The following is a 913,804-nucleotide window of genomic DNA, read 5'->3' as shown; positions in this document are numbered from 1 at the left end:
TGCGCTTCGCGCAGTCGCTCGGTTTCGACGGCTTCACCGATCTGCAGGTCGCGCTGCGCGCCGAGCTGTCCGCGCTGTCGACCGGGCCACTGACCCGGCTACCGGACGCACCGCCGGCCGGCAGCCTGCTCGACCGGCTGCTCCGGCAGGCGCGCGCGCAGAACGAGCGGGCCCTCGACACCCTGGCCGCGCTGCCCGGTCCGGCGTTGGAGGCGGCCGTGGCGCTGATGTCCGACGCGGCGCGTCCGCTCTATCTGCACGGGGGCCGGTTCTCCCTGCTGCTGGCCCAGCATCTGGCCGCGCATCTGGAGCAGCTGCGACCGGGCGTGCGGCTGCTGGCCGAGCCGGCCGGCCGCGACCTCGGGACGATGATCGAGCTGACCCGCCGCGACGTCGTCGTGCTGTTCGACTACCACCGCTATCAGCGCAGTGCCGCCGAACTGGCCGCCCGGGTGCACCGGGCCGGTGCAACGGTGCTGCTGATCACCGACGACCTGGCCTGCCCGGTCGCACCGGACGCCGAGGTGGTGCTGGCCGCGTCGAGCACCGTGGGCACGGTGTACCAGAGCATGGCGGCCGGCTTCCTGCTCACCGAACTGCTCATCCCGCTGGTGATGGATGCGATCGGCGAACCGGCCCGCACCAGGATGGCGCTGTGGGAGGAGCAGCGCCGTGGCGAGCTGCTGCCGTGAACGGCCTACGCTGATCTGATGGCAGGTGGAACCAAGCGGCTGCCGCGGGCGGTCCGTGAGCAACAGATGCTCGACGCCGCGGTGCAGATGTTCTCCGTCAACGGCTATCACGAGACGTCGATGGACGCGATCGCCGCCGAGGCGCAGATCTCCAAGCCGATGCTCTACCTGTACTACGGCTCCAAGGAGGAGCTGTTCGGCGCCTGCCTGGATCGCGAGCTGGCCCGCTTCGTCGACGAGGTGCGCAGCAAGATCGACTTCACCCAGCCGCCGAAAGAACTGCTGCGCAACGCCGTCGGCTCGTTCCTGACCTACATCGACACCAACCGGGCGTCGTGGATCGTGCTGTACACCCAGGCGACCAGTTCACAGGCGTTCGCCCACACCGTCCGCGAGGGCCGCGAACGCATCATCGAACTGGTCAGCCGGCTGCTGACCTCGGGCACCCGCAACCCCGAACCGGACACCGATTTCGACATGATGGCCGTCGCCCTGGTGGGTGCGGGCGAGGCGATCGCCACCCGGGTGTCCACCGGCGACGCCGACGTCGACGAGGCCGCCGAACTGATGATCAACCTGTTCTGGCGCGGCCTGCGGGCCACCTAGAGCGCGCGCACGGTCCCGGTCAGATGCGGGTGGCCCTTCGACAGATGTCGCAGCGTCAGATCCCAGCCGCCGTCGTTGGTCCGGTCGACGTAGAGCCCGGCCTTGGCGGGCAGCACCACCGGTTTGCCGAATTTCACCGAATAGGTCGCCGCACCCGGCAACTGGCCCTCGACGTTGGCCAGCACCGCCGCCGCCGAGAACATGCCGTGCGCGATCACCGTCGGGAAGCCGAACAGCTTGGCCGCCAGCGCATTCGTGTGGATCGGGTTGTGGTCGCCGCCCACCGACGCGTAGTGCCGGATCTGGCCCGCCGAGATGCTCAGCACCGCATTGGGCGGGCCGAGCTTCTCGGGCTTGGGCTGCGGCGGTCTGGGCTCGTCGGACAGACTGGTCCGCTGCTGATGCAGAAATGTGGTGACCTGATGCCACGCCGGCTCGTTGCCGACCTTGACGTCGGTGACCACGTCGACCAGCAGACCGCGGCGGTGTTCGCGCAGATTCTCGGCGTGCACCGCCGCCGAGACGGTGTCGCTCACCGAGATCGGCCGGCGCTGGGTGATGTGGTTCTCCACGTGCACGGCGCCCATCGCGGAGAACGGGAAGTCGAACCCGGTGATCAGCTCCATGACGGTCGGGAAAGTCAGCGCGAACGGATAGGTCAGGGGCACGGTGTCACCGAACCGCAGACCGGTGACGGCTGCGTACTCGGCGACGTTGACCGCATCGATCGGCAGCTCGTCGACGGTCAGGGTGCGATCGGGCAGCGCATCGCCGCGGGGGATGAACGGCAGCGCCCCGGCGGCGGCGCGCGCGAGGTTACGCAGTCCGGATGGCTGGCTCACCGCGTCACGCTCCCAGCATGGCCTGGCCGCAGACCCGGATCGTGTTGCCGGTGACGGCGTTCGAGGCCGGGCTCGCGAAATAGGCGATCGTCTCGGCCACGTCGACCGGCTGACCACCCTGATACAGCGAGTTGAGCCGGCGGCCCACCTCGCGGGTGGCCAGCGGGATCGCCTCGGTCATCTTGGTCTCGATGAACCCGGGCGCCACCGCGTTGATCGTGATGTTCTTCTCGGCGAGCTTGTCGGCGAGCGCATCGGTCAGGCCGATCATCCCAGCCTTGGTGGTCGCGTAGTTGGTCTGCCCGCGGTTGCCGGCGATGCCGGCCATCGACGACAACCCGATGACACGGCCGCCCTCGCCGAGCGTTCCGTTCTCGACCAGGCCCTCGGTCAGCTGCAGCGGCGCGAGCAGGTTGACCGCCACAACGGCGTCCCATCGGCCCTCGTCCATGTTGGCCAGCAGCTTGTCGCGGGTGATGCCGGCGTTGTTGACCAGGATGTCGAGCCTGCCGCCGTGGTGTTCGCGCACGTGCGCGGCGATCTTGTCGACGGCGTCGGGCGCGGTCACGTCGAGCGTCAGCGCGGTGCCGCCCACCTTCTCGGCGACCTTGGCCAGATCCTCGGCTGCGGGTTCGACGTCGACCGCGACGACCTTCGCCCCGTCGCGGGCGAACACCTCGGCGATCGTCGCGCCGATGCCGCGCGCCGCGCCGGTCACCACCGCCACCTTGCCGTCGAGCGGCTTGTCCCAGTCGGCCGGCGGAGCGGAGTCCTCGGCGCCCACCCGGTACACCTGGCCGTCGACGTAGGCCGACTTGCCGGACAGGATGAACCGCATCGTCGACTCCAGACCCGTCGCCGCGGTCTTGGCCTGCGGCGACACGTACACCAGTGACACCGTCGCGCCGCGGCGCATCTCCTTGCCCAGTGAGCGGGTGAACCCTTCCAGCGCCCGCTGCACGATCTGCTCGTGCGGCGTCGACGTCTCGTCGGGCGTGGTGCCGATCACGACGAGACGCGCGTTGGGGGTCAGGTTGCGCAGCAGCGGGGTGAAGAACTCGTAGAGACCCTTGAGGCCCTCCGGTTCGGAGATGGCGGTGGCGTCGTAGACCAGACCGCCGAACTTGTCGGCCCACCGGCCGCCGATGTTGTTGGCGACCACCTCGTAGTCGTCGGCCAGCGCGGCGCGCAGCGGTTCGACGACCCGGCCCTCGCCGCCGATCAGCAGCGCACCCGGCAACGGCGGCTGGTCGGGCCGGTAACGACGCAGGGTCTCGGGCTGGGGGATGCCGAGCTGCTTGGCGAGGAACGAACCCGGGCCCGAGTGGACAATTTGGGTATAGAGATCGGAGGCCACTTCAGCTTGCCTTTCGTCCGCGGAGTGGTGGTTACACCCGAACTTACTCCTGAGTAAGAACGGTCGGTAATATCGGGTCTTACATAGCCGGAATGACAGTGGAGGCAAACGTGGCTGACAACAGGACCATGCGACGGGTCGCCGTGATCGGCGGCAACCGCATTCCGTTCGCCCGATCGGACGGCGCCTACGCCAACGCGTCGAACCAAGACATGTTCACCGCAGCGCTGGGCGGGCTCATCGACCGTTACGACCTGCAGGGCGAGCGGCTGGGCGCGGTGATCGGCGGTGCGGTGCTCAAGCACAGCCGGGACTTCAACCTGATGCGCGAATGTGTGCTCGGCAGTGCGCTGTCGTCCGCCACGCCGGCGTTCGACATCCAGCAGGCGTGTGGCACCGGACTGCAGGCCACCATCGCCGCGGCCGACGGTATCGCCGCGGGCCGGTACGAGGCGGCGGCGGCGGGCGGGGTGGACACCACCTCCGACGCCCCGATCGCCTTCGGGGACGATCTGCGCAAGGCGCTGCTGGGCCTGCGCCGGGCCAAGTCCAACGTCGACCGGCTCAAACTGGTCGGCAAGCTACCGGCGGCCCTGGGCATCGAGATCCCGGTCAACAGCGAACCCCGCACCGGGATGTCGATGGGTGAACACGCCGCGATCACCGCCAAGGAGATGGGCATCAAGCGCGTCGACCAGGACGAGCTGACCGCGGCCAGCCACCGCAACATGGCGGCCGCCTACGACCGCGGCTTCTTCGACGATCTGGTCACCCCGTTCCTCGGGGTGTACCGCGACAACAACCTGCGGCCGGATTCCTCGCCCGAGAAGCTGGCCAAGCTCAAGCCGGTGTTCGGTGTCCGCAACGGTGACGCGACGATGACCGCGGGCAACTCCACCCCGCTGACCGACGGCGCCTCGGTGTCGCTGCTGGCCTCCGAGGACTGGGCCGAGCAGCACTCCGTGGAGCCGCTGGCCTGGTACGTCGACGGCGAGACCGCCGCGGTGGACTACGTCAACGGCAAGGACGGGCTGCTGATGGCGCCGACCTACGCCGTGCCGCGCCTGCTCGCCCGCAACGGTCTCACGCTGCAGGACTTCGACTTCTACGAGATCCACGAGGCGTTCGCCTCGGTCGTGCTGGCGCATCTGCAGGCCTGGGAGTCCGAGGAGTACTGCAAGGAGCGGCTCGGTCTCGACAGTGCCCTCGGGTCCATCGACCGGTCGAAGCTCAACGTCAACGGCTCGTCGCTGGCCGCCGGGCACCCGTTCGCCGCGACCGGCGGGCGCATCGTCGCCCAGCTGGCCAAACAGCTGAAGCAGAGAAGACAGGAACTGGGAACAGGGTCCGGCCAGCCGGTGCGCGGTCTGATCTCGATTTGCGCCGCCGGCGGTCAGGGTGTCGCGGCCATCCTCGAGGCCTGAGCCGAGTCGCCCGAAATCTCTTCGGTAAGTCGTGTAACGCCGCCCCGGCGGGCGCCGATACACCGGGTAGCTCCGTGTTGCCGTCTGACCCCCCGACCCGACGGCAACACGGGGCCACTTCTTGGGTAGGCCACTCCTCTGGTTCGAGGGGTTCACGAGGGGTCGGCCGACCCTGCGAGGGTTCGGGAGTGCCGGGCGCAGAACCGTCCTCCCGAACCCACCCCTCCGCTGCCGCATCGGCATAATGCCGGCGTGCCCGCGTCGAAATCCGAAACCCGCATCATTGCCGCCGCCTACGACGATGTCTTCCGCGCCATGTGCGAGGCCGCCCGACTCGAGGCGATGACCGTCACCATGGCCGATCCGCGGGCGGGCGTCATTCAGCTCTCCACCGACATGTCCCTGACGACGTGGGGGGAGAATCTGAGCGTGCATCTGCGGCCCGGACCGCACGGCGTGGCGGCGACCGTCCACTCGGCGCTGAAATTCGGTCTGGTCGACTGGGGCAAGAACGCTGCGCTGATCAACACGCTGTTCGGCCTCGTCGACCGGGTGCTGGCCACGCCGGCCGGCGCATGGCATCCCGACCCGTCCGGCCGGCACGAGATGCGCTGGTGGGACGGCAATCGCTGGACCGAGCACGTCAGCGACGCCGGTGCCGTGGGCGTCGACCCGCTCTGAGCGCCCCGCCGGATGCAAAAGGCCCCCGCAGCTGCGGGGGCCTTTCGCGTAAGGGGGAAAGCTGAGATCAGAAGGCGGCTTCGTCGAGCTCCATGATCTCGTTGTCGATGTTCTCGACGATCGTGCGCGTGCTGGTGAGCAGCGGAAGGAAGCTCTTCGCGAAGAACGACGCCACCGCGATCTTGCCCTCGTAAAACGAGCGCTCGGCACCGGTCGCGCCCTGGTCGAGTGCGTCGATGGCCACCGCGGCCTGACGCTGCAGCAGCCAGCCGATCACCAGATCGCCGACGCTCATCAGGAACCGCACCGAACCCAGACCGACCTTGTAGACGTTCTTGGGGTCCTCCTGGGCCGACATCAGGTAGCCGGTCATCGAGGCCGCCATCGCCTGCACATCGGTCAGCGCGGTCGCCAGCAGCACCCGCTCGGCCTTGAGTCGGCCGTTGCCGGTCTCGGACTTCACGAACTCCTCGATCTGGCCGGCCACGTGGGCCAGGGCCACACCCTTGTCGCGGACGATCTTGCGGAAGAAGAAGTCCTGCGCCTGGATGGCGGTGGTGCCCTCGTAGAGGGAGTCGATCTTGGCGTCGCGGATGTACTGCTCGATCGGGTAGTCCTGCAGGAAGCCGGAGCCACCGAAGGTCTGCAGCGATTCGGTCAGCTTGGCGTAGGCCTGCTCGGAACCGACACCCTTGACGATCGGCAGCATCAGGTCGTTGACCTTCATCGCCAGCCCGGCGTCCACCCCGTGCACGGCCTCGGCCACCGCGGCGTCCTGGTAGGTGGCGGTGAACAGGTACAGCGCGCGTAGACCCTCGGCGTAGGCCTTCTGGGTCATCAGCGAACGCCGCACGTCCGGGTGATGGGTGATGGACACGCGCGGGGCGGTCTTATCGGTCATCTGCGTCATGTCGGCGCCCTGGATGCGGTCCTTGGCGTACTCCAGCGCGTTGAGATATCCGGTCGACAGCGTGGCGATGGCCTTGGTGCCTACCATCATGCGAGCCTGCTCGATCACGTCGAACATCTGCGCGATGCCGTTGTGCACCTCGCCGACCAGCCAGCCCTTGGCGGGTACGCCGTGCTGGCCGAAGGTCAGCTCACAGGTGGCCGAGACCTTCAGGCCCATCTTGTGCTCGACGTTGGTGACGAAGGCGCCGTTGCGCTCGCCGAGTTCACCGGTCTCCGGGTCGAAGTGGAACTTCGGTACGAAGAACAGCGACAGACCCTTGGTGCCCGGACCGGCGCCCTCGGGGCGGGCCAGCACCAGATGCATGATGTTCTCGAACAGGTCGTCGGAGTCGGCGGAGGTGATGAACCGCTTGACGCCGTCGATGTGCCACGAGCCGTCGGGCTGCTGGACGGCCTTGGTGCGGCCCGCGCCGACGTCGGAACCGGCGTCGGGCTCGGTGAGCACCATGGTGGCCCCCCAGCCGCGCTCGGCGGCCAGCTTGGCCCACTTCTTCTGCTCGTCGGTGCCGTTGTCGTAGAAGATCTGCGCCATACCGCCACCCATGGCGTACATGTAGGCGGCCGGGTTGGCGCCCAGCACGTGCTCGATCAGGGCCCACTGCAGCGCGCGGGGCATCGGCATACCGCCGAGCTCCTCGTCCATGCCGGCCTTGTCCCAGCCGGCGTCGAACAGGGCGCGCATCGACTTCTTGAAGCCCTCGGGCAGGGTCACGGTGTGCGTCTTGGGATCGAAGACCGGCGGGGTGCGGTCACCCTCGACGAACGACTCGGCGATGGGGCCTTCGGCCAGACGGGCCATCTCGTCGAGCATCTCGCGTGCGGTGTCGGCATCCAGCTCGCTGAAGTCGCCCTGACCCATGGCCTTGTCGACACCCAGCACCTCGAACAGGTTGAAGACCTGATCCCGGACATTGCTCTTGTAGTGGCCCACGATTTCCTCCTCGATGAAGACGCCACTTGCGGTTGGGTACTTCCGGTCGAAGTTACCCACCAGTAACTGGGGCCGACTATACCCGCCGGTAACTACAACGCAAACACCAGAACAGCAATTTCCATGCGCTAACCAACCAGGCGGTTGGCCGACGCGCCGCATTCGTCCAGATATGCGCGCTGAGCAGGCATTACCGGGTGCTGTGATGAGCGTCACTCACCGGTGATCTAGATTGTTCGCATGCTTCGCGTCGCGGTCTGGGGAACGGGCAACATGGGTTCCACCGCCATTCGGTCGCTCACCGGTTTCCCGGGTCTTTCACTGTCCGCGGTGATCACCTCCAGCGCGGCCAAGGTGGGCCGCGACGCGGCCGACCTCGCCGGTCTGCCGACCCCCACCGGAGTGATCGCCACCGACGACGCCGACGCCGCCCTCGCCGCCACCGACGCGGTGGCCTATATGGCGTCCGGGGACATCCGTCCCGACGAGGCGCTGGCCGACATCGAGCGCTGCCTACGGGCCGGCGCCCACGTCGTCACCCCGTCGCTGTACTCCCTCTACGACCCCGCGTCCGCGCCGCAGGAGTGGGTGCACCGACTGACCGCGGCCGCGCAGCAGGGTGGGTCGGGGCTGCTGGTGAGCGGTGTCGATCCGGGCTGGGGTAACGACGCCCTGGCCGTCGTCGCCGCCGGCCTGTGCACGCAGATCCGCAGCATCCACTGCCAGGAGATCTTCGACTACTCCACCTATGACCAGCCGCACGCGGTCAAGGTGCTGTGCGGTTTCGGGGGCCCGATGGACGAGACGCCGATGATGCTGCTGCCCTCGATCCCGACGATGGTGTGGGGCGGCAACATCCGGTTGATCGGCCGGCGGCTGGGCCTGGAGATCGACGAGATCGCCGAGGAACTCGAGCGGCGGCCGCTGGAGACCTCCGTCGACACCGTCATGGGCACCTTCGACGAGGGCACCCAGGGCGCGTTCTGGCTCAAGGTGATCGGCCGTGCCGGCGGTGTCGACCGCATCGTCATCGACCACATCACCCGCATCCATCCGTCCTGCGCACCGGACTGGCCGCAGCCCGAGGACGCCGCTTCCGGCGGCGCCGGGGACCACCGTGTCATCATCGACGGCGACCCGCAGCTGACGATCGTGTCGCGCGCCGACGTCCCCGGCGGCACCCGCGCCGACGGCGGCAACACCACCGCGGCAAACCGGTTGCTCGGCGCCATCGGGTGGTTGGCGGGCCATCAGCCGGGGATCTACGACGGGCTCGACATACCGCTCAACAGCACCCCGCCGGAGTGGGAGACCGCCCGCTGGGCGGACGGTCCCTAACCGGCCAAGATCACGCAGATGTCCTCGCGGGGAACGGGTTTGGCCGTCCCGCGCAAGTTTCGCGCCGATGCACCCGAACGGGAACGTTTGTAGCTAGGCTAATCGCTGCCGCGGGACGGGGCACGCGGTTGCACTGTGACGGGGTTCGCCGAATCCCCGGGGTGGGTGGACGTACGAGGAGAACGCATCTTGCGCGGAGCAACCGTCACCCCGGTGGCCGTCATCGGCATGGCCTGCCGTCTTCCCGGCGCGATCGATTCACCGCAAGCGCTGTGGGAGGCGCTGCTGCGCGGCGATGATCTGGTCGGGGAGATCCCCGCGCAGCGGTGGGACGCCGACGCCTACTACGACCCCGAACCCGGAGTGCCGGGCCGGTCGGTGTCCCGCTGGGGGGCGTTCCTCGACGACGTCGGTGGGTTCGACGCCGACTTCTTCGGGATGACCGACCGCGAGGCCACCGCGGTCGACCCACAGCACCGGTTGCTGCTGGAGACGTCGTGGGACGCCGTCGAACACGCCGGCCTGGACCCGGCCGCGCTCGCCCGCTCCCGGACCGGGGTGTTCGTGGGGTTGACCCACGGCGACTACGAACTGCTGTGCGCGGATGTCGGCGCCGCCGAGGGGCCGTACGGCTTCACCGGGACGAGCAACAGCTTCGCGTCGGGCCGGGTGGCCTACGCGCTGGGCCTGCACGGTCCGGCCGTCACCGTCGACACCGCGTGTTCGTCCGGTCTGATGGCGATCCACCAGGGCTGCCGCAGCCTGCACGACGGCGAGAGCGACCTCGCGCTGGCCGGCGGCGTCGCGGTCACCCTCGAACCGCGTAAATCGGTGTCGGGGTCGTTGCAGGGCATGCTGTCGCCGAGCGGACGGTGCCGGGCGTTCGACGCGGCGGCCGACGGCTTCGTCTCCGGCGAGGGATGTGTGGTGCTGCTGCTCAAGCGGCTGGCCGACGCGCAGCGCGACGGCGACCGCATCCTGGCCGTCGTGCGCGGCACCGCAGCGAATCAGGACGGACGCACCGCCACCATCGCCACCCCGTCGGAGCAGGCGCAGATCGCGGTCTACCGGGAGGCGCTGCGCGTCGCGGGCGTCGACGCCGCGACGGTCGGCCTGGTGGAGGCGCACGGCACCGGCACCCCCACCGGCGACCCGATCGAGTACGCCAGCCTCGCCGCGGTCTACGGAACCGCCGGCCCGTGTGCGCTGACGTCGGTGAAGACCAACTTCGGGCACCTGCAGTCGACGTCCGGTCCGCTGGGCATGATGAAGGCGATCCTGGCGCTGCAGCACGGCGTCGTCCCGAGGAATCTGCACTTCACCGGGCTGCCCGCAGCCCTGGCCACGATCGAGACCGGGCTGGCGGTGCCGGTGACGACGACGCCGTGGCCGCGCGATGACGGGCGGCCGCGCCGCGCCGCGGTGTCCTCCTACGGGCTGTCGGGCACCAACGTGCACGCGGTGCTCGAACAGGCGCCCGCGACGCAGCCGGCTGCCGCGACGGAAAGCGAAGCGCCGCAGCTGTTCCCGATCTCCTCGACCTCGGCCGAGCAGCTCCGCACGACCGCGGGCCGGCTGGCGGACTGGCTGGACGGGCAGGATTGGGCTGCTGGCGGCGGCGACTTGCGCGATCTGGGCTACACCCTGGCCCGGCGCCGGGCGCACCGGCCGGTGCGCACCGCGGTGACGGCGGGCACGGCCGAGGAGCTCAGTGCCGCTCTGCGTGCCGTCGCCGGTGCCGACACGCCCTGTCCGGCGGCGGTGGGGCGAGACGACCGGGGTCCGGTGTGGGTGTTCTCCGGACAGGGCTCCCAGTGGGCGGGTATGGGGTCGGATCTGCTCGACGCCGAACCCGTCTTCGCCGCCACGGTGGCGGCACTGGAGCCGGTGCTCGCCGCCGAGTCGGGATTCTCGGTGACCGAGACGCTGCGGGCACCGCAGACGGTCACCGGGCTGGACCGGGTGCAACCGACGCTGTTCGCGCTGCAGGTCGGGCTGGCCGAGACGATGAAATCCTATGGCGTGTATCCCGGCGCGGTCATCGGCCACTCCCTCGGCGAGGTGGCCGCCGCCGTGGTGTCGGGCGCGCTGACCCTCGACGACGGCGCGAAGGTGATCTGCCGCCGGTCGGCGTTGATGGCGCGGATGTCGGGCAGCGGTGCGATGGCGGCGGTGGAACTGCCCAGCGGACAAGTTCTTTCGCAACTGTCGATCCGCGCGGTGTCCGACGTGGTGCTCGCGGTGGTCGCCTCACCGACCTCGACCGTGATCGGCGGCGACGCCCAGAGCGTCCGGGAACTGGTCGCTGCCTGGGAGCGCAACGACGTGCTGGCCCGCGAGGTGGCGGTCGACGTCGCCTCGCATTCACCGCAGGTCGACCCGATCCTCGACGATCTGATCGACGCGCTCGCCGATCTCGAACCGATGACCCCGGACGTCCCTTACTACTCCGCGACGACGTGGGATGCGCGCGAGCGCCCGTCGTTCACCGCCGACTACTGGGCCGACAATCTGCGCTACACCGTGCGCTTCGCGGCCGCCGTTCAGGCGGCGCTCGAAGACGGTTTCCGGGTGTTCGGCGAGCTCTCGCCGCACCCGCTGCTCACCCATGCGGTCGAGCAGAACGCGGCCGGCATGGGCGTCCCGGTCGCCGCGCTGGCCGCGCTGCGGCGGGGGCAGCGGTACCCAGACGGGCTGCGCGACGTCGTCGCCGATGTCCACAGCGCCGGTGCGGCGGTGGACTTCTCGCGGCTCTACCCGGACGGCCGACTGCTCGACGCACCGCTGCCCACCTGGACACACCGCGACCTCATGCTGACCCGCGAGCCGGGCGCCCCCGGGGCGTCCGTGGTGGCCGCACATCCGCTGCTCGGCGCCCATGTGCAGTTGTTCGAGGAGCCCGAGCGCCACGTGTGGCAGGGCGACGTGGGCACCGCGACCCATCCATGGCTGGCCGATCACCGCATCCACGGGGTGGCGGCGCTCCCGGGTGCCGCCTACTGCGAGATGGCCCTGGCCGCCGCGCATACGGTGCTCGGGGAGCGGGCGGAGGTCGTCGACGTCGTCTTCGAACAGACCCTGTTGCTGGACCCGCAGACCACGCTGTCGGCCCAGGCGCAGGCCGGGCTCGGCGGCGGATGGGATTTCACCACCCACACCCGCCACGACGGTGAGAGCGTGCGACGGTCCCGGGCCGAGCTACGTGCCGGTGACGCGACGGACCCGCCGCCACCGCACGACGTCGACGCGCTGTGCGCCGGGCATGGGCTCCGGCGCGACGGGGCCGAACTGCGAAACATGTTCTCGGCCATCGGGATCGACTACGGAACCGCGTTCGGTGGGCTGGCCGCCGTCCACACCGGCGACGGCCGCGCCACCCTACTGGCCGAGGTGGCCCTTCCCGGCGCCATCCGGTCGCAACAGACGGCGCATCGGGTGCATCCCGCCCTGCTCGACGCCTGCTTCCAATCCATCATCGTCCATCCGGACGTCCAGCGCGCCGCCGCCGAGGGCGGGCTGCTGTTGCCGGTGGGGGTACGCCGGATGCGGTTGCACCGGCCGGTCCGCGATGCGCACTTCTGTCTGACGCGCATCACCTCCTCCCGACCGGGGGAGTGCGAAGCGGACCTGGAGGTGCTCGACCGGTCCGGAACCGTCCTGCTCAGCGTCGAGGGGCTGCGCCTCGGGGCCGGTGCATCGGCCGGTGAGCGGGCCGACCGGCTGCTCGACGAACGGCTGCTGGCGATCGAGTGGGACCGGGGTGACCTGCCGGCGCCGACATCGTCGTCCGGACGAATGTGGTTGGTGCTCAACGGGACCGAGCACCGGCAGGTGGACGCACTGACCACCGCACTGCGTGACACCGGCGATGACTGCGCGGTGATCGGCGATGACGCCGTGCGGGCGGCGTTGGCCGGCCGGGGCGTCGACGGTGTCGCCGGTCTGGTGGTGATGGCCTCGGCGGGCACCGCCGGTATCCGTCGACTGGTCAGGATCGTGCGTGACGTGGCCGAACCGCAGGGTGAGCCGCCGCGGCTGTTCGTGGTGACCCGCAACGCGACGGCCGTGCGGTCCGGCGACCTGGTGAACCTCGACCACGCCGGCCTGCGCGGACTGCTGCGCGTGGTCGACGCGGAGTACCCGCACCTGCGGACCACCCAGATCGACGTGGACTCCGATCTCGACGACGTCGCCGCCGACCTCGTCCGCCAGTTGCGCAGCGGTTCCGACGAGGACGAGACCGCCTGGCGCGCCGGTGACTGGTACACCGCCCGGTTGCGTCCGGCCCCCCTGGGTCCGGACGATCGGCGAACCACCACAGCCAGATCCGCGCAAACCGCTGTGCGATTGCAGATCCGCCAGCCCGGTGACCTGACGACGCTGGAGCGCGTGGTCGCCGATCGGGAGGTGCCCGGACCGGGTGAGATCGAGGTGGCCGTCCACGCGTCGAGCGTCAACTTCGCCGATGTGCTGGTCGCGTTCGGGCGCTACCCCACCTTCGAGGGGCACGAACAGCAGCTGGGTATCGACTTCGCCGGGATCGTCACCGCCGTCGGACCGGGTGTCACCGACCACCGCGTCGGTGACCGGGTCGGCGGGATGAGCCCGCACGGCTGCTGGAGCACCCACGTCCGCTGCGACGCCCGACTGGCGGTGGCGTTGCCGGCGGGGCTGGGGTTCGACACGGCCGCCGCCATCCCGACCGCCCACGCCACGGCCTGGTATGCCCTGCACGATCTCGCGCGGCTCACGGCCGGTGACAGCGTGCTGATCCACTCCGGGACCGGCGGAGTGGGTCAGGCCGCGATCGCCGTCGCACATGCGGCAGGCGCCAGGATCTTCGCGACCGCGGGCAGTGCGCAGCGCCGACAGACGTTGCGCGACATGGGTATCGAATACGTCTACGATTCCAGGACCGCCGGTTTCGCCGACGCCATCCGCGCCGACACCGCCGGCCGCGGGGTCGACGTGGTGCTGAATTCGCTGCCGGGCGCCGCCCAGCGCGCCGGCCTGGAACTGCTGGCCTTCGGGGGGCGATTCGTCGAGATCGGCAAACGCGACATCTACGCCGGCAGCCGGCTGGATCTCTTCCCGTTCCGGCGCAACCTGTCCCTGCACGCGGTGGACCTGGCGCTGCTGACCCACAGCCATCCCGAGCTGGTGGCGCGGCTGTTGCACACGGTCTACCAGCAGATCGGCCAGGGCGTAATTGCGTTGCCGCACATCAGCATCCACCCGGTTAACGAGGCGGCCGCGGCGGTCCGTCAGGTGGCCGGTGCCCAGCACACCGGCAAGGTGGTGCTCGACATGGCCGCGGCCGAGCGCGGTGTCGCCGTGGTGCCGCCGGAGCGCGTTCCGGTGTTCAGGTCCGACGGCGCCTACATCATCACCGGAGGCATGGGCGGGCTCGGCAGGTTCCTGGCCGCCGGCATGGCCGAGGCGGGCTGCGGACGCCTGGTGCTCAATTCGCGCTCGGAGCCGGACGCCCGCACCCGCGCGGCCATCGAGGACATGCGTGCCGCCGGCGCCGACGTCGTCGTGGCGTGTGGCGACATCGCCGATCGGCCGACTGCGGCCCGGCTGGTCGCTGCCGCCACCGCCACCGGTCTGCCGGTGCGCGGGGTGCTGCACGCCGCCGCGGTGGTCGAGGACGCCACCCTGGCCAACGTCACCGACGAGCTCATCGAGCACTGCTGGGCGCCGAAAGTGAACGGCGCCCTCCATCTTCACGAGGCCACCGCGGATTCGCCGCTGGACTGGTTCTGTGTGTTCTCCTCGGCCGCCGCGCTGGTCGGATCACCGGGGCAGGCCGCCTACGCCGCGGCGAACAGCTGGTTGGACGGCTTCGCGCGCTGGCGCCGGGCCCAGGGACTGCCCGCGACGGCCATCGCCTGGGGGGCCTGGGCGCAGGTCGGGCGCGCCCATGACGTGGCCGTTGCGCTGGCGCAGACCGCGGGCGCCTCGATCGCTCCGGCCGAGGGCGCCCACGCCTTCGCCCAGCTGATCCGCCACGACCGCGCCCACACCGGATACGCGGTGGTGGCGGGCACCCCGTGGCTGACGGCGTTCGCCGCGCGCAGCCGCTTCGCCGAAGGCTTCCGCAGCTCGGGGCAGGCCGCGGCGGGTGGCTTGCGCGCCGAGCTGGCTGCGATGCCGCGCGACGAGTGGCCGGCGGCGGTCCGGCGCATGGTGAGCGACCAGGTCGGGCTGCTGTTGCGGCGCACCATCGACCCCGACCGGCCGCTGTCGGACTACGGGCTCGATTCGCTGGGCAACCTGGAGCTGCGAACCCGGATCGAAGCCGAAACCGGCGTGCGGGTCAGCCCCGCACAGATCACCACGGTGCGTGCCCTGGCCGACCAGCTGTGCGATGAGCTGCTCGCCGCGCAGGAGCCGGCGTGCGCATAGGTCCGCTGGCCCTGGGCACCCCCGCCGACTGGGATCCGGGCGACGGCTCCGCCGTGTCGTGGTCGCCGACCGCGCCGTCGCTCGCCGCGGCGGCTGACGCCCCGGTGAGCGACGTCCCGGTCAGCTACATGCAGGCACAGCATCTGCGGGGCATCCGTGACCAGGAGGCCCGGGGTCTGGACTACTCCCGGCTGATGATCGTGGCCTGCGATGCACCCGGGCGGTGTGACGTGCGGGCCATGACCTACGTCATCAACGCGCATCTGCGCCGGCACGACACCTACCGCAGCTGGTTCGAGCACACCGGTGACGGCGACATCGTGCGGCACCGCCTCGACGACCCGGCCGACATCGAATTCACCCCCACGCGGCACGGCCGGGTCACCGCGCAGCAGGCCCGCGAACTCGTGCTCGCGACACCTGATCCGTCGCACTGGGACTGCTTCCGATTCGGCATCGTCGCGCGGGCGGACGGTTTCACGTTCTACGCCAGCATCGACCACGTCCACGTCGACGCGATGATCGTCGGGGTGACGCTGACGGAGTTCCTGCTGATGTACTCGTCGCTGGTGGCCGGGCATCAGCCCGTCGCGCTGCCCCCGGTAGCCGGTTACGACGAGTTCTGCCGCCGGCAGCGCGAGTCCACCCGCGCGCTGACCGTCGACGCACCCGAGGTGCGGCGGTGGCGGCGGTTCGCCGAGGGCAACGGCGGCACGCTGACCACTTTCCCGCTGCCGCTGGGGGATCCGGCGGTGCGCCACCGCTCGGGCATCGTCACCGCCCGGATGCTCGACGCCGAGCAGACCGCCCGGTTCGAAGCGGTGTGCACCTCGGCCGGCGCCCGCTTCGTCGGTGGTGTGCTGGCCTCCTTCGGACTGGCCGAGCGCGCGCTGACCGGAACCGACGTCTACTACGGCCTCACCCCCCGCGACACCCGCTCGACGCCCGCCGAATGGGCCACTCAGGGCTGGTTCACCGGGCTCGTCCCGGTCACGGTGCCCCTCACCGACTCCGACGCCCGGGTGGATTTCGCCGCGGCCGCCCGCGCGGCCCAGGTGTCCTTCGACGAAGGCGCCGGCCTGGCCCGAATCCCCTACGACCGCATCCGGGAACTGCATCCGACCCTGACCCGCGCCCGACCGAACTTCCCCGTGGTGAATTTCCTCGACGCGGGTTCGCCGCCGCTGTCGGCGCTGTTGACCGCCGACCTCGGGAATTTGAACGTCGGCATCTACAGCGACGGGCGATACTCCTATCAGATGTGCATCTACGTCATCCGGGTGCACGACGAAACGGCGGTGGCGGTGATGTATCCCGACAATCCGGAGGCCGCGGAATCGGTGGCCCGCTATCTCGAGGTGCTGCAGACGGTGTTCGGCCGCGCCGCCGGGACCGCACCCGGGCTGGGGCGGGAGCCGGAGGTGAACAGATCTTCGGCCGGTTAGGCGACCTCGCCGCGCGCCGGCCCTGGCTGGTCATCGGCTGCTGGGCGGTCCTCGCGCTGCTGGCGCCGCACGCGGTTCCGTCGCTGACCACGATGTCGGAGCGCAACCCGATCGCCGTGCTGCCCGCCGACGCCCCGTCGGCCGTGGCGACCCGGGACATGGCGCAGGCGTTCGGCGAGGCGGGCTCGGAGAACCTCCTGGTGGTGGTGCTGAGCAACGACGACGGGCTCACCGCGGCCGACCAGGACGTCTACCGCGCACTGGCAGAGGATCTGCGCCGCGACGTCCGCGACGTGGTGATGGTGCAGGACTTCGCCACCACCCCGCCGTTGCGCGACACGCTGAGCAGTCGGGACGGGAAGGCCTGGTTGCTGCCGGTGGGGCTGACCGGTGAACTGGGCACCCCCGAGGCCTACGGCGCCTACACCCGGGTCGGGGACATCATCGCCCACCGCGTCGACGGGGCCGCAGTCACGGTGAACCTGACCGGGCCGGCCGCCACCGTCGCCGATCTCACCGACGCCGGTGCCGGTGACCGGCTGCCGATCGAGATCGCTATCGCGGTGCTGCTGGTGGTCATCTTGGCTGTCGTCTATCGCAATCCGGTGACGATGTGCCTGCCGCTGCTGACCATCGGCGCGTCCCTGCTGACGGCGCAGGGTGCGGTGGCGGCGGTGTCGCTGTGGACCGGAATGGCCATCTCCAACCAGACCATCGTGCTGCTCAGCGCCATGGTCGCCGGGGCGGGCACCGACTACGCGGTGTTCCTGATCAGCCGGAACCACGATCACGTCCGCGCCGGGTTCGCGCCGGAGCAGGCGGTGCGGCGCGCGCTGCTCTCGATCGGCAAGGTCGTCGCCGCGTCGGCGGCCACCGTGGGGGTGACGTTCCTGGCGATGGGATTCGCGACGCTGGGCGTCTTCTCGACGGTCGGGATGGCGCTGGGCATCGGGATCGGCACCGCTTTCCTGGCCGCGGTGACCCTGCTTCCGGCGCTGTTGGTGCTCGCGGGCCGGCGGGGCTGGGTCACGCCCCGCACCGAACGTACGACGGCGTTCTGGCGACGCAGCGGGATCCGTATCGTGCGCCGGCCGACGGCCCACCTGGCCGGCAGCCTGGCCGTGCTGCTCGCGCTGGCCGGTGTCGCCGGGGCGGCACGGTTCAACTACGACGACCGCAAACAGCTGCCCGACGACGTCGAGAGCTCGGTGGGTTACACCGCGCTGGATCGCCACTTCCCGGTCAACCAGACCATTCCGGAGAACTTGCTGATCGCCTCGCCGCACGATCTGCGTACCCCCCGCGCGCTGGCCGACCTGGAACAGCTGGCCCAGCGGATCAGCCAGGTGCCGGGCGTCGCCGTCGTCCGCGGGGTCACCCGTCCGACCGGGGAATCCCTTCAGCAGGCCAGGGCCACCTACCAGGCGGGGGAGGTGGGCGCCCAGCTCGGCGAGGCCTCGACCACCATCGACCGCCGCGATGGTGACCTCGACCGGCTGGCATCGGGCGCCGACCAGCTCGCCGACGGACTCGGGGACGCGCAGGCCCAGATCGCCCAGGCTGTCGGTGGGGTGCGCACCCTGGTCGACGCACTCGCGCGGATCGCCGACCAGTTCGGCGGGCAGCGGACGCTGGGGCAGCTCGGGGACGCCACCCGGCTGATCTCCGGACTGCGCGCGCTGGGCGACTCGCTGGCGGTGAACTTCGGCGACGTCGGCGCCGACTTCGGCTGGGTCGATCCCGTGGTCGCGGCGCTCGACAGCAGCCCGGTGTGCCAGGCGAACCCGCTGTGCGTCACGGCGCGCGGCCAGTTCCACCGCCTGCAGGTGCTGCGGGCGGACGGCACGCTGGACCGGCTGACCGGCCTGGCCCGCCAGTTGCAGTCGGCGGGTCCGGTGCAGACGCTCTCCGTGACCGTCGACCGCCTCGGCCGGTCCCTCGACGAGGCCGTCGGCGCGCTGCGCGCACTGGGACTCGACGACCCCCGCGCGGTGCGGCAGCGCCTGAGCACCGTGCAGACCGGGGCCGACGACCTCGCCGGGGCGAGCCGCCAACTCGCCGACGGGGTGCAGTTGCTGGTGGATCAGACCAGGACGATGGGCGCCGGTCTCGGCCAGGCGTCGGCGTTTCTGACCGCGATGAGCCGCAACGCGTCGGATCCGGCCATGGCGGGATTCAACATCCCACCCGAGGTGTTCGACAGCGACGACTTCCGGCGCCTGGCCCAGCTGTTCATCTCGCCGGACGGCCATGCCGTGCGCTACTTCATCCAGACCGACCTGGATCCGTTCAGCACCGCGGCGATGGATCAGGTCGACGCGATCCTGGCCGTCGCGCGGGGCGCGCTGCCCAACACATCGCTGGCCGACGCGACGGTGTCGATGTCCGGCTACCCCGTCACCCTGCGCGACACCCGCGACTTCTACGACCGCGACATCCGCTTCATCGGCGCCGTCACCGTCGCGGTGGTGTTGCTGATCCTGATGCTGTTGCTGCGGTCGGTGATCGCACCGCTCTACCTGGTGGGCTCGGTGATCCTGTCGTGTCTGTCCGCGGTGGGGGTGGGCGTCGCGGTGTTCCAGTTCGGGCTGGGCCAGCCGCTGCACTGGAGCGTTCCGGGGCTGGCGTTCGTGGTGCTGGTGGCGGTGGGTGCCGACTACAACATGCTGCTGGCCTCGCGACTGCGCGACGAGGCGCCCCGCGGAGTGCGCTACGGCGTCATCCGCACCGTCGCGTCCACCGGCGGGGTGATCACCGCGGCGGGGGTGATCTTCGCGGCGTCGATGTTCGGTCTGCTGTTCTCGAGCATCGGCGCCGTCGTGCAGTCGGGGGTGGTGATCGGGGTCGGCCTGCTGATCGACACCTTCGTCGTGCGCACCATCACCGTGCCCGCCGTGGCGACGCTGCTGGGCCGGGCCGGCTGGTGGCCGGCGCGGCCCTGGACCAGGCCCCGGGAGCAGGAGCGTCCGCCGGTGCGGCGCACCGTGTTCGATCAGGTGTGACGCTCAGCCGAGCGGGCCGATGAGGTCGCGCACCGTGCCCAGGGTGTCCTCGATGGCTCCGCGGGTCTGCGGGTCGAGGACCGCGATCGGATCCATCCCGCGGGCCGGGTCCACCGCCACCGGCCGGTGGCGCGGATCGTCGTAGCGGGAGTATCCGGCGTCGACGATCGGCTGCAGGACGCTGTCGATCTGGTCGACGAACGCGCCGGACAGCCCGAGGTAGCGCAGCGGCAGCGTCAGCGGCAGGTGGTTGACCGGGATGAGGTAGGTCGTGGTGCGTGCGCCCCTGCTGTTGACCGTGCTGCGGATGTTCTGTGGGGGGACGTCACCGGGCCCGGTGAACGCCGCGGGCGTGTGCACGATCGCCGAGGCCACGGTGGCGTTGGCCACCGAGAGCAGATTGTCCGGCCGGTCGGGGAAGTCGGCCAGCCCGTCGTAGGTGGCGACGAGTTTGTCGGTGTCGTACTGGCTGTCCACCTCCGGGGGCATCGTGTAGTCGATGAGTGGGAGGTAGCTGCCGGGCGGGAAGATGCCCGACAGGAAACTCGCGCCGAACGCGTGCCTGCCGGTCGGGTTCCCGATCGTGGTGAACGACAGCCGGTCCGGCGGCGGCGCGTGCGGATCGCCGGCCAGCCGGGCCTGCTCCTGGTCGAGCGCGAGCGTGCCCTGCGACAGACCGACGACGGCCGCCGGGGCCGAGCCGGCGCGGATGGCCTGGTCGAGATTGTGCGTCGCGATGGTCGCTGCTTCCCCGATGCTCTCGCGGTCCCGGCCGCCGGGCGGCAGGAACATCTCGGGTACCCAGCTGAACGGTGCCCCGGCCGGATAGTCGACGATGTCGCGTCGGGTGCCGGGGAAGTATTGCGCGCCGGCCCGGGCGGTGTAATCCCGCCAGGGGATGCCGGGCGCGCGGGCCCCGCCGAGCGCGTAGACCACCTCGGGTCCCGGCGGCGGGGGCGGCGCGGGTGGGGCGGGGTCGGCGACCGCGACGCCCGTCCCGAGGGCGCCCCCGGTGCCGACGACGACGGCAGCCAGCGCTGCGGCGAGCGATCGTCTCATCACCACGGCCTACGGTACTGCAGCGCCCGGCCCGCCGCGGGGATCTCGGCGCTCACGAACCGGCCAGCCCGACGGCGATCAGGGCCGCCCCCACGACGGCCAACAGCACCGCGACGTCGCGGCGGGTGCGCGACCGGATCCAGTCGTTGATCGCCGTCATCACCGCCCGGGTGCGGTCGGGGGACACCAGATGCACCAGCAGCGCGGCCTCGACGAGGACGAGCGCCGCAACGTTGAACACCACCACCGCCGCGATCTGGGTGGCCACCGACGCCCCCGAGGCCAGGATCATCGCCAGCACCGCCAGATAGTCGATCGACGGTAGCGCCATCCCCAGCCCCACCACCGCCGCCAGCCACGGCGAATGTCCGTTGAGCAGCCGGCGCGCCCGGATCAGCAGCGCGATGTCGCGCGGCGGTCGATCGGTCCGTCGGGCCGGCCGCCATACGGCCAGTACCGCGGCGACCAGCAGCGCCGCCACCCCGATCGCGATCTGCACCCGGGGCAGCGTGACGTGGCCCGACTCCGGCAGCGCCGGGCGGAACACGAACAGCACCACCAGGCCGCCCAGGACCCCCATGGTGAACGCACCGGCCAAGAAGGCGGCCAGCTGCAGCACCGGTCTGGGCCGGTTGAGCATCAGCACGGTCAGCCCGATCCGGAACGGCTCCAGACAGACCACCGCGGCCATCATCAGCAGGGTCGGCCACATCAGCGGACGGCGGCGGCGATCAGGCGTCCAGGCGGCTGAACCGCGCGTGCCGGTACTCCTCGACGCACGCCGCGCGTCGGATCTTCCCGCTCGATGTGGTCGGGATCGAGCCCGGCGACACCAGCACCAGATCGGCCACGTTCAGGCCGTGCGACCGGGAAATCGCCGAGGTCACCTCGTGGCGTACGCGGCGCAGGCTTTGGCGCACCTCGTCGTCGGAACCTCCGCGTTTCTTGTATTCGATGATGGTGACCAGTTTCTCGGTCGTCTCGACCGGTACCGCGATGGCGGCCACCCGCCCGCCGGTGATCTCGCCGACGGTGGCCTCGATGTCCTCGGGATAGTGGTTGCGGCCGTAGACGATGAGCAGATCTTTGACCCGCCCCACGATGAACAGCTCCCCGTCGGATATGAAGCCCAGGTCGCCGGTGCGCAGCCAGGACCGGCCCGGCGTGCCGGCCAGCACCGCGCCGAACGTCCGGCGCGTCTCCTCGGGCCGGTTCCAGTAGCCCGCCGCGACGTTGTCACCGTGCACCCAGATCTCGCCGACGGATCCCGGCGCACACTCGTCGGCGGTCTGCGGGTCGACGATCCGCACGGCCGGCGACGGGGCCACCCCGTAGCTCAACAGCGGACTGCCGGCACCCTCGGCGCAGCGCACCGCGGTGCCGAGGGCGAGGGCTTGCGCGTCGAATTCGACCACCTGCGGTGGCCGGCCGCCCCGACGGGTGGCGACGTAGACGCATGCCTCGGCCAGACCGTAGGACGGGCACATCATGTCCGGGCGCGCGCCGAAGCGGGCGAACCGTTCGACGAACCGGTCCAGCGTCGCGGGGTGCACGCGCTCGCTGCCGCTGACGATGCGGGCCACACCGCCGAGGTCCAGTCCGGTCATGTCCTCGTCGGTCGTCCGGCGCACAGCCAGCTCGAAGGCGAAGTTCGGGGCGGCCGAGAACGCGTGCGGGTGGGCGGCCAGCGCCTGCACCCAGCGGGCCGGCCGCTGCAGGAACGCCAGCGGGCTGCTCAGTTGCGCGCGATACCCGCCCAGGATCGGGCCGATGACGCCGAGCACCAGACCCATGTCGTGGTAAAAGGGCAGCCACGAGACGATCGTCGTGCCCGGCGGCGCCACCCCGTCCAGGTCGGGGAAGTAGGCGGCCATCAGCTGACGGAAGTTCGCCTGCAGGTTGCGTTCGGTGATCATCACACCGGCCGGCAGCCGGGTCGATCCGGAGGTGTACTGCAGATACGCGATATCGGGGGCGCTCACCCGCGCCGCCCGAGCGCCGCCGGCGTCGAGGTCGAGATCGTCGACCGCCAGGATGGTCGGCGCGCGCCCACCGGCCGGGGCGTAGTCGGTGAAGGCGGGTGCGACGGCGGCGGTGGTCAGCACGACCGCCGGTTCGGCGTCGCCGAGGACGGCCTGGACCCGCTCGTCCGGAACCCCGGGGTACGGCGCCGACAGCGGCACCGCGATGAAACCGGCCTGCAGTGCACCGAGGAAGGCGGCTATGAAGTCCAGCCCTTGTGGTGCGGCGATCACCGCGCGGTCACCGGGCGATCCGTGCCCGGCGAGCGCGACCGCGACGTTGACGGCCCGGCGGTAGACCTGCGCCCAGGTCAGCGATTCGGCCTGCCCGTCCGCGGCGACGTCGAAGTCGGTGTAGGTGTAGGCGATGTCGGTGGGCTGCAGACCGGCGCGTTCGCGCAGCAGCGACACCACGGACTGCCCGGACATGCGCGTCAGGTTACCGCCCGGCGGAAATGTGTTGCCGATGCCCGCTGTTCGGTGTTTCGCCGCCGTGTGAAGATGGGGAGGCTATGAGTACCACGGACCTGAGCCCGGCGACCCTGCGCGAGGCGTTCGGTCACTTCCCGACGGGTGTGATAGCCATCGCCGCCGAGGTGGACGGCGTCCGCGTCGGCCTGGCCGCCAGCACTTTCGTGCCGGTGTCGCTGGATCCGCCGCTGGTGTCGTTCTGTGTGCAGAACAACTCCACCACCTGGCCGAAGCTCAAGGACCTGCCCCGGCTGGGCATCAGTGTGCTCGGCGAGTCACACGATGCGGCCGCGCGGACGCTGGCCGCCAAGGCGGGCGACCGGTTCGCCGGGCTGAACACCGAGTCGACCGAACACGGCGCGGTGTTCATCCACGGCACCAGCGTGTGGCTGGACAGCTCGATCCATCAGACCGTCGAGGCCGGCGACCACACGATCGTGATCCTGCGGGTCGAGGACATCGCCGTCCATCCGGACGTGGCCCCGATCGTGTTTCACCGCAGCACGTTCCGCCGCCTCGGCGGCTGAGGTCACGGCCGGTCGGCCAGCTCCTCGCGGTAATGCTGGACGCGCTGGTCGAGCTCTTTGGCGTCGGCCGATCGGCCTTCCCGGCGGGCCAGGTCGGCGCGGACGGACAGCTCCCGGATCGCGGTGCGAATGTCGTTGACACTATGGGTCTTTGACAGGTTCACGGCGCTACCTTTCGTCGTTGATCAGCAGCTGTACCCGAGGCTACTCGCCCGCGTCGAGGAGTGCCTAGCGGTTGCGCCGGCTCAGGCCTCTTGTTCCGGCTCCTACCGTCGCCGGAAGAGCTTGTCGCCGAGCCAGACCACCGGGTCGTATTTGCGATCGGCGGCGCGCTCCTTCATCGGGATCAGCGCATTGTCGGTGATCTTGATGTGTTCGGGGCACACCTCGGTGCAGCATTTGGTGATGTTGCAGAAGCCGAGACCGTGCTGCTCCTGCGCATCCTCGGCGCGCCGTTCGTGCACGTCGAGCGGGTGCATGTCCAGTTCGGCCTGACGCATCAGGAACCGCGGACCGGCGAACGCCTTCTTGTTCTCCTCGTGGTCACGCACCACGTGGCAGACGTTCTGGCACAGGAAGCATTCGATGCACTTGCGGAACTCCTGGCTGCGGTTCACGTCCTCCTGGGCCATCCGGTATTCACCGGGCTGCAGGTCCTTGGGCGGGGTGAACGCCGGGATCTCCCTGGCCTTCTCGTAGTTGAAGCTGACGTCGGTCACCAGATCGCGGATCACCGGGAAGGTCCGCAACGGGGTGACGGTGACGGTTTCGTTCTCGTCGAACGTCGACATCCGCGTCATACACGCCAACCGCGGGCGGCCGTTGATCTCCACCGAGCACGAACCACACTTGCCGGCCTTGCAGTTCCAGCGCACCGCGAGATCACCGGTCTGGGTCTGCTGCAGCCGGTGGATGATGTCGAGGACCACTTCGCCCTCGTTCACCTCGACGGTGTAGTCCTGCAGCGCACCACCGTCGGCGTCGCCGCGCCAGACCCGCATGCTCGCGTTGTAGGTGCCCATCACTTGCTCCGTTCGGGATGCTCGGCGATTTCGGGATCGGTGTAGTACTTCTCCAGCTCGGAGAGCTCGAAACACCCGAGCAGATCCGGGCGCATCTTGGGCTGGGGTTCCTTGGTCACGCCGACGTCCGGGACGACGGGATCGTCACCCTCGACGCGGCAGACCAGCAGGGTGTTGCGCCAGTTCGCGTCCATCGCCGGGTAGTCGTCGCGGGTGTGGCCGCCCCGGCTCTCGGTGCGGGTCAGCGCGGCCTTGGCGACACATTCGCTGACCAACAGCATGTTGCGCAGGTCGATCGCGAGGTGCCAGCCGGGGTTGAAGTGGCGGTCGCCTTCGACCTTCATCTTCTTGAACCGTTCGCGCAGCTCGTCGAGTTTGGCCAGCGCCTCGTTGATCTCGTCTTCCTTGCGGATGATGCCGACGAGCTCGTTCATCGTGTCCTGCAGGTCGAGCTGCACGGTGTAGGGGTTCTCCGGCTGGTCACCGTTGGACGGACCCTCGAACGGGTGCAGCGCCATCTTCACGGCGACGTCGAGCGCCTCCTGGGAGATGGTCGGCCGGTCGGAGAGCGCGCGCACGTAATCGGAGGCGCCCAGACCGGCGCGGCGGCCGAACACCAGCAGATCCGACAGCGAGTTGCCGCCCAGGCGGTTGCTGCCGTGCATCCCGCCCGCGCACTCACCGGCGGCGAACAGCCCCGGTGTCGCGGCGGCCGCGGTGTCCGGATCGACCTCGATGCCGCCCATCACGTAGTGGCAGGTCGGCCCGACCTCCATCTCGTCGGTGGTGATGTCGACCTCGGCGAGCTCCATGAACTGGTGGTACATCGACGGCAGCCGGCGTTTGATCTCCTCGGTGGAGATGCGCGACGCGATGTCGAGGTAGACGCCGCCGTGCGGGGTCCCGCGGCCCTCTTTGACCTCGGTGTTGATGGCGCGGGCGACCTCGTCGCGGGGGAGCAGGTCAGGGGTGCGGCGTGCGGAGTCGTTGTCCTTGAGCCACTGGTCGGCCTCTTCCTCGGTCTCGGCGTACTGGCCTTTGAAGACGTCCGGGATGTAGTCGAACATGAACCGCTTGCCCTCGGAGTTCTTCAGCACCCCGCCGTCGCCGCGCACACCCTCGGTGACGAGGATGCCCTTGACGCTGGGCGGCCAGACCATCCCGGTGGGGTGGAACTGGATGAACTCCATGTTGATCAGCGTCGACCCGGCCCGCAGGGCGAGTGCGTGTCCGTCGCCGGTGTACTCCCAGGAGTTCGACGACACCTTGAACGATTTGCCGATGCCGCCGGTGGCCAGTACCACCGCGGGCGCCTCGAAGAGGATGAACTTGCCGCTCTCGCGCCAGTAGGCCAGGGCACCCGCGATCCGGTCCCCGTCTTTGATCAGGTCGGTGACCGTGCACTCGTGGAAGACCCGGATCCGGGCGTCGTAGTCGCCGAGTTCGGCCTTGTCCTCCTGCTGTAGCGAGACGATCTTCTGCTGCAGCGTGCGGATGATCTCCAGGCCGGTGCGGTCACCGACGTGGGCCAGGCGGGCGTAGGTGTGGCCGCCGAAGTTGCGCTGGCTGATCTTGCCGTCCTTGGTGCGGTCGAACAGCGCGCCGTAGGTCTCGAGTTCCCAGACCCGGTCGGGGGCCTCCTGCGCGTGCAGTTCGGCCATCCGCCAGTTGTTGAGGAATTTGCCGCCGCGCATGGTGTCGGCGAAGTGGACCTGCCAGGTGTCCTTGGGGTTGGCGTTCTTCATCGCCGCCGCGCAGCCGCCCTCGGCCATCACGGTGTGCGCCTTGCCGAACAGCGACTTGCACACCACGGCCACCCGCAGTCCGCGCTGACGCGCTTCGATCACCGCGCGCAACCCAGCGCCGCCGGCACCTATGACGATGACGTCGTACTGGTGGCGTTCAATTTCGGCCTCAGCCATCAATCCTCACTCATCTGACGTTCTTTATCGCGAAACTCGTTGCTGCCCTGGATGTGTCAGCCGATGAACCGCAGATCGGAAATGGCGCCGCTGGACACCAGCATGACGTAGAAATCGGTGAGCATCAGCGTGCCGAGGGTGACCCACGCGTACAGCTTGTGCCGGGTGTTGAGCCGGCTGACCTGCGTCCACATCCAGTACCGGACCGGGTGCTTGGAGAAATGCTTGAGCCGTCCGCCCACCACGTGCCGGCAGGAGTGACACGAAATCGTGTACACCCACAGCATCACCACGTTGACCACGAGAATGACGTTGCCCAGACCGAACCCGAAACCGCTCGGGGAGTGGAAGGCGATGATCGCGTCGTAGGTGTTGATCACCGAGATGATGGCCGCGATGTAGAAGAAATAGCGGTGGGTGTTCTGGATGATCAGCGGGAACCGGGTCTCACCGGTGTAGGTGGCGTGCGGCTCGGCGACCGCGCAGGCGGTGGGCGCCTGCCACACCGACCGGTAGTAGGCGCCGCGGTAGTAGTAGCAGGTCAGTCGGAACAGCAGGAGGAACGGCAGCGACAGCGCGGCGTAGGGCAGCCACCACACGTCGGGCAGGAACTGGCCGAAGTGGCTGGCCTCCGGGGTGCACCCGGTGCTCACACACGGCGAGTAGAACGGCGTCAGGTAGTGGTAGTCGGCGACGTAGTACCACTTCTGCATGAACGCCCGCACGGTCGCGTAGATGACGAACGCGGCGAAACCCAGGTCGACCACCAGCGGTGACTGCCACCACCGGTCGGTGCGCAGCGTGCGCTGCGGAATCTGAGCACGTGTCGGTGAGAAGACGCCGTTGCCTTCCCGGTCGGCGGTGGGTGCGCTCACGGTTGCCTTTCGCAGATCGGTCGAGGGCGGGCATGGTGGGGCGGCCCGCGGGAATGTGGTCGGAGCGAACCGGCAGGCCCGCGCGAGGTCAACGGGTTCCGCCGAGCCCTTCGTCGTCGACGCCGCGCCAGAAGTCGGAGTCGTACTGGGTGTCGGGGATCGGGATCTTCTCGCCGACATGGTGGTGCCGACTCAGGCCGCGGCCGAGTTCGAGTTCCTCGGCGTCGATGTCGAGACGGTCGATGTCGTTGAGGATGCGTTCGGCGTCGTTGACGATGCGTCGCATGGCCGGCGAGTCCCCGTAGCGGGAGGCCAGCGATGTGACGCAACGCCGAAGACCGCCGATGAGCTCGTGCAGTTCCGCGAATTCGGTGGTGCTGGACAAATTGACCTCCTTGGGCTGAAGGGTGTCTCGGATCACAGTACGCACTCGATGCTAGCCACATCACGGACTTAACAGTGAGACAGATCACGTCGGCGGCGGCAGGATGTGGGGGTGACCGACACCGATCTGGACCAGCGCGCGACCACCCTGCTCGAACTGCACCGACCCGGCAATCCGGTGGTCCTGCCCACCGTGTGGGACGCCTGGTCGGCCCGGCTCGCGGTGGACGCGGGCTTCGCCGCGCTGACGGTCGGCAGCCATCCGGTCGCCGATTCGGTCGGGCGCGCCGACAACGAGGGCATGACGTTCGACGAACTGCTGACCCGCGTCAAGCAGATCACCGAGTCGGTGGATGTGCCGGTCTCGGTCGACATCGAGTCCGGTTACGCGCAGCCGGCACAGCGGCTGATCGACGGGTTGTTGTCGGTGGGCGCGGTCGGCCTGAACATCGAGGACACCGTGCACAGCGACGGCGGCCGGTTGCGCGGGTCGGCCGAACATGCCGAACTGGTGGGCGCGCTGCGGTCGGCGGCCGACGCCGCGGGCGTCCACGTCGTGGTCAACGCCCGCACCGATCTCTTCCTGCGCAAGGACGGCGACGAGTCAGACCGCACCGACCGCGCGATCGCCCGGCTCAAGGAGGCCGCCGCGGCCGGGGCCGACGTGCTCTACCCGGTGGGCCGGCACGACGACGACACCATGCGCCGACTGACCTCGGAGCTACCGCTGCCGGTCAACGCGATCGGTATCCCGGACTCCGACGACCCGGCGTCCTTCGGTCCGCTCGGGGTCGCCCGCATCAGCTTCGGGCCGTTCCTGCAGGCGGCGCTGGCCGCGCGGGCCAACGAGATCCTGGGCCGCTGGGGCTGAGGCTGCCCCGCGCGAGCAGACACAAAAGCCCCGCAACACCGGCGTGTTACGGGGCTTTTGTGTCTGCTCGACGGCTACTTGCTGTCGATCGCGATGCGCTGAGGCTGGCTGCCCGCATAGGCGCCCGCCACGCGGACGGTCAGCACGCCCGCGTCATATGCCGCGGAGATGGCCTCGCCGGTCACGTGCTGCGGCAGCGCGAAGCTGCGCCGGAACGCGCCGTACCGCACCTCCTGCAGGGTCCGGCCGTCCTTGTGCTCGCCGCGCTCGTCGCGCCGCTCACCGTGGATGACCAGACGGCCGCGATCGATCTCGACGGTCACGTCCTTCTCGACGTCGACACCGGGCAGTTCGACCCGGACCACCGCATCGTCACCGTCCTTGGTGATCTCGGCGGCCGGTCGGAAACCGCTGCCGGCCGGCCCGCCCAGCCAGTCGTTGGCGGCCGCCGGACCGAAGAAGTCCCGTACCCAGCGGTCCAGATCCCAGGCCGGCGTCCGCAAAGCCACGTTGCTCATGTGCACTCCTCGCTCGTCGTCCGACCGGCCCCGCGCCGGTCGCTACCCTCAATAACTTGAGCGGGAGGCACTCATGTTCCACCTGCACGTTCGCCGTGGGCGAACCGGCTCACAGGGGGCCGACGGCGAAGGTGAGCACACCGTGATGGGGCCTTCACACGAGGCGACATCGCCGCAATATCGGCTTTCTAGGTTGATCGGTATGTCTGCAACGAAGGACGTCGTCGTCGTCGGTCACGGCATGGTCGGGCATCGGTTCGTCGAAGCGCTGCGCTCCCGCGATGACACCGGCACCTGGCGGATCACCGTCCTCGCCGAGGAGGGTGACGCCGCCTACGACCGCGTCGGTCTGACCGGCTACACCGAACACTGGGATCGCACGAAGCTGGCATTGCCCGGTAACGACTACGCCGGCGACGACCTGATCGACCTGCGGTTGGGCAGTCGGGTCACCGGCATCGACCGCCGGGCCCGCACCGTGCGGACCGCCGACGGCGACGACGTCGGATACGACGCGCTGGTCTTGGCGACCGGGTCGTATGCCTTCGTGCCCCCGGTGCCGGGCCGGGATCTCCCGCAGTGCCACGTGTACCGCACGCTCGACGATCTGGACGCCATCCGGGCCGGCGCGCAGGCCGCGCTCGCGACGAAGAAGCCGGTCGGCGTGGTGATCGGCGGCGGTCTGCTCGGCCTGGAGGCCGCGAATGCGCTGCGGGCCTTCGGCCTGCAGACCCACGTCCTGGAGATGTCCCCGCATCTGATGGCCGCGCAGCTCGACGAGGCCGGCGGCGCGGTGTTGACCCGGATGATCAGGGGTCTGGGCATCGAGGTGCACACCGGGGTGAGCACCAGGATGATCGTGCCCGCCCAGCGAAACCAGCCGCTGCGCAAGGCCAGCTCCGACGATGCGGTGCGGGTGACGCTCGATGACGGCAGCAGCATCGACGCCGGCGTGGTCATCTTCGCCGCCGGTGTGCGGCCGCGTGACCAGTTGGCCCGCGACGCCGGCCTGGCGGTCGCCCAACGCGGCGGTGTGCTGACCGACCGGTCCTGTGTCACCGATGATCCCGACATCTACGCGATCGGCGAAGTGGCCGCGATCGACGGCCGCTGCTATGGGCTGGTGGGTCCGGGGTACACCAGCGCCGAGGTGGTCGCCGACCGGCTGCTCGGCGGTGCCGCCGAATTCGGTGAGGCCGACATGTCCACCAAGCTCAAGCTTCTCGGTGTCGACGTGGCCAGTTTCGGCGATGCAAAAGGACACACCCCGGGCAGTCTCGAGGTCGTGGTCAACGATCCGGTCAAGCAGACCTACGCCAAGCTGGTGCTCTCCGATGACGCCAAGACCTTGCTCGGCGGCATCCTGGTCGGCGACGCGTCGGCCTACGGGGTGCTGCGGCCGATGGTCGCCAGCGAGCTTCCCGGTGACCCGCTTTCGCTGATCGCACCGGCCGGATCAGGTTCCGGCGCAGGCGGTCTGGGGGTCGGCGCCCTGCCGGACATCGCGCAGATCTGCTCCTGCAACAACGTCACCAAGGGTGATCTGAAGGACGCCATCTGCGGGGGCTGCACCGATGTCGCCGGACTGAAGAAGTGCACGCTCGCGGGTACGTCGTGCGGTTCGTGTGTGCCGCTGCTCAAACAGTTGCTCGACGCCGAGGGGGTCGAGCAGAGCAAGGCGCTGTGCGAACACTTCGGTCAGTCGCGCGCCGAACTGTTCGAGATCATCTCGGCCACCGAGATCCGCACCTTCTCCGGTCTGCTGGAGCGCTTCGGCACCGGAAAGGGTTGTGACATCTGCAAACCCGTCGTCGCCTCCATTCTCGCGTCGACGGGTTCGGAGCACATCCTCGACGGCGAACAGGCCTCGCTGCAGGACAGCAACGACCACTTCCTGGCCAACATCCAGCGCAACGGCAGTTATTCGGTGGTGCCGCGGGTACCCGGTGGTGACATCAGACCCGAACACCTCATCCTGATCGGCGAGATCGCCAAGGACTTCGGTTTGTACACGAAGATCACCGGCGGTCAGCGGATCGACATGTTCGGCGCCACGGTCGACCAGCTGCCCGAGATCTGGCGTCGGCTGGTCGAGGGCGGGATGGAATCCGGTCAGGCCTACGGTAAGTCGCTGCGGACCGTCAAGAGTTGTGTGGGCAGCGACTGGTGCCGCTTCGGACAGCAGGATTCGGTGCAGATGGCGATCAACCTCGAGCTGCGCTACCGCGGCCTGCGATCCCCGCACAAGATCAAGATGGGGGTGTCGGGATGCGCGCGCGAATGCGCCGAGGCGCGCGGCAAGGATGTCGGGGTGATCGCCACCGAGACCGGCTGGAACCTCTACGTCGGCGGCAACGGGGGTATGACCCCCAGACACGCGCAGTTGCTGGCCGGGGATCTGGACGACGAGACGCTGGTGCACTACATCGACCGATTCCTGATGTTCTACATTCGCACCGCCGACCGGCTGCAGCGCACCGCACCGTGGGTCGAGCAGGTGGGGCTCGACCATCTGCGCGAGGTGATCTGTGACGACTCCCTCGGGCTGGCAACTGAATTCGAGGCGGCGATGCAGCGCCACGTCGACGGATACGCCTGTGAATGGAAGGGCGTGCTCGACGACCCCGACAAGCTCTCGCGCTTCGTGTCGTTCGTCAACGCCCCGGACGTCGCCGATCCGACGGTCAGGTTCACCGAGAGCGCCGGCCGCAAAGTGCCGGTACCGATCGGCATGCCCACCGTCCGTCCCCTGCAGGAGACCCCGTGACCGTGCTGGACCACCGCACCGACGGCGACACCAGCACCTGGACGTCCGCCTGCCGCTACGACCATCTGATTCCCGGCCGCGGCGTGGGGGTACTGCTGCCCGACGGTGCTCAGGCGGCGCTGTTCCGCCTCGACGACGGATCACTGCACGCGATCGGCAACATCGACCCCTGCTCCGGCGCCGCGGTGATGTCGCGCGGGTTGACCGGTGACCGGGCCGGACGCGCCATCGTCGCATCGCCGATCAAGAAGCAGGCTTTCGCCTTCGACGACGGCAGCTGCCTCGATGACCCCGCGGTGTCCGTGCCGGTGTACCGCACCCGCATCGTGGACGGCCGGGTGGACATCGCGACATAGACCTCAGGCGGCGCGCAGATGCTCGATCGGGCTGCGGTTGCGCAATGCGCGGGCGGGCTGCCACCGGAACATGCCGGCGCCCTGGGCGTAGGACAGGTGCCCACCCAGCGCACCGCCGACGCTGATCGCCGTCAGCGCCAGCACACTGAGCGTCCTGGCACGCCGGGGTTGTTCGCGCCGGTACGCCCGGTAGGCCAGCGTGAAGAGGGTGACGCCCGCGGCGTTCGACGCGGCGTGCACCAGACCGACCCGGCGCTGGCGCCGGTCGAGCAGTGTGTAGTCCGCCCAGCCGGCGAATACGGCCGGCGGCGTCGCGATGAGGCCCGCGCCGATCAACCGGCGTGCCGTCACGGTGTCCTCGAACGCCACGTCGAACACCAACGAGGACATCCACGTGCCGATCGGCAGCGTGATCAGCAGCGGGTGCACCGGATGTCCCAGCCACGAGCCGCGCAGCACCCTGGCCAGTCCGGAGGCGTCGACCACCCGCCCCGCGGTCCGGGCACTGGCATCGGCGGCCCGGTCCAGTGCGGAGAACTCTTCGACGTGTGCCAGCAGGCGGTGCAGATCCATGGCGGGCGGTTACCCCGCCACGGTGCGGTGAATCATTGTTTGACCGCTCGCCCGGGCGGGTACCGCGCGGGCATGTTCGGTAGGGGTGATGTCAACGCGGTGTTGGAAACCCGCGTGCGGGCATCCGGGGCAGCGGCCCGGGAGCTGCGGGTGGCGCTCGACGAGATCGCCGTGGCCGCCGTGGCCGCGATCGACGGAGCCGATTACGCCGGTATCACGCTGGTCCAGGCCGATTTCGGGTTGCGCTGTCTGGCCGCTACCGATGTCCATCCGCTCATGCTGGCGAACATCGCGCGCCGGCGTCGGCAGGGTCCGTACTTCCGGTTGATGGCCGATCGTCGGCCGGTGTGCGTCGTGGATCTGACCGAGGACATCCGCTGGCCCGGTTTCGCCGCCGACGCGGCGGCCACCACACCGGTGCGATCACTGTTGGCGCAGAACGTCTTCGACGCTTCGGGTTGGTGCACCGTATTCACCCTCTACGGCGATCGGCCGGCCGCCTTCGACGCCGACACGGCGGTGCGGGTGGCGCGCTTCGGGGCCGAGTTGGCGCAGGTCCTGGCGGCTGCGCCGTCAGGCCGCGACGGGTGACCGCGCCCGGCGGAACCGACCGGCGATCAGGCGGACCAGACCCGGATGGGTGCCCAGCGGATCGGTGACGACGTCCGCGCCGCTGGCGCGCAACCGGTCCTGGAACAGCCCGTCGGCGAGCAGATAGGACGCCACCACCACCCGGCGGCCGGTGCGTCGGCGCACCGCCGCCACGGCGTCACCGATGCGCGGGGTGCCGGTGGCCGCATAGGCCGGCTCGACACGTCCGCCGGTGACCGCCGAGAGCCACGTCGCGGTGGTGTGCAGATCACGCAGCGCGTCGCGGTCCGACGTGCCCGCCGCCGCGAGAATCACCGCATCGTCGGGGCGCCATCCGGATTCGGTCAGCCGGTCGGTCAACACCTGCACCAGCCGTGGGTCGGGACCCAGCGCCGGGGTCGTCGTCACATGCGGGTGCCCGCTGGCGCGCACGTGCTCGGGGATGTCGGCGCGGACGTGGTAGCCGCGGGCCAGGAACGCCGGGACCAACACCGTGGGCCGGTCCGGCGAGGTGCGTAGCAGCTCGGCCGGGGTGGGGCCCAGGACGTCGACGAACGCCACCTCGACGGGTTGGTCGAGGGAGTCGGCGACGCGGTCGGCCAGATCGCCGACGAGCGCGACGCCGGTGGCCTTGCGGGTGCCATGGGCGACGAGGATCCGTCTCACGGGTGGTCGTCCAGGGCCAGCCGATATCCCCGTTTGACCACGGTGGCCACGATTCGCCGGTCGCCCAATGCCGCTCGTAAACGCAGCACCGCGGTCTCCACGGCGTGGGTGTCGGTGCCGCCGCCGGGCAGCGCACCGAGCAGGTCGGTCCGCGAGACCACTGCGCCGGGATGGTGGGCCAACGCCCGGATCGTGGCCATGGCCGCCGGCGACAGCGATTTGACCTTGCCGTCGACCAGGACGCAGGTGCCGCGGATCTCGAGGAGGTGCCCGGCCACCCGGACGGTGCGCGCCTGCAGCAGCGGCAGTTCATCGGTGATGTGGCGTGCCAGGGCGCCGAGGCGCATCCGTTCCGGTGCCGAGGTCGGCACCCCCAACCGGACCAGCGGCCGCGCGGTCACCGGCCCGACGCACATCGCGTGCACCGTGGTGCGCAGCGCCGCGAGCACCCGGTCGGCGATACCCAGCTCGCCGGCCCGCATCAGTACCGAGGCGACCGCGGGTGCGGAGGTGAAACTGACGGCGTCGAACTTCTCGTCGGCGATGCCCGCCACCAGCTGGTCGAATTCACCGTCCCGGGGCGCCGGTCGCCACCGGTACACCCGGATGGGGACGACGTCCGCGCCTGCGGCGCGCAGCTCGTCGAGGAATTCCGGGAACGGGTCCCACTCGTCGGTGGCGCCGTGCAGCTGTACGGCGATGCGCCGCCCGCCGATGCCGCCTTCGAGCAGATAGCGCAGCACTTCGCGCGACGACTCGGATTCGGGCGACCATTCCTCGGGCAGTCCGGCGGCACGCAGCGCGCCGGTCGCCTTGGGTCCGCGTGACACGATGCGGGCCTTCTCGAGTGCGCGGGTGAGGTCGGCGGCCACCCCCCAGCCGTCGGCGGCGGCGATCCAGCCGCGCAAGCCGATGCCGGTGGTGGCGACGACGATGTCGGGCGGCTCGTCGATCAGCGCCACGGTGTTGGCGCGCAGCTCCTCGTCGTCGGGCAGCGGCACCATCGCGATGGCGGCCGCGCTGGTCACCGCGGCCCCGCGCCGGCGCAGCAGTGCGGCCAGCTCCTCGGCTCGGCGGGCGGATGTCACCGCCACCCGGAAGCCGGTGAGCGGTGCCCAGTCAGGCTCACTCATGGTCCCCTGTCTATGCACGTCGTGTTTCGGTGGGGTTACCCGGCCATTGCCGAAGCATGTCGCTGCCGGCCGGCGGGCAGAAGTCCGGCCGGGTTGGGCCGGCGGACGTACCGGTACCAGGTGACGACCGACGCCAGGACGTAGAAGGCGGCGAAGATCCAGAACGCCGCCGTGGCCGATCCGCTACTGAGGTAGGACTGCCGCAGGGCCAGGTTGATGCCGACACCGCCCAGCGCGCCGATCGCGCCGGCAAAGCCGATCAGGGCACCCGACATGGCGCGCGACCACGCCACCCGCTGCTGTTCGTCGATGTCGAGGTGATGGCTGCGCGCTTCGAAGATCGACGGGATCATCTTGTACACCGAGCCGTTGCCGATGCCCGACAGCAGGAACAGGGCGATGAAGCCGACCACGTATCCGATCATCGTCGCCGGCCCCGCGGCGCCGGTCGCGGCGTCGTCGAGGGCGCTGACGGCGACCAGGAGGCCCGCGGCCAGGATCATGCCGGCGAACACGGCCAGCGTGACGCGGCCTCCGCCGATGCGGTCGGCGAGTTTGCCGCCGTACACCCGCGACACCGAACCGAGCAACGGGCCCAGGAATGCGATCTGCGCGGCGTGCAGCGACGCTTCGGCGGCGGTCTGCCCGCCCGCGGCGAAGTTGATCTGCAGGACCTGGCCGAAGGCGAACGCGAAGCCGATGAACGATCCGAAGGTGCCGATGTAGAGCAGCGAGATCACCCAGGTATCTCGTTGGTGCAGAATGTCTTTCATCGCCCGGGTGTCGATGCGGTGCTGTTCGAGGTTGTCCATGTAGAGCGCGGCGCCGATCCCGGCGACGGCCAGCGCAACGAGATAGACCGCACACACCCAATACGGCTGCCGGTTGCCCGCCACCGCGATGACCAGCAGACCGACCAGCTGCACCACCGGAACGCCGATATTGCCGCCGCCGGCGTTGAGGCCGAGCGCCCAACCCTTGAGCCGCTGAGGATAGAACGCGTTGATATTGGTCATCGACGAGGCGAAGTTGCCACCGCCGAAGCCGGCCAGTGCCGCGCACCACAGATAGGGCCACAGCGGCAACCCCGGATGGGCGAGCAGCACCATCGTGCCGACAGTGGGGATGAGCAGGACGAACGCCGAGAACACCGTCCAGTTGCGGCCGCCGAAGCGGGCGGTGGCCAGTGTGTAGGGGATCCGCAGAACGGCGCCGACCAGGGTGGCGGTGGCACCCAGCAGGAATTTGTCGCCGGCGGTGAAGCCGTAGACGCTCTCGGGCATGAACAGGACCATGACCGACCAGATGGACCACACCGAGAAGCCGATGTGTTCGGCCGCCACCGACCAGATCAGGTTGCGGCGCGCAATGTTCTTGTTGCCGGCCTCCCAGGCGACGGTGTCCTCGGGATCCCAGTCGGTGATGCGATGCGACATGGTCGAAACGGTAGGAAGCGCTCGTTACCCGCACGCTCTCCGCGATGACTCGTGGGTGAAATTCCGCTCACGTCGTCGCGTCGCACGGTGTGAGGACACCTCACCAGACGTCGCCGGACCGCCAGTCGCAGGTCAGTTCGGCGGTGACGTCGAGGTCGGTGCCGTTGGGCAGGACGAGCACGTCGGCGTCATCCTCGGGCGTTCGGGTCAGCCCGCCGGGCGCGAGCACCGACGTCGGTCCGCGCCACGGCACCCAGCCGCGCGCGGTGTACACCGGGCGGCCGGCTTCGGTGGTGCTGAGCGCGCCGATCCGGTAGGCGCCGCGGATGACCTGTTCGAGGGCATCCAGCACGGCGGTGCCCAGGCCCAGCCCGCGGCAATCCTCTCGGACGGCGACGGCCTCGACGTAGCCGCATCGCAGGGCGGCGCCGCGGTGCAGGAGCCGGCGTTGGACCACCGATCCGTGTGCGATCAGCGTGCCGTGGCTCCAGATGAGGGCGTGCATACCGCCGAGGGCGTGTTCCCAGTCGTCGTCGGAGAAGTCGCCGGCGAAAGCCTCGTCCAGCATCCGGCGGGCGCCGTCGATGGTCTCGAGGTCCAGATCGGCGGTGTGGACCAGCCGTGCCGTGTGCACCTCGCGGATACGGACAGCACGGGGTTCCTGCAGCTGCACACTGTCGTTCTTACCAGTGCATGCCCGAGTTGGCCGGATATTGCCCGCGCGTCAGGGCGTTCGGCGCGGCCGCGACCAGTGCAGCCGGACGGTCTGACCCGGACGGGCCTGCGCGGCCTTGTCGACGTTGTCGTCGGTGACCACACCGATCACCGGATAGCCGCCGGTGACCGGGTGGTCGGGGCCGAGGATCACCGGAAACCCGTTGGGCGGCACCTGGATCGCACCCCTGGTGGCGCCCTCGCTGGGCAGTTGACGGTCGGGCCACCGGTATTCCAGCGGCATACCGACCAGCCGCATCCCCACCCGGTCGCTGCGGTTGGTGACCTGCCAGTTGGTGTGCACCAGCACATCCGGGTCGACGAACCAGTCGTCGCGCGGCCCGGGCACCACGGCGAGTTCCAGGACGTCGGTATCGATCGCCGCCACCGGAGCCTGGTCCAGTTCGGGGAATTGGGTGCTGTGTCCGCCGACGGGCAGGGTGTCGCCGGACCGCAGGGGTTGCGGGCCGATCGCCGACATGACGTCGTAGCTGCGCGATCCGAGCACCGCGTCGACCGCGAACCCACCCCGCACCGCGAGATAGCTGCGCAGCCCCGCGTGCGGTGTGCCCAGCGAGATCACGTCGCCGTCGTGAGCATAGTGAATGCTGTTGCTGCCGAACGGCTTTCCGTTGACCGCCGGTGAGGTGTCGGCACCGGTCACCGCCACCGCGACGTCGCCGCCGTGCACCCGCGCGGTGAAGCCGCCCAGCATCACCTCGACGGTCGCGCGGTCACCCGGGTTGGCCACCAGGCGGTTGGCCAGTGTGTGTGCCCGGCGGTCGGCGGCCCCGGAGCGGGTGACGCCCAGATGTGCGAGCCCGGGACGGCCGAGGTCCTCCAGCAGGGCCAGCGGGCCGGTGTCCAGTATCTCCAGCCTGGTGGTCGTCGTGGTAGTCATGGCGGCGGGGTCCTCCTCAGCCGACGGCTCGAAACTGCACCCACATGCCCGACGTGATCATCGCCGGATTCTCGCGCCCGACGTCCCACAGCCGGGCGTCGGTGCGGCCGATCAACTGCCAGCCGCCGGGGGACTCCCGCGGATAGACGCCGCTGAACTCGCCGGCCAGACCCACCGACCCCGCGGGCACCTTGGTGCGGGGTTCGGAGCGCCGGGGGACGTGGAGGCGTTCGTCGCCGCCGACCAGGTAGGCGAACCCCGGGGCAAAGCCGCCGAAGGCCGCCCGCCACAGCGTGCCGGTGTGCGCGGCGACGATCTGGTCGGCGGTGAGTCCGGTGCGCCGGGACACCTCGTCGAGATCGGCGCCGTCGTAGACCACGTCGATCACCACGTCGGCGTGGTGCCCGGCCGGATGGACGGCGTCGGCCACCGCCGCGCGATCCAGTCGCAGCGCGGCCAGCCGTTGCCGCGTCGGCGCCCGGTACCGTGGGCCGTCGAGCTTGACCAGTACCGTGCGCGAGGCGGGCACGAGGTCGAGGACGCCGGGCAGTTCGGCGCTGCGCACCGCTGCCGTCCACGCCAGAACCTCGGCGGTGCTGTCGAATTGCAGCAGGAGCGCGTGGTCGCCGTAGTCGCGCACATCGCCCAGGGTCAGCGGATCCACGACGTCCGGGACTGCGGTCATACCCCAAGCTACCGCCGAGTAGGTTCGGCGAGCGCACCTTGAGGACTTTGCCAGAGGCGCCTTACCGCACCCTCAGACCGCGGGCTGGTAGCTGGGCTCGCGCCGTTTGACCGCGGCGATCACCCGGTAGGTCACCGGCAGCAGAGCCGCTTCGACCAGGGTCTTGTAGATCCAGCCGAGGGCGGCGTAGATGGCGAAGGACCCGATGTCCCCGAATCCGATGATGGGGGCGGCGATCGCACAGAACACCAGCGTGTCGGCGAACTGGCCGACGACGGTGGATCCGAGTAACCGGGCCCACAGGTGCTGCTCCTTGGTGCGCTCTTTGATCCGGACGACGGCCCAGGCGTTCACCAGTTGGCCGACCAGGAAGCCGGCGAGTCCGGCGATCGCCAGCCCGGTGATGGAGGCGACGGTGGTGGCCAGGGCGTCCTGGTTGGCGTAGTCGGGCGCGGCGGGCAGGTGCACGGTCGTCCACAGCACCAGCACGGCCAGCGCCTGCATGGCGAAGCCGACGAACACCGCACGTCGCGCGGCCCGGAACCCGTACACCTCGCTGAGCACGTCGCCGATGACGTAGGTGAGCGGGAAGACGAGGAAACCGCCGTCGGTGAGCAGCGGGCCGAAGGCGACTCCCTTGGTGGCGGCGACGTTGGAGATCAGCACCAGGCCGGTGAACACCGCAACGAGCACCGGATAGTAGGCCGAGCCGATGGTGGCGGAGCCGCGGTGTTGGGTTTCTAGGCTGGTCACCGCGTCATTCTGGCAGGCGTTCCTGGGGGGTAGGTGGGCACGGTCATGAACATCAGTTCGGCCTGCTGCTGGGCGCCGAAGACGTCGCGTTCCCCGGCCGAGGCCGAGACGGTCGGGCGGTCGATGGTGATCTTGATGGCGTGGCAGCCGTCGACGCGGTACACCCCGATCAGGGCGTCGGCGTCGACCGGGAGCAGATCGAGAATCCGGCTGGGGGCGAAGGCGTTGGACCGCAGCGCGGTCTGATAGTCCGCGGCGGTGGTGAACAGCACGTCGTAGGTGAGCCGGTTGATCCCGGCGTTCTTGCTGCGGATCACGGTGGCGATGTCACGCAGCGCCACCGACCCGGTCGGCTCGCCGGGCGGGCGCTCGTCGACGATGACCGACAGAGTGCGCTCGTCGAGATCGCCGGGGTAGTCGGGCTCGCCGACGGCACGGTAGCGGGGCCGGACCTCGCGGTCGAAGGTCCAACGGTCGCGGTCGGCCCGGAACAGCCGGACCCCGAACAGTTCGTAGACGATCAGGGCCCGGTCGGTCAGCCGGTGGTACACCGTCCACTCGTAGAGGTCGGGAGCCGGCAGGTCCAGCAGCGGCCGGGCGCTCGGGTCCATGACGTCGGCCAGCCGCTGCACCTCGGTCCGGTGGGCGCCGGCGAGCTGGAATTCGTCGTCGGCGACGGTGCGGACCAGCGCCACCGGATGGTCCGCGTCGGCGATCGTCAGCGTGTAGGAGGCCCGCTCGAGGGCGGCCGGGAAGTCGTCGGCCACCAGCGATTCCACCGCTGTCCAGATCGAGTCGAAGTGCTCCTGGAACACCGGATCCCGGCTGCCCTGCACCACCAGGGCGCCGGCCGATCCGTCCTCGCGGGTGAATTCCACGATGTTGGGGGACAGCGGATAGGCGACGTTGCCCGCGGTGGCCTTGCGGCCGGGGTAGCCGAAGTGGATCAGGTTGTGGGTGAGCAGGCTGGCCAGGAACGTGGCGTCGGCCTGCTCAGGTGCCGTGGTCTCGATCAGGATGCCGATCTCGCGTTCGCCGGGCACCGATACCGGTGCCGCCTCGACGCCGTTGCGCCCGTACACCAGGACGTCGGCCGGGACCCGGGGCAGGGCGGTGCGGTCGATGGGCAGCAGCGACACCCGCCGGGCACCGACCCGGCGCGCACCCTCGACCTTGATGCTGAGTGCGTCCGAACCGGCGAAGACCGACCCGCGGATCCCGGCCATCCGGTCGCCGACGGCGAAGTATTCGGTGTCGTGCAGGGTCAGAACGCCCTCCGGATAGGACTGCAGTTCCGGGTGGCTCTCCTCGTAGAGCGAGTGCGCGGCGATGGAGTAGGGCCGGCAGGCGCGCTGCGGATTGGGGGCGACGAAGACCGCGGTGCCGTCGTCGTAGACCTCGGCGATCAGGCAGTCCGACGGCGAGCCGGGGTCGCACGCCAGCGCGCCGCACTCCAGCACGTGGCCGACGTGATAGGCCAGGCCCGGATCGATCCCACGCCGGATCATGTCCGAGGCGAACAGCGCGACATCGCAGGCCCGGCCGGCCAGCACGCAGTCCGCTCCCTCGTCGAGGGCGGTGATCAGCGGGGCGATCCCCATCTGGCCGACGAGAACACTGGACAGCAGCTCCTGCTCGTCGACGGCCGGCATGGCGCCCAACGGGCGCAGCGCACCGGCATGCAACCGGTCCAGCATCCGGTGGTTGTCGAGTTGTGAGTCGATCAGCGCGACGGTCCAGTCCGTGACCCGCTGTTCGGCGAAGACCTCCTTGGCCACGTCGACCATCCAGTCCAGATTGCGGGTGCCGCCGGCCATCCCGGAGGTGCCGATGATCAACGGGCAGTTCTTGGCGCGTGCGGCCTCGACGAGCACCGCGAAGTCCGTCTTCACCGACTCCCGCTCGAAGTACTGGGTGCCCGCGCCGAGATAGAACGGCCCCGCGTCCATGGAGCCGGCGTCGTTGATGACGGCGTCGATCCGGCCCTGCAGCGCGATGTCCATCGAGGCCCTGGTGAATCCGTAACCCACACCAGCGCATGCGGTGACGACGCGATAGATCAGCTCGGGCATGGGTTCTCCTCGACGGATCAGCGCAGCGCGCGTGACAGCAGCGGTGGCAGCGCGTCCGCCACGAGGGGGTAGGACAGCGGTGAGGCGAAGGCGATCGCGCCCGCGAGGTCCTTTCCGGTGAACACGTTGCGGCCGGGTGGCAGTGTCGCGATCACCGGGTCGGCGAGCACCGCGGCCTGTTCCGCGTCGCTCTCGGTGGTCCAGATCAGCACGTCGGCGCCGCGCAGTACCGCCGCGAGACGGTCGCGCGGCACGGTGTCGGGCACGTCGGGGACCGTGAACCCCATCGAGGTGAGGAAGTCGGTCTGCCAACCCGGCGGGGTGGCGTGCACACCGTCACCGGACAGGGTTCCGCTCAGCAGCATCGCCTTCTTGCCGGCGAACCCGGGGTTGTCGGTGGCGACCGAGGCGAAGCGCTGCTCGACGTCGTCGATCAGCCTCGACATCTCCTCGGCCTGGAACGCCGCCTGGCCGATCACCGTGGCCTGGTCCTTCCACGGTTCGAAGAACGCCGCGGGAGCGCTCTGGGCGACCGTCGGGGCGATCTGGGACAACCGGGTGTAGGTGTCGGCGTCGAGGCCGGCGTTGGTGGCGACGATCAGGTCGGGCCGCAGCGCGGCGATCGCATCGACCTGGATGCCGTCGGCCAGGCTGAGCACCGCGGGCTGCGCTGCCCCGAGTTTGCCTCGGGCCCAGGGCCACACACCGAACGGTTGGTCACCGAACCATGCGGTGACCGCGATCGGCACCACGCCCACGGCGAGGAGATCGTCCTGCTCGGTCAGGCCGGCGCTGACCACACGGGTGGGCGGGGCCGGGATGCGGGTCTCACCGAAGACGTGCGCGACGGTGACCGAACCGTCCTTGGCGACGGCGCCGGGTTCGTCCTTGCCGCACCCGGCCACGGCGGTTGCGGCGGCCGCCGTCATGGCGAGAAAGCTGCGCCGCGACCAGGCAGAGGGCACGCGGCGAGCGTAGCGGGTGGGTCGGCGTCACCGCCTCAGGAATCCGCGAGTTTCTTGTTGACCAGGCGGGTCAGCCAGGCGGGGGAGAAGCGGGCGCCGGTGGCCAGCACCTTGCTCTGCACCCCGACCGGATAGTGCACCTGGTGGATCGCGCGCCGCAGGGCCGAGGGCTCGGTGGCCGCCACGATGGACTCGGCAATGTCCTGGGCGGTCAACCGGATGCCGAGCGACTCGGTGGTGCCGATCTTGACGTTGTGCGTCATGGCGGTCTGGACGTAGAGCGGCCACATCGCGATGACGCGGATGCCGTGTTGTCCCCACTCCAGATCGAGGGCCTCGGTGATGCCGCGGACGAAGAACTTGGTGGCGCTGTAGTTGGCGAGTTCGGCCTGACCGTAGATCGCCGACGCGGACGCCAGGTTCACCACCACCGAACCCGGGGTGTCCCGCAGATGAGGGAACGCCGCGTGCAGACCGTTCACGACACCTTTGACGTTGATGTTGATCTCCTTGTGATGGCCCGCGAGGTCCAGCTCGGCGAACCGGCCGGGCCGCAGAATGCCGGCGTTGTTGATCATCACGTCCAGGCGTCCGCCGGTGGCGGCGGTGAATTCCCCGATGCGTTCGGCCATCTCGGCGCTGTCGGTGACGTCGAGATGGCCGGTGAGCACGGTGGTGCGGATGCGTTCGATGTCCTCGGTGAGTGAGGTGAGTCCATCGGCGTCGATGTCGTAGGCGCCGACGGTGTATCCCTTTTTGGCGAAGGCGATCGCGGTCTTGCGGCCGATTCCGGCAGCGGCGCCGGTGATGAACACGGATCTGGAGGTGGGCATGAATATTGATCACCCGCCGTCCGACTTCGCAAACCTGAGCCTCGTCGGCCGAACGCAGCCTGTTTGCTGTTGCAGAAGATACCTGGTGAGCCGCAAGTGACGGCAGTGACTGCGCAGTCCAGGTGATTCACAGACATTGCGCAGCAAAATGGCCTGGAACCCCGCATCGCGGCGCTAGGGAGAACAACCGTTCAGAGGGGCTCCAGGCCTGCTTCCAGCGTACGCCTCGAATTCGCTGGTGTAAGGGTTTGTTCGTACGGAGTTGTGACATCTGCGCCGTCAACCCAGAAGCGTCAACCCAGGAGCAGCGTCAGCCCGAGTGTTGCCATCACCACCGCGATCCCGGCATCCAGGACGCGCCAGGCGGTGGGGGAGGCGAAGAGTCCGGTGAGCCGCTGGGCGCCGAAACCCAGGCATACGAACCACACCGCGCTTGCGCTGACCGCACCGACGCCGAACAGCCAGCGCTGGTCGCGGTGCTCGTTGGCGAGAGCGCCGAGCAGGATGACGGTGTCGAGGTACACGTGCGGATTGAGCCAGGTGAACGCCGCGCACGTGAGCAGCACCTCGACCAGTCGGGTCGGGCCCCGGTCCGACGGGGTGAGCGCGGCCGGCCGCCAGGCGCGCCGCGCGGCGAGTAGGCCATAGGCGATGAGAAAGGCGGCACCGCCGTAGCGGACGATGTCGACGGCGCCGGGCCGGGCGCTGAGCAGGACTCCGATGCCGGCGATACCGGCGGCGATGAGGGCGACGTCGGATGCGGTGCACAACGCCACGACCGCGGCGACATGCTCTCGGCGGATCCCCTGGCGTAGGACGAAGGCGTTCTGCGCACCGATGGCGACGATCAGCGTCAGCGAGGATACGAAGCCGTAGAGGACCGGGGAGAGCACGGAGTCGACGGTAGGGCGCCCCCATGATGCAGTACAGCTAAATATTCGCGACCTACATTAGCTGTGCTTAATCAGCCACTGCTGCTGTTGTCCGCGCCACAGGCGTGAAGGCCGGCGACTACGGGTACAGAGGCTCCGACGTGAAAGGAACCCGCATGCTCGCCTCGTACTCTCCTACGGAGAACCGCATGACCAGTTGCCGGGCCTGTGGCTACCCCACCCTCGGCAGTACCGTCTGCGCGCCCTGCGCCCCGATGGTCGCCGCGGCCGACGGCGCGGTCGACGTGCCGCCCGCCGCCTTCTCACCCGCCGCCTGAACCCCGGCGCCAAGAATCCTCCAAGAATCCTTGGAGGGCCCGGTTCGACGCTGACGGTCATGAAAACCGTCCGTTCAGCCGTCGTCGCCGCCATGATCGGTTCCGCGGCGGGTCCCGGCCCAGCCATCCGCGGGTGTTCCTCGACCGACGGCGCCGCCACCGATGGAGACCGCGCCTTCGGCGTCGCCGCGAAGCACTCAGCCACCGCCTACCTCAGCGTCCGCGCCACCGGAGCGCAGGAGCGTCAGGTCGTCGACCACCTCACCGCGGTCCTGCGGGACTTCGACTCCCGCGCGGGGGCTCTGGTCGCGTCGCTCGGACCGGCCGACCCCGAGCCCCACCTGGAGTTGGACGCCACCAGCCGCACCTACAGCTCCGGCCATACGCGGACCGTGGTCGTCAAGGTGTACCGCAACCTCTGTGACGGCCGGCCCGCGACGACGTACCGGGCCTTTCCCTACGACCTCGCCGCCCAGGCGCCCATCACATGGGCGACCCTGTTCCCGTCCGGCACCCGTGCGCTGGAGGTGATCGCACCGGCCGTGGCGCGGCAGATCGGCACCCAGGCCCGTCTACCGCTGGTCCTCGACCCGGCGGACTGTGCGGACTTCGCGCTGACCGACGATGCCGTCGTGTTCTTCTTCGGCAGCGGCCAACTGCATCCCGCCGTGGACGCCACCGAGGTCGCGGTTGCGCGGACGGTGCTCGCCGAGGTGCTCAACCCGCGGCTGTGAGGCCCACCTCGTCGAGGCGGGTGCCCATGGTCTCCGGGAGCAGCGCGGTCGAGGCCAGACTGGCCAGCGCCAGCACGCCCATCATCAGTCCGATGGCCCAGCTGCCGAACGCGGCCAGCAGCGCCCCCGAGATCAGTGGCGGTACCGCGCCGCCGACGATGCCGCCGAGGTTGAACGCCAGTCCGGCACCGGAATAGCGGTAGCGCGTCGCGAAGATCTCCGGGATGAAGGATGCCAGCGGCCCGTAGGAGACGCCGAGCACCGCGTAGGTGCCGGCGATGCCGACCGCGAAGCACAGCGCGGATCCGGTGTCCAGCAGGGGCAGAACGGCGAAGGACCACGGCAACCCGATGGCGAAGCCCAGCAGCACCAGGCGGCGCCGACCCAGTCGGTCGCAGAGCGTGGCCGTCACGGCGGTCATCGCCATCATGGTCAACCCACCGACGATGCCGACGGCCAGGATCAGCTCCCGCGGGTGGCGCAGTGCGGTGTTCGCGTACCCCATCAGATAGGTGCCGCCCATGAAGCTGAAGCCGAAGATCGCCAACATGACCCCGGTGGCCAACATCACCTGCCGGCGCTGATGACCGAACAGCTGTCGAACGGGCGTGCGAGAGATGTTGGCCCGCAGCCTTTCCGCCGCGAACACCGGCGTCTCGGCGACGCTGAGCCGGACGTAGAGCGCGACGATGACCAGGACGGCGCTGAACAGGAACGGCACTCGCCAACCCCACGACATGAACGCCGGGCTCCGCTCGCCGATCGTCGTGTTCACCACGAGGAAGAGGACGTTGCTCAGCACCAGGCCCGCGCCGACGCCGAGTTGGGGGAACATGCCGTACATCCCGCGCCGGTGCGGCGGCGCGTGCTCCGCGCTTAGCAGCGCCGCACCCGCCCACTCGCCGCCGACGGCGAAGCCCTGCGCCAGCCGCAGCGTCAGCAGAATCAGCGGGGCCGCAACGCCTATCGACTCCGCCGAGGGCACCAGACCCACCGCCACCGTCGCGATCCCCATGATCAGCAGGGTGGCGACCAGGGTGCGTTTACGTCCGATGCGGTCGCCGAAGTGCCCGACGATGCCCGCCCCCAGCGGTCTGGACAGGAAGGCGACGGCGAACGTCGCGAAGGACGCGATGGTCGCGGTCGTCGGACTCTGGTCGGGGAAGAACACCCGGGGAAAGACCAGTGCCGCCGCGGTGCCATAGATGTAGAAGTCGTAGTACTCGATCGCGGTGCCGACGAAGCTGGCTGCTGCCACCCGCCGCATCGGGGTCGGTGGTCGGACGGCGGGCGGCGGTGCAGTCACTCGGCGATTGTCCGCCGGCGCATGAACGACGTCACCGGTGGGTAGACACCCGTCGACTAGTGTGCGGAGGGCCGGGACGCGGATGCTCGAGGGCTCACGAAGGGACAGGGTGGGTGAGCACGGAGAACGCCGACCACAACGCGACGGCGGGCGCTGACAGCGAGGTCTTCGCCGCCGACCCCGAGGTCGGTGGGCATCTCGCGGCGGTCGACTGGTCGGCCACTCCACTGGGGGTTCCCGACCGGTGGCCGCAGAGTCTGCGGACCGCGGTCAGCATCCTGTTGTCGTCGCGCTTCCCCATGTGGATGGCGTGGGGACCCGAGCTCACCTTCTTCTGCAACGCCGCGTACCGGCGCGACACGCTGGGCCGCAAATACCCTTGGGCGCTGGGGCGTCCGGCCAGCCAGGTGTGGGCCGAGATCTGGCCCGACATCGGACCCCGCATCGACGGTGTCCTCGCCACCGGGAAGGCGACCTGGGATGTCGCGCTGCGGCTGTTCCTGCAGCGGTCGGGCTATCCCGAGGAGACCTATCACACCTTCTCCTACAGTCCGCTGCGCGATGACACCGGTGACGTGGTCGGCATGCTGTGCGTGGTCAGTGAGGACACCGAGCGGGTGATCGGCGAGCGGCGGATGACCACGCTGCGCGACCTCGGTTCCGACCCCACCGTCGTACGCACCGAACGGCAGATGCTCGACTTCGCGGCGGGGCAGCTCGCCCGCAACCCCTACGACCTCCCGTTCACGCTGACCTATCTGTTCGACGACCGCGGCGACGCCCGACTGGCCGGGGTGAGCGGCATCGAGGCCGGTCACCCCGCGGCGCCGACGTCGATCCGCGTCGACGGCTTCTCGGTCTGGCCGACGCAGCAGGCCGCCGCGGGGGAGTCGGTGCTGATGGAACTCGACGGCGAGTCGCTGGCCCTGCCGACCGGCGCCTGGGCGGAACCACCCACCGGGGCGCTGGTCGTACCACTCACCCAGCAGGGCGCGGGTCCGGTGGGTTTCCTGGTGGCCGCGCTGAACCGCCACCGCCGGCTCGACGAGTCCTACCGTGGTTTCGTCGAACTGGTGGCCGGTCATCTCGCCGCGGGGATCGGCAGTGCCCGCAGCTATGCCGCCCAACAGCGGCGCGCCGAGGAGCTGGCCGAGCTCGACCGCGCGAAGACCACCTTCTTCTCCAACATCAGCCATGAGTTCCGTACCCCGCTCACCTTGATCCTGGGTCCGGTCGCGGATCTTCGTGCCCGCGGCGCCGGCCTGGACAGCCAAGCCGAGACCGAGCTGGAACTGGTGCACCGCAACGGATTACGGCTGGCCAAGCTGGTCAACACCCTGCTGGACTTCTCCCGGATCCAGGCCGGCCGGATGCAGGCCCACTTCGAGCCGGTCGACCTGGCGGCGGTCACCGCCGAACTCGCCAGCGTCTTCCGCTCGGCCGTCGAACGCGCGGACCTGAGTTTCGAGGTGGACTGCCCCCCGCTGGACGAACCGGTCTACGTGGACCGGGACATGTGGGAGAAGGTGGTACTCAACCTGCTCTCCAATGCGCTCAAGTTCACCTTCGACGGATCGATCGGCGTGCGGGTGGCCCGCGAGAACGGTCAGGCGACGGTCACGATCACCGACACCGGGGTGGGGATACCCGCCGCCGAGATGCCTCGGTTGTTCGAGCGTTTCCACCGCATCGAGAATGCCCGCGCCCGCTCCACCGAGGGCAGTGGCATCGGTCTGGCGCTGGTAAGGGAACTCGTCACGTTGCACGGCGGCACCATCAGCGCCGACAGCGTCGAAGGCTCAGGGTCGACCTTCACCATCCGGGTGCCCTTCGGGGCAACCCATCTGTCCGACACGGATATCGCCGCGCCGGGAGCGCCCCGCACCGTCTCCGGCGTCACCGATCCGTACGTGCAGGAGGCGCTGCGCTGGCTGCCCACCGCCTCGGAGCCCGAACCCGGGGACTCGTCGCCGCTGTTCACCCCGGCGCTCACCGATGCCGCCGCCGGCGCGACCCCGCCCGCCCACGTGCTGGTCGCCGACGACAACGCCGACATGCGGGACTATCTGACCAACCTGCTGCGCACGGCCGGATACCGGGTCACCGCCGTCACCGACGGTCAACAGGCGCTCGACGCGGTCCGGGCCGAGACGCCCGATCTGGTGGTCAGCGACGTGATGATGCCCCGGGTGGACGGTCTGGAGCTGCTCGCAGCACTGCGCACCGACTCCCGCACGGCGGCACTGCCGGTGCTGCTGTTGTCTGCGCGGGCCGGGCAGGAGGCGTCGATCGAGGGCCTGAGCGCCGGCGCCGACGACTATCTCGTCAAACCGTTCGCCGCCGCCGAGCTGCTGGCCCGCGTCCGCGCCAACGTCGAACTCGCCCGGCTGCGCAACCACCATGCGCGCTGGCGCACCGCGCTGGTCGACTCCCTGCAGGAGGCGTTCTTCGTCAGCGACGAATCGGGCGCCGTCGTGGAGATCAACTCCGCCTTCACCGACATCCTGGGCTACGGCCCCGAAGGTCTGCCGTATCAGCCGCTCCATCCGTGGTGGCCGGACGCCGAGAACGAACCCGAGGCGCACGGCCAGATCCTCGAGGCGTTCGCCGGGTTGATGAACAAGGTCCACGGAGAGTTCACGTTCCCCGTCACCCACCGCGACGGCCACCGCCTGTGGGTGACCGCGAACTTCAATCCCGCCCACGATCCCGACACCGGCAGGCAGGTGATGGTCGGTACGTTCCGCGACGTCACCGCCGAGCACTACACGGTGCAGCGGGAGAGCGCACTGGCGGCCCTCAACGGGCAACTGGCGCAGGCCGATACGCTCGACGACGCGCTGGCCGGTGCGATCCGGGAGATGCGCGAGGTGTGGCAGGCGCACCGCGTGGTGGCCGCCACCTTCCCGGTCGGTCGCCCGTCGCACGTGGATGGCGACACCCCTGATTTGCAGGTGGCCGGCGAACCGGCACACTGGTCCGAGCTGCCCAGCGCGGTGGCGGGCCACATCACCGCCCTTCGCGACGCCGGCCCCGGTGCCGCGCAGAGCGCCGCGCCCGGAACGGCGGGCATCGCGGTGCAACATCCCCGCGGCGTGCTGGTCGTCTACCTCGAACTGCCGGAGCGGCGGCCGTTCACCCCGGAGGACCACACCTTGCTGACCGTGCTGGCGGGCCGGCTCAGTCAGGGTCTGCACCGGGTGTACCAGCTCGACCAGCAGCGCGAAACAGCTCTGGCACTGCAGCATTCGATCCTCGGACCGGACAACCTGCCCGGCGGATTCGCGGTGCGCTACCAGCCGGCGAGTCGCCCGCTGCAGATCGGTGGCGACTGGTACGACGTCGTGGATCTCGACGATGGGCGGATGGCGCTGATCGTCGGGGACTGCGTCGGGCACGATCTGGCCGCCGCCACGGTGATGGGCCAGCTGCGCAGTGCCTGCCGCGCACTGCTGCTGGACAATCCGAGCCCGGGGGCGGTGCTGGCCGGTCTCGATCGGTTCGCCGCCCGGCTGCCCGGCGCGCGGTGCACCACCGTCTTCTGTGCGGTGCTCACCCCGTCGAGTGGCGATCTGGTGTACTCCAGTGCCGGACACCCGCCCCCGATTCTCGTCCACTCGGCCGGTATGACCCGCGTCCTGGACGGCGGCCGCGGTTTCGCGCTGGCACTGCGCACCGCACAGGAACACCCCGAGGCGCACGTGACGATGCCGCCCCGGTCGACCCTGCTGCTCTACACCGACGGCCTGGTGGAGCGGCGCCGGGCCTCGCTGGACCAGGGCATCATGCGGGCCGCCGACGTGGTCCGGGCGGGCCGGTCGGTGGACCTGGACCAGATGGCCGACGATCTGATGTCCGGGCTCGAGCCCGACGGCGGCTATCAGGACGACGTCGCGCTGCTGCTCTATCGTCAGCCGGGTCCGCTGGAGATGGCCTTCCCCGCCCACACCGATCAGCTCGCCCCGTCGCGCTCGGAGCTGCGCAGCTGGCTGAGCCGGGTCGGGGTGAATCCCGAACAGGTGCAGAATGTGCTGATCGCGGTCGGTGAGGCCGTGTCGAATGCCATCGAACACGGCCACCGCGACAAACAAGACGGTACGGTCACCTTGCGGGCCTGTGCTTTCGTCGATCAGCTCCGTGTCACCGTCACCGACACCGGCACCTGGAAGGAGAACCGGCCCGGGGAGAACATCCGCCGCGGCCGGGGTCTGGCGCTCATGCGGGGCCTCATGGACGACTTCTCGATACACTCCGACACCGGCGGGACGACCGTCGACCTGTCGGCAAGGATCTCTTGATGGCCACATCGCTCACGCTGGACAGCGGGCACGGCGGCGACGGCACGCCGCTACTGGTGGCGACCGGGGAGATCGATCTGAGCAATGTCGAGGCGTTCACCCAGGCGCTGCGTGAACTTCTCGACCGATCCGGACGCAACGGCGATGCGGTGACCGTGGACCTGAGTGCGGTGGAATACCTCGACAGCGCGGCGATCAACGCGCTGGCGATCCACGCCGACGGCGGTGAGCGGCTGCGGCTGATCGCCCACCCCTATCTCATGCCGGTGCTGACGATCAGCGGCCTGACCGAGTTGGCCGACGTCGAAGCCGCACCCCTGCCGGGCACGGGTCGGCCCTCCTAGCCCGCCGGCTCCGGGTCCTCTTCGGCGACGGGCGCCTCGACCAGCAGCGACATCCCGTGGTGGGCCGGCATCTCGACGGCGAAGCTGTGCAGATCGTCGACGTGTGCGAGCGGTTTGCCGGTGAACATGTCCGATACCGCCGAGCCGGGGGGCAGCTTCTTGGACCGCACCGTGCCCGCCACCTCCTCGTTGGCGAAGTTGAGCACCGTGAGCTGATACTGTCCGGCGTCGGCCAGTTGGTGGACCAGCACCAGCATGCCGCGGTGGGACACCTCGGGGATGTCGATCTGGCGGCTGGTGGCGATGCCGTAGTGTGACCGCACCCGCAGGATGGCCTGCAGTTGTCGCAGAAAGCTGGTCTCGTCGCCGAGCTGGTCCGGGATGGACCCGTAAAGGCTTCGGCCCCTGGGCATTCCGGCCGAGGACTGGGTTGCGGTCGGGTTGACGCCCATCAGATCGTGGGCCGCGCGGTTGATCCAGCGCGTGTCACCGCCCTGCAGCAGCTGGGTGATCTGCGACGTCGGCAGCGTGAGCATGCCGCACATGTCCCAACCCGACAGCGCGAACACGCCCGGCTGCAGGGCGTTGAACATCGCCAGCAGCAGATGGGCCCGGCGGATGCGGTCGATCTGCACCGGATCCGAGCCGATGTCGTCGAGGGCGGTGATCCCGAGCGTCGCGGCGATCACGCTGGCGGTGGTGCACGCGATGCCGTTGGTGGTGAACACCAGGTTGTAGGGGGCGTTCTCGCCGGTGAGCTTCTCGGTCAGATCTGCCCGCACGGTGGCGCCGAGCTCTTCGCCGGTGATCTCGGCACCCTTGTACGCGAAGAGGTCATCGCGGTGTCCGTTGGACCAGTGCAGCAGCTCGTAGGTGAGCTCGTCGTGGTTCTGGAGCGCATGCACCAGGGAGGCGGGGTCGACGCCCAGTTCCAGGGTGGTGCGCAGCGTCAGGCGCAGGAATTCGGTGTCGGCGGTGGCCAACGCATGGTGGTAGCCCGGGCGGGTGATGAAGTCGTAGGACAGATCGGCTCCGGCCTCGCCGATCTCCCGGATGTCGTCGATGGTCAGGTTGAGTTCCTGGAAGGTGAACCCGCCGACTTTGCGCACCATGCTGGCGATGAGGTGGTTGGCCGCCTCCGACAGCGGGTGGCCCTCCGACCAGGCGGCGCTGTCTTCGGCGGCGGCCTTCTCGGCACCCAGGAACCCATTGGCGTCCAGGCGCAGCCCGCCGGTGCCCAGATCGGTCAGCGAGTGCAGCGCATCCCCGATGACCAGGCGCATCCCGGCGAACGACGGGTCGAGCCAGTTGATCGACGGCTGACCGTCTTTGAAGTAGTGCAGGTACACCCAGCGGCGTTCGACCCCGTCGGTACCGACGACCGGCCGGGTGACGCTCCAGTTGGTCTCCTTGACGCCCTCGGCGTAGAAGATGACGCGCTGCAGCTTGCCGATGATGTAGCCGGCCTTGGCCAGCCAGTCCTCGGTGACGGCGTCGATGTTCACCGAGTCAGCGCCGTCGGGCACCTCGGGCAGGTGCTCCCAGTCGCGCGGGTCGATCTCCACCATGTGGTAGATGCCGGGATAGTCGGCGTACTTCATCTCGGCCAGCCGGAAGTCGGCGCCCTTACCGGTGTGGCCGGGCACGATGTCATCGATGATCGTCCCGCCGTACCAGCCGGCGGTGCCGCACATCTGCCGGAATTCGTCTTCGGTGCCGAACGCCGGGTCGATCTCGGTACTGATGCGGTCGAAGTGGCCGTCGACGCTGGGGGTCATCTGCCAGCCCGAGATGCCGCCCGCGCGCTTGACCGGGCCGGTGTGGACGCCTTCGATGCCGATCTCGGCGAAGGCCTTCCACATCTCCTCGTCGGCCATGGCTTTGAGGAACGACTCGTTGCTCCTGGTGATCAGCGACAGCGGATAGGCGGTGAACCAGACCGACGCGGTCTCCACGGCACCGCGCGGGCTCGGTGTGGCGTACGGGTTCTGCCACATCGAGCCCTGGCCCGAGAACTGCTGGCTGATCGCGTTGGCATCGGCGAGCATCGACTGCGACAGCAACCACGACACGTACGCCGGATTGTCTCCGGCCGCCGGACCGTCCTGGCTCAGCGAGCGGCGGGCGAACGGGGTGCGCACCCGCGGACGGAAGCGCAGCGCGCGCGGCCGGGCCGGGTGCAGGTGTTCGTCGTAGGTGACCTCAGCCGGCTCGTTGGGCTGATCGTCGGGCGTGACGATCTCGTCGGGCTCCGACTCTGCCGCCTGGGACATGAAACCCCTTGTCGTGTCGTCTGGGTGATCGAGCATCTGTGCCCCTGTATTGCCGGTGCGTCGGCCGGTTGAAACGGGTCAGTTATCCCGCGCCGGCCCGACACGCCGCGCTCACCCGACCACCCTACGGACCGGCGCGCGTCCGTGCCGGGTGCCGCCCGCCCTCGGCCCGGACGTGTCTGCGCCGGTCAAGCTGGGTATCTACGGCAGACGGTGTCGACCCGCGGCGTCGGGAGAGGTGGTCGGTGTCGTGATCGGCTGGCTGGACAGGCTGCAGCGGCGCAGCCGCGCCGCCGGCTACCTCATCGCGGTCATCTACAAGTACATCGACGATCAGGGCGGCTATCTGGCGGCTCTGATCACCTACTACGCGTTCGTCTCGCTGTTCCCGCTGCTGCTGTTGCTGACCACCACGTTGGGCGTGCTGCTCGTCGGTCGGCCGGATCTGCAGGAGCAGGTGCTGCAGTCGACGGTCAGCCAGTTCCCGGTGATCGGCGAACAACTCAAGGAGCCCCAACAGCTCAGCGGCGGGGTGGCTGCGGTGGTGGTGGGCATCGTGGGCGCCCTCTACGGCGGCTCCGGGGTCGGGGTGGCCGTGCAGAACGCCATGGACTCGGTGTGGGCGGTACCGCGCAACAAGCGACCCGACCCGATCCGGTCGCGGGTCCGCAGCCTGCTTTTGCTTCTCGTGCTGGGTTCGGCGGCGATCACCGCGACGGTGCTGTCGGCGTTCGGCCGGGCGGTGAACGGGTTGGGATTCTTCGGAACGGCCGGCATCGTGGTGTTGACGATCACGATCAACACCGGCATCGTGCTGGTCGCCTTCAAGGTCACCACAGCTCGTCACCTCAGCTATCGGCAGGTGCTGCCCGGCGCGCTGGCCGCCGCGGTGCTCTGGCAGCTGCTGCAGTGGTTCGGTGCGGGATACGTGGCGCGCACCGCCGCATCGGCGAGTGCGACCAACACCGTCTTCGCCCTGGTGCTCGGTCTACTGGCGTTCCTCTATCTGATCTCGGTGAGCCTAGTGCTGTGCGCCGAGCTCAACGTGGTGCGCGTCGACCGGCTCTATCCGCGGGCGCTGCTGACGCCGTTCACCGATGCCGTCGAGCTGACCGCTGCCGATCGCAAGACCTACGCCCGCAAGGCGAAGGCCGAGCAGGTCAAGGGATTTCAGCATGTCGCCGTCACGTTCGCCCCCGACGCCGTGTCACACCCCGATCAGCGACTCGATCCAGCTGCGCGCGAAGTAGATCACGAAGCCGGCGGTCACGATCCACAGCAGCGGGCTGATCTGTCGGACCTTGCCGGCGCCGGTGCGCACCACCACCCAGGCGATGAACCCGACCCCGATGCCGTTGGCGATGGAGTAGCTGAACGGCATGGTCGCGACCGTGAGCACGACCGGTAGCGCCACGGAGAACTCCGAGAGGTCGATGTGGCGCAGCTGCGAGACCATCATCGCGCCGACGATCACCAGCGCCGCCGCGGCGACCTCGGTCGGCACGATCGACGCCAGCGGTGAGACGAACATCGCCGCCAGGAACAACGCCCCGGTCACCAGGTTGGCCAGACCGGTGCGGGCCCCCTCCTCGATGCCGGCACCGGATTCGATGAACACCGTGTTCGACGACGCCGATGTCGCGCCACCGACCGCCGCGCCGGCGCCCTCCACGATCAGCGCCGACTTCAACCGGGGGAAGGTGCCCTGTTCGTCGGCCAGGCCGGCCTCCCGGGACAGTCCGGTGAAGGTGCCCATCGCATCGAAGAAGTTGGCGAACACCAGCGTGAAGACCAGCATCACCGCGGCCAGGATGCCGATGCGGCCGAAGGCGCCACCCAGACTGAATTCGCCGACCAGCGACAGATCGGGCAGTGCGAACGGTGAACCCGACAGGGCGGGAACCGACAGGCTCCACCCGCCGGCGTGCTCCTGGGCCGATCCGAGTTCCCAGATCGCCTCGATGATCACCGCGACCACCGTCCCGGCGATCAGGCCGATCAGGATGCCGCCGCGGACCCGCCGGACGACGAGGACGCCGGTGAGCAGCAGGGTCAGCACGAACACCAGGGTCGGGACGGTGGTGATCGACCCGGCCCCCTGGGCGCCCAGCCCGACCGGCGGCGACGCCAGACCGGTGGAGCTGATGAAGCCGGCATCGACCAGCCCGATGAACAGGATGAACAGGCCGATTCCCGCCGTGATGGCCAGTTTCAGCTGCATGGGCACCGCGTCGAACACCAGGCGGCGCAACCCCGTCGCCGCCAGCACCACGATGAGCAGGCCGTTGATCACGACCAGGCCCATCGCCTCCGGCCAGGACAGATCGCCGACCACCGTGGTGGCCAGGAACGAGTTGATGCCCAGACCCGCCGCGAAGGCGAACGGCAGCCGGGCGATCAGGCCGAACAGGATCGTCATGACGCCGGCGGCCAGCGACGTGGTCGCCGACACCTGCGCGAAGTCCAGGGAGTTGCCGTCGGCGTCCGGTGCGCTCGACAGGATGATCGGGTTGAGCACCACGATGTAGGCCATCGCGATGAAGGTCACCAGGCCGCCACGCACCTCCGCGCCGACCGTGGAGCCGCGCTCGGAGATCTCGAAGAAGCGGTCGAGACGATTCATGGGGACGACCCTAAGTTGCGTGCGGTCCCACGGCGAGTCATCACCGCCGGTCGCGGCGTGTTCGGCCAGATTGGACCGATGAGCACCGCACGGTTCGACGGCCCGGGGATGCGCCTGGGCGCCGACCAGCTGGCCGCGCTGGCCGCGGTGGTCCAGTACGGCAGTTTCGACGCCGCTGCCGAGTGGCTGCATGTGACGCCCTCGGCGGTGAGTCAACGCATCAAGGCGCTCGAACAGCGGGTCGGCCACGTCCTGGTGGTCCGTGAGAAGCCCTGCCGCGCAACCGCATCCGCTGGCCCGCTGATCCGTCTTGCCGCGCAGTCGGCGCTGCTGGAGGCCGAGGCGCTCGCCGAGCTGGCCGGCGGCGTCACCGGGCGGCATCCGCGGATCGCGGTCGCCGTCAACGCCGACTCGATGGCGACGTGGTTCACCGCGGTGCTCGCTGACCTCGACGGCGTCCGGTGGGACGTTCGCATCGAGGATCAGGACCACTCGGCGCGGCTGCTGCGGGAGGGCAGTGTGATGGGCGCGGTGACCACTGAGCGCGCCGCGGTGCCGGGGTGCCGGGTACAGGGACTCGGCGTGATGCGGTACGTGCCGGTGGCCAGCCCGGCGTACGCGGGGCGACACCTGGCGGGCGGTTTCACCGCCGAGGCGGCGGCGCGCGCCCCCTCGCTGGCGTGGAATCGTGATGATGCACTGCAGGACATGTTGGTGCGCAAGGCATTCGGGCGGCTGGTCGATCGGCCTGTGCACTATGTCCCGACGGCCGAGGGTTTCGGGGCGGCGGTGCGTTCGGGGCTGGGGTGGGGGATGTACCCCGATCAACTCGCTGCCGGGATGCTCGCCGACGGGTCGCTGGTGCGGATCGCCGAGGTCCATCTCGACGTACCCCTGTATTGGCAGTGCTGGAAATTGGACAGCCCGCTGGTCGACCGGGTCACCCGGACCGTCCGGTCCGCGGCGGGCGGTCTGCGCGCCACAGCCGGCCCTACAAGCGGCCCTTGAGAATCAGGTGCCAGTACGACTGCGGCAGACCGTACCGGTCGAACGCCCACGCCAGCCGGCGCGGCTTGAGCGGGTCGACGAACGACGGTAGCGACGACGTCACGGCCCCGGTGCGGTCGAATTCGCCGGGGATCAGCAGGTGAGCGTCCGTCGCGACGGGGGCGACGGTGTAGCCGTCGTAGTCCTGCAGATCGCGTCCGCCCCGGGCGGCCAAAAGGTTGTCGACGAGGATTTTGACCTGGCGGCGCAGCGCACCGCCGGACGGGTCGGTGCCGACCGCGGCGGCGTCGCCCACCGCCCAGACGCCGGGATGGTGTCGGTGTCGGAACGTGCACGGGTTGATGTCGACGAGGCCGTGGGGTTGCCCCGCGGTGAGTGCGGAACTCTCCAACCAGCGCGGCCCCCGGAACGGCGGCACCAGATGCAGCATGTCGTAGTGCATCTCCTCGGTGCCGCCGGCGGGTCCGCTCAGCGTGAGTGCACTGCGAGCCGGCGCCAGGCTGGTGACCGCGGTGGACAGGAGCACGCGCACACCGAGATCCTGCAGACCGTCGCGGATGCGGGCGGCCACCGGCGGGGAGTCCAGCGGCGCGGGCCGGTCGACCACGAGCGTTATCTGCATGCCGGACAACCGATTCGCCCGCTTCCAGTGTGCGGCGGCCAGGAACAGCGGTTTGATGGTGGTGCCCGTACAACTGACCGGCGGGCGCGGCACCGTGAACACCGCATGTGAACCCCGGGGGAGGTCACGGATCAGCCGCCAGGTCTTGTCGGCCTGATGGGCGTAGTTGCTCGCCACGTCCGGCGCGTCCAGCGCGGTGTGGGTGCCGGGCAGCGCGTCGGTGTCCGGGACGAGTCCGGGCGCCAGGATCAGGTCGGCGTAGCGGTAGCTGCGCCCGGACGCGCAGCGCACGGTGTTGGTCGCGGTGTCGACCGACAGTGCCGAGTCCGGCAGCCAGGTTGTCGCGCGGGGTGTGACCGACCGCTGTGTCCGCTCCGCGGCGCGCAGCGACGCCTGCCCGCCGCCGACGTAGGACAGCATCGGCCGGTAGGTGTGCACGCGCTGGGGTTCGATCACGGCGACACTGGCGACGCCCCGGCGGTGCAGCCGGGCGGCAGCGCTGATGCCGGCATTGCCGCCGCCCACGATCACGACGTCGAAGAATCCGTCGCTCCGCGGCGCGCTGCTCGACACGGTGGTGCGTTACCCGGGTGGCTGGGGGCTCAACCCTGGCGGCCGGTGACGTACGCCCGACATTGGTAGCTTGACGACGATGAGCACTCCGGACGACGCGCAGCAGGCCTGGTCGCAGCGACTCTGGCGCGACATCGAGCCGATCTATGCGGCGATTCTGGCTCATCCGTTCGTCGAGGGACTGGTCGACGGCAGCCTCGAGGAGCCGGTGTTCGCCCACTACATCGCCCAGGACGTGCACTATCTGCGCGACTATGCCCGCGCCCTGGCGGTCGTCGGCGCGAAGGCTCCCGCCCTGACCGACACCGCGATGTTCGCCCGCCACGCCGCCGAGGTGTTCGACGTGGAGCTGGCGCTGCACAGCACGCTGCTGCCCGAACTCGGTATCGACCCGGCGGCCCTCGCCGACGTGTCCGTGGCGCCGACCACCCGCGCCTACACCAGTTATCTGCTCGCCACCGTCTACGGCGGCAGCTTTGCCGACGGACTCGCGGCGATCCTGCCCTGCTACTGGATCTACGCGCGGGTCGGCGAGGATCTGGCGGCTCGCGGATCGGTCCATCCGCGCTATCAGCGCTGGATCGACAGCTACGGGAGCGAGGAATTCGGCGCCACGGTGGCGGAGGTGCTGGCGCTCACCGACCGGGTGGGCGCAACCCTCACCCCGGGTGACGAGGCGGCGGCGCGGCGGCACTTCGTGACGACATCGCGCTACGAGTGGATGTTCTGGGATGCCGCGCAGCGCCGGGAGACCTGGCCGGTGTGACACCCCGCGCCCGGCCGGGTCGGTGTGGGCGGCAGGATGTGGGGGTGTCTGCTGACTCCGATCCCGGTCTGCCGTCCGCGCCGTTCGCCCGACCCGTGCAGCGGTGGGAGGACATCCCCGGCTGGTTCGGCTGGCGTGCCGCCCAGGAGGAGGCCGTGCGCCACTTCCCCGACGGTGGGCGCTTCGTCGAGGTGGGAAGCTATCTGGGCCGCAGCCTGTGCTCGCTGGCCGAGGTGGTGCGGGACTCCGGACGTACGATCGGCGTCCTCGGCGTCGACACCTGCCAGGGCAGCGGTCCGGAGGGCAACCAGCAGATCAACGCCCATGGACCGGCCGTCGAATACGGGGGTGGCACCTTCGCCGGACTGCTGCACCGCAACATCCTGGCCTGCGGCTTCGGTGATTCGGTGCAGCTGCTGATCAGCGACTCGCTCTCCGCGGCACAACTCTTCGGCGACGACTCACTGGACTGGGTGCACATCGACGCCCGCCACGATTACGACAGCGTGTGTGCCGACATCGCCGCGTGGGCGCCGAAGGTTCGGCCGGGTGGATGGCTGTCGGGCGACGACTACCACCCGCAGTGGTGGCCGGGTGTGGTGCGCGCCGTGACCGACCGACTGCCCGATGCCGGCGAGTGGACGCCCGGTCAGTGGCGGTGGATCAAGGACGGTCGCTGACCTCCGACGGGTGCTCGGCCGGGTGCTCGGCCTCCACGACCCGCCGGGCGATGTCCACGACTTTGGTGTTGGACTCCTGGGACAGCCGGGTGAGCAGGTTGAATGCATGCCTGGCGTCGATGCCGAAACGTTCCATCAGCATGCCCTTGGCCTGGCCGATCAGGTCGCGGGAGGCCAGCGCGCTGCGGAACTGACTGTCGCGCAGATGTGCCTCCCAGAGCACCGCGCTGTGGGTGGCGTAGATGACGCCGATCTCGATCGACTCTTCGGAGAAGGCGTGTGCCGATTCGGCGTAGATGTTGAGGGCGCCCATCGTCGACCGGTGGGTGAACAGCCGGAAGGACAGGGACGCGCGGCACGGTGTCTCGGCCAGCGCCGCGGCGGCGAATGCGGGCCACCGCGTCTCCCGGCCGAGGTCGGCCACCTCGACCAGGTGGTCTTCCCATGCGGCCTCCAGGCACGGACCCTCCTGGGTACGGTTCTGGATGTCGTCGAGCACGTCGGCGTAGGCCGAGGTTCCACCGAGCGTTCGAACTCTATGGCCCTTCTCGACGATGGTCATACCGGCTGCGTCGGCACCGGGCACCATGCGCGCCGCCGCGGCGGTGATATCGCGCAGCACCGCGTCGGAGTCAGTGAGGTCCTCCTGACTGAGATCCCGGACCAGCTCGGCGAGCTGGAGATGAATCTTGTGATGCTGCGACATTGGACCCCCCATCCTGGAGCCGCGGTCGAAGGTCTCTGGTTACCCCGCCGATCCCCGGTCGAATCTCGATCAGGTGGTACGTGTCGGCAGAAACAGAAACGCCCGGCGCGTAAGCGCCGGGCGTTTGTCGGGATCAGCTCGCGAGGGCTGCGAGCGGTGGCAGGGAATGGCGGCGGCTCTTGACGAGGTAGCTGAGCCAGCGGAGGTCGATAAGCATGGGGGTCCTTTCTGGGCCTCAGGCGGTCTTGGTCAGGAGGGGGAGCAGCCGGCGGCGGGCCAGGATGCCTTCACTGAAGTGATGCATTGCCTCGGCCACCGATGCGGTCACCGGCATGTCGTCGAGTGAGCCGGTGGTGCGCATCGCCTGCAGGACGGGCTGACTGCCGATCACTGACCACTCCACGCCGGCGGCCGCGCATTGTTCGTCCAGCTCGAAGAACATCGAGATCGATTCGGCGGCAAAGGAACTCACACCGCTGAGATCGAGGACGAACGGCTTCTCGGCCAGAACGTATCGCTTGGCGTAGTCGGTGACGCACGACGCATTGGCGGTGTCGATGTCCCCGGACACCGTGACGACGGTGGCGAGCTGGCGGCAGCGCGCCCGCATGCGCACGCCTTCGCAGTCGAATGCCGGATTGCCGTAGCGGAACGCACCATCGGAAATCCGTGAAGCTCCTGGCGGGCTCGTGCGGGTCATGAGCGGCCTCCCTCCGGCGAATTCGTGACTGCAATTCAGGGGTTGTTTCCTGAACCTGTCATCGAAATTAGGGGTCGAAGTTAAGGCGGCTGGGTGGCTACTGCTAATGCTTTGATAAGAAAAGGCATTCCCGTGACTCGTGATGCAATTGTTACCGCTCGGTATCGTGCTCGTGGCCGGGGACCGGCAGGGGTGCGTCAGCGGTTCCGGGACTGGTGCCCGGAGTAGTTCTCCCACGGGCTGTAGTCCGCCAGCAGCGCTTCCTGCGCCGGCCGGCGAGCCTCGGGGACGTGCTGGAGATTGATCCGGATCCGGTACCAGATGGAGCTCGGACCCCGCATCCCGTCGACCAGGATGTCGGCGGGTTCGAGTTTCTCGGCGGCCTCCGGGTGGCGGCTGCGCCACAGCTCCAGCGCCGCCAGGGCTTCGTCCTTGGTCTTGGTCCGGGCCACTTCGATCAGCGGCATCACCGACTGCCGGCGCCCGCCCGACCCGGCCTCGGATCTGCGGGCGCCGCGCGGGGCCTTCTCCGGCGGGCCCTGCCGGTCGGCCAGCTCGAGCAGTGCGTCGAGACTGCCGACGTGGTCGTCCATCGGCTCCCAGGGATCGCCGAGTTCGGCGACGCGGGCAGGCACCGTGTCGATGGTGAAGGCCTCGGGCCGGCAATCGGGAACCTCGTGCCAGAACAACGGCGTGCTGACCCGGGCATCGGGCACCGCCCGCACGGAGTAGGCCGAGGCCACCGTGCGGTCGAAGGCGTTCTGGTTGAAGTCTACGAACACCCCCTCCCGCTCCTCCTTCCACCAGCGGCTGGTCGCCAGCTCGGGCGCGCGACGCTCGACCTCTCGGGCCACCGCCTGCGCGGCCAGCCGGACGAATTTGAACGGCCAGCGCGGGGCGATGCGGGCGTAGATGTGAAAGCCGCGCGATCCCGACGTCTTCGGCCACGCTGTCAGTCCGTGGTCTTCGAGCACCTCCCGGGCCACCAACGCGACGTCGACGATCTGCTGCCAATCCACGCCGGGCATCGGGTCCAGATCAACCCGCAGTTCGTCGGGGTGGGCAAGATCCCCGGAGCGCACCGGATGCGGATTCAGGTCGACGCAGCCGATGTTGACCGCCCACGCCAATCCGGCGGCATCGTGGATCACCGCCTCCTTCGCCGAGGTGCCCGATGCGTACTTCAGTTCGGCGACGTCGACGTAGTCCGGTCGCTTCTGCGGCGCACGCTTCTGGAACACCGCCTCTTCGGAGATGCCCTTGACGAAGCGTTTGAGGATCATCGGCCGGTCCGCCACCCCGCGCAGGGCGCCGTCGGCCACGGCGAGGTAGTACTCGATCAGGTCGAGTTTCCGCACCAGGGTCCGGCCGTCGATCACCACCCGGTCGGGATGGGTGACGGTCAGCTTTTGGCCGCCGATGTCCAGCGATCGGGGTCCGGCCATGTCAGCCATGGTAGGGACCGGCGATACCCACCCGGGGTGCGACGCGAGTCACATATTGTGGTGCGCATGCCGAAGCTCACCGAACTCCCGTTGCAGGCGGCCGCCAAGGCCAAGCAGTATCTCGACCGGGGCTCGGCCGAACTGCATTACGCACGCAAGATGTTCGAGGCCGGCGCTCTGCAGATCGAACCGCCGCAGAACATCGCAGCGTTCGTCGCCGATATGCGGCGGTGGGGTGAGTTCGGAATGATCCCGGCGCTCAACGCCCGGCGCACCCCGAACCGCGCCGCGGTCATCGACGACGACGGCGAGATGACCTTCAAGGAGCTCGACGACGCCGCCCACGCGGTCGCCAACGCGCTGCTCGAGAAGGGCGTCAAAGGCGGTGACGGGGTTGCCATCCTGGCCCGTAACCACCGCTGGTTCCTCGTCGCGGTCTACGGGGCGGCCCGCACCGGCGCGCGCATCATCCTGCTCAACAGCGAATTCTCCGGCCCGCAGATCAAAGAGGTGTCCGAACGCGAAGGCGCCCGGCTGATCATCCACGACGACGAATACAGCAAGGCGGTCTCCCAGGCCACGCCGGATCTCGGGTTCCTGCGCGCGCTGCCCACCAACCCCGATTCGGACGCGCCGTCGGAAAGCGATGCCGAGACGCTCGCCTCGATCGTCGAGCGCTCGTCGAGCACGCCGGCGCCGAAGGTGACCAAACACTCGTCGATCATCATCCTGACCAGCGGCACCACCGGTACGCCCAAGGGCGCCAACCGCAGGTCGCCGTTGTCGCTGGCGCCGATCGGCGGGGTGCTGTCCCACGTCCCGTTCAAATCCGGTGAGGTGACGCTGCTGCCCGCGCCGATGTTCCACGCGCTGGGTTATCTGCACGCCACCATCGGCATGATGCTCGGTTCCACCCTGGTGCTGCGGCGCCGCTTCAAGCCGGCGACGGTGCTCGCCGACATCGAAAAGCACCGGGCCACCGCCATGATCGTGGTTCCGGTGATGCTCTCGCGCATCCTCGACCACATCGAGAAGATGGACGCGAAGCCGGATCTGTCGTCGCTGCGCATCGTGTTCGTCTCCGGTTCGCAGCTCGGCGCCGAGCTGGCGCAGCGGGCGACGAACGACATCGGGCCGGTGGTCTACAACCTGTACGGGTCGACCGAGATCGCGTTCGCCACGATCGCCCGGCCCGAGGACCTGAAGAAGAACCCGGCCACGGTCGGCCCCGTCGTCAAGGGTGTTCGGATCAAGCTGTACGACGAGAACGGCAAAGAGGTGCCCAAGGGCGAGGTGGGCCGCATCTTCGTCGGCAACACGTTCCCGTTCGAGGGGTACACCGGCGGCGGGCACAAGCAGATCATCGACGGGTTGATGTCCTCGGGCGACGTCGGCTACTTCGACGAGGACGGGCTGCTCTACGTGTCCGGGCGGGACGACGAGATGATCGTGTCCGGCGGCGAGAACGTGTTCCCCGCCGAGGTCGAGGATCTGATCAGCGGCCACCCCGAGGTCGTCGAGGCGACGGCATTGGGGGTCGAGGACAAGGAGTGGGGACACCGGCTGCGCGCGTTCGTCGTCAAACAGGACGGTGCCGCCATCGGCGAGGACGACATCAAGGCCTACGTCAAGGATCACCTGGCTCGCTACAAGGTGCCGCGTGAGGTGATCTTCCTCGACGAGCTGCCGCGCAACCCGACCGGCAAGATCCTCAAACGGGAACTGCGCGAGATGGACGTCGACGGTTCGCCGGAATAGTTCGGCGAGCGCGGTCGTCGTAGGTGGGCGTGAACATCGATCTGACCGGTAAGACCGCACTGGTCACCGGCTCGACGCAGGGCATCGGGCTGGCCATCGCCGAGGGGCTCGCCGCCGCGGGCGCCCGGGTCGCCGTCAACGGGCGCCACCGCGAGCGCGTCGACGCCGCGGTGGCCGGGATCGACGGTGACGTGCTCGGTGTGGCCGCCGATGTGACCACCGACGCGGGGGTGAACGAGCTGTTGCAGCAGCTGCCCGACGTCGACATCCTTGTCAACAACCTCGGCATCTTCGGCGCCGTACCGGCCCGCGAGATCACCGACGACCAGTGGCGCACCTACTTCGAGGTGAACGTGCTGTCGGCGGCGCGGTTGATCCGCAGCTACCTGCCGGCGATGGCCGAGCGGGGCTGGGGACGCGTACTCCAGATCGCCAGCGACTCGGCGATCGTCATCCCGCAGGAGATGATCCACTACGGCGTCTCCAAGACCGCGCTGCTTGCGCTGTCACGGGGCTTCGCCAAGGACGCCGCGGGCACGGGCGTCACCGTCAATTCGGTGATCGCCGGACCGACGCACACGGCTGGGGTCGAGGACTTCGTCTACCAGTTGGTGGACCGGTCGCTGCCCTGGGACGAGGCGCAGCGGGAGTTCATGCGGGCCCACCGGCCGCAGTCGCTGCTGCAGCGGCTGATCGAGCCCGAGGAGATCGCCAACATGGTGACGTATCTGGCCTCGCCGCTGGCCTCGGCCACCACCGGCGCGGCCGTGCGGGTCGACGGGGGATACGTCGACTCGATCGTGCCCTAACCGGTGATCGCCGTCCCCGGCACCGACAGCCCCACCAGGAACAACGCGAACAGGAACCAGCCCGCGCCCTGCCAGATCACCCAGGTGCCGCCGGCCTTCCACAGTCGATAGGTCTGGATGAAGGCGCCGACGCCGCCACCGAACAGCACGACCGGCACCAGGACGGCTGCGAGTACCGGTTTTCCGCCCGGGATCACGTAACAGGCGAAGGCGACGGCGGCCAGGGCGACCACCGCCACCACGTAGGTGACCGCGGCTCGGAACGCCTGCGGGTCGTGCCAGCGTTTCTCGACATCGTTGGTCATACCGATCGCATGCCCGGCCGCGGGTGCGTCCAATCCGTCGAGCAGACACAAAGTCCCCCGTCCGCGCGGCGGGTCGGGGGACTTGTGCGGCTGCTCGCGAAGAATCAGTACTCGATCGCCTCGATCAGCGGACCGGGCTCGTCCATCAGGGCCCAGAACCGGTCGCGGATCTGCACCGTCACCGGGCCGGGCTCTCCGGAGCCGATCGGCTCGCCGTCGAGGGTGTTGATCGGGGTCACGCCGCCGGCCGTGGTGACCGCCATGATCTCGTCGGCGTCGTAGAGCTCGCGGCTGCTGACGTCGCGCAGAGTGGCTTCGATGCCCAGCTGGTCGGCGAGCTCGAACACCGTCTTGCGGGTGATGCCGGGCAGCGCGTTACGCGACGGCGAGGCCAGCACCCCGTCCTTGACGATGCAGACGTTGAACCCGGGACCTTCGGCGACGCAGTTGTCGGCGTCGAGCAGGATCGCGGTGCGGGCGCCGCGGTCCTTGGCCTCGAAGCTGGCCGCGGTCAGATCACCCCACTGGTAGTTCTTGATCGTCGGGTCCACGGTGTTGCGCCCGGCGCGGCGGACGTGGCGCGGCACGATCGCGGTGGTGCCGAAGATCTGCTCGGCCGGCGGGAACGCCCACAGGTAGGGGATGGCGTAGATGTAGACCTGATGGGTGAGCTTGGACAAATCCTTCTCGCCCTTGCGTTTTCCGTAACCGCGGGTGACGGTCAGGTTGACGAACGACTCCCGCAGCTGCGACAGGCTGACACAGCGCTTGGTGATCTCGGCCAGTTCGTCCTTGGTCATCCCCGGGTCCAGCCGCAGCTTGGCCGAGCCGTCGAGGAGACGGTCGAGGTGGTCACCGAGCCGGAAGATGTTGCCGTGCCACACATGTGCGACGGTGTAGGTCAGATCGCTGTGGCCGAAGCCGGTGTCGAAGATCGAGATCTTGGCCTCTTCGGCGGGCATGTACTCGCCTTCGATCCACGCCACTCCGCCGGCGTAGGGGCTGGTGGTGTCCAGTTCGTAGTCGCTGTACTGGATCACCGAACCGGGCGGGGTGTCCTCGCGGATCGCGCCGGGTTCGACGGCGACGAGGTTGCTGGTACCGAGGTCGGTGGAATGGGCTGTTGCGGTCATGTCGGGCAATCCTTTTCGGTGATCAGAGGTTCGGTGGGCAGGAGCGGCGGGGGCACCTCCCGCGTGCGGGGGCCGGCCCGGGATCAGCCACCGTGGGTCTTGGCGTAGTCGGCGCCGGCGTCCCCGGCGGCGAGCCGGGACTTGAGTCCGGTGGCCCACCACACCGCGGCCAGGGCGACGATGCCCAGGAACACCCACTTGTTACTGGTGAACTGGGGGAGGAACAGCAGGGCGACGGCCACGGCGAGGAAGATGACCAGCGCGGTGACATACAGCGGAAGCCGGAACCGGCCGAGGTCGAACGTCCCGGGTTCGGCCGCGGGGATGGTGCCCTTGCGGTAGCCGACCAGCAGGCCGATGGTCTGCAGGATGTAGACGAAGAAGAACAGCAGCGATGCGATGCCGATGATGTAGTTGAACGCCTTCTCGTTGACCAGCGCCGAGAGCAGCAGCAGCGCCGAGAGCACACCCAGCCCCAGCACCGCGTAGGTCGGCGTCTTACGGCTCGGCGAGACGTGCCGCCACACCTGCGAGAACGGCAGCATGTTGTCGCGCGCCATCGAATAGGTGAGCCGGGTGGCGACCAGGATGTTGGCCAACAGGCAGGCCAGGATGTTGGTCAGCGCGATCGCCACGACGATCTTCGTGACGACCGGACCGGCCTGCTGGGTGATGATCTCCTCGATGGGTGCCGACGAGTTGGCTTCCACTGCAACGGGATCCTTGATCGCCACCACGTAGACCACATACATCAGGAACTCGATGACGATCGAGGTGACGAGGGCATAGAACATCGTCTTGGGTACGACGCGCCGCGCGTCCCTGGTCTCCTCGGCGACGTCGGCACCGGATTCCACGCCGATCAGCCCGAAGAACGGCCCGAGCGCCGCGGCCAGCCACGCCAGCAGATACGAGTCCTTGTCACCGGCCTCACCGCCGGTGAAGAGCACCGAGAGCGGCTGGTGGTTCTCCGGGGCGGAGAACGCGATGATCGCGATCAGCGCGGTGGCGCCGACGGTGATGACCAGCTCGAGGCTGACGCCGATGTTGTTGACCATGGTGGCGAACCGGACGCCGTAGATGTTGATCAGTACGCAGACGAACACCACCGCGATGGCGAGCAGGATCTGCGTGCTCTGGGTCAGGCTCCAGCCGAACAGGCCGCCGAGGTAGCCGGAGAGGATGAATCCGACACCGGTCATCCCGCAGACCCAGCCCATGAGGGCGATGAAGCCGGTGAACCAGGCCAGGTTCGGCCCGTTGATCCGGCTGATCCACTGGTAGCTGTAGCCGGCCAGCGGCAGTTTCGCGGTCAGATCGGCGGCGATGAACGTCCACAGCGCGAAGACGGCGCCGGCCAGCAGCAGGGTCCACACGAACGGCGCACCGGCGGTGAAGTAGCCGGCGCCGAATCCGGTGAACACCGCGGTGGTGGCGCTGATCGTCGCGAACCCGATGGCGAACGACGCCAGCTTGCCGACCGAACGGTCCAGCTTCTGGGTGTAACCGAGTTCGGCGAGTTTGGCGTCTTCGGCGTCCAGCGCTGAAGACGAATGAGTCGCCGAGTGTCGGGAGGTGATTGCGTCTGTCATGGTCTCTCCAGGTCAAGGCATTGGGAAAACACCTGTAGACAGGAAAACGCCACCCGCCGTCCACCGGAAGTTCGATGTTTTGATCTATTCATAACGGTGGCTTATCAGTGCCGGTTCAGCGGTCGCCGCGGCCGGGCGGATCGCCGAAACTCCACTCCGACTGCACGTGTCTGACCAGCGCATCGGCCTGCGGTGACAGTCCCGCCGGATGCCATGCCAGCGCCGTGTGGCTCGGCGGTCGATCGGTTATCGGTACGTAAACGATGCCCGGTCGGTCGTAGAAACGGGCCACCGATGACGTGGTGAAGCTGATGCCCAAGCCGCGCGCGATCGCAGTCGTCTCGGCCTCATACGTCGCCGCGACCGCCGCGATGGCCGGGGGACGGTTGCCGCGGACATCCATCGCGAGCCAGTAGTCGCGCCAGGTGCCGGCCGTCAGCGGGGCGCAGACGATGGGATCGTCGAGCAGTTCGCCGATCGCCACCTCGGTGCGCTGGGCCAGCCGGTGGTCCCGGGGCAGACAAGCCACCCACGACTCGGAATCGAGAATCAGCGTGCGGTGCTCGGGCAGATCGACCGGCGGACGGATGATCGCGACCTCGGTGCTGCCGTCGGCCAGTCCGGCGGTGGGATCGGCGAAGTCGAATTCGATGGGTTCGACGGTGACGTCGGGAAAGGCGGCCTCGAAGTGCCGCACCACCCGGAACAGCAGATCGGCGCCCGTGCCGATCAGGTACCCGACCCGCAGCACGCCCTGGCGGGTGCCCGACAGCATGACCAGGTTCTCCACGACGGCGTCGACGCCGGCGATCGCCTGCTGCACCTGCGGCAGCCACGCCGCACCGAGATCGGTGAGCGTCACCTCGCGTGTGCTGCGGGTGAACAGCTGCACCCCGAACGCGTGCTCGAGCTGTTTGATCGCCGTCGACAGCGCGGGCTGGGTGATGAACAGACGCTCGGCGGCACGCCGGTAGTTGAGCTCCTCGCCGAGCACGGCGAAGTAGCGCAGCTGACGCAGCGTGAGACCGGAGGACGCCGGGTGCACGAACCGAGGCTACGGGTCGCGGGGCAGCCCCAGCAGCCGCTCGGCGATGATGTTGAGCTGTACCTCCGAGGTGCCGCCGTAGATGGTGGTCGCCCGGCTGCCGAGCAGATACTCCACCCATTTGCCCTGCAGTGTCTTCGGATCGCCGATCGCGCCGTCGATCCCGAACGAGGACACCGCGAATTCCGCGTAACCCTGTCCGGTGCGCATCGAGAGCAGCTTCGAGATCGCCGCCGAGGGCATGGCGTCGCCCCCGGCCAGCGTGAGCAGCGTCGAGCGCATGTTCATCAGCTTGGCCGCATGGCCTTCGGCGATGAGCTGACCGGCGCGAAGCTGACCCGCCTGGTCGAAGTGCCCGTCGCGGACGTATTCGACGAAGCCGTCGAGGTTGGCCAGAAAGCCCGGTTCGCTACTGCCGATCGACACCCGCTCGGCGGTCAGGGTGTTCCGGCTGACCTCCCAGCCGCGGTTCACCTCGCCCAGCACGAGCTCGTCGGGCACGAACACGTCGTCGATGAACACGGTGTTGAACATCGCGTTGCCGGTCAGCTCGCGCAGCGGTTTCACCTCGACGCCGTCGCTGTTCATGTCGAGCAGGAAGTACGAGATGCCTTGATGTTTGGGCGCGTCCGGATCGGTGCGAGCCAGCAGCGCACCCCACTGGGAGAACTGCGCGGCGGTGGTCCAGATCTTCTGACCGGTGATGCGCCAACCCCCCTCGACCTTGGTGGCCTTGGTGGACAGGCTCGCCAGGTCGGACCCGGCGCCGGGCTCGCTGAACAGCTGGCACCAGATCATCTCACCGCGGAACGTCGGCGGCAGGAACCGCTGCTTCTGCTCGTCGGTGCCGAAGGCGACGATCGAGGGGATCAGCCAGGCGGCGATGCCCATCTGGGGGCGCTTGACCCGGCCTTCGCTGAACTCCTGGGCGATGATGATCTGCTCGATCGGGCTGGCGGCCCGCCCCCACGGCGCGGGCAGGTGCGGCTGCACCCAGCCGCCCTCGGCGATGGCGGTCAACCGCTCCTCCCGCGGCATGGCCTTCAGTGCGGACACCTCGGCGCGGATCTCCTCACGCAGCTTCTCGGTGTCCGGGTCCAGATCGAGGTTCATCCGCCGCATGCCGGTGGTGGTCGCCGTGTCGACCACCTGCTGTGAGTAGTCGGCGTGCCGACCGAACGCCGCGTTCAGCGCCAGCGCACGCCGGTAGTAGACGTTGGTGTCGTGCTCCCAGGTGAACCCGATGCCGCCGTGAACCTGGATGCACTCCTGGGCGCAATGCTGTGCCGCGGCCGGAGCCAGGGTGGCGGCGACGGCCGTGGCGAATTCGACTGCGGCGTCGGCACTGTCGAATCCCTTTTCGATCGCCTCGTCGAGGGCACGGGCGGCGTCCCACACGGCCGCCGTCGCCCGTTCGGTGTCGGCCATCATCTCCGCGCACTTGTGCTTGATCGCCTGGAACTGGCCGATCGGCCGGCCGAACTGTTCGCGGATCTTGGCGTATGCCGAGGCCTCGTCGGTCGACCACCGGGCCACGCCGACGCATTCGGCCGACAGCAGCGTGGTGATCAGGGCGCGGGCCGCCGATGCCGGCAGGGCGGCCAGCACCCGGTCGTCGCCGATCTCGACGGCGTTGGCGCGCACATGAGCCACCGGGCGCAGCAGGTCCACGGAGGTGACGGGTTCGATCTCGAGCTGGTCGGCGTCCATCACGACCCACCCGAGGCTGCCCGATTCGAGTCCGGCGACCGGAAGCACCAGCAGTGCGGCCTGGGCGGCGGAGGTCACCGCCCGGGCCTCGCCGCGGATCAGGTAGCCGTCGCCGTGGCGGGTGGCGGTGAGGTCGGACTCGAGGGCGTAGCCGGCGATGGCGGCACCCGAGGCGAGATCGCCGAGCAGCGGGGAGTCCGGACTGTTCGCGGCGATCAGCGCGCTGGCGATGGCGGAGGGGACGAACGGTCCGGGCACGGCGCCGTAGCCGAATTCGGCCAGCACGATGGCCAATTCGAGGAATCCGAAGCCCTGACCGCCCACGGACTCGGCCAGATGCAGACCGGTCAGACCCTGTTCGGCGGCGGCCTTCCAGTACGGCGGCGGGTTGGGGACCGGGGTTTCCAGTGCCTCGTGCAGGACCTCCGACGGCGCGACGCGCGCCACCAGGGAGCGCACCGAGTCGGCCAGGTCGTTGTGCTCTTCGGTGATGGCGATGGGCATAGCGGCGTTGCCTCCCTGATAACCGGTTGGTTGGGAGCCAATGTACCCGCGCGGCCGCGGGTGGATTCACCGGTGTTCGGCTCACCGCCACCGCTTCGCGATCCACCGGGCGATCACGTCGGCCTGCTCGCTGCGCGCCCCCGGGGTGGTGAAGTAGTGGTCGGTGTCGATGCTGCGCTGCGTCTTGTCCTTGGTGGCGAGGGCTTCACTGATGCGCACAGCATCGGACGGGAAGACGCCGGTGTCCTGTTCGGCGGTGATCACCAGCGCCGGACACTCGATGCGGACCAGGTGGGGTTCGGCGCGGGTCTGGGCGCGGCGCAGGCTCCACATGCCCAGCCAGTTCCACAGTGTGCAGGCCGCGGCGATGCCGTGGGCGGAGCGGTTGGCCGTCACGGGAGTCCCCATGTAGCAGGTGTTGGCCGGGCGCCGCGACGGGTCCAGAGTCGGGTCCATCATGCGCAGGTCGGCCCAGGTGCGCAGGACGGTGAACGGCCGGTCGGAGAATCCGGCGGCCCGGATGCGGGTGAGTTCGGCTTCCACCCAGTCGGTGATGGCATGGTTGCGGGCGATCTGTGCGGCGCGGTAGCGCTCGACGAATTCCGGGGGGTAGGGCGGTCCGTTGCCCTCGTCGAACGGATCGAGCGTGGGGTCGCCGGCCACCGGGTCGGACTCGTCGATCACCGAGGCGTCCATCCAGGCGGTCAGCACGTCGGGGCGTCCCGGGTGGGCGGCGCTGGCGATGTAGCCGTCGGCGGGCGGCAATTCGGTCAACCCGGCCGCCGGGCGCATACCGGGTAGCGGCTGCACGTGGTGGTCGCAGGCTTGGGCCTGGTATGCCGCCATCAGCGATCCGCCACCCGAATTACCCAGCAGCACAACGGTGTCGATGTTCTGTACCTCGCGCAGCCAGCGCACGCCCACGCCGATGTCGACCAGGGCGTGGTCGAGCAGGAAACTACTCTCGAAGCCCCGGAAACGGGTGTTCCAGCCCAGGAATCCGATGCCGCGGGTGGCGATGTAGTCGGCGAGATAGTGCTCGGTGAAATCGATCTGGTAGTGGCTGGCGATGATCGCGACCTTCGGCCGCCGCCCGACACCGCGGTAGTAGATGCCCTGGCACGGATGGCCGCCGGATCCGGCGCGCCGGGCGGTGGGGGAGTCGAGGCCGACGAATTCGCGGAGCACTCCGGGGGATTGAGTAGCAGGCGATGTTCTGCTCATAGGGCTGCGGCCCCCTCGTCGGCGTCTGGCTGCACCTCTGGTGGAATCCTAGGTTCCGGGCGCCGCCGGGATCGGGTTTTTCGCGGTAACGCCTCAGTAGAGGCGGGGGTCCGACAGTTGGTCGATCATCGCCGTCAGTTGATCGACGAGTTCGTCCCGGCCGAGGGACACCCCACCGGCCAGCCACGCGCTGATGGTCTGCGCGACCCCGCCCACCACGAAATGTGCAGCCGCGGTGATGCGGTCGTTCGGTGTCTGCTGCAGGGCGGTGCTGGCGTGCCGGCCGGAGAGCATCGCGAACAGGGCGCCCGATTCGGCGCGTTTGCGCATCACCACGGCGTTGGACAGTTTCGAGCTGAACAGCAGCCGTCCGACCCGGGGATCGCCGGCGACGGTGCGCACGATGTCGGTCATCACCGCGCGGTTGCGCTGACGTGGCCCGGCGGTGGCCGCGGCGGCCTGGGTGGTGGTGGCGATGTCGTTGATCACCCAGTCGAAGACCGCGGCGACGAATTCGTCCTTGTCGGCGAAGGCCTCGTAGAAGTAGCGCACGGTGACGCCGGCCCGGCGGCAGATCGCCCGCACGGTGAGTTCGGCCGATTCGTCGACGATGCCGTACTCGGGCGAGCCGAGGAGGTCCAGGCCGGCCTGGAGGAACCGCAGCCGACGCTGTGCGGCGCGCTCGGGCGCCTCGACGCCGCGATACGGGCGGACCTGTGCCATCACTCCATCTTGACAGCAGCGAGCGCCGCGGTGGACGATCAGGAAACACACGTTCTCACATTTTGCCTCGAGGTGGCCATGACCGTCAGCGCACTGACTTCCCAGGTGGACCGGCCGGTCACCGATGCGGCGCGACCCGGGCGTCTGCCGCGTCCGAGGCGGTGGGCCGCGACGTTCGACGACGGTCTGATGGGCGTCGCGCTGCTGGCCGGCCCGGCCAACGTGATCATGCAACTGGCCCGTCCCGGGGTGGGCTACGGCGTGCTGGAGAGCCGGGTCGAGAGCGGCCGGGTGGACCTGCACCCGATCAAACGCGCCCGTACCACCTTCACCTACCTCGCCGTCGCGACCAACGGCACCGACGAGCAGAAGGCGGCCTACCGGCGCGCCGTCAACGGCGCACACGCGCAGGTGTTCTCGACCGACGAGAGCCCGGTGGCCTACCACGCATTCGACAAAGGTCTGCAGCTCTGGGTCGCCGCCTGTCTCTACAAGGGAGGCGTCGACGTCGCCCGCATCTTCATCGGCGATATGGACGACCAGACCGCCGACCGGCATTACCGCGACAGCGCCACCATGGGCACCACGCTGCAGGTGCCCCTCGAGATGTGGCCGGCCGATCGGGCCGCCTTCGACCGGTACTGGCAGGAATCGCTGGACCGGGTGCACATCGACGACGCGGTACGCGAATATCTGTATCCGATCGCCGCCGGGCGGGTGGGCGCGGCGCGGCTGCCCGCACCGGTGCAGCGTCGGCTCGACGACTTCAACCTCCTCATCACCACGGGCTTCCTGCCGCAACGCTTTCGCGATGAGATGCGGCTGCCGTGGGACGCCGCGCGGCAGCGCCGCTTCGATCGCGTGATGTCGGTGCTGCGCACGGTCAACGACCTGCTGCCGCGACCGCTGCGGCGGTTCCCGTTCAACGTCCTGCTCAACGATCTCGACCGGCGGATCAGGACGGGTCGACCGCTGGTCTGACCGCGCCCGGCAGTCCGGGTTTAGCCCCGCGCGGGTGCGGGTAGAGCCAATCGCGCCGATGAACACCTCGCCACCGGAACGCAACCCCCCGCCGCACTCTCCGGAGTGGAATCTCGTGGTCGGAGATCCGCAGATCGTGCGGCGGGTGTTCGAGGCGATCCCCGCGATGGTGTGTGCGCTGGAGGGACCGCGGCACGTCTGTGTCGCGGCGAACGCCGCCTGTCGCGCGGAGTTTCCGACGCTCACCGGTGCCGGCATCCCCCTGATCGACCTGGCTCCCGAGGTCGCACGCCAGGCGATGGCCGAGGCGCTGGACCGGGTGTACCAGACCGGCGAGTCGCTGGTGGCCTCCGCATGGCGGCTGCCCGCCGACATCGACGGCAGCGGTGACCAGGAGCGCATCGTCGACATCGCGCTCACCCCGCGGCGTGACGACGCGGGTGTCGTCATCGGGGTGCAGGTGCTGATGACGAATGTGACCGACCAGGTGCATCGGCGCATCGCCGCCCAGACGCCCGCCGACGACCCGCCGGCCGGCTCGCCCTCGCCGCGGGATGCGGCGACGGTCATGCAGCGCGCCCTGTTGGCGGTCGACGTACCGGTGCTACCCGGCATCGATCTGGCCGCCGAGTACCTGCTCGCCGCCGACGACACCACCGCGGGCGGGGACTGGTTCGACGCCGTCGCGGTGCCCGGCGGCGCGGTGCTGGTCGTCGGTGACATCGTCGGACACGGTGTCGAGGCGGCCGCCGCGATGGCCCAGCTGCGCACCGCGGTGCGGATGCAGGTGCTGGCCGACCGCGGTGTCACCGAGGTGCTGCGCGACGTCGAGGCGTTCGCACAGCATGTGCCCAACGGTAAGTACGCGACCCTGTGCGTCGGCCGCCTCGACGCCGCCACGGGCGCGTTCGAATACTGCACGGCGGGTCACCCACCGCCGCTGCTCATCACCGCCGACGGTCGGCCGAGGTTCCTCGACCCCTCCGGCGGCGGGCCGCTGGGCAGCGGGTCGGACTGGCAGGCGGGCACGGTGACCCTGGATGTGGGCGACGCGCTCCTGCTCTACAGCGACGGGGTGATCGAGCGTCCGGGCCGCGAACTGACCGAGAGTGCCGACGAATTCGCCCGGCTGGCGGCGTCCGTGCTGGCCGGCGGCGGTCCGCCACTCGACGGGCTGCGCCCGGTCGAACGGCTCTGCGCCCAGACCATCGAAGAGCTCGTACGCGGTACCGGTTACGGCGACGACGTGACGCTGCTCGGCGCGCAGCGCCGCGAAGTCCCGCCGCCGCTCTCACTCGACGCGACGGCCGACGCGCACGCCGGTGCGGCGGTGCGCAGTGCGCTTCGGGAGTGGCTGCCCGCGCTCGGGGCCGACGACACCGACGTGGTGCTGATCGAACACGCGGTCAGCGAGTACGTCGACAACACCGCCGAACATGCCTATCCCGACCAGGTCCTGGGTGAGCTGCGCGTGGACGGGGTCCTCGACGACGACGGATGTGTGCGCATCACCGTCTCCGACACGGGGCGCTGGAAGGCTCGCGGCGCCCGTCCGCGCAGTCGCGGCCGGGGTCTGCAGATGGCCGAAGCGCTCGTCAGCCACAGCCATGTCATCCACGACGAGGCCGGAACCACGGCCACCGCCATCCACCGGCTTCAGCGGCGCGCCCGCATCGCCACCGATCAGCCGACCGCCTTCCCGCCGCCGCGCACAGCGGTGGATCATGCCTTCACCATCGCCGTCGATGAACCCGGGACGATCACGCTGGGCGGTGACATCGGTCCTGGGGACGCCGACACCCTGGCCGCGGCGATCGCCGCGCAGAGCCGGGCCGGCACCCGACCGTTGTGGATCGACCTGCGCGCCGTGACGCACCTGGGCTCGTCCGCGGTCGCCGTACTCGCCGAGGCCCGCGCACACGCCCACCACAACCAGACACCGTTCACGTTGCACGCGACGCCCGGCGGCGCCGCGCACCGGGTGCTGACCCTGGTCCGGCTGCCTGTCGAGAGCGGAAACCGACAGCTCGACGGCGTATAAACACGACTGTGCGCAGCGACGACGATTCCTGGGACATCACCACCAGCGTCGGATCGACGGCGTTGTTCGTCGCGGCGTCGCGGGCGCTCGAGGCGCACAAGCCGGAGCCGCTCGCGGTCGACCCCTACGCCGAGATCTTCTGTCGCGCAGTCGGCGGCGAATGGGCCGATCTGCTCGACGGCGGCGTACCCGAGCACGTGCTGCGATCCGAATTCGGCCGGCAGTTCGTCAACTTCCAGGGAGCGCGCACCCGCTATTTCGACCGGTACTTCGCCGACGTGATGGCCGCCGGTGTCCGCCAGATCGTCATCCTGGCCGCCGGCCTGGATTCGCGGGCCTACCGCCTGCCGTGGCCGGTCGGTTCCGTGATCTTCGAGATCGACCAGCCGCAGGTCCTCGACTTCAAGCGCGGCGTGCTCACCGACCGTGCCGAGGCGCCGGCCGCGCAACGCCGGGAGGTGGCCGTGGACCTGCGTGACGACTGGCCTGCCGCGTTGACCGCAGCCGGCTTCGATTCCGCGCAGCCCTCGGCGTGGATAGCTGAGGGACTGTTGATCTACCTGCCCGCCGCCGCGCAGGAGAGCCTGTTCGCCGGCATCGACGCGCTGGCTGCCCGTGGTAGCTGGGTCGCGGTCGAGGAGGCCACGCCGATGCCGGCCGAGGCGTTCGCCGCCAAACGCGACGAGGAGCGTGCGGCCGGCGCGGACCAGCCGTTCTTCGCCCTGGTCTACAACCAGCAGCACGCCCCCGCCGACGCCTGGTTCGGCGCGCGCGGGTGGTCCGCTCGGGCGACACCGCTGCCGGGGTACCTGGCCGGGCTGGGCCGTCCGATCGATCTGGACGATCCGCAAACTGCGGGGATGATGCAGGCGATTTCGCTGGTCACAGCCGTCAAGTAGGGAGCCGCTGGCCGCTCGGGCGCACCACCGTGCGTCTAGACGGTTAGCTTATGCAATGCTAACTTCTCCGAAAGTTAGCCTCACCAAACCTAAGGGGAGTTCGCGGGGGTCCATCCCCTGCGCGCATAAACGGTTCATGGATATGGGAAGTGACACGCTCGCGGCGCCGAAGGTTGCGCCGGCCCGGGTCGATCGCGACGTCGTCAGCCGGTTTGCCACCTGTTGTCGCGCGCTGGGACTGACGGTCAACGACCGGCAGCGCCCGGCCGACCTCGCCGCCGCCCGCTCCGGCTTCGCCGCGCTGACCCACATCGCGCACGACCACTGTGACGCGTGGACCGGGCTGGCCGCCGCCGGCGACACCTCCAGCCGGGTGCTCGAGTCGGTCTGGCGCACCCGGGGCAGTGCGGGATCACTGCAACGTCACGTCGAGATGGCGCCCGGCGCCCTCGGTTTCACCTATGACAGCGGTTTGTACCTGCAGTTCCGCGCCGGCGAGCCCGACGACTTCCAGCTCGCCTACGCCGCCGAACGCGCTCTGGCGGGTGCGTTCGCCGATGCCGACCGACTCGTCGGCGACGTGCTGGAGCGTCGGCCCGGCGCCCTGTCCGCGCGCTGGGTGCAGGTGGCGATCCAGCATCGCGCCGAGCGTTGGTCGGACGTCGTGCGGCTGCTCACCCCGGTGGTCAACGACGCCGACCTCGACGAGACCTACCGCCACGCCGCCCGCGTCACACTCGGCATCGCGCTGGCCCGCCTGGGCATGTTCGCCCCGGCGATGTCCTATCTCGAAGACCCGACCGGGCCGGTCGCCGTGGCGGCGGTGGACGGTGCGCTGGCCAAAGGCCTGACCCTGCGCGCGCAGGGCGAGACCGAGGAGGCTGCGGACGTCCTGCAGGATCTCTATGCGGCCAACCCCGAGAACGCGGACCTCGAGGCCGCGCTGCTGGACACCACCTATGGCATCCCGACCACCACGGCCGCCCGGATCGAGGCCCGCAGCGATCCGTGGGATCCGCAGTCCGAGCCGAGCGAGGCCGAGTTCGTCGACCCGGGAGCCAAGGACCGCAAAGCGCATCTGCTGGTCGAGGCCGAAGCCGAACTGGCCGAGTTCATCGGGCTCGAAGAGGTCAAATATCAGGTGGCGCGGCTGAAGAGTTCGGTGGCCATGGCGCTGCGCCGCCAGGAGCGGGGCCTGGCCGTCGCGCAGCGGACCAACCACCTGGTCTTCGCCGGCCCGCCCGGCACCGGCAAGACGACGATCGCGCGCGTGGTGGCGAAGATCTACTGCGGGCTGGGGCTGCTGCGTAAGGAGACCGTCCGTGAGGTGCACCGCGCCGACCTGATCGGGCAGCACATCGGCGAGACCGAAGCCAAGACCAACGCGATCATCGACGGCGCCCTGGACGGTGTGCTGTTCCTCGACGAGGCATACGCCCTGGTGTCCACCGGCGCCAAGAACGACTTCGGCCTGGTCGCCATCGATACCCTGCTGGCCCGCATGGAGAACGACCGCGACCGCCTGGTCGTCATCATCGCGGGGTACCGCAAGGACCTCGACATGTTCCTCGACGCCAACGAGGGCCTGCGCTCGCGGTTCACCCGCAGCATCGACTTCCCGTCCTATTCGCCGGCCGAACTGGTCGAGATCGCGGTGCGGATGGCCGAGAAGCGCGACAGCGTCTTCGCCGACGCCGCCCACGACGATATGGAGCGACTGTTCGCCCAGCTCGCCCAGTCGTCGTCGCCGGACGCCAACGGGGTCGACCGCCGCAGTCTCGACATCGCCGGCAACGGCCGGTTCGTCCGCAACCTCGTCGAACGTTCGGAAGAGGAGCGCGAATACCGGCTCGACCATTCCGATGTCGACGAGTTCACCGATCAGGAGCTGATGACCATCACCGCCGAGGACGTCCGCAATTCGGCCGCACCGCTGCTGCGCGGACTCGGTCTGTCGGCGCCTGATCTGTCGGCGCAGGCATGACCGCACCGGATTCCCGGCGGTCCTTCTCCTCGCGAACGCCGGCGAACGAGAATCCCGAGAAAGCGCCCTACCGGCGCGGCTTCGTCACCCGCCACCAGGTGTCGGGATGGCGTTTCATGATGCGCCGCATCGCCTCCGGGGTGGCGCTGCATGACACCCGGATGCTGGTCGACCCGCTGCGCACCCAATCGCGGGCCGTCCTGGTCGGTGCCCTGGTACTCGTCACCGGGTTGGCCGGATGCTTCGTGTTCTCGCTGATCCGCCCGGCGGGCTCAGCGGGCAGCGATCCGATCCTGGCCGACCGCGATACCGCGGCGCTGTATGTGAAGGTCGGCGAACAACTGCATCCGGTGCTGAACCTGACGTCGGCCCGGCTCATCGCCGGACGGCCCGACAACCCGACCACCGTCAAGACCGCCGAGCTCGACCAGTTTCCCCGCGGCAATCTCGTCGGCATTCCGGGCGCCCCGGAACGCATGGTGCAGAACACGATCCGCGATGCCGAGTGGACGGTGTGCGACGCCGTGTCCGGATCGGCGCCCGGCGTCACGGTGCTCGCCGGGCCGATCGGCGGCGGCGGCGAGCGCGCCGGCACCCTCGCCGAAGACCGCGCGGTGCTGGTGGCCAACGAGGCCGGCACCTGGTTGCTGTGGGACGGTCGGCGCAGCGCGGTCGACCCGGCCAACCGGCCGGTGACCGATGCGTTGGGCATCCCCGCCGTCGGCGTCACCGCCCGCCCGATCGCCACCGGACTGTTCAATGCGATCCCCGAGGCGCCACCGCTGGTGGCTCCGCCGGTGCCGAACGCCGGTCAGCCGCCGCAGTTCCCGCTGCCGGTGCCGGCTCCGGTCGGCGCCGTGGTGACCGCCTTCGACGCCGACAACACCATCCGGTACTACGCGGTGCTGCCCGACGGACTACAGCCGGTGCCGTCGGTGCTGGCCGCGATCCTGCGCAACACGAACTCCTACGGCCTGGCACAACCGCCCCGCCTGGCCGCCGACGACGTCGCCCGGCTGCCGGTCTCCGGTGTACTCGACGTCGAGGCCTATCCCGCCGATCGGATCAGCGTGGTCGACGCCGGCGCCGACCCGGTCACCTGTGCACGCTGGGCGAAACCCATTGATGCCGAGCAGAGTTCGATGACACTGCTGTCCGGCGCCGCGCTACCGCTACCGGGTGAGGTCCGCACGCTCGATCTCGTCGGGGCCGGTGACGGCGTCACCGCCGACCGGGTGGCGCTGGCCCCCGGCAGCGGATACTACGTCCAGACCGTCGGTCAGGAGCCGGGGTCGCCGACCGCGGGTTCGCTGTTCTGGGTCAGTGACACCGGGGTGCGTTTCGGCATCGAGCAGGCCGACCCGGCGGCACCCGGCGGTGACACCGCATCGGCGCTCGGGCTGAGCGATCCTGCGCTGCCGATCCCGTGGTCGGTGCTCGCCCAATTCGCGGCGGGACCGACGCTGTCGCGCGGCGATGCGCTGCTCGCCCACGACACCCTGGCACCCGATCCGAATCCTGCGCGTCTGGAGACCCAGCGTCTGGAGAAGCCATGAGCCGCTTGATCTTCGAGGCCCACCGCCGGTTGCCGCCGCCCGCGGCCCGCCAGGGCGTCATCACCATCGAACCGCCGCCGGAACTGCCCCGCCTGGTGCCGCCGTCGCTGCTGCGCCGCGTCCTGCCGTATCTGATCGTGCTGCTCATCGTGGGGATGATCGTGGCGCTGGTCGCGACCGGGATGCGCCTGATCTCGCCGACGACACTGTTCTTCCCGTTCGTCCTGCTGTTGGCGGCCACCGCGCTCTACCGGGGCAGCGACAACAAGATGCGCACCGAGGAGGTCGACGCCGAGCGCGCCGACTATCTGCGCTATCTGTCGGTCGTCCGCGACAACGTCCGGGTGCACGCCGCCGAACAGCGGGCTGCGCTGCAGTGGTCGCACCCCGACCCCACGCTGCTGGCCGCGATCCCGGGTACCCGCAGACAGTGGGAGCGTGATCCGCGCGACGGCGACTTCCTGATCCTGCGCGCGGGCCGCCATGACACGCCGCTGTCGACGGTGTTGCGGGTCAAGGACACCGCCGACGAGATCGACCTGGAACCGGTGTCGCACACCACGTTGCGCGGACTGCTCGACGTCCAGCGCACCGTGCGCGATGCCCCGGCCGGCATCGACGTCGCGAAGCTGGCACGCATCACCGTGTCCGGAGATGCCGCCGAGGTCCGCGGCGCGCTGCGCGCCTGGATCGCTCAGGCCGTCACCTGGCACGACCCCGGCGTCCTCGGTGTCGCCCTCGCCGCGCCGGCTATCGACGGCGACGACTGGTCGTGGCTGAAGTGGTTGCCGCACACCGATATTGCTGGTGAGTCCGATGCAGTCGGCCCGGCCCGCCAGTTGGCAACCGATGCCGCCGGACTGCGTGATCTGCTGGCCCCCGCGCTGGCCGGCCGCGCACCCTTTCCCGGCGACGGCGACCGCGCCGTCAAACACCTGCTGGTGATCCTCGACGATCCCGACCCCGATGCGCTGGCCGACATCGGCGACCTCGCCCGGCGTCCCGGCCTGGCCGGGGTGACGCTCATCCACCGCGTCGCCGAACCGCCGCACCGGGAGCAGTATGCGGATCCGGAACGGCCCATCCTGCGGGTCGCCGACGGCCGGATCGAACGCTGGCAGACCGGCGGCTGGCAGGCCTACATCGACCACGCCGACACCCTGAGCACCGACGAGGCCCGCCATCTGGCCCGGCGGCTGTCCCGGTGGGACTCCAACCCCGGCCGGGCGCGCTCCACCACCACCGGTGCCTCCACGTTCACCACCCTGCTCGACATTCCCGACGCCTCGGCGCTCGACGTCGCCGACCTGTGGGCACCGCGCAGACGTGACGACGAACTGCGGGTCCCGATCGGCGTCACCGCCACCGGTGAGCCGCTGTACTTCGACCTCAAAGACGAGGCCGAGGGCGGGATGGGGCCACACGGCCTGATGATCGGGATGACCGGTTCGGGCAAGTCCCAGACGCTGATGTCGATCCTGTTGGCGCTGTTGACGACTCACTCCGCCGAACGGCTCATCGTGATCTACGCCGACTTCAAGGGCGAGGCCGGCGCCGACATCTTCCGTCACTTCCCGCAGGTGGTCGCGGTCATCTCCAACATGGCCGAGAAGCGATCGCTGGCTGATCGATTCGCCGACACGCTGCGCGGTGAGGTGGCCCGCCGCGAACAGCTGCTCAAGGAGACCGGCCGCCGGGTGCAGGGCAGTGCCTTCAACTCGGTGACCGAATACGAGAACGCGATCGCCGGTGGCCATGATCTGCCGCCGATCCCCACCCTGTTCGTCGTCGCCGACGAGTTCACGCTGATGCTGGCCGACCATCCCGAGTACGCCGACCTGTTCGACTACGTCGCGCGCAAGGGCCGGTCCTTCCGGATCCACATCCTGTTCGCCTCCCAGACCCTCGACGTCGGGCGGATCAAGGACATCGACAAGAACACCTCGTACCGCATCGGCCTGAAGGTGGCCAGCCCCAGCATCTCCCGCCAGGTCATCGGTGTGGAGGACGCGTACCACATCGAATCCGGCCGGGAGCACAAGGGCGAGGGTTTCCTTGTGCCCGCCCCCGGTGCGGTACCGGTGAAGTTTCGCAGCACCTACGTCGACGGTATCTACGAGCCACCGCGGGTGGAGCGCTCCATCGTGGTGCGGGCGCTACCGCAGCCACAGCCGTTCACCGCCAGCCGGATCGAGCCCGAGCCGGACACCGTCGTGCCGTCCTTCGACGACGAAGCCGCAGCCGCTCCGCCGCGCAAACTGATCGCCACGATCGGCGAACAGCTCGCGCACTACGGACCCAAAGCGCCTCGGCTCTGGCTGCCGCCATTGGACGATCCGATCCCGCTCGCCGAGGTACTGCAGCGGTCCGCGCTGCCGTCGCGGCAGCGACGCTGGCCGCTCGGCGAGATCGACAGGCCGTTCGAAATGCGCCGGGATCCACTGCTCTTCGACGCCACCGGCGCCGCGGCCAACATGGTGATCCACGGCGGCCCGAAATCGGGGAAATCGTCGGCGCTGCAGACTTTCATCCTCTCGGCCGCGTCCCTGCACTCGCCGCGCGACGTCACGTTCTACTGTCTCGACTACGGCGGCGGCCAGCTGGCTCCCCTGGCCGGACTGGCCCACGTCGGCAGCGTCGCCACACCCCTCGAGCCGGAGCGCATCCGCCGCACCTTCGGCGAGATCGACCAGCTCATCCGGGCGCGGCAGGAGGCGGGGCAGTGGGGTGACCGAGGGAGCGCAGCCGCCTACCCCGACGTCTTCCTCGTCATCGACAACCTGTATGCGTTCAGCCGCGACAACACCGACACGTTCAACACCCGTAACCCGCTGCTGAACCGGGTGACCGAGTTGGTCAACACGGGGCTGGCCTACGGCGTGCACGTCGTGATCACCACGCCGAACTGGCTGGAGGTGCCACTGAACATGCGCGACGGGCTGGGGCTGCGGCTGGAGCTGAGATTGCCCGACGCCAGGGACAGCAACGTGCGCATCGTCGGCGGATTGCGCCGACCTGCCGAAGGTGTGCCCGCCGACCAGCCGGGGCGCGGACTGACCATGGCCGCCGAGCACTTCCTGTTCGCGACACCGGCGCTGGACCTGATCCCGGCGATCAACGCCAGGTACCCCGAGGTGACCGCGCCGCCGGTGCGACTGCTCCCGACCGACCTGCCCGCCGAGGCGGTCCGGCCGCTCTACCCGGCTCCGGGGCGCGTCGTGATCGGCCAACGCGAAGAGGACCTGGCGCCCGTGGCGCTGGACTTCACGGAAAACCCGCTGGTCATGGTGTTCGGCGACAGCCGATCCGGCAAGACGACGCTGCTGCGCCATCTTGTCCGGACCGTGCGCGAACACTCCTCTGCCGAGGAGGTCGCGTTCACCGTGATCGACCGGCGGCTGCAGCTCGTCGACGAACCGCTGTTCCCCGACAACGAGTACACGCCGAACATCGACCGGATCACCCCGGCGATGCAGGGGCTGGCCGCGTTGATCGAGAAGCGGCGGCCGCCCGCCGGGCTGTCGCACGCTCAGCTGCGCGACTGGGCCTATCGAGGCCACACCCACTATCTGATCATCGACGACGTCGATCAGATCCCGGACAGTCCGGCGATCAGTGGGCCGTTCGCCGGCCAGCGTCCGTGGACCCCGCTGCTCGGTCTGCTCGGGCAGGCCGGCGATCTCGGTCTGCGGGTCATCGTCACCGCCCGAGCGGCCGGATCGGCCCACGCGGTGATGACCGCGCCGCTGCTGCGTCGCCTCAACGACCTGCAGGCGACCACGCTGTTGTTGTCGGGCAACCCGCAGGACAGCGGCAAGATCCGGGGCCACCGGTTCGCCCGGATGCCCGCGGGTCGGGCGATGCTGCTCGGCGACACCGACACCCCGACCTTCGTCCAGCTCGTCAACCCGCTCGTCGCAGTGCCGGCCGGCTCGCCTCGAGCCAACGGAAAGGAATACAGCTGATGACTCTGCGTGTCGTTCCCGAGGGCCTGACCGCTGCCGGCTCCGCGGTCGAGGCGCTGGCCGCGCGGCTGGCCGCCGCCCACGCCGCCGCCGCCGGGCTGGTCACCACGGTGTTGCCGCCGGCCGCCGACGCGGTCTCGGTGCAGACCGCCGGCGGTCTGAGCGCACATGGCAACCAGCACACCGCCATCGCCGCGCAGGGCGTCGAGGAGCTCGGGCGTTCGGGAGTCGGGGTCGGGGAATCCGGTGCCGGCTACGCCAGTGGCGACGCGATGGCCGCCATGTCCTACCTGATCGCGCGCGGTTAGATGACGGCCCCCATCTGGATGGCACTTCCCCCGGAGGTGCACTCGGCGCTGCTGAGCAGCGGGCCCGGCCCCGGGTCGCTGCTGGCGGCCGCGGGGGCGTGGCAGTCGTTGAGCGCCGAATACGCCAGTGCAGCTGCGGAACTGACCAGCATCCTGGCCGCCGTCCAGGCCGGGGCGTGGGAGGGGCCGAGCGCCGAACAGTACGTGGCCGCGCACGCCCCGTATCTGGCATGGCTGGCCGAGGCGAGCGCCACCAGCGCGGCGACCGCGGCGCAGCACGAGACGGCGGCCGCCGCCTACAGCACCGCGCTGGCCACCACACCGACCATGGGTGAGCTCGCCGCCAACCACGCCACCCACGCCGTACTCGTCGGCACGAACTTCCTGGGCATCAACACGATCCCGATCGCGGTGAACGAAGCCGACTACGTGCGGATGTGGATCCAGGCCGCCACCAGTATGAGCACCTACCAGGCGGTGGCCGGCGCCGCCGTCTCCGCCGCACCGCCGACGGCCCCGGCGCCGCTGCTGCTCGCTCCCGGGGTGGGCGAAGCCGGAGCCGCCGCCGCCACCGCCGAGCAGTCGGGCGCGCAGGCGCAGGCAAGCGAATCCGGTGCGGCGCTTGACAGTTCGAACTTCATCACCGATCTGCTCAAGGCCTACATGGATTTCACGAACCAGCTCTTCGAGCCGATCCTGAACTTCTTCCAAGACCCGATCGGCAACAGTATCCAGCTGATCACCGATTTCCTGACCAACCCGGCGGCGGCCCTGCAGACCTGGGGTCCGTTCCTGTTCGCCGTCGCCTATCAGGCGGTGTCGTGGATCGGCGCCTCGCTGACCTACCCGCAACTGCTGATCCAGCCGCTGCTCGCCATCGGGCTCGGCATCCTCGGCGGTGTCGCCGACCAACTGCTGAAGCTGCTGCCCTTGCTGTTTCCGCCGCCCGCCGCGGTCGCCGACGTCCCCGCTCCTGCGCAAGGCCCGGTGCGGGCCGAACCGACCGGTCTCTATCCGGCCACCGGTGTCGCCCCCGGTGGCGCCCCCGCGCCGGTGCCGACCGGTGGCACCGCGGCAGGCGCCCCGGCACCGGCGCCGACGGCGGCCACCGCCGCACCGGCGACGTTTGTGCCGTATGCCGTGCACGGCGGCGATCCCGACGGGGAGGGCTTCACCCCGACGGTGCGCGATTCGACCGGCGCCAAAGCCCCGGCCGCCGACATCCCGGCCGCTGCCGCCGCGTCGGCGGCCGCCGCTGCGGCAGCGCGCCGTAAACGCCGCCGTCGCCGCGCCGCCGAGGTCAAGGACCGCGCCTACGCGGACGCCTACATGGACTACGAGGACGACCCGGCGTCGGACCCCGACGATGGACCACCGCCGCGCGAGCCGAGCATCTCCGCCTCCGCCCGCGGGGCCGGACGGCTCGGCTTCGCCGGCACCGTGGGCGAAGGCGACGCGGCAGCCGCCGGCCTGACCACGCTCTCGCCGGATTCCTTCGGCAACGGGCCGAAAAGCCCGATGCTGCCCGGGAACTGGAACCCCGACCCCGATGACAGGGGGTCGCACACCTGAGCGCACCGCCGCACCGCCCGAGTCGATGAACCGAGCCGAAAGGAACCACCATGAGCATGCTCGACGCCCACATCCCCCAGATCGTCGCCTCCGAGGCGGCCTTCGGAGCCAAGACCGCCCTGATGCGCAGCACCATGGCCCAGGCCGAACAGGCCGCCCAGTCCGCGCAGGCCTTCCACATGGGTGAGTCGTCGGCCGCCTTCCAGGCCGCGCACGCCCGCTTCATCGAGGTCTCGGCCAAGGTGAACGCGCTGCTGGACATCGCCCAGGTGAACCTCGGCGACGCCGCGGCGAGCTACGTCGCCGAGGACGCGGCAGCGGCCGGCAACTACACCGCCATCTGATTCGAACGCCCGAAGCGACGCAGGAAGATTTAGGAGAACGCCATGTCACAGATCATGTACAACTACCCGGCCATGCTGGCGCACGCCGCTGAGATGTCCGGATACGCCGGCGCACTGCACGCGGTCGGTGCCGACATCGCCAGCGAGCAGGCGGCGCTGGCCGGCGCCTGGCAGGGCGACACCGGCATGACCTATCAGGCCTGGCAGGCGCAGTGGAACACCGCGCTCGAGGAACTGGTCCGGGCTTACCGCGCGATGGCGAGCACACACGAGATGAACACCATGTCGATGAGTGCCCGCGATCAGGCCGAGGGCGCCAAATGGGGCTGACCCTGAGCCTGCGGCGGTCGGATCGGTCTCGGGCGCAGTGGTTTTCAACGCCGTCGAGCTGACCGCCGACCAGGCCTGGTTCGTCGCCGACGCCATCGGCGCGGGCTCGTTTCCCTGGGTGCTGGCAGTCACACAACCCTACAGCCAGGAGGCGGACCGGTCGCGGTTCGCCGCCGCAGCGACCGCGCAGCTGTCCACCCTCGGGGTGCTCCGCGACGGTGCGGTGGTGGCGCCGGTGGCGGACTGGATCCGGGTGATCTGCCGCGCTGAGCAGTGGCTCGATCTGCGCTTCGTCGCCGGTGCCGGCGACCTGCTGCGCGGGGTGGTGGCCCGGCGTGGCGGCCGCACCGTGGTGGCGCTGCGCAACGGGGCGCTGATCACGGTGACAGCCATGGCGATCGACCACCCACATGCCCTGGTGCCGGTGCTCACCGCCGGGCTGTCACACCGTCCGCCGGCGCGCATGTCCGAATTCACCCTGCCGGCGGCTCTCGGCGCGCGCGCGGACGACCGGATCCGCACCGGCACGCCACTGGCCGAGGTGCTCGACTTCCTCGGCCTGCCGCCCTCGGCGCGCCCGGTGGTGGAGGCGGCGTTCGCGCCGGACCGCACGTATGTGGAGGTGGTGGCCGGTGAGCACCGCGACGGGCACCGGGTGAGCACCACGGTCGGGCTCAGCGTCGTCGACACCCGCGAAGGACGGATCCTGGTGAGTCCGTCCCGGGCGTTCGACGGCGAATGGATCTCGACCTTCTCGCCCGGCACACCGTTTGCGATCGCCGCGGCGGCCGATCGGCTCACCGGCTCGCTGCCCGGCGGGTCCTGGTTCCCGGACCTGCACCTGACCCGAGACTTCGACGATCACCACACGAGAGAACCGAGAACGCGACAATGTCCGACAACACTGTGATGCCGATCGTGCGGGTGGCCGTCCTGGCCGCCGGCGAAGAGGGCGGCCGGCTGACCGAGATGGCGCTGCCCGCGGATCTGCCGCTGCGCGAGATTTTGCCCGCCGTCGCGCGATTGGCCGGACCCGGCGAGGACGCCGACGATCCGGCACACCGGCCGGCCAGGCTCAGTCTGGCCCCGATCGGCGGCGCCCCGTTCAGCCTCGACGCCACACTCGACACCGTCGGCGTGGTGGACGGCGACCTGCTGGCGCTGCAACCGCTACCGGCCGGGCCGCCCGCACCCCGCATCGTCGAGGACATCGCCGATGCCGCGGTCATCTTCTCCGCTGCGCGGGAGACCCGTTGGGGGGCGATCGATGTCCAGCGGGCCGCCGCCCTGGCCGCGCTGACGCTGATCTTCGCCGGCACCGCACTGGGCGTCACGCACCGCATCGTCACCGGCGAGCTGATCGGGTTGTTCGCCGTCAGCGCCGTCGCGGTCGGGGCCGTGCTCGGCTCTCTGCTGTGCCTGGCCACGTCGCCGCGGCTCGCGACGGCGCTGGGCGTCGCCGCCCTGGCGCCGGTGGCCGCGGCATTCGCTTTCGCGGTACCCGGTGAGTTCGGTGCCGCGCAGGTGCTACTCGCCGCGGCCGGGGTGACTGCCTGGTCGGTGATCAGCTTGACCATCGGTGAGCGCGGCATCGCCGTGTTCACCGCCACCGCCGCAACCGGTTTCGGAATTCTGCTGGCCGCAGCTGCCGCGTCGGTGTGGACGGTGTCGGGCACCGTCCTGGGCGCGGTGCTGATCGTGATCGGATTGCTCGTCACCGTGCAGTCGGCGCAACTGTCGGCGATGTGGGCGCGCTTCCCCCTGCCGGCGATCCCGGCGCCCGGCGATCCGACGCCCTCGGCGCAGCCGCTCCGTGTGCTCGAAGACCTGCCGCGGCGGGTACGGGTCAGCCAATCGCACCAGACCGGATTCCTCGCTGCCGGAATGCTGCTGGCCGTCACCGGATCACTGCTGCTGATCGGCGCCCAGAGCGGTTCGCCGTGGGCCTGGTACGTGGTGGTCGCCGCCGCGGCCGGGGCGACCCTGCGGGCCCGGGTGTGGGATTCGGCGGGGTGCAAGGCGTGGCTGCTGGCGCATCCGTTCGTACTGACCGTCGGGCTGGCCGTGTTCTTCGCCGCCACCGACCGCTTCGCCGCTGCCTGGTGGGCGTTGCTGGCGCTGGTGCTGCTGACCGCCGTGTGGATCGTCGTCGCGCTCAACCCGTCGATCGCCCGGCCCGAGACGTACTCGCTGCCCGCCCGCCGGCTGGTCGGCTTCCTGGCGTCCGCGGTCGATGCGTCCCTGATCCCGGTGCTGGCCTACCTGGTGGGCCTGTTCAGCCTGGTGCTCGACAGGTGACCCGCTGGTTCGCCGTGCTGGGCGTGACGGTCACCGTCGCGCTGCTCGGCTGCCCGTCCGCCACGGCCGTCGCACCGCCGCAGGTCGACCCGACAGCACCTGCGCCGTCGGGCGCGGCGGGCCCGGTCGAGCCGATGGAACAGCGCGGCGCCTGCGTCACCAGCGCGATGATCCCGGGGACCGACCCGGCTGCCGTCAGCCCGAACGCGTTGGCGCTCAACCTGTCCGGCGCCTGGCGGTACAGCAGGGGAGAGGGCCAGCTGGTCGCGGTCATAGACACCGGCGTGCAGCCCGGCCCGCGGCTGCCCGACGTCCAGCCGGGCGGTGACTTCCTGGCATCCACCGACGGACTGACCGACTGCGACGGCCACGGCACGCTGGTGGCCGGTGTGATCGCCGGGCGGCCGGGCCCCGACGGCTTCTCCGGGGTCGCGCCCGCTGCGCGCATCCTGTCGATCCGGCAGACCTCACCGCGCTATGCACCGGCCCGCGCAGCCGAGGATGCGGCGCTGCAGCGCGCCGCGATCGACACCGCCAGCCTGGCTCGCGCCATCGTGCGGGCTGCCGATTCGGGCGCCCGGGTGATCAACGTCTCCGGGGTGACCTGCCTGCCCGCCGGCCAGACGCTGGACCAGAGCGAACTCGGGGCCGCGCTGCGCTACGCCACCCGCGAGAAGGACGCCGTGGTGATCGCCGCCGCGGGCAACACCTCGGGCGGGCTGACGAGCGGCACGGTGTGCGCATCGAATCCGCCCGCCGACGCCGGGCACCCGGCCGACCCGCGCAACTGGGCCGGCGTCACGACCGTATCCGTCCCGTCATGGTGGCAGCCCTATGTCCTGTCGGTCGGCTCGCTGACGGCCACGGGGCAGCCGTCGGCGTTCACCATGGCCGGACCGTGGGTGGGTATCGCCGCGCCCGGTGAGGACATCACGTCGCTGAGCAACGGGCCGGACGGCGGACCGGCCAACGGGCTGCCCGACGACAAGGGCACACTCTTCCCGGTCAGCGGCACCAGCTATGCGGCGGCCTACGTCTCCGGGGTCGCCGCCCTGGTGCGCAGCAGATACCCGCAGCTGAGCGCCGACCAGGTGGTCCGACGCCTGACCGCGACCGCCCACGGCGGGGCGAGGTCACCCTCCAGTGTCGTGGGGGCCGGGAGCGTCGACCCGGTCGCGGCGCTGACCTGGCAGCTGCCCGCCGAATCGCCGACCGGGCCGGCGCCGGCCGCACCCGTTGCCGCGCCACCTGTCGCGCCCCCGGCCGACCACACCCCCAGAACGATCGCGCTCATCGGTACCGGCGTACTCATCTGTGCGGCGGTGTCGGCCGCGCTGATCGGTCGACGACGAAAGGACAGGGTCCGATGACGGCCAGGATCACGTTGGCGCTGCTGTTCGCCATACCGGCTGCGCTGGCCTACCCGTGGCGTACCGCCGCCGACCGCTGGCTGCTCGGCGTGGCCGTCGCCGTGGTGGTGGTGTTGTTCGCCTGGTGGCGAGGTCTTTTCGTCACCGAGATGGTGCGTCGCCGGGTGGCGATCTGGCGCCGCAACCGCCGCGGCGGTGAGCATTCGCGCCGTCCGGCCGAGCCCGGTACGTATGTCGCGTCGGTGTTGCGCGTCGAGCCCTCGTCCGCAGACGGCCTGCCGCTGCCCCTGATCGCCGGATACGTGGACCGGTATGGCGTGAAGGCGGACAAGATCCGGATCGTCAGCCGCGATCGCCCGGCCGAGCGCAGCACCTGGATCGCGGTGACCGTGGGCGCCCCGGAGAACCTGGCTGCGCTACAGGCGCGGTCTCCGGAGCTGCCGCTGCGCCAGACCGCCGACGTGGTGGCGCGTCGCCTTGCCGACCACCTGCGCGAGGTCGGTTGGCGCGTGGCTCCGGTCGAGGGGGCCGACCTGGTTGCCGACACCCCGGTAGCCGCCGGCGTCGAGACGTGGCGAGGTCTGCGCACCGAGTCGGGCTACATCGCGGCCTATCGGCTGACGGTCGACGATCGGCTGCCCGAGACGCTCGCCGCGGTGACCGCGCACGAGGCGGACGAAATCTGGACGGCTATCGACATCACCGGCACCGCAACGCATTCGGTGGTCACCGCGGGCTGCGCGCTGGTCGGCCCGCAGCGCCCTGATGCGCGGGCACCCATCGCGGGTCTGGTCCCGGCGCATGGCGATCATCGCCGCGCGCTCGAGGCGTTGGCGCCGACCTCGGTCACCCGGCTCGCGGGCCGGCCGACGTCGACCGATCTGGTGCACCGGTTGACCTGGCCGGTCGATCGCAGACCGACCGGCGAGCTCGCCGAGGCGGTGGGTCCGCTCAATCGAATATGACCGGGGGCGGGCCAGTGCGAGACTGGACCCATGTGGAGCCCGGAGACGTATCTCGCGTTCGCCGATCACCGGGGGCGACCTTTCTACGATCTGCTCGCCCGCATCGGTGCCACCGATCCGCGCCGCGTCGCCGATCTGGGTTGCGGGCCCGGCAATCTCACGCTCACACTGTCGCAGCGGTGGCCGTCGGCGACCGTCGAGGCCTGGGACAGCTCACCGGAGATGGTGGCGGCCGCCCGCGAACGCGGTGTGGATGCCGCGGTGGCGGACGTGCGGGAGTGGACCCCGCGGCCGGACACCGACGTCGTGGTGAGCAACGCCACGCTGCACTGGGTACCTGAACACCGCGTACTGCTCAGCCGTTGGGTGCGCGCCTTGCGGCCGGGCTCCTGGCTGGCCTTCCAGGTGCCCGGCAACTTCGACGCTCCGTCACACACCGCGGTGCGCCGGCTGGCCGACCAGCCACCGTGGTCACAATCGTTGCACGACATACCGTTTCGCGCGGACAACGTCGTCGACGATGCCGCGGGCTACGCCGATCTGCTCACCGCTGCCGGATGCCGGGTGGACGCCTGGGAGACCACCTACATCCACGAATTGTCCGGTGCGCATCCGGTCCTCGACTGGATCACCGGCACCGCGCTGCGACCGGTGCGCAGCCGGTTGACCGACGAGCAATGGCACCGGTTTCGCGCCGAACTGATTCCGCTGCTCGCCCAGGCCTACCCACCCCGGTCCGACGGGCGGACCTTCTTCCCGTTCCGCCGCGTGTTCGCGGTCGCTCAGGTCGCCTGACGTCTGGCATTTGCCGGCGCAGTGGCCCTATTTCACACGTGCGCATTTCCTGATCGGCAGACGTGAGCGAGCCCGCCTCCGTGGGGCGGGACGCACTCTGCATGCGCGGAGTCGCGGCTGGACCTGCTCTGTTAATGTCGTCTCGTCTTCCAGCGTTGTCCAGAGGAAGCCGGTGAGATTCCGGCGCGGTACCGCCACTGTGAGCGGGACGGTTTTCTCGTCTCGTGAGTCAGATACTCAGCATCGCTTGTGCCTTTCGCGACCGGGGCGGATCTCCCCGAGAAAGGGTGTGTGAGTCGTGCGCACCTCGTTGTCGAATCGGTTGGTCTCCTGCGCGGGGGGTGTAACTCTCGCAGTGGTGCTGACAGCCGGCTGCTCCGCTCACACGAAGCCTGAATCGTCGGCAGCCGAGCCGATTACGGTGTCGAACTGCGGCCGCGAGGTCAGTGTGGACGGCCCACCGCAGCGGGTCTACGCGGCCTATCAACCGGCGGCCGAGATGGCACACGCACTCGGGCTGTCTGATCGGCTGGTGGGTTCGGCGTTCTTCGACGGCCAGATGCTGCCGGAGTATGCCGGCGGGCAGGAAGGGGTGCCGTACAGCGAAAACCTCCCGACAAGAGAAGCGTTGTTGGCCACCGAACCTGATTTCGTCTTCGGCGGCTATGGAACGGTTTTCGCCGACGACACTCCGAACAGCGTGGGAAGTCGACAGAGCCTGAGCGAGTTGGGCATCCAGTCCTACGTGCTGACACCGTTCTGTCCTAGCGAGGACGGCCGCAACGATCAAGCCGTTGATCCGGCCAACGTCCGCGTCGATGCCATCTACGACGACTTGCGCAATCTCGGCGAGTTGTTCGGCGTCCAGGACAGGGCACAGCAGATCACCGCCGATATGCAGGCCCGCATCGCCGCCGTCGAAGAAGCGGTTGGCGGCGCCGGCCGGCCATCGGTGGCCTTCGTTCAACCTCAGGGCGACGGCACGTACCAGGTATCGGGAGCACTGGACTTCGGAACTCAAATTGTTGAACATGCCGGCGGAGTCAACGCGTTCGCTGATATCACCGATACCAGGAACGCCTACGTCGATGCTGAAACGATTCTCCGTCGCGACCCGGATGTCATCCTGACCGCCTCGGGATACGGCCCGACGTTCACCGTCGAAGATGCCGCGCCGGACGTCGAGACGATAGTCGACAACCCGGCGTTCGCAGGCCTACGCGCGGTCCAGAACAACGCCGTCCACCCGTTCCTGTTTGCCGACCGCAGTGCAGGGGTGCGCACCGCACACGAGATCGAATTGGTGGCTTCCCTTATCCATCCCGACCTCGTGAAGTGACGTGAACGATTCGCAACCCGATCAGGCAGCTACGGCGCACTTTCGTGTGTTGGTCGGGATGGGTGCCGATGCGCCGGCGCGACACCGTGACCTCGTTGAACTCGCCGAGCACGTTGGGGCGCGTCTGGCGTACCTCCAACTCGGTTCGCCGACGTTGACCGAGGTTCTCGACGACGTCGCAGCCACCGCTCCCGGCTCGTCGGTTCGTCTGCTTGCTCTGCCCGTCGGAGGGGCACCCGCTCCTGCTCGATCGTGGCTGCGTCGAGTCGCCGGTGACTGGTTGCGTCGCCATCCTGACAGCCTCGGCATCGAGGTGGGGTCAGGTCGCGTCACTGGTCAGGAATCTGGTCTCTCATCACCTGCTTGGGATCAGGTGCCAGCGTTCGGCCGTCACGTCCTCATCTGCCGTGGACCGCGTTGCACCGCCAGAGGTTCCGCGGCGACAGCGCAGGCGCTGTCCGACGAACTGAAGCGATGCGGTATCGACAACGATCAGGTTCTGGTGGCGCAGACGGGGTGTCTCTTTCCGTGCAACCACGCGCCCGTTGTCGCGGTTTATCCCGACGGAGACTGGTGGGGACCAGTGTCAGCCGAAGACACCCAAGCTCTGGTTGCTTCGTGGGCTGCGGATCGGCGTGTCAGTCACGCTCACGGCGTCCGCAAACCCTCTGATGCCGAATAGCTTTCGGTTCAGCCGGCGGCCGCGGCGTATCGGTCGGAACCTCACTCCAATTGACGACCTGCGACCAGTCGGCCAGGTGCCCGCCGCGGCGGGTCTGATGCTTGAGGTAGCACATGAGCCTGGTGGTGCTTGTCGTGGCGCACGACCATGGTCTGGGTCGGAGCGGAGGAAGGGTGAGTTCCGGCGGGCTTGCCGCCGCAGCTAGCTTTGTCCGTCGGTCCCCACGTCCTGGAGCACCCCTTCGGGCAGCTCATCGCCCTCGGCAAGCGGCTCGGCCTCCGGTTCCTCGGCTGCTTCGGCGTCGCGACTCTGGCGCCTGGCGTCCAAAAGCGCCTCGACGGCGATCACGAGCAGCAGCGAGACGCCGAACACCGGGTAGATCACGCCGGCAACCACCGCGATGATCGTGATGACGAGTCTGGCCCGCTTGGGTGTCTCGGCTTTGGTCGATGCGCGTGCACGGCTCGGTATCCCGGACTTGCCCTGCGGCCGGCTCTTCCACCACATCAGCAGCCCGGTACCGATCATGATCCAGATGCCCAGGCATGCCACCGTCGCCGAGATCCTGGTCAGCACACCCCATTGATTGCCCATGTGCATCGCGATCCCGAAGCTCGTCGCATTGCCCAGCGCGCCGCTCTGCTCTGCCGTGGCGTTGGCGATGGTCTGGCCGGTGAACTGGTCGAGATACAGGGTGCGCTGCTCGGACAGTTTCTGCGGCCACGCGTTGACAACGGCGTAGCTACCGTAAACGGTCTCGTCACCTTCGGTGGAGTCCGACGGCGGAATGATCGCGTAGCCGGGAACCATGTTCTCGTTCTTGGCGATTCGGTCGATGTCCTCGAACGGGAGCGTCGCGGGCTGCCCGCCGGGGGGTGCCGATGCGGGGATGGCCTCGTCGGTGGCCGCCCACGCGATCCGGCGGCCGAGGCGGTCGTAGTCGCCGAGTTGGGCCGGGGTGGAGGCGGCTTCCACTTCGCTCGACGGGGTGACCGTGGCGCTGAAGGCGCGCCAGTTCTCGCCCCAGTATCGCGACCAGGTGAGCCCGGAGAGGATGTAGCACACCAGGATCACCGCGATCACGACACCGGTCAGCGCGTGCACGTCACGCCACCGGATGCGGCCGCCCCTACCCCAGCGGACCTTGAACAGCGGCTTGGCGCTTTCGATGGCCCGCGGCCACCACAGGTAGATACCACTGGCCAGCAGCACCAGGATCCAGCACGCGGTCAGCTCCATCCACAGGTTGCCGATGCCCACCGGGATGGTGGCATCCGGGTAGGCCTCGGGGTCGATGAGATGGCCGAGCGACGGCAGGTTGACCTGCGGTCCGTCGTTGCCGAACATCCGGTGGACGTTGTTGGCGAAGCCGATCAGGCCTGACAGCGCCTCCCGCTGGCCCAGGTACTGCCCCGTGTAAGGGTCGATGAAGACTTGGGTGAGGTTGCTCTCGCCGTGCGGGTAGGACTTTGCGTCTGGCGCCAGGAAGTCGACGCGGGTGGAGCGGTCCGCGGACGCGGGCGGTGTCACGGCGTCGAATGTGTAGTCGGGGCCGACCTGCTGTTCGGCCGTGCTGATCTGCTGGTCCAGGGGAACGGTCTGCGGTCCCTCGCTCACGTGGACGAGGTCGCGGTTCAACAACGAGTCGATCGGGCCTGTGTAGAGGATGACCAGGCCCGACAGCGAAAGCACCATCAGCACGGGTGCGGTGAACAGCGCGACCCAGAAGTGCAGTCGCCACATCCTTCGCAACACTGCCGAGTCGCCGCGTCGTTTGGACATCACCGGAGCCGCCATATCGCCCTCTCGTACCGCGCCGCGGGCTGTGCGGCGCCTCCGATGCATTAGTCGGACACGGCGGCGAAAAGTTCCCGCGAGATCAGCCGGTGCGTCCGACCTGCTGCACCGCGGCCATCAGATCCTCCCGGGCGCGCGCGACGCGGGACCGGATGGTGCCCACCGGGCAGGCGCACACCTCGGCCGCCTCGGCGTAGGACAGGCCGAGGACCTGGGTCAGCAGCAGCGCGTGTCTGCGGTCGTCGTCGAGGCCGTCGAGCAGTATTCGGATCTCCACCAGGTGTTCGAACCTGGTTCCGGAGCGGCGGTTCTCCAGCAGTGCGTCGACGTCGACATTGTGCTGAGTGCGGGGGCGGGCCTGGTTGCGGCGGATCTGGTCGACGACGACACGTCGCGCGATCGACAGCAGCCAGGTACGTGCAGAGGAGCGGCCGCTGAACCGGGGCAGTGCCGCGATGGCCCGCAGGTACGTCTCCTGGGTGAGGTCATCGGCGGTCCCGGGGTCGCCGAGATAGGCAACGGAGCGCCAGACGTCGCGTTGGGTGGCTTTGATGAAGGCGTCGAGGGCGGCGTCGTCACCGCGACCGGCAGCCAGTGCCAGGCAGGTAACGTGGTCCTCGTCGCCGGATGTCACGCGCAGAACTGTAATCGATGGCCAAAATCTTGCCGACCCGGGAACTCATCCGCGTCCCTGGCCGACTCAATCTCTGGTGGATGATCCCACCGGAAGTGGTGAAGAATGACAGTGGACACGGCCGCGACCACCTCGGTCGCCCCAGGCAGCGAAGCCAGCCGCTATCAGCTCGACGTCGACGGTATGTCGTGCGGTTCGTGCGCGGCCCGGGTCGAGACGACGCTCAACAAGGTCGACGGGGTGCGCGCATCGGTGAACTTCGCGACCCGGGTCGCCACCGTCGACGCGCCGGCGGGAGTGACCCTCGACGAACTGTGCCGACTCGTGACGGATGCGGGCTACCCCGCGCAGCTCCGCGAGGACCCCGGCGAATCCGACGATGATCCCGATGCCCGCTACGCGCGCAGCCTGTTGGTGCGCCTGGCTGTCGCTGCGATCCTGTTCGTTCCCCTGGCCGATCTTTCGGTGATGTTCGCCGTGGTGCCCGACACCCGTTTCACCGGGTGGCAGTGGGTTTTGACGGCCTTGGCGGTGCCGATCGTGACGTGGGCGGCCTGGCCGTTCCACGCCGCCGCGGTGCGGAACGGTCGCCACGGGGTCGCGACGATGGAGACGCTCATCTCGATCGGCGTCACCGCCGCGACGGTGTGGTCGCTCTACACGGTGTTCTTCGGGGGAGCGGAGCCGGCGCAGACGGAGGGCGTTCTCGGCGCGCTGTTGGGCAGCGACTCGATCTACCTCGAAGTCGCCGCGGGGGTGACGGTCTTCATCCTCGCGGGACGCTACTTCGAGGCGCGTGCGAAATCGAAGGCAGGCAGTGCGCTGCGCGCGTTGGCCGCGTTGGGCGCGAAGTCGGTGTCAGTCTTGCTCGCCGATGACACGGAGATGGAGATCCCGGCGACCGAATTGAAGGAAGGGCAGCGCTTTGTCGTGCGCCCTGGCCAGACGATCGCCGCGGATGGGCTGGTGGTCGACGGCTCGGCGGCGGTCGACATGAGCGCGATGACGGGTGAGTCCCGTCCCGCCGACGTTGCCGCCGGCGGCAGCGTCATCGGCGGCACTGTGGTGCTCGACGGTCGGCTGATCGTGGAAGCCGCCGCCGTCGGTGCCGACACCCATTTCGCAGGCATGGTGCGCCTGGTCGAGGAGGCGCAGACCCAGAAGGCCAACGCGCAGCGGTTGGCCGACCGGATCTCGGCGGTCTTCGTGCCCGTGGTGCTGGCGTTGGCCGTATTGACCGCTGTCGGTTGGATCGCGGTGACCGGTGACGTGCACCGCGGTGTGGCTGCCGCCCTGGCGGTCGTGGTGATCGCCTGCCCGTGCGCGCTCGGTCTGGCCACACCCACGGCGATGATGGTCGCGTCGGGACGCGGGGCCCAGCTGGGGATCTTCCTCAAGGGCCATCAGGCGCTGGAGGCGATCCGCGATGTCGACACCGTGATCTTCGACAAGACGGGGACTCTCACCACCGGTCAGGCAACCGTCACCGACGTCGTCGCGACCTCGGGGACGGACGGCGACGAGATCCTCACGCTGGCCGCTGCGGTCGAGTCCGGGTCTGAGCATGTCGTCGCACGGGCTGTTCTCGCGTCCCTCGGGGACCGAAAGTGTTCACCCGTCAGCGATTTTCGGGCTCACACCGGCAACGGTGTCACCGGCACGGTCGACGGTGTCGACGTCGCAGTGGGTCGCCCTGCATGGGTCGCGAAAGGCCGCGTGGTGCCGGCCGACCTGGCAGCTGCCCGCAAGCAGGGGGAGTCCCGCGGCGAGACAGTGGTCTTCGTGTCGGCTGATGACGTCGTCTGCGGCGCGCTTGTCATCGCCGACGCCGTCAAGGAGTCAGCGGCCGCAGCCATATCGGCATTGCACGCGGCCGGTCTTCGCACCGTGCTGGTCACCGGCGACAACGCCAGGACCGCGGAGGTGATCGCCGCGCAGGTCGGGATCACTGAGGTCGTGGCCGATGTGTTGCCGGAAGGCAAGGTTGAGGTCATCGACGCCCTGCGTGCACAAGATCGCGTCGTCGCGATGGTCGGCGACGGGATCAACGACGGGCCGGCACTCGCCCAGGCGGATCTGGGGTTGGCGATCGGCCGCGGTACCGACGTCGCGATCGGCGCCGCCGACATCATCCTGGTCCGCGACGATCTCAGCGCGGTGCCCCTGGCGCTGGGGTTGGCTCGCGAGACGATCCGCACCATCCGGCTGAACATGGTGTGGGCGTTCGGCTACAACATCGCCGCCATCCCGGTGGCGATGGCCGGCCTGCTCAACCCCCTGATCGCTGGTGCGGCGATGGCCCTCTCGTCATTCCTGGTGGTGTCGAACAGTTTGCGGATCAAGAAGTTCGGTCGCCGCTGAGGCGGTGCGTGCGCATGTCGGGCTGTGACCGCTCGACCGGCGTGACGACCACGCTGATCCAGCCGGCGCTGAGCAATCCCGCAATCGGCCATGAAAATGTCGCCGGCCACGGCACACCGGCGTCACCCGTGCGATACCACCAAAACGCGCCAAGGCTGGTGACAGTGGCAAGTGCGCACGCGTACGTCGCAGCGCAGATCCAGCCGAAACGCCGGATACCTAGCCCGGCAAGCGAACTCAGTGACGCGACCATCCCCATGACATAGGCCGCCAATGCCACGCGGTGGCCTTCGTGCGCGGCGCCGACGACACCTGCCACTGAAACGGCAATGAGCGCAGCGGCGCACACCGTCCCGGCGAAGCGTCGGGTCTTACCAATCCACATGTCGCCGAACACGCGGCGCTCGATCGCTCGTAGCGTCTCGTCCAGTGAGGCTTGTCGATGGTGCATCACTCTATTGGTCGGTGGCCGTCGTCGTGGAGTTCCTCGAAGCGACCAGAGATAGCGACGGCCCCCGGTCGGTGAACCGGGGGCCGTGAGTAGATGTGTGCCACTTGTCAGCTGTTGGACAGCACCGAGAAATTCCCCTTGGCGTCCAACGCGGACTGCACCTGGGCGGACGTCAGCGTCGACGTGGTGTCGACCTCCACAGTCGAGGCGGACTTGGTGTCGAGGGCGACGCGTACCGCGGACACGTCGGGCAGGCTTTCGAGAACGCCGGTGACGGTGTCCACGCAGCCCTGGCAGTGCAGGCCGTCAATCGAGAACTTCTGCGCCATGTGTATCACTCCTTGTCGTCTGACCAGCCCCTCCAGGATACGCCCTAGGGGTATCTGTCAAGGCTGAGCTGTTGCGCTGGCGACTCTGGAGGATCCAGATGATCACATCGACGACGACGAACGCGGCCAAGCTGATCCCCAGTAGCGGTACGAACCAACCGATCGCCACGGCGGCGGCCACGACCGCCACCGCGGCGCCCGGCGGCAGTGTCGACAGCGCCCCCCGCCGGGGCGCGCGGCCTACCAGTGCGCCGTCCCGAGTCGGCCGGCGTCGCCACCACATCAGATAACCGCGGACGATGACCGTGACCAGAGCCACCGCAAGCGCGACCAGGACCAGCTGATTGGCGAGGCCGAACAACAGGCCCATGTGCAGCTGGATGCCCCACGCGGCGAGCTTGGCTGCCAGGGGCCAGTCAGCGAACCACGTGACGTCGGTGATCGCTCCGGTGGCACCGTCGACGGCGACGGTGCTGGTGGACATCACCCACGGCTGACGTGTCTGCGCGACGGTGAACGCGGTGGTGGCGTCCGACGGGATCGACACTTCCACCTTCCCGTCGATGCCGTGTGCGCGCGCGGCAGCCAGCACGCGGTCGACGTCGTCCACCCGGGGCGCCGACGCTGTCGCAGGGTCGGCAGCGGGGGCTGCGCCGTGGTCGTGCCCGTCGTGCCCGGAACCAGCGGCGTCACTGTCTTCGACGGCGCCGGGCAGCGTCTTGGACACCGTCGGTGTGGTCCACGACAGGGCGCTGCGCAACTCGGTGATGTTGGCGCCGGCGTACATCGACCAGGTGAGGCCGGTGGCGGACAGGAACAGCAGGCCCGCTGCGATCCAAATGCCCACGACGCCATGCCAATTGAGCGTCCGTTGACGACCCTGGGCAGTGCGGTCAGTGGTGAGTACCCGCGCCTTCGGGGAGCCCTGGGCCCGCATCCTGCGGTAGCGGCTGACCCACAGGTACAGCCCCCCGAGCGCGATGATCCCCAGCCACGACGCCGCGAGCTCGCTGTACACGCGGCCGGGATCTCCGAGATGCAGGCTGCGGTGCAGTTGGTCGATCCAGGTGCGCAGCGGCAGCGCCCCGCTGTTGCCGTAGACGGCCAGTTCGCCCAGCGACTCCGCGGAGGCCGGGTCGACGAACACCGCCTGCCGCAGCGACGGGCCCAGCGACGGATCGGTGAACATCACCCGCGTCGACTCGCCGGGCTCGACGGCGGGACGGACCGCGGCGACGGTCAGATCCGGCCGAACCTGCTCGGCGGCGCGCACCTGATCGGCCACCGGCAGGGCGGGACCGGAACTCGACACCTGCAGGTAGTTGCGGTACACCCACTGCTCGACGGTGGGTGCGACGGCGTAGAGGCCGCCGCTGACGGCGGCGATCAGCAGGAACGGACCGACGAACACACCGGCGTAGAAGTGCAGGCGCAAGACGAACGAACGCAGAGAATTGCGGGCACCCGGTTCGGATCGGACACTGTGCTCGGTTTCGGTGATCGACATCGCAGCCTTCGGTCGGTGGCGGACCAGGTTCGAAAAACACCGTCGCACAACGTCACTGGGCTGCGCAACTGAGACCGATGCCGGGAACTTTCCGCGGCGCCGAGCCGACTAATGCCGTAGGAGCGGTCTTACTTTCGGGTGCGGGCCAGCTCTGCGAGCATCGCGTTGTAGGCGTCGAGATCGTCGTCGTATCCGCTGTCGGCATGCCTGTCGTGGCGCACGCCGGCGCGACGATCCTGGCGTGCCCACTGCGCCACCAGGGCCACGACGACAATGATCACCGGTAATTCGCTTGCCCCCCAGGCGATCGCGCCCCCGAGGTGCTGGTCGTCGGTCAGGTTGGCCATCCACGGAAGACCCGCCTGCCGGTAGAAGGTGCCGCCGAGGAGGTCGGTCATCGTCATCGTGGCGATACCGAAGAACGCGTGGAACGGCATCACGGCGAACAGCAGGCCCAGCCTGCCCAGGAAGGGGAGCCGCTTCGGGCCGGGGTCCACTCCGATGATGCCCCAGTAGTACAGGTAGCCGACGAGCAGGAAGTGCAGGGTCATCAGCTCGTGGCCCCAGTGGTAGCGGACGAACGTGTCGAACAGCGGCGTGAAATACACCAGATACAGCGAGCCGACGAACAGCGTGAACGCGACCACCGGGTGGGACAGGAACCGCGTCGCCGGTGAATGCACGAACCACTGGATCCACTCGCGCGGCCCGGGCGGTTGGTCACCGTGCGCAGCCGGCAGCACCCGCAGCGCCAGCGTCACCGGTGCGCCGAGCACCAGCAGCACCGGGATGAACATGTTGAGCGCCATGTGCTCGCCCATGTGCACGCTGAACATCGCCGAACCGTAGGCGCGCACGCCGGAACTCGTGACGATCAGCAGCGCGACTGTCCCGATGGCCCAGGCAATGGTGCGGCCCACCGGCCAGTGGTCCCCGCGGCGCCGCAGGCGGACCACTCCGAGAACGTAGACGAGGAGTAACACCGCGGCGGCCGCCCCGAACAGGGGATCGAAACGCCAGTAGGTCACGAGGTTCAGAACGCTGACCGGCCCGGGTAATTCGTAGCCGAGGAACACGTCCCAGGCGGTGACCTGTTCGGCGAGGAAGCGCGGGGCAGGCTGGACGGCCATCGCGGCCAGTGCGCCGAAGACGCCGATCATCGCGACCGCACCCGCCGCGAACACCGCTGTGGGGACGCGACGTCCCGTCAGCAACAGGGCGGCGTCGGAAACCACGAGCACCGCCAGGATCGTGCTGACAGTCACGGCGATGCGACCGTAGCCGGTGGACCACACCGACGTCCCGGTCACCATCAGCGAGGTCAGGGCGGCGCCGTAGAGAACCGCCGCCGACCCTGCCGCCACGCACACGGTTTGGACCCTGCGCTGCAACGGCGCCGACAGCGGCGGGTTCGCCGCCGCAGCCACCTTGAGGCCGGCCAGGACAGCGACTGCGATGGCGAACACGACGACGGCGCTGGTGGCCAAGTCATGGTCGGGACCCTCGCCGGAGTTGCCCGTCACCGGAACCGCGATCACCCCGATGGCTGCAGGAATCAGCAGCAGGGCATGCCCCAACCAGCGCAACGTGAATCGCACGCCGATCGCCACCGCGCCGGCCGCGACGGCCGCCGCGCACCAGCCGCGCGCCGACTCCGACGCGCCGAGTGCGTCACCGAGCGCACCCTCGGTCACCACGTCGACTGCCGATGCACCTGCCACGTTGGCGGCATCGACCACCACCATCGTCATCGCCATCGCAAATGACGCGATCGCCGTCCGCTCGACCCACAGGTGTATCCGGTAGGCGGGTGCATCGATACGTTTGTCGTCGTCGGGCACCGTCGTCGTCACGATGTAGACCAACAGGCCGAGCGTCAGCGCCGAGGCAAGCGTCGCGGCGAAGTAGCCGACGTACTCGGCGAGGTTCGTCACCGCCCCCGGGAACGGCAGACCGGCGGCATCGAATCGAGCGGGTCCGGCCGTGAGCGCATACGCCACGACGACCGCGCCGGAGAGCGCGGCTGCGGCCGCGAACAGCGGCACGGTCCACGCACGCCACGTTGCCGTAGTGCTCATACCGGCCTCCCACTGACTGCTGGTCGGCGACCGACCACCCCGCAAGTCTACGACCGCTCGTCGTAGCGGGAACTTCCCCCGGGGCGGCCACGACCATTAGAACCGTGACCCACGCTTCGACCCGTACCGTGCGCACGTGATCGCAGACCTCACCTTGCGCTGGGTGGTGACGCTGCTATTCGTCGTCAGCGCCGTCGAATGCGGGGTCAGCCTCGCCATCGTGCGGCACCACCGCGCCGCCGCGATCGGTCACAGCTGGCACCTGCTCATGGCCGTGGCGATGGCGGTGATGGCGTGGCCGCGGGGCGCCAGCCTGCCGACGACCGGCCCGATGGTCGTGTTCCTCGCTGCCACCGTGTGGTTCGTGGCCGTGACTGCGCTGGTCGCGACGACGACGGCCGGTCGACTGGTCAATGCCTATCACGCGGTGATGATGTTCGCGATGGCCTGGATGTATGCGGCGATGAACGGATCGATTCTGCCCGGGCATTCGGCGGGACACACGCACGACGGCGGCGGGGGTGGGCACGCCGGCCACGCGGGCCATGCCGGACACGGTGGCGGTTCGGAGATGCCGGCGATGGACATGTCTGCTCCGCAGGCCGCGGTCGAGCCGGCCTACATCGGGGCGGTGAACTGGTTCTGGACGGTCGGCTTCGCCGTTGCCGCGGTGTTCTGGGTCTATCGCTACTTCGTGACGCGGCGCGGTACGTCGGCGATGACGCTGGAGCACTTCGGCACGCTGTGCCAGGCGGCAATGGCGGCCGGCATGTCGATCATGTTCGCCGTGATGCTCTGACCGTCAGGCCGCGGAGTTGTCCGGCGCGCCGAGCTTGCGACGGCGTCGCTAGCTGAGCGGGTCGGAGTGCGGTGACGCGGGGAGCGGCGGCGACGCCGTGGGTGCGTCGCCGCGGCGACGTCCCGGGCTCGTGCGGCGCCACAGCAGGAAGGCCAGTGCCGCACCGAGTAGGACCGGGAGGTGGCTGGCGACCCTCGCGGCCGTGACGTGGCCGTTCATCGAATCCATCGCGACGTAGTAGGCCAATACCAGGGCATACACCCCGGCCGCGCTCACGGCGCCGGGCGCGAATACGGGTCGCACCGCGGCGGCGATCAGCGTCGCGCCCAGGGCCGCCGACCAGGCTGTCGATTCGTTGAGAAGGTGCGCACCACCTGCGATCCCATGGTTCGAGGAGACGAGCCCGAAGTCGACGCCGAGAGCCTGCACCAGCGCCAAGCCCAGTTGGATGACTCCGATGGCGCCGAGCGCGTAGCGCAAGCCCGCGTAGCCCGCCGGGCGCCGCCGTGGGGGCTCGCTCTCGTCGTTCGCAGCTCCCAGGCCGGGCGCGGCCATCGCTTCCAGCATGAGTGACTGCTGGCGAGCGACCCGGTACCACTCCGTGCAGAGTCTGCAGCCGGCCAGGTGTTCGTCGACACGAGCCGACGGCACCGGCTCGCGCTCGCCGTCCATGCGCGCCGAGAGCGCTTCACGTGCGACGCCGCAGTCCATACCGGTATCTTCCCGCATCACCTGTGCGGAGTCGACGCGACGTCCGGCATCTACGCGGGTCGTCGTTCGGCGAGCGTGAGCGCATGGCGCAGCGCCCGCATCTCCTCGATACTGACCTGTGCGACGAAGTGCACCAGTGCGGCATGCCTGTCGCTCTCGTCGTCGATCTGGTCCAGCGCGTCGATCATCAAAGCTGCCACGAGTTCATCCCGGCTGCCGGCCGCGAGATACCGGTGTGCCCGGTCGTCGCGGATCTGCACCACGAGATCCTTGGCTGCCAGACGCCGAAGCACCGTCATCACCGTTGTGTAGGCCAGCACGCGCTGCATGCACAGAGCGTCGTGCACCGCGCGGACCGTCTGCGGCTCATCCACTGCCCAGAGGTGATTCATCACCGAGCGTTCCAGCGAGCCCAAGTGTCTCGATCTGTTCATGTGCGTTCCTTCGGCGGGCGGCTATGCCCAATCAGTCGCGCCGAACCTGAGCAGAGTTCCCGCGGGTTTGGCGCGACACCGCTGGCTCGGGCAGCTGATACCGTCATCGCCAGCCGTGGTGAACGGGAAGCCGGTGCGGTACCGGCGCGGCCCTCGCCACTGTGATCGGGAATGCGACGTTCCGTTCTGCCCGCCAGGCGTGGCAGAGCCACTGAGGCCCTCGGGTCTTGGGAAGGCTGGAACGCTCGCGCCACACCCGTCAGCCAGGAGACCGGCCACGGCTACCGCTACACAGCGTCAGCGATGTAGCGACACCATCCACGAGGACCTGGAGAGGTTGGCCTGACGGTGATCCGTGCCCTGCCATCACACCCGAGAACGCTGATCGCGCTGTCTACCGCTGTGGCGGTCCTGGCAGCCTGCTCGACCAGTCGCACCGAGGACGCCGCCCCGAGCGCTCAGACGGTGACCGTCGAGAACTGCGGCATCGACGTCAGCGTCGACGGTCCGCCGGAACGCGTCTACGCCGCCTATCAGCCGGCGACCGAGATCGCGCACGCCCTCGGTATCAGTGACCGGTTGGTCGGCACCGCCTACCTCGATTCTCGAGTACTGCCCGAGTACGCCGAGGCGCAGCAACAGGTTCCGTACGTGGCGCAGTTGCCGACCCGCGACGGGCTGCTCGCCGCCGAGCCCGATTTCGTCCTGTCCGGCTACAACAACTTCTTCTCCGAAGGCAGCGGCGACACCAGTGTCGGCACCCGAGCCAGCCTTTCCGAACTCGGGATTCAATCCTGGATCCTGAGCCCGCTGTGCCCGAGCCAGGACGGCCTGTCCGACGAGGCAATCGACCCTGCGAGTGTGCGGGTCGACACGATCTATCAAGACCTGCGCGATCTCGGGACGATCTTCGATGTCAAAGACAAAGCCGACGAGGTCATCGCCGACCAGCAGGAGCGCATCGCCGCCGTCGAGCAGTCCGTCGAGGGTGCGCCACGCCCGTCGGTGGCAATCCTGCTGATCGACGAGGACGGCGGCTACCGCGTGGCGAGCGGTATCGACTTCGGCACGCAGATCATCGAGCATGCCGGCGGGGTGAACGCGTTCGCCGATCTCACGGCGCGCCGTCACGTCGATGTCGACGTCGAGGAGATCATTCGCCGCGACCCCGACGTCATCCTGACCAGCGTCTGCTGCGATATCTCCTACACCGCAGACAATGGCGCCGAGGAGGCTGCCACGCTGGCCGCCAACCCCGCCCTGGCAGGAGTGTCGGCGGTCAGAAACGGCCGAGTTCACCCATACCTGTTCTCCGATCGTGCCGCCGGTGTCCGGGCAGCGCATGCGGTCGAGACGATGGGTTCGATCCTGCACCCCGATCGCGTCAAGTGAGCTAGCCGCCGACGTACTCGACCTCTCCAATGTCACTGGTTCCGTTGATCTCCCGCGCCGATGCGACTGGTCAGCAGGCGGCGCGCAACCGCCGCGGTCTGGTGCGCGTCACCTGGCTGCGCCTCCTCGGGCTTGCCATGGCGACCGCCGTTCTCGCCGCAGTCGTGCTGGCATCGGTTCTGATCGGCAACTACTCGATCAGCGTCAGCGAGGTGATTGCAGCGGTTTCCGGGCCCACCGAGTCCGATCTCGACCGCATCATCGTCCATATCCGAATCCCGCGCACCGTCGCCGGGCTACTGGCCGGCGTCGGTCTCGGCACCGCCGGGGTCGTCATGCAAGGCATCACTCGCAACCCGTTGGCTGGCCCCGGAATCCTCGGCATCAACTCCGGCGCCGGATTGGCCGTCGTCTTGGCCATGACTGTCTTCGGTGTGACTGCTGCAAGCGGATATGTGTGGTTCGCCTTCGTCGGGGCGGCGATCGCCGCAGTCTTCGTCTACGTCCTCGGCTCCCTCGGTCTGGGTGGCGCAACTCCGGTCAAACTGGCCTTGGCCGGGGCCGCGTTCACCGCTTTCGCCGGCGCTATCACCTCTGCCATCACCCTTCTCGATGCCACCACCCTCGAGGACTTCCGGTTCTGGGTGGTGGGCTCACTGACCCGCGCCGACCACACCTCACTGGCGGCGGCCGCGCCGTTCATCGCCATCGGTGTCGTCGCCGCAATCTTGACCAGTCGCACTCTGAACGTGATGGCGCTGGGTGATGACATGGCACAGAGCCTGGGCGCCCGGTTGTGGTCCGCTCGGGTGGCGGCTGCGCTGGCCGTCGTTCTTCTGGCGGGCAGCGCTACCGCGATCGCCGGTCCCATCGGCTTCATCGGACTGGTCGTGCCGCACATCGCTCGCCTGATCACCGGGCCGGACTACCGCTGGATCATGGCGTGGACCGTCGTCCTGGCCCCGACGCTGCTGCTCGCGGCCGACATCCTCGGCCGAATCCTGCTGTCGCCGCAGACACTTCAAGTCGGCATCATCACCGGTATCGCCGGCGCCCCGTTCTTCTTGTACCTGGTCCGCAACCGCAAGGTGTCCGGTTTATGAGCAACGCACCGTACTCATCCGGCACACACGTCGTCGCCGTGAGCGACGGTCGCCTTGCATTCCGGATCACCCGTGCCGGCGCTCTCATCTCTGTCGCAGGCTGGGCGGCAGCGCTGGCCGTGGCCGCCGTCTCGCTGACGCTCGGTGAGTTCCCGATCGGCGCCGGGGATGTGCTGAACGTCTTGGGAGGCGGTGGCAGCCTGATCGAACGCGACGTCGTCCTGAACGACCGGCTGCCCCGGGCGGTAACCGGACTCGGTGTCGGCGCCGCGTTCGCCCTCTCCGGGGCGATCCTGCAGCGCATCGCCGCCAACCCCCTCGTCAGCCCTGACGTGATCGGCATCAACTCCGGTGCCGCGGTCGGCGCGCTGTTCGTCCTCACTGTCCTCGGCGGCAGCGGGGCAACGCTGATTTTCGGTGCCCTCGTCGGCGCGCTGGGCACCGCCGCCGCCATCCTGCTCGTCGCGTACCGGCGGGGCCTGCACGGGTTCCGGCTGGTGCTGGTCGGCATCGGCGTGGCCGCAATGCTGACCTCGGCGATTTCCTATCTGCTCACGCGCGCCGACATCCACCAGGCCATGAGCGCTGCCGCCTGGCTGACCGGCAGCCTGGCCAACCGCAACACCATGCACGTCGTCATCATCGGCGGCATTCTTCTCCTCGCCGTCCCGGTCCTCGTCGTGCTGGCCCGGCAGCTTCAGCTGCTGGAGCTCGGCGACGACCTCGCCATGTCCCTGGGCAGCCGTCAACACCACCGCGTCGGATTGGTCCTGACCGCCGTCGTCCTGGCCGCGATGGCCACCGTCGCCGCCGGCCCGATCGGCTTCGTGGCACTCGTCGCACCCCAGATCGCCCGGCGACTCCGCGCCGATCGGCGCAGCGGACTGGCGCCCGCCGCGGCGATCGGGGCGCTTCTGGTGATCGGCGCTGACCTGACGGCGAGACTCCTGTTCGCCCCCACCGCGATGCCGGTCGGAATCCTGACTGCCATCCTCGGCGCCCCCGTCCTGCTCTACCTCCTCGCCCGTGCCAACCGGATCGGAAGTGCCGGATGAACACCGCATCCCCCGTGACCATGACCACCCACCAGCTGAGCCTCGGCTACGCCGGCCGTACCATCGTCGACGACGCAACCACCGAGCTTCCCGCAGGCAAGGTCACCGCGATCATTGGTCCCAATGGCTGCGGGAAGTCAACGCTCTTGCGCGGTCTCGCGCGCCTGCTCTCTCCGCAGCAGGGTGTGGTCCACCTCGACGGCCACGATGTGGCCGCCATCGGCAGCAGGCAGCTTGCCACCAAAGTCGGTCTGCTGCCTCAGCAACCCACAGCCCCGGACGGCATCACCGTGGCGGATCTGATCGGAAGGGGACGACACCCCCACCAACGCTGGTTCCGCCAATGGAGCGCAGCGGATAGCGAAGCCGTCACTCGCGCAATGAAATCCACCGGTGTGGCCGACCTCGCCGATTGCCCTATCGACGAACTCTCCGGCGGACAACGTCAACGTGTCTGGGTTGCGCTCGCGCTGGCGCAGAACCCCGATGTCATGCTGCTCGACGAACCGACCACCCACCTTGACCTAGCGCACCAACTCGATGTTCTAGGGCTGCTGACCGCGATCAACGAGCAGTACCGACGCACGATCGTCCTTGTCCTGCATGACCTCAACATGGCTGCGCGCTACGCCCACCACCTCGTTGCCATGCGAGACGGCCGCCTCGTCGCCCAGGGGGCGCCCGAAGACATCATCACCGCCGAGCTGGTTCACGACGTCTTCGGGGTCGAAGCCACCATCATCAGCGATCCCGTCACCGGAACCCCGCTGGTACTTCCGCATCTGCGGACACCCATCGCCAGCCCATCGATATGACCCGGTAGAGCCCGCGAACCCTCGTACTGCGCTCTGCCTCGCCCGGATCGTCGCTGGCCGGAGGAACCTGGACTGGGTTGTCTCATTCGATACGATTTCTCCTGGCATCGAGCAGGTCGAGCACCTGGGTCACGAGTTCGGCGATGTCGGCTCCGGTGGTGTCGAGCACCAGGTCGGCGTTCTCCGGCGGCTCATACGGCGCGTCGAGCCCGGTCAGCCCAGGCAGCTCACCGGCGCGGGCGCGGGCGTACAGTCCCTTGGGGTCTCGTTTCTCGCACTCCGAGACGGGGGTGGCCACATACACCTCGATGAACGGCAGCTTGGCGGCATCGTTGAGGGCACGGGCGATCTCGCGGTCGGATTTGAGCGGCGAGACCAGCGAGGCGATCGCCACCACACCGGCGTCGGCGAACAACCGGGTGAGATGCCCGACGCGGCGGATGTTCTCGGCGCGGTCACCGGCGGTGAAACCGAGATCGTCGGACAACCCGTGCCGGATGTTGTCGCCGTCGAGCAGATACGCCACCTGCCCGGCTTCGACCAGCGCCCGTTCCACCGCGACCGCGATCGTCGACTTCCCGGAGGCCGGAAGGCCGGTGAACCAGATCGTCGCACCGCGTTGACCGGTCGACGTCCATCGGTGCCGACGGTCGAGCGACGAAGGATGCCAGCGGATGTCATTGCGGGTGTGCTCGCCGGGCTTGACCTCCCGAGGTTCGAGGATCGTGCCCGCGCCGACGGTGTCGTTGCTCGATTCGTCGATCAGGATCAGCGCACCACTGTCCCGGTTCTGCGCGTAGGGGTCGGCCACCACCACCGAACTGGTGCGCAACGTCACCGACCCGATGTCGTTGAGCGCCAACTCGACCGGGCTGTCGAACTCGTCGAGCGTCTCCGGATCCAGCCGGCTGTGCAGCGCTCCGACCGTGGCCCGAACGGTGCGGGTGCCCAGTTTGAGGGCGACCCGGTCCCCGGCGCGCAGCGGGGCGTCGGAGAACCAGCAGACCGTGACATCGAGTTCGCGGGCCAGCACGGGCAGCGTGGCGTCCGGCGCCGCGCTCACGAACACGTCCCCGCGGCCCACGTCGATGTCGTCGGCCAGCTCGATGGACACCGACAGCGGTGCCACCCCGACCGGGCGATCGTCGTCGAGGGTGTCGACCACCGTCACCGTGGAGCGGGTACCCGCAGGCAAGCTGATCACCGGATCGCCGACGCTCAGCGTGCCCGCCGACAACCGTCCGGTGTAGCGGCGGCGCTGCTCGGCCGTCGGCCGCGACACCCATTGCACCGGGAGACGCAATTTCCGCGGCTCCGGTTGTGGCGCCCGTAGTTCGACCGCCTCCAGATATTCCAGCAGGGTCGGGCCCTGGTACCAGGGGGTGTTCACCGAGCGGTGCACGACGTTGTCGCCGAGTTTGGCGGCGATCGGGATGACGGTGATGTCGATGCCCCCGAGTCGTGCGGAGAGCTGCTGAAGTTCCCGGTGGACCTGAGTGAACCGGCTCTCGTCGAAGTCGACCAGGTCGATCTTGTTGACCGTGGCGACGAAGTGCTTGATGCCCAACAGCTTCGCGATGCGTGCATGCCGGTTGGTCTGGCGCAACACCCCGGCCCGGGCGTCGACCAGGAGCACCGCCACGTGGGCGTTGGACGCGCCGGTGAACATGTTGCGGGTGTAACGCTCATGGCCCGGGGTGTCGGCGAGGATGTAGCTGCGGTTCTCGGTGGAGAAGAAGCGGTACGCGACGTCGATCGTGATGCCCTGTTCGCGCTCGGCGCGCAGACCGTCGGACAGTGCGGCCAGATCGGCGACGCCTTCGGCGTCGGTGACGGCCTCGAGATGGTCGAGCGGCAGGCTGTTCGTGTCGTGCAGCAGCCGGCCGATCAGCGTGCTCTTCCCGTCGTCGACCGAACCCGCGGTGGTGATCCGCAGCAGCTGGCGCGTCGTCATCGTCGTCGACATCAGAAGTATCCCTCGCGTTTCCGGTCCTCCATGGCCGCAACGGAGGTGCGGTCGTCGGCGCGGGTCTCGCCGCGTTCGGACACCGTAGCCGCCGAGATCTCCTCGATGACGCCGTCGATGTCGGTCGCCCGGGAGCGGACGGCGCCGGTGATGGTGAGATCTCCGACCGTGCGGTAGCGCACCCACTCCATGGCCGCGGTCTCGCCGCCGGCAGGCCGGGCGTACTGCGACACTGCCAGCAGGATGCCGCTCCGCGCGAAGACCTCGCGTTCGTGGGCGAAGTAGATCGACGGCAGTTCGAGGTTCTCGAGTTGGATGTAGCGCCAGATGTCCAACTCGGTCCAGTTGCTCAACGGAAAGACCCGGACCTGTTCACCCTTCTTGATCCGGCCGTTGTACAGCGACCAGGGTTCGGGGCGTTGCGCGCGTGGATCCCACTGTCCGAACTCGTCACGGAAACTCAGGATCCGTTCCTTGGCGCGCGCGCGCTCCTCGTCCCGGCGGGCTCCGCCGAACGCGGCGTCGAAGCCGCCTTCCTCCAGCGCGTCGAGCAGGGTCCTGGTCTGCTGACGGTTGCGCGAGGCGCCCGGACCGGGGTCGGGGACCCGTCCCCGGTCGATCGACTCCTGCACCGAAGCCACGATCAGCTTGTGTCCCTGACCGGTGACGCGCCGGTCCCGGAACTCGATCACCTCGTCGAAATTGTGTCCGGTGTCCACATGCATGACCGGGAACGGCAGCGCCGAGGGGCGGAACGCCTTCTCCGCGAGCCGGAGGAGGACGATCGAATCCTTCCCCGCGCTGAACAGCAGCACCGGCCGCTCGAGTTCGGCGACCACCTCGCGGATGATGTGCACCGCTTCGGCTTCGAGTAGCCGCAGCTCGTCGACCCGCAACGTCTCGGCATCGGTGACGGTCATGTCGGTAGTCCCTCTCTCTCCGCGTCGGCGCGGTACCGGTCCACCCATTCGTCGGAGCGCTGGTCGGCCTGTCGCTCGAGAGCCGGCTCGGGCGCCAAACGCGGGTCCAGGCCCAGTCTTTCGAGGATCTCGGCGACCACCTGAGTGAGATTGCGCCACAGCGTCGGATACGGCACGTCCAGGTACTCGACATCCTCCTCGGCGAACCACGTCCGCCACCCCTGCTCCTGGGCGCGCAGCATTTCCACCACGTGGGCGATCGCGCCCGCGTGGTACTCGGCCCTGGCGTCGCGCACCGGGTCCGGTCGGCCGCGCCACACCCGCGTCTGCACCGCCCGCCAGAACGAGACTGCCTGGGAGACGACGTCGGGCCGGTGGACGTGCACGAGCACCGGATCGCTGCCGACGACGTCGCGGATCGCGGCGAGCAGGCCCGCACCGGAGCGGTCCGGCAGATCCTGCGCCCGTTGCAGCAGCAAGGGGGTCTGGTTCCACATCAGCTTGCCGCCCCAAACTCCGTTGGGTGTGCGGCCCACGGTGCGGATGTAGTCGCGCCAGACCGTCGCCGGCGCGAGGTCGGGAGTACCTTCGACGAGCGGGTCGAGCAGGCGCAGGATGGATTCGTCGTCGGTGTGGGCGAACCACTCCCGGGGCTGCGGCGACTGACTGGTGCTGGGCAGGTACTGGAAGAACTCCTGCGGTTCACCGGCGACGCCGGTCGCGCGCAGCGATTCGACCAGCAGCGTGCTACCGCTGCGCTGGGACGCCAGCACCAGATATGCCGAGGGTGGAGTGGGCATGGGCGTGAGCCTAACCGCACCCTAAAAATGCTGCAGACAGGCGGTTTTCGATCATGATGACTCTTAGTCTTGCGCGGCGCGGTGGTCGTCTTCGATGCCGCGGTCGGCGGCCTTGGCGGAGCGGCTGGTGATGGCCCCGCGGTGGATCCGCAGATACGTCTCGGTGTAGCGCTCGGAGATGCGGGTGCCCGCGAACTCCGACGGGATGACGTCGTGGGTCTTCACGCGCCAGTCGTCCAGGAGGATCGCGAGGTCCGCGGCGATCGCCTCGATCTCCGCGGGCGTCGCACCGTCGAGGAGGTTGCGCCGTTCGGTGGGGTCGGCGCGCAGGTCGTAGAGCTCCCGTTCGGGGCGGGGCCCCCTGGTCTGCGGGGCGACGATGCGGCCCGGGGCGCTGTCGGCGATGTCCAACGGCAAGTCGAGAAGCGGCCGAGACGCGTAGTTCTCGATGTAGCTGTAGTCCTTGGTGCGGATCGCCCGGATCGGGTCGAACGAGTCGTGGTAGGTCTTCGTGGTGTACACCGCGGTGCGGACCTCGGTGGTCTCCGGTCCCCGGCGCAGCAGGTTGTCGGCGTGGGAGAGACCGTCGATATCGTCGGGGACGTCGAGGCCCAGCAGCCCCAGCAGGGTGGGTAGTAGGTCGACGCCGCTGAACAGGTCTTCGTACACGCGCGGGGCGATGCCGGCGTCGCGGGGCGGCCGGATCATCAGCGCGATACCGGTGCCCGCGTCGTAGAGCGTGGATTTGGCGCGCGGGAGCGCCGGGCCGTGGTCGGTCATGAACACGACCCAGGTCGTGCGGTCCAGACCGGTCGACTCGAGGGTGTCGAGCAGCCGGCCGACCGCGGCGTCGGCGACGGTGATGGAGCCGTAGAAGTCGGCCAGATCCTGTCGGACACTGTCGTCGAAGGGCAGATAGTCCGGCACCGTGACCGTCGAGGGGTCGGCGGGCTCATAGCGTTCCCGGGGATAGGGGCGGTGGGTTTCGAAGAAGCCGGCGGTCAGCAGGAACGGCCGCCGGGGGCCGCTCTCAAGCCAACCGGTGGCCTGATCGACCACGTATCCGCAGTAGGAATTCGAGACGTCGAATTCGTCGAATCCGAGTTTCGCCGGATACGACGTCTCGTGCTGCATCCCGTAAAGCGCGGTGTGCCAGCCGTTCTCGCCGAGAATATGGGGCAGGGTGCGGATACCGGCACGGTACTCCCAGCCGTGGTGGGCCAAACCGACCAGACCGTTGCCCTGTGGATACCGGCCGGTGAAAAACGATCCGCGCGAGGGAGAGCACAGCGGGGCGGTGGCGTGCGCGCGGGTGAACAGGATGCTCTCGGCGGCCAACGCGTCCATCCGTGGGCTGTGCACATCGGGGTGGCCGTACACCCCGAGATAACGGCCGAGGTCATGCCAGTGCACGATCAGAACGTTGGCAGCATTGGCCTGGGTCACGCCGTGGTCCTTTCCGGGCGGGTCGGTTCACCGAAGCCGGCACGCCGCCGTCGGCAGCTGTTCGGCTCACGGGGTGCCACTCAACCACGGTGTCTCAACCACGGCGTCGCCGACGGCTCGGCCACCGCAACGTCACATTGCGGTGGCCGAGCGGCGACGTGTGACGGCCGGATCAGTACGTCGGCACGAAGACGCCGTTGATCCAGACGCCCCAGTGCTGCCAGCCCTCGTCCCAGACCTGCTTGTTGCCACCGGCCCAGGACGGCGGCACCGGCTGCGGGGGAGCCCACGCGGGGGGCTGCCCGACATCGGGGCCGGCCGGCGGAGCCGGCGGCGGGGCCGGTGCGGCGGGCGGAGGTGCCCAGCCGGGGTTCCAGCCGGGCTGGCCGGGCGGCGGCGGCGGTGCCGGCTGAGCGGAGGCGGCAGCGCCGGTCAGACCCATCGCGCCTGCGGTCAGACCGCCGGCGGCGATGGCGCCGGCAACGATCGTCTTCAGTTTCATGATGCGGAGACTCCCCTCATGGATTTCCGTGCGACCTGTTCGGTCCACTTCGGAACTAGCCACAAGTCGAGCACCTGAAACGCACCGCGTCGATCGGACGCCTCATCCACCAGGGGTGAACTAGGGCCGATAGAGGACGCCGACCGCACGGAACACCCATTCGGGGGGCACGCGGTAGGTCAGGGCGGGGGTTGGCAGCGCCGCGAGGATTTCCTCCGGAATGGTGGTCTTGTAGTGCAGCGACAGCTTGCCCTGGAAGCGCGGATCGACCTCGGCGATGTCCACGTCGAGCAGCAGGCCGGTCGTCGACAGCTCGGCGCGCACCGGGCCCGGCTGACCGGCCGTCCACGGCTGATCGACGGTCCGGCCGGCCAATTTGGGCACCGTCGACAGCGTGGCCAGCACCCGCCGGCTCGTCAGTACCAACGCGCCGGTGTAGCCCGACACGCTTGCCGTCGCGCGCTTACCCGGGATCGAACCGCTGAACCGCCGGCTCACCGCGACGTACTCCGCGAGGTGCAGCACTCCCTCCGCCTCGACCTCGGCGCGCAGCGCGCTGGGCAGCGCGCCGATCCGCATGAGTTTGCGCAGCAGGACGGCCATAGGCACACAGGGTAACCGCGACCGGTACGCCCGATACCGTTGCGGATATGGTCGCCCACGCCGATACCGCCGAACCCTCGCGGCGGGCCCTGCTCGCCGGTGTAGCCGTCACCGCCGCGGTCATGGTGGCGGGCCTGACGTGGGCGAAGTGGATGCCGTACCTGGGAAAGGCGATGTCGGCGGCCCGGACGCACGACTGGCCGGCCAAGGACATCCTCGCCGTCGGAGGCGTCCGTGCCGGCGATGGCCCGAGCTGGGCCGCGGCCACCTCGTTCTTCCACGCCTACGCGTTGGCCATCCTGCCCGCGTTGGTGGTGGCGCTGCTGGTCAGCGCCTGTGTGCAGGCATTCGTCCCGCGCAGCTGGCTGCCCCGTCTGCTGAATCGGCGGGGTCTGTTGTCCACCGCGGCGGCCGGTGGGTTGGCGAGCATGCCGACGATGATGTGCACCTGTTGTGCCGCACCGGTCGCGGTGACCCTACGGCGCACCGGTGTCAGCCGCGCCGCGGTGGTGGCGTACTGGCTGGGTAATCCGTTGCTCAACCCCGCGGTGCTGGTGTTCCTGCTGTTCGTCGCGCCGTGGCAGTGGACGGTCACCCGACTGGCGGTCGGAGCGCTGGCCGTGGTCGGCGCGGCGGTTCTGGTGGGACTGCTCACCCGGCGCCACGGCGATCCGCCTGGGCCGGAAGTGGTCCCCGCCATGCCTGAAACGCGCAGCGCGCCAATCCGTTTCCTCGCCGCGCTGGGCAAACTGTCCGTGGTGCTGCTGCCCGAATATCTGGTGATCGTGCTGCTGATCGGCGCCACCCGGGGATGGCTGCTGACGCTTGTTCAGCCGGCGCATCAGGGCCTGCTCGTCGTGCTGGTGGCCGCGGTGCTCGGCACCCTGCTGGTCATCCCCACGGCAGGGGAGATCCCGATCCTGCAGGGGCTGGCCCTGCTCGGTCTGTCCACCGGCGTCCTGGGCGCACTGCTGATCACCTTGCCCGCGGTGAGTCTTCCCGGCATCGCCATGGTGCTTCGCAGTCTCGGCTGGAAGACCGTGGGGGCCACCGCCGGCGCCACGGTGATGGCCGGCCTGCTCGGCGGAGCGCTGCTTACCGTGCTGTGACCGCCCTCGCCGGCGGGGTCGAACGGTCCACCACGGCTGGTAGAACGGGCGCCATGGCGGCGCAGCGGAAGTGGTTGATCGTCAGCGCCGGCGCCGCGATGGCGGTCTTCGTGCTGATGTGGTGCGGTTACGGGCTGCGCTGGACCTGGCTGACCACGTTCGACGCCGCCCTGCTCGAGCCGATGTACCGGATCGGCGTGGCGCACCCCGCCTGGGTGAGCGCCTGGAACGTCTACTGCCAGGTGTTCAACCCGGTGGTGTTCCGGCTGATCGGTCTCGTGGTCATCGTGGTGGCCCTGGTTCGCCGCCGTCCGCGCCTGGCGGTGTTCGTCGCGGTGACCGTCGAGCTCAGCGGGGCGCTCACCCAGCTGGTCAAGGAGATCGCGGACCGGCCACGGCCGCAGACCGCACTGGTGGTCGCGGAGTCCACATCGTTCCCGTCCGGCCACGCCCTGGGAATGTTGGTGTGTGTCGCGGCCTTGCTGGCCGTCTTGTGGCCGCAGCTGCCGCCGGCCTGGCGGGGGTGGGCGGCCGCGCTCGGGGTGGTGATCGTGGTGACCATCGGCGCCGGCCGGGTCGTGCTCAACGTGCACAACCCGTCCGACGTGATCGCCGGTTGGGCGTTGGGCTACGCGTTCTTCGTCGGGTGGCTGCTGCTGGTCCCGATCAGGTCAGCGGACGAAACACCGGCAGCGCTCGATACCGCGCGCTGAACGTCGCCTCGGTGACCTCCGATCCGACTTCGCCGTCGCAGGCCAGCACCGTCGGACCGTCGACCGAGGTGAACCGGAACTCCGGCACCCGCATCTCGTGATAGAGCGGGCTGCGCTCGAGACGGCCCAGCATCAACGCCGACAGGATGCGCAGCCGGCTGAACCGCTTACCGGTTTCCAGGATGCGTACGTCGAGCAGGCCGTCGTCCATCTGATGGCGTTGTGACGGGGCGAACCCCGAGGGCAGATAGGTCGAGTTGCCCAGGAAGAACAGCGAGGTCTGCACCGTCTCGTTGTCGTAGCGGATGCGCACCGGCTCCCCCCGGCGCAGCGTGTGGAACATGGCGTACAACCCGGCCAGCGGTTTGCCGACCTTGTGTTCCAGCTTCTCGCGGGTCGCCACAAACCTCGGGTAGGCGCCGATGCTCGCGGTGTTGATGACCATCTGATCCTCGTTGAGGCACACCAGGTCCACGCAGTACACGCAGCCCCGTTTGATGGCGTCGACGGTCTTTGCGACCGAATCACAGCCGATGTCCTTGGCGAAGTGGTTGAAGGTGCCGCCGGGGAAGACCGCCAGCGGCAGCCCGGCCGCCAGCGCGATACCGGCCGCACTGGCCACGGTGCCGTCGCCACCCCCGACGGCGAGCACCTCGGCGCGGCCGGCGGCGTCGCGCAGCACGCTGTGCAGATCGTCGCCCTCGCTGAGCTCGACGATCTCGGCGCGCGGCAACGCTGCGCGCACCTCGTCGATCACCCGGGCGCCCGTCCCGCTGCCCGATGCCGGGTTGATCACCAGCACGACGCCGGCGCCCTCGGGGCGCGGCGCGGTGTCCACCCGTAGTGGCTTGGCCGTCGGCAGCTTCGTCGGGGTCGCCGGCGGTACCACCCGCCCGCCCACGACGGCGATCGCCGCCCCGATACCGAATCCGGCCAGCACGTCCCCGGGATAATGGGCGCCGGTGGCGACCCGTGACATGCCGACCAGCCCGGCCAGCAACGCCAGTCCCAAACCGGCCGCGGGGCTCTCCAATCCGACCCCGACGGCGAAGGCGGCGGCGCTCGCCGAATGCCCCGACGGCAGCGAGTTCGACGTGGGAAACCGCCGGCCGCGGCGGGCCAGTGGCACCACGATGTAGTTCGGCCGCGGCCGAACCCAGATCCGTTTGGCGCCCTGGTTGGTGACCAGGCTGGTGACGGCCAACGTCAGCACGCCCCGGGTGGCACCCCGGCGGGTGCTCCTCGTCCCGGCCACCATCATCGCCGCCGCGATCGCGAACCACAGTTTGGAGTGGTCGGCAGCCTGGGTCAGCTTCGGCATCACCGCGTCCAGCAATGGGCTGGGCGATTCGGCGACCGCCTCGAACACCTCCTGATCGAGGTGGCCGAGGCCCTGGCCGATCTGACGCAGACCCTGGCCGCGGCGGCGGAGACGTAAGTCCATTCCGCCAACGTAGCCGGTGGCGCCGAACGCAGCGCGATCCGATCGTGTCCGGACGTTCACAGGTCTGTGAGGCGGACCGTCGAGGATGGTCGGATGCGCCGACTGCTCATCTCGCTGTGCGCTGCCGCGGTGTGGTTGGCGTCCTCGATGCCGGTCGCTCACGCCGCCGTGCCCTGGTTCGCGCCGTCGGTCGGGTCGGCGACGCAGGTGATCTCGGTTGTCGGCGTGGGCGATTCGAAGGCCAAGATGGATGTCTGGCAGCGCACCGCCGCGGGGTGGCAACCGGTGGCCGCCGGTATCCCGGCCTTCATCGGGGCCAACGGGATGGCCGCGCAGACCCATGACGGCCAGATGAAGACCCCGATGGGGGTGTTCACCCTCGACTTCGCGTTCGGCACCGAACCCAATCCCGGCGGGGGCCTGCCCTATGTCCAGGTCACCGGGGATCACTGGTGGGACGGGGATATGAAGAGCCCGACGTACAACACGATGCAGGTCTGCAAGAAGGCCGCCTGCCCGTTCAACACGTCATTGAGCTCGGGTACCGAGAATCTCGACATCCCGCAGTACCGCCACGCCGTCGTCATGGGGGTCAACAAGGCGCGCGTGCCCGGCAACGGCGGCGCGTTCTTCCTGCATTCGACCGACGGCGGTCCGACCGCGGGCTGCGTCGCGATCGACGACGCCACATTGGTCGACATCATCGGCTGGCTGCGGCCGGGCGCCGTGATCGCCCTGGCCCAGTGACGGCTCAGATGTTGAGCGCCCGGCCGGACTTCACCTTGAAGTTCAATGCCTGCAACGACATCGACGCATCGTAGGTGCGGTCGTAGCCGGTCGAGCTGATCTTCCAGCCGTCGGGGGTCCGGCGGTAACGGTCGTGGTAGAAGCCCGCGCCGATGAGCATGAAGTCGAATGCGGGTGCGATCACCCGGTCCTGCAGGTACCAGGTGGCGGTCGCCTCGTCGCCGTCGACGGTGATCTCGGGGTGGGTGACCCGGTGCTCGGTGAGCACCTCCGGACCCAGCGAGGTGCGCATGAAGTTCACCAGCGAGTCGCGATCGGTGAACTCATGGGTGTCGCCCAGCGATTCGCCGTACCTGCCGACCACATCCTCGGTCAGGGTGTCGGCGAACTCGTCCCAGTGTTTGGTGTCCAGCGCCCGCAGATACCGGTATTTGACCTGTTTGATGTCGTCGATGTCACCCATGGACGACATTGCAGCACAGTCGCCGCCGACGGCATAGAGTCACCGGGCATGAAGTTCCTCGACGGGTACGTCCGGTCCCCGTTCGCCGGGATCGCCCCCTGGATACTCATGGCCGTCGTCAGCGGGCCCGGACGATTCGAGGAGGCGGCGTCCTCGGCGCTGGCGCTGTCGTTGCTGACCCTGTGGGTGGGCCGCCGGCGGGGGGTGCCGGTGCACCTGCTCGAGGGGTTCACCGTCGGCTACTTCGCGCTGCTCTCGCTGCTGGGGTTGCTCGCCTCCGACGGGGGGATCCGCTGGCTGCAGATGTGGGCCGGCGAGGTCAGCAATGTCGCACTGGCGGTGTTCGCGCTCGTCACCCTGGCGATCCGCCGCCCGTTCACCCTGGCATATGCCAAAGACACCACGCCGCAGCAATATTGGGACAGCCCGGTGTTCCTCCGGGTCAACACCGTGATCTCGGCGGTGTGGGCGGGCGCGTTCGTGTTCTCGGCGCTGTCCGGGGCGTACGGCGATGCCGTCATCGGCGACAACGACAACTTCTGGACCGCGTGGATCCTGCCGATCGGCGCCATGATCTTCGCGATGTCCTTCACCGACTTCTATCCCGACCATGCGACCGGCGAGTCCACCTGCTGGTTGCCGGCGGTGGACTGGCTGCCGCCGTTCGTGATGATCACCGGCATCGTCGGCTGGGTGTCCGACGCGGTGCCCACGGCGGTGGGCGTCGCGTTCATCGCCGTCGGTGCCGGCGGCTCAGCCGTGCTGCGGCGACTGATGCCCGATCGGGGAGTCACTGGGGGTGAGGCCCCGGGTGGCGGGACCTTCGAGGAGGGTTCCGTCGGGCGCGAACCGTGATCCGTGCAGCGGGCACTCCCAGGCCTCGTCCGCGTCGTTCCAGTTGACGATGCCGCCCAGATGGGGGCAGACCGGTGATACCCGGCGCTCGACACCGTCGACCACGCTGCGGGCCTCCAACGCCCATGGCGGGCCGCTGACCACGCCGCCGGACTGCGGTGTGCGCTCGGCGATCCGGGTGACGGGGGTGATCCAGCCCTTGGCCAGATTGATGCCGACCTCGACGTTGGACTGCACCGCTTTGGGGATGCCGGACAGTTCATGGGGGCTCCAGCTGGCGAACGCATCGGCCCAGTCCATCCGGCCGCCCAGGATGCGGCTGGACAGCGCCAGCCCGGCCGCGGTGCCGTTGGTCATCCCCCACTTGTCGAAACCTGTTGCGACGAAGATCTTCTCGTTGCCGGGCAGGATGGGCCCGACGTAGGGCAGTTCGTCGGCCGGCGTGTAGTCCTGCGCGGACCAGAAATGCGTCTGCATGGCTCCCGGGAAATGCCGTTTGGCCCACCCATCGAGTTCCTGCACCGACGACGAGGGGTGCTTTTCCCGGCCCACCGGATGCCCTGCGCCGCCGACGATCAGCCGGTCACCGTCGGGGGTGGGTGCGTAGCGCACCGAGCGGGTCGGCGAATCGGTGGACAGATACATGCCCCGGGTGATGCTGCCCGGCACCTGATAGGCCATGCAGTACGACCGCTGTGGTTTGAGCCGGGCGAAGAAGCCACCCCGGTCGAGGATCGGGATACCGGTGGCCAGCACGCACTGCCCGGTGACCACGTCGAACGTGTGCCCCTCGGAGGTACGGACCTGCAGGGACAGCCGGTCGCCCGAGCCCGACACCGACTGCACCCGCACCCCCTGCACGAGCCGGCCGCCGTGCCGGTCCAGATCGGCGATGAGGCTGTCCAGCAACGGAATCGGATCGAACTGGGCCTGCGCGGCCAGCCTGACCGCGCCATGGAAGGGGAAGGGTACGTCGGCCGCCCGGTCGTCCGCGTCGACCCATTCGACGGGCAGCCCCGCGGCCTCACAGGCCTCGAGTTCGCGGCGGGCCGCGGAGATCCCCTGCTCGGATTGGGCGTAGGTGAACGCGTCTTCGCGCTGAACGGACAGCCCGTGGGAGTCGCAGTGGCGGAGCAGCCAATCCTGGCCTTCGCGATTGCCCTCGAGGTACATGCGCGCGACGTTCGGGCCGTGTTTGCCGACGATCTTGCTCATCTTGCTGCCCTGCAGCAGGCTGATCTTGGCGGTCGTGTTGCCGGTCGCGCCGGCCCCGGAGCGCCAGGCCTCGAGGACCAGGACGTCACGGCCGGCGCGGGCGAGCAGGGTCGCGGTGACCAGTCCGGTGAGACCCGCACCGACCACCACGACGTCGGCGGAGCGATTCGATTCGTCGAGTGGGCTCGGGGGATCCGCCTCTTCCGGGCGGCCGGCCAGCCATAGTGACGTCATGCAGGCGGCGATACCCGCCCTCACCTGCGATGAATCATCCAGTGGTGTGTCGCAACGATGACGCCCCGGCGAGCGCGGCTAGGGTTGCGGGTCATATGAGCGACCCGTTGGGGTTGTCGATCGGGACCACCAACCTGGTAGCGGCGCGTGTCGGCAACCCGCCCGTGATCCGGCGTTCCGCGCTGAGCCTGTTCAGCGACCGTACGCCGCAGGTCGGGCTGCCCGGGCGGGGCGACGCCGGGACGGTACTCACCGGATTCGTCGAACGCATCGGTGATCCGGTGCCGCTGATCGCGCCGGACGGGGCGTCCTACCACGCGGAGGCGCTGCTGACCGAGGCGCTCGACGCCATGGTCGAACTCACCGGCGGCCCGCCGGTCGGGGACCTGGCGATCGGCGTGCCTGCGCATTGGAATACCGCGACACAGTGGGCCCTGCGTAAGGCCCTGCGTACCAATCCGGTGCTGGCGCCCGCCCGCCTGATTTCCGATGCCGTCGCGTCGCTGACGGCGCTGCATGCCAACCCCGGCCTGCCGACCAACGGTGTCGTGGCACTCGTCGATCTCGGCGGCAGCGGTACCGGCATCACGGTGACCGACGCGTCCTCGGCGTTCGAGCCGATCGACGCGACGGTCCGGTTAACCGAATTCTCGGGTGACCAGATCGACCAGGCGCTGCTGACCCGAGTGCTCGACGGCATCACCCGCTCGGGCGGTGTGGATCCGGCGACGACGGCCGCGGTCGGTTCGCTGACGGCGCTGCGGGAGCAGTGCCGTGGGGCCAAGGAACGGCTCTCGGCGCAGACCGCCGCGGATATCGGTGTCGACCTACCGGGGTTCTCCTCGACGGTGCGGGTCACCCGCGCCGAACTCGACGAACTGTTGCAGGCGCCACTGGCCAACGTGCTGGCGGCGCTCGACGACGTGTTGCAACGCAATCGGATTGCCTGGTCGACCGTGTCGGCCGTGGTGACCGTCGGTGGCGGAGCGAGCATTCCGCTGGTGACCCAGCAGCTGTCCGCGCACTCGCGCGTCCCGGTGCTGAACACCCCGCAGCCCGCGCTGGACGCGGCGGTCGGGGCGGCGCTGTTCGCCGCGTACAGCGCGGCGGCAGATGCGCCGACCGGGATCGCCCCGGCCGCGCCGGTGGCCGAGATGACCGCCGATGCGCCCGGCTCGGCCACCTTCCGGGCGCTGGCCTGGTCGCAGGACGACGCCGCCGGCGAGGAACCGGTGCCCTACACCGGGGATGCCGGCTCCGCGCCGTATCAGGACGGCTATCGCGACCAGCTCGACCAGTACGACGCGTATGCGACCGAGGTGGCCGGTCCGCGCCCGGAGGTGCTCTACGAACGGGATCAGCCGGCGGCCGAGCCGGTCGGCGTGTGGCAACGGTTGCCGCAGCTGGCAATCGTTGCTGCAGCGCTGGTGGCGGTCGTCGCGCTCGGCGGTGTCGCGTACGCCTTGACCGGGACGTCGACCGACAGCACGCCGGCCACCCAGTTGGAGACCACCCGTCTGCCGGCCAGCGCACCGCTGCCACCGCCCAGTACCGAGCCGCCGCCGCCGGTCGTCACGGTGACCAGCGAGGCCGCGCCGCCCCCGCCGCCACCCACGACTGAGGCGCCGCCACCTCCGCCTGTCACCACCACGCAGGTCACGACGACGCAACCGACGACGACGACCACCACGACCACGACCACCACGACCACGACCACGACCACCACAACGACGACGGTGCCCACGACGACGGTGCCCACGACGACGGTGCCCACGACGACGGTGCCCACGACGACGAGGACTTTCCCGACCTACCCGACCACCACGAACCCCGTCACCACGACCTACCTCGACATCCCGTTCCTGCCGGTGCCGATTCCCATTCAGGTCCCCAACCGCTGAGGCGAACGAGCGTGCATCCAGGGCGCCGAAAGTGCACTCACGGCGGCGCTGACGCCAGAATCCCGCCCGGTGTGCACACTCGGCGCCCGGAGTGCACGGTCGGCTCGGCGGCCTTCGCGATCCTGCCCGGGGTGCCCGACGGCGGCTATCTCGGACAGGGGCTGCTGGAACCGTGAGGCTCACGCCGGGCTGATCTCGTTTCCCTCCGGGTCGGCGGCGGCTGTGCGGCCCTCGACGCGCAGCCGCACCCGGTTCGCGGTGTCCTTGGCCGTCGGTACCCGCACGAACTCGACGAAGTAGGCGCCGGGTTGGGCCAGCGAAGCCACTGTGGCCTGCGATCGGGTGATCGGCAGGTCGGTCACCTGGGACCAGAACCGCGCCTGGGCGGCCGGGTCGAGCGCGTCGATCACGACCGCGGCGACCGGGCCACGGCCGCGGTATTCCTCGCGGGGTTCGAGCACGCAGAACTCGTTGCCCTCGGGATCGGCGAGGACCACCCACGCGACGTCGCGCTGTCCGATGTCGACCGGATGCGCCCCCAGCCGGCGGGCCCTGCTGACGAGTTCGGCCTGGTGCTCGACGGAGGTGGACGCCAGGTCGAGGTGCAGTCGGTTCTTCCCCGACTTGGGGTGTTCGGTCGCGACGAAGCGCAGGCTGCCCGGGCCGAGCGCCACCGCGTGGTCGTCGGCCGGTGGTAGCTCGAGCAGCGACGCCCAGAACCGCACCTGCGCCGGGGGATCGAGGGCGTCGACGTCGACACCGCGCAGGGGGCTGGTCACCGCCTCACTGTATTGCTGTAGCGCTATCCGGATTGCTGTAGCGCTATCCGGGCGGCGGACGACATAACCGATGTGATGCGACGGATTCTGGGGACGCTGGCCGGGGCGGCGGTGCTGATGCTGAGCCTTCCGGTGGTCAGCCATGCGCAGCCTGCCGAACCGCAGCCGGGCGCCTCCTGCGCCGCCGCCGTCGAGGGCGCGCTGTCGAGGCTTGCCGACTTCACCACGGTGCAGTGCAGTGCGGGCCGATGGGTGGTCCATCCCGACCCGTACCCTACGAGTGAGCGCTGGTTGTCGACCGACGCCGGTCTCTCCCTGCACGGTCAGGGCCTGCGGAATCCCGAGATGCTCTCCGGAATGTGGACCGCTTTTCCGCAGGATCCGGCCACCGCGTGCCGCGCCGAACAGACGGCCGTGACCCGCGCGGGTGAGGTCGGTAAGCCGCAGGTGGCCGACGGTGCGCCGGGTCAACCGCTGCGCTTCGAGGTGCTGCCCGTGATGTTCTCGATCGAGCTGAGTGGCCACTGCCTGTGGCAGGCGGGCTGAACGCCGGGCGGGTTGAGCATCGCGGAAGCAGCGGTATGGTCAGACCCGAACTGACCAACGAAGCGGGATCGACCAGTGGACCTTGTACTCGGCCTTTCGGTGACATCGAAGGCGATTCGTTTCGTCCTCGTCGAGGGCGCTGACGGTGACGGCGCCACCGTGGACAGCGGCGCCCTGAATCTCACCCAGGCGAACGAATCGGCGACGAAATCGCTGGTCGAAGCGGTACTGGGGCAGGGTCCCTACGCCGCCGTGCCCGGCGTGCGACCGATCGCCGTCGGCCTCACCTGGTCGCCGTCGGCGCAGCAGCCGGCCGTCGCGCTCCATCAGGCTCTGACCGACAAGGGCGTGCACAACGTGGTCGCGCTGTCGGCCGCGGAGGCGGCCGCGGCGCTGGCCACCGGGATCTCCGATCTGGCCCGCCAGGACGAGATCGCAGTGTGCATCGCCGAACCCGACCTGGCGCTGGTGACGATCGTCACCGCCGACCGCGTCGTCGTCGACCCGGTGACCGGCACCGATCCAGCGGCCCTGGTGCACGGCATGCAGCGGGCGTTGGAGTCGACCGGAGCCCGTCCCGAGGCGGTCTACGCCCTCGGCTCGGCCGACGACCTGTCGCACCTCGTGGCCACCCTCGGCTCGGCGATCTCGGCCGCCGAGGCCGACCTCGCGCTGGCCCGGGGCGCCGCACTGGCGTCGGCTCACGGCTTCGCCGGCATCGATGCGCGGCTCGCGCTGGCCGCCGGGGCCGAGAGTCCGCGCCGGTCCTGGCTCACGTGGCGGGTACCCGCGCTGACCTCGGTGCTCGCGGCCGCGGTCGTGACGTTCGTCGTCTCCCTGTCCGTCGCGCTGGGGATGCAGCTGACGTCGCAGACGCGCTCGGACTCCGCCCGCACCGAACCCCTCGCGGCGTCTGGGCAGATGGTCGAGCAGCCGCCCGCGGCGGCCGCGCCGAAGGTCCCGGAGGCCGCACCGCTGCCCGCCGCGCCGCCGCCGCCCGCCGCGCCGCCCCCGCCGCCCGAGGTGGCGCCCGCTCCCGAACCCGAGGTCGCGCCGGTCAGCGAACCCGTGGTGGAGGCACCGCCGCCGGTGTACGAGGCGCCGCCGGCACCGGTCTACGTGCCGCCCGCACCCGAGTACGTCGCTCCCGCGCCGGTCGCGGTTCCGCCCGCGCCGGCTTACCAGCCGCCCGCGACCGCGGGACTGCCGCCCGGATATGTGCCGCCGGTCGCGCCGCAGCCGCGGCTGCGCGACCGCATCATCGAGCGCATTCCGATCATCAACCGGTTCCACGAACCGCAGTACACGACTCCGTAGGTCACACCCGGTTCCGGTCTTCCTCCCGGCTGCGACGGCGCAGCAGGACGCTGGCCGCGGCCGCGATCAGGGCAAGAAGCAGAACCAGCGATGCGATGACCAGGCCGGTGGCACCGAAGGCGGGTTCGTAGCCGATGGTGCGCGCCCGCCCGTAGGAGACCCACCCGATCAGGAGGGCCTTCACGACGAGGATGACCGAGACGATGCTCAGCGCGGTGGCCGAACGCATGGTGTCCAGGGTAGGCGCGCGGGCGGAGGTCAGCGGTACGGCCCGTGATGAATCCGTGACCTCGTCGTGACATTAGGGTTCTTCTAATCGTAAGGTGCTTGCGTGGGTCGGCATTCGAAGATCAGCGAACGGCGACGGACGTCGCTGCTGCTGGTGGCTTTCGCGACGCCCGCTGCCGCCGCGCTGACGCTGGGCGCGGACCTCAATCCGGTCGCCGAGGACGACGTCCAACCGGTCGTCGACACCGCCCCGGGCTGCTGCGGCGAGGTACTCGCGGCCGGATCCGGCACCGTGCCGCCGGTGATCGAAGACATCGACGTGGTCCCCGGCCAACTGGTCTCGATCGCCAACTGGCGGGCATCGAGAGCTCAGGTGCGGGAGGCCCTGCCCGCCGGACCCGCACCCGAACACGGGCTCCAGGTCCGGACCATCCGCGCCGCTCGAGCCATCAGCGCCGTCTTCCCCGAGATCCAGAACATCGGCGGGTTCCGTGCCGACGCGCTGCGATGGCATCCCGACGGCCTCGCCCTCGACGTGATGATCCCCGATCCCGGCAGCCGGCAGGGCATCGCGCTGGGCAACCAGATCGTGGCCTACGTGCTCAAGAACGCCGAGCGTTTCGGCATCCAGGATGCGATCTGGCGGGGCGTGTACTACACCCCGAGCGGTCCCCAGAGTTTCGGCGCGGGCCACTACGACCACGTCCACGTCACCACGACCGGCGGCGGCTATCCCACCGGCGGTGAGATCTACTTCCGCTGACCCGCGGACACGGCCAGCAGGGCGGGCACCGGCGCGGTGAGCATCGCCGCCAGCATGGCGATGACCTCCTCCGGACCCCCGGTCGCCAGCGTGGTGTCGTGGGTCGCCCGCTCGAGGTCGGCCAGGAGGGCGAACATCGTGGTCGCGACGGCGTTCATGCGGCGCCGGCGGGCGGCGGTGTCGCCGGTGGGAATGGCGCGGGCGAGTTCGGTGAGGACGTGGCGCCACACCGACCCCTGCGCGGCGTCGATGTCGGCGCGCAGGTGCAGCGCGGCGGCTTGCAGGAAGCGCGCGTAGTAGCGGCTGGGCACCGTGGTGAACGGCAGCACCATCACCCGCAGCAGCGCGTCGAGATCGGCGCTCTCGCCGAGGGCGGCGAGCATCAGCCCGCGTTCGCGTTCCATCGGCTCCAGACGGCGCAGCACGACGGCATCGATCAAATCTTGGCGGTTGCGGAAGTGGTAGTTCACCGCGGAGTTGTTGCGCTGCCCGGCGGCCAGGGCGATGTCGCGCAGCGGCACCTGCACCCCGCGTTCGGCGATCATCTGCTCGGCCGCATCGAGAATGTCGCCCCTGGCCTGTTCACCTCGTCGCACGCCGCGATCATAATTCCCCGCTCATCATCTAAGCGAAGATGCTTAAATGGGCCGGTGACCGATCCAGAGATCAGGGATATCGATACCGGCGTGGCCATGACGCGCTTCGCCCGCGGATGGCACTGCCTGGGCCTGGCCCAGGACTTCCGCGACGGTCAACCGCACGGCGTCGACGCCTTCGGTACCCGGTTGGTCGTATTCGCCGACCCCGACGGCGCCCTGCACGTGCTGGACGGCTACTGCCGGCACATGGGCGGCGACCTGTCCCAAGGCACCGTCAAGGGCGACTCCGTCGCGTGCCCGTTCCACGACTGGCGCTGGCAGGGCTCGACCGGGCGCTGCACACTGGTGCCGTACGCCAAGCGCACGCCGCGGTTGGCACGTACGCGACGGTGGCCGGTCGGCGAGGTGAACGGCCAGTTGTTGGTCTGGCACGACCCCGAGCAGTCCACGCCGCCCGAGGAACTCTTCCCGCCCACCATCGACGGGTACGACGAGGGCAAGTGGTCGCCGTGGTCGTGGAACTCGATCCGCATCGAGGGGTCCCACTGCCGCGAGATCGTCGACAACAACGTCGACATGGCGCACTTCTTCTACATCCACCACGCCTATCCCACCTTCTTCAAGAACGTCATCGAGGGCCACACGGCCAGCCAGTTCATGGAGTCCAAGCCACGTCCCGACACCACTCCCAACCACGAAAAGCTCTGGGCGGGAACGAAGCTGAGGTCAGAAGCGACGTACTTCGGACCCGCGTACATGATCAACTGGCTGCACAACGACGTGGCGCCGGACTTCACCATCGAGGTGGCCCTGATCAACTGCCACTATCCGGTCAGTCACGACTCGTTCGTCCTCATGTGGGGGGTCGCGGTGCAGGAGCTGCCCGGTCTGCCCGCGGACAAGGCGGCGAAACTCGCCACCTCGATGAGCCGGTCGTTCGGGGACGGGTTCCTCGAGGACGTCGAGATCTGGAAACACAAGACCCGCATAGAGAATCCGTTGCTGACCGAAGAGGACGGCGCGGTGTATCAGCATCGGCGGTGGTACGAACAGTTCTACGTCGACCGGGCCGACGTCACCGCGGACATGACCGACCGGTTCGAACTCGAGGTCGACACCGGGCACGCCAACGAATTCTGGCGTCACGAGGTGGCCGACAATCTCGCCACTGCGCGAAAGGCGGACGCCACCAGCGCTGCCGGGTAGATTCACCTGGTGGGCCGCGCGGGGGACACCCGATGATCTGGCTGCTGCAACAGCCGCCGATCATCGTCGCCACGCTGGTCGTCCTCGGCACGGTCGGGCTGTCGGTGCTGGGCCTCATCGTGTTCCGGCGGGTGACGCGGTCCGAGCGCTTCGAATCGGCCAACGACGTCACCGCGCAGACCTTTGCGCTGGCGGGAATTCTCTATGCGGTCCTCGTCGCCTTCGTGGTCGTCGTCGTCTGGGAACAGTTCGCCGACGCCAAAGCCGCCGCCGAGTCGGAGGCCAACGCCATCTCGGATCTGCTCCGGGATTCGGAGACCCTGCCGCCGGAATCCCGGGAGGCGGTGCGGGCCAGCCTGGTCGCCTATGCCGAGGATGTGGTGAACGACGAGTTCGTGCGCTTGCACCACGGCGAGGCGATCGAACAGCAGTCCGATCAGTTGAGCCAGATCTGGCAGAGCTACCTGGACGTCCGTCCGGTGACCCAGATCCAGATCGCCTTCCTCAACGAGGACATCGGCAAGCTCAACGACCTGGGAAGCAGTCGCAAGGTGCGGATCTCCAGCGGCGACGCCGAGATCCCGACGGAGCTGTGGGTGCTCCTGGTCGGCGGCGGAGCCGTGATGCTGACGTTCACCTATCTGTTCGGGACCAAGCACATCGCGGTGCACGCAGCGTCGGTCGCGCTCGCCGGTGCCCTGCTGTCGTTCGTGTTGTACCTGATCTTCGCGCTCGAGCATCCGTTCGTGGGGGATCTGTCGGTGCAGACGGATCCCTACGAGCATGTGCTCGAGACCTGGCGGGAGGGCTGAACGCGCCGCAACGGCGGGGTTCGCGCCCGAAACCGTCCCGGCTGCGTTTACGGTTGGGCGGTGTCGAGCATGGATCGTCGTAGCGCAATGTTGATGCTGGGATTCGGCGTGGCGGCTGCCGCCCTGCCGGTTCCCCGGGCCGCGGCCCAGCCGCCGATCGGCGATGCGCCGCCCGCCCCGGGCCCCGATGTCCCCCCGGACGCGGCGATGCCCGCGCCGAATTTTCTGTTCGTCGACGAGTTCAACGGTCCGGCCGGTGCGCCGCCCAACCCGGCGTCGTGGTTCATCGTCCCGGCCCGGGAGACCATCAGAAATCCGGTCGAATGGGACAAGCCCTACAACATGGGCCGCTACGTGACCGATCAGGAGCACGTCTTCCAGGACGGAAACGGCAATCTGGTCATCCGGGCCACCCGCGGTCCGGGGACGACGATCCAGGAGAAGTACGCCAGCGCCAAGATCATCGGCAACTGGCGCGGCGGCGTCGGAACCACCTGGGAGGCGCGGATCAAGCTCAACTGTTTGACCGACGGCGCGTGGCCGGCTTTCTGGCTGATCAATGACAATCCCGTGCGTGGCGGTGAGGTCGACCTCGTGGAGTGGTACGGCAACCGTGACTGGCCATCGGGGACGACGGTGCACGCCCGCCTGGACGGCACTCAGTTCCAGACCGACAAGCACCCGGTCGACGGTGAGTGGCACACCTGGCGCATGACCTGGCTGCCCTCGGGGATGTACTTCTGGAAGGACTACGCGCCCGGGATGCAGCCCTTCTTCACGGTGCTGGCCAATTCGCTGCCGGAGTGGCCGTTCAACGACCCCGGGTACACGATGGCGCCGGTCTTCAACATCGCCGTCGGCGGATCCGGTGGCCGGGAACCGGCGGGCGGCACGTACCCGGCCGACATGCTCATCGACTGGATCCGGGTGTTCTGACCCACCGCGCGTGCTCACCGCCGGGCCTTGACTGTGCCCTGCGTCACAGTAATATGACCAGTGGTCATATCCCGTGATTCGGTGAGGAGCGACCATGCCGACGGTGACGTGGGCCCGCCTGGACGGGGGCCGCCGCAGCGCGGTGTTGGCTGCCGCCGAGGCCGAGTTCTCGGCGCACGGGTTCTCCGGCGGCAGCCTGAACGTGATCGCCCGCCGGGCCGGGGTCGCCAAGGGCAGCCTGTTCCAATACTTCGCCGACAAGCGTGACCTGTACGCCTACGTCACCGACCAGGCCAGTCAACGAGTGCGCAGCTACATGGAAGCGCAGATCGACGCCCTCGACGCGGGGCGGCCCTTCTTCGATTTCCTCACCGATCTGCTCGACGCCTGGGTGGCCTATTTCGCCGACAACCCGCGTGAGCGGGCGCTGCACGCGGCGGCCAGCTTCGAGGTCGACACCGACGCTCGGATCAGCGTGCGGGGTGTGGTGCACCGCCACTATCTGCAGGTGCTGCGCCCGCTGGTGCACCAGGCCCACGCCGGCGGTGACCTGCGTGATGACGCCGACATCGAGATGCTGCTGTCGCTGCTGTTGATGATCCTGCCGCACCTGGCCCTGGCGCCGTATGTCCGCGGACTGGATCCGCTGCTCGGCCTCGACGAACCCTCGCCCGAGCAGCCCGCGCTGGCGGTGCGTCGCTTCGTCGCCGTGCTCGTCTCGGCCTTCTCGTCGTCTCCTGCCCAACCCACCACCGCAGTACCGACCCCAGGAGGTCACACCCATGTCTAGAACCCGCTCGGACTCGCTGGCCGCCGGCGGCCTGAATTGGGAGAGCTTGCCGCTGAAGCTGTTCTCCGGTGGCAACGCCAAGTTCTGGAATCCGGCCGACATCGACTTCACCCGCGACCGCGAGGACTGGGAGTCGCTGTCGGAATTGGAGCGCGAGTGGGCCACCCGGCTGTGCGCCCAGTTCATCGCCGGCGAGGAGGCCGTCACCCAGGACATCCAGCCGTTCATGGCGGCGATGCGCGCGGAGGGCCGGCTCGGCGACGAGATGTACCTGACGCAGTTCGCCTTCGAGGAGGCCAAACACACGCAGGTGTTCCGGATGTGGCTCGACGCCGTCGGCATGACCGACGATCTGCAGTGCTTCCTCGACGACCTGCCCGCCTACCGGCAGATGTTCTACGACGAGCTGCCGGCCGCACTCGACGCGCTGGCCACCGATCCGTCACCGGCGGCGCAGGTGCGGGCGTCGGTCACCTACAACCACGTCATCGAGGGCATGATGGCGCTGACGGGATACTATGCGTGGCAACGCATTTGTGTGGACCGCGGCATCCTGCCCGGCATGCAGGAGTTGGTCCGGCGGATCGGCGACGACGAGCGGCGGCACATGGCCTGGGGCACGTTCACCTGCCGGCGTCACGTCGCCGCCGACGACGGCAACTGGGCGGTGTTCGAGGCACGGATGAACGAATTGATCCCGCTGGCCCTGCAGAACACCGAGGACGGGTTCGGCCTCTACGAGGAGGTGCCGTTCGGTCTGCAGAAGGACGAGTTCCAGCAGTACGCGGCCGACAAGGGGATGCGTCGCTTCGGGACCATCAGCAGTGCCCGAGGCCGGGCGCTGCAGGAGATCGACATCGACTCGACCCCGCTGCAACTGGAGGACAGCTTCGCCGACGAGGATCGGCGCGCACTGGCCACATCGGCGTGAGGCCACCGCAGGGAATCCGTCCACCACTGTTACGCAACCGAGTTCTTCCATAAGGATGTCGAGACCCCACAAAGTGTGATGTTGTTGCTACGGTCACGCCCACAAGGTGACTGGAACAGGTGGGGTGATGACGGCGGTCGACGACGTGGACGGCACGCCGAAGGACTCGTATTTCGATCGGGTGCAGGCGCTTTCGGACGCCACGACGAGACTGCGGTTCGACCCGTATGTGGACATCGACTGGGATGCGCCCGAGAACGCTTTGGACCGCGACGATCCCCGGTGGCAACTCGATCCGGAGACGAATCCGCTTGCGGCGACGGATTGGTATGCCGAACAGCCGTTGCAGCGACGGATCGACATGGGCCGCTGGGTCACCGCGAACACGCTCAAGACCACCATCCAGTTCGAGATGATGTTGGTACGCGGCGTGATCCACTACGCGGGCAAGCTGCCCAACCGAACCCCGGTGTTCCGCTATCTGCTGCACGAGCTGGTCGACGAGTGCAACCACATCCAGATGTTCCAGGAATTCGTCAACCGCACCGGCGAGGATGTCCCCGGCATGCGGCGTGGGTCGCGGATCTTCGGGCCGATCCTGGGTTTCATCGGCGGCTACATCAGCATCCTGCACTTCATCGCGATCCTCTGCGGCGAGCAGCCGCTGCACTACCAGCAGACGCTGCAGCACCGCGGTGCCGCGAACGTGCCTGCCCTGCTCAACAAGATCACCTATATCCACCTGGCCGAGGAGGCCCGCCACATCACCTTCGCCGACGACCACCTGGCGCAGGAGATCGGCCGCGCCGGGTGGTTCAAGCGGATGTCATGTGCCATCGCGTTTCCGATCTTCTTGCGGTGGCTGATCGGCGAGTCGGTCGGGCCGCCACGCGCGTTCGCCCGCGAATTCGGCGTTCCGCGGGTAGTTTTCAAATCCGCGTTCTGGCGCAGCGCCGCATCCCGCCGGATGATGGCCGAATCGGCCGCCGATGTGCGCAGGGTCGCCGAGGATCTGGGTCTGCGCACGGTGTGGTCGCGATGGCTGTGGCGGCTGCTCGGTGTCGAAGGGCGGGTGCCACGCTTCCGCGGCGAACCCGACCGCAGTTCTGCCGCCACCCCGATGACGGGCGTTCGGGCGGTCACCTGGGCGCGCTTCTCGGCGATGGTCGCAATGGCCGCGTTCACGCTGGCCGTCACCCCGGACGGGGTGCGGATCATCGCCGCGGCCGCGATCGGTGCCGGCGTCTGGGCCGGCTACCACCTGGTGCGCCAGCGTATCGGTGGCGTGGTGGGCAACCAGTCGTTCGAATGGCCAAGGCTGTTCGTGTGGGTGGCGGTCTGTGTGGCGATGATCCCCGTCGGGGGACTCATCGGCCTGACGCTCGTGGTGTTGACCATCCTTTCCCTCGCAGATCTCCTGCCGACGCTGTGACCGGCCCGGCGACCTCGTATGTCCCTCCGACCGTGTTAGGTTCCGCGCATGCCTGAGCTCCCGTACTTCGACCTGCTGATCGACGAACGGCAGGACGGTGGCCAGACCGGTCAGCTCTGGGAGCGTCAGGTGCACTGGGGGTACTGGCACGATCCCCGGTCCGCCGAGGGCACCCGCGCCGACTACATGGCCGCCATGGAGACGATGGATCATGTGCTGCTCGAGGCGGGCAAGGTCGAAGACGGTCAGCGCCTGCTCGACGCCGGGTGCGGATTCGGTGGCACCATCCAGCAGATCAACGCCCGGCATTCCCGGATGCACCTCACCGGCCTGAACATCGACCCCCGTCAGCTCGCCGCCGCCGAGGCACAGACCCGCGCCGTCAACGGCAATGACATCGACTGGCGCGAAGGCGACGCCTGCGAGCTGCCGTTCGCGGACAACACCTTCGACCGGGTGCTCGCCGTCGAGTGCATCTTCCACTTCCCGTCCCGGGAACGCTTCATCGCCGAAGCCGCGCGGGTCCTGAAACCCGGTGGATACCTAGCTGTTTCGGACTTCGTCCCGGCGGTGATGTGGTTCGGTAAGACCCCGTTCTGGATGGCGATCCGGCAGCGGATCGCCAAGTCCTACGGGACCCTGGGCACGGTGCCGCTGCGGGGCTATCGGGCGATGGGTAAACGCGCGGGGCTGCAGCTCGAAGCCAACCGCAACATTCGTAAGAACACGCTGCCGACCTATCCGTTCCTGATCGACTTCTTCCGCGAGCAGGGATCCGAGGACGCCCAGAAGATGATGATCGTCGGCACCCGCTGGATGAAGTGGCTGTCCAAGGCCTGTCTCATCCAGTACCGGGTGTACACGTTCCACAAGCCTGTCGACGGCACCGCCGGATAGCGAAATCGGCGGGGGCCACCGGCATCGGTGAGCCTGATGCGAAACGTCGCTGGGGCGCTGCGAATCAGGCCCGTCGCGGTGGCGTGAATCATCGTCACACCCGAGCGATCGCAAACTACTTAGTCGTAGTGCACAATGAGCGGTCGGTGTTGCCCGGGTCAAGCCATCGCGCGGGACGCACGAAATCTCTCTTATGCGCGAGGAGCGGCGATGAGTGCTGGGCAGAACAGGGCGGCCAAGGTCGCGGCGCGACGGGCGGCGCACCGGGCTGACCGACGTCGTGCGGCGGCCCGGGTGGTGGCCGGCGGTGCGGCGGCGGCCAGCCTGTTCGCCTGCGGCGCGACCGGCGTCGCGCTGGCCGACAGCCCCCGTTACGCAGATCCGCTGGGATCGTTCATGCGGCTGTTCATCGGCGACGGTGCGGATGCGCCGGCCGATTGCACGGGTTCGGCCTGCAACGGCGGTAACGGCGGCTTGTTCTTCGGCAGCGGCGGGGATGGCGCCAACGGCGGTCGGGGCGGGAACGCCGGGTTCCTCGGCAACGGGGGCCGGGGTGGTCAGGGTCTGGCCGGGCCGGCTGGTGTCGCAGGGATCGGCCCTGGTGCCGACGGCGGCGCCGGGAGTGCGGGCGGCCGCGGAGGTGACGGCGGCAACGGGGGTCTTTTCGCCGGCAACGGTGGGGCCGGGGGCCGCGGCGGCGCGGGCGGTGCCGGCGGTGACGGTGCGGCCGGCGCGAAAGGGATCGACGCGTCGGTGGCCGGCGGCGACGGCGCGGCCGGACAGCGCGGGGGTAACGGCGGCGCCGGCGGCGCGGGTGGTTTCGGCGGCGCGGGTGGAGCGGCCGGCTTCTTCGGCCTGGCCGGGCTGAACGGCACCCAGGGCACCGGCGGCCGCGGCGGTAACGGCGGGGCCGGCGGCAACGGTGGTAACGGACTCGCCGGTGCCGACGGTGCTGCGGTGACCACGCCCGGCGCGAACGGCAACAGCGGCCAGGCAGGTGGTCGCGGCGGCCAGGGCGGCGCGGGCGGCAACGCGGGCGTCGGCGGAGCCGGATCGGCGATCGTCGCCGCCGGAGTCAACGGAGACGGCGGAAACGGCGGTAACGGGTCCAACGGTGGCCGTGGCGGTGACGGCGCCGACGGCGCCGACGGTGGCCGTGGCGCCGACGGCATCTTCCTCGGCCAGGACGGCGGTGCGGGCGATCCCGGTCAGAATGGCGGCAAGGGCGGCGCCGGAGGCGCGGCCGGTCTCGCCGGTGCGGGAGGACTCGCCGGCACCGGCGGCACCGGGGGATCCGCGGGCAGCGCGGGAACGCTGAGCGGTGTGCGCGGGGCCGGCGGGGACGGCGGCAACGGTGGCAACGGCGGAGCAGGCGGCAACGGCGCGCAGGGCTCGCAGGGCATACGCGGGACGACCGGTACCGCCGCCGAAGCGCCGGGAACCGGCGAGACTGGCCGGACCGGCGGCAAAGGCGGCGCAGGCGGCCCGGGCGGCAACGCCGGCGCGGGCGGTGACGGCTTCACGGTCGGGCAGGCCGGTGTCAACGGCAACGGCGGCGCAGGCGGCAACGGCGGAAAGGGAGGCACCGGCGGAACCGGAGGCACGGGAACGGCCGGCGTGACAGGAACGGCCGGGTCCGCCCCCGGAGCGGACGGCGGCAACGGCACCGACGGGGGGAAGGGCGGCACAGGAGGAGTCGGCGGAATCGGAGGGGACGCCGGCTCGGGTGGCAAGGCCGGCACCGGCGGCACCGGCGGGGTCGACGGCGGCGCCGGCGTGGCCGGCGGCCGGGGGGCCGGCGGGCAGGGCGGCCAGGGCGGACGCGGTGGGGACGGCGGTGCCGGCGCACAGGGTGCCGACGTCGGCGGCAAGGGCAGCACCACCGGTGGCGCCGGCGGAAACGGAGGCACAGCCGGAAACGGCGGCGCCGGAGGCAGCGGTGGCGCGGGCGCCACCCAGGGCGCAGGCGGCGTCGCCGGGGCTGATGGCGACGGCGGAGCCGGCGGAACGGGCGGTGACGGGACGGTCGACTACACCGGGAGCGGCGTCGCCACCGGCGGACGAGGCGGCAACGGCGGCGCCACCCGAGGGGGTACCGGTGGGGCCGGCGGTGCCGGCGGTTGGGGCTTCCTCGACTCGGATGTGGGCATCGGCCAGGGCGGGGCGGGCGGCGCGGGCGGCGCCAGCAGCACCGGTCCGGGCGGTCGGGGCGGTCGGGGTGGTACCGGCTTCGTCGGCGGTGGAACGGGCCCGTCCTTCGGTGGTTCCGGCGGCGGCGGCGGAACGAGCGTCAGCGGCGTCGGTGGTGCGGGCGGGGCCGGCGGTGAAGCCCGCGGCGGGCGCGGTCTCGGGCCGATCACCGGCGGATCGGGTGGCGCCGGCGGGGACAGCCAGACCGGCGATGGGGGTGTCGGCGGAGTCGGCGGGCTGGCTACTGGTTTGACCGGAGACGCGCCCGCTCGGGGTGGTGACGGCGGCAACGGCGGAAACAGTGTCGCCGGCAACGGCGGGAACGGTGGCACGGGTGGTTCCACGCTCGTCGGCAGGCAGAACTCGTCGGAGATCGGCGGAAACGGCGGCAATGGCGGGAACAGCCAGACGGGCAAGGGCGGAAACGGCGGCAACGGCGGCTCCGTCCCCGCCGGTGGCGGCACCCGTGCCGGCGGTGCCGGCGGTCGGGGCGGCACTCCGGGAGGGCAGCCGGGAATCGCGGGCTGATCGACGCCGGAGTTCAAATGCGTTGATGCTGGCGACGGTTCAGGGGCGACCGACGTCATGATTCAGTCCTCGCAAACTGCTTAGCCGTCGTGCACAGTAGCGCTCGGTGTTGCCCGGGTGAGGTCTTCGCCCGGGAGGAATCCTGTGACGGTGCGCGAGGAGCGGGCGACGGATGTCCTTCGTCAACAGTGCGGCGCCCCAGTCACTGGGCGGCGCGGGGGGTGCCGGCGGCAGCAGCCAATCCGGCACGGGCGGCAACGGTGGTGAAGGCGGTTCCGCGACCGGCAATGGGGGACCGCTGTCCGGTGGCGCAGGCGGTCCGGGCGGCTCGCCCGGCGGACAGAACGGGGTGGCGGGCTCCCCGTAGCGATCCCTACGGCGCCGTCCGCCCCGGCAACGCCAGATCTTGCACCGTCGTGCCCAGCCCGACATTGCGGGGATGGTGGCACGCCGCCGCGTGCGCCACGTCGTGATCCACCAGCGCCGGCTCCTGGTCGACGCAGACCTCGGTGCACCACGGACAGCGCGTGTGGAAGCGGCAGCCCGACGGCGGGTTCATCGGGCTCGGCACATCGCCTTCGAGCACCAGCCGCTGTCGGGCCGCGTTCCCCCGCGGGTCGGGCACCGGCACCGCCGAGAGCAGCGCGTTGGTGTACGGGTGAATCGGCTTGTCATACAGCGCATCTGCCGTCGCCGTTTCGACGACCTTCCCCAGGTACATCACCGCGACCCGGTCGGAGACATGGCGCACCACCCCGAGGTCGTGGGCGACGAACAGATACGAGAGCCGGAACTCGTCCTGCAGGTCCTTGAGCAGGTTGACGATCTGGGCCTGCACCGATACGTCGAGCGCCGACACCGGTTCGTCGGCGATGATCAGGCGGGGCCGCAGGGCCAGCGCCCGGGCGATGCCGATGCGCTGTCGCTGGCCGCCGGAGAATTCGTGCGGATAGCGGTTGTAGTGTTCGGGCCGCAGCCCGACGCGGTCCAACAACTCCTGCACCCGGCGTTTGACGTCACCGCCGCCGGCGAGGCCGTGCAGCTCCATCGGGTCGCCGACGATCTGGCCGACCCTCTTGCGCGGGTTCAGCGAGGCGTAGGGGTCCTGGAAGATCATCTGGATGTGGCGCCGGACCGGTCGCAACTGGCGGGCCGACTTACCCACCAGTTCATCGCCGGCGAACCGCACCGAACCCGTTGTCGGGGTGAGCAACTGCAGAATCAGTCGGCACAGCGTCGATTTGCCGCAGCCCGATTCGCCCACCAGGCCCAGTGTTTCGCCCTCCTCGAGACGCAGGCTCACCCCGTCCACGGCGCGCACCCGGGCCACCTCACGGTCGATCACCACCCCGGATTTCACGGGGAAGTGTTTGACCAGATCGGTCACCTCCAGCAGCGGTTCATCCGTGGCCATGGTTCACCTCCCGCTTCGTCACCGGTTCCAGCCAGCACCGATCGAGATGGCCGGCGCCGGCGCGGTCTTCGAGCGTCGGCATCTGGTCACACTTGTCGAACCGGTGCGGGCAGCGTGCCGCGAAACGGCACCCGGTGGGCGGATCCAACAGTGACGGGGGAGATCCAGAGATCTGATTGAGCCTCTCGGCGCGCGGCTGGTCCAGGCGGGCCAGCGATCCGAGCAGGCCCGCCGTGTAGGGGTGTTGCGGATCGTAGAAGATGTCGTCGAGTGTGCCGTCCTCGACGATCTGACCGGCGTACATCACCACCACGCGGTCGGCGACCTCGGCGACCACACCGAGGTCGTGGGTGATCAGCACGACCGCGAGATCGCGCTCGGCGTTCAGCGTTTCGAGCAGCCGCAGAATCTGCGCCTGCACGGTGACATCGAGTGCGGTGGTGGGCTCGTCGGCGATGAGCAGTTCCGGCTCCAGTGCCAGCGCCATCGCGATCATCACCCGCTGGCGCATCCCGCCGGAGAACTCGTGCGGATAGTTGCGGACCCGGCGCTCGGGGTTCGGAATGCCCACGGTGCGCAGCAGTTCCACGGCGCGGGCACGCGCATCGGCTGTGGAGATCGTGCGGTGTGCCCGAATCATCTCGACGATCTGGTCACCGACCCGGTACACCGGGTTCAACGACGACATCGGGTCCTGGAAGATCATCGCGATCTGTTCGCCACGCACGGTCCGAAGACCCTCGTCGTCGAGTTCGGTCAGGTCACGGTCCTCGAATTCGACCGACCCGTCGATCACCGCGTTGCTCGAGCGGGTGAGACCGATGATGGTCTGCGCCGTCACACTCTTGCCGCAGCCCGATTCGCCGACGATGGCGAGGATCTCGCCGGGTGCCACCCCGAACGACACCCCGTCCACGGCCTTGACGATGCCGTCGTCGGTGGCGAAGCGCACCCGTAGATCGTTCACTGACAGCAGCTGGTTCATGCCGAGGCCGCCTCTCCCAAACGAATTCGCGGATCGAGGTACGCATAGAGGATGTCGACGATGGTGTTGAACAGCACGATGAAGAACGCCCCGAACATCACGACACCCATCAGCGGCGGTAGATCCAGACTGCCGATCGCCCGCCCGGCGTAGAGCCCGACGCCGTTGATGTTGAACACGGTCTCGGTGAGGATGGCGCCGCCGCCGACGACGGCGCCGAAATCCAGGCCGAACAGTGTGACGACCGGGATCATGGAGTTGCGCAACACATGCCGAATGCGCACCTGTCGCTCGCCGAGGCCCTTGGCGCGGGCGGTGCGCACGTAGTCTTCGTTCATCACATCGAGCATGTTCGAGCGCAACACCCGGCTGTAGAAGCCGACATAGAGCACCGCCAGGGTGAGCCACGGCAGGATCAGGTGGGTCGCCCACCGCAGCGGATCCTGGGTGAGCGGGATGTAACTGCTGGTGGGGAACAGCTCGATCTTGAATGTGAAGAAGTACAGCAGAATTGCGGCCAGCCAGAACACCGGCATCGAAATGCCGATCAGGGCAAGGATGGTCAGCGCACGATCGGTGAACCTCCCGGCGTGGACGGCGCTGAGGTAGCCGCACACCACGGCCAGCACCATCCACAGCACCGCCGCCCCGACGGTGAGCGACAGGGTGGCCGGTAGGCCGCGCCAGATCTGCTCGGTGACGTTCTGCGAGCTCGCATACGAGGTGAGCTGGCCGGTGAAGATCTTCCTCATCAGCGTCAGGTACTGCACCGGCAGTGGCTGGTCCAGGCCCAGATCGGCGCTGACCCGCGAGATCAGCGCCGGATTGGCGTTCTTCCCGGCGATCCGGACGGCGGGATTCGAATTGGGGATCACGTTGAAGATGAGGAACACCACCACCGAGATGGCGAACAGCACGGCCACCATTCCGGTGACCCGGCGGGCGACGAATCGGACCATCTCGGCTCAGTGCTCCAACCGGATCTTGGCCCGCGGATCGAGAGCGTCCCGCAACCCGTCGCCGAACACGTTCAGCGACAACACGGTCAGCACGATCATCAGGCCGGGAACGATGGTCAGGTGCGGTGCCGTGTAGATCGTCTGATATCCGTCGGCGATCATCGTCCCCCAGGACGCACTGGGCGGGCGCACCCCCGCGCCGAGAAAAGACAGCGCCGATTCCAGCAGCATGTCGTTCGCGATGTTGAGGGTGAAGAACACGATGATCGTCGACACCACGTTCGGCAGCAGTTCGGCGCGCATGATTCGCAGCGACCCCATCCCCTGGGCGACAGCCGCTTCCACGAACTCCTTCTCCCGCAACGCGAGGATCTCGCCGCGGATGGGCCGGGCCATGTACGGCACGTACACCAGGCCGATGATGAGGATCGGGATCCAGACCGAATCGCCGGCGAGGGTGACGACACCCAGGCTCAGGCCGCCGACGGCCAGGGCGGTGCCCAGGGCGATGCCCAGCAGCAGTACCGGAAACGCCCACACCACGTCCATCACCCGGGACAGCACCGCGTCGACCCAACCGCGGTAGTACCCGCACAGCAGGCCCACCGCGATCGCCACCACGGTGGTGATGGCCGCGGCCACCACCCCGATGAAGATCGAGGTGCGCCCGCCGTAGAGCAGCCGCACCATTACGTCGCGGCCGTTCTGGTCGGCGCCGAGCAGATACTGACCCCGCAGACCCGGCCCGAGCGGGGTGCCGTCCGGTGAGACGATGTCGACCTCGGCGCCGTCGACGGTGATGGTGTCGGTGATGTGGTTGGCATCCGGTGTGGTGTGCGCGACGTGATCGGCCCACAGCGGTGCCGCCAGGCACAGGACGACGATGGCGACGAACAGGACGCCGAAGGCCAGCGCGGTCTTGTTGCGCCGCATGCGAAGTGCGGCCAGGAACCAGGGGCTGCGGCCCTGGATCCGGGCGGCGGGAACCCCGGTGGGCAGCGGCGGTTCGTCCGGCGCGTCCACCTCGGTGAAGGGAGCGGCCATTACTTCAGCGCGAACGAGGAGAAGTCCTGGCTGAACAGCAGATGCCGATAGCTCCTGTCGAAGTCCATCCGCTCGGACAGGAACGTCGTGAACTCCTCGTTGCCGTACGGAGCCCAGGCCGCCCGCTCCATGTACGCACGATCCAGCGCAGCGTATTGATCTTCGACGCCCGGATCCTCGAGCCGCTTGGTCCGCAGTTCGTTCATCTTGGCGTCCAGTTCACCGAAGTCGGCGCGCGAGTAGTTGTTTCCGTTGGTCGGCAGGATGCTCGCCCCGTTGAGCAGCGGACGGAAGAAGTCGTCCGGGTGCGGGAAGTCCTGGAACCAGTCCGCGAAACCGGTGTCCAGATCCGGGGTGGACTGGTTGCCGATGGTGGTCCAGTACACGTCACCGGCGATGACCTTGAGGGTGGCGTTGAAGCCGAGCTGGGTCAGCACGTCGTGGTAGTACTCGCCGATCCGCTTGCGGTCGGGCTCGTCGTCGGTCCACACCGTGATGTCCCGATCGACCGGATTGGCCTCGGCGATCAGCTGTTTGGCCTTGTCCAGATCCGGACCCGGATAGAGCGTGTACTCCTGGTAGCCCGGCATCCCCGGCGGCAGGATCTGCTGGGTCGGGTGCAGCCGGCCGCCGAACACCCGGTTGAGGGCTTCGGGATCGATCGCATAGTTGACCGCCTGGCGAACCCGTACGTCGTTGAACGGCGCGACCTGGTTGTTCATCCAGAAGTAGTAGGTGTTGATCGACTCCTCCATGCGGAACCGGTCGCCGTAGCGCGATTTCACCTCGGCGAGGCGGTCGGCGTCCGGCGGATCGGACATGTAGTCCACGCGGTTCTGCTCGATGTCGGTGACCTGGGCGGTGTTGCTCTTGTTCTGCGTGACGGTGATCTTGTCCACACCCGCGTCGGCGACCTCGTCGGCGCCGGCGTCCTTGACCGTCTGGAACTGCGGATTGCGCTCCATCGTCAGGGTCTGGGGCGCCTGAACCGCCGAGATCATGAACGGACCGCTGGCCGGCGGGGGATTGTTGGTGGCGTCCTTGTCCAGCGGCGTGGTCGGCGGGACGGGTGCGGCGAACGGCAGGCCGAGCACGTTCTCGAAGGTGCCGTTCGGTTCGGCCAGCGTGATGGTGATGGCGCCGGTGGCGTCGTCGGTGACGATGCCGCTGATGGTGTCGGCGGTGCCGTCGGCGTATTCGGTGGCGCCGACGATCGGCTCGTAGAACACCGAGCCACCCGAATTCGCTTTGAACAGACGCTGAATGGCGTAGGTGAAGTCGGAGGCCTTGATGGGTGTGCCGTCGGAGTACTTCATATTCGGCCGCAGCGTGAGGGTGTAGGTCTTACCGTCCGGGGAGACCTGCGGCATGTCCGTGGCCAGACCTGGGACGACCTCGGTGCCGTCCGCGCCTTTGGCGTGTTTGTAGGTCAGCAACGGGACGTAGACGTTGTACAGCGTCTCCCATCCTTCGACGGTGTAGGAGAGCTGGGGGTCGACGTAGTCCGGGAACGACGTCATGGTGACGGTGATGTCACCGCCGCCCCCGCCGCCGCTGCTCGCGGTGTCGCTTCCGCCACCACACGCGGTGGCCGTGGCGATGATCGCCGTGATGCTGCAGATGCTCAGCGCTGTGCGCCACATACGCGTTTCGCTTCCTCGAGTTCGCGGTCTGGACCGAACGGCGTCCCGGGCCGGAACTCTGCCGGAACGCAGAGCATCTTGTAGGAAAATTGTCGGTGCGGCGACCGCTAGCTCACAGGAAGTTCCCAGACAGCGCCGTTATGCGCGGTATGGGCAAATATTGTCGTGGGCGTTGCCGGTGCTGACCCGCCCGGAGTAATGCCTGCTCAGGGTCGCGCTGGTCGCGCACTCCGGCGACGACGGGCCGCGGTGGCGCGACCGCGGATGTGCGCGGGAAAAAAGTTCGCTCAGCCGACCTTCTGCAGCTGGAACGGGCTCTGGGTCAGCACGCCGCCGGCGCAGCCGTAGTTGGAGTCCGACGTCGAGATGCCGGCCAGGGTCACCGGGTCGACCGACAGGGAGACCACCGCCGGTTCGTAATGGCCGTCCTCGCAGGTGAGGCCGCCGGGCTTGGTGACGGTGAAGTTCCACCGCCCGTCGGAGAACGTGGTCGGGGTGGTCCAGCCCTGGTTGCTGGTGACCGTGCCGGCGCAGCCGGCCGGTCCGCAGCCGGTGGTGATGGACAGGACGTTGTAAGGGTCGCCGTCGGCGGAGCCGTAGACGCCGTTGAGTAGCGCTGGGTCGGCATTCGCCGCTCCGGCCAGCGCGAGGCCCGCGATCGCCGGGGCGACGACGAGAGCGAGGACGCGGGGGACCCGCGAGATCTTTGCCATAGTGACAGAGAATTTAACGGTCAAGTCACTGCTGGGGAGTGGCTGTGGACGGCCTGACTCCCGGTTGTGTCCGTCATGTCGCCGAATCGACATCTGAGGGCCGTGCACCTGACCGACGCACTGGTCAGCGTGCTGTTCTGCACCACCTGGCTGTCGGTGTGCTTCCTCGTACTGCGGCCGACCCCGGCCGCTCGAGCGCAGACAGAATCCCGCACGTATGCCAGAGCCGTGTGAGGGAACACCTCGATTGGGCACCTGTTGCGGGCTGCCCGTCGAGGAGAGTTCGCGACCATGTCAGTACGGATCGGCCGCTGATGTCCGATAGCCATGCTCGCCATGCCGGGACGGCGGCGTAAGCCGGCGCGCACCCGTCCGGCCGCGCGGCCGGACATGGTCGAGCCCGAGAGCCACAGCCGCCTCAGCAGCGGATACGCCCGCTGGATCATCAGATTGCGCTGGCTGATCGTGGCCGCTGTGGCCGGCGGTACCGTCGCGGCCACCATGCTCCTACCGGGACTGCAACGCGATGCGGGACTGCCTCTCACGCAGCAGGATTCGCCCGCCGTGCAGGGGGAACGGCGAGTGCTCGACATGTTCGGGTTGCCGCTGCTGAGTCCGGCGGTGCTGGTTCAGCACAATCCCGAAGGTCTGAGCGCACGCGCGCTCGCTGCCTCGGTGCGGCATGCGGCCGAGGTCAATGTGCACACGGCGACCGAAGGTATGCCCGCCACCGGGATCGCCGGTGCCGTACCGGTACCGAACTCCGTTCCGCTACCGGGTGTGCCGACGACCATCGTCACCTACCTGTGGGGCGGCTCCACCCTCAACGGGGGAGAACTCCTCGACACCGGGCGGCGGTACGGTGAGCAGCTTGGTCTCGACGCCCACGTCGTCGGGGTCACCGGGGCCATACCCGTTCAAGTCGAACAGGGCCGGGTGGTGAAGTCGCGGTTGGAGTGGGTGGAGATCGCGACGTTCCTGGCGGTGGCGCTCATCTTGGCGGTCACCTTCCGATCTCCGGCAGCTCCGCTGGTCACGTTGCTCACTGCGCTCGTCGCCTACGTCATCACCATCCATCTTGTCGGCGGAGCTGCTGCGCTGCTGGGCATTTCGGCGCCCAGCCAGCTGGAACCGGTCATCGTGGCCCTCACCCTCGGCCTCAGTACCGACTACTCGATCTTCTTCCTGTCCGGTATGCGCTACCGGATGGCGTTGGGCCGATCCGCCCGGGATGCCCTGAGGTCATCGGTCACCCACAACATGCCGATCGTGCTGACTGCCGGCCTCACCGTGACCGCGGGAGTGGCCAGTATCTCGGTCGCCGAGCTGCCGTTGTTCCAGGCGTTCGGACCGGGTTTGGCGATCATGGTGGCGGTGGCCCTGATCGTCTCGATCACGTTCGTGCCTGCGCTATTGGCGATTCTCGGTCGGTTCGCGCTGTGGCCCGGAACCCGGGTGAACATCTGGACGGGCATGGAGAACCGGGTCCCCTGGGGTGACCGGATGGCCCAGTGGCTGACCCACAGGTTCGTCGCAGCGGTGGTCGTGATCGTGACGTTGGCGGGTCTGGCGGCAGCCAGCCTGCCGCTGAAAGACTTTCGGGCGTCGGTCGCGTCACCGGACACCCTGCCCGCCGGCAACTCGGTACGCGTCGCGGCCGACACCGCTGCGGAGAACTTCACGGCCGGTGTCCTCGCTCCGACCGAGATCCTGGTGGAGCGTACCGATATCACCGCCGATCGCGGCGCGCTCACCGCACTGCAACGCGAGATCGCGGCGGTGCCCGGGGTCGTCTCGGTGCTGGGACCACAGCAGCAACCGATTCAGCTCACCGGGGCCAACATCGGGCTCTTCCTGGCCCCCAGTGGTGACGCGGCACGGTATCTGGTGGTTTTCGCCAACAAGCCCCTCGCCGCGTCCGGGCTGCAGGATCTCAATGCGTTGCAATCGGTGATGCCCACATTGCTGACGCGGGCGGGGTTGGCCGATGCCCGCGTCGAATACCTCGGCGCGGGAGCGCTGGGCGCCGAGTTCCTCGCCACTGCCCGTTCGGATGTCGTCCGCGTCGCCGTCGCCGTGTCGCTGGTCAACCTCGTTCTGCTCATGCTGTTCCTGCGCGCCGTCATCGCACCTCTTTATCTCCTCGGCTGCAGTCTGCTGTCGGTGGGCGCCGCGCTCGGACTGACCACGTGGTTCTTCCAACGCGAAGTCGGCTACGAGGGGCTGATCTTCTACGCTCCGTTCGCCGCAGCTGTCCTGCTGGTTTCGCTCGGCTCGGACTACAACATCTTCACCGTCGGCCGGATCTGGGACGAGGCGCGCCACCGACCGCTGCGGGACGCGGTGGCCATCGGGTTACCGAGATCGGCCCGGCCCGTGACCATCGCCGGGGTGACGCTGGCGACCAGCTTCGGCTTCGTGGGGCTGCTTCCGGTCGCACCCTTCCAGGAACTGGCATTCGCGGTGGCCGTCGGGGTGCTGATCGACACGTTCATCGTCAGGTCACTGTTGGTGCCCGCACTCATCGTGTTGGTGGGCCGGTTCAGTGGCTGGCCGGGCGGCCGGTTGGCCGTCGCAACGACGTATGACCGGGCGGCTGCAGGGTAATTGGCAAGTATCGCGAGAGAGGAAGGGAACTCATGAACGCCAATTCCGCGCGCCTGGTCGCCGGTATCGGCGCCGCTGCCGCCGCCGCCGCGCTCGGCCTGACCGGTTGTGGTGCCGACACCAACGACATCGATCTGCCCAGTCAGCAATCGGGTGAAGCGGCGGTCGACGCATCCGGTGCACAGGTCGAGGTGGGCAACACCATCAATTACGGATCCTTCGGCACCACAGCCGATGTCGACTGCGGCGACGGGAAATCGCTCAATGTCGGCGGTTCGAACAACACCCTGACCGTCAAGGGCACCTGTGCCACCGTGCAGGTCGGTGGCGCGGGCAACAAGATCACCCTCGATCAGGTCACCGATCAGGTTCGCGTCGTCGGCCTGAACAACACCATCACCTATCAGAACGGCGACCCGCAGGTCGATGACGTGGGTTCGGGGAATTCGGTCAAGAAGGCGTGACGCTGCCGGTACCGGCAGTGGCGATGATCAACGGGTGGTTTTCCGCGGCCCAGGCCGCTTCGAAGGTGTCGATCGAGATCTGCTCGTCGGCGCCACCCGGCCTGCCGCTGTCGTTGAGATGGACCACTCCGTTGGCGTCGTCGATTTCGGTGACCAACACCGAGTGCCCGCCCATACCCCCGTCGGGGATGTCCCACAGGAGGTCGGCATCGACACCGGCGATCGCGGCACCGCTCTCGTCGAGATACCGCTCCAGGGCGGGCATCCCGGTCTCCCAGCCGGTTTCGTCGGCGTTCACGTCCCAGGTCATGACGACGTTGACGCCGTAGCGCTCAGCCAGCGGAACCGCATCGTCCGGCGAGAGGCCCTCTGAGGGTCCCTCGCCCGGCTTCACATAGACCGGACCGTCGTGGACGACGCTGGGGACCGTGGCCGCCATGGCGATGATGTCCTCCTCCGACGGGGTGTTGCCGGTGAGCCGGCCGATGAGGTGCGCGAGAGACATCAGCCCGCAGTCGTTGTCGTACTGCTGCTCGCTCCAGTTCTGCGAGCCGGCCTCGGCATCGCCGTGCACAGTCGACGCTGCGTGGGCGGGTCCGGCCAAGGTGACCGCCGCGGCGGCCAGGGTTGCGGCGATCAGTCCGAGTCTTGTTTTCATGACGCCAGCGTCGAACGGCGTTCGTGGGAGATTCTTGGTGAGTTCTCTTCGTGGCGCTCGGCGACGACGGCCGGGGCCAGGAAGGTGGAGCCGATGACGGGAATCGAACCCGCGTATTCAGCTTGGGAAGCTGATGTTCTGCCATTGAACTACATCGGCGGTGTGTGGCTGAGAGGTTAGCACCACCAGCCGATACTCTCGTGCGCGTGCTGCTCTCCGATCGCGACATCCGAGCCGGGATCGCCGCCGGGCGCCTGGGCATCGAGCCCTTCGACGACACCCTGGTCCAGCCGTCGAGCGTCGACGTCCGGCTCGACAGCCTGTTCCGCGTCTTCAACAACACCCGCTACACCCACATCGACCCCGCCCAGCAGCAGGACGACCTCACCAGCCTGGTCGAGCCGAAACCGGGGGAGCCCTTCGTCCTGCACCCCGGGGAATTCGTGCTCGGCTCCACCCTGGAGACCTGCACCCTGCCCGAGGATCTGGCCGGCCGCCTGGAGGGCAAGTCCTCGCTCGGCCGCCTCGGACTGCTCACCCATTCGACGGCCGGCTTCATCGACCCCGGCTTCAGCGGCCACATCACCCTCGAGCTGTCCAACGTCGCCAATCTGCCCATCACGCTGTGGCCCGGTATGAAGATCGGCCAGCTGTGCCTGCTGCGGCTCACCAGCCCCGCCGAGCACCCCTACGGCAGCGCCAAGGTGGGCTCGAAATACCAGGGCCAGCGCGGCCCGACCCCGTCGCGCTCCTACCTCAACTTCATCAAGTCGACCTGACGCCTCGAGCGTGACGCCAGCGTCACTGCGGGCGCCCAACGGGACGCTGACGTCACGCTCGACGCGGCAGAGAACCACACCGATGTGACTCCTGCGGCGCAAGTGCCTGCAGAGATCCCTGTGGCAACGTCGGCCCTGCCATCGCCGACCGCACGCGAGTAACCTCGTCAGCTGACCGGCTCGGCTGTAACACCCGAGCTGGCGGCGTCGATGAACAACTAGCCGTGGTCTCGCGCGGAACGCGCGGAGCCAGGCCGAATAGACTTAATAGCAAACTTTTTTGGAGGATCTGTGGACATCGTTCTCGGTGTCTCGATGACCCCCTCGACGGTCCGCATGGTGCTGGTCGAGGGCGAGCGGGCCGACGGTGTCACCGTCGACCACGATGTCTTCGATATCAACGCCGCCGAGGGTTCAGCAACGCCCAGTGCGGCCGACCAGGTGATCGCCGCCGTACTCGGCACCCAGGAGAGCGCCGAAGCCGGCGGCCACCATCTGCGATCGGTCGGCGTCGCCTGGAGTGACCACGCCGCGGCGTCGGCGCTGCGCGATGCGCTGTCCGCGCGCGGCATCGAAGACGTGATGCTGGTCTCCGAAGGCCACGCCGCCGCGGCGCTGGCCCAGGCCGTCGGCCGCGCGGTCGGATACGCCACCACCGCGCTCTTCTTCATCGACCGCGACACCGCGACGCTGTCGGTGGTGCAGACCGAGGACGGCTCGGTCACCAAGGTGCTCAGCCGCAGCCTGCACGGCGCCGACGCCATGGCCGTGCTCGGCGAGATGGCCGGCGCGGTCGACGCCCAGGCCGACGCACCGCAGGGCATGTTCGTCGTCGGATCCGGCGTCGACGTCAGCGAGGTCAAAGCCCACCTCGAACACCTGGTGTCGATTCCGGTCAACGCGCCCGAGGAAGCCGAACTGGCGATCGCCCGCGGCGCCGCGCTGGCGTCGGCCAACGCTCCGGCCTTGGAGGCCTCCACCGTCGGCCTGGCCTACTCCCAGGATCCCGACGGCGGCCCCACCGCCGGCAGCTCCTACGCCGCCTTCGGCGCCGCGGTCACGCAGATGGCGCCCGTCAGCAGCGAGGCCCCGGTCGCCCCGGTCGCCTACTCCGAACCGGTTCTCGATACCCCGGCCGCGCCGGTCGAGGACGAGAACCGCAAGCCGTTCCTGCTGGTCGGCAGCGCGTTGTCGTCGATCTTCGTCGTCGGCGTCGTCGCCCTGGTGATCTCGCTGGCGGTCAGCATCCGCCCCACCGCCGACCAGCGTCCGAGCCCCGCCGAGGCGGCCATCGTGCCGAGCGTCCAGGTGCCCGCACCGGCGCCTGCCGCTCCGTCCGCCCAGCCGCAGGCTGTCGTCGCCCCGCCCGCCCCGCCGGCCGAGACCATCAAGGCCCCGGTGCCGGTCGTGCAGGAGGCCCCGCAGGCCCCGCCGCGTCAGGTGTTCGTCGAGCAGCCCGCCGCCCCGGCGCCCGCACCGGCACCCGCAGCCCCCGCGCCGGCCCCGGCTCCCGCCGCGCCCGCGCCGGCACCCGCTCCGGTTCCGGCAGCACCGGTTCCGGTACCGGTTCCGGTGTTGCCCGCACCGGTCATCCAGCTGCCCCCGCCGGTGATCGGCCTGCCGCGTCCGGTCTACCGGCCGCCGGTGTACGACCCGGAGCCGGAGTCGCCGTCGTGGCCGCGGCCGTGGCAGCCGCCCCAACAGCAGACGCCGCAACGTCCGGTGGTGCCGCAGGTGCCCCAGGCGCCCACGCGTCCGCAGACTCCGTTGATCCCGCAGGTGCCGCTCGTGCCCCAGATCCCGCAGATCCTCTCGCCGTCGAGCGGATCGGGATCGTCGGGCTCCTCGTCCTCGGGCCGCGGAGGCGGGGGCGGTGGATATCCCGGTGGCGGCTCCTCGCGCGGCGGTGGATCCTCCGGCGGCGGCGGCGGTCTGCTGCCGCCGATCTGGCCGTTCGGGTAGCCGCCCGGCCGGCCTGCGCGCGCGGCGCCGCCGCGTAGTCTCGCCGCCATGCCGGTGTATGCGCTGAACCTGTTCGACGTCGCCGACCGCGACGAATACCTGATCTACGCCCGTCGTTCGCCGGAGGCCGTCGCCGCGCACGGCGGCCGCGTCGTCGCGCTGGGTCAATTCCGCGAAGCGGTCACCGGCGACATCGAGCCGCGACAGGCGCTGATCCTGGTCGAGTGGGAATCCAAGGAAGCATTCGACTCCTACCGCAACGACCCCGAACTGGCTGATCTGCACCCCCACCGCGAGGACGGCTCGTCGGCCTACGTCTGGCACCTGTTCGACCGCCTCGACACCTTGCGCCCCTTGCTTAAGCTCGAGTGATGTCAGCAACCTCCCCGAGGCCGACGGTCAGACAGCGGATCCGCTGGGTGGCGCTGCACGGTGTCGTCCGCGGTCTGGCCCGGATGGGCATGCGCCGCGGCGACGCGCAGTCCCGGCTGATCGCCGACCCCACCGTCCGGGCCAACCCCGCCGAGTTCGCCGATCAATTCCGGGTGCTCGGTCCGATCGTCCGCGGCCGCGCCGCGTCGATGACCTTCGACCACGGTGTCGCCAGTGAACTGCTGCGCTCCGACGACTTCCGGGTCTCGTCGCTGGGCGGTCAGCTGCCCGGCGCGCTGCGCTGGGTGGTCGACCGCACCGACACCGGGCTGCTGCACCCCATCGAGCCGCCGTCGCTGCTGACCATCGAACCGCCCGACCACACCCGCTGCCGCAAGCTGGTGTCCTCGGTGTTCACCAGCCGCGCGGTCAAGGCGCTGCGCGACGGGGTGGAAGCAACCGCTCAGACGCTGCTCGACGATCTCGCCGGCGACGCCGAACGTGCCGGCGCGGTCGACATCGTCGAGCGGTACTGCTCGCAGCTGCCGGTGTCGGTGATCAGCGACATCCTCGGGGTGCCCGAATCCGACCGGTCGGAGATCCTACGGTTCGGCGAACTCGGCGCCCCGAGCCTCGACATCGGCCTGTCCTGGCCGCAGTACCTGCAGGTCAATCGCGGCATCGTGGGTTTCAACGAATGGCTGGTCGGACATCTGGAGACGCTGCGCCGTCACCCGGGCGACGACCTGCTCAGCCAGCTCATCGCCGCATCGGACGGCGAGGACGGCGAAAGCGGCCTCAGCGAGCGGGAACTGCAGGCGACGGCGGGTCTGGTGCTCGCCGCCGGATTCGAGACGACGGTGAACCTGCTGGGCAACGGCATCAAGATGTTGCTGGACCACCCCGACCAGCTGGCCATCCTGCGCGAGCGTCCCGAACTGTGGCCGAACGCCGTCGAGGAGATCCTGCGGCTGGACTCACCGGTGCAGATGAGCGCCCGGGTGGCCAAACACGACGTCGAGGTCGCCGGGGTGCCGCTGAGCCGCGACGAACTGGTCATCATCCACCTGGCCGGCGCCAACCGCGATCCCGCGGTGTTCGACGATCCGCACCGATTCGACGTCGAGCGGGAGAACGCCGGCCGGCACCTGTCGTTCTCCGGCGGCCGGCATTTCTGTCTCGGCGCCGCGCTGGCGCGCGCCGAGGGCGAGGTGGGCCTGCGGGCGTTCTTCGACCGCTTCCCGGACGCCGAACTCGGCGGCACGGGCACCCGGCGCGAGACCCGGGTGCTGCGCGGCTGGGCGAGCTTGCCGATCAGGCTCGGCGCGGCGCATACCGCGCTAAGTTCGTGAGGTGGACTTCCGAGCAGCGCTGCTCGAGCAGACCGACAGCTTCGGCGACCTGATCGCCGCGGGTGATCCCGACGCGCGGGTGCCGACCTGCCCGGACTGGACGTTGCGCCAGCTGTTCCGGCACGTCGGTCGCGGTCACCGCTGGGCGGCCCAGATCATCGCCGAACGACGGGCCCGGGAACTCGACCCGCGTGACGTCCGCGACGGCCGCCCACCCGACGACCCCGCCGCTGCCGCCGAGTGGCTGCGGGACAGCGCGCGGCTGATCGTCGACGCCGTCGACCGGGTCGGTTCCGACGCCCGGGTGTGGACGTTCCTGGGCCCCCGTCCGGCCGGCTGGTGGGTGCGCCGGCGCCTGCACGAGGCGACGGTCCACCGCGCCGACGCCGCCTTTGCGATCGGCGCCGAGTACGACCTCGACCCCGAACTGGCCGCCGACGCGGTCAGCGAGACGTTGGAACGCATGAGCGTGCAGGCCCGCGGTGTCCGTCAGCGCGACCACCCGCCGCTGCACCGCGGCGAATCCCTGCATCTGCACGCCACCGACGATGCGCTGGGCCCCAGCGGAGAATGGACCGTCCACCACGACGAGGACGGCATCTGGTGGTCGCACGACCACGGCAAGGGCACCGCCGCGGTCCGCGGACCCGCCAAGGAGTTGCTCCTCGCGGTCAGCGGTCGCGACACCGGGGTATCCGGGCTGGAGGTGTTCGGCGACGCCGACGTCTGGAATCGGTGGCTGGCGCGGACGCGGTTCTGACCGCACGCTCGGTAGATTCGCGGGCATGACCACTTCGGAGAAGGCCACCGTGCTCGCTTGGCACGACGCGCTCAACGCGCGCGACATCGACACGCTGCTGGAGCTGTCCAGCGACGACATCGAGGTGGGCGACGCCCGGGGCGCGGGGCAGGGGCACGCCGCCCTGCGGGATTGGGCTGCCGGCTTGAACCGGACCGTCACCCCCGGCCGGCTGTTCATCCGCGACGGTGTGGTGGTCGTCGAGGAGCGGATCGACGATGCGGACGGCGCAGCCACGGTATCGGCGTTCCGGGTGGTGCACGACAAGGTCACCTCGGTGTTCCGCCATGACGATCTGGCTTCGGCGCTGGCCGCCACCGAGCTGACCGAAGCCGACGCCACGAGCTGATGCGCGGCATCATCCTGGCCGGCGGTTCGGGGACGCGGCTCTATCCGATCACGCTCGGTGTGTGCAAACAGCTTGTCCCCGTATACGACAAGCCGCTCATCTACTATCCGTTGTCCACCCTGATGATGGCGGGCATCCGCGACATCCAGGTGATCACCACCGCCGATGACGCCCCGCGGTTCCAGCGGGTGCTGGGCGACGGGTCCGCGTTCGGCATCTCGCTGTCCTACGCGGTGCAGGACGCACCCGAGGGGCTCGCGCAGGCGTTCGTCATCGGCGCCGACCACATCGGCGGTGACGCGGTCGCGCTTGCGTTGGGCGACAACATCTTCTACGGACCCGGCCTGGGCACCAGCCTGCGTCGCTTCCACGACGTCGACGGCGGCGCGATCTTCGCCTACTGGGTGGCCAACCCCGCCGACTACGGGGTGGTCGAGTTCGGCGCCGACGGGACCGCGCTGTCCCTGCAGGAGAAACCGGTGAAGCCCGCATCGCACTACGCGGTGCCCGGACTGTATTTCTACGACAACGACGTCATCGAAATCGCCAGGAGTCTACGAAAATCCGCGCGCGGCGAATACGAGATCACCGATGTCAATCGGGCCTATCTGGACCAGGGCCGGCTCTCGGTGGAGGTGCTGCCCCGGGGGACGGCGTGGTTGGACACCGGGACCTTCGACTCACTGCTCGACGCCAGCGACTACGTCCGTACTATCGAACGCCGGCAGGGACTGAAGATCTCGGTGCCCGAAGAGGTGGCCTGGCGGGTCGGTTTCATCGACGACGACCAATTGGCCGCTCGGGCAGAGACTTTGATGAAGTCCGGCTACGGCGCCTATCTGATGAGCCTGCTGCAGCGCTGACTACCTCGACCCGGTTGATGGCCCCGATCTGGGCGTGGCCAGCACGGCCGCAATGGCCGTCGTCAACGGCACCGACAGGGCCAGCGCGATACCGCCGACCGCCGAGCGGGCGACCTCGATGGCCACACTCTCGCTGGTGAGCACGTCGGCCAGCGAGCGGTTCGCCACGCTGAACAGCAGCAGCAGCGGCAGGGCGCTGCCCGCGTAGGCCAGGACCAGCGTGTAGACCGTGCTGGCGATGTGGTCGCGGCCCACGCGCATGGCCCCGACGAAGATCTCGCGGCGCGACGTGCCGGCGACGCTCGCCAGTTCGAACGCCGTCGAGGCCTGGGTGACGGTCACGTCGTTGAGCACGCCGAGCGATCCAATGATGAACCCGGCCAGCAGCAGACCGGTGATCGAGACGTTGCCGAGATAGGCGGCCACCTCGTTGTTCTGGTCCTCCGACAGTCCGGTCAGATGCGCGAGTTCGATGGCGCCCCAAGATAAGAACGCGGCCAGCAGCAGTGAGGTCAGGGTGCCCAGCAGCGCGGCGCTGGTGCGCAGACTGACCCCGTGGGCGAGATAGAGGACCACGTACAGAATCGCCGCCGACCCGACCAGGGCCACCGGGATGGCCGGGGCGCCGTCGCGCAACGCCGGGAGCAGGAAGACCATCAGCACCGCGAAGGCGATGACGATACCGACCAGCGCACGCAGCCCCCGCCAGCGCGCGACCGCCACCACGACGACGGCGAACGCGGCCGCCATCAGGGCCAGCGGCCAGCCCCGCGAATAGTCGTAGAACGCGTAACTGGTCGCCCCGCCGGCGTCCACCTGACGGCTGATCCGGATCTCGTCGCCGGCCGCCAGATTCGGCTGGCCGGGCCCGCCACTGAACTCCAGCAGAGTGCTCGCCCCGGTGTTCGGGCCGGAGTCGATGGCCACCAGATTCTGCACGCACGGGGCGGCACCCTCGATCGGGCCGCCAGGAGCCGGCAACGGATCCGCGGTCAGCACTGCACCGGCCGACGGGCTGCCGCACGGTGCCAGGCTGCTCGACAGCACGTGGCCCGCCTCGGTGGTGACCGCGCCGCCCTCGGCGTTCTGGAACGGCAGCGGGATGTCGGCCTTCTGCTGGCTCGGCCACAACAGCGCGCCGCCGACCAGCACCGCCAACCCGATGCCGATCAGCAGACCGACCACGACCTTCGCGGCCACCGGCCCGAGCGGCGAGGGACCGGTCAGCGAATGCGAGTGGCCGTGCGAGTGTGTCACGCAGCCATACGCTACCGACGCCGGATGCGGGGTTGCTGAGCGCTCAGTAGTCGGTGAACGCGGGGAGGCTGCGCCAGCTCGGCCAGGTGGTTTCCCAGAGCCGGTGGATCCGCTCGTCGACGAAGGTGGCGATCAGCACCACCTCGATGCGCGTGGCAGGTTCACCCGGCCGTGACGTCGTGATCCACACCCGGCCGGCCGCGCGGCCGTCGGCCTCGACCCACGCCTGCTCGTCGTATTCGACCGCATAGGAGATCGCCGTGGCGTACACCGTCCGGTGGCTGTCGGCGAATTCGGCGTAATCCTGCGACATGCCGTCGGAGTACATGACGAATTCGGGATGGTAGTAGCGCTCGATGAGGTCGGCGTTCTTGGCGACCACCATCCGGTCGAACATGTCGCGCAGCAGCGCAACCCCTGCCGTCACTGGCGATAGCTGGTCAGGAAGTTACCCAGCCGCTCGATCGCATTCGACAGGTCGCGGGCCCACGGCAGCGTCACGATCCGCAGGTGGTCCGGCGTCGGCCAATTAAAGCCGGTGCCCTGCACCACCAGGATCTTCTCCTGCAGCAGCAGATCGAGCACCAGCTGCTCGTCGTCGTGGATCTCGTAGACCTCCGGATCCAGCCGCGGGAAGGCGTACAGGGCGCCCTGGGGCTTCACACAGGACACCCCCGGGATCTCGTTGAGCGCCTCCCAGGCGACATCGCGCTGTTCGAGCAGCCGTCCGCCCGGCAACACCAGATCGTCGATGCTCTGATGTCCGCCCAGGGCGACCTGAATGGCATGTTGCGCAGGCACATTCGGGCACAGGCGCATATTGGCCAGCAGGCTGATGCCTTCGATGAAGCTGCTGGCATGCTCCTTCGGGCCGGTGATCACCAGCCACCCGGAACGGTATCCCGCCACGCGGTAGGCCTTGGACAGCCCGTTGAACGTCAGAGTCAGCACATCGGGGGCGACCGAGGCCATCGAGATGTGTTTGGCGTCGTCGTAGAGGATCTTGTCGTAGATCTCATCGGCGAGCAGCAGGAGCTGGTGCTTACGCGCCAGGTCGGCGATTCGCTCGAGCGTCTCTCGGCTGTAGACCGCACCCGTCGGGTTGTTCGGGTTGATCACGACGATCGCCTTGGTGCGATCGGTGATCTTGGATTCGATGTCGGCGACATCGGGATTCCAGCCCTGGGTCTCGTCGCACAGATAATGCACCGGGGTGCCGCCGGCCAGTGACGTGCACGCCGTCCACAACGGATAGTCGGGCGCGGGGATCAGCACCTGGTCCCCGTTGTCCAGCAGCGCCTGCAGTGTCATCTGGATCAGCTCGGAGGCGCCGTTGCCCAGGAACACGTCGTCGACGTCGAACCGGGGGAAACCGTCCACCAGTTCGTAGCGGGTGAACACCGCCCGCCGGGCGGGCATGATGCCCTTGGAGTCGGAGTAGCCCTGGGCGTAGGGCAGCGCCTGGATGATGTCGCGCATGATGACGTCGGGCGCCTCGAAGCCGAACGGGGCCGGGTTGCCGATGTTCAGCTTGAGGATGCGGTGTCCCTCGGCCTCCAGCCGTGAGGCGTGCTCGTGCACGGGTCCACGGATCTCGTAGAGGACATCCTGCAGCTTCGACGACTGGGTGAACACACGGGCCTTCTGGTGGACGCCAGAGGGATGCCATGTTCGCTCAGCGGGCGTCTGGGGCCTGGTCATGTCGTCCATGGTCGCACGGTTGTCGAACGTGTTTTTCCGGCTACGACCCCGCGGTTTCTACCGTTTACCCGGCCGGCGCGCGCCCTTGGCGATGCCCAGACCCTTCACCGGCGGCTCGTCGCCCACCACGCGTGAGGCGTCGTCACCCGAACCGTTCGACGACGGCGCCGTGGGTTCGGGCGCCGCGTCGGCTGCCGGCGTCTCGGGCTCGGACGGCGCATCCGGCTCCGTCTCGGCGGTGGTTTCCGGTTTCGGTGCGGGCGCCGACGCAGGCTTCTTCTTGGCGCCGGGACGGCGGGCGCCTGCGGCGATGCCCAGACCCTTGACCTCGGGCTCGGGCTTGTGCTCGTCGAGACCACGATCCGAATCGGCGGTGTCCGCCGGGCGGGTTTCGGCCTCGGTGCCGGCGTCGGCCTGGTCCGGATCGACGTTGGGCGGCTGGACGACCGTCGCTGCACCCTCGTTGGGCGCCGTGGTGATCGGCGCCTTCTTCGCCCCCGGGCGGCGGGCGCCCGCGGCGATGCCCAGGCCCTTGACCTCGGGTTCGGGTGTTGGCGCCGCGGCCGGGTCGGCCGCCGGGGCCTCGCTCTTGGCTTCGGCCGGCGCTGCGGTGGTCTTCTTGGCGCCCGGACGCTTGGCCCCGCCGGCGATGCCCAGACCCTTGACCGGCGCCGCCGCCGATTTGGCTTCGGCCGTGTCGTCGGTGGTGGCCGCCGGCTTCTCGGCTGCCGCGGCGGTCTTCTTCGCGCCGGGCCGCTTCGCGCCGCCGGCGATACCCAGACCCTTGGCCGGTGCGGCGGCGGTCGCCTTCGCCTCGGGCTTGTCGCCCGTGTCGTCGGTGGCGGCGGCGCTCTTCTTGGCGCCGGGCCGTTTCGCGCCGCCGGCCAGACCGAGGCCGGTGACCGGCTTGGTGTCGGTGGTCGAGCCCTGAGCCGCGCTCGCAGCGGGGGCGGCCTCCTCGGCGGCGGGCTCTGCCTCGGTCTCGGCCGGAGCCTCCTTCGTGGCGACCGACGCCTCGACGCGAGCCGCGCGCTCCTCGGCTTCCTTCGCAGCGGTGCCCTTCTCGGGCAGCGTCACCGAACTCTTGTCCAGCGATCCCAGCAGCAGCTGGGCCACGTCGAGGACCTCGACCTTCTCGATGTCCCGGGTGGCGGCCACATCGTCCACGCCGTCGGTCATCATCACGCGGCAGAAGGGGCAGCCGGTGGCGATCGCGGCGGCACCGGTGTCCACGGCTTCTTCGGAGCGTTCGACGTTGACGCGCTTGCCGATGTGCTCTTCCATCCACATCCGGGCACCGCCGGCGCCACAGCACAGACCGCGGTCGGCGTGGCGGGGCATCTCGGTCAGCGTGGCGCCGGAAGCGCCGATGAGCTCACGCGGGGCGGAGTACTCCTTGTTGTGCCGGCCCAGGTAGCAGGGGTCGTGGTAGGTGACCTCGCGACCCTCGGGGCCGCCACCGGATGCTCCATCGACGCCCTTGACCGGGATGAGCTTCTTGTCCCGGACCAGGCGGTTGAGCAGCTGGGTGTGGTGCAGAACGGTGTAATTGCCGCCGACCTGCGGGTATTCGCGGCCCAGGGTGTTGAAGCAGTGCGGGCAGGTGACGACGACCTTGCGGTCGACCCGCTCGACGCCTTCGAACAGATCGTTGAGGGTCTCCACGTTCTGCGCCGCGAGCTGCTGGAACAGGAACTCGTTGCCCGAGCGGCGAGCCGAGTCGCCGTTACACGTCTCACCTTCGCCGAGCACCAGGAACTTCACCCCGGCGGTGGCGAGGAGTTCAGCCACGGCCTTGGTGGTCTTCTTCGCCCGGTCCTCGAAGGCGCCGGCGCAGCCGACCCAGAACAGGTATTCGTAGCCCTCGAAGGATTCGACGTCCTTGCCGTACACCGGCACGTCGAAGTCGACTTCGTCGATCCAGTTGGTGCGGTCCTTGGCGTTCTGGCCCCAGGGGTTGCCCTTGTTCTCCAGGTTCTTGAACAGCACGCCGAGCTCACCGGGGAACTCGGACTCCATCATCACCTGGTAGCGGCGCATGTCGACGATGTGGTCGATGTGTTCGATGTCCACCGGGCACTGCTCGACGCAGGCGCCGCAGGTGGTGCAGCTCCACAGCACATCGGGGTCGATGACGCCGCCCTGCTCCAGGGTGCCGACCAGCGGGCGGGTCGCCTGGTCCGGGCCCGAGCCCAGGATCCGCTCGAAGCCGGACTCGGGAACGTGCTCGTGCGAGTGCTTCTCGGATTCCTTCTCGCCGCGCAGCTCCTCGCCCAGACCGCCCTCCGGGGTGTTCTCGAGCGGGCTCTCCTTGTCGCCGAGGATGTAGGGCGCCTTGGCGAACATGTGGTCGCGCAGATTCATGATCACGAGCTTGGGGGACAGCGGCTTGCCGGTGTTCCAGGCCGGGCACTGCGACTGACAACGCCCGCACTCGGTGCAGGTGGTCATGTCGAGGTAACCCTTCCAGGTGAAGTCCTCGATCTTGCCGCGACCGAGCACCGCGTCCTCGGCGGGATCCTCGAAGTCGACCAGTTCGCCCTTGGACTCCACGGGCAGCAGTGGGCCCAGGCCGTCCGGCATCCGCTTGAAGGTGACGTTGACCGGGGCCAGGCCGATGTGCAGGTGCTTGGAGTGCAGCACGATCAGCAGGAACACCAGCATGATCGCGATGTGCGCGAGCAGCGCGAGCGTCTCGATCCACTCGTTGGCGGGCTCGCCGAGCGGGTGCAGGATCCAGCCCATGAACTGGGAGAAGAAGGCGCCGTTACCGTACGGCAGGGCGCCGGTGTTGGCGCCGGCGCCGCGGACCAGGGCGTAGGTCCAGATGACGTTGAAGATCATGAAGAGGATCAGCCACGCACCGCCGGTGTGGGAGCCGTAGAAGCGGGAGTCGCGGCCGTGCTTCTTGGGCTCGCGCATGATGCGGATGATCGCGAAGGTGATGATGCCGAGCAGTACGGCGACGGCGAAGAAGTCCTGCAGGAAGCCGAGGACGTCCCAGCGGCCGACCAGCGGGATGTGGAAGTCGTGGTCGACGAGCTGGCCGAACGCCTCGAGGTACACGGTGGCCAGGACGAAGAAGCCCCACATGGTGAAGAAGTGGGCGATGCCGGGCACCGACCAGCGCAGCAGCCGAGTCTGACCGAAGACCTCTTCGAACTGGGTGGTGATGCGCTTGCCCAGGTTGTCCTTGCGGCTGTTGCCCTCGCTCATCGGCTGGCCGGACCGGATCAGTTTCGTCAGCCACAGCACGCGCTTTGCCGCGAACACGCCGACGACGGCAAGCATCAGCACCCCGACCACGATCCTGATCAGCATCTGCGTATCCACGCGATCCTCCGATTCTCCGGTTACCCGCCGGTAACTTCACCAATGTTACCGGTGGGTAACTTAGGCTCGGTGCCTGCTCATAGTTGCATCACCCGGAGGCGGGCCGCTACAAAGGCTGCCCTAACTAGTCGGTCGGTTAGCCGGCGGAGGACAGCATGGACCGCAGCATCGACAGCATTTCCGACCGTGATTCGGCCCCGATTCGGCGGCGGATCCGGGCCACGTGATGTTCGACGGTCTTCGCCGAGATGAACAGTTGGGCGCCGATGTCGCGGTACGGCATGCCCAGCAGAAGCAGTTCGGCCACTTCGCGTTCGCGGTCGGACAGGACCGCTCCGGCCGGGCGCGCGGATGCGGCCGAGGGGACGGTGTCCGGGCGCGCGGCGGCGACGGGTTCCGGCGTGGCGACCGTCTGCTTGAGGTCGCGCGCCAGTTGCAGCATCGCCTGGGACACCCGCGGATCGGAGGTCTGCAGCGCGGCCTGACCGGCCAGCCGGGTGGCATCCCAGGTGTGGCCGAACTGGGCGAGGCCGCGCGCCGCGGCGCTCACCTCGTCGACGTCGACCTGGTCGGCGAGGACCCGCAACCACGTCCGGCCCGCGGTGGCCAGCGCCTTCGCGAACGGATTGGGCGCGGACGCATCCCGGCCGGCTGCGGTGAGCGCCTGCCCGTGCGGGGCGACCGCGTCCGGGGCATTGGCGAGGATGCCGGCATGGACGCCGGCCCAGTGCAGCGGCAGTGACCACAGTGGCGGGTTGCCCAAACCGGAGAGCAGCGCGAAGGCGCGGTCGACGGCGTGGCGCAGGCGATCGAGCTGGCGCATCCGCGCCGCGGCCACCCACAGTTCGCCCAGAGGCAGCAGGGAGAACAGATCGACCGAGTACTCGGCGAGCACCTCGGTCGCGGCGTGCCAGTGCGTCTGCATCGCCCCGGTGTCACCGCTGCGGCGGGCGATCGCGGTCTGCAGCGCCGCCGCCCACAGCGCGTCGCGGCGATGCAGATCCGCACCGGCCGGGATCATCGCGCCCGCGGCCTGCAGCCGGCCCTCCTGCAGGTGCGTCCAACCGAGCAGCAGCCGATGCCGGTGAGTGACGAAGATCGCATCCGCGGCCGCCCCGTCGGCACGCAGCGCGCGTTCGAGCACGCTGCGGGCGCGCACCGCGTCGCCGCCGTGCAGCGCGGCGAGGGCCACCAGGGCGGCCGCGGTGTCCGGGGCGACCCCGGGTTGGCGGGTCTCGGTGATCGACTGACCCATCCGGGCCACCGCGACGGGATACGGCCGGTCCAGCGACAGCACGAGCCCGTCGGCCAGGGCGCGCGCCGCACGCGCGGTCGAGGTGGGCGGTCCCGCCGTCTGGGTCTCGGCGGCGAGTCTCGCCGCCGGCGCATCGCCCGCGGCGACCGCGACGATGGTCGCCGACGATCCGACGAACGCATCCGCCGTCGGCCCGAGCCAGGCGAACAGGTCGTGGGCCTGCTCGGCACTGCCGTCGTGCATCGCAATACTGGCCGCGATCCGCACCGCGGCCGCCCGCTCGGTCGCGTCGTCGGAGGTGAGCAATTCGTCGCTGAGCCGGCCCGCGGTGGCGCAATCCCCGGTCAGGGCGAGCGCATCGGCGAGCCGTGCGCGTAGTGCGGTGGCCCCGGCATCGGCCGCGGCGCGGTACAGGCGGGTTGCCCGGGCCGGTTGTTCGTCCTCATGCGCGGCGAAGTCGGCGAGCGCGGTGGCCAGGCGGTCGTCGCGCAGGCCGTGCTCAGCCATCCGTACAGCGAGGTCGGCCGACAACGTCGAGAGTTCGAGCTGGGAGGACAGCAGCGACACCTCGAGGTCGTGGTGGCGGGCCGCGCCGCAGATCTGGGCGATGCCGTCATGCAGCGCGCGCAGGAACGCCGGTGGATGCGACGGTTCGAGCAATCCGCTGGCCCGGGCCCGGTCGACGCCGGCCAGCGCGGCGTCCGCCGACACCTGCAGCGCAGCGGCGACGTCATCGGCGGCGATGTCGAAGCTCAGCGAACACAGCAGGAGAGTGTCGAGCAGTGCTTCGTCCAGCCGCCGCAGACGGTCGATCAGCGCGAACCGCGCGGCCTGCCGGACGGCGGTCGGGCCGTCTGCCACCACGGCCAGCGCGGGCCGAACCAGGAAGGGCAGACCGGCAGTGGCAGCCATCACCACCCGGATCGAGTCGGGCGGCGGCGGACCACCCAGCAGGATGGCAGCCGCGCGGGCGACCTCGGTCGGCGGCGACGGCCCCAACGCGACGGGCGGGTTCTCCCGCTCCAGCGCGGTGCTCAGGGCGCGCAGCGGCCGATGGTGTACCAGCGGTTCGGTGGCGATCACGACCGTCGCCGCGGGATCGGTCGCCAGGTCGGTCAACTGGGCGAGCTCGTCGGCAGCCAGCAGATGCGCATCGTCGACCACCACCACCGCCGCATCGGTGCGGGTGATCGGCGGACGGGTCAGCACCTGTCTGCCGGCGTCCCGCCAGGACGCCCGTACGGCGGCCAGCACCGCCGATTTCCCCACCCCGATACCGCCGCTGATCAGCAGTTTGACCGGCGCGGTCGGGTCGGCGTTCACCGCGTCGACAGCCTCGCGCGCTGCCGGCGGGAGGTCTGCCGGGCTCGTCATCGGCCCGGTCAGCCGACCTCGGGAACGATGACCGTGGTGACCGGCGGCACCGGGACGTCCGGTGTGTCCGGCGGGTCGAAGGTCGTCGGCACCACCGTCGTGGTCGGCGGCGGCACCGTCGTCGTCGGCCGGGCCGTGGTGGTCGGCGGGGTGGTGGTGGTCCGCGTGGTCGTGGTGGTGGCGGTCGTGGTGGTCGTCGTGGTCGTGGTGGTCGTCGTCGGTGATGTCGTCGTCGTGGTGGCCGTCGTGGTGTCTGTCGTGGTCGACGAGGACGGCGGAGGCGGGGGCGGCGGCTGACTGACCGTGGTGGTGGCCTGCCCGTCGGGTCCGATGGTGACCGTGGTGACCGGCGGCGGCAGCGGCTGCTCCGGCGACGGTTCCATCGACACCGTGGTGGCCGTCTCGGTGACCGGACCCGAGTCGCCGACGTTGCCGGTGAGGGTCACCGCCAGCCCTCCGATCGCGAGCAGGGCCGCGGCAGCCGCCGCACCGAAGATCAGCGGCGGCCGTTTGTACCAGGGCAGCGGCCCCGGCTCGGCCGACTCGTCCTGGTCCTCGGGGGTGAAGGCGACCGGTGGCCGCGCCGCCGTGGACCCGGGATCTGCCACGTAGTCCGCGCCCGTATAGGGCACCGGTTCGCCGGCCGGCGCATCGTCCTGGGACCACGCCAGCGCACGGAACGTCGCAGACGAGGCGCCGTCGGCGGCGGCTTCCCCGGCGGCCAGGCCGGCGGCTCCGGCCGCCCAGGCCGTCGGCGCCAGGCCGGTCGGAGCGTCCGCATCCGCGACTGCGGGAGACATCCCGGTGGGCGCGTCGGCATCGACGCCCCGGTCGGCCACCAGTGCCGCCCCGGCGGCGACATTGAGCTGGGACTGCGGTGTGGTGATCACCGGTGCCCGCAGCTGCTCCGACAGCCGCTGAGTGATCACCGGAATCGCCGCACCGCCGCCGACGGTGGCCACCGCCGAGATGTTCGAAGCGGCAATTCCGTTGCGCTGCAACGTGTCCTCGATTGCCGCCAGCAGTCCTGCCACCGGTTCGGAGATCAGCTGTTCGAGTTCGGGCCGGGTGATGCGGATGTCGGAGCGGAAGCCGGGCAGGTCGGCGGTCACCGCCGTGGCCGTTTCCTCGGACAACCGCTCCTTGGCCTGTCGGCACTCGTCGCGCAGCCTGGTCAGTGCGCCCACCGCCGCCGTCCCCGCCGGGTCGGCGTTGCCGGCATCGGCGATACCGGCGAGGACGTGGTTGAGCAGCGCCTGGTCGACCGCGTCGCCGGAGAATTCCCCGTAGCGGACGGTCTGGCCGATGGCGTCGAGGTTGGCGCCCGCGTCGGCCAGCGTGATGCTGGTACCGCTTCCGCCCAGATCCACCAGGACGATCACCCCCTGGCCGGGCAGGCCGGGGGCGGCCTGCAGCGCGGCCAGGGCGGCCGTCGAATCGGGGATGAGGACGGCGGGGACACCGTTCGGGGCCAGCTCGGGCCGGCTGCGCAGCGCTCCGCGCAGGGCGCCGACGGTGCCGGGGCCCCAGTGCGCGGGCACCGCGATCGCCACCGGGGCGCCGCCGCCGACGGTGCGCGCCATCGCGTCGAGCGCTTCGGCCAGGATGAGCTCCGCGCGATGGGCCGATCCGTCGGCGGCGACCAGCGGCACCGGATCGCCGACGCGGTCGACGAAACCGCTGAGGACCGCTCCGCCGGTGCCGATGGCCGGGTTCTCGGTCGGCAGGCCCACCTCGGCCGGCCGGTCGGGGAACAGATGGATGATGGCGCGCCGGATCACCGGCGGCCGGCCCACACGGGCCGCCACCAGGTTGGTCATCCCGATGGACAGTCCCAGCGGTTCGGTCATGGTGTCTCCTGTTCGAGCCGGCCCTCACCTTAGCGCCGCGTCGCACCGAGTCCGCGAATTTCCCCCTAGTGTCGTCGATCCCCTAATGCGGCGTCCCCTAACGGTGACGGTGGCGGTGGGGTCTGCGCACCGATCCGGTACGCCGCCGGCGTCGATAGCATCGGAAACGCAAATCGTCTGGGCTCGATCCGGCCTCGGTCCGGCTAGTGAAGGTATGTGATGGCTAACTCGCTGCTCGACTTCGTGATATCGCTGGTGCGGGACCCCGATGCCGCCGCCCGCTACGCGGCCGATCCCGCACAAGCGATCGCCGATGCCCACCTGACCGATGTGAGCAGCGTCGACGTCAACAACCTCATCCCGGTGGTAACCGAGTCGCTGTCCATGGCGAACCCGTCGGCCGGGCTCGATGGCGTGGGCGCCGAACCTGCGAGCAACGTCTGGGCCAGCGGGGCGGCGACTGCGGCGTTCGACGCGTTCGGTGCATTCGATGACCACGCCGTTGTTCCCGCCGGGAATCCGGTCGTGTTCGAGGGCGCGCCGGTCATCAGCGATCCGGTCGAGCGCCCGACGGTGTCCGCCGACGCGTCCCCGGCCACTGCGTGGGTCGACGAGCTGCCATCACCGCATGTCGACGCCCCTGTCCTGGAGGATCCGAGCGTGACGGACGGGCAGTTCGCCGGCGGCTGGGAGCACCCGGTGCCCGACGAGCACCCGGTCGACCACCCGGACTCCTTCGATCTCTTCGACTGACCCGACCGCGACCCCCAGCCCGCGCACGATCTTCGGATCGGCGCGGGCTTTTAGGTGCGTTGACCTGCGGCGAAAGCAGCGCCCCTGGCCAGCCCCCGCGATGCCCCTAATCCCCTAAGGTCATCGGCGCCAAACCCCTAGGGGTGAGCCGTGAGGGTTGGGCGGCGACCCCGTTGGCGGCCTCTGCCGAACTCCATAACGTGGTCTCCAGATCGCCGGGAGGCCCGGTGAAGCAAGCGAAAGGACGTTCCATGAACATCATCGACTTCATCCTCGACCTGTTCCGCAACCCGGGCGTCGCGGCATCGTTCCTGATGGATCCCGACGGCGCGCTGCGCGACGCCGGTCTGCCGAACGTGACGGCGGCTCAACTGGCTTCGGTGGCCGCGACGGCCGCGCCGGCGGGTTACGCCCTCGGCGGCGGCGATCCGATCTACGGGTTGCAGCGCGCGGTGGCCGACCACCACCAGCTGGCGTCGAACTTCGCCTCGCCGTTCTCGCCGCAGACCTCGTGGGCCCCGACCTTCGCCCCCGAGACCGACACCGATCTGCTCAGCGGCAACAACGTCCCGGTCGCCAGCCCGGTCCAGGATGCCGGCGCCAACGCCCAGAACGGCGCGTTCAACCTGGGCTTCGGCGACATCACCCTGGGCGACAAGACCACCCAGACCGCCACCAACGGTGGTGTGGTGGTCGGCGGCGACGCCGACGGCGACATCGTCAGCGGCGACGGCGCGGTCCTCGGCGACGGCAACACCATGAACAATGGCGACATCCTGGCCGGTTCGGGATCCAACGTCGTGGTCGGCAAGGACAACGAGGTCGAGGACAACTCGAAGACCGCCGGTGGCGATCTCATCACCGACAACGACGCGCCCGTCCTCAACGACGTCGACACCAGCGGCGGCCACGGCGGCGGCGCCGACGGCGGCGGCAGCCTGATCGGCATCGGTGGCGGCAACGCGGTCGGTGGCTCCGGCGGCAGCGGTGGCGGCATCATCATCACCGACAACGACGTCAACACCGGCACCCAGATCGACGGGAACTACGGCTCGGACAATCGCGAGGACAACTCGGTGAACACCGCGGTGGAGGTCGACAGCTCGACCTCGACCGAGAACGCCGTCGAGGACCACTCCTCGAACTACGAGTCGAACATCGGGTCGGGCAACGACACCGCACTCGGGTCCGGCAACGACACGAACATGTTCTCCCACAACGACACCGGGGTGAGCACCGACGTCGCATCGGACAACAGCGCAGCGCTGCTGCCGTTCTGACCCGGATCAGATGACGCCACCGGCGGGGACCACAACGGTTCCCGCCGGTGCGCGCCTACCGTGAGGGTTCCACCACAGTGAAGGGCACCATGACGCAAACCAGCGACCCGCGCAAGGTCAAGGTCATCGTCGAGCTGATCGACCACACCTCCGCGATCGCCGCCACCAAGGAGCGCGCAGACCTGGTGGCGCGGCTGGCCCGGGCCAAGGAACGCATCAGCGATCCGCAGATCCGTGTGGTGATCGCCGGACAGCTCAAACAGGGCAAGAGCCAATTGCTCAATTCGCTGCTCAACATGCCGGTGGCACGGGTCGGCGACGACGAGTCCACGGTGGTGGCAACCGTGGTGTCCTACGGCGAGCAAGCCTCGGCGCGGCTGGTGGTGGCCCGGCCCGACGGCGGCGAACCCGAACTCGTCGAGATCCCGGTCGCCGACCTGCGCGACGACCTGCGCCGCGCCCCGCAGGCCGGCGGCCGCGAGGTGCTGCGGGTGGAGGTGACCGCACCCAGCCCGCTGCTCAAGGGCGGTCTGGCGTTCGTCGACACCCCCGGCGTGGGCGGCCACGGGCAGCCGCATCTGTCGGCCACCCTCGGGCTGCTGCCCGACGCCGACGCGATGCTGATGATCAGCGATACCAGCAGCGAGTTCACCGAACCGGAGATGACCTTCATCCGGCAGGCGCTCGAGATCTGTCCGCTGGCCCTGATCGTGGCCACCAAGACCGACCTCTACCCGCACTGGCGGCAGGTCGTCGATGCCAACACCGCCCACCTGCGCCGCGCGGGCATCAGCACGCCGCTGGTCCCCGCGTCGGCGCAGCTGCGCAGCCACGCCATCCAGCTCAACGACAAGGAACTCAACGAGGAGTCGAACTTCCCGGCGATCGTGACGTTCCTCTCCGAGCGGGTGCTCAGCCGTGAGAACGACCGGGTGCGCGATCAGGTGGTCGGCGAAATCCACGCCGCCGCTGAACATCTCGCACTCGCCGTGGACGCCGAGCTGGCGGCGCTCAACGACCCGGCGGCCCGGCAGAACCTCACCGCCGATCTGGAACGGCGCAAACAGGACGCCCAGGATGCGCTGCAGCAGACCGCGCTGTGGCAGCAGGTGCTCAACGACGGTATCTCCGATCTGACCGCCGACGTGGATCACGATCTGCGACATCGCTTCCGCAACATCACCTTCCACACCGAACGGGTCGTCGACACCTGCGATCCGACGCTGCACTGGGCCGAGATCGGCGCGGAGCTGGAAGATTCGGTGGCCACCGCCGTCGGTGACAACTTCGTCTGGGCCTATCAGCGGGCCGAGGCGCTGGCCGCCGAGGTGGCACGCACGTTCCGCGAAGCAGGCTTGGACGCGGTGCGGATGCCGACCATCGACGCCCGCGAAATGGGCGCCGGATTCGGCGATTTCAAATCGTTGGCGCAACTGGAGGCCAAGCCGATCAAGACCGGACACAAGATCGTCACCGGGATGCGTGGATCCTACGGCGGTGTCCTGATGTTCGGCATGCTGACCTCGTTCGCCGGCCTGGGGATGTTCAACCCGCTGTCCCTGGGCGCCGGTCTGGTGCTGGGCCGCAAGGCCTACAAGGAGGACATGGAGAACCGGATGCTGCGGGTGCGTAACGAGGCCAAGACGAATGTGCGCCGGTTCGTCGACGACGTGGCGTTCGTGGTCGGCAAGGAGTCCCGCGACCGGCTCAAGGGCATCCAGCGTCAGCTGCGTGACCACTACCGCGAGATCGCCAACCAGACCACCCGCTCGCTCAACGAATCGCTGCAGGCGACCATCGCGGCGGCCCAGCTCGAGGAGAACGAGCGCAACGCCAGGGTCAAGGAACTCGAGCGGCAGCGCAACGTACTGCGCCAGGTCATCGAGCACGCCGAGAAGCTGACGGCGCCCGGTCACTAAGCTCGACGGATCAGCACCAGCGACCACGTACGGGCGATACTCGGCGGCACCATCTCGGCCTACCGGGCCGATCCGGCCTACCGCGAGCGGCCCGACGTGCACCACGAACTCGAGCGGATCGGCCGGCGGCTCAACGAGCCGATCCGCATCGCGTTGGCCGGCACGCTCAAAGCCGGTAAATCGACGCTGGTCAATGCGTTGGTGGGGGAGGACATCGCGCCGACCGACGCCACCGAGGCCACCCGGATCGTCACCTGGTTCCGGCACGGTCCGACCCCGAAGGTGACGGCCAACCACCGCGGCGGCCGCCGCTCCAACGTCCCGATCGCCCGTGATCCGCACGACCGCTCACTGACCTTCGACTTCGCACGGCTCGATCCCGGCGATGTCCTCGACCTGGACGTGGAATGGCCGGCCACCGAACTCATCGACGCCACGATCATCGACACCCCGGGGACGTCCTCGCTGTCGCGCGACGTGTCCCAACGCACGCTGCGACTGCTGGTGCCCGACGACGGGGTACCCCGCGTCGACGCCGTGGTGTTCCTGCTGCGCACGCTCAACGCCGCCGACATCGCCCTGCTCAAGCAGATCGGCGAACTCGTCGGCGGAGCGTCCGGTGCCCTCGGCGTGATCGGTGTGGCCTCGCGGGCCGACGAGATCGGCGCCGGGCGCATCGACGCCATGCTGTCGGCGCGCGACGTCGCCCAGCGGTTCACCGCGGAAATGGACCGCACCGGCATCTGCCAGGCCGTGGTCCCGGTGTCGGGGCTGCTGGCGCTCACCGCGCGGACGCTGCGGCAGAGCGAATACGCGGCCCTGGACAAACTGGCCGGTGTCGATGCGGACGAACTGGCCAAGGCCATGTTGTCGGTCGACCGCTTCGTCCGGGAGGACAGCCCGCTGCCGGTGGACGCCGCCACCCGGGCGGCGCTGCTGGACCGCTTCGGGATGTTCGGCATCCGCATCTCGATCGCCGTGCTGCGCGCCGGGGTGAGCGATTCGGTGGCCCTGGCCGACGAACTGCTCGAACGCAGCGGTCTGGTTGCGTTGCGTGAGGTCATCGACCAGCAGTTCGCCCAGCGGTCGGACCTGCTCAAGGCGCATACGGCGCTGCTGTCGCTGCGGCAGATCGTCGCGCTCAATCCGATCTACGCAACGCCGCAGATCGTCGCCGACATCGACCCGCTGCTGGCCGACACCCATGCCTTCGAGGAGTTGCGGCTGCTCAGCCAGCTGCGGTCGCGCCCGACGACGCTGAACTCCGACGAGATGGCGTCGCTGCGGCGACTGATCGGCGGGTCGGGCACCGATGCCGCGAGCCGGCTGGGGCTGCAGCCCGACGCGCCCTATGACGGTCCGCGCGCCGCATTCGCCGCCGTGCAGCGCTGGCGCCGCCGGGCCGAGCATCCCCTCAACGACCCGTTCACCGCACGGGCCTGCCGGGCCGCGGTGCGCAGCGCCGAAGCGATGGTTGCCGGATACGCCGCCCGCGGGCGCTGAAGCTTTAGACTGGCGCCGTCGAGAAGGACCAGGAGCGGCAACGGTGAGCCCGCTCCCTTCCCCGAGGAAGCTCCGTACCGCTTCGGCGGACCCACGACAAGCAACGGTGGCGCGATCCACCGGGGGCTTGGCGTGTCCGCGTCGTTTCCCCGATGAGTCGCACCCTGACCTGAGGGAGACTCATGCCCATCATCCGAAGTGGCGCCGGGATCGTCACACAGATCAACGTCTTCGAGGTGTCGGAACACAATCAGCAGGCGCTGATCGATCTGCTGATCGAGGCCGCGGAATTCTCGCGTCACACGCCGGGCTGGCTGTCAGCCAGCCTGCACCGCAGCCTCGATGGAACCGCCGTGGTCAACTACGCCCAGAGTGACAGCATCGAGTCTGCTCGGCGGGTGATCGACCGGCTCCGCGCGGAAGGGTTCCTCGAGCGCAATGCCGGGCTCGCCACGGCGCACCCGGGGCTCTACGAGGTGGCGTTCACCCTCGAGCGCTGAGCGCATAACGAAACGGATCGCCGCGACGACATACGAGGTATGCGCAGTTGTCTTGGCGTTTCTGTCGGAGCGGCCAATCTGGTCGCGGTCTGCGGCACCCGCACCATCGTGCGGCGCCCCGTACTCACCCTCTCTGCCCAGCGTGGACCCGAAGTCGGCCTACCGCGCCTCGATCAGGCGGGGCTGATACTCGACGGTTTCGTCGGACGCGTCGGCGATCCGGTCCCGATCGTGGCGGCCGACGGGTCACGCCACCTCGGCGACCGGCTGCTCGCGGTGGCGATCGAGACGTTGGCCCGGTCGATCAGCCCACACGCCCGGCCCGATGCGGTCGCGGTGGCAGTGCCCGCGCATTGGCCGGTCGGGACCGTCGCCGCCCTGCGCGGCCAGCTGCCCGGCGTCACGGTGGTGTCCGAGGCGGTGGCGGCGCTGACCGCCCTTCAGGCCCGGCCGGGACTGCCGACTCGTGGGGTGATCGCCCTATGTGACGTCGGCGCGACCGGCACCTCCCTCACGCTCGTCGACGCGGGCGCCGGCTTCCGGACGATCGGCGAGACGGTGCGTGTCGAGGACTTCTCCGGTGAACTCGCCGACCGGGTGCTGCTGACGCACGTGCTGGGTGGGCTGGACATGGACCCGGCGAGCACGTCGGCGGTGGCGTCGCTGGCCGGTCTGCGCGATCAGTGTCGCGACGCCAAGGAGCGGCTGTCCGAAACGACGGCGACGACGGTCGCGGTCCCCGGCGGTTCGGTGCGGGTGACCCGCTCCGAACTCGAGACACTGCTGCGTGAGCCGCTCGACGGCGTGCTCGCAGCGATGCTGGAGCTGTTGCAGCGCAATGGAATTGCACCGGCCGAGTTGGCGGCGCTGGCGACGGTCGGCGGCGGGGCGCGGATGCCGCTGGTGACGCAGCGGCTGTCCGAGACGCTGCGGATGCCGGTGACGACGAGCCCCCGGGCGCCGGTGATCACCGCGATCGGGGCCGAGCTGATTGCCCGCCGCGGCGCCGAACACGAGACGGTGACGCGGATGGCCGCGGCGCCGGAACTGCCGACCATCGTGGTGGCCGATCTGCCGCGGCCCGCGCTGGCCTGGTCGGCCGAGGAGACCGAGGACCTCGCGGTCACCGAGTACGCGGCGCGCTACGCACCCGGCGGTGCGCGACCGGAGGTGTCGTTCGACCGCAGCGACGAGGTCCAACCGGTGCGGGCGGCGTGGTTCCGCCGGCCCGGCGCGCTGTTCGCCGGGGCGGCCTGCCTCGCCGCGGTGGCCGTGGCCGGGGTGATCCTCACCTCGAACAGCGATGCGCGCGTGACGGATTCGAGCGCGAGCGTCGCCAACCTGCCGATCGAGAGTGCGGTCGAGCCCGAGGCGGCGCCGGCGCCCGCGGCCGTCGCGCAGACCATCGTCGCCCCGCCCCCTGCCCGGGCGGCGCAGTCTCCCGCGCAGTCGCGGCAGAACGCCGCGGCGCCGCCGCAGCAGCGGGCGGTCACCCAGCAGTCGGCTCCCCGCCCGGCCGCGGCGCCCGGGCCTGTCGCAGCCCAGGCGCCCGCGCCTGCCGCAGCCCCGGCGCCCGCGGCTGTCGCAGCCCCGGTGGCGCCGCAGTTCACCTGGCCGCAGTTACCGATGCCGACCTTCGTGCTGCCCCCGCAGTCGCCCGCGCCTCAACCGTCACCCACGCCTGAGCCGACAGTGGAACCGACGCCTGAGCCGACAGTGGAACCGACGCCTGAGCCGACAGTGGAACCGACGCCTGAGCCGACCGCGGAGCCCACGCCTGAGCCGACCGCGGAACCGTCACCCGAGCCGACCGTGGAACCGACGGTCGTGCCCGAGCCCACGGCGGAACCCACCGCCGAAGCGCCGTCTGACCCGTCGCGCTAAGGGCTGACGCCGTTTCCGCCATCCGGCGGAACGATCGTCGGGACGGTGATGGTGACCGTGCTGGTGCTGGTGCTGGTCTCGACGGTCGTGGTCGTCGTCGGCGTGGTCGTGGTGGTCGTGGTGGTCGGCGTCGTGGTCGTCGTCGTCGGCGTGGTGGTCGTCGTCTCGGGCGCCGTCGTCGTCTGCGGCGCGGAGGTCGTCTCCGACGGCGACTCGGTCACCGTCTCGGTGGGGGCGACGACCGGCGCGGACGAACCGGTTTCCGACGTGGTCGTCGTGGCCGACGTGCTGGTCTGCGACGACGACCCGTCATCGGAACTCAGCTGCACGATCAGCCAGACGATGATCGCGATCAACAGCACCAGCAGCGCGCCCAGACCGACCAGGGCCGCCGGTTTGCGGTACCACGGCTGCGGCTCCTGGGGCTCCTGCGGCGGCTGGCCGTAGGGCTGGTCGTAGCCGCCGTCGCTGTACTCGCTGTACGCGTTCGAGTACTGCGTCGGCTCGCTGCTGTACGCGTTGGAGTATTGGGTCGGCTCGTCGTCCGGGTAACCCGGATCTTCAGGAGGTCGCGCCACGGAGTCCGATAGTAGGCCGCGCGGGGCTCACGGCACGGGGTAGAGCGTGCGTGTCTCGTTGAAACGTGGCCGACGGGTCGTGGTCGGCCCCGAATCGTCGTCTTCCGAGCTCTCCTCGGGCTCGTCCTCCTTCGTCGAGGGGAGCCGGCGGCTGGTCGAGGGCGGCGAAGTCGACGGCGGGGGCGGCGTCTCCGACGGCGGGGGCAGATCGATGTCGGTGGTCTGCGGGTTCAGCGGGCGGCCCCCGGTGGTGGTGGCGGGGGCGCTCGTCGACGGCACCGTCGACGGCGCCGAGGTCCCCGAGAAGCTCGGATCGACGAAGTTCAACGGGGCCTGCGTCGGCTCCTCGGCCTGATCCGAGACGAAGACCACCGCTCCCACGATCAGCCCGATGGCGGCCACGGCGGCGACGCTGGCGGCCAGCACTTTGGCCGTGGAATTGTGCCACGGAGCCGGAGCATCCTGATCATGCTCGTTGTCGTCGCGTGCCACGGGCACCGATCCTATCCACGCTCACGCCCACTTCGCCTGGTCAGCGGAGCTGCGGGACGACCTCCGCAGCCACCAGCGCGAGGTGGTCGAGGTCGGACATGTCCAGCATCTGCAGGTACACCCGTTGCACCCCGGCTTCCCGGAACGCCTCGAGCTTGTCGACGATCTCGGCCGGGGTCCCCACCATCGGGGAGTTCCCCCGCAGCTCGTCGACCTCGCGGCCGATCGCTTCCGCGCGCCGCGCCACCTCGGCGTCATCGGCTCCCGCGCACAGCACGAACGCCGCCGAATACGTCAGATCCCCCGGCGCCCGGCCCGCCTCCGACAGTGCGGTGGCGACCCGCCCGAACTGCGTTTGCAGCGCGTCGAGCGGAACGAACGGGATGTTGAATTCGGTGGCGAACCTCGCCGCCAGCGCGGGTGTGCGCTTGGCGCCCTGACCGCCGATGACGATCGGCATCGAGGACTGCGCCGGTTTGGGCAGCGCGGGCGAATCGACGACGGTGTAGTGCGTGCCGGTGTAATCGAAGGTTTCGCCGACCGGGGTCTGCCACATGCCGGTGAGGATCTCGAGCTGTTCGGTCAGCCGGTCGAAGCGCTCGCCCAGCGGCGGGAACGGGATGGCGTAGGCCTGGTGTTCCGCCTCGAACCAGCCGGCGCCCAGGCCCAGTTCGACGCGCCCGCCACTCATCTGGTCGACCTGCGCGACGGCGATCGCCAGCGGGCCGGGGTGGCGGAACGTCGCCGAGGTCACCATGGTGCCCAGCCGGATCGTCGAGGTCTCCCGGGCGATACCGCCCAGCGTCACCCAGGAGTCCGTCGGCCCGGGCAGACCGTCGCCGCTCATCGCCAGATAGTGGTCGGACCGAAAGAACGCCGAAAAGGCGCCCAATTGTTCGGCGGCGCGGGCGACCGCGAGCTGATCGGCGTAGCTGGCACCCTGCTGGGGTTCGACGAAGACACGGAAATCCACGGCGGCCAACCTACGCCTCTACAGGCCTTTGGGCGCGTCGCGCAGCGCCTGCACCGCGGCGACGTCACCGTCGAATTCGACGCGGGCGTCGCGGCCCACGGCGAACAGCAGCAGTTCGGGCACCGGACCGGTCACCGTCACCGGTGTGCCGCGCCCCGCGGTCACCCACGTCTTGCCGTCCGGCGTCCGCAGGGACGTGCGCGCAGGTGCCTTGGCCAGCGTGAGCCGCGGCATCAGCGACAGTGTCCGGCTCAGCCCTTTGACCGTCGCGTCGTCCAGCGGACGCGGCTCCCAGCCCGGCTGCGCGCGACGCACGTCCTCGTGGTGGATGAACATCTCGGCCAGATTGGCCACCGCGTCGAAGAGCTTGAACGGCGAATACACCGGCGGCCCCGACCCGACCTTCTCGATCAGCTCGTCGAAATCGATCGTCGAGGCGACCCTGTCCTGCACCTTCTCGGTGTAGGACGACAGCGCCGGGATCAGGATCCCCCCGGTGGCGTCGAGCCGGCGTTCCCGGATGTAGAGGTGTGCGGCCAGGTCGCGGGTCTGCCACCCCTCACACAGGGTCGGTTCGTCGGGGCCCACCGCCCGCAATGATTCGACCAGCGCGGTGCGTTCTCGTTGCGCAGCAGTCATGGTGTCATCCTCCGTCCAGGGCACGGTCCAGGTTGATGGCGGCGCTGATCAGCGCCAGGTGGGTGAAGGCCTGCGGGAAGTTGCCGACCTGATCGCCGGTGGCGCTGACCTGCTCGGCGTAGAGGCCGACGTGGTTGGCGTAGGTGAACATCTTCTCCAGCGCCAGTTGGGCGTCGCGCAGCCGGCCCGCCCGGGTCAGCGCCTCGACGTACCAGAACGAACAGATGGAGAAGGTCCCGTCCGCACCGTCGAGACCGTCGTCACCCGGCTCGTAGCGGAACACCAGGCTGTCGGTGACCAACTGACGCTCCACCGCCGCCAGCGTGGACAGGAAGCGTGGATCGGCAGGCGAGAGGAACTTGACCATCGGCATGAGCAGCACCCCGGCGTCGAGTCCGGTACCGCCTTCGACGCGGGTGAACGCGCCGAGGTCGGGATCCCACGATTCGGTCATGATGCGCTCGTAGATCTCGTCGCGGGCCCGGGACCAGCCGACGATGTCGCCGGGCAGCCCACGGGCGCGGGCGATGCGGATGGCGCGCTCGATCGCCACCCAGCACATCAACCGGGACGTGGTGTAGGGCTTGGCTTCGTCGCGCACCTCCCACATGCCCGCGTCCGGTCGATCCCAGTTGTCCACCACCCAGTCCACGACCTCGGTGACGTCGGTCCACGCGTCATGGCTGATGCCGGGCCCGTACTTGTTGAACAGGTAGACCGAGTCGATGATCTCCCCGTAGATGTCGAGCTGAAGCTGATCGGCTGCGGCGTTGCCCACCCGGACCGGCCTGGACTCTCGGTGCCCGCTCAGGTGGTCGAGTTCGGTCTCCTCGGGCAGCTTTCCGTCGATGTCGTAGAGCACCCGCAGCGGGCCGAGTCGGTTGTCGTCCTCGCCGTCCCGTTGACCCAGCCGCTCAGCCAGCCAGCGGATGAAATCCCTTGCCTCGCTCATGAATCCAAGGCGCAGGAGCGCATAGATGCTGAAGCCGGCGTCACGGATCCAGACGTAGCGGTAGTCCCAGTTGCGGGTGCCGCCGATCGGTGCGGGCAGGCTGGTGGTCGGCGCGGCGATGATCGCACCGCTGGGTTCGTGGGTCAGGAGCTTCAGGGTGATCGCCGACCGGTTCACCACCTCGCGCCACCGGCCGGTGTAGGTCGACTGCGACAGCCAGGTCCGCCAGAACGACGTCGTCGCGTCGAGCAAATCGTCGGTTCGACCGATCGCGTCGGCGTCGACATCGTCGTCATCGCCGAGCATCTCGAGCACGAACAGCACCGAGTCGCCCGTGGACAGTTCCACCTCGGCACCGACCACGCTGTCGTCGACGTCCAGTTCGGTCGACGCGGTCAACCCCATCCGCACACCGTCGCCGGTCAGCAGCACCCCCGCACCGCGGCGCTCGGTCCGACAGTATTCGCGGCCGTAGTCGGGCCGCGCGTCCAGGCGGGTGCGCATCCGCACGGTCCCGCGTACTCCGCTGATGCGCCGCACGAGGCGCTGGCGGTGCCGTTCGCCGGCCTCGGCGGCCACGGGCATGAAGTCGTGGACCTCGGCGACACCGTCGGGGGTGAGGAACCGCGTGATGAGGACCGCTGTCTCGGGCAAGTAGAACTGCTGGGTCCTGGTGACCTCACCGGTCGGATGGAGCTGCCAGCTGCCGCCCCGGTCCGGGTCGAGGATCGCGCCGAAGACGCTGGGGCTGTCGAAGCGCGGCGCGCAGAACCAGTCGATGCAGCCGTCGATACCGACCAGCGCGCAGGTGCGCAGGTCGCCGATCAGGCCGTGCTCGGCGATACCCAGCTGGGCGGCGGTGCCGTCCCGCGTCATCCCAGCCGCCAGCCACCCGGGCCGGGCAGCGCGACGGCTCGGTCGGGGCCCCACGAGCCCTGCTCGTAGGGCAGCGGACCGGGGGGCGCGTCGAGCACCGGCTGGCACACCTGCCACAGCCGGTCGACCTCGTGGGCGCTGGTGAACAGGGTCTGGTCGCCGTGCATGACGTCGAAGAGCAGCCGCTCGTAGGCCTGCATCGGCGTGCCGGCGACGGTGGCGTCCAGCGTCAGTTCGGTCAGGTCGTGGCCCGGCCCCGGCTTCTTGGCCGCCAGCTGGATGACCACCTCGGGCGAATCGCTCAGCTCGAGGATGAGCTGGTTGCGACCGCCCTCGAACGGACCGTCCTGGCCGCGGAACGTCAGCGTGACGGTGTGGCGGGTGGCGGCCATCGCCTTTCCGGTGCGCAGATAGAAGGGGACGCCACGCCAGCGGTCGGTGTCGACGAACGCCTCGAGCGCGACGAGCGTCTCGACCGTGGAATCGTCGTCGACGTCCTCCTCGTCGCGGTAACCCACGTACTGGCCGAACACCACCCGGTCGGGATCCAACGGGCGCAGCGCCTCGAAGGCCTCGGCCTTGCGGGCCCGCATCGACTCCGCGTCGAGCCGGTGTGGCGGCTCCATCGCGATGATCCCGAGTACCTGGCACAGATGCGTGGAAATCATGTCGCGGAAGCAGCCGGTGGATTCGTAGAAGCTGCCGCGGCCCTCCATGCCCAGTTCTTCGGGGATGTCGATCTGCACGGACTCGACGTGGCGCCGATCCCAGGCCGGGCCGATCAGGCCGTCGGCGAACCGCAGCGCCAGGATGTTCTGCACGGCCTCCTTGCCCAGGAAGTGGTCGATGCGAAAGATCTGGTCCTCGCCCACCACGCCGTCGAGCGCCTCGGTCAGTTCGCGCGAACTCTGCAGGTCGGTACCGAAGGGTTTCTCGATCACCACGCGGGCATCCTCGGTCAGCTTTTCCCGGCCGAGCATGCCGATCATCGACTCCATGGCCGTCGGCGGTACCGACAGGTAGATCAGCGTGCGGGCCTGTTCACCGAGTCGCTCCCGCGCCGCGCCCACCGCGGCGGCGAGTTCGCTGCCGTCGTCTGCGTCCGATGTCTGGAAAGTGATGCGGCTCAACAGGTCTGAGAGCACGTCGTCGTCGATGTCGTTGACGGTCTCGCGCAGTCCGTCTCCGACGGTCCGGCGGAACTCGTCATCGGTGCCCGGGGAGTGGCGTCCCGATCCGATCAGCGCGTAATCGGCGGGCATCCGCTCGGCGGCGGCCAGCCGGTACAGCGCCGGAAACAGTTCACGTTCGGCCAGATCGCCGGTCGCGCCGAACAGGATGATCACCTGTGGTGGGGGTCGCCGATCGTCACTCATGCTGCCTCCGATTCCGCGTCGAGCAGGGCGTTCTCGACCACTTCGGTCAACGCCGGGTGTACCCAGTAGGGCAGGTGCGCCAGATCGTCGGCGCGAATGCCGAATTCCATGGCGACGACGAAGAGCTGGAGCAGGGTGGCGGCCTGCGGTCCGATGATGTGCGCGCCGAGGATCCGGCGGTTGGCCGCGTCGACGATCACCTTGCACAAGCCGGTGTCGGCCGCCATCGCCCATCCGTAGGCGACGTCGCAGAACTGCCGGACGCCGATCAGGTGGTCCGGATACCGCTCCCGGGCCTGCTGTTCGGTCACGCCGACGCCGGCGATCTGCGGATCGGTGAACACCGCCCAGGGCACGCGGTCATGGCTCACCGCGCGCAACCGGTCGGGGTGGAGCAGGTTGTGCGCTACGACGGCGGCCTCGCGGTTGGCGACGTGTTTGAGGGGGATCGGTGTGCTGACGTCGCCGAGTGCGAAGACGCCGTCGGCGCTGGTCCGGCAGAATTCGTCGACGACGATACGACCGTCGTCGTGGACGTCCACCCCGGCCGCGGCCAGATTCATCCGGTCAGCGTTGGAGGTGCGGCCGGCCGCGACCAGCAGCATGTCCGCCGCCACCGTGGTGCCGTCGTCGAGTGTCAGCCGCAGCGCGCCGGGTTCGCCGTCGACCCGGTCGATCTCGGTTCCCAGCCGCAGGTCGTAACGGTCCCGCACCGCATCGGTGTACACCTGGCGAATCTGATCGTCCTGCGGCCCGCCCAGCAGCCGGTCGGAGGTGTCGATGATGGTGATCTGCGAGCCGGCGGCCGAGAACACGTGGGCCAGTTCGGCGGCGATGTATCCACCGCCCAGCACCGCGAGCCGGCGCGGCGGGGCGTCGATGCGCATCACGGTGTCCGACGTCTCATAGGGCAGCCCGGATTCGGCGACGGCCGGTGGGACGACCGGCCGGCCGCCGGTCGCGATCACGATGCGGTCGGCGGTGACCTCCAGGCCGGTGTCGGCGTCACGATCGACGCGTACGCGGCACGGGCCGGTGAACACGGCGCGGCCCCGGTAGAGGGTGATGTTGTCGGCCTTCTCCCGGCTGCGGCGGCCCTCCTCGGACACCAAGTCGGTGCGGTCGAACACCCGGTCGCGGACCTGTCGCCAGTGCACCGCACGCAGTTGCGCGTCGACGCCGAAACTGCCCGCATCGGTGACGGTGTCGGCGACGTCGGCGGTGTGAGCGAGCATCTTCGACGGGATGCAGCCGAAGTTCACGCACGTGCCGCCCACCTTGCGATCTTCGACGAATGCGACGTCGAGATGGTCGAAGGAGTCGTCGACGACCGCGTTGCCTGATCCGGTTCCGATGACGAGCAGATCATGGTGGGGCACCACGCTCATGTGCCCGGGAAACGCAGCAGGTTAAACAGGTGTGACCGAAGCGTCAGAAAGGTCGAGACGTCAGAACGCCTCGACGCCCTCGACCGAGACGGCCATGCCGTGGCCGGTTCCGTCGTTGGTGAAGCGGGTGCCGTCCTCGCTCGCGTCGATGGTCCACCCGACGGCGGTGTAGGTGCGGTAGTCCAGGGTGACCGCGGGGATGTCGCCGAGGTTGCCGACCACCCACTCCAGTTCACCGTCCGAGGTGACGCGTACACCCGTTGCGGGGATGCCGTCGACGACCGGCGCGTTGGCGAACGGGGCTTCGCAGCCGACCTCGCCGGTGCTGAGCTGGCAGCGGGTCTTGCCGGATTTGGTCTGGATGAACACCCAGCCGTTCTGCGGGGCGAGCGCCTCGGCTGCGGTGGGCGGCGCCGGAGACGGTGACGGGGCGGGGGTCGCCGGCGCGCTGGGGCTCGCCGTGGCGGTCGGGGTGCGGGTGGGGCGGGGGGTGGGGACGTTCGGTTCGGTGGGGGAGTCGGGGCTGGTCACCGGGGTGCCGGTGATCGCGGACTGGCAGCCCGAAAGCAATGCGCCCGCCGCCAGCGCGCTCGCCATGATCAGCCGTGCCCTCACACGACAACCCTACGGCGCGTGGGTCAGATGTGACGGACGTGACGCGCGGCGAGCGGTGTCAGTCCGAGGACCGGTTCGCGCGGGGGGCTTCGAGGACGGGAAGCGGGATGGCGGGTGCAGCCGTCGATGCGGGCGACTCCGGTCCGGACGGGCTGGTGGGCGGCCTGCCCGCCGGATCCTCGAGACCGGTGTCGGCCGGGTGGCCCGCCGCGATGTTGACCGTGCCCGGCGGCGGCGGCGCCGCCACGCCACCGGCCGAGATGCCGTAGAGCACGTTCGAGCCGGTCAGCTGGTTGGGTGGCGGCGGGCTGTTGCCCAGCGCGTCGCCGGGCAGGCCGAACGCCGACTGGGCGGGGTCGACGGTCGCGGCGGCGTTGACGCCGCGGGCGTCGAACGCCGCGGGTGGGCCGACGAGGATGACGTTGTAGGGAAAGCTGAAGCTGCCGGCGTCCGGTGACACGTCGCCGGGGATGTAGGGCGGCGGCGCCGGTTGCTCCAGTTGGGCGGACGCTGCCGGGGCCAGGGTGAGGAGGCCGCCGGCCGTGAGGATGAGTGCGCACCCGATCTTCGGCATGGTCAGATCTTGATCGGGTCGCCGTACACGGCGAACTGGGTGTGCGCGGTGTCGGTGGAGATGCGCAGATAGCCGTAGGACCTGATGGTCACGTCCCCTCCGCAGGCGTCGGCCTTGATGTGAATGTTGTCCAGGTCGAGCATCGCCTGCCCGGAGTCGCCGAGCGCCATGTTCGACAGCGGCAGGTCGACGATCACGCCCGGCTGCAGCACCGTCTGGACGAATCCGGCGACGCCGGGTACCACGCCGACGTTCCCACTCACCGGCGATCCGCCCCCGAATCCGAGGGAGGCGGTGGGCGCGACACCCGCGGTACCCCCGATCTGCAGACCGGTGGAAACGTCGGACTGACAGCCGAGCTGGTAGCCGACGATGAAGAGGCTGTCGGTGATCGGGCTGCTGCCGCCGGTCGCGGTCGCTGTCGCCGACACCGTGACGAAACCTTCCCGGGAGTTGGTGGCGTTGGCCAGGTTCGGGATCGAGTTGACGACTTCCCGGTCGAGCCGGATGTTGAGCTGCCAGCCGTCGCGCGAGAGTTTGTCGTAGGTTTTCGACGCCATCGCGACGGGTTCGGCATGGGCAGGGCAGGTCCCGAACGCCGCGAGCAGTGTGCTGACGATTGGGACGAGAAACAACCGTTTGCCCATCACGCCTCTTTCTGGGGTCCTGTCCGGTGCTCCCCGGGGCGGGGCGGCGCACGACGGTAACTGCCGTTATTTAACGGGAGAAGAACTCCGGTTGCAGTCTCATCCGGGCGCGGGGAACAAAACCGGGATAAGGGCCGTTGATCCGATCGACAAGTTGAGCGCAACATACTCAAGTCTGGTTTGACAGACCCGCCGCGAGCGGAGCAGTCTTGAGTGTGGTCCGCTCAGACCCCACATAACGTAGTCGTTCATAGCGGCAACACAGCAACAAGGAGGACACACCATGGCTCGTGCGGTCGGAATCGACCTCGGGACCACCAACTCCGTCGTCGCGGTGCTGGAGGGTGGCGACCCCGTCGTCGTCGCCAACTCCGAGGGCTCACGCACGACCCCGTCGGTCGTCGCGTTCGCGCGCAACGGCGAAGTGCTGGTCGGCCAGCCCGCCAAGAACCAGGCGGTGACAAACGTCGACCGCACCATCCGCTCGGTCAAGCGCCACATGGGCACGGACTGGACGGTGGAGATCGACGGCAAGAACTACACGCCGCAGGAGATCAGCGCCCGCACCCTGCAGAAGCTCAAGCGCGATGCCGAGAGCTACCTCGGTGAGGACATCACCGACGCGGTGATCACCGTGCCCGCCTACTTCAACGACGCTCAGCGCCAGGCCACCAAGGAAGCCGGCCAGATCGCCGGCCTCAACGTGCTGCGCATCGTCAACGAGCCGACCGCGGCCGCCCTGGCCTACGGCTTGGACAAGGGTGAGAAGGAACAGACCATCCTGGTGTTCGACCTCGGTGGTGGCACCTTCGACGTCTCGCTGCTCGAGATCGGCGAAGGCGTCGTCGAGGTGCGCGCCACCAGCGGTGACAACCACCTGGGTGGCGACGACTGGGACGAGCGCGTCGTGACGTGGCTGGTCGACAAGTTCAAGGGCACCAGCGGCATCGACCTGACCAAGGACAAGATGGCGATGCAGCGGCTGCGGGAAGCGGCCGAGAAGGCCAAGATCGAACTGAGCTCCAGCCAGAGCACGTCGATCAACCTGCCCTACATCACCGTCGACGCCGACAAGAACCCGCTGTTCCTCGACGAGCAGCTCACCCGCGCGGAGTTCCAGCGCATCACCCAGGATCTGCTCGACCGCACCCGGCAGCCGTTCCAGTCGGTGATCAAGGACGCCGGCATCTCGGTCGCCGACATCGACCACGTCGTCCTGGTCGGTGGTTCCACCCGCATGCCCGCGGTGACCGATCTGGTCAAGGAACTCACCGGCGGCAAGGAGCCCAACAAGGGTGTGAACCCGGACGAGGTCGTCGCCGTCGGCGCCGCACTGCAGGCCGGCGTGCTCAAGGGTGAGGTCAAGGACGTCCTGCTGCTCGACGTCACCCCGCTGTCGCTGGGTATCGAGACCAAGGGCGGCGTGATGACCAAGCTCATCGAACGCAACACCACGATCCCGACCAAGCGGTCGGAGACCTTCACCACCGCCGACGACAACCAGCCGTCGGTGCAGATCCAGGTCTTCCAGGGTGAGCGTGAGATCGCCTCGCACAACAAGCTGCTCGGCAGCTTCGAGCTGACCGGTATCCCGCCGGCTCCGCGCGGCGTGCCCCAGATCGAGGTGACCTTCGACATCGACGCCAACGGCATCGTGCACGTCACCGCCAAGGACAAGGGCACCGGCAAGGAGAACACGATCCGCATCCAGGAAGGCTCCGGTCTGTCCAAGGAGGAGATCGACCGGATGATCAAGGACGCCGAGGCGCACGCCGACGAGGACCGCAAGCGTCGCGAGGAGGCCGACGTCCGCAACCAGGCCGAGACGCTGGTCTACCAGACGGAGAAGTTCGTCAAGGAACAGCGTGAGACCGAGGGAGGATCGAAGGTTCCCGAGGAGACGCTGAGCAAGGTCGACTCGGCCGTCGCGGACGCCAAGACCGCGCTGGCGGGTACCGACATCGGTGCGATCAAGTCGGCGATGGAGAAGCTCGGCGAGGAGAGCCAGGCCCTCGGCCAGGCCATCTACGAGTCCACCCAGGCCGAGCAGGCCGCCGGAGGTGGCGACGCGGGCGGCTCGACGTCGGGTGACGACGACGTGGTCGACGCCGAGGTTGTCGAGGATGACCAGGAGCGCAAGTGAGTCAGAACGATCCGCAGGAGCCGGTGACCGTCACCGACAAACGGCGCATCGATCCGAAGACGGGCGAGATCCGCGATTCGACCGGCGGGCAGGAGCGAAGCGACCCGGCGAGAAGCGGCGGCCCGGCCCCCAGTGGGCCGGCGCCGGACGCCGCGGCGCCGGATGCATCCGTGCCGTCGGACACCGACGAGGTGGCCGAACTCAAGGGGATGCTGCAGCGCGTCAAGGCCGAATACGACAACTACCGCAAGCGCACGATGCGCGATCAGCAGTTGATCGCCGACCGGGCCAAGGTGGCGGTGGTCGGCCAGCTGCTCGGGGTGCTCGACGACCTCGACCGGGCGCGCAGTCACGGCGATCTGGAGTCCGGACCGCTGCGCGCGGTGGCCGACAAGCTGGCCGGTGCCCTCGAGCAGATCGGTCTGACCCCGTTCGGTGCGCAGGGCGATGCCTTCGACCCCGCGCTGCACGAGGCGGTCCAGCACGAAGGCGACGGGAGCAATCCGGTCGTCGGCACGGTGATGCGACGCGGCTACCGGGTCGGCGAGACCGTCGTCCGGCACGCGATGGTCGGTGTCGTCGACGCCGTCCCGTCGGCAACGGGATCGGCCGACCCTGCCGAGAACCCCGGCGCGGCGCCGCAACAGGCCCCAGAATCAGACAACAACTAGCGACAACGAGGAGGTGACGCGGCATGGTTCAACGAGAGTGGGTCGAGAAAGACTTCTACAAGGTGCTCGGCGTCTCCTCGGACGCCAGCGAGGATGAGATCAAGCGGGTGGCACGCAAGCTGCTCGCGGAGAACCATCCCGACCGCAATCCGGGCGACGCCGCCGCCGACGAGCGGTACAAGGAGGTCGGCGAGGCCAGGGATGTGCTGTCCGATCCCGCCAAACGCAAGGAGTACGACGAGACCCGCCGGCTGTTCGCCGGCGGGGGATTCGGTCGCGGCCGCTTCAACGGCGGCGGCGGCGGCTTCGGCGGCGCGGGCGGCTTCGGTTCGGGCTACGGCTCGGATGGCGTCGAGTTCAACCTCAACGATCTGTTCGACGCGGCCGGTCAGACCGGCGGCGCGAACATCGGTGATCTGTTCGGTGGCCTGTTCGGCCGGGGTGCGCAGCCCCGGCCGAGCCGGCCCCGGCGGGGCAACGACCTCGAGACCGAGACGGAGCTCTCCTTCCTCGAGGCGACCAAGGGCGTGGCGATGCCGTTGCGGCTCACCAGTCCGGCCCCGTGTACCAACTGCCACGGCAGCGGTGCTCGGCCGGGCACCAGCCCCAAGGTGTGCCCGAACTGCAACGGCGCCGGGGTGATCAACAAGAACCAGGGTGCGTTCGGGTTCTCCGAGCCCTGCACCGAGTGCAAGGGCAGCGGCTCGATCATCGAGCACCCCTGCGGGGAGTGCAAAGGCACCGGGGTCACCACCAGGACCCGCACCATCAACGTGCGGATCCCACCCGGCGTCGAGGACGGACAGCGCATCCGGCTGGCCGGCCAGGGCGAGGCCGGTCTGCGCGGCGCGCCCTCGGGCGACCTCTACGTGACCGTCCATGTCCGCCCGGACAAGGTGTTCGGTCGTGACGGTGACGACCTCACCGTCACCGTGCCGGTGAGCTTCCACGAATTGGCGCTCGGCACGACGCTTTCGGTGCCGACATTGGACGGCAAGGTGGGCGTGCGGGTGCCCAAGGGCACCTCCGACGGCCGCATCCTGCGGGTGCGCGGGCGTGGCGTGCCCAAGCGCTCCGGCGGCCACGGCGATCTGCTGGTCACCGTGAAGGTCGCGGTACCGCCCAACCTCGAGGGTGAGGCGGCCGAAGCGCTGGAGGCTTACGCGAAGGCGGAGCGGGCGAGCGGATTCGACCCGCGGGCCGGATGGGCAGGTGCGTAATGAGCAAGCGGGGCGACGAGGCCAGGACGTTCCTGATCTCGGTGGCCGCCGAGCTGGCCGGTATGCACGCCCAGACGCTGCGCACCTATGACCGGCTCGGGTTGGTCAGCCCACAACGCAGTTCCGGTGGCGGGCGGCGCTATTCGCAACGCGACGTGGAACTGCTGCGCGAGGTGCAGCGGCTGTCCCAAGACGAAGGCGTCAACCTCGCCGGCATCAAGCGGATCATTGAACTGACCAACCAGGTCGAGGCCCTGCAGTCACGGATGGGTGAACTGGTCCGCGAGGTCGAGGAGTTGCGCGCCGCTCAGCGACGCGACGCCGCGGTGCCGAAGAAGAGCACCGCTCTGGTGGTCTGGCAACCACGCAACGGCCGCCGTTAGCCGATGCAGATCGAGCACTCCGACGAGGTCTGGCGCGTTGGCACCGTGGCGGACTCGGTCCGGCCGCGGGTGTCCTCCCCGTGAGTCGGGAGCGAACCGCGGAGGCGTCGCAGTGACCGTCCTCGACATGCAGAGCGCGATGAACGGCGACCGCAGCTTGCGCAGCGCGCGACGCCGCTGGCTGATGGTGCTCATGGCCGCGCTCGTGTTCGGCGTGGTGATCTACCTCTTGGCGGTTCAGACGCGAACGGGCCAGGCCCTGGAGAACGCGGCCCTGCGCGGCGCCCGTCAGGTCGACCCGGAGGTGCGCCGAGCTGCGCTCGACCAGTTCCACACCATCTCCGTGACCTCGCAGCTCCTCGCGGCGCTGACCGTCGGAGTCATCGGCCTGCTGCGGCGTCAGCTGTGGCTGGCCGTCGCTGGAGTGTCGGTGATCCTGGTCAGCCAAGCGGTCACGCAGGTGTTGAAATACCACGTGTTGGCGCGCCCGCACACGGGTGTGGTTCACAACGGATGGACTGAGAACACCCTGCCGAGCGGACACACGACAGCGGCGATGTCCCTGTTGTTCGCGACGCTGATCGTGATGCCGTACCGATTCCGCGGCATCGCCATGTTGTTCACCCTCACCTGGGCCGTGGGCATCGGGGCCTACACGGTCGTCATCGGAGCGCACCGGCTCTCGGACACGTTGGCCGCCGACGCGGTGGCACTCGTCGTCGCCTGTGCGGCATCGCTTTTCCTGGCGCGCACTGGCCGGATACGGGCAGTCGTGTCACCAGGCGCGGCGCGGTACACCCTGCGCACCGTCTTCGTGGCGATCGTCGGTGCCGTCGGACTCTTCAGCCTGGCGTGGGGTGCGATTCAGGTGGTGCAGGCGGCGGCTGCCCACCTCGATGACCGGCCCGTCGAGTGGGACCTCTTCCTGGGGTCACAGTGGTTGGCCGCCGCAGGCTCGATCGCGTCGGCACTGATGTTCTGGTGGACCTGGCGACGGTTGGAGACGAAGCGGAGCTGTGACCCCACCACGGCCCGTTAGCCGATCCTGATGGTGAACCGGCTGGTGTCCGGCTCACCCGGCGCGGCCATCCGATAGCCGCCGCGCCGTAACGCGTCGGTGGGTGCGGTCATCGGTTCGATGCCGACCACGTCGTCGGTGGGTGGAGCGAACAGCTGCGCGGCGGGATAGCCCTGCGCGTAGGTCACCTCCACCCGCCGCTCACCGCCGGACAGCGCGAAGACGGCGTCATCGGCTACCCGGTCGAACCCGTCGTCGAGGGTGCGGTTTCCGAGCGCTTCGGCGCTTGCCGGCCAATCCGCGGTCGCGCCGGTCGGCAGTCCCCGGTCGTCGACCGGAAGGTGACGCAGGGCCGGTGTCTCGAGCAACCAGTCCGCGCGCGGCACATCGGGGATCTGCAGATAGGGGTGGTAGCCGTAACAGACCGGAACCGCGGCCGCCTCCGTCGGCGTCACCGTGGTCTCGACGGTCAGGGTGCGCTCGGCCAGCGTCACGGTCATCGTCAGCGTGTGCGGAAACGGGAAGCTGGCCAGCAGTTCCGGTTTGCCGCTCCAATCGAGAATCGCCACCAGCTGATCGACGTACTGCTCGGTGACGAGCCAGTCCGGATTGGCGGCCAGCACACCGTGGATCGGTGTGCCGTGTTCGTCGGTGCGGACCCCGCCGACACCGGGGGTGAGCGTGACCGTTGCTCCGTCGACGGTGTAATCGGTGGCGCTGAGCCGGTTGGCCCACGGGTAGAGGATCGGGATTCCCATCGTCTTGCCGTTCTCGACGTAGGCCGCCAGCCCGCGGCGTTGGCCGAGGTATTCGACCCCGTCGTCAGTCAGTGACGTACAGATCATCCCCGCCCCCGGAACGTAGGTCGCGCGCAGCGACGAGGACGGGTCGGACAGGGTGATGGGCTGGAGGTCGGCCATCGGGCCAGTCTGGCATGTGGGGCAGCACGGGTTCTGCGTTCACCCGCCGGACACGTGACGTTTGCTGCGTACCAACGGGTTTCGAGCTGCGCATCGCCGCGCGGGCCCCGATGATGGCTCAGTGCCGAATGTGAGTGTCGATGCCCCCGCGGCCGAGCGCTGGTTCTTGGACCGCGGGCTGCCTGCGGTGCTGACCGCGCGCGGCCGACTGCGGGCGATCTGGCCGCGCTCGGCACCCGTGCTCGCAGCCGTCGGCGTGCTCGCGTTCTGCGAGCTGGCGGTCTACCTGCTGTCGGGTGACCAACGGGTCAACGTCGACTCGGTCGACCTGACCGACGGCGAACGGTTGGTGCTGGCGGTGCTGGTCCTGGCGGTGCCGGCCGCTCCTGCGGTGGGCTGGATGGTCGCCAGGATGCGCAGCGACCGCGCACAGTCGGTGGTCTCGTCGGCCGCAGTGGGATTCGCCGCCTGCTGCGATCTGATTCAGCGGGATCCACTGTCGCTGCTGGCCACGTGTGGCGTCGTCCTGGTCGTCGTCGTGGTCACCGCCAGTGGCATCGGTTCGGTGCTGGGTTGGGCCACCCGACTGACCTGGGCTCAATTGCGGGCCGTCGGCGATCTCCTGATCGGCGCACTACCGGTGGTGCTGCTCATCGTGCTGGTGTTCTTCAACACCTATGTGTGGATCATGGCGGCCACGATCACCCAGCCGCGGCTGTGGGTGCTGCTCGCGATCCTGGTGCTGATCGCGGTGACGTTCGTCTTCTCCCGCACTCTGGAGCGGGCGCGGCCGACGCTGCGTTCGGCGAGCGCGTCACCCCGGCACGCCGAGCGGCTGGCCGGTACACCGTTCGACAACCTGCCCGATCCGCCGCAGGCCGACCCGTTGACCCGCGCCGAACGATGGAACGAGATCTTCGTGCTCGCCGCCACCCAGATCGTCCAGATCCTCACGGTCGCGCTGGTGCCGTCGGGCATCTTCTTCGTCGTGGGGCTGGTCGTGCTCAGCCCCGAGTTGCTCGAACGCTGGGCACACGGCAGCCGGCCGGATGCCGAAGTGCTGGGCATGACCGTTCCGGTGCCGCAGGCACTGGTCAACATGACGCTGTTCCTGGCCGCACTCACCTTCATGTACATCTCGGCGCGGGTGGTCAGCGACGGGGAGTACCGGTCGAGGTTTCTCGACCCGCTGATCGAGGATCTGAAGCTGACGATGCTGGCCCGCAACCGGTACCGCTACGCGTTCCGGACGGCGGTGACCCCCGAGGCTGAAGTCGAACCCGGCCCGGACGATCAGCCGGTCAGCGGATCATGCTGAATGCGTTGCGGCGGAGCGCCTTTGGCAATCAGCGCCGCCTTGGTGGCGGTGGTCATCGCCGATGATCCGCAGATCAGGATCTGCCGGTCGCCCCAGCCGCCGTATCTGGTGACCACTTCGGGGAGCCGCCCGGTCTGACGCACATGCAGGCCCCGCGGCGGGGTGATGTCGGGATAGTCGCGGGCCCACGGCGGATCGCTGGTGTACTCCGAGACCGGCGTCACCGACAGCCACGGATTGGTCGAGGCGATCTGCCACAGCGTCCTGAGATCGTAGAGTTCGCACGGGAAGCGGGCTCCGAAGAACAGATGGACCCGTGGATTCTCGCCGAACCGGGTCAGATCCATGATCAGGGCGCGCAACGGCGCCAGGCCGGTGCTGCCGGCCACCATCAGCACGTCTCCGTCGTCGCGGCTCACGGCCAGCCCGCCATGCGGATTCGACAGCCGCCAGCGGTCGCCGGGGCGCGTCTCGTTGACGATCGCGGTGCTGACCATGCCGCCGGGGACCGACCGCACATGGAATTCGATACCACCGCCGGATTCGGCGGGGATCGCCGGACTCAGATAGCGCCAGCGCCGGGGCCACTGTGGCACCTGGACGGTGACGTACTGGCCGGGGTGATAGGTCAGCGGGCCGTCGAGCCGGAGCCGGATCACCGACACGTCGCGCGACACGCGGTGGTGTTCGATGACGGTGCCGTCGCGGAACGGCGGTCCGTCTTCGGCGTCCGCGGCTCCGCTCATCACCCCGGTGCACAGGGCCACCGCGTCGCGGGCGGTCGCGTCGAGGCGGTCGTCCCAGCGGTCGGCCAGCCGGTCACGCAAGGCGGTGTACAGGGCCTCGCCCATGGTCCGGTAGTGCCGCGCGGTCACCCCGTACTTGCGGTGGTCGCGGCCCAGCTGGGCGAGGAAGGACACCGGCTCCTGCGCGCGCTGGGCGGCCAGCTCGCCGAGCACCCACGTCATGGCCTGTGCGAACACCGCTCGCTGGCGGGCCATGTCGGGCGGGAACAGATCCCGCACGGACAGGTCGGTGGCGAACCATCGGGTGTAGAACGCGGCGATGAGCGGGTCGGAGCCGAGCCGGGGATCGACCGCGTCACGCAACACCGCCAGCGCGTCGCGATCGTCGAGTCCCACGCCGTTCGAGTGTATGGGAGTAGGAGTTGCGCTCAGCCCAGAACGCCGTGCACGCCCTTGTAGAGCACCAGGAGACCGATCACGAGGAGGATGCCGGCGACCAGGGTGGCGTGTTGTTCTTCCATCCAGTCGCCGAGCCGCCGCAGTGGTGCGTCCAGACGGTGGGTGAACAGGGCGTACCCCACCAGCGGGACCAGCGCCGTCGACCCGGCGACCAGGACGAAGTAGACGACGGCCGACCACGCACCCGCGACACCGAGACCGCTGGTGCCGATCGCCAGACCGGCTGCCGCGCACACGAAGAACACCTTCGGGTTCACCACCACCAACACCGTCGCCGTGATGAACGACCGCCCCGGGGAAAGCCCGGTCAGCCTGGTCATCCATTTCGGGGTGTGTCCTTGACTGCGCCGCAGCCAGCGGAACCCGGCGAAGCCGATCAGGACCACACCGACCACGATCCGCACCCAGGCGGCCCATGGCGGCGGCTTGTTGAAGTTGCCGACCAGTCCGGCCAGCAGGAGGAACACCGCAGCGAGCGTGAACAGTCCCAGCAGCCAGCCGGCGAGGAAGGCCAGGCCGGCCGGTCGGGGCCGCGGCGAGCGCAGCACCAGGACCGCAGGGATGATCGACAGCGGTGACAGCGCGATGACCAGCGCCAGCGGTATCAGTTCGAGCAGAACCGAACCCCATCGGTCCACCATGGCCGAGCCTCCCGTCGAATCGCTGTCGAACCTAGCAAGACACTCAGGCCCGTAGGATGTGACGAATCATCTCGTCGAGTTCTTCGGCGTCGCTGACCACCGGTTGGCCTTGTACGAAACTCGTCATCACACCGCTGACGAACGTCATCACCATCACCGAGCGCTGTTCGACGAGCCGGTCGGCGTCCTGCTGATCGCCGTACCACGCGGCGATCACGCGGTGCGCAAGGCCGTGCAGCCGGTCGCCGTAGGCCCGCACGATCTCGGCGAGATCGGGATCGTTGCGTGCGCTGAGGATCACCTCGAATCGGGCCCGGGTGCGGGTCAGGTAGGGCTCGGTGCCCGACAGGATCACCAGACGCGCGAAGCCGAGGGTGCCGGCGAACCCGGCCGAGGTGTCCCCGGCGAGTTCGTCGAGTACCGACAGATCGGCCAGGTCGAGTTCGCTGAGCCGGTCTGCCACGCCGTGGATGAGGGCCCGGCGGGTGCGGAAGTAGAACGACGTCGTACCGGCGGGGACGCCGGCGTGCTGATCGACCCGCGGGTGGCTCAGTCCGCGCGCGCCGTTGGTGCCGAGCAGGTCGATCGCGGCGTCGGCGAGGTCGCGGCGACGCTGGGCGGGATCGTTCTTGCGGCGAGAGGTGGCGATGGCCCGAATCGTATCCAGGGCGGCCGCCGTGGGAAGCGAACTCTAACAATTTAGAGGATTCGGCCCCTGGCACCCGGGGGCGCGTTACCGTTCCGGGGTCGGCGGTGGTCAGAGGGGGAGCGGTGCAGAGATTAGTGGTGTGGCTGGGAACCGGCGTACTGACCGCGGGAGTGTCGACGGTCCTGCTCGCCGGCGTCGCCAGTGCCGACGTCGACGGGGGTCCCGACGGTGGGTCGGCATCGGCATCGGCATCGTCGACCGCGAGCGGTGTCGAGCGCGGTCCGCGGGCTTCGACCGAATATCGGAACCAGCGCGTCGCACGTACCGACGGCGACAGACCGTCCGTCGCGGTCAGCAGGAGTTCCTCGCGTGTCGCCGGCACCGCCCGGACCGCCGAACCGGATTCCGACGAGGACGAGGCCGGGACGGCGAAGCGCGCCGCAATCCGCGGCCGCACCGAGGGTGTCGAGCGCGCGCGCGACGCCGATGTGCCCGCGGTCAGGACGCCGGATCTCGCCGCGCAGCCGCCCGACGACGATCCGCTGCCCACCCGCAACACCGGTGAGGCCGGCATCATCGGCGAGATCATCGGGCCGTTCCAGCCCGACTATCCGCCGCCGGTGAAGGCCATCGGCTCATTGGTGTTCAACGTGCTCGGCACACTGGTGCAGACGCTCGACGGCCCGCCCGTGGTGCCGCCGGCGCTGCGCGATTCGATCGAGGTCAGCACGTCGACGCTGAACGTCGCCCCGGGCACCGATCTGGAGGCCGACTGGTACTTCCCCAAACAGGGTCAGCCGCAGCGGCTGATCTATCTGCAACACGGCATCCTCGCCAGCGGCCCGATGTACAGCTACACCGCGTCACTGCTCGCCGAGCGCACCAACAGTATCGTCGTGGCGACGACCATCACCTCGAACCCGTTCTCCCACAACAACATGTGGCTGGGTGGCGACGCGATGCACGAGGCGGTGGCCCAGTTGCTGCTCGACGACGACCGTCGCGCGCTGAACGCCAGTCTGGCCACGGCGGCGGCCAAGGCCGGTCGATCGGATCTGACCGTGCCGGCCGAGTTCGTGCTCGTGGGTCATTCGCTGGGCGGTGGCTTCGCCCCCGGGGTGGCCGGTCACTACGCCGAAGGGCTGGTCGCCCGCCGCGCGGACGGGCAGGACGCCGCCAATCACCTGGCCGGGGTGGTTCTGCTCGACGCGGTCCCCTTCGCGCCGATCCTGCCGAATGCGATGGAGCGCCTGAACCGACTCGAGGCGAGCAACAACTGGGACCCCGCCGATTACGTCCCGGTGTACGAGATCGGGGCGCCGCCCAATTTCCTCAACGCCTCCAGCACGGTCAACCGGGATCTGTCGCGGTTCCGCCCCGGCAAATTTAACGGCGTGGTCATCGACGGGGGTGTCCATGTCGACGCCCAACTCGGGGGCAATCCGCTGATTCAGCTCGGCACCTATCTGGTGGCCGGCCCACCGCAGCCCCAGAATCCGCCGGCCGTGCAGCGGTTGATGGCCGGGTGGATCAACGACATGTTCGCCGAGAGAATCGATCCCACCACCGGCCGGTGCATCGAGGACTGCTCGGGCAGCTACGGCGAACCGGGTGAGACCATCGAGATCCCCAGCGAAAGTGGGGTCGCCACGGCCGCGGTCATCGACTCGGGTGCGATCCCACCGTCGAGCCTGCCATGGACGGCATTCTTCGAGCCGCCGGCGGTGACGTCGACGGTGGGCGGGCAGTCGCGGTCGGTGGCCTTGCGTATCGCGGTATGAACCGCTGGCCGTGAATCACTTTGTGAACACGGACAATTCATTACCGCGGTCAGCGTCGAGGGTGACCGTCACATACCCGTTGCCGGATTCGCGCACGTAGTCGAGATAGCCGGCGGTGCCGTTCTCGGCGATCACCAGCGCATGCGGGCGCAGATGGGGTTCCAGGAGCCGCAACACCGGCAGATACAGGCTGAAGGCGCCGTCGAGATGCACGAGGTCCACCGGGCCGCCGACGCCGCCGCGCAACGTGTCGAGCGCGTCGCCGACCCGGATGTCGACCAGCTCGGCCAGGCCGGCGGCCGCCAGATTCTGCTGTGCCCGCGCTGCCTTGGTCGGCTCCAGTTCGGTGGAGATCACCGTGCCGCCCCCGCTGTCGCGCACGGCGCAGGCGAGGTGGATGGTCGAGACGCCGAACGATGTGCCGAACTCGACCACTCTGCTCGCCCGGCATCCACAGCCGAGGAGGTAGAGCAGGCGGCCGAAATCCGCGGACACACAGAGGAAGTTGTCGACCGCGTCGTGGTAGACGCTGCGGTAGTCACGGGCCTCGGCGGCCAGGAGGCCGGCCAACGGGTCTACACCGGGGCCGAATCCGGCGAGCAGTTCGGCAAGGTACGGGGCGTCGGTGGCCTCTGCTTGGCGGAACAGCCGCTCGAGGACGGCGGTGACGTCGGGGTGACGAAGTGAATTCATCTGTGAATACTCACGTTTGGGCGGCTGGGTTGGCTACTCGCTTTTCGCGCGACCGGCACAGCGGTGCTGTCCGGCGAAAATGCGGAATGCCACGGCACCGCTGCTCGCTTTCGCCGGATACCGTCGACGACATGGCGGCAGGCCGAGAGCAACTCCAGCCCAGGAGAAGACCGCGCCAGCGTCGCGCGGAAGACACTCGCGAACGCATCCTCGACGCGGCGGTCCACGTCTTCGCCGTGTACGGCTACGACCGCGGGACGACCAACCGCATCGCCGAGGGCGCCGACATCTCCGTCGGTTCGGTCTATCAGTACTTCCCCAACAAGGACGCCATCCTGATGGAACTGGCAGCCCGGCACCTCGACCTGGGCATCGCGGCGGTCCGCGACCGTCGCCCCGCGCGCCCGCCGGCGTCGCTGCAGGAGGCCATCGGCGAAATCGTCGCCACTGCCGTTGACAACCATCGGCAGGACCCGGCGTTCCTGCGGGTCCTGCTCGAACGGGCGCCCCGATCGTCGGACCTGATGCGCCGGGTGGCGGAATTGCAGGACGCGGCGACCACCGCGATGCGAGCGCTGCTGGACGGGCATCCGGAGGTGAGGGTGGCGGACCGGGACGCTGCCGCCCGGTTGGCCGTCGTCACCATCGAAGCGGTGGTGCACCAGGCGCTGGCCGCGCCCGCCGTGCTGGATCCGGCGGGTCTTGCGCGGGAGTTGACCGTCATGCTGACGCGCTACCTCACGCACTGACAGCCGCCTCTTCCCAGGCGCCGCGAAATTCTCTAGACTTGAGCGGAACAGACTCAACCCTAGCGACGTTGAACCTGTCGACAAGCAATCCTGCTAGACGATCGGAGGTGTCGTGGACTCGTTCAACCCGACGACCAAGACCCAGGCGGCGCTCACTTCGGCGTTGCAGGCGGCCAGTGCCGCAGGCAACCCCCAGATCGCGCCCGCCCATCTATTGATGGCGATGCTCACCCAGAACGACGGCATCGCAGCCCCGCTGCTGGAGGCCGTCGGCGTCGACCCTGCGACCATCCGCACCGAGACGCAACGGCTCATCGACCGGCTGCCCAGCGCCAGCGGCGCCAACAGCCAGCCCCAGCTCAGCCGCGAGTCGCTGGCCGCCGTCACGGCCGCCCAGCAGCTCGCGACCGAAATGGACGACGAGTACGTCTCCACCGAGCACCTGCTCGTCGGTCTGGCGACCGGCGACAGTGACACCGCCAAACTGCTCTCCGGCGCGGGGGCGTCGCCGCAGGCGCTACGCGAGGCCTTCACCAAGGTCCGCGGCAGTGCCCGCGTCACCAGCCCCGACCCCGAGGGCAGCTACCAGGCGCTGGAGAAGTACTCCACCGACCTGACCGCCCGCGCCCGGGAGGGCAAGCTCGACCCGGTCATCGGCCGCGACAACGAGATCCGTCGCGTCGTGCAGGTGCTGAGCCGCCGCACCAAGAACAATCCGGTGCTGATCGGCGAGCCCGGTGTCGGTAAGACGGCGATCGTCGAGGGTCTGGCCCAGCGCATCATCGCCGGCGACGTGCCGGAGAGCCTGCGCGACAAGACGGTCATCTCACTCGATCTGGGCTCGATGGTCGCCGGTTCGAAGTACCGCGGTGAATTCGAGGAACGACTCAAGGCCGTCCTCGACGACATCAAGAATTCGGCCGGCCAGATCATCACGTTCATCGACGAGCTGCACACCATCGTCGGCGCCGGTGCCACCGGTGACTCGTCGATGGATGCCGGCAACATGATCAAGCCGATGCTGGCCCGCGGCGAGCTGCGCCTCGTCGGCGCCACCACACTCGACGAGTACCGCAAGTACATCGAGAAGGACGCCGCGCTGGAACGCCGCTTCCAGCAGGTCTACGTCGGCGAGCCGTCGGTCGAGGACACGGTGGGCATCCTGCGTGGCCTCAAGGAGCGCTACGAGGTGCACCACGGCGTGCGCATCACCGACTCGGCGCTGGTGTCCGCGGCGACCCTGTCCGACCGCTACATCACCTCCCGATTCCTGCCCGACAAGGCCATCGACCTGGTCGACGAGGCGGCGTCGCGCCTGCGGATGGAGATCGACTCCCGACCCGTCGAGGTCGACGAGGTCGAGCGCCTGGTTCGCCGCCTGGAGATCGAGGAGATGGCGCTGGCCAAGGAGGAGGACGACGCGTCGGCGGAGCGGCTGGAGAAGCTGCGCGGTGAGCTGGCCGAGAAGAAGGAAGAGCTCGCGGTGCTGACCGCGCGCTGGCAGAACGAGAAGAACGCCATCGACGTGGTCCGCGAACTCAAGGAGCAGCTCGACTCGCTGCGCCAGGAGTCCGAGCGGGCCGAACGGGACGGCGATCTGGCCAAGGCCGCCGAGCTGCGCTACGGCCGCATCCCGGAGATCGAGAAGAAGCTCGCCGCCGCGGTGCCACAGGCGCAGGCCCGGGAAGACGTCATGCTCAAGGAGGAGGTGGGTCCCGACGACATCGCCGAGGTGGTGTCCGCCTGGACCGGAATCCCCGCCGGCCGCATGCTCGAGGGCGAGACGGCCAAGCTGCTGCGCATGGAGGACGAGCTCGGCAAGCGCGTCGTCGGCCAGCGCAAGGCGGTGACGGCAGTTTCTGATGCGGTGCGCCGCAGCCGGGCCGGTGTCGCGGACCCGAACCGCCCGACGGGCTCGTTCATGTTCCTCGGCCCGACCGGCGTCGGCAAGACCGAGCTGGCCAAGGCGCTGGCGGAGTTCCTGTTTGACGACGAACGCGCGATGGTCCGGATCGACATGAGCGAGTACGGCGAGAAGCACTCCGTCGCCCGGCTGGTCGGTGCGCCTCCCGGCTACATCGGCTACGACCAGGGCGGTCAGCTGACCGAGGCGGTGCGCCGGCGGCCGTACACGGTGATCCTGTTCGACGAGATCGAGAAGGCCCACCCCGATGTGTTCGACGTGCTGCTGCAGGTGCTCGACGAGGGCCGGCTGACCGACGGACAGGGCCGCACCGTCGACTTCCGCAACACGATCCTGATCCTGACGTCCAACCTGGGCGCGGGCGGGACCGAGGAGATGGTGATGGCCGCGGTGCGCTCGGCGTTCAAACCGGAGTTCATCAACCGGCTCGACGACGTGATCATCTTCGACGGGCTCAATCCGGAGGAGCTGGTGTCCATCGTCGACATCCAGTTGGCGCAGTTGCAGAAGCGGTTGGCCCAGCGGCGGTTGACCCTCGAGGTGTCGCTGCCGGCCAAGAAGTGGCTCGCCCAGCGCGGATTCGATCCGCTCTACGGTGCGCGTCCACTGCGCAGGCTGATCCAGCAGGCCATCGGCGACCAGCTCGCCAAGATGCTGCTGGCCGGCGACGTGCACGATGGCGACATCGTGCCGGTCAACCTCAGTCCGGACGGTGAACACCTGGTCCTGGGCTGACGTTCATCCGCGAGCAGACGCAAAGGTCCCCGACACACCGCGTGTCGGGGGCCTTTTGCGTCTGCTCGGCGTCGGACGGGTGGGGCCAGAGTTGCTGCTGAGCTCGCCTGAGACGGGGTTGTGACCTAGATGAGTTCGGGCGAACCGGCTACCAACAAGTAGGCTGGGGTCAATGGTTCCGCTCTGGTTCACACTGTCGGCGCTCTGCTTCGTGGGTGCGGCCGTATTGCTGTACGTCGACGTCGACCGTCGGCGCGGGCTCGGACGCCGCCGCAAATCCTGGGCGAAGTCGCACGGCTTCGACTATGAGCACGAGTCGTCCGACATCCTCAAGCGCTGGAAGCGCGGGGTGATGTCCACCGTCGGAGACGTGAGCGCCCGCAACGTGGTCCTCGGTCAGATCCGCGGTGAAGCGGTCTTCATCTTCGACCTCGAAGACGTCGCCACGGTGATCGCGCTACACCGCAAGGTGGGCACCAACGTGGTCGTCGACCTGCGCCTCAAGGGCATCAAGGAGCCGCGCGAGAACGACATCTGGTTGCTGGGGGCAATCGGTCCGCGGATGGTGTACTCCACGAACCTCGACGCCGCCCGCCGGGCCTGCGATCGCCGCATGGTCACCTTCGCCCACACCGCGCCCGACGCCGCGGAGATCATGTGGAACGAGGAGAACTGGACGCTGATCAGCATGCCGGTGACCAGCACCCGGGCCCAGTGGGACGAGGGCCTGCGTACCGTGCGGCAGTTCAACGATCTGCTGCGGGTACTGCCGCCGGCGCCCCAGTCCGACTCCACGCAGGCGATCGCGCGGCGCAGCGGATCTCCGAGCCGCCCGATCAAACCCGCCCCCAGCCGGCAGAGCGAGCTACCCCAGCGTGCCGACGCCGGGCGTCCGGATCTCGCACCGCCCGCCGGCCGACCCTACGCCCAGCGCCCGGACGCTCCCCGGGCCGACGGTCCGCCCGCCGGCCCGGCGGCCCATCCGGGTCCGTCCCGGACCCCGGCACCGCCGCGTAACGGGCGGCAGTCGTCACATCTGCAGCGCTAAGTACGCTCTTCAGGCATGCCACGGCCCGTCGCACTGATCACCGGACCGACGTCAGGGCTCGGTGAGGGATTCGCCCGCCGCTACGCACAGGACGGCTACGACCTGGTGCTCGTCGCCCGCGATGTCGCCCGCCTCGAGACCCTGGCTGCCGAGTTGCGGGACGAAGGCGGCGCGACCGTCGAGGTCCTGCCCGCCGACCTGGCGGTCGCCGCGGACCGCGCCGCAGTGGCCGAACGGCTCAAGGCCGGAGTCCAGGTCCTGGTCAACAACGCCGGCTTCGGGACGTCCGGAGAGTTCTGGACCGCTGATCTGGAGCTGCTGCAGTCCCAGCTCGACGTCAACGTCACCGCTGTGATGGCCCTGACGCATGCCGCGCTGCCGCCCATGCTGGCGGCAGGCTCGGGCACCGTCATCAACGTCGCCAGCGTCGCCGGGCTGCTGCCCGGCCGCGGGTCGACCTACTCGGCGTCCAAAGCCTGGGTGGTCGCCTTCTCCGAAGGCCTGGCCAACGGGCTCGGTGGCACCGGCGTCGGTGTGCACGCGCTCTGCCCCGGATTCGTGCGCACCGAGTTCCACGCCCGCGCCGGCATCGAGATGTCGGGCACCCCTGCCTTCTTCTGGTTGAGCGTCGAGGACGTGGTCCGCGATTGCCTGGCCGACGTCGCCAAGGGCCGGGTCGTGATCGTGCCCGGCGTTCAGTACAAGGTGTTGACCACCGGCAGCCGCGTCGTCCCGCGCGCATTGGTGCGGACGTTGACGCGCGTCGTCGGCCGCGGCCGCGGTCGGACCTGACCGGCGGTGCGCAGGCTGTTCGCGGTCCTCACCGCAGCGGTGCTCCTCGCCGCGACCGGATGCTCGTCCGACCGGGAGCCCACCGACGTCTACGCCGCCCAGACCGCGGCGGTGGGGGAGTCGCTGGCGTTGGCGGGCTGGAACATCTCGGTGTCGAATCTGCGATTCGACGGCGACAACGTGCTCATCGACATCGACGCTTCGCACTCCGGCACCGGTCAGCCCGTCGCCCCCGAATCGCTGCGCTTCGGCCTCTATGGTGCGCTGGCCCACCCGATCGAGGCCAACGCGATCGGCGGCTGCCGCAATGTCGAGGATCTGGACATCACCCCGGTCAGCGCGCCCAGCCCGGACCGCCTGAGCGGCACCGTGTGTCTGGGGCCGCAGCGCGAGCAGAACCAGGTGCGCGGTGTCTACGCATATTCGCCCGCCGACCGGATGCCCGGGACGACGATCGCCTACGCCGCCGCGTTCCCCGTCGGCACGCCGCCCATGGAGGACCCCGAGACCGGCCTGAAGGTACAGACGACGAGCGCCGAGGGGTTCAGCGCCGACGGCGGCCAGCTCGCTCCAGCGGCGTTGGGCGATCCGCAGGCGTTCAGCGGCAACGGTTACCTGCTCCTGGGCCTGCAGATCGACGGTGCGGCCGACACCTACCGCGAGGCCGCCCGGCGCCGCGGCGGCCCGACGATAATCGTGGTCGCCCCGACCCTGCCGGCACCCGGGCTGAGCTACCAGTGTGCGGCGTACGGGGCGTCGGTGCTGGTGCTCCCCGACAGCTCACGCGGGGGCGTGTCGATCCGGGCGTCGCTGTGCACCCAGGGCGAGATCAACAAGGCGCTGCTGTATGCGAGTGCATCGATGATCGGCACCCACGCCGCCCTGTGGACCAGCGGTGACTGAGCAGATCGAACCCGGACCCACCGAATGGGGTGCGGGCCCGGGCGTGGGGCCGTGGAACCGGGAGGAGCGGGGGGAGCCGCCGGACGACCCCCGCTTCGACGCCGAACTCCTGGCCACCGGGGACACCCGCAATGTCGTCGACGCCTACCGGTACTGGACCCGCGAAGCCATCGTCGCCGACATCGACCGTCGGCGCCATCCGCTGCACATCGCGATCGAGAACTTCGGTAACGACGCCAACATCGGGGCCGTGGTGCGCACGGCGAACGCCTTTGCCGTGCACACGGTGCACATCGTGGGGCGGCGGCGGTGGAACCGGCGCGGGGCCATGGTGACCGACCGTTATCAGCGGTTGCGCCACCACGACACCACGGCCGAACTAGTCGACTTCGCGCGCGAGGCGGGCCTGACGGTCGTCGCGGTCGACAACGTGCCCGGCGCGGTCCGGCTGGAACACGTTGCGCTGCCCCGCGAGTGCCTGCTCATCTTCGGACAGGAGGGGCCGGGCATCACCGACGACGCAAAAGCCGGTGCGCGGATGACCGTGTCGATCGCCGCCTTCGGCTCCACTCGCAGCATCAACGCCGCGGTCGCGGCCGGCATCGCCATGCACACCTGGGTCGTCCAGCACGCCGATCTCGGCGCCGCCTGGTAGTTCGCCCGGCAGGCGCTGGCGCAACAGGATCCACACGGTCAGCGCCGAGGTCAGCATTAGCGCCGCGCCGACGCCGGCCGCGATGGCCAGTCCGCCGGTGAACGCGTCGCGCGCCGAGTCGAGCAGGGCCGCGGCCTGGGGCGCCGGAAGATCGCCGGCGACCTCGCCGGCGGCCGCCAGCGAATCGCGGGCGTGCGCGGCTGCTGCGCCCGAAACCCCTTGCGGAACAGTCAGTCCGCGGTACACAGCCGTGACGATCGAACCGAGCGTCGCGATGCCCAGCGCCATGCCCAGTTCATAGGCCGTCTCGGACACCGCGGCGGCCGCCCCGGCGCGCTCGCGCGGCACGCTGGCCAGGATGACGTCGCTGGCCACGGTGAACGCCAGACCCAGGCCGACGCCGACGACGAACAACGAGAGGCCCAGTTGTGGATAGGCCGTATCGGGCCGGATGGTGGTGAGCGCCGCCATCGCGAGACCGACCAGCGCGAGCCCGGTGGTCAGGACGGCGCGCTGACTCCAGCGGCGCACCGCGATTCCGGCCAGCACGCCGAATACCGTGGCGGTCAGGGCAGCGGGCAATTCGGCCAGGCCCGCACCGAGCGGGCTGTACCCCTGCACCAGCTGGAAGAACTGGGACAGAAAGAACACCAGACCGGACAGGCCGAGGACCGAGAGCAGATTCGCCGCGACGACGCCGGAGAACGCGCGGTTGGCGAACAACCGCACGTCGATCAGCGGGCTGGTCAACCGCAGCTGACGGCGGACGAACATGGTCAGCGCCGCGGCGCCCACCACGGCGGTGACCGCTGAACCGAGGTGCGGCCCGCGGGTGGCGAATTCCTTGATCGCGTAGACCAGGGTCAGGATGCCCGCCATCGACAATGCGACGCTGGGCAGATCCCACGGACCCGGTTCGGGGTTGCGGTGTTCGGGCAGCAGGAGCACCCCGCCGACGACCAGCACCGCCATCACCGGCACGTTGATCAGGAACACCGAACCCCACCAGAAGTGTTCGAGCAGCACACCACCCACCACCGGGCCGAGTGCCGCGCCGGCGGAGAATGCCGATGCCCACACGCCGACGGCGAGGCTGCGTTCGCGCGCATCGGTGAAGATGCCACGGATCAGTGCCAGTGTCGCCGGTGCGAGTGTCGCACCCGCAACGCCGAGCAGGGCGCGGGTGCCGATCAGCAGTTCCGGTGTCGGCGCATAGGCGGTGATAGCGGAGACGGCGGCGAAACCGGTTGCGCCGCAGAGCAACAGCTTGCGATGTCCGATCCGGTCGCCGAGACTGCCCATGGTGATCAGGAGGCTGGCCAGGATGAAGGAGTAGATGTCGCCTATCCACAGCAGTTCGGCGCCGGAGGTGCCGAGGTCGCGGCTGATGAACGGGGTGGCCAGTGCCAGTACCGTGCCGTCGATGCCGATCAGCAACACCGCCAGGGTGAGGACGCCAAGGGCGAGCCAGCGGCGGGTCATGAGGAGCGTGCTCCGTTCAGTAGCAGTTCGGTGATCATGTGGTCGAAGTCGCGTTCGGCGACGCGGCCGACGCGGATGGCCCAGCCGGCTCCGGCGATCAGGCTGTAGAGCGCCTCGTTCAGCCAGGCTGCCGACAGGTCGGGCCGGAATTCGCCCGCGCGCTGACCGCGGTCGAACAGGGCGGTGATGGCGGCGTCCGTCTCGGCCCAGCCCTGCATCGACTCGTCGGCGTCGAGTTCCTGACTCTGGCTGTAGAGCAGGCACAGATACGGCGCGACCGGGCGGCAGGCGGTGACCAGTCTGCGTAGCGCGTCGATGGCCGAACCCTCCTGCAGGCGCGCCGATTCGATGGCCTGACGCATGTTGGTCATCGCGAGTTCGTCGAGCGCGGCCATCAGTGCGGGCTTTCCGGCGAAGTGCCGGTGCAGGGTCGCCCGACTCACCCCCACCGCGGTGGCGATCTCGTCGACGGTGGCGTTGGGTCGCCGGCCCAGAAAGTCGGCCGCCGATTGCAGCAGCCTGTCACGATCCGTTGCCATGAGACGACTGTATCTCATGTGAGACAAATTTGTCTCATCGCTGATCGGCTGCCGTCGAACCGCTCGTTTGGCAGGATCGTCGTCATGGACCAGCTGTGGGCGAATCGCGCGGCCAGCGCCGAGACGGCGATCACCCAGCGGCATCTGCGACGGCTGTGGGCGCTGCCCGGTACCCAGCTGGGGGTGGTGGCCTGGCCGGCCGAGCGGCGATACAGCTGGTTCGGCACCTGGCACTACTGGTGGCAGGCACACCTGCTGGACTGCCTCGTCGACGCGCAGATGCGGGATCCCAACCCCGAACGGCAACGTCGGATCACCCGCCAGATCCGCGGGCATCGGCTGCGCAACCTCGGCAGGTGGACCAACGACTACTACGACGACATGGCGTGGCTGGCGCTCGCGCTGGAGCGCGCCGCCCGGCTCACCGGCGTGCAGCGACCCGGCGCCCTGCAGACGCTGGCCGGGCAGTTCGTCAACGCCTGGGTGCCCGAGGACGGAGGCGGCATCCCGTGGCGTAAGCAGGACCAGTTCTTCAATGCGCCCGCCAACGGCCCGGCCGCGATCTTCCTGTCCCGGTACGACGATCGTCTACGCCGGGCCGAACAGATGGCCGACTGGATCGACGAGGTGCTCGTCGACCCGGAGACGAAGCTGGTGTTCGACGGCATCAAGGCCGGGTCGCTGGTCCGCGCCCAGTACACCTACTGCCAGGGCGTGGTGCTGGGCCTCGAGGTCGAACTCGCGGTCCGCACCGGCGACCGGGTGCACGCCGATCGGGTCCACCGGCTCGTCGCGGCGATCGCCGAGCACATGGCGCCCGGCGGCATCCTGAAGGCCGCCGGCGGCGGCGACGGGGGCCTCTTCCACGGCATCCTCGCCCGCTACCTGGCGCTGGTGGCCACCACCCTGCCCGGGCTCGACGAACCCGACGCGGCCTGCCGCCGCACGGCCCGCGAGCTCGTGCTCACATCGGCCGACGCGGCGTGGGACAACCGGCAGTCGGTCGGGCCCGATCAGGCCGGCACCCCCCTCTTCCCGGCGTTCTGGGACCGCACCGCGCAGTTGCCGACCGCGAGCGGCCGGCAGGCGGAGTCCGTCGACGGTGCCGTCAACGCCTCGGAGATTCCCGAGCGTGACCTGTCGGTGCAGCTGTCGGGCTGGATGCTGATGGAGGCCGCGCATGCGGTGGCCGAGAGCGACTCCGCCGCCGGGATCGAGCCGGAAACCACCGGCCCGTGACCGAGGCGTTGCCGGACGAGGTCCGGTCCCTGCCCAACCGCTTCAACCGAGACCCTAAAGCGCCCAAGACGTCGGACAACCGTTCTGCGGCACTGCTACTGGGCTTCACACTGCTGGCCATCCTCTGGGCCAACTCCCCGTGGGCGCAGACCTACTCGGCGTTCTGGCATACCGAGATCGGCGTCAACTTCGGTGGCTACCACGCCGGCATGTCGGTGGGACATCTGGTCAACGACGCCCTGATGGCGTTGTTCTTCTTCATCGTCGGCCTGGAGGTGAAGGCGGAGTTCACCATCGGCGAACTGACCGACCGCTCACGGGCGGCGGTGCCGGTGGTCGCCGCGCTGGCCGGTCTGCTGGCGCCCGCCGCGATCTTCCTGGCGTTCAATGCCTCCGGACCGGATGCGCAGGCCTGGGGGGTGGTGATATCCACCGACACCGCGTTCCTGATCGGCGCGCTCGCGGTGATCAGACCGCAATTCCCGGCGCGCGTTCGGATCTTCCTGCTCACCCTCGCCGTGGTCGACGACGTCGGAGCGCTCGCCGCGATCGCAGTGTTCTACACCGACGACCTCGCGATCGCCCCGCTGGCCGTGGCGCTGGTGCTCCTGGTCGCGCTGGCCTTGGTGCGACGTCTGCCCGCCCTGCGCGGACCGGCCTATGCCGTGCTGGGTGTCGCGCTGTGGATCGCTCTGTTCTCCGCGCATGTGCACCCGACGCTGGCCGGGGTCGCCGTCGCGCTGCTGATCCCGGTGTTCACCCCGCAGCGGCGGCGGGTCGAGCAGACCGTGGATCTGGTCCGCGCGTTCCGGCAATCACCCAACCCGCACTACGCCCGCGCCGTCACGCGCGGTCTGCGCGAATCCATCTCGATCAACGAACGGCTGCAGGCCGCGGTCGGGCCGTACGTCTCGTATCTGGTGCTGCCGATCTTCGCGCTGGCGAATGCGGGGGTGCGCCTGGACGAGCAGACCGTCAGCGCGGCGCTGCGCTCACCGTTGACGTGGGGGATCGTCGCCGGCCTGGTGGTCGGCAAATTGGTCGGCATCACCGGCGCGACAGCGTTGATGCGCGCCACCGGCCTCGGGGTGCTGGCGCCCGGGCTCACCATGCGCCGGGTGGCCGGCGGGGCGGCCCTGTCCGGAATCGGATTCACGATCTCACTGTTCATCGTCGAGCTCGCCATCGACGACCCCGCCCGACAGGATCAAGCCCGCGTCGGTGTCCTGATCGCGTCGGTGTGCGCATTCGTGTTGGGCTGGGCGGTGTTCCGCATCGCCGACTGGATCAGTCCCCCCGAACCGATCGGCGTGAAGCTGCTGCGTCCGGTCGACCCGCAACGCGACCACACCCGTGGGGATCCGCATGCGCCGCTGGTGCTCGTCGAGTACGGCGACTTCGAATGTCCGTTCTGCGGCCGGGCCACCGGTGCGATCGACGAGGTGCGGGCGCACTTCGGTGACGAATTGCTCTACGTCTGGCGGCACCTGCCCCTCGGGCGGGTGCATCCACGGGCATTCGACGCCGCCCGCGCCAGCGAGGGTGCCGCTGTGCAGGGCAGATTCTTCGAGATGAGCCGGCAGCTCTTCGCCCATCAGGACGATCTGTCCTGGTCGGATATGTACCGTTACGCCGTCGCGATCGGACTGGACATCGAGCAGTTCGACCAGGACGTGCGCCAGCACCCCAGCTCGGTGCTGCACCGCGTCCAAGACGATGTGCAGGACGCCGACGAGATGGACCTGAACTCGACGCCGACCTTCTTCGTCAACGGCATCCGGCACAAGGGGCCGTGGGACGCGGCCAGCCTGATCCGTGCCCTGGAAGCCGGGCGCTGACTCAACTCCACAGCGTCACATGGACTTTGGGCTTGAACCGGGTGACGCCGACGCCGCTGCCGCGGATCATCGCCTGCGTGCAACGCGGGGTGGTGATGAACCGGAGCAGTTCGGAGGCCGCGGGCTGACGCGCCGCCGGGGTGAGGGTGGCCGCGGACCACTCGCCGGACACCTGCAGCCCCGGACTCTTGAGCTGGACCAGCCGGCCCGACGCCAGATCCTTGGCGACGGCGAAGCCGATGGTCAGGTGCACTCCGCCGGCGCGCTGCACCTCCTCGAGGGCCGCGGCGTCGCTCTGGAAGATCCGTTGCCGGCTCTCCGGAATGGCCGCCGCGCGCAGCATGGCGGCGATCTCGCCGTCCACACCGCCGGCCGAGGGGCCGAGCATCCACGGTTGCTCGCGCAGCTGCGCGAGGGTCGGCACGCCGCGGCCCAGCGGACTGTCCGCGGAGGTGACCGCGATGATCTGGTACTTCAGGAACGGCCGCGTGACGATCGCCGGCCCGGGATCGGCGGGTGGGGGGCCCAACGCGATGTCGACCGCCCGGGATTCGATGAGGTCGCGGAACCGCCCGGCGGGATGAACGGACAATTCCACCGAAAGATCGTCCGCGCGTGAGGAGAACAGTTCGATCAGCCCCGGCGCCGCGTGTTCGGCGAAAGCGGTCGACGCCGCCACGCGGAGCAGCCGCCGGCCGTGCGCGGCCTCGGTCACCTCGATGGCGGTCTGCTGCTGCAGGCCGAGGATCTCGATGGCCCGACTGGCCAGCCGCAACCCGCCCGGCGTGAACGCCAGCCCGGCGGCGGTACGACCGAACAGGGGGTCGTCGAGCTCCTTACGCAACTGCGCGACATGCATGGAGATGCCGGCGTCGGACATGCCGAGCTCCTCCGCGGCCGCGTGCACGGAACCCAACCGGACCACCGCCGAGTAGGCCCGCAATTGCGCTGGTGTCACAGTCGCCACCCTAATCGTGGGCCTACATTGGGCAACGTGAGAGACGTGCTGAACGAGTTGTCGGCGCTCTGGCGTTCCGGCTGCACCGCCGGAGTGGCCACGGTGGTGCGCACGTTCCGGTCGGCGCCGCGCCAACCCGGCGCCGCGATGCTCGTCGCGCCCGACGGCTCGGTCAGCGGCTCGGTCTCGGGCGGCTGCGTCGAAGGTGCGGTGTACGACCTCGCCACCGACGTCGTCGCCACCGGCGTCCCCGTCGTCCAGCGCTACGGCGTCTCCGACGACGACGCATTCGCCGTCGGACTCACCTGCGGCGGAATCCTGGACGTCTTCGTCGAACCGGTCTCGGCGGCGACGTTTCCGGAATTAGGTGCGGTGGCCCAGGACATCGCCGAGCACCGCCCGGTCGCGGTGGCCACCGTCATCGCCCACCCCGACCCGTCATGGGTGGGCCGCCGGCTGGTGGTGCGGCCGGGCGAGACCCCGGCGGTGGGAGTGTTGGGTTCGGCCCGGGCCGACGCGGCCGTCACCGACGACGCGCGGGGACTCCTGGCCGCCGGCCGTAGCGAGGTGCTGACCTACGGCCCCGACGGGCAGCGCCGCGGAGCCGGCATGGAGGTCTTCGTCGCCGCATACGCACCGCGGCCCCGCATGCTGGTGTTCGGTGCGATCGATTTCGCCGCCGCCGTGGCCCAGCAAGGATCGTTGCTCGGATACCGGGTCAGTGTGTGTGACGCCCGGCCGGTGTTCGCCACGGCGGCCCGGTTCCCCACCGCCGACGAGGTGGTGGTCGACTGGCCCCACCGCTATCTGGCCGCCCAGGTCGAGGCCGGGGCGATCGACACCCGCACCGTGATCTGCGTGCTCACCCACGACCCCAAGTTCGACGTGCCGCTGCTGGAGGTGGCGCTGCGCCTGCCCGCCGTCGGGTACATCGGGGCCATGGGGTCGCGGCGCACCCACGGCGACCGGCTGGCCCGGCTGCGCGATGCGGGGCTCACCGAGGCCGAACTGGGCCGGCTGTCCAGCCCGATCGGATTGGACCTCGGGGCGCGCACACCGGAGGAGACGGCGGTCTCGATCGCCGCGGAGATCATCGCGGCCCGGTGGGGCGGCACCGGCCGCCGGCTCGGCGAGACCGGCGGCCGCATCCACCATGACCAGGTCGAACACAGCGAGTTAAGCGATCCCTTAACCCGCTATTGACGCTCTGATCGGGCACGCCCACACTGAAGGCCCTTCCCACGGATGTGAGGGCGATCACATGCAGGTACCCGGTCCCTTCGAATACGAGCGCGCGACCAGCGTGGAGCACGCCATCGGGCTCCTCGACCGGTTGGGTGACGGCGCAATGATCGTGGCGGGCGGGCACAGCCTGCTGCCGATGATGAAGTTGCGCATCGCCAATCCGGAGTACCTGGTCGACATCAACGACCTGATCGGCGAACTCGGATACATCACCGTCGCCGACGGCGCCTCGGGCGCGCAGATCCGCATCGGCGCGATGACCCGGCACCGGCAGATCCTCGAATCCGGCGACCTGGCCCGGCGGTGCCCCATCTTCGCCGACGCCGAACGGGTGATCGCCGATCCGGTGGTGCGCAACCGGGGCACCCTGGGCGGCTCGCTGTGCCAAGCCGATCCTGCCGAAGATCTCACCACCGTGTGCGCCATCCTGGGCGCGGTCGTGGTGGCGCGGGGGCCGTCCGGTCCACGGGAGATACCGATCGACGACTTCCTGCAGGGCCCGTACGAAACCTCGTTGTCGCACAACGAGATCCTCATCGAAGTCCGCATCCCGGTGGCGCCGGGCACGTCGAGCGCATACCTGAAAGTCGAACGGCGAGTGGGGGACTGGGCGGTCACCGCCGCGGGCGCCTCGGTCACCCTGGACGCCGACACGATCACCGCGGCCCGGGTCGGCCTGACCGCCGTCAATCCCGATCCCGAGGCCCTCGCCGCGGTGGGCGAGGCGCTGACCGGCAGACCCGCCACCGAGGACACATTCGCCGATGCGGGCCGCCAGGCCGCCGCGGCCTGCGAACCCGTGTCCGATATGCGGGGCAGCGCTGACTACAAACGCCACCTCGCCGCCGAACTCACCGTCCACACGCTGCGCACCGCGGTGCAGCGCATCCGAGAGGGGTCCTGATCATGCAGGTGACGATGACGGTCAACGGCGAACAGGTCAGCGCCGACGTCGAACCGCGAATGCTGCTGGTGCATTTCCTGCGGGATACGCTGCGCCTCACCGGAACCCACTGGGGTTGCGACACCAGCAACTGCGGCACCTGCGTGGTGGCCGTCGACGGGGAGCCGGTCAAGTCCTGCACCATGCTGGCCGTCATGGCCGGCGGGCACGACATCCGCACCGTCGAGGGGCTCGAGGTCGACGGCACGCTCGACCCCGTGCAGGAGGGTTTCATGCAGTGTCACGGCCTGCAGTGCGGCTTCTGCACCCCGGGCATGATGATCACCGCGCGGGCACTGCTCGACCGCAACCCGCACCCCACCGAACCCGAGATCCGCGAGGCGATCTCGGGTCAGATCTGCCGTTGCACCGGCTACACCACCATCGTGCGGTCGGTGCAGTGGGCGGCCCGCCACGCCGACGGCCGGGTGGTCGAGCCCGGACCCGATGGCGACGATTTCGCACCGCAGGCCCAGACCGACGACACCCTCGGGCCGGTCGCCGGCGATCACCTCATCGAGACGGGGAGTCCCTCATGACCGCAGTCGAGGAGCGTCCGGGCGCCGAGACCGACCAGGACAACGACAAGAAGCCGTGCGGGCACGGCCGGATGCTGCGCAAGGAGGACCCGCGCTTCATCCGCGGTCGCGGCAACTACGTCGACGACGTGACGCTGCCCGGCATGCTGCACCTGGCGATTCTGCGCTCGCCCTACGCCCACGCCCGCATCCTGGGAATCGACACCTCGGCCGCCGAGGCGCATCCGAAGGTCAAGGCAGTGGTCACCGGCGCCGACCTGGCCGAAAAAGGGCTGGCGTGGATGCCCACGCTGTCCAACGACGTGCAGGCCGTACTGGCGACCGACAAGGTCCGGTTCCAGGGCCAGGAGGTGGCGTTCGTCGTCGCCGAGGACCGCTACTCGGCCCGCGACGGGGTCGAGCTCATCGACGTCGACTACGAACCGCTCGATCCGGTGATCGACGTACGCACCGCGTTGGCGCCCGGCGCGGAGGTGATCCGCACCGATCTGGAGGGCAAGACCGACAACCACTGCTTCGACTGGGAGACCGGCGATGCCGCCGCCACCGACGCCGCGTTCGCCCGCGCGGACGTCGTCGTCAAACAGGAGATCATCTATCCGCGGGTCCACCCCGCGCCGATGGAGACCTGCGGTGCGGTCGCCGATCTCGACCCGGTCAGTGGCAAGCTCACCCTCTGGTCGACCACCCAGGCCCCGCATGCGCACCGCACCCTCTATGCCCTGGTGGCCGGTCTGCCCGAACACAAAATCCGGGTCATCTCGCCGGACATCGGCGGCGGATTCGGCAACAAGGTGCCGATCTATCCCGGCTACGTGTGCGCGATCGTGGGGTCGCTGCTGCTGGGTAAACCGGTCAAGTGGATGGAGGACCGCAGCGAGAACCTGACGTCCACCGGATTCGCCCGGGACTACATCATGGTCGGCGAGATCGCCGCCACCCGGGACGGCCGGATCCTGGCGATCCGCTCGAACGTATTGGCCGACCACGGTGCGTTCAACGGCGTTGCGGCGCCGGTGAAGTACCCGGCCGGATTCTTCGGGGTCTTCACCGGCAGCTACGACATCGAGGCCGCCTACTGCCACATGACGGCGGTGTACACCAACAAGGCCCCCGGCGGGGTCGCCTACGCGTGCTCGTTCCGGATCACCGAGGCGGTGTACTTCGTCGAACGCCTGGTGGACTGTCTGGCCGACGAACTCGGGCTCGACCCGGCCGAGCTGCGGCTGCGAAACCTGTTGAAGCCGGACCAGTTTCCCTACCACTCCAAGACCGGCTGGACCTACGATTCCGGTGACTACGAAACCACCATGCGAACGGCCATGGACCTGATCGGCTACGAGCAGCTGCGCGCCGAACAGCAAGAACGTCGTGAACGCGGCGAACTGATGGGTATCGGGATGTCGTTCTTCACCGAAGCCGTCGGCGCCGGACCCCGCAAGGATATGGACATCCTGGGTCTGGGCATGGCCGACGGCTGCGAACTGCGGGTGCATCCGACCGGCAAGGCCGTGGTGCGGCTGTCGGTGCAGACCCAGGGGCAGGGCCACGAGACCACGTTCGCGCAGATCATCGCCGAGGAATTGGGCATCCCGCCCGACGACATCGACGTCGTGCACGGCGACACCGACCAGACGCCGTTCGGATTGGGGACCTACGGCAGCCGGTCCACCCCGGTCTCGGGGGCGGCCGCGGCGCTGGTGGCGCGCAAGGTGCGCGACAAGGCCAAGATCATCGCCTCCGGAATGCTGGAGGCCTCGGTCGCCGACCTGGAATGGGACAAGGGCAGTTTCCGCGTCAAAGGTGACCCGTCGGCCACGGTCAGCATCTCCGACATCGCCATGCGGGCGCACGGCGCGGGGGACCTGCCCGAGGGCATCGAAGGCGGCCTGGACGCCCAGATCTGCTACAACCCGGAGAACCTCACCTACCCCTACGGTGCGTACTTCTGCGTGGTCGACATCGATCCGGGCACTGCCGTGGTCAAGGTGCGGCGGTTCCTGGCCGTCGACGACTGCGGTACCCGCATCAATCCGATGATCATCGAGGGACAGGTCCATGGCGGCATCGTCGACGGGATCGGGATGGCCCTGATGGAGATGATCGCGTTCGACGAGGACGGCAACTGCCTGGGCGGGTCGCTGATGGACTACCTCATCCCGACCGCGCTGGAGGTGCCCAACCTCGAGACCGGATTCACCGTGACCCCGTCCCCGCACCATCCGATCGGCGCCAAGGGGATCGGCGAATCCGCCACGGTCGGTTCGCCGCCCGCGGTGGTCAACGCCGTCGTCGACGCCCTCAAACCGTTCGGTGTCCGGCACGCCGACATGCCGCTGACCCCATCGCGGGTGTGGGAAGCCATGCAGGGCCGGCCGACGCCGCCGATCTGAGAGGATGCCGATTCTGATGCGTTCCGCGGCCACCGTGCACGACCGGGCGCAGCAGCTGCTCGCCGCGCGCACCCCGTTCGTCCGCGCCACCGTGGTGCGCGCTCAGCAGCCCACCTCGGCGCACGCCGGTGACGAGGCGATCCTGTTGTCCGACGGCACGATCGAGGGTTTCGTCGGAGGGGAGTGTGCGCAGAGCTCGGTGCGCAAGGCCGCCCTCGGTGCGCTGCAGTCCAACCAGAGTGTGCTGCTGCGCGTGCTGCCCGACGGCGACGTCCATTTCCCGGACGCCCCGGGCGCGTGCGTCGTGGTGAACCCCTGCCTGTCGGGCGGAGCCCTGGAGATCTTCCTGGTGCCGCAGGTCCCCGCGCCGCTGGTGCGGGTGTGCGGTGCCACGCCGATCGCCGAGGCACTGGCCGAGGTGTGCGCTGTTCTCGGCTATGAGGTGCACCGGGATCACGGCCGGGAGCTGAGCGGGACGACTGCGGTCGTCATCGCCAGCCACGGTGGGCCCGAGGCCGAGATGATCCGCGCCGCGCTCGACGCCGGGGTCGACTACATCGGGCTCGTCGCCAGCCGGGTCCGGGGTGCGGCCGTGCTCGCGCCGTTGAATCTCACTGCCGCCGAACGGCTGCGGGTCCACACCCCGGTCGGATTGCCGATCGGCGCCCGCACGCCGGCCGAGATCGCGGTGTCCATCGCCGCGGAAGTCGTCGCGGCGATCCGCGTCGACGGTGTGGCGGTGTCCCCGCGCGATGCCGCGCCCGGCGCAGCGGAGGCCCCCCATCACTGCCACTGACCGCCCGTTCGCCGGCGTCGCCGAGGTGGTCGACCGGTTCGACCGCCACGACCACCTCCTCGACACCGGCACGGCGTCGGCGATCTATCTGGCGGTGACGCTGGGCCGGCCGCTGCTCCTGGAGGGTGAACCCGGGGTCGGTAAGACCTCTGCGGCCAAAAACCTTGCCGCGGTGCTGGGTTCGCCGCTGATCCGGCTGCAGTGCTACGAGGGGCTGTCGGCAGCCGAGGCGCTCTACGACTGGAACTATCAACGGCAACTGCTCAGCATCCGGCTGGCCGAAGCCCGGGGCGGCGGCATCAGCGAAGCCGACCTGTACACCGAGAACTACCTCGTCGACCGGCCGATCCTGCGCTGCGTGCGCCACCGCGGGCCCACACCACCGGTGCTGCTCATCGACGAGATCGACCGTGCCGACGACGAATTCGAAGCGCTGCTGCTGGAGTTCCTCGGCGAGGCGGCGGTCACCGTGCCGGAGATCGGTACCTTCACCGCCGAACACCGACCGCTGGCCGTGCTGACCTCAAACCGCAGCCGCGATCTGCACGACGCGCTGCGGCGGCGCTGCCTGTACCACTGGATCGACTACCCCGATCCGGTGCGTGCGGTGGCGATCCTGCGCCGCACCGTCTCCGGCGCCACCGCGCCGCTGATCGAGCAGGCGGCCCAATTCGTCGGTGCGGCCCGCGATCTGGATCTCGACAAACCGCCCGGGATCTCCGAGACCATCGACTGGGTGGCCGCCCTGGTCACCCTCGGTGTCGGCGACCTGGTCGCGCAGCCCGACGAGGTGCCCGCCACGCTCGGCACGCTCGCCAAGACCCCCGACGACCGGGTGACGCTGGGCGAGGCGTTCGCCGGATACAGCCCGAGATAATCGATGAGAGGAAGCCGATGAAGATCGCCAACGAGTTCACCGTCAGCGCACCGATCGAGCGGGCGTGGGATGTGCTCACCGACCTCGAGCAGGTCATTCCCCTGATGCCGGGTGCGACGATGACCGGCCGGGACGGCGAGGACGTGCTGGGCAAGGTGAAGGTCAAGGTGGGGCCGGTCACCAGCGAGTTCAGCGGCAAGGTGCACTTCGTCGAACAGGACCGCGACGCGTACCGGGCCGTCATCGACGGACGCGGTAAGGAGTCGCGCGGTACCGGCAACGCCGCCGCGACGGTGACCGCACAGCTGCACGCCGACGGGGACCGCACCCGGGTGACCGTGGACACCGATCTGAAGATCGTCGGAAAGCTCGCCCAGTTCGGCAGCGGGATGCTGCAGCAGGTCTCGGAGAAGCTGCTGGGCCAGTTCGTGGAGTCGCTGGAGGCCGAACTCGCCGGTGCCCCCACCGCATCGGCCATGCCCGCGGCTGCACCGGCCACCGCGCCTGCAGTGACACCTGCAGGCGCACCGGCCGCCAACGGCGCCGGGCCGACCGCTCGGCCCGCCGAGGCGCCGCCGATCGATCTGCTCGACCTCGCCGGCGGCGGCGTCGTCAAGAAGTACGCGCCTGCGGTGCTGGCCATCGGCGCCGTGGTGCTGCTGCTGGCCGTTCTGCGCCGACTGCGGTGATGAACACCCCGCTGCTGCTGCGCGGGGTGGACCTGGCCGCGTTCGCGGTCGCTCTGGTCGCGCGGCTGCGCGGCGGGGCGGTGGTGGTGTCGGCGAGCGGACCCGCGGCATTCGTCGACGCGCTGCGGGAGCTGGCGCCGCGGACGACCAGCGAGCTGTACTGGGCGGCGCGCTTGACACTGGTCGACCGCGCTCAGGATCTCGCGTCGTTCGACGCCGTTTTCGCAGCGGTGTTCGCCGACGCGGTGCTCGCCGTCGACCCGGTGACCCGTGGGCGCAGCTCGCTGGAACCGGTGGTGTCGAGCCAGGCGGTGCGCGGCGGCCAGGGTCCGGTGCTCGACGTCGACGGACTGCCGTGGGCCACCCGGCCCGCCACGATCTGCGCTGCGGACGAATCCGAGACCGGTGTGGCGCTGCCCGATCTGCTGCCCAGCCGCATCGTCGCCCGTGCAGACGAGCCCTTCGACCGATTCGACCCCGAAGATCTGCGGCTGCTCGGCCAGTGGCTGGAGCGGGCCTCGGCCACCTGGCCGCAGCGCCCCACGTTGCGCCGCGAACAGCATCGCCACGGCAAACGCGTCGATCTGCGCCGCACCATCCGCGATTCCCGCCGCACCGGGTGGGAGGCGGTGCTGCTGGCCCGCAGCCGGCCGCGCCGCCACGAACGTCGCATCGTGCTGGTGTGTGACGTGAGCCGTTCGATGCAGCCCTACGCCACGGTGTATCTGCATCTCATGCGGGCCGCGGTGCTGCGGCGCGGACGGGTCCGCCCCGAGGTCTTCGCGTTCTCCACCCAATTGACCCGGCTCACCGCGGTACTGGCGCACCGCACTGCCGAGGTCGCGCTGGCCCGCGCGAACGCCGTCGTGGTCGACCGCTACGGCGGAACCCACCTGGCCGAGAGCATCGGCGCGCTGCTGTCGGGTCCGCACGGCGCGGCACTGCGCGGGGCGGTCGTCGTCATCGCATCCGACGGCTGGGACAGCAGCGCGCCCGAGGCGCTCGATCAGGCGCTGGCGCGGCTTCGCCGGCGCGCCGAACGACTGGTGTGGCTGAATCCTCGCGCCGCGCAACCGGGTTATCAGCCGCTGGCGGCGTCGATGGCGACGGCGCTGCCGTACTGCGATGCCTTTCTGCCGGCCCACTCGCTGGCCGCGCTGCAGGAGGTGTTCGCCGTTCTCGGCGGGAGTTGATCCGCTCTTCCGGTCGCCACCGCGGTAGGCAATGCTGGGCGGTATGGAACAGTACCGCCGCGACGATCTGGTGTTCGACGTCCGCGACTCCGGTCCGCCCGACGGCCCTGTCGTGGTGCTGCTGCACGGCTTTCCGCAGCACAACGACAGTTGGGATGCGGTCACCGCCCGGCTGACCGCGCAGGGCTACCGATGTCTGGCGCCCAACCAGCGGGGGTATTCGCCCGGTGCCCGGCCGCGCCGGCGCCGCGACTACGTCATCGGAGAACTGGTCGCCGATGTCGGGGCGCTGATCGACGCGAGCGGCGCCGACCGCGTGCACCTGGTCGGCCACGATTGGGGGGCCGCCGTCGCGTGGGGGGTGGCCGCCGAGATGCCCGAGCGCCTGGCCACGGTGACCCCGGTGTCGGTGCCGCACCCGGCCGCCTTCCTCAAGGCGATCGCGACCAGCCGGCAGGGCCTGGCGTCCTGGTACATGTATGTCTTCCAGCTGCCGTGGCTGCCGGAGTACCTGCTGCGCCGTGCGGACGGAAAGTTCGCCCAGCGTTCGCTGACCCGCATCGGCCAGACGCCGGAGAACGCCCGTCGCGATGCCCAGGCCATGCTCGAACCGGGTGCGCTCACCGCGGGACTCAACTGGTACCGCGGCATGCCGCTGATCAATCCCCGTGCCGCCACCGGCCGCATCACGGTTCCGACCATGTTCGTGTGGAGTGACGACGATGCCGCGCTGCTGGCGAAGGGGGCCTACGACACCGAGAAGTACGTCTCCGGCGAGTACCGCTTCGAGGTGATGGCGGGCGCGTCGCACTGGATTCCCGAGGAACGGCCCGAGGAGCTGGCCGGTCTGCTGCTCGACTGGTTCGCCGCCCACCCGATCTAGCCCCAAGGATCCCGCGAGCGGGCGTGTCTGTACCCAACACGCCGAGCATCCACGTACAGTTCGCGCACCCTCGCGGGCATTGATTCTCGACACCCGTCAAGTAAGTTGGGCCTGTGACCGAGACTGCGAAGCCCACCATTGCGTTCCCCGCCCGGATCGGCGTCTGGTGGGCCAGTGAGACATGGCCGATCACCGAAGCCCAGGACGTCGCCCGCGAGATCGAGGCGTTGGGTTTCGGCTCGCTGTTCATCCCCGAGGTGGCGGGCAAAGAGGTGCTGACCCAGTCGATGGCCTTCCTCTCGGCCACCGACCGGCTGGTGGTCGGTACCGGCATCGCCAACATCCACGTCCGGCTGCCCTCGGCCGCCGAGACCGGTGGACGCACGATCAATGCGCTGTTCCCCAACCGCTTCGTCCTCGGTCTCGGCGTCAGCCACGCACCGCTGGTGGAGTACGCGATGGGCGGCACCTACGCCAAACCGCTGGCGACCATGCGCAACTACCTGGACAAGATGGGTTCGGTCGGCGACGCCATCGAATCGGGCGCCCCGCGCCCGACGCGGCTGCTGGCCGCCCTGGGGCCCAAGATGATCGAGCTGTCCGGTACCCACGCCGACGGGGCCCATCCGTATCTGGTCACCCCCGAGCAGACCCGCAGGACACGCGACATCCTCGGCGCGGGCAGCTGGATCGTCTCCGAGCAGGCCGTCGCGGTCGGTGGAGACGACGCCGATCAGCTGCGGCGGGCGCATCAGCACCTCGGCGTCTACAGCGGCCTACCCAACTACCGCAATTCGTGGTTGCGGCAGGGCTTCGACGAATCGGACCTGGTGCAGGGCGGCAGCGATCGGCTCGCCCGCGGCATCGTCGGTATGGGGTCGGTCGAGGACGCCGCCGCATCGGTGACCGCACACCTCGACGCCGGGGCCGACCACGTCGTCGTCCAGGTGCTCGGAGACGATCCGATGGCCGACCCCCGCCCGGCGCTTCGCGAGCTCGCCGAGGTGTTCGGGCTGCGCGGCTAAGCCGACAGGCCGGCTTTGACCGTGCGGGTCAGCTCGTCGCCGATGATCTCGTTCTGCCCGGTGAACAGCCCGTCGAGGGCGAGGGCGGCCACCACGCCCGGATCGGTCTTCTGCTCGGCCGGGATGTAGGGCACCATGTCGGTGTCCAGGTAGCCGACGTGCAGCCCGGCGACGTGCACACCCCTGGGCGCGAGCTCGGCGCGCACCGCGTCGGTCAGCGCCCAACCGGCGGCCTTGGCCGCGGAATAGGCGCCGCTGGTCGGCGGGTGGTACCAGGACAGCACCGAGAGCACGTTGAGGATGGCGCCGCCACCGTTGCGCTCGATGACCGGGGCGAATGCCGCACCACCTGCAGGGTGCCGAAGTAGTGGGTCTCCATCTCCAGCCGGATGTCGTCGAGTGAACCGTCGAGCAGGCCCGCGCGGGTCGAAACCCCGGCGTTGTTGATCAGGACGTTGACGTCGGAGGCGCGTTCGGCTGCCCGGGTGACGGATTGCGGATCGGTGATGTCGATCTGCACCGGGATGACGCCCGGGATGTCGACCGATTCCGGGCGGCGGGCGCCGCCGTAGACCTTGGCGCCGCGGGCGACCAGCTGTTCGGCGAACCGCCGGCCCAGCCCGCGGTTGGCGCCGGTCATCAGCGCGACGGTGTTCTCACTGTTCATGACGGCTCCTCTGCGTGACTCCGAGCCGTGGCGGGATTGTCGCGGTTCGTTCTTACCGCGAGAACGGCGGACACCGGGAGGCCATTCCCCCGTCCGTGCGGGGACCTGGCAGCTAGCCCGCCTCGTCGATCGGCGGTGCCGGGATGCCCGCCCGCCGTGCCGCGCGGCGGCGCTTGTTCCACTCGAGGACCATCGGCATCACCGAGGCGACGGCGATCAGGATGAAGATCGGTTCCAGCAGCTTCTGGACGATCTCGAACTGACCCAGCCCGTAGCCCAACAGCACCAACCCGACGCCCCAGACCACCGCACCCAGCGCGTTGTAGAGGACGAAGACGCCGTAGTTCATCCGCGCGGCGCCCGCGGTGAGCGGCGCCAGGGTCCGCACGATCGGGACGAACCGGGCGATGACGATCGCGAAGGGACCCTTCTCCTCGAGGAACAGATGCGCCTCCTCGAGGTAGCGCTGCTTGAGAATCCGGGCGTTCGGCTTGAACATCGCCGTCCCCACCGAGCGACCGATCCAGTAGCCGACCTGACCGCCGAGGATGGCGGCGATCGGGATGAACACCAGCAGCTGCCAGAGCTTGAAGTTCACCACCTCGCCGCCGTTCTCGGCCAGCGCGGCGGTGCCCGCGGCGAGCATGCCCGCCACGAACAGCAGGGTGTCGCCGGGCAGGATCGGGAACAGCACACCCGATTCGACGAACACCACGACCAGCAGACCGACCAGCGCCCAGGTGCCGAAGTAGCCGAGCAGCGTCAGCGGGTCCAGGAAGTCGGGCATCAGCGCCAGGTACGTCACAGAGTCGGCGAGCGGCGTCGTCGTCATGGGTCCCCAGGCTACCGGCCGGAAATTGCAGCTAGCGGGTGCGCGGTTGTGGCGCCGCGGCGGCGCCGTCTCACTAGGGTCGCATGCATGCCCACGCATAAAGCCGTTCACGTCGCCTCCGCCGGTGAACCCCTCGAGCTCGTCGAAGTCGAGACCACCGCGCCCGCACCCGGACATGTCCGCATCGACGTCGCCGCCTGCGGCGTATGCGGTACCGACCACGCCTTCGTCAACGGCGGCTTCCCCGGTCTGTCGTGGCCACTGACCCCGGGCCACGAGGTCGCGGGCACCGTCGCCGAGATCGGGGAGGGCGTCGAGGGGTTCGGCGTGGGGGACCGGGTCGCCGTCGGTTGGTTCGGCGGGAACTGCAACCGCTGCGTGCCGTGCCGTAAAGGCTTCTTCATGCAGTGCGAGAACGGTCAGGTGCCCGGGCTGAGTTACGCCGGTGGATACGCCGAGTCGTTCGCCGCGCCGGTGACCGCACTGGCCCGTATCCCCGACGGGCTGTCGTTCGCCGAGGCGGCCCCGATGGGGTGCGCGGGGGTGACAGTGTTCAACGGGCTGCGCAGCACCAGAGCCGTCGCCGGCGACCTGGTCGCCGTCCTCGGCGTCGGCGGGCTCGGCCACCTCGGGGTGCAGTTCGCGCGCGCCATGGGATTCGAGACGGTCGCGATCGCCCGGGGCGCCGGTAAGGCCGAGGACGCCAAGGAACTCGGTGCGCACCACTACATCGACTCGACCGCGGGCGACGTCGCGCAGGTTCTGCAGGAGCTCGGCGGTGCGCGGGTGGTGCTGGCGACCGCGGCCAACTCCCAGGCGATGGCCGACACCGTCGGCGGACTCGGGCCGCAGGGCGAACTGATCGTCGTCGGTGTCACCCCCGAGCCGTTGCCGATCAGCCCGGCCCAGCTGATCTCCCCCGGGATCACGGTGACCGGGCATCCGTCGGGCACCTCGCGCGACGTCGAGGAGACCATGCACTTCGCTCTGCTGTCCGGCGTCCGGGCGAAGATCGAGGAGAAGCCGTTGACCGAGGCGGCCGAGGCGTACGCGGCGATGGACGAGGGCCGGGCGCGTTACCGCATGGTTCTCACCATGTGATCCGGCCGGTGATCCGGCATGTGATCCAGCGCCGACGGGGGGATACTGGCTGACATGCCGATCGCCACCCCTGAGGTCTACGCCGAGATGCTCGACCGCGCCAAGCAGCACGCGTTCGCGTTCCCGGCCATCAACTGCACGTCGTCGGAGACCGTCAACGCCGCCATCAAGGGCTTCGCCGACGCCGGCAGTGACGGCATCATCCAGTTCTCCACCGGCGGAGCCGAATTCGCCTCCGGGCTCGGGATCAAGGAGATGGTCACCGGTGCTGTCGCGCTCGCGGAGTTCGCCCACATCGTGGCGGCGAAATACCCGGTGACCGTCGCCCTGCACACCGACCACTGCCCCAAGGACAAGCTCGACGCCTACGTGCGGCCGCTGCTGGCGATCTCCGCCGAACGTGTTGCCGCCGGCCGCGATCCGCTGTTCCAGTCGCACATGTGGGACGGCTCGGCGGTGCCGATCGACGAGAACCTCTCGATCGCCGGGGAACTGCTCGCGCAGGCGACGGCGGCCAAGATCATCCTCGAGGTGGAGATCGGCGTCGTCGGCGGCGAGGAAGACGGCGTCGAGGCGGAGATCAACGACAAGCTCTACACCAGCGCCGAGGATTTCGAGAAGACCGTCGATGCGCTGGGCGCCGGCGAACGCGGTCGGTATCTGCTGGCCGCCACCTTCGGCAACGTGCACGGCGTCTACAAGCCGGGCAACGTCAAACTCAAACCGGAGGTGCTCGCCGAGGGACAACGGGTGGCCGCGGCGAAGCTCGGATTGTCCTCCGATGCGCAGCCTTTCGACTTCGTGTTCCACGGTGGCTCGGGTTCGCTGAAATCGGAGATCGAGGATTCGCTGCGCTACGGCGTGGTGAAGATGAACGTCGACACCGACACGCAGTACGCGTTCACCCGCCCGCTGGCCGCGCACATGTTCACCAACTACGACGGTGTGCTCAAGGTCGACGGGGAGGTCGGCAACAAGAAGGTCTACGACCCGCGCAGCTATCTGAAGAAAGCCGAGGCGGGGATGAGTGCGCGCGTCGTGGAGGCGTGCACCGATCTGCACAGCGCCGGACGGTCGGTCAGCGCCGGCTGAACGCCTGGCGCCCCTCGGCCGGCGCGCCGCCCGTCATCCGCGAGAGCATCCCGTCCCGCAGCGTGAGGGTGTGCAGCAACACCGCGCTGACGTGCGCGGCGATGACGAGCACCAGCAGGTAGGCGAGTACCGAATGCGCCTGCCGCAGGACCGAATACACGTCGGCGTCGAATGGCACGATGCCGGGCAGGCGCCATCGGCCGAACACCACGACGGGCCGTCCGGCGGCGGACACCATCGCCCAGCCGACCAGGGGCTGCAGGACAAGCAACGTATACAGCGACAACTCCGAGCCGAGCACGAGCACGCGCTCGACCGGGCCAACGGTGCCGGGCAGTTCCGGGGCGCGGTGGGTGAAGCGGTTCGCCGCACGGACCACGACGACCACCAGCACCGTGACGCCCAACGTCATGTGCACCGCCAGCAGCGTCGCATACGAACCGACTCTGCTCGCCATCGTGAAACCGATGATCAGGAGGGCGAAGACGAGCGCTGCGGTCAGCCAGTGCAGCACCCGGGTCCGGACCGGATAGCGCGGCGCGGCCGTCACCGCGCCACGTCCTCGACCTGAATCGCCGACGGCGACTTCGCTTCCCCGGTCCGCGCCCGGTAGGACCCGGCGTACACCGCCGAACGGGCGGACAGGAGCGGATCCTCCGACGGCTCGATGCCGTCGGGCAATACCAGCGGGTCGAAGTTGACGTCGCGGACGTTGCCCGCCGCTTCGGTGTGCGCGGCCGTCAGCACCACGGTCCCGGCATCGAGCTGCCGACGTTCCGGCGGCCAGGGCAGGGTCGCGTCGTCGATCGGATCACCCGGCTCGCCGATGGTGAGCAGCATCCGCCACCGCAGCGCGCCGTCCTGGATCTGACGCACCACCGCGTCGAACAATCCATTGTCGCCTCGCCGCGGCGGTCGGGCAGCCTGTTCGGGTACCAGGGTCCAGCGCACCGGCGTGCGCCGTCCACTCCCGTCGACCAGATAGAAGGCATTGAGGCTGGAGAAGGTGCTGTCGGCGAAGCCGGTGGACGGCGGCCGCGTCTTGTTGACGGCGACCGCCGCGACGGTCTCCGGGTGCTCGGCGTAGAACCGCCGCATCCTGTCGGGGTCCGGCTTACCCGTGCTCTGCTCGACCTTCGAGGCCACCAGGCGGTCGTAGAAGCCTCGAGGTGACCGGTCGGGAAAGACCAGGGTGTTGAGCATCGCGGTGCGCCATTGCCGGCCCTCCGGTAGGTCGAACGCGAGCGCCAGCCCACGGGCTGTGGCCGGATCGTCGGCACCGAACGGATTGCCTCCGGCCAGGGAGAATCTTCCGGTCACCGGGGTGCGGCCGGCGCGGAACACGGCGGCTCTGGAGATTTCGCCGCCGCGGCCGGTGCTGTCGAAGAATCCGGTGACGGCCACCCCCTTGGCGTGGTTGCGCCGGAATCCGGGATGGCTGCCGTAGACGGTGCGGAAGCCGTCGAGGAATGTCTGGCGTGTCAGCGTGGCGCCGGTGGTGACCCAGTCCTTCGCGTACGCGACGGCACCGATGTCGACCGCGACGAACGCGGACACCGCGCCCAGCCCGGCCAGCAGCGACCGCCGCGTGACGGGGGTTCCACGCCAGTGGAAGAGGCTGTCGCTGTCGCTGTCCGGCACGGAGTCGATGGTCGCGCCTCCGGGCCGCGGGGGTCATCCCTGCTGACCGCCGATCGGACTACCGGCTAGCGGTACTCGGTCGGACCACCTACGGGGTCGCGGACTGGCAGATCTTCCAGTGGTCGTCGCGGAACTGCAGATCGAAGCTGCGGGTGGAGCGGGTCTGCGGCGCGTTCGCCATGAAGGCGGTGACGTTGGCCTCGGCGTGATCGCCGTTGATCACGATCTGGTCGACGCTGGCCACTACCGGATACTGCTTGGCCGCTGCCACCCGTTTGTGGGTCTCGGCCCAGGTCTTGTCGTCGTAGTTGACGTAGCTGTCCCGTTTGCTGCCGCAGGTGATGCTGCGGAGCGTCGCGAGGTCGCCGTTCTGGATGGCGGTGTCGAAGTCCTCGATGGTGGCCCGAACCATGTCCTCCTGGGAGGCCGCCGGATCCGAATCGCGGGTCAACAGCAATGTGCCCAGCACCGCGATCGCCACCAGCGCCGCGATCACCAGCACCACCGCGATCACCCAGCCCCAGCTGCGGCGGGTCTGCGGCGCGGGCTTGGGCGGCTCACCGCCGCGCGCGGGGATCACCTGCGGGCTCGCCGGCTTGTGCTGGTGAACGGCGAACTGCTCGGTGGGCTCGGAGGTCGGGAACACCTCGGTGGCGGGCTCCGGTGGGGTGTCGATCTTCTGCGTCGAGCCGGCGTCGAACCCCGAAGGGGCGGTGAACCGGCGTTCGCCCGCCGAGTCCTCGGGTGACTCGGCGTCCGATACGCCTGCGGAGAAGACTTCGGTGGCGGGGTCGTGCTCGTAGCCGGGTCCGCCGTCGGCCGACGGTTCGGTCGGCTGGTCACCCTGCTGCGGCCCTTGTGGGTTGGACATCCCGGCTGTGTTCCTCCTCGACGACGCGATGGGATGAGCTTATCGACCGACCCGAGCCGATGACCGATCGCAACGGCGGGCACGGCACAATGAGCGTCATGACGCGCATGGGTGACCTCCTCGGACCGGAGCCGGTGCTGCTGCCCGGGGACCCGGAGGCCGAGGCCGAACTGGACGCAGGCGAGAACCCGTCGATCGTGGCGGCGGCGCACCCGTCGGCCTCGGTGGCCTGGGCCGAGCTGGCCGAGGCCGCGCTGGCCGGTGAACAGCCCGTCACCGCCTACGCCTACGCCCGTACCGGCTATCACCGCGGGCTGGACCAGTTGCGGCGCAACGGCTGGAAGGGGTTCGGCCCGGTGCCGTTCCGGCACGAACCCAACCGGGGTTTCCTGCGGTGCGTGGCGGCGCTGGCCAAGGCCGCCCGCGAGATCGGTGAGGCCGACGAGTACCAGCGCTGTCTGGATCTGCTCGACGACTGCGATCCGACGGCCCGAGCGGAATACGAGCTGGCCTAACGGCCGCGCGGGGCGGTGCGTAGCTGCGCCACTTCCGCTTCGATGTCGGCCACCGCGCCGGCCGGCACCGCCGCACCGGTGTGCTCGGCCGCCCAGAAGGCGGCGATCGTGCGGTAGGCGAGGTGTTCGGCCGCGACGACCGACGGCCACAGCGCTCGTTCGGCGGTCCGCTGCGCTGGGGATCCGGCGCGGGCGGCCTCGGCTGCCTCGACCAACTCCAGCACCGAGCGTTGCAGTTCGCGTCGCCGGCGCCGCACCGCCAGGGAGGCGGCGTCCCCGGCGGCCAGGGCTTGCATGCCCTCGACCACGGCGTCGAGGGTGGCGCTCAGCGCGTCGTCGAGGCGGCGGTGTTCCTGACGGCGCGCCAGCACCAGGTACACGGCCACCGCGACCGCGCAGCCGATCAGTGTGTCGAGTCCGCGCGAAAGCAGCAGGTGGCCGACATCGACCTGCCGCACACCCGTGGCGATGGTCAGCGCCGACGCGGTGATGAACACGCTGGCCAACGCGTAATGGCGCACCACCAGCAGTTCGATCACGAAGGTGAGGACGGCCAGCACCGCTGCCAGCGCCAATCCGTGCGGGTGGGTCAGCAGGACCAGCGCCGCCACGCCCAATCCGATCCAGGTGCCCAGGAGCCGCTCGGCCCCCCGGCGCACCGTGCGGACCAGATCGGCGCCTTGATGGAGGACGAGGACGGCCGCGGCCATCGCCCAGTAGGCCCGGTCGACCCCGAAGGCGGCCGCGCCGAGGCCGGCCAGCGGGACGCCGACGGCCACCCGCGCCATCACCCGCCGGGTGTGTGACCCCACCTGCACCGCCTGGCGCAGCAACACGGCCACCGGCGGGCGGCCCAGGGGCAGACGGTCGACCTGGCGGGTCGCGACCGCGGCCGGGTCGGCGGTGCCCGCCCCGATCCGCCGGGCCAGTTCGGCCGCCCCAGCCGGCGGGGGTGCGGTCAGCGCGTCGGCGAACAGCACGTGCAGCGCATGATTGGCCGCTCGCAGCCGCGCCACCACGTCGCCGGGGCGGTTGCCGCCGGGCTGGAAGTCCACCAGTACCCCCCAGGCGTGGTGCAGGGCCGTGGCCGCGCGATGCCGGGCAGCGGGCTCTGCGGTCGCGTCGAGGAAGCCGGCGACGGCGTCGGCGGCGGCGCGGACGGCGGCCTGCTCGGGTCCGTGCCGGCCGGCCAGCAGAGCGGACATCTGGACCAGCCAGGCGCCCACACCGCCGGCGAACACCAGCAGACCGATCTGCCACGGGGCCAGATGTGACGCCGAGACCCCGATGCCGGCGGCGCAGGCCAGCACGAAGACGTAGGCGCCCGGCGGCCCGACGGTCAACGCGTTGCACAGCCACACCGCCAGTACCGCCACCGTCGACACCACGGCGACGCCGGACAGTGGATCGGCCGCGGCCCAGACCCCGGCGGCCACCGACAGGGCCAGCGCCGCGGCCACCATCAGCAGTTGTACGGCGCGATACGGATACGGCCGCCCGCCACCGAAGCGGGCGGTGAAGGCGCCGAGCGTCGCGATCAGCCCGGCGCCCAGATCCCCGACGGCCACACCGACGACGACCGGTATCGCGGTGCTGATGGCCGCACGCAGGGCCATCGGCCATCTGTCGATCACGGGGGGCGGCCCGGGCGCTACCAGTTGTTGCTCTCGCAGTTGCAGTCGCCGACCCCGCTGGGCGGCTCCACCTGGACGGTCGCATGGTCGAGCCCGCGGGCGGCCAGTACCGCGCGGGCGTCGTCGAGGACCCGGGCGGAATCGGCCGTGGAGGTCAGGTGGGCGGTCACCACGTCCTTACCGGGCACCAGAGTCCAGACGTGCAGATCGTGTACCTCGCGAACCCCGTCGACGGCGCCGAGCGCCGAGCGCAGTTCGTCGACGTCGATGTGGGCAGGGGAGGACTCCGACAGGATCCGCAGCGCCGAGCGGGCCAGCGAGATCGCCCGCGGCAGCACCCACAGCGCGACGAAGACGGCGACGACCACGTCGGCATACGGCCAGGCCGTCGTGACGGTGACGATGCCGGCGATCAACACGCCGATGCTGCCGACGGTGTCGGCCACGACCTCCATGTAGGCGCCTTTGACGGCCAGGCTGTGCTCGGACTGCGAGCGCAGCAGCAGCACGACCACGAAGTTGGCGACCAGGCCGGCCGAGGCGACCACGATCATCGGCACGCCGGGGATGTCGGGCGCGTCGCCGAGCCGTTCGAACGCCTCGTAGAGGATGAAGGCCGCGACGCCGATCAGCAGCACGGCGTTGCCGACGGCGGTGAACACCTCGGCGCGGTGCCAGCCGTACGTGCGTGCCGGTGACGCGCTACCCCGGCGGGCCAGCAGCACGGCGGTCAGCCCCATGAACATCGCGACGAGGTCGGTGAGCATGTGTCCGGCGTCGGCGAGCAGTGCGATCGAGCCGATCATCAGCGCCGTGGTGAGTTCTAGGACGAAGAATCCGGTCAGGACGGCCGCCGCGATCAGCATCCGGCTGACGCGGGCGTCCGCTGCGTGACTGTGGTCGTGGCCCGCACCCATGCCAGCAATATATGCACAAAGTCGCATATGTGGCAAGAACCTGCGGTGAACCTCAGAGCCAGGCGGACCAGAACCGGGTCAATTGCCCGCCGATCGACACCAGCGCACTCGACACCCCGGACAGGTCGACGATCCCGTACACGAGACCGAAGAACCACTGATTGAGCACCGGGGCCAGCAGGAGGACCAGCAGGATCAGGAATCCCCACTGTTTGACCGGTTGCAGCGCCCGCTGCGTGTCGGGGCTCAGATGCGGTTCCAGCGCGCCGTACCCGTCCAGTCCGGGCACCGGCAGGATGTTCAGCACGAAGGCGGTCACCTGCAGGAACCCGAGGAAGGCGACCGCCGACCAGAACACCGCATGGGACGGGTCGAACAGCAGCCGGGTCAGCCCGAGCAGCAGTACGGCCAGGACCAGGTTGGCCGCCGGCCCGGCCAGGTTCACCAGCGTCTTCTGCCGTGGCGTCATCCACGACGTGCGCAGATACACCGCGCCACCCGGCAGCCCGATGCCGCCCAGCGCGATGAACAGCACCGGCAGCCCCAACGACAGCAGCGGATGGGAGTACTTCAGCGGGTTGAGCGTCAGATAGCCGCGCATCTCGACGTCGTGGTCGCCGAACCGCCACGCGGTCACGGCGTGGCCGAACTCATGCAGGCTGAGCGACACCAGCCAGCCCGCGATGACGAAGACGAACGCGCCCACGTAGGCCAACGGTGCGACGGTGTCGGCGGCCAGCCAGGTCAGCACACCGCCGACGGCGGTGACGGCGACCACCGCCAAGAAAACCGGACTCGGCCGGACCGGACGGCGCAGCGGGCGGATGCTCACTCTTCGACGCTACCGGCTTGAATGATCTGGTGACCGCCACACAGATCGCCACCGCAGACCCCGTTCCGCCGCCCCCGCCGAGCACCCGGCTGCGCACCGCAGCCCGGCTGCTGCTGGCCGGGGCGATGGTGTTCGCCGGGCTCAGCCACCTGTTCTGGGCCCGACGCGACTTCCAGGCGCAGGTACCCGACTGGCTGACCACGGCCGCGCCGATCGACAAGGACGGCGTGGTGGTGGCCTCCGGCGGTGTGGAGATCATGCTCGGCGCCGGGCTGGCCCTGCTGCGCCGCGACCGCGTGCTGGTCGGCCGGCTGCTGGCGGCCTTCTTCGTCGCCGTCTTCCCCGGCAACATCGCCCAGTACCGGGGCCGGCGGGACGCCTTCGGCCTGGACAGCGACCGCAAACGCTTCGTCCGCCTGCTGTTCCAGCCGGTGCTCGTGGCGTGGGCACTGTGGTCCACGTCGGTACCCCGCCGCCGTTAGCCGACGCGTAACCAGCCCTCGGTGTGCCGGTAGAACGTCGAACGCGTCACCGGCCGCGGCGCCGGCACGCCGTCGCGCACGACCAGCGCGCCGACGGTGCCGAGCTGCGCGGCCCGGCCGGTCAGCCAGCGTTGCGGCCGGCCCCGGTTCGACAGGACGGCCGCCCGCAGCCCGGGCATCGACCCGGTCGGCTCGATACGGACCCCGGCCACCGCGCCGGTGAACAACGTTGCGTCGTCGACCACGGCCTCGCCGGTCACCGCGTCGGTGTCCGCCGGTGGCCGCCACTGCGCCCCGGCCACGATGGCCTGACCGGCGTCGTCGCGGATCAACGGCACCCGGCGCGCGGTTGCGCTCACCGCCCGGCGCGCGCTGAGCCAGCCGCGGACGTGTGCGAGTTCGACGTCGAGGCGTTCGGTGCGCATGAGCCGCGTCAACGTCGTGGCGAGATCGGCGTCCGAACCCACCACGATCAGACGGCGCGCGGTCGCGGCCGCTGCGTCGACCTCCTGGGGGTCGGCCACGTCGACGGTGTCCAGCCCGGCCGGCGTGCGGGCGTCGCGGTGCCCGGCGAAGCGCAGGACGACCAGCTCTGCGGCACTCAAAAAGACTCCTCGCGACCTGCTGGGATAGGGTGTGTCACCGGCTGCCACACGATATCGGGGGCAGACTGCTCGTCAAGACAGCGGGAGACAGCGCATGCCGGCAATCGTGCTCATCGGCGCCCAGTGGGGCGACGAGGGCAAAGGAAAGGCCACCGATCTGCTCGGCGGCCGCGTGCAGTGGGTGGTTCGGTACCAGGGCGGTAACAACGCCGGGCACACGGTCGTCCTGCCCAACGGGGAGAATTTCGCCCTGCACCTCATTCCCTCGGGCATCCTCACCCCCGGTGTCACCAATGTCATCGGCAACGGGGTGGTGGTCGACCCGGGTGTGCTGCTGACCGAACTCGCCGGTCTGGAGAAGCGCGGTGTGGACACCGGGCGGCTGTTGATCTCCGCCGATGCACACCTGCTGATGCCGTATCACGTGGCCATCGACAAGGTGGTCGAGCGGTGGGCCGGCAGCAAGAAGATCGGTACCACCGGACGCGGCATCGGGCCCTGCTACCAGGACAAGATCGCCCGTATCGGCATCCGGGTCGCCGACGTCCTGGACCCCGTGCAGCTGGCCGAGAAGATCGAGGCCGCGCTGGAGTTCAAGAACCAGGTGCTGGTCAAGATCTACAACCGCAAGGCCCTCGACGCCGCCGAGGTGGTCGACAATCTGCTCGCCCAGGCCGACGGGTTCAAACACCGCATCGCCGACGCCCGCCTACTGCTCAACGAGGCGCTCGAACAGGGTGAGACGGTGTTGCTGGAAGGTTCGCAGGGCACCCTGCTCGACGTCGACCACGGCACGTATCCCTTTGTGACGTCGTCGAATCCGACCGCGGGCGGCGCGGCGGTCGGCTCCGGGATCGGGCCTACGCGCATCACCACCGTGCTCGGGATCCTCAAGGCGTACACCACCCGCGTCGGGTCGGGCCCGTTCCCGACCGAACTGTTCGACGAGCACGGCGCCTATCTGGCCAAGACCGGCGGTGAGGTCGGCGTGACGACCGGACGCCCGCGCCGCTGCGGCTGGTTCGACGCGGTCATCGCGCGCTACGCCACCCGGGTCAACGGCATCACCGACTACTTCCTGACCAAACTCGACGTACTGTCCAGCCTGGAGACGGTCCCGGTCTGCGTCGGATACCGCGTCAACGGCAAACGCACCGACGACATGCCGATGACCCAGACTGACATCGCGCTGGCCGAACCGATCTACGAGGAGCTGCCTGGGTGGTGGGAGGACATCAGCTCCTGCCGTACCTTCGACGAGCTCCCCGCCAAGGCCCGCGATTACGTGCTGCGTCTCGAAGAGCTTGCAGGAGCGCATGTTTCGTGCATCGGAGTGGGCCCCGGTCGGGACCAGACCATCGTTCGTCGCGACATCCTGGCCTCGTGACCGCATCCGGATTCGACCAGCACGGCGGATTCCCGGTCTTCGAACCAGCTGATCCGGGTCCAGGGTTCGGCCGCTTCCTCACCGCGATGCGTCGCGCCCAGGACCTGGCCGTGTCAGCCGACCCGGACAGCGGAACCTGGGACCGCGCAGCCGATCTCGCCGAAGAGCTGGTGGCGCTGCTGGCGCCGTCCGAAGCCGCGGAGGGAGTCGGTCCGGCCAATCGGGTGCCGTCGCTACCGGGTGCGGGCAGTCTGCTGATGCCGCCGTACCGGGTGCACAAATTCGATGCCGAAGCGGTCGAGCTGACCGTGCAGTTCAGCCGTTACCACGTCGGCGGCAACTACGCCGTGCACGGCGGGGTACTGCCGCTGATGTTCGATTCGGTGTTCGGCATGGTGATTCATGCGACCGGCCGGCCGATCAGCCGCACCGGCTTCCTGCATGTCGACTACCGCAAGGTCACGCCGATCGATCAGGAGCTGACCATCCGCGGCTGGGTGCGCGAGGCGCAGGGCCGCAAGGCGTTCGTCAACGCCGAGCTGCGGGACGGCGACGGCAACCTGCTGGCCGAGGCGAACGGGCTGATGATCCGGTTGCTGCCCGGTCAGCCCTGAGTCAGCCGACCAAGGCGCTGATCCCGCGAACGCCGGCGGCGCGCGTGCGACCATGACTGGGTGGTCGACCGACATCTGCGCCGCCTGTCCACACCGCGGGCCGCAGCGTTCGCCGGGGTGGTGTTCGCGCTGCTGTTCGGCACCGCGTTGACCCTGATCCGCTCGGCGCTGCCCGAGGGCGCCGAACCGGGCTCGCAGTGGCTGGACGGCTCGAGCCACCACATGCGCATCGCCGCGATGCTGATGCCGTTCGCCGGCATCGCGTTCCTGTGGTTCATCGGCGTGATCCGCGACGGCTTCGGCGACCTGGAGGACCGCTTCTTCGCCACGGTCTTCCTCGGCAGCGGGCTGCTGTTCCTGGCCGTGATGTTCGCCGTCGCCGGGATCGGCGCCGGGCTCGAGGCCACCGGCAGGCAGCTCGCCGACTCGGCGGTCCGCACCGACGTCGCCCTGTTCGGCCAGACCGTGGTGGTGACGCTGGCCAAGACCTACGCCGTGCGGATGGCCTCGGTGTTCATGATCTCGCTGGCCACGATCTGGCTGCGCACCGGGCTGATGCCGCGGGCGGTGGTGTGGACGACCTATGGGCTGGCGCTGGTGTTGATGGTCGCCGCCGACACCAGCATGTGGCTGACGCTGGCGTTTCCGGCCTGGGTGCTGGTGGTGAGCGCTTTTCTGATCGTGCGCGCCCGGGTCACCGATCGGCGATCCGCAGCGCCGCCGCCGGACACAGTCTGACCGCTTCGCGGGCGTGCTCCTGCTCGGCCTCGGGCACCGGGTCGGCCAGGATCACGACGATGCCGTCGTCGTCCTGGTCGAACACCTCGGCCGCTGACATCACGCAGTTGCCCGCGCTGATACAGGCGTCCCGGTCTGCGTCGATCCGCATGGTCACCACCCCACCTGCAGTGACCGTAGCCCGTAGATGAAGTGAAAGGACCGGAACTGCACCTGGTCGAACGGTTCGGCGAGGTGCAGCGACGGGAAGCGACGGAGCAGCGCAGGGAACGCGATACGCATCTCCATCCGGGCCAGCGGGGCGCCGAGGCAATGGTGCACGCCGTGCCCGAACGCCAGATGGCCCGGGGCGCCGCGGGAGAGGTCCAGTGTCTCGGCCGCCTCGACGAACGCAGGGTCACGGTTGGCCGACGGCAGCGATACGAACACCAGCTGGCCGGCCGGGATCGCCACACCGGCGACCTCGACGTCGGTGGTGGTGATCCGCGGAATGCCGCTGTGCACGATCGACAGCCACCGCAGCAGCTCCTCGATCGCCGGTGCGACCGCGGCCGGGTCGTCCCGAACGGTGGCCAGCTGCCCGGGGTGGCGCAACAGCGCCAGCGTGCCGAGGCTGAGCATGTTCGACGTCGTCTCGTGGCCGGCGAGCAGCAGCAGCCCGGCGATGCCGATCATCTCGTCGTCGGACAGCTCGTCGCCGTGGTCACGGACCAGCATGCCGAGGATGTCGTCGCCGGGGGCGCGGCGGGCACGGGTGACCAGCGAGGCCATGTAGTCGCGGCTCTGGCGGACGACCTCCATCCGCTCGGGGATCGGCAGCGACAGATCCAGCTGGCGGGCACTGCGTCGCTGGAAGTCCGCACGATCGGCGTACGGGACGCCGAGCAGCTCGCAGATCACCAGCGACGGGATCGGCAGCCCGAAGCTCTCGACCAGGTCGGCCGGTGGTCCGGCCGCTTCCATCGCGTCGAGGTGTTCGGTGACGATGGCCTCGATGCGCGGTTCGAGCGCCTTGATCCGGCGCTGGGTGAACGCCGGGGTCAGCATGCGCCGCAGCCGTTGGTGCTCGGGCGGATCGTTGGCCAGCAGGTTGCCCGCCTGCGCTCTGGCCTGTTCGGCGTCGGAAATCGGTGCGCCGGCCCCGACGAAACCCGGTGGCCGGGTGTTGGAGAACCGCTCGTGGTCGCTGAGCACCGCCTTCACGTCGTCGTGGCGGGTGACCAGATAGATGTCCATGCCGAACGCGTTCTTGGCCGTGCTGACCCCGTCGGCCTCGCGGATGCGCCGCAGTTCGGCGATCGGGTCGAATCCGTCGCGGCGCATGTGCAGTGGGGGCAGCGGGGGTGCCTGGGTCATGACCGGTCAACGACCGGGCGGCGGCGATGGTGCCCGGTCAGCGCGGATTAACGCCCCGGATCACCACGCGGCGCCGGCGTAGGGCTGAGACCACAGCGCAACCTGCAGGGTGACGGCCTTGCACCAGGCCTGGTACATCGCATCGACCCGCTCGCCGGAGTCACCGCCTGCGGCCAGGAACGGCCGTACCGTCGCGGTGATCGGATAGATGAACGCGATGAGGTGGCGCAGCGGGATCAGCGGAACCGAGTCGGCGTGGTCGGTCAGATTCTTCTTCAGCGCGGTGTGGCGCAGCCCGATCTCCTGCTGGTAGGCCAGCCATCGCGCGTCGTAGGGACGGTTACAGGTGTCGAGAATCCAATGGCCGAACCGCGCGCGTACACGGGCCAGGTATTCGGGCAGCGGGTCGCCCGCCGGCGTGGAGAAGTAGGCCATCAGATGGGGATGCGCGCCGACGAAGCCATACCAGACGTCGAGGACGTCCTCGATCTGCGGCGCGAGAACGGCCCCGCCGGCGCGCAGCGCTTCCCGGTCATCGGGTCCGAACAGCACGCTGGCCTGCAGGCCCGCCAGGTCGTCGAGGCTGACCGGGGACGGGTCGGCGTCCGGGTCGTCGTAGGTGTAGCCGGGAATCGCGTGGTTCATAGTCACTCCTGTTCTCGGTGGGTGGTCGTGCTGATGGCGGTCGTGGTCACGGCGACACCTCGGCCAGCATGGCGTGCAGTTCGGCGCGACCGTCGGCGCCGAGTGGAAGCAGGGGTGCCCGCGGTGCGCCGGCGTCCTGGCCGAGCAGTTCGAGTCCGGCCTTGACCGTGGTGGGCAGTCCACCGGCGACGATGAAACGCAACAGCGGTGCGAGATCGTCGTAGATGCGTTGTGCCAGTGCCCGATTGCCGGCCTGTGCGGCCGCCAAGAGATCCAGACAGGGTTGCGGCCGCAGGTTCGGGGCTGCGGTGCACCAGCCGGCAGCGCCTTCGAACAGTGCGTCGAGCACCAGCGGATTGCTGCCGTTGTAGAACGGTAGGGCCCCGCCGGTGAGCTCCTTGATGCGCTGCATCCGCGACAGGTCGCCGGTCGACTCCTTGACCATCGTGACGTTGTCGATGTCGGTGAACATCGTCACGAGCAGTTCCGGGGGCATGTCGATGCCGCTGGTCGCCGGATTGTTGTAGACCATGATGGGCAGCTCGACGGCCGCCGCCACCCGAGCGTAGTGTTGCGCGATCTCCCGGGGGGTGAGCTTCCAGTAGGAGACCGGCAAGATCATCAGCGCGTCCGCGCCGGCCCGTTGTGCGTGCCGAGCGCGCCGGATGGTGTTGGCGGTGCTCAGATCCGACGCGCCGACGACGACGGGCACCCGGCCGTTCGCCACGCCGACGGTGGTGTCGACGACGGTGTCGAATTCCGCCTCCGTGAGATACGCCGATTCGCCGGTGCTCCCGAGCGGGGCGATGGCATGCGCGCCGTCGTTGACCAGGGTGTCGACCAGGGTGGCCAGGCGCCCGGTGTCGATATCGGCGCCGTCGGCGGTGAACGGGGTGACGGGGTAGGCGATGATGCCGTGGAGCTGTGTCATGGAGGGTCCTTCCTGGGCCGGATCAGTCGTCGAGGGTGTCGGGATGGTGGCGCAGCGCACGTCGGGCGTAGTACGCGAAGTTGGCGACGCTGCGTTTGGGGGTGAGGGTCCAGTCGTGCGCCTCGCGCGCCAGCCGGTCGGGTAGTGCCGCGATGGTCCCAGCCGCCATCGCGGCCAGCTGCAGTTGGGCGGCGCGCTCGATGAGCACCGCCAGCGAGCACGCCTCCTCGACACTGGCGCCGGCGATCACGTGTCCGTGATGGGCGAGCAGTATCGCCTTCTTGTCACCCAGGGCGGCGGAGATGATCTCGCCTTCCTCGTTGCCGACGGGAACCCCCGGCCAGTCGGGCAGGAATGCGCAATCGTCGTAGAGGGGGGCGATGTCCATCTGCGAGACGGCCAGTGGCACCTCGAGCATCGACAGCGCAGCGACGTGGAAGGGGTGGGTGTGCACGATGCAGGTGACGTCCGGGCGGCTCCGGTAGATCCAGGAGTGGAACCGGTTGGCGGGGTTGGCCATTCCGCTGCCGTCGAGCACGGTCAGGTCCTCGTCGACGAGCAGCAGGTTGCCCGCCGTGATCTCGTCGAAGCCCAAACCCAGACGCTGGGTGTAGTAGGTCCCGGGAGTGTCGGCGCGGGCGGTGATCTGGCCGGCCAGACCCGAGTCGTGGCCGGCGTCGAACAGTGCCCGGCAGGTCAGCGCCACCTTCTCCCGGACCGTCCAGCCGGGCTCGGCGACGTGACGGTTCAGCCCGTCGAGCGACCTCCTCATCAGATCGCTCTTCGTATCGTTCAGGGTGCTCGTCACCGGTGACTCCTCTGGTAGCGGACTCAATGACACGATATGAACTGTAGGACACAAAGTGTCCTATCGTCAATGAGGTAACCTGGCGGTGTGAGTGGCCTGTTACGCGCGGTGCGCCGGCAACGCGGGATGACGCTCGACGATCTCGCCGCCGGAACCGGGCTGACCAAGAGCTATTTGTCCAAAGTCGAACGCGGCCATAGTGTGCCGTCGATCGCGGCGGCGCTGAAGATCTCCCGGACGCTCGATGTCGATGTGGCGCAATTGTTCTCCGACGATCCCGAAGTAAGTGTGCTGACCGTCGAACGGGCGGCCGAGCGCGGCGGTGAGCGGCACCACGCCATTGCCGCGACGATGCTGGGAAAGGCGATGTCGCCGTTCGTCGTCCGGCCGGGTCGAACATTCACCGCGCATGCGCATCCGACGCACCCCGGGCAGGAGTTCCTGTTCGTCCACGCCGGCGCCGTGGAGCTCAACCACGACGGCCGCGTGGTGCGGCTGGACACCGGCGACTGCGCATACTTCGACGCGTCGGCTCCGCACAAACTGCGGCAGGTGGGTGACCAGGAGGCCGAGGTGATCGTGGTGGCGGGCGGTTCCGCCGACGGCTGAAGGCCCTAGCGGTCCGCCCGTAACGCCGGCCACCAGATCTTCGGCCCGATGAGGGTGAAGAGCGCCGGGATGATCACGGTGCGCACGAGGAACGTGTCGAGCAGGATCCCGAGCCCGACGATGATGCCCAGCTGGGTCAGCACGATCAGCGGGAGCACCCCCAGCACGCAGAACACCGCCGCCAGGACGATGCCGGCGCTGGTGATGACGGCACCGGTGGCCGACACCGCCCGCACGATGCCCGCGCGGGTGCCGTATTCGGGGGTCTCCTCGCGCGCGCGGGTGACCAGGAAGATCGTGTAATCCACCCCGAGCGCGACGAGGAACAGGAACGCGAACAGCGGCGTGGTGTCGTCGAGAGCCGGGAATCCGAAGATGTGGACGCTGGCCCAGCCGCCGAGCCCGAGTGCCGCCAGGGCGCTGAGCACCGTGACCCCGACCAGGATGAGCGGCGCCAGCGCCGAGCGCAGCAGTGCGTAGAGCACGACCAGCACGACGGCGAGGATGGCCGGGATCACCACCATGCGGTCCCGTCCGGCGGCCGCGCTGACGTCGCGCGCCTGGGCGTCGGAGCCACCCACGAGCGCCGACGGGTCGACCTCGTGGACGGCCTCGCGCAGCGTGTCGACGGTGGTGAAAGCCTCGTCGGAGGCGGGCGCCGCGGCCAGCACGACCGACCACTGGCTGAGCCCGTCGGGGCTGGTGCCGGCCGGCTGGGCCGACACCACACCCGGGGTGTCGGTGATGGCGCGTTCCAGGGCGGCCGCGCGGTCGGTGCTGCCGATGACGCGGGTCGGATCGGTCAGCCCGCTCGGGAAGTGCTCGGCGAGGGTGTCGTAACCGGCGACCGATTCGGCCTGCACCCGGAACTGTTCGGTCTGCGACAACCCGATCGGGGTGCTCAGTAGGCCGGTGCAGAGCAGCGCGAGGGCGCCGATCGCCACGACCGCCACCCGGGCGGGGCGGCGGGCCACCGCATCGGCGATCCGGTGCCAGATCCCGCCCTCGGTGAGCGGGGTGGCGCCGACCCGGGGGATGAACGGCCAGAACAGCGTGCGGCCGAACAGCCCGAGCAGCGGCGGCAGCACGAGCAGCACGAAGATCGCGGCGACCACCAGACCGGACGCAGCCTGTACGCCCAGGCTGCGGGTGCTCGGTGAGGACGCGAACACCAACGTCAGCAGGGCCAGGACCACGGTGGCGTTGCTCGCCAGGATGGCCGGTCCGGCGGCCCGGACGGCGACGGCCAGCGCCGGGCGGTGCTCGCGGTGTCGCCCCAGCTCTTCGCGGTAGCGCGAGATCAGCAGCAGCGCGTAGTTGGTGCCGGCGCCGAAGACCAGGACGCTGGTGATCCCGGAGGTGGAGCCGTCCGGGCTGAGGCCGAACGCCTCGGCGACCGCGGTGCCGACGACCGCGGCGACCCGGTCGGCGAAACCGATCACCGCCAGCGGCACCAGCCACAGCACCGGCGATCGGTAGGTCACGATGAGCAGCAGCGCGACCACCGCGGCCGTCACGGCCAGCAGCAGGAAGTTGGCGCCGGAGAACGCATTGGCGATGTCGGCGCCGAACGCCGGTCCGCCGGTCACCTGCGAGCGCAGCTCGGCGGGCAGACCGTCGGCGGCCGCCCCTCGCACCTCTTTCACGGCGTCGGTGAGCGCGAAACCCGACAGCGATGCGTCGAGCGGGACGACGGCCAGCGCCGCCTGGCCGTCCTCGGAGACCTGAACCGGCGGCCCGGCGGGTGCGGCGGGGCCGGTTCCGTCGGCGGCCGCGGTGAGCATGCGCTGGCGGGCCTGATCGGTGGCGGCCACATCGGCCGGCGACAGCGGCGCGCCGTCGGTGCGGGTGACCACCAGGATCGCCGGCGCCGAGTCCCCGCCGGGGAACGCCGCGCGGAGCTCGTTGACCTGTGCCGATTCCGCGTTCGCCGGAACCGAGACCGGTGATTGAGAGGCGGAGTCACCGCCCCCGAGAAGGGCGAGCAGGGCACCGGACACACCGACGACCAGCAGCGCCACCAACCACGACCATCGACGCGACATACCGTCCAATATTTCAATAACTTAACGATTAAGCAAGTGAACTATGCTGGCCGGGTGGCCGACACCGACCGAGCCGCCCTCGAAGCGCAGATGGCCGACGACGTGCGCGCACTGTCCGCCGAGTCCGACCTGATCGGACGCGCCTTCGCAGCCCGTCACGACGTCGCCCCCAACGACTTCCGGGCGTTGCTGCACGTCATGGTGGCCGAGACCGCGGGCGCCCCGCTCACCTCGGGTGAGTTGCGGCGGGCGATGGGCACCTCGGCGGCGGCGATCACCTATCTGGTCGAGCGGATGATCGTCTCCGGCCATCTTCTGCGCGAACCGCATCCCGCCGACCGGCGCAAGGTCGTTTTGCGGGTGGCCGAACCCGGTATGGGTATGGCCCGCGGGTTCTTCGCCCCGCTGGCCGAGCACAGCAACCGTATGCTCGCCGATCTGCCCGACGAGGATCTCGCCGCGGCCCACCGCGCCTTCACCGCGTTGATCGAGGCAATGGGGGCGTTCCGCCGCGACCTGGACGGCTAGCGCCGACTCGGCTAGCTCAGGGGGTAGTCGACGACGTTTGCCACCGGACCCTGGGCGCCCAGGCCGGAATGTGCCTCGATCCACTGCCCCGTCACGATCAGCGTGAGATTGGGCAGGTTGACGATGTAGTCGCCGTATGTGCGCAGGTAGGGGTCGCCGATGTAGATGGAGCCCCCGTAGCCGGGCAGCAGGTTCTGCACGACGGTGCTGGACTCGGTGTCTTTCGTCTGGACCGAGCCGGTGTACAGGACGGCCGCCTCGAGTTCGATCTGCTGGGCCACGAAGACGCCCGCCTTCTCCTTCAGTTTGAGCCCACCGCCTGCCGCCCAGCTGGCGGTCTCGCCCTTGGTGGTGGTGATGGTGTAGTAGTACGAGTTCGTCTGCGAGCCGCGGTTTATCTGGCTCTGAACCGGCCCGGTCGTGGGGGCGTTGTAGTAGGTCTCGCCGGTGACGTTCACACTGCATCCACCGGGGGTGGCTCCGTAGTACGACGTGCACGCGGAGTTGACGGCCGCAGCGGCGAGATTCGGGACGTTGGTGACGTCCATGATCGCCGGGGTGGGATAGGGATACACGATGTACATGACGGATTTGTCCGTGTCTGACTGGTACCCGCCTCCCATGCAGCCGCCGTCCTTACAGAAGACCTCGGGGGCACTGCCGCCGTTGTAGACCTTGAACTCCGCGGAAGTGGGATAGGCGGTGGGCTGGTCATTCGTCCACGTCACGTACGTCTCTTGGTCTCGAAACGCGTTGTAGTCGACTTCGAAGTCGATCGACTGGAACGGCTGCAGAACGAAGCCCCTGTACGGGGAGTCGTCCTCTTCGTACTCACCGGAGATGCTGGTCAGCGTCTGCGCGTACGGCGTGAGGTTGACCACCTGGAACGTGCGTGAGCTGATGGCGCGGCCGCTGGCCAGGATATTGGGGACGAGGCCGAACGCACGCGTCTGGTTCTTCAGGTACTTGGCGAGCACCGAGCCCAGGGTCATTTCCCGGGGTGCGAGCGCCGCAAGGGAGCCGGCGATGTCGGAGGGGGCCGAGGTGGTGAACGTCTGGGCCGACGGCGGCGTCGGAACGGAGCCGGAATCGGGATATGGATGCGGACCCGTCCCGATCACCCAGTCGTCGGTGGTGTACGTGACGGCGAGCGGCACGCCGTTCTCGTCCAAGGTTCCCGAGGGCGCCATGCTGATGTACTCGACGCGCGGAATCTTGATGGTGACGCCCGAATTGGTCAACGTCATGTTGACGAAGTCGTGGTATTCGGGGTACTGCACATAGATCTGGCCGTAGCTGCCCGGTGGCACATCCAGGTCCACCTGGGATTCGGTGGTGAAACCGTCGCTCCAGCTGTGCCCGTACTTCTCCTGGATCAGTGCGCCGATCTCGGTCTGGAAGGCCAGGGGCCCGAGCGAGAAATTGAGTGAGCCGCCGGCGACGATCTTCAGGCTCTCCTCCACTCCGCTGGTCTTGACGACCTCGTGGGCCACCTTGTACCGATTGGTGGAGACGACGCTCCCCCCATTGAAGAGGGTGTTGCCGACGAGCTTCGGCGCGCTGAGCCGGACCTCCTCATCGACGACTTCCTGCCCGCAACTGCCCGACACCCGGCACAGCGCCGCAGCGACGATCGCCTGGCCGACGGGATCGCTCGTGTCGATGGTGATCTCGCTCCCGGCCGCCGGCAACAGCACCAGCGTCTGTCTCTTACTGATCAACGAGGTACCGGTGACCGGGGTCGGGGTGTCGAAGATGACGGTCTGGATTGCAGTACTCGACGACGACGCGGTGGCGCCACCGGCTTCGACGTCCACCGAAACCGTCGCCGAACCGGTCGACCACACCATCGAGCCCTCGTAGGTCCACTCCTTGTCCCACTCGGAATCGCCCTGGTAGAACGCCATCTGCGTCTGCCGCGCGTTGGCCAGGACGAACCCTTCCTGCGGACCGTAGGTCAGCGGCTTCTTCGTATCGAGGTTGGTCAGGGTGATCGGTCCACCGGTGAGGTTGAGAACGGTGACCTCGTTGCGGACCCAGGGCAGGAAGATCTCGTCGTCGGGGACGCACTCGCCGTCCCGGCAGGTGCCCGGCGCGATCGGGTCGGCGACGCTGGTGCCCTGCAGCAGTCCCCGCAGATCGGTCAACAGGATCCGGACCGGCTCTACCAGAGTTGACACCAACAGGTCGACGCGGCTGAGCACGACGCTGGACTCCATCAGCGCGATCGGCAGGCTGCTCAGCGCGTCGGCGGCGTCGCCGACCTCCCGGCGTGCGGCGGCCGTCATCAGCCATTCCATCGGCGAGCCCACGGTGTCGGACAGCGGTACCGCCCGGCCGGGTGCCACCGTGCGCGTGGCCAGCGGTCTCACGATCGCGGTGCTGACGTCGGCGGACGGTGGCACGCCGAACGCGCTTCTCGGTGCCGCGGCCAGCGGCGCCGCCACCGCCGTGAGCGTCTGGCGGTCGGCTGCGGCCGTCCGACCGTTGGCGATGTCCCGTTCGACGGACGTCGGAGCCGTCACCCCGGCGGTCACCCTGGTGGCGCCCGGCGAGGCGGCGCCCGTAGGCGCCGACCGGGTCCGGACGTCGGCCGGAGTCTCGGCCGCCGCGCTCGCGTCGGAAGTCCAGGATCTCCGGCTGCTGGGCTGGCGCGCTTCGCCGTCCGCGTCGCGCACCCTGACCTCGGTCGCGGTGTCGACCGATACAGACTCATCGGCCCGCCCGGCCCGCACCCCCGATGTCGTCGCCGGAGCGTCCGATGTCGGATCGGAACCGGACTTCGGGGTCACCGGTCCGTGCGACTCGCGCACTGCTGTCGACCGCGAGGTGGCCGCCGGACCGGGTGACGATGCGTCGGACTTAGACACGCCGCCCGACGAGGGGTCGGCCGCGGCGGACGGGGCGGCGGCGCACGCCAGCGCCAGGCCGAGCCCCAGCGCAGCAGTCGCCGCCGCCGAGCGACCGGCGAGAAGGTATGAACTCATTGACTTCTCCGACCGTAGAGGTGAGTGCGCGCCCTGCGCGGCAGCCATCATCTAAACGGCTCGGCCGGGACGCGGCGCACCGGGATCGGCCTGTTCAGCGATTGGTGGCAAATCGTTTACCCGGCGGTCTCTGCTAACCGCGGTTCAGCGTCGCCTCCTCGAGGTCGAGCCCGTGCAGCACCTGCCGGAGCACCTCGTCGTCGATGTGTCCGCTGTCGCGTTCGGCGATCAGCGTCTCCCGTTCGGCGGCCAGCATCTCGAGCCGCAGGCGCCGGAATGCCGCCGCCGGGCTCTCCCCGAGATCGTCGTCGCCGCGGCCGAGCCGCTCCCAGGCCGAGTTGCGCCGCCGGGTGTTCCAGCTGCGCAGCACGTCGGCGGCCCGCTCGAGTACGTCGGATTCGGTGGCCGGCCGTTCGGCCAGCACCTGGTCGAGCCGTTCGGCGGCCGCGCGGGCGGCTTTGTCCTGCGCGGCGGCCGCGGCGACCGCGTCGGTGTGGGCTTCGTCGCCCTGCACCCCGAGGCGGCGGATGAGCCACGGCAGGGTCAGCCCGTGCAGCAGCAGCGTGCCGACCACCACCACGAACGTCAGGAACACCAGCTGGGGCCGGCCGGGGAAGGGTGCCCCCGACAGTGTCGTCGCCGGGACCGCGAACGCGGCAGCCAACGACACCACGCCCCGCATACCGGCCCAGGCCACGACGAACACCTGCGCGGGCCGCGGCACGGGCTCGCGGGCCCGGATCCGCGGCGACAGCCACCGCGGCAGGTAGGCGAACAGATACACCCACACGATGCGCACACCGATCACGGTGGCCAGCACGAGAATCGAGGAGAGTGCCAGCGTCGACGCCCGGATCCCGGCCAGCTCGTCGATCACCTTGGGCAGCTGCAAGCCGATCAGCAGGAACGCGAAGGACTCCAGAACCAGTTGCACGGCCTTCCACACCGCGACGTCCTGCAGCCGGGTGGCGTAACTGGCGTTCGTCGCGCGCTGACCCAGGATGAGGGCGGCCACCACCACCGCGATCACCCCCGAGCCGTGCACCTCCTCGGCCACCAGATAGATCGAGAACGGCGCGACGAGCCCGATCGCGCTCTCCATCAGCGGGTCGGCGAGGCGCGAACGCACCCACACGATGAGCGCACCCAGCGCGCCGCCGACCACGACCCCGCCCGCCGCGGCGAGCGCGAAGGTGCTCAGTCCACCCGTCCAGGTGGCGGCACCGCCGATCGCCAGCCCGAGCGTCACCTTGTAGGCCGTCAGCGCGGTCGCGTCGTTGAGCAGGCTCTCCCCGCCGAGCAGCGTCATGATCCGGCGCGGCAGACCCAGCCGGCGTCCGACCGCCGTCGCCGAGACCGCGTCGGGTGGGGCGACGATCGCGCCGAGCGTCAGGGCCGCGGCGACCGTGAGTTCCGGCACCGCCGCGAACGCGACCACGCCGACGGCGAACGTCGTGGCCAGCGGGAGCCCGACCGCGAGCATGCCGATCGAGCGCACGTTGCGGCGCAGCGCGACATAGCTGCTCTCCAGGCCCGCCGACCACAGCAGCGGCGGCAGGATCACGTTGAGCACCAGATCCGGATCGAGCTGGATGTCCGGCACCACCGGGATCAATCCCGCGGCCAACCCGGCGACCACCAGGATCAGCGGTGCGGACAGATCGGCTCGCCGCGCCAGGGCCGCCACGAGCAGCGCGGCCACCAGAACCGCCAGCAGTGAGGCGTTCACGCCATCGACCTCCCTCTCCCGTTCGATGCCCTCGATATCCTTGGCCACCATGCGCAGCAGAGCACGGCGACCGGACCGTCGAACTCGGCGGGACGACGGTCCGCGTCTCTGCGAACACCTCGCCGGCGACCGCGCCGACGTGACGCCGGACCCGCCCGGCAGCTGCCAGGATTGTGCCGAACTCGGCGAGGACACCTGGGCGCACCTGCGGATGTGCACGACATGCGGGCACGTCGCCTGCTGCGACTCCAGTCCGCACCAGCACGCCACCGAACACTTCCGCAGCACCGGGCATCCGGTGATGCGCTCGGTCGAACCGGGGGAGCGGTGGCGGTGGTGCTACATCGATCTCCAGCTCGGCTGACGATCTGGCAGGCTGGCGGGCGATGACCGAACCAACCGAAGGCGATGGGCCTGACACGGATCCGACGCTGGACGCGGCTGCGATCGACCGGCGCAGCACGGTGCTGCTGCTGGGTGCGGGTGAATTGAGTCGTGAACTGGCGCTCGCCTTCGGGCGCCTCGGGACGGTGGTGGTGGCCGTCGACCGCTACGCCGACGCGCCCGCCCACCGGGTGGCCGACCGCTTCGTCGTGGCGAAGCTGTCCGACGCCGACGAGCTCGCCGCCCTGATCGACCGGGAGAAGCCGCAGTACGTGGTGGCCGAATCCGGGCTGATCGCCGCCGATGCGCTGATCGCGGTCGCCGAACGCGGCGACGTGGAGGTGTTCCCGACGCCGCGCAGCACCCGGCTGGGACAGGACCGGGAGGGGCTGCGCCGACTGGCCTCCGACGAGCTCGGATTGCCGACCGCGCCGTTCTGGTTCGCCGGCTCGGCGGAGGAGCTCGCCGCCGTGGCCGCGCACGCGGGTCTTCCGCTGGTGGTCAAACCGATCTCCGCCGCGCCCGGCGAAGGGCAGTCGGTGCTGCTGCGCGCCGAGGACGTCGAACCCGCCTGGCAGCGCGCCATCGCCGCGGGCCGGATCACCCACCACCGCGTCATCGCCGAGACCGTGGTCGAGGTCGACTTCGAGGTGACCCTGCTGACCGTGCGCACCACCGGATCGACCGGGCCGTCGCTGACGTTCTGCGAACCGATCGGCCACCGCCAGGGCGACGGTGATGCGCTCGAGTCCTGGCAGCCGCAGCAGATGACGCCCGCGGCCCTGGACGCCGCCAAGTCCATCGCCGCGCGGATCGTGAACTCGCTGGGCGGGCGCGGGGTGTTCGCGGTGGAGCTGCTGGTGCGCGGCGACGAGGTCTACTTCTCCGATGTGCGGGCCCGGCCGCAGGACACGGGTTTGGTGACATTGCGGTCGCAGCGGCTGTCGCAGTTCGAGCTGCACGCCCGTGCGGTGCTGGGGCTGCCCGTCGACACCATCATGATCTCCCCGGCGGCGGCCGAGGTGCGCTACGCCGGAACCGAGGCCCCGGTGACCGAACCGTCGGGCACCGACGTCGCGGCGGCGCTCGCCGAGGCGCTGGCCACCCAGGAGAGCGACGCCCGGCTGTTCGACCGCCCGGACGAGACCGATGAACGCCGGCGCCTCGCCGTCTCGTTGGCCACCGCACCGGACGTGATCATCGCGCGCGATCGGGCCCGCCGCGTCGGCGCCGCGCTGCGCAAGCTGTGGTGAACCCGGGGTCGGGGCCGGAGGACCGGCCCACCGCAATGCCGTTCCTGGCTGCGCTCGTCGTCATCGTGATCGTCGTGATCGGAATCTGGGCGGTCAATTTCTTCGAGGGTGACGAGCCCACCGACGAACAGCTGATCGGCCGCGCCGCCGTCGCGCAGAACGACGCGATACAGCGCAAGGACTACGCCGCCTTCCAGGCCTACACCTGTCGAGACGAGTGGGGAAATGAGTCGCAATTCGTTGCCGCACAACAGGAGTCGGCACAGCAACAGGGTGATCGATTCATCGACGGGTTGACCGCGGTGACCGTCGACGGCGACCGCGCCACGGGTTCGGTCACCTACCACTTCGACAAGACGCCGGACACGAAAATCCCGGTGGAGACCACGTTCGTCCGTGAGGACGGGGCCTGGAAGGTCTGTTCGGCCGGTACCAGCTAGGTATGGGACACTCACGGCCGTGAGCTATGCGGGAGACATCACGCCGGAGGAGGCCTGGCAGGTACTCGACGAGAACCCGGATGCCGTGCTGGTGGACTGTCGCACCGAGGCCGAATGGCGCTTCGTCGGCGTACCGGATCTGTCCCCGCTCGCGCGCGACGTGGTGTTCATCGAGTGGAGCCGCACCGACGGCACCCACAACGACGGCTTCGTCGACGAGCTCAAGACCGCCGGGATCACCCCGGGGGAGCGGCCGGTGGTGTTCCTGTGCCGGTCCGGCAATCGCTCGATCGGCGCCGCCGAGGCCGCCACCGAAGCGGGGATCGGGCCGTCGTACAACATCCTCGACGGCTTCGAAGGCAATCTCGACGAGCGCAGGCACCGCGGCGGCTCCGGCTGGAAGGCCGTCGGACTGCCGTGGGTGCAGTCATGAGTGAGCAGGTCCCGTCTGTTCGGGTCCCCGCCGAACTGCCCGAGGGCGTCAGCCAGGCCACGATCGGGGTGCGCGGCGGGTTGCTGCGGTCGGGGTTCGAGGAGACCGCCGAGGCGATGTACCTCACCTCCGGCTACGTGTACGCCTCGGCGGCCGAGGCCGAGAAGGCCTTCACCGGTGAGATCGACCGCTACGTCTACTCGCGCTACGGCAATCCGACCATTTCGATGTTCGAGGAGCGGCTGCGCCTGATCGAAGATGCGCCGGCGTGCTTCGCGACGGCGACCGGGATGGCCGCGGTGTTCACCGCGCTGGGCGCATTGCTCGGCGCGGGTGACCGCTTGGTGGCCGCGCGCAGCCTGTTCGGTTCGTGCTTCGTGGTGTGCAACGAGATCCTGCCCCGCTGGGGTGTCGAGACGGTGTTCGTCGACGGCGAGGACCTCGCCCAGTGGGAGGATGCGCTGTCGGTCCCGACGCAGGCGGTGTTCTTCGAGACGCCGTCGAACCCGATGCAGTCGCTGGTCGACATCGCCGCGGTCACCGAGCTCGCGCACGCCGCCGGTGCAAAGGTGGTGTTGGACAACGTGTTCGCCACCCCGCTGCTTCAGCAGGGTTTCCCGCTGGGGGTGGACGTCGTGGTCTATTCGGGCACCAAGCACATCGACGGGCAGGGCCGGGTCCTCGGCGGCGCGATCCTGGGCTCGAAGGAGTACATCGACGGGCCGGTGCAGAAGCTGATGCGCCACACCGGGCCGGCGATCAGCGCGTTCAACGCCTGGACGCTGCTCAAGGGTCTCGAGACGCTGGCCGTGCGGGTCGACTACTCGAACCGGTCGGCGCAGCGGATCGCCGAGTTCCTCGAAGGCCAGTCCGGGGTGAGCTGGGTGAAATACCCGTTCCTGGAGTCGCACCCGCAGTATGACCTGGCCCGGCGCCAGATGTCCGGCGGCGGAACCGTCGTCACCTTCGAACTCGAGGGAGGCAAGGACCGGGCGTTCGAGGTGCTCGACAAATTGCAGATCATCGACATCTCCAACAACCTCGGCGACGCCAAGTCGCTGATCACCCATCCGGCCACGACGACGCACCGGGCGATGGGCCCCGACGGGCGTGCGGCGATCGGCCTCGGCGACGGCGTGGTGCGCATCTCGGTCGGCCTGGAGGGGACACAGGATCTACTCGACGATCTCGACCGGGCGCTCTGCTGAGTGTCGAAGAAGTCCGCGGCCAAGACCGCGCGCCGACGTAAGCGACAGGCCAAGCGGGCGATCGGGGTCCCCGAGGGCGACGACCTGACGCTCATCGACTCCGAGCTCACCGAGCGCGGCTGGCTGTTCGACGTCGACAACTCCACCGACGAGCTCGCCACGTGGTTCTACCCGCCGTCCGGTGTCGACGCGGTGCCCGACGGTGTCGAGTCGGTGACCCGGATCTGGCTGACCGCGGACGACGAATGGCATGTCATTCTCGTCGGGGCCGGCGAGGACGGCATCGACTACCTGTTCAGCGCCTTCGCACTGCTCGAGCAGCTCGGCACGATCGAGGCGTACCGCCTGGGCGGGCCCGCGCCGGACTTCGAGGCGTAACCGCCGGCCGGCGCCGCCGAGTGTGAAGCCACTGCGAATCTGCGCGCCGAATCTCGCGCTCAGTTCACACCCGCGGGGCCGCTACCGTTGTCGCCTCCTTCGACCACGCCCAGCGCGGACTGCGCGCGGGACTCATAGCTCTGCCGCTTGGCGGTGTCGAATTCCAGGAACACGTTGTCCAGACCGAGTTTCCGGTTCATCCAGCGACGTCCGCGGGGGCCGAGCAGCTGCGCGGCCTGAGCGGTGAACCGCAGAAACGGCGGGACCGCGACGTGGGTCTTGGGCTTGTCGAGCGTCTTGACGATGGCCGCGGCGATGTCCTCGGGTTCGACCGGTTTGGTGCCGACGGTCTCCCGGGTGCCCGAGATGAGGTCGGTATTGGTGAACGGGGGCATCACCACCGAGACGTGCACACCGTTGGGTGCCATCTCGTCGGCCAGCGCGGCGGACAGGCCGACGACGCCGAACTTCGCGCCGACGTAGACCACCTGACCGGGTACCGGGATCACGCCGGACAGCGAGGCGATGTTGATGATGTGGCCGCGCCGGCGAGCGACCATATCGGGGAGGGCGAGTTGACAGCCCGCGATGACGCCGTAGAGATTCACCTCGATCGACGAGCGGATCGACTGTTCGGACTGCTCCAGGAACGGGCCGATCGGCATGACGCCGGCATTGTTGATGAGCACGTCGATGTGCCCACCGCCGTCGGTGCGCGCCTTGTCCAGGAAGGTCGCGAACGATTCGCGGTCGGTGACGTCGAGGGGGTAACCCGACACCGGCCCTAGGTTCGTCAGCTTGGCGACCGACGACTCCTGCAGCGCGACGTCGCGATCACCGATGACGACCCGGGCCCCGCGTTTGAGCAGTGCCTCGGCCGTGGCATAACCGATACCGCGGGCGGCGCCGGTGATCGCGATCGTCTTGCCCCTGATGTTGTCCATGCCCGCGAACTTTACAGGTGTCAAGTTTTGATCGGAAGAGCCGCGCGTCGGCAGTGAGGTGAGGCGAGTGTCGAGGACCGAAGAGCTGACTTTCGTGGCGGTGGAGCCCGACGATCCGCTCGCTCAACCACTGCTGGCCGAACTGGCCGACGAATACGCCGAGCGTTACGACGGCCGGCGCGACCGGATCCTGGCCTGGCTGACCGGCTACCCGAAAGACGAGTTCGCCGCGCCCGGCGGCACGCTGCTGATCGGGCTGGTCGACGGCAAGCCGGTCACGGGCGGGGCCTTCCGCCGGTTCGGCATCGTGGACGGGCTGCCGACCGCCGAACTCAAGCGCATCTGGACCGACAGCGGCCACCGCCGCCGGGGTTTCGCCCGAGCGCTGCTCGCGGCGTTGGAGGCCGACGCCGCCGACCGCGGATACCGACGGCTCTACCTGACGACGGGGGACCGGCAACCGGAGGCCGAGGCGCTGTATCTGGCGACCGGATACGAACGGCTCGACGAACCGCTGCCCGCCGAGAACGAGGTCTATCCGATCGCGTTCGCCAAGCGGCTGTGAGCCGCGTTTGTAAACTGGCGCAGTGCCGATGGCGGCGGGTGTCTCGCAGGCGAGTGTGGGCTGGCTGATCCTGCTCGCGGCGGCGCTGACGGCGATCGCGGGTGTCGCGCTGCGCGCGTTCGTCGGACGCCGCGCCGACCGGCACGTGATCGGCCGTCTGACCCGACGGGTGCGCGAGACGGCGGTGGCCCGCAAGATGTTCGGCCCGGTGCACCACGACGCGCTCGACCCCGACGAACTCGACCAGACCATCCTGATGCCCACCATCGTGGTGGCCTGCGGGCTGTGCCTGACGGCAGTGTTCCTGCTGGGCTACCGCATCCTCAGCTAGTAATCCTCAGCGGGGTCAGGCCGGCAACGCCTGCTGGGCGGCGGTGCGGATCGGGCCGCGCCACACCGGCCCGTGGCCCGGCACCAGGATCTCGGTGTCCAGCGCACCGAGGGTCGCCAGGCTGCGTACACACCGCTCCTGGTCGTGGTTGAACAGGTCGGGCAGCAGCTGCGGACGGACATCGGTCAACAGCGGATGGCCGGTCACCAGCGCATCCCCGCTGACCAAGACGCCGTCAACCAGGTACGAACAGTGTCCGCCGGTGTGCCCGGGGGTGGGGACGGCCACCGGCGCGCCGGGCAGCCCGGCGGCGACCGCGTCGGTCAGCGCCTGCGCGGTGGGGATCCCGCCGCGTGCCAGGCCCCCCTTGCGGCTGATCTCCAGAGACCAGCGCAGCCACCGCGGTTGCCAGGCGTGGCTAATGACGTCGCGCGTTGCCACCTGCTCGAGGTAGTCCCGGCGCGCATGGCCCACCTCGTCGTCGTGGGTGTAGACCGGGATGCCCTCCTGCGCGGCCAACGCGATCGCCGAGCCGAAATGGTCGACATGCGCGTGGGTCAACAGGATCGCCCGGACGTCGGACAGTCCGAAGCCCAGCTCGCGCACCGATTCGACGACGTCGTCGCGGTGGCCCGGATAGCCCGCGTCGATCAGCAACACCCCGGTGCCGTCGGTCACCAGGGTCCAGTTGACGAGGTCGGTTCGCGCGACGTGTACGCGGTCGGTGACGGCCTCCAGCCGAGCTGCCATGCGGCGAGTCTAGGGGGAGGAGTAGAAACGAAGCGTGGCTGAACTGAAACTGGGATACAAGGCGTCGGCGGAGCAGTTCGCGCCTCGTGAGCTCGTGGAGCTGGCCGTGGCGGCCGAATCGCATGGAATGGACAGCGCGACGGTCAGTGACCACTTCCAACCGTGGCGCCACGAGGGCGGCCATGCACCCTTTTCGTTGGCGTGGATGACCGCGGTGGGCGAGCGCACCAAGCGAATTCAGCTCGGGACCTCGGTGCTGACCCCTACGTTCCGCTACAACCCCGCGGTGATCGCCCAGGCGTTCGCGACGATGGCGTGTCTGTATCCGAACCGCATCTTCCTCGGCGTGGGCACCGGAGAGGCCCTCAACGAGATCGCCACCGGTTACGAAGGCGACTGGCCGGACTTCAAGGAGCGCTTCGCGCGGCTCCGGGAATCGGTGCGGTTGATGCGTGAGCTGTGGCTCGGCGACCGGGTGGACTTCGACGGTGAGTACTACCGCACCAAGGGTGCGTCGATCTACGACGTGCCCGAGGGTGGGGTGCCGGTCTACATCGCCGCGGGCGGACCGGTGGTCGCCAAGTACGCGGGCCGGGCGGGTGACGGTTTTATCTGCACCTCCGGTAAAGGCGAGGAGCTCTACAAGGACAAGCTCATTCCGGCCGTGCAGGAGGGGGCCGAGAAGGCCGAGCGCAACTCCGCGGAGATCGACCGGATGATCGAGATCAAGATCTCCTACGACACCGATCCCGAACTGGCGCTGGAGAACACCCGCTTCTGGGCGCCGCTCTCCCTGACCGCCGAGCAGAAGCACAGCATCGACGACCCGATGGAGATGGAGAAGGCCGCCGACGAGCTGCCCATCGAACAGGTCGCCAAGCGGTGGATCGTGGCGTCGGATCCCGACGAGGCCGTCGAGAAGGTCAAGGACTACGTCGACTGGGGGCTCAACCACCTGGTCTTCCACGCGCCCGGACACGATCAGCGCCGCTTCCTGGAGCTGTTCCAGAAGGATCTCGAGCCGCGATTGCGCAAGCTGGGCTAGCGGTACTGCGGGCTAGGGGTATTGCGGCCCGCTGGCAGCGGGTACCTCGAAACCGGCGAAACGTAGCCACCGGCCGGCGGCTGACATCAACTCGTCGAACGGCTGCAGCTGCAGATCCGGATAGTGTTCGGCGAACTTCGACGACGGTAGCTTCCGCGCTGTGCCCTGGAGCCACCACATCGACTTGGTGACAGCGGGTGCGGCTTCGATGGGTTGCACCTCGGAGATCGGCGGGGAGAACCGGTCCCTCATCGACTGCTTGAGCCGGCCTTTGGTGTCACCGCTGAGCCGGTTCTTGACCGCGCGGGCGGGTGCGACGTTGAGGACCTTCTGCATCTTGGCCATCCGGCCCTCGCGAAACGCCGAGTCGGGCAGCTGTCGGATGGTCGACGGGTCGGCGCCCACTTCCCGCGCGACGGCGTGATAATAGTCGGCCCAGGTGTGCGTCTCGGCATCGGAGATGTTGAAGATCCCCGACCGGGTCTGCGGTGAGTTCGCCAGTTGCACAAGGTGTTCGATGAGGTTGTCGACGTGGATCAGATTGCAGATCCCGCCGCCGTGGTTGAACAGGTACGCCGTGCCGTCGACCAGTGCCTTGGCCGGATCCACCAGCCAGACCGACCCCGGTCCCCAGATCAGCCCCGGCCGCAGCATGACAACCCGAACGGGCCCGTCGAACTGGGTGCGCAGCCAGGCCTCCGCGGCTGTCTTGCCCAAGGCATAGTCCATCCAGTGCCGGCCATCTGGTGCCGAGTCGTCGGTCAGGCCCGGTTGCTCGGCCCTGCCGAAAACCTCGGCGGAACTCATGTGGACGAACAGGGGTACCTCTGCCTGCCGGCATGCGGCGTACATGGATTGGACGTCACCGACGATCCGCTCGTCGTTCCCCAGGGTCAGATTCACCACCATCCCGCATCCCTTGATGAGCGGAACCAGCGATGCCGGGTCGCCCGCGTCACCGATGACGGTGCGCATGCCGAACCGGGCCAGCCGCCCCTGACTGCGCCAGGAGCGAACGATGGGGACCAGCGGTATGTCTTCGCGGAGTTCGGCCCGTTCGACCAGACGGGCACCGACGAAGCCGCCGGCTCCGATGACTGCGATGGGCTTCATCAATGCTGGCCGGCCTTCCAGTGCTTGGCTCGCGCGGCGAGCCGTTCCTCTTCGGGCAGCCAGGAACAATCCAGTGCTTCGGCGTGCGCATACGCATGCTCGATCGCGGCTTGCACACTGGCGGCCTGCACGCCGGTCACCGGAATCGGTTCGCCATAGTGAATGCACCGGAGCATGGCGACCAGCTCGGCATCGAAGCACGGACGCAGGTTGCCGGGCCGAATCCGCTTGCCCCCGCTCAGCGCGAGGTCCACCGGCCAGGATGTCCGGGCCGGTACCAGCGACCATCCCTGCGGGGTCTTGCGGCGGTAGGAGCGCAGATCGTCGCCTTCGATCACCACTTCACCCGAGGAGCCGCGGATCCACAGTCCGTTGTTCAGCGGATACTCCCAGCTGACCTGCATCGTGCCGTGAGCTCGCGGAAATTCCAGCATGAGAAGCGAATTCGTCTCCACTCCGTCGCCGAGGCTGTCATCGAACGAGCGACTGACCACTGGGTCGCCGAAGATCCAGCTCAGCTGGTCGAGCATGTGCACGCCGATGTCCAGCAGGGCTCCACCGCCGGAGCGATCGCGCCGGAATGCGGCGTCGGTGGCGGCCGGCCAGCCGTACGTGTTTCCTTCCCGGAAGGTGAATTCGAGCTCGTCGCCGAGTTCGCCGCTCGCCACGAGCGCGGCGACGTCGGCGAAATTGGCATAGAACCGCCGGGGATAGGCCACGCCCAATATCCGGCCGGCGTCGGCGGCCGCGGCGTTCATCCGGTCCGCGTCGGTGACGGTGGTGGTCATGGGCTTCTCGCACAGCACGTGGCAACCGTGTGCGAAAGCCGCGCATGCATGGTCGGCATGCAGACCTGGCGGGGAGGCGACGATCGCCAGATCGAACGAGCGATCCCGAAACGCGCTCGCACAGTCCGGATACGCGCGGGCGCGCTTGTACTGGCCTGCGATCTTCCGGCCGCGCGCCTCGTTCGGATCGGCGACGCCGACCACCTGGATGGCCTTGGCTCGCTCGAGCCGGCGCAGCGGACCCCGGTAGTGCTCCTCAACCACTGCTCCTGCGCCGATCAGGAGGACACTGATCATCGACAGCCTCTCTGCGCGGCGCCCAGCCGACGGTTTCGCGTTGAAGTCAAGCCTAATACGTCCGGGGTCGACAATCGGGTCAGATCTGCTCGGTAGGTCCGGTGGTGGACGGTGACAGCAGCCGCAGGATGCGGGAAGCCAGCGGTTTGGCCCGGTCGGGAACCATGGTGACGAGTCGACTCGTCAGCTCGGAATCGACCAGCGGCAGCACCGACAGGACCCGCACCGCGATGAGGTAGGTCAAGATCGCCGCGGGTATCGCCAGCACCAATGAGGCAGCGCCGCCCACGGTGTGCACGATGCCGTAGGCGACCGCACCCTGGGCCACGGCGGCAACCGTTATCGCGGCCAGCGCGCGAAACGGCGGGGTGAACCCCAAACGTATTGCGGCATAGACGATCTCGATGAGGATGACCAGTATCTGCACTATCCCGCGGGACCAGGCTGCGCCCATCAGTCCGTACTGGGGGATCAGCAGGAAACTCAGCGCGATCACACCGACCAGGCCGACGGCGTTGGAGACCAAGAGGATGCCCTTCTTTCCCAGGCTCAAGATGAGCTGGAGGGTGGTTCCGCCGAGGCTGTTGATCGCGGCGACGATCAGCAGGATCGAGGCGACGGGCACGGCGCCGGCGAATTCGGCACCGAAGACCAGTGGCAACAGGACCGGCGTGATCGCCGCGAGGCACAGGCACAGCGGGAACATCACCATGGCCATGAGCGCCGTCATCGTCCGGTACAGACGCATCATGTGGTCGTGGGCGCCCTGCCCGCTCTGCTCGCTGAAGCGGGGCAACAGCGCCGAGAGAAAGAGCTGCGGAAGTTGCGCCGCCATCTCGGCCACCGTCAGTGCCACCGCGAACAGCCCGACCGCACCGATGGTCGTGTAGTGCTCGAGGAAGATGATCTGCGTCCGGCCGAACAGGAGGTTGCCGATCACGCTGATGGTCCAGCTCATCAGCGCGAACCCGAGGACATCCCGCCTGAGCGAGCGTTGGACGCTGGGCTTGTTGCGTAACAGCGGGAACAGCCGGCTGGCGGGCACGATGGTCGCGGCGATGTAGCCCGCCAGTGCGCCCGGCACCCCGAAGAGCCAGGCGCCCAGCACGGTCGTCACCACCCGCAGTACCGCCGAGATGGCGGAGATGCGTGCGAGTCTGTCGAATCGCTGCTCGCCCCTCAGGTTGAACAGATACAGGTCCCCCATGCGCCAGCAGATGACCCAGCTGAAGGCGATGGCGATCACGACGATCTGCGATTGACCGGAAAGCCCCTGCAGGGCGCCTCTTCCCGGTCCGTGCAGGTAGATCACCAACACCGCACCGACCGCCACCGCGGCCGCCATGGTCAATCTGGTGACCGCGCCGACGAGGCCGTTCACCTCGGCGCTGCGGTCCATCGCGCGCAGGTTGGGGATGAATCGTTGCTGCACGACGTCGCTACCCAGGTTCGAGACCGCGACGGCGACCGTCACCCACCAGACGACGTACGCGACGACGCCGAGATCGTCGGGCCCCAGCAGCCGGGCGGCGATCGCGCTGCCGATGAAGCCGGAAAGGGTGACTGCGGCGCCGGAGATGAAACCGAGGAAGGTGTTGCGGGCGAACTTCGGCGACATCGACCTTCTTTCGTCAGCGAGACAGGCCACGACCCGGGCATTGCGCGGATGCCCCGACGACGACTTTCTCAACCCGGGCGACACTGGAACGAGAGGTCGCCAGCCGTGCACAACATATCGCCGGGCTCAGCTACCCGCCCGGGAGTCGTCTCGATTCGTTTGCCCCGCGGTCGAGGCGAGGGCGGGGCGAACCGTCGCCGGTGCGATCCCGCGGCTAGACTTCGGCATGGCGGACGTACGAAACCCGCCGTCGCAGGCGGGGTTTCTGGCTTTTCAACGGGGGGTCACAGTGCCGATCGCGATTTATGCGGCCTTGTTCGGGTCGCTCAACCGGCGAAGCGCGTGAGCCCGTGTGCGGGATAGCCGGCATCCGGCGGTTCGACGGGCGGCCGGTCGACCGCGAATTGCTCTCCGCAATGGCGGCAACGCTGCAGCATCGTGGTCCGGATGCGGCCGGCCTATGGCTCGACGGTCCGGTCGGCTTGGCGCACCGGCGACTTTCGATCATCGACCTGCACGGCTCCCCGCAGCCGATGGCCGGTTCGAGCGGACATCAGCATCTGATATTCAACGGCGAGATCCTCAATTATCGGCAGCTCCACAATGAGTTGTCGTACCCGTTCCAGACACACGGCGACACCGAGGTGCTCCTTGCCGTGTATGAGAAATTCGGGCCGGCGGGAGTGAATCGGCTACGAGGCCAATTCGCCTACGCGATCCACGATTCCCGCACCGGCGAGACCCACCTGTTCCGGGACCGACTCGGAATTCTGCCCCTCTACTACTATGCCGATTCGCGCTTCTTCGCCTTCGCCTCGGAGATAAAGGCATTGTTACCGGCCATCGACGCCCCATCGGTGGACGAGGAAAGTCTCGACGATTATCTGGCGCACCGGTCGGTACCCGCACCGCACACCCTCGTCAAGGGTGTGCGCAAGGTTCCGCCGGGTCACCATGTCGTGGTCACGCCCGACGGCGGTGTCCGAGTGTCGCCGTACTGGGAGTTGTCCGCGCGGGGTGCGCGGGGCACGGTGACGACATCGGAGGCCATCGACCTCGTCGATCAGGCGCTCACGAATTCCGTACAGGATTCGCTGGTCGCCGATGTGCCGGTGGGCATCTACCTGTCGGGCGGTGTCGACAGCAGCCTGTTGACGGCGATGACCCGACGGCTGAACCCCGACCAGCAGCTGCACACGTTCGGAGCGAGTTTCGGCGACGAACGGTATGACGAGACGGTATGGGCCCGGAAGGTGGCCGAGCTCAACGCAACGGTTCACCACAACGTCGTGGTCACCGCCGACGATTTCATGAACAACTGGGCGAAGCTGAGCTGGCAGCGGGACGGGCCGCTGTCCGAGCCGGCGGACGTTGCGGTGTTCCGGCTGGCGCAATTGGCACGCGAGCAGGTCAAGGTGGTGCTGAGCGGTGAGGGCAGTGACGAACTGTTCGCCGGATATCCCAAGTACAAGTTCGCCGCCGCCACCCGCTGGCTCGGGGCCCTTCCGTCGTTCGGGGCGCTCGGTCGCCTCGAGAACGCGCTGCCGGCGAGCAAGTCGAGAATGAGAATCGCGTTGCGCGCGCTCGACCAGAGCGGCTACGACGAGCGGCTGCGCGGCTGGTTCGCCCCGTTCACGGTGGCCGAACGACGCCGGCTCACGCGCCGGCCGTCGCTGCGGGGCGCGCCGGCCGCCTACAGCCGGGGGCGCGGCGATGCGCTGCGGCGGATGCTCTTCGCGGACACCTGCGTGTGGCTCGCGGACAACCTGCTCGAACGGGGGGACCGGATGTCGATGGCGGCGTCGCTTGAGACGCGCCCACCGTTCCTCGATTACCGCCTGGTGGAATTGGCCTTCGATCTACCGAGCAATGTGAAGATTCGCGATCGGACGACCAAGTGGGTGCTCAAGCAGGTGGCTCATCGGTATCTTCCCGCCGAAGTGGTCGATCGGCCGAAGGTCGGATTCAAAGTCCCACTGGACCGATGGTTCAGGCACGGCTTGCGGGAGATGGCGTTCGATCTGCTCACCGGTCCGTCGTCGTTCGTCGGGAACAATTTCGACAGGGCGATGGTGAACGGTTTGCTGGATGATCACTCCAAAGGTGTCCGGGACGAGGAATCGCGCATCTGGACGTTGCTGTCACTGGAAGTCTGGCACCGCGAGTTCGCCGCACGGGCGATCTGACGTCGCGGCTGCGTGATCACCGACGGCGGGCAGATCGGTGCTGACCCGAGACGAGGCGATTGACGCCGTTCGTGGACTCTGCATCTTCAGCATGGTCATCGGCCACATCAGCTTCGGCTCGACCCTGTGGGGGATCGTCCACCCGGTGCCGTGGATCGACGGCGCATCAGGGTTCGTCCTGTTGGCCGGGCTGGTGGTGGGCATGGTCAGCCGCCGGCGAGCCGACGTGGCGGGAGTCGCGTGGTCACAGCTGCGTCTGGCGCGCCGCATCGTGTTGCTCTATCTGTCGCAGTTCGCGCTGACCGCGCTGGCCGTGGTCGTATCGCTGACGACCACGCGCCCGGATGCGGGTCTGCTCGACGCCGGGCAGGTTCCCCCGGCGCGTGTCGTGTGGTGGCTTGCCACCATGCAGATCAACCCCGACCACATCGACATCCTGTCCATGTACGTCGTGCTGCAGGTGCTCGCGATGCTGTGGATCGCGCTGTCGAGCCGGCGATGCCGGCTCCTCGCGGTGGTGTCGTCGACGGCGCTGTACACCGCGGCGCTGGCCCTGAACTGGGGTCGCCTGCCCAATCGGCCGGACGGCTGGGCCTTTTTCAACACCGCGGGGTGGCAGGCTCTGTTCGGGATCGCCTTCGCCGTCGGCTGGTACTGGTCAGCCCTACGCGATCCGCTGCGCGGACGGGTGGCGTTGGCGGTCGCGTGCGTCGGCGGGCTGGCGGTGGCGACGGCCGGAGTGATTGTGCACCACGTCGGTGCGGGCGGATGGCTCTTCGACAAGGCTTCCTGCGGTCCGGCGCGAATCGCCCTGGCGCTGGCCGCGTTCGTGGTGCTCTATCAGCTGATGCGGTTCGTTCATGCGCGCGCACCGGCCCTCGTGGGCCCTGTCGCCCTGGTGGGTTCGCGCAGTCTCGCGTGCTTCATCGCCCTGTCGGTCGTCGACGTGCTGCTGCCCGTGATGATCGGCGACCATCCGACGAGTCCGGCGGCGCAGATCGCGGCGGTATTGACGATGGTGCTGATGTATCCGGTGGCCCGCGCGCGCCGGGCAGTCGGGATGGCCGTGACCCGCTAACGTCCTCCGGTCGAGTCGCTGCTTCGCGAATATCCGACCATCTTGTAGTCGAACAGGCCGGCGAACAGTCCGCACGCATAGAAAAGACTGAAGTACGGCCTGGCCTGGAGGTCCCGGCGGGTGACGAACCCGACCGTGAGAAAGATGAGCCCGAACGCAGCGCTTCTGATTCCCCGGCCCATGACGGGCAACAACGAGTCATGGTGCTTTCGGAGCACGCGGGTTTCGTTGGCGCCCTCGCGAATCGCTCGACGGCGTACCCAACCCAACGACTGCCGTTCGGTGGGCACGGCCTCGTAGACCACCGCTTCGTTGCAGAAGACGATGGTGGCGCCCGTCTTGCGGACACCGTGGAAGAAATCGGTGTCCTCGCCGCCCGTGGTGGAGAAGGCGGGGTCAAACCGCGGCGAGCCGGCACGTACCCACGCATCGCGCATCAACAGCGTGTTGTTGGTCGGTGCATAGCGCAGTCGTTCACCGCTGGCGTGGGGGCGGCCGGTGAAGAAACCGCCACGCTGCACCCATTCGGGCGCGGGCCGGTCGAAGACACTGACGACCGGACCCACCACCACGTCAGCCGGTGCCTGCGCCGCGTAGGCGGTCAGCGTGGTCAGCCACGCCGGGTCCACCCACTCGTCGTCGTCGACGAAGATGACTCCCCGGTATCGATCGTCGAAGTGCGCCAGTGCGCGGTTGCGGGCGGCCGAGATACCCGGCTCGGGCTCCACGACGTATCGCGGGCCGAGCGGATGGTTCGCCGCGACCGATCGGGCGGACCCCTGGGCATCGTTGTCGACGACGACGATGTCCACACTCGACGCCGAGACGGCCGCGACCAAACTGTCCAACAACCGCTGAAGTCCGGTAGGGCGCAGGTATGTCGCAACAGCGATCAGGTAGCGGTCGGCCACAGCCCGATTCTTCCATTGGTGGCTCAGGGCCAGGACCGTCTTGCGCGGACCCCGGCCGGTACCATCCAACGGCGTACCCGTGTGGCGTCAGTTCGGGGGTGTGTCTCGGGCAGTGCGAGCGGAGGGCCGATGCAGCGAAGAGGCCGGCTGTTCATCACCCGTGATGCCGCCGCCGTGTTGCTCATCGGTTTCATGTGGTGCCGGACGATCGGCTCGTTCATCGCCCTGTCTCTGACGGCCGAGAAGGTGTTCGTCCCGGTGGGCGCGGACCCGATCTGGCCGGCCGCCGCCAACATCGTCTCGAAGCTCTTCTACCTGCTCGCGGTGGGTCTGGCCGTTCTGGTCATCCTGTTCCGCCTCAACGACATCACTCGGCCGGGCTTGTGGCGGTTGGCAGTCCTGCTCGCCCCCTGGCTGTACATCCTCACCCGGGACGTCTACAACGGCGGACAACCGACCCCCGAGAGCGTCCTCTACCTGGTGGTGATGTTGGCCCTGGCAGCGTTGCGGCCCCACCCCCGGGTGCTCATCGCCCTGGGTGCTCTCGTGGTGCTCACAGCGTTCATCGCGATCGCCCTCGGCTTCATCCTGCCCGATGCCGGCCGGGTGCACGATGCACAAGGTGCGCTGCTGGAACGTCCCGACAAGGCGGTGTTCCCCTCGTTGGGGTTGCTGCAGGGAATGTTCACGGCGGAGAACAGTCTGGGCGTGTATCTGGCGGTGGGCGTGGCAGCGGTGGCCATGATCCCGCGGCCGTGGCTCAGGCTCGCCGGTCTGGCGATCGTGGGTTTCGCACTCGCCTGGTCATCGGCCCGCAATTCGATGTTCGCCGCGGGGTTCATGTTGATGCTCGGCAGCGCGCTCTGGGCGATGGCGCAGTTCGGGTGGCAGCGCGCGGCATCGGCGGTGGCCCGCCTGGCCACCGGTGCGGTGGTGGTGATGATGTGCGCGCTGCCGTTGAGCGGATGGCTGTTCTTCGGAGGATGGGACGACGAGGCGTACACCGGTCGCGGCGTCATCTGGAATGGTTCGCTGACGGAATGGTCGTCGCGGGCGTTCTGGTTCGGTGGTGGCAGGGACTGGTATGAACGAATCGTGGAAAGCGACACGTCCACTCTGATCTCGGGGGCTTACTCGGGACACAACGAGTTCGTGCACCTGGTCGCGACCGGCGGGTTCATCCTCGCGTTCCTGGCTGTCGGCTCGCTCGTCGCGCAGACCTATGCCACCACGCTCCCGGGGAGCCGCTATCTGCCGATCGCGGCCATGCTCGTCTTGGGAATCGCCATCAGCGGGTGGCTCGAGGTACCGCTGCGCTACGTCGACGGATCGGTGTACTGGACCGTGACAGTCGTTCCCCTGGCCGTGTTGTTCCTGGCGCGACGCGACGATGCGTTCGGGCCGACCGGTCGCCGCCGATGAGGCGTTCGCCATCTGGTCGGTCGGCGTCGCGGTGGCAGCGGCTCAGGCGAGGGCAGCGACGCGCCGTTCTGCTGGTGGCGGCGACGGTGCTGGTCATCCTCCTGCCGGCGGCCATCGTCTCGATCGTCTATTCGGGGCACTGGCCGGGTGGCGCGCGTCCTGGGACGATCGCGGGCAGCACCCCGGTCGACGCCAAACTGTATCGGGATCCCGACCTGCTGGCCGTCGCCGCAGCCCAACAGGACTCGCGCTTCGAGCCGATCGCGGAGACCCCGCAGGCCAAATGGTTCAGCGACTGGTCCACGACGGCGACGGTTCGAAGCGATATCGGCGACTACCTCGCGGGTGCGGCCGCCGCTGATGCAGTCCCCACGCTGGTGCTCTACCGGGTGCCCCGGCTCGACTGCGGCGGAGGTGCGCAGGTGTACACGGGCGCACGTGATGAGCAGGAATACAGGGAGTGGATCGACGGCGCAGCCGCAGCGTTGACGGGGCATTCGGACGCGATCGTCATCCTGGAACCTGATGCCCTTCCCCAACTGGGGCAGTGCGAGCAGGGCGATCGCGTCGGCACGTTGCGCTACGCGGTCGACACGCTGTCCACCACGGGTGCGCGGGTGTACATCGACGCCGGACACGAGAACTGGTTGAGCGCAGCCGAAACCGCCGACCGGTTGAAGAAGCTGGACGTGGACAAGGTGACCGGGTTCAGTCTCAACGTCTCGAACTACAACTCGACCGATGGCGAAGTACGCTTCGCCGAGACGGTGCGGTCGGAACTCGACAGGCTGGGCGTGCCCGATGCGCACTACGTGATCGACATCAGTCGAAACGGTGCGGGCGCGCAGGACAATTACTGCAATGCGCCGGGTGCTCGCCTGGGAGACACACCGCAGCTGTACCACGGTGGGGCTCTCGACGGGCTGCTGTGGGTGAAGAATCCGGGGGAGACCGATGGAACCTGTGGCGGGGGTCCCATACTCGGATTCTGGCCGGCTGCCGCGTTGGGATTGCTCGGATTGTTGGGCCCCGAGTCGGCGGATTCCGGTGATTCTCCGGCGTGGGTGACGGCACTGTCGATCACGGCCGGTGTCGTCGCCGCGGCGGGCCTGTTGGGGGCGGTGTATTTCAAGGGACGCCGCGATGGGAAGACAGCGGTGCTGATCGAATCGGCGTACCGGGGGCCGGGAACTCATCGGCAGGCGCCGGTGCGGGAAACCGGCTTCCGGCCTCCGGCGCCACCCGAATCCTTCTAGGATCGTTTGGTGACGAGCGAGGCCAAGAGGATCGTGGTTTTCGGGTTGGGCTACGTCGGCGCCGTATCGGCAGCCTGCCTGGCGTCGGACGGCCACGAAGTCATCGGTGTCGACCCCAACCAGACCAAAGTGGACCTGATCAACGCCGGTCGGACACCGATCATCGAGACCGATATCGGTGACATGGTCGGCGCAGCTGTGCAGTCCGGTCGACTCCGTGCAACAACGGAGATCGGCGATGCGATCCGCAGCAGCGATATCTCGATCATCTGCGTCGGTACCCCCAGCCAGCTCAACGGGAACATCGACCTGAGCTATGTCCGTCGAGTGTCCGAGCAGATCGGCGAGGCGTTACGCGACGGCGACACCTACCATGTCGTGGCGGTGCGGTCGACGATGTTGCCGGGCAGTATGCGCGGTGTCGTGATCCCCACGCTGGAAGCCTCGTCCGGGAAGCGGGCCGGCGTGGATTTCGGCGTCTGTATCAATCCGGAGTTCCTCCGCGAGGGCACCGCGGTGTGGGATTACTACCACCCTCCGAAAACCGTTGTCGGCGAGACGGATTCCCGGTCCGGCGAACTTTTGGCCACCCTGTACGAGGGGCTCGGTCCACCGGTGATCCGCACTCCGATCGAGGTGGCCGAGATGGTGAAGTGCACGGACAACAACTGGCACGCCATCAAGGTCGCATTCGCCAACGAGATCGGTTCGATCTGCAAAGCCAATGGAATCGACGGCCGTCACGTCATGGAGATCTTCTGTCAGGACACCAAGCTCAATCTGTCACCGTATTACCTCAAGCCCGGTTTCGCGTTCGGTGGGTCGTGTCTGCCAAAAGACGTCCGCTCACTGACCTACAAGGCCCGCGAGCTCGATCTCGATGTACCTCTGCTCAATTCGATCCTGCCCGCCAATCGTCGCCAAGTCGATCGCGCCATAGCGATGGTCACGTCGAAGGGCAGGCGGAAGGTCGGGGTGCTGGGGTTCGCCTTCAAGGCCGGTACCGATGATCTGCGGGAGTCGCCGGTGGTCGATGTGATCGAGCACTTGCTCGGCAAAGGGTACGAGTTGCGCTTGTACGACGACAACGTCAACATGGCCGCATTGACCGGGGCCAACCGGGACTACATCTTGAACCACATACCCCATATCGCCCGCATGATGGTGGACACCGTGGACGAAGTTCTCGATTTCGCCGAGGTCATCGTCGTGGGCAACGGTGCCGAGGAATTCCGCTCGGCGGTGGATCGCGCGACACCCGAGCAGGTGATCATCGATCTGGTACGGGTTGCCGACCGTGCCAGTGACGACAACTACGACGGCATCTGCTGGTGAGGCCCGTGAATCCGGAAGCGGCCGACCGACCCAAGCGGGTGGTGATCCTGGTCGAGAACCTGCCCGTACCGTTCGACCGACGCGTCTGGCAGGAGGCGACCACCCTGCGCGATCACGGCTGGGAGGTCACCGTGATCTGCCCGACCGGCAAGGGTTACGAGGAGCTGCGCGACGTGGTCGCGGGAATCCACGTCTACCGGTTCAGGCTTCCCACGGAAGGGGACGGGGCGCTCAGCTATCTGGCCGAGTATTCGACTGCGCTGTGGCATACGTTCCGATTGGCGCTCAAGGTCCGGCGCGAGCGCGGCTTCGACGTCATCCATGCGTGCAACCCACCGGACTTCTTCTTCCTGGTGGGCCTGTTCTTCAAGTTATTCTCCCGAACTCGATTCCTGTTCGACCATCACGACATAATGCCCGAGCTCTACGTCGCGAAATTCGGCCGCCGCGGCCTCTTGTGGAAAGTCATGGTCTGGCTGGAACGTGCGACCTTCCGCACGGCCGATGTCTCGATAGCAACCAATGAGTCCTATCGTCGGATCGCGATCGAGCGTGGCGGCATGGATCCGCAGCGGGTCTTCGTGGTGCGCAGCGGGCCGATGCTCGAGCGATTGAAGATGGTCCCGCCGAAACCCGAGTTGAAGTGCGGGAAACGGTATCTGGTCGGCTATGTCGGCGTGATGGGCAAGCAGGAGGGCATCGATCTTCTGCTCCTCGCGGTGAAGCACATCGTCGAGGTGATGGATCGTCATGACATTCACGTCGGACTGGTCGGCGGGGGCACCTCCCTGGAGGAGATGCGACAGCTCGCGCTGTCCGAAGGCATTGCGGAGTACGTCACCTTCACCGGTCGGGTCCCCGACGATGAACTGCTCGACATGCTCAACACGGCCGATATCTGCGTCAATCCAGACGTCGCGAACGAGATGAACGACAAGTCGACGATGAACAAGATCATGGAGTACATGGCCTTGGGTAAAGCCATCGTGCAATTCGATCTGACCGAAGGGCGGTATTCCGCCGGCGAGGCGTCGCTGTACGCCGCCAAGAACGACCCGGTCGACCTGGCGCGCAAAATCGTCGAACTGCTCGACGACCCCGACCGGCGCACTCGCATGGGGGAGTTCGGCCAGCGTCGCGTCCAAAACGAGCTCGCCTGGAATTACGAAGTGCCCAATCTCATCCGCGCCTATGACGCCGTGATGTCTTCGACTAACGGCATTCGCACCGGGCGAGGCCATTGGCTTCGCCGCGTGAAGAATCGGCGACGGTGATACGCTGCCGAATGTGTCCCGGGTCTACAACGCGATTCACCGGGGCCTGCGACGAATTGTCCCGCTGCGTGTGCGGGCAATGCGGTCCCGGCATAGATTGAAAGAATTCAGCCGGTCAGTCGGCAGCGATTCGCCGCAAGCGGTATTCGAGGCCGTTTACGAAAAGCGAATGTGGGGTGTGGGTCCGGAAGGCGAACGGTATTCGTCGGGTTTCGGGTCCCACCACTCCGCGGTGGTCGAACCCTACATCGCCAGCGTCTCTCGGCTACTCGAGTCCTTCGACACACCGCCGGATGCGGTGGACCTGGGCTGCGGAGATTTCGCGATCGGATCCGCACTGCGGCCGCTGTGCAACCGATACGTCGCCTGCGATGTCGTCACGGGGCTCTTGGAGCAGAACCGCGCGCGCTTCAGCGGATCGGACGTCGAATTCCGATTGGTCGACATAGCTCGTGACGATCTGCCGCCCGGCGACATCGCTTTCGTCCGACAGGTGCTGCAACATCTTTCGAACGCGGCCATTTCCCGCGCACTCGAGAAGATTCGGACGACCTACCCGAGATTGGTGCTGACCGAGAATTTGCCGCTCGATCCGGACTTCGAGCCCAACATCGACATCGCTACCGGACCCGATATCCGGTTGAGCGTGCAGAGCGGAGTCGACATCGAACAGCCGCCGTTCGGCATTGCGGTGAGCGCGGCTGAGGTCCTGTGTGAAGTCGTGGTGAAAGGGAGTCGCTTCCGAACGACTCTCTACACATTCTGACGGCGCACCTACTGAAAGAACACCTTGCGGATGTCGGCCACCGGAGTTCTGGACTTCGCCGACACCATCACCGAATGATATTCCGGCGTCAGCCTGGCTTTGAACTCTTCGAGCCCAGTCAGATCCAGCGGGACGGGATCCCAGTAGTTCAAGGTCCGGATGGTGTCGTCATGCCAATGCCCGGAAGCATCGCCCAGAACCTGGGTCGCGTACACACCGTAGAGGATGTACTCGGAGAATCCACCCAACGGCGCCACCGCGCGTTCCCAGCCCTTGTGGGCGACGCTCTCCATCCGCCGCTGCATCTCCAACACGTTGTCCCGACGCCAGCAGATCGCGTTGCCGATGAAGTTGGTGTCATAGCTCGGTTCCACGGGCAGGCCGAGCAGACGCGAACTCACGGCGTGCCAGTGATCGTTGTTCCGGATCAGGCCACGTTGACCGGTCTCGATGAACAACGGCACCTTGCCGTCGCGCTCGTCGGCGCGCGGATCGTAGGGCGCCACGTAGAACACATCGGAATCGGTATAGAGAAGGATGTCGTCGTCGACGGCATTGGGAATCGACAATTTGACGATCTGCTGCAGTATCCAGTTCTTGACCGGCCGGGTGCGGAAGCTGAACCAGAATCTGCGTATGCCGGGTATCCGCACCAGCCAATTCGGGACGATGTCCTCGACGATCAGTATCTGCGTCCGCGACGACTCGAAGGACCTGAACATCGGCACGTCGCGCCGGTCGATGACCAGGTAGTGCCGCAAATACGGTGCGGCCCAACGTTCCACACTCTCGACGAGCATTGCGCAGCGGTCCACGTCAAGGCGAAAGCTCGGCGTCACCAGCGCATAGGAGAGTGGCTTTTCGGCCGGCGTGTTCATCGGTCGAGTATAGGCCAGCAAACGTGCCCAGATATTGCCGAACGCTGCGGTCAGATCTTGTAGGCCTCGCGCCAGAAGCCCAGGGGATTGCGCAGTGCCCGCGCGAGTTTGGCGCGCTGCATCCGGGCATGCGCCTTCTTGAGCTCAGGTGCGAACGGCCCGCCGCCCGCACTCAGATATCCCCACAGCAACGCGAACGCGCCGACCACATAGGGACGCCGAGCGAAATAGCGGACGAAATGCACGAGGAAGTAGGGGAAGGAGTAGCCTATCCACCGGCACGTTCGGCCATTGCGGTACCGGCCCTGGACCTCACCCGCACTCGCGCCGACTGCGCGGGTCAGCTCGAAATGGGCACCGGGATCCACCTGGGTTTCCAGCCCCGCCAGGCTGACGGCGACCTCGTCGATGGCGTCGAAACCGTGCGCGGCCGGGATCGACTCGGTCGCTCGGTACGCATCGATGGTGTAGAGCTTGACCGCGCCGGGAACATGGAATTTCTGTTCAGCCATCCCCCTGGTGACGATGACGCCGCCGGCTATGCCGACGGTGCCGCGGGCGAGATCGACGACTCGTTCCAGATAGTCAGGAGCCAGTCGCGCGTCGGCGTCCAGCTTCATCACATGCGAATAGGGCTTCTGCGGCAGAGCGCGTTCGACGCCGAAGCGCCACGATCTGAACTCCGAGCCGGCGATCAGCCCGCCGTCGTTGGCTTTCGACAACACCGTGGCGAGATTCTCGGTATCGACCTCCGCCAGCCGGTCTGCGGTGCCGTCGGTGCTGCCATCGTCGACCACCACCCAGTCGAAGTCCTTGAAGCGCTGCGCTCCCAAGCTGGCGACGAGACCCGCCACGTTGTCGGCTTCGTTGTACATCGGCGTGACGATGAGCAGAGTCATGAGTCTTTCCCCGGCCTTCTCTCAAACAGATGTCGACAGACGTCGCCTACCGGATCCCCACATCCGTGGCGCCTTGAACCTGTTGTTGGTCGGCCGCGGCCGGGTCCTCGTCGTGGCGAGCCTGCGACAACACCACGCCGAGTGTTCGCGCGCCGGCCTGTCGCAAGGAACCGGTGACTCGCATCAGCTCTGCGCGTCGCGTGGTGACCGCTTCGGCGACCACGACCACGTCGGTGATGTTCTGAGTGAAGCGCGACGCGTCGCTGAGGTTGTTCACCGGCGGGGCGTCCACGATGACGACGTCGTACCGTTCGGCGAACACCCTCATCAGCTCGGCGAACCGCTCGCCGGCGAGCATCTCGCCGACGTCGATGGCGCTTCCGCCACAGGGGATGACGGCGAATCCGGCCCGCGTCATCCGGAACACCGATTCGTCGAGTCCGATGCGGCCGGACACCAGATCGGTGATGCCCCGGGTCTGCGGCAGGCCGACCTGGGCGGCCAGGCGGCCGCCTCGGACGTCGGCGTCGACGAACAGCACCCGGTTTCCGGCCTCGGTGAGCGCACCGGCCACATTGGCGGCCACCATCGTCTTTCCGGCGCCCGTCCGGGGTGAGGTGAAGAGCAGGCGCGCCGGTGTCGTACCGACCGCGTACAGGATGTCGATGGAGATCCGGCGCAGGACCGCCTGCAGGTCGGCTGACTGTTGGCTGAAGTCCAGCAGATCTCTCGATCTGGCGTGCTCGGCCTTCGGTATGCCGCCGAGATAGGGCGCGTGCCCGGTGACGTCGCGGCGCCGTCGCACCCGGGTGTCGTAGTTGTCCACCACCAGGGCGGCGAACACACCGGCGATGAAGGCCAGGCCGATCGCAATGACGATGTTCAACACCGTCTTCGGCGACGACCGGTGCAGGGGTATGTCGGCAGGCTGCAGCACCGAAACTTGAACCGGCGACTCGGCGACCGTTGCGGCGCCTTCGAGATTCGCCACCGCCCACGGCATCTCGTTGGCGATGCGATTGGCGGTGGCCGCCGCCTGGTCGGCCGTCGGCGCGGAGACCGCCAGGTCGATCACCGACGTGCCCGACGGGATCGTCACGTCCATGTCCTCGGCCAGGTCGATCACCGTGGTATCCAGGCCGAGCGAGTCGATGACCGGCTGCAGAACCTGATTGGTCGTCGCCAGTTGGGCGTAGGTCTTCATGCGACTGGTGAGGTAGAGATCGGCGATCTGGCGCGTCTCGATCGGAGTGCCCGGCGCGAGGTTGGGGGCGACGACTACCCGCACGCTGGCCTCGTAGGACACCGGAACCAGAAATCCCGCCCCCGTCAGCGCGGCGCCGACGACGACGAAGACGACCAGGAAGACCCGCCAACGGCGCAGCAACCTGCTGCTGTAACTACGAAGGTCCATACCTCACCGAACCTGCCGCACGGCCATCCACGGGGCCGGAATATCGACTCCCCGAGTCTCAAGAACGAATGTCGTCACGAATGGTATTCGCCCTTGTCGTGGCAAGTCCCCACCGCGTCTCCTTCTGGGAATGAACCCCGCGGACTCACCAGAGGATGAGGGGAACGTCCAACAGGGCATCGCGCATGGCGAAGACGGTAGCACCCGAGGTGCCATTCGCCCCGCCATGTTCAGCAGACTCCATTTCCGCCGGCGGTGCCCCCGCCGACCCGGGGTGATCGGGCCCGTCCGGACATCGCACAACACAACCGTATTTGCCACACTTGCCCTGCTAGGGTACTAATCCGGCCAGCTCGTCAGGGACTGCGAAGACTCTCGAAAGTGGAACTGCGTGAATTCGATCGGTTCGGTCCCCGTTTGCGTCCGCCGCCGGCGCGGGGACATATGGTGACTCGCAGCGTCTTGGCGCGCGCGCTCGCCGCCATGGTGATGGTGCTCCTGCTGCCGATGACACTCGCGGATTCGCTGGCCGGTTCGGCATCCGCCCAACCCGCCGACGGCGGCGAACCGACGGGTGTGACGTTGCCGTGGTCGGCCCTGGGGATGCCGACATCGCTGTCTCTGTACGGCGACGGGCGCAGCAGTTACAGCGTCAAGGTGCCGGCCGGGCTGACCGCCGTGCGGCTACAGGGCATGGTTCATACGCCGACCGAGATCACCGAGGGCTTTCTGGAGATCGATGACGGCGACGGCAATTTCCTGGCGTCGGTGGACATCCCGCAGATGGCCCCCGGTGTGGTGATGACACCGTTCGACGTCGACATATCCGCCGCACGCGTCAAGGACTCCTCGGTCGACCTGTCGTTCGTCATCCGGGCACGCGACAACGGTGATCGGGTGTGCCGCCCCCTTCCGCGACTGGAGCTCAGCAACCTGGCCACCGTGTTCGCCGGGACGCAGCTTCCGGTGACCACCGTGGCGAACTTCTTCGCCCCGGTGCTCGCCAGGGTCACCATCTATGCACCGGTCGATGCCAACGCCGCCGAACAGCAGGCCGTGCTGACCCTGGCATCGGCGCTCGGGCGTTCCTATGGCGCCCAACCGCTGTCCGTCGCGGTCGTCAACCAACCGCGGGGTGCAGTCCCGCCGCCGGCGGCCGGGCTGGATCGTGCGGTCGTCGTCGAGACCGGCGATCCGGGTCTGAGCGTGCAGAACCCCGGGACGCCGGAGGCGTATCTGCGCATCTCCGGTGACGGCGACGGGCTGTCGGAGCAGATCTCGCTGATCGCGAATCAACTGCAGCCGCTGGCCCAGGTCAGCGCGGCTCGCGTCGACCAGGCCGGTTCGGATGTCACCGAGATCGGCGACACACTGACGTTCGAAGAGCTGGGTGTGGGTGGCGAGAAGACGAACACCCTCGGCACCGGCAATGTCCAGGTCGGTATCCAGCGGACCGCTCTGGGTTCGCGATTCGACAAGGTCGACGTTCATCTGCTCGCCGACTACACGCCCGTGCCCACCGGCGACGCGGCTTCGGTCGTCATCCGCTCCCTGGATCGCGTCGTCTACCGGTCCACACTCGACACCTCCGGGCAGTTGGACGCCAAGTTCAGCCTCGACGGTCCGCTGCTCGACCAGCAGTGGGTCAACCTCGACGTCGCGCTCACCTATACCCCCGACCAACCATGTGGGCCGCTGCTGGCGCCGATGACGTTCCAAATCGATCCGCGTTCGACGCTGACCATGCACCGGGGCGGGGCGCCGCGCGGCGGTTTCGCTGCGTCGGCCTCCGAACTGAGCCCGGAATTCCTGGTGGCGCTCGACGGCAGTGGACCCGATCAGCTCGGCTACGCCACCCGGGTCGTCGCCGCGATCGCGCGTCAGAACAGGACCGAGATGACGCCGCGGGTCGTCGACCTCCCGACCGCTGTCGACGCCGACACCGGGGCGCTGATCGTGGCCAATTCCAAAGCGATCCAACAGACCTCGCTGAAGCCACCGGTGAGCGGTGACGGGTCGATCGTCAACTTCCGGCTACCGGCCGAGCTTCAGGTCAACCTCGACGGAGGGCTGGGTTCGATCCAAGCTTTCGCCGATCCTCAGCACGACCGTGCAGTCGTCCTGGTCACCACGACAGGCGATTGGGCGCTGGTGGAGCCGCTGTTCGGCTACCTCGACGGGTCGGCCGCCGAGTGGTCGCAGCTGACCGGCGACGTGCTCGCCGCCGGCGCGGCCGGTACCCCCACCAACATCTCGATCCGGTCGAACGACAACATCGAGCCGACGGCGGCGCAGGCCTCCACGTCCTCGCGCAACACCTACATCACCGCAGGCGTGGTCGCGGCCGTCGTGGTCATCGCGGCGGTGGCGCTCATCCTCTCTCTGCGTCGGCGGGCGAACCGCCGGACACGCAGACGGGCCGGAGCCCACAGCACAGACGATTCGGACTGACGACGGTCGGGGGGCGCGCGATGGTGGGGAAGGTCGAACTCCAGGGGCCGAAGCTGACGGTGAGCGCCGTCGGTTTCGGATGCGGCGGTCTGATGCAGTCGCCCTCCCGCAAGGAGCGGATGGCCGTCCTCGCCAGCGCCGTGGACAACGGGATGACCCACTTCGACACCGCGCGTATGTACGGGCTGGGGAAGGCGGAGGCCGAGCTGGGCGCATTCCTGCGCACCGTCGATCGCGACAGCGTGACCATCGCGACCAAATTCGGTATCGAGGTCTCTCCCACGGTCCAGCGGCTGGCCCGATTCCAGGCCCCCGCGCGCGCTCTGCTCCGCAAGGCGCCGGCCCTGCGGGCCGCCGTCAAGAGCCGGCAGAAGCCCAGCGCGAGCGCCCGGGTGTACGACGCCACCGTCGCGGCCCGCAGCCTCGACGAGAGTCTGACCGAACTCGGGGTCGACTACGTCGACATCCTGTTCGTCCACGGCCCCGAGCCGTCGGACACCGTGGCCACCGAAGAGCTTCGCCAGTTCTTCGAGCGGGCCCGCACGCAGGGCAAGATCAGGGCCTGGGGGGTGTCTCAGGACGAGGGTCTCGAGGTGGACTTCGCCGCACCGTTCGCCCCCGAGGGGGTGGACCAGATTCGCAGTGACGTGCTCCATCCTTCGCCGCGGCCGGCCGACATCACCTTCGGTGTGCTGAACCGGCCGTACGGAATGCTTTCCGCGGCATTGCACGCCGACCCCCGGATGACGTCGCGGTGGCGCGATGCGCTCGAGATCGACCCGTTGGCCCCGGGTGTGCTCGCGAAGTTGATCATCGGATCCGCGGCGCGGGCGACGGCAGCCCGGGCCATCCTCTACAGCACCACCAAGCCCGAGCGTGTCGCCGAAGCGGCCAATGCGGTCGCGTCGCCATTCGATGCCGAGACGCTGACCCGGTTCCTCGGACTCGTCGAGGAGTTCGCAGAGGGCACGAGTGATCCGGGGGCGTGACGAGTTCGTCCCCGGCATGACGATCGAGACCGATGTCGCGATCGTCGGGGCGGGCCCGATCGGTATCGCCGTGGCGCTGGAGCTCGCCAGGACGGGCGTCGAGGTGGCGCTCATCGAAAGCGGTCTCGAGCGAACCGAGCACGTCGCACAGGACCTCGCGGCGTTCGATTCGCGGCAGGACGACTACTTCCATACCCGCAGTGAACTGGCGCTGCGTCGAGCTCTGGGAGGCGCATCGGAGCTCTGGGGTGGGCGTTGTGTGGCGTACGACCCGATCGACTTCGAGAATCGTCCGCTGACCGCGCAGTCACCGTGGCCGATCCGCTACGAGGATGTCGAACCGTACGTGCAACGCGCCTGCGACTGGGCGCAGTGCGGCCGCGCGGTGTTCAACGCGCGGGCGGTTCCGGAGCTCGCGCAACGAGACATGGTCGTCGGCCTGCCCGACGGTGACGTCCGCACGACCGATCTCGAGCGCTGGGCGCTGCCCACGCGTTTCGGCCGCGAATACCGGGCCGACCTGCAAAACGCCCCGACCCTGTCGCTGTGGACCGGGCTGACGTGCACCGAGATCGTGACCGTCCCCGGCGGGGACGCCGTGGACCACCTGGTGGTCAAGACCCTCGACGGCCGCGAAGGTCGGGTCGTCGCCAACGATTACGTCATTGCGACCGGCGGTATCGAGGCGACCCGCCTGCTGCTGGCCTCGGACCGGCAGCACCCGGCCGGGCTGGGAAATGCCGGTGGTCACCTCGGTCGCTGGTACATGACCCATGTCGAGGGTCGGTTCGCCCGCGTGAAGTTCAGCACCGACAAGGTGATCCACCAGCACGAGCGCGACAACGACGGCGTCTACGTCCGGCGGCGGTTCACCCTCAGCCCTGAGATCCAACTCGAGCAGAGTCTGCCCAATGTCGCGGTCTGGCTGGTCAATCCGCCGATCAGCGACCCGGCACACGGCAGCGGAATACTCTCGGGGGTGTACCTGGCGCTGATCTCGCCGCTCGGTCGTTTTCTGCTCGCCGAGGCGATCCGTGAGACGCACACCAAGACCGGCGGCCCCCCGCAGATCCGGGCGCATCTGCGCAACGTCGTGCGCGACCTGTTCGGTTCGCTGCGATTCGCGGTGACCTTCTCCTACGCCCGTCTGATCCGCAAGGGTCGCAAGGCGCCGGGCTTCTTCGTCAAGAGCGCCGACAACCGCTACCTGCTGCACTTCCACGGCGAGCAGCTCCCGCACTGGGAGAGCCGGATCGAACTCACCGACGAGCGCGACGCGCTCGGCATGCGAAAGATCCGGACCCACCTGCACTTCTCGGACGACGAGTACGAATACGCCCGCAGGGCAGTGGGACTCATCGACACCCACCTGCGCGACCACGGGGTCGGCCACATCGAGTGGTTGACCGACGACCCCGCCGCTTCGGTGCGGGAGTTCATGCGCGGGTTCGCCGGCTTCCACCAGAGCGGCACCACCCGGATGTCCACCGACGCCCAGGGGGGTGTCGTCGACACCGACCTGCAGGTCCACGGGGTACGCGGACTGTACGTCGCGAGCACCTCGGTGCTGCCCACGTCGAGTCAGGCCAATCCGACGCTGTACGGGCTCGCATTGGGAGTGCGGTTGGCCGAGCACCTCACCGAGGCGCGGCGCGGGAACCGTGGAGCACTCGGTTCGACGTAGGGCCGATCGCGGGGTTGAGTGGTGAACGTTGGTCTGTTGAACCAGGGAGGGGGATCGTCATGTCGACGCGTCGCGGGGGATGGATGAGCACGGTCAGGTGGGCGTCCCGATGAGCGCTGACGACGCCGTCCTCGTCACGGGCAGCGCCGGATTCATCGGCAGCGCACTGGTGGCCCGCCTGCGGGAACTCGGCCGCCCCGTCGTGGGCGTCGACCGGGCGGCGCAGCCGGGCCCGGATTCACTACGCCTGGACCTCCAGACCCTCAGCGCGGAGGATCTTCCGCACCCGTGTCCGCCGACCATCGTCCACCTCGCCGCCCTGTCGAAAGAACCCGGCTTCCCCTGGCGGGACTACTTCGCCAACAACGCCGAGGCGACCCGGCGGCTCTGCCGGGTGGCCGACGAGGCGGGAGTGCGCAACATCGTCTTCACCAGTTCGATGATGGCCTTCGCCGCCGGACCCTGGCGGCGCGCGGAGGGCGACTTCGGCGATGCGGACACCGCGTACGGGGCGAGCAAGTTGCAGGCCGAGGAGATCCTGCGGGCCTGGCAGGTGGCCGACTCCGGGCGTCGCCTGCGTATCGTGCGGCCCGGAGTCGTGTTCGGCCCCGGCGATCAGGGCAACATGTCGCGGTTGGTCCGCGGCCTGAGCCGGCGCCGGTTCGGCTACATCGGCCGCGAGGACACCGTCAAGAGCTGCATCTACCTCAAGGACATGGTCCGGCTGCTGGTGCGGCTGATCGACGACGACGGCCCGCACGACACCTATCACGCCGTCTACCCGCAGCCCACCACCATCCGCGACCATGTCGACGCCATCAACAAGGCGTGGGGGTGGGACCGTCATCCGCCGACGGTGCCCTATCGTTTCGCGCTGGCGGCGGCCACCCCGTTCGCCGTGGTGGATCCGGCCGGCACCCGCTTCGGTGTGCATCCCAGGCGTATCCAGAAACTGCATCTCGACACCAACATCAGCGCCGAGCGGCTCACCGACATCGGCTTCACCCAGGAGTACTCGCTGGAGGAGGCGTTCGCCGATTGGCGTCGGGAATGCGGCGGAGGTCTACCGCCCGCACCGTGAGGCAGCGTGGCGCCCGAACGAGATGGCTAAGCTGGCCGGGTGGTCGACGGCAACCGCTCATCCGATCAGATTTCCGCCATCTACATCGCCTCCCCCGAGGGTGACACGGGTAAATCCACCGTCGCTCTGGGATTGCTGAGCCGGCTGACGGCCACGGTCCCCAAGGTGGGGGTCTTCCGGCCGATCGCCCGGCGCGCGGAGGGCCGTGACTACATCCTCGAGCTGCTGTTGGCGCGGGCCACCGCCGGTCTGCCGTACGAGGACTGCGTCGGGGTGGGCTACCGCGACATCCACGACGATCCCGACGGGGCGATCGCCGACATCGTCGACCGGTTCCACCGGATGGCCGACCGGTGCAACGCCGTCCTGATCGTCGGCAGCGACTTCACCGACGTGGCCAGCCCCAGCGAACTGTCCGTCAACGCCCGCATCGCCGCCAACCTCGGCGCCCCGGTGGTGCTGACCGTCAAGGCCAAGGACCGCACACCCGCCGACGTCGCGGAGGTGGTCGAGGTCTGTCTCGACGAGATCGCCGCCCAGCACGCCCACACCGCCGCAGTGGTGGCGAACCGTTGCGCGCCAGCCGAACTCGCCGCGGTGGGTGCGGCCTTGCAGCGGACCGACGGGCCGCAGGCGTATGTGCTGCCGGAGGAGCCGCTGCTGGTGGCGCCGTCGATGCGCGAACTGTGCGACGCGGTCGACGGTACTGTGCGCAGCGGCGACGAACGGTTGCTCGGCCGCGAGGCGATGGACGTGCTGGTGGCCGGCATGACCGCCGAACACGTCCTCGAGCGGCTCACCGAAGGCGTCGCCGTGGTGACGCCGGGCGACCGCTCCGACGTGGTGCTGGCGGTGGCCAGTGCTCATGTCGCCGAGGGGTTTCCGTCGCTGTCAGGAATCATCCTCAACGGCGGCCTGCAATTGCACCCGTCCATCGCCGACCTGGTCGCCGGCCTGAAGCTGCGCCTGCCGATCGTCACCACCGACTACGGGACGTTCGAGACCGCCCGGCGTGTCGCCGAGACGCGCGGGCGGGTCACCGCCGACTCGGCCCGCAAGATCGACACCGCGCTGACCTTGATGGACACCCACGTCGACACCGCCGATCTGCTCGGCCGGCTGGCCATCCCGATCCCGGCGGTGGTCACACCGCAGATGTTCACCTATCAGCTGCTCGACCAGGCCCGGTCGGACCGTAAGCGCATCGTGCTGCCCGAAGGGGAAGACGACCGGATCCTCAAGGCGGCAGGCCGGTTACTGCAGCGCGGCGTCGCCGACCTGACCATTCTCGGTGAGGAATCCCAGATCCGTTCCCGGGCCGCCGAACTCGGACTGGACCTGGACGAGGCGGTGGTGCTCGACCCGCGTACCAGCGAGTTGTGCGACGAGTTCGCCGAACAATACGCCGAGCTGCGCAAGCACAAGGGCGTCACGGTGGAGCAGGCGCGCGAGACCATCCACGATGTCTCCTACTTCGGCACCATGCTCGTACACAACGGCATGGTCGACGGGATGGTCTCGGGGGCGGCGCACACCACCGCCCACACCGTGCGTCCGGCGTTCGAGATCATCAAGACGCTGCCCGATGTGAACACGGTGTCGAGCATCTTCCTGATGTGTCTGGCCGACCAGGTGCTCGCCTACGGGGACTGCGCCATCGTCCCCGACCCGACATCCGAACAACTCGCCGATATCGCGATCTCCTCGGCACGTACGGCGGCCCGATTCGGCATCGAGCCCCGGGTGGCCATGCTGTCCTACTCGACGGGGACCTCGGGTACCGGCGCCGATGTCGACAAGGTCCGCGCAGCAACCGAACTCGTTCGCGAACGCGAGCCCGATCTGCTGGTGGAGGGACCCATTCAGTACGACGCGGCGGTCGAACCGTCGGTCGCCAAGACGAAGATGCCCGATTCGGCGGTGGCCGGTCGGGCGACGGTGCTGATCTTCCCCGACCTCAACACCGGCAACAACACCTACAAGGCGGTGCAGCGCAGCGCAGGCGCCATCGCGATCGGCCCGGTACTGCAGGGGCTCAACAAGCCGGTGAACGACCTGTCGCGCGGGGCGCTGGTCGAAGACATCGTCAACACGGTCGCCATCACCGCGATCCAGGCGCAGGGAGATTCATGAGCGGCACGGTGCTCGTACTCAACTCCGGCTCGTCGTCGGTGAAATTCCAGCTGGTGGAGCCGGATTCGGGTGCGTCGCTGGCCGACGGAACGGTCGAACGCATCGGCGAGGACTCCTCGTCGGCCCACCTGGTGCTCGGCGATCGCGAGGTCACCCGCGACGACCGGGTGCCCGACCATGAGGCCGCACTGCGCCTGGCATTCGAACTGTTCGACGAGGCGGGCGCGGAGCTGGCATCGGTGGGCCTGGCCGCAGTCGGTCACCGCGTGGTGCACGGCGGCCCGGATCTGTACCGGCCCACCGTGATCGACGACGATCTGGTGCACACCCTCACCGATCTGGCCGCTCTCGCACCGCTGCACAATCCGCCCGCGGTGCTCGGTATCGCGGTCGCCCGCAAGGCCTTGCCGGACCTGCCGCATGTCGCGGTGTTCGACACCGCGTTCTTCCACGATCTGCCCGCGGCCGCGGCGACCTATGCCATCGACCGGGAGGTGGCGGCCCGGTGGAACGTCCGTCGCTACGGGTTCCACGGCACCTCGCACCAGTACGTCAGCGAACAGGCCGCCGCGTATCTGGCCGCGCCGCCGGCCTCGCTCAGCCAGATCGTGCTGCATCTGGGTAACGGTGCGTCCGCATCGGCGATCGTCGGTGGCCGCCCGATCGACACCTCGATGGGACTCACGCCGATGGAGGGTCTGGTGATGGGCACCCGCTCCGGCGACGTCGATCCCGGGCTGCTGATCTACCTGTGGCGGACCGCGGGCATGGGAGTCGAGGAGATCGAGACCATGCTCAACAAGCGCTCCGGGGTGCGCGGTCTGGGCGGTGAAATCGACTTCCGGGTACTGCACGAGCGGATCCGATCCGGGGATGAGCAGGCGCAGTTGGCCTATGACGTCTACATCCACCGGCTGCGCAAGTACGTCGGGGCCTACCTGGCGCTGCTGGGCACCACCGACGTCATCACGTTCACCGCCGGGGTGGGCGAGAACGACGCCGCCGTGCGCCGCGACGTGTTGTCCGGGCTCGCGCCGCTGGGGATCGAACTCGACGAACACCTCAACGAGAGTCCGGCCCGAGCCGCGCGGCGTATCTCGGCCGACGCCTCGCCGACCACCGTGCTGGTGATCCCCACCAACGAAGAGCTCGCCATCGCCCGGGCCTGTCTGCAGGTGATCTAGCCCGCGCGGTATCCGGCGGGGTCGGCGAGGACCGGGGCGAAGGCCAGCTCGGCGGCTCCGATCGTCAGGGTCTGGTCGGCCAGGCTGGCCGCGACCACCCGCACCAGCTCCCGCGGAGCGGGCATACTGTGCCGGGCCACCGCGGAGTTCAGTGCCTCGGAGGCCATTTCGGGGAAGGCTCGCAGAAATCCGCCGAGCACGATGAGGCGGGGATTGAGCAGATTGATGGCCCCACCGAGTGCGATGCCGAGATAGCGGGCCTGCCGGGTGAGGGTGGCCGGGTCGCGCGTCGCGCAGACCTCGGTCTCCAGGCACCCGGTCGATCCGCAGTCGCACGCACGGGTCCCGCCGACGTACAGATGGCCCAATTCGCCGGCGTACCCTTGCGCTCCCGGCAGCACGTCACCGGCCATCACCAACGCGGCGCCGATCCCGCCGGCGCCGCCGTTGACGTAGATCATGTGGTCGGCCTGCGGATGGGCACCGAAGAGATGCTCGGCCACCGCGCCGACGTTGGCGTCGTTGGCGGCACGCACCGGCAACCCGGTGGCCTGCGTCAACATGTCGCCGATGCGCTCGTCGTGCCAGCCGAGGTGCGGTGCCATCCGCACCGTCGACTCCGCGGCGTGGACGAGTCCGGGGACGGCCACACCGATACCCGCGATGGCGCATTCCGGTTCCAGCGCCGCGCGCAGTCCGGCGACGGCGTCCACCACCACCGACACGGTGTCCCCGGCGGTCGGCACCCCGGTCGTCGGTGCGCGGATCACGTCGAGGACCGCCCCGCCCATCGCCACCAACGCCACGGTGATCGCGTCGATCTCGGGGTTCACCGCGATGCCGAGCACCTGTTCGCGGGGATGCACCAGCGGACTGGGCCGGCCCACCCCGTAGGCCGCGGTGCCCTGGGTTTCGCCGACCAGACCCGCGGCGCTGAGCTCTTCGACCAGATCCTTGACGGTGGACCGCGACAGGCCGGTGCGCCGGGTGAGTTCCGCCCGGCTGATCGACCGCTTGCGGTGCACCAGGGTCAGCACGGCCGAGAGATTGCGCCGCCGGACGTCGTCGCTGCTGGTTCCGGTCGGGGCCGGGTCGACCCTTGACAGTGACATGGACCACATCTTAAGTTCGCCGCCAGAACAAATCCACATCCATCTCAACCAGGAGGCGGCGATGTCCCTCACCGAGTCGGCGATTGTCGCGCAGTCCGGTCCGCGCCCGGGGCCGGCGGACAGATTCTCGTTCGGCCTCTGGACGATCGGCTGGACCGCCGGCGATCCGTTCGGTGCGGCCACCCGTCCGCCGCTCGATGTGGTCGAGGCCGTCGAACGCCTCGCCGCATTGGGCGCCTACGGGCTGACCTTCCACGACGACGATCTGTTCGGATTCGGTGCCTCCGACGCCGAGCGGCGCGCGCAGATCGGCAGGCTCACCACGGCGCTGGAGGCCACCGGCATGGTGGTGCCCATGGTCACGACGAACCTGTTCACCCATCCGGTGTTCAAGGACGGCGGGTTCACCAGCAACGACCGTGGCGTACGCCGGTTCGCGCTGCGCAAGGTGCTGCGCAACATAGACCTGGCCGCGGAACTCGGGGCGCAGACCTTCGTGCTGTGGGGCGGGCGGGAAGGCAGCGAATACGACAGCGCCAAGGACGTGCGCGCGGCGTTCGAGCGCTACCGCGAAGCGCTGGATCTGTTGTGCGCGTATGTGGTCGACCAGGGCTACCCGCTGCGCTTCGCGATCGAGCCCAAGCCCAACGAGCCCCGCGGGGACATCCTGCTGCCCACCGTCGGTCACGCGCTGGCGTTCATCGACACGCTGGCCCGCCCGGATCTGGTGGGGGTGAACCCGGAGACCGGCCACGAGCAGATGGCCGGGCTGAACTTCCTGCACGGAATCAGCCAGGCGCTCTACTGCGGCAAGCTCTTCCACATCGATCTCAACGGGCAGCGCGGCATCAAGTTCGACCAGGACCTGGTCTTCGGGCACGGCGATCTGATCAACGCCTTCTCCCTGGTCGAACTGCTCGAACACGGTGGCCCCGGGGGCGGCCCGGCCTACGACGGCCCACGCCACTTCGACTACAAACCCAGCCGCACCGAGGACGTCGACGGGGTGTGGGCGTCGGCGGCGGCGAATATGCGGATGTATCTGCTGCTCAAAGAGCGGGCGGCCGCTTTCCGGTCGGACCCCGAGGTGGCCGCGGCCCTGGAAGCCGCCCGTGTCGACGAGCTGCGGCGGCCGACCCTAGATGCCGGTGAGGGCTACCGGGAGCTGCTGGCCGACCGGAGCGCCTACGAAGAATTCGACGCCGAAGCATATTTCGGCGCAAAGGGTTTCGGATTCGTGCGGCTCAATCAGCTGGCCATCGAGCATCTGCTCGGGGCGCGCTGAGGCAAGATCGGCGCAAACCGTAGACGTGACGTGCGTCACGCTATATGTTGTCCGAAACAACAAACCCAAGGTGGCCTCGTGTGGCCTCAATGTGGCTGAGAGACCCGTCGAAGAGAGGCGAATCATGAAGAAGATGAGCGGACTGATGCTCGCAGTCGTCGTCGGGGCGGGGCTCACCCTCACCGCGTGCGGCAGCAACGGTGGCGGCGGGGGAGGTGACGGACAGAACCAGGCCGGCAAGATCGGCGTGATCCTGCCCGACACCAAATCCTCGGTGCGGTGGGAGACCAAGGACCGGCCGGCGCTGGAGAGTGCCTTCGAACAGGCCGGCGTGCCCTACACCATCCAGAACGCCGAGGGCTCGGCCGACAACATGGCCACCATCGCCGACAGCATGATCGCCGACGGCGTCACGGTGCTGGCCATCGTCAACCTCGACTCCGACAGCGGGGCCTCGATCCAGCAGAAGGCGGCCGCCCAGGGCGTCAAGACCATCGACTACGACCGGCTCACCCTCGGCGGATCGGCCGACGCGTACATCTCCTTCGACAACACCAAGGTCGGTGAACTGCAGGGTCAGGGACTCGTCGACTGTCTGGGCGGCCGGCCGTCGAATGTGCTGTTCCTCAACGGTTCCCCCACCGACAACAACGCCACCCTGTTCTCCGGTGGCGCGCACTCGGTGATCGACAAGACGCCGAGCATCCGGATCGTCGGTGAGCAGGCGGTGCCGGACTGGGACACCGACAAGGCCGTCACCATCTTCGAGCAGATGTACACCGCCGCCGACGGCAAGGTCGACGGTGTGTACGCCGCCAACGACGGTCTGGCCGGTTCGGTGATCTCGATCCTGGAGAAGAACCAGCGGGCGGGCCAGGTTCCGGTCACCGGTCAGGACGCCACGGTGGAGGGTCTGCAGAACATCGTCGCCGGCACCCAGTGCATGACCGTCTACAAATCCGCCCGCGAGGAAGCCGAAGCGCTGGCCAAGGCCGCCATCGCCCTGGCCAGGGGCGAACAGGTGCAGACGACGGCGACCTCCCGCGACGACACCGGCAACCGCGACGTGCCCTCGGTGCTGCTGGACCCGCAGCCGATCACCAAGAGCAACATCAGTGTGGTCTTCGACGACGGCGGGCAGTCGAAGGACGACGTGTGCACCGGCCAGTTCGCTGCGATGTGCACGGCTGCCGGGATCGGCTGACATGACCGAACCGCTGCTCGAACTGCGGGGCGTCAACAAGAGTTTCGGCGTGGTCCACGTCCTGCACGATGTCGACTTCGCGGTGTATCCCGGGGAGGTCACCGCACTGGTCGGCGACAACGGGGCCGGTAAGTCCACGCTGGTCAAGACGATCGCCGGCATCCACCCGATCGACAGCGGCACCTATCTGTTCGACGGGCGGCCGGTCACCGCGCACGGGCCGAACGACGTTGCGGCACTGGGTGTCGAGGTGGTCTACCAGGACCTTGCGCTGTGCGACAACCTCGACATCGTCTCGAACATGTTCCTGGGTCGGGAGCTCAGACGGCGCGGCATGCTCGACGAGGCCACCATGGAAACCCTTGCCCGCGAGGCACTCGCCTCGCTGTCGGTCCGCACCGTCACCTCGGTGCGCCAGCCGGTGTCCAGTCTCTCGGGTGGGCAGCGGCAGACCGTCGCGATCGCCAAATCGGTGCTGTGGAACTCGAAAGTGGTGCTGCTCGACGAGCCGACCGCCGCGCTGGGGGTGGCCCAGACCCGTCAGGTGCTCGACCTGGTGCGGCGGCTGGCCGATCAAGGCGTGGGCGTGGTGCTGATCTCCCACAATCTGGCCGATGTGTTCGAGGTCGCCGACCGGGTCTGCGCGCTGTACCTGGGCCGGGTGGCGGCCGAGGTGCCGGCCGCCGAGGTGACCCACAGCCAGGTGGTCGAGCTGATCACCGCGGGCCGTTCCGGCAGCCTCGGCCTCGCACCGGCCGAGGCCGCCCAGTAGATGCGAAGGGACCTCCGATGACGACACTCAACCGGCAACTCGCCGAGGCCGACTTCGCCGCCGATATGCGCACCGAGCAGAGCTTCACCGAAGCCGTCCGCGCCTATGTCAGACGGGTGCGCGGTGGCGATATGGGTTCGCTGCCCGCCGTTCTCGGACTCGTGGTGCTGTTCGTGGTGTTCGCCTTCGCCAACGACCGGTTCCTCTCGGCGCTCAACCTGGCCAATCTGGTCACCCAGGCCGGATCGATCTGCGTGCTCGCGATGGGGTTGGTGTTCGTCCTGCTGCTCGGCGACATCGATCTCTCCGCCGGGGTGGCCGGCGGCGTATCCGCATGTGCGATGGCGCTGACGGTCGTCGACCTGGGTTGGCCGTGGTGGGCCGCGATACTGGCCGGTGTGGCCTGCGGGGCGCTCATCGGGCTGGCCATCGGCGTGCTGCGGGCCCGGTTGGGCATCCCCTCCTTCGTGGTGACCTTGGCCTTCTTCCTCGGATTGCAGGGCGTCACACTGAAACTCATCGGCGAGGGCGGGTCCGTGCGGGTCGACGATCCGGTGATCCGGGGCATCACCATCCAGAACCTGTCGGTCACCGCGAGCTGGATCTGCGCGCTGGCCGTGGTCTTCGGATTCGCCGGACTGGAGCTGTACCGGCACCGTGCCAAGGTGTCCGCGGGACTGCACCATGCGCCGTTCGGCGTGGTGGCCGCCAGGATCGGTGCGGTCGCGGTGGTCGCGCTCGGCGTCACCTACGTGCTGTGCCTGAACCGGAGCGTGAACCCCAACATCCAGATCCGCGGTGTCCCTTACGTGTTGCCGATCGTGGCGATCCTGCTCATCGTGCTGACCACCGTGCTGGCCCGGACCTCCTACGGACGGCACATCTACGCGGTCGGTGGCAATCCGGAGGCGGCCCGCCGGGCCGGCATCGACGTCAACCGGATCCGGATGTCGGTCTTCGTGGTCGGCTCCTCGCTGGCCGCGCTCAGCGGCATCATCGCCGCCTCGTACGCCGGCAAGGTGTCGGCCTCCTCCGGAGCGGGCAACACACTGCTCTACGCGGTCGGCGCCGCAGTGATCGGCGGCACCAGCCTGTTCGGCGGCAAGGGCAGAGCCGTCGACGCGGTGATCGGTGGCGTCGTGATCGCCACCATCGCCAACGGCCTCGGCCTGCTCAACCAGTCCTCCTACATCAATTTCCTCGTCACCGGTGGAGTTCTGCTGCTCGCCGCCAGCGTGGACGCGATTTCCCGGCGTCGGCGCTCCGCGACCGGTCTGGCCTGAGTGCGCAACCAGGAGACGGTCCGGCGGCACAACCTGAGCACGCTGCTGCGCCGGCTGCACCTGGACGGTCCGCTGTCGCGGTCGCAGCTGACCACCTCGATGGCGCTCAACCGCAGCACCATCGCCGATCTCGTGGGTGAGCTCGAGGAGCTCGGGCTGGTTCGCCAGCAGCTGCCCAACGCCGGGGAACGGGCGGCGGCGGGCCGGCCGTCGGTCGGCGTCACCACCACCGCACGGGCCTGCGTCCTCGCTGTCGACATCCGGGTCTCGGAAGTGCGGGTCGCGCTGATCGGACTGGCCGGCGCGGTGCTCGCCACCGCCCGCGCCGACGTTCCGTCCGATCGGGACCCGCAGGCGACCGTGGCGACGGTCCACCAACTGTCCGGTGCCATCCTCCGCGGTGCCGGACAGTCGGCTCTGGTGGGCGTCGGGGTCGCCGTGCCGGGCATCGTCGCCCGCGACTGTGGAACCGTGCGGTTGGCGCCCAACCTGAACTGGCGCGACGTGCCGCTGGCCGACATGCTGGCCGAGGCGCTGGACCTGGGGATGCGACCGGTCCTGGGTAACGAAGCCGACCACGGCGCGCTGGCCGAACACCTGCGCGGCGTCGGCCGCAATGTGGACGAATTGGTCTATCTGTCAGGCGAAGTCGGTGTCGGAGCCGGACTGATCGCCGGCGGTCGTCCGGTCACCGGGATGTCCGGATTCGCCGGTGAGGTCGGGCATCTGCCGTTCGGCTCCGGGATGCGGACCTGTCACTGCGGGGCGGTCGGCTGCTGGGAGACCGAGATCGGCGCTGCCGCGATGGCCGACGCCGTCGGGTGCCCGAGCGACCGGCTCGCCGAGGTGGGTGACTACCTGGACCGGCTCGATGCGGCTCCGGCCGAGCTGGTGGCGGTGGGCCGCCGGCTCGGACACGGCCTCGCGGGTGTGGTCAACCTGCTCAACCCGGAGCTCATCGTGCTCGGCGGCTTCCTGCGGCCGCTGTACCGCTGGGTCGAACGCGATGTGCGCGAAGAAATGTCGTCGCGGGCGCTGCGCATCCCCGGTATGGCTCCGCGCATCGTGCTGCCGGGACTGGGCGACCGGTCGGTGTTGATCGGCGCCTCGGAGGTGGCGTTCCGCGCGCTGCTCGACGATCCGGTCGGCTGCCTATCGGCGAGTGTGCGCTGACGGCGCCGAGTGTGCGCTGATGGTCTCGAGTGTGCGCCCAGGGCGGCCGTTTTCGTGTTTCGTCACCCTCAGTGCACACTCGATGCCCGGAGCGCACACTCGAACCCGGGCATTCCTGTGGACAACCGCCGCTGCTGGGGGCGGGAACGTCGGAGGGGTGGGTCAGGGTCCGGGCATGACCCTGATGAGCGGGCCCTTCGTCGGTAGCGAGGCACTCGCGAACGGCACGTTGAGCCGACACCAGCTGCGCACCCGGTACCGGGCGCTCTTTCCGGACGTCTACCTGTCGAAGAACTCAACGCCGTCGCTGCGGCAACGCGTCGCGGCAGCCCGGTTGTGGGCGGGTGGCGGGGCCACCGTCGGCGGGCTGGCGGCGGCCGCACTGCACGGGGCCAATTGGATCGACGAGGCCACCGCGATCGAGCTGATCCACCCCAACCCACGCCCACCACGCGGCATCACGACGCGGCGCGACGTCCTGCTGGCGGGGGAACGCCGGCTGGTGAACGGTCTTCATGTCACCACGGCCGCACGGACGGCGTTCGACCTGGGCCGTAGGGGCGAGGTCGGCCACGCGGTGGCACGGCTCGACGCGCTCTTTCGGGCGACTGGCCTGACCGTCGACTCCGTCGGCCAGGTGGCACGGCGACATCCCGGCGCGCGCGGTCTGCGCCAGCTCGAGACCGTGCTCGAACTGGTCGACGCGGGAGCGGAATCCCCGAAGGAATCCTGGCTGCGCCTGCTGTTCATCCGCGCGGGGCTGCCGATTCCCCAGACGCAGATCCCCGTCCGGGCGGGCGGCGACGTTCCGTTCGTCTATCTGGACATGGGTTGGCAGGACTGCATGGTCGCCGCCGAGTACGACGGCGAGCATCACCAGACCAGGCGGTCGGTCTATGCGAAGGACATCCGCCGCGCCGAGCGCGTCACTGAGGCCGGATGGACGGTGGTGCGCGTGGTCAAGGAGGACCATCCGAACGACATCCTGCGCCGAGTACGCAACGCGATGGCTTCTCGATCCTCGAGTGTGCAATGGCGGCTTTGAGCGTGCGTCCAGGGCGGGCGTTTTCGTGTTTCGTCACCCTCAGTGCACACTCGTCGCCCGGAGTGCACACTCGAACGGTTAGCCGCTAGAAAGCGCTCGGCGGGCGCACGCTGTTGGCCAGGTCGACCAGCGCATAGCGATGCGCCTGCGTCGGGGCCACTCTGGCCAGTGCGCGTAGTGACGCCTCCACGCCCAGTTGCAGCCCGTGCTCGGTGAACGGAAAGCCCAGGATGTGGTTGGTGCTCGCATCGTGGTCGGCCAGCCAGTCCATCGCGGTGCCGAGCACCAGCGCGCGGATCTGCAGTACCCGCGGCTCGGTGTCGGGCAGGGCTTCCACTCGTCGCGCGGCATCGCGGATCTGCTGTTCGGTGATCTCGCTCGACGAGCGGCCCGACAACAGCGTCACCGCACTGGTCAACCGCGCCGTGGTGAAATGCCGTGAGGTGGCCGGTACTTGGTCGAGGGTGCGGACGGCGCCGTCGCGATCGCCCTGCACCGATTGAGCGCGCGCCATGCCGAAGGCCGCCGAGATCACACCGCGGTCGGTGCCCCACACCGTGTGGTAGAAATTGCGCTCCGCGCTGGGTGCGGCGTCCCATCCCGCCAACTCCGCGGTCGCGGCCAGCGCCAGCTTCGGCGCGAGCTCGCCGGGCACGGTGTCGAGCACCTCGGTGAAGTGTTTGGTCGCCGCCTCCAACTCGCCGGACAGCAGTTCCGAGACCGCGCGGAACCACACCAACCGCCAACGCCAACCCACCCGCGCGGCCAGATCGTCGAGCTTCTTCGTCGCCTTCGCCACGTCACCCAGATCGAGGAGCGCACGGGTCTCCATCAGCGGCAGCTCGACCGATTCGGACAGGTCGATGCCTTCGGAGTCCAGCGATCCGTGCCGGGCCGCCCGCAGCGAATCCAGGGTCTGGACCGGCTCGCTGAGCACTGTCGCCGACAGGACGGTGGCGCCGACGTCGGCCGGGTCGAGCAGCGGCACCGGCAGCGCCTTGACGATCTCCTGGGCGGTCAGCTTCTCGGAGTGCACCTGACCGTCGACGTAGACGTCGGTGTGGGCCACCAGCAGGTCGACGCCGAACGTCGAACGCGACGGTGAGAACACCGTCGACAGACCCGGCCGGGGTACCCCGGTGTCCTTGGCGACCACCTCGCGCAGCACGCCGAGCAGCTGCGAGGACATCTCCTCTGAACTGCCGAAACGGCGCCGCGGATCCGGATCGGTCGCCCGGCGCAGCAGCCGCGCGAACGAGTCGTACTGGGTGAGCACCGGATCGCCTTCAGGTAGCCCGTCGACGTAACGGCCCTTGCGCGTGCGCAATTCGAGTGTCAACGCGGCCAGCGTCCGGCCCACGGTGTAGATGTCGCTCTGCACCGTCGGACCCGTCCGCACGATCTCGGGTGCCTGATAACCCGGCGTGCCGTACAGATAGCCGAACGAGTTGATCGTCGACACCGCCCCCAGGTCGATCAGCTTGACCTGGTCCTCGGTCAGCATGATGTTCTCGGGTTTGAGGTCGTTGTACGTCAGACCGATCGAGTGCAGATAACCCAGCGCCGGCAGGATCTCCAGCATGTAGCCGATGGCCTGGGCGACCGGAAGCCGGTGTCCCTTGGCCTGTTTGAGTGACGCACCGCCGACGTACTCCATGACGATGTACCCGACGGGATTGCCGTGCTTGTCCTCGTGCTCGACGAAGTTGTAGATCTTGACGATGCCGGGGTGGGTGACCTCGGCCAGGAACTGGCGCTCAGCCATCGCGATCGCCTGCGCCTCGGCGTCGCCCGAATGCACCAGACCCTTGAGCACCACCGGCCGTTCGTTGACATTGTGGTCGAACGCCAGGTACACCCAGCCCAGCCCGCCGTGGGCGATGCACCCCTTGATCTCGTACTGGTCGGCGACCATATCGCCGGGATTGAGTTGCGGCAGGAAGGAATACGGGCTGCCGCAGTGCGGGCACCAGCCCTCCGACAGCGCTTCGCCGTCCGAGGAGGACCGTCCCACCGGGCGTCCGCAGTTCCAGCAGAAGCGCTTCGCCTCGGCGACCACCGGATTGGTCATCAGCGCTTCGAGCGGATCCTTGGCCGGCACCCGCGGGATCTCGACCAGTCCGCCACCGAGTCGGCGCACCGGCGAGAGGGTGCGCACGATGGTCGTCGCGTGATCCTGGGGTTCGGTGTCCCCGGTGTGGAAGCCGATGCTGTCCGAATCGTCGAAGTTCGGGCGGTACACCGCTTGGGTGGCCATCGGCCGCATCGTCGACATCGAATCCAGCTCGAGGTCGTCGAGGCTCGCGGGCTGGGTGCCCGGTTCCTCCTCGGTGTCAGACATCAGTCCACGTACCTCGCCACGGGTGGCGACGGCGCCGGACCCAGGACCGTCAGCCACTTGCGGTACAGCGCGTACCAGGTGCCGTCGCGGCGGATGCGCGCCAGGGTGCCGTTGACGAAGCGGACCAGGCCGGTGTTCTCCAGGTTGACGCCGATGCCGTAGGGCTCCTCGTTGAGGCTCGGTCCGACGATGTGCAGATAGGGATCCTGGGACACCAGCCCGGCCAGGATCGCGTCGTCCGTGCTGACGGCGTCGACCTGCCGCTGCTGCAGCGCCACCAGACAGTCGGCCCATGTCACCGTCGCCACGATGATCGGTGACGGACTGATCTGCTGGATGCGCCGCAGCGACGTGGTGCCCTTGACGACGCACACCCGCTTGCCCGACAGGTCGGCGGCCCGCGTGATCGCCGAATCGCGCGGGGCCAGGATGCGCTGGTTGGCGGTGAGGTACACGGTGGAGAAGGCGACCTGCTTCTTGCGCTCACAGGTGATGGTCATGGTCTTGACGACGACGTCGACCTGATTGTTGCGCAGCGCGGCGATCCGGTCGGCCGACGACAAGATGCGGTACTCGACCTGCGCCGGGCTGCCGAAGATGTCGCGGGCGATCTCCCCGGCGATATCGACGTCGAAACCGGTGATGTCCCCGGTGATCGGATCCCGGAACGAGAACAGATTGCTGCCGATGTCGAGGCCGACGATGAGCCGGCCGCGGTTGCGGATGTTGGCGACGGCCTCATCGGCCTCGTCCTGGGTGGGGAACGGACGGAGGCTGGCGGTGCGGTTGCAGTCGTTGTTGGCGGGCATCGGCACCCGAACCGGCTCCGGCGGCAGCTCCTGCATACCCGCCGGGCTCGGCGGTGCCAGCGTCACACCGGGTGCGGCATCGGTCGATCCGGCCTGCGCGCAGCCGGCCAGCAGCGTCGCTGCGGCGAGGAGAGCAACGAGGCGCTTCATCACCGGTACTCACTCAATCGTGGCCACAACCCGAGCGCCACCGCGATCGCCGCGATCACACTGAGCACCGCCGCACCCGCCGTCGCACCTGAGAGCACCCGCCGGGCATTGAGGATGTCGCTGCGCAGTTGGGTACGACTCTGCTCGATGCCTTTGTTCAGTGCCTCGTTGAGCTCGTCGAACGCCGGCGTCGAATCGTCCTCCCCGGTTCCGAGCGCCACCTGGGTGGCGGCCTGGTAGTTACCGACCGCGATGTAGGCGTTGATGCGGTCGTCGGCGGCCCGCCACCGGGTCAACAGCTTCTCCGCCGCGAGCAGGTCGGTCTTGTCGATCGCGTTGTCCCGTTCGAGGTAGTCCGACAGCTGCGACTGCATCACGTCGATGCGCTGATAGTAGGACTGCTTGCGCACATCCTCGTCACCGCGGCGGATCAGCGCCAAGGTCTCGTCCGCCCGGGCCTGCTGGGCGGTGATGGCCAGCGTGGTGATCGTCTTGAGTGACTCCGCGCCGGCGCCCTTGGCGCTGCGGCTGTCGGCGGTCGAGATGGTCAGTGCGGTGCCGACCCAGAGCACCATGATCAGCACCGCGAGCCCGCCCGCGACGAACCCGGCGTTCACCCGACGCCGGGTGCGCCGCGCCAGCCAGCGGTTGGCGAACAGCCCGAACAGCAGGGTGGCGAGCACCACCAGGATCACCGGGGCCGGGATCCGCGTCGAGGCGGTCGTCTCCTCGTCCACCCGCGCCGAGGTCTGCTCGTACAGCCGCTGGGCGTCCGGCAGGATCTTCGCCTGCATCAGCGACGAGGCCTCCGAGAGATACGACGAACCCACCGGGTTACCCGACCGGTTGTTGGTGCGCGCCGTCTCGACCAGCCCGGTGTAGACCGCGAGCTCGGCGTTGATCCGGCCGAGCAGCTGCACCAGGTCCTCGTCGGTCAGACCACTCGAGGCCCGGGTCAGGGCCACCGCGGCATCGGTGATCGCCTGCTCGTAGCGTTGCCGGACGTCGCGCGGTTCGGTGCCGGCGATGAAGGCGGTGGCCGCCGCCGCATCGGCCACCGAGAGCCGTGTGTAGAGCTGCCCGGCCGCGAACGACAGCGGTTCGGTGTGGTCGAGCACCGTGGTCAGCGCCTGCTGACGATCGTCGATCGTGGTCGAGGTGGCCAGGGCGCTGGCGATCGCCAACGCCGAGAGCACCAAGCCGATGGTCAGGATCCGGCCCGGGGTGGTCCAGAGAAACCACCAGCGAGGATGCGCCGGCGTGGTCGGGGACCGGGACGCCAGCGGCTCGGTTGACGGGTGCGCCAACTCCACAGTCACCTGTGTGCGGTCCTCATCTATTCGGCAACTTTCCGACCCGTCCAACGTATCTGAGAATCCTAAGAGTTACCGGTACGCCGCGCGCCGAATCGGGACAGAGCCGTCGGAGGGATCGCCGCATATCCTGTATTCGTGCGTGGGGACGGTGACGGCTGGGTGTTCTCCGAAAGTGGCGGACGGTTCTGGGGGCGTCATGGAGCGGCCGGACTGCTGCTGCGGGCGCCCCGGCCGGACGGATCGGCGGCAGTTCTGCTGCAACACCGGGCCCCGTGGAGTCACCAGGGCGGAACGTGGGGGCTGCCGGGCGGTGCTCGCGACAGCCACGAGACGCCCGAACAGGCCGCGGTCCGGGAGGCGCACGAGGAAGCCGGACTGCCCGCCGAGCGACTCACCGTGCGCACCACCGTGGTGACCGCCGAATTCAGCGGCTGGACCTATACGACCGTGATCGCCGATGCCGCCGAGCAGCTCGACACCGTGCCGAACCGGGAGAGCGCCGAACTGCGCTGGGTGGGGGAGGACGAGGTCGACTCGCTACCGCTGCACCCGGGGTTCGCCGCCAGCTGGCAGCGGTTGCGCAGCGTCACCGCGTCCATTCCGCTGCTGGTCAACGGTCGGCGGTCAGAGCGGTCCGAAGGCGCCTAGCGGCCGCAGCCGGGTCGTCGGCGGCGGTGATGGCCCGGACCACCACGATGCGCCGAGCGCCGGCGGCCAGCACCTCGGGCAGCCGCTCCTCGTCGATCCCGCCGATCGCGAACCATGGCTTGTCGGTCTGCAGTGCCGCCGCCGCGCGGACCAGATCCAGCCCCGGTGACCGCCGGCCCGGTTTGGTGGGCGTCGGCCAGCACGGGCCGACGCAGAAATAGTCGACGTCCTCGGTGACGGCGGCAATGGCCTGGTCGAGGTCGTGGGTGGACCGTCCGATCAGCGGCCGCTCGCCGATGATGCCGCGGGCCACCTCGAGCGGCAGATCGTCCTGGCCCAGATGCAGGACGTCGGCGTTCCCGGCCAGCGCGATGTCGGCGCGGTCGTTGACCGCCAGCAGCGCCCCGTGCCGGTGCGCGGCATCGGCCAGGATCTCCAGCGCAGCGAGTTCCGCGCGTGCTTCCAGCGGTCCGAACCGCTGCTCGCCGGCCGACCCCTTGTCCCGCAGCTGGATCACGTCGACCCCGCCGGCCAGGGCGGCGTCGGCGAAATCCGCGAGGTCGCCGCGGTCGCGACGGGCGTCGGTGCACAGATACAGCCGGGCGTCGGTGAGCGCTGGCGCGGGGCGTCGGTCGGCTTCGTGCACATCCGAACGCTAGCGACTACCGTGGGTCGCCGACACGGGAGTCCCGGGGACGCGGGACTGAGAGTGGGCCAGACAGCCGGCCCTGACCGTCAAACCTGATCCGGGTCATGCCGGCGAAGGGAGGTGTTTGTGGAGCGGACCCTGGCCGTCGTCGGCGGCGGTGTGATCGGGCTGGCCGTCGCCCGCCGCGCCGCCCAGGACGGATGGTCGGTGCGGGTGCACCGCGGCCACGACCGAGGCGCCTCCTGGGTGGCCGGCGGAATGCTCGCCCCGCACAGCGAAGCCTGGCCCGGTGAGGAGGCTCTCCTGCGCCTCGGCCTCGACTCGCTGCGGCTGTGGCACACCGGCTTCCTCGACGGCCTCCCGCCCGAGGTCGTGACCGCACGCGAATCCCTGGTGGTGGCGGTGGACCGCGCCGACGCCGCGGATCTGCGCACGGTCGGGCAATGGCTGGGCGCGCAGGGCCACCCCGTCACACTGACCTCGGCGGCACGCGAGATCGAACCGCTGCTTGCGCAGGGCATCCGGCACGGCTTCGTCGCCGACACCGAACTGGCCGTCGACAACCGCGCCCTCGTCGACGCATTGGCCGCGCAGTGCGAGCGGCTGGGCGTGCGGTGGGCGCCCGCGGTAACCGATCTGTCCGCGGTCGACGACGTCGACGTGCGGGTGATCGCCAACGGGGTCGACGCCCCGGCGCTGTGGCCAGGGCTGCCCATTCGGCCGGTCAAGGGCGAAGTGCTGCGGCTGCGGTGGCGGCGCGGGTGTATGCCGGTACCGCGCCGGGTGATTCGCGCGCGGGTGCACGGCAGACAGGTGTATCTGGTCCCGCGCCGCGACGGTGTGGTGATCGGTGCGACACAGTACGAGCACGGCCGCGACACCGCGCCGGCCGTCAGCGGGGTGCGTGACCTGCTCGACGACGCCTGCACGGTGATGCCGGCGCTGAGCGAGTACGAGTTCGCCGAATGCGCCGCCGGGCTACGGCCGATGACACCGGACGGACTGCCGCTGGTCCATCGGCTCGACGACCGTACGGTGCTGGCCGCCGGACACGGCCGCAACGGATTCCTGCTGGCGCCCTGGACCGCCCAGCGGGTGGCCGCGGACCTGGCCGAGACGGTGGGAGTCACGACATGAGGGGTGTCCGATGAACGTCACGGTGAACGACGAACACGTGGAGATCGACGACGCGACGACGGTCGCCGAGCTGGTGGCGCGAATGGGATTCCCGGACCGGGGTATCGCCGTGGCCGTGGACTGGTCGGTGCTGCCGCGGGCCCAATGGGCCACGCCGCTGCGCGACGGCGCGCGCGTCGAGGTCGTGACGGCGGTGCAGGGTGGCTGATTCCACCTTGACCATCGCCGGCCGGGACTTCGGATCCCGGCTGATCTGCGGCACCGGCGGCGCGGCGAACCTCGCCGTCCTGGAAGCCGCGCTGGTCGCGTCGGGCACCGAGTTGACCACCGTCGCGGTGCGCCGGGTCGACGCCGAGGGCGGTACCGGTGTGCTCGACCTGCTCGACCGGCTCGGCATCATGGCGCTGCCCAATACGGCCGGGTGCCGGGGGGCGGCCGAGGCGGTGCTCACCGCGCAGCTGGCCCGCGAGGCGCTGGGTACCGACTGGGTGAAGTTGGAGGTGATCGCCGACGAACGCACCCTGCTCCCCGACGCCGTCGAGCTGGTGCGCGCGGCAGAGCAACTGGTGGACGACGGTTTCGTGGTGTTGCCGTACACCAACGACGATCCGGTGCTGGCGCGCCGGCTCGAGGACATCGGCTGCGCGGCGGTGATGCCGCTGGGTTCGCCGATCGGCACCGGGCTGGGCATCGCCAACCCGCATCACATCGAGATGATCGTCGAGGCGTCCGGGGTGCCCGTCATCCTCGACGCCGGGATCGGAACGGCCAGCGATGCAGCGCTGGCCATGGAGCTCGGATGTGACGCGGTGTTGCTGGCCAGCGCCGTCACCCGGGCCGCCGACCCGCCGGCGATGGCCGCGGCGATGGCCGCCGCGGTCACGGCGGGGCATCTGGCCCGGCACGCCGGACGGATTCCCAAGCGCTACTGGGCCCAGGCGTCGAGTCCGGCGCTGTGACGGGGCGCTACGTCGCGTTGGGTTCGTCGATGGCGGCGGGTCCGGGAATCCGGCCGCCGGCACCCGGTGCGCCGCTGCGGGCCGCGCGGTCGGCGCGCAACTATCCGCACCTGGTGTCGGAGCGGCTGGGTCTGCAGTTGGTCGACGTCACGTATTCGGGCGCCACCACCGCCCACCTGCTCGACGATCCGCAGCACGGGACGCCGCCGCAGATCGGCGCCCTCGACGGCACCGAGGCGCTGGTGACGATCACCATCGGCGGCAACGACGTGGGATATGTGCCCATGCTGATGGCGGCCGGACTGCCGCGGGTGGCGCGGCTGCTGCCGCCGGTGGGTGCGCTGTTCGACCGCACCGCGCGCGACCGGGCACTGGTGGCGGTCGGCGACTCCCTGCAGCGGGTCGGCCGGGCCGTGCGCGAACGCTCCCCGAAGGCACGTGCGCTCTTCGTCGACTATCTGACGCTGCTCCCGCCGGCCGGCACCGCCGCTCCGCCGCTGTCGGACGCCGATGTCGCGCTGGGCCGGCGGATGGCCGACACGCTCGAGCGGCTCACCGGTGCGGCGGCCACCGCGACCGGATGCGAATGGCTGCGGGCGGCTCAGGCCAGCGGTGACCATCACGCTTGGTCCGCCCAGCCCTGGACCACCCGGCCCGGGGTGCCGTGGCCACGTCGGCCGGCCCCGCTGCACCCCAATGCCGCGGGGATGCGGGCGGTTGCGGACATGATCGTCGCGACACTGAGCTGACACCATGGTCGGTGTGATCGCACTCGAAGGCCTGACGAAGAAGTACGGCGCAACCGTCGCCGTCGATGGTCTGACCTGCACGGTCGAGCCCGGTGTGGTGACCGGATTCCTCGGGCCGAACGGCGCAGGCAAGACCACCACCATGCGGCTGATCCTGGGGTTGGACCGGCCGACCGCGGGCACCGCGACCATCGACGGTGTGGCCTATCGCGCTCTGCGCGACCCGGCGCGCGTCGTCGGTGCCCTACTCGACGCCCGTCAGGCGCATCCGAACCGGACGGCCCGCAATCACCTCCGGTGGATCGCGGCGGCCAACCGGATCCCGACGTCGCGGGTCGACGAGGTGCTCGAGATCGTCGGCATGGCGCCCGCCGCCGACCGTGCCGCGGGGGCGCTGTCGCTCGGGATGGGGCAGCGGCTGGGTATCGCGGCCGCCCTGCTCGGTGACCCGCCGGTCCTGCTGTTCGACGAGCCGGTCAACGGGCTCGACCCCGAGGGCATCCACTGGGTGCGCACCCTGATGCGCGCGCTGGCCGCGGAGGGCCGCACCGTGCTGGTGTCCAGCCACCTGCTCTCGGAGATGGCCCAGACCGCCGACCGGCTCCTGGTCATTGGCCGGGGGCGGCTCATCGCCTCGACCACCGTCGGCGACTTCGTGAGCCGATCCGGCGGCGATACGGTTCTGGTGCGCAGCCCCCAGTCCGAACAGCTGCGCGATGTGCTCACCGGCGCGGGCATCAGCGTCGGCGACCAGCGCGAGGGTGGGCTGACGGTCTTGGGGGTGTCCGCCGACGTGGTCGGAGAACTGGCGGCCCGCAACGCGATCACCCTGCACGAACTCAGCCCCCAGCGGGCGTCCCTCGAGGAGGCGTATCTGAAGATGACCGATGACGCAGTGGACTACCGGGCGGGCCGCCCATGAGCGTGCTGCCGGTGCTCGACGCCGAACGGATCAAACTGGTCACCACCCGCTCGTCGCTGTGGTCGGCGGGGGCCGTCGTCGTGCTGTCGCTCGGGGTGACCGCCATGCTGACCGCGGCCAGCAGCGACTACGACCCGATGACACCCGAGGAGGCCATCCTCGGCGTCGCCGTCTTCGGTGTGCCGGTGCTGATGGTCCTCGCGTCGCTCACGATGACCGGGGAATACCGCTCCGGGCTCATCCGCTCGACGTTCCTGGCCGTCCCCCGGCGCCCGCTGGTGCTCGTCGCCAAAGCGGTCGTGGCAGGTGGTTTCAGCGGTCTGTGTGCCGCGTTGACGAGCGTCGTCGCCGCTCTCATCGCGGGTCTCTCGCCGGCGGCCGAGTCGACGTGGCGGGCGGTCGGCGCGGTGACGCTCTACGCCGTGCTGGCCGCGGTCCTCGGGGTGGCCGTCGGTGCGCTGATCCGGTTCGCCGCGGGAGCGGTGGCCGTCCTGCTGCTGTGGCCGCTGGTGATCGAGCCGGTGCTGGGCAACATGCCCAACATCGGCAGCGAGATCGGCGCCTACCTCCCGTTCGCGAACATGTTCGAATTCCTCGACGTCGCTTGGTTGTTCCCGGCCTACAGCGTGCCGTGGGGACAGGCGGGAGCGGTCGTGTACTTCGCCATCGTGGTGGCCGCCGTCTTCGTCGCGGCGGTCGTGGTGGTCGATCGCCGCGATGCCTGATCGCTAACGTGGGTGCCATGATTCGCACGACGCTCGCGGCGCTGGCCGCCATGGCGGTGGCCGCGTCACTCGGTGGGTGTGGAAGCGGCACCGGACCCGCGCCGTCACAGACGGCGTCCTCGACGCAGGAGGCAGCGCCGGCCGCGAAGGACTTCGCCGACGAACTCGCCGGCCGGGTCTCCCTCGACGCGATGATGGGCGACCTGCAGCGGCTGCAAGAGATCGCCGACGCCAACGGCGGCAACCGCGCCCTGGGCACCCCGGGATACGACGCCAGCGTCGACTACGTCGTTAACACCCTGCGCGACAGCGGTTTCGACGTACAGACCCCCGAGTTCGAGGTGCGGCTGCCGTTCGCGGAGAAGCCGGAGCTGACGGTGGCCGGTGCGCCGGTCGAGGCCAAGGCGTTGGAGTACACCATCGGCACGCCGCCCCAGGGTGTCACCGGTCCGCTCGTCCTGGCCCGGAGCGAGGACAGCCCGGGCTGCACCGCCGACGACTACGACGGCCTGCCGGTGCAGGGTGCGGTGGTGCTCGTCGACCGCGGTCAATGTCCCTTCGGCGTGAAACAGTCCGTCGCCGCAGGCCGTGGTGCGGTGGCGGTGATCGTGGCCAACAACCAGGCCGGCGACAACCTGCAGGCCACCCTCGGAACCGATACCGACGTACGCATTCCGGCGGTCGGCGTCACCAAGGCCGTGGGCGACGGTCTGCGGGCGGCGCCGGGACCGGTGAGCCTACGGCTGGATGCCGGTGTTCGCACCGAGCGCACCCGAAACGTCATCGCCCAGACCAAGACCGGCTCGACCGCCGACGTGGTGATGGCCGGTGCCCACCTGGACAGCGTGCCCGCCGGACCCGGCATCAACGACAACGGATCCGGCGTCGCCGCGGTGCTCGAGACCGCCCGCCGGCTCGGCGGTTCACCGCAGGTGCACAACGCCGTGCGGTTCGCGTTCTGGGGAGCCGAGGAACTCGGTGTGCTCGGTTCGCAGAACTACGTCGAATCGCTCGACCGCGATCAGCTCCAGGACATCGCGCTGTACCTCAATTTCGACATGCTCGGATCACCCAACCCGGGCTATTTCGCCTACGACGGCGACCAGTCCGCGCCTCGGGATCCCAACGCCGGCGCCCCCAGGGTCCCGGAGGGTTCGGCCGGCGTCGAACGCACCCTGGCCGGCTATCTCGACGTTGCCGGTAAACCGGCGCGCGACACCAGTTTCGACGGCCGATCCGATTATCAGCCGTTCACCGCGGCCGGTATCCCGTCCGGCGGACTGTTCTCCGGCGCCGAAGAGGAGAAGTCGCCCGAGGAGGCCGACATCTGGGGTGGCGAAGCCAACCGCCCCTTCGACCCGAACTACCACAAGAAGACCGATACGGTGGACGCCATCGATCGCACCGCGCTGGAGATCCACGGTCGCGGAGTGGGTTTCGCGGTCGGCCTGTACGCCCAGGACCAGCGTGGCCGCAACGGCATACCGATCCGCGCCGACCGCACCCGCCATCCCACCGGGCCTACGTGATCGGTCGCGGACTGATCACACTGGCCGCGGCCGCGCTCGTCGCGGCCTGCTCGGCCACGCCGTCACCGCCGCCACCCGACGCCGAGCAGCTGGCGGCCAGCGTCACCGTCGATGCGCTCTACGTCCACCTCGATGCACTGCAGAAGATCGCCGAGGCCAACGGCGGGCGACGCGCCGAGGGCACCCCCGGATACGACGCCAGCGTCGACTACGTGGCGAATGTGTTGCGCGACAAGGGCTTCGATGTCCAGACGCCGGAGTTCGATCGGTACGGCGGCACCACGGGAGGGCATCCGAGCCTGACCGTCTCCGGTCGCGAGCACGCCGTCGAGAAAGCCTCGCTGCTGGTGGACACCGGCCCCGACGCCCTGAACGCCCTCACGCTGCGTCCGGCGAAGCCCGCCGGGTGCGCCCGCGACGACTACGCGGGTGTGGACATCGAGGGCGCGATCGCGGTGGTCGACGACACCGGCTGTTCGGTGGTCGCCAAGCAGAACGCCGCCGTGGCGGCAGGTGCTGTCGGCGTGCTGATCGCGCTCGACGCGTCCAGCGCCAGCCCGCCGACGCTGTTCACCCCCGGTTACTACCGGGGACTCACCGCGCCGGTCGGCATCATCGACGCGGCGACGAACGCGGCACTGCGCCGCACATCCGCTCCGGTCTCGCTGCGCCTCGACGGCAGGCCGGTGATGGTGAAATCCCGCAACGTGGTGGCCCAGACCACGACCGGTGCGACCGATGACGTGGTGGTGGTCGGGGCACACCTCGACAGCATCGGCGGTGGACCGGGGATCAACGACAACGGCACCGGGGTGGCGGCCGTGCTCGAAACCGCGGTGCAACTGGGCAGTTCCCCGCAGATCGCCAACGCCGTCCGGTTCGCGTTCTGGGGTTCCGAGGAGATCGGGCTGGAGGGATCGCGGGCCTATGTCCGCGGACTGGACCGCGACCAGCTCGACGACATCGCGCTGTACCTGAACTTCGACATGCTCGGCTCACCCAACGCCGGATTCTTCACCTACGACGGCGACCAGTCCACCGCCGCCGCGGGCTCGGCGGACGTCCCCGAGGGATCGGCGGGTATCGAACGGTTGCTCGCCGGATATCTCAACCTGGCCGGGGTGCGGCCGGCGGACATGCCGCTGGCCGACCGGACCGATTACGATCCGTTCCGTGCCGCCGGTGTACCGATCGGTGGGACCACCACCGGTGCCGCGCAACAGAAGTCCCCCGTTCAGGCGAGATTGTGGGGTGGGCGGGCCGGTGCCGCATTCGATCCGAACTACCACACCGCCCGCGACACCATCACCAATGTCGACCGCCACGCGCTGGCGGTGATGGCCCCATCGGTCGCCTACGCCGTCGGCGCGTACGCGCAGTCCATCGACGGACCCAACGGGGTGCCGCCGCGCGACAGCCGTCACCGCCAGCCGCGCTGAGAGCTAGGCCTTTCGTGCGGTCCGCAACCCGAGCAGCCGCATCCCGTGGTAGACCAGCAGCGCGGCGATCGACCCGAGGGCGATTCCGGTGAACGTCAATTGGCCTGCCTGCCAGGTGAAGTCGGCGATACCGATGATCAGGGGGATGGCGGCGGTCATCTGGTTGACCGGCAACGAGAAGTCCACGCGGTTGGTCAGCCAGATCCGGACGCCGAGCACGCCGACGAGGCCGTAGAGCACCACCGTCGCTCCGCCGAGCACACCGGCCGGGATCGCCGAGATGGCCGCCCCGATCTTGGGGCACAGCGACAACACGATGGCGACAGCGGCCGCCACCCAGTATGCCGCCGTCGAGTACACCCGTGTCGCCGCCATCACGCCGATGTTCTCGGCGTAGGTGGTGGTGGCCGATCCACCGCCGAAGCCGGCCAGCGTGGTGGCGACGCCGTCGGCGGCCAGCGCCCGGCCGATCAGCGGGTCGACGTCGGTCCGGGTCATCTGGCCCACCGACTTCACGTGCCCGATGTTCTCGGCGATCAGCGCGATCACCGCGGGCAGGAACATCGGCAGGACCGCCAGCGAGAACGAGGGTGTCTGGAACTGCGGCAGGCCGATCCACGGTGCGGCCGCGATGGCCGCGGTGTCGACATCGCCCATGGCCAGCGCGATCAGATACCCGATCACCACGGCACCGAAGATGGCCAATCTGCCGACGATGCCGCGAAAGAAGGCCAGGGTGGCGACCAGCAGCACCAGGGTGATCAGGCCGACCAGCGGTCCCTGCTCGAAGTTGCTCTTGGCTGCCGGCGCCAGGTTGAAACCGATCAGCGCGACGATGGCGCCGGTCACCACCGGCGGAAGCGTGGCGTCGAGCCAGCGGGTTCCGACCAGATGGACGACGCCCCCGATGACGATCAGCACCACGCCGAGGGCGACGAGGCCGCCGAGCGCACTGCCGGTGCCCTGCGCCGCCGTGGCCGCGACCACCGGAGCGATCACCGAGAAGCTGGAACCCAGGTAGCTCGGCAGCCGATTGCCGGTGATGAGCAGGAACAGGATGGTGCCGACACCGGAGAACAGCAACGTGGTGGCCGGCGGGAAGCCGGTCAGCACCGGCACCAGGAACGTGGCGCCGAACATGGCGACCACATGCTGGGCGCCGATGCCGATGGTGCGACTCCAGCTGAGCCGTTCGTCGGGCGCGACGACGAACGTGTCGTCGGACCGCGACTCGACGGGCGTCCACGTCAGTTTCATGGTTGCCCATCTTGCACTGGCGGACCGGTCGGTGCATGTGACCGGCGTCGGGTGAGTCAGCGGCGCGCGCGCACCGCATACGACACGGCGCCCACCGCCACCACCGCCGCTCCGGCGAGCACCGCATCGAGCGGCAGCGAGAACGCCAACACCAGGCAGCCGACCAATCCCAGCGCCGGCACCGCCCGGTGACCCAGCGTCCAGGCCGCGGCATTGGCCACGGCGTAGTACAGCAGCACGGCGAACGACGAGAATCCGATGGCGCCGCGCAGGTCGACGGTGGCGCACAGCACCGCGACGACGATGCCGACGGCGACCTCGGCACGGTGCGGGCTGCCGAACTTCGGGTGTACCGCGGCCAGTGCGTGGGGCAGGTGCCGATCGCGCGCCATCGCCAGGGTGGTGCGCGAGACGCCGAGGATCAGCGCCAGCAGAGACCCCAGCGCAGCCGCGCTCGCCCCCGCGCGTACCACGGGGGCGAATCCGCCCGCGCCCGCGGCCTGCACGGCGTCGGCCAACGGGGCACTCGACGACGACAGCGCCGGTCCCAGCTCGGCCAGTACGGTGACCGCCACGACGGCATAGAGCACGAGCGCGATACCGAGGGCGGTGCGGATGGCGCGGGGGATGGTCCGGGCCGGATCCCGGACCTCTTCACCCAGGGTCGCGATGCGCGCGTAGCCGGCGAAGGCGAAGAACAGCAGGCCGGCGGCCTGCAGTACGCCGCCGACGGTGCTGTCGGAGGTGAGCTCCAGATGCGCGGCGTCGACGTGACCCGCGCTCGCCACGATGGCCACCACGGCGATCAGGACGGCGCCCACCGCCGCGACGATCACACGGGTGAGCAGGGCCGACTTCTGCACCCCGGTGTAGTTGAGCACCGTCAGGGCCACGACGGCGGCCACCGCAACCGCCCGTGCCGCCTCCGGCCAGGCGTACAACCCGACGGTGAGGGCGATCGCCGCACACGACGCGGTTTTGCCGACCACGAAGCTCCACCCGGCGAGGTGACCCCAGAACCCGCCCAGTCGCTCACGCCCGTACACATACGTCCCGCCGGACTGGGGGTAGCGGGCGGCCAGCCAGGCCGATGACGTCGCATTGCAGTAGGCGACCAGCGCGGCGATCGCCAGGCCGATGAGCAGACCGCTGCCCGCCGCGGCGGCTGCCGGTGCGAAGGCGGAGAACACCCCGGCGCCGACCATGGCGCCGAGTCCGATCAGCACGGCGTCGGTCAGGCCGAGCCGGCGGATCAGCGCAGGGTCGTCGGATCCGGTCCCGTCACGAGCCACCCGGCGATGGTATGTGGGCGGTGCGCGCAGCGTGGACCACGCCGGCCCCGATCGACCGCATTAGTGTGGGGCAGATGGCGCGCACCCCGCCCGCACCCGGTGGCGTGGTTCGCCGCCGCCCGAAGGACCGCAAGGCCCAGATCGCCCGGGTCTCGGCGGAGGCCTTCTCGAGCCTGGGGTACCACGGCGTCAGCATGGAGGCGATTGCGGCACGGGTCGGCATCTCGGCCGCGGCGCTGTACCGCCACTACAGCGGCAAGTACGAATTGTTCCGCGACGCAGTGCTCGGCCTCGGCCAGCAGTTGGTCGACGCAACCGCCTTCGCCGACGACGCCTCCGCCGACCCCCACGAGATGCTCCAGCGGCTGGCCGTCGCGCTGAGCGACACCGCGTTGGCCAACCGGGATTCCGGTGGGCTGTACCGCTGGGAGGCCCGGTATCTGCGCGGCGACGACCAGGCGACGCTCAACGGGCAGATCCGCACCGTACACCGCCGGGTGCAGCAGCCGTTGAGTGTCCTTCGCCCCGAACTCGATTCGCCCCAGCGCTGGACCCTCTCGACGGCGATGATCAGCGTGCTCGGCAGCATCGTCGACCATCGGGCGACACTACCGGGTGGCCAGATCCGTTCGCTGCTCTCCGATTTGGTGATGACGCTGGTGACCGCCGGATTCCCCGAGCTGCCGGACGTCGACGAGCCGGCAGCGGCCGGCCCGCCGGCTCACCGGTCGAGATACGAGGCGCTGCTCGTCGAGTCGATGAAGCTGTTCAACCGGAAGGGCTACCGCGACACCTCGATGGAGGACATCGCGACCGCTGTCGGCATGCCCGCCTCCGGCATCTACCGGTACTTCTCTAGCAAGAGCGAGATTCTCGCCGGCGGATTCCGCCGGGACGCCGACCGTTGGCAAGCCGAGATGTCGGCGATCCTCGACAGCGCGCCGGATCGTGAGGAGGCGCTGACGCGCCTGATCGACGGCCATGTCGCCCGCTCGTTCAGCCAGCCCGAGATGGACTACGTGTACTACACCGAGCGGCTCAACATGTCCGCCGGTGACCAGCAGATCCTGCGCAACCTGCAGCGGTCCGCCGTGGCGACGTGGGGTGATCTGGTGGCGGCGCTGCATCCGGAGTGGACGGCCGGGCAGGCGCGGTTCGCGGTCCATGCCGCCATGGCCGTGGTCGTCGATCTCGGCCGGCTGGTGCAGTACCGCAACTCGCCCTACACCCGGGCGCTGGTGTGCGGACTGATGGATCTGACGCTGTTGGGACGCTACCGGCTGCGCACGGTGTTGCCGGCCAAATAGGCGCCGTAGCCGAGCAGACCGGCCAGGCCCAGCCGGCGGGTGCGCCGCGCGGCCAGCGCCAGACCGATCGCCGTCTCGATGCTGCCGTTGGTGTAGACGTGGCGACGGGTGTTGTCCGGGAACGCCGCGACGGTGACCGGCTCGAACATCTTCGGGTTGGCGAAGTGCGCCAGGCCGGTGCCGGCCACGGCCAGACCGGCCACCGTGGCGGCACGCGAATTACGTTTCGGGGTACGGGTTTTCACTCTGTTCCTCACTGATGTTCCTCGGGACCTAGGCGATGTGGTAGTCCGACAGCGGGTACTCGGACGCCTCGCGCACCGCGGCCTTGGTGCTCATCGGCCGCAGCAGGGTCGCCTCCCCGCTGGGGTTGAAATAGTAGGACCGTGCGCTGGCACAGTTGCCGTTGGTGAACAGCGACTCGCCGAGCAATTCGGTCATCCGGTCCAGATATCGGGAGTTCGCGTCCTCGGTCACCTCGAAGGTGGTGGCGCCGCGCCGCTTGAGCTCGCCGAACAGCCGATCCATGTGCCGCATCTGGTATTCCATGGTGTTGAAGAAGTTCAACCCCAGGAACGCGTACGGACTGGCCAGGCTCATGTAGTTCGGGAACTGCGGCACCGTGACGCCCTGATATGCCTGAAAACGCGTATCCCGCCACCATTTCCCGAGATTGCGGCCGTCGCGGCCGATCACCTCGATGGCCGGGAAGTTGGCTTCCCACAGGTCGAATCCAGTGGCGAGAACCAAGGTGTCGATGACGGTCTTGGTGCCGTCGGCGTTGACGATACCGTCGGCCTCGATGTGGTCGATGCCGTCGGCCTGCAGATGCACATGCGGTTTGGTGAACGTGCGGTAGTAGCTGTTGGAGAATGTCGGCCGCTTGCAGCCGAAGTCGTAGTCCGGGGTCAGTTTTCGGCGCAGTTCCCGGTCCCGGATGGTGACGAACCGGTGCATCTTCGCCAGGTCGGAGGCGGCGATGTTGCCGCGGCCGCGGCTGCCGCGGTAGTGCAGGATGCCGATCCACACCATGAACTCGTAGATGGCATCGGTGACCGCGCGGATCGCCCGCTGGGTGAACGGCACCCGGGCGAACAGCCGCTTGGCGCGCTCGGAGAACCGGAAGTCGATCTTGGGCACCACCCAGATCGCGGTGCGCTGGTACACCGTGAGGTCGGCGGCGGACTTGGCCAACTCGGGGATCAGCTGTACCGCGGTGGCGCCGGTGCCGATGATCGCGACCCGGCGTCCGGCTGGGTCGAAGCTGTCGTCCCAATCGGTGGTGTGGATGACCTTGCCCTCGAATCCGGTGATGCCGGGGATGTCGGGCACGTGCGGCTGGGACAGGAAGCCGGTGGCGGTGAACAGATAGCGCGCACTCAGCGTCTCGCCCCCGGCCACCGCCACCCGCCACAGCTTGGTGTCCTCGTCCCAGCGGGCACCCTCGACCGTGGTGTTGAACCGGATGTGGCGGCGCACGTCGTACTTGTCGGCGACGTCGTCGGCGTACTGCTTGATCTCGTTGCCGGTGGAGAACAGCCGCGACCAGTTCGGGTTGGGTTCGAAGTAGTAGCTGTAGGTCGTGGTGGGGACGTCGACGGCCAGGCCGGGATAGTGGTTGACATACCACGTGCCGCCCAGGTCGTCCTCGCGGTCGAGGATCACGAAATCGGTCATTCCCAGCCGTTTGAGCTGGATCGCGGCTCCGATTCCGGCGAATCCGGCGCCCACGATGACCGCGTCGAACTGCTCCGAAGTCATGACCGACAACGGTACCGGAAGTACCGGGTGGATCCCGGTATCCGTCAGCCCTTCAGTGATCCGGTCCGCGGCGGATCCAGCGTGGCGACACACGTCACTGCGCGGTCGCCCTGCCCCCACGTCTGTTCGGTGGGATAGAGGACGTAGAGCTTCACGCTGTCGTCGGTCATGGCTTCGGGGGAGTACGTCGCCAGCGCGGGTCCGCACCGGTTCGAATACTCCTCGACCGCGGCGTCGCCGGGATAGTCCCCGTCGGGCATGTTCAGCACCGCGAACACCTCGCCGGCGTGGGTCTCGGCGCAATCGACGGTCTTCACCGTCAGTACCCGGGCGCTGTCGGGGATCTCGGCCAGGCAGTCGCCCACCCCGACATCGGTGGCGGTCTTGGTGCCGCTGCCCACCACGACGAACACGATGACGACCACGGCCGCGATGGCCAGGATCAGCAGCGCGGCGACGATGCCGAGGATCAGCCAGAGCCGGTTCTTCTTCGGCGGCTGCATCGGCGGTGGGCCCGCGTACGGCTGGGGCGGCGGCGGTGGATAGTGCGGCTGCTGACCGTAGTTCGGCGGCTGCCCGTATTGCCCGTATTGGCCGTAGGGGGGTTGCTGGTGTGGGGGTTGCCCGTACGGCGGCTGGCCGGGAGGCGGTGGCGGGGCCGGGGGCGTCGTCATGCCAGAACGATAGCCGCTGGTGATCTTGGCGACGCCGGCCCGTCAGCGCAGCAGGCGCAGCGCGGCGTCGACGGCCAGCGCCGGAACGTCCATCGTGCGGGAGGCCAGGTCGTGGCGGGCTCCGGGGACGTCGACGACGGTGGTCGGTGCGGCGATGAGGGCGGCGGCCGCCGATATTTCGTCGATACCGCCGAACGGGTCGGAGCTGCCGTGGGTGAACACCGTCGGGACCGCGATGCGCGGCAGATGCTCGGTGCGCAGCCGGTCCGGCTTGCCCGGCGGGTGCAGCGGGTAGGAGAACAGCGTCAGGACATCGACACCGACAGCGTCTTCGGCCACGGCCATGGAGGTCATCCGGCCGCCGTAGGAATGCCCGCCGGCGATCACCGGCCCGCCGGTCAGGGCGCGCGCCACCGCCACCGCCTCGGCCACGCCGGCCCGGTCGGCGACCGCGGAGCCCGACGGCGGCCCCTTGGGTCGGCGCCGCCGGTAGGGCAGGTTGTAACGGACCGCCAGCCACCCGCGCCGGGCCCACTCGTCGCAGAGCCGTTCCAGCAGCGGCGCCTCGCGGCTGCCGCCGGCCCCATGGGTCAGCGCCACCGTGCCGGTCGGGACACCGTCGGGGTGGTGGGCCACCCCGGCGATCTCCGGTATCTCGGTGCGGGTCACGGATGGCCGAGGCGCCACAGCACCGACACCGGGCCGTGCCCGTCGCCCAGCGGGTAGGCCCAGCGCAGGCTCTCGGTCACCCACGTCTTGCCGAATGCCACCGCGTCGGGCACCGAGAACCCGTGCCCGAGCGCGCAGGCGGCTGCCGCGCCGAGCGTGTCGCCGGCGCCGTGATCGTGCGGGGTGTCCACCCGGGGCGCAACGAACTCGTGGAAATTCTCCCCGTCGTACAGCAGGTCGGGACTCTGCGCCGACGACCGGAGGTGCCCGCCTTTGACCAGCGCCCACTGCGGACCCAGCGCGTGTAGCGCCTTGGCCGCGTCGCGCTGGGTGCGCTCGTCGACCACGTCGATGCCGACGAGCAGCCGGACCTCGTCGAGATTCGGCGTCACCAGGGTGGCCAGGGGGAAGAGTTCGTTGCGCAGGGTGTCCAGGGCGCTGGGGTGCAGCAGCGGGTCACCGTGCATCGAGGCGCACACCGGGTCCACCACCAGGGGAGTGGTGCCGGCCTGGCCCAGGTCGCGCCAGGTGCCCGCGATGGTGTCGATGATCGCCGAGGACGCCAGCATGCCGGTCTTGGCCGCCTGCACCCCGATGTCGGTCACCACGGCGTCGATCTGGCCGGCGATGACGTCGAGCGGGATCTCGTGGAAATCCCGCACGCCCAAGGAGTTCTGCACGGTCACCGCGGTGACGGTGACGGCGCTGTGCACCCCGAGCAGGGCGAAGGTGCGCATATCGGCCTGGATGCCGGCACCCCCGCCGGAATCCGATCCGGCGATGGTCATCACCCGCACGGGAGTCTGGCCGGGCGGGCTGAGCGGCAGGAAGTTCACGAGTCCAAGGGTAGATACACGCGGTTGCCGCGTTCGGCGAACTCCCGGGACTTGTCCGCCATACCCTTCTCGATCTCGTCGCCGTAGGCCGCCCGGATGTCGGCGGTGATCCGCATCGAGCAGAATTTCGGCCCGCACATCGAGCAGAAGTGCGCGGTTTTCGCCGGTTCGGCGGGCAGCGTCTCATCGTGGAACGCCCGCGCGGTATCCGGGTCGAGCGACAGCGCGAACTGGTCGTGCCAGCGGAACTCGAAGCGCGCCTTCGACAGTGCGTCGTCACGCTGCTGGGCGAGGGGGTGCCCCTTGGCCAGATCCGCGGCGTGCGCGGCGATCCGGTAGGCGATCACGCCGTCCTTGACGTCCTGGCGGTCGGGCAGACCGAGGTGTTCCTTGGGGGTCACGTAGCACAGCATGGCCGTGCCGGCCTGCGCGATGATCGCCGCGCCGATCGCCGAGGTGATGTGGTCATAGGCCGGTGCGATGTCGGTGGTCAGCGGGCCGAGGGTGTAGAACGGCGCCTCCTGGCACACCTCCTCCTCGAGACGCACGTTTTCCACGATCTTGTGCATCGGCACATGCCCGGGGCCTTCGATCATCACCTGCACGCCATGGGCTTTCGCGACCGCGGTCAGCTCGCCCAACGTGCGCAGCTCGGCGAACTGCGCCTCGTCGTTGGCGTCGGCGATCGAACCCGGCCGCAGGCCGTCGCCGAGGGAGAACGTGACGTCGTAGCGGGCCAGGATCTCGCAGAGGTCGGCGAAGTGCTCGTAGAGGAAGGATTCCCGGTGCCGGGCCAGCATCCAGGCAGCCATGATCGAGCCGCCGCGGCTGACGATGCCGGTGATCCGGCGCGCGGTCATCGGGATGTAGCGCAGCAGCACCCCGGCGTGCACGGTCATGTAGTCCACGCCCTGTTCACACTGCTCGATCACGGTGTCGCGGTAGACCTCCCAGCTCAGCCGGGTCGGCTCGCCGTTGACCTTCTCGAGCGCCTGATAGATCGGGACGGTGCCGACCGGTACCGGTGAATTGCGCAGCAGCCACTCCCGGGTGAGGTGGATGTCGCGACCGGTGGACAGATCCATGATGGTGTCGGCGCCCCAGCGGGTCGCCCACACCATCTTGTCGACCTCCTCGGCGATCGACGAGCGCACCGCCGAATTGCCGATGTTCGCATTGACTTTCACGCCGAACGCCTTGCCGATGATCATCGGTTCGCTTTCGGGATGATGGTGGTTGGCCGGGATGACCGCGCGACCGCGGGCCACCTCGTCGCGCACCAGTTCGGCCGGCACCCCTTCGCGTGCGGCGATGAACGACATCTCGGCGGTGATCTCGCCGGCGCGGGCCCGCTGCGACTGGGTGCCCCGGTCTGCGACGATGCCGGGGCGTGCCGGCAGGCCGGCCCGCAGGTCGATCACCGCGGCGTCGTCGGTGTACGGCCCGGAGGTGTCGTACAGGTCGAGGTGCTCACCGTTGGTCAGGTGCACCCGGCGGAACGGCACGCGCATGCCGTCGACGTCGCGGTAGACCTTGGTGCTCCCGGTGATGGGGCCGGTGGTGACGGTGGCCGGCGCCTGGTCGCCCGAGGCGGACGCGGACAACGACAGAACTTCACTCATGAATGTCTCCCTACGCCGGCATTACCCGGTCAGGTTCGTACGGTCGACAGCCCCAGCTGTCCTCTCAGCGCGCTCGGTGCGCGCTCCCGCGTGATGGGTGCTGGTGTCCCAGCGGTGACCAACGTAGCGCAGCCGGCCGGCGGGAGCGAGGGGAAACCGCGACGAGTTTGGCCGCAATGTTTTATATAGCTAATATATGTGTATTACCGCTTGCGCAGTGTTGCGCCCACTTGCTCCGACACGAAGAGAACGCTGATGACGACTGAACTCGATTCGACCGCGGCACCGGTGGTGGCCGACGCCAAGACCGCGGTGACGGAGACGTCGCGCCGCCGCATCCAGATGGACCACGACCACCCCTTCTACAAGTGGATCGTCCTGTCCAACACCACCTTGGGCACCCTGCTGGCCACCATCAACGCCTCGATCGTGCTGATCTCGCTGCCGGCGATCTTCCGCGGCATCGGGCTCAACCCGCTGGCCCCGGGCAACGTCAGCTATCTGCTCTGGATGCTGATGGGCTACCTCGTCGTGACCGCGGTCCTGGTGGTACCCGTCGGACGCCTCGGCGACATGTTCGGCCGGGTGCGCATCTACAACGCGGGCTTCGTCGTGTTCACCGTCGCCGCGATCGCGCTGTCCTTCGACCCGTTCCACCTCGGTGGCGGCGCGGTGTGGCTGATCGCCTGGCGGGTCCTGCAGGGCGTCGGCGGGGCAATGCTGATGGCCTCGTCCTCGGCGATCCTGACCGACGCGTTCCCCGCCAACCAGCGCGGTATGGCGCTGGGGGTGAACATGGTGGCCGCCGTCACCGGGTCCTTCCTGGGCCTGCTCATCGGCGGCTTCCTGTCCGAGTGGAACTGGAAGGCGATCTTCTGGGTCGGTGTGCCGATCGGCATCCTGGGCACCATCTGGAGCTATCGCTCGCTGCGCGAACTCGGGGTGCGCACCCCGGGCCGTATCGACTGGGCGGGCACGCTGACCTTCGGCGTCGGGCTGACCGTGTTGCTCATCGGCATCACCTACGGCATCCAGCCCTACGGTGACTCCACCACCGGCTGGACCAATCCGATGGTGCTCGGCGCCATTGGCTTCGGCGTGGCGCTGCTGGTCGCGTTCTGCGTCATCGAATTGCGGGTCACCGCACCGATGGTCAACATCCGGCTGTTCCGCTCGGCGTCGTTCGGCATGGGTAACCTCGCCGGGTTGATGTCCTCGGTCGGCCGGGGTGGCCTGCAGTTCATGCTCATCATCTGGCTGCAGGGCATCTGGCTGCCGTTGCACGGGTTCAGCTTCGAGTCCACCCCGCTGTGGGCCGGCATCTACATGCTGCCGATGACGGCCGGCTTCCTGGTCGCCGGTCCGCTCGCCGGTTCGCTGTCCGACCGGTTCGGCGCGCGCCCGTTCACGGTGGGCGGCATGCTGCTGATGGCGGTGACGTTCGTGGCGCTGGTGATGATCCCGGTCAACTTCGACTACTGGCTGTTCGCGCTGCTGGTCTTCCTCAACGGACTCGGCGGCGGCATCTTCACCGCCCCCAACACCGCGGCGATCATGTCGAGCGTGCCCGCCGCCGAACGCGGCGCCGCCTCGGGTGTGCGGGCCACGTTCTTCAACGCCGGCTCTTCGCTGTCGATCGGCATCTTCTTCTCGCTGATGATCGTCGGGTTGGCGCATTCGCTGCCCGCGACGTTGAGCAGCGGACTGCAGGCCCAGGGCGTGTCGTCGTCGGTGGCCGCCGACGTCGCGGGCCTGCCGCCGGTCGGCAGCCTGTTCGCGGCGTTCCTCGGCTACAACCCGATCGCCGAGCTGCTCGAGCCCTACCACGCACTTGCGCAGCCGGGGGTCAACGCCGACGTGCTGACCGGTAAGACGTTCTTCCCCGATCTGATCACCGGCCCGTTCCACTCCGGTCTGATGGTGGTGTTCATCGCCGCGGCGGTGATGATGCTGATCGGGGCGGCCGCCTCGCTGTTCAACCCGGGCCGGTACGCCGAGTCGCGCTGACCCACAGCGACCTCTCAGCGACCGCGGGTGTGACCGCGCCCACATCGGGGGTATCCGCCCGCGCATGCCGACTGCAGATTCCCGTCCCGCCGCCGTCCGCCGCCAAGCGCAGCGCCACGCCGAACAGTCGCGCGAAAAGATGGCCGAGCGGCGGTCCGAGGCCGACGGCGGGATCGCCGGCTGGCTCAATGAGCGGGCCGGACGGTGGGATTTGTCCGGTCAGGACGAGGCGACGATGCAACGCCAGAAGTACCTGTGGAACTTCCTGGTGGACCACTGGTTCCGGATGGAGTTCGACGGCTGGGAGAACCTGCCCGAGGCTCCGGTGCTGCTGGTCGGCATCCACTCCGGGGCGCCGTTCGTCTGGGATGCCTGGACCGTCGGCGTGCAGTGGTGGCGCCGCTTCGGTCAGGACCGGCCCCTGCACGGAACCGCACACGACGCGCTGATGGCCATCCCGCTGATCGGCAGGTACTTCCGCGCGATGGGGGTGCTGCCCGCCGCACCGGACTCCATGGCCACGGCGCTGGCGGAAGGTCGCGATGTCGCGGTCTGGCCGGGCGGCGAGGTCGACTCGCTACGGCCGTGGGCGGAGCGCGACCGGGCCGATCTCGCCGGCCGGGCCGGCTTCGTGCGGATGGCCATCAAGGCCGGCGTGCCGATCGTGCCGATCGCGACGGTCGGCGGTGCGGACGCGATGCCGGTGCTGATCCGCGGTGACGGGCTGGCACGCACGCTGCGCCTGGACAAGATGTTGCGGCTCAAGGTGTTTCCGCTCGCGGTGTCGTTGCCGTGGGGGGTCGCGCCGGCGGCGCTGCCGCAGTTGCCGCTGCCGGCCAAGATCCGAACCCGGCTGATGCCCGCGGTCGAACTCGATCACGATCCGGCTCGCGCCGACGACGAGGACTATGTCGAGCAGAAGTACCGGGAGGTGCAGGACAGCATCCAGCGGGGCATGGATGCGCTGGCGCGCAAGCGGGCGCTACCCCTGTTCGGGTGACCCGTCCAGGTCGACCAGCACCGGCGCGTGGTCGCTGGCACCCTTGCCCTTGCGCTCCTCGCGGACGATCTCGGCGTGGGTGACCCGGTCGGCGAAAGCCGGTGAGCCCAGGATGAAGTCGATCCGCATACCGCGGCGCTTCTGGAACGCCAGCCGGGTGTAATCCCAGTAGGTGTACACCCCCGGACCGGGGGTGAACGGTCGCACCACGTCGGCGTAACCGGCGTCGACGATCGCGGCGAAGGCGTCGCGCTCGGCCGGGGTGACGTGCGTGCTGCCCTCGTACGCCTCGACGCTCCACACGTCGTCGTCGGTGGGGGCGATGTTCCAGTCTCCGACCATCGCGATCGGCGACGCGGGGTGCTCGGCCAGCCAGTCCTGGGCCGTGTCATGCAGGGCGGCAAGCCATTTGAGCTTGTAAGCGTAGTGATCGGAACCGACGGAGCGGCCGTTGGGGACGTAGAGGCTCCACACCCGCACCCCACCGCAGGTGGCGCCGAGCGCGCGGGCCTCGGCGGCGGCCTCGACGGTGGAGTCGGACGTCCACGTAGGCTGCCCCTCGAAACCGACCTGGACGTCCGCGATCCCGATCCGCGACGCGATCGCCACACCGTTCCACTGGTTGAATCCGACGTGCACCACCTCGTAGCCGATCGCCTCGAACGGCATGGTGGGGAACTGCTCGGCCGAGCATTTGGTCTCCTGCATCGCCAGCACGTCGACGTCGTCGCGCTGCAGCCAGTCGGTGACCCGGTCCACCCGGGCGCGAATCGAGTTGACGTTCCAGGTGGCCAGCCGCATCGCTACAGCCTACGAGCGTCGACGTAGCGTTCCCGATGCTGTGCGGAGAACCCCATCTGTTCGTAGAGGGCGATGGCGCCGGTGTTGTCGGCGAGCACCTGCACATAGGCCCGGGTGGCGCCGCGACCGGCGGCCCAGGTCAGCAGCGCTGCGCACAGGCGCCGGGCGTGCCCACTGCGGCGGCGGTCCTGGGCGACCCGCACCGCCGACAGACCCGCCCACCGCGATCCGTCATGCCCCGAGGTGACCGCGGCGCGGCCGACCGCGGCGTCGTCGATGCGGCCGAAGCACACCTCGCCGTCGCTGACCGCGGTCAGCACGTCGACGGGCACGTCGCGTTCGTAGACGCGCAGCCACGTCGGATCCGGACGGTCCAACAAGGTGATCGCCGCGGCATCCGCAGCCGGCAGATCGCGCACCATGACGATGCTCTCGAGGTGCACCTCGGTGTCCGCGGGCAGCCTGACAAGACGGTCGGCGGTGGCCAGCCACGGGGTCAGGCCCCGCTCGGCGTACCACTCGCGGATCGCGGGAACCGCCGCGGTACTCGCCGCGATGTCCAGCGGCACAGCCGAATTGCCGCGGTGGGTGTGGCCGTCGGCGGCACGCAGCAGCCAGCCGTCCAGCCATCGGTGTTCCAGCCCCGGCCAGGCCAGGGCGGCGGCGTACTCGACCGCCCGGATCTGCGAGGCCTTCACCGGTGCGTCGGTCAGCACCCGCACCGTCACCACATCCGTCGCCGCCACCTCGACCGTCTCACCGGTCCGGGTGCGGATGCGCACCACCGGCTCGCGCTCGACGATATGGCCGACCACGTCGGTCAGCGGCGGTGCCGAGCCCGGCGGGCGACGGTAGCGCAGGCTGACCCGGGTGCCGGGCCGGGGCAGTTCGGCCATCAGGCTCAGTGGCCGAACGGGTCCGGGTCCTCGCCCGGCATCCAGCTCAGGCCGGGCACGCCCCACCCGTGATGTTTGACCGACCGCTTGGCCGCGCGGGCGTGCCGGCCGATGAGGCGGTCCAGATAGAGGAAACCGTCCAGGTGCCCGGTCTCGTGCTGCAGCATCCGGGCGAACAGGCCGGTGCCCTCGAGCGTGACGGGGCTGCCGTCGGCGTCCAGTCCGGTGACCTTCGCCCACTCGGCGCGCCCGGTGGGGAACTGCTCCCCGGGCACCGACAGGCAGCCTTCCTCGTCGTCGTCCGGGTCGGGCATGGTCTCGGGGATCTGCGAGGTCTCGAGCACCGGGTTGATGACGACACCGCGCCGGCGGGTGACGCGGCCCCGCTGGTCGGGGCAGTCGTAGACGAAGACGCGCTTGCCCACGCCGATCTGGTTGGCGGCCAGGCCGACACCGTTGGCGGCGGCCAGGGTGTCGTAGAGGTCCTGGATCAGATCGGGTAGATCGTCGGGCAGCGAACCGTCCGGCCCGACCGGGATCGGGGTGGTTGCAGTGTGCAGGACGGGATCTCCCACGATGCGGATTGGAACGACGGCCACGCAGAGCAGCTTAAGTGAGCCGACTCGCCCGCAGAGGTGGCGCCTCATGTGATCGGACCGTGATTGAATGAGCGCCGAACCACACGGATGTCATTCAAAACGTCGAAGGGTCCGAGACCGATATGGACGGCGCCATGGCGCGGACGGAGCAATCCGGAGACGACTCTGATCTGCCCGAGGGGCTGAACCGCCGCGAATTCGACATCTTGGCCTTCGAACGTCAGTGGTGGAAGTACGCCGGTAGCAAGGAAGACGCCATCAAGGAGTTGTTCTCCATGTCGGCGACCCGGTACTACCAGGTGCTCAACGCGCTGGTCGATCGTCCGGAGGCGCTGGCCGCGGACCCGATGCTGGTGAAACGGCTGCGGCGGCTGCGGGCCAGCCGGCAGAAGGCCCGCGCGGCCCGCCGGTTGGGCTTCGAGGTCACCTGAGTCCCCTCGATAGAGTGGGCACGATGAACCAGCGAGAATCCTCCGGGCTGCCCCTGCGCGCCATCGTGATGGTGCTGTTGTTCCTCGGAGTGGTGTTCCTGCTGGTGGGATTCCAGGCGCTGCGAGGGGGCGACGATACGGCCGCCGATCAGTCCACCGCGGCGACCACGACGACGACCACGTCGACCTCCCAGGCACCACCGGCCGAGGCCGCGCGCCCCGAGGTGCGGGTGTTCAACATCTCGGATGTCGAAGGCGCCGCCGAAGGAGTGGCCAACCGGCTGCGCGAGGACGGCTGGAACGTCGCCGAAACCGGCAACCTGACCCTGGAAGGTGTCACCGCGACGACGGTGTACTTCAGCGACGCCCCCGGCGAGCAGGAGGCAGCCGAGCAGGTCGGCCGGCTGTTGGAAGCGCCGGTGGAGCCGCGGGTTCCGCCGCTGGTCGAGCAGCCACCGGGCATCGTCGTGGCGGTCACCGGCTAGTCTCTTGAGCATGCTCAAGCCCGGTCTCAAGCCCGCTGCCGTCGTCGCCCTGTTCGCCGCCCCCGCATTCGCGCTGACCGCCTGCACGCCCAACGAGCCGATCTCCACCCAGCCGGGTACCACGCCGTCGGTGTGGACGGGCTCCCCGGCACCGTCGGCCGAGGCCGGCGAAGGGGAGAGCGGCGGGCAGGCCGCCAGCGGCGAGAAGCTCTCGGCCGAACTGAAATCCCCCGACGGCACCACCGTGGCCACCGCGGATTTCGACTTCAGTGGCGACTACGCCACCATCACGGTCAAGACCGTCGCGTCCGGTCAGCTCGAGCCCGGGTTCCACGGCATGCACATCCACTCGGTCGGCAAGTGTGAGGCGAACTCGACGCCTCCCACCGGCGGCGCTCCGGGCAACTTCCTGTCGGCCGGCGGACACTTCAACGTTCCCGGCAAGACCGGACATCCCGCCAGCGGCGATCTCGTGCCGCTGCAGGTCCGCGAGGACGGGTCGGCGATGGTGGTGACGACGACGGACGCGTTCACCGCCGAGCAGCTGACGGCCGGGCAGGGAACCGCGATCATGATCCACGCCGGCGCCGACAACTTCGCGAACATCCCGCCCGAGCGCTACAACCAGGTGAACGGCACGCCCGGACCCGACCAGGAGACGATGGCCACCGGGGATGCCGGTGGCCGGGTGGCGTGCGGTGTCATCACTGCCGCCGAATAGCCGGATCGCCTTCGTCCGGTCGCCCCGGCCCACCATCGGTGTCGAGTGGGAGTTCGCCCTCGTCGATCCGGTCACCCGGCAGCTGAGCAACGAGGCCGGAACCGTCATCGCCGAGATCGGCGAGACCCCGCACGTTCATCAGGAGTTGCTGCGCAACACCGTCGAGATCGTCACCGGGGTGTGCGCCAACACCGGCGAGGCGATGCAGGATCTGCACACGACGCTGTCGACGGTGCGCGGCATCGTGCGCAACCGGGGGATGGAGTTGTTCTGCGCGGGCACCCATCCGTTCGCGAAGTGGTCGGTCGAGCAACTCACCGATGCTCCGCGCTACGCCGAGCTGATCAAGCGGACGCAGTGGTGGGGCAGACAGATGCTGATCTGGGGCGTGCACGTCCACGTCGGGATCTCCTCGGCGCACAAGGTCATGCCGATCATCTCCTCGCTGCTCAACCACTATCCGCACCTGCTCGCTCTCTCGGCCTCCTCGCCGTACTGGGACGGTGAGGACACCGGATACGCGAGCAACCGGGCGATGATGTTCCAGCAGTTGCCGACGGCCGGTCTGCCGTTCCAGTTCCAGTCGTGGCCGGAATTCGAGCGGTTCGTCCACGACCAGAAGAAGACCGGGATCATCGATCACATGAACGAGATCCGTTGGGACATCCGGCCTTCGCCGCATCTCGGCACGATCGAGGTGCGGGTCTTCGACGGTGTATCCAACCTCGCCGAACTCGGCTCCCTGGTGGCGCTGACCCACTGCTTGATCGTCGACCTCGACCGTCGGCTCGAAGCCGGTGAGGAGATGCCGGTGATGCCGCCGTGGCATGTGCAGGAGAACAAGTGGCGGGCGGCACGCTACGGGCTGGACGCCGAGATCATCCTGGACGCGGACAGCAACGAGCGGTTGGTGACCGACGATCTCGACGAGCTGCTGACCCGGTTGCAGCCGGTGGCCGCCTCGCTGGGCTGCGCCGACGAGCTTGCCGGTGTCGAGGACATCTACCGCAATGGGGCCAGCTATCAGCGCCAGCGCCGGGTGGCCGAGGAGCATGACGGCGATCTGCGCGCCGTCGTTGACGCCCTCGTGGCCGAGCTGGAGCTATAAGGTGGGTTCATGGCCGTGCGCAGGTGGTTGCTGACGGGCTGCGTTGCGGCCGCGCTGGCGGTCGCCGGATGCACGAACGTCACCACCGGTACGCCGATGGCCGACCCCGATCAGACCGGGCTGTCCAGTCCGACATCGCCGTCGACGACCACCAGGGCCCGGCCACCGGACGCGACGGGCGCACCGGGTCTGCCGGGGATACCCGGCCTGCCCGGTGTGCCGGGGCTGCCCGGTCGAGGTGGACCGCCGACCGGGCTGGCCGCCACCCCGTGCCGTGACTATCTGGACATGGACGAGGCCGGGCAGCGCGAGGTGATCGCCGCCATCGGTGAGAACAACGAATTGGTCCGGCTCAACCCCGAGCTGTGGATCACGATGGCCAGTGCGATGTGCACGTTCGCGGATCCCTCGACACCGGTCGGGGACGCCGTCATGGGCGGCGGCTTCAACTGACGATGGCCGTGACGCCGATGTTCCCGCTCGAGGTGGCGATGCTGCCCGGGGAAGAGCTGCCGCTGCGGATCTTCGAGCCCCGGTATGTGGCGTTGGTGCAGGAGTGTCTGTCCCGCGACGAACCCGCATTCGGTGTGGTGCTGATCGAGGCGGGACGCGAAGTCGGCGGCGGCGACCGGCGCAGTGGCGTCGGAGCGCTGGCGCGGATCGTCGAACACGCGGACTACGGGATCGAGCGCTACCGGCTCACATGCCGCATCGGCGAACGCATCAGGGTGCTGGAGTGGCTCGACGACGCGCCCTATCCGCGGGCCGACGTCGAAGTGTGGTCGGATGAGCCGGCCGGGTCGATCGACAGCGCCCTGCTCGAGGACGTCGAGGACCGGATCTACGCACTGTACGAGCGGATCGCGGCCGCCCGCGACGTCGACGTGCATCCGCGTAGCGAGGTGATCGGACTACGGGAACCCGACGCCGCCGAGTGGTTGTACGCGCTGGCCGCTCGGCTTCCGTTGGGCCAGGCGGACCGCTACGCGGTGCTGTCGGCGCCTTCGGTGCCGGCGAGGCTGGATGCCTTGAGCGAGGCGGTCGACACGATCACCGCGATGGTCGAATTCCAGCTTTCGACGTGAGTGGGCGGGCACCGGATCACCGCTCGCGTTTGGCCTCCACGAACACCGTGTCGGGGATGCAGTCGATGGCATCGTGGGCGCCACACCGCCCGTAGCGCGTCATGAGCTCCTGGGCGGTGATCGTCTTGCCCTGCCAGCGGTGGTCGGCCAACCAGCGGGTGATGCCGGGCCCGACCGCCTCGACGGCGACCCGGCTGGCGGTCGCGCTGAGTTCGTGGATGCGGTCGAACAACAGGTGGGGCCCGTCATCGACGTAGGGCAGCAGCCCTTCGATCGCCCATGCGGTCGGCTCGCTGGGATCGAAGCCCGCGTCGCGCAGGGCGACGTCCCAGCCGTCGGTGAGGTCGGCGGGCACCGGCACATACCGCTGCACCGACGGGGTGTCGCCGTGCGCCTGCAGTGCGTCGGCCTTGAAGCGCAGCACCCCGGGATCGTCGATCTCGTAGATGGTCGTGTCGCTCACCCACGGCAGCCGCCACGCCCTGGCGTCCAGCCCGGCTGCCACGATGACCACCTGATCGATGCCGTAAGCGCCTGCAGCGATGAAGAATTCGTCGAAGTACTTCGTCCGGGAGGACGTGTAGTTGGCGAAGCCTTCCAGCTGGTCGCTCGGAGTGCTCGCGGCGATGTCGCAACCCCGGGCCTGCGCAGCGTCGATGAACACCTGCGCGTACGGGTCGTTGAACAGTGGGCAGTCGGCGTGCGCCTCGCCTCGCCTGGCGATCGCGACGGCCAGCGCACCGGCGATATCGTCAGGGCTCGTCATGGCCACGGTGTTCCCGTTCGGCAGGCGCGTCAAGCATGTCGTCACGGGTCATCAGGTCTTCCCGGATGTTCTGTTCCCGGTAGGCGAGCTGACCCACGCGATTGGCGATGACCGGCGCGGTGATGAGGGTGAACAGCCCGGTGAGGATGATCATGCCGACGTCGATGTTGCCCCGCAGCCGGATCGCGGCCCCCGCGAGCACCAACAGCAGACCCAGCACCTGCGGCTTGGTCGCGGCGTGCATCCTCGACAGGGTGTCCGGGAAGCGGACCACTCCGATCGCGGCGGTCAGCGCGAGAGCCGACCCGCTGAGCACCAGCACGCTACTGACGATGTCGAAGGCGTTCATCGGTGGCCGTCGCGGGATGTCGTCGGGGCGTCGGGCACGTCGGGCACGTCGGGCACTCGGAAGCGGGCGACGCTGACCGAACCGACGAAGCTGATCAGCGCAAGCGCGGTCAGACTGTAGGTGACGGTGGTGTCGAAGCTGAACGCGGCCCACGTCCCGATCGCACACATGGTGACCGCGATCAGCGTGTCCAGGGCGACCAACCGGTCCAGGGTGCTGGGTCCGGCGAGCACCCGGTACATCGTCGCCGCCGCCGCGCCGGTCAGCATCAGTCCAGCGGTCAACCAGACCCACATCATGAGCGCTCACCGTCCTTCTCGGGCGCCGGCCGCCACTCCGAATTCCGTTCGAACGAGGCCACCAGGAGGCGGCTCACCTGGTCGACCTGGCGATAGAAGCGATTCACCGCGACCTCGCTTCCGACGTCGAGTACATGGACGTAGATGATCCGGCGCGACTGGTCGATCTCCAGCACGATGTTGCCGGGGGTGAGGTTGAGGATGTGGGCGATCAAGGCCAGCACCAGATCCGACTTGACCTCGAGCTGAGCTCGCAGAACGGCGTTGCGCGGGGGTGGGCCCGGTTTGATCGCCAGCCAGGCCACCTGCGCCGACGACACCACCAGGAGATACGCCACCAGGCCGATCAGCCGCAGCAGCGACAGGAGGTGGAGTCGGCCCTCCACGGGGACCGGGGGCAGCGGCAGCAGCAGGGTGATCACCAGCGCGACCGCCAGGCCGCTGATGATGTTGGCCGCCGACAGCGTGCCCCACAGCAGCGTCCAGACGATGACGAGCCAGCACAGCACCCAGGCCCGGAGCAGGACCCAGCGGGGGGACCAGCTGCGCGGCGACGATGTCCTCATGGCCGTTCACCCACCACCGCGGTGATGTACTGCCCGCGATCGATGACCTGATCTGCGGCCCGGACGCTGAAGCCGAAGATCGGGCCGGCCGCCACCGTGAGCGTCAGACCCACCGCGATGAGCATGCCGGTGGGCACCAGCATGCCCACCGGCATCCGGCCCACACTGTCCCGGTCGGCGAATTCGATGTCCGACGACACATGGGTCTGGTCGACCAGCGCGGCGGGCGCCGCCATCGACAGATGCCCCTCCGGGGCGTCGGCACGTGACCGCCAGAACGCCTTGGTCCACACCCGCGCGATGACGTAGAGGGTGAGCAGGCTGGTCAGCGCTCCGCCGCCGACCAGCACCCACGCCAGCGGTGAGCCGTTCGCGGCTCCGGCCTGCATGAGTGCGACCTTGCCGATGAAGCCCGAGAATGGCGGTATGCCACCGAGATTCAGGGCCGGAACGACGAAGACGAAGGCCAGCAGGGGGCTGGCGGCGGCCAGGCCGCCGAGCCGTTGCATGGTCGAGGCGCCGGCTTGCCGCTCGATCAGCCCCACGACGAGGAAGAGTGTCGTCTGCACGACGATGTGGTGGGCCACGTAGTAGATGGCGCCGGCCATCCCGGCATCGCTGGACAGGGCGATGCCGAACACCATGTAGCCGATGTGGCTGACCAGGGTGAAGGACAGCAGGCGTTTGATGTCGCTCTGGGCGATGGCGCCGAGGATGCCGACGATCATGGTGAGCAGTGCGGCGACCAGCAGCACGGTGTCCATTCCGCCACCGGGGAACAGCAGGCTGTGCGACCGGATGATGGCGTACACCCCCACTTTGGTCAGCAGTCCGGCGAAGACGGCGGTCACCGGCGCCGGCGCGGTGGGATAGGAGTCGGGCAGCCAGGCGTACAGCGGGAACACCGCCGCCTTGATGCCGAAGGCCACCAGCAGCACCGAGAACAGCGCAGCCCGCGTGCCGCCGGAGACACCGTCGAGGCGCACCGCGAGCTCGGCCAGGTTCAGCGTGCCGGTCGCGCCGTACACCAGGGCGATCCCCAGCAGGAAGATCAGCGACGACACCATCGACACCATGACGTAGGAGATCCCGGCCCGGACCCGTTCGGCGCTGGCGCCGATCGTCAGCAGCACGAAACTCGACGACAGCAGCACCTCGAATCCCACGAACAGGTTGAACAGGTCGCCGGCGAGGAAGGCCATGCAGACCCCCGCCGAGAGCACCAGATAGGTCGGCAGGAAGATCGACACCGGCTGGCGGTCGTCGCCGTCGCGGATGCCCTGACCGATGGCGTAGAGCACCACCGCCAGCAGCACGATCGACGACACCAGCAGCATCAGCGCCGACAATCGGTCGACCACCAGGCTGATACCCAGCGGGCCCATGCCCGGCACACTCTGACCCCAGCCGCCGACGTTCAGCACCATGGTGCCCTCGTGATCGCTGAGGTAGACCAGGGCTGCGCAGACCAGCACGACGGCCGACAGCGCGATGATCGCGATCGCCCGCTGGATGGCCGCGCTGCGTCCGGCGATCAGCGTGAGCGCCGCCGCGAGCGTCGGGATCAGCACCGGCAACGGGATGAGGACTGCGCTCACGGTCATCGCGAACCCTCGTGACCCGGCAGCGCATCCAGCTGGTCGGGCAGATCGGTGTCGCGATCCAGGTCGGGTTCCGGGGGGCGATCCTCGTCGAGGAGTCGCCCGTCCTTACCGCGCTGTTTGACCCGGTCGTCCTCGGGGTCGTGGCCGATCTCTTCCTCGGTGGTGAGGCGGTACGAGCGGTAGGTCAGGGCCAGCACGAACGCCGCGATGCCCATCGTGATGACGATCGCGGTCAGGATCAGACCCTGGGCCAGCGGGTCGGCGGTGGCGGCTTCGCCGTTGCTCGTCCGACCACGGACCGGGGGATTGCCCGGCGGCCCGCCGACGCCGAGCAACACCAGGTTGATCACGTTGCTCAACAGCAGCAGCCCCAGCAGCATGCGGGTCAGCGTCCGCTCCAGCAGCAGGTACACCCCGACGCTGGTGAGCGCCCCGATGAGGATCAGCGGCACCAGATAGCTGGTCATCACCGACCTCCACCCGGCGGCCCCGACACCGGCTCACCGGTGGGGGAGTCGGCCAGATCCATGTCGACGCGGGCGCCGAGACTGCGGAGCACATCGAGGGTCAGCCCGACGACGATGAGATACACCCCCAGATCGAAGAACAGAGCGGTGACGAGCTTGACCGTGCCCAGCAGCGGCAGCTCGAACTCGATGACCGCGGACGACAGCGCCGGAGCCCCGAGGAACAGTGACGCGACCGCGGTGCCCGCGGAGAGCCCGAGGCCGACACCGAGGATCTTGCCCGCGTCGAGCGGCAGGGTCTCACCGAGTTCGTACCGTCCGCCCGCCAGATAGCGCAGTACCAGCGCCAGCCCGGCGGTCAGGCCGCCGGCGAATCCGCCGCCGGGCGTGTTGTGCCCGGCGAAGAAGAAGTACGCCGACAGGACCATGATGAGCGGGAAGATGACGCGGGTGGCGACCTCGAGCACCAGGGATCGATAACGCGGATCGCGCAGCCCGCTGCCCCGCAGCCACGTGATGTCGCCGGCGGCGGGGCTTTTGCGATCCACCGCGACCGGCCCGATATCGGGCTGTCCGGCATCGGCGACGCGCGGAGCGGCACCGAAACGCCGGTTGCGGAACACCATCGAGGCGACGCCGGTCGCGGAGACCAGCAGCACCATGATCTCGCCCATCGTGTCCCAGGCGCGGATGTCGACCAGGAGCACGTTGACCGTGTTCATCCCGTGGCCCCGCTCGTAGGCCGCATCGGGGAGGAGTTCGGCGATGCCGGGTCCGCCGCGGGCGGCGATCGCGAACACGACCAGCGTGCTGACCGCCGCACCGACCGCCAGCGACAGAACGGCGCGGGGCAGGCGCCGGCGGACGATGTTGTCGCGGTCGGCCTCGGCGGGCAGGGTGCGCAGAACCAGCACGAAGATCACCAAGACGAGGGTCTCGACGAGGAATTGGGTGAGCGCGAGGTCGGGAGCGCCGTTCAGCGCGAAGATCACGCCGCAGCCGTACCCGGTCACTCCGATGAGCAGCACGGCCGCCAGCCGGTTGCGCATGACCGTCGCACCCGCGGCGGCGGCGAGGATGAGCAGACCGACCGCCACCTGCCAGGGGGAGGCCCACAGGGCGATTTCCGGGCGGTCGCGCTCGCCGAGCAGCAGCGCCACGGTGGGCACCACGGCCAGCGTGGAGAGGATGACGGCCTGGGTGCCGGGGATGGACCCGCGCTGGGTGGCCGCCGTCAACCGCACCGCCAGCAGGTCGAGTCCGCGGATGGTGGCGTCGTAGATCCGGTCGGCGTTGCCCAGCGGCAGGTAGAGCAGCCGGGTGCGGCGCAGCTTCGCCCGCTCGAAGAAGGCGCCGAAGCCCACCGCGAGGACGATCAGCGACAGCACGAACGGCAGGTTGACGCCGTGCCAGAGCGCGAGGTAGTAGTCGTCGCCGCCCGGAATGACGTCGGCGTACTCGTCGAGGACGGTATCCAGCGGAGCCGGCCACAGACCCGCCGCCAGCCCCGCAGCGGCCAGCACCGCGGGCGCCGCCATGAAGTTCACCGAGGGCCGGTGCATCTCTGCGACCCGCACACTGGGTTCCGGCAAACCCTTGCGGCCGAACGCACCCCAGAGGAATCGCAGACTGTAGATGGTGGTGAAGATCGATCCGACGACGATGCCGGTGAGCACCACGGGGGCGAACGGGCCGAGCGCGTCGCTGTGCAGCACCGTCTCGAGATCGGCCTCCTTGGCGACGAATCCGAAGAACGGCGGCAGCGCGGCCATGCTCGCGGTGGCGCCGACGGCGATGACCAGCAGCGGTCTGCACCGGTCGCCGAGCCAGGCCAGGCGGCGGATATCGCGGGTTCCGGTGGTGTGGTCGATGATGCCGACGACCATGAACAGCGACGCCTTGAACATCGCGTGGGCGACCAGCATCGCCAGCCCGGCCAGCATCATGTCGCTGCCGCCGGTGCCGACCATCACCGTGATCAGACCGAGCTGGCTGACGGTCCCGAAGGCGAGGATCAGCTTGAGGTCGTATTCGCGGACTGCCCGCCAGCCGGCCAGCAGCATGGTGAGCACGCCCAGCGTGACCACCATCGGCCGCCACACCGGGTGGTCGGCGAAGCCGGGCGCCAGCCGGGCCACCAGGTAGACGCCGGCCTTCACCATCGCCGCCGCATGCAGGTAGGCGCTGACCGGAGTGGGTGCGGCCATCGCGCCGGGCAGCCAGAAGTGCAGCGGGACGATGGCCGACTTCGACAGTGCGCCGACCAGAATCAGGGCCACCCCGACGCCGGCGGCCACCCCGGTGGGCGGTGCGGCGATGAGTTCGGAGAGCAGATAGGTGCCCGAGAGCGTGCCGAGCACCACGACGCCGACGAGCATGGCCAGGCCGCCCAAGGTGGTGACCAACAGCGCCTGCGTGGCGGCGCGCCGGCTGGTCGCCCGTTCGGCGTAGTGGCCGACCAGCAGGAACGACAGGACGGTCGTGATCTCCCAGAACACGTACAGCAGCAGCATGTTGTCGCTGAGCACCAGACCGAACATGGCTCCGGCGAAGGCGACCAGTTCGGCGGCGAAGCTGGGGAGGCGCTTCTCGATGTGGCCGTCGCGGTGGTGGAAATAGGTGGCGCAGTAGAACAGCACCAGCGCGCCGATGGCGAGCACCAGGACGCTCATGATGGCTGCCAGCGTGTCGAACCGCAGCGTGATGTCCATCGACAGCTCGGGCACCCAGACGATGTCGAGTGTCTGCGCGGCGCGGCCGGGCTCAGGCCAGTTCAGTCCGACCCAGACGAGCGAGCCCAGGGGGACGAGGGCGAGCGGGTAGAACGCGAGGCGACCCCATCTGGCCACCAGAAGAGGCGCCACGGCGGCGGCGACCGCGTGAGCGCACAGAATGGCCAGCAAGGCACTCCGATCTGATCGGTCGGGGTGTCAGCGTCAGCTGAATGGATTCACTCCAGTCTACGTGGGCCGTCGGAGTCCTCTCGACGTGCATGGTGACGCCCAGGCGAAACGCACCGGCAGCGCGTGGCCGACCAGACCGATACCCGCACCGAGGATCGGCCAGACCGGCCAGAAGTACCATTCGCCCGCGGTGAGCCCGACGACCAGCCAGACGGTCAGCACGACCACCACCATCGACAGGTAGCCGGCGAGGTGCCACCCGACGCTACGGCGGGCGGCCTGCTGCCGCGCGGCGCGCCGTCGAGGGTCGTTGCGGCGCAGGGTGGCCACCGGCAGGTCGGCGGTCAGGGCGCGGAGGGCACCGGTCGTCTGCGCAGCGAAGGCGTCGGTGAGGCGCTGCTCGTAGTCGGTCATGTCGAGGTAGCCCTGGGTGAGGGCGAGACCGAGCAGCGATGCGGTGTCCTGGCGGTCGTCATCGCCGGCGCGGACGGTGTGCGTAGGAGCGGTCATGATGCCTCCCGAGGCGATCTTGACGGTGTCTAGTTACGGGTCAACCCACTGTGCGCCGGCAACTAGTCAATGTCAAGATCCGGGGGTCGGCTTTCAGCGGGTGGCGGCGAACGTCCGCAGCGACTCGACCTGCGCCGCATCCAGCGATGGCCGGACGGTCTGCCGCGCGGTGTCCACGTCGGCGACGGTGACGTCGGCAGCGTCGATCGAGCGGCGCATCGCGGTCAGCGCCGCCTCCCGGAGCAGGGCGACGCAGTCCGCGGCGCTGTAGCCGTCCAGCCCGGCGGCCAGGGTGTCCAGATCGACGTCGTCGGCCAGCGGAATCGACCTGCCCGCGGTCTTCAGGATCTCGCGACGGGCCTCGGCGTCGGGCGGATCGACGAACACCAGACGCTCGAGACGGCCCGGCCGCAGCAGCGCCGGATCGATCAGATCGGGCCGGTTGGTGGCTCCGAGCACCACGACGTTGCGCAGGGGCTCGATGCCGTCCAGTTCGGTCAACAGGGAGGCCACCACGCGGTCGGTCACCCCCGAATCGAAACTCTGCCCGCGCCGCGGGGCCAGCGCGTCCAGTTCGTCGAGGAACACCAGCGAGGGCGCCGACTCGCGTGCCCGCCGGAACAGATCGCGCACCGCCTTCTCCGACGACCCGACCCACTTGTCCATCAGCTCAGCGCCTTTGACCGCATGGACCGAGAGCCGCCCGGTGCTGGCCAGCGCCCGGACCACGAAGGTCTTGCCGCAGCCGGGCGGTCCGTAGAGCAGCACGCCGCGGGGCGGTTCGATACCCAACCGCTCGAAGGTGTCGGGATGCTGCAGCGGCCACAGCACGGCCTCGGTGAGCGCCTGTTTGGTGTCCGCCATGTCGCCGACATCGTCGAGCGACACCGAGCCGACCGAGAGCTCCTCGGTCGCCGATCGTGACAGCGGCCGGATCACGGTCAGCGCGCCGGTGAGATCGGGTTGGCCCAGCATCGGCGGTTGTCCGTCCGCGCTGGCCCGGGCCGCCGCACGCAGCGCCGCCTCGCGCACCAGCGCACACAGATCGGCGATCACGAAACCCGGTGTGCGTCCGGCGATCTCGTCGAGTTCGAGGTCGGTGGCCGGAACTCCCCGCAGCAGCACCTCCAGCAGCGCCCGCCGGGTCGCCGCGTCGGGCAGCGTCAGAGCCAGTTCGCGATCGCACAGATCGGGGCCACGCAGGCGGTCGTCGAGACCGTCGGGCAGCGCCGACGTCGCGACGAAGGCGACACCCGGGGTGCCGATCGCGGTGCGTAGTTCGTTGAGGACCAATGTGGCGACCGGTTCAGGTGTCGCGGGCAGCAGTGCGTCGACGTCGGTGATGAGCAGCACCCCGCCCCCGTTGCGGACCGTCGACACCGCCGAGGACACCCGGGCCAGGCGGTCTTCGGCGTGCAGCGCACCCACCTCCGGCCCGTCGAGCTCCACCAGGCGCCGTCCGGCGCACACCACCCGGACCAGGGTGGCTTTGCCCACCCCGGCCGGACCGGAGACGAGCACCCCGAGATGGGCTGTCGCACCGAGGGTTCGGAGCAGCGCCGGTTCGTCGAGGGAGAGCTTGAGCCATTCGGTCAGCCGGCCGGCCTGGGTGTGGCTGCCCTTGAGGTCGTCGAAGCTCACCCCCGACGTCTGCTCGGACGGGGCCGTGACCGTGGCCTGCCCGACGGCGGCGCCGGCCGGTGCGGGGGCCGACGGTGCGGCGGTCAGCCCCTCGCCCCAGACCACCGACGAATTCGGTTGCACACTGACCGTGCCGGCCGGATCGACACCGGTGACGGTCAGCAGTTCCGAGGTCCACGTGATCCCCACCGACGACGCCAGCGCCGAGGTGGCCGCCGAGGTCGAGGTGCCCGGTCCGAGATCGCGCGGCAGCAGGGACACCGTGTCGCCCACGGTCATCACCTTGCCCAGCAGTGCCTGCCGCAAGGTGGCCGGTGAGATCGACTGGGTGGCCAGCCGGGAGCCGGACACCGTCACCGATCGGGCGCCGTAGACGGTCACCGGAGCGACGATCACCCCGCTGTCCTCGCGCAGACCGGTGTTGGACAGGGTGACGTCGTCGAGCAGAGCGGTGCCGGTGGGGGTGCCCGGTGGTGCCACCCCGACCACGGCGGCGGTGGTGCGCGAACCGGTCAGCGACACGGCATCCCACTCGCGGATGCCCAGCGCGGCGATCACCTCGGGATGCAGGCGCACCACACCGCGGCGGGAGTCGAGCGCCGAGGTGTTCAGGCGTGCGGTCAGGCGCAGGTGGGAAAGAGCCCGCTCGCCGTCGAAGGTGTCGGTCTCGCTCACGTCAGCGGCCCGGTCTGCGCAATCCGAGGCGCGTCATCGACCGGCGGTTCGGCTGCGCGCGGCGGCTGTCGCGCCGGGCCTGCCGGCGCTCCCGCGGCGCGGCGTTCCACGCCTCTGGCCGGGCAGCGACCCAGCGTTGACTGCGGATGGTGAACGGAATGATGCACAGATAGCCGACGATGATCAGCAGCACCAGGATGTAGGGGAACAGCAGCAGCGCCGCGGCGGCCAGCGTCACCACGATCAGCAACAGGGGCGCGGCATTGGGCGGAACCCGGATGGCCTTGGCCGCGATGGTGGGCACCCGGCTGATGAGCAGCGCCGCGTTCGCGGCCAGCCAGAAGCAGACGAACCACTGCGACGTCCACCATCCGTGGCCGAACTGCAGCATCGCCGCCAGCGGCCCGATCGAGCCGACCGCGCCGCACGGGGCCGGCATACCGGTGAAGAACTCGCGGGTGTAGGCGGGTTTGTCGGGGTCGTCGAGCAGCGCGTTGAACCGGGCGAGCCGCAACACGATGCACACCGCGTAGAGCAGGACGAAGATCCAGCCCACCGGCGAGGTCGGCAGCAACGTCACGTACACCACCAGCGCGGGGGCCACGCCGAAGTTGACCGCATCGGCCAGCGAGTCGATCTCGGCGCCCATGCGGGACTGCGCGTCGAGGGCGCGGGCGATGCCGCCGTCGATGCCGTCGAGCACCGCGGCGGCGCCGATCAGCGCGAGCGCGATGTGCGGGCGATCGTCGAGGGCGAATTTGATGGACGTCAGTCCGGCGCAGATCGCCAGGACGGTGGTCGCGCTGGGCAAGATCCGCAGACCCCGGGGCCGCCGCCCTTTCGTGGGATTCACGGCAGCTCCGCGAGGATCGTCTCGCCGCCGACGGCGCGCTGGCCCGGCAGCACCTTGATGTCGGCGCCCTCGGGCAGATAGGTGTCCAGCCGCGAACCGAACCGGATCAATCCGTAGGTGTCGCCGATCTCGACACGATCGCCAGGGGTGACGTCGCAGATGATCCGGCGGGCCAGCAGACCGGCGATCTGCACGGCGATCACCTCGGCGCCGCCGGGGGTGCGGATCAGCACGCTGTTGCGCTCGTTGTCCTGGCTGGCCGCGGCCAGTTCGGCCGATCCGAACAGCCCGGGGCGGTGCGCGACGGCGACCACCTCGCCGCTGATCGGGATGCGCTGCACATGGGCGTCGAACAGGGAGAGAAAGATACTGATGCGGGGCAGCGGACGGGCCGGCAGGTTCAGTTCGGCGGGCGGCACCGCCTCCTCGACCAGGCAGATCAGCCCGTCGGCCGGAGCGACGATGGCGCCGGGCCGGGTCGGCGGCACCCGCGGCGGATGCCGGAAGAACAGGGCGTTGGCGGCCGCTGCGGCCAGGCCCGCGGTGCGCAGCCGGCGGCTGCGGCGGCCGAGTCCGGCCACCGCGAGGCCGGCGCCGATGAACGGCAGTCCGGCCGGGTGTACCGGCGGAATCGTGGTCTTCACCAGCGCCACGAACCGCTGTGGGCCGGTCTCGAGATCGTCGTTGCGGGGGCGTCTGGCCATCGGGTGGAGTCTACGTGCGGCTGGTCACCGGCGGTTCAGCTCAGGTCCCACACGCGAACCTGCGTCCCGGCCGATACCTCGGTGACGTCCTCGGCCAGCTCGAGTAGACAGTTGGCCGACGCCAGCCAGCGCAGGTGATGGGAGGCCGGCGGGCCGTAGCTGGTCACCTCACCCCGGGCCGGGTCGAACACCCCGCGCCGGAACTGGCGCTTGCCCCCGGGCGAGGTCAGATCTTCGGTGAGCAGGGCCGTCCGCCGGGGCCGGTCCGGCTGCGGGAAGCCCATCGCCGTGCGCAGGGCCGGCCTTACGAACACCTCGAACGACACCAGCGAGCTGACCGGGTTGCCCGGCAACGTGACGATCGGCGTCCCGCCGACCCGGCCCGATCCCTGCGGCATCCCGGGCTGCATCGCGACCTTGACGAAGTCGACCTCCCCGCCTCCGAGCGCATCCTTGACCACTTCGTAGGCACCCGCACTCACGCCGCCGGTGGTGATGATCAGGTCGGCGGCACCGGCGTGCTGGTGCAGGGTCTCGCGAAAGGCGTCCTCGTCGTCGCCGGTCATGGTGGAGGCGACCACCTCGCCGCCGGCGTCGGTCACCGCGGCGGCCAGCATCACGGCGTTGGACTCGTAGATCTGCCCGGGTTGCAACGGGGCTCCGGCAGCGACGAGTTCGGTCCCGGTGGACATCACCAGCACGCGCTGGCGTGGGTGCACCGGCAGTCCGGCCAACCCCAACGCCGCGGCCAACCCCAGCGCGGCCGGGGTCAGCACGGTGCCGGCACGCAGCACAGTGGCGCCCGCGGTGACGTCCTCCCCGGCGTGGCGCAGATGTTGACCGGCCTGGGCGGCCCGCCGGATCTGCACGGTGTCGGTCGCGCCGTCGGTCGCCTCCACCGGCACGACCGCCGTCGCCCCGGTGGGTAGCGGTGCGCCGGTCATGATCCGGTGCGCGGTGCCGCGCGCCAGGCGCAGCGGATCGGTGCGCCCGGCCGGGATGTCCTCGGCGACCGGCAGCCGCACCGGGGTGTCCTCGGTCGCGGCGGCGACGTCGTCGGCGTGCACCGCGTATCCGTCCATCGCCGAGTTGTCGAAACCGGGCAGCGACAGGGGAGCGACGACGTCCTCGGCGAGCACCAGGCCGAGGGTTTCGGCGATCGGCAGATCGACCTTCGGCCGCGCGGTGATCAGAGCGGCGACGGTCCGCTGGTGTTCTTCGACTGTCCGCATGACGGCGCGTGCTCAGACCGGGAACGTGACGCCGGTGAGTTCTTCGGAGACCGCCCACAGCCGGCGCTGCACGGCTTCGTCGTGCGAGCGAGCGTTGGACTGCACGAGTTTCGGGTGCCCGCGTTGTTCGCCGATCCCGTCAGGACCGAAGTACTGCCCGCCGCGCACGTCCGGGTCGACCGCGGCGCGCAGCGTCGGCAGTGCACCCATCTGCGCGCTCTGGGCCAGCAGCCCCCACAGCAGTTCCACCGGCTGCCGGACCGCCGGCCACAGATTGCGGGTCAGCTCGGTGCTCGACCCGCCGGGGTGGGCGGCGACGGCGATGGTCGGCGCGCCCTTGGCCGAGAGCCTGCGGTCGAGCTCGTAGGTGAACAGCAGATTCGCCAGCTTGGACTGCCCGTAGGCGCTGACCCGGTTGTAGTGCCGCTCGGACTGCAGATCGTCGAAGTTGATCTTGCCGAAGCGGTGTCCGCCGCTGCTGATGGTGACGACGCGGGATCCCTCGACCGGCAGCAGATTGTCGAGCAGCTGTCCGGTGAGGGCGAAGTGTCCTAGGTGGTTGGTGCCGAACTGCAGCTCGAACCCGTCCTTGGTGGTGCCCTTCTCGGTCATCATCACGCCGGCGTTGTTGATCAGCAGGTCGATCCGCGGATACTCCGCGCGCAGATCGTCCGACGCCCGCCGGATGCTGTCGAGTGAGGTCAGGTCCAGCTCGCGCACCGTCACGTCCGCCCCGGGGGTCTCGGCGGTGATCCGGTCGGCGGCGGCGCGGCCCTTGTCGGTGTTGCGCACCGCGAGCACCACGTGGGCACTGCGCCCGGCCAGCACCCGGGCGGCCTCGAAGCCGATACCGGTGTTCGACCCGGTGATGATCGCGACGCGGTCGGCTTGATCGGGCACGTCAGCGGCGGTCCACTTGCTGTTCGGGCTCATGGCCTGAACCCTACGTCGCCCGTCGTGCGCCATGCTCGAACCATGACCGTCACGCTGTCGGATCCGACTCACCGCCCCAGCCCGCGGGCACCGCTGGTGTGGGCCGTCTCGGCCGCGCTGCCCTGGGTGGTGGCAGTGGCCGCGCAGATCGTCTGGTGGGTGATCGCCCCGACGCTGCCGTGGCTGCATGTCGCCGCGGCGGCGGTCACAGCCGTCGGTGCGGTGCTGTCGGTGCTCGTCGCACCGCTCTGGCGCTACCGCGTGCACCGGTGGGATCTCGACGAGCGGGCGCTGTACACGCGCACCGGGTGGTTGATCCAGGAGCGGCGCATCGCGCCGATCACCAGGGTGCAGACGGTCGACACCCATCGCGGTCCGATCGATCGGCTGTTCGGCCTGGCTGACGTCACGGTGACCACCGCGTCGTCGGCCGGTGCCGTACGGGTGATGGCGCTCGACGCCGATGTCGCGGACCGGTTGGTCGCCCGGCTGACCGACATCGCGGCCCTGGGCGAGGAGGATGCGACGTGACCGACGGCTGGCAGCGGCTGAGTCCGCGGATGCTGCTGGTGCATCCGATCCACGAGGTGCTGCGGCAGCTGCCTGCGCTGATCGGCCTCATCGCCGTCGGGTCGGCCACCGGCAATCCGCTGTGGGCGGTGGCCGCGCTGGCGATCACCCTCGGCCTCGGAGTGGCGCGGTGGTTCACCACCAGCTATCGCATCGAGCCCGGTGAGGTCCAGCTGCGCGCGGGCATCCTGCAGCGCAAAGTCATCGCATTGCCGCGCAACAGAATTCGATCGGTCTCCACGGACGCCCGGGTGCTGCACCGATTGCTCGGGCTGACCGTGCTGCGGGTGAGCACGGGTCAGCAGGCCCGCCGGGACGACGCCTTCGCCCTCGACGCGGTGCCCGCCGGCGACGTGCCGCGGCTGCGAGCGGTGCTGCTGGCCGATTCGTTGACACCGGCCGCCGAGACCGCGCCGCAGGGCCGGGTACTGGCCCGCTGGCGGCCGGGCTGGCTGCGTTACAGCCCGCTGAGCCTCACCGGCCTGACGATGATCGCCGCCGCGGCCGGACTGCTCTATCAGTCCGGCGCGGGCGCGCTGCTGCGGACCTCCGGGCTCGCCGAGGACGGCAGGGATGCGGCCGGTCGATACGGCGTCGCGGTCACCGTGACCGTCGCGGTGGTCGTCGTCCTCGTGGCGTCGGTGGTGCTGTCGGTGCTGCGTTCGTTGCTGACCTACGGCGATCTCGAGCTGCGCCGCGACACCTCGGAATCCGGGGGCGTGCTCCATCTGCGGCACGGACTGCTGCGGATGCGGGAGCAGACGTTCGACATGCGCCGGCTGCGCGGCGGGACGTTGCGGGAACCGCTGCTCGTGCGGGCCTTCGGCGGCGCCCGGCTGGATGCCGTGATGACCGGTGTCAGTGGTGCGGGCGAGGCGTCGCTGCTGCTGCCGCCGTGCCCGGCGGCCACCGCGCGGCAGGTGCTCGCGGAACTGATCGGCCGGCCCGACGACGTCACCGGCCCGCTGCGCGGGCATGGGCCGGCTGCCGTGCGTCGGCGGTGGACGCGGGCTCTGCTGGCACCCGCGGTCGCACTGGTGGCGCTGGTGGTCGCCGCGGCTGTGACGGCCGTGCCGGTGTGGGTGTGGCCGGTATGGGTGGCCGGGACGGCCGTGTCTGCGTTGCTCGCCGCCGATCGCGTTCGGGCACTCGGGCACCGCGTCGGTGACGGGTGGCTGGTGGCCCGGGCGGGCAGTGTGGAGCGGCGCCGGGACTGCATCGCCGGTGCCGGTGTCGTCGGCTGGACGGTGCGTCAGTCGTTCTTCCAGCGTCGCGCCGGGGTCGCGACGTTGATCGCCGCGACGGCCGCGGGGGAGAAGGCCTACCGCGTGCTGGACGTGCCGGCGGAAACGGCGTGGTCGATCGCCGCGCAGGTATGCCCCTGGGTGGACGAGGTGTCCTGGGCGCGCCGCTGAGCGGGTCCGAGTTGCGCGGTGAAGCGGGCGGTTTACTGTCGGCGCATGGCTATCGGTGGGGTGCTCTTCGACATCGATGGTGTCCTCGTGACGTCCTGGCGTCCGATACCCGGTGCGGCGCAGACGCTCGACGTCCTGGCCGAGCGCCAGGTCGCCCGCTCGTATCTGACCAACACCACCACCAAGACCCGCACTCAGATCGCCGACCTGCTGACCGAGGCCGGGATGCGGGTGAGCGCCGACGAGGTGATCACCGCGGCGGTGCTGACCGCCGAATACGTGCGTGACCGTTATCCGGGCGCGCGCTGCTTCCTGGTCAACAGCGGCCGCATCGGTGCCGACATGGCCGGCGTCGACCTGGTGTACTCGGGCGAGTACGGCCCCGGCAACGAGCCCGAGAAGCCGGACGTGGTGCTGCTGGGGGGTGCCGGACCGGAGTACGACCATCTGACGCTCAGCTGGGTGTACGACTGGATGGCCCAGGGCGTCCCGGTGGTCGCGATGCACCGCAGCACCTCGTGGAAGACCGAGGACGGGCTGCGCATCGACACCGGCATGTATCTGATCGGGATGGAAGAGACCTCGGGGCGCAAAGCGACGGCCGTCGGCAAGCCCGCACCGGAGGGCTTCCTGGCCGCCGCCGGCCGGCTCGGCGTCGACGCCGACGAGATGTACATGGTCGGCGACGATCTGAACAACGACGTGCTCGCCGGGCAGGTGGTCGGTATGACCGGGGTGCTGGTGCGCACGGGCAAATTCCGCCAGGACACCCTCGACCGTTGGGCCGCCGACGAATTCGCGATGCAGCCCAACCATGTCATCGACTCGGTCGCCGATCTGCCGGAGCTGCTCGGGTTCTGACCCGGCTGACCGTACGACCCGCCGATCTCACGCCTTCAGCGAACGCACCGCCGCAATACGGGCCTGCAGCTGATCCGACGTCGCCGCGGCCACCGGCGGGCCGCCGCAGATCCGGCGCAGTTCGTTGTGGATCGCGCCGTGCGACTTGCCGGTGCGGTGATGGGCCAGCGAGACCAGCGTGTTGAGTTCGCGGCGCAGATCCCGCAGCTGACCGTACGGGGTGGCCGGCGGCGGCTCGCCGGAGGCGGTGCGTTTGGTGAGCTGCTCCTCCTGGCGGCGACGCAGCAGATCACGCATGGACGCCGCGTCGAGCAGGCCGGGGATGCCGAGATAGTCGGCTTCCTCGTCGCTGCCGGCCGGAGTGGCGGTCCCGAACGACGAGCCGTCGAAGATGACCTGGTCGAGCTCGGCATCGGCGCCCAGATAGGTCACCTTGTTCTCGTCCTCGCCCGGCTCGTCCCGCTGCTGTTTGGCCAGTTCGGCCTCGAGCGGGTCGTCGAGCGTCTCCCGGTGTGGTTTGCCCAGGATGTGGTTGCGCTGGGCCTCCATCTCGCTGGCCAGCATCAGCAGGTTCGGCACCGACGGCAGGAAGATGCTGGCCGACTCACCGGGGCGCCGGGAGCGGACGAACCGGCCGATCGCCTGGGCAAAGAACAACGGTGTCGAGGCACTGGTGGCGTAGACGCCCACCGCCAGCCGCGGCACGTCGACCCCTTCGGAGACCATGCGCACCGCGACCAGCCACCGCGACGTGCTCGCGGCGTACTGCGAGATGCGTTCGGAGGCGCCCTTGTCGTCGGAGAGCACCACCGTCGGGGTCTCGCCCGTGATCTTGACCAGCAGCTCGGCGTAGGCCCGGGCCGCGGTCTGGTCCGAGGCGATGATCATCCCGCCCGCGTCGGGGACGTGCTGGCGCAGGCCCTGCAGCCGCTTGTCCGCCGCGGCGATGACGGCGGGCATCCATTCGCCGCTCGGGTCGAGTGCGGTCTTCCACGCCCGCGCGGTCTGCTCCGCGGTCAGCGGTTCGCCGAGGCGGGCGGCGTGTTCCTCGCCGGCGCTGTCGCGCCAGCGCGCCTCCCCGGAGTAGGCCATGAACATCACCGGCCGGACCACGCCGTCGGCCAGGGCGTCGCTGTAGCCGTAGGTGTGGTCGGCCCGGGAGCGCGCGAGTCCGTCGGGTCCGGGTTCGTAGGTGACGAACGGGATGGCGCTGTCGTCGCTGCGGAACGGGGTTCCGGTCAGCGCCAGCCGTCGGGTCGCGTCGTCGAAGGCCTCCCGGATCGCGTCGCCCCAGCTCTTGGCGTCACCGCCGTGGTGGATCTCGTCGAACACCACGAGCGTCTTGCGGTTCTCGGTGCGCACCCGGTGCCGGCTCGGATGGCTGGCGACCTGGGCATAGGTCACCACCACCCCGTGGTACTCCGCGGACGTCTGCGAATTGGAGTTCGAGAACTTCGGGTCCAGCGCGATGCCGCTGCGGGCGGCGGCCTGGGCCCATTGGATCTTGAGGTGCTCGGTCGGCACCACGATCGTGACCGCCTCGACGGTGCCTTCGGCCAGCAACTCAGCCACGATGCGCAGCGCGAAGGTGGTCTTGCCCGCGCCGGGTGTGGCGACCGCCAGAAAATCGCGTGGCTTGGCGGTCAGGTACTTGACCAGAGCCCGTCGCTGCCAGCCCCGCAACGCCTGGGTGCTGGGCGCTGCGTCAGCCCGCACCCGATGACTCCTTTCGACCGGATTGCAGTCTAGGCAAGGCGGTTCGGCGCGCGCATCTTCCCCGGCGTGTCCGCAGGTCGCGTGTCTAGACGAAGAAGTTGTCGTTCTTGATGAACCACTCGCGCCGCTCGTCATCGGTCATCTCGCCGAGCTGGGCCAACCCCTCGAAATAGTGCTCACGCGGTGCGCCGGGAGCGAACAGCATGAGCAACGACGCCGGCTCATCGGACTCGTTGCGGAATCCGTGGATACCGCCGGGCGGAACATAGAGGAAGTCGTTCTGGTGTCCGTCGCCCCACCGCGTGCCGTCGTAGAGCGAGATGGTGCCCGACAGGACGAAGAACGCCTCGCTCATCGCGCGGTGGAAATGCGGGCCCGGGCCCCCGCCCCGGGGCGCGATCTGCACGCGGTAGAGGCCGTAGTCGCCGCCGGTCGCCTGTTGGTTCGCCAGGTAGTGGTACTGGACCAGGCCGAACGAGTCGTAGTCCGGGGCCTCGTCACCGCGTTTGAGCCAGGCGCTGACTTCGGGTTCGTCAGCGGTGTAGCGGGGCGGGGGATACGGCGGGACGACCAGCGACACGGCTTCACGCTAGACGGGGAATGCCACTCCGGTGAGCTGTTCGGAGACCGTCCACAGCCGGTGCTGGGCCTCGACGTCATGGGAGCGACGGCTGGACGCCACGACCATCGGATGGCCGCGCAGTTCGGCGGGGCCGCCGGGCCCGTAGTACTGCCCGCCGAGGACGGCCGGATCGGTCGCCGCACGCAGAGTGGGCAGTGCGCCCATCTCGGTACTCTGCTCGATCAGTCCGAATGCCGCCTGCACCGGGCCGGGGACGTGGCGCGACAGTTCCGAGCTGGAGCCGCCGGGGTGAGCGGCGACCGCGATCACGTCACGCCCGCGCAGCCGACGCTGCAGCTCGTAGGTGAACAGGAGATTCGCCAGCTTCGACTGTCCGTAGGCACGGAGCCGGTTGTAGCTGCGCTCGGATTGCAGATCGTCGAAGCGGATGCCGCCGCGAGCGAACCGGTGGCCCATGCTGCTCACCGTGACCACCCGCGAGCCCGGTGTGGCCAGCAGCCGGTCCAGCAGCCGGCCGGTCAGCGCGAAGTGACCGAGGTGGTTGGTGCCGAATTGCAGCTCGAAGCCGTCCTGGGTGGTCGCTTTCGGCGTCATCATCACCCCGGCGTTGTTGATCAGCAGGTCGATGCGGTCCTCGGCGCCCGTCAGGCTTTCGGCCGCCGATTCGATCGACCCCAGCGACGTCAGGTCGAGCTCCTGCACCGCGACGTCGGCGCCTGGATAGCGGCGGGCGATCAGGTCGGCTGCGGCTTTGCCCTTGTCGAGATTGCGCACCGCGAGCACGACCCGGGCGCCGTGGGCGACCAGTGCCCGCGCGGTCTCATAGCCCAGGCCGGTGTTCGCGCCGGTGATGACGGCGGTCCGGCCGGTCTGGTCGGGGATGTCTTCGGCGGTCCAGCGTGTCACGTGTAGGTCCTCTCGTAGAATGAAACGGAGTGAGCGCCCCGCTTTCGTCGACTATACGGAACGTGCGCTCCGCTTTGTCGAAGGCGCTGTCGGTGGGAGGTGGTGACGTGGCCCAGCCGGATCGGCCGCTGCGCGCGGATGCGGCGCGCAACCGTGCCCGGGTGCTCGAGGTCGCCTACGAACTGTTCGCCGAACAGGGCATCGCCGTCCCGATTGACGAGATCGCCCGTCGCGCCGGGGTGGGGCCGGGAACCGTCTACCGGCACTTCCCGACCAAGGAATCGCTGTTCGAGGCGGTGATCGAGGACCGGGTGCGCAGTGTCGTGGACAACGGGCGGGCGCTGCTGGCCGCGGACCCGGCCACCGCGCTGTTCGACTTCGTGCAGGAGACGGTGCGCACCGGTGCCGTCGACCATGGCATGGTCGAGGCCCTGAGCGGTTACGGCATCGACCTCGACTGCGCGGCTCCCGGCGCCGAGGCCGCCTTCCTCGGCGTGCTTGGTGACCTGCTGGCGGCGGGTCAGCGGGCGGGCACGGTCCGCGCCGACGTCGGCGTCGCCGAAGTCAAGGCCCTGCTGACGATGTGCAAGGCATCGCAGAGTCAGGGCGACGCCGTGGCCGACCGGCTCACCGCGGTGATCATGGACGGTTTGCGGGTCCTGCCGCATCACCCGTGATGCCTTGCACTCGCCCAGGTCGAGTGCTAGAAATGCAGTTGGCACTCGCGACCGGTGAGTGCTAGGTCGGGACGGTGAGACCGGGGCCGCAAGTTCTGCGAGCACAGCCTTGGTCGTCCGTCGCGGGCACTGGGCCCGGCCAACAAGAACGTGCATCCGCAATCCGGAGGAATCACTTCGCAATGGCCAAGACAATTGCGTATGACGAAGAGGCCCGTCGCGGCCTCGAGCGGGGCCTCAACAGCCTCGCCGACGCGGTAAAGGTGACGCTGGGCCCCAAGGGTCGCAACGTCGTCCTGGAGAAGAAGTGGGGCGCCCCCACGATCACCAACGATGGCGTGTCCATCGCCAAGGAGATCGAGCTGGAGGACCCGTACGAGAAGATCGGCGCTGAGCTGGTCAAAGAGGTCGCCAAGAAGACCGACGACGTCGCCGGCGACGGCACCACCACCGCCACCGTGCTCGCCCAGGCGCTGGTCCGTGAGGGCCTGCGCAACGTGGCCGCAGGCGCCAACCCGCTCGGCCTGAAGCGCGGCATCGAGAAGGCCGTCGAGAAGGTCACCGAGACCCTGCTCAAGTCCGCCAAGGAGGTGGAGACCAAGGAGCAGATCGCTGCCACCGCCGGTATCTCCGCCGGCGACCAGTCCATCGGCGACCTGATCGCCGAGGCCATGGACAAGGTCGGCAACGAGGGCGTCATCACCGTCGAGGAGTCCAACACCTTCGGCCTGCAGCTCGAGCTCACCGAGGGCATGCGCTTCGACAAGGGCTACATCTCGGGCTACTTCGTCACCGACGCCGAGCGTCAGGAAGCGGTCCTCGAGGACCCCTACATCCTGCTGGTCAGCTCCAAGGTCTCGACCGTCAAGGATCTGCTGCCGCTGCTGGAGAAGGTCATCCAGGCCGGTAAGCCGCTGCTGATCATCGCCGAGGACGTCGAGGGTGAGGCCCTGTCGACCCTGGTCGTCAACAAGATCCGCGGCACCTTCAAGTCCGTCGCCGTCAAGGCCCCGGGCTTCGGTGACCGTCGCAAGGCGATGCTGCAGGACATGGCGATCCTCACCGGTGGCCAGGTCGTCAGCGAAGAGGTCGGTCTGTCGCTCGAGACCGCCGACATCTCGCTGCTGGGCCAGGCCCGCAAGGTCGTGGTGACCAAGGACGAGACCACCATCGTCGAGGGCGCCGGCGACACCGACGCCATCGCCGGCCGCGTGGCTCAGATCCGTGCCGAGATCGAGAACAGCGACTCCGATTACGACCGCGAGAAGCTGCAGGAGCGCCTGGCCAAGCTGGCCGGCGGTGTTGCGGTGATCAAGGCCGGTGCCGCCACCGAGGTGGAGCTCAAGGAGCGCAAGCACCGCATCGAGGACGCGGTCCGCAACGCCAAGGCCGCCGTCGAGGAGGGCATCGTCGCCGGTGGTGGCGTGGCCCTGCTGCAGGCGGCTCCGTCGCTCGAGGAGCTGAAGCTCACCGGTGACGAGGCGACCGGCGCGAACATCGTCCGCGTGGCGCTGTCGGCCCCGCTGAAGCAGATCGCGTTCAACGGTGGGCTCGAGCCCGGCGTCGTCGCGGAGAAGGTCACCAACTCGCCCGCCGGCACCGGCCTGAACGCCGCCACCGGTGAGTACGAGGACCTGCTCAAGGCCGGCGTCGCCGACCCGGTCAAGGTCACCCGCTCGGCGCTGCAGAACGCGGCGTCCATCGCGGCGCTGTTCCTCACCACCGAGGCCGTCGTCGCCGACAAGCCGGAGAAGGCCGCCGCACCCGCCGGCGACCCGACCGGTGGCATGGGCGGTATGGACTTCTAAGTCCCACTCACGAAGAAGCCCCTGGTTGCGCTCCGCGCGCCAGGGGCTTTTTCGTTTGCGTTCGCCGACTGTGGACCGTGCGGACGTCCACAACGGCGAATCGGTCCACAGGCCGCACACTCGGCGCCGGAGGCTGATGCGCCGGTGTCCGTGGCCGCGTCCACCGTCCGGGTATGGAACTCATCCGCGGTAGCGAGGCCCTGGCCCGCAGGCAGCTGACCCGCAACGATCTGCGCCGCCGGTATCGGCGGCTGCTCCCGGACGTCTACCTACGCGCCGACGTACCGTTGACGGCGCTGACTCGGGCCAGAGCCGCAGCGCTGTGGGCGGGGCCGGACGCGGTGCTGGTCGGACTGTCGGCGGCGGCGGTGCTCGGCACGCGGTGGCTGGACGACGACGCGCCCGCCGAAGTGATCCGCGCCGACCGGCACAGTCCGAAAGGTGTTGTGGTCCGCGCGTATTCGCTTGCCCCGGAGCACATCTGCGTGCGACGCGGTGTGCGGCTGACGACAGCTGCGCGGACCGCATTCGACATCGGCCGGACGCGGCCGCCGCCGAAAGCCGTGCCCATCCTCGACGCGCTGCTGAACGCCACCGGTTCCACTCCGATCGACGTGGGCAGGATCGCCGAGGCGGGCCCGGGTCTGCGCGGTGTGCGGCAGGTCAAGGCGGTGCTGAAGCTCGTCGACGGTGGAGCCGAGTCGCCGCAGGAGAGTCGGCTGCGTATGCGACTGGTGGCGGCCGGACTGCCGAAACCGCAGACTCAGATCGAGTTCTTCGACGACTACGGCGAGGCCTTCATCCGCGTGGACATGGGGTGGCGGGAGTGGAAAGTGGCCGTGGAGTATGACGGCGTCCAGCACTGGACCGACAGCCGACAGCGTGCGTGGGACATCGAGCGGATCGCGCTTCTGGAGGCGATGGGCTGGAGCGTGATCCGCGTCAGCGCGCCGATGTTGCGGCGGCCCGACGCGGTGATCGATCGCGTGCGGACGAAGCTTCGACAGGCCGGTTGTCCGATCTGACGGCGACTGTGCGCCGCAGGGACGTCTACAGCGGCGGATCGATACACAGAGCGCACACTCGACGCCCCCGCGGGAACATCAACGGCGTCGCGCGTGGTTCGGTATGACATGCCGCTTCCCACCCCGACACCGACCACCACCGCACTCGTCACCGGAGCCTCGTCCGGCATCGGCGCCGACCTCGCCCGCGAACTGGCCGCCCGCGGTCACGGCGTCACGCTGGTCGCCCGCCGCGAAGACCGGCTCCGCGAACTCGCCGACGAGCTCTCCAAGACTGTTCGCGTCGAGGTCATCGCTTGCGACGTCGCCGACCCCGTCGCGCGCGCCGACCTGTTCGACGAGGTAGAACGACGGGGCCTGACCGTCGACATCCTGGTCAACAACGCCGGGCTCGGCACCATCGGCGCGGTCGCCGAGTCCACACCCGACGCCGAGATCGCCCAGGTCCGCGTCAACGTCGAGGCGGTGATCGATCTGACCACCCGCGCGGTTCAGCAGATGGTGCCGCGCCGACGCGGCGCGATCCTCAACGTCGGCTCCACCGCGGCTTTCCAGCCGTTTCCCGGCCAGGCGGGCTACGCGGCGACCAAAGCTTTCGTCCGCTCGTACACCGACGGGCTGCGCGGTGAGCTCGCCGGCACCGGCGTGACGGTGACGGCGCTGCATCCCGGGCCGGTCCGCACGGAGTTCCTCCAGACCGCGGGGATGGACGAACGCACCTTTGCCGAGGCGTTTCCGAAGTTCATGTGGGTACCGTCTCGCACGGTCGCGAAGGCCGGGATCGACGGACTGGCCGACGGTCGCGGCGAAGTGATCCCGGGACTGCCCAATCAGATCAGTACGCGGATCTTCGAGTACCTGCCCCGCCGGGTGTTGCTGCCGCTGCTCAAGAGCCAGCATCCGGCCCTGAAGAAGTCAGCGGGCTGACGGCTCCGGCTGCCGTCCGCGCACCAGCCGCCCCGGCCGCGCCCGGGTGGGAACGCCGTTCTCGGCGATGATCTCGCCCGACACCACCGTGGCGACGTAACCGTCGGCGGTCTGGTCGAGCCGTCGTCCGCCCGCCGGCAGATCGTGGGCGACGACAGGTTTGTGCAGTTTGAGTGCGGCGTGGTCGATGACGTTGAGATCGGCCTTGTAGCCGACGGCGATGCGCCCCCGATCGGCGAGCCCGGCGACGCGCGCGGGCACCGAGGTGAGTGCTCGCACCGCGGCGGCGACCGACAGCCGGCCCGCGGCCCGGTCGCGCGCCCAGTGCGTGAGCAGGAAGGTGGGATAGCTTGCGTCGCAGATCATCCCGTAGTGCGCGCCGCCGTCGCCCACGCCGAGCACCACGTCGTCGCGGCGCATCAGCGCACCGACGGTGTCCAGCGAGTTGTTCTCGTAGTTGCCCAGCGCGACCAGCAGCATGGCATGCCCGTCGTCGTCGAGCAGCCGATCGTAGGCCTCCTCAGCGGGTGTGACGCCGCGGGCCTGGGCGCGCGCCGCGATCGACGACGACGCGTCCGGTTCGTAGTCGGGATCCGCTCCGAGCGGATAGATCCAGTTCCACGCCTGCACCATGAACATCAACGGATGTCCCGCCGCCGACGGCTGATCGTTCAGGATCCGTTCGCGCACCTCGGGTTCACGCATCTGCGCGACGCGTTCGGGGATCGGCAGATCGGCGATCTGCTGGTAGCTGGGATACATGATGAACGGATTTCCGCTCAGTTCCAGCCCGATCACCATGCCGATCGGGCGGGGAAACATCTGCGCGGTGACGCGGGGGTCACCCGGCGCGGCGCCGGAATTGAACTTCTCCACCAGGTTCATCGCCTGCGGCCACATCGGATCGCCGGTGTTGCCGGTCAGCAGCGAGAACGTCACCGGCAGACCCACATCGGCGGCAACCTCGAACACTTGCTGCAGCACGGTCTCGTAGCCGCCCGCCGGGATGTCGGGCACGAACTGGATGAGCCCGCCGCCGCCTTCGGCCACCCCGGCGGCGATGGCGGCGATCTCGGCCTGGGCGGCGTCGTAGGTCGGGATCGGTGCCCCGCTCGAGGTCTTGTGCAACGCGAATCGCGACGACGCGAACCCCAGCGCGCCGGCCTCGATCGCTTCCCTGGTCAGCGCCTGCATCCGGGTCAGGTCGTCGGCGTCGGCCGGTTCGCGGTCGGCGCCGCGCTGCCCCATCACGTACACCCGCAGCGGCGAATGCGGCAGATAGGCGGCCACATCGATGTCCCTGCGTCGCGCTTCCACCGCGTCGAGATACTCCGGGAACGTCTCCCAGTCCCACGGCAGCCCGTCGACCATCACCACACCCGGAATGTCCTCGACGCCGGCCATCACGTCGACCAGCACATCGTGGTCCGCGCGCCGGCACGGCGCGAATCCGACCCCGCAGTTGCCCATCACCGCCGTGGTCACCCCGTGCGCCGAGGACGGGGTCATCCGCTCGGACCAGATCGCCTGTCCGTCGTAGTGGGTGTGCAGATCGACGAATCCGGGGGTGACCAGCAGGCCGGCGGCATCGAGTTCTCGGACGCCGGTCCCGGCGACGGTGCCGACCGCGGCGATGACGCCGTCTCGCACCGCGACGTCGCCGGTGAACGGCTCACCCCCCAGCCCGTCGACGATGGTGCCGTGACGAATCACCAGATCGAAGGTCATAGGTCGAATCTACGATGGGCCGGTGATCGATCACTTCGGAATCAACTGCGCCGACCTCGCCGCGTCGAAGGAGTTCTACGACAAGGTGCTCGGCGTGCTGGGTTTCTCGCGGCAGATGGACGTCGGGATGGCCGTCGGTTACGGCTCCGAGGGACACCCGTCCTTCTGGATCGGCGATGCGGCCGCCGGTCACGTCGCGGGTCCCAATCGGGAGAACCACATCGCGTTCAGCGCCAAGGACCCCGAGAGCGTGCAGGCGTTCTTTCGTACCGCACTGGCACTCGGAGCTGAGCCACTGCACGAGCCTCGGCTCTGGCCGGAGTACCACGAGAACTACTACGGCGCGTTCGTCCGTGATCCCGACGGCAACAACGTCGAGGCCGTCTTCCACGGTGGCGGGCCCAGCAGCTAACGCAACGCTCGCTCGTAGTCGTCGCGCAGCTCCGCCCAGCCGCGCGCGACGGCCTGCTCGCCGAGCGCTCGCCCCGGCCGCTCACCGGCCAGGGTGCGGTCGAGGCTGCGCGCCCACCTCCGGTGATAGGGCGTCACCCAGGCGAGCACGGCCGGTAGCGGGTCCTCGGCGAGGTGGTAGATCCGCCGTTTGCCCTCGACCTGCACGGCCACCGCACCCGCGTCGCGCAGGACGCCGAGGTGCTTGGACACCAACGGTTGCGAGATGTCCAGTTGCGCAACCAGATTCGATACGTCGGCGGGACCCTCCCGCAACGCGTCGAGGATGCGCCGCCGGTTCGGATCGGCGATCACCGCGAACGCATCCACGACAATCATATAACCATACAGTCATATGAAGTGCAAGGCATATGAATGACGGCCGCACCGCGCGGGTACGTTGCGCCTATGGCTGACTCGGATGCGGCTGCGGCCCGCGAACTCCTGCGTGACTCCTTCACCCGGCTCATCGAGCACGTCGACCGGCTCACCGACGATCTGACCGACGAGGTGGCGCTGTTCCGTCCCATCCCCACCGCCAACAGCATCGCCTGGCTGCTCTGGCACAGCGCGCGGGTGCAGGACGCCCAGCTGTGCGACATCGCCGGGGTCGAGCAGGTGTGGATCCGCGACGGCTGGGTCGAGCGTTTCGGCCTCGACCTGCCGGCCGACGACACCGGATACGGCCACAGCGCCGAGGACGTCGGCAAGGTGCAGGTGTCGGCCGATCTGCTCGCCGGCTACTACCACGCCGTCCACAAGGTCACCCTGGAATACGTCGCGTCGGTCACCGCCGCCGATCTGGACCAGGTGATCGACGAGAACTGGGATCCGCCCGTGACCGCGAGCGCCCGGCTGGTGAGCATCATCGACGACTGCGCCCAGCACCTCGGCCAGGCGGCCTATGCGCGGGGCATCGCCCGCTGAATCGGTCCGCGGCGCTGCGGTGGTGGCCCGCGATCGGCGCGACCGCGACCGTGCTGCTGGGCTGGCTCGTCGGCGGGGGCTCGAACCGGCTGGATGACCGGCTGTTGCGCATCGACGGTCCGGACTGGCTGCTGTGGGTGGTCGACGAACGGTTCCTCATCGCGCTGCTAGCCGGGGCCTGCGGTGTGGCGCTGGGGCGCCGGCGGTACCCACTGGCCGTGGCCGTCGCGATCTGCCCGCTGGTCGCGATCGCTGCCGCGCAGGGACTCAAGCGCGCGTTCGGCCGGGAACTCGACGGGGCACTGGCCTACCCGAGCGGACACGTCACGGCCCTGGTCGTCGCGGTCGGGATGGTGGCGCTGGTCGCGGCACGGCGCTGGGCGGTGGTCGCCGCGGTGGCGCTGATCGCGGCGGGGATGTACGCGGTCGGCACGACGTACCACTACTTCACCGACACCGTCGGTGGGCTGCTCCTGGGCAGCTCCGTGGTGGCGCTGGCCGCGGTGCTTCTTGACAGGTGTCAACCCCGGTGCGACCTACGTCACAAGCGGCGGTTAACATGGGGTCATGACCGCGACGCCTGACGTTGATGCGCCCGACACGAGCACCATTCACAACCCCGCCACCGGGGCGGTTGCCGGCACCGTGCGCTGGACCGCCGCCGCCGATGTGCCCCGGATCGCCACCGGTCTGCGCGCCGCGCAGCGCGAATGGGAGGCCCGCGGCGCGGCCGGTCGCGCCAAGGTGTTGGCCCGCTACGCGCTCTGGCTGGGTGAGCACCGCGCCGAAATCGAGGAACTCCTGATCAAGGAGACCGGCAAGTCCGCCGTCGACGCGGCGCAGGAGGTGCCTCTGATCCTGATGATCACCTCGTACTACGTGCGCACCATGGAGAAGGCGCTGGCCCCGGACACCCGGCCGGCCTCGCTGCCCTTCCTGTCGATCAAGAAGATCGCCGTCCACTACCGGCCGCGTCCGGTCGTCGGCATCATCGCGCCCTGGAACTATCCGGTGGCCAACGCCTTGATGGACGCCATCAGTGCACTCGCCGCCGGCTGCGCGGTGCTGCTCAAGCCGTCCGAACGCACCCCGCTGACCGCTGAACTCCTGCTGCGCGGTTGGCAGGAGTCCGGCGCCCCCGACGTGCTCGCCCTCGTCCAGGGCGCGCGCGAGGTGTCCGAGGCGGTCATCGACAACTCCGATTTCATCCAGTTCACCGGATCGTCGGCCACCGGGGTCAAGGTCATGGAGCGCGCCGCGCGCCGGCTCACCCCGGTCAGCCTCGAACTCGGCGGTAAGGACCCGATGATCGTGCTGGAGGACGCCGACATCGATCTGGCCGCCAACGCCGCGGTGTGGGGCGCGATGTTCAACGCCGGGCAGACCTGTGTCTCCGTCGAGCGGGTGTACGTGCTCGAGGCGGTCTACGACCAGTTCGTCGACGCGGTCGTGCGCGCCGTGCGCAATCTGAAGATGGGCGCGGGTGAGGGCAACCACTTCGGCGCCCTGATCGACGACAGCCAGGTCGCGGTCACCGAACGTCACGTCGACGACGCCGTCGCCAAGGGCGCCAAGGCGCTGACCGGCGGCAAGCGCGGTTCGGGCCCGGGCAGCTTCTACGAGCCCACCGTGCTGGTCGACGTCGACCACACGATGTCCTGTATGACCGAGGAGACCTTCGGCCCCACCTTGCCGATCATGAAGGTGAAGTCGGTCGCCGAAGCGATCCGGCTGGCCAACGACAGCCCCTACGGCCTGTCCGCGGCAGTGTTCTCCAAGGATCTCGATCGCGCCAAAGACGTTGCCCTGCAGCTTGATTGCGGTGGCGTGAACATCAACGACGTGATCTCGAACCTGATGTGCACCACCGCGCCGATGGGCGGTTGGAAGACCTCGGGCATCGGTGCCCGGTTCGGCGGCCCCGAAGGGCTGCGCAAGTACTGCCGCATCGAGACGGTGGTCGCACCGCGCACCAACGTCGGGGCGGGCGGCAACTACTACAACAACTCCGACAAGGCGCTCAAGCGGATGAACACCATGATGACCAAGCTGGCGCTGCTGCGCCCGCGCCGCATGTCCAAGTAGCCCACCAGCCGTTCACCTTCGCGTCACCGCGACGTACCGGACGGCCGATATCTTCAGGCGGTGACTCTGGCGATCGACGGATACACCGTTCGCGATGACGATGACGACGATCCGGTGCTGTTGCTGCAGCCCGGGGACCGCGTCGTGGACACCTGGCGGGAGAACTATCCGTACGACGCGCGGATGAAGCGCGAAGAATACGAGCAGCAGAAGCGGCTCCTGCAGATCGAACTGCTGAAACTGCAGAAGTGGACCCAGGCCAACGGTCACCGGCACGTCATCGTCTTCGAGGGGCGTGACGCGGCCGGCAAGGGCGGGACGATCAAGCGGTTCATGGAGCACCTGAACCCACGCGGAGCCCGTGTGGTGGCCCTGGAGAAGCCCACCGATCGAGAGCGCACGCAGTGGTACTTCCAGCGCTACGTCTCGCATCTGCCGGCCGCCGGCGAGATGGTGCTGTTCGACCGCTCCTGGTACAACCGCGCCGGCGTGGAGCGGGTTATGGGTTTCAGCACGCAGCGCCAGTACGCCCTGTTCATCCGGCAGGTGCCGCTCTTCGAGCAGATGCTGGTCAACGACGGGATCAGTCTGACCAAGTTCTGGTTCTCGGTATCGCAGTCCGAGCAGCGCACCCGGTTCACCATCCGGCAGGTCGACCCGGTCCGCCAATGGAAACTCTCGCCGACCGACCTGGCCTCGCTGGACAAATGGGATGCCTACACGCAGGCCAAAGAGGACATGTTCGAGCTGACCGACACGGAGATCGCGCCCTGGATCGTGGTCAAGAGCAACGACAAGAAGCGCGCCCGGCTCAACGCGATGCGCCACGTGCTCGGTAAGTTCGACTACGACAACAAGGACCATGAGGTGGTCGGCCACGCCGACCCGCTCATCGTGGGACGCGCCCTGACCGACTGACGCCCAGCTGTCCTTCGACCGACAGGAGGACGGCGTTTGCGCTTCGTGTTGACAGCGCTGCTGTGGCTGCTGACCACGCTGTTGCTCGCCGTCGCCGTCCCCGCGGTGTGGGCGCAGCGGCACATCGTCTCCGAGCAGGGCTATGCCGATCTGGCCGCATCGGCGGCTGCGGATCCGCTGCTGCAACAGGCGATGGCCGACGAACTCACCACCGAGTTCACCGAGTTCGCCGCCGGTCGCGGCTACGACCTGAACCCGGAGTTGGTCCACGACGTCGCTGCCGGTTACACCGGTAACTCCGGGTTCCCGGGGCAGTTCGCGCAAGCCAACCGCATTGCGCATCGATGGGTGTTCGACGGTGTGCCCCAGGGCGGATCGCCGGACCAGTGGCTGATCGACATCGCGCCGATGCTGTCGGACCCCTCGTTCAAGGCGACGCTCGGTGACCTGGACCTCGACGTCCCCGAGACGCTGACGGTTCCGGTCACCGCGTCGTCCGCGGACCTTCGGCCCGGCCGCCTGCACGCCGTCGCGACGTGGGGACCGTGGCTGAGCGCCGGGGCTGCCGTACTGGCCGCGACCTTCGCCCTGCTGACGCTCGCCGCCGCGCGTCGGCGCGGTAAGGGTCTGGCGGCGTTGGGCGTCTCGGCGCTGCTGGTCGGCGCGGCGGGCTGGGCCGGACTGGAGGTCGCCGGCCGCTACATCGACGCCGCACTGGACAACGCGCAAGGCAACATTCGGGTGGTGGCCGATCTGATGGTCGGCCACGCCGAGCAGAGCCTGCACCACTGGCTGAACCTCACACTCATCGCGGGCGTCGCCCTGGTCGCGGTCGGCGCGGTGGTGTCGATGGTGGGCGGGCTGCGGCGACCACCGCAGTGATCAGGGTTCGATGATGTGCGACGGGTCGGGCCGCCGGTGCGGGGGAGCCTGGCTGTAATCGCCCCACGGGCCGTCGCGCCGTTGCACCGCCGCGCGCACGCCCTGAGCTGCCGCGGTGTCGATGAACTCGAGCGCCTCGGGCGTATTGCGCATCAGACCGTCGAGGATGCCGCCGAGGGTCTGGGTGGACGCCAGGCCCATGTTCTCGTAGGCCTGGTTGACGATCAGCTTTTGAGCCTGTAACTGCGACAGGGGGATTCGGCTCAACCGGGCAGCCACCTCTGACACCCGGGCTTCGAGCCGCTCGAAAGGCACCGACTCGTTGATCAGTTCGACGGCGGCCGCCTCGACGCCGGTCAGGGGCTCGCCGGTCAAGGCGTGCCATTTCGCCTTGGCCAGGCTGAGCCGGTAGAGCCACATGCCGGTCAGGTACGCCCCCCACATCCGTGCGTACGGGGTGCCGATGACGGCGTCGTCGCTGGCGATCACGATGTCCGCGCACAACGCGTAATCGCTGGCGCCCCCGACACACCAGCCGTGGACCTGGGCGATCACCGGCTTGCTCGACCGCCAGATCGCCATGAACTTCCCCGTCGGCGCGGTGGCGCCGCCGGTGACGAAGGCGAAGTCTTTACCCGGATCCCAACGGTCACCGGTGTTCATCGACTCGCCCCAGTGCTCGAAGCCGCCGCCGAAATCGTATCCGCCGGAGAACGCGCGGCCGGCGCCCCGCAGGACGATCACCTTGATCTGTGGATCGCGTTCGGCCAGGCCGATCGCCGACTCGATCTCGTCGGGCATCGGCGGGACGATGGTGTTGAGGTGGTCGGGGCGGTTGAGCGTCACCGTGGCCACCGGTGGATCGGTGCGGTAGAGCAGTGTCTCGAACTCGGGCATCCGTGCAGTGTGGCAGGGCTCGGGCAGATCTGGGTGCGGTCGAGGTCACCGCACCAGAGCAGCGCCGCCATCGAGTCGGATCTGCTGGCCGGTCATGAAGCGCGACTCGTCGGTGAGGAGATACACCGCGGCGTAGGCGCTCTCCCACACCGTGCCGCGACCCATCTTGAGTTTGACGACCTCATTGTGGCGCGTGGTCGCCTCCTCGGCGTCCACGCCGAACAGTGACTGTGAATCACGTTGAGCGAGAACGGAGTCGATGGGCCCCAGCATGAGCGTGTTGACGCGGATCCCCGCCTCGGCGTACTGCACAGCGGTGAGTTCGGTGATCTGGTTCAACCCGCACTTGCCCAGCGCATAGGGCATGATGCCGATGTTCAACCCGATCTCGTTCTTCACGCTGGCGATCGACGAGATGTTGACGATGCTGCCCGTGGTGTCACCCTCGTTGCGTTCCATGCACTGCGCGGCGAACAGATTGCAGTAGTAGCACCCGAGCATGTTGACGTGGATGCCCATGTCGAAGTTCTCGGTTGTCATCGAGTTCGTCTCGAAGTCGAACGGCGGATTGGTCGCCGCGCTGTAGACCATGCCGTCGACGCGTCCGCTGGTGGTCGTCGCGGTGTCGAAGATGCGCTGGCAGTCGTCCTTTCGGGTGACGTCGGCCTCGACGACGTAGGCGCTGCCGCCTTCGGCGAGGATCATGTCGACCGTCTCGCGCGCCGCGGCGGGGTTCACATCGGCTGCCACCACCGTCGCGCCGTGGCGTGCGGCCAGGATCGAGGTCGCCCGCCCGTTGCCCATGCCAGGTCCGGCGCTCTGGCCGGCTCCCACCACGACGACTACCTTGCTGGTCAGGTCGAACGCCGTGCGGTCTCTGCGGTCGAAATCAGTGGACATGGTTCTCCTGGGTGACGACGGCGGGCCGACGGCCAACCTGACCAAACGTACAGCAAGCTCCTATACGAGTGGTCAGGTAAAGTGCGCGACGTGAGCGGCCAAACACCGGGCGGGCCGACCCGGCTGCGGCTCATGGAGGTAGCGATCGAGCTGTTCCAGCGACACAGCGTGGCCGGTACGTCGCTGCAGATGATCTCCGACGAGCTCGGCCTGACGAAGTCAGCGATCTACCACCACTTCCGCACCCGCGACGAGCTGCTGAGCGCGGTGATGGAGCCATTGATCGCCGAGGTGAGCGCACTTCTGGACGCCGCCGAGTCCCGGTCCGGACCGCGCGCCCGCGCCGAACGCCTGCTGGCCGGCTATGCGGCATTGGCCGCGTCGCGCCGCGAACTAATCCCGCTCCTCACCGGAGACCCCGGCGTTGCCGCGCTGCTCCGTGACCGCGAAGACTGGGCGGCGGTGGTGGCGCGTCAGATGGCCGTGTTCGCCGCCGTCGAACCGGGGCTCGGTGGACAGGTGAAGGCGGCACTGGTGATGTCCGGAATCGCCTCGGCGGCAGGCGTCGATTACGGAGATGTCGACGAGCATCAACTGCGCGACGCACTGATCGCAGCCGGCCGGCGCACGCTCGGACTGCGGGCGCCCCACGCTAGCTAGAGCGCGCGTGGCGTGCGCGCGGTGGCGTTTTGAGCGCGTTCGGCTGTGATGCGTGCGGTGTGCTCGGCGGCGCGGGTGCGTCGTCGTTTGGGCATTTTGGCGGTGCGGTCGGGTTCTGGTGGTGGCTTGGTCAGGGGTGGGAGTTCGGTGGTGGTGGTGTTCCAGGCGGGGAAGAAGAGTCGGCTGCCGGGCACGGTGGTGTAGCGCTGGCCGGTGGGGCTGGTCCACAGGACGGTGCCGTCGGGCAGTTGTTCGTCGCGCCAGCCGTCGATGAAGGTTTTGGCCAGGTGGTGGGTGCGGCATTTGCAGTGCAGGTTCGAGGCGTGGGTGGGTCCGTAAGGCCAGGGCGCGACGTGGTCGATGTCGCAGCGTTCGGCCGGGACGGTGCAGCCGGGGAAGCGGCAGAACAGGTCGCGGGTGCGGACGAACGCGGCGAGTGCGGCTGAGGGGCGGTAGTGCGGTTCGGGGTCGGGTCCGGGCTGCCGGAGCGTGGTGAGGGTGGCGCCGTTGCGGATCGCGTCGGCCAGCGCCACCACGGGCAGGACCGTCGCCCCGGGCAGCAGCGCCAGCCCGGAATCGTGCGGGCAGGGGCGGGGATCAGACGGCACGGGTTCGGGCACGCGTTCGGGTTCGGCTTCGGGACCGGGTTCGGGTTCGGGTTGCGCCGGCGCGCCGTCCTCGGCAAGCGCACCGAACACAGCCCGCTGGCCGCGGTCCTCTGCGGCGTTCAGGTGGTGCGCGGCGTCGACCGCGGCGGGGTCGGCGACCACGGTGATCACCACACTCGAGGAAGGTGCATCCAGCGCCGCGCATTCGGGTGATCCGCAGCGGCACGGCATACGGTCGAGACCCTGGATGATGGCGCCCACCGCGCACGAACGCCGCTCGCCGATCGAGCGTGGATCGTTGTCACAGATCCCGTGGAGCAGCTGGGTGATCCGCGCGGTCAGTACCGCGGCGTCACATCCGAGCAGCAGGCAGTACACCGACACCAGCTCGTCAGGATCATCGCAGGAGCCGATCCGGACATCGCGCTGGCGCAGCGTCTCCTGGGCCCGGATCACCGCATCCGGGTCATGGCGGGCGATCAACGCGTCGATGGCGCGGATCAACGCGGCATCGGACAACGACTCCCAGCGCAGCGCCGCCTCCGCCAGCGCGGCATCCAGGAGCGCCCACACCGCCTCATCCTCGACCAGGCGGGTGCGCCAGGTGATCTGCGAGACCACCCGGCCACTGAGCCGGCCCAGCAGATACAGCGCCCCCACCCGGGGCAGCCGGTCGCGTAACGCCATCGCGATCCGCATCTGCCCTGAGGCCCGCCGCTGCCCGACCCGCAACGCCGCTCCCACCTCCGAGGCGGTCGCCGCCCAGGAGTCATACACCCAGTCATCGCACTCGTCGTCGACCATCACCGTCGACTGCGTCAACTGCGCGATCGCGGCCAACTTCCGCGCCCCGGCCCGGGCTTCCTCCCGCGCGGCCTGCCCGATCGCCGCGATCAGCGTGGCCTCGTCCTGCCCCGCAAACACCGTATCGAACATACATTCGATAGTACCTGCGCCCGGGGACACGTCGAGGCGATCCAACGGGCTGTGGACAACCTCGGAAGCCGCGCTAGCTCGACAGCCTCTGCCAGAGGAATTCGTAGATCAGCGCCGAACGGAACGCCGCCTGCGCGTTGTCCGCCGCGCCGCCGTGCCCGCCTTCGATGTTCTCGTAGTACTGCACGGGCTGGCCGATCTCCTCGAGGGCTGCGGCCATCTTGCGGGCATGTCCGGGATGCACGCGGTCATCACGCGTCGAGGTGGTGATGAGCACCGGGGGATACCGGCGCTGCGCTGAAATGTTCTGGTAGGGCGAATACTTCGAGATGAACTCCCAGTCGTCGGGCTCGTCCGGATCGCCGTATTCGGCCACCCAGGACGCGCCGGCCAACAGGAGGTGGAACCGGCGCATGTCGAGCAGCGGCACGCTGCACACCAGCGCCCCGAACAGCTCCGGGTACTGCGTGAGCATGACGCCCATCAGCAGGCCCCCGTTGCTGCCGCCCTGCGCGCCGAGCTGCTCGACGGTCGTGATGCCTCGTTCGACGAGATCGGCCGCGACCGCTGCGAAGTCCTCGTAGACCAGATGGCGGCCCTCCCGCATCGCCTGGGTGTGCCAGCGGGGTCCGTACTCACCGCCGCCGCGGATATTCGCCAGCACGTACGTCCCGCCGCGGGAGAGCCACAGCCGGCCCAGCACCCCGTCGTAACCGGGGGTGCGGGACACCTCGAAACCGCCGTAGCCGCCGAGCAAAGTAGGTCCGGGCGCCTGGTTGTGCCGGTGCGACACCACGAAATACGGGATGGCGGTGCCGTCGGCCGAGGTGGCGAAATGCTGGTCGACCACCAGGTCGGCGGCATCGAAGAAGGACGGGGCGCGTTTGGTCTCGGTCAGCTCGCCGCCTGCGGTGCCGTACAGCAGTCGCGACGGGGTGTCGAAACCGCTGGAATCCAAGAAGATCTCGTCGCCACCCGACTCGCCGAGGTCGTCGGCCGCGACGATCACGGTGTTGGTGTTCTCCGGCAGACCCGGCACCGGTTCGCTCGACCACGGGCCGGGAGTGTAGATCTGCACCTGGCTGGCCACGTCGGCCAGCGTCACGACGACGAGTCGGTCCCGGGTCCAGGCGTAGTGGTGCAGGCAGGTGTGCTCATCAGGTTCGAAGACAACCGTCAGTTCTGCCGTCCCGCCGACGAATTCGTCGTAATTCGCGGCCAGCAGCGACCCCGCCCGGTGGTTTTTCCAGTCTGTCCGCAACTCGATGAGCAGCCAGTCTCTGTGCACCGAGACCGTGGCGTCGGTCGGGGCCTCGATGCGGATCAACTCGCCACCGCGCAGCTCGTGCACTTCGTCGTTGAAGAAGTCGAGGGCGCGGCTGATGAGGGTGCGCTCGAACCCCGGCGTCCGGTCCACCGAGGCGCCGACGATGACGTCGCCCGGCTCGGCGCTGAACACCGTCTCCGCCTCGGACAGCGGTGTACCGCGCCGCCACCGCTTGACCAGCCGCGGATAGCCCGACTCGGTCAACGACCCCGGGCCGAAGTCGGTGCCGATCAACACCGTGTCGGCGTCCTCCCAGTCGATCTGGGTCTTCGCCTCGGCCACCTCGAAGCCACCGGTGACGAATTCACCTGTCAGCATGTCGAATTCGCGGACAATCGCCGCGTCGGCACCGCCGCGCGACAGGCTGACCAGCGCGCGGGTGTGTTCGGGTTCGAGAACACCCGCGCCCGCCCACACCCAGTTCTCGTCGTCGGCGCGGGCGAGCTGGTCGACGTCGATCACGATCTCCCAGTCCGGCTCCTCGGTGCGGTAGCTGTCCAAGGTGGTCCGCCGCCACAATCCACGCGGGTTCTGCGCATCCCGCCAGAAGTTGTAGAGGTACTCCCCGCGGCGGCGCACGTACGGGATGCGGGCGTCGGTGTCGAGCACTTCGAGCGCCTCGGTGCGCATCTGCTCGAAGCGCTCACCACCGAGGTCGGCCAGCGTGGGCTCGTTGTGCTGTCGGACCCAGTCCAGGGCGTCGCCGCCCGTCACGTCCTCGAGCCACAGGTAGGGGTCTGAAGTGCTCACCCCACCATTCTGGCGGGCGCCGACGCCGTCAGCTCAGGTGGTGCACCTCTTGCAGGCCGTACACCGGCGTCGGGATGCCTTCGTAGCGGGCTTTGAGCTGCAACGCGAGGTAGAGCGAATAGTGCCGCGACTGGTGCAGATTGCCGCCGTGGAACCACAGATTCTCCTGCTGGGTCGGCTTCCACATGTTGCGCTGTTCACCCTCCCAGGGCCCGGGATCCTTGGTCGTCGACGACCCGAGACCCCACACCTTGCCCACCTTGTCGGCGACCTCCTGACCGATCAGGTCCGCGGCCCAGCCGTTCATCGAGCCGTAGCCCGTCGCATAGACCACCACGTCGGCCGCCAGCTCGGTGCCGTCGCTCAGCACCACGGCGTCCTCGGTCAGCCGCGCCACCTGACCGTGAGCCAGCTTGATCGTGCCGTCAGCCACCAGATCACACGCGCCCACGTCGATGTAATAGCCCGAACCGCGGCGCAGATACTTCATGAACAGGCCGGAATCGTCGTCGCCCCAGTCTAATTCGAAGCCCGCATCGGACAGCCGTTGATAGAATTCGCGGTCGCGCTCGCGGATCGCGTCGTAGATCGGCTTCTGGAACTCGTGCATGATCCGGTAGGGCAGCGAGGCGAAGGTCAGATCGGCCTTCTCGGTCGTCATCCCGGCCGCCAGCGCCCGCTCCGAGTACAGATCGCCGAGGCCGAGGTCCATCAGCGAATCCGACTTGACGATATGCGTCGAGGATCGCTGCACCATCGTCACGTCCGCGCCGTTCTCGACCAGTGCCTTGCAGATGTCGTGTGCGGAGTTGTTAGATCCGATCACCACGGCCCGCTTTCCGGCGTAGCGGTCGGGCCCGGAGTGCGCGCTGGAGTGGTGCTGATCGCCGCGGAACAGGTCCTGTCCCGGCAGATTCGGCACATACGGCTTGCCCGACATCCCGGTGGCCAGGATCAGCTGCGTCGGATGCAGGGTGAGCCGTTCGCCGTCGCGATCGACCTCCACCGTCCAGGTCGCGGTGGCCTCGTCGAACGAGGCCGACAGACACGTGGTCATCGACCAGTACGGCACCTCCATGACCCGGGTGTAGAACTCCAGCCAGTCGCCGATCTTGTCCTTCGGTGCGAACACCGGCCAATTCGACGGGAACGGCAGATACGGAAGGTGGTCGTACCAGACCGGGTCGTGCAGGCACAGCGACTTGTAGCGCTTGCGCCACTGGTCGCCCGGCCGCTCGTGACGGTCGACCACGATCGCGGGTACGCCCAGCTGACGCAGGCGCGCGCCGAGCGCGATACCGCCCTGGCCGCCACCGATCACCAGCGCGTACGGCTGCACCGTCCGGCCCAGTGCGGCCTGCTCCTCGGCGCGCTTCTCCGCCCATGACCGCGGATCGGGATCCGATCCGTGCACCGCGCCGAGCACCCGCGACGGTCCCTTGTGCTCCTCGTGTCCCTTGAGCTCCTGCATCGTGGTCAGCAAGGTCCAGGCCACATCGTTTCCGGCTGAGTCACCCCGCAACCGCAGATGTCCCACACCGCGGCCGACCGCGGTCTCGAACTCGATGAACGCCGTCGTGACGTCGCCCTCGCTGGTCGGAGCCTCGCGGGTCCGGAAACGAGCGGGGTCGGTCTCGGCGAGCCGCGCGGTGAGCATGGCGGCGATGCCGTCACGGCCCTCGAGCGTCTTGAGGTTCCAGGTGAACGCGACCAGATCGCGCCAGAAGCTGTCGGTCGCGAACTTGGCCACCACGCGGTCGATGTCGCGTACCGCCAACGCGGCCTCGAAGTCGGCGAGCCAGTTGTCGACGCGCTGCTGCGGGGTCAGGTCGGTGGCCGGTTCCAGAGTCTGTGTCATGTGACCCAGGGCACACCTCGGTTGCCGGGCGGCACAAGGGTTGCACGGCGTTGCACGCCCGGCTGCAACCCGATGCAACTCTTTCGCGTGTGTCCGGGGTCACATAGAACTGGGTCCATGAAAGCCGCCGTCTACCACGGGCCCAACAAACTCGAGGTCGCCGATGTCCCCGAACCCGACCCGCGTCCGGGCACCGTCAAGGTGCAGGTGGGTTACAACGGGATCTGCGGCACCGACCTGCACGAGTACTACGCCGGGCCCATCTTCATTCCCACCCAACCGCACCCGCTGACCGGTCGGGAGCTGCCGCTGGTCATGGGTCACGAATTCTCCGGGGTGATCACCGAGGTGGGCGCCGGCGTCTCCGGCTGGAACCAGGGGGACCGGGTCGCGGTAGAACCGATCTACAAATGCGGACACTGCGCCCCGTGTCAGGCGGGGAACTACAACATCTGTGCGCAGATCGGGTTCCACGGCTTGATGTCCGACGGCGGTATGGCCGAGTACACCGTGGTGCCCACCGAGATGCTGCACCGCCTGCCCGACGGTGTGAGCCTCGAGCTCGGCGCCCTGGTGGAACCGATGTCGGTGGCCTATCACGCCGCAACCCTCGGGGATGTGCAACCCGGGGAGACCGCGATGGTCTTCGGGGCGGGACCGATCGGCATCGGACTCTGGTTCGCGTTGCGCGGTAAAGGGATCGATGACGTCTTCGTCGTCGAGCCCTCGGCGACCCGGCGCGCGTCGATCGAAGCGCTCGGCGCCCGCACACTCGACCCCACCGGGATGGACGTGGCCGGGTTCATCGCCGATCACACCGGCGGACGCGGCGCCGGTGCCGTCTTCGACGCCGCCGGCGTGGCGCCGGCCGTGGAAACGGCGCTGGCGTGCGTGGCAGCTCGCAGTCCGATGGTGAGCGTCGCGATCTACGAGAAGCCGCTGACCACCCCGCTGCTGAACCTGGTCATGAACGAATCCCGCATCCAAGGTTCGCTGTGTTACACGGCCGCGGACTTCGAAGCCGTCATCGCCCTGATGGCCCGCGGCGCCTACGACACCACCGGGTGGGTCACCTCGATCCCGATCGGCGACGTCGTCGACGAGGGGTTCGAGGCCCTGCATGCCGGCGAGAAGATGAAGGTTCTCGTCGATCCGACGAAGGAGCACTGATGACAACGCAGATTCCCGCGCCGCTGGCAGGCAAGATCGCTCTGGTCACCGGCGCCGGTCGCGGAATCGGCCGCGGTATCGCCGTCGAACTCGCCCGGCAGGGCGCCGATGTGGCCCTGGTCGACGTGTCCGAAGGCGGTCTCGGTGACGTGGCCGCCGAACTCGCCGAATCCGGCGCCAAGAGCACCACGTTCGTCGCCGACGTGAGTGACCGGGATGCGGTGTTCGCCGCCGTCGACCACGCGGCGTCCGCGCTCGGCGGCTTCGACGTGATGGTCAACAACGCGGGCATCGCCATGGTCGGCCCCATTGCCGAGGTCAGGCCGGCCGACCTCACGCGCCTGTGGTCGATCAACGTCGACGGGGTGCTGTGGGGCATCCAGGCCGCGGTCGCGAAATTCAAGGAACTCGGGCGGCGCGGCAAGGTGATCAACGCGTCGTCCATCGCCGGACACGAGGGGTTCGCGATGCTCGGTCCCTACAGCGCCACCAAGTTCGCGGTGCGAGCGCTGACCCAGGCCGCGGCCAAGGAGCACGCCGCCGACGGCATCACCGTCAACGCCTACTGCCCCGGCGTGGTGGGCACCGACATGTGGGTCGAAATCGACCGCCGGTTCGCCGAACTGACCGGTGCCGCCGAGGGCGAGACCTTCGAGAAGTTCTCCTCGACCATCGCGCTCGGCCGTCCGGAGACGCCGCATGACGTGGCGGGATTCGTCGCCTACCTGGCCGGACCCGGCGCCGACTACATGACCGGGCAGGCCGGCCTGATCGACGGCGGCATGGTCTACCGGTGACCTCGTTGCCGCAGCGCTGTGACGGGGAGCACAATCGGTGGTGATGCCCCGTCCGCCCGTTCCCGAACCCGCCATCGCCGCGGGAGAGGATCCACGCCGCTACGCCCGGCTGATGTCGGCGGTCTATGACGCCACCATGGCCGGCGGCCGGGCGCCGGCGCGACCGCGCAAGGTCATCGAGGACTCTTGGCACCGGCTGATGGCACGCGGTATCGAGCCCGACGCGCTGCCCGACCCCGAGGTGGAGGGCGCCACGGTCGAGGAGTTGCGACAGTCCTCCGGCCTGATGGCGGTGCTCGACGACCTCTCCCGCGGCCTCGAATCGATGATCGTCGAGGGCGACAACATCCTGGTGGTCGCCGACGCGCGCGGGCGGGTGCTGTGGCGCGCCGGTTCGCGTTCGGTGCTCGGATCGGCCGACCGGCTCGGCTTCGTCGAAGGTGCGCACTGGGGTGAGAACGCCGTCGGCACCAACGCCATCGGCACGGCGCTGATGTCCAACAGCGCCGTACAGGTGTTCTCCGCCGAGCATTTCGCGCGCAGCCACCACTCCTGGACCTGCGCCGGCGCCCCGATCAAAGACCCCCGCACCGGACACGTGATCGGGGTGGTCGACGTGTCCGGTCCCGCCGCGACCGTGCACCCGACGACCGTCGCGTTGGTCGACGCCGTCGCCCGGCTCGCGGAATCGCATCTGCGCGAACAACACAACAACACGCTGAATTCATTGCGGATGGTCGCCGCGCCGATCCTCGCGCGGATCGGCAGCCCCGCGCTCGCGGTCGATCCCGACGGCTGGGTGGCCGCAGTGGACTCGCTGCCCCCGCACCACCGGATCGCACTCCCCCGCGAGGTCGCGCCGGGGCGGCTGCTCCTACCGGCGCTGGGGCCGTGCGACATCGACCCGCTGCCGGGTGGCTGGCTGGTCCGGTTGGCCGACGATCCGCAGACGGCGGCAGCGGGTGCGCAGGCGGTGCTGGATCTGAGCAATCCCGATGCGCCCACGTTGAAAATGTTCGGCCAGGCGGGTGGCTGGCGCCACGACTTGAGCTTGCGCCACGCGGAAATCCTTCTGGCGCTGTCTCTTCGGCCTGCCGGCCGCTCGGCACCCGAGCTGGCCGCCGACCTCTACGGCGATCCGTCGCGGGTGGTGACGGTGCGCGCCGAGATGTCGCGGTTGCGCAAACAGTTCATCGGACTGCTCGCCGCGCAGCCCTACCGGATCGCGCACACCGTGCGACTCGACGTGCACTATCCCGTCGATATGATGCGGCTCCTGCCGACCTCGACCGCCCCGGTCGTCCACTCCGCCCGTCTGGAAACCCCCGAACCCCAACCCTCACAAGGAGGAAACGCATGACTGTCTTTGCTCGCCCGGGTGCTGCGGATGCTTTGATGAAGTACGAGTCGCGGTACGGCAATTTCATCGGTGGTGAGTGGGTGGAGCCGGCGGGTGGGGAGTACTTCGAGAATCTGACGCCGGTGACCGGACAGGGGTTCTGCGAGATTCCCCGCTCGACGGAGGCCGATATCGACAAGGCTCTCGATGCCGCGCATGCCGCGGCGCCGGCCTGGGGGAAGACCTCGCCCGCCGAACGCGCGGGGGTGTTGTTGGCGATCGCCGACCGCATGGAGGCCAACCTGGAGGCGTTGGCGCTCGCCGAGTCGTGGGACAACGGCAAGCCGATCCGCGAGACCCTCAACGCCGACATCCCGTTGGCGATCGACCACTTCCGGTACTTCGCCGGGGCGATCCGCGCCCAGGAGGGTGCGCTGTCGCAGGTCGACGACGACACCGTGGCCTACCACTTCCACGAACCGCTCGGCGTGGTGGGACAGATCATTCCGTGGAACTTCCCGATCCTGATGGCCACCTGGAAACTCGCACCCGCGCTGGCGGCCGGGAACGCGGTGGTCCTCAAACCGGCCGAACAGACCCCGGCCTCGATCCTGTATCTGCTGGGCCTGATCGGGGATCTGTTGCCCGCCGGTGTGCTCAACGTGGTCAACGGATTCGGCGTGGAGGCCGGTAAACCGTTGGCCTCGAGCAACCGGATCGCCAAGATCGCATTCACCGGGGAGACCACCACCGGCCGGCTGATCATGCAGTACGCCTCGCAGAACCTGATCCCGGTCACCTTGGAGCTGGGCGGTAAGAGCCCGAACATCTTCTTCTCCGACGTGATGGCCGCCGGTGACGATTTCCAGGACAAGGCGCTGGAGGGGTTCACGATGTTCGCCCTGAACCAGGGTGAGGTGTGCACCTGCCCGTCGCGGTCGTTGATCCAGGCCGACATCTACGACGAATTCCTGGAGTTGGCCGCGATCCGCACCAAGGCGGTGCGCCAAGGCGATCCGCTCGACACCGAGACCATGATCGGTTCCCAGGCCTCCAACGACCAGCTCGAAAAGGTGTTGTCCTACATCGAGATCGGCAAGGACGAAGGCGCGCGGGTGGTCACCGGCGGGGAACGCGCCGAACTCGGTGGTGACCTCAACGGCGGGTTCTATGTGCAGCCCACCATCTTCGAGGGGCACAACAAGATGCGCGTGTTCCAGGAGGAGATCTTCGGCCCTGTGGTCGCCGTCGGGAAGTTCAGCGATTACGACGACGCGATCGCCCAGGCCAACGACACCCTCTACGGCCTGGGTGCCGGCGTGTGGAGCCGGGACGGGAACACCGCCTACCGGGCCGGACGGGACATCAAAGCCGGCCGAGTCTGGACGAACTGCTACCACATGTATCCCGCGCACGCGGCCTTCGGCGGGTACAAGCAGTCCGGCATCGGGCGCGAGACCCACAAGATGATGCTCGACCACTATCAGCAGACCAAGAACCTGTTGGTGAGCTACAGCAACAAGGCGCAGGGCTTCTTCTAGATGACACCGCACCGGGCGCTCGTCACGCGGGCCGCGGCGGATCTGCTGACGACACTGCAGGGCCGCCACGGCGCGCTGATGTTCCACCAGTCCGGCGGCTGCTGCGACGGGTCGTCACCGATGTGCTACCCCGACGGGGACTTCATCGTCGGTGACCGTGACGTGCTGCTCGCGGTGCTCGACGTCGGTGCGGCGGGAGTGCCCGTCTGGATCTCCGGACCCCAGTTCGACACCTGGAAGCACACCCAGCTGGTGATCGACGTGGTTCCCGGCCGCGGCGGCGGGTTCAGCCTCGAGGCGCCCGAGGGAGTGCGCTTCCTGTCCCGGGGTCGCGCGTTCACCGATGCCGAGAACGACGCACTGGCCGCCGAACCGCCGGTGACCGGTGCGCAGTACGCCGAGGGGCGGCGACCGCCCGGACGTGCCGGCGTGGTGGCCGAGGCAATTGATGTCTGTCCGATACCTGGGCGCGCCGCGCGGGTGCAGCCTTAGCGGCGAGCGGCGGCGTTATCGTCGGGGCGTGATACCGCTGCCGCGTACCTGGGTGTTGACCAGCGCCATGCTGGTCGGCGCTGCGGTCGGGTTGCTCGTCGCCGTCACGTCCACCCTGCTGATCACCGCCACTGTCCGCCCGGACGCGGTGATGGCCCTGGTGGTGGGTGTGCCGGGCGCACTCGGCCTGCTCATGATCCTGATCTCCGGGCGCCGCTGGATGACGGCGCTCGGGTCTGCCATCCTGGCTGTCGGACCGGGGTGGCTCGGTGCTCTGGTCCTGATCGAGGTGGTCCACGGTGGCTGAGTCGCGGAACAGTAAGACGACCGGGGATCCGACGATGCCCTACCTCCCGACATTCGACACCGGCGCCTTCAGCGCGCCGATGCCGGCCGCCCCGCCCGAGGCGCCGTCCGGCCGGCAGGCGACGCTGACCCTCGACGCCGACCCCGATCCCGGTCCCGATCGCGAATCGTTGGCCTATCAGGCCTTCGACTACCCGGACACCGGATCACATCCGGTGGCGGTACCGCCGGCGCATCCCCTGGCGGTGCCCAGCACCTTCGGCTTCCTCAAACGATGGGTTTTCGCGCTGATCGTGGCGGCGGTATGGCTGGTGGCCGCCCCGATCGGCGCCGGGCTGTACTACCTGTGGGTCGGGGACACCGATGTGGACAAGACCTGGTCGGTCTTCGGCGTCCTGGTCTACCTGGTGGTGTGCACGGTCGCCGGCCTGATCGTCGCGATGGTGCAGAACCGGCCCTCGGTGACCGCGCTGGCCATCGCGCTGATGTCGGCGCCGCTGGCGTCCACGGTGGGTGCGGCCGTGCTCTACGGCGCATACGTCTTCGGCTGGATCGCACACTGACCTGACGGCCCCGACCACTAGGGTGGAGTACGTGACCCACTATGACGTCGTCGTTCTCGGAGCCGGCCCCGGCGGATACGTCGCGGCGATCCGTGCCGCCCAGCTCGGTCTCAACACCGCAGTCGTCGAACCCAAATACTGGGGCGGCGTATGCCTCAACGTCGGGTGCATCCCGAGTAAGGCGCTGCTGCGCAACGCCGAGCTGGCGCACATCTTCACCAAGGAAGCCAAGACGTTCGGGATCAGCGGCGAGGCGACGTTCGACTACGGCGTCGCCTTCGACCGCAGCCGCAAGGTGGCCGACGGCCGCGTCACCGGCGTGCACTTCCTGATGAAGAAGAACAAGATCACCGAGATCCACGGGTACGGCCGGTTCACCGATGACCACACCCTGTCGGTCGACCTCAACGACGGTGGGACCGAGGAGGTGACGTTCGACAACGTCATCATCGCCACCGGCGCCCACACCAAGCTGGTGCCCGGCACGAAGATGAGCAAGAACGTCATCACCTACGAAGAGCAGATCATGGAGCGCGAACTGCCGTCGTCGATCGTCATCGCCGGCGCCGGCGCGATCGGCATGGAGTTCGCGTACGTGATGAAGAATTACGGCGTCGACGTGACCATCGTCGAGTTCCTGCCGCGCGCCCTGCCCAACGAGGACGCCGAGGTGTCCAAGGAGATCGAGAAGCAGTACAAGAAGCTGGGCGTGAAGATCCTCACCGGCACCAAGGTGGAGTCGATCGAAGATGACGGGTCCACGGTGACCGTCAAGATCAGCAAGGACGGCAAGAGCGACGAGCTCAAGGCCGACAAGGTGCTGCAGGCCATCGGGTTTGTGCCCAACGTCGACGGTTACGACCTGAAGAAGACCGGGGTCGAGCTCACCGACCGCGGCGGCATCGCGATCGACGACTACATGCGCACCAACGTCAAGGGCATCTATGCGATCGGCGACGTGACGGGCAAGCTGCAGCTCGCCCACGTCGCCGAGGCGATGGGTGTGGTCGCGGCCGAGACGATCGCCGGCGCGGAGACGCTGCCGCTGGGTGACTACCGGATGATGCCGCGCGCCACGTTCTGCCAGCCGCAGGTCGCCAGTTTCGGGCTCACCGAGGAGCAGGCCCGCGACGAGGGCTACGACGTGGTGGTCGCCAAGTTCCCGTTCACCGCGAACGCCAAGGCGCACGGCATGGGTGATCCCAGCGGCTTCGTCAAGCTCATCGCCGACAAGAAGTACGGCGAGCTGATCGGCGGGCATCTCATCGGCCACGACGTGTCCGAGCTGCTGCCCGAGCTGACGCTGGCGCAGAAGTGGGATCTGACCGCCAACGAGCTGGCTCGCAACGTGCATACTCACCCGACCATGTCCGAAGCGCTGCAGGAGTGCTTCCACGGTCTGGTCGGCCACATGATCAACTTTTGAGAAACGAAATCGTCGCCGGTGTCGGCGGGTTGGTGGCCGGTCACATCGGGTGGCTGATCGCCATCACGCTGGCCACCAGCAGCGCCGACGTCAGCACCTGGGTGCTGGTGGTCGCCGGTGGGTCGCTGTTGCTGGCGGTCGTCGCCGGCCTGCTCGGACGGTGGCTGTTCGGGCGTAAGTCACCGGTGGCGGCGGCCTTCCTGTGGGGGCTGCCGGTGTCGCCGGTGCTGTTCTCGCTCGTCGTGCTGGGCGTGACGTATCTCTAACCCCTAGTCCGGGAAGTCGAGCGGTACCTGCAGCGTGGTGATCGTCGCGGCGAGGCCGTCGTACTGCGCGGCCAGCATGCAGAATTCGATGAGCTGCTGTTTGGTCAGGTGACGCGCCAGTGCGGCCCAGGTCTGCGGGGACACCCCACGTGTGACGACGAACTCGTCGGTGGCAGTGATCAGGGTGCGTTGCCGGTCGGTCAGGCCCTCGGCGTCGGGACCGGCGAAGATCCGGGCCTGCGTCTCGGCGTCCAGACCCCGGCTGCGGGCGAGGCGGCGGTGCTGCTGTAGTTCGTATTCGCAGCCGCGGAGATGGCCCACCCGCAGGATGACCGTCTCGGCGTCCTGGCGGGACAGCTTGCCCAGCGGTCCGAGCAGGACGCCGCTGTAGGGCAGCCAGGCCAGGAACAGCAACCGGTGCTGAGCCAGCACGTCGAACAGATGGAAACGCGGCGCGCGGATGGCCCGCGCGCCGGCTCGGGCGGCCACCCAGCCGATCGGACCGAGTTCACGCAGGCTGCGGGAGGCGGGGATCCGGGCCTGGGGCGATGGGCTCACGTATTCGAGTCTGGCACAGAGTTTTCCCGTGGCGGCGGCCGGCGATTCACTTCACCAGGTACGGCGACACCGTGGACCGGTGCTCGTCGAGGTCCAGTGCCCGGCCGAGCGCCGGGAACGCTCGCTGGGGACAGTTGTCGCGTTCGCACACCCGGCAACCGGCCCCGATGGGCGTCGCCCGGACATTGGGGTCGCCGGACAGATCGAGTCCTTCCGAATACACCAGTCGGTGGGCGTGGCGCAGCTCGCAGCCCAGCCCGATGGCGAAGGTCTTCCCTGGCTGTCCGTACCGCGAGGCGCGGCGCTCCACGGTGCGTGCGACCCACATGTAATTGCGGCCGTCGGGCATCTGTGCCAGCTGCACCAGGATCTTCGCCGGGTTGGCGAAGGTTTCGTAGACGTTCCACAGTGGGCAGGTGCCGCCGCTGGACGAGAAGTGAAACCCGGTGGCGGACTGCCGTTTCGACATGTTGCCCGCGCGGTCGACGCGCACGAACGAGAACGGCACCCCGCGCATCGACGGCCGCTGCAGCGTGGACAGTCGGTGACCGATGGTCTCGTAACTCACCGAATAGAACGCCGAGAGCCGCTCGACGTCGTAGCGGAAGTTCTCGGCGACGTCGTGGAACTGGCGATAGGGCAGCACCGTCGCGGCGGCGAAGTAGTTGGCCAGACCGAGGCGGGCCAGTGTGCGCGACTCGTCGCTGGTGAACATCCCCTCGTCGACCATGGTGTCGATGAGGTCACCGAACTCGAGATAGGCCAATTCGGCGGCCATCTTGAAGATCTGTTGACCCGACGACAGGTGGCTGCTGATCTCGAGGGTCTTGGTATCCGGCTCGTAGCGGTGCAGCACGGTGTCACCGAGGTCGATGCGGCGCACGATGTGGACGCCGTGCACCGACGTCAACCGGTTGTACAGCTCGCCGGCCAGGTCGCCGCGGTGCATGCGCATGCGCACGGTGAGATCCTCGGCGGCGGTGTCGAGTTCGTCGAGATAGTTCTGCCGCTGATAGAAGTAGTCGCGCACCTCTTCGTGCGGCATCGTGATCGAGCCGCTCCCGCTGCCGCCCATACCGACACCGCTGTAGCGGTCCTCGGTGGCGGCCGCCAACTGGGTGGTGGTGAGCCGGTAGCGCCGGTGCAGATTGACCATCGCGCGGGCCAGGGTCGGATGGGTGGCCACCAGATCGGCGATCTCCGAGAGCTCCACATCGACGCCGAGGTCGCGGTCCATGGTCACTTCACGCAGTTCGGCGATCAGGCGGGTGTCGTCCTGCGAAGCGAAGAACGTGGCGTCCACCCCGAACACCTCGGTGATGCGCAGCAGCACCGCGACCGTCAGCGGCCGGACGTCGTGTTCGATCTGGTTGAGGTAGCTGGGCGAGATGTCGAGCATCTGCGCCAGGGCGGCCTGACTGTATCCGCGCTCTCCGCGCAGCTGGCGCACCCGCGCCCCGACGAACGTCTTCGCCACGTCAACCAGGCTACCGGCGGGCTAACACCGCTGTGAACCGACGCCTTCGCAGTCTTGGCAGCCCGGGCGCTGTGGCAGGATTTCTCAGGTGAGCGGCGCGACGTCTGCAGCTAGCACGGGTCTGGCCAAGGTCTTGGCGCCCGTCCCGGACCCGCATCCGGACGTTTTCGACACCGGCTGGCCGCTGCGGGTGGCCGACGTCGACCGCACCGGGCGGCTGCGCTTCGACGCGGCCACCCGCCACATCCAGGACATCGGTTCGGACCACCTGCGCGAACTCGGCTTCGAGGAGACCCATCCGCTGTGGATCGTGCGCCGCACGATGATCGACCTGATCCGTCCAATCGAGTTCCAGGACATGCTCCGGCTCCGGCGGTGGTGTTCTGGAACCTCGAACCGCTGGTGCGAGATGCGGGTGCGGATAGATGGACGGCGTGGCGGCCTGATGGAATCCGAGGCGTTCTGGATCAACATCAACCGCGAGACCCAGGGGCCGTCGCGCATCGCCGACGACTTCATCGCCGGGCTGCAGCGCACCACCGACGTCAACCGGCTGCGCTGGAAGGCCTACCTGACGGCCGGTGGCCGCGCGGATGCGCAGGATGTCCGCGAGTATCCCGTCCGGGTGAGCGACATCGACATCTTCGATCACATGAACAATTCGGTCTATTGGTCGGTCGTCGAGGACTACCTGCACCGCCACCCCGAACTGCTTGCCGGCCCGCTGCGGGTGACCATCGAACACGACCTTCCGGTGGCCCTCGGCGACAAGCTCGAGATCGTCAGCCACGTCCACCCGGCGGGTTCGACCGACCAGTTCGGTCCGGAGCTCGTCGACAGGACTGTTACAACGCTCACATATGTGGTCGGCGAGCAGACCAAAGCGGTCGCCTGCCTGTTCTCCCTGTGATCCGCTCAGGTTTAACAGTACGGGCGTACTGACCTGCGAAAACTCGTTACCAGCGAGTAACTACTGAACCGGTAAAGCTGTCGACGATCTTCGCAACCTTTGCAAGGTCCTGTGAACCCTTGGCGAAAATTGGCAACCAAAACGGGTGGACCTGCGGTTATGCGGTAGTGCATCCTCGACTTAGCGAAACCAGTGATGTCGTTCTGGTGTTAACAAGCCGGGCAGCCGGCGGCACCGCAGCGATGTCGAGAACCGAAGGAGCCGTCAATGTCGACCGTTGGCCAGCCGAAGACACCCGAAGAGATCCAGAAGGACTGGGACACCAATCCCCGCTGGAAGGGCATCACCCGCGAGTACTCCGCCGAGGACGTCGTCGCGCTCCAGGGCACCGTCGTCGAGGAGAACACCCTCGCCCGCCGCGGCGCCGAGGTGCTGTGGAACCAGCTGCACGATCTCGAGTACGTCAACGCCCTCGGTGCGCTGACCGGCAACATGGCCGTCCAGCAGGTTCGCGCCGGCCTCAAGGCCATCTACCTGTCCGGCTGGCAGGTCGCCGGTGACGCCAACCTGTCCGGCCACACCTACCCGGACCAGAGCCTCTACCCGGCCAACTCGGTGCCTCAGGTGGTCCGCCGGATCAACAACGCGCTGATGCGCGCCGACCAGATCGCCAAGGTCGAAGGCGACACGTCGGTGGAGAACTGGCTGGCCCCGATCGTCGCCGACGGTGAAGCCGGCTTCGGTGGTGCGCTCAACGTCTACGAGCTGCAAAAGGCCATGATCGCCGCGGGCGTCGCCGGCTCCCACTGGGAGGACCAGCTGGCCTCGGAGAAGAAGTGCGGTCACCTCGGTGGCAAGGTGCTGATCCCGACCCAGCAGCACATCCGCACCCTGACCTCCGCCCGGCTCGCCGCTGACGTGGCCGATGTGCCGACCCTGGTCATCGCCCGCACCGACGCCGAGGCCGCGACCCTGATCACCTCCGACGTCGACGAGCGGGATCAGCCCTTCATCACCGGCGAGCGGACCAGGGAAGGTTTCTACCGGGTCAAGAACGGTCTCGAGCCGTGCATCGCCCGCGCCAAGGCCTACGCGCCGTACTCCGACCTCATCTGGATGGAGACCGGTACCCCGGATCTGGAGCTGGCCCGCAAGTTCGCCGAGGGCGTCAAGGCCGAGTTCCCCGACCAGATGCTGAGCTACAACTGCTCGCCGTCGTTCAACTGGAAGAAGCACCTCGACGACTCGACCATCGCGAAGTTCCAGAAGGAGCTCGGCGCGATGGGCTTCAAGTTCCAGTTCATCACGCTGGCCGGCTTCCACGCGCTGAACTACTCGATGTTCGATCTGGCCTACGGCTACGCCCGCAACCAGATGAGCGCCTACGTCGAGCTGCAGGAGCGCGAGTTCGCCGCCGAGGAGCGCGGCTACACCGCCACGAAGCACCAGCGCGAGGTCGGCGCCGGTTACTTCGACCGGATCGCCACCACCGTGGACCCGAACAGCTCGACCACGGCGCTGACCGGCTCCACCGAGAGCAGCCAGTTCCACTGAGGTTGACAGCGCAGGCCCCGCCCAGAAGTGTTGGGCGGGGCCTGACGCTTTAAGAGAGGTTCAGCAGTGAGCAATTCCATCGAACGAGTAGGCGTGATCGGCGCCGGCCAGATGGGCGCGGGTATCGCCGAGGTCTCCGCGCGAGCGGGTGTCGACGTGCTCGTCTTCGAGACCACCGACGCACTGGTGACCGCCGGCCGAAACCGAATCACCAAGTCGCTGGAGCGCGGCGTCAGCGCCGGCAAGGTGACCGAACGCGAGAAGGCCGCCGCGCTGGACAAGCTGCGGTTCACGACGTCGCTCGAAGATCTGTCCGACCGTCAGCTGGTGATCGAGGCGGTGATCGAGGACGAGTCGGTCAAGGCGAAGATCTTCGCCGAGCTCGATCGGGTGGTCACCGATCCCGAGGCGGTGCTGGCGTCCAACACGTCCAGCATCCCGATCATGAAACTCGGTGCGGCAACCCAGAATCCGGGCCGTGTGCTGGGGCTGCACTTCTTCAATCCGGTGCCGGTGCTCCCGCTCGTCGAACTCGTCAGCACGCTGGTGACCTCCGATTCGGCGATCGCGCGCACCGAGCGGTTCGCCAGCGACGTCCTGGGCAAGCAGGTGGTGCGCTGCAGCGACCGGTCCGGCTTCGTCGTCAATGCGCTGCTGGTGCCGTATCTGCTGGCGGCCGTACGCATGGTCGAGGGCGGTTTCGCCACGATCGAGGACGTCGACAAAGCCGTCGTGGCCGGACTGTCGCATCCGATGGGCCCGTTGCGGCTCTCGGATCTGGTGGGTCTGGACACCTTGAAGCTGATCGCGGACAAGATGTTCGAGGAGTTCAAGGAGCCGCTGTACGCCGCGCCTCCGCTGCTGCTGCGCATGGTCGAGGCGGGTCAGCTGGGCAAGAAATCGGGCCAGGGCTTCTACAAGTACTGAGGTCCGGCTCGGCGCGTCAACGCGGTGCGGGCACGGGTGACGATCTCCCCGCGCCGGTACCGTAGTTGTGCCGCGCTGACCCGCACGATCTGCCAACCCTTCTCGGCGAGGAACTCCAGCCGATCGATATCCCTGGCGTAGTCGTCCGCGTTCACGAAATGCTGTTCCCCGTCGTACTCGACGCCGACCATCGCCTCGGGCCACCCCATGTCGATGCGACGCACGACGCGGCCCCATTCGTTCATCACCGGGATCTGTGTGACGGGTCTGGGCAGTCCGCCCCGAATGAGGACCAGCCGCAGCCGCGTCTCCTGCGGTGATTCCGCGCCGGGGTCGACGAGGTCGAGAGTCGCACGCAGACGCCGGATTCCGCGCGCGCCAGGGTAGCGCGCGGCGGTGCTCTGGACGTCCTCGACGGAACACCGCGTTGCGTTCAGGATCGCGTCGACGCGGATGATCGCCTCGTCGCCTCGCAATCGGCGACCGAGGTCGTAGGCCGTCCGCGAGGCAGTGGTGTGGCGCATCGGGCCCGCGCAGCGCAACTCGTCGTCGCTGATGACGCCGCTGTGAACCGTGATGCCCGGCGGCGACGGCGTGCGCACTCGGGCGATCTCGGCGGGCCCGTCGGGAGGTAGCCATCGGGTGCCGAGCAGCGCGGCCGCCGAGCTGCCGACCAGTACCGCCTTGCCGCCGGACCACAGCCACGCCGCCTCAGCCCGTATGCGCGCGTCGAGCGGCAATCCCGCGGGCGCGTAGACGTTGTGATGAATCTTCACGTACTCGGAGCGCAGCATCTGCCGCGTCACTCGGCCGGAGGCCAACGCCTCACTGCCGACGACCAACCGTCCCATACCTGGTTAGGCGTAAATGGGGCCCGATCGGTTCCGCGAGACTACGGAATATGACGATATTCGCGCGATTTCCGTCATAGACCGTAGTCTCGGCGACTCGAAAACCCGAGGCGGGCACTCAGGCCTCGGACAACCGCTTCTTCTCCGTGTCCACCTCGAAATCCGGTGCCGGCCAAGACAAGTCGAGTCGCTCCAAGGCCTCGACCAGCAGTTCGGTGACCGCCAGCCGGGCGTACCACTTCTTGTCGCACGGGATGACGTGCCAGGGCGCGTAGTCGGTCGACGTACGCTCGAGCATCGCCTGGTAGGCCTCCTGATATCGGGGCCACAGCAGTCGCTCGTCGATGTCGGCGGGGTTGTACTTCCAGTATTTGTCGGGCCGGTCGAGGCGCTTGGCGAGGCGCTTCTTCTGCTCGTCGAGCGAGACGAACATCGCCACCTTGACGATCGTCGTGCCGTCGAGCACGAGCCGCTTCTCGAAGTCGTTGATGGTGTCGTAGCGGGTGCTCCAGATCTCCGGGGCCACCAGGTCGTGCACCCGCACGATCAGCACGTCCTCGTAGTGCGAACGGTCGAACACCCCGATGTGGCCGGGGGTGGGCAGTTCCCGCTCGATGCGCCACAGGAAGTCGTGGGCCAGCTCCTCCTCGGTGGGCTTGCCGAAGTTGGAGTACTCGACGCCCTGCGGATTACCCGCGCCCACAACGTGTTTGACGATGCCGCCCTTGCCTGCGGTGTCCATCCCCTGCAGCACCAGCAGCACCTTGCGGGTGTCGCCAGCCAAGCTGTTGGCGTAGAGCATCTCCTGCAGCACCGCGAACCGTTCGTTGCGCTCCGTCTGCAACTCGGGCGCATCGCTCTTGCTGCCCTGGAAACCGGGCGTGGCACTGGTGTCGATGGCGGCGACGGAATCGCCGGGACGAAACTGCAGGTGCACATGCGGCTCGTGGGTCCACAACTCCGGCAGATCTGAGGTGTCGGTCACCGGGTCAGTCAAACACCTGCGGCGGCAGAATCGGTGACGGATGGGCCATCGAACGGAATTTCTCGAGCGATCCGCCCACCTCGACGATGCCGCACAGCGCATTCCAGGACAGCATGGTCAGGTAGTCGATCAACTCGTCGGCACTCACCCGTGGGTTGGACATCCATGAGTGCGTGGCCAGCTGCACCCCGCCGACGGTGTGGTAGGCCCACGCCTCCACGCCGCCGGTCTCCATCCCCGCCTCGTTCATGCGGCGCCGCAGCATGACCGCCAGCATCCGGGCGATGATCTGCTCGGAATCGGCGACGGCCTTGCTCTTGCTCGCGGAGTTGTTCGCCATCACGAACCGGTAGGGCTCGGGTTCATTGGCGACGGTCTGCACGTAGACCTTGATGATCTCGCGGGTCAGGTCGAAGCCGTCGAGATTCGACATCAGCGCGGCGGCCATGTTCGGGATCAGGGTGGTCTGGGCGAACCGCATCATCACCGCGGTGGTGAGATCGTTCTTGTCGACGAAATAGCGGTAGAGCACCGTTTTGGACACCCCGATCTCGGCGGCGATCTCGTCCATACTGACGTTGCTTCCGCGGCGGCGGATCGCTTCGAGCGTGCCGTCGACCAGTTCGTTGCGGCGATCGACCTTGTGCTGATGCCAGCGCCGCTTGCGTCCGTCGGTCTTCACCGCCACCGACTCGGTCTGCTGTGCCACTGTCCCCGTAGTCCGTTCTTCGTGTCTCCCACGATAGTAAGGCCGATCTCACGGGCCCGGCTCGGCGGACCGGCGGCGCCGCGGAGTACGGGATGATGGACGTCGTGGCTCACAGAACCGACACCGGCGCGCCTTCCGCCCGGCCCAGTTTCGCCGAGGCGCTCGCCGGCGCGGATTCGGCCGCCGACGCCGAGCGCCGCCGTGGCCTGCGGCGGATGAAGGCGGTGGCGTTGAGCTTCCTGCTGGGCGCGACGGCGATCTTCCTGATCTGCACGTGGCTGCAGTCCCGCGGTGATGCGCCGGGCTGGGTGGGTTACGTGCGGGCGGCGGCGGAGGCCGGGATGGTCGGCGCGCTGGCCGACTGGTTCGCCGTGACGGCGTTGTTCCGCCATCCGCTGGGCATCCCGATCCCGCACACCGCGATCATCAAACGCAAGAAGGACCAGCTGGGGGAGGGGCTGGGCGAGTTCATCCGGGAGAACTTCCTGTCCCCGGCCAACGTCGAGACCAAGCTGCGCGACGCCGACGTGGCCGGCCGGGTGGGCCGGTGGCTGTGCGACCGGGGCCACGCCGAGCGGGTGGCCACCGAGACCTCGACGGTGTTGCGCGTGCTGGTGGAGATGCTGCGTGACGACGATGTCCAGCAGGTCCTCGACCGGATGATCGTGAAGCGGATCGCCGAACCGCAGTGGGGCCCGCCGGTCGGCAGGGTGCTCTCCCAGTTGCTGGCCGAGGGTCGGCAGGAGGCGCTGATCCAGCTGCTGGCCGACCGCGCCTTCGAATGGTCGCTGAACGCCGGTGAGGTGATCGAGCGGGTGATCGAGCGCGATTCCCCCCAGTGGTCGCCGCGCTGGGTGGACCACCTGGTCGGTGACCGGATCCACCGCGAGCTGATGGACTTCACCGACAAGGTGCGCCGCAACCCCGACCACGAACTGCGCCGGTCGGCGACGCGATTCCTGTTCGAGTTCGCCGACGATCTGCAGAACGACGAGGCCACCATCCAGCGGGCCGAGAACGTCAAGGAGCAGATCATGGCGCGCGACGAGGTTGCCCGCGCCGCGGAGACCGCCTGGACCGCCGCCAAGCGGATCATCCTCGAGTCGGTCGACGACCCGTCCTCGACGTTGCGCGCGCGCATCGCCGACACCGTGATGCGCGTCGGGCAGAGTTTGCGCGACGACGAGGATCTGCGCACCAAGGTGGACAACTGGATTGTCCGCGGCGCCCAGCACGTGGTGGCCGAATACGGTGCCGAGATCACCACGATCGTCACCGACACGGTCCAGCGCTGGGACGCCGAGGAAGCCAGCAGCCGCATCGAACTACATGTCGGCCGCGACCTGCAGTTCATCCGGATCAACGGCACCGTCGTCGGATCGCTCGCCGGACTGGTCATCTATTCGATAGCCCAGCTAGCCTTCTGACCTGCGCTAACTACTGCTTGCAATAGTTAGCACTCTTGCGTACCGTGGATTGTGTCGTCAATCGGATACTCGTCCATCGAGGAGGTCACGGATGTCGCAGGAGGAAAATCTTGCCACCGTCGTGACCAGTGCAGCGCAGGACATCGGAAGCTTCATCCGGAGTCAGCGTGAAGCGGCGCAGGTGTCCGTGCGGCAGTTGGCCGAGAAGGCCGGTGTGAGCAATCCGTACCTCAGCCAGATCGAGCGGGGGTTGCGGAAGCCGTCCGCCGACGTTCTCAGTCAGATCGCCAAGGCGTTGCGGGTTTCGGCCGAAGTGCTCTATGTGCGAGCCGGGATCCTCGAACCCAGCGAGCCCAACGAGGTCCGCGACGCCATCGTCAACGACGCGGCGATCACCGAGCGGCAGAAGCAGGTGCTGCTCGAGATCTACACGTCGTTCTGTCAGCAGAACGATGCCCTCGCCGAGGCCGGCGCGGGCGGTGACGTGGACACCGGCCAACTGGAACACCTCTACACAGAAGATCCCGGAAAGGACATCCGACATGGCTGAGAACGCCGACCGCAACCAGCTCGACATCGAAGATCTCAAGGCCCCGCTGCTGGCCGCAGTCGGCGCAGCCGACTTGGCCCTGGCCACCGTCAACGAGATCGTCGCCACCCTGCGCGACCGCGCCGAAGAGGCCCGCACCGACGCCAACACCCGCGTCGAGGAGAGCCGGGCCCGGATCACCAAGCTGCAGGAAGAGCTGCCCGCCCAGGTCAACGAGCTGCGCGACCGCCTGACCACCGAGGAACTGCGCAAGGCCGCCGAGGGCTACGCCGACGCCGCGCAGAGCACCTACGCCAAGCTGGTCGAGCGCGGCGAGGCCGCCCTGGAGCGGTTGCGCAGCCAGCCGGCCCTCGGCGACGCCGCCACCCGGGTCGAGAGCTACACCGACCAGGCCGTCGAGCTGACCGAGCAGGCCCTGGGCACCGTCGCCTCGCAGACCCGCGCCGTCGGTGAACGTGCCGCCAAGCTGGTCGGCGTCGAGCTGCCCAAGCGCACCGAAGAGGCCGCCGCGCCAGTCAAGGAAGCCGCCGAGAAGGCCCCCGCCAAGGCTCCGGCCAAGAAGGCCCCGGCCGCCAAGAAGGCTCCGGCCGCCAAGAAGGCGCCCGCCGCCAAGAAGGTGACGCAGAAGTAGATCGACGCGGACAGGGTTCGACCTGACGCTGACGCCCGCATAGGCTGGTGAGGTGATACTTGCCGACCTTGCGGGCGTCATCGTCTTCGGGCTTGTCCTGCTCGTGCTGGTCGTCGGCGTCTACTCCTTCGTGCACGCCGCGATCCAACGCCCCGACGCGTACACCGCGGCCGGAAAACTGACCAAACCGGTGTGGTTGGCGATCCTCGGCGGGGGTGTGGTCCTGCTGTTGCTGTTCCGCGATGCGTTCGGCGCGGCGATCTGTGCCTGCGCCTGCGGCGTCTACCTGGTCGACGTGCGTCCCAAGATCCTGGAGATCCAGGGGAAGTCGCGTTAGGCCGGTGTCCAAGACCTTCGCCGTCGCAACATTTCTCGCGACGTCCCTGACCCTTGTCGGTGCGCCGACCGCCGCGGCTCAACCCGGCGCCCCCGGCTATGTGGACCACGTCGTGTGGGCCAAGTGGGGCGACCTGTCCAGCCTGCGGGTGTACCCGACGCCCGCCGCCCGCCAGGCCGCCCGCCAGCCCGGCACCGTCGCCGCGGCGGATCAGGCCTGGGCCGAGGTGCTCGCCGCATCGCCCGACGCGGACATCCCGGGCATGCGGGAACAATTCATGTGCCACTGGCAGTACGCCGAACTCGCTCAGCCCGGCAAGCCGAGCTGGAACCTCGAACCCTGGCGCCCCGAGGTGGACGCCACCACGATGGTGGTCTCCGGATGCAACCCCGGCGGCTCCGAAGAGCCGTTCTGATGGGGCAGTGGAGCCGTAGCGCCGTCGCCGACCTGGTCGACCACACCCTGCTCAAACCCGAGGCCACCGTCGCCGACGTCGCCGAATTGATGGCCGAGGCCGGCCGGCTCGGGGTGTACGCGGCCTGTGTGTCCCCGTCGATGGTGCCGGCCGCCAAACGGGTCCAGCCCGCCGACGTCGCGATCGCCGCCGTCGTTGGATTCCCCTCCGGTAAGCACCTTCCGGCGGTCAAGGCGCAGGAAGCCGCCTACGCCGTCGCGGCGGGCGCCGACGAGATCGACATGGTGATCGACGTGGGTGCGGCGCTGGCCGGGGAATTCGACGCCGTACGGGCGGACATCGTCGCTGTGCGCACCGCGATCGGCGAACGCACGGTGCTCAAGGTCATCGTGGAATCCGCCGCACTGCTCGCCCATGCCGGCGAACAGGCCCTCATCGGCGCGTGCCGGGCGGCGGCCGACGCGGACGCGGAGTTCGTGAAGACCTCCACGGGCTTTCACCCGTGCGGCGGCGCCTCGACCGCGGCGGTGGAGATCATGGTCGCCACGGTGGCCCCGCACCTCGAGGTGAAGGCCAGCGGCGGTATCCGCACCGCCGCGGACGCCATCGCCATGCTCGACGCGGGGGCCGCCCGGCTGGGACTGTCCGGCACCCGTGCGGTGCTCGACGGACTCGCCTGATCGCTCAGAGACCGGCTCAGAGACCGGCTCAGAGACCGTTGAAGCAGGGGTCCTCGCCACCCTTGGGCATCTTCGCGTTCTGCGTCGAGAACAGGGCATCGACACCGCTGTCGGTGACTGCGACGCGCTCGGCCTTGATGTCCATCGGATAGTTCTGCGTCAGTTCGGCGGTGAAGGCGTCCAGCGCCGGCTGCACGGCCTCGCGCGGCAGCGTGAAGCCCAGCCCGGTCAGGTTGGTGACCTGCAGGGCGATGCCACCGTTGCTGACCTGCGGTTTGGCGGTGATACTGCCCAGCGGGCCCTTGAGCTCGATGGTGCCGTCGGACGGATTGGTGGCCACCCCGGACAGGAAGCTGCCGAACAGCGGGATGGCGTCCTGCACGGTCTGCTTGATGCCGTCGGCCGACCAGTCGATGTTCGCCGCGAGCGAGCCGACCGTGCCGCTGGAGTCCGCGGTGTCCTCGATGCGGACATCCTTGATGTCGATCGTGACCTTCATCCCCTTGGCGTCGCGGATCTGATTTCCGGCCGTCTCGATGTTGATGTTCGTGTAGTGCCCCGTCAGGTGTTGCAACAGGAAGGGCGGCAGCGCCCCGAACGACGCCGAGGCGTCGTCCTGGACCACGCACGAGACCACGCGAGACACCACGTCGTCGGCGCGGCTGCGGGCATAGAGTTCGCCGCCGAGCAGCCCCGCCGCGATGAGAGCCACCACGATGACCACGGCCAGCACGATCGACAGCGGATCGCTGAACATGTTCCGGACCTTGCCGAGGAAGCCCCGATCCGGGGGCGGCGGCGGTGCGTCCGGGGGGTACGGCTGGGGCGGGACTGGCGGCTGGTTGGCCGGGCGGGCCCAGGGATCGGTCATCCCGGCGATTCTGCCTTACCGCTCACCCGACACGGCGGCGGCCGAGCGGTTGTCGAGCACCGCGACGGTGTCGCGGACGGCGCGGGACGCCTCGAAATCCAGGTCGGCGACGAGCAGATCCGGTTCGGCCTCGGCTCTGATCACGATGTCCCCGGTGGCCGAGGTGACCAGGCTGCCGCCGATCCCGGTGGGGGCCGAGCTCGCGATCTCCGCACCGGGGTAGGCCTGGTCGACCGCGGCGACATAACCGGTGGTGTCCAAGGCCCGGGCGCGGGCGAGCAGCGTCCACTGTTCGAGCTTGCCGGGGCCGGCGCCCCACGAGGCGTGCACGGTGATCAGCTGGGCGCCGCGGCGGGCGAGTTCGACGTAGAGCTCGGGAAAACGGATGTCATAGCACGTCGTCAGCCCTACGGCGACACCGTCGACGTCGATCAGCGTCGGCGCCGAACCTGGTGCGACGGTTCGGGATTCGCGGAATCCGAACGCATCGTAGAGGTGGATCTTGTGATAGTGGGCGTCCACACCGCCGCCGGTGGCCAACAACGTGTTGGTGACCCGCCCGTCGTCGCTGGGGGTGAACATCCCGGCGACCACGGTGAGGCCGTGGCGCTCGGCGATCGAACGCACGCCGTCGGCCCACGGTCCGTCGAGCGGTTCGGCGACGCGATCCAGCGCCACGCCGAAGCGGCACATCGTTGCTTCCGGGAACAGCGCCAGCCGGGCGCCCGCACCGGCTGCGCGGCGGACGGCGTCGTCGACGGTCTGCAGGTTGCGGGCCGGATCGGTGCCGCTGATGATCTGCGCGAGGGCTATCCGCATGGCTACGAGACTACGGGCGCGACACAACTCCACGGGATGGTGAGCACTCCGTCGCGCATCCGGCGGCGCGGTGGGTCGACCGGATATCCCTGTGCGCTCAGCAGGTCGAGCATGGCCCGCCAGCGGATGCGCGGCCCGAACACACCGTGCCCGGCAGCGGTGGCCCAGGCTCGATCCGCCGCGGCGAGTAACCCGTGGACGGGTTGGCCCGCGACGTTGTGGTGGATCAGGACTTTGGGCAGCCGCTCGGCCAGATCGGAAGGGCGGTCGATGGCGAACGGATCGCAGGCGAGGGTCAGGCTGAGCGGTCCGGCCCGGTCGAGCAGCACCCATGCGCAGCGCCGGCCCAGTTCGTCACACGTGCCGTCGACGATCAGTCCGCCCGGCGCCAGCCGCGCCTGCATCGTGCGCCAGGCGTCGGCCACCGCCTCGGGCGGATACTGGCGCAGCACGTTGAACGCCCGCACCAACACCGGACGCAGCCCGGCGAGTTCGAACCCGCCGAGCGCGAACTGCACGTCGGTGGCCGCGGCGCGCGCGGTGGCGACGCGTTCGGGGTGGATCTCCAGGCCGACGACGCGCACGTCGGCGCGCACCAGGCGCAGCCGGGCCGCGAGTTCGAGGGTGGTGACCGGCAGCGCACCGTAGCCGAGGTCCACCACCAGCGGATCGGCGGCGGCCTGTAGCGCCGAGCGCACGCGGCGCGAATGCACCAACCAGCGATCGCTGCGGCGCAGCCGGTTGTGGCCGGTGGTGCCGCGGGTGGGTTGTCCGACCGGAGCACCCATGCTCGGCAGTGTAGGTCCGCCGAGCCGGCGCGGCGGGCACCGACGCGGCCGGGTTCAGCGGCGGCCGGCCAGCCAGGCTGCGGTGAAGTCGCGCTCGGCGTCGAACATCTGCGCCATGTTGGTCAGAATGAGGTCTTCGAGGGTGCCGCCGATCAACGGGATCGAGACTTTGCAGGTGCTGCGGATCCGGACGCGGCATCCGGCGGGTGTATCGGCCACGTCGTAGTCGCCGCCCAGGCGTCCGGGCGCTCGCGGCATGACAGCCTCGAACGAGCCGGTAGCCCTACGGGTTTCGCGATCGAACGGGTCGAAGCGCTGACGCCGGGTGATCACCAGATCGACGGGCATCGCCTGGCGGGCGACGGGCGGCAGGTCTTCGCGCGGCAGCACCTGGCGCAGCGCGACATCGGCTCCGCCGGCTTCGTCCGCCGCGAAGTGCACGAGTTCGGTACGGGGGTTGAGATCGCGGTAGAACTCCGTGAGCGCCCGCCAGTACTCCTCGGAAACGAACCGGGCGTGGATCTCGTCGGCCGGGGCGTCGAAGCCGAGCGTGTGCTCCCTCCGCCGGCTCACGAATTGATCCACATCGTGGTGAAGCGCTGTTCGGCGATCATCAGCTCGACCAGGCCGCTGCCGATGAAGTTCTCGATCTTGCCGCCCACCAGCGGAACCCGAACCTCCACGGTCACCTTGAGCTGCAACCGGGAACCGCCGTCCGGCCGCGGTGCGAGCACCGCCGATCCGGTCAGCGATACCGGTGCGCCGTGGATCGAGCCGTTCACCGTGGCGGTGGCCCGGCCGCCGTCGCTCCCGTCCGCACCGCCGATGCCGCTCCAGACCTCCTCGCGCTGGATGGCCAGATCGCCGCGGTGGAACTGGGTGACGACCGCGGGCAGCCGGTCGGAGCGCAGCACCTGGGTGGTCGTCACGTCGATGCTGCCGTCGTCGCCGACGGTCATGGCGTCCAGCGTCGCGTCGTCGGCACCGGAGTCGGCGAGTCTGGCCAGCCAGTAGGCCTGGTTGCGGAAGGCGCTGTGGACCTGTTCGACGGTGCCGTCGTATTCGGCGGCCAAGTCGAAGGAACGCGGCATAGCTGGCCAGGCTACCGTTACGGGCCGTGGGTACCGGCGGGCAGGAGCGAAGCGACCGGGGGAGAGATACCGGCGGGCAGGAGCGAAGCGACCGGGGGAGACTTACCGGCGGGCAGGAGCGAAGCGACCGGGGGAGACTTACCGGCGGGCAGGAGCTGGCGGGCGCGACCGTCGAGGCGGATGTCGCGTTGGCGCCGCTGACCACCCTGCGCGTCGGCCCGGTGGCCGACACCCTCGTCACGGCCGCCAGCACCGAACAGCTCATCGCTGCCCTGCGGGCCCCGGCCACCCGCGACGCCCTCATCCTCGGCGGCGGTTCGAATGTGGTGCTCGGCGACGGTCTCACCGGCCTGACCGTGATCCGCGTGCTCAACACCGAGATCACGGTGCACGACGGCATCGTGCGGGCCGAGGCCGGCGCCACCTGGGACGACGTCGTGGTCACCGCTCAGGCACACGGCCTCGGTGGCCTCGAATGTCTGTCCGGCATCCCGGGTTCGGCGGGTGCCACGCCGGTGCAGAACGTCGGCGCCTACGGGGCCGAGGTGGCCGACACGATCCGCCGCGTCCGATTGTTCGACCGGCGCAGCGGAACCGACGAATGGGTCGGCCCGCAGCACCTGGGTTTCGGCTACCGCACCAGCGTCCTGAAACACTCCGCGCACGCGGTGGTGCTGGAGGTGGAGTTCGCACTCGACACCGAGGGCCGCAGCGCGCCGCTGCGCTACGGCGAATTGGCGCGCACCCTCGGTGTCGAACCGGGCTCCCGCGCCGATCCGTCCCGGGTTCGCGAGGCGGTTCTGTCGTTGCGGTCCGGGAAGGGCATGGTGCTCGACGACGCCGACCACGACACCTGGAGCGTGGGGTCGTTCTTCACCAATCCCGTGGTGTCCGAGCAGACCTTCGGGCGGCTGCAAACGTCGTTCGCCGATCCGGTGCCCGGTTATCCCGCGCCGGACGGAGTCAAGCTGGCCGCCGGATGGCTGGTGGAGCAGGCGGGTTTCCGGAAGGGCTTTCCGGGCGCCGACGCGCCGGTGCGACTGTCGACCAAACACGCCCTGGCGTTGACCAACCGGGGCGGGGCGAGCTCCGCGGACGTCATCGCCGTCGCCAGGCGGGTCCGCGACGGAGTGCGCGACCGGTTCGGGATCGAACTGGTCCCCGAACCGGTCCTGATCGGGTGTGCTCTCTAAAGCAGGTCGGCGGTGAGTGCCAGGACGGCCACGTCGTCGGCGGGGTTCAGCTTCGGGATCAGGGTGGCGAGGTCGTCGACCAGTGCCGCGGCGCCGAGCCCGGCCCGGGCCGCGGCGAACTCCTGCAGCGACTCCTGGTCGAACGGTGAGGTTCCGCGACGCGCCTCGACGAGGCCGTCGGTGTAGAGCAGCAGCGTCTGACCGGGCCGCAATTCGGTTCGATAGGTGTCGAAGGTGGCGTTCGGCGTCGCGCCGACCAACATGCCGATGCGGGACCGCACCGGCGTCGCGGTCGGGATGTCCGGATCGAGCAGCAGCGCGGGGGTGTGGCCACCGGTGCTGAGTGCGACATCGAAGCCGCCGCCCGGGCGGGGTTGCAGCGTCACCAGCAGCACGCTGCAGAAGCGTCGCGGCGCCAGCTCGCTGAGCATGACCCGGTTCAGTTCGGCCAGCGCCCGCCGCGGATCGGGATAGTGCAGCGTCGCCGAACGCAGGGTGTAGCGGATCAGCGAGGTGAGGGTGGCGGCCTCGACGCCGTGGCCCTGGACGTCGCCGATGAACAGCCCCCAGCGGTCCGCGCCGAGGGGAAACACGTCGTAGAAGTCACCCCCGACGTGTCGTGGCGACGCCGGCCGGTGGTGGGCCGCCAGGGTCAGACCCTCCACCCGCGGGAGCACGGGGGGCAGCACGATCTGTTGCAGGGCGGTGGCGTATTCGCCGATGTCGTCACGTTCGCGTTCGGCGGTGTCGCGGTCCAGGCGCGCCTCGTCGCGGTCGCGGCGCGCCTCGTCGCGGTCGCGGCGCGCCTCGTCCCGGTCCGATTCCACCTGATCCCGGGCCAGCGCCACGCTGTCGCGATCCCGCACCGCCGTGTCGCGATCCTGACGTGCGCCGTCACGGTCGGCCTCGGCGACGCCACGCAGCGTGCGCTCGGCCTTCAACGCCTCGAAAGCGGATAGCCGCAGCTCCAACTGCTCGACCACGACGACGGCGAGATTGACCAGCACGGCGAGCTGCTCCGGGCTCGGCTCCACACGCGCCCTGGTGTCCATCACCGACAACGCGCCGACCCGGTGCCCGTTGACCGCTTTGAGCGGCACGCAGGCGTAGAAGCCGATGCCGTACTCGCGGACGAAACGCAGATCCGCGGTACGGACGTCGCCGCGGGTGTCGCTGACCACGTACGGCGCGTCGTCGCCGATCGCCGACGCACACAGGCCCTCGAAGCGGTCGACCTCGGAAAGCCCGGTCAGGCCGTGGGCGGCGACGTACCAGATCTGCGACTCGTCGACCAGCGACACCGTCGCGTACGGGGCATCGAAGAACTGCGCGATGACCTCGGTCATCCGGTCGAAAACCGGGTTGAACGGGCCCACGGCCGCGCGGTAACGCTGCACCGCAGCCAGCCGCGCCGCTTCGAAGTCGTCGCCGGACCCGGTGTCGTCGCTCACGGATAGTCCATACCCACGATCGTGGGAGGGCTGAACTTCGCCGGTTCGGGGTACCAGGCGTCGATGTCCGATGGTTGCCATACCCCGCACCCGCGTAGCGCCGGCGATTTCAGCACGGTCTCCCGCGCCGAACCCCAGGCCGTGGCCGCCATGACCGAGGGGGTGCGAACGTGGCTCGGTCGGGCCGTGCAGATCGACGAAGTGCGCACCGCGGACATCACCCTGGCCACCTACGAGGCGCTCGCCAACTGCGCCGACCACGCCTACCGCCACGCCGGCAGCCCGGGAACCATGACCGTGGAAGCCACCTGCGACCACCGCAACGCGCTGGTCCGGGTATGCGTTACCGATGAGGGCAGTTGGGTGGATCCCGGCGACGGGCCGGCCGTCGCCGGGCGCGGACGGGGAATTCGGCTGATGCAGGCCCTCAGTGACGACTGCACCGTGCACGGGACCGACGGCGGAACCACCGTCTGCCTGCACTTCGAACAGTGCCCCCTGGCCCGGGCGGCGCACACCGACAGTGCGCGCCCCGGGACGCCCCCGTAGTGGGTGCCCGGGCCTGTTCGGAGACGTGCGGGAGCCAACTCACACCGGCGATGGCGTTGCGCGGCGCGCGGTCTGGGTATCTTTGATGAACGTGAGTGCCGCCGACCCCATGCCGTCCTTCAATCGACGGCGTGCCCTGACCGCGCTGGCGGTCGGCCTCGTCGCGCCCGGCGCCCTGGCAGCGTGCAGCAAGGTGTCCACCGGCAACGGGGGAGCGCTGCAGACCTCGGCCGCCCCCGCGACGGCCGCGCTGAGTTTCGAACCCGCCGCCTCGGCCACCGACATCGCGCCGACCTCGCCGGTCAAGGCCAAGGTCAGTGACGGCTGGTTCCAGCGCATCGCCCTGACGAACTCGAGCGGAAAGGTCGTCGCGGGATCGCTGAACCGCGACCGGACCGTCTTCACGACCTCCGAGCCGCTCGGATACGGCGCGACCTACACCTGGTCGGGTTCGGCGGTGGGCCAGGACGGTAAGGCCGTGCCGGTGACGGGCGAGTTCCGTACGGTCGATCCGTCGACCACGGTCAACGGGCAGTTCCAACTCTCCGACGGGCAGACCGTGGGAATCGCCGCGCCGGTGATCCTGCAATTCGACGCCGCCATCGACGAGTCCGACCGCGCCACGGTCGAACGGGCGCTGTCGGTGACCACGAATCCGTCGACGGAGGGCAGTTGGGCCTGGCTGCCCGACGAGGCCGGCGGTTCCCGCGTGCACTGGCGCACCAAGGAGTACTACGCACCGGGCACCAGCGTGCGCGTCGACGCCAAGCTCTACGGCGTGAAATTCGGGGAAGACGCCTACGGTGCGGCCGATTCGTCGCTGGACTTCACCATCGGCCGCAGGCAGATCGTCAAGGCCGAGGCGTCGAGCCACCGCATCCAGGTGCTCGACGAAGCCGGTGCGGTGATCATGGATTTCCCGTGCAGCTACGGCGAGGGCGACCTGGACCGCAACGTCACCCGCAGCGGCGTCCACGTGGTCACCGAGAAGTACGAGGACTTCTACATGACCAATCCGGCCGCCGGCTACGCCAACGTGCGGGAGCGTTTCGCGGTGCGGATCTCCAACAACGGCGAGTTCATCCACGCCAACCCGGCCAGCTCGGGAGCGCAGGGCAACAGCAACGTCACCAACGGGTGCATCAACCTGTCGCTGACCGACGCCGAACAGTATTTCAACACCGCGATGTACGGGGATCCGGTCGAGGTGACGGGCACCCGCATCGACCTGTCCTACGCCGACGGCGACATCTGGGACTGGGCGATCCCGTGGGACGAGTGGAAGTCGATGTCGGCCCTGAGCGACCAGGCGTCACCGGCGGGGATGCCCAGCACGGCACCGGCGACGCCGTCGGACGCCCCCCAACCGGCCAATGGCCGGCCCGGCGGCTGACCCGGCTTACAGACCGTCGGTGCTGAACAGGTACCAGCCGCCGTCACCCGGGCCGCAGAACCAGTACGGGAACGCCCGGTCGAAGTTCGGGTCGTTCCAGACGATGGGCGCGTCGGCCTGGCATTCGGCCTCGCTGGCCCAGAACCACGGGGTTCCGTCGGTGTCGGTCTCCAGGTAGTCGGTCGCATTGGCCGTTCCCGCCGCGCCCATCAAACCCGCGAACGCCAGAGCAACCGCCCCGATTGTCGTCTTCATCTCATCCCGCCCTGTTCCATCGGTTGACGTGTCGTGTGGACCATAGCCCGGGGGTCCACCGATTCACGCCAACTTCGGGTGGCGAGCCTCAGCCCTCGCGGTGGAAGCGGGAGCCGCTGGCACCGCTGACCTGGTCACGCGGGCGCACCACGATCAGGTCCAGGTCGACGTGCGACGGCCGCCCGGCGACGAACCCGATGACCTCGGCGATGTCCTCGGCTACCAGCGGCGTCACCCCGCGGTACACCGCATCGGCACGTTCGGCGTCGCCGTCGAAGCGGTTCAGCGAGAAATCGGTCTTCACCATGCCGGGCGCCACCTCGGTGAGCCGCACCGGCCGGCCGAGGAGTTCGCTGCGCAACGTGCGGTGCAGCACCCCCTGGGCGTGTTTGGCCGAGGTGTAGCCGCCTCCGTTGTCGTAGATCTCCACCGCCGCAATCGAGGTCACCGTCACGATCAGTCCGTCACCCGAGGCGATCAGCTGGGGTAGCAGCGCCCGCGTCACACGCAGCGTGCCGAGCACGTTGGCCTCCCACATCCAGCGCCACTGGTCGATGTCGGCGTCGACGACCGGGGCCAGCCCGCGCGCGCCCCCGGCGTTGTTCACCAACACCGACAGCACCCCGGGCAACCGCTCGACGGTGTCGGCGAGCGCGGCGACATCGTCGGCCGAGGTGACGTCGGCCACCACGGCGGTGCCGCCGAGCTCCGCGGCCACCGCCTCCACCCGGTCCTGACGGCGGGCCGCGCAGACCACATGAAAACCCTGAGCGGCAAGGGTTCTGGCCGTGGCTTCGCCGATCCCGGAGCTGGCGCCGGTCACCACCGCGATGCGCGGATCGGCCTGTGGAGTCGTCATCTGCCCAACAGTAGTTGCCGTGCTAGGTTCGACTCGTGTTCCGGAACGGTCAGGCCCTCGACGCGCAGCGCTGTTGTCGCTGTTGTCGTCGCGCACGTCGCCGCGCCTGACCGAGCCCAGGGATCCGTCCGGTCCCGTCGAGTCGCAGGTGTGGCCGCCGAGCAGATCAGGCCAGACCACCCGACACGTCGACAGGACCCCTCGTGCGTACCATCCTCGTTTCCCCGCCCCGTCCGCCGGCGCCCGCTCCGGCCGTTGCGCGCCGCACCCCAGCGACTATCCGGGTGGTGGCTCCATCGCTCGGGGTCGCCGCCGCCGCCGCCGCCTCGGTGTTCGCCGCGGCCCGGCTGCGCGGGCCGATCGCCCGGGACGCCATCGCCCGAATCAGCGGGCTGAGCGTCGCCACCGTCAACCGTCAGGTCAGCGCCCTGCTCGACGCCGGAATGCTGCGTGAACGCGCCGACCTCGCGGTCGCCGGCGCCATCGGCCGGCCCCGGGTGCCGGTCGAGATCAACCACGAGCCGTTCCTGACGCTCGGTGTCCACATCGGCGCCAAGACCACCAGCATCGTCGCCACCGATCTGCTCGGCCACACCCTCGACGTGGTCGAGACCCCGACACCGCGCGGTCCGCAGAACGCGGCGCTGGCCGCGTTGTCGGCCAGTGCCGCCCGGTATCTGCGCCGCTGGCATCGGCGCCGCCCGCTGTGGGTGGGGGTCGCGGCCGGCGGAGTGGTCGACAGTGCCGGCGGATATCTGGACCACCCGCGGCTGGGCTGGTCGCAGGCCCCGGTCGGGCCGGTCCTGGCCGACGCGCTGGGCCTACCGGTGTCGGTGGCGTCGCACGTGGACGCGATGGCCGGTGCCGAATTGCTCCTGGGCGCGCGGCGCCCGCCGGGGGCCGCGCCGGCCGGCCTGGCGAATCCCGCGGCCACCAGTCTCTACGTGTACGCCCGTGAGACCGTCGGCTTCGCACTGTCGATCGGCGGGCGGGTGCACTCGCCGGTCAGTGGGCCGGGCACCATCGCCGCACTCCCGGCCCAGTCGGAATTACTGGGCGGCACAGGACAATTGGAGTCGACGGTGAGCGATGAGGCGGTGCTGTCCGCGGCGCGAAGACAGCGCATCGTCGCCCCCGACGGCCCGGCGTCGACCCTGACCGCGGTGCTGCGCGCGGCCCGCCGGGGCAACGGGCCGGCCCGCGCGCTGCTCACCGAACGGGCCCGGGTGCTCGGGGAGGCCGTCGCCCTGCTGCGCGACATGCTCAACCCCGACGATCTCGTACTCGGTGGGCAGGCGTTCACCGAATACCCCGAGGCGATGTCCGAGGTGGAGACCGCATTCACCGCCCGGTCGGTGCTGCCCGCTCGCGGTGTCCGGCTCACCACGTTCGGCAACCGCGTGCAGGAGGCCGGCGCCGGGGTGGTGTCGCTCAGCGGTCTGTTCGCCGACCCGATCGCGGCGATGCGCCGCACGCAACCCCGCCGCCCCGAGGCGTCGGCCTGATCGGCCAGCCCGACCGGGGTGTAGACATGACGGTGTGCGCCCTGCAACGGATCCGCCCGGTCGGCCGCCCCAGCGCGTAGCCGTGTTGTCGGTGCACACCTCACCGCTCGCCCAGCCGGGTACCGGCGACGCCGGCGGAATGAATGTCTATGTGCTGCAGACCGCGTTGCACATGGCTCGCCGCGGTGTCGAGGTGGAGATCTTCACCCGCGCGACGTCCTCGGCCGATGCCCCGGTGGTGCGGGTGGCGCCGGGTGTGCTGGTCCGTAACGTCGTCGCCGGACCCTTCGAGGGACTGGACAAATACGACCTGCCGACCCAGCTGTGCGCCTTCACCGCCGGGGTGCTGCGCGCCGAGGCCACCCACGAGCCCGGCTACTACGACATCGTCCACTCCCACTACTGGTTGTCCGGCCAGGTGGGGTGGCTGGCCCGCGACCGCTGGGCCGTACCGCTGGTGCACACCGCCCATACGCTGGCCGCGGTGAAGAACGCCGCACTCGCCGTCGGTGACGCCCCCGAACCGCCGCTGCGCGCGGTCGGTGAGCAGCAGGTCGTCGACGAGGCCGACCGGTTGATCGTTAACACCGAACTCGAGGCCCAGCAGCTGGTCGACCTCCACCACGCCGACCGGTCCCGGATCGACGTCGTGCACCCGGGCGTCGACCTCGACACCTTCACCCCCGGCGACCGGCGCGCGGCCCGCACCGCGCTCGGACTCCCGGCCGGGGAGCCCGTCGTGGCGTTCGTGGGCCGCATCCAGCCCCTGAAGGCTCCGGACATCCTGCTGCGGGCGGCGGCGAAACTCCCCGAGGTCCGGGTGCTGGTCGCGGGCGGTCCCTCCGGCAGCGGGCTGACCGCGCCCGACACGCTCATCGCCCTGGCGGCCGAGCTGGGCATCAGCGACCGGGTCACCTTCCTGCCTCCCCAGTCGCGCGAGCAACTGGTGAACGTCTACCGGGCCGCCGACATGGTGGCCGTGCCCAGCTACTCGGAATCCTTCGGGCTGGTCGCGGTGGAGGCCCAGGCCTGCGGCACCCCGGTGGTGGCGGCCGCGGTCGGCGGCCTGCCGGTGGCGGTGCGCGACGGCGTCACCGGCACCCTGGTCGACGGCCACGACGCCGACGACTGGGCGCACGCCATCGACGCCCTGCTGCGCAGCGGTCCGGCGCGCCTGCACCGGGCCGCCGTCGAGCACGCCGCCACGTTCTCCTGGGCGAACACCGTCGACGCACTGCTGGCGGGCTACGGACGGGCGATCACCGACTACCGAGACCGGCACCCGCGCCAGGACCAGGCGCCGGCCCGTCGCACCGCCCGGCGGTTCACCAGGCGGCGCGGGGTGCGGGCATGAGCGATCAGGATGACGTGGCAGGCCGCTCCGACCGGCGGGTGCAGCAGACGATCATCGACACCCTGGCCGAACACGACCTCGAGTACGCATTCCACGAGGGCACCCACGGCGGACTGCCGGGAATCGTGGTCGCGCTGCCGGGGGAGCGTCGCCTCAAGACCAACACGATCCTGTCGATCGGTGAGCATTCGGTGCGGGTCGAGGCGTTCGTGTGCCGCCAGCCCGACGAGAACCACGAAGGCGTGTACCGGTTCCTGTTGAAGCGCAACCGACGGCTCTACGGGGTGGCCTACACCCTCGACAACGTCGGCGACATCTATCTGGTGGGCCGGATGGCGCTGCACTCGGTGACCGGCGACGAGGTCGACCGGGTGCTGGGGCAGGTGCTCGAAGCCGTCGACGCCGATTTCAACACCCTGCTCGAACTCGGGTTCCGCACCTCCATCCGGAAGGAGTGGGAGTGGCGGGTGTCGCGGGGTGAGTCGCTGAAGAACCTGCGGGCCTTCCGTCACCTCATCGACGAGGACGGGACCGACGGCTCCCGCAACGGCTCGGCCGGCCCGACGGCGCCGTGAGAGGATTCCGGCATGGCTGAGAATTCCGGGTCCACGCTCATCCTGCTGCGCCACGGCGAAAGCGAGTGGAACGCGCTGAACCTGTTCACCGGCTGGGTGGACGTCGACCTCACCGACAAGGGCAGGGCCGAGGCGGCGCGCGCCGGGGAACTGATGGCCGAACTGGATCGCCTGCCCGATGTCCTCTACACCTCGCTGCTGCGCCGGGCCATCACGACGGCCAACATCGCGCTGGACAAGGCCGATCGGCACTGGATTCCGGTGCACCGCGACTGGCGGCTCAACGAACGGCACTACGGGGCGCTGCAGGGGCTCAACAAGGCCGAGACCAAAGAGAAGTACGGCGAAGAGCAGTTCATGGCCTGGCGCCGCAGCTACGACACCCCGCCGCCGCCGATCGAGGCCGGCAGCGAATTCAGCCAGGACACCGATCCGCGCTACGCCGGGATCGGCGGCGGTCCGCTCACCGAGTGCCTGGCCGACGTGGTCGCCCGGTTCGTGCCGTACTTCGAGGAGACGATCGTCCCCGACCTGCGCGAGGGTAAGACCGTGCTGATCGCCGCCCACGGCAATTCGCTGCGCGCCCTGGTGAAGTACCTGGACGGGATGTCCGACGAGGACGTCGTCGGATTGAACATCCCGACCGGCATCCCGCTGCGCTACGACCTCGACGCCGATCTCGCACCGAAGGTCGTCGGCGGCACCTACCTGGACCCCGAGGCCGCGCAGGCCGGGGCGGCGGCCGTGGCCTCGCAGGGTGGCAAGTAGCGACGGCGCCGGACGCTGAGCGAACGGCCGGTGAACTGCGGTGGAACACCTGCATTTCGATTTGTGACTTGTCGCGTTTTGGCCGCACGCTGCTGGGATGACGTTCACCGCGTGCGTACGATTTTCGCGTGAGTGTGGGACCCGCGCTGCTGACGGCAGCCGTGGCGCTCCTCGCGCTGTTGATCGGCGTGGGTGTGGGCGTGACGCTGACTCCGCGGGTCGTGGAGCGCCGGCGGCGCCGGGCCGTGGACCAGGCGGGTATCACGGTCTCGCAGATGCTGGCGCACATCGTGCGGACCTCACCGGTGGGGATCGCGGTGGTCGACACCTTCCGTGACGTCGTCTACAGCAACGCGCGGGCCGCGGAGCTGGGCCTGGTCCGGGACCGGCTACTCGACGAACGGGCCTGGGCAGCCGCCGAACAGGTGCTGGCCACCGGCCAGGGCGTCGAGGTGGACCTGTCGCCGCGCAAGGTGTTCCGGCCGGGGCGGTCCGGATTGTCGGTGCGCGGCACGGTGCGGCTGCTAAGCGAGGAGGACCGCCGGTTCGCCGTCGTCTACGTCGACGACCAGTCCGAACATGCCCGTATGGAGGCCACCCGCCGGGACTTCGTCGCCAACGTCAGCCACGAACTCAAGACCCCGGTCGGCGCCATGGGAGTGCTCGCCGAGGCGCTGCAGGCCTCCGCCGACGACCCGGACACGGTGCGGCACTTCGCCGACAAGATGGTCGCCGAATCCCACCGGCTGGCGGATATGGTCGGCGAACTGATCGAACTGTCCCGGCTGCAGGGCGCCGAGCGGCTGCCCGACCTGGATGCCGTCGACGTCGACGCCGTGGTCAACGAGGCGCTGACCCGGCACAAGGTGGCCGCCGACAACGCCGACATCGCGATCACCACCGACGCGCCGACCGGCTTCCGGGTCTACGGGGACGAGTCGCTGCTGATCACCGCGCTGGCCAACCTCATCTCCAACGCCATCGCGTATTCCCCCAAGGGTTCGCCGGTGTCGGTGAGCCGCCGCCGCCGCGGCGACAACATCGAGATCTCGGTGACCGACCGCGGCATCGGTATCGACAAGGAAGACCAGGAGCGCGTCTTCGAACGCTTCTTCCGGGTCGACAAAGCCCGCTCCCGCGCGACCGGTGGAACCGGCCTGGGCCTGGCGATCGTCAAGCACGTCGCGGCCAACCACAACGGCTCCATCCGGCTGTGGAGCCAGCCGGGCACCGGGTCGACGTTCACCCTGTCCATCCCGGCCCATCCCGACCAGGACCCCGAACCCACCGACACGTCCAGTGCCATACCCGACCGAGAGGACCGACGAGACCAATGACCAGTGTGTTGATCGTGGAGGACGAGGAGTCCTTGGCCGATCCCCTGGCCTTCCTGTTGCGCAAGGAGGGATTCGAGGCGACCGTGGTCGCCGACGGCCCGTCCGCGCTGGCCGAGTTCGACCGCTCGGGCGCCGACATCGTGCTGCTGGACCTGATGCTGCCCGGGATGAGCGGCACCGACGTCTGCAAACAGCTGCGGGCCCGCTCGAGTGTCCCGGTCATCATGGTCACCGCACGCGACAGCGAGATCGACAAGGTGGTCGGGCTGGAACTCGGCGCCGACGACTACGTCACCAAGCCCTATTCGGCGCGTGAACTCATCGCCCGCATCCGGGCGGTGCTGCGGCGCGGCGCGGAGACCGACGATGCGGGCATCGCCGACGGTGTCCTCGAGGCGGGCCCGGTGCGGATGGATGTCGAGCGTCACGTGGTCAGCGTCAATGGCTCGCCGATCACGTTGCCGCTCAAGGAATTCGACTTGCTCGAATACCTCATGCGCAACAGCGGCCGGGTGCTCACCCGAGGCCAGCTGATCGACCGGGTGTGGGGCGCCGACTACGTCGGGGACACCAAGACCCTCGACGTCCACGTCAAACGGCTCAGGTCCAAGATCGAGGCCGACCCGGCCAATCCGGTTCACCTGGTCACGGTGCGCGGGCTCGGATACAAGCTCGAGGGCTGACGCCCCGGGGGCCCGGTCAGCCGGTCACGCCGCCCATGATCTCGAACACCTCGAAGGTGTTGACACCGGCGAGCACCGACGGATCGCGGTTGCCGAGTTCGAGGACCTCGGCGCGGTCGGCGGCGCGCAGCACCCCGAGGCCCCATACGCCCTCGGGGTCGGCGACCGGTCCGTAGACCACGACCCGGCCGGCGGCCAGCAGTTCGCGCCAGTAGTCCTGATGGCCGGCCATGGCCTGCTGTTCGTCGGGCGTCATGGTCTGGGCGAAGTCGGCACGCGGCGGCGTGAGCCGGAACAGGAACAGTCCGCCGGGCGGTGACGTGTTCACTGCGCGGCGCGGGTCGCCGGGTGCACCGCGATCAGGCCGAGTCCGTTGCGGCGCTTGCACATCGCGGCGAGTTCGGCGTAGGCCTTCTCACCCAGGAGTTCGGTCAGCTCCGGCGCGTAGGACTGGTAGACCTGCCGGGTGCCCACGTGGGCGGCCGGGTCGCCGGTGCAGTACCAGTGCAGATCAGCGCCGCCCTCACCCCAGCCGCGACGGTCGTACTCGGTGATCCAGGTCTTGAGGATCTCGGAGCCGTCGGGCCGCTCGACCCACTCCTGACTACGCCGGATCGGCAGCTGCCAGCAGACGTCGGGTTTCATGGTCAGCGGCTCGACGCCGAGGCTGAGGGCTTTGGTGTGCAGCGCACATCCGATACCTCCACCGAAACCGGGGCGGTTCAGAAAGATGCAGGCGCCCTTGTACTTTCGCGTTCGCAGGTTGGGCTTGTCGTCGTAGGAGTCCATCTCGAGGTAGCCCTTCCTGCCCAACCCCTTGTCGCGGAACTGCCAGTCGGCGTCGGTGAGCTGGGCGACCGCGTCGTCGAGCCGCGCCCGGTCGTCGTCGTCGGACAGGAAGGCGCCGTGCGAGCAGCAGCCGTCGTCGGGGCGGTTCGCCACGGTCCCCTTACAGGCCGGGGTCCCGAACACGCAGGTCCATCGTGACAGCAGCCAGGTCAGGTCGGCGGCGATCAGGTGTGCGGGGTCGTCCGGGTCGTAGAACTCCACCCACTCGCGGGCGAAGTCCAGTTCGACCTCGCCGGGATGGCAGTCGGTCACAGTTCTCAACGCTACTACCCGCATCGGGCGGTTGCCCTGCAGCGACGGGGGTGTCGGCGCATGGTCGGCCAGGGGGGACCGTCTAGGTTGGAGACGTGCGATTGGGCGTGCTCGACGTGGGCAGCAACACGGTTCACCTGCTGGTGGTGGACGCGCGCCGGGGCGGCCACCCGACGCCGATGAGTTCGACCAAGGCCCCGCTGCGGCTGGCCGAAGCGATCGACGGTTCGGGGAAGCTGACCCGCAAGGGCGCCGACCGGCTGATCGGCACGGTAGACGAGTTCGCCAAGATCGCGGGGAGTTCGGGGTGTGCGGAGTTGATGGCGTTCGCCACGTCCGCGGTCCGCGACGCGACCAACTCCGAGGACGTGCTGGCCCGGGTGCTCGCCGAGACCGGCGTGCGGTTGCAGGTGCTCAGCGGTGTCGACGAATCCCGGTTGACGTTCCTGGCGGTGCGGCGCTGGTATGGCTGGAGCGCGGGCCGGATCATCAACATCGACATCGGCGGCGGATCGCTGGAGCTGTCCAACGGCGTCGACGAGGTGCCCGAGGTGGCGCTGTCCCTGCCCCTGGGCGCCGGGCGGCTCACCCGCGAATGGCTGTCCGACGATCCGCCGGGCCGGCGCCGGGTCGCCATGCTGCGCGACTGGCTGGCCACCGAATTGGCCGACGCCGGTGCCGAGCTGGTCAAGGCGGGCGGACCGGATCTGGCGGTCGCCACCTCCAAGACGTTCCGTAGCCTGGCCAGGCTGACCGGGGCCGCCCCGTCGGCGGCCGGTCCGCGCGTCAAACGGACGCTGACGGCGGCCGGGTTGCGGCAGGTCATAGCCTTCATCTCTAGGATGACCGCGGCTGATCGAGCGGAATTGGAAGGGGTGAGCGCCGACCGGGCGCCACAGATCGTGGCGGGAGCACTGGTGGCCGAGGCGAGTATGAAAGCGCTGGGGATCGAGTCCGTGGACATCTGTCCCTGGGCGTTGCGCGAAGGATTGATCCTGCGGAAACTCGACAGCGAGGCCGACGGCACCGCGTTCGTCGGCGGAGCCGACAATCTGGCCGCGGTCGAGACCTCGGTGCGCGATGCTGGACGAGAGACGCTCAGGCCCAGAGGCGGCAACACACGATGACAGGACCAGACAACAGCAACACCCGGCCGATCTCGGTCGCCGAGTTGCTGGCCAAGAACGGCACCATCGGCGCACCGCCGGCGGGCGGCCGGCGACGGCGGCGCCGCGGAAACGCCGATGCGGTGACGGTGGCCGAGCTGACCGGTGAGATCCCGATCATCTCCGACCGCACCGGCGCCATCCCCGTCGTGACCGAACCCGAGACGGCCGAACCGCAGGCCGAGGAGGTCGCGCCCGCAGAGCCGGAGGCCCCTGAGGTACCGCCGCAGGAGCCGGACGCAGCGGAGATCCCCGAAGAGGCCGTCGTCGAGGTCGACGCTCCCGCTGAGGACCACGAACTCCAGGCCGAGGAGCTCGAGGTCGACGATGCCGGAGACGCCGGGACCGAGGACCGAGATTCGGTCGACGCCGATGTCGCGGCCGCCGACGTCGAGGCCGCCGACGTTGCGGCCGACACCGAAGCCGAAGCCGGGGCGGCTGAGGACGACACCGCCGAGGCGGATTATCAAGCCCACCTGCAGGCGCGCGAGGCCAGCGACGATCCGGTGGCGTTCACGCCGCAGCGGCGGCGGCCGTGGTCGTTCGGGCAGCGCACCGAACCCACCCGGGGCGGAGCCGAGGAGATGAGCCCGGACCCGGTGGTCGAGATCGACGAGGACGAAGACCTCCTCGACAACGGCGATCTGCTCGATCCGCCGCTCGAACTCGACGCTGCGGATCTCGACGACGAGGATCTCGACGATGAGGATCTCGAGGACGCGGACCTCGAGGACGGCGACCTCGACGAGGACGCCGACGGCAGGGTGTCGCCCTACTACCGCTCCAGCGCCGGGCCGCTGTTCGGCGGCCAGTCCGTCGCCGACGATCTGGCCCGCCGCGGCAGTGACGCCCCCGCCGCCGACCTCGACTCCGACGCGTCGGCCGAAGACCGCGAGGAATCCGGCGACCAGCCGAGCCGCACGTCGGGCTTCCTGCGCGGCGCATGGATCGTCGGACAGTGCATCCTCGCGGTCGCCTTCGGCGCGGGTCTGTTCATCGCCTTCGACCAACTGTGGAAGTGGAACAACATCGTGGCGCTGGTCCTGTCGGTGCTCGTCATCCTCGGCCTGGTGGTGGGTGTGCGCGTGGTGCGCAAGACCGAGGACATCGGCAGCACCCTGATCGCCGTCGCGGTCGGTGCGCTGGTCACCCTGGGTCCGCTGGCGTTGCTGCAGTCGGGCTAGCAGCCCGGTGCGCCCCGCGATCAAGGTCGGACTGTCCACGGCCTCGGTCTATCCGCTCAGGACCGAAGCTGCCTTCGAATACGCCGCACGTCTGGGGTACGACGGCGTCGAGCTGATGGTGTGGGCCGAATCCGTCAGCCAGGACGTGGATGCCGTGGCTGCGCTGTCCGCCAAGTACGGCGTCCCGGTCCTGTCCGTGCACGCCCCGTGCCTGCTGATCTCGCAGCGGGTGTGGGGCGCCAATCCGATTCCCAAGCTGGACCGCAGTGTGCGCGCCGCCGAGCAGCTGGGTGCGCAGACGGTCGTCGTGCACCCACCGTTTCGGTGGCAACGCCGCTACGCCGAGGGATTCGCCGACCAGGTCGCCGAACTCGAGGCGAGCAGCGAGGTCATGGTCGCCGTGGAGAACATGTTTCCGTTCCGGGCCGACCGGTTCTTCGGCGCCGGCCAGACCTCGATCGAGCGGATGCGCAAGCGGGGTGGGCGCCCGGGCCCCGGCATCTCCGCCTTCGCCCCGTCCTACGACCCGCTCGACGGTGAGCACGCGCACTACACCCTGGATCTTTCCCACACCGCTACCGCGGGTACCGACGCGGTGGAGATGGCCCGCCGAATGGGTATCGGCGGTCCGGACGGTCTGGTCCACCTGCACCTGTGCGACGGTAGCGGCGCGTCCACCGACGAACATCTGGTGCCCGGCCGCGGCACCCAGCCCACCGTCGAGGTGTGCGAGATGCTGGCCGCGAGCGACTTCGGCGGTCACGTCATCCTCGAGGTGACGACGTCCGGAGCGCGGACGGCAGGCGAGCGCGAGGCGTTGCTGCGGGAGTCGCTCGAATTCGCCCGCACCCACCTGTTGCGCTGACCGATCGAGAAGGAGAAGCCGTGGGCTCGACCCTGTTCTCCGATGCCATGGAGCTGACGCCGCTCGGGGACGGGCGTTACGCCGGCTTTCTCAACGAGCACTGGACCATCGGTCCGAAGGTGCACGGCGGATCCATGCTGGCGTTGTGCGCGAAAGCGGCCTGGCTCGAGTGCGGCGTCGAGCCGATCGCGGTGTCCGGCAACTTTCTGTGGGCGCCGGACCCCGGTGCCATGGAGATCGTCACCACGGTGCGCAAACGCGGCCGCCGGGTGTCGCTGATCGACGTGGAACTGAAGCAAGGGGGCCGAACCGGCGATGAGCGCTCGCGCGAAGAGCAGAAAACCGCGGTCCGGGTGGCGGTCACCCTCGGGCGTCCCGAACACGACGTCACACCGCTGCTGTCGGTGAATCCGGTGGTGTCGCTGATGACGCCGGAGCCGCCGCCCGGGCTCGAACCCATCGGACCGGGACACCCGATGGCCGACATCGTCCACCTCGCGCATGGCTGCGACATCCGCCCGTCGCTGACCACCATGCAACCGCGTGCGGACGGCGGACCGCCCGTCATCGAGTACTGGGTGCGGCCGCGGGGTGCCGAACCCGACCTGCTGTTCGCGCTGCTGTGCGGTGACGTGTCGGCGCCGGTCACCTACGGCGTCAACCGCTTCGGATGGGCCCCCACAGTCCAGCTGACGGCCTATCTGCGGGCGCGGCCCGCCGACGGGTGGCTGCGCGTCATCTGCACGACGACCCAGATCGGGCAGGAGTGGTTCGACGAGGACCACATCGTCGTGGACTCCGCCGGTCGCATCGTCGTGCAGACCCGGCAACTGGCGATGGTGCCGCCAACCGTCTGATCCACGGCATGCAATGCTTTGAGCCATGGCCAGAATCGCGATCATCGGTGGCGGAAGTATGGGGGAGGCGCTGCTCGCCGGGTTGCTGCGCGCCGGTCGGCAGGTCAAGGATCTGGTGGTCGCCGAGAAGAACCCGGAGCGGGTGAAGTTCCTCGCCGAGAAGCACTCGGTGTTGGTCACCTCGGTCGTCGAGGCCACCGACAACGCGACCTATGTGATCCTGGCGGTGAAACCGGCCGATGTGGAGCATGTCATCGACGACATCGCCGCTGCCGCCGCCAACGCCGAGACCGACACCGCCGAGCAGGTCTTCGTCACCGTTGCCGCCGGGGTCACCACCGCCTACTACGAGAGCAAGCTGCCTGCGGGCGCACCGGTCGTGCGGGCCATGCCCAACGCGCCCGTCGTGGTCGGAGGCGGGGTCACCGCGCTCGCGCCCGGCCGGTTCGCCACCGCCGAGCACCTCAAGGAGGTCTCGGCGCTGTTCGACTCCGTCGGCGGTGTCCTGACCGTCCCGGAACCTCAACTCGACGCGGTGACCGCCGTATCGGGTAGCGGACCCGCGTACTTCTTCCTGATGGTCGAGGCGCTCGTCGACGCCGGCGTCGCCGCGGGTCTGTCCCGGTCGGTGGCCACCGATCTGGTGGTGCAGACGATGGCCGGTTCGGCGGCGATGCTGCTCGAACGCCTCGACGAGGCGCAGCCGGCGGGCGATGTGGCGGGGCTCTCGCCGGCCGCCGGCTTCGACACCACTGCCGCGCAACTGCGGGCCACGGTTACCTCGCCGGCCGGCACCACCGCCGCTGGGCTGCGGGAACTGGAACGGGGGGGGTTGCGGTCGGCGGTCGCCAACGCCGTCGACGCTGCGAAAACCCGCTCTGAGCAGCTCGGAATTACATCCGGGTAGTTCACCGATTTCACATTGATTAACCCACACCCGTCGCAGTAACCCCATCCGCCACGCTATTCTCCTCGTGTATGCACGGGTGGGTCCAGCGGTGGGGAAGCCGCTGGAACTGCTCGGGCCTGATGGATTGGGTTGCGATGACGTCAACGAACGGGCCATCGGCACGTGACTCGGCCGGCGGGAAGCGCGACGGTGCTTCCGATGGTCAACAGCCACGAGCGCAATTCCTCACGGTCGCCGAGGTGGCGAATCTGATGAGGGTCAGCAAGATGACGGTCTATCGCCTGGTGCACAACGGCGAACTGCCGGCCGTGCGGGTGGGCCGGTCGTTCCGGGTGCACGCCAAGGCGGTCCACGACATGTTGGAGAGTTCGTACTTCGACGCCGGATAGGCCTACGGCCCCACCGGGGGGCGCAGAGGCGTTTTCGCGTCGGGATCGCTGCCTGGGTAAGGTGTCCGGGTTGGACGTCAACTTCCGACGTCGAGCCGCCGGGGGCGTTCCCCCGCGCCGGCCGGCGTCGGACACAGGAAAACGTAGGTAGCGGAGTTCATGGGTTCAGTCATCAAGAAGCGTCGTAAGCGCATGTCGAAGAAGAAGCACCGCAAGCTCCTTCGGCGCACCCGGGTGCAGCGCAGAAAACTCGGCAAGTAGCTCTCAGCCGCTCGTCACGTGGCTTCCAGCGGCAACGGTTAGGCTGGCTCCGTGGAGACGACCGCACCGGGGGACGGTCAGTACCCGAAGGTGGTACTGGTCACCGGGGCGTGCCGTTTCCTCGGTGGCTACCTGACCGCCCGCCTGGCGCAGAACCCGTTGATCGACCACGTCATCGCCGTCGACGCGGTGGCCCCGAGCAAAGACATGCTGCGCCGAATGGGGCGCGCCGAATTCGTCCGCGCCGATATCCGTAATCCGTTCATCGCGAAGGTGATTCGTAACGGCAACGTGGACACCGTGGTGCACGCCGCGGCGGCGTCGTACGCCCCGCGGGCCGGCGGGCGGGCCACGTTGAAGGAACTCAACGTGATGGGCGCGATCCAGTTGTTCGCCGCCTGCCAGAAGGCCCCGTCGGTGCGCCGGGTGGTGGTCAAGTCGACCTCCGAGGTGTACGGCTCGAGCCCCCACGACCCGGTGCTGTTCACCGAGGACAGCAGCGCGCGGCGGCCACCGGCCGAGGGCTTCGCCCGAGACAGCATGGACATCGAGGGGTATGTGCGCGGACTGGGCCGCCGCCGCGCCGACATCGCGGTGACGATCCTGCGGCTGGCCAACATGATCGGACCGGCCATGGACACCGCGCTGTCGCGGTATCTGGCCGGACCCGTGGTGCCCACGGTGCTCGGACAGGATGCCCGGCTGCAGCTGTTGCACGAACAGGACGCTCTGGGCGCTCTGGAGCGGGCGACGGTCGCCGGCAAGGCCGGGACCTTCAACGTGGGGGCGGCGGGAATCATCATGATGAGCCAGGCGATCCGGCGGTCCGGGCGGATCGCGCTGCCGGTGCCGCGTTCGGCGCTGTGGGCTGTGGATTCGCTGCGGCGCGCCACTCGCTACACTGAGCTCGATCGCGAGCAGATGAACTACCTGAGCTACGGCAGGGTCATGGACACCACGCGCATGCGCGAGGTCCTCGGCTATAACCCAAAGTGGACGACGGCGGAGGCTTTTGACGATTACGTGCGCGGCCGTGGACTGACGCCGATCGTTGATCCACGATGGGTACGCTCGGTGGAAGGTCGCGCGGTAGCGGTGGCGCAGCGCTGGGGACGTTGAGCATGGGCGGCAATCGGGTGGGAGAAGGTACTGACGTGGCGGGCGATTCGAAAGCCAAAGTCATTCCGCTGCACGGCAATTCGGGCCGCGGTTCGGCCGCGCGACGGTCAGCGAATCGGGCCGACACCGCGCGGCGGCACCCGTCGCTGCTCGCCGACCCGAGCGGTCGCGCCTCCGCCGAGCAGATCGCGGCGGTGGTGCGAGAGATCGACGCGCATCGCGGCGGCCCCGGGCCGGCCCAACCCGAAGAGGCTCCCACCGAACTCGCGCTGCGCATCGCCGCCGTCGCCGACTTCGTCCGCAAGCGGATGACCGGTGACTACGAGGTCGATGAATTCGGGTTCGACTCCCACCTCAACAACGCCGTGTTCCTGCCTTTGCTGCGCGGGTTGTTCAATTCGTGGTTCCGCGTCGAGGTCAGCGGCATCGAGAACCTGCCCGCCGAGGGCGCCGCACTGGTGGTGGCCAACCACGCGGGTGTGCTGCCGTTCGACGGGCTGATGACCTCGGTGGCCGTCAAGGACCACCACCCCGCCCATCGTGACCTGCGATTGCTCGCCGCCGACCTGGTTTTCGATTTGCCGATGGTCGGCCAGGCTGCGCGTAAGGCCGGCCATACGATGGCCTGCACGGCCGACGCCCATCGGCTACTCGCGGCCGGACATCTGACCGCGGTGTTCCCCGAGGGCTACAAGGGTCTGGGTAAGCAGTTCAAGGACCGCTACAAGCTGCAGCGTTTCGGACGCGGCGGTTTCGTGTCGGCCGCGCTGCGTTGTGGTGCGCCGATCGTGCCCTGCTCGATCGTGGGCTCCGAGGAGATCTACCCGATGATCGCCGACGTCAAGCTGGTCGCGCGTCTGCTCGGGCTGCCGTACTTCCCGATCACACCGCTGTTCCCGCTCGCCGGACCGCTCGGCGTGGTGCCGCTGCCGTCGAAATGGCACATCCAGTTCGGCGAGCCGATCTCCACCGAGGGCTACGAGGACGGCGCCGCCGACGATCCGATGGTCACCTTCGAGCTCACCGACCAGGTCCGCGAAACCATTCAGCAGACGCTGTATCAGCTGTTGGCCGGCCGCCGGAACATGTTCTTCGGCTGAGACCCGCTAGGGCTTCGCGTTCTGCCCCGCGACCATCTTCGCGATCGCCTCATCGCGGCGCGCCTTGATCGTGGCGGTCAGTTCATCGGCCTCGTCGTCGTGTTCGGCCTCGCCGATGACGGTGACCACGCTGGTCAGCACCGGTTCGCCATGTTCGTCGCTGACCTCGCCGCGCACCTCGGTCACGACCGTGCCGTGCGCTTCGATCACCGAGTCGAGGTAGGAGTCGAAGAACAGCTTGTCCCCGGCCAGGATCGGGCGGTGGAACCTGATCTTCTGATCGCGGTGCAGCACCCGCTCCATGTTGATCGGGATGTCGAACTGATTGAAGATCTCGAGCTGCACCCGGCGACCGGCGACCGCGAGGAACGTCAGCGACGCGATGAGTGCGTCGCAGCCGTACTGCTTGGCGGCGTCCTCGTCGTAGTGCGCGGGATGCTCGTCCTTGACCGCACGGGCGAATTCGCGGATCTTCTCCCGGCCGACCTCGAAATAGTCGGGGTACCGGTAATGGGTTCCGATGATGTCTTCAGCGATGGCCATGACTGCGCGAGCCTATCAGCGCTGCTCCGGGGACCCTATTGGCGCCGGGACACCACCGCGGCCAGCGCCCCGCCCAGGGCGCCCAGCGCCACCGCCGACGGCACGCCCACCCGGGCCGCCTTGCGGGCGGTCCGGAAGTCCCGGATCTCCCATCCGCGCTCCCGGGCCACGCTGCGCAGCGCCGCGTCCGGGTTGATCGCCACCGCGGTGCCGACCAGCGACAGCATGGGCACGTCATTGAAGCTGTCGGAGTACGCAGTGCACCGGCGCAGGTTCAGACCCTCGCGGATGGCCAGCGAGCGGACGGCGTGCGCCTTGCCGGTGCCGTGCAGGATGTCGCCCACCAGCCGGCCGGTGAACACACCGTCGACCGATTCGGCGACGGTGCCCAGTGCGCCGGTCAGCCCCAGCCGCCGGGCGATCGTGGCGGCCAGCTCATAGGGCGTCGCGGTCACCAGCCACACCTGCTGGCCGGCGTCCAGGTGCATCTGCGCCAGCGCGCGGGTGCCCGGCCAGATCTTGTCGGCGATGATCTCGTCGTAGATCTCCTCGCCGACGGCCACCAATTCGGCGGTCGACCGGCCCTCGATGAACGCCAGCGCCTTGGTACGTCCGGCGGCGACGTCGTCGCTGTTCTCCCGCCCGGTCAGCTGGAACTTCGCCTGGGCGTAGACGAAACCGAGCACGTCCTGATAGGTGAAGAACTTGCGCGCAGCCAGCCCCCGCGCGAAGTGGACCAGCGACGAGCCGTGCACCAGGGTGTTGTCGACGTCGAAGAACGCGGCGGCGGTGAGATCCGGCGGCGGCGCCGGTGTGACCGGCGGCGCCTCGGCAGCGAGTTCGGTGACCGCGGCCTCCGCGCTGGCGTCACCGGCGATCTGCTGGCGCTCGGCGTGTGTACCTCCGGGTTCGGACACAGATCAACATTAGGTCACCCCGAGCGGATACTGGTGTGGTGGATCAGCCGACGAACACCCGGCCCGACGAGCGCCACCGCGTGGTTCTGCTGACGCGAGGCGCCTGCACCATCTGTGCCGGTGCGGCGGCGCGCCTCGCCGAATTGGCCGCGCAGTGGGACTTCACGCTGACCGTCACCGATGTCGACAACGCGGCGGCCGACGGGGACCCGACGCTGCGCGCCGAGTACGGCGACCGACTGCCCGTCGTCCTGCTCGACGGGCGGGAACACAGCTACTGGGAAATCGACGAAGAGCGGCTGGCCGCCGACCTCAACCGCTGATCCGAGCGCGTGACGAAGGGAACTGACAGAAATTTGGTAGCCACGCTCATGAACGATTACCGTGGTTGACGTGGTGATGAGGCCGTGAGCGTTCTGCTGTTCGGAGTTTCGCACCGCAGTGCCCCGGTGTCCGTGCTCGAGCAGTTGAGCACCGACGAATCCGATCAGGCCAAGATCGTCGACCAGGTCCTGCAGTCCTCGCTGGTGACCGAGGCGATGGTGCTGTCCACCTGTAACCGCGTCGAGGTCTACGCCGTGGTCGACGCGTTCCACGGCGGTCTCTCGGTGATCGGACAGGTGCTTGCCGAGCACTGCGGCATGTCGCTCAACGAGCTGACCAGGTACGCCTACGTGCGGTACGCCGAGGCTGCCGTCGAGCACATGTTCGCCGTCGCCAGCGGCCTGGATTCGGCCGTCATCGGTGAACAGCAGGTCCTCGGCCAGGTCCGCCGCGCCTACGCCGCCGCGGAGGCCAACCACACCGTCGGGCGCACGCTGCACGAGCTGTCGCAGCGTGCGCTGTCGGTCGGCAAGCGGGTGCATTCGGAAACCGGCATCGACGCAGCGGGCGCCTCGGTGGTGTCGGTCGCCCTCGGTATGGCCGAGGCGCGACTGACGACGCTGGCCGGCCGCACCGCCGTCGTGATCGGCGCCGGATCGATGGGTGCGCTCTCGGCCAAGCACCTGGTGCGCGCCGGCATCGATCGCGTCCACGTCGTCAACCGGTCGCTGCTGCGCGCCCGGCGGCTCGCCGAGAATCTGCGCGAGCAGGGTGTGGCGGCGGATTCCTACAGTCTCGACGACATCGCGCCGGCGTTGGCCGACGCCGATGTCGTGATCTCCTCCACCGGCGCGGTGCGCCCGGTGGTGTCGCTGGCCGATGCGCACCGCGGGCTGACCGGCCGCCCGGAGCACCGGCGTCTGGTCATCTGCGACCTCGGCATGCCCCGCGACGTCGATCCGGCCATCGCCGGGCTCCCGGGTGTGGACGTCATCGACATGGACCGCATCCAGCGCGAGCCCTCGGCCCGCGCCGCCGCGTCCGATGCGGAGGCCGCCCGCGCCATCGTCGCCACCGAGGTGGCGAACTATCTGGCCGGCCAGCGGATGGCCGAGGTGACGCCGACGGTGACCGCGCTGCGGCAGCGCGCCGCCGACGTCGTCGAGGCGGAGCTGCTGCGGCTGGACAACCGGCTGCCCGGACTCGACGCCGCCCACCGCGACGAGGTCGCCAAGACGGTGCGCCGGGTCGTCGACAAACTCCTGCACGCACCCACGGTGCGGGTCAAGCAACTGGCCGGTGCACCCGGGGGCGACAGCTACGCCGAGGCCCTGCGCGAATTGTTCGAACTCGATCAGCAGGCGGTCGACGCGGTGTCGGGCGGGGAACTACCCCTGGTCGCCCACGTCGATCCGTTCAGCGCGGTGGCCACCGATCCCGACGCCACCGAGTAACGGACAAACGGGTAACACTTGAGCACACCACCGATCCGGATCGGGACCAGGGGCAGCCTGCTGGCGACCACCCAGGCCGGCGCGATCCGGGATGCGCTGGTGGCCCGCGGGCACGCCGCCGAACTCGTCGTGATCTCCACCGAGGGCGACCGCAACCAGGGACCCATCGCCGATATCGGCGTCGGGGTGTTCACCGCAGCGCTGCGCGAGGCCATCGACGACGGCCGCGTCGACATGGCGGTGCACTCCTACAAGGATCTCCCGACCGCCGTCGACCCGCGCTTCGTCATCGCCGCCATCCCGCCCCGGGAGGACGCCCGGGATGCCCTGGTGGCCCGCGACGGTCTGGTGCTGGGGGAGTTGCCGGCCGGTTCGGTGATCGGTACCTCCAGTCCGCGCCGGGCCGCGCAGCTTAGAGCACTGGGTCTCGGTTTGGAAATCCGCCCCCTAAGAGGCAACCTAGATACCAGGTTGAACAGGGTTGGCAACGGTGATCTCGACGGCATCGTCGTCGCCCGGGCGGGTCTGGCCCGCATCGGGCGGCTGGAGTATGTCACCGAGACCCTCGAGCCGGTGCAGATGTTGCCAGCGCCGGCTCAGGGCGCCCTCGCGGTCGAGTGCCGCGCGGACGACACCGGGCTCGCCGCTGTGCTGTCGGAGTTGGACGACACCGATACGCGGGCGGCGGTCACCGCCGAACGCGCTCTGCTCGCCGAACTGGAGGCGGGTTGCTCCGCACCGGTGGGCGCGATCGCCGAGGTGGTCGAGTCTATCGATGAGGACGGCCGCATCTTCGAAGAGGTGTCGCTACGCGGCTGCGTGGCGACGCTGGACGGATCCGACGTGATCCGTGCGTCCGGTATCGGCACTCCGGATCGGGCCGCTGACCTGGGGGTCTCGGTGGCCACGGAGTTGTTCGAACTGGGGGCGCGCGAACTCATGGCGGATCACCACTGAGCTGTAGAGCGGAGTGAGCGAGAAGATGACTCGGCAGGAGAGCGGGCGCGGACGCAAGATGAAGCCCGGCCGCATCACGTTCGTGGGGTCAGGCCCGGGGGACCCGGGTCTGCTCACCACGCGGGCGCACAGCGTCCTCGCCAACGCCGCGCTGGTCTTCACCGACCCCGACGTGCCCGAAGCGGTGCTGTCCCTGGTGGGGGCGCATCTGCCGCCGCCGTCCGGGCCCGAGCCGGCCGAGGCCGCCGCGAGCGATGCGGTGGCGACGATCCCCGGCGGACCCGATGTGCGGCCCGCGCTCGGCGATCCGGCCGAGGTGGCCAAGACGCTGGTGGGCGAGGCCAAGCACGGTGTCGACGTGGTCCGCCTGGTCGCCGGCGACCCGCTGTCGGTCGACTCGGTGATCGCCGAGATCAACGCCCTGGCCAAGAGCCACGCGAACTTCGAGATCGTGCCGGGCCTGCCCGACACCACCGCGGTGCCGACCTACGCCGGCCTGCCGCTGGGTTCCACCCACACGGTCGCCGACGTGCGTGACCCCGACGTTGACTGGGCCGCTCTGGCCGCGGCGCCGGGTCCGCTGATCCTGCACGCCACCGCCTCGCATCTACCCGACGCGGCGCGCACCCTGGTCGAGTACGGCCTGGCCGACAGCACCCCGGCGGTGGTGACCGCCCAGGGCACCACATGCCAGCAGCGCTCGGTGGAGTCGACGCTGGGGGGTCTGGTCGACAAGGCCGTGCTGACCGGTCCCGACGCCAGCGGTGTCCCGAGCCCGCTGACCGGACCGCTGGTCGTCACCGTCGGCCGCACGGTGGCCAACCGGGCCAAGCTGAACTGGTGGGAGAGCCGTGCCCTGTACGGCTGGACCGTGCTGGTGCCGCGCACCAAGGACCAGGCCGGGGAGATGAGCGACAAACTGGTCGGTCACGGCGCGCTGCCGATCGAGGTCCCGACCATCGCCGTCGAACCGCCGCGCAGCCCGGCTCAGATGGAGCGCGCGGTCAAGGGGCTGGTCGACGGCCGCTTCCAGTGGGTCGTGTTCACCTCGACCAACGCCGTACGCGCGGTGTGGGAGAAGTTCAACGAGTTCGGACTGGATGCGAGGGCATTCGCCGGGGTCAAGATCGCCTGCGTGGGTCAGGCGACCGCCGAGCGGGTCCGCGCGTTCGGCATCAATCCCGAGCTGGTCCCGACCGGCGAGCAGTCCTCACTCGGACTGCTCGACGAGTTCCCCCCGTTCGACGACATCTTCGACCCGGTCAACCGGGTGCTGCTGCCGCGCGCGGACATCGCCACCGAGACGCTCGCCGAGGGTCTGCGCGAACGGGGCTGGGAGATCGAGGACGTCACGGCCTACCGCACCGTGCGTGCCGCCCCGCCGCCGGCGTCCACCCGCGAGATGATCAAGACCGGCGGGTTCGACGCGGTGTGCTTCACGTCCAGTTCGACGGTGCGCAATCTGGTCGGTATCGCCGGTAAGCCGCACGCCCGCACGATCGTTGCGTGCATCGGTCCGAAGACGGCCGAAACCGCCGCGGAGTTCGGCCTGCGCGTCGACGTCCAGCCCGAGGTGGCTGCCGTCGGACCGCTGGTGGAGGCGTTGGCCGAGCACGCCGCCCGGCTGCGTGCCGAGGGGGCGCTGCCGCCGCCGCGCAAGAAGAGCCGTCGGCGCTGAGGTTCGTTCCGTGTCGATGAGACATCGGCCGCGGCGGCTGCGCTCGACGCCCGCGATGCGCCGACTGGTGGCGCAGACGTCGCTGGAACCCCGGCATCTGGTGCTGCCGATGTTCGTCGCCGACGGTATCGACGCCCCGCGGGAGATCGCCTCGATGCCCGGCGTGGTGCAGCACACCCGTGATTCGCTCCGCCGGGCCGCCGCCGAGGCCGTGACCGCCGGGGTGGGCGGGCTGATGCTGTTCGGTGTTCCGCGTCCAGAGGACAAGGACCCGACCGGGGCGATCGGCGTATCGCCCGACGGCATCCTCAACGTGGCGCTGCGTGATCTCGCCGCGGACCTGGGCCAGTCCACCGTGCTGATGGCCGACACCTGTCTGGACGAATTCACCGATCACGGCCACTGCGGGGTGGTCGACGCCTTCGGCCGGGTGGACAACGACCAGACGAATCTGCGGTACGTGGAACTAGCTGTCGCGCAAGCCAATTCGGGCGCACACGTGATCAGTCCGAGCGGCATGATGGACGGACAGGTGGCCGCCATCCGCGATGGCCTGGACGCCGCGGGTCACACCGACGCCGCGATCCTGGCCTACGCCGCGAAGTTCGCGTCCGGTTTCTACGGCCCGTTCCGCGAGGCTGTGGACTCCAGTCTGCAGGGCGACCGGCGCACCTATCAGCAGGAACCGGGTAACGCGCGGGAGGCGATGCTCGAGATCCGACTCGACCTCGCCGAGGGTGCCGACATCATCATGGTCAAGCCCGCGATGAGCTATCTCGATGTCGTGCGGGCCGCCGCCGAGGTCTCCGATGTGCCGGTCGCCGCGTATCAGGTGTCCGGTGAGTATTCGATGATCAGCGCGGCGGCGGCCAACGGCTGGATCGATCTACCGACCGTCGCGCTGGAGACGTTGACCGGTATCCGGCGCGCGGGCGCGGACATCGTGCTGACCTACTGGGCCGCCGAGGTGGCCGGCTGGTTGGGATGACCCCGCCGCAGACGCCGCCGCGCGCGCCACCGGCGGGCCGGCCCGACGATGTGGACACCGGCTTCTGGCTGTGGGTCGCGGCGGTGCCGCTGTTGGCAATCGGCTATCTGATCGACGGCTTCGGTTCCCCGGTCGGCGGCGACTCGGTGTATCTGCGGGGGATGTCGGTGGTGCTGCTCGTGGTCGTGTGCGCCATCGTGGTCACCTTCCTGCTGCTGATGCGGCAGGGCTACCGGTGGTCGCGCACCGTGCTCAGTGCCGGCGGTTTCGGGTCGATCGTGTACACCGTCACCAATCTGTTCACCGTGGATCGGGATTCGGCGGTGGCCGCGGTGGGGTACGCCGGCGCCGCGATCATGGGTTCGGTGTTGATCGCCGGTGGTCTGGTCCTGCTGCACCGCAAGGACGCCGACGCCTTCTTCGCACGCTGAGGCGCTAGGCTGACCCGACCATGAGCGCATCGCCCACCCCGTCGCGACCGCGCATCGTCGACATCGCGTTCTGGCTGCTGATCGGCGGGGCCGTCCTGCTGATCCTCGGGGGGCTGCTCGCGGCGACGGTGTCCTACGAGACCGCCCGCTCGGCGATCGGTTCCGAGGTGAGCAACGAACAGGTGCGGGACTATCTGACGGTGTACCGGGGGATGGGTATCGGCTCGGTGCTGGCCGGTGGTGCGCTGGCGTTCGTCTCGGGCCGGGCCCGTCGCGGTGACCCGAACTTCCGCCGGGCGACGATCGGGTTGGCCCTGGCTGTCGCGCTGGTGCTGGTGCTACTGGCCGTAGGTGCCGGAGTGGCCCAACCGATCACGCTGTTGTCACTGCTGCCGATCGCCGCGGGAGCCGTCCTGCTGACCCGCCGCGCGGCGACGCAGTGGTTCGCCCGCGAGGAGCCCGCGTGACCGCCGACGCCCCGCCGGTGGAGCGGCTGTTCTACGAGCCGGGGGCCAGTTGGGCGTGGCTGCTCGCCGGTCCGGCCGCGGCGGCGGCGATGCTGGCCATCCAGATCTCGGCCGGCTACGGTCTGCAGCCCCTGGTGCCGGTGCTGTTCCTGGTGCTGGTGTCGGGCTTCCTCGCCGTCCAGGTCAAGGCGGCCCGGATCCACACGTCGGTCGAACTGACGCCGCTGACGTTGCGCCAGGGCGCCGAGATCATCAAGGTCGCCGACATCGTCTCGCTGTATCCGCCGGCCGGCGGGTCAGAGGTGCAGAAATGGGAGTCCGCACGTGCCCTCGGTGAACTGACCGGTGTGCCGCGCGGACGCAAGGGGATCGGCCTCGCGCTCACGGGTAAACGCACGGCTCAGGCCTGGGCGCGGCGGCACCGCGACCTGCGCGAGCAACTCGAGCGGCTGGTCACGGAGCGTACGGCGTGAGGTCACGTTCGCGCGCCGTGGTGGAACTGGTCATCGCCGCGCTGGCGGCCGCGGGGTGCGTGGTGAGCTGGCGAGCGGCGAGCCGGCTGTCGGTGGCCCCGCCGATTCTGCCCGGTCAGCCCGAGATGCCGGTGCAGTTGTACTCGGCACCGATGCTGGTCCTGGCCCTGCTGCTGGCGACGTTGGCCGGGGTGCTGGCGGTCCTCGGGATCGCGCGCCTGCGCCGCGGCTGAGTGCGTGAAGCCGGTCACAGCAGTGCGGTACAAAGTACGCAATCTGTAACACTGTTCCCATGACCGAGCTCGCGGCGAACCAGGACCTCGCGCAGAACCCCCCGGCCGACGCCCTGCCGCTCGGCCCGCGGTCGCTGGTCTGGCGGTATTTCGGGGACAACCGCATGTACCTGATCGGCCCCCGGCCCGCGGTACTGCAGAACATGCTCGCCGAACTGGGCCAGGGCGTCCTCGACCACTCGGTGTTCTTCGACGACACCGCTGCGCGCGTCAAGCGGTCGATCCCGCCGATCATGATGACCGTCTACGGCTCCGAGGACGACACCGAGGGACGCAAGGTCAGGGACTTCCACACCGATATCAAGGGCACCATGCCGGACGGCAGCCGGTATCACGCCCTCGATCCGCAAACCTACTTCTGGGCCCACGCCACCTTCGTCGAACAGGTGCTCTACTTCGCCGACACATTCGTCACCCGCCTGTCGGACGCGCAGAAGGAGCAGATCTACCTCGAGTCCAAGACCTGGTACCGGCGCTACGGAGTCAGCGACCGCGTCATGCCGACCACCTACGCCGACTTCCAGGCGTACTGGGAACGCATGCTCGACCGCATCGTCGTCGCGCATCCCACCGCCAAGTACGGCGTCGGCTACGTCACCAAGGGCTTCCCCTGCCCGAAGGGTGTGCACCCTGCGGTCTGGCGGGTGGTGTCGGTCGGGTTCGACCCGCTGGCGGCCTTCCTGACCACCGGCGGACTGCCGCCGCAGGCGCGGCGGCTACTCGACCTGCCGTGGACCGACCGTCAGGAGCGGCGCTATCAGCGCTTCGCGGCGCTGTGGCGATCGACACCGGTGAACTGGCTCTGGGATCGGCTGCCGATGTCGGTGCGGTTCAACAAGTTCGCCCAGCAGGGCTATGCCCGCGGCTGACGCGACGCAGCGGATCCTCGACGCCGCGGTCGCCGAGTTCGAACGCCACGGTTTCCGTCGGGTCGCCCTCGATGACGTCGCGCGCCGCGCCGGGGTGAGCCGCACCACGATCTATCGCCGCTTCGCCAATCGCGACGAGCTGGTGGCCGCGGTGGTGGAGCGGGAGAATGCGGCCCTGTTCGCCGACATCGCCCAGGAACTCCGTGCGGCCGGGCCGCAGCAGAACTATTACGTCGAGGCCTTCACGCTCTCGATCATGAAGTTCCGTGAGCACCGGGTACTCAACGCGATGCTCGCCGAGGACGCCGGCTTCGTGCTGGCCCTGGCCCACCAGCACTGGGCGGCCGGCGTCGGCCGGATGGCCGAGGCGTTGCGCGTCATCTTCCCGGCGGGATTCGCCGAGCGGATCGGACCGCGAGTGGTCAACGAGCTGGCCGACACCATCCTGCGGTACGCCGCGGTGGTGCTGTTGCTGCCGAGCATGTCGCCGCTGGACACTCCCGACGAGGTCCGAGAGTTCGCCCGGCAGCACTTCCTGCCCAGCCTGCCGAGCGGATTGAGACCTGTGCCTGCCTGACTGGGGTTCTGTTTCGTACTTCACACTTTCGGGCAGACCCCTTCGCATGAGCAGCGATGAAGAGAAGACGGGAGCGGAGGAGAAGGCGTCGAAGAACGTCGCCGACGACCCGGACGCCAAGATCACCGAGAAGCCCGAGGTGACGGATGAACACCGCGAGGCCGCCAAAGAGATGCGCAAGGAGTACGAGGAGGAACGCCCGACCATCGTCATGCCCGGCACCGGTGGAACGGTGGCCGGCACCGCTGTGAACGAATGGGTCGACGACAACGGTGACCCGAAGTTCGGCAAGGACGGCGAGGGCACCTCGACCGACGACGCGCCGGCCGAGCAGGGTTCGGAGGCGACTCAAGCGCAGAACTGAGCCCCGCACACGGGCCTAGGGTGGTCCTCTGTGACCACTCTGGAACTCGTGGCGCCCGCCTTCGTCGAGATGGCGCATTCGATCGTCTGGGCGTCCTGCGCCACCGTCGACGCCGATAGTCGGCCGCGATCGCGCATCCTGCACCCGATCTGGGAATTCGACGGCACCGATCTGTTCGGGTGGATCGCGACGGTCCCCAGTCCGGTCAAGCGAGCACATCTGTCCGTGCATCCGCACATGTCGGTCAGCTACTGGGCGCCGAGCCACGACACCTGCAGCGCCGAATGCCTCGTCGAGTGGTACACCGACGACGAGACCCGCGCAGCGGTGTGGCAGCGATTCGCCACCGGACCGGAACCCGTCGGCTACGACCCGCACATCATCCCGCAGTGGCGCTCCGGGCCGACATCGGACCAGTTCGCCGTGCTGCGCCGGGCGCCGTATCGGCTCCGGGTGATGCCGGGCACCGTGATGACGCAGGCCGCCGGTCAGGTGCTCAGCTGGCACGCGCCGGTGTGACGGAGGAACTACACCCTGTAGTTGACGCGCGGGACGCGGCTGGGACACTGGTGGGCATGGGTTCTGACGACGCCGCGACCGCACGGTCGGCGCGGCTGTTCGCCGACGCGAGCCAACTGATCCCCGGTGGCGTCAACTCACCGGTACGGGCCTTCAACTCCGTCGGCGGCACCCCCCGGTTCATCACGTCGGCCAAGGGCTACTGGCTGACCGACGCCGACGGCAACCGCTACGTCGACCTGGTGTCGTCGTGGGGTCCGATGATCCTGGGGCATGCGCATCCGGCGGTCGTGGAGGCCGTACAGCGGGTCGCGGTCGACGGGTTGTCGTTCGGCGCCCCGACACCGAGCGAATCCGAACTCGCCCGCGAGATCATCAGCCGGGTGGCGCCGGTCGAGCGACTTCGCATGGTCAACTCCGGCACCGAGGCCACCATGAGCGCGATCCGGTTGGCCCGCGGGTTCACCGGACGGCCCAAGATCGTCAAATTCTCCGGCTGCTACCACGGCCACAGCGATGCGCTGCTCGCCGACGCCGGTTCCGGCGTCGCCACTCTCGGCCTGCCGTCCTCACCCGGGGTCACCGGAGCCGCCGCCGCCGACACGATCGTGCTGCCCTACAACAACGTGGCCGCCGTCGAGGAGACCTTCGCGCAGTTCGGTGACACCATCGCCGCCGTCATCACCGAGGCCAGCCCCGGCAACATGGGCGCGGTGCCGCCGGCGCCCGGCTTCAACGCCGCGCTACGCCGTATCACCGCCGAGCACGGCGCCCTGCTGATCCTCGACGAGGTCATGACGGGCTTCCGGGTCAGCCGATCCGGGTGGTACGGCATCGACCCGGTCGACGGTGACCTGTTCACCTTCGGCAAGGTGATGAGCGGTGGGCTGCCCGCCGCCGCATTCGGTGGGCGCGTCGAGGTGATGGAGCGCCTGGCGCCGCTGGGGCCGGTGTATCAGGCGGGCACGCTGTCGGGAAACCCGGTGGCGATGGCCGCCGGCCTGGCCACCCTGCGCGCCGCCGACGACGCGGTGTACACCGCCCTGGACGCCAACGCCGACCGGCTTGCGCAACTGTTCACCGAGGCCCTCACCGCCGCCGGCGTCACCCACCGGGTGCAGCGCGGCGGCAACATGCTGTCGGTGTTCTTCTCCGGAGAACCGGTCACCGACTTCGCGACCGCGCGCGCCAGTGAGACGTGGCGGTTCCCGCCTTTCTTCCATGCCCTGCTCGAGGCGGGGATCTACCCACCACCGAGCGCCTTCGAAGCCTGGTTCGTCTCGGCGGCGCTCGACGACGACGCCTTCGACCGGATCGCCGCCGCCCTGCCCGGTGCCGCCCGGGCCGCCGCCGAAGCGACGAAACCGCAATGACCGAGAAGACGATCGTCCACGTCATGCGGCACGGCGAGGTGCACAACCCGGACGGCATCCTCTACGGCCGCCTGCCCGACTACCACCTCTCCGAGCGCGGCCGGGCGCAGGCCGAGCGGGTCGCCGACTGGCTGGGCGAACGCGACATCGTCCACGTCGTCGCCTCCCCGCTGGAGCGCGCGCAGGAGACCGCGGCACCGATCGCCGCACGGCACGGTCTGTCGGTGGCCACCGATGACGAGCTGATCGAGTCGCTGAACGTGTTCCAGGGCGAGCGGGTCTCGCCCGGTGACGGCGCGCTGCGCGATCCCCGCAACTGGTGGCATCTGCGCAACCCCCGCACCCCCTCGTGGGGTGAGCCGTACCGCGAGATCGCCGCACGCATGACCGGGGCGCTGCACCGGGCCCGCGTTCAGGGCGCCGGGCACGAGGCGGTGTGCGTCAGCCACCAGCTGCCCGTGGAGACGCTGCGCCGCGCGATCACCGACAAACCCCTGCACCACTTCCCGACCAAGCGGCTGTGCAATCTGGCGTCGGTCACGTCGTTCTACTTCCACGGCGACACCTACGTCGGCTGGGGATATGCGGAGCTGGCCGGACAGTGAGGTGGCTGGCGGTGCTGCTGGCGAGCGCGGGAATCCTCGCGCTGGCCGGCTGCTCCACCGGTGACGACGCCGTGGCCCAGGGCGGGACGTTCGAATTCGTCGCCCCGGGCGGCAAGACCGACATCTTCTACGACCCGCCCGGCGACCGCGGCAAACCGGGCCCGCTGTCGGGCCCGAGTCTGCTCGACCCCACCGAGACGCTGTCGCTCGACGACTTCGCGGGACAGGTGGTCGTGATCAACGTCTGGGGGCAGTGGTGCGGACCCTGCCGCACCGAGATCGGCCAACTGCAGCAGGTCTACGAGGCCACCCGCGATCAGGGGGTCGCCTTCCTCGGGATCGACGTGCGGGACAACAACCGCGACGCCGCGGTCGACTTCATCCGTGACCGCAACATCACGTTCCCGTCGATCTACGACCCGCCGATGCGCACGATGATCGCCTTCGGCGGCCGCTATCCCACCACGGTGATCCCCTCGACGGTGGTGCTCGACCGCGAGCACCGGGTGGCCGCGGTGTTCCTGCGCGAGCTGCTCGCCGAAGATCTGCAGCCGGTGGTCGAGCGGCTGGCGGCCGAACCGCGAGCGGAGGCCGGGCAGTGAGCGGATTCGCCGAGATCGCCTCGGCCGGGCCGGTCGTGCTGGCGCTGGCGGTCTGCGTGCTGGCCGGGCTGGTGTCGTTCGCCTCGCCGTGCGTCGTGCCGCTGGTGCCCGGTTATCTGTCGTATCTGGCCGCCGTCGTCGGCGTCGACGATCGCACCCGCCCCGGAACACCCGCCGGTGACGTCGCCGTGCGCCCCGGGCGGTTGCGTGTCGCCGGCGCGGCCGCGCTGTTCGTCGCGGGCTTCACCGCGGTGTTCCTGCTGGGCACCGTCGCGGTGCTCGGCATGACCACGACCCTGATCACCAATCAACTGCTGCTGCAGCGCATCGGCGGCGTCCTGACCATCGTGATGGGTCTGGTCTTCGTCGGCCTGATCCCCGCCTTGCAGCGCCAGGCGCGGTTCACCCCCCGGCAGGTGTCGACGCTGGCCGGGGCCCCACTGCTGGGCGCGGTCTTCGGCCTCGGCTGGACGCCGTGCCTCGGGCCGACCCTGACCGGGGTGATCACCGTCGCATCGGCCACCGACGGGGCCAGCGTGGCCCGCGGCATCGCGCTCGTGGTGGCCTACTGCCTGGGTCTGGGCATCCCGTTCGTGCTGCTCGCCTTCGGTTCGGCCCGCGCGGTGCAGGGGATGGGCTGGCTGCGGCGCCACACCCGTGCCATCCAGATCTTCGGCGGCGTACTGCTGCTGCTGGTCGGGACGGCGCTGGTCACCGGCCTGTGGAACGACTTCGTGTCCTGGGTGCGCGACGCGTTCGTCAGCGACGTCAGGCTGCCGATCTGATGCGCCGACTGATCGCCCTCACCCGCAACACGTGGCGCACGCTGACCTCGATGGGCACGGCGCTGGTGCTGCTGTTCCTGCTCGCCCTGGCCGCGGTGCCCGGGGCGCTGCTGCCACAGCGCAGCCTCAACGAGTCCAAGGTCGCCGAATACATCGCCGAGCATCCCACCATCGGCCCGGTGCTGGACCGGCTGCAGGCCTTCGATGTGTTCTCCAGCTTCTGGTTCACCGCGATCTACGCCCTGCTGTTCCTCTCGCTGGTGGGCTGCCTCACTCCGCGGCTGATCGAACACGTCCGCAGCCTGCGCGCGGTGCCGGTGCCCGCGCCGCGCAACCTCACCCGCCTGCCCAAGCACCACGGCGGCGAGGTCGACGGTTCCGCAGACGCGGTCACCGCCGAGGTGACGGCGGGGCTGCGCGGCTGGCGCAAGGTCACCCGCCGGCACGGCGAGGTCACCGAGATCTCGGCCGAGAAGGGCTATCTGCGCGAGTTCGGCAACATCGTCTTCCACTTCTCGCTGCTCGGACTGCTGGTCGCCGTGGCTGCGGGCAAGCTGTTCGGCTACGAGGGCAACGTCATCGTGATCGCCAACGGCGGCCCCGGGTTCTGTTCGGCGTCTCCGGCAGCGTTCGACTCGTTCCGGGCCGGCAACACCGTCGACGGCACCTCGCTGTATCCGATCTGCCTCAAGGTCAACGATTTTCAGGCCGACTACCTCGACTCCGGTCAGGCCACCTCCTACGCCGCGAATATCGAGTATCAGGCCGGCGACGATCTGGCGTCGGACACCTGGCAGCCGTACCGACTCAAGGTCAACGAACCGTTGCGCGTCGGCGGCGACCGGGTGTATCTGCAGGGCCACGGCTACGCCCCGACGTTCACCGTGACGTTCCCCGACGGCCAGACCCGCACCCAGACCCTGCAGTGGCGACCCGACGACCAGTTCACGTTCCTGTCGTCGGGGGTCATGCGGTTCGATCCGCCGGCGGGCACGTTTCCCGACGCCGACGAACGCCGGGAGAACCAGATCGCGATCCAGGGCCTGTTCGCGCCCACCCAGCAGCTCGACGGCACCCTGCTGTCGTCGAGCTTCCCGGCGCTGCGCGACCCCGCCGTCGCGGTCGACATCTACCGCGGTGACACCGGTCTGGACACCGGCCGGCCGCAGAATCTGTTCTCCCTCGACGAGCGGCTGATCGGTCAGGGCCGGCTGAACCGGGAGGCCCGGGTCAACCTCAGTGCGGGCGCCGAGACCCGGCTCGACGACGGCACCGTGGTGCGCTTCGACGGCGCTGTTCCCTTCGTCAACGTGCAGGTGTCGCATGATCCGGCGCAGATTTGGGTGCTGGTCTTCGCGATGACGATGATGGGCGGCCTGCTGGTCTCGCTGGTGGTGCGCCGGCGCCGGGTCTGGGTGAGGATCACGCCGCGGAGCCCAGGTACCGTTGGCGTCGAGCTCGGTGGGTTGGCGCGCACCGACAACTCGGGCTGGGGCGACGAATTCGAGCGACTGGTGTCCCGGCTGCTGACCGGCCACCACGACGAGGCGGCGACAGCGCCGCCGCGGTCAGAAGAGAAGGTCACATGAACGGTACCGAGATCGACCTCGGTCTCGCCCGGTACTCCGACTGGGCGTTCACCTCATCGGTTCTGGTGCTGGTGGCGGCGCTGCTGCTGCTCGCCGTCGAACTCGCCTACAGCCGCGCCCGCCTGGTCGAGCGCCGCGAGCTGGTCGGGGCGGGCTCGGGGGCGGGGTTCGTCCGAGGCGGCTCGGTCGGTGCCGACAGCGCCACCCCCGGCGTCGTCGCCGACATCCCCAGGCGTCCGTTCGACGAACGCCTCGGTTCGGCCGGGCTGGCGCTGATCTACGTCGGCATCGCCCTGCTGGCCGCCTGCATCGTGCTGCGCGGGCTGTCCACCGCCCGGGTGCCCTGGGGCAACATGTACGAATTCATCAACCTGACCAGCTTCTGCGGGTTGGTGGCGGCTGCGGTGGTGCTGCGTCGGCCGCAGTACCGCGCGCTGTGGGTGTTCGTCCTCGTCCCGGTGCTGATCCTGCTCACGGTCTCGGGACGCTGGCTCTACAGCCACGCCGCGCCGGTGATGCCGGCCCTGCAGTCGTACTGGTTGCCGATCCACGTGTCGGTGGTCAGCCTCGGCTCCGGGGTGTTCCTGGTCGCCGGGGTGGCCAGCATCCTGTTCCTGCTCAAGATGTCGCGGTTCGGCAACCCGACCTCCGACACCGCGTTCGCCCGCGTCGTCAACCGGTTGCCCGACGCCCGGACCCTCGACCGGATCGCCTACCGGACCACGATCTTCGCGTTCCCGGTGTTCGGCTTCGGCGTGATCTTCGGCGCCATCTGGGCCGAGGAGGCGTGGGGCCGCTACTGGGGCTGGGACCCCAAGGAGACGGTGTCGTTCATCGCCTGGGTGGTCTATGCGGCCTACCTGCACGCGCGGTCGACGGCGGGCTGGCGGGACCGCAAGGCCGCCTGGATCAACGTCGTCGGTTTCGTCGCGATGGTGTTCAACCTGTTCTTCATCAACCTGGTCACCGTGGGGCTGCACTCCTACGCCGGCGTCGGTTGATGCCCGACCAGCCGGCGGACTTCCGGTCGCAGCAGCGGTTCAGCGATCCCGCCGCCGCGGATCCGCTGGCAGTGCCGGAGTGGACGGTGCCCACCCCGCCCAGCGGCTATCAGGCCGTCGTGCCCACCGCCGAGGTGCCGCCGGAACCCTCGGCGCCGCCCGTCGCGCCGCAGCGAACGGTGTCGCGCGGGTGGCGCCGGTGGTTCCACCTGGACGACCGGCCCTCGGCGCTGCACCGTGAGCAGCTCAGCGCCCGGATCACCCAGCCGGTGTCCGGATGCTTCCGGATCGCGGTCCTCTCCCTGAAGGGAGGGGTCGGCAAGACCACGATCACCGCCACACTCGGAGCCACCTTCGCGGCGGCCCGAGAAGACCGGGTGGTCGCCGTCGACGCGAACCCCGACCGGGGCACGCTCAGCCAGAAAGTGCCGCTGGAGACACCGGCCACGGTGCGTCACCTGCTGCGCGACGTCGAGGGGATCGAAACCTACAACGATGTGCGGAGCTACACCTCGCGCGGTCCCAGCCGGCTGGAGGTGCTGGCCTCGGAGAGCGATCCGGCCGTCTCCGAGGCGTTCAGCGCCGAGGACTACCTGCGGACGGTCGGGGTGCTCGAGCGGTTCTACAGTCTGGTGCTGACCGATTGCGGCACCGGATTGATGAACTCGGCGATGTCGGCGGTGCTCGACACGGCCGATCTGCTGGTCATCGTCAGCACCGGATCGGTCGACGGATCCCGCAGCGCAGCAGCCACCCTGGATTGGCTGGAGGCGCACGGTCACCAGCGTCTGGTCGCCGGTGCGGTCGCGGTCGTCAACGCCGACCACCCGCGGTCGCGCCGGGTCGACATGCAGAAGGTGCAGGACCACTTCTCCCGCCGCTGCCGGGCGGTCCAGGTGGTGCCGTTCGATCCGCACCTGGCCGACGGCGCCGAGATCGATCTGCAGCGGCTCAAGCCGGCGACGCGCAACGCGCTGTTCGAACTGGCCGCGGTGGTGGCCGACGGTTTCCCCTGGGCAGCGGACAGCGACGGCACACGCGACTAGGCGGGCCGTCTACTGGCGCGGGTTGTTGTCGTCCTGTCCCAGGCGGCGCAGGAAATCGGGGTCGTCGTCCGGTCCGATCACCCGCCGCGCCGGACGGCTCCCATTGGCCCGCATCAGCCGCCAGCCGAGGTACACCACACCGGCCACGACGAGTATCAGGAGCAAATACGCCACACAAACCTCCTGTCACCGAATATACGCGCCGTCGGTACCCTCAGGAGCGTGTCAGACAGTCGGTCGAGTTCTCGTCTGGTCGCCGATGTGCTGCTCTACGTGGCGGCCAGACTCGCGTTGGTCGCCGCCCTCGCGGCGCTGATCTTCGGCGTCGCCCAGCTCCTCGGTCTCCGGGAATTCCCCCTCGTCATCGCGATCCTCTTCGCGATCGTCATCGCGCTGCCGCTGGGCATCTGGCTGCTCGCGCCGCTGCGTGACCGTGCCACGGCGAGCATCGCCGCGGTCGATGAGCGACGCCGGCGGGACCGCGAGCAGTTGCAGGCGCGGCTGCGCGGGGACGATCCGCCCACCGACGATCACAGGTGAGCGCTCGCGAGGCATTCGGAGTCGAGTTCGCCGGCGCCGCAGGCTTTCTCAACTCCCCGACCTACGGTCTGCCGCCGCGCTTCGCGCTGGGTGAGCTGCGGGACTGCCTGGCCCGGTGGGAGGCGGGCACGATGGACGCGCGGTCGTTCGACGAGCCGGTCGAGGCGGCCCGGGCCGGCTACGGCGCACTGGTCGGCGTACCGACCGGGTCGGTGGCGATGGCCGGCAGCGTATCGGCCGCGCTGGGCCTGGTGGCCGCCGCGATTCCGGACGGTAGCCGGGGCGCCACGCTGGCCGGGGAGTTCACCAGCGCCACGTTCCCGTTCGCCGCGCAGTCCGGCCGGGGCGTCACCCTGGTCGAGGTCGGACCCGACGAACTACTGGAAACCGCCGACGATTACGACTTCGTGACGTTGAGCCTGGTGCAGTCCGCGACCGGCGCGGTGGTGGACGCCGGGAAGCTGCGCGCCCGCGTGGCGGGCACCGGCACCACGACGATCATCGACGTCACCCAGGCGGCCGGCTGGAAATCCCTCGACCTCGGCTGGGCCGACGTCACCATGGCGGGGGCCTACAAGTGGCTGCTGGCACCGCGCGGTACGGCCTTCATGTCGGTCGGTGACCGGATCGCCGCGACGATGACACCGCATGCCGCCAACTGGTATGCCGGTGCCGACCCGTGGGATTCGATCTACGGACTGCCCCTGCGGCTGGCCGGCGACGCTCGGCGGTTCGACACCTCGCCGGCATGGTTCGGTGTGCTGGGCGCGGGTCGGTCGCTGCCGTGGCTGGCATCGCTGGACGGTGCCGCGGTGGAGGCCCACACCGTCGGGCTCGCGGCCCGGCTGCGCGCCGAACTGCAGCTGGCCCCACACCCTTCGGCGATCGTGTCGCTGCCCGGCGCCGCGGTACCGACCGGCGCCGCGGACCGCTTGACCCGCGCCGGTATCCGCGCTTCGGTGCGCGCGGGCGCGGTGCGGGTGGGCTTTCACCTCTACAACACCGAGGACGATCTCGACCGGTTGCTCGACGCGCTGAACGGATGATTCAAGTTTCCCGTTAGCGGTAATGCTGCGATCCCGCCCCGGTGGAACAGTGGCGGTTGTGAGTCTGGTGGGAGTTGTGCCGTGCGTTGTCTGATCGTCGACGACAGCGCCGCCTTCCGCGATGCCGCGACGGCCATGTTGGGCCGCTCCGGTATCGAGGTGGTCGGCGTGGCCGCCGACAGCGCCGCCGCGATGCGCCTGGCCCGTGAGCTGCGGCCGGACGTGGCACTGGTCGACGTGGATCTCGGCGGTGAGAGCGGATTCGATGTGGCAGCGCAGCTGCACCGGGCGGATTTCCGCGCGCCGGCGGTGATTCTGGTGTCGACCTACGCCGAACAGGACCTCGCCGAGATGCTGGGCGACAGCCCGGCGGTCGGATTCCTCTCGAAGCTGGAGCTGTCCGGCGACGCCGTCCGCGGACTGCTGGCCCCTAGCGCGCCTCGAGGTAGGTGATCACGGCCCGCACGCGGCGGTGATCGTCGCCGGTCTCCGGCAGGTCGAGCTTGGTCAGGATGCTGCGAACGTGCTTCTCGACGGTGCCTTCGGTGACCCACAGCCGCCGTCCGATCCCGGCGTTGGAGCGGCCTTCGGCCATCAGCATCAGCACCTCGCGTTCACGGGCGCTGAGCACCGCGAGCGGATCGTTGCGCCGCCGCGCCGACACCAGTTCCTGCACCAGCGCCGGATCGATGATCGACGCGCCCCTGGCGATGCGCTGCAGGGTGTCGACGAAGTCGGTGACATCGGTGACGCGGGTCTTCAGCAGATAGCCGATGGCCCGGCCGCTGGCCAGCAGTTCGGTGGCGTGGTCGACCTCGACGTGTGCCGACAGCACCAGGATCGCGGTATCGGGCAGCTCGGTGCGGATCACTCGCGCGGCGTCGAGCCCCTCGGTGTCGTGCTCGGGCGGCATCCGGATGTCGACGATCACCAACTCCGGTGTGGTCTGCCGCACCAGCGCCAGCAATTCGGTGGCATCACCGGCCTGTCCGACGATCTCGAACCCGTTGCGGTCGAGGAGACTGGCGATGCCCTCACGCAGCAGCACGTCGTCGTCGGCCACCACCACGCGCAGCGAAGTCATGACCGCAGAGCTTATCGGCACCCCCGCCGATCGCGTCGACGCTGCGCGGCCGTCGACAGCGAACGCCGCGACCGCCACGGCGAAGCCTTGGTCAGCCGCCGAACGTCAGGGCGAGCGCGACAGCGACCGCCCACACCAGCATGGTCAGCCCGGTGTCCCGCAGCACCGGGATGAGGTCTCGCCCGCCTTTACCGCTGCGTACCGGGCGCGCTGCGCGCACCGCCAGCGGCAGCGCCACCAGACCGACGGCGCACCACGGTGTCGCGGCCACCAGCACCAGGGTCAGGACGAACGCCGCCGCCACCAGCCCCTGGTACAGCACCCGGGTCCGGGCGTCGCCGAGGCGTACGGCGAGGGTGATCTTGCCCGCCTCCCGGTCGGTCGGGATGTCGCGCAGATTGTTCGCCACCAGCACCGCCGACGAGAGCGCGCCCATCGCCACCGCGGCCGCGAGGCCGACCCAGTCGATCCGCAACGCCTGCGTGTACTGGGTGCCCAGCACCGCGACCAGACCGAAGAACACGAACACCGCGATCTCGCCGAAGCCCAGATAGCCGTAGGGCTTCGAGCCGCCCGTGTAGAGCCACGCACCGGCGATGCAGACGGCGCCGAGGGCGATCAGCCAGGGCGCACTGGACACCGCGAGCGCCAGGCCGGCCAGCGCGCCGACCGCGAGGCTGACCACGGCGGCGGTCAGCACCCCGCGCGGTGACGCCGATTTCGAGCCCACCAGCCGCAACGGACCGGCCCGCACGTCGTCGGTGCCGCGGATGCCGTCGGAGTAGTCGTTGGCGTAGTTCACGCCGATGATCAGCGCCACGGCCACGATCAGCGCCAGCAGCGCCTTCCACCACACCGCGCCGTCGAGCCACGCCGCCGCGCCGGTTCCGGCGATCACGGGGGAGACGGCATTGGGCAGCGTGCGGGGACGGGCGCCCTCGACCCACTGGGCGAAACTGGCCACGGGCGACAGTGTGTCACGCGACGTCGGCACACCGGCATGGCCGCCGCCGCGGGCATAGCCGACAATGGTGCGATGCTCGGAGTCATCGGCGGCAGCGGCTTCTACACCTTCTTCGGCGACGACGCCCGCAGCGTCAGCCTCGACACCCCCTACGGCGCACCGAGTGCACCCATCACGGTGGGCACGATCGGGCACCACGAGGTCGCGTTTCTGCCCCGCCACGGAGTCGATCACGAATACTCGCCGCACACCGTGCCCTACCGGGCCAACATGTGGGCGTTGCGCGCCCTCGGTGTCCGGCGGGTCTTCGGTCCGTGCGCGGTCGGCAGCCTGACCCCGGAGCTGGGACCCGGGTCGATGGTGGTGCCCGATCAGCTGGTGGACCGCACGTCCGGACGCGCCGACACCTACTTCGACTCCGGCGGTATCCATGTCGGCTTCGCCGACCCGTACTGCCCGACGCTGCGCGCGGCGGCCACCGGGCTGCCCGGGGTGGTCGACGGCGGAACCATGGTGGTCATCCAGGGCCCGCGGTTCTCGACGCGCGCCGAGAGCAAGTGGTTCGCCGGTCAGGGGTTCACGCTGGTCAACATGACCGGCCACCCCGAGGCGGTCCTCGCCCGGGAACTCGAGATGTGTTATGCCGCAATCGCGTTGGTGACCGATCTGGACGCCGGCATCGACAGCGGAAGCGCCGTCCGCGCAGTCGACGTCTTCGCCGAGTTCGAGCGCAATCTGGTGCCGTTCAAGAAGCTCGTGCACGAGGCGATCGAGGCCGTCACCAGCGAACGCACCTGCACACACTGTCTGCCGCACGAGGGCGTCACGCTGCCCATCGAGCTGCCGTGAGGGTGCTGTTGACCGGCGCCGCCGGGTTCATCGGATCTCGCGTGCGCGCGGCTCTGACCGACGCCGGCCACGAAGTGAGCGCCGTCGACATGATGCTGCCCGCCGCGCACGGTGACGGCGCGCGGCTGCCCGACGGGGTCGGCCAGGTCGACGTCCGCGACGCCGCCGCACTGGCTCCGCTGCTCGAGGGCGTCGACGTGGTCTGTCATCAGGCCGCGGTCGTCGGAGCCGGGGTGAATGCCGCCGACGCACCGTCCTACGGCAGCCACAACGACTACGGCACAACGGTTCTGCTCGCGGAGATGTTCGCCGCGGGAGTGCAGCGGCTGGTGCTGGCGTCGTCGATGGTGGTGTACGGCCAGGGCCGGTTCGACTGCCCGGAGCACGGTGGCGTGCAGCCGTCGCCGCGCCGCCGCGCCGACCTGGACGCCGGTGACTTCGAACACCGCTGCCCGCACTGTGGTCGACCGTTGCAGTGGCGGCTGGTGGACGAGGATGAGCCGCTTCGGCCGCGCAGCCTGTATGCCGCCAGCAAGGTCGCCCAGGAGCACTATGCGCTGGCCTGGGCCGAGGCCACCGGCGGCTCGGTGGTCGCGTTGCGCTATCACAACGTCTACGGACCGCACATGCCGCGCGACACGCCCTACAGCGGGGTGGCCGCCATCTTCCGCTCCCAACTCGAGAATGGTGACGCGCCAAGGGTTTTCGAGGACGGCGGACAGATGCGCGACTTCGTCCACGTCGACGACGTGGCGGCGGCGAATGTCGCCGCGGTGCAGTCGGATCTCAGTGGGTTCAGCGCGTTCAACGTCTGCTCGGGACGGCCCATCTCGATCATCGACGTGGCGGCTGAACTCTGCGACACCCGCGGCGCGGTACCGCCCGTGGTCACCGGTCAGTACCGCAGCGGCGACGTCCGCCACATCGTGGCCTCGCCGGCGCGTGCCGCCGAGCAACTCGGCTTCCGCGCAGCGATCGACCCTCGCGACGGCTTGCGGGAGTTCGCCTTCGCCCCCTTGCGCTGACGCTGGATACTGGGCGGCATGAAGTCCTCGCTCGGTGAACGGTTCGGCATCGATTTCCCGCTCTTCGCCTTCAGTCACTGCCGCGACGTCGTCGCCGCCGTGACCAACGCGGGGGGCTTCGGTGTGCTCGGCGCGACGGCGTACACGCCCGAGCAGCTCGACCGGGAGCTGTCCTGGATCGACGAGCGCGTCGGCGGCAGGCCCTACGGCGCCGACATCATCGTGCCGGCCAAATTCGAGGGCAAGGGCGAGAACCTCTCACGCGGGCAGCTCGTCGACCGCATCCCGGCCGACTATCGCGACTTCGTCGCCCAGCTGCTCACCGACCACGGCATCGACCTGGACACCGAGCCGCGACTGGGCGGTTCGAGCCTGTCCGGCGACACCGGCCGCGAACTGCTCGACGTGGCGATGAGCCACCCGATCAAGCTGATCGCCAACGCCCTCGGCGTGCCGCCGGACTACATGATCGAGGCGGGTCGTGAACGCGGGGTGCCGGTCGCCGCCCTGGTCGGTGCGCGGGAGCATGCGCTCAAACAGGCCGAGGCGGGGGTCGACCTGATCATCGCGCAGGGCACCGAGGCCGGCGGTCACTGCGGTGAGGTGACCACACTGGTGCTGGTGCCCGAGGTGCTCGACGCCCTCGCGGCTGCGGGAGCCCGGATCCCGGTGTTGGCGGCCGGTGGCATCGTCACCGGCCGGCAGATGGCCGCAGCGGTCGCGATGGGCGCCGACGGCGCCTGGACCGGATCGGTGTGGCTGACCACCGAGGAGGCCGAGACCGCACCGCACACGGTCGACAAGATGTTGGCCGCGACGTCACGGGACACCGTGCGCTCGGCGGGCCGCACGGGTAAGCCCGCCCGACAGCTGGTGTCGGACTGGACGCAGGCCTGGGCCCCGCGCGGTGACCGGGCGCCGCTGCCGTTGCCGCTGCAGAACATGCTCGCCGAACCGTTGCTGCGACGCATCGATGTGCTTGCCGCTCAAGGGCATTCGGGTGCCCAGGAGCTGGCGACCTATTTCGTCGGCCAGGGGGTCGGACTGATGAACAAGGTCAAACCCGCCCGCGAGGTGGTTCGGGAGTTCATCGAGGACTACGTCGCGGCCACCGAGCGGTTGAGCAACTCGCTGCCGGACTGACGCCCGGCTCAGTCGTCCACCGCGAGCGGCAGCCGTACCTCGAAGCGGGCGCCGTTGTCGAGATTGTGCGCCGACAGCGTCCCGCGGTGGGCCTGCACCAGACCGGCCGCGATCGCCAAGCCCAGTCCCGATCCGCTCGGCAGCGACGAATCAGCCCGCGGTACGCGGTCGTTGGACCCTCGGTAGGCGACGTCGAACACCCTCGGCAGATCGGCCTCGTCGATGCCGACGCCGGTGTCGTCCACCCGGGCCCAGGCGCCGTTCTCGTCGGACCCCAGCGCCAGCTGCACCCGGCCGCCCTCGGGGGTGTGCGCGATCGCGTTGGCCACCAGGTTCGACAGCACCCGCACCAGGGCACGGTCGCTGCCCAGCACCCGCACCGGCTGGTCGGGCAGCTCGGCGGCGAGCATGACGCCCGCACGTTCGGCGGCGATGCGATGCGCGGCCAGGACGTCGTCGACGACCTCGTCGAGGGCCACCTTGTCGAAGGCGGGCTGTACCGCGCCGGCGTTGATCTTCGACATCTCGAACAGGTCGTCGACCATCTCCGAGAGCCGGATCGACTCCTGCTCGATGTGCTTGGCGTGCCCGCGCACCTCGTCCTCGGTGACCAGTCCGTCCGCGATCGCCTCGGCGACCGCCCGGATCCCGGCCAGCGGCGTGCGCAGATCATGGCTGACGAAGGCGACCAGCCGTCGCCGCGACATCTCCGCGGCCCGCTCGGAGTCGCGGATCTCCTGTTCCCACACGGTGCGGCGGGCCTGATAGCGACCGAGCATCACCGCACCCGGGATGGTCACCACCGCGACCACCAACAGCACCACGGCAAGCGGCTCGAAGATCTCGGTGATCATGAAGCCGCTGGCGCCGAGCACCCCGGTGAATGTCGCCAAGGTGGGGATCAGCACCAGCACCACCATGCTCACCGCGAGTGACCACTGGCGGGCCAGGCGGATGATCAGGGCGCCGACCACCACCACCGGGATCGAGCAGGCCAGCGACCAGCCGGCGATCTCCCAGAGATCAGTCGACGGCACTGGCGGTCTGACCTTCACGCGCCCGGGTGTCGCCGGCGCTCCACAGGTAGCCGCGGCCCCATACGGTCTGCACCCGGTGCTGATCGCCCAGCTTGGAGCGCAGCCTCTTGACATGCACCGTCACCGTCGACAGGTCGCCGAAGTCCCACCGCCATACCTGTTTGAGCAGTTCCTCGCGGCTGAACACCGTGTCGGCGTGGGTGATGAAGAACAGCAGCAGGTCGAACTCGCGGTTGGTGAGGCTGATCGGTTCGCCGTTGACGGTGGCCGACCGGGCCGCCGTGGAGACGATGATGTCTCCGACGCGCAGGTCGACGGGCATCACGCCCGCCGGTGACGGTGAGCGGCGCAGCACCGAACGCACCCGCAGCGCCAGCTCACGCGGGCTGAACGGTTTGGTCAGGTAGTCGTCGGCTCCTGCCTCCAGGCCGGCGATCCGGTCGTCCTCTTCACCGAGCGCGGTCAGCAGGATCACCGGAACGGTGTAGTCGCCGCGCTGGCGCAGCGTGCGGCACAGGGTCAGGCCGTCCGGACCGGGCATCATCACGTCCAGAACTGCGACGTCGATGTGCTCGGTGCCCAGCAGCCGTAACGCCTCGTTGCCGTTCTGGGCGATCGATACGTCGAGGCCGTCACGTTCCAGATAGCGACGCACGACGTCGCGGACGACGGTGTCGTCGTCGGCAATGAGTACTCGCGTCACAGGTCCGAGGTTAGCTGGGAGCGCCCCGCAGCTGGGCCCGCGTCATCGATTCGTCACCGTTGGCCCAGGTCGCACCTGGCTGTCACGGTTAGCCTCGGATTCCGTGCCCTCATCTCCGGTGACAGTCGTGCTGCCGTGTCTCGACGAGGCGGCGTCGCTGCCCGCCGTGCTGGCCGCCATGCCGGCGGGCTACCGGCCGCTGGTGGTCGACAACAACAGCACCGACGACACCGCCGAGGTGGCCAGGCGGCACGGTGCCGACGTCGTCCACGAGCCCCGGCCGGGATACGGCTCGGCCGTCCACGCCGGGGTGGTGGCCGCCGCGACGCCGCTGGTGGCGGTGCTCGATGCCGACGGCTCGCTGGATCCCCAGGAGCTGCCCGGGTTGGTCGCCGAGCTGGAGCGCGGCGCACAGCTGGCGGTCGGGCGTCGCCGTCCCGCGCCGGGTCTGCGGTGGCCGTGGCACGCGCGGCTCGGCACTGCGGCGGTGTGCTGGCGGTTGCGGACCCGCCACGGCCTGCCGGTGCACGACATCGCCCCGATGCGGGTGGCCCGCCGCGACGATTTGCTCGCTCTCGGTGTCATCGACCGCAGGTCGGGGTACCCCCTCGAATTGCTGGTTCGTGCCGCTGCCGCGGGCTGGCAGGTGGTCGAGCGCGATGTCACCTACGGTCCGCGAACCGGGGGTAGGTCGAAGGTGAGTGGCTCACTGCGCGGAAGTGTCGTGGCGGCAACGGACTTCTGGCGGGTGATCGAATGACCGAACTGCCGGTGACCGCACTGGTGGTCGCCAAGGCACCGGTGCCCGGGCTGGCCAAGACCCGGCTGGCCGCGACCGTGGGTAACGAGGTGGCGGCGGTCATCGCCTCGGCGGCTCTGCTCGACACGCTCGACGCGGTGCTGGCCGCGCCGGTGGCGCACCGGGTGGTCGCCATGACCGGTGATCTCGATCAGGCCCGCAACCGTTCGGCGATCCGCAAGGCGCTCGGCGAATTCACGGTGGTGCCCCAGCGTGGGGAGTCCTTCGCCGAACGCCTCGTCCATGCCCACGCCGACGCCGCCGCGGCCGGCGGACTGCCGGTCCTCCAGGTGGGAATGGACACCCCGCAGCTCACCGGCGAGCTGCTGGGTCGCTGCGGTGAGGAGTTGCTCGGCACCGATGCGGTGCTCGGGCCGGCCACCGACGGTGGGTGGTGGTTACTCGGTGTGCGGTCGGCGGGAATGGCGGACTGCCTGCGCACGGTGCCGATGTCGCGCGCCGACACCGGCGAACTCACCCTGAAGGCACTGCGCAACAACTCCCTGGAGGTATCCCTGGTGGACGAATTGGCCGACGTCGATACCGCCGACGACGTGGACCTCGTGCGCCGGGCCTGCCCGCCGGGCGCGCGGTTCCCGTTCGCGACCGCCGCCGCGGGACTGTAGGACCCGATGCTGGGGAATCTGTACGACCGCGCGCTGGACGGTGAACGCTGTTGGATCCGCCACGACGACGGTCAGGTGAAGAATCTTCCGGTGCGCAGCTGGCTCGGCGGTCGGCACGCCGACCGCGAATTCGACCGCGCCGTGGTCGCGCTGTGCGCGGGCCCGACCATCGATCTCGGTTGCGGTCCGGGTCGCCTGGTGGTGGATCTGATCAAGATGGGCATCCCCGCCCTCGGTGTCGACCAGTCCGCCACCGCTGTCGAGCTGGCCCGGCGAAACGGGGCACCCGCGCTGCGACGCGACGTCTTCGGCGCGCTGCCCGGCGCGGGACGCTGGCAGACCGCGTTACTGGCCGACGGCAACATCGGGCTGGGCGGCGATCCGAGCCGGGTGCTGCGCCGCGCAGCGGAACTGTTGCGGCCCGGCGGGCGCTGCGTGGCCGAATTCGAGGCCGATGCGCCGGGCGTGCGGACGAATCTGGTCCGGCTGGAGTCGTCGAAGACCATCGGACCGTGGTTCCGCTGGGCGACAGTCGGAATCGACTGCGCCGCAGCGCTCGCCGAAGAGGCGGGACTGGCGCTGGCCAAGATCCACCCGGTGGGCGGCCGGGTGCTGGCTACGATGGTGGCGCCGTGACGCGCTTTCGTGCCGTCAGCAGCCGGACGGCATAGGCCAGCGCGCTCACCCCGAACGCCACCGCGGTCAGCAGCAGCCAGCGGCCGAAAAACGGTTCCTGGGTCTGCCCGGTCGCGGCGGTGTAGGCCGGTCCGCCCTGCTCGATGATGCCGGGGAGGAACACCAGCAGCATCAGAGCCGAAGCCAGCAGCGGGATCCGGACGAAATTGACCGCCGGAGCCGGCGGTGCGGCGAGACGATCACCGGCGGTCACCGCACGGTCGACGAGTGCGTACAGCGGGAAGAACACCAGATCGTGCAGGATCACCGCGGCGGCGAACCACACCAGGATCGACTGCCACCAGGTGTTCGGGTTCCACAGCTGCGCCAGACCCAGGGTGGCCACCGCATAACCGAACAGGGCGAACCCCGCGATCAGGGTCAGCAGGTGAAACACCCCGGCGCCGTACACCTTTGCGAACCTCATGGCCGGGCCTGAAAGTCGATGCCGGCGACCCATTTGGTGTTGTGCACGCCGGGCAGCGCGGGCACGATGATGCGCGCCGGATAGCCGTGGTCGAGCGACAGTTCGGCGCCGTTGACGCGCAACGCCAGCAGAGAATCGGGATGGGTCACCTGACTTCCCTGCAACGTCGCACGATTGAAGGCGCCCCGGCGCTCCACCGACGAGACCCGGGCCGCCACCGGCTCGTTCACTCCGGCCAGCCGCGCGAGGTCGCGCAGCCGTACGCCGGTCCACGTCTGGGTGGTCGACCAGCCCTCCACACAGGCGATCGGCAACCGCGCGGTGTGCTGCGCCATGGCGGCCAGCGCGCTGCGGTCGAGCATTACGGGTTCGCCGGTGCCCCGCAAGGTGAGCCGCCACGCGTCACCGGTCTCGGCCGGGGTGATACCTGCGGCGAATGCGGTGCGGTTGATCTGGAAGTCGTTGGGGCCGTCCCCGTAACTGCGGCCGCGCGGGAGCAGCAGCGCGGCGTGGCGGGTGACGCCGCCGATGGTCTGGCCGGCGGTCAGGACGGCCATCAGCAGTGCTCCGCCGCCCACCACCGCCAGGGCGCCGCGGCGGCTCAGGGTGGCCGGGGCCGGGTCGGCGGCCACCAGGCCGTCGGGATCGTGCGGTTGGGGACGGGTGGCATCGCGGTTGGTGCGCAGGACGGTCGACATCGGCAGCGACCGCAGCCCGGCCCACATCCGCGGGAGTTTGAGGGCGACGTGGATGACGAATCCGGCGATGAAGACCCACGCACCGAAGTAGTGCGCGGTGTAGAAGCTGAAGCCGAAGATGTAGTCGTATTGGATGTTCAGCACGCCGGTGACGATCTCGAAGAGGATCCCGCCGACCAGCATGAGCAGCGAGATGCGTTCGAGCAGTTGGGCGATCGAGCGTGCGGGCGGCCACACGAACAACTTCGGGATCACCGACCAGAGCTTCGCCAGCACGACGGGGATCAGGATGAGCCCCAGCCCGACGTGCAGTCCCTGGGTGAGCCGGTACAGCCAGGCCGGATCGGTGGGCCAGTCGAAGGTGGGCAGCTTCAACCAGCCGACGTCACCGGGGATCGCCTGGCCGAACTGCGGACCGTAGGCGATGTAGGACAGCAGCCCGGTGATGGTCACCACGGGCAACGTCACCAGTAGGACCGAGCCGAGAACCGATGTCAGCCAGGGGCCTCGCAGCGGACTGCGCCATCTCGGCGCAGGGTGCGACGCGGGCTTCTCGTCCTCGTTCACGTGCTCACCAATTCGTCAGGATCAGATGGTTCACCAATAGTGCGCCGACGATGTTCACGGCGAGCCACCACCGTTGCGCGCGCACCGGCAACAACGCTCCCGCCGCCACCATCCACATGGTGAACGGCAGCCAGATGCGCTCGGTCTCGGCCTTGCTGAGCATGCTCAGATCGGCGAACACGATCGCGGCCAGCGCACCCAGCACGAGCAGGTGCAGCCCGGAGCGCGCCCTGATCGCGGCGATGTCGAACACCCGGCCGAGCGCCGCGACGGTCCCCAGCCCGACCGCGCAGATGACCGCCGCGAAGTTGGCCCAGCCCCAGTACTGGAACGGCCGTTCGACGGCGATGCCCTGCCAGTACCGTTCCTGCACCAGGTGGTAGCCGTCGAACCACCAGAATCCGGCCGCGAGGAACACCAGCACCACGGCCACCGCACCGGCGAGAGCGGGGAGCAGCGCCCGCACCGCCGAGCGCAGGTCGCCGGCGCAGATCAGCACGGCCAGGGCGGGCAGTGCCATCAGCGCGAGCCCGTAGTTGAGGAAGATCCCCCAGCCCAGCAGCACCCCCGCACCGACGGCGGCCAGCTCCGGTGTGCGTACCGCACGTTTCACCGCGAGCGCCAGCAGCGCGATACCCCAGGCCGCGACACCGGCGAAATAGCCGTCGGCGGACACCGCCACCCAGATCGCGGTCGGTGCGACGGCGGCGAACGGTGCGGCGCGGCGGGCGGTCTGTTCGTCGCTCAGCGCCCGCACCGCGACCAGGATCGCTGAGGCGACGCTGGACCCGACCAGCAGGCACCACAGTCCAGCCCAGGCGCCGCCGCCCAGGCCGATCCGGTCCAGCCAGACGAAGGTCAGCAGTGCTCCGGGCGGATGGCCGGACACGTGGGTGATCCAGGAGTCGGGCTGGAAGTCGAGGATGCGGCCGGCGAAAGTGCGGACCATAAGCGGGATGTCGGTGACGCCCGGCACCTCGCGCAGATATTCGTGCTTCGCGGTGAGCCGGCCTGCGAATCCGCGCTGCCAGCCGTCGATCATCGCCAGCGAGAACGCCCAGGCGCACGAGGTGGCCCACGCACCCAGGACGAGGGTGCGCCATCGCATCCGCTGGGCGAGCGACTGCCCCCACAGCACGGCGGCGGCACCGATGAGGATGGCGGGCACGGTGCCCCAGCCGACATGGGCGTTCCACCAGCCGAACACCGGCGAGGTGGCGGCGAAATCGCGGAACCGGTCGGGGGTCGCGTTGAGCAGCGGTGTGACGACGTCCAGATGCAGGTGCGGCACCACGAACGCGGAGATCAGCAGGGTCAGCCCGAGGGTGACCGCGATTGTCTCCCGGCGATAGGTCCGCATTCTCGCCAGCCTATTGCCGCGCGATACTCCCGCCGTGCGGCCCGGCTGACGATTCGATGACCACCGCGCGGTCAGTACAGCATCGACCGCAGATTGTCCTCGTCGTAGTAGGCGTCCAGTTCGGCCTGGGTCAGGTCCGGTTTGAAGGACTTGGCCAGCTGCGCGACGCTGGGCACCGCGTCGGGGTTCCAGCATTGGGGTTTCCACGCGTCCGAGCGCAGGAAGGCCTTCGAACAATGGAAGAACACCTCTTCGACGGCGATCTCCAGGGCCAGGATCGGCCGCTTGCCCTGCACCGTCATCGCGTCGAAGTAGTCCGCATCGGCCAGCACCCGCGCCGCACCGTTGACCCGCAGCGTGTCTCCGCGGCCGGGGATGACGAAGAGCGTGCCGACCCGTGGGCGCTGCAGCACGTTGAGGTAGCCGTCGACACGTTTGTTGCCGGGACGTTCGGGGATCGCGATCGTCGAGTCGTCCACGATGTGCACGAATCCGGCCGGATCCCCCTTGGGCGACACGTCGAGCCGGCCGCGGGCGTCGGTGGTCGCGATGAAGGCGAGCGAGGCCGCCCGCAGCCAGTCTCGGTGCACGTCCGCAAGCCGCGGGGCCACCTTGTTCGCGACGGCCTCGTTCGGGTGTCCGACGATGGCGCGCAACTGCTCGACGGTCGTCACTTCGCGACGCATACCGCCATCATGCCGCGCGCTCAACCGAATCGGGCGGCCAGCTCCCGGCGGTCGACCTTGCCGATGCCGCGGCGGGGCAACGCGTCGACGACGTGCACCTCGCGGGGAGCCGCTGTCGGGTCCAACTCGGCGGCGATGTGGTGGCGCAGTTCCGCGACGGTGGGCGCGGCGGCGCCCGGGGTCAGCACGACGGCGGCGACCACCCGCTGGCCGAGGCGCTCGTCGGCCACACCGAACACCGCACAGTCGGCAATCGCCGGATGGTGGCCGAGGACCGCCTCGACCAGCTGCGGCAGCACGGTGAGGCCGCCGGTGCTCACGGCGTCGTCGATCCGCCCGAGCACCCGCAGCACACCGTCGTCCACGGCGCCCAGGTCCTCGGTGCGGAACCACCCGGGGTCGGCGAACGGATCGGGCGCCACCGGATTGCGGTAGCCCTTGGCGACGGTGGGGCCACCCAGCACGATCCGGCCATCCTCGAGGCGCACCCGCACGCCGTCGAGAGGCTTACCGTCGTACACGCAGCCACCGGCGGTCTCACTCATCCCGTAGGTGCGGACCACGGAAACGCCTGCCGCCGATGCCTTCTCGGACAACCCAACGGGCATGGGGCCACCGCCGATCAACACTGCATCGAGTTCGGCCAGGGCCGCCCGCGCGGCCGGGTCGGCCAGTGCCCGGTCCAGTTGCACCGCCACCAGTGAGGCGTAGCGACGCCCTGAACCCATCCGAGCGACGGCGTCCGCGAGCTCGACCGGATCGAAGCGTGCCGACAGTGCCACCGGCGGTGCGCCGGCGATGACGCTGCGCGCCAACACCTGTAGCCCGGCGACGTGGTGAGCGGGCAGCGCCAGCAGCCACCGGCCGGTGCCGCCGAGACGGCGGTGGGTCGCCTGCGCGCTGGCGGTCAGCGCGGCGGCGGTGAGCATCGCGCCCTTGGGCCTGCCGGTGGTACCCGACGTCGAGACCACCACGGCGACATCGTCGTCGATCGGCTCGCCGGCCCGCAGCGCCGCGGCCAGGGTTTCGGCCGAGGTGGGGTCCTCGGCGGGCACCGGCAGCAGTGCCGGGCCGCGTCCGTCGAGCGCCCGCTCGACATCCGGCCACACCGACAGCGCCTCCGCGCCGGCCGGAACGGGGACGGCGCGCAGGGTGGTTATCCGTCCCCCTCGGCGTCGCGGGGATCGTCGAGCGGCCAGCCCTGCGCCGCGAGGCGTGCGTGGACCCGCTCGATGTCCTCGGGCAGCGGCAGTTCGTCGGTGAGCTGGGTGATGAGCACCCCGATGTCGATCTGATCGAACTCACCCTGGTCGATCAGATTCTCGGTCACCGTGCGGACTTCCTCGTCGGTCAGCCGCCGGCGCAGCAGCGCGAGCAACGGCACCCGATCCGGCCCGGGCACCCCCTCGGGGTAACCGGCCGTGATCCAGGCGACGATCCGGGCGAGGAATCGGGTCACGGTGTTCACTTCCTCCGCGGTCCGCGCGACGGGGCGGCCACGAGCATCTGATGATAACGGCCGACCCTGGTGACGGCGCCGACGGAGAACACCGTCCGGACGCCGGGTGAACGGGAAATGAACATCTCCGGGTTCGGCGGCAAAAGGCCAGGCGACACCGGGCGACCCGGCGTCCGCCCGTTGGCGTTTCGAGTCGTCCTGGCCGCACAATCAGGTCTCGTGACCACCGAGCTCATCATCCTGGTGTTGCTGATCGCAACCGCGCTTGCGTTCGACTTCACCAACGGCTTCCACGACACCGGCAACGCGATGGCGACGTCCATCGCGACCGGCGCCCTCAAACCCAAGGTGGCCGTCCTGCTGGCCGGCGTCCTGAACCTCGTCGGCGCATTCCTGTCCGTCGAGGTCGCCATCACTGTCACCACCTCAGTGCTGCGGATCCAGGACGGCAACACCGGATCCCTGATCTCCGGGATCGACGCGTCGACCGGCCTGACCATCATCTTCGCCGGCCTCATCGGTGGCATCCTCTGGAATCTGCTGACCTGGCTGTTCGGTATCCCGTCGAGTTCGTCGCACGCGTTGTTCGGCGGTCTGATCGGCGCCGGCCTCGCCGCGCTGGGCACCGCCGGTGTCAACTGGCCGGGCGTGTTGAGCAAGGTCGTCATCCCCGCACTGGCCGCCCCGTTCATCGCCGGCCTGGTCGCCGCCTGCGGCACCTGGTTGGTCTACCGGATCACCCGCAAGGTGCTCAAGCGCCGCCGCGAGGATGGCTTCCGCTGGGGCCAGATCGCGACGGCCTCGCTGGTCGCGCTCTCGCACGGCACCAACGACGCGCAGAAGACCATGGGTGTCATCGCGCTGGCGCTGATCACCACCGGCCACTTGACCGGCAATGTCAAGGAGGACGGCCTGCCGTTCTGGGTCATCGCCTCCTGCGCGTTGGCCATCGGCCTGGGCACCTACATCGGCGGTTGGCGCGTCATCCGCACCCTGGGCAAGGGGCTGGTCGAGATCGAGTCGCCGCAGGGGTTGGCCGCCGAGGCATCGTCGGCCGCGATCATCCTGTCCTCCAGCGCGGCCGGGATGGCGTTGTCCACCACCCATGTCGCGACCGGATCGATCCTCGGCTCGGGTGTCGGTAAGCCGGGCGCGCAGGTCCGCTGGGCGGTCGCGGGCCGGATGGCCACCGCGTGGGTCATCACGTTGCCGGCCGCCGGCATCGTCGGCGCGCTGTCGTTCTGGCTGTCCAATGTCGTCGAGAAGGTCACCGGCTCGCAGCTGGCCGGCGACGGTCTGATCTTCGTGATCCTGGTCGCGCTGTCGGGCTTCATGTACTGGCGCGCCCAGCAGAAGAAGGTCGACCACAAGAACGTCAACGCCGACTGGGACCACACCACCAATTCGGTGGTCCCCGCCGATCTGCGCGGCGTGACCAGCGACCAGCCCAAGCCCACCGCAGCGGTCTGAGTACCGGCCGCCCGGAGAACGAGGAATTCGAATGACCTATCTGGAAGCGATCTTGAAGGTCCTGGCGGTGGGTTTGGTGCTCGGCGCCGGACTGCCCGCGGTGTTCGCGATCGGCCTGGTGGCCTTTTCGCGAGGTGCCGGCGGCGCCGAGGCCGACGGCACGGTCGACGCACCCAATCCGGCCCTGAAGTTCCTGGGGCTGTTGCTGTTCGTGTTCGTGGCGGCGGTGATCCTGATCGCCATCCTGTACATCACGAAGGGGACGATCCAGCACCACTTCGGCTTCAACCCCGTCCCGTTCATCCCGAAGTGAGGTGGTGACCATGCCTGATAGCGCCTTTGCCAACATCCTGCTCTGGCTGCACGACGGATACCCCGAAGGTGTCCCGCAGCAGGATTACTTCGCACTGCTGGCCCTGCTGAAGCGTTCGCTGTCCGAGGAGGAGGTCGTCGAGGCGGCCAAGTCGGTGCTCAGGTCCACCGACACGGACACCGTGACCGAAGACGAGATCCGCAGCGCCGTGCACGCGGTGATCGAGAAGGAACCCAACCCGGAGGAGATCCACCAGGTGGCCGCTCGGCTGGCCTCGGTGGGATGGCCGCTGGCGGCACCGGCCGGCTAACCCTCAGCGCCGGGTGTCGCGGCGCAGCGGATGGTCGTCGGGTACCTCGACGAAGATCAGTGTCACGCCGTCGGGGTCGGTCACGTGCATTTCGTGCAGGCCCCACGGTTCCTGGCGCGCCTCCCGAGCGATGGACACCCCGCGTTCGATCAATTCCCGTTGTGCGGCAACGAGATCGCGGACCTGCAGCCACAGTGTGCCGCCGGCGGCGGGTTCGCCGTGTGCGGCCAGTTCGATCAGCGACTGACCGGCGTGGAACACGGTCCCGCCGCCGTATTCCCGGGCGACCGCCAGGCCGATCTCATCGCGGTAGAACCGCAACGAACGCTGATAGTCCTTGGGCCGGAACAGCACCCGGCTCGACAGGATCTCCATGGTCTGTGTCTATCACGCGGCTCAGGCGCTCGGCTGCACCCGCTGCCGCTTGACCACCGCGTTGACCCAGGTGGGCGCCAGCGAGTCGACGGCCCGGGCCGTGACGGCCATGCGTGGGGCGATGCGCACCGGGCGGTGACGCGCGGCGTCGATCATCCAGTCGGCCGCCTCCGTCGCGGACAGTCCGGGCAACCCGTCAAAAGCCCGGGTGGGCGCGATCATCGGCGTCTTCACCAGGGGGTAATACAGCGTCGTCGAGTGCACACCGCTTGGCGCCCACTCGGTCTCGATGACGCGACTGACCGCCGACAGCGCGGCTTTGGAGGCGTTGTAGACCGCGAACAGCGGGGAGGCCTCGCTGAACACCCCCCACGTCGCGACGTTGATGATGTGGCCGTCACCGCGTTCGATCATGCCTGGCGCCAGGCCCCGGATCAGCCGCAGCGGCGACATGTAGTTGAGGGTCATCGTGCGTTCGACGTCATGCCAGCGGTCCAGCGATTCGGCCAGCGGCCGGCGGATCGACTTGCCGGCGTTGTTGATCAGGATGTCCACGCCGTCGAATCGGCTGTCCACCTCCGCGGCCAGGCTGTCGACGGCGTCCAGGTCGGATAGGTCGCAGGCCCGGGCGTAGGCGGTGCCGCCGGCGCCGGTGATGCGGTCGACCAGCGCGTCGAGCAGGTCCTGCCGGCGGGCAACCGCGATGACCGTGGCGCCGCGGCGGGCGAACTTCTCGGCAGCGGCCTCGCCGATACCGGAGGAGGCGCCGGTCAGCAGGATGCGCTTACCCGTCAGGTCGACCGCCGAGCGGGGCTGCAGCAGGTGCTCGGTCAGCGGGGGCCGCATGCTGGTCAGCAGCAGACTGTCGGTCAGGCGGCGAAGCGGGTTCTTGCTCACCCGTCGAGCCTACTGAGGCGGTTCAGAAGTTCGTCGACACCGCGAGGTCGCGCCACGGCGCCAGCTCGGCGGCGTCCCGGCGCGCGCGCTGCTCGGCGAGCTCGACCGCGTCGGGTCCGATGGGCAGCCGGGTGGGCAGCTCGTCGGCGTGCACGACATCATGCAGCAGGGCGGCCAGCTTCGCGGGGTCGCCGTCCTGTGCGCCGCTGATCGACGCGAGCTCGTCGAGCAGCCGGTGCGCCGGTGTGCAGCGGTAATCGGCAATGGTGCCCGCGTGCTCGGCAACCCACATGGTGGACGGGTCGAGCAGGTCGGTGCGGAAATACCCCGGTTCGATGGCGAACACCCGAATCCCCAACGGCTGCAGTTCTTCCCGGAGTCCCACGGTGAGTCCCTCGACCGCGAACTTGGCGGCGTTGTAGAGCGACGAGCCGGCGAAGCCGACGATCCCCGCGGTCGAGCTGACGTTGACGATCGTGCCCGCGCCCTGGCCTCGCAGCGTCGGCAGGACGGCCCGGACCACGTTGACGACGCCGTACACGTTGAGCTCGAACTGCTCACGCAGCTGCGCCACGGGCGTCTCTTCGAACAACCCCACCAGCGCCCGGCCGGCGTTGTTCACCACCACGTCGATTCCTCCGAACCGCTCGACCGCGGCGGCGACGGCCCGGTCGGCCGCGGCCGGGTCGGTGACGTCCAGGTCCAGCGGCAGCAGTCGATCATGTGCGCCGAGGGCGGCGCGGACGGAGTCGGCGCGCCGGGCGGTGGCGACCACGGTCTCGCCACGGTCCAGGGCGCACCGCGCGATGGCGGCGCCTAGGCCTCGCGATGCGCCGGTGATGAGCCAGGTGGACATGATGCTCCTCGAATGTAAGTGTTCTCTTACATACAAAGTAAGAGGGGGATGACATTGCGTCAAGCGGGGCCGATCGGGTGAACTGGAACCTTCGAGATGGGCGGCGGCGACGACGGAGGTGGGGTGGCGCGACCGAAGTATCACCACGGCAATCTGCGAGCCGAACTCATCGACGTGGCCGGGACCATCGTGGCCGAATCCGGGCTTTCCGCGCTGTCGGTGGCGGCCGCCGCCAAACGCACCGGCGTCACCGCCGCGGCGCCCTACCGGCACTTCTCCGGCCGGTTGGCGCTGCTGACCGCGGTGGCTGCCGAGGCTGCGCGTCAGTTCGACGCCGAAGCGCGTGCCGCACTGCCGACCGAGCGTGATGATGACCCGGTCGGTTGGGCCATCGAGGCGATGGCGTCGACCGCGGCCACCTATGTTCGGTTCGTCGTCCGCCGGCGGATCGGCTGGGACGTCATCTTCGGCGACGAACTCAAGGGCGTGCTCGACCAGGACCGCCTCGCCGCGGCCCGCTCACTGAGCGACACGTACCTCGACCCGGCCCGCGTGGTCACCGGAGGTGATGTTCGGGCGGCGCTGACGTTGGTCGAACACGAGATCGCCACCGCGCATGGTTACGCGACGCTCTATACGGCCGGCTTGTTCGCCCGTCGGTATCCCGACGTGGAGCGCGCCGCCCGGAAGGCCGCGAGCATCACCCGCACATTGGCCACCGCGGCGGCCGGACCCGAGTGGGCGGCGGCTCAGAAGTAGCCCAGAAGGAGCTAGAAATCTAGAAATATCGCGGGAAGCTCGACCAGTCCGGGTCGCGCTTCTCCAGGAACGCGTCGCGACCCTCCACGGCCTCATCGGTCATGTACGCCAGCCTCGTCGCCTCGCCGGCGAACACCTGCTGGCCTACCAACCCGTCATCGATCAGGTTGAACGAGAACTTCAGCATCCGCACCGCCTGCGGCGACTTCCCGTTGATCTCGGCGGCCCACCGCAAGCCGGCGAGTTCGAGGTCGGCATGGTCGACGACGGCGTTCACCGCACCCATCGCATGCATCTGCTCGGCGTCGTAGGCGCGACCGAGGAAGAAGATCTCCCGGGCGAACTTCTGCCCGACCTGGCGGGCCAGATATGCGCTGCCGAAGCCGCCGTCGAAGCTGCCGACGTCGGCGTCGGTCTGCTTGAAGCGGGCATGTTCGCGGCTGGCCAAGGTCAGGTCGCACGTCACGTGCAGGCTGTGTCCGCCGCCGGCCGCCCACCCGTTGACCAGGCAGATCACCACCTTGGGCATGAAGCGGATCAGACGTTGCACCTCGAGGATGTGCAGCCGCCCGGCGCGCGCGGCGTCGACGGTGTCCGCGGTCTCACCGGCGGCGTACTGGTACCCGGTGCGGCCGCGGATGCGCTGGTCCCCACCCGAGCAGAACGCCCAGCCGCCGTCCTTGGGGCTGGGCCCGTTTCCGGTCAGCAGCACGACCCCGACATCGGCGGACATGCGGGCGTGGTCGAGGACCCGGTAGAGCTCGTCCACGGTGTGCGGGCGGAACGCGTTGCGCACCTCGGGCCGGTCGAACGCCACCCGCACGGTCGGCTGCGGTGCGCCGTCGACGACGTGGCGGTGATACGTGACGTCGGTCAGATCGAAGCCGGGGACCGGCTGCCAGACCGACGGGTCGAAGGGGTTGGAGCTCATGGGGTCACGGTAACGGGATCGAACCTGAACACGGCCAGTCGCCCGGCCAGCGCCTCGAATTCGTCGGGGTTCGGTCCGGTCACCAGCCCGGCGTTCTTGACGAAGCTCACCCCGGTCGGCACCAGGGTCGGGAATTGGCGCAGCAGCGGGCGGGCCTGTTCGGGGGACATCTCGACCATCCGCACCCGTTCGGTGCGCCGCCCGGTGCGCAGTTCGGCCACACCGGCCGCGCGGGCGTTGGCCGGCCAGTCCGATCCCGGCAGCCCGGCCACCACATAGCGCTGGCCGTCGACGGTCATCGGGGTGATCGGCGTGGATCGGGGTTTGCCGGTCTTACGGCCGGCGACGGTGAGCACCACCGGTCCGTTGCCGCCGAAGCCGACCCCCAGCCGGTTGAGTCCGATCATCAGCTTGTTGACGTATTTCAGCCACCAGGGCGGACGGATCCGTTCTCCGGGCATCTGCTCCTCCTCAGTTCAGCACTCCGAGCGCGGCCAGGCCGTCGCGCAGACCGGTACCCCGCTGGACGGTGGGCAGGGGGTCGACCAGGACGAATCGACACCCCAGCGCGCGGGCGCCGCCGTCGGCCTCGTCGCTGTCGCCGACCATCACCGCGTCGGCGGCCGGGACGTCGAGCCGTTCCAATGCGGTCCGAAAGATGCGTGGGTCGGGTTTGACGGCCCCGACCTCGAAGGACAGCACGAATTCGTCGACGTCGGCGTCGGCTCCGATCCGCGCGAAGGCGGGTCGGATGTCGAAGGCGATGTTGGACACCACCGCGGTCTTGATGTCGCGCCGCCGAAGGCCGGCGAGCACCTCGGCGGTGTCCGGATAGGGCGTCCAACTGGCCGGATCGATGACGCGACGGTAGAGCGACTCGGCGTGGTCGTCGGCCAGGCCCGACTCGCGCAGCACGTGCAGATAGGCCTCGCGGTGCAGATATGGCGCCAGGTCGCGGTTCTCCCATGCGTGTGCGGCCTCGGGCGTCATCTCGACGGACCGACCCGTGGGCGCCGTGAGGCGCCGCAGCAACTCGGCCTGAACGTGGCTGTCCACCTCCCGGTCGTCCACGACGATCCCGTCGAACCAGCTGTCGTCCTCCTCGAGGCGGAAGAGGGTTCCCGAGAAGTCGAAGAGCACCGCGCGCACTGCCACACCCGTCATGGTGCCATCTGGGCTGTGCGCGCCGCGACGTGTGAAAACGTCGTGAAGCGGCTAGATAGATGTCCATGATGCGCATTGCGCAAGCCGCGGTGGTGGTACCCGCTCACAACGAGATCGCCGCGCTGCCGCGCACATTGCCTGCGCTGACTGCCGCAACCCGCAGTCTCCCGGCGCCGGTGCTGACCGTGGTGGTCCTCGACTCGTGCAGCGACGGCAGCGCGAAGCTGGCCGGTCGGTTCGGGTCCGAGGTGCACTTTCACGAGGTCGAGGTCGGCAACGTGGGTGCAGCGCGGGCGGCGGGGTTCGAGTATGCGCGTTCGGTACTGGCCGCCGTACCCCTCGAGCAGACCTGGTACGCGACCACCGATGCCGACACGACGGTGCATCCGGACTGGCTCTGCCGGATGGTGCAGGACGAGGTCGACATGGTGCTCGGGGTGGTGAACGTGTCCGACTGGAAACATCTGCCCCGCGCGGTCGTGCGGCGCTATCTGCGCGCTTATCACTCGCGGTTCACCCGTTCGGGTCATGACCATGTGCACGGCGCCAACATGGGTTTCCGGGCGGATGCCTATTGGCGCGTGGGTGGCTTCGGCGCACTGGCCACCGGCGAGGACGTGGACCTCGTCGCGCGATTCGAGTCCGAGCAGCTGCGGATCCGGCGCGACCCTGAGCTCTGGGTCACCACCTCGGCTCGCCGAGATGCCCGGGCGCCCGGGGGATTTGGAGCTCATCTGCGTGGCTTGGCCGGTTCGGGGCGAGGCTCCACCGGCGATGCGGCATGACGGCCGACCGACTGCGGCAGTGGTCGGCCTCCGGGCGGCTGCAGCTACCCCAGCCCGGTGGCGGTGACACACTCGCCCGCTGGCATGCGCTCGCCGATCTGGCCGAGTCCGACCTGGTGGCCGGACGGCTGGCCGAAGCGCACACCGACGCGATCGCGATCCTGACCGAACTCGGCGGCCCTGCCGTCGGGGTCGGTGAGCTCTGGGGGGTGTGGGCAGCCGAGGCGCCGCCGGGTGGGCTGGTGGCCCGGCCGGTCGGCGACGCCGTCGTGCTGGCCGGCGCGAAAGACTGGTGTTCGGGTGCCGGGATCTGTTCGCACGCCCTGGTGACGGCCCGTCTGCAACATCGAGACGAGCGCGGCCTGTTCGCCGTCGACCTCGCCGCCGGCGGTGTCACCCGCTGCCCGAGCACCTGGCGCAACCCGGGTATGGCGGCCTCGGACACCCGCTCGGTGGAATTCGACGACACCCCGGCAGTGCCGGTCGGCGAGCCGGGGGACTACCTCGACCGGCCCGGATTCTGGCATGGCGCAATCGGTGTCGCGGCGTGCTGGTGGGGCGGGGCCCGCGCGGTCGCGGCCCCGCTGTATGCGGGGGGTTCGCGGGCCGATCCGCACACCCTGGCTCACCTGGGGGCGGTGGATGCTGCACTGACCGCCGCCGCGGCCACGCTTGCCTGGGCGGCCCGCGAGGTCGACTCGGACCCCCGAAATCGAAGTGGCGCAGCGGAAATGATCGCGCGGCGCACGCGTGCGGTGGTCGAGACCGCCGTTGACGAAGCGCTCCGGCGCACCGGGCGCGCGCTCGGACCGGGCCCGCTCGCCCACGATGCGCGGCACGCCGCACTGGTGGCCGATCTCGAGATGTACGTCCGCCAAAGCCATGCCGAACGCGATCTCGAAGCGCTGGGACGGCTGGCGAGGGGGTCGCGTTGACGGCCTTGGACGACTCGGGTATCGGCAATACCGGGCGGTTCGCGGCGCGCCCGCTGACCGCAGGTGGTACCCCGGCCCAGGTCTGGCTCGACACCGAGCGTCACCTTCAGCCGCTCGACCTCGCCGGCTGCCGGGAACTGATCGTGGTCGGCGCCCATCCCGACGACGAGACATTGGGCTTCGGTGCGCATGCGGCGATGTTGGCCCGCCGGGGTATTCGCGTGCAGGTGGTGTCGGCAACCGATGGCGGTCGATCGCACCCGCATCTGAGCCTGGTCCGACGCCGGCAGCTCGAACGCACCCGCCGGGACGAATTGCACCGGGCGCTCGGCGTTCTCGGCCTGCCCCCGCCGATCAGCCTCGGTCTGCCCGATGGAGAGCTGGCCGCCCACGAGGGTCGGTTGACCGATCTGCTGGTCGAACTGCTCGCCGACCGTCCGGGGAGAACCTGGTGTGCGGCCACCTGGCGTGGTGACGGACATCCCGACCACGAGGCGGTCGGTCGGGCCGCTGCGGCCGCTGCGTCGGCAGCCGGGATGCCGCTGCTGGAGTATCCGGTGTGGATGTGGCATTGGGCCGTTCCCGGCGACCCGGCGGTACCGTGGCACCGCGCCCATACGGTGAGCCCCGATGCCGACGCGACCAGTCGGAAGGCGGCGGCGGCGGCGCAGTTCGTCAGTCAGTTCCAGCCGTTGGAGCCGGGCGCCGATCCGGCGCTGCCGTCGTTCGTCCTGCAGCGGCTGATCCGGATCGGCGAGGTGGTGTTCCGGTGACCGGACGACTTCCCGACGACTATTTCGCCGGCCTCTACGCCGGTGCCGAGGATCCCTGGAGCCTGCAGAGCCGGTGGTACGAGCGTCGCAAATACGCGATCACCACCGCCGTGCTGCCACATCCGCGCTACCGCCACGCGTTCGAACCGGGTTGTTCGGTCGGGGTGCTGACCGAGTTGCTCGCGGCACGCTGCGACCGGGTCACGTCCACCGATGTCGCCCAGCCCGCACTGGATGCGACCCGTCGCCGGCTGATCGGCGCCGGCGCCCAGGACCGGGTGCGCTTGGTGCGACAGTCGGTCGACGAGCCATGGCCGGAGATGGATTTCGATCTGGTGGTGCTCTCGGAGGTCTGTTACTACCTGCACCCCGCGACCTTGCGGGCGGTCCTGGATCGCGAGATTCCGCGTCTGTCGCCGGGGGCGATCGTCCTCGCGGCGCACTGGCGCCATCCGGTGGCGGAGTATCCGATGACCGGCGACGAGGCGACCGATCTGATCGACCGCACGCCGGGACTGCACCCGCTGGGTGGTTACCGGGATGCCGACGTCGCCGTCGGCGTGTGGGACACCGGATCGGCCGATTCGGTGGCGACCCGCACCGAGGTGCCCGGCGCCTAGGGGTGCAGCCGGGCCGCCCTGTCCGTCAGCAGTTCTGCGCGCACGCCAACCCATGTGCCGAGCAGACGCAAACGTCCCGCGACACGCCGCGGCGCGTGAGCTTATGCGTCTGCTCGCGCAGGGGAATTAGCCGACGCGGCGGTCGGAGCCCTCCCAGAACTGGGCGCGCACGGCCTTCTTGTCCGGCTTGCCCAGGGCGGTCACCGGAACCGAGTCGACCACGATCACCTGTTTGGGTGACTGCACCGACCCCTTGCGCTCCTTGACCGCCGCCTGGATCTCGGCGGTCATCGTCGCCACCGACTCCTCGTCGGTCGGGGCGTCGGGACGCAACACCACCACCGCGGTGACCGCTTCACCCCACTTCTCGTCCGGGGTGCCGATCACGCACACCTGCGCGATCGAAGGATGCTCGGCGACAACGTCTTCCACCTCGCGGGGGAACACGTTGAACCCACCGGTGACGATCATGTCCTTGGTCCGGTCGACGATGTACCAGAACCCGTCCTCGTCCTCGCGCGCCAGGTCGCCGGTGTGCATCCAGCCGTCCCGGAAGGTTTCGGCGGTGGCCTCGGGCTTGTTCCAATAGCCACCGGACACCAGCGGACCCGATACGCAGATCTCGCCGACCTCGCCCTGAGCTACCTCGTTGCCGTCCTCGTCGAGCAGCGCGGTCCGTGCGAACACCGTCGGGCGGCCACAGGAGGTGAGTCGTTGGTCGTCGTGGTCGCCCTTGGCGAGGTAGGTGATCACCATCGGCGCCTCGGACTGGCCGTAGTACTGGGCGAAGATCGGGCCGAACCGTCGGATCGCCTCCTTGAGGCGGACCGGGTTCATCGCCGAAGCGCCGTAGTAGACGGTCTCCAGTGAGGACAGGTCGCGGGTGTGCGAATCGGGATGGTCCATCAGGGCGTAGATCATCGACGGCACCAGCATGGTGGCCGTGATCTTCTGCTCTTCGATGGTCCGCAGCACTTCGGCCGGGTCGAATTTGGTCAGCACGACCAGTTCGCCGCCTTTGATGATCGTCGGCACGAAGAACGCGGCGCCCGCGTGCGACAGCGGCGTGCACATCAGGAACTTGGGGTGCTGCGGCCACTCCCACTCGGCGAGCTGGATCGTCGTCATGGTGGTGATCGACTGCACGGTGCCGATGACGCCCTTGGGCTTACCGGTGGTCCCGCCGGTGTAGGCCATGCCGCCGATGTGGTCGGGCGGCAGATCGGCGGCCCGCAGCGGCTTGGGCTCGTATTTGGCGGCCTCGGCGTTCAGGTCGACCGCGACCACGTCGTCCTTGGCGGCCAGCGCCTCGGGGACCGGGCCGATGGTCAGGATCTGCTTGAGGCCGGGCACCTTGTCGAGCAGGCCCAGCGCCCGTTCGGTGAACATCGGGTTGGGGTCGATGATCAGTGAGGTGACGCCGGCGTCGTCGAGGACGTAGGCGTGGTCGTCGAGCGAGCCGAGAGGGTGTAGTGCCGTGCGGCGGTACCCCTGCGTCTGGCCGGCGCCGATGATCATCAGCACCTCGGGACGGTTGAGCGACAGCAGTCCGGTGGCGGTGCCGCTGCCCGCCCCCAGCGCCTCGAAAGCCTGAATGTACTGGCTGATGCGCTCTGCGAGCTGTCCACCGGTCAGCGTGGTGTCGCCGAGGAACAGCACCGGCTTGTCCTTGTTGCGCTTCAGCGCGCCGGCGGTCAGGTGCCCGGAATGGATCGGATGACGCAGCAACGAATCGCTCATGCCATCAGATTAGAACGTGTTACAGAAATGGTTTCAAGGGCCGGGGAAATGGGCCTCCCTGTGGAGTGACCGATCAGCGGCTGGCGGCGGCGATTCTCGAGCTCGCCCGCGGTCGCGGCCCGGACAAGACCATCTGCCCCTCCGACGCGGCGCGGGCCTTCGGCGGCGAGCGCTGGCGCGAGCTGATGGGCGACGCCCGCGATGCCGCGCGCGAACTGGCCAGAACCGGCGAGGTGCAGATCACGCAGCGGGGCGAAGCCCTCGATCCGGATGCGCAGTGGCGTGGGCCCATCCGCATCCGGATCGTCCGGCGTTGAGCGTCAGACGCTGGCGGCCTGTCGGCCAGTTCGACCCTCCTTCCTATCGTGTGGTGCCTCCGACATCACGTCGATCGGGGACGCCGGAAATCGACAGACGTCGGCGTCGGGTCGATAGCATCGGTTGATGGCCGCCGCTGCAGACCTGGTCCTCGTCGGCACCGTGCTCACCGTCGATTCCGCGCATCCGGACGCCGAGGCGGTCGCCGTGCGCGACGGGCGCATCGTCGCCGTCGGCAGCCGCGCGGACGTCGATGCCCACATCGGTGCCGACACCGAGGTGGTCGAGATCGGGGACGGTTGCGTCATGCCGGGATTCGTGGAGGCCCACGGACACCCGCTGATGGAGGCCGTGGTGCTGGCCGACCGCATCGCCGACATCCGGCCCGTCAGGATGCGCGCGGCCGAGGAGGTGCTCGCGGCGATCCGGGACGAGGTGGCCCGACGCGGTGCCGACGGCGCCTATCTCAACGGCTGGGACCCGCTGCTGCAGGACGGGCTGCCCGAGCCGACGCTGGGCTGGCTGGACGAACAGGCGCCGGACACCGCCCTGGTCATCGTCCACAATTCGGGCCACAAGGCGTACTTCAACTCGGCAGCGGCCCGTGCCGTGGGCTTGAACCGCGACACCCCGGATCCCAAGGGCGCCAGATACGGTCGCGACGCCGACGGGGAACTCGACGGCACCGCCGAGGAGACCGGTGCGGTGTTCTCACTGATCGGCGACGCGATCGACCCCGGCGGCTATCCGGCGATGCTGATGGCCGAGTGTGCACGGCTCAACCGGGCGGGTCTGACCACCTGTTCGGAGATGGCTTTCGACCCGAGGTTCCGGCCGGTGCTCGAGGCGCTGCGCGACCAGGTGACCGTGCGGTTGCGTACCTACGAGATGTCGACGGCACAGCTGTCGACCACCGAGGTCCCCGACAACGGCGATGACATGGTGCGTCAGGTCGGAATCAAGATCTGGGTCGACGGGTCACCGTGGGTCGGCAACGTCGACCTGACGTTCCCGTATCTGGACACCCCCGCCACCCGCGCCATCGGGGTGACGCCCGGCTCGTGTGGACACGCCAACTACACCCGAGAGCAGCTCGAGGAGATCGTTGCCGCCTACTATCCGCTGGGCTGGCAGATCGCCTGCCACGTGCATGGCGACAACGGCGTCGACACGATCCTCGACGTCTACGAGCAGGCGCTGGCGCGACATCCCCGCGACGATCACCGGCTGCGGCTCGAACACGTCGGCGCCATCACCGACGCGCAGCTGAGCCGCGCCCACGACCTCGGCGTCACCTGCAGCATCTTCGTCGACCAGATCCACTATTGGGGTGACGTGATCGTCGACGGTCTGTTCGGCCCCGAGCACGGCAACCGGTGGATGCCCTGCGGCGCGGCGGTCGCCACCGGGATGCGGATCTCCCTGCACAACGATCCGCCGGTCACCCCCGAGGAGCCGCTGCGAAACATCAGCGTCGCCTCCACCCGTCGGGCGCCCAGCGGTCGCGTCCTCGGACCCGAACAACGCCTCACCGTCGATCAGGCGATCCGCGCGCAGACCATCGATGCCGCCTGGCAGCTGCACTCCGATGACGTCATCGGATCGCTGGAGGTCGGCAAGTACGCCGACATGGTGGTGCTGTCCGCCGATCCGCGTGCGGTGCCGGCCGAGGACATCGCGGGCCTCGAGGTGCGCGCGACCTACCTCGCGGGGCGCCGCGTTCATGCCAAGCCCGCTTGACGAGGATGTCGGCATGGCAGGCTCGGCGTATGGCAGAGCTGCCCACCCCCCGCTTCCTCGATGACCGGTTGACGCACTGGGCCCAGGTGAACCCCGACGGCGAGGCGTTCGTCTACCTGGATCGGTCCTGGACGTGGGGTCAATGGGAGCAGCGGGTCCGTCGCCTGGCCGGGGCCCTGTCCGAGTGCGGGGTCCGGCGCGGCGATGTGGTGGCTTTCCTCGACAAGAACCACCCGGCGTGTGTCGAACTCACCCTCGCCGCGGCCTCACTCGGAGCGGCCAACGCGATCATCAACTTCCGGCTCGCCGGTGACGAGCTGGACTATGTGCTGGGGGACAGTGGCGCCAAGGTCGTCATCGTGGGCCGTGAGCTACGGGGCTCGATCGACCGCATCCGCGACCGCCTCCAGCATGTCGAGCGGGTCGTCGAGGTGAGCCCCGAGGGGGGTGCGGACGACGAATACGAGGCGCTGCTGGACGGCGCGGACCCGGTCGGCCGGTCTCCGGACGTCCGCGAGGACGATGTCTGCATCCTGATGTATTCGTCGGGAACCACCGGGCGGCCCAAGGGGGTGGAGCTCACGCAGGCCAACCTCATCGCCCACACCGTCAACGCGCACGACGGCTGGGCCTTCGACGACGGCGACAAGAACATGGTGTCCATGCCGCTGTTCCATGTCGGCGGATCGTCCTACGTACAGTTCGGAATCCACGACGGTGTGCCCAGCGTGATGACCCGCGAGGTGGATGGCGCCGCGTTGGCCGGCGCGATTCTGCAGGGGGCCAACCGGACTTTCCTGGTCCCCGCGGTGCTGGCCAAGGTGCTCGAGAGCGGTCCGGAGGCGGTGAAGCTCTTCGGGGCGTTGAAGACGTTCTGCTACGGCGCTTCCCCGATGCCGCTGCCGCTGCTGCGCCAGGCCCTCCACGCGTGGCCGGACACCGATTTCATCCAGGTCTACGGGCTCACCGAGGTCTGCGGCGTGATCAGCCATCTGATGCCCGAGGCGCACCGCGACACCGCCCATCCCGAGCGGCTCGTCAGCGCCGGACAGTTGATCCCGAACGCCGAATTGCGCGTCGTCGACCCCGACAGCCTCACCGACGTCGCCGACGGTGAACAAGGTGAGTTGTGGTTCCGCACACCACAGTTGATGAAGGGATATCACAACAAACCCGAGGCGACCGCGGAGTCGATCACCCCGGACGGGTGGTTCCGCACCGGGGACGTCGGGCGCCTCGATGCGGACGGCTATCTCTTCGTCGAGGACCGCCTCAAAGACATGATCATCTCCGGCGGTGAGAACGTGTACTCGATCGAAGTCGAGCGGGTGCTGGCCGAACACGACTTGGTGGTCGAGGTGGCTGTCATCGGGATTCCGGACCAGAAGTGGGGTGAATCGGTCAAAGCGATTGTCGCCGTGGAAGCTTCGGTGTCCGAAGAGGAGCTGATCGCCTGGTGCCGCGAGCGGCTGGCGAGGTACAAGTGCCCGCGCTCGGTCGACATCGTCGATGCGTTGCCCCGCAACCCCACGGGCAAGATCCTCAAAAAGGATCTGCGCGCGCCGTTCTGGGAGGGTCGCGATCGCGCCACAGTGTGAACCGCCCAGCCTCGACGACGTGCTCGACCGTCTGCACGTCGTGTCCTTGCCGATGCGGGTCCGTTTCCGCGGCATCACCGTTCGTGAGGTGGCGCTGATCGACGGCCCCGCGGGGTGGGGGGAGTTCGGCGCCTTCCCGGAATACCAGCCGCCCGAGGCGTCCTCCTGGTTGGCCGCTGCGCTGGAGGCCGCGTACGGCGGCACCCCCGCGCTGCGACGCGAGCGCATACCGATCAACGCCACGGTGCCCGCGGTCGAGGCGGGTCGGGTCCCCGAGGTCCTCAGCCGCTTCCCCGGGACCGGTACGGCCAAGGTCAAAGTGGCCGAGCCGGGTCAGACCCTCGCCGACGATGTCGCACGGGTGAACGCGGTACGAGCCTCGGTGCCCGTCGTGCGGGTCGACGCCAACGGCGGATGGAGCGTCGAGGAGGCGACCGCCGCGGCAGCCGCCCTGACCGCGGACGGCCCGCTGGAGTACCTGGAGCAGCCCTGCGCCACCGTCGCCGAACTGGCCGCCCTGCGGACGCGGATCGACGTCCCGATCGCCGCGGACGAGAGCATTCGCAAGGCGGATGACCCGCTGCGGGTGGTGCGGGAACGGGCCGCTGATGTGGCGGTCGTGAAGGTGGCGCCGCTCGGCGGCATCGAGCGTCTGCTGGCCATCGCCGACCAGATCGACATCCCCGTCGTCGTCTCCAGCGCGTTGGATTCGGCGGTGGGAATCTCGCGCGGACTGCTGGCCGCGGCGGCTCTGCCTGCGCTGCGGCACGCGTGCGGGTTGGGCACCGGCGGCCTGTTCGTCGAGGACGTGGCCGAAGCCGTGGTGCCGATCGACGGTCATCTTGCCGCCCGGCCGGTGGACCCGGACCCCGACCGGCTCGCGACGCTGGCCGCGTCGGCGCAACGCCGCCAGTGGTGGGTCGAGCGCATTGCTTCGTGTCTCCCGTTGATCTGAGCCCTGTGAAATCTCTCGGCATGCGCTAGCATTTCGCCTCGAGTGCGGCAGTGGTGGCCGGACAGCGGGTCCTGTACCCGGGTCGGGTGTCGTCTCCCTGGTTTCGACGAAGGGGGATAGTTTGTGACCGTGCCACTGTGGGTCCGCCGCGAATGGCGGCGCGCCCGGCGCACCTTCCGGCTGTACGCCGTGTCCTGATCTGTAGCGGCGTTGAGTGCGCCGTCAAGATTCTCCCAAGAATCCCCGAAGAGTCGATCGGTTAACTGCACCAGCGTGGTTCGGCGTGAACCACCCACCGGCCGCGGGCCGATCGATGCTGACTTGCGTGTTGGTGTCGTCGGTGCGCCTCGAACGCGGGCCTGTGGCGCGTTGGTCCACCACCCATGCGCGCCACAGGTCCGCTCGGCCGAAGGTGTTGTGCCGGAGAGACTTCGACTGTGGACGAAAGGTCCCGATCAGCATGCGAATCGGTCGGTTGCGAGTCACTTCGGTGTCATTGGTGGTCGCGCTCCTGGCGGTCGGCTGCGCGAAACACGCTGAAGTAGTTGACGATCTACCGTCGGCAACTGCGGAAGGTCTGATGTCCTGCGTACGCGCGACCCTGACACGTTCCGACTTCATCGGGCGGTGGTCCGAAAGCGCTTCCGCGCCAGCTTTGTACGTGCTCGACGCCGTCGGATCACTCACGCGCACAGATGATGCCGGCCGTGTCCACGTCGGTCGGTGGCAATTCGTCGACTGGTCAGCGGCGCCTGTGCTCGATCTCGATGTGCGGGTGGCCGAAGCACCGTGCGTGTTGTGGATCGACTTTGAGGACAAACGCTATTCGCCTTCACCCGAAGTTTTTGTGCCACTTCTCGTCGGAGCGCAGTACGCGGATTTGGTGCCGGTAACCGGCAACGAGGTGCTCAGATGGCACCGCATGCCTGCTGAGCGGTGAGCCAGAATTGTTGCAATGTAAAAGGGTAGCGGGCGGTGAATTCGAAATATATTGTTCGGCAACGTATTCGCGGATACGGTTTGCCGCTGTGAAGACAACACCTCGGGTGGGGCGCATCCGCGGGCTCACCGAGAAGCGAGCCGCATTGGGTCTGGTCGCCGCGTTGATCGCCATTCCGGTCGGACCCCACGTCGTCAGCGCACTGCTGCCGCCGGCGCAGTGGGAGACGGTCCAGGGCGGTGAGCCGCAGGACCGGGTCGAGATCTACACCGCCGACGATTCCGGGATCGTGGTGGAGGCACCCGACGGCTGGGTGGCCGAAGACCATGGCGACTCCGTCTCACTGCGCAACGGTGCGGCGCGGGCGTCGGTCCGGGTCTTCGATCTCGACGGTCGCGACCCGCGCGACATGCAGCGGCGCGTCACCCGGATGGATCGCGTGGGCGCCGGAATCCACGAGGCGCTCGACGGTGGTCGCCTCACCTCGGGTGACGGCGTCTTCGCGGGCGACAGCTGTGTGGCGATCACCGACGACGAGGTCGGCACCTGCGCATTCCTCAGCGATGGCGACCTGCTGGTCGCGGTCATCTCGTTGGGGTCCCCCGATGGCCGCGACGAAATCGTCGCCCAGTTGAGCAGGAGCGAGCAATGAGTGTGGTGGTCGAAAGTGAGCCCGGATCGGGGCTTCGCCGTCCGATCGTCTATCGGCCCGAGTCGGCGGTGTTCTGGGTCTACCTGTCCGCTCTGGCGGTCGGGATCTGCGGTGCGCTGAGCGCATTCGGCGGCGCCATCGCCGAGACGATCGACGGCCAGATCGAGCAGGCGCCGCTGTGGTTTGCGCTGGCGGTCTTCATGGTGTGGGTGATCTACAAATTCGACCCGTACCGCAGTGTTCGGCGCTATCCACAGGTCCTGCTGGCGGGCGCATCACTGGGCGGGACCACGGCGCTGTTCATCTCGTTTCACGCCAGTGCGGGCCTGGACAAACTGTTCGAGCGGTTCGTCTCACCCGAGACGATGGCCGTGTGGGGTTCGGCCTTGCACGCCCCGTTGAGCGAGGAGGCGTCGAAGGCGGCGTGCGCCGCGGTGGTCCTGGTGCTCGGCGCGTCGGTGTTCACCAGGATCTCGCATGCACTCATGCTGGGGATGTTCGTCGGGCTCGGATTCGACCTGGTCGAGGATCTCGCGTATGCGGCGCAGGCCGGCATCGAAAGTCTGGATTCCGACGGTTTGGGCATCGGCAAGTCGATCATCCTGCGCGGCGTCACCGCGGTGCCTGCCCATTGGTCCTACACCGCGCTGTCGGCCGTCGGCGTGCTGCTTCTGCTGCCCTCATTCGCGGGCCGGGACACCTGGGGGCGCGCCAAGCGCATCGCCGTGGCTCTGGGGCTCTTCGCCACGGCGGTGCTGATGCACTTCATCTGGGACACGCCGTTCATGAGCCCGGTCATCATGCTGGGCAAGTTGGTGATCGATCTGGCCATCTTCTTGACCGTCGCGGCGCTGCTGATCGGCGATGAACGCCGGTGGGTACGCGAGCGGATCGCGGCCGGACGAAGCGAGCCACCGCTGAGCGACGTCGATGGCGCCGTGCTGGATTCGCTGGTCGATCGGCGTAGCCGGCGGCAGTTCCGCCGGGCGGCCCGGCGCGAAGGCGGTCGGGCCGGCAAGAAGGCGGCGATTCGGCGGCAGCGCGCAGCCCTGGACCTGATCCAGTCGTGCGGAGAACGGTGACCACGATCATCGTGTGCCCGCCTAGGATCGCCGGGTGGGCATACCCGAGGTGGATCCGACGGCCGGCTCGAAGATGTTGAAGGTCGGGGCGCGGCTGCTCAAGCCGCGGCCGGTGCGCTATGTCGTCCGGCACGTGGTCCCGCGCATCGATCCGCCGCTGCTGCGGCTGACCAACGGGCGGGTGTCGACCGCGATGGTCACCCCCGAATTACTGCTCACCTCGATCGGCGCCCGGTCGGGCAAGCAACGCGTGACCCCGCTGACGTACTTCACCGACGGCGGCCGGGTGATCGTGGTGGCTTCCAACTACGGGGGCAGACGCCACCCGGCGTGGTACCACAACGTCAAACGCAATCCGCAGGTCACCCTGGCCGCCGGTGGCTACCAGGGGACCTTCGTCGGCGAGGAGATCACCGGCGCCGAACGTGACCGGCTGTGGCGGATCGCCAAGGACTGGATCCCCAGTTACGGCGACTACGAGACGCTCACCCAGGGGCGCACCATCCCGATCCTCGCGTTCACCGAAATCGCCCTCCAGTAGCGTCGGGAGGCGTGAATCTGGCTTTCGACGACCGCGGCAGCGGGGTGCCGGTCCTGTTCATCGCCGGCCGTGGCGGAGCCGGCCGCACCTGGCATCTGCACCAGGTCCCGGAATTCCTGCGCAACGGATACCGCTGCATCACCTTCGACAACCGCGGCGTGGGCGCCACCGAGAACGCCTCGCAGTTCGGCATCGAGCAGATGGTCGCCGACACCGCGGAGCTGATCGAACACCTCGGCGCCGCACCGGTGCGCATCGTGGGCGTCTCGATGGGTTCGTTCATCGCCCAGGAACTCATGCTGGCACGCCCCGAGCTGGTCCGGTGTGCGGTGTTGATGGCCACCCGCGGACGCCACGACCGCGCGCGGACGTTCTTCGGCGAGGCCGAGCGGGAGATGGTCGCGTCGGGCATCGAACTGCCGGCTCGCTACGACGCGAAAATCCGTGTGCTGGAGAACTTCTCGCCCGCGACGATCAACGACGACCGGGCGATCGCAGACTGGATCGAGATGTTCACCATGTGGCCGACCAAACACACGCCCGGCCTGCTCGCCCAGGGGTCGGTGGGACCGAAGGAGAATCGGCTGCCGGCCTACCGCAGCATCCGAACCCCGGCCCTGGTGATCGGCTTCGCCGACGACGTCCTGCTGCCCGCCCACCTGGGCCGCGAGGTGGCCGACGCCCTGCCCAACGGCCGCTACGCCGAGATCGCCGACGCCGGCCATCTCGGCTTCATCGAGCGGCCGCAAGAGGTCAACGCCGCAGCGCTGAAATTCCTCGCCGATATCCTGTAGCGATGAACCCGTCCACGGCGCAGGCCCGGGTCGTCGTCGACGAACTCGTCCGCGGCGGCGTGCGTGACGTCGTGCTGTGTCCCGGATCGCGGAACGCCCCGCTCGCCTTCGCGCTCGCCGACGCCGACCGGGCCGGCAAGTTGCGGCTGCACGTGCGCATCGACGAACGCACCGCAGGATTTCTGGCCATCGGCCTGGCGGTGGCCGAGCGCGCGCCGGTCTGCGTGGCGATGACGTCCGGAACCGCCGTGGCCAACCTCGGCCCCGCGGTGGTGGAAGCCAACTACGCGCGCGTCCCGCTGATCGTGCTGAGCGCCAACCGGCCCTACGAGCTGCTCGGCACCGGGGCCAATCAGACCTTCGAGCAGCTGGGCTACTTCGGCACCCAGGTCCGCGCGAACATCAGCCTGGGGCTGGCGGCCGACACCGCCGACCTCGAATCGCTCAACGCGCAGTGGCGTTCGGCGACGTGCCGAGTCCTGGTGGCGGCCACCGGTTCTCGCAGTGCCAACGCCGGACCCGTGCAATTCGACATTCCCCTGCGCGAACCGCTGATCCCGGCGCCGGACGACGACGGGGCGGTTCCGTCCGGCCGGCCCGACGGCAGGCCGTGGACCTACACCCCGCCGGTCAGTTTCGACCAGCCGCTCGAGATCGACCTGACCCCCGACACCGTCGTCATCGCCGGTCACGGCGCCGGCGTGCATCCCGAGCTCGCCGCCCTGCCGACGGTCGCCGAACCCACCGCGCCACCGGCGATCAACCCCCTGCATCCGCTGGCGCTGCCGCTGCTCAAGCCGCGCCAGGTGATCATGCTGGGCCGCCCGACGCTGCACCGGCCGGTTTCGGCGCTGCTGGCCGATCCCTCGGTGCCGGTGTTCGCGCTGACCACCGGACCCCGGTGGCCTGACGTCAGCGGCAACTCCCAGGCCACCGGCACCCGGGCCGTCACCTCAGGTGACCCGGATCCGGCCTGGCTGGACCGCTGCGGACAGGCTCATCGGCACGCCGTCGACGCCGTGCGCGGCCAGCTCGCGGCACATCCGCTCACCACCGGCCTGCACGTCGCCGCCGCCGTGGCCGATGCGATGCGCCCCGGCGACCAACTGGTCCTGGGCGCCAGCAACCCCGTCCGCGACGTCGCGCTCGTCGGGTTCACCCCGACCGGGGTGCGGGTGCGCTCCAATCGAGGCGTGGCCGGTATCGACGGCACGGTGTCGACGGCGATCGGCGCCGCGCTGGCCCACGACCGCACCGGCGGCCGGACCGTCGCCCTGCTCGGCGACCTGACTTTCGTGCACGACAGCTCGGGGCTGCTCATCGGGCCGACCGAGCCGCTGCCGCGCAACCTCACGATCGTGGTGTCCAACGACAACGGCGGCGGGATCTTCGAGCTGCTCGAGCAGGGTGATCCCCGGTTCGGCGATGTGGCGTCTCGGGTGTTCGGGACCCCACACGACGTGGATGTCGGGGCGCTCTGCCGCGCGTATCACGTCGACAACCGGCAGATCGAGGTCGGCCAGCTGGCCGGTGCGCTCGACGAGCCGACCGAGGGGCTGCGGGTGCTGGAGGTGAAGGCCGACCGTTCGTCACTGCGCGCGCTGCACGCGGCGATCAGGGCGGGTCTGTGAACCCAGCCGCGGCGCGGACCCGATTGGCCGGCGCCGTGCGCGGGCTGATCCCGCATCTGTCCCGGGAGCCCGACGAGACCCGCACCCAACGGGTCATCCGACGGATCCGCATCGGCGTGGTGATCGTCGCCTTGCTGGTGACGCTGCAGGCACTGCTGCTGGTGCTCGGCGCCTGGCGTGACGATCGGCAGATCGAACGCAACATGGGCGTCGCCGAAGCCACCGTGCTCAGCGCCGGGCCGCGCCGGTCGACGATCGAGTTCGTCACCCCGGACCGCGTCACCTACCGACCCGAGCTGGGCGTGCTCTATCCCTCCGAACTCGAGACGGGCATGCAGATCTACGTCGAATACGACCGCAACGACCCGGATCTGGTGCGCGTGCGGGATCGTAACGCGTCGCTGGCGATCATCCCGGCCGGATCGATCGCGGTACTCGGTTGGCTCGTGGCGGGCGTCGCCCTCGGCGGTCTGGGATATCTGCAGAAGCGACTCGAACGCGAGGATCAGCCCGCGGCCTAGCGTTTGGCTCTCTCGGTGCGGGGTATCGCCGAGCCCGACGGAGGGAGCCGGAATGGGATATCTCGACACGGCCAAGGACCGGGCGGTCAGCGTGGCCGGCTCGCTGGTCAACAAGATCACCGGTGACGAAGCGCCCGAGGCCGGCAACGGCCAGTGGGTGACGGTGGCATGCACCGTCGTCGAGGCCGAGGAGCTGTGGCGTGACGCGCACCGGATGTCGATCGTGCTCGGCGAGCTCGGCGACGTCCAGTACCGCGACCCGGACGTCTACCGGTGGACGCTGCACGCCGGGCCACTGTCGACGACGTGGGAATCCCGGGTGCACGGGGAGCGCGACGGGCTGCGGTTCGTCGGCACCGACGGCAACGAGATCGTCGTCACCATCCGGGTCGCCCCCCACCACCTGGGCACCGAACTGGGGTTGAAGACGAAAACACCTGCGCCCGATCTTCTTTCCGGAGCCCTGGCGTTCAAGGTGCTCTACCGGTGCCGCGCCCTGCTGCAGACCGGTGAGGTGCCGACCATCCGATCGAACCCGAGCGCGCGCCCGTCCGCGCGGTAACCGAGAGGCCCCTGATGCGCGCACTGTGCTGGAACGGCGTCAACGATCTGTCCGTCGAGACGGTCGACGACCCCGAGCTGCTCAATCCCCACGATGTGATCCTGCGGGTCACCCTCACCACGACCTGCGGATCCGATCTGCACTTCATCGACGGCTATCTGCCGGGTATGCGCGAAGGCGACGTCTTCGGCCACGAATTCATGGGTGAGATCGTCGAAACCGGCCCCGAGGTGCGTGACGTCAAGGTCGGCGACCGCGTCGTCGTGCCGTCGTTCATCGCCTGCAACAAGTGTTGGTACTGCGACCACGAGCTGTACTCGTGTTGCGACACCACCAACCCCAACGCCGAGCTGCAGCAGCCGCTGCTCGGCTACCCGTCGGGCGGCATCTACGGCTACACCCATCCGTTCGGCGGATACGCCGGTTCGCACGCCCAGTACGTCCGGGTGCCGTTCGGTGACGCCAACTGCTTCCGGGTTCCCGCCGACGTCACCGACGAGCAGGCGCTGTTCCTGTCCGATGCCGTCCCGACCGGCTTCATGGGTGCGGACTTCTGCGACATCAGCGGTGGCGACACCGTCGCGGTCTGGGGTGCCGGCGGAGTGGGTCTGATGGCCGCGAAGAGCGCGCAGCTGCTGGGCGCCGATCGGGCGATCGTCATCGACCGCATCCCGGAGCGCCTTGCCCTCGCCCGCGACCTCGGCCTGGAGACCATCGACTACGGCGCCGCGGACAGCGTGCAGGAGACGTTGCGGGAGATGACCGGCGGCCGCGGGCCCGACGCCTGCATCGACGCGGTCGGCATGGAAGGTCACAGCACCGGCGTACAGCAACTCTACGACCGGGCCAAACAGTTGCTGCGGATGGAGACCGACCGCGCCAGCGCGCTGCGCCAGGCTGTCCTGGCCTGCCGTAAAGGCGGTGTCGTCTCGGTGCTGGGCGTCTACGGCCTGACCGACAAATTCCCGATGGGCGTGGTCACCAACAAGGGCCTGACGCTCAAATCGGCCCAGCAGCACGGTCAGCGGTACATGGCGCGGCTGTTCGACTACGTCGAGCAGGGCGATCTGGATCCGGCCAGGCTGATCACCCACGACCTGCCGCTCGAAGACGGTGTGCGCGCCTACGACCTGTTCAAGAACAAAGAGGACAACTGCATCCGGGTCGCCCTGCGCCCTTAAACGGTCGAGATCAGACGCGACAGCCAGCGGTCGTCGGTGGTATCGAGCACCTCGTCGTTGAGCAGGTCATAGACCGTCGGCGTGCCGATCTCGGTGGCACTGAGCCCGCTGAGGAACTCGATATTCAGATCGCTCATCTGCTGGGTGTCGACCGCGGCGTCGCCGGCCCGGATGGCCTCGACCCCTGCGGCGGGAATACCACTGCGACGGGCCATCTCGGCGAGTTCGGCGTCGCCGGGTCCGTCGCCGCCGGGCTGCTGATGGGCCCATAGCTCTTCGACGTAGCGCTGGAACGAGGTTGCGCGCGGCGCTGTCCGGGCGGCGGCGAACATGGCGTTGCTCACCCGGGCGGAGTGCTCGCCCGTCTGGTCCAGGAATGTCACCGGCCGGTAGGTGACGCCCAGCTGGCCCAGGCTGATGTAGCCGGCCAGTTCACGGCCGTAGTCGGCCTGCAGGGCGGCGCAGTGCGGACACTGCGGTTCGGTGAAGATCTCGATCTGCGCCGGTGCATCCGGATCGCCGACGAGGATGCCGTACCCGTCGTCGGTGACCGACGTCCCGGGCTGGTTCGGGTCCAGCCGCGCGGTGCCGGTGACCTGGTGGGTACACCCCGCTGTCAGCATGATCGCCATCGCGGCGACGAACACCAGCCACATGCGCACGCCACGACGGTACCGCGCGGCGACCCAGCCGAATCCCGCTCTTCGTGTCCCGTATGCCGTCACGAAACCTCGGGGACAGGCAGCGCTGCGACTCTGACGGTCGTGCGCGTTGCAATCGTCGCTGAGTCCTTCCTCCCGAACGTCAACGGCGTCACCAACTCGGTGCTCCGGGTGATCGAGCATCTGCGATCCGGCGGCCACGAGGTCCTGGTGATCGCACCGGACACCCCCCGCGGCCACGCCCCGGCCGATCGGGTGCACGACGGGGTCCGGGTGCACCGGGTGCCGTCCCGGATGTTCCCCAAGGTCACGTCACTGCCCCTGGGCATTCCGCGGCCCCGGCTGGTCACCGTGCTGCGGGGTTTCGACCCGGACGTCGTCCACCTGGCCTCACCCGCGCTGCTCGGCTGGGGCGGTGTGCACGCGGCGCGACACCTCGGGGTGCCGACGGTCGCCGTGTTCCAGACCGACGTCGCCGGGTTCGCGCAGAGCTACGGCGTCGGCGCGTTGTCGCGGGCATCGTGGGCATGGACCCGCCGGCTGCACAGCAAGGCCGATCGCACCCTGGCGCCGTCGACGTCGGCCATCGAGAACCTGGAAGCGCACGGTGTACCGCGGGTGTACCGGTGGGCGCGGGGCGTGGACATCACCGGGTTCGCGCCGTCGGCCCGCGACGAGCGATTGCGGCGGCGGTGGTCACCGGATGCCCGCCCGATCGTGGGTTTCGTCGGCCGGCTCGCGCCGGAGAAGCACGTCGAACGGCTGGCGGCCCTGAGCGCGCGCGACGATCTGCAGGTGGTCGTGGTGGGCGACGGTGTGGACCGCCCGAAGCTGGAATCGCTCATGCCCACCGCGGTGTTCACCGGCGCCCTCTACGGTCCGGAATTGGCGAGGGCGTACGCCAGCTTCGACGTGTTCGTCCACCCGGGTGAACACGAGACGTTCTGCCAGACGGTCCAGGAGGCGATGGCGTCCGGGGTGCCGGTGATCGCGCCGAATGCCGGGGGACCGAGGGATCTCGTGGCGCCCTACCGGACCGGGCTGCTGCTCGGGGTCGACGAATTCGAGGCCAGGCTGTCCGAGGCGGTCGGCCATCTGATCGGTGAGCGGCCGCGCTATTCCGTCGCAGCGCGCCGCAGTGTGCTGAGCCGAACGTGGCCGGCCATCTGCGAGGAGTTGATCGGCCACTACGAGGCAGTCGCGGGACGGCGCAAGCTGCGTGCCGCCTGAGGGGTGCGCGTGTGCACGCATGAACGGCGGGGGACCGGGTAGTACGAATTCTGCGTGAGCGGCTCAGCGTGACCGTGCGATGCCGCGCGAACGGAGAGGTGGGTGACAACGTGGCGCGCAGCAACGAATTCCTCAAGAGCTATCCCGCCGTGATCATCGGTCTGGTGGCCCTGCTGGCGGGCGCTGCCGCGGGGGGTGTTTCTCTGACGCTGGCCGGCGAGGACGCCGACCGATGGGCCGTCGTGCTCACGGTGGTGGCCGTCGCCGGTATCGGTGGCGGCCTCGCTCTGCTGGTGGTGGTCTTCCATCGCCCCGGCGGCCTGCTCCGAGCCCGCACCACCGACCAGGAGCGGCGCACCTACCGCGACGACTACCGCGCGGGACGACCCGAAACGGACGCCGACAAGTCGCGTTCCCGCCGCGTCTGACGGTCCGCGAACAATGCTATGACCCGGTCGGCTCCGCATCCGGTCGGGTCGCCTTCTCGGCGGCCTGGCCGCCATCTTCGCGGGTGAGTTGCGGGATCAACCCGCCGGCGAGCACGTACTGCGCCTGCCGAGGCGAAAGCCGGTGCCGCACCTCGAACGTCGAATCCTTGGTGACGTTTCGCACGGAGAAGTTATCGGTGCCGTTGACGGCTTCGTGCAACTCGCTCAATGCCAGCGTGTCGTCCTGGTCGATCCCGTCGAAGTCGTCCCCGTCGACGAACTCCAGTGCCAACACACCGAAGTTCGCGAGGTTCTGCCAGTGGATCCGGGCGAACGACTTCGCGATCACCACCCGCAGACCGAGATGCCGCAACGCGATCGCGGCGTGCTCGCGCGACGAACCCTGACCGTAGTTCTCACCGCCGACGACGATATGGCCGGTCTCGCGCGCCTGCTCGGCCCGCTCGGGGTAGGACTCGTCGACCTGGGTGAAACTGAACTGCGCGAGTTTGGGGATGTTCGAGCGGTACGGCAGCGCCCGGGCGCCGGCCGGCGAGATCTCGTCGGTGGAGATGTTGTCGCCGACTTTGAGCAGCACCGGCGCCTCGAACTCGTCGCGCAACGGCTCGGGATCGGGCAGGCGCGAGATGTTCGGCCCCTTCACCGGGGTGATCTTCTCGGCCTCGTCGGGCTCGAGCGGGGGGACGAGCATCGCGGTGTTGACGGAGTGGTGCTCGGGCAGGTTCAGCTCCGGGTAGCTGACGTCGTATTCGCGCGCCCAGTCTCGCGGATCGGTGATGACGCCGGTCAACGCGGACGCGGCCGCGGTCTCGGGGGAGCACAACCAGACCTTGTCCTCCCTGGTCCCGGAGCGGCCGGGAAAGTTGCGGGGCATGGTGCGCAGCGAATTGTGTCCGGTGGCCGGCGCCTGCCCCATCCCGATACAGCCCATGCAGCCCGCCTGGTGGATGCGGGCGCCGCTGATCACCAGCGCCGTGGTCGCGCCCATCTCCGTCAGATCGGTCAGGATCTCGCGGGAGGTGGGATTGACGTCGAAGCTGACGTCCGGGGAGGTCTGTCGACCGTCGACCATCGCCGCGGCGATGGCGAAGTCGCGCAGTCCCGGATTGGCGCTCGAGCCGATCACCACCTGAGCGATCGGCTCGCCGGCGACCTCCCGGACCGGCACCACGTTTCCGGGCGACGACGGTTTGGCGATGAGCGGCTCGATCTGCGACAGGTCGATGGTGTCTTCGATGTCGTAGCTCGCGCCGTCATCGGCGACTAGCTCGACCCAGTCGTCCTCGCGGTCCTCGGCGCGCAGGAAGTCGCGTACCGCGTCGTCGCTGGGGAACACCGTGGTCGTGGCGCCGAGTTCGGCGCCCATGTTGGCGATGACGTGGCGGTCCATCGCGGTCAGGCTCGCCAAGCCCGGGCCGTAGTATTCGATGATCCGGTTCACCCCGCCTTTGACGTCGTGGCGCCGCAGCATCTCGAGAATCACGTCTTTGGCCGAGCACCATTGCGGCAGTTCGCCTTCCAGCCGGATTCCCCACACTTCGGGCATGCGCAGATGCAACGGCTTGCCGGTGATTGCGACGGCGACCTCCAGGCCGCCGACCCCGATCGCCAGCATGCCGAGCGACCCGGCGGCCGGTGTGTGCGAATCCGAGCCCACCATCGTCTTGCCGGGAACGCCGAATCGCTGCATGTGGGTGGGATGCGAGACGCCGTTACCGGGTTTGGAGAACCACAGACCGAAACGTTGTGCGGCGGTGCGCAGGAATTCGTGGTCCTCGGCGTTCTTCTCATCGGTCTGCAGCAGGTTGTGGTCGACGTACTGGACGCTCACCTCGGTGCGGGCGGTGTCGAGGTCGAGCGCTTCGAGCTCCTGCATGACCAGCGTTCCGGTGGCGTCCTGGGTCAACGTCTGGTCGATGTGAATGGCGATCTCCTGGCCGGGCGTCATCTCCCCGGACTCCAGATGCGATTCGATCAGCTTCTGAGTGACGTTCTGCGCCATCACATGACCCCCGGATTCTCTGTCTGTGCTCTGGCTTGCCCGATCAGCACGCCGTCAAACCGCTGTCAGATCACCGCGGGCCATCGCCGCCTCCGGTCAGTTGCGCGGCGCTCATGATCCGCGGTGGGGGACGAACTCCTGCGCCTTGGTCTTGGCGCCCTGCACCATCAGATGCCACCCCGCCGGGTCACCTTTGAGGATGGACGCGGTCAGTTCTCTGGCCTGCTCGAAGGTGGCGTGCGGCGGAATCGGTGGCATCTCCGGGTCGCACCGGATGTCGAGCACCGTCGGGCGGTCGGCGGCCAGAGCCTGGTCCCAGGCCGCACCGATGTCGTCCTCGGTGTCCACGGCGATGGCGTGAAGTCCCATCGTGCGGGCGATGTCGGCGTAAGAGACCTCCGGAAGCGCCTGTGACTCCTCGAATTTGGGCGCACCGCCCATCGCCCGCAATTCCCACGTCACCTGGTTCAGGTCGTTGTTGTGGAATACACACACGATGAGCCGGCGGTCGGACCACTGCTCGTGATAGCGCCTGATCGTGAGCAGTTCGGCCATTCCGTTCATCTGCATCGCACCGTCGCCGACCATGGCGATCACCGGCCGGTCGGGGTGGGCGAATTTCGCGCCGACGGCGTACGGGACTCCCGGACCCATGGTCGCCAGGGTTCCGGACAGCGACCCCCGGATCTGGTCGCGGAACCGCAAGCATCGGGCGTACCAGTTGGTCGACGAACCGGAATCGGCAGTCACTATGGCGTTGTGCGGCAGGCGCTCAGACAGTTCCCAGGCGATTCGCATCGGGTTCACCGGTTTCGCCGACACCATGCATTCCCGCCTGATCGTCTCCCACCACCGCGCGACGTTCTTCTCGATCGTCGTCTGCCAGGAGCGGTCGGCTTTGCGCTGCAGCAAGGGAATCAACGCGTCGAGCGTCGCGGCGGAATCGGCGACGATGTTGACCTCGGTGGGGTAGCGCATGCCGATCGCCGCGCCGTCGATGTCGATCTGAATGCCGCGCGCCTGCCCGTATTCCGGCATGAACTGGCTGTACGGGAAATTGGAGCCGACGATGAGCAGCGTGTCGCAATCGCGCATCAGTTCATAGCTGGGTCGGGTTCCCAGCAATCCGATCGATCCGGTGACGTACGGCAGGTCATCGGAGAGCACGTCCTTCCCCAACAACGCCTTCGCGACACCGGCACCGGTCAGCTCGGCGATCTGCTCCACCTGTGCAGCCGCCGCCCGCGCACCCTGGCCGATCAGGATCGCTACCTTCTGGCCGGCGTTGAGGATGTCGGCGGCGGCGCGCACCTGGTTCTCGTTGGGCTGCAGGATCGGCCGTTCGAAGCTCGGTGCGCTCGACGGCACCTGCTTGAACTCGTGTCCCGGTGCCTGGTACGGCTCCTCCTGCAGGTCGGACGGAATGATCAGCGCGGTCGGCGCCCGCCGGGTCAGTGCGGTCCGGATGGCGCGATCCAGGGCGTTGGGGAGCTGGCTGGCGACATTCACCTCGACGAGGTACTCGCTGGCCACGTCGTTGTAGAGCGCTTGCAGGTCGATTTCCTGCTGATAACTGCCGCCCATCGCGCTGCGCGCGGTCTGACCGACGATGGCTACCACCGGAACGCGGTCGAGCTTCGCGTCGTACAGCCCGTTCAGCAGATGCACCGCACCCGGACCGGAGGTCGCCATGCACACGCCGATCCGGCCGGTGAACTTCGCGTAGCCCACCGCCTCGAATGCCGCCATCTCCTCATGGCGGGCCTGGATGAACTGCGGGGTGTTGTCGGAACGCCCGAACGCGGCGACGATGCCGTTGATACCGTCGCCGGGATAGGCGAATACATGCTCGACATCCCATTCGCGCAAGCGCTTCAACAAGAAGTCCGCGACGTCCTCAGCCATGTCTCTCCTCCGCCCACGGGGGGGCGCATCTGTCGATGCGCCGCTGCGATCGCGGTCGCAGTACCCGGGGCGATGGGCGCCAAACGCAAAGCGGGCAAATCTGTTGCTTTAGCGCAAAGAGTGCGTGACGCGAGTCAGCCCTGTGCCTGCACCGAGACCGGCTGCCATTGCTCCCACGTCGTGATCCGGTTCTCGTAGTCGGCCTTGGCCAGCTGCAGGGGCAGCTCACCGAAGAACACCCGCAGCGGCGGATTGTCGGCGTCGACGATCTTCAACACCGCTGCGGCAGACGCCTTGGGGTCGCCGGACTTGGCGGTGCGCTGGCTGCGTGCACGGTCCGCGGCGGCGTGGGCCTCCTGGTAGTCGGGCAGCGCCGTGGCGCGCTTGGCGGACGAACCGGCCCAGTCGGTGTCGAAGCCGCCCGGCTCGATCAACGTGACATGGATGCCGAACGACTCGACCTCCTGCGCCAGCGCCTGCGAAAAGCCCTCCAGCGCCCACTTCGACGCGTGATAGATGCCGACGTTCTGGAACGCGGTGATGCCGCCGATCGAGGAGACCTGCAGGATGTGTCCGCTGCGCTGGGCCCGCAGGTAGGGCAGCGCCGCCTGGGTCACCCACAGCGCGCCGAACAGATTCGTCTCGATCTGTGCCCGCGCCTCCTGTTCGGAGAGTTCCTCGATGAAGCCGAACTGGCCGTAGCCGGCGTTGTTGACCACGATGTCGAGCCGGCCGAAATGGTCGTGTGCCTGTTTGACCGCGGCGAAGTCGGCCTCCCGGTCGTCGACGTCGAGTGCGATCGGCAGCAGCGCGTCGCCGTACTGCTCCTTCAGGTCGTCGAGGGTCGAGGTGTCGCGCGCGGTGGCGGCGACGCGGTCGCCGCGGTCGAGGGCGGCGATCGCCCACTCCCGCCCGAAACCGCGTGATGTTCCGGTGATGAACCACACTTTTTCGCTCATGTTCCGGTGCAATACCCGCACCCCCCGTCCTGATTCCCGGTCCCGGTGGATTCACAGGTAGCGTCGGTCCGGTGAGTCGCGCGACGCTGGACAAGGATCCGCACGAGGTCGCATCGATGTTCGACGCCGTGGCGCGCCGCTACGACCTGACGAACACGGTGCTCTCGCTGGGGCAGGACCGGTTCTGGCGGCGTGCCACGCGTGCGGCGTTGGGCATCGGCCCGGGGGACCGGGTCCTGGACCTGGCGGCCGGTACGGCGGTGTCGACGGTGGAATTGGCGTCCTCGGGCGCCTGGTGTGTGGCGGCGGACTTCTCGGTCGGCATGCTGGCCGCAGGCCGCCGGCGCGATCTACCCAAGGTGGCCGGCGACGCGACGAGGCTGCCGTTCGCCGACGGATCCTTCGACGCGGTGACGATCAGCTTCGGGCTGCGCAACGTGGTCGACCACGCAGCCGGTCTGCGCGAGATGGCCCGCGTGACCCGGCCGGGTGGGCGGCTGGTCGTGTGCGAATTCGCCACGCCCACCAACCGTGCCTTCGCCACGCTGTACAAGGAGTACCTGATGCAGGCGCTACCCCGGATGGCGCAGGCCGTGTCGTCGAATCCCGATGCCTATGTCTATCTCGCCGAGTCGATCCGGGCGTGGCCGGATCAGCCGGAGCTGGCCCGGCGCATCGCGGCCGCCGGGTGGTCACGGGTGCGCTGGCGCAACCTCACCGGCGGCATCGTCGCACTGCACTCCGCCGTCAAACCCTGACCCGGTCCTCGTCCCGGTACGTCGCCGACAACGTGACGATGACGGTGTCGGCGACCTTCAGCGAACCCATGAACATCGAATACGGGGTGAGGCCGAAGTCGGTCTGGCGCACCGGTGTGCGCGCCGACAGCGTCCACCCGGTGCCGGTGTCGCTGACCTGGACGTCCACCGAGTGTGCGCGGCGATGGCCGTGGATGTGCAGATCGCCGGACAGCCGATAGCCCTCCGGAATGGTCGTCACCTCCAGCGTCTCGAAGGATACCGTCGGAAAGCGTTGCGTCGAAAGCGTTTTCAGCGCGTTGCTGCGGGCCAGCGCGCGCTCGGCGCCGGACAGGGGTGTCAAGCCGCCCTCGCCATGTTCGACGGCCAGCGACGCCGTCTCGGCGGTCAACCGAACCGCCGTCGGTTCGTCGTCGGACCAGTCGACCTCGGCGCGCCACGACCCGACCGACAGGGTGAGCCGGTGCCCCATCCGGGCGGCCCGGCCGGTGACGTCGGTGTGGACCTGCAGATCACCGTCGGCGGCGGTCAACGTCGTGGTGTGCATCCGGGCCATGGGTCCACCATCTCACGATCGGCTCGAACGTCGGTGTCAGGCGGCCAATCTGGCCGTGACCGCGACCACGCGGGTGGCCAGGTGGTCGAGCGCGGCGACGGTGGCGTCGTCGAGTTCGTTCTGATTGTCCGGTCCGGTGACATGGCCGACGCCGTAGGGGTTGCCGTCGGCGAACTTCAGTCCGTCGGTGTACCCCGGTGGCACCAGCACACCACCGAAATGCATCAGCGAGGTGTACATGCCGATCAGCGTCGTCTCCTGGCCGCCGTGCAACGTCTGGCTCGAGGTGAAACAGGCGTAGGCCTTGTCGGCGAGCTTTCCCTGAGACCACAGTCCGCCGAGTGAATCCATGAATGTCTGGAACGGTGCGGCGGTGCTGCCGAAGCGGGTGGGTGAACCGAGGATCACGGCGTCGGCCCAGACGATGTCGTCACCGCTGGCGGCGGGAAGGTCCTTCGTCGCCTCGTAGTTGGCCGTCCAGGCCGGATTGTCGGCGAAATCTTCGGGGTGGCGGGTTTCGGCGATATGGCGGATACGCACGTCGGCGCCGGCCCGTTCACCGGCGCGACCCAGATGTTCGGCCATCGTCGTGCCGTGTCCGGTGGTCGAGTAGTAGATCACTGCGAGATTCGTCACCGGTGACGGTTACCCGACGGGCCGGACGCCGACACCGATCCGCGCCGGGTGTCCCAGAGTCGTAATGTCTGGCCTGCGACCGCGTCGTCGTGGGTCTGTTGAAGGTTGCGCCCGCCGCGGCGATAGGTCGCCAGCACCGCGGCCGGGACGTGCGGTTCCAGCAGTGGCTCCGGCAACCACCGGCACGGCCGAACGTGTACCAGGTCGACATCGGTTGCGGCGGAATCGATGTCGTAAAAGTAGTCCCCGGTGATCCGGCCCAGCCAGTATCGGCCCTCGGTGTCGCGGGTCCAGACGAACGAACCGTCGGGCGCGTCGGCGAAGCGGGCGATCCGGCGCTCTAGCCGGTCCGGGTCCACCGACCGCTCGCCGAAGCCGCACACCCCGCACCTGCGGGCCCGGGCGATCGTTGCCGCGACGTCGACACCGTCGTCGCGCGAGCGCATCGGGGCGCGGAAGACCCGCACCTCTTCCGTCATCGTCTACCCCCGTCCGCGGCCGTCTTTGGCGATAATCCCGGATGTGGAGACGTTCTGGCGATACGTCCGCATTCAGGCGATGATGTTCGTCTTCGGCTGCGTGGGACCGATCTTCCTCGTGCTGTTCTTCAGTACCCGCCTCGATACCGGCCCCGATCCCTCGATGAAGTGGGCGTACTGGTTCGGGCTGTTCATCACCGCGGCCGACGTGCTGATCGCCTTGGCCCTGACCGACGCCGGCCGCCGAGACGACGACGACGACCGAACGCCGCTGGACATGCGGCTCGCGGTGGCCTTCGCCAAGCGCCGCGACCGCGGTGACTGAACCGCTCAGCTGAAGGGCGGCCGGCTGTCCAGCCCCCGCGACGTCAGCCCGCCCACCCGCCAGATCCGGGCGATCCAGTCGGCGTCCTCGTCGGTCACCAGGTTGCCCATGACGCGCACCGCGACCTTCATCAGCGCCGTCGAGCGCATCGCCAGCGGTCCGGTCAGCGGCAGGAACCGCGGCAGGGTGAGCAGCAGGGCCAGTCGGCGGGCGGCCGAGAAGCCGCGGGCGTAATGCTGCTGGAGCACCGCGGGCCACACCCGGGTGAGGTCGGCGGAGCCGATCAGCTCGGCGGCCAGCCGCCCGGTCTCCAACCCGTAGTCGATGCCCTCACCGTTGAGCGGGTTGACGCACGCCGCCGCGTCCCCGACGAGCATCCAGTTCGGTCCGGCCACCCCGGATACCGCGCCGCCCATGGGCAGCAGTGCCGACAACGGCACGCGCGGCTGTCCGTCGAAGCCCCACTCTTCGCGGCGCAGATTCGCGTAGTAGGACAGCAGTGGACGCAGCGCGGCATCGGCGGGCCGCTTCTCGGTCGCCAGCGCCCCGACGCCGATGTTCACCTCGCCGTTTCCCAGCGGGAAGATCCACCCGTAGCCCGGTAGCACCTGTTGTTCGGGGGAGCGCAGTTCGAGATGCGACGTGATCCACGGCTCGTTGCTGCGCGGCGACGCGATGTAGGCACGCACGGCGACGCCGTAGACGGTCTGCTGATGCCAGGTCCGGCCCAGGACCCGGCCCAGTGTGGACCGGGCGCCGTCGGCGACGATCAACGTCGCCACCCGGATCTGCTCACCCGAGTCGAGCGTCACCGATTCGACCTTGCCCGACGAGCCGTGCTGCACCGCCACCGCTTTCGCGCCCAGCAGCATCTCGGCGCCGTCGTCGGCGGCGACCGAGCGGATGCGGTCGTCGAGTTCGGTGCGCGGCACCGCGCTACCCGTCGACGGGAAAGCCGGACCGGGCCAGGCGACCTGGACGTCAGCACCGAACCCGGACATCCGCAGCCCGTGGTGGCGGATGCGGGTGTCGAGCCACGGGCCGAGGCCCAGACGTTCCAGCTCGGCGACCGCGCGCGGGGTCAGTCCGTCACCGCAGGCCTTGTCCCGGGGGAACTGTGCCGAGTCGATCACCAGCACGTCGTGTCCGGCCCGCGCCGCCCAGGCCGCGGCCGCCGAACCCGCAGGTCCGGCGCCGATCACGACCACGTCCGCGCTGGTACGTCCCCGGGTCCCTTCGCTCCTGCCCGCCGCCACGTTCATGCTCCCCAGTATGTTGGCAGGGTGAGGACACCAGCGACCGTGGTGGCAGGGGTCGACTTCGGCGATCCGGCTTTCGCGGCAGAAGTTCGCGACGGGGTGGCCCGGATCGAAGAGCTGATGTCGGAGGAACTTGGCCGGGCCGACGAGCTGATGGCCGAGGCGGTGCAGCACCTCTTCCGGGCCGGCGGTAAACGCTTCCGTCCCTTGTTCACCGTGCTCGCGGCACGGCTCGGCCCGCAGCCCGACGCCTGGCAGGTGACGGTCGCCGGCGCGGTGATCGAGCTGGTGCATCTGGCCACGCTGTATCACGACGACGTCATGGACGAGGCCCAACTGCGCCGGGGCGCGCCCAGTGCGAACGCCCGCTGGAGTAACAACATCGCCATCCTGGCCGGCGACTACCTGTTCGCGACGGCGTCACGACTGGTCTCGCGGCTCGGACCCGATGCGGTACGGGTCATCGCCGACACCTTCGCCCAGCTGGTCACCGGTCAGATGCGCGAGACCCGCGGGGCGGCCGATGGCGGTGACGAGGTCGAGCATTACCTCAAGGTGGTGTACGAGAAGACGGCCTGCCTGATCGCTGCCTCGGGTCGGTTCGGCGCCACATTCTCCGGAGCCGGTGACGAGCAGATCGAACGGCTGGCACGCCTGGGCGGCATCGTCGGCACGGCGTTCCAGATATCCGACGACATCATCGACATCGACAGCGATCCCGACGAGTCGGGCAAGATTCCGGGCACCGATCTGCGTGAGGGTGTTCACACGCTGCCCGTTCTCTTCGCTCTGCGCGAGACTGGGGCGGATGCCGATCGGCTCCGCGAGTTGCTCGCCGAGCCGGTCGACAATGACGAGGATCTGGCCGAAGCGTTGCGGCTGCTACGCCGCTCGCCAGGCATGGGGCATGCGAAGGCGACGGTGACGCGCTATGCGCAGGAGGCTCGCGACGAGCTCGCGCAGCTGCCCGAGGGCCCGGGCCGGCAAGCGCTGGCCTCGCTGGTCGACTACACGATCACCCGGCACGGCTGAGCTGTGCGCGGAACCGACGGCGCGGTGTGCAGCGTTCAGTCAGCGAGGATCGTTTCGCAAGACTCATAGGAGATGAGATTCGATGACGTGGAATCCGCATGCCAACAGGATCAAGACGTTCCTGTTGCTGGTCGGCATGTCGGCGCTGATCGTCTTCATCGGTTCGCTGTTCGGTAGGTCCATCATGGCGCTGGCGGTGCTGTTCGCCGTCGGCATGAACGTCTACGTCTACTTCAACAGCGACAAGATGGCGCTGCGGGCCATGCACGCCCAGCCGGTCAGTGAGCTGCAGGCCCCGGTGATGTACCGGATCGTGCGGGAACTGGCCAACGCCGCGCACCAGCCGATGCCGCGGCTCTACATCTCCGACACCGCCAACCCGAACGCTTTCGCGACGGGACGTAACCCGCGTAACTCCGCCGTGTGCTGCACCACGGGAATCCTGCAGATCCTCAACGAGCGCGAGCTGCGCGCGGTGCTGGGCCACGAACTGTCCCACGTGTACAACCGCGACATCCTGATCTCGTGTGTGGCCGGCGCGATGGCGTCGATCATCACCGCACTGGCCAACATCGCCGTATTCGCCGGGATGTTCGGCGGCAACCGAGAGGGCACCAATCCTTTTGCGCTGCTGCTGGTTTCGCTGCTAGGCCCGATCGCCGCGACGGTGGTGCGGCTGGCGGTGTCGCGGTCGCGGGAGTATCAGGCCGACCAGTCGGGCGCCGAGTTGACCGGTGATCCGTTGGCGCTGGCATCGGCGCTGCGCAAGATCGCCGGTGGGGTGGAGGCGGCGCCGCTGCCGCCCCAACCACAGCTGGCCGATCAGGCGCACCTGATGATCGCCAGCCCGTTCCGCGCCGGCGAGAAGATGGGCAAGATGTTCTCGACGCATCCGCCGATCGAGGATCGGATCCGTCGGCTCGAGGACATGGCCGGCCGCGGGCCCGGTCACTACTGACGGTCGCCACGCGTACCTGTGGTGAACACTGTGGGCCCGCGTTAGGGTGACTGCGTGCTGAGCAGAACACTGATCGGCGTGGTGGGAGCCGTGGGGGCGGCTGTCGTTGGTGTGCCGGGGGTCGCGGCTGCACAACCTGCACCGCCACCGCCGCCACCGCTTCCCAACGTCAACGCCTTCGCGCCGGTGAACCCCAAGGACTTCGCCGTCATGGACGGCACCTGGTACGCGTTCACCGCGTCGGAGGGGCTCACCTGCGTGATCCAGCGCAGCGGGATGTACGGGTGCAACGGCGCCATGCCGGGCGCACCCAACGGCGCCAACCTGGTCAGCGGCTCCATCGGCGGCCTGCCGGGGTTCAGCTCGACGCCGGCGCCGGTGTTCGCGATGGCCGGTGAGGCCAAACCGCTGGCGCCCAACACCCGGCTGAGCTACCGCACGCTGAGCTGCGGCACCGACGGGGTCGCCACCACGTGCAGCGATGCGCAGACCGGTGCCGGTTTCGTCATCAGTCCGGCGGGTAGTTACACCGTCGGTGTCACCAATCCGCTCCTCAGTCGCGGCTAGGCGGCGTTCCGCCGCGTGCAGTTCGGAGGTCCGTGTCGATTCGCAGTAGCTCCGAGCGCGCCGATGCTCTGGATGCGGCGGTTGCCGGGGTCGGGATCGCCCCTGCCTACCAACCGATCGTGTCGCTGGATGACGGCCGCACCGTCGGGTTCGAGGCGCTGGCCCGGTGGCCGCATCTGTCGGATCCCAGCCCCGAGCCGGTCATCTCCCATGCGGTGACCACCGGGCAGCTCGATCTGCTGGACCGGGCCTGCATCGACGCGGCCGTCCGGGGCGCGCTGGGCAGCGACCTTCCCCGCGGCAGCCTGCTGCTGGTCAACTGTGAGCCGGCCACCCCCTATGCGGGGCGCAGCGACGACGAGGTGTTGGAGCGCGGTCACGGCGCGCTGAACCTGATGTTCGAGTTCACCGAACGTTCGCTGCTCGCGCACCCGCGCACGGTGCTGCGCAAGGTGGCCGCGCTGCGGGCCGACGGATTCTCCGTCGCGCTCGACGACATCGGCGTGAACCCCGACTCGCTGGCGCTGCTGGACGTGGTGCGGCCCGACGTCGTCAAACTCGACATCGACCTGGTGCAGACCCAGCCGCGCGCCGATCAGGCCCGCACCCTGTCCGCGGTGCTGGCCCACCACGAACGCACGGGTGCGGTCATTCTCGCCGAGGGCATCGAGACCGAGGAACACCTGGACCAGGCCCTCGGGCTGGGGGCGTCGCTCGGACAGGGTTACCGGTATGGCCGGGCGACGTCGCTGACCGATCAGCAGCCGGTGCCGTGGCAGGGCCCCGCGCGCAACGACGGCCACGCGCCGCTGGCCGGCGCCCCGTTCGGCCTGATCGCGGGGAAGTCGCCGGTGCGCACGGCGCGCAAGCAGACGTTGTACGCGTTCACCCGGCACATCGAGAAGCAGGCCATGCTGGTGGCCGATCCACCTATGGTGCTGGCGGCGTTGCAGCGCGCGGAGCACTACACCGAGCGCACCCGCAATCAGTACCGGAAGCTGGCGAAGACCTGCCCGCTGGTGGCGATCTTCGCCGAGGGGTTACCCGACGAACCCGATCCCAACGTCCGTGTGCTGTCGCTGAATCCGGCCGATCCGCTGTGCGAGGAATGGTCGGTGGTGGTGCTCGGACCGCACCATTGCGTGGCCCTGCTCGCCCGTGAGGTCGAACCGGAACCGGGCCGGCCCGAACCGGCCGACCGGGACCGTCGCTTCGATTTCGCCATCACCTACGACCGCACGCTGGTCACCGAGGCCGCGCGCAACATGCTCGACCGGATGCTCTAGAACCCCTGGCCGTGTACCTCGTGGCCGGGCTTCTCGGCGACAAGTCCGCGATAAGCCTGTTCGACGGTGGAGCCGTGGTTGATCACGCCGTCGACCTCGCGGGCGATCGGCATGTTGATGCCGTACTCGTCGGCGAACTCCATGATCACCTTCGACGCCTTCACGCCTTCGGCGACCTGGTTCATCGCGGCGATGATCTCGTCGATCGGCTTGCCCGCACCCAGTTGTTCGCCGACGTGGCGGTTACGGCTGCGCTGGCTGGTGCAGGTGACGATGAGGTCGCCCATGCCGGCCAGGCCGGCGAAGGTGTCGCGGTGCCCGCCCATCGCCTCGCCGAGTTTCGACATCTCGCGGACTGCGCGGGCGATCACCATGGCGCGGGTGTTCTCGCCGATGCCCAGCGAGTAGCCCATGCCGACGGCGATGGCGTAGACGTTCTTCAGTGCACCGGCCATCTCGACGCCGACCACATCGTCGGTGGTGTAGGTGCGGAAACGTTTGGTACGGAACAGCTCTGCGAGCTGCGCGGCGAGGTAGGGGTCGGGCATGGCGAGCACCGCTGCGGCGGCGTAGCCGTCGGCGACCTCGCGGGCGATGTTCGGCCCGGCGAGGATGCCGGCCGGATGCCCGGGCAGCACCTCGCCGACGATCTGGCTCATCCGCTTGTTGCTGCCCTGCTCGAGGCCCTTCACCAGCGAGACCACCGGCACCCACGGGCGCAGTTCGCCGGCGAGCTCTTCGAGGACGCCGCGGAAGCCGTGCGAGGGGACACCCATGACGACGACGTCGGCGCAGTTGGCCGCTTCGGAGAAGTCGGTGGTGGCGCGCAACGTCTCGCTGAGCACGCAGTCGTCGCCGAGGTAGCGCGAATTGCGGTGGTTGGCGTTGATGTCCTTGGCGGTGTCCTCTGAACGGACCCACTGGATGGTGGGGGCGCGGCGGGAGCAGATCGAAGCCACCGTGGTGCCCCAGGATCCGCCACCGAGAACAACGACATTGGGTTCACGTTGCGCAGGTGCCATGGCGATCAGCGTAGGTCCGCTGATGCTCGCGAGGGGCCGGTTTGCGGCTCGCCGCGGGCCGCGTCAGCGGTAGTTGACGAATTGCAGCGCGACGTCCAGGTCGGAACCCTTGAGCAGCGAGATGACCGCCTGCAGGTCGTCGCGCTTCTTCGAGCTCACCCGGATCTCGTCGCCCTGGATCTGGGCTTTGACGCCCTTGGGTCCCTCGTCGCGGATGATCTTGGTGATCTTCTTGGCCTCTTCGCTGGAGATCCCCTGCTTGAGGGTGCCCGAGACCCGGTAGGTCTTGCCGCTGGGCTGGGGGTCGCCGGCGTCGAAGGCCTTCATGGAGATGTCGCGGCGGACCAGTTTCTCCTTGAAGACGTCGACGGCCGCCTTCACCCGCTCCTCGGTGGAGCTGACGATCTCGATGGCCTCCTCGCCCTTCCAGGCGATGGTGGTGTCGGTGCCGCGGAAGTCGAAGCGCGTGCTCAGCTCTTTGGCGGCCTGGTTGAGCGCGTTGTCGACCTCCTGGCGGTCGACCTTGCTGACGACGTCGAAGCTGGAATCCGCCATGGATTCGCTCCCTTCCTGCTGGTTCGGCTGGCGCCCTGGGGCGTTTTCGTCTTCGGCCCATCCTCGTTGTACCCTGCTAGTCGCACCAAATCCGTCAGGACGGTGCGACCATCCCGGCAGGTTGCCCGAGCGGCCAATGGGAGCGGACTGTAAATCCGTCGGCTAACGCCTACACAGGTTCGAATCCTGTACCTGCCACCGAGGTCAGAGCACGTTTCTGGCCACTGCGACCGGCCCCTTCTGGGGGCCGGTACGCAGTTGGTACGCAACTGATTCGGCGGCAGCGTCGAATGCATCGGCCACCGCGTCCAGGTCGTCAGGGAACAGGTGCCCGTACCGGTCCAGCGTCAGCACCGCCGTCTTATGCCCCAGTAGCCGCTGCACCACCTTCACGTTGGCCCCCGAGCTGATCGCCAGTGACGCGCACGTGTGGCGTAGATCGTGCAACCGCGTGCCGTCGCAACCCGCCACAACTGCGGTGGCCTTGGTGAAGGCGTAGCGGGCTTGCCCGAGGGTCAGGTGGTCACCGCTGCGCGCAGACCTGAACACCAGAGCATCGGCGGGGCGGTCGGCAACCTCAGTCGCCAGCAGCCGGGCGACGAACGTGGGAACCGGGACCGTGCGCGCGGTGTGATTCTTGGTCGGCCCCTCCACCAGACCGGTCTTGCGCACGTAGGTCACCGACCGGCGCACCCGTATGCGGCGGGCCGCCACGTCAACGTCACCGACCCGCAGCGCGGCAGCCTCACCGAACCGCAGGCCGCAGTAGCCGAGCACCAGCACCAGGGTGCGCAGGCGGCCCGACGCCACCGCGACACGGTGCAGCTGGTCGTGGGTCAGGTACTTCTGTTCGGTCTCTGGCAGCCTGGGCAGCTCCACCCCATCGGCGGGGTTGGCCGGCAGGTGCTTGGCCTTCACCGCGAATTTGAGCACTGCGCCGACGAGCTGGTGGGCCTGGCGCACCCGTGACGCGCTCAAGCCCTTCCCCTCAAACCGCACCGACCCGCCCACGGACAGCTCGGTGATCCACACCTGCAGGTCATCGAACCGCATGTCCCGCAGCGGCACGTCACGCCACCGTGGCAGCACCACCGTGTCCAGCAGCGACCGGTACCCGGCCACGGTTTTGGCTGACCGCGTGGCCTTGGTGGACAGCCAGCGTTCGGCCATCGTCCCGAACGTGACGCCCGATAGCGCCGGATCGGTCCACGTACCGGTCACCTGGTCGCTGACCTGGCGGTTGAGCCAGTTTTGAGCATCGGTCTTACGTCCAAATGCTTTGGTGTGTTCCTGGCCGCTGTCGTCTACGTAGCTCGCACGCCAACGCATCCCCCGACCATGGCGCGAGCTGTTGACGGTGCGGAGCGTCCCGTCAGGGTCGCGCACTGTCTTGGTCCACAGGTCGGCTACACCAGCCCGCCGGTTGCGCTTGGTGCTCACTCGTTGCCCCTCTCGGCTTGATCGTCGGCGTCCAACATGGCCCGCAGTAGTCGGCGGGTGTTCCGGGTGACCGCAGTGCTGCCCGGCCATTCCTGGACGGCGGCCAGAGCTTGGGCCGCCTCGCCGAGGGCCACGCATGCGCTATCGCACTTGGCAATCAGGTCGTCCTGGCCACCGAGGGCTGCCAGTTCCCCGGCGCGTTCGCGCATCGTCGTCTCGGCTGTCTGTACCTGCCAGGCGCTGTGCTGCGCAGTCTCCAGCACCGAGCGGAGGGCGTAGAGCAGGTCATCATCCCGGCTGGCCTTGCGTCCCAGCAGCGCGTCCAGCGACACGCCGAACAGCTCTGCGATGCCCACAGCCTCATCGACGCGGACTGTCCGGTCACCCTTCTCAATCTTGTGGATAGTCGTCGGGTGTAGGTCGATTCCGTTGTCGGACAGTCGTTTTGCCATCTCAGCCTGTGACCAGCCGTGGCGGTCGCGTTCGGCCTTGACGCGGTTGCGAAATTGGGCAGCTATCCGTTCACTTCTTCCCATATTCGCAATATAGCTCATTTCGCATTGACCAACACCACCAACGTCGGTACCAATGGTGGCACTGCGAAATCAGAGAACTTGCGAATATCGAAAGGACTGCACACATGGCCGCTGAGTACATGGACTGCATCGACCTGGAAGAGCTGACCGGCACCCCCGCCAGCACCTGGCGCTACTGGGCGCACATCGGACAGGGGCCGCCCAGCCTCAAGCTGGGCCGCCGCCGGGTGTGGCGTCGTGCCGCCGTCATGCAGTGGCTGGAAGAGCAGGAGCGGACTACGGCATGACCCACAAGAAAGCCCCCGGCTCTGCGTGGCTGGCGTCGCGCGGGGGCTTCCTCGGTTGCCCGAAAGGCGCTGCCGACTCTACGCGCGACGGCTGACAGAGAGGCGATGAAACACCGATGGGAAGGCCCAAGTACGTGCAGACCGAGACGGACGACCTTGAGGTGTTCGGGTTCCGGGACGCAGCAGTGTTGGCCCTGATCCGGTACCGCACCGAGCTGCTTGCCCCAGCCGACGATGGGCGCCGGTACTGGACGGCGAGCTACGAAGACATGGCCGCGCAGCTGGTCGGCGAACGTCCAGGAGGCCGCGATGCAGTCAAGCGCGCGTTGCTGAGTTTGAGGGCCAAGGGTGCGGTCACAGCAAAGCGTTTCGGGCCGCCAACTGACCAGAAGTGGGCGTACAGCGCTGACCTGCCAGGGGGCGAAAACGCCCCGGTCCAGGACGGCTCTGACCAGCCACAGGGCGAAAACGCCCCGGTTATCCACAACCAGGGCGAAAATGCCCCGGTACCAGGGCGAAAATGCCCCGGAACCAGGGCGAAAACGCCCTCTCTACTACCTATAGAGACAGGAGACAAAGAAGAGAAGCGCGCGAGCGCGCCCACCTCGCCTCCAACCCTCACAGTGATCAGCAACAGCAACCCCTCACTGCCGCCCATGCAGCGACCGCCTCGGTGTGACCGGCACCCCGAGGGCACAACTGCGCCGTGCCGCCAATGCCAGGCGGTCCGGGAGTGGCAGGAGGCCGCTGCTGCCGAGGACGCCCAGGCCCGCGACCGGCTCAACCGTCACGTCCTCGCGGCCATCGACGCATGCGGCGAGTGCGACGACCGGGGCTTCGTAGACGACGGCGACGCGATGCGGCGATGCACGCTGCACGTCAACCGCGACGGGATGGTCTCGTGACCACCTGGCCCGACCTGGACGCCCTGACCGCCGCCGACCTGGACCACCTGCTGCCCGTGTTCGCGGCCCTCGCTGAGACCTGCACCGAGCGCGGCCACGCTCGGATGGCCCAGGCCGCCTACGCCGTGGCCACCGAACGCTACCGCCGCGACAACCCCGAGCTGGCCGCGCTGCCGCTGCCACCGCTGGACGAGCTGCCGACCACCACGCTGGCCGCCCTGGTCTCCGCCCTCGACCGCCCCGGCGGCAGCCCCGGCCTCGCAGCGTGGCGTGAGGACACCCAGCGCGCCGCGTTCGCTGCGGTCTCCCGCCGGGTCACGGCGCGGCGGCAACGCGCCGAACGACGGGGCCGCTGGTGACCCTGACCCCATGCCTCGACTGCGGCGAGCCGTGCACCGGCCCCCGCTGCCCCGAGCACCGCCTGACCGACACCCGAGTGAGGCGCGGACCCGGACAGGCCGCCTATGACCCCGTGTGGCGGGCACTGTCCAAGCGGGCACGTCGTGCCCAGCCGTGGTGCGACGACTGCGGCACGTCGCGCGACCTCACCACCGACCACGTGATCCCCAAGACCGTGGCGCCCGAGCTGGTCCACGCACCTGAGAACCTGGCCGTGCGGTGTCGCCCGTGCAACGCCAGCCGAGGCGCCACCGGCTGGACCACCGCCGAGGCCCAGCAGGTGCTGGCCAGACTGCGGGCCACCGCCCGCCGCCGACCCTCCCGACTGATCCGGGAACGCATCGCCGCCGCGCAGCGCGCTGTGCGGACCAGGGGGGCAGGGGTCAGCGACCTCGAGCCCACCCCATCCCGGAGGCCAAGTTTGAGATACACACCGCCGGGCGGTGCCTCGTGAGCAGCGGGATGCTAGTCCTTGTCGTCGTCCAGCACGTCGTCCCAGCTGTGCACCTGGGGATTTCGCTTCGGCCCCGGCGCGTGCCCCTTGTCGGCGAACAGGCTCATCCAAACCGTCTGGGGGGTGTACGAGACCTTGCCGTGCGTATCGGGGGAGACAACTTTGAGCACGCCGCCCTCCAGGAACTCGTACTCGGCTTGGTCGCCGAACTCGTCTTTGGGAAGTCCCAGCCAGGGCAGATAACTCACGGTGAATGCCATGGTCGGAGCCTGCCATGAAGGCCGGGCCTAAGGGCACAGTTGAGGTCGATTCCCTGGACCTGTCCGGGTATCGGGGCGGTCGCGCGGCACGCCGCATACGGTTCATCACCGAGTACCTGCGGACACCCAAGGGTGTGGGTGCTCACGAGCCGTTCGAGCTGCGCACCTTCCAGCGGGACATCATTGCCGGCGCTTTCGCCCCCGGTATCCGCACCGCGCTGGTCAGCATCCCGCGCGGCAACGGCAAGTCAGCCCTGGCCGCCGCGCTGGCCGTCGCTGAGATGTTCGTCGGGCCGCCGTCAGCCGAGGTGCTGTGCGTGGCCTCGGATATGCGCCAGGCCATGATCGTGCTGCGGATGGCCCGCCGCATGGTGGAGCTGACACCCGAGCTGGCCGAGCGCGTCCAGGTCTACAGCGACCGGCTGTATCTGCCCGAGAACGACGCCACCCTGTTGCCGCTGCCCGCCGAGCCTGGCGCGCTCCATGGCCATGATCCGTCCCTGTTGGTCGTGGACGAGCTGCACGTGGTCACCGAGGCCGTCTGGGAGGCCGTCACCAGTGTGTCGGGCAAGCGCCCCGAGTCCCTGACGCTGGCCATCAGCACACCGGCCAGCAGCGTGGACAGCATCATGTGGCGGCTGGTGGAGCATGGCCGCCGCGAGGACGACCCGAGTTTCTGGTTCCGGGAATACGCCGCCCCGACCGGATGCCCCGCTGACGACCGCAAGGCGTGGCGGGTGGCCAATCCGGCGCTGAGTTGTCGGCGCCCGTTCCTCGCGGAGGACGGCCTGGCCGCCGCACAGCGGACTTTGCGTGAGCCGGTGTTCCGGCAGCTGCGTCTGGGCCAGTGGGTCACCGGGGTGGACGCCTGGCTGCCGTGGGGGTTGTGGGACACCCGCGCCAGTGACCGGACTGTGGCGAAGCGTGAGCGCGTCGTGCTGGCGTTCGACGGGTCCGCGTCTGGTGACTCCACCGCCTTGGTCGGCTGCACTATCGACGGCGGCCACCTGTTCGTGGTGGACGTCTGGGAGAACCCCGGCGATCCGCGCTGGCGGGTGCCGCGTGCCGAGGTAGACGCCGCTGTGGACATGGCGTTCCGGCGCTACGAGGTGGTGGAGCTGGCCGCCGACCCGTGGGGGTGGCGGTCGGAGATAGAGGCGTGGGCGCAGCGGCACGGTGAGAAACACGTGGTCGAGTGGAACACTGCCAACGCTTCGCGGATGGCCCCCGCCACCGACCGGTTGTTCCAGGGGGTGGTGACCAGAACCGTTACCCATGACGGTGATCCGCGACTCGCCGCGCACGTCTCGCATTGCGTGGCCAAGCGCACCCCGATGGGAGATTTGGTGTCCAAAGACAAGCGCGGCAGCCCCCGCAAAATCGACGCCGCCGTGGCCGCCATCGTGGCCTACGACCGCGCAGCATGGCATTCAAGTCACAAGAAAAAACACAAGGTGAGGAGCTTTGCACGATGAATAATGTTCTAGGTCAACTACTTTCGACGCTGGACGCCAAACAGGCTCAGATTGGTATCTGGGACCGCTATTACGCCGGTGAGCAGCCGCTGGCGTTCTTGAGCCCGGACGCCAAGGTGGCGCTGGGCCGCCGGTTCGGGCGCATCGCGTCCAACATCCCGAGGTTGGCGGTCACGTCGCTGGCCGAGCGGCTGCGGGTCAACGGCTTCACCGGGGAGGGCGCAGCGGCGGTGTGGGCGGCCTGGTTGCGGTGCGACCTGGACCAGCTCGCGATGGTTGCGCATCGGGAGGCGCTGGCGCTGGGCCGCTCCCACGCCATGGTCTGGGCTGACCGGCGTGGACGGGCACGGGTCACCATCGAATCGGCCCGCCAGCTGGCCGTCCAGGTGGACCCCGGCAGCCGCGAGACGCTGGCCGCCGTGAAGCGGTGGGAGACCCTGACCCCGGCGGGCGTGCCCGATCAGACGTTCGTGGTCCTGTATGAGCCGGACAGGATCACCAAGTATGTCGGGAAGTCCAGCAGTGCAACGGCGTTCAAGGTCACCGAGGTGATAGACAACCCGCTGGGCGTGGTGCCCGTCGTGACGCTGCGCAACAGTGACCGGCTGCTGGACACCGGCCTGACTGGCCTGGCGGACGGCGTCACCACACTGGCTGACGGGGTGTCCGAAATGGCCGACCTCGCACCGCTGGTGGACGGCCTGAACAAGACGCTGGCCGACCTGCTGGTGGGCAGCGAGTACTACGCCCGGCCACGCCGCTGGGCCACCGGGCTGGAACTGGAAGAGCGGCCCAAGGTGGGCGACGACGGCGAGCCCGTCCTAGACGACGACGGCGAGCCGGTCCTAGAAGCTGTCAACCCCATCGGGGACGACGACCGGCTGATGGTCAACGAGGCCGCCGAAGGCAAGTTCGGAGCCCTGCCCGCCGCCGACCTCGGCAGCTACGAGGCCGCCGTCAGGGTGCTCATATCGCAGATCATGGCCGTCTCATCGCTGCCCGCCCATTACGTCGGGGTGATGGCCGACCAGCCTGCGAGCGCCGACGCGCTGCGGGCCTCCGAGGCCGCACTGACGGCCAAGGCCGAGGCCAAGGCGGCCATGTTCGGCACGGCGTGGGAGCAGGTGGCCCGCCTGGTGCTGGCCGTCGAGAACCAGGCCGACCCCGACGATTACAGCGTGCGGGTGCGTTGGGCCGACCCTGCCACCCGGTCGGTGGCGCAGGAGGCTGACGCCGCCGTGAAGCTGCACGCCGAGGGCATCCTGACGACCGCCGAGGTGCGTACCCGCCTCGGCATCGAAAACAGCACTGAGACAACGGAAACCAACAACGAGAGGGCAACCGCATGACCACCACGAACGACCGCCGCGACGACCTGACCCCAGGCAGCGACACGGTGGACGCCGCCACCATGACGACGGACACCACGACCGTGGACGACGCCGCCGCCACCACCGTGGACGACGGGACCACCGTGGACGACGGGACCACCGGCCCGGACACCACCACGGCCACCGAGGGCGGCGACGGCGCTCAGGAGCAGCCCGAGACGTTCCCCCGCGCCTACGTCGAGCAGCTGCGCAAGGAATCGGCGGGCTACCGAGAACGTGCCCAGCGCGCTGAACAGCTGGAACAGCGGCTGCACACGGCGCTGGTCGCGGCCACCGGCAGGCTGGCCGACCCCACCGACCTACCGTTCGACGCTGGGCACCTGGACGACCCCGAGGCGCTGACCGCCGCGATTGACGCCCTGGTGGAGCGCAAACCGCACCTCAAGACGCGCCGCCCGACCGGCGACGTGGGCCAGGGCGCCGGTGGGGCCAAGGCCGGTGACGTGAACCTGGCCGATCTGCTGCGCGCCAGGGCGTGAGACACAGGTGTGGCCGCGCGGCGCCAACGACGAGGAGGCGTGCCGCGCGGCCATTCTCGACTCTACGCAACACCCGTGACACACTGACAGCAACACGGCCCGGTGCCGTTACCTGCGTGAGGCCCCCCGGCGGGGCAGCGTGACCACCCCCGCTGACCCCCACGCACAGGAGCCCCACCGCCATGGCCGTTTCCACCACCACTGCAGCTGAACTCACGCGGGAGCAGGTCGCCAACCTGCTGGTCAAGCCGCTGGAGGAAGTGTCCAAGTTCCTCGCCGCTGGCCCGCGCATCTTTGACACAAACGAGACCCTGCGCATTCCCAAGCTCGGTGGCCCCACGGTCGTCAACTGGGTCGGCGAAAATGAGCAGATCCCCGAGGGCAACCCCGACTTCGATGAGGTCACCCTGCTGCCCACCACCATGAAGAGCGTGAAGACCCTCACGCGGTACTCCAACGAGCTGGCCCGGCAGTCCGTCGTCAACCTGGACGCCGCGCTGCGGGACCGCCTGGTGACCGACGTGGCCGCCAAGCTGGACGGCCAGTTCTTCAGCGCGTCCGGCGACGGCATCACCACCCCACAGGGCCTGTTCGCGTGGTCGGGCACGCAGACCCTGGCCGTGGGTGGCGCGCTCACCCTGGACCACCTGCTTGACGCCGAGGGCCTGGCCCTGGCCGCCAACGTGGACCCGGCGGCCCTGCGGTGGGTGCTGACGAGCCGCGATCTGGTCAAGCTGCGCAAGATCAAGGCCACGGACGGCACGTACATCGTGCAGCCGGACGTGACCACCGGACGCGGCTACACCCTGTTCGGGCACCCGGTCATCGTGTCCAACCGCGTGCCCGACACCACCGGCGGCACGCCGACCGGGCGGGCCGCGCTGGTGGACTTCGCCCAGGTGGCGGTGGCCCGTGACCTGGCGCCCACGGTGAAAATCTTGGACCAGACGTTCGGCGACTTCGACCAGATGGCCATCAGGGTTGTGGCCCGCTACGACGCCAAGCCGCTGAACGCCGAGGCCGTCGTGAAGCTCACCGGCATCACCATCTGATCGTGGCCTACCCGACGAATCCGGCCAACGGGGCAAAAGTCGGCGCCAACCTTTGCCCCAGGCCGTCGTTCCCAGCCCTGGACCGTGGCGCATGGTCTGCGGGTGACGTAGCCGCGCGGACCGTGCTGGGCGAGCAGCGCAACCGGCTGGCCTTCACCGGTGAGACGTTCATTGCCCTGCAGGCGGTGCCCAACGTGGCCGGCAAGTTCAAGGTCACCTTGCTGTACACGCTGGCGGGCAGCAATGTCGGAACCGTTGGGCTGCGCGGCAATTCGCAGAGCGGCACCGTGGCGCAGAACCGCGCCACGTTGGAGATCGTCAGCAGTTCCGGCACCTACCAGTGGCGCACGTACACCATCGACTACGTGCCGCAGGGCAGCGGACCCACCTACCTGGAACTGGTCCTTACGGTGTCATCGGCCAACCAGCTGGGCCTGGTGGCCGTGCGGGTGGATTACGACGACTCCCCGGTGACGGGGTATTTCGACGGTGACACCGCCGACACCGGATCGTATGACTTCGGTTGGGACGGTGCGGCGTTCGCGTCCACATCCAAGGCGCTGGCCATCGTGGCTGGTGACACGACCGCACCGAGCGCGCCCACCGGCCTGGCCGTGACGGCTCGCACCGAGAACAGCGTGACCCTGGCGTGGTCGGCGGCCACCGACAACGTGGCCGTCACCGAGTACCGGGTGTACGAGGGCGCCACGTTGGTGTCCAGCGTGCTGGGCACCGCACACACCGTGACCGGCCTGGCCGCTGGCAGCACCCACACCTACGTCGTCAAGGCCGTGGACGCCGCCGGTAACGAGTCGGCGGCCTCCGCTGCCGTCACGACCACCACCCTGACCCCAGGCGAACCGGAACCGGAGCCAGAGCCCGAACCGGAGCCAGAGCCCGAACCGGAGCCGACCGTCTCGGAGGCCGCCCAGCGGGTGGCTGCGTTCCTGGGTCAGGCCGCCGTGCCGCAGACGCTGCTGCTGGCCGCCCAGGCCGTCCCCGTGGTCACGATGATGGCCAAGGCGTACACGCGGGACCAGGGGTTCACCGGCGGCGAGCCCAACGACGAGATCAGCGCTGTGATCACCTGTGCCGCTGCCCGGCTGGTCACCAATCCCGAGCAGCTGGACACCACGGTGGGCTCGGTGGGTGTGCGCGGCGCGTTCCAGGGCTGGAACCTCGCAGAGCTGGCGGTGCTCAACCGGTACCGCCGCAGGGCCGTCTGATGCTGCTGCACGACAGCGTGAGCGTGGCCCTGCAGCTGGCCTACGACCCACCGCAGTACGACCAGAGCGGCAACCAGAAGTACCGCAGCGTGACCACCACGGTGCCTGCCGAGGTGGTGCCCCTGGACACGGACGCGGTGCTGGCCGCTGGCGCCGAGCTGGTGGTGTCCCGCTACCGCATGGTCCTGGCGCCGGTCGTGGACATTCCCCAGGCCATCGGCAACCGACTCACGATCACCTGGCAGGGCGCCACCTACGGCGTGGACGGCGCCGTGGAGCGCCACATGCTGCGGGGCCGCCTGCACCACTACGAGCTGATCACCCTGCGCGTGGTGTGAAGCGCGCTTCCCACAGTCGTCGTGCTGTGCGGGTCCCGGTGTAAACGTCGGCCCCTACGCCCGCACAGCACGGCCCGCCTCGTCAGGCCGCCGGTACGCAGCCGGTACGCAGAACCGTCGACAACCGCCGTCAACAGCCAACACAACCAACCCGTCTAGCTGGGCCTATCTGGGGCTGCCAACACAGCTCGCACCCGCAAACAGCGACAGGGACGGACTGTAAATCCGTCGGCTTACGCCTACACAGGTTCGAATCCTGTACCTGCCACGCAAGTCAGCCCCCCTTTCGAGGGGGGCTGATTGCGTTACGGGGGAGACCACGGCAGTGGTGTGGCTGCCCGCCCGCGGTCAGTCGCCGAGTCGTCGGGTCAGCGTCCGGCTCAACCCTTCGAGGATCTGGTCAGGCGGCTGCTGTTCGCCCTGCTGTGCGGTCAGGACGACGATGCCTCCGGTGAGCACCGGCAGAGCCCACTGCAGATATCGCAGTTGCTTCTGGGCGGCGGCGACATCGTCGGGGGTGCCCGCGGACGGATCGGTGGCCCCGCTGACCGGCTGCCCGTGGCCCTGGGCGGCCTTGGCGCCCAGCGCTCCGCTGGCCGCCGTGGCAGCCAGTGCCGCTCCGGTCAGCAGGATCTTCGTGACGGTGTTCGCCGTGACGCCCGACTGGTGCCGGGCCCGCTTCCGGTTGGCCAGAAGGATCCCGGCGCCGCCGACGAGGTGGGCGCCGATCGCCGCCGCGTTGACCGGAGCCCATTTGCCCCAGCCCGCGGCCGCCACGCCGGCGCGCTCGCGGGGATCGGAAACCGCGGCGGCGGCGCCGTTGACGCCCACCGCTCCCATCAGGGAACCGCCGAACCAGGCGGCGGCGCCGAGGTCGTGCAGCGAACGGACGACGGTATTGCGTGACTGCATGAGGTTCCTTCGCATAAAGAGTGGTGGCGTATCCACCGTCTCTCCCCGCGAGTACACCGCGTGGGCACTCCTAAACGCCTCGGCGACAACCCAAATGACGGCGTGCGGGCGCCAGCTCTTCAGAAGCAGGGCAGCGTTCGATCGCGTTTCAGCTACCGGGGTTGCGTGACCGCCGCGGGTCCGGCCGATCCGCGAATCGAGTTCGTCCAGCAGCAGGTCCGGGTGATGGCCTGCAAGCAGCTCGAATCGCTCTCGGACTTCGAGATCGAAACGCTTCCCGGGGTCTTCCTCGGACAGAAGAACGTGCCGATCCAGGCGGCCGGCGCCTACATCCCGGGCGGCAAGTATCCACTGCTGGCCAGCGCGCACATGACGATCGTGACCGCGAAGGTGGCCGGCGTGCAGCGCATCGCGGCCTGCACGCCGCTGATCCGCGGTGAGATGCCCGACGCCACCATCGCCGCCATGCATCTGGCCGGCGCGGACGAGATCTACCTGCTCGGCGGTATCCAGGCCGTTGCCGCGCTGGCCATCGGGACCGAGACCATCGAACCGGTCAATATGCTGGCCGGTCCGGGCAACGCCTTCGTCGCCGAAGCGAAGCGTCAGCTGTTCGGCGAGGTCGGTATCGATCTGTTCGCCGGCCCGACCGAGGTACTGATCGTCGCCGACGAACACGCCGATCCGTTCGTCGTCGCCGTGGACCTGCTCTCACAGGCCGAACACGGACCCGATTCACCGGCGGTGCTCATCACCACCAGCGAAGAGCTGGGGCGCACGGTCATCGAACACATCGACACGATCCTCGTCGACCTGCCCACCCGCGACTTCGCCGAACCGGCCTGGCGCGACTGGGGCGAGGTCCGCGTCGTCGACACGCTCGACGACGCCTACGCGTTGGCCGATCAGTACGCCTTCGAGCACGTCCAGATCCTGACCGGCAACCCCCGTGCGGCGCTGGAGAAGATGCACGACTACGGCGCGCTGTTCCTCGGCGAAGGGACGTGTGTTTCCTACGGCGACAAGGTGATCGGCACCAACCACGTGCTGCCCACCCGCGGTGTGGCGCGCTACACCGGCGGTCTCTGGGTGGGCAAGTACCTGCGCACGGTCACCTACCAGGAGGTGACGAACACCGAGTCGGGTGCCTTCTTCGGCGAACTGTGCGGCCGCGCGGCCCGCGTCGAATTGTTCGAGGGGCACGCCCGATCCGGCGATGTCCGGGTGGCGAAGTACCGCGGCGAGACGCTGCCGTGGTCCGACCACGATTTCACCCGATGAGCTGTCCGGCCCCACGATGAGGCCCCTCGAGCGAGGGGCCTCATCTCTGGGTGACCGATCATTCCGGCAACAGGATGGTCTTACCGGGCAGCCGCCCGGCGTCGGCGTCGGCGTGCACCGCAGCGGTCTCGGAGAGCGGTCGCCGGTCGGCGATATCGATCGTCAGATGTCCGGCATCGACGCGGTCGACCAATTCGCTCAACTGTGCCGTATCGCTGTGGACGAAGATCCGGGTCGCCCGCACACCGCGCGGGGGGTTCTGCGGTCCGGCTGTCATCGTGCCCACCAGCCAGCCACCGTCGGCGACCAGATCGGCCAGCGCGTCGTTTTGGTCCTCTGAGGTACTCACCAGGTTCAACACCACGTCGAACCGCCGACCGTCGATCAGTGGCGTTGCGGTGTAATCGAGGTAGTCGATGGTCTCGTCCGCTCCGCGGCGGTGCAGCCGATCCCCGTCGCGCTGTTTGGCGGTGGCGGTGACGACGGCTCCCGCCGCATGCGCCAGCTGCACGGCATAGCCGCCGACGGCCCCACCCGCGCCGTTGATCAGGACCGTCTGGCCGGGACGTAGCCCTGCGATGTCGAACAGGGCCTGCCATGCGGTCAGCGCGACGGTTGGCAGGGCGGCGGCATCGGGCAGGGGTACCGAGCGGGGAGCCGTGGCGAGCACGTCCGCCGGCGCCACCACGAAATCGGCGGCGGCGCCGTCGGCATCCATCGGCAGGAACCCCACGACGGCATCGCCGACCTGCCGGCCCGTGACGCCCGGCCCGAGTTCGGCGATCGTGCCCGCCACATCGATGCCGGGAACGTGCGGGAAGCCGATCGCGAACACCTCGGACAGATAGCCGCCGCGGATGCCGGCGTCGACCGGGTTGAACGAGGTGCCCGCCACCTTCACGAGAACCTGACCGGCGGCCGGGGTCGGCCGGTCCACCTCGCGGTACTCGATCACCTCGGCGTCGCCGTAGCGGTGGTATGTCGCAGCCTTCATGGTGTCCTCCTTCGTGGTGTGCTTCGAGTTCGAAGCATTACGAACGAGTCCAACATGCTTCGAAGTCGAAGCATTCCCGGATATGCTCCCGGTATGGCGCACACCCTCGACCCCGAGCAGCTCGCCACCTATTTCGCCCTCATGGAGACGGTCAGCGTGCTGCAGTACGCGGTGCAGCAGCAACTGCGGGAGGACGGTGACCTCAGCTATGTGCAGTTCGAGATCCTGGCCCACCTCGCCGACGCGCAGCGCCCGCTCACCATGACCGAGCTGGCCGATCTCATCGTCTACAGCCGGAGCGGGCTCACCCATCAGGCCGGGCTGTTGGACAACGCCGGGCTGATCACGCGCTCGGCCAGTTCGACCGACCAGCGCGCCACCGTGGTGGCGATCACGAGCGGCGGGCGCTCCCGGCTCGCCGCGGTGCTGCCCGGTCACGTCGAAGTGGTGCACGACCTGCTGTTCGACGGACTGTCCGACCGTGATGTGCGCACCCTCGGTGCCATCCTCGGCCGTGCCCGCGATCACCTGCGGGCACGACCGCCCCGATCGGCCGCCTCCCGGCGACGCGCTGTGGTGGATCAGAGCGACAGCGCGTAGACGACGGCGCCGACCGTCAGCAGAATCAACAACGCCACGGCGATGAATCCGACCGCGGGATGCGCCTCATCCCGGCGAAGTCGCCAATCACGGCGCAGATGGCGCAGGCGGCGTCGGGACCGTTTCCACATTCGTTCCACTTCTGTCAGCACGGTGGCTCCCTGCAGCAAAAGGTCACTTTTTTGTATCGCGACATAGGCCGCGGCATTGTCGGAAGATCGGCGGTGTCCGCAACGACACTTTACGGCAGAATCCCGCTCGTGCGCAGCTTGGGTGCGGTGAATAAGAGAGCCCCGAGGCAGCTCGCGGCGTATTCACAGAATGGGGGAATTGGCCGGTCCGCCACAATTCCCACCATTTCGACTATTGGCGAGTTTGCCAAGATCAACCGTCGAATAGGAAATTCCCGGGCCGGAATTGGCGTATGTGATGCGGTGGCCGCAGATGCGCTTGTCTACCTGCCGCCCCGTCGGCAGGTAGACAAGCTGGACGAGCCGCATCCCCCGGGCGGCTCACACGTGCTCAGACGCGTCGCATGTCGTCCCCCAACGCGCGCGGACGCGGCGCTGAGCACCCCGGAAAGTCTCCGCGCCGCCGAGACGCCAGGAATCAGGGTTTCCCCTACGTCAGTTAGCCGGCGTGCAGGATGCGGGTGCCGACTTTGCCGCTGAGGCGTTCCGGAAGGAGCCCTGCGCGCTCACAGGTACGCACCACCCCGTCCGGGTCGCAACCGTCGAAGACGCCGTAGAGCACCTCGTCGGCCGGCACCGCCACCGTGAGGACCAGCGCCACGTCGACGCCCTCATCGCGCATGACAGCCGAGGCGGCTTCCAGCCGCGCCACGTAATGGTCGATCAATTCGTCGGTCAGATCCGGGAGGTACCACTCCGCCAGACAACATGATGTGAAGGCGTCGGCGGTGATCACGGTTCCCACGCTAGGGCGATCCGCTGCGCTGACCAATTGGGGGTTGCCCTACGTCTTCAGCCGAAGTGCCGGCCCAGCGAGGCCCGTCCCCGCACACCGAGCTTCCGGTACACCCGCCCCAGATTCGCCTCGACGGTCTTGATGCTGATGAACAGAGTGGCCGCGATATCGCGGTTGCTCATGCCCGCCGCCGCGAGTTCGGCGACCTGCTGCTCGGACGGCGTGAGGCCCTGATCCCGGGAGGGTCGCACGTTCACCCGGGCGAGTTCGGCACGAACACGCTGCGCCCACAGACCCGTCCGGATGGATTCGAACGTCCGAAGCGCCTCTCCCAGCGTGGCGGCGGCGGCCTCCTTGCGGCGCAGCCGTCGCTGTAGTTGGCCGAGAAGCAGTGCGGTACGGGCCTTTTCGAACGGCATAGGTAACCTTTCGTGGACGGCCATCGCGTCGGACGCGACCGCCGCGGCGGCGTCGACATCGCCCTCGGCGGCCAGCACCATGGCGCGGCACCGCGCACCGACGGCGAGCATCCACGGCCGGTCGAGCCGGCGGCCGTGGGTCTGGAGTTCGGCGACCAGCGGTTCGGCATCGGCGACGCGGCCGACGGCCACGAACGCCTCCACCGCGTCGGGAATGAACCAGGCGTTGATGATCTCGCGTCCCGGCGTCGCGGCGTACTCCCGCAGCGCGGGTTCGACCGCGGCCGTGGCCGCGGCGTGATTGCCCAGCGAGACCTCCAGGAACGTCAGCACCGCCAGCGTCCACCACGTCATCCGCGCCGTGGTGTCGCACCGCTGGGCCAGTTCGAGGGCGTGCCCGATGTCGGCACGCGCGGCCCGCTCGCGACCGGCGTAGGCGGCGACGGTGGCCCGCAGACCGACGGCGACCATCCGCATGTGGTCACCGCCCAGCTGCTCGGCGCGTTGTACGGCGTCTTCGGCGAGCGTGGTTGCCGCGTCGAGCCGACCACGCCAGACTTCGACGACCGTGCAGTGGTTGGCAATGGTCAACAGATCGCGGTCGGCGCCGCGCTCGAGGCAATACCGCCACAGGGTCCGCATGCTGTCCTGCGCCTCGTCGATGCGGCCGGTCCAGGCCATCAGCATCGAGGCGGCCGACCGAGCCCGAAACGACAGCGGCACTTCGGCGTCGGCGTCCTCCAACTCCAGTGCCCGCTGCAGATCGGCTTCGTCCACGCCGTATCCATGCCGGAACCGGGTCATCACCCGCACGGTCAGCGCCTGACTGATCAGGTGCGGCACGCCGGTCCGTTCGGCCAGCACCACCGCCCGTTCGGCGCCGGCCAGTGCTGCGCTGTGATCCCCGCAGTTGCCCTGGGCCAACGACAGCGACAGCAGGCAGAACACCTGCAGGTTGACGTCGCTCTCACTGTCGGCCAGGGCCTCGGCCAGCCGGTCCGTCGCGTCGGCGAACCCGTTGTCGTCGAGCGCGATGTCGGCCAACTGGATCAGGGCCAGGGCCCGCAGCGGCCCGCTCGGCATCCTCGGCACGGTGACGGTGAGCAGCGCCTCGGCGCGCGCGGTGTCGCCCGCGGTGTAGTGGTGCGCGGCGGCCTGTAACCGGCGCAGGTCGGTGTCCCCGCCGAGACGCATCGCGAATTCGAGCAGTTCCGCCGCGGCGGCCGGGGCGCCGCGGGTCCTGGCCGCATCCGCGGCCTCGTCCAGCGCAGCGAGGGTGTCGTCGTCCTGGCTGGTCGCCGCCAGAGCGAGGTGACGGGCTTTGAGCTCGGGCTGCGCGACGACGTCGGCGAGCCGTCGGTGCATATGCCGTCGCCGTGCCGGCCCGGCCTCGGAGTACACCCCGCGGGCCAGCAGCGGATGGGAGAACCGCACGCGGTACCCCTCGATCTCGACGATGCCCTCCGCCTCGGCGACCTCCATCAGCTCTATGACGCGCTGCGGGGATCGCTCGGTGACGTCGGCGACCAGGTCCACGGTCGGCGCCGCCACACAGGAGGCCGCCAGCAGCACGTCGCGCACGGTGTCGTCGAGACCCTCGATGTGCCGGCGCACGACATCGACGAGGGTCGCCGGCAGCGTCGGCTCCCCGGCCTCGGTGTGCTCGGAGATGGCCCTGGCCAGCTCCAGCGCATAGAGCGGGTTGCCGCCGGAGGTCTCGGCGATCCGGACCAGGGTGGGGCGGGGGAACGACCGGCCGAGCCGCTCGGAGAGCATGGCGTGCAGCCCGCCCAGGGTCAACGGCAGGACGCGGTGCCGCCGCAGCTGCTCGCCCCGCGGCAGCTGCAGCCAGCCGGTGCGGTAGGACCCTGGTTCGGTGCGCTCGGTCATCAGCAGGCCCACCCGGCCGGTCAGCCGGCGCGCGACGAAGCCGACGACCTCGCGGCTCTCGGCATCGAGCCACTGCACGTCGTCGACGGCCAGCACGACCGGGGTGTCCGCGCAGAGGCGTTCGATGGTGTTGAGGACGGCGGCGGCGGCGACCCGCTGGTCGGTCTCGGGGCCGTCGACGTCGGCGCGCAGCAGGACCCGGTCCAGGGCGAGGCGCTGCAGCCCGGGCAGGTGCTCGGTGGCGGCCGAGTCGACACCGTCGAAGAGATCGGCGACCACCGCATAGGCCAGCGATGTCTCGGCCTGACCGGCACGTGCGGCCAGCACCCGGTATCCCCGATCCCGGGCATCGTCGAGCATCGAGAGCCACAGTCGGGTTTTGCCGATGCCGGCCTCACCCTCGATGATCAGGCCGGCCGGGCCGGCCGCTGTCTCGGTCAGGAACGCAGCGCCGGCCGACTCCTCGGCCGGTGTGCTGCGATCGGGTTCCACCCGGGAATGATTGCAAACGGGCAAAGGTGCTGTCGCGTCGACCACGACACTCGTCGACCGCGCTGTACGTGCTCATGCCCTATGTCAACGGATAGTCCACAAGACGAAACGCCGCCGTGCGCAAAGACGCGAACAGGTCGTTCGTCAGGCCGGCCCGGACGCCAGGCCGGCGTTGATCCGCCGGCAGTTCTCGGCCATCGCCGCGACCTGCGGCCGCGACAGGGGGGCCAGATAGCAGTCGCGGACCGCCTGCCCGTAGGTGGACATCGCCTTCTCGAGCAGTTTGCGGCCCTCGTCGGTGATCTCGGCCAGCACGAAGCGGCCGTCGCGCTCACTGCTCGAGCGGCGGGCCAGGTCCCTGGCCTCGAGGCGGTCGACGCGCCGGCTGATCCGGCTGGGCGTGGAGACCAGGGTCTGGGCGAGCTCACCCATGCGGACCGCACCGGTGTCGGAGCGGTCGAGTTCGTGCAGCAGGCGCACGTCCTCGAGGGTCAGGCGATAGGCCTCGTTGAGTTCGTGGTTCAGTTTGGCCTGCAGGCGCAGCGCCGCGTCGAGGTAGTTCTGCCAGGATTTCATCTCGGCGATGTCGAGGCCCGGCATGCTGCTCGGGGTGCGCCCGGTCGTCGTGACCTGCACCCTTCCGGCGGATCCCACGCGGGTGTACCTGGTCATGGCTCTGTGGTCGTTGCCCCTGTCCGTGCGGACCTCGACGTCCGCGAGCTGCTGTGACATCCGTTCGTTCCCCCTGTTGACACGTTCGGCCGGCACTGCGGACGGCCGTCCCCCTGAACATTATTTGTCGCAAGTGTCAATCTCGCGATCGGAACGAGGAATCGGGGGTTCCCCTACCGTTTGGGTCCTTGCGTCTGTAACGACGTATCCGGCGGCCGCGGCGGTCGCGACGGCCGAGTGGTGCACACCGTTGGCAAACATGTTGTAGTTTCACCTCGACTCACCGACTGGCCGCTGCCGAGGAGTAACACGGTGGACGCGACACCATTCGGGCACTATCAGCTGCAGAAGCTGATCGGTCGGGGCGGGATGGGCGAGGTCTATCAGGCCTACGACACCCACACCGACCGCGTGGTGGCGGTCAAGGTGCTGCCGCCGCATCTGGCCCAGGACGAGACGTTCCAGCGAAGATTCCGGCGCGAGTCACAGGCGGCGGCGGGTGTACAGGATCCGCACGTGGTGCCGATCCACGGCTACGGCGAGATCGACGGCCGGCTCTATCTCGACATGCGTCTGATCGAAGGCCGCAATCTGGGCACCATCCTGCAGTCGACCAACAGCGCGTTGCTGCCCGCGTTCGCCGTGAAGATCGTCGAACAGGTCGCCACCGCGCTGGACGCCGCACACGCCGCGGGGCTCATCCATCGCGACGTCAAACCGTCGAACATCCTGATCACCGACCGCGACTTCGTCTACCTGATCGACTTCGGCCTGGCCCGCACCGCCGGTGACGCCGCGATGACCACGGCGGGCAACACGCTGGGGACGCTGGCGTACATGGCGCCCGAGCGCTTCAACGGTGGCACGAGCGATCCCCGGTCGGATGTCTATGCGTTGACCTGTGTGCTCTACGAATGCCTGACCGGGGTCCGGCCGTACCCGGCCGATTCCCTCGAACAGCAACTGGCCGGCCACATGGTCAAGCCGATCCCGCGCCCGTCGGCCAAGGATCCGAAGTTTGCCGCATTCGACGCGGTGATCGCCAAGGGGATGGCCAAGAAACCCGACAAGCGCTACCAGACCGCGGGTGAACTGGCCGGCGCCGCGCGTCAGGCGCTGGCCGCGCCCGTGCGGCTGTCGGTGCGCTCCGGTCGGCATTCGGCGAGGCGCCTGAAAGTGCCTGTGCGTCGGCGGGTGACGCGCGGGGTGCTCGCGATCGCGGGCGCCGGTGTGGTGCTCGTCGCGGTCGCGGCGTCGGTGGCCTGGCAGCTCAACGGCGGCCCGGACCGCACCCGCGCGCCGCGGCAGGTGGTGGTCGCCGAGGACACCGCGTCGTCCACGCCCGCGCCGCCCGGCGCGGTCGCGGCGATCGCGGCCACCGTACCGGCCGAGATCCGTGACAGCGGGCGGCTGGTGATAGGCGTCAATGTTCCGTACGCGCCCAACGAGTTCCGCGACTCCTACGGTGAGATCGTGGGGTTCGACGTGGACCTGATGAAGGCGGTCTCCCGGACGCTGGGTCTGGCCCCGGAATTCCGTGAGACGGCGTTCGAGAGCGTGCTGCCCTCGGTGGAATCGGGTGACTTCACGATGGGCATGTCGTCGATCACCGACACCCGGGAACGCGAAGAGTCCGTCGACTTCGTCACCTACTTCCAGGCCGGCACGCTGTGGGCGCAACGAGCGGGCTCGTCGATCGATCCGGCGAAGGCATGCGGGCGGCGGATCGGCGTGGCGTACAGCGTCATCCAGGACACGGTCGAACTGCCCGCCAAGAGTGCGGCCTGCGTCGAGGCGGGCGAACCGCCGCTGCAGAAGGTGGTCTTCACCGAACAGGATCAGGTCACCGCCGCGCTGATCGCCGGAGACATCGATGCGATGTCGGCCGATTCGCCGGTCACCGGATTCGCGATCAAGACCTCGGGCGGAGCGCTGGAGCCGGCGGGCGAGGTGTTCGACTCGGCGCCCTACGGATGGCCGGTCGCAAAGGGTTCCGGTCTGGCCGAGTCGCTGCGCCAGGCGCTCGAGCACATAATGGCGACCGGGGAGTACCGCACCATCGCCACCATGTGGGGAGTCGAGAGAGGCATGATCGACACACCGGTGATCAACGGAGCGGTGGGCTGAGTTCGGGGAGCTGAGCAGTGAGAGACGACATCGTTGTCACCGCCGTCGCGTCCACCACCGCGCTGGCGCCGGACGCGGAGGACACCTGGCAGCAGCTGCTCGCCTGCCGCAGCGGTATCCGCTCGCTGGGCAAGTGGTTCGTCGGTGAACTCGACTCTCCGGTCCGGATCGGGGGAGAGCTGACCGAGGATTTCGACGGCCACCTCAGTCGTGTTGAGCTGCGGCGTCTTTCGTACATGCAGAAGATGGCGCTGGTGCTGAGCCGGCGGCTGTGGGCGGCAGCCGGCACACCTGAGGTCGATTCGCGCCGGCTGATGGTCTCGATCGGGCTGGCCCTCGGTTCTACCGAGGAGATCCCCGCCCAGTACGACGATTGGCGGACCAAGGGCCTGCGGGCGGTGTCGCCGCTGGCGGTACAGATGTACATGCCCAACGCGCCGGCCGCGGCCGTCGGCTTGGACCGCACGGCCAAGGCCGGGGTCATCTCACCGGTGATGGCCGATGCGTCGGGCGCCGCCGCGATCGGGCAGGCATGGCGACACCTCATGCTCGACGAGGCCGACGTCGCCATCTGCGGCGGCGTCGAGACGGTCATCGAGGCGGTCCCGGTCGGGGCCTTCATCCAGGCGGACCTGCTGTCCACCGCCAACGACGATCCGGCGGGCGCCTGCCGGCCGTTCGACACCCACCGCGATGGCATGGTGCTCGGCGAGGGCGGCGCGTTGCTGCTGCTGGAAACCGAGGAGCATGCCCGGGCCCGCGGCGCCGACATCCAGGCCCGTCTGCTCGGGGTGTCGATGACCGCCGATGCTTACGACCCGATGTACCCCGACCCGACCGGTGAAGCCGCCGGTGACGCGGTCACCCACGCCATCGAGCTGGCCGGCTTGACGCCCCATGACATCGACCTGGTCAACGCGCATGCCGCCGGCACCCGCCGCGGTGACCTGGCCGAGGCGCGCGCCCTGCATCGCGCCCTCGGCGATCACCGGCCCGCGGTGTATGCGCCCAAGGCGGCGCTGGGCCACTCACTGGGGGCGGCCGGGGCGGTCGAGGCGGTGGTGACGGTGCAGTCGTTGCGCGACGGTGTGGTGCCGCCGACGCTCAACGTCGTCGAGGTCGACCCCGCGATCGACCTCGACGTCGTCACCGGGGCGCCGCGGACCGGGCACTTCCGCTATGCGGTCAGCGACTCGTTCGGCCTGGGCGGGCACAACGTGGCGTTGGTCTTCGGGGCTGCATGATCGCGCGGTGAGCGGGCACAGTGGTCCCATGACCGCTGAGCAGACTCCGCCCCTCGTCGTCGTCACCGGAGCCAACGGATTCGTCGGATCGCGCACCTGCGCCGCGCTGGTCGAGCGGGGGGCGTCGGTGCGTGCGGTGGTCCGCCGGTCCGGGGCCGCACCGGCGATCGACGGCGTTCAGGAGTGCGTAGGGGACTTCACCGATCCCGGGTTCGCGGCGGAGGTGGTCGCCGGAGCCGACGCCGTGGTGACCACCGTGCACCCGATGGGTAGCGACCGTGCGACGCAGCATCGCATCGGCGTGGCGGGCACCCCGGTGATCGCCCGGGCGGCCAGGGATGCCGAGGTGGCGCGGCTGGTGCACATGTCGACCGCCGGCGTCTACGACCGGTCGGCCGGCGTGGGCGACGTCGACGAAGCGGGCGCCCTGGTCGGCGACGATGCCGGCGACTATCCGGTGACCAAGCGGGACACCGACGCCGCGCTGGCGCAGGTGGACGGCATCACCCGCATCCTGGTGCGGCCGCCGGCGATCCTCGGTCCCGGCGAGACGTCGATCTGGAACACGTTGCGCCCCCGCGACATCGCCGGCGAGGAGTCGGCTCGGCGCACCGTCGCGGACAAGACCTTCGCGTGGATCCACGTCGACGACCTCGCCGCGCTGCTCGCCGATGTGGCCATCGGGCGGATCCGCAGCGCCGAAGACCCCGAACAGGGCCCCGTCGAGGGCGGGTGCACACCGGTCAACGTCGCCGGCGGCCCGGCCACCCAGCGGGACTACTTCGGCACCGTCACGGCCGCGCTGGGCGTCGAGCCGGTCTACCAGGAGGAGCCGGCATGGCGGGGTCAGATTGTCGCCGACCGGGCCGAGCGCTGGGGTTGGACACCGCAGGTCTCGCTCGACCAGGCGCTCGACGAGCTGCGGCGTGGGCTCACTTGACCAGCGTGAACTGTCCCACGTAGCTGACGTTGCGGTTGAAGAAGTCCGAGCAGCCCAGCAGGTACTTCATGTACCGGTCGTAGACCACCTCGGACGTCACGGCGATCGCCTCGTCGCGGCGGGCTTCCAGCGCCTCGGCCCAGGTGGCCAGGGTGCGAACGTAGTCCGGCGTGAGATCGTCCTGCTTCTCCACCGAGAAGCCGGCGGCGGTGGAGAATTCGACGACATCCTCGTCGCATGGCACCGATCCGCCCGGGAAGATCTCCTTGGCGATGAAGCGCATGAACCGCAGATCGGTCATCGTGATCGGGACGCCGAGTTCGGGCCAGCGTTTGAGCGGGTGACCCATGATCGTCTGCAGCACCATGCGGCCGTCGCCGGGCATGATGCGGTAGCACAGGTCGAAGAACGCCTTGTAGCGCTCCTTGGGAAACGCCTCGAACGCCTCGATGCTGACGATGCGGTCGACCGGCTCCTCGAACTCCTCCCAGCCGCGCAGCAGCACGCGTCGCGAGCGGGAGGTGTCGACGTCGTCGAGAACCTGCTGGCCGAGTGCCTGCTGGTTCTTGCTGAGGGTGAGCCCGATGACGTTGACGTCGAAGCGCTCGATTGCGCGTTTGAGCATCGCGCCCCAGCCGCACCCCACGTCCAGCAGCGTCATGCCCGGCTGGAGGCCGAGCTTGTTCAGCGCCAGGTCGATCTTGGCGATCTGTGCCTCTTCGAGCGACATGTCGTCGCGCTCGTAGTACGCGGCACTGTAGGTGCGAGTGGGATCCTGCCAGAGCCCGAAGAACTCGTTGGAGATGTCGTAGTGAGCCTGAACGTCCTCGTACGCCACCTTCATCGACGCGGTCTTCGTGCCAGTCGAGCCCCCCGACCCGATCTCACTCATCTGCGTTCCTCCTGCTGTCTGTGATCTTGGTCTGTATAACGCAGATTGCCTAGTTTGGCTAACTGGGCGCCTTCTCCAGGGTGAACTGCGCGACGTCGGTGTAGCCCTGCCGGAACAGATCGGCACACCCGTCCAGGTACTTGAGGAACCGCTCGTAGATCTCCTCGGAGGTGATCGCGATGGCCTCGTCCTTCTTGGCCTCGAGGTTGCGGGCCCAGGTGTCGAGCGTCTTGACGTAATGCGGCTGCAGATGCTGTTCGCGGGTCACGGTGTAGCCGGCTTTGACGGCGTGCTCCTTGACCATCGAGGCCAGCGGCAGGCGGCCACCGGGGTAGATCTCGTCCATGATGAACTTGATGAAGCGGACCCGCGACATGGTCAGCGGCAGTCCCTTGGCTTTGATCTCCTCGTCCTCCGGGATGATGATCGTGTGCAGCATCTGCACACCGTCCTCGGGCATCCAGTTGAACGTCTTCTTGAAGTAGTCGTCGTACTTGTTGAACCCGAAGTGTTCGAACGCGCCGATCGAGACGATGCGGTCGACCTGTCCCTCGAACTCCTCCCAGGGCTGCAGCCGGACCTCGAGCTTGCGGTCGGTCTTGGCGTTGGCGAAGTGGAAATCCTCGATGTGCTGCTTCTGGTTCTCCGACAGCGTCAGGCCGATCACGTTCACGTCGTACTTCTCGACGGCCCGCATGATCGTCTTGCCCCAGCCGCACCCGATGTCGAGCAGGGTCATCCCGGGCTTGAGGCCCAGCTTGCCGAGCGACAGGTCGATCTTGGCGAGCTGGGCCTGTTCGAGGGTGTAGTCGTCCTTCTCGAAGTAGGCGCAGCTGTAGACCTGGTTGGAGTCCTGCCACAGCTTGAAGAAGTCGTTGGAGATGTCGTAGTGGAACTGGACTTCCTTCTTGTCCGACCCACGCGTCTCAGACGCGGACTTCGAGAGCCACTTCGACTCGGCCTTGGGGGTCGCGCTGGTTGTATCTGCCACTGTCCGTCCTGGTGCATCTCGGGGTCGGGTCACACGCCGGCCGTGCCGGCTCGGGCCTGACCTTACGCCTTCCTGACCCCCCATTGCGGGATGACCTCCGCCGACACGTGCCATGCTCGTGGCATGGCGTCAGCCCCGGAGACGCTGTACGCGCGGGATGGCGATGCGCACCTCGCGTACCAGGTCGTGGGCACCACCGGGCCCGATCTGCTGTTCGTGCCGACAGCGACGTTTCCGATCGATCTGCTGTGGGACGAGCCGACCGTGGCCGGGCACCTGCGCCACCTGGCGTCGTTCAGCCGGTTGATCTTGACCGACCTGCTGGGCACCGGCAGTTCGGACGCGGTGCCCCTCAACGATCGCCCGGCCATGCAGTCCTGGGCGGACGGTCTGGTGGCGGTCCTCGACGCGGTCGGGAGCCGGTGCGCGACGGTGTTCGGGATGTCCGAATCGGGGTTGCCGGTGCTGCTGCTGGCGGGTAGCCATCCGCAACGGGTGCGCTCGCTGGTGCTCCACGCCCCGTTCGCCCGCTATGTTCGCGGCCCGGATCACCCCATGGGGATGCCGGAGCCCGCGCTCGCGCAGTATCTGGAACGCGCCGAGGGGACGGTCGGCACCGGCGCGGTGATGGATCAGCTGGCACCCAGCTGGTCGGGTGACGCGCTCAAGCGCCGGTGGTGGGCGCGGGCCGAACGGCTGGCGGGCGGACCCGCTCACTTCCGGGCGATCCTGGACCTCTTTCTGCGCACCGACATCCGGCCCGCGCTGGAGAGCATCCAGGTGCCGACGCTGCTGCTGCATCGCAGCGGTGACCGTCACGTGCATCGCGAGCACGCGGTGGACATGGCGGGCCGGATCGCCGACGCGCGCCGCGTCGAGCTCGACGGCGTGGACAACGCCTGGTTCGCCGGCGATGCCGGGCGCGTGCTGGAGGAGATCGAGGAGTTCCTCACCGGTGGCCGCGCGGCTCCGCAGTCCAACCGAGTGCTGTCGACGGTGTTGTTCACCGACATCGTGGGTTCCACCGAATTGGCCGCCGCACTCGGTGACGGGGAGTGGACGGCGCTGCTGGCCGCTCACGACCGGCTGGTCGAGCGCGAGGTGAGGGCCGCGCGAGGCGCGGTCGTCAAATTCACCGGCGACGGGGCGTTGGCGACATTCGACGGTCCTGCGCGAGCGATCAACTGCGCCAGAGCGATTCGCGAAGAGGCGGCAGAACTCGGCCTCACGATCAGGGCCGGGCTGCACACCGGGGAGGTGGAATCCTCAGACGGGGACGTCCACGGCATCGCAGTGCACATCGCCGCGCGGATTCTCGGGCTCGCGGCACCCGGTGAGGTCCTGGTCTCCGGAGTCGTGCCGCCGCTGGTGCTCGGGTCGCGGTTCGAATTCGCCGACCGCGGTCGCCACGAGCTCAAGGGCGTCCCGCAGCGCTGGCCGGTGTTCGCGGTCCGCGAGGACGTGTCTAGTCCGTCGGGGTGAACCGGATGGCGGCCATCTTCAGCCGGGTGGCCGCTTCGGTGAACTCGTCGAGCGAGGGGACGCTGTCGCCCTCGAATTTCAGACCCATCGTCTGCTGCGCCTTCTTCGCACCGTAATTGGTGGCGATGCGGTGCACGATATCGGCGACGGTGGCCGTCTCGGTGATGAGTTCGCCGTGCATCTGGGTGGTCTGACCACCGGTGGTCACCCGGGCAGGCGCTCCCTCGCGGAAGTTGTACTTCCACTTCGCCTCGAGGACCGCGTAGAGAACGCCGTCGAGGTGGTGAGCGCTGACCGGTATGGCGAAGTTCCGGCCGGATTTGCGCCCGGTGAACTCGAGGACCATGAACTGTTTGAGGGCCCCGCCCAGCGGCGTCTTCAAGGCGATGCGCAGAGCGGGATTGACGAGGTTGAGCAGCAGGTCGGGCGGGTGGGCGGCGGTGATCTTCGGCATGGATTCACGCTAGTCCGGTCAGGGCGGCGGCACTATCCACGAACCACGCCGCATGACCACGACCACGGTCAGATCGGGGTCCAGCACCACCAGGTCGGCGGGCGCGCCGGCGCTCAGTCCGGCTGCCGCGGGCAGACCCAGCGCTCGCGCGGGATTCACCGACGTCTGCGCCACCGCGTCCGTCAGCGCCTCGTCGCGTGGTGCCCCGGTGAAGGCGACCGCCAGCCGCAGCACCCGGTTCATCGTGGCGGTGCTGCCCGCGATGGTGTCGGTGCCGGCCACCCGCGCGACTCCGGCGGCGACCTCGACGGCCAGCGGGCCGAGGTGGTAGCACCCGTCGGACATGCCGGTCGCGGCCATCGCATCGGTGATCAGCGAAACCCTTTCCGGCCCGGCTGTTTTGGTCACCAGGCGATAGACAGCGGGATCGACGTGCACCCCGTCGGTGATCAGCTCCACCGTCACGCGCGGATCTTCGAGCAGCGCGACGACGGGCCCGGGCTCACGCCGGTCGATCGGGCGCATCGCGTTGAACAGGTGGGTGCCGACCGTGGCGCCCGCGTCGATCGCCGCCCGCGTCTGGTCATACGTCGCTTCGGTGTGGCCGACCGCGACGACCACCCCGGCCGAGGTGAGCTGCTCGATCGCAGGGAGTGCTCCGGCGCGTTCCGGCGCGATGGTGACCATCCGGATGGCGCCGCCACCCGCGTCGAGCACCGCGTCGATCTCGGCGGGATCCGGGTCGCGCATCAGCGCCGGCTGATGAGCACCACTGCGTGAGGGCGACAGCCACGGACCCTCGAGGTGGATCCCGTCGAGCACTCCGGCCCCGACGTCGCGGGCCAGCGATTGGACCTGCCGCAGCAGCTCGGCGGGACCGGCGGTGACCAGCGAGGCGACCAGGGTGGTGGTGCCGTGTCTGCGGTGGATGTCCACCGCGGCTGCCGTCTGCTCCGGCGTCGCGGCCGAGAAGTTCCCCCCGGCGCCGCCGTGCACGTGGGTGTCGACGAATCCCGGCGCGATCGTCGCCGCGCCGAGATCCGCATCGGGCGGTCCGGGCGCGGGCCCGGAGCCCACCGCGCGCACCGTTCCGTCGGCGATGTCGAGCCAGCCGGGGCGCAGCGTCTCCCGTCCGGTCAGCACGGTGTCGGCGCGCAGCAGCACCTCAGATCCCCTGCCAATCCGGTTTGGCGCGGTAGGTCTCGCGGTAGTAGTCGACGAGCTGTAATCGGCGGGCGGCTGCGTCGTCGAGCAGCACGGTGACGTGCGGGTGGTGCTGCAGCACGGTGGCCGGCCACATGGCGCTCACCGCACCTTCGACGAGGTGGTGCACCGCCTCGGCTTTGCCGCGGCCGGTCGCGACCAGGACGATGTGCCGGGCCTGCAGGATGGTGGCCAGCCCCTGGGTCAGGCAGTGGGTCGGTACCGCGTCGATGTCGTCGCCGAAGAACCGCGCGTTGTCGACGCGGGTCTGCCGGGTCAGCGTCTTGATCCTGGTCCGCGAGGCCAGCGAGGAGCCGGGTTCGTTGAATGCGATGTGGCCGTCGGTGCCGATCCCGAGGATCTGCAGGTCCACCCCGCCCGCATCGGCGATCGCCGCCTCGTAGGCGGCGCAGGCCGCGGGGATGTCGTCGGCCTGGCCGTCGGGCCCCTGCACCGCGTTTTCAGCGAAGTCGACGCGGGAGACGAACACCGCGTCGATGACGTTGCGGTAGCGCTCGGGGTGATCGTCTGGGAGGCCGACGTATTCGTCCAGGGTGAAGCCGCGGGCCTGCCGGAACGACAGCGCGCCCGCGTCGTGTCGGGCCGCGAGTTCGTCGTAGATCATCAGCGGGGAGGATCCGGTGGCCAATCCCAGCACCGCGTCGGGTGTGCGATTCAGCAACGCCGCCACCGCGTCGGCGGCCACCCGGCCGATCTCCGCGCGGTCCTCGAGGATGACGACTTCCATTTATTTACGGGCGGTGAAGAGTTCGTCACCCGGAGCGACCGCCGCGCCCTCGAGCACCGGTCCGGCGGGGGTGATGTTGTCGGGTTCGCGTTCGTCCATGACGACAACGGGCACAATCGGATTCAGCCCTTTGGCGGCGATCGCGGGGACGTCGTAGGTGATCACCTTCTGGCCTGCGGACACGTCGTCGCCCTGTGTGACATGGGTGGTGAATCCCTCCCCGTTGAGCGCGACGGTGTCGATCCCGAGATGCACCAGGACACCGACGTTGTCAGCTGTCATGACGACGAAGGCATGCGGCAGCAGCTTGAGGAGCTTGCCACTGACCGGGGCCACCGCGTCGATCACCTCGTGGGGCGGATCGACCGCTGCGCCGTGGCCGACCATGCCGGCCGAGAACACGGGATCGGGGACGTCGGAGAGCGGAACCGCGCGCCCGGCGACCGGGGCGAGAACTGACGTGGTGCTCACTGTCGCAACTCCTTTGTCCGATCGGATGAAAGCCGACCGGACCAAGAATAGGCTTGCGGAACCCGTGTGTGGCACGGCATCGGCGAAAGGGGAGGCGGGGCTGTGACGACTGAGGCCGCGAAAACTCCGGAGGGTCAACGCAAGTCGGGGGTTCGTATTCCCGGTTTCGCGCAGTTGCAGCGGCTCGGCAAGAGCCTCATGCTGCCGATCGCGGTGCTGCCCGCGGCGGGCATCCTGCTGCGCCTCGGTCAGCCGGACCTGCTGGGCCGCATCGAGGCGCCGGTCATCGGGCCTTTCTTCAAGGCGATGAGCGCCGCCGGGGACGCGCTGTTCTCGAATCTGCCGTTGCTGTTCGCCGTCGGTGTCGCGATCGGTTTCGCCAGGAAGGCCGACGGCTCCACCGCGCTCTCGGCGGTGGTGGGCTATCTGGTGGTGCAGGCGGTGTTCAAGACCATGTCGCCGATCGTGCTGGCCGGTGAGGTGGACAAATCCGGGGATCAGGCGCAGATCAACTACAGCGTCTTCGCCGGAATCGTGGTCGGCCTGCTCACGGCGTGGCTGTTCGACCGGTATCACACCGTGGTGCTGCCGTCGTATCTCGGCTTTTTCGGGGGTCGACGGTTCGTCCCGATCGTCGTCTCCCTGGCCTGTCTGTTCCTCGCGTTCGCGATGAGTTACTTCTATCCGCTGTTCGACGCCGGGCTGACCGGTCTGGGCGAATTCATCGGTGGGTCCGGGGCGATCGGGGCCTTCGTCTACGGATTCGCCAACCGGATGCTGATCCCCCTGGGGCTGCACCACATCCCGAACTCCTACATCTGGTTCCTCTACGGCGACTATCAGACACCCTCGGGCGAGAACGTCACCGGCGAACTGACCCGGTTCGCCGCGGGGGATCCGACCGGCGGCCACCTCACCTCCGGCTTCTACCCCATCCTCATGTTCGGCCTCCCCGCCGCCGCCCTGGCGATGATCCACGTGGCGAACAAGAAGCAGCGCAAGGTCGCCGTCGGCATCCTCTCGGCCGCGGCGCTCACCGCGTTCCTCACCGGGGTGACCGAACCGCTCGAATTCGCGTTCATGTTCGTGGCGTTCCCGCTCTACGTCATCCACGCGGTGCTGACCGGGTTGTCGCTGGCGATCGCCTACCTGCTCGACATCCACCTGGGGTTCTCGTTCTCCGCCGGGCTGATCGACCTGCTGCTCTACGGCACCGCACCGGCGGCCAAGAACATTCCGCTGCTCATCGTGATGGGTGTGGTGTTCTTCGTCGTCTACTACCTGCTGTTCCGGTTCGCGATCACCAAGTTCGACATGCGCACCCCCGGCCGCGAACCCGAAGCCGAGTTCGAGGCCGAGGAGGCGGCGAACCTGGGTGCGGCTCCCGCGGCCGTAGACGGGGCCGTGGACGGGGCCGCGGAGAAGTCCGCACCGCCGGCCGGCCAGAGCAAGGCCGAACAGTTGATCTCGGCATTCGGTGGCCGCGACAATCTGCGCAACGTCGACGCCTGCATCACCCGGTTGCGCATGGAGGTCGCCGACACCTCGAAGGTGGACCAGGCCCGCCTCAAGACGCTGGGCGCGGCTGGGGTCATCGAGGTGGGCAACAGCGTCCAGGCGGTTTTCGGCACCGAGTCCGAGGCGCTGAAGAACGACATCCGCGACGCGCTGTAGCGCTCTTTCGGCGCCGGCGTCGCCGCGGCTCACCAGTCGTGTGGCGCCGGGAAAGGGCCTAGCCTGGCGCCATGCTGACCGAACTGCTCGACCTGCCCGGCGGCGTATTCCGCATGGGATCCACCGACTTCTATCCGGAGGAGGCGCCGGTCCACACGGTGTCGGTGGCGCCGTTCGCCATCGAGAAGCATCCGGTCACCAACGCCCAGTTCGCCGACTTCGTCGCCGCCACCGGCTATGTCACGGTGGCCGAGCGCCCCCTCGACTCCGCCGACTTCCCGGGCGTTCCGCCCGAAGACCTCGTTCCCGGGGCCCTGGTGTTCCGCCCCACCACCGGACCGGTCAACTTGCGGGACTGGCGGCAGTGGTGGATCTGGATGCCCGGGGCCTCGTGGCGGCACCCGTTCGGGCCGGAGTCCACGGTCGCGGATCGCGCCGATCACCCCGTCGTCCAAGTGGCCTATCCGGATGCCGCCGCCTACGCCGACTGGGCGGGCCGACGGCTGCCCACCGAAGCGCAGTGGGAGTACGCGGCCCGAGCCGGGTCGACGGCGGCATACGCCTGGGGCGACGAGGTCCGCCCCGACGGCCGGCTGATGGCCAACACCTGGCAGGGCAGGTTCCCCTACCGGAACGACGGCGCACTCGGCTGGTCCGGCAGTTCACCGGTGGGCACGTTCCCCCCGAACGCCTTCGGGTTGGTCGACATGATCGGCAACGTGTGGGAGTGGACGACGACGACATACGCCCGGCATCACCGGCCGGGTGAACCGGCGCAGGGCTGCTGTCCGCCGCCGTCTGCCACCGGGGATCCGACGGTGCACCAGGCGCTCAAGGGTGGCTCGCATCTGTGCGCGCCCGAGTATTGCCACCGCTACCGCCCGGCGGCGCGGTCGTCCCAATCCCAGGACAGCGCCACCACGCATATCGGGCTCCGCTGCGTCGCCTGAAGGCTGCAGCCGGTGGCGGAACGGGACGGGTTTCGCCGCCGCGAATGCACTGGCCTGACCGTTTCTTGCACGCGCCCGGCCCTGCCACCGGAGTCGGAGCTCGCCGCCGAACTCGGGGTGAGCCGTAACGCCATCCGTGGTGACCCCGACGACGTCGTGATCGATCTGTCCGGCACCGACATCTGGGATGCGTCCTCGGTGGCGACGCTGGACACCATCCGGCAGAAGTATGAAGCGCGCGGCAAGAGGGTGCGCGTTACCGGTTTGGACGGCGCGAGCCTGGAGCGACTGACGAAACTGTCCGGTCGACTGGGGGTTTGATCCTAGCGGCGCAGCGGCGCGGCCGCTTCGAACGTCGCGGCCTTACCGGCGGACTGCCACTGCAGCCAGCGTTCCCAGCGGCGGTGGTTCTGTCGCTGCCACGTCCGGTCGATCGCCGGGCTGAGGCGGCGGGCGATCTCGAGCGCCGCGATCAGCGGGGCGCGCATGAGGAGCAGGGCTATCCCGGGCAGGGCGGCGGGCAGTCGGTAGCGCCGTCGGTTCCAGGGCAGCATGTAGAGACCGAGATAGCCGGCCTGGACGCGGTAATGATAGGTCGCCCTGAGCTTCTCGATTCCGCTCCGGTGGTCGCCGGGTGTGAAGGCGGGCACGAACGACTCGACGAGTTCGGTACCGCTCTCGGCGCTGTCATAGCTGCGGGCGGCGTCGGCCATGAGCAGGATGCGCCACGCGTCGGCGATGGTCTCCGGGAAGTACCCCGCGCACCGGACGCCGACGAGGTGGCCGCAGTACCGGTTGAAATGCAGCACGGCGCGCATCTCGTGCGGTGATGTGAGGTGTCCCAAGGGGAACAGGCCGAAGGCCGGGGCGATGCTGCCGCCGAGCAGGGTGAGCAGCATGGCGGACTGGCTGATGGGCAGACCCCACCGCGCGGCGTCCCACTCGCGGTGGTTGCGGACTCGATCACGCACCGAGACGTGCATGATCCGTACGTGCAGGGAGATGTTGCGGGCCAGTGAGTTGGGGGTGAGGATCGCGCCGGGACGACAGACCTCGATCCACCACTTCGAGGTTTCCAGGTAGCGGTGCAGGGCGCGGTCGCCGGCATAGCCGCCGCTCAGTGACAGCGGCACGGCCAGCCAGCCCTCGGTGTAGGTGTCGTTGGTTCCGGCGTTACCCAGGGCGCCCAGTGCGTAGGCCCAGCGCCGCCAGACCGCAGCGCCCTCTTCGATGAGGCGCGGGTCGACCCAGTCGGGGAGCTGTTCGAATTCGGCGAACAGGGCGCGCATGGATTCGGGCGCTTCGGCCACGGCGTCGATGCCCTCGCGCTGAGCCCGCTCCACCAGCTCACGGGCTCGGCGGGCGCCCAGCTCCCCGTGGTAGGTCTCGGCGACGAAGCGTTCGGCGGTCGGATCGCCCTGGTTGAGTCCGTCGATGAACAGCCGCGCGACCTCCGGGCGGGGGAACGGGTCGATCCCGACGCGCCGAGCGATCGACGCGATCCTGGCCCGGTTGCCCGTGGCGGGATAGCGGAAGGCGGTGGGTGCCGGCATGGATCTGTCTTAGCACCCGCCGGCTTACTCGGGGGCTGCCTCGCTCTCGATTCTCGATGCGGTCTGCTCATTCTTGCGGCGCAGGCGGAACGCTTCGATGCCCAGCTCGACTCGGGCCGCTTGCACCCTGCTCTCCTCCTCGAGATCCATCGCGGCCAGATCCAGGATGCTGCCCCCGGCCTGCTCCCGGCGATCACCGCGCAGGCGACGCGTCAAAGCGAGCGACAGGCCGGTAGCGACGACGGCGACCACGACGACGACGGCGATGAGCACCACGGTATTCGTGGTCATCGGGTGCCGCCGTCGGTGCGGTTCTGGTGTTCGAGGCGGCTGTCGCGCTCGAGGTCGTCGAATGTCTCGCGGTGGCGCCGGCGCTCGGCCCCGCGACGAACGCCGAGGCGCCGACTGCCGGTGCCTCGGGCGACGGTGGCCAGTGCGGCCATGGCCGCTGCCAGCTGGGCGCGCATGACGGTGTCTGCGATGGCGACGCGGATCAACGCTTCTTGGCGTTGAACACGGTCTCTGCCTGGGAGTCGCCGGCCGCCTTGGCGTGTTTGGCGGCGCGTTTCTCCTTGATGGTCTTTCCGGATTTCTTCGACATGGCCTGTCGGGGGGACTTGTCAGACATCTCGGCCCTTCGTCAGGGGGCCTGAATGGTCCCGATATCTGCAACCCTACGCCTGCTGAACGAAACCGGTTAATTTCCTTACGGATTCGTTTTCGACCGCCACGCATTGCTGCGGCGGCGTAGCGTCGAGAACATCCCGATCAGCGGGAACGCCTGCTCACGATGTGCCGCCCGAACCATCTGCGCAGAATTCACATCGACTGCGCGATGGAGAGGTTCGGCAATGACGGTTTCGGTGAGACTTCCCGGCGGGGGTGCCGACGACTACAAGAGGTTCGGAGACGTCTACGTCAAGCGTCCGGACGGGGTACTCGAGGTGGTGCGCGTCGGCGCCGAAACGTTCAGGTACGCGGCGGGGGAGTGGACCGACGTAGAAGGCGATCAACGCAAACGCAAGAGCCGGCGATTCTGGCGCTGATCAGTCGAGGAGGAGCGAGGCGTTGCCGCTCTTCGGCGTGGCGCGGCGCGCACACTCGGCGCGTGCGGTGTCGACGATGACCGATGCGGCGCGCCAGGCGGTGCTGTCCTGGAGTCGGTATTCGACCGGAAGTGACGCGGCCTGGCGCAGGATCATGACGGCCAGGGCTCGACTGGTCCCCGATGGGATCACCAGCAGATTGGCGCACGCATCTTTTCCGGTCACGGTGATGACGCGCTTCTGCCGCACCTTCTGGCCGGGCAACGCGCCACGTGCGGGCAGTGAATTGAGGTCGGGGGTGCCTTCGAGTGAGGACCAGTTGACCGAGATGTCGACGACTTCGCCGAGTCGCCCGGTCAGGGCTTCGACGAGGTAGGGCAGTTCCCGGCCGACCGAGGCGGTATAGGGCCACCAGGCGCCGTCGAGGCCGCTGCCGAGCGTCGAGGCCACGCTGAGTCGGATCGGATGGTCGGAGCTGTTCCGGTCGGAAGGCGTCACAATCTTTCTTGCACAATCGTTTTCGCATGGATGAACGCCGCGCCCATGGCAAGTCCTCTCGCGGAGTTGACCCGGCGCGCGTCACGATACGGGCGCCGAGGCGGGAACCGCGGAGAAATCTGCGCGACTCGACTCCGACGTTACACCCCCGGCAGTCGTCGTGGCGCAACGCAAGACCGTGACGCGCGAAATCCGTTGTCCTCGAATGTCGTCGGGTCGCGGGTGTCGACGGTAGATCGCACCCGGGCCACTTCGGGTCACCAGCGGGACAGGTCGGGGTGTCCGCCGGCCATCAGCGGGCGCTCGTGCTGCTGAAAAATTGCTGTCATCGGGTGCGCTGACGGTGACGCAGAATCGAACCATCATGGACGACGGGCGAGGGAGCGGCGACGCGGGCGGGCCGGGGGGTGCCGCCCGCGTCTGCCGGTCGGGAGGTCTGCGCGGCGGGGGGTATCGGCAGGGCCCGCGGGAGGATCTGCTGCGGGGCAGATGCGCCCGGCTCGGCGACCTGGTGGATGACGACACCGCCGATCGCGACGAAGACGGGGACGACTGCGCCCGGCAGGGCTGATGATGGTTGCGTGAAGACCCGAAGCCTGCACGAGATCCGCACCGCTCTCGAGCATTGTTACGACACCTTCGATGCGTTGTGCGCGGACCTGAGCGACGAGGACTGGAATGTGCCATCGCTCTGCCCGGAGTGGACCGTCCGCGGCGTCGTCGATCACGTCACCAGCGTCGAGGCCGTCCTGGCCGGCTGGCTGCCCGACGACGACACCACGCCACCGCCCTTCGAGAAGGCCGGTGCCTTCCTGGCCGACGACAGCCCGTATGTCCAGAAGGTCCGGGGCATCTTCGACCGGCGACGCCGTGATCTCGCCGCACTGACCGAGGCCGACCTCGCCCGCCCGTCATGGATGCCCGTCGGACCCGGCACCTACGGCCGATTCATGGCGATCCGGGTCTTCGACTTCTGGGTCCACGAGCGTGACATCGCCACCCCGCTGGGCCGCAAGACTGACGACGGCGGTATCACCGCCGAGCTCGCGCTGGCCGAGGTGCAGAATTCGATCGGCTACATCGTGGGCAAAAAGGTCGGCCTGCCCGACGGCAAGAGCCTCACGTTCGATCTGACCGGTCCGCTCGCGCGTCAGATCCACGTTGCGGTCGAGGGGCGGGCCAGGCAGGTCGACCATCTCGACCAGCCCGACGTCACCGTCACCACCGATTCCACGACGTTCATCCAGCTCGCCTGCGGCCGTATCGACCCGCAGGTGCAGATCGACGCCGGCGCGATCCGCTGGACCGGCGATGGCGAACTCGGAGACCGCGCCGCCCGCAACCTGAGGTTCACGATGTGACCGGGCACCCCGAGTACCGCCCCGAGTATGTGGACTTCCACTTCGACGTGATGTGTCCGTTCGCGTACCAGACCTCGCGGTGGATCCGCGAGGTGCGCGACCTGACCGGCCTGGCGGTGAACTGGCGGTTCTTCAGCCTCGAGGAGATCAATCGCCAGCAGGGCAAAAAGCATCCGTGGGAGCGGGAGTGGTCCTACGGGTGGTCGATGATGCGCATCGGTGCGCTTCTGCGCCGCCGATCCATGGCCGACGTCGACGCCTGGTACGAGCGGGCCGGCCGCGCGTTGCACGTGGAGGGGCACAAACCGCACGAGCGAGCGGTCGCCCGGCATCTGCTCGGCGAACTGGGCCTGGACCCGGCACTGGTCGACGAGGCGATCGCCGACTCGACGACGGGCGACGAGGTGCTGGCCGACCACCGGCGGGTGGTCGACGCGGGCGGCTACGGGGTGCCGACGCTGTTCTTCCCCGACGGTCAGTGCCTGTTCGGGCCGGTGCTGATCGATCCGCCCACCGGTGCGGCGGCGGTGCGGTTGTGGGATGCGGTCACCGCGTGGACGGAGTTCCCGCATCTGTACGAACTCCAGCGGCCCAAGACCGCGGCCGACGGGGCGGCGATCACCGAGACGTTGCGGCCGTATCTGGAGGCCAGGGATTGGGTGTCGATCAACCGCGGTGAGGTGATCAGCTTCGAGCCGCCACGCTGACGGTTTGACAGCAGCGCCTGCCGGGGTACCGGAGGCGGATGGAGCGGTTGAGTGGCCTGGACGCAGGTCTGCTGTACAGCGAATCGTCGACGGTGCCGATTCACGTGTGTTCGATCCTCGAGATGGACACCTCGACGATGCCGGGCGGCTACAGCTTCGAGCGTTTCCGCGACGACCTCGCGGCGCGGATACCGGCGCTTCCGGAGTTCCGGGCCAAAATCGCCGACAGCGACTTCAACGTCGATCATCCGGTGTGGGTGGAGGACAAGGACTTCGACCTGTCGCGGCATCTGAATCGGATCGGGCTCCCGGCCCCGGGCGGGCGCGAAGAACTGGCCGAGGTGTGCGGCCGCATCGCGTCGGTCCCGTTGGACCGGAGCAAGCCGCTCTGGGAGATGTGGATCATCGAGGGTGTGGGCGGTTCGGCGGCATCGGACGGCGGCGCGATGGCGGTGATGCTCAAGGTGCACCACGCGGCCGTGGACGGGGTGTCGGCGGCCGGCCTGCTGGACAAGCTGTTGGACACCGACATCGACGTGCCGGTTCCCGATCCGGTCGAGGGGCCCGGAGACGCGCCGGCGTGGGCGATCGCGGCCGATGGCCTGCTCCGGACCCTGGTCCGGCCGTGGCAGCTGACCAGGGTGATCCCGGTGGCGACGTCGCTGGTGACCGAGACGGTCGGCCGGGCGGTGAAGGGTACGGCGATGGCTGCGCCGTTCTCGGCGCCGAAGACGCGGTTCAACGCTCAGCTGACATCGTCGCGGAACATCGCGCTGGTCCAACTGGACCTCGACGCCGTCAAGAAGGTGAAGAACCGGTTCGACATCAAGGTCAACGACGTGGTGATGGCGCTGTGCGCGGGGGCGCTGCGCGGCTTCCTCGACGAACGGTCCGAACTGCCGGACAAGCCGCTGATCGCGGTGGTGCCAGCGTCGGTACACGGGATGACCGACCGCCCGGGCCGCAATCAGCTGTCGGGCATGTTCTGCAATCTGCACACCGACATCGAGGATCCGCTGGAGCGGCTGCGGACGATCGGTGCGTCGAACGTGAAATCGAAGGAACACAGCGGCTCGCTGGGGCCGACGCTGCTGGTGGATCTCGCCCAGAGCATCTCGCGGACCATGTTCAGCGCACTGATGGGCGTGCTGTCGCGAACACCGTTGTCGAACACGGCGATTCACAACGTCGTCATCTCGAATGTGGCGGGTCCCCAGGAGACGCTGTACAGCTGCGGCGCGCAGGTGACGGCGTTGTATCCGCTCGGGCCGATCTTTCACGGATCGGGTCTGAACATCACCGTGATGTCGCTGGGCGACAAGCTCAACGTGGGGATCATCTCGTGCCCGCAGCTGGTGGACGATCTGTGGGATCTGGGGGACCGGTTCGAGGTGGAGCTGCACGAGTTGGTCGGCCGCTGACGCACAGCAGCGCACAATCGGGACATGACTGACTCGCGTCCGCACCGGTTGCGCCGGCTCCTGGCAGGCATCCGCAAGCAGGTGCCGGCGGCGCCGGACGACGGCCGGATCCACGACGACACCCAGGTTGCGGCGATGCTGCGCGAGCTGGGCATCGCGCTGATCGAATGCTCGCAGCCGGCGCAGATGGTCCAAGCTCGCCTGTCGGCCATCGCCGCTGCGTACACCGACGAGACGGTGCGGATCGTCGTGCTGCCCACGGCGCTGGTCGTGCAGGTCGGCTACGTCGCCTACGAGGTGGAGACCGTGCAGAAGCCCACCACACAGCTCGATCTCGCGGGTCGCGTCGACGCCATCGCCGAACTGGCCGAGGTCGGGGCCATCGACCCCGCCGAGGCCGCGCGCGAGGCCGCGTTGGCGCGGTCGATGCCGTCCCGGTTCGGGCCGGTGACCACGGTGGTGGGTTACGTGATCACCACCGTGGGTTTCGGCATGGTGATCAACCCGACGTGGGCGTCGCTGTGGGGTTATGTGTTCCTCGGGTTCGTCGTCGGCGTGATCTCGTTGCTGGGCCGGCCGTTCCCGACGCTGGCGGCCGTGCTGCCGACACTGGCCGCGACGGTGGTCACGATCTTGGCGACGTGGTTCGTCGCCGACGCGGCCAACGACGGTTTGCTGAGGGTGATCAGCCCGCCGTTGGTCGCGCTGCTACCCGGCCTGTCGCTGACCATCGCGGCAATGGAACTCGCCAGCGCCCAGGTGATCAGCGGGGCCACCCGGCTGATCTACGGTGTCACCCAATTGGCGTTGTTGGTTTTCGGATTGGCGCTCGGCATGCATATCGCGGGGCGGCTCACACCGGAACCTCCGTCGGCAAAGATGGGTTCGTGGTCGCTCTACTTGGCGATCGTGGTGATCGCGGTCGGCATCTACTTCTATCTGTCGGCGCCCAGAGGTTCGCTGCTGTGGCTGATGCTCGCCGTCGGGGTGGCGCTGATCGGCCAGCAGGTGGGCGGACTGTTCCTGTCGCCGACACATGCGGGGGCGGTCGGCGCCTTCGTGGTGGTGCCGTTCGCGATGCTGGCAACGCGGGTGAAGACGTCGCCGCCGGCGATCGTGATGTTGCTGGCGGCGTTCTGGTCGCTGGTGCCGGGCGCGCTGAGCTTCGAGTCGCTCGGCGGTGCGGTGGTCGGACAGGGCAACGACCTGATGACGCTGGGAACGACGGTGGCCGCGATCTTCTCCATCGCCCTGGGCACTCTCATCGGGTGGAGTGTGTTCATGACCATCCGCGGCCGCACGACCCGGTAGTGGACGTTCAGGCTATGGCGCGTCGTCACCCGGCCTGAGGTGCTGCGTCGGCGGCTCGCGGCGCTGAATCCGCAACGCCGTCGTCGGGGCGGCGATCTGCTCGGTCGGGGGCGCCGGTAGCACCGTCGTCGGATCCGCCGGCAGCACCGTCGTCGGGTGCGCCGGCAGCACCGTCGTCGGATCCGCCGGGCGCCGAACGATCTTCGGCATCGGCTGGACCGCGGGCGGCACCAGTGCGGTGGCCGGTTCCGGCTCGGGTGTCACGGCGTTGCGAGCCTCGCGCCGACGGGCCACGAGCCCGGCCAGCGGGCCGGTGAACAGCATCGCCACCAGCACGGTCAGGCTCACCAGGCAGACGGTGACGTCGAATGTGCTGGTGATCTGCTGGGCGAGGTTGTTGCCGTAGACCGCGTCCGGGGAGGGTTCGGCGTAGCGCGGGGCCAGCGCCACGCCGATGGCCAGATTGGCGACGGTGAAAGCGGTCAGCGCCGCACTGAACGCCGCGATGACGCTCGCGGAGGCGTCACCCCGGCCGAGTTGGCGATGCAGCCACCTCGCGATGACCGCGGTGATCACGTTGAAGACCGTCATCGCCACGGTGTCGTACAGCGCCCGCGACAGATCCAGCGACAGCGCGATGACGTAGTCGATGACGCGGCACACCGCTGCTGCGAACGCCCAGAACGCGATGAGCGTCAGACACTTCTGGGCGGCGGACCGGTAGGCGCCCAGCGTCGGCGGCTGGATCTGAAAGACGGCATACAGGGTGGTCGGGGCGACGAGCGCGGCGGCGGCAGCCCAGAACAGATACCCCTCATAGCCCACGGCCGCAGTCGAGGTGTTCTGCGCGATCCCGTGGAAGGCGTCGATGTCGCGGCCGACCGGTAGGACCCATACCAACGTGCTTGCCGCTGCGGCGGATCCGCCGAGCGCGGTGACTGCCAGCCGGGCGGCGGCGGACTTCTCGAGCAGCCAGCGCGAGGCGATGACCACCGCGGTCAGCGCGACCGCGCCGTAGAGCACGGTGGTGACGATGACCGCGATGTCCCCGCCGCCGAATGCCGTGTCGGTGACGAACAGATACCGCAAGCGCCAGTACAGGTTCCAGGCGACTGCAATCGTGGCGAGCGCGATCGACAGCGCACCCAGCAGTCGCGCCATCGCATACCAGCGCCGGAACCGATTGCCCTCGACCGTGACGCTGGTGATGGGGGGTTGAGCGGCCAGTAGCGCTCCGGCGAGTCCGACGACCAGGCCTGGCCCGACGCCGGGCGGTACCAGTCCGGTGCCGCCGTCGCGCACGGTTTCGGCGAGGTGGTGGACGACGAACGCACCCGCCGTCACGATGTAGGGCAGGCAGACCACCGACCGGACGCGGCTCAGTACCCGGATGTCGAGGCCGGGGTTGGTCAGCCGGAGCGGGCCGACGTAGCCGTCCACCACGGCGCTGAGCGCCAGCAGCGTCACGGCGACCACGATCACCCACACCCAGCCCGGGCTGCCGAATGCGCCGAGACCGAAGTCGAGATTCCACGGCACCAGCAGCCCGAGCACCAGCAGCACGACGGCGAACGCGTCGCGGACCAGGTTCGCCCGGCGGGGGACGTAGCCCGCTCCGGATGCCCGGCCGGCCGCGGCGGTCGGTGCCGCGTCGTAACGCTGGTCGCTCACGGGACGATCCTTCCGTTAGACGACACCGGAAGGTGTCGACACCTCAGCGTGCTCATTTTCACCTCTGGTGACAAGCAGGGGACCGGGTAGCTTGGGGTCGTTCGGCGAGGGCGGAGGAGTGGTTTCGGTGGACGTGGTCCTCGGTGTGGCGGTCAGCGGGCGCGTGGCGCGCCTGGCGATGATCGGTTCGCCGGCGTCGGGTGGTCAGCTCCTCGACCAGTACGCGCTGGACCTGTCCGACGGCGCGATGACCGACCTGGCCGACACCATCGTGGGCACCTATCGCGAGGTCGCCGAGACCGGCAACCGGGTGGCCGCGATCCGGCTGTGTTCGGCCGACGCGTCGCAGGCCGAGACCCTGCGTCACACCGTGCTCGGCGCGGGTGTCGAGAACGTCGAGGTGGTCGCCGAAGCCGAGGCGGCCACCGCCGTGGCGCGCACTGTCGGCGCCGATGCCGCGCTCCTGCTCGCCGGGGACAACACGGTATCGCTGACGCGGGTCGGCGACGACCCGGAATCGACGTCGGTGCTGGCGTCGATGCCGATAGGTGCGGCCGGTGCCGCGGCCGCGAGTGCCCAGGTGCTGCAGTCGCTGCCCGGTGCTGACACGTCGCGGATCGCGCTGGTCGGCCAGCGGTTGGATCTCGATTCGATTGCTGCTGAACTGAGTTCGACCGCACCGCTGGTACTGCCGCCCGATGCCGGATACGCGATCGCGCGCGGCGCCGCGCAGACCGCCTCCGCGGCGGGATTCCCGGCCGGCGCGGCGACGATGATGGCGCCCGCGGCCGCGACGGATGCGACGCAGATGGCGCCGGCCGCGATGGACGCGACGCAGATGGCGTCGGTCGCGGCGGATTCGACGCAGATGGCGCCGGTCGCGGCGGATTCGACGCAGATGTCACCGTCGACCGATCCGGCGGCGGTGGGCCCGCAGCTGGCGTATTCGCAGGAGGAGCCCGAGCCCTACGAGCTGCCGTTCGAGTCGCTCGAGGAGTTCGTCCCGGAGCTCGAGGACGAGCAGGCTTATACGGCGACGATCGCGCCGCCGCCGCCGAAGACGGTGTTGATGGGCAGTGCCTTCGCATTCGTGGTGGCCGCTTTCGCGACGCTGGCGGTGTCGGTGGCGGTGACCATCCGGCCGGTGGCCGACGTGGCGGCGCAGCCGGCGCCGGCCCTGCAGCCGCAAACTGTGCCGGGGCGGTTCCTGCCGGAGGTGCCGCATGCACCGGATCCGGTGGCGCTGCCGGTCGCGGTGGTCTCGCCCCCGCCGGCGGCTCCCGCGGTCAACGTTCCGGTGAACCGCGGGCCGAACCCGGTGGTGCCGCCGCCGGTGCAGCTACCCGCGCCCGCGCCCGCGGTGCCGGTGGTGCCCGTGCCGGGAGTTCCGGTCGTCCCGGTCCCGGCGCTGCCGACCGCGCCGTTCCCGACCTTCAATCCGTTCCCGACGATCCCTACGTTCACCACGACGGTGACCACCCCGGTGACGCCGACGACGCCCTCGACCACGACGACTCCAACGACGACGCCCTCGACCACAACTCCAACCACGACGCCGTCGACTCCGACCACGACACCGTCGACCACCACCTCGACACCTACGACAACTCGGACGACGACACCTACGACCACACCGCCGCCGACGACCACCACGACGGTCGAGCCGACCACCACGGTCCCGACCACGACGGTCGAGCCGACCAGCACCGTCCCGACCAGCACACCGCGGCCGGTGACCACGACCGCTCCCACTGTGGCGCCCGAACCGGAGGAGCCGGTGACGCAGGAACCCGCCTACACACCGCCGGCGGAACCCGCATACACGGCGCCGGAAACGGTCGCTCCCGAGCCCGTGGTGCCGGAGGTGCCGTCCAGCGGTGGCGAGGGCGGTTTCGAGGTGCCGGTGACCACGGTGCCGCTGTCCCCGTAGGCGGCGGACGCCCTAGCTGGCGATGACGTAGACCACCGATGCCAGCGCGAAGGCCAGGAAGCCGATGGCGGTGGCGATCACTGTCCAGGTCTTCAGGGTGGTGACGGTGTCGAATCCGCAGAAGCGCCCGATGAGCCAGAACCCGGAATCGTTGACGTGCGAGAAGGTGATGGAGCCGGCGGTGATGCCGACGACCACCGCCGCGAGCGCTATCGCCCCCAGATTCATCGACGTCACCGCGGGCGCCATGATCGAGCCGGCGGTGGTCGCTGCGACCGTGGCCGACCCCTGTGCCACCCGGAAGATGATGGCGATCAGGAACCCGGCCAGCATGACCGGCAACCCGATGGCGTCCAGGCCGTCGGCCAGGGTCTGACCGATACCGGTCTCGGTGAGGATCCTTCCGAAAGCGCCACCAGCCCCGGTGATCAGGATGATGGAGCACACGGGCGCCAACGCGTCGTCGACGAGCTTCTCGAGCAAGGATCCGACCGGTTCGCGGCCTCGGCGCGGGATGACGTAGAGCACCACCATGGCCAGCAGAACGGTGATCAGCAACGCCATCGAGGTGGTGCCGATCAGCCGGGACAGCTGGAAGGCGATGTTGTCCTCGTCGACCGCGCCGTCGGCTTCGAGCGTGGAGAAGATCGTGTTGAAGAAGATCAACAGCAGCGGCAACACCAGGACGAAGATGACGGTCCAGAAGCCCGGACGCTCGTCTTCGGGATAGTCCTTGGGCTCACCGAGCAGCGTCGGCACGGGCATGTCGGGATAGCGCTTGGCGATGATCAGGCTGAGGCGGTAGCCGGCCAGATACCACGTCGGCAGGCCGACGAGCAGTGCCACGACGACCACCATGCCGACGTCGGCGCCCATCACGGTCGCCGCGGCGGTCGGGCCGGGGTGTGGAGGCGTCAGGGCGTGCATCATCAGGAACGCGCCGATCGAGGGCAACACGTAGAGCATGAACGAGCCGCCCAAACGGCGGGCGACGGTGTAGATGATGGGCAGCATGACGATGAACCCGGCGTCCAGGAAGATCGGGAACGCGTAGAACAGCGACGCCACCGCCAGCGCCAGGGGGGCTCTGTCCTCGCCGAACCGGTCCAGCATCTTGTCCGCGAGAACCTGTGCGCCGCCGGTCATTTCGACGAGCCGCCCGAGCACCGCGCCGAATCCGACGAGTAATGCCACCGCTCCGACCGTGGAACTGAAGCCGTCGATGACCACGCTGACGACGTCGCCGATGCTGATCCCGGCGGCCAGCCCGGTCAGCACGCTGACCACGATGAGCGAGAAGAAGGCGTGCAGCCTGACCTTGATGATCAGGAATAGCAGCACCGCGATCGCGACGAGGGCGATGACGACGAGCAGGGCGGCGGGCCGCTCCGCGAGGACTACTTCGTCCATGGGCTTACCTTCCGGTTGGGGAGTCAGGCGCCTTTGGGTGCCGGGCCGAGCTCGCGGAGCAGATCGCCCATTCGGGAGTAGGCCTTGTTGCGGTAGGCGATGAGCTCGGCCTTGGTGGCATCGTCGAAATCGCCGGTCCAGCCCTTGCCGTTCTTGGTGCCGTGGCGGCCCGCGTCGACGTTCTCGGTGAGCAGTTCGGGAGTGGCCATCCGCTCCCCGAACTCGCTTTCCAGGGTGCGGAAGCCCTTGACGTACACATCCAGCCCGGCTTGGTCGGCGATCGCGAACGGACCGAAGAATCCGAGCCGGAAGCCGAATGTGGTCCGCACGATCGTGTCGACGTCCTCCTTCGTGGCCACGCCCTGCTCCACGATCAGGGTCGCCTCCTTGAGCAGTGCGTACTGCAGGCGGTTCAGGGCCATACCTGGAGTGTCGGCAACCTGCGCGCCCTCCCGCCCGGCGCGGGCGAGGAGGTCCTTGACCGTGTCGATGACCTCCTGGGTCGTGGCCTCACCGGCGACGAGCTCCACGCCCGGAATGAACGGTGCGGGGTTGGAGAAGTGCACGGTGAGGAAGCGCTCGGGGTTGGTGACCGCTTCGACGAGCACCTTGACCGGGATGGTGGAGGTGTTGGTGCCGATGATCGTGTCGGGCCGGGCGCTCGCGCAGATCCGCGCCAGCACTTCCTTTTTCACGTCGGGGTCTTCGAAGACGGCTTCCATCACATAGTCGACGTCGGCGACGGCGTCGTCGAGGCTCTCTCCGGCGGTGAGGTTGCCCATGATGGTGTCCGCGCTGCCCTCGGGGAAGAGTCCCTGCTCCTCGAACTCCCTGGCCTCCTTCTCCAGGCGCACCAGGGCGTCGCGGGTGGCGTCGGCGTTGACGTCGGCGATCGTGACCTTGAAGCCGTTGAGCGCCAACGCCTGAGCGATTCCGCCACCCATGTAGCCGGCGCCGACGACAGTGACGGAGTTGATCTTGCGCATGCGATGTCCTTCGGGGTTGACGGTCAGGCGAGGGCGGAGGTGAGGACCTGTTGGATGTACTCGCGGTTCTCGGCGCACACGCCCAGCGAGTCGGAGCCGTAGTGTTCACAGCAGAACGGGCCGGTGTAGCCGACTTCCAGCGCGAGCCGAATCATCTGGCGGTAGTTGATGTATCCGTGCTTGAGCGGCAACGGGGCGGAGGAGTAGGCGCCGGTTGCCGGGTCGTAGTCGCGCGAATAGTTCTTGATGTGCCAGAAGTTCGCGTACGGCAGGACTTTGGCGTGCATCTCGGCGAAATGCGGCATCGGCCGGTGCAGGCGGATGAGATTACCGAGATCGGGGTTGAGGCCTACCGCTTCGTGGTCGACGTCGCCGAGGAAGCTGACCGCGTCGTCGGGTGTGCCGATGAAGGTGTCCTCGTACATTTCGAGGCTGATCTGGAGGCCGTTGTCTCGGGCATGGTCGCCGAGTTCGCGGATGCGCATCACCGCGAGGTCCCGCAGGGCGGGATCGTCGACGTGGCCTTCGACCAACCAGAACCAGATCTGTTCGCTCTGCTCCTTGGTGACCGCCTGCATGAAGCCGGTGTTGACGATGGTGGCGCCGAACGACGGCGCCAGATCGATCAGGCGGTGGGCGTCGGCGAGGTTCTGCTCACCGTCGGCCACGTCGACGACGGAGCTGCGGGTCATGGAGATGGACGAGATCGCCAGACCCTCGTCGCCCAGTACGGTACGAAACTCCTCGACACGCTGGTCGGACAACGCTGCCAAGGGCACCCATGCGTCGGTCGGGTCGATGTAGTCGAAGCCCAGCTCGCGAACCTGGCGCAGATGGCTGGCCCACACCGCGGCCGGCGCGTCCTTGATGTGCCCCCCGTCGGGTGCGCGATTGCCGAACCCCAGCATATTGGCGGCAATCGGCCAGGTGTGAGCTGAATACATCCACGACCTCCAGAGTGGTCTGAGTCACAAAGCCTCTAAATCACATAGGATATAGGACTGACACCACTCGAAGTCAACGACGGGTTACGATTTCTGTCTTTGGATCGGCGCGTACCGCGATGCCGACGGGGGTGGGAGGGCCGCCAATGGGAGCCGAGAACCCGGCGCCGTTGCGCAGCACGCTCGTGGATCAGGTCTACGAGCGCCTGATGGAGCTCCTCCTCGACGGCACGCTGAACTCCGGCGACCCGATCAGTATCGACGGGACGGCTCGCCACCTCGGTGTCTCGCCCACACCCGTCCGCGAGGCGCTGGCTCGCCTGGAATCCACCGGCAATGTCATCCGGGTGGCCATGCGCGGCTACCGGGTGCCCGAACTGCCGAACGCCAAAGAGATCGCCGACATCATGGACGCTCGCCTGCTCATCGAGCCCCGTCTCGCGGAGATGGCCTGTGCGCGAGTTGATCCGCAGCTGGTCGAGGCGCTCGACGGAGCGATCGAGGAGCAGGAGCGGGCGCCGCACACCGCCGATGCCGCCGCCATCGGCAAGTATCACCGTGCCGACGAACGCTTCCACCGGTTGATCGCCGAGTACGCGGACAACGATGCGCTGCTGCGGGCCTACGACGCCCTGGGTGGACACGGCCAGCGCTTCCGCCTGTTCAAAGGCGTGGGTGTGCGGGATTCGGAGTGTGCGATCGCCGAACACCGCGAGATCGTCGCCGCGTTCCAACGGGGCTTCGGACCGGAGGTCTACCGCATCATGCACGCACACATCGGGCATGTGAAGGAGCGGGCACTCGCCGAACATGCCCAGGTGGACCGGACGGGAGACACCCCCGGTCGGACGACGTGACCCACCTTACAAGTTCAGTGAAATCGTATAGGATTTAGCCGCACCAACGCCTCAAAGGACGGAACAATGACGTACCTCCTCAATTCATCCAGCGATTTTGCCGCCGAGGCCGTCCACGGCCTCGTCGCCGCCCATCCCGACCTGCTCGTCGAGGTGCGCGGCGGCGTGGCGCGCGCGACGCAGACCCCCGCCGGTCAGCCGGCGCTGGTGATCGGCGGCGGTTCCGGGCACTACCCGGCCTTCGCCGGATGGGTCGGACCCGGGATGGGACACGGTGCGCCGTGCGGCAAGATCTTCTCCTCACCCTCGGCCTCCGAGGTGTACTCGGTCGCGCGGAACGCCGAGAACGGTGGCGGGGTGATCATGGGCTTCGGCAACTACGCCGGGGACGTCCTGCACTTCGGCTTGGCCGCCGAGAAGCTGCGTCACGAAGGCATCGACGTTCGCATCATCACCGTCAGCGACGACATCGCGTCCAACAGCCCGGAGAACCACCGCGACCGGCGCGGTGTGGCCGGCGACCTCCCGGTGTTCAAGATCGCAGGCGCGGCCATCGAGGCCGGGGCCGATCTCGACGAGGCCGAACGCGTGGCGTGGAAAGCCAACGACGCCACGCGTTCCTTCGGCGTCGCGTTCGACGGATGCACGCTGCCGGGTGCCGAGGAACCCCTGTTCCACGTCGAGAAGGGCCAGATGGGTGTGGGGCTCGGGATCCACGGGGAGCCGGGTATTCGGGACAATCCCCTCGGCAGCGCGTCCGAAATCGCCGATCTGCTGCTCGACGAACTGCTGACCGAGGAGCCTGCGCGCGGCGAGAGCGGCTACGACGGGCGGGTGGCCGTGATTCTCAACGGTCTGGGCACGGTGAAATACGAAGAACTGTTCGTCGTCTACGGCCGCATCGCCGCCCGGTTGGAAGAAAAGGGGCTGACGGCCGTCCGTCCTGAGGTCGGTGAGTTCGTCACCAGCCTCGACATGGCCGGCCTGTCGCTGACGCTGGTGTTCCTCGACGAGGAACTCGAAAAGCTGTGGTGTGCACCGGTGGAGACCCCGGCGTATCGCCGCGGGGCGATGCCCGCCGTCGACCGGGAGCCGCGTAGCGGAATCTGGGACGAGTCGGACGTCGAGATTCCCGAGTCCTCGCAGGATTCCCGCGCCTGCGCACAGCGGATCGCGGCGGTCCTGCAGACCTTCGAGCGGGTGTGCGCCGAGCACGAATCCGAGCTGGGCCGCCTCGACGCGGTCGCCGGGGATGGCGATCATGGTCAGGGGATGGCCTTCGGATCGCGCGGTGCGGCCCGGGCGGCCGACGACGCGGTCGAGCGGGGCGCCGGGGCGCGCACCACCCTGCTGGTGGCCGGTCAGGCGTGGGCCGACGCGGCCGGCGGCACCTCCGGAGCGCTCTGGGGTGCGGCGTTGACCAGCGCCGGCGGCGTGTTCTCCGACGACGACGGCGGCGGCGACCGCCTGGTGATCGACGCCCTCACCGCCGGGGTCGATGCCATCCTGCGTCTCGGCGGCGCCCAACCGGGCGACAAGACGATGGTCGATGCCGCGGTGCCCTTCCGCGACGCGCTGTCCGATGAATTCGACAGCGACGCCGGCCCCGCCATCGTCGCCGCGGCGCGGGTCGCGCGAGGTGCGGCCGAAGAAACCGCGGACATCACCGCGAGATTGGGCCGTGCCCGGGTACTCGGAGAGAAGAGCAAAGGAACCCCCGATCCCGGCGCTCTGTCGTTCTCGATGCTGATGCACGCGCTCGGCGAAAAACTGACAACGGATCGATGAGAAGGGTGTAAGTCATGGGTTTACGGCTCGTGATCGGCGGCGACAACGCCGGAGTCAACTACAAGAAGGCGCTGCGCAAGGACCTCGAGTCCGACGAGCGGGTGTCGTCGGTGCTGGACGTCGGTGTCGACGACGCCGACGACGACACCACCTACCCGAACGTCGCGATCGCGGCCGCCGAGAAGATCCGCAACGGCGAGGCCGACCGGGCCCTGCTCATCTGCGGTACCGGTTTGGGTGTGGCCATTGCGGCGAACAAGGTCAAGGGCATTCGTGCCGTGACGGCGCACGACCTCTACTCGGTGCAGCGCTCGGTGCTGTCGAACAACGCGCAGGTGCTGTGCATGGGGGAGCGGGTCGTCGGCCTCGAACTTGCCCGGGTTCTGGTCAAGGAATGGCTGGATCTGGAATTCGATCCGCAGTCGTCGTCGGCGGCGAAGGTGAACGACATCTGCGCCTACGAAGGCGACTGACGCGGGGGATCGGCATGGGCCTGCTGTGGGTCGGCACCAGCTGGAAGATGAACAAGGGCCTGGCCGAGGCTCGCAGCTTTGCGCGTGGACTGTCGGATCACTTGGGCTGCAACGGTCTTCGAGGGGTTCAGCCGTTCGTGATCCCGTCGTTCACAGCGGTGGCGGCCACGCGCGAGGAGCTCGGGCTCGAGTCGCCGGTGCTGCTCGGGGTGCAGAACGCGCACTGGCAGGATCACGGCGCGTGGACCGGTGAAGTGTCGGTGCCGCAGGCGAAGGACGCGGGCGCTCAGCTTGTCGAGATCGGGCACTCCGAGCGGCGTGAGCACTTCGGTGAGACGGTGGAGACAACCCGACTCAAAGTGGCTGCCGCACTGAACCATGGGCTCCTTCCGCTGCTGTGCATCGGGGAGAGCGCGGAGGTCAAGGATGCCGGCGGGTCGTCGGAGTTCATCCTGGACCAGGCGGCGGGCGCGCTGGACAGCCTCAGCGCCGACGAACTGCGCCGGGTCCTGATCGCCTACGAGCCGATCTGGGCGATCGGGGAGCACGGACGGCCGGCCACGGTCGAGGAACTTCGCGAGCCGTTCGCGGAGCTGGGTCGCGAATACGGCGATCGTGTTCAGGGACTGCTGTACGGCGGTTCGGTGAACCGAGACAACGCCGCGGAGCTACTGGACATCGACCACGTCGACGGACTGTTCGTCGGGCGGGCCGCGTGGGAGCTGACCGGCTATCTGGAACTGCTGGAGCTGGCCGCGGCGCATCCGAAGGCGGGCTGAGCGGCTACCCTCCGTCGAGCGCTGCTGTTCCGGCCGGTATCGAGTACGCCGGCTCGCGAACCGCTCCGTTCGGCGAGTCCTGCTGCGGGACAACGAGTACCGGGGTGTCCGTATGGGCGATCACCGCTGCGGCCACGCTGCCCTCGAGGCGTCCGAGGAATCCGCCACGGCGATGCGGGCCGAGCACGATCACGCTCGCGCGATGGTCGTCGGCCGCCTCGACGATGCCCTTCCACGTCGGCGACGCCTCGACGGCGCGGTGCGACGCCACGAACCCGGCGTTCGTAGCCAATTCGGCGCCGTGAGCGGCGGTTCGCTCCGCCGCCCGCCGAACCTCGGGTGCCTTGTCGGCGTTGAAGCGCTCACCGTCGGTCGGGGTGAACCCGACGTCCACGGGCTGCCACACGCACACCACCAGCGCGTCGCGCCCGGGAGCCAGCTGCGTAGCGGCCCGCTCGATGGCCGCTGCCGCCAGATCGGTTCCGTCGTAGGCGATCACCACGGGGCCGGTAGCGCTGGCCGGCGTCTCGCGGGTCGGTGGCGCGGATGCGGTCTCGGGCTCCGGTGCCGGCACGCCGCCACGCAGTCGCGCCAACAGCGGAGGCGAGTACCAGGCCGGGGCGTCGCCGTCGATGAAGCGGTCCAGATCCGGCCGCTGCGGGCGGGCGCCACTGAGCGCATACACCGCGACGCCGAACAGCGCACCGACGATCGAGAGACCGAATCCGATCCACAGGGCGATCGTCGTGCCCTCGACGATGTCCTCGGACACGGTGGCGGCGAAGTACGCGAACACCGGGGCCACCAGGAACGCCGCGACCGCCCGCAGCAGTTCGATGATCGCGAAGACCCGCTGCAGGCTGTTGGACTCCAGGGAGAAGCCGGCGACGAAAAGCGCAGGTGCCACGGTCGCGCCGAGGGCGAGACCCGTCAGCGCGGAGGCCAGCAGCGCCAACGGTTGGTTGGCCGGCAGCGCGAGCAGGAACACCAGAATCCCGGCCGCCAGCAGCGCCATGCCGACCAGGGGGAGGTAGTGCATGGCCCGTCGCGAGATGACGAACCCGAACACCACCGCCATCACAATGGCGCCGCCGAGCTCAGGTAGGTACAGCATCCCCACGTGCGCCGGGCTGAACGACTCCAGGAAGACGTTCGCCGTCAGCGCCGTCGCCGCGACCGATGCCGCTGCGGCGAACAACGCGACGCCGACGCCGGCGACCGGGATTGCACTCGTGAGCATCGTCCGGATCGTGAGCAGGGGACGACGCGCCCGGAACTGATACACGATCAGCACGATGATCAGCGCTAGGCCACCGAGCATCGGCACCGTGACCGCGGCGTCCCCGAAGCCGTGGGTGGTCAGCTGGGAGGCGCCGACGAACGCAGCGGTACACCCGGCCGCCGCCAGGGCGATCGCATAGATGTCGCGCGGAGCGTCCCGATCCGCCGGGGGCGCATCGTCGAAGGTCAGCGCGGCCAGGAGCAGCGCCAGCGACGCGACGCCCGTCACGATCCAGAACAGCGGACGCCAGGCGTGGGCATCGGCCTGCACACCGCCGAGGAAGGGGCCGAGCGCGACCGCACCGAACACGCACATGTTCATGATCACCGCGGTGTTGCGCAGCTTGTCGCGCGGGAAGCCGATGGTCAACGGGGGCGCAGCGGCGATGAGCAGCATGCTGGTGGACAGGCCCTGCAGCACGTGGCCGGTGATGAACATGCCGGCGTTCTGCGCGGCGGCCGCGATGACGGATCCGACGACGAGGACCACCGCGTACAGCACGAGCATCCTGCGCTGCGGGAGGTGCTGGGCGAACTGGACGGCGAGCACCGTGCCCACCGCGTAGGCGGCGTTGCCCAGTCCCAACCCCATGCTCAGCTGCTGGGCGGTCATGTGGAGCTGTTCGGTGATGACCGGCACGAGCGGGTCGAGCGCGGCCGACAACGCCAGGTAGGGGATCAGGGCGAGTGTGACCATGGCGGCCACGGCCGGATACCGTCCGGCGAGTGGTCCCTGGCGCATCAGCACCCACCGAACCTGTGAGTTAGCTGCCAATCGCAGGCGGCGGCCGCCCTGAGGGACGCCGGGGTCGGGGAAAGCACGTGAAACTCCAACTCGCTCGGGGCGGGGTGCATTCCCGCGGATCGGTCAGATCTACCTCGCAACGCCAACTGCTTGGGAAACCTGCAGTGCAGCTGCGCAATTCGCGCCTATGTGAACGCCATCACAGCATCGTTGCTGGTCGACGACGTATTCAGCCTACCGGGCGGCAGCTCGGCGAACTACCGGGGCGTCCCTCGACTGGCAGGACTGACGCATGGTCAGGCTATGTAGCTATAGCCCTCCCGCGCCGAGATCGCCGCGTCCCCAGCGTCGCGACGATCACCCTCCGGAAGCCGAACTTCCGGAGGCTCGTCGTCATGGCCAAGGAACCTGACTAGGTTCGATTCCGTACCGACAGGGCTCGCCGCCGCGCGGACGAGGTGCGTCAAGACCGCGAAGCGGCACGTTCAGAGTGCTCGAATAGCGTTTGTCTTCGGCGATCTCATCGAGGCTGCGTGGCAGCTCGTGACGGGGGTGCCCGAACCACCAGATTGTGTCCGGCTCGTCGGGCGGCCGCATCGAAGATGACGGTTGGTTCTCCTCGAAGGCAATGAGGTAGTAGTAGTGCGCGTTGTTCACCCATACTGGTGTCAGCGTCCAGCCGGGCTGAACTTCGACAACGCCGCTTCCTCCCGCGAGGGGATACATTGAGCGTTCAATGTCGAGACGGTCGGCCTGAATCTATTGCCGCCGCGTGCTGGCGCAACCGGTCCGCCATCTTTCCCAGCCAATCTTTGTAGGTCAATGGATCCGGCGCGTAGTAAACGCCGACCGTGTGCACCAGGAACCGCGCCAGATCGGGTTCTGGGCGGAAGTTCCGCAGGTGGTCAATCTCCTTGGCCAGCGCCCGTAGGGGGTCGGCGATGGGATCTGCATTCACGTAGTTGTCGACGATCCCTTCCCAATCATCTGCCTCCAGATCCCAGTCCTGGTGGAAGTATGCGGCGAAGAATTGGTACAAGTCAGTCGAGATCGAGCCATCGTTCATGGTGTGGGAAGCCCTGTCAACACGTACCATCCGCCATTTCCGTCGCCTTGAGCACCACCTTAACGCCGGTGCATGCCACCGCTTCCCCGCTGCCACGTGCCAACACGGTGCCGCCGTCAATAGGTGCGTCGATTACGAGATTGCGAACGGCGCCGTTTCGATAGCCAATCATTGGTCACGCCTTGGTTATTCTGAAGCGCACTACCAACGGCCGCGGCCGCCTCATCAGCGTTCGTGAATGACGAGACGACCGGCAGCCGAGTTGAATCCAGACGCGACGACACTCCTCGTAGGTCTGGCCGACGTGGCGTTCGATGAGGTGTCCGCCGCCGGGCGCACCTGGATCTCTCCATCAGCACGGCGGCACGCGGCCGAATAGCCGTAGGTCTCTGCAGCGGTCGCCGTAGGCATCGCACAGTCCCAACCGTCGAACTGCGCAGCCCACGTATTGCCCGCGTGTACGAGTCCGGGATCGTGCAGGTACCGATCGACGACACTCGTGGCCTCGTCGCAGGTCATCGCTCCACCGGTGACAAACACTGCCCCCGTGTCTCCAGTGGCCGGGAACGTCACCACACCGCAACCGTCGGTGTGGTTGACGGGCGCGAACGCCGTCCCGTCGGCAACAACACCATCGGAGCGGCCTTCCGGGTTCGGAGCCGTCGCCGAAGCACAACCCGCGGTGAGCACACTGCAGAATGCGGCGACCACGGCTACGTATCGAAGATTCATCGACTCACTCCCAGAGAACTGTGTCAGCCAAATATGACGCATTGTGCGCATCCGCGAATACGTTTCGTTGTCGGCCGATGGGGTGACAGTCAACACGGATCAGCCGCCGGGCCGGGGCGCCCAACTGCCCAGCCGTCAGCTTCCAAATCTCAGTCTTGAATTTTTTGGCTAGGAATTGATACAAGTGTGTCGATAGACAATCTGGCGTATCCGTATCACCCTTCGGGACCACCGGCACCTTCGTCATCGAGCATGGCGGCGTTCTGGCGTAGACGCTCGGCGACATGAATCAACCACTCGGAGTACGTCATTTCGGGCCTTGGGTCGTAGAAACCGCCGATCTCCATCATTATGGTCGGGAGGTCGGAGTTTTTACTCTGATCGCGAAGGCCGTCAATGTGCGAAGCCAATGCGCGAAGATGCTGCGGCGTTCGTGTCGATGACGCCGAGTACCGATCGACGATTTGTTGCCAGTCGTCGGCCTCGAGAGGCCAATCTTGGTGAAAATAGGCGCCGAAGAACTGTTCCAAGTCGTACGGCACGGTTCGGTCACTCATGGCTTCGGGTATCCCGTCAACACGATCCACCGCCCATCTCCGACCCCTTCTAAGACGACTAAGACAGAGGTACCGGGCACTGTCTCGGTAGAACCGCGAAGAAGCACCTCCCCGCCGTCGAACGGTACCGAAATCCTCAGTCGGTCGGTAGCTCCATTCGCGACCCAGGTGTCGATTGCTGCTTGGTTGTGTAGAAGTGCGGTGTTGACTGCGGTCGTCGCCTCCTCCGCTGTAGTGAATGTCGATACGGCGCCCGGTCTGGGGCCGGCCTCCAAACGCGCAGCGAGGTCGTCGAAGGTCTGGCCGACGTGGCGTTCGATGAGGTGTCCGCCTGCGGCTTCGCTTGTGTTCAAGAGCGCGCCGGTGTCTTCGATCCCGTAATCCGAGAACTGCCCCGTGTCTGCGGTCTGGTTCGGTGGAGCGTCGGCCGGTGGTGGACTGTGGCCGCCGATGGACACTTCGTCGACGTGAGCCGTCGGGACATCGTCGACATGGCGGCTAGCGCCGCCGAGGATTTCAACCCCGTGCTCGATTCCTTCGCTGGCGAGCTTGGCGCCGGGCAAAGGGAGCATCCCCGCCGCGTCGAGGACGGCTTGGGTTCGGTCGGCGTTGGAATGGTCCTCCCAGTTGGTGAACACGTCGATGTCTTTGGCCACGTCGGGGATTAGGCCAAAGCTGCCTTCGCTGAGTGCGCGGCTGCCTTCAGCGAAACCCGACGGTTCCGGTGGGAACGCCTGGACTTCGGCGTTCTCCGGGAGCGCGGGGACCGGACCCGTCGGGCCACCGGCGGCGGCCGCGGCGTGGTTGAGATTCTCCAGGATGTGCGTCTGCTCGGTGAGCTCACGTCGGGCGTCAAACACCGCTTGGCTCAACGAGTCGGTCTCGGCCCGACTCGGACCAGCCCCGGCCCCTCGCACGTAACTCTCCCCGGCGGCGGCGTCCATCTTGGCTTGTGCCGCGGCGAGGTCTTGGCGCGCAGCCTCGACTCGCGCGCGTTGCTGCTCTACGGCTGCCGGTGTAGCAGGCGGCGGCAATTGGCTGAGCGCAGGCGGTAGATCAGCGGACTGCTCGTCCCCAGTTTTCCCCGGCTCGTCGCCCGCAGGATCTTCGGCCCCCAGCAGGTCCCCGAGGTCGCCCCCGACATCACTGATGCCGGGGGGCTTGTCCTCGGGCTTCGCTGCAGGCTGGTTCGCCGCGTCCTCGACAACCTTCGGCACGGGGAACGGACCGATCTGACCTGGGGCCGTGGCTCGATCGGCACCCGTCTCTGCCCTACGCTCCTCGGCCGAGTCGCCTGGAGTCTTGTTGTCGACCAGTCGGATGGTGCCGTCTTCGTCACGTCGCTCGCCGTCGAACCGAGTTTCCTTTACCTCGGCGGCTTTCGTCTTCAATCGCTCGCCGACAAGAGCGTCAGCCTGGGCGAGACGCTCGGCATACCAACGGATGTCTTCAGCATGTTCGGTCGCCGCGGTCTGACGTGCAGACATGGTGACGACGTCGACCTCTCGGGTGTCTGTGACCGAGAGGTCCTCGCCGACACGGAAGCCGTCATTTTCGGCCGCCGCTATTGCGGCGAGCACTTCGCGCTTGGCTGCCTCGATGTCGGTGGCGCCGTTCGCGGCGATGTCAGCGGCTGCCCGCAATGTTTCGCTTTGACCGCGCACCACCGCGATGTCGGCGGTCACCCGATCGAGGGCGGCGTCCTTGGCGTCGCCGTCCCAGGCGGTGCCGCGGGTGCGGCGATGTTTTGACGGTGCTGCTCGAACGCATCCTCGCTCGCCGTAGCCGCCTGATTCCAGGCCGACGCGGCGGTGCCCAAGTCTGAGGTGTCCCAGTCCTCGATCTCCGAGCGGGAGGGTAGAGCGCCTTCCGCACTCGGGGGCGCAGCGCTCACACGGAGGCCGCGCTAGTGGCGTCGGATCCGTCTCCGTCCGCGGTGTCGTATCGGTCTGCGCCGATCAACATGTTGTCGGCTTGGCCGGTGATTCGGCTCGATTGGCGTCCCCGCACCGTGGTCAGCGCCGCATTGACCGCGGCCACGCCGGCGCTGCTGGGTTTCGAGCCGGAAGGTCCGTCGAGGACGGCGCCCGCCAGAGCTGCCGCCGCGACGCTGCTGCTGGCAGCCGCTCTACGCAGACCGTCAGCATCAACGTCCAGTTCGTTTGCCATGTCGATCCCCCAAGTGGCTAACACCCTGGTGGCGAGGCTACCGGACGATTTGCCCCGACATCGACACCAGTTTTGGTCCGGGCGTCTTGTCAGCGCGGACTAGCGAGATCACACCCCGGCCGGCACCTTCGCGTTGGCCCGCATCTCCTGGCGCAGCGAGGTGAACTCCGAGATCGTCCGTGTGGCCACCGTCGCCACCGGACGTGCATTGCGGCCCGTCGCCTCGGTCTTCGACACCATCACAACGCTGTCGATGTAAGGCTGAATGGTGGTGGCGTTCTGCACCGTCGCCACGATCACCAACTGGAAGCCGAACTTGCGGAACGCCGACAGCGCCTGCTGCGCGAACTGCGGATCGGACTTCGAGAACGCCTCGTCGAGCATCAGCTGCGCGAACACCGGAGTGTTGTCGGAGCTGTCCGGGCTGGCCAGGTTGAAGCTCAAAGCGCCGGCGAGGCAGAACGCCATCAGCTTCTCCTGCTCCCCGCCGGAGTTGTCGCCCGCATTGCTGTGCGTGCGGATCAGCTCCTCACTGGCGACATCCCACTCCGCACAGTCGAACGTGAACCGGTTCCGCACATCCAACGCGTCGCGCGTCCACGCCTTGTCCTCCGGCGCCGTCGACGCCAGCCGATTGCGCAGCCGCAGAATGTCGGCGTACTGATCGAGGATCGCCTGCTTGTCGCCCAGCCCCACCTCGGCGATGCGCCGCGAGATCGACCGCACGATCTCGGTCAGCTCCGCCACGGCGGGCATGTGCCGCGGCGTCGCTCGCAGCGTCAGCCGGGTGCCGCGGTTGAACTCCACTGACCCCAAACCCGTGTTGACCCGGGTGATTTGGTCGGCGATGCGGCGCGTCTCCTGCTCGGCGACCCGGTGCAGCGTCAGGATCGCATCCGGCGCCTGCTCGGTCACCAGCCGCATCATCCGCTCGTACGCCTCGGGCAGCTCGCGCTCGTCGATGTGCCGGCACAGCGCGACATAGTCGTGCACCCGCTCGTCGAACACGTCGCTGTCGTTGGGGATCGCGTCGGGGAACGCCGTGTCGAACGTATTGAGGATGCGCGCCAACTCGTCGTAGGAGCGGCGCCGGCTCTCCCGCAGCTGCTCGCGCTCCTTCTTGATCGCGGCGAACAGCGCATCGCGGTGCGGCTCCGGGTCCAGCAGTTCCAGGCTGACCGGCAGCGCGGCGGCATAGCGCTGCAGCAGCTCGGTCAGCGGTTCGGATACGAACGCCGGCTGCAACCGGTCCTGCAGGTCGAGCAGCCGGGTGCGGCGCTCGTCGAGACCGTCGCGGCGGGTCTGGATCGCGCCGCGTCGGGTCATGAATTTCTGGATCTCCGACCAGCATTCGTCGGCGCGGGCGTTGAGCGCCTCGATGTCCGGGTTGTCGGCGAGCAGCAGCTCGTACTGTTCGCGCAGCCGCTCGGCGTGCCCGTCGGCGGTCTCCGTGTCGATCTGGCTCCACTGCGGATACTGCTCGCAGATCGCCCGGCAGGCCGCGGCGCGGTCGCGCCACTGCTGGCGCTGCGCGGCGATGTCGTCGGCGATGCGTCGGGCCTGCTGGAACGCCTCCTCGGCGCTGGCCAGCTCCAGGGTCAGCGCGTTGATCTTCGCCGACACGTCCCCCTGATAGAGGTATTCGGACTGCCGGACGGCGCGACGGTCGTCCTTGACCGCGAGACGGTCGGAGTCCTTGTAGAGCCCGGTGTCGGTGACCGCCCGACGGAACCGGGCGAACACGTCGGGGGTGTCGACGCACACGTGGTCACCGGCGGAGGTGATGACGTCGACCGCCTCCGCCGCACACGGATGCTTGGGGTCGACAGCGAACAGCTTGCCCGCCAACGTGTTCGGCTCGGGCTCGACGGGTACCGCGCCCAGCATCTTCGACCGCACATGGTGCAGCTGCAGCCGTCCCCGCATGTCGGTGGTGTTGACCAGCCGCAGCACCTTGTCCCAGTAGGCGTCGGGCACCAGCAGGCGCAGACCGGCGCCGCGCAGCACCTTCTCCACCGCGAGCCGCCAGCGGGACTGGTCGGGATTGAGGTCCATCAGCTCGGCGATGTACGGCAGCTCCATCGGGGAGATGCCCAGCTCGGCGCAGATGTGATCGCGCATCGCCAAGGCGAATTCGGGCAGCGCGGAGCCGACGTGCTCGACGCGCTTGAGCTCCTTGGTGGCCTCGTCGCGGGCGATGCGGGCCGACTTCTGCGCGTACTCCGCGTCGGTGGACGCCTCGCGGTGGCGCTCCACCTTGGCCAGCAGCTCGGTGGCTTGGGCGAGCAGGTCTTCGCGCAGGTTCCAGAACTCCTCGGCGCTGTCGGGGAGATCGATGTCCTGGGCACGCAGCAGGTCCTCGTAGGCGGCGCGGCGGCGCTCGACCTGTTCCGCCTCGGCTTCGGCGGCGGTGACCTGGGACTGCAGCGGCGCCAGGTTCGCACTCGACCCGCTGATCTGCGCGTTGAGTGAATCCGCTTCGGCCTTGGCCAGATTGAGTGACCGGGTGACGTCCTCGTACTCGTTCTCGAGCTGGTCGATGGTGCTGTCGAGCGTGGCGATCTGCCCGGGGGTCTGCGCGAGGCGCACGTGGTCGGTGAACGCCCGCACCATCGGCGCATCGACCAGGTCGATGATGCCAAGATCGGAGGACTCCGAGGCGTAGCGGTGCTGGATCTTCTCGATGTCACCGAGGATCTTGCGTTTCTTCTGCGCAACGGCCAGCAGTTCACGGGCCTCGACGAGCGGGTCGATCTGCTTGAGCGCCTCGGGCAGCCGGGCTAGGCTGTCGGGTTCGTCGAGCATGAACTCGCGGACGAACTGCTCCAGCCCGCCAACGCTTTTCAGTGACTTGGCCTTACCGAGCAACTGCTGGGCGGCGTCAGAGGCGCGGATGCCGATGGTGGCGTACAGCTGGGCCAGATACTGCGATTCGACCTTGGTGGTGAAGCGCCACTGCTCTTTGAACACGCCGGCGTCGAAGCGTCCGGCGGCCCAGCGGTTGCAGACGTCCTCGATGTCGAGGTCGCCGTCGCCGAGGACGAAGCGGCTCGAGGAATCGTTGCGGGATTCACCGGTCAGCCATTTGAGGACCAGCCCGGTGACGGTGCGCCCGGCGGTGCTGGTGTACGTGACGGCGACGGCCGACCAGGCGGTGCCGTCACCGCGCAGGTACATGACGCGGCTGGTGCCGCCGTCGCTGCGTTGGCCCCAGGCGCCGCGGACGTACTTGTCGACGGTGCGGCGTCCGGCGCTGGAGCCTGCGGCGGTGTTGTCGCCGGAGGCATTGAAGTTTCGGCGGTTGAACGGCAGGAAGCCGAGCGAAATCGCGTCCAACAGTGAGGATTTGCCGCTGCCTGAGGCGCCGGCGATGAGCGCGCCGCCCGGGCTGAACGGGATGGAGTGGTAGCCGTCGAAGACGCCCCAGTTGATGACCTGCAGCCGGGACAGGTGGAACTGCTCAGTCATCTTCGGGCTCCGCTTCGACGGGTGCGCCGCCGTTGAGCAGTTGTTCGAACTGCTGCTGCAACTCGGTGATGACCGAGGCGGTCATGACGGCGGTGATGACGGGGGAGATGAGGTAGCTGTCCTCGTCGTCGCGGCTCTTGCGCAGGATCTCCAGGCCGGCCAGGCGGGCGATGGCGCCGTCGATGCGAGCGGCGAACGCGACGTTGTCGCGGTCGGTGTCGTTGAGGACGCCGGAGAACAATCCGTGCATCTCCTCGCGGCTGATCAGCACGGCGGTGCCGCCGGAGGCACGCATCATCTGGGCGAGGTGCAGGGCGAGGATGGAGTCGTAGGTCCCGAGCGGTTCGCGGCGCAGCAGCTTCATGCCCTTGGCGGATTCGTAGCGGGCCTGTTCGACGAACGCGACGTCGGTCCCGTCGACGACGCGCAGCAGCAGGTCTAGCTCCGACAGCCGGACCGACAGTTCCTTGCGGTACTCGAGGACCCAGCTGTAGACGTCGGCGTCGGCTTCGGCGCTGACGTAGCGGCGGGTGAGCAGGTGCTGCAGGGCCCAGCAGGCGCGGTCGGGGAGTTCGGAGACGTCGCCGTCGAATCGGGGCCGCCGGGCCACGGGCGGGCGGGCGGACTGGTCGACCTGGGGGAGCGACGAGAAGTCGATGTCGCTGTCAGTGGTCACGAGGAAGCTCCGGCGAGGGTGGTGATCGGTTCGGTGAACATCAGGCGGGGGACGGCCATCTCCCGGTCGCGGCCGTCGAGGGATTTGAAGCGGACGGTGGTCTCCTCGGCAGCGTCGGCCAGGGGCTGTTTGAGGGCCCAGGACCACAGGACGATGACGTGGCCGAGGTAGGCGGTGTCGAGCATAGCCACGGCGTCGGGCAGCGAGACGGGGCCGGCGGTCAGGGCTTGGTTGAGCATGTCGGACATGGCGGGGGCGTCGACCTGGGTGGTGAGCGCGGCGAAGCTTGTCAGGTCGACGGTGCTCTCGGCGGCGGTGGCGGGCTTCGGGGTGGACAGGTCGCCGATCTTGAAGCTCAGGGCGCCGACGGAGCTGATGGCGTGGCGGGCCAGGGGGACGTCGAGGTCAAGGCGGGAGTCGATGAGGCTGGTCTTGAGCAGGGCGCGGGCGGCGCCGATGGCCTCGTTGAGCTGGCGGGCGACGCCGCGGCTCTGCTCCATGGTGCCGAAGGCGGTGAAGCGTTTGACACGTTGGGCGCAGCGCTGCTGGATGCGTTCGACCTCGTCGATCTGGTGGCCGACGAGTTCGAAGAAGCCGGCCATGACCTTGCGCAGGGCGGGGTCCAGGGCGGGCAGGGCGTCGGCGACGGCGGCGACGTCGGCCTCGAACTCGGCGCGCTGGTCGGGGTCGTTGATCATGCGCAGGAAGGCGCGGTGGGAGTCGCGGCCCTGGGAGTCCCACGCGGCCTGGTAGTCGGCGTACATCTGGCGCTGGCGGTCGCGGTAGGCGGTGTTGGAGTCGATGGGTTCGTCGAGGGCGGCGGTGGCCTGCTCGATCATGGTGCCGTACTGGCCGATGTCGGTGATGAGGCGTTCCATCTGCAGGGCGATGGCGTTGGCCTCGTCGTAGCAGTCGGTGACGTCGGGTGCGGGGCGCTCGCCGGCGTCGAGGGCGTCGAGTTCGGCGTGCAGGGCGGCGATCTCGGCCTCGATGTGATTGCGGATGCGGGCGGGGTTGGTGTCGACTTTCGCGGTCACGGTCTTGAGCCGGGCGGCGATGCCGGTGATGGAGCCGCCGGTGGCGATGGTGTCCTGGCGGCGCATGCCGCGCAGGAAGTCCAAGGCGCGGCGGGCGTCCTGGGTGAGGTAGCAGACGTTGTGCTCGTGGCTTTCGTCGACGATGCGGTGCACCCAGCCCTGGGCGGCCCAGGACTTGATCATCTGCAGGCCGGGCTGGGGGTCGCCGAGATCGGCGAGGTCACGTTCGAGGCGGACGACGAGCTCGGTCTCGGGGACCTGGCCCTCGCTGAGGTGGCGCTCCATCAAGGTGGCGTAGAGGCTGAGGTTGGTGGTGGCCAGCAGGCGGATGGCGCGGGAGTGCTGGAGGTCGCGGTTGAGGGCGAGGAGGTCAGCGCTCGTAGTCGTGTTCACCGTGTCCTTTCAGCCATCACCTGGACGACCCAACCTAGAGGACGACCCGGACATCACCAATGTCGCCGCGCGTAGTGTCGGCCGCAGAACTCCGTGGACTTCTCGCTGGTCACACCGGTAACTTCGGTAACACGGGCTTCGCAAGGCGCGAGCACCTTCAAGTGCGTTACGCGGTCGTCTCGAAGCTTAAGTACTTCGGGCGGCCCGACCGTCAAGCCCAGTGGCCATGTCGTACATCGCGCCAAGCGCCTTTGCGTTGTGTGGGCAGTGGCACTTCAGCGGCGAAGTCTCGAGCTCTCTCAAAGCCCAGGGAACGTCTCGCGAAGTACACGGAGTAGATCTCTTGCAGCAGCCCGGTCGAGTTGTATCGATTGGGATACTTTGTCGGGAATCTGACGATCAGTCGATCCGTAGGTGTCGAGCTGGAGGACACGCTGTCCGTCAATGTCGAATGCCCGCCATCCGCAGGCAACAGGCTTATGCAGCCCGCTTCTTGCCGAACTCACCTCACGCATCTCGCGGATCAGTGCCATGCCTTCTCCTGCCTGAATGACGGAGCCGCGGACGCATGCCGCGGACTCCCCTGTGATAGCACTGCTGCTTCAGCGTGGACGTCACAACGTAGAAACTTGCAGAAATGGAACTCACGTCAGCGTGACGCCAACCAGGCGAAGAAATCGTCAGCGCAGAACACCGGCTTGCCATACTCCATCGCCTTGCGCGCCTTGCCCGACTGCGTCCCCACCTCCGCGGCCACCAGCACATCGCAGCGCGTCTTCGACACCGTCTTGACCGTCGTCAGCCCCGCCCCCTCGGCCAGCCGCTCCATCTCCGACCGCTCCACGATCCGCCCCGAACCGTCCTGCGCCGTACCGGTGAAGCAGATCCGCGTCCCCGGGGTGAGCGCCGCCGCGATGTCGTCACCGCCGCCGCACAACCCGGCCGTGTCGATCTCCGCGCCCAACAGCCGCGCCGCCTCCTCCAGCCGTGTCGCCACTTCTTTCGGCAGTTGCACCCGTGCCGCCGCGGCCTGCAGCTGGTCGGCCACCGATCGCCGTGCCGCGCCATCCGCCGGGGCGTCGAGGTTCCGCGGTGACGACCCACCGAGTAGCACCGCCCCGACGTCGCGGCTGACCCGCAGCAGCGCCGACAACCCCGGCAGGTGATCGGCCACCGGCGTGGGCGCTTCCGGATCGCGACTGACCAAAAGCCCCGACGTCTCCACCGAATCAGGCTCCTCGAACGGCGACGACCCGTCCTCAGCGGGCATCCCGCCGTGCGCCGCCAGGGCCGACCGCGCCCGCTCCAACGCCGTGCGCCCCGATATCCGCGCGCGCCGCAGCTCGACACCCAGTGGCATCGCCGTCACGAAACCCAGACGCTTAAGCTCGAAGTCGATGAGGTCGAGCTGCTCGTCGACATCGCGGCCGACCGGCGTGCACCCGGCCAGCATCGGGGTGATCACCGCCCACGCCTCGCGCAGCGTCGGCGCCAGCAGCACGTCAGAGACGTTGATGCCGTGCGCCGTCCGCGCATCGGCGAGGTCGCGCTGTGGGTTGATCAGCGTCGACACCGCCGTACCGTCGTCGAACGCCACCGCCAGTTCCACCGGCCGGGGTCGCGACATCCGTCCCTCGTCGCCGACGGTCAGCATCCCGATCGCGCAGTACCGCGGCGCGCCGGGCCCGCTGGCAACACGAAGGAACCGCGCGATGCGCCGGTCGGTCTTCAAATCCTTCAGCAGCACAGGACGTTTGAGCACCAGGCCGGCCAGCGACGTGCAGCGGCTCAACGCGACGTAGAGCTGACCGGTGGAGAACATACCGCCGGTGAGGTCGACGATCACCCGGTCGAGCGTCTGCCCCTGGCTCTTGTGGATCGTGATCGCCCACGCCAGCTTGAACGGCAGCTGCGTGTAGGAGCCGATCACCTCACGACTCAGCGACGACCCGGACACCACCGGGCGGGTCGCCTCCCACGTGTAGGGCGTCACCTCGGCGACCGACCCGTCGGGAAACTCCACCTCCACCACGGCGCCGTAGCGGTCGTAACCCACCCCGACGACACGTCCGATGCTGCCGTTGACCCAGCGGTCGCCCTGGTCGTTGTTCAGCATCATCACCTGCGCGCCCACCTTGAAGCGCAGCGTCTCCTCGACGGGCGGGTCGAACAACGACAGATCACCAGATGCACGGGCCTGGTGGATCATCTCGTCGCCGGGTAGCCGCTCGAGCTGCTGGCGGTTACGGGCGGTGACGAGCCGATTGGTCGGCGCCAGGGTCAGCCAGAACTCGTCCTCGGGCGGAACGAAGTCGGCATCGGCGCGGGCGTTGAGCTGCTCCTGGGCGTGGCCGACCAGCACGCCCTCGCGAATCTCGTTGAGAATGGCAGTCATCCGGTCGTCACCGAGCTGGCGGAACACCGTCGTCAGCGAGACGGTGGGAAAGTCGTCGCGGTGAAAGCTGCGGGCGGAGAAGAAGTATGGCGTCTCGTAGGTCGACGTGAAGAAGCTGGCTTCGTGTTCGCTCACCACCGGCGGCAGCTGGTAAAGGTCACCGACGAGGACGATCTGCACGCCGCCGAACTGGGCGCCGGGCACAGGTCCGAAGCGCTCCAGTGCGGCCGCCATCATGTCGAACACGTCGGCCCGGATCATCGACGCCTCGTCGGTGATCAGCGTCTGCAGCGACGCCAGCGTCTTGGTGAAGCGTCCCGGGCGGTAGGCGCCCGAGCGGATGTCGTCCAGCGTCGTGGTGGTGCGGAAGCCGAACAGGCGATGGATGGTGTAACCGTCGACGTTGAGCGCGGCGATGCCGGTGGGGGCGACGACCACGACGTTGCGGTCGGTATCGGCCATGAACCGTCGGATCAGCGTGGACTTACCGGTGCCTGCCTTACCGGTCAGGAACAGGTGGCGGCCGCCGGCCAGTAGGTCCAGCGCGAGGCGGAACTCGTCGGTGAGGACGATGCCGGCCATGGCCGAACTGTAGCGCGCGTAGTTCAAACTACCCGATCGGTGCACCAGTGATGTGGGACGTCTGTGCGCGATGATGTCTCATCGCGTGCGATCTCATCCGTCGAGCGCATTCACCCCGTCGCGCCACGCCGCGAGGATCCTCTCGACCCGCTCATGTACCCGGTGCCGCGCGTCGTCGCGGTCGACCCCCGCCATCAGCAGGTCGTCGTAGTTGGTGTCGACGTGGCGCACCGAGGCGGCGACCGCAAGCCGGATCGAGTCGGGATTCAGCGCTCGACCGGCGGCGCTCCGCCCGATCCGCCCGCTGCCGCGCAGCGCCGCGTGATATGCGATGGCATCGGCGCGCGCCGGCGGGCAGCCCGGGAAGTGCTCCCGGATGGCTTCGGCGAAGTCGCCGCGGAACTTCTCGTCGATCACTTCCCGGCGCTGCGCGTCGCGCTGCCGGCGCAGGGCCCGGGCATCGGCATCCGCCAGACACTGTCGCGCGGCCGCCTCGATCGCGTCGGCTTCCGCCAGAATGCCCTGTTGCTCATAGCGATTGCGGCGCCTTCTCCACTGGACCACCACGGCCGACAGTCGGCTCCCCTTCGTGGCCCGGCGGGTCAGCGCCGCATCACCGGAGGGCAGGAACACCAGATGGCCCAGATCGGCGCAATCCAGGCAGACGACGCCGGTTCTCGTCTTGAGGAGCAGGTCACCCTCGCCACCGCAGGAATTACACGTCCATGCGTACTCGGCCGCTTCGACGGTGAGCCCTCGGGCATGGCGCCGCGGCAGGGCGGGGGCGGGTTGCTCACTCCCGGCCCACCGGGTGCGGAAGATGCGCTCGGCATCGGTGTCACCGTCGGTGGTGAACGTGCGGTCGCCGTAGTCGGTGTCCCACGCCCGGAGCCCGCGGTCCTGCGCCCACGCCGACAGCGCCACCAGAGCGGCGGCCGTCTTGTCGGCGTCCACCGAGATGCACAGCCCAAGCGCGGCGACACGTCCGTCGAGCCACCGATCGACGTGGGCTTGCGTGAGCCATCCCAGGCCGATCAACACGTCGATCGGCGTGACGAATTGTCGATCGGCTAGCGCGGCCTCGGCGACTCGTGCGACGCGGGTTTCCAGACGTGCCATGACATCGCCAGCGTAAGTCGGCGGCCCGACAATTCTGCCCCGTTCGATCGCGCGCTCGTCTGTCAGACCCCGCCCATACCGTCTCAGCCATGAGCGATGGACGCATGCGACGCAAAGCCAAGCGGGCCAGGCGTGAGGCCCGACGCAGGAAGCGGCTCGAGACACGATCCGCCGGCGCGGAGCCGACTGAGGAGGACGTCTTTGAGCGGGTGCTCTCGAGTCATCCGCTGGGGCTCCTCGCCTTCTCCAGCAAGGAGGTGGAGCGCGCCACGCCCCACCGATGGGTGCTCGACGCCGAACCCCATGAGTCGGCGGACATTCCGCGTCTCGTCTCCAACCTCGTGGCGGGTGCATCCAACCCCGGCGCTGACGCGATGCTGGCGGCACTGGCGTTCCTGGTCGACGACGCGCAGCTGCGCGACGTCTGCCGCCGTGAGCTCGCCGCCCGACGTGACACGCTGTCGGACCTCGCCGCGGATCTGACCGACGTGCACGTCCATACCGCGGCGCGGATGATCCATGTCCTCGGCGACTACGAATACCTGTACCTCGGCTGTCGCATCGGCACCTGGGACCTCACCTGCGAGGTGCTCCTCGTCCACGACGACGTAACCGAGATCGTCGACGTAGCTTTCACGTGTACCGCGGTCGACGAGGTACTCGCCGGCGCGAAGAAGCGACTCGGCGAACTCGACTACACCGTGCAGCTGCTCACCCTCGCCGACGCGCGCGCCTGCCTCGACCATGGGCTGAAGCATAGCGACCTGCTGCCGATACGTCCGACGGCCCTGTGGCCGGCCTGCCGGCCGCTGGTGCGTGCGCTGACTCGCCACCTCCCCGAGTGCGGACGACGACCACAACCCACAGACGCGGAGTTGCTGCTGCGGGAAGAGGTGACCGACGAGTTCTTCACCACCCCGGCCGGCGCACCGTTCGACAACCTGGACGGCCGCGAACTACTGGCGGACTGCGCCGACCGCGGCACTGGAGACCCGTTGCGCTGGAGTGCTGATCGACTGCGGAGCCTGCTGTGCCGACCTTCCATCAGCGAGTACGGACCACGGTGGGAAAGCATTCTCGAGGTGCCCGATCTACTGAAGGCTTTCATCCCGTTCGTACATGCCCGCGCCGGAGTTCGCGAAGAATTGACCACGAGGGCCCTCGACGTCATCGACGAACTGCGCCTGAGTTATCAGCGGGCCGCGCTGCGCGAGCACGAGGAACTCGTCGACTCCGACTGGTGATCGGTGTGCCTGGCCTACGGAAGCCCCAACAACTCCAGATCCGTCGCATACTTCACGATTACCGGCGTCCACAGGTTCGGAATGTCCTTCTCCGGTCCGATCCTCTTCTGCTGCACCGCGTTTCGGGAAGCAATCCGCAGGCGCCAGCGACCCGTTCACCCGGACGCGCTCCACTGCAGTCCACCAGCAGGGAGCCGCGAGCGATGGAACATAGTTGTCGGGATCGCGAAACGTCGATCCGCACGATCCGTGGATTCCTGGCGGGCTGCTTCCGGACGGACTGCCCGAGGCAGTCATCGACGGACGGCGCCCGCCGGATGGCTACTCTGTGTCCGACATCGATGACTGGGAGAAGTGAGGATGAAGAATCGTTACGCTGAAACACATTTCTCCGCCCAACACCGTTTCTCCATCGGTAATGACATGAAGACCGGCGGATACTACCTCGCTTTCCCAGTTAGCAATGGAATTGTGGACTACGACGAGCAATATCGCCTTACTGCTGAGCAGTATAGGCAATTCTCGTCAGATTTGAATTCTGCGCTCGGCTTCGTTGCGGAATGCCGTCGACGTGAGCACGACGACCAACTGATCTATGGGCCAGAGGAACGGCGCGGAACCCCTATCTGAGGTTGAGTCCGCCACTACTGCCGCTGCGCAGGTCAAGCCGGGGCCCTGGCGCGTATTGCAAAGACGTCACACGAGCGAGTCGTGTCCCGCGTCTGAATTTGGTTTACGGGTGTGTGGCAGGATTTCATCTGCGGGTCGCTCTACACGAACGGGTGGTAGCGCTGGGTCGACATTCGACCGATTCGGGCCTGGGTTGGGCGATTCGTGTCGCCCGAGGGCACGCTCTTTCTGGAGCGAGGCCTCCCGTTCCGCAGTCTTGACGACGGCTACCACCGCTACGAAGTGATCAGGGAACTGCCCGTGTGGGAAGGTCGAATCGCGCCAGCGATGGGGCAGCCTGGCGGCATCCAGTACTACCTGCCCTCTCGATCGTCGACTTGATGCTCGCTGGCCACATCCGAGAGGGTGAGTTAACTGAAGATGAATTTGACGGAACTCGCAAAAGCCCTAGAGCGCATAGGCATTCCTTCACGTGTTATCTCACTCGGCGGTACGGCCGAGAATAGCTTCTGCGACGTTCAGGCATCGGATGGCGCTTGGGGAGTTTTCTGGATGGAACGCGGCAATAAGATTGATCTGGTCCGTCTGGGTACAGAGGCTGATGCTTGCTATCAGCTCCTTGGAAGATTGACTTACACGCAGCTAGCCGCCGGTGCCATCGGGCCTCGTCGGGGCTGACCTGAGCCCTACCGAACGGCACCGCCGTCGGGTCTGCTTGTGCGCGCAGGTCATCTCACTTCGCTCGTCCAGGATCAGGTTTGATCGCACGTTGGCCACCAAATATGGCCTATTCATTGCTGTCTGAAGTATGGGGGTGCCAAAGTGAATGTAGACCAGATCGCCGTAGCAGCCGAGTGTCTGAACCTGGATCCGGGATTGGCGGCCAGCCGCGCGTACGATGTACGTGATGGGATTATTCGTGTATCAAGCGACATACGGGGTGTCGGAACAGTTCTCGTCGGACCGGATCTATCTGTACTGTTTTTCGCCCCCTATGTGAGCCTCGAAGAGGCACTCGCTGCGTGGGACTCTGGCCGCAGGACTCCGAAGGATTCGTTCGCCGTCTTCCATCAACGACACGCACCGGACACCGCCACAAAGATCGACGGGCAGGCGCAATAGTCGGGAACCACTGACGCTGAGGACTGCTGTAACGAATCGGGCAGTTGCCATCAAACGGGAAGCTAATGGCTCATGCCTGCGGATGGCGGCAGGTTTGACTTCCCCGAACCGCCACGCCGACGGACTCTGCGGCTGACAACGTCATAGCACGCGTCCACGCCTACCGGGAGATCAAGAATCAGATTCAGCTGGCTCGGGGTGACTAGGCGGCGCACTGCGGTGGGCGGCGTCGCCTTTCACCGCACTCCAGACCGCCAACTTCCCGCCGGGCGTACTGACCACCAAAGCGCCGTCTGGGTCGGCTACGCTCGAGGCCTCGTAGGCCGGGTCGGGCTCTAACGACAGGACCGCGCCGCTGGTGAAGGCCACACGGAGTCCACCGTCGGCGCTTGCAATTGCAGAGGGGACTGTTTGCCCCGCCAGCGGCCCAGAAGATGAAGGGCGCCTTCCGGATTGTCCTCGGCCGAGAGTGTGGTGGTCTGGGTAGCCACCTCGAGGGTTAACGGTGACTCGATGACAATGACGTGGCCAGCCGCCAGCTGCAGCCTGCCGGTGTAATCGCACGCTACCGATCCGACGTCCATTCCATGGATGCCCAGAGTAGTCACGGCCAACCCCCGATCATCCGACCACCCGCACCGAATTGCTCAGCTGTCCAGCTCAAACCGCGGCTCGGCTCCTATCACTCTCGCTATGCCCCAATCGCCCTCCGCGACATAGGCATTGACGTTGAACTCAAGGGTGTCGAGGTTTCCGAGATCCGCTTCGCCGGTTGCGTCGGTGTATCGGCTTCCGTCCGACTGAGCCAATCGACTGGGTGGTTCACGGAAAGATCAGTCCGCCAGGTACGAGTCGATGTGCCGAACCCTCGGGAGTTCGACATTCGGATACCGTCCGGCAATGAGGCTGGTACCAACGACCAGTGGATTCCCGGTGAGTTCTTGCCGACGGGGATGCCTGAAGCCGTAATTGACGGCGGCAAGGTACCGCCGGACGACCTTGGGATCAGATTTGGCCGGAGGATGAGTTCATGAATTTCGAGAAAGTATCTGTGTCGAGGGAAAACCGGTTCTCGCTCGGCATAGAGCGTGATTCTCAGGTGCACTACCTCGCAATCCCCATGAGTAATCGCCTGGTCGACCACTTGGAGTACTACAAGCTCTCCGATGACGAGTATCAGGCGTTTCGAGAGGATCCGGCGAGAGCGGCCGAGTTCGCCGAATCCTGCCGCCGGAAAGAGCAAGATGCTCGATTGTTCATGAAGCCAGGCACTGACCGAGGGATCCCGCACTAGCACGGCCACCGCCCAAGCCGACCTTCGAATCGCCATCTACCGCGAAGAGTGATGCGAGCACGACGATCAGCTGAGCTTCCCGCCGAGGTCGACGGCGAGGACTGCATCGACCGAACGTCCATACTCGGTCGGTCCCCGGTCGACGTTCAGGTTGTCAACGAGCTCCTCGCCGAGTACCGACATGACAGCGTCGGCATTCGAACGGGAGATGTTGTCCGACTGCCGAATACGCTCAATGAGATCTGAGCAGCGGCGGGTGAATATTGCGCTGAGCAGTTCGGCCTGATCGGCATCCAAGAAGCCGAAGCCGCTATCCACCCGCTCCTCGTCCGCTCTCGTCCAATAGTTCCCGTGGGGCGCCGTCGGCGACGCCCCGACACCAATTCGGCAGCCGCGCGCAGCGGCAAACGCGTCGGCCAGACGGCCGCCGTGCCACTCCACACCTGAAGCCCTCAGCCCCACAGCAAACTCGCTCTCTCCGCACACCTGCGCCGCCTCGTCCGCGGGCAAGCAAGCGGGCTCATGACCCACATCACACTCCTTGGCATCGTCTGCCAAAGATCGCCCGCCGAGCTTGTCTGCCTGACACGTGTGCTTCCCTAGGTGGCGCCCTTAGCGTGATGTGCCTCACACCTAATCCGCAGGTACTTCACAGGTTCCAGGGACAGAAAGGTTCCGGATGCTCACGCCCGCAAAGAAGGCAACGCTCGGCAGCTTCGTCGGCACCACCATCGAGTGGTACGACTTCTTCATCTACGGCACCGCCAGCGCTCTGATCTTCCGGCACGTCTTCTTCCCCGCCCAGGACCCCCTGGTCGGCACCCTGCTCTCCTTCGCCACCTTCGGCGTCGCGTTCGTCGCCAGGCCGCTCGGCGGGCTCATCGTCGGCCACTTCGGCGACAAAGTCGGCCGCCGTCCCATGCTGGTCATGACGCTCATCGTCATGGGCTGCGCCACCGGAGCCATCGGCCTGCTGCCGACCTACGCCTCGATCGGCGTCGCCGCACCACTACTCCTGGTGGCGTTGCGGTTCATTCAAGGGCTCTCCGTCGGCGGCGAATACGGCGGCGCGGTCCTCATGACCGTCGAACACGCTCCCAAACACCGGCGCGGGCTCTACGGCAGCTGGGTTCAGGCAGGCTCACCGGCCGGCCAGATCATCGCCAATGGCGTCTTCCTCATCACGACCGCCGTCATGTCCCAGGACGACCTTCTCGCCTGGGGTTGGCGCATCCCGTTCCTCGGCAGCTTCCTGCTGGTGGTCGTCGGACTCGTCATCCGGCTGCGGGTCGAGGAGAGCCCGGAGTTCAAGAAGATTGAGAAGAGCGACAAGACCGTCACCAGCCCGCTGGTCAGCGTGCTGCGTAAGTACCGCAAGCAGGTCATCCTGATGGCCGGCGCCTACCTCGTGCACGGTGTCGTCATCTACGGCGCCGCGGTCTACAGCCTCAGCTACGGCACCAACACCCTGGACTTCAGCTACAGCCAGATGCTGCTGCTGATCCTGCTCTGCCAGATCGTCGTGCTCATTCTCATCCCGACCTTCGCGCACCTCGGCGACCAGGTCGGCATCAAGAAGGTCTTCCTCATCGGCAACGTCGGCATGGGCTTGATGGGCATCCCCTGGGTCATGCTGCTCGACACCGGCAGCTTCGGCCTGGCTCTGCTGGGCTACCTGCTGATCTTCATCCCCTACGCCGCGACCTACGGCACCATGGCGGCGTTCTTCGCCAGCATCTACGACACCCGCGTCGGCTACTCGGGAATCTCGATGGGCTACCAGCTCGGTTCCATCTTCGGCAGTGGGCTGACCCCGCTGGCCGCCGCCGCGCTCATCGCCTCGACCGGAACCGTGGTCACCTTCGGCGTGTACATCGGTGTGGCGGCAGTACTTTCGGTGATCGCCACCATCTTCCTCACCGCACACGACGAGCCGGCCAAGCATGCCGCGCCCAAAGATCCGCAGGAGGTGACGCCGGCGGTCAAGACACCGGCGCAGCAGGGCCTGTCCTAGGCGATCTGCCGAGGCCGCCGGACTGGTACATCCAGTCCGGCGGTTTCGGCGTTTCCGAATGATTGCGCCGCAACAGCATTGATCACTGTTACTGCCCAGCATCCCGCAGAACTGGCTACTGGACCGGCCGACCGGTTCGAGGGAAGCATGAGGGGTGAACGACTCCCACCGAGAGAGGACGACGATGGCCGACCGGACCGTGCAGAGGCTCAACGAGATCGGGCTAGAGCTACCGGCGCTCGCCGTACCCGTCGCCAGCTACGTCCCGGCCATGCGGACGGGCAATCTCATCTATACGTCCGGGCAGCTGCCGCTGGTCTCGGGCTCCCTGGCGTATCAGGGCAAGGTGGGCGCCGAGGTATCGGTCGACGACGCGGTCAGCGCCGCACGCATCTGTACGCTCAACGCGCTGGCTGCGATCGCCTCGCTGGCCGATCTGGACTCCATCGTCCGCGTGGTGAAGGTCGTCGGATTCGTCTCGTCCGCTTCGGGTTTCACCGGTCAGCCGACCGTCATCAACGGCGCCAGCGACCTCTTGGTCTCGGTGTTCGGTGACGCGGGCCAGCACGCCCGCTCCGCAGTGGGCGTCGCGGAACTGCCGCTGGGCGCCCCCGTCGAGGTGGAGCTGATCGTGGACGTGGCCTGATGTCAGGCGGTTGCGGCCTCAGGTACCGGATGCGTATGCAGATGGGTCACCTGGATACCGGCATGGGTCTTGTTGCGGATGTTGATCCCGATCAGCAGGGGCGTCAGGCCCTCCAGCAGCCGGCTCATCTCCAGCGGTCCGGCGTCGACCACCCGCAGCCCCTCGATGCCGTCGAGGGCCTCGGTGACCACCGCCTTGGCCTCCTTCTCGCCACAGATCAACGTGTCCTGATCGAGCGGACGGCCGGTGTCCCGCAACACGGTTGCGCTGATGGTGTGCAACCCGGCCGCCAGACCGACGCTGACCGGGAGCGCCGCCCGGGCCTGCTGGGCCGCCGACCCGTGCCACGGCTCCACCAGGTGGGTGGGGCGTCCGCCGACCGCGGTGGCGAGCGGCACCGTGGTGTCGAGCAACACCTGCCCGGCTCGCCAATGTTCGGCGACGCTGCGCAGCACCGGAACGTGGCTGACGAACGGCACCGCGGCGATCACCAGACGGTCCGCCACCCCAACGGCGTCCTGGTTCACCCCACCGGTGATGGTGTCGATTCCGGCGATTCCACAGGCCTCTTCGGCGGCCGCCCGGGCGCGTTCGGCGTCCCGGGAGCCGATACACACCGAATAGCCGGCGCGGCCCAGCCGCAGGGCGAGGCCGAAACCCAGCGCTCCGGTTCCGCCCAGGATGGACACCGTCTCGCGCGCACTGCCGTCGACGGCTGCGGGGGACTTCAGGCTCTGCGTCACGGCGGGCTCCTCTGTGGGGAAGTGGGGAATTCAGCCCGTCCTCACCGGGCGGCCGAATACCACTACCGTAGATACGGCCGTCGCCACACCACATGGCTGTTTCTGTCAACTATCCGCCCGATTGTTGGCAAATCACGCTAGATTGGCAGATGATGAACGCGCCAAATGCCCTGACGCCGAACGGGAGTGAGATCCTCACCCTCGGCGAATTGCTCGGCGACGAGGTGCTGGCCGGTGCCGAGGTGGTCGCCGGCGGAGCGGGGCTCAACCGGGCGATCAGCGCGGTGAACGTGATGACGGTGCCGGATATCGGCCGCTGGGTCCGCAAGGACGAATTCCTGCTCGCCACCGGTTATCCGCTACCCCGCGACGGCGCCGCTCAGGGCAAGCTGCTGGCCGATCTGCACCAGCTCGGAATCGCGGGCATCGGCGTCAAACTGGACCGCTATCTTCCCCGACTCGCTCCGGGCATGATCGACGCGGCCGAGAGCATCGGCTTGCCCCTGGTGGTCATCCCGGAGTCCGTCCGGTTCGACGACATCCTCACCCGGGCCTTCGGCATCATCGTCAACCGGCAGGCGTCGGCGCTGGCAAAAGCGCAGGAGCTGCACCACTCCTTCTTGTCGATCACGCTGTCCGGCGGCGGTCTCAACGAGCTCGCGAGCAGTCTGTCGGTCCTGCTCGGTGACGCGTGCGTGGCGATCACCGATCGGCATGGCGCCGTGTTGGCGCAAGCCGGTGAGGAAACCCTGTTGGCCGCCGTCGATCTGCTCGAATCAGCCGATGTGCTGCGTCTGGAGCCGACCGGTTCACACACCCACCCCGGGACGGGGAAGCGGTGGGCCTCCCGCGAGATCCGCGCGGGTCGCCTGCATCACGGCTTCGTCGTCGCCGTCGAATCACAGCGTCCTTTCGGGGAATTCAGCATGGTCGCGGTGGGACAGGCCGCGATCGTGGCCGCGCTGGAGGTGACACGCGACCTGGCGGTCAAAGCCGTCGAGCGCCGCTTCTCCTCCAACGCGCTGTTCGAACTGATCTCCGGCACCGACACCTCCAGCGACGACTACGCCTCGCTGGGTTCAGGTTTCGGGTGGGATCTGGAGCGCGACATCGTGGTCCTGGTGGGACGCCGCGAGGGCACCACCGACGACGCCCGCCCCACCAAACGCCGGTCGCGCCTGGCCGACGACCGCGCAATCGAATTCTGGGCATCGGCGGTCCGCAGCCGGGACCGGATGGCCGCCGCGGCCGGGCTGGGTTCCGAACTCGTCGCGGTGATCGGCGCGGACCAGGACGTACTCGCCGTGGCGCACGCCGTGCAGGACGAGGTCGCCCGATTCACCCACAGCCAGTACGCGATCGGCGTCAGCCGGCCCTATGCCGGGCCGGCCAACGTGTCGACCGCTTACCAGGAGGCGCGTACCGCGTTGCGCCTGGGCCCGCGGGTGTCGGGCAGCGGTGCGGTCACCGCCTACGGCGAACTCGGGCTGTTTCGGCTCCTGGCTCAGGTCGGCAACGACGAGCTGGTGACCTTCGCCGAGGAGACCCTGGGTCCGGTGCTGAACATGAGCGAACCCGAACGCTCGGAGATGTTCCAGACCCTGGAAACGTTGATCACCCACAACATGAACATGGCTGAGGCAGCGCGGAATCTGCACTTCCACTACAACACGCTGCGTTACCGCCTCGCTAAACTCGAACGGCTGCTCGGGCCGTTCAGCACCAGCACCCCGCTGGCCATCCAGATCGGGATCGCCCTGCAGATCACCGAGATGCAGAAGATCCTGACCCAGCGTCCCCAGTGAGGTCAGCCGAGTAGCACCAGCAGATCTCCGCCGTCCACCTCTGCGGTCCGGGGGACGGCGATCCGCTCGACGGTGCCGGCCCGCGGCGCGGTGATGGCGGCCTCCATCTTCATGGCTTCGATCGTGGCGAGTGTCTGGCCGGCGCGAACCTCGTCGCCGGGGGAGACGCTGACGGTGACCACGCCGGCGAACGGGGCGGCGACGTGGTCGGGGTTGGTGCGGTCGGCCTTCTCCAGCGCGGGGGTGACGTCGTCGATGCTGCGGTCGCGCACCAGGACCGGGCGCAGCTGGCCGTTGAGGATGCACATCACGGTGCGCATCCCGTGCTCATCGGGGTCGGAGATCGCCTCCAGGCCGATCAACAGCTGCACTCCGCGTTCGAGTTCGACCCGGTGTTCCTCGCCGTGCCGTAGCCCGAAGAAGAACTGGTTCGAGCTCAGTCCCGAGGTGTCGCCGTACTCTTCGCGGTGGGCCTCGAATTCCGCTGTGGGACCGGGAAAGAGCAGATGATTGAGCATGTCCCGCCGCGCCTTGCCCGCGTGTTGCAAGGCGTCGTCCTGCTCCGGGGTGAGAGGCCGTTCGGGTCGCGCTTCGGCGCGGCCGGCCAACGCCTTGGTCCGCAGCGGTTCGGGCCAGCCGCCGGGCGGGTCGCCGAGATCGCCGCGCAGGAAGCCGATCACGCTGTCGGGGATGTCGTAGCGGGCGGGATCGGCGGCGAAGTCCTCGGCCGACACCTGCGCACCCACCAGCGCCAGCGCCAGATCACCGACCACCTTGCTCGACGGTGTCACCTTCACCAGTCGGCCGAGGATGCGATCGGCGGCGGCATAGGTGGATTCGATCTGTTCGAACCGGTCGGCCAGTCCCAGAGCGACCGCCTGCTGCCGCAGATTCGACAACTGGCCGCCGGGGATCTCGTGGGTGTACACCCGTCCGGTCGGGGCGGGCAGCCCGGACTCGAACGCCGCGTATGTCTTTCGCAGCGCCTCCCAGTACGGCTCCAGCTCGCAGACCGCATCCAGGCTCAGTCCGGTGTCGTGCGTCGTGTGAGCCGCGGCGGCCACGATGGACGACAGGGCGGGCTGGCTGGTGGTGCCGGCCAGTGGTGCGGCCGCGCCGTCCACCGCGTCGGCCCCGGCCTGCCACGCGGCCAGATAGGTCGCCAGCTGACCACCGGGGGTGTCGTGGGTGTGCAGGTGCACCGGCAGGTCGAACCGCGACCGCAGGGCGCTCACCAGGGTGGCCGCCGCCGGCGGCCGCAGCAGGCCGGCCATGTCCTTGACGGCCAGCACGTGTGCCCCCGCATCGACGATCTGCTCGGCCAGCTTGAGGTAGTAGTCGAGAATGTAGAGGTTCTCGTCGGGGTCTGACAGGTCACCGGTGTAAGACATCGCGACCTCGGCGACCGCGGCGCCTGTCTCCAGGACGGCGTCGATGGCCGGGCGCATGTTCTCGACGTTGTTCAGCGCGTCGAAGATCCGGAAGATGTCGATGCCGGTCGCGGCAGCCTCGGCCACGAACGCCTGGGTGACCCGCGTTGGAAAAGAGGTGTAGCCGACGGTGTTACGGCCCCGCAGCAGCATCTGCAGGCAGATGTTCGGGATCTCCTCGCGCAGCGCGGCGAGGCGCTCCCACGGATCTTCTTTGAGGAAGCGCAACGCCACGTCGTAGGTGGCCCCACCCCAGCACTCCACCGACAACAGCTCAGGCGTCAGGCGCGCCACGTAGGGTGCGACGGCCACCAGTCCCGAGGTGCGGACCCGCGTCGCCAGCAATGACTGATGGGCGTCGCGGAACGTCGTGTCGGTGACGGCGAGCGCTGGCGCGTCGCGCAGCCACTGCGCGAACCCGGCCGGGCCGAGGGATTCCAGGCGCTGCTTGCTCCCCGGCGGGGCGGGAGTAGCGAGATCGACCTCGGGCAGCTTGTCGCGCGGGTACACCGCACTCGGGCGGGCCCCGTGCGGTTGGTTGACCGTCACATCGGCGAGGTAGTTCAGGATCCTCGTGCCGCGGTCAGCATGCGCCCGCGCGGTGAGCAGATCGGGCCGGTCGTCGATGAACGACGTCGTCACCGCACCGGCGGCGAAGTCCGGATCGTCGAGGACGGCCTGCAGGAACGAGATGTTCGTCGACACCCCGCGGATGCGGAACTCGGCCAGGGCGCGGCGCGACCGGGCGATCGCCGCGGCGAAATCCCCTCCGCGACAAGTCACCTTCACCAGCATCGAGTCGAAGTGTCCGGCGATCTCGGCACCGATGTGGGTCCCGCCGTCCAACCGCACCCCGGCACCGCCCGGTGACCGGTAGCCGGTGATGCGGCCGGTGTCCGGTGCGAACCCGTCGGCCGGGTTCTCGGTGGTGATGCGGCACTGCACCGCCGCGCCCCGGATGCTCAGCGACTCCTGGTCGACCCCGATGTCGGCCAACGTATGCCCCGCAGCGATCCGGAGCTGCGCGCCGACCAGGTCGACATCGGTGATCTCCTCGGTCACTGTGTGCTCGACCTGGATCCGCGGGTTGCATTCGATGAAGACGTACTCGCCGGACTCGTCGAGCAGGAACTCCACGGTTCCCGCGCCGGTGTAACCGATGTGCCGGGCGAACGCCACGGCGTGCGTGCAGATTCGATGCCGCAGCTCGTCGTCGAGGTTCGGCGCAGGCGCCATCTCGATGACTTTCTGGTGGCGGCGCTGCACACTGCAGTCTCGCTCGAACAGATGCACCACCTCGCCGGTCGCGTCGGCCAGGATCTGCACCTCGATGTGGCGCGGGGCGACCACAGCCTCCTCGAGATAGACGCGGGCGTCACCGAACGCGGAATCGGCCTCCCGCGAGGCGGTTTCGACGGCTTCGCGCAACGCGGCGCGATCGGCGACCCGGCGCATCCCACGGCCACCACCGCCGGATACCGCCTTGACGAACAGCGGCAGTCGCATGGACTGCCCGGCCGCGACCACCTCGTCGACCGACGCCGACGGGGGTGAGGACGCCAGCACGGGTAGGCCCGCCTGGCGGGCCGCCGCGATCGCCCGGGTCTTGTTGCCCGTGAGCTCGAGCACCGCTGCGTCGGGTCCGATGAAGGTGATGCCCGCGTCGGCGCACGCAGACGCCAGAGCCGCACTCTCCGACAGGAATCCGTAACCCGGGTACACGGCGTCGGCGCCGGCGTGCTGCGCCACCCGGATGATCTCCTCGACCGACAGATAGGCGCGCACCGGGCGGCCGACCTCACCGATCTGGTAGGACTCGTCGGCTTTGAGCCGGTGCAGCGAGTTGCGGTCCTCGAACGCGTACACCGCGACGGTGTCGATGCCCAGCTCGTAGGCTGCGCGGAACGCCCTGATCGCGATCTCACCGCGATTGGCCACCAACACTTTCGACAGCATGCTGCGCTCTCCGATCACATCTGGTCCGCTAGCCCAGCAGGGCCGAGGTCTGGGCGGACGATTCATGGATCGGTCCCGCGATGTCCTTGAGATGCCGGCCGCTACCACCCCAGCGTCGGGCAATGATCTCGGCGACGATCGACACGGCCGTCTCCTCCGGGGTGCGCGCCCCGAGATCCAGTCCGATCGGGCTGTGGAGTTTGTCCAGTTCGGCGTCGGTCAGACCGATCTCGCGTAACCGGTCCAACCGGTCATGATGGGTGCGCCGCGACCCCATGGCGCCGACGTAGGCGATGTCGGGGATCCGCAACGCGGTCTGCAGCAGCGGTACGTCGAACTTGGGGTCGTGGGTCAGCACCGTCACCACGGTGCGCGCGTCGATGCGGCCGGCCTGATTCTGCTGGCTGAGGTAGCGGTGTGGCCAGTCCACCACCACCTCGTCGGCGTCGGGGAACCGGGCGCGGGTGGCGAAGACCGGCCGCGCATCACAGACGGTCACGTGGTAGCCGAGCATCGCGCCGGCCCGGGCCACCGCGGCCGCGAAGTCGATCGCGCCGAACACCAGCAGCCGCGGTTTCGGGGCGAAGGCGGACACGAACACCCGCATCCCCTCGCCGCGACGCTGTCCGTCGGCGCCGTAGGTCAGGGTGGCGCTGGTACCGGCGGCCAGCAGCCCGAGCGCGTCGTCACCGACCGCGTCGTCGGCGCGGAGGGAGCCGAGAGTGCCGGCCGCAGTGGAGGGTTCACCGGGCTGGGTACGGATCACCAGGCGACGGCCCAGCCGTGCGGGGTCGGGGTGGTCGACCACGGTGGCGACGGCCACCGGGCGGCCGGCGCCGACGTCCGCGGCGACCTGCGCCAGCTCCGGGAACGTCGATCGGTCGACCTTCTCGACGTAGACGTCGAGGATGCCGCCGCAGGTCAGGCCGACGGCGAAGGCATCGTCATCGGAGACCCCGTAGCGTTGCAGCACCGGCCGTCCGGAGGCCACCACGGACTGCGCCAAGTCGTATACCGCGCCCTCGACGCAGCCGCCGGACACCGATCCGACCGCACTGCCTGCCGGGCCCACCAGCATGGCGGCGCCCGGCGGACGCGGCGCCGACCGGAACGTCGCCACAACGGTTGCCAGACCGACACTTTCGCCTGCTCGCCACCACCCGAGGAGCTCACCGAGGACCTCACGCATGGCAATTCGTCCAGTTCTGTTCGGCGGGCAGGGCAGGGTCGACCGACGCCGCGCGGGATCGCCGCGCGGCGCTGGTGTCCGGTGGGGCAGGTCAGTTGGGGCGCACGCGGGCGGCCATCCGGTCGAGGATTCCGGCCAGGCGCTCGCGGGTGACCATCCAGATCAGCGGCAGCACCTTGATCTCACCGCCGCCCACCGAGCCGGCGGGGCGGCGACGTGGGGGCGCTTCGGTGGCGGTCTGCACCGCCGCGATGTGGCGCTGCCCGTTGTTGTCCGCCGCGGCCGGGGCGGCGGCACCGGTGGGGCCGGCCGCCGGCCCGCCCGGCTGCTCGATGCGGTCGGTCAGTTCATCGGCGAATGCGGTGAACATCTGGTTCGACACGTCCCGGATCCCGCGGCCCAGCGACGCGACCCGGCCGGTGAGGTCGATGTCGGAGATCACGTCGATGCGGCTGCCGGTACCGGTCTGTTCGATCTGCAAGGCCACATGGGCGGCGACGGAACCGGATCCGCGCTTGTCCCGGGCTTTGGCGCTGAGCACCATCCGCCGAGCCGCCTCGTCGCGTTCGACGATGGAAGCCCGTCCGGCGTAGTTCATCTTCAGCGGACCGATCGCGACCCGCAGCATGCCCTCGTAGTTGTCGTCACCGAGGTCGTCGACCAGTTCGGCGCCCGGCATGCAGTCCACGACCGCCGCGGTGTCCTGCAGGAAATCCCAAACGTGCTCGGGCGAGGACCGGACCTCGGTCTGGTGCTGGAGCTTCATACGGTCTGTCCCTTCGTGAGTTCCTGCTGGCTGGACTGGTCGAGCAGCGCCAATACCCGTTCGGCGGTGATGGGCAGCTGCTGCGGGCGGCGCCCGATCGCGGCCTCGACCGCACTGGCGATGGTGGCGGCCGGCGGGCCGATCGGCGGTTCGCCGATGCCACGCGCGTTCAATGGTCCTCGGCCGGAACCACTCTCGACGATGGCGACGTCGATGTCGGGCAGATCCATCGCGGTGGGGATGAGATAGTCGGCGAACAGGGAGGACAGCGGATGGCCGTCTTCGCTGACGCAGTCCTCGGTCAGCGCGTAACCGATGCCCTGGGCGGCGCCGCCGATGATCTGTCCCCGCACCCGAGTGGGGTTGATCGCGCGGCCGACGTCATGGCAGGCGACGTACTTGAGCAGCCGGACGTCGCCGGATTCGAGATCGACCTCGACTTCGGCGGCGTGGGTGCCGAACGTGTAGTCGGGGTAGGTGTGTCCCTGTCCCTTCTGCGGGTCGAATCCGCCGGAGCGGGCGCGCCAGGTGTGCAGCACCGCGGTGTCCACCCGCGCCTCGTTCGCCGCCCGCACCAGCTCGGGCAGGCTCAGCCCGCGAGAACCGTCTTCGGTGCGGACCATGCCGTCCACCCAGATCAGCGCCTCCTCGGGCACCGACAGTTCTTCGGCCGCAACCGGGGTCAGCTGGTCACGCAGCGTGCGGGCCGCGCGCAGGATGGCGTTGCCGGACATGTAGAGCTGGCGGGTCGCGTAGGTGCCACCGGCCGGCGGGGTGAGCGCAGTGTCACCGATGTACACGCTGATGTCCGACAGGGCGACCCCGAGGATCTCCGAGGCGATCTGACAGAGACTGGCCGCCTGACCGGCACCGAGATCGGTGACGCCGCTGCGGATCAGCAGTGTCCCGTCGGCCTGCAGGGTGACCCAGGCGGCGGCGTGATCGCGGAACCAGATGGACCGGCCGTAGGGCTGCATACCGCACGCGAAGCCCTGGCCGACCACCTTGTGCGGATCGCTGGGTGCGCTCGGTTCGCCGAGCAGTTCCAGAGCCCGGTCGCGGGTCTCGCGGACCGCGACGGCCGTGGTGATCGGTTCCCCGCCGGCCAGCAGGTCACCGGTCTCGATGTAGTTGAGATCGCGCACCTCCTCGCGGCTGATCCCCACTGCCTTGGCCAGGGCGTCCATCTGGGATTCGTAACCCAATGTCACCTGCATGGCGCCGAACCCGCGGAACGCGCTGGTGGGCACGTTGTTGGTGAACACCGCCCGCGAGCGGACCCGCACCGTGGGAACTTTGTACGGGCCCGGCGAGAGCGCCGCACCGGCGAACAGCACCCGGGCACTCAGGCACGGGTAGGCACCGGCGTCGCCGATCACGTCGACGTCGACGGCGAGGATCTTGCCCTGCTTGGTGGCCGCCGTGCGGTAGTGCATGGTGAACGGGTGGCGTTTGGAGCTGGCCATGATGGACTCCTGCCGCGACCAGATCATCCGCACCGGTCGGCGGGTCCGCCACACCAGCAGAGCCAGATACGGCTCCACCGTCATGTCTTCCTTACCGCCGAATCCGCCGCCCATGTAGGAGGCGATGTGGCGGACCTGGCTCTGCGGCAGGCCGAGGATCGAGGCGACTTCGACCGCGTGCTCGATGACCTGGGTCGAGATTCGCAGGGTGACGACGTCGTTCTCGATCCAGCCGACACCGGCCTCGGTTTCCAGGTAGGCGTGCTCGACGGGCTGGCTCTGGTAGGTGTGCTCGACCACCACGTCGGCCGCCTCGAAGGTGGCATCGATGTCGCCGCGTTCCAGGTGCCAGTTGACCAGCACGTTGCCCTCGTCGTGGACCAGCGGTGCACCGTCGGCCAACGCCTCCTCGGCGCTGAACACACCGGGCAGCGGTTCGTATTCGACCTCGACGAGATCGGCTGCCTCGGCGGCGGTTTCGGGATCCACCGCGGCGACCACGGCGATCGGCTCACCGACGTAACGCACCCGGTCGGCGGCGAGCACGGGCTGTTCGACGGTCAGCTCGCCCAGACCACCGCTGGCGTGTTCGACGACCGCATTGTGCGGGACGTCGGCGGCGGTCAGCACCGCCTCGACGCCTTCGAGCCGCTCGGCGGCCGAGGTGTCGATCCGCACGATCCGGGCCGACGCCCGGTCGGAGCGCACGATCTTGCCGTGCAACATGCCGGGCAGGCTCCAGTCCGCGGCATACAGCAGGGTGCCGCGGACCTTGTTGATGAAGTCGTGATGGGCCGGGGATTGGCCGACCACCCGGAAATTGCGTTCCCGCTCCTCGGGGCCGGAGTCGGCGTCAGGGTCGAATTCGGCAGGCGCGCTGGGCGGTTCGGTGGTGTCGGGTGTGGTTCCCGGTTCGACGGTCGTCACTGAGCACCTTCCTTCTCCGTCGCGGACTGGGCCGGTCCGTGCAGGTAGTCCTCCACCGCATCGACGATGGCCTGATAGCCGGTGCAGCGGCACAGGTTGCCCACCAATTCGTGCCGGATCTCCGCACGGGAGGCCTCCGGATTGCGTTCGGCGAGCGTGGCCGCGGTCAACAGCATTCCGGGAGTGCAGAATCCGCACTGGGATGCGCCGCGCTCCAGGAAGCACTTCTGCAGCGGATGGGCCTCCTCCTGAGGGTCTGACCATCCGCGCAGCGTCACCACCTCGTGGCCCTCGGCCTGAACGGCGTAGACGGTGCAGGCGCTCACCGGATCGCCGTCCATCAGTACGGTGCACGTCCCGCACACGCCTTCCGCGCAGCCGTACCGCACATCGGGCATCCCGAGATCGTCGTGCAGCACGTCGAGCAGGGTGCGGTCGTTGCGCACCCACACCTCGTGGTCGCGACCGTTGACGCGAAGCAGTACCTGGGTCCGGATCATGCGGCACCTCCGTTGTCGCCGAGGACCTGCTGCAGCAGGCGGCGGGTGTGGATGGCGACCAGACGGCGCCGGTAGTCGGCGGTGCCGTGCAGATCGCTGTCGGGGTTCAGCGCGGCGGCGATCTCCTCGGCGCTGGAGCGGGCGACATCCGGGTTGCCCGGGTCGGCGAGCACGGGGGCGAGCATCTCCTGATCGACCAGCAGGGGACGATCGGCCACCCCGCCGAGCACCACCCGCAGATCCTGCTCACCGCGGGCCATCACCGAAACGCTGACGGTGGCGAAATCCGAATAGCGGCGCACCACTTCGTGGAACGCCCACCGAGCCTCGCCGTTGACCGGGATGCGTCCACCCACGACCACCTCGTTCGGTTCGGTCGCGGTGGTCAGATAGGTGAGGAAGAAGGAATCCGCGCTGACCGCGCGCTGTCCCGCCGGTCCCTGTACGAGGACCTCCCCGCCCATGGCCATGACGGCCGCGGCGATCTCCGCGGTCGGATCCGCGTGCGACAGCGTGCCGCCGAAGGTCCCGCGGTTGCGCACCCGCACATTCCCGATGAACGGCATCACATGTGCGAGCAGTGGTGCCTGGGCGCGCACCACCTCCGACGTCATCAGGGTGCGATGACGGGTGTTGGCGTCGAGGATCAGCTGACCGTCTTCGACATGCGGATCGGCGGCCGCGATGGGATTGATGTCGATGAGCGCGGCGGGGAAGGCCAACCGCAGATTCAGCATCGGGATCAGACTCTGCCCGCCGGCGAGGATCTTGGCCTCGCCGTCCCACAGCGCGAGGAGTTCGACTGCATCGGCCCAGGTTTCGGCGCGTTGATACTCGAAGCACGTGGCCGCGGTCCGGCCCGGTGGGGTCGGCAGCGTTTCCTGAACGGTCAACTCGGTACCTCCTCGGATGGGGTGTCGCCGGCGACGAGGTATCGCAGCACTGCGAGTTCGTCGCTGTCGACCGGGGGCAGTTCGTCGACGTCGTCGTGGACGAGGAGTTCGAACCCGGTGGCGGCCTGGGCCTGCTCGACGGTCACGCCGGCCTGCAGGGCCCGGATCCGCATCCGGCGGGTGTCGCGGTCGAAGTCGAGCAGCGCCAGGTCGGTGACCACCCAGGCAGGTCCGCCGTAGATGAGTCCGCTGTCGCGGCGGCTGGTGCCACCGCTGAGAAAGCCGGGGCTGGTGACGAAGTCGACCTTCTCGACGAAGCGCCGCGGCTCGTGCTGAGTGACCACCACCACCTGATTGCACATCGAGGCGATGTCGTTGGCGCCACCCGGCCCCGGCAGCCGGACCGAGGGCCGCTGTGGATCGCCGACGACGCTGGTGTTGACGTTGCCGAACTGGTCGATCTGGGCCACCCCGATGAAGCCGTAGTCGAAGAAGCCGCGCTGGGCCATCAGGAAGATGTCGGTGGCGCTGGTGAGCATCTGGGCCCCGACGGCGGCGCGAACCTCGTTCGTCGACGCCGGCAGGTGGCCCGGCCGCAGTTCGATGCCGATCATGCCGCCTTCGAGCAGCACGGTCAGATTGGGGGCCTGGCGCCGCTTGGCGATCGCCGCGGCCACCAGGGGTTGTCCGATGCCGGCGAACAGCACCTTGCCGTCCTCGAGCAGCCGGCTGGCGGCGATGGTCATGATCTCGTCGGGGCGGGCCTCGGGATGCTGCCGGGTCGAGGCGAATGTGACGGCGGTGCGGGTCATGGCGGGGGTCATCGCGGCAGCATCTCCTCTGCGATACGTCGTAGCGCCGAGCGGCGGTCGGGATCGATTGCGGCGCAATAGGCGTCGTGATCGGGGTACGCGGTGAGCGTCGCGACGTAGGACCGGGCGCCGTCGATGCCGCCGGACTTCACCGCTTGCATGTAGGCCGTGAACTCGTCGAGGTCGGCCTCGTAGTGGCCGTAGCACTCGTGTGGGTAGGCGCCCATCGGCTGGTGCACCACCGCGTCGACCGCGAAACCCGGGATGACCGTACGCGCCGGGTCGGTCCGGAACTGGTCGGTCTCGACGATCTCCTCGGCGGAAATGATCACGCGGCGCGCGGCGAGCGCCAGATCGGCGTCCATCAACTGGTAGCCGTCGATCTGGGCGTTGCCCTGCCGATCGGCGCGCTGGACGTGGATGAGTGCCACGTGGGGGTTCAGACTCGGGACGGCGTTGAGGAGTTGCCCGGTGTAGGGGCAGGTCACCTTCGCCAGATCGAGGTCGCGGTCGATGTCGGAACCCAGCATGCTGATCGTCGGAAGATACGGCACACCCATCGCCCCGGCCTTGTAGCGCAATCCGATTCCGAGATGACTCCACTCCTCGAACACCGGGTGGCCCTCTTCGACCATGCGGCGCACCACCGGCGCCAGACCCCAGCCGTGACCGACACCGACCCAGCTGGTCATGATCCGGTCCGCGGTGCCGGTGGCCAGCATCAGCTCGGCTTCGATGCACGACAGCGGCCGCGTCATGGTCAGCCCGGTACGGCCCTGCCTCAGGATCTCGATCAGTAGCGCCATCGGGGTGCGGGCGTGGTTGGTGCCGCCCACGCCGATCACCGCATCGTCGGGCACGAGGCGGCGCACCGCCTCGGCCGCGGAGCACACCTTGTCTGCGCCCACCCGGCTGAGCGCTTCGAGTTCCGCGCGGGCGTCGGTCACCCCGAGCGTCGAGAGCCGTCCACTCATGCGGCCCCCACCATACTGCCGAGCAGCGGGCGGACCTCGGCGGCGAACCGCTCCACCTGCTCGGGGTCGTAGGCGTGGGGCACCAGGCAGATCTCCTGGACTCCGGCGTCGAGGTGCGCGGCGATCTGTTCGGCGCAGTCCTCGGGAGTGCCGCAGATCGCGCTCTCGGGCGTGGCGTCGCTCCAGGCCGGGGAGTCGAAGTACGACGCCAGCCACGGGCCGGTCAGGGCCTGGGCCTGCTCGCGGGAGGAGCCGATACAGATCGGCAGCTGGTTGAGCGAGTGCAGCTCATCGGGGTCGCGGCCGGCTTCCTCGGCGAACCGGCGGATCTTGGCCCACGATTCGGAGAAGGCATCGGCGGTGTAGAAGTACGTCAGCCAGCCGTCGCCGAGGGTGGCGACGCGCTTGAGCACGCGGTCCACGTAGCCGCCGATGAGCACCTGCGGGCGCGGCTGCGGCAGGGGCAGCATCTTGACGCGGCGGAACGACAGGTCGTCCCACGTGCCGGTCACCTCGGGCTGGGTCCACAGGTTCATGCAGATCTCGAGATTGCGTTCGAAGATCTTGCCGCGGCCCTTGAATGACGTTCCGGTGGCTTCGAATTCGCGTTCGTACCAGCCTGCGGCGACCCCGAGGCGCAACCGGCCGTCGGAGATCATCTGGATGGTGGCCGCGGTCTTGGCCAGCAGGGCTGGATCCCGGATCGGTAGGACGAGCACGCCGGTGCCCAGGGTGATCTCGGTGGTGTGGCTGGCCAGCACCGCCAGCGTGGTGAGGACCTCGAGCTGCGGGAAGGGCTGGCGGCTGCCCAGGAAGAGGTGGTCCCACCCCCACAGCGAGGTGAAACCGAGTTGCTCGGCACGGCGGGCGGTGGCGAGCAGGTCGTCGATCTGGGGCGTCTTCTCGGCCGAGGTGAAGTTCTCCACGGCCAGCCCGAAGGTCGCGGGCATACGTTTCCGTCCTCTCGATTTCGCTGTGAGGATTGCCACGTTAGGTCGGGAGGAGGTCGATGCTCCATGTCAGGAGCAGCCAACCGATGGGCAGTGGTTTGTCACTCATTGCCAGTGCTCTCAGTGAGCGGTGACGGCGAACCGGATGCGGGTCCCGGGCACCGCCTGAGCGGCCCGGTGCAGGGCCGATGCTGCCACCACTCCGATCACCGGATAGCCACCGGTCACCGGCCGGTCGGCCAGGAACAGCGTCGGCCGGCCCCTGGTCGGGACCTGCAGGGCGCCGAGGGCGACGCCCTCGCTGCCGAGTTCACCGGGCCGCCGGCGGGGCAGCTCCGGTCCGTCCAGGCGGATCCCGACCCGATCGGCGTCGGAGGTGACGGTGAACTCGCCGCTGCGCAGCCGGCCCACGGCGGCCTCGGCGAACCAGTCGTCGCGCGGACCGAGGCGCAGGGGCAGCACCAGCGGTTCGGCGCCCAGGGCTGCGACCGGCGCGAGATCGGTTGCGGGCCAATCCGCCGCGGCGTCGCCGAGCGGGAGGACGTCACCGGCCCGCAGGGGCGGCGTACCGAGCCGGGCCATGGTGTCCCAGGACATCGAGCCGAGGACGTCGTGGCCGACCAGGCCGCCGCGGACGGCGATGTAGCTGCGCAGTCCGGCGGTGGGGGCGCCGAGGGTGATCCGCTGCCCGGGCGGGGCGGTGAACGCCGCGTTCACCGCCTGCGCGCGTCGCCCGCAGGTGACCGGGACGGGCGCCCCGGTGACCGCGATCAACGTCGGCGCATCGACGCTGAAGGTCATCCGGCCCAGGGTCACCTCGATGCACGAGGCGCCCGGCAGGTTCCCCACCAGCCGGTTCGCCAAGGCGTACGACGCGCGGTCGGCGGCCCCGGACTGCCCGACCCCGAGGTGGGCCAGCCCGTGCCGGCCGGCGTCCTCGAGGAGGGCGAGCACGCCGACCGACTCGACGGTGAGCTTGTTCATCGGTGCACGTCCCGGAACCGCACCACCGCGCCGGGCCGCAGAACGGCGGGTGGATCGGCCTCGGAGTCCCACAGCACCGCGTCGGTGTGGCCGAGCAACTGCCAGCCGCCCGGGGAGACCCGCGGATAGACCGCGGAGAATTCGCCGGCCAGCGCGACCGCCCCCGCGGGGACCCGCACCCGGGCCTCGTCGCGCCGGGGCACGTACAGCCGTGGATCGCCACCCACCAGATAGGAGAAGCCCGGCGCGAAACCGCAGAACGCGACGGTCCACACGCTCTCGGTGTGCGCAGTGACGACGTCGGCGACCGACAGCCCGGTCAACCGCGCCACCTCGTCGAGATCCTCGCCGTCGTAGACCACGTCGATGACGTGGTGATCGGGTTCGCGCGCCTCCTCGGCCGCGGGCTGGATCGCGTCCAACCCGGCCCGCACCGTCGCGGCGTTCGTCAGATCCGGATCGAAGGCGATCAGCAGCGTGGACAGCCCGGGAACGATCTCGCGCACCCCGGGCAGCCCAGCTGCACGGACCGCATCGGCCCAGCGGTGGACCACCTGGTTGTCGTCGAGATCGAGCAGCCAGGCGTCTTCACCGCAGGGTCGGAGCGCGGGCACTGTCTCACCGAGGGCCGTCACCGAGGGACGTCACCTGATGGGGATGAGGTCGACCCCGGCGGCTTCGAGCGCGGCGCGGGTCTTGCGGGCGATCTCCACGGCTCCGGGGGTGTCGCAGTGCACCAGCAGCGCCTCGGCGACGACGTCGACCTCGCTGCCGTCGTTCGCGGTGAGATGACCGTCGGTGACCATCTGCACGGCCCGCGCCGAGGCCGCGTCGGCGTCGGTCAGCAGGGCGTTCGGTTCGAGGCGGGACTGCAGGAGCCCCTCGGGGGTGTAGGCCCGATCCACGAACGCCTCGGCGACCATCCGCAGGCCGGCCTCCTCGCCGAGTCGCCACACCTCGGTGCCCGGCGACGCCAGCAGCGGCAGATCCCCGCCGTACTCCACCGCGGCGTCCACCAACGCCTGAGCGTGTTCGGTGTTCTTGGTGACGACGGTCCACAGCGCGCCGTGGGCGCGGATGAAATCGACCTTGCCGCCGGCCAATCGGGCGAACACCTCGAGCGCCCCGATCTGATAGAGCAGATCGTCGCGCAACTCGTCGCCCGCCATCGCGATGTAGCGACGGCCGAAGCCGTGCAGATCGCGGTAGCTCACCTGGGCTCCGATGGCGACACCGTTCTTGACCGAGATCGCACACGTCCGGCGCATAATGCCCGGATCGCCACCGTGGAATCCGCAGGCGATGTTGGCGCTGGTGACGATCTCGAGCAGGGCGTCGTCGTCACCCAGGCTCCAACGGCCCAGTCCCTCACCGATATCGGTCGTCAACGCTACTTGCGGCGCCATGGGCCTCCCGCTCTCCTCGTGTCGATGTGTCCCGAGTATCCCCCCGCCGGCGGGGTCAGGAACAGCGCCAGTCACTGCAGACGATCGGTCACTGAAACTGCCGAATCGTCGAATTGCTCGTGCAGGGACCGCCGGACCGCGGCGACCGACGGGTCACCGGTGCGGGCCCGGCGGGTCAGCGCGACCAGCCGCCGCGACCAGCCGGTGGTCAGCCGGACCAGCGATGCGGTCTCGCGCTGCGGCGGCAGCACCAGCCGCGGCAGGATGCTGGCGGCTGCGCTCTGGTGCACCAGCATCAGGAGCAGATTCAGGTCGTAGGACTCGTACTGCACAGTGGGGCTGAATCCCAGGCCCTGGCAGTGCTGCACCGCCCAGGATCGCGACGCGGCACCCTCGGGTTCCAGCGCCCAGGGCAGGGTCTTGGCCGCGCGGGCGACGTCGCGACCACCCAGCAGCGACGTGGCGACGACGATCTCCAAGGCATCCTCGGCGAGGACCTCGCGGTGCACGTGGCGGGGCAGGGTGGTTGTGCCACTGGGATACTCCTCGCTGACCACCAGGTCGAAATCGCCGGTCAGCAGGGCCGGTACCGCCACCTCGGGTTCGGATTCGACGAGTTCGACCCGCAGGCCGGGATGGCGGCGCTGACAGTCGAGCAGGGCGGGGATCAGTGCGCGCGCCGCGCTCGAGAACGCCGCGACCCGGCAGGTTCCCGTCGGTGGTTTCTCCGGGGAACGCAGTTCGGTCTGGGCGGATTCGAGGGCGGCGATGATGTCGGTGCCCCGCTCGGCCAGGCGCTGACCCGCTTCGGTCAGCCGGACCCCACGACCGATCCGTTCCAGCAGCGGCGTCCCGGCCTCGCGTTCGAGCAGGGCGAGCTGTTGGGAGATCCCCGACGGGCTCATGTGCAGCGCGGCGGCCACCGCCGCGATGGTGCCGCGTTGGCTCAGCTCGACGAGCAGTCGTAGTCGGCGGACGTCCAGCATCACCCGAGTCTAGGAACACTTCACCGCCGCTGCCGGATCGACGGCAGCAATCGCTGATTTTCTGCCGCCGGAAGCCTGCCTACCCTGCTTGGCAGGAGGTGTGTCGTGCTGACGACCGAACCGTTTCTGCTCAACGCCCATTGGACGCCCGGCCGGGAGGTGCCGCCGCCGCGGCGGACCGACGACATCCGGCGGTTCCACGAAACTCTGCCCGGGTATGCGGTGACCCCGCTGCTGTTCCTGCCGTCCGTCGCCGAGACGCTCGGGCTGGGGGCGGTGATGGTCAAGGACGAGTCGCTGCGACTCGGGTTGCCGGCGTTCAAGATGCTCGGCGCGTCCTGGGCGGTGCATCGGGCATTGCGGGAGAGCACCCGCGAGCGGCACCGCCTGGTCACGGCGACCGACGGCAACCACGGGCGCGCCGTGGCGCGGATGGCGGCGTTGCTGTCGCTGCCCGCCACCATCGTCATTCCGCGGGGTGTCTCGGAGCGGGCCATCGAGTTGATTCGGGCCGAGGGAGCCGAGGTCCGGGTGCTCGACGTGCCCTACGACGACGCGGTCGGCCAGGCCGCCGCCCTGGCCGACGCCGATCCGGATGCGCTGCTGATCCAGGACACGTCCTGGCCGGGGTACGAGGACGTCCCGCAGTGGATCGTCGACGGGTACGCCACCCTGTTCGACGAAGCCGTCGATCAGGCCGCCGAACTCGGCGCGGGAATCGACCTGGTGGTCGTTCCCGCCGGCGTCGGTTCGCTTGCCCACGCCGCGGTGACGTTCACCCGGTCACGGCCCGACTGCCGAGCCGTCGCCGTCGAACCCGTGGTCGCCGACTGTATCCGGGCCAGCCTCGCCGCCGGCGCACTGACCTCGGTACCCACCGGGGAGACCAGCATGGCCGGATTGAACTGCGGCACACCGGCCTATCTCGCCTGGCCGGATCTGCAGAGCGGACTGTCCGGCGCCGTGGTCGTCGACGACGAGGCTGCCGCGCACGCGATCGCGGATCTGGCCGCAGTGGGTCTGGACGCGGGACCGTGCGGAGCCGCCGGCCTGGCCGCGCTGAAGATCCTGGCCGCCGAACCGGCGCGCTCGCAATTGCGCCTCGACAACAGCACGAGGGTGCTGCTGCTCAACACCGAAGGGTCTGACGCGAGCGGTCAGTGACGGCGGACCCCTCAGTCGAGTGACCGGATGACCGCCGGTACGTCCTCGAGGGGGACCGCCGCCCGACCGTCGCCAGGCGTCCCCACGTAGATCGCCGGCATCCCGAGCGCTCGCGGCCCCTCCACATCGGCTGCCCAGTTGTCCCCGACGTAGACGGTGGTGCGCGCCGCCGCCCCGCAGACCCGCAGGGCGGTATCGAAGATCGCCGGATGCGGCTTGCGCCAGCCGGTTTCGACCGACGTGACGACCCGGTCCATCGCGTCGTACAACCCGAACCGACGGGCCAGCCGCGGAACCAGCCGGGCGTCATGGGTGTTGCTGACGATCGCCAGGGTGTGATCGGTGCCGAGGTCGGCTACGCACTCACGGGCTCCGGGGGCGATCCGCACATCCTGGGTCCACGCCTGGAAGTACTCGTCGATCAGTCGGTCGATCGCTCCGTCGGTCAGCGCCGGCGATCCGATGGCGCGCCAATAGTTCTGGGCGATGTCGTGCATCGAGTGTTCCCGTCCCGAGCGCGCGGCGTCGGCGTCCATGTCGTCCCAGCTCTGCTGCCACAAGCTGTTGGACGTCTCCTCGGATATCTGCACCCCGGCCCGCCGCGCGAAGTCCCACGGCGCGTTGCCGGCCGCCGGATGGATCGACGGATCGTAATCGACCAGCGTGCCGAAGAAATCGAAGAACACGTGCGTGATCAGGGTTGGCTCCTCTGCTCGCTGCGTTCCATGGGTGGCCCGAGTTCGCGCGCCAGGTCCTCGACCAGCCGCTCCACCTCCGCGCGCCGCTCGAGCCGCTCCGGCACCCAGGCCAACGCGATCTCGATCAACGGCCAGGTGTTCTCGTCGATCGGGATCAGCGCGAACTCCGGCGGCGAGAACATCCGTCCGATGAACGACTCCGGCGCGTACGTCACCACCGCCACCAGATGCCGGTTGAACACCTGCGTCACCATCTCCAGCTCACCGCCGCGCTGATTGGTGGTCCGGACGATCTGCGTGACCCCGCGGGCGTTCAGCTGGCGGGTCAGACCGGCGAGCACCACCGGGTTGGGCCGCGCGAAGTCGATCACCACCTCGCGCCCGCGCAACTGCTCGATCTGCACCAGATCCTGCTGCGCCAGCGGATCGTCCGCCCGCACCGCGATCGCGCCTCGATACCGCGCGATCACTCTGCGCTGCAGCCGCCTGTCCGACGCCGGCAGGTGAATCAACCCCAGATCGAGCTTGCCGGCCACCAGTTTCGCGGTCACCTCCGCAGCCGACCCCGGGACCGTGTAGTCGACTTGCATCGGCAGCCGCGACACCGTGTCCTGCAGCCGGGCCAGCAGATCCGACGGCGCGTACGCGGTCGCACCCAGCCGAATCGCGCTCACACCCTTGGTGATCTGCCCGGCGGCGGCTTTGAACTCTTCGACCTGGCGCAGAATCTCACGCGCCGGGCCGACCAATTCGCTGCCCAGCTCGGTCAATCGCACCTCGTGATATCCCCGCTCGAACAGCGGCCCGCCCAGCTCCTTCTCCAGCAGTTTGATCTGCTTGCTCAGCGGCGGTGCAGTGATCATCAACTTGTCCGCGGCGCGCTTGAAGTGCAGTTCGTCGGCGACCGCGACGAAGTACTTCAGCCGGGTGAAGTCGATCTCCATCACCCCGCATCGTAGAGAAGCCTCAGGACGGCGGCGTCACCGTCTCCAGGACCCCGCGCTCGATCAGCATCGCCACCTCTGCGGCGCCGATCCCCAACAGCTCTGCGGCGATCTCCGCCGTCTGCTCACCCAGCAGCGGCGCCTGACCCAGCGGCGGATCCGGCACATGCTCGGAGTGGAACACCACGTTCTCCAGGGTGAAGGGCGCCGCCGCATGCGGATGCAGCTCTTCGCGGAAGTCCCGGCGCGCGACGAAGTACTCCCACGCCGGCACCTCGGCGGGGTGCAGTACCGCCCCGGCCGGCACCCCCGCGGCCTGCAGCGTCGTCATCGCCTCGAATCGGGTTCGCGTCGACAACCATTGACGCAGCGCTTCGGCGGCTCCCTCACGCTCCCCCTCACGCCCGGTCAGATCCGGCCGGCCCAGCATCTCGCACAACGCGCGCAGGTCCTCGTCGTGGCGCACCGTCACCGCAATCCATGCGTCGTCACCCGCGGTGGGCAGTACTGCCCACGGGCCGTGCCGTTCGGGTTCGGCCCGTCCCAGCTTCCGGCCGGCGATGTCGGCGGCCAGATGGCTGAGCATCACCTCCGACTGCGCGACCGCCGCCGACCCGCCCGCGCCGGTGCGTTCCCGCCGCAGTAGCAGCGCCAGCGCAGCCAGCGCACCGATCCGGGCCGACACGTGGTCCGGGTAGACGGTGATGGTGTCGCAGAACGATCCCGACTCACCGGGATACACCCAGCGGTCGGTGAACCCGGCCTTGGCCCGGACCAGCGGCCCGTAACCCAGGCTGCGGGCCCACGGACCCGTCGGTCCGTACGCCGAACTCTCCACCACCACGACGGCGGGGTTGATCGCGCGCAACGAGGCGAAGTCCATCCCGAGTGATTGCGCGACACCGGGTTTGAAGTTCGACAGCACCACGTCGGCCTGCTCGACCAGCAGGTAGGCCAGCGCGCGGCCTTCGTCGGCGCGTAGGTCGATGCCGATCGAGCGCTTGTTGCGGTGACCCGCCGCATACGCCTGCGACATCGTGGTCAGGCTGGTGCGCATCCCGTCGGGGTACGCCGAATTCTCGATCTTGACGACGTCGGCGCCCAGGTCGGCGAACAGTCGTCCGGTGTCGGCGCCGACCACGATGACCCCGAGGTCGAGCACCCGGATGCCTTCCAGCGGCAGCCCGTCGTCGCGACGCGTCCGGTCGGCCAGGATCGGTGCGGCGGTCAGCCGGGGTGCGGCGCCGGGCGTGAGATCCAGTGCGCTGGCGCGGTGTCCGTCGATCTCGACGACCCCGGCCGGCACCGGTGCGGTCACCCCGGGCGACAATTCGACGTCGCGGAGAAACCCACGGGCCGTGCATTGTTCGGAGGTGATCGCCTCGTCGAGCGTCAGCACCGCGGCGGTGGGTACTCCGTGGCGTTGCCCCTCACGTTCGAGTTCGGCGCGGGTCTTGTCGGCGGTGAACCGTTCGATCGCCGGCAGCAGGTCCGGGCTGCGGAACCGTTCACCCATCCGGTCGAACTTCGGATCGGCGAACTGCTCCGGGCTGCCCATCCACTCGAACATGCCCCGCCACTGCCGCTTGGCCAGGATGCAGATGCGGATGTAGCCGTCCTGGCACGCCACGATCGGATAGCGCTGCCGTTCGGAATTCCAATCGCGCCGCTGCTCGGTGATCGGCACCCCGGCCGCCGCCGAGCCCAACGTCCCGAACGGCGGATCGAGGGCCTGCATCGCGCCTTCGAGGATCGAGAAGTCGACCAGATCGCCCTCGCCCGTGCGCAACCGGTCCACGAACACACTGAGCGCCACGACCGCGGCCTGCGCGGCGGCGACGTGGTACGGCAACTCACCCGGCGGGACGAGCGGAACCCGGCCCGGGATGCCGGAGCGGGCCAGCTCACTGGTCAACGCATGCAGCACCGGTGTGGTGGCCTGCCATTCGCGGAACTCGGTGTCTCGCCCGAAATCACTGATCGACAGGATCACCAGACCGGTATGCGCGGCGCGCAGCCCCCGGACGTCCAGTGCCGCCTCGGCGGTCGAGCCGGGGCGGGTGGATTCGATGAGGATGTCGGCGCCGGCCACCAACTCCGCCCACCGCTGGGCGCTGTCGACGGTCTCGGTGGGGATGCCGTGCCGGTTGATCAGGACGTCGAGCCCATCGGAGTGGTCGGCGGTGATGCCGGGCAGCGTGATCGCGGTGATGTCGGCCCCGAGGTCGGCCAGCAACCGGCCGACGGCGGTCATCGGGCCTGCGGACAGGTCGAGGATCCGCACGCCGGCCAGGGGTGGGTCGTAGGCGGTCATCAGCTCTTGCGGGCTTGCCGGAACGGGATCTCGCGATCGACGTCGTTCTCCCGCGGCAATCCGAGCACCCGCTCGCCGATGATGTTGCGCTGGATCTGGTCGGTGCCGCCGCCGATCGAGGTGAAGAACGCGTTGAACGCCAGGAAGTTCACGTCGTCGGCGACCGGGCTGTCGGTGCCGGCCAGCAGCGACTCGGCGCCGATCAGCTCGGTCTTCAGCGCCGCCTCCGAGTGCAGGATCCGTGACATCGCCAGCTTGCCGATCGACATGATCGAACTCGACGTGCCCAGATCAGCGGACGCCTTGGCGCGTGCGTTGTTGAGCCGGTTCAGTTCTCGGCGCGACAACACCGTCGCCAGCTCGTGGCGGACCGCCGCGTCGTCGAGGCGACCGTGCTCACGGGCCAGTTCGACCAAGCTGTCGGCCTTACTGCGGTTGCGCGACGACCGGCCACTGTCGCCCATGATGGAGCGCTCGTAGGCCAGTGCGGTCTGCAGCACCTTCCAGCCGTTGCCGAGCCCGCCGACGAGGTATTCGTCGGGCACCGAGGCGTCGGTGAGGAACACCTCGTTGAAGTGCGACTCACCGGTGATCTGCACCAGCGGGCGGATCTCGATCCCGTCCTGGCACATCGGGATGAAGAAGAAACTCAACCCCTTGTGTTTGGGCACATCCCAGTCGGTGCGGGCGATCAGCAGGGCGTACTCGGCGTGCTGGGCGCCCGAGGTCCACACCTTCTGGCCGTTCACGATCCACCGGTCCCCGTCCTTGACCGCGGTGGTGCGCACAGCGGCCAGATCCGACCCGGCACCCGGCTCGCTGTAGAGCAGGCAGGTCCGGGACCGCTCGGTGAGGAAGCCGCGCAGCAGATCGCGTTTGATGGACTCGGTGCCGAAGTGCAGCACGGTGTTGGCGGGGATGCTGTACCGATCCTGGCCCGCTCCAGGGGCTTTCACAGCGCGGAACTCGCCGAAGACGATGGCGGCCAGGTCCGCGGGGTAGCCGCGGCCGAACCATTCGGTGGGGTAGGTGGGCACGGCGTAGCCGGCGTCGAGCACCTTCTCCAGCCATGCGATGCGCTCGGGGGAGCTCGCCCAGGGGTCACTGGAGGGTTCGAGCCCGGTCCAGTTGGCGGCGAGCCAGTCGCGAACCTCGGTGCGCAGTTCGTCGGCGCTGGGCAGATCGGTCGTGGCCATCTCAGGCCCCCTTCGAGGTCAGGTAGCGCTCACGGAACAGACGCGGGGCGCCGAACAGCTGGACGCCGGTGCGGGCGCGGCGGGCGTACAGATGCGCGGGATGCTCCCAGGTGAAGCCGATGCCGCCGTGCATCTGGATGGCCGCCATGGTGATGGTCTGGTATGCCTCGGCGCAGGCGAAGCCGGCGAGAGCGATGGCGCCGGCGGCGTTCTCGCCGCAATCGGCGTGTTCGGCGGCGGCATGCTGCGCCGCCGAGGTGGCCGACTCCACCTCGATCAGCAGATCGGCCGCCATGTGCTTGAGCGCCTGGAAGCTGCCGATGGGCCGGCCGAACTGTACGCGGGTCTTGAGGTAGTCGACGGTCGTGTCGAACATCCGTCGCGACCCGCCGACCTGCTCACCGGCCAGTCCGATCACCGCGAGGTCGAGCGCCTCCTGCACGGCGTCCCAGCCGCGGGTGCCGATCCGCTTCGCGGGGGTGTCATCGAAGGTGAACGTGGACAGCCGCACCGTGGGATCGAAGACGGTTGCGGCGGTGCGGGCGAAACCGTCGGCGTCCCCGGCGACCTCGAAAACGCCGACACCGTCGGCGGTGCGCGCGACCACCAGCAGCACGTCGGCCACCTGCCCGAACGTCACGTAGTGGGCGCTGCCGGTCAGTCGGCCGGAGGACTCGCGGACGTCCACCCCGTCCTCGGTCCAGGTCCCGGCGGGCCCCGTCACGGCCAGGGTGCCGATGGCGGTCCCGTCGGCGAGAGCGGGCAGCAGACGCCGCTTGTCCTCGTCGGCTCCGGCGGCCTGCACCAGCGCGACCGTCAGCACCGCGCTGGACAGAAATGGGGACGGCAGCAGCGCGGCACCAATCTCTTCGGCGACGGCCTCGAGTTCCCGGGCGCTGAAACCCATCCCGCCGTACTCGTCGTCGACCAGCATGCCGGCCACCCCCTGCTCGGCGAGCCGCCGCCAGAGACTCCGGTCGAAACCGTCGTCGGTCGCCATCACCCGTCGCACGTCGTCCTCGGTGCACGCATCGTCGAGCAGTTCACGCACCGCCGTCCGGAGCTGCGTGCGCTCGGCACTGCTGATCGTCATGGACCCCATGGTTCGTGACGCATGCGGATCTGTACATCACGGATGTCGACATCGACGCATTTCCCTTTCGCACACACATCCCCTCCGCACACACTGCGTCGACCGGGTCGGGGAATGTGACCCGCATCCCAGCGGTTCCCCCAACCATGGCGAAGATGAGCAGCGAAGAACGCGAACGGTACCTGGCCGACCTGCACGTCGGGGTCATCGCCGTCGAGCGGCCGGACCGGGCCCCGCTGGCCGTCCCGGTCTGGTACACCTACGAGCCGGGCGGCGAGGTCCGCGTAGGGACCGGGGAGGGATCCGCCAAGGACCGGGCGATCCGCGCGGCCGGTCGCTTCACGATCACGGCCCAGGACGAGCAGCCGCCCTACCGGTACGTCACCGCCGAGGGCGACGTCGCCGGTGTCGAGCCCGCCGCTGAAGCCGACATGCGTGCTCTGGCGATTCGCTACCTGGGCGAGGAAGCCGGCACCCGGTTCGCCGACGAGTTCGCCGAGCTGGGCGTCACACAGGTCGTCATCCGGATGCGGCCGACACGCTGGCTGAGCACCGACTATTCGAAGGAGTAGCCCGCCGCCTCGGCCATAATGCCGCCGTGGCACCCACTACCGAACAGCCGTCGCTGGTGCGGCGACTGTGGGACGACGCGCGGCGTCGGCCCACCAATCTGCGCCCGCACGTGATGCCGGTCCCGCTGCGCGCGCTGGCGATCGCGACCTGGGTCGGCACCGCGGTCATGCTGGCCTTCGGATTCGTGCCGGGCGTATTCGACGCTGAAGAACATTCCCTGTTCGGTGGTGAGCTCGTCTTCCGCTACACCGCCTTCTGGCCGCTGCTGATCGGGATCGCCCTGGGCTCGGGCATCGCGGCGGTCGGCTATCTGCACACCGCCACCGACGACGACGCGCCCCGCCACCACGGGGCGCTGGCGTGGGCCGCCGGCATCGGCACCCCGCTGATCGCCGTCCTCATCCTCACCATCGACCGCAGCTGGCAGACCATCCCGGCCGCCGCGTCCTGGCTCGCCGCCGCCGTGCTGATCGTCTGGTCGCTGCACCGTCGCCGCCGACCGCCGCATCCCTGGGTCGGCGTGGTCCTGGCCGGGCTGATCGCCGCGCCGTGGATTCCCGCGGTCGTGGTGAATATCCGGTTCGGCCGGGCTCTGCACACCACCGACCCCGTCGACCCCTATCACCTGGTGGGCCTGCTGATGGAGAACATCGGCATCACGACCTACCTGGCGGGCATCGCGATCGCGTTCATCGCGGCCATGGCCACCGGCGGTGTGGCGCTCGCTGCGCACTCGCGGGCCGCGATGGCGCACAGCGTGTCTCGACACCGTGGGGGATGGGCCGTCGCCGGGGCTGTCTGCGCGGTCGCCGCGGTGGTGCTCGTGCTCGAGGTGACCGGCGTGTGGGGCGTGTCGTCGGGCTACCTCGAGGGGTACTGGTCCCTCGGGGAGATCGGGTCCTGGCCGCACGCGATCCTCACCGCCGCCGCCATCGTCGTGGTGACGCAGAGATCGTTCCGTACTCCGCTGGCCCAGCGCGGCGACGTGGCGACCACCCTGGCGGTCGGCGCGAGCGCGCTGGCGGTGCAGAGCGTGGTCGCCGTGATCACCGTCGCCAACCTTGTCGTCCACGCGATCACCGCATCGGTGCAGACGACTGTCACGCCGCCGGCGGGGCTGGAGCTGTTGTTCATGTGGGTGGCGCTGCTGGCGGTCGTCCCGGTCGCGGTGCTGCCCCGCTTCCGCGGAACGGTCGGACGTTCGGTCGCCCGCGTCGCGCTGCTGTACCTCGTGCCGGTGTACGTGGGCATCACCGCGCTGCAGCTCGACTTCGACGTCTCTGTCAAGTTCTGGGCCAAGTCGTCGCAGATCGCCATCTGCCTCACCGTGTTCGCCTGCTTTGCAACGGTTCTCGGGTTGATCGGCAAGCAGAAGGCGGTGCCGGCGGAGATGGCCAACCGGCTGGCGCTCATCCCGCTGTTGATCATCAGCGGGACCTCCTGGCTGCCGTCGGTGCTCGCCACGCCGCTGACGCCGATCATCGCCGTCACCGCTGCGCTGTACGCGCTGCTGTGGACGCTGCCCGAAAGCTCTGACGCGAAGGCGCACACCGGTGTGGTCCTCACCGTGTCGGCGCAGCTGCTGCTCGTCGCCGCGGCCGCCGCTGTGGTCAACCTCTATCCCGATGTGGGGGCCGACGATCCGACCGTCGCGCTGTTGTTCTTCGGGGTTCCGCTCAGCGCGCTGCTGTGCGCGAAGGTGCGTTCCGAGAAGACTCGCGGCGCTCAGTCCGACCGCGACGCCAACCAATTCTGAACCAGGCCAGCGTCGTCGGCCTCGATCGATCGCAGAGCCGTCAATGTCGGATGCCCGGCGATCAGCAGCGCGGTGTCGGTGCCTTCCTCCGGTTCCCCGGATACCTCCATCTCCGTGACGTGCAGGTCCCCGTCTCGAACTTCGGCGACGCGGGTCTGCACCTCTCCGCCCAACGCCAGGCCGGCATGACGGAGGGGGCGGAGATCGGCGGCCGGTCGGTCGGGCACGTTGAGCGACAGGGCGGTGGCCTCCGGCGCATCGAGCAGCAGCTCCAGCACCGGGGCCACCAGACCGGCCGCGGTGTGCCAGTGCCGCTCACCGCTCGGGTACAGCGCGACGTTGAGGGACACGGCGAGCGCACGGACGCCGTTGATCTTCGCGGTGAGCGCCGCTCCGACGGTGCCCGAATGCAGGATGGCTCGTCCGACGTTGCCCCCGTGGTTGATCCCCGACAGCACCAGGTCAGGACGGGGGTCGAGCCATCCGTTGAGGGCGGCGGTCACGATGTGGCCGGGCTGCGCGTGCACGGCCCAGGCGTCGACGCCGTCGAGTCCCGGAAGCTCCCGGCGTTCGACGACGGTGCGGCCGTCGCGGCGGATCGCGCTGAGCGCCGCGCTGGCACCGCTGGCCTGTTCGGCGGGTGCGGCGACGATCACCTCGAGGCCCGCGTCCCGGGCGGCGGCGGCCAGGGCGTGTAGGCCGGGGGCGTCGATGCCGTCGTCGTTGGTCACCAGCGCGCGCAGCCTGCTCATTTCCATGGGCGCAACTCCACTCGTTCGGCGAGCGTCTGCACGGCCCGCGCGCCGCCGGTGCCCAGCCCGTGGCGCACGACGTTGAGCGCGCCGCAGGCCGCGCCGATCTGCAGCGCTCGACGCAGGGAGTCGCCGGCGGCCAGCGCGGCGACCATGCCGGCCGTCATCGAATCCCCGGCGCCGGCGGGATCGGCGGGCTCGAGGCTGGGCATGGCGATCTCGAGGACCTCGTCGTCGAGCAGGGCCAGGGCCGGTGCCGAACCGGAGCGCGACACCACGATGGTGCCCGCGCCGTCCTTGCGCATCGCGCGCATTCCGTCGACCAGATCGGCTGGGTCATCGGAGGTCGCCCGCCCGTCGTCGAGCAGCTCCTCGTGGCTCACCTTGACCAGGCTGGGTTTGCCGACCAGCACCGCTTCGAGTCGGTCGCCGGACAGGTCGGCGGCCACCTGACAGCCGTTCGCGACGAGATCGGTGGTCAGGCGGCGGTACAGGTCGGCCGAGATCACGTCATCCTCCTGCGGGCCGGACAGCAGCACGAAGCCATGCGTCAGGCCCTCGGTGAGGGTGATCTCGTACAGCGAGTCGGTCTCGTGGCGGTCCAGTGGACGGCCGGCGGTCTCGGCGAGGACGTCGCGCTTCCCGTCCCTGCGGTCGTGCACGTAGGAACCGTTGCGGGAACTGACCGGCACGGTCCGCACGGTGATCTGCGGCCTGGGCAGCATCGGCCCGATGACGTCGCCCGTCTCACCGCCCAGAGCGCAGCACAGCACCACCGGCACGCCCAGTGAGGACACCATCCGCGACTGCCAGACGCCCTGACCGCCCGCGTGTACGTGGATGTCGGGCTCGCCGGAGAGATCCTCGATGGTGACGGTGAGCACCGGTAACGGGGCGAAGATCACGACGGCGGCGTCCGGGTCGTCGGGTTCGAATTCCGCGGGCCGTCGATCGTCAGGGCTGTTCGGTGGGCTCGACGTCGTCGTCATGGAGTGACCTGTACCCATTCCCGGTGGGTCATTCCGACGTGACGTCGCGGTGCGCGGCGGACTCCTTGCGGCGAGCGCGGGAGGCGCGCAGGTTGACCACGTTGCCGCACGTCTTGACGTCATGCCACACGCGGCTGCCGTTGCGTGACTGGTCGTAGAACGCGGCGCCGCACTCGGCGTTCATGCACACCCGAAGCCGCTCGGCGGTGCCGGCGTGCACGGCCAACAACAGTTCCATCCCGATCAGGGCGGTCAATCCCGCAGTCCCGTCACCACGGGGCCCGTACACCGGGGTCCCGGCCGTCACTCCCACGCTGACCGCCTTGACCGGGACCTCGAGGGCGGCCATGTCCCCGGTGCGCAGCCAGTGCCGTAGGTCGGCGCGTAACCGGCGTAACGCGACCAGATCGCGCCGGTTCACGGTGAGGTTCACCCGGGGCTGTCCGGTCTGCTCACCCCACACCCGCAGCGCCTGCGTCAGCCACCGCTGCGCCACCACCGGGTCGGCCAGCAGATCGGGCACCTGGTACGGGAGGATGGCCTCGGTGTTGACCACCTCCTGAAGCAGGCACAGACCGCCGGGCGCCGGCGGCAAGCCCAGGCGTTGCGAACTCGTCGAGAAGGCCATCGGCGAATCGTACTCGCGCGCTGGACAGACTCTAATCGTCTTCGCCTACGTCTGGACGACGTCGAAAAGGGCCGGGTCGCTCAACCGCGTCGGCACCGTAGCCGAGGGTCGCGGCGTCGCGGTGGCCGAACAGGCCCGGAAGCCCTCCGCTGACCAGGAAGACCACCGTGTCCGCGGCGGTCACCGTGCGATCCTCGATCGCGGCGATCAGCCCGGCCAGCGCTCGCGCGGTGTAGGTCGGATCCAGGATCAGGCCTTCACTGCGGGCAGCGATGCGCAGGGCGCAGCCGGCGGCCGCGGCGAGGGCGTCGTATCCGTCACCGACCTGGTCGGTGCGCAACCGGAGATCCGCGGCGTCAATGGGCTCGCCCATCTGAGCTAGCAGGTCTGACACTCGGGCGCGCGTGTCGGGCACGGCGCCGGTGTGGACGCCCAGCACGCGATGCGGGCCCAGGGCGGCGACCAGACCGGCCATCGTGCCGCCGGACCCGAGCGCACACACGACGTGGTCGAGTTCGGGGCGCTGCGAAAGGATCTCCTGTCCTGCCAGTCGGTAGCCATGAGCGCCAACGGCATTGGAGCCGCCGAACGGAATGACCACCGGTCTCCGGCCGTCATCCCGGACCTGTGCGGCGACCTCTTCGGCGGCCGCCTGGAGTGCGTGGTCGTCCTGCGAATCGCTACCGACCCATACGATGGTCGCGCCGAGGATCTCGTCGAGCAGCAGATTTCCCTGCGACGCCGATGACGGTTCGCCCGGGAACACCAACACCGTTCGCAGCCCCAGGCGGGTGGCCGCGGCTGCGGTGAGGCGGGCGTGATTGGACTGGGCCGCCCCGGTGGTGATCACGGTGTCGGCGCCGTCGGCCAGCGCTGCGGCCAAGGTCCACTCCAACTTGCGGATCTTGTTGCCGCCCGCGCCCACACCGCCGAGATCGTCGCGTTTGAGCCACAGGCGATCCGGATGTAGCCCGATGGCAGCGGCCAGCCTCGGAGCGGGCTCCATGGGGGACGGCCAGACTGCCAGCGCAACACGATGATGACGTGGAACGGTCACGCTGACTCCTCGGGCGGGCGAGTCGATGCGGCCGCGGCGGCGATCGCGGACACCCGGCGCCGCGCCCGGGCCGCTCGCCCGGTGAGCCGCCACCCCAGCATCGCCGCGAGCGTGCATCCCGGGGGGAACACACCGAGTTGACCGAGCATGCCCAGATCATCGCGCACTGCATCGTGAGCCACGACGAGGCCGTCGCGGACGGTCACGAGGTGGATCTGCTCGACGTCGATGCGACGCCCGCTCGGCGGAATGACCTCGGCCCGCGACCCCTCCGCATAGCGCACGAAGGGGCCCGTGTGGGTGCCGCGCATCCGCACCCGCAGCCACACCATCCCCTGGTGGGCGGCGCTTGCGCAGTGGACGAAGGACAGGTCGGGAAACGCCAAGCGCAACCATGCGCTGGAGGCGAGCGCTCCCGCCGGTCCGGGTATGCGGCACGCCGGCGGAGATGCCGTCGCGGTGCGGTTGTCATTGTCCGGTGCCACGATCCGCTCGGCGAGGTGTCTGTCCTGCGTCTCGAGCACCGTGAGAAGCGCTACGGCGATGGCGACGTCCTCGCCGGGCGGCTCAGGCGACGGCGGTATCAACGGCGGCACTGATGGTTTCGAATTCCGCGAGCTGGTCCAGACGCGCGGTCAGCGCGGTACGCATCTCGGTGACGGCATGGCTGCCGGTGGCCAGCCGCAGCGGCGGATGCTCGGCGTCCACGGCAGCGAGGATGGCAGTCGCCACCCGATCGGCGGTGTTGAACGCCGAGGGCGGCAACTCGCCGATGGATCTCTGTACGTCCCGCACGATCTGGTAGTCGGCGCTGCCGGTGGCGATGTCGAGGTTGTCGAGAAACGCCGTCGCGGTCGGTCCCGGCTCCACGAGCGTCACCCGGATCCCCAGCGGGGACAGTTCGCCCACGAGCGCATCCGAGAGTCCTTCGACGGCGTACTTGGTCGCCGCGAGCAGGCCGACGCCGGGATGCGCGGTCTGACCGTAATAGGACGAACCCTGCAGGATGTGGCCGCGGCGCTGCGCACGCAGCACCGGCAGCACGGCGCGCAGCACGTTGAGAACGCCGAAGACGTTGGTGTCGAAAATCGCTCGCGCCTGCTCATCAGTGGCTTCCTCGACCGCGCCGAACAGCCCGAAGCCGGCGTTGTTGGCGACGACGTCGATGCCGCCGAACGCGGCGAGCGTCGCGTCGACCGCCCCTTGAATGCCCACCGGATCCGCGACGTCCGCGGCGACCACGAGTACGCGTTCGCCGAATTCCTCCTCCAGTGGCGCAAGTCTGTCGGCGGAGCGGGCCACCGCGGTGACCCGGTCACCGCGTCGTGCCGCAGCGCGCGCCAATTCCAGGCCGATGCCCGAGGAGGCTCCGGTGACGAACCAGACGGCGGTATCCGGGGTGGAGCTGAGTGCCTGAGTCATGGTGGGAAGCCTACCGACTTCCGCCAACTTGTCAACATAGGTAAAACCCGTTTGCATATGTCAACCGCAGGCGTACCGTACGAGTGGTCGCTACCGCAGAACGCCTGTGAGACAGGTGATGACGACGGTCACCGTGAGGACTGGAAGAAAGGGTCATAGCTCATGAAACTGAACGCAGCAGCTCGTGAGTTGATCGGGGACGGTGTCGACGACGCCATGCTCGTCACGCTCAACCCCGACGGCACCCCGCAGACGTCGATGACGTGGATGGCGTTGCGGACCACTGTCGACGGTGACGACGAGTTGGTCGCCGGGCACCTCGCCGAACATCAGAAAGTCCGCAACGTGCGCCGCGATCCGCGGGTGGTGGTGTCGATCCCTTCGCACGACAAGAGTGGCGCGATGGAGCCCTATCTCGTGGTCAAGGGCACGGCGCGCATCGTCGAGGGGGGCGCCCCGGAATTCATCGGTCCGCTGGCCAAGCACTTCCTCGGCCCCGACGCGGCCTGGCCACCCGAGGGTGCGCCCGGCGGCTACCTCACCGTCGTGCGCATCGACAAGGTCGGCGGCGTCGGCCCCTGGACCGACTGACACACGGCGAGTCCGGTCAGTCCTGCTTGCGCAGCCGCGGCTTGGGGATCTTCCGGCCGGCCGGCTTCGGCTCCGGCGGTTCCGGCTTGGGACCGAGCCCCGTGATGCGCCCGACGGTGCCGACCCCGGGCAGACTTCCCACCGCGCGGTACACCGCATCGCCTTGGGCGACGAGGGCCTGCAGTTGGGGCAGGATCCGGTCCATCGCCTGCAGCGTCGGATCGGCGAGCGCCATGTACCTCTCGAACCGGTCCAACGTCGTGTTCAGCCGCTCGGTCGCCGTCGCCAGATTCTCGATGAGATCCGGCAGCTGGGCGACCATCTGCGCCGACGCCCCGGGCATGCGCATCGCTCCGGCGGCGACATCCTGCGCGGCCTGCAGCGCGGCTTGCGCGGCGGCGCGCACATCCGCGGGACCGGGATTCTTCTGCTCAGCCATGCGTCCACTGTGCCGGACGAACGCCTCGGCTGCGGGGATGATCGGAGGATGAATCCCGTCGACAACGACGCCGTCCGTCGCGCAGTCGCGGCGTTCGCAATTCGGCCCGAGCAGAGCACCGCCCTGGAGGTGCTGCGGCAGTGCATGTTCGGTGAACTGTTGCTGGACGTCACCGGTTCCGACGCGCCGGTGGGCGGATCCTTCCGGAAAGGCGGCACTCTCCGCATCAATGGTGGCACCGGGCCAGACGGTGGCCGGGCGCTGTTCGCGTTCAGCCGGCAGAGCGAAATCGCCCGCATGCACGATCCGGCGGTGCAGACGCAGTCGTTGGTGACGTCGTCGATCGGCGCTCTGGAAATGGTGCGCCGCGAGCAAGGCCCCTGGCTCTACATCGACCCGGTCGGCCCCTACATCGCCCTGTCGCGTGCCGAGCTCGGGGCATGACACGGTGCCACCTCACACCAGGTTTCTGGCGACCAGCGAGTGTGCGGTGTCCACGATGGTCTGGGCGGCCGGACGGGGAACCCATCCGAGTAACGCCTTCGCCTTGGCGTTGCTGATCTGCGGGCGTCGTCCCAGCCGGTTCAGCGTCTCGCGCATGGCGGGGACGGTCTGGGCGAGACGCCGAACGTCGTCCTCGCTGTACTCGGCGGTGGGTACGCGCGCGGCCGCAGCACCGAGACTCGCACGCAGGATGTCGGCCATCTGCAGGAAGCTCAGCGACGGTCCGTCGGCCACGAGCAGGATTCGCTCGCCCACCGAATCCGGCGCCGCCAGCGCTTGCAGATGAGCCGCGGCGACGTCGCGGACGTCGACCACTCCGAAGTACTGGGGCGCGAGCTGGGTGACCGCACCGGTGAGCATGGCCTGGATGAACCGGACGGATGTCGACAGATGCGGTCCGAGGGTCGGTCCAAAGATGCCCACCGGCACCAGCGTGGTCAGCTGCAGACCGGTGCCGTGCGTGGCGACGAAGTCCCATGCGGCGCGCTCGGCGATGGCCTTGGAGCGGATGTAGGCGGAGTTCTCGTCCGCCGGATCCGTCCAGTCGTCCTCGGTCCACCGCTCGTCGGCTTTCGGTGAATAGCCGACCGCAGCGAAAGACGACGTCATGACCACGCGTGAACAGCCCGCATCGCGGGCGTGCCGCAACACCCGCAGCGTGCCCTCGCGGGCGGGCACGATGACGTCGTCGTCGTTCTCGGGAGTGTCGGCCGGAAACGGCGAGGCAATGTGCAGTACGGCTCGGGCCCCGTCGAGCGCATCGGTCCATCCGGCGTCGTCGGTGAGATCGGCGTACACCGTTTCGATCTGCCGCGGGTCCAAGCCTTCACCGCGGACGGTGTCGTCGACCTGTGCCCCGCGCTGCGGGTTGCGCACGGCTGCCCGCACCGGAACGCCCTGTCGCAGCAGCTGACTGACGACATGACTGCCGACGTACCCGGCGGCGCCGGTGACCAGGACGGGTGATCGGTGAGTCGTCAGGCCGCTCTCCATCTCGACAGTGTTACCGGTCTTCGCCATCGGCGAACCCCGTAAAGCCCGTAGTCGGGGTGGTCAATCGAGCTCGGCGAGCTGTTTGACCGCCGGCGCCATCCCCTCGATCCACGCCGCCGGCGATCCCGACGTCGGCGTGACGATCGCGGTGTGCACCCCCAGCTTCGCGTAATCGGCCATGCTGCGGACGAATTCGTCACGGGTATCCGGCTCCGGTCGCGGGTTGTTCGCCAGGATCGTCACCTCGATCTCGCCGAAGTCGCGACCGACGTCGTCGCAGTGCCGCTGCAGCACCTCGAGCTTGTGCCGCACATCCTCCGGTGCGGAGGCGAAGAGGTTGCAGGCGTCCCCGTACTGAGCCACCAGCCGCAGCGTCTTGCGCTCGCCGCTGCCGCCGATCAGCACCTTGGGCTTGTTGATCGGCTGCGGGTTGCACAGCGTCTCGGCCAGCTCGTAGTGCTTACCGCGGTATGGCCCGTTGTTGGTCGGATCCCACATCTGGGCGCTGATCTGCAACGCCTCCTCGAGCCGCTCGAACCGTTCGGCCAGCGGGGGATAGGGCACGCCGAGTCCGAGGTGCTCCCGCTCGAACCACGCCGCACCGATACCCAGCACCGCGCGCCCGCCCGAGAGCACGTCCAGCGTCGCCACGGTCTTGGCCAGCAGTCCGGGGTGGCGGTAGGTCACGCCGGTGACGAGCAGGCCGAGCAGGATCTGCTTGGTGTGCGCGGCCAGGAAACCCAGCGTTGTGTAGCCCTCGAGCATGTTCGACTCGGCGGGCAACCCGGTCGGCTCGATCTGGAAGAAGTGGTCCATGAACGACAGCCAGGTCGCCCCGGACGCCTCCGCCGCCTCGCCCACCCGGGCGAGCTCACCGGCAATGGCGGTCGTTCCGCCGTCGATGTCGAAGATGGGCACGTGAAATCCAAGGTCCATGCCACCCGACAACCGGTGTGACGGGCACCGCATTCCCGCGGCGCCCGAATCAGAGGCGACCGACTTTCTTCAGACCCTCGACGGTGTCGGCGATCGTCACCGCCGGATCGCGCTGCACGATGCCCAGATCCCGCTCGGCGGGCGCATCGTCGGACGACGGCATCTGGGTGTAGTACTGCATGGCCGCGGAGTTGATCGGCGTCTCGAACGGCAACTGGTCGCCGATCACGTCGAAGAGCCGCCCCAGCGACCGCAGCGCCACATCCGGCACCGGCAGCACCGCCAGCGTGCGGTCGGCGGCCTTACCGATCATCGATGCCAGATCGCCCACCGGTACCCGCTTACCGCCGGCCATGTAGCGGCGCGGCCCCTTGCCCGGTTCGAGCAGCGCCACGTGCAGATCGGCCAGATCGCGGACGTCGATGACGATCCATGCCGCACCCCGGCCCGGCACGCCGCGCATCTTGACCGACGCTTCGACGCCTTCGGCGGCCTCACCGAACTGATCGCCGGCGGGCGGGCCGAGCACCATGCCCGGATAGGTGATGTTCACCGGGGCGCCACCGTCCTGCAGTCCGCGCGCATACGCTTCGACCACGGCTTTGGACTTGCCGTAGCCGTCCGATCCGCCGACCACCGGGAGGTCGGCGTGCAGCACTTCGAGACCCGGCTTGAACAGCGCGGTGAAGCTGGAGACGTGGATGATCGGGTCGATCCCGGCCTTCGCCGCCCCGCCCAGCACGTAGCGCGCACCCTCCAGGTTGGTGTACAGCATCTTGTCGGCCATCGCTGGATCGGTGGAGACCATTGCCGCGCAATGGATCACCGCGTCGCAACCGTCAAGCGCCTTGGCCACGGAGTCTGGATCGGCGATGTCGCCGATGACGTGGTCGTCGATGTCGACGCCGATCTTGGCGGCACTGGTCTCCAGGCGCTCGACCTTGCGCACCAGCAACCGTGTCTGGTGGCCGGCGTCCTGTACGGCTTTGGCTGTCCACGCGCCGACGAATCCGGTGGCGCCGGTGATCATGACTCTCATCAGAACCGGACACTACCTGCACCGCCGTGCCACGATGAGGCATGTCCGACGACATGCAATCCGAGCGTGACTTCAACGCGCGCAACATCGAGGAATTCCGCCGCAACGGCGGAAAGGTGGGCGGCCAGTTCGAGGGTTTCCCGCTGTTGATCCTGCACTCGAAGGGCGCCAGGAGCGGCGTCGAACGAGAGAACCTGATCGGCTACTTCGACATCGAGGACACGGTCTACATCGTCGGCTCGGCGGCCGGTCGCGACGGCAGCCCGGCCTGGGTGTTCAACTTGCGCGCCGATCCGCAAGCGACCGTCGAGATCGGCGGCGAACCGGCCCAGCCGGCGACCGCCCGCGAACTGCCCCGCGACGAGCGTGACCGCGTCTACGAGATCGTCACGCAGCGCGCGCCCGGTTTCGCCGAATACCAGAAGCGCACCGATCGGGTGATTCCGGTGTTCTCGCTGACGTTCGGCTGATCACAGGTCGAGAACCAGCGGGGTGCGGGGCACCGCCGAGCAGATGAGCACCTGCCCGGCGGCGGGCTCGTCGAGCGGCGGTTGGGTGTATTCGGTGCTTCCGGCGACGATGTCGGTGACGCAGATGTGGCAGACCCCGCTGCGGCACGAGTAGCGGGTGGGCACGTCGCACGCCTCGGCGAACTCCAGCAGACTGGCGTAGTCGGTCGACCAGTCGACGCTCAGGCCGCTGCGCGCGAATGTCACCGGGGGTCCGGCGCCTGGCTGTCCCGGGGGCACGTGCGGATGACGGGCCGGCGGCGCATCGGTGATGCCCGGGTTGATGGCTGCCCGGGCGCCGAACAGTTCACTGTGGATGTGGGCGGCGTCCAGGCCCGCGGCGACCAGCGCGTCGCGCATCGCGTCCATGAAGCCGACGGGTCCGCACACGTAGGCCGCGGCGTCGGTCGGTGGTCCCAGCGCGGTCAGGGTGTCGCCGTTCAGCCGGGCGCCGGTGGCGGTGTAGACGGTATGAGCCGCGGCGTCTGGCAGCGCGGCGATCAACGCCTCGACCTCGGCGGCGAACGCGTGGGATTCGTGGTCCCGCGTGGTGTGGATCCACAGCACCTTGCGCTGACTGCGCTGCGCGGCGAGCCGGTGCAGCATCGCCAGCACCGGCGTCGCGCCGACTCCGGCCGAGATCAGCACCACGGGTCGGACGTCGTCGAGCAGCACGAAGTCTCCGCGCGGCGCGGCGGCGTCGAGGACCGCGCCGGTGGCCAGCGAGGTGTGTAGCCACCGGCTGACCGCGCCGTGCTGGTCGCGTTTGACGCTGATCCGGTAGCGACCTCCGGCGGGGTCGCCGGACAGCGAATAGCTGCGCAGCGGCGCAGGATCGGCGGCCCCGGCGACCCGGATCGGCAGATACTGGCCCGGGCGGGCCGGTGGCAGGGGGTTGCCGTCGTCGGACTCGAGCTCGATCGACAAGATGTCGGCCGTCTCGTGGCGGGTGGCCCGCACCCGCAGCGGCCGGAATCCCGACCACGCCGGGATGTCATCCGGTGGGGCCGCGAGCAGTTCCCGGAAGGACTGCACCCAGCCCGGGCTCAGCGCCGGGATGTCCACGGCATCGCGCATTCTCGCGTCGTCGCGGCCGGGCAGGTACAGCAGCGCATCGATCTCGGCGACCGAGAGTTCATGCCGGCCGCGCCGGGTGCGCTCGATGTCGTCGCCGGCAGTGACGTGTCCTTCGGTGATCACCCGGAGGTAGAAGCCCGGCCGGCGATGGGCCACCAACAGGATCGGCATGCGGGGCTCCTGTAGGCGCATGCCGACGCGGAAGCACGTCACCCGGGGCTGGGTCACCTCGAACTCGGCGTCGCCGATGCGGTAGCGGTCCCCGATGCACACCTCGTCGTCGGGCAGGCCGTCGACGGTGAAGTTCTCGCCGAACGATCCGGGCACCAGGTCGTCTCGGCCCAGGACCGCGCGCCAGTGGTCGTAGGACTCGCGCTGGTAGACCAGCACGGCGCGGTTCTCCCCGCCGTGGCCGTTGAGGTCGCCCTGCCCGTCACCGTCGATGTTGAGGGTGCGCACCATCAGCGGTCCGTCGACCGGGGACTTCCAGATGCCGGTGTGAACCGTCTTGTCCTGCCAACGGACGTCTGTGGGCATACCGACGTTGAGGGACACCAGCCGGCCGACCGTCATGGCCGGAATTATCGCTCAGCTGACGGCGACGAACGGGCTGATCGCGTCACGCGCGAACTGGAAGACGTTGACGTCAGGGCTGCCGTCCGGATAGCTCACCGTCGCCAGCACATTGCCGCCCGCATCGACGAAGTTCCCGTCGGCCCGGTCCTGATGCGTCGAGGAGGTCACCAGGATGATCCCCGACGTGCCGGCCTCCTTGGCCAGCGGCACCGAGAAACGAGCGTTCTGCACGGTGCTGTTCGCGCGGTCCTCGACGATGATCCGGTTCGCCGGAAAGCCCATCAGCATGAGCATGTTGCGCATCTGCTCGGCCTCGGTCTTGCCATTGCGCGGATTGCCACCGGTCACGATGATCGGTGACTGCGGAAAGAACTGCGCCACAGTCAAACCCGTGAGGACCCGGCGACGAAGGATGGTGCGCATACTGCCGTCGTTCTCCAAGCCGTAGCCGAGGATGACGATGGCGGGTTTGGAGAAGTCCTTCGCAGCGACCGCGGGGGGCTGCGCCGTCGACACCGCCGGCGAGACCTCACCGAGAAGCGCTGCAGCGGCCAGCGCCAAGGCACCCACAGTGGCTTTCCAACGGCGCATGCACACATCTCCTGAGGCAGTTGAGGACGCTGTTACTGCCGGTGTGATCGTGATGCGCAGGCGCAGTGTTACCGGATGCGAGGCTCAGCCCCGTTCGACGACGTTGTCGCCGGAGTTGTTGATCTGCGGGTCGCCGTTGCGGAAGACCACCCGGTTGTCGAAACCCGACGCGCTGATTGCATCGGTGTCGTCGATGGTGACCTGATTCTCGACACCCGAGACGCTGACGCTGACGCAGTGACCGGTGATGGTCACCGTATTCGACACGCCGCTGATGCTGATCGAGCTGTCATTGCACGCGACCCGCTTGTTGCCTTCGACGCCGGACACGCTGAACGTTCCGTTGGCCGGTGCCTGCACCACCACGTCGTCGCTACCGGATGGTCCGCCGGGCACCACGACCACCGGTGCATCGCCGGTCGGGAGCGTCTGCGACGGCTCGTCGAGCGGTCCACCGCCGCCGGCTACCGGCCGACCCGCGGTGATCGCGCCATCTCGCGGACCCGAGTTGGCGAAGTGGATCGCGACGACGGCACCGACGACGAGCAGCGCGAGCACCACGACGACCAGGACGATCACGCCGCCGTGCGAACTCTTCGGCGGTGGCCCCGCCATCGGGTAAGGCATGTCGTACGCCGGTGGTGGCGGGGGAGGGTATGACCCCGCGACCGGGTAGGGCTGGGTGCCCAGCTCCGAGGTCTGCGCCCGATCGGCGAGCGGGCGCTCCAGGTCGCGAATGCGCGCCTCCGGGTCGTCCTGCGGGTTCATGGGCAGATGGTCCCATACGCATCACCCCTGCTCAATGAATTCTTCTGGCGGTAGCGACAAAGTGACAACGCGTGTTATCACCGAGTCCTTGTGATCCGGCTCACGATCGGTTTAGATTGTGTCGACCACCACAACGAAGGGGCTCGAACATGGATGCGGTCAACGACGGCTCACTCGCCCCGGTCCCGGTCCCGGCCGCTCCGGTCGCCGCCCGCCGCGTCAAGCCGGCTGACCACCACACGATCCAGAGCGTCGTTCTCACCACGATCTTCTTCCTGGGCGTCATCGGCGTCGTGGGTGCGATGGTGCTCGGCCAGTCGACCATCGCCTTCATCATCGGTCTGGTCGCCTCGGCGATCATCGTCGGGACGGTCTGCTGACACCGCCGATTCGGTAGCGCCGCATACCATCGCCGGATGGGCACCCGGCGCATCCACATCGACAAGCAGTCACCCAAGGCCTACAAGGCCCTGGTCGGCGTCTCCACCACGGTGACCGCGCTCGCCGAGGAGGCGGGTCTGTCGCGCAGCCTGGTCGAACTCGTGAACATCCGGGTCTCTCAGCTCAACGGCTGCGCATCCTGTCTCGACGTCCACCACCGCCGAGCCGACGAGGCCGGCGTGACCGCCAAACAGCGGGCCACCGTATCGGTATGGCGTGATACCGAGCTGTTCGACGAGCGTGAGCAGGCCGCCCTGCGGCTCGCCGAGATCAGCACCACGCTTCCCGACCACGACACCGCCGAACGCGAATATGCCCGGGCCCGTGAAGCATTCGACGACGACGAGCTGTCCGCCGTGCTCTGGGTCGCCGCCACCATCAACGCCTTCAACCGGGTCTCGATTCTCAGCGGCCATATCGTGTCGGATTGAGATTCCGAGCGGTCGCTGCAGCGCGTGTCCGCGTCATCCCGCTCAGCGTGGACGGACGACGATCACCGGAACGACGGCTTCCTGGGCCACCGCGGTGCTGACCGACCCCAGCAGCATCCCGGCGAACCCGCCTCGTCCATGGCTTCCGACGACCACCAGTTGAGCGCTCTGCGCTCTGTCGAGCAGGTGAGCGACCGGGCTCGAGTATGAGATCACCCGGTGCACGCTCACCTCCGGATAACGTTCCTGCCAACCGGCCAGACATTCGGCGAGGGTCTTCTCCGCCGCTCTGCGCAGCACACCATCCTCGAGGCCGTAGTCGGTGGTCATATCCGCGTCGCTCCAGGCGTGCACCGCGACGAGGTCGACGCCGCGTCGGGAGGCCTCGTCGAAGGCGATCTCCAGAGCCGACTGCGACGCCCGCGATCCGTCGATCCCGACCACCACCGGACGTCCGGACAGTTCCGCGGGGGTGACCTCGTCGTGGACGACGGCGACGGGACCGTGGGCGTGATGGATCAGACCCGTGCTCACCGACCCGAGCAGCCGGCGATGCCGGCCGGTGGTTCCGCGGCTTCCGACGACCACCATGCGCGCGTCTTTGGACAGGTCGACCAGGGTGGGCACCGCTGCGCCGAAGAACACTTCGGTGCTCACCTCGAGATCGCCGTTCAGCCCGACGGCCTCGGCGACAGCGTCGGCGATGACGCGACGTGCGTCGTTCTCGCGAATCTCCAGCACCTCGTCGGGGATTCGACCACCGGGCCAGACCATGGTGGGCGCCACCACCGTGATCGCCGGTGCGACGTGGACGATGCTGAGGGCGACGTGATGCAGTCTGGCCTCCTGCGCGGCCCATCGCACCGCCGCGTGTGCCGACTCCGACCCGTCGACGCCTACGACATATCCGTGATGCGTCCGATGCTGAGACATGCTGTCTTCCTCCGACCGATTGCTGTCCATCGACCGTAGGAGAGCCGACGGGTCCAGCGATGCGGCCTTTGGTCCCTTCGGCGATGGCCGAAGGGCCCGTGCCGCGCCGACGCGCGATCGTCGCTGCCCGGCTGTCGGACGGGCGTCACGGCATGCCGGCCGCACGGATCGCGCGAACACGAGAGGCACGAGAATGCCTCGATCCGATTGCGATTCGGCTGCACAGCAAACTGTGGAGGCGCCGAGCTGCTGCACTGGCTGTCCAGGGAAAGTCCGACATGGGGTGAAAAGGGGCAAGGTCATGGCGTCGATAGTCCGAACCGGGGTCCGATCAGTCATCGCGGTTGCAGTGGTGGCCGCGACGGGTTTGCTCGCACCTGCCGAGCTGCAGGCTGCGCCAGGCCCCGGCGGCGCCACGGTACTGACCCTGGCGCCGGCGTTCTTCGAGCTGCCGTCGAACTGGCTCCGAGGCGAGCTGTTCGCGGCGCCCAACGAGGTGATCAAGGTGCCGTACAACAACTTCCCGGCCGCCGCCAACACCCACAAGGGTGCGGACAAACTCAACGAGATGCTGCACCAGTATCCCGGACGCAAGATCGTCGCCGGGCACAGCCAGGGCGCCCAGGTGGCCGACGATTGGCTGCGCCGTTACGGACCGACCAGCGATATCGACCCGGCGACGGTGACGTTCGTGATGACCGGGGATCTGGAGAGCAAGTACAACGGGTGCGCGAATGTGCCGAACAGCGGATGCGTTGCCGCATACGGTGGCAACGGATTTCCTGACGAAACCCCGTATACCGTCAAAGTGATTGCGCGACAATATGACTACTTCGCCGACTGCCCCAACGACCTCTCCAACCAGACGGCGGTCAAGAACCGCAGCGCCGCGCAGTCGGTCGGCGGCAAAGGTGAGCTCAAGAGCGTCCACACCAATTACAGCAACATCGGTCTGAACGACCCGGGCAACAAGACGTTCCAGGAAGGCAACGCCACCTACATCCTCGGCGCTCCGGCGACGTACTATCTGCCGCTCGTGACCGCCAAGTGGACCAACGATGCGTCGAAGATCGCCGAGGACGCACAGTTGCGGCCGGTCGTGGAGTCCGCCTACAACCGCCCGATGCCCGCACCGGCCCCGCCGACGCCGTAGCGATTGGGTGCGCACCGTCCCACGAGCGTGCGCAAAATGCTCGCACAACCCCGGCGTGTCGGGTGCAGACCCGCACGCTCGCGGGGCAGGGGAGGGTGATCGCAGTCAACCTACCTATGGACTGAACCGGCCGTCGGGGAAAACGATGGGGCGATGACCGTGTCACCATCCGCCCGGGCGCAGACCCAGTACATCGAGGCGGCGACCGCGACCTTCGCCTACCGCCGGTTCGGGACGACGTCGCAGGTTCCGCTGGTCCTCGCGATGCGGTTCCGCGGAACGATGGACCACTGGGATCCCGCCTTCCTGGACCGCCTGGCCGAAGCACACGATGTGATCGTCTTCGACAACGCCGGTCACGGTAGGAGCACCGGTGCCGCACCCACCACGATCGACGGGTTGGCCGGTGGCCTCACCGACTTCGTCGACGCGTTGGGCGTGCAACAGGTCGACCTGCTCGGCTGGTCACTCGGCGGCATCGTGGTCCAGGCCGCCACACTGCAACGTCCGCAGCTGATCCGCCGGCTCATCGTGGCCGGCAGCTCACCCGGCGGCGGTGTACCCGGTATGCCCCAGCCCGATCCGCGGATCTGGCAGGTGGCCACCAAGCCGGTCAACGACGACGACGACTTCCTCTACCTGTTCTTCCCCGACACCGACGACGCCCGGGATCTGGGGGTGCAGTCGTTGCGCCGGCTGGACGCGCGCACGGCTACCGCCGACCATGTGCCGGTCTCGATCGAGACGATGCGGGCTCAGCTGGCGGTCATCGCGTCCATCGGATCGAGTATCTGGGACCGGTTGGCAGAGATCACGATTCCCGTGCTGGTCGCCAACGGTGCCCACGATCGGATGATCGACGCCTATGGCAGTTACGCGATGGCCGGCCGATTGCCCCACGGCAAGGTCGTGTTCTACAGCGATGCCGGACACGGATTCCTGTTCCAGCACATCGACGAATTCGCTGGTGACGTCCTAACCTTCCTGTCGTGAGCGCACACCTCGACGCCGATCTTCTGGTCATCGGCTTCGGCAAGGGCGGCAAGACCCTCGCCGGGGACGTCGCCCGGCAGGGCCGGCGCGTCGTGTTGGTCGAAGAGTCACCGGCGATGTACGGCGGGACCTGCATCAACACCGGATGCGTTCCCACCAAATCAATGGTCTACCAGGCCGAGCACCTGCCCGACGGCATCTCCGCAGCGTCGGCCTACGCGGTCGCGGTGGCACAGACCGAGCGATTGACCGCGGGTCTGCGGGCCGCCAATCTGGCGGCGCTGGCCGGGGTGCCTTCGGCCACGGTGCTGACCGGTCGCGCCGCGTTCCTGGACGCGAACACCGTCGAGGTGGCTTCGCACACCGGCACGGTCACGGTGACGGCGCGGCAGATCGTCGTCGGCACCGGATCCACCCCGGTCATCCCGGACGGCCTGGGCCTGGCCGAGTGTCCGGTCGCGGTCACCAGCACCGAATTGCTGCGGCTGGTGTCCCGGCCGGATCGTCTGGTCGTGCTCGGCGGAGGCTACATCGGCCTGGAGTTCGCGTCGATGTACGCGGGCTACGGGTCGGCGGTCACGGTGCTCGAGCGGCGTCCGAGCGTGTTGGCCAACGAAGACCCCGACATCGCCGACGCCGCCCGCACCGTCCTGCGCGACCGTGGGGTCTCGGTCATCACCGGCGCGAACACCGTTCGCGTGCAGACGGTGGCGCGACCGGGCGGTCCGCCGGCCGCGCGGGTCGAGTACCTGGTGGACGGCCGCACGGAGACCATCGACGCCGACAACGTCCTCGTCGCGCTGGGCCGCGCGCCGAACACGGCCGGTCTGGGTCTCGACCGGGCAGGGGTGGAGGTCACCGATTCCGGCGCGGTGGTGGTCGACGATCACCGGCGGACCAGCCAACCGCATATCTTCGCGGTGGGAGATGTCAACGGCGGACCGCAGTACACCTACATCTCGCTCGACGACTACCGCATCGTGCTCGACCAGCTCACCGGTGCCGCCGACCCACGGGCCGCCTCACAGCGCGACGCGGTACCGAACTGCCTGTTCCTCAGTCCGCCGCTGGCGCGGGTCGGACTGACCGAAACTCAGGCGCGCACCGCCGGATACGACGTCCGGGTGGCGGCGAGTCCGGTGGTGGCCCTGGCGACCGTCGCACGGGCACGGATCGTCGGTGACACCGCGGGCGTCATGAAGGTGGTCGTCGACGCCTCCACCGACCGCATCCTCGGGGCGGCCCTGATGTGCCACGACGCCCAGGAACTGGTCAACCTGGTGGCCATGGCGATGCGGTTCGGGATCACCGCGTCCGCACTGCGGGACGGCATCTACACCCACCCCTCGATGTCGGAGTGCTTCAACCAGCTGCTTGGCATGCTGGCCTGAATGCGCTGCGGTTCAGGCGCCGAAGTCGAGTACGACGCGGAATCGGGCGCGGCCGGACATCATGCGCTCGTACGCCTCTGGCGCCGCGGTGAACGGCAACGGCTCGATCATCGGCGCGATCTGATGGGCCAGGCTGAACCCGAGGTTGTCCTCGTTGTCGGCCGCCGACCCGGTCAGGCTGCCGACGATGCTGCGGCCGCCGAAGATGAGGTCCGGGGTGTGCACGGCCATCGGCTCGGGTGAAGCGCCGACCACGACCAGGCGTCCCCGCGGGCGCAAACCGGCGACCAAGCCGGCCATCGACGCACCGCTACTCGCAGTTGCGATGACGGCCATGGCGCCGCCCAGCGCCCCGAGCGCCGCGGCGGGGTCCTCGGCGGCGCTGTCGATGTAGTGGTCGGCGCCGAGGTCCGCCGCCAGCCTCGCCTTGTCTGTTCCGCGCGCGATGGCGGCCACCCGATAGCCCATCTTCTTCGCGTACTGAATTCCGAGATGCCCCAGACCGCCGATACCCTGCACAGCCACCAGACTGTTGACCGGTGCCTGTCCGGCGCGTAACGCGTTGAACACCGTGACGCCCGCACACAGCAGGGGCGCCGCGCTGAGCGCATCGAAACCGTCAGGAACGCGCACCAGGCCGGTCGGGCGGACGTACACGACTTCGGCATATCCCCCGTCGATCGTGGTCCCCGGCTGCGGTTGGTCGGCGCAGTTGACGAAATCGCCACGCCCGCAGTATTCGCAGCGGCCGCACTGCCCGCCGAGAAATCCCACGCCGACGCGGTCACCGATCTGCCAGCGGCCGTCGACCCCGGCGCCGACGGCGTCGATGACCCCGACGACCTCGTGGCCGGGAACCATCGGACGTTCGGGTTCGGCGCGCTGGCCCTCGACGGCCAGGGTGTCGCTGTGACAGACCCCGCACGCCAGGGTGCGGATGCGCACCTGACCGTCCGCGGGTTCGCGCAGTTCGCGCTCCACGAGTTCGAAGTTCCGTTGTCCGGTGACCTGGTATGCCCGATATGACCTCACCGATTCACGACACCGCACCCTCCGGCCGCTGCGGTATCCGCATGATGACCACTGTGTGCTCGCTGATCGGTTCGCGTGGCTGGTCAGATCGTCGGCTCGGTGGCGTCGGCGGCGAGCGCACCGCGCAGTTGGTTGCGACTGCTGATGCCGAGCTTCGGGAAGATCTTGTACAGGTGTGCTGCCACGGTCCGATGCGACAGATAGATCTGGTCGGCGATCTGCCGGTTGCTCAGCCCGGACGCGGCCAATCGAGCGATCTGCAGTTCCTGGGGTGTCAACGCCGCGTCGAGTTCCGCCGCCGGCGTCACCTGCCCGGGTATCTGCACCCCGGCGGCGCGCAGCTCCGCGCGCGTGCGCTGCGCCCAGGGGCGGGCGCCGCGGGAGACGAATACGCCCAACGCCGGGGACAATTGGGCCCGGGCGTCGATGATGCGCCGCCGCCGACGCAGCCATGCCCCGTAGGCCAGTTGTGTGCGGGCGTACTCCAGCGGCGCCTGCCCGGCCGCTCCGTCGGTGTCCAGTGCCGCGCTGAAGTGATGCTCTGCGTCTCGGCTGGTGCCGGCCAGCAGCGCACGACTGCGATGCACCAGCATCACCAGGTGCGCAGATCCCAGGGTCGCTGCTTCGGCGGCGACTTCGTCGACGAGGTCGACGACCATGTCCGCGCGGTGGTCGGCAACCGCGGCTTCGGTGAGATCGGCTATCGCCCAGCGGCGCTCGCCGCGATCGCGGGTCATCTGGGAGAGCTCGGTGAACGACTCCTGGTGGTCGTGGTTGGTCAGCGCGAGAAGGCCGGCAGCCCAGGCCAGTTCGTCGAGCCAAAGCATCGGGGTGTCGATCGGCAGGTACTGCCGTGCCGAGGTCAGCGCGTGCTGTGCCGCCCGGGATTCCCCACGCCACGCGTGAGCACGTGCCAGCAGAGCGGCCGCGGCGCCCGCGCTGATGGGCAGATTGCAGTCGGTGGCGATCCGGAACGCCGACTGCGCGCTGATCGTCGCCTCGTTGAGCGCACCGGAGATGATCTGGGCTCGTGCGGAGCCGCGCAGCGCCTCACACTCGAGGGCGGGTGCCCCCTGCGCCCGCGCGATCCTGACGGCACTGGTCCAGCAGGACTGCGCGATCGCCAGATCCGACACCGACTCGGCCGCCAGTCCCATCGACATCAGCCCGGTGGTGTCACCGTCGACCCGGGTGTGGAGCCGCTCGGCATCGGCCCGGAACTGGCGCGCGTATTTGGTGTCGGCGATCGTCGCCAGCGCGACATCGACGGTGGGCTCGCCCAGATGTTCCAGCCGGTGCAGGCGTTCGGCCACCGCGTGGCGATCGGCCGCGTCGAGTCCGTGCATCCGGCACTGGGCCGCTGCCGCGCCGAGTAGGCGAAGCTGCCGGTGTTGGTCGTCCGTTGGCTGCTCGGCCCATTCGGCGCCCAGCCGGTCGGCCAGCTCGAGCAGGGTGGTCACCGACGGTGCGGCCACGCCCGCGGTCACCCCCAAGGTGAAGCGTGCGAACGCCAGCTCGAACAGATCGCCGAGGTCAGTCGCCAGGGGTTCGACCTCGTCGAGGATGTCGATCGCGTCCATGGTCAGGCCCGCCCGGCATGCCGGTTCGATCGCATTGACCAGGCGGCGGACTCGACGGTCGGGCGACGGCGACAATGCTGCCGCGCGCCGCCACGCCGCGGCGGCTTCGGAGTTGGCGCCGCGGCGTTGCGCATGCTGGGCGATGGCCTCGAGTTCCGCGGCGATCGACTCGTCGGGTCCGAAGGCGGCGGCGGCCCGTTGCCACGCGGCCCGCATGGGGTCGACGGCCGCCTCGGCGAGCGCACGATGAAACGCCGCTCGTCGGGACAGCGGCGCCGCGCCGTAGGCGACCGACCGGATCAGTGGGTGGCGGACCCGCAGATTTCCCTCCACGACGGTGATGAGATCGGCTTGATCCAGCGGATCGAGATGTGACTCGGACAGACCGACTCGATGTGCGGCGTCGATCAACTCGGCCAGCGATATACCGTCGCCGGCCGAGATCAGGGCCAGCAGGTGTCGGCTCGGTTCGGGAACAGCGTCGAGCTGTTCGAGGAACACCCGCTCGATGCGCCGGGTGGTGGGGAGCGGACCCGAGTCGACGTCCTGGCGACCGCTGGTCGCGACGGCCTTGACCAATTCGGCGATGGCGAGCGGGTTTCCTCCGGCTTCGGCGAGCAGGCGGGTGCGCACCGCGTCGCTGAGGGGGTGGCGGCCGTCGACGCCGTCCGCCGCATGGTCGAACAGCGCCCGCGATGTGGCGTCGTCGACCGGTCCGAGCGGAAACCGCGACAACGACAGCAGCAGTGCGGGTTCGCCGTCCAGGTCTGGTCGGGCCGCACACAGCAGCAACGCCGGTGAGCTCGACACTCGGCGGCCGAGGAAGGTCAGCGCGTGCAGCGACGAGCCGTCGAGCCACTGCGCGTCGTCCACGATGAGCAGCAACGGTCGCTGCGCGGCCGCCTCCTCGATCAGACCCAGGACCGCGACCCCGATGTGCAGCGGGTCGGGTGATGCGGGTTCGGCCAGACCAAGGGCGGCGAGCAGCGCATCCTTCTGGTGTGCCGGCAACGCTTCGACGTGATCGAGGATGGGGTGGATCAACTCGTGCAGAGCCGCATAGCCAACTTTTGTCTGGCTTTGCACCCCCGCACAGGACAGGACGGTGAAGCCGTTGTTGCGGGCCCAATCCGCGACCGCGGAGAGCAGCGTGGTCTTGCCGATGCCGGCTTCGCCTTCGACGACCAGGGCGCCGCCCCGGCGCGCTGCTCGACCGGCGGCAGCGATCAGCGCGGAGAACTCGTCGGCGCGGCCGAGCATGTCCGCACCTGCGGGCACCGGGGTCACGACTTGACGGTAGCAAGGCTCAGTAGGAAACTCCAACCCAGAGGAAATGGAGGTCACCGGGTGCCCAGAGCGGACTGGTCCGAAGACGACTGCCCGATTGCGCGCAGCCTGAGTGTGCTCGGTGAGCGATGGGCGATGTTGATCGTTCGGGAGGCGATGCAGGGGTGCACTCGGTTCACCGATTTCCGGGACCACCTGGGTATCGCGCCCGACATCCTCAGCGCGCGCCTGTCGGCGTTGGTCGCGATGGGGGTGTTCGAGGCGGTCGATTACCGGGAACCGGGCGACCGGCGCCGCCAGCAGTACGAACTGACCGCGGCCGGTAGGGAACTCAGCACCGTGCTGGCCTCGCTCGCCCACTGGGGCCGCGCGCACCTGCCGATGGAACGGGACAACGGATACCGATTCGTCGACAGCGTGACCGGGCAGCCGGTGCGGGCCGGTCTGCGACGTGGTGACGGTCGGCCGGCCGATCCCGCGAAGGTGATCCTGGCGCGGCGCACGGAATAGTCAATCGACCGATACCGGCCGACGCCGTCACCCGCTGATGCTGAATCGACAGCACCGGCGCAGGAGGGCGGATACGGGCATGAGCACATTGTTCGACGACATCGTGGAGGCCTACGGCGGCGCGTCCCGCTGGAATGCGGTCCAGACCATCTCCGCGCACAAGCGGTTCGGCGGCGCGATCTGGGATCTCAAGAGTGTGCCCGGAATCGTCGACGATGGCGAGGTCACTGTCTGGGTGCACGAGCAGCGCACCTCGCTGTGGCCGTTCACCGCGTCCGACCTCGTCACCGACTACACCCCCGGGCGGGTCGCCATTCGGACCGCGGCCGGCGACCCGGTGCACACGCTGACCGAGCCGCGGGCATCCTTTGCCGGACACACCCTGCAAACCCCATGGACTGCACTGCAGTTGGCCTACTTCACCGGTTATGCCATGTGGACCTACCTGGCCGAACCGTTGAATCTGACCATGCCCGGCGTCACCGTGTCCGAGGGACCGGAGTGGCGTGAGGACGGTCGGACGTGGCGGCGTGCCTACATCGACTATCCGGCCGACATCGCCACCCACAGTCGGCAGCAGGTGCTCTACCTCGACGAGCAGGGCCTCATCCGGCGGCGCGACTACCAGGTCGACATCGCCGGCGGTTCGCCGGCCGCCCACTACGTCTCGCAATTCCAGACCGTCGAGGGCATCGTGGTGCCCGCACGGCGGATGATCTATGTGCGCGACGATTCCGGGCATCCGGTCGAAGACCAGCTGGTGGTGTCGATCGAACTGTCCGACATCCGGGTGGCGTGAGCACGCACCGCTAGATCATCTGCTTGCGCGACATCCACGCCAGTAGCCGCCACCCGACCAGCACCGGCAACCAGCAGGTCAGCACCCGGTAGAGCAACACGCCCGGAACCGCGATCGCCGCGGGCATTCCGAATGCCGCGAGGCCACCGATCAACGCGGCCTCCACCGCACCGACCCCGCCGGGGGTGGGCGCCGCCGAGGCCAGTGAGCCGCCGACCATCGTCACCACGGTGATCGACACGAACGACGGGTCACCGCCGAATGCCTCCAGACTGGCCCACAGGGCCAGCGCGGCGCCGAGAGTGGTCACCGCGCACCCGAGGACGACCAGGGCCAGCCGCTGCGGCCGCCGGGCCAGGATCGCCAGATCGCTGAACACCTCCATCAGCCGCGGCCGCACCGTCGTGCGCAGCCAGCGACGCAGCGTGGGCACCAGCAGCGCGATGCCCACGCCGCCCAACAATGCCCCGACCACCAGGTACACCACCGTGACCGACGGGATGAACCTCGAAAGGTCCGCTCGCGCACCGGCGATGGTGCTGAAGGCGATCAACAGCACGATGTGGGTGACCACCTGCACCGACTGCTGCAGCGCAACCGCGGTGGTGGCGCGCACCGCGCCGAGTCCGCCCTTCTGGAGGAACCGGGTGCTCAACGCCAGCCCACCCACCCCGGCCGGTGTGGTGGTTGCGGCGAAGGTGTTGGCGACCTGCATCAGCGAGAGGTGGCTGAACTTGACCATGCCGTCGGCGCAGGCCCACAGCGCGGTCGCCGCACCGAGGTATTTCAGCACCGACACCGCCAGACCGACCAGCGCCCACCACCAGATGACGTTGCGCAGCTCGGCCGAGAACGTCGGCACCGAACTCAGGAACGGATACGCGACGTACACCAGCGCGCCGAGCAGCACGATCTGGATGATCTGGTTGCGGGTGAAGCGGGTGATGTTCTCGGCCCTGATCTGCTCGGCCCCGGTCTGGCGCATCACCTCCCCGCGGGCAGCCGCGATCACCTCGTTCGCATCGGGTACCGCCTCCCGAATCCGGGCGGGCACAGCGTGTTTGGTCAGTCGGCGGGAGGCGACGAGCACGGCTTCCCCGCCGAACGCGCCGATCGCCGCCGTGACCGCGGCTTCGGCGCCGCACGCCGCGGACGTCGTCACCAACAGTTGGGCGATGTCGGATTGCAGTTGAACGTCGGTGGCGCCGTACTCGGAGTCGCCGAATCCGCCGAACAGCACCGTCCCGTCGTCGACGGTGACCTCAGTGGGCCGCAGATCGCCGTGAGAGATGCTGTGGTCGTGCAGCGTGCGCAATGCCTCCCACACCCGGGCGAGGGAGGTCCGGGACGCACATCGGTCGACCGGTTCGCCCCGCGGCGGGGTGTGGGCGTACAGCGCCCAGCCTCGATCGAGGGTGGCGACCGCGACGGTCGACGTATTGGCCAGGCCCAGGTCGCCTACCGCGATCGTCATCAGGGCCCGGTGCTCGACCGCGCGGCGCATCGAGGTCTGCAGCGGCGCCGTCTCACCGGACCTCAGCCGCGCCTTGTGCCAGATCTGGCGCATGGCGCCGCCGCTGCGCTGATTGGGTCCGAACATGTGCACGGTTGCGACGGTGTCGGGGTTCTTCGTCGTCGCGGTCAGGACCAGGGGACCGCGGCCGGCGGGGCGCAGTACCGCCAGTGCGGTCACCGCAAAGCCGCGGCGGTAGAGCGCACGCACCGCCTCCTCGAGGGGCACCTCCAGCGCCGGGGTGCCGACGAACAGCACGACCAGCGCCCCGACGAACCAGCCGACGGCCAGACCCAGCACCGACCGGGCGGGCAACACGGCGCTGACGACCAGATGGATCGGCACGAACGCCAGCAGCAGCGCCCACCACCACCGGCGCCGGCGCGAGGACACCCACGGCCCCGACACGGTGAGCACCGCGGCGAGCATCGCGATCCAGCGCGGGTCGTCGAGGAACTGGGACAGCTGGGTGTCGAGCCGGGGCGCCGTCAGGTCCAGCCGCCAGCGCGGGGGCGAGATCCCATTGCCGGTGATGGACAGGGCCAGGACCGCAATCAGCCCGGACGCCACGAAGGCGGCCAATGCCCGCCAGCGCCGCTCGAAGATCAGGCCGACGAGGATGACGAAGGGCAGCACCATGATCGCGGCGCCGTAGGCGAGGTAGACCAGGTTGGACTGGGTCGGCGTCAGCACCGCCACCAGTTCGGACACCGTCCGCTCGAGGGTGTCCCACTCGTACCGGGTGATCAGCGAACTGGTGATCACGACGGCCAGGAACACCGCCGACAGGATCAGCCGCAGGATGTCGTTGGTGCGGCGGGCCAGCGGCTGGAGCAGACTGCCGGAGACGGCGACCTCGCGCCCATCGACTCGCATGATCAACCGGGGCCGTCGACCCCCAGGCGTTTGAGCGCCCGGCGGACGAGGCCGACCCGTTGCGGGCGGGCCGGCGGGCGTCGGACAGCGTAGGGCCACGGCTGGTTGCGCTCCGGAATCGATTCGGCACGAACGTATTTGAGCTGAGTGCGCAGGTGCTTGCGCAGCTCGTGCAGGTCGGGGTCGGTCCAGCGGTTGACGGCCTCGACCGGATCGGTGCTCAGATCGTAGAGCTCCCACTGGTCGTCGAGCGGACTGAGCCGGTAGGTGTCGCCGCCGAAACCGGTGGCGGCCAGATGCCGGACGCCCGGTTCGGTCCAGGTCGCCGGATCGTCGAAGGTCCGCACCAGCTTCCACAGATGGCCCTGTGCGCCGGGCACGTCGGCGCCCACCCGCACCACCAGACCCTCGAAGTTGGCGGCGACATGCGCGGGGACCCGGATACGCAGGGGAGCCGGGGGTTGTTCGCCGCGTTTGAGCTGGCGCGCCAGTGCCGACGCGCCGGTGTCCCCGTCGAGCACACTGTCGCGGGTCATCAGATAGACCGGGCGCTCCTCGTCGGCGGGCGCCCCGTCGACGACCGGCATCAGGTCACGACCGGGCAGGGGATGCACTTCGGTGAAGGACTCGGCGAGGGTGGCCGCCGCCGCGTCGAGGTCCACGCCGGCCGCGCCGAGCAGCGTCGGCACCAGGTCGACATGTGATGTGGGTGCGCTGACCTCCCGCGGCGGTGTCGCACGGTCACCGATGCGGGCGATGACGAACGGCACCCTGGTGGCCTCGTCGTAGAGGTTGTACCACTTCTGGTGCAGCCCACCGTGTGCGCCGAGTAGATCCCCGTGATCGGAGGTGCGCACCAGCACCGCGTTGTCCGACCCGCCCTCGGTGACCGCGCGGCGGACCCGGTCCAGCGGTCCGTCGACCTCCGCGTGCAACCGGTAGTAGAGATCGCGGTACTGCTGCGCATTGCGCGCGTAGGTGCGCTCGATGGCCAGGGCCGGCCCGTAGCCGGAGTAGTACGCCTCGCGGAAGGCGATCTGCGCGGCCGGTTTCGAGCGCAGATCCTCCTCGGCGGTGGGTGCGGCGGGTACCTGCGGGGGATCCAGCGGTGAGGGTTGCAGCGGATTGCGCCGGACCCAGGCCGGGAAGAGCACGATGTCGTGGGGGTTGACGAAACTGGCGACGAGCAGGAACGGGCGCAGGGCCGCCCGGTCGCCGGCGCGCCGACGCGCGTAGCGGTCCTGCAACCAGGCGACGATGCGCTCGGCGAACAGCGGGTCGCGGCGGAATCCGCTGTTGGCCATGCCCGCTCCGTGCGGCTCGGGCCCGACCCAGCCCGAGAAGCCGTACGGGGCCAGCGGATCGGCGTCGAGATAGCGCGCCACAGCCGACGGGTCCACGACCCCGTCGTCGTCGTTGGTGGCCAGCAGCGCGCCGGTGCGCGGGTCCTCGATATCGGCGTGCGAGATGTGCCATTTGCCGTCGTAGTGGGTGTCGTAGCCGGCGGCGCGGAACCAGTTGCCCAGCGTCGGCACCTCACCCGGGCGCAACCACCTCAGCCGTGAGTCGTCGTAACGTTTGCCGATGCCATCGGTCTGGGTGACACCGTGCAGATCGGGATACTGCCCGGTGAAGATGGTCGGCCGGCTGGGCACACAGGCCAGTGACCCGGTGTAGTGCCGGGTGAAGCGCACGCCGTGCTGATCGAACCAGTTGCGCCCGGGTAGCGCGCGGTCGCGCCATGCCAGCACCTCGGGTGACTCGTAGGGCGGCACCGCGCGTTCCTCATCGGTCATGAGGATGACGATGTCTGGCCGACCGGTCATCACGGGCCCTCCAGTTTCGCGGCGAGCCCGGAGAGCATGGCGTCCGACGACCTGGCCATCACCCGGGTGAAGGCCTGCGCGGCGATGCCGCGCAGGCGTCCCGCTCCGAGGTCCACGGTGCTGGTGAGGGTGATCGCGGTGCTGCCCTGGAGGACATCGTCGAGGGTCCAGCGATTCTCGGCGCGGCGGATCGGGCCGGGCAGGCCGGCGATGTCGTAGGCCAGCACGCGCGGCGCGTCGGCTTCGATCACCCGTTCGACCAGCACCATTCGGCCGATCTGCACCCGGCGGGTGGTGCCGACGAGTCCGTGCTCGGCGGCATTGAGGATGCAGGAGTGGTCCACGTCGGCGGCCCACGCGCTGATCTCCCCGAAGTCGGCGAGCAGGTCCCACACCGCCTGCCGGTCGGCGCGTACGGTCCGATGACGACTGATTTCGGCGACCACAGCGCCACCCTACGGCCCGCGGTGGGCGGCAGTCAGCGATAGCGCGCGAGTCGTTCGGTGAGTTCCCTGGCGTACGCCAACTGGGTGGTGAGCTTCGCGCAGGCCTGCTCGGCGCGGGTGTGACAGTCGGCGAGGTAGCCCGCCGCCCGATCGCGCCGGGCGGGGCTCGCCGTCGGTGTGTCGAGGACCTCGAGCGCGTCGAGGAGGCTGCGCATCTCCTCGAGAGTGAAGCCCAGCGGCTTCATCCGCCGGATGGTCAGTAGCCGCGCGACGTCGTCGCCGGTGTACAGGCGGAATCCGCCCGCCGAGCGAGCTGACGGGGTGACCAGGCCGACCTCGTCGTAATGCCGGATGGTCTTGATGGACAACTCGGTGCGGGCGGCGACCTCACCGATCTGCAGACGCTCCCCGGCCACGGCTAGTGCACGCCCGCGACCCGGCCGCTGAGGCGCTCGTGACGCTCGGCGCTGTTGTCGTTCATCCCGACGATGCGCACGGTCTTGCCCTTGGCGGCGTATTTCGTGCTGATCGCATCCAGGGTGGCCACCGTCGAGGCGTCCCAGATGTGCGCGTCGCTCATGTCGATCACGACGTCGTCCGGGTCACCGGCGTAGTCGAACTGGTACACCAGGTCGTTGCTGGACGCGAAGAACAGGGCGCCTTTGACGTGATAGACCCGGGTGCCGTTCTCGCGGTCGGTGGCGACGACGTCGGTCAGATGGGCGACCCGGCGGGCGAACAGCACCATCGCGGTGAGCGTGCCGACGCCGACGCCGTAGGCCAGATTGTCGGTCGCGACCGTGACCGCCACGGTGGCCAGCATCACGGTCGTCTCGCTTCTGGGCATGCGCCGCAACGTTTTCGGGTTGACGCTGTGCCAGTCGAAAGTGCCGACCGACACCATGATCATGACGGCGACCAGGGCGGCCATCGGAATGGTCGCGACGATGTCGCCGAGGCCCACCACGAGGCCGAGGAGCAGCACACCCGCCAGGAAGGTCGAGATGCGGGTGCGGGCGCCGCACGCCTTGACGTTGATCATCGTCTGGCCGATCATCGCGCAGCCGCCCATGCCGCCGAAGAAGCCGGTGACGATGTTCGCGACCCCCTGCCCCAGCGATTCGCGGGTCTTGTTCGAGTGGGTGTCGGTGATGTCGTCGACCAGTTTCGCGGTCATCAGCGATTCGAGCAGCCCCACCACAGCCATGGCGAGCGCGTAGGGGGCGATGATGCCCAGGGTGTGCAGGTCGAACGGCACATCGGGCAGCAGCAGGGTGGGCAGGCTGTCGGGCAGCGCACCCTCGTCGCCGACGGTGGGCACCGACCACCCCAGCCCGACGCAGGCCGCGGTGAGCACCACGATGGCCACCAGCGGTCCGGGAATCACCGTCGACAGCTTGGGGAGGCCGACGATGACGGCGATGCCCACGGCGACCAGCGGATAGACCAGCCACGGCACACCCAGCAGATGCGGCAGCTGCGCCAGGAAGATGAGGATGGCCAGCGCGTTGACGAAGCCGACCATCACGCTGCGTGGCACGAACCGCATGAGGCGGGCGACGCCGAGGCCGCCCAGCGCGAGTTGGATGATCCCCGCGAGGATCACCGTGGCGATCAGATAGTCCAGCCCGTGCTCGCGGACCAGTGGGGCGACGACGAGTGCCACGGCCCCGGTGGCGGCCGAGATCATCGCCGGGCGCCCACCGGTGAGCGCGATGGTGACCGCCATGGTGAACGACGCGAACAGACCCACGCGGGGATCCACCCCCGCGATGATCGAGAACGAGATCGCCTCGGGAATCAGTGCCAGCGCCACCACCAGACCGGCCAGCGCCTCGGTGCGCAACCGTCGCGGCGATCGCAGCGCGGCCAGCACCGACTGCTCTTCGCGTGGTGTTCGTGTTCCGGGCAGCGCTACCACCGAGACTCCGTTCGGTTGAATGATCGAGAAGGCGCGCCACGTTGCGCGGAAAAAGTCCGGGGCACAAAGCCCTTCGCGAACTCTACCCTCGGGGGAGGGTTGTTCCCCAAATCGCGAGCGCGGGATGTGGCCGAGCGCATAGCGACGTCAGTCGCTCAGCCGTTGCCGCAATCCCGAGGCGCGGGTCACCCGCCGCTCGATCGCCGCCCGCACCGCGGCCTCGGTGCCCGCGATGCGCACCTTCGTCTTGGCGCGGGTCACCGCGGTGTAGAAGAGCTCCCGGCTGAGCAGGCGGGATTCGGCGTCGGGCAGCAGCACGGTGATCTCGTCGGCCTGGCTGCCCTGGCTCTTGTGAATCGTCATGGCGTGCATGGTCTCGACGTCGGCGAGCCGGTTGGTCGACAGGGTGAGCGGTCCGGCGCCCGCCCCGACCACGGCGTCGAGCCCGTCGGGGCGGGCGACGGTCACCCCGGTGTCGCCGTTGTACAACCCGAGCCCGTAGTCGTTGGCGGTGACCAGGAACGGCCGCCCCACATACCACTGCGTCCACGGCGGCTCACCGGTCTCCTCGGTCAGCCAGCGCTCCACCTGACGGTTCCAGTGCCGCACCCCGAACGGGCCGCGGCGGTGCGCGCACAGCAGCCGATGTTCGTCGAGGGTGCCCAGCGCCACCGGCCCGTTGCCCAGGATCGCCGCCTCGCGCAGTCGCAGCGCATGCGGTACGAGCACATCGCGCAGGCCGTCGGCGGGACGGTCGGTCTCGAGCCACTCCACGTGTGGGCCGCCCGCCCGCAGCGATGCCACGACCCGGTCGGCATCGCCGTCGCGGACCGCGTCGGCGAGCTCGCCGATCGGCGCGCCGAAGCGGTGCGAAGTGGTCAGTCGCGCGATCCGTACGTCGTCGCGGGCGCCGAGACCGTCCACCAGATCGGCCAGTACCGCACCGGCCTCCACGGAGGCCAACTGGTCGGCATCCCCGACCAGCAACAGCCGGCTGTCGGGCCGGACCGCTTCGAGCAGCCGCGCCATCAGGGTGAGCGACACCATGGACGTCTCGTCGACGACGATCACGTCGTGTGGCAGCCGGTTCTCGCGGTGGTGACGGAACCGCGACGCGTTGTCCGGGCGGCGCTGCAGCAGCCGGTGCAGGGTCGAGGCGGTCAGCTCGGGCAGCCGGTCGCGGTCGGCGACGTCGAGTTCGGCGAGTTGTTCGCGCACCGCCTGCAGCAGCCGGGCCGCGGCCTTGCCGGTCGGTGCGGCCAGGGCGATCCGCAACGGCGGCCGGTTCGCCTGTGCCGCCTGTTCGGCCAGCAACGCCAGCAGCCGCGCCACCGTGGAGGTCTTACCGGTACCCGGGCCGCCGGTCAGCACCGTCAGAGACTGTGCTAGCGCCACTTCGGCGGCCTGGCGCTGTTCGTCCCAGCCGGGCGGGAAGAGACGCTCCAGGCTGGGCGTGGCCGCGGGCAGCGACGAGCCGAGCAGCGCGAGCACGTCGTCGCAGACCTGCTGCTCCTCGCGCCAGTAGCGGTCGAGGTAGAGCAGATCGGTCGAGGCGCCCGGGAAGAAGTGCAGGACGGGCGGGTTCCCGGTCAGCGGACTCCGTCGAACGGCCGCCGGCCAGCCGTCCGGATCGGGCCAGGGCAGGTCTGGCAGCCCGACCTGGTCGGCGATCGACCGCAGATCGACACACACCGAGCCGCCGCGCACCGCCCGCACGGCGAAGGCGACCGCCAGCGCGACGCTCTCGTCGGATTCTCCGGCCAGCGCGGTCAACCGCTGCGCGACGTGCACATCGGCCCAATCCAGCACCTCGGCGTCGGCGAACGCCCGCAGCAGCCCGGTGGCGGCGACCGAGACGGTCACCGCAACCGCACCATCCGTGTGGTGCTGGTTTCGTCGAGTTCCACCAGATCGTCGTGCGAGCGCAGGAAGTCGCTGAACGACCGGTAGCCCAGCGCCTTCTCGTTGAAGGCGGGATCCATGCGCTTCATCTGCGCTTTGACCGCGGAGTTGTGCAGCCATTCCGCGTCGTCCTTCTCCAGTCCGATTCGCAGCGCCCGCATCAACAGTGCGGTCGCGGCGTCGGCCGGATCGGGTTCGGGCTCGGGTTCGGGTTCGGCATCTCGGGCTTTGTCCGCTTTGGTGCGGCGGGTTCGCTTGGCCGGCTCGGCCTTCTCGGCGGGAGCCGCCGGCGCGGGGGCCGGTGTGGGAATCCCGGGCAGCCGGTCATAGGTCACGAAGTCGTCGCACGCCGCGACCAGCGACCGGCTGGTCGACCCGGCGATGCCGATCCCGACGACGAAGCGGCCCAATCGCTTGCAGCGCTGCGCGAGCGCGATGTAGTCGGAATCACCTCCGACGATCACCACGTGGGTCAGGTCGGGCAACCGGAACATGTCCTCGACCGCGTCGACGGCCAGCCGGATGTCGGCGCCGTTCTTGCCATATGCGGCAGCCGGAAACAACTGCACCAGGTCGACGGCCCGGGCGACCAGCTGATCGCGGTACGCGGCGTTGACGTCGGCCGACCAGTCGGCGTACGCACGGGTCAGCACCAGCGTGCCGAACGAGGATGCGAAATCGATGATCGCGCCGAGATCGACGGTGGCGTGGGCCAGGCGTTCGGTGAACTCACCGTTGCCCTTCGCCTTGTCCCGCTGGAACGAATTGCGGCCATTGACCTGGTCGTACCTCGAGATGACGATGTTGTCGAAGTCGAGGTAGACCGCCACTCTCGGGGCGCCTGGTTCCGTCACCTACCCAGTGTGGCGCATGGCGCCTGGACTCAGGCGGCGGTCAGGGGCAATGTGCGGTGCGGGTCGCAGATGTCCACCACCCGGCGGGTCATCGCGTTGCCCAGCAGCGTCCAGTCCACACCGGCGTTGAGGCAGCGCTGGTGAATGGTGCACAGCGTGGAGAAGCCCGCGGTGCTGAAGAAGCCGACCCCGCTCATGTCGAGGGTGAGCCGCCGGGAGTTGGCGCCGCGCCGGAACACGTATTCGGCCAGCTCATCGGCGTTGGACGCGTCGATGTCGCCGGTGACGGTGATCCGGACGTCGGTGGCGCTGTCCCATTCGGTGGTGAACGACAGCGCGGCGTGTGTGACTGCGGTCATGCGGGTGACTCCGTAACTCGCGCAGCAGCGGTGCGCGTTCGTCGAGGAAGTGGGGGCGGCGTCAGCAGGCTCGGCTTCCCGTGCGGGGAGGGACTCTGCGACAGATCCGTGGCTGGTCAGTCAACCTATGGGACCAGCCTACGTGGGCAGACCCCTACCGTGTCCAATCCCGTCGAGGTCAGATCCCGTCGAGCGCATCCGAGAGCGCCACGATCAGGTCGGGGGGCGGCTGCCAGCTGAACACCCCCGCCGGGTGCCCGTCCACCGACGGCGTCGCCGCTCCGCACATGCCGCGGACGAACAGGTACAGCACCCCGCCGAGGTGATGTCGCGGATCGTAACCCGGCTGCCGCCACCTCAGGAAGCGGTGCAATACAACGCAATACAGCAGGGCCTGCAGGGGATAGTCCGAGTGCAGCATCGCGTCGGCCATCCGCGGCCTGGCATAGTCCGCCGCGGTCAGCGGCCGGTCGGGCTCACCGAGCCAGTTGGTCTTGTAATCCACCACCAGATACCGCGCGCCGGTTGCCGTGCTGACCCGCAGGACCGCATCCACCGAGCCGGTCAGATAGCCGCGCAGGGACTGGGGGGCCAGCACCCCGTGGGAGAGCCGGTGGGCGTAGGAGGCGAGCACATCGTCTCGGGGGAGGAATCGGGACACCAGCGAACCGACGTCGGCGAGCGTGAGCTCCGCGCCGGCGCCCCGGCTGTCACCGCCGGCCAACGGGAACTCGAAGTCCATCTCCCGCAATCGATCCCGCAGGCCGATCTGGCGCAGCGTCAGCCCCGGGGCCAGCGGGCCGAGCGGTGTGTCATGCAGAGGCTCCAGCGCGGCGGCCAGTACCTCGGGGGCGACGTCGACCGGCCACCACAGGGAGTTCTCCTCGATGTGGCGTCGCAATTCGGCGGGGAGATCCGGGGCCAGCGGGTCGGCGTTCTCGAGCACCGCGTGCACCAGCGATCCGAACTTCGCGCCGGTCGGCAGATCCGCCATCGGCGACGGCACGTCGCTGCCGGCATCGACCTGTTCGTACACCGGGATGTCACCCGCCTCGTCGTCCAGATCGACCACCTCAGGCTCGCTGGACACCCCTTCGGCCTCAGCGGCACGGATCAGCCCGGAGTAGGACGTCCGGCGCCACGCGGTGTCGATCTGGCGGTGGAAGCGGCGGACGGTCAGGCCGGACGGTGGCGTGTCGGCGGGGACCTGCGCCGGCGGGGCGATGACGGCGTCCTCGAGCACCGGGCCGCCGGCGTCGGCCCACGCCTGCAGCCGGTCCCGCGCCTCGGTGTCGGCGATCTTGGGCGGCTGACATCTGTCCGGCACCACCGGATCGCCGGGCGCGCGGCCGCGCAGCAGCCGAGACAGGCCACCGTTGGGTTCGTCCCACGACGGCGCCCACCACGCAACCACCTGCGACTGGGCCCGGGTCAGTCCGACGTAGGTGAGCCGGACGTCGTCGCTGGCCTCCTCGCGGCGGCCCAGTGCCTCCACCGCGCGGTAGTCGGCGCTGTTCTCCCCGCCGATGTGCAGGCAGCGCCGTCCCTCGTCGTGGAACAGCACGGTATCGCGTTGCTGCACATTGCGGTTGAACGCGAACGGCAGATAGACAACGGGATACTGCAGGCCCTTGCTCACCCACACCGTCATGATCTGCACGGCGGCCGCATCGCTGTCGAGGCGGCGGTTGCGTTCCACGGTGCCATTGCGGGTTGCGCCGCGTTCCTGCCGTTGGGTCCGCAACCAGTCCCGCAGCGCGGGCAGACTGTAGTGCTCGCTGTGGGCGGTGTCGTGCAACAGCTGGGTGAGATGCGCCATGTCGGTCATGTGCCGCTCGCCGTCGTGCCACCCGAGCACGCGGCGCGCCATCCCCGCCAGCTGGGCGGCCTCGAGCACCGCGGCGACGCCGCGCTCGCGGGCGTGATCGGCCCACCGCCGCACCGTGTCGGTGACCCGGTCGGTCAGGGCGTCACCCTGTGCGGCGAGTTCTTCGGCGGTGTGACCGAAGAACATCGTGGTGGCCGCCGCCCGCACCAGCCCCGAGCGGTGCGGTTGGTCGAACGCCTCGAGCAGGCACAGCCAGTCCCCGGCCGCGTCGGAACTGAAGATGTCGGTGTCGCCGGTGTAGACGGCATGCACACCGGCGGCGGTCAGTGCATCGAAACATGCCCGCGCGTCCTTGTGTTTCTCGACGATCACCGCGATGTCGCGGGCCTGGAGCGGGTGGCCGTCGAAGGTGGCTCCGCTGCTGAGCAGTGCCGCGATATCGGCCGCGAGGTCGCGGGCGATGTAGGGGCGTAGACGATCGATCTTGACGGTCTGGGTGCCGCGCTGCCCGAAGGTCTCCCGGCTGACCACGCGCAACCGGAACGGATCGTTGCGGTGGGCACCCTGGAGCCGGTGACCCCCGTGGTGCGCGGCGACGTGATGGACCTTGATCCGGGGATCACCGAGCTGGGTGCCGAGCAGCACGTTCTGCAGGCGGTGCACCAGGACCCCGTCGCTGCGCCAGTTGGTGCCGAGAGTGCACCGCTCGCCGGCGGTTTCCGCGGCATGCAGGTACGTCACGATGTCGCCGCCCCGGAAGGCGTAGATGGCCTGTTTCGGGTCACCGATCAGGATCACCGTCGAGCGACCGCTGAACGCGCGGTCGATCACCGCCCACTGCACCGGATCGGTGTCCTGGAATTCGTCGACCATGACGATCGACCACCGCTGCTGCATACGCGCCCGGGCCGGCGAATCGGCGGGCTGCAGTGCGGTGGCGAGTCGGCTGAGCAGATCGTCGTATCCCAGGATGCCCAGGCTGCGTTTCCGGCTCTCCAATTCGGCGCAGACGGTACGGGCGAAGGTGAGGCGGATACCGGCCTCGGACTCCGAGGGCGGTTCGAGTGGCCGGAGTTCGGCACTCGAATTGTTCACCACCTCGCGGGCGACCTTCAGCGCCTGCTCCCGGGTGATCGCCGGATGCTCACGCTCGTTGCCGAACATGCCCAGATAGCAGTCGTCGACGATGTCGGCGAGCACATCGTCGAGGCTCTCGACGAGTGTGACGCCCGCATCGGTGTCCCCGGCCACCCCCAGCGATGTGAGGACCAGCTGGCAGAACTGGTGGGTGGTGGCGATGGTGGCGGCGTCGAAGTCGGCCAGCGCGTCACGTAGCCGACCTCGGCGCGCCGCGCGTTCGTCGGCGGTGCCGTCGAGCAGGTGGGCGATGAGTTCGTTGTCGACCGCGGTCTCGGGGCGGTCGAAGGCCACCATGGCGTCGAGCAGCTGACACCGAACCCGTTCGCGCAGTTCCTGACTCGCCGCGCGCCCGAACGTGATCAGCAGCATCTGGTCCAACGTGGCGACGCCCTCGGCGATGTAGCGCGTGACCAGTCCGGCCAGCGCAAAAGTCTTTCCCGTGCCCGCGCTGGCCTCCAGCACGGTGATGGTCTGCGGTGCGGGCAGCGGGCCGAGCAGATCGAACGGCCTCATGATCCGGCGCTCGTCTCGGCGCGCAGCAGCGGGGACCACAGCCGGGTGGCGTAGTCATCCAGACCGGCGGCGACGAGGTCCTCGAGCGGTGCACCCAGACCCCACACCCGCGCGTGTGCGGGATCTTCGTTCTCGCCCGGGTACTTTCCGGAGTTCCATCGGAATCCGGCTTCGCTGCGGGGGTCCAGGCTCTCCGCCCGCGCCGCGGCCCACGCGTAGGTGGTCTTGAGCGGCAGCGGGATCGGTTGACGGCGTCCGGCGTCGTAGATCGCGACGAGGTCAGCCAGGAGATCGGCGGCCGAATCGTCCGGGCGGCCGAGCAGCCGCTGCAGCGGGACGTCGCCGCGGCGCGCCCGCCCGATGCACACCGCGGTCCACTGCTCGCGCGGGCGCTGAGCGGTTAACGCCAGCAACCGGATCCACGACTCGAGCAGGTGACGCCCGTCGAGCTTCGAATACGTCACCCACACCAGCCGGTCACCGAACACCTGCGGCACCGTGCCGGTGACCCGCCGACCCCCACCGACGTCGATGTCGACGTCATAGGCGCCCGGCGCCCTGCTGCGGTGGGCGCGGGCGGCCGCGGCGAGCGCCTCGGCGCTGGCCCGCAATTCCTGCGCCTGACGCCAGCCCAGGCGCCCCGGGGGCAGCGTGCCGCGCCGCCACTCGGCCTGCTGGGCATCGTCGGGTGCCATGCCGCGCAGCATGTCGTCGAGCATGCGCTGGCCGACCTTCCACTGCGCCAGGGCGTCGATCTCGACGGGCATCGCGTCCTCGACGGCGTCGACGTCCCAGGGCAGGGTGTAGTCCAGCGCCCGGAAGAAGCCCTTGACCGGATCCTTGAAGAATCCGATCAGGTCGTCGAGAACGACGTCGCCGGGCGGCGGTGGGGGGAGTGGGCTGCCGATCAGCTGCGGACGGTCGGTGCGTCGGCCGGTCGCCGTCTTGGCCGCGATGAGGGTGGTCGGGTCGAAGGTGAAGGACTGGCCTGGCACGCCGAGCGCACCCGGGGTCACATTACGAACATCGAAGGGCTGCAGGGGATGTTCGACGACGACCCGCTCACGCACCGGGGCCGAGGTGGTGACGTCGAGCGCGTCGAGCAGTTCGACCAGCGGGACCGCGGGCGGGCGGCGTTGGCCCGAGTACTCGTTGGCGCCGGTGTAGGTGATGACGAGCTGGTCGGTGGCAGCGCCGATCGCGTCGAGCAGGAGCTGGCGGTCCTCGGAGCGGATATCGCGCTCGCCGGTCATCGGGTCGCGGGCCAGTGCGTCGTCACCGTCGACCACGCCGAGACGCGGGAACACCCCGTCATCGAGCCCGATCAGACACACCACCCGGTGTGGGACCGAGCGCATCGGCACCATCGTGCACACGGTCAGCGTGCCGGTACGGAAGTTGGCGCGGGTGGGCCGGCCGGCGAGATGGCGGTCGAGCAGCGCCCGGACGTCGGGCAGCCGCAGCGTGGTGGCACGTCGGGGGCCGGCGTGGGACAGCACGCCGGCGAATTCCCGTTCCAGCTGGCTGGTCTGCCAGGCGTCGTCGTCGTCGACGGCGGCGAGTTGGGCCACCCCCTCGGTCAAGCTGGTCAGCCAGTGCTCCAGTGACGCTGCGCCGCTCAACGTTTCGATACACCGGTGGAGACGGTCGACATACTCGGCGAAGCGGCCGGCGAGCTCCACGCGGTCACTGCCCACGTCGTCGAGCGGCAGAGTGGTGTCGATCCAGGCGTGCGCGTCATCGGACATCGCCACCCCGGCGAGGACCCGGTCGATCCCGAACTGCCAGGTGTTCTGCACGAAGCCGACACCGTACGGGGCGCGGTGCGCCGGGTCGAAGCCCCAGCGGACGTTGGCTTCGCGCACCCAGTCGCTGATCGCGTCGAGGTCGTCGTCGCTGAACCCGAAGCGGGCGCGCACCGGGGCGGCCTCGGCGAGGTTGAGCACCTCGCTGGCAGTGGCGCGGCTCCCGGCCAGGGTGAGCAACTGTCCGGCGAGGGCCAGCAGCGGATTGGTCTGGGTGAGTGCGCGATCGGCGAGCTTGACCCGCAACCGATGGGCGGGATGCGCCCCGTCCACGATGTCACCCAGCCCGAAACCCGCGACGATCAGCGGGGCATAGGTCTCGATGTCGGGACACATGACCAGGATGTCGCGGGGTTCCAGGGTGGTGTCGTCGGCGAGAACGCCGAGCAGCACCTCCCGCAGGACGTCGATCTGTCGGGCTCGACCATGGCAGCTGTGCACCTGCACCGAGCGGTCGGCGGGGTCGTGGACACGGCCGCGCGGGCGCACTGTATCGGCGGCGATGTCGGACTGCAGCCAGCCCAGCAGTGTGTCGGGATGTGTTCGTGCACCCAGATATTCGTCAGTCCGGGGTTCGGGGGGAAGGCCGCGTTGCAGTTCCCGCAGATCGCGGCCGAGGGTGGCGAGCAGTGGATGGCCGACCCCGCGGTGGCTGGTGTCCTCGCGGCGGGGGATCACCGAGTGGGTGTCGCGCAGTGACGTCCACAGTGCATCGCTGGGGTGGGGCAGCCACAGGTGCAGATCGTGGTGGGTGGCCAGGGCATCGAGCAGTTCTATCTCGGTGACCGGTAGGCGCGTGTGCCCGAACAGCGACAACCGCTGCGGCAGCTCCGCCGGTGCCTGCCTCAGCCGGGTCAGCACAGTGCGGTGCCGGATGTGCGGCGGATCGGCGGGAACCCGGGCGCTGAGCGCACGCCAGAGATGCGGCTGCCAGTGCAGATCGGGGTCCAGGCCGGTGGTGTCGCCGGCGAGCCAGTCGATGAGCAGCTGGGGACGTTGGCGGGCGTAGGAGGCGAACACCCCGGCCAGGCGGCGGGCGACGGCGTAGCGGCGTCCCTGGCGAAGATCGTGTTCCGCACCGTCTTCGAAGTGGCCGAGGTGGGTGGCCAGCGTAGCGGCCCAGGCCTCGTCGAGGCTCTCGTCGATGGTCTCGAGCAGTGGCCAGACGAGCGCGTCGGGAGACCACGGATCGTCGTCGCTGGTGCCGCTGAGCTCGGCGATCAACGACCGGGGATTGCGGAAGGCGATGCCGGCGCAGATGCCGTCCTGGCCGGCGCCGCGCCCCAGCACATGGGACAGTCGCTGGCTCAACCACCGCTCCACGCCCTTGGCCGGCACGATGACGAGCTCCTCGGCGAACGGATCGTCCAGCGGGTCGGCGAGCAGGGCACCGAGGCCGTCGGCCAGCAGATCGGTGCGCTCGGCGCGGTGGAGGTGCAGCGGCATCGCCTCAAACGATAGAGCGCGGAACCGACAGACCGAGCCGGGCTACACCTGGGCGGGCAGCGGACCGGTCATCGTCGACGGTCGGCACAACAGCGTCACCACGACGACCGACACCGCCGCGACGACAAAAGCCGCATACACACTGAACACATCGGCTGCTCCGCCGAGCACCGCCGCCGCGATCGGCCGGGATCCGAGGAAGCCGACGAGCCACAGCGCCATGATCCGGCCACGCAGCTCCTCCGGTGCGCGCTCCTGCACGACGGTGCTCAACCCGGTCATGGCCCAGCCGAACCCGAGGCCGGCGAGCGTGAAGCCGGCCATCGCCGCCGCGGTCACCGTCCCGACCGCGAGCACCCCGCAGCCCGCCGCCAGCAGCCACAGCCCGACGAACGAGACGTAGCGGGCAGCGACACGTCCGCGCATCAGTGCCAGTGCCGCCATACCGACTGCGGCCCCGACGCCGAACAGGGCCGACAGCAGGCCGACCAGGCTGGTGCCGCCGCCGAGCGCATCAGCCATCGACGGGGTGAGCGTGATCGACGGATCCGCCGCGAACCCCACCGTCGTCACGGCCAGCAGCGCGAGGAACAGCGGCCTGTCCCGCCACACGTAGCGCACCGCAGCGCGCACCCGGTAGTCGGCGCCCTCGCGGCGCACCGGGGGAGCGGGGAAGTGCACGACGAGCAGGAACACCGCGAAGACGACGTGCAGCGCCGCGCTGACCGCGAATCCCTCGGCGAACCCGAGGTGCGCGGCCAGGTAAGCGCCGATCGGCGGGCCCAGGATGCGGCCGATGGTCATCGGAATGCTGTTGAGCGCCATGGCCGTCGACAGCTCACCGGGGCGAATGAGGTTGGGCACGATGGACTGCATCGCCGGACCGCCCACCACGAAGCCGATGCCCACCAGCAGGGTGCCGGCCAAGACCGCCGCGGCGGCCTGCTCCTCGGAGATCGCCAGCCACACCGCGATGGAGCCGGACCCGGCCACGCACAGCACCCGTCCCATCAGGATCTGGCGCGCCGGGTTGCCGGTGTCGGCCCACTTGCCGCTGGTCGGTGCCAGCACCAACTGCGGCGCGAACTGCACCACACCCACCAGGCCGACCATCAGCGCCGAGCGCGTCGCGTCGTACATGACGATCGCGGCCACGATGCCGTGCGTCCAGACCGCCACGACCGAGAACATCTTGCCCCAGAACAGGGCACCGAAGACCGGGTCGACCATCAGCGCCATCGCCCCGCGGGCCTGCGGCGGCGCCGTGGTCTGCGCGTTCACGCGGTGTCCTCGCGGCGGGTCAGCGACTCGAGGAGTGGCTGACGGCATGACATCAAATATGCATAGCACATGCATGTATCTCGGGCCGAATTGTGACGGACCGCTTGAACCGCCCCTGGCAGTGGTATCCAGCACGGGTGCGGACGTCAGGGTTGATCGCCGTCGGGAGCGGGCCGGCCGGGCTCAGCGCCGCCGCGGCGTTCCGGGCCCACCATCCGCGCCTTCCCGTGCAGATCCTCACCGCCGACCCGGCCATGCCCTACGCCAAGCCGCCGCTGAGCAAGGACTTCCTGTGCGGTCGGGGCGCCAACGTCGACCTGCACTCCCCGGAATGGTTCGACACGCGCGACATCGAACTGGTCCGCGGGATCACCGTCGACCACGTCGACGTCGCCCGACGTGAGGTGATCACCCGCGGCGGACGACGCTTTCCCTACTGGCACCTCGTGCTGGCCCCCGGGGCGCGGCCGGTCCCCCTGGGTGTGCCCGGCGCCGAACACGCCCTGCAGTTGCGCTCCCTGGGCGACGCGGTGGCGATCCGGATGTCCGCGCTGCAGGCCCAATCGGCCGTCGTCATCGGTGGCGGTTTGATCGGCTGTGAGGCGGCGGCCTGTCTGGCGGACAGCGGTATCGCCACCACGATCGTCGCGGGCGAATCCGTACCGTTGCAGCGGCGCTTCGGCCCCGACGCCGGCGAGCGGATCGCCGAGTTGCTGTCCGGATGCGGCGTCCGCTTCGTCGGGCCGGCCCAGGTCACCGAGGTTCGCGAGGACGGCGTGACGCTCGAGGGCGGCGCGACGGTGGAGGCAGACCTCGTCGTCGCCGCCACCGGAGTGCGGCCCGATGCCCGGCTGGCCACCGCGGCCGGTATCGCCACGGAGCGGGGCCGCATCGTCACCGACCGTCACATGCACACCTCGGCGCCCAACGTCTTCGCCGCCGGCGACGTCGCGTTGGCCTTCAACGTCGCCGCCGGTCGACCGATCCCCACCGAGCACTGGCGTGATGCGGCCGACCAGGGGGAGATCGCGGGTGCTTCGGCGGCCGGATATCCGACCGCCTGGTCCGCGGTGCCCGGGTATTTCTGCCGCATCGGCGAGGCGCGCCTGAAGTTCCGCGGCTGGGGGCTGCCATACCAGCGCAGCCGCCTCGTCGACCGCCCGGACGGCTTCACCGTCTGGTTCGAGGCGGGTGCGCAACTCGTCGGCGTGCTGAGCCTCAACGCCGACGAGGATCACCGCTCGGCGGGCGACCTGCTTCGAGCGCACACCCGGCTCTCCGCCTGACCAGGCCTCGGCGCTAGAGCCAATCGCGCCGTTTGAAGCTCAGGTAGAGCAGCACGCTCAGCAGCACGATCACCACCGAGCTGGTGAAGAAACCGGACACCGAGTTGATGCCCGGATATTCGACGTTCTGCCCGAAGAACCCGGTGACGGCGGTCGGCACCGCGATGATGGCCGCCCATCCGGTCAGCTTCTTCATCACCGAGTTCAGCCGCGCATCCTGCAGCGACAGGTTCGTCTCGAACACCGTTGTCACCATGTCGCGCAACGACTCCGTCCACTCCGACACCCGCAGCACGTGGTCGTAGAGGTCCGCGTACAGCGGGTCGAGCTCCGGTGCGGTCTTCGCGTCGAGCCGGCGGTGCTGGATCGAGTTGACCACCTCCCGAGTGGGCAGCACCACCCGGCGCAGCTTCACCAGGTCCTTGCGAACCCGAAACGTGCTGCGTTGCAGACCTGCCCGTGGCAGATCCTCCTCGAACAGCGCGTCCTCGATCTCCTCGATCGCGTCGTCGAGGTGCTGCACCGCCTCGAAGTGACCGTCGACCACCACGTCGAGCAGCCCGTGGACCAAGGCTCCGACGCCGTGCTCCTGGCCCCCGAGCTCGTCGAAGCGTTGCGAGACCGCGTTGGTGTCGAACGGCGGTGCCGTGCGCACCGTGATCAGCCCCTGCGGCAACACGAAACCGGAGACCCGCCGGATGTCGAGGGTGGATTCCGACTCCTCGTCCGGTTCGCGGGTGGCCACGCTGTAGACGGTGAAGAACGTGTGCGTGGTGTACACGGTCGCCTTGGTGCGTTCCGCCTCGGCCACGGCATCCTCGACGGCCCAGAGGTTGAGCCCCAGCTTGCCGGCGAGTTCGCGCAGAATCGTCTGGTCCGAGGCGTAGATGTCGGCCCAGACCAACATGCCGGGATCGCAGAGGTAATCGGAGATCTTCGAGAAATCGAAGTCGTCCTGCGGCTTGCCGTCCTGCCACACCCGGCCACGCACTTCACTCACGTGAACATCATGTCAGCGATTCTGGCCCGAGGTTTCCGGACCGAAACGACGAGGCCGCGTGCGGTGCGGCGTAACGTTGATCCATCTCTCTAGTCGATGAGGGGATGCGATGAAGGGTGCGCATCACGATCCGGTGGATCATTCCCGAACCTGTCAGCAGCACGCCGGTGAATCGATGATCGACACGCTCTGGTTCCCCGGTCTGCTGTTGATCGGGCTCGGTGTGGTGGGGCTCGCCGCCATCGTGGCGGCGGCCGCCTACGGCCACCCGCAGTGGGTGTTGCCGCTCGCGCTCGTCACCGGCGCCGTGGTCACCGCCGGCGGCGGGCTGATCGCGCTGGAGCACCGCCGGGTGCTGCGCGTCGAACGGCTCTGGCACACCGAGCATTCGAAGACCGGGCACAGGCACGCCTGAGCCCGACGCCCGCTCGCCGCGCCGAATCGGTGCGGCGCCACTACAGTTCTGTCTCAACCGCGGCGAGAGCTGAATTCACGACGATTTGAACTCTCTCGCGGACCGAAGAAATCCTGCGACACTGCCGTCCGCCACCAGCGCGTCCGTCCCCCTGCGCAAGTGGTCCTCACCGTGTCCCAGGAGGCTGCGTGTTCCATCCGTCCAATCTGTCGCCCGGTATCGGCTTCGCGCTGATGCTGGGCCTCGGCGCGTTCATGTTCGTCGTCGCCTTCACCGTGCGTTCGATGGTGAAGAACACCCACGATTTCGTCATCGCCGACCGCCGAATCGGTTTCGGCTTCGGCGTGGGCTCGGTCATCGCGGTGTGGACCTGGTCGATGGCGGTGATGATGTCCTCGGCGCAGGCGTTCAGCTTCGGCACGTCGGGATTGATCTGGTTCGTCGTCCCCAACGGGCTCGCCGTGATGGTGATGGTGCCGTTCGCGCTCAGGCTGCGCCGTCAGATGCCGGCCGGTTACACGATCGTCGAATTCATCCGCGAGCGCTTCCAGAACAAGCCGGCCACCGCGATCGCACTGGTCGCCATGCTGCTGGGGTTGCTCGCCGAGGTCTTCATCAATCTGTTCGGCGTGGTCCTGGTGATGGGCGTGATCTTCGGGATCAATCCCACCGTGGTGCTGGTGATCACGCTGGCGACGGTCACCGTCTACTCCTATTTCGGCGGGCTGTGGACCTCGGCGATCACCGCGACCGTCAACACCTTGCTGATCACCGTTCCCGCCGCGATCGTGGTCCTCTACGTGCTGGCCAAGGTCGGCGGCCCCGAGCTGGTGTTCCAGAAGGTCGACGCCGCCGGACCCGAGACGCTCAACGCCTTCAACGGTGCCGCCGCGGCCGGATTCGGCATCTCGCTGTCGCTGGGTCTGCTTGCCTCCACGATGGCCGATCAGACGTTCTGGCAGAAGGCGTGGGCGCTCAAGCCGGCCACCATGGGGCGGACGTTCGTCTGGGCGGGGCTGTGGTTCTACCCGATCCCGATCGTGCTGGGCCTGCTCGGTCTGGTGGGGCTCGGATTCGGGGTCGACGTCGCCGATCTCGGTGATGCCGGACCGGGCGGGATCGGCCCGTACGTGGTCAGCCATCTCGGTCTGCCGATCGTCCTGGTCGCCCTGTACGTACTGATCATCCTCAACGCCTGCTACTCGTCCATCGACGGCGCGTTCTCCGCGCTGTCGTCGGTGGTGGCCGTCGACATCCTCAAGCGTGCCAAACCCGACATCGCCCAGAAATCGCTGTTCCGGTGGACCAAGAGCTCGATCATCATCGCCGGCGTCATCGGCGGTGTCGTCGTCAGCTCCGGCATCGACTACGTGGAACTGGTCAACACCGTCTACTTCCTCAAGGCGGCGCTGATCATTCCGTTGGCGTTGGCCATCTTCTGGCGCCGGATGACCGCGGTCGCGTTCGTCGCCAGCCTGGTGCTCGCCATCGCGGTCGGATATCCGGTGCGCGAATTCGTCGGGGAACTCGCGGGAATCATCACGTTGGAGGCGATCTCACTGGTCACCGCGGTCGGGATGAGTCTCCTGTCGAACCAGTCCTTCGACTTCGCCGGCCTCAAGGGCCGCGGCGAAGCGCTCACCGAATCGGTCGACACGGCCGGTGATCTCGATCCGGACCCGGTCCGATGAGCGCGGCCTGGGTGGCCTTCTGGATGGCCTCGGTGATCGGCGTCCTGGTGGCGGGTGCCTACCTCGCGTTGGGTGTGCAGGCGTTCCTGCGGGTGCGCCGAGATGTCCTGGCACTCGCCGGGACCGGTCAGTCCGACGACCTGGCGACCGACGAGATCGGTGACGCCGGGACTTTCACCTGGAAGGCGCTCGCGGCCGTCGCGGCCTCCACCGCGGTCATCGTCCTGCTCGGCGTCAACAGCGTGTTCTGGTACATCCCGGCCATTCTGGCGATCGGCTCGGCCGTCGCGGTGGTCTCCGCATTTCTGATCGATCGCAGGAGCGTGCAACAGTGAGCAAGAACAAGATGCATCTGCTGGGCTTCGTCCAGCACGGCGTCATGAATCATGCGTCCACCATGTGGGCCCATCCCCGGGACAAGGTCGGCTACCACTGGTCGCGTCCGGAGTTCTGGCGCGACCTCGGCCGCACCATGGAGCGTGGTCTGTTCGACGCGATGTTCATCGCCGACGAGCTCGCCCCCTACACCACCTACCAGGGCAGTTCGGACCCGGTGGTCAAGTACGCGGGTCAATGTCCGGTCCACGAGCCCGCCACCCTGGTACCGATCATCGGGGCTTTCACCAAGCATCTCGGGATCGGCATCACGCTGTCGACATCCTTTGTGCCGCCGTACATGATGGCTCGGCACCTCTCGACGCTGGACCATCTGACCGGCGGCCGGGTCGGCTGGAACATCGTCACCTCGTACTCCAAGAGCGAGTTCCAGGCGATGGGCAAAGAGAACCTGACACCCCGCGACAAGCGCTACGAGGTGGTCGAGGAGTACATGCAGCTGCTGTATCAGCTATGGGACTCCTGGGATGACGACGCGATCGTCTACGACCGGGACAACGGCGTGTTCGCCGACCCGGCCAAGGTTCGAGAGGTCGACTTCCAGGGGGAGTTCTTCCGCTCGAAGGGCCGCCATTTCGTGGCCCCGTCGCCGCAGCGGCGTCCGGTGCTGTGGCAGGCCGGTTCCTCGGAGCAGGGGCGCGAATTCGCCTCCAAGCACGCGGAATCGGTGTTCGGCATCTTCCCGACGCCCAAGAGCATGCGCGCCTACGCCGACGACATCCGCACCCGCGCCGACAATCACGGCCGCGATCCGGAGTCGGTGAAGCTGATCTACGGTCTGCAGACCATCATCGACCGCGACAAGGGCCGCGCCAACGACCGGTACGCCGAGTTCGTCGAGAAGGTGCAGATCGACAGCGCACTCGGAATCCTGTCCGGACACACCGGTTTCGATTTCTCCACTCTCGGTCTCGACGACAACGTCGTGGACGCCGACGTGCAGGGCATCCGCGGGTTGTTCGACGCGATCCTCGAGGCCAAGGACGGTGCGCCGGTCACCGTGCGGGAGGCCGCGCAGATCTACGGCGTCTCGATGGGTGCGCCGGTCGCCGTCGGCACGCCGGCCGATGTCGCCGACCAGATGGAGCAGTACATCGACGAGGGCGGCTGCAACGGTTTCATGATGCTGGCCACCGACGTCCCCGGCTGCTTCAACGACATGACCGAACTGCTGGTGCCGGAACTGCAGAAGCGCGGCCGGTTCCGGTCCCGCTACCCGGGTAGGACGCTGCGGGAAAGCCTGCAGGAGTACTGACATCGGACGCATCCGCAAGGCGCACTTCCTGGCCTTCATGCAGCACGGCGTCAGCAGTCACTCGGTCGGGATGTGGCGTCATCCCCTCGACAAGGTCGGGTGGGATTATGCTTCGCCGCCGTACTGGGAGCACCTGGCGCGGACGCTGGAACGGGGTCTGTTCGACGCGGTGTTCCTGGCCGACGAGCTGGCGCCGTACAACTCGTTCGAGGAGAGCTCGGATGCGACGGTGCGCTACGCGGTGCAGTCGCCGACCCACGAACCGGCTGCCCTGACACCGATACTCACCGGAGCGACGGAACATCTGGGCGTCGGCATCACCCTGTCCACGGCGTTCGAGCATCCGTACTCGATGGCCCGCCGGCTCTCGACGTTCGACCATCTCTCCGGGGGCAGGGTCGCCTGGAACATCGTCGGCTCCTATTCACCGTCGGAGTTCGCGGCCTACGGGCAGGACATGCCGGACCGTTCGGTCCGCTACGAGCGGATCGCGGAGTACGTCGATCTGTGTTGCCGGCTGTGGGATTCGTGGGAGCCGGACGCGATCGTCGCCGACCGCGCCACCGGCGTGTTCGCCGACCCGGACAAGATCCGCGAAGTGGTCTTCGAGGGTAAGCACTTCCGCTGCCGGGCCCGCCATTTCGTGGCTCCTTCGCCACAGGGGCGGCCGGTGCTGTGGCAGGCCGGCGCCAGTGCGGAGGGGCGCCGGTTCGCCGCGTCCACCGCCGAGGCCATCTTCGCCATTCAGCCGACGGTGGCCTCGATGCGGGCCTACTCCGACGACATCCGCGGCCGCGTCGCCGCCGCAGGCCGCGACCCCGAGCTGGTCAAGCTGTACTACGGCGCGCAGGTCATCGTCGGGGCGACGGAGACCGCGGCGCGCGAGAAGGCCGATCATTTGCGTTCCCTGCTGCGACCGGAGGCGTCGCTGGCGATGCTGTCCGGTCAGCTCGGCGTGGACTTCTCGACGTTCGACCCGGCCACCCCGCTCGACGAGATCCCGGTGCCGGGCATCCAGGGCGTCAAGGACGCGCTGGTGGCTTCCGGTGCCGGAGCGGCCGTCACGGTCGGCGAGGCTGCCGACACCTACGCGTTCCGGTTCTCGATGCCCCAGGTGATCGGTACGCCGGCCGGCGTCGCCGATCAGCTCGAAGTCTTCCTCGACGACGGTGGCGCGGACGGATTCATGCTGCTGGCCACCTACACCCCGGGGTGCTTCGAGGAGTTCGTCGACCTGGTGGTCCCGGAGCTGCAACGGCGCGGGCGGTACCGCACGCGATATCCGGGAAAGACGTTGCGCGAGAACATCGTCGGGGACTGACCGTACAGTGGTCGACATGGACGACCTGAGCAGGCTCGGTGGTGAGAAGTTCGTCTCGCTGAGCACCTACAAACGCAACGGCGATGCGGTGGCGACGCCGTTGTGGATCGCCGCCGACGATGGCCAGCTGGTGTTCTGGACGCCCGCCGACAGCTGGAAGGTCAAACGGGTGCGCCGCGATGCCAGGGTGACGATGGCACCGTGTTCCCGCATGGGCAAGGTGGCTCCCGGTGCGCCGACCGTCGCCGGCCGGGGCTACGTAGTGGACGACGCCGCCGAGGTCAGCCGCGTGGAGGCATTGTTCAAGCGCAAATACGGGCTGGGTTTCCGGGTGGTCACCACGATCGAGAAGCTGATTCGCCGCGGGCACACCGACCGCGTGGTGATCCGGGTGGACCTCGAGCGGTGACGCTAGGTCTCGGAGTTGCGGGCGGTGTCGAGTTCGTCGGCGTCGGGTACCGGCTCACCCATGTTGACCGTCAGTGGGCGGCGGAAGAACCGCGTCAACCACAGCAGCACCACGAATCCGATCGCGAACCAGATGATGCCGTACCGGGTGGATTCGGCTGACAGGTAGACCCACAGCAGCACGGTGGCCAGCACGCCGACCCCTGGAAGTGCGATGTTGCGCACGATGTTGCGCCAACCCTTGACCTGCCGGCGCCGGTAGGCGAAGTAGACGATCACGGTCAGGTTGACGAACGTGAACGCGATCAGGGCCCCGAAATTGATCAGCGAGGCCACGAAGTCCAGATTGAACGAAATGGCCAGCAGCGAAACCAGTCCGACGAAGATGATCGCGTACGAGGGCGTCTGGAAGCTCGGATGCAGGTGGCCGAAGAACCGGCCGACCGGGCCGCGCCCGTTGCGGCCCATGACGTAGAGCAGTCGTGACACCGATGCGTGGGAGGCGAGACTGGAGGCCACCGTGGCCGCGAACGCCGCCGAGGTCAGCAGGATCTTGAACAGTTGTCCGCCGACGTTGTAGGCGATCTCGGGTAACGCGCTGTTCTCCAGCGACTCCTGGCTGAAGTTCGTGACATCGGGGAACAGCGACTGGGTGAAGAAGGCGGCGACGAAGAAGATCGCGCCGCCGATGAACAGGGCGAGCAGGATGGCTCTGGGCACGGTCGAGGAGTCCTTGGCCTCCTCGGTGTACATGGTGATCGCGTCGAAGCCGATGAACGAGAACGCCACGATGGTCGCGCCGGTGATGACCAGATCCAGGTGAACGCCCTCATGCCAGAGCGGCTGAGTGGAGAACAGCGTGCCGTTGCCCACCCCGTCCATCAGCGACTTCCCGGCCAGGATGAGGAACACCCCGATCAGCACCACTTCGAAGACGACCAGCAGCATGTTGACCCGCGAGGTGTTGGTCATGCTGAACAGGCACATGGCGGTGATCGCGGCGACGTAGACGACGACGAAGATCCACTGCGGTGCCTCGGGGAAGAACGAGTACATGTAGCTGCGGATGATCAGCGCGTTGACCAGTGGCAGCAGCAGATAGTCGAGCAGTGCGGCCCAGCCGATCAGGAATCCGAAGTTCGGGCTGATGGTGGCCGAGGTGTAGGTGTACGCCGAACCGGCCGACGGGAAGACGCGCGTCATCCGGCCGTAGCTGACAGCCGTGAACGCCATGACCACCAGCGCGAAGATGTAGGCGGTGGGGACGACGCCGCCGGTCTCGGCGGACACGATGCCGAAGGTGTCGAAGACGACGGTCGGGGTCATGTAGCCCAGGCCCAGGCCGACGATCGCCCACAGGCCGAGCGTGCGGGCCAGCGTGGTCGTGTCAGGTCCGGAGGCAGCCTGCGTCATGGTGATACCGCCATCTCGATCAGGGGAAAACGTACCCTCGGGGCTTACCACAAGAACACTGGCGGGGCCGCTTTTTGAGCGACCGAATCGGTCCACGCAGTTGCCCTTTGGCCGACCGGTCACCGGTGTAGCGTCACGATTCATGCGGTATGTCGTCGGATACGGCCCGCGCCAGCGCGGTGTCGACGGGATCAACCTCGCGGCCACCCTGGCCCGGTCGTCGGGGGCGACGCTGGATCTGGTGTCGGTGTTGCCCAGCGATGCGCCGACATTTCACCGGTATTCGCCGGATCAGGCGTACAACGCCGAGGTCGAGGAGCAGGCCCGCGGGTGGCTCGAGGACGGGTTGTCCCGAGTCCCCGAGGGGGTGCCGGCGCACGCGCAGCTGCGGCGCGCGGAGTCCATCACCGAAGGGCTGCTGGACTCGGCGGTCGATCCCGAGCGCGGCGAGGCGGCCCTGATCGTCGTCGGTACCCACCACCGGGTGCGCAGCGGCCGCTTCGGCCTGGGCAGCCTTGCCGACGCTCTGCTGCACGCGTCGGCGGTGCCGGTCGCGCTCGCGCCGGCGGACTACCAGGCTCGTCCCGGCGTCACCCGCATCACCTGCGCCATCGGCCTGCGGCCGGGTAACGAGGTCCTGTTCGACAACGCCGTCCGGCTCGCGGGGGAGTGGACGGTGGCGCTGCGGTTGATGTCGTTGGTCGCTGTCGGGGAGGACGATCGGCGTGCCGAGTGGGCCCGAGCCGCCGAGCAGCATGCGGCGACGCTGGTCGAGCGGGCGACGCAGGCCCTTCCGGCCGGCTGTCCGGTGACCAGTGTTGTCGGACAGGGGGATTCGCTCGAGGAGGCGGTGGGTGGCCTCGACTTCGACGACAGCGAGATCGTCATGATGGGGTCGAGCAGGTTGGCTCAACCGCGACGGCTGTTCCTCGGTCGTTCGGCCAGCAAGATCATGCGGGCGCTTCCGGTCCCGATGATCGTGTGGCCGCGAGACTGAGTCGTCGTCACCGGCTGTCCTGGTCGGTCGGGCCGGCGAGCGCACCGCGCACGAACGTCGCCAGCGCCCTCGCAGGTAGTGACGGTTTGAGTGTGTTGTCCGCCAGCCGTTGCAGTGCGAGTCCGTGTGCCAGCGCGATCTGCGAGACACCGAATTCGTAGGGTGTAAGCGTCGACCCGACGCCCAAGCGGTCGAAGTGCTCGGCGATCAGGTCGCCGACCCGCCGCCGATAGGACTCGTAGATCTCGGCGAACTCGGTGGCCCTGCGCCCGCCGCGCAGCGTGTAGAGCTGGAACTCCGTGGTGAGCAGACACCAACTGGCGTCCTCGCCGAGCACCCGGTACCGGCGCTCGATGGCCGGTGCCAGGTCTTCGGCCGCCTTGATGCGCTCGAGCGCGCGGCCCAGGGTCGCCACCTCGGCATCGAGGTGACCGCGCAACAGTTCGACGAGCAACGCGTCCTTGGAGTCGAAGTTGGAGTAGAACGCTCCGCGGGAGTACCCGGCTTCCTCGGCGATGAGATCGATGGGCGCCGCTTCGAACCCCATGCGGCCGAACACTTTCGCGGCGGATTCGAGCAGGCTGCGGCGGGTCAGTTCGCGTTGTTCGGCGCGAGACAGGCGTGCCACGGATCCTCCTGCGCAATCGGTGGGGCGGCGGGCTTGACGCCAGCCTTGCACGGCTGCATGCTGATCTACAACTGTATCGAGATGCAATACTGTATTTGAGTGAGGCGGTGGCGGTGTGGACGCCCAGCAGTGGATCGGCGAGTGCGAGACATTCACCAGCCGGCGCGGACACCGGATCGCGTACCGACGGCGCGGCCACGGGCCCACCGTCCTGCTCCTGCACGGGTTCCCGACCTGGTCCTACGACTACGCCGAGGCCGCGTGCGATCTCGCGGCCGACCGCACCGTCGTCACCGTCGACTTCCTGGGCTACGGCGCGTCAGACAAACCCCGGCCCTACACCTACTCCGTCGCGGAATCAGCCGACATCGTCGAGGATCTCGGGCGCCATCTCCAGCTGCGATCGGTCTGCCTGGTCGCGCACGACTACGGAGGCATCGTGGCCCAGGAACTCGTCGACCGGATCGCGACCGGGCGGCTCGGGTTCGACGTCCGCAGCATCATCGCGCTGAATTTCGGCATGGTCTACAGCGCCTACCGTCCCACCCGTCTGCAGAAGGCCCTGGCGTTGCCGATTTTCGGCCGACTGATCGCCACGCGAGTCACCGCAGAACGGGTGCGATCCGGACTGGACGCGGTACGCGGTGCACCGTTGACCGATGCGGAGTTCGACAACCTGTGGGCCGGCATGTCGCGGGCTGACGGTCATCAACTGTCACACCTGCTGATCCGCTACAACGCCGAACGCGCCGTCCACCACCGGCGCTGGGAGGCGGCGATGAGTGGATGGCGGGGGCCACTGCATCTGGTGTGGGGACTCGACGATCCGGTGTCGGGCCGTCATGTCCTCGACGAGGCGGTTCGATTGGTGCCCGAGGCGCAGGTGACCGCGCTGGCCGGGGTCGGCCACTATCCGCAGTCCGAGGCGCCGGACGCACTCACTGCGGCGGTCCGCCGTCACTCCTGATTCACCGGGGGGAGAAACCGGCCAGCAGGGAACGCACTCCGAGCTGCCAGCGCCGCTCGACCGAGCGCGCAGTGGTCCCCAGCCAGCAGCCGGCCTCCTGGACGGCGAGCCCTTTGGCCAGGGCCAGCAGGACATGGGCGATGTCGACGGCGTCGCCGGTCAGCGCCCCGGTGTCCAGGCAGCGCTGGATGCGGCTGAGGAAGATGTCGCGCACCGCTTCGCCGGCCGCCAATTCGTCGGGGCCCGGGTCGAAGTCGGCGAACGGGCGGGAGAACATCACCTGCGCGAGGCGGGAGTGTTCCAGGCAGAAGCGACGGAACACCGGCACCAGCGCCTCCACGTCGGCGACCGGGTCGTCGGTGGCCGGTACGCCGGACAGTTCGGCGTCGAGCATCCGGAAACCCTCGAAGAAGATCGCGCGGACCAATCCGGCCTTGTCGTCGAACAATTCGTAGACCGCGGGCACCGAGGTGCCGACCTGTTCGGCGACCCGGCGGGTGGTCAACCGCGCGACACCTTCGGCGTTGAGCGTCGCCACCGCGGCCTCGAGCAGCCGCGAACGCAGTTCCGGCGTGCGCTGCTTGGCCCTCGGCATCGGGCCTAGCCGCCGAACTCCGTGGGCAGACCGTCAATCCCGGCCCGGATCGCCTCGAGCGCGTCCTGGCGCGCCTTGAGCTTGCTCTTGAGGTGGGCGTCCAGATGCAGCGTGGCGGCGGCCTCGGCCGCGACCTGCTGGGCCCGCGAGACGACCGCGTCCTGTTCGACGACCTCGTCGAGCCAGCCGCCCGCGATCGCGGCGTCGCCGGCGAACGTCGCCGCCATCGAGATGCCGCGCTGAAAAGCCGCTCGGGTCAACCGCATCCGCATGATCTCGATCGCCGAGATCGGCAGCACCATGCCGATGGCGACCTCGTTGGCCTGACAGCGCGTGCGCGGCGAGCCGATGCGGTGGTCCCCGGACAGCAGCAGGAACGAACCCATCGCGATGGCCGGACCCGTCGCCGCCATGATCACCGGCTTCGGGAAGGTCAGACAGCGCAGCGACAGCTCGAAGCCGCCCGAGAGCATGCCCAGCGCGGCCTGGGCGTCGCCGGAGGCGAAGACCGCGAGGTCGAACCCGCCGCTGAACAATTTGTGATTGCCGGCCAGCACAACGGCTTTCGACTCGTCGCTCTCGGCCCGGTCGAAGGCGTCGTTGAGGCTCTGCTGCATGGACGGCGACAGCACGTTGGCCTTACCGTCGTCCATGGTGATCGTCGCAACCGATTCGATCAGGTCATAGCTCACTGCGCTCATCGTCACGATGTTACGTAACGCCGTTACGAAACAGAAGGGCGATTCTCCATCTCGGCGGCGGCGTCAGGACGCGGTGGCCAGCTCGCGCGGCTCGGCGGCCGCCGGCGTCTCGGACGCGGCCTGCACGAGGCGCTCGCCACGGGCCAGCCATTCCCTGTCGGTCCACTCGAAGCGGGCGGGTAACCGACGCCAGTACGGCGGACGCGCCTGGGTGTAGAGCTGGACGCTGGCGTGGACCGCGGCACCCTCGGGGACCCGCCGCAGCGACAGCGTGTGGCTGCTGCCGGCGAGCGCGTCGAACTCCGTCGGCGAGGGCAGCCGGCAGCCGTTGCGCAGCCGCAGCCCCGCCCGCACCGCCCCGTCGAGCACCCAGTCCAGGGCGATGTCGGCCAACTGCAGACAACCGCCCCGCATGCCGGCCACATCGCAGTGCGCCCCGCGGAACCATGCCTGCTCGACCGCCGGGGCGGTGAGCAGATGACCGAACGGTCCACCGTCGATCGCCACGGCGTGGCGACCCTGGACGACGTTGGTCAGACCGGCGCAGGCGGGTCGGTCGGCGCCGGGCACGCTGATGGCGTCCCAGAGGCCCAGATAGCGCACCGGCACGCCGGCGTGGGGGCGGCCGGTGAGATCCGCGGCGAGCCGCCCGATCCGCTGCCAGTCCGCGTCGGTGCGCGGCGTCCGGGCCAGCGTGCACACCTCGAGCAGGTGGTCGAGCACCGCACTGCCCGCGTCGTCGCCCTGCCAAATGCCGATGGTGCCGAGCAGCCGGGCCAATTCGCGCGCACACACCGCCCCTCGACCGACGCCGAACACGAAGATCGCGTCCCCGGAACACCAGGTGCGCTGGAGAAAGCGGTAGGCCTGGGCGACCCGGTCGCGGGCGGCGTCGCGGGCCGAGGAACGCCCGTGCGGCTCGACGCCCGAGTCGTACCACGCGAGCTGGCGTGGGGAGACCTCCGTGAGGCGGAACAGAGCGCCGGCATTGGTCGCCGGAGTGCCGGCGCTCTGTTCGGGTACCTGGTCGAAACACACCACGACGTTTGTCACGACAACCCCTGGACGAGAAAGTGAACGACGGTTCTCCAAGTTTGCCTGTTGGTGTGGCCCGTGTCACTACCTCAATTGTGACGAATTTGAGATTCTGCGACGGAATCAGGGTCGTTAGATCGCATAGACAACGAAATCCGTCGTCAGATGCCGGATGCCGGTATTGATTCGTCGACTGACCGTCGGCTGGGGCGCACCGAAGAGGGTCCCCAGCGACGTTGCGAGAATCGCGAGCGTCAGCCGCCCATCAGCATGCGCCACTGGTCCAGGTCGCGGGCGCGGTAGACGTAGTTGGAGCGCTTGACCTCTTCCAGCGGTGCGCTCGGCTCCGCGGAATACCAGTGCCCGGGGAACACCGTGGGGTCGCCGGGCAGGGTCGCCAGTGCCTGCAGGCTGCGGAACATCTCGTCGACGTCGCCACCGGGGAAATCGGTGCGTCCGCACCCTTCCAGGAACAGGGTGTCGCCGGCGACCAGGCGTCCGTCGAGCAGGAAGCACTGGCTGCCCGGGGTGTGGCCGGGGGTGTGCAGCAGCTCGATGTCGATGTCCCCGACGCTGACCTTATCGCCGTGGTCGTGGGCGGTCAGGTCGGACAGCGCGATTCCGGTAACCCGCGAAACCCATTCGGCCTCATGGGCATTCACATGCACCGGCACACTGACCCGCTCGAGCAGCTCGGCCAGGCCGGCCAGGGTGAAACCCATCATCGAACCGCCGACGTGGTCGGGGTGGTGGTGGGTGGCGAGGACCCCCGACAGGTGCATGCCGTCGGCTTCGAGCGCGTCGACCAGCTCGCCTGCGGCGTACGCCGGGTCGACCACCAGGCAGTCCCCGGTGTCGCGGTCACCGATGAGGTAGGCGAAGTTGCGCATCTGCGTCGCGATCATGTCGCCCGCGGCGAAGTCGCGACCGGACAGCAACTGGCGGAAGTAGAGGCGATCGTCAGGCATGGTCGAAGCCTAGGTGCGGGTAATCGCTGGTGGAAAAACCGCACGTTATCGGGTGTTTAACCGCACACCCGAAAAATTCGCACCTGCGATACCGAATTACTAACGTCCGAGGCATGCAACTCACCCGGTTCACCGATCTGGGTCTGCGCGCGATGATGTTGCTGGCCGCCGGTGAAGCCGACGAACACCGCGTCACCACGCGCACCATCGCCGCCGGCGCCCACGCCTCCGAGCACCACGTCGCCAAGGCGGTCGCCCGGTTGTCCGACCTCGGCTTGGTGCATGCCCGACGCGGCCGCGTCGGCGGACTGACGCTCACCGAACGCGGCCGGCAGGCCTCGGTCGGCTGGGTGGTGCGACGCCTCGAGGGCGACCGTGAAGTCATCGACTGCGCGGGCGAGACTCCGTGCCCGCTGATCGCCGGTTGCCGGCTGCGTCGCGCGTTGGCCGACGCCAAAGACGCGTTCTACGCCGAACTCGACCGCTACACCGTCGCCGATCTGGCGACCCCTGCACTTCCCCTGGTGTTCCTCGGGGCACCGGCGAAGAACCCCACCGATGAAAGGACCGTCCGATGACCGCCCCCGCCCCTGCCGTCCGCGCGGAGCTCGCCCCGCAGCACGCCGAGATCATCACGGCCACTTTGCCTTTGGTGGGTGCGCACATCGACCAGATCACCACCCGGTTCTACAGCGGGATGTTCGCCGCGCACCCGGAGCTGCTGCGCAATCTGTTCAACCGGGGCAACCAGGCCCAGGGGGCGCAGCAGCGGGCGCTGGCCGCGTCCATCGCCACCTATGCCGCGCATCTGGTCAACCCGGAGCTGCCGCATCCGGCCGAGCTGCTCAGCCGCATCGGCCACAAGCATGCGTCGCTGGGCATCACCGCCGACCAGTACCAGCTGGTGCACGACCATCTGTTCGCCGCGATCGTGGAGGTGCTGGGCGCCGACACCGTCACCGCCGAGGTGGCCGAGGCGTGGGACGCGGTCTACTGGATGATGGCCGGCACCCTGATCGACCTCGAGCGCGGTCTGTACGACGAGGCCGGGGTGACCGCCGGCGACGTCTACCGTCGCGCGCGGATCACCGCACGGGTCGACGAGCCTTCCGGGGCGGTGCTGCTGACCGTGCGGTCGACCGGTGCGCCGTTCGCCGACTTCCGGGCGGGTCAGTACGTCTCGGTGGGTGTGACGTTGCCCGACGGCGCCCGGCAGCTGCGTCAGTACAGCCTGATCAACACCCCGGGCGAGGGCGATCTGACCTTCGCGGTGCGGCCGATGGGCGAGGTGTCGGAGTGGCTGCGCGACCACGCACGGGTGGGCGATCTGCTCGACGTCACGGTGCCGTTCGGTGATCTGCCCGCACCGGAACTGCACCAGCGGCCGCTGGTGCTGATCTCGGCGGGCATCGGCATCACCCCGATGATCGGCATCCTCGAACATCTGGCGGCCTATGCGCCCGACACCACGGTGCGGGTGTGGCACGCCGACCGGGATGCGGCCGGTCATCCGCTGCGCGAGAAGCAGCGCGCGCTGGTCGACGGACTGCCCGACGCGCAGCTAGAGCTCTGGTACGAGGACACGCGGGGAGCGGACGGCGCCCACACCGGGCTGTTGGACATCGGTGCGGCGGAGCTGCCCGCCGATGCGCAGGTCTACCTGTGCGGTGGAACCGGATTCGTCCAGGCGGTGCGCGCTCAGCTGGCCGAACGCGGTGTGCCGGCGGGGCGGGTGCACTGCGAGCTGTTCGCGCCGAACGACTGGTTGCTGTCCTGACGCCGGGATTGACCAGCGGTTTGGCGACCGCGCGGGCCAGACTGTACTCTCTTTAAGGCCCTCGCCTCGGCACCGCCGAGCGCCGCGGGTCAGGCCCCCTTAGCTCAGTCGGCAGAGCGTTTCCATGGTAAGGAAAAGGTCAACGGTTCGATTCCGTTAGGGGGCTCGGCGACCGCCGAGTGGTAGGCGTCTGGAATGGCGGTGTAGCTCAGCTGGTTAGAGCGCACGACTCATAATCGTGAGGTCGGGGGATCGAGCCCCCCCACCGCTACAAGCAAGAACGACGTTGACGAAGGACGATAGACGTGGCCTCCAGTACCGATGTACGGCCGAAGATCACCCTGGCCTGCGAGGTGTGCAAGCACCGCAACTACATCACCAAGAAGAACCGCCGCAACGACCCCGACCGGCTGGAACTGAAGAAGTTCTGCCCGAACTGTGGTGTGCACCGGGCACACAAGGAGTCTCGCTGATCGCAGCCGCACGGCCTCGGCCGCGGCTGACCGGATAGGTTCACAACTCGTGGGTTTCTTGGACGACTACGTCGGTCTGCACTATCGGCATACCGACCACTACGTCGTCGGTCGTGAGAAGATCCGCGAGTACGCGGTCGCCGTGAAGAACGACGACGCCTCGTTCTTCGACGAGAAGGCCGCGTCCGATCTCGGATACGACGGCCTGCTGGCGCCGCTGACGTTCATCTCGGTGTTCGGGTATCAGGCACAGTCGGCCATGTTCGCCGCCGCCAACATCAGCATCACCGATGCGCAGATCGTCCAGGTCGACCAGACCCTGAAATTCGTGCGGCCCATCGTGGCCGGTGACGTCCTGCACTGCGACGTCTACATCGAGTCGATCCGCAAGGCGCACGGCACCGACATCATCACCACCAAGAACATCATCACCAACCACAAAGGTGACGTCGTACAGGAGTGCTACACCACACTGGCGGGGCGTAGCGAAGAAGACGGGGAGAGTGGCTTCAGCAATGGCACTGCGTGAATTCGATTCGGTGAAGGTCGGGGATACGCTCCCCGAGAAAGTCATCACCCTGACCCGGCAGGACCTGGTGAATTACGCCGGTGTCTCGGGGGATCTGAACCCGATCCACTGGGATGACGACATCGCCAAGCAGGTCGGCCTGGACACCGCGATCGCGCACGGCATGCTGACCATGGGTCTGGGCGGCGGCTATGTCACCGAGTGGGTGGGCGACCCGGCCGCGGTCACCGAGTTCAACGTCCGGTTCACCGCCGTGGTGCCGGTGCCCAACGACGGTGTGGGCGCCGAGATCCTGTTCAACGGGCGGGTGAAGTCGGTCGACCCGGAGGCGAAGTCGGTGACCATCGCGCTGAGCGCCACCGCCGGCGGTAAGAAAATCTTCGGCCGCGCCGTCGCGATCGCGAAGCTGGCGTAATCATGGCGCTGAAAACCGACATCCGCGGCATGGTGTGGAAGTACCCCGAGACCTTCGTCGTCGGCCGCGAACAGATCCGTCAGTACGCGGCTGCCGTGAAGTCGAAGGATCCGGCCAGCCACGATGTGGACGCCGCCGCGTCGATGGGTCATGACGGACTCGTGGCGCCGCCGACCTTCATGTCGATCCTCGCGGTGATGACCCAGCGGCACTTCTTCCAGCACGTCGACGTGGGCTTCGAGACCATGCAGATCGTGCAGGTGGACCAGAGATTCCTGTTCCACCGGCCGATCAAAGAGGGCGACCGGCTCGACGCGACGATGCACATCGAGACCGTCGACGAGCGGTTCGGCGCGGACATCGTCACCACCCGCAACGTGCTGACCGACCACAACGGGGAGGTCGTCATGGAGGCCTTCACCACCCTGATGGGGCACGAGGGCGACAACTCGATCTCGGCGGGGTGGGATCCGGAGACCGGGCAGGTGGTCCGCAAACCGGTCAAGCACGAGGACGCCCCGGTCGACGACGCAGCGGATTAGTAACTCGCCGGGCGGGCGCGCTACACTCGGACTTCGGGGTTTTCCCATTACAGCGCGCTTCCGCGAGATCCGTCGGGGAGCGCGCGAATTGTGTGAGCCCCGGACGCGGTGAAGACGACGCCTACGCAGGCCAGCGGTGTCGTCGCTGAAGGGGCGTAGCTCAACTGGCAGAGCAGCGGTCTCCAAAACCGCAGGTTGCAGGTTCAAGTCCTGTCGCCCCTGCTCAACTGAATAGTTCGACACAGCGTGGACACTGGAAGGTGACCACGAAGCACACAGACGAAAGGCATGCGGTGAGCGACGAGCGCGATGGTGCCGGCTCCGCAGGCACGCCAACCGACGGCGACACCGGCGGCACGGAGGAGACCCGCGGCCAGACGGCGGTGGTGACCCGCCCGGCGCGCCCGACGGGTAAGCGCACCCGGCGCGCGGCGGTGTCGACCACCGACACCGAGGGTGACGACGTCGAGGCCGACACGTCGGACAGCGACTCCGGCTCCGACAAGAACGGTTCCGGTAAGGCGAAGAAGACGGCCAAGGGTGAGTCCGGCGGCCGCGCCAACCCGATCGCCTTCGTCGTCACCTACATCAAGCAGGTCATCGCCGAGTTGCGCAAGGTGATCTGGCCCAACCGGAAGCAGATGGTCAACTACACCACGGTGGTGTTGTTGTTCCTCGCGTTCATGGTTGCGCTGATCGCCGGCGTCGATTACGGGGCGGCCCGGTTGATCGGGCTCGTCTTCGGCGAGTGACGTAGGCCTTGGAACAAGGCGTTGGAATCTAGGAAGGACAGGCAACCGTGACGAGCTTCGAGGGCGATACGCCTTCGGCCGATAACGTCGATCTCGTCGACGACTCGACCACCGAGCCCGCGACCGAGGACGCCGACGTCGCGGGGGGCGAGGTGAGCGAGGACGCCGCGACCCTGGCCGACGCTGGGGCTGACGACGCCGCTGAAGAGGCCGAAGCGCCTGCCGTCGAGGTCGAGGAAGAAGACGTCGATCCTGCGGTCGCGTTGAAGAAGGAACTGCGCCTCAAGCCCGGCGACTGGTATGTCATCCACTCCTACGCCGGCTACGAGAACAAGGTGAAGGCCAACCTCGAGACCCGCGTGCAGAACCTCGACGTGGGCGACTACATCTTCCAGGTGGAGGTCCCCACCGAAGAGGTCACCGAGATCAAGAACGGCCAGCGCAAGCAGGTCAACCGCAAGGTGCTGCCGGGCTACATCCTGGTGCGTATGGAGCTCAACGACGAGTCCTGGGGCGCGGTGCGCAACACCCCCGGTGTCACCGGGTTCGTCGGGGCCACCTCGCGTCCGTCGCCGCTGAGCCTCGACGACGTGGTCAAGTTCCTGCTGCCCCCGGCGACGGCGAAGAAGCCGGGCAAGGCCGCGTCCACCGCCGGTGCGGCGGCCGGATCGTCGGAGGCGACGCTGGAGCGGCCGGAGATCCTGGTCGACTTCGAGGTCGGCGAGTCGGTCACCGTCATGGACGGGCCGTTCGCGACGCTGCCGGCGTCGATCAGCGAGGTCAACGCCGAACAGCAGAAACTCAAGGTGCTGGTGTCCATCTTCGGTCGCGAAACACCTGTCGAACTGACCTTCAACCAGGTCGCGAAGATCTAGCTCGCCCGTCGAGCACACACAAGAAAGGGCACTTCCATGCCACCCCGCAAGAAAGTCACCGGGCTGATCAAGCTCCAGATCCAGGCCGGCCAGGCCAACCCTGCGCCGCCCGTCGGTCCGGCGCTCGGCCAGCACGGCGTCAACATCATGGAGTTCTGCAAGGCGTACAACGCGGCGACGGAGAGCCAGCGCGGCAACGTCATCCCCGTGGAGATCACCGTCTACGAGGACCGCAGCTTCACCTTCCAGCTCAAGACGCCGCCCGCCGCCAAGCTGCTGCTCAAGGCTGCGGGAGTGCAGAAGGGCTCGGGCGAGCCGCACAAGACCAAGGTCGCCAAGGTGACCTGGGATCAGGTGCGCGAGATCGCCGAGACCAAGAAGTCCGACCTGAACGCCAACGACATCGATCAGGCCGCCAAGATCATCGCCGGCACCGCCCGGTCGATGGGAATCACGGTCGAATAATTCGACCCCGTGGGAGAGCCCGCTTCGGCTCGCAACCACGACCTTCTTCAGTACTAGGAGACAACAATGAGCAAGACGAGCAAGGCATACCGCGAAGCCGCCGAGAAGGTGGACCGCGACAAGCTGTACACGCCATTGGAGGCCGCGAAGCTGGCCAAGGAGACGTCGTCGAAGAAGCAGGACGCGACTGTCGAGGTGGCGATCCGCCTCGGCGTGGATCCGCGTAAGGCCGACCAGATGGTGCGCGGCACCGTCAACCTGCCGCACGGCACCGGTAAGACCGCCCGCGTCGCGGTGTTCGCCGTGGGTGACAAGGCCGAGGCCGCCGAGGCCGCCGGCGCCGACATCGTGGGCAGCGACGATCTGATCGAGCGCATCCAGGGTGGATTCCTGGACTTCGACGCCGCGATCGCGACGCCGGACCAGATGGCCAAGGTGGGCCGCATCGCCCGCGTGCTCGGCCCGCGTGGCCTGATGCCGAACCCGAAGACCGGCACCGTGACCGCCGACGTGGCCAAGGCCGTGCAGGACATCAAGGGCGGCAAGATCAACTTCCGCGTCGACAAGCAGGCCAACCTGCACTTCGTGATCGGCAAGGCGTCGTTCGACGAGACCAAGCTGGCCGAGAACTACGGCGCCGCGTTGGACGAGATCCTGCGGGCCAAGCCGTCGGCGTCGAAGGGCCGCTACCTGAAGAAGATCACCGTGTCGACCACGACCGGTCCGGGCATCCCGGTCGATCCGCAGGTGACGCGCAACTTCGCCGAGGCGTAGATCCTTTTCACTTCGAAGCCCCCGCTACGGCGGGGGCTTCGTCGTGTCTAGGACGCGGTCGGGTCGAGCGGGACCTGGATCGTAGCCAGCAGCGCGCGGTGATCCGAGCCGGGGATGGTGACGGTCTTGATGGAACTGGCCGAGGCGTTGCGGGTGAGCACGTGGTCGATGGTGATCAGTGGCGGTACCCAGTCGTGCACCGGGAAGGTGGGGGAGAACCCGGAGCCGGTCTGCTGCACGGCGTCGCGGTAGCCGTTGGTGAGCAGATCGCGGAACTGCCACATGTCCGGGGTGCTGTTGAAATCGCCGCCGACGATGACGGCGCCGGGGTCGGCCGCTGCGGCCAGCTGAACGATATAAGATTTTGTGGCGGTTATGCTCTCGCGCCATTTGGTGAAGGCATCTGTGCCCCCGGCAAGTGGCGATATGACGTGCACGCTGGCAACCACGGGGTTTTGACTGACCCCGGGTACTGCCACCTCTGCCGCCGCGGCCGTCACCCGCGCGGTTCCCGTCGCTGTGCCGGTAATCAGGGGATAGCGGCTAAACAAGCCGATCCCACCCGCGTCCGGAGCCGCACCAAGTACCGAGTAGGGAAAGCTCTCCTGCAGACCGGCCCGTGCGAAGTGCCCGACCTCTTCGGGCGTCAGTTCGGAAACCGCGACGACGTCTGCTTGGTCCTTGGCCAGAAGCGTGAGGAAGTCTGCGTCGGCCTGACCTTTGCGGAGATTCGACGACAGTACCCGAACATCGGCATAGCGGCGCTGACTAGCTGCGGATTCACGGGATGCGGAGGTGCCGCCGTAGTACCACACGCCCTGAACACCTACACACAACAGCAAAACCGCGGCGGCGGCAATGGCGCTCAACGCTTGGCGGAATAGTGCGGCGAACACGAAACACGTGACGGCAGCCACCAGTAAGTACGGAGATCCGACGGCGACCAACAATTCCCCGATATTCCTAAGGGGCCTAGCTCTAATCAGTAGACCTAGCAAGCATGCCAGGAGAACACCCATTAGCACGGCTGACCGGCGAAGTGCCCGGTTGCTCAGGGGGCGTTGGCCTTTCATCAACCGGATTGGCAAAGGCGCAGGATGGGCGGCAACAACGTGGCAATTCGGTTGCCGACAGCCTCGAATAACTCGGGGCTTCCGCCGATGGGATCCAGAATGTCGGAATGCGGCTGCTTAGATAGCCGCGGGCGAAGCTCAGCTAGGTCATCCACTTCACGTGCGCCAGCCTCGGACGCGAGAAACGCAGCCTCCGCCAGGGTGAAGGTGCGGCTGAGCTGGCGGGGGGCATGGCCGAGGACCGTATCGCGATGGGCCTTAGTCATGGTCAAGATTAGATGCGCCCGAGACGCAACAGTCGACGTCAATTGGCGTGCCACGAAATCTGTGCTGTCACCGCCTAAGCCCGCTAACACCCGTGAGGCCTCAGGGTGCATGGCGTGGCCGATGACCGCCCGCGTACCGGCGCTGGAAGTCACCAAGTCTGCGATGTCATGCCGTCGCGCCAGCGCGGCGGCTAGTCTCTCCGCGATCGGCGACCTACAGATGTTTCCAGTGCAAACGAAAAGGATGTGCAGGATGAACTCCTAGGTGGCGCGTAGTGGTTTGTCTTGCAGGGGCCAGCGGCTTTCAACTGCCTCCAGTATCCAGATTGTCGCCCAGCTCGCCGGATTCGCCACGTCGACCGTCTTGTGTCACGATGACGGAGTGCGGGGGATCATCTTGGCTGGCGGTTCTGGAACACGTCTGCACCCAATAACGCTCGGGGTGTCGAAGCAGCTTATACCTGTCTATGACAAGCCGATGGTCTATTACCCTTTGTCAACTCTGATGCTGGCTGGGATCCGCGAAATTCTCATCATTACAACCCCCCACGATGCTGAGCATTTCGAGAGATTACTCGGCGATGGCTCAAAATTCGGAGTGTCAATCAATTTCGCGCAGCAAGCGTCGCCGGACGGTTTGGCTCAGGCATTCACCATCGGTGAAGAGTTCATTGGCTCAGAGAGAGTTGCGCTGATTCTGGGCGACAATCTCATCTATGGGCCAGGAATGGGGCGCCAACTAGCTCGCTTCGCCGATGTCGACGGCGGAGCAGTCTTTGCCTATTGGGTCGCTAACCCTTCAGCTTACGGAGTGGTTGAGTTCGACGCAGATGGTACGGCGCTGTCCCTGGAGGAGAAGCCGAAACAACCCAAATCGAATTTTGCAATACCCGGACTGTACTTCTACAGCAATGATGTTGTAGAGATTGCTCGTAGTTTGAAACCGAGCGATCGCGGGGAGTATGAAATCACCGATGTTAATCGCGCTTACCTCTCGCAAGGCCGTCTGCAGGTCCAGATCTTACCGCGTGGAACAGCATGGCTAGACACTGGCACATTCGATGACATGACTGACGCCGCCGAGTATGTGCGAACGATGGAGCGAAGAACGGGTCTAAAAATCGGCGTCCCAGAGGAGATCGCTTGGCAGCAAGGCTTTCTAGCAGATGAGGATCTCCGCAGTATTGCAGAGAACATGCTTAAGTCGGGCTATGGAAGCTACCTCCTGCAACTGCTAGAGAGGGGACGATGAGATGGCGCGGTTGATGGTGACCGGGGGAGCGGGATTCATAGGTTCGAATTTCGTTCACTTCGTCATCGCCAATACCGATCACCATGTGACGGTGTTGGACAAACTCACGTACGCCGGCAATCTCGGCTCTCTGGCCGCTATACCCGCCAATCGGTTGACGTTCATCCGCGGTGATGTGTCCGACGCCAATCTGGTCGAACATCTGGTAGCAAATGTCGATGCGGTCATACACTATGCGGCGGAATCGCATAATGATAATTCGCTACACGATCCAGAACCGTTCCTGCGAACTAACCTGGTTGGTACCTACACACTATTAGAAGCGGTCCGGCGACGCGGCGTGCGGTTCCACCACGTGTCGACGGACGAGGTATATGGCGACCTCGTTCTAGACGACCCAGCTCGGTTTACGGAAGCTACGCCATACAATCCGTCATCGCCATACTCGTCGACAAAGGCGGGCAGCGACATGCTGGTGCGCGCGTGGGTCCGTTCCTTTGGCGTGGACGCGACAATCTCGAACTGCTCGAACAATTATGGTCCGTATCAGCACGTCGAGAAGTTCATTCCGCGCCAGATAACCAATGTCTTGATGGGTGTTCGGCCAAAACTGTATGGCGAGGGGCGCAACGTTCGGGATTGGATTCACGCGGAAGATCACTCAGCTGCAGTGTTAGCAATTCTTCAGAGGGGCCGATCAGGCGAGACATACCTCATCGGTGCGGACGGGGAACGAAGTAACAAAACAGTGGTGGAGATGATCTTGAAGCTGATGGGATTGCCCGCCGACGCCTACGACCACGTGGCGGACCGTGCTGGGCATGACCTCAGATACGCGATCGATTCTGGAAAGTTGCGGTCCGAGTTGGGCTGGCAGCCGCGATACCGAGACTTCGAAGAGGGGTTGGCGGCAACGATCGAGTGGTATCGAGACAACGAATCATGGTGGGCGCCCGCGAAGGAGTCGACCGAGGCGTTCTACGCACGGCTCGGTCAGTAGAGCTCGGACATGGACTACTCGAAAGAACTTCGTTGCAGGTCTACCGCTATCCCGGGCCTGCAGTTGTGGGATTTGCCGGTCCACGGGGACAGCCGCGGGTGGTTCAAAGAAAACTGGCAGCGCGAGAAGATGGTCTCGACCGCGTTACCCGATTTTCGACCCGTGCAGAACAACGTGTCCTTCAACGACGCGGTGGGAACGACCCGGGGTATTCACGCCGAACCATGGGACAAGTTCGTCTCTGTCGCGTCTGGTCGTATCTTCGGTGCTTGGGTCGACCTGCGCGCTGGTCCGCATTTCGGCGCCACCTTCACCGCCGAGCTTGATCCGTCGCAGGCAGTATTTGTTCCCCGAGGGGTCGGGAATGCATTCCAAACGCTCGAACCGAGAACGGTGTACACGTATCTCGTCAACGACCACTGGACGTCTGATGGGAATTACGCTTCCCTGCATCTCGCGGACGAATCGGTATGTATCGACTGGCCGATTCCGCTGGACCGGGCGGAACTTTCGGCCAAAGACCGCAGAAATCCTCGCCTTGTAGAAGTGACGCCAGTACCTCCGAAGCTCACTCTCGTCTTGGGTGCTGACGGTCAACTAGGTCGTGCTCTGCGGAAGGCCTTCAGCGGGGAGCCACACAGAGTTCGCGAACCGCACCGAAATTGACTTGTCAGACATGGGCTTCGAAGGAGCACGTGATTGGCGAAATTACGACACGATCATAAATGCCGCGGCTTTCACGCGCGTAGACGATGCTGAGACCTGTGGGGGACGTACGCAAGCGTGGGCCACCAACGTTACTGGAGTAACCTCGTTGGCCCGGTTGGCCTCAACGTACGGCATAACTCTCGTGCACGTATCCAGCGACTATGTCTTCGATGGCTGCCTCGACCGCCGCTACCGGGAGGATGACCCAATCTCTCCACTGGGTGTATACGGGCAGACGAAGGCAGCAGGCGATCAAGTCGTCGGTACGGTACCGCGTCATTACATAGTTCGAACCTCCTGGGTGGTCGGCGCTGGACGAAACTTCGTGACGACCATGGCGTCGTTGGCGGCGCGCGGAGTATCTCCCACCGTTGTCGACGACCAGTTCGGAAGGGTTACCTTCGCTTCGCAGCTTGCGCGCGCCATTCATCATCTGCTGGAAGTCCGGCCACCTTACGGCACCTACAACGTGACCGGAGGCGGTCAGTCGCAGTCATGGGCCGACGTCGCTCGGCAGGTCTACTCTCTGGTAGGCGCCGACCCCGCCCGAGTGACCGGCGTCGATACCAAGACGTATTTTGCCTCGAGAGTAGGTTCCGTAGCGCCGCGGCCAAGGAACAGCGTTTTGGATCTGACGAAGATTGCAGAAACCGGCTACCTACCCGGCGATCCAGGGGAGTTGCTCAAAAGCTATATATGGAGCACCGCGTGCGGTGAGTGAACGTCTAGCATAAAGAAGTCCACTCCCTGAACGAGAAGTTCGTGTCATAGGGAGCCTGTGCGCGGATGGTGCTCGAAGGTGGCGACGGCTTGGTGCCGGTGCCGCGTGAGCCGCAATCAACCGTCGCTCGTCGGGATTTGCTGCGCCCAGTAGAAGCTCTGCATGGCTAGCTTCTTTTTGCGCTGGGGAGTAAATCGATCCTCCATCAAACCCAATTTGTAACCCGTATACTTTGCAGCCGTTCGCAAGATGGCTGCCGGTATAGCCTTCGGATCATGCTGACGCAAATAGCTGAGCTCGGATCGAACGAAGCGAATCCCGTCGCCTTCTGCTTTCCCGAACTCCTCCAGTTCCCAGCGGTCCCGTCGATGCCATACACCGACATCGAAGTAGCGGCGGAAATCCTCCCTAACGGTGTAAGAGTGACTATGGACGACGCAGGCCTCTGCGCAATAAGCGACGCGATGACCGTGCATGAGCATCCGGGCGGCGACGTATTGGTCCTCGGCGAAATAACTATCCTCAGGAAAGTTGCCGACTGCACGAAGCGATTCTGCTCGATAAGCGGCAAAGCTGTTCGAACAGAACGTTACCCTCAACCCTAAAGTCTTGTGGTCCTCATACGCCCGGACCTCGCTGTTGGCAGGGTAGTTGTGGATCCGAGCGTGCCGCTCTATCGCATTAGCGTTTGCTCGTGGTAGTTGCCGACCATACGCCATGCCGACTTGTGGGTCGTCGAAAGCGCTGAGTAACTTCACCAAAGCATCAGCGTTGGCAGGAATAGCGTCGTGTGTGAGCAAAATGTAAAACTTCGCGCTCGGACGGAGTTCGGTGGCGTAGCGACGTGTGCCGCCGTGGTTGTACTTTCGGCCGCCGAGCCCAACGACCTCAGCGCCGTACTCAAGAAATCGCTCGACGGTCGCGTCCCGCGAACCGCTATCGATCACGAGTACGGATGCCGGTGGAAGCGCTTGCATCTCCAGCGCCGCTATCACGTCGTTCACATAAGGGCCAGCGTTGAGGGTGGGGATGATTACCGCCACGTCGTTCGGGTCGCCGCCCCAGCCGGCCGTCATGCGACGCAGGTTAGCACGACAGGCGGTTCACCGTTGGTCGAGAAGGGCGACACTTCTCAACTAATGGCAGTAGCCCGCAAGCGTTGGTATGACGTTCCAACTGGGCTTCCTCGTCAGGCATCAGTTGCCGGCGCGTAGGTCCCTAAAACCGGTCCGGCCGACCAAGCACCGACTCAAACGTCAGGCGCGCTCCCGTTCGCCGGAGCCGATGCCAACTGATAGCGTTTCGTTGAGGGGCCGCTTCGACGAGCAATTTCGATCAGCCGGGCGCCGGTTGTATGAAGGTGGGAAATTAGATGCGTGATGAGGTCTTGTGTGCAAGAACACTGCATTCCCTGTCGCGCCTGCCTATGGTTCACCATAGTGTGATTCCGGGCCGCAAAGTAACAATCGGCACGCTCAGGGAAAGTCAATGATGCTGTCATGTCAAGCGATCAGCGTCTGTCAGGGCCACAGTCTATTCTCGAGATTGGAACGGTTTTTTTCGGCGGCTTCGAAACGCTCGCGAAAACGATGCCGACGTGGATTGCATCGCTAGACGGTTCTGGCATTGGCCTTCGAATTGTGGACAACGGCCCGACGGCGCAAGCTGAACGATTCGTGGAAAGCCTGACTGCGGGGTCAGCGGTGCGGCTGACTTACGTGCGCCGTCCTGATAATCCCGGATTCGCCACGTCTGCCAATACGCTAATCCGCGAAGCGGAGTCTCGATGGCTATTCCTCCTGAACCCCGATGTTTATTTGGACCGCGACTCCGTGGGTCGCATCGTGGATTATGCGACCCACGCCGGGCCACAATCGCTTGCGGCAGTATCACTGCGTACTGGATCGACGTTGACGTCAGGCGTCCAGTTGACATGGTATGGCTACTTCCTCGACCGTGGTGTTCCGCAGCGTCGTTGCTGTCTAGGGCCAAGCGGGGGCGCGGCCGTCATACCAGTGAAAGCTGCTAGGGACAACGGATGGTATTTCGACGAAGACCTATTCGCTTGGGGCGAGGACGCGGGCCTGGCGATGCGGCTCTCCGCAGCCGGCGTTCGCACGATGGAACTGGACCTGCAACTAACACATATCGGCGGCCACTCCGTACCGAGCTTGGCGGGCCAACAATTTAAGGCGAGATTGCTCGCGAGGAACCGCTTAATAATTCTGCGCCGAGACTTCTCGAAGCCGTATCAATTCGTCGTTGGTCCTTTGATGCTTCTGGCTATGGCGCTCAATGGCGTGAGAAAGGCAAGACAGGGAACCGCACGAGCATACATCCTGGGTATAGCCGAGGCGGTTCGCACGCCGCAACTTCAAGAGGTTGAAAGACCGCGGCTGACTCTTAGGCAGTTCGTGCGCTATCTTTTCGCAGGCGCATTGTGAGGCAACGTATCAGCAGATTGAATGGGATGCCGTGGAGGCGCTTGTTCGGATTCGGGATTGCTCCCGCGCTGGCCGCGCTGAGCCCATTGGTCATGCTACCCGCTATTTCTTATACCTACGGGGGTGAGGCATGGGGGGCCATCGCGATAGGCCAGTCGGTTGGCGGTGGTGGCGCAGTGCTCGTGGAGCTGGGTTGGGCGCTTACGGGCCCGCAAGCGGTCGCCGCAAGCCCGCCGCCGGCACGTCGTCGTCTGTATGAACAAGCGATGCGTACGAAGTTCGCAGTCATCCTGCCGGTCGGGCTGGCAGCAGCAGCGGTGTCCTCCGCTCTAGCTCCAACGTACCGACTCGAGGCTGCGGCGATGGCTGTCGCCGCGGCGGGTTACGGCTTGACTGTGGCTTGGTACTTCATTGGTACGGGCAGCCCGCGCGGCTTGTTGCTTCTGGATGTCGTACCGAAAGTGGCGGGCGGCGTAATGGGCTCGTTAAGCCTGATACTGGGATCACCGTTGATCGTACTCCCGCTATCCATCCTCTTCTGCGTTCTGTGCGGCCCGGCAATAGGGGCCCTTCTCGTAAGGCGCACTTGCGCTCGGATGGAGGAGCCCTTCGAGTCGATCATCCGGTCGCTTCGCGCGCAGGGACACGCCGTTACGGCGCGCGGCTTCAGCGCCCTCTACACAGCGCTTCCCGTGACGCTAGTCGCCGCCGTGGCGCCGTCCTTAGTGCCGGCATTCGCCGCGATCGAGCGGCTTCTCCGCATGGTTCTTCTGGTACTTCAAACGCTACCGAATGCACTACAAGCATGGCTGGGGTCGGCTCCCGACGATTCAACGCGCCACGAACGGGCGCGTCGAGTGATCGTATGGAACGCTGCGCTCGGGCTGGCCGCCGGATGCGGATTCGCTTTCGTAGCCCCGATGGCTGGCGCCGTGCTATTCGGCGAGGCCGTCCCCATCGACGCCCTCGGATGCGGGGTCGCCGGGCTCGTGATCCTACTGACGTGTACGTCGCGAGCTACAGGATCGCTTGGGCTGGTGTCAGTCTCGCGCGTCGACACTATTGCGGCCAGCGCGGCCAGCGCGGCGGTAGCCGGCGTGATACTAATTCCAGCGTTTGCGATGTTGGGCGGTGTCCCAGGTGCGTTCGCAGGCGAAGCCATCGCCGAGGTGGTCAATCTCGTTATTCAATACGTGGTGCTCCGTAGGTTCGTTCCTGGGCTGCTGTGATCTAGCTGAAGCCGATTCGTAGTGAGGAGACATGTTGCCTGAAACGTTGACGAGAGCTTCAGTGATCGTGCTCGCCTGGGAAGACCATGAACTGACGCGCCGTTGCGTCGCTTCTCTCGTGGATGAGGCCACCCAGATTATTGTTGTTGACAACGGTAGCCACGAGCCGCATAAAACCGAATTGAGGGCCGTCGCTGATGATTGCAGGGCGACGCTCGTGCGGTCGGACGTCAACTTGGGCTTCGCGGGCGGAATGAACTTGGGTCTGCGGCTCGCAAGCGAAGAGATCGTAATTCTCTCTAACAACGACTTGACTGTCGAAAAAGGATCGGTAGCTCGGTTAGTGGCCGCTCTTGAATCGCCTCTCGTCGGAGCTGCTTTTCCGGCTACTATTGATGGTGGAGGACGCGAAACGACGGCAGCCGGCCATTTCCTCACCCTCGCTCGCGCAGTTTCATTCGCGTTGGGTTTAAGCATCGCTTTCCCGCGGCTGGGCATAGTCGCATCTCCCGATCAATGCGATTGGCTAACTGGCCCATTCGTGGCGGTCCGGACACAATTGCTCAAGGACATGGGCGGCGTCCCGAACCAAAGTTTCTTTTACTCAGAAGACTACCGGCTGTGCTGGGCCCTTCGCCAACGCGGACTAGGAAAGCGGGTTGTCCGAGATGCTCGAGTGCTCCATCTCGACGATCAAAGTGCCAAGAAGATATGGGACGCGGAAATTATCGCCCAGCATCAGACACGAGAACTAGTTAGGGCAGCTAAGGATCAGTATGAACCTCGACTAAAAAAGTGGATACTCGCGAACAGCTTTCTCTTCGGGTGCAAGTGGCGAAACTGGGTGAGGCCGAGCCCGCAACGGCAAGGCTGCGTTCGGGGCGCGCGGGAGGCGCTCAAGTGAGAATCCTCTTCGTATGCGCAACCGGCGGCTCCGGCAGGCAGCAACTCGGGGGTGCCGAGAGGTTTCTGATCGAGATGTTGCCCGAGTTCTCGCGGCGAGCGGAAGTCGCTGCTGTCATCCCCAACGGTGCTGTATCTGTAGCCCTATCAGGTGCGGGGGTGCACGTATACGAGGCGGGCCCAGGCAGGAAGATCGATCTTGCTTACCGCGCTGCCATCCGCGATGCAATCCGAGATTTCCATCCTGATGTCGTCTCCGCCCATTTGCTATCGTCAGCGATGCACACGCGTTCCCTTCGTGGCAGAGACTTCCCTGCCTCTCGGCTCGTCGTGACTCTGCACAACTCGCTCAAGCAGTACGTTGAGGCTTCCACTGGCCGCCACCGGCTCAGGATGAGGTCCAATCTCCTGCTGGACCGCCTGCAGCGCGTGACGCGCCGGCATACCTCGATCGCAGTGTCCCGCTACGAGGCTGACGAGCTGAGCAACATCCGATTCGGTGGTCCGGTGCGGTGCATCCCTAATCCGCTGCCGAGAGACTTCGGCGCAGACGGGCAGCAGCGCGACATGACCGCCGCCCGTGCCGCCTTGGGATTGCCCGCATCCGGTCGCCTATTTGCTTATGTGGGGCGTATGGAGATTGAGAAAGGTGCGGACCTCCTCGACTCCATCGCCGAGTGTTTAGAACCGGACGATCTTCTTGTGGCGTTCGGTGACGGACTCGTCCGGCCAGCCTCCCCGCGCGTCATGTACATGGGTAGAACAAGCAAGCCCGAGCTGGTGTGGCCATCGGTAGATGCCGTCGTTATGCCGTCTCGCGTCGAAGCGTTCGGGCGGGTCGCCCTAGAAGCGGTCGCCTCAGGCACGCCCGTAGTACATACCGGTGTTGGCGGCCTGCAAGAACTGCTGGCGCCAGCGGAAGGCGTTCTGGCCTACACCACGTCGCTCGATCCGGTTCAGCTCGCTCGGAAGCTGACAACCTCGGGCTTGCGCAACCACGCCCAGGAGTCTGCTCGCAACGCACTGGCGAAAAGATATGCCGAACGATACGGATTCTCGAAGAAGGTCGATGAATGGTACGAGGTCTTCGCGAGCTTGGTAGGGCAGTAGTGAATATTTCACGTACAAGTGAATGGATAGCGCTAATCGCGCTTCTTGTGATCATCTGGTCAGTGCCGATTTCGCCGGTCTACGCAGCGTGCTCGGTTGTTGGTCTAATTTTAGCCATCCGGTGGGACGCTTGGTACCTCGCACTTGTAGGGCTCCACTCGGCATGCATGCTTGCGGTCCTTGCGCTACCGGGGCCGTACGACTCGTACGCGTCCGAGGAGCAACTGCTGCCTCTTAAGCTCGGAATAACCATCATGGCCACAGCCTGGCTGATGATCCGCAGCCTACCGTTGAGTGGCGACGAACCGATCACACCTGGTCTGATCGGTATTCCTTCCAATACGCTTCAGACTGCGCGTTGGCTTTGCTTGACCGCGGGGATTATCGCGAACGTCGCTCGATATTCCGGTGGTATACCGCTTCTGTCAGACCGAGTTGATGTAGTAAGGCAATACGCGCGAGAAAATAGCAACATCGTGACCGGATTTCTATCTGAGGGATGGACTGTCGGCATGATGTTGACTCTAGCTCCGATCCTCGTAGGTCGCCGGCGGCCGAAGCTCGCGGAAATGGCATGGCTGCTCGTGTTCTTGATCGGGGCTTTCGCTGGTGCGAGTCGGAATACACTTCTCACCGCTGTCGTACCCGGAGTTCTCGTTGCCTTGCACTTCAGAGGACTTAGGCAGACTGATCAACAGCGAGCGCAAAGTCAAACTCCCGGGAGGGCGCTCAATCGGTACGGCATTGCGGCTGCAGTCGGCGTGGCAGTGCTGGCCCTGATGTGGTTCCAGAGTCGACGAATTCTAAACGGCGTAGGTGTTTTCGAGCGCACCTTTCAACGACAATATGGGGATCAACCTATAACGGCTACCCTGGCCTCTCTGGATCTATCATTTAGTGGATCGTACGAAACTCTGAGCCGTCTACTCGCCGCAGGTATTGGCGGATCAGATACCCAGTTCACAGTGCTTCAAGGCCTAGGCGCCGTTCCGCGTTGGTTAGGTTACCAGCCGGATCTCTACGAAACCACGTCTGCTTTGAGCGCACCGTACTATATGAATACTGCCACTTACCTGGCTGCGCCGTTGGTCGATTTTGGCGTGACCGGCGCTCTCGTGGCGTCGTTCCTTTTAGGTCTATTTTTCGGAGCTGTCGACCGGCGGCTCAGTGGTGACGCTTCCATGGCAGGACAAATGATTCGGTACTATGTCATTTACTTGGCCGTTTTCTCTGTTTACGAATTCGTTCCGTTCATTCAGCCGAGTTGGATCCCTGTAGTCGTTAGCCTGCTAATCATTCGCAGGGCATCACTAAGTGAGCACTCGGGGACAGCTCCGCTGCGCAAGGCGCGAGCTTCCTCGCTCGGCTGACAATTGCAACGAATGGCGCTGTCCGACGGTTCACGGACGAGAAGCCTGCTCGTTGAAGCATAAAGTGAACGCCCTCGTGCCCCAAAGGCGCTGGCCGATGGCCGAGACCAGCTTCATACCTAGGCGTGACTATCGATCCTTGTAGCGCTCCGCAGGCCACTGGCGATGTGGTTCGCGCCTCGGCTTCGTCGCCGCACAATCAGACGACGCATGACCTGCTTCACCGGTTGCTGCCTGGCGCGCCTCAGTGATAGCGTCGCTTTGCAGTCCAACTACCGGTGAGATTGTGAAGTGGCCGTGTAGCGCGAGCTGGAATTACGGCGGGCTGGCAGGCATTATAGCTGGTTTTTTCGCCCTCGCTGCGCGCGTCGTTCCATTTTCGGTCATTTCGGGTGGTGTTCGGGGGGCCTGTACAGCACGAGGGGGAAACATGCGCCAGCGGGCGGTTCTTACAGGCGGCGCCGGGTTTGTGGGCTCGCACATCGCTGAGCAGCTGTTAGCGCGCAACATCGATGTTGTATGTCTCGACAACTTCGTCACCGGATCACCCGAGAACGTTGCGCACCTTATCGGTCGTGAGGGTTTCCGGCTACTCAAAGTTGACGTCAGTGATTACATCTCCATACCGGGTCCGGTTGACTACGTGCTTCATTTCGCCTCACCGGCGTCGCCCGTAGACTACGCGTCACTTCCGATTGAGACCCTGAAAGCCGGTTCACTTGGGACGCTGCACACCTTGGGTCTGGCCAAGGAAAAGGGTGCTCGTTACCTCCTCGCCTCCACGTCTGAGACATACGGTGACCCGCTTGTTCACCCTCAATCAGAGAGTTATTGGGGAAACGTTAATCCTGTCGGGCCGCGGGCCTGTTACGACGAGGCAAAGCGCTTCGCGGAAGCGCTGACTATGTCCTACCGGAATAAGCACGGTGTGAATACCGCCATTATGCGCATATTCAATACCTACGGGCCACGTATGCGTCCTGACGACGGCCGTGCTATTCCTAACTTCATCAAACAAGCTCTGGCCGCCGCGCCCTTAACCGTTCATGGCGACGGAAGCCAGACGCGGTCGGTGTGCCACGTCGATGACTTGGTAGACGGTGCTCTGCGTTTACTGTTTTCTGATCTTGCTGGGCCCGTGAACATCGGCAATCCCCGTGAGATGACCATGCTCCAACTTGCCGAACTGGTTCGGGAGCTCTCGAATTCGGAGTCGCCGCTCGAATTCGTCGACCGGCCCACAGATGACCCGTCCCAGCGCCAGCCGGACATCTCGCTGGCGCGCAGCAGTTTGAGTTGGGAACCGCGTATTGACGTGCGCGATGGCTTGCTCGAAACCATAGACTGGTTCCGGAACCGTCTAGATCAGGGTGCGCGGGAGCAATGGGATTCCCCGGTACGCCTTAAGGAGCCGCAGTCGCGGCGCAAGGTCGCGGTCATCGGCACTGGGTACGTCGGTGCGGTGACGTCTACATGCCTCGCTTTTCTAGGCCACGATGTGTATGGCCTCGATAGCGACTCGGTGCGGGCAAGTCAGCTCAATATTGGACAGACCCCCTTTGTGGAGCCCGGATTGCCAGAAATCCTAAAGGGAACCCTGGCTAGCGGGAGACTGCGATTCACCGACCGTCCGGAGGAGGCGCTGGCCGACGCGGACTTTGTTTTCCTGTGCGTTGGCACGCCACCTGGCCCAGACGGGTCGCCGGACCTGGCGCAACTCGAGGGCGCCCTCAACTCGCTCGCCCCGCACCTTCGAGACGGCGCGGTGATTGTCAATAAATCGACCGTACCGGTGGGGTCGGGAAACTGGACGCGCACCATTTTAGAGGACGCGCTCGACGGCGGTCGGCAGATTTCCTTCCGAGTCGTTTCCAACCCCGAGTTCCTGCGCGAGGGCAGCGCGATCGAGGACTTCCTCTTTCCAGACCGGATAGTACTTGGCGGCGCAGCGTCGGAAGTCAAGCGTGTCGCCGAGCTGTACCAGCCGGTGCTCGACCAGTCGTTCAGCGGCGGACGAAGAGATGTGCGGCCATCGCTGATCACGACTGAACTTGCCTCGGCGGAGATGATTAAGTACGCGGCGAACGCCTTCCTCGCCACAAAGATCAGCTTCGCGAACGAGGTCGCCCAGATGTGCGAGCTTTTCGGTGCAGATGTACGTCAAGTGCTCCCGGCAATCGGAGCTGATCACCGAGTCGGGAGCGCCTTCCTGAAGCCGGGCGTCGGGTGGGGTGGCTCGTGCTTCGGAAAAGACGTGGCCGCCTTAATCTCGTCTAGCCAAGAGTACGGTTACACACCGTCGATGCTGCAAGCGACTGTCGACATCAACAGGATGCAACGCGCCAGTGCGGTCCGTAAACTTCAGCGTGAGCTGCACATCCTCAAAGGACGCAGAATCGCCATCTTGGGCTTAACTTTCAAGCCTGACACAGATGATCTGCGAGACGCCCCAGCCCTTGACATTGCTCGTCGCCTTCTGGCCGCTGGGGCCGTTGTGTCGGCCTACGATCCGGTGGTCAAGTCCCTGCCCGCCGAGTTCTCTGGCGTTCGTCTCGCGCCTGACGCCTACGAGGCGGCCGATCGAGTTGATGCCGTGGTGGTGACGACAGAATGGTCGGAATTCCGGAATCTTGATCCCTCCGGCCTTCGTCGTGTGATGCGCGGCGACCTCATCGTGGATGGGCGGAACTGTCTGGCCGAGTCCAAGTTCGCCGGCGCCGGGCTGCGTGTGGTCGGGTTCGGGTGGTAGTCGTGGGAATCCGAATAGTGGGGGCTTCGCTGTGACCATCGACATACCGCCCAAGCGGTCAGACATACCCTCGACGGGTCCGCTCTCGCCCGCAGTTAATTCGCCGACTGATTCCAAGCACGCCCATAATCTGGGCCTCAGACACCGCTATTTCCTGCAGACCGCTGATCTCATCACTCTCACTATGTCTGCAGCGATCGGTGCCGCCGTCATCAGTCTGATTAGTCCTGCCCGCGCTGGCGGATTGACCGGCGAGGACATTGCGCTAGGCGCGGTCGCCATGGCAGTAGCCCTTCACTTCCATGGGTTGTACCGCAGGCCGGCCGCGCGGCTGCGGCCAAGCGAATGGTGGCGGCCATCGGTCGTCGCCCGTAGTCTTCCTACCGCGGCGCTCCTTGCCCTCGCCGTCGACGCCATGGTCTCACCTGGAGGGCGCGGGATCACTCTTACTGCGGCAGTAGCGATGACGCTGCCAGCTGTCGTTCTGGTCCCGTTTGGTCGCCGTTTGGTTGTTCGGAAGATCGACCCGACCGTGAGTCGAATCCTAGTTTTGGGTACAGGGCCGATTTCGGACCGCCTGACATCGAGACTGCACCGATGCCCAGACACACTCGTCGTTGGGCATGTCGATGACAACCCGACGCCAGGGCCCCACAGGCTTCTTGGCGGGCTTGCAGACCTGTCCGAGATCTGCTCGACGAACCAGATCGATCGCGTGATAATCGCGTTCCCGAACACGACGGACGCCATGGTGCTCGAGGCGCTGCGTCAAGTGCAGGGGCAAGTACCTGTTTCGGAAATTCCGCGGTTCTTCGAACTCCACAACTGGCGCAGTGAGGCCGAGGAGTTGCACGGACTGACGCTTATGCACATGCCAACCGCCTCCCTTGGGCCAGCGGCCCGATTCATGAAGCGGATCATGGATGTCACGCTTGCGGCGTGTGCGCTGATCGTCGCATCTCCAGTCATGCTGACCGTCGCCGCGGCAATTAAACTTGACAGCCCAGGCCCTGTCTTCTTCCGTCAAGAACGAAGCGGCCGAGCGGGCCAGCCGTTCTCGATCTTCAAGTTCCGATCCATGACAGCGGACGCTTGGCAACAGCGAAAGACTGTCTCTCAGCTCAATCAATCCGACGGCCCGCTCTTCAAGATGGCGAATGACCCGCGAGTAACTCGAGTCGGTGCCTTCATTCGCAAAACGAGCCTCGATGAATTGCCTCAGCTGATCAACGTGGTTCGCGGAGAAATGTCGTTGGTCGGCCCGCGGCCCCTCCCGACCGAAGAGGCGGACCGCCTCGACGGAGCTGCGCTCGTCCGATTGGATGTCAAGCCGGGGATCACAGGGCTCTGGCAGGTCTGTGGTCGAAGCGACCTCACCTACGCGGATCTGCAGCACCTCGATTCCGTATACGTCCGCTCGTGGAGTTTCTTGTGGGACCTGCGGATCATTGCTCAAACCCCACGAGTCGTGTTCGGACGGAACGGCGCGTACTAACTGCGTAGCGAGTGTCGCGTCTGGCCCAGGGATCTTGGTGGTGGTTGGTGGCTTGTGCCGCGCAACTTAAGTCCTCGCCCGAAGCGCCGTCGACCCGGCAAACGCACCGCCGTGCGCGATGGTCCGAGTTGCCACAGCGGAAATCCAGAGTGCTACTGCTCAACAGATGTCCGCCACTTGGGGTCAAGTACAGACACGTCTTGTCCGCACCGCCGTGGCGAATACTGGCAGCCAATCGCCGGAAGACTTCAGCTAACGAATTGGACTCGCCACTCATCGTTCGCGGGCTCGGGGCTATCGGGGAACTTGTGACACTCCCGAAGATCTATTCCGGAGCTTTTTCAGACGCAGTCGCCTCGACGCCGGCGTTGTGTTTCTTGGATTCGTGCTTCGCGTGGGGCGCCCTGACGGTGACGTCTACTGCGGACGTCTGAGGTTCTCCGTAATACCCATAGCCGTACCCATACGAAGCATTACTGCGCGTAGGTGTCATCGTCAATACTGCGCCCAGAATAGGCGCCGCTACGCTCTCCAAGCTCTGAACCGCGTGGGAGATCTGGTCTCGTTTCGTCCGACCGTAACTCGCCATGACAAGCACGCCGTCGGCGCCTGCGGCCAGAATGGCGGCGTCGGTGACTGCTAGCAGCGGTGTCGAGTCGATGATGACGTAATCGTATTCGGCACGGAGCTCGTTCAGTAGCTTCCTGGCCGCCTGGGATCCTAGAAGCTCGCTGGGATTTGGCGGAATCGCACCCGAGCTGAGGACAGTGAGCCCCGTGTATTGCGTTTTTTGCAGCGCTTCACTCAGGTCCGCTGCTCCGCTCAACACCGTGCTGAAACCAACTGGCCCGACCACATCTAGATATTTATGAATCATGGGCCGCCGCAGATCACCGTCGACGATGACGACTTGATGATCCGCTTCGGCCAGTGCTAAAGCAATGTTGATGGCCGTTGTCGACTTTCCCTCACTTGGCACCGAACTGGTGACCACGATGACACGCGGTGGATTGTCGACGGCGAGGAATTGGAGGTTGGTCCGGACCTTGCGGAAAGCCTCGGCGATAGGGGAGTTATCGGTCTCGAAGCTGATCGCTGCGTGCCTGCGACGCTCTTTGTCGAGTGGGATATTTCCAACGACGCCGGTGCCCGTAATGGCTTCAAGCGTCTTCCTGTCTTTCACCGTGTTGTCGAGACGATCGCGGAGGACAGCAAGTCCTACACCAGAGATGACACCAAGGCCGAGGGCGACGGCGAGATTCCGTGCAGTTTTCGGCACGACTGGCTTTTCCGGAATGGAGGCACGCTGCTCGACAACGACTCGAGATTCCGGCGCCGCCCCGTCTTCAGGTGTCTCAAGTTCACGTACCATAGTGACGAATTCGTCAGATAAGGCATTCGCGATATCCCTGGCTCTTACCGGCGACTCATCCAACACCGCCACGTTGATCAGCACGGTATCCGGCTTTACTGTCGCTTTTACGTTTTCGCGAAGCGTGTTCGCGTCCTCGTCAAGGTCCAGTTTATCGATCGTTCGCTGGGCCAGGGTTTCACCCATCAGGAGTTCCGCATAGGAGATGACACGCTCTTGAGAAAATCTGTTGCCCTGGTACACATCCGAAAGCGACGAGCCCGAACTCGTCGACACGAACAGTCTTGTGGATGCCTGATACATGGGCGTCGTCAGGAGGGTTAGCAGCACACCGCCCAATACGACTACGACTATGGTGACGCAGACGGTAATCCACCGTGCTCGAAGCAGCGATACGAAGTCCTGCAGTGTCAAAGCTGCCCCCTTCTTACAAGTGCTAGTTGCCAGCCGGCGCGGACAACTCCGATTCCGACTCGCCGCTCATAGTTGGAACGGCGCGCGTTCAACCTCGCCGCGGGCTGCAGCGAGTTGAAAACCTGGCGCGCCCAGTCAAATGCTCGGTGGGTTTTCAGCCCGAACACGTTGGCACCAAAACCTTCGGACTCACCGCGTCCACCAGCGGTTGCACCGGTACCCGTACCTGTCCAGGTGAGGTCGGTTCGGAGAGCCTGAAGGTAAGCTCGGCGGTCCGACCGCGAAGAATGACAACCTCGACACCAAAAGTCGGGTGCCCTCGCTCGACACGCTCGAAGACCTTTGTCTTCTGCCCGTTGAGAAGCGCGCTGTCCAGGGTGGCGCCGGTCGTCGCGTACAGGCGTACTGAGGAGACCATGGCCCCCGGCGGGTAGTCGAGTCTCCACCTGCCTGTGTCCGGGATGCCGAGCCGACCGCCGATGTACTCGGGCAGCGGCTGGTCCGGCGCGGTGTTCTCGAGGCGGACTGTCACGGTCGACATCCGCCTGTCGCCGTCGCAGCCATCGGCCACGTACTCGATGTCCCGCTTCAGGTAGTAGTCGAGTTTGTTGCCGGCGATGTTGTTGATGACAACCTGCGCGTAGGGGGCGGGGTCATCGGGCACGATGTGGGCAAGGGGCGTCTTCTCGAGTAGCTGCTGTTCTTCGGACACGTCACTCCACACCGCGATTCGGCCCTGTCCAGCGGCCTTGCCCAACGCGTCCAGCAGCTGACGCGGTGAGCCGACCGGCCCGGTCATCTTCTTCACCACCTCGTTGGCGATGTCTTGCAGATAGTTCTTCCGCGCCACCTGATCGTCCGGGAAGCGGAAGTACAGAGTGGACTCCGTGAGCTCCACGACGTTGTCGCCGGTGACGACCTCCCCGTCGGGCATGGTGACCGGCCCCACCGCATTGAGGATGTAACTGAGCGCAATCGGATCGATAGCGATGGCGCCGTCAACCTTGGTACCGGTCTGCTGTTCCCACATCGACTTCCAGATCTGAGCGGCGTAAGGGAAGTGCGGGCTCAGATTGCTGTTGCGGAACTCGGTCAGCGGCTTGGCGTAGCCGTAGAGCGCGTCGAACTCTGGACCGAGATCGACTGTGGCGACCGCATCTTCCAAGTCGCTGTTCTTGGCCAGCGTGTCGACCGACGGGTGGCCGTCGTCGAACCGCAGAATGCCGAAGCCACCCAGGAAGCCCCCGGTGCCCCGCGCCTCGGCATTCGTCTGGAACCCCATGAAATAGCTCCGCGGCCCGTCCGCACCCATCATCGACGGCACGAGACGCGCTGCCAGCGCGGTGTTTTCGAGTATCCCGGCGAGCTCGGCGGTCTGGTCCTGAAGCTGGGTTCGAGCGTCTCGGATCGCCGAAATGAAGCGGGGTTCCGAGATGGCGTCGGCCTGCGCTTCGAGGCGCGACGCCTTCTCGGAGATGTCGGCCAGCTGGGGCTCCTCCTGCCGCAGTGCCTGGACGTCCACCCGGCCGTTCGCATAGAGCCGCGCGGGGGAGATCGCGGTGCCCACCTCGGACGTCGGCTGTAGGACGTCGGTGGCCAGACCCAGCACCACGTCGGTGATCTGTTGACCGCTCTTGAACGGACTGCCCAACCACGGCGCTGCGGAGGCGACAGCCCACGGAATCGAATGCGCCGCATCACGAGCCGTCTGCGCGTGCTGCTGCGCATCGTCCGCCGACCGCGATGCGCCCTCAGTATCGCCCTGCAGCAGTGCGTCTTTCGCCTGCACCGCCGCCGTTCGGGCCTGCTCCAGATTCGATTTGACCTGGAGCGCCCGCACACCCAGCCAGGCGGCGAACGCCAGCAACACCAGAATGACTAATCCGGCTATCAGCAGGCCGCGGCGAGACCGAAGCCCTCCACGTCCGGACCGCGAAATGATTGTCACTTAAGCAGGATTCCCTATTTCCACGTCAAGGACAGGCGGATCAGCGGAGCCGCGCGATGCCCTGAGACAACAATGTGCGGCAGCCGATCGCTGCCGCACATTGTTCAGTATGAGTACAGAACGCCTGTCAGATCAGGCGCTGACGCCGCCGTAGGGAGGCGTCTCGTTGCCGGTCTCGACTCCGATGGAACGGAACAGATCGGCGTTGGCCTGGATGACGTCGTACCAGGTGGGGCCGCCCGCCGCGCCGCCGCCGGGCAGCACGAACGTGAATTGACCGTCACCGTTGTCCTGGCGGAAGCCGAACTGCTCGAAGATCGCGATGTCCTCGGGCGTCGGGTTGATGAGCGTGACGCTGTCCGAGCCGATGATCCCCTGCGGCTGCGCCTGCGCCATGGCGGCCGGCCCGAAGAGGGCGGCTCCGCCGGCGATGGCGGCGGCCGCGGCGGCCACCTTCATCTTGTTGCTGATGGTCATGGTTCCCCCCGAAGGCGATAGGTCTCGTAACTTGAGTTGCTGAGAGCTTTTCAGACTGTGTGCTCCCTGTCAACACGAAACGCGATCTTCGGCCAACGGGGCTCGACGCACCCGCACCCTGCGTGAGCAGGGCGGCAGCTGATCTTGTCCGCGTCGTAAATTGCGGTTTCGACGCCGTTAACGGGCGTAATGAGTGCGACGAAGCTTGCGACAACGAGCCCCGAGTTTGCTTTGCGGACCGGCATTCTCATTGCCGGCAGGGCCGAGTATCCGCATCGCGAAACAATCCGCGAAACGGTCCGTCATCGGGCTGAAACATGAGAAACTCTCAGGATGCGTAAGTCGACTCACGCGGCGCTTGTCGTCGTCACCTCGCTTCTCGCGTCCCTCGGCTTATGTGTTGCGTCGGCATTCGCCGCAGCTCTTGCCTTCGGCGCGGTCGCCCTCATCGTGCCCGGGACGGGTACCCACAACATCGTCGGACCGAACGCGGTCACCGGTTACAAGGAGAACGCCGCCGACCGGTACATCAACCCCTCCGGCGTCGCCTGCACCTCGACCGACGGCTGCGACCTCGATGGCATTCCCTATCCGGCGACGTTCTTCCCGCTGGTCATCTTCTCCGGCTGGTGCCCCGGCCTGAGCTGCGACACCTGGAACGAATCGGTCGACAAAGGGGTCGCCAACCTCGACACGGCGGTGAACCAGACCCTGGCCGACGCGCCGCCCGACGAGAAAATCATCATCTTCGGCTACTCCCAGGGCGGCGCGGTCGTCTCCCGCGAGCTGTACAACCTGGCCGGGTTGAACCAGGAGACCAAGGACCGGCTCTCCGTGGTCACCATCGGCAACATCAACAATCCCCAGGGCCTGTGGTCGCGTTTGGGTTTCCTGCCGACCATCCCATTCATCGACCTGTCGTTCGGCCCGCAGCTGCCCACCGACATCGGCATCAAGAGCACGAACTATTCGTTCGAATACGACCCCGTCGGCGACGCGCCGCTGTACTGGGGCAACCCGTTGGCCGTCCTGAACGCGCTCGCCGCCTTCGAGTACGTCCACGGCTACTACCTGGACCCCAACAGCAACGGTCCCTACGACACCATGCCGTACGGCTACACCGACGAGACGCTGGCTGCCGCCATCGACGCCGCGCCCAAGCGGGAATATCAGGACGCCACCTTCGTGCTGATCCCGCAGCAGGGCACCCTGCCGCTGTTCCAGCCGATCGCCGACCTGGGCCAGTCCACGGGGATCTCGTTCGTCGTCGATCCGCTGATCAAGCTGGTGCAGCCGCTGACCAAGCTGCTCATCGACCTCGGCTACGACCGCGAGATCAACCCCGGCATCCCGCAGGCGCTCTCGCCGCTGCCGTTCAACCCGCTGGCCATCGGTCCGGACTTCCCGGTCAAGGTGGCGGACGCCATCGATCAGGGTGTCCGCGACGCCTTCGGCCCCCAGGTGCCGACCCCGGCCCCGCCCACCACCGAACAGCAGGCCGCCGCGGCCGCGGCCCGCTCGCGCCTGGTCGTCCAGCCGTCGCGGCCGGTGGAGGTGCCGGATGCGGTGGAGACGGCGGCGACGTCCACCGCGCGGACCGCCGACACCGGTGGCGGCTTCCTGCGGACGGCGCGCCCCGACACCGATGACGTCGCGACCAGCCGTCGGGTGGCCGGCGACCAGTCAGAGTCTGCGAGCCAGGAACGCACCGGCAGCACCGGCGGTACCGCCACCGGCACGCGCAGCCGCGTCGCCACGAGCGGTGTCGACCGCGGCCCCGCGCCGAGCGCGGCTGACAGCAGCACCTCGGGAGCCTCGGGCGTCAGCGCCGCCTGAGCCGAACACGACAGCGCCCCGGCACTCATCGAGTGCCGGGGCGCCGTCGTCTGCTGTGTCAGGCCGCTCGAGCGGACTTCACATACGTCACCAGGCTCACGTCGAGCGCCTCGTCGACGTAGTAGTACTGGCAGCCGGTGAGGTACCGCATGTAGTCGTTGTAATGCTGCTCGCCGGCGGCCGCGATGGCCTGCTCCTTGTTGTGCTCCAGGCGGGCGGCCCAGATACCGAGCGTCTTGATGTAGTGGTTCCGCAGTGACAGCGTCTCGGGCACCGTGAATCCGGCCTTCTCCCCGTGCTCCACCAACATCTTCGTGGACGGGATGCGGCCACCCGGGAAGATCACCTCAGCCATGAATTTGGCGAAGCGGGCCAGCTCGAACGTCAGCTTCTTGCCGCGGGCCTGCAGATCGTACGGGTGGTAACCGCAGCTGCTCTGGATCGTCATCCGGCCGTCCTCCGGCAGGATGTCGTAGCACGTCTTGAAGAAGTCGTCGAACCGATCGAACCCGAAGTGCTCGATGGCCTCGATCGACACGATGCGGTCGACGGGGGAGTGGAACTGCTCCCACCCTTCCAGCCGGACGTCGTAGGTGCGCTCGGTGTCGATCTTGCTCAGCAACTGATCGCAGTAGGCCTTCTGGTTCTTCGACAGCGTCAGGCCGATGACGTTGACGTCGTACTTCTCCATCGCGCGCTGCAGCGTCAGACCCCAGCCGCAGCCGACCTCGAGCAGCGTCATCCCGGGTTTGAGGTCGAGCCGGTCCAAGTGCTGGTCGACGTTGGCGATCTGCGCTTCGGACAGCGTGACACTCGGCCCGGTGAAGTAGGCGCAGCTGTACTTGCGCGTCGGGTCCTGGAAGACGCCGAAGAAGTCGTCCGACAAGTCGTAGTGGGCCTGGATGTCCTCGAAGTGAGGCGTCAGGTCCTTGGTGCCGGTGGAATTGTCAGACATCGTTCGCGCTTGGCCTTCCTCATGACAGGTCAATTGAATTCACCAATTGGTCAGTGCTTTGACCAGACACTACCCGCCGACAGCCCGCTCACAGGCAGGGCCTCGACGTGTCGGTCAATTGGTTTCGTGCTGCGGTGCGGGCTACTTCACCAGCGTGAATTGGTTGACGTCGGTGTAGCCCTTGCGGAACGAGTCCGCGCAGCCGGTGAGGTAGTGCATGTAGCGGTCGTACACCTCTTCGGACTGCACCGCGATCGCCTCATCCCGATGCGCCTCGAGCGCCGCGGACCAGTGGTCGAGGGTCTTGGCGTAGTGCGGCTGCAGCGACTGCTCGCGGGTCAGGGTGAAGCCCGCCTTGGCGGCGTGTTCTCCCACCAGCTCGATCGTCGGCAAATATCCGCCCGGGAAGATCTCGGTGAGGATGAACTTGATGAACCGCGCCACCGAGAACGTCAGCGGGATGCCCCGCTCGATCATCTGCGGGATGGTCAGGGCGGTGATGGTGTGCAGCAGCATCACCCCGTCGTCGGGCAGCGAACGGTAGGCCATGGTGAAGAAGTCGTCCCACCGGTCCTTGCCGAAGTGTTCGAACGCGCCGATCGACACGATGCGGTCGACGGGCTCGTTGAACTCTTCCCAGCCCTGCAGCAGCACCTTCTTCGAGCGCGGGCTGTCCGAGTCGGCGAAGATCTGCTCGACGTGCGCGAGCTGATTCTTGCTCAAGGTGAGCCCCACGACGTTGACGTCGTACTTCTCGATCGCGCGCATCATCGTGTAACCCCAGCCGCAGCCCACGTCGAGCAACGTCATCCCGGGCTCGAGACCCAACTTGCCCAGCGCCAGATCCACCTTCGCCCGCTGCGCTTCCTCGAGCGTCATGTCATCGCGCTCGAAATACGCGCAGCTGTACATCTGGCTGGGGTCCAGGAACAGCCGGAAGAAGTCGTCGGACAGGTCGTAGTGGGCCTGGACGTCTTCGAAATGTGGCTTGAGCTTGCCCGATCGGGCCATGGTCGTGCCTTTCTGGCGATGAGCGGGGTTCAGCAGGGTCATTGTTGACTCACCGCACACACGCGCTTGCCTCGAGTGCAGATGGTACGCGACCCGCCTGGGGTCAGCCGAATTGCGAAATGTTGCGGCAGGTCAGGGACGTTCCGCGAAATTGGTCTTCAGTTCGCCGATGATGTCGTCCCACAGCGGCTGCGGCAGCTCGTGGCCCATACCGTCGAACAGGACCAGGCGTGCGTTGGGGATCGCCTTGGCGATGGCCTTGCCACCGGATGGCCGCATGAGCTTGTCGGCCGTGCCATGGATGACCACCGTGGGAGCGGTGATCTGCCGGTCGTACTTCAACAGACTGCCGCTGCCGGTGATCGCGTTGAACTGCCGCGCGATGCCCTGCGGATAGAAGGCCCGGTCATAGAACGCGACCGCGTCGGCGCGCAACTGCTCTTCGGTGGACGGATACTTCGGGCTGCCGATGATCCGGCTGACCTTGATCGAGTTCTCGATGATCACCTCGCGCGGAGAGCTCGGCGGCGGGCCGGTGATGACCGCGAGCAGCTGACGCGGGCCGGGCGGCGGGAGCAGCGGCTGATTGTTCGACGAGAAGAACACCGCCAAGGTCTTGGTCCGCTCGGCGTAGCGGGCCGCGAACACCTGAGCGATCATCCCGCCCATCGAACCGCCCACGACGTGGGCGTGCTCGAGGTCGAGGTGATCGAGCAGCGCCGCGGCGTCGTCGGCCATGTCTTCGAGCCGATACACCGACGGGCTCTCGAACCCGAGCAGTGAGCGGGCCATGTTGCCGATTTGCGACCCCTTGGTGCGCCGGCCGTCCAGGCGAGTCGACAGGCCGACATCGCGGTTGTCGTAGCGGATGACGCGCAGACCCTGATCGATCAGCTTGCGGCAGAAATCCTCCCGCCAGAACGTCAGCTGCGCGCCCAGGCCCATGATGAGCAGGACGGCCGGATCGTTCGGATCGCCCATGTCCTCGTAGTGGATCTCGACCTCACCGGACGAGGCCTTGCCCTCGCGGACCTGCACTCAGACCTCCAGCTCTTCGTTTTCCTTGTGCTCACGGCTGATGTCGACCATGAAGTTGGCGAAGTACCCGGTCAGCTGGGGGTCACTCATCATCTGCCACTTCGGCGCGAGCAACTTCATGTACCGCTCGACATAGAGGAACTGCTTGCCGATGAGCACCAGCTCGCGGGGCAGCTTCACGTCGTAGGCGTCGGCCAGCGCCGAGAGCTGCTTGCCGATCTCGGCGTAGCTGAGATCGCCGAGGGACTTCATGGTCAACGGGGTGGCAAACTTCTCGAGATCCTTGGCCGCCTGGGCTTCGGGTTTGACCGTCCCGACCGCACCCATCAGGACGACGATCTTGCCGGCGGCGGCGTGGTCCTTCTTGACCAGCAGGGCGTACACCAGCTCGCGCAGCAGCCAGCGGGTGCGCGGGTCGATGCGGCCCATGATGCCGAAGTCCAGGAAGACGACCTTGCCGTCCGGATCGACGAAGAGATTGCCGGCGTGCAGGTCGCCGTGGAACAGGCCGTGCCGCAGACCGCCCTCGAAGAGGCTGAACAGCAGCGCCTTGACCAGAGCCTCGCCGTCGAAACCCGCCTTGCGGATGGCCGGGGCGTCATCGATGCGGATGCCCTGCACCCGTTCCATGGTGAGCACCCGCTCACTGGTGAGATCCCAGTACACCTGCGGGACGCGGATGTTCTCGCCGAGCGGTGAGGCGTGCATATGCGCGACCCAGGCGTCCATCGACTGCGCCTCGAGGCGGAAATCCAGCTCCTCGGCGAGGTTGTCGGCGAAGTCGGCGACCACGTCCTGGGCACTGAGCCGCTGGCCGAGCTTCGCGAACTCGACCAGCCGCGCGCCGCGCTTGAGGATCTGCAGATCGGCAGCGACGCGGCGGCGGATGCCCGGACGCTGGATCTTGACCACGACCTCTTCCCCGGTGTGCAGCGTCGCGTAGTGCACCTGCGCGATCGACGCCGAGGCGAACGGCGTCTCGTCGAAGGTCTTGAAGAGGTTCTTCGGCTCGTCGCCGAGTTCTTCCCGGAACAGTTTCTGAACGGCTGCGGGGTCGGCAGGTGGAACCCGGTCGAGCAGGCTGCGGAACTCCCTGGACAGCGGTTCACCGAAGGCGCCCGGACTCGACGCGATGATCTGGCCGAACTTGACGTAGGTGGGTCCGAGATCGGCGAACGTCTGTGGGATCTGCCGCGCGATCTTCTGGGTGAGCGAACCGCGGGAGCGCAGCGTCGAGACGACGCGGGCGCCGGTGCGCGTCACCTGCCAGCCGGTGGCGCCGACGCGCGCTGCCTCGAGCGGTAGCGGCACCCGGTCGAGCTTGGCTACCTCGCGATGCTCCGGTTGCTTCGTCTTCTTGGTAGAGCTCATACCACAGAGTGTGTCAAAAGAGCCCGCGCGCCGGAAAATCCCTGTGCGACGGCTCACACTCCGAGGCGGCCGCCGAACCGCCACGCAGCGATTTTGATGCTAATTGGAGCAGAGAGTTGGCCGGTTCACACCCACCGCAGTCTTGGATTTTGCCGTGATCGTCGTACCTGCCGACGGCGATTGCCGACATACGATCCAGTTCGAAAAGTTGATGACCTCGCTGTTGTTGAAGTAGTTGATTACCGACGGAGATGGTCCAGAGCTGTCCGTGGCCTTGGTGTACACCGCTTGAGCTGCCGCCAGCGTCATTCCTCGCAGTTCCGGCATTTCCCAACTAGCTTGCGCTGTCGCGCAAGGAAGTCCAAACGTCAGGGCCGCGACGGGCGCCAACACGGTCGCTACCACCAAACTCTTCACGCGTTTCCCCTCGCTCCGCCGGCCGGCGTCAGATTTCGCGAGCCAATGCGGCGACGCGACTCGGTCCTCACCTTAAACGAGGGAACGCCCGCCGCAAGACGCTCGCGCTACAAAACTTGACCAGGCCTTGACACGCCTGACGGCCTGACCGACCCGTGCCGAAGTGTGACGAAGCTCGGCCTGCGCTAATGTGACGGTTCGCTATGTCGCTGGGGGGCCAATGACTGTCGACGAAGCAAGTTCGCTGACCTCAACGCGGCGCCGTCTCGTATTCGACATGTTCAATCGACCGGACCTGCAAGGCATGCGCGCCGTCGCCGTCCTCGCTGTGTTCTCGGATCACCTTTTCGGTTGGCCGTCAGGTGGGTTCGTCGGCGTGGACGTCTTCTTTGTGTTGTCGGGATTCTTCATCAGTGGACTGCTGCTTCGCGAACGCGCAGCAACACGGAGACTATCGTTCGCTAATTTCTACGCTCGCCGAGCGAAGCGAATCCTTCCGTCCGCGCTGCTGGTCCTTGGCTTCACAGCCCTGTCAGCGCATTTTCTGTTTCCCGCTTATCGCGCACGCGAGACGCTATTGGACGCGCTATGGGCTGCGGTTTTCGCGGCGAACCTCCGCTTCGAATCGGTGGGCGCTGATTATTTCCAACAGGGTCAGCCGCCATCGCCAATTCAACACTATTGGTCGCTGTCCATCGAAGAGCAGTTCTACTTCGTATGGCCTGCTCTGCTAGTCGCACTTTTTGCGCTAACTCGGGCGGTGCGTCGGCGGGGAAACGCACGTCATTTGGTGTTGTTTGCTACCATGACCGTGATCGTCATCAGTTCATTCAGCTGGTCGATGTACCTATCGGTCACTGACCCCAATGCGGCGTACTTCTCGACCTTCACCAGGGTGTGGGAGTTGGGTATCGGCGCAGTGCTGGCGATCGGAGGGCCTTGGCTGTCGCGCCTTCCGTCGAAGGTCCGTCCGATCCTTGCTTACTTCGGATTGACGGGGGTGGTCGGTTCGTTGTTTGTAATCGATTCCACAGTTCTGTTTCCAGCCCCTTGGGCGGCCTTACCGGTTCTGTCGACGGCTGCTGTAGTGGCTTCGTTTCATGGCGTTCCGGTTCGTGGAATGCTTCCGCTGACCAATCCGGTCGCGCGGTACTTCGGGGACACTAGTTACACGCTGTACCTGTGGCATTGGCCAGTGATAACCTTGTTGCCAACGTTGACTGGGAGCAAGTCACTTTTCTACGTGCTCGCTATTGTGCTCACACTGGGACTTACGGCTATAACATATCGTTACTATGAGAATCCAATACGTCAGTCCGAGTGGTTGACTGTCGGCGCAGAACACAGCTGGCTTCTTGGTCGGGCTGTGTGGACCGTAGCGGGGGGCTTAGCTGCTGCGATCGTTATCGTTTCTATCGCCAGCGTCCGACACGCCGAGATGGTCTCAGCTGCACAAGGTGAGCCCGCGTCACAGGTTGACCGCACTGAAGCGGTGGATTTGGACGTGGTGGTCAATCCTTGCTTTGGGTCTCGCGCCATGGTGCGGGAGGGGTGTTCACTGAGAAGTCCCGGGTCTTTTCTGAGGCCGAGTGTCGACGCTCTCTCGCAAGATACTCAGGGAGCTTTCGACTGCTATCTCAAAAGGGAGTCGGATCGTCGCACGCTCCGAACATGCGAGTACGGGTATAAGGGCGATGATGCCGTCCGTATTGCGCTCGTTGGTGACTCGCACGCGGCGTCGTTGCTACCGGCGCTGCGACCGATCCTCATGGCGAATAAGTGGCGACTTACTACTTACCTAGGGCAGTCATGCAACTTGATGTTTGAGCTGTCGCCAGTATGCAAAGAGCCGATGAACCAAGTGATAGCCGAGTTAGTCGCCCACCCATACGATCTTGTCGTGACCACGAGTCTCATCGGCGGGCAAGCACCTGCCGATTACTCGGCGGCATGGAAGCAAATTATTGATGCGGGCAATCGAATCGCTATCATCGCGGATAATCCAACAAGTAGTGAAGGCGCGTTGGCGTGCGTGACGAGAGTCAACTTCGGACCGGATCAAATCGGTGAGTGCGGCACACCACGTACCGAGGCGGTACGGCCGGATCCTTTGGTCGCTGCTGCACAACTCACGCAGCGGGCAACTCTTATTGACCTGACTCGCTACTTCTGTACCGAAGATTGGTGCCCTTCGGTCATAGGTGATGTGATCGTCTACCGAGATTATGTCGACGGCAACTCTCACATAACCGCGACTTTCGCTGAGTCGTTGAGTTCCGCCGTCGAGGACGGTCTAAAAGCAGCGCTGAGCGTGCCGCCACCGCCCTAATAGCGACTGGCAAAGTAATCCCCGAAGGTCGGGCACGAACCAAGTATTAATGCGCCAGCCCCGCTTAAGCTGTGACGATGTCGACCCCGACCCGGTGGGCGGGCATCCCGCTGACCGAGCGCCGCGCCGAGCGAAGGGCCTTGCTCGTTGGCGCGGCGCTGCGATTGTTTGGGGACGGAGGCGAGGCCGCGTTGGCGGTGCGCTCGGTGTCGCGGGAATGCGGCTTGAACACCCGCTACTTCTACGAGAGTTTTGCCGGCACGGACGACCTACTCGGCGCCCTGTACGACGATATAAATGCCCAGCTTGCCGCGGCGGTGGAGGAAGCGATGGCCGGAGCAGGATTGGCCATGCAGGAGCGTGTCCGCGCGGGCATCGCGGCGGTGTTGGGGTTTAGCTCAGCCGATCCGCGGCGCGGCCGGGTGTTGTTCACCGACGCGCCATCCAACCCGGCCCTCGCCGCCCGTCGAGCCGCCACTCGGGATCAGCTGCGCGAACTGGTGCTGGTCGAAGGGTGGCGGCTGCATCCTGACATCGACCCCGTCGCCGCCAAGGTCGGCGCGGCGATCTTCACCGGTGCGATGGCGGAACTTGCGCGGCAATGGCTAGCCGGTCGACTGGGGGAGGATCTCGACGTCGTGGCCGATAACGCCGTGCGCCGGGTGCTCGGCCGCTGACTAATCGGTCCCGTCGCCCACTTGCCGTCGAAAGAATCCGGGAATCGACCAGCCTCACTACGCTGAACACGCCTAACCATCGAGGGGGACAAGTGAAGCGTCACATCGCCGTCGTCGCGGGCGTCACGTCGTTGCTGCTGAGTCTGTCCGTCGGCCTCGGCGGGCCCGCGGGTGCCCAGCCGTCGGCGGAGATGCCCGACGTCGAGGGAGCGAACCTGCAGACCGCGGCCCAGGACATCACCGACGCGCTCACCGGGCTCGACCAGGCGCTCAACGTCATGAAGAACGACGGCAGCTCCGGGGTGTTCACCAACCTGACGAACTGGATCGTCTGCTGGCAGGCGCCCAAGGCCGGCGAACCGGTCACCGAGGACACCTGGGTGGGGGTCGGAGTCGCCCGACCCACCGGCTGCTAGTCCGCCCACCCAAGCCCTCGCTCAACTCGCCGGGCGCCACCTCTTGACGTAGTCGGTCTCCGGCCATTCCTCGCTGGCCGCCATCAACTCGTACATCGTTGCGCCGTCGACGGTTTCGCGGATGATGTCGGCGTGGCCGGCATGGCGGGTCAACTCCTCGATCAGGTGCAACACCACCCAGCGCACCGTCCAGTTGTCGACGTCCTTCGGGAACCACGGCACATCCGGCGGCACCGGAACCGGGGTGTCGAGGTCTTTCTCGGCGAACAGCTGCAGCGCCTCGGCGTTCACCGCCCGTAGATCGTTCAGCAGATCGGCGAGGGTCTCGTCGTCGCGCATCGTGTACTGGTCCTGGTATTCGGCCATCTGCTCCTGGAGCGGACGCGGGTCCGGCGGCGGAAACTCCGGCGCGTGAACTGCTCGCTGCACCCAACCGCGCTGCACCCCCGCGGCGTGCTTGACCAGACCACCGATCGACAGAGCGCTCGCCGACGGCGTCGAGCGGGCCTGCTCGTCGGTCAGGCCGTGGGCGACCGAGAAGAAGGCGTTCTGGTTGAACTCGAGGAACGCGATCAGCGTCTGACGTTCACCCGCGGCGGGTGGGGGCAAACCGGGCATCTCAGATCTCCTTCGGGCTGTGGGTGTAGAGGTCACGCAGACAAGCGATTTCGGCACCGTGGTGGATGACTTCACGGTGGATGTGCAGGACGAGCGTCACCATCGGGCGGTGGCCGTACGGCCCCTCGGCCGGGCCGCACGGCCGCGCCAGTGCGTCGTCGTCGAGACCGCGCACGCCGCTGATCCACCGGCTGTACTCGGTGTCGAGCTGGGCCAGCGCGGTGGCGGCGTCGGTGGCGTAGGACCACGACTCGTAGTCCGCGGGTGGACCGCCGAAGTGGGAATGATTGCGCATCGCGAACACCCCGACGATGACGTGGGCCATGCGCCAGGCGATGGTGGTGAACGGCTCGGGGTCAGGAGCCGGATAGCTGAAGTCCACGCGGGGTTTCCCCCGGGCCGCGTCGCTGCTGCCCGCCGCACCGTCCCGATGCACCGTCCAGCAGTCCGGCACCGGTTTCCAGAAGTATTCGTCGTCGGTCAGGCCGTCCAGGCGGGGTCGCAACTGACCCGTCCAGTGCAGCTCCAGCTGGTCGACCAGCTCCTCGGTGAGGTTCATGGGTAGAGCCTCCCACCGCTATAGGACAGTTTCGGTCCTAAAGCGCGGAGAAGGGCTGCTCAGCGTGGAGTCAGGCGCGCACCCTCGGCGAAATCCGTGCTGCGAGAGAGCGATTCCCACTCACGAAGGTCGGCGTCGACGGCGCTGCGGGCTGCGCCGATCAAGGCGAGCGCATCGGATCCCAGTGCCAGGTGCGCCGGCGGCTCGTCGATGCCGATGATGGACAGGACGGCGTCGGCCGCCTTCTGCGGATTGCCCAACTGCCGACCGCTGGCCTCCAGCCGCGCGGTGCGGATGGGCTCCATGACCGCGTCGTAATCAGGGATCGAGCGCTGCGCGCGCGTCATCGACCGGCCGGCCCAGTCGGTGCGGAACGAGCCGGGTTCGATCGCGGTGACATGGATACCGAAGGAGGCGACCTCTTTGCGCAGGCTGTCGAGCATGCCTTCGACCGCGAACTTGCTTGCGCAGTAGGCCGACAATCCCGGCACCGCCATGAGTCCGCCCATCGACGTGACCGCCATGAGATGACCCGCGCGACGCCGGCGCATGTAGGGCAGCGCCGCCTGCAGGGTCGCGGCGACGCCGAAGACGTTGGTGGCGAACTGGGCCCGCAGCTGCGACAACGGGGTCTCCTCGAAGATGCCCTCAACGCCATATCCGGCATTGGCGATCACCACATCGAGCGGACCCACCGTCGCTTCGACGTCGTCGACCGTGCGGAACACCGCGTCGTCGTCGGTGACATCGAGCAGCCGTGCATGCGCACGCCCGGGCGCCAAGGCGGTGAACGCCTCGGCATCGGCCGGTCGCCGCACCGTGCCGACCACGGCGTCGCCGGCGCTCAGGGCGGCGGTGGCGAAAGCGTGGCCCAGACCGGAGCTCACCCCGGTGATGAACAACGTGCGCATCGAGTCCTCCGATTCTGCAACTCTTACTAGACACACTGTCGACTAGAATCGACACATTGTCAACTACGGTCGGGGAGCGGCGAATCTTTAATCCCGCGTGGACCTTTGGCTACAGTCACGCCGACGGTCCGCACGGATGCCGTAGCCTTGCCGCAAAGATCGCGCGCACGGCGTGACTCGCCGCTGCAGAGGAGTGTTCGGGGGACACCGTGACCAAACCCTGGCCCTCCCGCCGCTCGGCGCCCACCGTCCGCAAGGGTGACGTGCGCGAACAGCAAATCCTCGATGCCGCCGAGCACCTCCTGTCCACCGGCGGGTATGCCGAGATGACCGTCGCCGACATCACCGCGGCGTCGGGCATCACCCGCGCTGCGTTGTACTTCTACTTCGGCTCCAAGCAGGAGGTGCTGACCGCGCTCGTCGCGCGCACCGTCGAGACGCTCAAAACCGCTGCAGGAGCCGCCCGAACCGATGCCGGGCCGATCGAGCAGGTGATCGCCGGCGCGGTGCAACGCACCGCCGATCTCTGGCTCGCACACGGGCCGGTCATGCGGATGGCCGTCGACCTCGGCTCCACCGTCCCCGCCATCGACCAATTGTGGGCAGGGGCTGCGGAGGACTCGATCGACGTCATCACCGAGGTGCTCCGGCGCAGCGGAACGCCGGCCGGCGCAGGACCCGACGACGCACCGGCCCTGGCGCGCGCACTGTGCTGGATGATCGAGCGCAGCTTCTACCAGGCCTCCAAAGACTCACCGGCGGCCGTCGCCGAGACCAGCCTGACCTGTCAGGCGGTGTGGCGGTCCGTCGCCCGGGGCCACTGAGGGTCTGGGCTCGCGCAGAATCACAGACGCGTCCACGCCTCGGTCTGGGTCAACCGCAGCAGATACGCCAGCGCCGGCAGCACGATCACCCCGGCCAGCGCCACCACGATCAGCAACCCCACCAGCGTGGCGGGTGCGCCGGCCGCGTCGTCGATGGTCACCTCGTCGACGAGCAGCCACGGATACTGGCCCACCCCCCACCCGGTGACCACCGACGCGACCGCCACCGCCGCAGGCACCCGGGCGATCCCGTACCGACGCCGGAAGACCAGCCACACCGCCGCAACCCCTGCGACCAGCGCGACCACCAACAGCGGTGCAGCATGCGTGCGCAGACCCGCGGCCAGGGTGGGCGCATCGTGCGCCACCGGGTAGAGACCGGCGAACACCACGACGCCGGTGAGCGCCCCGACGGCCAGCGTGCGCCGTCGCAGCCCGTCGGCCAGGGCGGTATCGCCGGCGCGGTCGGCGTCCGCGGTCAGGAACACCCCGGCCAGGAACACACACGTCGCCACGGCGAGACAGCCGCCCACCAACGACGTCGGATTCAGCCAGGAACCCACCCGGTCGCCGTAGCCCTCGGCCGGGACCCGGCCCGAGGCCACCGCCCCGGCCACGGTTCCGAAGAAGAACGGCGTGATCAACGACGATCCGGCGAAGATCGCCCCGAACAGCCGCGCCTGCGACAACGTCGCCGAATACTTGCGGAACACGAAACTCGCTCCGCGCAGCACGATTCCGGCCAGCGCGAGGGCCAGGGGGATGAACAGTGTGGTGGTCGCGGCAGCGAAGGTCGCCGGGAAGCCCGTCCACCACACCACCAGGACGTAGATCAGCCAAACGTGGTTGGCCTCCCACACCGGCCCGATGCTGTGGTCGACGAGCGTGCGGACCTGCGCGCCGCTGCGGGCGTCACCGGCAGTGAGGTCATAGAACCCCGACCCGAAGTCGGCGCCGCCGAACAGCGCGTACACCACCACGCCGAGGAACATCGCCATGGCCACCAGCGTCGCCAGCGTCACCGCACCGCCTCCGCGCGCGGCGGCCCGTACGGGCTGGGCAGATCGGCCTCGCCGGCCCGCCACCGCCGGGCCATCGACCGCAGGACGATGAAGGCGCCGACCGTCATACCGAGATAGACGACCAACACAGCGGCGTAACTCCACCACAGCCCACTGCTCTGACTGGCGGCATCAGTGGTGGTCAACACCTTCCACACCGTCCACGGCTGACGGCCCACTTCGGTTGCCACCCAACCGGATTCGACGGCCACGATGGCCAGCGGCCCCATGGCCACGGCCAGCCACCGAAACCATCGGGACCCCAACAGATCGCGGCCGCGCCACCGGGCCAGCCAGTACAGCACCGCGACGAGCGCCAGCAGGGTGCCGATGCCCACCATCGACTGGAACGCCACATGGGTGATGTTCACCGGCGGCCACTCGTCGCGCGGCACCTCGTCGAGCCCGGGCACCGGCGCATCCCACGAATTCCGGGCGATGATCGATCCGAGCCGCGGGATGGTCAGCGCCCAGCGCACCTCACCGTCGATCAGCAGCCCACCCATCCGCAACGGCGCCGGACCCTCGGTGGTCTGGGCGAGTTCGAAGGCCGCCAGCTTCGCCGGCTGGGTGTCGTGGATACGCATCCCCAGCACATGACCGACGAACGGCTGCGCCACCGCCGCGACCGAGGCGAACGCGAATGGCACCGTGAAACCCAACCGGTGATGAGCGTCGACCCGCCCGCGCAGCAATCCGAAGGCATACACGCCCGCCACCGTGAAGCCGACGACCATGAATGCCGCCACCCACATGTGCGCGAATTGCAGCAGCGCGCCGTCGTTGAACATCGACCGCCACGGGTTGACGTCGGTGACCGCACCGTCGCGGATGGTGAAGCCGGCGGGATGGTTCATCCAGGCGTTGACCGACACCACGCAGAACGTGCCCACCACCCCGGCGATGCCCATCGGGATGAGCATCAGCAGGTGGCGACGCGGGGGCATCCGGCCCCAGCCGTACAGATAGATCCCCAAGAAGATCGCTTCGACGAAGAACGAGAGGCCTTCGAATGCGAACGGCAAACCGAGCACGTCGCCGAACCGGCCCATCAGACCCGGCCACAACAGGCCCATCTCGAAACTCAGCACGGTGCCAGACACCGCGCCGATCGCGAACAACACCGCCGACACCTTCGCCCAGCGTTGCGCCAACCCGAGCGCGACCGGATCGTCGCGGACGATGCCGCGCCGGTGCACGACGAAGATGATCGTCGGAAACGCCACCCCGAAACAGGCCAGCACGATATGCCAGCCCAGCGAGAACGCCATCTGCTGGCGGGCGGGCAGCAGACCAGGCGGCTCGCCCTCGGCGGCGAGCAACAGAAGGGAGTCGGCCAACCCCATATCGGCCATCATCCGCGCCATCGGGCGGTGCCGCGGCGGATTGGCCGCTCGCGTGGCGGGCCGATGGCAAAGGACAGAAACCGTCCGCTGACCCTGGCAGCCTGGGGGGATGTCCGAAACCACCGGCCGCGTTCTGCACCTGCTCGGACTCCTGCAGTCCCGGCGGGTGTGGTCCGGCGATGAGCTGGCCGAGCGGCTCGGCGTCACCACCCGCAGCGTGCGCCGCGACATCGAACGGCTGCGCGACCTCGGCTACCCCGTCGCCGCCAGTAAAGGCCACGGCGGCGGATACCAGCTGGGCGCCGGCGCCGCCCTGCCCCCGCTGCTCCTCGACCCCGACGAAGCCGTCGCGATGGCGGTCTGCCTGCGGCTGGCGGCCGGCGGCACCGTCGCAGGCGTCGGCGAATCGGCGCTGCGCGCCCTGAGCAAGCTCGACCAGGTGATGCCGCGGCGGCTGCGCTCCCAGGTGTCGGCGATCCACGAGGCCACCGTGACGTTGACCTCCGGCGCCCCGGAGTCCGTCGTCGCACCCGAGGTGCTGATGACACTCGCCCGCGCCAGCCGCGACCACGAACACGTCACCGCCGATTACGTCGACCGGGCCGGCAACGCCACCCGGCGCCGCCTCGAGCCCTATCACCTCGTCACCACCGGACGGCGCTGGTATCTGCTGGCCTGGGACCGTGACCGGCTGGACTGGCGCAGCCTGCGGCTCGACCGGATGGCCGACGTGACGGCCGCCGGGACCACCTTCGTCCCGCGCGACGCACCCGACGCGGCCGCCTACGTGCGCCGGTCGATCAGTAGCTCGCCCTACCGCTACGTCGCACGGGTGCGCTACCAGGCGCCGCTGGAGACCGTGGCATCCCACTTCCCGGCGGGTTCGGCCGAACTCGAGGCCGACGGCCCGCAGGCATGCATCGTCACCGCCGGCGCCGACAATCCCGAGCGGATGGCGCTGTACTTCGCGATGGTCGACGCCGACTTCGAAATCCTCGAACCGCCCGAGGTGGCCGAGGCGATGATCGCGGTCGCCGCGCGGTTGCGCCGATCGGTCAGGGTGTGATGCCGAGCCGGCCGGCGAGCACGAGAAAAGCCTCCGCGAACGGATTGTCCGCGGTGTCGGCGCGCACGGCGTCCCAGTCGACGCTCTCGCGGACCGCCCGGATGGGGCCGAGCAGCGCGGAGAAGTCGGCGTTGTGTTCGTTGAGCGAGTTCAGCTTCTGCGTCACCACCTGCGTCGGGGGCAGCACCCGCATCCGGATCGCCAGGACGTCGAGCTCCTCGGCGCGCTTCACGTCGTCGGGCTGCACCGGAGTGCCGTTGAGCGCATGCAACACGTCGATGACGAAGTCCTCCCCGACGCACGCCTTGAACAACCAATCCTCGGGCGTGCGCTCGACGCGGAAACCGGCCTTCTCCAAGGTCGCCGCCGCGGACTCGACATCCTGCTCGGCCACCACGAAATCCACATCGTGCACCGGTTCCGGACCGCCGTAGGCCCACAGGGCATAGCTGCCGGCGAGGGCGAATTCGGGCCCCTCGGCCCTCAGCGCAGAGGCGGCACGCCGAAGGGCATCGCGCAGTGCCTCGTTACGGGCGGACATCGGCCTACTTTCCGGACATCGGTCGGCGTGGTTCACGGTCGGGGTGTCGGGGCGCCCCTGCGGCGGGTACCAAATACCCCATGCGTATGGCGACATTCAACATCCTGCACGGTCGCAGCGTGCACGACGGCGACGTCGACCTGGGTCGGCTGGCCGCCGCCATCAGCGACCTCGACGCCGACATCGTCGCGCTGCAGGAGGTGGATCTGGATCAGCCACGCTCCGGGAAAGCCGACCTGACCGCGGTCGCCGCCGAGGCGATGCGGGCGGTCAGCCACCGCTTCGTCGCCGCCATCGCCGGAACTCCCGGCGCCACCTGGATGGCCGCCACCGGCCGCGAACAGCCCGGCACCGCCGCCTACGGCATCGCCCTGCTGTCCCGTTTTCCCGCCGAGATGTGGCAGGTGGTCCGCCTGCCGCGCATCCCGGTGCGCTTCCCGATGTACCTGCCCGGCCCCAACCGGGTGCAGATCGTCAACGAGGAACCGCGCGCGGCGATGGTCGGGCGCTTCGACACCCCACTGGGCACCCTCACCGTCGCCAACACCCACCTGTCCTTCGTGCCGGGCTGGAACCGCATGCAGATGCGACGGCTGGTGCGCGACCTGCGCGGATTCGAGGGCCCGCGCGTGCTGATGGGCGACCTGAACATGACCCCGCCCCGGCCGTCCCGCTGGAGCCGGATGCACACGCTCGGTTCCGGGCTCACCTTCCCCGCCCACGCGCCCGACCGTCAGCTCGACCACATCCTGACCGACGACGGCAGCCTGCGGGTCGAGCGCTGCGAATCGGTGTCGCTGCCGATCTCCGACCACCGCGCGCTCGTCGTGGACATCACCCGAGAATGATGCGATGTCCACGCTCGCCCTCGACATCGGCGGCACCAAGCTCGCGGCCGGCATCGTCGACGACGCCGGCGGGCTCGTCCACCGGGCCGAGTCGCCCACTCCGCGTGGCGACGCCGAGGCCATCTGGGCGGTCGTCGACGCCCTGATCACTGGCGCACTGAGTGCGGCCGGCGGGGCGGTGCAGGCCGTCGGCATCGCGTCGGCCGGACCGATCGACGTGCCGGCGGGCACCGTCAGCCCCATCAACATCACCGCCTGGCAGCGGTTCCCGATCGTGGAGCGGGTGGGCGCCCGCTGCCCGGGGGTGCCGGTCCGGCTCGGTGGCGACGGGGTGTGCATGGCGTTGGGGGAGCGGTGGCGCGGCGCCGCCCGCGGGGCACAGTTCCTGCTCGGGATGGTGGTGTCGACCGGAGTCGGTGGCGGGCTCGTCCTGGACGGCGCGCCCTATCACGGACGCACCGGGAACGCCGGCCACGTCGGCCACGTCATCGTCGACCCCGACGGCGCGAGGTGTTCCTGCGGCGGGCACGGCTGCGTGGAGACCGTCGCCGGTGGACCGCGCATGGCCCAGTGGGCGCGCGAGCACGGCTGGCAGGCGCCGCCGTCCGCGGACGCCCGGGAGTTGGCCGCCGCCGCCGTCGCCGGAAACGCCGTCGCGCGACAGGCCTTCACCCGCGCCGCCCGCGGGATCGCCGCGATGATCGCCTCGGTCGGCGCGGTGTGCGACCTGGACCTGGTGGTGATAGGCGGCGGCGTGGCGCGCGCCGGGGCGATGCTGTTCCATCCGCTGCGCGAGGCCCTCGACGAATACGCGGGGCTGAGCTTCCTGCACGGCCTGCAGATCGTGCCCGCCGAACTCGGGGGTGACGCCGGACTGATCGGCGCGGCGGCGCTGGCGGTGAGCTGAGCCGGGTTGCCTCGGCGGCGACTCGGGTATCCAAAGGGATGACTGCGCCTCCCCAAGCTCCCGAACCCGTTCCCGCGCCGGCCACCCCGTCCGAGACTCCGGAACGGCTCACCCCCGCCGAGACCCCCGAACGGTTGACGCCGTCCGAACCGCCCGAACGGCTCCACCCGGAGTAGTGCCCGCACGCTCGGCGGCCACGAGCGTGCGCGCAATGTCGAAATTCGGCGGCGTGTCGCGTGCAGACGCGCGCGCTCGCGGGGAGGGGTGGGCGGCGTTTTGGCTGATCGCGGCGACGTCCGCTATCCTTTCCAGGTTCCACCGAAGACCGTCGGTTACCGAGCAATCGGTTGAAGGTCCCGGATCACCCGGGCGGCCCACGCAGGAGGACGAGGTAACTGCGATTTTTCGTGTGCGCCCCGGCCTGTCTGCGCCGGGGCGTTCGTCGTTTCCGGCCTTCGTGACGGGCTGAGGGGAGCACCTGAAACCCACCACGAGGAGGCATGCATGGCCAAGGCTGAGAAGGCCACGGCGGTTGCCGACATTGCCGAGCAGTTCAAGGAGGCGACGGCCACCGTCGTCACCGAGTACCGCGGGCTGAAGGTGGCCGACCTCGCGCAGCTGCGTCGCTCGCTCGGGGACTCCGCCACCTACACCGTCGCGAAGAACACGCTGGTCAAGCGCGCCGCGAACGAGGCCGGTATCGACGGCCTCGACGAGCTGTTCGCCGGGCCGACGGCGATCGCGTTCGTCAAGGGCGAGCCGGTAGACGCCGCCAAGGCGATCAAGGCGTTCGCCAAGGACCACAAGCAGCTGGTCATCAAGGGCGGTTACATGGAGGGCCGCGCGCTCTCCATCGACGAGGTCAACCGCATCGCGGACCTCGAGTCGCGCGAGGTCCTGCTGGCCAAGCTGGCCGGCGCGATGAAGGGCAACCTCGCCAAGGCTGCGGGCCTGTTCAACGCTCCCGCATCGCAGGTCGCGCGGCTCGCCGCAGCCCTGCAGGAGAAGAAGGCCGGCGAGCCAGCCGCTTAAGCACCACCCCCAGACAGACAGAAACAATCTAGGAAGGACCAATCATGGCCAAGCTGTCCACCGACGAACTGCTCGACGCGTTCAAGGAAATGACCCTGCTCGAGCTCTCGGAGTTCGTGAAGCAGTTCGAGGAGACCTTCGAGGTCACCGCCGCCGCTCCGGTCGCCGTCGCGGCCGCGGGCCCCGCCGGCGGTGCGCCGGCCGAGGCTGCCGAAGAGCAGTCCGAGTTCGACGTCATCCTCGAGAGCGCCGGCGACAAGAAGATCGGCGTCATCAAGGTCGTCCGCGAGATCGTCGCGGGCCTGGGCCTCAAGGAGGCCAAGGACCTCGTCGACAGCGCTCCGAAGCCGATCCTCGAGAAGGCTCCGAAGGAGGCCGCCGACGACGCCAAGGCCAAGCTGGAGGCCGCCGGCGCGACGGTGTCCGTCAAGTAAGTTCAGCCCGACTGTGGGGCCGGTCCGTTTTTACGGGCCGGCCCCACAGCCGTGTTCGGGGGATGTCCAGCAAACAGTCCGGCGCCCCGAACCCGGCGATACCGTAAGCACTCCGTGCTGTCATACGAGTGTTGTCAGAAATCTGCGTAGGCTACAGTGACTCAAGCCACAGGCTGCTGGGCGGTGGCCGGTGAAGCATTTTGCGGGAAGGGATCACGCGTGGGCATTGGCATCCAGGTCGAGGGACTGACCAAATCCTTCGGCTCCCAGCGAATCTGGGAAGACGTCACGATGGAGATCCCGGCCGGTGAGGTGAGCGTGCTCCTCGGCCCGTCCGGTACCGGCAAATCCGTGTTCCTCAAGTCGCTGATCGGTCTGCTGCGCCCCGAGCGCGGCCGGATCATCGTCGACGGCACCAACATCATCGAGTGCTCCGCCAAGGAGCTCTACGAGATCCGCACCCTGTTCGGCGTCATGTTCCAGGACGGTGCGCTGTTCGGTTCGATGAATCTGTTCGACAACACCGCGTTCCCGCTTCGTGAGCACACGAAGAAGAAGGAAGGCGAGATCCGCCAGATCGTCATGGAGAAGCTGGACCTGGTTGGTCTGGCCGGTGACGAGAACAAGTTCCCGGGCGAGATCTCCGGCGGTATGCGTAAGCGCGCCGGGCTGGCCCGCTCCCTGGTCCTCGACCCGCAGATCATCCTCTGCGACGAGCCCGACTCCGGTCTGGACCCGGTCCGTACCGCCTACCTCTCGCAGCTGCTGATCGACATCAACGCCCAGATCGACTGCACCATCCTCATCGTCACGCACAACATCAACATCGCCCGCACCGTGCCGGACAACATGGGCATGCTGTTCCGCAAGCACCTGGTGATGTTCGGCCCCCGTGAGGTGCTGCTGACCAGCGACGAGCCCGTCGTCAAGCAGTTCCTCAACGGTCGCCGCCTCGGCCCCATCGGCATGTCCGAGGAGAAGGACGAGTCGACGATGGCCGAAGAGCAGGCCATGGTGGACGCCGGTCACCACGACGGCGGTGTCGAGGAGATCGAGGGCGTGCCGCCGCAGGTCACCGCGACCCCCGGGATGCCGGAGCGGCGCGCGGTCGGCCGCCGGCAGGCCCGGGTGCGGGAGATCCTGCACACGCTGCCGCCGGCCGCCCAGCAGGCCATCCGCGAAGACCTCGAGGCCACCGGCAACAGCAAGGCCGAGGACTACCCGGACGATTCGACCACGCGCCAGGCCCACCAGGAAGACGACGCCCCGACCGCGTCGATCCCGGTGTCGCGTCAGGGCTGATTCGCGCTCACCGGCTCATGACCGGCCGGCTCCGAGCGTGGTGCGCCGCGGGAGCATTCACCGCTGCGCTGGGTGTCACGCTGTTCTGCGGCGCCGCCGCGGCCTCGGCTGATGCCGACGGGGCCGGCGGAGTGAGTTCGGGTTCATCGTCGTCGTCATCGGTGTCGGCATCGTCATCGGGGGTGGAACGAGGCAGCGCCGAACGCAGCGGTGTTCGACGCACCGGGGTGCAACGCGATGGTGTCGAAGGCAGCGATACCGAATCCGAATCGTCGGACTCGGCGCCCCGGGCGCACGGGGTCAGCCGCGACCTGTCAGCCACCGGCTCCGACCTCCGGTCCGAACCCGCCGACGTCCAGCAGATTGCCGAAAAGCGCGCCGCCACAGCATCGTCCAATACCCCGGCCGGCGGATTCGGCGGCGCCGTGGTCGACGCGCTGCTGGGCGCCGCGCAGGCGTTCCTGTCGGAACCGTCCGTCCCCGCGGGCAGCAAGGTCACCGTCGGCCACTCGACGCTGAACATCCCGTGCGGCTGCGAGGGCACCACCGTCGACGCCCTCTGGTACTTCCCGAACCAGGACACCGAACCCGAGGGCCTGGTCTATCTGCAGCACGGCTTCTTCCGGAACAACCGCGCCATGTCCGCGCTGGCCGTGCAGATCGCCGAACGCACCAACACCGTCGTCGTCAGCCCGACGCTGTCGTCGAACTTCCTCACCACCGACGGCTGCTGGATCAACGGCGAACCCATGCAGCAGGCCGTCGCCACCCTCTTCGAAGGCGATCGCACCGCGCTGACGGTCAGCGCCTTCGCCGCCGGGTACACGGTGCCGCTGCCCCGGCGCTTCGTCCTGTCCGGCCACTCCGCGGGCGGGGGACTGGCCGTCGCGGCGGCCGCCTACGCCAGGGACGACCCGGACCTGGCCGGGGTGGTGATGTTCGACGGGGTGACGTCGCGGGAACGGCTGGCCAATGCGGTCAGCGCCCTCCCGCTCGACGTCCAGGTGCTGCAGATCGCCGCGCCACCCTCGCCCTGGAACGACAACGGCACCGCGACCGCAGCCCTCGTCGCGACGCGTCCCGACCAGTTCGTCGGGGTGCTGCTGGAAGGCGGCACCCACATCGACTCCGAGGGTGCGAGCTCGGACCCCCTGGCCCGGCTGGTCGTCGGCACGCCGCGGCCGGCCAACGTCGCCGCCGTGCCGGTACTCGCGGCGCAGTGGATCACCACCATGCTCGACGGCGGCCGGGTCACCAGTGCCCCCGAGCATCCGGTTCCGGGCGCGACCGCCGTTCCGCTCGGCGTCCGCTCGGTCCTCTGACTAGCGGAGGGGATTGTCCAGCGCGTAGACCCCGTAGTCGAAGCGGCGGGTCGCGTCGCCGACGACCGTGGTCGCCGGGGTCATGTCCAGGGGTTCGAGTTCGACCTGGATGAACGCCAGCGTGGCGGCCTCCGCCGCGTCGTGGAGCGCGTCATCCAGCTCGGCCGGGGTGGTGCAGATCCGCGACAGGTGGGCACCGGAGCCCCCGAAGACCCGGGGCAGCTCGTGATAGGCCCAATTCGCGACGTCGTTGTACGCCGAGTTCGCCCCGAGGATCGATCGTTCGATGGTGTAGCCGCGGTTGTTCAGCAGGAAGACGACCGGGGTGAGGCCGTGCCGCAGGATCGTCGACAGCTCCTGGGCGGTGACCTGGAACGAGCCGTCCCCGGTGCACAGGATGTGCCGGCGGTCCGGGCTGGCGATCAGCGACCCCAGCAGCGCGGGCAGCGCGTAGCCGATCGATCCCCAGCTGGATTGATTGACGTAGCGCACCCCGTCGGGTAGCGGCAGACCGACGGTGTTCTGCGCCGAGGTGCCCGTTTCGGCGATCAACACGTCGCCGGGGCGCACGAAGGACTGCAGCCGCGCGAAGAAGTGCTTCTCCGTCAGCGTGGCGGACTCCGGGTCCGGCGCCGGCGGGACGGCGGCGGGCGACTTCCACCAGCGGTCGCGCGCCTCGAACTCGTCGCAGACCTGCGCCGCGACCGCGTCCAGCAGCCCGCCGATGGTGGTGCCGTAATAGACCGCGGTGTCCAGCTGAGCCGAGGTGGGTCCCAGCCGGACGGTGTGCTTGGCGTCCAGATCCAGGGTGAACCCGCCGGTGGTGACGTCGGAGCGGGTCAGACCGCAGGTGATCAGCAGATCGGCGCGGTCGAAGAGCTCCTGGCGGTCGGCGCGCCCGCTGGGCAGCATGCCGAGGAAACCGTCGGCCGAGGCGGCATGGTGCACCGCAGGCAGGGTGCAGGCATAGGGAATCTCCAGCGCGGCGCAGAACGCCTCGATCGCGTCGAGGGCACCCCAGCGCACGGCCGGCAGGTCGAACAGCAGCAGCGGACGCGTCGCCGCCATCAGGGCGCTGGCCACCACGGCGGCTGCGTCGTCGATCTGACGAGGCGCGGGCGCCGGATCGCTGACATCGAGAATGCCTGTGGGAACCGGGATCTCGACGTGGGTGAGATCCGAGGGCAATTCCAGCCGCACCGGGCGGCGTGACCGGAACGCGGTGACCAGAGCGTGGTCGATCACCTCCACCGCATTCGTCGTCGAGATGGTCGCCGCGTAGGCGGTGAACTCCTCGAACGCCCGATGGACGTTGCGGTAGCCGCCGTCGAGCAGGCTGTGGTGCAACGCCACCCCGTCGGCGACCGCATGCGCCGGCGGTGACCCCGAGATGTGGATCAGCGGGACGTGCTCGCAGTACGCCCCGGCCACGCCGTTGAGCGCGCTCAGACAACCGACCCCAAAGGTGGTCAGCAGTACGCCCGGCCGGCCGGAACGGGCGTAGCCGTCCGCGGCGTAGGCGGCGTTGAGTTCGTTGCAGGTGCCGATCCACTCGATGCCCCGATGGGCGAGCAGTTGCTCGAGGAAGGACATGTTGTAGTCGCCGGGGACCCCGAAGACGTGACCGGTGCCCACCTCCGCGAGCCGGCGCAGCAGGAAGTCGCCGATCGTCATGTGCTCGCTCATCGAACCGTCCTCTCAGATCGCGGTGGCGGCGTGCCGGCCGGCGACCCGCCCGGTGAACAGACAGCCGCCGACGAAGGTGCCCTCCAGGGAGCGGTGGCCGTGAATGCCGCCACCGCCGAAGCCGCAGACCTCGCCGGCGGCGTAGAGACCGGGCAGCGGGGCGCCCTGCGGGGTGAGCACCCGCCCGGTCAGATCGGTCTGCAGACCGCCGAGGGTCTTGCGCGTGGTGATGTGCAGCTTGACCGCGATCAGCGGACCGGATCGCCGGTCCAGGATCGGGCCGGGCCGCGCCACCCGGAACCGGTCCGGCCAGTACCGGCGGGCGTTGTGGATGGCCGCGAACTGCGGGTCCTTGCTGTAGGGGTTACCGACCTGCGAGTCGCGCGCGGAGATCTCCCGCTCCAGGACGGCAGCGTCGATCGGTGCGACGTCGGGCACCGCGCTCATGGCGCGCGCGAGCGCGGCGACCGTCGGGGCGCTGACGAAGTCGACACCGCGGTCGAGGAAGTCCTGCAGGTGCGCCGAGATGCGGGGGCGGAGCAGCCCCTTCGCGGCCAACCAGGGATGGCGACCGGTGATCGGTTCGTTGAGCTCCTGCCCCGACATCGCGAACTCCTTGGCGAACATCGCCCGGTTCAACACCAGCCAGGAGTAGGCGTAGCCGGATTCGACGACGTGGCGCACGGCGCCCACGGTGTCGAAATTCGGGTACAGCGGCGGCGGGAGACGTCGACCCGCCCCGTCGAGCCACAGCGCCGACGGGCCGGCGGTCACGTGGATCCCGTGGTTCGGCCAGACCGGCGCGACGTTGGTGACGCCGTCCGGGTAGAACCACAGCCGGTTCTCGTTGACCACCTTCGCGCCGGCCCGCCGGGCGATCGCGATCATCCGGCCGTCGACATAGGCAGGGTTCCCGCAGAGCGTGCCCTCCGGACAGCTGCCGAAGCTCTGCTCGAAGAGCTCCCGCGCCAGCGTCGGGCTGCCGCCCACCCCGCCGGTGGCCAGCACCACCGCCGAGGCAGCGAGGGTGAAGTCGCCGACCGGCGCGTCGGCCGACCGCACCGCCCGCGGCTGGTCGGCGGGTTCGAGGAGCGTGCCGCGCACCCCGACCACCCGCCCGTCGGTGACGTCCAGCTCGTCGACGCGGTGCCGGAACAACCGCGTCACCGCACCGCGGGCCTGCGCGGCCAGCACGCGCCGCGCGAACACCTCGACCAGCCCCGGGCCGGTGCCCCAGGTGATGTGGAAGCGCGGCACGCTGTTACCCGACCCGAGGGCGCCGTGACCGCCACGCTCGGGCCAGCCCGGCAGGGGATAGGCCCGCCAGCCCAGCGAACGCAGCCAGCTGCGCTGCTCCCCGGCGGCGAAATCGACGTAGCGCTCGGCCCAGGAGCGGGCCAGCTCGTCGTCGGGATCGCCGTCGGTGAACTCCGCCGACCCCAGCCAGTCCTGCCAGGCCAGCTGCCGCGAGTCCCGGATGCCGCAGAGCCGCTGCTCCGGGGTGTTCACCAGAAACAATCCGCCGAAGGACCAATAGGCCTGGCCGCCGAAGTCCGCCGGCCCCTGCTGATCGACCAGCAGGACGGTCTTGCCGGCATCGACCAGTTCACAGGTGGCGGCCAGCCCGGCCAGACCGTGGCCGACGACGATCGCGTCCGCCGATTGCCCGCTCATCCGAACCGGTCCTTCCCCCGAGTGCGACAGCGAACGCTACCCAGCGTGCGGCGGCAGCGGGGCCCACTGCGGCCGATCCGTGTCCCGGGTGTGATCAAACGGCCGGTTTCGCCACGGTTTGCACACCCAACAGCGCGTCAACCCTTGACGGACGGCCCCAAACGGGTCAATGTGTTTCCCAGCATGAATGCACGGATACAGGACGCCAGCCAGCGCCTTTCCGGCTGCGTCGTGCGGCCGTTATACGGCGGTTGAGGAATGCGCCGTCCTCCGCTATTGTTGGACGTTGCGCTGGCTGCATCCTGCCCACCTCACCTGCACCCGACACGCTAGTCCCAGCCTGAGCCCGAACTCAGCGATCTAGACGCGTGCCGTGTTCCAGGGAGCCCCGGACAGGGCGTTCCCAGCCGAACCGACGCAGATTAGTGATGTAAGGAACCGGCGCTCAAGCTCCTTTGACGCCCTCCGGACATCGCACGAGGTGCTGGAAGGATGCATCTTGGCAGTCTCTAGCCAGAGCAAGTCAGCAAAAGCTATCACCAATAACTCCGTCCCCGGAGCACCAAATCGCATTTCCTTCGCCAAGCTCCGTGAGCCTCTCGAGGTTCCGGGGCTGCTCGACGTGCAGACCGAGTCGTTCGACTGGCTCATCGGCGCCAGCAGCTGGCGCGAGAAGGCCGTCGCCCGCGGTGACGTGAACCCGACCGGTGGCCTCGAAGAGGTGCTGACCGAGCTGTCGCCGATCGAGGACTTCTCGGGCTCGATGTCGCTGTCTTTCTCCGACCCGCGCTTCGACGAGGTCAAGGCACCCGTCGACGAGTGCAAAGACAAGGACATGACGTACGCGGCCCCGCTGTTCGTCACGGCCGAGTTCATCAACAACAACACCGGCGAGATCAAGAGCCAGACGGTGTTCATGGGTGACTTCCCGATGATGACGGAGAAGGGCACCTTCATCATCAACGGCACCGAGCGCGTGGTCGTCAGCCAGCTGGTCCGGTCGCCCGGCGTCTACTTCGACGAGACCATCGACAAGTCCACCGAGAAGACGCTGCACAGCGTCAAGGTGATCCCCGGCCGCGGTGCCTGGCTGGAATTCGACGTCGACAAGCGCGACACCGTCGGCGTCCGCATCGACCGCAAGCGCCGTCAGCCGGTCACCGTGCTGCTCAAGGCGCTCGGCTGGACCAACGAGCAGATCACCGAGCGCTTCGGCTTCTCCGAGATCATGATGTCGACGCTGGAGAAGGACAACACCGCCGGCACCGACGAGGCGCTGCTCGACATCTACCGGAAGCTGCGTCCGGGCGAGCCGCCGACCAAGGAGTCCGCGCAGACCCTGCTGGAGAACCTGTTCTTCAAGGAGAAGCGCTACGACCTGGCCCGCGTCGGCCGCTACAAGGTCAACAAGAAGCTCGGCCTCAACGCCGACAAGCCGATCACCAACTCGACGCTGACCGAAGAGGACGTCGTCGCGACGATCGAGTACCTGGTGCGCCTGCACGACGGGGACACCGTGATGACGGCCCCCGGTGGCGTCGAGGTCCCCGTCGAGGTCGACGACATCGACCACTTCGGCAACCGCCGTCTGCGCACCGTCGGTGAGCTCATCCAGAACCAGATCCGCGTGGGTCTGTCCCGGATGGAGCGCGTCGTCCGCGAGCGGATGACCACCCAGGACGTCGAGGCGATCACGCCGCAGACCCTGATCAACATCCGTCCCGTGGTGGCGGCGATCAAGGAGTTCTTCGGCACGTCGCAGCTGTCGCAGTTCATGGACCAGAACAACCCGCTGTCGGGTCTGACCCACAAGCGCCGCCTGTCCGCGCTGGGCCCGGGCGGTCTGTCCCGTGAGCGCGCCGGCCTCGAGGTCCGCGACGTGCACTCCAGCCACTACGGCCGGATGTGCCCGATCGAGACCCCGGAGGGTCCGAACATCGGCCTGATCGGTTCGCTGTCGGTGTACGCCCGGGTCAACCCGTTCGGCTTCATCGAGACCCCGTACCGCAAGGTCGTCGACGGTGTCGTCACCGACCAGATCGACTACCTGACCGCCGACGAAGAGGACCGCCACGTCGTGGCGCAGGCCAACTCGCCGCTGGACGACGGTGGCCACTTCACCGAGGACCGCATCCTGGTTCGACGCAAGGGTGGCGAGGTCGAGTTCGTGTCGGCCACCGAGGTGGACTACATGGACGTCTCGCCGCGCCAGATGGTGTCGGTCGCGACGGCGATGATCCCGTTCCTCGAGCACGACGACGCCAACCGTGCCCTGATGGGTGCCAACATGCAGCGCCAGGCGGTTCCGCTGGTGCGCAGCGAGGCCCCGCTGGTCGGCACCGGAATGGAGCTGCGCGCCGCGATCGACGCCGGCGACGTGGTCGTGTCCGACAAGGCCGGTGTGGTGGAAGAGGTTTCGGCCGACTACATCACCGTGATGGCCGACGACGGCACCCGGCACACCTACCGGATGCGCAAGTTCGCCCGCTCCAACCACGGCACGTGCGCCAACCAGCGCCCGATCGTGGACGCCGGGCAGCGGGTCGAGGCCGGTCAGGTCGTCGCCGACGGTCCCTGCACCCAGAACGGTGAGATGGCGCTGGGCAAGAACCTGCTCGTCGCCGTCATGCCGTGGGAGGGCCACAACTACGAGGACGCGATCATCCTCTCCAACCGCCTGGTGGAGGAGGACGTGCTCACCTCGATCCACATCGAGGAGCACGAGATCGATGCCCGCGACACCAAGCTGGGCGCCGAGGAGATCACCCGGGACATCCCGAACGTCTCCGATGAGGTGCTCGCCGACCTCGATGAGCGCGGCATCGTCCGCATCGGCGCCGAGGTCCGCGACGGCGACATCCTGGTCGGCAAGGTCACCCCGAAGGGCGAGACCGAGCTGACCCCGGAGGAGCGGCTGCTCCGCGCGATCTTCGGTGAGAAGGCGCGCGAGGTCCGCGACACGTCGCTCAAGGTGCCCCACGGTGAGTCCGGCAAGGTCATCGGCATCCGCGTGTTCTCCCGCGAGGACGACGACGAACTGCCCGCCGGCGTCAACGAGCTGGTCCGCGTGTACGTGGCCCAGAAGCGCAAGATCTCCGACGGCGACAAGCTCGCCGGACGCCACGGCAACAAGGGCGTCATCGGCAAGATCCTGCCCGTCGAGGACATGCCGTTCATGCCCGACGGCACGCCGGTGGACATCATCCTCAACACCCACGGTGTGCCGCGTCGTATGAACATCGGCCAGATCCTGGAGACGCACCTGGGCTGGGTGGCCAAGGCCGGCTGGAACATCAACGTGGCTGACGGAACACCCGAATGGGCCGGCAATCTGCCCGAGGAGCTGCACTCGGCTCCGTCGGACAGCATCGTCGCCACCCCGGTGTTCGACGGTGCCCGGGAGAACGAGCTGCAGGGTCTGCTCGGCTCCACGCTGCCCAACCGCGACGGCGAGGTCATGGTGGACGCCGACGGCAAATCGCAGCTGTTCGACGGCCGCAGTGGCGAACCGTTCCCGTACCCGGTGACGGTCGGCTACATGTACATCCTCAAGCTGCACCACCTGGTGGACGACAAGATCCACGCCCGCTCGACCGGTCCGTACTCGATGATCACCCAGCAGCCGCTCGGTGGTAAGGCGCAGTTCGGTGGTCAGCGGTTCGGCGAGATGGAGTGCTGGGCCATGCAGGCCTACGGCGCCGCCTACACGCTGCAGGAGCTGCTGACGATCAAGTCCGACGACACCGTCGGGCGGGTCAAGGTGTACGAGGCCATCGTCAAGGGCGAGAACATCCCCGAGCCGGGCATTCCCGAGTCGTTCAAGGTGCTGCTCAAGGAGCTGCAGTCGCTGTGCCTGAACGTCGAGGTGCTGTCTTCCGACGGTGCGGCGATCGAGATGCGTGACGGCGACGACGAGGACCTGGAACGCGCTGCGGCCAACCTCGGCATCAACCTGTCACGCAACGAGTCGGCGTCCGTCGAGGACCTTGCCTGATCGCGGTCCGCACCGACGACGTTCAGGCCCTAGTTATTTGCAGTACTAATCCCGAAAGGGGAAAGGGAGTTACGTGTTAGACGTCAACTTCTTCGATGAACTCCGCATCGGCCTGGCCACCGCGGACGACATCCGCAACTGGTCCTACGGCGAGGTCAAGAAGCCGGAGACCATCAACTACCGCACGCTCAAGCCGGAGAAGGACGGCCTGTTCTGCGAGAAGATCTTCGGACCCACTCGCGACTGGGAGTGCTACTGCGGCAAGTACAAGCGCGTCCGCTTCAAGGGCATCATCTGTGAGCGCTGCGGCGTCGAGGTGACCCGCGCCAAGGTGCGCCGTGAACGGATGGGCCACATCGAGCTGGCCGCACCCGTCACCCACATCTGGTACTTCAAGGGTGTCCCGTCGCGGTTGGGCTACCTGCTGGACCTGGCCCCGAAGGATCTGGAAAAGATCATCTACTTCGCGGCCTACGTGATCACCGCGGTCGACACCGAGATGCGCCACAACGAGCTCTCCACCCTCGAGGCCGAGATGGTCGTCGAGAAGAAGGGCGTCGAGGACCAGCGCGATCTGGATCTGGCCGAGCGGGCGCAGAAGCTCGAGAACGATCTGGCCGAGCTGGAGAAGGAAGGCGCCAAGTCCGACGTGCGCCGCAAGGTGCGTGACGGCGGCGAGCGCGAGATGCGTCAGCTGCGCGACCGGGCCCAGCGTGAGCTGGACCGGCTCGACGAGATCTGGACGACGTTCACCAAGCTGGCTCCCAAGCAGCTGATCGTCGACGAGGTGCTCTACCGCGAGCTCGTCGACCGCTACGGCGAGTACTTCACCGGCGCCATGGGCGCGGAGTCGATCAAGAAGCTCATCGAGAACTTCGACATCGACGCCGAGGCGGAGTCGCTGCGCGACACCATCAAGAACGGCAAGGGGCAGAAGAAGCTCCGGGCGCTCAAGCGGCTCAAGGTCGTCGCGGCGTTCCAGAGCAACGCCAACTCGCCGATGGGCATGGTGCTCGACGCCGTTCCGGTGATCCCGCCGGAGCTGCGTCCGATGGTTCAGCTCGACGGTGGCCGCTTCGCCACCTCCGACCTGAACGATCTGTACCGACGCGTCATCAACCGGAACAACCGGCTCAAGCGACTGATCGACCTCGGCGCGCCCGAGATCATCGTCAACAACGAGAAGCGCATGCTCCAGGAGTCGGTGGACGCGCTGTTCGACAACGGCCGCCGCGGCCGGCCCGTCACCGGGCCCGGCAACCGTCCGCTCAAGTCGCTGTCGGATCTGCTCAAGGGCAAGCAGGGCCGCTTCCGTCAGAACCTGCTGGGTAAGCGTGTCGACTACTCGGGCCGTTCGGTCATCGTCGTCGGCCCGCAGCTCAAGCTGCACCAGTGTGGTCTGCCGAAGCTGATGGCTCTCGAGCTGTTCAAGCCGTTCGTGATGAAGCGTCTGGTCGACCTGAACCACGCGCAGAACATCAAGAGCGCCAAGCGGATGGTGGAGCGTCAGCGTCCCCAGGTGTGGGATGTCCTCGAAGAGGTCATCGCCGAGCACCCGGTGCTGCTCAACCGTGCGCCCACCCTGCACCGCCTGGGTATCCAGGCCTTCGAGCCGCAGCTGGTCGAGGGCAAGGCCATCCAGCTGCACCCGCTGGTGTGTGAGGCGTTCAACGCCGACTTCGACGGCGACCAGATGGCCGTGCACCTTCCGCTGTCGGCGGAGGCCCAGGCCGAGGCCCGCATCCTGATGCTGTCCTCGAACAACATCCTGTCGCCGGCGTCGGGTAAGCCGCTGGCCATGCCGCGTCTGGACATGGTGACCGGGCTGTACTACCTGACCACGATGATCGAGGGCGACAAGGGCGAGTACCAGGCCGCGACCAACGATCAGCCCGAGAGCGGTGTGTACAGCTCGCCGGCCGAGGCCATCATGGCGATGGACCGCGGTGCGCTGAGCGTGCGGGCACCCATCAAGGTGCGGTTGACGCAGCTGCGTCCGCCGGCCGCGCTGGAGGCCGAACTGTTCGAGAACGGTTGGACGCCGGGCGACGCCTGGACCGCCGACACCACCCTGGGCCGGGTGCTGTTCAACGAGCTGCTGCCGAAGAGCTATCCGTTCGTCAACGAGCAGATGCACAAGAAGGTCCAGGCCCGGATCATCAACGATCTGGCCGAGCGCTTCCCGATGATCGTGGTCGCGCAGACCGTGGACAAGCTCAAGGACGCCGGCTTCTACTGGGCCACCCGTTCGGGTGTCACCGTGTCGATGGCCGACGTGCTCGTGCCGCCGCAGAAGCAGGAGATCCTCGACCGGTACGAGCGGGAGGCCGACGGGATCGAGCGCAAGTACCAGCGTGGCGCCCTGAACCACAAGGAGCGCAACGACTCGCTGGTGAAGATCTGGCAGGACGCCACCGAAGAGGTCGGTAAGGCTCTGGAGGCCTACTACCCGGCGGACAACCCGATCATCACGATCGTGAAGTCCGGCGCCACGGGCAACCTGACCCAGACCCGCACGCTGGCGGGCATGAAGGGTCTGGTGACCAACCCGAAGGGTGAGTTCATCCCGCGGCCGATCAAGTCCTCCTTCCGTGAGGGCCTGACGGTGTTGGAGTACTTCATCAACACCCACGGCGCCCGTAAGGGTCTGGCCGACACCGCGCTGCGCACCGCCGACTCGGGTTACCTGACCCGTCGTCTGGTGGACGTCAGCCAGGACGTCATCGTCCGCGAGACCGACTGCGAGACCGAGCGCGGCATCAACGTCACGCTCGCCGAGCGCGCCGCGGACGGCACGCTGGTCCGGGATCCGCACGTCGAGACCTCGGCGTTCGCCCGCACGCTGGCCACCGACGCGGTCGACGAGAACGGCAATGTCGTCATCGAGCGGGGCCACGACCTCGGCGATCCGGCGATCGATGCACTGCTGGCCGCCGGTGTCACGACGGTCAAGGTGCGCTCGGTGCTGACCTGTACGTCGGCCACCGGCGTGTGCGCGAAGTGCTACGGCCGTTCGATGGCGACCGGCAAGCTCGTCGACATCGGCGAGGCGGTCGGCATCGTCGCCGCCCAGTCGATCGGTGAGCCCGGCACGCAGCTGACGATGCGTACCTTCCACCAGGGCGGCGTGGGTGAGGACATCACCGGCGGTCTGCCCCGCGTGCAGGAGCTGTTCGAGGCCCGCGTGCCGCGCAACAAGGCGCCGATCGCCGACGTCAGCGGCCGGGTGCAGCTGGAGGAGGGCGACCGCTTCTACAAGATCACCATCGTCCCCGACGACGGTGGCGAGGAAGTGGTGTACGACAAGCTCTCCAAGCGTCAGCGACTGCGGGTCATCAAGCACGAGGACGGCTCCGAGGGCGTGCTCTCCGACGGCGACCACGTCGAGGTCGGCGACCAGCTCATGGAGGGTTCGGCCGATCCGCACGAGGTGCTGCGTGTGCAGGGTCCGCGTGAGGTGCAGATCCACCTGGTCCACGAGGTCCAGGAGGTCTACCGGGCCCAGGGCGTGTCGATCCACGACAAGCACATCGAGGTCATCGTCCGGCAGATGCTGCGTCGCGTGACGATCATCGACTCGGGCTCCACGGAGTTCCTGCCCGGTTCGCTGACCGAGCGTGCCGAGTTCGAGTCGGAGAACCGTCGCGTCGTCGCGGAGGGCGCCGAGCCCGCCGCGGGCCGCCCGGTGCTGATGGGCATCACGAAGGCCTCGCTGGCCACCGATTCGTGGCTGTCGGCGGCGTCGTTCCAGGAGACCACCCGCGTGCTGACCGATGCGGCGATCAACTGCCGCAGCGACAAGCTGCAGGGTCTGAAGGAGAACGTCATCATCGGCAAGCTGATCCCGGCCGGTACCGGCATCAACCGGTACCGCAACATCCAGGTTCAGCCGACCGAGGAGGCGCGGGCTGCCGCGTACACGATCCCGTCCTACGAGGATCAGTACTACAGCCCGGACTTCGGTCAGGCCACCGGTGCCGCGGTTCCGCTGGACGACTACGGCTACTCGGATTACCGCTAGCGCGTAGCTGCGCGAGCAGCCGCAAAGGCCCCCATTTCCCTGCGAAATGGGGGCCTTTTGCGTCTGCTCGCCGAGTTGTCCACAGGCGTGCGACGAGGGCGATGGACTGCCGGCGCCAACGGCCGCGAGGCTCGCGGTGTGATGATCGACGACGTGCGTCGCCATCCCGATCAGCTCGTTGCGCGGATCGCGTGGCATCTGGGAAGGGTCAGCAGGGCCGGCTGAGCAGACACAAACGCCCCGCCAAGGGGCCAATGTGGGGGCCTTTTGCGTCTGCTCGCGGGGAAGGGTGGGGGTGTCCGAGCCCGCGCCTAGACTGGCGGCGTGCTCATCGGTTCTCACGTCCGCAACGACGATCCGCTGGCCGCCGCGCAGGCCGACGGTGCCGACGTCGTCCAGTTCTTCCTCGGCGACCCGCAGAGCTGGAAGAAGCCCAAGCCCCGCGACGACGCCGAGACCCTCAAGGCGTCGAACATCCCGCTCTACGTGCATGCGCCGTATCTGATCAACGTCGCCTCGGCGAACAACCGCGTGCGCATCCCGTCGCGCAAGATCCTGCAGGACACCTGCGATGCGGCCGCCGAGGTGGGCGCCACCGCGGTCATCGTGCACGGCGGGCACGCCGACGACAAGGACTTCGAAGCCGGCTTCGAACGGTGGGCCAAGGCGCTGGACCGGCTGGAGACCACGGTGCCGGTGTATCTGGAGAACACCGCGGGCGGGGACCACGCGATGGCCCGGCACTTCGACACCATCGCACGACTGTGGGACCACATCGGCGACTACGGCATCGGTTTCTGCCTCGACACCTGCCACGCCTGGGCGGCCGGCGAGGCACTGATCGACGCCGTCTCCCGGATCAAGCGGATCACCGGCCGCATCGACCTCGTGCACTGCAACGACTCGCGGGACGCCGCCGGCTCGGGCGCCGATCGGCACGCCAACTTCGGGCTCGGGCAGATCGACCCGCAGCTGCTGGCCGGTGTCGTGCAGGCGGCCGACGCCCCGGTGATCTGCGAGACCTCCGACGAGGGCCGCAAAGACGACATCGCCTTCCTGCGCGAGCACTGCGGCTGACGCCGTCGTCGCCCAGCCGGCGTCGGGCCGACGGGCTGAGATGACGATTGACTAACGACGGCTGAACGGCGACCGGCCAACGGGTTAACTGGGTGGATCGCGGGAATCCCGATTCCCCGACCTCCGAAAGGCTCATGTGTCGCTGATCGACGAGTCGTCGGTGGCGCTGGCGCCTGCTGACGAACCCCCTGCGTCAGGCCGAGAGCGGTCAGGCCGCGAGCGCCGGATGCGGATTCTGCGGTGGACCGCCGTCGCAGTGTGGGCCGCGGTGATCGGCTACCGCACCGTCACCGACGGCTTCGCGTTCAACCGGGAACTGCTGCTGCTCTACATCGCGACCGGCCTGCTGGCCGCCAGCATCGGTCAGGGGCGCCGGATGCTCTACGTCCTGCGGGACTGGTTGCCCTTCGCGCTCGTGCTGATCGCCTACGACCTCAGCCGCGGCGCCGCCACGCTGATCGGGCGACCCACCCTCTGGCATTGGCAGGTGGACGCCGACCGCTGGCTGTTTCTGGGCACGGTGCCGACGGTGTGGCTGCAGGAACAGCTCAAGGTGCCGCATCCGCCGTGGTGGGAAGTCGTCATGAGCTCGGTCTACATGTCGTTCTTCGTCCTGCCCTATGTGGTCGCCGCGGTGCTGTGGCTGCGCGACCGCGACGAGTGGAAATCCTTCGTCCGGCTGTTCGTCGGCCTCAACGTGGCCGGCCTGCTCATCTACGCGCTGTTGCCTGCGGCGCCGCCGTGGGCCGCCGCGCGCTGCACGCCGGCCGAGGTCGCCGACGGGCCCTCGGAGGCCGACTGCATGTTCCGGTCGGCGCGCGGGGTGCCCGACGGCGGGGTGCTCGGCGCCATGCAGACCAGCCAGGACGGCGCGCATCCGTGGGTCGAGCGGATCGTGGGACGTGGCTGGGGAAACCTCAACCTGCACACCGCCAGTGCATTGCTCGACCAGGGGCAGGCCAGCGTGAATCTGGTGGCGGCGATCCCGTCGCTGCACGCCGGAATGACGGCCGCGATCGCAGCGTTCCTATGGCATCGGGTGCGCCCCATCTGGCGGCCGGTACTGGCCGGCTACGTCCTGATCATGGCGTTCACCCTGGTGTACACCGCCGAGCACTACGTCGTCGACATCCTGCTCGGGTGGGCACTCGCCGCGGCGGTGATCATCGGCCTGCGCCGCTACGACGCCTGGCGGCGGGGCCGGTCAGGTCAGGTAGACCTTGCGCAGCGTCTCGGTGACGGTCCAGACGGTTTCGGCGCCGGCAGCGAGGCGGACGACGTCACCGGGCCCGAGCCGCAGCGCCGGACTTCCGTCGCCGAACTCGACGGTCGCTGAACCCGACAACACCACGAACACCTCGTTGACCTCGATGTCGCGCATGCCGCCGACGCTCATCTCCCAGACGCCGACCTCCAGCCCGTCGAAGTCGCCGAACGCGGCAGTGGCCGTGGTCGGCACCCCGTCGGCTACCTGATCGCCGGGGACCGGTCGGTGCGCGAGGTCGAGTGTGGCGGCGTGGACCACCGAGTTGGGCTGCATCGCGACAGTATGCGCGCGACCGGGCGTATTACACCTCTTGTGCGGCTGTCGATCCAGATGTAACACTTGCCGCATGGCCGATACGCATGTCGTCACCAATCAGGTCCCCACCCTGGAGGACCACAATCCGGCCGCCTCGCCGGTGCTGCGCGAGGCGCTGATCCGGGAGGGCGGGCAGTGGGGCCTCGACGAGGTGAGTGAACTCGGGGCGCTCTCGGGCAGCGCGAAGGCGCAACGCTGGGGTGAGCTCGCCGACCGCAACCGCCCCGTGCTGCACACCCACGACCGCTACGGTCACCGGGTCGACGAGGTCGAATACGACCCCGCCTATCACGAGCTGATGACCGTCGCGATCGGCCACGGCCTGCACGCCGCGCCGTGGGCTGACGACCGGGCCGGCGCCCACGTGGTGCGGGCCGCCAAGACCTCGGTGTGGACCCCCGAGCCCGGACACATCTGCCCGATCTCGATGACCTACGCCGTCGTCCCGGCGCTGCGCGTCAACCCGGAGCTGGCCGCGGTGTACGAACCGCTGTTGACCAGCCGCGTCTACGACCCCGAACTGGCTGTCCCGACGAGTAAACCCGGCATCACCGCCGGTATGTCCATGACCGAGAAGCAGGGCGGCTCGGATGTGCGGGCCGGCACCACCGAGGCGACGCCGAACGGCGACGGCACCTATTCGCTGCGCGGCCACAAATGGTTCACCTCGGCGCCGATGTGCGACATCTTCCTGGTCCTCGCGCAGGCGCCGAAGGGGTTGTCGTGCTTCCTGCTGCCGCGCGTGCTGCCCGACGGCTCCCGTAACCGGATGTTCCTGCAGCGGCTCAAGGACAAGCTGGGCAACCACGCCAACGCGTCCAGTGAGGTCGAGTACGACGGTGCCACCGCGTGGCTGGTGGGCGAGGAGGGCCGCGGCGTGCCGACCATCATCGAGATGGTCAACCTCACGCGACTGGACTGCACGCTGGGGTCGGCGACCAGCATGCGCGCCGGCCTGACCCGCGCGGTCCACCACGCCCAGCATCGAAAGGCGTTCGGCGAATACCTGATCGACCAGCCGCTGATGCGTAACGTGCTCGCCGATCTGGCGGTCGAGGCCGAGGCGGCCACCATGGTCGCCTTCCGGATGGCCGGTGCCACCGACCGCGCGGTCCGCGGTGACGACCGGGAGGCGCTGCTGCGCCGCATCGGCCTGGCGGCCGCGAAGTACTGGGTCTGCAAGCGGGCCACCCCCCATGCGGCCGAGGCGATGGAGTGCCTGGGCGGCAACGGCTACGTCGAGGACTCGGGCATGCCGCGGCTGTACCGCGAGGCGCCGCTGATGGGGATCTGGGAGGGCTCGGGCAACGTCAGCGCGCTCGACACCCTGCGGGCCATGGTGACCCGTCCGGACAGCGTCGAGGTGCTGTTCGACGAGTTGGCCCAGGTCTCCGGCGAGGATCCCCGGCTGGGCGTGCACGTCGATGCGCTCAAGCAGGCGCTCGGCGACGTGGAGACCATCCAGTACCGCGCCCGCAAGGTCGCCGAGGACATCTGCCTGGCCCTGCAGGGCGCTCTGCTGGTACGCCACGGTCATCCCGCGGTCGCCGAGGCGTTCCTGGCCACCCGGCTGGACCGCCGCTGGGGTGGGGCGTTCGGCACGCTGCCGGTCGGGCTGGACCTTGACCCGATCCTCGAGCGCGCGCGGGTCGAGCTGTGACGGGCTCCGGCGAAACAGCATTCCCGGTCACCAAGACGCGCGCTTCGCAGCCGGGAACGCTGTTTCGGCGCGCGGGGGTGACGCGATGACCCACGCGATCCGGCCCGTCGACTTCGACGACCTCAAGACGATGACCTACGAGGTGACCGACCGGGTCGCCCGCATCACCTTCAACCGGCCGGAGAAGGGCAACGCGATCGTCGCCGACACCCCGCTGGAGCTGTCGGCCCTGGTCGAGCGGGCCGATCTCGACCCCGACGTGCACGTGATCCTGGTGTCCGGCCGTGGGGAGGGGTTCTGCGCGGGTTTCGACCTGTCCGCCTACGCCGAAGGATCGTCGTCGGCCGGGGGCGGCAGTCCGTACCGCGACACCGTGCTCTCCGGCCGCACCCAGGCGGTCAACCATCTGCCGGATCAGCCGTGGGATCCGATGATCGACTACCAGATGATGAGTAGGTTCGTCCGCGGGTTCGCCAGCCTGCTGCACTGCGACAAGCCGACGGTCGTGAAGATCCACGGCTACTGCGTGGCCGGGGGCACCGACATCGCGTTGCACGCCGATCAGGTGATCGCCGCCGCGGACGCCAAGATCGGTTACCCGCCCACCCGGGTGTGGGGTGTTCCGGCGGCCGGGATGTGGGCCCACCGGCTCGGCGACCAGCGGGCCAAACGCCTGCTGTTGACCGGTGACTGCCTGACCGGGCGACAGGCCGCCGAATGGGGATTGGCCGTCGAGGCGCCCGAACCCGAAGACCTGGATGACCGGGTCGAGCGCCTGGTTCAGCGCATCGCCGCGATGCCGGTCAACCAGCTGATCATGATCAAGCTCGCGATGAACGCACCGCTGCTGCAGCAGGGGGTGGCGACCAGCCGGATGGTCAGCACCGTGTTCGACGGCATCGCCAGGCACACCCCCGAGGGGCACGCCTTCGTCGCCGAATCGCGTGAGCACGGGTTCCGGGAGGCGGTGCGCCGGCGCGACGAACCATTCGGCGATCACGGCCGCAGAGCCTCCGGCGTGTAGCCGTGGTGGAGGTCCTGTCCCGGCTCACCGCACGCTCGGTGGTGCTCTCGGTGCTGCTGGGCGCCCACCCCGCGTGGGCCACCGCGGCCGATCTCATCCGGCTGACCGCCGATTTCGACATCAGGGAGTCGACGGTGCGGGTGGCGTTGACGCGCATGGTCAGCGCGGGCGATCTGGTGCGCTCAGCCGACGGGTACCGGCTGTCGGACCGGCTGCTGCACCGGCAGCGCCGCCAGGACGACGCCATCGACCCCCGGCTGCGATCCTGGGACGGCACCTGGACCACGCTGGTGATCACCAGCGTCGGAACCGACGCCCGAACCCGCGCCGCGCTGCGGAACACGTTGACCGACCATCGATTCGGCGAATTGCGCGAAGGCGTGTGGCTGCGGCCGGACAACCTGGCTGGTGAACTGCCCGAGGAGGTGCGGGAACGGGTACGCGTGCTCCACGCTCGCGACGACGCCCCCGCCGATCTGGCGTCGCGGTTGTGGGATCTCGACGGGTGGGCCGAGACCGGCCGTGCGCTGCTGGCCGACATGGGCGCGGCGGCCGACGTACCCGCCCGGTTCGGCACCGCCGCGGCGATCGTGCGCCACCTGCTCACCGATCCGGTGCTGCCGACCGAGCTGGTCCCCGACGGCTGGCCGGGCGCGGACCTGCGCCGTGCGTACACGGCGTTCGCCGATGAACTGGTCGCGCGGCGCGACGAGATGACAGACAGGAGCGCGATATGACCGATCCGGTTCGAGTGGAACGCAACGGGCCGGTGACCACCGTCGTCATCGACCGGCCGCAGGCCCGCAACGCCGTCGACCGGCCCACCGCCGAGGCGCTGTACCGGGCGTTCGACGACTTCGACCGGGACGAGTCCGCGGCGGTGGCCGTGCTGTGGGGCGACCACGGGACGTTCTGCGCCGGCGCCGACCTCAAAGCCTTCGGCACCCCGCAGGCCAATGCGGTGCACCGCACCGGTCCGGGCCCGATGGGTCCCACCCGGATGGTGCTGTCCAAGCCGGTGATCGCCGCCGTCAGCGGGCACGCCGTCGCCGGCGGCCTCGAGCTGGCCGTGTGGTGCGATCTGCGGGTCGTCGAGGAGGACGCGATCTTCGGCGTCTACTGCCGCCGCTGGGGTGTTCCGCTCATCGACGGCGGAACGGTCCGGTTGCCGCGACTGATCGGTCACAGCCGCGCCATGGACCTGATCCTGACCGGGCGCGCCGTCGACGCCGCCGAGGCGCACGCAATCGGGCTGGCCAACCGCGTGGTGCCGAAAGGTGAAGCGCGCCGGCGCGCCGAGGAACTCGCCGCCGAACTGGCGAGGTTCCCGCAGCAATGTATGCGGGCCGACCGGCTGTCGGCGCTCGGGCAGTGGGGGTTGGGCGAGGACGAGGCGATCGACCGGGAGTTCGCGAGCATGTCGCGCGTCAAGCACGAGGCACTCGAGGGCGCAGGTCGTTTCGCCGCGGGCGCGGGCCGGCACGGCGCCAAAGCCTGAACCGCCGAGCGCGACGACTACGGCCTCACTACGGCCCCGCTACGGCCCCGCTAGGGCGCCACGCCGCCCTTGGTGATCTTGTTGTTGGAGCCCAGGTCCTCGATCTGCGGGTCGCCGTCGGCGTAGGTGATCGTGTTGTTCAGCCCGACCACGGTGATCTCCTTATCGACGCGGGCGAAGCTGATCGTGTTGTCGGTGCCGCCGACGTTCACGTTCGCGCAGGTGCCCGTCACGGTGAGCTTGTTGTTCGAGCCCCCGACGTTGAGCGATTTGCCGTCGGCGCAGTCCACCTCGGCGGTGGTGCCGACCGATCCGTAGTTGACGGTGTTGCCGACCTCGACCTGTGCGCCGGACGACCCGGCGGTCGCCGTCGGGGTATTGGTGTCCGTGCTCTCCGAACCGCAACCGGCCAGCGCGAACGCGCCGAGGGTCAGGGCCGCGGCGATACCGGTCAGGCGGGGGGAGTGGACGGGCATGGTCGCTCGCTTTCTCGCCTCCAGAGGGGAGGACGTCGGTCAGGCGGGTACCCGGCCGAGGCGGTTGGTCATACCCAACTCCCGCCCCCGGTCCCACAGGATCGGATCGCCGTTCTTGAAATAGACCGTCTGATCCCAGCCGTAGACGGTGATGTCATTGATCACGTTGTCGGCGATGATGATGTTCGACGAACCCTGCACCGTCACCGCATAGCAGGTGCCCAACGCGAAGATCTGATTGCCGGTGCCGGTCACGTGCAGGGTCGCGTCGCGGCAGTCGACGGTCTGGTTGAGTCCCTGGCCCACGACGTGCGTATCGCCGTTCTCGGCCGAGGCCGCGGGAGCGCCTGCGATGCCCAGGACGCAGCAGACGACGGACCCCACCACAGCGCCCGTCGAGCGCCCCTTCACGATCGATCGCACTGGCTTATCTCCTCTGACGGCCCGGCGGTGTGAGAAGCAGCGTACGTGGGCGGTGCGCGGGACCGATGACCTTCCGCCGACATCGCCTCGGCCCGAGCGCATCGGTCGCTAACCCGGTCGGTGCTCGGTACCGTTGACCACGATGCGTCGGCGTGTCACCCATGGCGGTGTGCTCTTGGCTGTGGCGGTCACCGCGGCGGTGACCGCCTCGGGCTGTGCGCACACCGTGGCCGGCACCGCCCAGAAGGGTGCGCCCGATGTTCCGGACCCCGACCGCAATTACGGCTACGTCGACAATCGCTGCGGGTTGCTGGAGGACTCCACCGTCGCCGAGGTGCTGCGCGCCGACGAGGTGGTGCGGCCCTACAGCGGCGCGGTATGCCAATACGTGCTCGCGCGCGGCCCGGACATGATCGATGTGACCTTCTCCTGGTTCAACAGCGGTTCACTGTCGCGGGAACGTGCCCTGGCCGTCGAACGAGCTGCCGAGGTCACCGACACCGTCGTCGAACGGCATCCGGCGTTCGTCGCCCGGAACGCCTCCGGGCAGACCGCCTGCTCGGCGACTGCTGCGGCCGGATCCGGGGTACTCAGCTGGTGGGTGCAGTTGCGCGGTAAGGAGAGCGACGATGCCTGCGCGGACGCCGAGAAGCTGTTGTCGGCCACCTTGTCATCGGACATGTGAGCTGCCGTGAAGACCTCACCGAACACGACACTGAAGCCGCTGCCGATCGCGGCGATCACGTTGGCCGTCCTCGCCCTGGCGGGGTGCGGATCGCAGGAGAGTGCGCAGGCCGGACCCGAGGCGCCGCCCGCGCCGCCGAGTGGATTCCGCAGCGGCGACTGCAACGGGGTGAGCGACGCGGACATCACCGCCGCCGTCGGCAAGAAGATGTTCACCAAGGTGGTCCAGTCCGACGCCGGCTGCTTCTGGCAGGAGGACACCACGATGGTCGGCACCTTCGGTGCCGGCATGGGTATCTCGACCTGGTGGTACCGCGGCAGTGACATGAACACCGAACGCGAGCTCGAAGAGCAGGCCGGCCGCACACTGACCGAGCTGTCAGTGGACGGCAACGCGGGTTTCAAGGCGGCCGACGACAGCGCCTGCAGCATCTACGTCGCCAAGGGCGGGGACGTCATCACCTGGTCCATCCAGACCATGAACTCGGCGACCCTGCCGGACCTCTGCACGATTACCGAGCACCTCGCCCAGCTCAGCCAGGAGCGCGTGAACTGACTGCGCCCGGCGGGTGAGGGCTAGAGTCGTTCGCTGACCCCTCATGGGTCGGCGATGACGAAGGGTGGACCGGACATGTCAGCACGGCCCGAGCCGCAAGGGGGTCGGCTCCGCAGTCCTGCGCGCGCCGGTCGGCTCAGCCGTGAAGCCATCGTGAACGCGGCCCTGACGTTCCTGGACCGCGAAGGCTGGGACGCGTTGACGATCAACGCGCTGGCCACCCAGCTCGGCACCAAGGGTCCGTCGCTCTACAACCACGTGCACAGCCTCGACGATCTGCGGCGCACGGTCCGGATGCGGGTGGTCGGCGACATCATCGAGATGCTCAACACGGTCGGCCAGGGTCGCTCGCGCGACGACGCGGTGATGGTGGTGGCCAGCGCCTACCGCAGCTACGCCCACCACCATCCCGGCCGCTACTCCGCGTTCACCCGGATGCCGCTCGGCGGTGACGATCCCGAGTTCACCGATGCCACCCGCGCCGCGGCGACACCGGTCATCGAGGTGCTGGCCTCCTACGGGCTGCAGGGCGAGGAGGCGTTCTACGCCGCGCTCGAGTTCTGGTCGGCGATGCACGGGTTCGTGCTGCTGGAGATGACCGGCGTGATGAACGGCATCGACACCGACGGGGTGTTCACCGATATGGTGCTGCGACTGGCGGCGGGGATGGAGCGCAGATCCGGCCTGGGGCTCGAGCTCGGCTGAGCGCCCGCGCGACCGATTTTGGAGTGGCACCGACCATCCTGGTATCGTGGGGGATCGTGCCTGGCCGTTGAGGCGCATGCGTCGGCGGAGTCCGGACAGCATGGCCGCACGCCGGGCAATTCGCATGTCTAACACGCATCGAGAACGCCGCGGTGCAGGCGCGTGCGACACGCCCGGACGCGGGGTCCGCGAACAGGTGCGAAACAGCAGTACAGAGACTTAGCAGTACACCGAGAACAGCAGAGCAACACAGAAAGCCGGTAGATGCCAACCATCCAGCAGCTGGTCCGCAAGGGTCGCCACGACAAGGTCGCGAAGGTCAAGACCGCGGCGCTCAAGGGCAGCCCGCAGCGCCGTGGCGTGTGCACCCGCGTGTACACCACCACCCCGAAGAAGCCGAACTCGGCACTTCGCAAGGTCGCCCGTGTGCGACTGACCAGCTCGGTCGAGGTCACCGCCTACATCCCCGGTGAGGGCCACAACCTGCAGGAGCACTCGATGGTGCTGGTGCGCGGCGGCCGGGTGAAGGATCTGCCCGGCGTGCGCTACAAGATCATCCGCGGCTCGCTGGACACCCAGGGTGTCAAGAACCGCAAGCAGGCCCGCAGCCGTTACGGCGCCAAGAAGGAGAAGAGCTGATGCCGCGTAAGGGGCCCGCACCCAAACGTCCGCTGGTCAACGACCCGGTCTACGGTTCGCAGCTGGTCACCCAGCTGGTGAACAAGGTGCTGCTGGACGGGAAGAAATCGCTGGCAGAACGCATTGTTTATGGTGCGCTCGAACAGGCCCGTGACAAGACGGGTACCGATCCGGTGGTGACGCTCAAGCGTGCCATGGACAACGTCAAGCCCGCGCTGGAGGTTCGCAGCCGTCGCGTCGGTGGCGCCACCTACCAGGTGCCCGTCGAGGTCCGGCCCGACCGTTCGGTCACGCTGGCGCTGCGCTGGCTGGTCAGCTTCTCCAAGGCTCGCCGCGAGAAGACCATGATCGAGCGCCTGGCGAACGAGATCCTCGACGCCAGCAACGGTCTGGGAGCCGCCGTCAAGCGACGTGAGGACACCCACAAGATGGCCGAGGCCAACCGCGCCTTCGCGCACTACCGCTGGTGATACCGGGTCTGATCGCCCGGCCCGCCGGTGTGCCCTGCGGTCACTGACGACAGACCAACCGAACACCCGACAAGCAAGCGAAAGAGTGGGTATCTAGCCGTGGCACAGCAGGAAGTGCTGACCGACCTGAACAAGGTCCGCAACATCGGCATCATGGCGCACATCGACGCCGGCAAGACGACGACGACCGAGCGCATCCTCTACTACACCGGTATCAGCTACAAGATCGGTGAGGTCCACGATGGCGCGGCCACGATGGACTGGATGGAGCAGGAGCAGGAGCGGGGTATCACCATCACCTCCGCGGCCACCACGTGCTTCTGGAACGGCAACCAGATCAACCTGATCGACACCCCCGGGCACGTCGACTTCACCGTCGAGGTCGAGCGCTCGCTGCGTGTTCTCGACGGCGCCGTCGCGGTGTTCGACGGCAAGGAGGGCGTCGAGCCCCAGTCCGAGCAGGTCTGGCGGCAGGCCGACAAGTACAACGTGCCGCGCATCTGCTTCGTCAACAAGATGGACAAGCTGGGCGCCGACTTCTACTTCTCCGTGCGCACCATGGAGGAGCGCCTGGGCGCGAACGTCATCCCGATCCAGCTGCCGATCGGCTCGGAGAGCGACTTCGAGGGCATCGTCGACCTGGTCGAGATGAAGGCCAAGGTGTGGAGCGCCGAGGCCAAGCTCGGCGAGAAGTACGACGTCGTCGACATCCCGGCCGACCTGGCCGACAAGGCCGAGGAGTACCGCACCAAGCTGATCGAGGCGGCCGCCGAGACCGATGAGGCGCTGCTCGAGAAGTATCTCGGTGGCGAGGAGCTCACGGTCGAGGAGATCAAGGGTGCGCTGCGCAAGCTGACCATCAACTCCGAGGCCTACCTGGTGCTGTGCGGCAGCGCGTTCAAGAACAAGGGCGTGCAGCCCATGCTCGACGCGGTGATCGACTACCTGCCGTCCCCGCTGGACGTCCCGCCTGCCGAAGGCCACGTGCCCGGCAAGGAGGACGAGGTCATCACCCGTAACCCGTCGGTCGACGAGCCGTTCTCGGGTCTGGCGTTCAAGGTCGCCACCCATCCGTTCTTCGGCAAGCTGACCTACGTGCGCGTGTACTCGGGCACCGTCGAGTCCGGCAGCCAGGTCATCAACGCGACCAAGGGCAAGAAGGAGCGGCTGGGCAAGCTGTTCCAGATGCACTCCAACAAGGAGAACCCGGTCGAACGTGCCAGCGCCGGGCACATCTACGCCGTCATCGGCCTCAAGGACACCACCACCGGTGACACCCTGAGCGATGCGAACGAGCAGATCGTGCTCGAGTCGATGACCTTCCCCGATCCGGTGATCGAGGTGGCCATCGAGCCCAAGACCAAGAGCGACCAGGAGAAGCTCGGCACGGCGATCCAGAAGCTCGCCGAAGAGGACCCGACCTTCAAGGTGCACCTGGATCAGGAGACCGGCCAGACCGTCATCGGCGGTATGGGCGAGTTGCACCTCGACATCCTGGTCGACCGCATGCGCCGCGAGTTCAAGGTGGAGGCCAACGTCGGCAAGCCGCAGGTGGCTTACCGCGAGACCATCCGCCGGCCGGTGCAGAACGTCGAGTTCACCCACAAGAAGCAGACGGGTGGCTCCGGCCAGTTCGCGAAGGTCATCATCAGCCTCGAGCCGTTCATCGGCGAGGACGGTGCGACCTACGAGTTCGAGAACAAGGTCACCGGTGGCCGTATCCCGCGTGAGTACATTCCGTCGGTCGATGCCGGCGCCCAGGACGCCATGCAGTACGGCGTGCTGGCGGGCTATCCGCTGGTGAATGTGAAGCTGACGCTGCTCGACGGCGCCTACCACGAGGTCGACTCGTCGGAAATGGCGTTCAAGGTCGCGGGGTCGCAGGCACTGAAGAAGGCCGCCCAGGCCGCTCAGCCGGTGATCCTGGAACCCATCATGGCCGTCGAGGTCACCACGCCCGAGGACTACATGGGCGATGTGATCGGCGACCTGAACTCCCGCCGTGGTCAGATCCAGGCCATGGAGGAGCGCAGCGGTGCCCGTGTCGTCAAGGCGCAGGTTCCGCTGTCGGAGATGTTCGGCTACGTCGGCGACCTCCGGTCGAAGACCCAGGGCCGGGCGAACTACTCCATGGTGTTCGACTCGTACGCCGAAGTTCCGGCGAACGTGTCGAAGGAGATCATCGCGAAGGCGACGGGCCAGTGAGCATCGAAGGCCGTCAGGCCTGAGGCGCGGAGCTGACCCGGAGGCGAGCCCTCGGATCAGCGAAGGCGACGGGTCACTAACCCGTCTTCTTCTCGGGCCACACAACTGAAGAAACCAAACCTGCTGTAAACAGCACCAACAAGTCCAGGAGGACACAGAAGTGGCGAAGGCGAAGTTCGAGCGGACGAAGCCGCACGTCAACATCGGGACCATCGGTCACGTTGACCACGGCAAGACCACGCTGACCGCAGCAATCACCAAGGTGCTGCACGACCAGTACCCCGATTTGAACGAGTCGCGCGCATTCGACCAGATCGACAATGCGCCCGAGGAGCGTCAGCGCGGTATCACCATCAACATCTCCCACGTGGAGTACCAGACCGACAAGCGCCACTACGCGCACGTCGACGCCCCCGGTCACGCTGACTACATCAAGAACATGATCACGGGTGCCGCGCAGATGGACGGCGCCATCCTCGTGGTCGCCGCCACCGACGGCCCGATGCCCCAGACCCGTGAGCACGTTCTGCTCGCCCGTCAGGTCGGCGTGCCCTACATCCTGGTCGCGCTGAACAAGTCCGACATGGTCGACGACGAGGAGCTCCTCGAGCTCGTCGAGATGGAGGTCCGCGAACTGCTGGCCGCCCAGGACTTCGACGAGGACGCCCCCGTCGTCCGCGTCTCGGCGCTCAAGGCGCTCGAGGGCGACGAGAAGTGGGTCAAGTCCGTCCAGGAGCTCATGGCTGCTGTCGACGAGTCGATCCCGGATCCGGTCCGCGAGACCGACAAGCCGTTCCTGATGCCCGTCGAGGACGTCTTCACGATCACCGGCCGCGGCACCGTGGTCACCGGTCGTGTGGAGCGCGGCGTGATCAACGTGAACGAAGAAGTCGAGATCGTCGGCATCCGTCCGGGCGTCACCAAGACCACCGTCACCGGTGTCGAGATGTTCCGCAAGCTGCTCGATCAGGGCCAGGCCGGTGACAACGTCGGCCTGCTGGTTCGTGGCATCAAGCGCGAAGACGTCGAGCGTGGCCAGGTTGTGGTCAAGCCCGGCACCACGACCCCGCACACCGAGTTCGACGGCAGCGTCTACATCCTGTCGAAGGACGAGGGCGGCCGCCACACGCCGTTCTTCAACAACTACCGTCCGCAGTTCTACTTCCGTACCACGGACGTGACCGGCGTGGTGACCCTTCCCGAGGGCACCGAGATGGTGATGCCCGGTGACAACACCGACATCTCCGTCAAGCTGATCCAGCCGGTCGCCATGGACGAGGGTCTGCGGTTCGCGATCCGCGAGGGCGGTCGTACCGTCGGCGCCGGTCGAGTCACCAAGATCAACAAGTAAGTTCGGAACCGCGAAGCGGCGCTCACCTCCGGGTGGGCGCCGCTTTCGTGTCGGCAGTCGTCGATCGCGGGTTCCGGGGTAACGCGACGACCCGCTGAGGCGATGAACTGTGCAGTGGCCGTGTCGCGGCCGGGAAAGGGTCGGGGTTCGTGTTTCGTCGTTTCGCTGGGCTGGTCGGTGCCGTCGCACTCGCCGGGTCCGCACTGGTCACCGCAGGCACCGCCACCGCGCAACTCGATTGTCCCGATCTGCACTGGATCGGTGCCGCCGGATCGGGTGAGCGCGGCGCCGAGGTGTCCATGAACGACGGTATGGGCCGTGTCGTGTTCAACTCCTACCAGGATCTACAGCGACAGGTGCAGCGCGACGGCCGCACGTTGACCGCCGAAGCCGTGAGCTATCCGGCCACGCCGGTTCCGGTCGACGACAGCATCCTCGGCTGGGCCGGGTTCATCAACAGCGTCGACGCCGGTACCGCAGCGTTGAACGCCCAGTACAACGCCTTCGTGCAGCGCTGCCCGGCCTCCCGGGTCGTGCTCGCCGGCTACTCCCAGGGGGCGATGGTGGTGCACCGCAACCTGCAGGCTTTCGCCGCGAGTCCCAACCTGGCCGCCGCCCTGCTCGTCGCCGACGGCGACCGGCTCCCCACCGACACCACCTACAACCTCGGTTCGGTGACCGCCGTACCCGGTGCCGGCAAGGGTGTCGCCCAGGATTGGCCGATCCTCGCGCACGCACCGGCCCCGCTGCCGCCGGCCGTCGCGGCCCGCACAGTCAGCGTCTGCGATCTGGGTGACGCGGTCTGCGATTACGATCCCGACGCCGAGGACACCATGAACCCCGCAGCCGTCGCGGTGCACACCAGCTACGCCCGGTCCACGGCCGGTGGGTATGCGTGGACCTCACCGCTGTACCAGCTGATCGGCCCCGCACCGGCGGCCAATCAACTGTCGGTCGCCGGGGGCTGAAGCAGCCCGCTCCACGCCGGCCTCGGCGCTACGCTGTGTGCGCTGTCGCCGAACACAGGAGCACCGCCATGTCCACCCTCTGGCGTTACCTCCGCATCCAGGCGTTCGTCCTGCTCTGCGGCATCGTCGGTCCGATCTTCCTGGCCGCGTACTTCCTGACCGGACCGGATCCGACGATGAAGTGGATGTTCTGGACGGGCCTGCTCATCACCGCGGCCGACGTGCTGATCGCGCTGGGCATCACCAGCGTGGGTGCCCGCTCGGCGGCCAGGACCGCCGAACTCGAGGCGCGCGGGGTGCTGGCTGTGGCCCAGGTGACCGGAATCCACGAGACGAACACCCGCATCAATGACCAGCCGTTGGTGAAGCTCGATCTGCAGATCTCCGGTCCGGGCCTGACGCCGTTCGCCGCGCAGGACCGGGTGGTCGCGGCCGTCTCCCGGCTGCCGATGATCACCAGTCGTCGACTCGTGGCCCTGGTGGACCCGGCCACCAACGAATTCCAGATCGACTGGGAGCGCAGCAGTCTGGTCGCTGGACTGATGCCTGCGACGTTCACCGTCGCCGAGGACGATCAGACCTACGACCTGACCGGTCAGTCCGGCCCGTTGCTGGAAATCCTGCAGATCCTCAAATCGCACGGCATCGGGATGAACAACATGATCGACCTGCGGGCCAATCCGGCTGCGCGTCAACAGGTTCAAGCCGTGGTGCGGCGCGCCGCCCAGCACCCGGCACCGGCTCCGGCCGCGCAGGCGCCGGCCATGCCCACGCCCGTGCCCGCCATGCCGGCCCCGGCCGCCCCGTCGGCCGCCCAGCGTCTGCAGGAGCTGGAGACGCTGCGCGCCACCGGCGCCATCACCGACGCCGAGTACGCCGCCAAACGTCAGCAGATCATCGACGCGCTCTGAGCCGCTCAGGCGCTCGGAACCACCAGCACCGGGCGGTGCGCCGCATGCAGCGTCGCCTTGGCCACACTGCCCAGCAGCACCTGTCGCATCGCCGAGCGCCCACGCGACCCGACGACGATCGCTGCGGCCCGGCGGTGCGTGGCCGCCCCGACGAGCGCCTCTGCCGTCGCCTTTGCCGAGCCGCCCGGTGCCGGGGCCACCTGCTCGACCACCACACCGGAGCCCGCGGCCGGCTCGGCGTGGCCGTCGCCGACGGCCACCACGACGAGCTCACGTCCGGCGAAGACATGCTGTGCGGCGGCCAGCGCGGCGTGTGCGCCGGCCGAGCCGTCCGAGCCCACGATCACCGGACCGGATGCCAGCGCGTCGTACTCCTCGGCGAGCAGCGCCGGGGGCACCACCAGCGTCGGGCGGGACGCGTAATGCACCACGGTGTCGGAGACGCTGCCGAACATCGCCTCGGCTCCGCCGAGACCTCGGGATCCGACGAGAACCACGTCGGCGCCGACCTGCTCGGCGAGCTGGGCCAGCACCAGACCCTCACCGCCCCAGGACCGCTTGACCAACGGCTCGGCGTCGAGGCCGGCGGCGCGGGCCAGAGTGGTTCCGGTGGCGGCGATCCGCTGGGCTTCCCGTTCACCTTCGGCCTCGGTGCGTTCGACCAGCTCGCCGGCGCTGCGCGAGGTGGCGCGCAGCCGTCGGCGCAGCGCGTCGCTGGCGAAGGGTGGGGTCCACAGATGGGCCACCCAGGCGTGAGCCTGGGGCAGGAGGCGGCCACCCACATCGATCGCCGCGGTGGCGGCGGGTGATCCGTCGTAGCCGATGATGACACCGAGCGCCATGCTGACCCTTCCGCTCTACTGCAGCCGATCGTAGGCGGCCGCGGGATCGGCGGCCAGCACGGTCGGTGACGACGGTTGCTAGAACACGTTCCAATTCGGCTGTTAGCCTGTCGGCAGTTCGTCGAGAGGAGCAGCGGTGACGTCAGCGGGTGGCCCCCTGGAAGGCCGAGTGGCATTCATCACCGGAGCCGCCCGCGGTCAGGGCCGCGCGCACGCGGTTCGGTTGGCCGGCGAGGGCGCCGACATCATCGCGATCGACATCTGCGGTCCAGTGTCGGACACCGTCACCTATCCGATGCCGACCTCCGACGATCTCGCCGAGACCGTCCGGCTGGTCGAGGCGACCGGCCGCAAGGTGCTCGCCCGCGAGGTCGACATCCGCGATCTGGCGGCGCTCGAGCAGGTGGTCGCCGACGGGGTCGAACAATTCGGTCGCCTCGACATCGTCGTCGCCAACGCCGGCATCCTCAGTTGGGGGCGCATCTGGGAGATGTCGGAAGACCAGTGGAACGCGGTCATCGACGTCAACCTCAACGGCACATGGAAGACCATCCGGGCCGCCGTCCCCGCGATGATCGAGGCCGGCAACGGCGGATCGATCGTCATCGTCAGTTCCTCGGCCGGCACCAAGGCGACACCCGGCAACGCGCACTACGCGGCGTCCAAGCACGGTCTGGTGGCGCTGACCAACGCCCTCGCGATCGAGGCCGGTGAGTTCGGGATCAGGGTCAACTCGATCCACCCGTATTCCATCGACACCCCGATGGTCGAACCCGAGGCGATGATGGAGATCTTCGGCAAGTATCCGGCGTTCCTGCACAGCTTCTCGCCGATGCCGTACAAACCCGTTGCGCACGACGGTAAGCCGGGCCTGCAGGAGTTCATGACGCCCGAAGAGGTGTCGGATGTGGTGGCCTGGCTGGCCGGCGACGGATCGCGAACGATCTCGGGCTCGCAGATCGCCGTCGATCGCGGCACCGCCAAGTACTAGCGGCTCAGCACCTGGCCCAGTTGGTCGACGGCCCAATCGATCTCGGCCGGGGTGATCACGAGGGGCGGTGCGAAGCGCAACGTCGAACCGTGGGTGTCCTTGACCAGCAGGCCACGTTCGGCCAGCGCCAGGCTGATCTGCTTACCGGTGCCCAGGCCGGGGTCGACGTCGACACCGGCCCACAGTCCACGGCCCCGTAGAGCGATCACCCCGTGTCCGATCAGCCCGCCCAGGCGGGCGTGTAGCTGCGCGCCGAGTTCGGTTGCCGCCCGCTGGAATTCACCGGTGCGGAGCAGTTCGACGACGGTGCTGCCGATCGCGGCGGCCAGCGGATTGCCGCCGAAGGTGGAGCCGTGCTCGCCCGGATGCAGTACGCCCAGCACGTCGCGGTCGGCCACCACCGCCGACACCGGGACGATCCCGCCGCCGAGCGCCTTGCCCAGCAGGTAGATGTCGGGCACCACATCCCAGTGATCGCAGGCGAAGGTGCGTCCCGTCCGGGCGAGTCCGGACTGGATCTCGTCGGCGATCATCAGCACGTTGTGTTCGGTGCACAGGCGGCGCACCTGCGGCAGGTAGTCCTCCGGCGGGACGATGATGCCGGCCTCACCCTGGATCGGCTCGAGCAACACCGCCACGGTGTGGTCGTCGATCGCCGCGGCCAGCGCCTCGGCATCCCCGAACGGCACGGACCGGAAGCCGGGGGTGTAGGGGCCGAAGCCCCGCCGGGCGGTGTCGTCGTCGGAGAAGCTCACGATCGTCGTCGTCCGACCGTGGAAATTGTTGCGCGCCACGATGATGGTGGCCATGCCGGCGGGGACGCCCTTGACGTCGGTGCCCCACTTGCGAGCGACCTTGATGCCGCTCTCGACGGCCTCGGCGCCGCTGTTCATCGGCAGCACCGTGTCCTTACCGCACAGTTCGGCCAGCGCCGCGCAGAACGGCGCCAGCCGGTCGGAGTGGAAGGCGCGGCTCACCAGCGTCACCGCGTCGAGCTGGGCATGGGCGGCGGCGACGATGCGGGGATGGCGATGGCCGAAGTTGACTGCCGAATACGCCGCCAGGCAGTCGAGATAGCGTCTGCCCTCGACGTCGGTGATCCACGCGCCCTCGGCCGTGGCGGCGACGACCGGCAGCGGTGCGTAGTTGTGGGCGACGTGGCGTTCGTCGGCGGCGATCAGCGCTTGGGTGGCAGTGGGGTGATCGAGCACGGTCACGGGTGTACCTCCAGAGTGCAGCATTTGACGGATCCGCCGCCTTTGAGCAGTTCGGACAGCTCGACTCCGATCGGGTGAAAGCCCGCGGCGCGCAATTGACCGGCGAAGCCGGTGGCCGCCGCGGGCAGCACCACGTGGCGACCGTCGGAGACGGCGTTGAGACCGAAGACGACTGCGTCGGCCTCGGAGACCTCGATGGCGTCGGGGAAGTGTGCTCGCAGCCGGTCGCGCGAGGTGGCGGTGAACGCCGGCGGATGGAACGCCACGGTCGAGTCGTCGAGCACCGCGAGTGCGGTGTCGAGATGGTAGAAGCGCGGGTCGACGAGTTCGAGGCTGATCACCGGCATGCCGACGATGTCGGCGATCTCGTCGTGTGCGCGCCGCTGGGTGCGAAATCCGTGACCGGCCAACATGATGTCGCCGACGACCAGCAGGTCGCCCTGCCCCTCGTTGACGTGGTGCGTGGTCACCGGACGGTATCCGTGCCGGACCATCCACTCGGCGTAGGCGGCTGACTCGCCGGCGCGCTGCGGATAGGCGAACCGGGCAACCACAGCCGCACCGCCGACGCACATCCCGCCGTTCGCGGCGTAGACCATGTCGGGTAACCCCTCGATGGGTTCCAGCAGTTCGACGGTGTGGCCGAGCTCCTTGTAGGTGCGGCGTAGCGCCTCCCACTGGTCGAGAGCCCGGTGCGGATCCACCGTGGCCGCCGGGTCCATCCACGGGTTGATCGCGTATTCGACGGCGAAGAACGTCGGCGGGGTCATGACGTAATGACGTGGGCGGGCTTTGCGGACGACGGGGAACGTCATAGATCGACGATAGAAATCCGGCGGAGTGCAATCAATTGTCGTCCATTGCGTGTCTATGCTCGATTTGTTGCGCCGCTCGGGAAATGGCGGCCGTTTGTTGCAAGGGAGTGACCGTGGACCGGTTGGACGGCACCGATGAACGCATCCTCGCCGTGCTCGCCGAACACGCGCGGGCGACGTTCGCCGAGATCGGGCAGCAGGTCAACCTCTCGGCGCCCGCGGTGAAGCGCCGGGTGGACCGGATGCTCGATGACGGGGTGATCCGCGGGTTCACCACGGTGGTCGACCGCAATGCGCTCGGCTGGAACACCGAAGCGTACGTTCAGGTCTTCTGTCACGGCACCATCGCACCCGACCAGCTACGCGCGGCGTGGATCGCGATCCCCGAGGTGGTCAGCGCGGCCACCGTGACGGGCACCGCGGACGCGATGTTGCACGTGCTCGCCCGCGATATGAGACACCTCGAGGACGCCCTGGAACGCATCCGTTCCACCGCGGATATCGAACGCAGCGAAAGCATCGTGGTGTTGTCGAACCTGATCGAACGGGCGCGCCCTGAAGCCGCGCAACAGCAGGGGGGCATACCCGCCGAGCCTCCGATCGTGTAGAACCAGCACGTGAGCACATCAGCAGGCGTCGTCATCGTCGGCGGCGGTCTGGCCGCAGCGCGCACGGCCGAACAACTGCGGCGTTCCGAATACGCCGGACCGGTGACCATCCTCAGCGACGAGGACCACCTCCCGTACGACCGGCCGCCGCTGTCCAAGGAAGTGCTGCGCAGCGAGACCGACGACGTCACGCTCAAACCGGCGGAGTTCTACTCCAACAACGACATCACGATGCGGCTGGGCGCCGGTGTCACCGCGCTGGACACCGCCGCGAAGACCGTCACATTGCGCGACGGAACCGTGGTCGCCTACGACGAATTGGTCATCGCCACCGGTCTGGTGCCCAAGCGGATCCCGTCGTTCCCGGATCTGGCGGGCATCCATGTGCTGCGATCGCTCGACGAGAGCATCAAGTTGCGCCAGGAGGCCGGCTCGGCACGCCGGGCGGTGGTGATCGGCGCCGGCTTCATCGGCTGCGAGGTGGCGGCGAGCCTGCGCAAGCTGGGCGTCGACGTCGTGCTGGTCGAGCCGCAGCCGGCGCCACTGGCCTCGGTACTGGGCGAGCAGATCGGCGAACTGGTCGCCCGGCTGCACCGGGCCGAAGGGGTCGACGTGCGCTGCGGGGTCGGTGTGTCGGAGGTCAAGGGGGCCGACCGGGTCGACGCGGTCGCGCTCTCCGACGGCAGCGAGGTGCCGACCGACCTGGTGATCGTCGGCATCGGGTCGCGCCCGGCCACCGACTGGCTCGACGGCAGCGGCATCGCACTGGACAACGGCGTGGTGTGCGACAGCGAGGGCCGCACCAGCGCACCGAACGTCTGGGCCATCGGTGACGTCGCCTCCTGGCGGGACACGGTCGGAAACCAAGTGCGGGTAGAGCATTGGAGCAATGTCGCCGACCAGGCCCGGGTACTGGTACCCGCACTGCTCGGCCAGGAGAGCTCAGCGCTGGTCTCGGTGCCCTACTTCTGGAGTGATCAGTACGACGTCAAGATCCAGTGTCTCGGCGAGCCCGAGGCCGACGACATCGTGCACATCGTGCAGGACGACGGCCGGAAGTTCCTGGCCTACTACGAGCGCGACGGTGTGGTGGCCGGCGTGGTCGGCGGGGGCCTGCCGGGCAAGGTGATGAAGGCGCGCGCCAAGATCGCCAGTGGTGCACCGATCGCCGACGTGCTGGGCTGACTTCCCGCGAAAAGGCGGGCCTCAGAACTGGCCGAGGTAGAAGCGCCCGCCCTGGTCGTCGGTGCATTCGGCCATCAGCCCGTAGGGCTGCCGCGCGGGGGTCTGCAGCACCACGCCCCCGGCCTCGGTGACCCGTCGCACCGCCTCATCGATCTCGGCGACCGTCCACATCGGCACGGTCACCGCCGAGGTCGAGCCACCGGCCATGCCCGTCATCGGACGGCAGTCGTCGACCTGCCAGCCATCCTCGATGCGGCCGCCGGAGAAGGTCCAGAACAGCAGCCGACTGTAGAACTGCCGGAACAGCGCCGAATCGGCCACCTCGTGGGTGATGTAGGACAGCTCCCCGGACCCCGAGCCGTTCAGTTCGGGACGGGGGAGGTCGCCGGCCGGCTCGTAGACCGCGAACGGCAGACCTTGCGCGTCGACGGCCTCGAGCACGGTGCCGAAGTCCGTGTCCGCGACGGTGCCGGCCGTTCCGCCGCCGGCCGCGATCGAATCCCGCGCGGCATTCAGATCGGTCACCGCGTAGCAGCAGACCAGTGTGCTGCGCTCGCCGCCGTCGCGGATGCCGATGCGCTGTCCCACGTTGGTGACCCGAGCGGAATCCCGGTCGTACACCCAGCCCAGGACATGACCGTAGAACGCCGCCGCGCGATCGGCGTCGGGCGTCCACAGCGTCACGGCGCCGACGTCGCCGTGCTGGATGGGCGTGACCGCTGCGGTGAGCGGTCCGCTGAGCATCCAGCGATGGCCGAACGGGTCGATGATCGCGGCCGAGCGGGCCCCGTAATTCTCGTACGGCTCGCGCTGCACCTGCGCGCCGCGTTCGCGGGCTCGCCGCAGCGCGGTGTCGGTGTCGGGCACCGCCAGCATCAGGCTCACCGAGACCCGTTGGGCGGCAGGCGCTCTGAGTCCGATCTCAGGGTATTCGTCGGCGAGGTAGAACACCCCGCCGGCGAGCTCGAGTTCGGCATGGCCGATGCGTCCGTCGTCCATGACGATCGGCGCCCCGCGGACCGTTGCGCCGAACACGTCGACGTACCAGTCGATCGCCGCACGCGCGTCGGCCACCGCGAGGTAGGGCAGCGCGGCAGGCCTCGGATTCGAAGCCGCAGCCCACGGAGCGGCAGTCACGTCGGCGATCGCGGTGTCGGTTCCGCTCATCTCGATTTCTCCTGTTCGATCGGGCATCCGCAGCGCGGACTCCAGGCGGGCCCGCAGCGCCGCGGCGAATGCGGGGGAGGGATGCACCGGTTGGTCGCCGCCGTGCAGCACGGTCATCGGATCGCGGTCGGTCATGGGTGCCCTCCCTCCGGATAGTGCGACCGGAATGCGCGGCGAGCCCGGACCAGCAGCGCTTCGGTGGCGTGCACCGTGCGGCCGATGAGCCGGGCGCACTCGGGCACCGAGCAGTCGTCGAGGTAGCGCAACGCCAGCACGATGCGGTGCGGTTCGGGCAACCGGGCGAGCACGCTCTCGGCGACGATGCGGTCCAGCTCGGCGTCCCAATCGTCCTCGACGGCGCCGGATTCGGGCACCTCCGGCACCGGCACGCTGAACCGGTCGTGCCGGCGCCGGTAGTGATCGGCCAGCTTGTGCCGGGCCACCCCGATCAGCCACGGCAGGCTCAACGGCGGCGACGGCTCCCTCCTGGCGGCGTCCATCGCCGCCAGGAAGGTCTCCGACGTCAGGTCCTCGGCGGTCCCGCGGTCCGGGCAGCGTCTGACGAAGTAGCCGTAGACGACCGGCAGAGCTTCGTCGTAGAGCGCCAACAGGGTCCGCGGAGCGTCGTCGCCGTCAGGTTCGGCGCTCACATCCCTATCGTCGCCGCGCGGGCCGGAACTCCGACGCCCGTTGGGCGGATTTTTTCAGCAGGCTTGTCGGCGGGCTTGTTCAGCGGATGTCGTCGAGGGCCCGCAGCCCGTCGCTGACCGTGTCGAAGGCGTCGGCCAGCAGCCGGGGCAGCGACACCGACTCGTCGGCGAGCCACCGTTCGTAGGCCGACAACGCCACGCCCAGCATGGTCCACGCGACGGTCTGGGGCACCAGGTCGGAGACCTGAACGCCCATCCGGTGGGCGACGAACGACGCGATCACCCCCCGCCAGCCGGCGTACATCGTCATCGAGTGCGCCTGCAGCGCGTCGGTCTGCAGGATGACGCGCATCCGTTGGCGGTGCCTGGCGGTCTCCGCCTCGTCGAAGTCGTTGAACGCCAACAGCGCAGCGCGCAGGGCAAGCCCGATGGGAACCTGCGGGTCGACCCCGTCGAGCAGCTCGCGCATGTGCTCGAGGTGGGCGTCGAAGTCGCCCCACGGGATGGCGTTCTTGGTGGGGTAGTACCGGAACAGCGTGCGGCGCGCGATCCCGGCCGCCGAGGCGACGTCGTCGACGCTCACCTCGTCGAAGCCACGGGCGGCGAACAGGTCCAGCGCGACACCGGCGATGTGGTCCTGGGTGGTGGACGGGCGCCGCCCGACCCGGGGCGCGGATCGTTGGCGCATGGGATCCGCCCTTCCGTTTCGGCACTCGATGCCATATTGTTGGCGATCTAGGTCACACTTCAGTGCGACCCTACGCGACGAAAGGCAGCGAACATGGAGCCCAACCAGCACGTCGAATCCGACAACGAACTGGTCAGCGAGACCCTCGTGGAAGAGGTGTCGATCGACGGTATGTGCGGGGTCTACTGACCGTGGCTGTCGCGCATCCCGAAGCGGTGGGCTTCGACCCGGACGTCGCCTGGCGGCTGCACCCTCAGGTGGCGGTGCGCCCGGAGCCGTTCGGGGCGCTGCTCTACCACTTCGGGACGCGCAAGCTGTCATTCCTGAAGAACCGCACGATCGTCGAGGTGGTGAACTCGCTCGCCGAGCACCCCGACGCCCGATCGGCCTGCCGGGCGGCCGGAGTCGACGACGCAGCCGCGAGCCCCTATCTGCACGCACTCGGCGTGCTGGTGACATCCAACATGCTGGTCCGCGAGGAGAACCCATGACCGCCGTAGTCCCGGCGCCCGTCCCACGCCTGGTCGATCAGTTCGAGCGAGGGCTCGATGCCCCGATCTGTCTGACCTGGGAACTGACCTACGCCTGCAATCTGGCGTGCGTGCACTGCCTGTCGGCCTCGGGCAAACGCGATCCGCGCGAGCTGTCCACTCAGCAGTGCAAGGACATCATCGACGAACTCGAACGCATGCAGGTCTTCTACGTCAACATCGGTGGCGGCGAACCGACTGTGCGACCGGACTTCTGGGAGTTGGTGGACTATGCCACCGCCCACCACGTCGGGGTGAAGTTCTCGACCAACGGCGTGCGGATCACCCCCGAGGTCGCCAGGAAGCTGGCCGCCAGCGATTACGTCGACGTCCAGATCTCGCTCGACGGCGCGACCGCCGACGTCAACGACGCGGTCCGCGGCGAGGGATCGTTCGCGATGGCCGTACGCGCCCTGGAGAACCTGGCCGCAGCCGGATTCCGCGACGCCAAGATCTCGGTGGTGGTCACTCGCCACAACGTCGGACAGCTCGACGACTTCAAGGCGCTCGCCGATCGCTACGGCGCTACTCTGCGCATCACCCGCCTGCGGCCCTCCGGTCGCGGCGCCGACGTCTGGGACGAACTGCACCCCACCGCCGAACAGCAGGTGCAGCTCTACGACTGGCTGGTCGCCAAGGGTGAGCGGGTACTGACCGGAGATTCGTTCTTCCACCTGTCCGGCCTCGGCGCACCGGGCGCACTGGCCGGTCTGAACCTCTGCGGCGCCGGCCGGGTGGTCTGCCTGATCGATCCGGTCGGCGACGTGTATGCGTGCCCGTTCGCCATCCATGACAAGTTCCTGGCCGGGAACATTCTCTCGGACAACGGTTCTGGATCGGGTTTTCAGCACGTGTGGCAGAACGCGCCGCTGTTCCGCGAGCTGCGCGAGCCGCAGTCGGCGGGGGCCTGCAGTGGCTGTGGACACTATGACGCCTGCCGCGGCGGCTGCATGGCGGCCAAGTTCTTCACCGGTCTCCCGCTCGACGGACCCGATCCGGAGTGCGTCGAGGGCTACGGCGCACCCGCACTGGCGGCCGAGCGGGACAAGCCCAAGCCCAGTGTCGACCACTCCCGCAGTGGTGGGCGGAAGGGTCCCATCCCGCTCAAACTGCTGACCAAGCCGCCCGCTCGGCTGTGTGACGAAAGTCCGGTGTGACCATGGCCCGCGACAAGTGGTTCGAAACCGTTTCGATCGCGCAGGAACGTGCGCGCAAGCGGCTTCCCAAGTCCGCGTACGGCGCGTTGATCGGTGGCAGCGAGAAGGGGCTCACCGTCAACGGCAACAACGAGGCCTTCAACGAGATCGGCTTCGCCCCGCACGTCATCGGTGCCCTCGCCAAGCGCGATCTGGCCACCACCGTTATGGGACAGGAGATCTCGCTGCCCGTGCTGATCTCGCCGACCGGTGTGCAGGCGGTACACCCCGACGGGGAGGTCGCGGTGGCGCGGGCCGCCGCCGCCCGGGGTACGGCCATGGGTCTGTCCTCGTTCGCCAGCAAGCCGATCGAAGAGGTCATCGCCGCCAACCCGAAGCTGTTCTTCCAGATCTACTGGCTCGGTGACCGCGATGCGATCGCAGCCCGGGTGGAACGGGCCCGCGCCGCCGGCGCCGCCGGGTTGATCCTGACCACCGACTGGAGTTTCTCCCACGGCCGCGACTGGGGTAGCCCGAAGATTCCCGAGAAGATGGACGTCAAGACCATCGTGAAGATGAGTCCGGAGGTCCTGACCCGGCCGCGTTGGTTCCTGCAGTGGGCCAGGACCATGCGCCCCCCGGCGCTGTCGGTGCCCAATCAGGCCGCCGCGGGCGAGGCCGGCCCGCCGTTCTTCCACGCCTACGGCGAGTGGATGGGCACACCACCGCCGACCTGGGAGGATGTCGCCTGGTTGCGCGACCTCTGGGGCGGGCCGTTCATGCTCAAGGGCGTGATGCGCGTCGACGACGCCAAACATGCTGTGGATGCGGGTGTTTCGGCGATCTCGGTGTCCAACCACGGCGGTAACAACCTGGACGGCACCCCGGCGTCGATCCGCGCCCTGCCGGTCATCGCCGATGCCGTCGGAGATCAGGTCGAGGTGCTGCTCGACGGCGGCATCCGGCGTGGCAGCGACGTCGTCAAGGCCCTCGCCCTGGGTGCTCGCGCGGTGATGATCGGCCGGGCCTATCTGTGGGGACTCGCCGCCGAGGGCCAGACCGGTGTGGAGAACGTGCTCGACATCCTGCGCGGCGGCATCGACTCGGCACTGATGGGGCTCGGCCGCGCGTCGGTCCACGATCTGGGACCCGGCGACGTGCTGGTGCCGGACGGTTTCATCCGAGCGCTGGGCGTTCCGGCCGCCGGCGAGGCGTAACCGCGGGTACCGCCCTTTTGTGACGGAGGTGGCGGACGGGGCTGACGTGACCGTCGACGACGGGGCAGGCGACCGGAACCGAAATCAATTCCGGCGGTTGCGCCAACAATCGGCGCATGCCTGGTGAATTCGGCTTACCATCGGCGGGTGGCTTACCCCAACGAGCTTGGGAACTCGACGTCGAGGCAGCTGCGCAGTACTTCGTCGGCGTTGATCGTTCCAGTGGGTTCGACCGAACAACACGGTCCCCACCTGCCGTTGGACACCGATACCCGCATCGCGTCGGCGGTCGCCGGCGCCGCGGCCGGTCTGTTGACCGGGACGGGCGGAGCCGACTGGTTGCTCGCCCCGCCGATCGGCTACGGCGCCAGCGGCGAACACGAGGGGTTTGCGGGGACCATCTCGATCGGCACCGACGCGCTGCGGGCGGTGCTGGTCGAGTTCGGCCGCTCGGCGATGAACTGGGCGTCGCGCCTGGTGTTCGTCAACGGCCACGGCGGCAACGTCGACGCGCTGACGGCCGCGACGGCGCTGCTTCGTGCCGAAGGTCGCGACGCCACCTGGTGCCCGTGTGCGGCAGAGGACTCCGATCCGCACGCCGGACACACCGAAACGTCTGTTCTGCTGTACATCTCGCCGTCGGACGTCAAGGCCGAGGTGTGGGAGCGCGGCAACACCGCACCGCTGAGTGAACTGCTTCCGAAGATGCGCCGGGGTGGTGTCGCGGCGGTCAGCGAGCTGGGTGTGCTCGGCGATCCGACCACGGCGACCGCCGCCGAGGGCGCCCGGATCTTCGCCGAGATGGTGCAGGGCTGCGCCGGAAGGATCTCCCGGTGGACACCCGGCCCTGATGGGATGCTGAGGTGACCGGGCCACGACTGCCCGACGGCTTCGCGGTTCAGGTGGATCGGCGGGTCAAGGTGCTCGGCGAGGGTGCGGCGTTGCTCGGCGGTTCGCCCACGCGCCTGCTCAAGCTCGCGCCGGCCGCGCAGACCATGCTCACCAGCGGACGTCTCGAAGTCCACGACGCGCAGAGCGCGCAATTGGCCCGCACCCTGCTCGACGCCACGGTCGCCCATCCGCGCCCGGCGAGCGGTCCGTCGCATCGCGACGTCACCGTGGTGATACCGGTCCGCGACAACCCGGCAGGCCTGCAGCGGCTGCTGTCCGCATTGCGCGGACTGCGGGTGATCATCGTCGACGATGGCTCGGCGGTACCGGTGCGGCCCGGTGACTTCGGCGAAGTGCATTGCGACGTCACCGTTTTGCGACACGAGCAGAGCCGGGGGCCGGCCGCGGCACGCAACACCGGGACCGCGGAGTGCAGGACCGATTACATCGCCTTCCTGGATTCGGACGTGGTTCCGCGCCGTGGCTGGCTGGAAGCGCTGCTCGGGCACTTCTGCGATCCGGCCGTCGCCCTGGTCGCCCCGCGGATCGTCGGTCTGCAGCCGGCCGACGGTCTGCTCGCCCGTTACGAGGCGGTCCGGTCCTCACTGGACCTCGGTCAGCGCGAGGCGCCCGTGGTGCCCTACGGTCCGGTGTCGTATGTGCCGAGCGCCGCGATCATCTGCCGGCGCCGGGCCCTCGAGGAGGTCGGTGGGTTCGACGAGTCGTTGCGCAGCGGTGAGGACGTGGATCTGTGCTGGCGGCTGGTGGAGGCGAGCGCCCGGCTGCGCTACGAACCGATTGCACTGGTCGCGCACGAACACCGAACCGATCTGCGGGAATGGTTCCTCCGCAAGGCGTTCTACGGGGAGTCCGCGGCACCGCTGTCGGTTCGGCACCCGGGTAAGACCGCCCCGCTGGTGATCTCTGGCTGGACGCTGGTGGTCTGGGTGTTGATGGCGATGGGCTCAGGCCTGGGCTATCTGGCATCGGTGCTCGTGGCGGCTTTCACCGCGCGCCGGGTGGCCAATTCACTGCGGCCGGTGCACACCGAGCCCAAACAGGTCGCCGCCGTCGCCGCCCGGGGATTGTGGTCGGCAGCACTGCAACTGGCCTCGGCACTGTGCCGGCACTATTGGCCGATCGCCCTGCTGGCGGCGGTGCTGTCGCGACGCTGTCGCCAAACCCTGCTGGTGGCAGCCGTGGTGGACGGTGTGGTCGACTGGGCGGCCCGGCACGGCAACGCCGACGATGACACCAAACAGGTCAGCCTGCCGACCTATCTGCTGTTGCGGCGCCTCGACGACATCGCCTACGGCCTGGGGTTGTGGACCGGTGTGGTGCGTGAACGCCACCTCGGCGCCCTCAAACCGCAGATCCGGACCTAGACAGCGTTGTCCGGCGATGTGCTGATCGTCGGCGCGGGAAGCGCGGGATCGGTCCTGGCCGAACGTCTTTCCGCCGATCCGGGCCGCCAGGTGACCGTGCTCGACGCCGGACCCGCGCCGACCGACCCGCGGGTCGCCGCCCAGATCAGCGACGGCCTGCGGCTGCCGATCGGCCACGCCAGCGCCGTGGTGCGCCACTACACCACCACCCTGACCGACTCGCCGCCGCGCCACACCCAGATCATGCGCGGTGCGGTGGTGGGCGGTTCCGGTGCGGTCAACGGCGGCTATTTCTGCCGTGGGCTGCCCACCGACTTCGACGGGTGGGGTCTGCCCGGCTGGTCCTGGACCGAGGTCCTGCCGCACTTCCGGGCCATTGAAACCGACGTGGACTTCGCCGGCCCGCTGCACGGGGACAGCGGCCCGATCACCGTCCGCCGGGTTCGCGAATTCGACGGCTGTACCGCGTCCTTCGTCGACGCGGCCCAGGCCGCCGGACACCGCTGGGTCGACGATCTGTCCGGTGGCGACTCGATGGCACCGCTGCCGGCGGGCGTCGGCGCGGTTCCGCTGAACGTCGACAGCGGTACCCGGGTAGGCCCGGGTGGGGCGTTCCTCACCCCGGCTCTCGGCCGGCGCAACCTCACCCTGATGCCGGATACCCGGGCGCTGCGGGTGCGGGTCGACAACGGTCGGGCGGTCGGCGTCGAGTGCACCGGTCCCGACGGTCCGGTGCTGCTCCGGGCGGACCGGATCGTGCTGTCCGCCGGTGCCATCGGTAGCGCCCAGCTACTTCTGCTCTCCGGGGTCGGTCCGGCGGATCAGTTGCGCGCGTTGGGCATCGGGGTGTGCTCCGACCTGCCGGTCGGCACCTCGACGGTCGACCATCCCGAATGGGTGATCCCGGTGGGCTGGTCGCCCACCCACGGCTTACCGCCGCTGGAAGCGCTGCTCGCCACCGGCGCCGGAATCGAGATACGGCCGTACACATCGGGTTTCGAGGCCATGGTGCTCGGCACGCGCAACGATGCGCTGGACAGGCCGCACATCGGGGTCGCTCTGATGCGGCCGAGGTCCCGCGGACGGCTGACCCTCTTCTCCGCCGACCCGGCGGTGCCGCCGTTGATCGAGCACCGCTACGACAGTGTGGCCGCCGACCTCGCCGACCTCGCCGACGGTGCCGAGGTCGCCCGCGACATCGTCCGTGGCACAGTCGAATTCGGGGAGCCGGCGTGGTCGACGTCCCAGCACCTCGCCGGCACCGCCCCGATGGGCGCCGACGACGACGCGGCCGCGGTGCTCGACAGCCGTTGCCGGGTAAAGGGTGTCGAGGGGCTGTGGGTGGTGGACGGATCCATCATGCCCGCCATCACCAGCCGTGGTCCGCACGCAACGATCACCATGATCGGGCACCGTGCGGCCGAATTCGTCAGCGACTGAGGGGGGCGAGCGCCTCGGCCAGGCGGGTGGCCGAGGCCACTCCGTCGAAGACCGGCACCCCGAGTCGCTCCCGCAGCGGCGCGGCGAAGCGGGCCATCGCGGCACACCCCAGGACGATCGACCGACTCCGGTCCTCGCGCAGGGCCTGCTCGCACAGATCGCCGATGGGGTCGATGGTGTGGGGGTCGGCATCGATGCGCAAGACGGGGATGTCGCAGGCGTGCGCACCCAGACACTGGTGCGGTGTGTAGTTCTCGGCGAGCTCCCAGGCCCGCGGGACGGTCGCCGACATCGAGGTGACCACCGAGAAGCTGCCCGCCGACAGCGCCGCGGCATGCATCGCCGCCTGCGCGATACCGAGCACCGGCACGTCGAGCAGAGCTCGCGCCTCGTCCAGGCCGGGATCGCCGAAACACGCGATCACGTACGCATCGGGCCGGCGCCCGGACTCGCGCGACCGCGCATCCCGAAGGACGTCGAGAAGGTGCGGTACACAACGGGTTTCGTCAGCGTCGTTCTCGATGCTCGTCGGGCCCTCGACGGGGTTGACGGCCTCCACGACGGTGCCCGGACCGGCCGCGGCGGCGGCACCCGCGGCGATCGCCGAGGTCATCGACGCAGTCGTGTTGGGGTTCACCAGCAGCAGCCGCACCCCGCCAGGATAGCCGCGCCGCGGACCCGGGCCTTGCCGACGACGCGACGACGCGGCCCGGCCGTCAGTTCATCCGAGCGAGTCGGCGCGCACGCGGGATCGACCGCCATCGGCGGATCGCACGAAGCTGGCGGCCGTCGCGTCCCGGCGACCACATCCCGATGAACACACCGGCGACGAGGAGGGCCACCGCCAGCACGGTCATCGACACGTCCATGGCGGACAGGAAGGCGGTCTGCGCCTGGGTGGCCAGCTGCGCCCCCGCGGGTCCGGACCGTTCGGCCACCGCGAGTGCCTGGGCCAGCGAGTCGAGCGCCGGACCTCGGACGGCGTCGGGAAGCGAGGCGACCACCGGGGTGAGGAGGTGCTGATACTGCGCGGCCAGCACCGACCCTGCCGCGGCGATACCCAGGGCCGCCCCCACCTCCCGGGTCGTGTCGTTGACCGCCGAGGCGACGCCCTGTTTGTCGTCGGGTACCGCGCCCATGATCGCCGAGGTGGTCGGCGCGGTGCACAGCCCGATCCCGGCGCTGACGATCAGCAGCGGCCAGGCCAGGTCGAGGAACGACGATTCGATGGCCAGGGTGCGCATGCACAGCAGTCCGGCGGCGATGAGGACCAGGCCGATCGTCACCGCCGAGCGCAGACCGATCCGGGGCAGCCACAGGTGTGTGCTGGCGCCGAGCAGCAGGACGGGGATGGCCAGGGGCACGAGCGCGAAAGCGGTTTGCAGCGCGCTGTATTCGAGCACCAGCTGCATGTACTGCATGATCACGAAGAAGAAGCCGAAGTTGGCGGCGAACAGGCACGTGATCCCGACTGCGCCGGTGGTGAAGTCCGTGCGCTTGAACAGCCGGATGTCGAGCAGTGGATGGTTGCGCCGCAACTGCACGACGGCGAACGCCGCGGCCAGCGCGATTCCCCCGGCCATGCATCCCCAGACCGTCGGGTCCGACCACCCGCGGGCCGGCGCCTCGATGACGCCGAATACGAACACCGCGACCGCCGCCGCGACGAGCAGGCCGCCCAGCCAGTCGACCGGGGTGCGCCGGGGGTCGCGCGACGAGCGGATGGTCAAGGTCAAGCCCAGCAGCAGCACGCTCGCTCCGGCGAAGGCCCAGAACACCGATTCCCACGCGAAGAAGTGCAGCAGCGTGCCGGTGCCGAGAAATCCGACCACCGCACCCGAGCCCGCGACCCCGGCCCAGATGCCGACCGCCTTGTTGCGTTCGGATTTGGGGAATGCCGCGGTCAACAGGGACAGGGTCGCGGGCATGATGAAGGCGGCGCCGGCTCCGGCGACCGCGCGGGCGATGATGAGCTGCAGCGGACTGTCGAAGAATACCGGCGCGACCGACGCCAGACCGAAGATCACCAGGCCGGCCAGCAGCGCCCCCCGGCGGCCGTACCGGTCGCCGATGGCGCCCGCCGGCAGCAGCAGGCAGGCCAGCACCAGGGTGTAGCCGTCGACCACCCACGTCAGCTGGGTCTGGGTCGCCGCGGTTTCCAGCGCGATGTCGGGCAGGGCCGCATTGAGCGCGACCATCGACGCGATCACCATCAGCACGTCGAGGCAGGCCACCGTGAGCAGCCAGATCCGGGCGCGGGACGACAGTTGCGCCATCTCGGAGTCGGTAGGCTGATCGGGCCGGGTCAAGGTCTTCGCCATGTGCCCTCCGGGGCTCGGGTTGGTCCGAGACCGACGGTCTCGTACCGAGACGATCAGTTCTGTTACCCGCCGAGGAGACGATGCAAACGATGTCGGACGTGTCGGGTGACCCGAGGCCCGCCCGCTCGCGGGCGCGGCTGCTCGAGGCGGCGACGACGCTGTTGCGGGCCGGCGGTCCGAGCGCCGTCACCATCGACGCGGTGACCCGGACATCCAACGTGGCCAGGGCGACCCTGTACCGGCACTTCGCCAGCGCGAACGATCTGCTGGCCGCCGCGTTCCTGAGTCTGCTGCAGCCGGCGCCCATGCCCCCCGAGGAGGGCGATCTGCGCGGTCAGCTGATCGCCGTGGTGGCCGGCTGGGCCGAGGCGATCGCCGAGGTCCCCACGACGCTGGCCGCGATGACGTGGCTGGCCTCAGGCCCCGATCTGGGACCGTGGGCCGAGGTGCGCGACGCCGGTCAGGGCGGTGCCGGCGGCGCGGTGGGCACCCTGCGCGAACGGATCCTGCAGTTGTATTCGGCGCCGTTCGACGCCATCTTCGACGGGCCGAACGCCGACGGCCTCGATCTGGGTCGGCTGGATCGCATCGAGGTCATCGCGCTGCTGATCGGGCCGCTGATCCTCGGGCGGCTGAGCACCCTGGCCGACTTCGACTACGCGGCCTGTGCCGAGGCCGCGGTCGACGGTTTCCTGGCGGTGCACGGCCGCCCCGGTGGCGTCAGCGCACCGAGTACCGCACCGGCAGGTGTTTGAAGCCCCCGACGAAGGTGGTTGCCGTCAGTTCCGCCGGTCCGGCCAGCTCGATCGACTCCAGGCGGGGGATCAGCTCGGTGAACAGGCTGTTCATCTCCATCCGGGCCAGCGCGGCGCCCAGACAGAAATGGACGCCGTAGCCGAACGACAGATGCTTGTTCGGGTCGCGACCGACGTCGAAACGGAACGGGTCGTCGAAGACGTCTTCGTCGCGGTTGCCGGAAACGTATGCGAGATAGACGGATTCGCCCTTGGCGATCGGCACGCCGCGCACCTCGGTGTCCTGCGCCGCGGTCCGCATGAACTCCTTGACCGGCGTCGACCACCGGATCATCTCCTCGACGGCGGTGCCCATGAGCGCGGGTTCGCGACGCAGCCGGTTCAACTCACCCGGGTTCTCGATCAGCGCGTGAAGTCCGCCGGAGATGGCGTCCTTGGTGGTGTCGTGGCCGGCGCTGGCGACGATGACGTAGTAGGACGCGGTGTCCATGTCATTCAACGGTTCTCCGTCGATGCGCCCGTTGGCGATCGCCGAGGCGAGGTCCTCGGTCGGGGTCTGCCGGCGTGAGGCGGTCAGGGTCGCGAAGTAGTTGAAGAAGTCGGCCAGCACCGCCAGCATGTCCTCGGGGGCCTTACCCCGCTGGAACTCCTCGTCGTCGCCGCCGAACATCTCCTGGGTGAGCATGTGCATGCGGCCGTAGTCCTCCTCGGGTAGGCCGAGCAGCGACATGATCACGTATAGCGGGAACTGCACGGCGATGTCGGTGACGAAATCGCATTCCGGCCCGATGTCGCGCATCCGGTCGACGTAGCGCTTGGCCAGCTCGTCGACCCGCACCTTGAGTGCCCGCATCGCCTTCGGGCGGAACCAGTCGGCGCCGATGGCCCGCACCTTGCGGTGGTGCGGATCGTCCATGTGGATCAGGGTGCGCAGGCCGATGCCGGCTTCCATCTGCGCCTTCATCAGATCGTCGGCCTCCGCGGCGGCGAGCAGCGGACGCGGTTCGGACAGGAAGAGGTCGTTGGCGCGTTCGATCGCCATGATGTCCTCGTGGCGGGTGATCGCCCAGAACGGCCGATACGGCGGATTGTCGACGTAGGCCACCGGGTTGTGCGCCCGCAGATGCGCCAGCGCGCGGTGCAGCCGGTCGTCGTCGGCGTAGGCCGTCGGGTCGGCCAGGACCCGGGCCGCGTCATCCATCGTGGGCGTGCTCATGCGACTCCTTCGGTGACTCGTCGACACGGTGACTGTAAGTCACCTTATGTGAGCCACGCCACGCTGGCGAGCAGATGGTGCGTCAGTGCAAGGAGTAGCGAATCGGGAGATGCTTGAGCCCGCCCACGAAGATGGTCGCGATGAAATCCGGGTCGCCCGCCAGCTCGATGGAATCCAGCCGCGGCACGAGCTCGCTGAAGAAGCTGTTGATCTCCATGCGGGCCAGCGCGGCCCCCAGGCAGAAGTGCACGCCGTACCCGAAGGACAGGTGTTTGTTCGGGTCGCGGCCGACGTCGAAGCGGTCGGGGTCGGTGAAGACGTCTTCGTCGCGGTTGGCCGAGACATAGGACAGCAGAACCGATTCACCCTTGGCGATCGGCACGCCCCGCACCTCGGTGTCGGCGGTCGCGGTGCGCATGAACTCCTTGACCGGCGTGGTCCAGCGGATCATCTCCTCGACCGCGGTGCCCATCAACTCCGGATGCGCCTTGAGCCGCGCGAGCTGGTTCTGGTTCTCGATCAGCGCCAGCAGCCCGCCGGAGATGGCGGCGCTGGTGGTGTCGTGGCCCGCACTGGCCACGATCACGTAGTAGGAGAGGCAGTCGATGTCGTTGAGGTACTCACCGTCGAGCTTCGCGTTGGCGATCGCCGACGCCAGGTCCTCGGTCGGATGGGCGCGGCGCTCCGCCGTCAGCGCGGTGAAATAGCGGAAGAAGTCGGTGATGACCTCGTGCAGCTCCTGCGGGCTCTTGCCCCGGGTCAGCTCGTCGTCGTCGCCCCCGAACATCTCCTGGGTGAGCTTGAGCATCCGGCCGAAATCGGATTCGGGCAGCCCCAGCAGCGAAAGGATCACGTAGAGCGGGAAATTTACGGCGACCTCTTGGACGAAGTCGCACTCGGGCCCCCGCTCGACCATCTTGTCGACGTAGATCTTCGCCAGTTCGTCGACCCGGGTCTTCAGGGCGCGCATCGCCTTGGGCCGGAACCAGTCGGCGCCGATCTTGCGGATGTCGCGGTGCAGCGGATCGTCCATGTGGATCAAGGTGCGCAGTCCGCCGCCGGCGGCCAGGTTGGCTGCCGAGAGATCGTCGGTGGCCGCGGTCTGCAGCATGGGGCGCGGTTCGTTGATCCACAACTCGTTGTCGCGTTCGATCGCCATCACGTCGGCGTGTTTGGTGATCGCCCAGAACGGCCGGTAGTCCGGTACGTCGACGTAGGCGACCGGGTCGCCGGCGCGCAGCTGGGCCAGCGCCGCGTGCAGTCGGGCCTCGTCGGCGTAGGCCGTGGGATCGGCGAGGACCTTCGCCGCGTCGTCGATGATGGGGCTGCTCATGGGATGCCTCGCTCGGGGGTGAACTTGACGGGTGTCAAGAGCGAAGCCTATGTGACCCGGGCCACCGGTGCGACGCGGGGTGCGCGGCACCGGCCGGTGGGCGTCAGTACTGTCGGTCAGGTGCCGCACGGACCAGTTCGTCGCCGCTGGTTCCCGGCGTTGCTGCTGGTGGCCGCCCTGCTCGCCGGCTGTGCGCCGAGCGGCCCGCACGACCGGTCCGAGGCACCCGCGGACCCGGCCGTCGTGCAGATCGGTACGGGTACGCTTCGCGGCGTTCTCGCCGACGATCACCGGCTGTTCGCCGGCATCCCCTATGCGGCCCCGCCCGTCGGCCCGCTGCGCTTCCAGCCGCCGCAACCGGCGACCCCCTGGACCGGCGAACGCGACGCAACCCGCCCGGGGCCGCGCTGCGTCCAGGACCCCGGCCCCGATCCGGAATTCGGCAGGCACACCGACGAGGACTGTCTGACGCTGAACGTCTGGACCCCGCCGGCCGCGCCGGAGCGCAAGCCGGTGATGGTGTGGATCCACGGCGGCGCGTTCGTGAACGGGAGCTCAGGGGTCTACGACTCCCGGTGGCTGGCGTCGCGCGGCGACATCGTCGTGGTGACCGTGAACTACCGCCTCGGCGCCCTCGGCTTCCTGGCCCATCCGGCACTCGGTCCGCCCGGCGAGGTCGGCAACTACGGGCTGGCCGACCAGCAGGCCGCCCTGCGCTGGGTGCGCGACAACATCTCGGCGTTCGGCGGCGATCCGCAGAAGGTGACGGTCGCGGGGGAGTCCGCGGGCGCGATGTCGGTGTGCGACCACCTGGTCGCGCCCGGGTCGACCGGTCTGTTCCGGGCCGCGATCATCCAGAGCGGCCCATGCCAGGCGCAGGCCGACCTGCCGACCGCCCAAGCACGCAGCCTCGACTATGCAGCCGGCGTCGGGTGCGGTGACCCGGCCGTCGCGGCGGCGTGTCTGCGCGCGCTGCCCACCGACAAACTGCGTGAGCCGGTGTGGTTCGTCGGGATCGGCGCCGACGATCTGACCGGTCCGGTGACCGCGTCGGCGGCCCTGCCGGTCGCGCCGCCGGCCGCCTTCGCCGACGGCCGGGCGGCCCGGGTGCCCGTGCTCATCGGCAGTACGCGCGACGAGTTCACCCTGTTCGTGGCGCTGCGCTATCTGCAGCACGGCGATCGGTACACCGCGGCGGAGTATCCGGCGCTGCTGGCCGACACCTTCGGTCCGAATGCCGCGCAGGTCGCCGCGCACTATCCGCTGGACCGCTACAACCACCCTGCCCTGGCGTACGCCGCGGCCGTGACCGACGGCGAGTTCGCGTGCGTGGGTGACCGGATCGCCCGCGACCTGGCCGGCGGCCAGCCGGTCTACGCCTACGAGTTCGACGACCGCCAAGCGCCCACGCCCGAGCCACTGCGCACCCTCCCGTTCCCGGTGGGGGCCAGTCACTCGCTGGAACTGAGGTATCTCTTCGACGTCGGGGGCGCACCGCCCCTGACGCCGGCTCAGCAGACGCTGTCGGACCAGATGCTCGACTACTGGAGTTCCTTCGTCCGCGACGGCGCCCCCACCTCGGCCGACGGACCGGCCTGGCCGCGGTTCGGCGCCGGCGAGTACCTGTCCTTGCAGCCGGAGGGGAATCGCGTCACGACCACATTCGCCGACGAGCACCAGTGCGGATTCTGGGCCGGTCTGACACGATGAGGGTCGCCCTGGAGCCGGTCGCTCCGGGATTTGGATGAGCCGCCGATCTGGGGCATACTGTTCGGGTTGCCTTGAGCCGGGTCGGTGCCTGTTGGACACCGCGTGGCCGGGGCATACGACCTGCGCCCCCAGCGGGCGCATCGGTCCCACCTTCGAGCGTGTCGGATTTTCCGCCGCGATCGAGTGCGGTCAGGGCGACACACCCGACCGCGGGGACCGGTGGACCACAGACAGGTAAACAGCGGCGGCAACAGCCAGCGCTCCGCTGCGAGGCGGCCCGAACGGGTGCGACCGGACAGCGAGCGCAACGGACACCAGTCCGCGTTGGGTTTCCCAGCGCGGGCCACAAGCAGGAGTGAGGTAGGAAAAGCGTGGCGGGACAAAAGATCCGCATCAGGCTCAAGGCCTACGACCACGAGGCGATCGACGCCTCGGCGCGCAAGATCGTGGAGACGGTCACCCGTACCGGTGCCAGCGTGGTGGGCCCGGTGCCGCTGCCGACCGAGAAGAACGTGTATTGCGTCATCCGGTCCCCGCACAAGTACAAGGACTCGCGGGAGCACTTCGAGATGCGCACGCACAAGCGGCTGATCGACATCCTCGACCCGACGCCGAAGACCGTTGACGCCCTCATGCGCATCGATCTGCCGGCCAGCGTCGACGTCAACATCCAGTAGGAGATCCAGAAGACATGGCTAACAGTGCTAATTCCGGCGCTCCGCGCCGCGGCATTCTGGGCACCAAGCTGGGCATGACGCAGGTGTTCGACGAGAACAACCGGGTCGTGCCGGTGACGGTCGTGAAGGCCGGCCCGAACGTCGTGACGCGCATCCGCACCACCGAGCGCGACGGCTACAGCGCGGTGCAGCTCGCCTACGGCGAGATCAGCCCCCGCAAGGTGACCAAGCCCGTCACCGGCCAGTTCGCCGCCGCAGGGGTCAACCCGCGTCGGCACCTCGCCGAGCTGCGGCTCGGCGACGACACCGCGGCGGCCGACTACGAGGTCGGCCAGGAGCTGACCGCCGAGGTGTTCGCCGAGGGCGCCTACGTCGACGTGACCGGCACCAGCAAGGGCAAGGGCTTCGCCGGCACCATGAAGCGCCACGGATTCCGTGGCCAGGGCGCCGCGCACGGCGCCCAGGCCGTGCACCGCCGGCCCGGTTCGATCGGTGGCTGCTCGACCCCGGGCCGGGTGTTCAAGGGCACCCGGATGTCCGGCCGGATGGGCAGTGACCGCGTCACCACGCAGAACCTGCTGGTGCACAAGGTCGACGCCGCCAACGGCGTGCTGTTGATCAAGGGCGCCATCCCCGGCCGCAACGGCGGTCTCGTCATGGTTCGCAGTGCGATCAAACGAGGTGAGAAGTAGACATGGCAAGCAGCCCAGTGAAGGTCGACGTCCGGACCCCGGACGGTAAGACCGACGGCTCCATCGAGCTGCCCGCCGCGCTGTTCGACATCGAGCCGAACATCGCGCTGATGCACCAGGTGGTCACCGCGCAGTTGGCCGCCAAGCGCCAGGGCACGCACGCGACCAAGACGCGCGGGCAGGTCTCCGGCGGCGGCAAGAAGCCGTACCGGCAGAAGGGCACCGGCCGCGCCCGCCAGGGATCGACCCGTGCACCCCAGTTCACCGGGGGCGGCACCGTCCACGGACCCCAGCCCCGCGACTACAGCCAGCGCACCCCGAAGAAGATGATCGCCGCCGCCCTGCGCGGGGCGCTCTCGGACCGGGCCCGCAACGGCCGGATCCACGCGGTGACCGAGGTCGTGACCGGCCAGACCCCGTCAACCAAGAGCGCCAAGGCGTTCCTGGCGACGCTGACCGAGCGCAAGCAGGTGCTGATCGTGATCGGCCGTACCGACGAGGCCGGCCACAAGAGCGTGCGCAACCTGCCCGGTGTGCACATCATCTCGCCCGATCAGCTCAACACCTACGACGTGCTCAAGGCCGACGACGTGGTGTTCAGCGTCGAAGCCCTGAACGCCTACATCTCGGCGAATACCAAAGAGGAGGTGTCCGCCTGATGGCAACGATCACTGACCCCCGCGACATCATCCTCGCGCCGGTCATCTCGGAGAAGTCCTACGGGCTGATCGAGGACAACGTGTACACGTTCATCGTGCACCCGGACTCGAACAAGACCCAGATCAAGATCGCGATCGAGAAGATCTTCAAGGTGAAGGTCGACTCCGTCAACACCGCCAACCGGCAGGGCAAGCGCAAGCGGTCCCGAACCGGCTACGGCCAGCGCAAGAGCACCAAGCGCGCCATCGTCACACTGGCCGCCGGGAGCAAGCCGATCGACCTCTTCGGAGCTCCGGCCTGATCGCCGGGGGATAACAGAGAGACCTAGAGAATCATGGCAATTCGCAAGTACAAGCCGACGACCCCGGGTCGTCGCGGTGCCAGCGTCTCCGATTTCGCCGAGATCACTCGCTCGACTCCGGAGAAGTCGCTGGTTCGTCCGCTGCACGGCCACGGCGGCCGTAACGCGCACGGCCGCATCACGACCCGTCACAAGGGTGGTGGCCACAAGCGTGCCTACCGCGTCATCGACTTCCGTCGCCACGACAAGGACGGCGTCAACGCCAAGGTCGCGCACATCGAGTACGACCCGAACCGCACCGCGAACATCGCGCTGCTGCACTACCTGGACGGCGAGAAGCGCTACATCATCGCGCCGCAGGGGCTCAAGCAGGGCGACGTGATCGAGCAGGGCGCCAACGCCGACATCAAGCCCGGCAACAACCTGCCGCTGCGCAACATCCCGGCCGGCACCGTGATCCACGCCGTCGAGCTGCGGCCCGGCGGCGGTGCCAAGCTGGCCCGCTCGGCCGGCGTCAGCATCCAGCTGCTGGGCAAGGAAGGCACCTACGCCTCCCTGCGCATGCCCAGCGGTGAGATCCGCCGCGTCGACGTGCGCTGCCGCGCCACCGTCGGCGAGGTCGGCAACGCCGAGCAGGCCAACATCAACTGGGGCAAGGCCGGCCGGATGCGCTGGAAGGGCAAGCGCCCGACCGTCCGCGGTGTCGTGATGAACCCGGTCGATCACCCGCACGGCGGTGGCGAGGGCAAGACCTCGGGCGGCCGTCACCCGGTCAGCCCGTGGGGTAAGCCCGAGGGCCGCACCCGCAAGCCCAACAAGCCGAGCGACAAGCTCATCGTCCGCCGCCGGCGCACCGGCAAGAAGCGCTAGGCCGGAAAGGATTTCACGATGCCACGCAGCCTGAAGAAGGGCCCGTTCGTCGACGACCATCTGCTCAAGAAGGTCGACACGCAGAACGAGAAGAACAGCAAGCAGGTCATCAAGACCTGGTCGCGCCGGTCCACCATCATCCCGGATTTCATCGGACACACCTTCGCGGTGCACGACGGCCGCAAGCACGTCCCGGTGTTCGTCACCGAGGCGATGGTGGGACACAAGCTGGGCGAGTTCGCCCCCACCCGCACGTTCAAGGGTCACATCAAGGATGACCGGAAGAGCAAGAGGCGATGACTACGACGATTGAGTATCCGTCCGCGACGGCCGTCGCCCGCTATGTGGGCATCTCGGCCACCAAGGCGCGCCGGGTGATCGACCTGGTCCGCGGTAAGAGTGTCGAGCAGGCGCTCGACATCCTGCGGTGGGCGCCGCAGCAGGCCAGCGAGCCGGTCGCCAAGGTGATCGCCAGCGCCGCGGCCAACGCGCAGAACAACGAGGGCCTGGACCCCGCGACGCTGGTCGTCGCGACGATCCACGCCGACGAGGGCCCGACCGCCAAGCGCATCCGTCCCCGCGCCCAGGGTCGCGCGTTCCGGATCCGTAAGCGCACCAGCCACATCACCGTGATCGTGGAGAGCCGGCCGAGCCGTGACAGCGGTCGCTCCAGCGGCGCCGCCCAGGCCGGCGGCGGGTCGCGCGCCCGCCGTGCGCAGGGTAGCCGTGCCGCCGCCGCCAAGACGGCGCCGGCGAAGAAGGCTCCTGCCAAGACGACCTCAGAGGCTTCCGCGGAAGCGAAGGGAGGCTCCGAGTAGTGGGCCAGAAGATCAACCCCCACGGCTTCCGGCTCGGTATCACCACCGACTGGAAGTCCCGGTGGTACGCCGACAAGCAGTACAAGGACTACGTCAAGGAAGACGTCGCGATCCGCCGCCTGCTGGCCACCGGTCTCGAGCGGGCCGGCATCGCCGACGTCGAGATCGAGCGGACCCGCGACCGCGTGCGGGTGGACATCCACACCGCGCGTCCGGGCATCGTGATCGGCCGCCGCGGCACCGAGGCCGACCGCATCCGCGGTGACCTGGAGAAGCTCACCAAGAAGCAGGTGCAGCTGAACATCCTCGAGGTGAAGAACCCCGAGTCGGTGGCCCAACTCGTCGCCCAGGGTGTCGCGGAGCAGCTGAGCAACCGTGTGGCGTTCCGCCGCGCGATGCGCAAGGCGATCCAGTCGGCGATGCGCCAGCCCAACGTCAAGGGCATCCGGGTGCAGTGCTCGGGCCGCCTCGGCGGTGCCGAGATGAGCCGCTCGGAGTTCTACCGCGAGGGCCGGGTGCCGCTGCACACGCTGCGCGCCGACATCGACTACGGCCTGTACGAGGCCAAGACCACCTTCGGTCGCATCGGTGTCAAGGTCTGGATCTACAAGGGCGACATCGTCGGCGGCAAGCGTGAGCTGACCGCCGCCGCTCCGGCCGGTGCCGACCGGCCCCGCCGTGAGCGTCCGTCGGGCACCCGCCCGCGCCGTAGCGGCGCCTCGGGTACCACCGCGACGAGCACCGACGCCGGCCGCGCGGCCGAGGCTCCCGCCGTCGCGGAAGCGACCCAGGGCACCGAGGCGGCCGCCGGCGCGACCACTCAGAACGCTGCTCAGGAATCAGGGAGCTGACATGCTGATCCCCCGTAAGGTCAAGCACCGCAAGCAACACCACCCCCGCCAGCGCGGAATCGCCAGCGGCGGCACCTCGGTGAGCTTCGGTGACTATGGCATCCAGGCACTCGAGCACGCCTACGTCACCAACCGGCAGATCGAGTCCGCCCGTATCGCCATCAACCGGCACATCAAGCGTGGCGGCAAGGTGTGGATCAACATCTTCCCGGACCGTCCGCTGACCAAGAAGCCCGCCGAGACCCGCATGGGTTCCGGTAAGGGTTCGCCGGAGTGGTGGGTGTCCAACGTCAAGCCGGGTCGCGTGCTCTTCGAGCTCAGCTACCCGGATGAGAAGACCGCGCGCGAGGCACTGACGCGCGCAATCCACAAGCTGCCGATCAAGGCACGCATCGTCACGCGAGAGGAGCAGTTCTGATGGCAGTCGGCATTTCGCCTGGTGAACTGCGTGAGCTGAGCGACGACGAGTTGATCGAGCGTCTGCGCGAGTCGAAGGAAGAGCTGTTCAACCTTCGCTTCCAGATGGCCACCGGTCAGCTCGCCAACAATCGCCGGCTGCGCACGGTGCGACAGGAGATCGCACGGGTGTACACCATCCTGCGCGAACGTGAGCTGGGTCTGGCCGCCGGACCCGCGGGTGAGGAATCGTAATGGCAGAGAACAACACCGAAAAGGGTCCGGCGCGTACGCCGCGGACCGAGAAGCCGCGTGGCCGCCGTAAGACCGCCATCGGCTACGTGGTCAGCGACAAGATGCAGAAGACCATCGTGGTGGAGCTGGAAGACCGCAAGAGCCACCCGCTCTACGGCAAGATCATCCGCACCACCAAGAAGGTCAAGGCCCACGACGAGAACGGCGACGCCGGCGTCGGCGACCGCGTCTCGCTGATGGAGACCCGGCCGATGTCCGCCACCAAGCGGTGGCGTCTGGTCGACGTGCTCGAGCGCGCCAAGTAGACGGCGCTTTCGACAAGGACCCCGTACGCTCCGGCGTGCGGGGTCTTTGCGTCGGTGCCCGGCCGGCGCCGGTGCGGGCGTGCCGCGCACGATTATCCGAATTCCGAAACGCGTCGGGTGTAGTGTGCTCCGCGACCGCACGGCACGTAACTTGCAGATGAGGCTGGCCATGGCATCCGGAGACGCCTTCAAGGGCACGATCGAGCTCGACATCCGTGACTCCGAGCCGGACTGGGGCCCGTACGCGGCGCCGACCGCGTCCGAGGATGCGCCGAATGTGCTCTACGTCGTCTGGGACGACACCGGTATCGCGACGTGGGATTGCTTCGGCGGTCTGGTCGAGATGCCGGCGATGGCCCGTATCGCCGAACGCGGGGTCAGACTGTCCCAGTTCCACACCACCGCACTGTGTTCACCCACCCGTGCCGCACTGCTGACCGGACGCAACCCCACCACCGTCGGCATGGCCACCATCGAAGAGTTCACCGACGGTTTCCCCAACTGCAACGGGCGTATCCCGTTCGACACCGCACTGCTCCCGGAGGTGCTGGCCGAGAACGGCTACAACACCTACTGCGTCGGCAAGTGGCACCTCACCCCGCTGGAGGAGTCCAATCTCGCCTCGACCCGGCGGCACTGGCCGCTGGCAAGGGGTTTCGAACGGTTCTACGGATTCATGGGCGGCGAGACCGACCAGTGGTATCCGGAGTTGATGTACGACAACCATCCGGTGCCACCGCCGGCGACGCCCGAAGAGGGCTATCACCTGTCGAAAGACCTGGCGGACAAGACGATCGAATTCATCCGTGACTCGAAGGTGATCGCCCCCGACAAGCCGTGGTTCACCTACCTGTGCCCGGGCGCCGGCCATGCCCCGCACCATGTGTTCAGGGAGTGGGCCGACCACTACGCCGGACGCTTCGACATGGGTTACGAGCGGTACCGCGAGGTGGTGCTGGAGAACCAGAAGCGCCTCGGCATCGTCCCGCCCGACACCGAGTTGTCACCGATGAACCCGTATCTCGACGTCCACGGTCCCAACGGTGAGCCGTGGCCGGACCAGGACACGGTGCGGCCCTGGGACGAGCTCTCCGACGACGAGCGACGGCTGTTCGCCCGGATGGCGGAGGTGTTCGCGGGCTTCCTGTCCTACACCGATCAGCAGATCGGCCGCATCCTCGACTATCTCGAAGAGTCGGGGCAGTTGGACAACACCATCATCGTGGTGATCTCGGACAACGGCGCCAGTGGCGAAGGGGGTCCGAACGGTTCGGTCAACGAGGTCAAGTTCTTCAACGGCTACGTGGACACCGCCGAGGAGGGGCTCAAGCGAATCGACGACCTCGGCGGCCCCGAGACCTACAACCACTATCCGACCGGCTGGGCGATGGCGTTCAACACGCCCTACAAGTTGTTCAAGCGCTACGCCTCCCACGAGGGTGGCATCGCCGACCCCGCGATCATCTCCTGGCCCAAGGGGATTCCCGCCCACGGTGAGGTCCGCGACAACTACGTCAACGTCTGCGACGTCACTCCGACGGTGTACGACCTGCTCGAGATCACCCCGCCCGCCACGGTCCGCGGCGTCGCGCAGAAGCCACTCGACGGCGTGAGTTTCAAAGTCTCCCTTGCCGATCAGGATGCGCCGACCGGCAAAGAGACGCAGTTCTACACCATGCTCGGTACGCGCGGAATCTGGCATCGCGGCTGGTTCGCCAACACCGTGCACGCGGCATCCCCGGCGGGCTGGTCGCATTTCGACGCCGACCGCTGGGAGTTGTTCCGGATCGAGCACGACCGCAGTCAGTGTCACGACGTGGCCGAGCAGCATCCCGAGAAACTCGACGAGCTCAAGGCGCTCTGGTTCGCCGAGGCCGAGAAATACCAGGGGTTGCCCCTCGGGGACCTCAACATCCTCGAGACCATGGGCCGATACCGGCCGCACCTGTCGGGGGCGCGCGAGAGCTACACGTATTACCCGGGCGCCGCGGACGTCGGGATGGGTGCGGCGGTCGAGCTGAGCGGCCGGTCGTTCGCGGTGCTGGCCGAGGTGACCGTCGAGGTCGACTCCGCCCAGGGTGTGTTGTTCAAACACGGTGGGGGACACGGCGGACATGTGCTGTTCGTCCAGGACGGGCATCTGCACTACGTGTACAACTTCCTCGGTGAGGTCGAACAGAAGCTGACCTCCGCGCATCCGATTCCGTTGGGCCGCCACAGTTTCGGTGTGGCGTTCGCCCGCACGGGTTCGGTCGAGGGCAGTCATACGCCGGTCGGTGACGCCATGCTCTACATCGACGGCTACGAGGTGGCGTCCTATCCGGGACTGATGACCCACCCTGCGACATTCGGCCTCGCAGGCGCCACGCTCAGCGTCGGGCGCAACGACGGCTCGCCGGTGTCGCGGGCCTACCGGGCACCGTTCGCATTCACCGGCGGCGCCATCGCGCTGGTGACGTTCGACGTCTCCGGCAAGCCCTACGTCGACCTCGAACGCGACTTCGCGCGGGCGTTCGCCAAGGACTGACGTCGGTGTCGCGGGTCGTGCTCGCCGGTGCCGCCGCCGCGGCGCTGCTGAGTGCGTGCGCGCAGAACACCGCCGGGACGGCCGAGACGCAATCCCCGGCCGGCGCCTCGACGACCTTCCCGTCCAGCACGACGTCCAGCACGGCCGCCCGCAGCCCCGCGACGTCGAGCGAACCGGCGCCGGACGGGCTGCCGGCCTTCGGAGTGCTGGAGACCACTCGCAGACCGCTGGAGCCGGGGGAGTGGACATGCGAACCGCCGCCGCCCGGCCCCGGTACCCGGGAGGCGTCGTTCTCGCCACCAGAGCCCGGCGCACCGCAGATCACGATCGCGCTCCCCGAGACCTGGACCTCGGCAGTGTCGCCGGACGGCGCCAAGCTGGTGATGACCGGTCCCGACGGCCTGACCGGCACCCTGGCCGTCACGCCGAGCGGGCCGGACCCCGCCGCGGCCTTCGAGCAGTACGCCGACCAGCAGACCGGCCAGGCGCCGATCTCCTCGCTGAGCGTGCTGCCCGCCGATCTGTGCGGATACAGCGGCCAGAAGATGCTGGGGATGCTCTCCGGTGGCGGCGCACCACCGGTGGAGTACCTGAATCGCATCGCACATGTATGGACCGCCGGACCGTCCTATCTGGTGGCGATCCACGTCCAGGGGCCACAGAATGGTGACGGCGCGACCGCGGCCGCCAAGGTGATCCTGGCGGACTTCGGCATCCGCATACCGTGAAGGCGCGTCGCGGCCGGACCGCAGCCCGGCGAGCCTGACCAGCGGCGATTTGGTTCTGCCCAGACCGTCCCCTAGAATCAAACGGTTGCCTTGGGCAGACCTCGGCCGATCCGTGACGGATAGGCCCTGCGTGCTCTTCGGTGACAGCAAGGACCGCGTACGTCAGGTCACGTCCGAGCTTTGGCTCGGCCGATCGACCCCGCCTGGCGTGCAGACATAACCCAGGTCAAGGAGATCGAGTGATTCAGCAGGAATCGCGGTTGAAGGTCGCCGACAACACGGGTGCCAAGGAGATCTTGTGCATCCGCGTACTCGGTGGCTCATCGCGACGCTACGCCGGCATCGGTGACGTCATCGTGGCGACCGTCAAGGACGCCATCCCGGGCGGCAACGTCAAGCGGGGCGACGTGGTGAAGGCCGTCGTCGTGCGCACCGTCAAGGAGCGTCGTCGCGCCGACGGCAGCTACATCAAGTTCGACGAGAACGCCGCCGTCATCATCAAGAACGACAACGACCCCCGCGGCACCCGCATCTTCGGGCCCGTCGGTCGCGAACTGCGCGAGAAGCGCTTCATGAAGATCGTCTCGCTCGCCCCGGAGGTGTTGTAGATGAAGGTCCACAAGGGCGACACCGTGCTGGTGATCTCCGGCAAGGACAAGGGCGCCAAGGGCAAGGTGATCCAGGCCTACCCGACTCGCAACAAGGTCCTCGTCGAGGGCGTCAACCGCATCAAGAAGCACACCGCGCAGTCGGCCAACGAGCGTGGTGCCTCGTCCGGCGGCATCGTCACGCAGGAGGCACTGATCGACGTGTCGAACGTGATGGTCGTCGACTCCGAGGGCAACCCCACCCGCGTCGGCTACCGCTTCGACGAAGAGACCGGCAAGAAGGTGCGCATCTCCAAGCGCAACGGCAAGGACATCTGACATGACCACCGTAGAGAACACCGAGAAGACCCTGCCCCGCCTCAAGCAGCGCTACCGCGAGGAGATCCGCGATTCGCTGCAGCAGCAGTTCAACTACGCCAACGTGATGCAGATCCCGGGCGTGGTGAAGGTCGTCGTCAACATGGGTGTCGGTGACGCCGCCCGCGACGCCAAGCTGATCAACGGTGCGGTCAACGACCTCGCGCTGATCACCGGTCAGAAGCCCGAGATCCGCCGGGCCCGCAAGTCCATCGCCCAGTTCAAGCTGCGCGAGGGGATGCCGATCGGCGCCCGCGTGACGCTGCGCGGCGACCGGATGTGGGAATTCCTGGACCGCCTCGTCGCGATCGCGCTGCCGCGTATCCGCGACTTCCGCGGCCTGAACCCCAAGCAGTTCGACGGCACGGGGAACTACGCCTTCGGCCTGACCGAGCAGTCGATGTTCCACGAGATCGACGTCGACAGCATCGACCGCCCCCGTGGCATGGACATCACCGTGGTCACCTCGGCGACCAACGACGACGAGGGGCGAGCACTGCTGCGGGCCCTGGGCTTCCCCTTCAAGGAGAACTGAGCATGGCGAAGAAAGCACTGGTCAACAAGGCCAACAAGAAGCCGAAGTTCGCGGTGCGGGCGTACACCCGCTGCCAGCGCTGCGGCCGTCCGCACGCCGTCTTCCGCAAGTTCGGCCTGTGCCGGATCTGCCTGCGCGAGATGGCCCACGCCGGCGAACTGCCGGGCGTGCAGAAGTCCAGCTGGTAAGCCAGCCCAATCAACAAAGCAGTTGCGGAAGGCCCTGACATGCAGGGAACCGCCGCGAGAAAGGTGAACCGGCTGTCATGACCATGACGGATCCGATCGCAGACTTCTTGACACGTCTGCGCAACGCCAATTCGGCGTACCACGACGAGGTGGCGCTGCCGCACTCGAAGATCAAGGCCAACATCGCCGAGATCCTCAAGGCGGAGGGCTACATCTCCGACTACCGCACCGAGGACGCCCGGGTGGGCAAGTCCCTGGTGGTCCAGCTCAAGTACGGCCCGAGCCGCGAGCGCAGCATCGCGGGTCTGCGCCGGGTGTCCAAGCCCGGCCTGCGGGTGTACGCGAAATCCACCAATCTGCCCCGGGTGCTCGGCGGCCTGGGCGTGGCGATCATCTCCACGTCCTCGGGTCTGCTCACCGACCGTCAGGCAGCACGATCAGGCGTGGGCGGCGAAGTCCTCGCCTACGTCTGGTGAGGGGGAACGACAACCATGTCTCGTATTGGTAAGCAGCCGGTTCCGGTTCCCGCCGGAGTCGACGTGACGATCGACGGCCAGAACGTGTCGGTCAAGGGGCCCAAGGGCACCCTGTCGCTGGCCGTCGCCGAGCCCATCGCGGTCAACCGCGACGACGAGGGCGCCATCGTGGTGACCCGGCCCAACGACGAGCGCCGCAGCCGCTCGCTGCACGGGCTGTCGCGCACCCTGGTGGCGAACCTGGTCACCGGCGTGACCCAGGGTTACACCACGAAGATGGAGATCTACGGCGTCGGTTACCGCGTGGCGCTCAAGGGTGCGAATCTGGAGTTCGCGCTGGGCTACAGCCATCCCGTGGTCATCGAGCCGCCGGAAGGCATCACGTTCGCGGTCGAGACGCCCACCAAGTTCTCGATCTCGGGTATCGACAAGCAGAAGGTCGGTCAGATCTCGGCGATCATCCGCCGTCTGCGCCGCCCCGACCCGTACAAGGGCAAGGGTGTGCGCTACGAGGGTGAGCAGATCCGCCGCAAGGTCGGAAAGACAGGTAAGTAGCGATGACACAAGCAACGACGTCCGCGTACAAGCCGGTCGGGACGAACATCTCGCAGACGCGTCGGCGCGACCGCATCCGTCGGCACGCCCGGCTGCGCAAGAAGGTCGCCGGTACCGCCGAGCGGCCGCGCCTGGTGGTTCACCGCTCCTCGCGGCACATCCACGTGCAGCTGGTCGACGATCTGACCGGGACGACGGTTGCCGCCGCGTCCTCGATCGAGGCCGACGTGCGTGCTGTCGAGGGCGACAAGAAGGCGCACAGCGTGCGAGTCGGTCAGCTGATCGCCGAGCGCGCCAAGTCCGCCGGTATCGACGAGGTCGTGTTCGACCGCGGCGGGTACACCTATGGCGGCCGGATCGCCGCGCTGGCGGATGCCGCGCGCGAGGGCGGGCTGAAATTCTGATGACTGTTAACGAGAGGACTGCATGATGGCCGAGCAGGCTGGCGCCGCTCCGGCGCAGGACAATCGCGGCGGTCGCGGTGACCGTGACGGCCGGGGTCGACGTGACGACCGTGGCGGTCGCGGCGGCCGTGACGGCGGCGACAAGAGCAACTACCTGGAGCGGGTCGTCTCGATCAACCGCGTCTCCAAGGTGGTCAAGGGTGGCCGCCGCTTCAGCTTCACCGCGCTGGTGATCGTCGGCGACGGAAACGGCATGGTCGGCGTCGGTTACGGCAAGGCCAAGGAAGTTCCGGCCGCCATCGCCAAGGGCGTCGAGGAAGCTCGCAAGAACTTCTTCCGCGTGCCGCTGATCGGCGGAACCGTGACGCACCCGGTGCAGGGTGAGGCGGCCGCGGGTGTGGTCATGCTGCGCCCGGCCAGCCCGGGTACCGGTGTGATCGCCGGTGGCGCGTGCCGCGCGGTGCTGGAATGCGCCGGTGTGCACGACATTCTGGCCAAGTCGCTGGGCAGCGACAACGCGATCAACGTGGTGCACGCCACCGTCGCCGCGCTCAAGCTGCTGCAGCGTCCCGAAGAGGTGGCGGCCCGTCGTGGTCTGCCGGTGGAGGACGTCGCGCCGGCCAGCATGCTGAAGGCTCGCCGTGAAGCTGATGCGCTCGCCGCATCCGCTGCGCGTGAAGGGAATTCGTGATCATGGCGGAAGTGAAGATCACCCAGGTGCGGGGCGTCATCGGCGCCCGCTGGAAGCAGCGCGAGAGCCTGCGCACACTCGGTCTGCGGAAGATCCGCCAGTCGGTCGTGCGTGAGGACAATGCGCAGACCCGTGGACTCATCAAGACTGTGCATCACCTCGTCGAGGTTGAGGCGGTGGAGAGCTAATGACCATCAAACTGCATGACCTGAAGCCGGCTCCCGGTGAGAAGAAGGCCAAGACACGTGTCGGCCGTGGTGAGGGCTCGAAGGGTAAGACCTCGGGTCGCGGCACCAAGGGCACCAAGGCCCGCAAGAACGTCAACCCGATGTTCGAGGGTGGGCAGATGCCCATCCACATGCGGCTGCCGAAGCTCAAGGGTTTCCGTAACCGGTTCCGCACCGAGTACGAGGTCGTCAACGTCGGCGACATCAACCGGCTGTTCCCCAATGGCGGCCAGGTCGGCATCGACGAGCTCGTCGGTGCAGGCGCCGTTCGCAAGAACACCCTGGTGAAGGTGCTCGGCGACGGCAAGCTGACCGTGAACGTCAACGTGACGGCGCACAAGTTCAGCGGCAGCGCCCGCGAGAAGATCTCGGCGGCAGGTGGTTCGGTGACCGAACTGTCCTGACGTCAGGCCACCGGAAAACGGCCCCGCACGCTACGCGTGCGGGGCCGTTTTCCATGTCTGGGCGCCCGCGCTCCTGCGGAACGTCCGCCGCACGGTGAAACGGTCAAGCTGTTCGTCACTATTCGGGATCGTCGTCTTCCCGGTAGAGGTAGCGCTGGGGGTGGAAGTAGTTGTTGACGCGGGTTTGGCCGGTGTCGAGTTTGGGTGGGGGGAGCCATTCGGTTCGGCCGTGGTGGTGTCGGGTGGTCCAGTCGGTGTCTTCGATGGTGAGGTTGTCGGGTGTGCAGGCCAGGGTCATTTCGTTGATGTTGGTGTGGCCGCCTTTGGCGTAGTCGGTGGTGTGGTGGACTTCGGTGTCGAAGGCGGATTTGGTGCAGCTGGGTCGGGTGCAGCCTTTGTCGCGGGTGAACAGGGCGAGGCGTTGGGCGGTGGTGGCGCAGCGTTTGGCCCGGCCGAGGTAGAGCACTTCTTGGTGGTGGTGGTCGAAGACGGCGAGGTAGTGCCTGAACTACCCCAGGTTTTCTTCCTATGGTTGTGTGAGGGCCGGGACGGGCTGGCTCACATGGGGTGAGGTGCCGGTCAGGGCGGCCTCGTGTTCGTCTGGGGTCGTGTAGTCGAGATTCTCGTGCAGGCGTTCTTGGTTGTACCAGGCGACCCACTCGGCAGTTGCCAACTCGACGTCGGCGATGCTTCGCCACGGTCGGTTGGGGTGGATGAGCTCGGTTTTGTAGCTGGCGTTGACCGACTCGGCGAGGGCGTTGTCATAGCTGTCGCCGCGCGAGCCGACCGACGGGGCGATCCCGAGTTCGGCGAGCCGGTCGGTATAGGTCAGCGATAGGTACTGCGATCCGCGGTCGGAATGATGGACCAACTCGGATAGATCGCAGTTCGATTGCCACACAGCATGATTGAATGCTTGCAATGGGAGGTCTTGGGTGCGCATCGTCGCCGATACGGCCCATCCCTTGATCGCTTTGGTGCAGGCGTCGGTGACGAAGGCGGTGTAGCAATAGCCCTGCCAGGTCCGCACGTAGGTGATGTCGGCGACCCACAGCCGGTTCGGTGCGGCGGTGCCGAAGCGGCGGTTGACCAGGTCGGCGGGCCGCGGGGCAGCCGGATCGCTGACTGTGGTGAACACCGGTTTGCCGCGTTGGACACCGCGCAGGCCGGCCTTGCGCATCAACCTGCGCGTCTGCTCGCGTCCGAGGACCCAGCCGCGGCGTTTCATCGCCTGGTGCATCTTCTTGACGCCGTAGACCGAGTAGTTCTGACGGTGCACGGTGCGCAGGTCATCGATGAGCTGCTCGTCGCGCAGTTCCCGGTCTGACGGCGCCCGGGTGATCGCTGACCGGTACCCCCGTGAGGTCATGAACCCTGGGATAGCTGCCCGCAGAACCCGGCAGATGAGCTCGACCCCGAATTGATCCCGATGAGCATCGATGAAGGCGATCATTTCGTCCCGGGGCGGTCGAGCTCCGCTGCGAAAAACGCTGACGCGGACTTCAAGATCTCGTTGGCTCTGCGCAATTCGGATACCTCGCGCTTGAGCCGGCGGATCTCCTCATGCTCTGCGGTCGAGGTGCCAGGGCGCTCACCGGCATCGATCTGCGCCTTGCGCCGCCACCGCCGCACCGACTCCTCGGCCACCCCGAGTTTGCTCGCAACAGACCTAATCGCCTCGAACTCCGACACTTGCGAGTCCTCCAACGAGGCGTCCAACATGCGCATCGCACGCGCCCGGAACTCGGGCGGATACTGACGGGGCATAACTTCCAATCCTCCTATAAAGATCGGAAGGAAACCTGGGGTAGTTCACCCGGCTTTGAGGGCGTCGTGGTGGCGTTGCCCTTGGCTGCGGGTGTCGGGTAGTCCGGCCGGGTCGTGGGGCAGGTTGTGGCCCGGCTTGCCGTGTTTGGCCAGGACGACGTCGAGCAGGGCGGCGGTTTCGGGGTCGAGCAGTCCGTGGACGGGGGTCATGCCGTCGCGCTGTTGTCGACCGGTGGTGAGGTGGCGCTTGCGCTGGTGAAGGTGTTCGTCGGGTTCGTCGCCGTCGGGATCGAGCAGGGCGATGAGTCGCTGGGCGACGGCGCGGAGTTGGTCGGTGTCCAGGCCCGCCGCCTGGTGGGCCAGGGTGTGTTCGGCCAGGTCGCGGGTGGTGTCGTCGATCCAGGCGGGGAGCTTGTGCAGGGCTTTGCGAATTTCGGTGACGTGGCGGTCGCTGATGTCGCCACGGGCCAGGGCGGCTGCGGTCGCGGGCATGGCCGGTGGCAGGGCTTGTCCGGTGAATGATTGCCGCCGCCCGAGCTTTTCGGCGTCGTTGATGCGTTGGCCGGCCTGAGTGTCGGTCAGGTGCAATCGGGTGGCGATCACGGTGCGCAGCGAGCGTTCCCCGAATACCAGGGGGTCGGCGTCGATGGCGAAGGCGGCCAGCACGGTATGGCTCAGGGCGAGATCCTGGCGTTGTGCGCGTTCGACATGTTCGACCATCGCGAGGCGTTCGGTGGTGGTCAGGGTGTCGAAGGGGAAGGCGGCCAGTTCGGCGCGGGCGGCGTCCCACCGCTCGAGCGCCGACTGCAGATCTTCCCTGTCCATACTTCGAACACTAGTACGAACCACCGACAAAAACCTGTGCCGAAAGCTGCCTGTGGACAACTCTTTTCGAGTTTCTCGCCGAGTGTGCGCACAGGGCGAAGAGCCTCCAACGTGTCGCGTACAGACACGCACTCTTGACGAGGAGTCAGCGCAGCAGCGGAAGCACCTCGGCTGCAAGGAGTTCCATCTGCTCGCGGTCCTCGGCGACCGTCGCACCGACAGGATTGCACAGCACCATGTGGGCCCCGGCGTCGATGACCCCGCGCAACCCGTCGGCGACCTGTTCCGGCGTCCCGAACACCGGGACCTCCTCGATACCGGCCATGCCGCCGTAGATGCGGTGCAATCCGGCCAGCGCGCGCTCGCGGGCATGTTCGGCGTCATCGTCGACCGTCAGGTACACCCGCTTGCCGATCGTGAAATGCGCGCCGTCGCGGCCGTTCTCGTCGAGTTCACGGCGTAGCGTCCGCACCGCCGTCGCGAAACCCTCGGTCGTCGACGACCCCGCCCCGAGGAAGGCGTCGCCGTGCCGCGCCGCTCTTCTCAAGGCTGCAGGAGCGTTGGCGCCGAACCAGATCGGCGGATGCGGCCGCTGCACCGGCTTGGGCTGGATCGGCAAATCGTCCACCTGACGGAACCGGCCGCGGAAGGTCACCCGCGGTTGATCCGACCACGCCGCCTTCATCAACTCCAGGCCCTCGGTGAAGTATCCGATGAACGTTTCCGGCGCCACCCCGTAGGCGGCGAACTTCCGCGACCCGCCGCCCGGCGCCACCCCCAGGTCGAGACGGCCGTGGCTGAGCCGGTCGACCGCGGTGACGGCGGAGGCCAGTTGAAGTGGATCGTGCAGCGACGACACGATCACCCCGACGCCCAACCGCAGCGACGTCGTGCATGCCGCCGCGTAGGCGAGCAGTTCGAGCGGTGCGAGCAGCGGGGTCGGCCCGATCGGCTGCTCCAGCACCCAGCCGCCCTCGAAGCCGAGTTCCTCGGCTCGCGCGAGATAGCTCCGCACGCCGTCGGCGTCGAAAGCGTCCGTGTCCAGCTGGGGGATCGAGATGGCGAACCTCACGATCACACCGTACGGCGGCCGACCGGGCCGCCCGTCGCGCGTCGGTACGCTCGAATCATGTTCGCATTTCTGCCCGACATCCCCGGCACCGATGATCTGCGCGCCCTGGTGCGGCGGGTCGACACCGCCCGGCACAAGGGGGTTCCCGACGGCTGTGTGCTCGAACTCGACCTGATGAGCGCGCCCCCGGAGACCGCCGGGTTCGACCCGTTGGCCATGATCGCCAGCGGGGGGCGGCCACTCACTCTCCGTCAGGCGGTCGCCGCGATCCACCGGGCCGCCGAAGACGAGCGGGTGGCCGGTCTGATCGCGCGCGTGCAGATCCCGGCCGCAGCCGCGGCACCGGTGCAGGAGCTACGCGAGGCGATCGCCGCGTTCAGCGCCGTCAAGCCGTCCGTCGCCTGGGCCGAGACCTACCCCGGCACGCTGTCCTATTATCTGGCCTCGGCGTTCGGTGAGGTGTGGATGCAGCCGTCGGGCACCGTCGGGCTGGTCGGCTTCGCCACCAGCGCGCTGTTCCTGCGCGACGCCCTGGACAAGGCGGGGATCGAGGCACAATTCATCGCCCGCGGCGAGTACAAGTCGGCGGCCAACCTGTTCACCCAGGACCGTTACACCGAGCCCCACCGGGAAGCCGACAGTCGGCTCATCGAGAGCCTGCACCAGCAGGTGCTGGCCGCGGTCGCCGAATCCCGCGGGCTCGATTCGCAGACCATCGACGAACTCGCGAACAACGCGCCCCTGCTGCGTGACGCCGCCGTGGCGGGCCGCCTGATCGACCGGGTCGGCTTCCGCGACGAGGCCTACGCCCGCATCGGTGAACTCGTTGGCGCTGCGGGCGTTTCACCCGAAACCGGAAGCGCCGACAGCGCCGACGCCCCGGCTCGGTTGTACCTGTCCCGCTATGCCCGCGCCACCGCGGCCGGTCCGTCGGCGCCCAACCCGCTGCGCAAGAGCAAGCCGGCCATCGCGGTGGTCACGTTGCACGGCGCGATCGTCAGCGGTCGCGGCGGTCCTGGGCTCCCGCCGCTGAGCAGTTCCAGCGCCGGCGCGGACACCATCGCCGCGGCGCTGCGCGAGGCGGCCGCCGCCGACGACGTGTCGGCCATCGTGCTGCGGGTGGAGAGCCCCGGCGGCTCGGTCACCGGATCGGAGACGATCTGGCGTGAAGTGGTGCGGGCCCGGGAGTCCGGGACACCGGTGGTCGCCTCCATGGGTGCGGTCGCGGCGTCGGGCGGTTACTACGTGTCGATGGGTGCCGACGCCATCCTCGCCAACCCCGGCACCATCACCGGATCGATCGGTGTGGTGACCGGAAAGCTGGTCGCCCGCGAACTCAAGGACCGACTCGGGGTGGGATCGGATTCGGTGCGTACCAACGCCAATGCCGACGCCTGGTCGCCGAATGCGCCGTTCACCGACGAACAGCAGGCGCACGTCGAGGCCGAGGCCGACCTGTTCTATGCCGATTTCGTCCAGCGCGTCGCCGCGGGCCGCGGCCTGTCGGTCGACGAGGTGGAAGCGGTTGCGCGGGGCCGGGTCTGGACCGGTGCCGACGCCATGCAGCGCGGTCTGGTCGACGAACTCGGTGGGTTACGGGCTGCGCTGACCCGCGCAAAGATCACCGCGGGCCTCGACGCCGACGCCGAGGTCCGCATTGTGGGATATCCGACGTCGTCACTGCTCGACGTCCTGCGTCCGAAGGCGTCGTCGCAGCCGGTCGCCGCGTCTGTTCCCGATGCGGTCGGCGCGCTGCTCGGCCGGTCGGTGATCGGACTGATCGATCGGGCCGACCGGTCGCTGGGCGGTGCCACCGCGCTGTGGCTGGGGGAGTACCGCTTCTAGGGCCGCGGGCCGGCCAGTGTGGCGCTCACGTAGATGATTTCGCCCAACGGATCGTCCTCCTCGGGCACCTGCGGCAGCGGCACCTCGTGCCGGGCGAAGAGGTCCGGCCGGGGCAGCCCGCTGACCTCCCAACCCAGGGACGTCAGGTAGTCCAGGACGTTGTTGCGCTCACCGCGGTACACCAGTGACGGCATGTCCAGATCCAGACCGAGCTCGCGCATCTGCGCGGTGGACTCCCGCGCCTTGTCCGGATCCATGTTCTGCAAACCGGGGACATACTCGGTCGCGATGGTGCTGCCCGGCGCACTGAGCGCAGTGATGTTGTCGAACAACAAGTCCTGGGCCTGCGGGGGGAGATAGATCAGCAGGCCTTCGGCGCACCATGCGGTGGGGGCGGTGCTGTCGAAGCCCGCCGCACGCAGCGCGGCCGGCCAGTCCTCACGCAGGTCGACCGCGACCGTGCGGCGGTGCGCCGTCGGCTCCGCACCGAGCTCGGCCAACGTGCTGGTCTTGAACTCGATGACCGCCGGCTGGTCGATCTCGTAGACGACGGTGTCGGCGGGCCACGGCAACCGGTAGGCGCGCGCATCGAGCCCCGAGGCCAGGATCACGGCCTGGCGGATGCCGCCGCCGGTGGCGGTGACGAAGTACTCGTCGAAGAACCTTGTCCGCAAGGCCATCTCGTCGATCCGTGCCTGCATCGAGGTGCCGGACGGGGACGTCAGCGCCGTCATGTCGAATTCGCCGTCGACGAGTTTGGCGAAGAACTCGATGCCGACCGCCCGGACCAGCGGTGCGGCGAACGGGTCGTCGATCAACCCCCGCGGATCTCTGCTGGCGACCGCGCGGCCGGCCGCCACCAGGGTGGCGGTCGCGCCGACGCTCGATGCCAGGTCCCAGCTGTCGCCTTCGGTGCGCGCCATGAGATCCGACGCTACAGCGTCGCGCTGAGGTATCCCGACGAACCGAGCAGAGCGCGGAAGTCGTCGTCGGGCACCACGAATCCGTGGGCGGCGTAGGCGTCCTCGGTCGAGGTGATCGTCGTCTGCCAGCCGCGCTCGCGCAGATAGTCACCGGCCGGGTGACGGTCCCCGCTGTAGAACAGGTCGGCCAGGTCGATCTCCGAACCCAGCCGCTTCGAGCGCTCGGTCAGCCGCTGCGCCCAGTCCTCGGGTAGTTCGCGGGTGTCCATGTGTTCGGTGGCTAGGCGGCTGCCGGGTGCGGACAGCGCGGTGATGTTGTCGAGCAGCCGGTCCTGCGCCTCGGGCGGCAGGTAGATCAGCAGACCCTCGGCGATCCATGCGGTCGGCACGTCCGGGTCGAAGCCGTGCTCCCGCAGGGCGGCCGGCCAGTCATCGCGCAAGTCGATGCGCACTGTCCGGCGTTCGGCCGACGGGGCGGCCCCGAGCTCCTCGATCACCCGGGTCTTGAAGTCGATCACCTGCGGCTGGTCGATCTCGTAGACCGTGGTTCCGGACGGCCAGGGCAGCCGGTAGGCGCGGGTGTCCAGCCCGGAGGCCAGGATGACGGCCTGGCGGATGCCCGCGGCGGCGGCCGCGAGGAAGAAGCCGTCGAAGTAGCGGGTACGCACGGTGATCTGTTCGTTCATCGCCTGCGTCGTCATCGCCGGATCGGCCGCGGCATCGTCGAGGGCGGGCAGCTCGCCGTCGATGAGTTTGACGAAGGTGTCGATGCCGACCGCGCGGACCAGCGGATCGGCGAGCTTGTCGTCGAGCAGCGCGTTGGCACCGCGGGAGGCCAGCGCACGGGATGCGGCGACCGCGGTGGCGGTCGCGCCGACGCTGGAGGCCAGATCCCAGCTGTCGCCTTCGGTACGGGGCATGGCTCTTCCTAACTCTTGACGGCGGTCACGGCCAGCGAGTGGCGCAACGCCTCGACCAGCTCGCCGGTGGGGAACGAGCGGCCGTAGTGGGCGAACATGTCGGGTCTGCTGCGGGCGTCGACCGTCCAGCCGCGCTCGCGCAGGTAGTCGACGACGGGATTGCGTTCACCGTCGTAGAAGAGGTCGGCCATGTCGAGGTTCAGACCGTGGCGGCGCCACTCCTGGCTCATCCGCTGCGAGCTGGCGCCGATCCGCGCTCCGGCGTCGGGGTGGAATTCGGTGGCCAGCCGGCTGCCGGGCGCGGACAGCGCGGTGATGTTGTCGAACAGCCGGTCCTGGGCCTCCGGCGGGAGGTAGATGAGTAGGCCCTCGGCGATCCACGCGGTCGGCGCGCCGTCGTCGAAACCGTGTGTGCGCAGGGCGGCGGGCCAGTCGTCGCGCAGATCGACCGCGACCGTCCGCAGATCGGCCGCGGGGGAGGCGCCCAGTTCGGCGAGGGTGCGCGTCTTGAACTCGATCACGTCGGGCTGGTCGATTTCGAACACCACCGCACCCGACGGCCACGGCAACCGGTAGGCCCGGGCGTCCAGACCGGAGGCCAGGATGACCGCCTGCCGGACGCCGGCGGCGCCCGAGTCGGTAAAGAAGTCGTCGAAGAACCGGGTGCGCACCGCCATCACGTCGGTCATCACCTGCACCAGCACACTGTTGTCGGCTTCGAGGGTGATCTCGCCGTCGAGCATTTTGACGAAGTACTCCACGCCGACCGCACGGACCAGGGGCTCGGCGTACGGATCGTCGATCAGGGCGTCGGGCCCGCGGCTGGCCACGGCACGGGCCGCGGCGACCATCGTCGCGGTGGCGCCGACGCTCGAGGCCAGATCCCAGCTGTCCGCATCGCTGCGCGTCATCGCGCGTGCGCGTCCTTGAGTGCGGTGACGTAGCGGATGTCGGCGAACCCGGCGTCGTTCTCGGCGGACTTCAGGCCGTATTTCGCCAGCAGGTCGGCGCCGCCGATGCTGTCGGTGGCCCAGCCCTTGCCGGTCAGATACTCGGCCACCTCGGCCCGCTCGCCGGTGTAGACCAGCTCGGAGAAGTCCAGGTCGAAGCCGTGCCGGCGCCACTGTTCGGAGACCGCCTGCATGCGCGCCTTGATCTCGTCGTCGTCGACATCTTCGGGATGCACGACGCCCTCGGCGGCCACCCGGCTGCCCGGGGCGCTGTGCTCGGAGATCTGGTCGAGTAACCGGTCCTGCGCCTCCGGGGGCAGATAGCCGAACAGGCCCTCGGCGATCCAAGCGGTCGGGTGGGTCTCGTCGAAGCCGGCCTCCTTCAGCGCGGACATCCAGTCGTCGCGCAGATCCACCGCGACCGTGCGGCGGTCGACGGTCGGCTCGGCGCCCAGCTCGGCCAGCGTCTGGGTCTTGAAGGCGATGACATCGGGCTGGTCGATCTCGAAGACCACGGTGCCGGCCGGCCAGTCGAGGCGGTAGGCGCGCGCGTCCAGACCGGAGGCCAGGATCACGGCCTGGCGGACCCCCGCGTCGGTGGCCGCCGTGAAGAACTCGTCGAAGAAGCGGGTCCGCGCGGCCATCCCGTCGGCGAAGCGGCTCATGTTTCCGACGCCGCCGGTCTCGTCGGGATCCAGGTCCTCGAGCGCAAGCTCACCCGCGGCGAGGCGGGCGAAGAAGTCGACACCGACGGCGCGCACCAAGGGCTCGGCGAACGGATCGTCGATCACGGCATCGGGGGAGCGGGTGGCGACCGCCCGCGCGGCGGCGACCATGGTCGCCGTGGCTCCGACGCTGGACGCCAGATCCCATGTGTCGTTGTCGGTGCGTGCCATTGTCGACCCCTTGTCCCCTTGTCGCCGGACTGACCGGCTATTACTTAGCTGTACTCATCAGCTGTCGCCGACTCTACGCGTCGAATCTGAACGCGCGCTGTGTGCGCGCACCCCTGCCTCCTCGGATGCCTCCACGGATGCAGGGATGACGGCAGGCAACTGTTACTCTCGTAGACTGTTTGATGCGCGACTCGAGCAGGCGAGACGTCTGCCGTAGCGGCGCGCATGACTTGACCAAGACGCTGGGTCGCCCAGCCCCATTCGGCACGCCGCGCTCCAAGAGGTCGGCTGCGCAGGAGGAAGAGTGCTTTCGGCTTTCATCTCGTCGCTGCGAACGGCCGACCTCAGGCGCAAGATCCTGTTCACCCTGGGCGCCGTCATCCTCTATCGCATCGGCGCTCAGGTGCCGTCTCCGGGCGTCAACTATCCGAATGTTCAGGAGTGCATCGCCCAGGTCAGCGGGGGTGACTCGGGTCAGATCTACTCCCTGATCAACCTGTTCTCCGGTGGGGCGCTGCTGCAGTTGTCGGTCTTCGCGGTGGGCGTCATGCCCTACATCACCGCGAGCATCATCGTCCAGCTGCTGACCGTGGTGATTCCGCGCTTCGAACAGCTCCGCAAGGAGGGCCAGTCCGGCCAGGCGAAGATGACGCAGTACACGCGCTATCTCGCCGTCGCGCTGGCCGTCCTGCAGTCCACCAGCATCGTGGCCCTGGCGGCCAACGGCGGCCTGCTGCAGGGCTGCACGCTCGACATCATCGAAGACCAGTCGATCTTCGCCCTGGTGGTCATCGTCCTGGTGATGACCGCGGGTGCCTCGCTGGTCATGTGGCTGGGCGAGCTGGTCACCGAGCGCGGCATCGGTAACGGGATGTCGCTGCTGATCTTCGCCTCGATCGCTGCCGCGATCCCGGGTGAGGGCAAGTCCATCCTCGACAGTCGCGGTGGCCTGGTGTTCACCCTGGTCTGTGTCGCCGCCCTGATCATCATCATCGGCGTCGTCTTCGTCGAACAGGGGCAGCGCCGCATCCCGGTCCAGTACGCCAAGCGCATGGTGGGCCGCCGGATGTACGGCGGCACCTCGACGTACCTGCCGCTCAAGGTGAACCAGGCCGGCGTCATCCCGGTCATCTTCGCCTCGTCGCTTATCTACATCCCGCACCTGATCACCCAGCTGATCCAGTCCAACAGCAGCAACCCCGGCAACAGCTGGTGGGACCGCTTCGTGGCCAACTATCTGACCGACCCGAGCAGTCCGATCTACATCGCCATCTACTTCGGGCTGATCATCTTCTTCACGTACTTCTACGTGTCGATCACGTTCAACCCCGACGAGCGTGCCGACGAGATGAAGAAGTTCGGCGGATTCATCCCGGGCATCCGCCCCGGCCGGCCGACCGCGGACTACCTGCGCTACGTGCTGAGCCGCATCACGCTCCCGGGCTCGATCTACCTCGGTGTGATCGCCGTGTTGCCGAACCTGTTCCTGCAGATCGGCAACACCGGCACCGTCCAGAATCTGCCGTTCGGCGGCACCGCGGTGCTGATCATGATCGGCGTGGGTCTGGACACCGTGAAGCAGATCGAGAGCCAGCTGATGCAGCGCAACTACGAAGGCTTTTTGAAGTGAGAGGGTTCCTACGTTGAGAATCGTTCTGCTCGGACCGCCGGGGGCCGGCAAGGGCACGCAGGCCCAGAAGCTCGCCGACAAGCTGGGAGTCCCGCACATCTCGACCGGCGATCTGTTCCGCGACAACATCAGCAACGAGACCGAGCTCGGGGTCGAGGCCAAGAAGTACCTCGACGCCGGCGACCTCGTCCCCTCGACGCTCACCAATGCGCTCGTCGACGACCGGCTCGACCACGAGGACGCGCGCGCCGGGTTCATCCTCGACGGCTACCCCCGCTCGGTGGAGCAGGCCAAGGCGCTGACCGACATGCTCGCCGCGCGTAACGCCTCGCTCGACGCGGTGCTCGAATTCCGCGTCTCCGAGGACGAGCTGCTCAAACGACTCAAGAGTCGCGGCCGCGCCGACGACACCGATGACGTCATCCTCAACCGGATGAAGGTCTACCGGGACGAGACCGCCCCGCTGCTCGACCACTACCGCGACGAACTCAAGACCGTCGACGCCGTCGGGTCGATGGACGAGGTGTTCGCCAGGGCCCTGCAGGCACTCGGTAAGTGACCGGTACGACGTGGTGAGACTGCGCAACCGCAAGGTCGTCGAGCAGCGCACCCCCGGTGAGCTGGACGCGATGGCCGCCGCGGGCGCCCTGGTCGCCGCGGCACTTCGGGCCGTCCGGGCCGCCGCCGCCCCGGGAGTCACCACCAAAGATCTCGACGACATCGCCGAAGCGGTGATCCGCGACGGCGGTGGCACGCCGTCGTTCCTGGGCTACCACGGCTTCCCGGCCAACATCTGCTCCTCGGTCAACGACCGGGTGGTACACGGCATCCCCGCGGCCGACGAGGCACTGTCAGCCGGCGACCTGGTCTCGATCGACTGTGGCGCGATCCTCGACGACTGGCACGGCGACTCGGCGGTGACCTTCGGTGTCGGCCCGCTGATCGACGCCGACGCCAACCTGTCCGCGGCCACTCGCGAGGCCATGGAGGCCGGTATCGCCGCGATGGTGCCGGGTAACCGCCTGACCGACGTCTCGCACGCCATCGAGGCCGAGACCCGCGCCGCCGAGCAGCGCTACGACCGCGCCTTCGGCATCGTCGCCGGTTACGGCGGACACGGTATCGGCCGCGAAATGCATCTGGACCCGTTCCTGCCCAACGAAGGCGCCCCCGGCCGCGGGCCCGGGCTGGCGCCCGGGTCGGTGCTGGCCATCGAGCCGATGCTGACCCTGGGCACCACGAAGACCATCGTGCTCGCCGACGAGTGGACCGTCGTCACCGCCGACGGTTCCCGCGCCGCGCACTGGGAGCACACCGTCGCCGTGACCGAGGACGGCCCGCGGATTCTGACGCTCTAGCGTCGCCTGCGTCACACGTGTCGCCCGATCGCATTATCGATGCCGTGTGGACGGGTACCCGACTGTCATGACTAAGCGGTACCTCGAACTCCACGGCGATCGCGTCGCCTACGAGGACAGCGGCGACGGCGACGAGGTGTTGCTGCTGATCCACGGCATGGCCGGCAGCTCGCACACTTGGCGCAATGTGATCCCGCCGCTGTCGAAGCGCTATCGCGTAATCGCCCCTGACCTGCTCGGTCACGGCGATTCGGACAAACCCCGCAGCGACTATTCGCTGGGCGCGTTCGCGGTGTGGCTGCGCGATCTGCTCGACGGGGTGGGCGTGCGGCGCTGCACGGTGGTCGGTCAATCGCTCGGCGGCGGGGTGGCGATGCAGTTCGTCTATCAGCATCCCGACTACTGCACCCGGCTGGTGCTCATCGACAGCGGTGGTCTGGGACCCGATGTCGGTTGGACCCTGCGGTTGCTCTCCGCGCCGGGCGCCGAACTGCTGCTGCCGGTGATCGCACCGCCTCCTGTGGTGGCGGCGGGTAACCGGCTTCGCGGATGGTTCTCGACGGCCGGACTCCAGTCCCCACGTGGGGCGGAGATGTGGAGTGCCTACAGCTCGCTCAGTGACGCCGCGACGCGCCGGGCGTTCATCCGCACCCTGCGCTCGGTGGTCGACCACCGGGGCCAGTCGGTGAGTGCGCTGAACCGGCTGCACATGACCTCGGAGCTGCCCACGATGGTGATCTGGGGCGACCACGACAAGATCATCCCGGTCGACCACGGCTATGCGGTGGCCAAGCTCCGCCCGGCCACGCGGCTCGAGGTGCTGCAGGGCGTCGGGCATTTTCCGCATGTCGAGCGGCCCTATGACGTCGTCGAACTGCTCGAGGATTTCATCGCCACCACCGCCCCGTTCGACAGTGCGGCGGCACGCGCGGCGCAAGGTCGAGCCGTCGAGGACACCGCCGGTGGTATGAAAGTCCGGTGAGTACCGGGCCCGACCGCCGCGACCCGATCGCGCTGGCCCGGGCGAACTGGGAGGCCGCGGGCTGGGGTGCGGCCGCCGGCGGCATGGTGGCCGTCACCTCCGTGATGCGGGCCCACCAGATCCTGCTCGCCCGGGTCGAGAACGCGCTGCGGCCCTACGACCTGAGCTTCTCGCGCTACGAGCTGCTGCGGCTGCTGGCGTTCAGCCGCACCGGCGCGCTACCCATCACGAAGGCATCCGACCGGCTGCAGGTGCACGTCACCAGCGTCACGCATGCGATTCGGCGGCTCGAGGCGGCCGGGCTGGTCGAACGCGTCCCACACCCCACCGACGGCCGCACCACGCTGGTCCGGATCACCGAGCTGGGCCGCTCGACCGTCGAGGACGCCACGGTCACCCTCAATGACAAGGTGTTCGCCGACATCGGGATGTCCGCCGACGAGTCGCAGGCGCTGACCACGTCGATCGAGACGCTGCGCCGCCACGCCGGCGACTTCTGAGGTGTCAGGGCACCGGGATCTCGTCGCGGTGCTCGGCGAGCCAGTCCCGGAACGACTGCAGGCGCGGATTGAGTTCGCGGACCCGATCCAGCTGCCGAGCTGCGGTGAACTCGGCCGCGTATTCGGCATAGAACTGGAACATGTTGCCCATCTCGACCGCGGACGGGAAGCCTTGCGCGCGGAACTCGTCGACCGTGGCCGGCCGGTAGGCCACCGGCCGGTCCAGCGCGTCGGCCAGGGCTGCGGCGTACTGATCGCCGGTGAGGATGTCGCCGGCGATGCTGACGGTCCGGCCCACCAGGTCCGCACCGCGGGCGAACACCCCCAGCGCCGTCCGGCCGATGTCCTCGACGGCGATACCCGCCAGTGGACGGTCGCCCATCGGCAGTGTCAGCACGAGTCCGCCGTCTTCTCCCGGCACCGGCGGGAACGAGCTCGCAAAGCCCTCGAAGAACAGCGTGGTGCGCAGATAGGTCGTGGGCAGACCGGCGAAGTAGGCGTCCGCCTCCGCCTTGGCGTCGAAATGCGGCACCTTGTAGCCCTCCACGTCGGGGACCGCGGCGTCGTCGGCGAACCGGCCACGGGTGTCCTCCAGCGTCGACCAGACGACGTGCCGGGCACCGGCACGTTCCAGGGCGCGCGCCGCGGCCGCGGCCTGGGCCAGTTCCCGGGCCGCTCGGGAGCGTTCGGCCTCCTGCTCGGGCGTCAGCGGTGCCCAGTAGTTGGTGACGACGAAGGCGCCGTGCACGCCGGCGAAGGCGCTCGCCAGGCTCGCCTCGTCCTCGAGATCGGCGGCCACCACCTCGGCGCCCGCACCGGTGAGCGCCTGGGCTTTCGCCGACGACGGGTCGCGGGTGAGGGCCCGGACGGCGAAGGTGCCGTCTTCGAGCAGCGCGCGGACCACCCCACCGCCCTGCGAACCGGTGGCGCCGACGACCGCGATGGTCCTTTTGTCCGTCATGTCCAACCTCCTAGTTGATACGTCAACCTGACTCGACCCTAGGCCGGCTGGGTTGACGTGTCAACCCAGCCGCTATCCTCGGATCATGACGGATGCCCGGTGGCTGACCGACGACGAACAGCGGGCCTGGCGCGCCTACATCGCCATGCAACAGCTTCTCGGGCGCCATCTGCACCAACACATGCAACGGGAGTTCGAGATCTCCGACTCCGACTTCGAGATCCTGGTGACACTGTCCGAAGCCGCCGACGCGCGGATGCGTCCGGTCGAACTCGGCGACGCCACCCAGTGGGAGAAGAGCCGCCTGTCCCACCATCTGAGCCGGATGGCCGCACGTGGACTGGTCCGTCGGGAACCGGGCGACGGACGCTATCCGGTGATCGCGCTGACCGACGCGGGCCGCGCCGCGCTGGCCGCCTGCGCCCCGGCGAACGCCGCGCGGGTCCGCGAGCTGTTCATCGACGTGGTCGGGCCCGACCGGCTCGAGGTGCTACGCGGTATCGCCGAGGACGTGGTCGCGGCCGTCGAGAACCACCGCCGTACCGACTGCTCGCTGGCCTGAGGTCATACCGCCCCGGCTGCGGGCAGCGGAATGGTCGCTGTCACCGCCGTCCCCGCCCCCGGCCGCGACCGGATGTTGAGCCGGCCGCCGACGATCTCGGCGCGTTCGGCCATGGACAGCAACCCGTACCCACCCATCTCGTCGGCGCCCAGGGGATGTTCGAAGGTGTCGAAGCCGACGCCGTCGTCGACGATCTCCAATCGCGCAGTGTCGTCCTCGACGCTGAATGTCAGCCCGGCGGTCCGGGCCCGGGCGTGTTTGACGACGTTCTGCAGGCATTCCTGCGCGATGCGGTAGAGCGCCAGCTCGATGTGGTCGGGCAGCCGCACCTCGGCCAGATCCACCTCGAGTTCGATCTCGGGGATCGTGCGGGCCAGGCTGGCCAACCCGCCCGCCAGACCGAGATCGTCGAGCACCGGCGGGCGCAGGCCGCTGATCGCCGCGCGCGCCTCGGCCAGCGTCAGATCGGCGAGTTCCCGGGCCTTGGCCAGCTGCTCGGCCACGGCGTCCGGGTCGGCGATCGCGCGGGCGGCCGCGTCGAGCCGGTAGGACAGCGTGACCAGCCGCTGCGAGATCCCGTCGTGGATGTCACCGGCCAGTCGCCGGCGCTCGATTTCCTGGGCCTCGATGACCTGCTCGACGAAGTTCTCGTGCGCACGCTCGCGGGCCACCAGCTGGCGGTGCAGCCGGGCCTGGTGCAGTGCGCCGGCGATCAGTCGGCCGATCACCAGCAACAGTTCGACGTCGCGGGCGGTGAACTCGCGGCGCGCCACGGTGTGCACGTTGAGCACGCCGACCAGTCCGCCCGGGTCGGTCTCCATCGGCACCGACACCATCGAGGTGAAATCGCGTCCGCGCAGCGACTGGAACGGCAGGTAACGCGGATCGGACTCCTTGTCGTCGGCGATCACCACCGGTTCGCGGTGGTTGGCCACCCAGCCGGAGATGCCCTGGCCCAGCGGCAGACGGATCTTGCCGACCTCGCTGTCGAACGGCGGAGTCGCCCCGGTCAGCGTCAACGACCGGTCCGAATCGTCGAGCACGTGGACGAAGCAGACATCGGTGGCGGTGGCGTCGGTGATCATCCTGGCGGCCGCGGCGGCGAGCGGTTCCACACCCGGTCCACTGGACGCCGCTTGAATGAGCTCGCGCAGCAGCGCCAGTTCGCGGTCGGCGGTCAGCACGGTGCGGTGGGCAGGAGCGGAGCGACCCGGGGGATCGTCGACGTTGGTCACTGGTAGATCCCCTCTCGCAACGCGGTGGCGACGGCGCCGGCGCGGTCACCGACCCCGAGTTTGCGGTAGATCGCCCGCAGGTGGGTTTTGACCGTCTCCTCACCGATCACCAACTTGTTCGCGATGCCGCGGTTGGACAAGCCATTGACCACGAAGGAGAGGATTTCGCTCTCGCGCTGAGTGAGGCCCTGCCGGGCGCCCGGCCAGAACTCGGCACGTTGCAGCCGCGCCGCGGTGTCGACGGCCCGGGCCGCCATCTTCGGATCGATCGCCATCTCCCCGCTGTGGGCGAATTCGATCTGACGCACCAGCTCGTCACTGCTGATGCTCTTGAGCAGATAGCCCGAGGCGCCCACCCGCAGGGCCTGGAAGAGGTACTGCTCGTCGTCGTACACCGACAGCATGACGACCTTCTGTTCGGGGTCACGGCGGCGCAGCTCCAGGCACAGGTCGAGGCCGCTGGAGCCCTGCATGCGCACATCGCACAGCACGATGTCGGGCCGCAGGGATTCGACCACGCCGAGCGCTCGTTCGGCGCCGACCGCCTGGCCGACCACCGCCACCCGGTCGTCGAACGTCGAGAGCATGGCTTTGAGACCCTCGATGACCATCTCGTGGTCATCGACCAGGACGATCCGGACGGGTGAACCGGTCGTGGGCGATCCCGCTTCGGTTCTCGCCGGTCCCATGCGCAACACCTTATGGCCGGGACCCGAGCGGGTAGCTCAACTTCGCCGCGCCAATCCCCCGTAGGGGGGAGGACGCCCGGGTGTGACGTGCGCCACCCTGATCAGGTGACCACGACAGAGCAGAGAACATGGTGTGCCGGCCGGTTCTGGTGGGGCCCTGCCGAGCGAAGCGCCAGCCCGGTCCGCGCGGTCGTCTTCGATCTCGAGGCGCTGGCCGATCTGGACAGTGCTGCCCACCGGGTGGTCTTCAACGCCGCCTTTGCGGCCCACGGCCTGCCAATCGAGTGGTCGGTGGACCGGTACCGTCAGCTGCTAGGGCTGCGCGACGAACGCCAACGCGTGCTGGCCGAACTGCGCAAACACTGTGTCGGCCCGGAATGCGATGTGCTGACCGAACTGCTCGCCGACGAGGTGTGTGACACCAAGGCGATGATGTTCGACGAGATGGTGCTCGAGGTCGGCCTGTCACCGCGTCCCGGCCTCATCGACCTGGTGAACGACGCCTTCGCCGCCGACGTGCCGGTCGCCGTGGTGACGTCCGGGCGCCGCAGCTGGGCTGAACCGTTGATCCGGCAGCTGGTGGGCGAGGGGCTCGTGGAGTGCGTCGTCACCGCCGACGACGTCCTGGCCCCCGGTGCGGATCCCTATCGCCAGGCGCTCAGCGAGTTGGGGGTGTGGCCCCAGCATGCGGTCGCCGTCACCGGCTCGGTGCGTGGCCTGCGGCTGGCGGCGGCGGCGGAGCTGCCGGCCGTGCTGGTCGGCGACGCGCCGTGCGCAGCCAGGGACGCGTCGGCCGCGATGGCGGCACTGCCCGATTACGCGGGCGCGGCGCCGCTGCGGATCGCCTCGTTCGGCCGGATGCACGAGCGCTGGCTCGCCACCCACGCGAACTCGGCGGCATGAGGTAGAACGTCCCGGCCCAGCGGAGGGGGCGGGTCGGTGGTCGAGGGGTCGCCGACCGCCCCCCGCCGGCGGTGTGGCTGTCGTCGTCGGAACCGCGGCAGTTCAGCCGCGCAGCATCTCGATGACCGCGCTGAAATCCTTATCGTTGTGCTCGGCGCCGAAGCGCGCATAGATCTCGGCGGCGTGGCTACCCAGCGGTGCTTCGGAGCCGGTGGACTGCACCGCGTCCATCGCCAGTCCGAGGTCCTTGTTCATCAGCGCCGTCGCGAATCCCGGTGTGAAGCCGTTGTTGGCCGGTGACGCCGGAACCGGTCCCGGCACAGGGCAATTCGTGTGCACGGCCCAGCAGTTGCCGGTGGCCCCGGTGAGCACGTCGAACAGCGACTGGGCTGACAGGCCGAGCTTCTCCGCCAGCACGAACGCCTCGCCGACCGCGATCTGTTGCACGGCGAGCACCATGTTGTTGCACAGCTTCGCGGCCTGCCCGGTGCCCGATCCGCCGCAGTGCACCACCTTCGCGGCCATCGGGTCGAGCACCGGGCGGGCGCGTTGCACCGCCGCCTCGTCGCCGCCGACCATGAAGGCCAGCGTGCCTGCCGTCGCCCCTTTCACCCCGCCGGACACCGGCGCGTCGATCTGCGCGAAGCCGCCGGCGGTGGCCTGGGCGTTGATCTCCCGGGCATCGGCCACCGAGATGGTCGAGGTGTCGATGAACAGTGCGCCGCCCGCGGCGGCCGGCAGTGCCTCGGCGTAGGCGGACTTCACGATGTCTCCGTTGGGCAGTGAGGTGATGACCACCTCGGCTCCGCCGACCGCCTCGGCGCCGGCACCGAACACGGTGACGCCCTTGGCCTTGGCGGCATCGGCGAGGGCGGGTATCGGGTCGAAGCCTCGCACGGTGTGCCCGGCGGAGACCAGATTGGCCGCCATCGGGCCGCCCATGTTGCCCAGGCCCAGGAAAGCGATGGTCGTCATGTCTGTCTCCCGTCTAGGACGCGCGGGCGCGGCCCGCGGCCGCCCGCCCGATCACCACGCGCATGATCTCGTTGGTGCCCTCCAGGATTCGGTGCACCCGTAGATCGCGCACGATCTTCTCGATTCCGTACTCCCGCAGGTAGCCGTAGCCGCCGTGCAGCTGCAGCGCCTGATCGGCCACCCCGAAGCATGCGTCGGTGACGTAGCGTTTCGCCATCGCGCACAGTTCGACCTTGTCGGGATGGTCGGCGTCCAGCGCGGCGGCCGCGCGCCACAGCAGCGTGCGCGAGCTCTGCAGCGCGGTGGCCATGTCGGCGAGGGTGAACCGGATGGTCGGCTCGTCGAGCAGGGCCGAGCCGAACGCCTGCCGGTCGGCCAGGTATCCCGCGGCCTTGTCGTAGGCGGCCTGCGCGCCGCCGAGCGAACATGCCGCGATGTTGATGCGACCGCCGTTGAGGCCGTTCATCGCGATACCGAAGCCCTTGCCCAGCCCGGTTTCGCCGCCGAGCAGATTCCCCGCCGGGATGCGGGCGGCGTCGAAGATCACCTGTGCGGTGGGCTGCGCATTCCAGCCCATCTTCTCCTCGTCGGCGCCGAAACTCAGCCCCGGCGTGTCCTTTTCGACCACGAACGCCGAGATGCCGCGGGGACCGGGCGCTGTGTCGGGGTCGCCGGTGCGGGCCATCACGACGTAGACGTCGGAACTGCCGGCCCCGGAGATGAACTGCTTGACCCCGTCCAGAACGTAGTGGTCGCCGTCCCGGACCGCGCGGGTACGCAGCGCGCTCGCGTCCGACCCGGCGCCAGGCTCGGTCAGACAGTAGCTCGCGATCGATTCCATCGACGCCAGCCGCGGCACCCAGGTTTCCCGTTGTTCGGCAGAACCGTAGACGTCGACCATCCACGCGCACATGTTGTGGATGGACAGGAACGCGGCGACCGTCGGATCGGCGGCGGCCAGCATCTCGAAGATGCGCACGGCGTCGATGCGGCGCAGACCGCTGCCGCCGACGTCCTCCCGGCAGTAGACGGCGGCCATCCCGAGTTCGGCGGCCTCACGCAGCACGTCGGTGGGGAAGTGGTGCGTGCGATCCCACTCCAGGGCATTCGGCGCCAACCGCTTGGCGGCGAACGCCTCCGCCGTCTCGGCGATCACCCGCTCGTCGTCGTCGAGACCGAAGAAGTCCACGTGCTCGCTCAGTTCATCGTCGGGATGACGAACTCCGCGCCGTCCTTGATGCCCGACGGCCAGCGCTGCGTGACGGTCTTGGTCTTGGTGTAGAACAGGATCGAATGCGGGCCGTGCTGGTTGAGGTCGCCGAAGCCGGACCGCTTCCAGCCGCCGAAGGTGTGGTAGGACACCGGCACCGGGATGGGGACGTTCACGCCGACCATGCCGACCTGTACGCGGGCGACGAAGTCGCGTGCGGTGTCGCCGTCGCGGGTGAAGATCGCCACGCCGTTGCCGTATTCGTGCTCGGTGGGCAGCCGCAAGGCCTCTTCGTAGGTGTTGGCGCGCACGATGCACAGCACCGGCCCGAAGATTTCATCGCGGTAGATCGACATGTCCGGGGTGACGTGGTCGAACAGGGTGGGGCCGATGAAGTAGCCGGCTTCGAGGCTGTCGTCGCCGAACTGCAGCTCATCGCTGGTGCGTTCGCGACCGTCGACCACCGCTTCCGCGCCGGCCTCGACTCCCTGGTTGATGTAATGCCGGACCCGGTGCAGCGCGGCCTCGGTGACCAGCGGGCCGTAGTCGGCCTTGGGATCGAGGCTGTGCCCGACCCGCAGCTGATTGACGCGCTCCACCAAGCGATTACGGAGGCGGTTGGCGGTCTCTTCGCCGACGGGCACGGCGACACTGATCGCCATGCAGCGCTCGCCGGCGCTGCCGTAGCCGGCGCCGATCAGGGCGTCCACGGCCTGGTCGAGATCGGCGTCGGGCATCACGATCATGTGATTCTTCGCGCCGCCGAAACACTGCGCGCGCTTACCGTTGGCCGCGGCGCCCGCGTAGATGTACTGCGCGATGTCGGAGCTGCCGACGAACCCGACGGCCTGGATGTCGGGGTGCTCGAGGATGGCATCGACAGCTTCCTTGTCGCCGTGCACCACCTGGAACACCCCCGGTGGCAGGCCGGCCTCGAGGAAGAGTTCGGCCAACCGCACCGGAACCGACGGGTCGCGTTCGGAAGGCTTGAGCACGAAGGCGTTACCACACGCGAGCGCGGGGCCCGCCTTCCAGAGCGGGATCATCGCCGGGAAGTTGAACGGGGTGATGCCGGCGACGACGCCGAGTGGCTGGCGCATCGAGTACACGTCGATGCCGGTGCCCGCGCCCTCGGTGTACTCACCCTTGATCAGGTGCGGGATGCCGATCGCGAATTCGATGACCTCGATGCCGCGCTGGATGTCGCCTTTGGAGTCGGGGACGGTCTTGCCGTGTTCCATGCTGAGCAGTTCGGCCAATTCCTCGACGTTCTGGTTGACCAGCTCGATGAACCGCATCATGACCCGGGCGCGACGCTGGGGGTTCCATGCGGCCCACTCCTTCTGGGCCTCGACGGCGCCCGCGACCGCGGCATCGACATCGGCGCGTGAGCCCAGGGGCACCTGCGCCTGAACGGCACCGGTGCTCGGATTCAACACGTCCGCGGTCCGAGAGGACTCGCCGTTGCTGCGCTTGCCGTTGATGAAGTGCTGGATCTGCCTGGTCATGAGACCCCCTTGTCAGAGATACTAGGAGATCCTAGTAAGTGTGGGTGGGCGTTGACAAGAGAACCAGCACGCCGGAATTCGTCTTCGGGTGCCCGCTGTTGCACCGTGCGGACGTGCTGGTGAGGCGGAGGTACGACATTGACGAGCCCGAACATCGGGGTGCACGCCGACGACGTCGACCTGGTGATCAACACCCACATCCACTACGACCACGTGGGCTGGAACACCCGGCGTGGGAGTCTCACTGCCCGCGCGCGGCGTAACGCGCTTCGACCTCGTCTTTGATCGGACCCCACCACCACTCGTTGTCGCGATACCAGGCCACGGTGGCGCGGAGGCCCTCCTCGAAATCCCGGTGCTCCGGCTGCCAGTGCAGCTCGTTGGACAGCGCGGTCGGATCGATGGCGTAGCGCAGGTCGTGGCCCGCCCGGTCGGCCACCTGGTCGAAGTCGTCGGGATCGCGGCCCATGATCTGCAGCAGCGTCCGCAGTACCGACCGGTTGTCGCGCTCACCTTCGGCGCCGATCAGGTAGGTGCGGCCGATCCGGCCGTCGGCCAGGATGCGTTGCACCGCGCTGTTGTGGTCCTCGACGTGGATCCAGTCACGCACATTGGCGCCCGCGCCGTAGAGCTTGGGACGCCGGCCGGTCAAGATGTTGGTGATCTGGCGGGGGATGAACTTCTCGACGTGCTGGTACGGGCCGTAGTTGTTCGAGCAGTTGGAGATCGTCGCGCGCACGCCGAACGAGCGCACCCACGCCCGGACCAGCAGATCGGCGGCGGCTTTGGTCGACGAATACGGACTCGACGGGTTGTACGGCGTCGCCTCGGTGAAGCGGACGGTCGCGTCGAGTGCGAGATCGCCGTACACCTCGTCGGTGGACACATGGTGCATCCGCACCCCGTGCCGGCGCACCGCCTCCAGGACCGAGTAGGTGCCGATCACATTGCTGCGCAGGAACGGCTCCGGATCGGCCAGCCCGTTGTCGACGTGGGTCTCGGCCGCGAAGTGCACGACCGCGTCGCAGCGGGCGACCAGTTCGTCGACCAGGACGGTATCGGTGATGTCGCCTTCGACCAGCCGGACGGCGTCGGCCACCGGGTCCAGCGACGCGCGGCTGCCGGCATAGGTCAACGCGTCGAGCACCGTCACCGAGTCGTACGTCCCGGCGCGTACACAGCGGTGCACGAAGTTCGCGCCGATGAACCCGGCGCCGCCGGTGACCAGCAACCGCATGGCACGACCTTATCGGGCGTACCCGGATGGCCCGTGCGCCCAGATCGACGAAATGGTGGCCGCCACTCGCACTTGCGCGCCCATCTGTTCGTTTGGGCGCAGAAGGGGCTCAGCCTTTCAGGCCGAGGGGGCCCGCGAGTTCAGTCAGCGTCGGGATCAAACGGTCCGGGCCGCCGAGCACCTGGATCGCGACGTGGTCGGCGCCGCGCTCGTGGTGTTCGCCGAGGCGGGCCGCGATGGATTCCGCCGACCCGTGCGCCACCACCGCATCGATCAACTTGTCGCTGCCGGGCTTGGTGACGTCGTCGTCGGTGAAGCCCAGGCGCTTCCAGTTGTTCACGTAATTGCTCAGGTCGAGGTAGAAGTCGACGGTCTGACGGCCGATCTTGCGGGCCTCGTCCGCGTCGGAGCTCAGGACGACCTTGTGCTCGGGAGCCAAGAACACCGTCGGGCCGACGAGGTTACGCGCCTGACCGGTGTGCTCAGGGGTGGTCAGGTAGGGGTGCGCGCCCGCGCTGCGTTGCGCCGAGAGCTTGAGCACCTTCGGTCCCAGCGCGGCGATGACCAGCCGGCTGGTGGGAACCTTGGCCGCATCGAGCTTGTCGAGATACTCGACGAGAACGTCATAAGGCTTGCGGTACTCCTCGGTGTGCTCGGGATGGCCGATGCCCACACCCAGCAGGAACCGGCTGGGAAACCGGTCCTCGATGCGATGGTAGGACTCGGCGACCTCCTCGGCCGGCGAGGCCCACACGTTGACGATGCCGGTCGCCACCTGAAGGTTCTCGGTCTGCTCGAGGATCGGCTCGACGAAAGCCAGATCCGCGGCGGGGGAGCCGCCCACCCACAGCGCCCCGTAGCCGAGCTCTTCGATCTTCGCGGCCTGCTCGGGTTCCGGCGCGCCGGCGGTCCACACGCCGTAGCGGCCCAGTCCTGGCTTGAGGGAAACCCCTTCGGTCATGTCTGTCCCTTCAGTCGCGTCTGCTCACTGCAGGCCCAGCGGGCCCGCCAGCTCGGCCAGTGCGGGCACCAGCTTGTCAGGTCCGGTGAGCACCTGCACCGGCACGTGGTCGGCGCCCGCGTCCAGATGCGCCTGCAGCCGAGCAGCGATGTCCTGCGGTGTCCCGTAGGCGACCACAGCGTCCACCAGACGCTCACTACCCGGTTTCGCGACGTCTACATCACCGAACCCGAGACGTTTCCAGTTGTTGACGTAATTCGCCAGGTCGAGGTAGATGGCCAGGGCGCGGCGTCCGACCTCGCGGGCCCGCTCCGGGTCGGTGGTCAGGACGGCTTTGTGCTCTGGAGCCAGGAACGCCTCGGGCCCGATGAGCTGTCGCGCCTGGGCGGTGTGCTCCGGTGTGGTCAGGTAGGGATGGGCGCCCGCGCTGCGCCGCGCCGCGAGTTTGAGCACCTGGGGACCGAGTGCGGCGAGGATCCGGCGCTCCCTCGGCACCCCGTATTCGTCGAGGCGGTCGAGGTATTCGTTGAGCGCGTCGTAGGGCTTGCGGTACTCCTGATGCGCCTCGGGGTGGCCCACCCCGATGCCGAGCAGGAATCGGCCCGGGTAGGCCGTCTCGATGCGGTGGTAGGACTCGGCGATCGGACCGGGTTGCGCGGTCCAGATGTTCACGATCGCGGTCGCCACCTGCAGGCGCTCGGTGGCGCCGAGAATCGGCTCCACCCAATCGAGTTCGGCAGGCGGCGACCCGCCGGCCCAGAGGGCTCCGTAGCCGAGGTCCTCGATCTGGCGCAGTTGTTCGGGCGTCAGCTCGGCGAACTGGGTGTATAGCCCCATGACGCCGTAACGCCCGAGATCCGGTCTGCTCATGGTCGAGGCAACCTCTCCGCGCCGCAGCGCTAGTCCTTCTCGCCCGCCGAGAGCGAAACCTCGCGCGGCGGTTCGGCTTCGGGCGCCGGCGCCTCCAGCGGCAGGCACACGATGAAGCGGGTGTCGCCGGGCTGGGACTGCACCGAGAGATTTCCGCCGTGCTTCTCCACGACGATGCGCCACGCCAGGTCCAGGCCCAGGCCGGTCCCCTCGCCGAAGGGTTTGGTGGTGAAGAACGGTGTGAAGATCCGGTCGATGATCTCCTCGGGGATGCCGGGGCCGTCGTCGCAGATCTCGACGCGCACCATCGCCTCGTTCTCCCACATGGTGCGGATGGTGAGTGTGCCGTGGCCGTTCATCGCCTGGATCGCGTTGTCGATGATGTTCGTCCACACCTGGTTGAGATCGCCCGGGTAGCAGAGCAACTCGGGAAGCGACTTGTCCTTGTCCCAGACGAGTTTGACCGGGGTGTCTTTGCCGACCTTGCCGCCGAACATCATCAGCGTGCTGTGGATCAGCTCGTGGACGTTCGCGCTCTGGTACGGGGCGCGGTCCATCTGCGAATACTGCTTCGCGCCGGCCAGCAGCGCCGAGATGCGCTTACTCGCCTCGGCGATCTGGGTCATGAGAAGTTCGGTCTCGATGGTGTACTTCAGCCAGCCGATGGCGCTCTGCAGCATGGGGCCGGCGTCTCCGTCGTCCATACAGTCCTCCACCGACGCCGACACCCGCTCCAGCCAGTCGACGTCCAGCCCGGCCTCGACGAATGTCGGCGCGTAATCCCAACTGCCGGAGATGCCGTGGTCCTCGAGCCAGTCGCCGATCTGGTCCTCACGGTCGGAGGTCTCCAGTGCGGTGAGTTCCTGGCTCTTGGATTTGGCGACCTGTTCGGCGACCTCGTCCTGGATGCTGACCAGGGTGCGCAACGCCGTCGCGGTGAATTTGCCGTCGGCGAGCATGGCCAGCTTGTGGCGCATCTTGCCGACGCGGTCCTGCAGATCGCTGACCGCACGTGCGGTCGCCGCGGCCGGGTTGTTGAGCTGATGGGTCAGGCCGGCCGAGAGCTTGCCCAGGGCCAGCAGCTTCTCGCGCTGCCCGATGATCTGGCTCTGCCTGCGACCGCCCACCATATGGCCTTCCAGCAGGTGGACGGCCATCGGGAACTGGGACTGCATGAACCGGGCGAAGGCGGTGGCGTCGAGAACGAAGAACCTCGACGGCTTGGTCAGCCGGACCGAGGCCTGGTAGACGTGCTCCTCACCCGGGACGTAGGCCGACCAGGCGCCGCAGTAGACCCCGCGCTGAGCGGTGCGGTTGGTCTCGATGTCGACGCCGCCGGAGCGTTTCGACATCACCAGCTCACCGTCGATGAGCACATAGAAGCAGGTGGCCTCGTCGCCCTCCTGGCACAGCGGACCGGCGGGGAAGGTCTCGATGTGCCCGGCCGCGCACAGCATCTCGAGTTGTTCGTCGGTCAGCGCCTCGAACAGGAACAGCGTGCGCAGCTCCCCGGCCAGGCATTTCTCGCCCATGGTGGTCCCTTCCTAGCCGGTCACGTCTGGTGGCTCGACAGTGAGCGGCAGTGCAGCAATGAAACGCGTATCACCCGGATTTGATTCCGCCCAGAGGCTGCCGCGGTGGCGGTCGACGATGCGGGCGGCGATGTCCAGGCCCAGCCCGGTGCCCTCGCCGAACGGTTTCGTGGTGAAGAACGGGTCGAAGATCCGGCCGAGCAGTTCGTCGGGGATGCCCACGCCGGTGTCGCACACCTCGACGCGCACCATGTCGCGGTGCCGTCCGGTGCGCACCGTCAGCACTCCCGAGGGATTGCCGGCCAGCGCGTCGAGGGCGTTGTCGATGAGGTGGGTCCACACCTGGTTGAGTTCGGCCGGATAGCACGGCACGTCGGGCAGGCTCACGTCGAAATCACGCACGACGGTGACCTCCGGTCCGAGCCGGTGGGCCATCATCGCCAGCGTGCTGTCCAGCAGGTCATGCAGATCGACGACGTCGAACGGGGCGCGGTCGAGCTGCGAATACTGCTTGGCCTGACCCACCAGCGTGGAGATCCGTTTGGTGGCGTCACCGATCTCGGTGAGCAGCAGCTCGGTCTCGACGGTGCTGCTCAGCCAGTGAATGGCCACGGCCAGGCTGTCGGGGGTCGCGCCGCAGCGCGCCGCCGAAATCCGTTCCATCCAGTCGATGTCCAGGCCGGCCTCGGCGAAGGTCGCCGCGTGGTCCCAGGCGCCGGGTACCCCGCGGCTGTCGAGCCATCCGCCCAGCGCCTCCTCGAGATCGGACTTCTCCACTGACGTCAGACTGTTCGGCTTACCGGCCACCTCGGCCACTCGGTCCTGCAGCTCGATCAGCGATGCCATCGCCTCCGGATCGGACAGCTCGACGCGCCGGTGCCGCAGCGTGGCGATCTGGGTGCGCAGTTCGGCGGCAGCCCGCACGGCCGCGGCGGCCGGATTGTTCAGCTCATGGGTCAGGCCCGCGGTGAGTTGGCCGAGCTGAACCAGTCGGTCGTGCGGGCCGAGGATACGACGCTGATGGAAACGGCCGTGCGAATGCCCGACGAGCAGATGGGTGGCCATCGGGAACTCCTCACGTAGGAACGTTCCCAGCGCCGTCGCGTCCAGCGCGAAGATCCGCGAGGGCCGCAACAGGGTCGCGGTGTTCTCGTAGGTCGTCTCCTCGTCGAGCAGGAACGCCGACCACGCGCCGCAATAGGATCCGGGCGCCGACGCGCGCCAGATGTCGATGTCACGGGCGCCGGAGCGCTTCGACAACGCGATCTCACCGTCGAGCAGGACGTAGAAGAAGTCGGCCGGTTCCCCTTCGCGGCACAGCAATCCGGCCGGATGGTCGACGATCTCGCCGTCCGCGCACAACCGCCTCAGCTGTTCGTCGGTCAGACCGTCGAAGATGAACAGGCCCCGCAGTTGCTCGACGTCACACGCCACTGCCGCGCTCCTCCCGCGCCCCGGTCACGCCTCGGCCAGATACCGATGCACCAGCATCACGGCCATCGAGCCTTCGCCCACGGCCGCGGCCACCCGCTTGGCCGACTCCGCGCGGACGTCGCCCGCGACGAACACACCCGGGACGCTGGTCTCGAGGTGGTGCGGCGGGCGGTCCAGCGTCCAGCCGGCCACATCGCGCAGATCCGGTCCGGCCACGATGAACCCGTGGTCGTCGCGCACCACGACACCGTCGAGCCACTCGGTGCGTGGTTCGGCGCCGATGAAGATGAACATCCGGCCGCAGGTGAACTCCTCGCGCTCGCCGGTCTGCCGGTTCTCCAGACAGATGCCCTCGAGATGGCCGTCGCCCTTGACCGCGTGCACGACGGTGTTGGGCAGCTCCTTGATGTTGTCCTGCGCGCGGATCTGCTGGATCAGGTAGTGCGACATCGAGTCCTCGAGGGTTCGACGGCTGACGATGGTCACCGATTTCGCGGTGCGCGACAGATACATCGCGGCCTGCCCGGCGGAGTTGGCCCCGCCGATCACGTACACCTCGTCGTCATCGCATTCCGACGCCACCGACGTCGTCGCCCCGTAGTAGACGCCGGCGCCGGTCAGCCCGGCGCAGCCCTCGGCCGGCAGCTGGCGGTATTCGACGCCCATGGCCAGGATCACCGCCCGCGCGCCGACCGACCGGCCGTCGGAGAGTCGGACGGTGCGCGCGGACCCGTCGACCTCCAGCGCGGTCACCTCGGCCGCGGTGATCAGTTCCGCCTCGAACTTCTCGGCCTGCCGGCGCGCACGTTCGGCGAGCTGGCTGCCCGACAGGCCGTCGGGGAAGCCGAGATAGTTCTCGATGCGCGAACTCTGCCCGGCCTGACCGCCGGTCGCGGTGCGCTCGATGAGCACGGTCTTGAGCCCCTCGGAGGCGCCGTAGACCGCGGCGGCCAGACCGGCCGGTCCGCCGCCGATGACCACCAGATCGTAGAAGTCCTCGGCCGGCGTGGTGGTCAGCCCGAGGGTGGCCGCCAGATCGGCATCGGTGGGGTCGACCAGGGTCTCGCCCTGTTCGGTGATCACCACCGGAAGCGTCAGACCGTCCTGTTTGGCCGCCTCGAGCAGCTTGGCGCCCTTGGGTTCGTCGGCGCGGAACCACGTGTAGTAGAGCCGGTTGCGCGCCAGGAACTCGCGCACCTCCGACGAGCGGGCGTTCCACGGGTGGCCGATGATCTTGGTGTGCGGGATGGCGCGGTCACCGGTCTCGCGCCACGCCTCGATCAGCGCGTCGATGACGGGGTAGAGCTTCTCCTCCGGCGGATCCCACGGTTTGAGCAGATAGTGGTCCAGGTCGACGACGTTGATGGCGTCGATGGCGGCGTGGGTGTCGGCGTAGGCGGTGAGCAGGACGCGGCGGGCCATCGGGAAGATGTCCATCGCCTCTTCGAGGAACTCGATGCCGCTCATCTGCGGCATGCGGTAGTCGGCGACGAACACCGCGACGGTCTCGCCGCGCAGCTTGAGTTCGTTGAGGGTTTCCAGGGCGTCCGGGCCGGATTCGGCGCGCACGATGCGGAAGTGCTCGCCGTAGTGACGGCGGAGATCACGCGCGACCGCGCGGGAGACCGCGGGGTCGTCGTCGACCGTGAGGATCACGGGTTTGCGGGGGGCGGGGGCGGGGCCGGTCATCGTGATCAAGTATGCGCCGGTCGTCCAGTGGATATGGGGTCAGTTGGTCGTACACTCCGCCCGCGGCAGATCTGACGTTCAGCGACTCAATAGTGATCGCTCAGCCACCCGAGCGGGTGTGCGGCGGTGGTGGTCGACGTGACGCGGAGGCGAGCAGCCCGGTTCGCCGGGCGTGTTGGGCGGCGGACTTCACTGGCCCGCGCGAAGGCGCCTGGTTCGTCGGACGGACCGAGACGCCAGAGCGGACGTGGGAGACGCGAAGCCAGGTCGTCCTCGCCGAGCTTGATCGCGAATTCGCGTGGGAGGGGAACGGCGGCTGGGTGCGGTGGGGTTTCGCCGTGGCGCGCGAGGACGGCGGGACTCGGTTGACCCAGTCGTGGCACTTCCTGCCCCGTGGCATCGCCGGCTTCCACGAGCGCTATGGCGCCGAAGCCGACAGCGAGATCGCCGCCCGCAGCTACGTAACCAGAACCGGCATCCCCGCGACGCTGGCGCCGGTCGAGCGAAGCGCCGAAGGGGCTAGCTCCGGGCACCCCCCGTCGAGCGCCGCGCGTCCTCCGGCACGGCCGCTTCGATCCATAGATTCGGCCTGGCTACAACAGCTCGAAAGGGACGCCAGCGGCACTTATCCGTTGCGCCAACGGCCCAATGGCATCGGGATCGCACGCGAACACGGATTGGAAAGCGATCGGTTGGCTGCCGCGTGAACCGAAGTCAGCGACCTCGCGATGCCAGCGGTCATGAGCGTCTTTGATCACTTCCAACAGGAATGAAAACCCACGGACTGATTGCGATAGCAATTCATCTGCCGAATCAAAGACGATCAAAAAGCTGGAGCCCTTCAACCAGTTCAGATCGGTGATGCAATCCCAGACGGCATTCCAATTTTCGCCGAAGTAATACGGAAATTGTAGCGCCGCGGCCAGCTCATCGAAGAAGGATGCTTCGTCGGTTGACTTGGCGCCCCGGACGCGAAGTATGTCCCATTCGGGATGTGCGGGTATCCAGGCCGTCAGATAATTAGCGACTTCGAACGGGGTCGCTGGAAGTAGCGTAAGCGCTGGACCTTCGGGTTTGAAAAGCAGATGCTCTAGCACTGACGATCCTCCTCAGAATTTAGTAAATGTCTTGTAATGGTCGTCGGTGAAGTAGCGTGACCCATCCGAACCGACCACTATCCGATCAGTGCCACGGGAAACGCCGGGTGTATACGGGTATCTGTCGTATTCACGGTAGGTGACTTGCGCGCCTGAGGGGTCAACTGTCGGCAGGTCGCCAAACTTATTATTCCATTGATCGCCGCCAACGAATTGTCTGCGATTTATCAAGATGGTCTCTTTGGTGGTCTTGCCAATGGTCACCGGCGGCCCTTGCGGTGCGTTCAATATCTGATCGGCTACATAGGTCACATCCGGCGGGACTGTTCCGCGCTTCATTGTTGGGAGTGGAATGTCCGGAATATCCGCCCCACTGGCAATCGGCGGGCAGGGAGCTATCGGGCTGCCGAGCCTGATCATTGCTACGCTGACTGCGTCGTGGTATTGCGTGGCGGCCGCTTCAGCCTCGCCGTACAACTCGGCGTAACGTGCGGTGGCCCGCTGATACTGAATGATCCCGAGTGCCGGGTTGAGAGCCATCAGGGCAGCGGCCTTCTTCACCTCCGATTCGGCATCGTCGAATTCATCGGGTGTCGGGGTGTCGCCTTTCGCGACATCGAAGGCGTGTGCAACGGCTTCGCCCGCCACTGAGAGGCGCTCCGCCCACGCAGCGGCAGCTTCCAGCCACTTCGCATGGTCGGAAATCTTGGCAGCGGCCCTATCGCCGGTAGACCAATGCTCGTTGACCTTGGCGCTCACATCTCGGGTGCGGTCTGAGGTGTGAAGAATGTCTTGGGCACAGTTGTGCCAGGTCCGCGAAAAGTCCCGCAAGTCGGCTGAACCCGGTCCCGAATGCAACTCGGTCGAGAATCGATCGCCTCTGATGGGCGGCAGCGTCGGCAAGGTGGGAATATTGCGACTCGGCGGCTGATGCGGCACGGGCGGTAGCGATGGCATATCCAACGTCCCAGACCCCGCGACCGGCGGCGCATCGGTGTTGTCCACTCGAAGTAACCAATCGGCCCCGGCTTGGTCTGCCAGTTCGAATGCGACCGCCGCTGATCTGAGAACGGCACCGCCAGTCTGCCGAACGAGGAATGCATAGTTGAGTACATCGATCAGGGCCAGTTCGTGTTCATTCAGAGCTCTCGCAGCACCAAGTGACGTGACGTCTGAGCCCGGCGGTGCGGCGTTCGACGATGCAGTCTGATGCGAAAGAGACCCGAGGCGCTTTCCGTCCGCGTTCAATGCGTCGACGTCGATCTCGAGAACGGGCGCCAATTCCGACTCCTCCCCGACGTTCAGCGGTCAGCCGGCCGGGTGCTCGCCATCCACCACCGCCTGTCCGCTCGACCGCTCCTCACCGCCGGTCCGGTTCAGCATCGACGGCAGGTCGATGCCCGAACTCTTCAGCGCCTCGACGATCTTCGCGACCGCCAGCGGGCTGACCCCGAGCAGGCCGCCGACGGCGTCCTGGGTGTCGCTCGCGCCGCCGATGATGCTCAACCGGTCGATCTCCGAGAGCGGCATCGCCGCGGCCTCGGTCGCCTTGACCATCGAGGCGAGCACGTCGGGCAGCGTCTGCAGCCGCGCCGCCTCGGGGGAGTAGGTGTTCAGCGCGGCCGCGATCTCCTTCTTGCCCGCGGCCTCGGCGACCAGCTTGGCCTTGATGCCGTCGGCTTCGGCCTGCCGCTCGACGCGCAGCGCGTCGGCGGCGGCCTTGCGAGCGTCCGCCTCGGCCTGACCGGCCTGCCGCGCCGCCTCGGCCTGAGCCTGGGCGGCGAGGATCGCGGCCTGGCGCTGCCCTTCGGCGCGTGCCACGTCGGCCTGGCGCTGGGCGTCGGCCGGGGCGATCACGTCGGCCTGCAGCGCCGCGGTGGCCTGTTCGGACCGGCGCTGCTCGACCTCGATGCGGGCCTGCACGCGGGCCGCCTCGGCCTGTTCGATCGCGATGCCGACGTCCTTCTGCGCGCGGGCGTTGGCCAGCGGACCGGCCTGGTCGGCCTGGGCGTTCTCCGCCTCGGTCTGCGCGCGCAGCCGGGCCAGTTCGACGTCGCGGCGCTGATTGGCGGTGGCGATCGCGGTGTCGGCCTCGGCCTGGGCGACCGAGCCGGCCTGGCGGGCCTTTGCCGACTGGATCTGCGCATCGCGTTCAGCCTCGGCGGTGCCGATCGCGGCGTCGCGCTTGACCTCGGCGATGCGGCGCTGACCGAGCGACTCCAGATAGGCATTGCGGTCGGAGATGCCGGCGATCTTGAGGACGTCGACCTCCATACCGATGCGGGCGAGGTCGCCGCCGGCCTCCTCGACCACGCTGCGGGCCAGGGTGTCGCGGTTGGAGTTGAGGTCCTCGACAGTCATCGTCGCGGTGATGCCGCGCAGGCTGCCGGCCAGGATCTCGTTGATCTGCCGCTGCAGTTCGTTCAGGTCGGAGGTCAGGAAGCGTTGCACCGCGGTCTGCACCGCCTCCTCCGAGGAGCCGATCCGGACCAGTCCGACCGCCTCGACGTTGACCGGCACACCGTTGTTGGACAGTGCGTTCTGCAGGTTGATGCTCACGTTGAACGGTTCCAGGCTCATGATGTCGACGCGTTCGATGCCCGGCACCCGGAACCGTGCGCCGCCGCGCACCACCTTCGGGGTGCCGCGCCCGGTGAACACCGCCACCTCGTTGGGCGGCACCTTGATGTAGTTCTTCACATAGATCACCGGCAGCGCGACGAAGAGCAGCAGTGCGGCGATCACCGCGACGATCACGATCAGCAACGGGGACATGGGTCAGGGCCTTTCGGATGCGGGGTGGTCGAGGTCGGGCACCGCGACGACGTGGACGTAGTCGGCGTCGACATCGGCGATGTAGACCGGGGTGGCTTTCGGCAGCGCGACGGGTTCGGCGGTCCGGGCCCGCGAACGGACCCGGTTTCCGTCGGCGTCGACGAAGGCGACCTCGCCCCAGCCGTCGACCGGCACGTCGAGGGTCACGGTGCCGAGCAGGCCGACGTAGGAGATGCGGCCACGGTGGGAGTTCGCCTGCTGACGACGCAGATAGGGCATCAGCAGACCGTTGAGCGCGGCCACGAGCACCACCGCGGTGCCCGCGGCGATCACCCCCGCGGGCACCGCGCCCGCGCCCGCCCAGGTGGCGATGAGCCCGCCGGTTCCCGCGCCGAGCACTCCGGCGGCCAGCGACGTCAGACTGAGGAAGGGCAGACCGTCGCCGTGCCCTACATCGGCGAACAGGAGCGCCGACAGCACCGCGATGCCGCCGACGGCGAACGCCGCCAGGTATATCGCCGTCACACGGCCATTCTGCTGGCTGCCCGGCGGGCCCGGGAACAGCAATCTGAGCGATTTTGGTCGACTGCGCTGAGCGGGTAGTATCGATCAACGGTGCGGAACGCGCCGACTCTTTGCGTGCCCAACATGGAACCCTCGCGGAATTTCCAGGCTCTGGCTCACGTTTTGTTGTCGGGGCCGGACTGTGCCAGTGCACAGATGTCGCCGCTCGCGGCGGCCGGCGCCGAACCAACCAGAAGACAACCGGAGGATCTCCGAAAAGTATGGCCAAGAAAGACGGTGCCATAGAGGTCGAGGGTCGCGTGGTCGAACCCCTGCCCAATGCGATGTTCCGCATTGAGCTGGAGAACGGTCACAAGGTCCTTGCCCACATCAGCGGCAAGATGCGGCAGCACTACATCCGCATCCTTCCCGAGGACCGAGTCGTGGTGGAGCTGTCTCCCTACGACCTGTCGCGGGGCCGCATCGTTTATCGGTACAAGTAACAGACCACTGCAAGAAGAAGGATCTCCACGCCGTGAAGGTGAACCCGAGCGTCAAGCCCATCTGCGACAAGTGCAGGGTGATCCGTCGGCATGGGCGGGTCATGGTGATCTGCTCCGATCCGCGCCACAAGCAGCGGCAGGGCTGATCACGGGCTCCCACGCCAACCACAACTGAATGATGAACTCCCAGTACCACTGAGCAGCATGGGGCTGCTCGCGCTGAGCCGAAGGCCGAGAGCCGACGACTCAGCTACGCCCGGACGGAGGCCGGGCCCCACACCTGAGTGGGAACGGACTGGGATCAGACCTCCGCCAAGAAAAGGAATGGCACACCCATGGCCCGACTAGTGGGCGTTGATCTGCCGCGCGACAAGCGCATGGAGATCGCACTTACCTACATCTACGGCGTCGGCCGGACGCGGTCCCAGGAGATCCTGGACGCGACCGGCATCGACCGCAATCTGCGCAGCAAGGACCTGACCGACGATCAGGTCACCCAGCTCCGCGACTACATCGAGGCGACCCTCAAGGTGGAGGGCGACCTGCGCCGCGAGGTACAGGCCGACATCCGTCGCAAGATCGAGATCGGCTGCTACCAGGGTCTGCGCCACCGTCGCGGCCTGCCGGTGCGCGGCCAGCGGACCAAGACCAATGCGCGTACCCGCAAGGGCCCCAAGCGCACCATCGCCGGCAAGAAGAAGGCCAGGTAACCCCGGATGGCACAGGCAAAAAAGGGCGGCACGGCCGCGAAGAAGGGTCAGAAGACCCGCCGCAGGGAAAAGAAGAACGTCCCGCACGGCGCCGCCCACATCAAGAGCACCTTCAACAACACGATCGTGTCGATCACCGATCCCCAGGGCAACGTGATCGCCTGGGCGTCCTCGGGTCACGTCGGCTTCAAGGGGTCGCGTAAGTCGACGCCGTTCGCCGCGCAGCTGGCCGCCGAGAACGCCGCCCGCAAGGCGCAGGAGCACGGCGTCAAGAAGGTCGACGTCTTCGTCAAGGGTCCGGGTTCGGGCCGCGAAACCGCCATCCGTTCGCTGCAGGCCGCCGGCCTCGAGGTCGGCGCCATCGCCGACGTCACGCCGCAGCCGCACAACGGCTGCCGTCCGCCGAAGCGGCGCCGGGTCTAGGGAGGACTTCAGAAATGGCTCGTTACACCGGACCCGCCACCCGCAAGTCGCGCCGCCTCGGCGTCGACCTCGTCGGTGGTGATCAGTCGTTCGAGAAGCGCCCCTACCCGCCCGGCCAGCACGGCCGCGCGCGGATCAAGGAGAGCGAATACCGCACCCAGCTGCAGGAGAAGCAGAAGGCCCGCTTCACCTACGGCGTGCTGGAGAAGCAGTTCCGTCGCTACTACGACGAGGCCAACCGGCTGCCCGGCAAGACCGGTGACAACCTGCTGCGCATCCTGGAGTCCCGCCTGGACAACGTGGTCTACCGCGCCGGCCTGGCACGGACCCGCCGGATGGCCCGCCAGCTCGTCAGCCACGGCCACTTCACCGTCAACGGCGTCAAGGTCGACATCCCGAGCTATCGGGTGGCGCAGTACGACATCATCGACGTCAAGGAGAAGTCGCTGAACACGGATCCGTTCATCATCGCGCGGGAGACCGCGGGTGACCGGCCGATCCCGTCGTGGCTGCAGGTCGTCGGCGAGCGCCAGCGCATCCTCGTCCACCAGCTGCCCGAGCGCGCGCAGATCGACGTGCCGCTCACCGAGCAGCTGATCGTCGAGCTCTACTCGAAGTAACACACCCGGCCGTCCGGATGACGGCTCGGGCACACGGCATCAAATAGCGGGTGTCGTGAAGAAGGAGATAACACCATGCTGATTTCTCAGCGCCCCACCCTGTCCGAAGAGACAGTCGCCGAGAACCGGTCCCGGTTCGTCATCGAGCCGCTGGAGCCCGGTTTCGGCTACACCCTCGGCAACTCGCTGCGCCGCACGCTGCTGTCGTCCATCCCGGGCGCGGCCGTCACCAGCATCCGCATCGACGGTGTGCTGCACGAGTTCACCACCGTCCCCGGGGTCAAGGAAGACGTCACCGACATCATTCTGAACCTCAAGAGCCTGGTGGTGTCCTCCGAGGAGGACGAGCCGGTCACCATGTACCTGCGCAAGCAGGGCCCGGGTGCGGTCACCGCAGGCGACATCGTGCCGCCGGCCGGGGTCACCGTGCACAACCCCGAGATGCACATCGCGACGCTGAACGACAAGGGCAAGCTCGAGGTCGAGCTGGTCGTCGAGCGCGGTCGTGGCTACGTCCCGGCCGTGCAGAACAAGGCGTCCGGCGCCGAGATCGGCCGCATCCCGGTCGACTCGATCTATTCGCCGGTGCTCAAGGTGACCTACAAGGTGGAGGCCACCCGTGTCGAGCAGCGCACCGACTTCGACAAGCTGATCCTCGACGTCGAGACCAAGAATTCGATCAGCCCGCGTGACGCGCTGGCTTCGGCGGGTAAGACGCTGGTGGAGCTGTTCGGTCTGGCGCGGGAACTGAACGTCGAGGCCGAGGGCATCGAGATCGGCCCGTCGCCGGCCGAGGCGGATCACATCGCGTCGTTCGCGCTGCCGATCGACGATCTGGATCTGACCGTCCGCTCGTACAACTGCCTCAAGCGCGAGGGTGTGCACACCGTGGGCGAGCTGGTGGCCCGCACGGAATCCGATCTGCTGGACATCCGTAACTTCGGCCAGAAGTCCATCGACGAGGTCAAGATCAAGCTGCACCAGCTCGGTCTCTCGCTCAAGGACAGCCCGGCCACCTTCGATCCGTCGGAGGTCGCCGGTTACGACGCCGCCACCGGCACCTGGAACAGCGATGCCGGCTACGACTCGTCGTACGACGCCGACAGCGACCAGGACTTCGCCGAAACCGAACAGCTCTAAACACAACGTCCGTCCCGGCCCTACCTGATACGGGGGCCGGCCCCCATTGAGGAGATAGTCGCCATGCCCAAACCCACGAAGGGTCCTCGCCTCGGCGGGTCGTCCAGCCACCAGAAGGCGATCCTGGCCAACCTGGCCACCTCGCTGTTCGAGCACGGCCGGATCAAGACGACCGAGCCGAAGGCCCGGGCGCTGCGGCCGTACGCGGAGAAACTGATCACCCACGCCAAGAAGGGCTCGCTGCACAACCGGCGTGAGGTGCTCAAGAAGATCCGGGACAAGGATGTCGTGCACACCCTGTTCGCCGAGATCGGTCCGTTCTTCGCCGACCGCGAGGGTGGCTACACCCGCATCATCAAGGTGGAGCCGCGCAAGGGTGACAACGCCCCGATGGCGGTCATCGAGTTGGTGCGGGAGAAGACGGTGACGTCGGAGGCCAACCGGGCGCGTCGTGCCGATGCGTCGCAGAAGGCCGCTGCTGCCGCTGCGCCGCAGGCCGCCGTCGAGCCCGAGGCTGCCGAGGGTCCCTCGGCCGAGGAGCTGACCGCCGAAGACACCACGGCGGTGGAGGCGTCGCGGTCGACCGAGACCGACGATCCGACCGACACCGAGGCCTCGGACGCTGACAAGTCCTAGTCACGCCATGGACGAGCCCGCCATCGATTCCGATGGCGGGCTCGTTCGTCTCCGGCTCGACATCGCCTACGACGGCACCGACTTCGCCGGCTGGGCGGCGCAGGCCGGCCAGCGCACGGTCGCCGGGACGATCGACGAGGCGCTGTCCACGGTCTTCCGCACAGCGGTGACGGTGCGAGCGGCCGGCCGCACCGACGCCGGCGTCCATGCCACCGGGCAGGTGGCCCACCTCGACGTGCCGGCCGACGCGCTGCACCACGCCTTTCCGCGGACGCCCCGGCCGGCCGACCCCGAGTTCTCGCCGCTGGTGCGCCGGCTCGGCCGATTCCTGCCCGAGGATGTGCGCATCCGCCGGATCGTTCGTGCCCCGGCGGGTTTCGACGCCCGCTTCTCCGCGCTGCGCCGGCACTACGAATATCGGCTCAGCACCGCCGATTTCGGTGTCACCCCGCAGTCGGCGCGCTTCGTGACGGCGTGGCCGAGGCCGCTGGACGTCGACGCCATGGCCGAAGCCGGCCGAAACCTGGTGGGGCTGCATGATTTCGCGGCGTTCTGCCGGCACCGCGACGGCGCCACCACGATCCGGGACCTGCAGCGGCTGGAGTGGTCCCGCGACGGAGACCTCCTCACCGCGCAGGTCAGTGCCGACGCATTCTGCTGGGCGATGGTGCGCTCGCTGATCGGCGCACTGCTCGCCGTCGGTGAGCACCGCCGCGACCCCGCCTGGTGTGCCGGACTGCTGGGCGCGGGCCGCCGGTCGAGTGACTTCGCTGCGGCGCCGGCACGTGGCCTCACGCTCGTCGGAGTGGACTATCCGCCCGACGACCAGCTGGCCGCACGGACCCTGATCACCCGCGATCTGCGGGTCGCCCCCGAGTGATTTCGGCGTGATACCGCGCGCCGAGCGCGCGGAGGCACGCGGCAATCATCGATCAGGACCGCCGGATCCGGCTCTTGCCCTCGCGTTTGGCTCGGTAGAGCGCTTCGTCGGCCCGTTCGACGGCGTCGATCACGGCCTCACCGGGCCGGTGGACGGTGTAGCCGACCGAGCACGTCTGCCCGTACGGGATGCACTGTGCGAGCCGGGCCAACACATGCTCGGCCCGCTCGGTGACCGCCCGGGCCGGCAGGTCGGGCAGCGCGACGACGAATTCCTCTCCACCCCAGCGGGCGAGGACGTCGTCGCGGCGCAGCGCGGTGCTCGCGGCCGCGGCGAAACGATGCAGGAGGGCGTCGCCGGCGCGGTGTCCGTGAGTGTCGTTGTAGTGCTTGAAGTTGTCGAGGTCCAGGACCGCGATGGTCAGGGCGCCGCCCCGGCGGTGCGGGTCGGCCAGCAGGGCCTCGACGCGGTCGTCCCAGGCGCGGCGGTTGAGCAACCCGGTCAGGGGATCGGTGGTGGCCGAGTGCTTGAGCGCCGCGTGGGCGGCGGCCACTGCGGTGACGTCGCGGAACTCCAGCTGAATGCCGGGGATCCCGGAGTCGCTCACCGGCGTGGCGTTGAACTCGACGGCGAGTTCGGTGCCGTCGAGCCGGCGTAGCGCACCCCGGCGGGCACGGATCTCGGGGCCACCGTCGAGCACCGCGGTCAGCATCGCCTCGGCGTCGTCGCGGACATCGTCGGGGATGAGGTGCAGGGCCGTGGTCGGTTCGACGTCGTCGAGCGACCGGGCGCCGAGCAGCGCCATGGCTTCGGGATTCATGTAGGTGATCGTCCGGCTCGCGTCGACCACGATCACCGCGGTGGGCAGGTGCTCGAGCACCGTGCGCCAGCGCAGCTCCGCCTCGGCGAGCGCCGCACGCGCGGCCGCCAACTCGGTGACATCAGTGGACACCCCGCCGATCCCCATCACCTCGCCGTCCTCGTCGAGCAGGGGGAACTTGGTGGACCGGTAGGTGTGCACGGAACCGTCGGGGTGGGTGACATCTTCGTTGAAGACCTGCCACTCCCGGGTGGTCATGATCCGCTCGTCGTTGCGCCGGTAGATGTCGGCGATCTCGCGCCCGAACACCTCGTGGTCGGTCCGGCCCGCCAGCCCCCCGCACTGGGTGACGTACTCCAGGGCGTGGTTGGCCATGACGAATCTGCCGTCGATGTCCTTGGCGAAGACCAGCACATCGGTGTGGGCCAGTACGCCCTCGAGCATGCGCTGCTGGCGCCGTACCGTGGCGTCGGCGATCAGCCGGGTCTTCCGGGTGGCCGTGATGAGCCGGGCCTGCCGGCGGAGCTCCAGCAGGTTGCGCACCTGGTCGGCCAGGACCTGCAGGTGACGGCGTTGCCGCCCGGACAATGCGCGGGGTTCGACGTCCATCACGCACAGGGTGCCGAGTGCGTGACCGTTTTCGGCGATCAGCGGTGCGCCGGCATAGAAGCGCACGTACGGGTCGCCGACCACCAGCGGATGGCGGTCGAACCGCGGGTCGAGCCGGGTGTCGGGCATCTCGGTGACGGCGTGCGAAGTGATCGCGTGCGCGCAGAACGACACGGCACGGGGTAATTCCGCCACCTCGATGCCGTACCGGGACTTGTGCCACTGGCGCCGTGCGTCGACGAAGCTGATCAGCGCCATCGGGGTGCGGCAGACATCGGCGGCCAGCGCGGTCAGATCGTCGAAGGCGCCCTCGGGTGGGGTGTCGACGACGTCGAACGAGGCCAGCGTGCCCAGACGGGCGACTTCGTCGTCAGTCTCGGCTGCGGGATGCATGCCGACGTCGAGCACCTTTCGCTGTCACTCCCGACGTCCGGGCCGACGTCGAGATGTCTGTACCCGCGCGGGACGCTCGCCATCCGCCGCAGGACGCGGTGCGCTCAGATCCGCCCGGCGATGAAGTCGGCGGCCTGATTGACCATCCCGGCGTCGATGTAGGCCCTGGCCATGTGGTCGGGCCAGTTGTTCTCCCACGTGTTCGGGTCGGCCGGGTTGCAGATCGGATCGGCTCCGTGGCAGAGCTCGATGGTGCGTTCCCGGTACAGCGGGCTGAAGTTCGTGATGGGCCCGACCCAGGCGGCGCCGTTACCGAACAGCGCGACGGCCGCGATGTGCTGATCCATCCCCGGCGGCAGCGGCTTCTTGAAGCCGAAAGCCGCAATCGGCGCGGCCAGGACGACATCGGTCACCGCGGCGCCGAGCGAGTACCCACCGAGCACCAGCCGGGTGTCGGGGCAGCGGGCCGCCATGTCCTGAATGCGTGAGCTCATGTCGTTGGCGCCGACGTCGATCTCGTGGTCGGCGGGGTACTGCACGGCGTAGAGGTCGATGTCCTTGTCGGTCCGATTGCGCAGTGCGCTGATCAGGTTGTTGCCGATGACGCCGGCGCCCGGAGATTCCACGCGGCCGCGGGCGAAGATGAGTTCGGCCTGCGGGCAGGACTGGGCGGCGGCGGTGGCGGCGGTGCGAGGCGACAGCGCCGGTGCCATAAGCAGACTGGTGGCACCGATGACGCACGCGATCAGCGCGGGCCACAGCCGGGTGCGAAGGACCGACGCGGGATGTTCACTCACCCCGCCGATACTAACGAACCGGTCGCTCGCCAAGCCGGCATCGTTCCCGGCGGTCAGACCTGCCCGACGACGAATCCCGCCGCCTGACCGATGAACGGCGACGTTTCATAGTGCGTGTGCGCGAACGGGTTGCGGCCGTCCGAGCAGATCGGGTCACCGTCACTGCACAGATCGATGCTGCGACCGGCGAACTGACCGCGAGCGCTGAGTGGGTTGCCGAACTTCGTTGCCGGATTGCCGAATACGGCCACCGCGGCGACGTCACCGGCGTAGCCGCCCGGCAGCGGTGGGGCGGAGCCGATGTCGCCGATGCGGTTGCCCAGCGGCGGCACACCGGCGAGCATGTCCACCACGGCGGCCCCCTGGGAGTATCCGCCGAGCACGAAACGGGTGCCCGGACACTGCGCGGACACCGACTCGATCCGCGCGGTGGCGTCGGTGGCGCCGGCCGCGGTGGTCAGGAAGTCGTAACCGGCCGGATAGTTCACCCCGTAGGTGCTCAGCGTCATGCCGCCCAATTGCGGTCTCATGGCGTCGGCCAGCGCCTGGCCGACCCGACCGATGCCGGCCGGTTCGCTCGTGCCGCGGGCGAAGATCAGCTCGACGTCGGAGCAGGCCTGGGCGCCGGCGGTCGGCACGGGTCCGACGAGCAGTGCGGCGGCGGCGACGGTGAGCGCAGAGGCGCTGAGGCGCGCGCCGGCACGGAGTACGTTCACCGGCACATGATCACATAGACCGGCTAGCTAGGACCAACTCTGGTGGTCGACGCATCGGTCGCCGCGGTGCCGCCGGGCGGGATCTCCGGCCACATCGCCTCGTCGACCACCGTCTCCTCGGAGTCGCGGCGGTCGCCCTGGCGGGCCAGCGCCAGGCCGAGCAGGACCACCACGCCCCCGACGGCCTGCACCGGGCCGATCGACTCACCGAGCAGCACCCAGGCCGCGAGTACCGCGAACAGCACTTCGGACAGGCCGACCAGCGAGGCGAACCTCGGGCGCAGGCGGGCGATGCCGATGATGCCGAGGGTGTAGGCGATCGCCGTGGGGATGAGCCCCAGCGCGAGCACCGGGAGGATCCACGACGTCGTCACGCCGGCGATGACGGTGTCGTGGGTGGTGAAGGTCAGCGGCATGATGCCGACCGCGCCGACCAGGGCGGTCGCCGCGCCGCCGACGGCCAGGCCGGCGGTGGCCAAGGTGATCGGATCCAGACCGTTGCGGTCGTCGGTGCCGGTGGCCACCCGGTCGGACAGCAGGAAGTAGCACGCCGCGCAGACGGCCGCGGCCATGCCCCACCCCACGCCGACGAGGTTGACGTGCGCACTGGCGAAACCACCGCTGTCGACGACCCCGAGGACCAGCATGATCCCGGTGACCGCGGTGACGACGCCGGCCAGGGTGAGATTCGACGGCCGGGTCCTGGTGGTCAGCCACAGCCACCCCACGACCAGGATCGGCGCGGTGTATTCGAGCAACAGGGCCACGCCGACCGACAGATGCGAGACGGCGTTGTAGTAGAACAGCTGCGCCCCGGCGATCGGCACCAGGCCGTAAGCCAGCACGATCGGCCAGTGCGCCAGCGCCTGGCGGGTCCAGCCGGGCCGCATGACGGTCGCGAAGATCGCCATGACCAGCGCGCCGCCGGCGAGCCGGGCGGTGACGGCGGCCGTCGGGCTCCAGCCCGCGTTCATCAACGACTTGCCGAGCGGTCCGGACATCCCGAAGGCGAACGCCGAGCCGACGGCGAAGGCCATGCCCAGCCGAAAGTGGTCCACGCCGGAGCGGGCGACGTCAGCGCGCGAGGTCGTCATGCGCGTCCTCCAGTTCTACGAACGTGTAATGAGTAAAATGAACTTTGGTACTGACCTTATCCGCGAACGGAGTCATGAGTCAAATGAATTTCACTTATGACACGGAGCTCACCCTGAGGGCGGCGTGTGCACTGATCAACACCGACCGCGTCGACGGCGAGCAGCTCGCCGAGATGGCCGCGCTCGACGAATACCTCGACGGTTTCGGCTGGACCGGCCGGCGCGACCGCGACGATGCGGAGCTGGCCGCAGTGCATCGGCTGCGTGCGCGGCTGGGCACCCTGTGGGAGTCCGCCGACGATGAGGAACGCACCGTCGGTCAGGTCAACGCACTGCTGTCCGACACGCGCGCGTCCCCGTGGCTGACCCGGCACCCCGAGATGCCGGAGTGGCATCTGCATCTGGCGTCGATCCACGATCCGCTGTGGCAGCGCATGGGCGCGGAGATGGCCATGGCGCTGGCCGATCTGATCCGCGCCGGTGAACTGCGCCGACTCAAGATCTGCGCGGCGCCCGACTGCGCGGCGGCACTGTTCGACCTGTCCCGCAACCGCTCGCGGATGTTCTGCGACACCGGCAACTGCGGTAATCGCCAGCACGTCGCGGCGTACCGCGAACGCCGGGCGAAGGACGACAGTTAGGGGTCGTCGGTGGCCAGCGGATCGGCGTTGTCGAGCACCGATGGTCGGTGGCAGGACACGTAGCGGGCCTGATTGCCGCCGGCGCGGCGGGCGTCGTCCATCGCGGTGGTCGCAACGGCGATGAGCTCGTCGAGCAGTTCGCCGGGGGGACAGGTGCCCAGGCCGCGCATCGGGGTACTGACCACCCCGAAGCTCGCGGTGACCCGAGGCGGGGTGGCGGCGATGGCCGTGCGGACCCGTTCGACGAGCGGGAAGGAATCGGGGGTCGAGAACGTGTCGGCGATGAGGAAGTCGTCCTCGTCGATCCGGGCGACGAACGCATTGTGCCGGGTGGTCTCGCGCAGGGTCTGAGCGATCGTGACACGCGCGCGATCGATGGCGATCGTGCCGTCCGTCTCGGCGAGCAGCCGCATGTTGTCCAGACTGAGGAGCACCAACACCAGGCGATTGTCGTCGTCGCGGCAGCGCGCGACCATGGCGCCGGCGGCCCGGTAGATCGCCTCCCGGTTGAGCAGACCGGTGAGCGGGTCGATGTCGGCATTGTCGACATCGATGTCGAAGGCGTACAGCAGCAGGTGACAGGCGAACGGGACGGCCACGTTCACGGTCATCACGATCAGCAGCGCGGTCATCGCGAACACCGGGTCGCCCAGATCCGCGAGCCGTGCGGTCAGGACCAGGGCCGTCGCCTCGGCCACCAGCATGGAGAACAGCAGATACCCCGCGGTGTGGAACAGCGCGATGTAGCCGCCGAGCACGGCGAACCCCGCGGTGAGAAGCATCCCGGCGCGCGGATCGGACATGATCAGGCACCCTGCGGCGAGGTTGGCCGACGTGATCACCACGAAGCCCGCGGATTGCCGCGGTGTGGGCCAGCGATGCCGTAGCCAGCCCAGTGCCACCAGAAGTGAGCTGACGGTGACCGCGGCGCCGATCCACCGCGCGGTGGGCCCCTGTGGACCGGCGGCGCTGAACTGCAGCACCAGTGGCACGAGTCCGAGGATCGCCGCGAAGACCGCGATCAGCCGACAGGTGGCGGTCTGGGCGTCGCGGGCCGAGAGGAACGACGTCAGCCAGTAGAAGTGTTCAGGCTGGCGCCAGTAGTGCCGCACCGCCTTGAACATCGGCTCACCTCCCGCTATGGACACACTTTAAGGCCGAGACCGGACATGCGGAATGAGTCGCTCCCGCCCGATTCCGGTGAAGAGGTGCGGGGTAGGCGCCCCGGCCCCGCTTAGGCTCGCTGTCGGGGGAGCGAATGGGGCGACAGATCACCCGGCTACAGGTGTCCGGGTACCGATTCACGATGCGCAGGCTCGAGCACGCGCTGGTCCGAGGCGATGTGCGGATGCTCGACGATCCGATACGCGCACAGTCGATCTCGTTGATGACCGGATGCGTGCTCGCGGTGATCGCGATCGCGGTCTGCGGGGTGCTGGCGGTGCTGCGTCCGCAGGGCGCACCCGGGGATGCCCCGATCCTGCGCGCCCGCGAATCCGGGGCGTACTACGTCCGGATCGGCGACACCGTGCATCCGGTTCCCGACCTGGTCTCGGCCCGGCTGATCGTCGGTTCGGCCGCCGATCCCAAGACGGTGGCCGCCGCGGCGATCGAGAAGATGCCGCGCGGCCCGCGGGCCGGGATCGTGGGGGCGCCCGCGACGGTCGGGGCGCCGCTGGCCGCCGCACAGACCGAGTGGACGGTGTGTGACACCGCATCGGCGACGACGCTGCTGATCGGTCCACCCGCCGGACCCGCCGCGGGAGAGGATGCCGCGCTGCTGGTCACGGCCCGTTCGGAAGGTCCTGCGACGACCTTCCTGATGTACGGCGGCCGGCGGGCGGCGGTCGATCTCCGCGACACCGCAGTGGTGCGGGCGCTGCGACTGGACACGGTGGCGCCCCACCCGGTGTCGCGGGCACTGCTCGACACAGTTCCGGAGAGCCCGCCGATCATCGCGCCGCCCATCGCGGGCGCCGGTAGGCCCGGCGCGCTGCCGGGGCGACCGGTGGGCACCATCATCGGGGTGCGGCGCGGCGGCGGCGTCGAGCATTACGTCGTGCTGGCCGGCGGCCTCCAGCGGGTGGGCGAGGTCACCGCGGATCTGATCCGGTTCACCGTCGCCCAACCTCACGCCGATGTCCCCGACGTCCAGCCCGACGTGCTGGCGGGCGCCGACATCGTCGACTCCCTTCCGGTCGCCAGCTATCCGGACCGGGTCGACGTCGCCGACGCCGAGGTGCCGTGTGTGCGCTGGGCCGCTCGCGACGGGCGGGTCGGCGCCGCGTTGGTCGACGGCCGGCAGACACTGGCGGCCCCGGGGACCGTCGCGCTGGCACAGGCCGACGGCGCCGGACCGAACGTCGACGCGGTGCGAGTACCCGCGGGCCACAGTGTGTATCTGCGGCCGGTCAGCGCCACCGGCGCCGGCGGCGGCGCCGAGTCGCGCATGCTGCTGACCGATTCCGGTGTGCTCTACGCAGTGCCCGACGACGCCACCGCACGCAGCCTCGGGATCGACGACGGCCCGATGCCGGGGCCGTGGCCGGTGCTGGCCCGGTTGCCCCGGGGACCGGAACTCAGCCGCGAGAGCGCATCAGTGGTCCGCGACGCCGTCCCCGCGGCGCGGCCGGCGGGCTGAGGCGCTGGCCGCGAGCAGGATGGCGGCCGCGACGCCGATCCCGGCGCCGGCGACGGCGATCCGGCGGGGCCGCGGATCTCTCGATTCGGAGGTGGGCGCGGTGATCCGGCGCGCGGATGGGGCAGCGGGAGCGGTCGGCGCGCCGCCGCTGACGGCGGCGGCGAGGTCGACCACCCCGGCACCGACGACCGGGTCCCAACCGGTGGGCGGCCGGTGCGCGCTCGATTCGATACGCGCCATGACCTGCCGGGCGGTCAGGTGCGGCCACCGCGACCGGACCAGTGCGGCGATGCCGGAGACCACCGGGGCGGCGTAACTTGTTCCGGCAATGGTCTTCCCGGCCGCTCCGTCGTCGTCGAATTGCCTGTCGACCAGCCCCTCGCCGTCGGGGTCGAGGGAAACCACCCCCTCGCCGGGAGCTGCCACGTCCACCCACGGTCCGGCCAGGCTGAACGGCGAGGGCGCCCCGTCGCCGTCGACCGAACCGACAGTGAGCACGAGGTCGTCGTACCAGGCCGGGCTGGCCACGGATGCGACGTTCTGCCAATCGGGCTGCGCGGTGCGGGTCGGATTCTGTCCGGGACACTGGCCGCCGCCGACGTTGCCCGCGGCCGCCACGACGACGACGTTCTTGACGTCGACCGCGTAGGCCAGCGCGGCGCCGAGAGCGCGGTCGTCCAGAGCGCCCTGGTCGGGATCGGCCGCCACGCAGGCGACCGACGACACGTTGATGATCGTCGCGCCGAGATCAGCCGCCGCCCGGATCGCCTGTGCCAGGGTCTGGACGTCGCCGTAGCCCGTGACCCCGGCGTCCTGCACCGCACCGAACTTGTTGCTGGACTGGCGGATTGCCAGGATGGCTGCGTCGGGCGCCACGCCGGACCAGTCGCCGGAGGCGGCGACGATGCCGGCCACCAGGGTGCCATGACCGTCACAATCCTCGGTGCCGTCGCCGGTGGACACGTAGTCCCCGCCGGGCAGCAGATGCCGCAGCAGCCGATGGCGCGCCACGCCGGTGTCGATGACCGCCACTGTCTGCCCGGCTCCGCGGGTGAGTGGCCACACCGCGGGCAGTCCGAGCATGGCCAACTGCTGACCCGGTGTCGCCGCCGCGGGCGGGTGGTCGGCTCCCGCGGCGCACGCGTCGCGCTGCTCGGTGGGTTGCGGCGGTGCAGGCGGACCGGCTGTGGGCAGAAACGACTGGTCCGGTGGTGGCGGGGACACCGCGGCGGCCGGCGCTGCGGTCGCCATCGGAACGGCGGCCACCACGGCTCCCGTGGCGGCCACGGCGGCCAGTCTGGCTGCCGGTATCACGTCAGCACCAGATCGCGCACCACGCCATAAAGTCCCGTCACCGCACACGCAAGCGGCGGCACCGCTGCGATCGCCACGTATTCCGCGACGTCGAAGGCGCGGTCGACCAGCGGTGAGGCGGCCACCGTCGTTGCGCCGCGGGTGACCACGGCCAGTGCCACACACACCGCGGCCGCACCCACCCAGTGCGCGTGCTGCGGAAGCGCACCGGCCGCGACCGTCAGAGCAATTGCACTGCAACATGTTCCGTTGGCCATGAGCGTCCACCGAAGCCGGCCGGACACGTAGGTTCTGGTCCGCAGCAGCAGCACCAGTCCGACGGCAGCGCAGAGCATGGCGGCGGCGGTCCATGGCACGCCGGGCTGCAGCGTTCCCGCCGCGGCCACCGCCGATGCCAACGTCGCCGCGGTCGAGGACCCCACCACCAGACCCGACAGCACCCGCTGCCCCGATGCGGCGCGTTCGTCGGCGTCGGCCGTCGGATCGGGATCGACGGCGGCCCGACCGAGCCCCGCCAGGAGTAGCGAAAGCCGCGCCGAGCCGCCCAGTACGGCCAGGGAGAACGCCGCCAGCACCGCTCCTGCCGAGGAGGTCGGCAACGGCACCGCCACCGCGGCCAGTGCGGCGAGGGCGGACAGCGCGGCGCCGCACGCGACCGCGACCGACACCATCGTGTCGCCCACCCGAAAGCGCGCCAGCGCCAACGCCGCGACGGCTGCGGCCGTCGCTGCGAGCAGACCGTGGGCCGCCGACAGCGGGCCGGGGACCGCCCGCACGCCGGTGGTCGCGGCGAGGATCATCGTGAGCACGGCCAACTGCGCGGTCACCGGACGCTGTGCCCGTGCCGCCATCGCCGCGCACACCGTGACACCGCCCAGCACGACCGCGGCGGTGGCTGCCGGCACCAGCCCGGCGGCGGGAAACACCGCGCACAGCACCGCACCGACCACCCCGATCGCCGATCCCGGCACGACCGGCTTCGGCGCGGCAACCGGTGTATCGGTCGCCGAGGCGACCAGCCGGGTCACCCAGTCCTCGCGCTCGACGTTCGGGGGGAACGCCGGTGCAGCGGACAGAACCAGCAGCTCGCCGTCGCGAACCGACAGTTCCCGCAGCGTCATTCGGTGGTCCAACGCCGAGCCGTCCAGCCGAGACAGCTGCCAGTCGCCACCGGGGTCGTCGGTGCAGACCGCCAGATCCACGATCTCCGGCAGCAGCGCGACGAGTGGAACCCCGTACGGCAGAGAAAGATCCACGCCCTCCGAATCTGCGGCACCGACGCACACCGACACCTGACACACGATCTGCGACACCGCGTCACCCCCCCGGGAATCCGTCGTGCTGTCACCGTAACCGCGTCGACTGACACCGTGACGCAGGGAAATTGGTGCCTGTGGACAGGGAACCGGATGGCGGATGGATCCGTCTGACCCACCATGGACGACGTGTACACGGCGCGACCGGACTCCGGGCGGCTGGTGGTGGACGCGCCGCCGCAACTGCCGCGGGTGTCGTCGGGGCACCCCCTGGCGAGGTTGCTGCCGGTTGCGATGATCGTGGCCGCGGTCGGGATGCTGGCGCTCCACGTCACCTCCGGACAGGCTGGTGCGCGTGGCCCCGCCGCCGGCCTCTTCCCCGTGATGATGGTGATGTCGCTGCTGGGCACTCTGGTCTACGGGGCCCGCGGGACCCAGCGTGGCGGTGAGATCGACCGTCTGCGCCGTGACTATCTGCGCTATCTCGACGGAATCGACCGGGCGGCCGCCGGTACCGCTCGTCAGCAGCACATCGACGCGCATTGCACGCACCCGGATCCGGGCACCCTGTGGTCCCTCGCCGGCACGAGCCGGATGTGGGGGCGCCGACCGGGTGAGGCCGAGTTCGGGCGGGTCCGGGTCGGGGTGGGACGGCGGCCGCTCGCCGTCCGCCTCGTCGGGCCGCACCGCGAACCCGCCGAGGACGACGATCCGGTCACCACACAGGCCCTGCACCGTCTGCTCAGGGACCGTTCGACGGTGGACGCGGTGCCCCTCACCGTGACGCTGACCGAGGCCTCGTCGGTCGCCGTCACCGGTACGGCCTCCGAATGCCGGGCGTTGATCCGAGCGATGGTCTGCCAGCTCGCGGTGTTCCACGATCCGGCCGATCTACGGATTGCTGCCGAGATGAGTGGCGAAGTCGAGACCGAATGGGATTGGCTCAAATGGCTTCCGCACGCCCAGGCGGGCTCTACCGATCGCGCACCGTTGGTGGTGACGGTTCGCGACGGCACAGCCCGCGGTGAAGCGGCGGGAGCGGTGCTGTCGGTCGGCGGGCCCGGTGATGGCCTCCACCTCGAGGCGGGCACGGTGTGCCTGCCCGACGGTGAGGGGACCGCAGCCGGACGGGTCGACGGGCTGAGCCGCGAGGCAGCGGCCGCCTGCGCACGACGCCTGGCCAGGTATCGACGAGATCCGGCGACGACTTCCGGCTCGGCGTATCGGCCCCGCAACTGGCCGGAGCTGATGGGAGTCGGCGGCGACCCCGCCGGCATCGATCCGGCGGAGTTGTGGCGGTCCAGCGGGAGCGCTGATCACCTGCATGTGCCGATCGGGTTCGCTGACGACGGGACGCCGGTGCACCTGGATCTGAAGGAGGCGGCCCAGGGCGGCATCGGTCCCCACGGGCTCTGCGTCGGCGCCACCGGGTCAGGAAAATCGGAGTTCCTGCGTACGCTGGCGCTCGGCCTGATCACCACGCATCCACCCGACGAGCTCAACCTCGTGCTGATCGATTTCAAGGGTGGCGCAACGTTTCTCGGTCTCGAGCGGGCCGCACACGTCTCGGCAGTCATCACCAACCTGGTGGAGGAGGCGCACCTGGTCGCGCGCATGCGCGACGCGCTGGCCGGTGAGATGCACCGCAGACAGCAACTGTTGCGCTGGGCCGGCAACGCCGTCGGGATCCGCGAATACGCCCGGCTGCGCGGGCAGCGCCCGGACCTTCCGCCGCTGCCGGCCGTGGTGATCATCGTCGACGAATTCTCCGAGATGTTGAGCCAACATCCCGACTTCGCCGAACTGTTCCTGGCGATCGGCCGGGTGGGCCGCTCATTGGGAATGCATCTGCTGTTGGCCAGTCAGCGCCTCGACGAGGGCAGGTTGCGCGGCCTCGACACCCACCTGTCCTACCGGGTGTGTCTCAAGACGTTCTCGGCGGCCGAATCCCGCGCGGTCCTGGGTGTCCCGGACGCCCATCAGCTGCCGGGCGCGCCCGGTGCGGCGCTGCTCAAGACGCCCGCCGGCGATATGACCCGATTCCGCACCGCATACGTCTCCGGTCCCGTGCCGGTGGCCGCCCCGCGGTCCGCAGCACCGGCGGTGGCGCTGTTCACCGGGCGTCCAGCCGTCCGGCCGAGCGTCGAACCGCCGCCCGAAACGGGGACGGCGCTGCTGGACACGGTGCTCGACCGTCTCGCCGGTCACGGCACCCGGGCGCACCGGGTGTGGCTGCCGCCCCTGGACGGGTCGCCCACCGTCGATGAACTGCTCTCCCGTGCACCGACCGATCGCACCCCGCCGCTGACCGTCCCGCTGGCCATCATCGACTCGCCGTTCGACCAGCGGCGCGATCTGCTGTTGGCGGAGCTGTCCGGTCAGGCCGGCAATGTGGCCGTGGTCGGCGGTCCGCGATCGGGGAAATCCACCACGCTCTGCTCGCTGATGCTGGCTCTGGCTGCCACCCACGATCCGACTGACGTGCAGTTCTACGCGCTGGACTTCGGCGGTGGTGCGTTGACCGCGGCGCACCGGCTTCCGCACGTCGGCGGCGTTGCCGGACGCCAGGATCCAGACCTCGCGCGGCGCATCGTCGGCGAAGTGGAGTCGCTGGTACGGACGCGTGAATTGCATTTCCGCGCCGCCGGTTTCGAGTCCATCGACGAACACCGCAGGCACCGGGGCACGAGCGAGCGCGACGCGAACGGGGATCCGTTCGGCGAGGTGTTCCTGTTCATCGACGGATGGGCGTCGCTGCGCGGTACCTACGATCAGCTCGAGGCGCAGATCACCACGCTGGCCGGGCAGGGCCTGGCCTACGGGGTGCACGTCGTCATCGCAGCGTCGCGATGGGCGGATCTGCGACCCGCGCTGAAGGATCAGTTGGGCACCCGCGTGGAATTGCGGCTCGGTGATCCGGCCGAATCGGAGATGGACCGCAAACGCGCCCGGCTGCTCGCCGATCGGCCACCCGGGCACGGCATCACCCGCGACGGCCGCGACTTCGTGGTTGCGCTGCCGCGGTTGGACGGCCGCAGCGGTGCGGGTGATCCGGGAACCGGGCTGGCCGAGGCCGCCGCGATGCTGCGCGAGCGGTACGCGGGGCGCTGCGCGCCGCCGATCGCGCTGTTGCCCGAGCTGATCAGGTCTGCCGAGCTCTCGCCACCGGTCGGGTCGACCGGCGTCATCCTCGGCGTGGGTGAAGGTGAGAAGAGCTGTATCACCGTTGATTTCGCAGTACAACCGCATCTGATCGTGCTGGGCGACGTCGAGAGCGGCAAGAGTTCGACGCTGAGAACACTGTGTACCGAGCTGGTGCGAAAGGTGTCGCCGGAATGCGCGCAGGTGCTGGTCGTGGACTACCGGCGCAGCCTGTTGGGCGTCGTGGACGGTGACCACCTGGCCGGCTATGTGATGTCCGCGGCGGGGCTGGGTCCGGCGCTGTCCGCACTCGCCGACCGCCTCACTGGGCGTCTGCCCGGTCCGGACGTGACGCAGCAGCAGCTCCGCACGCGCTCATGGTGGTCGGGTCCGGAGATCTATGTCGTCGTCGACGACTACGACCTGGTCGCCGAGAACCCGGGTCTGACGCCGCTGGTCGGCTGGCTGGCCCACGCCAGAGACGTCGGACTGCACCTGATCGTGGCGCGGCGCGCCGGTGGTGCGGCCCGGGCCATGTTCGACCCGCTGCTCGCGCGGCTGCGCGACTGCGGGGCCACCGGACTGGTGATGAGCGCTTCGCCCGAGGAGGGTGTGCTCTTCGGCGCCGTTCGGCCGGGTCCGCTGGTGCCGGGACGCGGCGCGCTCGTCACCCGCAACGAGCCACCGCACCTGATCCAGGTGGCCTGGTGCGATCCGCCGTGACCGTCGTCGAGGTCGGGCCCGCGACGATCCGCGGCGGACGCGCGGTGGACGAGGACCTCGCTTCGGCGGCGGTCGAATTCGTCGACGACGAGGTCATGCTCGTCGGCGACGCTGCGACCCCGCTCAGCGAGGTGTGGCACGGGCTGCTGTCCCGGGCGACCGGAGGCGGACCGGCGACGATCGTCGTCCCCAGCGGCTGGGGTCCCCGCCGGATCGACGTGATCTCCCATGCCGCCCACCGGGCATGTACGGAGGCCACGTTCTGCACCCGCGCCGAGATGCTCGGCGCATCGGGGGGCGCGGTCGTCGAGATCGCCGCTGACGTCGTGGTCGTGGTGTCCGACCGCGTGACCGCCGTACCTCGATCCTCCAACGCCGTGGCGGCCGAGGTGCTGCGGCGCGTCGGTCGTCGGGCACCGGTTCTCGTCGACGCGCCGGCGGGGGTGGCTGGAGCGGAGCCCCTCGCTACGTCCATCGCCGGCGCGCTGGGCGCGGCAGGGGTGGACGCATCGGTCGCCGAACCGGACGCCGTTCGGCGCCGGTTGCCCACGCCCGACCCCGTCGGGCCCGTGCGGCGACGGCCCCGGCGGATCGCCCTGGCGGCGGGTGCGCTCGGCGCCACGCTCGCGGCCGGTGTGGCGGTCGTGGCGGGCCGACCGGAACCGCCCCCGGGGGCTGCCACGGTCCTGCTGGCCGAGGGACGGCTCGGTGTCGCGATCCCGGTCGCGTGGCCGGTCCGGCGGATCGTGCAGGGGCCGGGTTCGGCTCGCCTGCAGGCTGATTCGCCTGACGGTGATGGGTTGGCGCTGCACATCACCCAGTCGCCGCTGCCGCATCGCCAGACGCGAGAACAGATCGCCGAGACCTTGCGCGCCGCCCTCGGCGCCGAATCCGCCGACATCTTCGGCGACTTCCGCGCCGATGACGAGCGCGCCGGACGGTGGGCGGTCACCTACCGCGAGCGGCGTGACGACGTCGACATCGAGTGGTTCGTATTCGCCGACGACCTGCTGCGCATCGGTGTCGGTTGTCAGAGTCCGCGTGACGGTGCCGACCTGGTCCGCGGCGTATGCGACGCGGCGGTGGGCTCGGCGCACGCTCTGAGTTGACGATGGCGGGAACCGGACGGCGCTGCGCACCGTCGAATCTCATATCGCACAACGGCAGAAGGGAACAGCGATGACGACACCGATGGGTGGAGCACTGTCCACCGACCTGGATTTGATGACGGCGGTCGCCGGCACGATCGACGCCCGCAACGAGGACATCAGGGCGATGCTGCAGTCGTTCATCGGCCGGATGAGCGACGTCCCGCCGACCGTATGGGGTGGCGTGGCGGCCGTCCGGTTCCATGAGGTGGTCGATCGCTGGAACGCCGAATCGCTGACGCTGCACACCGCACTGTCCCGGATCGCCGAGACGATACGGGCCAATCAGCAGACCCTCGGAGCTGCCGCCGATGCCCATTCCCACCAGATCGGCGCCGTCGCGACGGCGCTCTGAGACCCAGGAGGACGAGATGGACCAGGTGCTGTCCTACAACTTCGACGAGATCGAGTACTCGGTCCGCCAGGAGATCCACGGCGCGCACGCACGCCTGAACGCCGCGCTCGACGAGTTGCGCCGCCACGTCGCCGGCCTGCAGCAGGTGTGGACCAGAGAGGCGGCGCAGGCCTACCGGATCGAACAGGCTCGGTGGGACCAGGCCGCGGCGTCGCTGAACGAGATCCTGTTCACCCTCGGCAACGCGGTGCGCGACGGTGCCGACGACGTCGCTGCCACCGACCGCAGGGCGGCCGGGGCCTGGGGATGGTGAACAGGCCGGCGCCGCCCTGACAGACCCTGTGCGGTCCCGCCGGGAGGGGAGACCCGCGCGGGACCGCACAGTCTGCGATTTCGGCATTTTGACCTGCGAGGACGTCCGCAGGTAAGCTCCACGGTCGGTGTGCGGTGCCGTCAGGCATGCACGGGTCCTCGGGTCACGGTCGGTCGCCGAGGGTCGCCCTCCGTCGCACCGGACCGTCACCCGGGTCACCGGGATCCACCCGAGTAGAGAAGGTAACGCTGTGTCTACGTACACGCCGAAGGCAGGTGACACCACGCGCACGTGGCATGTCATCGATGCCACCGACGTCGTGCTCGGCCGGCTCGCCGTCGAGGCAGCCAAGCTGCTGCGCGGCAAGCACAAGCCGACGTTCACGCCCAACGTCGACGGTGGCGATTTCGTCATCGTCATCAATGCCGAGAAGATCGCCGTCAGCGGCGACAAGCTCAACAACAAGTTCGCCTACCGCCACTCGGGTTACCCCGGTGGTCTGCGCCGCCGCACCATCGGTGAGCTGCTGCAGAAGCACCCGACCCGGGTCGTGGAGAACGCGATCGTCGGCATGCTGCCGCACAACAAGCTCAGCCGCCAGGTGCAGAAGAAGCTGAAGGTGTACGCGGGTCCGAACCATCCGCACACCGCGCAGCAGCCGGTTCCGTTCGAGATCAAGCAGGTGGCGCAGTGACCGAGATGACTGGAACCGAAACCGTTGAGCCGACCGAGGACGGCACGGCTGAGGTGACCGAGGCCGCCGAGCCGCGCGAGCCCGTCTACATCGATCGCCCCATCCAGACCGTGGGCCGCCGCAAGGAGGCCGTGGTCCGGGTGCGTCTGGTGCCCGGCACCGGCCAGTTCAACCTGGACGGTCGCAGCCTGGAGGCGTATTTCCCGAACAAGGTGCACCAGCAGCTGATCAAGGCTCCGCTGGTGACCGTGGACCGGGTGGACAGCTTCGACGTGTACGCCCACCTCGACGGTGGCGGCCCGTCGGGACAGGCCGGTGCGCTGCGCCTGGCCCTGGCCCGGGCACTGATCCTGGTCCAGCCCGAGGATCGGCCCGCGCTGAAGAAGGCGGGATTCCTCACCCGCGATCCGCGTGCCATCGAGCGGAAGAAGTACGGCCTGAAGAAGGCCCGTAAGGCGCCGCAGTACAGCAAGCGCTGATCGAACCGCACAAGCGCCGGGCACGTCGTCGACGTGTCCGGCGCTTGGCGTTTGTGAGCCGTCACACAGTGCCGTTTCAGTAAACCGGCGAGGGGCGCCGGTGACCGTCCGGTTCACCGCCATGCGCTGGCCATTCGCCCGAGGGCGCGCCGCCCGCCGGCTACTTAGGCCGTTTCGGTGTCCGGGCGGCCGACGGGGCCGGCGACTTGAGATCGGCGCCGACCGTCGGCAAGCCTCGAACCGGAAGCGCGGATGCCCTCGAAGGCGTCGGCAGGGAGGACCTGCCCCCTGTGCAGTCGGTGCATCATCCCGGCACCGGGGCGTGGTTTCGCAACGGAAGGAGTGTTCGAATGGCGGACATCAACAAGAGCTTGAAGAACGTGGCCGCGGCAACGGTGCTGGGCGGCTCGGTGCTGTTCACCGCCGGTCTCGGTATCGCCGGGGCCCAGCCCGCCGATGCGCCCGACGGCCTGGTCACCGTCGCCGTGGGCGGTACGCCGATCCTCGAGAGCGTGTCGACCGAGGCCGCCGCGACTGCCGCCGGCGCCATCTGCGGCAGCACCACCCCCGAGGTGAACGCGATGGCCGAGAGCGTCGACGTCGCCGGCACACCGCAAACCGTGTGCAGCGGCCTGCCCGGCGGCGATCTGGCCATCCAGAACGCCTCGCTGAGCACCGAGGCGCCCGAGAGCGCGCCGGGGACCGCCCAGGACGTCCCGGAGGCTCCGCGGGGTGCCGCGGAGGCACCGCAGCAGGCCCAGACCGGCACCGACGTGCCGGCCGACGCCGCGCCGGTGCAGACGGTTCCGGGTCAGACCGGATAACCGGCGGACACATCACCGCCCGCGTCCCCCCGGACGCGGGCGGTGTGTCGTTTCACCCGCTCCGGCCAGGCTCGTGGATCCTGACCAGGAGGGTTGTGTTCGCTGAACCCGATTGTGAGAGGTTTGAGGGATGGGTCGACTGTTCGGCACCGACGGCGTGCGCGGAGTCGCCAACCGTGATCTGACGGCCGAGCTGGCGCTGGCGCTCGGCTCGGCCGCCGCCCGCCGGCTGGTCACCGCCAGCCACGCCCGCCGCCGGGTCGCCGTCGTGGGGCGTGATCCCCGGGCCAGCGGCGAGATGCTCGAGGCGGCAGTGATCGCCGGTATCACCAGCGAAGGCGTCGACGTGTTGCGTGCCGGCGTCCAGCCCACCCCGGCGGTGGCGTATCTGACCAGCGCCTATGACGCCGACTTCGGTGTCATGATCTCCGCCTCGCACAACCCGATGCCCGACAACGGCATCAAGATCTTCGGTCCCGGCGGTCACAAGCTCGACGACGACACCGAGGACCGCATCGCCGAGCTCGTCAACCAGGGACCAGGGCAGCGTCCGGTCGGAGCCGGCATCGGACGCGTCGTGGACGCCGTGGACGCGCTGGACCGCTATCTACGCCACGTCAGCAAGGCGGTCACCACCCGGCTCGACGCCCTGACCGTCGTCGTCGACTGCGCCCACGGGGCCGCATCGGTCGCCGCGCCCCGCGCCTACCGTGCCGCCGGCGCCAACGTGCTGACCATCAACGCCGATCCCGACGGGCTCAACATCAACGAGCGCTGCGGCTCCACCCACATGGAGGGCCTGCAGTCCGCGGTGGTCTCCTACGGCGCGGACCTCGGGCTGGCGCACGACGGCGACGCCGACCGTTGCCTGGCCGTCGACGCGCACGGGCGGGTGATCGACGGCGACGCCATCATGGTGGTGCTGGCACTGGCGATGCACGAGGCCGGTGAACTGGCCTCCGACACCCTGGTCGCGACCGTGATGAGCAACCTCGGGCTGCACCTGGCCATGCGCGAGGCCGGTATCGAGGTGCGCACGACCGGGGTGGGCGACCGCTATGTGCTCGAGGAGTTGCGGGCCGGCTCGTATTCGCTGGGCGGCGAACAATCCGGCCACGTCGTCATGCCGGCCTTCGGCACCACCGGCGACGGCATCCTCACCGGCCTGCGGTTGATGTCGCGCATGGCGCAGACCCGCCGACCGCTGGCCGAGCTGGCCGCGCCGATGCAGACCCTGCCGCAGGTCCTGATCAACGTCGCGGTCAGCGACAAGGCCACCGTCGCCGAGGCGCCCTCGGTGCGCAGCGCGGTCGCCGAGGCGGCGGCCGCGCTCGGCGACAGCGGACGCATCCTGCTGCGGCCGTCGGGTACCGAGCAGGTGGTACGCGTCATGGTGGAGGCGGCCGACGAGGACACCGCGCGCCAACTCGCGGTACGGGTCGCCGAATCGGTCAGCGAGGAGAGCTGAACCGGTAGGAACCGTGGCAAGGATCGCCGCGTCCTATCTGACATGGGAGCAGTCCATGCCATCCGCGTCGACCGTGCGGCGCTCATCAGGATCGCCGGCCGGTACGAGGCCGCCGCAGAGCTCGTCGATTCCGCGCTGCACACACATCTGAATGCGCTCGCCTTCGACGGGGCCGTGGCCGGACGCGCCTACCGCGGCCACGGTGACGCACTGCGCTGTGCGGTCGACGGCGTGGCGAATTCGCTGCGCGAATGGTCGCGGTCGGCGGCGGAGATCGCCGCCACCCTGCGCCACACCGCCGAGCAGTACGCCGACGCCGACGCCCGCGCCGCATCGAGACTGCTGTGAGCGATGTGACCGGCCGGCTCGCGCAGGGCGAGGCCGCTGTCGAGCATCTGGCCAGCTATTCCGCGGCGTCCGCGGCTCTCGGTGCAGCCGATCCCGGTCTGGCGGGTCGGCTCCACGAGACCTACGCGCGTGAGCTCGGTCTGGACCTGCATGCACTCGATGCCGACCACGCCGCGCTCACCGCCTCGGCCGAGGTGGTGCGGGCGGCGCTGCGAGCGCAGGACGGCCAGTATGCGGCGCTGTGCTCGGCATGGAACGGCGCTGCCGCGGAGGGCTCGCTGGAGGCCCTGCGCCGCCACGGTGAGGCCTCGGCGCAGGCCGCCGCGGCGCTCGACCGTGCCGCAGAGTCGGTCGCGCAATTGCGTGAGCAGCTGTGGCGCATCGTCGACGCGAAGGTCGAGGCGACGCAGTCACTCGACGGTCGCACCGACAGCGTCCGCAGTGAATGGATGGCCGCGGCCGAGACGGTCGCGACCGGGGCCGGGGACCGGGCCACCGCCAGCGAGCTGGTGGATCGGCACGTCACACCGTTCGTCGTCCGCGACGTCGCCGCCGAGCTGGTCGCCGCACTCGAAGAGGCGAGCGAGGCGATCGGGCGGAGCTTCGAGTCGGCGATCAGCACGGTCCGCGACGAACCCCTCGATACGTTCCCGTCGGCCGGTACCGGCGCCGGATGGTCGCCGGCGATCACCGGGCCGGGCCAGGCGGCGGCGGTGCCCTGGTCGGCGGCCGCCGCACCCCCGATGCCGGCACCGGTGACCGATCCCATGGCGGGAGTGCCGACACCACCGTCGGCGACGCCCATGTCGATGCCGGGCTCGGCCGGGCTGCCCGATATGGGGTCGGGACTGTCCGGCCTCGGTCAACGATTCGGTGAGTTGCTCGGCGGGCTGTTGCCGTCCGGCGACGATGTGGGCGACGCATTCGAGCGCGACCATCCGCAGATCGACGACGAGGACGGCGGCGACCCGGACGACACCGATGACCCGGAGGACCCCGAGGGCCCCGACGACCCGGATGACCCGGACGACCCGGATGACCCGGACGACACCGAGGACGAGGACCAGGAGGGAGACGACCCGGGGGAGAAGGATGAGCAGCCGGAGGATGAGGCGGGCGACGAGGATCCGGTCCTCGAGTCGTCGACCGATCGCCCGGAGGCGCCCGACGAGTCCGGGCCCGAACAGCCCGCAGCCGAAGACGAACCCGCCGGCGATGGGCCGGCGCCCACGCCGGCGCCGCCTGCACCGCTGGCCGACACCGCACCGGCGACCCCGCCGACACCGCCGACACCGGCGACCCCTGCGACCCCCTGCGAGATGGCGGCCGACGAACTCCCGCAGGCCGGGGGATGAGGCCTATGGCAGCAGTGAATTGAGCTCTTCGACGAAGCGGATCGACTCCCGGCGGTCGGTGGCCAGCGGCTGGAGTAGCAGGGTGGTGGCACCGGCCTCGGCGTAGGCGGCCAGCCGCTCCTTGACGAAGCTCCTCGGACCGACCAGTGACACGTTGCGGACGAGATCGTCGGGCACGGCGTCGATGGCAGCGGCCTTGTCACCGGCGAGGTACAGATCCTGGATCCGATCGGCGACCTCCCCGTAGCCGTACCGGGTGGCGAGCTGGTGGTAGAAATTCTTGCCGCGAGCGCCCATGCCGCCGATGTAGAGCGCCAGTTGCGGTTTGACCCACCCGAGTCGGTCGTCGACGTCGTCACCGACGGCCAGGGCGGCGCTCACCATGACGTCGAGCGGTCCCAACGCGGGATCGCGTTTGGCGAAGCCGGCGCGCAACGCGTCGCCCCACACCGTGTCGGCACGCTCGGGATAGAAGAACACCGGCTGCCAACCTTCGGCGATTTCGGCGGTCAGCTCGACGTTCTTGGGACCCAGTGCGGCGATCGTGATCGGAATGCGTTCGCGCACTGGGTGATTGATCAGATGCAGCGGTTTGCCCAGTCCGGTGCCGCGGGCGTTGGGCCCGTCGCTGGGCAAGGGGATCTGGTAGTGACGGCCGTCGAATTCGACGTTCTCACGGCGCCACACCATGCGGCAGATCTCGACCACCTCGCGGGTGCGGCCCAGCGGAGCGTCAAACGCGACGCCGTGGAAACCCTCCATCACCTGAGGGCCCGAGGTGCCGATGCCCAACCGGAAGCGGCCGTCGGAAACGTAGTCGAGGCCCGCGGCGGTCATCGCCAGCAGCGATGGTGTGCGTACGTAGATCGGGACGACGCCGGACCCGAGCTCCATCCGCGTGGTCTTGGCTGCCAGATAGCCGAGCTGGCTGATCGCGTCGAACGAATAGGCCTCGGCCACCAGGGCGATGTCGACGCCGACCTGCTCGAGTACCACGACGTCCTCGACGGCCTCACGGAACCCACCGGCATAGCTGAGGAAGATGCCTGTACGCATCACGAAGTTATAGCACCCAACCGGTTGGTTGGGGTGCCCTGGGGTCAGGGTTTGAGCAGGGCGACGACCTTGTTCTCGAGGTCGACCGGATCGTCGGAGAACGGGTCGAGCACCTCGGTCTTGGGCAGGATGGCCTCGCGGTCGCTGAAGTCGCGATAGATCTTGTCGCCGGTGAGCTCGTGGAGCAGATAGCCGGTGAGCAACGCCCGGACGATCTTCTGGGTGCCCTTGTCCTCCCCGGGCAGCTTGACAGCGCGGGCCAGTCGGCGGCCCTCCACCAACCCACCTGCGGTGACTTTGTTCACCGCTCGTAGCGTCGCCGGCTTCCAGGCGCGGGCCAGTTCGACCGCGTTGGACCGCAGTGACATGGGATCGCCGGGATCGGCCAGGATCAGGCCGGGAGTCTGCAGGCCGGCCGCGGGCTGCTGGGCCCGCGGGCGCGACACCGTCGGGAACAGCGCGGCCGCCGCCTTGAGCCGGCCGGGCATGCCGGCCGCGGTGAACACCGCTGCCGAACCGCCGATGCCGTGTCCGGCGACCCCGAGTTTGGTCGGATGGACGCTGATCTTACCGGGGCCCAGGCGGACGCCGGTGATGATGTCCAAGGTCGTACCCAGGTCGAAGGCGAGGTTGAGCACCGACGGGGCCAGCCCGGTCTCGGTGTCCGGCGCGGCGGCCACGATGCCCCACGACGCCAGGTGTTCGAGGGTTCCGTTGTAACGCTGGCCACGTGCCAGCCAGTCGTGGCCGAACGCCACCCCGGGCAGATTCAGTCCGGACTCAGGGGTGTACACGACGCCCGGGAGGCCGGCAAAGGCCAGATCACCTCGGAGAACGCGGTGTGGACCCCGTCGGGTCAGAGCCTTGAACAGCTTCTTGGTGCCGGCCACGAGACGACCGTAGCTCACCCGGGGGTATGCGCCACGTGGACTATCCTGGATGCTCATGTGCGGAATCGTCGGATACGTCGGGCACCGTCCGGCCTGCGGCATCGTGGTCGATGCGCTGCACCGCATGGAATACCGCGGGTACGACTCGGCGGGCATCGCATTGCTCGACGGGCGCGGCGGGATGAGTGTGCACCGCAAGGCCGGGCGCCTGGTCAACCTCGGCGAGGTCCTGGAATGCGCCGACGCCGCAGTCTTGGACGGTCAGACCGGTCTCGGCCACACCCGATGGGCCACCCACGGCCGGCCGACCGATCGCAATGCCCATCCCCACCGTGACGCCGAAGGCAAGATCGCCGTCGTCCACAACGGCATCATCGAGAACTACGCCGCGCTGCGCGCCGAGCTCGAGGCTCAGAACGTGGAATTCGCCAGCGACACCGACACCGAGGTCGCCGTGCATCTGGTCGCGCGGCAATACCGCCACGGTGACACCGCCGGCGATTTCGCCGCCTCCGTGCTGGCGGTCCTGCGGCGGCTGGAAGGGCATTTCACGCTGGTGTTCGCCAACGCCGACGAGCCCGGCACCATCGTGGCCGCGCGTCGGTCCACCCCGCTGGTGGTCGGTGTGGGGGACGCGGAGATGTTCGTCAGTTCCGATGTGGCGGCGTTCATCGAGTACACGCGTCATGCGGTCGAGCTCGGTCAGGACCAGGCGGTGGTCATCACCGCCGACGGTTATGAGATCTACGACTTCCAGGGCAACCGGGACGATGCGAGTGCCCGCGAGTTCCACATCGACTGGGATCTGTCGGCCGCCGAGAAGGGCGGCTACGACTACTTCATGCTCAAGGAGATCGCCGAACAGCCGGCCGCGGTCTCCGACACGCTGCTCGGGCATTTCGCCGACGGGCGCATCGTGCTCGACGAGCAGCGGCTGAGCGATCAGGAGCTGCGCGACATCGACAAGGTGTTCGTGGTCGCCTGCGGCACCGCCTACCACTCTGGCCTGCTGGCCAAATACGCGATCGAACACTGGACCCGGCTTCCGGTCGAGGTCGAGCTGGCCAGCGAGTTCCGCTACCGCGACCCGGTACTGGACCGAAGCACCCTGGTGGTGGCGATTTCGCAGTCCGGCGAGACCGCCGACACCCTCGAAGCGGTCCGGCATGCCAAGAAGCAGAAGGCCAAGGTGCTGGCGATCTGCAACACCAACGGCAGCCAGATCCCGCGTGAGGCCGACGCCGTGCTCTACACCCGCGCCGGCCCGGAGATCGGGGTCGCCGCCACCAAGACGTTTCTTGCCCAGGTCGCCGCGAACTACCTGGTCGGGCTGGCGCTGGCCCAGGCCCGCGGCACGAAGTACCCCGACGAGGTGGCGCGCGAATACCGCGAACTCGAGGCGATGCCGGCGCTGGTGGCGCAGGTGCTCAAACATCTCGACGGCGTGGCCGAACTGGGCCGCCGTTTCGCCGACAAGCCGACCATCCTGTTCCTGGGTCGCCATGTCGGCTACCCGGTGGCTCTCGAGGGGGCGCTCAAGCTCAAGGAGCTGGCGTACATGCACGCCGAGGGCTTCGCCGCCGGGGAGCTCAAGCACGGTCCGATCGCCCTGATCGACGAGGATCTGCCGGTGATCGTCGTGATGCCGTCGCCCAAGGGGGCCTCGCTGCTGCACGCCAAGCTGCTGTCCAACATCCGCGAGATCCAGGCCCGTGGCGCGGTGACGATCGTGATCGCCGAGGAGGGTGACGACACCGTGCGCCCCTACGCCGATCACATCTTCGAGATCCCCGCCACCACGACGCTGCTGCAGCCGCTGCTGTCCACCGTCCCGCTGCAGATCTTCGCCGCCGAGGTGGCTCGCGCTCGCGGCTATGACGTGGACAAACCACGCAATCTGGCCAAGTCCGTCACCGTCGAATAGTCGGGCCGGTTCGGCGAGAACAGGACGGACGCTGGGTGCTCAACGTCGCAGCCGCCTCCGGTTTCGCCTGACGGGGAACGACCAAGGCGACTTTGCTGTTCCGCGCTGAGTCCGACCCTAGGCGGGTCGGCGGCCTGGCGAAGCGCCGAAAGGTCCTGGTCTCGAGGGTCCAAAGTCACTTCTCCGGTCGGCTCTCACGCGTGCCGGGCCAGGAAGGGCTCGATGATGGCGACGGCCTCGCCGAGCCGGCTCTCCAGCAGGAAGTGGCCGCCGTCGAGCAGATTGATCTCGGCCGCCGGCAGATCGCGTGCGAAGGCCAGCGCCCCGGCGGGGCCGAAGATCTGATCGTTACGGCCCCACACGGCCAGCAGCGGCACCTGCGCGGACCGGAAGTACTCGTGAACCTGGGGATACAGCTCGACGTTGGACAGATAGTCGGCGAACAGTTCGAGCTGTGCGTCGATCCGGTCGGGGCTCGACGCCACCGCCGCATGGGCGGCCAGCCACACGTCCGGGTCGACCACGGTGGGGTCGGAGACGCCGTGGGTGAACTGCCATTCGAGGCCTTCGACGCTGATCAGCTCGCGCAGTGCGGCCGCGTTCGCCTCGGTGCGTTCGCGGCCGTAGGCGAACAGCGGCTCCATCGCGTCACCGACGAAGCCTTCGACATAGGCATTGCCGTTCTGCGTGACGATCGCGGAGATCCGCTCGGGATGCCGTAGCGCCAGCCGCCAACCCACGGGTGCGCCGTAATCCTGGACGTAGAGCGCGTAGCGCTGCAGGCCGAGGAGATCGAGCAATCCATCGACGTGATCGGCCAGGTTGTCGAAGGTGTAGGCGAACTCGGCGGCCGGCGGTACGTCGGAGTGGCCGAAGCCGGGATAGTCCGGGGCGATCACGTGATAGCGGTCGGCCAGCGCCGGAATGAGCCGCCGGTACATGTGCGAGCTGGCCGGAGTTCCATGCAGCAGCACCACGGCGGGGTCGGCGGGATCGCCGGCCTCCCGGTAGAAGATCCGGCGGCCGGCGATCTCGGCGTAGCGGTGATGGGTGCGCATATCTAACTCCTCAGTCCGATTTGTCTGGTTAGAAACAGTCAACGTTGGAGCGCCTAACCTGTCAAGTCGACTATGGTGGTTAGATGGATGTGCGTCAGGTGATTCTCGAGCTGGTGAACACGTCGCCGGTGGTGCACGGCCGCGTCACCGAGGCGCTGGATGCCGACTGGTTGAGCGCCCATGACGTCACGGGGGTGGCGGTGGGTACCGCGCGACGGCTGCGCGACGACCTGCAGCGGGTGATCCGCCGCGAGGCGGACGCGCGGATACTCGAGCCGTACCTGCGCGACGTCCGCCGCACGCCGGTGCTCACCGATGGTGGGCTGGACTGGGCGACCGAGGCCGATTGGGCGGGGTCGATGGTGCTCGCCTGGGGGGAGCTGGAGCGGGAGATGCCCGGGCGGTTGCGGCCGTGTGCCAATGACGAGTGCCGACTGTTCCTGCTCGACCGCAGCCGGGCCGGCCGGGGACGCTGGTGCTCGATGCAGGAGTGCGGCAACCGGATGAAGGCGCGCCGGCACTACGAACGCGTACGACATACCGAGTGAGCACGATGCAGGACGAGCGCGGGAGGCGTCGTGACGTAGGCCGTTATCCGGACCGCGGTCCTCGTAGTCTGGCGCTCATGACGTCACGCCTCGCTCCGTTCGCACCCGCCGCGTTGGCCGTGTTCCGGGTCATCGTCGGCCTGTCCTTCTTGACCCACGGCACCGCAAAGCTGTTCGGCTTCCCGGACGGCTCGCCGGTCGAGGTGGGCCGGTGGCCGTCCTGGTACGCGGGGGTGATCGAGGTGGTGACGGGCCTGCTGGTGGCGATCGGGCTCTTCACCGCGCCCGCGGCCATCCTGGCGGCCGGCACCATGGCCGTCGCGTACTTCTGGCAGCACTTCCCCGAGAGTTTCTGGCCGACCGTCAACGGCGGCGAGACGGCGATGCTGTACTGCTTCGCATTCCTGCTGCTGGCTGTCACGGGTCCGGGCGCCTGGGGTGTGCAATCAGTGCGGTCGCGCCGTATCGACCGGGGCTCCGCAGCTCAGCCCTGACGTCGACCGGGTGACCCGGGGACTCCGGCAGCCAAGCATGTGCCATCACTTCGAATAGCCCCGGCGCACCCGCGTGGCCGACGTAGGCTGGTGCCGATGCGGCACTACTACAGCGCGGATGCGATCCGTGACGCCGAAGCGCCTCTGCTGCAGAGCCTGCCCGACGGTGTGCTGATGCGCAGGGCGGCCTACGGCCTGGCCACCGCCATCGGCCGCGAACTGGTCGACCGTACCGGCGGGATCGCCGGGCGACGGATCTGCGCAGTCGTCGGATCCGGCGACAACGGCGGCGACGCGCTGTGGGCGGCGACAATGCTGCGGCGCCGCGGCGCATCGGCCACCGCGCTGCTGCTCAATCCCGAGCGCGCCCACCCGGGCGGCCTGGCCGCATTCCTCCGTTCCGGCGGGCGGGTGGTCCAATCAGTTCCTCCGGCAACCGATCTGGTCATCGACGGAGTGGTGGGCATCTCCGGCAGCGGCGGGTTGCGCCCCGATGCGGCCGCGGTGTTCGCCGCGGTCGACGACGCCGCGATCCCCGTAGTCGCCGTCGACATCCCCAGCGGGCTGGACGTGGCGACCGGCGCCGCCGGCGGGGCGCATGTGTCCGCCGCGCTCACCGTCACCTTCGGTGGCCGCAAACCCGTCCACGCGCTGGGTGATTGCGGACGCGTCGAACTCATCGACATCGGCCTGGATCTCCCGCCGTCGGACGTCCTCGGCGTCGAGGCGTCCGACATCCGTGCGGGTTGGCCCAAACCCGGCCCGAAGGACGACAAGTACACCCAGGGCGTGACCGGCGTTCTCGCCGGCTCGACGGCCTATCCCGGCGCTGCGATCCTGTGCACAGGGGCTGCCGTCGCAGCCACCAGCGGCATGGTGCGCTACGCCGGCAGCGCGGCCGAACAGGTTGTTGCGCACTGGCCGGAGGTCGTTGCCGCACCCAATGCGCAGGCCGCGGGACGGGTGCAGGCCTGGGTGGTCGGGCCCGGCCTGGGCACCGACGAAACCGGGGCCTCCGCTTTGTGTTTCGCCCTCGAGACGGATCTTCCGGTGCTGGTGGACGCCGACGGACTGACGCTGCTGGCCGCGCACCCGGAGTTGGTCGCCGACCGCCGAGCCCCCACCGTGCTGACGCCGCACGCCGGGGAGTTCAAGCGGCTGGCAGGATCGCCGCCCGGTGACGATCGCGTCGCCGCCGCGCGTCGGCTGGCCGACCAGCTCGGTGTGACCGTCCTGCTCAAGGGCAACGTCACCGTCGTCGCCGAACCGGACGGCGGTCGGTCCTTTCTGAACCCGGCCGGCGGATCCTGGGCTGCGACAGCGGGTTCGGGAGATGTGCTGTCGGGAATGATCGGCGCGCTGCTGGCCGCCGGGCTGCCCGCCGGGGAGGCGGCCGCATTCGCCGCCTTCGTCCACGCTCATGCCGCCAATGCCTCAGCGGCAGATCCCGGTCCCCGCCCGGCGCCGACCTCGGCGTCGCGCATCCTCGCCCACATTCGCTCCGCAGTCGCCGGCATCTGACCCCGAAAGGACTCTCCATGTCGCCCAAGCACGTTCGTGCTCCTCAGATCGCTCCCGCCTACACCGGCCGGCTGGCCATGGCGCCGGTGCCCTCGCTGCGCCTGCCCGACGAGGCGATGGATCCGCAGGCCGCCTACCGGTTCATTCACGACGAGCTGATGCTCGACGGCAGCTCCCGGCTGAATCTGGCGACGTTCGTCACCACCTGGATGGACCCCGAGGCCGAGAAACTGATGGCCGAGACATTCGACAAGAACATGATCGACAAGGACGAGTACCCCGCCACTGCGGCCATCGAGCAGCGCTGCGTGTGCATGGTCGCCGACCTGTTCCACGCCGAGAACCTGCGCGACGACGATCCGCAGAGTGCGGTCGGAGTGTCGACGATCGGCTCCAGCGAAGCCGTGATGCTGGCCGGATTGGCGATGAAATGGCGCTGGCGCCAACGTAACTCGAACTGGCAGGGCCGGACTCCCAACCTGGTCATGGGAGCGAACGTCCAGGTGGTGTGGGAGAAGTTCTGCCGCTACTTCGACGTCGAACCGCGTTATCTGCCGATGGAGGAGGACCGGTTCGTCATCACCCCCGAGCAGGTGCTCGAGCATGTCGACGAGGACACCATCGGGGTGGTGGCGATCCTGGGCACCACCTACACCGGTGAACTGGAACCGATCGCCGAGATCTGCGCGGCGCTCGACGGACTGGCCGCCGACAAGGGCCTGGACATCCCCGTCCACGTCGACGCCGCCAGCGGCGGATTCGTGGTGCCGTTCCTGCACCCGGACCTGGAATGGGACTTCCGGCTGCCCCGCGTGGTGTCGATCAACGTCAGCGGTCACAAGTACGGGCTCACCTATCCCGGCATCGGATTCGTGGTGTGGCGCAACGCCGAGCAGTTGCCCGAGGAGCTGGTGTTCCGGGTCAACTACCTCGGCGGGGACATGCCGACCTTCACGCTGAACTTCTCGCGACCCGGTAACCAGGTGGTCGGCCAGTACTACAACTTCCTGCGGCTGGGGCGCGCCGGCTACGGACAGGTGATGGGCTGCCTGTCGCAGACCGCACGCTGGCTGGGGGACCAGCTACGCGACAGTGAGCACTTCGATCTGATCACCGACGGTTCGGCGATCCCGGTGGTGAGCTTCAAGCTCAAGGGTGATCCCGGGTACACGGAATTCGACATCTCCCAGGCGCTGCGCGGCTACGGCTGGCAGGTGCCGGCCTACACCATGCCCGAGGGCGCCGAGGACGTCTCGGTGCTGCGGATCGTGGTCCGCGAAGGATTCTCCGCCGATCTGGCCCGCGCGCTGCACGACGACATGGTCAACGTGCTCAAGCACCTCGACGAGCTCAAGCCGGGCGGACACTTCGACGACGCCCATCCGTTCGCGCACTGACGTCCTCGCCGGCCGATTCCGGGGGTTCGGGGTCGGCCGGTGGGCAAAGCCCGAAGTGCAGACACACGGTGGTGCCATCGGGTCGGCCGTCGAGGCTGGCTTCGTCGCTCAGGACCCGCATGAGTTTGAGGCCGCGGCCACGGGTGATCGCCTCGGCGGGTCGCATATCGGGGTCCACCCAACCGCCGTGGTCGTTGACGCAGACCCGCACCGTCATCGACGGGGCGTCGTAGGTGACGTCGAGGATCATCTCGGTCGGGCCGGCGTCGCGGCGGTAGGCATGTTCGGCGCAGTTGGACAGCGCCTCGTAGGCCGCCAACATGATGTCGGAACGACGCTGTGCGCCGACGCGGACCCGGCGGGCCAGCCATCCCCTGATCTGCTGGGTCAGCTGGGAGGCCGCATCCGCGGTGGCCGAGGCCACCACATGCAGATCGTCGGGGCCGACTGGATGGGCGTGTGGTGCGTCCACCGAAACCGTCGGCCCGTCGAACTCCGGAGCGCCGAGGGTGGCGGCGGGGGCGATCACCTTTGTGCGCGACAACTTCTCGGTCGGGCGCAGCACCGCCGCCACGGTCATGAGGAGGATCTGCAGATCGAGCAGCAGAGACCAGTTCTCGATGTAGAAGTTGTCCCACTCGGCGCGGTCGTCGATCGACGTCTGCCCGCGCAGGCCGTGTACCTGGGCCCATCCGGTCATGCCGGCCTTGACGCGGTGTCGTTCACCGTAGCGCCGGATCTGGGTGTTGAACATGTCGACGAATTCGGGGCGTTCCGGACGGGGTCCGACCAGGCTCATCTCGCCCCTGATCACATTGATCAGCTGCGGGAGTTCGTCCAGGGAGGTCAACCGCAGAAACCTCCCGACCGCCGTGCGACGATCGGTGCCCTCCACCCCGCCGGGGGCGCCGCCCGGGCGGGGGACGAACGCTCCGTCGGAGTCGTGCGCCGGACGCATCGACCGGAACTTCAGGCAGTCGAACACGATCCCGTCCCGGCCGATCCTGGGTTGGCTGAAGAACACCGGACCCGGTGAGGTCGCCTTGACCGCGGCCATGAGGAGCAGGAACAGCGGAGAGATCGCCAGCAGGATGGCGGCCGCCGCCACCCGATCGGCGACGTACTTGACCGCGAACTGCCAGCCGTTGGGGTTGGTGCTCGACAGGGTCAGCACCGGCAGTCCGCCGACGTAGTCCACGCGGGAGTTCCTGCCGATGGTGTCGAACATGCGCGGAACGACCCACACCGTCAGCCCGGCCAGGCGCGCGGTTCTGATCGCCGGGATCAACTCCTGGTCCCGGGTCCGGGAGAACGCCACCACGACCGCTTCGGCGCCGGTCTGGCGAATCGCCTCGGAGATCGTCGCGGGGGAACCCACCGCGGCGATGGGGCTGTCCTGGCCTGTCGAGGTCCAGGGCGCGTCGGCGTCGACCAGACCGACCGGGCGGATGCCGTAGCGCGGATTGTCGATGAACCGCCGGGCAAGATGGCAGGCGATCGACCCGTTGCCCATGATCAGCGTCGGCGACTGCAGCCGCCGGCGTCGCCGGATCGCTCGTTTGAACACGATCGCCGACAGCCTGCCGGTCGGCAGGAAGACCGCCGTCGCGAACCACACCTTGGCGATGGTTTCGTCCACCTCGCCGGAGACGCCGGTGAGCACCATGCCGGCCAGCAGCAGGATGGCCGCCAAGGCCGCGGTGCTCTGCACCGACATGAATTCACCGATCAGGGTGGTGTGCAGTCTGCGCCGGTACGCCGAGCGGGCGGCGAAGATGATCAGGACCATCGGCGCATAGCAGGCCATCATCCACACCGGTGGCAGCGGAAAGCCGCTGGCATTCGCCCATTCCAAACCGACCACCGACGCCAGGCTCGCCATCGCCAGGTCGGCGGCGAAGGTGATCAACAGGCCCAGCGTGCCCTGTGGTAGCGAAACCGATCCGATGTGGTCGTGCGGGGCGCGGGGTGAATGCGCCCGGAGCCGGCCGGGCCGGATTCCTCTCGCCATCGGACATCCTCCGCAGTCGCAGCGCGCGCATCCGAGCGGAGACGGATGCGGTCGGACCGCCACGCCACTAGTTGCCTGTGCACCCCCTGGATAAACCCCGTCGGTCCCGCGGCATCGCCGATCGCGGTTCTGGGACAATCGGCGGCGGTGACATGACCATGCACACAACCGAAACCACAGCAGCCACCCCCACCGCGCGGGCGCTCATCGACCTCGACGCCATCACCCACAACATGGCGGTGCTGGCTGAACGCGCCGGCTCGGCCGACGTGATGCCCGTCCTCAAAGCCGACGGCTACGGCCACGGTGCGGCGCAGGTGGCCCGCACGGTCTTGGCCGCCGGGGCCGTCGAACTGGGGGTGGCGACCGTCTCCGAGGCGCTGGCGCTGCGCCGGGACGGGGTCGGCGCGCCCCTGTTGGCCTGGTTGCACGCGCCCGGCACCGACTTCGCGCCCGCGCTGGCCGCAGACGTACAGCTCGCGGTGTCGTCGGTGCGTCAGCTCGACGAACTGCTCGATGCGGTGCGGCGTACCGGACGCACCGCCCAGGTGACGGTCAAGGTGGACACCGGGCTGAGCCGCAACGGGGTGAGCCCTGCGGAGTTTCCGCAGCTGCTCGACGCGCTGCGCCGCGCGGTGGCCGACGACGCGGTGCGGGTGCGGGGCATCATGTCGCATCTGGCCTGTGGCGACGAACCCACCAGCCCGGTCAACGACCAGCAGGCGCAGCGGTTCACCGAGTTCCGCCGCGCGGCCGCCGACGCGGGTGTGCGCATCGAGAAGGCGCATCTGTGCAACTCGCCCGCGGCGATGACCCGGCCGGATCTGGCCTACGACATGGTCAGACCCGGTATCGCGGTGTACGGCCAGAGCCCCATCCCCGCCCTCGGTGACCTCGGGTTACGCCCGGCGATGACGCTCAGTTGCCCCGTCGCGCAGGTGCGTGCGGTGCCGGCCGGGACGGGGGTGTCCTACGGACACACGTGGATCAGCGTGTGCGACACCACTTTGGCGCTGTTGCCGATCGGGTATGCCGACGGTGTGTTCCGGAATCTCAGCGGACGCTTCGACGTCTGGATCAACGGCCGCCGCTATCCCGCCGTCGGCCGCGTCTGCATGGACCAGTTCGTCGTCGATCTCGGACCCGGACCGGTCGAGGTGTCCGAGGGCGACGATGCGGTGCTCTTCGGACCGGGCACGCGCGGCGAACCCACCGCACTGGACTGGGCCGACCAACTGGGCACGATCACCTACGAGATCGTCACGAGTCCACGTGGCCGCGTGACGCGCAGCTACGTCGGAGGCCCGCGATGAGCGAGGGTGGCTCCGCGCCGGTCCGCGGACTCATCGGCGCCGGCTGGCTGGCGGGCGTGGCGGGGCTGGCGGCCGTCGGGTCGCTGGCCGGCGTCACCGTGGCCCGGTCGCTGACCCGGCGGGTCAGCCGGGACGACCCCTATACCGGCGAGGACTTCGAACTGCTCGACGCGGACCGCAGCTCGGTGGTCACCACGGTCGACGGCGTCCCCCTGGCGGTTCGCGAGGTCGGCCCGGCCGATGCGCCGTTGACCGTGGTGTTCGCCCACGGCTTCTGCCTTCGGATGGGAGCGTTCCACTTCCAGCGCGCCCGGCTGCGCGACCAGTGGGGCGACCAGGTCCGGATGGTGTTCTACGACCAGCGCGGTCACGGTCAGTCCGGGCAGGCCCCGCCGGACACCTACACCGTCACTCAGCTCGGTCAGGATCTCGAATCGGTGCTGGCCGTGGTGGCTCCCCGGGGTCCGGTCGTGCTGGTCGGACATTCGATGGGCGGGATGACGGTGCTGTCCCATGCCCGGCAGTTCCCGCACCGCTATCCGACCCGCATCGTCGGCGCCGCACTGATCTCGTCTGCCGCCGAAGGGGTTTCGCGTTCGCCGCTGGGGGAGATCCTCAAGAACCCGGTGCTCGAGGCGGCGCGTTTCGCGGCGCGCTACGCCCCCAAGACGGTGCACCGGACCCGAGGCCTGGCCCGCGCGGTGATCGGCCCGGTCCTGCGGGCCGCGTCCTACGGCGACGAGAAGATCAGCCCGTCGGTGGTGGCGTTCTCCGAGCGAATGATGCACGACACCCCGATCGCGACGCTGGTCGAATTCCTCCATGCCCTGGAGGTGCACGACGAGACCGAGGCGCTACCGACACTGGCGAAGATCCAGACGCTGATCGCGTGCGGCGACCGCGATCTGCTGACCCCGATGGAGTACTCACAAGACATGGCCGATGCGTTGCCCAGGAGCGAACTGGTGATCGTCGGTGGCGCAGGACATCTGGTGCAGCTGGAGGATCCCGAGGCCATCGACGAGGCGCTCGTCCGCCTGGTCGAGCGGGCCACCCCGTCCAAGCTGGTGGCCTTGACCCGCCGGATCCGGGAGCGGGTGCGCTCGCGTGGCTGACCATTCGGGCGGGACGGCGCAGTTGCCGACCGCGCAGGACACCGTCGCGTTCGGCGCCGAATTGGGAGCTGACCTGCGCGCCGGTGACGTGGTGGTGCTGGCCGGACCCCTCGGTGCGGGAAAGACCGTGCTGGCCAAGGGAATCGCGCAGGCACTCGACGTCGAGGGGCCGGTGACGTCGCCGACGTTCGTGCTGGCGCGGGTGCACCGGTCCCGCCGGGCGGGCCGTCCGGCGATGGTGCACGTCGACATGTACCGCCTGCTCGACCATGCGGGCGCGGATCTGCTCGCCGAACTCGACTCCCTGGACCTGGACACCGATCTCGACGACGCCGTGGTCGTCGTGGAATGGGGGGAGGGCATCGCCGAACGGCTCTCCGACAACCACCTCGACATCCGGCTGGAACGCGCCCGCGACACCGAGACCCGCACCGCGATCTGGCAGTGGAGCCGGCGGTGAGCCGTCTCGTCCTGGCGCTGGACACCGCCACCCCGGCCGTCACCGCGGGCGTCGCGCGCCTGACCGGCAGCGAGGTCACCGTCCTGGCCGAACGGGTCACCGTCGACGCGCGTGCCCATGCCGAACAGCTGACGCCCAACGTGCTGGCCGCCCTGACCGACGCAGGCGTCGCCATGGCCGATCTCGACGCGGTGGTGATCGGGTGCGGTCCCGGCCCGTTCACCGGTCTGCGGGTCGGGATGGCCAGCGCCGCCGCCTACGGCCATGCGCTCGGCATCCCGGTGCACGGCGTGTGCAGCCTCGATGCGATCGGGGTGCAGACTTCCGGCGACGTGCTCGTGGTCACCGACGCCCGGCGTCGCGAGGTGTACTGGGCCCGCTACCGCGACGGCGTTCGGGTCGACGGTCCCGCGGTCGACGCGCCCGCCGACGTGCCCGGCGCCGCGGAGGCCCTGGCGCGGGCGCCGCAGTACCCGACCGTCCTCGGGCTGGCCCGTGCCGTATCGGACTGGACCGCGGAGCCGGAGCCGCTCGTCCCGTTGTATCTGCGCCGACCCGACGCGACCCCGCCCGCCGAGCCGAAGCGCCGGCCCGGATGACCGTCAGCTACGACGTTCTGAACACGGACGACGCGGCGCGGTGCGCTGAGCTGGAGTCGATCCTGTTCCCCGGCGACGACCCGTGGCCGGCGCGGGCGTTTCGTGCCGAACTCGCCGCCGGCCACACCCACTACGCGGCGGCCCGTGCCGACGGCACGCTGGTCGGCTACGCGGGGATCGCGCGGTTGGGCCGGCGCGCACCGTTCGAATACGAGATCCACACCATCGGCGTCGACCCCGACTATCAGGGACGGGGGATCGGCCGGCGGCTGCTGGACGATCTGCTCGAGGTCGCCGGCGACGGCACCATCTTCCTGGAGGTGCGCACCGACAACGAACCGGCGCTGAAGCTCTACGAGAGCGTCGGCTTCGTCCGGGTGGGGGTGCGCAAGCGCTACTACCGGATCAGCGGTGCGGACGCCTATACGATGAGGCGCGACCCCCCGAGCCCCGCGAGGCAGCAGACACCGTGATCATCCTGGCCATCGAGAGTTCCTGCGACGAGACCGGAGTCGGCATCGCCGAACTCACCGGCGACGGCGCGGTGACCCTGCTCGCCGACGAGGTCGCCTCCAGCGTCGACGAACACGCCCGCTTCGGCGGCGTGGTGCCCGAGATCGCGTCCCGGGCGCACCTGGAGGCGCTCGGTCCGACCATGCGGCGGGCGCTGGACACCGCCGGGGTGGCGCGGCCCGACGTGGTGGCCGCCACCATCGGCCCGGGGCTGGCCGGCGCGCTGCTGGTGGGGGTCGCGGCCGCCAAGGCGTACGCGGCGGCCTGGGGGGTGCCGTTCTACGGGGTCAACCACCTCGGCGGGCACCTGGCCGCCGACGTCTACGACCACGGGCCGCTGCCCGAGAGCGTGGGGCTGCTGGTGTCCGGCGGGCACACCCACCTGCTGCACGTGCGGTCGCTGGGCGAACCGATCGTGGAACTGGGCAGCACGGTCGACGACGCCGCGGGCGAGGCCTACGACAAGGTGGCCCGGCTGCTCGGCCTCGGCTATCCGGGTGGGCGGGTGCTCGACGAACTGGCTCGCGACGGTGACCGCGAGGCGATCGTGTTCCCCCGCGGGATGACCGGCCCCCGAGACGATCCGTTCGCTTTCAGTTTCTCGGGCCTCAAGACGGCGGTGGCCCGCTACGTCGAAGCCCATCCGGAGGCATCCCAGGCCGACGTCGCCGCCGGGTTCCAGGAGGCGGTGGCCGACGTGCTGACCCGTAAGGCCGTGCGGGCCTGCGAGCGGTTGGCGGTGTCGACGCTGCTGATCGCCGGCGGGGTCGCCGCGAACTCCCGGCTGCGTGAGCTGGCCGAGCAGCGGTGCGCGCAGGCAGGACTGACGCTGCGCGTCCCGCGGCCCCGGCTGTGCACGGACAACGGCGCGATGATCGCGTCGTTCGCGGCCCATCTGATCGCCGCGGGCGCGGCGCCGTCGCCGCTGGACGCGGCCAGTGATCCCGGCCTACCGGTGGTGCACAGCCAGGTGGCCTGATTCGGCACCCACCCACCCTTGAGCGCTAGCACTCGCGTGTATAGAGTGCTAGGTGGCAGGCGGCCAAACTCCGCGTCGGCACCCGCGACGACGACGCATCCGAGCCCGGACGCATGCCGAACACCTGGTAACGCATCGACAACACCGGTCCGGCGACGAACCCGGACCTACACCGAACTAGTGGAGGGCTCCATCGTGGCGAGCGTGAACATCAAGCCACTCGAGGACAAGATCCTCGTCCAGGCCAACGAGGCCGAGACCACGACCGCTTCCGGTCTGGTCATCCCGGACACCGCCAAGGAGAAGCCGCAGGAGGGCACTGTCGTCGCCGTCGGCCCCGGCCGCTGGGACGACGAGGGCGAGAAGCGGATTCCGCTGGACGTCTCCGAGGGTGACACCGTCATCTACAGCAAGTACGGCGGCACCGAGATCAAGTACAACGGCGAGGAGTACCTGATCCTCTCGGCCCGCGACGTGCTGGCTGTCGTCAACAAGTAAGCACCCGTGTCCGCCCCGGAGATCCCCGTTGTGACGGGTGATGTCCGGGGCGGCATGCGTTGCCTGCCGAAAACAGGAAGACACATATGAGCAAGCAGATCGAATTCAACGAAACTGCGCGGCGTGCAATGGAAGTCGGTGTGGACAAGCTCGCCGATGCGGTCAAGGTGACCCTCGGACCGCGCGGCCGCAACGTCGTGCTGGCCAAATCGTGGGGCGGCCCCACCGTCACCAACGACGGTGTGACCATCGCCCGGGAGATCGACCTCGAGGATCCGTTCGAGAACCTCGGTGCCCAGCTGGTGAAGTCGGTGGCCACCAAGACCAACGACATCGCCGGCGACGGCACCACCACCGCGACGGTGCTCGCCCAGGCGATCGTCAAGGCCGGGCTGCGCAACGTCGCCGCGGGCGCCAACCCCATCGCGCTCGGGGCGGGCATCAGCAAGGCCGCCGACGCGGTGTCCGAGGCGCTGCTGGCCGCGGCCACCCCGGTCGACGACAAGAAGGCGATCGCCCAGGTGGCGACCGTCTCCTCGCGCGACGAGGTGATCGGCGAGTTGGTCGGCGAAGCGATGACCAAGGTCGGCGCCGACGGCGTGGTCACCGTCGAGGAGTCTTCGACGCTGAACACCGAGCTGGAGATCACCGAGGGCGTCGGTTTCGACAAGGGCTTCATCTCGGCGTACTTCGTCAACGACTTCGACGCCCAGGAAGCGGTGTTCGAGGATGCGCTGATCCTGCTGCACCGCGAGAAGATCAGCTCGCTGCCGGACCTGCTGCCGCTGCTGGAGAAGGTCGCCGAGTCGGGTAAGCCCTTGGTGATCATCGCCGAGGACATCGAGGGTGAGGCGCTGTCGACCCTGGTCGTCAACGCCATCCGCAAGACGCTGAAGGCCGTCGCGGTCAAGGCGCCGTTCTTCGGCGATCGCCGCAAAGCGTTCCTCGAGGATCTCGCGATCGTCACCGGCGGACAGGTGGTCAACCCCGATGTCGGCCTGACGCTGCGGGAGGTCGGCCTCGACGTGCTCGGCTCCGCGCGGCGCGTGGTGGTCAGCAAGGACAGCACGGTGATCGTCGACGGCGGCGGCGGGCAGGACGCCGTCGCCGACCGGGCCAAGCAGCTGCGCGCCGAGATCGAGAACACCGACTCCGACTGGGATCGCGAGAAGCTCGAGGAGCGTCTGGCCAAGCTGGCCGGCGGCGTCGCGGTGATCAAGGTCGGTGCGGCCACCGAGACCGATCTGAAGAAGCGCAAGGAAGCCGTCGAGGACGCGGTCGCCGCGGCCAAGGCGGCGGTCGAGGAGGGCATCGTCACCGGTGGCGGTGCGGCCCTCGTGCAGGCGCGCTCCGCGCTCGACGGACTGCGCTCGTCACTGTCGGGCGACGAGGCGCTCGGTGTCGAGGTCTTCGCCAAGGCGCTGTCGGCTCCGCTGTTCTGGATCGCCACCAACGCCGGGCTCGACGGCTCCGTCGTGGTGAACAAGGTGGGCGAGCTGCCGGCCGGGCAGGGCTTCAACGCCGCCACGCTGTCCTACGGCGACCTGGTCGCCGAAGGCGTCGTCGACCCGGTCAAGGTGACCCGTTCGGCGGTGCTCAACGCGGCCTCGGTCGGACGGATGGTGCTCACCACCGAGACCGCGGTGGTCGACAAGCCGGCCGAGGAAGAGGATCACGGGCACGGCCATCACGGCCACGCCCACTAGGTAGTTCACGACGAGGCACCCCCGGTCCTGATGGGCCGGGGGTGCCTTGATGTCGGCACCCTTTTTAGGGATGTGTCCTCGGGGGCTTTCCGTTGTCCCGACTGGAAGACCGGACGAGAGGACGATTCATGGGAAAGCCAACGCACTACCGAGCGGCTGTCGTGGTGCCACTACCCGACGACGCCGAGATCGCCGATGCGGTGGGCCCCGGGTACGACCCCGACACCGCACTGAACGTCATGAAGATGATGAGCGGAACCGGGAACTTCTTCCCGGCGCTGGCAGGTATGGTTCAGGCGGTGTTCGGCGAGCCCGACATCGATGCCAGGCATCGCGAAGTCATCATTCTGCGCGCGGCGTCGGTGCTGGACAGCCCCTACGAGTGGCAGGCCAACGAACAGATGGGCCGCAACGCGGGCCTGTCGACCGCCGAGATCGATGCGATCGCCGGCGACGCACCCGTGGCGGACCTCGCGCCCGACTACCGGCTGTTGATGGCGGCGACCGATGAGCTCCTCGGCTCCGGCACGCTGACCGATGCCACCCTGCAGGCGCTGCTCGACAGGTTCGGGGTCACCACGACACGCAAGTACGTCGTCACGATCGGCTGGTTCAGCCTGCTGAGTCTGTTCCTCAACGGCACCAGGGTTCCCCTGGAGACCACCGACAAGATCGGCTCGCGCACCTCGCCGTTGGGCTGACGGTCACCGGATCCGGAGTGTGCCGGCCGGCAACCCGGCCGCGCCGTCGCGGGCGAAGGTGCTCCAGGAAAGGCGCATCGCGCGTCCCGGGCCCTCGTAGAGCGCGTCGGGATCGGAGCCGAGCATCGGCGCGCCGGACCAGACCCCCGGGTTAGCGAAGAGCAGCGGCAGGTCGATGCAGTGGCAGGCGCCCAGCGGTGCGCCGGGTGGTGACCAGTCGACGCGGAAGGTGACCGCCCGCCCTCCCGCGGCGCGCCAGGTGCGCGCGAGGTCGATGGCCCCCCGGCCGAAGATCCGATGGGTCGCCCTCCTCGCGGCGACCGAGACCGCAGCCCGCCCGATCGGACCGAGGCGCCACAGCCGCGCTCCTCTCGAGCTCAGGACGACGAACGGCATCGCATCGTCGCGGGTGTAGCCGACCAGGATCTCCACCCGGGTCGCGGCGTCGGCAAGCCGCTCGTCGACGTCGGACTCCGGCGGCAGCGGTGCGTGATTCATCAGCGGTGCGAAGGGCATGAGTCCGAGCAGTCCGAACCGCGGGCCCACCGCGGCGGCGGCAGCCTGGGCGTCCAGCAGCTCTTCGGTGCTCGCCTGCGCAGCCGGCGTGCCCGCCAGCGCGGCGGTGGCGGCCTCGCGCATCGCGGCGGTCAACGCGGTCCGGCTGCCGCGCAGGCCCAGCGGCGCGCTCTGCAGAATAGCTCGGCTGAACAGTCCGGCGGCCTCCGGGCACAACAGCAGCGACATCGCCGAGTCCCCGCCGGCACTCTGCCCGAACACGGTGACGCGCTGCGGATCACCGCCGAAGGCGGCGATGTTGTCACGGACCCACTGCAGTGCGCAGAGCTGGTCACGCAGGCCCAGATTCTCGGTGCCGGGGTCGTGCAGGTTCAAGTAGCCGAGCAGGCCCAACCGGTAGGTCACCGTGACGACCACGACACCGCCCTCGCCGACCAGCAGGTCCGGGTCGTAACCGGCCGCTTCACCGCCACCGGCGACGTACGCGCCGCCGTGGAACCACACCATCACCGGCAACCCGGCCGCGTCGACCGGTGCGGTGACGCTCAGTACCTGACACCGTTCGCTGCTGGCGAGCCGATCGACCACCGGGCCGGTGACGAACTCCAGCCGCGACGGCCGTTGCGGGCAGACGGGGCCGCGCCGGGTCGCGTCGACGACACCGACGGGGGTACTGATGGGCTCGGGCGGGGCGAACCGTCGCGCCTCCGCATAGGGGATGCCTCGCGCATGGATCAGGCCACCGTCCTCGTGCACCGACACCGGCGCCCAGGGGCTGTCGATCTGGCGGGTCTGCACGGCATCACCGTACTTATGGTCGGGCTCGGGCGCCGTCCCGCCGAAGTGGCCGAATCCGCGTGCGGGGCCGGGCGGCGGCTTACGCTGCGGGGACCATGCCCAGCGCGCGCCTGACCCACGCCGCGGCCGGATTCCTCCTCACGGTGGCGGCGGTGGTGACGGCCGCGCCGGCCGGCGCGGAACCGCTGAACCCGATCCCCAGTGACGGCTTCTTCCTGGCCGGCCGGGATATCGCGCCGGGCCTCTACCGCAGCGCCGGTACGGCATCGACCTGGGCCGTCTGGATCAACGACGTACCGACCGAGGGGTCGATGTGCGTCTGGTTCACCTACGGCACACCGGCGCCGGACAAGGACCACATCGTCGCGACGAACATGTCCATCGGGCCGATATACGCCAACATCAACGACACCGTGATGGCCTTCGAATCGCGTAACTGTCAGCCCTGGACCCGCACCTGAGCGCACCCCTCACCGTGTGCGGACACTCACAGCCGGGACAGCGTGACCGGCTTCGGTGACATGAGTAAAATCGATTTCGCTCCTGACCACGCGACGGTGGGTCGGGAGTTCGTCGAATCGAAGGGGGCACAGTGGTGGAGTCGACCCGTGGCCGCACGGGCCCGTCGGCCAAATCGCGTCATCTCGACCTGCTGACCCGCATGGTCCGGGAGACCGACCCACCCACCGACGCGATGCCGCGGATCGCGAACGCCACCCGTTCCGAACTCGACGAGGCCGAATCGGCGCGCGTCGGTGAGGTCCTCGACCTCGCCGGGAACATCGGCGCGATCCTCATGGCATCCGGCACCCCGGCCACCGCCACGATGGACCAGGTGACCGCGGTGGCCGCCGCCTACGGGATCCGGCGCATCGAGGTCGACGTCATCAACACGACCATCCACATCGCGGCCTACCGCGGCCCGTCCGTGCCGCCCGCCAGCACCCTGCACATCGTGCAATCACGATCGATCGACTTCAGCCGGCTGGCCGCCGTCGACCGGCTGATCACCCGCATCCGGGCGGGCGAGGTGTCGTGCGCGGACGCCCACGACGAACTGACCGCCATCACCATCGCGCCGCATCCGTACAAGCGCTGGATCGCCACGCTGGCGTGGGGTGCCCTGGCGTTCGCGACGGCGGGCACGTTGGGTGCGACGTGGCTGGGTTGCGCGGTCAGCGCGGTGAGCGCGATGACCATCGACCGGGTCAACCGATGGCTCAACCGGCACGGACTGCCGTTCTTCTTCCAGTACGTCGTCGGCGGAGCCATCGCGACGTTGCCGCCGATCCTGCTGTACTGGCTCAGCCCGAAGCTGGGGTTGCATTTCGGGCCGACGGTGGCGATCGCGGCCGGCCTGGTCGTCCTCCTGGCCGGCCTCTCCCTGGTCGGGTCGGTGGGCGACGTCATCAGCGGTGCGCCCGTCACCGCGGCCGGCCGCTTCTTCGAGCTCGTCATGATGACCGGCGCGACGATCGCCGGCGTCGCCGTCGTCCTGCATCTGACCAGTCGGTTCGGCGCGCCGTTCGTCGCGATCGGTGCGAACCCGCCGCCCGCGCTGGCGGAGTTCCCGGCGCGTATCGCGTTCGGGGCGGCGAGCGCGGCGGCGTACGCGCTGGCCTGCTACGCGGAACGGTCGTCGGCGATCGCCGCGGCTTTCGGCGGGGCCGCGGGCACCATCGCATTCCTGCTGGCCCAGGGCGCCGGACTGGGCGCGGTGGTCGCGTCGTTCATCGCCGCGGTGCCGATCGGTCTGGTCGGCCGGCTGATGGAACGTCGCAACCTGGCGCCGCCGCTCGTGGTGTCGATCGCGGGAATCGTGCCGCTGCTGCCCGGTCTGGCGCTTCTGCACGGCGTCTACGCCATCCTCAACGATCAGCATGCGGTGGGATTCGCCTCGGTACTCGGTGCCTTCGCCATCGGGACCGCACTGGCCGCGGGAGTCACGCTCGGCGAGTGGAGTTCGTTCAAGGTCCGCCGACGGCGGCTGGCGGCGCGGCGCCGCAACCGGGGCACCCGACTCGCCGGGCAGGCCGTGCTGAGCTCCGCCGACTGAGATCGACCGGTCGCGGCGGTACGGTCGCCCGGTGAGATTCGACGAGTACCGCACGTACGACGCCACCGGCCTGGCGCAGCTGGTGTCCGCCGGTGACGTCTCGGCTGCGGAACTGCTGACGCTGGCCCAGGAACGGGCGGCGGCGGTGAACCCCCGCATCAACGCCATCGTGCGTGCGGTGTCCGACCGTTCGGCGGACACCTCGACGGGACCGTTCGCCGGCGTCCCGTTCCTGATCAAAGACCTCGCGCAGGACTATGCCGGCCTGCCGTCCTCGCAGGGCTCCCGTTCGCTGATGGGCATTCCGGTCACCGAACACGCGACGGTCGTGCAGCGCTGGCTGGACGCCGGGCTGGTGATCTTCGGGAAGACGAACTGCCCCGAGTTCGGCGCCAAAGGCATCACCGAACCGGCCGCGTGGGGTCCGGCGCGCAATCCCTGGGACCTCGGGCGCACACCCGGCGGATCTTCGGGCGGGTCGGCGGCGGCCGTGGCCGCGGGCATCGTCCCGTGCGCGGGAGCCAACGACGGCGGCGGATCCATCCGGATCCCGGCGGCGTGCTGCGGACTCGTCGGCCTCAAACCCGGCCGCGGGCTGACGCCGATGGGCCCGATCACCGGCGAGACGATGCACGGTGCCGCGGTCCAGGGTGTGGTGTCCAAAACCGTGCGCGATACCGCGGGCATGCTCGACGTGATCAGCGGGGGCGAACCCACCGGCGACTACCTGCCGGCGATGCCGGATTACCCCTTCGTCTCATGCGTCGGACAGGATCCGGGCCGGCTGCGGATCGGGGTGCGGGTGCCGTCGGCGATCAACACGGCGCCGCACCGCGAGGCGTACGCGGCGATCGAGGCGACCGTCGGCGGTCTGACCGACCTCGGGCATCACGTCGACGAACTGCCGGAGGCGCCGTATGACGACGCCGCGCTCGCCAGGGATTTCCTGCTCACCTGGTTCGTCACCATCGCCTGGGAGGTCGCCGACACCAAACGCCGCACCGGGGCGGGGGACGAGGCCTTCGAACGCGACACGTTGATCATGGCCGCACTCGGCCGGGCCACCAGCGGGGTCGATTACGTCGATGCCGTGGGACGGCGTCACGACTACGTCCGGCGGCTGACCCACTTCTTCGACTCCTACGATCTGCTGCTCACGCCCACCCTGGCGACGCCACCACCGAGGATCGGCGAGTTCGACCTGCCCCCGCTGCTGCAACGGGGTGCCGACGTCCTGCTGAAGACCCGATCGGCCCGGCTGTTGCGCCACACCTCGATCGTCGACGACATGGTCGACCAGAACCTCGGCTGGGTGCCGTACACCCAGCTGGCGAATCTGACGGGGCGCCCGGCCATCTCGCTGCCCCTGCACTGGACCTCCGACGGGCTACCGCTGGGCGTCCAGTTCGTCGCACCGCTGGCGGGGGAGGCGCTGCTGATTCGCCTGGCCGCCCAGCTGGAGCGGGCGGTGCCGTGGGCAGCGCGGACGGCCCCGGTCTGACGACTCGACACCAGGGTGTAGTCTGAGCCGGTGAACATCGGTGTGCGCGTCGCTTATTGGCGCTTTATGCAGGCTCCGGGCGGAGCCGCACGAGCGCAGCGCTAAGCACGCACCCACCCGGAGCCCAGGCAGTGACCACCAGGTCGCTGCCTTTCGTCATTCAAGGGCACCGGACATCCGCAGTGCCCCACCCCAGAAAGGCACTGACGAGATGAATCTGGCGCAGACCGCCACCCCGCCGGCCACGTCGGACCGCAGGATCCGCGGTTTCAGCGAGATCCCGAGCCCACACGCGGTGCGCGCGGAATTCCCCCTCGGCGCCCGGCGGGCCGAACAGGTGGCCGCCGACCGCACCCGGATCGCCGACATCCTCGCCGGTCGCGACGACCGGCTGCTGGTCGTCGTCGGACCGTGCTCGGTGCACGACCCCGTCGCCGCGGTCGACTACGCCGCCCGGCTGGCCCAGGTGGCCGAGCGGTGCCGGGATCGGCTCGAGATCGTCATGCGGGTGTACTTCGAGAAGCCGAGGACGACCGTCGGGTGGAAAGGCCTGATCAACGACCCGGACATGGACGACAGCTTCGACGTCTCGCGCGGTCTTCGCGTCGCTCGCCGGCTGCTGCTCGACATCGTCGACATCGGCCTGCCGGTCGGATGTGAGTTCCTCGAACCGCTCAGCCCCCAGTACATCGCCGACACGGTCGCGTGGGGGGCGATCGGTGCCCGCACCACCGAGTCACAGGTGCACCGCCAGCTGGCGTCGGGGCTCTCGATGCCGGTGGGCTTCAAGAACGGCACCGACGGAAACATCCAGGTGGCGATCGACGGGGTGAAAGCGGCCGCCGCCCAGCACGTCTTCTTCGGTATGGACGACCTCGGTCGCGGTGCGCTGGTCAGCACCGCCGGCAACGAGGACTGCCACGTGATCCTGCGCGGCGGGACGAACGGCCCGAACTTCGGCGCGGACGTCGTATCGCAGACCGCCGCCGCGCTCGCGTCGGCCGGACTGCCCGGGCGGGTGGTGATCGACTGCAGCCACGCCAACTCCGGGAAGGACCACATCCGTCAGGCCGAGGTGGCAGCCGAAGTGGCGGCGCTGGTCCGCGACGGACTGCCGGTGAGCGGCGTGATGCTGGAGAGCTTCCTCGTCGGCGGCGCCCAATCCGCGCAGAGCCGTCCGTTGACGTACGGGCAGTCGGTCACCGACAAGTGCATGGACTGGGCGACCACCGAGGCGGTACTGGAGGAACTGGCGCGGTGACACGTCCGGGTGCGGTCACGGCAACGCCCGATCCGCGTTGACCGCTTCCGCTCGGGAGCGCGAAAGGCCCCCGTCTCGGCGTTTGCTGAGCGGGGGCCTTTCCGGGGTATTGCGATCAGGCCGTGCGGCGGATACCGCGTTTGAGCAGAAGTTCGCGCTCGGCCTCCGACAGCCCGCCCCAGATTCCGTAGGGTTCGCCGACGGCCAGTGCGTGCGAGCGGCACTGAGCGATGACGGGGCAGCGGCGGCACATTTCCTTGGCGCGCATCTCGCGCTGGGCGCGGGCCCGGCCGCGCTCACCGTCGGGATGGAAGAACATCGACGAGTCGACACCCCGGCAAAGACCCTGCATCTGCCAATCCCAGATGTCGGCGTTGGGGCCAGGCAACTGCTGCGGCTGTGGCATGGGAAAACCCCTATCTACGCGCCGATTTCGGCCACGCGGTAGAGCCTGTGTACGTAATACCTTCCGAGCTGTAGTCGCCGGTGACCACTCGTGCACACAACGTAGAAGGGCGAAAGAATTTCCGTCAATAGGCCGATCATGTGCTCAATCACATACGGCCAGCTCGAGAATTTACGTCACGTTCATTTCTGTGACTTGCCGTCGGCGCAAAACATGGTAGCGAGGCGTGCCGCCGCGGGGTTTGCGCAGTTGATCCGCACGAATCGGGCGAGAACACCGGCACGAACGTAACTCAGGCGTAACACCGCCAGCATGAAGTGTTAACCGTCGCGCCCGAAGAATTGACGAACGCGTTTGCCACGGGGGTTTCCCGGTCGTTGGTACGGTCGCCGTGCCATGACGACGATCATCGGAGGGGTCCGGGACGGGCCGGGCGTTATCGCCGACGCGGCCTTCGGCGCCGCGCCGCAGCGTTGGCCGTTGCCTTCGGCCGGCGCGCCGGAGGAGACGTGGTTGCGCGCGGTGGCCGCCGGCGGGCAGGGCCGCTATGCGGCGGCCCTGACGGACCTGGCCGCACTGCACCGCTGCGCCGAACCGTCGCTGCGATCGCTGGCGGCCAGCACCCGCGCCTCGTTCCTGCGTCAGCTCGGCGGTCACCGCGCCGCCAGACGGTGGGACGGCGTGGCGGTCGCGGAGGCCGCGGCCGGCCCGGCGGCGCACGCCGACGCACTGATCGGTCTCGCGGCCGACGCGCTCGGAGTCGGACGTCTCGCGGCCTCCCGGCGACTCCTCGAACGGGCCGGCGAGTATCTCGACGACGCCCGCGACGACCGCCTGCCGATCCGCTTCGGCTGGGTGCGGGCGGAATTGGCGATGGCCCGCGGCGACGGGCCGGACGCCGTGCATCAGGCGCAGCGCGCCGTCGCGGCCGCCGCCGGCTTCGGCTCGGCCCGGCACCGGGTCAAATCCGAGGTGGTGCTCGCCGCGGCGCTGTGCACGGCCGGCGACCTGCCCGGGTGCCGCGACATCGCCGATGCCGCACTGGAGTCGGCCGACCGCCTGGGGCTGGTTCCGCTGCGCTGGGCGCTGGCCAGTCTGCTCGTGGGGGTCGGCAGCGCCATCCGTTCACCGGCGGATGTCACCCGGGTCATGGAGACCAGCGCCGACCAAGTGCGACAACGCGGCGGCGTGTGGTTCCGTCGCTGAGCCGAATCGCCCGTAGGGGTCGTTATTGTTTAGCTGAGCCCTACCGCCGGGATGAGCCCCGTTCGTAACGTTGGAGATACCGCCCACGATGACAATTTCGGGAGAACGTCTCGACACTGTCGTCGCTGAGGCTGTGGCGGGGGACCGAGACGCGCTCCGGGAAGTGCTGGAGATCATTCGTCCGATCGTCGTGCGGTACTGCCGAGCCAGGATCGGCGCGACGGAACGAAGCGGTCTGTCAGCAGATGACGTTGCGCAGGAGGTTTGCTTGGCCGCCATCACGGCGCTGCCGCGGTACAAGGATCAGGGGCGTCCGTTCCTGGCCTTCGTGTATGGCATCGCTGCGCACAAGATCGCCGACGCTCACCGCGCGGCGAGCCGCAACCGCGCCGATCCGACCGACGTGGTTCCCGAACGCTTCTCCGCCGACGCCGGTCCCGAGCAGATGGCGATCGACTCCGAGGCGTCGGCCCGGATGAACAAGCTGCTCGGGATCCTGCCCGAGAAGCAGCGGGAGATCCTCATTCTGCGTGTCGTCGTCGGCATGAGCGCCGAGGAGACCGCCGAAGCGGTCGGTAGCACCGCGGGGGCGGTCCGCGTCGCGCAGCACCGCGCGCTGGCGCGGCTGAAAGCCGAAATCCTCTCGACGGGGCACGACCATGCCTGATTTCCCACGCCGCAACCCGAACAACGGGAGCGACCCGTCGCTACCCGAGATCAACTACACCGACCAACTCCTCGATGCCCTGGCTGGTGAACGACCCGTCTACCCGAACGACGCGGGCGAATCCGAACTAACCCACCTGCTCGCGGGCTGGCGCGACGAGGTGCGGCAGGCACCGCTGACCGCCACGGTCACCCCGCGCGACGCGGCGCTCGCCCTCGATCGTGCGACGGCTCCGGCCGCGCCGCCGCGGCGCCGGCTGGGTCTGGCCGTGGCCGGATCGGTCGCCGCCGCGGTGCTGTGCCTGGGTGGTTTCGGCTCGGTGATCTACGGAGCCGGTCCCGGCGACGCGCTGTACAACTTGCGCACCATGTTCTTCGGTGAGCAGGAGCAGACCCGTGACGACCAGGTGGCCCTCGCGGCGCAGAGCCAACTGGCCCAGGTGCAGCAGCTCATCGACCAGGGCGATTGGGCCGCGGCGCAGGACAGGCTGCAGACCATCACCACGACCGTGGCCGCCGTCAACGACACCAGCCGTCAGCAGGAACTCGTCGACCAATGGCAGGAGCTGTCGGTCAAGGTCGAGAGCCGCGACATCAACGCGACGGTGCCGCCCGACGCACCGCCAGTCGTGCTGCCCGAGGTGCCCTCGGATCTGCCGCTGCCGGCCCTGCTCTCGCCGGACTCGATCACCTCGACGTCTCCGGTCACCATCTCGTCGCCGTCGACCTCGCCGGTCACCTCGTCGCCCGATTCCGCCACCTCGGCGACCCCGTCGCCGTCGGTGACCACCAGCCCGGCGCCATCCCCCTCGACAACGCCGGCACCGACGCCGACAACGCCGACAACGACGGCACCGACGCCGACAACGACGGCGACCCCCGTGCCGACGCCGTCCTCGCCGGCTCCGGTGACCACCACGACGTCCGGGCCGGTCGCCGCGCCGTCGAGCGCTTCGTCGCCGACGTCGTCGGCGGAGGTGACCTTGAGCACCACGACGGTCGTCCCGACCTCAGCGCCCACGACCGCGGCTCCGACGACAGCAGCGCCCACGACGACGGCGGCACCGGCGACTCAGGAGCCTGAACCGGCGATCACCACGACAACGGAGGTCCCGGGCCTACCGGGATGACGAGCAGGAAGCGCTGAGGGTCAGCGGTAGCCGTCAGGTTCGGACGCCGCCTCGTTGAGGGAGGCATCGGCGTATCCGCGGCAGTAATCCCACGTCACGTACGCGTCGGGCTCGGGATCGTAGGCCGGTTCATGCGGTCGCACCGTGCCGTCGACCAGCAACTGCAGCAGATTGGCGCGCAGCATGTCCCAGTCGTGGTAGTGATCCTGCTGACATTCGTCGCAGCACACGACGAGACCGCGAATGCCCTTGTGGGCGAGAAGTGCCTCGTACACAGCGAGGTCGGCGAGGTCGGCCTCGACAGCCGTGCGTTCCTGCGGGTCGAGCGGTTGGCCGGGTTCCAATGCGTCGAGCGCCGCGGAGGGGTCGCAGGGGTCGTCGGCGAAGGGGTCGGGCGGCAAACCAGGTGGCAGGTGGTCTCGCACGAGTCCCACATTACTCAGCACGGCAGTCTTCGCGCCAGCGGTTGAGCGCGTGGCGAGCTGCGTGCGGACGCCGACTCGTCGGGCGCAGCGATAGAATCATGTATTCCGCTTCACGCCTTATTTGGAGGCTATCGCCCATGTCGATCGCTGAGAGCAGCGTTCCCCTCGCCGTACCGGTCCCGACCGGCGGCGATGACCCGACCAAGATCGCGATGCTCGGCCTGACCTTCGACGACGTCCTGCTGCTGCCCGCGGCCTCCGACGTGGTGCCCGCGACCGCCGACACCTCCAGCCAGCTGACCAAGCGCATCCGTCTGCGGGTGCCGCTGGTGAGTTCGGCCATGGACACGGTGACCGAATCCCGGATGGCCATCGCGATGGCCCGCGCCGGCGGCATGGGGGTGCTGCACCGCAACCTGCCGGTGGCCGAACAGGCCGGTCAGGTCGAGACCGTCAAGAGGTCCGAGGCCGGAATGGTCACCGATCCGGTGACCTGTTCGCCGGACAATACGCTGGCCGAGGTCGACGCGATGTGCGCGCGGTTCCGCATCTCCGGTCTCCCGGTGGTCGATGCGCAGGGCGCCCTGGTCGGGATCATCACCAACCGCGATATGCGCTTCGAGGTCGACCAGTCCAAATCGGTCTCCGAGGTGATGACCAAGGCTCCGCTGATCACCGCCCAGGAGGGTGTGTCCGCCGAGGCGGCTCTCGGATTGCTGCGCCGCCACAAGATCGAGAAGCTGCCGATCGTCGACGGCAACGGCAAGCTGACCGGGCTGATCACCGTCAAGGACTTCGTCAAGACCGAGCAGTTCCCGCTGGCCACCAAGGACCGCGACGGCAGGCTGCTGGTCGGCGCCGCCGTCGGTGTGGGCGAGGACGCGTGGACGCGCGCCATGACGCTGGCCGACGCCGGTGTCGACGTGCTCGTCGTCGACACCGCCCATGCGCACAACCGGTCGGTGCTGGAGATGGTGCACCGCGTCAAGACCGTGCTCGGCGACCGGGTCGACGTCATCGGCGGCAACGTCGCGACACGGGCGGGCGCGGCGGCTCTGGTGCAGGCCGGCGCGGACGCCGTGAAGGTCGGCGTCGGGCCCGGCTCGATCTGCACCACCCGTGTGGTCGCCGGTGTCGGTGCCCCGCAGATCACCGCGATCCTGGAGGCCGTGGCCGCCTGCGCGCCGTCGGGTGTGCCGGTAATCGCCGACGGCGGGCTCCAGTATTCCGGTGACATCGCCAAGGCACTGGCCGCCGGGGCGTCGACGGCCATGCTGGGCTCGCTGCTGGCCGGCACGGCGGAGTCCCCGGGCGATCTCATCTTCGTCAACGGCAAGCAGTTCAAGAGCTATCGCGGGATGGGGTCCCTCGGCGCCATGCAGGGCCGCGGAGCCGGGGGAGCGGTGCGGGGCTCGTTCTCCAAGGACCGCTACTTCCAGGACGACGTGCTCTCCGAGGACAAGCTGGTACCCGAGGGCATCGAGGGGCGGGTGCCTTACCGAGGGCCGCTGTCGACGGTCATCCACCAGCTCACCGGCGGGCTGCGCGCCGCGATGGGGTACACCGGTTCGGCCAGCATCGAGCAGCTGCAGCAGGCGCAGTTCGTGCAGATCACCGCCGCGGGCCTGAAGGAAAGTCATCCGCACGACATCACGATGACCGTCGAAGCCCCCAACTACACCACCACCCGCTGACGAGCGCTCGCGCGAGGAACCGACAGGACAGAAGGCTGACAGATGCGCGACATGGTCGAGATCGGCATGGGCCGGACGGCTCGCCGAACCTATGAACTCAGCGATATCAACATCGTGCCGTCACGGCGCACCCGGTCGTCGAAGGACGTGTCGACGGCCTGGCAGATGGACGCCTACCGCTTCGAGATCCCGGTGGTCGCCCACCCGACCGATGCCCTGGTATCGCCGGAGTTCGCGATCGAGCTCGGCCGGCTCGGGGGCCTGGGGGTTCTCAACGGCGAAGGTCTGATCGGCAGACATGCCGACGTCGAGGACAAGATCGCCCAGGTCGTCGAGGCGGCCGCGAAGGAACCGGAGCCGTCCTCGGCGATCCGGCTGCTGCAGCAGCTGCACGCCGCGCCGCTCGACCCCGAACTGCTCGGTGCCGCGGTGGCCCGCATCCGGGAAGCCGGGGTGACCACGGCTGTGCGCGTCAGCCCGCAGAACGCCCAGGCGCTGACCCCGGCCCTCATACAGGCCGGAATCGACCTGCTGGTCATCCAGGGAACGATCATCTCCGCCGAGCGGGTGGCCCAGGACCATGGCAGCGGCGAACCCCTCAACCTCAAGACCTTCATCTCCGAACTCGATGTTCCGGTGGTGGCCGGCGGAGTGCTCGACCATCGCACCGCGCTGCACCTGATGCGCACCGGCGCCGCCGGCGTCATCGTCGGCTACGGCTCCACCAGCGGCGTCACCACCAGCGACGAGGTGCTGGGTATCAGCGTGCCGATGGCCACCGCGATCGCCGACGCCGCGGCCGCCCGGCGCGAATACCTCGACGAGACCGGGGGCCGCTATGTCCACGTGCTCGCCGACGGCGACATCCACACTTCCGGTGAGCTGGCCAAGGCGATCGCCTGCGGTGCCGACGCGGTGGTGCTCGGGACCCCGCTCGCCGCGGCGAACGAGGCGATGGCCGACGGCTGGTTCTGGCCGTCCGCGGCCGCGCACCCGTCGCTGCCCCGCGGTGCGCTGCTGCAGGTGGCGCTCGGCGAGCGGCCCCCGCTGGAGCGGGTGCTCGACGGCCCGTCCGACGATCCGTTCGGCTCCCTGAACCTCGTCGGCGGCCTGCGCCGGTCGATGGCCAAGGCCGGGTACTGCGACCTCAAGGAATTCCAGAAGGTCGGCCTGGCCGTCGGGGTTTAGGACTTCCTCCGCGAGCAGACACAAAATCGCACCGCGAACCCCAATTCCGTGCGAGTTTGCGTCTGCTCGCCGGAGTTCAGCCCGCTCTGCGGGCGCTCGTCAGGTGGAACTCGATGCGCTGGGCGAGCTCAGTGGGCCGGCGGCGGACATCCTCGACCACGATGGGGATGACCGTCCATCCCAGTTGCTGAAGCGCGGCCATCCGCTTGCGATCACGGATCATGTCCGCGCGTCCGGCGTGCCACTCGACGCTCTCGTACTCGGCGATGATCCGCTGTTCCGGCCAGGCGAAGTCGACCCGCCAGACCTCACCGTTCGGTCCCCGGATCTCATACTGCAGCTCGGGCCGGGGTAGGCCGTGGTCGATCATCACCAGCCGCGCCTCGCTTTCCATCGCCGATTCGGCCCGGCCGTTGACATCAGGCAGGAGTTCCCGGACGGCGACGATGCCGCGACGGCCCTTCTGCCGGTGGATCGCCTTCTCGAGTTCCGCCGTCGAACACCATGAGGAGTGCACCGCAGCGTCGAGCGTCGCCAGGGCGCGAGGTCGCGGTAGCTGCCGTGCGATCTCCACCGCCGTCCAGGCCGGAGTGACCGCCAAGCGACCGGAGATTCGCCGGATCGGGGCACCGAGGCGCTGGTGCACCATCAGACCGAGAGTCGGGCGAACGCGCCTGCCGGGGTCGAGTATGTGCACCGCGGTGGTGTTCTCGACGTCGAAGCCGTACAGGGCTGCAGCGCTACCCATACATGCGACGGCCTCCTGACCGAGAAACATGTCAAGCCCGGCCAACCGCAGCCGCAAATCGGCTGGCTCTGACGTGTAGACGCCGTGCCACAGGCGAATCAACTCGCCGCGGCGAACCCTGACGTCGAGCTGCTGCCGCGTCATCACGGTGAGGAGTTCCTGAGCGGTGGCCAGGCCGCCCCACCGATCGAGGGGATCCACAGTCATGCCTCGAACTATCTGTGCCGGTTGGTCGGCATCACCAGTGCCTCAGCGCCGCCTGTGGATAACTGTTCGGCGAGCAGACACACAATCGCACGATTGACGGGTGAGGAGCGTGATTCTGTGTCTGCTCGCGGGCCTCACTAGCTTGTTACCCATCGGTAAGTTCATACTGGTGGGATGCAGCCTGACTACGACGTGCTCATCATCGGTTCGGGATTCGGTGGCAGCGTCAGCGCCTTGCGCCTGACCGAGAAGGGCTACCGGGTGGGCGTCCTGGAGGCCGGCCGGCGCTTCGAGGACCAGGATTTCGCCAAGAACTCCTGGCATCTGCGCGACTTCCTGTGGGCGCCCAAGCTGGGGTGTTACGGGATCCAGCGCATCCATCTGCTGCGCAACGTGATGATCCTGGCCGGCGCCGGTGTGGGCGGCGGGTCGTTGAACTACGCCAACACCCTCTACGTGCCCCGGGAGCCGTTCTTCAACGATCCGCAGTGGAAGCACATCACCGACTGGAACGACGAGTTGCTGCCGCACTACGCGCAGGCCCAACGCATGCTCGGCGTCGTCACCAATCCCACGTTCACCGACGCCGACCGCATCATGAAGCAGGTCGCCGAGGACATGGGGGTCGGCGACACGTACACGCCGACACCGGTCGGGGTGTTCTTCGGCCCCGACGGCCAGAAGGCTCCAGGCAAGGATTTCGCCGACCCCTACTTCGGTGGTGCGGGCCCGGTCCGGCGCGGCTGTATCGAGGTCGGCGAATGCATGACCGGCTGCCGCCACAACGCCAAGAACACCCTGGTCAAGAACTATCTCTATCTCGCGGAGAAGGCGGGCGCCCAGGTGCACCCGCTCACCACGGTGACGGACTTCGCCCAGCGCGCCGACGGCGTGTGGGAGGTCAACACCCGGCGCACCGACCGCTGGGTCCGCCGGGGCAAGCGAACCTTCACCGCCAACCACGTGATCGTGGCCGCGGGCACGTACGGCACCCAGAGGCTGCTGTTCAAGATGCGCGACACCGGTCGGCTGCCCAAGCTGTCCGACCGACTCGGCCTGCTCACCCGGACCAATTCGGAGTCCATCGTCGGTGCCGGACGGCTGCAGGCCAGCGACGATCTCGATCTGACCCGCGGTGTGGCGATCACCTCCTCGATCCACCCGACCGGCGACACCCATATCGAACCCTGCCGCTACGGCAAGGGCTCCAACGCCATGGGGCTGCTGCAGACGCTGATGACCGACGGCGGCGGGCCCGAGGGCACCGACGTGCCGCGGTGGCGACAGCTGATCCACAACGCCCGGCAAGATCCGCGCGGCACCCTACGGCTGCTCAACGCGCGGCGCTGGAGCGAGCGCACGATGATCGCGCTGGTGATGCAGAACCTCGACAACTCGATCACCACCTTCACCCGCAAGACCAAACTCGGCATGCGTATCCTCGACAGCAAACAGGGCCACGGCGAACCGAATCCGACGTGGATCCCGGTCGGCAACGAGGTGACGCGCCGGATCGCCGAGAAGATCGACGGCGTGGCGGGCGGGACGTGGGGCGAGCTGTTCAACATCCCGTTGACCGCCCACTTCCTGGGCGGCGCGGTGATCGGCGACAGCGACGAGCACGGTGTCATCGACGCCTATCACCGGGTGTTCAACTATCCGACGCTCTATGTCGTCGACGGTGCGGCGATCTCAGCCAACCTCGGGGTGAACCCGTCGCTGACGATCACCGCGCAGGCCGAGCGGGCGGCGGCGCTGTGGCCCAACAAGGGTGAGGCCGACCTGCGCCCGGCGCAGGGTCAGGGTTACCGCCGGCTCGACCCGATCGCGCCGGTGCATCCGGTGGTGCCTGCCCACGCACCCGCTGCGCTGAACTGGAACGCCAGCCGTGAAGAGGTCAATCGCCGCGACCCCACCACCGCCGAAGCGCAGGGCGCCTGAGGTCATTTCGGGAGATTGAGCCTGCGCCGGACGGGCTCGCAGCCTGGCGGCTGTTGCGGTGGGGGCAGCAGTGGCTCGCGGCGCACGATCGCCAGCGTGGTCGGCTTCTCGGTGGTCAACCGCAGTTCCTCGCCGGCGTGCCGGATGCTCAGCTCACCGTGCGGTCCGTCGCGTAGAACATAGCTGACCTCGTCGTGGGTGACGTCGACCGTCAGCCGGAAGTTGCGCCAGCGCAAGCGGAATCGGAGCCGGCTGATGCCGTCGGGCAGGCGGGGGTTCAGCGACAGGATTCCCTCGTCGTCACGCAGACCACCGAATCCGGCGACGAGCGCGGTCCACGCCCCGGCCAGTGACGCCATGTGCAGGCCGTTGCGGGTGTTGTGGTGCAGGTTGCGCAGATCGATCAGCGCCGCCTCGTAGGTGTAGTCGTGCGCGAGTTCCAGATGCCCGACATCGGCGCACATCACTGCCTGCGTACACGCCGACAGTGATGAGTCGCGAGTGGTGCGCCGCTCGTAGTAGTCGACGTTGCGCGCCTTCTGCTCCTCGGTGAACGCGTGGCTCTGCCACTGCATTGCCAGCACCAGGTCGGCCTGCTTGATCACCTGCGACGGATACAGCCGCACGTAGGGCTCGTTGAGCAGCAGCGGATATTTCGCGTCCGGGTCGAAGTCCCATTCGCGCAGGGTGGTGAATCCGTCGTGCTGCTGGTGGACGCCGAGTTCCTCGTCGAACGGGATGTGCACTGCGTCGGCGGCGTCGCGCCACGCCGCGGTCTCCTCGGTCGACACGCCGAGGTCGTCGGCCGTATCGGGATGCCGGTTGCACGCCGCCGCGGCGGCCCGCAGATTGCCGGCCGCCATGAGGTTGGTGAACACGTTGTCGCGGACCACCGCGGTGTATTCGTCCGGGCCGGTGACGCCGTCGAGGTGCCAGACGCCGTGGCGGTCGTGATGGCCCAGCGACATCCACAATCGGGCCGTCTCGACCAGGACGTTCAGCCCGCACTCGCGCTCCAGCGAGTCGTCGCCGGTCACCATCCGGTAGCGCTCGAAAGCCATCGCGATGTCGGCGTTGACGTGCCACGCGGCGGTGCCCGCCGGCCAGTACGCCGAACACTCCTCACCCCGGATGGTGCGCCAGGGGAAAGCCGCGCCCCGCAGGTCCAAACATGCTGCGCGTTCCTTGGCGAGTTCGAGCGTCGATGTGCGCCAACGCAATGCGTCGGCCGCGGCGGACGGCACGGTATAGGTGAGCACCGGCAGGACGAACCCTTCGGAGTCCCAGAAGGCGTGGCCGTCGTAGCCGTCTCCGGTCAGCCCCTTGCCGGGGATCGCGCGGCGCTCCGCGCGCACGCTGGCCTGCAGCACGTGGAACAGCCCGAAGCGCACCGCCTGCTGGATGTCGGCGTCACCTTCCACCTCGACGTCCGCGCAGTCCCAGAATTCGTCGAGGAAGTGGCGCTGGGCGTCGAGCAGACCCTGCCACCCGGTGTAGCGGGCGCCGGCGATGGCGCCGGCGACCTGGTCGCGCAACGCCGGTCGGGACCGCAGGCTCGACCAGCCGTAGGCGAGGTACTTGGTGATGCGCAGTTTCTGGCCGGGCCGCAGTCCGCAGATGACGGTGGTGCGCGCCAGATCGTCGTGGGAGTCGGTGGTCGTCTCGACCCGCCCGGGGACGTCGATGTCGTGATCCATCGCCGCGGCCATCATCAGCTGGCTGCCGCGGGTCTGGTGGACGAGCAGGGCGTTGAAATCTCCGTGTTCGTGGTGCACGGGCTCCAGCGGATCCTTCAGGGCGGCCGACACCCGCGGATCGTCGGACGACTCGGGCTGGTCCTCATTGGTGACGAGCTCGGATTGCACTGTGACGCGGACGAATTCGTCGAGCGCCTCGACGACGTACTCGATCGCGGCCACGCCGCGCTGCTCCAGCGACACCAGCCGGGTCGAATGCACCTTGATCTCTTTGCCGGCCGGCGAGCGCCAGTGCACGTCGCGGGTCAGGGTGCCGGCCCGCAGGTCGAGTACGCGTTCATGGTCGATGAGGTCGCCGTAGCGCACGTCGAACGGCTCGTCGTCAACGAGCAGCCGGAGGATCTTGCCGTTGGTGACGTTGACCATCGTCTGGCCGGCTTCGGGGTAGCCGAAGCCGGCTTCGGCGTAGGGCAGTGGGCGAACCTCGAAGAAGGAGTTGAGGTAGGTGCCCGGGAGTCCGTGCGGCTCGCCCTCGTCGAGGTTGCCGCGCAGCCCGAGGTGGCCGTTGGACAGCGCGAACAGCGACTCGGCTTCGTCGAGAAGGTCGAACTCCAGCCGGGTTTCGCGGATACGCCACGGTTCGACCGGGAAGATTTCCGGGCTGATCACTGGGCGGTCGTCTCCAGCAGATCGGCCAGATCGGCGACCACGACATCGGCACCGTTGTCGCGTAATCCGTCGGCCTGCCCGACTCGGTCGACACCCACGACGCAGCCGAAATGGCCGGCCCGCCCGGCCGCCACCCCGGCCAGCGCGTCCTCGAACACGGCGCCGTGCGCCGGCGGCACGTCGAGTAGCTCGGCGGCCCGCAGGAACGAATCCGGCGCGGGTTTACCGGGGATGTTCTCCTCCCGCATGGTGACACCGTCGACGCGGTGTTCGACGAAGTGGGCCAACCCGGTCACCTCGAGCACCTCCCGGGTGTTGGCGCTCGACGACACCACGGCGATCCGCAGCCCGGCCTGGCTGGCCGCCTCGAGATAGCGCCGGGAGCCGTCGAAGACCTCCACCCCGTCCTTGCGGACGGTGTCGTGGAACATCTCGTTCTTGCGGTTGCCGAGTGCGTGGACGGTCTCGGCGTCCGGTGCGTCCTCGGGGCCGCCGTCGGGCAGTTCGATGTGGCGGCTGGCCAGAAACGACCGCACCCCGTCCTCGCGGCGCTTGCCGTCCACGTAGCGCTGATAGTCGGCGCCGGGGTCGAAGGGGACGAACGGCTCGCCGGTGCGGTCGGCGCGGTCGCGCAGATAGTCGTCGAACATCGCCTTCCACGCGCGGGTGTGCACGCTGGCGGTGTCGGTCAGCACCCCGTCCAGGTCGAACAGGCAGGCGGTGATCTGATCGGGCAGCCCCAGCACGGCGGGTCCTCGCTTCGTCGGCGGACAAGATCGGGTTTCCCTCTCCACAGTGCCCACTTTCGGACAACGGCATACTTGTCTGGGTGGAATCAGTACGTTGGGATGCGCTCGTCGAGGTGGCGCTGGTGCGCAACGGTCGCTCGCGCGACGATGCGTTCGTGGTGCTCCAGCAGCGCAGCGGCCCCGACATCGTGCTGGATCTCGACGAGGTGGCCGCCGTGGTCCCCGGATTGCGTCTGCTACCCGGCTTCGACGGCGAGCTGTTCGACCGGGCGCTGGCCTCGCGGGGCGCGGACGGCGTGCAGGTGCTGTGGCGACGGTGACCGGCCGAGCGCGGACGGTCCGCCCCACTAGACTGGACCGGTGAATTCCCCCGCCAACACCCCGGGGCCGCGGCCCGTTCTGGTGGTCGACTTCGGTGCCCAGTACGCGCAGCTCATCGCGCGCCGGGTGCGGGAGGCCCGGGTGTTCTCCGAGGTCGTCCCGCACACCGCGTCCGTCGAGGAGATCAAATCCAAGGATCCGCAGGCGATCGTGCTCTCGGGCGGGCCGGCCAGTGTGTACGCCGACGGGGCACCCAAACTCGACCCCGCCCTCTTCGAGCTCGACGTCCCGGTATTCGGCATCTGCTATGGCTTCCAGGCGATGGCCCAGGCGCTCGGCGGGACCGTCGCCCACACCGGCACCAGTGAATACGGCCGCACCGAACTGAAAGTGACCGGCGGCGAACTGCATTCGGATCTGCCCGGTACCCAGCCGGTGTGGATGAGCCACGGCGACGCGGTCACCGAGGCGCCCGCCGGATTCGATGTGGTGGCCAGCAGCAGCGGCGCCCCGGTGGCGGCGTTCGAGAATCGGGCCCGCAGGCTGGCCGGCGTCCAATACCACCCCGAGGTGCTGCATTCGCCGCACGGTCAACAGGTGCTCAGCCGCTTCCTGCACGATTTTGCGGGTATCGACGCGAAGTGGACACCGGCCAACATCGCCGAGGCACTCGTCGAACAGGTCCGCGAACAGATCGGTGACGGCCGGGCGATCTGTGGGCTGTCCGGCGGCGTGGATTCGGCGGTCGCCGCCGCGCTCGTGCAGCGTGCCATCGGTGACCGCTTGACGTGTGTCTTCGTCGATCACGGGCTGCTGCGGGCGGGGGAGCGCGCCCAGGTCCAGCGCGATTTCGTCGCCGCGACCGGGGCGAACCTGGTGACCGTCGACGCCGCCGGGCGGTTCCTGGAGGCGCTTTCGGGGGTGCGCAACCCAGAGGGTAAACGCAAGATCATCGGCCGTGAATTCATCCGGGCCTTCGAGGGTGCGGTGCGCGACATCGTCGATGCGGGCGGAGAGGGTGGTGGACCCGACGTCGACTTCCTGGTCCAGGGCACGCTGTATCCCGACGTGGTGGAATCGGGCGGCGGTTCGGGCACCGCGAACATCAAGAGCCACCACAACGTCGGTGGTCTGCCCGCCGATCTGAAGTTCCAACTCGTCGAACCGCTGCGGCTGCTGTTCAAAGACGAGGTCCGCGCGGTCGGCCGGGAACTCGGCTTGCCTGAGGACATCGTTGCGCGCCAACCGTTCCCGGGGCCGGGGCTGGGCATCCGCATCGTCGGCGAGGTGACCGCCGAGCGGCTGGAGACGCTGCGCCGCGCCGATGCGATCGCGCGTGAGGAGCTCACCGCCGCCGGCCAGGACGCCCAGATCTGGCAGTGCCCGGTGGTGCTGCTGGCCGACGTCCGGTCGGTCGGGGTGCAGGGCGACGGGCGGACCTACGGGCATCCGATCGTGCTGCGGCCGGTGTCCAGCGAGGATGCCATGACCGCGGACTGGACCCGGGTGCCCTACGAGGTGCTCGAACGGATCTCGACGCGGATCACCAACGAGGTCCCCGAGGTCAACCGGGTGGTGCTCGACGTGACGAGCAAGCCCCCGGGCACCATCGAGTGGGAGTGACCGGAGGCTAGTCCGGGTCGGGCGTCTTGTCGATGAAATCGGCGAGGACCTGGCTGACCAGCCCCTCGATCGTGGTCTCGATGGACGCCGCCAGCGTCGCCGCAACCGAAGCGACCGCCTGACTGCGGAATCGGACCAGCATGGTGATCAGCTCGGCGACCGTGGTGTCGTCGGGCAGCGACTCCCCGGGTTTGATGACGTCCTGCACCTGTTCGGCGCCGGCCTGCACCAGGATCGCGCTGATCTGATCGACGAGCGGCAGCACGGCGACGTGGATGTCGATCAGTTTGTCCGCGGTGACACCGAACTGCCGCATCTCGCGGAACGCCTCGAGCAGCTTGGGACGCATGACGGTGGCGGTCTCACCGTCGCCGTCGATCCGGATCAGGTTCAGTTCCACCATGCGGTCGAAGGCGTCGGTGTCGTCGATGAGCCGCTGCACCTCGGCCAGCGGTGCGGACTCCGGTTTCTCCGCCGCCCATGTTCCGGCGATGGCGCTTTCCAGCCCCAGGACGTCGCCGAGATCCTTGCCCTGCTCCCAGGCCGACAGCATCTCGTGGACGTGGGCGATGGTGTAGCCCCGGTCGAGCATCGAGGTGATCAGCCGCAACCGGGTCAGGTGGGTGTCGTTGAACAGCGCGATCCGTCCGACCCGCAGCGGCGGGTGCAGCAGGCCCCGGTCCCGGTACACCCGGATGTTGCGGGTGGTGGTCCCGGCCAGCCGCGCCAGATCGTCGATGCGATATTCCCCGGAGGACGAGTCGGCGTGCGGCTGGCGTACGGCGGCGTCGAACAGCTGCGACACCGCGTTCTCGACGACGTCACGCGACCCTCGCCGGACCCGGCGGGGCGCCCGTCTGAGCCCGTGCAGGATCGTCGACACCGCGCCCGCCTGGCGGTGTTCGGCGGGCTCTCGGGTCACGTTCGGATGCGAGCGACACCGGCGGGTGACTCATGGGCGACCGCGTCATAGTCGCCGAACCGGAAATCGCGCATCTGTCGAAGATACTGCGTGGCGAAACCCGGGTACATCGACGCATTGAATCCGTCCGCGGTCAGGTACCAGCTGCTACAGCCGGACATCCACGTGGTGCGGGTCAACCGGCTCTGGATGCGGGCGTTGTGTCGGCGCTGAACGTCGGCCCGCACGTCCAGGTAGCGCAGGTTCTCGCGCAGCACGGTGGTGATGCCCCGCACCGCATAGTCCAGCTGCCCTTCGACGTAGACCAGCAGCGAGTTGTGACCGGGCCCGGAGTTCGGCCCGGTCATGACGTACAGATTGGGGTAGCCGTGCGCGTTGATGCTCTTGTAGGCCTGGGCTCCGGAGCTCCATTCGTCGGCCAGCGAGCGTCCCCCGATTCCGGTGACCGGATACGGCGGCCCGGTGAGGTGGACGTCGAATCCCGTGGCGAACACGATGGCATCGAGGTGATGCTCGACGCCGTCGCTGGTGCGGATACCCGCCGGGCTCATGGTGGCGATCGGCCAGTCGATGAGTTTGCAATTGTCCTGTTGCAGTGCGGGGTAGTAGTCGCTGGAGACCAGCATGCGTTTGCAGCCGGGAGTGAAGTCGGGGGTGAGCTGACGCCGCAGCCACGGATCTTTGACCTGCCGGTGCAGATGGGCCTTGCCGAGGCGGGCGACCAGGCCGGTCAGCGGGGTGTCCCATACCAGCGCCGTGGCGCTGGCTTCGTGTCCCCAGAACAGCAGCTGGCGCGCGAAGTGCTGGGCGGCAGGCACTTTGGCGAACAGGGTCTGGGCCGCCGTCGGTGTCGCAATATCCATCCGGGGGATCACCCAACCCGGCGTGCGCTGGAACACCTTGACGAATGCGGCGCGCTTGACCATTTCCGGGATGATCTGGACCGCACTGGCGCCGGTGCCGATCACCGCCACGCGTTTACCGGTGAAATCGTAGTCGTGGTCCCAGCGCGCGCTGTGGATCTTGTGGCCCTGGTAGGTGTCCAGGCCGCGGATGGCGGGCCACTTGTGATCGGGCAGTGGTCCGGAGGCCAGCACCACAGTGCGTGCCCGAAAGGTTCTGCGGCGATTCGTCTTCGCGGTCCAGACCCCGCTCGACTCGTCGAAGGACAGACCGTTGACCTCGGTGCCGAAGGCGATGCGCCGACGAAGGTCGAATTCGTCGGCGAGGGCCTCGATGTGGTCGCGGATCTCCCCGGCCGGGGAGTACACCCGCGACCAGGACGGGTTGCGGGCGAAGGAGAACGAATACAGCAGCGACGGGATGTCGCACGCGGCACCGGGATAGGTGTTGTCGCGCCAGGTTCCACCGATGCGATCCGAGCGTTCCACGATGGCGATGTTCTCGACCCCGGCGCGGAGCAATTTGATGGCGGCGCCGATTCCGGTGAACCCGGCGCCGACGATGAGGGCGTCGTGGACGGTCGCCATGTCAGGCCGCCGGCTCATAGGTCAGTTCCTTGAACCAGCTCGGGATGGGGCGCAGCAGGCTGCGCGGATAGCGTTCGGACACCCACACCATGGAGTTGGCCAGCAGGTGATAGGGGTGGCGCGGGTTGACCACCATGGCGGCGTGCCGTTTGAGCACCCGGTAGGCCGGAACCCGGCCGGTCGACTCACCGCGTTCGCCGAGGCTCTTGAAGCGCTTGACCGCGTTGTAGAGCCGATCGGGTTCCATGCCCATACCGACGATCTCGTTGCGGATCCGGTTCAGCAGCGGGATGTACATCAGGGCGCCGATGATGAGCGCCGGTGTGGCGACGGTGCCGACGAATTCGATGGCCAGTCGCCGGGCGGTGGCGTGGCCGATCATGTCGAGCACCGCGAAATCGACGACGATGTGCCGCGATTCGTCGTTGTTGATCTTCTCGAATACACGGTGACAGACCGGGTCGTCGACCTCCTCGAGCAAGAATTTCAACAGTGCCCCGTCGAGGGCCACCTCGAGCATCGGGATGACTGTTCCCAGCACCGAGAGCGGCATGTCGTCGGCGTAGCGGTCCAGCCAGTCCATCGCCAGACGGATGTTGACGTTCGGTTCGGGCATCTCCACCCGCCCGTCTTCCGTCGCTCCGCTCGCCTCGGTGTCGAGCATGCCCCACCGTTTCATCAGTGCCAGCTCCGCATTCGCATGCCGCTGTTCTTCGGCGTGGAAGTAGCGGTAGATCTCGGCGATGGTCGGGGTGGGCGCCTTCTTGGCCAGTGCGGCGAACCCGCGGGCGCCGATGTTCTCGATCCAGCACAGATCCGTCATGAACGCCTTGAGCTTGGGCCGGAACTCCTCGGAGATGGTCTCCGCTCCCGGCGCGTCCCAGTCGATGTCGGCCAGCGCCCACTGGCGGTCTTTGATCTTGGCGAGCATGGCATCCATGTCGATCGTGTTCGTGGTGGCCATCAGACGATCCCTCCTTTGGTCAAACCCGCCGCCCTGGTGTAGAGCTGCGGGGCGAATCTCTTGACGTGCCAGCCGAAGCGGGCATCCAGCTGCGGCATGCAGTACAGGCCGCCGCGGTCATGGGTGTCGAGGCACATCCGGGCCACCCGCTCGGGGGAGTAGCCGGTCCAGCGCATCAGCCGGCCCGCCAGCTGTGTCGCGGTGTCGGTGATCCGGCCGTTCTCGACGATGTTGGTCTTGACGAACGTCGGGCACAGCACGGTGACGGCCACGCCCGATCCGCTCAGCTCGGCGGCCAGCGTCTCCGACAGCGACAGCACCCCCGCCTTGCTCACGTTGTAGGCCGCCATCCCGGGTGCGGCGCCGAACGCCGCTGCCGAGGCGACGTTGATGACGCCGCCGGCCCCTGCCTCGCGCAGGATCGGCGCGAAGACGTGACAGCCGTGGATGGGACCCCACAGGTTGATGCCGAGCACCCAGTTCCAGTCGTCGAGGGTCACGTCGCCGATGTTCGTGCCGCCGGCGCCGACGCCGGCGTTGTTGATCACCAGTGTCGGGGGACCGCCGAACCAGCTCTGCGCATCGGCGGCCAGTCGGGTGACGTCGTCGATGTCGCTGACGTCGCAGCGGACGGCTCTGGCGTCGCCGCCGGCGTCGACGATCGCGTCAGCAGTGGATTGGGCTGCGGTGCCGTCGATGTCGCTGCACAAGACGCTGCCGCCGCGGCGAGACAGTTCCACGGCGAACGCGGCGCCGATCCCGCTGCCCGCACCGGTGATGACGGCGGCGGCGTTGTGGGTGCGTTTGGATCCGAATCCGAACATGGTCAGCCTGCGGCTTTCTCGACCTCGCGGGCGCGCAGCGCCTGCGAGATGAAGGTGGCGATCTCACCCATGGCGGGTGCCGCCTCCGGAGTCAGGCGGGGCAGCGCCTGGAAGACGTGGACCTGGTCGGGCCACACCTGGAGGGTGCAGCGGCCACCTGCGAGACGGATGTCCTCGGCGAGCGCGCGCGCGTCACCGGCGAGCATCTCCGCCCCGCCCGCCTGGATGAGGGTGGGCGGCAGCGGGCGGCCGGTGGCCACGGCGAGCCGCAGTCGCGGATGGACCGGTTCTGTTGCGGCGCAGTACAGATCGACGAGTCTTCGGGCGTCGCGGGAACGGATGGCCGGATCGTGGCGCAGCCGCTCGCACTCCCGCGCAAGCGCGAAGGTGAGGTCCACCAGCGGGGAGAGCAGGACCAGCCCCGCGGGCTGGTCGACGTCGTTCTGCAGTAGCAGGTCGACGCTCAGATGCCCGCCCGCGGAGTCGCCGGCGATCACCGTCGCGTCGGCGGGTAAGCCGACCTCACGGGTCAGCCAGTCCCAGCCGGTGCGGACATCGTCTGCGGCAGTGGGGAACCGGTGTCGTGGCGCGAGTCGGTAGTCGACGCTGAACACCGGTAGGCAGGTGCGTGTCGATAGCCATCCGGTCAGTCGGCGGTGCGTGCGCGGTGAGCAGAGCGCGTATCCGCTGCCGTGTACGTAGTAGATCGCGCGCTCGGCGCGCTGTCCGTCCGGTACACCGCGGCCGCGGACCCACTCGCCGACGAGCCGTCGGCCGTCGGAGATCCGGGTGTCGACGGGGTCGACGCGTACGTCGGCCAACGGCGGTCCGAAGGTGTCCATGATGCGGGCCACGATCTGGCGGGAGAGCCACAATCCCCACGCCCGATCGGGGGGGAGGACCGCGCTGATCTGCCGCAGGGTCAGGCCGCTGAGGGTTGCTGCGGAGCGGGAGCGCAGGGAGCCCCGCGCCGGCATCGTTGCCACGGTTCGAAGTACAACAACCAATGATGACATTTGTCAATGGCACCATTTATCAGTGCAGTGATGCTCGCCACTGGGGGGGATCCGGACGCGCTTGACGCTGTCGGAGGGGGAGTGTTTACTCGGAGTATCGAACATACATTCGAACAGCGGGTGATTCTGGTGAGGCTGGAGGTGCCATTGTGACGGCGGCGGCGAACCTCGACCTACGCTATCTCAACCGTGCTGAGCAGGTCGAACAGCTGCGCAAGCAGATGGCTGCGGTGGCGGGCAAGGTCGGGCCGGGGCGTTGCGGGCCCACTCCTGCACTGAACCCGATGCCGGAGTCGGAAAGTTTGCTGGCGCTGCCGGAAATGCTGGCCGGACGCCTGCCGGTGTCGTTGCCGCGTGGGTCGGTGGCGGTCCTGTCGGGGGCGCGATCGCTACCGCTGGGCATGGTTGCCGCGGTCACGGCCGACGGCGGACATGCCGCCATCATCGGCCGGCCGGATGCCGGTCTGCTGGCCGCGGCGGAGATGGGCGCCGATCTGAGCCGGGTGGCCGTCATCCCCGATCCCGGGGCTGATCCGGTCGAGGTGGCCGCCGTGCTGATGGACGGAATGGATCTGGTGGTGCTCGGCCTCGGCGGCCGCTCGGTGCCGGCGGGACGGGCGCGCGCGGTGACGGCGCGGGCGCGCCAGAAAGGATGCACGCTGGCGGTTACCGACGGTGACTGGCCGGGCGCCTCGGTCCGGCTCGATGCCCGGGTCAGTGGGTTCGACGTGACCGGTGCGGGTTCCGGGACGCCGCGGCCGGGGTGTGGCCGGATCGGCAGGGTACGGCTGGCGATGCGGGGACGCGGCCGGGGCTTCGGTCCCGGGCGCGCGGTCGGTGAGTGAGGTGGCGCGATCTTCTCCCACGGCGGCCCGGGTGTTGGCCATCTGGTGCATGGACTGGCCCGCGGTCGCCGCCGCCGCGGCAGCCCGACTGGCGCCGACCGCCCCGGTCGCGGTCACGCTGGCGAATCGGGTGATCGCGTGCTCGGCCTCCGCGCGGACGGCCGGGGTGCGACGCGGTCTGCGACGGCGGGAGGCCCAGGCCCGGTGTCCGCAGCTGCACGTCGCTGCCGCCGATCCGGCGCGGGACGCCAGGCACTTCGAGAACGTCACCGTCGCGGTGGACGACCTGGTGCCGCGCGCCGAGGTGCTCCGTCCCGGACTGCTGGTGCTGGCGGTGCGCGGCGCCGCCCGATATTTCGGCTCCGAGCAGATCGCCGCGGAACGATTGGTCGACGCGGTGTCCGCCGCCGGCGCCGAATGCCAGGTCGGCATCGCCGACCAGCTGCCCACCGCGGTGTTCGCCGCCCGGGCGGGCCGCATCATCGACCCCGGGCAAGACGCCCGCTTCCTGTCCGGACTGTCCATCCGGCAGCTCGCCACCGAACCCAGCCTTGCCGCCCCTGGTCGGGAAGAGTTGGCAGACCTGTTGTGGCGGATGGGAATTCGAAAGATCGGACAGTTCGCCGCACTGTCGCGCACCGACGTGGCCTCCCGATTCGGCACCGATGCGGTGATCGCGCACCGATTCGCCTGCGGTGAGGCGGCCCGTGGTCCGTCGGGGCGGGAGGTGGCGGCCGAACTCGATGCGGTGATGACCTGCGATCCTCCGATCGACCGGGTAGACGCGGCGGCGTTCGCGGGCCGGTCGCTGGCCAGTGCCCTGCACCGCAGTCTCGAGGCGGCCGGGGTCGGCTGCACCCGGCTGGCCATCCACGCCGTCACCGAGAACGGGCAGGAGCTGGAGCGGGTCTGGCGCTGTGCCGAACCGCTGACCGAGGACGCCACGGCCGACCGGGTGCGCTGGCAGCTCGACGGCTGGCTGAACCGGCGCAACCCCCGGGATCGACCCACCGCGCCGGTCACCGTGCTGCGATTGCGGCCGGTGGAGGTGATCTCGGCCGAGGCGCTGCAGCTCCCACTGTGGGGCGGGGTGGGCGAGGAGGATCGGCTACGGGCTCGCCGGGCACTGGTGCGGGTACAGGGTCTGCTCGGTCCCGAGGCGGTGCAGGTGCCGGTGCTCAGCGGCGGTCGCGGACCCGCCGAGCGCATCGTCTTCGCCGCATTCGGCGATGAGCCCGTGCCGCAGGCCGATCCGGGGCAACCGTGGCCCGGGCAGCTGCCGGAGCCGGCGCCGGCGGTATTGCTCGACGACCCGGTCGAGGTGCTCGACGAAGGGGGCAATCCGGTGCGGGTGACCCCGCGTGGCCTGTTCTCCGGGGCGCCCGCCCGGCTGGACGGCGGCGGGTACCGGGGGCGGCTGTCGTGGTGGACGGGGCCGTGGCCGGTCGACGAGCGGTGGTGGGACCCCGACCGGGCGAAGGGTCGCACCGCCCGGGCGCAGGTGCTGCTCGACGGCGCCGCGGGGCAGGCCGCTCTGCTGCTGTGTTACCGCCAGCGGCACTGGTACGTCGAGGGGGTCTATGAATAGCCGCTATGATTGTGCACAACTTAATTGTGCACTACTTTGATGATATGGCCGCACTCCGCCTCGATCAGCACCTGTGTTTCGCGCTGTACTCGGCGACGCGTGCCATGACGGCGGCCTACCGGCCGGTGCTCACCGAACTCAACCTCACCTATCCGCAGTACTTGGTGTTACTGGTGCTGTGGGAGGAGGGAGCGGTGACGGTGAGCCGGCTCGGTGAGCGGCTGCAGCTGGATTCGGGCACCCTCTCGCCCCTGCTGAAGCGCTTGGAAGCCAACGGGGTTCTGCAGCGCCGACGCTCCCGCACTGACGAGCGGCAGGTCGAGGTCGTGCTCACCGAATCCGGCCGCGCGCTCGAGGAGCGTGCGCAATGCATCCCCGAGCAGCTCTTCGCCGCCACCGGCCTGTCGGTCGACGACGCCGAGCGGCTGCGCGACGCCGTCCGGCAGTTGAGCGACGCGCTCACCGCCTCTGCGCACCATCGGCACAATCGGAAGGAATCGACATGAAGGCGCTCTACACCGCAGAAGCCCTGGCGACCGGCGAGGGACGCGACGGCCACGGCCGCAGCTCCGACGGTCGCCTCGACTTCGACCTGGCCATCCCCACGGAGATGGGCGGAAGTGGCGACGGCACCAATCCCGAACAGCTCTTCGCCGTCGGCTACGCCGCCTGTTTCCACTCGGCGCTGCGGCTGGTGGCCCGGCAGGAGAACGCCGACGTCTCCGACTCTTCGGTCGGTGCCCGGGTGTCGATCGGTCAGCTCGACAACGGCGGCTTCGGACTGGCGGTGGAGCTGGAGGTCACACTGCCCAATGTCGACGAGCAGACCGCGCGACAGCTCGCGGACAAGGCGCATCAGGTGTGTCCGTACTCCAATGCGACGCGCGGGAACATCGATGTGACGGTGAACGTCACCGACGACTGATCGCCTCGCCGATCTCCCGGGCGAAGGGTCCGACGCGGGCGGTGAAGCGGTCGAAGAACGCGGCGGGGACACCGCCGGTCGGATCGCCGACACCGACGAGGGCGTTGGGCTCGCGGCCCCATCGGCCGTTCCAGTCGGCGATCGTCATACCGCGGGTGAGCGTGCCGGTCAGCTCGACATCGACCGTCGCGGGCCGGTAGCGCACCAGATCCGGATCCAGGGCGACTGCCGCGGCCAGCGGATCGTGTAAATGCGCGAGGAAGCCTTCGCCCTGGTCGAAGTGGAATTCGAAGTAGAACCGCATCGCGTCTTCCAGCACGCGGATCAGCGGATTGCTCGCCGTCGACCGGGTGCCGCGGCTGTCGAGCACGCTCATCGGCGTCGTCGTCGACCCGGCCGCGTCGGCGAGCCGAGCAAGCAAGGCCGGTGTCATGGCGATGTTCTCGGTCAGGTTGAGGCCCAGCACCATCGGTGCGCTGGCCGCACCCCGCTCCGGACTCCAGGCCGCGAACACCTCGGCGGCGGCCTCCGGGTCCACGCTGATATTCCACTCGGCGACGGCGGTGGTGTTGCCGCGGTAGTCGAAGGCGCCGCCCATGATGACCAGGCGGCGCAGCAGGCTCGGCAGCGTGGGTTCGGCCCGCACCGCCAGCGCCAGATTGGTCAGCGGACCGACCGCCACACCGACCAGCTCACCGGGGTGGGCGTGGGCTGCGCGGATCCACGCCTGGGCCGCATCGTGGTCGGTGAGCCCGAGGGTGGCGGCCGGCATCCGGGCGTAACCCAACCCTTCGGGTCCGTGGGTGTCCTCGGCGGTCCGCAGCGGCGAGGCGACCGGACCGTCGGCGCCGCGCGACACCGGGACGTCGGTGATCCCGCACAGTTCGAGCAGCGCCAGATTGTTGGCGCACACCTGGTCGACATTGACGTTGCCTGCGGTCGAGGCGATCCCCACCAGCTCGGCATCGACACTGGCGAGCAGATACACCAGCGCCATCGCATCGTCGACCCCGGTGTCCACATCGGCGAAAACCGGTATCCGCCGAGAGATTTCGTCGCCCGCCATGGCGCAGACGATACGTCAGTCCGCGCTGGGCTTCGTCGGGCCCAGCGCGGACAGCGTCTCCCGCTGCGCGTCGGTCAGATTCGCCAAACCGAAGCCGACCTCCGCCAGCGCGGTGGTCACGGTGGCGGTCAGCTCGCGTCCCTCGTCGGTGATGGCGACCACGATCGCGCGGCGGTCCTGGTGATGGGTGCCGCGCTGTATCAGGCCGCGCAGTCCCAGCCGTTCGGTGGCGATGCTGACCGTGGTCGCATGGACCGACAGCTCCCGGGCCAGCTCGCTGAGCAGACAGTCGCCGGCGCCGCGGGACAGCAGCTGCTGCAGGATCTCGTAGTCGATGAGCCGAAGTCCGAAACCGTTCTTGAGCTCGATGTCCAGCAGCGCCGTCATCGTCCGGTGCAGCAGCAGGACCGAACGCATCGCGCGTGGGTCGGCCATGGGTGTACCGATAGCCCGAATCCGGCGGCCTAATCCCCGAGGATAAGGTCCGATCCACGCCACGAAGGGAGTGTCCATGCCGATCAAACCCGATGCCGTCGGTGCGACGTCCGAGCCGCGGATCTACGAATGGACCGATCGTGAGACCCTGCTCTACGCCCTCGGTGTCGGAGCCGGCACCGCCGATCTCGCGTTCACCACCGAGAACAGCCACGACATCGACCAGCAGGTGCTGCCCACCTACGCCGTGATCGCCAGCCCCGCCTGGGGTGCGGTCGGCGCGGTCGGCTCGTTCAACTTCAGCCAGTTGCTGCACGGGTCCCAGCAGGTCCGGCTGTTCGCGCCGCTGCCCGCGGCGGGCCGGCTCTCGGTGGTGTCCGAGGTGGTCGACATCCAGGACAAGGGCGAGGGACGCAACGCGATCCTGGTGTTCAAGGGCACCGGCAGCGATCCCGACACCGGTGAGGTGCTGGCCGAGACGGTGTCGACCGCCGTGATTCGCGGCGAGGGGGGCTTCGGGGGGCAGCCCGGGTCACGCCCGGCGGCTCCCGAGATCCCCGACCGGGACCCCGACGCCCGGATCGCGCTGCCGACCCGCGAAGACCAGGCCCTGATCTATCGGTTGTCCGGGGACCGCAATCCGCTGCACAGCGATCCGTGGTTCGCCCGCGAGCTCGCCGGTTTTCCCCGCCCGATCCTGCACGGGCTGTGCACCTACGGGGTGGCCGGCCGCGCGCTGGTCGCCGAGCTCGGCGGCGGTGATGCCACCAGGATCACCGCCATCGGCGCCCGGTTCACCTCCCCGGTGTTCCCGGGGGAGACCCTGACCACCTCGATCTGGCGCACGACCGACGGCGCCGCAGTGTTCCGGACCGAGGCTGCGGCGCCCGACGGTTCGGATGCGCGGCCGGTGCTCGAGGACGGGACCGCCGAATACCGCGGGTGATTTCGGTGAAGCCGGGGTGCGCCGGGCCGGAGGTTGGCAGGATTCGACCATGAGATTGGTCGTCGGCTTCCTCGCCACCCCGGGCGGTGCGGACGCCCTGGCGCTGGGCGTCCGCCTGGCGCGGACGCTGGGCGCGACACTCGAAGTGTGTATCGTTCTGCCGCCGGAACGCCTGCTGCGCACGGTGGTGCCGCCGGAGGGCTATGACGAACTGCTCGCCGAGCAGGCCCGGGGGTGGCTCACCGAGGCGTTGGCGACGGTGCCCGACGACGTGACGGCCCACAGCCACGTCACGTTCGACGACTCCTTCGCCGAGGGCATCATTCGCGAGACGATGCGTCTGGAGGCCGACGCCATCGTCGTCGGCGGCTCCGGTGGCGGTCTGGCGGGCAGCTACTCGCTGGGCAGCGTGGTCAACGAACTCCTGCACTCCGCGCCGGTGCCGGTCGCGGTGGCCCCGCGCGGGCTGCGTGAATCGCCGGTCACCAAGGTCCGGGAGGTCACCTGCGCGATCGGCCGGCGCGAGGGTGCGGATCTGCTGCTCGACTTCGCCGTCCGGTTCAGCGGATCGGCGGGCACTCCGCTGCGGCTGGTGTCCCTGGTGGCCCTCGACCCGGCGTTCGGCACCCTGCGTGGTGACGTCGACGCGGTCCATCAGCAGGCGCTCGAGCATGCCCACCGTACCCTCGAGGCCGCCAAACGCGATCTGCCCGAAGGGTTCCCGGTGACCTCGACGGTGGTCGACGGGTCGACGGTCGAGGCGGCGGTCGGCCGGCTCGAGTGGCACGACGGTGACGTGATCATGGTGGGTTCCAGCCGGCTCAGTGCGCCGAGGCGGCTCTTTCTCGGCTCCACGGCGGCCAAGATGTTGCGGGTGCTCGACGTGCCGATGGTGGTGGTGCCGCGCGACCAACTCACCCGCGACGATCTGCCCTGACCCGCGGCCTCGCCTTTTCGAACGCAAGTTCGATACACTGGCGCGGTGAGCTTCTCCAACGGCGCCACCTGGCCGGAGATCGAGCGGGTGCTCACCGGCAAGCCGCGTCGGGCCGGGGCATCGCTGGCCGAACCCCACGGCGATGGTGGCGTCAGCCCGGCCTGGTCCCGGAAACGCGGCGTCTACCAGCCGCCCGCGCTGCCGCGCGCTGATTCGGCGACCATCCCGTACGCCGAGTTGCACACCCACTCGGCGTACAGCTTCCTCGACGGGGCGAGCACTCCGGAGGAACTCGTCGAAGAGGCGGCCCGGCTGGGCCTGCGTGCCATCGCCCTGACCGATCACGACGGGCTCTACGGTGTGGTGCGGTTCGCCGAGGCGGCGAGGGAACTCGACGTCCGCACGGTGTTCGGGGCGGAGCTCTCGCTGGGTGACACCGCCCGCACCGAGGTGCCCGACCCGCCCGGCCCCCACCTGCTGGTGCTGGCCCGTGGGCCGGAGGGGTACCGCCGGCTGTCCCGAGAGATCGCTCGCGCGCACCTGGCCGGCGGGGAGAAGGGAAAACCCCGCTATGACTACGACGCACTCACCGAGGCCGCTGGCGGCCACTGGCAGATCCTCACCGGGTGTCGCAAAGGTCATGTCCGGCAAGCTCTTTCGGTGGAAGGCCCGGAATCGGCGGAACGCGCACTCGCCGATCTGGTCGACCGGTTCGGCCGCGACCGGGTCACCGTGGAGCTGACCTGTCACGGCCACCCCCTCGACGACGAACACAACGCCGTGCTGGCCGGGCTGGCGGCGCGTTTCGGTCTCGCGGTGGTGGCCACCACCGCGGCGCATTTCGCCGAACCGTCGCGCGGCCGGCTGGCGATGGCCATGGGGGCGATCCGGGCCCGCCACTCGATCGACGAGGCGGCCGGGTATCTCGCCCCGCTGGGCGGGTCCCATCTGCGATCGGGCCGGGAAATGGCTCAGCTGTTCGCCCACTGTCCCGAGGTGGTCACCGCCGCAGCCGAACTCGGGGAGCAGTGCGCATTCGGCCTGGCGCTGATCGCCCCGAAGCTGCCGCCGTACCCAGATGTACCGCCCGGTGAAACCGAGGACAGCTGGTTGCGGCACCTGGTGATGACCGGCGCCTGGGACCGGTACGGCCCACCGGAGCGGGCGCCGCAGGCCTATGCCCAGATCGAACACGAGTTGCGGGTCATCGAGAAGCTCACCTTTCCCGGCTACTTCCTCGTGGTCCACGACATCACGCGGTTCTGCAAGGAGAACAACATCCTGTCGCAGGGCCGGGGGTCGGCGGCCAACTCCGCGGTCTGTTACGCACTCGGTGTCACCAACGTCGACCCGATCGCCAATGAGCTGCTGTTCGAACGGTTTCTCTCGCCGGCCCGCGACGGTCCACCCGATATCGACATCGACATCGAATCGGATCTGCGTGAGGAGGCCATCCAGTACGTCTACCGCCGCTACGGCCGGGACTACGCCGCCCAGGTGGCCAATGTGATCACCTATCGCGGTCGCAGCGCGATCCGCGATATGGCCCGCGCTCTCGGTTTCTCCCAAGGACAGCAGGACGCCTGGAGTAAGCAGCTCAGTAAATGGAACGGGCTGGCCGATTCCCCGGACGTCGAGGGTATCCCCGAGCCGGTGGTCGACCTGGCGCTGCAGATCTCGAACCTGCCCCGCCACATGGGGATTCACTCGGGCGGCATGGTGATCTGCGACCGGCCGATCGCCGACGTGTGTCCAGTGGAGTGGGCGCGGATGGAGAACCGCAGCGTGCTGCAGTGGGACAAGGACGACTGTGCGGCCATCGGGCTGGTCAAATTCGACATGCTGGGTCTGGGCATGCTCTCCGCACTGCACTACTGCATCGACCTGGTGGCCGAACACAAGGGGATCGACGTCGACCTGTCGAAGCTCGACCTGTCCGAAGCGGGCGTGTACGAGATGCTGCAGAAGGCCGACTCGGTCGGGGTGTTCCAGGTCGAGTCCCGCGCGCAGATGGCCACCTTGCCGCGGCTCAAGCCGCGGGTGTTCTACGACCTGGTGGTCGAGGTCGCCCTGATCCGGCCCGGACCCATCCAGGGCGGGTCGGTGCACCCCTACATCAAGCGCCGCAACGGGGAGGAGGAGGTCACCTACGACCACCCCTCGATGGAGTCCGCACTGCGCAAGACCCTCGGGGTGCCGCTGTTCCAGGAGCAGCTGATGCAGCTGGCGGTCGACTGCGCGGGATTCACCGCGGCCGAGGCCGACCAGCTGCGCCGGGCCATGGGCTCCAAGCGATCGACCGAGAAGATGCGCCGGCTGCGCGGCCGGTTCTACGACGGTATGCGCAGCCGGCACGGCATCACCGGCGAGATCGCCGACCGGATCTACGACAAGCTTGAGGCCTTCGCGAATTTCGGCTTCCCCGAGAGTCATTCGCTGAGCTTCGCCTCGCTGGTGTTCTATTCGTCCTGGTTCAAACTGCACCACCCGGCCGCGTTCTGCGCCGCACTGCTGCGGGCCCAGCCGATGGGGTTCTACTCACCGCAGTCGCTGGTCGCCGACGCGCGCCGCCACGGCGTCCTCGTGCACGGCCCTGACGTCAACGCCAGCCTGGCCCACGCCACGCTCGAGAATGCGGGCACCGAGGTGCGGCTGGGGCTCGGTGCGGTCCGCCACATCGGCGATGCCCTGGCCGAACGCCTGGTCGACGAGCGAATGGCCAACGGCCTGTTCCTGTCTCTGCTGGATCTGACCGGACGCGTCCAGTTGTCGGTACCGCAGACCGAGGCGTTGGCCACGGCCGGGGCGCTGGGCTGCTTCGGCATCACCCGTCGCGAGGGGCTGTGGGCGGCAGGCGCGGCCGCCGCCGAACGCCCGGATCGGCTGCCCGGGGTCGGCTCGGCGGGCGGGGTTCCGGCGCTGCCCGGGATGAGTGAACTGGAGCTGGCCGCCGCCGACGTATGGGCCACCGGGGTGTCGCCGGACAGCTATCCCACCCAGTTCCTGCGCGCGGACCTCGACGCGATGGGCGTCGTGCCGGCCGCCCGGTTGCTCGACGTGCCCGACGGCACCCGGGTGCTGGTGGCCGGGGCGGTGACCCACCGGCAACGCCCGGCGACCGCACAGGGGGTGACGTTCATCAACCTGGAGGACGAGACGGGCATGGTCAACGTGCTGTGCACCCCGCAGCTGTGGTCGCGGCACCGCCGGCTGGCCCAGACCGCGTCGGCCATGGTGATCCGCGGCATCGTGCAGAACGCCACCGGCGCGGTCACCGTCATCGCCGACCGGCTGGGCACGCTGAACATGCGGGTGGGCTCGACGTCGCGCGACTTCAGGTGAGCCCCGCTACGGGGTCGGTGTCGTCCACACCTTGTCGATGCTGATCTTCATCCGAGTGCTGTAGTCGCCCATGACGTCGGTGAGGCCCGCATGTTCGGCGTCGCCGGAGAACTTCTGCCAGTACGGGGCGTCGTCGCGGCAGTCCACCCCCTCGGCGTCGATGCGGGCCCGCCCGCCGACGACGATGATCCCGCCGCCCTGACCGTCGGAATCCAGATTCAGGCTGACCTGCGGGTGATTCCGGACGTGGCGGACCTTCGCGGCGTCGGGATGGGTGTAGACGATCAGTTCGGATCCGTCGTAGAAGAACCACACCAACCGGGGCACCGGCTGCCCGGACCGGGCGACGGTGGTGAGCCAGCCGAAGTGGTCGGCTTCGAGCCTGCTGGTGACTTCGCGCGTGAGATCGGCGGCCATGGCAGCGAATGTAGTCTCCGGTCATGACCCTCAACCTGACTGTCGATGAACTCCTGACCACCACGCGCTCGGTCCGCAAACGGCTGGACTTCGACACACCGGTTCCGCGCGAGATCCTGATGGAGTGCCTGGAGATCGCGCTGCAGGCCCCCACCGGATCCAACGCCCAGGGATGGCAGTGGGTTTTCGTCGAGGATCCCGCCAAGAAGCGGGCCCTGGCCGACATCTACGCCGCGAACGCCACCCCGTATCTGGACCTGCCCAAGCCGCAGCGCGGCGACATCCGTGACGAACAGATGGATGCGGTCATGAGTTCCGCCAAATACCTCAACGAGCACTTCCACGAGGCGCCGGTGCTGATGATCCCGTGTCTGGAGGGCCGCCCCGACGGCGCACCCGCCGGTATGACCGCGTCGTACTGGGGGTCGCTGCTGCCCGCGGTCTGGAGCTTCATGCTCGCGCTGCGCTCCCGGGGCCTCGGCTCGGCCTGGACGACTCTGCATCTGATGGGTGACGGGGAGAAGCAGGCGGCCGAACTGCTCGGCATCCCGTTCGAGTCCTACGCCCAGGGCGGCCTCTTCCCGATCGCCTACACCAAGGGCACCGACTTCAAGAAGGCCAAGCGGCTGCCGGCCGCGCAGCTCAGTCACTGGGATTCCTGGTGAGCTGACCTCGGACCATTCGGTGACGGCGCGCCCGTTTCGGGGCTGATTCGCTGGTCGGCCGCATTATCCTTACGCCATGAGTGTCGATGAGGCAGATGCGGGGGCCGTCCGCGACGGTGCCACCATCGACCTCATCCACAATCTGCTGAGCTTCCTGCGTCACCGGCTGGACCTCGACACCGCCTGGCTGTCGTCGTTCCGCGACGGGATGCAGGTCTTCGAGGCGGTCGACGGAAACCACCAGACGCTCGGGATCTCGGCCGGTGACCGGTCACCGCTGTCCGGGTCGTACTGCGTGCGGGTGATCGACGGGCGGCTACCCGGTGTCATCGCGGACACCTCAGCCAACCCGATCACCGCCCAGCTCCCGATCACGAGCGAGTGGAATCTCGGTGCGTACGTCGGGGTGCCCGTTCCCGGTCCGGACGGGGCGACCGTGGGCATGCTGTGCGCGGTCAGCGACCGGCCCAAACCGCATCTCGTCGACGCCGATCTGCGCATCGCCACCCAGGTCGCCGACCTCGTCGGAACCCTGATGCACACAACCGAATCCGATCTCGACCCCACCGCCGACCAGCGCAACGCCATCCGTCGGGTCGTCGAAGAGCGTGACTTCGAGGTGGTCTTCCAGGCCGTGCACGACGTCACGAGCGGAAAGGTGGTCGGTGTCGAGGCGCTGGCCCGCTTCCCCTGCGAACCGTTCCGCCCGGATCTGTTCTTCGAGCAGGCCGGTTCCCTGGGGTTGGGGGTGGAACTGGAGATCGCGATCGTCGAGCGGGTCGTGTCGCTGATGCCTCAATTGCCCGGCGATGTGTTCGTGGCGGTCAACATCTCGCCGGCGGGTGCACTCAAGGCCCACTGGGCCCGGCTGCTCGCCGACATCGATCCAGCGCGGCTGGTCCTGGAGATCACCGAACACGACGCCGTGCCCAACTACGGCGCACTGGACGACGTCCTGGAGAGTTGCCGCACCCTGGGTATGCGGGTCGCCGTCGACGACGTGGGCGCGGGGTTCGCCTCCTTCTCCCACGTCCTGGAGTTGGCGCCGGACTTTGTGAAGATCGACAAGTCGATCACCCGCAACATCGACGTCGACGACGCCCGCAGGCGGTTGGCACAGGCGATCGCCGAGTTCTCCGGTCAGATCGGCGCGACCGCGATCGCCGAGGGGGTGGAGACCCAGGGCGAGCTCGATGCCGTGCACGCCGCCGGCATCAGCTGGGCGCAGGGCTACTTCCTGGGCCGGCCGAAGCCACACGTACACGGCTTCCCCGAGGCGGCTGTCGGCCCGGCACCGGCCGACGCAACCCCCGCCGACGTCGATCTGCTGGGGGAGCGCCGCTTCGAACTGGCGCTGGCCCATTCGCCCATCGGCATGGCCGTCGTCGGACTCGACGGAAAGTTCCTGCGCACCAACCGCGCGCTGCGCTCGATGGTGGGTTACAGCCGGCGCGATCTGGCCAACCGCACCTTCCAGGACCTCACCCACCCCGAGGACCTCGAGACCGACGTGGCGCTGATGAACGAATGCCTGGAGGGCCGCAGGCGCTCCTATCGCATCGACAAGCGCTACATCACCGCCGACGGACGCGTGGTGTGGGGCGCGCTGACCGTCGTGCTGGTGCGCGCGCCCCGCGACCAGCCGCGCTGCTTCGTCTCCCAGATCGTCGACATCACCGTCGACCGCACCCGCGAGCCCGAGCCGGCCCGCCGAGAGGTCACACCGCTCCCGTGAAGCCGTGCTGGCGCCACGCTTCGTACACCGCGACCGCGGCGGCATTGGACAGATTCAGCGACCGCCGCCCGGCGAGCATGGGGATCCGGACCTGTTCGGTGATGTGTGGATCGGCCAGCGTCTCGGCGGCCAGGCCCGTCGGCTCGGGTCCGAACAGCAGCACGTCGCCGGGCTGGTAGGCCACGTCGGCGAACGACGATGTCGCATGCGCGGTGAACGCGTAGACGGTGGACGGTCGCAGCGCGCGCCATGCGGCGCGCAGATCGTCGTGCACCGTCACCGACGCCAAGTCGTGGTAGTCCAGCCCGGCGCGGCGCAGTTTGGGCTCGGACAGGTCGAATCCGAGCGGATGCACGAGGTGCAACTCGCATCCTGTCGCCGCCACCATGCGGATCGCGTTGCCGGTATTGGGGGCGATCCGCGGGGAGTGGAACATCAGCCGGAACATCCGACGATGATGGCAGCGCATCGGTCTGGTCACGAACCGGTCCGCTGTCTGTGACAACCCTGGATAGGTCTCCGCGGGGCTGCCATAATCGGCGGATCTCCACTCCCATCAGGCGTAACACTGCACCGCCCAGTTACCAGCAGCTCGCCGCGCCGGCGTCGCGGAGACGGCCGGCGCGGTGGTCCCCGGCCAATTGGCCGGTGCGCTGGAAGGTGCTCGCCATCGTGGCGGTGCCCCTGCTGTTGGCGGGCATGTTCGGCGGTCTGCGCATCGCCGCCAACGTCTCTGACGCGGCCGACGCGCGGTTGGCCGCTGAGCGCGCAGACCTGATCCCCTCGATCGACGGCCTCCTGGCCGCCGTCGAGGGTGCGGTCTTCACCGGCGACTCGACCGCCGCCGACGTCGCGGCCCGGGCCACGGAACTGCAGCAGCGCCTCGCCGACACCGATGTCGTGCCCGAGGTGGCGCTGGCCGTCAACACCCTGCTGGACCTGGGGCAGGGGCTGACCGAGGAGGTCGACGCCGGGTCGATCGATCTGCGCCGGCGAGTCACGAGCTACGCGCCGCTGCTGCTGACCGCGGAAACGGCGGTGACCGGCTCCACCCGCTCGGATTCCCGGGACGTCGCGCTGCGCGCCGAGGCGCTCGCCCAGGCGCTCGCGGCGCGCGGGCAGATGGCGATGCAGTCGATGCTGGTGACCCGCGGCGCGGAACTGCAAGAGCCGGTGCTGCGCAGCGCACTGGTCGCCCTGGCCGGCGCCGAACCCTCGACGGTCTCGGGAATGGCCGAGCTGCTGGGCGGCGCCTCGACCGAGACCGCCGACCTGCGTCGCGCGATGTTCGACCGGCGGGCGCTGATCGCCGATCCGGCGGCGGCGCTGGTCGGCAACCCGGAGCTGCTGGCGACGCAGCAGGTGACCGCCGGGATCGCCGAAAGGCTCATCGCCGACAACGTCGAGGCGATTCCGGCGGCGGTGGCCGCCTCGGCGGACGCGGCGCGGGGTATGGCAATCCGCGACACGGTGATCGTCGTCGCCGTGTTCCTGGTCGCGCTGGCCATCGTGGTGCTGGTGGCCCGGTCGCTGGTCCGGCCGCTGCGCCGGTTACGCGACAGCGCGCTGCGGGTGGCTCACCAGGATCTGGCCCGGGAGGTCGAGCAGGTGCGCGCAGGCGCCGACCCGGGGCCCGTCACCCCGATCCCGGTGCACACCTCCGAGGAGATCGGTCAGGTCGCGCACGCGGTCGACGAACTGCACGAGCAGGCGGTACTGCTGGCCGCCGAACAATCCCGGCTGCAGCTGCAGGTCGGCGACATGTTCGAGACACTGTCACGGCGCAGCCGGTCCCTGGTCGATCAGCAGCTCGCGCTGATCGATGAGCTCGAGCGCGCCGAGGACGATCCCGACCGGTTGCAGAGTCTGTTCCAGCTCGACCATCTCGCCGCTCGAATGCGGCGCAACGGCGCCAATCTGCTGGTGCTCTCGGGCGCCCGCATACCGCGCGAGCGGGCCGAGGCGATGCCGGTGACGGGGATCGTCAACGGCGCGGCCTCCGAGGTGGAGGATTACCAGCGGGTGGTCACCGGGGCGGTGCCCGACAGCATGATCGTCGGCTCGGCGGCCGGCGATCTGATCCATCTGCTGGCCGAACTGCTCGACAACGCGCTCCGGCATTCACCACCGGATTCCGCGGTCCGGGTGTCGGCCGCGCCCACCGGCAACGGCGGTCTGGTCATCGAGGTCGGCGACGTCGGTCTCGGCATGGCCGAGGCCGATCTGCGGGTGGCGAACACCCGGCTGCAATCCGGCGGTGAGGTCAATCCCTACACCGCCCGGCACATGGGCCTGTTCGTGGTCGGCCGGCTGGCCGCTCAGCATGGTTTCGTCGTGCGGCTGCGCAGCACGGTCGTCGACGAACCCCATTCCGGGATGACCGCCGGGGTCTATGTGCCCGCCGAACTGGTGGTCCGCGACGAGGTGCCACCGGCACCGCAGTACCACCGGCCGGCGATGATCCCGGCCGCACCGCAGCCCGCCTCACCCCCGGTCGGCGGCCCCGCTGGGGAGCCGGGAGATGTTCTGCCGCAACGTCATCCCGGTGCCAGCGGCTTCACCGCGGCGGCCCCCGTTTCGGTACCCGATCCCGAGCCCGCCGCCGAGCCGGCACCGCCGGTGAGTGCCACCGCGGGCTCGGACGATGCGATCTACCAGTCGATGCTCTCGGAGTGGCTGATCGATCCGACCGAACTGGGCAACAGCACCGACCTGGACTGGAAGTCGGTGTGGGACCACGGATGGTCGGCCGCGGCGGCGGCCGAGGAGGCACCGGTGCGCGAGATCACCGAAGAAGGTCTGCCGATGCGCGAGCCCGGGGCCCGGCTGGTTCCCGGCAGCGGTGATGAGCCCGACGACGGTCCGGAGGGCGGGGTAGCATCGCCACCGCCGCCCAGACGCGATCCGCAGGCCGTCCGGGCCAGCATCAGCAGCCACTTCGGCGGGGTGCACGCGGGGCGGGCGCACGCACGAGAGACCGGGGGGACCGACCGCGAATGACCTATCCGGCACCTTCGACGCAGCGCGAATCGCTCGACTGGCTGGTCTCCCGGTTCGCCCGCGACGTGTCCGGGGTCTCTCATGCGGTACTGGTCTCCGCGGACGGTCTGTTGATGGCCGCCAGCGAGCACATGCCGGTCGAACGGGCTGACCAACTCGCCGCCGTCGCCTCCGGCCTGGCGAGTCTGTCGACCGGTGCCGCGCAGCTCTTCGACGGCGGTTACGTGCTGCAGTCGGTGGTCGAGATGGAACAGGGCTATCTGTTGCTCATGCGGGTGGGCGACGGGTCCAACCTGGCGACGCTGGCCACCCGCTCGTGTGACATCGGCCAGATCGGCTACGAGATGGCGATTCTGGTCGAGCGGGTGGGGACGGTGGTGCAGGCGGGCCGTCGATCCCGTCAGCAGTGGTGAGTGACGGATGGACGACGCGGACGTCGACGCGGAACCGAGCCTGGTCCGCCCCTACACACTGACCGCCGGGCGCACCGAGGCGGGCGTCGATCTTCCCCTGGAAGCGCCGGTGGAGATGTCGCAGACGTGGCAGGGGCCGAGCTGGCCGGCGGGCGACGTCCGCGGCGCGATCGTGGCGCTCTGTGCCGATCGGCCCTCTGTGGCGGAGATCGCGGCAGGTTTGTCGGTGCCTCTCGGCGTGGCGCGCGTGCTCGTAGGAGACCTCGTGGCGCAGGGTTGTCTGCGGGTGCACACCACCCTCGGTGACTCGACCACCGACGAGCGACGCGAACTCATAGGGAGGACACTGCGTGGCCTACGAGCACTTTGACCGGCGCCGGCCGAGCGCCACGAAGATCGTCGTGTCCGGCGGCTTCGGTGCCGGCAAGACGACGTTCGTGGGTGCGGTGTCGGAGATCATGCCGCTGCGTACGGAGGCCCTGGTGACCAATGCGTCCGCCGGCGTCGACGCGCTGCGGACGACGCCGGACAAGCGCACCACCACGGTGGCGATGGACTTCGGACGGATCACCCTGGCCCAGGATCTGGTGCTCTATCTGTTCGGGACGCCCGGTCAGCGCCGGTTCTGGTTCATGTGGGACGACCTGGTGCGCGGTGCGATCGGGGCGATCGTGCTGGTGGATGTGCGGCGGCTGCAGGACAGTTTCGCCGCGATCGACTTCTTCGAGGCCCGCAGGCTGCCGTTCCTGGTGGCGGTCAACGAGTTCGACGGCGCCCCGGTGTATCCCGCCCCGTCGGTGCGTAAAGCGCTGGCCCTGGGCGACCACGTGCCACTGATCAGTGTCGACGCCCGCGACCGACAGTCGGCGAGGAATGCACTCATCACGATCACGGAGTACTCGTTGAACAGCATGTCGACCGCACCGCGCTGACCGGTGACCGAGTGGAGTGAGCGCGAGTTCGTCGGACACGACTTCCGCGACGAGGATCTGAGTCGGCTGCGCACCGAGCGTGTGGTGTTCGACGGGTGCGATTTCAGCGGCGTGGACATGTCGGAGTCCGAGCACGTCGGCTCGGCGTTCCGCAATTGCCGCTTTCGACGGACCACCCTGTGGCACAGCGCCTTCCGGCACTGCAGCATGCTCGGTTCGGAGTTCACCGACTGCCGGCTGCGCCCGGTGACCGTGGTCGAGGTGGACTGGACCCTCGCGGTGCTCGCCGGGAGTGATCTTCGCGGCGTCGACCTGTCGGACTGCCGGATGCGCGAGACCAGCCTGGTCGGCACCGATTTGCGCGAGGCGGTGTTGCGGCGGGCGGACCTGCAGGGCGCGCGGGTACAGAACGCCCGTTTCGAGAAGGCGGATCTGCGGGGGGCCCGGGTGGATCCCACCCTGTGGACGACGGCCAAGCTGCACGGCGCGCGGGTCGACATCGAGCAGGCACTGTTGTTCGCGGCCGCGCACGGGCTCGACGTTCACGGCGAATGAGGTTGCGGTGGGCGCCCGCCCCTTCGGCCGGCGGGCGCGCCCTCACGGTCGCCGACGAACTACTGTCCCCGGGCTCGTCGACAGTAGGCCACGGCTTGCTACAGCGCTTCGGTCGCCGCTTCGGTCGCCGTCGGCATCGGGTCGATGGGCACAGTGACCGGGATGGTGACGACACCGCCGTGGCCGTCGTCGACCGTGACATTGAATGTGTCGAACAGGGCGGTCGAGGAGAACGACCCGGAGCCCGACGCGTAGAACGTCTGCGGCAGGCCGAGGGGCTCGTAGGCGCGGTACGTCGTGACGACCAGGGAAATCGTCTGCCCGGCAGCCAGCTCTACGTTGACCTGAGGGCAGAAGTTCGTCGATCCACATCCATACGGTTGCTCGACGATGGCACCGACCGCCGCATGTGAGTCGGAAGACGTGTCGTCATTGAGGGCGATGGCGTTGGCCGCCGGCGAAGCCGGATCGAACACTCCGTTGTACAACACCATGACGGTGTCGGCCGGGGCACTCGTCTGCCCGAAGTAATACCTTCGCGTTTCGGCGGCAGTGAAGAACGTCGCCACGTAGTTCCGCTCAACGCCACCCTCGCCGAGTTGGCTGAGGTCGACGAGCCCGTTGTTCACGCTGTCGAACGTGCCCTGGGTGACCGATCCCGATTCGGTCAGGGTGATCGTCTGGAATCCGGTGCCGCCGGTGCCGCCGCTTTCTGCGGCGGCCTGACGGGCTGCCTCGGTGGGCGTGTAGGTGAACGCGCCGGTGACTGGGTCAATCGTCACCGTGCCGTACGCGGTCGACGTCGGCGCACTGAATGTCGGTGCGTCGCCGTCGGCGTCGATCACGGTGATCGTGCCGCTCACCGCCCCGGTGCCTGGATCGGGCGTACCGAAGTCGGCGGTAGCAGTCGGCGGGGTGTTGGCGGGGCTGATGTCCACCGTCACAGGCACGACGGTGGTGCCGCCGTAGCCGTCGTCGACGGTCACGTCGAAGGTGGCCTGGCGGGCGTCGGTCGCACCGGTGGCTGCCGCGGCGTGCCGGGCCTCCGCGGTGGGGGTGAAGGTGAAAACACCGGTGGCGCTGTCGATCCGCACGGTGCCCCGCTCGGTGGTGGCGGGTGCGCTGTAGACCAGGGCGTCGTCGTCGGCGTCGGTGCCGGTGACCGCCCCGCTCACCAGCCCCGTGTCCGGATTGGTCGCTACCACCGTGAAGGAGCCGTCAGGGCGGGCATTGGCGGGAGTGATGTCCACAGTGACCGGCACCGTGGTGGTACGGCCCGCGCTGTCGGTGACCGTCACGGCGAACGTGTCCCGCCGGGCGTCGGTGGCACCGTTCGCGGCGGCGGCGTGGCGGGCCGCGTCGGTGGGGGTGTAGGTGAAGCGGCCGGTGACTTCGTCGATTTCGATTGTGCCGCGGCTGGTTTCGGCCGGTGCGTCGAAGGTCAGTGTGCCGCCACCGGGGTTGGGAACATCGATCGAACCGGTCGCCGTCCCGGTGGCCGGGTCGGTGTCATCGATGGTGAACTGCCCGGTCGGGGGGTTCGGTTCGGTGGGCGTGTCGGGGTTGGGACGGGGCGGCGCCGGAGTCGGCCGAAAGCGGGCAGGCAGAGTGACGGTGACCAGCGCCATGTCCTGCAACCCGCGGGTGACTCCACCCAACAGGCCGTTGTAGTGGACTCCGCCGACGTTGTCGAAGACCGTGACACCGAACGAATCGGTCCCGCCCACCGCGGCGAAATCCGAATCGGGCCGGTAGACGAGATTTCCGGTGGCCGGGTCGACCGACACCGTGCCGCGAGCCGGACCGCCCAGCCCGCCCGGCGCCGCCACGCCGTAACCCAGGGCGTCGCCGTTGGGGTCAGAGGCACGCAAGGCGATCGGGATCGCTCCGGTGGCGTCTTCGACGTGCAGCGTCAGTTCCTGGTCGACGACCTCGGGTCGGCGGTTGATGAAACCGCGCTGCAATTCGCGTCCAAGCAACTCCACCATCGTCCACAGCGTCGATGGCCGGAACGGACTATCGGCGTTCGGCGCCATCAGGGGTGTCAGCGTCGACGCCGTCACCGCCTTGTCGATCACCCGCGACTGCTTCGTCGCGCCAGCAGCCGCAGGAGCCGTCGTGGTCGGCTGGGTGGAACCCCGCGACGGGATCGCGGCGACGCCGACGCGCTGCGCATCGGTGACCGTCGCCGGGGCGCTGACCTGACGTCCCGCCTGGGGAGGTGAGAGCCGTGCGGGTTCGACATATCCCGATGTCGACGCCGATGGGGCGGCGACCGTCGCCCTGTCCCTGTCCCTGTCCCTGTCCCTGTCCTGGTTCCGGTCCCGGTCCTCTTCCTGGTTCCGGTCCCGGTCCCTGTACCAGCGCTCGCTTCCCCTTTGATCGTCCCGGCGGTCTGCGGCGGGCTGGCCGGACGCGGCCATACTCGCCTCGGTGCGCTCCGCGTCTTGAGCCCTGGTCCCGGCGTCGCGTCGCTCGGTGATGGCCGCTGAACGACCTGGCGCTGCTCCGGCGTCAGCACGCGAGACCGGCCCGGTGGACGGCGACGATGGGTTGCCGCTGTCGTTCGACGCGCCGGTTGAACTCGACGGCTCAGCATGGGCCAGGCCGGCACCCACTCCCGTTGCCACCGCCAGGCCCACGCCCAGCGCCGCGGCGAGCATCCCCACCCGCCCGACATATTTGGCGCAGCCAACGGTGGGGGTCACCGTCACCGGCCGCCCGGGAACGTCGATGCCTGTGAAGTCGGCGGGGTGGCGGCGCAGGGCTGCGTTCATGGTGGATCTCCAGTTACTCGCATGGGTGGGCTCGGTCCAGCGGGCGGCTGCAGCTACGCATGCTTGTCTGCGAATGTTGTTGCGTCCCGGGGTTCTTCACGACGCCGGCACTCGGACCATCAGGCCCAGCCGTCGGAAGCGTAAGCGGCCAAAGGGCTCCGACGGGGGCGAAATGGACAAAGAGGAGGTGAATAATTTCCGACCACACCTGCCGACCCTGCGCTGCGTCCGCCGCGAATCGAGAGGACACTGTGTCGATGCCCAGCGACACGATGATCCGCACCGTCGGTTGTGAACTCGACGTAGAGGTCACTGCACCCACCATTCTGGAGTTCCAGATCGCCCTCGCCCCGCAACCGGGCGCCGAGGTCCAGGAGAAGCTGACCTTCCTGCACGACGGCAGGCCCGTCACGCCGCACGAGATCATCGGCGAACACGGCACCCGCATCCACAAGTTCGACGCCGCCGAGGGGCTCGTCACGGCGTCCTACGAAGCGACGGTCACCGGATTCGCCGATCCGCCGACGGTGCGGGAGATCGATTTGTCGACCTATTTGCGGCCCAGCCGCTATGCCGAGGCCGACAAGTTCTTCGGTTTCGCCGCAACCGAATTCGGTGCGCTGGCCGACACCACCACGCTGCTGGAGAAGATCGCCTCCTGGGTGGGCACCCGGCTGAACTACGTCCCCGGATCCAGCGACCCCATCGACGGCGCCGCCGACACCCTACTCGCCGGCGCCGGCGTGTGCCGCGACTACGCGCACCTGGTGATCGCCCTGCTGCGCGCGGTCAATGTCCCGGCGCGGCTGGTGTCGGTGTACGCCCCGGGCTGCAGCCCGATGGACTTTCACGCTGTGGCCGAGGCCTATGTCGACGATCGGTGGCGCGTCGTGGACGCCACACTGTTGGCGCCGCGGCAGTCGATGCTGCGCATCGCCACCGGCCGCGATGCCGCCGACACCGCTTTCCTCGACAACCACCGCGGCTCCATCGAACTCAAGAACATGGTCGTCACGGCGATCGTCGACGGCGACGGTGAGCTACCGCGCGACTCGGTGCAGGAGCTCGTCACGTTGCAGTGACGCCGAGCCACTGACGCAGCTTCGAGTAGATCTGCGGATGGTTCAGCAGGTCGAAGTGGTGCAGGCCGGTCATCACCAGACCGTTCGCCTCCTCGAACGGGATCCGCCGCTTCTTGCCGCGGCCCGACGCGCTGGACGGCCGCACCAGCACGTCGCCGAGCACGAGGCCGACCGCCTGCGGCGCCGCCGAGGTCGCCACGAAGTGGTACGACGCGTCGGGAAGGAACGGAACCTCGCCGCAGCGATCCTTGAGGAATTCGTCGGGATCGGCCGCACTCCAGTCGTCGTCGAGCAGGGCGCCGTACCGGAGATCCTTGATGCCGTCGCTGCGCAGGTTGAGGAAGCGGGCGATCGCGCGGGTCTCGCGCAGCCGAGCCAGCGTCCAGGACGCCGCGTTGACGCCCTTCTCCAGATCCGCGCCCAGGTGTGGCGAACCCAGGCACACCACCTGCCGCACGAGACGAGCCCAGCGGCGCCGGTACTCGGTGGCGTAGTGACAGGCACTGCGGACCACCAGCCCACCCATCGAATGTCCGACCAGCGCGATGTCGGTGACCGGGACCGGCCACACCGCGGTCAGCTCGGCGAGCAACTCGTCGAGATCGTGGCCGTTCGAGGAGATGTGCAGTCCGGTGTTGTAGCGCACGTACACCGGGGTGAAGCCATGGTCGTCGCGCAATCGCGCGCCGTACGGCCGGGGATCGTCAGCGCCGGCCTCGGGGCGCGGAGCCCGGCACCAGGACGCCTCGGTCTGCATCAACCCGTGGACGAACACGACGATGCGGTTCGTGGCATCCGGGAACGCGGCCGCCACGGCGTCCGGGGTCAACGCCACGGTGCGACCGTCGGCCCGCACCGCCATCGGATGGGCCAGCGCATTACCCCGGTCGGCGAGTTCGTCGCCGTAGATCCCGTTGAGTGCCGCGATCATCTCGGCGACGGACGGGTTCTCGTCGATCGGCGCGTCGGTGTCGGCACTGACCCGCGCGGCGGCGAGCGCACCGACGGCGTCCGGGATGCGCTGACCGGCGAATCCGACCGCGCCGTAGACGGTGTGAGCGACCGCGTCGTGGATCACCTCGACGGGCCGCGACACCGGTCCGATCGAGCCGAATACCCGGCTCGCGATGCCGGTGTGCATGCCGTGGACCACGTCGTTCAGTACGGTCAACCCCTCGCCGGCGACCTCACCGAGCGCCCGGATGTCAGAACTGCGCATACCCGTGTGTACCCGGATATGGGCGGCGTTGCGCATCCGGGGCGAGCGGGCACAGTGCCAGGCCGGTGAGATAAGCGCTCAGATGTCCGACCTCGGTGAACGTCGGCCGAATGACGACGTTGGCGGTCAGCGCGGTGACCGCGGCGCCCCGGCATGCCCACCGGTAGCGCCGGGGAACGTAGGCGGAGAGCATTCCGGCCACGCCGAACAGGAAGTAGCTGACCCCCACGTCCCTGGCGTTGGCCAGCCTCGGCGGCGCCTTGTCCCGGCTGATCGACCAGCGTAGATAGCCCTGCCCGATGTAGGTCCCGGTGACGTGCGCGGCCAGCCCCACCGCCGACCACCGCCACGTGCCCAGGCGCCGTTCGGCCGGCGCCAGCACCGCGACGTAGGGCAGCACATACGGCCACCACCGGCGGCCGTCCAGCCAGAACAGGCTGGCGGTCAGGACGCGGGTCGGCTCGTTGGACAGGTGGTGCAGATTGGTCGACTGGCTGTGTAGCAGCTGGGCGCGTTGATGGCCGGCCGAACGCTGTACGCGCGTCGTGACGAGCAGGACGAGCAGCCAGCCGAACGTGGCCGGTGCCTGGGCGACGCCCCGGACGATCCTGCGTGCACGCGCCACGGATAGCGACCCTACAGATCACCCCCGCAAGGTGACGTGCGGACTCTGGGCATAGCAGGTGCGGTAGAACACGGCGAAGGATGCCGGCCGGGCGAAACCCCATCGGGCGGCGACCCGGCCGACCGTCGTCTGGGCGGGATCGGCGTCGACGAGTTCCTGATGCGCTCTGCGGAGCCGGAGCTGACGCAGATGTGCCATCGGGGTGACGCCGAGGTGGCGGCGGAACAGGTACGTCACACCGGCCGGCGTGAGATCCACCGCGCGGGCGATGTCCCAGACACCGATGTCGACGCCCGCGCTGGCCTCCATGAAGTCCAAGGCGAGCCACAACGTGTTCGGTATGAGCCGGCCCGGCTGGGCGACCGCCGGTGTGGTGGTCGTCGGGAAGGTCTCGGTGATCCGCGCGGCCAGGACCCGGGCGATGTTGGCCAGGGCCAACTCGCTCTGGGCGTCCGGATCGCGCAGGATCTGTTCGGCCTGATTGATCGTCTCGATCCAGCGTTTGGTCGCCGACACGCTGACCGGGTTGACCGACAGGAATCGCAGCGACGGTGAGGCGCCCACCGCATCGATCAGATACCGCGTCGGGATGACGACGATGTGGGTGGCGCAGTGATCGGTATGGCAGCGGTAGTGCGCACCCGGGAAATTCGACAGGAAGACGTCGCCGCGCCGGTAGGTGAAGTCGTGGGGTCCCCCGATCCCGCCGATCATGCCGGCCTGCATGGTGTTGACGATGACGACGTCGTTGTCGGCGCAGTCGAACCGCAGCTGGGTCGGTAGCCGCACTGTGCCGCACTGGAAGTTCGCCGTGCCGCGCTTGTCCACGCTGAGCCAGCGGGTCGGGTCGCGGGATTCGCCGATGCGCAGCCGGGCACCGAACTCCGCGGTCAGGCGCTCGCAGGCCTCACCGAGATCGGTGGTGGTCCAACCGGCGTGCTGGACCGAGGTTGCCGTCGTGGCACCCATACGGGTCCCCATCCGGTAGCGGCCGACGCTCGTCGCACGTCAGCGCCTCGATGGCGGCAACCTTAGCGTGGGCCGGCGCCGTGTGCACGGCTTTGCCGCCCGCTCAGATGAGCGGCGCCGACCGGCCGGGCTCAGCCGCCCTTGAGGCGGATCTTCCAGCGCACGAAACCGACGTAGCCGATGCTCAGCGCGGCGAGCATGGCCATATCGAAGATCCAGGCCCCGCTGGTGTGCTCCCAGTGCGCATCCTTCGGGGTGAGCGGGCCCGGCACCAGTTTGATCAGGTCGACCGTGGAGGCCGAGGCGGCGAAACCCCACCGGGCCGGCGTGATCCAGGACAGCTGGTCGAGGCCGATGCGATCGGTCACCGGGATCATCCCGCCGGAGAACACCAGCTGACTCATGATCGCGACCACCAGCAGCGGCATGATCTGCTCACTGGTTCGGGCGAGGGCCGACAGGGCGAGGCCGACCATCGCCGCGGTGACCGTGGTGGCGGCCATCCCGACGAACAACTCGAGCGTGGCGCTGCCCAGCAACGTCGCGCCCTGGGTGGGTGTGCCCTTACCGGCGATCGTGATGGCGGTGACGATCGTGGACTGCACCACCGCGAACACCGAATACACACACACCTTCGCCAGCAGATATGCCGTCGTGGAGAGGCCGACGGCCTGCTCGCGCAGAAATATCGGGCGTTCGCCGATCAGATCGCGGATGGTCAGCGCGGTACCCATGAAGATGGCGCCGACGTTGAGCAGCACCAGGATCTGGCCCGGCTCGTTGGGGGCGTCGCCCATCGGGTTGGGAACGCCGAACCCGACCGTTCCGGGCACCGACATCGACAGCAAACCCATGATGAACGGCAGGAGCGCCAGGAAGATGAAATAGCCGCGGTCGGAGACGATCAGCCGCATCTGGCGGCGGGCGATCGTCGAGAATTGCCGGCGCAGGCTCGTCTTGGAGGGTTCGCCGAGATTGACCGGATCCGACGTCGGTGGCTGTTCGGGGGGCGGCCCGTGCAGAGCCAGATACCGCTGGTTGGCGCCGTCGGGGTCGTTGGCCACCGAGCTGAAGATGTCGGCCCAGTTGGTGGTGCCCATCGACGGCCCGATGTCGGCGGGCGGCCCGCAGAACGCGGTTTTACCCCCGGGGGCCAGCAGCAGGACCTGGTCGCAGACGTCGAGATAGGTCAGGGAGTGCGTGACCACCAGTACGACGCGGCCGGCGTCGGCGAGCTGGCGCAGCATCGTCATGACCTGCCGGTCCAGTGCCGGGTCCAGACCCGAGGTGGGTTCGTCGAGGATCAGCAGCGACGGACCGGTGAGCAGTTCGAGGGCGACCGAGGCGCGTTTGCGCTGCCCGCCGGACAGTTTGTCGACCCGGGTGTCGAGGTGTTTGGTCATCTCGAGTTCTTCGAGCACCTGCATGACGACCTGTTCGCGGTCGGTCTTGGTGGTGTCCGGCGGCAGGCGCAGTTCGGCGGCGTACATCAGGGCCTGCCGGACGGTGAGCTGCCCGTGCACGACGTCGTCCTGCGGCACCATCCCGATCCGGGAGCGCAGCGAGGCGTATTCCGCGTGCACGTTGTGGCCCTCGAACAGCACCGAACCGTTGGTCGGGTGCGTGTAGCCGGCGACCAGTCGGGCGAAGGTGGACTTGCCCGCGCCGGAGGGGCCGATCACCGCGGTCAGCGTGCCCGGCCGCGCGGTCAGCGAGATGTTGTCCAGGAGGGTCTTGTTGTTCTCGATGGTCCAGGTGACCCCGTGCACGTCGAGGCCGCCGGTGCCCGTGGCGATCGCGTTCTCCGTGCGGCGCACCAGCGTGCCGCCGGAGAAGACCAGGTCGATGTTGCCGATGGTGACGACGTCACCCTCGTTGAGCAGCGCCGACTCCACCCGGGTGCCGTTGACGAAGGTGCCGTTGATGCTGCGGGCGTCGACCAGTTCGGTGCCGCCCGCGGTGGGCACCAGCGAGGCGTGGTGGCGCGAGGCCAGCACGTCGGGGATGACGATGTCGTTGTCGCTCGCGCGGCCGATCTTGATCGCACCGGGGGGAGCCTCCGCCGGCCGGCCCGGTCGGAGGATCTTGAGCATGCTGGTGGCCAGGTTGCCGCCGGCATCGCCCGATCGGGGGGCGGCCGTGGGCCCCATCCGGGTGACCGGTTCCAGCGCGGGCTGCTCGGACAGCGGTGGGGCCGACGCCGCCGATGCCCCGGGAACCACGGTCGCGTTGGTGGCGGTATGGCGCAGCGGCTGACCGGACGTCGGATAGCGGTTCGGGGCGCTCGGCGGGGGGCTGCCGTGCTGCGGACCGGTGGGATACCGCGGCTGCGGCCGCGAGGGCGGCGGCTGCTGGCCCCAGCCGCCGCTGGTGGCCGGACGTGCGATGGGCACGGCAGTGGTCTGCGGGGGGCTGCCTGCCGAACCCTGGTGGCGACCCACCTCGAATGTCAGCTGTGGCCCGTCGGGATTACCGATGTTGAGGTGCTGGCCGTCGCGGATGTCCACGGCGGGCACCCGCCGACCGTTGACGAACATCCCGTTGAGGCTGCCGTTGTCGATCGCCACCCATCGGCCCTGGTCGAAGCGCAGCACCAGATGCGCGCGCGAGATCAGGGGGTGGGCGATCCGCACGTCGGCCCGCAGATCGCGGCCGATGACCACGTCGTTACCGGGGGCGAATGTGCGAGCGGAACCCTCGTACCGAACGGTCAGCGCAGGTGGGACAGGTCGGCTCATCGGGGACAACTGTATAGGTAACGACCGTCAGGTCAGCCGAGCGCGGGCAGCGAGTCCGGCGCCCCGGTGACGACACAGTGGGTATGGCTGTAGATCGTCGCCATGCACTTGTTGCAGTGCGTGCACGCGGAACGGACCGATCCGGGCGTCGACTCGGCCTGGATACGCCGGAGCAGATCCGGCTCGGCGAGCAGCGCGCGGCCCATCGCGACGAAGTCGAACCCCTCGGCCATCGCCAGATCCATCGTCTCGCGGTTGGTGATCCCGCCGAGCAGGATCAACGGCATGGTGAGTTCGGCGCGGAACGCGCGCGCCTTGTCGAGCAGGAAGGCCTCGCGATACGGGTACTCGCGGAAGAACTTCGTGCCCGTCATCCTGATGCCCCAGCTCAACGGCGGCTTGAACGCCGCGGCGAAGTCCTTGACCGGCGCATCGCCGTGGAACAGGTAGAGCGGGTTGACCAGCGAGCTGCCCGCCGTCAATTCGATGGCGTCCAGCCCGCCGTCCTCTTCGAGCCACTTGGCGGTCTGCAGCGACTCCTCGAGGGGAATGCCGCCGCGAATGCCGTCGGTCATGTTGAGTTTCGCGGTCACCGCGATCTGATTGCCGACGGCATCGCGGACCGCTCGGACCAATCCGCGGGCCACCTTCGCCCGATTCTCCAGCGACCCGCCGAACTCGTCGTTGCGCTTGTTGATCAGCGGGCTCAGGAAGGAACTGGCCAGATAGTTGTGGCCCAGGTGAACTTCGACGGCGTCGAAGCCCGCATCGATGGCCAGGCGGGCGGCATTGGCGTGCGCGGCGGTGACGTCGGCGATGTCCTGACGGGTGGCCTTCTTGGCGAACCGCATCGACAGGGGATTGAAGAACCGCACCGGGGCAAGGGCTTTGGCCCGGTTGGTGCGGGCATTTGCGACCGGTCCGGCGTGACCGATCTGCGCGCTCACCGCGGCGCCCTCGGCGTGGACGGCCTCGGTGAGTCTGCGCAGGCCGGGGACCGCTTCCGGGCGCATCCAGATCTGCCAGCCGTCGGTGCGCCCGCCCGGTGCGACGGCGCAGTAGGCGACGGTCGTCATGCCGACGCCACCGGCTGCGGGCAGCCGGTGATAGTGGATGAGGTCGTCGGTGACCAGCGCGTGCGGCGTGGACGCCTCGAAGGTGGCGGCCTTGATGATGCGGTTGCGCAATGTCACCGGGCCGAGCTTGGCCGGGGTGAACACATCAGGCGTGGTGTTCATGGTCAGTCAGCCTGCCACAGCGACGTGAAACAATGACCCATGTGGGTGCAATCACGTTGGACGGTAAGGCCACGCGCGACGAGATCTTCGTCGACCTGAAACGGCGCGTCGCGGCGCTCACCGAAGCCGGTCACACTCCGGGTCTGGGCACGGTGCTGGTCGGTGACGATCCGGGGTCGCACGCCTATGTGCGGGGCAAGCATGCCGACTGCGCCAAGGTCGGCATCACGTCGATCCGTCGCGATCTGCCCGCCGACATCAGCCAGGCCGATCTCGAGGCCACCATCGACGAACTCAACGCCGACCCGTCGTGCACCGGTTACATCGTGCAACTGCCGCTGCCCAAGCACCTCGACGAGAACGCCGCCCTCGAACGCATCGACCCGGCCAAAGATGCCGACGGACTGCATCCGACGAACCTGGGCCGCCTGGTCCTCAACGAGCCCGCACCGCTGCCCTGCACACCGCGCGGCATCGTGCACCTGCTGCGGCGCTTCGAGGTCGAGATCGCCGGCGCCCATGTGGTGGTGATCGGCCGAGGCGTCACCGTCGGCCGGCCGCTGGGGCTGCTGCTGACCCGCCGCTCGGAGAACGCCACGGTGACGCTGTGCCATACCGCCACCCGGCATCTGCCGCAGTTCACGCTGGACGCCGACATCATCGTCGCCGCGGCCGGGGTGCCGCACATGGTGACCGCCGAAATGGTCAAGGCCGGTGCCGCGGTGGTCGACGTCGGCGTCAGCCGCGACGACGCCGGCAAGCTGGTCGGCGACGTCGCCCCCGACGTGTGGGAGGTGGCCGGTCACGTGTCGCCGAATCCCGGTGGTGTCGGTCCGCTCACCCGCGCGTTCCTGCTCACCAATGTCGTCGAGCGGGTTGAAGCCGACCAGCAGACGTGACGCCCCGCCAGTTCGCCCGCAAGGTGTTCATGGGGCAGTGGCCGATCCTGGTCGTGGGCATGGTGTTGGTCGCCGCCTTCGTCCTGGTCGTCGCGGGCTACTGGCGCCGCGGCGCACTGGTCATGGCGATCGGGGTGGGTTTGGCTGCGGCACTGCGGGTCTCGCTCTCCGAGGAGCGGGCGGGGCTGCTCGCCGTGCGTAGTAAGACCATCGATTTCGTCACCACCGCGACGGTGAGTGCGGTGATGCTCTACGTCGCCTGGACGATCGACCCCCTGGGCACCAGCTAGCTGCCCGCTGGGCAAAAATGCCTACCGGGCATGTTTTGTGTACCGTAGGGCGATGTCCGGATTGCGGGAGCGGAAGAAGGCCGATACCCGGCGGGCCCTCAGCGACGCCGCGTTGACCCTGGCCCTGGAGCGGGGCTTCGATGCCGTCACCCGGGAGGCGATCGCCGACCTGGCGGGCGTCTCGCTACGCACGTTCAACAACTACTTCACCGGCAAGTACGAAGCGCTTGCCTACCGGCAGACCCAGCGGATGCGGCGCAGCGTGGAGGAGTTCCGCCGCCGACCGGTCGACGAACCCCTGTGGACGGCGATCGCCGAAGCCGTCGTCGGAACGCTGGAGACCGACTTCGCCGACGTGACCGGCATCGAGGACCGGGTGCCCACCCGCGCTGAACTCCTCGAGATCCGCAAGCTGCTGATGCTGCCCCAGATTCGTGACGCGGTGTCCCGTGACCTGTTCGACGATTGGGCCGACGCGATTGCCGAGCGGACGGGTATCGGGGCCGGCGATCTCTATCCGCGCCTGGTGGTCGCGGTCGTGCGGGCCGTCGGCGACGCCACGATGGAGGCCTACGCGTCGGCCGACCCGCCGGTGGCCATCACCGACCTGATGCGGGCCGGCTTCGCCGCCGTGGCGGCCGGTCTGCCCGTCCCTGCTGTGAAGAACACCGTTCATGACTGAGGTGGTGATCGCCGGTGCCGGTCCCAACGGGCTGATGCTGGCCTGTGAGCTCGCCCTGGCCGGCATCGTCCCCGTGGTGCTGGACCCGCTGGCCGGGCCGAGTGACGAACCCAAGGCCAACGGTCTGGTCGGGCAGGTGGTCCGGCAACTGGATATGCGCGGCCTCTACCGCGAGTTCAGCGGCGATCCACATCCGCCGCGGCCGACCGACGGCTGGATCTTCTCGGGCATGGCGCTGGACTTCTCCGGCTTGGACGCCAATCCGATGCACGCCTGGATGCTGTCCCAACCGCAACTCGTCCGCCGGTTGGAGAACCGGGCACGCGGGCTGGGTGTCGACATCCGCTGGGGTCACGAACTGACCGGATTCACACCTGGTTCCGACCGGGTGACGGTGGCCGTGGCATCGCCCACGGGTCGCTATGGCCTCGACTGTGCGTGGCTGGTGGGAGCCGACGGCGGACGCAGCATGGTGCGCAAAGCGCTGGGCATCGCGTTCAACGGCAGCACGTCACCGACCGTCGCCCGCGTCGCCCATGTGCGTCTACCCGAGGGGATGCTCGCGGCCGACGGTAGCCTCGACATCCCCGGGTTCGGCCCTATCCCGTTCGGACACAACAGATTCGACACCGGTTGTATGATCTTCGCGCCGTTGGAGCACGACCGGCCCCTGCTGGGCACCCTCGAATACGGCTGGACGCCGGACAGCACACCGGAACCCATGTCGCTCGACGATCTGCGCGCGAGCCTGCGGCGCATCCTCGGCGTGGACGTCGAGGTGGCCGAACCGAGCGGTCCTGGTCCGCATGCGCTGCGCCGCATCGAAGGGCAGAACACCCGGCAGGCCGACCGGTACCGGAAAGGTCGTGTGCTGCTCGCCGGCGACGCGGCGCATGTGCACTCCGCCATGGGTGGTCCCGGGCTGAACCTCGGTCTGCAGGACGTGGTCAATCTCGGCTGGAAGCTCGCCGCGGTGGTCAACGGGTGGGCGCCCCAGGAGCTGCTCGACACCTACGAATCCGAGCGTCATCCCGTCGGTCAGCGCGTCATGATGCACTCCCAGGCGCAGATCGCACTCATGGCACCGGGTCCCGAGATCGGGGCGCTGCGAGGACTTTTCGGGGAGCTGCTGACCTCAGCGGAGGTGGGCGGGCGGATGGCGCGCCTGCTGGCGGGTGCCGACGTCCGCTACGACATGGGCCCGGCTGCCGACGACCACGCCCTGTCGGGTTTCATGGTGCCCGATATCGCGGTCGCTGACGGCCGACGGGCGGCCGATCTGCTGCACGACGCCGGGGGACTGCTGCTCGACGGGTCCGGCGGCGCGGCGGCGGTGACGGCGGCGCCCTGGATGTCGCGGATCCGGTGCGTCGAGGCTGGGATGGACGGCGGCCCCGCCGCGATGCTGATCCGCCCCGACGGCTATGTCGCCTGGGCGGCAGACGATTTCGGGTCCGCTCCGGCGGCCGGACTGACCGAGGCCTTGGGCAGGTGGTTCGGAGACCCGCTCAGGCCAGCGTGGCCTTGATGCAGACCGTCACGTAGGGCAGTGCCAGCCCCGCGGTGTTCACCAGCGCCGGATGGGTGGCCAGCAGTTCGCGGACCCGGCCGAGCGTGCGGGTGCGCACCTCTGTCGGCGAGGTGATGCAGTAGCTGCGGGAGGCGACCAGGTCGATGAGCGCCTGCGGCGTGAGGTAACTCGTCCACTCGACGTGGTGGCGCTGCACCTCGGCGAACGGCGCGGGCAGCGATACCTCGGCGGTGAACGGGTCGTTCTCGTGACCGATGATGCGGCCGAGATCCTTCACCCAGCCCGACCGTTCGTCGCGGGTGTTCCAGACCAGCCCGAGCCGGCCACCCGGCCGCAGCACCCGGGCGACCTCCTTCGCGGCTCGCTCGGGGTCGAACCAGTGCCAGGCCTGCGCCACCAGCACCGCATCGACGCTGTCGTCGGCCAGCGGAATCTCCTCGGCGGTGCCGAGCAGGGCCGGGGTGTCCGGGAGTGATCCCGAGAGCACCTCGAGCATCTCCGGGATCGGGTCCACCGCAACCACGTCGAGGCCCCGCTCCACCAGCCGGGTGGTCAGTTTGCCGGTGCCGGCGCCGAGATCGAGCACGTCACGCGCATCGGGCGGCAGCAGCCAGTCGATCGCCTCGGGCGGATAGGACGGTCGGCCCCGCTCGTAGGCCGCGGCCTGCGCGCCGAACGACAGCGAGGCCGGCGCGGAGTCCTGGGTCACCGGTCCGCCAGCGCCAGGGTGCGCCGGATCAGTTCACCGACCGCCTCGGTCTCGACCAGGAAGCCGTCGTGGCCGTAGCTCGAGTCGACGACGTCCAGCGATCTGCAGCCCGGCAGCAGATCCGCGAGTTCCTGCTGCAGCCGCAGCGGATACAGCCGGTCGGAGGTGATGCCGCCGACCACCGTCGGCACCCGACAGCCCTGCAGGGCGGCGCGTACTCCACCGCGGCCCCGTCCGACGTCGTGGCTGGACAGCGCATCGGTCAACACCACGTAGGTGCCCGCGTCGAACCGCTCGACCAGCTTGGCTCCCTGATACTCCAGATAGCTCTGCACCGCGTAGCGCCCACCGTCGGTCGGCTTCTCCTCGCCCTGGGCGTCGTTGCCGAACCGATCGTCCAGTTCCCGCTCCCCGCGGTAGGTGAGGTGGGCGAAGCGCCTGGCGATCTCCAAGCCTCTCGACGGCGCCCGCCCGCTGCCGTGATAGTCGCCGGCGCACCAGTCGGGGTCGGCTTTGATGGCGGCCACCTGGGTGCACTGGGTGCCGATCTGATCGGCGGTCGCCCTGGCCCCGACGGCAAGTACCAGTGCCGCGCGGACGGTGTCGGGATGCCCCACGATCCACTCCAGGGCCCGCGCCCCGCCCATGGAGCCGCCCACCACGGCCGCCACCTCGGAGACGCCGAGCGCCCGCAGTGCCGCCAGGTCGGCCTCGACCTGGTCGCGGATGGTCAACGCCGGGAAGCGCGATCCCCACGGCCGCCCGTCCGGCGCGGTCGATGCGGGTCCGGTCGAACCGCGGCAGCCACCGAGCACGTTGGTGGACACCGCGCACCAGCGGTCGGTGTCGATGGGGGCCCCCGGGCCGGCGACCCCGTCCCACCACCCGGGGGTGGGGTGAGCGGGTCCGGCCGGACCGGTGATGTGGGAATCGCCGGTCAACGCGTGCAGCACCATCACGACGTTGTCGCGGGCGGGGGAGAGCTCACCCCAGCGCTGCACGGCGATCGACACGTCCTCGAGAACGACACCGCTCTCGAGGGTCAGCGCGCCGATGTCGATCACGCCGACCTCACCCTCGGCGGGCAGGTCGACGGCCGGCACGGGGCGGATCTCGGAGATCGTCACGTCAAACTCCCTCGAACCGTCGCTCAGGAGACCGCAGCCGTCTGCGCGTCGGCGGGTGCGCCGACCGCCGCGGCAGCCCGGAACCCCTGCTCGAGGTCGGCGAGGATGTCGTCGATGCCCTCGATGCCGACGGCCAGGCGCACCAGCCCCGGAGTGACACCGGTGGCGAGTTGTTCGGTGGGGGAGAGCTGGGCGTGGGTGGTGGACGCCGGATGGATGACCAGGGAACGCACGTCACCGATGTTCGCGACGTGGCTGTGCAGGGTCAGCGCGTTGACGAACGCTTTGCCGGCATCCACCCCGCCGGCCAGCTCGAATGCCAGCACCGCCCCGGTTCCCTTGGGCGCCAGCCGCTTTGCGCGCTCGTGCCACGGCGAGCTGGGCAGCCCCGCGTAGTTCACCGACAGCACGTCGGGATGGTCGGCGAGATACTCGGCGACGCGCTGGGCGTTCTGCACGTGGCGCTCGATGCGCAGGCTCAGTGTCTCGAGTCCCTGCGCGATGAGGAAGGCGTTGAACGGGGCGGGCGCCGACCCGAGGTCGCGCAGCAGCTGCACCCGCGCCTTGAGCGCAAAGGCCGGTGGGCCGAGTTCGGCGAACACCACCCCGTGGTAGGAGGGGTCGGGTGTGGTGAAGCCGGGGAAGTTGCCGTTGGTCCAGTCGAATGTGCCGCCGTCGACGATGACACCGGCGATCGCGTTCCCGTGGCCCCCGAGGTATTTGGTCGCCGAGTGCACGACGATGTCGGCGCCATGGCTCAGCGGTTGGATCAGATACGGGGTGGCGATGGTGTTGTCGACGATCAGTGGCACACCGTGCTCATGTGCGACGGCGGCGACCGACGGAATGTCGAGCACATCGATCTTCGGGTTGGAGATCGTCTCGCCGAAGAAGGCCTTGGTGTTGGGCCGCACCGCAGCCCGCCACGACGCGGGATCGTCGGGATCGTCGACGAAACTCACCTCGATGCCGAGCTTGGCCAGCGTGTAGTGGAACAGGTTGTAGGTGCCGCCGTAGAGGCGCGGAGAGGACACGATGTGGTCGCCGGCGCCGGCGAGGTTGAGGATCGCGAAGGTCTCCGCGGCCTGCCCGGATGCCAGGAACAACGCCGCCACACCGCCCTCGAGCGCCGCGATGCGCTGCTCGACGACATCGGTGGTCGGGTTCATGATCCGGGTGTAGATGTTGCCGGTCTCGGCCAATCCGAACAGCGCCGCGGCGTGGTCGGTGTCGCGGAAGGTGTAGCTGGTGGTCTGGTAGATCGGCAGGGCCCGCGCATTGGTCACCGCATCGGGGGTCTGTCCGGCGTGGATCTGCTTGGTCTCGAACGACCAGGACGTGCTGGGATCTGATTGGGTCATCGACGTTCCTCCATGAAACTGGGGCCCGTTTCACGGCGGACCCGCGCTTGCCTTATAGCCGTGGGCGGCTACTCAACCTGGTCGTCTCCCGGGGCACCCCACCGCGGTTGGAGGGTTGCCGGCCAGCAAGCCGGGGCTTGACGCTGGCACTCATGACCGGTTCGAAGCTTAGCGCACGGATTGACGGTGGTGCCACCAGGTGATCACGCGGACCTCCTCCCCGGGTAGCGTCAGAGGCGACGCGGGAGACCCTCGAATCCATAGCCGCCGACGCCGGGAGAGTGACCATGAGTGACGACCAGCCGACGATCATCTACACCCTGACCGACGAGGCGCCGATGCTCGCCACGTTCGGATTCCTACCCATCATCCGGACGTTCGCCGAACCGGCGGGCATCACCGTGAAGACCAGTGACATCTCGGTCGCGGGCCGCATCCTGGCCGAGTTCAGCGACCGCCTCCCGGAGGATCAGCGGGTCCCGGACAACCTGGCCGAACTCGGTGCCCTGACCCAGGAACCCGACACCACGATCATCAAGCTGCCCAACATCAGTGCCTCGGTGCCGCAGCTGCTCGCGGCGATCAAGGAGCTGAAGTCCAAGGGCTACGACCTGCCGGACTATCCCGGTGATCCGAAGACCGACGAGGAACGCGAGATCAAGGAGCGCTACTCGAAAATCCTCGGCAGTGCGGTCAATCCCATTCTGCGCGAGGGCAATTCGGACCGGCGCGCGCCCAAGGCGGTCAAGGAGTACGCCCGTAAGCATCCGCACAGCATGGGCGCCTGGTCGCAGGCCTCCCGCACGCACGTCGCGACCATGAAGCACGGCGACTTCTACCACGGCGAGAAGTCGATGACCCTGGACAAGGACCGCCGGGTCAAGATGGTGCTGACCCCGGCCGGAAAGGGCGACGGGGAGGCCGCCGGGGAGGCCGCCGGGGAGGCCGGCGGGGAGGCCATTGTCTTGAAGCCCGAGGTGAAGCTCGGTGCCGGCGACATCATCGACAGCATGTTCATGAGCAAGAAGGCGCTCGTGGAGTTCTTCGAGGCCGAGATCGAGGACGCCTACAAGACCGGCGTGATGTTCTCGCTGCACGTCAAGGCCACCATGATGAAGGTCTCCCACCCGATCGTCTTCGGCCATGCGGTCAAGACGTTCTACAAGGAGGCCTTCGCCAAGCACCAGCAGGTGCTCGACGAACTCGGTGTCAACGTCAACAACGGCATGTCGGATCTCTACGACAAGATCGAGTCGCTGCCCGCCTCGCAGCGCGAGGAGATCATCCAGGACATCCACGCCGTCCACGAACACCGTCCCGAATTGGCGATGGTGGACTCCGCGCGGGGCATCACCAACTTCCATTCGCCCAGCGACGTCATCGTCGACGCGTCGATGCCCGCGATGATCCGGCTCGGCGGAAAGATGTACGGCGCCGACGGCCGCACCAAGGACACCAAGGCCGTCAACCCGGAATCGACCTTCTCCCGCATCTATCAGGAGATGGTGAACTTCTGTAAGACCCACGGCCAGTTCGACCCCACGACCATGGGCACCGTCCCCAATGTCGGTCTGATGGCGCAGAAGGCCGAGGAGTACGGCAGCCACGACAAGACCTTCGAGATCCCCACCGACGGCGTCGCCGACATCGTCGACATCGACACCGGCGAGGTGCTGCTCAGCCAGAACGTCGAGGCCGGCGACATCTGGCGGATGCCGATCGTGAAGGACGCGGCGATCCGCGACTGGGTGAAGCTGGCCGTCAACCGGGCCCGCGCGTCGGGGATGACGGCGGTGTTCTGGCTGGACACCGAGCGTCCGCATGAGGCCGAGCTCCGCAACAAGGTCAAGGAGTACCTCAAAGACCACGACACCGAGGGTCTGCAGATCCAGATCATGCCGCAGGTGTGGGCGATGCGGTACACCCTCGAACGGGTGATCCGCGGCCAGGACACCATCGCCGTCACCGGCAACATCCTGCGCGACTACCTCACCGACCTGTTCCCAATCCTGGAACTCGGCACCAGCGCCAAGATGCTCTCGATCGTGCCGCTGATGGCCGGCGGCGGACTCTACGAGACCGGCGCGGGCGGTTCGGCCCCCAAACACGTGCATCAGCTGGTCGAGGAGAACCACCTGCGGTGGGATTCGCTCGGCGAGTTCCTGGCGCTGGGCGCCTGCTTCGAGGACATGGGCGACAAAGCCGGGAACAAGCGGGCCGTACTGCTCGGCAAGACACTGGACGCCGCGATCGGCAAGCTGCTCGAGAACGACAAGAGCCCGTCGCGCAAGGCCGGTGAACTCGACAACCGCGGCAGCCAGTTCTATCTCGCTCTGTACTGGGCCCAGGAATTGGCCGGTCAGGACGACGACGAGGAGCTCCGCGATCACTTCGCCGCGCTCGCCAAGACCCTCGGTGAGAACGAGGAGACGATCGTCAAGGAATTCGCCGAGGTACAGGGCGAATCCGTCGACATCGGCGGCTACTACCGGCCGGACAACGACAAGACCACCGCCGTCATGCGGCCCAGCAAGACGTTCAACGAGGCCTTGGAGGGCGCCCGCGACTGAGCGCCGGGTTAACCCGCGGGGGGCTCGGGTACCCCCCGCGGGACCGCGACAGTCGACCGCCAGGAGGCGCAGTGACATCCCCAAGCGAGGGCTACAACACGTCCGAAACCCCGTCCGAGGAGGACGTGGTGGCCACGCCGGCGACGCCCGGCGCCGAAGGGCTCTCGACCGACGTGCAGGAGGGTCCTACCCCGTAGCCCGCTTGGGGTCGGTGTGCTCGTCGATGAACTCGACGATCAGATCGGCGATGCGGCCGGGCGCCTCGAACATCGGGATGTGCCCGACGCCGTCGAGGTGGGTGACCCGGGTGTCCTCGGGCAGATGCGTGGTGAAGTGCCGGGTGAACCGCGGATGCGGCAGTACTCGGTCCTTCTCGCAGATCACCAGGTGAGTGGGCGAGCGGCCCTCGGCGATCTCGAGCAACCCCGGCAACGTCAGCGACTTGACCAGTAACTGGTAGTAGGCCGGGCAGTGCGATACGTCGTCGATGATGTCGGCGACGTCCTCGTCGGTCAGTCCGTCGGCGTTGGCGCTGACGGCTGGATAAGCCAGGTGGCGGGTGATCGGCAGCTTGAGCACCCGCTCCTTGAGCACCAGTGCGACCAGCCAGATCGGCAACCCGGCGAGGAACTTGGCGACGATCTCGAACTTGGCCGGGGTGAAGTGGCGCCAGCCGCCGGCGGGTGCGATGCCGGTAAGGGTGCGCGCCCGGCCGCGACGTTCCAGCTCGAAGGCCACCCAGCCGCCGAGCGAGTTGCCGACGACGTGCGCGGTGTCCCAGCCCAGCTCGTCCATCCGGCGTTCGACATCGTCGGCCAGCGACCCACTGTCTAGGAAGAACGGACCCTTACGGCCGCCGTTGTGGCCCAGCATGGTGGGGGCGTACACCTCGAAACGGCCGGTGTTCGCGACCTGGGGCACGACCTTCTTCCACACGTTCTGCGACATCATGAACGGATGCAGCATCAGGATCGGCTCGCCGGATCCCTCATGGATCGGTGCGCGTTCGGTCATGCTGCCCGACACTAAAGGTGATACCGCCGGTACCGCAAGAGTGTGAACTAGGGTCTGGCGCCGTGATGGTGAGCACCGTGAACGTCAACGGCATCCGCGCGGCGGTCAAACAGCGATCCCCCGAGAACCTCGGCCTGCTGGCCTGGCTCGCCGACACCCGGTCGGATGTCGTCTGCCTGCAGGAGACCCGCGCCGACGACGAGCAGCTGGCCGCGGCGCTGGCCCCGGCGCTGACCGCCGGCTGGCAGCTGGCCTCGGCCAGCCCGCACCTCAAGGGTCGCAACGGTGTGGCGGTGCTCTCGCGGCACCGGATCGGCGCGACGCGACACCTGGAGTCCGACGAGTTCGCCGATCACGGGCGTTACCTCGAGGTCGACACCGGCGGGATCACCGTGGCCAGCGTGTACGTGCAGACCGGCGAGGCAGGTACCGAGCGTCAGCTCGAGAAAGAACGCTTCATGGCCGTCCTCGCCGCACGGATGGCCGAGATCCGCGACACCGACGCGGTGGTGTGCGGTGACTGGAACATCGCCCACAGCGAATTGGACATCAAGAACTGGAAGGGCAACGTCAAGAAATCCGGGTTCCTGCCCAGCGAACGGCAATGGTTGACCGACCTGCTCGGCACCGGATGGGTCGACGTGGTGCGCATGCTGCACCCGGGCGTTCCCGGGCCGTATGCGTGGTGGTCCTGGCGTGGCCGCGCCTTCGACAACGACGCCGGGTGGCGGATCGACTATCAACTGGCGACCCCTTCGCTGGCGCCACGGGCGCACACCGGGCGGGTCGAACGCGCCCAGGCTTATGCGTTGCGGTGGTCCGACCACGCGCCGGTCACCGTCGACTACCGCCCGGTGTGATCAGGCCGCCGGACAGCCTTCGCGGTTCGGCCCGTCGGTCGAGGCGTTCTGCACGGCCTGGTGTACGACGTCGAGCACCCTCGGATCCCAGGTCAACGCCGTGTCCCACGCCAGGCCGGTCTGATTGGACACGAAGATGCTGTGGGTGTCGTCGAAGGTGTGGCAGCGGCGGTGTGGCAACACCGGATCACCGACGTCGGCAGCCAGTGCGCTGCGCAATGCGACTAGACCGTCGTTGGGCCACACCGCCGGATTCGCCCGCCCGGCCACCGTGAACCGGTTGCCGCCGATCAGCGTCACCGCGATGTCGTCGAGCACGCCGGACTGGAAGTCGTTCCACCCGTCGTCGCCGGTCAGGTACGCCGCGGTGACCTCGCGGCCGGATCCGGCCACCAGCCGCTCGACCTCGGCTTTCATCGCCTTCATGCCGGCTTCGCAGAAGCTGTCGCCCAGACAGTCGGTGAGGGCGAGATCACCGTTGGCATAGTCGGCCAGATACGTCCCCTGCCACGGGGTGCCGATGGTGGTCAGGGACCGCACCTGTACTGGTGCACCGGTGGTGGCCAGCACCCGGATCGCCGAGCGGGAGTACAGGCCGCCCATCGAGTGGGCGACCAGGTCCACCTCGCCGACGCCCTTCTCGGTGTGCAGCCAATTCAGGAACCGAGCCAGGTGCTCACCGGCCAGGTCGATGCTGCCGGTCGAGTTCACCGTCAGGTTGTCCGGCAGAGTCACCGGGCACACCCCGAAGGCGCCGAACCCGGTCTGATCTCGCACCTGCCCGCGTCCGGCCATGGCCGGTGCGGTGAACACGGTCATCCCCTGGCCGAGGAGGTGTTCGCGCAGGGCGGTGTCGGTGTTGCCGGCCGCCAATCCGGTGACGCAGGCCTGATCGGGTGTGGTGAACGGGCTCGTGGCGTTTCCGCCCGAGACGATCACCACCGCGCGTGAGGTGTCGTCCTGTCCGGTGTCGCGTTGGCACCCGACCGCCGATGCCAACAGCACTGCCAGGACGGTCACCGCCATCATTCGTCGCACCGCGCGAATGATAGGGGTGAAACGGTCCGTGAAATGATCTTTTCACCATGAACTCACCCGTCGAGACCCCGCCCGCGGTGCCCCGTGTCGTGTTCTCCGGTGTGCAGCCGACCTCCGATTCGCTGCACCTGGGTAATGCGCTGGGGGCCGTCACCCACTGGACGGCGCTGCAGGACGACTACGACGCCTACTTCTGCGTCGTCGACCTGCATGCCATCACCGTCGCCCAGGACCCCGCGACACTGCGCCGCCGCACGCTGATCACCGCCGCGCAGTATCTGGCGCTGGGCATCGACCCGGCCCGCAGCACCGTCTTCGTGCAGAGCCACGTCCCCGCGCACACCGAATTGGCCTGGGCGCTGGGCTGTTTCACCGGTTATGGGCAGGCCGCACGGATGACTCAGTTCAAGGACAAGTCGCAGAAGGAGGGCGCGGACGCCACCACCGTCGGGTTGTTCACCTACCCGGTGTTGATGGCCGCCGACGTCCTGCTCTACGACACCGATCTGGTGCCCGTCGGTGAGGATCAGCGCCAGCATCTCGAACTGGCCCGGGATGTGGCCCAGCGGTTCAACTCGCGGTTCGCCGACACCTTCGTCATCCCCGAGGCGCTGATCCCCAAGGCCACCGCCAAGATCTACGATCTGGCCGAGCCGACGGCGAAGATGAGCAAGTCCGCGGCCACCCCGGCCGGTCTGATCAGCCTGCTCGACGATCCGAAAGTCACCGCCAAGAAGATCCGCTCGGCCGTCACCGACAGTGAGCGCGAGATCCGCTTCGATCCGGTCGCCAAGGCCGGGGTGTCGAATCTGCTGACCATCCAGTCGGCGGTCACCGGCAGGGAGGTGGACGCGCTCGTCGACGCGTATCAGGGCCGCGGCTACGGGGATCTGAAGAAGGACACCGCCGAGGCGGTGGTGGAGTTCGTCACGCCGATCAAGACCCGGGTCGACGAACTGCTCGCCGATCCCGCCGAATTGGAAGCCGTATTGGCCGCCGGGGCCGAGCGGGCGCGGGAGGTGTCTGCGACCACGCTGCAGCGGGTATACGACCGGCTGGGTTTCCTGCCCGCGCGGCGCTGACGACTGGAGACAGGTGTGGACGAACCGGCCGAGCCGGGGCTGCTCGACCGGCTGCAGGCGCGCTACGAATGGTTCGACCACGTCATGCGGGCCCAGCAGCGCTATCAGCAGAGCAAGGGCGACTTCTACGCCGCGGGCATCACGTATTTCACCGTGTTCGCGCTGTTCCCGCTGGCGATGGTGGGCTTCTCGGCCGCCGGCTTCGTGCTCGCCAGCCGGCCCGGACTGCTGTTCGAGGTGGAGAACCGCATCCGCGAGTCGGTCTCCGGCAATTTCAGCCAGCAGCTGATCGAGCTGATGGACGCCGCGATCCAGTCGCGTACCTCGGTGGGACTCATCGGTTTGGCGACGGCCGCGTGGGCAGGTCTGGGTTGGATGGCCAATCTGCGTGAGGCGCTGAGCCAGATGTGGGGTCTGCAGCGCGGTGAGAAGGCCGGCTTCCTGCGCACCAAACTCTCCGACCTGGGGGCGCTCGCGTCGACGTTCCTGGCGCTGGTGCTCACCATCGCGCTGACCGCCCTGGGCGACCGCGGACTGATCAAGAGGATTCTCGCCTGGTTCCAGGTGCCCGAGATCCCCGGCTTGAGCATCGGGCTGAAGATCCTCTCGCTGTTGGTCGCGATATTCGTGTCCTGGATGTTGTTCACCTATCTGATCGCGCGGTTGCCGCGCGAGTCGATCAGCTTCCGCAGTTCGGTGCGCGCCGGACTGCTCGCCGCGGTGGCGTTCGAACTGTTCAAGCAGCTCGGTTCGGTGTACCTGCAGTCGGTGGTGAGCGGTCCGGCGGGCGCGACGTTCGGTCCGGTACTCGGGCTGATGGTGTTCGCCTACATCACCTCGCGATTGATCCTGTTCGCCACGGCGTGGGCGGCGACGTCACCGGACAACATGCTGGCCGCACCGGTCGATCCGCCGAATCCGGCGCAGATCGTGACCCGGGTCGCCAACGACGCCCGGGTGGGACTGTCCGCGGCGGTGGTCGCCGCGGCAGTGGGAGCGCTTGGCGCAGTGGGCTTTTCGCGCCTACGTCGACGTCAGTGACCGACCACCTTGAGCCCGACGACGCATCCGACGATGCCGAGCATCAGCAGAATCTTGACCAGTGAAGCGGTCTCCTCGCCGGTGATCATCGCGTAGGCGACGGTCAGCACGGCGCCGATGCCGACCCATACCGCGTAGCTGGTGCCGGTCGGCAGGGTGCGCATCGCGACCGCCAGACCGCCCATCGACAGGGCGAGCGCGACGAAGAAGACGACCGATGGGACCAGGCGGGTGAACCCCTCGGAGCGGCCGAGCGCGGTCGCCCACACCGATTCGAAGACCCCCGACACCACAAGAATCACCCACGCCACGACACACCTCCGAAGCGCCGTCTTGTCGCTGGCCGGGTACGGTGCCGCTCGTCCGGTGTCATCTGCCTGACCCCTCGACGGTAGCAAGGCGGTAGCGTCGCGCCGTGCCGCTGCAGACGCCGTGGGCCCGGTCGATGGGGCTCGATGCGCCGATCGTCAACGCCCCGATGGGCAGTGCCGCGGGCGGGCGGCTGGCCGCCGCGGTGTCCCGCGCCGGGGGACTGGGCATGGTCGGGATGGGCAGCTCGGCGACCGACGCCCTGCTGCGCGACGAGCTCCGCCACATCCGTGACCTGGGTCTGCCGTTCGGCATCGGCCTGGTGCACTGGGTGATGACGGCGCAGCCCGCACTGCTGGACACCGCGCTCGCGGCCGGGCCGGCGCTGCTGAGCGTCAGCTTCGGCCAGGACTGGTCGTGGATCGACCGAGCCAGGGCCGCCGGCGTCAGGACGGTCACGCAGGTGGCCGATCTCACCACCGCACGCCGCGCGGTCGAGGCCGGTGTCGACGTCCTGGTGGCGCGCGGCGCGGAGGGAGGCGGGCACGGTGAACCGCGGATCGGCACCTTGGCGCTGCTCGCCGACGTCCTCGATGCCGTGGCCGTGCCGGTGCTGGCGGCCGGCGGTATCGCCTCGTCCCGCGGCCTGGCCGCGGTGCTGGCCGCGGGCGCCTCAGGGGCCTGGATCGGCACCGCTTTCGCCGCCTGCCCCGAGGCGATCACGGCGCCGGACGCGCGCTCCGCACTGCTCGCCGCCGCGGGCAGCCGGACCACGTTGACTCGCGAATTCGACGACGCGCAGGGTTATCCATGGCCCGAGGCACTGCCCGAACGGGTGCTCACCGACGATGCCGGAGCGGCAACACCGGTGAATGCCGGACAGGGCGTCGGCATGGTCACCGTCGCCGAACCCGTGGATGCGCTGATCACCCGGTTGTGCGCCGGCGCACAGGACCTGCTGAGGCGGTGGGCGGGATCTAGTGCTGGGGGCGGCGGTTGAGTGAACGTGCGGCCATGATGAGGGTGAAGACGATGATGGCGCCGATGACGCCGACGCCCACCCGCACCGGCATGGCATCGGCAGCCGGCAATACCGCGGCCGCCTGCGCGGCGGCGTCGGTCTCGGCGGTCTCCGGCTTCGGGTCCAGCGACGGATCGGGTTCGATCAGCGTGCCCACCTTGGTGCCCTGGGGGAGGCCGAATCCGTAGTCCAGCAGCCGGGCCGCCTGCTCCCACGGGGCGATCGGTTGACGGGTACCGCGCAACAGCACCGCGACCAAGCGCCGGCCGTCGCGTTCGGCCCCACCGACGAAGGTCTGCCCGGCGTCGTCGGTGTAACCGGTCTTCCCGCCCAGCGCGCCGGGATAGTTGTAGAGCAGCTTGACGTCATTCTCGACCGGGTAGGGGGGATTGCCGTCGCGGCCGGGGAAGTCGTAGCTGCGGGTCGCCACGATGTCGCCGAAGGTCTTGTTGCGCCAGGCGTACCGGTAGAACAATCCGAGGTCGTAGGCCGACGTGCTCATACCGGGCCCGTCGAGTCCGGACGGGGTGGCGACACGGGTGTCGCGGCCGCCGAGCTTACTGGCGAGCTGGTTGAGTTTGAGCAGCGTGGTGTCCATGCCGCCGAGCTGCATCGCCAGCGCATGCGCCGCGTCGTTGCCCGAGTGCATCAGCAGTCCGTGCAGCAGATCGTTGACCGTGTAGAGGCCGCCGACGCCGACGCCGACGCGGGTGCCCTCCGCGTTGGCGTCCTCGGTGGTGCCGGGGACCGCCTTGGCGAGGTTGAGTTCTTTGAGCGACTGGATCGCGGTAAGCACCTTGATGACGCTGGCGGGCCGATGGCGGCCATGGGGATCGCGGGCGGCGATCACATCGCCGGTGTCGAGGTCGGCGACCAGCCAGGCCTCGGCGGACACGTCGCCGGGCACCGGCGGGGTGCCCGGTGCGGTGATGATCCCGCAGCTCGACAGGGCGTCACCACCGAGCGGAGTGGCGGGCACCGGCAGTGGCACCGGCGCGTCCTGCCCGGGCTCAGGGACCTCGGAGGCGTCGACGGCCGGGGGTGTCACCATGCGATAGGGGCAGGACGACTCCGGCGCCGGTTGCGCGGCCGCGGTCGGCGACGCGCAGACGGCGGGTGCGAGCAACAGCGCCGCCGCCGCGAGGAGCGACGCGGCGCGGGCCGGCAGTCTGCGTGAGGTCCCCATCAACAGCGCAGAATAGGCGATAGCGGCGGGGCGGGCGGGGAGGCTCGCTGTGACGCCTGAGACGCGTGTGAATCAGAGCGTGACGTCGGCCAGCGACACCGACGCCAGCGCCGACGCGCCGATGCAGCCCATCCACAGCCGGCCATCCGATTCCACGAGGCCGGTGACCATGCTGAATTCGGGGTGGCGGGTGCGCAGCCCGCCGATCACCGCGCCGCTGACCGGATCGAACGCCACCGCCCACACCTCAGGGGTGATCTGAGGTGCCAACCGGTCGGGTAGTCGCCACACCAGCTGACGCAGCAGCGGCAGCCGCGGCGCCAGCCACTCGGCGGTGGTGTTGGGGCGCGAGACCATCGCCACCCAGATGCGCCCGTCGACGCCCGTCGAGATGTTGTCGGGATAGCCCGGGAGGTTGGCCACCAGCGGTGTGATGGTCCCGCTCTGCGGTCCGGTCAGCCAGAGTTTGGACAGTCGCCGGCCGAGCGTCTCGGCGAACACGATCGCCGACCCATCCGCGGTCACCGTCACGCCGTTGGTGAAGTACAGATCGTCGGCCAGGGTGGTGACCGTGCCGTCGGGGTCGCGGCGGAACAGACCGCCCCGCCCCCGCGCCTCCAGCACCGCGCCCTTGAAGTGGGCGTAGGTGAACGCACTGGTCGATTCCGTGAAATAGATTGTGCCGTCGTCGGTCTCGATCACATTGGAGCAGAACTGGAGGTGTCTGCCGCCGACCTCCTCGACGAGCGGTTCCAGCCGACCGGTGTCCGGGTCGAGGGCCAGCAGCCCACGGGGGCTGTCGCACACCAAGATCCGGCCGTCGCGCGCGACCGTCAGACCCAGGGGTCGTCCGCCGGTGTCGGCGACCACGGTGGGCGCCCGGCCGTCGGCGTTCAGCCGCACGATGCGGCCGTCGTCGACACCGGTCCACAACCGGCCGGCGGCGTCGACGACGACGTCCTCCGGTGCGTGGCCGGGGACGGACGCCAGCGTCAGCGCCGGTGCCGCAAGCACGGGCAGCTCTTCGATCGGTGGCGGTTGCCACCGCACCGGGTCGATCGGCGGTTTGCCCGTCAGCGGGGGCACCCTCAGAGCCGCCGCCCCGCTTCGGTCAGCACGCTGCGCAGGATCTCGTAGATGGCGTCGAACTCCTGCTGCCCGCTGATCAGCGGCGGGGCCAGCTGGACGACCGGGTCGCCGCGGTCGTCGGCGCGGCAGTACAGACCGGCCTCCCACAGCGCCGGCGTCAGGAAACCGCGCAGCAGTCGCTCGGACTCCTCGTCGTTGAACGTCTCCTTGGTGGACTTGTCTTTGACCAGTTCGATGCCGTAGAAGTAGCCCTCGCCGCGCACATCGCCGACGATCGGCAGATCGTAGAGCTGTTCGAGCGTGGCCCGGAACGCCGGGGCGTTCTGCTTGACGCGGTCGTTGAGTCCCTCGCGCTCGAAGATGTCCAGGTTGGCCAGCGCGACCGCCGAGGACACCGGGTGACCACCGAAGGTGTAGCCGTGCCCGAACACCGTGGACCCGTCGTTGAACGGCTCGAACAGCCGGTCGCTGGCGATCATCGCGCCGATCGGGGAGTATCCCGAGGTCAACCCCTTGGCGCAGGTGATGATGTCGGGAACGTAGTCGAAATCGTTGCAGGCGAACATCGATCCGATGCGACCGTAGGCGCAGATCACCTCGTCGGAGACCAACAGCACGTCGTATTCGTCGCAGATCTCGCGGACCCGCTCGAAGTATCCCGGCGGGGGCGGGAAGCAGCCGCCGGCGTTCTGGACCGGCTCCAGGAAGACGGCGGCCACGGTGTCGGGGCCCTCGAATTCGATGGCCTCGGCGATCCGGTCCGCGCAATACCGGCCGAACGCCTTCTCGTCGGTGTCGTACGGTGCGGGTGCCCGGTAGAAGTTGGTGTTCGGCGCCCGGAAACCGCCGGGTACCAGCGGTTCGAACGGCGCCTTGAACGCCGGGATGCCGGTGATGGACAACGCGCCCTGCGGGGTGCCGTGGTAGGCGATGGATCGCGAAACCACCTTGTGCTTACCGGGTTTACCGGTCAGCTTGAAGAACTGCTTGGCGAGTTTCCACGCACTCTCGACGGCCTCGCCGCCACCGGTGGTGAAGAAGACGCGGTTCAGATCGCCCGGCGCGTATCCGGCGATCCGCTCGGCCAGTTCGACCGCGGGCGGCGTGGCGTAGGACCACAGCGGGAAGAACGACAGCTTCTCGGCCTGTTTGGCGGCGGCCTCGGCGAGTTCCTTGCGGCCGTGGCCGACCTGGACGACGAACAGCCCGCTCAGGCCGTCGATGTACTGCTTACCGGCGTCATCGTAGATGTGCACGCCCTCGCCGCGGGTGATGATCGGCGGGGTGATGCCTTCGCCGTGGCGGGCGAAATGGCCCCACAGATGGCGGTTGGCCTTGGCGGCCAGATCGGTGTGCTGGTCTTGCTCCGTTTCGGAAATGATGGTCATCGCGTTCCCCAATTGTATTGCTGTTTAACGAGTTTGAGATATACCAAGGTTTCGGTGGATATCACTCCCGGTAGTGCCCGGATTTTGGTGTTCAACAGGTCGAGCAGGTCGTCATCGTCTTCGCAGACCACCTCGGCGATGGCGTCGAACGATCCCGCCGTCAACACCACGTAGTCGACCGACGGCATCGCGGCGAGCTTCTCGGCGATCTTGGTGGTGTCGCCGGTGCAGCGGATGCCGATCATCGCCTGACGGGCGAAGCCCAGCTGCATGGGGTCGGTGACTGCCACGATCTGCATGACGCCCGCATCGACCATGCGCTGGACACGCTGGCGCACCGCGGCCTCGGACAGGCCGACGGCCTTACCGATCCCGGCGTACGAGCGGCGCCCGTCGGCCTGGAGCTTCTCGATGATGGCCTTGGAGAGCTCGTCGAGCTGGAAGTATGTCGGCGGGCGGGATTGGCTCACGCGCAACGGCACCGGCGCGACTTCGTGCTCGCCGTCAGGGTTGGCCATATCTGGCATTGTGCACGGATTCCGTTGTCAACGGCAACCAGATCTATGAAATCGATTGTTTCAGCCCGATGTCGGTGCAGTAATGCGTAGCCGAGCCTCGACCGGTCCGATAGCGTGGCGGGCATGACCGCAACGGTGAACTCGATAGCCAGCAGCTGGATCGACGGAGCGCCCGTGCAGACCGGCGGCGGCGTATTCGACATCATCGATCCGGCTACCGGCCGGGTCGTCACCGAATACGCCCGCGCCACGAATGCGGACGTCGACGTCGCGGTCGGGGCGGCCCGCAACGCCCTGCGCGGCTGGGCGAGCGCAACGCCGGCCGAACGCTCCGCGGTGCTGGCCAAGCTGGCCGTGCTGGCCGGCGACCACGCCGAGGACCTCGTCGCCGAAGAGGTCAGCCAGACCGGCAAGCCGATGCGGCTGGCACGGGAATTCGACGTGCCCGGCAGCGTGGACAACATCGACTTCTTCGCCGGCGCCGCCCGCCATCTGGAAGGCAAGGCGACCGCCGAGTACTCCGGGGATCACACCTCGAGCATCCGGCGGGAGGCGATCGGCGTCGTCGCCACCATCACGCCCTGGAACTACCCCCTGCAGATGGCGGTGTGGAAGGCGCTGCCCGCGCTGGCGGCCGGCTGCACGGTCGTCATCAAACCGTGCGAGCTGACCCCGCTGACCACGCTGACGCTGGCGCGGCTGGCCGGCGAGGCAGGCCTGCCTCCCGGAGTGCTCAACGTCGTCACCGGTCTGGGTGCTGACGTCGGCACCGCGCTGGCCGGCCATCCCGACGTCGATCTCGTGACGTTCACCGGCTCCACGCCGGTGGGCCGGAAGGTGATGTCCGCGGCCGCGGTCCACGGGCACCGCACCCAGCTCGAGCTCGGCGGCAAGGCGCCGTTCGTGGTGTTCGACGACGCCGACCTCGACGCCGCGATCCAGGGCGCAGTGGCCGGTTCGTTGATCAACACCGGCCAGGACTGCACGGCCGCGACGCGCGCGATCGTCGCGCGTGATCTCTACGACGACTTCGTCGCCGGCGTCGCCGAGGTCATGGGAAAGATCGTCGTCGGCGACCCGCACGACCCCGACACCGACCTCGGCCCGCTGATCTCCTTCGCCCACCGCGACAAGGTGGCGGGCATGGTGGATCGCGCGCCGGAGGAGGGCGGCCGGGTCGTCACCGGCGGGGCGGCGCCCGATCTGCCGGGAGCGTTCTACCGTCCGACGCTGATCGCCGATGTGTCCGAACAGTCCGAGGTGTACCGCGACGAGGTGTTCGGCCCGGTGCTGACCGTGCGGTCCTTCACCGACGACGACGACGCCCTGCGACAGGCCAATGACACCGCCTACGGGCTGGCCGCATCCGCATGGACCCGCGACGTGTACCGCGCGCAGCGGGCATCGCGGGAGATCAACGCCGGCTGCGTGTGGATCAACGACCACATCCCGATCATCAGCGAGATGCCGCACGGCGGCGTCGGTGCCTCGGGCTTCGGCAAGGACATGAGCGATTACTCCTTCGAGGAGTACCTCACCATCAAACACGTGATGAGCGATATCACCGCGGTGGCCGACAAGGAGTGGCACCGGACGGTGTTCAAGAAGCGGTAGTCCGCGTCGTCGTCAACCACGTCCAGCGCGTCGAGCGGATCCGGATCGGCCGATCAGTAGACCGGCCCGACCAGCGGAGCGTCGGTGACCGCCACGAGATCCTCGACCTGGACGTCGGGGGCGAGCTCGACGACCTGGAACGCCTCACCGGCGGTGTCGAAGACCCCGCGATCGGTGATGACTCGTGACACCACCGCGCGCCCGGTCAGGGGCAGGTCGCACTGGGCGACCAGCTTGGCCGCCCCGGATCTGGCGACATGGTCCATCACGACGATGACGCGGCGGGCACCGCTGACCAGATCCATGGCGCCGCCCATCCCTTTGACCATGGCACCGGGCACCATCCAATTGGCGAGATCGCCGGACGGCGACACCTGCATGCCGCCGAGGACGGCCACGTCGACGTGGCCGCCCCGAATCATCGCGAAGCTGGTCGCCGAATCGAAATACGATGCGCCCGCGACGACCGTCACCGCTTGTTTGCCCGCATTGATCACATCGGCGTCCACTTCATCTTCGAAGGGAAACGGCCCCACACCGAGGATGCCGTTCTCGGCGTGCAAGCTGACACCGGCGTCCTCGGCCAGGTATTCGGGGATCAACGTCGGCAGTCCGATACCGAGGTTGACGTAATCGCCGGCGTGCAGTTCTCGTGACGCACGGGCGGCCATCTCCGCATGCGTCCAGCTCACCGCGTTGCTCCAGAATGCGGGCGCGGCCGTACAGTCAATTTCTCGATGCGCTTGTGCGCCGCCTGCTCGGGGGTGAGGGCAACGACGCGTTGCACGAAGATCCCCGGCAGATGAATCGCATCGGGGTCCAGTTCGCCTGTCGGCACCACCTTTTCGGCCTCGACGATGGTGGTTCGGCCGGCCATCGCGGCGGCCGGGTTGAAATTCCTTGCCGCGGCGTGGAACACGCAGTTGCCCGCGGCGTCAGCCGCCGCTGCGCGGATGAGCGCGAAGTCTGTTCTGATGGACTCCTCCAGCAGCATCTGGCGGCCGCCGAAGGTGCGAATCTCCTTGGGAGGCGAAGCGATTGCGACGGTGCCGTCGGGATGGTAGCGCCATGGGAGGCCGCCCTCGGCGACCAGTGTGCCGACCCCGGTCGGAGTGAAGAAGGCGCCGATGCCACTTCCGCCGGCTCGCAATCGTTCGGCCAGCGTGCCCTGGGGAGTCAGCTCGACCGTCAGCTCGCCGGCGAGATACTGGCGGGCGAACTCCTTGTTGTCACCGACGTATGAGGCGATGACGCGGGCGATTCTGCGGGCCTCGAGCAGCAGACCCAGTCCGCCGCCGTCCACGCCGCAGTTGTTGCTCACGATCGTCAACTCAGCTGCGCCCCGGTCGAGCACCGCCTCGATGAGGAACCAGGGGATACCCGCGAGGCCGAATCCGCCCACCGCAACGCTGGCTCCGTCGGGGATGTCGGCCACCGCGTCGCTCGCCGAGGCGGCGATCTTGCTCACTGACCCATCGGCGTCCGGCGTCATCGCGGAATCACCAACGCGTGGCGGGCTTCCCACCCGAAGAGCACCCGTGCGCCCTCGTCACGTGGCTCCTCGCCGTCATACAGCAGCGCCGTGAGCCGCCCGAGTCGTTCGGACTCGACCACCACGCTGCGGCTGTTGCCGAGGAACGTCGACTCCACGATGTGGCCGGCCCCAACCACCTGGATACCCGGACGGGGAGCAGGTCGATCCGGGTGCCAGACCCACACACGTTCGGGCCGCACGATCGCCGCCAGGTCGGCATGGTCACCGGGCACGGCGTATCCACGCAGCGCCTCGAACTCGGTCTGCCCCGCAAGTGTCACTCGGGTGGTGTCTCCGGTGTGGCTCGAGGCGGTGGCCGGCCATCTGTTCACCTCGCCGACGAAGTCGGCGACGAACGAATCGCGGGGCCGGATGTACACCTGCTCGGGTGTGCCGACCTGTCTGATCTCACCGTGGTTCATGACCACGACGCGATCGGACATCGTGAACGCCTCCTCCTGATCGTGTGTGACGTAGAGCGTCGTGATGCCCGTCTCGCGCTGTACGCGCCGGATCTCCTGGCCCAACTGTTGGCGGAGTCTGCGGTCGAGTGCGCCGAGCGGTTCGTCGAGCAGCAGCACCTTCGGCACCGCCGAGATCGCGCGGCCGACGGCCACCCGCTGCTGCTGCCCGCCACTGAGCTGATCGGGCCGACGGTCGGCCAGCGCGGTCAGTTCGACAAGTTCGAGCACCTCTGCCACACGCTCGGCAGCCTCGTTGTCGGCGGTTTTGCGCACGTTGAGCGGGAAGCGGATGTTCTCGCGCGCCGTGAGATGGGGAAAGAGCGCGTAATTCTGGAAGACCAGACCGATCTCGCGCTTCTGCGGAGGCAGGTGGGTGATGTCGCGACCGGCGATCGAGACCGTTCCCGCCGTCGGCTCGATGAGACCGGCGATGATGTGCAGCAGCGAACTCTTGCCCGACCCGCTCGGTCCGAGCAGTGTCACGAACTCGCCCGGGCGCACATCGAGGGACACGTCGTCGAGGGCGGCCACACCGCCGTATTCGTGGCGGAGTTGCCGGATCTCGATGTATGACTGGTCGGCCGGCGGCGTGACGGAGTGCGCCACGTGGTCTTGGGTCATCATTTCGGTCCCTCGGAGGCGGGTGTGGAGGATTCGGGCGTGTTTGCGCGACGCGAGCGTGCGGTTTGGAGCGCGAGAAACGCAGCGCCCGAGACGAGAACGACCAGCATCAGCATGGCGCCGATTGCCGCGATCACGGGGCTCGACCCGCTCTTGAGCGAGGCGTAGAAGTTGACCGGAAGCGTCTTGTCGAAGCTGGTCTGGAACAGGGCGACAACCGCCTCGTCCCATGAACTGATGAATGCCAGGAGGGCGGCCCCGGTGATCGCCGGTATGACGGTCGGCATGACGACCTTCCGTAACGCGTAGGCCCGGCTCGAGCCCATGGTCCAGGCGGCCTTCTCCAGGCTGGGGTCGACGTTGTTCAGCGCCGCCGCGACGACCAGGTAGGTGAAGGGGAGCGCAAGAATTGTCTCGACCAGCACGAGCCCCCACCAGGTGCCCAAGGCGCCGATCCGGTTTTGGACGTCGAAGGTCCCGATGGCCAACAGGATCACCGGCACGATGACCGGTAGGTAGACGATGCCGACCAGGGTCGACTGCAGACGGGGTCGGTGGTCGAGTGCGCGGACCGACCGGGCGATGAAGACCGCCAGGATGACGCACAGCACGGCGACAGCCAGGCCGACGGTCACGCTCTTCTGAAGCGCCGCAGTCCACGTCCGGTCGGTCAGCGCAAGGTGATACCAGTCCAAGGTGAATCCGCGCGGTGGCCAGGCGATCGTCGCGTCGACCCCCCACGACAGCGGGAAGACGAAGGCGATCGGCGCGAAGAGGAACGCGATGACCAGAACCGTCACCGTCCACAGGCCGACTTTGGCCGGTCCGAACGGCATCGACGCCTGCCGGGATACACCTTTCGACGCGGTGATCGCGATTCCGGATCCGGCGGTCAGTCCGGTCATCCGGCCTGCCACCGCGAAACCGATGCAGGTGGCGATGAGCAGGACGACGCCGAACGCGCTGGCCGGACCCCACCGATAGTTCTGCACCTGGGTGGCGATGTAGGTGGAGATCGTGACGTCCTGCGGTCCGCCGAGGATCGCCGGAGTGAGGAAGAAGCCGGTGGCGATGATGAAGTTCAGCAGCAGCGCACCGATGATCGACTGACGGATCAGCGGCAGATACACCGACGTGAAGGCCTGCCGACTCGAGCACCCGAGCGACTTCGCCGCGCGGGTCAGATTCGGATCGACGCCGCTCATGGCCGCGAACAACACCAGGATCATGTACGGCAACAGGTAATTGACCATACCGATGACGGTTCCGGTGGCGTTGAACAGGAGGGGCTGGCGGCCCACTCCGATCGCCTCGAGGACTCCGTTGACCGGGCCGTTCGATGACAACAGTTCCAGAAAGGCGAACAGTCGCACGAGAATCGAAACCCAGAACGGAAGCAGCACCATCATGAACAGCGCCGTGGACATGGACCGGTGCAACCGGGACATCAGATAGGCGGTCGGGAACGCCAGAACGAAGGTGACCGCGGTCGATACGCCAGCCGTGATGACCGTGTTGACCAGCACGTCACGCAGCAGCGCATCGGTGAACAGGCTGACGTAGTTGACCATGGAGAAGTCCGACGGGCGGTAGGACAGCGAACCGTCGGCGCTGAGGCTGCGCAGGGCGATGCTGAGCAGCGGCCAGAAGAAGAACACGCCGTAGAGCGCGCCCAGAACGATCAAGGCCAGCGGGGTGGTCAGTGTCCGCGGCGGTCGAGAAGGACTCGGATGCACGGTATCTCGACCAGCGGGCGGGTCGGGTGGCTTCGGGTCGGCGCCCCGCTGCGCGGTTGTAGCGGTTCTCACAGATTCCTCTTGACGTGAGCTGGATTAAAGATACAGTTCGATCGGTTAAAACAACCTCGCCCAAAGGAGCGGCCATGTCAAGAGCGAAAATGAAGCGAGCGGCAGCGGTCTTGACCGTGGCAGCCTGCAGTGCCCTAGCCGTCGCGTGCGGCAATTCGCAGGCGCCCGCTCAGGGCGCCGGAGACTTCGATCCCGCGGTGTTTCCCGACTCGACGTTCAAGAACCTCTCCGGCTCGCTGACCTGGTACGACTCATCGGGCGGCCTCACCACGGAGGCGAAGAACGAGACGGTGTGGAAGGACTTCACGGCACTGACGGGGTTGCCCGCTCAGGCTGAGTTCACCGACGGCACATCAACGAAGTTCCGCGCCGCCGCCGAGGCCGGCAATGTGCCCTGGAACCTCATCGAATTCGGCACCGGTGGCGAGTACTTCCAGGCGGCACAGGCCGGTCTGCTCCGGGAGATCGACACCAGCAAGGTCCCCGTCGACACGCTCGACGGCGCCAGCGTCGACAAGTTCGGCATCAGGGTGGAGGACAACGCATCGGTACTCGTATGGAACACCAATGCGCTGAACGGGAAACGGCCGACATCGTCGGCCGACCTGTTCAATGTCGAAGAATTTCCCGGGAAGCGATGCCTGTACAAGTATCCGGTGAGCGGCGGAACCATGGAGGTTGCGCTGCTCGCGGACGGGGTCACACCCGAGCAGATGTACCCGCTCGACGTCAACCGCGCGCTGACCAAGCTCGGCACCATCAAGAACGACATCGTCTGGTGGGAATCCGGTTCGACGGTTCTGCAGCTGCTCAACAACGGCGAGTGCGCCATGGGAATGGTGTGGACCGGGCGCATCTATGACGCCATCGTCAATCAGAAGTTGCCCCTGGAGTTCACCTGGAACGGCGGCCTGACGACTGCCGCGTACTTCGCCGTCCCCAAGGGCGCACCCAATCCGGATGTCGGACAGGCGGCGATCGCCATGTGGCTACTGGACCGCAAGGGCCAGATCGGCTTCGTCAACCGGACGACCTACACCACCGCCATCAAAGACCTCGGAGCTTCGGAATACGACGCGAAGGTGCAGCCGTATGTGGTGTCGAAGCAGAACACCGAGGGCGCCAACACGGTGAGCGAGAGTGCCCGGTACTACGCCGAAAACCTCGATCCGGTGTCGACCGCTCTGGCCACCTTCCAGTCTCAGTAATCCGGCTCGACGAAGGAGAGAAATGCATCGCCTGGTGGAACAGCCCGCCGGCCAGTACGACGTCGCGATTCTCGGCGGCGGCTTCGCCGGGGCAACAGCCTCGCGTCGGCTGACGCAAGCAGGACTGCGCGTCTTGATCATCGAAGCGCGCGATCGACTGGCCGGACGGATGTGGTCGGAAGACGACTTCTTCGACGGCCACGCCGTCGAGTGGGGCGGCGCGTTCATGCTCGACCGGGCGAGCTATCCGTTGACCTGGAGGGAGATCGACGAGCACGGATTGGCGCTCGAGTGGGGCTCGCTCGAGGAGACGACGCTGATCTGGCTGACCGGGGGGAAGCGCCGGGTCGGTCCGATGCCGGTTCCGGTGGACGAGCTCGCCTCGTTGGAGCGACTGATCATCCGGATATCTGCGCTGGCCGCACGGATCGACCCCCAGCGGCCGATCGAGGAACAGGACATCGCCGATCTCGACGTGCCCTGGCCGGATCTGCTCGGCGATCTGGTGCTCGGACCACACACGCGCGAACTGTTCTGCGCACACATCGTCACATTGGCCGGTGACGCGTGGGAGGTGCCGTCGGCGCTGCCGCTATTGGACAGCGTCGCCAGGAGCGGCTCGGTGTCGGCGGCGACATTCTTCGCCGCGCCCTATGACACTCCGATGGCTCGCACTCTCGGGCCCCAGCTCGCCGGCGGGACAGGCGCCCTGCATGCGGCGGTCATGTCCGGTTCGGATGCCGACGTGCTGCTGCGCACCACGGTCACCGGCGTGACCGACGCCGGTGACACCGTGCAGGTGCACACGTCCGGCGGCGAAATCATTGTCGGCGCGGTGGTCTGCGCGTTGCCGATCGGCGTGCTGTCCGACGTGCACTTCAGCCCCTCGCCTTCGGATGACCTCCAGCGGCTGGCGGCTCAGGGGGTGGCCGCTCAGGCGGAGAAGGTGACGGTGTTCGTGAGCAACTGCCATCAGCCGTTCTACGGGCATGGGATCCCGCCGGAAGGCGGATTCGCGACGGCCTCTACGACATACCACCAAGGCGACCGCGGCATCGTCGTCGGTTTCACCTCTTCTCCCGGGGTGCTCGACATCGACGATCATGCGGCGGTGGAACGGGCTCTGCGGCACTACGTACCCGGAATCACGGTCGATGCCGTGGCTTGGCACGACTGGGCGGCTGACGAATTCGCCCGGGGGACCTGGAGTTACCTGCGGCCCGGCCAGACCACCATGCGGCCGGCCGCCAGACGGCCCCACGGAAGGATCACCTTCGCCGGGTCGGACTTCGACTCACGCCTCGGTGTCGAAGGGGCGCTGCACACCGGCGGCATCGCCGCAGAAGAAGTGTTGGGCATACTTGGTCGCTGAGCCGGCGACCGCGGTCGGTTGAGCCACGACAGGAAGATGATAGGAACTCGATGGCCGTTCCGCAGACATCGGACATCCTGCGCGAGGTGATCTTCAGTCCACTCGAACACGGGGGACGTACCAAGCTGATCTTCGATCGGCTGCGCAATGCCGTCGCATTGGACGTCTTCAAGGACGGCGAACAACTCCCGCCCGAGACCGAACTCGCCGCGCAGCTCGGTATCTCGCCGGTGACGCTGCGCGATGCGCTCGGACTCATGCGGGAGGCCGGCCTGGTCGAGACCCGGCGTGGCCGCACCGGCGGCAGCTTCGTCCGGCGAAACGCCTATGACCCGGTGGCGCACGGTCATTCGCAGCTGGAGGAGATGTCGCTCGTCGACCTGAGAGACCTCTCCGACTGGCGGATCTCGCTTGCCGAGGCGGCGGCATCGCTGAGTGCACAGCGAGCGTCCGACGATGAGGTGAATGGACTGGCTGAACACGTGTCGGCTTTCGCCGGGGCGCGGGACTCGGCGGTGGCGCGTCGCGCCGAGGGCCGGCTGTTCATCGCTCTGGCCGCCGCATCGCAGTCGGTGCGCCTCACCCGGGCGACGGTGACGTGCGTGATCGATTACGGCCCGCTGTTGTCGCTCGCATACCAGAAGGCGAAGTGCCGCAGGTCTGTCGCGCGTCAGCACAGCTTGCTGGTCACGGCGGTCAGCGATGGCGATCGGGAGGCTGCGAGGGCTGCGGTTCGCGAGGCGGGAGCGGACGTGGCGCTCGAGATAGCCCGACTCCGAAGCGAAGTGAGCGTGAGGAAGACCTGATGAGTCGTCGTGGCGGCAATGAGCAGAGCATCGTCGATCTGGCTGCCCAAGTGGCCAGTCGGATCGACAAGGTGGTGGCAACACTGGCGGCGGCGGCCGCCGAAGCCCCCCGCAGTGGTGCGGACTTCGAGCACTTCGTCGACGCGACCCGACAGCTGCTGTCCGACGGCGACCCCGGCTTGGCGCTTGCTGGTGCGGGATACGCCGTGGAGTACGTCGATTCGGCACGTGCGCCCGCCATGGTGTGGTGGGTGCGTCGTGGCCAAGCCATCGCCGAACGGACGCACAGCGTCGATCCGGATTCGGAAAGCTTCTACGATTACGCATCGCTGCGCTGGTTCAGAACCGCCAGGGACAGCGCTGCGCCGACGTTGTCCGGACCCTTCATCGACACCTGGGGCTCTGACGACTACACGGTCACGGTATCTCAGCCCGTTACCGGCGATTCCCGCCTGCTGGGTGTGATCGCCGCCGATGTCGAGGTCCGTCGGTTCATCGATTCGCTGACCGCCGATCTGCGGAGAATCTCGGCACCGTTGACGTTGGTCAACGAGGCCGACCGCGTCGTCGTGTCGACAGTGCCGTCGTTGAGTACGGGGCTGCCGATCCGTCCGCGTTCCGAGCGGGGGCAAGCCGATCCGCCGTCGCTACGCCGCTACCCCGTATCGGATTACGGATGGTCGGTCGTGTCCTTCGGGGCGTGACGCGCTGCGTGGGCGGGCAACCGATTGCGCGTCAACGGATTTGGCCAGACGTAGTGCCTTGCGTTTAAAACAACTCAACTATAGTATTTGTCGTATCGGACGTCGGCACCGAGAAGTGGCCGCGTCGGCCCGCACCTCGAATCACTCACCGCTGGAGGCGAAATGGCTAAGACACCTGCTGTGGTGGTGATCGGTGGCGGTGTTCTCGGTCTGTCGACCGCATTGGAACTCGTGGACCGCGGTGTCGACAACGTGGTCGTCATCGAACGTACCCACCCGGGCGAGGGATCCTCTGGGCGGTCGGTGGGCATGGTGGAGACACAGTACTTCCGTGCCGATGACATCGAGGCGCGTGTCCACGGCCGGCGGTACTACGACCGGATGGCGGATCAGCACGGGCTGCACTTCGTCGCCTGTGGCTACCTGCGCCTGGGATCCAGCGCGGCCGATGTCGAGGTGTTCGAGCGCAGCCTGGAGATTCAACGTGGCTTCGGGGTGAGCGACGCACACGTGCTCTCCGCTCAGGACATCTCGCGACGGTGGCCCCAACTCGTCACCGACGACCGCGTCGGCGGCCTGTACGGCGCATCCGACGGTCATATCGACGGCTACGAATTCTGTAGCATCGCTGCGCGCTTGATCGTCGAGCGCGGTGGCCGCGTGTCAGTGAACACCGAACTGCTCGGGGCCGATCTCGCCGCCAATGGTGGTTGGACACTCGACACCACAAAGGGCACCTTCGCCGCGGACGTGGTGGTCAACGCCGCGGGGGCGTGGGGAGCGCGCGTCGGTGACCTCCTGGAAGCCGCCATACCTTTACACCCCCAGCTGCACGGCGCCATCACCGTGAACCTTCGTCAACCCATGGAACCACTGCTGCCGTTCGTCATGGATTACGTTCCCGACTCGGGCACCGACGGCGTTTACTTCCGTTCCGAGCGTCCCGACCAGTTGATCGCTGGTCTGCACACCGACGAGGGTGTGCACGATCCGGTGTCTCCGGACATCCGCCTCCGGCGGGTCAGTGACGACGACGTCGAGCAGGTCCTGACCTTGATGGCCGAAAGGCTCCGTACGCCAGACGATCTGGCGGTCAGCGGCAGTTGGCAGGGGATCTACCCGATGAGTCCGGATCACCGACCCATCGCCGGCCGTCATCCCCGGCAGCCCACAGTCGTCTGTGCGCTGGGCGCGGGCGGATCCGGCATTCAACTGGCCCCGGCGGTCGGTCTCGTCGCCGCCGAAGCGGTACTCGAGAAAGAGCCCACGTTCGCCTGGAGCCACACCTGGTCGCCCGGTCGTCTCACCGCCGACATCTCCGAACGCCCCACCTCCTGAAAGGTTCCCATGTCGACCCTCAACTACGGAAGCACCTCATTGCCGGCAGAGATGGACCGCGAGTTCGAGACGGCGCTGGCCGCGCAGCGGGCCGACACGCCGGAGCCCTTGGGACACGTCATCACCGGCGCCGAGCGTCGGGAGGGGCCGGTGTTCGAGCGTCGTGATCCCGCCGATCCTCGGCGTCTGATCGCGCGCGTTCATACCGCAACGGGGCAGGTCGTCGATGATGCGGTGACCGCCGCGCGTGCGGCCGGCGCCGGTTGGCGCAAGACGCCTTACTCCGAACGGGCGCAGGCCCTCAGAGCGGCGAAGTCCGCGTTCGTCGACAACGCCGTCGAGGTCGCGGCGGTCATCTCCGCCGAAACCGGCAAGTCTCGCATCGAAGCGCTGGCCGAAGCGCAGGAGTCGGCCGATCTCATCGAGCACTACTGCACCGAGATGGAGTCACACGACGGATTCGTCACGCCGCTGCAGGCCACCGCCACCGACACGACGACCGATGTCCTGCGGCCCTACGGGGTCTTCGGCGTTCTGGCGCCATTCAACTTCCCGGTCGCACTGGCGGTCAACATGACTGCGGCCGCCTTGGTGACCGGGAACACCGTCGTGCTCAAACCGTCCGACAAGACACCTCGTTCGACAGCGCTGGCAGCGCGCCTGCTGGACGCGTCGCTTGCGCCCGGCGTCCTCAACGTCGTGCAGGGCGGCGCCGACACCGGCCGACTGCTGGCGGAGTCCGGCGTCGACGGAGTCGCTTTCACCGGCTCGGCGCAGGTCGGCTGGAACATCATCCGGCACCTGTCCGCCGGTGCGTACGGCAAACCGGTACTCGCCGAAATGGGAGGCAACAACCCGGCCATCGTCATGGCCAGTGCCGATCTCGACGATGCGGTCGAGGGCATCGTG

At 68.6% G+C, this 913,804-nt stretch carries 880 protein-coding genes, 5 tRNA genes, 7 pseudogenes, 6 riboswitches and 1 other annotated feature (2 of these 899 only partly in view); of the genes and pseudogenes, 500 read left to right on the top strand and 392 right to left on the bottom strand.

Features of this window, described 5'->3' with window-relative positions; translation table 11 throughout:
- Positions 1-692 carry the 3' portion of a MurR/RpiR family transcriptional regulator gene (locus ACN27E_RS16090; RefSeq protein WP_422742933.1) on the top strand. It extends 172 nt beyond the left edge of the window, so 692 of the gene's 864 nt are visible here — the last part of the coding sequence; its start codon lies beyond the left edge, outside the window; its stop codon occupies positions 690-692.
- Positions 693-710: 18 nt separating this feature from the next.
- Positions 711-1,298 carry a TetR/AcrR family transcriptional regulator gene (locus ACN27E_RS16085; RefSeq protein ID WP_422742929.1) on the top strand — a complete coding sequence of 196 codons (588 nt, stop codon included), beginning with the start codon at positions 711-713 and terminating at the stop codon, positions 1,296-1,298.
- Here ACN27E_RS16085 and ACN27E_RS16080 read toward each other — a convergent pair.
- Entirely contained in the window at positions 1,295-2,140 is an 846-nt protein-coding gene (locus tag ACN27E_RS16080) for a MaoC/PaaZ C-terminal domain-containing protein (protein WP_422742927.1), read from the bottom strand. The genes ACN27E_RS16085 and ACN27E_RS16080 overlap by 4 nt on opposite strands.
- Positions 2,141-2,144: 4 nt before the next feature.
- Complete coding sequence (locus tag ACN27E_RS16075; protein WP_422742926.1) at positions 2,145-3,497, bottom strand: 3-oxoacyl-ACP reductase; 1,353 nt, start codon at positions 3,495-3,497, stop codon at positions 2,145-2,147.
- Positions 3,498-3,589: 92 nt separating this feature from the next.
- Between ACN27E_RS16075 and ACN27E_RS16070 the strand changes: the two genes are divergently transcribed.
- Positions 3,590-4,921, top strand: coding sequence for an acetyl-CoA C-acetyltransferase (locus ACN27E_RS16070; RefSeq protein WP_422742925.1), 1,332 nt, complete (start codon positions 3,590-3,592; stop codon positions 4,919-4,921).
- A gap of 252 nt (positions 4,922-5,173) precedes the next feature.
- Positions 5,174-5,602, top strand: a complete 429-nt coding sequence (locus tag ACN27E_RS16065; protein WP_422742924.1) for a DUF2510 domain-containing protein — start codon at positions 5,174-5,176, stop codon at positions 5,600-5,602.
- 67 nt (positions 5,603-5,669) lie between these two features.
- On the opposite strand, the gene ACN27E_RS16060 is transcribed toward ACN27E_RS16065, so the two are convergent.
- Complete coding sequence (locus ACN27E_RS16060; RefSeq protein WP_422742922.1) at positions 5,670-7,505, bottom strand: acyl-CoA dehydrogenase; 1,836 nt, start codon at positions 7,503-7,505, stop codon at positions 5,670-5,672.
- Between the two features lie 240 nt (positions 7,506-7,745).
- On the opposite strand from ACN27E_RS16060, the gene ACN27E_RS16055 reads away from it, so the two are divergent.
- From ACN27E_RS16055 to ACN27E_RS16040, 4 genes are all read left to right on the top strand, one after another.
- Positions 7,746-8,843 carry a dihydrodipicolinate reductase gene (locus tag ACN27E_RS16055; RefSeq protein WP_422742921.1) on the top strand — a complete coding sequence of 366 codons (1,098 nt, stop codon included), beginning with the start codon at positions 7,746-7,748 and terminating at the stop codon, positions 8,841-8,843.
- A gap of 189 nt (positions 8,844-9,032) precedes the next feature.
- Positions 9,033-15,251 (top strand): sulfolipid-1 biosynthesis phthioceranic/hydroxyphthioceranic acid synthase, encoded by a 6,219-nt coding sequence (pks2, locus tag ACN27E_RS16050; protein WP_422742919.1) that lies wholly within the window; start codon positions 9,033-9,035, stop codon positions 15,249-15,251.
- Entirely contained in the window at positions 15,242-16,696 is a 1,455-nt protein-coding gene (locus ACN27E_RS16045) for a condensation domain-containing protein (RefSeq protein WP_422742918.1), read from the top strand. Before pks2 ends, ACN27E_RS16045 begins: the two co-directional genes overlap by 10 nt.
- Positions 16,697-16,722: 26 nt before the next feature.
- Positions 16,723-19,698 carry an RND family transporter gene (locus ACN27E_RS16040; RefSeq protein ID WP_422749909.1) on the top strand — a complete coding sequence of 992 codons (2,976 nt, stop codon included), beginning with the start codon at positions 16,723-16,725 and terminating at the stop codon, positions 19,696-19,698.
- A gap of 3 nt (positions 19,699-19,701) precedes the next feature.
- Here ACN27E_RS16040 and ACN27E_RS16035 read toward each other — a convergent pair whose 3' ends face one another.
- The 3 genes from ACN27E_RS16035 to ACN27E_RS16025 are packed head-to-tail and all read right to left on the bottom strand — an operon-like array spanning position 19,702 to position 23,207.
- Positions 19,702-20,757, bottom strand: a complete 1,056-nt coding sequence (locus tag ACN27E_RS16035; protein ID WP_422749907.1) for a PE-PPE domain-containing protein — start codon at positions 20,755-20,757, stop codon at positions 19,702-19,704.
- Positions 20,758-20,809: 52 nt separating this feature from the next.
- Positions 20,810-21,469 carry a GAP family protein gene (locus tag ACN27E_RS16030; protein WP_422742916.1) on the bottom strand — a complete coding sequence of 220 codons (660 nt, stop codon included), beginning with the start codon at positions 21,467-21,469 and terminating at the stop codon, positions 20,810-20,812.
- A gap of 19 nt (positions 21,470-21,488) precedes the next feature.
- Positions 21,489-23,207, bottom strand: a complete 1,719-nt coding sequence (locus tag ACN27E_RS16025; RefSeq protein ID WP_422742914.1) for an AMP-binding protein — start codon at positions 23,205-23,207, stop codon at positions 21,489-21,491.
- An 83-nt stretch (positions 23,208-23,290) separates the two neighbouring features.
- Between ACN27E_RS16025 and ACN27E_RS16020 the strand changes: the two genes are divergently transcribed.
- Positions 23,291-23,776 (top strand): flavin reductase family protein, encoded by a 486-nt coding sequence (locus ACN27E_RS16020; RefSeq protein WP_422742912.1) that lies wholly within the window; start codon positions 23,291-23,293, stop codon positions 23,774-23,776.
- Positions 23,777-23,778: 2 nt separating this feature from the next.
- Here ACN27E_RS16020 and ACN27E_RS16015 read toward each other — a convergent pair whose 3' ends face one another.
- From ACN27E_RS16015 to ACN27E_RS15995, 5 genes are all read right to left on the bottom strand, one after another.
- Positions 23,779-23,940, bottom strand: a complete 162-nt coding sequence (locus ACN27E_RS16015) for a hypothetical protein (RefSeq protein WP_422742910.1) — start codon at positions 23,938-23,940, stop codon at positions 23,779-23,781.
- A gap of 102 nt (positions 23,941-24,042) precedes the next feature.
- Positions 24,043-24,798 (bottom strand): succinate dehydrogenase/fumarate reductase iron-sulfur subunit, encoded by a 756-nt coding sequence (locus tag ACN27E_RS16010; protein ID WP_422742909.1) that lies wholly within the window; start codon positions 24,796-24,798, stop codon positions 24,043-24,045.
- Positions 24,798-26,720, bottom strand: coding sequence for a fumarate reductase/succinate dehydrogenase flavoprotein subunit (locus ACN27E_RS16005; protein WP_422742907.1), 1,923 nt, complete (start codon positions 26,718-26,720; stop codon positions 24,798-24,800). The genes ACN27E_RS16010 and ACN27E_RS16005 overlap by 1 nt, the downstream gene beginning before the upstream one ends.
- A gap of 56 nt (positions 26,721-26,776) precedes the next feature.
- Positions 26,777-27,595, bottom strand: a complete 819-nt coding sequence (locus tag ACN27E_RS16000; protein ID WP_422742905.1) for a hypothetical protein — start codon at positions 27,593-27,595, stop codon at positions 26,777-26,779.
- Between the two features lie 88 nt (positions 27,596-27,683).
- Positions 27,684-27,980 carry a hypothetical protein gene (locus ACN27E_RS15995; RefSeq protein ID WP_422742904.1) on the bottom strand — a complete coding sequence of 99 codons (297 nt, stop codon included), beginning with the start codon at positions 27,978-27,980 and terminating at the stop codon, positions 27,684-27,686.
- A gap of 111 nt (positions 27,981-28,091) precedes the next feature.
- On the opposite strand from ACN27E_RS15995, the gene ACN27E_RS15990 reads away from it, so the two are divergent.
- Positions 28,092-28,850 carry an isocitrate lyase/PEP mutase family protein gene (locus tag ACN27E_RS15990; RefSeq protein ID WP_422742902.1) on the top strand — a complete coding sequence of 253 codons (759 nt, stop codon included), beginning with the start codon at positions 28,092-28,094 and terminating at the stop codon, positions 28,848-28,850.
- Between the two features lie 74 nt (positions 28,851-28,924).
- Here ACN27E_RS15990 and ACN27E_RS15985 read toward each other — a convergent pair whose 3' ends face one another.
- On the bottom strand, positions 28,925-29,368 hold the full coding sequence (locus ACN27E_RS15985) for an Hsp20/alpha crystallin family protein (protein WP_422742901.1): 444 nt from the start codon (positions 29,366-29,368) through the stop codon (positions 28,925-28,927).
- 202 nt (positions 29,369-29,570) lie between these two features.
- On the opposite strand from ACN27E_RS15985, the gene nirB reads away from it, so the two are divergent.
- Entirely contained in the window at positions 29,571-32,135 is a 2,565-nt protein-coding gene (nirB, locus tag ACN27E_RS15980) for a nitrite reductase large subunit NirB (RefSeq protein WP_422742900.1), read from the top strand.
- Positions 32,132-32,491 carry a nitrite reductase small subunit NirD gene (nirD, locus tag ACN27E_RS15975; protein ID WP_422742899.1) on the top strand — a complete coding sequence of 120 codons (360 nt, stop codon included), beginning with the start codon at positions 32,132-32,134 and terminating at the stop codon, positions 32,489-32,491. Before nirB ends, nirD begins: the two co-directional genes overlap by 4 nt.
- A gap of 3 nt (positions 32,492-32,494) precedes the next feature.
- On the opposite strand, the gene ACN27E_RS15970 is transcribed toward nirD, so the two are convergent.
- Positions 32,495-33,064, bottom strand: a complete 570-nt coding sequence (locus ACN27E_RS15970; protein ID WP_422742898.1) for a DUF2231 domain-containing protein — start codon at positions 33,062-33,064, stop codon at positions 32,495-32,497.
- 39 nt (positions 33,065-33,103) lie between these two features.
- Between ACN27E_RS15970 and ACN27E_RS15965 the strand changes: the two genes are divergently transcribed.
- Positions 33,104-33,655: a hypothetical protein gene (locus tag ACN27E_RS15965; RefSeq protein WP_422742897.1), complete on the top strand. Its 552-nt coding sequence runs from the start codon at positions 33,104-33,106 to the stop codon at positions 33,653-33,655.
- Here ACN27E_RS15965 and ACN27E_RS15960 read toward each other — a convergent pair.
- The 11 genes from ACN27E_RS15960 to lysE form a co-directional block, all read right to left on the bottom strand.
- Entirely contained in the window at positions 33,638-34,321 is a 684-nt protein-coding gene (locus ACN27E_RS15960; RefSeq protein ID WP_422742896.1) for a sirohydrochlorin chelatase, read from the bottom strand. The genes ACN27E_RS15965 and ACN27E_RS15960 overlap by 18 nt on opposite strands.
- Positions 34,318-35,454, bottom strand: a complete 1,137-nt coding sequence (locus ACN27E_RS15955) for a uroporphyrinogen-III synthase (protein ID WP_422742894.1) — start codon at positions 35,452-35,454, stop codon at positions 34,318-34,320. The genes ACN27E_RS15960 and ACN27E_RS15955 overlap by 4 nt, the downstream gene beginning before the upstream one ends.
- A gap of 35 nt (positions 35,455-35,489) precedes the next feature.
- Entirely contained in the window at positions 35,490-36,890 is a 1,401-nt protein-coding gene (locus ACN27E_RS15950; RefSeq protein ID WP_422742893.1) for a nitrate/nitrite transporter, read from the bottom strand.
- Positions 36,891-36,990: 100 nt separating this feature from the next.
- On the bottom strand, positions 36,991-37,563 hold the full coding sequence (locus tag ACN27E_RS15945) for a GNAT family N-acetyltransferase (protein ID WP_422742891.1): 573 nt from the start codon (positions 37,561-37,563) through the stop codon (positions 36,991-36,993).
- 51 nt (positions 37,564-37,614) lie between these two features.
- Entirely contained in the window at positions 37,615-38,505 is an 891-nt protein-coding gene (locus ACN27E_RS15940) for a 5-oxoprolinase/urea amidolyase family protein (protein ID WP_422742890.1), read from the bottom strand.
- A 16-nt stretch (positions 38,506-38,521) separates the two neighbouring features.
- Complete coding sequence (locus ACN27E_RS15935) at positions 38,522-39,190, bottom strand: 5-oxoprolinase subunit B family protein (RefSeq protein WP_422742889.1); 669 nt, start codon at positions 39,188-39,190, stop codon at positions 38,522-38,524.
- 72 nt (positions 39,191-39,262) lie between these two features.
- Positions 39,263-39,943 carry a queuosine precursor transporter gene (locus ACN27E_RS15930; protein WP_422742887.1) on the bottom strand — a complete coding sequence of 227 codons (681 nt, stop codon included), beginning with the start codon at positions 39,941-39,943 and terminating at the stop codon, positions 39,263-39,265.
- Positions 39,940-42,015: a DUF4387 family protein gene (locus ACN27E_RS15925; RefSeq protein WP_422742886.1), complete on the bottom strand. Its 2,076-nt coding sequence runs from the start codon at positions 42,013-42,015 to the stop codon at positions 39,940-39,942. The genes ACN27E_RS15930 and ACN27E_RS15925 overlap by 4 nt, the downstream gene beginning before the upstream one ends.
- Before the next feature lie 17 nt (positions 42,016-42,032).
- Positions 42,033-42,980 (bottom strand): ABC transporter substrate-binding protein, encoded by a 948-nt coding sequence (locus tag ACN27E_RS15920; RefSeq protein WP_422742884.1) that lies wholly within the window; start codon positions 42,978-42,980, stop codon positions 42,033-42,035.
- Between the two features lie 35 nt (positions 42,981-43,015).
- Positions 43,016-43,813 carry an SDR family oxidoreductase gene (locus ACN27E_RS15915; RefSeq protein ID WP_422742882.1) on the bottom strand — a complete coding sequence of 266 codons (798 nt, stop codon included), beginning with the start codon at positions 43,811-43,813 and terminating at the stop codon, positions 43,016-43,018.
- Positions 43,814-44,106: 293 nt separating this feature from the next.
- A complete protein-coding gene (gene lysE, locus ACN27E_RS15910) occupies positions 44,107-44,706 on the bottom strand; it encodes an L-lysine exporter (RefSeq protein WP_422742881.1) in 600 nt (199 codons plus the stop codon).
- A gap of 188 nt (positions 44,707-44,894) precedes the next feature.
- Between lysE and ACN27E_RS15905 the strand changes: the two genes are divergently transcribed.
- On the top strand, positions 44,895-45,023 hold the full coding sequence (locus ACN27E_RS15905; protein ID WP_422742880.1) for a hypothetical protein: 129 nt from the start codon (positions 44,895-44,897) through the stop codon (positions 45,021-45,023).
- A gap of 59 nt (positions 45,024-45,082) precedes the next feature.
- A complete protein-coding gene (locus ACN27E_RS15900) occupies positions 45,083-45,757 on the top strand; it encodes a hypothetical protein (RefSeq protein WP_422742879.1) in 675 nt (224 codons plus the stop codon).
- Here the strand turns inward: ACN27E_RS15900 and ACN27E_RS15895 are convergent.
- Entirely contained in the window at positions 45,741-47,024 is a 1,284-nt protein-coding gene (locus tag ACN27E_RS15895) for an MFS transporter (protein ID WP_422749905.1), read from the bottom strand. The two genes, ACN27E_RS15900 and ACN27E_RS15895, sit on opposite strands and share 17 nt — an antisense overlap.
- 152 nt (positions 47,025-47,176) lie before the next feature.
- Between ACN27E_RS15895 and ACN27E_RS15890 the strand changes: the two genes are divergently transcribed.
- The gene (locus ACN27E_RS15890; protein ID WP_422742877.1) at positions 47,177-51,361 is read left to right on the top strand and encodes a SpoIIE family protein phosphatase; all 4,185 of its coding nucleotides are present in this window, start codon (positions 47,177-47,179) and stop codon (positions 51,359-51,361) included.
- On the top strand, positions 51,361-51,705 hold the full coding sequence (locus tag ACN27E_RS15885) for an STAS domain-containing protein (RefSeq protein WP_422742875.1): 345 nt from the start codon (positions 51,361-51,363) through the stop codon (positions 51,703-51,705). The genes ACN27E_RS15890 and ACN27E_RS15885 overlap by 1 nt, the downstream gene beginning before the upstream one ends.
- Here the strand turns inward: ACN27E_RS15885 and treS are convergent.
- The gene (gene treS / locus ACN27E_RS15880) at positions 51,702-53,978 is read right to left on the bottom strand and encodes a maltose alpha-D-glucosyltransferase (protein WP_422742874.1); all 2,277 of its coding nucleotides are present in this window, start codon (positions 53,976-53,978) and stop codon (positions 51,702-51,704) included. The two genes, ACN27E_RS15885 and treS, sit on opposite strands and share 4 nt — an antisense overlap.
- 250 nt (positions 53,979-54,228) lie before the next feature.
- Between treS and ACN27E_RS15875 the strand changes: the two are divergent.
- Positions 54,229-55,170 (top strand): annotated as a pseudogene (locus ACN27E_RS15875) (YihY/virulence factor BrkB family protein); the annotation flags it as partial.
- 15 nt (positions 55,171-55,185) lie between these two features.
- Here ACN27E_RS15875 and ACN27E_RS15870 read toward each other — a convergent pair.
- A complete protein-coding gene (locus ACN27E_RS15870; RefSeq protein ID WP_422742872.1) occupies positions 55,186-56,601 on the bottom strand; it encodes an NCS2 family permease in 1,416 nt (471 codons plus the stop codon).
- Positions 56,602-56,679: 78 nt separating this feature from the next.
- On the opposite strand from ACN27E_RS15870, the gene ACN27E_RS15865 reads away from it, so the two are divergent.
- Positions 56,680-57,609 carry a LysR family transcriptional regulator ArgP gene (locus tag ACN27E_RS15865; protein ID WP_422742870.1) on the top strand — a complete coding sequence of 310 codons (930 nt, stop codon included), beginning with the start codon at positions 56,680-56,682 and terminating at the stop codon, positions 57,607-57,609.
- Here the strand turns inward: ACN27E_RS15865 and ACN27E_RS15860 are convergent.
- Positions 57,593-58,804 carry an NAD(P)/FAD-dependent oxidoreductase gene (locus ACN27E_RS15860; protein ID WP_422742868.1) on the bottom strand — a complete coding sequence of 404 codons (1,212 nt, stop codon included), beginning with the start codon at positions 58,802-58,804 and terminating at the stop codon, positions 57,593-57,595. The genes ACN27E_RS15865 and ACN27E_RS15860 overlap by 17 nt on opposite strands.
- 79 nt (positions 58,805-58,883) lie before the next feature.
- Between ACN27E_RS15860 and tenA the strand changes: the two genes are divergently transcribed.
- Positions 58,884-59,570, top strand: coding sequence for a thiaminase II (gene tenA, locus ACN27E_RS15855; RefSeq protein WP_422742866.1), 687 nt, complete (start codon positions 58,884-58,886; stop codon positions 59,568-59,570).
- Between the two features lie 44 nt (positions 59,571-59,614).
- Positions 59,615-60,250 carry a class I SAM-dependent methyltransferase gene (locus ACN27E_RS15850; protein WP_422742864.1) on the top strand — a complete coding sequence of 212 codons (636 nt, stop codon included), beginning with the start codon at positions 59,615-59,617 and terminating at the stop codon, positions 60,248-60,250.
- Here ACN27E_RS15850 and ACN27E_RS15845 read toward each other — a convergent pair.
- The 3 genes from ACN27E_RS15845 to ACN27E_RS15835 all read right to left on the bottom strand — a co-directional run bounded on the left by ACN27E_RS15845 (position 60,234) and on the right by ACN27E_RS15835 (position 63,110).
- Positions 60,234-60,956, bottom strand: a complete 723-nt coding sequence (locus ACN27E_RS15845) for a GAF and ANTAR domain-containing protein (RefSeq protein WP_422742863.1) — start codon at positions 60,954-60,956, stop codon at positions 60,234-60,236. The genes ACN27E_RS15850 and ACN27E_RS15845 overlap by 17 nt on opposite strands.
- A 235-nt stretch (positions 60,957-61,191) precedes the next feature.
- Positions 61,192-61,656 (bottom strand): STAS domain-containing protein, encoded by a 465-nt coding sequence (locus tag ACN27E_RS15840; RefSeq protein WP_422742862.1) that lies wholly within the window; start codon positions 61,654-61,656, stop codon positions 61,192-61,194.
- 197 nt (positions 61,657-61,853) lie between these two features.
- Entirely contained in the window at positions 61,854-63,110 is a 1,257-nt protein-coding gene (locus tag ACN27E_RS15835) for a DNA polymerase domain-containing protein (RefSeq protein ID WP_422742860.1), read from the bottom strand.
- 57 nt (positions 63,111-63,167) lie between these two features.
- Here ACN27E_RS15835 and fadD2 point away from each other — a divergent pair, with 57 nt between their 5' ends.
- Together fadD2 and ACN27E_RS15825 are read left to right on the top strand one after the other, a co-directional pair.
- Positions 63,168-64,859, top strand: coding sequence for a long-chain-fatty-acid--CoA ligase FadD2 (fadD2, locus tag ACN27E_RS15830; protein ID WP_422742859.1), 1,692 nt, complete (start codon positions 63,168-63,170; stop codon positions 64,857-64,859).
- Between the two features lie 29 nt (positions 64,860-64,888).
- Positions 64,889-65,668 (top strand): SDR family NAD(P)-dependent oxidoreductase, encoded by a 780-nt coding sequence (locus tag ACN27E_RS15825; RefSeq protein ID WP_422749903.1) that lies wholly within the window; start codon positions 64,889-64,891, stop codon positions 65,666-65,668.
- Here the strand turns inward: ACN27E_RS15825 and ACN27E_RS15820 are convergent.
- The 7 genes from ACN27E_RS15820 to ACN27E_RS15790 all read right to left on the bottom strand — a co-directional run bounded on the left by ACN27E_RS15820 (position 65,665) and on the right by ACN27E_RS15790 (position 73,904).
- Positions 65,665-65,973 (bottom strand): hypothetical protein, encoded by a 309-nt coding sequence (locus tag ACN27E_RS15820; protein WP_422742858.1) that lies wholly within the window; start codon positions 65,971-65,973, stop codon positions 65,665-65,667. The two genes, ACN27E_RS15825 and ACN27E_RS15820, sit on opposite strands and share 4 nt — an antisense overlap.
- A gap of 104 nt (positions 65,974-66,077) precedes the next feature.
- A complete protein-coding gene (locus tag ACN27E_RS15815) occupies positions 66,078-67,106 on the bottom strand; it encodes an aminotransferase class IV (protein ID WP_422742857.1) in 1,029 nt (342 codons plus the stop codon).
- Positions 67,107-67,189: 83 nt separating this feature from the next.
- A complete protein-coding gene (locus ACN27E_RS15810; RefSeq protein WP_422742855.1) occupies positions 67,190-68,698 on the bottom strand; it encodes an APC family permease in 1,509 nt (502 codons plus the stop codon).
- Between the two features lie 115 nt (positions 68,699-68,813).
- Positions 68,814-69,743, bottom strand: coding sequence for a LysR family transcriptional regulator (locus tag ACN27E_RS15805; RefSeq protein ID WP_422742853.1), 930 nt, complete (start codon positions 69,741-69,743; stop codon positions 68,814-68,816).
- Positions 69,744-69,752: 9 nt separating this feature from the next.
- Entirely contained in the window at positions 69,753-71,957 is a 2,205-nt protein-coding gene (locus tag ACN27E_RS15800; protein WP_422742852.1) for an acyl-CoA dehydrogenase, read from the bottom strand.
- Between the two features lie 81 nt (positions 71,958-72,038).
- On the bottom strand, positions 72,039-73,181 hold the full coding sequence (locus ACN27E_RS15795; protein WP_422742850.1) for an alpha/beta hydrolase: 1,143 nt from the start codon (positions 73,179-73,181) through the stop codon (positions 72,039-72,041).
- 93 nt (positions 73,182-73,274) lie between these two features.
- The gene (locus ACN27E_RS15790; protein WP_422742848.1) at positions 73,275-73,904 is read right to left on the bottom strand and encodes a TetR/AcrR family transcriptional regulator; all 630 of its coding nucleotides are present in this window, start codon (positions 73,902-73,904) and stop codon (positions 73,275-73,277) included.
- Positions 73,905-73,982: 78 nt separating this feature from the next.
- On the opposite strand from ACN27E_RS15790, the gene ACN27E_RS15785 reads away from it, so the two are divergent.
- The 16 genes from ACN27E_RS15785 to ACN27E_RS15710 all read left to right on the top strand — a co-directional run bounded on the left by ACN27E_RS15785 (position 73,983) and on the right by ACN27E_RS15710 (position 94,651).
- Entirely contained in the window at positions 73,983-74,885 is a 903-nt protein-coding gene (locus tag ACN27E_RS15785) for an oxygenase MpaB family protein (protein ID WP_422742847.1), read from the top strand.
- A gap of 58 nt (positions 74,886-74,943) precedes the next feature.
- On the top strand, positions 74,944-76,926 hold the full coding sequence (locus ACN27E_RS15780; RefSeq protein WP_422742846.1) for a SpoIIE family protein phosphatase: 1,983 nt from the start codon (positions 74,944-74,946) through the stop codon (positions 76,924-76,926).
- An 8-nt stretch (positions 76,927-76,934) separates the two neighbouring features.
- On the top strand, positions 76,935-77,825 hold the full coding sequence (locus ACN27E_RS15775; RefSeq protein ID WP_422742844.1) for a class I SAM-dependent methyltransferase: 891 nt from the start codon (positions 76,935-76,937) through the stop codon (positions 77,823-77,825).
- A 136-nt stretch (positions 77,826-77,961) separates the two neighbouring features.
- Positions 77,962-79,809, top strand: coding sequence for a type VII secretion AAA-ATPase EccA (gene eccA, locus ACN27E_RS15770; protein ID WP_422742843.1), 1,848 nt, complete (start codon positions 77,962-77,964; stop codon positions 79,807-79,809).
- Positions 79,806-81,365 (top strand): type VII secretion protein EccB, encoded by a 1,560-nt coding sequence (gene eccB / locus ACN27E_RS15765; RefSeq protein ID WP_422742842.1) that lies wholly within the window; start codon positions 79,806-79,808, stop codon positions 81,363-81,365. The genes eccA and eccB (ACN27E_RS15765) overlap by 4 nt, the downstream gene beginning before the upstream one ends.
- Positions 81,362-85,330, top strand: a complete 3,969-nt coding sequence (eccCa, locus tag ACN27E_RS15760; RefSeq protein WP_422742840.1) for a type VII secretion protein EccCa — start codon at positions 81,362-81,364, stop codon at positions 85,328-85,330. Before eccB (ACN27E_RS15765) ends, eccCa begins: the two co-directional genes overlap by 4 nt.
- A complete protein-coding gene (locus ACN27E_RS15755; RefSeq protein WP_422742838.1) occupies positions 85,330-85,638 on the top strand; it encodes a PE family protein in 309 nt (102 codons plus the stop codon). The genes eccCa and ACN27E_RS15755 overlap by 1 nt, the downstream gene beginning before the upstream one ends.
- Positions 85,639-87,210 carry a PPE family protein gene (locus ACN27E_RS15750; protein WP_422742836.1) on the top strand — a complete coding sequence of 524 codons (1,572 nt, stop codon included), beginning with the start codon at positions 85,639-85,641 and terminating at the stop codon, positions 87,208-87,210. It abuts the gene before it with no gap.
- Positions 87,211-87,260: 50 nt separating this feature from the next.
- A complete protein-coding gene (locus tag ACN27E_RS15745) occupies positions 87,261-87,554 on the top strand; it encodes a type VII secretion protein EsxS (protein ID WP_422742835.1) in 294 nt (97 codons plus the stop codon).
- Between the two features lie 42 nt (positions 87,555-87,596).
- Positions 87,597-87,884 carry a WXG100 family type VII secretion target gene (locus tag ACN27E_RS15740; RefSeq protein ID WP_422742834.1) on the top strand — a complete coding sequence of 96 codons (288 nt, stop codon included), beginning with the start codon at positions 87,597-87,599 and terminating at the stop codon, positions 87,882-87,884.
- A gap of 37 nt (positions 87,885-87,921) precedes the next feature.
- On the top strand, positions 87,922-88,794 hold the full coding sequence (locus ACN27E_RS15735; protein ID WP_422742832.1) for an ESX secretion-associated protein EspG: 873 nt from the start codon (positions 87,922-87,924) through the stop codon (positions 88,792-88,794).
- The gene (gene eccD, locus ACN27E_RS15730; protein WP_422742831.1) at positions 88,776-90,182 is read left to right on the top strand and encodes a type VII secretion integral membrane protein EccD; all 1,407 of its coding nucleotides are present in this window, start codon (positions 88,776-88,778) and stop codon (positions 90,180-90,182) included. The genes ACN27E_RS15735 and eccD (ACN27E_RS15730) overlap by 19 nt, the downstream gene beginning before the upstream one ends.
- Positions 90,179-91,552, top strand: coding sequence for a type VII secretion-associated serine protease mycosin (gene mycP, locus ACN27E_RS15725; RefSeq protein WP_422742830.1), 1,374 nt, complete (start codon positions 90,179-90,181; stop codon positions 91,550-91,552). Before eccD (ACN27E_RS15730) ends, mycP (ACN27E_RS15725) begins: the two co-directional genes overlap by 4 nt.
- Positions 91,549-92,517, top strand: a complete 969-nt coding sequence (gene eccE / locus ACN27E_RS15720) for a type VII secretion protein EccE (protein WP_422742829.1) — start codon at positions 91,549-91,551, stop codon at positions 92,515-92,517. The genes mycP (ACN27E_RS15725) and eccE overlap by 4 nt, the downstream gene beginning before the upstream one ends.
- Positions 92,518-92,547: 30 nt before the next feature.
- The gene (locus ACN27E_RS15715; protein ID WP_422742827.1) at positions 92,548-93,312 is read left to right on the top strand and encodes a trans-aconitate 2-methyltransferase; all 765 of its coding nucleotides are present in this window, start codon (positions 92,548-92,550) and stop codon (positions 93,310-93,312) included.
- 117 nt (positions 93,313-93,429) lie between these two features.
- Positions 93,430-93,572: riboswitch (cobalamin riboswitch) on the top strand.
- Positions 93,573-93,667: 95 nt separating this feature from the next.
- Positions 93,668-94,651, top strand: a complete 984-nt coding sequence (locus ACN27E_RS15710; RefSeq protein WP_422742825.1) for an ABC transporter substrate-binding protein — start codon at positions 93,668-93,670, stop codon at positions 94,649-94,651.
- An 883-nt stretch (positions 94,652-95,534) separates the two neighbouring features.
- On the opposite strand, the gene ACN27E_RS15705 is transcribed toward ACN27E_RS15710, so the two are convergent.
- Complete coding sequence (locus ACN27E_RS15705; RefSeq protein WP_422742824.1) at positions 95,535-97,076, bottom strand: PepSY-associated TM helix domain-containing protein; 1,542 nt, start codon at positions 97,074-97,076, stop codon at positions 95,535-95,537.
- Between the two features lie 136 nt (positions 97,077-97,212).
- Positions 97,213-97,764: an RNA polymerase sigma factor SigC gene (sigC, locus tag ACN27E_RS15700; RefSeq protein ID WP_422742822.1), complete on the bottom strand. Its 552-nt coding sequence runs from the start codon at positions 97,762-97,764 to the stop codon at positions 97,213-97,215.
- Positions 97,765-97,869: 105 nt separating this feature from the next.
- Here sigC and ACN27E_RS15695 point away from each other — a divergent pair, with 105 nt between their 5' ends.
- On the top strand, positions 97,870-100,125 hold the full coding sequence (locus ACN27E_RS15695; RefSeq protein ID WP_422742821.1) for a heavy metal translocating P-type ATPase: 2,256 nt from the start codon (positions 97,870-97,872) through the stop codon (positions 100,123-100,125).
- Here the strand turns inward: ACN27E_RS15695 and ACN27E_RS15690 are convergent.
- The 4 genes from ACN27E_RS15690 to ACN27E_RS15675 form a co-directional block, all read right to left on the bottom strand.
- Positions 100,103-100,576, bottom strand: a complete 474-nt coding sequence (locus tag ACN27E_RS15690; protein ID WP_422742819.1) for a hypothetical protein — start codon at positions 100,574-100,576, stop codon at positions 100,103-100,105. The two genes, ACN27E_RS15695 and ACN27E_RS15690, sit on opposite strands and share 23 nt — an antisense overlap.
- Before the next feature lie 107 nt (positions 100,577-100,683).
- The gene (locus ACN27E_RS15685) at positions 100,684-100,905 is read right to left on the bottom strand and encodes a heavy-metal-associated domain-containing protein (protein ID WP_422742818.1); all 222 of its coding nucleotides are present in this window, start codon (positions 100,903-100,905) and stop codon (positions 100,684-100,686) included.
- A complete protein-coding gene (locus ACN27E_RS15680) occupies positions 100,883-102,412 on the bottom strand; it encodes a PepSY-associated TM helix domain-containing protein (RefSeq protein WP_422742816.1) in 1,530 nt (509 codons plus the stop codon). Before ACN27E_RS15680 ends, ACN27E_RS15685 begins: the two co-directional genes overlap by 23 nt.
- Positions 102,413-102,540: 128 nt before the next feature.
- Positions 102,541-104,490, bottom strand: coding sequence for a cytochrome c oxidase assembly protein (locus tag ACN27E_RS15675; protein WP_422742814.1), 1,950 nt, complete (start codon positions 104,488-104,490; stop codon positions 102,541-102,543).
- A 136-nt stretch (positions 104,491-104,626) separates the two neighbouring features.
- Here ACN27E_RS15675 and ACN27E_RS15670 point away from each other — a divergent pair, with 136 nt between their 5' ends.
- Positions 104,627-105,289, top strand: a complete 663-nt coding sequence (locus ACN27E_RS15670) for a DUF5134 domain-containing protein (protein WP_422742812.1) — start codon at positions 104,627-104,629, stop codon at positions 105,287-105,289.
- 48 nt (positions 105,290-105,337) lie between these two features.
- Here ACN27E_RS15670 and ACN27E_RS15665 read toward each other — a convergent pair whose 3' ends face one another.
- Complete coding sequence (locus ACN27E_RS15665) at positions 105,338-106,018, bottom strand: zf-HC2 domain-containing protein (protein ID WP_422749901.1); 681 nt, start codon at positions 106,016-106,018, stop codon at positions 105,338-105,340.
- A 32-nt stretch (positions 106,019-106,050) separates the two neighbouring features.
- A complete protein-coding gene (locus ACN27E_RS15660) occupies positions 106,051-106,434 on the bottom strand; it encodes a BlaI/MecI/CopY family transcriptional regulator (RefSeq protein ID WP_422742811.1) in 384 nt (127 codons plus the stop codon).
- A 99-nt stretch (positions 106,435-106,533) separates the two neighbouring features.
- Positions 106,534-106,728: riboswitch (cobalamin riboswitch) on the top strand.
- 108 nt (positions 106,729-106,836) lie between these two features.
- Here ACN27E_RS15660 and ACN27E_RS15655 point away from each other — a divergent pair.
- Genes ACN27E_RS15655 through ACN27E_RS15640 form a run of 4 tightly spaced genes read left to right on the top strand, consistent with a single transcriptional unit; the run spans position 106,837 to position 110,799 of the window.
- Entirely contained in the window at positions 106,837-107,826 is a 990-nt protein-coding gene (locus ACN27E_RS15655) for an ABC transporter substrate-binding protein (RefSeq protein WP_422742809.1), read from the top strand.
- Positions 107,827-107,855: 29 nt separating this feature from the next.
- A complete protein-coding gene (locus ACN27E_RS15650) occupies positions 107,856-108,929 on the top strand; it encodes a FecCD family ABC transporter permease (RefSeq protein WP_422742808.1) in 1,074 nt (357 codons plus the stop codon).
- Positions 108,926-109,984 (top strand): FecCD family ABC transporter permease, encoded by a 1,059-nt coding sequence (locus ACN27E_RS15645; protein WP_422742806.1) that lies wholly within the window; start codon positions 108,926-108,928, stop codon positions 109,982-109,984. The genes ACN27E_RS15650 and ACN27E_RS15645 overlap by 4 nt, the downstream gene beginning before the upstream one ends.
- Before the next feature lie 20 nt (positions 109,985-110,004).
- Positions 110,005-110,799, top strand: a complete 795-nt coding sequence (locus ACN27E_RS15640) for an ABC transporter ATP-binding protein (protein ID WP_422749899.1) — start codon at positions 110,005-110,007, stop codon at positions 110,797-110,799.
- Positions 110,800-110,881: 82 nt separating this feature from the next.
- Here the strand turns inward: ACN27E_RS15640 and cysC are convergent, their stop codons facing one another.
- The 6 genes from cysC to ACN27E_RS15610 all read right to left on the bottom strand — a co-directional run bounded on the left by cysC (position 110,882) and on the right by ACN27E_RS15610 (position 117,036).
- On the bottom strand, positions 110,882-112,753 hold the full coding sequence (gene cysC, locus ACN27E_RS15635; protein ID WP_422749898.1) for an adenylyl-sulfate kinase: 1,872 nt from the start codon (positions 112,751-112,753) through the stop codon (positions 110,882-110,884).
- An 11-nt stretch (positions 112,754-112,764) separates the two neighbouring features.
- Positions 112,765-113,685 carry a sulfate adenylyltransferase subunit CysD gene (cysD, locus tag ACN27E_RS15630; protein ID WP_422742805.1) on the bottom strand — a complete coding sequence of 307 codons (921 nt, stop codon included), beginning with the start codon at positions 113,683-113,685 and terminating at the stop codon, positions 112,765-112,767.
- Positions 113,682-114,485, bottom strand: coding sequence for a trehalose 2-sulfotransferase (stf0, locus tag ACN27E_RS15625; protein WP_422742803.1), 804 nt, complete (start codon positions 114,483-114,485; stop codon positions 113,682-113,684). Before stf0 ends, cysD begins: the two co-directional genes overlap by 4 nt.
- Before the next feature lie 63 nt (positions 114,486-114,548).
- Complete coding sequence (locus ACN27E_RS15620) at positions 114,549-115,931, bottom strand: sulfatase family protein (protein WP_422742802.1); 1,383 nt, start codon at positions 115,929-115,931, stop codon at positions 114,549-114,551.
- 172 nt (positions 115,932-116,103) lie between these two features.
- Positions 116,104-116,433 (bottom strand): hypothetical protein, encoded by a 330-nt coding sequence (locus tag ACN27E_RS15615; RefSeq protein ID WP_422742801.1) that lies wholly within the window; start codon positions 116,431-116,433, stop codon positions 116,104-116,106.
- A gap of 120 nt (positions 116,434-116,553) precedes the next feature.
- Positions 116,554-117,036 carry a hypothetical protein gene (locus ACN27E_RS15610; RefSeq protein ID WP_422742800.1) on the bottom strand — a complete coding sequence of 161 codons (483 nt, stop codon included), beginning with the start codon at positions 117,034-117,036 and terminating at the stop codon, positions 116,554-116,556.
- Positions 117,037-117,083: 47 nt separating this feature from the next.
- Between ACN27E_RS15610 and ACN27E_RS15605 the strand changes: the two genes are divergently transcribed.
- Both ACN27E_RS15605 and ACN27E_RS15600 read left to right on the top strand, forming a co-directional pair.
- A complete protein-coding gene (locus tag ACN27E_RS15605; RefSeq protein ID WP_422742799.1) occupies positions 117,084-118,145 on the top strand; it encodes a permease in 1,062 nt (353 codons plus the stop codon).
- A gap of 53 nt (positions 118,146-118,198) precedes the next feature.
- Complete coding sequence (locus tag ACN27E_RS15600) at positions 118,199-118,858, top strand: phosphatase PAP2 family protein (RefSeq protein ID WP_422742797.1); 660 nt, start codon at positions 118,199-118,201, stop codon at positions 118,856-118,858.
- On the opposite strand, the gene ACN27E_RS15595 is transcribed toward ACN27E_RS15600, so the two are convergent.
- The gene (locus ACN27E_RS15595; RefSeq protein ID WP_422742795.1) at positions 118,812-120,302 is read right to left on the bottom strand and encodes a bifunctional phosphatase PAP2/diacylglycerol kinase family protein; all 1,491 of its coding nucleotides are present in this window, start codon (positions 120,300-120,302) and stop codon (positions 118,812-118,814) included. The genes ACN27E_RS15600 and ACN27E_RS15595 overlap by 47 nt on opposite strands.
- Positions 120,303-120,395: 93 nt before the next feature.
- Between ACN27E_RS15595 and ACN27E_RS15590 the strand changes: the two genes are divergently transcribed.
- The gene (locus ACN27E_RS15590; protein WP_422742793.1) at positions 120,396-121,049 is read left to right on the top strand and encodes a L,D-transpeptidase family protein; all 654 of its coding nucleotides are present in this window, start codon (positions 120,396-120,398) and stop codon (positions 121,047-121,049) included.
- Positions 121,050-121,053: 4 nt separating this feature from the next.
- Here ACN27E_RS15590 and ACN27E_RS15585 read toward each other — a convergent pair whose 3' ends face one another.
- Complete coding sequence (locus tag ACN27E_RS15585; protein ID WP_422742792.1) at positions 121,054-121,512, bottom strand: nuclear transport factor 2 family protein; 459 nt, start codon at positions 121,510-121,512, stop codon at positions 121,054-121,056.
- A 48-nt stretch (positions 121,513-121,560) separates the two neighbouring features.
- Between ACN27E_RS15585 and ACN27E_RS15580 the strand changes: the two genes are divergently transcribed.
- Complete coding sequence (locus ACN27E_RS15580; RefSeq protein WP_422742790.1) at positions 121,561-122,367, top strand: hypothetical protein; 807 nt, start codon at positions 121,561-121,563, stop codon at positions 122,365-122,367.
- On the opposite strand, the gene ACN27E_RS15575 is transcribed toward ACN27E_RS15580, so the two are convergent.
- Positions 122,266-123,816, bottom strand: a complete 1,551-nt coding sequence (locus ACN27E_RS15575; protein WP_422742789.1) for an FAD-dependent oxidoreductase — start codon at positions 123,814-123,816, stop codon at positions 122,266-122,268. The two genes, ACN27E_RS15580 and ACN27E_RS15575, sit on opposite strands and share 102 nt — an antisense overlap.
- Before the next feature lie 95 nt (positions 123,817-123,911).
- Here ACN27E_RS15575 and ACN27E_RS15570 point away from each other — a divergent pair, with 95 nt between their 5' ends.
- Complete coding sequence (locus ACN27E_RS15570) at positions 123,912-125,717, top strand: Hsp70 family protein (protein ID WP_422742787.1); 1,806 nt, start codon at positions 123,912-123,914, stop codon at positions 125,715-125,717.
- 179 nt (positions 125,718-125,896) lie between these two features.
- Here the strand turns inward: ACN27E_RS15570 and ACN27E_RS15565 are convergent, their stop codons facing one another.
- On the bottom strand, positions 125,897-126,496 hold the full coding sequence (locus ACN27E_RS15565) for a VOC family protein (protein ID WP_422742785.1): 600 nt from the start codon (positions 126,494-126,496) through the stop codon (positions 125,897-125,899).
- Positions 126,497-126,571: 75 nt separating this feature from the next.
- Between ACN27E_RS15565 and ACN27E_RS15560 the strand changes: the two genes are divergently transcribed.
- Both ACN27E_RS15560 and ACN27E_RS15555 read left to right on the top strand, forming a co-directional pair.
- On the top strand, positions 126,572-127,042 hold the full coding sequence (locus ACN27E_RS15560) for a hypothetical protein (RefSeq protein ID WP_422742783.1): 471 nt from the start codon (positions 126,572-126,574) through the stop codon (positions 127,040-127,042).
- 75 nt (positions 127,043-127,117) lie between these two features.
- Complete coding sequence (locus ACN27E_RS15555) at positions 127,118-128,359, top strand: DUF7159 family protein (RefSeq protein ID WP_422742781.1); 1,242 nt, start codon at positions 127,118-127,120, stop codon at positions 128,357-128,359.
- A 1-nt stretch (position 128,360) separates the two neighbouring features.
- On the opposite strand, the gene ACN27E_RS15550 is transcribed toward ACN27E_RS15555, so the two are convergent.
- Positions 128,361-128,588 (bottom strand): hypothetical protein, encoded by a 228-nt coding sequence (locus ACN27E_RS15550; RefSeq protein ID WP_422742779.1) that lies wholly within the window; start codon positions 128,586-128,588, stop codon positions 128,361-128,363.
- 102 nt (positions 128,589-128,690) lie between these two features.
- Here ACN27E_RS15550 and ACN27E_RS15545 point away from each other — a divergent pair, with 102 nt between their 5' ends.
- The gene (locus ACN27E_RS15545) at positions 128,691-129,350 is read left to right on the top strand and encodes a hypothetical protein (protein ID WP_422742777.1); all 660 of its coding nucleotides are present in this window, start codon (positions 128,691-128,693) and stop codon (positions 129,348-129,350) included.
- On the opposite strand, the gene ACN27E_RS15540 is transcribed toward ACN27E_RS15545, so the two are convergent.
- Positions 129,338-129,946, bottom strand: coding sequence for a TetR family transcriptional regulator (locus ACN27E_RS15540; RefSeq protein WP_422742776.1), 609 nt, complete (start codon positions 129,944-129,946; stop codon positions 129,338-129,340). The genes ACN27E_RS15545 and ACN27E_RS15540 overlap by 13 nt on opposite strands.
- Before the next feature lie 54 nt (positions 129,947-130,000).
- Between ACN27E_RS15540 and ACN27E_RS15535 the strand changes: the two genes are divergently transcribed.
- The 9 genes and pseudogenes from ACN27E_RS15535 (at position 130,001) to ACN27E_RS15495 (ending at position 140,038) form a co-directional block, all read left to right on the top strand.
- Positions 130,001-131,155 carry a Rieske 2Fe-2S domain-containing protein gene (locus ACN27E_RS15535; protein WP_422742774.1) on the top strand — a complete coding sequence of 385 codons (1,155 nt, stop codon included), beginning with the start codon at positions 130,001-130,003 and terminating at the stop codon, positions 131,153-131,155.
- 32 nt (positions 131,156-131,187) lie between these two features.
- A complete protein-coding gene (locus ACN27E_RS15530; protein ID WP_422742772.1) occupies positions 131,188-131,967 on the top strand; it encodes a DUF4239 domain-containing protein in 780 nt (259 codons plus the stop codon).
- A 69-nt stretch (positions 131,968-132,036) separates the two neighbouring features.
- Positions 132,037-132,903: a glycoside hydrolase family 16 protein gene (locus tag ACN27E_RS15525; RefSeq protein ID WP_422742771.1), complete on the top strand. Its 867-nt coding sequence runs from the start codon at positions 132,037-132,039 to the stop codon at positions 132,901-132,903.
- Positions 132,904-132,997: 94 nt separating this feature from the next.
- Positions 132,998-133,682: pseudogene (locus ACN27E_RS15520) on the top strand (TetR/AcrR family transcriptional regulator); the annotation flags it as partial.
- 3 nt (positions 133,683-133,685) lie between these two features.
- Positions 133,686-134,624, top strand: a complete 939-nt coding sequence (locus ACN27E_RS15515; protein WP_422749897.1) for a R2-like ligand-binding oxidase — start codon at positions 133,686-133,688, stop codon at positions 134,622-134,624.
- A 127-nt stretch (positions 134,625-134,751) separates the two neighbouring features.
- Positions 134,752-136,056: an AurF N-oxygenase family protein gene (locus tag ACN27E_RS15510; RefSeq protein WP_422742769.1), complete on the top strand. Its 1,305-nt coding sequence runs from the start codon at positions 134,752-134,754 to the stop codon at positions 136,054-136,056.
- A 48-nt stretch (positions 136,057-136,104) separates the two neighbouring features.
- Positions 136,105-136,953, top strand: a complete 849-nt coding sequence (locus ACN27E_RS15505; protein ID WP_422742767.1) for a class I SAM-dependent methyltransferase — start codon at positions 136,105-136,107, stop codon at positions 136,951-136,953.
- Between the two features lie 210 nt (positions 136,954-137,163).
- Entirely contained in the window at positions 137,164-139,671 is a 2,508-nt protein-coding gene (locus tag ACN27E_RS15500) for a PE family protein (RefSeq protein WP_422742766.1), read from the top strand.
- A 172-nt stretch (positions 139,672-139,843) separates the two neighbouring features.
- The gene (locus ACN27E_RS15495; protein ID WP_422742764.1) at positions 139,844-140,038 is read left to right on the top strand and encodes a hypothetical protein; all 195 of its coding nucleotides are present in this window, start codon (positions 139,844-139,846) and stop codon (positions 140,036-140,038) included.
- A 6-nt stretch (positions 140,039-140,044) separates the two neighbouring features.
- On the opposite strand, the gene ACN27E_RS15490 is transcribed toward ACN27E_RS15495, so the two are convergent.
- The 6 genes from ACN27E_RS15490 to ACN27E_RS15465 all read right to left on the bottom strand — a co-directional run bounded on the left by ACN27E_RS15490 (position 140,045) and on the right by ACN27E_RS15465 (position 146,429).
- Positions 140,045-141,085 (bottom strand): ABC transporter ATP-binding protein, encoded by a 1,041-nt coding sequence (locus ACN27E_RS15490; protein WP_422742762.1) that lies wholly within the window; start codon positions 141,083-141,085, stop codon positions 140,045-140,047.
- The gene (locus ACN27E_RS15485; RefSeq protein WP_422742760.1) at positions 141,072-142,070 is read right to left on the bottom strand and encodes an ABC transporter ATP-binding protein; all 999 of its coding nucleotides are present in this window, start codon (positions 142,068-142,070) and stop codon (positions 141,072-141,074) included. The genes ACN27E_RS15490 and ACN27E_RS15485 overlap by 14 nt, the downstream gene beginning before the upstream one ends.
- Entirely contained in the window at positions 142,067-143,029 is a 963-nt protein-coding gene (locus tag ACN27E_RS15480; RefSeq protein ID WP_422742758.1) for an ABC transporter permease, read from the bottom strand. Before ACN27E_RS15480 ends, ACN27E_RS15485 begins: the two co-directional genes overlap by 4 nt.
- 6 nt (positions 143,030-143,035) lie before the next feature.
- The gene (locus tag ACN27E_RS15475; RefSeq protein ID WP_422742757.1) at positions 143,036-144,073 is read right to left on the bottom strand and encodes an ABC transporter permease; all 1,038 of its coding nucleotides are present in this window, start codon (positions 144,071-144,073) and stop codon (positions 143,036-143,038) included.
- Complete coding sequence (locus ACN27E_RS15470; RefSeq protein ID WP_422742755.1) at positions 144,073-145,716, bottom strand: ABC transporter substrate-binding protein; 1,644 nt, start codon at positions 145,714-145,716, stop codon at positions 144,073-144,075. The genes ACN27E_RS15475 and ACN27E_RS15470 overlap by 1 nt, the downstream gene beginning before the upstream one ends.
- A gap of 287 nt (positions 145,717-146,003) precedes the next feature.
- Entirely contained in the window at positions 146,004-146,429 is a 426-nt protein-coding gene (locus ACN27E_RS15465; protein WP_422742753.1) for a hypothetical protein, read from the bottom strand.
- A 75-nt stretch (positions 146,430-146,504) separates the two neighbouring features.
- Here ACN27E_RS15465 and ACN27E_RS15460 point away from each other — a divergent pair, with 75 nt between their 5' ends.
- From ACN27E_RS15460 to ACN27E_RS15450, 3 genes are all read left to right on the top strand, one after another.
- Positions 146,505-146,663, top strand: coding sequence for a hypothetical protein (locus tag ACN27E_RS15460; RefSeq protein ID WP_422742751.1), 159 nt, complete (start codon positions 146,505-146,507; stop codon positions 146,661-146,663).
- Positions 146,664-146,756: 93 nt separating this feature from the next.
- Positions 146,757-149,036: an MMPL family transporter gene (locus ACN27E_RS15455; protein WP_422742749.1), complete on the top strand. Its 2,280-nt coding sequence runs from the start codon at positions 146,757-146,759 to the stop codon at positions 149,034-149,036.
- Between the two features lie 32 nt (positions 149,037-149,068).
- A complete protein-coding gene (locus tag ACN27E_RS15450) occupies positions 149,069-149,500 on the top strand; it encodes a DUF3060 domain-containing protein (protein WP_422742748.1) in 432 nt (143 codons plus the stop codon).
- Here ACN27E_RS15450 and ACN27E_RS15445 read toward each other — a convergent pair.
- Positions 149,487-150,158: a hypothetical protein gene (locus tag ACN27E_RS15445; protein WP_422742746.1), complete on the bottom strand. Its 672-nt coding sequence runs from the start codon at positions 150,156-150,158 to the stop codon at positions 149,487-149,489. The genes ACN27E_RS15450 and ACN27E_RS15445 overlap by 14 nt on opposite strands.
- A gap of 85 nt (positions 150,159-150,243) precedes the next feature.
- A tRNA-Gly gene (locus ACN27E_RS15440) sits at positions 150,244-150,317 on the bottom strand.
- Positions 150,318-150,364: 47 nt separating this feature from the next.
- Here ACN27E_RS15440 and dcd point away from each other — a divergent pair.
- From dcd to rfbA (ACN27E_RS15405), 7 genes are all read left to right on the top strand, one after another.
- Positions 150,365-150,937, top strand: coding sequence for a dCTP deaminase (dcd, locus tag ACN27E_RS15435; RefSeq protein ID WP_422742744.1), 573 nt, complete (start codon positions 150,365-150,367; stop codon positions 150,935-150,937).
- Between the two features lie 291 nt (positions 150,938-151,228).
- On the top strand, positions 151,229-152,899 hold the full coding sequence (locus tag ACN27E_RS15430; RefSeq protein WP_422742742.1) for a DUF7159 family protein: 1,671 nt from the start codon (positions 151,229-151,231) through the stop codon (positions 152,897-152,899).
- A 48-nt stretch (positions 152,900-152,947) separates the two neighbouring features.
- Complete coding sequence (locus ACN27E_RS15425; RefSeq protein ID WP_422742740.1) at positions 152,948-153,271, top strand: DUF1330 domain-containing protein; 324 nt, start codon at positions 152,948-152,950, stop codon at positions 153,269-153,271.
- The gene (locus ACN27E_RS15420) at positions 153,271-154,623 is read left to right on the top strand and encodes a cytochrome P450 (RefSeq protein ID WP_422742738.1); all 1,353 of its coding nucleotides are present in this window, start codon (positions 153,271-153,273) and stop codon (positions 154,621-154,623) included. The genes ACN27E_RS15425 and ACN27E_RS15420 overlap by 1 nt, the downstream gene beginning before the upstream one ends.
- A 1-nt stretch (position 154,624) precedes the next feature.
- On the top strand, positions 154,625-155,383 hold the full coding sequence (locus ACN27E_RS15415; protein ID WP_422742736.1) for a maleylpyruvate isomerase family mycothiol-dependent enzyme: 759 nt from the start codon (positions 154,625-154,627) through the stop codon (positions 155,381-155,383).
- A 25-nt stretch (positions 155,384-155,408) separates the two neighbouring features.
- A complete protein-coding gene (locus ACN27E_RS15410; protein ID WP_422742734.1) occupies positions 155,409-155,771 on the top strand; it encodes a nuclear transport factor 2 family protein in 363 nt (120 codons plus the stop codon).
- Positions 155,771-156,634 (top strand): glucose-1-phosphate thymidylyltransferase RfbA, encoded by an 864-nt coding sequence (gene rfbA, locus ACN27E_RS15405; RefSeq protein WP_422742732.1) that lies wholly within the window; start codon positions 155,771-155,773, stop codon positions 156,632-156,634. The genes ACN27E_RS15410 and rfbA (ACN27E_RS15405) overlap by 1 nt, the downstream gene beginning before the upstream one ends.
- On the opposite strand, the gene ACN27E_RS15400 is transcribed toward rfbA (ACN27E_RS15405), so the two are convergent.
- From ACN27E_RS15400 to ACN27E_RS15375, 6 genes are all read right to left on the bottom strand, one after another.
- Positions 156,635-157,891 (bottom strand): YibE/F family protein, encoded by a 1,257-nt coding sequence (locus ACN27E_RS15400; RefSeq protein WP_422742730.1) that lies wholly within the window; start codon positions 157,889-157,891, stop codon positions 156,635-156,637.
- Between the two features lie 43 nt (positions 157,892-157,934).
- Entirely contained in the window at positions 157,935-158,288 is a 354-nt protein-coding gene (locus ACN27E_RS15395) for a nuclear transport factor 2 family protein (protein ID WP_422749895.1), read from the bottom strand.
- Positions 158,289-158,314: 26 nt separating this feature from the next.
- Entirely contained in the window at positions 158,315-159,601 is a 1,287-nt protein-coding gene (locus ACN27E_RS15390) for a pyridoxal phosphate-dependent aminotransferase (protein ID WP_422742728.1), read from the bottom strand.
- A gap of 48 nt (positions 159,602-159,649) precedes the next feature.
- Positions 159,650-162,925 (bottom strand): heterodisulfide reductase-related iron-sulfur binding cluster, encoded by a 3,276-nt coding sequence (locus ACN27E_RS15385; RefSeq protein WP_422742726.1) that lies wholly within the window; start codon positions 162,923-162,925, stop codon positions 159,650-159,652.
- A gap of 136 nt (positions 162,926-163,061) precedes the next feature.
- On the bottom strand, positions 163,062-165,554 hold the full coding sequence (iniR, locus tag ACN27E_RS15380; RefSeq protein WP_422742724.1) for an isoniazid response ATPase/transcriptional regulator IniR: 2,493 nt from the start codon (positions 165,552-165,554) through the stop codon (positions 163,062-163,064).
- Positions 165,555-165,562: 8 nt separating this feature from the next.
- Complete coding sequence (locus ACN27E_RS15375) at positions 165,563-167,404, bottom strand: Hsp70 family protein (RefSeq protein WP_422742722.1); 1,842 nt, start codon at positions 167,402-167,404, stop codon at positions 165,563-165,565.
- Positions 167,405-167,623: 219 nt separating this feature from the next.
- Between ACN27E_RS15375 and ACN27E_RS15370 the strand changes: the two genes are divergently transcribed.
- From ACN27E_RS15370 to ACN27E_RS15345, 6 genes are all read left to right on the top strand, one after another.
- Positions 167,624-168,157, top strand: a complete 534-nt coding sequence (locus ACN27E_RS15370) for an Rv0340 family IniB-related protein (RefSeq protein ID WP_422742720.1) — start codon at positions 167,624-167,626, stop codon at positions 168,155-168,157.
- A 251-nt stretch (positions 168,158-168,408) separates the two neighbouring features.
- Positions 168,409-169,437, top strand: coding sequence for an IniB N-terminal domain-containing protein (locus tag ACN27E_RS15365; protein WP_422742718.1), 1,029 nt, complete (start codon positions 168,409-168,411; stop codon positions 169,435-169,437).
- Positions 169,438-169,526: 89 nt separating this feature from the next.
- Positions 169,527-171,356, top strand: coding sequence for an isoniazid-induced dynamin-like GTPase IniA (gene iniA, locus ACN27E_RS15360; RefSeq protein WP_422742716.1), 1,830 nt, complete (start codon positions 169,527-169,529; stop codon positions 171,354-171,356).
- Positions 171,357-171,365: 9 nt separating this feature from the next.
- Positions 171,366-172,859: a dynamin family protein gene (locus tag ACN27E_RS15355; RefSeq protein ID WP_422749893.1), complete on the top strand. Its 1,494-nt coding sequence runs from the start codon at positions 171,366-171,368 to the stop codon at positions 172,857-172,859.
- 182 nt (positions 172,860-173,041) lie between these two features.
- Complete coding sequence (locus ACN27E_RS15350) at positions 173,042-173,359, top strand: antibiotic biosynthesis monooxygenase (protein WP_422742714.1); 318 nt, start codon at positions 173,042-173,044, stop codon at positions 173,357-173,359.
- A 39-nt stretch (positions 173,360-173,398) separates the two neighbouring features.
- Positions 173,399-175,243: an Hsp70 family protein gene (locus ACN27E_RS15345; protein WP_422742712.1), complete on the top strand. Its 1,845-nt coding sequence runs from the start codon at positions 173,399-173,401 to the stop codon at positions 175,241-175,243.
- On the opposite strand, the gene ACN27E_RS15340 is transcribed toward ACN27E_RS15345, so the two are convergent.
- The 10 genes from ACN27E_RS15340 to ACN27E_RS15295 all read right to left on the bottom strand — a co-directional run bounded on the left by ACN27E_RS15340 (position 175,240) and on the right by ACN27E_RS15295 (position 184,353).
- Complete coding sequence (locus ACN27E_RS15340) at positions 175,240-175,821, bottom strand: hypothetical protein (protein ID WP_422742710.1); 582 nt, start codon at positions 175,819-175,821, stop codon at positions 175,240-175,242. The genes ACN27E_RS15345 and ACN27E_RS15340 overlap by 4 nt on opposite strands.
- A gap of 27 nt (positions 175,822-175,848) precedes the next feature.
- A complete protein-coding gene (locus ACN27E_RS15335; RefSeq protein ID WP_422742708.1) occupies positions 175,849-176,313 on the bottom strand; it encodes a hypothetical protein in 465 nt (154 codons plus the stop codon).
- Between the two features lie 40 nt (positions 176,314-176,353).
- Positions 176,354-177,295 (bottom strand): LLM class F420-dependent oxidoreductase, encoded by a 942-nt coding sequence (locus ACN27E_RS15330; protein WP_422742706.1) that lies wholly within the window; start codon positions 177,293-177,295, stop codon positions 176,354-176,356.
- A gap of 9 nt (positions 177,296-177,304) precedes the next feature.
- A complete protein-coding gene (locus tag ACN27E_RS15325; RefSeq protein WP_422742704.1) occupies positions 177,305-177,925 on the bottom strand; it encodes a TIGR03085 family metal-binding protein in 621 nt (206 codons plus the stop codon).
- 4 nt (positions 177,926-177,929) lie between these two features.
- A complete protein-coding gene (locus tag ACN27E_RS15320; protein ID WP_422742702.1) occupies positions 177,930-179,753 on the bottom strand; it encodes a glycoside hydrolase family 15 protein in 1,824 nt (607 codons plus the stop codon).
- Positions 179,750-181,129, bottom strand: coding sequence for a glucose-6-phosphate dehydrogenase (gene zwf / locus ACN27E_RS15315; protein ID WP_422742700.1), 1,380 nt, complete (start codon positions 181,127-181,129; stop codon positions 179,750-179,752). Before zwf ends, ACN27E_RS15320 begins: the two co-directional genes overlap by 4 nt.
- A complete protein-coding gene (locus ACN27E_RS15310) occupies positions 181,126-182,508 on the bottom strand; it encodes a mycothione reductase (RefSeq protein WP_422749891.1) in 1,383 nt (460 codons plus the stop codon). The genes zwf and ACN27E_RS15310 overlap by 4 nt, the downstream gene beginning before the upstream one ends.
- Positions 182,509-182,577: 69 nt before the next feature.
- Entirely contained in the window at positions 182,578-183,132 is a 555-nt protein-coding gene (locus tag ACN27E_RS15305) for a hypothetical protein (protein WP_422742698.1), read from the bottom strand.
- A gap of 58 nt (positions 183,133-183,190) precedes the next feature.
- The gene (locus ACN27E_RS15300) at positions 183,191-183,706 is read right to left on the bottom strand and encodes a hypothetical protein (RefSeq protein WP_422742696.1); all 516 of its coding nucleotides are present in this window, start codon (positions 183,704-183,706) and stop codon (positions 183,191-183,193) included.
- Between the two features lie 2 nt (positions 183,707-183,708).
- Positions 183,709-184,353: an MspA family porin gene (locus ACN27E_RS15295; RefSeq protein ID WP_422742694.1), complete on the bottom strand. Its 645-nt coding sequence runs from the start codon at positions 184,351-184,353 to the stop codon at positions 183,709-183,711.
- Positions 184,354-184,636: 283 nt separating this feature from the next.
- On the opposite strand from ACN27E_RS15295, the gene dnaK reads away from it, so the two are divergent.
- From dnaK to ACN27E_RS15270, 5 genes are all read left to right on the top strand, one after another.
- Positions 184,637-186,496, top strand: a complete 1,860-nt coding sequence (dnaK, locus tag ACN27E_RS15290; RefSeq protein WP_422742692.1) for a molecular chaperone DnaK — start codon at positions 184,637-184,639, stop codon at positions 186,494-186,496.
- The gene (gene grpE, locus ACN27E_RS15285) at positions 186,493-187,167 is read left to right on the top strand and encodes a nucleotide exchange factor GrpE (protein ID WP_422742690.1); all 675 of its coding nucleotides are present in this window, start codon (positions 186,493-186,495) and stop codon (positions 187,165-187,167) included. Before dnaK ends, grpE begins: the two co-directional genes overlap by 4 nt.
- A 23-nt stretch (positions 187,168-187,190) precedes the next feature.
- Entirely contained in the window at positions 187,191-188,387 is a 1,197-nt protein-coding gene (dnaJ, locus tag ACN27E_RS15280) for a molecular chaperone DnaJ (protein WP_422742688.1), read from the top strand.
- Positions 188,387-188,770 (top strand): heat shock protein transcriptional repressor HspR, encoded by a 384-nt coding sequence (locus ACN27E_RS15275; RefSeq protein ID WP_422742686.1) that lies wholly within the window; start codon positions 188,387-188,389, stop codon positions 188,768-188,770. Before dnaJ ends, ACN27E_RS15275 begins: the two co-directional genes overlap by 1 nt.
- A gap of 112 nt (positions 188,771-188,882) precedes the next feature.
- A complete protein-coding gene (locus ACN27E_RS15270) occupies positions 188,883-189,809 on the top strand; it encodes a phosphatase PAP2 family protein (RefSeq protein WP_422742684.1) in 927 nt (308 codons plus the stop codon).
- Here ACN27E_RS15270 and ACN27E_RS15265 read toward each other — a convergent pair.
- Complete coding sequence (locus tag ACN27E_RS15265; RefSeq protein WP_422742682.1) at positions 189,806-190,708, bottom strand: aldose 1-epimerase; 903 nt, start codon at positions 190,706-190,708, stop codon at positions 189,806-189,808. The genes ACN27E_RS15270 and ACN27E_RS15265 overlap by 4 nt on opposite strands.
- A 130-nt stretch (positions 190,709-190,838) precedes the next feature.
- Here ACN27E_RS15265 and ACN27E_RS15260 point away from each other — a divergent pair, with 130 nt between their 5' ends.
- A complete protein-coding gene (locus ACN27E_RS15260) occupies positions 190,839-192,026 on the top strand; it encodes a hypothetical protein (protein ID WP_422742680.1) in 1,188 nt (395 codons plus the stop codon).
- On the opposite strand, the gene ACN27E_RS15255 is transcribed toward ACN27E_RS15260, so the two are convergent.
- The 3 genes from ACN27E_RS15255 to ACN27E_RS15245 are packed head-to-tail and all read right to left on the bottom strand — an operon-like array spanning position 192,002 to position 194,335.
- Positions 192,002-193,168, bottom strand: coding sequence for an FAD-binding oxidoreductase (locus ACN27E_RS15255; RefSeq protein ID WP_422742678.1), 1,167 nt, complete (start codon positions 193,166-193,168; stop codon positions 192,002-192,004). The two genes, ACN27E_RS15260 and ACN27E_RS15255, sit on opposite strands and share 25 nt — an antisense overlap.
- A 32-nt stretch (positions 193,169-193,200) precedes the next feature.
- Positions 193,201-193,872 (bottom strand): GAP family protein, encoded by a 672-nt coding sequence (locus ACN27E_RS15250; RefSeq protein WP_422742676.1) that lies wholly within the window; start codon positions 193,870-193,872, stop codon positions 193,201-193,203.
- Between the two features lie 43 nt (positions 193,873-193,915).
- On the bottom strand, positions 193,916-194,335 hold the full coding sequence (locus ACN27E_RS15245) for a TetR family transcriptional regulator (protein ID WP_422742674.1): 420 nt from the start codon (positions 194,333-194,335) through the stop codon (positions 193,916-193,918).
- A gap of 323 nt (positions 194,336-194,658) precedes the next feature.
- Between ACN27E_RS15245 and ACN27E_RS15240 the strand changes: the two genes are divergently transcribed.
- The gene (locus ACN27E_RS15240) at positions 194,659-196,302 is read left to right on the top strand and encodes a hypothetical protein (protein ID WP_422742672.1); all 1,644 of its coding nucleotides are present in this window, start codon (positions 194,659-194,661) and stop codon (positions 196,300-196,302) included.
- A 15-nt stretch (positions 196,303-196,317) separates the two neighbouring features.
- Here the strand turns inward: ACN27E_RS15240 and ACN27E_RS15235 are convergent, their stop codons facing one another.
- Positions 196,318-196,995 (bottom strand): O-methyltransferase, encoded by a 678-nt coding sequence (locus ACN27E_RS15235; RefSeq protein ID WP_422742670.1) that lies wholly within the window; start codon positions 196,993-196,995, stop codon positions 196,318-196,320.
- A 131-nt stretch (positions 196,996-197,126) separates the two neighbouring features.
- Here ACN27E_RS15235 and ACN27E_RS15230 point away from each other — a divergent pair, with 131 nt between their 5' ends.
- The 6 genes from ACN27E_RS15230 to ACN27E_RS15205 all read left to right on the top strand — a co-directional run bounded on the left by ACN27E_RS15230 (position 197,127) and on the right by ACN27E_RS15205 (position 203,801).
- Entirely contained in the window at positions 197,127-197,744 is a 618-nt protein-coding gene (locus ACN27E_RS15230) for a TetR/AcrR family transcriptional regulator (RefSeq protein WP_422742668.1), read from the top strand.
- 112 nt (positions 197,745-197,856) lie between these two features.
- Positions 197,857-200,403: an ATP-dependent chaperone ClpB gene (clpB, locus tag ACN27E_RS15225; RefSeq protein WP_422742666.1), complete on the top strand. Its 2,547-nt coding sequence runs from the start codon at positions 197,857-197,859 to the stop codon at positions 200,401-200,403.
- 172 nt (positions 200,404-200,575) lie between these two features.
- Complete coding sequence (gene ttfA, locus ACN27E_RS15220) at positions 200,576-201,451, top strand: trehalose monomycolate transport factor TtfA (protein ID WP_422742664.1); 876 nt, start codon at positions 200,576-200,578, stop codon at positions 201,449-201,451.
- A 15-nt stretch (positions 201,452-201,466) separates the two neighbouring features.
- Positions 201,467-202,243 carry an SDR family NAD(P)-dependent oxidoreductase gene (locus tag ACN27E_RS15215; RefSeq protein ID WP_422742662.1) on the top strand — a complete coding sequence of 259 codons (777 nt, stop codon included), beginning with the start codon at positions 201,467-201,469 and terminating at the stop codon, positions 202,241-202,243.
- A 6-nt stretch (positions 202,244-202,249) separates the two neighbouring features.
- Positions 202,250-203,146: a hypothetical protein gene (locus ACN27E_RS15210; protein WP_422742660.1), complete on the top strand. Its 897-nt coding sequence runs from the start codon at positions 202,250-202,252 to the stop codon at positions 203,144-203,146.
- Positions 203,139-203,801, top strand: coding sequence for a TrmH family RNA methyltransferase (locus ACN27E_RS15205; RefSeq protein ID WP_422742658.1), 663 nt, complete (start codon positions 203,139-203,141; stop codon positions 203,799-203,801). Before ACN27E_RS15210 ends, ACN27E_RS15205 begins: the two co-directional genes overlap by 8 nt.
- On the opposite strand, the pseudogene ACN27E_RS15200 reads toward ACN27E_RS15205, so the two are convergent.
- Together ACN27E_RS15200 and ACN27E_RS15195 are read right to left on the bottom strand one after the other, a co-directional pair.
- Positions 203,691-205,283 (bottom strand): annotated as a pseudogene (locus ACN27E_RS15200) (MFS transporter); the annotation flags it as partial. The gene ACN27E_RS15205 and the pseudogene ACN27E_RS15200 overlap by 111 nt on opposite strands.
- Positions 205,280-205,822 carry a TetR/AcrR family transcriptional regulator gene (locus ACN27E_RS15195; protein WP_422742656.1) on the bottom strand — a complete coding sequence of 181 codons (543 nt, stop codon included), beginning with the start codon at positions 205,820-205,822 and terminating at the stop codon, positions 205,280-205,282. The gene ACN27E_RS15195 and the pseudogene ACN27E_RS15200, both read right to left, overlap by 4 nt.
- Positions 205,823-205,906: 84 nt before the next feature.
- On the opposite strand from ACN27E_RS15195, the gene ACN27E_RS15190 reads away from it, so the two are divergent.
- Both ACN27E_RS15190 and nhaA read left to right on the top strand, forming a co-directional pair.
- The gene (locus tag ACN27E_RS15190) at positions 205,907-207,061 is read left to right on the top strand and encodes a glycoside hydrolase family 76 protein (RefSeq protein ID WP_422742654.1); all 1,155 of its coding nucleotides are present in this window, start codon (positions 205,907-205,909) and stop codon (positions 207,059-207,061) included.
- Positions 207,058-208,899, top strand: coding sequence for a Na+/H+ antiporter NhaA (gene nhaA, locus ACN27E_RS15185; RefSeq protein WP_422742652.1), 1,842 nt, complete (start codon positions 207,058-207,060; stop codon positions 208,897-208,899). Before ACN27E_RS15190 ends, nhaA begins: the two co-directional genes overlap by 4 nt.
- Before the next feature lies 1 nt (position 208,900).
- On the opposite strand, the gene ACN27E_RS15180 is transcribed toward nhaA, so the two are convergent.
- The gene (locus ACN27E_RS15180) at positions 208,901-209,857 is read right to left on the bottom strand and encodes a LysR family transcriptional regulator (protein WP_422742650.1); all 957 of its coding nucleotides are present in this window, start codon (positions 209,855-209,857) and stop codon (positions 208,901-208,903) included.
- 36 nt (positions 209,858-209,893) lie between these two features.
- Here ACN27E_RS15180 and ACN27E_RS15175 point away from each other — a divergent pair, with 36 nt between their 5' ends.
- From ACN27E_RS15175 to ACN27E_RS15130, 10 genes are all read left to right on the top strand, one after another.
- Positions 209,894-211,060: an XdhC family protein gene (locus tag ACN27E_RS15175; RefSeq protein ID WP_422742648.1), complete on the top strand. Its 1,167-nt coding sequence runs from the start codon at positions 209,894-209,896 to the stop codon at positions 211,058-211,060.
- A 58-nt stretch (positions 211,061-211,118) separates the two neighbouring features.
- A complete protein-coding gene (locus ACN27E_RS15170) occupies positions 211,119-212,006 on the top strand; it encodes an FAD binding domain-containing protein (protein WP_422742647.1) in 888 nt (295 codons plus the stop codon).
- 2 nt (positions 212,007-212,008) lie between these two features.
- Entirely contained in the window at positions 212,009-212,584 is a 576-nt protein-coding gene (locus ACN27E_RS15165; RefSeq protein WP_422742645.1) for a (2Fe-2S)-binding protein, read from the top strand.
- Positions 212,581-214,977 (top strand): aerobic carbon-monoxide dehydrogenase large subunit, encoded by a 2,397-nt coding sequence (locus ACN27E_RS15160; RefSeq protein WP_422742643.1) that lies wholly within the window; start codon positions 212,581-212,583, stop codon positions 214,975-214,977. Before ACN27E_RS15165 ends, ACN27E_RS15160 begins: the two co-directional genes overlap by 4 nt.
- Positions 214,978-214,993: 16 nt before the next feature.
- Entirely contained in the window at positions 214,994-215,773 is a 780-nt protein-coding gene (locus ACN27E_RS15155; protein WP_422742642.1) for an XdhC family protein, read from the top strand.
- Positions 215,730-216,650 carry an AAA family ATPase gene (locus ACN27E_RS15150; protein WP_422742640.1) on the top strand — a complete coding sequence of 307 codons (921 nt, stop codon included), beginning with the start codon at positions 215,730-215,732 and terminating at the stop codon, positions 216,648-216,650. The genes ACN27E_RS15155 and ACN27E_RS15150 overlap by 44 nt, the downstream gene beginning before the upstream one ends.
- A gap of 17 nt (positions 216,651-216,667) precedes the next feature.
- Positions 216,668-217,339 carry an SRPBCC family protein gene (locus ACN27E_RS15145; protein WP_422742638.1) on the top strand — a complete coding sequence of 224 codons (672 nt, stop codon included), beginning with the start codon at positions 216,668-216,670 and terminating at the stop codon, positions 217,337-217,339.
- The gene (locus ACN27E_RS15140) at positions 217,339-218,532 is read left to right on the top strand and encodes a vWA domain-containing protein (protein WP_422742636.1); all 1,194 of its coding nucleotides are present in this window, start codon (positions 217,339-217,341) and stop codon (positions 218,530-218,532) included. Before ACN27E_RS15145 ends, ACN27E_RS15140 begins: the two co-directional genes overlap by 1 nt.
- A 43-nt stretch (positions 218,533-218,575) precedes the next feature.
- Positions 218,576-219,415, top strand: a complete 840-nt coding sequence (locus ACN27E_RS15135) for an alpha/beta fold hydrolase (protein WP_422742634.1) — start codon at positions 218,576-218,578, stop codon at positions 219,413-219,415.
- A gap of 113 nt (positions 219,416-219,528) precedes the next feature.
- Positions 219,529-220,440: an LLM class F420-dependent oxidoreductase gene (locus ACN27E_RS15130; protein ID WP_422742632.1), complete on the top strand. Its 912-nt coding sequence runs from the start codon at positions 219,529-219,531 to the stop codon at positions 220,438-220,440.
- Here ACN27E_RS15130 and ACN27E_RS15125 read toward each other — a convergent pair.
- Both ACN27E_RS15125 and ACN27E_RS15120 read right to left on the bottom strand, forming a co-directional pair.
- A pseudogene (locus tag ACN27E_RS15125) lies at positions 220,437-221,107 on the bottom strand (SDR family oxidoreductase). The gene ACN27E_RS15130 and the pseudogene ACN27E_RS15125 overlap by 4 nt on opposite strands.
- Before the next feature lie 112 nt (positions 221,108-221,219).
- Positions 221,220-221,939: a VTT domain-containing protein gene (locus ACN27E_RS15120; protein ID WP_422742630.1), complete on the bottom strand. Its 720-nt coding sequence runs from the start codon at positions 221,937-221,939 to the stop codon at positions 221,220-221,222.
- A gap of 87 nt (positions 221,940-222,026) precedes the next feature.
- Between ACN27E_RS15120 and ACN27E_RS15115 the strand changes: the two genes are divergently transcribed.
- Complete coding sequence (locus ACN27E_RS15115; protein WP_422742628.1) at positions 222,027-223,040, top strand: alcohol dehydrogenase catalytic domain-containing protein; 1,014 nt, start codon at positions 222,027-222,029, stop codon at positions 223,038-223,040.
- 54 nt (positions 223,041-223,094) lie between these two features.
- Complete coding sequence (gene fbaA, locus ACN27E_RS15110) at positions 223,095-224,132, top strand: class II fructose-bisphosphate aldolase (RefSeq protein ID WP_422742626.1); 1,038 nt, start codon at positions 223,095-223,097, stop codon at positions 224,130-224,132.
- Here the strand turns inward: fbaA and ACN27E_RS15105 are convergent.
- The 3 genes from ACN27E_RS15105 to ACN27E_RS15095 form a co-directional block, all read right to left on the bottom strand.
- Positions 224,119-224,682 (bottom strand): cytochrome b, encoded by a 564-nt coding sequence (locus tag ACN27E_RS15105; RefSeq protein ID WP_422742624.1) that lies wholly within the window; start codon positions 224,680-224,682, stop codon positions 224,119-224,121. The two genes, fbaA and ACN27E_RS15105, sit on opposite strands and share 14 nt — an antisense overlap.
- The gene (locus tag ACN27E_RS15100) at positions 224,679-225,782 is read right to left on the bottom strand and encodes a catalase family peroxidase (RefSeq protein ID WP_422749890.1); all 1,104 of its coding nucleotides are present in this window, start codon (positions 225,780-225,782) and stop codon (positions 224,679-224,681) included. Before ACN27E_RS15100 ends, ACN27E_RS15105 begins: the two co-directional genes overlap by 4 nt.
- Before the next feature lie 79 nt (positions 225,783-225,861).
- Positions 225,862-226,644 (bottom strand): DUF4878 domain-containing protein, encoded by a 783-nt coding sequence (locus ACN27E_RS15095; RefSeq protein ID WP_422742622.1) that lies wholly within the window; start codon positions 226,642-226,644, stop codon positions 225,862-225,864.
- Positions 226,645-226,742: 98 nt separating this feature from the next.
- On the opposite strand from ACN27E_RS15095, the gene ACN27E_RS15090 reads away from it, so the two are divergent.
- Entirely contained in the window at positions 226,743-227,159 is a 417-nt protein-coding gene (locus ACN27E_RS15090; RefSeq protein WP_422742620.1) for a DUF3151 domain-containing protein, read from the top strand.
- Here ACN27E_RS15090 and ACN27E_RS15085 read toward each other — a convergent pair.
- Genes ACN27E_RS15085 through ACN27E_RS15075 form a run of 3 tightly spaced genes read right to left on the bottom strand, consistent with a single transcriptional unit; the run spans position 227,156 to position 230,542 of the window.
- Positions 227,156-228,775 carry an FUSC family protein gene (locus tag ACN27E_RS15085; RefSeq protein ID WP_422742618.1) on the bottom strand — a complete coding sequence of 540 codons (1,620 nt, stop codon included), beginning with the start codon at positions 228,773-228,775 and terminating at the stop codon, positions 227,156-227,158. The two genes, ACN27E_RS15090 and ACN27E_RS15085, sit on opposite strands and share 4 nt — an antisense overlap.
- 35 nt (positions 228,776-228,810) lie before the next feature.
- On the bottom strand, positions 228,811-229,710 hold the full coding sequence (locus ACN27E_RS15080; protein WP_422742616.1) for a cation diffusion facilitator family transporter: 900 nt from the start codon (positions 229,708-229,710) through the stop codon (positions 228,811-228,813).
- A gap of 52 nt (positions 229,711-229,762) precedes the next feature.
- On the bottom strand, positions 229,763-230,542 hold the full coding sequence (locus ACN27E_RS15075; protein ID WP_422742614.1) for a site-2 protease family protein: 780 nt from the start codon (positions 230,540-230,542) through the stop codon (positions 229,763-229,765).
- Positions 230,543-230,667: 125 nt separating this feature from the next.
- Between ACN27E_RS15075 and ACN27E_RS15070 the strand changes: the two genes are divergently transcribed.
- Positions 230,668-231,024, top strand: a complete 357-nt coding sequence (locus ACN27E_RS15070; RefSeq protein WP_422749889.1) for a DoxX family protein — start codon at positions 230,668-230,670, stop codon at positions 231,022-231,024.
- Here the strand turns inward: ACN27E_RS15070 and ACN27E_RS15065 are convergent.
- Complete coding sequence (locus tag ACN27E_RS15065) at positions 231,021-231,629, bottom strand: peptidase M50 (protein ID WP_422742612.1); 609 nt, start codon at positions 231,627-231,629, stop codon at positions 231,021-231,023. The two genes, ACN27E_RS15070 and ACN27E_RS15065, sit on opposite strands and share 4 nt — an antisense overlap.
- A gap of 94 nt (positions 231,630-231,723) precedes the next feature.
- On the opposite strand from ACN27E_RS15065, the gene ACN27E_RS15060 reads away from it, so the two are divergent.
- From ACN27E_RS15060 to ACN27E_RS15050, 3 genes are read left to right on the top strand one after another with little or no spacing between them, the layout of a single operon-like run.
- The gene (locus ACN27E_RS15060; protein ID WP_422742610.1) at positions 231,724-233,016 is read left to right on the top strand and encodes an adenylosuccinate synthase; all 1,293 of its coding nucleotides are present in this window, start codon (positions 231,724-231,726) and stop codon (positions 233,014-233,016) included.
- Positions 233,013-233,630: a PaaI family thioesterase gene (locus tag ACN27E_RS15055; protein ID WP_422742608.1), complete on the top strand. Its 618-nt coding sequence runs from the start codon at positions 233,013-233,015 to the stop codon at positions 233,628-233,630. The genes ACN27E_RS15060 and ACN27E_RS15055 overlap by 4 nt, the downstream gene beginning before the upstream one ends.
- A gap of 60 nt (positions 233,631-233,690) precedes the next feature.
- Positions 233,691-234,368: a hypothetical protein gene (locus ACN27E_RS15050; RefSeq protein WP_422742606.1), complete on the top strand. Its 678-nt coding sequence runs from the start codon at positions 233,691-233,693 to the stop codon at positions 234,366-234,368.
- Here ACN27E_RS15050 and ACN27E_RS15045 read toward each other — a convergent pair.
- From ACN27E_RS15045 to ACN27E_RS15025, 5 genes are read right to left on the bottom strand one after another with little or no spacing between them, the layout of a single operon-like run.
- Complete coding sequence (locus ACN27E_RS15045; RefSeq protein ID WP_422742604.1) at positions 234,325-234,519, bottom strand: ferredoxin; 195 nt, start codon at positions 234,517-234,519, stop codon at positions 234,325-234,327. The two genes, ACN27E_RS15050 and ACN27E_RS15045, sit on opposite strands and share 44 nt — an antisense overlap.
- Positions 234,520-234,521: 2 nt before the next feature.
- A complete protein-coding gene (locus tag ACN27E_RS15040) occupies positions 234,522-235,724 on the bottom strand; it encodes a cytochrome P450 (RefSeq protein ID WP_422742602.1) in 1,203 nt (400 codons plus the stop codon).
- Between the two features lie 60 nt (positions 235,725-235,784).
- Positions 235,785-236,369 carry a protoglobin domain-containing protein gene (locus tag ACN27E_RS15035; RefSeq protein ID WP_422742600.1) on the bottom strand — a complete coding sequence of 195 codons (585 nt, stop codon included), beginning with the start codon at positions 236,367-236,369 and terminating at the stop codon, positions 235,785-235,787.
- Between the two features lie 46 nt (positions 236,370-236,415).
- On the bottom strand, positions 236,416-237,300 hold the full coding sequence (locus ACN27E_RS15030; RefSeq protein WP_422742598.1) for a dihydrodipicolinate synthase family protein: 885 nt from the start codon (positions 237,298-237,300) through the stop codon (positions 236,416-236,418).
- A 22-nt stretch (positions 237,301-237,322) separates the two neighbouring features.
- Positions 237,323-238,108: an aldolase gene (locus ACN27E_RS15025; protein WP_422742596.1), complete on the bottom strand. Its 786-nt coding sequence runs from the start codon at positions 238,106-238,108 to the stop codon at positions 237,323-237,325.
- A gap of 87 nt (positions 238,109-238,195) precedes the next feature.
- Here ACN27E_RS15025 and ACN27E_RS15020 point away from each other — a divergent pair, with 87 nt between their 5' ends.
- Positions 238,196-238,717, top strand: a complete 522-nt coding sequence (locus tag ACN27E_RS15020) for a helix-turn-helix domain-containing protein (protein ID WP_422742594.1) — start codon at positions 238,196-238,198, stop codon at positions 238,715-238,717.
- Between the two features lie 5 nt (positions 238,718-238,722).
- Here ACN27E_RS15020 and ACN27E_RS15015 read toward each other — a convergent pair whose 3' ends face one another.
- A complete protein-coding gene (locus ACN27E_RS15015; RefSeq protein WP_422742592.1) occupies positions 238,723-240,762 on the bottom strand; it encodes an MMPL family transporter in 2,040 nt (679 codons plus the stop codon).
- A gap of 54 nt (positions 240,763-240,816) precedes the next feature.
- Between ACN27E_RS15015 and ACN27E_RS15010 the strand changes: the two genes are divergently transcribed.
- A complete protein-coding gene (locus ACN27E_RS15010; RefSeq protein WP_422742590.1) occupies positions 240,817-241,290 on the top strand; it encodes a MarR family winged helix-turn-helix transcriptional regulator in 474 nt (157 codons plus the stop codon).
- 11 nt (positions 241,291-241,301) lie between these two features.
- Here ACN27E_RS15010 and ACN27E_RS15005 read toward each other — a convergent pair whose 3' ends face one another.
- A complete protein-coding gene (locus tag ACN27E_RS15005) occupies positions 241,302-244,325 on the bottom strand; it encodes a hypothetical protein (protein ID WP_422742588.1) in 3,024 nt (1,007 codons plus the stop codon).
- A gap of 85 nt (positions 244,326-244,410) precedes the next feature.
- Entirely contained in the window at positions 244,411-246,006 is a 1,596-nt protein-coding gene (locus ACN27E_RS15000) for a Na+/H+ antiporter (protein WP_422749888.1), read from the bottom strand.
- Positions 246,007-246,055: 49 nt separating this feature from the next.
- Here ACN27E_RS15000 and ACN27E_RS14995 point away from each other — a divergent pair, with 49 nt between their 5' ends.
- The 6 genes from ACN27E_RS14995 to ACN27E_RS14970 are packed head-to-tail and all read left to right on the top strand — an operon-like array spanning position 246,056 to position 250,102.
- Positions 246,056-246,370, top strand: coding sequence for a UBP-type zinc finger domain-containing protein (locus ACN27E_RS14995; protein WP_422742586.1), 315 nt, complete (start codon positions 246,056-246,058; stop codon positions 246,368-246,370).
- 22 nt (positions 246,371-246,392) lie between these two features.
- The gene (purT, locus tag ACN27E_RS14990; protein ID WP_422742584.1) at positions 246,393-247,643 is read left to right on the top strand and encodes a formate-dependent phosphoribosylglycinamide formyltransferase; all 1,251 of its coding nucleotides are present in this window, start codon (positions 246,393-246,395) and stop codon (positions 247,641-247,643) included.
- A 35-nt stretch (positions 247,644-247,678) separates the two neighbouring features.
- Complete coding sequence (locus ACN27E_RS14985; protein WP_422749886.1) at positions 247,679-248,083, top strand: lumazine-binding protein; 405 nt, start codon at positions 247,679-247,681, stop codon at positions 248,081-248,083.
- A 19-nt stretch (positions 248,084-248,102) separates the two neighbouring features.
- Positions 248,103-248,516: a rhodanese-like domain-containing protein gene (locus ACN27E_RS14980; RefSeq protein WP_422742582.1), complete on the top strand. Its 414-nt coding sequence runs from the start codon at positions 248,103-248,105 to the stop codon at positions 248,514-248,516.
- Positions 248,513-249,724, top strand: a complete 1,212-nt coding sequence (locus ACN27E_RS14975) for an O-succinylhomoserine sulfhydrylase (RefSeq protein ID WP_422742580.1) — start codon at positions 248,513-248,515, stop codon at positions 249,722-249,724. Before ACN27E_RS14980 ends, ACN27E_RS14975 begins: the two co-directional genes overlap by 4 nt.
- A complete protein-coding gene (locus tag ACN27E_RS14970) occupies positions 249,725-250,102 on the top strand; it encodes a hypothetical protein (RefSeq protein ID WP_422742578.1) in 378 nt (125 codons plus the stop codon).
- Positions 250,103-250,161: 59 nt separating this feature from the next.
- On the opposite strand, the gene ACN27E_RS14965 is transcribed toward ACN27E_RS14970, so the two are convergent.
- The gene (locus tag ACN27E_RS14965; RefSeq protein ID WP_422742576.1) at positions 250,162-251,046 is read right to left on the bottom strand and encodes an SDR family oxidoreductase; all 885 of its coding nucleotides are present in this window, start codon (positions 251,044-251,046) and stop codon (positions 250,162-250,164) included.
- A 67-nt stretch (positions 251,047-251,113) separates the two neighbouring features.
- On the opposite strand from ACN27E_RS14965, the gene ACN27E_RS14960 reads away from it, so the two are divergent.
- The gene (locus ACN27E_RS14960) at positions 251,114-251,611 is read left to right on the top strand and encodes a GNAT family N-acetyltransferase (RefSeq protein WP_422742574.1); all 498 of its coding nucleotides are present in this window, start codon (positions 251,114-251,116) and stop codon (positions 251,609-251,611) included.
- Between the two features lie 22 nt (positions 251,612-251,633).
- A complete protein-coding gene (locus ACN27E_RS14955) occupies positions 251,634-251,942 on the top strand; it encodes a hypothetical protein (RefSeq protein ID WP_422742572.1) in 309 nt (102 codons plus the stop codon).
- Positions 251,943-251,957: 15 nt separating this feature from the next.
- On the opposite strand, the gene ACN27E_RS14950 is transcribed toward ACN27E_RS14955, so the two are convergent.
- On the bottom strand, positions 251,958-252,692 hold the full coding sequence (locus ACN27E_RS14950; RefSeq protein WP_422742570.1) for an MBL fold metallo-hydrolase: 735 nt from the start codon (positions 252,690-252,692) through the stop codon (positions 251,958-251,960).
- 34 nt (positions 252,693-252,726) lie between these two features.
- Here ACN27E_RS14950 and fgd point away from each other — a divergent pair, with 34 nt between their 5' ends.
- On the top strand, positions 252,727-253,737 hold the full coding sequence (gene fgd / locus ACN27E_RS14945) for a glucose-6-phosphate dehydrogenase (coenzyme-F420) (RefSeq protein ID WP_422742568.1): 1,011 nt from the start codon (positions 252,727-252,729) through the stop codon (positions 253,735-253,737).
- Positions 253,738-253,749: 12 nt separating this feature from the next.
- Here the strand turns inward: fgd and ACN27E_RS14940 are convergent, their stop codons facing one another.
- From ACN27E_RS14940 to ACN27E_RS14930, 3 genes are all read right to left on the bottom strand, one after another.
- The gene (locus ACN27E_RS14940) at positions 253,750-254,850 is read right to left on the bottom strand and encodes an NAD-dependent epimerase/dehydratase family protein (protein WP_422742566.1); all 1,101 of its coding nucleotides are present in this window, start codon (positions 254,848-254,850) and stop codon (positions 253,750-253,752) included.
- Positions 254,850-255,935, bottom strand: a complete 1,086-nt coding sequence (locus tag ACN27E_RS14935; protein WP_422742564.1) for a Gfo/Idh/MocA family protein — start codon at positions 255,933-255,935, stop codon at positions 254,850-254,852. The genes ACN27E_RS14940 and ACN27E_RS14935 overlap by 1 nt, the downstream gene beginning before the upstream one ends.
- 79 nt (positions 255,936-256,014) lie before the next feature.
- The gene (locus ACN27E_RS14930; protein ID WP_422742562.1) at positions 256,015-257,553 is read right to left on the bottom strand and encodes a lipopolysaccharide biosynthesis protein; all 1,539 of its coding nucleotides are present in this window, start codon (positions 257,551-257,553) and stop codon (positions 256,015-256,017) included.
- Positions 257,554-257,903: 350 nt separating this feature from the next.
- Between ACN27E_RS14930 and asnB the strand changes: the two genes are divergently transcribed.
- Positions 257,904-259,739, top strand: coding sequence for an asparagine synthase (glutamine-hydrolyzing) (gene asnB, locus ACN27E_RS14925; protein ID WP_422742560.1), 1,836 nt, complete (start codon positions 257,904-257,906; stop codon positions 259,737-259,739).
- A gap of 37 nt (positions 259,740-259,776) precedes the next feature.
- Positions 259,777-260,817, top strand: a complete 1,041-nt coding sequence (gene opgC / locus ACN27E_RS14920) for an OpgC domain-containing protein (protein ID WP_422742558.1) — start codon at positions 259,777-259,779, stop codon at positions 260,815-260,817.
- Here the strand turns inward: opgC and ACN27E_RS14915 are convergent.
- Complete coding sequence (locus tag ACN27E_RS14915) at positions 260,814-261,728, bottom strand: glycosyltransferase family 2 protein (RefSeq protein ID WP_422742556.1); 915 nt, start codon at positions 261,726-261,728, stop codon at positions 260,814-260,816. The genes opgC and ACN27E_RS14915 overlap by 4 nt on opposite strands.
- A 129-nt stretch (positions 261,729-261,857) precedes the next feature.
- Here ACN27E_RS14915 and ACN27E_RS14910 point away from each other — a divergent pair, with 129 nt between their 5' ends.
- From ACN27E_RS14910 to ACN27E_RS14890, 5 genes are all read left to right on the top strand, one after another.
- Complete coding sequence (locus ACN27E_RS14910; protein ID WP_422742554.1) at positions 261,858-263,150, top strand: O-antigen ligase family protein; 1,293 nt, start codon at positions 261,858-261,860, stop codon at positions 263,148-263,150.
- 74 nt (positions 263,151-263,224) lie between these two features.
- Positions 263,225-264,406, top strand: coding sequence for a glycoside hydrolase family 6 protein (locus ACN27E_RS14905; RefSeq protein WP_422742552.1), 1,182 nt, complete (start codon positions 263,225-263,227; stop codon positions 264,404-264,406).
- 9 nt (positions 264,407-264,415) lie between these two features.
- On the top strand, positions 264,416-265,741 hold the full coding sequence (locus ACN27E_RS14900) for a nucleotide sugar dehydrogenase (protein WP_422742550.1): 1,326 nt from the start codon (positions 264,416-264,418) through the stop codon (positions 265,739-265,741).
- A gap of 5 nt (positions 265,742-265,746) precedes the next feature.
- Positions 265,747-267,015 (top strand): glycosyltransferase family 4 protein, encoded by a 1,269-nt coding sequence (locus ACN27E_RS14895; RefSeq protein ID WP_422742549.1) that lies wholly within the window; start codon positions 265,747-265,749, stop codon positions 267,013-267,015.
- A gap of 13 nt (positions 267,016-267,028) precedes the next feature.
- Positions 267,029-267,781, top strand: coding sequence for a class I SAM-dependent methyltransferase (locus ACN27E_RS14890; protein ID WP_422742548.1), 753 nt, complete (start codon positions 267,029-267,031; stop codon positions 267,779-267,781).
- An 8-nt stretch (positions 267,782-267,789) separates the two neighbouring features.
- Here ACN27E_RS14890 and ACN27E_RS14885 read toward each other — a convergent pair whose 3' ends face one another.
- Genes ACN27E_RS14885 through ACN27E_RS14875 form a run of 3 tightly spaced genes read right to left on the bottom strand, consistent with a single transcriptional unit; the run spans position 267,790 to position 270,972 of the window.
- Positions 267,790-268,659, bottom strand: coding sequence for a DUF6492 family protein (locus tag ACN27E_RS14885; protein ID WP_422742546.1), 870 nt, complete (start codon positions 268,657-268,659; stop codon positions 267,790-267,792).
- A gap of 50 nt (positions 268,660-268,709) precedes the next feature.
- A complete protein-coding gene (locus ACN27E_RS14880; protein ID WP_422742544.1) occupies positions 268,710-269,558 on the bottom strand; it encodes a glycosyltransferase family 2 protein in 849 nt (282 codons plus the stop codon).
- Positions 269,559-269,604: 46 nt separating this feature from the next.
- Positions 269,605-270,972: a polysaccharide biosynthesis tyrosine autokinase gene (locus ACN27E_RS14875; RefSeq protein WP_422742543.1), complete on the bottom strand. Its 1,368-nt coding sequence runs from the start codon at positions 270,970-270,972 to the stop codon at positions 269,605-269,607.
- Between the two features lie 447 nt (positions 270,973-271,419).
- Between ACN27E_RS14875 and ACN27E_RS14870 the strand changes: the two genes are divergently transcribed.
- From ACN27E_RS14870 to ACN27E_RS14845, 6 genes are all read left to right on the top strand, one after another.
- Entirely contained in the window at positions 271,420-273,423 is a 2,004-nt protein-coding gene (locus tag ACN27E_RS14870) for a hypothetical protein (RefSeq protein WP_422742541.1), read from the top strand.
- 53 nt (positions 273,424-273,476) lie between these two features.
- A complete protein-coding gene (locus tag ACN27E_RS14865; protein ID WP_422749884.1) occupies positions 273,477-274,412 on the top strand; it encodes an aldo/keto reductase in 936 nt (311 codons plus the stop codon).
- Entirely contained in the window at positions 274,396-276,096 is a 1,701-nt protein-coding gene (locus ACN27E_RS14860) for a GMC oxidoreductase (protein ID WP_422742539.1), read from the top strand. The genes ACN27E_RS14865 and ACN27E_RS14860 overlap by 17 nt, the downstream gene beginning before the upstream one ends.
- 109 nt (positions 276,097-276,205) lie before the next feature.
- Positions 276,206-277,177 carry an NAD-dependent epimerase/dehydratase family protein gene (locus tag ACN27E_RS14855; protein ID WP_422742538.1) on the top strand — a complete coding sequence of 324 codons (972 nt, stop codon included), beginning with the start codon at positions 276,206-276,208 and terminating at the stop codon, positions 277,175-277,177.
- A gap of 39 nt (positions 277,178-277,216) precedes the next feature.
- Complete coding sequence (pta, locus tag ACN27E_RS14850; protein ID WP_422742537.1) at positions 277,217-279,310, top strand: phosphate acetyltransferase; 2,094 nt, start codon at positions 277,217-277,219, stop codon at positions 279,308-279,310.
- Entirely contained in the window at positions 279,307-280,494 is a 1,188-nt protein-coding gene (locus ACN27E_RS14845) for an acetate kinase (protein WP_422742536.1), read from the top strand. Before pta ends, ACN27E_RS14845 begins: the two co-directional genes overlap by 4 nt.
- Here ACN27E_RS14845 and ACN27E_RS14840 read toward each other — a convergent pair.
- Positions 280,491-281,606, bottom strand: coding sequence for an ROK family protein (locus ACN27E_RS14840; RefSeq protein ID WP_422742534.1), 1,116 nt, complete (start codon positions 281,604-281,606; stop codon positions 280,491-280,493). The genes ACN27E_RS14845 and ACN27E_RS14840 overlap by 4 nt on opposite strands.
- 61 nt (positions 281,607-281,667) lie before the next feature.
- On the opposite strand from ACN27E_RS14840, the gene xylA reads away from it, so the two are divergent.
- From xylA to ACN27E_RS14810, 6 genes are all read left to right on the top strand, one after another.
- Positions 281,668-282,891, top strand: a complete 1,224-nt coding sequence (xylA, locus tag ACN27E_RS14835) for a xylose isomerase (protein WP_422742533.1) — start codon at positions 281,668-281,670, stop codon at positions 282,889-282,891.
- Between the two features lie 124 nt (positions 282,892-283,015).
- The gene (locus ACN27E_RS14830) at positions 283,016-284,095 is read left to right on the top strand and encodes a sugar ABC transporter substrate-binding protein (protein WP_422742532.1); all 1,080 of its coding nucleotides are present in this window, start codon (positions 283,016-283,018) and stop codon (positions 284,093-284,095) included.
- Position 284,096: 1 nt separating this feature from the next.
- Positions 284,097-284,867: an ATP-binding cassette domain-containing protein gene (locus tag ACN27E_RS14825; RefSeq protein WP_422742530.1), complete on the top strand. Its 771-nt coding sequence runs from the start codon at positions 284,097-284,099 to the stop codon at positions 284,865-284,867.
- A 17-nt stretch (positions 284,868-284,884) separates the two neighbouring features.
- A complete protein-coding gene (locus ACN27E_RS14820) occupies positions 284,885-286,150 on the top strand; it encodes a sugar ABC transporter permease (RefSeq protein WP_422742528.1) in 1,266 nt (421 codons plus the stop codon).
- On the top strand, positions 286,151-287,323 hold the full coding sequence (locus ACN27E_RS14815; protein ID WP_422742527.1) for an ROK family protein: 1,173 nt from the start codon (positions 286,151-286,153) through the stop codon (positions 287,321-287,323). It begins immediately after the preceding gene.
- A gap of 184 nt (positions 287,324-287,507) precedes the next feature.
- Complete coding sequence (locus tag ACN27E_RS14810; protein WP_422749883.1) at positions 287,508-288,368, top strand: hypothetical protein; 861 nt, start codon at positions 287,508-287,510, stop codon at positions 288,366-288,368.
- An 85-nt stretch (positions 288,369-288,453) separates the two neighbouring features.
- Here the strand turns inward: ACN27E_RS14810 and ACN27E_RS14805 are convergent, their stop codons facing one another.
- From ACN27E_RS14805 to glnX, 3 genes are read right to left on the bottom strand one after another with little or no spacing between them, the layout of a single operon-like run.
- Positions 288,454-290,709: a serine/threonine-protein kinase PknG gene (locus ACN27E_RS14805; protein ID WP_422742526.1), complete on the bottom strand. Its 2,256-nt coding sequence runs from the start codon at positions 290,707-290,709 to the stop codon at positions 288,454-288,456.
- The gene (locus ACN27E_RS14800) at positions 290,709-291,668 is read right to left on the bottom strand and encodes a glutamate ABC transporter substrate-binding protein (protein WP_422742524.1); all 960 of its coding nucleotides are present in this window, start codon (positions 291,666-291,668) and stop codon (positions 290,709-290,711) included. The genes ACN27E_RS14805 and ACN27E_RS14800 overlap by 1 nt, the downstream gene beginning before the upstream one ends.
- Positions 291,668-292,987, bottom strand: coding sequence for a protein kinase G-activating protein GlnX (gene glnX / locus ACN27E_RS14795; RefSeq protein WP_422742523.1), 1,320 nt, complete (start codon positions 292,985-292,987; stop codon positions 291,668-291,670). The genes ACN27E_RS14800 and glnX overlap by 1 nt, the downstream gene beginning before the upstream one ends.
- Before the next feature lie 132 nt (positions 292,988-293,119).
- Here glnX and ACN27E_RS14790 point away from each other — a divergent pair, with 132 nt between their 5' ends.
- Positions 293,120-293,632 (top strand): NUDIX hydrolase, encoded by a 513-nt coding sequence (locus ACN27E_RS14790; protein WP_422742522.1) that lies wholly within the window; start codon positions 293,120-293,122, stop codon positions 293,630-293,632.
- Here ACN27E_RS14790 and thiE read toward each other — a convergent pair.
- Complete coding sequence (thiE, locus tag ACN27E_RS14785) at positions 293,595-294,278, bottom strand: thiamine phosphate synthase (protein ID WP_422742520.1); 684 nt, start codon at positions 294,276-294,278, stop codon at positions 293,595-293,597. The two genes, ACN27E_RS14790 and thiE, sit on opposite strands and share 38 nt — an antisense overlap.
- A 24-nt stretch (positions 294,279-294,302) precedes the next feature.
- A riboswitch (TPP riboswitch) is annotated at positions 294,303-294,417 on the top strand.
- On the opposite strand from thiE, the gene thiO reads away from it, so the two are divergent.
- From thiO to ACN27E_RS14745, 8 genes are all read left to right on the top strand, one after another.
- Entirely contained in the window at positions 294,408-295,418 is a 1,011-nt protein-coding gene (thiO, locus tag ACN27E_RS14780; RefSeq protein WP_422742519.1) for a glycine oxidase ThiO, read from the top strand. It overlaps the preceding riboswitch by 10 nt.
- A 10-nt stretch (positions 295,419-295,428) precedes the next feature.
- Positions 295,429-295,626, top strand: coding sequence for a sulfur carrier protein ThiS (gene thiS, locus ACN27E_RS14775; protein WP_422742517.1), 198 nt, complete (start codon positions 295,429-295,431; stop codon positions 295,624-295,626).
- On the top strand, positions 295,619-296,377 hold the full coding sequence (locus ACN27E_RS14770) for a thiazole synthase (RefSeq protein WP_422742515.1): 759 nt from the start codon (positions 295,619-295,621) through the stop codon (positions 296,375-296,377). Before thiS ends, ACN27E_RS14770 begins: the two co-directional genes overlap by 8 nt.
- On the top strand, positions 296,374-297,126 hold the full coding sequence (locus ACN27E_RS14765) for an SGNH/GDSL hydrolase family protein (RefSeq protein WP_422742513.1): 753 nt from the start codon (positions 296,374-296,376) through the stop codon (positions 297,124-297,126). Before ACN27E_RS14770 ends, ACN27E_RS14765 begins: the two co-directional genes overlap by 4 nt.
- A 13-nt stretch (positions 297,127-297,139) precedes the next feature.
- Positions 297,140-298,048 (top strand): ABC transporter ATP-binding protein, encoded by a 909-nt coding sequence (locus tag ACN27E_RS14760; RefSeq protein ID WP_422742511.1) that lies wholly within the window; start codon positions 297,140-297,142, stop codon positions 298,046-298,048.
- Positions 298,045-298,773, top strand: a complete 729-nt coding sequence (locus ACN27E_RS14755; RefSeq protein ID WP_422742509.1) for an ABC transporter permease — start codon at positions 298,045-298,047, stop codon at positions 298,771-298,773. Before ACN27E_RS14760 ends, ACN27E_RS14755 begins: the two co-directional genes overlap by 4 nt.
- 17 nt (positions 298,774-298,790) lie before the next feature.
- On the top strand, positions 298,791-300,302 hold the full coding sequence (locus tag ACN27E_RS14750) for a M28 family metallopeptidase (RefSeq protein WP_422742507.1): 1,512 nt from the start codon (positions 298,791-298,793) through the stop codon (positions 300,300-300,302).
- The gene (locus tag ACN27E_RS14745) at positions 300,299-301,741 is read left to right on the top strand and encodes a M28 family peptidase (protein ID WP_422742505.1); all 1,443 of its coding nucleotides are present in this window, start codon (positions 300,299-300,301) and stop codon (positions 301,739-301,741) included. Before ACN27E_RS14750 ends, ACN27E_RS14745 begins: the two co-directional genes overlap by 4 nt.
- Before the next feature lie 3 nt (positions 301,742-301,744).
- On the opposite strand, the gene ACN27E_RS14740 is transcribed toward ACN27E_RS14745, so the two are convergent.
- Both ACN27E_RS14740 and ACN27E_RS14735 read right to left on the bottom strand, forming a co-directional pair.
- Positions 301,745-302,998, bottom strand: a complete 1,254-nt coding sequence (locus ACN27E_RS14740; protein ID WP_422742503.1) for a uracil-xanthine permease family protein — start codon at positions 302,996-302,998, stop codon at positions 301,745-301,747.
- Positions 302,999-303,054: 56 nt separating this feature from the next.
- A complete protein-coding gene (locus ACN27E_RS14735) occupies positions 303,055-304,290 on the bottom strand; it encodes an APC family permease (RefSeq protein ID WP_422742501.1) in 1,236 nt (411 codons plus the stop codon).
- Positions 304,291-304,364: 74 nt separating this feature from the next.
- Between ACN27E_RS14735 and ACN27E_RS14730 the strand changes: the two genes are divergently transcribed.
- Entirely contained in the window at positions 304,365-305,597 is a 1,233-nt protein-coding gene (locus ACN27E_RS14730) for a TetR/AcrR family transcriptional regulator (protein ID WP_422742499.1), read from the top strand.
- Here the strand turns inward: ACN27E_RS14730 and ACN27E_RS14725 are convergent.
- The 6 genes from ACN27E_RS14725 to thiC form a co-directional block, all read right to left on the bottom strand.
- Positions 305,564-305,842 (bottom strand): hypothetical protein, encoded by a 279-nt coding sequence (locus tag ACN27E_RS14725; protein ID WP_422742497.1) that lies wholly within the window; start codon positions 305,840-305,842, stop codon positions 305,564-305,566. The genes ACN27E_RS14730 and ACN27E_RS14725 overlap by 34 nt on opposite strands.
- Before the next feature lie 28 nt (positions 305,843-305,870).
- A complete protein-coding gene (locus ACN27E_RS14720; protein WP_422742495.1) occupies positions 305,871-307,358 on the bottom strand; it encodes a flavin-containing monooxygenase in 1,488 nt (495 codons plus the stop codon).
- Between the two features lie 44 nt (positions 307,359-307,402).
- Positions 307,403-308,032 (bottom strand): septum formation family protein, encoded by a 630-nt coding sequence (locus ACN27E_RS14715; protein WP_422742493.1) that lies wholly within the window; start codon positions 308,030-308,032, stop codon positions 307,403-307,405.
- 42 nt (positions 308,033-308,074) lie between these two features.
- On the bottom strand, positions 308,075-308,701 hold the full coding sequence (locus ACN27E_RS14710; protein ID WP_422742491.1) for an alpha/beta family hydrolase: 627 nt from the start codon (positions 308,699-308,701) through the stop codon (positions 308,075-308,077).
- Positions 308,698-309,537, bottom strand: a complete 840-nt coding sequence (gene thiD, locus ACN27E_RS14705) for a bifunctional hydroxymethylpyrimidine kinase/phosphomethylpyrimidine kinase (protein ID WP_422742489.1) — start codon at positions 309,535-309,537, stop codon at positions 308,698-308,700. Before thiD ends, ACN27E_RS14710 begins: the two co-directional genes overlap by 4 nt.
- Positions 309,534-311,159 (bottom strand): phosphomethylpyrimidine synthase ThiC, encoded by a 1,626-nt coding sequence (gene thiC / locus ACN27E_RS14700; protein ID WP_422742487.1) that lies wholly within the window; start codon positions 311,157-311,159, stop codon positions 309,534-309,536. Before thiC ends, thiD begins: the two co-directional genes overlap by 4 nt.
- Positions 311,150-311,259: riboswitch (TPP riboswitch) on the bottom strand. (Overlaps the previous gene by 10 nt.)
- A gap of 155 nt (positions 311,260-311,414) precedes the next feature.
- Here thiC and ACN27E_RS14695 point away from each other — a divergent pair.
- Together ACN27E_RS14695 and ACN27E_RS14690 are read left to right on the top strand one after the other, a co-directional pair.
- On the top strand, positions 311,415-313,166 hold the full coding sequence (locus tag ACN27E_RS14695; protein ID WP_422742485.1) for an MFS transporter: 1,752 nt from the start codon (positions 311,415-311,417) through the stop codon (positions 313,164-313,166).
- A 64-nt stretch (positions 313,167-313,230) separates the two neighbouring features.
- Positions 313,231-314,166 (top strand): lysophospholipid acyltransferase family protein, encoded by a 936-nt coding sequence (locus tag ACN27E_RS14690; protein ID WP_422742483.1) that lies wholly within the window; start codon positions 313,231-313,233, stop codon positions 314,164-314,166.
- On the opposite strand, the gene ACN27E_RS14685 is transcribed toward ACN27E_RS14690, so the two are convergent.
- Genes ACN27E_RS14685 through ACN27E_RS14675 form a run of 3 tightly spaced genes read right to left on the bottom strand, consistent with a single transcriptional unit; the run spans position 314,149 to position 316,462 of the window.
- Entirely contained in the window at positions 314,149-314,967 is an 819-nt protein-coding gene (locus ACN27E_RS14685) for an exodeoxyribonuclease III (RefSeq protein WP_422742481.1), read from the bottom strand. The two genes, ACN27E_RS14690 and ACN27E_RS14685, sit on opposite strands and share 18 nt — an antisense overlap.
- Positions 314,968-314,969: 2 nt before the next feature.
- The gene (locus ACN27E_RS14680) at positions 314,970-315,863 is read right to left on the bottom strand and encodes an N-acetylglutamate synthase, CG3035 family (protein ID WP_422742479.1); all 894 of its coding nucleotides are present in this window, start codon (positions 315,861-315,863) and stop codon (positions 314,970-314,972) included.
- Positions 315,864-315,868: 5 nt separating this feature from the next.
- Positions 315,869-316,462, bottom strand: a complete 594-nt coding sequence (locus ACN27E_RS14675; protein ID WP_422742477.1) for a peptide deformylase — start codon at positions 316,460-316,462, stop codon at positions 315,869-315,871.
- Positions 316,463-316,584: 122 nt separating this feature from the next.
- Between ACN27E_RS14675 and ACN27E_RS14670 the strand changes: the two genes are divergently transcribed.
- Genes ACN27E_RS14670 through ACN27E_RS14645 form a run of 6 tightly spaced genes read left to right on the top strand, consistent with a single transcriptional unit; the run spans position 316,585 to position 320,292 of the window.
- Entirely contained in the window at positions 316,585-316,893 is a 309-nt protein-coding gene (locus ACN27E_RS14670) for a DUF3263 domain-containing protein (protein WP_422742475.1), read from the top strand.
- A gap of 23 nt (positions 316,894-316,916) precedes the next feature.
- Complete coding sequence (locus ACN27E_RS14665; RefSeq protein ID WP_422742473.1) at positions 316,917-317,378, top strand: LytR C-terminal domain-containing protein; 462 nt, start codon at positions 316,917-316,919, stop codon at positions 317,376-317,378.
- 10 nt (positions 317,379-317,388) lie between these two features.
- Positions 317,389-318,099 carry a superoxide dismutase[Cu-Zn] gene (gene sodC / locus ACN27E_RS14660; RefSeq protein ID WP_422742471.1) on the top strand — a complete coding sequence of 237 codons (711 nt, stop codon included), beginning with the start codon at positions 317,389-317,391 and terminating at the stop codon, positions 318,097-318,099.
- Positions 318,053-319,207, top strand: a complete 1,155-nt coding sequence (locus ACN27E_RS14655) for a glutamate--cysteine ligase (RefSeq protein WP_422742469.1) — start codon at positions 318,053-318,055, stop codon at positions 319,205-319,207. Before sodC ends, ACN27E_RS14655 begins: the two co-directional genes overlap by 47 nt.
- Positions 319,208-319,216: 9 nt before the next feature.
- A complete protein-coding gene (locus tag ACN27E_RS14650) occupies positions 319,217-319,660 on the top strand; it encodes a hypothetical protein (protein ID WP_422742467.1) in 444 nt (147 codons plus the stop codon).
- A 2-nt stretch (positions 319,661-319,662) separates the two neighbouring features.
- A complete protein-coding gene (locus ACN27E_RS14645; RefSeq protein ID WP_422742466.1) occupies positions 319,663-320,292 on the top strand; it encodes an LON peptidase substrate-binding domain-containing protein in 630 nt (209 codons plus the stop codon).
- A gap of 16 nt (positions 320,293-320,308) precedes the next feature.
- On the opposite strand, the gene ACN27E_RS14640 is transcribed toward ACN27E_RS14645, so the two are convergent.
- The 13 genes from ACN27E_RS14640 to ACN27E_RS14580 form a co-directional block, all read right to left on the bottom strand.
- Positions 320,309-321,058: an SAM-dependent methyltransferase gene (locus ACN27E_RS14640; protein ID WP_422742464.1), complete on the bottom strand. Its 750-nt coding sequence runs from the start codon at positions 321,056-321,058 to the stop codon at positions 320,309-320,311.
- A complete protein-coding gene (gene mnhG / locus ACN27E_RS14635) occupies positions 321,045-321,407 on the bottom strand; it encodes a monovalent cation/H(+) antiporter subunit G (RefSeq protein WP_422742462.1) in 363 nt (120 codons plus the stop codon). Before mnhG ends, ACN27E_RS14640 begins: the two co-directional genes overlap by 14 nt.
- The gene (locus tag ACN27E_RS14630) at positions 321,404-321,706 is read right to left on the bottom strand and encodes a monovalent cation/H+ antiporter complex subunit F (protein ID WP_422742460.1); all 303 of its coding nucleotides are present in this window, start codon (positions 321,704-321,706) and stop codon (positions 321,404-321,406) included. The genes mnhG and ACN27E_RS14630 overlap by 4 nt, the downstream gene beginning before the upstream one ends.
- Positions 321,703-322,272 carry a Na+/H+ antiporter subunit E gene (locus ACN27E_RS14625; protein ID WP_422742458.1) on the bottom strand — a complete coding sequence of 190 codons (570 nt, stop codon included), beginning with the start codon at positions 322,270-322,272 and terminating at the stop codon, positions 321,703-321,705. Before ACN27E_RS14625 ends, ACN27E_RS14630 begins: the two co-directional genes overlap by 4 nt.
- The gene (locus ACN27E_RS14620) at positions 322,269-323,876 is read right to left on the bottom strand and encodes a Na+/H+ antiporter subunit D (protein ID WP_422742456.1); all 1,608 of its coding nucleotides are present in this window, start codon (positions 323,874-323,876) and stop codon (positions 322,269-322,271) included. Before ACN27E_RS14620 ends, ACN27E_RS14625 begins: the two co-directional genes overlap by 4 nt.
- Entirely contained in the window at positions 323,873-324,343 is a 471-nt protein-coding gene (locus ACN27E_RS14615; RefSeq protein WP_422742455.1) for a Na(+)/H(+) antiporter subunit C, read from the bottom strand. The genes ACN27E_RS14620 and ACN27E_RS14615 overlap by 4 nt, the downstream gene beginning before the upstream one ends.
- The gene (locus ACN27E_RS14610) at positions 324,343-327,246 is read right to left on the bottom strand and encodes a Na+/H+ antiporter subunit A (RefSeq protein ID WP_422742453.1); all 2,904 of its coding nucleotides are present in this window, start codon (positions 327,244-327,246) and stop codon (positions 324,343-324,345) included. The genes ACN27E_RS14615 and ACN27E_RS14610 overlap by 1 nt, the downstream gene beginning before the upstream one ends.
- A 57-nt stretch (positions 327,247-327,303) precedes the next feature.
- Positions 327,304-327,756 carry a DUF1707 domain-containing protein gene (locus ACN27E_RS14605; RefSeq protein WP_422742451.1) on the bottom strand — a complete coding sequence of 151 codons (453 nt, stop codon included), beginning with the start codon at positions 327,754-327,756 and terminating at the stop codon, positions 327,304-327,306.
- A 93-nt stretch (positions 327,757-327,849) separates the two neighbouring features.
- Positions 327,850-330,027 (bottom strand): AAA family ATPase, encoded by a 2,178-nt coding sequence (locus ACN27E_RS14600; RefSeq protein WP_422749881.1) that lies wholly within the window; start codon positions 330,025-330,027, stop codon positions 327,850-327,852.
- 46 nt (positions 330,028-330,073) lie between these two features.
- The gene (locus ACN27E_RS14595; RefSeq protein ID WP_422742449.1) at positions 330,074-330,925 is read right to left on the bottom strand and encodes a CDP-alcohol phosphatidyltransferase family protein; all 852 of its coding nucleotides are present in this window, start codon (positions 330,923-330,925) and stop codon (positions 330,074-330,076) included.
- On the bottom strand, positions 330,922-331,629 hold the full coding sequence (locus tag ACN27E_RS14590; protein ID WP_422742447.1) for a phosphatidylserine decarboxylase: 708 nt from the start codon (positions 331,627-331,629) through the stop codon (positions 330,922-330,924). The genes ACN27E_RS14595 and ACN27E_RS14590 overlap by 4 nt, the downstream gene beginning before the upstream one ends.
- Before the next feature lie 35 nt (positions 331,630-331,664).
- Positions 331,665-332,861: a gephyrin-like molybdotransferase Glp gene (gene glp / locus ACN27E_RS14585; RefSeq protein WP_422742446.1), complete on the bottom strand. Its 1,197-nt coding sequence runs from the start codon at positions 332,859-332,861 to the stop codon at positions 331,665-331,667.
- 12 nt (positions 332,862-332,873) lie between these two features.
- Positions 332,874-333,794, bottom strand: a complete 921-nt coding sequence (locus ACN27E_RS14580; protein ID WP_422742444.1) for an SDR family NAD(P)-dependent oxidoreductase — start codon at positions 333,792-333,794, stop codon at positions 332,874-332,876.
- Positions 333,795-333,836: 42 nt separating this feature from the next.
- On the opposite strand from ACN27E_RS14580, the gene ACN27E_RS14575 reads away from it, so the two are divergent.
- From ACN27E_RS14575 to ACN27E_RS14565, 3 genes are read left to right on the top strand one after another with little or no spacing between them, the layout of a single operon-like run.
- Positions 333,837-334,325 carry a PH domain-containing protein gene (locus ACN27E_RS14575; RefSeq protein WP_422742442.1) on the top strand — a complete coding sequence of 163 codons (489 nt, stop codon included), beginning with the start codon at positions 333,837-333,839 and terminating at the stop codon, positions 334,323-334,325.
- Between the two features lie 29 nt (positions 334,326-334,354).
- Positions 334,355-335,779, top strand: a complete 1,425-nt coding sequence (locus ACN27E_RS14570) for a PH domain-containing protein (protein WP_422749879.1) — start codon at positions 334,355-334,357, stop codon at positions 335,777-335,779.
- A 45-nt stretch (positions 335,780-335,824) separates the two neighbouring features.
- On the top strand, positions 335,825-336,640 hold the full coding sequence (locus tag ACN27E_RS14565) for an HAD-IIA family hydrolase (RefSeq protein ID WP_422742440.1): 816 nt from the start codon (positions 335,825-335,827) through the stop codon (positions 336,638-336,640).
- 27 nt (positions 336,641-336,667) lie between these two features.
- Here ACN27E_RS14565 and ACN27E_RS14560 read toward each other — a convergent pair whose 3' ends face one another.
- The 3 genes from ACN27E_RS14560 to ACN27E_RS14550 form a co-directional block, all read right to left on the bottom strand.
- Positions 336,668-338,356 carry a DEAD/DEAH box helicase gene (locus tag ACN27E_RS14560; RefSeq protein WP_422742438.1) on the bottom strand — a complete coding sequence of 563 codons (1,689 nt, stop codon included), beginning with the start codon at positions 338,354-338,356 and terminating at the stop codon, positions 336,668-336,670.
- Between the two features lie 85 nt (positions 338,357-338,441).
- Entirely contained in the window at positions 338,442-338,936 is a 495-nt protein-coding gene (locus ACN27E_RS14555; protein ID WP_422742436.1) for a cupin domain-containing protein, read from the bottom strand.
- Between the two features lie 9 nt (positions 338,937-338,945).
- Positions 338,946-339,845 carry an SDR family NAD(P)-dependent oxidoreductase gene (locus ACN27E_RS14550; RefSeq protein WP_422742434.1) on the bottom strand — a complete coding sequence of 300 codons (900 nt, stop codon included), beginning with the start codon at positions 339,843-339,845 and terminating at the stop codon, positions 338,946-338,948.
- Between the two features lie 107 nt (positions 339,846-339,952).
- On the opposite strand from ACN27E_RS14550, the gene ACN27E_RS14545 reads away from it, so the two are divergent.
- The 4 genes from ACN27E_RS14545 to ACN27E_RS14530 all read left to right on the top strand — a co-directional run bounded on the left by ACN27E_RS14545 (position 339,953) and on the right by ACN27E_RS14530 (position 344,282).
- Complete coding sequence (locus ACN27E_RS14545; protein ID WP_422742432.1) at positions 339,953-340,522, top strand: TetR/AcrR family transcriptional regulator; 570 nt, start codon at positions 339,953-339,955, stop codon at positions 340,520-340,522.
- 182 nt (positions 340,523-340,704) lie between these two features.
- Positions 340,705-342,330, top strand: coding sequence for a chaperonin GroEL (groL, locus tag ACN27E_RS14540; RefSeq protein ID WP_422742430.1), 1,626 nt, complete (start codon positions 340,705-340,707; stop codon positions 342,328-342,330).
- Positions 342,331-342,503: 173 nt separating this feature from the next.
- A complete protein-coding gene (locus ACN27E_RS14535) occupies positions 342,504-343,355 on the top strand; it encodes an endonuclease domain-containing protein (RefSeq protein ID WP_422742428.1) in 852 nt (283 codons plus the stop codon).
- Between the two features lie 108 nt (positions 343,356-343,463).
- Positions 343,464-344,282, top strand: a complete 819-nt coding sequence (locus ACN27E_RS14530; protein WP_422742426.1) for an SDR family NAD(P)-dependent oxidoreductase — start codon at positions 343,464-343,466, stop codon at positions 344,280-344,282.
- Here ACN27E_RS14530 and ACN27E_RS14525 read toward each other — a convergent pair.
- A complete protein-coding gene (locus ACN27E_RS14525; protein ID WP_422742424.1) occupies positions 344,271-346,010 on the bottom strand; it encodes an N-acyl-D-amino-acid deacylase family protein in 1,740 nt (579 codons plus the stop codon). The two genes, ACN27E_RS14530 and ACN27E_RS14525, sit on opposite strands and share 12 nt — an antisense overlap.
- Positions 346,011-346,032: 22 nt before the next feature.
- Between ACN27E_RS14525 and ACN27E_RS14520 the strand changes: the two genes are divergently transcribed.
- Positions 346,033-346,422, top strand: a complete 390-nt coding sequence (locus tag ACN27E_RS14520; protein WP_422742422.1) for a VOC family protein — start codon at positions 346,033-346,035, stop codon at positions 346,420-346,422.
- Here ACN27E_RS14520 and ACN27E_RS14515 read toward each other — a convergent pair.
- Entirely contained in the window at positions 346,419-346,790 is a 372-nt protein-coding gene (locus ACN27E_RS14515; protein WP_422742420.1) for an ArsR/SmtB family transcription factor, read from the bottom strand. The two genes, ACN27E_RS14520 and ACN27E_RS14515, sit on opposite strands and share 4 nt — an antisense overlap.
- Positions 346,791-346,868: 78 nt before the next feature.
- On the opposite strand from ACN27E_RS14515, the gene ACN27E_RS14510 reads away from it, so the two are divergent.
- Genes ACN27E_RS14510 through ACN27E_RS14490 form a run of 5 tightly spaced genes read left to right on the top strand, consistent with a single transcriptional unit; the run spans position 346,869 to position 351,272 of the window.
- Positions 346,869-347,387 (top strand): mycothiol transferase, encoded by a 519-nt coding sequence (locus ACN27E_RS14510; RefSeq protein WP_422742418.1) that lies wholly within the window; start codon positions 346,869-346,871, stop codon positions 347,385-347,387.
- A 50-nt stretch (positions 347,388-347,437) separates the two neighbouring features.
- Positions 347,438-347,971, top strand: a complete 534-nt coding sequence (locus ACN27E_RS14505; protein WP_422742416.1) for a PA-phosphatase — start codon at positions 347,438-347,440, stop codon at positions 347,969-347,971.
- Positions 347,955-349,472: an aldehyde dehydrogenase family protein gene (locus ACN27E_RS14500; RefSeq protein WP_422742414.1), complete on the top strand. Its 1,518-nt coding sequence runs from the start codon at positions 347,955-347,957 to the stop codon at positions 349,470-349,472. The genes ACN27E_RS14505 and ACN27E_RS14500 overlap by 17 nt, the downstream gene beginning before the upstream one ends.
- Positions 349,473-349,532: 60 nt before the next feature.
- Positions 349,533-350,390, top strand: coding sequence for a polyphosphate kinase 2 (gene ppk2, locus ACN27E_RS14495; protein WP_422742412.1), 858 nt, complete (start codon positions 349,533-349,535; stop codon positions 350,388-350,390).
- A 36-nt stretch (positions 350,391-350,426) separates the two neighbouring features.
- Positions 350,427-351,272 carry a hypothetical protein gene (locus ACN27E_RS14490; RefSeq protein WP_422742410.1) on the top strand — a complete coding sequence of 282 codons (846 nt, stop codon included), beginning with the start codon at positions 350,427-350,429 and terminating at the stop codon, positions 351,270-351,272.
- On the opposite strand, the gene ACN27E_RS14485 is transcribed toward ACN27E_RS14490, so the two are convergent.
- Both ACN27E_RS14485 and ACN27E_RS14480 read right to left on the bottom strand, forming a co-directional pair.
- A complete protein-coding gene (locus ACN27E_RS14485; protein WP_422742408.1) occupies positions 351,273-352,169 on the bottom strand; it encodes a crotonase/enoyl-CoA hydratase family protein in 897 nt (298 codons plus the stop codon).
- A gap of 45 nt (positions 352,170-352,214) precedes the next feature.
- A complete protein-coding gene (locus tag ACN27E_RS14480; RefSeq protein WP_422742406.1) occupies positions 352,215-353,069 on the bottom strand; it encodes an SDR family NAD(P)-dependent oxidoreductase in 855 nt (284 codons plus the stop codon).
- 90 nt (positions 353,070-353,159) lie between these two features.
- Here ACN27E_RS14480 and ACN27E_RS14475 point away from each other — a divergent pair, with 90 nt between their 5' ends.
- On the top strand, positions 353,160-353,729 hold the full coding sequence (locus ACN27E_RS14475; RefSeq protein WP_422742404.1) for a TetR/AcrR family transcriptional regulator: 570 nt from the start codon (positions 353,160-353,162) through the stop codon (positions 353,727-353,729).
- On the opposite strand, the gene ACN27E_RS14470 is transcribed toward ACN27E_RS14475, so the two are convergent.
- The 3 genes from ACN27E_RS14470 to ACN27E_RS14460 form a co-directional block, all read right to left on the bottom strand.
- Entirely contained in the window at positions 353,726-355,273 is a 1,548-nt protein-coding gene (locus ACN27E_RS14470; RefSeq protein WP_422742402.1) for a DUF222 domain-containing protein, read from the bottom strand. The genes ACN27E_RS14475 and ACN27E_RS14470 overlap by 4 nt on opposite strands.
- Positions 355,274-355,346: 73 nt before the next feature.
- Positions 355,347-357,350, bottom strand: a complete 2,004-nt coding sequence (locus ACN27E_RS14465; RefSeq protein WP_422742400.1) for a prolyl oligopeptidase family serine peptidase — start codon at positions 357,348-357,350, stop codon at positions 355,347-355,349.
- 28 nt (positions 357,351-357,378) lie between these two features.
- Positions 357,379-359,208: an NAD(P)/FAD-dependent oxidoreductase gene (locus tag ACN27E_RS14460; RefSeq protein WP_422742398.1), complete on the bottom strand. Its 1,830-nt coding sequence runs from the start codon at positions 359,206-359,208 to the stop codon at positions 357,379-357,381.
- A gap of 117 nt (positions 359,209-359,325) precedes the next feature.
- On the opposite strand from ACN27E_RS14460, the gene ACN27E_RS14455 reads away from it, so the two are divergent.
- The 9 genes from ACN27E_RS14455 to ACN27E_RS14415 are packed head-to-tail and all read left to right on the top strand — an operon-like array spanning position 359,326 to position 367,108.
- A complete protein-coding gene (locus ACN27E_RS14455; RefSeq protein ID WP_422742396.1) occupies positions 359,326-360,378 on the top strand; it encodes a 2,3-butanediol dehydrogenase in 1,053 nt (350 codons plus the stop codon).
- Positions 360,378-361,175 (top strand): acetoin reductase, encoded by a 798-nt coding sequence (locus tag ACN27E_RS14450; RefSeq protein WP_422742394.1) that lies wholly within the window; start codon positions 360,378-360,380, stop codon positions 361,173-361,175. The genes ACN27E_RS14455 and ACN27E_RS14450 overlap by 1 nt, the downstream gene beginning before the upstream one ends.
- A gap of 43 nt (positions 361,176-361,218) precedes the next feature.
- Positions 361,219-362,535: a GAF domain-containing protein gene (locus tag ACN27E_RS14445; protein WP_422742392.1), complete on the top strand. Its 1,317-nt coding sequence runs from the start codon at positions 361,219-361,221 to the stop codon at positions 362,533-362,535.
- On the top strand, positions 362,532-364,055 hold the full coding sequence (gene adh, locus ACN27E_RS14440; RefSeq protein ID WP_422742390.1) for an aldehyde dehydrogenase: 1,524 nt from the start codon (positions 362,532-362,534) through the stop codon (positions 364,053-364,055). Before ACN27E_RS14445 ends, adh begins: the two co-directional genes overlap by 4 nt.
- Positions 364,056-364,547 carry a DUF779 domain-containing protein gene (locus ACN27E_RS14435; RefSeq protein ID WP_422742388.1) on the top strand — a complete coding sequence of 164 codons (492 nt, stop codon included), beginning with the start codon at positions 364,056-364,058 and terminating at the stop codon, positions 364,545-364,547. It abuts the gene before it with no gap.
- A gap of 28 nt (positions 364,548-364,575) precedes the next feature.
- Positions 364,576-364,854, top strand: coding sequence for a putative holin (locus ACN27E_RS14430; RefSeq protein ID WP_422742386.1), 279 nt, complete (start codon positions 364,576-364,578; stop codon positions 364,852-364,854).
- Positions 364,847-365,416, top strand: coding sequence for a hypothetical protein (locus tag ACN27E_RS14425; protein ID WP_422742384.1), 570 nt, complete (start codon positions 364,847-364,849; stop codon positions 365,414-365,416). Before ACN27E_RS14430 ends, ACN27E_RS14425 begins: the two co-directional genes overlap by 8 nt.
- A gap of 31 nt (positions 365,417-365,447) precedes the next feature.
- Entirely contained in the window at positions 365,448-366,842 is a 1,395-nt protein-coding gene (gene lpdA, locus ACN27E_RS14420) for a dihydrolipoyl dehydrogenase (RefSeq protein ID WP_422742382.1), read from the top strand.
- A complete protein-coding gene (locus tag ACN27E_RS14415) occupies positions 366,839-367,108 on the top strand; it encodes a hypothetical protein (RefSeq protein ID WP_422742380.1) in 270 nt (89 codons plus the stop codon). The genes lpdA and ACN27E_RS14415 overlap by 4 nt, the downstream gene beginning before the upstream one ends.
- A gap of 3 nt (positions 367,109-367,111) precedes the next feature.
- On the opposite strand, the gene ACN27E_RS14410 is transcribed toward ACN27E_RS14415, so the two are convergent.
- Both ACN27E_RS14410 and ramB read right to left on the bottom strand, forming a co-directional pair.
- A complete protein-coding gene (locus tag ACN27E_RS14410; RefSeq protein ID WP_422742378.1) occupies positions 367,112-367,666 on the bottom strand; it encodes a carboxymuconolactone decarboxylase family protein in 555 nt (184 codons plus the stop codon).
- Positions 367,667-367,712: 46 nt separating this feature from the next.
- Positions 367,713-369,143 (bottom strand): acetate metabolism transcriptional regulator RamB, encoded by a 1,431-nt coding sequence (gene ramB, locus ACN27E_RS14405; protein WP_422742376.1) that lies wholly within the window; start codon positions 369,141-369,143, stop codon positions 367,713-367,715.
- Between the two features lie 121 nt (positions 369,144-369,264).
- Here ramB and ACN27E_RS14400 point away from each other — a divergent pair, with 121 nt between their 5' ends.
- The 3 genes from ACN27E_RS14400 (at position 369,265) to ACN27E_RS14390 (ending at position 372,534) form a co-directional block, all read left to right on the top strand.
- Positions 369,265-370,053, top strand: coding sequence for an acyl-ACP thioesterase domain-containing protein (locus ACN27E_RS14400; protein WP_422749878.1), 789 nt, complete (start codon positions 369,265-369,267; stop codon positions 370,051-370,053).
- Between the two features lie 267 nt (positions 370,054-370,320).
- Positions 370,321-371,607, top strand: a complete 1,287-nt coding sequence (aceA, locus tag ACN27E_RS14395; protein ID WP_422742374.1) for an isocitrate lyase — start codon at positions 370,321-370,323, stop codon at positions 371,605-371,607.
- Positions 371,608-371,673: 66 nt separating this feature from the next.
- A complete protein-coding gene (locus ACN27E_RS14390) occupies positions 371,674-372,534 on the top strand; it encodes a 3-hydroxybutyryl-CoA dehydrogenase (RefSeq protein WP_422742372.1) in 861 nt (286 codons plus the stop codon).
- Here the strand turns inward: ACN27E_RS14390 and ACN27E_RS14385 are convergent.
- From ACN27E_RS14385 to ACN27E_RS14375, 3 genes are all read right to left on the bottom strand, one after another.
- A complete protein-coding gene (locus tag ACN27E_RS14385) occupies positions 372,522-373,385 on the bottom strand; it encodes an endonuclease domain-containing protein (RefSeq protein ID WP_422742370.1) in 864 nt (287 codons plus the stop codon). The two genes, ACN27E_RS14390 and ACN27E_RS14385, sit on opposite strands and share 13 nt — an antisense overlap.
- 118 nt (positions 373,386-373,503) lie before the next feature.
- Complete coding sequence (locus ACN27E_RS14380; RefSeq protein WP_422742368.1) at positions 373,504-374,370, bottom strand: polyphosphate kinase 2 family protein; 867 nt, start codon at positions 374,368-374,370, stop codon at positions 373,504-373,506.
- A 4-nt stretch (positions 374,371-374,374) separates the two neighbouring features.
- Positions 374,375-375,079: a TetR/AcrR family transcriptional regulator gene (locus tag ACN27E_RS14375; protein ID WP_422742367.1), complete on the bottom strand. Its 705-nt coding sequence runs from the start codon at positions 375,077-375,079 to the stop codon at positions 374,375-374,377.
- Between the two features lie 104 nt (positions 375,080-375,183).
- Between ACN27E_RS14375 and ACN27E_RS14370 the strand changes: the two genes are divergently transcribed.
- The 6 genes from ACN27E_RS14370 (at position 375,184) to deoC (ending at position 379,119) form a co-directional block, all read left to right on the top strand.
- Entirely contained in the window at positions 375,184-376,506 is a 1,323-nt protein-coding gene (locus ACN27E_RS14370) for a DUF445 domain-containing protein (RefSeq protein ID WP_422742366.1), read from the top strand.
- Positions 376,507-376,597: 91 nt separating this feature from the next.
- On the top strand, positions 376,598-377,056 hold the full coding sequence (locus ACN27E_RS14365; protein WP_422742364.1) for a helix-turn-helix domain-containing protein: 459 nt from the start codon (positions 376,598-376,600) through the stop codon (positions 377,054-377,056).
- Positions 377,049-377,687, top strand: coding sequence for a heparin-binding hemagglutinin (locus tag ACN27E_RS14360; protein ID WP_422742363.1), 639 nt, complete (start codon positions 377,049-377,051; stop codon positions 377,685-377,687). Before ACN27E_RS14365 ends, ACN27E_RS14360 begins: the two co-directional genes overlap by 8 nt.
- Before the next feature lie 52 nt (positions 377,688-377,739).
- Entirely contained in the window at positions 377,740-378,024 is a 285-nt protein-coding gene (locus ACN27E_RS14355; RefSeq protein WP_422742361.1) for a DUF2516 family protein, read from the top strand.
- 4 nt (positions 378,025-378,028) lie between these two features.
- Entirely contained in the window at positions 378,029-378,439 is a 411-nt protein-coding gene (locus ACN27E_RS14350) for a DUF2599 domain-containing protein (RefSeq protein ID WP_422742360.1), read from the top strand.
- Positions 378,436-379,119, top strand: a complete 684-nt coding sequence (gene deoC, locus ACN27E_RS14345) for a deoxyribose-phosphate aldolase (RefSeq protein ID WP_422749876.1) — start codon at positions 378,436-378,438, stop codon at positions 379,117-379,119. Before ACN27E_RS14350 ends, deoC begins: the two co-directional genes overlap by 4 nt.
- Positions 379,120-379,147: 28 nt before the next feature.
- On the opposite strand, the gene ACN27E_RS14340 is transcribed toward deoC, so the two are convergent.
- From ACN27E_RS14340 to ACN27E_RS14320, 5 genes are read right to left on the bottom strand one after another with little or no spacing between them, the layout of a single operon-like run.
- On the bottom strand, positions 379,148-379,990 hold the full coding sequence (locus tag ACN27E_RS14340; RefSeq protein WP_422742358.1) for a DUF2993 domain-containing protein: 843 nt from the start codon (positions 379,988-379,990) through the stop codon (positions 379,148-379,150).
- A gap of 15 nt (positions 379,991-380,005) precedes the next feature.
- The gene (locus ACN27E_RS14335; protein ID WP_422742357.1) at positions 380,006-380,809 is read right to left on the bottom strand and encodes a carbon-nitrogen hydrolase family protein; all 804 of its coding nucleotides are present in this window, start codon (positions 380,807-380,809) and stop codon (positions 380,006-380,008) included.
- 2 nt (positions 380,810-380,811) lie between these two features.
- Positions 380,812-381,597, bottom strand: a complete 786-nt coding sequence (locus ACN27E_RS14330; protein WP_422742355.1) for a class I SAM-dependent methyltransferase — start codon at positions 381,595-381,597, stop codon at positions 380,812-380,814.
- Positions 381,598-381,651: 54 nt separating this feature from the next.
- Positions 381,652-382,170 (bottom strand): DUF2505 domain-containing protein, encoded by a 519-nt coding sequence (locus ACN27E_RS14325; protein WP_422742353.1) that lies wholly within the window; start codon positions 382,168-382,170, stop codon positions 381,652-381,654.
- Complete coding sequence (locus ACN27E_RS14320) at positions 382,167-382,688, bottom strand: DUF2505 domain-containing protein (RefSeq protein ID WP_422742352.1); 522 nt, start codon at positions 382,686-382,688, stop codon at positions 382,167-382,169. The genes ACN27E_RS14325 and ACN27E_RS14320 overlap by 4 nt, the downstream gene beginning before the upstream one ends.
- A 155-nt stretch (positions 382,689-382,843) precedes the next feature.
- Here ACN27E_RS14320 and ACN27E_RS14315 point away from each other — a divergent pair, with 155 nt between their 5' ends.
- Positions 382,844-383,881, top strand: a complete 1,038-nt coding sequence (locus ACN27E_RS14315; protein WP_422749875.1) for a UDP-N-acetylmuramate dehydrogenase — start codon at positions 382,844-382,846, stop codon at positions 383,879-383,881.
- Here the strand turns inward: ACN27E_RS14315 and ACN27E_RS14310 are convergent.
- Positions 383,878-385,332 (bottom strand): PP2C family protein-serine/threonine phosphatase, encoded by a 1,455-nt coding sequence (locus ACN27E_RS14310; protein ID WP_422742350.1) that lies wholly within the window; start codon positions 385,330-385,332, stop codon positions 383,878-383,880. The two genes, ACN27E_RS14315 and ACN27E_RS14310, sit on opposite strands and share 4 nt — an antisense overlap.
- Positions 385,333-385,353: 21 nt before the next feature.
- Here ACN27E_RS14310 and ACN27E_RS14305 point away from each other — a divergent pair, with 21 nt between their 5' ends.
- Positions 385,354-385,881: an ATP-binding protein gene (locus ACN27E_RS14305; protein ID WP_422742347.1), complete on the top strand. Its 528-nt coding sequence runs from the start codon at positions 385,354-385,356 to the stop codon at positions 385,879-385,881.
- Positions 385,882-385,972: 91 nt separating this feature from the next.
- Entirely contained in the window at positions 385,973-387,274 is a 1,302-nt protein-coding gene (locus ACN27E_RS14300) for a L,D-transpeptidase (protein ID WP_422742344.1), read from the top strand.
- Positions 387,275-387,280: 6 nt separating this feature from the next.
- On the opposite strand, the gene ACN27E_RS14295 is transcribed toward ACN27E_RS14300, so the two are convergent.
- A complete protein-coding gene (locus tag ACN27E_RS14295) occupies positions 387,281-387,529 on the bottom strand; it encodes a hypothetical protein (protein ID WP_422742341.1) in 249 nt (82 codons plus the stop codon).
- Between the two features lie 88 nt (positions 387,530-387,617).
- Positions 387,618-388,388: an SDR family oxidoreductase gene (locus ACN27E_RS14290; RefSeq protein WP_422742339.1), complete on the bottom strand. Its 771-nt coding sequence runs from the start codon at positions 388,386-388,388 to the stop codon at positions 387,618-387,620.
- A gap of 212 nt (positions 388,389-388,600) precedes the next feature.
- Between ACN27E_RS14290 and ACN27E_RS14285 the strand changes: the two genes are divergently transcribed.
- The 6 genes from ACN27E_RS14285 (at position 388,601) to regX (ending at position 394,610) form a co-directional block, all read left to right on the top strand.
- A complete protein-coding gene (locus tag ACN27E_RS14285) occupies positions 388,601-389,893 on the top strand; it encodes an ROK family protein (RefSeq protein WP_422749873.1) in 1,293 nt (430 codons plus the stop codon).
- A 34-nt stretch (positions 389,894-389,927) separates the two neighbouring features.
- Complete coding sequence (gene mshA / locus ACN27E_RS14280; RefSeq protein WP_422742336.1) at positions 389,928-391,247, top strand: D-inositol-3-phosphate glycosyltransferase; 1,320 nt, start codon at positions 389,928-389,930, stop codon at positions 391,245-391,247.
- Positions 391,244-391,822, top strand: coding sequence for a YbjN domain-containing protein (locus tag ACN27E_RS14275; protein WP_422742333.1), 579 nt, complete (start codon positions 391,244-391,246; stop codon positions 391,820-391,822). Before mshA ends, ACN27E_RS14275 begins: the two co-directional genes overlap by 4 nt.
- 12 nt (positions 391,823-391,834) lie before the next feature.
- Positions 391,835-392,590 (top strand): phosphoglyceromutase, encoded by a 756-nt coding sequence (locus tag ACN27E_RS14270; protein ID WP_422742331.1) that lies wholly within the window; start codon positions 391,835-391,837, stop codon positions 392,588-392,590.
- Positions 392,591-392,718: 128 nt separating this feature from the next.
- Complete coding sequence (locus ACN27E_RS14265) at positions 392,719-393,927, top strand: sensor histidine kinase (protein ID WP_422742328.1); 1,209 nt, start codon at positions 392,719-392,721, stop codon at positions 393,925-393,927.
- A complete protein-coding gene (regX, locus tag ACN27E_RS14260; protein WP_422742326.1) occupies positions 393,924-394,610 on the top strand; it encodes a two-component sensory transduction protein RegX in 687 nt (228 codons plus the stop codon). The genes ACN27E_RS14265 and regX overlap by 4 nt, the downstream gene beginning before the upstream one ends.
- A gap of 16 nt (positions 394,611-394,626) precedes the next feature.
- Here regX and ACN27E_RS14255 read toward each other — a convergent pair whose 3' ends face one another.
- Positions 394,627-394,914, bottom strand: coding sequence for a YciI family protein (locus ACN27E_RS14255; protein ID WP_422749871.1), 288 nt, complete (start codon positions 394,912-394,914; stop codon positions 394,627-394,629).
- Positions 394,915-394,934: 20 nt separating this feature from the next.
- Positions 394,935-395,711 carry a hypothetical protein gene (locus tag ACN27E_RS14250; RefSeq protein ID WP_422742324.1) on the bottom strand — a complete coding sequence of 259 codons (777 nt, stop codon included), beginning with the start codon at positions 395,709-395,711 and terminating at the stop codon, positions 394,935-394,937.
- Between the two features lie 95 nt (positions 395,712-395,806).
- On the opposite strand from ACN27E_RS14250, the gene ACN27E_RS14245 reads away from it, so the two are divergent.
- From ACN27E_RS14245 to ACN27E_RS14205, 9 genes are all read left to right on the top strand, one after another.
- Positions 395,807-396,838, top strand: coding sequence for a hypothetical protein (locus tag ACN27E_RS14245; protein ID WP_422742323.1), 1,032 nt, complete (start codon positions 395,807-395,809; stop codon positions 396,836-396,838).
- The gene (locus ACN27E_RS14240; protein WP_422742321.1) at positions 396,835-398,061 is read left to right on the top strand and encodes a hypothetical protein; all 1,227 of its coding nucleotides are present in this window, start codon (positions 396,835-396,837) and stop codon (positions 398,059-398,061) included. Before ACN27E_RS14245 ends, ACN27E_RS14240 begins: the two co-directional genes overlap by 4 nt.
- A gap of 7 nt (positions 398,062-398,068) precedes the next feature.
- Positions 398,069-398,926 carry a sugar phosphate isomerase/epimerase family protein gene (locus tag ACN27E_RS14235; protein ID WP_422742319.1) on the top strand — a complete coding sequence of 286 codons (858 nt, stop codon included), beginning with the start codon at positions 398,069-398,071 and terminating at the stop codon, positions 398,924-398,926.
- 47 nt (positions 398,927-398,973) lie between these two features.
- Positions 398,974-399,783: a thioesterase family protein gene (locus ACN27E_RS14230; RefSeq protein ID WP_422749870.1), complete on the top strand. Its 810-nt coding sequence runs from the start codon at positions 398,974-398,976 to the stop codon at positions 399,781-399,783.
- Between the two features lie 25 nt (positions 399,784-399,808).
- Positions 399,809-400,690 (top strand): pyrroline-5-carboxylate reductase, encoded by an 882-nt coding sequence (gene proC / locus ACN27E_RS14225; protein WP_422742317.1) that lies wholly within the window; start codon positions 399,809-399,811, stop codon positions 400,688-400,690.
- Between the two features lie 137 nt (positions 400,691-400,827).
- Positions 400,828-401,082, top strand: coding sequence for a cell division/environmental response transcriptional regulator (locus ACN27E_RS14220; protein ID WP_066830872.1), 255 nt, complete (start codon positions 400,828-400,830; stop codon positions 401,080-401,082).
- Positions 401,083-401,241: 159 nt separating this feature from the next.
- A complete protein-coding gene (locus ACN27E_RS14215) occupies positions 401,242-401,343 on the top strand; it encodes a 30S ribosomal protein bS22 (protein WP_003402602.1) in 102 nt (33 codons plus the stop codon).
- Positions 401,344-401,394: 51 nt separating this feature from the next.
- Complete coding sequence (locus ACN27E_RS14210; protein WP_422742314.1) at positions 401,395-402,462, top strand: SDR family oxidoreductase; 1,068 nt, start codon at positions 401,395-401,397, stop codon at positions 402,460-402,462.
- Between the two features lie 2 nt (positions 402,463-402,464).
- A complete protein-coding gene (locus tag ACN27E_RS14205) occupies positions 402,465-403,562 on the top strand; it encodes a lysophospholipid acyltransferase family protein (protein WP_422742312.1) in 1,098 nt (365 codons plus the stop codon).
- 6 nt (positions 403,563-403,568) lie between these two features.
- Here ACN27E_RS14205 and ACN27E_RS14200 read toward each other — a convergent pair whose 3' ends face one another.
- Both ACN27E_RS14200 and ACN27E_RS14195 read right to left on the bottom strand, forming a co-directional pair.
- On the bottom strand, positions 403,569-404,105 hold the full coding sequence (locus ACN27E_RS14200; protein ID WP_422742309.1) for an FAS1-like dehydratase domain-containing protein: 537 nt from the start codon (positions 404,103-404,105) through the stop codon (positions 403,569-403,571).
- Between the two features lie 35 nt (positions 404,106-404,140).
- Positions 404,141-405,022, bottom strand: coding sequence for an HAD family hydrolase (locus ACN27E_RS14195; protein ID WP_422742307.1), 882 nt, complete (start codon positions 405,020-405,022; stop codon positions 404,141-404,143).
- A 38-nt stretch (positions 405,023-405,060) separates the two neighbouring features.
- Between ACN27E_RS14195 and ACN27E_RS14190 the strand changes: the two genes are divergently transcribed.
- From ACN27E_RS14190 to ACN27E_RS14095, 20 genes are all read left to right on the top strand, one after another.
- Positions 405,061-405,345 (top strand): glutaredoxin family protein, encoded by a 285-nt coding sequence (locus ACN27E_RS14190; protein ID WP_422742306.1) that lies wholly within the window; start codon positions 405,061-405,063, stop codon positions 405,343-405,345.
- Between the two features lie 84 nt (positions 405,346-405,429).
- Positions 405,430-406,800 (top strand): glutamyl-tRNA reductase, encoded by a 1,371-nt coding sequence (locus ACN27E_RS14185; RefSeq protein WP_422742304.1) that lies wholly within the window; start codon positions 405,430-405,432, stop codon positions 406,798-406,800.
- 33 nt (positions 406,801-406,833) lie between these two features.
- Positions 406,834-407,757 carry a hydroxymethylbilane synthase gene (gene hemC, locus ACN27E_RS14180; protein WP_422749869.1) on the top strand — a complete coding sequence of 308 codons (924 nt, stop codon included), beginning with the start codon at positions 406,834-406,836 and terminating at the stop codon, positions 407,755-407,757.
- 25 nt (positions 407,758-407,782) lie between these two features.
- Positions 407,783-409,435 (top strand): uroporphyrinogen-III synthase, encoded by a 1,653-nt coding sequence (locus ACN27E_RS14175; RefSeq protein ID WP_422742302.1) that lies wholly within the window; start codon positions 407,783-407,785, stop codon positions 409,433-409,435.
- A 16-nt stretch (positions 409,436-409,451) separates the two neighbouring features.
- On the top strand, positions 409,452-410,423 hold the full coding sequence (hemB, locus tag ACN27E_RS14170) for a porphobilinogen synthase (protein WP_422749867.1): 972 nt from the start codon (positions 409,452-409,454) through the stop codon (positions 410,421-410,423).
- Positions 410,420-410,854 carry a hypothetical protein gene (locus tag ACN27E_RS14165; RefSeq protein ID WP_422742300.1) on the top strand — a complete coding sequence of 145 codons (435 nt, stop codon included), beginning with the start codon at positions 410,420-410,422 and terminating at the stop codon, positions 410,852-410,854. Before hemB ends, ACN27E_RS14165 begins: the two co-directional genes overlap by 4 nt.
- A gap of 20 nt (positions 410,855-410,874) precedes the next feature.
- Complete coding sequence (locus ACN27E_RS14160; RefSeq protein WP_422742299.1) at positions 410,875-411,321, top strand: hypothetical protein; 447 nt, start codon at positions 410,875-410,877, stop codon at positions 411,319-411,321.
- Positions 411,318-411,794, top strand: a complete 477-nt coding sequence (locus ACN27E_RS14155) for a DUF3093 domain-containing protein (protein WP_422742296.1) — start codon at positions 411,318-411,320, stop codon at positions 411,792-411,794. Before ACN27E_RS14160 ends, ACN27E_RS14155 begins: the two co-directional genes overlap by 4 nt.
- Positions 411,791-412,027, top strand: coding sequence for a hypothetical protein (locus ACN27E_RS14150; protein WP_422742295.1), 237 nt, complete (start codon positions 411,791-411,793; stop codon positions 412,025-412,027). The genes ACN27E_RS14155 and ACN27E_RS14150 overlap by 4 nt, the downstream gene beginning before the upstream one ends.
- A 59-nt stretch (positions 412,028-412,086) precedes the next feature.
- On the top strand, positions 412,087-412,956 hold the full coding sequence (locus ACN27E_RS14145) for an oxygenase MpaB family protein (RefSeq protein WP_422742293.1): 870 nt from the start codon (positions 412,087-412,089) through the stop codon (positions 412,954-412,956).
- On the top strand, positions 412,943-413,533 hold the full coding sequence (locus ACN27E_RS14140; protein ID WP_422742291.1) for a TetR/AcrR family transcriptional regulator: 591 nt from the start codon (positions 412,943-412,945) through the stop codon (positions 413,531-413,533). The genes ACN27E_RS14145 and ACN27E_RS14140 overlap by 14 nt, the downstream gene beginning before the upstream one ends.
- Positions 413,534-413,579: 46 nt before the next feature.
- Positions 413,580-413,897, top strand: a complete 318-nt coding sequence (locus ACN27E_RS14135) for a hypothetical protein (RefSeq protein ID WP_422742289.1) — start codon at positions 413,580-413,582, stop codon at positions 413,895-413,897.
- A gap of 69 nt (positions 413,898-413,966) precedes the next feature.
- Positions 413,967-414,416: a pyridoxamine 5'-phosphate oxidase family protein gene (locus ACN27E_RS14130; protein ID WP_422749866.1), complete on the top strand. Its 450-nt coding sequence runs from the start codon at positions 413,967-413,969 to the stop codon at positions 414,414-414,416.
- Positions 414,417-414,472: 56 nt separating this feature from the next.
- The gene (gene hemL, locus ACN27E_RS14125) at positions 414,473-415,789 is read left to right on the top strand and encodes a glutamate-1-semialdehyde 2,1-aminomutase (protein ID WP_422742287.1); all 1,317 of its coding nucleotides are present in this window, start codon (positions 414,473-414,475) and stop codon (positions 415,787-415,789) included.
- The gene (locus ACN27E_RS14120; RefSeq protein ID WP_422742285.1) at positions 415,786-416,394 is read left to right on the top strand and encodes a histidine phosphatase family protein; all 609 of its coding nucleotides are present in this window, start codon (positions 415,786-415,788) and stop codon (positions 416,392-416,394) included. Before hemL ends, ACN27E_RS14120 begins: the two co-directional genes overlap by 4 nt.
- Positions 416,391-416,996 carry a redoxin domain-containing protein gene (locus ACN27E_RS14115; RefSeq protein WP_422742284.1) on the top strand — a complete coding sequence of 202 codons (606 nt, stop codon included), beginning with the start codon at positions 416,391-416,393 and terminating at the stop codon, positions 416,994-416,996. The genes ACN27E_RS14120 and ACN27E_RS14115 overlap by 4 nt, the downstream gene beginning before the upstream one ends.
- Positions 416,993-417,781 carry a cytochrome c biogenesis CcdA family protein gene (locus ACN27E_RS14110; RefSeq protein ID WP_422742282.1) on the top strand — a complete coding sequence of 263 codons (789 nt, stop codon included), beginning with the start codon at positions 416,993-416,995 and terminating at the stop codon, positions 417,779-417,781. The genes ACN27E_RS14115 and ACN27E_RS14110 overlap by 4 nt, the downstream gene beginning before the upstream one ends.
- Complete coding sequence (gene resB / locus ACN27E_RS14105; RefSeq protein WP_422742280.1) at positions 417,781-419,370, top strand: cytochrome c biogenesis protein ResB; 1,590 nt, start codon at positions 417,781-417,783, stop codon at positions 419,368-419,370. Before ACN27E_RS14110 ends, resB begins: the two co-directional genes overlap by 1 nt.
- Positions 419,367-420,371: a c-type cytochrome biogenesis protein CcsB gene (gene ccsB / locus ACN27E_RS14100; protein WP_422742278.1), complete on the top strand. Its 1,005-nt coding sequence runs from the start codon at positions 419,367-419,369 to the stop codon at positions 420,369-420,371. The genes resB and ccsB overlap by 4 nt, the downstream gene beginning before the upstream one ends.
- Positions 420,371-421,417 (top strand): AAA family ATPase, encoded by a 1,047-nt coding sequence (locus ACN27E_RS14095; RefSeq protein WP_422742276.1) that lies wholly within the window; start codon positions 420,371-420,373, stop codon positions 421,415-421,417. The genes ccsB and ACN27E_RS14095 overlap by 1 nt, the downstream gene beginning before the upstream one ends.
- A 9-nt stretch (positions 421,418-421,426) precedes the next feature.
- Here ACN27E_RS14095 and ACN27E_RS14090 read toward each other — a convergent pair whose 3' ends face one another.
- Complete coding sequence (locus tag ACN27E_RS14090; protein ID WP_422742274.1) at positions 421,427-421,591, bottom strand: hypothetical protein; 165 nt, start codon at positions 421,589-421,591, stop codon at positions 421,427-421,429.
- Positions 421,592-421,639: 48 nt separating this feature from the next.
- Between ACN27E_RS14090 and ACN27E_RS14085 the strand changes: the two genes are divergently transcribed.
- From ACN27E_RS14085 to ACN27E_RS14075, 3 genes are all read left to right on the top strand, one after another.
- Positions 421,640-421,957 (top strand): DUF4229 domain-containing protein, encoded by a 318-nt coding sequence (locus tag ACN27E_RS14085; protein WP_422742273.1) that lies wholly within the window; start codon positions 421,640-421,642, stop codon positions 421,955-421,957.
- On the top strand, positions 421,954-423,003 hold the full coding sequence (locus ACN27E_RS14080; RefSeq protein ID WP_422742271.1) for an aminotransferase class V-fold PLP-dependent enzyme: 1,050 nt from the start codon (positions 421,954-421,956) through the stop codon (positions 423,001-423,003). Before ACN27E_RS14085 ends, ACN27E_RS14080 begins: the two co-directional genes overlap by 4 nt.
- A gap of 81 nt (positions 423,004-423,084) precedes the next feature.
- Complete coding sequence (locus ACN27E_RS14075; RefSeq protein ID WP_422742270.1) at positions 423,085-423,456, top strand: LytR/AlgR family response regulator transcription factor; 372 nt, start codon at positions 423,085-423,087, stop codon at positions 423,454-423,456.
- Here the strand turns inward: ACN27E_RS14075 and ACN27E_RS14070 are convergent.
- Both ACN27E_RS14070 and ACN27E_RS14065 read right to left on the bottom strand, forming a co-directional pair.
- Entirely contained in the window at positions 423,434-424,087 is a 654-nt protein-coding gene (locus ACN27E_RS14070) for a response regulator (RefSeq protein ID WP_422742269.1), read from the bottom strand. The genes ACN27E_RS14075 and ACN27E_RS14070 overlap by 23 nt on opposite strands.
- Before the next feature lie 91 nt (positions 424,088-424,178).
- Positions 424,179-425,051, bottom strand: coding sequence for a 1,4-dihydroxy-2-naphthoate polyprenyltransferase (locus tag ACN27E_RS14065; protein ID WP_422742268.1), 873 nt, complete (start codon positions 425,049-425,051; stop codon positions 424,179-424,181).
- Positions 425,052-425,123: 72 nt separating this feature from the next.
- On the opposite strand from ACN27E_RS14065, the gene ACN27E_RS14060 reads away from it, so the two are divergent.
- Genes ACN27E_RS14060 through ACN27E_RS14050 form a run of 3 tightly spaced genes read left to right on the top strand, consistent with a single transcriptional unit; the run spans position 425,124 to position 428,068 of the window.
- Complete coding sequence (locus ACN27E_RS14060) at positions 425,124-425,900, top strand: S-methyl-5'-thioadenosine phosphorylase (protein WP_422742265.1); 777 nt, start codon at positions 425,124-425,126, stop codon at positions 425,898-425,900.
- Positions 425,897-426,925, top strand: a complete 1,029-nt coding sequence (locus ACN27E_RS14055; RefSeq protein ID WP_422742263.1) for an NAD-dependent epimerase/dehydratase family protein — start codon at positions 425,897-425,899, stop codon at positions 426,923-426,925. Before ACN27E_RS14060 ends, ACN27E_RS14055 begins: the two co-directional genes overlap by 4 nt.
- Before the next feature lie 18 nt (positions 426,926-426,943).
- Positions 426,944-428,068 carry an NAD(P)H-dependent flavin oxidoreductase gene (locus ACN27E_RS14050; protein WP_422742261.1) on the top strand — a complete coding sequence of 375 codons (1,125 nt, stop codon included), beginning with the start codon at positions 426,944-426,946 and terminating at the stop codon, positions 428,066-428,068.
- 8 nt (positions 428,069-428,076) lie between these two features.
- Here ACN27E_RS14050 and ACN27E_RS14045 read toward each other — a convergent pair whose 3' ends face one another.
- Both ACN27E_RS14045 and ACN27E_RS14040 read right to left on the bottom strand, forming a co-directional pair.
- Positions 428,077-429,105 (bottom strand): sensor histidine kinase, encoded by a 1,029-nt coding sequence (locus tag ACN27E_RS14045; protein WP_422742258.1) that lies wholly within the window; start codon positions 429,103-429,105, stop codon positions 428,077-428,079.
- The gene (locus ACN27E_RS14040; RefSeq protein ID WP_422742256.1) at positions 429,092-429,808 is read right to left on the bottom strand and encodes a response regulator transcription factor; all 717 of its coding nucleotides are present in this window, start codon (positions 429,806-429,808) and stop codon (positions 429,092-429,094) included. Before ACN27E_RS14040 ends, ACN27E_RS14045 begins: the two co-directional genes overlap by 14 nt.
- Positions 429,809-429,911: 103 nt before the next feature.
- On the opposite strand from ACN27E_RS14040, the gene ACN27E_RS14035 reads away from it, so the two are divergent.
- From ACN27E_RS14035 to ACN27E_RS14025, 3 genes are read left to right on the top strand one after another with little or no spacing between them, the layout of a single operon-like run.
- Complete coding sequence (locus ACN27E_RS14035) at positions 429,912-430,568, top strand: glycosyltransferase family 2 protein (RefSeq protein WP_422742254.1); 657 nt, start codon at positions 429,912-429,914, stop codon at positions 430,566-430,568.
- Positions 430,565-431,233, top strand: coding sequence for a TIGR04282 family arsenosugar biosynthesis glycosyltransferase (locus tag ACN27E_RS14030; protein ID WP_422742253.1), 669 nt, complete (start codon positions 430,565-430,567; stop codon positions 431,231-431,233). Before ACN27E_RS14035 ends, ACN27E_RS14030 begins: the two co-directional genes overlap by 4 nt.
- Positions 431,234-431,239: 6 nt before the next feature.
- Positions 431,240-431,869, top strand: coding sequence for a methyltransferase domain-containing protein (locus tag ACN27E_RS14025; protein ID WP_422742251.1), 630 nt, complete (start codon positions 431,240-431,242; stop codon positions 431,867-431,869).
- Here the strand turns inward: ACN27E_RS14025 and ACN27E_RS14020 are convergent.
- The 6 genes from ACN27E_RS14020 to ACN27E_RS13995 all read right to left on the bottom strand — a co-directional run bounded on the left by ACN27E_RS14020 (position 431,850) and on the right by ACN27E_RS13995 (position 437,105).
- Positions 431,850-432,335, bottom strand: a complete 486-nt coding sequence (locus ACN27E_RS14020; RefSeq protein WP_422742249.1) for a hypothetical protein — start codon at positions 432,333-432,335, stop codon at positions 431,850-431,852. The genes ACN27E_RS14025 and ACN27E_RS14020 overlap by 20 nt on opposite strands.
- The gene (locus tag ACN27E_RS14015; protein ID WP_422742247.1) at positions 432,332-433,600 is read right to left on the bottom strand and encodes a molybdopterin-dependent oxidoreductase; all 1,269 of its coding nucleotides are present in this window, start codon (positions 433,598-433,600) and stop codon (positions 432,332-432,334) included. Before ACN27E_RS14015 ends, ACN27E_RS14020 begins: the two co-directional genes overlap by 4 nt.
- Positions 433,601-433,604: 4 nt before the next feature.
- Entirely contained in the window at positions 433,605-434,960 is a 1,356-nt protein-coding gene (locus tag ACN27E_RS14010; RefSeq protein ID WP_422742245.1) for a hypothetical protein, read from the bottom strand.
- 71 nt (positions 434,961-435,031) lie between these two features.
- Positions 435,032-435,646 carry a pyridoxamine 5'-phosphate oxidase family protein gene (locus tag ACN27E_RS14005; protein ID WP_422742244.1) on the bottom strand — a complete coding sequence of 205 codons (615 nt, stop codon included), beginning with the start codon at positions 435,644-435,646 and terminating at the stop codon, positions 435,032-435,034.
- 20 nt (positions 435,647-435,666) lie between these two features.
- Positions 435,667-436,755 (bottom strand): o-succinylbenzoate--CoA ligase, encoded by a 1,089-nt coding sequence (menE, locus tag ACN27E_RS14000; RefSeq protein WP_422742242.1) that lies wholly within the window; start codon positions 436,753-436,755, stop codon positions 435,667-435,669.
- 47 nt (positions 436,756-436,802) lie between these two features.
- Positions 436,803-437,105 carry a DUF3349 domain-containing protein gene (locus tag ACN27E_RS13995; RefSeq protein WP_422742240.1) on the bottom strand — a complete coding sequence of 101 codons (303 nt, stop codon included), beginning with the start codon at positions 437,103-437,105 and terminating at the stop codon, positions 436,803-436,805.
- Positions 437,106-437,324: 219 nt separating this feature from the next.
- Between ACN27E_RS13995 and ACN27E_RS13990 the strand changes: the two genes are divergently transcribed.
- Genes ACN27E_RS13990 through ACN27E_RS13980 form a run of 3 tightly spaced genes read left to right on the top strand, consistent with a single transcriptional unit; the run spans position 437,325 to position 439,198 of the window.
- Positions 437,325-438,575 carry an inorganic phosphate transporter gene (locus ACN27E_RS13990; RefSeq protein WP_422742237.1) on the top strand — a complete coding sequence of 417 codons (1,251 nt, stop codon included), beginning with the start codon at positions 437,325-437,327 and terminating at the stop codon, positions 438,573-438,575.
- Between the two features lie 31 nt (positions 438,576-438,606).
- The gene (locus tag ACN27E_RS13985; RefSeq protein ID WP_422742235.1) at positions 438,607-438,888 is read left to right on the top strand and encodes a hypothetical protein; all 282 of its coding nucleotides are present in this window, start codon (positions 438,607-438,609) and stop codon (positions 438,886-438,888) included.
- A gap of 10 nt (positions 438,889-438,898) precedes the next feature.
- Positions 438,899-439,198: a DUF3349 domain-containing protein gene (locus ACN27E_RS13980; RefSeq protein ID WP_422749864.1), complete on the top strand. Its 300-nt coding sequence runs from the start codon at positions 438,899-438,901 to the stop codon at positions 439,196-439,198.
- 3 nt (positions 439,199-439,201) lie between these two features.
- Here ACN27E_RS13980 and ACN27E_RS13975 read toward each other — a convergent pair whose 3' ends face one another.
- From ACN27E_RS13975 to ACN27E_RS13965, 3 genes are read right to left on the bottom strand one after another with little or no spacing between them, the layout of a single operon-like run.
- Positions 439,202-439,573 (bottom strand): VOC family protein, encoded by a 372-nt coding sequence (locus ACN27E_RS13975; RefSeq protein ID WP_422742233.1) that lies wholly within the window; start codon positions 439,571-439,573, stop codon positions 439,202-439,204.
- A gap of 21 nt (positions 439,574-439,594) precedes the next feature.
- Positions 439,595-440,470 (bottom strand): SDR family oxidoreductase, encoded by an 876-nt coding sequence (locus ACN27E_RS13970; RefSeq protein ID WP_422742232.1) that lies wholly within the window; start codon positions 440,468-440,470, stop codon positions 439,595-439,597.
- 22 nt (positions 440,471-440,492) lie between these two features.
- A complete protein-coding gene (locus ACN27E_RS13965) occupies positions 440,493-441,326 on the bottom strand; it encodes an SDR family NAD(P)-dependent oxidoreductase (RefSeq protein WP_422742229.1) in 834 nt (277 codons plus the stop codon).
- 123 nt (positions 441,327-441,449) lie between these two features.
- On the opposite strand from ACN27E_RS13965, the gene ACN27E_RS13960 reads away from it, so the two are divergent.
- Positions 441,450-442,085 carry a TetR/AcrR family transcriptional regulator gene (locus ACN27E_RS13960; protein WP_422742227.1) on the top strand — a complete coding sequence of 212 codons (636 nt, stop codon included), beginning with the start codon at positions 441,450-441,452 and terminating at the stop codon, positions 442,083-442,085.
- Positions 442,086-442,104: 19 nt separating this feature from the next.
- Here the strand turns inward: ACN27E_RS13960 and ACN27E_RS13955 are convergent, their stop codons facing one another.
- The 3 genes from ACN27E_RS13955 to ACN27E_RS13945 are packed head-to-tail and all read right to left on the bottom strand — an operon-like array spanning position 442,105 to position 444,180.
- A complete protein-coding gene (locus tag ACN27E_RS13955; RefSeq protein ID WP_422742225.1) occupies positions 442,105-443,016 on the bottom strand; it encodes a 1,4-dihydroxy-2-naphthoyl-CoA synthase in 912 nt (303 codons plus the stop codon).
- The gene (locus ACN27E_RS13950) at positions 443,013-443,477 is read right to left on the bottom strand and encodes a nitroreductase family deazaflavin-dependent oxidoreductase (RefSeq protein ID WP_422742224.1); all 465 of its coding nucleotides are present in this window, start codon (positions 443,475-443,477) and stop codon (positions 443,013-443,015) included. The genes ACN27E_RS13955 and ACN27E_RS13950 overlap by 4 nt, the downstream gene beginning before the upstream one ends.
- A 10-nt stretch (positions 443,478-443,487) precedes the next feature.
- Positions 443,488-444,180, bottom strand: coding sequence for an HAD family hydrolase (locus tag ACN27E_RS13945; RefSeq protein ID WP_422742222.1), 693 nt, complete (start codon positions 444,178-444,180; stop codon positions 443,488-443,490).
- A 65-nt stretch (positions 444,181-444,245) separates the two neighbouring features.
- Between ACN27E_RS13945 and ACN27E_RS13940 the strand changes: the two genes are divergently transcribed.
- Genes ACN27E_RS13940 through ACN27E_RS13925 form a run of 4 tightly spaced genes read left to right on the top strand, consistent with a single transcriptional unit; the run spans position 444,246 to position 447,293 of the window.
- Positions 444,246-444,965 (top strand): glycosyltransferase, encoded by a 720-nt coding sequence (locus ACN27E_RS13940; protein WP_422742219.1) that lies wholly within the window; start codon positions 444,246-444,248, stop codon positions 444,963-444,965.
- Positions 444,962-445,900, top strand: coding sequence for an acyl-CoA dehydrogenase family protein (locus tag ACN27E_RS13935; RefSeq protein WP_422742217.1), 939 nt, complete (start codon positions 444,962-444,964; stop codon positions 445,898-445,900). Before ACN27E_RS13940 ends, ACN27E_RS13935 begins: the two co-directional genes overlap by 4 nt.
- Before the next feature lie 5 nt (positions 445,901-445,905).
- Positions 445,906-446,673, top strand: coding sequence for a PIG-L deacetylase family protein (locus ACN27E_RS13930; RefSeq protein WP_422749862.1), 768 nt, complete (start codon positions 445,906-445,908; stop codon positions 446,671-446,673).
- Positions 446,670-447,293, top strand: coding sequence for an SAM-dependent methyltransferase (locus ACN27E_RS13925; RefSeq protein WP_422742216.1), 624 nt, complete (start codon positions 446,670-446,672; stop codon positions 447,291-447,293). Before ACN27E_RS13930 ends, ACN27E_RS13925 begins: the two co-directional genes overlap by 4 nt.
- 126 nt (positions 447,294-447,419) lie before the next feature.
- Here ACN27E_RS13925 and fadD8 read toward each other — a convergent pair whose 3' ends face one another.
- Positions 447,420-449,033, bottom strand: a complete 1,614-nt coding sequence (gene fadD8 / locus ACN27E_RS13920) for a fatty-acid--CoA ligase FadD8 (RefSeq protein WP_422742215.1) — start codon at positions 449,031-449,033, stop codon at positions 447,420-447,422.
- Positions 449,034-449,098: 65 nt separating this feature from the next.
- On the opposite strand from fadD8, the gene ACN27E_RS13915 reads away from it, so the two are divergent.
- From ACN27E_RS13915 to ACN27E_RS13855, 13 genes are all read left to right on the top strand, one after another.
- Complete coding sequence (locus ACN27E_RS13915) at positions 449,099-449,350, top strand: DUF3253 domain-containing protein (RefSeq protein WP_422742212.1); 252 nt, start codon at positions 449,099-449,101, stop codon at positions 449,348-449,350.
- A gap of 127 nt (positions 449,351-449,477) precedes the next feature.
- Entirely contained in the window at positions 449,478-451,091 is a 1,614-nt protein-coding gene (locus tag ACN27E_RS13910) for an amidohydrolase (protein ID WP_422742211.1), read from the top strand.
- A gap of 29 nt (positions 451,092-451,120) precedes the next feature.
- Positions 451,121-452,689, top strand: a complete 1,569-nt coding sequence (locus ACN27E_RS13905; protein WP_422742209.1) for a long-chain-fatty-acid--CoA ligase — start codon at positions 451,121-451,123, stop codon at positions 452,687-452,689.
- A complete protein-coding gene (locus tag ACN27E_RS13900; protein ID WP_422749861.1) occupies positions 452,673-453,644 on the top strand; it encodes an o-succinylbenzoate synthase in 972 nt (323 codons plus the stop codon). The genes ACN27E_RS13905 and ACN27E_RS13900 overlap by 17 nt, the downstream gene beginning before the upstream one ends.
- A 499-nt stretch (positions 453,645-454,143) precedes the next feature.
- Positions 454,144-454,584: a hypothetical protein gene (locus tag ACN27E_RS13895; protein WP_422742208.1), complete on the top strand. Its 441-nt coding sequence runs from the start codon at positions 454,144-454,146 to the stop codon at positions 454,582-454,584.
- An 88-nt stretch (positions 454,585-454,672) separates the two neighbouring features.
- Positions 454,673-455,236, top strand: coding sequence for a hypothetical protein (locus ACN27E_RS13890; protein ID WP_422742206.1), 564 nt, complete (start codon positions 454,673-454,675; stop codon positions 455,234-455,236).
- Positions 455,233-456,318: a PrsW family intramembrane metalloprotease gene (locus ACN27E_RS13885; protein WP_422742205.1), complete on the top strand. Its 1,086-nt coding sequence runs from the start codon at positions 455,233-455,235 to the stop codon at positions 456,316-456,318. The genes ACN27E_RS13890 and ACN27E_RS13885 overlap by 4 nt, the downstream gene beginning before the upstream one ends.
- 34 nt (positions 456,319-456,352) lie before the next feature.
- Positions 456,353-456,859, top strand: a complete 507-nt coding sequence (locus tag ACN27E_RS13880) for a nitroreductase/quinone reductase family protein (RefSeq protein ID WP_422742203.1) — start codon at positions 456,353-456,355, stop codon at positions 456,857-456,859.
- A gap of 11 nt (positions 456,860-456,870) precedes the next feature.
- Positions 456,871-457,653 carry an alpha/beta fold hydrolase gene (locus ACN27E_RS13875; protein WP_422742201.1) on the top strand — a complete coding sequence of 261 codons (783 nt, stop codon included), beginning with the start codon at positions 456,871-456,873 and terminating at the stop codon, positions 457,651-457,653.
- A gap of 2 nt (positions 457,654-457,655) precedes the next feature.
- Positions 457,656-459,284: a 2-succinyl-5-enolpyruvyl-6-hydroxy-3-cyclohexene-1-carboxylic-acid synthase gene (gene menD, locus ACN27E_RS13870; protein ID WP_422742199.1), complete on the top strand. Its 1,629-nt coding sequence runs from the start codon at positions 457,656-457,658 to the stop codon at positions 459,282-459,284.
- Complete coding sequence (locus ACN27E_RS13865; RefSeq protein ID WP_422742197.1) at positions 459,281-459,805, top strand: DUF3592 domain-containing protein; 525 nt, start codon at positions 459,281-459,283, stop codon at positions 459,803-459,805. Before menD ends, ACN27E_RS13865 begins: the two co-directional genes overlap by 4 nt.
- 52 nt (positions 459,806-459,857) lie before the next feature.
- Complete coding sequence (locus ACN27E_RS13860; protein ID WP_422742196.1) at positions 459,858-460,367, top strand: hypothetical protein; 510 nt, start codon at positions 459,858-459,860, stop codon at positions 460,365-460,367.
- Between the two features lie 14 nt (positions 460,368-460,381).
- A complete protein-coding gene (locus ACN27E_RS13855; protein ID WP_422742193.1) occupies positions 460,382-461,548 on the top strand; it encodes a zinc-dependent alcohol dehydrogenase in 1,167 nt (388 codons plus the stop codon).
- Here the strand turns inward: ACN27E_RS13855 and ACN27E_RS13850 are convergent.
- Entirely contained in the window at positions 461,545-462,210 is a 666-nt protein-coding gene (locus tag ACN27E_RS13850) for a DsbA family protein (RefSeq protein WP_422742191.1), read from the bottom strand. The genes ACN27E_RS13855 and ACN27E_RS13850 overlap by 4 nt on opposite strands.
- A gap of 102 nt (positions 462,211-462,312) precedes the next feature.
- On the opposite strand from ACN27E_RS13850, the gene ACN27E_RS13845 reads away from it, so the two are divergent.
- Complete coding sequence (locus ACN27E_RS13845; RefSeq protein WP_422742188.1) at positions 462,313-463,440, top strand: glycosyltransferase family 4 protein; 1,128 nt, start codon at positions 462,313-462,315, stop codon at positions 463,438-463,440.
- 98 nt (positions 463,441-463,538) lie between these two features.
- Positions 463,539-463,868: a hypothetical protein gene (locus ACN27E_RS13840; protein WP_422742186.1), complete on the top strand. Its 330-nt coding sequence runs from the start codon at positions 463,539-463,541 to the stop codon at positions 463,866-463,868.
- Between the two features lie 16 nt (positions 463,869-463,884).
- Here ACN27E_RS13840 and ACN27E_RS13835 read toward each other — a convergent pair whose 3' ends face one another.
- The 3 genes from ACN27E_RS13835 to ACN27E_RS13825 form a co-directional block, all read right to left on the bottom strand.
- Entirely contained in the window at positions 463,885-465,891 is a 2,007-nt protein-coding gene (locus tag ACN27E_RS13835) for an aconitate hydratase (RefSeq protein WP_422742184.1), read from the bottom strand.
- A 111-nt stretch (positions 465,892-466,002) separates the two neighbouring features.
- Positions 466,003-467,796, bottom strand: coding sequence for a thiamine pyrophosphate-requiring protein (locus ACN27E_RS13830; RefSeq protein ID WP_422742183.1), 1,794 nt, complete (start codon positions 467,794-467,796; stop codon positions 466,003-466,005).
- Positions 467,797-467,930: 134 nt separating this feature from the next.
- Positions 467,931-468,755, bottom strand: coding sequence for an SDR family oxidoreductase (locus tag ACN27E_RS13825; protein ID WP_422742181.1), 825 nt, complete (start codon positions 468,753-468,755; stop codon positions 467,931-467,933).
- A 71-nt stretch (positions 468,756-468,826) separates the two neighbouring features.
- Between ACN27E_RS13825 and ACN27E_RS13820 the strand changes: the two genes are divergently transcribed.
- Positions 468,827-469,513: a demethylmenaquinone methyltransferase gene (locus ACN27E_RS13820; RefSeq protein WP_422742179.1), complete on the top strand. Its 687-nt coding sequence runs from the start codon at positions 468,827-468,829 to the stop codon at positions 469,511-469,513.
- Here the strand turns inward: ACN27E_RS13820 and ACN27E_RS13815 are convergent.
- The 3 genes from ACN27E_RS13815 to ACN27E_RS13805 are packed head-to-tail and all read right to left on the bottom strand — an operon-like array spanning position 469,503 to position 471,184.
- Positions 469,503-470,069: a YceI family protein gene (locus ACN27E_RS13815; RefSeq protein ID WP_422742177.1), complete on the bottom strand. Its 567-nt coding sequence runs from the start codon at positions 470,067-470,069 to the stop codon at positions 469,503-469,505. The two genes, ACN27E_RS13820 and ACN27E_RS13815, sit on opposite strands and share 11 nt — an antisense overlap.
- Before the next feature lie 36 nt (positions 470,070-470,105).
- Complete coding sequence (locus tag ACN27E_RS13810; RefSeq protein WP_422742176.1) at positions 470,106-470,705, bottom strand: NAD(P)H-dependent oxidoreductase; 600 nt, start codon at positions 470,703-470,705, stop codon at positions 470,106-470,108.
- Positions 470,702-471,184: a GAF domain-containing protein gene (locus ACN27E_RS13805; RefSeq protein ID WP_422742173.1), complete on the bottom strand. Its 483-nt coding sequence runs from the start codon at positions 471,182-471,184 to the stop codon at positions 470,702-470,704. The genes ACN27E_RS13810 and ACN27E_RS13805 overlap by 4 nt, the downstream gene beginning before the upstream one ends.
- A 43-nt stretch (positions 471,185-471,227) precedes the next feature.
- Here ACN27E_RS13805 and ACN27E_RS13800 point away from each other — a divergent pair, with 43 nt between their 5' ends.
- Positions 471,228-471,509 carry a hypothetical protein gene (locus ACN27E_RS13800; RefSeq protein ID WP_422742171.1) on the top strand — a complete coding sequence of 94 codons (282 nt, stop codon included), beginning with the start codon at positions 471,228-471,230 and terminating at the stop codon, positions 471,507-471,509.
- A 5-nt stretch (positions 471,510-471,514) separates the two neighbouring features.
- Here ACN27E_RS13800 and menJ read toward each other — a convergent pair whose 3' ends face one another.
- Positions 471,515-472,771, bottom strand: a complete 1,257-nt coding sequence (menJ, locus tag ACN27E_RS13795) for a menaquinone reductase (RefSeq protein ID WP_422742169.1) — start codon at positions 472,769-472,771, stop codon at positions 471,515-471,517.
- Positions 472,772-472,792: 21 nt separating this feature from the next.
- Between menJ and grcC1 the strand changes: the two genes are divergently transcribed.
- The 4 genes from grcC1 to ACN27E_RS13775 all read left to right on the top strand — a co-directional run bounded on the left by grcC1 (position 472,793) and on the right by ACN27E_RS13775 (position 476,611).
- Entirely contained in the window at positions 472,793-473,800 is a 1,008-nt protein-coding gene (grcC1, locus tag ACN27E_RS13790; protein WP_422742166.1) for a nonaprenyl/(2E,6E)-farnesyl/geranylgeranyl diphosphat synthase, read from the top strand.
- An 82-nt stretch (positions 473,801-473,882) separates the two neighbouring features.
- Positions 473,883-474,758, top strand: a complete 876-nt coding sequence (gene htpX / locus ACN27E_RS13785; protein ID WP_422742163.1) for a zinc metalloprotease HtpX — start codon at positions 473,883-473,885, stop codon at positions 474,756-474,758.
- A 54-nt stretch (positions 474,759-474,812) separates the two neighbouring features.
- Positions 474,813-475,325 (top strand): hypothetical protein, encoded by a 513-nt coding sequence (locus tag ACN27E_RS13780; RefSeq protein WP_422742160.1) that lies wholly within the window; start codon positions 474,813-474,815, stop codon positions 475,323-475,325.
- Positions 475,326-475,357: 32 nt separating this feature from the next.
- Positions 475,358-476,611, top strand: a complete 1,254-nt coding sequence (locus ACN27E_RS13775) for a sensor domain-containing phosphodiesterase (protein ID WP_422742158.1) — start codon at positions 475,358-475,360, stop codon at positions 476,609-476,611.
- Here ACN27E_RS13775 and ACN27E_RS13770 read toward each other — a convergent pair.
- Positions 476,608-477,633 carry an NAD(P)H-dependent glycerol-3-phosphate dehydrogenase gene (locus tag ACN27E_RS13770; RefSeq protein WP_422742156.1) on the bottom strand — a complete coding sequence of 342 codons (1,026 nt, stop codon included), beginning with the start codon at positions 477,631-477,633 and terminating at the stop codon, positions 476,608-476,610. The genes ACN27E_RS13775 and ACN27E_RS13770 overlap by 4 nt on opposite strands.
- Before the next feature lie 63 nt (positions 477,634-477,696).
- A complete protein-coding gene (locus tag ACN27E_RS13765; protein WP_422742154.1) occupies positions 477,697-478,188 on the bottom strand; it encodes a YajQ family cyclic di-GMP-binding protein in 492 nt (163 codons plus the stop codon).
- A gap of 115 nt (positions 478,189-478,303) precedes the next feature.
- On the opposite strand from ACN27E_RS13765, the gene ACN27E_RS13760 reads away from it, so the two are divergent.
- Positions 478,304-478,386, top strand: a tRNA-Tyr gene (locus ACN27E_RS13760).
- A 6-nt stretch (positions 478,387-478,392) separates the two neighbouring features.
- Here the strand turns inward: ACN27E_RS13760 and ACN27E_RS13755 are convergent.
- Both ACN27E_RS13755 and ACN27E_RS13750 read right to left on the bottom strand, forming a co-directional pair.
- On the bottom strand, positions 478,393-479,517 hold the full coding sequence (locus ACN27E_RS13755) for a tyrosine-type recombinase/integrase (RefSeq protein ID WP_422742153.1): 1,125 nt from the start codon (positions 479,515-479,517) through the stop codon (positions 478,393-478,395).
- Between the two features lie 107 nt (positions 479,518-479,624).
- The gene (locus ACN27E_RS13750) at positions 479,625-480,164 is read right to left on the bottom strand and encodes a helix-turn-helix transcriptional regulator (protein WP_422742151.1); all 540 of its coding nucleotides are present in this window, start codon (positions 480,162-480,164) and stop codon (positions 479,625-479,627) included.
- A 104-nt stretch (positions 480,165-480,268) separates the two neighbouring features.
- Here ACN27E_RS13750 and ACN27E_RS13745 point away from each other — a divergent pair, with 104 nt between their 5' ends.
- The 4 genes from ACN27E_RS13745 (at position 480,269) to ACN27E_RS13730 (ending at position 482,209) form a co-directional block, all read left to right on the top strand.
- A complete protein-coding gene (locus ACN27E_RS13745) occupies positions 480,269-480,451 on the top strand; it encodes a helix-turn-helix domain-containing protein (protein WP_422742149.1) in 183 nt (60 codons plus the stop codon).
- 116 nt (positions 480,452-480,567) lie between these two features.
- A complete protein-coding gene (locus ACN27E_RS13740; protein WP_422742147.1) occupies positions 480,568-481,356 on the top strand; it encodes a hypothetical protein in 789 nt (262 codons plus the stop codon).
- Positions 481,353-481,715, top strand: coding sequence for a hypothetical protein (locus tag ACN27E_RS13735; protein WP_422742145.1), 363 nt, complete (start codon positions 481,353-481,355; stop codon positions 481,713-481,715). Before ACN27E_RS13740 ends, ACN27E_RS13735 begins: the two co-directional genes overlap by 4 nt.
- Positions 481,712-482,209: an HNH endonuclease gene (locus tag ACN27E_RS13730; RefSeq protein WP_422742142.1), complete on the top strand. Its 498-nt coding sequence runs from the start codon at positions 481,712-481,714 to the stop codon at positions 482,207-482,209. The genes ACN27E_RS13735 and ACN27E_RS13730 overlap by 4 nt, the downstream gene beginning before the upstream one ends.
- Positions 482,210-482,220: 11 nt before the next feature.
- Here ACN27E_RS13730 and ACN27E_RS13725 read toward each other — a convergent pair whose 3' ends face one another.
- A complete protein-coding gene (locus tag ACN27E_RS13725) occupies positions 482,221-482,469 on the bottom strand; it encodes a hypothetical protein (protein ID WP_422742140.1) in 249 nt (82 codons plus the stop codon).
- A gap of 14 nt (positions 482,470-482,483) precedes the next feature.
- On the opposite strand from ACN27E_RS13725, the gene ACN27E_RS13720 reads away from it, so the two are divergent.
- The 6 genes from ACN27E_RS13720 to ACN27E_RS13695 all read left to right on the top strand — a co-directional run bounded on the left by ACN27E_RS13720 (position 482,484) and on the right by ACN27E_RS13695 (position 488,430).
- A complete protein-coding gene (locus ACN27E_RS13720) occupies positions 482,484-483,944 on the top strand; it encodes a terminase large subunit domain-containing protein (RefSeq protein ID WP_422742138.1) in 1,461 nt (486 codons plus the stop codon).
- A complete protein-coding gene (locus ACN27E_RS13715; RefSeq protein ID WP_422742136.1) occupies positions 483,941-485,293 on the top strand; it encodes a phage portal protein in 1,353 nt (450 codons plus the stop codon). The genes ACN27E_RS13720 and ACN27E_RS13715 overlap by 4 nt, the downstream gene beginning before the upstream one ends.
- Positions 485,290-485,814 (top strand): hypothetical protein, encoded by a 525-nt coding sequence (locus tag ACN27E_RS13710; RefSeq protein ID WP_422742133.1) that lies wholly within the window; start codon positions 485,290-485,292, stop codon positions 485,812-485,814. The genes ACN27E_RS13715 and ACN27E_RS13710 overlap by 4 nt, the downstream gene beginning before the upstream one ends.
- Positions 485,815-485,996: 182 nt before the next feature.
- Complete coding sequence (locus ACN27E_RS13705; protein ID WP_422742131.1) at positions 485,997-486,866, top strand: phage major capsid protein; 870 nt, start codon at positions 485,997-485,999, stop codon at positions 486,864-486,866.
- Positions 486,867-486,868: 2 nt separating this feature from the next.
- Positions 486,869-488,092 (top strand): fibronectin type III domain-containing protein, encoded by a 1,224-nt coding sequence (locus ACN27E_RS13700; RefSeq protein WP_422742128.1) that lies wholly within the window; start codon positions 486,869-486,871, stop codon positions 488,090-488,092.
- The gene (locus ACN27E_RS13695; RefSeq protein ID WP_422742125.1) at positions 488,092-488,430 is read left to right on the top strand and encodes a hypothetical protein; all 339 of its coding nucleotides are present in this window, start codon (positions 488,092-488,094) and stop codon (positions 488,428-488,430) included. The genes ACN27E_RS13700 and ACN27E_RS13695 overlap by 1 nt, the downstream gene beginning before the upstream one ends.
- Before the next feature lie 348 nt (positions 488,431-488,778).
- Here ACN27E_RS13695 and ACN27E_RS13690 read toward each other — a convergent pair whose 3' ends face one another.
- Entirely contained in the window at positions 488,779-489,342 is a 564-nt protein-coding gene (locus tag ACN27E_RS13690) for a hypothetical protein (protein WP_422742122.1), read from the bottom strand.
- A 165-nt stretch (positions 489,343-489,507) separates the two neighbouring features.
- Between ACN27E_RS13690 and hisD the strand changes: the two genes are divergently transcribed.
- On the top strand, positions 489,508-490,623 hold the full coding sequence (hisD, locus tag ACN27E_RS13685; protein WP_422742119.1) for a histidinol dehydrogenase: 1,116 nt from the start codon (positions 489,508-489,510) through the stop codon (positions 490,621-490,623).
- A gap of 58 nt (positions 490,624-490,681) precedes the next feature.
- Here hisD and ACN27E_RS13680 read toward each other — a convergent pair whose 3' ends face one another.
- A complete protein-coding gene (locus ACN27E_RS13680; protein WP_422742116.1) occupies positions 490,682-491,617 on the bottom strand; it encodes an NADP-dependent oxidoreductase in 936 nt (311 codons plus the stop codon).
- Between the two features lie 93 nt (positions 491,618-491,710).
- Between ACN27E_RS13680 and ACN27E_RS13675 the strand changes: the two genes are divergently transcribed.
- Positions 491,711-492,217: a MarR family winged helix-turn-helix transcriptional regulator gene (locus ACN27E_RS13675; protein WP_422742114.1), complete on the top strand. Its 507-nt coding sequence runs from the start codon at positions 491,711-491,713 to the stop codon at positions 492,215-492,217.
- Here ACN27E_RS13675 and ACN27E_RS13670 read toward each other — a convergent pair.
- The 4 genes from ACN27E_RS13670 to ACN27E_RS13655 form a co-directional block, all read right to left on the bottom strand.
- Complete coding sequence (locus ACN27E_RS13670; protein WP_422742111.1) at positions 492,199-492,369, bottom strand: hypothetical protein; 171 nt, start codon at positions 492,367-492,369, stop codon at positions 492,199-492,201. The genes ACN27E_RS13675 and ACN27E_RS13670 overlap by 19 nt on opposite strands.
- Before the next feature lie 478 nt (positions 492,370-492,847).
- Positions 492,848-493,144: a hypothetical protein gene (locus ACN27E_RS13665; RefSeq protein WP_422742109.1), complete on the bottom strand. Its 297-nt coding sequence runs from the start codon at positions 493,142-493,144 to the stop codon at positions 492,848-492,850.
- 56 nt (positions 493,145-493,200) lie between these two features.
- The gene (locus ACN27E_RS13660) at positions 493,201-495,945 is read right to left on the bottom strand and encodes a helix-turn-helix transcriptional regulator (RefSeq protein ID WP_422742108.1); all 2,745 of its coding nucleotides are present in this window, start codon (positions 495,943-495,945) and stop codon (positions 493,201-493,203) included.
- Positions 495,946-496,089: 144 nt separating this feature from the next.
- On the bottom strand, positions 496,090-496,617 hold the full coding sequence (locus tag ACN27E_RS13655; RefSeq protein WP_422742106.1) for a MarR family winged helix-turn-helix transcriptional regulator: 528 nt from the start codon (positions 496,615-496,617) through the stop codon (positions 496,090-496,092).
- 312 nt (positions 496,618-496,929) lie between these two features.
- Here ACN27E_RS13655 and ACN27E_RS13650 point away from each other — a divergent pair, with 312 nt between their 5' ends.
- The 3 genes from ACN27E_RS13650 to ACN27E_RS13640 are packed head-to-tail and all read left to right on the top strand — an operon-like array spanning position 496,930 to position 500,928.
- Complete coding sequence (locus tag ACN27E_RS13650) at positions 496,930-498,744, top strand: bifunctional serine/threonine-protein kinase/transporter substrate-binding domain-containing protein (RefSeq protein ID WP_422742103.1); 1,815 nt, start codon at positions 496,930-496,932, stop codon at positions 498,742-498,744.
- Positions 498,745-498,761: 17 nt separating this feature from the next.
- Positions 498,762-499,988: a KasA/KasB family beta-ketoacyl-ACP synthase gene (locus tag ACN27E_RS13645; RefSeq protein ID WP_422742101.1), complete on the top strand. Its 1,227-nt coding sequence runs from the start codon at positions 498,762-498,764 to the stop codon at positions 499,986-499,988.
- A gap of 28 nt (positions 499,989-500,016) precedes the next feature.
- Positions 500,017-500,928, top strand: coding sequence for an NAD-dependent epimerase/dehydratase family protein (locus ACN27E_RS13640; protein WP_422742099.1), 912 nt, complete (start codon positions 500,017-500,019; stop codon positions 500,926-500,928).
- On the opposite strand, the gene ACN27E_RS13635 is transcribed toward ACN27E_RS13640, so the two are convergent.
- Both ACN27E_RS13635 and ACN27E_RS13630 read right to left on the bottom strand, forming a co-directional pair.
- Positions 500,921-501,820, bottom strand: coding sequence for a cyclopropane mycolic acid synthase family methyltransferase (locus ACN27E_RS13635; protein ID WP_422742097.1), 900 nt, complete (start codon positions 501,818-501,820; stop codon positions 500,921-500,923). The two genes, ACN27E_RS13640 and ACN27E_RS13635, sit on opposite strands and share 8 nt — an antisense overlap.
- 58 nt (positions 501,821-501,878) lie before the next feature.
- Positions 501,879-502,811, bottom strand: coding sequence for a cyclopropane mycolic acid synthase family methyltransferase (locus tag ACN27E_RS13630; protein ID WP_422742094.1), 933 nt, complete (start codon positions 502,809-502,811; stop codon positions 501,879-501,881).
- Positions 502,812-502,934: 123 nt separating this feature from the next.
- Between ACN27E_RS13630 and ACN27E_RS13625 the strand changes: the two genes are divergently transcribed.
- Positions 502,935-504,293 carry an alpha/beta fold hydrolase gene (locus ACN27E_RS13625; RefSeq protein WP_422742092.1) on the top strand — a complete coding sequence of 453 codons (1,359 nt, stop codon included), beginning with the start codon at positions 502,935-502,937 and terminating at the stop codon, positions 504,291-504,293.
- Here the strand turns inward: ACN27E_RS13625 and ACN27E_RS13620 are convergent.
- Genes ACN27E_RS13620 through ACN27E_RS13605 form a run of 4 tightly spaced genes read right to left on the bottom strand, consistent with a single transcriptional unit; the run spans position 504,277 to position 507,169 of the window.
- The gene (locus ACN27E_RS13620) at positions 504,277-504,747 is read right to left on the bottom strand and encodes a hypothetical protein (RefSeq protein ID WP_422742089.1); all 471 of its coding nucleotides are present in this window, start codon (positions 504,745-504,747) and stop codon (positions 504,277-504,279) included. The two genes, ACN27E_RS13625 and ACN27E_RS13620, sit on opposite strands and share 17 nt — an antisense overlap.
- Positions 504,748-504,765: 18 nt before the next feature.
- Entirely contained in the window at positions 504,766-505,911 is a 1,146-nt protein-coding gene (gene nagA / locus ACN27E_RS13615) for an N-acetylglucosamine-6-phosphate deacetylase (RefSeq protein ID WP_422742087.1), read from the bottom strand.
- 1 nt (position 505,912) lies between these two features.
- A complete protein-coding gene (gene nagB / locus ACN27E_RS13610) occupies positions 505,913-506,698 on the bottom strand; it encodes a glucosamine-6-phosphate deaminase (RefSeq protein WP_422742085.1) in 786 nt (261 codons plus the stop codon).
- The gene (locus ACN27E_RS13605; RefSeq protein ID WP_422742083.1) at positions 506,699-507,169 is read right to left on the bottom strand and encodes a PTS sugar transporter subunit IIA; all 471 of its coding nucleotides are present in this window, start codon (positions 507,167-507,169) and stop codon (positions 506,699-506,701) included.
- Between the two features lie 198 nt (positions 507,170-507,367).
- On the opposite strand from ACN27E_RS13605, the gene ACN27E_RS13600 reads away from it, so the two are divergent.
- From ACN27E_RS13600 to ACN27E_RS13590, 3 genes and pseudogenes are all read left to right on the top strand, one after another.
- Complete coding sequence (locus tag ACN27E_RS13600; RefSeq protein ID WP_422749859.1) at positions 507,368-508,843, top strand: PTS transporter subunit EIIC; 1,476 nt, start codon at positions 507,368-507,370, stop codon at positions 508,841-508,843.
- A gap of 71 nt (positions 508,844-508,914) precedes the next feature.
- The gene (locus ACN27E_RS13595) at positions 508,915-509,793 is read left to right on the top strand and encodes a formylglycine-generating enzyme family protein (RefSeq protein WP_422742082.1); all 879 of its coding nucleotides are present in this window, start codon (positions 508,915-508,917) and stop codon (positions 509,791-509,793) included.
- 138 nt (positions 509,794-509,931) lie between these two features.
- Positions 509,932-510,114 (top strand): annotated as a pseudogene (locus ACN27E_RS13590) (STAS domain-containing protein); the annotation flags it as partial.
- Between the two features lie 2 nt (positions 510,115-510,116).
- Here the strand turns inward: ACN27E_RS13590 and ACN27E_RS13585 are convergent.
- Genes ACN27E_RS13585 through ACN27E_RS13570 form a run of 4 tightly spaced genes read right to left on the bottom strand, consistent with a single transcriptional unit; the run spans position 510,117 to position 511,974 of the window.
- A complete protein-coding gene (locus ACN27E_RS13585; RefSeq protein WP_422742080.1) occupies positions 510,117-511,346 on the bottom strand; it encodes an oxygenase MpaB family protein in 1,230 nt (409 codons plus the stop codon).
- A 24-nt stretch (positions 511,347-511,370) separates the two neighbouring features.
- Positions 511,371-511,637, bottom strand: coding sequence for a hypothetical protein (locus tag ACN27E_RS13580; RefSeq protein ID WP_422742078.1), 267 nt, complete (start codon positions 511,635-511,637; stop codon positions 511,371-511,373).
- The gene (locus ACN27E_RS13575) at positions 511,634-511,813 is read right to left on the bottom strand and encodes a hypothetical protein (protein WP_422742076.1); all 180 of its coding nucleotides are present in this window, start codon (positions 511,811-511,813) and stop codon (positions 511,634-511,636) included. Before ACN27E_RS13575 ends, ACN27E_RS13580 begins: the two co-directional genes overlap by 4 nt.
- Before the next feature lie 26 nt (positions 511,814-511,839).
- Entirely contained in the window at positions 511,840-511,974 is a 135-nt protein-coding gene (locus ACN27E_RS13570; protein ID WP_422742075.1) for a hypothetical protein, read from the bottom strand.
- 223 nt (positions 511,975-512,197) lie between these two features.
- On the opposite strand from ACN27E_RS13570, the gene ACN27E_RS13565 reads away from it, so the two are divergent.
- On the top strand, positions 512,198-512,392 hold the full coding sequence (locus ACN27E_RS13565; protein WP_422742073.1) for a hypothetical protein: 195 nt from the start codon (positions 512,198-512,200) through the stop codon (positions 512,390-512,392).
- On the opposite strand, the gene ACN27E_RS13560 is transcribed toward ACN27E_RS13565, so the two are convergent.
- Entirely contained in the window at positions 512,393-512,842 is a 450-nt protein-coding gene (locus ACN27E_RS13560) for a DUF5994 family protein (RefSeq protein WP_422742072.1), read from the bottom strand.
- A 391-nt stretch (positions 512,843-513,233) separates the two neighbouring features.
- Between ACN27E_RS13560 and ACN27E_RS13555 the strand changes: the two genes are divergently transcribed.
- From ACN27E_RS13555 to ACN27E_RS13535, 5 genes are read left to right on the top strand one after another with little or no spacing between them, the layout of a single operon-like run.
- Positions 513,234-513,461, top strand: coding sequence for a hypothetical protein (locus ACN27E_RS13555; protein ID WP_422742071.1), 228 nt, complete (start codon positions 513,234-513,236; stop codon positions 513,459-513,461).
- A 10-nt stretch (positions 513,462-513,471) separates the two neighbouring features.
- On the top strand, positions 513,472-514,251 hold the full coding sequence (locus ACN27E_RS13550; RefSeq protein WP_422742069.1) for a maleylpyruvate isomerase family mycothiol-dependent enzyme: 780 nt from the start codon (positions 513,472-513,474) through the stop codon (positions 514,249-514,251).
- A complete protein-coding gene (locus ACN27E_RS13545) occupies positions 514,248-514,958 on the top strand; it encodes a DsbA family protein (protein ID WP_422742068.1) in 711 nt (236 codons plus the stop codon). The genes ACN27E_RS13550 and ACN27E_RS13545 overlap by 4 nt, the downstream gene beginning before the upstream one ends.
- A gap of 38 nt (positions 514,959-514,996) precedes the next feature.
- Complete coding sequence (locus ACN27E_RS13540; RefSeq protein ID WP_422742067.1) at positions 514,997-516,379, top strand: WS/DGAT/MGAT family O-acyltransferase; 1,383 nt, start codon at positions 514,997-514,999, stop codon at positions 516,377-516,379.
- Between the two features lie 24 nt (positions 516,380-516,403).
- Positions 516,404-517,690 (top strand): threonine/serine ThrE exporter family protein, encoded by a 1,287-nt coding sequence (locus tag ACN27E_RS13535; RefSeq protein ID WP_422742064.1) that lies wholly within the window; start codon positions 516,404-516,406, stop codon positions 517,688-517,690.
- Between the two features lie 12 nt (positions 517,691-517,702).
- Here the strand turns inward: ACN27E_RS13535 and ACN27E_RS13530 are convergent, their stop codons facing one another.
- On the bottom strand, positions 517,703-519,361 hold the full coding sequence (locus ACN27E_RS13530; RefSeq protein WP_422742063.1) for a hypothetical protein: 1,659 nt from the start codon (positions 519,359-519,361) through the stop codon (positions 517,703-517,705).
- Between the two features lie 127 nt (positions 519,362-519,488).
- On the opposite strand from ACN27E_RS13530, the gene ACN27E_RS13525 reads away from it, so the two are divergent.
- Positions 519,489-521,291: a hypothetical protein gene (locus tag ACN27E_RS13525; protein ID WP_422742061.1), complete on the top strand. Its 1,803-nt coding sequence runs from the start codon at positions 519,489-519,491 to the stop codon at positions 521,289-521,291.
- Between the two features lie 12 nt (positions 521,292-521,303).
- On the opposite strand, the gene ACN27E_RS13520 is transcribed toward ACN27E_RS13525, so the two are convergent.
- Genes ACN27E_RS13520 through ACN27E_RS13510 form a run of 3 tightly spaced genes read right to left on the bottom strand, consistent with a single transcriptional unit; the run spans position 521,304 to position 524,631 of the window.
- Complete coding sequence (locus tag ACN27E_RS13520; RefSeq protein ID WP_422742060.1) at positions 521,304-522,701, bottom strand: GntP family permease; 1,398 nt, start codon at positions 522,699-522,701, stop codon at positions 521,304-521,306.
- Between the two features lie 23 nt (positions 522,702-522,724).
- Positions 522,725-523,687 carry a 3-hydroxyacyl-CoA dehydrogenase family protein gene (locus tag ACN27E_RS13515; RefSeq protein WP_422742058.1) on the bottom strand — a complete coding sequence of 321 codons (963 nt, stop codon included), beginning with the start codon at positions 523,685-523,687 and terminating at the stop codon, positions 522,725-522,727.
- Between the two features lie 23 nt (positions 523,688-523,710).
- On the bottom strand, positions 523,711-524,631 hold the full coding sequence (locus ACN27E_RS13510; RefSeq protein WP_422742057.1) for a sugar phosphate isomerase/epimerase family protein: 921 nt from the start codon (positions 524,629-524,631) through the stop codon (positions 523,711-523,713).
- 146 nt (positions 524,632-524,777) lie between these two features.
- On the opposite strand from ACN27E_RS13510, the gene ACN27E_RS13505 reads away from it, so the two are divergent.
- The 4 genes from ACN27E_RS13505 (at position 524,778) to ACN27E_RS13490 (ending at position 528,528) form a co-directional block, all read left to right on the top strand.
- Entirely contained in the window at positions 524,778-525,488 is a 711-nt protein-coding gene (locus ACN27E_RS13505) for a GntR family transcriptional regulator (protein ID WP_422742055.1), read from the top strand.
- Positions 525,489-525,554: 66 nt separating this feature from the next.
- Positions 525,555-527,276, top strand: coding sequence for an L-erythrulose 1-kinase (gene lerK, locus ACN27E_RS13500; RefSeq protein WP_422742053.1), 1,722 nt, complete (start codon positions 525,555-525,557; stop codon positions 527,274-527,276).
- Between the two features lie 14 nt (positions 527,277-527,290).
- Positions 527,291-527,749 (top strand): ribose-5-phosphate isomerase, encoded by a 459-nt coding sequence (locus ACN27E_RS13495; RefSeq protein ID WP_422742051.1) that lies wholly within the window; start codon positions 527,291-527,293, stop codon positions 527,747-527,749.
- 14 nt (positions 527,750-527,763) lie between these two features.
- Positions 527,764-528,528 (top strand): triose-phosphate isomerase, encoded by a 765-nt coding sequence (locus tag ACN27E_RS13490; protein WP_422742050.1) that lies wholly within the window; start codon positions 527,764-527,766, stop codon positions 528,526-528,528.
- Between the two features lie 4 nt (positions 528,529-528,532).
- Here the strand turns inward: ACN27E_RS13490 and ACN27E_RS13485 are convergent, their stop codons facing one another.
- The 11 genes from ACN27E_RS13485 to ACN27E_RS13435 form a co-directional block, all read right to left on the bottom strand.
- Positions 528,533-530,551 (bottom strand): MFS transporter, encoded by a 2,019-nt coding sequence (locus tag ACN27E_RS13485; protein ID WP_422742048.1) that lies wholly within the window; start codon positions 530,549-530,551, stop codon positions 528,533-528,535.
- Between the two features lie 736 nt (positions 530,552-531,287).
- Positions 531,288-531,620, bottom strand: coding sequence for a contact-dependent growth inhibition system immunity protein (locus tag ACN27E_RS13480; protein WP_422742046.1), 333 nt, complete (start codon positions 531,618-531,620; stop codon positions 531,288-531,290).
- A gap of 225 nt (positions 531,621-531,845) precedes the next feature.
- On the bottom strand, positions 531,846-532,352 hold the full coding sequence (locus ACN27E_RS13475; protein ID WP_422742044.1) for a hypothetical protein: 507 nt from the start codon (positions 532,350-532,352) through the stop codon (positions 531,846-531,848).
- Between the two features lie 215 nt (positions 532,353-532,567).
- On the bottom strand, positions 532,568-532,939 hold the full coding sequence (locus ACN27E_RS13470) for a contact-dependent growth inhibition system immunity protein (RefSeq protein ID WP_422742042.1): 372 nt from the start codon (positions 532,937-532,939) through the stop codon (positions 532,568-532,570).
- The gene (locus tag ACN27E_RS13465) at positions 532,906-534,594 is read right to left on the bottom strand and encodes an RNase A-like domain-containing protein (RefSeq protein WP_422742040.1); all 1,689 of its coding nucleotides are present in this window, start codon (positions 534,592-534,594) and stop codon (positions 532,906-532,908) included. Before ACN27E_RS13465 ends, ACN27E_RS13470 begins: the two co-directional genes overlap by 34 nt.
- Before the next feature lie 205 nt (positions 534,595-534,799).
- On the bottom strand, positions 534,800-535,078 hold the full coding sequence (locus ACN27E_RS13460) for a hypothetical protein (protein ID WP_422742038.1): 279 nt from the start codon (positions 535,076-535,078) through the stop codon (positions 534,800-534,802).
- A gap of 108 nt (positions 535,079-535,186) precedes the next feature.
- Positions 535,187-538,546: an ATP-binding protein gene (locus ACN27E_RS13455; RefSeq protein ID WP_422742036.1), complete on the bottom strand. Its 3,360-nt coding sequence runs from the start codon at positions 538,544-538,546 to the stop codon at positions 535,187-535,189.
- On the bottom strand, positions 538,539-539,222 hold the full coding sequence (locus tag ACN27E_RS13450) for a DUF4194 domain-containing protein (RefSeq protein ID WP_422742035.1): 684 nt from the start codon (positions 539,220-539,222) through the stop codon (positions 538,539-538,541). The genes ACN27E_RS13455 and ACN27E_RS13450 overlap by 8 nt, the downstream gene beginning before the upstream one ends.
- Positions 539,219-540,652 (bottom strand): DUF3375 domain-containing protein, encoded by a 1,434-nt coding sequence (locus ACN27E_RS13445; protein ID WP_422742034.1) that lies wholly within the window; start codon positions 540,650-540,652, stop codon positions 539,219-539,221. The genes ACN27E_RS13450 and ACN27E_RS13445 overlap by 4 nt, the downstream gene beginning before the upstream one ends.
- A 649-nt stretch (positions 540,653-541,301) precedes the next feature.
- Positions 541,302-543,629: an AAA family ATPase gene (locus ACN27E_RS13440; RefSeq protein WP_422742032.1), complete on the bottom strand. Its 2,328-nt coding sequence runs from the start codon at positions 543,627-543,629 to the stop codon at positions 541,302-541,304.
- 93 nt (positions 543,630-543,722) lie between these two features.
- On the bottom strand, positions 543,723-544,748 hold the full coding sequence (locus ACN27E_RS13435) for a DUF2293 domain-containing protein (RefSeq protein WP_422742030.1): 1,026 nt from the start codon (positions 544,746-544,748) through the stop codon (positions 543,723-543,725).
- Positions 544,749-544,837: 89 nt separating this feature from the next.
- On the opposite strand from ACN27E_RS13435, the gene ACN27E_RS13430 reads away from it, so the two are divergent.
- From ACN27E_RS13430 to ACN27E_RS13420, 3 genes are all read left to right on the top strand, one after another.
- Positions 544,838-545,992: a hypothetical protein gene (locus tag ACN27E_RS13430; RefSeq protein WP_422742029.1), complete on the top strand. Its 1,155-nt coding sequence runs from the start codon at positions 544,838-544,840 to the stop codon at positions 545,990-545,992.
- 360 nt (positions 545,993-546,352) lie between these two features.
- The gene (locus ACN27E_RS13425; protein WP_422742027.1) at positions 546,353-546,622 is read left to right on the top strand and encodes a hypothetical protein; all 270 of its coding nucleotides are present in this window, start codon (positions 546,353-546,355) and stop codon (positions 546,620-546,622) included.
- Positions 546,623-546,826: 204 nt separating this feature from the next.
- On the top strand, positions 546,827-547,003 hold the full coding sequence (locus tag ACN27E_RS13420) for a TNT domain-containing protein (protein WP_422742025.1): 177 nt from the start codon (positions 546,827-546,829) through the stop codon (positions 547,001-547,003).
- Between the two features lie 912 nt (positions 547,004-547,915).
- Here ACN27E_RS13420 and ACN27E_RS13415 read toward each other — a convergent pair.
- Positions 547,916-548,308, bottom strand: a complete 393-nt coding sequence (locus ACN27E_RS13415) for a DUF6188 family protein (protein WP_422742024.1) — start codon at positions 548,306-548,308, stop codon at positions 547,916-547,918.
- Between the two features lie 466 nt (positions 548,309-548,774).
- On the opposite strand from ACN27E_RS13415, the gene ACN27E_RS13410 reads away from it, so the two are divergent.
- The gene (locus ACN27E_RS13410; protein WP_422742023.1) at positions 548,775-549,038 is read left to right on the top strand and encodes a hypothetical protein; all 264 of its coding nucleotides are present in this window, start codon (positions 548,775-548,777) and stop codon (positions 549,036-549,038) included.
- A gap of 66 nt (positions 549,039-549,104) precedes the next feature.
- On the opposite strand, the gene ACN27E_RS13405 is transcribed toward ACN27E_RS13410, so the two are convergent.
- Positions 549,105-549,569 carry a hypothetical protein gene (locus tag ACN27E_RS13405; protein ID WP_422742022.1) on the bottom strand — a complete coding sequence of 155 codons (465 nt, stop codon included), beginning with the start codon at positions 549,567-549,569 and terminating at the stop codon, positions 549,105-549,107.
- Positions 549,570-549,717: 148 nt separating this feature from the next.
- On the opposite strand from ACN27E_RS13405, the gene ACN27E_RS13400 reads away from it, so the two are divergent.
- Both ACN27E_RS13400 and ACN27E_RS13395 read left to right on the top strand, forming a co-directional pair.
- Complete coding sequence (locus ACN27E_RS13400) at positions 549,718-551,052, top strand: MFS transporter (protein WP_422742020.1); 1,335 nt, start codon at positions 549,718-549,720, stop codon at positions 551,050-551,052.
- Positions 551,053-551,236: 184 nt separating this feature from the next.
- Complete coding sequence (locus tag ACN27E_RS13395) at positions 551,237-551,698, top strand: RidA family protein (RefSeq protein ID WP_422742018.1); 462 nt, start codon at positions 551,237-551,239, stop codon at positions 551,696-551,698.
- A gap of 2 nt (positions 551,699-551,700) precedes the next feature.
- On the opposite strand, the gene npdG is transcribed toward ACN27E_RS13395, so the two are convergent.
- Positions 551,701-552,441, bottom strand: a complete 741-nt coding sequence (gene npdG, locus ACN27E_RS13390) for an NADPH-dependent F420 reductase (RefSeq protein ID WP_422742016.1) — start codon at positions 552,439-552,441, stop codon at positions 551,701-551,703.
- A 152-nt stretch (positions 552,442-552,593) separates the two neighbouring features.
- Here npdG and ACN27E_RS13385 point away from each other — a divergent pair, with 152 nt between their 5' ends.
- The gene (locus ACN27E_RS13385; protein ID WP_422742015.1) at positions 552,594-554,246 is read left to right on the top strand and encodes a PucR family transcriptional regulator; all 1,653 of its coding nucleotides are present in this window, start codon (positions 552,594-552,596) and stop codon (positions 554,244-554,246) included.
- A gap of 2 nt (positions 554,247-554,248) precedes the next feature.
- Here the strand turns inward: ACN27E_RS13385 and ACN27E_RS13380 are convergent, their stop codons facing one another.
- The 13 genes from ACN27E_RS13380 to ACN27E_RS13320 form a co-directional block, all read right to left on the bottom strand.
- Positions 554,249-557,632 carry a pyruvate carboxylase gene (locus tag ACN27E_RS13380; protein ID WP_422742014.1) on the bottom strand — a complete coding sequence of 1,128 codons (3,384 nt, stop codon included), beginning with the start codon at positions 557,630-557,632 and terminating at the stop codon, positions 554,249-554,251.
- A 28-nt stretch (positions 557,633-557,660) separates the two neighbouring features.
- Entirely contained in the window at positions 557,661-558,821 is a 1,161-nt protein-coding gene (locus ACN27E_RS13375) for an XdhC family protein (protein ID WP_422742012.1), read from the bottom strand.
- Positions 558,822-558,912: 91 nt separating this feature from the next.
- Entirely contained in the window at positions 558,913-559,587 is a 675-nt protein-coding gene (locus tag ACN27E_RS13370) for an SRPBCC family protein (RefSeq protein ID WP_422742011.1), read from the bottom strand.
- The gene (locus tag ACN27E_RS13365; RefSeq protein WP_422742010.1) at positions 559,584-561,980 is read right to left on the bottom strand and encodes a xanthine dehydrogenase family protein molybdopterin-binding subunit; all 2,397 of its coding nucleotides are present in this window, start codon (positions 561,978-561,980) and stop codon (positions 559,584-559,586) included. The genes ACN27E_RS13370 and ACN27E_RS13365 overlap by 4 nt, the downstream gene beginning before the upstream one ends.
- Positions 561,977-562,480, bottom strand: a complete 504-nt coding sequence (locus ACN27E_RS13360; protein ID WP_422742008.1) for a (2Fe-2S)-binding protein — start codon at positions 562,478-562,480, stop codon at positions 561,977-561,979. The genes ACN27E_RS13365 and ACN27E_RS13360 overlap by 4 nt, the downstream gene beginning before the upstream one ends.
- Positions 562,477-563,373, bottom strand: coding sequence for an FAD binding domain-containing protein (locus ACN27E_RS13355; RefSeq protein ID WP_422742007.1), 897 nt, complete (start codon positions 563,371-563,373; stop codon positions 562,477-562,479). Before ACN27E_RS13355 ends, ACN27E_RS13360 begins: the two co-directional genes overlap by 4 nt.
- Positions 563,370-564,197, bottom strand: a complete 828-nt coding sequence (locus tag ACN27E_RS13350) for a CoA-transferase subunit beta (protein WP_422742005.1) — start codon at positions 564,195-564,197, stop codon at positions 563,370-563,372. The genes ACN27E_RS13355 and ACN27E_RS13350 overlap by 4 nt, the downstream gene beginning before the upstream one ends.
- The gene (locus tag ACN27E_RS13345) at positions 564,194-565,159 is read right to left on the bottom strand and encodes a CoA transferase subunit A (RefSeq protein ID WP_422742003.1); all 966 of its coding nucleotides are present in this window, start codon (positions 565,157-565,159) and stop codon (positions 564,194-564,196) included. The genes ACN27E_RS13350 and ACN27E_RS13345 overlap by 4 nt, the downstream gene beginning before the upstream one ends.
- Positions 565,156-566,109, bottom strand: coding sequence for an LLM class flavin-dependent oxidoreductase (locus ACN27E_RS13340; RefSeq protein ID WP_422742002.1), 954 nt, complete (start codon positions 566,107-566,109; stop codon positions 565,156-565,158). The genes ACN27E_RS13345 and ACN27E_RS13340 overlap by 4 nt, the downstream gene beginning before the upstream one ends.
- Positions 566,110-566,229: 120 nt before the next feature.
- The gene (locus tag ACN27E_RS13335; RefSeq protein WP_422742000.1) at positions 566,230-567,093 is read right to left on the bottom strand and encodes a biotin-dependent carboxyltransferase family protein; all 864 of its coding nucleotides are present in this window, start codon (positions 567,091-567,093) and stop codon (positions 566,230-566,232) included.
- On the bottom strand, positions 567,090-567,707 hold the full coding sequence (locus tag ACN27E_RS13330; protein ID WP_422741998.1) for a 5-oxoprolinase subunit B family protein: 618 nt from the start codon (positions 567,705-567,707) through the stop codon (positions 567,090-567,092). Before ACN27E_RS13330 ends, ACN27E_RS13335 begins: the two co-directional genes overlap by 4 nt.
- Positions 567,708-567,737: 30 nt before the next feature.
- Positions 567,738-568,499: a LamB/YcsF family protein gene (locus ACN27E_RS13325; RefSeq protein ID WP_422741997.1), complete on the bottom strand. Its 762-nt coding sequence runs from the start codon at positions 568,497-568,499 to the stop codon at positions 567,738-567,740.
- Positions 568,500-568,570: 71 nt separating this feature from the next.
- Positions 568,571-569,485 carry a LysR family transcriptional regulator gene (locus tag ACN27E_RS13320; protein WP_422741995.1) on the bottom strand — a complete coding sequence of 305 codons (915 nt, stop codon included), beginning with the start codon at positions 569,483-569,485 and terminating at the stop codon, positions 568,571-568,573.
- 105 nt (positions 569,486-569,590) lie between these two features.
- Here ACN27E_RS13320 and ACN27E_RS13315 point away from each other — a divergent pair, with 105 nt between their 5' ends.
- Positions 569,591-570,649, top strand: a complete 1,059-nt coding sequence (locus tag ACN27E_RS13315; RefSeq protein WP_422741993.1) for a diaminopropionate ammonia-lyase — start codon at positions 569,591-569,593, stop codon at positions 570,647-570,649.
- Between the two features lie 11 nt (positions 570,650-570,660).
- Here ACN27E_RS13315 and ACN27E_RS13310 read toward each other — a convergent pair whose 3' ends face one another.
- From ACN27E_RS13310 to ACN27E_RS13290, 5 genes are read right to left on the bottom strand one after another with little or no spacing between them, the layout of a single operon-like run.
- On the bottom strand, positions 570,661-571,335 hold the full coding sequence (locus ACN27E_RS13310; protein WP_422741991.1) for an HAD family hydrolase: 675 nt from the start codon (positions 571,333-571,335) through the stop codon (positions 570,661-570,663).
- A gap of 8 nt (positions 571,336-571,343) precedes the next feature.
- Complete coding sequence (locus ACN27E_RS13305; protein WP_422741989.1) at positions 571,344-572,291, bottom strand: LysR family transcriptional regulator; 948 nt, start codon at positions 572,289-572,291, stop codon at positions 571,344-571,346.
- Between the two features lie 22 nt (positions 572,292-572,313).
- Complete coding sequence (locus ACN27E_RS13300) at positions 572,314-574,605, bottom strand: CoA transferase (protein WP_422741987.1); 2,292 nt, start codon at positions 574,603-574,605, stop codon at positions 572,314-572,316.
- Complete coding sequence (locus ACN27E_RS13295; RefSeq protein ID WP_422741985.1) at positions 574,605-575,801, bottom strand: acyl-CoA dehydrogenase family protein; 1,197 nt, start codon at positions 575,799-575,801, stop codon at positions 574,605-574,607. Before ACN27E_RS13295 ends, ACN27E_RS13300 begins: the two co-directional genes overlap by 1 nt.
- Position 575,802: 1 nt before the next feature.
- A complete protein-coding gene (locus tag ACN27E_RS13290) occupies positions 575,803-576,894 on the bottom strand; it encodes an acyl-CoA dehydrogenase family protein (RefSeq protein WP_422741984.1) in 1,092 nt (363 codons plus the stop codon).
- 146 nt (positions 576,895-577,040) lie between these two features.
- Between ACN27E_RS13290 and ACN27E_RS13285 the strand changes: the two genes are divergently transcribed.
- Together ACN27E_RS13285 and ACN27E_RS13280 are read left to right on the top strand one after the other, a co-directional pair.
- Positions 577,041-577,466 (top strand): pyridoxamine 5'-phosphate oxidase family protein, encoded by a 426-nt coding sequence (locus ACN27E_RS13285; protein ID WP_422741983.1) that lies wholly within the window; start codon positions 577,041-577,043, stop codon positions 577,464-577,466.
- 26 nt (positions 577,467-577,492) lie between these two features.
- Positions 577,493-579,223, top strand: a complete 1,731-nt coding sequence (locus ACN27E_RS13280) for a hypothetical protein (protein WP_422741981.1) — start codon at positions 577,493-577,495, stop codon at positions 579,221-579,223.
- Here the strand turns inward: ACN27E_RS13280 and surE are convergent.
- The 6 genes from surE to ACN27E_RS13250 are packed head-to-tail and all read right to left on the bottom strand — an operon-like array spanning position 579,193 to position 584,071.
- Positions 579,193-579,975 (bottom strand): 5'/3'-nucleotidase SurE, encoded by a 783-nt coding sequence (surE, locus tag ACN27E_RS13275; RefSeq protein WP_422741979.1) that lies wholly within the window; start codon positions 579,973-579,975, stop codon positions 579,193-579,195. The genes ACN27E_RS13280 and surE overlap by 31 nt on opposite strands.
- Positions 579,972-580,964: a 1-phosphofructokinase family hexose kinase gene (locus tag ACN27E_RS13270; protein WP_422741978.1), complete on the bottom strand. Its 993-nt coding sequence runs from the start codon at positions 580,962-580,964 to the stop codon at positions 579,972-579,974. The genes surE and ACN27E_RS13270 overlap by 4 nt, the downstream gene beginning before the upstream one ends.
- A 28-nt stretch (positions 580,965-580,992) precedes the next feature.
- The gene (locus tag ACN27E_RS13265) at positions 580,993-581,592 is read right to left on the bottom strand and encodes a CGNR zinc finger domain-containing protein (RefSeq protein WP_422741976.1); all 600 of its coding nucleotides are present in this window, start codon (positions 581,590-581,592) and stop codon (positions 580,993-580,995) included.
- Positions 581,593-581,623: 31 nt separating this feature from the next.
- Positions 581,624-582,649, bottom strand: coding sequence for a pyridoxal-phosphate dependent enzyme (locus ACN27E_RS13260; RefSeq protein WP_422741974.1), 1,026 nt, complete (start codon positions 582,647-582,649; stop codon positions 581,624-581,626).
- Positions 582,646-583,173: an ester cyclase gene (locus ACN27E_RS13255; protein ID WP_422741972.1), complete on the bottom strand. Its 528-nt coding sequence runs from the start codon at positions 583,171-583,173 to the stop codon at positions 582,646-582,648. The genes ACN27E_RS13260 and ACN27E_RS13255 overlap by 4 nt, the downstream gene beginning before the upstream one ends.
- Positions 583,174-583,216: 43 nt before the next feature.
- Entirely contained in the window at positions 583,217-584,071 is an 855-nt protein-coding gene (locus ACN27E_RS13250; protein WP_422741971.1) for an SDR family NAD(P)-dependent oxidoreductase, read from the bottom strand.
- 162 nt (positions 584,072-584,233) lie between these two features.
- Here ACN27E_RS13250 and ACN27E_RS13245 point away from each other — a divergent pair, with 162 nt between their 5' ends.
- Positions 584,234-584,662 (top strand): TIGR03618 family F420-dependent PPOX class oxidoreductase, encoded by a 429-nt coding sequence (locus ACN27E_RS13245; protein WP_422741969.1) that lies wholly within the window; start codon positions 584,234-584,236, stop codon positions 584,660-584,662.
- 16 nt (positions 584,663-584,678) lie between these two features.
- On the opposite strand, the gene ACN27E_RS13240 is transcribed toward ACN27E_RS13245, so the two are convergent.
- Positions 584,679-585,101, bottom strand: coding sequence for a hypothetical protein (locus tag ACN27E_RS13240; protein ID WP_422741967.1), 423 nt, complete (start codon positions 585,099-585,101; stop codon positions 584,679-584,681).
- A gap of 48 nt (positions 585,102-585,149) precedes the next feature.
- Between ACN27E_RS13240 and ACN27E_RS13235 the strand changes: the two genes are divergently transcribed.
- Complete coding sequence (locus ACN27E_RS13235; RefSeq protein ID WP_422741966.1) at positions 585,150-585,545, top strand: SseB family protein; 396 nt, start codon at positions 585,150-585,152, stop codon at positions 585,543-585,545.
- A gap of 12 nt (positions 585,546-585,557) precedes the next feature.
- Here the strand turns inward: ACN27E_RS13235 and ACN27E_RS13230 are convergent, their stop codons facing one another.
- From ACN27E_RS13230 to ACN27E_RS13220, 3 genes are read right to left on the bottom strand one after another with little or no spacing between them, the layout of a single operon-like run.
- Positions 585,558-586,625, bottom strand: coding sequence for an NAD-dependent epimerase/dehydratase family protein (locus tag ACN27E_RS13230; protein ID WP_422741964.1), 1,068 nt, complete (start codon positions 586,623-586,625; stop codon positions 585,558-585,560).
- Between the two features lie 33 nt (positions 586,626-586,658).
- Positions 586,659-587,534 carry an LLM class F420-dependent oxidoreductase gene (locus tag ACN27E_RS13225; RefSeq protein WP_422741963.1) on the bottom strand — a complete coding sequence of 292 codons (876 nt, stop codon included), beginning with the start codon at positions 587,532-587,534 and terminating at the stop codon, positions 586,659-586,661.
- Between the two features lie 49 nt (positions 587,535-587,583).
- Positions 587,584-588,573 carry an NAD-dependent epimerase/dehydratase family protein gene (locus ACN27E_RS13220; RefSeq protein WP_422741962.1) on the bottom strand — a complete coding sequence of 330 codons (990 nt, stop codon included), beginning with the start codon at positions 588,571-588,573 and terminating at the stop codon, positions 587,584-587,586.
- Between the two features lie 41 nt (positions 588,574-588,614).
- On the opposite strand from ACN27E_RS13220, the gene ACN27E_RS13215 reads away from it, so the two are divergent.
- Positions 588,615-589,043, top strand: a complete 429-nt coding sequence (locus ACN27E_RS13215) for a nitroreductase family deazaflavin-dependent oxidoreductase (RefSeq protein ID WP_422741961.1) — start codon at positions 588,615-588,617, stop codon at positions 589,041-589,043.
- Here ACN27E_RS13215 and ACN27E_RS13210 read toward each other — a convergent pair whose 3' ends face one another.
- From ACN27E_RS13210 to ACN27E_RS13200, 3 genes are all read right to left on the bottom strand, one after another.
- Positions 589,044-590,732, bottom strand: a complete 1,689-nt coding sequence (locus tag ACN27E_RS13210; protein WP_422741960.1) for an MOSC domain-containing protein — start codon at positions 590,730-590,732, stop codon at positions 589,044-589,046. It abuts the gene before it with no gap.
- Positions 590,733-590,747: 15 nt separating this feature from the next.
- On the bottom strand, positions 590,748-591,326 hold the full coding sequence (locus ACN27E_RS13205) for a YdcF family protein (RefSeq protein WP_422741958.1): 579 nt from the start codon (positions 591,324-591,326) through the stop codon (positions 590,748-590,750).
- A gap of 84 nt (positions 591,327-591,410) precedes the next feature.
- A complete protein-coding gene (locus ACN27E_RS13200; protein ID WP_422741956.1) occupies positions 591,411-592,094 on the bottom strand; it encodes a DUF3060 domain-containing protein in 684 nt (227 codons plus the stop codon).
- 149 nt (positions 592,095-592,243) lie between these two features.
- Between ACN27E_RS13200 and ACN27E_RS13195 the strand changes: the two genes are divergently transcribed.
- Positions 592,244-592,474 (top strand): hypothetical protein, encoded by a 231-nt coding sequence (locus ACN27E_RS13195; RefSeq protein WP_422741955.1) that lies wholly within the window; start codon positions 592,244-592,246, stop codon positions 592,472-592,474.
- A 36-nt stretch (positions 592,475-592,510) separates the two neighbouring features.
- Positions 592,511-592,966, top strand: a complete 456-nt coding sequence (locus tag ACN27E_RS13190; protein ID WP_422741953.1) for a carboxymuconolactone decarboxylase family protein — start codon at positions 592,511-592,513, stop codon at positions 592,964-592,966.
- A gap of 42 nt (positions 592,967-593,008) precedes the next feature.
- On the opposite strand, the gene ACN27E_RS13185 is transcribed toward ACN27E_RS13190, so the two are convergent.
- A complete protein-coding gene (locus ACN27E_RS13185; protein WP_422741951.1) occupies positions 593,009-593,899 on the bottom strand; it encodes a universal stress protein in 891 nt (296 codons plus the stop codon).
- Positions 593,900-594,200: 301 nt separating this feature from the next.
- Here ACN27E_RS13185 and ACN27E_RS13180 point away from each other — a divergent pair, with 301 nt between their 5' ends.
- The 3 genes from ACN27E_RS13180 (at position 594,201) to ACN27E_RS13170 (ending at position 597,436) form a co-directional block, all read left to right on the top strand.
- Positions 594,201-595,052, top strand: a complete 852-nt coding sequence (locus ACN27E_RS13180) for a PE-PPE domain-containing protein (RefSeq protein ID WP_422741949.1) — start codon at positions 594,201-594,203, stop codon at positions 595,050-595,052.
- Positions 595,053-595,205: 153 nt separating this feature from the next.
- Entirely contained in the window at positions 595,206-596,045 is an 840-nt protein-coding gene (locus ACN27E_RS13175) for an alpha/beta fold hydrolase (protein WP_422741948.1), read from the top strand.
- A complete protein-coding gene (locus ACN27E_RS13170) occupies positions 596,042-597,436 on the top strand; it encodes an FAD-dependent oxidoreductase (protein WP_422741946.1) in 1,395 nt (464 codons plus the stop codon). The genes ACN27E_RS13175 and ACN27E_RS13170 overlap by 4 nt, the downstream gene beginning before the upstream one ends.
- A gap of 12 nt (positions 597,437-597,448) precedes the next feature.
- On the opposite strand, the gene ACN27E_RS13165 is transcribed toward ACN27E_RS13170, so the two are convergent.
- A complete protein-coding gene (locus ACN27E_RS13165) occupies positions 597,449-598,468 on the bottom strand; it encodes an alcohol dehydrogenase catalytic domain-containing protein (protein WP_422741944.1) in 1,020 nt (339 codons plus the stop codon).
- An 83-nt stretch (positions 598,469-598,551) separates the two neighbouring features.
- On the bottom strand, positions 598,552-601,335 hold the full coding sequence (locus ACN27E_RS13160; RefSeq protein ID WP_422741943.1) for an ATP-binding protein: 2,784 nt from the start codon (positions 601,333-601,335) through the stop codon (positions 598,552-598,554).
- A gap of 60 nt (positions 601,336-601,395) precedes the next feature.
- Between ACN27E_RS13160 and ACN27E_RS13155 the strand changes: the two genes are divergently transcribed.
- Together ACN27E_RS13155 and ACN27E_RS13150 are read left to right on the top strand one after the other, a co-directional pair.
- Positions 601,396-601,845 carry a winged helix-turn-helix transcriptional regulator gene (locus tag ACN27E_RS13155; protein WP_422741941.1) on the top strand — a complete coding sequence of 150 codons (450 nt, stop codon included), beginning with the start codon at positions 601,396-601,398 and terminating at the stop codon, positions 601,843-601,845.
- Between the two features lie 79 nt (positions 601,846-601,924).
- Positions 601,925-602,644, top strand: coding sequence for a hypothetical protein (locus ACN27E_RS13150; protein ID WP_422741940.1), 720 nt, complete (start codon positions 601,925-601,927; stop codon positions 602,642-602,644).
- 10 nt (positions 602,645-602,654) lie between these two features.
- Here the strand turns inward: ACN27E_RS13150 and ACN27E_RS13145 are convergent, their stop codons facing one another.
- From ACN27E_RS13145 to ACN27E_RS13095, 11 genes are all read right to left on the bottom strand, one after another.
- Entirely contained in the window at positions 602,655-605,033 is a 2,379-nt protein-coding gene (locus ACN27E_RS13145) for a lysylphosphatidylglycerol synthase domain-containing protein (protein WP_422741939.1), read from the bottom strand.
- A gap of 2 nt (positions 605,034-605,035) precedes the next feature.
- Positions 605,036-606,859 (bottom strand): sulfatase-like hydrolase/transferase, encoded by a 1,824-nt coding sequence (locus ACN27E_RS13140; RefSeq protein WP_422741938.1) that lies wholly within the window; start codon positions 606,857-606,859, stop codon positions 605,036-605,038.
- Complete coding sequence (locus tag ACN27E_RS13135) at positions 606,859-607,305, bottom strand: SRPBCC family protein (RefSeq protein WP_422741936.1); 447 nt, start codon at positions 607,303-607,305, stop codon at positions 606,859-606,861. Before ACN27E_RS13135 ends, ACN27E_RS13140 begins: the two co-directional genes overlap by 1 nt.
- Before the next feature lie 32 nt (positions 607,306-607,337).
- Positions 607,338-607,721 (bottom strand): MerR family transcriptional regulator, encoded by a 384-nt coding sequence (locus tag ACN27E_RS13130; protein ID WP_422741934.1) that lies wholly within the window; start codon positions 607,719-607,721, stop codon positions 607,338-607,340.
- Positions 607,722-607,723: 2 nt separating this feature from the next.
- Positions 607,724-609,226 carry a SulP family inorganic anion transporter gene (locus tag ACN27E_RS13125; RefSeq protein WP_422741932.1) on the bottom strand — a complete coding sequence of 501 codons (1,503 nt, stop codon included), beginning with the start codon at positions 609,224-609,226 and terminating at the stop codon, positions 607,724-607,726.
- A 147-nt stretch (positions 609,227-609,373) separates the two neighbouring features.
- Positions 609,374-611,089 (bottom strand): exodeoxyribonuclease V subunit alpha, encoded by a 1,716-nt coding sequence (gene recD / locus ACN27E_RS13120; protein ID WP_422741931.1) that lies wholly within the window; start codon positions 611,087-611,089, stop codon positions 609,374-609,376.
- Positions 611,086-611,982 carry an NYN domain-containing protein gene (locus tag ACN27E_RS13115; RefSeq protein ID WP_422741929.1) on the bottom strand — a complete coding sequence of 299 codons (897 nt, stop codon included), beginning with the start codon at positions 611,980-611,982 and terminating at the stop codon, positions 611,086-611,088. Before ACN27E_RS13115 ends, recD begins: the two co-directional genes overlap by 4 nt.
- 29 nt (positions 611,983-612,011) lie before the next feature.
- Positions 612,012-612,341 (bottom strand): STAS domain-containing protein, encoded by a 330-nt coding sequence (locus tag ACN27E_RS13110; protein WP_422741927.1) that lies wholly within the window; start codon positions 612,339-612,341, stop codon positions 612,012-612,014.
- Positions 612,342-612,519: 178 nt separating this feature from the next.
- Positions 612,520-615,822 carry an exodeoxyribonuclease V subunit beta gene (recB, locus tag ACN27E_RS13105; protein WP_422741925.1) on the bottom strand — a complete coding sequence of 1,101 codons (3,303 nt, stop codon included), beginning with the start codon at positions 615,820-615,822 and terminating at the stop codon, positions 612,520-612,522.
- Complete coding sequence (gene recC / locus ACN27E_RS13100) at positions 615,819-619,073, bottom strand: exodeoxyribonuclease V subunit gamma (RefSeq protein WP_422741923.1); 3,255 nt, start codon at positions 619,071-619,073, stop codon at positions 615,819-615,821. Before recC ends, recB begins: the two co-directional genes overlap by 4 nt.
- A gap of 42 nt (positions 619,074-619,115) precedes the next feature.
- Positions 619,116-620,354, bottom strand: coding sequence for an MFS transporter (locus ACN27E_RS13095; RefSeq protein WP_422741921.1), 1,239 nt, complete (start codon positions 620,352-620,354; stop codon positions 619,116-619,118).
- Between the two features lie 137 nt (positions 620,355-620,491).
- Between ACN27E_RS13095 and ACN27E_RS13090 the strand changes: the two genes are divergently transcribed.
- Complete coding sequence (locus ACN27E_RS13090; protein ID WP_422741919.1) at positions 620,492-621,640, top strand: NAD(P)/FAD-dependent oxidoreductase; 1,149 nt, start codon at positions 620,492-620,494, stop codon at positions 621,638-621,640.
- Between the two features lie 13 nt (positions 621,641-621,653).
- Here the strand turns inward: ACN27E_RS13090 and ACN27E_RS13085 are convergent, their stop codons facing one another.
- Complete coding sequence (locus ACN27E_RS13085) at positions 621,654-622,640, bottom strand: magnesium transporter CorA family protein (protein ID WP_422741918.1); 987 nt, start codon at positions 622,638-622,640, stop codon at positions 621,654-621,656.
- Between the two features lie 109 nt (positions 622,641-622,749).
- Between ACN27E_RS13085 and usfY the strand changes: the two genes are divergently transcribed.
- From usfY to ACN27E_RS13055, 6 genes are all read left to right on the top strand, one after another.
- Positions 622,750-623,055, top strand: coding sequence for a protein UsfY (gene usfY / locus ACN27E_RS13080; RefSeq protein WP_422741916.1), 306 nt, complete (start codon positions 622,750-622,752; stop codon positions 623,053-623,055).
- A 188-nt stretch (positions 623,056-623,243) separates the two neighbouring features.
- Positions 623,244-624,746 (top strand): sodium:solute symporter family protein, encoded by a 1,503-nt coding sequence (locus tag ACN27E_RS13075; RefSeq protein WP_422741915.1) that lies wholly within the window; start codon positions 623,244-623,246, stop codon positions 624,744-624,746.
- Positions 624,743-625,081, top strand: coding sequence for a hypothetical protein (locus tag ACN27E_RS13070; protein WP_422741913.1), 339 nt, complete (start codon positions 624,743-624,745; stop codon positions 625,079-625,081). Before ACN27E_RS13075 ends, ACN27E_RS13070 begins: the two co-directional genes overlap by 4 nt.
- Positions 625,082-625,092: 11 nt before the next feature.
- Entirely contained in the window at positions 625,093-626,397 is a 1,305-nt protein-coding gene (locus ACN27E_RS13065; RefSeq protein WP_422749857.1) for an LLM class flavin-dependent oxidoreductase, read from the top strand.
- 37 nt (positions 626,398-626,434) lie between these two features.
- Positions 626,435-627,718 carry an LLM class flavin-dependent oxidoreductase gene (locus ACN27E_RS13060; protein ID WP_422741912.1) on the top strand — a complete coding sequence of 428 codons (1,284 nt, stop codon included), beginning with the start codon at positions 626,435-626,437 and terminating at the stop codon, positions 627,716-627,718.
- A gap of 16 nt (positions 627,719-627,734) precedes the next feature.
- On the top strand, positions 627,735-628,127 hold the full coding sequence (locus ACN27E_RS13055; RefSeq protein WP_422741910.1) for a PPOX class F420-dependent oxidoreductase: 393 nt from the start codon (positions 627,735-627,737) through the stop codon (positions 628,125-628,127).
- 2 nt (positions 628,128-628,129) lie between these two features.
- Here the strand turns inward: ACN27E_RS13055 and ACN27E_RS13050 are convergent, their stop codons facing one another.
- Entirely contained in the window at positions 628,130-629,539 is a 1,410-nt protein-coding gene (locus ACN27E_RS13050; RefSeq protein ID WP_422741908.1) for an APC family permease, read from the bottom strand.
- Positions 629,540-629,681: 142 nt separating this feature from the next.
- On the opposite strand from ACN27E_RS13050, the gene ACN27E_RS13045 reads away from it, so the two are divergent.
- Complete coding sequence (locus ACN27E_RS13045; protein ID WP_422741906.1) at positions 629,682-630,536, top strand: universal stress protein; 855 nt, start codon at positions 629,682-629,684, stop codon at positions 630,534-630,536.
- A 7-nt stretch (positions 630,537-630,543) separates the two neighbouring features.
- On the opposite strand, the gene ACN27E_RS13040 is transcribed toward ACN27E_RS13045, so the two are convergent.
- Entirely contained in the window at positions 630,544-631,164 is a 621-nt protein-coding gene (locus ACN27E_RS13040; protein WP_422741904.1) for a TetR/AcrR family transcriptional regulator, read from the bottom strand.
- Between the two features lie 115 nt (positions 631,165-631,279).
- On the opposite strand from ACN27E_RS13040, the gene ACN27E_RS13035 reads away from it, so the two are divergent.
- A complete protein-coding gene (locus ACN27E_RS13035; RefSeq protein WP_422741903.1) occupies positions 631,280-632,131 on the top strand; it encodes an alpha/beta fold hydrolase in 852 nt (283 codons plus the stop codon).
- A gap of 1 nt (position 632,132) precedes the next feature.
- Here the strand turns inward: ACN27E_RS13035 and ACN27E_RS13030 are convergent, their stop codons facing one another.
- From ACN27E_RS13030 to ACN27E_RS13015, 4 genes are all read right to left on the bottom strand, one after another.
- Positions 632,133-632,726 carry a TetR/AcrR family transcriptional regulator gene (locus ACN27E_RS13030; protein WP_422741901.1) on the bottom strand — a complete coding sequence of 198 codons (594 nt, stop codon included), beginning with the start codon at positions 632,724-632,726 and terminating at the stop codon, positions 632,133-632,135.
- Positions 632,727-632,731: 5 nt separating this feature from the next.
- A complete protein-coding gene (locus ACN27E_RS13025) occupies positions 632,732-633,427 on the bottom strand; it encodes a crotonase/enoyl-CoA hydratase family protein (RefSeq protein WP_422741900.1) in 696 nt (231 codons plus the stop codon).
- A gap of 63 nt (positions 633,428-633,490) precedes the next feature.
- Positions 633,491-634,480 carry a phospholipase effector Tle1 domain-containing protein gene (locus ACN27E_RS13020; RefSeq protein ID WP_422741899.1) on the bottom strand — a complete coding sequence of 330 codons (990 nt, stop codon included), beginning with the start codon at positions 634,478-634,480 and terminating at the stop codon, positions 633,491-633,493.
- A 236-nt stretch (positions 634,481-634,716) separates the two neighbouring features.
- Positions 634,717-635,430 carry an MBL fold metallo-hydrolase gene (locus tag ACN27E_RS13015; RefSeq protein WP_422741897.1) on the bottom strand — a complete coding sequence of 238 codons (714 nt, stop codon included), beginning with the start codon at positions 635,428-635,430 and terminating at the stop codon, positions 634,717-634,719.
- 113 nt (positions 635,431-635,543) lie between these two features.
- On the opposite strand from ACN27E_RS13015, the gene ACN27E_RS13010 reads away from it, so the two are divergent.
- The 13 genes from ACN27E_RS13010 to rplA all read left to right on the top strand — a co-directional run bounded on the left by ACN27E_RS13010 (position 635,544) and on the right by rplA (position 642,032).
- Positions 635,544-636,008 carry an RrF2 family transcriptional regulator gene (locus ACN27E_RS13010; protein ID WP_422741896.1) on the top strand — a complete coding sequence of 155 codons (465 nt, stop codon included), beginning with the start codon at positions 635,544-635,546 and terminating at the stop codon, positions 636,006-636,008.
- On the top strand, positions 636,005-637,207 hold the full coding sequence (locus tag ACN27E_RS13005; protein WP_422741894.1) for a globin domain-containing protein: 1,203 nt from the start codon (positions 636,005-636,007) through the stop codon (positions 637,205-637,207). The genes ACN27E_RS13010 and ACN27E_RS13005 overlap by 4 nt, the downstream gene beginning before the upstream one ends.
- Positions 637,208-637,300: 93 nt before the next feature.
- A tRNA-Thr gene (locus ACN27E_RS13000) sits at positions 637,301-637,373 on the top strand.
- Between the two features lie 31 nt (positions 637,374-637,404).
- Positions 637,405-637,478 (top strand) — tRNA-Met (locus tag ACN27E_RS12995).
- 34 nt (positions 637,479-637,512) lie between these two features.
- Positions 637,513-637,680, top strand: coding sequence for a 50S ribosomal protein L33 (rpmG, locus tag ACN27E_RS12990; protein WP_011854752.1), 168 nt, complete (start codon positions 637,513-637,515; stop codon positions 637,678-637,680).
- Positions 637,681-637,729: 49 nt separating this feature from the next.
- Positions 637,730-638,209 carry a (3R)-hydroxyacyl-ACP dehydratase subunit HadA gene (hadA, locus tag ACN27E_RS12985; RefSeq protein ID WP_422741891.1) on the top strand — a complete coding sequence of 160 codons (480 nt, stop codon included), beginning with the start codon at positions 637,730-637,732 and terminating at the stop codon, positions 638,207-638,209.
- Positions 638,196-638,624 carry a (3R)-hydroxyacyl-ACP dehydratase subunit HadB gene (gene hadB, locus ACN27E_RS12980; RefSeq protein WP_422741890.1) on the top strand — a complete coding sequence of 143 codons (429 nt, stop codon included), beginning with the start codon at positions 638,196-638,198 and terminating at the stop codon, positions 638,622-638,624. Before hadA ends, hadB begins: the two co-directional genes overlap by 14 nt.
- 2 nt (positions 638,625-638,626) lie before the next feature.
- The gene (gene hadC / locus ACN27E_RS12975) at positions 638,627-639,166 is read left to right on the top strand and encodes a (3R)-hydroxyacyl-ACP dehydratase subunit HadC (protein ID WP_422741888.1); all 540 of its coding nucleotides are present in this window, start codon (positions 638,627-638,629) and stop codon (positions 639,164-639,166) included.
- 149 nt (positions 639,167-639,315) lie between these two features.
- Positions 639,316-639,388: transfer RNA gene (locus tag ACN27E_RS12970), tRNA-Trp, on the top strand.
- Positions 639,389-639,459: 71 nt separating this feature from the next.
- Positions 639,460-639,918, top strand: coding sequence for a preprotein translocase subunit SecE (gene secE, locus ACN27E_RS12965; RefSeq protein WP_422741887.1), 459 nt, complete (start codon positions 639,460-639,462; stop codon positions 639,916-639,918).
- A gap of 152 nt (positions 639,919-640,070) precedes the next feature.
- On the top strand, positions 640,071-640,793 hold the full coding sequence (gene nusG / locus ACN27E_RS12960; protein WP_422749855.1) for a transcription termination/antitermination protein NusG: 723 nt from the start codon (positions 640,071-640,073) through the stop codon (positions 640,791-640,793).
- 36 nt (positions 640,794-640,829) lie between these two features.
- A complete protein-coding gene (gene rplK, locus ACN27E_RS12955) occupies positions 640,830-641,258 on the top strand; it encodes a 50S ribosomal protein L11 (RefSeq protein WP_066836563.1) in 429 nt (142 codons plus the stop codon).
- Between the two features lie 66 nt (positions 641,259-641,324).
- Complete coding sequence (gene rplA / locus ACN27E_RS12950) at positions 641,325-642,032, top strand: 50S ribosomal protein L1 (protein WP_422741885.1); 708 nt, start codon at positions 641,325-641,327, stop codon at positions 642,030-642,032.
- 47 nt (positions 642,033-642,079) lie between these two features.
- On the opposite strand, the gene ACN27E_RS12945 is transcribed toward rplA, so the two are convergent.
- Together ACN27E_RS12945 and ACN27E_RS12940 are read right to left on the bottom strand one after the other, a co-directional pair.
- Positions 642,080-642,949 carry an endonuclease/exonuclease/phosphatase family protein gene (locus tag ACN27E_RS12945; protein ID WP_422741884.1) on the bottom strand — a complete coding sequence of 290 codons (870 nt, stop codon included), beginning with the start codon at positions 642,947-642,949 and terminating at the stop codon, positions 642,080-642,082.
- A 155-nt stretch (positions 642,950-643,104) separates the two neighbouring features.
- Entirely contained in the window at positions 643,105-643,617 is a 513-nt protein-coding gene (locus tag ACN27E_RS12940) for a low molecular weight phosphatase family protein (RefSeq protein ID WP_422749853.1), read from the bottom strand.
- A 136-nt stretch (positions 643,618-643,753) separates the two neighbouring features.
- On the opposite strand from ACN27E_RS12940, the gene rfbA (ACN27E_RS12935) reads away from it, so the two are divergent.
- The 3 genes and pseudogenes from rfbA (ACN27E_RS12935) to ACN27E_RS12925 all read left to right on the top strand — a co-directional run bounded on the left by rfbA (ACN27E_RS12935) (position 643,754) and on the right by ACN27E_RS12925 (position 647,052).
- Positions 643,754-644,623, top strand: coding sequence for a glucose-1-phosphate thymidylyltransferase RfbA (gene rfbA, locus ACN27E_RS12935; protein ID WP_422741882.1), 870 nt, complete (start codon positions 643,754-643,756; stop codon positions 644,621-644,623).
- Between the two features lies 1 nt (position 644,624).
- Positions 644,625-645,623 (top strand): dTDP-glucose 4,6-dehydratase, encoded by a 999-nt coding sequence (rfbB, locus tag ACN27E_RS12930; RefSeq protein WP_422741880.1) that lies wholly within the window; start codon positions 644,625-644,627, stop codon positions 645,621-645,623.
- A gap of 9 nt (positions 645,624-645,632) precedes the next feature.
- Positions 645,633-647,052 (top strand): annotated as a pseudogene (locus ACN27E_RS12925) (sugar nucleotide-binding protein).
- Between the two features lie 116 nt (positions 647,053-647,168).
- On the opposite strand, the gene ACN27E_RS12920 reads toward ACN27E_RS12925, so the two are convergent.
- Positions 647,169-648,128: a glycosyltransferase gene (locus ACN27E_RS12920; RefSeq protein WP_422741878.1), complete on the bottom strand. Its 960-nt coding sequence runs from the start codon at positions 648,126-648,128 to the stop codon at positions 647,169-647,171.
- A gap of 423 nt (positions 648,129-648,551) precedes the next feature.
- Here ACN27E_RS12920 and ACN27E_RS12915 point away from each other — a divergent pair, with 423 nt between their 5' ends.
- The 7 genes from ACN27E_RS12915 to ACN27E_RS12885 all read left to right on the top strand — a co-directional run bounded on the left by ACN27E_RS12915 (position 648,552) and on the right by ACN27E_RS12885 (position 658,352).
- The gene (locus tag ACN27E_RS12915; RefSeq protein WP_422741877.1) at positions 648,552-649,496 is read left to right on the top strand and encodes a glycosyltransferase family 2 protein; all 945 of its coding nucleotides are present in this window, start codon (positions 648,552-648,554) and stop codon (positions 649,494-649,496) included.
- A 266-nt stretch (positions 649,497-649,762) separates the two neighbouring features.
- Entirely contained in the window at positions 649,763-650,725 is a 963-nt protein-coding gene (locus ACN27E_RS12910; RefSeq protein ID WP_422741875.1) for a hypothetical protein, read from the top strand.
- Positions 650,726-650,786: 61 nt separating this feature from the next.
- Entirely contained in the window at positions 650,787-651,629 is an 843-nt protein-coding gene (locus ACN27E_RS12905) for a glycosyltransferase (protein WP_422741873.1), read from the top strand.
- Complete coding sequence (locus tag ACN27E_RS12900; protein WP_422741872.1) at positions 651,521-652,738, top strand: glycosyltransferase family 4 protein; 1,218 nt, start codon at positions 651,521-651,523, stop codon at positions 652,736-652,738. Before ACN27E_RS12905 ends, ACN27E_RS12900 begins: the two co-directional genes overlap by 109 nt.
- Before the next feature lie 254 nt (positions 652,739-652,992).
- On the top strand, positions 652,993-654,108 hold the full coding sequence (locus tag ACN27E_RS12895) for an O-antigen polymerase (RefSeq protein ID WP_422741871.1): 1,116 nt from the start codon (positions 652,993-652,995) through the stop codon (positions 654,106-654,108).
- 430 nt (positions 654,109-654,538) lie between these two features.
- Positions 654,539-656,857 carry a UDP-glucuronate decarboxylase gene (locus ACN27E_RS12890; protein WP_422741869.1) on the top strand — a complete coding sequence of 773 codons (2,319 nt, stop codon included), beginning with the start codon at positions 654,539-654,541 and terminating at the stop codon, positions 656,855-656,857.
- Positions 656,858-656,888: 31 nt separating this feature from the next.
- Complete coding sequence (locus ACN27E_RS12885; protein ID WP_422741867.1) at positions 656,889-658,352, top strand: sugar transferase; 1,464 nt, start codon at positions 656,889-656,891, stop codon at positions 658,350-658,352.
- A gap of 325 nt (positions 658,353-658,677) precedes the next feature.
- Here ACN27E_RS12885 and ACN27E_RS12880 read toward each other — a convergent pair whose 3' ends face one another.
- The 3 genes from ACN27E_RS12880 to ACN27E_RS12870 form a co-directional block, all read right to left on the bottom strand.
- Positions 658,678-660,138 (bottom strand): polysaccharide biosynthesis tyrosine autokinase, encoded by a 1,461-nt coding sequence (locus ACN27E_RS12880; protein WP_422741865.1) that lies wholly within the window; start codon positions 660,136-660,138, stop codon positions 658,678-658,680.
- Positions 660,139-660,292: 154 nt separating this feature from the next.
- Positions 660,293-662,077 (bottom strand): DUF4012 domain-containing protein, encoded by a 1,785-nt coding sequence (locus tag ACN27E_RS12875; RefSeq protein ID WP_422749851.1) that lies wholly within the window; start codon positions 662,075-662,077, stop codon positions 660,293-660,295.
- A gap of 141 nt (positions 662,078-662,218) precedes the next feature.
- Entirely contained in the window at positions 662,219-662,563 is a 345-nt protein-coding gene (locus tag ACN27E_RS12870) for a hypothetical protein (RefSeq protein WP_422741864.1), read from the bottom strand.
- A 333-nt stretch (positions 662,564-662,896) separates the two neighbouring features.
- Between ACN27E_RS12870 and ACN27E_RS12865 the strand changes: the two genes are divergently transcribed.
- Complete coding sequence (locus ACN27E_RS12865) at positions 662,897-664,399, top strand: PE-PPE domain-containing protein (RefSeq protein WP_422741862.1); 1,503 nt, start codon at positions 662,897-662,899, stop codon at positions 664,397-664,399.
- Positions 664,400-664,457: 58 nt separating this feature from the next.
- On the opposite strand, the gene ACN27E_RS12860 is transcribed toward ACN27E_RS12865, so the two are convergent.
- From ACN27E_RS12860 to ACN27E_RS12840, 5 genes are all read right to left on the bottom strand, one after another.
- The gene (locus ACN27E_RS12860; protein WP_422741860.1) at positions 664,458-665,354 is read right to left on the bottom strand and encodes a cyclopropane mycolic acid synthase family methyltransferase; all 897 of its coding nucleotides are present in this window, start codon (positions 665,352-665,354) and stop codon (positions 664,458-664,460) included.
- Positions 665,355-665,495: 141 nt separating this feature from the next.
- Positions 665,496-666,365: a cyclopropane mycolic acid synthase family methyltransferase gene (locus ACN27E_RS12855; RefSeq protein ID WP_422749849.1), complete on the bottom strand. Its 870-nt coding sequence runs from the start codon at positions 666,363-666,365 to the stop codon at positions 665,496-665,498.
- Between the two features lie 132 nt (positions 666,366-666,497).
- A complete protein-coding gene (locus ACN27E_RS12850; RefSeq protein ID WP_422741858.1) occupies positions 666,498-667,403 on the bottom strand; it encodes an alpha/beta fold hydrolase in 906 nt (301 codons plus the stop codon).
- On the bottom strand, positions 667,404-668,774 hold the full coding sequence (locus ACN27E_RS12845; protein WP_422741857.1) for an ABC1 kinase family protein: 1,371 nt from the start codon (positions 668,772-668,774) through the stop codon (positions 667,404-667,406). It abuts the gene before it with no gap.
- Positions 668,775-668,873: 99 nt separating this feature from the next.
- Positions 668,874-669,191, bottom strand: coding sequence for a PASTA domain-containing protein (locus tag ACN27E_RS12840; RefSeq protein WP_422741856.1), 318 nt, complete (start codon positions 669,189-669,191; stop codon positions 668,874-668,876).
- Positions 669,192-669,411: 220 nt separating this feature from the next.
- On the opposite strand from ACN27E_RS12840, the gene ACN27E_RS12835 reads away from it, so the two are divergent.
- From ACN27E_RS12835 to ACN27E_RS12825, 3 genes are all read left to right on the top strand, one after another.
- Positions 669,412-671,520 (top strand): acyltransferase family protein, encoded by a 2,109-nt coding sequence (locus tag ACN27E_RS12835; RefSeq protein WP_422741854.1) that lies wholly within the window; start codon positions 669,412-669,414, stop codon positions 671,518-671,520.
- Between the two features lie 77 nt (positions 671,521-671,597).
- Entirely contained in the window at positions 671,598-672,197 is a 600-nt protein-coding gene (locus ACN27E_RS12830) for a TetR/AcrR family transcriptional regulator (RefSeq protein ID WP_422741852.1), read from the top strand.
- Positions 672,198-672,289: 92 nt separating this feature from the next.
- Positions 672,290-672,613 carry a hypothetical protein gene (locus ACN27E_RS12825; RefSeq protein WP_422741850.1) on the top strand — a complete coding sequence of 108 codons (324 nt, stop codon included), beginning with the start codon at positions 672,290-672,292 and terminating at the stop codon, positions 672,611-672,613.
- Positions 672,614-672,634: 21 nt separating this feature from the next.
- Here ACN27E_RS12825 and ACN27E_RS12820 read toward each other — a convergent pair whose 3' ends face one another.
- Genes ACN27E_RS12820 through ACN27E_RS12810 form a run of 3 tightly spaced genes read right to left on the bottom strand, consistent with a single transcriptional unit; the run spans position 672,635 to position 674,701 of the window.
- Positions 672,635-673,231: a DinB family protein gene (locus ACN27E_RS12820; RefSeq protein ID WP_422741849.1), complete on the bottom strand. Its 597-nt coding sequence runs from the start codon at positions 673,229-673,231 to the stop codon at positions 672,635-672,637.
- Between the two features lies 1 nt (position 673,232).
- The gene (locus ACN27E_RS12815) at positions 673,233-673,790 is read right to left on the bottom strand and encodes a DinB family protein (RefSeq protein ID WP_422741847.1); all 558 of its coding nucleotides are present in this window, start codon (positions 673,788-673,790) and stop codon (positions 673,233-673,235) included.
- A gap of 59 nt (positions 673,791-673,849) precedes the next feature.
- Positions 673,850-674,701: an oxidoreductase gene (locus tag ACN27E_RS12810; protein WP_422741846.1), complete on the bottom strand. Its 852-nt coding sequence runs from the start codon at positions 674,699-674,701 to the stop codon at positions 673,850-673,852.
- Positions 674,702-674,910: 209 nt separating this feature from the next.
- Between ACN27E_RS12810 and ACN27E_RS12805 the strand changes: the two genes are divergently transcribed.
- Positions 674,911-675,525: a TetR/AcrR family transcriptional regulator gene (locus ACN27E_RS12805; protein ID WP_422741844.1), complete on the top strand. Its 615-nt coding sequence runs from the start codon at positions 674,911-674,913 to the stop codon at positions 675,523-675,525.
- A 20-nt stretch (positions 675,526-675,545) separates the two neighbouring features.
- Here the strand turns inward: ACN27E_RS12805 and ACN27E_RS12800 are convergent, their stop codons facing one another.
- Positions 675,546-676,547, bottom strand: a complete 1,002-nt coding sequence (locus ACN27E_RS12800) for a cytochrome d ubiquinol oxidase subunit II (protein ID WP_422741842.1) — start codon at positions 676,545-676,547, stop codon at positions 675,546-675,548.
- On the bottom strand, positions 676,544-677,953 hold the full coding sequence (locus ACN27E_RS12795) for a cytochrome ubiquinol oxidase subunit I (RefSeq protein ID WP_422741840.1): 1,410 nt from the start codon (positions 677,951-677,953) through the stop codon (positions 676,544-676,546). The genes ACN27E_RS12800 and ACN27E_RS12795 overlap by 4 nt, the downstream gene beginning before the upstream one ends.
- A gap of 88 nt (positions 677,954-678,041) precedes the next feature.
- Here ACN27E_RS12795 and ACN27E_RS12790 point away from each other — a divergent pair, with 88 nt between their 5' ends.
- A complete protein-coding gene (locus ACN27E_RS12790; RefSeq protein WP_422741839.1) occupies positions 678,042-678,998 on the top strand; it encodes a helix-turn-helix transcriptional regulator in 957 nt (318 codons plus the stop codon).
- Here ACN27E_RS12790 and ACN27E_RS12785 read toward each other — a convergent pair.
- Complete coding sequence (locus ACN27E_RS12785; RefSeq protein ID WP_422741837.1) at positions 678,988-679,539, bottom strand: hypothetical protein; 552 nt, start codon at positions 679,537-679,539, stop codon at positions 678,988-678,990. The genes ACN27E_RS12790 and ACN27E_RS12785 overlap by 11 nt on opposite strands.
- Before the next feature lie 80 nt (positions 679,540-679,619).
- Here ACN27E_RS12785 and ACN27E_RS12780 point away from each other — a divergent pair, with 80 nt between their 5' ends.
- The 6 genes from ACN27E_RS12780 to ACN27E_RS12755 all read left to right on the top strand — a co-directional run bounded on the left by ACN27E_RS12780 (position 679,620) and on the right by ACN27E_RS12755 (position 685,384).
- Positions 679,620-680,387: an endonuclease/exonuclease/phosphatase family protein gene (locus tag ACN27E_RS12780; RefSeq protein WP_422741835.1), complete on the top strand. Its 768-nt coding sequence runs from the start codon at positions 679,620-679,622 to the stop codon at positions 680,385-680,387.
- Between the two features lie 4 nt (positions 680,388-680,391).
- A complete protein-coding gene (locus ACN27E_RS12775; protein WP_422741833.1) occupies positions 680,392-681,294 on the top strand; it encodes an ROK family protein in 903 nt (300 codons plus the stop codon).
- Positions 681,295-681,798: 504 nt separating this feature from the next.
- A complete protein-coding gene (gene rplJ / locus ACN27E_RS12770) occupies positions 681,799-682,326 on the top strand; it encodes a 50S ribosomal protein L10 (RefSeq protein WP_422741831.1) in 528 nt (175 codons plus the stop codon).
- 44 nt (positions 682,327-682,370) lie between these two features.
- Positions 682,371-682,760, top strand: a complete 390-nt coding sequence (gene rplL, locus ACN27E_RS12765; protein ID WP_422741829.1) for a 50S ribosomal protein L7/L12 — start codon at positions 682,371-682,373, stop codon at positions 682,758-682,760.
- A 219-nt stretch (positions 682,761-682,979) separates the two neighbouring features.
- Positions 682,980-684,062: an ABC transporter ATP-binding protein gene (locus ACN27E_RS12760; RefSeq protein ID WP_422741827.1), complete on the top strand. Its 1,083-nt coding sequence runs from the start codon at positions 682,980-682,982 to the stop codon at positions 684,060-684,062.
- A gap of 17 nt (positions 684,063-684,079) precedes the next feature.
- Positions 684,080-685,384 (top strand): hypothetical protein, encoded by a 1,305-nt coding sequence (locus ACN27E_RS12755; RefSeq protein WP_422741825.1) that lies wholly within the window; start codon positions 684,080-684,082, stop codon positions 685,382-685,384.
- Here ACN27E_RS12755 and ACN27E_RS12750 read toward each other — a convergent pair whose 3' ends face one another.
- The gene (locus ACN27E_RS12750; protein ID WP_422741824.1) at positions 685,385-687,070 is read right to left on the bottom strand and encodes an alpha-keto acid decarboxylase family protein; all 1,686 of its coding nucleotides are present in this window, start codon (positions 687,068-687,070) and stop codon (positions 685,385-685,387) included. It lies immediately after the preceding gene.
- A 12-nt stretch (positions 687,071-687,082) separates the two neighbouring features.
- Positions 687,083-688,744, bottom strand: coding sequence for an FAD-binding dehydrogenase (locus tag ACN27E_RS12745; RefSeq protein ID WP_422741822.1), 1,662 nt, complete (start codon positions 688,742-688,744; stop codon positions 687,083-687,085).
- A 499-nt stretch (positions 688,745-689,243) separates the two neighbouring features.
- Between ACN27E_RS12745 and ACN27E_RS12740 the strand changes: the two genes are divergently transcribed.
- The 4 genes from ACN27E_RS12740 (at position 689,244) to ACN27E_RS12725 (ending at position 699,172) form a co-directional block, all read left to right on the top strand.
- Complete coding sequence (locus ACN27E_RS12740; protein WP_422741821.1) at positions 689,244-692,738, top strand: DNA-directed RNA polymerase subunit beta; 3,495 nt, start codon at positions 689,244-689,246, stop codon at positions 692,736-692,738.
- A gap of 73 nt (positions 692,739-692,811) precedes the next feature.
- Positions 692,812-696,759 (top strand): DNA-directed RNA polymerase subunit beta', encoded by a 3,948-nt coding sequence (locus tag ACN27E_RS12735; RefSeq protein WP_422749541.1) that lies wholly within the window; start codon positions 692,812-692,814, stop codon positions 696,757-696,759.
- A 324-nt stretch (positions 696,760-697,083) separates the two neighbouring features.
- Entirely contained in the window at positions 697,084-697,836 is a 753-nt protein-coding gene (locus tag ACN27E_RS12730; RefSeq protein WP_422749539.1) for a deoxyribonuclease IV, read from the top strand.
- Between the two features lie 136 nt (positions 697,837-697,972).
- Entirely contained in the window at positions 697,973-699,172 is a 1,200-nt protein-coding gene (locus ACN27E_RS12725; RefSeq protein ID WP_422749537.1) for a phosphatase PAP2 family protein, read from the top strand.
- On the opposite strand, the pseudogene ACN27E_RS12720 reads toward ACN27E_RS12725, so the two are convergent.
- Positions 699,110-699,376: pseudogene (locus tag ACN27E_RS12720) on the bottom strand (cupin domain-containing protein); the annotation flags it as partial. The gene ACN27E_RS12725 and the pseudogene ACN27E_RS12720 sit on opposite strands and share 63 nt — an antisense overlap.
- A gap of 73 nt (positions 699,377-699,449) precedes the next feature.
- Between ACN27E_RS12720 and ACN27E_RS12715 the strand changes: the two are divergent.
- The 4 genes from ACN27E_RS12715 (at position 699,450) to ACN27E_RS12700 (ending at position 703,600) form a co-directional block, all read left to right on the top strand.
- Positions 699,450-701,078, top strand: coding sequence for an acyl-CoA dehydrogenase family protein (locus ACN27E_RS12715; RefSeq protein ID WP_422749535.1), 1,629 nt, complete (start codon positions 699,450-699,452; stop codon positions 701,076-701,078).
- 85 nt (positions 701,079-701,163) lie between these two features.
- On the top strand, positions 701,164-702,102 hold the full coding sequence (locus ACN27E_RS12710; protein ID WP_422749533.1) for a crotonase/enoyl-CoA hydratase family protein: 939 nt from the start codon (positions 701,164-701,166) through the stop codon (positions 702,100-702,102).
- A 2-nt stretch (positions 702,103-702,104) separates the two neighbouring features.
- Positions 702,105-702,839, top strand: a complete 735-nt coding sequence (locus tag ACN27E_RS12705; protein WP_422749532.1) for a PaaX family transcriptional regulator C-terminal domain-containing protein — start codon at positions 702,105-702,107, stop codon at positions 702,837-702,839.
- Positions 702,836-703,600, top strand: coding sequence for a crotonase/enoyl-CoA hydratase family protein (locus ACN27E_RS12700; protein ID WP_422749530.1), 765 nt, complete (start codon positions 702,836-702,838; stop codon positions 703,598-703,600). Before ACN27E_RS12705 ends, ACN27E_RS12700 begins: the two co-directional genes overlap by 4 nt.
- Positions 703,601-703,650: 50 nt before the next feature.
- Here ACN27E_RS12700 and ACN27E_RS12695 read toward each other — a convergent pair whose 3' ends face one another.
- Together ACN27E_RS12695 and ACN27E_RS12690 are read right to left on the bottom strand one after the other, a co-directional pair.
- Positions 703,651-704,076 carry a DUF3060 domain-containing protein gene (locus ACN27E_RS12695; protein WP_422749528.1) on the bottom strand — a complete coding sequence of 142 codons (426 nt, stop codon included), beginning with the start codon at positions 704,074-704,076 and terminating at the stop codon, positions 703,651-703,653.
- A gap of 39 nt (positions 704,077-704,115) precedes the next feature.
- Complete coding sequence (locus tag ACN27E_RS12690; protein ID WP_422749847.1) at positions 704,116-704,463, bottom strand: DUF3060 domain-containing protein; 348 nt, start codon at positions 704,461-704,463, stop codon at positions 704,116-704,118.
- 178 nt (positions 704,464-704,641) lie between these two features.
- Here ACN27E_RS12690 and ACN27E_RS12685 point away from each other — a divergent pair, with 178 nt between their 5' ends.
- The 9 genes from ACN27E_RS12685 (at position 704,642) to ACN27E_RS12645 (ending at position 712,988) form a co-directional block, all read left to right on the top strand.
- Complete coding sequence (locus tag ACN27E_RS12685; protein ID WP_422749527.1) at positions 704,642-705,184, top strand: DUF3558 domain-containing protein; 543 nt, start codon at positions 704,642-704,644, stop codon at positions 705,182-705,184.
- A 6-nt stretch (positions 705,185-705,190) separates the two neighbouring features.
- Positions 705,191-705,739 (top strand): DUF3558 domain-containing protein, encoded by a 549-nt coding sequence (locus tag ACN27E_RS12680; protein WP_422749525.1) that lies wholly within the window; start codon positions 705,191-705,193, stop codon positions 705,737-705,739.
- Positions 705,740-705,814: 75 nt separating this feature from the next.
- A complete protein-coding gene (locus tag ACN27E_RS12675; RefSeq protein WP_422749523.1) occupies positions 705,815-706,444 on the top strand; it encodes a TetR/AcrR family transcriptional regulator in 630 nt (209 codons plus the stop codon).
- A gap of 264 nt (positions 706,445-706,708) precedes the next feature.
- Positions 706,709-707,083: a 30S ribosomal protein S12 gene (gene rpsL, locus ACN27E_RS12670; protein WP_422749521.1), complete on the top strand. Its 375-nt coding sequence runs from the start codon at positions 706,709-706,711 to the stop codon at positions 707,081-707,083.
- On the top strand, positions 707,083-707,553 hold the full coding sequence (gene rpsG / locus ACN27E_RS12665) for a 30S ribosomal protein S7 (RefSeq protein ID WP_422749519.1): 471 nt from the start codon (positions 707,083-707,085) through the stop codon (positions 707,551-707,553). Before rpsL ends, rpsG begins: the two co-directional genes overlap by 1 nt.
- 99 nt (positions 707,554-707,652) lie before the next feature.
- The gene (fusA, locus tag ACN27E_RS12660; RefSeq protein WP_422749517.1) at positions 707,653-709,758 is read left to right on the top strand and encodes an elongation factor G; all 2,106 of its coding nucleotides are present in this window, start codon (positions 707,653-707,655) and stop codon (positions 709,756-709,758) included.
- Positions 709,759-709,918: 160 nt separating this feature from the next.
- Positions 709,919-711,109 carry an elongation factor Tu gene (gene tuf / locus ACN27E_RS12655; protein WP_422749515.1) on the top strand — a complete coding sequence of 397 codons (1,191 nt, stop codon included), beginning with the start codon at positions 709,919-709,921 and terminating at the stop codon, positions 711,107-711,109.
- A gap of 149 nt (positions 711,110-711,258) precedes the next feature.
- Entirely contained in the window at positions 711,259-712,077 is an 819-nt protein-coding gene (locus ACN27E_RS12650) for a cutinase family protein (RefSeq protein ID WP_422749513.1), read from the top strand.
- Positions 712,078-712,145: 68 nt separating this feature from the next.
- A complete protein-coding gene (locus tag ACN27E_RS12645; protein ID WP_422749511.1) occupies positions 712,146-712,988 on the top strand; it encodes an SHOCT domain-containing protein in 843 nt (280 codons plus the stop codon).
- A gap of 5 nt (positions 712,989-712,993) precedes the next feature.
- On the opposite strand, the gene ACN27E_RS12640 is transcribed toward ACN27E_RS12645, so the two are convergent.
- On the bottom strand, positions 712,994-713,830 hold the full coding sequence (locus tag ACN27E_RS12640) for a universal stress protein (protein ID WP_422749509.1): 837 nt from the start codon (positions 713,828-713,830) through the stop codon (positions 712,994-712,996).
- Between the two features lie 136 nt (positions 713,831-713,966).
- Between ACN27E_RS12640 and ACN27E_RS12635 the strand changes: the two genes are divergently transcribed.
- On the top strand, positions 713,967-714,821 hold the full coding sequence (locus ACN27E_RS12635) for a mycofactocin-coupled SDR family oxidoreductase (protein ID WP_422749507.1): 855 nt from the start codon (positions 713,967-713,969) through the stop codon (positions 714,819-714,821).
- Here the strand turns inward: ACN27E_RS12635 and rocD are convergent.
- Together rocD and ddaH are read right to left on the bottom strand one after the other, a co-directional pair.
- A complete protein-coding gene (rocD, locus tag ACN27E_RS12630) occupies positions 714,818-716,062 on the bottom strand; it encodes an ornithine--oxo-acid transaminase (RefSeq protein WP_422749505.1) in 1,245 nt (414 codons plus the stop codon). The two genes, ACN27E_RS12635 and rocD, sit on opposite strands and share 4 nt — an antisense overlap.
- Positions 716,035-716,853 (bottom strand): dimethylargininase, encoded by an 819-nt coding sequence (gene ddaH, locus ACN27E_RS12625; protein ID WP_422749503.1) that lies wholly within the window; start codon positions 716,851-716,853, stop codon positions 716,035-716,037. The genes rocD and ddaH overlap by 28 nt, the downstream gene beginning before the upstream one ends.
- Before the next feature lie 113 nt (positions 716,854-716,966).
- On the opposite strand from ddaH, the gene ACN27E_RS12620 reads away from it, so the two are divergent.
- Both ACN27E_RS12620 and ACN27E_RS12615 read left to right on the top strand, forming a co-directional pair.
- Positions 716,967-717,461, top strand: coding sequence for an Lrp/AsnC family transcriptional regulator (locus ACN27E_RS12620; RefSeq protein ID WP_422749501.1), 495 nt, complete (start codon positions 716,967-716,969; stop codon positions 717,459-717,461).
- 9 nt (positions 717,462-717,470) lie between these two features.
- Positions 717,471-718,646, top strand: a complete 1,176-nt coding sequence (locus tag ACN27E_RS12615) for an NAD(P)/FAD-dependent oxidoreductase (RefSeq protein WP_422749499.1) — start codon at positions 717,471-717,473, stop codon at positions 718,644-718,646.
- Between the two features lie 21 nt (positions 718,647-718,667).
- Here ACN27E_RS12615 and ACN27E_RS12610 read toward each other — a convergent pair whose 3' ends face one another.
- The 3 genes from ACN27E_RS12610 to mftR all read right to left on the bottom strand — a co-directional run bounded on the left by ACN27E_RS12610 (position 718,668) and on the right by mftR (position 721,151).
- Entirely contained in the window at positions 718,668-719,948 is a 1,281-nt protein-coding gene (locus ACN27E_RS12610; RefSeq protein WP_422749497.1) for a VOC family protein, read from the bottom strand.
- Entirely contained in the window at positions 719,945-720,463 is a 519-nt protein-coding gene (locus ACN27E_RS12605) for an RNA polymerase sigma factor (RefSeq protein WP_422749495.1), read from the bottom strand. Before ACN27E_RS12605 ends, ACN27E_RS12610 begins: the two co-directional genes overlap by 4 nt.
- Before the next feature lie 79 nt (positions 720,464-720,542).
- Positions 720,543-721,151, bottom strand: coding sequence for a mycofactocin system transcriptional regulator (gene mftR, locus ACN27E_RS12600; protein WP_422749494.1), 609 nt, complete (start codon positions 721,149-721,151; stop codon positions 720,543-720,545).
- A gap of 93 nt (positions 721,152-721,244) precedes the next feature.
- Here mftR and mftA point away from each other — a divergent pair, with 93 nt between their 5' ends.
- The 7 genes from mftA (at position 721,245) to mftG (ending at position 727,750) form a co-directional block, all read left to right on the top strand.
- Positions 721,245-721,340: a mycofactocin precursor MftA gene (gene mftA / locus ACN27E_RS12595; protein WP_422749492.1), complete on the top strand. Its 96-nt coding sequence runs from the start codon at positions 721,245-721,247 to the stop codon at positions 721,338-721,340.
- Positions 721,325-721,642, top strand: coding sequence for a mycofactocin biosynthesis chaperone MftB (gene mftB, locus ACN27E_RS12590; RefSeq protein WP_422749490.1), 318 nt, complete (start codon positions 721,325-721,327; stop codon positions 721,640-721,642). The genes mftA and mftB overlap by 16 nt, the downstream gene beginning before the upstream one ends.
- On the top strand, positions 721,639-722,838 hold the full coding sequence (gene mftC / locus ACN27E_RS12585; RefSeq protein WP_422749488.1) for a mycofactocin radical SAM maturase: 1,200 nt from the start codon (positions 721,639-721,641) through the stop codon (positions 722,836-722,838). The genes mftB and mftC overlap by 4 nt, the downstream gene beginning before the upstream one ends.
- Before the next feature lie 2 nt (positions 722,839-722,840).
- Positions 722,841-724,034 (top strand): pre-mycofactocin synthase MftD, encoded by a 1,194-nt coding sequence (gene mftD, locus ACN27E_RS12580; RefSeq protein ID WP_422749486.1) that lies wholly within the window; start codon positions 722,841-722,843, stop codon positions 724,032-724,034.
- Between the two features lie 123 nt (positions 724,035-724,157).
- The gene (gene mftE / locus ACN27E_RS12575; protein WP_422749484.1) at positions 724,158-724,901 is read left to right on the top strand and encodes a mycofactocin biosynthesis peptidyl-dipeptidase MftE; all 744 of its coding nucleotides are present in this window, start codon (positions 724,158-724,160) and stop codon (positions 724,899-724,901) included.
- Positions 724,898-726,310 carry a mycofactocin biosynthesis glycosyltransferase MftF gene (mftF, locus tag ACN27E_RS12570; protein WP_422749482.1) on the top strand — a complete coding sequence of 471 codons (1,413 nt, stop codon included), beginning with the start codon at positions 724,898-724,900 and terminating at the stop codon, positions 726,308-726,310. Before mftE ends, mftF begins: the two co-directional genes overlap by 4 nt.
- A gap of 6 nt (positions 726,311-726,316) precedes the next feature.
- Positions 726,317-727,750, top strand: a complete 1,434-nt coding sequence (mftG, locus tag ACN27E_RS12565; RefSeq protein ID WP_422749480.1) for a mycofactocin system GMC family oxidoreductase MftG — start codon at positions 726,317-726,319, stop codon at positions 727,748-727,750.
- On the opposite strand, the gene ACN27E_RS12560 is transcribed toward mftG, so the two are convergent.
- Positions 727,740-728,402, bottom strand: a complete 663-nt coding sequence (locus tag ACN27E_RS12560; RefSeq protein WP_422749478.1) for an aspartate/glutamate racemase family protein — start codon at positions 728,400-728,402, stop codon at positions 727,740-727,742. The two genes, mftG and ACN27E_RS12560, sit on opposite strands and share 11 nt — an antisense overlap.
- A gap of 64 nt (positions 728,403-728,466) precedes the next feature.
- Positions 728,467-730,071 (bottom strand): MFS transporter, encoded by a 1,605-nt coding sequence (locus tag ACN27E_RS12555; protein ID WP_422749476.1) that lies wholly within the window; start codon positions 730,069-730,071, stop codon positions 728,467-728,469.
- An 89-nt stretch (positions 730,072-730,160) separates the two neighbouring features.
- On the opposite strand from ACN27E_RS12555, the gene ACN27E_RS12550 reads away from it, so the two are divergent.
- The gene (locus tag ACN27E_RS12550) at positions 730,161-730,826 is read left to right on the top strand and encodes a TetR/AcrR family transcriptional regulator (RefSeq protein ID WP_422749474.1); all 666 of its coding nucleotides are present in this window, start codon (positions 730,161-730,163) and stop codon (positions 730,824-730,826) included.
- Here the strand turns inward: ACN27E_RS12550 and ACN27E_RS12545 are convergent.
- A complete protein-coding gene (locus ACN27E_RS12545) occupies positions 730,792-732,042 on the bottom strand; it encodes a cytochrome P450 (RefSeq protein WP_422749472.1) in 1,251 nt (416 codons plus the stop codon). The two genes, ACN27E_RS12550 and ACN27E_RS12545, sit on opposite strands and share 35 nt — an antisense overlap.
- A gap of 82 nt (positions 732,043-732,124) precedes the next feature.
- Entirely contained in the window at positions 732,125-733,375 is a 1,251-nt protein-coding gene (locus ACN27E_RS12540; protein WP_422749470.1) for a cytochrome P450, read from the bottom strand.
- 3 nt (positions 733,376-733,378) lie between these two features.
- Between ACN27E_RS12540 and ACN27E_RS12535 the strand changes: the two genes are divergently transcribed.
- From ACN27E_RS12535 to rplO, 24 genes are all read left to right on the top strand, one after another.
- The gene (locus ACN27E_RS12535; RefSeq protein ID WP_422749468.1) at positions 733,379-735,085 is read left to right on the top strand and encodes a carboxylesterase/lipase family protein; all 1,707 of its coding nucleotides are present in this window, start codon (positions 733,379-733,381) and stop codon (positions 735,083-735,085) included.
- Between the two features lie 371 nt (positions 735,086-735,456).
- The gene (gene rpsJ / locus ACN27E_RS12530) at positions 735,457-735,762 is read left to right on the top strand and encodes a 30S ribosomal protein S10 (RefSeq protein ID WP_003883485.1); all 306 of its coding nucleotides are present in this window, start codon (positions 735,457-735,459) and stop codon (positions 735,760-735,762) included.
- Between the two features lie 14 nt (positions 735,763-735,776).
- On the top strand, positions 735,777-736,454 hold the full coding sequence (gene rplC / locus ACN27E_RS12525) for a 50S ribosomal protein L3 (protein ID WP_422749467.1): 678 nt from the start codon (positions 735,777-735,779) through the stop codon (positions 736,452-736,454).
- Positions 736,455-736,456: 2 nt separating this feature from the next.
- The gene (gene rplD, locus ACN27E_RS12520; RefSeq protein ID WP_422749465.1) at positions 736,457-737,113 is read left to right on the top strand and encodes a 50S ribosomal protein L4; all 657 of its coding nucleotides are present in this window, start codon (positions 736,457-736,459) and stop codon (positions 737,111-737,113) included.
- The gene (rplW, locus tag ACN27E_RS12515; RefSeq protein ID WP_422749463.1) at positions 737,113-737,415 is read left to right on the top strand and encodes a 50S ribosomal protein L23; all 303 of its coding nucleotides are present in this window, start codon (positions 737,113-737,115) and stop codon (positions 737,413-737,415) included. The genes rplD and rplW overlap by 1 nt, the downstream gene beginning before the upstream one ends.
- Positions 737,416-737,448: 33 nt before the next feature.
- Positions 737,449-738,285, top strand: a complete 837-nt coding sequence (rplB, locus tag ACN27E_RS12510) for a 50S ribosomal protein L2 (RefSeq protein WP_066836708.1) — start codon at positions 737,449-737,451, stop codon at positions 738,283-738,285.
- A gap of 18 nt (positions 738,286-738,303) precedes the next feature.
- Complete coding sequence (gene rpsS, locus ACN27E_RS12505; RefSeq protein WP_422749462.1) at positions 738,304-738,585, top strand: 30S ribosomal protein S19; 282 nt, start codon at positions 738,304-738,306, stop codon at positions 738,583-738,585.
- The gene (gene rplV / locus ACN27E_RS12500) at positions 738,582-739,103 is read left to right on the top strand and encodes a 50S ribosomal protein L22 (RefSeq protein ID WP_422749460.1); all 522 of its coding nucleotides are present in this window, start codon (positions 738,582-738,584) and stop codon (positions 739,101-739,103) included. The genes rpsS and rplV overlap by 4 nt, the downstream gene beginning before the upstream one ends.
- Positions 739,103-739,954 (top strand): 30S ribosomal protein S3, encoded by an 852-nt coding sequence (gene rpsC / locus ACN27E_RS12495; protein WP_422749459.1) that lies wholly within the window; start codon positions 739,103-739,105, stop codon positions 739,952-739,954. Before rplV ends, rpsC begins: the two co-directional genes overlap by 1 nt.
- A gap of 1 nt (position 739,955) precedes the next feature.
- A complete protein-coding gene (rplP, locus tag ACN27E_RS12490; RefSeq protein WP_066836715.1) occupies positions 739,956-740,372 on the top strand; it encodes a 50S ribosomal protein L16 in 417 nt (138 codons plus the stop codon).
- A complete protein-coding gene (gene rpmC / locus ACN27E_RS12485; protein WP_422749457.1) occupies positions 740,372-740,605 on the top strand; it encodes a 50S ribosomal protein L29 in 234 nt (77 codons plus the stop codon). The genes rplP and rpmC overlap by 1 nt, the downstream gene beginning before the upstream one ends.
- Positions 740,605-740,910, top strand: a complete 306-nt coding sequence (gene rpsQ, locus ACN27E_RS12480) for a 30S ribosomal protein S17 (RefSeq protein ID WP_422749455.1) — start codon at positions 740,605-740,607, stop codon at positions 740,908-740,910. Before rpmC ends, rpsQ begins: the two co-directional genes overlap by 1 nt.
- A 169-nt stretch (positions 740,911-741,079) precedes the next feature.
- Positions 741,080-743,437 carry an arylsulfatase gene (locus ACN27E_RS12475; protein ID WP_422749453.1) on the top strand — a complete coding sequence of 786 codons (2,358 nt, stop codon included), beginning with the start codon at positions 741,080-741,082 and terminating at the stop codon, positions 743,435-743,437.
- 5 nt (positions 743,438-743,442) lie between these two features.
- Positions 743,443-744,165: a hypothetical protein gene (locus ACN27E_RS12470; RefSeq protein ID WP_422749452.1), complete on the top strand. Its 723-nt coding sequence runs from the start codon at positions 743,443-743,445 to the stop codon at positions 744,163-744,165.
- Positions 744,166-744,404: 239 nt separating this feature from the next.
- The gene (rplN, locus tag ACN27E_RS12465; protein ID WP_014814254.1) at positions 744,405-744,773 is read left to right on the top strand and encodes a 50S ribosomal protein L14; all 369 of its coding nucleotides are present in this window, start codon (positions 744,405-744,407) and stop codon (positions 744,771-744,773) included.
- Positions 744,774-745,091 (top strand): 50S ribosomal protein L24, encoded by a 318-nt coding sequence (gene rplX, locus ACN27E_RS12460; protein ID WP_422749449.1) that lies wholly within the window; start codon positions 744,774-744,776, stop codon positions 745,089-745,091.
- Position 745,092: 1 nt separating this feature from the next.
- Complete coding sequence (gene rplE / locus ACN27E_RS12455; protein WP_422749448.1) at positions 745,093-745,665, top strand: 50S ribosomal protein L5; 573 nt, start codon at positions 745,093-745,095, stop codon at positions 745,663-745,665.
- 2 nt (positions 745,666-745,667) lie between these two features.
- Positions 745,668-745,853, top strand: a complete 186-nt coding sequence (locus tag ACN27E_RS12450) for a type Z 30S ribosomal protein S14 (RefSeq protein WP_066836739.1) — start codon at positions 745,668-745,670, stop codon at positions 745,851-745,853.
- A 77-nt stretch (positions 745,854-745,930) separates the two neighbouring features.
- Positions 745,931-746,329 carry a 30S ribosomal protein S8 gene (gene rpsH / locus ACN27E_RS12445; protein ID WP_059096564.1) on the top strand — a complete coding sequence of 133 codons (399 nt, stop codon included), beginning with the start codon at positions 745,931-745,933 and terminating at the stop codon, positions 746,327-746,329.
- A 15-nt stretch (positions 746,330-746,344) separates the two neighbouring features.
- Positions 746,345-746,884 (top strand): 50S ribosomal protein L6, encoded by a 540-nt coding sequence (gene rplF / locus ACN27E_RS12440; RefSeq protein WP_422749446.1) that lies wholly within the window; start codon positions 746,345-746,347, stop codon positions 746,882-746,884.
- Between the two features lie 2 nt (positions 746,885-746,886).
- Entirely contained in the window at positions 746,887-747,288 is a 402-nt protein-coding gene (rplR, locus tag ACN27E_RS12435) for a 50S ribosomal protein L18 (protein ID WP_422749445.1), read from the top strand.
- A gap of 25 nt (positions 747,289-747,313) precedes the next feature.
- Positions 747,314-747,979, top strand: coding sequence for a 30S ribosomal protein S5 (gene rpsE, locus ACN27E_RS12430; RefSeq protein WP_422749443.1), 666 nt, complete (start codon positions 747,314-747,316; stop codon positions 747,977-747,979).
- Between the two features lie 2 nt (positions 747,980-747,981).
- Positions 747,982-748,167, top strand: coding sequence for a 50S ribosomal protein L30 (gene rpmD, locus ACN27E_RS12425; protein WP_422749442.1), 186 nt, complete (start codon positions 747,982-747,984; stop codon positions 748,165-748,167).
- Positions 748,167-748,610 (top strand): 50S ribosomal protein L15, encoded by a 444-nt coding sequence (gene rplO / locus ACN27E_RS12420; protein ID WP_422749441.1) that lies wholly within the window; start codon positions 748,167-748,169, stop codon positions 748,608-748,610. Before rpmD ends, rplO begins: the two co-directional genes overlap by 1 nt.
- 118 nt (positions 748,611-748,728) lie before the next feature.
- On the opposite strand, the gene ACN27E_RS12415 is transcribed toward rplO, so the two are convergent.
- From ACN27E_RS12415 to ACN27E_RS12400, 4 genes are all read right to left on the bottom strand, one after another.
- Complete coding sequence (locus tag ACN27E_RS12415; protein ID WP_422749439.1) at positions 748,729-749,076, bottom strand: HNH endonuclease signature motif containing protein; 348 nt, start codon at positions 749,074-749,076, stop codon at positions 748,729-748,731.
- Between the two features lie 60 nt (positions 749,077-749,136).
- Positions 749,137-750,377, bottom strand: a protein-coding gene (locus tag ACN27E_RS12410) for an IS3 family transposase (protein ID WP_422746150.1) whose coding sequence is annotated in 2 segments (ribosomal slippage) — positions 749,137-750,092 and positions 750,092-750,377 — 1,242 coding nt in all. Because the reading frame shifts where the segments join, the coding sequence is not laid out codon by codon here.
- Positions 749,986-750,102 (bottom strand) — a sequence feature (AL1L pseudoknot). (Overlaps the previous gene by 117 nt.)
- A 45-nt stretch (positions 750,378-750,422) precedes the next feature.
- Complete coding sequence (locus ACN27E_RS12405; protein WP_422749437.1) at positions 750,423-751,202, bottom strand: DUF222 domain-containing protein; 780 nt, start codon at positions 751,200-751,202, stop codon at positions 750,423-750,425.
- A gap of 145 nt (positions 751,203-751,347) precedes the next feature.
- Complete coding sequence (locus tag ACN27E_RS12400; protein ID WP_422749435.1) at positions 751,348-752,274, bottom strand: LLM class flavin-dependent oxidoreductase; 927 nt, start codon at positions 752,272-752,274, stop codon at positions 751,348-751,350.
- A gap of 57 nt (positions 752,275-752,331) precedes the next feature.
- Between ACN27E_RS12400 and sppA the strand changes: the two genes are divergently transcribed.
- A complete protein-coding gene (gene sppA / locus ACN27E_RS12395) occupies positions 752,332-754,119 on the top strand; it encodes a signal peptide peptidase SppA (RefSeq protein ID WP_422749434.1) in 1,788 nt (595 codons plus the stop codon).
- Here sppA and ACN27E_RS12390 read toward each other — a convergent pair.
- The 4 genes from ACN27E_RS12390 to ACN27E_RS12375 are packed head-to-tail and all read right to left on the bottom strand — an operon-like array spanning position 754,116 to position 757,808.
- Positions 754,116-755,042: a class I SAM-dependent methyltransferase gene (locus tag ACN27E_RS12390; protein ID WP_422749432.1), complete on the bottom strand. Its 927-nt coding sequence runs from the start codon at positions 755,040-755,042 to the stop codon at positions 754,116-754,118. The genes sppA and ACN27E_RS12390 overlap by 4 nt on opposite strands.
- 11 nt (positions 755,043-755,053) lie before the next feature.
- On the bottom strand, positions 755,054-755,962 hold the full coding sequence (locus ACN27E_RS12385) for an SAM-dependent methyltransferase (protein WP_422749430.1): 909 nt from the start codon (positions 755,960-755,962) through the stop codon (positions 755,054-755,056).
- A gap of 8 nt (positions 755,963-755,970) precedes the next feature.
- A complete protein-coding gene (locus ACN27E_RS12380; protein WP_422749429.1) occupies positions 755,971-756,873 on the bottom strand; it encodes a class I SAM-dependent methyltransferase in 903 nt (300 codons plus the stop codon).
- Complete coding sequence (locus ACN27E_RS12375; RefSeq protein WP_422749427.1) at positions 756,870-757,808, bottom strand: class I SAM-dependent methyltransferase; 939 nt, start codon at positions 757,806-757,808, stop codon at positions 756,870-756,872. The genes ACN27E_RS12380 and ACN27E_RS12375 overlap by 4 nt, the downstream gene beginning before the upstream one ends.
- 304 nt (positions 757,809-758,112) lie before the next feature.
- Between ACN27E_RS12375 and secY the strand changes: the two genes are divergently transcribed.
- The 5 genes from secY to ACN27E_RS12350 all read left to right on the top strand — a co-directional run bounded on the left by secY (position 758,113) and on the right by ACN27E_RS12350 (position 762,278).
- Positions 758,113-759,438, top strand: coding sequence for a preprotein translocase subunit SecY (gene secY, locus ACN27E_RS12370; protein ID WP_422749425.1), 1,326 nt, complete (start codon positions 758,113-758,115; stop codon positions 759,436-759,438).
- A gap of 13 nt (positions 759,439-759,451) precedes the next feature.
- Positions 759,452-759,997: an adenylate kinase gene (locus ACN27E_RS12365; protein WP_422749423.1), complete on the top strand. Its 546-nt coding sequence runs from the start codon at positions 759,452-759,454 to the stop codon at positions 759,995-759,997.
- Positions 759,998-760,007: 10 nt separating this feature from the next.
- Complete coding sequence (gene map / locus ACN27E_RS12360) at positions 760,008-760,796, top strand: type I methionyl aminopeptidase (RefSeq protein WP_422749421.1); 789 nt, start codon at positions 760,008-760,010, stop codon at positions 760,794-760,796.
- 67 nt (positions 760,797-760,863) lie between these two features.
- A complete protein-coding gene (locus ACN27E_RS12355; protein WP_422749420.1) occupies positions 760,864-761,778 on the top strand; it encodes an alpha/beta fold hydrolase in 915 nt (304 codons plus the stop codon).
- Complete coding sequence (locus ACN27E_RS12350) at positions 761,775-762,278, top strand: MarR family winged helix-turn-helix transcriptional regulator (RefSeq protein ID WP_422749419.1); 504 nt, start codon at positions 761,775-761,777, stop codon at positions 762,276-762,278. The genes ACN27E_RS12355 and ACN27E_RS12350 overlap by 4 nt, the downstream gene beginning before the upstream one ends.
- 4 nt (positions 762,279-762,282) lie before the next feature.
- Here the strand turns inward: ACN27E_RS12350 and ACN27E_RS12345 are convergent, their stop codons facing one another.
- Entirely contained in the window at positions 762,283-763,239 is a 957-nt protein-coding gene (locus ACN27E_RS12345; RefSeq protein ID WP_422749417.1) for an NmrA/HSCARG family protein, read from the bottom strand.
- An 85-nt stretch (positions 763,240-763,324) separates the two neighbouring features.
- Here ACN27E_RS12345 and ACN27E_RS12340 point away from each other — a divergent pair, with 85 nt between their 5' ends.
- Positions 763,325-763,801: a MarR family winged helix-turn-helix transcriptional regulator gene (locus ACN27E_RS12340; protein ID WP_422749416.1), complete on the top strand. Its 477-nt coding sequence runs from the start codon at positions 763,325-763,327 to the stop codon at positions 763,799-763,801.
- A 2-nt stretch (positions 763,802-763,803) separates the two neighbouring features.
- Here the strand turns inward: ACN27E_RS12340 and ACN27E_RS12335 are convergent, their stop codons facing one another.
- On the bottom strand, positions 763,804-765,036 hold the full coding sequence (locus ACN27E_RS12335; RefSeq protein WP_422749414.1) for a GAF domain-containing protein: 1,233 nt from the start codon (positions 765,034-765,036) through the stop codon (positions 763,804-763,806).
- The gene (locus ACN27E_RS12330; RefSeq protein WP_422749413.1) at positions 765,033-765,725 is read right to left on the bottom strand and encodes a response regulator; all 693 of its coding nucleotides are present in this window, start codon (positions 765,723-765,725) and stop codon (positions 765,033-765,035) included. The genes ACN27E_RS12335 and ACN27E_RS12330 overlap by 4 nt, the downstream gene beginning before the upstream one ends.
- 105 nt (positions 765,726-765,830) lie before the next feature.
- Between ACN27E_RS12330 and ACN27E_RS12325 the strand changes: the two genes are divergently transcribed.
- Positions 765,831-766,628 carry an HAD family hydrolase gene (locus tag ACN27E_RS12325; RefSeq protein ID WP_422749411.1) on the top strand — a complete coding sequence of 266 codons (798 nt, stop codon included), beginning with the start codon at positions 765,831-765,833 and terminating at the stop codon, positions 766,626-766,628.
- A gap of 102 nt (positions 766,629-766,730) precedes the next feature.
- Here the strand turns inward: ACN27E_RS12325 and mmsB are convergent, their stop codons facing one another.
- The 3 genes from mmsB to ACN27E_RS12310 are packed head-to-tail and all read right to left on the bottom strand — an operon-like array spanning position 766,731 to position 770,321.
- Complete coding sequence (gene mmsB / locus ACN27E_RS12320) at positions 766,731-767,603, bottom strand: 3-hydroxyisobutyrate dehydrogenase (RefSeq protein ID WP_422749410.1); 873 nt, start codon at positions 767,601-767,603, stop codon at positions 766,731-766,733.
- A 13-nt stretch (positions 767,604-767,616) separates the two neighbouring features.
- A complete protein-coding gene (locus ACN27E_RS12315; protein ID WP_422749409.1) occupies positions 767,617-768,792 on the bottom strand; it encodes an acyl-CoA dehydrogenase family protein in 1,176 nt (391 codons plus the stop codon).
- 8 nt (positions 768,793-768,800) lie between these two features.
- Positions 768,801-770,321 carry a CoA-acylating methylmalonate-semialdehyde dehydrogenase gene (locus ACN27E_RS12310; protein WP_422749407.1) on the bottom strand — a complete coding sequence of 507 codons (1,521 nt, stop codon included), beginning with the start codon at positions 770,319-770,321 and terminating at the stop codon, positions 768,801-768,803.
- Between the two features lie 159 nt (positions 770,322-770,480).
- Between ACN27E_RS12310 and ACN27E_RS12305 the strand changes: the two genes are divergently transcribed.
- A complete protein-coding gene (locus tag ACN27E_RS12305; protein WP_422749845.1) occupies positions 770,481-770,606 on the top strand; it encodes an MBL fold metallo-hydrolase in 126 nt (41 codons plus the stop codon).
- Here the strand turns inward: ACN27E_RS12305 and rfbB (ACN27E_RS12300) are convergent.
- The 10 genes from rfbB (ACN27E_RS12300) to ACN27E_RS12255 all read right to left on the bottom strand — a co-directional run bounded on the left by rfbB (ACN27E_RS12300) (position 770,563) and on the right by ACN27E_RS12255 (position 782,441).
- Positions 770,563-771,558 carry a dTDP-glucose 4,6-dehydratase gene (gene rfbB / locus ACN27E_RS12300; RefSeq protein ID WP_422749405.1) on the bottom strand — a complete coding sequence of 332 codons (996 nt, stop codon included), beginning with the start codon at positions 771,556-771,558 and terminating at the stop codon, positions 770,563-770,565. The genes ACN27E_RS12305 and rfbB (ACN27E_RS12300) overlap by 44 nt on opposite strands.
- A gap of 109 nt (positions 771,559-771,667) precedes the next feature.
- Complete coding sequence (locus tag ACN27E_RS12295) at positions 771,668-772,519, bottom strand: LLM class F420-dependent oxidoreductase (protein ID WP_422749403.1); 852 nt, start codon at positions 772,517-772,519, stop codon at positions 771,668-771,670.
- Between the two features lie 24 nt (positions 772,520-772,543).
- Complete coding sequence (locus tag ACN27E_RS12290) at positions 772,544-773,389, bottom strand: LLM class F420-dependent oxidoreductase (protein ID WP_422749401.1); 846 nt, start codon at positions 773,387-773,389, stop codon at positions 772,544-772,546.
- Positions 773,390-773,418: 29 nt separating this feature from the next.
- Positions 773,419-774,921, bottom strand: a complete 1,503-nt coding sequence (locus ACN27E_RS12285) for an ATP-binding protein (RefSeq protein ID WP_422749399.1) — start codon at positions 774,919-774,921, stop codon at positions 773,419-773,421.
- Positions 774,922-774,933: 12 nt separating this feature from the next.
- Positions 774,934-776,355, bottom strand: coding sequence for an ATP-binding protein (locus ACN27E_RS12280; protein WP_422749398.1), 1,422 nt, complete (start codon positions 776,353-776,355; stop codon positions 774,934-774,936).
- A gap of 24 nt (positions 776,356-776,379) precedes the next feature.
- The gene (locus tag ACN27E_RS12275; protein ID WP_422749396.1) at positions 776,380-778,044 is read right to left on the bottom strand and encodes an FAD-dependent oxidoreductase; all 1,665 of its coding nucleotides are present in this window, start codon (positions 778,042-778,044) and stop codon (positions 776,380-776,382) included.
- A 593-nt stretch (positions 778,045-778,637) separates the two neighbouring features.
- Positions 778,638-779,141, bottom strand: a complete 504-nt coding sequence (locus ACN27E_RS12270; RefSeq protein ID WP_422749395.1) for a barstar family protein — start codon at positions 779,139-779,141, stop codon at positions 778,638-778,640.
- A 12-nt stretch (positions 779,142-779,153) separates the two neighbouring features.
- Positions 779,154-780,422, bottom strand: a complete 1,269-nt coding sequence (locus ACN27E_RS12265) for a PPE domain-containing protein (RefSeq protein ID WP_422749393.1) — start codon at positions 780,420-780,422, stop codon at positions 779,154-779,156.
- 27 nt (positions 780,423-780,449) lie between these two features.
- Positions 780,450-781,916 carry a flotillin family protein gene (locus tag ACN27E_RS12260; protein ID WP_422749392.1) on the bottom strand — a complete coding sequence of 489 codons (1,467 nt, stop codon included), beginning with the start codon at positions 781,914-781,916 and terminating at the stop codon, positions 780,450-780,452.
- Between the two features lie 3 nt (positions 781,917-781,919).
- Positions 781,920-782,441 (bottom strand): hypothetical protein, encoded by a 522-nt coding sequence (locus ACN27E_RS12255; RefSeq protein ID WP_422749390.1) that lies wholly within the window; start codon positions 782,439-782,441, stop codon positions 781,920-781,922.
- A 260-nt stretch (positions 782,442-782,701) separates the two neighbouring features.
- Between ACN27E_RS12255 and infA the strand changes: the two genes are divergently transcribed.
- The 8 genes from infA (at position 782,702) to truA (ending at position 787,332) form a co-directional block, all read left to right on the top strand.
- Positions 782,702-782,923: a translation initiation factor IF-1 gene (infA, locus tag ACN27E_RS12250; protein ID WP_003418601.1), complete on the top strand. Its 222-nt coding sequence runs from the start codon at positions 782,702-782,704 to the stop codon at positions 782,921-782,923.
- A gap of 32 nt (positions 782,924-782,955) precedes the next feature.
- Positions 782,956-783,069 (top strand): 50S ribosomal protein L36, encoded by a 114-nt coding sequence (gene rpmJ, locus ACN27E_RS12245; protein WP_003879483.1) that lies wholly within the window; start codon positions 782,956-782,958, stop codon positions 783,067-783,069.
- Between the two features lie 189 nt (positions 783,070-783,258).
- A complete protein-coding gene (gene rpsM, locus ACN27E_RS12240; protein ID WP_066836819.1) occupies positions 783,259-783,633 on the top strand; it encodes a 30S ribosomal protein S13 in 375 nt (124 codons plus the stop codon).
- A gap of 6 nt (positions 783,634-783,639) precedes the next feature.
- Complete coding sequence (gene rpsK / locus ACN27E_RS12235) at positions 783,640-784,056, top strand: 30S ribosomal protein S11 (RefSeq protein WP_207359945.1); 417 nt, start codon at positions 783,640-783,642, stop codon at positions 784,054-784,056.
- 14 nt (positions 784,057-784,070) lie between these two features.
- Positions 784,071-784,676: a 30S ribosomal protein S4 gene (rpsD, locus tag ACN27E_RS12230; RefSeq protein ID WP_422749388.1), complete on the top strand. Its 606-nt coding sequence runs from the start codon at positions 784,071-784,073 to the stop codon at positions 784,674-784,676.
- 75 nt (positions 784,677-784,751) lie between these two features.
- Positions 784,752-785,816, top strand: a complete 1,065-nt coding sequence (locus tag ACN27E_RS12225) for a DNA-directed RNA polymerase subunit alpha (RefSeq protein WP_422749387.1) — start codon at positions 784,752-784,754, stop codon at positions 785,814-785,816.
- Between the two features lie 63 nt (positions 785,817-785,879).
- Entirely contained in the window at positions 785,880-786,452 is a 573-nt protein-coding gene (rplQ, locus tag ACN27E_RS12220; protein WP_422749385.1) for a 50S ribosomal protein L17, read from the top strand.
- A 7-nt stretch (positions 786,453-786,459) separates the two neighbouring features.
- Entirely contained in the window at positions 786,460-787,332 is an 873-nt protein-coding gene (truA, locus tag ACN27E_RS12215; RefSeq protein WP_422749383.1) for a tRNA pseudouridine(38-40) synthase TruA, read from the top strand.
- A gap of 52 nt (positions 787,333-787,384) precedes the next feature.
- Here the strand turns inward: truA and ACN27E_RS12210 are convergent, their stop codons facing one another.
- The 4 genes from ACN27E_RS12210 to ACN27E_RS12195 all read right to left on the bottom strand — a co-directional run bounded on the left by ACN27E_RS12210 (position 787,385) and on the right by ACN27E_RS12195 (position 791,761).
- A complete protein-coding gene (locus tag ACN27E_RS12210; protein WP_422749382.1) occupies positions 787,385-789,154 on the bottom strand; it encodes a sensor domain-containing diguanylate cyclase in 1,770 nt (589 codons plus the stop codon).
- A 104-nt stretch (positions 789,155-789,258) separates the two neighbouring features.
- Entirely contained in the window at positions 789,259-789,867 is a 609-nt protein-coding gene (locus ACN27E_RS12205) for a cutinase family protein (RefSeq protein ID WP_422749843.1), read from the bottom strand.
- Between the two features lie 137 nt (positions 789,868-790,004).
- On the bottom strand, positions 790,005-790,673 hold the full coding sequence (locus ACN27E_RS12200; RefSeq protein ID WP_422749381.1) for a cutinase family protein: 669 nt from the start codon (positions 790,671-790,673) through the stop codon (positions 790,005-790,007).
- 17 nt (positions 790,674-790,690) lie between these two features.
- Positions 790,691-791,761 (bottom strand): EamA family transporter, encoded by a 1,071-nt coding sequence (locus ACN27E_RS12195; RefSeq protein ID WP_422749379.1) that lies wholly within the window; start codon positions 791,759-791,761, stop codon positions 790,691-790,693.
- A gap of 83 nt (positions 791,762-791,844) precedes the next feature.
- On the opposite strand from ACN27E_RS12195, the gene ACN27E_RS12190 reads away from it, so the two are divergent.
- Positions 791,845-792,402, top strand: a complete 558-nt coding sequence (locus tag ACN27E_RS12190) for a CGNR zinc finger domain-containing protein (RefSeq protein ID WP_422749377.1) — start codon at positions 791,845-791,847, stop codon at positions 792,400-792,402.
- Here the strand turns inward: ACN27E_RS12190 and ACN27E_RS12185 are convergent.
- Complete coding sequence (locus ACN27E_RS12185; protein WP_422749375.1) at positions 792,399-793,526, bottom strand: diguanylate cyclase domain-containing protein; 1,128 nt, start codon at positions 793,524-793,526, stop codon at positions 792,399-792,401. The two genes, ACN27E_RS12190 and ACN27E_RS12185, sit on opposite strands and share 4 nt — an antisense overlap.
- 134 nt (positions 793,527-793,660) lie before the next feature.
- Between ACN27E_RS12185 and eccB (ACN27E_RS12180) the strand changes: the two genes are divergently transcribed.
- A complete protein-coding gene (gene eccB, locus ACN27E_RS12180) occupies positions 793,661-795,043 on the top strand; it encodes a type VII secretion protein EccB (protein ID WP_422749373.1) in 1,383 nt (460 codons plus the stop codon).
- Here the strand turns inward: eccB (ACN27E_RS12180) and mycP (ACN27E_RS12175) are convergent.
- Both mycP (ACN27E_RS12175) and eccD (ACN27E_RS12170) read right to left on the bottom strand, forming a co-directional pair.
- Entirely contained in the window at positions 794,999-796,294 is a 1,296-nt protein-coding gene (gene mycP, locus ACN27E_RS12175) for a type VII secretion-associated serine protease mycosin (protein WP_422749841.1), read from the bottom strand. The genes eccB (ACN27E_RS12180) and mycP (ACN27E_RS12175) overlap by 45 nt on opposite strands.
- Before the next feature lie 59 nt (positions 796,295-796,353).
- Complete coding sequence (gene eccD, locus ACN27E_RS12170; protein ID WP_422749839.1) at positions 796,354-797,643, bottom strand: type VII secretion integral membrane protein EccD; 1,290 nt, start codon at positions 797,641-797,643, stop codon at positions 796,354-796,356.
- A 150-nt stretch (positions 797,644-797,793) separates the two neighbouring features.
- On the opposite strand from eccD (ACN27E_RS12170), the gene eccCb reads away from it, so the two are divergent.
- The 10 genes from eccCb to ACN27E_RS12120 all read left to right on the top strand — a co-directional run bounded on the left by eccCb (position 797,794) and on the right by ACN27E_RS12120 (position 808,461).
- On the top strand, positions 797,794-801,477 hold the full coding sequence (gene eccCb, locus ACN27E_RS12165; protein WP_422749371.1) for a type VII secretion protein EccCb: 3,684 nt from the start codon (positions 797,794-797,796) through the stop codon (positions 801,475-801,477).
- Entirely contained in the window at positions 801,462-802,586 is a 1,125-nt protein-coding gene (locus ACN27E_RS12160) for a type VII secretion-associated protein (protein ID WP_422749369.1), read from the top strand. Before eccCb ends, ACN27E_RS12160 begins: the two co-directional genes overlap by 16 nt.
- Before the next feature lie 70 nt (positions 802,587-802,656).
- The gene (locus ACN27E_RS12155) at positions 802,657-802,980 is read left to right on the top strand and encodes a WXG100 family type VII secretion target (protein ID WP_422749367.1); all 324 of its coding nucleotides are present in this window, start codon (positions 802,657-802,659) and stop codon (positions 802,978-802,980) included.
- Positions 802,981-802,996: 16 nt separating this feature from the next.
- On the top strand, positions 802,997-803,293 hold the full coding sequence (locus ACN27E_RS12150) for a WXG100 family type VII secretion target (RefSeq protein ID WP_422749837.1): 297 nt from the start codon (positions 802,997-802,999) through the stop codon (positions 803,291-803,293).
- A gap of 250 nt (positions 803,294-803,543) precedes the next feature.
- Positions 803,544-803,987 carry a 50S ribosomal protein L13 gene (gene rplM / locus ACN27E_RS12145; RefSeq protein ID WP_422749366.1) on the top strand — a complete coding sequence of 148 codons (444 nt, stop codon included), beginning with the start codon at positions 803,544-803,546 and terminating at the stop codon, positions 803,985-803,987.
- A 5-nt stretch (positions 803,988-803,992) separates the two neighbouring features.
- Positions 803,993-804,466 (top strand): 30S ribosomal protein S9, encoded by a 474-nt coding sequence (gene rpsI / locus ACN27E_RS12140; RefSeq protein ID WP_422749364.1) that lies wholly within the window; start codon positions 803,993-803,995, stop codon positions 804,464-804,466.
- Positions 804,467-804,816: 350 nt separating this feature from the next.
- Positions 804,817-805,290 carry a hypothetical protein gene (locus ACN27E_RS12135; RefSeq protein ID WP_422749362.1) on the top strand — a complete coding sequence of 158 codons (474 nt, stop codon included), beginning with the start codon at positions 804,817-804,819 and terminating at the stop codon, positions 805,288-805,290.
- Between the two features lie 130 nt (positions 805,291-805,420).
- Positions 805,421-806,758: a phosphoglucosamine mutase gene (glmM, locus tag ACN27E_RS12130; RefSeq protein ID WP_422749361.1), complete on the top strand. Its 1,338-nt coding sequence runs from the start codon at positions 805,421-805,423 to the stop codon at positions 806,756-806,758.
- Between the two features lie 42 nt (positions 806,759-806,800).
- On the top strand, positions 806,801-807,106 hold the full coding sequence (locus ACN27E_RS12125; RefSeq protein ID WP_422749359.1) for a type VII secretion target: 306 nt from the start codon (positions 806,801-806,803) through the stop codon (positions 807,104-807,106).
- On the top strand, positions 807,103-808,461 hold the full coding sequence (locus ACN27E_RS12120; protein ID WP_422749357.1) for a hypothetical protein: 1,359 nt from the start codon (positions 807,103-807,105) through the stop codon (positions 808,459-808,461). Before ACN27E_RS12125 ends, ACN27E_RS12120 begins: the two co-directional genes overlap by 4 nt.
- 3 nt (positions 808,462-808,464) lie before the next feature.
- On the opposite strand, the gene ACN27E_RS12115 is transcribed toward ACN27E_RS12120, so the two are convergent.
- Complete coding sequence (locus tag ACN27E_RS12115; RefSeq protein WP_422749355.1) at positions 808,465-809,517, bottom strand: LLM class F420-dependent oxidoreductase; 1,053 nt, start codon at positions 809,515-809,517, stop codon at positions 808,465-808,467.
- A 44-nt stretch (positions 809,518-809,561) separates the two neighbouring features.
- Positions 809,562-810,407, bottom strand: a complete 846-nt coding sequence (locus ACN27E_RS12110; protein WP_422749354.1) for a dienelactone hydrolase family protein — start codon at positions 810,405-810,407, stop codon at positions 809,562-809,564.
- A gap of 55 nt (positions 810,408-810,462) precedes the next feature.
- Here ACN27E_RS12110 and glmS point away from each other — a divergent pair, with 55 nt between their 5' ends.
- Positions 810,463-812,331 carry a glutamine--fructose-6-phosphate transaminase (isomerizing) gene (gene glmS, locus ACN27E_RS12105; RefSeq protein WP_422749352.1) on the top strand — a complete coding sequence of 623 codons (1,869 nt, stop codon included), beginning with the start codon at positions 810,463-810,465 and terminating at the stop codon, positions 812,329-812,331.
- A 194-nt stretch (positions 812,332-812,525) separates the two neighbouring features.
- On the opposite strand, the gene ACN27E_RS12100 is transcribed toward glmS, so the two are convergent.
- Positions 812,526-813,389, bottom strand: a complete 864-nt coding sequence (locus ACN27E_RS12100) for an alpha/beta fold hydrolase (RefSeq protein ID WP_422749350.1) — start codon at positions 813,387-813,389, stop codon at positions 812,526-812,528.
- An 83-nt stretch (positions 813,390-813,472) separates the two neighbouring features.
- On the opposite strand from ACN27E_RS12100, the gene ACN27E_RS12095 reads away from it, so the two are divergent.
- The 4 genes from ACN27E_RS12095 to ACN27E_RS12080 all read left to right on the top strand — a co-directional run bounded on the left by ACN27E_RS12095 (position 813,473) and on the right by ACN27E_RS12080 (position 817,349).
- Positions 813,473-813,937, top strand: coding sequence for a CGNR zinc finger domain-containing protein (locus ACN27E_RS12095; protein ID WP_422749348.1), 465 nt, complete (start codon positions 813,473-813,475; stop codon positions 813,935-813,937).
- Between the two features lie 77 nt (positions 813,938-814,014).
- Positions 814,015-814,431, top strand: a complete 417-nt coding sequence (locus ACN27E_RS12090; protein ID WP_422749346.1) for a DoxX family protein — start codon at positions 814,015-814,017, stop codon at positions 814,429-814,431.
- Between the two features lie 96 nt (positions 814,432-814,527).
- Positions 814,528-815,952: an NAD(P)H-hydrate dehydratase gene (locus ACN27E_RS12085; protein WP_422749344.1), complete on the top strand. Its 1,425-nt coding sequence runs from the start codon at positions 814,528-814,530 to the stop codon at positions 815,950-815,952.
- 17 nt (positions 815,953-815,969) lie between these two features.
- Positions 815,970-817,349 carry a glutamate decarboxylase gene (locus tag ACN27E_RS12080; RefSeq protein ID WP_422749342.1) on the top strand — a complete coding sequence of 460 codons (1,380 nt, stop codon included), beginning with the start codon at positions 815,970-815,972 and terminating at the stop codon, positions 817,347-817,349.
- Here the strand turns inward: ACN27E_RS12080 and ACN27E_RS12075 are convergent.
- Positions 817,303-819,360: an exopolysaccharide biosynthesis polyprenyl glycosylphosphotransferase gene (locus ACN27E_RS12075; protein WP_422749341.1), complete on the bottom strand. Its 2,058-nt coding sequence runs from the start codon at positions 819,358-819,360 to the stop codon at positions 817,303-817,305. The genes ACN27E_RS12080 and ACN27E_RS12075 overlap by 47 nt on opposite strands.
- Before the next feature lie 158 nt (positions 819,361-819,518).
- On the opposite strand from ACN27E_RS12075, the gene alr reads away from it, so the two are divergent.
- From alr to ACN27E_RS12030, 9 genes are all read left to right on the top strand, one after another.
- On the top strand, positions 819,519-820,673 hold the full coding sequence (alr, locus tag ACN27E_RS12070; protein WP_422749339.1) for an alanine racemase: 1,155 nt from the start codon (positions 819,519-819,521) through the stop codon (positions 820,671-820,673).
- A complete protein-coding gene (locus ACN27E_RS12065) occupies positions 820,670-821,788 on the top strand; it encodes an alpha/beta fold hydrolase (RefSeq protein WP_422749338.1) in 1,119 nt (372 codons plus the stop codon). Before alr ends, ACN27E_RS12065 begins: the two co-directional genes overlap by 4 nt.
- Positions 821,781-822,248, top strand: a complete 468-nt coding sequence (tsaE, locus tag ACN27E_RS12060) for a tRNA (adenosine(37)-N6)-threonylcarbamoyltransferase complex ATPase subunit type 1 TsaE (RefSeq protein WP_422749337.1) — start codon at positions 821,781-821,783, stop codon at positions 822,246-822,248. Before ACN27E_RS12065 ends, tsaE begins: the two co-directional genes overlap by 8 nt.
- On the top strand, positions 822,245-822,847 hold the full coding sequence (tsaB, locus tag ACN27E_RS12055; RefSeq protein WP_422749335.1) for a tRNA (adenosine(37)-N6)-threonylcarbamoyltransferase complex dimerization subunit type 1 TsaB: 603 nt from the start codon (positions 822,245-822,247) through the stop codon (positions 822,845-822,847). The genes tsaE and tsaB overlap by 4 nt, the downstream gene beginning before the upstream one ends.
- Positions 822,844-823,320, top strand: a complete 477-nt coding sequence (rimI, locus tag ACN27E_RS12050) for a ribosomal protein S18-alanine N-acetyltransferase (RefSeq protein ID WP_422749334.1) — start codon at positions 822,844-822,846, stop codon at positions 823,318-823,320. The genes tsaB and rimI overlap by 4 nt, the downstream gene beginning before the upstream one ends.
- Positions 823,317-824,339 (top strand): tRNA (adenosine(37)-N6)-threonylcarbamoyltransferase complex transferase subunit TsaD, encoded by a 1,023-nt coding sequence (tsaD, locus tag ACN27E_RS12045; protein WP_422749332.1) that lies wholly within the window; start codon positions 823,317-823,319, stop codon positions 824,337-824,339. The genes rimI and tsaD overlap by 4 nt, the downstream gene beginning before the upstream one ends.
- A gap of 195 nt (positions 824,340-824,534) precedes the next feature.
- Entirely contained in the window at positions 824,535-824,837 is a 303-nt protein-coding gene (groES, locus tag ACN27E_RS12040) for a co-chaperone GroES (RefSeq protein WP_041310041.1), read from the top strand.
- Between the two features lie 86 nt (positions 824,838-824,923).
- Complete coding sequence (gene groL, locus ACN27E_RS12035) at positions 824,924-826,543, top strand: chaperonin GroEL (protein WP_422749329.1); 1,620 nt, start codon at positions 824,924-824,926, stop codon at positions 826,541-826,543.
- 128 nt (positions 826,544-826,671) lie between these two features.
- Positions 826,672-827,244, top strand: a complete 573-nt coding sequence (locus ACN27E_RS12030) for a carboxymuconolactone decarboxylase family protein (RefSeq protein WP_422749327.1) — start codon at positions 826,672-826,674, stop codon at positions 827,242-827,244.
- Positions 827,245-827,247: 3 nt separating this feature from the next.
- On the opposite strand, the gene ACN27E_RS12025 is transcribed toward ACN27E_RS12030, so the two are convergent.
- Positions 827,248-828,558, bottom strand: a complete 1,311-nt coding sequence (locus ACN27E_RS12025; RefSeq protein ID WP_422749325.1) for a carboxylesterase family protein — start codon at positions 828,556-828,558, stop codon at positions 827,248-827,250.
- Between the two features lie 95 nt (positions 828,559-828,653).
- On the opposite strand from ACN27E_RS12025, the gene ACN27E_RS12020 reads away from it, so the two are divergent.
- The 4 genes from ACN27E_RS12020 (at position 828,654) to ACN27E_RS12005 (ending at position 833,376) form a co-directional block, all read left to right on the top strand.
- Positions 828,654-829,019, top strand: coding sequence for a hypothetical protein (locus ACN27E_RS12020; protein ID WP_422749324.1), 366 nt, complete (start codon positions 828,654-828,656; stop codon positions 829,017-829,019).
- Between the two features lie 131 nt (positions 829,020-829,150).
- Positions 829,151-830,614, top strand: a complete 1,464-nt coding sequence (locus ACN27E_RS12015) for a threonine/serine ThrE exporter family protein (RefSeq protein WP_422749322.1) — start codon at positions 829,151-829,153, stop codon at positions 830,612-830,614.
- A gap of 31 nt (positions 830,615-830,645) precedes the next feature.
- Complete coding sequence (locus ACN27E_RS12010; RefSeq protein WP_422749320.1) at positions 830,646-832,115, top strand: amidase; 1,470 nt, start codon at positions 830,646-830,648, stop codon at positions 832,113-832,115.
- Between the two features lie 211 nt (positions 832,116-832,326).
- Entirely contained in the window at positions 832,327-833,376 is a 1,050-nt protein-coding gene (locus ACN27E_RS12005) for a 3-deoxy-7-phosphoheptulonate synthase (RefSeq protein WP_422749318.1), read from the top strand.
- Positions 833,377-833,491: 115 nt separating this feature from the next.
- On the opposite strand, the gene ACN27E_RS12000 is transcribed toward ACN27E_RS12005, so the two are convergent.
- The gene (locus ACN27E_RS12000; protein WP_422749317.1) at positions 833,492-833,782 is read right to left on the bottom strand and encodes a WhiB family transcriptional regulator; all 291 of its coding nucleotides are present in this window, start codon (positions 833,780-833,782) and stop codon (positions 833,492-833,494) included.
- Positions 833,783-834,178: 396 nt separating this feature from the next.
- Here ACN27E_RS12000 and ACN27E_RS11995 point away from each other — a divergent pair, with 396 nt between their 5' ends.
- The 3 genes from ACN27E_RS11995 to ACN27E_RS11985 all read left to right on the top strand — a co-directional run bounded on the left by ACN27E_RS11995 (position 834,179) and on the right by ACN27E_RS11985 (position 836,784).
- Complete coding sequence (locus tag ACN27E_RS11995) at positions 834,179-834,988, top strand: hypothetical protein (protein WP_422749315.1); 810 nt, start codon at positions 834,179-834,181, stop codon at positions 834,986-834,988.
- An 88-nt stretch (positions 834,989-835,076) separates the two neighbouring features.
- Positions 835,077-835,655, top strand: coding sequence for a sigma-70 family RNA polymerase sigma factor (locus ACN27E_RS11990; RefSeq protein WP_422749835.1), 579 nt, complete (start codon positions 835,077-835,079; stop codon positions 835,653-835,655).
- Positions 835,648-836,784: an anti-sigma-D factor RsdA gene (locus ACN27E_RS11985; RefSeq protein WP_422749313.1), complete on the top strand. Its 1,137-nt coding sequence runs from the start codon at positions 835,648-835,650 to the stop codon at positions 836,782-836,784. The genes ACN27E_RS11990 and ACN27E_RS11985 overlap by 8 nt, the downstream gene beginning before the upstream one ends.
- A gap of 20 nt (positions 836,785-836,804) precedes the next feature.
- Here the strand turns inward: ACN27E_RS11985 and ACN27E_RS11980 are convergent, their stop codons facing one another.
- Positions 836,805-837,209: a DUF5319 domain-containing protein gene (locus ACN27E_RS11980; protein WP_422749312.1), complete on the bottom strand. Its 405-nt coding sequence runs from the start codon at positions 837,207-837,209 to the stop codon at positions 836,805-836,807.
- A 137-nt stretch (positions 837,210-837,346) separates the two neighbouring features.
- Between ACN27E_RS11980 and guaB the strand changes: the two genes are divergently transcribed.
- Together guaB and ACN27E_RS11970 are read left to right on the top strand one after the other, a co-directional pair.
- The gene (gene guaB, locus ACN27E_RS11975) at positions 837,347-838,903 is read left to right on the top strand and encodes an IMP dehydrogenase (RefSeq protein ID WP_422749310.1); all 1,557 of its coding nucleotides are present in this window, start codon (positions 837,347-837,349) and stop codon (positions 838,901-838,903) included.
- Positions 838,904-838,954: 51 nt separating this feature from the next.
- The gene (locus ACN27E_RS11970) at positions 838,955-840,091 is read left to right on the top strand and encodes a GuaB3 family IMP dehydrogenase-related protein (protein WP_422749833.1); all 1,137 of its coding nucleotides are present in this window, start codon (positions 838,955-838,957) and stop codon (positions 840,089-840,091) included.
- Positions 840,092-840,167: 76 nt separating this feature from the next.
- On the opposite strand, the gene ACN27E_RS11965 is transcribed toward ACN27E_RS11970, so the two are convergent.
- Entirely contained in the window at positions 840,168-841,046 is an 879-nt protein-coding gene (locus tag ACN27E_RS11965; protein WP_422749308.1) for a hypothetical protein, read from the bottom strand.
- Between the two features lie 174 nt (positions 841,047-841,220).
- Between ACN27E_RS11965 and ACN27E_RS11960 the strand changes: the two genes are divergently transcribed.
- Positions 841,221-842,987 (top strand): GMC oxidoreductase, encoded by a 1,767-nt coding sequence (locus ACN27E_RS11960; RefSeq protein WP_422749307.1) that lies wholly within the window; start codon positions 841,221-841,223, stop codon positions 842,985-842,987.
- Positions 842,988-842,989: 2 nt separating this feature from the next.
- Here the strand turns inward: ACN27E_RS11960 and ACN27E_RS11955 are convergent, their stop codons facing one another.
- The gene (locus tag ACN27E_RS11955; protein ID WP_422749305.1) at positions 842,990-845,353 is read right to left on the bottom strand and encodes a glycoside hydrolase family 65 protein; all 2,364 of its coding nucleotides are present in this window, start codon (positions 845,351-845,353) and stop codon (positions 842,990-842,992) included.
- Entirely contained in the window at positions 845,350-846,099 is a 750-nt protein-coding gene (locus ACN27E_RS11950) for a beta-phosphoglucomutase family hydrolase (protein WP_422749304.1), read from the bottom strand. Before ACN27E_RS11950 ends, ACN27E_RS11955 begins: the two co-directional genes overlap by 4 nt.
- 83 nt (positions 846,100-846,182) lie before the next feature.
- On the opposite strand from ACN27E_RS11950, the gene ACN27E_RS11945 reads away from it, so the two are divergent.
- Both ACN27E_RS11945 and guaA read left to right on the top strand, forming a co-directional pair.
- Entirely contained in the window at positions 846,183-846,422 is a 240-nt protein-coding gene (locus ACN27E_RS11945) for a hypothetical protein (protein ID WP_422749302.1), read from the top strand.
- 40 nt (positions 846,423-846,462) lie between these two features.
- On the top strand, positions 846,463-848,046 hold the full coding sequence (gene guaA, locus ACN27E_RS11940; RefSeq protein ID WP_422749300.1) for a glutamine-hydrolyzing GMP synthase: 1,584 nt from the start codon (positions 846,463-846,465) through the stop codon (positions 848,044-848,046).
- A 7-nt stretch (positions 848,047-848,053) separates the two neighbouring features.
- On the opposite strand, the gene ACN27E_RS11935 is transcribed toward guaA, so the two are convergent.
- Genes ACN27E_RS11935 through ACN27E_RS11915 form a run of 5 tightly spaced genes read right to left on the bottom strand, consistent with a single transcriptional unit; the run spans position 848,054 to position 853,223 of the window.
- Positions 848,054-848,968, bottom strand: coding sequence for a MerR family transcriptional regulator (locus ACN27E_RS11935; RefSeq protein ID WP_422749298.1), 915 nt, complete (start codon positions 848,966-848,968; stop codon positions 848,054-848,056).
- Positions 848,965-850,476 carry a flavin-containing monooxygenase gene (locus tag ACN27E_RS11930; protein ID WP_422749297.1) on the bottom strand — a complete coding sequence of 504 codons (1,512 nt, stop codon included), beginning with the start codon at positions 850,474-850,476 and terminating at the stop codon, positions 848,965-848,967. Before ACN27E_RS11930 ends, ACN27E_RS11935 begins: the two co-directional genes overlap by 4 nt.
- Positions 850,460-851,422, bottom strand: coding sequence for a ferritin-like domain-containing protein (locus ACN27E_RS11925; RefSeq protein WP_422749295.1), 963 nt, complete (start codon positions 851,420-851,422; stop codon positions 850,460-850,462). The genes ACN27E_RS11930 and ACN27E_RS11925 overlap by 17 nt, the downstream gene beginning before the upstream one ends.
- A complete protein-coding gene (locus tag ACN27E_RS11920) occupies positions 851,422-852,246 on the bottom strand; it encodes an SDR family NAD(P)-dependent oxidoreductase (RefSeq protein ID WP_422749293.1) in 825 nt (274 codons plus the stop codon). The genes ACN27E_RS11925 and ACN27E_RS11920 overlap by 1 nt, the downstream gene beginning before the upstream one ends.
- A gap of 2 nt (positions 852,247-852,248) precedes the next feature.
- Complete coding sequence (locus ACN27E_RS11915; RefSeq protein ID WP_422749831.1) at positions 852,249-853,223, bottom strand: alpha/beta hydrolase; 975 nt, start codon at positions 853,221-853,223, stop codon at positions 852,249-852,251.
- 188 nt (positions 853,224-853,411) lie between these two features.
- Between ACN27E_RS11915 and ACN27E_RS11910 the strand changes: the two genes are divergently transcribed.
- Genes ACN27E_RS11910 through ACN27E_RS11895 form a run of 4 tightly spaced genes read left to right on the top strand, consistent with a single transcriptional unit; the run spans position 853,412 to position 856,620 of the window.
- Positions 853,412-854,107, top strand: a complete 696-nt coding sequence (locus ACN27E_RS11910; RefSeq protein WP_422749291.1) for a hypothetical protein — start codon at positions 853,412-853,414, stop codon at positions 854,105-854,107.
- A gap of 49 nt (positions 854,108-854,156) precedes the next feature.
- Complete coding sequence (locus ACN27E_RS11905; protein ID WP_422749830.1) at positions 854,157-855,695, top strand: DNA polymerase Y family protein; 1,539 nt, start codon at positions 854,157-854,159, stop codon at positions 855,693-855,695.
- A 44-nt stretch (positions 855,696-855,739) separates the two neighbouring features.
- Complete coding sequence (locus tag ACN27E_RS11900) at positions 855,740-856,201, top strand: MarR family winged helix-turn-helix transcriptional regulator (RefSeq protein WP_422749289.1); 462 nt, start codon at positions 855,740-855,742, stop codon at positions 856,199-856,201.
- Positions 856,198-856,620 carry an organic hydroperoxide resistance protein gene (locus ACN27E_RS11895; protein ID WP_422749287.1) on the top strand — a complete coding sequence of 141 codons (423 nt, stop codon included), beginning with the start codon at positions 856,198-856,200 and terminating at the stop codon, positions 856,618-856,620. The genes ACN27E_RS11900 and ACN27E_RS11895 overlap by 4 nt, the downstream gene beginning before the upstream one ends.
- Here ACN27E_RS11895 and ACN27E_RS11890 read toward each other — a convergent pair.
- A complete protein-coding gene (locus tag ACN27E_RS11890; RefSeq protein WP_422749285.1) occupies positions 856,607-857,686 on the bottom strand; it encodes a nucleoside hydrolase in 1,080 nt (359 codons plus the stop codon). The genes ACN27E_RS11895 and ACN27E_RS11890 overlap by 14 nt on opposite strands.
- 15 nt (positions 857,687-857,701) lie before the next feature.
- Positions 857,702-858,121 (bottom strand): MarR family winged helix-turn-helix transcriptional regulator, encoded by a 420-nt coding sequence (locus ACN27E_RS11885; RefSeq protein WP_422749284.1) that lies wholly within the window; start codon positions 858,119-858,121, stop codon positions 857,702-857,704.
- Positions 858,122-858,197: 76 nt separating this feature from the next.
- Between ACN27E_RS11885 and ACN27E_RS11880 the strand changes: the two genes are divergently transcribed.
- Genes ACN27E_RS11880 through ACN27E_RS11870 form a run of 3 tightly spaced genes read left to right on the top strand, consistent with a single transcriptional unit; the run spans position 858,198 to position 863,346 of the window.
- Entirely contained in the window at positions 858,198-859,067 is an 870-nt protein-coding gene (locus tag ACN27E_RS11880; protein WP_422749282.1) for a MaoC/PaaZ C-terminal domain-containing protein, read from the top strand.
- A 49-nt stretch (positions 859,068-859,116) separates the two neighbouring features.
- Entirely contained in the window at positions 859,117-860,004 is an 888-nt protein-coding gene (locus ACN27E_RS11875) for a universal stress protein (protein WP_422749280.1), read from the top strand.
- 45 nt (positions 860,005-860,049) lie between these two features.
- Positions 860,050-863,346, top strand: a complete 3,297-nt coding sequence (locus ACN27E_RS11870; protein ID WP_422749278.1) for an error-prone DNA polymerase — start codon at positions 860,050-860,052, stop codon at positions 863,344-863,346.
- Positions 863,347-863,352: 6 nt separating this feature from the next.
- On the opposite strand, the gene ACN27E_RS11865 is transcribed toward ACN27E_RS11870, so the two are convergent.
- The gene (locus ACN27E_RS11865) at positions 863,353-863,763 is read right to left on the bottom strand and encodes a TIGR03667 family PPOX class F420-dependent oxidoreductase (protein WP_422749276.1); all 411 of its coding nucleotides are present in this window, start codon (positions 863,761-863,763) and stop codon (positions 863,353-863,355) included.
- Positions 863,764-863,786: 23 nt separating this feature from the next.
- Here ACN27E_RS11865 and ACN27E_RS11860 point away from each other — a divergent pair, with 23 nt between their 5' ends.
- Both ACN27E_RS11860 and ACN27E_RS11855 read left to right on the top strand, forming a co-directional pair.
- Positions 863,787-864,428 (top strand): nitroreductase family protein, encoded by a 642-nt coding sequence (locus tag ACN27E_RS11860; protein WP_422749275.1) that lies wholly within the window; start codon positions 863,787-863,789, stop codon positions 864,426-864,428.
- Positions 864,429-864,504: 76 nt separating this feature from the next.
- The gene (locus ACN27E_RS11855) at positions 864,505-866,163 is read left to right on the top strand and encodes an EAL domain-containing protein (protein WP_422749273.1); all 1,659 of its coding nucleotides are present in this window, start codon (positions 864,505-864,507) and stop codon (positions 866,161-866,163) included.
- On the opposite strand, the gene ACN27E_RS11850 is transcribed toward ACN27E_RS11855, so the two are convergent.
- Positions 866,147-866,611: a tRNA (cytidine(34)-2'-O)-methyltransferase gene (locus ACN27E_RS11850; RefSeq protein ID WP_422749272.1), complete on the bottom strand. Its 465-nt coding sequence runs from the start codon at positions 866,609-866,611 to the stop codon at positions 866,147-866,149. The genes ACN27E_RS11855 and ACN27E_RS11850 overlap by 17 nt on opposite strands.
- Before the next feature lie 200 nt (positions 866,612-866,811).
- Between ACN27E_RS11850 and ACN27E_RS11845 the strand changes: the two genes are divergently transcribed.
- Genes ACN27E_RS11845 through ACN27E_RS11825 form a run of 5 tightly spaced genes read left to right on the top strand, consistent with a single transcriptional unit; the run spans position 866,812 to position 871,063 of the window.
- Complete coding sequence (locus ACN27E_RS11845; protein WP_422749270.1) at positions 866,812-869,163, top strand: ATP-binding protein; 2,352 nt, start codon at positions 866,812-866,814, stop codon at positions 869,161-869,163.
- Entirely contained in the window at positions 869,160-869,576 is a 417-nt protein-coding gene (locus ACN27E_RS11840) for a roadblock/LC7 domain-containing protein (protein ID WP_422749268.1), read from the top strand. Before ACN27E_RS11845 ends, ACN27E_RS11840 begins: the two co-directional genes overlap by 4 nt.
- A gap of 7 nt (positions 869,577-869,583) precedes the next feature.
- Positions 869,584-869,946: a DUF742 domain-containing protein gene (locus ACN27E_RS11835; protein ID WP_422749266.1), complete on the top strand. Its 363-nt coding sequence runs from the start codon at positions 869,584-869,586 to the stop codon at positions 869,944-869,946.
- Complete coding sequence (locus tag ACN27E_RS11830) at positions 869,927-870,508, top strand: GTP-binding protein (protein ID WP_422749265.1); 582 nt, start codon at positions 869,927-869,929, stop codon at positions 870,506-870,508. Before ACN27E_RS11835 ends, ACN27E_RS11830 begins: the two co-directional genes overlap by 20 nt.
- 3 nt (positions 870,509-870,511) lie before the next feature.
- Positions 870,512-871,063 (top strand): pentapeptide repeat-containing protein, encoded by a 552-nt coding sequence (locus ACN27E_RS11825; protein ID WP_422749263.1) that lies wholly within the window; start codon positions 870,512-870,514, stop codon positions 871,061-871,063.
- A 98-nt stretch (positions 871,064-871,161) separates the two neighbouring features.
- Here the strand turns inward: ACN27E_RS11825 and ACN27E_RS11820 are convergent, their stop codons facing one another.
- The gene (locus ACN27E_RS11820; protein WP_422749262.1) at positions 871,162-873,840 is read right to left on the bottom strand and encodes an Ig-like domain-containing protein; all 2,679 of its coding nucleotides are present in this window, start codon (positions 873,838-873,840) and stop codon (positions 871,162-871,164) included.
- A gap of 272 nt (positions 873,841-874,112) precedes the next feature.
- Here ACN27E_RS11820 and ACN27E_RS11815 point away from each other — a divergent pair, with 272 nt between their 5' ends.
- Positions 874,113-874,922 carry a transglutaminase-like domain-containing protein gene (locus tag ACN27E_RS11815; RefSeq protein WP_422749828.1) on the top strand — a complete coding sequence of 270 codons (810 nt, stop codon included), beginning with the start codon at positions 874,113-874,115 and terminating at the stop codon, positions 874,920-874,922.
- On the opposite strand, the gene ACN27E_RS11810 is transcribed toward ACN27E_RS11815, so the two are convergent.
- The 5 genes from ACN27E_RS11810 to ACN27E_RS11790 all read right to left on the bottom strand — a co-directional run bounded on the left by ACN27E_RS11810 (position 874,909) and on the right by ACN27E_RS11790 (position 881,711).
- Positions 874,909-876,141: an esterase/lipase family protein gene (locus ACN27E_RS11810; RefSeq protein ID WP_422749261.1), complete on the bottom strand. Its 1,233-nt coding sequence runs from the start codon at positions 876,139-876,141 to the stop codon at positions 874,909-874,911. The genes ACN27E_RS11815 and ACN27E_RS11810 overlap by 14 nt on opposite strands.
- Complete coding sequence (locus ACN27E_RS11805; protein ID WP_422749260.1) at positions 876,128-876,766, bottom strand: rhomboid-like protein; 639 nt, start codon at positions 876,764-876,766, stop codon at positions 876,128-876,130. The genes ACN27E_RS11810 and ACN27E_RS11805 overlap by 14 nt, the downstream gene beginning before the upstream one ends.
- Positions 876,767-876,784: 18 nt before the next feature.
- Positions 876,785-877,735, bottom strand: coding sequence for a helix-turn-helix domain-containing protein (locus tag ACN27E_RS11800; RefSeq protein WP_422749259.1), 951 nt, complete (start codon positions 877,733-877,735; stop codon positions 876,785-876,787).
- A gap of 131 nt (positions 877,736-877,866) precedes the next feature.
- Positions 877,867-880,473 (bottom strand): FHA domain-containing protein, encoded by a 2,607-nt coding sequence (locus ACN27E_RS11795; RefSeq protein WP_422749257.1) that lies wholly within the window; start codon positions 880,471-880,473, stop codon positions 877,867-877,869.
- A 32-nt stretch (positions 880,474-880,505) separates the two neighbouring features.
- Entirely contained in the window at positions 880,506-881,711 is a 1,206-nt protein-coding gene (locus ACN27E_RS11790; RefSeq protein ID WP_422749255.1) for an NADH:flavin oxidoreductase, read from the bottom strand.
- Positions 881,712-881,752: 41 nt separating this feature from the next.
- On the opposite strand from ACN27E_RS11790, the gene ACN27E_RS11785 reads away from it, so the two are divergent.
- The 4 genes from ACN27E_RS11785 to ACN27E_RS11770 are packed head-to-tail and all read left to right on the top strand — an operon-like array spanning position 881,753 to position 885,110.
- The gene (locus ACN27E_RS11785; RefSeq protein ID WP_422749253.1) at positions 881,753-882,610 is read left to right on the top strand and encodes a bifunctional methylenetetrahydrofolate dehydrogenase/methenyltetrahydrofolate cyclohydrolase; all 858 of its coding nucleotides are present in this window, start codon (positions 881,753-881,755) and stop codon (positions 882,608-882,610) included.
- Positions 882,607-882,900, top strand: coding sequence for a DUF3017 domain-containing protein (locus ACN27E_RS11780; RefSeq protein ID WP_422749252.1), 294 nt, complete (start codon positions 882,607-882,609; stop codon positions 882,898-882,900). Before ACN27E_RS11785 ends, ACN27E_RS11780 begins: the two co-directional genes overlap by 4 nt.
- Before the next feature lie 52 nt (positions 882,901-882,952).
- Positions 882,953-883,582 carry a TetR family transcriptional regulator gene (locus ACN27E_RS11775; protein ID WP_422749251.1) on the top strand — a complete coding sequence of 210 codons (630 nt, stop codon included), beginning with the start codon at positions 882,953-882,955 and terminating at the stop codon, positions 883,580-883,582.
- Positions 883,575-885,110 (top strand): FAD-dependent monooxygenase, encoded by a 1,536-nt coding sequence (locus ACN27E_RS11770; RefSeq protein WP_422749250.1) that lies wholly within the window; start codon positions 883,575-883,577, stop codon positions 885,108-885,110. The genes ACN27E_RS11775 and ACN27E_RS11770 overlap by 8 nt, the downstream gene beginning before the upstream one ends.
- On the opposite strand, the gene ACN27E_RS11765 is transcribed toward ACN27E_RS11770, so the two are convergent.
- The 3 genes from ACN27E_RS11765 to ACN27E_RS11755 are packed head-to-tail and all read right to left on the bottom strand — an operon-like array spanning position 885,091 to position 888,310.
- Complete coding sequence (locus tag ACN27E_RS11765; protein ID WP_422749248.1) at positions 885,091-885,822, bottom strand: class I SAM-dependent methyltransferase; 732 nt, start codon at positions 885,820-885,822, stop codon at positions 885,091-885,093. The genes ACN27E_RS11770 and ACN27E_RS11765 overlap by 20 nt on opposite strands.
- The gene (metX, locus tag ACN27E_RS11760; RefSeq protein WP_422749826.1) at positions 885,819-886,934 is read right to left on the bottom strand and encodes a homoserine O-acetyltransferase MetX; all 1,116 of its coding nucleotides are present in this window, start codon (positions 886,932-886,934) and stop codon (positions 885,819-885,821) included. The genes ACN27E_RS11765 and metX overlap by 4 nt, the downstream gene beginning before the upstream one ends.
- A 38-nt stretch (positions 886,935-886,972) precedes the next feature.
- The gene (locus ACN27E_RS11755) at positions 886,973-888,310 is read right to left on the bottom strand and encodes a bifunctional o-acetylhomoserine/o-acetylserine sulfhydrylase (protein ID WP_422749246.1); all 1,338 of its coding nucleotides are present in this window, start codon (positions 888,308-888,310) and stop codon (positions 886,973-886,975) included.
- 38 nt (positions 888,311-888,348) lie between these two features.
- A riboswitch (SAM riboswitch) is annotated at positions 888,349-888,468 on the bottom strand.
- A 129-nt stretch (positions 888,469-888,597) separates the two neighbouring features.
- On the opposite strand from ACN27E_RS11755, the gene ACN27E_RS11750 reads away from it, so the two are divergent.
- A complete protein-coding gene (locus ACN27E_RS11750; protein WP_422749244.1) occupies positions 888,598-890,880 on the top strand; it encodes an NADP-dependent isocitrate dehydrogenase in 2,283 nt (760 codons plus the stop codon).
- Between the two features lie 71 nt (positions 890,881-890,951).
- Entirely contained in the window at positions 890,952-891,077 is a 126-nt protein-coding gene (locus ACN27E_RS11745) for a hypothetical protein (RefSeq protein WP_422749243.1), read from the top strand.
- Here the strand turns inward: ACN27E_RS11745 and ACN27E_RS11740 are convergent.
- Complete coding sequence (locus tag ACN27E_RS11740; RefSeq protein ID WP_422749241.1) at positions 891,067-891,894, bottom strand: alpha/beta fold hydrolase; 828 nt, start codon at positions 891,892-891,894, stop codon at positions 891,067-891,069. The two genes, ACN27E_RS11745 and ACN27E_RS11740, sit on opposite strands and share 11 nt — an antisense overlap.
- A gap of 62 nt (positions 891,895-891,956) precedes the next feature.
- Here ACN27E_RS11740 and ACN27E_RS11735 point away from each other — a divergent pair, with 62 nt between their 5' ends.
- The gene (locus ACN27E_RS11735) at positions 891,957-892,754 is read left to right on the top strand and encodes an exodeoxyribonuclease III (RefSeq protein ID WP_422749239.1); all 798 of its coding nucleotides are present in this window, start codon (positions 891,957-891,959) and stop codon (positions 892,752-892,754) included.
- Here the strand turns inward: ACN27E_RS11735 and ACN27E_RS11730 are convergent, their stop codons facing one another.
- Positions 892,755-893,783, bottom strand: coding sequence for an esterase/lipase family protein (locus ACN27E_RS11730; RefSeq protein ID WP_422749824.1), 1,029 nt, complete (start codon positions 893,781-893,783; stop codon positions 892,755-892,757).
- Positions 893,784-893,839: 56 nt separating this feature from the next.
- Here ACN27E_RS11730 and trpS point away from each other — a divergent pair, with 56 nt between their 5' ends.
- Positions 893,840-894,874, top strand: coding sequence for a tryptophan--tRNA ligase (gene trpS, locus ACN27E_RS11725; protein ID WP_422749237.1), 1,035 nt, complete (start codon positions 893,840-893,842; stop codon positions 894,872-894,874).
- Between the two features lie 15 nt (positions 894,875-894,889).
- Positions 894,890-895,915, top strand: a complete 1,026-nt coding sequence (gene yhjD, locus ACN27E_RS11720) for an inner membrane protein YhjD (RefSeq protein ID WP_422749235.1) — start codon at positions 894,890-894,892, stop codon at positions 895,913-895,915.
- On the opposite strand, the gene ACN27E_RS11715 is transcribed toward yhjD, so the two are convergent.
- On the bottom strand, positions 895,909-896,226 hold the full coding sequence (locus tag ACN27E_RS11715) for a DMT family transporter (RefSeq protein WP_422749233.1): 318 nt from the start codon (positions 896,224-896,226) through the stop codon (positions 895,909-895,911). The genes yhjD and ACN27E_RS11715 overlap by 7 nt on opposite strands.
- Before the next feature lie 11 nt (positions 896,227-896,237).
- Positions 896,238-896,302, bottom strand: a riboswitch (guanidine-III (ykkC-III) riboswitch).
- 58 nt (positions 896,303-896,360) lie between these two features.
- Between ACN27E_RS11715 and ACN27E_RS11710 the strand changes: the two genes are divergently transcribed.
- A complete protein-coding gene (locus ACN27E_RS11710; RefSeq protein WP_422749822.1) occupies positions 896,361-897,224 on the top strand; it encodes an NAD(P)H-dependent flavin oxidoreductase in 864 nt (287 codons plus the stop codon).
- On the opposite strand, the gene ACN27E_RS11705 is transcribed toward ACN27E_RS11710, so the two are convergent.
- From ACN27E_RS11705 to ACN27E_RS11690, 4 genes are all read right to left on the bottom strand, one after another.
- Entirely contained in the window at positions 897,202-898,431 is a 1,230-nt protein-coding gene (locus ACN27E_RS11705; RefSeq protein WP_422749231.1) for a D-alanyl-D-alanine carboxypeptidase family protein, read from the bottom strand. The genes ACN27E_RS11710 and ACN27E_RS11705 overlap by 23 nt on opposite strands.
- 72 nt (positions 898,432-898,503) lie before the next feature.
- Entirely contained in the window at positions 898,504-899,508 is a 1,005-nt protein-coding gene (locus ACN27E_RS11700) for an SMP-30/gluconolactonase/LRE family protein (RefSeq protein ID WP_422749820.1), read from the bottom strand.
- Positions 899,509-899,519: 11 nt separating this feature from the next.
- Entirely contained in the window at positions 899,520-900,908 is a 1,389-nt protein-coding gene (locus ACN27E_RS11695; protein WP_422749229.1) for an aspartate aminotransferase family protein, read from the bottom strand.
- The gene (locus ACN27E_RS11690) at positions 900,905-901,426 is read right to left on the bottom strand and encodes an Lrp/AsnC family transcriptional regulator (RefSeq protein WP_422749228.1); all 522 of its coding nucleotides are present in this window, start codon (positions 901,424-901,426) and stop codon (positions 900,905-900,907) included. Before ACN27E_RS11690 ends, ACN27E_RS11695 begins: the two co-directional genes overlap by 4 nt.
- A 123-nt stretch (positions 901,427-901,549) precedes the next feature.
- Here ACN27E_RS11690 and ACN27E_RS11685 point away from each other — a divergent pair, with 123 nt between their 5' ends.
- Positions 901,550-903,040 carry a gamma-aminobutyraldehyde dehydrogenase gene (locus ACN27E_RS11685; RefSeq protein ID WP_422749227.1) on the top strand — a complete coding sequence of 497 codons (1,491 nt, stop codon included), beginning with the start codon at positions 901,550-901,552 and terminating at the stop codon, positions 903,038-903,040.
- Between the two features lie 53 nt (positions 903,041-903,093).
- Here ACN27E_RS11685 and ACN27E_RS11680 read toward each other — a convergent pair whose 3' ends face one another.
- The 4 genes from ACN27E_RS11680 to ACN27E_RS11665 are packed head-to-tail and all read right to left on the bottom strand — an operon-like array spanning position 903,094 to position 907,467.
- Entirely contained in the window at positions 903,094-903,732 is a 639-nt protein-coding gene (locus tag ACN27E_RS11680; protein ID WP_422749225.1) for a 3-oxoacid CoA-transferase subunit B, read from the bottom strand.
- Positions 903,729-904,532: a CoA transferase subunit A gene (locus tag ACN27E_RS11675; protein WP_422749224.1), complete on the bottom strand. Its 804-nt coding sequence runs from the start codon at positions 904,530-904,532 to the stop codon at positions 903,729-903,731. Before ACN27E_RS11675 ends, ACN27E_RS11680 begins: the two co-directional genes overlap by 4 nt.
- On the bottom strand, positions 904,529-905,659 hold the full coding sequence (locus ACN27E_RS11670) for an ABC transporter ATP-binding protein (RefSeq protein WP_422749223.1): 1,131 nt from the start codon (positions 905,657-905,659) through the stop codon (positions 904,529-904,531). Before ACN27E_RS11670 ends, ACN27E_RS11675 begins: the two co-directional genes overlap by 4 nt.
- Complete coding sequence (locus ACN27E_RS11665) at positions 905,659-907,467, bottom strand: ABC transporter permease subunit (protein ID WP_422749221.1); 1,809 nt, start codon at positions 907,465-907,467, stop codon at positions 905,659-905,661. Before ACN27E_RS11665 ends, ACN27E_RS11670 begins: the two co-directional genes overlap by 1 nt.
- Before the next feature lie 74 nt (positions 907,468-907,541).
- Here ACN27E_RS11665 and ACN27E_RS11660 point away from each other — a divergent pair, with 74 nt between their 5' ends.
- The 6 genes from ACN27E_RS11660 to ACN27E_RS11635 all read left to right on the top strand — a co-directional run.
- On the top strand, positions 907,542-908,675 hold the full coding sequence (locus tag ACN27E_RS11660; RefSeq protein WP_422749219.1) for an extracellular solute-binding protein: 1,134 nt from the start codon (positions 907,542-907,544) through the stop codon (positions 908,673-908,675).
- A 22-nt stretch (positions 908,676-908,697) separates the two neighbouring features.
- Complete coding sequence (locus tag ACN27E_RS11655; RefSeq protein ID WP_422749218.1) at positions 908,698-910,047, top strand: flavin monoamine oxidase family protein; 1,350 nt, start codon at positions 908,698-908,700, stop codon at positions 910,045-910,047.
- Between the two features lie 50 nt (positions 910,048-910,097).
- Complete coding sequence (locus ACN27E_RS11650; protein WP_422749216.1) at positions 910,098-910,853, top strand: FadR/GntR family transcriptional regulator; 756 nt, start codon at positions 910,098-910,100, stop codon at positions 910,851-910,853.
- Complete coding sequence (locus tag ACN27E_RS11645; RefSeq protein WP_422749214.1) at positions 910,853-911,557, top strand: cache domain-containing protein; 705 nt, start codon at positions 910,853-910,855, stop codon at positions 911,555-911,557. Before ACN27E_RS11650 ends, ACN27E_RS11645 begins: the two co-directional genes overlap by 1 nt.
- A 162-nt stretch (positions 911,558-911,719) precedes the next feature.
- Positions 911,720-912,895 carry an NAD(P)/FAD-dependent oxidoreductase gene (locus ACN27E_RS11640; RefSeq protein WP_422749212.1) on the top strand — a complete coding sequence of 392 codons (1,176 nt, stop codon included), beginning with the start codon at positions 911,720-911,722 and terminating at the stop codon, positions 912,893-912,895.
- 9 nt (positions 912,896-912,904) lie between these two features.
- A protein-coding gene (locus ACN27E_RS11635; RefSeq protein ID WP_422749210.1) for an aldehyde dehydrogenase family protein crosses the window boundary here: on the top strand, positions 912,905-913,804 show its 5' portion. The gene runs 636 nt beyond the window's last position; the window shows 900 of its 1,536 coding nt (coding positions 1-900); the start codon lies at positions 912,905-912,907; its stop codon lies beyond the right edge, outside the window.

Origin of the sequence: Mycobacterium sp. WMMD1722 (assembly GCF_049315205.1) — a bacterium.
Taxonomy (GTDB): domain Bacteria; phylum Actinomycetota; class Actinomycetes; order Mycobacteriales; family Mycobacteriaceae; genus Mycobacterium.
This window is presented reverse-complemented; position numbering and strand designations above follow the sequence as displayed.

Bases quoted from the DNA above. Each gene is read 5' to 3' on its own strand.
- ACN27E_RS16085 (WP_422742929.1), top strand. From the start codon at position 711: ATGGCAGGTGGAACCAAGCGGCTGCCGCGGGCGGTCCGTGAGCAACAG.
- ACN27E_RS16070 (WP_422742925.1), top strand. From the start codon at position 3,590: ATGACAGTGGAGGCAAACGTGGCTGACAACAGGACCATGCGACGGGTC.
- ACN27E_RS16055 (WP_422742921.1), top strand. From the start codon at position 7,746: ATGCTTCGCGTCGCGGTCTGGGGAACGGGCAACATGGGTTCCACCGCC.
- ACN27E_RS16035 (WP_422749907.1), bottom strand. From the start codon at position 20,757: ATGAGACGATCGCTCGCCGCAGCGCTGGCTGCCGTCGTCGTCGGCACC.
- ACN27E_RS16030 (WP_422742916.1), bottom strand. From the start codon at position 21,469: ATGTGGCCGACCCTGCTGATGATGGCCGCGGTGGTCTGTCTGGAGCCG.
- ACN27E_RS16025 (WP_422742914.1), bottom strand. From the start codon at position 23,207: ATGTCCGGGCAGTCCGTGGTGTCGCTGCTGCGCGAACGCGCCGGTCTG.
- ACN27E_RS16020 (WP_422742912.1), top strand. From the start codon at position 23,291: ATGAGTACCACGGACCTGAGCCCGGCGACCCTGCGCGAGGCGTTCGGT.
- ACN27E_RS16010 (WP_422742909.1), bottom strand. From the start codon at position 24,798: ATGGGCACCTACAACGCGAGCATGCGGGTCTGGCGCGGCGACGCCGAC.
- ACN27E_RS16005 (WP_422742907.1), bottom strand. From the start codon at position 26,720: ATGGCTGAGGCCGAAATTGAACGCCACCAGTACGACGTCATCGTCATA.
- ACN27E_RS15985 (WP_422742901.1), bottom strand. From the start codon at position 29,368: ATGAGCAACGTGGCTTTGCGGACGCCGGCCTGGGATCTGGACCGCTGG.
- nirB (WP_422742900.1), top strand. From the start codon at position 29,571: ATGTCTGCAACGAAGGACGTCGTCGTCGTCGGTCACGGCATGGTCGGG.
- ACN27E_RS15970 (WP_422742898.1), bottom strand. From the start codon at position 33,064: ATGGATCTGCACCGCCTGCTGGCACACGTCGAAGAGTTCTCCGCACTG.
- ACN27E_RS15955 (WP_422742894.1), bottom strand. From the start codon at position 35,454: ATGAGTGAGCCTGACTGGGCACCGCTCACCGGCTTCCGGGTGGCGGTG.
- ACN27E_RS15950 (WP_422742893.1), bottom strand. From the start codon at position 36,890: ATGTCGCATCGCATCACCGACTGGGATCCCGAGGACACCGTCGCCTGG.
- ACN27E_RS15940 (WP_422742890.1), bottom strand. From the start codon at position 38,505: ATGACTACCACGACGACCACCAGGCTGGAGATACTGGACACCGGCCCG.
- ACN27E_RS15935 (WP_422742889.1), bottom strand. From the start codon at position 39,190: ATGACCGCAGTCCCGGACGTCGTGGATCCGCTGACCCTGGGCGATGTG.
- ACN27E_RS15925 (WP_422742886.1), bottom strand. From the start codon at position 42,015: ATGCCCGAGCTGATCTATCGCGTCGTCACCGCATGCGCTGGTGTGGGT.
- ACN27E_RS15915 (WP_422742882.1), bottom strand. From the start codon at position 43,813: ATGCCCACCTCCAGATCCGTGTTCATCACCGGCGCCGCTGCCGGAATC.
- ACN27E_RS15905 (WP_422742880.1), top strand. From the start codon at position 44,895: ATGACCAGTTGCCGGGCCTGTGGCTACCCCACCCTCGGCAGTACCGTC.
- ACN27E_RS15900 (WP_422742879.1), top strand. From the start codon at position 45,083: ATGAAAACCGTCCGTTCAGCCGTCGTCGCCGCCATGATCGGTTCCGCG.
- ACN27E_RS15895 (WP_422749905.1), bottom strand. From the start codon at position 47,024: ATGCGGCGGGTGGCAGCAGCCAGCTTCGTCGGCACCGCGATCGAGTAC.
- ACN27E_RS15885 (WP_422742875.1), top strand. From the start codon at position 51,361: ATGGCCACATCGCTCACGCTGGACAGCGGGCACGGCGGCGACGGCACG.
- treS (WP_422742874.1), bottom strand. From the start codon at position 53,978: ATGTCCCAGGCGGCAGAGTCGGAGCCCGACGAGATCGTCACGCCCGAC.
- ACN27E_RS15870 (WP_422742872.1), bottom strand. From the start codon at position 56,601: ATGAATCGTCTCGACCGCTTCTTCGAGATCTCCGAGCGCGGCTCCACG.
- ACN27E_RS15865 (WP_422742870.1), top strand. From the start codon at position 56,680: ATGAGCACCGCACGGTTCGACGGCCCGGGGATGCGCCTGGGCGCCGAC.
- tenA (WP_422742866.1), top strand. From the start codon at position 58,884: ATGAGCACTCCGGACGACGCGCAGCAGGCCTGGTCGCAGCGACTCTGG.
- ACN27E_RS15845 (WP_422742863.1), bottom strand. From the start codon at position 60,956: ATGTCGCAGCATCACAAGATTCATCTCCAGCTCGCCGAGCTGGTCCGG.
- ACN27E_RS15840 (WP_422742862.1), bottom strand. From the start codon at position 61,656: ATGACCCGCACGAGCCCGCCAGGAGCTTCACGGATTTCCGATGGTGCG.
- ACN27E_RS15835 (WP_422742860.1), bottom strand. From the start codon at position 63,110: ATGGCTGACATGGCCGGACCCCGATCGCTGGACATCGGCGGCCAAAAG.
- fadD2 (WP_422742859.1), top strand. From the start codon at position 63,168: ATGCCGAAGCTCACCGAACTCCCGTTGCAGGCGGCCGCCAAGGCCAAG.
- ACN27E_RS15820 (WP_422742858.1), bottom strand. From the start codon at position 65,973: ATGACCAACGATGTCGAGAAACGCTGGCACGACCCGCAGGCGTTCCGA.
- ACN27E_RS15815 (WP_422742857.1), bottom strand. From the start codon at position 67,106: ATGACCGCAACAGCCCATTCCACCGACCTCGGTACCAGCAACCTCGTC.
- ACN27E_RS15810 (WP_422742855.1), bottom strand. From the start codon at position 68,698: ATGACAGACGCAATCACCTCCCGACACTCGGCGACTCATTCGTCTTCA.
- ACN27E_RS15800 (WP_422742852.1), bottom strand. From the start codon at position 71,957: ATGCCCATCGCCATCACCGAAGAGCACAACGACCTGGCCGACTCGGTG.
- ACN27E_RS15795 (WP_422742850.1), bottom strand. From the start codon at position 73,181: ATGAGCAGAACATCGCCTGCTACTCAATCCCCCGGAGTGCTCCGCGAA.
- ACN27E_RS15790 (WP_422742848.1), bottom strand. From the start codon at position 73,904: ATGGCACAGGTCCGCCCGTATCGCGGCGTCGAGGCGCCCGAGCGCGCC.
- ACN27E_RS15785 (WP_422742847.1), top strand. From the start codon at position 73,983: ATGACCGTCAGCGCACTGACTTCCCAGGTGGACCGGCCGGTCACCGAT.
- ACN27E_RS15780 (WP_422742846.1), top strand. From the start codon at position 74,944: ATGAACACCTCGCCACCGGAACGCAACCCCCCGCCGCACTCTCCGGAG.
- eccA (WP_422742843.1), top strand. From the start codon at position 77,962: ATGGATATGGGAAGTGACACGCTCGCGGCGCCGAAGGTTGCGCCGGCC.
- eccB (WP_422742842.1), top strand. From the start codon at position 79,806: ATGACCGCACCGGATTCCCGGCGGTCCTTCTCCTCGCGAACGCCGGCG.
- eccCa (WP_422742840.1), top strand. From the start codon at position 81,362: ATGAGCCGCTTGATCTTCGAGGCCCACCGCCGGTTGCCGCCGCCCGCG.
- ACN27E_RS15755 (WP_422742838.1), top strand. From the start codon at position 85,330: ATGACTCTGCGTGTCGTTCCCGAGGGCCTGACCGCTGCCGGCTCCGCG.
- ACN27E_RS15750 (WP_422742836.1), top strand. From the start codon at position 85,639: ATGACGGCCCCCATCTGGATGGCACTTCCCCCGGAGGTGCACTCGGCG.
- ACN27E_RS15745 (WP_422742835.1), top strand. From the start codon at position 87,261: ATGAGCATGCTCGACGCCCACATCCCCCAGATCGTCGCCTCCGAGGCG.
- ACN27E_RS15740 (WP_422742834.1), top strand. From the start codon at position 87,597: ATGTCACAGATCATGTACAACTACCCGGCCATGCTGGCGCACGCCGCT.
- eccD (WP_422742831.1), top strand. From the start codon at position 88,776: ATGTCCGACAACACTGTGATGCCGATCGTGCGGGTGGCCGTCCTGGCC.
- eccE (WP_422742829.1), top strand. From the start codon at position 91,549: ATGACGGCCAGGATCACGTTGGCGCTGCTGTTCGCCATACCGGCTGCG.
- ACN27E_RS15715 (WP_422742827.1), top strand. From the start codon at position 92,548: ATGTGGAGCCCGGAGACGTATCTCGCGTTCGCCGATCACCGGGGGCGA.
- ACN27E_RS15705 (WP_422742824.1), bottom strand. From the start codon at position 97,076: ATGTGGCGACTGCACTTCTGGGTCGCGCTGTTCACCGCACCCGTGCTG.
- ACN27E_RS15695 (WP_422742821.1), top strand. From the start codon at position 97,870: ATGACAGTGGACACGGCCGCGACCACCTCGGTCGCCCCAGGCAGCGAA.
- ACN27E_RS15690 (WP_422742819.1), bottom strand. From the start codon at position 100,576: ATGCACCATCGACAAGCCTCACTGGACGAGACGCTACGAGCGATCGAG.
- ACN27E_RS15685 (WP_422742818.1), bottom strand. From the start codon at position 100,905: ATGGCGCAGAAGTTCTCGATTGACGGCCTGCACTGCCAGGGCTGCGTG.
- ACN27E_RS15680 (WP_422742816.1), bottom strand. From the start codon at position 102,412: ATGTCGATCACCGAAACCGAGCACAGTGTCCGATCCGAACCGGGTGCC.
- ACN27E_RS15675 (WP_422742814.1), bottom strand. From the start codon at position 104,490: ATGAGCACTACGGCAACGTGGCGTGCGTGGACCGTGCCGCTGTTCGCG.
- ACN27E_RS15665 (WP_422749901.1), bottom strand. From the start codon at position 106,018: ATGCGGGAAGATACCGGTATGGACTGCGGCGTCGCACGTGAAGCGCTC.
- ACN27E_RS15660 (WP_422742811.1), bottom strand. From the start codon at position 106,434: ATGAACAGATCGAGACACTTGGGCTCGCTGGAACGCTCGGTGATGAAT.
- ACN27E_RS15650 (WP_422742808.1), top strand. From the start codon at position 107,856: ATGTCACTGGTTCCGTTGATCTCCCGCGCCGATGCGACTGGTCAGCAG.
- ACN27E_RS15645 (WP_422742806.1), top strand. From the start codon at position 108,926: ATGAGCAACGCACCGTACTCATCCGGCACACACGTCGTCGCCGTGAGC.
- ACN27E_RS15640 (WP_422749899.1), top strand. From the start codon at position 110,005: ATGACCACCCACCAGCTGAGCCTCGGCTACGCCGGCCGTACCATCGTC.
- cysC (WP_422749898.1), bottom strand. From the start codon at position 112,753: ATGACGACGCGCCAGCTGCTGCGGATCACCACCGCGGGTTCGGTCGAC.
- cysD (WP_422742805.1), bottom strand. From the start codon at position 113,685: ATGACCGTCACCGATGCCGAGACGTTGCGGGTCGACGAGCTGCGGCTA.
- stf0 (WP_422742803.1), bottom strand. From the start codon at position 114,485: ATGCCCACTCCACCCTCGGCATATCTGGTGCTGGCGTCCCAGCGCAGC.
- ACN27E_RS15615 (WP_422742801.1), bottom strand. From the start codon at position 116,433: ATGAAACTGAAGACGATCGTTGCCGGCGCCATCGCCGCCGGCGGTCTG.
- ACN27E_RS15610 (WP_422742800.1), bottom strand. From the start codon at position 117,036: ATGGCCGTCCTGCTGCGCAAACTCATGCGGATCGGCGCGCTGCCCAGC.
- ACN27E_RS15605 (WP_422742799.1), top strand. From the start codon at position 117,084: ATGGTCGCCCACGCCGATACCGCCGAACCCTCGCGGCGGGCCCTGCTC.
- ACN27E_RS15600 (WP_422742797.1), top strand. From the start codon at position 118,199: ATGGCGGCGCAGCGGAAGTGGTTGATCGTCAGCGCCGGCGCCGCGATG.
- ACN27E_RS15595 (WP_422742795.1), bottom strand. From the start codon at position 120,302: ATGGACTTACGTCTCCGCCGCCGCGGCCAGGGTCTGCGTCAGATCGGC.
- ACN27E_RS15590 (WP_422742793.1), top strand. From the start codon at position 120,396: ATGCGCCGACTGCTCATCTCGCTGTGCGCTGCCGCGGTGTGGTTGGCG.
- ACN27E_RS15585 (WP_422742792.1), bottom strand. From the start codon at position 121,512: ATGGGTGACATCGACGACATCAAACAGGTCAAATACCGGTATCTGCGG.
- ACN27E_RS15580 (WP_422742790.1), top strand. From the start codon at position 121,561: ATGAAGTTCCTCGACGGGTACGTCCGGTCCCCGTTCGCCGGGATCGCC.
- ACN27E_RS15575 (WP_422742789.1), bottom strand. From the start codon at position 123,816: ATGACGTCACTATGGCTGGCCGGCCGCCCGGAAGAGGCGGATCCCCCG.
- ACN27E_RS15570 (WP_422742787.1), top strand. From the start codon at position 123,912: ATGAGCGACCCGTTGGGGTTGTCGATCGGGACCACCAACCTGGTAGCG.
- ACN27E_RS15560 (WP_422742783.1), top strand. From the start codon at position 126,572: ATGCGACGGATTCTGGGGACGCTGGCCGGGGCGGCGGTGCTGATGCTG.
- ACN27E_RS15550 (WP_422742779.1), bottom strand. From the start codon at position 128,588: ATGCGTTCGGCCACCGCGCTGAGCATCGTCTCGGTCATCCTCGTCGTG.
- ACN27E_RS15530 (WP_422742772.1), top strand. From the start codon at position 131,188: ATGATCTGGCTGCTGCAACAGCCGCCGATCATCGTCGCCACGCTGGTC.
- ACN27E_RS15525 (WP_422742771.1), top strand. From the start codon at position 132,037: ATGGATCGTCGTAGCGCAATGTTGATGCTGGGATTCGGCGTGGCGGCT.
- ACN27E_RS15515 (WP_422749897.1), top strand. From the start codon at position 133,686: ATGTCTAGAACCCGCTCGGACTCGCTGGCCGCCGGCGGCCTGAATTGG.
- ACN27E_RS15510 (WP_422742769.1), top strand. From the start codon at position 134,752: ATGACGGCGGTCGACGACGTGGACGGCACGCCGAAGGACTCGTATTTC.
- ACN27E_RS15505 (WP_422742767.1), top strand. From the start codon at position 136,105: ATGCCTGAGCTCCCGTACTTCGACCTGCTGATCGACGAACGGCAGGAC.
- ACN27E_RS15500 (WP_422742766.1), top strand. From the start codon at position 137,164: ATGAGTGCTGGGCAGAACAGGGCGGCCAAGGTCGCGGCGCGACGGGCG.
- ACN27E_RS15495 (WP_422742764.1), top strand. From the start codon at position 139,844: ATGTCCTTCGTCAACAGTGCGGCGCCCCAGTCACTGGGCGGCGCGGGG.
- ACN27E_RS15490 (WP_422742762.1), bottom strand. From the start codon at position 141,085: ATGGCCACGGATGAACCGCTGCTGGAGGTGACCGATCTGGTCAAACAC.
- ACN27E_RS15485 (WP_422742760.1), bottom strand. From the start codon at position 142,070: ATGAACCAGCTGCTGTCAGTGAACGATCTACGGGTGCGCTTCGCCACC.
- ACN27E_RS15480 (WP_422742758.1), bottom strand. From the start codon at position 143,029: ATGGTCCGATTCGTCGCCCGCCGGGTCACCGGAATGGTGGCCGTGCTG.
- ACN27E_RS15475 (WP_422742757.1), bottom strand. From the start codon at position 144,073: ATGGCCGCTCCCTTCACCGAGGTGGACGCGCCGGACGAACCGCCGCTG.
- ACN27E_RS15470 (WP_422742755.1), bottom strand. From the start codon at position 145,716: ATGTGGCGCACAGCGCTGAGCATCTGCAGCATCACGGCGATCATCGCC.
- ACN27E_RS15465 (WP_422742753.1), bottom strand. From the start codon at position 146,429: ATGGCAAAGATCTCGCGGGTCCCCCGCGTCCTCGCTCTCGTCGTCGCC.
- ACN27E_RS15460 (WP_422742751.1), top strand. From the start codon at position 146,505: ATGTCGCCGAATCGACATCTGAGGGCCGTGCACCTGACCGACGCACTG.
- ACN27E_RS15455 (WP_422742749.1), top strand. From the start codon at position 146,757: ATGCTCGCCATGCCGGGACGGCGGCGTAAGCCGGCGCGCACCCGTCCG.
- ACN27E_RS15450 (WP_422742748.1), top strand. From the start codon at position 149,069: ATGAACGCCAATTCCGCGCGCCTGGTCGCCGGTATCGGCGCCGCTGCC.
- ACN27E_RS15445 (WP_422742746.1), bottom strand. From the start codon at position 150,158: ATGAAAACAAGACTCGGACTGATCGCCGCAACCCTGGCCGCCGCGGCG.
- ACN27E_RS15425 (WP_422742740.1), top strand. From the start codon at position 152,948: ATGCCGGTGTATGCGCTGAACCTGTTCGACGTCGCCGACCGCGACGAA.
- ACN27E_RS15420 (WP_422742738.1), top strand. From the start codon at position 153,271: ATGTCAGCAACCTCCCCGAGGCCGACGGTCAGACAGCGGATCCGCTGG.
- ACN27E_RS15410 (WP_422742734.1), top strand. From the start codon at position 155,409: ATGACCACTTCGGAGAAGGCCACCGTGCTCGCTTGGCACGACGCGCTC.
- rfbA (WP_422742732.1), top strand. From the start codon at position 155,771: ATGCGCGGCATCATCCTGGCCGGCGGTTCGGGGACGCGGCTCTATCCG.
- ACN27E_RS15395 (WP_422749895.1), bottom strand. From the start codon at position 158,288: ATGTTCGACCGGATGGTGGTCGCCAAGAACGCCGACCTCATCGAGCGC.
- ACN27E_RS15390 (WP_422742728.1), bottom strand. From the start codon at position 159,601: ATGGACGACATGACCAGGCCCCAGACGCCCGCTGAGCGAACATGGCAT.
- iniR (WP_422742724.1), bottom strand. From the start codon at position 165,554: ATGACGAGCCCGGCAGACCTCCCGCCGGCAGCGCGCGAGGCTGTCGAC.
- ACN27E_RS15375 (WP_422742722.1), bottom strand. From the start codon at position 167,404: ATGACCGAACCGCTGGGACTGTCCATCGGGATGACCAACCTGGTGGCG.
- ACN27E_RS15370 (WP_422742720.1), top strand. From the start codon at position 167,624: ATGGCTAACTCGCTGCTCGACTTCGTGATATCGCTGGTGCGGGACCCC.
- ACN27E_RS15365 (WP_422742718.1), top strand. From the start codon at position 168,409: ATGAACATCATCGACTTCATCCTCGACCTGTTCCGCAACCCGGGCGTC.
- iniA (WP_422742716.1), top strand. From the start codon at position 169,527: ATGACGCAAACCAGCGACCCGCGCAAGGTCAAGGTCATCGTCGAGCTG.
- ACN27E_RS15350 (WP_422742714.1), top strand. From the start codon at position 173,042: ATGCCCATCATCCGAAGTGGCGCCGGGATCGTCACACAGATCAACGTC.
- ACN27E_RS15345 (WP_422742712.1), top strand. From the start codon at position 173,399: ATGCGCAGTTGTCTTGGCGTTTCTGTCGGAGCGGCCAATCTGGTCGCG.
- ACN27E_RS15325 (WP_422742704.1), bottom strand. From the start codon at position 177,925: ATGACTGCTGCGCAACGAGAACGCACCGCGCTGGTCGAATCATTGCGG.
- ACN27E_RS15320 (WP_422742702.1), bottom strand. From the start codon at position 179,753: ATGACGCGGGACGGCACCGCCGCCCAGCTGGGTATCGCCGAGCACGGC.
- zwf (WP_422742700.1), bottom strand. From the start codon at position 181,129: ATGAGTGACGATCGGCGACCCCCACCACAGGTGATCATCCTGTTCGGC.
- ACN27E_RS15300 (WP_422742696.1), bottom strand. From the start codon at position 183,706: ATGCCGAAGATCGGGTGCGCACTCATCCTCACGGCCGGCGGCCTCCTC.
- ACN27E_RS15295 (WP_422742694.1), bottom strand. From the start codon at position 184,353: ATGGGCAAACGGTTGTTTCTCGTCCCAATCGTCAGCACACTGCTCGCG.
- dnaK (WP_422742692.1), top strand. From the start codon at position 184,637: ATGGCTCGTGCGGTCGGAATCGACCTCGGGACCACCAACTCCGTCGTC.
- dnaJ (WP_422742688.1), top strand. From the start codon at position 187,191: ATGGTTCAACGAGAGTGGGTCGAGAAAGACTTCTACAAGGTGCTCGGC.
- ACN27E_RS15275 (WP_422742686.1), top strand. From the start codon at position 188,387: ATGAGCAAGCGGGGCGACGAGGCCAGGACGTTCCTGATCTCGGTGGCC.
- ACN27E_RS15265 (WP_422742682.1), bottom strand. From the start codon at position 190,708: ATGGCCGACCTCCAGCCCATCACCCTGTCCGACCCGTCCTCGTCGCTG.
- ACN27E_RS15250 (WP_422742676.1), bottom strand. From the start codon at position 193,872: ATGGTGGACCGATGGGGTTCGGTTCTGCTCGAACTGATACCGCTGGCG.
- ACN27E_RS15235 (WP_422742670.1), bottom strand. From the start codon at position 196,995: ATGAATTCACTTCGTCACCCCGACGTCACCGCCGTCCTCGAGCGGCTG.
- ACN27E_RS15230 (WP_422742668.1), top strand. From the start codon at position 197,127: ATGGCGGCAGGCCGAGAGCAACTCCAGCCCAGGAGAAGACCGCGCCAG.
- ttfA (WP_422742664.1), top strand. From the start codon at position 200,576: ATGGTTCCGCTCTGGTTCACACTGTCGGCGCTCTGCTTCGTGGGTGCG.
- ACN27E_RS15215 (WP_422742662.1), top strand. From the start codon at position 201,467: ATGCCACGGCCCGTCGCACTGATCACCGGACCGACGTCAGGGCTCGGT.
- ACN27E_RS15195 (WP_422742656.1), bottom strand. From the start codon at position 205,822: ATGGCAACGGATCGTGACAGGCTGCTGCAATCGGCGGCCGACTTTCTG.
- ACN27E_RS15190 (WP_422742654.1), top strand. From the start codon at position 205,907: ATGGACCAGCTGTGGGCGAATCGCGCGGCCAGCGCCGAGACGGCGATC.
- ACN27E_RS15170 (WP_422742647.1), top strand. From the start codon at position 211,119: ATGCAGGTACCCGGTCCCTTCGAATACGAGCGCGCGACCAGCGTGGAG.
- ACN27E_RS15165 (WP_422742645.1), top strand. From the start codon at position 212,009: ATGCAGGTGACGATGACGGTCAACGGCGAACAGGTCAGCGCCGACGTC.
- ACN27E_RS15160 (WP_422742643.1), top strand. From the start codon at position 212,581: ATGACCGCAGTCGAGGAGCGTCCGGGCGCCGAGACCGACCAGGACAAC.
- ACN27E_RS15155 (WP_422742642.1), top strand. From the start codon at position 214,994: ATGCGTTCCGCGGCCACCGTGCACGACCGGGCGCAGCAGCTGCTCGCC.
- ACN27E_RS15150 (WP_422742640.1), top strand. From the start codon at position 215,730: ATGCCGCGCCCGGCGCAGCGGAGGCCCCCCATCACTGCCACTGACCGC.
- ACN27E_RS15145 (WP_422742638.1), top strand. From the start codon at position 216,668: ATGAAGATCGCCAACGAGTTCACCGTCAGCGCACCGATCGAGCGGGCG.
- ACN27E_RS15140 (WP_422742636.1), top strand. From the start codon at position 217,339: ATGAACACCCCGCTGCTGCTGCGCGGGGTGGACCTGGCCGCGTTCGCG.
- ACN27E_RS15135 (WP_422742634.1), top strand. From the start codon at position 218,576: ATGGAACAGTACCGCCGCGACGATCTGGTGTTCGACGTCCGCGACTCC.
- ACN27E_RS15120 (WP_422742630.1), bottom strand. From the start codon at position 221,939: ATGACGACGACGCCGCTCGCCGACTCTGTGACGTACCTGGCGCTGATG.
- ACN27E_RS15115 (WP_422742628.1), top strand. From the start codon at position 222,027: ATGCCCACGCATAAAGCCGTTCACGTCGCCTCCGCCGGTGAACCCCTC.
- fbaA (WP_422742626.1), top strand. From the start codon at position 223,095: ATGCCGATCGCCACCCCTGAGGTCTACGCCGAGATGCTCGACCGCGCC.
- ACN27E_RS15095 (WP_422742622.1), bottom strand. From the start codon at position 226,644: ATGTCCAACCCACAAGGGCCGCAGCAGGGTGACCAGCCGACCGAACCG.
- ACN27E_RS15090 (WP_422742620.1), top strand. From the start codon at position 226,743: ATGACGCGCATGGGTGACCTCCTCGGACCGGAGCCGGTGCTGCTGCCC.
- ACN27E_RS15085 (WP_422742618.1), bottom strand. From the start codon at position 228,775: ATGGCCCTGCGTGCGGCCATCAGCACCGCGATACCGGTCGTCGTCGGT.
- ACN27E_RS15080 (WP_422742616.1), bottom strand. From the start codon at position 229,710: ATGGGTGCGGGCCACGACCACAGTCACGCAGCGGACGCCCGCGTCAGC.
- ACN27E_RS15070 (WP_422749889.1), top strand. From the start codon at position 230,668: ATGGTGTTCGCCGGGCTCAGCCACCTGTTCTGGGCCCGACGCGACTTC.
- ACN27E_RS15060 (WP_422742610.1), top strand. From the start codon at position 231,724: ATGCCGGCAATCGTGCTCATCGGCGCCCAGTGGGGCGACGAGGGCAAA.
- ACN27E_RS15045 (WP_422742604.1), bottom strand. From the start codon at position 234,519: ATGCGGATCGACGCAGACCGGGACGCCTGTATCAGCGCGGGCAACTGC.
- ACN27E_RS15040 (WP_422742602.1), bottom strand. From the start codon at position 235,724: ATGACCCAGGCACCCCCGCTGCCCCCACTGCACATGCGCCGCGACGGA.
- ACN27E_RS15035 (WP_422742600.1), bottom strand. From the start codon at position 236,369: ATGAACCACGCGATTCCCGGCTACACCTACGACGACCCGGACGCCGAC.
- ACN27E_RS15030 (WP_422742598.1), bottom strand. From the start codon at position 237,300: ATGACACAGCTCCACGGCATCATCGCCTACCCCGTCACCCCGTTCACC.
- ACN27E_RS15015 (WP_422742592.1), bottom strand. From the start codon at position 240,762: ATGTCGCGTCGATGGTCGTGGTTGGTGGCGCTGCTGGTCGTCGGTGTG.
- ACN27E_RS15005 (WP_422742588.1), bottom strand. From the start codon at position 244,325: ATGGCTGCCGCGCAGGGCGCGCACTCACCTCTACGGTCGGAGAAGTCA.
- ACN27E_RS14995 (WP_422742586.1), top strand. From the start codon at position 246,056: ATGCGCAGCAGAGCACGGCGACCGGACCGTCGAACTCGGCGGGACGAC.
- purT (WP_422742584.1), top strand. From the start codon at position 246,393: ATGACCGAACCAACCGAAGGCGATGGGCCTGACACGGATCCGACGCTG.
- ACN27E_RS14985 (WP_422749886.1), top strand. From the start codon at position 247,679: ATGCCGTTCCTGGCTGCGCTCGTCGTCATCGTGATCGTCGTGATCGGA.
- ACN27E_RS14975 (WP_422742580.1), top strand. From the start codon at position 248,513: ATGAGTGAGCAGGTCCCGTCTGTTCGGGTCCCCGCCGAACTGCCCGAG.
- ACN27E_RS14965 (WP_422742576.1), bottom strand. From the start codon at position 251,046: ATGGACAACATCAGGGGCAAGACGATCGCGATCACCGGCGCCGCCCGC.
- ACN27E_RS14950 (WP_422742570.1), bottom strand. From the start codon at position 252,692: ATGGCAGCTCGGCTGGAGGCCGTCACCGACCGCGTACACGTCGCGCGA.
- ACN27E_RS14940 (WP_422742566.1), bottom strand. From the start codon at position 254,850: ATGAAGCCCATCGCAGTCATCGGAGCCGGCGGCTTCGTCGGTGCCCGT.
- ACN27E_RS14935 (WP_422742564.1), bottom strand. From the start codon at position 255,935: ATGATCAGTGTCCTCCTGATCGGCGCAGGAGCAGTGGTTGAGGAGCAC.
- ACN27E_RS14930 (WP_422742562.1), bottom strand. From the start codon at position 257,553: ATGTCGCCGAAGTTCGCCCGCAACACCTTCCTCGGTTTCATCTCCGGC.
- ACN27E_RS14910 (WP_422742554.1), top strand. From the start codon at position 261,858: ATGCAGCGAAGAGGCCGGCTGTTCATCACCCGTGATGCCGCCGCCGTG.
- ACN27E_RS14885 (WP_422742546.1), bottom strand. From the start codon at position 268,659: ATGAACACGCCGGCCGAAAAGCCACTCTCCTATGCGCTGGTGACGCCG.
- ACN27E_RS14880 (WP_422742544.1), bottom strand. From the start codon at position 269,558: ATGACTCTGCTCATCGTCACGCCGATGTACAACGAAGCCGACAACGTG.
- ACN27E_RS14875 (WP_422742543.1), bottom strand. From the start codon at position 270,972: ATGGACCTTCGTAGTTACAGCAGCAGGTTGCTGCGCCGTTGGCGGGTC.
- ACN27E_RS14855 (WP_422742538.1), top strand. From the start codon at position 276,206: ATGAGCGCTGACGACGCCGTCCTCGTCACGGGCAGCGCCGGATTCATC.
- ACN27E_RS14845 (WP_422742536.1), top strand. From the start codon at position 279,307: ATGAGCGGCACGGTGCTCGTACTCAACTCCGGCTCGTCGTCGGTGAAA.
- ACN27E_RS14840 (WP_422742534.1), bottom strand. From the start codon at position 281,606: ATGTCACTGTCAAGGGTCGACCCGGCCCCGACCGGAACCAGCAGCGAC.
- xylA (WP_422742533.1), top strand. From the start codon at position 281,668: ATGTCCCTCACCGAGTCGGCGATTGTCGCGCAGTCCGGTCCGCGCCCG.
- ACN27E_RS14830 (WP_422742532.1), top strand. From the start codon at position 283,016: ATGAAGAAGATGAGCGGACTGATGCTCGCAGTCGTCGTCGGGGCGGGG.
- ACN27E_RS14825 (WP_422742530.1), top strand. From the start codon at position 284,097: ATGACCGAACCGCTGCTCGAACTGCGGGGCGTCAACAAGAGTTTCGGC.
- ACN27E_RS14820 (WP_422742528.1), top strand. From the start codon at position 284,885: ATGACGACACTCAACCGGCAACTCGCCGAGGCCGACTTCGCCGCCGAT.
- ACN27E_RS14810 (WP_422749883.1), top strand. From the start codon at position 287,508: ATGAGCGGGCCCTTCGTCGGTAGCGAGGCACTCGCGAACGGCACGTTG.
- ACN27E_RS14805 (WP_422742526.1), bottom strand. From the start codon at position 290,709: ATGTCTGACACCGAGGAGGAACCGGGCACCCAGCCCGCGAGCCTCGAC.
- ACN27E_RS14800 (WP_422742524.1), bottom strand. From the start codon at position 291,668: ATGAAGCGCCTCGTTGCTCTCCTCGCCGCAGCGACGCTGCTGGCCGGC.
- thiS (WP_422742517.1), top strand. From the start codon at position 295,429: ATGAACGTCACGGTGAACGACGAACACGTGGAGATCGACGACGCGACG.
- ACN27E_RS14755 (WP_422742509.1), top strand. From the start codon at position 298,045: ATGAGCGTGCTGCCGGTGCTCGACGCCGAACGGATCAAACTGGTCACC.
- ACN27E_RS14750 (WP_422742507.1), top strand. From the start codon at position 298,791: ATGATTCGCACGACGCTCGCGGCGCTGGCCGCCATGGCGGTGGCCGCG.
- ACN27E_RS14740 (WP_422742503.1), bottom strand. From the start codon at position 302,998: ATGAAACTGACGTGGACGCCCGTCGAGTCGCGGTCCGACGACACGTTC.
- ACN27E_RS14730 (WP_422742499.1), top strand. From the start codon at position 304,365: ATGGCGCGCACCCCGCCCGCACCCGGTGGCGTGGTTCGCCGCCGCCCG.
- ACN27E_RS14720 (WP_422742495.1), bottom strand. From the start codon at position 307,358: ATGACTTCGGAGCAGTTCGACGCGGTCATCGTGGGCGCCGGATTCGCC.
- ACN27E_RS14715 (WP_422742493.1), bottom strand. From the start codon at position 308,032: ATGACGACGCCCCCGGCCCCGCCACCGCCTCCCGGCCAGCCGCCGTAC.
- thiC (WP_422742487.1), bottom strand. From the start codon at position 311,159: ATGAGTGAAGTTCTGTCGTTGTCCGCGTCCGCCTCGGGCGACCAGGCG.
- ACN27E_RS14695 (WP_422742485.1), top strand. From the start codon at position 311,415: ATGACGACTGAACTCGATTCGACCGCGGCACCGGTGGTGGCCGACGCC.
- ACN27E_RS14690 (WP_422742483.1), top strand. From the start codon at position 313,231: ATGCCGACTGCAGATTCCCGTCCCGCCGCCGTCCGCCGCCAAGCGCAG.
- ACN27E_RS14685 (WP_422742481.1), bottom strand. From the start codon at position 314,967: ATGCGGCTGGCCACCTGGAACGTCAACTCGATTCGCGCCCGGGTGGAC.
- ACN27E_RS14680 (WP_422742479.1), bottom strand. From the start codon at position 315,863: ATGGCCGAACTGCCCCGGCCCGGCACCCGGGTCAGCCTGCGCTACCGT.
- ACN27E_RS14670 (WP_422742475.1), top strand. From the start codon at position 316,585: ATGGACGGCGCCATGGCGCGGACGGAGCAATCCGGAGACGACTCTGAT.
- ACN27E_RS14665 (WP_422742473.1), top strand. From the start codon at position 316,917: ATGAACCAGCGAGAATCCTCCGGGCTGCCCCTGCGCGCCATCGTGATG.
- sodC (WP_422742471.1), top strand. From the start codon at position 317,389: ATGCTCAAGCCCGGTCTCAAGCCCGCTGCCGTCGTCGCCCTGTTCGCC.
- ACN27E_RS14655 (WP_422742469.1), top strand. From the start codon at position 318,053: ATGCCGGTGGCCGGGTGGCGTGCGGTGTCATCACTGCCGCCGAATAGC.
- ACN27E_RS14650 (WP_422742467.1), top strand. From the start codon at position 319,217: ATGGCCGTGCGCAGGTGGTTGCTGACGGGCTGCGTTGCGGCCGCGCTG.
- ACN27E_RS14645 (WP_422742466.1), top strand. From the start codon at position 319,663: ATGGCCGTGACGCCGATGTTCCCGCTCGAGGTGGCGATGCTGCCCGGG.
- ACN27E_RS14640 (WP_422742464.1), bottom strand. From the start codon at position 321,058: ATGACGAGCCCTGACGATATCGCCGGTGCGCTGGCCGTCGCGATCGCC.
- mnhG (WP_422742462.1), bottom strand. From the start codon at position 321,407: ATGAACGCCTTCGACATCGTCAGTAGCGTGCTGGTGCTCAGCGGGTCG.
- ACN27E_RS14630 (WP_422742460.1), bottom strand. From the start codon at position 321,706: ATGATGTGGGTCTGGTTGACCGCTGGACTGATGCTGACCGGCGCGGCG.
- ACN27E_RS14625 (WP_422742458.1), bottom strand. From the start codon at position 322,272: ATGAGGACATCGTCGCCGCGCAGCTGGTCCCCCCGCTGGGTCCTGCTC.
- ACN27E_RS14620 (WP_422742456.1), bottom strand. From the start codon at position 323,876: ATGACCGTGAGCGCAGTCCTCATCCCGTTGCCGGTGCTGATCCCGACG.
- ACN27E_RS14615 (WP_422742455.1), bottom strand. From the start codon at position 324,343: ATGACCAGCTATCTGGTGCCGCTGATCCTCATCGGGGCGCTCACCAGC.
- ACN27E_RS14605 (WP_422742451.1), bottom strand. From the start codon at position 327,756: ATGACCGCTCCTACGCACACCGTCCGCGCCGGCGATGACGACCGCCAG.
- ACN27E_RS14590 (WP_422742447.1), bottom strand. From the start codon at position 331,629: ATGGCCAGACGCCCCCGCAACGACGATCTCGAGACCGGCCCACAGCGG.
- glp (WP_422742446.1), bottom strand. From the start codon at position 332,861: ATGCGGACAGTCGAAGAACACCAGCGGACCGTCGCCGCTCTGATCACC.
- ACN27E_RS14580 (WP_422742444.1), bottom strand. From the start codon at position 333,794: ATGAGCCCGAACAGCAAGTGGACCGCCGCTGACGTGCCCGATCAAGCC.
- ACN27E_RS14575 (WP_422742442.1), top strand. From the start codon at position 333,837: ATGACCGTCACGCTGTCGGATCCGACTCACCGCCCCAGCCCGCGGGCA.
- ACN27E_RS14570 (WP_422749879.1), top strand. From the start codon at position 334,355: ATGCTGCTGGTGCATCCGATCCACGAGGTGCTGCGGCAGCTGCCTGCG.
- ACN27E_RS14565 (WP_422742440.1), top strand. From the start codon at position 335,825: ATGGCTATCGGTGGGGTGCTCTTCGACATCGATGGTGTCCTCGTGACG.
- groL (WP_422742430.1), top strand. From the start codon at position 340,705: ATGGCCAAGACAATTGCGTATGACGAAGAGGCCCGTCGCGGCCTCGAG.
- ACN27E_RS14535 (WP_422742428.1), top strand. From the start codon at position 342,504: ATGGAACTCATCCGCGGTAGCGAGGCCCTGGCCCGCAGGCAGCTGACC.
- ACN27E_RS14530 (WP_422742426.1), top strand. From the start codon at position 343,464: ATGCCGCTTCCCACCCCGACACCGACCACCACCGCACTCGTCACCGGA.
- ACN27E_RS14525 (WP_422742424.1), bottom strand. From the start codon at position 346,010: ATGACCTTCGATCTGGTGATTCGTCACGGCACCATCGTCGACGGGCTG.
- ACN27E_RS14510 (WP_422742418.1), top strand. From the start codon at position 346,869: ATGGCTGACTCGGATGCGGCTGCGGCCCGCGAACTCCTGCGTGACTCC.
- ACN27E_RS14500 (WP_422742414.1), top strand. From the start codon at position 347,955: ATGACCGCGACGCCTGACGTTGATGCGCCCGACACGAGCACCATTCAC.
- ACN27E_RS14485 (WP_422742408.1), bottom strand. From the start codon at position 352,169: ATGCCCGAGTTCGAGACACTGCTCTACCGCACCGATCCACCGGTGGCC.
- ACN27E_RS14480 (WP_422742406.1), bottom strand. From the start codon at position 353,069: ATGTCCACTGATTTCGACCGCAGAGACCGCACGGCGTTCGACCTGACC.
- ACN27E_RS14470 (WP_422742402.1), bottom strand. From the start codon at position 355,273: ATGTTCGATACGGTGTTTGCGGGGCAGGACGAGGCCACGCTGATCGCG.
- ACN27E_RS14460 (WP_422742398.1), bottom strand. From the start codon at position 359,208: ATGACACAGACTCTGGAACCGGCCACCGACCTGACCCCGCAGCAGCGC.
- ACN27E_RS14455 (WP_422742396.1), top strand. From the start codon at position 359,326: ATGAAAGCCGCCGTCTACCACGGGCCCAACAAACTCGAGGTCGCCGAT.
- ACN27E_RS14450 (WP_422742394.1), top strand. From the start codon at position 360,378: ATGACAACGCAGATTCCCGCGCCGCTGGCAGGCAAGATCGCTCTGGTC.
- ACN27E_RS14445 (WP_422742392.1), top strand. From the start codon at position 361,219: ATGCCCCGTCCGCCCGTTCCCGAACCCGCCATCGCCGCGGGAGAGGAT.
- adh (WP_422742390.1), top strand. From the start codon at position 362,532: ATGACTGTCTTTGCTCGCCCGGGTGCTGCGGATGCTTTGATGAAGTAC.
- ACN27E_RS14435 (WP_422742388.1), top strand. From the start codon at position 364,056: ATGACACCGCACCGGGCGCTCGTCACGCGGGCCGCGGCGGATCTGCTG.
- aceA (WP_422742374.1), top strand. From the start codon at position 370,321: ATGTCGACCGTTGGCCAGCCGAAGACACCCGAAGAGATCCAGAAGGAC.
- ACN27E_RS14385 (WP_422742370.1), bottom strand. From the start codon at position 373,385: ATGGGACGGTTGGTCGTCGGCAGTGAGGCGTTGGCCTCCGGCCGAGTG.
- ACN27E_RS14365 (WP_422742364.1), top strand. From the start codon at position 376,598: ATGTCGCAGGAGGAAAATCTTGCCACCGTCGTGACCAGTGCAGCGCAG.
- ACN27E_RS14360 (WP_422742363.1), top strand. From the start codon at position 377,049: ATGGCTGAGAACGCCGACCGCAACCAGCTCGACATCGAAGATCTCAAG.
- ACN27E_RS14340 (WP_422742358.1), bottom strand. From the start codon at position 379,990: ATGACCGATCCCTGGGCCCGCCCGGCCAACCAGCCGCCAGTCCCGCCC.
- ACN27E_RS14335 (WP_422742357.1), bottom strand. From the start codon at position 380,809: ATGCGGATAGCCCTCGCGCAGATCATCAGCGGCACCGATCCGGCCCGC.
- ACN27E_RS14330 (WP_422742355.1), bottom strand. From the start codon at position 381,597: ATGGGTGCTCCGGTCGGACAACCCACCCGCGGCACCACCGGCCACAAC.
- ACN27E_RS14320 (WP_422742352.1), bottom strand. From the start codon at position 382,688: ATGCCGCGTTCCTTCGACTTGGCCGCCGAATACGACGGCACCGTCGAA.
- ACN27E_RS14295 (WP_422742341.1), bottom strand. From the start codon at position 387,529: ATGAAGACGACAATCGGGGCGGTTGCTCTGGCGTTCGCGGGTTTGATG.
- ACN27E_RS14290 (WP_422742339.1), bottom strand. From the start codon at position 388,388: ATGACGACTCCACAGGCCGATCCGCGCATCGCGGTGGTGACCGGCGCC.
- ACN27E_RS14275 (WP_422742333.1), top strand. From the start codon at position 391,244: ATGAGCGATCAGGATGACGTGGCAGGCCGCTCCGACCGGCGGGTGCAG.
- ACN27E_RS14270 (WP_422742331.1), top strand. From the start codon at position 391,835: ATGGCTGAGAATTCCGGGTCCACGCTCATCCTGCTGCGCCACGGCGAA.
- regX (WP_422742326.1), top strand. From the start codon at position 393,924: ATGACCAGTGTGTTGATCGTGGAGGACGAGGAGTCCTTGGCCGATCCC.
- ACN27E_RS14240 (WP_422742321.1), top strand. From the start codon at position 396,835: ATGACAGGACCAGACAACAGCAACACCCGGCCGATCTCGGTCGCCGAG.
- ACN27E_RS14230 (WP_422749870.1), top strand. From the start codon at position 398,974: ATGGAGCTGACGCCGCTCGGGGACGGGCGTTACGCCGGCTTTCTCAAC.
- proC (WP_422742317.1), top strand. From the start codon at position 399,809: ATGGCCAGAATCGCGATCATCGGTGGCGGAAGTATGGGGGAGGCGCTG.
- ACN27E_RS14220 (WP_066830872.1), top strand. From the start codon at position 400,828: ATGACGTCAACGAACGGGCCATCGGCACGTGACTCGGCCGGCGGGAAG.
- ACN27E_RS14215 (WP_003402602.1), top strand. From the start codon at position 401,242: ATGGGTTCAGTCATCAAGAAGCGTCGTAAGCGCATGTCGAAGAAGAAG.
- ACN27E_RS14205 (WP_422742312.1), top strand. From the start codon at position 402,465: ATGGGCGGCAATCGGGTGGGAGAAGGTACTGACGTGGCGGGCGATTCG.
- ACN27E_RS14200 (WP_422742309.1), bottom strand. From the start codon at position 404,105: ATGGCCATCGCTGAAGACATCATCGGAACCCATTACCGGTACCCCGAC.
- ACN27E_RS14175 (WP_422742302.1), top strand. From the start codon at position 407,783: ATGACTCGGCAGGAGAGCGGGCGCGGACGCAAGATGAAGCCCGGCCGC.
- hemB (WP_422749867.1), top strand. From the start codon at position 409,452: ATGAGACATCGGCCGCGGCGGCTGCGCTCGACGCCCGCGATGCGCCGA.
- ACN27E_RS14165 (WP_422742300.1), top strand. From the start codon at position 410,420: ATGACCCCGCCGCAGACGCCGCCGCGCGCGCCACCGGCGGGCCGGCCC.
- ACN27E_RS14160 (WP_422742299.1), top strand. From the start codon at position 410,875: ATGAGCGCATCGCCCACCCCGTCGCGACCGCGCATCGTCGACATCGCG.
- ACN27E_RS14145 (WP_422742293.1), top strand. From the start codon at position 412,087: ATGACCGAGCTCGCGGCGAACCAGGACCTCGCGCAGAACCCCCCGGCC.
- ACN27E_RS14140 (WP_422742291.1), top strand. From the start codon at position 412,943: ATGCCCGCGGCTGACGCGACGCAGCGGATCCTCGACGCCGCGGTCGCC.
- ACN27E_RS14135 (WP_422742289.1), top strand. From the start codon at position 413,580: ATGAGCAGCGATGAAGAGAAGACGGGAGCGGAGGAGAAGGCGTCGAAG.
- ACN27E_RS14130 (WP_422749866.1), top strand. From the start codon at position 413,967: ATGGCGCATTCGATCGTCTGGGCGTCCTGCGCCACCGTCGACGCCGAT.
- hemL (WP_422742287.1), top strand. From the start codon at position 414,473: ATGGGTTCTGACGACGCCGCGACCGCACGGTCGGCGCGGCTGTTCGCC.
- ACN27E_RS14120 (WP_422742285.1), top strand. From the start codon at position 415,786: ATGACCGAGAAGACGATCGTCCACGTCATGCGGCACGGCGAGGTGCAC.
- resB (WP_422742280.1), top strand. From the start codon at position 417,781: ATGCGCCGACTGATCGCCCTCACCCGCAACACGTGGCGCACGCTGACC.
- ccsB (WP_422742278.1), top strand. From the start codon at position 419,367: ATGAACGGTACCGAGATCGACCTCGGTCTCGCCCGGTACTCCGACTGG.
- ACN27E_RS14095 (WP_422742276.1), top strand. From the start codon at position 420,371: ATGCCCGACCAGCCGGCGGACTTCCGGTCGCAGCAGCGGTTCAGCGAT.
- ACN27E_RS14070 (WP_422742269.1), bottom strand. From the start codon at position 424,087: ATGACTTCGCTGCGCGTGGTGGTGGCCGACGACGACGTGCTGCTGCGT.
- ACN27E_RS14060 (WP_422742265.1), top strand. From the start codon at position 425,124: ATGCTCGGAGTCATCGGCGGCAGCGGCTTCTACACCTTCTTCGGCGAC.
- ACN27E_RS14050 (WP_422742261.1), top strand. From the start codon at position 426,944: ATGAAGTCCTCGCTCGGTGAACGGTTCGGCATCGATTTCCCGCTCTTC.
- ACN27E_RS14030 (WP_422742253.1), top strand. From the start codon at position 430,565: ATGACCGAACTGCCGGTGACCGCACTGGTGGTCGCCAAGGCACCGGTG.
- ACN27E_RS14025 (WP_422742251.1), top strand. From the start codon at position 431,240: ATGCTGGGGAATCTGTACGACCGCGCGCTGGACGGTGAACGCTGTTGG.
- ACN27E_RS14020 (WP_422742249.1), bottom strand. From the start codon at position 432,335: ATGAGGTTCGCAAAGGTGTACGGCGCCGGGGTGTTTCACCTGCTGACC.
- ACN27E_RS14010 (WP_422742245.1), bottom strand. From the start codon at position 434,960: ATGCGGACCTATCGCCGGGAGACAATCGCGGTCACCCTCGGGCTGACC.
- ACN27E_RS14005 (WP_422742244.1), bottom strand. From the start codon at position 435,646: ATGCGTCGCGAAGTGACGACCGTCGAGCAGTTGCGCGCCATCGTCGGA.
- ACN27E_RS13985 (WP_422742235.1), top strand. From the start codon at position 438,607: ATGACCTATCTGGAAGCGATCTTGAAGGTCCTGGCGGTGGGTTTGGTG.
- ACN27E_RS13980 (WP_422749864.1), top strand. From the start codon at position 438,899: ATGCCTGATAGCGCCTTTGCCAACATCCTGCTCTGGCTGCACGACGGA.
- ACN27E_RS13975 (WP_422742233.1), bottom strand. From the start codon at position 439,573: ATGGAGATCCTGTCGAGCCGGGTGCTGTTCCGGCCCAAGGACTATCAG.
- ACN27E_RS13965 (WP_422742229.1), bottom strand. From the start codon at position 441,326: ATGTCCACCTGGCTCATCACCGGCGCATCGCGAGGCCTAGGCGCCGCC.
- ACN27E_RS13955 (WP_422742225.1), bottom strand. From the start codon at position 443,016: ATGAGCTCCAACCCCTTCGACCCGTCGGTCTGGCAGCCGGTCCCCGGC.
- ACN27E_RS13950 (WP_422742224.1), bottom strand. From the start codon at position 443,477: ATGCCCGGAGAACGGATCCGTCCGCCCTGGTGGCTGAAATACGTCAAC.
- ACN27E_RS13945 (WP_422742222.1), bottom strand. From the start codon at position 444,180: ATGACGGGTGTGGCAGTGCGCGCGGTGCTCTTCGACTTCTCGGGAACC.
- ACN27E_RS13940 (WP_422742219.1), top strand. From the start codon at position 444,246: ATGATGCGCATTGCGCAAGCCGCGGTGGTGGTACCCGCTCACAACGAG.
- ACN27E_RS13935 (WP_422742217.1), top strand. From the start codon at position 444,962: ATGACGGCCGACCGACTGCGGCAGTGGTCGGCCTCCGGGCGGCTGCAG.
- fadD8 (WP_422742215.1), bottom strand. From the start codon at position 449,033: ATGAGCGATTCGTTGCTGCGTCATCCGATCCATTCCGGGCACCTGACC.
- ACN27E_RS13910 (WP_422742211.1), top strand. From the start codon at position 449,478: ATGGCCGCCGCTGCAGACCTGGTCCTCGTCGGCACCGTGCTCACCGTC.
- ACN27E_RS13905 (WP_422742209.1), top strand. From the start codon at position 451,121: ATGGCAGAGCTGCCCACCCCCCGCTTCCTCGATGACCGGTTGACGCAC.
- ACN27E_RS13885 (WP_422742205.1), top strand. From the start codon at position 455,233: ATGAGTGTGGTGGTCGAAAGTGAGCCCGGATCGGGGCTTCGCCGTCCG.
- menD (WP_422742199.1), top strand. From the start codon at position 457,656: ATGAACCCGTCCACGGCGCAGGCCCGGGTCGTCGTCGACGAACTCGTC.
- ACN27E_RS13860 (WP_422742196.1), top strand. From the start codon at position 459,858: ATGGGATATCTCGACACGGCCAAGGACCGGGCGGTCAGCGTGGCCGGC.
- ACN27E_RS13855 (WP_422742193.1), top strand. From the start codon at position 460,382: ATGCGCGCACTGTGCTGGAACGGCGTCAACGATCTGTCCGTCGAGACG.
- ACN27E_RS13835 (WP_422742184.1), bottom strand. From the start codon at position 465,891: ATGGCGCAGAACGTCACTCAGAAGCTGATCGAATCGCATCTGGAGTCC.
- ACN27E_RS13830 (WP_422742183.1), bottom strand. From the start codon at position 467,796: ATGGCTGAGGACGTCGCGGACTTCTTGTTGAAGCGCTTGCGCGAATGG.
- ACN27E_RS13825 (WP_422742181.1), bottom strand. From the start codon at position 468,755: ATGAGCGAAAAAGTGTGGTTCATCACCGGAACATCACGCGGTTTCGGG.
- ACN27E_RS13815 (WP_422742177.1), bottom strand. From the start codon at position 470,069: ATGGCCCGGATGCACACCACGACGTTGACCGCCGCCGACGGTGATCTG.
- ACN27E_RS13805 (WP_422742173.1), bottom strand. From the start codon at position 471,184: ATGACGGAAGAGGTGCGGGTCTTCCGCGCCCCGATGCGCTCGCGCGAC.
- menJ (WP_422742169.1), bottom strand. From the start codon at position 472,771: ATGAACGTGGCGGCGGGCAGGAGCGAAGGGACCCGGGGACGTACCAGC.
- htpX (WP_422742163.1), top strand. From the start codon at position 473,883: ATGACGTGGAATCCGCATGCCAACAGGATCAAGACGTTCCTGTTGCTG.
- ACN27E_RS13770 (WP_422742156.1), bottom strand. From the start codon at position 477,633: ATGGCACCTGCGCAACGTGAACCCAATGTCGTTGTTCTCGGTGGCGGA.
- ACN27E_RS13765 (WP_422742154.1), bottom strand. From the start codon at position 478,188: ATGGCGGATTCCAGCTTCGACGTCGTCAGCAAGGTCGACCGCCAGGAG.
- ACN27E_RS13755 (WP_422742153.1), bottom strand. From the start codon at position 479,517: ATGCGTTGGCGTGCGAGCTACGTAGACGACAGCGGCCAGGAACACACC.
- ACN27E_RS13750 (WP_422742151.1), bottom strand. From the start codon at position 480,164: ATGGGAAGAAGTGAACGGATAGCTGCCCAATTTCGCAACCGCGTCAAG.
- ACN27E_RS13745 (WP_422742149.1), top strand. From the start codon at position 480,269: ATGGCCGCTGAGTACATGGACTGCATCGACCTGGAAGAGCTGACCGGC.
- ACN27E_RS13740 (WP_422742147.1), top strand. From the start codon at position 480,568: ATGGGAAGGCCCAAGTACGTGCAGACCGAGACGGACGACCTTGAGGTG.
- ACN27E_RS13725 (WP_422742140.1), bottom strand. From the start codon at position 482,469: ATGGCATTCACCGTGAGTTATCTGCCCTGGCTGGGACTTCCCAAAGAC.
- ACN27E_RS13720 (WP_422742138.1), top strand. From the start codon at position 482,484: ATGAAGGCCGGGCCTAAGGGCACAGTTGAGGTCGATTCCCTGGACCTG.
- ACN27E_RS13715 (WP_422742136.1), top strand. From the start codon at position 483,941: ATGAATAATGTTCTAGGTCAACTACTTTCGACGCTGGACGCCAAACAG.
- ACN27E_RS13710 (WP_422742133.1), top strand. From the start codon at position 485,290: ATGACCACCACGAACGACCGCCGCGACGACCTGACCCCAGGCAGCGAC.
- ACN27E_RS13705 (WP_422742131.1), top strand. From the start codon at position 485,997: ATGGCCGTTTCCACCACCACTGCAGCTGAACTCACGCGGGAGCAGGTC.
- ACN27E_RS13695 (WP_422742125.1), top strand. From the start codon at position 488,092: ATGCTGCTGCACGACAGCGTGAGCGTGGCCCTGCAGCTGGCCTACGAC.
- ACN27E_RS13690 (WP_422742122.1), bottom strand. From the start codon at position 489,342: ATGCAGTCACGCAATACCGTCGTCCGTTCGCTGCACGACCTCGGCGCC.
- ACN27E_RS13680 (WP_422742116.1), bottom strand. From the start codon at position 491,617: ATGAAGGCTGCGACATACCACCGCTACGGCGACGCCGAGGTGATCGAG.
- ACN27E_RS13675 (WP_422742114.1), top strand. From the start codon at position 491,711: ATGGCGCACACCCTCGACCCCGAGCAGCTCGCCACCTATTTCGCCCTC.
- ACN27E_RS13655 (WP_422742106.1), bottom strand. From the start codon at position 496,617: ATGACCAGGTACACCCGCGTGGGATCCGCCGGAAGGGTGCAGGTCACG.
- ACN27E_RS13640 (WP_422742099.1), top strand. From the start codon at position 500,017: ATGACCGCTGAGCAGACTCCGCCCCTCGTCGTCGTCACCGGAGCCAAC.
- ACN27E_RS13635 (WP_422742097.1), bottom strand. From the start codon at position 501,820: ATGAGTGAGATCGGGTCGGGGGGCTCGACTGGCACGAAGACCGCGTCG.
- ACN27E_RS13625 (WP_422742092.1), top strand. From the start codon at position 502,935: ATGGCGTCAGCCCCGGAGACGCTGTACGCGCGGGATGGCGATGCGCAC.
- ACN27E_RS13620 (WP_422742089.1), bottom strand. From the start codon at position 504,747: ATGCCGAAGATCACCGCCGCCCACCCGCCCGACCTGCTGCTCAACCTC.
- nagB (WP_422742085.1), bottom strand. From the start codon at position 506,698: ATGGAAGTCGTCATCCTCGAGGACCGCGCGGAGATCGGCCGGGTGGCC.
- ACN27E_RS13600 (WP_422749859.1), top strand. From the start codon at position 507,368: ATGCTGCCGATCGCGGTGCTGCCCGCGGCGGGCATCCTGCTGCGCCTC.
- ACN27E_RS13595 (WP_422742082.1), top strand. From the start codon at position 508,915: ATGCTGACCGAACTGCTCGACCTGCCCGGCGGCGTATTCCGCATGGGA.
- ACN27E_RS13585 (WP_422742080.1), bottom strand. From the start codon at position 511,346: ATGCCGGCACCCACCGCCTTCCGCTATCCCGCCACGGGCAACCGGGCC.
- ACN27E_RS13580 (WP_422742078.1), bottom strand. From the start codon at position 511,637: ATGACCACGAATACCGTGGTGCTCATCGCCGTCGTCGTCGTGGTCGCC.
- ACN27E_RS13575 (WP_422742076.1), bottom strand. From the start codon at position 511,813: ATGCGCGCCCAGCTGGCAGCGGCCATGGCCGCACTGGCCACCGTCGCC.
- ACN27E_RS13570 (WP_422742075.1), bottom strand. From the start codon at position 511,974: ATGTCTGACAAGTCCCCCCGACAGGCCATGTCGAAGAAATCCGGAAAG.
- ACN27E_RS13565 (WP_422742073.1), top strand. From the start codon at position 512,198: ATGACGGTTTCGGTGAGACTTCCCGGCGGGGGTGCCGACGACTACAAG.
- ACN27E_RS13540 (WP_422742067.1), top strand. From the start codon at position 514,997: ATGGAGCGGTTGAGTGGCCTGGACGCAGGTCTGCTGTACAGCGAATCG.
- ACN27E_RS13535 (WP_422742064.1), top strand. From the start codon at position 516,404: ATGACTGACTCGCGTCCGCACCGGTTGCGCCGGCTCCTGGCAGGCATC.
- ACN27E_RS13520 (WP_422742060.1), bottom strand. From the start codon at position 522,701: ATGGACGAAGTAGTCCTCGCGGAGCGGCCCGCCGCCCTGCTCGTCGTC.
- ACN27E_RS13515 (WP_422742058.1), bottom strand. From the start codon at position 523,687: ATGCGCAAGATCAACTCCGTCACTGTCGTCGGCGCCGGCTACATGGGT.
- ACN27E_RS13510 (WP_422742057.1), bottom strand. From the start codon at position 524,631: ATGTATTCAGCTCACACCTGGCCGATTGCCGCCAATATGCTGGGGTTC.
- ACN27E_RS13505 (WP_422742055.1), top strand. From the start codon at position 524,778: ATGGGAGCCGAGAACCCGGCGCCGTTGCGCAGCACGCTCGTGGATCAG.
- lerK (WP_422742053.1), top strand. From the start codon at position 525,555: ATGACGTACCTCCTCAATTCATCCAGCGATTTTGCCGCCGAGGCCGTC.
- ACN27E_RS13495 (WP_422742051.1), top strand. From the start codon at position 527,291: ATGGGTTTACGGCTCGTGATCGGCGGCGACAACGCCGGAGTCAACTAC.
- ACN27E_RS13490 (WP_422742050.1), top strand. From the start codon at position 527,764: ATGGGCCTGCTGTGGGTCGGCACCAGCTGGAAGATGAACAAGGGCCTG.
- ACN27E_RS13485 (WP_422742048.1), bottom strand. From the start codon at position 530,551: ATGCGCCAGGGACCACTCGCCGGACGGTATCCGGCCGTGGCCGCCATG.
- ACN27E_RS13480 (WP_422742046.1), bottom strand. From the start codon at position 531,620: ATGAACGATGGCTCGATCTCGACTGACTTGTACCAATTCTTCGCCGCA.
- ACN27E_RS13475 (WP_422742044.1), bottom strand. From the start codon at position 532,352: ATGAATCTTCGATACGTAGCCGTGGTCGCCGCATTCTGCAGTGTGCTC.
- ACN27E_RS13460 (WP_422742038.1), bottom strand. From the start codon at position 535,078: ATGGCAAACGAACTGGACGTTGATGCTGACGGTCTGCGTAGAGCGGCT.
- ACN27E_RS13455 (WP_422742036.1), bottom strand. From the start codon at position 538,546: ATGACTGAGCAGTTCCACCTGTCCCGGCTGCAGGTCATCAACTGGGGC.
- ACN27E_RS13440 (WP_422742032.1), bottom strand. From the start codon at position 543,629: ATGGCCGGCATCGTCCTCACCGACGAGTTCCGCCTCGCGCTGGACCTA.
- ACN27E_RS13435 (WP_422742030.1), bottom strand. From the start codon at position 544,748: ATGGCACGTCTGGAAACCCGCGTCGCACGAGTCGCCGAGGCCGCGCTA.
- ACN27E_RS13430 (WP_422742029.1), top strand. From the start codon at position 544,838: ATGAGCGATGGACGCATGCGACGCAAAGCCAAGCGGGCCAGGCGTGAG.
- ACN27E_RS13425 (WP_422742027.1), top strand. From the start codon at position 546,353: ATGAAGAATCGTTACGCTGAAACACATTTCTCCGCCCAACACCGTTTC.
- ACN27E_RS13410 (WP_422742023.1), top strand. From the start codon at position 548,775: ATGAATTTCGAGAAAGTATCTGTGTCGAGGGAAAACCGGTTCTCGCTC.
- ACN27E_RS13400 (WP_422742020.1), top strand. From the start codon at position 549,718: ATGCTCACGCCCGCAAAGAAGGCAACGCTCGGCAGCTTCGTCGGCACC.
- ACN27E_RS13395 (WP_422742018.1), top strand. From the start codon at position 551,237: ATGGCCGACCGGACCGTGCAGAGGCTCAACGAGATCGGGCTAGAGCTA.
- ACN27E_RS13385 (WP_422742015.1), top strand. From the start codon at position 552,594: ATGAACGCGCCAAATGCCCTGACGCCGAACGGGAGTGAGATCCTCACC.
- ACN27E_RS13380 (WP_422742014.1), bottom strand. From the start codon at position 557,632: ATGCTGTCGAAAGTGTTGGTGGCCAATCGCGGTGAGATCGCGATCAGG.
- ACN27E_RS13375 (WP_422742012.1), bottom strand. From the start codon at position 558,821: ATGCGTGAGGTCCTCGGTGAGCTCCTCGGGTGGTGGCGAGCAGGCGAA.
- ACN27E_RS13370 (WP_422742011.1), bottom strand. From the start codon at position 559,587: ATGAAGCTCCAGCACCAGACCGAGGTCCGGTCCTCGCCCGAGCACGTT.
- ACN27E_RS13360 (WP_422742008.1), bottom strand. From the start codon at position 562,480: ATGATCCGGACCCAGGTACTGCTTCGCGTCAACGGTCGCGACCACGAG.
- ACN27E_RS13350 (WP_422742005.1), bottom strand. From the start codon at position 564,197: ATGACCCCCGCCATGACCCGCACCGCCGTCACATTCGCCTCGACCCGG.
- ACN27E_RS13345 (WP_422742003.1), bottom strand. From the start codon at position 565,159: ATGAGTGGACGGCTCTCGACGCTCGGGGTGACCGACGCCCGCGCGGAA.
- ACN27E_RS13340 (WP_422742002.1), bottom strand. From the start codon at position 566,109: ATGCCCGCGACCTTCGGGCTGGCCGTGGAGAACTTCACCTCGGCCGAG.
- ACN27E_RS13335 (WP_422742000.1), bottom strand. From the start codon at position 567,093: ATGAACAAGCTCACCGTCGAGTCGGTCGGCGTGCTCGCCCTCCTCGAG.
- ACN27E_RS13325 (WP_422741997.1), bottom strand. From the start codon at position 568,499: ATGGCGCCGCAAGTAGCGTTGACGACCGATATCGGTGAGGGACTGGGC.
- ACN27E_RS13320 (WP_422741995.1), bottom strand. From the start codon at position 569,485: ATGCTGGACGTCCGCCGACTACGACTGCTCGTCGAGCTGAGCCAACGC.
- ACN27E_RS13305 (WP_422741989.1), bottom strand. From the start codon at position 572,291: ATGGAGATCGACTTCACCCGGCTGAAGTACTTCGTCGCGGTCGCCGAC.
- ACN27E_RS13300 (WP_422741987.1), bottom strand. From the start codon at position 574,605: ATGACCGCCTACGACCCACCCCTGGCCGGCGTGCGGATCCTCGACCTG.
- ACN27E_RS13295 (WP_422741985.1), bottom strand. From the start codon at position 575,801: ATGGCCACGACCGATCTGCCCAGCGCCGACGAACTGCGCACCGAGGTT.
- ACN27E_RS13290 (WP_422741984.1), bottom strand. From the start codon at position 576,894: ATGACGATCAGCAGTGCCGAGCGCACGCAGCTCCGGACGGCGGTGCGT.
- ACN27E_RS13285 (WP_422741983.1), top strand. From the start codon at position 577,041: ATGGCGAAGATGAGCAGCGAAGAACGCGAACGGTACCTGGCCGACCTG.
- surE (WP_422741979.1), bottom strand. From the start codon at position 579,975: ATGAGCAGGCTGCGCGCGCTGGTGACCAACGACGACGGCATCGACGCC.
- ACN27E_RS13270 (WP_422741978.1), bottom strand. From the start codon at position 580,964: ATGACGACGACGTCGAGCCCACCGAACAGCCCTGACGATCGACGGCCC.
- ACN27E_RS13265 (WP_422741976.1), bottom strand. From the start codon at position 581,592: ATGGCCTTCTCGACGAGTTCGCAACGCCTGGGCTTGCCGCCGGCGCCC.
- ACN27E_RS13250 (WP_422741971.1), bottom strand. From the start codon at position 584,071: ATGACTCAGGCACTCAGCTCCACCCCGGATACCGCCGTCTGGTTCGTC.
- ACN27E_RS13245 (WP_422741969.1), top strand. From the start codon at position 584,234: ATGAAACTGAACGCAGCAGCTCGTGAGTTGATCGGGGACGGTGTCGAC.
- ACN27E_RS13240 (WP_422741967.1), bottom strand. From the start codon at position 585,101: ATGGCTGAGCAGAAGAATCCCGGTCCCGCGGATGTGCGCGCCGCCGCG.
- ACN27E_RS13235 (WP_422741966.1), top strand. From the start codon at position 585,150: ATGAATCCCGTCGACAACGACGCCGTCCGTCGCGCAGTCGCGGCGTTC.
- ACN27E_RS13230 (WP_422741964.1), bottom strand. From the start codon at position 586,625: ATGGCGAAGACCGGTAACACTGTCGAGATGGAGAGCGGCCTGACGACT.
- ACN27E_RS13225 (WP_422741963.1), bottom strand. From the start codon at position 587,534: ATGGACCTTGGATTTCACGTGCCCATCTTCGACATCGACGGCGGAACG.
- ACN27E_RS13220 (WP_422741962.1), bottom strand. From the start codon at position 588,573: ATGAGAGTCATGATCACCGGCGCCACCGGATTCGTCGGCGCGTGGACA.
- ACN27E_RS13215 (WP_422741961.1), top strand. From the start codon at position 588,615: ATGTCCGACGACATGCAATCCGAGCGTGACTTCAACGCGCGCAACATC.
- ACN27E_RS13210 (WP_422741960.1), bottom strand. From the start codon at position 590,732: ATGACGGTCGGCCGGCTGGTGTCCCTCAACGTCGGTATGCCCACAGAC.
- ACN27E_RS13205 (WP_422741958.1), bottom strand. From the start codon at position 591,326: ATGCGCCGTTGGAAAGCCACTGTGGGTGCCTTGGCGCTGGCCGCTGCA.
- ACN27E_RS13200 (WP_422741956.1), bottom strand. From the start codon at position 592,094: ATGAACCCGCAGGACGACCCGGAGGCGCGCATTCGCGACCTGGAGCGC.
- ACN27E_RS13195 (WP_422741955.1), top strand. From the start codon at position 592,244: ATGGATGCGGTCAACGACGGCTCACTCGCCCCGGTCCCGGTCCCGGCC.
- ACN27E_RS13190 (WP_422741953.1), top strand. From the start codon at position 592,511: ATGGGCACCCGGCGCATCCACATCGACAAGCAGTCACCCAAGGCCTAC.
- ACN27E_RS13185 (WP_422741951.1), bottom strand. From the start codon at position 593,899: ATGTCTCAGCATCGGACGCATCACGGATATGTCGTAGGCGTCGACGGG.
- ACN27E_RS13180 (WP_422741949.1), top strand. From the start codon at position 594,201: ATGGCGTCGATAGTCCGAACCGGGGTCCGATCAGTCATCGCGGTTGCA.
- ACN27E_RS13175 (WP_422741948.1), top strand. From the start codon at position 595,206: ATGACCGTGTCACCATCCGCCCGGGCGCAGACCCAGTACATCGAGGCG.
- ACN27E_RS13150 (WP_422741940.1), top strand. From the start codon at position 601,925: ATGAGCACATTGTTCGACGACATCGTGGAGGCCTACGGCGGCGCGTCC.
- ACN27E_RS13145 (WP_422741939.1), bottom strand. From the start codon at position 605,033: ATGCGAGTCGATGGGCGCGAGGTCGCCGTCTCCGGCAGTCTGCTCCAG.
- ACN27E_RS13140 (WP_422741938.1), bottom strand. From the start codon at position 606,859: ATGACCGGTCGGCCAGACATCGTCATCCTCATGACCGATGAGGAACGC.
- ACN27E_RS13110 (WP_422741927.1), bottom strand. From the start codon at position 612,341: ATGACCGCAGTCACACACGCCGCGCTGTCGTTCACCACCGAATGGGAC.
- recB (WP_422741925.1), bottom strand. From the start codon at position 615,822: ATGAGGCCGTTCGATCTGCTCGGCCCGCTGCCCGCACCGCAGACCATC.
- recC (WP_422741923.1), bottom strand. From the start codon at position 619,073: ATGCCGCTGCACCTCCACCGCGCCGAGCGCACCGATCTGCTGGCCGAC.
- usfY (WP_422741916.1), top strand. From the start codon at position 622,750: ATGAAGGGTGCGCATCACGATCCGGTGGATCATTCCCGAACCTGTCAG.
- ACN27E_RS13070 (WP_422741913.1), top strand. From the start codon at position 624,743: ATGAGCGCGGCCTGGGTGGCCTTCTGGATGGCCTCGGTGATCGGCGTC.
- ACN27E_RS13065 (WP_422749857.1), top strand. From the start codon at position 625,093: ATGCATCTGCTGGGCTTCGTCCAGCACGGCGTCATGAATCATGCGTCC.
- ACN27E_RS13060 (WP_422741912.1), top strand. From the start codon at position 626,435: ATGCAGCACGGCGTCAGCAGTCACTCGGTCGGGATGTGGCGTCATCCC.
- ACN27E_RS13055 (WP_422741910.1), top strand. From the start codon at position 627,735: ATGGACGACCTGAGCAGGCTCGGTGGTGAGAAGTTCGTCTCGCTGAGC.
- ACN27E_RS13050 (WP_422741908.1), bottom strand. From the start codon at position 629,539: ATGACGCAGGCTGCCTCCGGACCTGACACGACCACGCTGGCCCGCACG.
- ACN27E_RS13045 (WP_422741906.1), top strand. From the start codon at position 629,682: ATGCGGTATGTCGTCGGATACGGCCCGCGCCAGCGCGGTGTCGACGGG.
- ACN27E_RS13030 (WP_422741901.1), bottom strand. From the start codon at position 632,726: ATGCCGAGGGCCAAGCAGCGCACGCCGGAACTGCGTTCGCGGCTGCTC.
- ACN27E_RS13025 (WP_422741900.1), bottom strand. From the start codon at position 633,427: ATGAGCGCAGTGAGCTATGACCTGATCGAATCGGTTGCGACGATCACC.
- ACN27E_RS13015 (WP_422741897.1), bottom strand. From the start codon at position 635,430: ATGCCTGACGATCGCCTCTACTTCCGCCAGTTGCTGTCCGGTCGCGAC.
- ACN27E_RS13010 (WP_422741896.1), top strand. From the start codon at position 635,544: ATGCAACTCACCCGGTTCACCGATCTGGGTCTGCGCGCGATGATGTTG.
- ACN27E_RS13005 (WP_422741894.1), top strand. From the start codon at position 636,005: ATGACCGCCCCCGCCCCTGCCGTCCGCGCGGAGCTCGCCCCGCAGCAC.
- hadB (WP_422741890.1), top strand. From the start codon at position 638,196: ATGGCACTGCGTGAATTCGATTCGGTGAAGGTCGGGGATACGCTCCCC.
- hadC (WP_422741888.1), top strand. From the start codon at position 638,627: ATGGCGCTGAAAACCGACATCCGCGGCATGGTGTGGAAGTACCCCGAG.
- rplK (WP_066836563.1), top strand. From the start codon at position 640,830: ATGCCACCCCGCAAGAAAGTCACCGGGCTGATCAAGCTCCAGATCCAG.
- rplA (WP_422741885.1), top strand. From the start codon at position 641,325: ATGAGCAAGACGAGCAAGGCATACCGCGAAGCCGCCGAGAAGGTGGAC.
- rfbB (WP_422741880.1), top strand. From the start codon at position 644,625: ATGGCGCGGTTGATGGTGACCGGGGGAGCGGGATTCATAGGTTCGAAT.
- ACN27E_RS12920 (WP_422741878.1), bottom strand. From the start codon at position 648,128: ATGACGGCCGGCTGGGGCGGCGACCCGAACGACGTGGCGGTAATCATC.
- ACN27E_RS12915 (WP_422741877.1), top strand. From the start codon at position 648,552: ATGTCAAGCGATCAGCGTCTGTCAGGGCCACAGTCTATTCTCGAGATT.
- ACN27E_RS12910 (WP_422741875.1), top strand. From the start codon at position 649,763: ATGCGTACGAAGTTCGCAGTCATCCTGCCGGTCGGGCTGGCAGCAGCA.
- ACN27E_RS12895 (WP_422741871.1), top strand. From the start codon at position 652,993: ATGGCCACAGCCTGGCTGATGATCCGCAGCCTACCGTTGAGTGGCGAC.
- ACN27E_RS12890 (WP_422741869.1), top strand. From the start codon at position 654,539: ATGCGCCAGCGGGCGGTTCTTACAGGCGGCGCCGGGTTTGTGGGCTCG.
- ACN27E_RS12870 (WP_422741864.1), bottom strand. From the start codon at position 662,563: ATGACCATCAGCAACAAGATGAAGGTGGCCGCCGCGGCCGCCGCCATC.
- ACN27E_RS12865 (WP_422741862.1), top strand. From the start codon at position 662,897: ATGCGTAAGTCGACTCACGCGGCGCTTGTCGTCGTCACCTCGCTTCTC.
- ACN27E_RS12860 (WP_422741860.1), bottom strand. From the start codon at position 665,354: ATGTCTGACAATTCCACCGGCACCAAGGACCTGACGCCTCACTTCGAG.
- ACN27E_RS12855 (WP_422749849.1), bottom strand. From the start codon at position 666,365: ATGGCCCGATCGGGCAAGCTCAAGCCACATTTCGAAGACGTCCAGGCC.
- ACN27E_RS12845 (WP_422741857.1), bottom strand. From the start codon at position 668,774: ATGAGCTCTACCAAGAAGACGAAGCAACCGGAGCATCGCGAGGTAGCC.
- ACN27E_RS12835 (WP_422741854.1), top strand. From the start codon at position 669,412: ATGACTGTCGACGAAGCAAGTTCGCTGACCTCAACGCGGCGCCGTCTC.
- ACN27E_RS12830 (WP_422741852.1), top strand. From the start codon at position 671,598: ATGTCGACCCCGACCCGGTGGGCGGGCATCCCGCTGACCGAGCGCCGC.
- ACN27E_RS12820 (WP_422741849.1), bottom strand. From the start codon at position 673,231: ATGCCCGGTTTGCCCCCACCCGCCGCGGGTGAACGTCAGACGCTGATC.
- ACN27E_RS12815 (WP_422741847.1), bottom strand. From the start codon at position 673,790: ATGAACCTCACCGAGGAGCTGGTCGACCAGCTGGAGCTGCACTGGACG.
- ACN27E_RS12810 (WP_422741846.1), bottom strand. From the start codon at position 674,701: ATGCGCACGTTGTTCATCACCGGGGTGAGCTCCGGTCTGGGCCACGCT.
- ACN27E_RS12795 (WP_422741840.1), bottom strand. From the start codon at position 677,953: ATGGCGCGGATGATGGCCGATATGGGGTTGGCCGACTCCCTTCTGTTG.
- ACN27E_RS12790 (WP_422741839.1), top strand. From the start codon at position 678,042: ATGTCCGAAACCACCGGCCGCGTTCTGCACCTGCTCGGACTCCTGCAG.
- ACN27E_RS12785 (WP_422741837.1), bottom strand. From the start codon at position 679,539: ATGTCCGCCCGTAACGAGGCACTGCGCGATGCCCTTCGGCGTGCCGCC.
- ACN27E_RS12780 (WP_422741835.1), top strand. From the start codon at position 679,620: ATGCGTATGGCGACATTCAACATCCTGCACGGTCGCAGCGTGCACGAC.
- ACN27E_RS12775 (WP_422741833.1), top strand. From the start codon at position 680,392: ATGTCCACGCTCGCCCTCGACATCGGCGGCACCAAGCTCGCGGCCGGC.
- rplJ (WP_422741831.1), top strand. From the start codon at position 681,799: ATGGCCAAGGCTGAGAAGGCCACGGCGGTTGCCGACATTGCCGAGCAG.
- rplL (WP_422741829.1), top strand. From the start codon at position 682,371: ATGGCCAAGCTGTCCACCGACGAACTGCTCGACGCGTTCAAGGAAATG.
- ACN27E_RS12755 (WP_422741825.1), top strand. From the start codon at position 684,080: ATGACCGGCCGGCTCCGAGCGTGGTGCGCCGCGGGAGCATTCACCGCT.
- ACN27E_RS12750 (WP_422741824.1), bottom strand. From the start codon at position 687,070: ATGAGCGAGCACATGACGATCGGCGACTTCCTGCTGCGCCGGCTCGCG.
- ACN27E_RS12745 (WP_422741822.1), bottom strand. From the start codon at position 688,744: ATGAGCGGGCAATCGGCGGACGCGATCGTCGTCGGCCACGGTCTGGCC.
- ACN27E_RS12715 (WP_422749535.1), top strand. From the start codon at position 699,450: ATGGCCGATACGCATGTCGTCACCAATCAGGTCCCCACCCTGGAGGAC.
- ACN27E_RS12710 (WP_422749533.1), top strand. From the start codon at position 701,164: ATGACCCACGCGATCCGGCCCGTCGACTTCGACGACCTCAAGACGATG.
- ACN27E_RS12700 (WP_422749530.1), top strand. From the start codon at position 702,836: ATGACCGATCCGGTTCGAGTGGAACGCAACGGGCCGGTGACCACCGTC.
- ACN27E_RS12695 (WP_422749528.1), bottom strand. From the start codon at position 704,076: ATGCCCGTCCACTCCCCCCGCCTGACCGGTATCGCCGCGGCCCTGACC.
- ACN27E_RS12685 (WP_422749527.1), top strand. From the start codon at position 704,642: ATGCGTCGGCGTGTCACCCATGGCGGTGTGCTCTTGGCTGTGGCGGTC.
- ACN27E_RS12675 (WP_422749523.1), top strand. From the start codon at position 705,815: ATGTCAGCACGGCCCGAGCCGCAAGGGGGTCGGCTCCGCAGTCCTGCG.
- rpsL (WP_422749521.1), top strand. From the start codon at position 706,709: ATGCCAACCATCCAGCAGCTGGTCCGCAAGGGTCGCCACGACAAGGTC.
- rpsG (WP_422749519.1), top strand. From the start codon at position 707,083: ATGCCGCGTAAGGGGCCCGCACCCAAACGTCCGCTGGTCAACGACCCG.
- ACN27E_RS12645 (WP_422749511.1), top strand. From the start codon at position 712,146: ATGTCCACCCTCTGGCGTTACCTCCGCATCCAGGCGTTCGTCCTGCTC.
- ACN27E_RS12640 (WP_422749509.1), bottom strand. From the start codon at position 713,830: ATGGCGCTCGGTGTCATCATCGGCTACGACGGATCACCCGCCGCCACC.
- rocD (WP_422749505.1), bottom strand. From the start codon at position 716,062: ATGCTGCACTCTGGAGGTACACCCGTGACCGTGCTCGATCACCCCACT.
- ddaH (WP_422749503.1), bottom strand. From the start codon at position 716,853: ATGACGTTCCCCGTCGTCCGCAAAGCCCGCCCACGTCATTACGTCATG.
- ACN27E_RS12610 (WP_422749497.1), bottom strand. From the start codon at position 719,948: ATGACCGACCGCGATCCGATGACCGTGCTGCACGGCGGCGACCAACCG.
- mftR (WP_422749494.1), bottom strand. From the start codon at position 721,151: ATGCGCCAACGATCCGCGCCCCGGGTCGGGCGGCGCCCGTCCACCACC.
- mftA (WP_422749492.1), top strand. From the start codon at position 721,245: ATGGAGCCCAACCAGCACGTCGAATCCGACAACGAACTGGTCAGCGAG.
- mftC (WP_422749488.1), top strand. From the start codon at position 721,639: ATGACCGCCGTAGTCCCGGCGCCCGTCCCACGCCTGGTCGATCAGTTC.
- mftD (WP_422749486.1), top strand. From the start codon at position 722,841: ATGGCCCGCGACAAGTGGTTCGAAACCGTTTCGATCGCGCAGGAACGT.
- ACN27E_RS12555 (WP_422749476.1), bottom strand. From the start codon at position 730,071: ATGGCGAAGACCTTGACCCGGCCCGATCAGCCTACCGACTCCGAGATG.
- ACN27E_RS12550 (WP_422749474.1), top strand. From the start codon at position 730,161: ATGTCGGACGTGTCGGGTGACCCGAGGCCCGCCCGCTCGCGGGCGCGG.
- ACN27E_RS12545 (WP_422749472.1), bottom strand. From the start codon at position 732,042: ATGAGCACGCCCACGATGGATGACGCGGCCCGGGTCCTGGCCGACCCG.
- ACN27E_RS12540 (WP_422749470.1), bottom strand. From the start codon at position 733,375: ATGAGCAGCCCCATCATCGACGACGCGGCGAAGGTCCTCGCCGATCCC.
- ACN27E_RS12535 (WP_422749468.1), top strand. From the start codon at position 733,379: ATGCCTCGCTCGGGGGTGAACTTGACGGGTGTCAAGAGCGAAGCCTAT.
- rplC (WP_422749467.1), top strand. From the start codon at position 735,777: ATGGCTAACAGTGCTAATTCCGGCGCTCCGCGCCGCGGCATTCTGGGC.
- rplD (WP_422749465.1), top strand. From the start codon at position 736,457: ATGGCAAGCAGCCCAGTGAAGGTCGACGTCCGGACCCCGGACGGTAAG.
- rplW (WP_422749463.1), top strand. From the start codon at position 737,113: ATGGCAACGATCACTGACCCCCGCGACATCATCCTCGCGCCGGTCATC.
- rplB (WP_066836708.1), top strand. From the start codon at position 737,449: ATGGCAATTCGCAAGTACAAGCCGACGACCCCGGGTCGTCGCGGTGCC.
- rpsS (WP_422749462.1), top strand. From the start codon at position 738,304: ATGCCACGCAGCCTGAAGAAGGGCCCGTTCGTCGACGACCATCTGCTC.
- rplV (WP_422749460.1), top strand. From the start codon at position 738,582: ATGACTACGACGATTGAGTATCCGTCCGCGACGGCCGTCGCCCGCTAT.
- rplP (WP_066836715.1), top strand. From the start codon at position 739,956: ATGCTGATCCCCCGTAAGGTCAAGCACCGCAAGCAACACCACCCCCGC.
- rpmC (WP_422749457.1), top strand. From the start codon at position 740,372: ATGGCAGTCGGCATTTCGCCTGGTGAACTGCGTGAGCTGAGCGACGAC.
- rpsQ (WP_422749455.1), top strand. From the start codon at position 740,605: ATGGCAGAGAACAACACCGAAAAGGGTCCGGCGCGTACGCCGCGGACC.
- ACN27E_RS12475 (WP_422749453.1), top strand. From the start codon at position 741,080: ATGGCATCCGGAGACGCCTTCAAGGGCACGATCGAGCTCGACATCCGT.
- rplX (WP_422749449.1), top strand. From the start codon at position 744,774: ATGAAGGTCCACAAGGGCGACACCGTGCTGGTGATCTCCGGCAAGGAC.
- rplE (WP_422749448.1), top strand. From the start codon at position 745,093: ATGACCACCGTAGAGAACACCGAGAAGACCCTGCCCCGCCTCAAGCAG.
- ACN27E_RS12450 (WP_066836739.1), top strand. From the start codon at position 745,668: ATGGCGAAGAAAGCACTGGTCAACAAGGCCAACAAGAAGCCGAAGTTC.
- rpsH (WP_059096564.1), top strand. From the start codon at position 745,931: ATGACCATGACGGATCCGATCGCAGACTTCTTGACACGTCTGCGCAAC.
- rplF (WP_422749446.1), top strand. From the start codon at position 746,345: ATGTCTCGTATTGGTAAGCAGCCGGTTCCGGTTCCCGCCGGAGTCGAC.
- rplR (WP_422749445.1), top strand. From the start codon at position 746,887: ATGACACAAGCAACGACGTCCGCGTACAAGCCGGTCGGGACGAACATC.
- rpsE (WP_422749443.1), top strand. From the start codon at position 747,314: ATGGCCGAGCAGGCTGGCGCCGCTCCGGCGCAGGACAATCGCGGCGGT.
- rpmD (WP_422749442.1), top strand. From the start codon at position 747,982: ATGGCGGAAGTGAAGATCACCCAGGTGCGGGGCGTCATCGGCGCCCGC.
- rplO (WP_422749441.1), top strand. From the start codon at position 748,167: ATGACCATCAAACTGCATGACCTGAAGCCGGCTCCCGGTGAGAAGAAG.
- ACN27E_RS12405 (WP_422749437.1), bottom strand. From the start codon at position 751,202: ATGGACAGGGAAGATCTGCAGTCGGCGCTCGAGCGGTGGGACGCCGCC.
- sppA (WP_422749434.1), top strand. From the start codon at position 752,332: ATGTTCGCATTTCTGCCCGACATCCCCGGCACCGATGATCTGCGCGCC.
- ACN27E_RS12390 (WP_422749432.1), bottom strand. From the start codon at position 755,042: ATGGCGCGCACCGAAGGCGACAGCTGGGACCTGGCATCGAGCGTCGGC.
- ACN27E_RS12385 (WP_422749430.1), bottom strand. From the start codon at position 755,962: ATGCCCCGTACCGAAGGCGACAGCTGGGATCTGGCCTCCAGCGTCGGC.
- ACN27E_RS12380 (WP_422749429.1), bottom strand. From the start codon at position 756,873: ATGACGCGCAGCGATGCGGACAGCTGGGATCTGGCCTCGAGCGTCGGC.
- ACN27E_RS12375 (WP_422749427.1), bottom strand. From the start codon at position 757,808: ATGGCACGCACCGACAACGACACATGGGATCTGGCGTCCAGCGTCGGA.
- ACN27E_RS12355 (WP_422749420.1), top strand. From the start codon at position 760,864: ATGACTAAGCGGTACCTCGAACTCCACGGCGATCGCGTCGCCTACGAG.
- ACN27E_RS12345 (WP_422749417.1), bottom strand. From the start codon at position 763,239: ATGACGGACAAAAGGACCATCGCGGTCGTCGGCGCCACCGGTTCGCAG.
- ACN27E_RS12340 (WP_422749416.1), top strand. From the start codon at position 763,325: ATGACGGATGCCCGGTGGCTGACCGACGACGAACAGCGGGCCTGGCGC.
- ACN27E_RS12330 (WP_422749413.1), bottom strand. From the start codon at position 765,725: ATGGGACCGGCGAGAACCGAAGCGGGATCGCCCACGACCGGTTCACCC.
- mmsB (WP_422749410.1), bottom strand. From the start codon at position 767,603: ATGACGACCATCGCTTTCCTGGGCCTGGGCAACATGGGCGGCCCGATG.
- ACN27E_RS12310 (WP_422749407.1), bottom strand. From the start codon at position 770,321: ATGACCAGGCAGATCCAGCACTTCATCAACGGCAAGCGCAGCAACGGC.
- rfbB (WP_422749405.1), bottom strand. From the start codon at position 771,558: ATGCGGTTGCTGGTCACCGGCGGCGCCGGGTTCATCGGCGCGAACTTC.
- ACN27E_RS12295 (WP_422749403.1), bottom strand. From the start codon at position 772,519: ATGACCGAAGGGGTTTCCCTCAAGCCAGGACTGGGCCGCTACGGCGTG.
- ACN27E_RS12290 (WP_422749401.1), bottom strand. From the start codon at position 773,389: ATGAGCAGACCGGATCTCGGGCGTTACGGCGTCATGGGGCTATACACC.
- ACN27E_RS12285 (WP_422749399.1), bottom strand. From the start codon at position 774,921: ATGGGCGAGAAATGCCTGGCCGGGGAGCTGCGCACGCTGTTCCTGTTC.
- ACN27E_RS12275 (WP_422749396.1), bottom strand. From the start codon at position 778,044: ATGACCGGCCCCGCCCCCGCCCCCCGCAAACCCGTGATCCTCACGGTC.
- ACN27E_RS12260 (WP_422749392.1), bottom strand. From the start codon at position 781,916: ATGTCCCCGTTGCTGATCGTGATCGTCGCGGTGATCGCCGCACTGCTG.
- infA (WP_003418601.1), top strand. From the start codon at position 782,702: ATGGCCAAGAAAGACGGTGCCATAGAGGTCGAGGGTCGCGTGGTCGAA.
- rpsM (WP_066836819.1), top strand. From the start codon at position 783,259: ATGGCCCGACTAGTGGGCGTTGATCTGCCGCGCGACAAGCGCATGGAG.
- rpsK (WP_207359945.1), top strand. From the start codon at position 783,640: ATGGCACAGGCAAAAAAGGGCGGCACGGCCGCGAAGAAGGGTCAGAAG.
- rpsD (WP_422749388.1), top strand. From the start codon at position 784,071: ATGGCTCGTTACACCGGACCCGCCACCCGCAAGTCGCGCCGCCTCGGC.
- ACN27E_RS12225 (WP_422749387.1), top strand. From the start codon at position 784,752: ATGCTGATTTCTCAGCGCCCCACCCTGTCCGAAGAGACAGTCGCCGAG.
- rplQ (WP_422749385.1), top strand. From the start codon at position 785,880: ATGCCCAAACCCACGAAGGGTCCTCGCCTCGGCGGGTCGTCCAGCCAC.
- truA (WP_422749383.1), top strand. From the start codon at position 786,460: ATGGACGAGCCCGCCATCGATTCCGATGGCGGGCTCGTTCGTCTCCGG.
- ACN27E_RS12210 (WP_422749382.1), bottom strand. From the start codon at position 789,154: ATGCATCCCGCAGCCGAGACTGACGACGAAGTCGCCCGTCTGGGCACG.
- ACN27E_RS12205 (WP_422749843.1), bottom strand. From the start codon at position 789,867: ATGGCACCGGCGCTGTCGCCTCGCACCGCCGCCACCGCCGCCGCCCAG.
- ACN27E_RS12195 (WP_422749379.1), bottom strand. From the start codon at position 791,761: ATGACGACCTCGCGCGCTGACGTCGCCCGCTCCGGCGTGGACCACTTT.
- ACN27E_RS12190 (WP_422749377.1), top strand. From the start codon at position 791,845: ATGAATTTCACTTATGACACGGAGCTCACCCTGAGGGCGGCGTGTGCA.
- ACN27E_RS12185 (WP_422749375.1), bottom strand. From the start codon at position 793,526: ATGTTCAAGGCGGTGCGGCACTACTGGCGCCAGCCTGAACACTTCTAC.
- eccB (WP_422749373.1), top strand. From the start codon at position 793,661: ATGGGGCGACAGATCACCCGGCTACAGGTGTCCGGGTACCGATTCACG.
- mycP (WP_422749841.1), bottom strand. From the start codon at position 796,294: ATGGCGACCGCAGCGCCGGCCGCCGCGGTGTCCCCGCCACCACCGGAC.
- eccCb (WP_422749371.1), top strand. From the start codon at position 797,794: ATGGACGACGTGTACACGGCGCGACCGGACTCCGGGCGGCTGGTGGTG.
- ACN27E_RS12155 (WP_422749367.1), top strand. From the start codon at position 802,657: ATGACGACACCGATGGGTGGAGCACTGTCCACCGACCTGGATTTGATG.
- ACN27E_RS12150 (WP_422749837.1), top strand. From the start codon at position 802,997: ATGGACCAGGTGCTGTCCTACAACTTCGACGAGATCGAGTACTCGGTC.
- rpsI (WP_422749364.1), top strand. From the start codon at position 803,993: ATGACTGGAACCGAAACCGTTGAGCCGACCGAGGACGGCACGGCTGAG.
- ACN27E_RS12135 (WP_422749362.1), top strand. From the start codon at position 804,817: ATGGCGGACATCAACAAGAGCTTGAAGAACGTGGCCGCGGCAACGGTG.
- glmM (WP_422749361.1), top strand. From the start codon at position 805,421: ATGGGTCGACTGTTCGGCACCGACGGCGTGCGCGGAGTCGCCAACCGT.
- ACN27E_RS12125 (WP_422749359.1), top strand. From the start codon at position 806,801: ATGGGAGCAGTCCATGCCATCCGCGTCGACCGTGCGGCGCTCATCAGG.
- ACN27E_RS12115 (WP_422749355.1), bottom strand. From the start codon at position 809,517: ATGCGTACAGGCATCTTCCTCAGCTATGCCGGTGGGTTCCGTGAGGCC.
- glmS (WP_422749352.1), top strand. From the start codon at position 810,463: ATGTGCGGAATCGTCGGATACGTCGGGCACCGTCCGGCCTGCGGCATC.
- ACN27E_RS12100 (WP_422749350.1), bottom strand. From the start codon at position 813,389: ATGCGCACCCATCACCGCTACGCCGAGATCGCCGGCCGCCGGATCTTC.
- ACN27E_RS12095 (WP_422749348.1), top strand. From the start codon at position 813,473: ATGGATGTGCGTCAGGTGATTCTCGAGCTGGTGAACACGTCGCCGGTG.
- ACN27E_RS12090 (WP_422749346.1), top strand. From the start codon at position 814,015: ATGACGTCACGCCTCGCTCCGTTCGCACCCGCCGCGTTGGCCGTGTTC.
- ACN27E_RS12085 (WP_422749344.1), top strand. From the start codon at position 814,528: ATGCGGCACTACTACAGCGCGGATGCGATCCGTGACGCCGAAGCGCCT.
- ACN27E_RS12080 (WP_422749342.1), top strand. From the start codon at position 815,970: ATGTCGCCCAAGCACGTTCGTGCTCCTCAGATCGCTCCCGCCTACACC.
- ACN27E_RS12075 (WP_422749341.1), bottom strand. From the start codon at position 819,360: ATGGCGAGAGGAATCCGGCCCGGCCGGCTCCGGGCGCATTCACCCCGC.
- alr (WP_422749339.1), top strand. From the start codon at position 819,519: ATGCACACAACCGAAACCACAGCAGCCACCCCCACCGCGCGGGCGCTC.
- ACN27E_RS12065 (WP_422749338.1), top strand. From the start codon at position 820,670: ATGAGCGAGGGTGGCTCCGCGCCGGTCCGCGGACTCATCGGCGCCGGC.
- rimI (WP_422749334.1), top strand. From the start codon at position 822,844: ATGACCGTCAGCTACGACGTTCTGAACACGGACGACGCGGCGCGGTGC.
- groL (WP_422749329.1), top strand. From the start codon at position 824,924: ATGAGCAAGCAGATCGAATTCAACGAAACTGCGCGGCGTGCAATGGAA.
- ACN27E_RS12030 (WP_422749327.1), top strand. From the start codon at position 826,672: ATGGGAAAGCCAACGCACTACCGAGCGGCTGTCGTGGTGCCACTACCC.
- ACN27E_RS12020 (WP_422749324.1), top strand. From the start codon at position 828,654: ATGCCCAGCGCGCGCCTGACCCACGCCGCGGCCGGATTCCTCCTCACG.
- ACN27E_RS12005 (WP_422749318.1), top strand. From the start codon at position 832,327: ATGAATCTGGCGCAGACCGCCACCCCGCCGGCCACGTCGGACCGCAGG.
- ACN27E_RS12000 (WP_422749317.1), bottom strand. From the start codon at position 833,782: ATGCCACAGCCGCAGCAGTTGCCTGGCCCCAACGCCGACATCTGGGAT.
- ACN27E_RS11995 (WP_422749315.1), top strand. From the start codon at position 834,179: ATGACGACGATCATCGGAGGGGTCCGGGACGGGCCGGGCGTTATCGCC.
- ACN27E_RS11990 (WP_422749835.1), top strand. From the start codon at position 835,077: ATGACAATTTCGGGAGAACGTCTCGACACTGTCGTCGCTGAGGCTGTG.
- ACN27E_RS11985 (WP_422749313.1), top strand. From the start codon at position 835,648: ATGCCTGATTTCCCACGCCGCAACCCGAACAACGGGAGCGACCCGTCG.
- guaB (WP_422749310.1), top strand. From the start codon at position 837,347: ATGTCGATCGCTGAGAGCAGCGTTCCCCTCGCCGTACCGGTCCCGACC.
- ACN27E_RS11970 (WP_422749833.1), top strand. From the start codon at position 838,955: ATGGTCGAGATCGGCATGGGCCGGACGGCTCGCCGAACCTATGAACTC.
- ACN27E_RS11965 (WP_422749308.1), bottom strand. From the start codon at position 841,046: ATGACTGTGGATCCCCTCGATCGGTGGGGCGGCCTGGCCACCGCTCAG.
- ACN27E_RS11960 (WP_422749307.1), top strand. From the start codon at position 841,221: ATGCAGCCTGACTACGACGTGCTCATCATCGGTTCGGGATTCGGTGGC.
- ACN27E_RS11930 (WP_422749297.1), bottom strand. From the start codon at position 850,476: ATGAGCCGGCGGCCTGACATGGCGACCGTCCACGACGCCCTCATCGTC.
- ACN27E_RS11925 (WP_422749295.1), bottom strand. From the start codon at position 851,422: ATGGCCACCACGAACACGATCGACATGGATGCCATGCTCGCCAAGATC.
- ACN27E_RS11920 (WP_422749293.1), bottom strand. From the start codon at position 852,246: ATGTTCGGATTCGGATCCAAACGCACCCACAACGCCGCCGCCGTCATC.
- ACN27E_RS11915 (WP_422749831.1), bottom strand. From the start codon at position 853,223: ATGCCGGCGCGGGGCTCCCTGCGCTCCCGCTCCGCAGCAACCCTCAGC.
- ACN27E_RS11905 (WP_422749830.1), top strand. From the start codon at position 854,157: ATGGACTGGCCCGCGGTCGCCGCCGCCGCGGCAGCCCGACTGGCGCCG.
- ACN27E_RS11900 (WP_422749289.1), top strand. From the start codon at position 855,740: ATGGCCGCACTCCGCCTCGATCAGCACCTGTGTTTCGCGCTGTACTCG.
- ACN27E_RS11895 (WP_422749287.1), top strand. From the start codon at position 856,198: ATGAAGGCGCTCTACACCGCAGAAGCCCTGGCGACCGGCGAGGGACGC.
- ACN27E_RS11890 (WP_422749285.1), bottom strand. From the start codon at position 857,686: ATGGCGGGCGACGAAATCTCTCGGCGGATACCGGTTTTCGCCGATGTG.
- ACN27E_RS11885 (WP_422749284.1), bottom strand. From the start codon at position 858,121: ATGGCCGACCCACGCGCGATGCGTTCGGTCCTGCTGCTGCACCGGACG.
- ACN27E_RS11880 (WP_422749282.1), top strand. From the start codon at position 858,198: ATGCCGATCAAACCCGATGCCGTCGGTGCGACGTCCGAGCCGCGGATC.
- ACN27E_RS11875 (WP_422749280.1), top strand. From the start codon at position 859,117: ATGAGATTGGTCGTCGGCTTCCTCGCCACCCCGGGCGGTGCGGACGCC.
- ACN27E_RS11865 (WP_422749276.1), bottom strand. From the start codon at position 863,763: ATGGCCGCCGATCTCACGCGCGAAGTCACCAGCAGGCTCGAAGCCGAC.
- ACN27E_RS11860 (WP_422749275.1), top strand. From the start codon at position 863,787: ATGACCCTCAACCTGACTGTCGATGAACTCCTGACCACCACGCGCTCG.
- ACN27E_RS11855 (WP_422749273.1), top strand. From the start codon at position 864,505: ATGAGTGTCGATGAGGCAGATGCGGGGGCCGTCCGCGACGGTGCCACC.
- ACN27E_RS11850 (WP_422749272.1), bottom strand. From the start codon at position 866,611: ATGTTCCGGCTGATGTTCCACTCCCCGCGGATCGCCCCCAATACCGGC.
- ACN27E_RS11840 (WP_422749268.1), top strand. From the start codon at position 869,160: ATGACCTATCCGGCACCTTCGACGCAGCGCGAATCGCTCGACTGGCTG.
- ACN27E_RS11835 (WP_422749266.1), top strand. From the start codon at position 869,584: ATGGACGACGCGGACGTCGACGCGGAACCGAGCCTGGTCCGCCCCTAC.
- ACN27E_RS11820 (WP_422749262.1), bottom strand. From the start codon at position 873,840: ATGAACGCAGCCCTGCGCCGCCACCCCGCCGACTTCACAGGCATCGAC.
- ACN27E_RS11815 (WP_422749828.1), top strand. From the start codon at position 874,113: ATGATCCGCACCGTCGGTTGTGAACTCGACGTAGAGGTCACTGCACCC.
- ACN27E_RS11810 (WP_422749261.1), bottom strand. From the start codon at position 876,141: ATGCGCAGTTCTGACATCCGGGCGCTCGGTGAGGTCGCCGGCGAGGGG.
- ACN27E_RS11800 (WP_422749259.1), bottom strand. From the start codon at position 877,735: ATGGGTGCCACGACGGCAACCTCGGTCCAGCACGCCGGTTGGACCACC.
- ACN27E_RS11795 (WP_422749257.1), bottom strand. From the start codon at position 880,473: ATGAGCCGACCTGTCCCACCTGCGCTGACCGTTCGGTACGAGGGTTCC.
- ACN27E_RS11790 (WP_422749255.1), bottom strand. From the start codon at position 881,711: ATGAACACCACGCCTGATGTGTTCACCCCGGCCAAGCTCGGCCCGGTG.
- ACN27E_RS11775 (WP_422749251.1), top strand. From the start codon at position 882,953: ATGTCCGGATTGCGGGAGCGGAAGAAGGCCGATACCCGGCGGGCCCTC.
- ACN27E_RS11770 (WP_422749250.1), top strand. From the start codon at position 883,575: ATGACTGAGGTGGTGATCGCCGGTGCCGGTCCCAACGGGCTGATGCTG.
- ACN27E_RS11755 (WP_422749246.1), bottom strand. From the start codon at position 888,310: ATGACCCAATCAGATCCCAGCACGTCCTGGTCGTTCGAGACCAAGCAG.
- ACN27E_RS11750 (WP_422749244.1), top strand. From the start codon at position 888,598: ATGAGTGACGACCAGCCGACGATCATCTACACCCTGACCGACGAGGCG.
- ACN27E_RS11740 (WP_422749241.1), bottom strand. From the start codon at position 891,894: ATGACCGAACGCGCACCGATCCATGAGGGATCCGGCGAGCCGATCCTG.
- ACN27E_RS11730 (WP_422749824.1), bottom strand. From the start codon at position 893,783: ATGATGGCGGTGACCGTCCTGGCAGTGCTGTTGGCATCGGCGGTCGGG.
- trpS (WP_422749237.1), top strand. From the start codon at position 893,840: ATGAACTCACCCGTCGAGACCCCGCCCGCGGTGCCCCGTGTCGTGTTC.
- ACN27E_RS11710 (WP_422749822.1), top strand. From the start codon at position 896,361: ATGGGGCTCGATGCGCCGATCGTCAACGCCCCGATGGGCAGTGCCGCG.
- ACN27E_RS11705 (WP_422749231.1), bottom strand. From the start codon at position 898,431: ATGGGGACCTCACGCAGACTGCCGGCCCGCGCCGCGTCGCTCCTCGCG.
- ACN27E_RS11695 (WP_422749229.1), bottom strand. From the start codon at position 900,908: ATGACCATCATTTCCGAAACGGAGCAAGACCAGCACACCGATCTGGCC.
- ACN27E_RS11690 (WP_422749228.1), bottom strand. From the start codon at position 901,426: ATGGCCAACCCTGACGGCGAGCACGAAGTCGCGCCGGTGCCGTTGCGC.
- ACN27E_RS11685 (WP_422749227.1), top strand. From the start codon at position 901,550: ATGACCGCAACGGTGAACTCGATAGCCAGCAGCTGGATCGACGGAGCG.
- ACN27E_RS11675 (WP_422749224.1), bottom strand. From the start codon at position 904,532: ATGACGCCGGACGCCGATGGGTCAGTGAGCAAGATCGCCGCCTCGGCG.
- ACN27E_RS11670 (WP_422749223.1), bottom strand. From the start codon at position 905,659: ATGACCCAAGACCACGTGGCGCACTCCGTCACGCCGCCGGCCGACCAG.
- ACN27E_RS11660 (WP_422749219.1), top strand. From the start codon at position 907,542: ATGTCAAGAGCGAAAATGAAGCGAGCGGCAGCGGTCTTGACCGTGGCA.
- ACN27E_RS11655 (WP_422749218.1), top strand. From the start codon at position 908,698: ATGCATCGCCTGGTGGAACAGCCCGCCGGCCAGTACGACGTCGCGATT.
- ACN27E_RS11650 (WP_422749216.1), top strand. From the start codon at position 910,098: ATGGCCGTTCCGCAGACATCGGACATCCTGCGCGAGGTGATCTTCAGT.
- ACN27E_RS11645 (WP_422749214.1), top strand. From the start codon at position 910,853: ATGAGTCGTCGTGGCGGCAATGAGCAGAGCATCGTCGATCTGGCTGCC.
- ACN27E_RS11640 (WP_422749212.1), top strand. From the start codon at position 911,720: ATGGCTAAGACACCTGCTGTGGTGGTGATCGGTGGCGGTGTTCTCGGT.